The sequence below is a fragment of the Microbacterium sp. KKR3/1 genome (genome assembly GCF_021272365.1).
Taxonomy (GTDB): Bacteria; Actinomycetota; Actinomycetes; order Actinomycetales; family Microbacteriaceae; genus Microbacterium; species Microbacterium aurugineum.
Map to the genome: position 1 here is coordinate 171,025 of NZ_JAJSDW010000001.1, position 914,621 is coordinate 1,085,645.

At 67.8% G+C, this 914,621-nt stretch carries 863 protein-coding genes, 17 tRNA genes, 2 other RNA genes, 2 pseudogenes and 1 riboswitch (2 of these 885 only partly in view); of the genes and pseudogenes, 404 read left to right on the forward strand and 480 right to left on the reverse strand.

The annotated features are described in order from the left end of the window. The 4 genes in view from ileS to ndk are tightly spaced (at most 1 nt apart) and all read left to right on the forward strand, a layout consistent with a single transcriptional unit that may run on beyond the window. Nucleotides 1-2,710, forward strand: partial view of an isoleucine--tRNA ligase gene (gene ileS, locus LVJ59_RS00840; protein ID WP_232761681.1) — the 3' portion only. It extends 641 nt beyond the left edge of the window; 2,710 of the gene's 3,351 nt are visible here — the last part of the coding sequence; its start codon lies off the left edge, out of view; the stop codon is at nt 2,708-2,710. Continuing rightward, nucleotides 2,707-4,059, forward strand: coding sequence for a folylpolyglutamate synthase/dihydrofolate synthase family protein (locus LVJ59_RS00845; RefSeq protein ID WP_232761682.1), 1,353 nt, complete (start codon nt 2,707-2,709; stop codon nt 4,057-4,059). The genes ileS and LVJ59_RS00845 overlap by 4 nt, the downstream gene beginning before the upstream one ends. Then, complete coding sequence (locus LVJ59_RS00850) at nt 4,056-4,469, forward strand: DUF4233 domain-containing protein (RefSeq protein WP_227991679.1); 414 nt, start codon at nt 4,056-4,058, stop codon at nt 4,467-4,469. The genes LVJ59_RS00845 and LVJ59_RS00850 overlap by 4 nt, the downstream gene beginning before the upstream one ends. 1 nt (nt 4,470) lies before the next feature. Next, the gene (ndk, locus tag LVJ59_RS00855) at nt 4,471-4,887 is read left to right on the forward strand and encodes a nucleoside-diphosphate kinase (protein WP_047524000.1); all 417 of its coding nucleotides are present in this window, start codon (nt 4,471-4,473) and stop codon (nt 4,885-4,887) included. A gap of 79 nt (nt 4,888-4,966) precedes the next feature. On the opposite strand, the gene LVJ59_RS00860 is transcribed toward ndk, so the two are convergent. Next, the gene (locus LVJ59_RS00860; RefSeq protein ID WP_232761683.1) at nt 4,967-5,578 is read right to left on the reverse strand and encodes a vitamin K epoxide reductase family protein; all 612 of its coding nucleotides are present in this window, start codon (nt 5,576-5,578) and stop codon (nt 4,967-4,969) included. A gap of 283 nt (nt 5,579-5,861) precedes the next feature. Between LVJ59_RS00860 and LVJ59_RS00865 the strand changes: the two genes are divergently transcribed. Continuing rightward, entirely contained in the window at nt 5,862-8,477 is a 2,616-nt protein-coding gene (locus LVJ59_RS00865) for an Rne/Rng family ribonuclease (protein ID WP_232761684.1), read from the forward strand. On the opposite strand, the gene LVJ59_RS00870 is transcribed toward LVJ59_RS00865, so the two are convergent. Further along, nucleotides 8,442-8,708 carry a DUF4031 domain-containing protein gene (locus tag LVJ59_RS00870; RefSeq protein WP_232761685.1) on the reverse strand — a complete coding sequence of 89 codons (267 nt, stop codon included), beginning with the start codon at nt 8,706-8,708 and terminating at the stop codon, nt 8,442-8,444. The genes LVJ59_RS00865 and LVJ59_RS00870 overlap by 36 nt on opposite strands. Before the next feature lie 249 nt (nt 8,709-8,957). On the opposite strand from LVJ59_RS00870, the gene rplU reads away from it, so the two are divergent. The 10 genes from rplU to LVJ59_RS00920 all read left to right on the forward strand — a co-directional run bounded on the left by rplU (nt 8,958) and on the right by LVJ59_RS00920 (nt 16,360). After that, the gene (gene rplU, locus LVJ59_RS00875) at nt 8,958-9,266 is read left to right on the forward strand and encodes a 50S ribosomal protein L21 (RefSeq protein WP_028501602.1); all 309 of its coding nucleotides are present in this window, start codon (nt 8,958-8,960) and stop codon (nt 9,264-9,266) included. Nucleotides 9,267-9,284: 18 nt separating this feature from the next. Then, entirely contained in the window at nt 9,285-9,542 is a 258-nt protein-coding gene (gene rpmA, locus LVJ59_RS00880) for a 50S ribosomal protein L27 (protein WP_017202370.1), read from the forward strand. Nucleotides 9,543-9,643: 101 nt separating this feature from the next. Continuing rightward, nucleotides 9,644-11,143, forward strand: a complete 1,500-nt coding sequence (gene obgE / locus LVJ59_RS00885) for a GTPase ObgE (protein ID WP_047519869.1) — start codon at nt 9,644-9,646, stop codon at nt 11,141-11,143. Beyond that, nucleotides 11,140-11,925 (forward strand): glutamate 5-kinase, encoded by a 786-nt coding sequence (gene proB / locus LVJ59_RS00890; protein ID WP_047519871.1) that lies wholly within the window; start codon nt 11,140-11,142, stop codon nt 11,923-11,925. Before obgE ends, proB begins: the two co-directional genes overlap by 4 nt. A 9-nt stretch (nt 11,926-11,934) precedes the next feature. Beyond that, complete coding sequence (locus tag LVJ59_RS00895) at nt 11,935-13,188, forward strand: glutamate-5-semialdehyde dehydrogenase (protein ID WP_232761686.1); 1,254 nt, start codon at nt 11,935-11,937, stop codon at nt 13,186-13,188. 65 nt (nt 13,189-13,253) lie between these two features. Beyond that, nucleotides 13,254-13,478 (forward strand): hypothetical protein, encoded by a 225-nt coding sequence (locus tag LVJ59_RS00900; RefSeq protein ID WP_047519875.1) that lies wholly within the window; start codon nt 13,254-13,256, stop codon nt 13,476-13,478. 6 nt (nt 13,479-13,484) lie between these two features. Next, nucleotides 13,485-14,090, forward strand: coding sequence for a nicotinate-nucleotide adenylyltransferase (nadD, locus tag LVJ59_RS00905; RefSeq protein WP_047519877.1), 606 nt, complete (start codon nt 13,485-13,487; stop codon nt 14,088-14,090). Next, nucleotides 14,087-15,289, forward strand: coding sequence for a hypothetical protein (locus LVJ59_RS00910; protein WP_232761687.1), 1,203 nt, complete (start codon nt 14,087-14,089; stop codon nt 15,287-15,289). Before nadD ends, LVJ59_RS00910 begins: the two co-directional genes overlap by 4 nt. Next, nucleotides 15,289-15,669: a ribosome silencing factor gene (rsfS, locus tag LVJ59_RS00915; RefSeq protein ID WP_047519881.1), complete on the forward strand. Its 381-nt coding sequence runs from the start codon at nt 15,289-15,291 to the stop codon at nt 15,667-15,669. Before LVJ59_RS00910 ends, rsfS begins: the two co-directional genes overlap by 1 nt. A 1-nt stretch (nt 15,670) precedes the next feature. Further along, on the forward strand, nt 15,671-16,360 hold the full coding sequence (locus tag LVJ59_RS00920; protein WP_232761688.1) for an SDR family oxidoreductase: 690 nt from the start codon (nt 15,671-15,673) through the stop codon (nt 16,358-16,360). Nucleotides 16,361-16,378: 18 nt separating this feature from the next. Here LVJ59_RS00920 and LVJ59_RS00925 read toward each other — a convergent pair whose 3' ends face one another. Continuing rightward, nucleotides 16,379-18,046, reverse strand: a complete 1,668-nt coding sequence (locus LVJ59_RS00925) for an ABC transporter ATP-binding protein (RefSeq protein ID WP_232761689.1) — start codon at nt 18,044-18,046, stop codon at nt 16,379-16,381. 157 nt (nt 18,047-18,203) lie between these two features. Here LVJ59_RS00925 and LVJ59_RS00930 point away from each other — a divergent pair, with 157 nt between their 5' ends. The 8 genes from LVJ59_RS00930 (at nt 18,204) to LVJ59_RS00965 (ending at nt 26,448) form a co-directional block, all read left to right on the forward strand. Further along, on the forward strand, nt 18,204-19,409 hold the full coding sequence (locus LVJ59_RS00930) for a dipeptidase (protein ID WP_232761690.1): 1,206 nt from the start codon (nt 18,204-18,206) through the stop codon (nt 19,407-19,409). Beyond that, nucleotides 19,409-21,028, forward strand: coding sequence for an ABC transporter substrate-binding protein (locus LVJ59_RS00935; protein WP_232761691.1), 1,620 nt, complete (start codon nt 19,409-19,411; stop codon nt 21,026-21,028). Before LVJ59_RS00930 ends, LVJ59_RS00935 begins: the two co-directional genes overlap by 1 nt. A 32-nt stretch (nt 21,029-21,060) precedes the next feature. Beyond that, complete coding sequence (locus LVJ59_RS00940; protein WP_131491221.1) at nt 21,061-22,023, forward strand: ABC transporter permease; 963 nt, start codon at nt 21,061-21,063, stop codon at nt 22,021-22,023. After that, a complete protein-coding gene (locus LVJ59_RS00945; protein ID WP_194239255.1) occupies nt 22,020-22,919 on the forward strand; it encodes an ABC transporter permease in 900 nt (299 codons plus the stop codon). The genes LVJ59_RS00940 and LVJ59_RS00945 overlap by 4 nt, the downstream gene beginning before the upstream one ends. Nucleotides 22,920-22,928: 9 nt before the next feature. Then, nucleotides 22,929-24,107 (forward strand): Xaa-Pro peptidase family protein, encoded by a 1,179-nt coding sequence (locus LVJ59_RS00950; RefSeq protein ID WP_232761692.1) that lies wholly within the window; start codon nt 22,929-22,931, stop codon nt 24,105-24,107. Nucleotides 24,108-24,139: 32 nt separating this feature from the next. Further along, on the forward strand, nt 24,140-25,039 hold the full coding sequence (locus tag LVJ59_RS00955) for an alpha/beta fold hydrolase (RefSeq protein WP_232761693.1): 900 nt from the start codon (nt 24,140-24,142) through the stop codon (nt 25,037-25,039). Between the two features lie 23 nt (nt 25,040-25,062). Further along, complete coding sequence (locus LVJ59_RS00960) at nt 25,063-26,070, forward strand: Lrp/AsnC family transcriptional regulator (protein WP_232761694.1); 1,008 nt, start codon at nt 25,063-25,065, stop codon at nt 26,068-26,070. A gap of 93 nt (nt 26,071-26,163) precedes the next feature. Further along, a complete protein-coding gene (locus LVJ59_RS00965) occupies nt 26,164-26,448 on the forward strand; it encodes a hypothetical protein (protein WP_047519894.1) in 285 nt (94 codons plus the stop codon). Nucleotides 26,449-26,495: 47 nt separating this feature from the next. Here the strand turns inward: LVJ59_RS00965 and LVJ59_RS00970 are convergent, their stop codons facing one another. Both LVJ59_RS00970 and LVJ59_RS00975 read right to left on the reverse strand, forming a co-directional pair. Next, nucleotides 26,496-26,681: a hypothetical protein gene (locus LVJ59_RS00970; protein ID WP_232761695.1), complete on the reverse strand. Its 186-nt coding sequence runs from the start codon at nt 26,679-26,681 to the stop codon at nt 26,496-26,498. A gap of 137 nt (nt 26,682-26,818) precedes the next feature. Then, nucleotides 26,819-26,891, reverse strand: a tRNA-Ala gene (locus LVJ59_RS00975). Between the two features lie 149 nt (nt 26,892-27,040). On the opposite strand from LVJ59_RS00975, the gene LVJ59_RS00980 reads away from it, so the two are divergent. The 5 genes from LVJ59_RS00980 (at nt 27,041) to LVJ59_RS01000 (ending at nt 32,798) form a co-directional block, all read left to right on the forward strand. Further along, on the forward strand, nt 27,041-28,111 hold the full coding sequence (locus LVJ59_RS00980) for an NAD(P)-binding domain-containing protein (RefSeq protein WP_232761696.1): 1,071 nt from the start codon (nt 27,041-27,043) through the stop codon (nt 28,109-28,111). Nucleotides 28,112-28,280: 169 nt separating this feature from the next. Continuing rightward, nucleotides 28,281-29,717, forward strand: a complete 1,437-nt coding sequence (locus tag LVJ59_RS00985) for a cytosine permease (RefSeq protein WP_232761697.1) — start codon at nt 28,281-28,283, stop codon at nt 29,715-29,717. A 136-nt stretch (nt 29,718-29,853) separates the two neighbouring features. Then, a complete protein-coding gene (locus LVJ59_RS00990) occupies nt 29,854-30,909 on the forward strand; it encodes an aminotransferase class I/II-fold pyridoxal phosphate-dependent enzyme (RefSeq protein ID WP_232761698.1) in 1,056 nt (351 codons plus the stop codon). A 9-nt stretch (nt 30,910-30,918) separates the two neighbouring features. Continuing rightward, the gene (locus tag LVJ59_RS00995; protein ID WP_232761699.1) at nt 30,919-31,575 is read left to right on the forward strand and encodes an SDR family oxidoreductase; all 657 of its coding nucleotides are present in this window, start codon (nt 30,919-30,921) and stop codon (nt 31,573-31,575) included. A 26-nt stretch (nt 31,576-31,601) separates the two neighbouring features. Then, a complete protein-coding gene (locus LVJ59_RS01000; protein ID WP_232761700.1) occupies nt 31,602-32,798 on the forward strand; it encodes a glycoside hydrolase family 3 N-terminal domain-containing protein in 1,197 nt (398 codons plus the stop codon). A gap of 7 nt (nt 32,799-32,805) precedes the next feature. On the opposite strand, the gene LVJ59_RS01005 is transcribed toward LVJ59_RS01000, so the two are convergent. From LVJ59_RS01005 to LVJ59_RS01015, 3 genes are read right to left on the reverse strand one after another with little or no spacing between them, the layout of a single operon-like run. Beyond that, on the reverse strand, nt 32,806-33,669 hold the full coding sequence (locus tag LVJ59_RS01005) for a 3-methyladenine DNA glycosylase (RefSeq protein ID WP_232761701.1): 864 nt from the start codon (nt 33,667-33,669) through the stop codon (nt 32,806-32,808). Between the two features lies 1 nt (nt 33,670). Next, nucleotides 33,671-34,696, reverse strand: coding sequence for an App1 family protein (locus LVJ59_RS01010; RefSeq protein ID WP_134351417.1), 1,026 nt, complete (start codon nt 34,694-34,696; stop codon nt 33,671-33,673). A 4-nt stretch (nt 34,697-34,700) separates the two neighbouring features. Beyond that, on the reverse strand, nt 34,701-35,372 hold the full coding sequence (locus tag LVJ59_RS01015; RefSeq protein ID WP_232761702.1) for a DedA family protein: 672 nt from the start codon (nt 35,370-35,372) through the stop codon (nt 34,701-34,703). A 41-nt stretch (nt 35,373-35,413) separates the two neighbouring features. On the opposite strand from LVJ59_RS01015, the gene LVJ59_RS01020 reads away from it, so the two are divergent. The 5 genes from LVJ59_RS01020 (at nt 35,414) to holA (ending at nt 43,467) form a co-directional block, all read left to right on the forward strand. Beyond that, nucleotides 35,414-36,745, forward strand: coding sequence for an anthranilate synthase component I family protein (locus LVJ59_RS01020; protein ID WP_232761703.1), 1,332 nt, complete (start codon nt 35,414-35,416; stop codon nt 36,743-36,745). Nucleotides 36,746-36,779: 34 nt separating this feature from the next. After that, on the forward strand, nt 36,780-39,356 hold the full coding sequence (leuS, locus tag LVJ59_RS01025) for a leucine--tRNA ligase (RefSeq protein WP_232763128.1): 2,577 nt from the start codon (nt 36,780-36,782) through the stop codon (nt 39,354-39,356). A gap of 95 nt (nt 39,357-39,451) precedes the next feature. Next, nucleotides 39,452-40,054: a ComEA family DNA-binding protein gene (locus LVJ59_RS01030; RefSeq protein WP_232761704.1), complete on the forward strand. Its 603-nt coding sequence runs from the start codon at nt 39,452-39,454 to the stop codon at nt 40,052-40,054. Then, nucleotides 40,051-42,381 (forward strand): ComEC/Rec2 family competence protein, encoded by a 2,331-nt coding sequence (locus LVJ59_RS01035; RefSeq protein WP_232761705.1) that lies wholly within the window; start codon nt 40,051-40,053, stop codon nt 42,379-42,381. The genes LVJ59_RS01030 and LVJ59_RS01035 overlap by 4 nt, the downstream gene beginning before the upstream one ends. A 48-nt stretch (nt 42,382-42,429) precedes the next feature. Further along, nucleotides 42,430-43,467 carry a DNA polymerase III subunit delta gene (gene holA / locus LVJ59_RS01040; RefSeq protein ID WP_232761706.1) on the forward strand — a complete coding sequence of 346 codons (1,038 nt, stop codon included), beginning with the start codon at nt 42,430-42,432 and terminating at the stop codon, nt 43,465-43,467. A gap of 100 nt (nt 43,468-43,567) precedes the next feature. Here holA and rpsT read toward each other — a convergent pair whose 3' ends face one another. Beyond that, entirely contained in the window at nt 43,568-43,828 is a 261-nt protein-coding gene (gene rpsT / locus LVJ59_RS01045) for a 30S ribosomal protein S20 (protein WP_047519918.1), read from the reverse strand. A 222-nt stretch (nt 43,829-44,050) separates the two neighbouring features. On the opposite strand from rpsT, the gene LVJ59_RS01050 reads away from it, so the two are divergent. Next, a complete protein-coding gene (locus tag LVJ59_RS01050; RefSeq protein ID WP_232761707.1) occupies nt 44,051-45,424 on the forward strand; it encodes a glycoside hydrolase family 1 protein in 1,374 nt (457 codons plus the stop codon). Beyond that, on the forward strand, nt 45,421-46,656 hold the full coding sequence (locus LVJ59_RS01055; protein WP_232761708.1) for an MFS transporter: 1,236 nt from the start codon (nt 45,421-45,423) through the stop codon (nt 46,654-46,656). The genes LVJ59_RS01050 and LVJ59_RS01055 overlap by 4 nt, the downstream gene beginning before the upstream one ends. Here LVJ59_RS01055 and LVJ59_RS01060 read toward each other — a convergent pair. The 5 genes from LVJ59_RS01060 to LVJ59_RS01080 all read right to left on the reverse strand — a co-directional run bounded on the left by LVJ59_RS01060 (nt 46,651) and on the right by LVJ59_RS01080 (nt 53,105). Then, a complete protein-coding gene (locus tag LVJ59_RS01060; protein WP_232761709.1) occupies nt 46,651-47,382 on the reverse strand; it encodes an alpha/beta fold hydrolase in 732 nt (243 codons plus the stop codon). The two genes, LVJ59_RS01055 and LVJ59_RS01060, sit on opposite strands and share 6 nt — an antisense overlap. A 72-nt stretch (nt 47,383-47,454) precedes the next feature. Next, nucleotides 47,455-49,164, reverse strand: coding sequence for an ABC transporter family substrate-binding protein (locus LVJ59_RS01065; protein ID WP_232761710.1), 1,710 nt, complete (start codon nt 49,162-49,164; stop codon nt 47,455-47,457). A gap of 116 nt (nt 49,165-49,280) precedes the next feature. Next, nucleotides 49,281-51,209, reverse strand: a complete 1,929-nt coding sequence (locus LVJ59_RS01070) for an ABC transporter ATP-binding protein (protein WP_232761711.1) — start codon at nt 51,207-51,209, stop codon at nt 49,281-49,283. Further along, entirely contained in the window at nt 51,206-52,120 is a 915-nt protein-coding gene (locus LVJ59_RS01075) for an ABC transporter permease (protein WP_232761712.1), read from the reverse strand. Before LVJ59_RS01075 ends, LVJ59_RS01070 begins: the two co-directional genes overlap by 4 nt. 1 nt (nt 52,121) lies before the next feature. Continuing rightward, nucleotides 52,122-53,105, reverse strand: coding sequence for an ABC transporter permease (locus LVJ59_RS01080; RefSeq protein WP_232761713.1), 984 nt, complete (start codon nt 53,103-53,105; stop codon nt 52,122-52,124). A gap of 240 nt (nt 53,106-53,345) precedes the next feature. Here LVJ59_RS01080 and lepA point away from each other — a divergent pair, with 240 nt between their 5' ends. The 4 genes from lepA to hemW all read left to right on the forward strand — a co-directional run bounded on the left by lepA (nt 53,346) and on the right by hemW (nt 57,644). Then, nucleotides 53,346-55,199, forward strand: coding sequence for a translation elongation factor 4 (lepA, locus tag LVJ59_RS01085; RefSeq protein ID WP_047519933.1), 1,854 nt, complete (start codon nt 53,346-53,348; stop codon nt 55,197-55,199). A 29-nt stretch (nt 55,200-55,228) separates the two neighbouring features. After that, the gene (locus LVJ59_RS01090; protein ID WP_232761714.1) at nt 55,229-55,696 is read left to right on the forward strand and encodes a DUF1990 family protein; all 468 of its coding nucleotides are present in this window, start codon (nt 55,229-55,231) and stop codon (nt 55,694-55,696) included. A 77-nt stretch (nt 55,697-55,773) separates the two neighbouring features. Continuing rightward, the gene (locus tag LVJ59_RS01095; RefSeq protein ID WP_047519935.1) at nt 55,774-56,427 is read left to right on the forward strand and encodes a DUF1990 family protein; all 654 of its coding nucleotides are present in this window, start codon (nt 55,774-55,776) and stop codon (nt 56,425-56,427) included. After that, nucleotides 56,427-57,644 (forward strand): radical SAM family heme chaperone HemW, encoded by a 1,218-nt coding sequence (gene hemW / locus LVJ59_RS01100; protein ID WP_232761715.1) that lies wholly within the window; start codon nt 56,427-56,429, stop codon nt 57,642-57,644. The genes LVJ59_RS01095 and hemW overlap by 1 nt, the downstream gene beginning before the upstream one ends. 13 nt (nt 57,645-57,657) lie before the next feature. Here hemW and LVJ59_RS01105 read toward each other — a convergent pair whose 3' ends face one another. Beyond that, a complete protein-coding gene (locus LVJ59_RS01105) occupies nt 57,658-59,076 on the reverse strand; it encodes a carboxylesterase/lipase family protein (protein ID WP_232761716.1) in 1,419 nt (472 codons plus the stop codon). A 102-nt stretch (nt 59,077-59,178) separates the two neighbouring features. Between LVJ59_RS01105 and hrcA the strand changes: the two genes are divergently transcribed. The 12 genes from hrcA to LVJ59_RS01165 all read left to right on the forward strand — a co-directional run bounded on the left by hrcA (nt 59,179) and on the right by LVJ59_RS01165 (nt 69,270). Then, nucleotides 59,179-60,210 carry a heat-inducible transcriptional repressor HrcA gene (gene hrcA / locus LVJ59_RS01110; protein WP_232761717.1) on the forward strand — a complete coding sequence of 344 codons (1,032 nt, stop codon included), beginning with the start codon at nt 59,179-59,181 and terminating at the stop codon, nt 60,208-60,210. Nucleotides 60,211-60,246: 36 nt separating this feature from the next. Next, nucleotides 60,247-61,362 (forward strand): molecular chaperone DnaJ, encoded by a 1,116-nt coding sequence (gene dnaJ / locus LVJ59_RS01115; protein ID WP_232761718.1) that lies wholly within the window; start codon nt 60,247-60,249, stop codon nt 61,360-61,362. Between the two features lie 2 nt (nt 61,363-61,364). Beyond that, nucleotides 61,365-62,093 carry a 16S rRNA (uracil(1498)-N(3))-methyltransferase gene (locus LVJ59_RS01120; RefSeq protein WP_232761719.1) on the forward strand — a complete coding sequence of 243 codons (729 nt, stop codon included), beginning with the start codon at nt 61,365-61,367 and terminating at the stop codon, nt 62,091-62,093. A gap of 57 nt (nt 62,094-62,150) precedes the next feature. After that, nucleotides 62,151-62,501: a histidine triad nucleotide-binding protein gene (locus tag LVJ59_RS01125; protein ID WP_232761720.1), complete on the forward strand. Its 351-nt coding sequence runs from the start codon at nt 62,151-62,153 to the stop codon at nt 62,499-62,501. A 79-nt stretch (nt 62,502-62,580) separates the two neighbouring features. Next, complete coding sequence (locus LVJ59_RS01130) at nt 62,581-63,606, forward strand: PhoH family protein (RefSeq protein ID WP_232763129.1); 1,026 nt, start codon at nt 62,581-62,583, stop codon at nt 63,604-63,606. Continuing rightward, on the forward strand, nt 63,603-64,061 hold the full coding sequence (ybeY, locus tag LVJ59_RS01135; RefSeq protein ID WP_047519949.1) for an rRNA maturation RNase YbeY: 459 nt from the start codon (nt 63,603-63,605) through the stop codon (nt 64,059-64,061). The genes LVJ59_RS01130 and ybeY overlap by 4 nt, the downstream gene beginning before the upstream one ends. Next, nucleotides 64,058-65,353 carry a hemolysin family protein gene (locus tag LVJ59_RS01140; protein WP_232761721.1) on the forward strand — a complete coding sequence of 432 codons (1,296 nt, stop codon included), beginning with the start codon at nt 64,058-64,060 and terminating at the stop codon, nt 65,351-65,353. Before ybeY ends, LVJ59_RS01140 begins: the two co-directional genes overlap by 4 nt. Next, on the forward strand, nt 65,328-66,242 hold the full coding sequence (gene era, locus LVJ59_RS01145) for a GTPase Era (RefSeq protein ID WP_374199014.1): 915 nt from the start codon (nt 65,328-65,330) through the stop codon (nt 66,240-66,242). The genes LVJ59_RS01140 and era overlap by 26 nt, the downstream gene beginning before the upstream one ends. 54 nt (nt 66,243-66,296) lie before the next feature. Then, the gene (locus LVJ59_RS01150) at nt 66,297-66,818 is read left to right on the forward strand and encodes an RNA polymerase sigma factor (protein WP_232761723.1); all 522 of its coding nucleotides are present in this window, start codon (nt 66,297-66,299) and stop codon (nt 66,816-66,818) included. Continuing rightward, nucleotides 66,818-67,798, forward strand: a complete 981-nt coding sequence (locus tag LVJ59_RS01155; RefSeq protein ID WP_232761724.1) for a hypothetical protein — start codon at nt 66,818-66,820, stop codon at nt 67,796-67,798. The genes LVJ59_RS01150 and LVJ59_RS01155 overlap by 1 nt, the downstream gene beginning before the upstream one ends. Then, nucleotides 67,795-68,268, forward strand: a complete 474-nt coding sequence (locus LVJ59_RS01160; RefSeq protein ID WP_232761725.1) for a hypothetical protein — start codon at nt 67,795-67,797, stop codon at nt 68,266-68,268. The genes LVJ59_RS01155 and LVJ59_RS01160 overlap by 4 nt, the downstream gene beginning before the upstream one ends. 12 nt (nt 68,269-68,280) lie before the next feature. Beyond that, on the forward strand, nt 68,281-69,270 hold the full coding sequence (locus LVJ59_RS01165) for an NADP-dependent oxidoreductase (protein WP_232761726.1): 990 nt from the start codon (nt 68,281-68,283) through the stop codon (nt 69,268-69,270). Here the strand turns inward: LVJ59_RS01165 and LVJ59_RS01170 are convergent. Beyond that, the gene (locus tag LVJ59_RS01170) at nt 69,242-69,889 is read right to left on the reverse strand and encodes a hypothetical protein (protein ID WP_232761727.1); all 648 of its coding nucleotides are present in this window, start codon (nt 69,887-69,889) and stop codon (nt 69,242-69,244) included. The genes LVJ59_RS01165 and LVJ59_RS01170 overlap by 29 nt on opposite strands. 194 nt (nt 69,890-70,083) lie before the next feature. Between LVJ59_RS01170 and leuA the strand changes: the two genes are divergently transcribed. Continuing rightward, a complete protein-coding gene (gene leuA / locus LVJ59_RS01175) occupies nt 70,084-71,838 on the forward strand; it encodes a 2-isopropylmalate synthase (protein WP_153244230.1) in 1,755 nt (584 codons plus the stop codon). A gap of 97 nt (nt 71,839-71,935) precedes the next feature. On the opposite strand, the gene LVJ59_RS01180 is transcribed toward leuA, so the two are convergent. Continuing rightward, on the reverse strand, nt 71,936-72,634 hold the full coding sequence (locus LVJ59_RS01180) for a trimeric intracellular cation channel family protein (protein ID WP_047520132.1): 699 nt from the start codon (nt 72,632-72,634) through the stop codon (nt 71,936-71,938). Between the two features lie 34 nt (nt 72,635-72,668). Here LVJ59_RS01180 and recO point away from each other — a divergent pair, with 34 nt between their 5' ends. Continuing rightward, complete coding sequence (recO, locus tag LVJ59_RS01185) at nt 72,669-73,412, forward strand: DNA repair protein RecO (RefSeq protein ID WP_232761728.1); 744 nt, start codon at nt 72,669-72,671, stop codon at nt 73,410-73,412. Next, nucleotides 73,409-74,212 (forward strand): isoprenyl transferase, encoded by an 804-nt coding sequence (locus LVJ59_RS01190; protein ID WP_232761729.1) that lies wholly within the window; start codon nt 73,409-73,411, stop codon nt 74,210-74,212. The genes recO and LVJ59_RS01190 overlap by 4 nt, the downstream gene beginning before the upstream one ends. Here LVJ59_RS01190 and LVJ59_RS01195 read toward each other — a convergent pair. Then, a complete protein-coding gene (locus LVJ59_RS01195; protein WP_232761730.1) occupies nt 74,152-74,763 on the reverse strand; it encodes an AAA family ATPase in 612 nt (203 codons plus the stop codon). The genes LVJ59_RS01190 and LVJ59_RS01195 overlap by 61 nt on opposite strands. Before the next feature lie 69 nt (nt 74,764-74,832). Here LVJ59_RS01195 and LVJ59_RS01200 point away from each other — a divergent pair, with 69 nt between their 5' ends. After that, nucleotides 74,833-75,519: a DsbA family protein gene (locus LVJ59_RS01200; protein ID WP_232761731.1), complete on the forward strand. Its 687-nt coding sequence runs from the start codon at nt 74,833-74,835 to the stop codon at nt 75,517-75,519. Here LVJ59_RS01200 and LVJ59_RS01205 read toward each other — a convergent pair. Then, the gene (locus LVJ59_RS01205) at nt 75,516-76,010 is read right to left on the reverse strand and encodes a glutathione peroxidase (protein ID WP_047519974.1); all 495 of its coding nucleotides are present in this window, start codon (nt 76,008-76,010) and stop codon (nt 75,516-75,518) included. The two genes, LVJ59_RS01200 and LVJ59_RS01205, sit on opposite strands and share 4 nt — an antisense overlap. Nucleotides 76,011-76,069: 59 nt before the next feature. Here LVJ59_RS01205 and dusB point away from each other — a divergent pair, with 59 nt between their 5' ends. The 5 genes from dusB to LVJ59_RS01230 all read left to right on the forward strand — a co-directional run bounded on the left by dusB (nt 76,070) and on the right by LVJ59_RS01230 (nt 81,440). Next, nucleotides 76,070-77,221, forward strand: coding sequence for a tRNA dihydrouridine synthase DusB (gene dusB / locus LVJ59_RS01210; RefSeq protein WP_232761732.1), 1,152 nt, complete (start codon nt 76,070-76,072; stop codon nt 77,219-77,221). Then, complete coding sequence (locus tag LVJ59_RS01215; RefSeq protein WP_232761733.1) at nt 77,211-78,596, forward strand: deoxyguanosinetriphosphate triphosphohydrolase; 1,386 nt, start codon at nt 77,211-77,213, stop codon at nt 78,594-78,596. The genes dusB and LVJ59_RS01215 overlap by 11 nt, the downstream gene beginning before the upstream one ends. Further along, on the forward strand, nt 78,596-80,458 hold the full coding sequence (gene dnaG, locus LVJ59_RS01220; protein ID WP_134351373.1) for a DNA primase: 1,863 nt from the start codon (nt 78,596-78,598) through the stop codon (nt 80,456-80,458). The genes LVJ59_RS01215 and dnaG overlap by 1 nt, the downstream gene beginning before the upstream one ends. Before the next feature lie 36 nt (nt 80,459-80,494). Then, nucleotides 80,495-81,268 (forward strand): ATP-binding cassette domain-containing protein, encoded by a 774-nt coding sequence (locus tag LVJ59_RS01225; RefSeq protein ID WP_047519982.1) that lies wholly within the window; start codon nt 80,495-80,497, stop codon nt 81,266-81,268. 96 nt (nt 81,269-81,364) lie between these two features. Continuing rightward, nucleotides 81,365-81,440, forward strand: a tRNA-Asn gene (locus LVJ59_RS01230). A gap of 72 nt (nt 81,441-81,512) precedes the next feature. On the opposite strand, the gene LVJ59_RS01235 is transcribed toward LVJ59_RS01230, so the two are convergent. After that, the gene (locus LVJ59_RS01235) at nt 81,513-82,001 is read right to left on the reverse strand and encodes a septum formation family protein (RefSeq protein WP_232761734.1); all 489 of its coding nucleotides are present in this window, start codon (nt 81,999-82,001) and stop codon (nt 81,513-81,515) included. A 5-nt stretch (nt 82,002-82,006) separates the two neighbouring features. Then, nucleotides 82,007-82,573 (reverse strand): peptide deformylase, encoded by a 567-nt coding sequence (def, locus tag LVJ59_RS01240; protein ID WP_131491181.1) that lies wholly within the window; start codon nt 82,571-82,573, stop codon nt 82,007-82,009. A gap of 61 nt (nt 82,574-82,634) precedes the next feature. Between def and LVJ59_RS01245 the strand changes: the two genes are divergently transcribed. Then, on the forward strand, nt 82,635-83,744 hold the full coding sequence (locus LVJ59_RS01245; protein WP_232763130.1) for a DMT family transporter: 1,110 nt from the start codon (nt 82,635-82,637) through the stop codon (nt 83,742-83,744). A gap of 26 nt (nt 83,745-83,770) precedes the next feature. Here the strand turns inward: LVJ59_RS01245 and pgl are convergent, their stop codons facing one another. From pgl to tkt, 6 genes are read right to left on the reverse strand one after another with little or no spacing between them, the layout of a single operon-like run. After that, a complete protein-coding gene (pgl, locus tag LVJ59_RS01250; RefSeq protein WP_232761735.1) occupies nt 83,771-84,550 on the reverse strand; it encodes a 6-phosphogluconolactonase in 780 nt (259 codons plus the stop codon). A gap of 5 nt (nt 84,551-84,555) precedes the next feature. Beyond that, nucleotides 84,556-85,491 carry a glucose-6-phosphate dehydrogenase assembly protein OpcA gene (locus tag LVJ59_RS01255; protein ID WP_047519988.1) on the reverse strand — a complete coding sequence of 312 codons (936 nt, stop codon included), beginning with the start codon at nt 85,489-85,491 and terminating at the stop codon, nt 84,556-84,558. Beyond that, on the reverse strand, nt 85,488-87,038 hold the full coding sequence (zwf, locus tag LVJ59_RS01260; RefSeq protein ID WP_232761736.1) for a glucose-6-phosphate dehydrogenase: 1,551 nt from the start codon (nt 87,036-87,038) through the stop codon (nt 85,488-85,490). Before zwf ends, LVJ59_RS01255 begins: the two co-directional genes overlap by 4 nt. A 21-nt stretch (nt 87,039-87,059) precedes the next feature. Beyond that, entirely contained in the window at nt 87,060-88,667 is a 1,608-nt protein-coding gene (locus tag LVJ59_RS01265; RefSeq protein WP_232761737.1) for a glucose-6-phosphate isomerase, read from the reverse strand. Further along, on the reverse strand, nt 88,664-89,776 hold the full coding sequence (gene tal / locus LVJ59_RS01270; RefSeq protein ID WP_232761738.1) for a transaldolase: 1,113 nt from the start codon (nt 89,774-89,776) through the stop codon (nt 88,664-88,666). The genes LVJ59_RS01265 and tal overlap by 4 nt, the downstream gene beginning before the upstream one ends. Further along, nucleotides 89,773-91,884 (reverse strand): transketolase, encoded by a 2,112-nt coding sequence (gene tkt / locus LVJ59_RS01275; RefSeq protein WP_232763131.1) that lies wholly within the window; start codon nt 91,882-91,884, stop codon nt 89,773-89,775. Before tkt ends, tal begins: the two co-directional genes overlap by 4 nt. A gap of 251 nt (nt 91,885-92,135) precedes the next feature. On the opposite strand from tkt, the gene LVJ59_RS01280 reads away from it, so the two are divergent. Next, nucleotides 92,136-93,041, forward strand: coding sequence for a heme o synthase (locus LVJ59_RS01280; protein WP_232761739.1), 906 nt, complete (start codon nt 92,136-92,138; stop codon nt 93,039-93,041). A gap of 69 nt (nt 93,042-93,110) precedes the next feature. Here the strand turns inward: LVJ59_RS01280 and LVJ59_RS01285 are convergent, their stop codons facing one another. Both LVJ59_RS01285 and LVJ59_RS01290 read right to left on the reverse strand, forming a co-directional pair. After that, nucleotides 93,111-93,548 (reverse strand): tetraspanin family protein, encoded by a 438-nt coding sequence (locus LVJ59_RS01285; RefSeq protein WP_232761740.1) that lies wholly within the window; start codon nt 93,546-93,548, stop codon nt 93,111-93,113. 65 nt (nt 93,549-93,613) lie between these two features. Beyond that, nucleotides 93,614-94,744, reverse strand: a complete 1,131-nt coding sequence (locus LVJ59_RS01290) for a heme A synthase (protein WP_232761741.1) — start codon at nt 94,742-94,744, stop codon at nt 93,614-93,616. A gap of 233 nt (nt 94,745-94,977) precedes the next feature. Between LVJ59_RS01290 and sufB the strand changes: the two genes are divergently transcribed. From sufB to LVJ59_RS01320, 6 genes are all read left to right on the forward strand, one after another. After that, nucleotides 94,978-96,396 (forward strand): Fe-S cluster assembly protein SufB, encoded by a 1,419-nt coding sequence (gene sufB / locus LVJ59_RS01295; RefSeq protein ID WP_131491175.1) that lies wholly within the window; start codon nt 94,978-94,980, stop codon nt 96,394-96,396. Then, complete coding sequence (gene sufD, locus LVJ59_RS01300; protein WP_047520003.1) at nt 96,396-97,601, forward strand: Fe-S cluster assembly protein SufD; 1,206 nt, start codon at nt 96,396-96,398, stop codon at nt 97,599-97,601. Before sufB ends, sufD begins: the two co-directional genes overlap by 1 nt. Further along, a complete protein-coding gene (locus LVJ59_RS01305) occupies nt 97,598-97,924 on the forward strand; it encodes a non-heme iron oxygenase ferredoxin subunit (RefSeq protein WP_131491174.1) in 327 nt (108 codons plus the stop codon). The genes sufD and LVJ59_RS01305 overlap by 4 nt, the downstream gene beginning before the upstream one ends. A 3-nt stretch (nt 97,925-97,927) precedes the next feature. Beyond that, nucleotides 97,928-98,698 (forward strand): Fe-S cluster assembly ATPase SufC, encoded by a 771-nt coding sequence (gene sufC, locus LVJ59_RS01310; RefSeq protein ID WP_047520007.1) that lies wholly within the window; start codon nt 97,928-97,930, stop codon nt 98,696-98,698. 9 nt (nt 98,699-98,707) lie between these two features. After that, on the forward strand, nt 98,708-99,037 hold the full coding sequence (locus LVJ59_RS01315) for a metal-sulfur cluster assembly factor (protein ID WP_021200756.1): 330 nt from the start codon (nt 98,708-98,710) through the stop codon (nt 99,035-99,037). Between the two features lie 88 nt (nt 99,038-99,125). After that, a complete protein-coding gene (locus LVJ59_RS01320) occupies nt 99,126-100,280 on the forward strand; it encodes a MalY/PatB family protein (RefSeq protein ID WP_232761742.1) in 1,155 nt (384 codons plus the stop codon). 99 nt (nt 100,281-100,379) lie between these two features. Here the strand turns inward: LVJ59_RS01320 and LVJ59_RS01325 are convergent, their stop codons facing one another. Next, the gene (locus LVJ59_RS01325) at nt 100,380-100,964 is read right to left on the reverse strand and encodes a TetR family transcriptional regulator (RefSeq protein WP_052193278.1); all 585 of its coding nucleotides are present in this window, start codon (nt 100,962-100,964) and stop codon (nt 100,380-100,382) included. Nucleotides 100,965-101,034: 70 nt separating this feature from the next. Between LVJ59_RS01325 and LVJ59_RS01330 the strand changes: the two genes are divergently transcribed. Together LVJ59_RS01330 and LVJ59_RS01335 are read left to right on the forward strand one after the other, a co-directional pair. Next, nucleotides 101,035-101,739, forward strand: a complete 705-nt coding sequence (locus LVJ59_RS01330) for an energy-coupling factor ABC transporter ATP-binding protein (RefSeq protein ID WP_232761743.1) — start codon at nt 101,035-101,037, stop codon at nt 101,737-101,739. Then, nucleotides 101,736-102,329, forward strand: coding sequence for a CbiQ family ECF transporter T component (locus tag LVJ59_RS01335; RefSeq protein ID WP_232761744.1), 594 nt, complete (start codon nt 101,736-101,738; stop codon nt 102,327-102,329). Before LVJ59_RS01330 ends, LVJ59_RS01335 begins: the two co-directional genes overlap by 4 nt. Before the next feature lie 3 nt (nt 102,330-102,332). Here LVJ59_RS01335 and LVJ59_RS01340 read toward each other — a convergent pair whose 3' ends face one another. The 4 genes from LVJ59_RS01340 to LVJ59_RS01355 all read right to left on the reverse strand — a co-directional run bounded on the left by LVJ59_RS01340 (nt 102,333) and on the right by LVJ59_RS01355 (nt 106,283). Next, nucleotides 102,333-103,643 (reverse strand): acyltransferase, encoded by a 1,311-nt coding sequence (locus LVJ59_RS01340; protein WP_232761745.1) that lies wholly within the window; start codon nt 103,641-103,643, stop codon nt 102,333-102,335. A gap of 98 nt (nt 103,644-103,741) precedes the next feature. Then, nucleotides 103,742-104,413: a response regulator transcription factor gene (locus LVJ59_RS01345; RefSeq protein ID WP_232761746.1), complete on the reverse strand. Its 672-nt coding sequence runs from the start codon at nt 104,411-104,413 to the stop codon at nt 103,742-103,744. Beyond that, complete coding sequence (locus LVJ59_RS01350; protein WP_232761747.1) at nt 104,410-105,660, reverse strand: sensor histidine kinase; 1,251 nt, start codon at nt 105,658-105,660, stop codon at nt 104,410-104,412. Before LVJ59_RS01350 ends, LVJ59_RS01345 begins: the two co-directional genes overlap by 4 nt. A gap of 5 nt (nt 105,661-105,665) precedes the next feature. Further along, nucleotides 105,666-106,283 carry a DedA family protein gene (locus LVJ59_RS01355; RefSeq protein ID WP_232761748.1) on the reverse strand — a complete coding sequence of 206 codons (618 nt, stop codon included), beginning with the start codon at nt 106,281-106,283 and terminating at the stop codon, nt 105,666-105,668. A 163-nt stretch (nt 106,284-106,446) separates the two neighbouring features. On the opposite strand from LVJ59_RS01355, the gene LVJ59_RS01360 reads away from it, so the two are divergent. The 3 genes from LVJ59_RS01360 to LVJ59_RS01370 all read left to right on the forward strand — a co-directional run bounded on the left by LVJ59_RS01360 (nt 106,447) and on the right by LVJ59_RS01370 (nt 109,121). Further along, nucleotides 106,447-108,045 carry an ABC-F family ATP-binding cassette domain-containing protein gene (locus LVJ59_RS01360; RefSeq protein ID WP_047520019.1) on the forward strand — a complete coding sequence of 533 codons (1,599 nt, stop codon included), beginning with the start codon at nt 106,447-106,449 and terminating at the stop codon, nt 108,043-108,045. 66 nt (nt 108,046-108,111) lie between these two features. Next, nucleotides 108,112-108,690, forward strand: coding sequence for a pyridoxal 5'-phosphate synthase (locus LVJ59_RS01365; RefSeq protein WP_232761749.1), 579 nt, complete (start codon nt 108,112-108,114; stop codon nt 108,688-108,690). After that, the gene (locus LVJ59_RS01370) at nt 108,687-109,121 is read left to right on the forward strand and encodes a cupin domain-containing protein (protein ID WP_232761750.1); all 435 of its coding nucleotides are present in this window, start codon (nt 108,687-108,689) and stop codon (nt 109,119-109,121) included. Before LVJ59_RS01365 ends, LVJ59_RS01370 begins: the two co-directional genes overlap by 4 nt. 15 nt (nt 109,122-109,136) lie before the next feature. On the opposite strand, the gene LVJ59_RS01375 is transcribed toward LVJ59_RS01370, so the two are convergent. From LVJ59_RS01375 to LVJ59_RS01390, 4 genes are read right to left on the reverse strand one after another with little or no spacing between them, the layout of a single operon-like run. Continuing rightward, nucleotides 109,137-109,949 (reverse strand): SURF1 family protein, encoded by an 813-nt coding sequence (locus tag LVJ59_RS01375; protein ID WP_232761751.1) that lies wholly within the window; start codon nt 109,947-109,949, stop codon nt 109,137-109,139. Further along, nucleotides 109,946-110,140 carry a hypothetical protein gene (locus tag LVJ59_RS01380; RefSeq protein WP_047520029.1) on the reverse strand — a complete coding sequence of 65 codons (195 nt, stop codon included), beginning with the start codon at nt 110,138-110,140 and terminating at the stop codon, nt 109,946-109,948. Before LVJ59_RS01380 ends, LVJ59_RS01375 begins: the two co-directional genes overlap by 4 nt. Then, nucleotides 110,137-110,484, reverse strand: coding sequence for a DUF3099 domain-containing protein (locus tag LVJ59_RS01385; protein WP_047520031.1), 348 nt, complete (start codon nt 110,482-110,484; stop codon nt 110,137-110,139). Before LVJ59_RS01385 ends, LVJ59_RS01380 begins: the two co-directional genes overlap by 4 nt. 50 nt (nt 110,485-110,534) lie before the next feature. Further along, the gene (locus LVJ59_RS01390; protein ID WP_232761752.1) at nt 110,535-111,182 is read right to left on the reverse strand and encodes a DUF4190 domain-containing protein; all 648 of its coding nucleotides are present in this window, start codon (nt 111,180-111,182) and stop codon (nt 110,535-110,537) included. A gap of 139 nt (nt 111,183-111,321) precedes the next feature. Here LVJ59_RS01390 and LVJ59_RS01395 point away from each other — a divergent pair, with 139 nt between their 5' ends. Then, nucleotides 111,322-112,032 (forward strand): beta-ketoacyl-ACP reductase, encoded by a 711-nt coding sequence (locus LVJ59_RS01395; protein ID WP_047520033.1) that lies wholly within the window; start codon nt 111,322-111,324, stop codon nt 112,030-112,032. Between the two features lie 15 nt (nt 112,033-112,047). Here the strand turns inward: LVJ59_RS01395 and LVJ59_RS01400 are convergent, their stop codons facing one another. The 3 genes from LVJ59_RS01400 to LVJ59_RS01410 are packed head-to-tail and all read right to left on the reverse strand — an operon-like array spanning nt 112,048 to nt 114,714. Next, nucleotides 112,048-112,743, reverse strand: a complete 696-nt coding sequence (locus LVJ59_RS01400) for an alpha/beta fold hydrolase (protein WP_232761753.1) — start codon at nt 112,741-112,743, stop codon at nt 112,048-112,050. Between the two features lie 44 nt (nt 112,744-112,787). Further along, nucleotides 112,788-113,423: a phosphoserine phosphatase SerB gene (serB, locus tag LVJ59_RS01405; protein ID WP_232761754.1), complete on the reverse strand. Its 636-nt coding sequence runs from the start codon at nt 113,421-113,423 to the stop codon at nt 112,788-112,790. A 49-nt stretch (nt 113,424-113,472) separates the two neighbouring features. Further along, the gene (locus tag LVJ59_RS01410; protein WP_131491161.1) at nt 113,473-114,714 is read right to left on the reverse strand and encodes a glucose-1-phosphate adenylyltransferase; all 1,242 of its coding nucleotides are present in this window, start codon (nt 114,712-114,714) and stop codon (nt 113,473-113,475) included. A gap of 46 nt (nt 114,715-114,760) precedes the next feature. Between LVJ59_RS01410 and glgA the strand changes: the two genes are divergently transcribed. The 3 genes from glgA (at nt 114,761) to LVJ59_RS01425 (ending at nt 117,097) form a co-directional block, all read left to right on the forward strand. Further along, nucleotides 114,761-115,945: a glycogen synthase gene (gene glgA / locus LVJ59_RS01415; protein ID WP_131491160.1), complete on the forward strand. Its 1,185-nt coding sequence runs from the start codon at nt 114,761-114,763 to the stop codon at nt 115,943-115,945. 17 nt (nt 115,946-115,962) lie between these two features. Continuing rightward, on the forward strand, nt 115,963-116,748 hold the full coding sequence (locus tag LVJ59_RS01420; protein ID WP_047520043.1) for an ABC transporter ATP-binding protein: 786 nt from the start codon (nt 115,963-115,965) through the stop codon (nt 116,746-116,748). A gap of 91 nt (nt 116,749-116,839) precedes the next feature. Next, nucleotides 116,840-117,097 carry a type B 50S ribosomal protein L31 gene (locus tag LVJ59_RS01425; RefSeq protein ID WP_047520045.1) on the forward strand — a complete coding sequence of 86 codons (258 nt, stop codon included), beginning with the start codon at nt 116,840-116,842 and terminating at the stop codon, nt 117,095-117,097. Between the two features lie 80 nt (nt 117,098-117,177). On the opposite strand, the gene LVJ59_RS01430 is transcribed toward LVJ59_RS01425, so the two are convergent. Genes LVJ59_RS01430 through LVJ59_RS01440 form a run of 3 tightly spaced genes read right to left on the reverse strand, consistent with a single transcriptional unit; the run spans nt 117,178 to nt 120,772 of the window. Then, on the reverse strand, nt 117,178-117,459 hold the full coding sequence (locus LVJ59_RS01430) for a hypothetical protein (RefSeq protein WP_232761755.1): 282 nt from the start codon (nt 117,457-117,459) through the stop codon (nt 117,178-117,180). Between the two features lie 59 nt (nt 117,460-117,518). Further along, complete coding sequence (locus tag LVJ59_RS01435; RefSeq protein WP_269816569.1) at nt 117,519-118,766, reverse strand: alpha/beta fold hydrolase; 1,248 nt, start codon at nt 118,764-118,766, stop codon at nt 117,519-117,521. 2 nt (nt 118,767-118,768) lie between these two features. Next, nucleotides 118,769-120,772, reverse strand: coding sequence for a DUF262 domain-containing protein (locus LVJ59_RS01440; protein ID WP_232761757.1), 2,004 nt, complete (start codon nt 120,770-120,772; stop codon nt 118,769-118,771). A gap of 176 nt (nt 120,773-120,948) precedes the next feature. Between LVJ59_RS01440 and LVJ59_RS01445 the strand changes: the two genes are divergently transcribed. Continuing rightward, a complete protein-coding gene (locus LVJ59_RS01445; protein ID WP_047520053.1) occupies nt 120,949-121,722 on the forward strand; it encodes a hypothetical protein in 774 nt (257 codons plus the stop codon). Between the two features lie 183 nt (nt 121,723-121,905). Beyond that, entirely contained in the window at nt 121,906-122,409 is a 504-nt protein-coding gene (locus LVJ59_RS01450; RefSeq protein WP_028501717.1) for a DUF3145 domain-containing protein, read from the forward strand. A gap of 139 nt (nt 122,410-122,548) precedes the next feature. Here the strand turns inward: LVJ59_RS01450 and LVJ59_RS01455 are convergent, their stop codons facing one another. Then, the gene (locus tag LVJ59_RS01455; protein WP_232761758.1) at nt 122,549-123,952 is read right to left on the reverse strand and encodes a PLP-dependent aminotransferase family protein; all 1,404 of its coding nucleotides are present in this window, start codon (nt 123,950-123,952) and stop codon (nt 122,549-122,551) included. A 94-nt stretch (nt 123,953-124,046) separates the two neighbouring features. On the opposite strand from LVJ59_RS01455, the gene LVJ59_RS01460 reads away from it, so the two are divergent. After that, nucleotides 124,047-124,712, forward strand: a complete 666-nt coding sequence (locus LVJ59_RS01460; protein WP_232761759.1) for a hypothetical protein — start codon at nt 124,047-124,049, stop codon at nt 124,710-124,712. A 197-nt stretch (nt 124,713-124,909) separates the two neighbouring features. On the opposite strand, the gene LVJ59_RS01465 is transcribed toward LVJ59_RS01460, so the two are convergent. From LVJ59_RS01465 to aceE, 6 genes are all read right to left on the reverse strand, one after another. Beyond that, nucleotides 124,910-126,148: a beta-ketoacyl synthase gene (locus LVJ59_RS01465; RefSeq protein ID WP_134353808.1), complete on the reverse strand. Its 1,239-nt coding sequence runs from the start codon at nt 126,146-126,148 to the stop codon at nt 124,910-124,912. Between the two features lie 97 nt (nt 126,149-126,245). Beyond that, a complete protein-coding gene (locus LVJ59_RS01470) occupies nt 126,246-126,494 on the reverse strand; it encodes an acyl carrier protein (RefSeq protein ID WP_017202249.1) in 249 nt (82 codons plus the stop codon). Nucleotides 126,495-126,562: 68 nt separating this feature from the next. Then, nucleotides 126,563-127,564: a beta-ketoacyl-ACP synthase III gene (locus tag LVJ59_RS01475; protein ID WP_232761760.1), complete on the reverse strand. Its 1,002-nt coding sequence runs from the start codon at nt 127,562-127,564 to the stop codon at nt 126,563-126,565. After that, on the reverse strand, nt 127,561-128,481 hold the full coding sequence (locus tag LVJ59_RS01480; RefSeq protein WP_131491153.1) for an ACP S-malonyltransferase: 921 nt from the start codon (nt 128,479-128,481) through the stop codon (nt 127,561-127,563). The genes LVJ59_RS01475 and LVJ59_RS01480 overlap by 4 nt, the downstream gene beginning before the upstream one ends. Nucleotides 128,482-128,580: 99 nt before the next feature. Further along, nucleotides 128,581-129,777, reverse strand: a complete 1,197-nt coding sequence (locus LVJ59_RS01485; RefSeq protein ID WP_232761761.1) for a PucR family transcriptional regulator — start codon at nt 129,775-129,777, stop codon at nt 128,581-128,583. A gap of 31 nt (nt 129,778-129,808) precedes the next feature. Then, nucleotides 129,809-132,535: a pyruvate dehydrogenase (acetyl-transferring), homodimeric type gene (gene aceE / locus LVJ59_RS01490; protein WP_047520066.1), complete on the reverse strand. Its 2,727-nt coding sequence runs from the start codon at nt 132,533-132,535 to the stop codon at nt 129,809-129,811. 153 nt (nt 132,536-132,688) lie between these two features. On the opposite strand from aceE, the gene LVJ59_RS01495 reads away from it, so the two are divergent. From LVJ59_RS01495 to LVJ59_RS01515, 5 genes are all read left to right on the forward strand, one after another. Continuing rightward, nucleotides 132,689-132,761 (forward strand) — tRNA-Val (locus LVJ59_RS01495). 32 nt (nt 132,762-132,793) lie between these two features. Further along, complete coding sequence (locus LVJ59_RS01500; RefSeq protein ID WP_232761762.1) at nt 132,794-133,483, forward strand: potassium channel family protein; 690 nt, start codon at nt 132,794-132,796, stop codon at nt 133,481-133,483. A 64-nt stretch (nt 133,484-133,547) separates the two neighbouring features. Beyond that, nucleotides 133,548-134,105, forward strand: coding sequence for a dihydrofolate reductase family protein (locus LVJ59_RS01505; protein WP_232761763.1), 558 nt, complete (start codon nt 133,548-133,550; stop codon nt 134,103-134,105). Nucleotides 134,106-134,188: 83 nt separating this feature from the next. Next, a complete protein-coding gene (locus tag LVJ59_RS01510) occupies nt 134,189-135,076 on the forward strand; it encodes a TIGR01777 family oxidoreductase (protein ID WP_232761764.1) in 888 nt (295 codons plus the stop codon). A 58-nt stretch (nt 135,077-135,134) separates the two neighbouring features. Continuing rightward, on the forward strand, nt 135,135-136,088 hold the full coding sequence (locus LVJ59_RS01515; RefSeq protein WP_232761765.1) for an L-lactate dehydrogenase: 954 nt from the start codon (nt 135,135-135,137) through the stop codon (nt 136,086-136,088). 37 nt (nt 136,089-136,125) lie between these two features. Here LVJ59_RS01515 and LVJ59_RS01520 read toward each other — a convergent pair whose 3' ends face one another. Then, nucleotides 136,126-136,890 (reverse strand): SDR family oxidoreductase, encoded by a 765-nt coding sequence (locus tag LVJ59_RS01520; RefSeq protein WP_232761766.1) that lies wholly within the window; start codon nt 136,888-136,890, stop codon nt 136,126-136,128. A 100-nt stretch (nt 136,891-136,990) separates the two neighbouring features. On the opposite strand from LVJ59_RS01520, the gene LVJ59_RS01525 reads away from it, so the two are divergent. Beyond that, nucleotides 136,991-137,827: a helix-turn-helix transcriptional regulator gene (locus LVJ59_RS01525; protein WP_232761767.1), complete on the forward strand. Its 837-nt coding sequence runs from the start codon at nt 136,991-136,993 to the stop codon at nt 137,825-137,827. A gap of 12 nt (nt 137,828-137,839) precedes the next feature. Here LVJ59_RS01525 and LVJ59_RS01530 read toward each other — a convergent pair whose 3' ends face one another. After that, nucleotides 137,840-138,688 (reverse strand): aldo/keto reductase, encoded by an 849-nt coding sequence (locus tag LVJ59_RS01530; RefSeq protein WP_232761768.1) that lies wholly within the window; start codon nt 138,686-138,688, stop codon nt 137,840-137,842. 42 nt (nt 138,689-138,730) lie between these two features. Between LVJ59_RS01530 and LVJ59_RS01535 the strand changes: the two genes are divergently transcribed. The 5 genes from LVJ59_RS01535 to LVJ59_RS01555 all read left to right on the forward strand — a co-directional run bounded on the left by LVJ59_RS01535 (nt 138,731) and on the right by LVJ59_RS01555 (nt 143,635). Next, the gene (locus LVJ59_RS01535; RefSeq protein WP_232761769.1) at nt 138,731-139,153 is read left to right on the forward strand and encodes a YchJ family protein; all 423 of its coding nucleotides are present in this window, start codon (nt 138,731-138,733) and stop codon (nt 139,151-139,153) included. Nucleotides 139,154-139,189: 36 nt separating this feature from the next. Next, nucleotides 139,190-139,924: a zinc ribbon domain-containing protein gene (locus LVJ59_RS01540; RefSeq protein WP_047520074.1), complete on the forward strand. Its 735-nt coding sequence runs from the start codon at nt 139,190-139,192 to the stop codon at nt 139,922-139,924. A 22-nt stretch (nt 139,925-139,946) separates the two neighbouring features. Next, entirely contained in the window at nt 139,947-141,647 is a 1,701-nt protein-coding gene (locus LVJ59_RS01545) for a bifunctional 3'-5' exonuclease/DNA polymerase (protein WP_232761770.1), read from the forward strand. Nucleotides 141,648-141,687: 40 nt separating this feature from the next. Further along, nucleotides 141,688-142,044: RNase P RNA component class A (rnpB, locus tag LVJ59_RS01550), an RNA gene on the forward strand. 109 nt (nt 142,045-142,153) lie between these two features. Then, nucleotides 142,154-143,635: an arylsulfatase gene (locus tag LVJ59_RS01555; protein ID WP_232761771.1), complete on the forward strand. Its 1,482-nt coding sequence runs from the start codon at nt 142,154-142,156 to the stop codon at nt 143,633-143,635. Between the two features lie 71 nt (nt 143,636-143,706). Here the strand turns inward: LVJ59_RS01555 and ppgK are convergent, their stop codons facing one another. After that, nucleotides 143,707-144,453, reverse strand: coding sequence for a polyphosphate--glucose phosphotransferase (gene ppgK / locus LVJ59_RS01560; protein ID WP_047520080.1), 747 nt, complete (start codon nt 144,451-144,453; stop codon nt 143,707-143,709). A gap of 68 nt (nt 144,454-144,521) precedes the next feature. On the opposite strand from ppgK, the gene LVJ59_RS01565 reads away from it, so the two are divergent. The 4 genes from LVJ59_RS01565 to LVJ59_RS01580 are packed head-to-tail and all read left to right on the forward strand — an operon-like array spanning nt 144,522 to nt 150,040. Continuing rightward, the gene (locus LVJ59_RS01565; RefSeq protein ID WP_047520082.1) at nt 144,522-144,746 is read left to right on the forward strand and encodes a hypothetical protein; all 225 of its coding nucleotides are present in this window, start codon (nt 144,522-144,524) and stop codon (nt 144,744-144,746) included. Between the two features lie 2 nt (nt 144,747-144,748). Beyond that, nucleotides 144,749-146,086: a type I glutamate--ammonia ligase gene (gene glnA, locus LVJ59_RS01570; RefSeq protein WP_047520084.1), complete on the forward strand. Its 1,338-nt coding sequence runs from the start codon at nt 144,749-144,751 to the stop codon at nt 146,084-146,086. 7 nt (nt 146,087-146,093) lie between these two features. After that, nucleotides 146,094-149,069 (forward strand): bifunctional [glutamine synthetase] adenylyltransferase/[glutamine synthetase]-adenylyl-L-tyrosine phosphorylase, encoded by a 2,976-nt coding sequence (locus LVJ59_RS01575; protein ID WP_232761772.1) that lies wholly within the window; start codon nt 146,094-146,096, stop codon nt 149,067-149,069. Nucleotides 149,070-149,119: 50 nt separating this feature from the next. Then, the gene (locus LVJ59_RS01580) at nt 149,120-150,040 is read left to right on the forward strand and encodes a diacylglycerol kinase family protein (RefSeq protein WP_052193282.1); all 921 of its coding nucleotides are present in this window, start codon (nt 149,120-149,122) and stop codon (nt 150,038-150,040) included. A gap of 34 nt (nt 150,041-150,074) precedes the next feature. Here the strand turns inward: LVJ59_RS01580 and LVJ59_RS01585 are convergent, their stop codons facing one another. Together LVJ59_RS01585 and glnA (LVJ59_RS01590) are read right to left on the reverse strand one after the other, a co-directional pair. After that, the gene (locus LVJ59_RS01585) at nt 150,075-151,208 is read right to left on the reverse strand and encodes an AI-2E family transporter (protein WP_232761773.1); all 1,134 of its coding nucleotides are present in this window, start codon (nt 151,206-151,208) and stop codon (nt 150,075-150,077) included. Nucleotides 151,209-151,379: 171 nt separating this feature from the next. Continuing rightward, complete coding sequence (glnA, locus tag LVJ59_RS01590; protein ID WP_226533076.1) at nt 151,380-152,804, reverse strand: type I glutamate--ammonia ligase; 1,425 nt, start codon at nt 152,802-152,804, stop codon at nt 151,380-151,382. A gap of 147 nt (nt 152,805-152,951) precedes the next feature. Here glnA (LVJ59_RS01590) and LVJ59_RS01595 point away from each other — a divergent pair, with 147 nt between their 5' ends. Continuing rightward, nucleotides 152,952-153,380 (forward strand): RDD family protein, encoded by a 429-nt coding sequence (locus LVJ59_RS01595; protein WP_047520095.1) that lies wholly within the window; start codon nt 152,952-152,954, stop codon nt 153,378-153,380. 27 nt (nt 153,381-153,407) lie between these two features. Here LVJ59_RS01595 and LVJ59_RS01600 read toward each other — a convergent pair whose 3' ends face one another. Beyond that, nucleotides 153,408-153,899 (reverse strand): ATP-dependent zinc protease, encoded by a 492-nt coding sequence (locus LVJ59_RS01600; RefSeq protein WP_232761774.1) that lies wholly within the window; start codon nt 153,897-153,899, stop codon nt 153,408-153,410. Between the two features lie 20 nt (nt 153,900-153,919). Here LVJ59_RS01600 and LVJ59_RS01605 point away from each other — a divergent pair, with 20 nt between their 5' ends. Then, entirely contained in the window at nt 153,920-155,107 is a 1,188-nt protein-coding gene (locus LVJ59_RS01605) for a RimK family alpha-L-glutamate ligase (RefSeq protein ID WP_047520097.1), read from the forward strand. A gap of 57 nt (nt 155,108-155,164) precedes the next feature. Here the strand turns inward: LVJ59_RS01605 and LVJ59_RS01610 are convergent, their stop codons facing one another. After that, a complete protein-coding gene (locus LVJ59_RS01610) occupies nt 155,165-155,875 on the reverse strand; it encodes a DUF4191 domain-containing protein (RefSeq protein WP_047520099.1) in 711 nt (236 codons plus the stop codon). Between the two features lie 158 nt (nt 155,876-156,033). Between LVJ59_RS01610 and LVJ59_RS01615 the strand changes: the two genes are divergently transcribed. Continuing rightward, nucleotides 156,034-157,557 carry a hypothetical protein gene (locus tag LVJ59_RS01615; RefSeq protein WP_232761775.1) on the forward strand — a complete coding sequence of 508 codons (1,524 nt, stop codon included), beginning with the start codon at nt 156,034-156,036 and terminating at the stop codon, nt 157,555-157,557. 9 nt (nt 157,558-157,566) lie between these two features. Here the strand turns inward: LVJ59_RS01615 and sucB are convergent, their stop codons facing one another. The 3 genes from sucB to LVJ59_RS01630 all read right to left on the reverse strand — a co-directional run bounded on the left by sucB (nt 157,567) and on the right by LVJ59_RS01630 (nt 162,256). After that, nucleotides 157,567-159,339, reverse strand: a complete 1,773-nt coding sequence (sucB, locus tag LVJ59_RS01620; protein ID WP_232761776.1) for a 2-oxoglutarate dehydrogenase, E2 component, dihydrolipoamide succinyltransferase — start codon at nt 159,337-159,339, stop codon at nt 157,567-157,569. A 67-nt stretch (nt 159,340-159,406) separates the two neighbouring features. Further along, nucleotides 159,407-160,780, reverse strand: coding sequence for a dihydrolipoyl dehydrogenase (gene lpdA / locus LVJ59_RS01625; protein WP_232761777.1), 1,374 nt, complete (start codon nt 160,778-160,780; stop codon nt 159,407-159,409). A 3-nt stretch (nt 160,781-160,783) separates the two neighbouring features. Next, entirely contained in the window at nt 160,784-162,256 is a 1,473-nt protein-coding gene (locus tag LVJ59_RS01630) for a leucyl aminopeptidase (RefSeq protein ID WP_232761778.1), read from the reverse strand. Between the two features lie 113 nt (nt 162,257-162,369). On the opposite strand from LVJ59_RS01630, the gene LVJ59_RS01635 reads away from it, so the two are divergent. The 3 genes from LVJ59_RS01635 to LVJ59_RS01645 all read left to right on the forward strand — a co-directional run bounded on the left by LVJ59_RS01635 (nt 162,370) and on the right by LVJ59_RS01645 (nt 165,413). Beyond that, nucleotides 162,370-163,311, forward strand: coding sequence for a proteasome assembly chaperone family protein (locus LVJ59_RS01635; RefSeq protein ID WP_131491133.1), 942 nt, complete (start codon nt 162,370-162,372; stop codon nt 163,309-163,311). A 168-nt stretch (nt 163,312-163,479) separates the two neighbouring features. Then, nucleotides 163,480-164,721, forward strand: coding sequence for an RNA polymerase sigma factor (locus tag LVJ59_RS01640; RefSeq protein WP_047519402.1), 1,242 nt, complete (start codon nt 163,480-163,482; stop codon nt 164,719-164,721). Then, nucleotides 164,718-165,413 carry a coenzyme F420-0:L-glutamate ligase gene (locus LVJ59_RS01645; protein ID WP_232761779.1) on the forward strand — a complete coding sequence of 232 codons (696 nt, stop codon included), beginning with the start codon at nt 164,718-164,720 and terminating at the stop codon, nt 165,411-165,413. Before LVJ59_RS01640 ends, LVJ59_RS01645 begins: the two co-directional genes overlap by 4 nt. A 62-nt stretch (nt 165,414-165,475) precedes the next feature. Here LVJ59_RS01645 and LVJ59_RS01650 read toward each other — a convergent pair whose 3' ends face one another. Continuing rightward, complete coding sequence (locus LVJ59_RS01650) at nt 165,476-166,492, reverse strand: sugar-transfer associated ATP-grasp domain-containing protein (RefSeq protein WP_047519407.1); 1,017 nt, start codon at nt 166,490-166,492, stop codon at nt 165,476-165,478. Between the two features lie 80 nt (nt 166,493-166,572). Here LVJ59_RS01650 and LVJ59_RS01655 point away from each other — a divergent pair, with 80 nt between their 5' ends. Further along, nucleotides 166,573-167,283, forward strand: coding sequence for an alanine racemase (locus LVJ59_RS01655; RefSeq protein WP_232761780.1), 711 nt, complete (start codon nt 166,573-166,575; stop codon nt 167,281-167,283). Further along, a complete protein-coding gene (locus LVJ59_RS01660) occupies nt 167,280-168,320 on the forward strand; it encodes an alanine racemase (protein WP_232761781.1) in 1,041 nt (346 codons plus the stop codon). Before LVJ59_RS01655 ends, LVJ59_RS01660 begins: the two co-directional genes overlap by 4 nt. 21 nt (nt 168,321-168,341) lie before the next feature. On the opposite strand, the gene LVJ59_RS01665 is transcribed toward LVJ59_RS01660, so the two are convergent. After that, nucleotides 168,342-168,560, reverse strand: a complete 219-nt coding sequence (locus tag LVJ59_RS01665) for a hypothetical protein (RefSeq protein WP_232761782.1) — start codon at nt 168,558-168,560, stop codon at nt 168,342-168,344. 181 nt (nt 168,561-168,741) lie between these two features. On the opposite strand from LVJ59_RS01665, the gene LVJ59_RS01670 reads away from it, so the two are divergent. Then, nucleotides 168,742-170,880 carry a type IIA DNA topoisomerase subunit B gene (locus LVJ59_RS01670; RefSeq protein WP_374199016.1) on the forward strand — a complete coding sequence of 713 codons (2,139 nt, stop codon included), beginning with the start codon at nt 168,742-168,744 and terminating at the stop codon, nt 170,878-170,880. Nucleotides 170,881-170,939: 59 nt separating this feature from the next. On the opposite strand, the gene LVJ59_RS01675 is transcribed toward LVJ59_RS01670, so the two are convergent. Continuing rightward, the gene (locus LVJ59_RS01675; protein ID WP_232761783.1) at nt 170,940-173,381 is read right to left on the reverse strand and encodes a DNA topoisomerase (ATP-hydrolyzing) subunit A; all 2,442 of its coding nucleotides are present in this window, start codon (nt 173,379-173,381) and stop codon (nt 170,940-170,942) included. 44 nt (nt 173,382-173,425) lie between these two features. On the opposite strand from LVJ59_RS01675, the gene LVJ59_RS01680 reads away from it, so the two are divergent. Beyond that, nucleotides 173,426-174,547, forward strand: a complete 1,122-nt coding sequence (locus LVJ59_RS01680) for an alkaline phosphatase family protein (protein ID WP_232761784.1) — start codon at nt 173,426-173,428, stop codon at nt 174,545-174,547. Between the two features lie 31 nt (nt 174,548-174,578). Here the strand turns inward: LVJ59_RS01680 and sepH are convergent, their stop codons facing one another. Continuing rightward, on the reverse strand, nt 174,579-175,625 hold the full coding sequence (sepH, locus tag LVJ59_RS01685; RefSeq protein ID WP_232761785.1) for a septation protein SepH: 1,047 nt from the start codon (nt 175,623-175,625) through the stop codon (nt 174,579-174,581). Between the two features lie 198 nt (nt 175,626-175,823). On the opposite strand from sepH, the gene LVJ59_RS01690 reads away from it, so the two are divergent. Then, nucleotides 175,824-176,117 (forward strand): DUF4193 domain-containing protein, encoded by a 294-nt coding sequence (locus LVJ59_RS01690; RefSeq protein WP_046747247.1) that lies wholly within the window; start codon nt 175,824-175,826, stop codon nt 176,115-176,117. Nucleotides 176,118-176,183: 66 nt separating this feature from the next. On the opposite strand, the gene LVJ59_RS01695 is transcribed toward LVJ59_RS01690, so the two are convergent. Next, the gene (locus LVJ59_RS01695) at nt 176,184-176,654 is read right to left on the reverse strand and encodes a DUF3093 domain-containing protein (protein WP_232763133.1); all 471 of its coding nucleotides are present in this window, start codon (nt 176,652-176,654) and stop codon (nt 176,184-176,186) included. A 12-nt stretch (nt 176,655-176,666) separates the two neighbouring features. On the opposite strand from LVJ59_RS01695, the gene dut reads away from it, so the two are divergent. The 5 genes from dut to dxs all read left to right on the forward strand — a co-directional run bounded on the left by dut (nt 176,667) and on the right by dxs (nt 183,536). Beyond that, the gene (dut, locus tag LVJ59_RS01700) at nt 176,667-177,140 is read left to right on the forward strand and encodes a dUTP diphosphatase (RefSeq protein WP_131491128.1); all 474 of its coding nucleotides are present in this window, start codon (nt 176,667-176,669) and stop codon (nt 177,138-177,140) included. Next, entirely contained in the window at nt 177,133-177,720 is a 588-nt protein-coding gene (locus LVJ59_RS01705) for a DUF3710 domain-containing protein (RefSeq protein ID WP_047519423.1), read from the forward strand. The genes dut and LVJ59_RS01705 overlap by 8 nt, the downstream gene beginning before the upstream one ends. After that, nucleotides 177,717-178,451, forward strand: coding sequence for a DUF3159 domain-containing protein (locus LVJ59_RS01710; protein ID WP_134353779.1), 735 nt, complete (start codon nt 177,717-177,719; stop codon nt 178,449-178,451). The genes LVJ59_RS01705 and LVJ59_RS01710 overlap by 4 nt, the downstream gene beginning before the upstream one ends. 153 nt (nt 178,452-178,604) lie before the next feature. Next, the gene (locus LVJ59_RS01715) at nt 178,605-181,439 is read left to right on the forward strand and encodes an aconitate hydratase (RefSeq protein ID WP_374199017.1); all 2,835 of its coding nucleotides are present in this window, start codon (nt 178,605-178,607) and stop codon (nt 181,437-181,439) included. Nucleotides 181,440-181,595: 156 nt separating this feature from the next. Then, nucleotides 181,596-183,536, forward strand: coding sequence for a 1-deoxy-D-xylulose-5-phosphate synthase (gene dxs, locus LVJ59_RS01720; protein WP_232761787.1), 1,941 nt, complete (start codon nt 181,596-181,598; stop codon nt 183,534-183,536). Between the two features lie 16 nt (nt 183,537-183,552). Here dxs and LVJ59_RS01725 read toward each other — a convergent pair whose 3' ends face one another. Together LVJ59_RS01725 and LVJ59_RS01730 are read right to left on the reverse strand one after the other, a co-directional pair. Further along, nucleotides 183,553-185,004: a glycerol-3-phosphate dehydrogenase/oxidase gene (locus LVJ59_RS01725; protein WP_232761788.1), complete on the reverse strand. Its 1,452-nt coding sequence runs from the start codon at nt 185,002-185,004 to the stop codon at nt 183,553-183,555. Then, nucleotides 185,001-185,579, reverse strand: a complete 579-nt coding sequence (locus LVJ59_RS01730) for a TetR/AcrR family transcriptional regulator (protein WP_232761789.1) — start codon at nt 185,577-185,579, stop codon at nt 185,001-185,003. The genes LVJ59_RS01725 and LVJ59_RS01730 overlap by 4 nt, the downstream gene beginning before the upstream one ends. Nucleotides 185,580-185,599: 20 nt before the next feature. Here LVJ59_RS01730 and LVJ59_RS01735 point away from each other — a divergent pair, with 20 nt between their 5' ends. From LVJ59_RS01735 to LVJ59_RS01745, 3 genes are read left to right on the forward strand one after another with little or no spacing between them, the layout of a single operon-like run. Next, nucleotides 185,600-187,222: an FAD-binding oxidoreductase gene (locus LVJ59_RS01735; RefSeq protein WP_232761790.1), complete on the forward strand. Its 1,623-nt coding sequence runs from the start codon at nt 185,600-185,602 to the stop codon at nt 187,220-187,222. A gap of 1 nt (nt 187,223) precedes the next feature. Further along, the gene (locus LVJ59_RS01740) at nt 187,224-188,129 is read left to right on the forward strand and encodes a YegS/Rv2252/BmrU family lipid kinase (RefSeq protein WP_232761791.1); all 906 of its coding nucleotides are present in this window, start codon (nt 187,224-187,226) and stop codon (nt 188,127-188,129) included. After that, on the forward strand, nt 188,122-189,753 hold the full coding sequence (locus LVJ59_RS01745; RefSeq protein WP_232761792.1) for a GMC oxidoreductase: 1,632 nt from the start codon (nt 188,122-188,124) through the stop codon (nt 189,751-189,753). Before LVJ59_RS01740 ends, LVJ59_RS01745 begins: the two co-directional genes overlap by 8 nt. Before the next feature lie 110 nt (nt 189,754-189,863). Here the strand turns inward: LVJ59_RS01745 and LVJ59_RS01750 are convergent, their stop codons facing one another. From LVJ59_RS01750 to LVJ59_RS01765, 4 genes are all read right to left on the reverse strand, one after another. Further along, the gene (locus tag LVJ59_RS01750; RefSeq protein ID WP_232763134.1) at nt 189,864-192,008 is read right to left on the reverse strand and encodes a 3-hydroxyacyl-CoA dehydrogenase NAD-binding domain-containing protein; all 2,145 of its coding nucleotides are present in this window, start codon (nt 192,006-192,008) and stop codon (nt 189,864-189,866) included. 8 nt (nt 192,009-192,016) lie between these two features. After that, entirely contained in the window at nt 192,017-193,222 is a 1,206-nt protein-coding gene (locus tag LVJ59_RS01755; RefSeq protein WP_232761793.1) for a thiolase family protein, read from the reverse strand. Nucleotides 193,223-193,294: 72 nt separating this feature from the next. Then, a complete protein-coding gene (locus LVJ59_RS01760; RefSeq protein WP_232761794.1) occupies nt 193,295-194,488 on the reverse strand; it encodes an HRDC domain-containing protein in 1,194 nt (397 codons plus the stop codon). Beyond that, nucleotides 194,481-195,062: a DUF3000 domain-containing protein gene (locus tag LVJ59_RS01765; RefSeq protein WP_232761795.1), complete on the reverse strand. Its 582-nt coding sequence runs from the start codon at nt 195,060-195,062 to the stop codon at nt 194,481-194,483. Before LVJ59_RS01765 ends, LVJ59_RS01760 begins: the two co-directional genes overlap by 8 nt. Nucleotides 195,063-195,087: 25 nt before the next feature. Here LVJ59_RS01765 and LVJ59_RS01770 point away from each other — a divergent pair, with 25 nt between their 5' ends. Beyond that, the gene (locus LVJ59_RS01770) at nt 195,088-196,242 is read left to right on the forward strand and encodes a S9 family peptidase (RefSeq protein WP_232761796.1); all 1,155 of its coding nucleotides are present in this window, start codon (nt 195,088-195,090) and stop codon (nt 196,240-196,242) included. Here the strand turns inward: LVJ59_RS01770 and LVJ59_RS01775 are convergent. After that, nucleotides 196,226-196,657, reverse strand: coding sequence for a SufE family protein (locus LVJ59_RS01775; RefSeq protein WP_232761797.1), 432 nt, complete (start codon nt 196,655-196,657; stop codon nt 196,226-196,228). The genes LVJ59_RS01770 and LVJ59_RS01775 overlap by 17 nt on opposite strands. Nucleotides 196,658-196,676: 19 nt before the next feature. Beyond that, nucleotides 196,677-197,570: a sulfurtransferase gene (locus tag LVJ59_RS01780; protein ID WP_232761798.1), complete on the reverse strand. Its 894-nt coding sequence runs from the start codon at nt 197,568-197,570 to the stop codon at nt 196,677-196,679. Between the two features lie 146 nt (nt 197,571-197,716). Here LVJ59_RS01780 and zapE point away from each other — a divergent pair, with 146 nt between their 5' ends. The 4 genes from zapE to LVJ59_RS01800 all read left to right on the forward strand — a co-directional run bounded on the left by zapE (nt 197,717) and on the right by LVJ59_RS01800 (nt 201,190). Then, nucleotides 197,717-198,742, forward strand: a complete 1,026-nt coding sequence (gene zapE, locus LVJ59_RS01785) for a cell division protein ZapE (RefSeq protein WP_131491118.1) — start codon at nt 197,717-197,719, stop codon at nt 198,740-198,742. A 134-nt stretch (nt 198,743-198,876) separates the two neighbouring features. Then, entirely contained in the window at nt 198,877-200,115 is a 1,239-nt protein-coding gene (locus LVJ59_RS01790) for an ammonium transporter (protein WP_047519451.1), read from the forward strand. Nucleotides 200,116-200,135: 20 nt separating this feature from the next. After that, nucleotides 200,136-200,720 (forward strand): type II toxin-antitoxin system PemK/MazF family toxin, encoded by a 585-nt coding sequence (locus LVJ59_RS01795; protein ID WP_232761799.1) that lies wholly within the window; start codon nt 200,136-200,138, stop codon nt 200,718-200,720. Between the two features lie 83 nt (nt 200,721-200,803). After that, a complete protein-coding gene (locus LVJ59_RS01800; RefSeq protein ID WP_047519453.1) occupies nt 200,804-201,190 on the forward strand; it encodes an SPW repeat protein in 387 nt (128 codons plus the stop codon). A gap of 59 nt (nt 201,191-201,249) precedes the next feature. Here the strand turns inward: LVJ59_RS01800 and LVJ59_RS18025 are convergent, their stop codons facing one another. Then, the gene (locus LVJ59_RS18025; protein ID WP_232761800.1) at nt 201,250-201,702 is read right to left on the reverse strand and encodes a GIY-YIG nuclease family protein; all 453 of its coding nucleotides are present in this window, start codon (nt 201,700-201,702) and stop codon (nt 201,250-201,252) included. A 128-nt stretch (nt 201,703-201,830) separates the two neighbouring features. Between LVJ59_RS18025 and LVJ59_RS01810 the strand changes: the two genes are divergently transcribed. Then, nucleotides 201,831-202,892 carry a sorbosone dehydrogenase family protein gene (locus tag LVJ59_RS01810; RefSeq protein WP_232761801.1) on the forward strand — a complete coding sequence of 354 codons (1,062 nt, stop codon included), beginning with the start codon at nt 201,831-201,833 and terminating at the stop codon, nt 202,890-202,892. Nucleotides 202,893-202,909: 17 nt separating this feature from the next. Here LVJ59_RS01810 and LVJ59_RS01815 read toward each other — a convergent pair. Beyond that, nucleotides 202,910-202,985, reverse strand: a tRNA-Val gene (locus LVJ59_RS01815). Between the two features lie 151 nt (nt 202,986-203,136). Between LVJ59_RS01815 and LVJ59_RS01820 the strand changes: the two genes are divergently transcribed. From LVJ59_RS01820 to LVJ59_RS01830, 3 genes are all read left to right on the forward strand, one after another. Beyond that, nucleotides 203,137-203,209: transfer RNA gene (locus tag LVJ59_RS01820), tRNA-Gly, on the forward strand. A 54-nt stretch (nt 203,210-203,263) separates the two neighbouring features. Then, nucleotides 203,264-203,334 (forward strand) — tRNA-Cys (locus LVJ59_RS01825). A 27-nt stretch (nt 203,335-203,361) separates the two neighbouring features. Beyond that, nucleotides 203,362-203,433: transfer RNA gene (locus LVJ59_RS01830), tRNA-Val, on the forward strand. 207 nt (nt 203,434-203,640) lie between these two features. Here the strand turns inward: LVJ59_RS01830 and LVJ59_RS01835 are convergent. The 6 genes from LVJ59_RS01835 to LVJ59_RS01860 form a co-directional block, all read right to left on the reverse strand. After that, nucleotides 203,641-204,867: a Dyp-type peroxidase gene (locus tag LVJ59_RS01835; protein ID WP_232761802.1), complete on the reverse strand. Its 1,227-nt coding sequence runs from the start codon at nt 204,865-204,867 to the stop codon at nt 203,641-203,643. Further along, nucleotides 204,867-205,400 carry a copper chaperone PCu(A)C gene (locus LVJ59_RS01840; RefSeq protein WP_232761803.1) on the reverse strand — a complete coding sequence of 178 codons (534 nt, stop codon included), beginning with the start codon at nt 205,398-205,400 and terminating at the stop codon, nt 204,867-204,869. The genes LVJ59_RS01835 and LVJ59_RS01840 overlap by 1 nt, the downstream gene beginning before the upstream one ends. An 11-nt stretch (nt 205,401-205,411) precedes the next feature. Next, entirely contained in the window at nt 205,412-205,999 is a 588-nt protein-coding gene (locus LVJ59_RS01845) for a copper resistance protein CopC (RefSeq protein WP_232761804.1), read from the reverse strand. Between the two features lie 117 nt (nt 206,000-206,116). After that, complete coding sequence (locus LVJ59_RS01850) at nt 206,117-206,722, reverse strand: hypothetical protein (RefSeq protein WP_232761805.1); 606 nt, start codon at nt 206,720-206,722, stop codon at nt 206,117-206,119. Nucleotides 206,723-206,764: 42 nt separating this feature from the next. Further along, nucleotides 206,765-208,141, reverse strand: a complete 1,377-nt coding sequence (locus LVJ59_RS01855; protein WP_232761806.1) for a deoxyribodipyrimidine photo-lyase — start codon at nt 208,139-208,141, stop codon at nt 206,765-206,767. A 39-nt stretch (nt 208,142-208,180) separates the two neighbouring features. Further along, entirely contained in the window at nt 208,181-208,597 is a 417-nt protein-coding gene (locus LVJ59_RS01860) for a hypothetical protein (RefSeq protein ID WP_232761807.1), read from the reverse strand. 147 nt (nt 208,598-208,744) lie between these two features. Here LVJ59_RS01860 and thrS point away from each other — a divergent pair, with 147 nt between their 5' ends. Then, complete coding sequence (gene thrS / locus LVJ59_RS01865) at nt 208,745-210,670, forward strand: threonine--tRNA ligase (RefSeq protein ID WP_232763135.1); 1,926 nt, start codon at nt 208,745-208,747, stop codon at nt 210,668-210,670. Next, nucleotides 210,667-211,254, forward strand: coding sequence for an HIT domain-containing protein (locus LVJ59_RS01870; RefSeq protein WP_052193242.1), 588 nt, complete (start codon nt 210,667-210,669; stop codon nt 211,252-211,254). The genes thrS and LVJ59_RS01870 overlap by 4 nt, the downstream gene beginning before the upstream one ends. Here LVJ59_RS01870 and pdxY read toward each other — a convergent pair. Then, complete coding sequence (gene pdxY, locus LVJ59_RS01875) at nt 211,232-212,083, reverse strand: pyridoxal kinase PdxY (protein ID WP_131491073.1); 852 nt, start codon at nt 212,081-212,083, stop codon at nt 211,232-211,234. The two genes, LVJ59_RS01870 and pdxY, sit on opposite strands and share 23 nt — an antisense overlap. A 49-nt stretch (nt 212,084-212,132) precedes the next feature. Further along, the gene (locus LVJ59_RS01880; protein WP_232761808.1) at nt 212,133-213,440 is read right to left on the reverse strand and encodes an aminotransferase class I/II-fold pyridoxal phosphate-dependent enzyme; all 1,308 of its coding nucleotides are present in this window, start codon (nt 213,438-213,440) and stop codon (nt 212,133-212,135) included. Nucleotides 213,441-213,530: 90 nt separating this feature from the next. Between LVJ59_RS01880 and pdxS the strand changes: the two genes are divergently transcribed. After that, nucleotides 213,531-214,424, forward strand: a complete 894-nt coding sequence (gene pdxS / locus LVJ59_RS01885) for a pyridoxal 5'-phosphate synthase lyase subunit PdxS (protein WP_232761809.1) — start codon at nt 213,531-213,533, stop codon at nt 214,422-214,424. Next, entirely contained in the window at nt 214,414-215,034 is a 621-nt protein-coding gene (gene pdxT / locus LVJ59_RS01890; protein WP_232761810.1) for a pyridoxal 5'-phosphate synthase glutaminase subunit PdxT, read from the forward strand. The genes pdxS and pdxT overlap by 11 nt, the downstream gene beginning before the upstream one ends. A gap of 19 nt (nt 215,035-215,053) precedes the next feature. Here the strand turns inward: pdxT and LVJ59_RS01895 are convergent, their stop codons facing one another. Together LVJ59_RS01895 and LVJ59_RS01900 are read right to left on the reverse strand one after the other, a co-directional pair. Next, nucleotides 215,054-215,740, reverse strand: a complete 687-nt coding sequence (locus tag LVJ59_RS01895; RefSeq protein ID WP_232761811.1) for an alpha/beta hydrolase-fold protein — start codon at nt 215,738-215,740, stop codon at nt 215,054-215,056. Between the two features lie 84 nt (nt 215,741-215,824). Further along, nucleotides 215,825-217,219 (reverse strand): aminotransferase class V-fold PLP-dependent enzyme, encoded by a 1,395-nt coding sequence (locus LVJ59_RS01900; protein WP_232761812.1) that lies wholly within the window; start codon nt 217,217-217,219, stop codon nt 215,825-215,827. Nucleotides 217,220-217,421: 202 nt separating this feature from the next. On the opposite strand from LVJ59_RS01900, the gene LVJ59_RS01905 reads away from it, so the two are divergent. The 8 genes from LVJ59_RS01905 (at nt 217,422) to LVJ59_RS01940 (ending at nt 226,046) form a co-directional block, all read left to right on the forward strand. After that, nucleotides 217,422-218,183: a YebC/PmpR family DNA-binding transcriptional regulator gene (locus LVJ59_RS01905; protein ID WP_047519481.1), complete on the forward strand. Its 762-nt coding sequence runs from the start codon at nt 217,422-217,424 to the stop codon at nt 218,181-218,183. Between the two features lie 45 nt (nt 218,184-218,228). After that, on the forward strand, nt 218,229-218,792 hold the full coding sequence (ruvC, locus tag LVJ59_RS01910) for a crossover junction endodeoxyribonuclease RuvC (protein ID WP_232761813.1): 564 nt from the start codon (nt 218,229-218,231) through the stop codon (nt 218,790-218,792). A 27-nt stretch (nt 218,793-218,819) separates the two neighbouring features. Then, a complete protein-coding gene (gene ruvA / locus LVJ59_RS01915) occupies nt 218,820-219,440 on the forward strand; it encodes a Holliday junction branch migration protein RuvA (RefSeq protein WP_232761814.1) in 621 nt (206 codons plus the stop codon). Continuing rightward, nucleotides 219,433-220,458 (forward strand): Holliday junction branch migration DNA helicase RuvB, encoded by a 1,026-nt coding sequence (gene ruvB / locus LVJ59_RS01920; protein WP_047519487.1) that lies wholly within the window; start codon nt 219,433-219,435, stop codon nt 220,456-220,458. Before ruvA ends, ruvB begins: the two co-directional genes overlap by 8 nt. Nucleotides 220,459-220,530: 72 nt before the next feature. Beyond that, nucleotides 220,531-220,932 (forward strand): preprotein translocase subunit YajC, encoded by a 402-nt coding sequence (yajC, locus tag LVJ59_RS01925; RefSeq protein ID WP_372491375.1) that lies wholly within the window; start codon nt 220,531-220,533, stop codon nt 220,930-220,932. A gap of 55 nt (nt 220,933-220,987) precedes the next feature. After that, nucleotides 220,988-222,736, forward strand: coding sequence for a protein translocase subunit SecD (gene secD, locus LVJ59_RS01930; protein WP_232761815.1), 1,749 nt, complete (start codon nt 220,988-220,990; stop codon nt 222,734-222,736). Next, the gene (gene secF / locus LVJ59_RS01935; protein ID WP_047519491.1) at nt 222,736-223,725 is read left to right on the forward strand and encodes a protein translocase subunit SecF; all 990 of its coding nucleotides are present in this window, start codon (nt 222,736-222,738) and stop codon (nt 223,723-223,725) included. The genes secD and secF overlap by 1 nt, the downstream gene beginning before the upstream one ends. Nucleotides 223,726-223,793: 68 nt before the next feature. Next, nucleotides 223,794-226,046: a bifunctional (p)ppGpp synthetase/guanosine-3',5'-bis(diphosphate) 3'-pyrophosphohydrolase gene (locus LVJ59_RS01940; RefSeq protein ID WP_232761816.1), complete on the forward strand. Its 2,253-nt coding sequence runs from the start codon at nt 223,794-223,796 to the stop codon at nt 226,044-226,046. On the opposite strand, the gene LVJ59_RS01945 is transcribed toward LVJ59_RS01940, so the two are convergent. Continuing rightward, nucleotides 226,033-226,584 (reverse strand): type IV toxin-antitoxin system AbiEi family antitoxin, encoded by a 552-nt coding sequence (locus tag LVJ59_RS01945; RefSeq protein WP_232761817.1) that lies wholly within the window; start codon nt 226,582-226,584, stop codon nt 226,033-226,035. The two genes, LVJ59_RS01940 and LVJ59_RS01945, sit on opposite strands and share 14 nt — an antisense overlap. A gap of 64 nt (nt 226,585-226,648) precedes the next feature. Beyond that, complete coding sequence (locus LVJ59_RS01950) at nt 226,649-228,001, reverse strand: DUF349 domain-containing protein (RefSeq protein ID WP_232761818.1); 1,353 nt, start codon at nt 227,999-228,001, stop codon at nt 226,649-226,651. 216 nt (nt 228,002-228,217) lie between these two features. On the opposite strand from LVJ59_RS01950, the gene LVJ59_RS01955 reads away from it, so the two are divergent. Further along, nucleotides 228,218-230,092 (forward strand): NAD(P)/FAD-dependent oxidoreductase, encoded by a 1,875-nt coding sequence (locus LVJ59_RS01955; RefSeq protein ID WP_232761819.1) that lies wholly within the window; start codon nt 228,218-228,220, stop codon nt 230,090-230,092. A 47-nt stretch (nt 230,093-230,139) separates the two neighbouring features. Next, on the forward strand, nt 230,140-230,847 hold the full coding sequence (locus LVJ59_RS18030) for a winged helix-turn-helix domain-containing protein (protein ID WP_232761820.1): 708 nt from the start codon (nt 230,140-230,142) through the stop codon (nt 230,845-230,847). 17 nt (nt 230,848-230,864) lie between these two features. On the opposite strand, the gene LVJ59_RS01965 is transcribed toward LVJ59_RS18030, so the two are convergent. Further along, entirely contained in the window at nt 230,865-231,167 is a 303-nt protein-coding gene (locus LVJ59_RS01965; RefSeq protein ID WP_227991631.1) for a hypothetical protein, read from the reverse strand. Between the two features lie 103 nt (nt 231,168-231,270). On the opposite strand from LVJ59_RS01965, the gene LVJ59_RS01970 reads away from it, so the two are divergent. The 43 genes from LVJ59_RS01970 to LVJ59_RS02180 all read left to right on the forward strand — a co-directional run bounded on the left by LVJ59_RS01970 (nt 231,271) and on the right by LVJ59_RS02180 (nt 279,960). Beyond that, nucleotides 231,271-232,653: a replication-associated recombination protein A gene (locus tag LVJ59_RS01970; RefSeq protein ID WP_232761821.1), complete on the forward strand. Its 1,383-nt coding sequence runs from the start codon at nt 231,271-231,273 to the stop codon at nt 232,651-232,653. 181 nt (nt 232,654-232,834) lie between these two features. Further along, nucleotides 232,835-233,464 (forward strand): 30S ribosomal protein S4, encoded by a 630-nt coding sequence (gene rpsD / locus LVJ59_RS01975; protein ID WP_047519497.1) that lies wholly within the window; start codon nt 232,835-232,837, stop codon nt 233,462-233,464. Nucleotides 233,465-233,575: 111 nt separating this feature from the next. Next, complete coding sequence (locus tag LVJ59_RS01980; RefSeq protein ID WP_017202147.1) at nt 233,576-233,764, forward strand: hypothetical protein; 189 nt, start codon at nt 233,576-233,578, stop codon at nt 233,762-233,764. Between the two features lie 55 nt (nt 233,765-233,819). Next, the gene (gene alaS / locus LVJ59_RS01985) at nt 233,820-236,480 is read left to right on the forward strand and encodes an alanine--tRNA ligase (protein ID WP_232761822.1); all 2,661 of its coding nucleotides are present in this window, start codon (nt 233,820-233,822) and stop codon (nt 236,478-236,480) included. After that, nucleotides 236,477-236,950, forward strand: a complete 474-nt coding sequence (gene ruvX / locus LVJ59_RS01990; RefSeq protein ID WP_232761823.1) for a Holliday junction resolvase RuvX — start codon at nt 236,477-236,479, stop codon at nt 236,948-236,950. The genes alaS and ruvX overlap by 4 nt, the downstream gene beginning before the upstream one ends. A 2-nt stretch (nt 236,951-236,952) precedes the next feature. Then, nucleotides 236,953-238,449, forward strand: coding sequence for an endolytic transglycosylase MltG (mltG, locus tag LVJ59_RS01995; RefSeq protein WP_232761824.1), 1,497 nt, complete (start codon nt 236,953-236,955; stop codon nt 238,447-238,449). Between the two features lie 4 nt (nt 238,450-238,453). Beyond that, nucleotides 238,454-239,266 carry a shikimate dehydrogenase gene (locus LVJ59_RS02000; protein ID WP_232761825.1) on the forward strand — a complete coding sequence of 271 codons (813 nt, stop codon included), beginning with the start codon at nt 238,454-238,456 and terminating at the stop codon, nt 239,264-239,266. A 57-nt stretch (nt 239,267-239,323) separates the two neighbouring features. Next, complete coding sequence (gene aroC / locus LVJ59_RS02005) at nt 239,324-240,553, forward strand: chorismate synthase (RefSeq protein ID WP_131491055.1); 1,230 nt, start codon at nt 239,324-239,326, stop codon at nt 240,551-240,553. Beyond that, complete coding sequence (locus tag LVJ59_RS02010) at nt 240,537-241,058, forward strand: shikimate kinase (protein WP_232761826.1); 522 nt, start codon at nt 240,537-240,539, stop codon at nt 241,056-241,058. The genes aroC and LVJ59_RS02010 overlap by 17 nt, the downstream gene beginning before the upstream one ends. After that, nucleotides 241,055-242,143, forward strand: coding sequence for a 3-dehydroquinate synthase (gene aroB / locus LVJ59_RS02015; protein ID WP_232761827.1), 1,089 nt, complete (start codon nt 241,055-241,057; stop codon nt 242,141-242,143). Before LVJ59_RS02010 ends, aroB begins: the two co-directional genes overlap by 4 nt. Continuing rightward, on the forward strand, nt 242,140-242,577 hold the full coding sequence (locus LVJ59_RS02020) for a type II 3-dehydroquinate dehydratase (RefSeq protein WP_047519510.1): 438 nt from the start codon (nt 242,140-242,142) through the stop codon (nt 242,575-242,577). The genes aroB and LVJ59_RS02020 overlap by 4 nt, the downstream gene beginning before the upstream one ends. A 55-nt stretch (nt 242,578-242,632) precedes the next feature. Further along, nucleotides 242,633-243,193 (forward strand): elongation factor P, encoded by a 561-nt coding sequence (efp, locus tag LVJ59_RS02025; RefSeq protein ID WP_047519512.1) that lies wholly within the window; start codon nt 242,633-242,635, stop codon nt 243,191-243,193. Nucleotides 243,194-243,196: 3 nt separating this feature from the next. Further along, on the forward strand, nt 243,197-243,607 hold the full coding sequence (nusB, locus tag LVJ59_RS02030) for a transcription antitermination factor NusB (RefSeq protein ID WP_047519514.1): 411 nt from the start codon (nt 243,197-243,199) through the stop codon (nt 243,605-243,607). 47 nt (nt 243,608-243,654) lie between these two features. Then, nucleotides 243,655-246,615 carry a DEAD/DEAH box helicase gene (locus LVJ59_RS02035; protein WP_232761828.1) on the forward strand — a complete coding sequence of 987 codons (2,961 nt, stop codon included), beginning with the start codon at nt 243,655-243,657 and terminating at the stop codon, nt 246,613-246,615. Nucleotides 246,616-246,696: 81 nt separating this feature from the next. After that, complete coding sequence (locus LVJ59_RS02040) at nt 246,697-248,274, forward strand: Rieske 2Fe-2S domain-containing protein (protein ID WP_134353737.1); 1,578 nt, start codon at nt 246,697-246,699, stop codon at nt 248,272-248,274. 82 nt (nt 248,275-248,356) lie between these two features. After that, nucleotides 248,357-248,887 (forward strand): bifunctional pyr operon transcriptional regulator/uracil phosphoribosyltransferase PyrR, encoded by a 531-nt coding sequence (gene pyrR / locus LVJ59_RS02045; RefSeq protein WP_232761829.1) that lies wholly within the window; start codon nt 248,357-248,359, stop codon nt 248,885-248,887. After that, complete coding sequence (locus LVJ59_RS02050) at nt 248,884-249,849, forward strand: aspartate carbamoyltransferase catalytic subunit (protein WP_131491049.1); 966 nt, start codon at nt 248,884-248,886, stop codon at nt 249,847-249,849. The genes pyrR and LVJ59_RS02050 overlap by 4 nt, the downstream gene beginning before the upstream one ends. Then, entirely contained in the window at nt 249,846-251,150 is a 1,305-nt protein-coding gene (locus tag LVJ59_RS02055; RefSeq protein ID WP_232761830.1) for a dihydroorotase, read from the forward strand. Before LVJ59_RS02050 ends, LVJ59_RS02055 begins: the two co-directional genes overlap by 4 nt. Next, on the forward strand, nt 251,147-251,659 hold the full coding sequence (locus tag LVJ59_RS02060; protein ID WP_232761831.1) for a hypothetical protein: 513 nt from the start codon (nt 251,147-251,149) through the stop codon (nt 251,657-251,659). The genes LVJ59_RS02055 and LVJ59_RS02060 overlap by 4 nt, the downstream gene beginning before the upstream one ends. Further along, nucleotides 251,656-252,834, forward strand: a complete 1,179-nt coding sequence (gene carA / locus LVJ59_RS02065) for a glutamine-hydrolyzing carbamoyl-phosphate synthase small subunit (protein WP_232761832.1) — start codon at nt 251,656-251,658, stop codon at nt 252,832-252,834. The genes LVJ59_RS02060 and carA overlap by 4 nt, the downstream gene beginning before the upstream one ends. Beyond that, nucleotides 252,834-256,121 carry a carbamoyl-phosphate synthase large subunit gene (gene carB / locus LVJ59_RS02070; protein WP_232761833.1) on the forward strand — a complete coding sequence of 1,096 codons (3,288 nt, stop codon included), beginning with the start codon at nt 252,834-252,836 and terminating at the stop codon, nt 256,119-256,121. The genes carA and carB overlap by 1 nt, the downstream gene beginning before the upstream one ends. Then, nucleotides 256,118-256,963 carry an orotidine-5'-phosphate decarboxylase gene (gene pyrF, locus LVJ59_RS02075; protein ID WP_232761834.1) on the forward strand — a complete coding sequence of 282 codons (846 nt, stop codon included), beginning with the start codon at nt 256,118-256,120 and terminating at the stop codon, nt 256,961-256,963. The genes carB and pyrF overlap by 4 nt, the downstream gene beginning before the upstream one ends. Next, the gene (gene gmk / locus LVJ59_RS02080) at nt 256,956-257,867 is read left to right on the forward strand and encodes a guanylate kinase (RefSeq protein WP_131491044.1); all 912 of its coding nucleotides are present in this window, start codon (nt 256,956-256,958) and stop codon (nt 257,865-257,867) included. Before pyrF ends, gmk begins: the two co-directional genes overlap by 8 nt. Nucleotides 257,868-257,932: 65 nt before the next feature. After that, the gene (rpoZ, locus tag LVJ59_RS02085; RefSeq protein ID WP_017204385.1) at nt 257,933-258,187 is read left to right on the forward strand and encodes a DNA-directed RNA polymerase subunit omega; all 255 of its coding nucleotides are present in this window, start codon (nt 257,933-257,935) and stop codon (nt 258,185-258,187) included. Nucleotides 258,188-258,274: 87 nt separating this feature from the next. Next, nucleotides 258,275-259,468, forward strand: coding sequence for a methionine adenosyltransferase (metK, locus tag LVJ59_RS02090; RefSeq protein ID WP_232761835.1), 1,194 nt, complete (start codon nt 258,275-258,277; stop codon nt 259,466-259,468). A gap of 16 nt (nt 259,469-259,484) precedes the next feature. Beyond that, nucleotides 259,485-261,443: a primosomal protein N' gene (locus LVJ59_RS02095; RefSeq protein ID WP_232761836.1), complete on the forward strand. Its 1,959-nt coding sequence runs from the start codon at nt 259,485-259,487 to the stop codon at nt 261,441-261,443. Between the two features lie 18 nt (nt 261,444-261,461). After that, nucleotides 261,462-262,382, forward strand: a complete 921-nt coding sequence (gene fmt, locus LVJ59_RS02100; RefSeq protein ID WP_232761837.1) for a methionyl-tRNA formyltransferase — start codon at nt 261,462-261,464, stop codon at nt 262,380-262,382. Next, entirely contained in the window at nt 262,379-263,878 is a 1,500-nt protein-coding gene (locus LVJ59_RS02105) for an RsmB/NOP family class I SAM-dependent RNA methyltransferase (RefSeq protein ID WP_232761838.1), read from the forward strand. Before fmt ends, LVJ59_RS02105 begins: the two co-directional genes overlap by 4 nt. Before the next feature lie 4 nt (nt 263,879-263,882). Continuing rightward, a complete protein-coding gene (gene rpe, locus LVJ59_RS02110) occupies nt 263,883-264,563 on the forward strand; it encodes a ribulose-phosphate 3-epimerase (protein ID WP_153244130.1) in 681 nt (226 codons plus the stop codon). After that, nucleotides 264,560-264,823, forward strand: coding sequence for a phosphoribosyl-ATP diphosphatase (locus LVJ59_RS02115; RefSeq protein WP_131491038.1), 264 nt, complete (start codon nt 264,560-264,562; stop codon nt 264,821-264,823). The genes rpe and LVJ59_RS02115 overlap by 4 nt, the downstream gene beginning before the upstream one ends. Nucleotides 264,824-264,861: 38 nt before the next feature. Next, nucleotides 264,862-265,704, forward strand: coding sequence for an ATP phosphoribosyltransferase (gene hisG / locus LVJ59_RS02120; protein ID WP_047519543.1), 843 nt, complete (start codon nt 264,862-264,864; stop codon nt 265,702-265,704). After that, a complete protein-coding gene (gene hisF / locus LVJ59_RS02125) occupies nt 265,704-266,465 on the forward strand; it encodes an imidazole glycerol phosphate synthase subunit HisF (protein WP_131491037.1) in 762 nt (253 codons plus the stop codon). The genes hisG and hisF overlap by 1 nt, the downstream gene beginning before the upstream one ends. Further along, on the forward strand, nt 266,462-266,821 hold the full coding sequence (hisI, locus tag LVJ59_RS02130) for a phosphoribosyl-AMP cyclohydrolase (protein ID WP_232761839.1): 360 nt from the start codon (nt 266,462-266,464) through the stop codon (nt 266,819-266,821). The genes hisF and hisI overlap by 4 nt, the downstream gene beginning before the upstream one ends. After that, complete coding sequence (locus tag LVJ59_RS02135; RefSeq protein WP_232761840.1) at nt 266,818-267,405, forward strand: Trp biosynthesis-associated membrane protein; 588 nt, start codon at nt 266,818-266,820, stop codon at nt 267,403-267,405. Before hisI ends, LVJ59_RS02135 begins: the two co-directional genes overlap by 4 nt. Before the next feature lie 47 nt (nt 267,406-267,452). Next, nucleotides 267,453-267,683, forward strand: coding sequence for an HGxxPAAW family protein (locus LVJ59_RS02140; protein WP_047519551.1), 231 nt, complete (start codon nt 267,453-267,455; stop codon nt 267,681-267,683). After that, nucleotides 267,683-268,456, forward strand: a complete 774-nt coding sequence (trpC, locus tag LVJ59_RS02145) for an indole-3-glycerol phosphate synthase TrpC (RefSeq protein ID WP_232761841.1) — start codon at nt 267,683-267,685, stop codon at nt 268,454-268,456. The genes LVJ59_RS02140 and trpC overlap by 1 nt, the downstream gene beginning before the upstream one ends. Further along, nucleotides 268,456-269,724 carry a tryptophan synthase subunit beta gene (gene trpB, locus LVJ59_RS02150; protein WP_131491108.1) on the forward strand — a complete coding sequence of 423 codons (1,269 nt, stop codon included), beginning with the start codon at nt 268,456-268,458 and terminating at the stop codon, nt 269,722-269,724. The genes trpC and trpB overlap by 1 nt, the downstream gene beginning before the upstream one ends. After that, a complete protein-coding gene (gene trpA / locus LVJ59_RS02155) occupies nt 269,721-270,524 on the forward strand; it encodes a tryptophan synthase subunit alpha (protein WP_232761842.1) in 804 nt (267 codons plus the stop codon). Before trpB ends, trpA begins: the two co-directional genes overlap by 4 nt. Nucleotides 270,525-270,534: 10 nt before the next feature. Further along, entirely contained in the window at nt 270,535-271,560 is a 1,026-nt protein-coding gene (lgt, locus tag LVJ59_RS02160) for a prolipoprotein diacylglyceryl transferase (RefSeq protein ID WP_232761843.1), read from the forward strand. Nucleotides 271,561-271,703: 143 nt separating this feature from the next. After that, a complete protein-coding gene (gene gltB / locus LVJ59_RS02165) occupies nt 271,704-276,227 on the forward strand; it encodes a glutamate synthase large subunit (protein WP_232763137.1) in 4,524 nt (1,507 codons plus the stop codon). Next, complete coding sequence (locus tag LVJ59_RS02170; protein WP_232761844.1) at nt 276,220-277,686, forward strand: glutamate synthase subunit beta; 1,467 nt, start codon at nt 276,220-276,222, stop codon at nt 277,684-277,686. The genes gltB and LVJ59_RS02170 overlap by 8 nt, the downstream gene beginning before the upstream one ends. Before the next feature lie 57 nt (nt 277,687-277,743). Continuing rightward, the gene (gene pyk, locus LVJ59_RS02175; protein WP_232761845.1) at nt 277,744-279,192 is read left to right on the forward strand and encodes a pyruvate kinase; all 1,449 of its coding nucleotides are present in this window, start codon (nt 277,744-277,746) and stop codon (nt 279,190-279,192) included. 42 nt (nt 279,193-279,234) lie between these two features. Next, complete coding sequence (locus LVJ59_RS02180) at nt 279,235-279,960, forward strand: alpha/beta hydrolase (RefSeq protein WP_232761846.1); 726 nt, start codon at nt 279,235-279,237, stop codon at nt 279,958-279,960. A 20-nt stretch (nt 279,961-279,980) separates the two neighbouring features. On the opposite strand, the gene LVJ59_RS02185 is transcribed toward LVJ59_RS02180, so the two are convergent. Next, a tRNA-Leu gene (locus LVJ59_RS02185) sits at nt 279,981-280,063 on the reverse strand. 100 nt (nt 280,064-280,163) lie between these two features. Here LVJ59_RS02185 and LVJ59_RS02190 point away from each other — a divergent pair. Both LVJ59_RS02190 and LVJ59_RS02195 read left to right on the forward strand, forming a co-directional pair. After that, on the forward strand, nt 280,164-280,784 hold the full coding sequence (locus LVJ59_RS02190; protein WP_017830602.1) for an ANTAR domain-containing response regulator: 621 nt from the start codon (nt 280,164-280,166) through the stop codon (nt 280,782-280,784). Nucleotides 280,785-280,786: 2 nt separating this feature from the next. Continuing rightward, entirely contained in the window at nt 280,787-281,362 is a 576-nt protein-coding gene (locus tag LVJ59_RS02195; RefSeq protein WP_232761847.1) for a GNAT family N-acetyltransferase, read from the forward strand. Here the strand turns inward: LVJ59_RS02195 and LVJ59_RS02200 are convergent. Then, on the reverse strand, nt 281,337-281,765 hold the full coding sequence (locus LVJ59_RS02200) for a hotdog fold thioesterase (protein ID WP_153244124.1): 429 nt from the start codon (nt 281,763-281,765) through the stop codon (nt 281,337-281,339). The two genes, LVJ59_RS02195 and LVJ59_RS02200, sit on opposite strands and share 26 nt — an antisense overlap. Before the next feature lie 45 nt (nt 281,766-281,810). On the opposite strand from LVJ59_RS02200, the gene polA reads away from it, so the two are divergent. The 7 genes from polA to LVJ59_RS02235 all read left to right on the forward strand — a co-directional run bounded on the left by polA (nt 281,811) and on the right by LVJ59_RS02235 (nt 291,106). Beyond that, on the forward strand, nt 281,811-284,444 hold the full coding sequence (polA, locus tag LVJ59_RS02205; RefSeq protein ID WP_232761848.1) for a DNA polymerase I: 2,634 nt from the start codon (nt 281,811-281,813) through the stop codon (nt 284,442-284,444). Nucleotides 284,445-284,482: 38 nt separating this feature from the next. Further along, nucleotides 284,483-286,159, forward strand: a complete 1,677-nt coding sequence (locus tag LVJ59_RS02210; protein WP_232761849.1) for a DUF885 domain-containing protein — start codon at nt 284,483-284,485, stop codon at nt 286,157-286,159. Nucleotides 286,160-286,213: 54 nt separating this feature from the next. After that, nucleotides 286,214-287,248 carry an LLM class flavin-dependent oxidoreductase gene (locus LVJ59_RS02215; protein ID WP_232761850.1) on the forward strand — a complete coding sequence of 345 codons (1,035 nt, stop codon included), beginning with the start codon at nt 286,214-286,216 and terminating at the stop codon, nt 287,246-287,248. 47 nt (nt 287,249-287,295) lie between these two features. Beyond that, a complete protein-coding gene (locus tag LVJ59_RS02220; RefSeq protein ID WP_232761851.1) occupies nt 287,296-288,648 on the forward strand; it encodes an MFS transporter in 1,353 nt (450 codons plus the stop codon). A 35-nt stretch (nt 288,649-288,683) separates the two neighbouring features. Further along, nucleotides 288,684-289,439: an SGNH/GDSL hydrolase family protein gene (locus tag LVJ59_RS02225; protein WP_232761852.1), complete on the forward strand. Its 756-nt coding sequence runs from the start codon at nt 288,684-288,686 to the stop codon at nt 289,437-289,439. Nucleotides 289,440-289,458: 19 nt separating this feature from the next. Then, nucleotides 289,459-290,205, forward strand: a complete 747-nt coding sequence (locus LVJ59_RS02230; protein ID WP_232761853.1) for an SUMF1/EgtB/PvdO family nonheme iron enzyme — start codon at nt 289,459-289,461, stop codon at nt 290,203-290,205. Between the two features lie 88 nt (nt 290,206-290,293). Then, nucleotides 290,294-291,106: an arginase family protein gene (locus LVJ59_RS02235; protein WP_232761854.1), complete on the forward strand. Its 813-nt coding sequence runs from the start codon at nt 290,294-290,296 to the stop codon at nt 291,104-291,106. A gap of 7 nt (nt 291,107-291,113) precedes the next feature. Here LVJ59_RS02235 and LVJ59_RS02240 read toward each other — a convergent pair whose 3' ends face one another. Further along, complete coding sequence (locus tag LVJ59_RS02240) at nt 291,114-292,415, reverse strand: nitrate/nitrite transporter (RefSeq protein WP_232763138.1); 1,302 nt, start codon at nt 292,413-292,415, stop codon at nt 291,114-291,116. Between the two features lie 100 nt (nt 292,416-292,515). Between LVJ59_RS02240 and LVJ59_RS02245 the strand changes: the two genes are divergently transcribed. Then, entirely contained in the window at nt 292,516-292,884 is a 369-nt protein-coding gene (locus LVJ59_RS02245) for a VOC family protein (protein WP_047519583.1), read from the forward strand. Nucleotides 292,885-292,949: 65 nt separating this feature from the next. Here the strand turns inward: LVJ59_RS02245 and LVJ59_RS17795 are convergent, their stop codons facing one another. Next, entirely contained in the window at nt 292,950-293,084 is a 135-nt protein-coding gene (locus LVJ59_RS17795; protein ID WP_269816572.1) for a hypothetical protein, read from the reverse strand. 374 nt (nt 293,085-293,458) lie between these two features. Between LVJ59_RS17795 and LVJ59_RS02250 the strand changes: the two genes are divergently transcribed. Beyond that, on the forward strand, nt 293,459-294,304 hold the full coding sequence (locus tag LVJ59_RS02250) for a bifunctional 2-polyprenyl-6-hydroxyphenol methylase/3-demethylubiquinol 3-O-methyltransferase UbiG (protein ID WP_232761855.1): 846 nt from the start codon (nt 293,459-293,461) through the stop codon (nt 294,302-294,304). Nucleotides 294,305-294,355: 51 nt separating this feature from the next. On the opposite strand, the gene LVJ59_RS02255 is transcribed toward LVJ59_RS02250, so the two are convergent. Genes LVJ59_RS02255 through LVJ59_RS02265 form a run of 3 tightly spaced genes read right to left on the reverse strand, consistent with a single transcriptional unit; the run spans nt 294,356 to nt 297,554 of the window. Beyond that, the gene (locus LVJ59_RS02255; RefSeq protein ID WP_232761856.1) at nt 294,356-296,710 is read right to left on the reverse strand and encodes an excinuclease ABC subunit UvrA; all 2,355 of its coding nucleotides are present in this window, start codon (nt 296,708-296,710) and stop codon (nt 294,356-294,358) included. Between the two features lie 29 nt (nt 296,711-296,739). Next, nucleotides 296,740-297,150 carry a VOC family protein gene (locus LVJ59_RS02260; protein ID WP_131491019.1) on the reverse strand — a complete coding sequence of 137 codons (411 nt, stop codon included), beginning with the start codon at nt 297,148-297,150 and terminating at the stop codon, nt 296,740-296,742. Nucleotides 297,151-297,155: 5 nt separating this feature from the next. Further along, the gene (locus LVJ59_RS02265) at nt 297,156-297,554 is read right to left on the reverse strand and encodes a helix-turn-helix transcriptional regulator (protein WP_232763139.1); all 399 of its coding nucleotides are present in this window, start codon (nt 297,552-297,554) and stop codon (nt 297,156-297,158) included. Nucleotides 297,555-297,737: 183 nt separating this feature from the next. On the opposite strand from LVJ59_RS02265, the gene LVJ59_RS02270 reads away from it, so the two are divergent. Then, a complete protein-coding gene (locus tag LVJ59_RS02270; protein ID WP_047519592.1) occupies nt 297,738-298,334 on the forward strand; it encodes an HdeD family acid-resistance protein in 597 nt (198 codons plus the stop codon). Nucleotides 298,335-298,401: 67 nt separating this feature from the next. Here LVJ59_RS02270 and LVJ59_RS02275 read toward each other — a convergent pair whose 3' ends face one another. Further along, on the reverse strand, nt 298,402-299,166 hold the full coding sequence (locus LVJ59_RS02275; protein WP_047519594.1) for an SDR family oxidoreductase: 765 nt from the start codon (nt 299,164-299,166) through the stop codon (nt 298,402-298,404). A 122-nt stretch (nt 299,167-299,288) separates the two neighbouring features. Between LVJ59_RS02275 and LVJ59_RS02280 the strand changes: the two genes are divergently transcribed. The 4 genes from LVJ59_RS02280 (at nt 299,289) to LVJ59_RS02295 (ending at nt 301,981) form a co-directional block, all read left to right on the forward strand. Continuing rightward, nucleotides 299,289-299,762, forward strand: a complete 474-nt coding sequence (locus tag LVJ59_RS02280) for an NfeD family protein (protein WP_232761857.1) — start codon at nt 299,289-299,291, stop codon at nt 299,760-299,762. 8 nt (nt 299,763-299,770) lie between these two features. Then, nucleotides 299,771-300,700 (forward strand): SPFH domain-containing protein, encoded by a 930-nt coding sequence (locus tag LVJ59_RS02285; RefSeq protein WP_052193254.1) that lies wholly within the window; start codon nt 299,771-299,773, stop codon nt 300,698-300,700. After that, nucleotides 300,697-301,473, forward strand: a complete 777-nt coding sequence (locus LVJ59_RS02290; RefSeq protein WP_232761858.1) for a glycerophosphodiester phosphodiesterase family protein — start codon at nt 300,697-300,699, stop codon at nt 301,471-301,473. The genes LVJ59_RS02285 and LVJ59_RS02290 overlap by 4 nt, the downstream gene beginning before the upstream one ends. A gap of 124 nt (nt 301,474-301,597) precedes the next feature. Further along, nucleotides 301,598-301,981 carry an RNA polymerase-binding protein RbpA gene (locus LVJ59_RS02295; RefSeq protein WP_047519600.1) on the forward strand — a complete coding sequence of 128 codons (384 nt, stop codon included), beginning with the start codon at nt 301,598-301,600 and terminating at the stop codon, nt 301,979-301,981. Here the strand turns inward: LVJ59_RS02295 and lnt are convergent. Genes lnt through LVJ59_RS02340 form a run of 9 tightly spaced genes read right to left on the reverse strand, consistent with a single transcriptional unit; the run spans nt 301,978 to nt 311,674 of the window. After that, nucleotides 301,978-303,501, reverse strand: coding sequence for an apolipoprotein N-acyltransferase (gene lnt, locus LVJ59_RS02300; protein WP_232761859.1), 1,524 nt, complete (start codon nt 303,499-303,501; stop codon nt 301,978-301,980). The two genes, LVJ59_RS02295 and lnt, sit on opposite strands and share 4 nt — an antisense overlap. A gap of 11 nt (nt 303,502-303,512) precedes the next feature. After that, nucleotides 303,513-305,987 carry an RNA helicase gene (locus LVJ59_RS02305; RefSeq protein WP_153244114.1) on the reverse strand — a complete coding sequence of 825 codons (2,475 nt, stop codon included), beginning with the start codon at nt 305,985-305,987 and terminating at the stop codon, nt 303,513-303,515. Continuing rightward, the gene (gene tatC / locus LVJ59_RS02310) at nt 305,984-306,742 is read right to left on the reverse strand and encodes a twin-arginine translocase subunit TatC (RefSeq protein ID WP_131491103.1); all 759 of its coding nucleotides are present in this window, start codon (nt 306,740-306,742) and stop codon (nt 305,984-305,986) included. Before tatC ends, LVJ59_RS02305 begins: the two co-directional genes overlap by 4 nt. A gap of 57 nt (nt 306,743-306,799) precedes the next feature. After that, nucleotides 306,800-307,036 carry a twin-arginine translocase TatA/TatE family subunit gene (gene tatA / locus LVJ59_RS02315; RefSeq protein WP_047519604.1) on the reverse strand — a complete coding sequence of 79 codons (237 nt, stop codon included), beginning with the start codon at nt 307,034-307,036 and terminating at the stop codon, nt 306,800-306,802. Nucleotides 307,037-307,080: 44 nt separating this feature from the next. After that, nucleotides 307,081-308,064, reverse strand: coding sequence for a YafY family protein (locus tag LVJ59_RS02320; RefSeq protein WP_131491014.1), 984 nt, complete (start codon nt 308,062-308,064; stop codon nt 307,081-307,083). Next, nucleotides 308,061-309,053 carry a YafY family protein gene (locus LVJ59_RS02325; protein ID WP_232761860.1) on the reverse strand — a complete coding sequence of 331 codons (993 nt, stop codon included), beginning with the start codon at nt 309,051-309,053 and terminating at the stop codon, nt 308,061-308,063. Before LVJ59_RS02325 ends, LVJ59_RS02320 begins: the two co-directional genes overlap by 4 nt. Further along, nucleotides 309,053-309,964, reverse strand: coding sequence for a hypothetical protein (locus LVJ59_RS02330; protein ID WP_232761861.1), 912 nt, complete (start codon nt 309,962-309,964; stop codon nt 309,053-309,055). Before LVJ59_RS02330 ends, LVJ59_RS02325 begins: the two co-directional genes overlap by 1 nt. 10 nt (nt 309,965-309,974) lie before the next feature. Further along, nucleotides 309,975-310,994 carry a tRNA (adenine-N1)-methyltransferase gene (locus LVJ59_RS02335; RefSeq protein ID WP_232761862.1) on the reverse strand — a complete coding sequence of 340 codons (1,020 nt, stop codon included), beginning with the start codon at nt 310,992-310,994 and terminating at the stop codon, nt 309,975-309,977. After that, entirely contained in the window at nt 310,991-311,674 is a 684-nt protein-coding gene (locus LVJ59_RS02340; RefSeq protein WP_256536394.1) for an HAD family phosphatase, read from the reverse strand. Before LVJ59_RS02340 ends, LVJ59_RS02335 begins: the two co-directional genes overlap by 4 nt. A 90-nt stretch (nt 311,675-311,764) precedes the next feature. Here LVJ59_RS02340 and LVJ59_RS02345 point away from each other — a divergent pair, with 90 nt between their 5' ends. Further along, nucleotides 311,765-312,613 carry a PAC2 family protein gene (locus LVJ59_RS02345; RefSeq protein ID WP_047519614.1) on the forward strand — a complete coding sequence of 283 codons (849 nt, stop codon included), beginning with the start codon at nt 311,765-311,767 and terminating at the stop codon, nt 312,611-312,613. Nucleotides 312,614-312,620: 7 nt separating this feature from the next. On the opposite strand, the gene LVJ59_RS02350 is transcribed toward LVJ59_RS02345, so the two are convergent. Together LVJ59_RS02350 and LVJ59_RS02355 are read right to left on the reverse strand one after the other, a co-directional pair. Further along, nucleotides 312,621-313,445, reverse strand: a complete 825-nt coding sequence (locus tag LVJ59_RS02350) for an undecaprenyl-diphosphate phosphatase (RefSeq protein WP_232761863.1) — start codon at nt 313,443-313,445, stop codon at nt 312,621-312,623. 42 nt (nt 313,446-313,487) lie between these two features. After that, entirely contained in the window at nt 313,488-314,783 is a 1,296-nt protein-coding gene (locus LVJ59_RS02355) for a M20/M25/M40 family metallo-hydrolase (protein ID WP_232761864.1), read from the reverse strand. Between the two features lie 111 nt (nt 314,784-314,894). On the opposite strand from LVJ59_RS02355, the gene LVJ59_RS02360 reads away from it, so the two are divergent. Further along, a tRNA-Leu gene (locus LVJ59_RS02360) sits at nt 314,895-314,977 on the forward strand. Between the two features lie 157 nt (nt 314,978-315,134). On the opposite strand, the gene LVJ59_RS02365 is transcribed toward LVJ59_RS02360, so the two are convergent. Both LVJ59_RS02365 and LVJ59_RS02370 read right to left on the reverse strand, forming a co-directional pair. Continuing rightward, nucleotides 315,135-316,232, reverse strand: coding sequence for a VIT1/CCC1 family protein (locus LVJ59_RS02365; RefSeq protein WP_232761865.1), 1,098 nt, complete (start codon nt 316,230-316,232; stop codon nt 315,135-315,137). A gap of 156 nt (nt 316,233-316,388) precedes the next feature. Continuing rightward, a complete protein-coding gene (locus LVJ59_RS02370; protein WP_052193259.1) occupies nt 316,389-318,131 on the reverse strand; it encodes a DEAD/DEAH box helicase in 1,743 nt (580 codons plus the stop codon). Nucleotides 318,132-318,279: 148 nt separating this feature from the next. On the opposite strand from LVJ59_RS02370, the gene LVJ59_RS02375 reads away from it, so the two are divergent. Beyond that, entirely contained in the window at nt 318,280-319,107 is an 828-nt protein-coding gene (locus tag LVJ59_RS02375) for an SGNH/GDSL hydrolase family protein (protein ID WP_131491006.1), read from the forward strand. A 3-nt stretch (nt 319,108-319,110) separates the two neighbouring features. On the opposite strand, the gene LVJ59_RS02380 is transcribed toward LVJ59_RS02375, so the two are convergent. After that, a complete protein-coding gene (locus LVJ59_RS02380; RefSeq protein ID WP_047519725.1) occupies nt 319,111-319,911 on the reverse strand; it encodes an RNA methyltransferase in 801 nt (266 codons plus the stop codon). 98 nt (nt 319,912-320,009) lie between these two features. Between LVJ59_RS02380 and LVJ59_RS02385 the strand changes: the two genes are divergently transcribed. Together LVJ59_RS02385 and LVJ59_RS02390 are read left to right on the forward strand one after the other, a co-directional pair. Next, entirely contained in the window at nt 320,010-320,849 is an 840-nt protein-coding gene (locus LVJ59_RS02385) for a Sir2 family NAD-dependent protein deacetylase (protein WP_232761866.1), read from the forward strand. Then, nucleotides 320,846-321,433 (forward strand): histidine phosphatase family protein, encoded by a 588-nt coding sequence (locus LVJ59_RS02390; protein WP_047519628.1) that lies wholly within the window; start codon nt 320,846-320,848, stop codon nt 321,431-321,433. Before LVJ59_RS02385 ends, LVJ59_RS02390 begins: the two co-directional genes overlap by 4 nt. Before the next feature lie 18 nt (nt 321,434-321,451). Here LVJ59_RS02390 and LVJ59_RS02395 read toward each other — a convergent pair whose 3' ends face one another. From LVJ59_RS02395 to LVJ59_RS02415, 5 genes are read right to left on the reverse strand one after another with little or no spacing between them, the layout of a single operon-like run. Beyond that, nucleotides 321,452-322,258, reverse strand: a complete 807-nt coding sequence (locus LVJ59_RS02395; RefSeq protein ID WP_232761867.1) for a CoA ester lyase — start codon at nt 322,256-322,258, stop codon at nt 321,452-321,454. Beyond that, entirely contained in the window at nt 322,255-322,743 is a 489-nt protein-coding gene (locus LVJ59_RS02400) for a MaoC family dehydratase (RefSeq protein ID WP_232761868.1), read from the reverse strand. Before LVJ59_RS02400 ends, LVJ59_RS02395 begins: the two co-directional genes overlap by 4 nt. 10 nt (nt 322,744-322,753) lie before the next feature. Further along, nucleotides 322,754-323,902 carry an acyl-CoA dehydrogenase family protein gene (locus LVJ59_RS02405; RefSeq protein ID WP_232761869.1) on the reverse strand — a complete coding sequence of 383 codons (1,149 nt, stop codon included), beginning with the start codon at nt 323,900-323,902 and terminating at the stop codon, nt 322,754-322,756. Nucleotides 323,903-323,904: 2 nt separating this feature from the next. After that, entirely contained in the window at nt 323,905-325,827 is a 1,923-nt protein-coding gene (locus LVJ59_RS02410) for a biotin carboxylase N-terminal domain-containing protein (protein WP_232761870.1), read from the reverse strand. Between the two features lie 5 nt (nt 325,828-325,832). Next, complete coding sequence (locus tag LVJ59_RS02415) at nt 325,833-327,386, reverse strand: carboxyl transferase domain-containing protein (protein WP_232761871.1); 1,554 nt, start codon at nt 327,384-327,386, stop codon at nt 325,833-325,835. Nucleotides 327,387-327,498: 112 nt separating this feature from the next. Here LVJ59_RS02415 and LVJ59_RS02420 point away from each other — a divergent pair, with 112 nt between their 5' ends. Further along, nucleotides 327,499-328,107 carry a TetR/AcrR family transcriptional regulator gene (locus tag LVJ59_RS02420; RefSeq protein ID WP_232761872.1) on the forward strand — a complete coding sequence of 203 codons (609 nt, stop codon included), beginning with the start codon at nt 327,499-327,501 and terminating at the stop codon, nt 328,105-328,107. On the opposite strand, the gene LVJ59_RS02425 is transcribed toward LVJ59_RS02420, so the two are convergent. The 3 genes from LVJ59_RS02425 to pdhA are packed head-to-tail and all read right to left on the reverse strand — an operon-like array spanning nt 328,100 to nt 331,583. Beyond that, nucleotides 328,100-329,458: a dihydrolipoamide acetyltransferase family protein gene (locus LVJ59_RS02425; RefSeq protein WP_232761873.1), complete on the reverse strand. Its 1,359-nt coding sequence runs from the start codon at nt 329,456-329,458 to the stop codon at nt 328,100-328,102. The genes LVJ59_RS02420 and LVJ59_RS02425 overlap by 8 nt on opposite strands. Then, entirely contained in the window at nt 329,455-330,465 is a 1,011-nt protein-coding gene (locus LVJ59_RS02430; protein ID WP_131490996.1) for an alpha-ketoacid dehydrogenase subunit beta, read from the reverse strand. Before LVJ59_RS02430 ends, LVJ59_RS02425 begins: the two co-directional genes overlap by 4 nt. Before the next feature lie 2 nt (nt 330,466-330,467). After that, the gene (pdhA, locus tag LVJ59_RS02435; RefSeq protein ID WP_232763140.1) at nt 330,468-331,583 is read right to left on the reverse strand and encodes a pyruvate dehydrogenase (acetyl-transferring) E1 component subunit alpha; all 1,116 of its coding nucleotides are present in this window, start codon (nt 331,581-331,583) and stop codon (nt 330,468-330,470) included. A gap of 171 nt (nt 331,584-331,754) precedes the next feature. Here pdhA and LVJ59_RS02440 point away from each other — a divergent pair, with 171 nt between their 5' ends. Further along, nucleotides 331,755-332,228 (forward strand): Lrp/AsnC family transcriptional regulator, encoded by a 474-nt coding sequence (locus LVJ59_RS02440; protein WP_028501915.1) that lies wholly within the window; start codon nt 331,755-331,757, stop codon nt 332,226-332,228. Here the strand turns inward: LVJ59_RS02440 and LVJ59_RS02445 are convergent. Next, nucleotides 332,200-333,099 (reverse strand): alpha/beta fold hydrolase, encoded by a 900-nt coding sequence (locus LVJ59_RS02445; protein ID WP_232761874.1) that lies wholly within the window; start codon nt 333,097-333,099, stop codon nt 332,200-332,202. The two genes, LVJ59_RS02440 and LVJ59_RS02445, sit on opposite strands and share 29 nt — an antisense overlap. A gap of 121 nt (nt 333,100-333,220) precedes the next feature. Between LVJ59_RS02445 and LVJ59_RS02450 the strand changes: the two genes are divergently transcribed. After that, nucleotides 333,221-334,135, forward strand: a complete 915-nt coding sequence (locus LVJ59_RS02450) for a helix-turn-helix transcriptional regulator (protein ID WP_232761875.1) — start codon at nt 333,221-333,223, stop codon at nt 334,133-334,135. 174 nt (nt 334,136-334,309) lie between these two features. Next, complete coding sequence (locus LVJ59_RS02455) at nt 334,310-334,627, forward strand: hypothetical protein (RefSeq protein ID WP_153244105.1); 318 nt, start codon at nt 334,310-334,312, stop codon at nt 334,625-334,627. A gap of 42 nt (nt 334,628-334,669) precedes the next feature. Here the strand turns inward: LVJ59_RS02455 and LVJ59_RS02460 are convergent, their stop codons facing one another. From LVJ59_RS02460 to LVJ59_RS02470, 3 genes are all read right to left on the reverse strand, one after another. Continuing rightward, nucleotides 334,670-334,930 carry a DUF6458 family protein gene (locus LVJ59_RS02460; RefSeq protein WP_153244104.1) on the reverse strand — a complete coding sequence of 87 codons (261 nt, stop codon included), beginning with the start codon at nt 334,928-334,930 and terminating at the stop codon, nt 334,670-334,672. 148 nt (nt 334,931-335,078) lie between these two features. After that, a tRNA-Ile gene (locus tag LVJ59_RS02465) sits at nt 335,079-335,152 on the reverse strand. Between the two features lie 41 nt (nt 335,153-335,193). After that, the gene (locus tag LVJ59_RS02470; protein ID WP_232761876.1) at nt 335,194-335,730 is read right to left on the reverse strand and encodes a gamma carbonic anhydrase family protein; all 537 of its coding nucleotides are present in this window, start codon (nt 335,728-335,730) and stop codon (nt 335,194-335,196) included. A 130-nt stretch (nt 335,731-335,860) separates the two neighbouring features. Between LVJ59_RS02470 and LVJ59_RS02475 the strand changes: the two genes are divergently transcribed. Beyond that, a complete protein-coding gene (locus LVJ59_RS02475) occupies nt 335,861-336,346 on the forward strand; it encodes a Dps family protein (protein WP_047519653.1) in 486 nt (161 codons plus the stop codon). A gap of 65 nt (nt 336,347-336,411) precedes the next feature. Here the strand turns inward: LVJ59_RS02475 and LVJ59_RS02480 are convergent, their stop codons facing one another. The 6 genes from LVJ59_RS02480 to LVJ59_RS02505 form a co-directional block, all read right to left on the reverse strand. After that, nucleotides 336,412-337,908, reverse strand: a complete 1,497-nt coding sequence (locus LVJ59_RS02480) for an amidohydrolase (protein WP_232761877.1) — start codon at nt 337,906-337,908, stop codon at nt 336,412-336,414. After that, nucleotides 337,905-338,546, reverse strand: a complete 642-nt coding sequence (locus LVJ59_RS02485; protein ID WP_232761878.1) for an FMN-binding negative transcriptional regulator — start codon at nt 338,544-338,546, stop codon at nt 337,905-337,907. The genes LVJ59_RS02480 and LVJ59_RS02485 overlap by 4 nt, the downstream gene beginning before the upstream one ends. A 40-nt stretch (nt 338,547-338,586) precedes the next feature. Beyond that, entirely contained in the window at nt 338,587-340,071 is a 1,485-nt protein-coding gene (locus LVJ59_RS02490; protein ID WP_047519659.1) for a sodium:alanine symporter family protein, read from the reverse strand. A gap of 97 nt (nt 340,072-340,168) precedes the next feature. Continuing rightward, a complete protein-coding gene (locus LVJ59_RS02495) occupies nt 340,169-341,167 on the reverse strand; it encodes an Fpg/Nei family DNA glycosylase (RefSeq protein ID WP_131490989.1) in 999 nt (332 codons plus the stop codon). A gap of 1 nt (nt 341,168) precedes the next feature. Continuing rightward, nucleotides 341,169-341,654 carry a ribose-5-phosphate isomerase gene (locus tag LVJ59_RS02500; RefSeq protein WP_047519663.1) on the reverse strand — a complete coding sequence of 162 codons (486 nt, stop codon included), beginning with the start codon at nt 341,652-341,654 and terminating at the stop codon, nt 341,169-341,171. A 38-nt stretch (nt 341,655-341,692) separates the two neighbouring features. After that, nucleotides 341,693-342,877 (reverse strand): ferrochelatase, encoded by a 1,185-nt coding sequence (locus LVJ59_RS02505; protein WP_232761879.1) that lies wholly within the window; start codon nt 342,875-342,877, stop codon nt 341,693-341,695. A gap of 146 nt (nt 342,878-343,023) precedes the next feature. On the opposite strand from LVJ59_RS02505, the gene pepN (LVJ59_RS02510) reads away from it, so the two are divergent. From pepN (LVJ59_RS02510) to LVJ59_RS02525, 4 genes are all read left to right on the forward strand, one after another. Further along, entirely contained in the window at nt 343,024-345,576 is a 2,553-nt protein-coding gene (pepN, locus tag LVJ59_RS02510; protein WP_153244098.1) for an aminopeptidase N, read from the forward strand. Between the two features lie 146 nt (nt 345,577-345,722). Beyond that, nucleotides 345,723-346,796, forward strand: coding sequence for a mechanosensitive ion channel family protein (locus tag LVJ59_RS02515; RefSeq protein WP_232761880.1), 1,074 nt, complete (start codon nt 345,723-345,725; stop codon nt 346,794-346,796). After that, on the forward strand, nt 346,751-347,242 hold the full coding sequence (locus tag LVJ59_RS02520) for a globin (RefSeq protein WP_227992075.1): 492 nt from the start codon (nt 346,751-346,753) through the stop codon (nt 347,240-347,242). The genes LVJ59_RS02515 and LVJ59_RS02520 overlap by 46 nt, the downstream gene beginning before the upstream one ends. After that, nucleotides 347,239-348,903, forward strand: a complete 1,665-nt coding sequence (locus LVJ59_RS02525) for an FAD-binding dehydrogenase (protein ID WP_232761881.1) — start codon at nt 347,239-347,241, stop codon at nt 348,901-348,903. The genes LVJ59_RS02520 and LVJ59_RS02525 overlap by 4 nt, the downstream gene beginning before the upstream one ends. Nucleotides 348,904-348,938: 35 nt before the next feature. On the opposite strand, the gene LVJ59_RS02530 is transcribed toward LVJ59_RS02525, so the two are convergent. Continuing rightward, on the reverse strand, nt 348,939-349,604 hold the full coding sequence (locus LVJ59_RS02530) for a hypothetical protein (protein ID WP_232761882.1): 666 nt from the start codon (nt 349,602-349,604) through the stop codon (nt 348,939-348,941). A 51-nt stretch (nt 349,605-349,655) separates the two neighbouring features. Between LVJ59_RS02530 and LVJ59_RS02535 the strand changes: the two genes are divergently transcribed. After that, the gene (locus LVJ59_RS02535) at nt 349,656-350,546 is read left to right on the forward strand and encodes an acyl-CoA thioesterase II (RefSeq protein ID WP_131490981.1); all 891 of its coding nucleotides are present in this window, start codon (nt 349,656-349,658) and stop codon (nt 350,544-350,546) included. A gap of 32 nt (nt 350,547-350,578) precedes the next feature. Here the strand turns inward: LVJ59_RS02535 and LVJ59_RS02540 are convergent, their stop codons facing one another. The 4 genes from LVJ59_RS02540 to LVJ59_RS02555 form a co-directional block, all read right to left on the reverse strand. Continuing rightward, nucleotides 350,579-351,064 carry a thioesterase family protein gene (locus LVJ59_RS02540; RefSeq protein WP_232761883.1) on the reverse strand — a complete coding sequence of 162 codons (486 nt, stop codon included), beginning with the start codon at nt 351,062-351,064 and terminating at the stop codon, nt 350,579-350,581. Between the two features lie 7 nt (nt 351,065-351,071). Next, complete coding sequence (gene ettA / locus LVJ59_RS02545; protein WP_047523319.1) at nt 351,072-352,751, reverse strand: energy-dependent translational throttle protein EttA; 1,680 nt, start codon at nt 352,749-352,751, stop codon at nt 351,072-351,074. Nucleotides 352,752-352,814: 63 nt separating this feature from the next. Beyond that, nucleotides 352,815-353,303: a hypothetical protein gene (locus LVJ59_RS02550; protein ID WP_232761884.1), complete on the reverse strand. Its 489-nt coding sequence runs from the start codon at nt 353,301-353,303 to the stop codon at nt 352,815-352,817. Between the two features lie 79 nt (nt 353,304-353,382). Beyond that, nucleotides 353,383-353,895, reverse strand: coding sequence for a single-stranded DNA-binding protein (locus tag LVJ59_RS02555; RefSeq protein WP_232761885.1), 513 nt, complete (start codon nt 353,893-353,895; stop codon nt 353,383-353,385). Between the two features lie 207 nt (nt 353,896-354,102). Between LVJ59_RS02555 and LVJ59_RS02560 the strand changes: the two genes are divergently transcribed. Beyond that, nucleotides 354,103-354,372 carry a hypothetical protein gene (locus LVJ59_RS02560; RefSeq protein WP_232761886.1) on the forward strand — a complete coding sequence of 90 codons (270 nt, stop codon included), beginning with the start codon at nt 354,103-354,105 and terminating at the stop codon, nt 354,370-354,372. A gap of 45 nt (nt 354,373-354,417) precedes the next feature. Here LVJ59_RS02560 and LVJ59_RS02565 read toward each other — a convergent pair. Continuing rightward, nucleotides 354,418-354,490 (reverse strand) — tRNA-Arg (locus LVJ59_RS02565). An 85-nt stretch (nt 354,491-354,575) separates the two neighbouring features. On the opposite strand from LVJ59_RS02565, the gene orn reads away from it, so the two are divergent. The 6 genes from orn (at nt 354,576) to LVJ59_RS02595 (ending at nt 357,219) form a co-directional block, all read left to right on the forward strand. After that, nucleotides 354,576-355,202, forward strand: a complete 627-nt coding sequence (gene orn / locus LVJ59_RS02570; protein WP_232761887.1) for an oligoribonuclease — start codon at nt 354,576-354,578, stop codon at nt 355,200-355,202. A 36-nt stretch (nt 355,203-355,238) separates the two neighbouring features. Next, a tRNA-His gene (locus LVJ59_RS02575) sits at nt 355,239-355,311 on the forward strand. A gap of 93 nt (nt 355,312-355,404) precedes the next feature. Further along, nucleotides 355,405-356,040: a LysE family transporter gene (locus LVJ59_RS02580; protein ID WP_232761888.1), complete on the forward strand. Its 636-nt coding sequence runs from the start codon at nt 355,405-355,407 to the stop codon at nt 356,038-356,040. Nucleotides 356,041-356,078: 38 nt separating this feature from the next. Next, nucleotides 356,079-356,426: a metallopeptidase family protein gene (locus tag LVJ59_RS02585; RefSeq protein WP_047523326.1), complete on the forward strand. Its 348-nt coding sequence runs from the start codon at nt 356,079-356,081 to the stop codon at nt 356,424-356,426. Continuing rightward, a complete protein-coding gene (gene clpS / locus LVJ59_RS02590) occupies nt 356,423-356,719 on the forward strand; it encodes an ATP-dependent Clp protease adapter ClpS (RefSeq protein WP_232761889.1) in 297 nt (98 codons plus the stop codon). The genes LVJ59_RS02585 and clpS overlap by 4 nt, the downstream gene beginning before the upstream one ends. Next, nucleotides 356,716-357,219: a DUF2017 family protein gene (locus LVJ59_RS02595; protein ID WP_232761890.1), complete on the forward strand. Its 504-nt coding sequence runs from the start codon at nt 356,716-356,718 to the stop codon at nt 357,217-357,219. The genes clpS and LVJ59_RS02595 overlap by 4 nt, the downstream gene beginning before the upstream one ends. 3 nt (nt 357,220-357,222) lie before the next feature. Here the strand turns inward: LVJ59_RS02595 and LVJ59_RS02600 are convergent, their stop codons facing one another. From LVJ59_RS02600 to gatC, 6 genes are read right to left on the reverse strand one after another with little or no spacing between them, the layout of a single operon-like run. After that, nucleotides 357,223-357,804 carry a hypothetical protein gene (locus LVJ59_RS02600; RefSeq protein ID WP_232761891.1) on the reverse strand — a complete coding sequence of 194 codons (582 nt, stop codon included), beginning with the start codon at nt 357,802-357,804 and terminating at the stop codon, nt 357,223-357,225. Further along, a complete protein-coding gene (locus LVJ59_RS02605) occupies nt 357,788-358,105 on the reverse strand; it encodes a hypothetical protein (protein WP_047523330.1) in 318 nt (105 codons plus the stop codon). Before LVJ59_RS02605 ends, LVJ59_RS02600 begins: the two co-directional genes overlap by 17 nt. A 37-nt stretch (nt 358,106-358,142) precedes the next feature. Next, on the reverse strand, nt 358,143-359,399 hold the full coding sequence (gene dinB, locus LVJ59_RS02610; protein WP_232761892.1) for a DNA polymerase IV: 1,257 nt from the start codon (nt 359,397-359,399) through the stop codon (nt 358,143-358,145). A gap of 47 nt (nt 359,400-359,446) precedes the next feature. Continuing rightward, nucleotides 359,447-360,961, reverse strand: a complete 1,515-nt coding sequence (gatB, locus tag LVJ59_RS02615) for an Asp-tRNA(Asn)/Glu-tRNA(Gln) amidotransferase subunit GatB (protein WP_232761893.1) — start codon at nt 360,959-360,961, stop codon at nt 359,447-359,449. After that, nucleotides 360,961-362,478 carry an Asp-tRNA(Asn)/Glu-tRNA(Gln) amidotransferase subunit GatA gene (gatA, locus tag LVJ59_RS02620; RefSeq protein ID WP_047523334.1) on the reverse strand — a complete coding sequence of 506 codons (1,518 nt, stop codon included), beginning with the start codon at nt 362,476-362,478 and terminating at the stop codon, nt 360,961-360,963. The genes gatB and gatA overlap by 1 nt, the downstream gene beginning before the upstream one ends. Further along, nucleotides 362,475-362,774: an Asp-tRNA(Asn)/Glu-tRNA(Gln) amidotransferase subunit GatC gene (gene gatC, locus LVJ59_RS02625; RefSeq protein ID WP_047523335.1), complete on the reverse strand. Its 300-nt coding sequence runs from the start codon at nt 362,772-362,774 to the stop codon at nt 362,475-362,477. Before gatC ends, gatA begins: the two co-directional genes overlap by 4 nt. Before the next feature lie 68 nt (nt 362,775-362,842). On the opposite strand from gatC, the gene LVJ59_RS02630 reads away from it, so the two are divergent. Beyond that, nucleotides 362,843-364,543 carry a long-chain-fatty-acid--CoA ligase gene (locus tag LVJ59_RS02630; RefSeq protein WP_232761894.1) on the forward strand — a complete coding sequence of 567 codons (1,701 nt, stop codon included), beginning with the start codon at nt 362,843-362,845 and terminating at the stop codon, nt 364,541-364,543. Between the two features lie 47 nt (nt 364,544-364,590). Continuing rightward, nucleotides 364,591-366,414, forward strand: a complete 1,824-nt coding sequence (locus LVJ59_RS02635) for a DEAD/DEAH box helicase (protein WP_374199019.1) — start codon at nt 364,591-364,593, stop codon at nt 366,412-366,414. Nucleotides 366,415-366,437: 23 nt separating this feature from the next. On the opposite strand, the gene LVJ59_RS02640 is transcribed toward LVJ59_RS02635, so the two are convergent. Genes LVJ59_RS02640 through LVJ59_RS02655 form a run of 4 tightly spaced genes read right to left on the reverse strand, consistent with a single transcriptional unit; the run spans nt 366,438 to nt 371,556 of the window. Beyond that, a complete protein-coding gene (locus LVJ59_RS02640) occupies nt 366,438-366,905 on the reverse strand; it encodes a hypothetical protein (protein WP_232761895.1) in 468 nt (155 codons plus the stop codon). Next, nucleotides 366,902-369,235: an NAD-dependent DNA ligase LigA gene (gene ligA, locus LVJ59_RS02645; RefSeq protein ID WP_232761896.1), complete on the reverse strand. Its 2,334-nt coding sequence runs from the start codon at nt 369,233-369,235 to the stop codon at nt 366,902-366,904. Before ligA ends, LVJ59_RS02640 begins: the two co-directional genes overlap by 4 nt. Before the next feature lie 38 nt (nt 369,236-369,273). Further along, the gene (gene mnmA, locus LVJ59_RS02650; protein WP_232761897.1) at nt 369,274-370,371 is read right to left on the reverse strand and encodes a tRNA 2-thiouridine(34) synthase MnmA; all 1,098 of its coding nucleotides are present in this window, start codon (nt 370,369-370,371) and stop codon (nt 369,274-369,276) included. Between the two features lie 9 nt (nt 370,372-370,380). Further along, a complete protein-coding gene (locus tag LVJ59_RS02655; RefSeq protein WP_047523342.1) occupies nt 370,381-371,556 on the reverse strand; it encodes a cysteine desulfurase family protein in 1,176 nt (391 codons plus the stop codon). A gap of 101 nt (nt 371,557-371,657) precedes the next feature. Between LVJ59_RS02655 and glgX the strand changes: the two genes are divergently transcribed. The 3 genes from glgX (at nt 371,658) to glgB (ending at nt 378,069) form a co-directional block, all read left to right on the forward strand. Next, nucleotides 371,658-373,730 carry a glycogen debranching protein GlgX gene (glgX, locus tag LVJ59_RS02660; protein WP_232761898.1) on the forward strand — a complete coding sequence of 691 codons (2,073 nt, stop codon included), beginning with the start codon at nt 371,658-371,660 and terminating at the stop codon, nt 373,728-373,730. A 65-nt stretch (nt 373,731-373,795) separates the two neighbouring features. Then, nucleotides 373,796-375,868, forward strand: coding sequence for a maltotransferase domain-containing protein (locus LVJ59_RS02665; RefSeq protein WP_374199020.1), 2,073 nt, complete (start codon nt 373,796-373,798; stop codon nt 375,866-375,868). Continuing rightward, nucleotides 375,865-378,069: a 1,4-alpha-glucan branching protein GlgB gene (gene glgB, locus LVJ59_RS02670; protein ID WP_232761899.1), complete on the forward strand. Its 2,205-nt coding sequence runs from the start codon at nt 375,865-375,867 to the stop codon at nt 378,067-378,069. The genes LVJ59_RS02665 and glgB overlap by 4 nt, the downstream gene beginning before the upstream one ends. A gap of 28 nt (nt 378,070-378,097) precedes the next feature. Here the strand turns inward: glgB and LVJ59_RS02675 are convergent, their stop codons facing one another. Continuing rightward, nucleotides 378,098-379,027 (reverse strand): tetratricopeptide repeat protein, encoded by a 930-nt coding sequence (locus tag LVJ59_RS02675; RefSeq protein WP_232761900.1) that lies wholly within the window; start codon nt 379,025-379,027, stop codon nt 378,098-378,100. Continuing rightward, nucleotides 379,024-380,964 (reverse strand): glycosyl transferase, encoded by a 1,941-nt coding sequence (locus LVJ59_RS02680; RefSeq protein ID WP_232761901.1) that lies wholly within the window; start codon nt 380,962-380,964, stop codon nt 379,024-379,026. The genes LVJ59_RS02675 and LVJ59_RS02680 overlap by 4 nt, the downstream gene beginning before the upstream one ends. A gap of 181 nt (nt 380,965-381,145) precedes the next feature. Here LVJ59_RS02680 and LVJ59_RS02685 point away from each other — a divergent pair, with 181 nt between their 5' ends. Then, complete coding sequence (locus LVJ59_RS02685; protein ID WP_232761902.1) at nt 381,146-382,207, forward strand: AI-2E family transporter; 1,062 nt, start codon at nt 381,146-381,148, stop codon at nt 382,205-382,207. A gap of 15 nt (nt 382,208-382,222) precedes the next feature. Here the strand turns inward: LVJ59_RS02685 and LVJ59_RS02690 are convergent, their stop codons facing one another. The 9 genes from LVJ59_RS02690 to rpsB all read right to left on the reverse strand — a co-directional run bounded on the left by LVJ59_RS02690 (nt 382,223) and on the right by rpsB (nt 388,959). After that, a complete protein-coding gene (locus LVJ59_RS02690; RefSeq protein ID WP_047523351.1) occupies nt 382,223-382,939 on the reverse strand; it encodes an alpha/beta hydrolase in 717 nt (238 codons plus the stop codon). A gap of 2 nt (nt 382,940-382,941) precedes the next feature. Next, nucleotides 382,942-383,229, reverse strand: coding sequence for a hypothetical protein (locus tag LVJ59_RS02695; protein ID WP_047523352.1), 288 nt, complete (start codon nt 383,227-383,229; stop codon nt 382,942-382,944). A 9-nt stretch (nt 383,230-383,238) separates the two neighbouring features. Next, nucleotides 383,239-383,928 carry a transglycosylase SLT domain-containing protein gene (locus tag LVJ59_RS02700; protein WP_231555052.1) on the reverse strand — a complete coding sequence of 230 codons (690 nt, stop codon included), beginning with the start codon at nt 383,926-383,928 and terminating at the stop codon, nt 383,239-383,241. A 48-nt stretch (nt 383,929-383,976) separates the two neighbouring features. Next, nucleotides 383,977-384,555 carry a DivIVA domain-containing protein gene (locus tag LVJ59_RS02705; RefSeq protein WP_153244009.1) on the reverse strand — a complete coding sequence of 193 codons (579 nt, stop codon included), beginning with the start codon at nt 384,553-384,555 and terminating at the stop codon, nt 383,977-383,979. Then, complete coding sequence (locus LVJ59_RS02710) at nt 384,555-385,700, reverse strand: phosphatidate cytidylyltransferase (RefSeq protein ID WP_232761903.1); 1,146 nt, start codon at nt 385,698-385,700, stop codon at nt 384,555-384,557. The genes LVJ59_RS02705 and LVJ59_RS02710 overlap by 1 nt, the downstream gene beginning before the upstream one ends. A gap of 5 nt (nt 385,701-385,705) precedes the next feature. Further along, nucleotides 385,706-386,260 carry a ribosome recycling factor gene (gene frr, locus LVJ59_RS02715; RefSeq protein ID WP_047523362.1) on the reverse strand — a complete coding sequence of 185 codons (555 nt, stop codon included), beginning with the start codon at nt 386,258-386,260 and terminating at the stop codon, nt 385,706-385,708. A 68-nt stretch (nt 386,261-386,328) separates the two neighbouring features. Further along, nucleotides 386,329-387,045 (reverse strand): UMP kinase, encoded by a 717-nt coding sequence (gene pyrH / locus LVJ59_RS02720; RefSeq protein WP_047523364.1) that lies wholly within the window; start codon nt 387,043-387,045, stop codon nt 386,329-386,331. Between the two features lie 92 nt (nt 387,046-387,137). After that, nucleotides 387,138-387,965, reverse strand: coding sequence for a translation elongation factor Ts (gene tsf / locus LVJ59_RS02725; RefSeq protein ID WP_047523367.1), 828 nt, complete (start codon nt 387,963-387,965; stop codon nt 387,138-387,140). 43 nt (nt 387,966-388,008) lie between these two features. Next, nucleotides 388,009-388,959, reverse strand: coding sequence for a 30S ribosomal protein S2 (rpsB, locus tag LVJ59_RS02730; RefSeq protein ID WP_047523368.1), 951 nt, complete (start codon nt 388,957-388,959; stop codon nt 388,009-388,011). Between the two features lie 304 nt (nt 388,960-389,263). Here rpsB and LVJ59_RS02735 point away from each other — a divergent pair, with 304 nt between their 5' ends. Continuing rightward, complete coding sequence (locus tag LVJ59_RS02735; RefSeq protein WP_232761904.1) at nt 389,264-389,785, forward strand: murein hydrolase activator EnvC; 522 nt, start codon at nt 389,264-389,266, stop codon at nt 389,783-389,785. Nucleotides 389,786-389,817: 32 nt separating this feature from the next. On the opposite strand, the gene LVJ59_RS02740 is transcribed toward LVJ59_RS02735, so the two are convergent. The 3 genes from LVJ59_RS02740 to LVJ59_RS02750 form a co-directional block, all read right to left on the reverse strand. After that, the gene (locus LVJ59_RS02740; RefSeq protein WP_232761905.1) at nt 389,818-390,720 is read right to left on the reverse strand and encodes a tyrosine recombinase XerC; all 903 of its coding nucleotides are present in this window, start codon (nt 390,718-390,720) and stop codon (nt 389,818-389,820) included. A 65-nt stretch (nt 390,721-390,785) separates the two neighbouring features. Further along, nucleotides 390,786-391,979 (reverse strand): DNA-processing protein DprA, encoded by a 1,194-nt coding sequence (dprA, locus tag LVJ59_RS02745; RefSeq protein ID WP_232761906.1) that lies wholly within the window; start codon nt 391,977-391,979, stop codon nt 390,786-390,788. After that, on the reverse strand, nt 391,976-392,629 hold the full coding sequence (locus LVJ59_RS02750) for an ATP-binding protein (protein WP_269816573.1): 654 nt from the start codon (nt 392,627-392,629) through the stop codon (nt 391,976-391,978). Before LVJ59_RS02750 ends, dprA begins: the two co-directional genes overlap by 4 nt. Here LVJ59_RS02750 and LVJ59_RS02755 point away from each other — a divergent pair. Both LVJ59_RS02755 and LVJ59_RS02760 read left to right on the forward strand, forming a co-directional pair. Beyond that, the gene (locus LVJ59_RS02755; RefSeq protein WP_232761908.1) at nt 392,619-394,202 is read left to right on the forward strand and encodes a recombinase family protein; all 1,584 of its coding nucleotides are present in this window, start codon (nt 392,619-392,621) and stop codon (nt 394,200-394,202) included. The genes LVJ59_RS02750 and LVJ59_RS02755 overlap by 11 nt on opposite strands. Before the next feature lie 102 nt (nt 394,203-394,304). Beyond that, the gene (locus LVJ59_RS02760) at nt 394,305-394,805 is read left to right on the forward strand and encodes a hypothetical protein (RefSeq protein ID WP_232761909.1); all 501 of its coding nucleotides are present in this window, start codon (nt 394,305-394,307) and stop codon (nt 394,803-394,805) included. Between the two features lie 88 nt (nt 394,806-394,893). On the opposite strand, the gene LVJ59_RS02765 is transcribed toward LVJ59_RS02760, so the two are convergent. The 18 genes and pseudogenes from LVJ59_RS02765 to LVJ59_RS02850 all read right to left on the reverse strand — a co-directional run bounded on the left by LVJ59_RS02765 (nt 394,894) and on the right by LVJ59_RS02850 (nt 409,435). Beyond that, nucleotides 394,894-395,250, reverse strand: coding sequence for a hypothetical protein (locus LVJ59_RS02765; protein ID WP_232761910.1), 357 nt, complete (start codon nt 395,248-395,250; stop codon nt 394,894-394,896). 16 nt (nt 395,251-395,266) lie between these two features. Continuing rightward, nucleotides 395,267-395,905: a recombinase family protein gene (locus tag LVJ59_RS02770; protein ID WP_232761911.1), complete on the reverse strand. Its 639-nt coding sequence runs from the start codon at nt 395,903-395,905 to the stop codon at nt 395,267-395,269. Continuing rightward, complete coding sequence (locus tag LVJ59_RS02775; RefSeq protein ID WP_232761912.1) at nt 395,902-396,207, reverse strand: hypothetical protein; 306 nt, start codon at nt 396,205-396,207, stop codon at nt 395,902-395,904. Before LVJ59_RS02775 ends, LVJ59_RS02770 begins: the two co-directional genes overlap by 4 nt. Beyond that, a complete protein-coding gene (locus LVJ59_RS02780) occupies nt 396,207-396,446 on the reverse strand; it encodes a hypothetical protein (protein ID WP_232761913.1) in 240 nt (79 codons plus the stop codon). The genes LVJ59_RS02775 and LVJ59_RS02780 overlap by 1 nt, the downstream gene beginning before the upstream one ends. Nucleotides 396,447-396,872: 426 nt before the next feature. Next, a complete protein-coding gene (locus LVJ59_RS02785) occupies nt 396,873-398,357 on the reverse strand; it encodes a phage/plasmid primase, P4 family (RefSeq protein WP_232761914.1) in 1,485 nt (494 codons plus the stop codon). Then, nucleotides 398,354-399,193 carry a bifunctional DNA primase/polymerase gene (locus tag LVJ59_RS02790; protein WP_232761915.1) on the reverse strand — a complete coding sequence of 280 codons (840 nt, stop codon included), beginning with the start codon at nt 399,191-399,193 and terminating at the stop codon, nt 398,354-398,356. The genes LVJ59_RS02785 and LVJ59_RS02790 overlap by 4 nt, the downstream gene beginning before the upstream one ends. A gap of 279 nt (nt 399,194-399,472) precedes the next feature. Further along, the gene (locus LVJ59_RS02795; protein ID WP_232761916.1) at nt 399,473-399,751 is read right to left on the reverse strand and encodes a hypothetical protein; all 279 of its coding nucleotides are present in this window, start codon (nt 399,749-399,751) and stop codon (nt 399,473-399,475) included. Between the two features lie 656 nt (nt 399,752-400,407). After that, on the reverse strand, nt 400,408-401,052 hold the full coding sequence (locus LVJ59_RS02800; protein WP_232761917.1) for a hypothetical protein: 645 nt from the start codon (nt 401,050-401,052) through the stop codon (nt 400,408-400,410). Between the two features lie 8 nt (nt 401,053-401,060). Then, nucleotides 401,061-403,112: a tape measure protein gene (locus LVJ59_RS02805; RefSeq protein WP_232761918.1), complete on the reverse strand. Its 2,052-nt coding sequence runs from the start codon at nt 403,110-403,112 to the stop codon at nt 401,061-401,063. Next, a complete protein-coding gene (locus LVJ59_RS02810; RefSeq protein WP_232761919.1) occupies nt 403,099-403,695 on the reverse strand; it encodes a hypothetical protein in 597 nt (198 codons plus the stop codon). Before LVJ59_RS02810 ends, LVJ59_RS02805 begins: the two co-directional genes overlap by 14 nt. A 131-nt stretch (nt 403,696-403,826) precedes the next feature. Beyond that, on the reverse strand, nt 403,827-404,972 hold the full coding sequence (locus LVJ59_RS02815; protein ID WP_232761920.1) for a hypothetical protein: 1,146 nt from the start codon (nt 404,970-404,972) through the stop codon (nt 403,827-403,829). A gap of 199 nt (nt 404,973-405,171) precedes the next feature. After that, nucleotides 405,172-406,095, reverse strand: a pseudogene (locus LVJ59_RS02820) (ATP-binding protein); the annotation flags it as partial. Continuing rightward, nucleotides 406,092-406,454 carry a YraN family protein gene (locus LVJ59_RS02825; protein ID WP_232761922.1) on the reverse strand — a complete coding sequence of 121 codons (363 nt, stop codon included), beginning with the start codon at nt 406,452-406,454 and terminating at the stop codon, nt 406,092-406,094. The gene LVJ59_RS02825 and the pseudogene LVJ59_RS02820, both read right to left, overlap by 4 nt. A gap of 100 nt (nt 406,455-406,554) precedes the next feature. Beyond that, nucleotides 406,555-406,881: a DUF2469 family protein gene (locus LVJ59_RS02830; protein WP_047523373.1), complete on the reverse strand. Its 327-nt coding sequence runs from the start codon at nt 406,879-406,881 to the stop codon at nt 406,555-406,557. A gap of 49 nt (nt 406,882-406,930) precedes the next feature. Next, nucleotides 406,931-407,590, reverse strand: a complete 660-nt coding sequence (locus LVJ59_RS02835; RefSeq protein WP_131490948.1) for a ribonuclease HII — start codon at nt 407,588-407,590, stop codon at nt 406,931-406,933. Beyond that, nucleotides 407,587-408,312, reverse strand: coding sequence for a signal peptidase I (gene lepB, locus LVJ59_RS02840; RefSeq protein WP_047523375.1), 726 nt, complete (start codon nt 408,310-408,312; stop codon nt 407,587-407,589). Before lepB ends, LVJ59_RS02835 begins: the two co-directional genes overlap by 4 nt. Before the next feature lie 117 nt (nt 408,313-408,429). Then, complete coding sequence (rplS, locus tag LVJ59_RS02845) at nt 408,430-408,777, reverse strand: 50S ribosomal protein L19 (RefSeq protein WP_045265383.1); 348 nt, start codon at nt 408,775-408,777, stop codon at nt 408,430-408,432. 169 nt (nt 408,778-408,946) lie between these two features. Next, the gene (locus LVJ59_RS02850; RefSeq protein WP_232761923.1) at nt 408,947-409,435 is read right to left on the reverse strand and encodes an MFS transporter permease; all 489 of its coding nucleotides are present in this window, start codon (nt 409,433-409,435) and stop codon (nt 408,947-408,949) included. Between the two features lie 109 nt (nt 409,436-409,544). Here LVJ59_RS02850 and map point away from each other — a divergent pair, with 109 nt between their 5' ends. Together map and LVJ59_RS02860 are read left to right on the forward strand one after the other, a co-directional pair. Next, a complete protein-coding gene (gene map / locus LVJ59_RS02855; protein ID WP_232761924.1) occupies nt 409,545-410,327 on the forward strand; it encodes a type I methionyl aminopeptidase in 783 nt (260 codons plus the stop codon). 28 nt (nt 410,328-410,355) lie between these two features. After that, nucleotides 410,356-410,949 (forward strand): histidine phosphatase family protein, encoded by a 594-nt coding sequence (locus tag LVJ59_RS02860; RefSeq protein ID WP_131490946.1) that lies wholly within the window; start codon nt 410,356-410,358, stop codon nt 410,947-410,949. Nucleotides 410,950-410,961: 12 nt separating this feature from the next. Here the strand turns inward: LVJ59_RS02860 and trmD are convergent, their stop codons facing one another. The 4 genes from trmD to rpsP are packed head-to-tail and all read right to left on the reverse strand — an operon-like array spanning nt 410,962 to nt 412,973. Next, entirely contained in the window at nt 410,962-411,681 is a 720-nt protein-coding gene (gene trmD / locus LVJ59_RS02865) for a tRNA (guanosine(37)-N1)-methyltransferase TrmD (RefSeq protein WP_232761925.1), read from the reverse strand. A 19-nt stretch (nt 411,682-411,700) separates the two neighbouring features. Further along, nucleotides 411,701-412,318, reverse strand: a complete 618-nt coding sequence (gene rimM / locus LVJ59_RS02870) for a ribosome maturation factor RimM (protein ID WP_232761926.1) — start codon at nt 412,316-412,318, stop codon at nt 411,701-411,703. After that, nucleotides 412,302-412,532 (reverse strand): RNA-binding protein, encoded by a 231-nt coding sequence (locus LVJ59_RS02875; protein ID WP_017830729.1) that lies wholly within the window; start codon nt 412,530-412,532, stop codon nt 412,302-412,304. Before LVJ59_RS02875 ends, rimM begins: the two co-directional genes overlap by 17 nt. A 6-nt stretch (nt 412,533-412,538) precedes the next feature. Next, nucleotides 412,539-412,973 carry a 30S ribosomal protein S16 gene (rpsP, locus tag LVJ59_RS02880; RefSeq protein WP_047523381.1) on the reverse strand — a complete coding sequence of 145 codons (435 nt, stop codon included), beginning with the start codon at nt 412,971-412,973 and terminating at the stop codon, nt 412,539-412,541. 208 nt (nt 412,974-413,181) lie between these two features. On the opposite strand from rpsP, the gene LVJ59_RS02885 reads away from it, so the two are divergent. Further along, nucleotides 413,182-414,333, forward strand: coding sequence for a glutamate--cysteine ligase (locus LVJ59_RS02885; RefSeq protein ID WP_232761927.1), 1,152 nt, complete (start codon nt 413,182-413,184; stop codon nt 414,331-414,333). 15 nt (nt 414,334-414,348) lie between these two features. Here LVJ59_RS02885 and LVJ59_RS02890 read toward each other — a convergent pair whose 3' ends face one another. Then, complete coding sequence (locus LVJ59_RS02890; protein ID WP_047523383.1) at nt 414,349-415,320, reverse strand: sugar-binding transcriptional regulator; 972 nt, start codon at nt 415,318-415,320, stop codon at nt 414,349-414,351. Between the two features lie 103 nt (nt 415,321-415,423). Here LVJ59_RS02890 and LVJ59_RS02895 point away from each other — a divergent pair, with 103 nt between their 5' ends. The 3 genes from LVJ59_RS02895 (at nt 415,424) to glpK (ending at nt 419,537) form a co-directional block, all read left to right on the forward strand. After that, nucleotides 415,424-417,133, forward strand: a complete 1,710-nt coding sequence (locus tag LVJ59_RS02895; RefSeq protein ID WP_232761928.1) for a glycerol-3-phosphate dehydrogenase/oxidase — start codon at nt 415,424-415,426, stop codon at nt 417,131-417,133. 93 nt (nt 417,134-417,226) lie between these two features. Further along, nucleotides 417,227-417,982, forward strand: coding sequence for an MIP/aquaporin family protein (locus LVJ59_RS02900; RefSeq protein WP_232761929.1), 756 nt, complete (start codon nt 417,227-417,229; stop codon nt 417,980-417,982). Nucleotides 417,983-418,022: 40 nt separating this feature from the next. Beyond that, on the forward strand, nt 418,023-419,537 hold the full coding sequence (glpK, locus tag LVJ59_RS02905) for a glycerol kinase GlpK (protein WP_131490940.1): 1,515 nt from the start codon (nt 418,023-418,025) through the stop codon (nt 419,535-419,537). Between the two features lie 69 nt (nt 419,538-419,606). Here the strand turns inward: glpK and LVJ59_RS02910 are convergent, their stop codons facing one another. Further along, nucleotides 419,607-420,515 carry a LysR substrate-binding domain-containing protein gene (locus LVJ59_RS02910; RefSeq protein WP_232761930.1) on the reverse strand — a complete coding sequence of 303 codons (909 nt, stop codon included), beginning with the start codon at nt 420,513-420,515 and terminating at the stop codon, nt 419,607-419,609. 78 nt (nt 420,516-420,593) lie between these two features. On the opposite strand from LVJ59_RS02910, the gene LVJ59_RS02915 reads away from it, so the two are divergent. Beyond that, nucleotides 420,594-421,508, forward strand: coding sequence for an EamA family transporter (locus LVJ59_RS02915; protein ID WP_232761931.1), 915 nt, complete (start codon nt 420,594-420,596; stop codon nt 421,506-421,508). 6 nt (nt 421,509-421,514) lie between these two features. Here LVJ59_RS02915 and ffh read toward each other — a convergent pair whose 3' ends face one another. Both ffh and LVJ59_RS02925 read right to left on the reverse strand, forming a co-directional pair. Beyond that, entirely contained in the window at nt 421,515-423,077 is a 1,563-nt protein-coding gene (gene ffh, locus LVJ59_RS02920; protein ID WP_232761932.1) for a signal recognition particle protein, read from the reverse strand. Between the two features lie 70 nt (nt 423,078-423,147). Beyond that, entirely contained in the window at nt 423,148-423,735 is a 588-nt protein-coding gene (locus LVJ59_RS02925) for a TetR/AcrR family transcriptional regulator (protein ID WP_232761933.1), read from the reverse strand. Nucleotides 423,736-423,831: 96 nt separating this feature from the next. Here LVJ59_RS02925 and lipB point away from each other — a divergent pair, with 96 nt between their 5' ends. Beyond that, entirely contained in the window at nt 423,832-424,470 is a 639-nt protein-coding gene (gene lipB / locus LVJ59_RS02930) for a lipoyl(octanoyl) transferase LipB (protein WP_232761934.1), read from the forward strand. Further along, a complete protein-coding gene (lipA, locus tag LVJ59_RS02935) occupies nt 424,467-425,456 on the forward strand; it encodes a lipoyl synthase (RefSeq protein WP_232761935.1) in 990 nt (329 codons plus the stop codon). The genes lipB and lipA overlap by 4 nt, the downstream gene beginning before the upstream one ends. A gap of 39 nt (nt 425,457-425,495) precedes the next feature. Here the strand turns inward: lipA and LVJ59_RS02940 are convergent, their stop codons facing one another. The 3 genes from LVJ59_RS02940 to smc are packed head-to-tail and all read right to left on the reverse strand — an operon-like array spanning nt 425,496 to nt 430,517. Further along, complete coding sequence (locus LVJ59_RS02940) at nt 425,496-425,996, reverse strand: DUF2004 domain-containing protein (protein ID WP_047523392.1); 501 nt, start codon at nt 425,994-425,996, stop codon at nt 425,496-425,498. 44 nt (nt 425,997-426,040) lie between these two features. Then, nucleotides 426,041-426,913 (reverse strand): signal recognition particle-docking protein FtsY, encoded by an 873-nt coding sequence (gene ftsY / locus LVJ59_RS02945; protein WP_047523393.1) that lies wholly within the window; start codon nt 426,911-426,913, stop codon nt 426,041-426,043. A 55-nt stretch (nt 426,914-426,968) separates the two neighbouring features. Continuing rightward, on the reverse strand, nt 426,969-430,517 hold the full coding sequence (gene smc / locus LVJ59_RS02950) for a chromosome segregation protein SMC (RefSeq protein WP_232761936.1): 3,549 nt from the start codon (nt 430,515-430,517) through the stop codon (nt 426,969-426,971). A 526-nt stretch (nt 430,518-431,043) separates the two neighbouring features. Here smc and LVJ59_RS02955 point away from each other — a divergent pair. The 4 genes from LVJ59_RS02955 to LVJ59_RS02970 all read left to right on the forward strand — a co-directional run bounded on the left by LVJ59_RS02955 (nt 431,044) and on the right by LVJ59_RS02970 (nt 434,648). Further along, complete coding sequence (locus tag LVJ59_RS02955; protein ID WP_047523395.1) at nt 431,044-431,328, forward strand: hypothetical protein; 285 nt, start codon at nt 431,044-431,046, stop codon at nt 431,326-431,328. Between the two features lie 124 nt (nt 431,329-431,452). Further along, nucleotides 431,453-432,532 (forward strand): GNAT family N-acetyltransferase, encoded by a 1,080-nt coding sequence (locus tag LVJ59_RS02960; RefSeq protein ID WP_232761937.1) that lies wholly within the window; start codon nt 431,453-431,455, stop codon nt 432,530-432,532. A 101-nt stretch (nt 432,533-432,633) separates the two neighbouring features. Then, on the forward strand, nt 432,634-433,329 hold the full coding sequence (locus LVJ59_RS02965; RefSeq protein WP_131490931.1) for an ABC transporter ATP-binding protein: 696 nt from the start codon (nt 432,634-432,636) through the stop codon (nt 433,327-433,329). Continuing rightward, on the forward strand, nt 433,326-434,648 hold the full coding sequence (locus LVJ59_RS02970) for an FtsX-like permease family protein (protein ID WP_232761938.1): 1,323 nt from the start codon (nt 433,326-433,328) through the stop codon (nt 434,646-434,648). Before LVJ59_RS02965 ends, LVJ59_RS02970 begins: the two co-directional genes overlap by 4 nt. Before the next feature lie 112 nt (nt 434,649-434,760). Here the strand turns inward: LVJ59_RS02970 and LVJ59_RS02975 are convergent, their stop codons facing one another. The 7 genes from LVJ59_RS02975 to LVJ59_RS03005 all read right to left on the reverse strand — a co-directional run bounded on the left by LVJ59_RS02975 (nt 434,761) and on the right by LVJ59_RS03005 (nt 440,652). Then, the gene (locus LVJ59_RS02975) at nt 434,761-435,315 is read right to left on the reverse strand and encodes a helix-turn-helix domain-containing protein (RefSeq protein WP_232761939.1); all 555 of its coding nucleotides are present in this window, start codon (nt 435,313-435,315) and stop codon (nt 434,761-434,763) included. A 243-nt stretch (nt 435,316-435,558) separates the two neighbouring features. After that, the gene (gene mutM / locus LVJ59_RS02980) at nt 435,559-436,422 is read right to left on the reverse strand and encodes a bifunctional DNA-formamidopyrimidine glycosylase/DNA-(apurinic or apyrimidinic site) lyase (protein ID WP_047523958.1); all 864 of its coding nucleotides are present in this window, start codon (nt 436,420-436,422) and stop codon (nt 435,559-435,561) included. After that, a complete protein-coding gene (gene rnc / locus LVJ59_RS02985) occupies nt 436,415-437,107 on the reverse strand; it encodes a ribonuclease III (RefSeq protein ID WP_232761940.1) in 693 nt (230 codons plus the stop codon). The genes mutM and rnc overlap by 8 nt, the downstream gene beginning before the upstream one ends. Before the next feature lie 10 nt (nt 437,108-437,117). Continuing rightward, on the reverse strand, nt 437,118-437,327 hold the full coding sequence (rpmF, locus tag LVJ59_RS02990) for a 50S ribosomal protein L32 (protein ID WP_017830754.1): 210 nt from the start codon (nt 437,325-437,327) through the stop codon (nt 437,118-437,120). Nucleotides 437,328-437,329: 2 nt separating this feature from the next. Beyond that, on the reverse strand, nt 437,330-437,878 hold the full coding sequence (locus LVJ59_RS02995; RefSeq protein ID WP_232761941.1) for a DUF177 domain-containing protein: 549 nt from the start codon (nt 437,876-437,878) through the stop codon (nt 437,330-437,332). A gap of 71 nt (nt 437,879-437,949) precedes the next feature. Continuing rightward, nucleotides 437,950-438,447 (reverse strand): pantetheine-phosphate adenylyltransferase, encoded by a 498-nt coding sequence (coaD, locus tag LVJ59_RS03000; RefSeq protein ID WP_232761942.1) that lies wholly within the window; start codon nt 438,445-438,447, stop codon nt 437,950-437,952. A 30-nt stretch (nt 438,448-438,477) separates the two neighbouring features. Further along, nucleotides 438,478-440,652, reverse strand: coding sequence for an ATP-dependent DNA helicase RecG (locus LVJ59_RS03005; protein ID WP_232761943.1), 2,175 nt, complete (start codon nt 440,650-440,652; stop codon nt 438,478-438,480). Nucleotides 440,653-440,713: 61 nt separating this feature from the next. Here LVJ59_RS03005 and rsmD point away from each other — a divergent pair, with 61 nt between their 5' ends. Further along, nucleotides 440,714-441,331, forward strand: a complete 618-nt coding sequence (gene rsmD, locus LVJ59_RS03010; protein WP_232761944.1) for a 16S rRNA (guanine(966)-N(2))-methyltransferase RsmD — start codon at nt 440,714-440,716, stop codon at nt 441,329-441,331. Here rsmD and thiL read toward each other — a convergent pair. Beyond that, a complete protein-coding gene (gene thiL / locus LVJ59_RS03015; protein WP_232761945.1) occupies nt 441,301-442,296 on the reverse strand; it encodes a thiamine-phosphate kinase in 996 nt (331 codons plus the stop codon). The two genes, rsmD and thiL, sit on opposite strands and share 31 nt — an antisense overlap. 23 nt (nt 442,297-442,319) lie before the next feature. Between thiL and LVJ59_RS03020 the strand changes: the two genes are divergently transcribed. Then, nucleotides 442,320-442,805, forward strand: a complete 486-nt coding sequence (locus LVJ59_RS03020) for a DUF3515 family protein (RefSeq protein WP_134353636.1) — start codon at nt 442,320-442,322, stop codon at nt 442,803-442,805. Between the two features lie 21 nt (nt 442,806-442,826). On the opposite strand, the gene LVJ59_RS03025 is transcribed toward LVJ59_RS03020, so the two are convergent. From LVJ59_RS03025 to leuC, 6 genes are all read right to left on the reverse strand, one after another. After that, complete coding sequence (locus LVJ59_RS03025; RefSeq protein WP_232761946.1) at nt 442,827-443,909, reverse strand: D-alanine--D-alanine ligase family protein; 1,083 nt, start codon at nt 443,907-443,909, stop codon at nt 442,827-442,829. After that, nucleotides 443,815-444,948 (reverse strand): NAD(P)H-dependent glycerol-3-phosphate dehydrogenase, encoded by a 1,134-nt coding sequence (locus tag LVJ59_RS03030; RefSeq protein ID WP_232761947.1) that lies wholly within the window; start codon nt 444,946-444,948, stop codon nt 443,815-443,817. Before LVJ59_RS03030 ends, LVJ59_RS03025 begins: the two co-directional genes overlap by 95 nt. After that, on the reverse strand, nt 444,938-445,702 hold the full coding sequence (locus LVJ59_RS03035) for a 1-acyl-sn-glycerol-3-phosphate acyltransferase (RefSeq protein WP_232761948.1): 765 nt from the start codon (nt 445,700-445,702) through the stop codon (nt 444,938-444,940). Before LVJ59_RS03035 ends, LVJ59_RS03030 begins: the two co-directional genes overlap by 11 nt. After that, entirely contained in the window at nt 445,699-447,066 is a 1,368-nt protein-coding gene (gene murA, locus LVJ59_RS03040; RefSeq protein ID WP_131490919.1) for a UDP-N-acetylglucosamine 1-carboxyvinyltransferase, read from the reverse strand. Before murA ends, LVJ59_RS03035 begins: the two co-directional genes overlap by 4 nt. 65 nt (nt 447,067-447,131) lie before the next feature. After that, nucleotides 447,132-447,728, reverse strand: coding sequence for a 3-isopropylmalate dehydratase small subunit (leuD, locus tag LVJ59_RS03045; protein ID WP_047523946.1), 597 nt, complete (start codon nt 447,726-447,728; stop codon nt 447,132-447,134). A gap of 3 nt (nt 447,729-447,731) precedes the next feature. Next, complete coding sequence (gene leuC / locus LVJ59_RS03050) at nt 447,732-449,177, reverse strand: 3-isopropylmalate dehydratase large subunit (protein WP_047523945.1); 1,446 nt, start codon at nt 449,175-449,177, stop codon at nt 447,732-447,734. A gap of 190 nt (nt 449,178-449,367) precedes the next feature. Here leuC and LVJ59_RS03055 point away from each other — a divergent pair, with 190 nt between their 5' ends. Next, a complete protein-coding gene (locus LVJ59_RS03055) occupies nt 449,368-450,663 on the forward strand; it encodes an O-acetylhomoserine aminocarboxypropyltransferase/cysteine synthase family protein (RefSeq protein WP_232761949.1) in 1,296 nt (431 codons plus the stop codon). Continuing rightward, nucleotides 450,660-451,973 (forward strand): LLM class flavin-dependent oxidoreductase, encoded by a 1,314-nt coding sequence (locus LVJ59_RS03060; protein ID WP_232761950.1) that lies wholly within the window; start codon nt 450,660-450,662, stop codon nt 451,971-451,973. Before LVJ59_RS03055 ends, LVJ59_RS03060 begins: the two co-directional genes overlap by 4 nt. An 18-nt stretch (nt 451,974-451,991) precedes the next feature. Here the strand turns inward: LVJ59_RS03060 and LVJ59_RS03065 are convergent, their stop codons facing one another. Then, complete coding sequence (locus tag LVJ59_RS03065) at nt 451,992-452,489, reverse strand: DUF427 domain-containing protein (RefSeq protein WP_232761951.1); 498 nt, start codon at nt 452,487-452,489, stop codon at nt 451,992-451,994. 36 nt (nt 452,490-452,525) lie between these two features. On the opposite strand from LVJ59_RS03065, the gene LVJ59_RS03070 reads away from it, so the two are divergent. Then, complete coding sequence (locus LVJ59_RS03070; protein WP_232761952.1) at nt 452,526-453,122, forward strand: LON peptidase substrate-binding domain-containing protein; 597 nt, start codon at nt 452,526-452,528, stop codon at nt 453,120-453,122. A 23-nt stretch (nt 453,123-453,145) separates the two neighbouring features. On the opposite strand, the gene LVJ59_RS03075 is transcribed toward LVJ59_RS03070, so the two are convergent. Continuing rightward, nucleotides 453,146-454,150: a TerC/Alx family metal homeostasis membrane protein gene (locus LVJ59_RS03075; RefSeq protein WP_232761953.1), complete on the reverse strand. Its 1,005-nt coding sequence runs from the start codon at nt 454,148-454,150 to the stop codon at nt 453,146-453,148. A 267-nt stretch (nt 454,151-454,417) separates the two neighbouring features. Between LVJ59_RS03075 and LVJ59_RS03080 the strand changes: the two genes are divergently transcribed. The 4 genes from LVJ59_RS03080 to LVJ59_RS03095 are packed head-to-tail and all read left to right on the forward strand — an operon-like array spanning nt 454,418 to nt 457,961. Further along, nucleotides 454,418-454,978, forward strand: coding sequence for an RNA polymerase sigma factor (locus LVJ59_RS03080; protein WP_047523939.1), 561 nt, complete (start codon nt 454,418-454,420; stop codon nt 454,976-454,978). Beyond that, nucleotides 454,975-456,105, forward strand: coding sequence for a DUF4349 domain-containing protein (locus tag LVJ59_RS03085; RefSeq protein WP_232761954.1), 1,131 nt, complete (start codon nt 454,975-454,977; stop codon nt 456,103-456,105). Before LVJ59_RS03080 ends, LVJ59_RS03085 begins: the two co-directional genes overlap by 4 nt. A gap of 60 nt (nt 456,106-456,165) precedes the next feature. Continuing rightward, a complete protein-coding gene (locus LVJ59_RS03090) occupies nt 456,166-456,714 on the forward strand; it encodes a helix-turn-helix domain-containing protein (protein WP_047523937.1) in 549 nt (182 codons plus the stop codon). Next, entirely contained in the window at nt 456,714-457,961 is a 1,248-nt protein-coding gene (locus tag LVJ59_RS03095; RefSeq protein ID WP_232761955.1) for an MFS transporter, read from the forward strand. Before LVJ59_RS03090 ends, LVJ59_RS03095 begins: the two co-directional genes overlap by 1 nt. 55 nt (nt 457,962-458,016) lie before the next feature. Here the strand turns inward: LVJ59_RS03095 and LVJ59_RS03100 are convergent. Then, a tRNA-Glu gene (locus LVJ59_RS03100) sits at nt 458,017-458,089 on the reverse strand. Nucleotides 458,090-458,239: 150 nt separating this feature from the next. Between LVJ59_RS03100 and LVJ59_RS03105 the strand changes: the two genes are divergently transcribed. Together LVJ59_RS03105 and LVJ59_RS03110 are read left to right on the forward strand one after the other, a co-directional pair. Continuing rightward, on the forward strand, nt 458,240-458,878 hold the full coding sequence (locus LVJ59_RS03105; RefSeq protein ID WP_232761956.1) for an MBL fold metallo-hydrolase: 639 nt from the start codon (nt 458,240-458,242) through the stop codon (nt 458,876-458,878). Beyond that, nucleotides 458,875-459,405 (forward strand): GNAT family N-acetyltransferase, encoded by a 531-nt coding sequence (locus LVJ59_RS03110; protein WP_227991616.1) that lies wholly within the window; start codon nt 458,875-458,877, stop codon nt 459,403-459,405. Before LVJ59_RS03105 ends, LVJ59_RS03110 begins: the two co-directional genes overlap by 4 nt. Here the strand turns inward: LVJ59_RS03110 and pepN (LVJ59_RS03115) are convergent. The 14 genes from pepN (LVJ59_RS03115) to LVJ59_RS03180 all read right to left on the reverse strand — a co-directional run bounded on the left by pepN (LVJ59_RS03115) (nt 459,402) and on the right by LVJ59_RS03180 (nt 477,597). Next, nucleotides 459,402-461,900 carry an aminopeptidase N gene (gene pepN, locus LVJ59_RS03115; protein WP_232761957.1) on the reverse strand — a complete coding sequence of 833 codons (2,499 nt, stop codon included), beginning with the start codon at nt 461,898-461,900 and terminating at the stop codon, nt 459,402-459,404. The two genes, LVJ59_RS03110 and pepN (LVJ59_RS03115), sit on opposite strands and share 4 nt — an antisense overlap. A 12-nt stretch (nt 461,901-461,912) precedes the next feature. After that, nucleotides 461,913-462,911 carry a DNA topoisomerase IB gene (locus tag LVJ59_RS03120; RefSeq protein ID WP_153243981.1) on the reverse strand — a complete coding sequence of 333 codons (999 nt, stop codon included), beginning with the start codon at nt 462,909-462,911 and terminating at the stop codon, nt 461,913-461,915. Nucleotides 462,912-463,001: 90 nt separating this feature from the next. Further along, entirely contained in the window at nt 463,002-463,496 is a 495-nt protein-coding gene (locus LVJ59_RS03125; protein ID WP_232761958.1) for a hypothetical protein, read from the reverse strand. 9 nt (nt 463,497-463,505) lie between these two features. Next, on the reverse strand, nt 463,506-466,877 hold the full coding sequence (locus LVJ59_RS03130; RefSeq protein WP_232761959.1) for an ATP-binding protein: 3,372 nt from the start codon (nt 466,875-466,877) through the stop codon (nt 463,506-463,508). Further along, entirely contained in the window at nt 466,874-467,536 is a 663-nt protein-coding gene (locus tag LVJ59_RS03135; protein WP_232761960.1) for a DUF4194 domain-containing protein, read from the reverse strand. The genes LVJ59_RS03130 and LVJ59_RS03135 overlap by 4 nt, the downstream gene beginning before the upstream one ends. Next, entirely contained in the window at nt 467,529-468,992 is a 1,464-nt protein-coding gene (locus tag LVJ59_RS03140; protein ID WP_232761961.1) for a DUF3375 domain-containing protein, read from the reverse strand. The genes LVJ59_RS03135 and LVJ59_RS03140 overlap by 8 nt, the downstream gene beginning before the upstream one ends. Before the next feature lie 130 nt (nt 468,993-469,122). Then, nucleotides 469,123-469,194 (reverse strand) — tRNA-Gln (locus LVJ59_RS03145). Between the two features lie 99 nt (nt 469,195-469,293). Continuing rightward, entirely contained in the window at nt 469,294-470,799 is a 1,506-nt protein-coding gene (gene gltX / locus LVJ59_RS03150; protein WP_131490906.1) for a glutamate--tRNA ligase, read from the reverse strand. Nucleotides 470,800-470,852: 53 nt separating this feature from the next. Continuing rightward, nucleotides 470,853-471,617: a class I SAM-dependent methyltransferase gene (locus LVJ59_RS03155; protein ID WP_232761962.1), complete on the reverse strand. Its 765-nt coding sequence runs from the start codon at nt 471,615-471,617 to the stop codon at nt 470,853-470,855. Next, nucleotides 471,614-472,873, reverse strand: a complete 1,260-nt coding sequence (locus tag LVJ59_RS03160) for an MFS transporter (RefSeq protein ID WP_232761963.1) — start codon at nt 472,871-472,873, stop codon at nt 471,614-471,616. Before LVJ59_RS03160 ends, LVJ59_RS03155 begins: the two co-directional genes overlap by 4 nt. After that, nucleotides 472,870-473,646 (reverse strand): fumarylacetoacetate hydrolase family protein, encoded by a 777-nt coding sequence (locus LVJ59_RS03165; RefSeq protein WP_134353617.1) that lies wholly within the window; start codon nt 473,644-473,646, stop codon nt 472,870-472,872. The genes LVJ59_RS03160 and LVJ59_RS03165 overlap by 4 nt, the downstream gene beginning before the upstream one ends. Before the next feature lie 128 nt (nt 473,647-473,774). Continuing rightward, nucleotides 473,775-474,875: a branched-chain amino acid aminotransferase gene (locus LVJ59_RS03170; RefSeq protein WP_134353616.1), complete on the reverse strand. Its 1,101-nt coding sequence runs from the start codon at nt 474,873-474,875 to the stop codon at nt 473,775-473,777. 60 nt (nt 474,876-474,935) lie between these two features. Beyond that, nucleotides 474,936-475,979, reverse strand: coding sequence for a 3-isopropylmalate dehydrogenase (locus LVJ59_RS03175; RefSeq protein ID WP_232761964.1), 1,044 nt, complete (start codon nt 475,977-475,979; stop codon nt 474,936-474,938). Nucleotides 475,980-476,061: 82 nt separating this feature from the next. After that, on the reverse strand, nt 476,062-477,597 hold the full coding sequence (locus tag LVJ59_RS03180; RefSeq protein ID WP_232761965.1) for an MFS transporter: 1,536 nt from the start codon (nt 477,595-477,597) through the stop codon (nt 476,062-476,064). A 95-nt stretch (nt 477,598-477,692) separates the two neighbouring features. Here LVJ59_RS03180 and LVJ59_RS03185 point away from each other — a divergent pair, with 95 nt between their 5' ends. Beyond that, the gene (locus LVJ59_RS03185; RefSeq protein ID WP_232761966.1) at nt 477,693-478,235 is read left to right on the forward strand and encodes a TetR/AcrR family transcriptional regulator; all 543 of its coding nucleotides are present in this window, start codon (nt 477,693-477,695) and stop codon (nt 478,233-478,235) included. A 68-nt stretch (nt 478,236-478,303) separates the two neighbouring features. Here LVJ59_RS03185 and serA read toward each other — a convergent pair whose 3' ends face one another. The 3 genes from serA to LVJ59_RS03200 all read right to left on the reverse strand — a co-directional run bounded on the left by serA (nt 478,304) and on the right by LVJ59_RS03200 (nt 480,827). After that, nucleotides 478,304-479,908 (reverse strand): phosphoglycerate dehydrogenase, encoded by a 1,605-nt coding sequence (gene serA / locus LVJ59_RS03190; protein WP_232761967.1) that lies wholly within the window; start codon nt 479,906-479,908, stop codon nt 478,304-478,306. A 122-nt stretch (nt 479,909-480,030) separates the two neighbouring features. Beyond that, nucleotides 480,031-480,366: a hypothetical protein gene (locus LVJ59_RS03195; RefSeq protein WP_232761968.1), complete on the reverse strand. Its 336-nt coding sequence runs from the start codon at nt 480,364-480,366 to the stop codon at nt 480,031-480,033. Beyond that, nucleotides 480,363-480,827: a hypothetical protein gene (locus LVJ59_RS03200; protein ID WP_131490898.1), complete on the reverse strand. Its 465-nt coding sequence runs from the start codon at nt 480,825-480,827 to the stop codon at nt 480,363-480,365. Before LVJ59_RS03200 ends, LVJ59_RS03195 begins: the two co-directional genes overlap by 4 nt. A gap of 85 nt (nt 480,828-480,912) precedes the next feature. Here LVJ59_RS03200 and LVJ59_RS03205 point away from each other — a divergent pair, with 85 nt between their 5' ends. After that, nucleotides 480,913-481,851, forward strand: coding sequence for a hypothetical protein (locus tag LVJ59_RS03205; RefSeq protein WP_232761969.1), 939 nt, complete (start codon nt 480,913-480,915; stop codon nt 481,849-481,851). Between the two features lie 14 nt (nt 481,852-481,865). Here the strand turns inward: LVJ59_RS03205 and LVJ59_RS03210 are convergent, their stop codons facing one another. Further along, on the reverse strand, nt 481,866-482,528 hold the full coding sequence (locus LVJ59_RS03210) for a GntR family transcriptional regulator (protein ID WP_232761970.1): 663 nt from the start codon (nt 482,526-482,528) through the stop codon (nt 481,866-481,868). A 74-nt stretch (nt 482,529-482,602) separates the two neighbouring features. On the opposite strand from LVJ59_RS03210, the gene LVJ59_RS03215 reads away from it, so the two are divergent. Then, entirely contained in the window at nt 482,603-485,437 is a 2,835-nt protein-coding gene (locus LVJ59_RS03215; protein WP_232761971.1) for an FAD-binding and (Fe-S)-binding domain-containing protein, read from the forward strand. Nucleotides 485,438-485,512: 75 nt separating this feature from the next. On the opposite strand, the gene LVJ59_RS03220 is transcribed toward LVJ59_RS03215, so the two are convergent. The 6 genes from LVJ59_RS03220 to LVJ59_RS03245 form a co-directional block, all read right to left on the reverse strand. Then, a complete protein-coding gene (locus LVJ59_RS03220) occupies nt 485,513-486,853 on the reverse strand; it encodes an alpha-L-fucosidase (RefSeq protein WP_232761972.1) in 1,341 nt (446 codons plus the stop codon). Further along, nucleotides 486,850-488,394: a M81 family metallopeptidase gene (locus LVJ59_RS03225; protein WP_269816680.1), complete on the reverse strand. Its 1,545-nt coding sequence runs from the start codon at nt 488,392-488,394 to the stop codon at nt 486,850-486,852. The genes LVJ59_RS03220 and LVJ59_RS03225 overlap by 4 nt, the downstream gene beginning before the upstream one ends. A gap of 67 nt (nt 488,395-488,461) precedes the next feature. Next, a complete protein-coding gene (locus tag LVJ59_RS03230) occupies nt 488,462-489,409 on the reverse strand; it encodes an ROK family protein (RefSeq protein WP_232761974.1) in 948 nt (315 codons plus the stop codon). A 29-nt stretch (nt 489,410-489,438) separates the two neighbouring features. Further along, nucleotides 489,439-490,347: a carbohydrate ABC transporter permease gene (locus LVJ59_RS03235; protein ID WP_232761975.1), complete on the reverse strand. Its 909-nt coding sequence runs from the start codon at nt 490,345-490,347 to the stop codon at nt 489,439-489,441. Continuing rightward, entirely contained in the window at nt 490,337-491,242 is a 906-nt protein-coding gene (locus LVJ59_RS03240; protein ID WP_232761976.1) for a carbohydrate ABC transporter permease, read from the reverse strand. Before LVJ59_RS03240 ends, LVJ59_RS03235 begins: the two co-directional genes overlap by 11 nt. A gap of 42 nt (nt 491,243-491,284) precedes the next feature. Continuing rightward, the gene (locus tag LVJ59_RS03245) at nt 491,285-492,544 is read right to left on the reverse strand and encodes an ABC transporter substrate-binding protein (RefSeq protein WP_232761977.1); all 1,260 of its coding nucleotides are present in this window, start codon (nt 492,542-492,544) and stop codon (nt 491,285-491,287) included. A gap of 202 nt (nt 492,545-492,746) precedes the next feature. Between LVJ59_RS03245 and LVJ59_RS03250 the strand changes: the two genes are divergently transcribed. After that, nucleotides 492,747-493,898 carry an ROK family transcriptional regulator gene (locus LVJ59_RS03250; RefSeq protein ID WP_232761978.1) on the forward strand — a complete coding sequence of 384 codons (1,152 nt, stop codon included), beginning with the start codon at nt 492,747-492,749 and terminating at the stop codon, nt 493,896-493,898. A 19-nt stretch (nt 493,899-493,917) separates the two neighbouring features. Here LVJ59_RS03250 and LVJ59_RS03255 read toward each other — a convergent pair whose 3' ends face one another. The 8 genes from LVJ59_RS03255 to LVJ59_RS03290 form a co-directional block, all read right to left on the reverse strand. Beyond that, nucleotides 493,918-495,192: an alpha-L-fucosidase gene (locus tag LVJ59_RS03255; protein ID WP_374199023.1), complete on the reverse strand. Its 1,275-nt coding sequence runs from the start codon at nt 495,190-495,192 to the stop codon at nt 493,918-493,920. Between the two features lie 94 nt (nt 495,193-495,286). Continuing rightward, nucleotides 495,287-496,315: a ketol-acid reductoisomerase gene (gene ilvC / locus LVJ59_RS03260; protein WP_232761980.1), complete on the reverse strand. Its 1,029-nt coding sequence runs from the start codon at nt 496,313-496,315 to the stop codon at nt 495,287-495,289. A gap of 85 nt (nt 496,316-496,400) precedes the next feature. Further along, on the reverse strand, nt 496,401-496,910 hold the full coding sequence (gene ilvN / locus LVJ59_RS03265) for an acetolactate synthase small subunit (protein ID WP_017830816.1): 510 nt from the start codon (nt 496,908-496,910) through the stop codon (nt 496,401-496,403). Between the two features lie 3 nt (nt 496,911-496,913). Continuing rightward, on the reverse strand, nt 496,914-498,716 hold the full coding sequence (locus LVJ59_RS03270) for an acetolactate synthase large subunit (RefSeq protein WP_232761981.1): 1,803 nt from the start codon (nt 498,714-498,716) through the stop codon (nt 496,914-496,916). Nucleotides 498,717-498,767: 51 nt separating this feature from the next. Next, on the reverse strand, nt 498,768-500,486 hold the full coding sequence (ilvD, locus tag LVJ59_RS03275; protein WP_047519236.1) for a dihydroxy-acid dehydratase: 1,719 nt from the start codon (nt 500,484-500,486) through the stop codon (nt 498,768-498,770). Between the two features lie 9 nt (nt 500,487-500,495). After that, nucleotides 500,496-501,293, reverse strand: a complete 798-nt coding sequence (gene otsB / locus LVJ59_RS03280; protein WP_131490887.1) for a trehalose-phosphatase — start codon at nt 501,291-501,293, stop codon at nt 500,496-500,498. Between the two features lie 49 nt (nt 501,294-501,342). Beyond that, the gene (locus tag LVJ59_RS03285) at nt 501,343-502,749 is read right to left on the reverse strand and encodes a trehalose-6-phosphate synthase (protein ID WP_232761982.1); all 1,407 of its coding nucleotides are present in this window, start codon (nt 502,747-502,749) and stop codon (nt 501,343-501,345) included. Nucleotides 502,750-502,815: 66 nt separating this feature from the next. Beyond that, the gene (locus LVJ59_RS03290; protein ID WP_153243965.1) at nt 502,816-504,075 is read right to left on the reverse strand and encodes an MFS transporter; all 1,260 of its coding nucleotides are present in this window, start codon (nt 504,073-504,075) and stop codon (nt 502,816-502,818) included. A 213-nt stretch (nt 504,076-504,288) separates the two neighbouring features. Here LVJ59_RS03290 and LVJ59_RS03295 point away from each other — a divergent pair, with 213 nt between their 5' ends. Then, nucleotides 504,289-505,494, forward strand: a complete 1,206-nt coding sequence (locus LVJ59_RS03295) for a PLP-dependent aminotransferase family protein (protein WP_232761983.1) — start codon at nt 504,289-504,291, stop codon at nt 505,492-505,494. A gap of 9 nt (nt 505,495-505,503) precedes the next feature. After that, a complete protein-coding gene (locus LVJ59_RS03300; protein WP_047519243.1) occupies nt 505,504-505,803 on the forward strand; it encodes a hypothetical protein in 300 nt (99 codons plus the stop codon). Between the two features lie 24 nt (nt 505,804-505,827). On the opposite strand, the gene LVJ59_RS03305 is transcribed toward LVJ59_RS03300, so the two are convergent. The 3 genes from LVJ59_RS03305 to LVJ59_RS03315 are packed head-to-tail and all read right to left on the reverse strand — an operon-like array spanning nt 505,828 to nt 508,455. Further along, complete coding sequence (locus tag LVJ59_RS03305; RefSeq protein WP_232761984.1) at nt 505,828-507,018, reverse strand: acetyl-CoA C-acetyltransferase; 1,191 nt, start codon at nt 507,016-507,018, stop codon at nt 505,828-505,830. After that, the gene (locus LVJ59_RS03310) at nt 507,015-507,680 is read right to left on the reverse strand and encodes a 3-oxoacid CoA-transferase subunit B (protein ID WP_232761985.1); all 666 of its coding nucleotides are present in this window, start codon (nt 507,678-507,680) and stop codon (nt 507,015-507,017) included. Before LVJ59_RS03310 ends, LVJ59_RS03305 begins: the two co-directional genes overlap by 4 nt. 1 nt (nt 507,681) lies before the next feature. Beyond that, nucleotides 507,682-508,455: a CoA transferase subunit A gene (locus LVJ59_RS03315; RefSeq protein ID WP_153243963.1), complete on the reverse strand. Its 774-nt coding sequence runs from the start codon at nt 508,453-508,455 to the stop codon at nt 507,682-507,684. Nucleotides 508,456-508,560: 105 nt separating this feature from the next. On the opposite strand from LVJ59_RS03315, the gene LVJ59_RS03320 reads away from it, so the two are divergent. The 4 genes from LVJ59_RS03320 to LVJ59_RS03335 are packed head-to-tail and all read left to right on the forward strand — an operon-like array spanning nt 508,561 to nt 511,577. Then, the gene (locus LVJ59_RS03320; protein ID WP_232761986.1) at nt 508,561-509,349 is read left to right on the forward strand and encodes an IclR family transcriptional regulator; all 789 of its coding nucleotides are present in this window, start codon (nt 508,561-508,563) and stop codon (nt 509,347-509,349) included. 36 nt (nt 509,350-509,385) lie between these two features. Next, nucleotides 509,386-509,823 (forward strand): MarR family winged helix-turn-helix transcriptional regulator, encoded by a 438-nt coding sequence (locus tag LVJ59_RS03325; RefSeq protein WP_232761987.1) that lies wholly within the window; start codon nt 509,386-509,388, stop codon nt 509,821-509,823. Next, complete coding sequence (locus LVJ59_RS03330; protein ID WP_374199066.1) at nt 509,814-511,049, forward strand: MFS transporter; 1,236 nt, start codon at nt 509,814-509,816, stop codon at nt 511,047-511,049. The genes LVJ59_RS03325 and LVJ59_RS03330 overlap by 10 nt, the downstream gene beginning before the upstream one ends. Before the next feature lie 45 nt (nt 511,050-511,094). After that, nucleotides 511,095-511,577, forward strand: coding sequence for a YbaK/EbsC family protein (locus LVJ59_RS03335; RefSeq protein ID WP_134353598.1), 483 nt, complete (start codon nt 511,095-511,097; stop codon nt 511,575-511,577). A 22-nt stretch (nt 511,578-511,599) separates the two neighbouring features. Here LVJ59_RS03335 and LVJ59_RS03340 read toward each other — a convergent pair whose 3' ends face one another. Together LVJ59_RS03340 and LVJ59_RS03345 are read right to left on the reverse strand one after the other, a co-directional pair. Then, nucleotides 511,600-513,132, reverse strand: coding sequence for an Ig-like domain-containing protein (locus LVJ59_RS03340; protein WP_232761989.1), 1,533 nt, complete (start codon nt 513,130-513,132; stop codon nt 511,600-511,602). Between the two features lie 197 nt (nt 513,133-513,329). Continuing rightward, nucleotides 513,330-513,405: transfer RNA gene (locus LVJ59_RS03345), tRNA-Lys, on the reverse strand. A 153-nt stretch (nt 513,406-513,558) separates the two neighbouring features. Between LVJ59_RS03345 and LVJ59_RS03350 the strand changes: the two genes are divergently transcribed. Together LVJ59_RS03350 and LVJ59_RS03355 are read left to right on the forward strand one after the other, a co-directional pair. Beyond that, on the forward strand, nt 513,559-514,356 hold the full coding sequence (locus LVJ59_RS03350) for an inositol monophosphatase family protein (protein WP_232761990.1): 798 nt from the start codon (nt 513,559-513,561) through the stop codon (nt 514,354-514,356). Nucleotides 514,357-514,377: 21 nt separating this feature from the next. Further along, nucleotides 514,378-514,947, forward strand: a complete 570-nt coding sequence (locus tag LVJ59_RS03355) for a hypothetical protein (RefSeq protein WP_134353595.1) — start codon at nt 514,378-514,380, stop codon at nt 514,945-514,947. 8 nt (nt 514,948-514,955) lie between these two features. Here LVJ59_RS03355 and LVJ59_RS03360 read toward each other — a convergent pair whose 3' ends face one another. Then, nucleotides 514,956-517,826: an HAD-IC family P-type ATPase gene (locus LVJ59_RS03360; RefSeq protein WP_232761991.1), complete on the reverse strand. Its 2,871-nt coding sequence runs from the start codon at nt 517,824-517,826 to the stop codon at nt 514,956-514,958. 135 nt (nt 517,827-517,961) lie between these two features. On the opposite strand from LVJ59_RS03360, the gene LVJ59_RS03365 reads away from it, so the two are divergent. Next, entirely contained in the window at nt 517,962-518,558 is a 597-nt protein-coding gene (locus tag LVJ59_RS03365; RefSeq protein ID WP_232761992.1) for a hypothetical protein, read from the forward strand. A gap of 124 nt (nt 518,559-518,682) precedes the next feature. Here LVJ59_RS03365 and ssrA read toward each other — a convergent pair. After that, nucleotides 518,683-519,052: a transfer-messenger RNA gene (ssrA, locus tag LVJ59_RS03370) on the reverse strand. Between the two features lie 140 nt (nt 519,053-519,192). Here ssrA and LVJ59_RS03375 point away from each other — a divergent pair. Beyond that, complete coding sequence (locus LVJ59_RS03375) at nt 519,193-519,858, forward strand: SIMPL domain-containing protein (protein ID WP_232761993.1); 666 nt, start codon at nt 519,193-519,195, stop codon at nt 519,856-519,858. Between the two features lie 6 nt (nt 519,859-519,864). Here the strand turns inward: LVJ59_RS03375 and hflX are convergent, their stop codons facing one another. Further along, entirely contained in the window at nt 519,865-521,376 is a 1,512-nt protein-coding gene (hflX, locus tag LVJ59_RS03380; RefSeq protein WP_232761994.1) for a GTPase HflX, read from the reverse strand. A gap of 68 nt (nt 521,377-521,444) precedes the next feature. Here hflX and LVJ59_RS03385 point away from each other — a divergent pair, with 68 nt between their 5' ends. Continuing rightward, nucleotides 521,445-522,089, forward strand: a complete 645-nt coding sequence (locus tag LVJ59_RS03385) for a class I SAM-dependent methyltransferase (protein WP_232761995.1) — start codon at nt 521,445-521,447, stop codon at nt 522,087-522,089. A gap of 28 nt (nt 522,090-522,117) precedes the next feature. On the opposite strand, the gene dapF is transcribed toward LVJ59_RS03385, so the two are convergent. The 18 genes from dapF to LVJ59_RS03475 all read right to left on the reverse strand — a co-directional run bounded on the left by dapF (nt 522,118) and on the right by LVJ59_RS03475 (nt 538,746). Continuing rightward, nucleotides 522,118-522,990 (reverse strand): diaminopimelate epimerase, encoded by an 873-nt coding sequence (dapF, locus tag LVJ59_RS03390; protein WP_232761996.1) that lies wholly within the window; start codon nt 522,988-522,990, stop codon nt 522,118-522,120. Between the two features lie 22 nt (nt 522,991-523,012). Beyond that, nucleotides 523,013-523,477: a GNAT family acetyltransferase gene (locus tag LVJ59_RS03395; RefSeq protein ID WP_256536307.1), complete on the reverse strand. Its 465-nt coding sequence runs from the start codon at nt 523,475-523,477 to the stop codon at nt 523,013-523,015. Further along, the gene (locus LVJ59_RS03400) at nt 523,474-524,001 is read right to left on the reverse strand and encodes a dihydrofolate reductase family protein (RefSeq protein WP_232761997.1); all 528 of its coding nucleotides are present in this window, start codon (nt 523,999-524,001) and stop codon (nt 523,474-523,476) included. The genes LVJ59_RS03395 and LVJ59_RS03400 overlap by 4 nt, the downstream gene beginning before the upstream one ends. A gap of 42 nt (nt 524,002-524,043) precedes the next feature. Beyond that, nucleotides 524,044-524,970, reverse strand: a complete 927-nt coding sequence (gene miaA / locus LVJ59_RS03405; protein ID WP_232761998.1) for a tRNA (adenosine(37)-N6)-dimethylallyltransferase MiaA — start codon at nt 524,968-524,970, stop codon at nt 524,044-524,046. Beyond that, entirely contained in the window at nt 524,967-526,514 is a 1,548-nt protein-coding gene (gene miaB, locus LVJ59_RS03410) for a tRNA (N6-isopentenyl adenosine(37)-C2)-methylthiotransferase MiaB (protein ID WP_232761999.1), read from the reverse strand. Before miaB ends, miaA begins: the two co-directional genes overlap by 4 nt. 49 nt (nt 526,515-526,563) lie before the next feature. Beyond that, on the reverse strand, nt 526,564-526,989 hold the full coding sequence (locus LVJ59_RS03415; protein ID WP_232762000.1) for a regulatory protein RecX: 426 nt from the start codon (nt 526,987-526,989) through the stop codon (nt 526,564-526,566). Nucleotides 526,990-527,426: 437 nt separating this feature from the next. Beyond that, nucleotides 527,427-528,476 (reverse strand): recombinase RecA, encoded by a 1,050-nt coding sequence (gene recA / locus LVJ59_RS03420; protein WP_047519284.1) that lies wholly within the window; start codon nt 528,474-528,476, stop codon nt 527,427-527,429. A gap of 266 nt (nt 528,477-528,742) precedes the next feature. After that, nucleotides 528,743-528,967, reverse strand: a complete 225-nt coding sequence (locus LVJ59_RS03425) for a DUF3046 domain-containing protein (RefSeq protein ID WP_047519286.1) — start codon at nt 528,965-528,967, stop codon at nt 528,743-528,745. Nucleotides 528,968-528,987: 20 nt separating this feature from the next. Then, on the reverse strand, nt 528,988-529,296 hold the full coding sequence (locus LVJ59_RS03430) for a helix-turn-helix domain-containing protein (protein WP_026049981.1): 309 nt from the start codon (nt 529,294-529,296) through the stop codon (nt 528,988-528,990). Between the two features lie 141 nt (nt 529,297-529,437). Beyond that, a complete protein-coding gene (locus LVJ59_RS03435; protein WP_232762001.1) occupies nt 529,438-529,926 on the reverse strand; it encodes a CinA family protein in 489 nt (162 codons plus the stop codon). Next, nucleotides 529,923-530,501, reverse strand: a complete 579-nt coding sequence (pgsA, locus tag LVJ59_RS03440) for a CDP-diacylglycerol--glycerol-3-phosphate 3-phosphatidyltransferase (RefSeq protein WP_232762002.1) — start codon at nt 530,499-530,501, stop codon at nt 529,923-529,925. Before pgsA ends, LVJ59_RS03435 begins: the two co-directional genes overlap by 4 nt. Beyond that, nucleotides 530,501-533,224 (reverse strand): DNA translocase FtsK, encoded by a 2,724-nt coding sequence (locus LVJ59_RS03445; RefSeq protein WP_232762003.1) that lies wholly within the window; start codon nt 533,222-533,224, stop codon nt 530,501-530,503. Before LVJ59_RS03445 ends, pgsA begins: the two co-directional genes overlap by 1 nt. Before the next feature lie 74 nt (nt 533,225-533,298). Next, entirely contained in the window at nt 533,299-533,793 is a 495-nt protein-coding gene (locus LVJ59_RS03450; RefSeq protein WP_232762004.1) for a GNAT family N-acetyltransferase, read from the reverse strand. A 73-nt stretch (nt 533,794-533,866) separates the two neighbouring features. Continuing rightward, complete coding sequence (locus LVJ59_RS03455) at nt 533,867-535,543, reverse strand: ribonuclease J (RefSeq protein WP_232762005.1); 1,677 nt, start codon at nt 535,541-535,543, stop codon at nt 533,867-533,869. A gap of 53 nt (nt 535,544-535,596) precedes the next feature. Continuing rightward, complete coding sequence (dapA, locus tag LVJ59_RS03460) at nt 535,597-536,574, reverse strand: 4-hydroxy-tetrahydrodipicolinate synthase (RefSeq protein WP_047519295.1); 978 nt, start codon at nt 536,572-536,574, stop codon at nt 535,597-535,599. A 128-nt stretch (nt 536,575-536,702) separates the two neighbouring features. Continuing rightward, entirely contained in the window at nt 536,703-537,464 is a 762-nt protein-coding gene (locus LVJ59_RS03465) for an SDR family oxidoreductase (protein WP_047519297.1), read from the reverse strand. Then, a complete protein-coding gene (locus LVJ59_RS03470) occupies nt 537,464-537,940 on the reverse strand; it encodes a dihydrofolate reductase (protein ID WP_232762006.1) in 477 nt (158 codons plus the stop codon). Before LVJ59_RS03470 ends, LVJ59_RS03465 begins: the two co-directional genes overlap by 1 nt. Then, nucleotides 537,937-538,746 carry a thymidylate synthase gene (locus LVJ59_RS03475; protein ID WP_131490865.1) on the reverse strand — a complete coding sequence of 270 codons (810 nt, stop codon included), beginning with the start codon at nt 538,744-538,746 and terminating at the stop codon, nt 537,937-537,939. The genes LVJ59_RS03470 and LVJ59_RS03475 overlap by 4 nt, the downstream gene beginning before the upstream one ends. Nucleotides 538,747-538,864: 118 nt before the next feature. Here LVJ59_RS03475 and LVJ59_RS03480 point away from each other — a divergent pair, with 118 nt between their 5' ends. From LVJ59_RS03480 to LVJ59_RS03490, 3 genes are all read left to right on the forward strand, one after another. Further along, the gene (locus tag LVJ59_RS03480; RefSeq protein WP_232762007.1) at nt 538,865-539,278 is read left to right on the forward strand and encodes a thioredoxin family protein; all 414 of its coding nucleotides are present in this window, start codon (nt 538,865-538,867) and stop codon (nt 539,276-539,278) included. A gap of 21 nt (nt 539,279-539,299) precedes the next feature. Then, nucleotides 539,300-539,878 (forward strand): DUF4395 domain-containing protein, encoded by a 579-nt coding sequence (locus LVJ59_RS03485; RefSeq protein ID WP_232762008.1) that lies wholly within the window; start codon nt 539,300-539,302, stop codon nt 539,876-539,878. 84 nt (nt 539,879-539,962) lie between these two features. Continuing rightward, the gene (locus tag LVJ59_RS03490; RefSeq protein ID WP_047519305.1) at nt 539,963-540,388 is read left to right on the forward strand and encodes an OsmC family peroxiredoxin; all 426 of its coding nucleotides are present in this window, start codon (nt 539,963-539,965) and stop codon (nt 540,386-540,388) included. Between the two features lie 15 nt (nt 540,389-540,403). Here LVJ59_RS03490 and LVJ59_RS03495 read toward each other — a convergent pair whose 3' ends face one another. The 5 genes from LVJ59_RS03495 to LVJ59_RS03515 all read right to left on the reverse strand — a co-directional run bounded on the left by LVJ59_RS03495 (nt 540,404) and on the right by LVJ59_RS03515 (nt 545,860). Next, nucleotides 540,404-540,841: a hypothetical protein gene (locus LVJ59_RS03495; protein ID WP_131490863.1), complete on the reverse strand. Its 438-nt coding sequence runs from the start codon at nt 540,839-540,841 to the stop codon at nt 540,404-540,406. Further along, a complete protein-coding gene (dapB, locus tag LVJ59_RS03500; RefSeq protein ID WP_232762009.1) occupies nt 540,841-541,581 on the reverse strand; it encodes a 4-hydroxy-tetrahydrodipicolinate reductase in 741 nt (246 codons plus the stop codon). Before dapB ends, LVJ59_RS03495 begins: the two co-directional genes overlap by 1 nt. A gap of 82 nt (nt 541,582-541,663) precedes the next feature. Beyond that, nucleotides 541,664-542,266 (reverse strand): histidine phosphatase family protein, encoded by a 603-nt coding sequence (locus tag LVJ59_RS03505; RefSeq protein WP_047519311.1) that lies wholly within the window; start codon nt 542,264-542,266, stop codon nt 541,664-541,666. A gap of 68 nt (nt 542,267-542,334) precedes the next feature. After that, entirely contained in the window at nt 542,335-543,363 is a 1,029-nt protein-coding gene (locus LVJ59_RS03510) for an aldo/keto reductase (RefSeq protein WP_047519313.1), read from the reverse strand. Nucleotides 543,364-543,583: 220 nt separating this feature from the next. Further along, nucleotides 543,584-545,860: a polyribonucleotide nucleotidyltransferase gene (locus LVJ59_RS03515; protein ID WP_232762010.1), complete on the reverse strand. Its 2,277-nt coding sequence runs from the start codon at nt 545,858-545,860 to the stop codon at nt 543,584-543,586. Nucleotides 545,861-546,220: 360 nt separating this feature from the next. Here LVJ59_RS03515 and LVJ59_RS03520 point away from each other — a divergent pair, with 360 nt between their 5' ends. After that, nucleotides 546,221-547,531, forward strand: coding sequence for a UDP-glucose/GDP-mannose dehydrogenase family protein (locus LVJ59_RS03520; RefSeq protein ID WP_131490860.1), 1,311 nt, complete (start codon nt 546,221-546,223; stop codon nt 547,529-547,531). A 19-nt stretch (nt 547,532-547,550) separates the two neighbouring features. Here LVJ59_RS03520 and LVJ59_RS03525 read toward each other — a convergent pair whose 3' ends face one another. Next, on the reverse strand, nt 547,551-549,452 hold the full coding sequence (locus tag LVJ59_RS03525) for a GDSL-type esterase/lipase family protein (RefSeq protein ID WP_232762011.1): 1,902 nt from the start codon (nt 549,450-549,452) through the stop codon (nt 547,551-547,553). 247 nt (nt 549,453-549,699) lie between these two features. Between LVJ59_RS03525 and LVJ59_RS03530 the strand changes: the two genes are divergently transcribed. Next, nucleotides 549,700-549,876 (forward strand): DUF5302 domain-containing protein, encoded by a 177-nt coding sequence (locus tag LVJ59_RS03530; RefSeq protein WP_165875365.1) that lies wholly within the window; start codon nt 549,700-549,702, stop codon nt 549,874-549,876. 58 nt (nt 549,877-549,934) lie between these two features. On the opposite strand, the gene LVJ59_RS03535 is transcribed toward LVJ59_RS03530, so the two are convergent. Next, the gene (locus tag LVJ59_RS03535) at nt 549,935-551,374 is read right to left on the reverse strand and encodes a cation:dicarboxylate symporter family transporter (protein WP_232762012.1); all 1,440 of its coding nucleotides are present in this window, start codon (nt 551,372-551,374) and stop codon (nt 549,935-549,937) included. Between the two features lie 143 nt (nt 551,375-551,517). Here LVJ59_RS03535 and LVJ59_RS03540 point away from each other — a divergent pair, with 143 nt between their 5' ends. Together LVJ59_RS03540 and LVJ59_RS03545 are read left to right on the forward strand one after the other, a co-directional pair. Further along, the gene (locus LVJ59_RS03540) at nt 551,518-552,804 is read left to right on the forward strand and encodes an ATP-binding protein (RefSeq protein ID WP_232762013.1); all 1,287 of its coding nucleotides are present in this window, start codon (nt 551,518-551,520) and stop codon (nt 552,802-552,804) included. Beyond that, on the forward strand, nt 552,801-553,493 hold the full coding sequence (locus tag LVJ59_RS03545) for a response regulator (protein WP_232762014.1): 693 nt from the start codon (nt 552,801-552,803) through the stop codon (nt 553,491-553,493). Before LVJ59_RS03540 ends, LVJ59_RS03545 begins: the two co-directional genes overlap by 4 nt. Nucleotides 553,494-553,526: 33 nt before the next feature. Here LVJ59_RS03545 and LVJ59_RS03550 read toward each other — a convergent pair whose 3' ends face one another. Together LVJ59_RS03550 and LVJ59_RS03555 are read right to left on the reverse strand one after the other, a co-directional pair. Beyond that, a complete protein-coding gene (locus tag LVJ59_RS03550) occupies nt 553,527-554,171 on the reverse strand; it encodes an FMN reductase (RefSeq protein ID WP_232762015.1) in 645 nt (214 codons plus the stop codon). 1 nt (nt 554,172) lies between these two features. Next, nucleotides 554,173-555,399: an LLM class flavin-dependent oxidoreductase gene (locus tag LVJ59_RS03555; RefSeq protein ID WP_232762016.1), complete on the reverse strand. Its 1,227-nt coding sequence runs from the start codon at nt 555,397-555,399 to the stop codon at nt 554,173-554,175. Between the two features lie 111 nt (nt 555,400-555,510). Here LVJ59_RS03555 and LVJ59_RS03560 point away from each other — a divergent pair, with 111 nt between their 5' ends. Further along, nucleotides 555,511-556,650 carry an acyltransferase family protein gene (locus LVJ59_RS03560; RefSeq protein ID WP_232762017.1) on the forward strand — a complete coding sequence of 380 codons (1,140 nt, stop codon included), beginning with the start codon at nt 555,511-555,513 and terminating at the stop codon, nt 556,648-556,650. A 5-nt stretch (nt 556,651-556,655) separates the two neighbouring features. Further along, nucleotides 556,656-557,534, forward strand: coding sequence for a serine hydrolase (locus LVJ59_RS03565; protein WP_232762018.1), 879 nt, complete (start codon nt 556,656-556,658; stop codon nt 557,532-557,534). Between the two features lie 2 nt (nt 557,535-557,536). Here LVJ59_RS03565 and efeB read toward each other — a convergent pair whose 3' ends face one another. Genes efeB through efeU form a run of 3 tightly spaced genes read right to left on the reverse strand, consistent with a single transcriptional unit; the run spans nt 557,537 to nt 561,058 of the window. Beyond that, the gene (gene efeB / locus LVJ59_RS03570) at nt 557,537-558,841 is read right to left on the reverse strand and encodes an iron uptake transporter deferrochelatase/peroxidase subunit (RefSeq protein ID WP_374199025.1); all 1,305 of its coding nucleotides are present in this window, start codon (nt 558,839-558,841) and stop codon (nt 557,537-557,539) included. A 37-nt stretch (nt 558,842-558,878) separates the two neighbouring features. After that, nucleotides 558,879-560,111 (reverse strand): iron uptake system protein EfeO, encoded by a 1,233-nt coding sequence (efeO, locus tag LVJ59_RS03575; protein ID WP_232762019.1) that lies wholly within the window; start codon nt 560,109-560,111, stop codon nt 558,879-558,881. Beyond that, nucleotides 560,108-561,058, reverse strand: coding sequence for an iron uptake transporter permease EfeU (efeU, locus tag LVJ59_RS03580; protein WP_232762020.1), 951 nt, complete (start codon nt 561,056-561,058; stop codon nt 560,108-560,110). The genes efeO and efeU overlap by 4 nt, the downstream gene beginning before the upstream one ends. A gap of 166 nt (nt 561,059-561,224) precedes the next feature. On the opposite strand from efeU, the gene LVJ59_RS03585 reads away from it, so the two are divergent. Beyond that, the gene (locus LVJ59_RS03585) at nt 561,225-562,229 is read left to right on the forward strand and encodes an isopenicillin N synthase family oxygenase (protein WP_232762021.1); all 1,005 of its coding nucleotides are present in this window, start codon (nt 561,225-561,227) and stop codon (nt 562,227-562,229) included. A gap of 128 nt (nt 562,230-562,357) precedes the next feature. On the opposite strand, the gene rpsO is transcribed toward LVJ59_RS03585, so the two are convergent. After that, complete coding sequence (gene rpsO / locus LVJ59_RS03590) at nt 562,358-562,627, reverse strand: 30S ribosomal protein S15 (protein WP_017203073.1); 270 nt, start codon at nt 562,625-562,627, stop codon at nt 562,358-562,360. A gap of 184 nt (nt 562,628-562,811) precedes the next feature. On the opposite strand from rpsO, the gene LVJ59_RS03595 reads away from it, so the two are divergent. Next, nucleotides 562,812-564,104 carry an MFS transporter gene (locus tag LVJ59_RS03595; RefSeq protein ID WP_134353567.1) on the forward strand — a complete coding sequence of 431 codons (1,293 nt, stop codon included), beginning with the start codon at nt 562,812-562,814 and terminating at the stop codon, nt 564,102-564,104. Nucleotides 564,105-564,138: 34 nt separating this feature from the next. Here the strand turns inward: LVJ59_RS03595 and LVJ59_RS03600 are convergent, their stop codons facing one another. The 3 genes from LVJ59_RS03600 to LVJ59_RS03610 form a co-directional block, all read right to left on the reverse strand. Continuing rightward, entirely contained in the window at nt 564,139-564,693 is a 555-nt protein-coding gene (locus LVJ59_RS03600) for a YceI family protein (protein WP_232762022.1), read from the reverse strand. Between the two features lie 181 nt (nt 564,694-564,874). Further along, nucleotides 564,875-565,240 (reverse strand): FKBP-type peptidyl-prolyl cis-trans isomerase, encoded by a 366-nt coding sequence (locus LVJ59_RS03605; RefSeq protein WP_047519341.1) that lies wholly within the window; start codon nt 565,238-565,240, stop codon nt 564,875-564,877. A gap of 211 nt (nt 565,241-565,451) precedes the next feature. Continuing rightward, nucleotides 565,452-566,693, reverse strand: coding sequence for a PrsW family intramembrane metalloprotease (locus LVJ59_RS03610; protein WP_232762023.1), 1,242 nt, complete (start codon nt 566,691-566,693; stop codon nt 565,452-565,454). An 89-nt stretch (nt 566,694-566,782) separates the two neighbouring features. Between LVJ59_RS03610 and LVJ59_RS03615 the strand changes: the two genes are divergently transcribed. After that, on the forward strand, nt 566,783-567,652 hold the full coding sequence (locus LVJ59_RS03615) for a fumarylacetoacetate hydrolase family protein (protein ID WP_232762024.1): 870 nt from the start codon (nt 566,783-566,785) through the stop codon (nt 567,650-567,652). A gap of 64 nt (nt 567,653-567,716) precedes the next feature. On the opposite strand, the gene LVJ59_RS03620 is transcribed toward LVJ59_RS03615, so the two are convergent. Together LVJ59_RS03620 and LVJ59_RS03625 are read right to left on the reverse strand one after the other, a co-directional pair. Beyond that, complete coding sequence (locus LVJ59_RS03620; protein WP_232762025.1) at nt 567,717-569,177, reverse strand: aspartate ammonia-lyase; 1,461 nt, start codon at nt 569,175-569,177, stop codon at nt 567,717-567,719. Between the two features lie 61 nt (nt 569,178-569,238). Continuing rightward, nucleotides 569,239-570,159: a phosphodiesterase gene (locus LVJ59_RS03625; protein WP_232762026.1), complete on the reverse strand. Its 921-nt coding sequence runs from the start codon at nt 570,157-570,159 to the stop codon at nt 569,239-569,241. Nucleotides 570,160-570,218: 59 nt separating this feature from the next. Here LVJ59_RS03625 and LVJ59_RS18035 point away from each other — a divergent pair, with 59 nt between their 5' ends. Then, nucleotides 570,219-570,785, forward strand: a complete 567-nt coding sequence (locus LVJ59_RS18035) for a TetR/AcrR family transcriptional regulator (protein WP_232762027.1) — start codon at nt 570,219-570,221, stop codon at nt 570,783-570,785. Between the two features lie 21 nt (nt 570,786-570,806). Here the strand turns inward: LVJ59_RS18035 and LVJ59_RS03635 are convergent, their stop codons facing one another. Together LVJ59_RS03635 and LVJ59_RS03640 are read right to left on the reverse strand one after the other, a co-directional pair. After that, nucleotides 570,807-571,142 carry a hypothetical protein gene (locus LVJ59_RS03635; RefSeq protein ID WP_047519352.1) on the reverse strand — a complete coding sequence of 112 codons (336 nt, stop codon included), beginning with the start codon at nt 571,140-571,142 and terminating at the stop codon, nt 570,807-570,809. Then, nucleotides 571,139-572,518: an inorganic phosphate transporter gene (locus LVJ59_RS03640; protein WP_232762028.1), complete on the reverse strand. Its 1,380-nt coding sequence runs from the start codon at nt 572,516-572,518 to the stop codon at nt 571,139-571,141. The genes LVJ59_RS03635 and LVJ59_RS03640 overlap by 4 nt, the downstream gene beginning before the upstream one ends. 155 nt (nt 572,519-572,673) lie before the next feature. On the opposite strand from LVJ59_RS03640, the gene LVJ59_RS03645 reads away from it, so the two are divergent. Beyond that, nucleotides 572,674-574,773, forward strand: a complete 2,100-nt coding sequence (locus LVJ59_RS03645) for a S9 family peptidase (protein WP_232762029.1) — start codon at nt 572,674-572,676, stop codon at nt 574,771-574,773. Nucleotides 574,774-574,838: 65 nt separating this feature from the next. Here LVJ59_RS03645 and LVJ59_RS03650 read toward each other — a convergent pair whose 3' ends face one another. The 6 genes from LVJ59_RS03650 to truB all read right to left on the reverse strand — a co-directional run bounded on the left by LVJ59_RS03650 (nt 574,839) and on the right by truB (nt 581,107). After that, nucleotides 574,839-575,867, reverse strand: coding sequence for a 6-phosphofructokinase (locus tag LVJ59_RS03650; RefSeq protein WP_047519389.1), 1,029 nt, complete (start codon nt 575,865-575,867; stop codon nt 574,839-574,841). A gap of 202 nt (nt 575,868-576,069) precedes the next feature. Then, complete coding sequence (locus tag LVJ59_RS03655; protein WP_232762030.1) at nt 576,070-578,214, reverse strand: DEAD/DEAH box helicase; 2,145 nt, start codon at nt 578,212-578,214, stop codon at nt 576,070-576,072. Nucleotides 578,215-578,407: 193 nt separating this feature from the next. Then, entirely contained in the window at nt 578,408-579,358 is a 951-nt protein-coding gene (locus LVJ59_RS03660) for a bifunctional riboflavin kinase/FAD synthetase (RefSeq protein WP_047519360.1), read from the reverse strand. Further along, on the reverse strand, nt 579,355-579,792 hold the full coding sequence (locus LVJ59_RS03665; RefSeq protein ID WP_227991603.1) for a hypothetical protein: 438 nt from the start codon (nt 579,790-579,792) through the stop codon (nt 579,355-579,357). Before LVJ59_RS03665 ends, LVJ59_RS03660 begins: the two co-directional genes overlap by 4 nt. A gap of 56 nt (nt 579,793-579,848) precedes the next feature. Beyond that, nucleotides 579,849-580,217: a hypothetical protein gene (locus LVJ59_RS03670; protein ID WP_232762031.1), complete on the reverse strand. Its 369-nt coding sequence runs from the start codon at nt 580,215-580,217 to the stop codon at nt 579,849-579,851. After that, nucleotides 580,214-581,107: a tRNA pseudouridine(55) synthase TruB gene (gene truB / locus LVJ59_RS03675; protein WP_232762032.1), complete on the reverse strand. Its 894-nt coding sequence runs from the start codon at nt 581,105-581,107 to the stop codon at nt 580,214-580,216. The genes LVJ59_RS03670 and truB overlap by 4 nt, the downstream gene beginning before the upstream one ends. 115 nt (nt 581,108-581,222) lie before the next feature. Here truB and LVJ59_RS03680 point away from each other — a divergent pair, with 115 nt between their 5' ends. Further along, on the forward strand, nt 581,223-582,101 hold the full coding sequence (locus LVJ59_RS03680; protein WP_269816689.1) for an A/G-specific adenine glycosylase: 879 nt from the start codon (nt 581,223-581,225) through the stop codon (nt 582,099-582,101). Between the two features lie 7 nt (nt 582,102-582,108). Here LVJ59_RS03680 and LVJ59_RS03685 read toward each other — a convergent pair whose 3' ends face one another. The 5 genes from LVJ59_RS03685 to nusA form a co-directional block, all read right to left on the reverse strand. Then, nucleotides 582,109-584,274, reverse strand: a complete 2,166-nt coding sequence (locus LVJ59_RS03685; protein WP_232762034.1) for a response regulator transcription factor — start codon at nt 584,272-584,274, stop codon at nt 582,109-582,111. A gap of 73 nt (nt 584,275-584,347) precedes the next feature. After that, nucleotides 584,348-584,773, reverse strand: a complete 426-nt coding sequence (gene rbfA / locus LVJ59_RS03690; RefSeq protein ID WP_021199404.1) for a 30S ribosome-binding factor RbfA — start codon at nt 584,771-584,773, stop codon at nt 584,348-584,350. 93 nt (nt 584,774-584,866) lie between these two features. Next, nucleotides 584,867-587,620: a translation initiation factor IF-2 gene (gene infB / locus LVJ59_RS03695; protein ID WP_232762035.1), complete on the reverse strand. Its 2,754-nt coding sequence runs from the start codon at nt 587,618-587,620 to the stop codon at nt 584,867-584,869. 94 nt (nt 587,621-587,714) lie between these two features. Further along, on the reverse strand, nt 587,715-587,969 hold the full coding sequence (locus LVJ59_RS03700; protein WP_081996981.1) for a YlxR family protein: 255 nt from the start codon (nt 587,967-587,969) through the stop codon (nt 587,715-587,717). A 62-nt stretch (nt 587,970-588,031) separates the two neighbouring features. Continuing rightward, the gene (nusA, locus tag LVJ59_RS03705) at nt 588,032-589,015 is read right to left on the reverse strand and encodes a transcription termination factor NusA (RefSeq protein WP_232762036.1); all 984 of its coding nucleotides are present in this window, start codon (nt 589,013-589,015) and stop codon (nt 588,032-588,034) included. 130 nt (nt 589,016-589,145) lie between these two features. Between nusA and LVJ59_RS03710 the strand changes: the two genes are divergently transcribed. Continuing rightward, nucleotides 589,146-590,501, forward strand: a complete 1,356-nt coding sequence (locus tag LVJ59_RS03710; protein WP_232762037.1) for an NAD(P)/FAD-dependent oxidoreductase — start codon at nt 589,146-589,148, stop codon at nt 590,499-590,501. Here the strand turns inward: LVJ59_RS03710 and LVJ59_RS03715 are convergent. Beyond that, the gene (locus LVJ59_RS03715) at nt 590,470-591,510 is read right to left on the reverse strand and encodes a TIGR00730 family Rossman fold protein (RefSeq protein WP_232762038.1); all 1,041 of its coding nucleotides are present in this window, start codon (nt 591,508-591,510) and stop codon (nt 590,470-590,472) included. The genes LVJ59_RS03710 and LVJ59_RS03715 overlap by 32 nt on opposite strands. Before the next feature lie 142 nt (nt 591,511-591,652). Between LVJ59_RS03715 and LVJ59_RS03720 the strand changes: the two genes are divergently transcribed. After that, the gene (locus LVJ59_RS03720) at nt 591,653-592,156 is read left to right on the forward strand and encodes a pyridoxamine 5'-phosphate oxidase family protein (protein ID WP_131492120.1); all 504 of its coding nucleotides are present in this window, start codon (nt 591,653-591,655) and stop codon (nt 592,154-592,156) included. Nucleotides 592,157-592,173: 17 nt separating this feature from the next. Here the strand turns inward: LVJ59_RS03720 and LVJ59_RS03725 are convergent, their stop codons facing one another. Together LVJ59_RS03725 and LVJ59_RS03730 are read right to left on the reverse strand one after the other, a co-directional pair. After that, a complete protein-coding gene (locus tag LVJ59_RS03725; RefSeq protein ID WP_232762039.1) occupies nt 592,174-593,934 on the reverse strand; it encodes a proline--tRNA ligase in 1,761 nt (586 codons plus the stop codon). A 37-nt stretch (nt 593,935-593,971) separates the two neighbouring features. Next, the gene (locus LVJ59_RS03730) at nt 593,972-594,742 is read right to left on the reverse strand and encodes an isocitrate lyase/phosphoenolpyruvate mutase family protein (RefSeq protein ID WP_047522617.1); all 771 of its coding nucleotides are present in this window, start codon (nt 594,740-594,742) and stop codon (nt 593,972-593,974) included. An 85-nt stretch (nt 594,743-594,827) separates the two neighbouring features. Here LVJ59_RS03730 and LVJ59_RS03735 point away from each other — a divergent pair, with 85 nt between their 5' ends. The 4 genes from LVJ59_RS03735 (at nt 594,828) to LVJ59_RS03750 (ending at nt 598,314) form a co-directional block, all read left to right on the forward strand. Next, nucleotides 594,828-596,243: an RNB domain-containing ribonuclease gene (locus LVJ59_RS03735; RefSeq protein ID WP_232762040.1), complete on the forward strand. Its 1,416-nt coding sequence runs from the start codon at nt 594,828-594,830 to the stop codon at nt 596,241-596,243. 71 nt (nt 596,244-596,314) lie between these two features. Then, on the forward strand, nt 596,315-597,217 hold the full coding sequence (locus LVJ59_RS03740; protein ID WP_232762041.1) for a hypothetical protein: 903 nt from the start codon (nt 596,315-596,317) through the stop codon (nt 597,215-597,217). Next, a complete protein-coding gene (locus tag LVJ59_RS03745; RefSeq protein ID WP_232762042.1) occupies nt 597,214-597,564 on the forward strand; it encodes a GntR family transcriptional regulator in 351 nt (116 codons plus the stop codon). The genes LVJ59_RS03740 and LVJ59_RS03745 overlap by 4 nt, the downstream gene beginning before the upstream one ends. A 57-nt stretch (nt 597,565-597,621) precedes the next feature. After that, nucleotides 597,622-598,314 carry a hypothetical protein gene (locus LVJ59_RS03750; protein ID WP_232762043.1) on the forward strand — a complete coding sequence of 231 codons (693 nt, stop codon included), beginning with the start codon at nt 597,622-597,624 and terminating at the stop codon, nt 598,312-598,314. Between the two features lie 2 nt (nt 598,315-598,316). Here the strand turns inward: LVJ59_RS03750 and LVJ59_RS03755 are convergent, their stop codons facing one another. From LVJ59_RS03755 to ispG, 3 genes are read right to left on the reverse strand one after another with little or no spacing between them, the layout of a single operon-like run. Further along, nucleotides 598,317-599,183, reverse strand: coding sequence for a hypothetical protein (locus tag LVJ59_RS03755; protein WP_232762044.1), 867 nt, complete (start codon nt 599,181-599,183; stop codon nt 598,317-598,319). 59 nt (nt 599,184-599,242) lie between these two features. After that, nucleotides 599,243-599,575 (reverse strand): nuclear transport factor 2 family protein, encoded by a 333-nt coding sequence (locus tag LVJ59_RS03760; RefSeq protein ID WP_232762045.1) that lies wholly within the window; start codon nt 599,573-599,575, stop codon nt 599,243-599,245. Nucleotides 599,576-599,593: 18 nt separating this feature from the next. Then, on the reverse strand, nt 599,594-600,724 hold the full coding sequence (ispG, locus tag LVJ59_RS03765) for a flavodoxin-dependent (E)-4-hydroxy-3-methylbut-2-enyl-diphosphate synthase (protein ID WP_047522577.1): 1,131 nt from the start codon (nt 600,722-600,724) through the stop codon (nt 599,594-599,596). Nucleotides 600,725-600,805: 81 nt separating this feature from the next. On the opposite strand from ispG, the gene LVJ59_RS03770 reads away from it, so the two are divergent. Next, a complete protein-coding gene (locus LVJ59_RS03770; RefSeq protein ID WP_232762046.1) occupies nt 600,806-601,432 on the forward strand; it encodes a pyroglutamyl-peptidase I in 627 nt (208 codons plus the stop codon). Between the two features lie 171 nt (nt 601,433-601,603). Further along, nucleotides 601,604-603,487, forward strand: coding sequence for a chorismate-binding protein (locus LVJ59_RS03775; RefSeq protein WP_232762047.1), 1,884 nt, complete (start codon nt 601,604-601,606; stop codon nt 603,485-603,487). An 81-nt stretch (nt 603,488-603,568) separates the two neighbouring features. On the opposite strand, the gene LVJ59_RS03780 is transcribed toward LVJ59_RS03775, so the two are convergent. Then, nucleotides 603,569-604,882, reverse strand: coding sequence for an RIP metalloprotease (locus tag LVJ59_RS03780; protein ID WP_134353544.1), 1,314 nt, complete (start codon nt 604,880-604,882; stop codon nt 603,569-603,571). Nucleotides 604,883-604,947: 65 nt separating this feature from the next. Between LVJ59_RS03780 and LVJ59_RS03785 the strand changes: the two genes are divergently transcribed. From LVJ59_RS03785 to LVJ59_RS03795, 3 genes are all read left to right on the forward strand, one after another. Next, nucleotides 604,948-605,532, forward strand: a complete 585-nt coding sequence (locus LVJ59_RS03785) for a hypothetical protein (protein WP_232762048.1) — start codon at nt 604,948-604,950, stop codon at nt 605,530-605,532. 110 nt (nt 605,533-605,642) lie between these two features. Further along, nucleotides 605,643-606,338 (forward strand): YcnI family protein, encoded by a 696-nt coding sequence (locus tag LVJ59_RS03790; protein WP_232762049.1) that lies wholly within the window; start codon nt 605,643-605,645, stop codon nt 606,336-606,338. Between the two features lie 95 nt (nt 606,339-606,433). Further along, nucleotides 606,434-608,056 carry a Mur ligase family protein gene (locus tag LVJ59_RS03795; protein ID WP_232762050.1) on the forward strand — a complete coding sequence of 541 codons (1,623 nt, stop codon included), beginning with the start codon at nt 606,434-606,436 and terminating at the stop codon, nt 608,054-608,056. A gap of 37 nt (nt 608,057-608,093) precedes the next feature. On the opposite strand, the gene dxr is transcribed toward LVJ59_RS03795, so the two are convergent. Together dxr and LVJ59_RS03805 are read right to left on the reverse strand one after the other, a co-directional pair. Continuing rightward, entirely contained in the window at nt 608,094-609,176 is a 1,083-nt protein-coding gene (dxr, locus tag LVJ59_RS03800; RefSeq protein WP_232762051.1) for a 1-deoxy-D-xylulose-5-phosphate reductoisomerase, read from the reverse strand. Nucleotides 609,177-609,213: 37 nt separating this feature from the next. Beyond that, nucleotides 609,214-610,200, reverse strand: coding sequence for an FKBP-type peptidyl-prolyl cis-trans isomerase (locus tag LVJ59_RS03805; protein WP_232762052.1), 987 nt, complete (start codon nt 610,198-610,200; stop codon nt 609,214-609,216). 93 nt (nt 610,201-610,293) lie between these two features. On the opposite strand from LVJ59_RS03805, the gene LVJ59_RS03810 reads away from it, so the two are divergent. Then, on the forward strand, nt 610,294-611,091 hold the full coding sequence (locus tag LVJ59_RS03810) for a 1-acyl-sn-glycerol-3-phosphate acyltransferase (RefSeq protein WP_047524516.1): 798 nt from the start codon (nt 610,294-610,296) through the stop codon (nt 611,089-611,091). A 15-nt stretch (nt 611,092-611,106) separates the two neighbouring features. Here the strand turns inward: LVJ59_RS03810 and LVJ59_RS03815 are convergent, their stop codons facing one another. Beyond that, entirely contained in the window at nt 611,107-611,601 is a 495-nt protein-coding gene (locus LVJ59_RS03815) for an OsmC family protein (protein WP_232762053.1), read from the reverse strand. A gap of 67 nt (nt 611,602-611,668) precedes the next feature. Here LVJ59_RS03815 and LVJ59_RS03820 point away from each other — a divergent pair, with 67 nt between their 5' ends. After that, the gene (locus LVJ59_RS03820) at nt 611,669-612,664 is read left to right on the forward strand and encodes an asparaginase (RefSeq protein WP_232762054.1); all 996 of its coding nucleotides are present in this window, start codon (nt 611,669-611,671) and stop codon (nt 612,662-612,664) included. A gap of 44 nt (nt 612,665-612,708) precedes the next feature. On the opposite strand, the gene LVJ59_RS03825 is transcribed toward LVJ59_RS03820, so the two are convergent. The 17 genes and pseudogenes from LVJ59_RS03825 to prmC form a co-directional block, all read right to left on the reverse strand. After that, entirely contained in the window at nt 612,709-615,462 is a 2,754-nt protein-coding gene (locus LVJ59_RS03825; protein WP_232762055.1) for an FtsK/SpoIIIE domain-containing protein, read from the reverse strand. Nucleotides 615,463-615,520: 58 nt separating this feature from the next. Then, nucleotides 615,521-616,318 carry a PP2C family serine/threonine-protein phosphatase gene (locus LVJ59_RS03830; RefSeq protein ID WP_131492139.1) on the reverse strand — a complete coding sequence of 266 codons (798 nt, stop codon included), beginning with the start codon at nt 616,316-616,318 and terminating at the stop codon, nt 615,521-615,523. 81 nt (nt 616,319-616,399) lie between these two features. Continuing rightward, nucleotides 616,400-617,382, reverse strand: a pseudogene (locus LVJ59_RS03835) (aldo/keto reductase). An 88-nt stretch (nt 617,383-617,470) separates the two neighbouring features. After that, nucleotides 617,471-618,262: a large exoprotein gene (locus tag LVJ59_RS03840; RefSeq protein ID WP_232762056.1), complete on the reverse strand. Its 792-nt coding sequence runs from the start codon at nt 618,260-618,262 to the stop codon at nt 617,471-617,473. Nucleotides 618,263-618,379: 117 nt separating this feature from the next. Then, nucleotides 618,380-619,126, reverse strand: coding sequence for a YaaA family protein (locus LVJ59_RS03845; RefSeq protein ID WP_232762057.1), 747 nt, complete (start codon nt 619,124-619,126; stop codon nt 618,380-618,382). A 76-nt stretch (nt 619,127-619,202) separates the two neighbouring features. After that, nucleotides 619,203-619,463 (reverse strand): F0F1 ATP synthase subunit epsilon, encoded by a 261-nt coding sequence (locus LVJ59_RS03850; RefSeq protein ID WP_046748245.1) that lies wholly within the window; start codon nt 619,461-619,463, stop codon nt 619,203-619,205. A gap of 2 nt (nt 619,464-619,465) precedes the next feature. Next, entirely contained in the window at nt 619,466-620,920 is a 1,455-nt protein-coding gene (atpD, locus tag LVJ59_RS03855; protein ID WP_232762058.1) for a F0F1 ATP synthase subunit beta, read from the reverse strand. 21 nt (nt 620,921-620,941) lie between these two features. Beyond that, a complete protein-coding gene (locus LVJ59_RS03860; RefSeq protein WP_047520473.1) occupies nt 620,942-621,838 on the reverse strand; it encodes a F0F1 ATP synthase subunit gamma in 897 nt (298 codons plus the stop codon). A 19-nt stretch (nt 621,839-621,857) separates the two neighbouring features. Then, entirely contained in the window at nt 621,858-623,498 is a 1,641-nt protein-coding gene (gene atpA, locus LVJ59_RS03865) for a F0F1 ATP synthase subunit alpha (RefSeq protein WP_047520471.1), read from the reverse strand. Between the two features lie 47 nt (nt 623,499-623,545). After that, complete coding sequence (locus LVJ59_RS03870; RefSeq protein ID WP_131492143.1) at nt 623,546-624,337, reverse strand: F0F1 ATP synthase subunit delta; 792 nt, start codon at nt 624,335-624,337, stop codon at nt 623,546-623,548. Continuing rightward, the gene (locus tag LVJ59_RS03875; RefSeq protein WP_047520467.1) at nt 624,337-624,891 is read right to left on the reverse strand and encodes a F0F1 ATP synthase subunit B; all 555 of its coding nucleotides are present in this window, start codon (nt 624,889-624,891) and stop codon (nt 624,337-624,339) included. The genes LVJ59_RS03870 and LVJ59_RS03875 overlap by 1 nt, the downstream gene beginning before the upstream one ends. A gap of 27 nt (nt 624,892-624,918) precedes the next feature. Next, a complete protein-coding gene (gene atpE, locus LVJ59_RS03880) occupies nt 624,919-625,155 on the reverse strand; it encodes an ATP synthase F0 subunit C (protein WP_017830994.1) in 237 nt (78 codons plus the stop codon). Nucleotides 625,156-625,198: 43 nt separating this feature from the next. Next, nucleotides 625,199-625,891: a F0F1 ATP synthase subunit A gene (gene atpB, locus LVJ59_RS03885; RefSeq protein ID WP_308191495.1), complete on the reverse strand. Its 693-nt coding sequence runs from the start codon at nt 625,889-625,891 to the stop codon at nt 625,199-625,201. A gap of 237 nt (nt 625,892-626,128) precedes the next feature. Next, on the reverse strand, nt 626,129-626,647 hold the full coding sequence (locus tag LVJ59_RS03890) for a hypothetical protein (RefSeq protein WP_047520463.1): 519 nt from the start codon (nt 626,645-626,647) through the stop codon (nt 626,129-626,131). After that, nucleotides 626,647-627,816, reverse strand: coding sequence for an MraY family glycosyltransferase (locus tag LVJ59_RS03895; protein ID WP_047520461.1), 1,170 nt, complete (start codon nt 627,814-627,816; stop codon nt 626,647-626,649). Before LVJ59_RS03895 ends, LVJ59_RS03890 begins: the two co-directional genes overlap by 1 nt. Next, nucleotides 627,813-628,541, reverse strand: coding sequence for an L-threonylcarbamoyladenylate synthase (locus LVJ59_RS03900; RefSeq protein WP_232762059.1), 729 nt, complete (start codon nt 628,539-628,541; stop codon nt 627,813-627,815). The genes LVJ59_RS03895 and LVJ59_RS03900 overlap by 4 nt, the downstream gene beginning before the upstream one ends. Before the next feature lie 52 nt (nt 628,542-628,593). Continuing rightward, the gene (gene prmC, locus LVJ59_RS03905; RefSeq protein ID WP_232762060.1) at nt 628,594-629,454 is read right to left on the reverse strand and encodes a peptide chain release factor N(5)-glutamine methyltransferase; all 861 of its coding nucleotides are present in this window, start codon (nt 629,452-629,454) and stop codon (nt 628,594-628,596) included. 99 nt (nt 629,455-629,553) lie between these two features. Between prmC and cysK the strand changes: the two genes are divergently transcribed. After that, a complete protein-coding gene (gene cysK, locus LVJ59_RS03910; RefSeq protein ID WP_232762061.1) occupies nt 629,554-630,492 on the forward strand; it encodes a cysteine synthase A in 939 nt (312 codons plus the stop codon). A gap of 8 nt (nt 630,493-630,500) precedes the next feature. Further along, nucleotides 630,501-631,070, forward strand: a complete 570-nt coding sequence (gene epsC / locus LVJ59_RS03915) for a serine O-acetyltransferase EpsC (protein ID WP_232762062.1) — start codon at nt 630,501-630,503, stop codon at nt 631,068-631,070. A gap of 22 nt (nt 631,071-631,092) precedes the next feature. Here epsC and LVJ59_RS03920 read toward each other — a convergent pair whose 3' ends face one another. The 6 genes from LVJ59_RS03920 to lysA form a co-directional block, all read right to left on the reverse strand. Further along, nucleotides 631,093-631,500 carry a phage holin family protein gene (locus tag LVJ59_RS03920; protein WP_232762063.1) on the reverse strand — a complete coding sequence of 136 codons (408 nt, stop codon included), beginning with the start codon at nt 631,498-631,500 and terminating at the stop codon, nt 631,093-631,095. Between the two features lie 34 nt (nt 631,501-631,534). Beyond that, nucleotides 631,535-632,614, reverse strand: coding sequence for a peptide chain release factor 1 (gene prfA / locus LVJ59_RS03925; protein ID WP_047520447.1), 1,080 nt, complete (start codon nt 632,612-632,614; stop codon nt 631,535-631,537). A gap of 11 nt (nt 632,615-632,625) precedes the next feature. Continuing rightward, nucleotides 632,626-634,572: a transcription termination factor Rho gene (rho, locus tag LVJ59_RS03930; RefSeq protein ID WP_232762064.1), complete on the reverse strand. Its 1,947-nt coding sequence runs from the start codon at nt 634,570-634,572 to the stop codon at nt 632,626-632,628. A gap of 143 nt (nt 634,573-634,715) precedes the next feature. Next, the gene (thrB, locus tag LVJ59_RS03935; protein WP_372491365.1) at nt 634,716-635,678 is read right to left on the reverse strand and encodes a homoserine kinase; all 963 of its coding nucleotides are present in this window, start codon (nt 635,676-635,678) and stop codon (nt 634,716-634,718) included. Nucleotides 635,679-635,680: 2 nt separating this feature from the next. Further along, a complete protein-coding gene (locus LVJ59_RS03940; protein ID WP_232762066.1) occupies nt 635,681-636,985 on the reverse strand; it encodes a homoserine dehydrogenase in 1,305 nt (434 codons plus the stop codon). 21 nt (nt 636,986-637,006) lie between these two features. Beyond that, nucleotides 637,007-638,425 carry a diaminopimelate decarboxylase gene (gene lysA / locus LVJ59_RS03945; protein ID WP_232762067.1) on the reverse strand — a complete coding sequence of 473 codons (1,419 nt, stop codon included), beginning with the start codon at nt 638,423-638,425 and terminating at the stop codon, nt 637,007-637,009. 149 nt (nt 638,426-638,574) lie between these two features. Here lysA and LVJ59_RS03950 point away from each other — a divergent pair, with 149 nt between their 5' ends. From LVJ59_RS03950 to LVJ59_RS03965, 4 genes are all read left to right on the forward strand, one after another. Further along, complete coding sequence (locus LVJ59_RS03950) at nt 638,575-639,618, forward strand: YihY/virulence factor BrkB family protein (RefSeq protein WP_232762068.1); 1,044 nt, start codon at nt 638,575-638,577, stop codon at nt 639,616-639,618. A 78-nt stretch (nt 639,619-639,696) separates the two neighbouring features. Then, entirely contained in the window at nt 639,697-640,599 is a 903-nt protein-coding gene (locus tag LVJ59_RS03955; protein ID WP_232762069.1) for an alpha/beta fold hydrolase, read from the forward strand. Next, nucleotides 640,577-641,161, forward strand: coding sequence for a TetR/AcrR family transcriptional regulator (locus tag LVJ59_RS03960; protein ID WP_232762070.1), 585 nt, complete (start codon nt 640,577-640,579; stop codon nt 641,159-641,161). The genes LVJ59_RS03955 and LVJ59_RS03960 overlap by 23 nt, the downstream gene beginning before the upstream one ends. Then, on the forward strand, nt 641,158-641,910 hold the full coding sequence (locus LVJ59_RS03965) for an alpha/beta fold hydrolase (protein ID WP_232762071.1): 753 nt from the start codon (nt 641,158-641,160) through the stop codon (nt 641,908-641,910). Before LVJ59_RS03960 ends, LVJ59_RS03965 begins: the two co-directional genes overlap by 4 nt. An 11-nt stretch (nt 641,911-641,921) precedes the next feature. Here LVJ59_RS03965 and LVJ59_RS03970 read toward each other — a convergent pair whose 3' ends face one another. After that, nucleotides 641,922-642,767 (reverse strand): DUF2993 domain-containing protein, encoded by an 846-nt coding sequence (locus tag LVJ59_RS03970; protein ID WP_232762072.1) that lies wholly within the window; start codon nt 642,765-642,767, stop codon nt 641,922-641,924. A gap of 10 nt (nt 642,768-642,777) precedes the next feature. Continuing rightward, a complete protein-coding gene (gene argS / locus LVJ59_RS03975) occupies nt 642,778-644,442 on the reverse strand; it encodes an arginine--tRNA ligase (protein ID WP_232762073.1) in 1,665 nt (554 codons plus the stop codon). A 92-nt stretch (nt 644,443-644,534) separates the two neighbouring features. On the opposite strand from argS, the gene LVJ59_RS03980 reads away from it, so the two are divergent. From LVJ59_RS03980 to LVJ59_RS03995, 4 genes are all read left to right on the forward strand, one after another. Next, the gene (locus tag LVJ59_RS03980; protein ID WP_232762074.1) at nt 644,535-645,350 is read left to right on the forward strand and encodes an SGNH/GDSL hydrolase family protein; all 816 of its coding nucleotides are present in this window, start codon (nt 644,535-644,537) and stop codon (nt 645,348-645,350) included. Nucleotides 645,351-645,366: 16 nt separating this feature from the next. Continuing rightward, nucleotides 645,367-645,439 (forward strand) — tRNA-Arg (locus LVJ59_RS03985). Nucleotides 645,440-645,647: 208 nt separating this feature from the next. Then, nucleotides 645,648-646,277, forward strand: a complete 630-nt coding sequence (locus LVJ59_RS03990; protein WP_232762075.1) for a VanZ family protein — start codon at nt 645,648-645,650, stop codon at nt 646,275-646,277. Between the two features lie 46 nt (nt 646,278-646,323). Further along, complete coding sequence (locus LVJ59_RS03995; protein WP_232762076.1) at nt 646,324-646,554, forward strand: hypothetical protein; 231 nt, start codon at nt 646,324-646,326, stop codon at nt 646,552-646,554. An 18-nt stretch (nt 646,555-646,572) separates the two neighbouring features. Here LVJ59_RS03995 and LVJ59_RS04000 read toward each other — a convergent pair whose 3' ends face one another. Continuing rightward, the gene (locus LVJ59_RS04000) at nt 646,573-648,168 is read right to left on the reverse strand and encodes a DHA2 family efflux MFS transporter permease subunit (protein WP_232762077.1); all 1,596 of its coding nucleotides are present in this window, start codon (nt 648,166-648,168) and stop codon (nt 646,573-646,575) included. A 98-nt stretch (nt 648,169-648,266) separates the two neighbouring features. On the opposite strand from LVJ59_RS04000, the gene LVJ59_RS04005 reads away from it, so the two are divergent. Together LVJ59_RS04005 and LVJ59_RS04010 are read left to right on the forward strand one after the other, a co-directional pair. Further along, complete coding sequence (locus LVJ59_RS04005; protein ID WP_232762078.1) at nt 648,267-650,174, forward strand: heavy metal translocating P-type ATPase; 1,908 nt, start codon at nt 648,267-648,269, stop codon at nt 650,172-650,174. Between the two features lie 80 nt (nt 650,175-650,254). Next, nucleotides 650,255-651,208 (forward strand): HAD family phosphatase, encoded by a 954-nt coding sequence (locus LVJ59_RS04010; RefSeq protein WP_232762079.1) that lies wholly within the window; start codon nt 650,255-650,257, stop codon nt 651,206-651,208. 30 nt (nt 651,209-651,238) lie between these two features. On the opposite strand, the gene LVJ59_RS04015 is transcribed toward LVJ59_RS04010, so the two are convergent. The 4 genes from LVJ59_RS04015 to LVJ59_RS04030 form a co-directional block, all read right to left on the reverse strand. Further along, nucleotides 651,239-652,603, reverse strand: coding sequence for a hypothetical protein (locus LVJ59_RS04015; RefSeq protein WP_232762080.1), 1,365 nt, complete (start codon nt 652,601-652,603; stop codon nt 651,239-651,241). Nucleotides 652,604-652,661: 58 nt separating this feature from the next. Further along, complete coding sequence (locus LVJ59_RS04020; protein WP_232762081.1) at nt 652,662-653,021, reverse strand: SHOCT domain-containing protein; 360 nt, start codon at nt 653,019-653,021, stop codon at nt 652,662-652,664. A 3-nt stretch (nt 653,022-653,024) separates the two neighbouring features. Continuing rightward, a complete protein-coding gene (locus tag LVJ59_RS04025; protein ID WP_232762082.1) occupies nt 653,025-653,456 on the reverse strand; it encodes a DUF6325 family protein in 432 nt (143 codons plus the stop codon). 98 nt (nt 653,457-653,554) lie between these two features. Beyond that, nucleotides 653,555-654,682 (reverse strand): AI-2E family transporter, encoded by a 1,128-nt coding sequence (locus LVJ59_RS04030; RefSeq protein ID WP_232762083.1) that lies wholly within the window; start codon nt 654,680-654,682, stop codon nt 653,555-653,557. Between the two features lie 160 nt (nt 654,683-654,842). Between LVJ59_RS04030 and LVJ59_RS04035 the strand changes: the two genes are divergently transcribed. Continuing rightward, on the forward strand, nt 654,843-655,229 hold the full coding sequence (locus tag LVJ59_RS04035) for an SHOCT domain-containing protein (protein WP_047520406.1): 387 nt from the start codon (nt 654,843-654,845) through the stop codon (nt 655,227-655,229). Nucleotides 655,230-655,233: 4 nt separating this feature from the next. Then, nucleotides 655,234-655,677 carry a DUF6325 family protein gene (locus tag LVJ59_RS04040; protein WP_232762084.1) on the forward strand — a complete coding sequence of 148 codons (444 nt, stop codon included), beginning with the start codon at nt 655,234-655,236 and terminating at the stop codon, nt 655,675-655,677. A 29-nt stretch (nt 655,678-655,706) separates the two neighbouring features. Here LVJ59_RS04040 and LVJ59_RS04045 read toward each other — a convergent pair whose 3' ends face one another. Both LVJ59_RS04045 and LVJ59_RS04050 read right to left on the reverse strand, forming a co-directional pair. Then, entirely contained in the window at nt 655,707-658,253 is a 2,547-nt protein-coding gene (locus LVJ59_RS04045) for a LuxR C-terminal-related transcriptional regulator (RefSeq protein WP_232762085.1), read from the reverse strand. A gap of 32 nt (nt 658,254-658,285) precedes the next feature. Continuing rightward, on the reverse strand, nt 658,286-659,377 hold the full coding sequence (locus LVJ59_RS04050) for a DUF998 domain-containing protein (protein WP_232762086.1): 1,092 nt from the start codon (nt 659,375-659,377) through the stop codon (nt 658,286-658,288). Between the two features lie 144 nt (nt 659,378-659,521). Between LVJ59_RS04050 and LVJ59_RS04055 the strand changes: the two genes are divergently transcribed. The 4 genes from LVJ59_RS04055 (at nt 659,522) to LVJ59_RS04070 (ending at nt 664,053) form a co-directional block, all read left to right on the forward strand. Continuing rightward, nucleotides 659,522-660,355, forward strand: coding sequence for a mechanosensitive ion channel family protein (locus tag LVJ59_RS04055; protein ID WP_232762087.1), 834 nt, complete (start codon nt 659,522-659,524; stop codon nt 660,353-660,355). A gap of 73 nt (nt 660,356-660,428) precedes the next feature. Next, the gene (locus LVJ59_RS04060; RefSeq protein ID WP_232762088.1) at nt 660,429-661,571 is read left to right on the forward strand and encodes an AI-2E family transporter; all 1,143 of its coding nucleotides are present in this window, start codon (nt 660,429-660,431) and stop codon (nt 661,569-661,571) included. 131 nt (nt 661,572-661,702) lie between these two features. Then, on the forward strand, nt 661,703-663,382 hold the full coding sequence (locus LVJ59_RS04065; RefSeq protein WP_232762089.1) for a SulP family inorganic anion transporter: 1,680 nt from the start codon (nt 661,703-661,705) through the stop codon (nt 663,380-663,382). Beyond that, nucleotides 663,382-664,053, forward strand: coding sequence for a GAP family protein (locus tag LVJ59_RS04070; RefSeq protein WP_232762090.1), 672 nt, complete (start codon nt 663,382-663,384; stop codon nt 664,051-664,053). Before LVJ59_RS04065 ends, LVJ59_RS04070 begins: the two co-directional genes overlap by 1 nt. 36 nt (nt 664,054-664,089) lie before the next feature. Here the strand turns inward: LVJ59_RS04070 and LVJ59_RS04075 are convergent, their stop codons facing one another. Continuing rightward, the gene (locus tag LVJ59_RS04075) at nt 664,090-665,757 is read right to left on the reverse strand and encodes a SulP family inorganic anion transporter (protein WP_232762091.1); all 1,668 of its coding nucleotides are present in this window, start codon (nt 665,755-665,757) and stop codon (nt 664,090-664,092) included. Between the two features lie 148 nt (nt 665,758-665,905). Between LVJ59_RS04075 and LVJ59_RS04080 the strand changes: the two genes are divergently transcribed. The 3 genes from LVJ59_RS04080 to LVJ59_RS04090 are packed head-to-tail and all read left to right on the forward strand — an operon-like array spanning nt 665,906 to nt 667,829. Beyond that, nucleotides 665,906-666,367 carry a MarR family winged helix-turn-helix transcriptional regulator gene (locus LVJ59_RS04080; protein ID WP_374199029.1) on the forward strand — a complete coding sequence of 154 codons (462 nt, stop codon included), beginning with the start codon at nt 665,906-665,908 and terminating at the stop codon, nt 666,365-666,367. A gap of 26 nt (nt 666,368-666,393) precedes the next feature. Continuing rightward, nucleotides 666,394-667,371, forward strand: coding sequence for a zinc-binding dehydrogenase (locus tag LVJ59_RS04085; protein ID WP_232762093.1), 978 nt, complete (start codon nt 666,394-666,396; stop codon nt 667,369-667,371). A gap of 56 nt (nt 667,372-667,427) precedes the next feature. Then, the gene (locus LVJ59_RS04090; protein WP_131492176.1) at nt 667,428-667,829 is read left to right on the forward strand and encodes a RidA family protein; all 402 of its coding nucleotides are present in this window, start codon (nt 667,428-667,430) and stop codon (nt 667,827-667,829) included. Between the two features lie 42 nt (nt 667,830-667,871). On the opposite strand, the gene LVJ59_RS04095 is transcribed toward LVJ59_RS04090, so the two are convergent. The 5 genes from LVJ59_RS04095 to LVJ59_RS04115 form a co-directional block, all read right to left on the reverse strand. After that, nucleotides 667,872-668,948 (reverse strand): DNA polymerase IV, encoded by a 1,077-nt coding sequence (locus LVJ59_RS04095; RefSeq protein WP_232762094.1) that lies wholly within the window; start codon nt 668,946-668,948, stop codon nt 667,872-667,874. Nucleotides 668,949-669,011: 63 nt separating this feature from the next. Next, on the reverse strand, nt 669,012-669,404 hold the full coding sequence (locus tag LVJ59_RS04100; RefSeq protein ID WP_232762095.1) for a DUF1304 domain-containing protein: 393 nt from the start codon (nt 669,402-669,404) through the stop codon (nt 669,012-669,014). A gap of 58 nt (nt 669,405-669,462) precedes the next feature. Continuing rightward, nucleotides 669,463-670,323: a CPBP family intramembrane glutamic endopeptidase gene (locus tag LVJ59_RS04105; protein WP_232762096.1), complete on the reverse strand. Its 861-nt coding sequence runs from the start codon at nt 670,321-670,323 to the stop codon at nt 669,463-669,465. Next, entirely contained in the window at nt 670,320-671,045 is a 726-nt protein-coding gene (gene trmB, locus LVJ59_RS04110; protein WP_047520389.1) for a tRNA (guanosine(46)-N7)-methyltransferase TrmB, read from the reverse strand. The genes LVJ59_RS04105 and trmB overlap by 4 nt, the downstream gene beginning before the upstream one ends. A gap of 56 nt (nt 671,046-671,101) precedes the next feature. Next, nucleotides 671,102-671,941, reverse strand: a complete 840-nt coding sequence (locus tag LVJ59_RS04115; RefSeq protein WP_232762097.1) for a DUF3097 domain-containing protein — start codon at nt 671,939-671,941, stop codon at nt 671,102-671,104. A gap of 122 nt (nt 671,942-672,063) precedes the next feature. Between LVJ59_RS04115 and LVJ59_RS04120 the strand changes: the two genes are divergently transcribed. The 4 genes from LVJ59_RS04120 (at nt 672,064) to LVJ59_RS04135 (ending at nt 676,215) form a co-directional block, all read left to right on the forward strand. Then, nucleotides 672,064-674,106 carry a TPM domain-containing protein gene (locus LVJ59_RS04120; RefSeq protein WP_232762098.1) on the forward strand — a complete coding sequence of 681 codons (2,043 nt, stop codon included), beginning with the start codon at nt 672,064-672,066 and terminating at the stop codon, nt 674,104-674,106. A gap of 58 nt (nt 674,107-674,164) precedes the next feature. Further along, entirely contained in the window at nt 674,165-674,908 is a 744-nt protein-coding gene (locus LVJ59_RS04125; protein ID WP_047524088.1) for a PspA/IM30 family protein, read from the forward strand. 63 nt (nt 674,909-674,971) lie between these two features. After that, nucleotides 674,972-675,775, forward strand: coding sequence for an arginase family protein (locus tag LVJ59_RS04130; protein WP_131492183.1), 804 nt, complete (start codon nt 674,972-674,974; stop codon nt 675,773-675,775). Beyond that, nucleotides 675,772-676,215, forward strand: coding sequence for a hypothetical protein (locus LVJ59_RS04135; protein WP_047524086.1), 444 nt, complete (start codon nt 675,772-675,774; stop codon nt 676,213-676,215). The genes LVJ59_RS04130 and LVJ59_RS04135 overlap by 4 nt, the downstream gene beginning before the upstream one ends. 10 nt (nt 676,216-676,225) lie before the next feature. Here the strand turns inward: LVJ59_RS04135 and LVJ59_RS04140 are convergent, their stop codons facing one another. The 3 genes from LVJ59_RS04140 to LVJ59_RS04150 form a co-directional block, all read right to left on the reverse strand. Next, a complete protein-coding gene (locus tag LVJ59_RS04140; RefSeq protein ID WP_232762099.1) occupies nt 676,226-676,696 on the reverse strand; it encodes an SIP domain-containing protein in 471 nt (156 codons plus the stop codon). 71 nt (nt 676,697-676,767) lie between these two features. Continuing rightward, nucleotides 676,768-677,481: a tyrosine-protein phosphatase gene (locus tag LVJ59_RS04145; protein WP_232762100.1), complete on the reverse strand. Its 714-nt coding sequence runs from the start codon at nt 677,479-677,481 to the stop codon at nt 676,768-676,770. Beyond that, on the reverse strand, nt 677,478-677,954 hold the full coding sequence (locus LVJ59_RS04150) for a carboxymuconolactone decarboxylase family protein (protein WP_232762101.1): 477 nt from the start codon (nt 677,952-677,954) through the stop codon (nt 677,478-677,480). Before LVJ59_RS04150 ends, LVJ59_RS04145 begins: the two co-directional genes overlap by 4 nt. Nucleotides 677,955-678,125: 171 nt before the next feature. Between LVJ59_RS04150 and LVJ59_RS04155 the strand changes: the two genes are divergently transcribed. The 6 genes from LVJ59_RS04155 to LVJ59_RS04180 all read left to right on the forward strand — a co-directional run bounded on the left by LVJ59_RS04155 (nt 678,126) and on the right by LVJ59_RS04180 (nt 684,081). Continuing rightward, a complete protein-coding gene (locus LVJ59_RS04155; RefSeq protein WP_232762102.1) occupies nt 678,126-679,052 on the forward strand; it encodes an alpha/beta fold hydrolase in 927 nt (308 codons plus the stop codon). Between the two features lie 92 nt (nt 679,053-679,144). Then, a complete protein-coding gene (locus LVJ59_RS04160) occupies nt 679,145-680,665 on the forward strand; it encodes an ABC transporter substrate-binding protein (protein ID WP_232762103.1) in 1,521 nt (506 codons plus the stop codon). A 17-nt stretch (nt 680,666-680,682) separates the two neighbouring features. Then, a complete protein-coding gene (locus LVJ59_RS04165; protein WP_134353495.1) occupies nt 680,683-681,633 on the forward strand; it encodes an ABC transporter permease in 951 nt (316 codons plus the stop codon). Further along, complete coding sequence (locus tag LVJ59_RS04170) at nt 681,630-682,499, forward strand: ABC transporter permease (protein WP_232762104.1); 870 nt, start codon at nt 681,630-681,632, stop codon at nt 682,497-682,499. Before LVJ59_RS04165 ends, LVJ59_RS04170 begins: the two co-directional genes overlap by 4 nt. After that, the gene (locus tag LVJ59_RS04175) at nt 682,496-683,287 is read left to right on the forward strand and encodes an ABC transporter ATP-binding protein (protein ID WP_232762105.1); all 792 of its coding nucleotides are present in this window, start codon (nt 682,496-682,498) and stop codon (nt 683,285-683,287) included. The genes LVJ59_RS04170 and LVJ59_RS04175 overlap by 4 nt, the downstream gene beginning before the upstream one ends. Beyond that, a complete protein-coding gene (locus LVJ59_RS04180; protein ID WP_232762106.1) occupies nt 683,284-684,081 on the forward strand; it encodes an ABC transporter ATP-binding protein in 798 nt (265 codons plus the stop codon). Before LVJ59_RS04175 ends, LVJ59_RS04180 begins: the two co-directional genes overlap by 4 nt. 29 nt (nt 684,082-684,110) lie before the next feature. Here LVJ59_RS04180 and LVJ59_RS04185 read toward each other — a convergent pair whose 3' ends face one another. Genes LVJ59_RS04185 through LVJ59_RS04195 form a run of 3 tightly spaced genes read right to left on the reverse strand, consistent with a single transcriptional unit; the run spans nt 684,111 to nt 686,231 of the window. Further along, nucleotides 684,111-684,728, reverse strand: coding sequence for a GNAT family N-acetyltransferase (locus tag LVJ59_RS04185; RefSeq protein WP_232762107.1), 618 nt, complete (start codon nt 684,726-684,728; stop codon nt 684,111-684,113). A 4-nt stretch (nt 684,729-684,732) separates the two neighbouring features. After that, complete coding sequence (locus LVJ59_RS04190; RefSeq protein ID WP_232762108.1) at nt 684,733-685,446, reverse strand: uracil-DNA glycosylase; 714 nt, start codon at nt 685,444-685,446, stop codon at nt 684,733-684,735. A 2-nt stretch (nt 685,447-685,448) separates the two neighbouring features. Continuing rightward, nucleotides 685,449-686,231, reverse strand: a complete 783-nt coding sequence (locus tag LVJ59_RS04195) for an SDR family oxidoreductase (RefSeq protein WP_232762109.1) — start codon at nt 686,229-686,231, stop codon at nt 685,449-685,451. A 193-nt stretch (nt 686,232-686,424) separates the two neighbouring features. Here LVJ59_RS04195 and LVJ59_RS04200 point away from each other — a divergent pair, with 193 nt between their 5' ends. Next, complete coding sequence (locus tag LVJ59_RS04200) at nt 686,425-687,747, forward strand: bifunctional o-acetylhomoserine/o-acetylserine sulfhydrylase (protein ID WP_131492192.1); 1,323 nt, start codon at nt 686,425-686,427, stop codon at nt 687,745-687,747. Nucleotides 687,748-687,909: 162 nt separating this feature from the next. Further along, nucleotides 687,910-689,115: a homoserine O-acetyltransferase gene (locus tag LVJ59_RS04205; RefSeq protein WP_232762110.1), complete on the forward strand. Its 1,206-nt coding sequence runs from the start codon at nt 687,910-687,912 to the stop codon at nt 689,113-689,115. Between the two features lie 14 nt (nt 689,116-689,129). Here LVJ59_RS04205 and LVJ59_RS04210 read toward each other — a convergent pair whose 3' ends face one another. Genes LVJ59_RS04210 through LVJ59_RS04235 form a run of 6 tightly spaced genes read right to left on the reverse strand, consistent with a single transcriptional unit; the run spans nt 689,130 to nt 693,870 of the window. After that, a complete protein-coding gene (locus LVJ59_RS04210) occupies nt 689,130-689,741 on the reverse strand; it encodes an NUDIX domain-containing protein (protein ID WP_232762111.1) in 612 nt (203 codons plus the stop codon). A 9-nt stretch (nt 689,742-689,750) separates the two neighbouring features. Continuing rightward, nucleotides 689,751-690,980, reverse strand: a complete 1,230-nt coding sequence (locus LVJ59_RS04215; RefSeq protein ID WP_232762112.1) for an MFS transporter — start codon at nt 690,978-690,980, stop codon at nt 689,751-689,753. 9 nt (nt 690,981-690,989) lie between these two features. Continuing rightward, complete coding sequence (locus LVJ59_RS04220; protein ID WP_232762113.1) at nt 690,990-691,466, reverse strand: GNAT family N-acetyltransferase; 477 nt, start codon at nt 691,464-691,466, stop codon at nt 690,990-690,992. Continuing rightward, nucleotides 691,459-691,803: a thiamine-binding protein gene (locus tag LVJ59_RS04225; RefSeq protein WP_134353486.1), complete on the reverse strand. Its 345-nt coding sequence runs from the start codon at nt 691,801-691,803 to the stop codon at nt 691,459-691,461. Before LVJ59_RS04225 ends, LVJ59_RS04220 begins: the two co-directional genes overlap by 8 nt. A 4-nt stretch (nt 691,804-691,807) precedes the next feature. Beyond that, complete coding sequence (locus LVJ59_RS04230) at nt 691,808-693,043, reverse strand: hypothetical protein (protein ID WP_232762114.1); 1,236 nt, start codon at nt 693,041-693,043, stop codon at nt 691,808-691,810. Then, entirely contained in the window at nt 693,040-693,870 is an 831-nt protein-coding gene (locus tag LVJ59_RS04235) for an NAD(P)H-hydrate dehydratase (RefSeq protein ID WP_232762115.1), read from the reverse strand. Before LVJ59_RS04235 ends, LVJ59_RS04230 begins: the two co-directional genes overlap by 4 nt. 55 nt (nt 693,871-693,925) lie before the next feature. Here LVJ59_RS04235 and LVJ59_RS04240 point away from each other — a divergent pair, with 55 nt between their 5' ends. After that, entirely contained in the window at nt 693,926-694,993 is a 1,068-nt protein-coding gene (locus LVJ59_RS04240; protein ID WP_232762116.1) for an NADH:flavin oxidoreductase/NADH oxidase, read from the forward strand. Between the two features lie 68 nt (nt 694,994-695,061). On the opposite strand, the gene LVJ59_RS04245 is transcribed toward LVJ59_RS04240, so the two are convergent. The 3 genes from LVJ59_RS04245 to LVJ59_RS04255 form a co-directional block, all read right to left on the reverse strand. Continuing rightward, nucleotides 695,062-696,123 carry a hemolysin family protein gene (locus tag LVJ59_RS04245; RefSeq protein ID WP_232762117.1) on the reverse strand — a complete coding sequence of 354 codons (1,062 nt, stop codon included), beginning with the start codon at nt 696,121-696,123 and terminating at the stop codon, nt 695,062-695,064. After that, a complete protein-coding gene (locus LVJ59_RS04250) occupies nt 696,120-697,436 on the reverse strand; it encodes a hemolysin family protein (protein WP_232762118.1) in 1,317 nt (438 codons plus the stop codon). Before LVJ59_RS04250 ends, LVJ59_RS04245 begins: the two co-directional genes overlap by 4 nt. 112 nt (nt 697,437-697,548) lie before the next feature. Then, entirely contained in the window at nt 697,549-699,003 is a 1,455-nt protein-coding gene (locus LVJ59_RS04255; protein WP_134353482.1) for a GuaB1 family IMP dehydrogenase-related protein, read from the reverse strand. A 160-nt stretch (nt 699,004-699,163) separates the two neighbouring features. Here LVJ59_RS04255 and LVJ59_RS04260 point away from each other — a divergent pair, with 160 nt between their 5' ends. Then, on the forward strand, nt 699,164-702,844 hold the full coding sequence (locus LVJ59_RS04260) for a multifunctional oxoglutarate decarboxylase/oxoglutarate dehydrogenase thiamine pyrophosphate-binding subunit/dihydrolipoyllysine-residue succinyltransferase subunit (protein ID WP_232762119.1): 3,681 nt from the start codon (nt 699,164-699,166) through the stop codon (nt 702,842-702,844). A 67-nt stretch (nt 702,845-702,911) separates the two neighbouring features. Here LVJ59_RS04260 and LVJ59_RS04265 read toward each other — a convergent pair whose 3' ends face one another. Genes LVJ59_RS04265 through LVJ59_RS04275 form a run of 3 tightly spaced genes read right to left on the reverse strand, consistent with a single transcriptional unit; the run spans nt 702,912 to nt 705,151 of the window. After that, complete coding sequence (locus tag LVJ59_RS04265) at nt 702,912-704,213, reverse strand: GNAT family N-acetyltransferase (RefSeq protein WP_232762120.1); 1,302 nt, start codon at nt 704,211-704,213, stop codon at nt 702,912-702,914. A gap of 33 nt (nt 704,214-704,246) precedes the next feature. Then, the gene (locus LVJ59_RS04270) at nt 704,247-704,492 is read right to left on the reverse strand and encodes a zf-HC2 domain-containing protein (protein ID WP_232762121.1); all 246 of its coding nucleotides are present in this window, start codon (nt 704,490-704,492) and stop codon (nt 704,247-704,249) included. Further along, nucleotides 704,489-705,151, reverse strand: a complete 663-nt coding sequence (locus tag LVJ59_RS04275; protein ID WP_047524398.1) for a sigma-70 family RNA polymerase sigma factor — start codon at nt 705,149-705,151, stop codon at nt 704,489-704,491. Before LVJ59_RS04275 ends, LVJ59_RS04270 begins: the two co-directional genes overlap by 4 nt. A 70-nt stretch (nt 705,152-705,221) precedes the next feature. On the opposite strand from LVJ59_RS04275, the gene aroA reads away from it, so the two are divergent. From aroA to bcp, 3 genes are read left to right on the forward strand one after another with little or no spacing between them, the layout of a single operon-like run. After that, nucleotides 705,222-706,538: a 3-phosphoshikimate 1-carboxyvinyltransferase gene (gene aroA / locus LVJ59_RS04280; RefSeq protein ID WP_232762122.1), complete on the forward strand. Its 1,317-nt coding sequence runs from the start codon at nt 705,222-705,224 to the stop codon at nt 706,536-706,538. Nucleotides 706,539-706,540: 2 nt separating this feature from the next. Then, on the forward strand, nt 706,541-707,611 hold the full coding sequence (gene rsgA, locus LVJ59_RS04285) for a ribosome small subunit-dependent GTPase A (protein ID WP_134353478.1): 1,071 nt from the start codon (nt 706,541-706,543) through the stop codon (nt 707,609-707,611). Nucleotides 707,612-707,620: 9 nt separating this feature from the next. Beyond that, nucleotides 707,621-708,094 (forward strand): thioredoxin-dependent thiol peroxidase, encoded by a 474-nt coding sequence (bcp, locus tag LVJ59_RS04290; RefSeq protein ID WP_047524401.1) that lies wholly within the window; start codon nt 707,621-707,623, stop codon nt 708,092-708,094. A 51-nt stretch (nt 708,095-708,145) separates the two neighbouring features. Here bcp and LVJ59_RS04295 read toward each other — a convergent pair whose 3' ends face one another. Further along, complete coding sequence (locus LVJ59_RS04295; protein ID WP_232762123.1) at nt 708,146-708,532, reverse strand: hypothetical protein; 387 nt, start codon at nt 708,530-708,532, stop codon at nt 708,146-708,148. A gap of 229 nt (nt 708,533-708,761) precedes the next feature. On the opposite strand from LVJ59_RS04295, the gene LVJ59_RS04300 reads away from it, so the two are divergent. Beyond that, complete coding sequence (locus LVJ59_RS04300) at nt 708,762-709,010, forward strand: WhiB family transcriptional regulator (protein ID WP_017203224.1); 249 nt, start codon at nt 708,762-708,764, stop codon at nt 709,008-709,010. Between the two features lie 64 nt (nt 709,011-709,074). On the opposite strand, the gene LVJ59_RS04305 is transcribed toward LVJ59_RS04300, so the two are convergent. Beyond that, on the reverse strand, nt 709,075-710,559 hold the full coding sequence (locus LVJ59_RS04305; RefSeq protein ID WP_047524403.1) for a sensor histidine kinase: 1,485 nt from the start codon (nt 710,557-710,559) through the stop codon (nt 709,075-709,077). A 24-nt stretch (nt 710,560-710,583) separates the two neighbouring features. Further along, nucleotides 710,584-710,970 carry an Rv3235 family protein gene (locus LVJ59_RS18155; protein WP_232762124.1) on the reverse strand — a complete coding sequence of 129 codons (387 nt, stop codon included), beginning with the start codon at nt 710,968-710,970 and terminating at the stop codon, nt 710,584-710,586. Nucleotides 710,971-711,100: 130 nt separating this feature from the next. Between LVJ59_RS18155 and LVJ59_RS04315 the strand changes: the two genes are divergently transcribed. Then, on the forward strand, nt 711,101-711,712 hold the full coding sequence (locus LVJ59_RS04315; RefSeq protein ID WP_232762125.1) for a hypothetical protein: 612 nt from the start codon (nt 711,101-711,103) through the stop codon (nt 711,710-711,712). Here the strand turns inward: LVJ59_RS04315 and LVJ59_RS04320 are convergent. Continuing rightward, the gene (locus LVJ59_RS04320) at nt 711,700-711,978 is read right to left on the reverse strand and encodes a helix-turn-helix domain-containing protein (RefSeq protein WP_047524406.1); all 279 of its coding nucleotides are present in this window, start codon (nt 711,976-711,978) and stop codon (nt 711,700-711,702) included. The genes LVJ59_RS04315 and LVJ59_RS04320 overlap by 13 nt on opposite strands. 97 nt (nt 711,979-712,075) lie before the next feature. Between LVJ59_RS04320 and LVJ59_RS04325 the strand changes: the two genes are divergently transcribed. Continuing rightward, nucleotides 712,076-712,696, forward strand: coding sequence for an SAF domain-containing protein (locus LVJ59_RS04325; protein ID WP_232762126.1), 621 nt, complete (start codon nt 712,076-712,078; stop codon nt 712,694-712,696). After that, the gene (locus tag LVJ59_RS04330; protein WP_232762127.1) at nt 712,693-713,970 is read left to right on the forward strand and encodes a P-loop NTPase; all 1,278 of its coding nucleotides are present in this window, start codon (nt 712,693-712,695) and stop codon (nt 713,968-713,970) included. The genes LVJ59_RS04325 and LVJ59_RS04330 overlap by 4 nt, the downstream gene beginning before the upstream one ends. On the opposite strand, the gene LVJ59_RS04335 is transcribed toward LVJ59_RS04330, so the two are convergent. Beyond that, entirely contained in the window at nt 713,861-715,087 is a 1,227-nt protein-coding gene (locus LVJ59_RS04335; protein WP_047524408.1) for a pyridoxal phosphate-dependent aminotransferase, read from the reverse strand. The genes LVJ59_RS04330 and LVJ59_RS04335 overlap by 110 nt on opposite strands. 66 nt (nt 715,088-715,153) lie before the next feature. Then, a complete protein-coding gene (gene secA, locus LVJ59_RS04340; RefSeq protein WP_232762128.1) occupies nt 715,154-717,955 on the reverse strand; it encodes a preprotein translocase subunit SecA in 2,802 nt (933 codons plus the stop codon). A gap of 199 nt (nt 717,956-718,154) precedes the next feature. Between secA and LVJ59_RS04345 the strand changes: the two genes are divergently transcribed. Together LVJ59_RS04345 and LVJ59_RS04350 are read left to right on the forward strand one after the other, a co-directional pair. Then, nucleotides 718,155-718,778: a PadR family transcriptional regulator gene (locus tag LVJ59_RS04345; protein WP_232762129.1), complete on the forward strand. Its 624-nt coding sequence runs from the start codon at nt 718,155-718,157 to the stop codon at nt 718,776-718,778. A 104-nt stretch (nt 718,779-718,882) separates the two neighbouring features. Further along, nucleotides 718,883-720,205, forward strand: coding sequence for a hypothetical protein (locus LVJ59_RS04350; RefSeq protein ID WP_232762130.1), 1,323 nt, complete (start codon nt 718,883-718,885; stop codon nt 720,203-720,205). 75 nt (nt 720,206-720,280) lie between these two features. On the opposite strand, the gene hpf is transcribed toward LVJ59_RS04350, so the two are convergent. From hpf to mtrA, 5 genes are all read right to left on the reverse strand, one after another. After that, a complete protein-coding gene (gene hpf, locus LVJ59_RS04355; protein WP_047524410.1) occupies nt 720,281-720,937 on the reverse strand; it encodes a ribosome hibernation-promoting factor, HPF/YfiA family in 657 nt (218 codons plus the stop codon). A 132-nt stretch (nt 720,938-721,069) separates the two neighbouring features. Continuing rightward, nucleotides 721,070-721,717, reverse strand: coding sequence for a ComF family protein (locus LVJ59_RS04360; protein ID WP_232762131.1), 648 nt, complete (start codon nt 721,715-721,717; stop codon nt 721,070-721,072). 93 nt (nt 721,718-721,810) lie between these two features. Beyond that, nucleotides 721,811-723,529 (reverse strand): LpqB family beta-propeller domain-containing protein, encoded by a 1,719-nt coding sequence (locus tag LVJ59_RS04365; RefSeq protein ID WP_232762132.1) that lies wholly within the window; start codon nt 723,527-723,529, stop codon nt 721,811-721,813. Further along, nucleotides 723,526-725,208 (reverse strand): MtrAB system histidine kinase MtrB, encoded by a 1,683-nt coding sequence (gene mtrB, locus LVJ59_RS04370; protein WP_232762133.1) that lies wholly within the window; start codon nt 725,206-725,208, stop codon nt 723,526-723,528. Before mtrB ends, LVJ59_RS04365 begins: the two co-directional genes overlap by 4 nt. Nucleotides 725,209-725,215: 7 nt before the next feature. Then, entirely contained in the window at nt 725,216-725,896 is a 681-nt protein-coding gene (gene mtrA / locus LVJ59_RS04375; protein ID WP_131492213.1) for an MtrAB system response regulator MtrA, read from the reverse strand. Between the two features lie 97 nt (nt 725,897-725,993). Here mtrA and LVJ59_RS04380 point away from each other — a divergent pair, with 97 nt between their 5' ends. From LVJ59_RS04380 to LVJ59_RS04400, 5 genes are all read left to right on the forward strand, one after another. After that, a complete protein-coding gene (locus LVJ59_RS04380) occupies nt 725,994-727,391 on the forward strand; it encodes a hypothetical protein (protein WP_232762134.1) in 1,398 nt (465 codons plus the stop codon). Then, entirely contained in the window at nt 727,388-728,029 is a 642-nt protein-coding gene (locus tag LVJ59_RS04385) for a DUF4129 domain-containing protein (protein WP_232762135.1), read from the forward strand. The genes LVJ59_RS04380 and LVJ59_RS04385 overlap by 4 nt, the downstream gene beginning before the upstream one ends. 2 nt (nt 728,030-728,031) lie before the next feature. Further along, on the forward strand, nt 728,032-729,213 hold the full coding sequence (locus tag LVJ59_RS04390) for a DUF4350 domain-containing protein (RefSeq protein ID WP_232762136.1): 1,182 nt from the start codon (nt 728,032-728,034) through the stop codon (nt 729,211-729,213). 96 nt (nt 729,214-729,309) lie between these two features. Beyond that, the gene (locus LVJ59_RS04395) at nt 729,310-730,233 is read left to right on the forward strand and encodes a MoxR family ATPase (RefSeq protein ID WP_227992070.1); all 924 of its coding nucleotides are present in this window, start codon (nt 729,310-729,312) and stop codon (nt 730,231-730,233) included. Then, on the forward strand, nt 730,234-731,541 hold the full coding sequence (locus LVJ59_RS04400) for a DUF58 domain-containing protein (RefSeq protein WP_232762137.1): 1,308 nt from the start codon (nt 730,234-730,236) through the stop codon (nt 731,539-731,541). Between the two features lie 29 nt (nt 731,542-731,570). Here the strand turns inward: LVJ59_RS04400 and LVJ59_RS04405 are convergent, their stop codons facing one another. Then, nucleotides 731,571-732,563: a stage II sporulation protein M gene (locus tag LVJ59_RS04405; protein ID WP_134353990.1), complete on the reverse strand. Its 993-nt coding sequence runs from the start codon at nt 732,561-732,563 to the stop codon at nt 731,571-731,573. A gap of 16 nt (nt 732,564-732,579) precedes the next feature. On the opposite strand from LVJ59_RS04405, the gene LVJ59_RS04410 reads away from it, so the two are divergent. Next, entirely contained in the window at nt 732,580-733,389 is an 810-nt protein-coding gene (locus LVJ59_RS04410; RefSeq protein WP_232762138.1) for an RDD family protein, read from the forward strand. Nucleotides 733,390-733,440: 51 nt separating this feature from the next. Here LVJ59_RS04410 and ahcY read toward each other — a convergent pair whose 3' ends face one another. The 5 genes from ahcY to LVJ59_RS04435 all read right to left on the reverse strand — a co-directional run bounded on the left by ahcY (nt 733,441) and on the right by LVJ59_RS04435 (nt 738,162). Beyond that, nucleotides 733,441-734,886, reverse strand: a complete 1,446-nt coding sequence (gene ahcY / locus LVJ59_RS04415; protein WP_232762139.1) for an adenosylhomocysteinase — start codon at nt 734,884-734,886, stop codon at nt 733,441-733,443. Between the two features lie 43 nt (nt 734,887-734,929). After that, entirely contained in the window at nt 734,930-736,144 is a 1,215-nt protein-coding gene (locus LVJ59_RS04420; RefSeq protein WP_232762140.1) for an ABC transporter permease, read from the reverse strand. Then, complete coding sequence (locus tag LVJ59_RS04425) at nt 736,141-736,905, reverse strand: ABC transporter ATP-binding protein (RefSeq protein WP_232762141.1); 765 nt, start codon at nt 736,903-736,905, stop codon at nt 736,141-736,143. Before LVJ59_RS04425 ends, LVJ59_RS04420 begins: the two co-directional genes overlap by 4 nt. After that, nucleotides 736,902-737,828: an efflux RND transporter periplasmic adaptor subunit gene (locus tag LVJ59_RS04430; protein ID WP_232762142.1), complete on the reverse strand. Its 927-nt coding sequence runs from the start codon at nt 737,826-737,828 to the stop codon at nt 736,902-736,904. Before LVJ59_RS04430 ends, LVJ59_RS04425 begins: the two co-directional genes overlap by 4 nt. A 127-nt stretch (nt 737,829-737,955) precedes the next feature. Further along, entirely contained in the window at nt 737,956-738,162 is a 207-nt protein-coding gene (locus LVJ59_RS04435; protein ID WP_047523011.1) for a DUF3499 family protein, read from the reverse strand. A 78-nt stretch (nt 738,163-738,240) separates the two neighbouring features. Between LVJ59_RS04435 and LVJ59_RS04440 the strand changes: the two genes are divergently transcribed. After that, complete coding sequence (locus LVJ59_RS04440) at nt 738,241-738,669, forward strand: hypothetical protein (RefSeq protein ID WP_227991546.1); 429 nt, start codon at nt 738,241-738,243, stop codon at nt 738,667-738,669. A 17-nt stretch (nt 738,670-738,686) separates the two neighbouring features. On the opposite strand, the gene LVJ59_RS04445 is transcribed toward LVJ59_RS04440, so the two are convergent. The 4 genes from LVJ59_RS04445 to manA form a co-directional block, all read right to left on the reverse strand. Continuing rightward, entirely contained in the window at nt 738,687-740,069 is a 1,383-nt protein-coding gene (locus LVJ59_RS04445) for a DUF5719 family protein (protein WP_232762143.1), read from the reverse strand. Beyond that, on the reverse strand, nt 740,066-743,110 hold the full coding sequence (locus LVJ59_RS04450; protein WP_232762144.1) for a glycosyltransferase: 3,045 nt from the start codon (nt 743,108-743,110) through the stop codon (nt 740,066-740,068). The genes LVJ59_RS04445 and LVJ59_RS04450 overlap by 4 nt, the downstream gene beginning before the upstream one ends. A 92-nt stretch (nt 743,111-743,202) precedes the next feature. Further along, on the reverse strand, nt 743,203-743,523 hold the full coding sequence (locus LVJ59_RS04455; protein ID WP_081997016.1) for a WhiB family transcriptional regulator: 321 nt from the start codon (nt 743,521-743,523) through the stop codon (nt 743,203-743,205). A 156-nt stretch (nt 743,524-743,679) separates the two neighbouring features. After that, entirely contained in the window at nt 743,680-744,816 is a 1,137-nt protein-coding gene (gene manA, locus LVJ59_RS04460) for a mannose-6-phosphate isomerase, class I (RefSeq protein WP_232762145.1), read from the reverse strand. A gap of 67 nt (nt 744,817-744,883) precedes the next feature. On the opposite strand from manA, the gene LVJ59_RS04465 reads away from it, so the two are divergent. Continuing rightward, nucleotides 744,884-746,299 (forward strand): O-antigen ligase, encoded by a 1,416-nt coding sequence (locus LVJ59_RS04465; RefSeq protein ID WP_232762146.1) that lies wholly within the window; start codon nt 744,884-744,886, stop codon nt 746,297-746,299. Beyond that, entirely contained in the window at nt 746,296-747,594 is a 1,299-nt protein-coding gene (locus LVJ59_RS04470) for an O-antigen ligase (protein WP_232762147.1), read from the forward strand. The genes LVJ59_RS04465 and LVJ59_RS04470 overlap by 4 nt, the downstream gene beginning before the upstream one ends. A gap of 36 nt (nt 747,595-747,630) precedes the next feature. Here the strand turns inward: LVJ59_RS04470 and galE are convergent, their stop codons facing one another. Beyond that, entirely contained in the window at nt 747,631-748,620 is a 990-nt protein-coding gene (gene galE, locus LVJ59_RS04475; RefSeq protein WP_232762148.1) for a UDP-glucose 4-epimerase GalE, read from the reverse strand. A gap of 148 nt (nt 748,621-748,768) precedes the next feature. On the opposite strand from galE, the gene LVJ59_RS04480 reads away from it, so the two are divergent. The 3 genes from LVJ59_RS04480 to LVJ59_RS04490 are packed head-to-tail and all read left to right on the forward strand — an operon-like array spanning nt 748,769 to nt 752,228. Beyond that, nucleotides 748,769-750,679, forward strand: coding sequence for a glycosyltransferase (locus LVJ59_RS04480; RefSeq protein WP_232762149.1), 1,911 nt, complete (start codon nt 748,769-748,771; stop codon nt 750,677-750,679). Further along, nucleotides 750,676-751,638: a glycosyltransferase gene (locus LVJ59_RS04485; protein WP_232762150.1), complete on the forward strand. Its 963-nt coding sequence runs from the start codon at nt 750,676-750,678 to the stop codon at nt 751,636-751,638. The genes LVJ59_RS04480 and LVJ59_RS04485 overlap by 4 nt, the downstream gene beginning before the upstream one ends. A gap of 2 nt (nt 751,639-751,640) precedes the next feature. Beyond that, on the forward strand, nt 751,641-752,228 hold the full coding sequence (locus tag LVJ59_RS04490; RefSeq protein ID WP_232762151.1) for a hypothetical protein: 588 nt from the start codon (nt 751,641-751,643) through the stop codon (nt 752,226-752,228). 7 nt (nt 752,229-752,235) lie between these two features. On the opposite strand, the gene LVJ59_RS04495 is transcribed toward LVJ59_RS04490, so the two are convergent. From LVJ59_RS04495 to LVJ59_RS04520, 6 genes are all read right to left on the reverse strand, one after another. Continuing rightward, the gene (locus LVJ59_RS04495) at nt 752,236-752,970 is read right to left on the reverse strand and encodes an ABC transporter ATP-binding protein (protein ID WP_131491967.1); all 735 of its coding nucleotides are present in this window, start codon (nt 752,968-752,970) and stop codon (nt 752,236-752,238) included. Next, nucleotides 752,970-753,761 (reverse strand): ABC transporter permease, encoded by a 792-nt coding sequence (locus tag LVJ59_RS04500; protein ID WP_134353452.1) that lies wholly within the window; start codon nt 753,759-753,761, stop codon nt 752,970-752,972. The genes LVJ59_RS04495 and LVJ59_RS04500 overlap by 1 nt, the downstream gene beginning before the upstream one ends. A gap of 10 nt (nt 753,762-753,771) precedes the next feature. Beyond that, nucleotides 753,772-754,908, reverse strand: coding sequence for a UDP-galactopyranose mutase (gene glf, locus LVJ59_RS04505; RefSeq protein ID WP_131491965.1), 1,137 nt, complete (start codon nt 754,906-754,908; stop codon nt 753,772-753,774). Between the two features lie 62 nt (nt 754,909-754,970). After that, nucleotides 754,971-756,266, reverse strand: a complete 1,296-nt coding sequence (locus LVJ59_RS04510; RefSeq protein ID WP_232762152.1) for a nucleotide sugar dehydrogenase — start codon at nt 756,264-756,266, stop codon at nt 754,971-754,973. Nucleotides 756,267-756,401: 135 nt separating this feature from the next. Continuing rightward, complete coding sequence (gene wecB, locus LVJ59_RS04515) at nt 756,402-757,481, reverse strand: non-hydrolyzing UDP-N-acetylglucosamine 2-epimerase (protein ID WP_308191496.1); 1,080 nt, start codon at nt 757,479-757,481, stop codon at nt 756,402-756,404. Nucleotides 757,482-757,533: 52 nt separating this feature from the next. Further along, nucleotides 757,534-758,838, reverse strand: coding sequence for a glycosyltransferase (locus LVJ59_RS04520; RefSeq protein WP_232762153.1), 1,305 nt, complete (start codon nt 758,836-758,838; stop codon nt 757,534-757,536). A 161-nt stretch (nt 758,839-758,999) separates the two neighbouring features. On the opposite strand from LVJ59_RS04520, the gene LVJ59_RS04525 reads away from it, so the two are divergent. Then, a complete protein-coding gene (locus LVJ59_RS04525) occupies nt 759,000-760,775 on the forward strand; it encodes an ABC transporter ATP-binding protein (RefSeq protein WP_232762154.1) in 1,776 nt (591 codons plus the stop codon). A gap of 50 nt (nt 760,776-760,825) precedes the next feature. Then, on the forward strand, nt 760,826-762,061 hold the full coding sequence (locus LVJ59_RS04530; protein ID WP_134353447.1) for a glycosyltransferase: 1,236 nt from the start codon (nt 760,826-760,828) through the stop codon (nt 762,059-762,061). Nucleotides 762,062-762,097: 36 nt separating this feature from the next. On the opposite strand, the gene LVJ59_RS04535 is transcribed toward LVJ59_RS04530, so the two are convergent. The 4 genes from LVJ59_RS04535 to LVJ59_RS04550 are packed head-to-tail and all read right to left on the reverse strand — an operon-like array spanning nt 762,098 to nt 766,014. Beyond that, on the reverse strand, nt 762,098-763,084 hold the full coding sequence (locus tag LVJ59_RS04535; protein WP_232763148.1) for a Gfo/Idh/MocA family protein: 987 nt from the start codon (nt 763,082-763,084) through the stop codon (nt 762,098-762,100). Further along, on the reverse strand, nt 763,081-764,178 hold the full coding sequence (locus LVJ59_RS04540; protein ID WP_232762155.1) for a DegT/DnrJ/EryC1/StrS aminotransferase family protein: 1,098 nt from the start codon (nt 764,176-764,178) through the stop codon (nt 763,081-763,083). Before LVJ59_RS04540 ends, LVJ59_RS04535 begins: the two co-directional genes overlap by 4 nt. Continuing rightward, nucleotides 764,175-764,786: an acyltransferase gene (locus LVJ59_RS04545; RefSeq protein WP_232762156.1), complete on the reverse strand. Its 612-nt coding sequence runs from the start codon at nt 764,784-764,786 to the stop codon at nt 764,175-764,177. The genes LVJ59_RS04540 and LVJ59_RS04545 overlap by 4 nt, the downstream gene beginning before the upstream one ends. Nucleotides 764,787-764,841: 55 nt before the next feature. Next, nucleotides 764,842-766,014 (reverse strand): glycosyltransferase, encoded by a 1,173-nt coding sequence (locus LVJ59_RS04550; RefSeq protein WP_232763149.1) that lies wholly within the window; start codon nt 766,012-766,014, stop codon nt 764,842-764,844. A gap of 58 nt (nt 766,015-766,072) precedes the next feature. Here LVJ59_RS04550 and LVJ59_RS04555 point away from each other — a divergent pair, with 58 nt between their 5' ends. After that, the gene (locus LVJ59_RS04555; RefSeq protein WP_134353443.1) at nt 766,073-766,771 is read left to right on the forward strand and encodes a glycosyltransferase family 2 protein; all 699 of its coding nucleotides are present in this window, start codon (nt 766,073-766,075) and stop codon (nt 766,769-766,771) included. A 3-nt stretch (nt 766,772-766,774) separates the two neighbouring features. Next, a complete protein-coding gene (locus tag LVJ59_RS04560; protein ID WP_232762157.1) occupies nt 766,775-767,140 on the forward strand; it encodes a DUF2304 domain-containing protein in 366 nt (121 codons plus the stop codon). A 58-nt stretch (nt 767,141-767,198) separates the two neighbouring features. On the opposite strand, the gene LVJ59_RS04565 is transcribed toward LVJ59_RS04560, so the two are convergent. The 13 genes from LVJ59_RS04565 to LVJ59_RS04625 form a co-directional block, all read right to left on the reverse strand. Beyond that, complete coding sequence (locus LVJ59_RS04565) at nt 767,199-769,091, reverse strand: DUF6541 family protein (protein WP_232762158.1); 1,893 nt, start codon at nt 769,089-769,091, stop codon at nt 767,199-767,201. Continuing rightward, complete coding sequence (locus tag LVJ59_RS04570; protein ID WP_134353438.1) at nt 769,088-769,822, reverse strand: ABC transporter ATP-binding protein; 735 nt, start codon at nt 769,820-769,822, stop codon at nt 769,088-769,090. Before LVJ59_RS04570 ends, LVJ59_RS04565 begins: the two co-directional genes overlap by 4 nt. Beyond that, nucleotides 769,819-770,754, reverse strand: a complete 936-nt coding sequence (locus LVJ59_RS04575; protein WP_232762159.1) for an ABC transporter permease — start codon at nt 770,752-770,754, stop codon at nt 769,819-769,821. Before LVJ59_RS04575 ends, LVJ59_RS04570 begins: the two co-directional genes overlap by 4 nt. A 52-nt stretch (nt 770,755-770,806) precedes the next feature. Further along, nucleotides 770,807-772,285: a hypothetical protein gene (locus LVJ59_RS04580; protein ID WP_232762160.1), complete on the reverse strand. Its 1,479-nt coding sequence runs from the start codon at nt 772,283-772,285 to the stop codon at nt 770,807-770,809. Further along, nucleotides 772,282-772,980, reverse strand: coding sequence for a cytidylyltransferase domain-containing protein (locus tag LVJ59_RS04585; protein WP_134353434.1), 699 nt, complete (start codon nt 772,978-772,980; stop codon nt 772,282-772,284). Before LVJ59_RS04585 ends, LVJ59_RS04580 begins: the two co-directional genes overlap by 4 nt. Continuing rightward, nucleotides 772,977-774,020 (reverse strand): nucleotidyltransferase family protein, encoded by a 1,044-nt coding sequence (locus LVJ59_RS04590; protein WP_232762161.1) that lies wholly within the window; start codon nt 774,018-774,020, stop codon nt 772,977-772,979. Before LVJ59_RS04590 ends, LVJ59_RS04585 begins: the two co-directional genes overlap by 4 nt. Beyond that, on the reverse strand, nt 774,017-774,661 hold the full coding sequence (locus LVJ59_RS04595; protein WP_232762162.1) for an acetyltransferase: 645 nt from the start codon (nt 774,659-774,661) through the stop codon (nt 774,017-774,019). Before LVJ59_RS04595 ends, LVJ59_RS04590 begins: the two co-directional genes overlap by 4 nt. Then, a complete protein-coding gene (gene neuB, locus LVJ59_RS04600) occupies nt 774,654-775,751 on the reverse strand; it encodes an N-acetylneuraminate synthase (RefSeq protein ID WP_232762163.1) in 1,098 nt (365 codons plus the stop codon). The genes LVJ59_RS04595 and neuB overlap by 8 nt, the downstream gene beginning before the upstream one ends. Then, nucleotides 775,741-776,910, reverse strand: coding sequence for a UDP-N-acetylglucosamine 2-epimerase (neuC, locus tag LVJ59_RS04605; RefSeq protein WP_232762164.1), 1,170 nt, complete (start codon nt 776,908-776,910; stop codon nt 775,741-775,743). The genes neuB and neuC overlap by 11 nt, the downstream gene beginning before the upstream one ends. Continuing rightward, nucleotides 776,907-778,064, reverse strand: coding sequence for a LegC family aminotransferase (locus tag LVJ59_RS04610; RefSeq protein WP_232762165.1), 1,158 nt, complete (start codon nt 778,062-778,064; stop codon nt 776,907-776,909). Before LVJ59_RS04610 ends, neuC begins: the two co-directional genes overlap by 4 nt. Then, on the reverse strand, nt 778,061-779,056 hold the full coding sequence (locus LVJ59_RS04615) for a GDP-mannose 4,6-dehydratase (protein ID WP_232762166.1): 996 nt from the start codon (nt 779,054-779,056) through the stop codon (nt 778,061-778,063). Before LVJ59_RS04615 ends, LVJ59_RS04610 begins: the two co-directional genes overlap by 4 nt. A gap of 30 nt (nt 779,057-779,086) precedes the next feature. After that, on the reverse strand, nt 779,087-782,446 hold the full coding sequence (locus LVJ59_RS04620; RefSeq protein WP_232762167.1) for a hypothetical protein: 3,360 nt from the start codon (nt 782,444-782,446) through the stop codon (nt 779,087-779,089). A gap of 101 nt (nt 782,447-782,547) precedes the next feature. Then, entirely contained in the window at nt 782,548-783,621 is a 1,074-nt protein-coding gene (locus LVJ59_RS04625) for a glycosyltransferase (protein WP_232762168.1), read from the reverse strand. 122 nt (nt 783,622-783,743) lie between these two features. Here LVJ59_RS04625 and LVJ59_RS04630 point away from each other — a divergent pair, with 122 nt between their 5' ends. Then, nucleotides 783,744-785,507, forward strand: coding sequence for a DUF4012 domain-containing protein (locus LVJ59_RS04630; RefSeq protein WP_232762169.1), 1,764 nt, complete (start codon nt 783,744-783,746; stop codon nt 785,505-785,507). Between the two features lie 143 nt (nt 785,508-785,650). Then, nucleotides 785,651-786,259 carry a hypothetical protein gene (locus LVJ59_RS04635; RefSeq protein ID WP_232762170.1) on the forward strand — a complete coding sequence of 203 codons (609 nt, stop codon included), beginning with the start codon at nt 785,651-785,653 and terminating at the stop codon, nt 786,257-786,259. A 58-nt stretch (nt 786,260-786,317) separates the two neighbouring features. Here the strand turns inward: LVJ59_RS04635 and LVJ59_RS17810 are convergent, their stop codons facing one another. The 7 genes from LVJ59_RS17810 to LVJ59_RS04665 form a co-directional block, all read right to left on the reverse strand. Beyond that, nucleotides 786,318-786,449 carry a hypothetical protein gene (locus tag LVJ59_RS17810; protein ID WP_269816582.1) on the reverse strand — a complete coding sequence of 44 codons (132 nt, stop codon included), beginning with the start codon at nt 786,447-786,449 and terminating at the stop codon, nt 786,318-786,320. Between the two features lie 22 nt (nt 786,450-786,471). Beyond that, nucleotides 786,472-787,842: an LCP family protein gene (locus LVJ59_RS04640; RefSeq protein ID WP_232762171.1), complete on the reverse strand. Its 1,371-nt coding sequence runs from the start codon at nt 787,840-787,842 to the stop codon at nt 786,472-786,474. 80 nt (nt 787,843-787,922) lie between these two features. Further along, nucleotides 787,923-788,390 carry a 5-(carboxyamino)imidazole ribonucleotide mutase gene (gene purE / locus LVJ59_RS04645; protein ID WP_047523092.1) on the reverse strand — a complete coding sequence of 156 codons (468 nt, stop codon included), beginning with the start codon at nt 788,388-788,390 and terminating at the stop codon, nt 787,923-787,925. A 143-nt stretch (nt 788,391-788,533) separates the two neighbouring features. Further along, complete coding sequence (locus LVJ59_RS04650) at nt 788,534-789,658, reverse strand: 5-(carboxyamino)imidazole ribonucleotide synthase (RefSeq protein ID WP_232762172.1); 1,125 nt, start codon at nt 789,656-789,658, stop codon at nt 788,534-788,536. 102 nt (nt 789,659-789,760) lie between these two features. Then, entirely contained in the window at nt 789,761-790,279 is a 519-nt protein-coding gene (locus LVJ59_RS04655; protein WP_232763150.1) for a PH domain-containing protein, read from the reverse strand. An 86-nt stretch (nt 790,280-790,365) separates the two neighbouring features. Then, complete coding sequence (locus LVJ59_RS04660) at nt 790,366-791,145, reverse strand: biotin--[acetyl-CoA-carboxylase] ligase (RefSeq protein WP_232762173.1); 780 nt, start codon at nt 791,143-791,145, stop codon at nt 790,366-790,368. Then, entirely contained in the window at nt 791,142-792,425 is a 1,284-nt protein-coding gene (locus LVJ59_RS04665) for a CDP-glycerol glycerophosphotransferase family protein (protein WP_134353407.1), read from the reverse strand. The genes LVJ59_RS04660 and LVJ59_RS04665 overlap by 4 nt, the downstream gene beginning before the upstream one ends. 116 nt (nt 792,426-792,541) lie before the next feature. Between LVJ59_RS04665 and LVJ59_RS04670 the strand changes: the two genes are divergently transcribed. Then, on the forward strand, nt 792,542-793,615 hold the full coding sequence (locus LVJ59_RS04670; protein ID WP_308191497.1) for a glycosyltransferase family 2 protein: 1,074 nt from the start codon (nt 792,542-792,544) through the stop codon (nt 793,613-793,615). 18 nt (nt 793,616-793,633) lie between these two features. On the opposite strand, the gene LVJ59_RS04675 is transcribed toward LVJ59_RS04670, so the two are convergent. Genes LVJ59_RS04675 through LVJ59_RS04685 form a run of 3 tightly spaced genes read right to left on the reverse strand, consistent with a single transcriptional unit; the run spans nt 793,634 to nt 797,946 of the window. Continuing rightward, nucleotides 793,634-795,070 carry a CDP-glycerol glycerophosphotransferase family protein gene (locus LVJ59_RS04675; RefSeq protein WP_232762174.1) on the reverse strand — a complete coding sequence of 479 codons (1,437 nt, stop codon included), beginning with the start codon at nt 795,068-795,070 and terminating at the stop codon, nt 793,634-793,636. Further along, complete coding sequence (locus LVJ59_RS04680; RefSeq protein ID WP_232762175.1) at nt 795,067-796,320, reverse strand: CDP-glycerol glycerophosphotransferase family protein; 1,254 nt, start codon at nt 796,318-796,320, stop codon at nt 795,067-795,069. The genes LVJ59_RS04675 and LVJ59_RS04680 overlap by 4 nt, the downstream gene beginning before the upstream one ends. Nucleotides 796,321-796,368: 48 nt before the next feature. Further along, nucleotides 796,369-797,946: a S1C family serine protease gene (locus LVJ59_RS04685; RefSeq protein ID WP_232762176.1), complete on the reverse strand. Its 1,578-nt coding sequence runs from the start codon at nt 797,944-797,946 to the stop codon at nt 796,369-796,371. A gap of 98 nt (nt 797,947-798,044) precedes the next feature. On the opposite strand from LVJ59_RS04685, the gene LVJ59_RS04690 reads away from it, so the two are divergent. Next, nucleotides 798,045-799,247 (forward strand): aminotransferase class I/II-fold pyridoxal phosphate-dependent enzyme, encoded by a 1,203-nt coding sequence (locus LVJ59_RS04690; protein ID WP_232762177.1) that lies wholly within the window; start codon nt 798,045-798,047, stop codon nt 799,245-799,247. Nucleotides 799,248-799,272: 25 nt separating this feature from the next. On the opposite strand, the gene LVJ59_RS04695 is transcribed toward LVJ59_RS04690, so the two are convergent. Further along, nucleotides 799,273-800,082, reverse strand: coding sequence for a carbon-nitrogen hydrolase family protein (locus tag LVJ59_RS04695; RefSeq protein WP_232762178.1), 810 nt, complete (start codon nt 800,080-800,082; stop codon nt 799,273-799,275). Between the two features lie 94 nt (nt 800,083-800,176). Here LVJ59_RS04695 and LVJ59_RS04700 point away from each other — a divergent pair. Continuing rightward, nucleotides 800,177-800,250: transfer RNA gene (locus tag LVJ59_RS04700), tRNA-Met, on the forward strand. 108 nt (nt 800,251-800,358) lie between these two features. Here the strand turns inward: LVJ59_RS04700 and LVJ59_RS04705 are convergent. From LVJ59_RS04705 to LVJ59_RS04715, 3 genes are all read right to left on the reverse strand, one after another. After that, nucleotides 800,359-801,330 carry an arsenic resistance protein gene (locus tag LVJ59_RS04705; protein ID WP_232762179.1) on the reverse strand — a complete coding sequence of 324 codons (972 nt, stop codon included), beginning with the start codon at nt 801,328-801,330 and terminating at the stop codon, nt 800,359-800,361. Between the two features lie 109 nt (nt 801,331-801,439). Further along, a complete protein-coding gene (locus LVJ59_RS04710) occupies nt 801,440-804,349 on the reverse strand; it encodes a UPF0182 family protein (protein WP_232762180.1) in 2,910 nt (969 codons plus the stop codon). Between the two features lie 77 nt (nt 804,350-804,426). Next, nucleotides 804,427-805,518 carry a PDZ domain-containing protein gene (locus LVJ59_RS04715; RefSeq protein ID WP_232762181.1) on the reverse strand — a complete coding sequence of 364 codons (1,092 nt, stop codon included), beginning with the start codon at nt 805,516-805,518 and terminating at the stop codon, nt 804,427-804,429. A gap of 117 nt (nt 805,519-805,635) precedes the next feature. Here LVJ59_RS04715 and LVJ59_RS04720 point away from each other — a divergent pair, with 117 nt between their 5' ends. Next, complete coding sequence (locus LVJ59_RS04720; protein ID WP_232762182.1) at nt 805,636-807,027, forward strand: zinc-dependent metalloprotease; 1,392 nt, start codon at nt 805,636-805,638, stop codon at nt 807,025-807,027. 829 nt (nt 807,028-807,856) lie between these two features. Here the strand turns inward: LVJ59_RS04720 and LVJ59_RS04725 are convergent. Both LVJ59_RS04725 and nudC read right to left on the reverse strand, forming a co-directional pair. Beyond that, nucleotides 807,857-809,578 carry an ATP-dependent helicase gene (locus LVJ59_RS04725; RefSeq protein ID WP_232762183.1) on the reverse strand — a complete coding sequence of 574 codons (1,722 nt, stop codon included), beginning with the start codon at nt 809,576-809,578 and terminating at the stop codon, nt 807,857-807,859. Continuing rightward, nucleotides 809,575-810,456 carry an NAD(+) diphosphatase gene (gene nudC, locus LVJ59_RS04730; RefSeq protein WP_131491923.1) on the reverse strand — a complete coding sequence of 294 codons (882 nt, stop codon included), beginning with the start codon at nt 810,454-810,456 and terminating at the stop codon, nt 809,575-809,577. The genes LVJ59_RS04725 and nudC overlap by 4 nt, the downstream gene beginning before the upstream one ends. 64 nt (nt 810,457-810,520) lie before the next feature. Here nudC and LVJ59_RS04735 point away from each other — a divergent pair, with 64 nt between their 5' ends. Next, nucleotides 810,521-811,894 carry a phosphotransferase gene (locus tag LVJ59_RS04735; protein WP_232762184.1) on the forward strand — a complete coding sequence of 458 codons (1,374 nt, stop codon included), beginning with the start codon at nt 810,521-810,523 and terminating at the stop codon, nt 811,892-811,894. Here LVJ59_RS04735 and LVJ59_RS04740 read toward each other — a convergent pair. Beyond that, nucleotides 811,840-815,349 carry an ATP-dependent DNA helicase gene (locus LVJ59_RS04740; protein ID WP_232762185.1) on the reverse strand — a complete coding sequence of 1,170 codons (3,510 nt, stop codon included), beginning with the start codon at nt 815,347-815,349 and terminating at the stop codon, nt 811,840-811,842. The two genes, LVJ59_RS04735 and LVJ59_RS04740, sit on opposite strands and share 55 nt — an antisense overlap. Beyond that, nucleotides 815,346-818,567: an ATP-dependent DNA helicase gene (locus LVJ59_RS04745; RefSeq protein ID WP_232762186.1), complete on the reverse strand. Its 3,222-nt coding sequence runs from the start codon at nt 818,565-818,567 to the stop codon at nt 815,346-815,348. Before LVJ59_RS04745 ends, LVJ59_RS04740 begins: the two co-directional genes overlap by 4 nt. A gap of 172 nt (nt 818,568-818,739) precedes the next feature. Between LVJ59_RS04745 and LVJ59_RS04750 the strand changes: the two genes are divergently transcribed. Beyond that, the gene (locus LVJ59_RS04750) at nt 818,740-818,964 is read left to right on the forward strand and encodes a DUF3107 domain-containing protein (RefSeq protein ID WP_131491920.1); all 225 of its coding nucleotides are present in this window, start codon (nt 818,740-818,742) and stop codon (nt 818,962-818,964) included. Between the two features lie 7 nt (nt 818,965-818,971). Next, the gene (locus tag LVJ59_RS04755; RefSeq protein WP_131491919.1) at nt 818,972-819,259 is read left to right on the forward strand and encodes a hypothetical protein; all 288 of its coding nucleotides are present in this window, start codon (nt 818,972-818,974) and stop codon (nt 819,257-819,259) included. An 8-nt stretch (nt 819,260-819,267) separates the two neighbouring features. Here the strand turns inward: LVJ59_RS04755 and LVJ59_RS04760 are convergent, their stop codons facing one another. Further along, complete coding sequence (locus LVJ59_RS04760) at nt 819,268-819,981, reverse strand: ferritin-like fold-containing protein (RefSeq protein WP_047523057.1); 714 nt, start codon at nt 819,979-819,981, stop codon at nt 819,268-819,270. A 196-nt stretch (nt 819,982-820,177) separates the two neighbouring features. Here LVJ59_RS04760 and LVJ59_RS04765 point away from each other — a divergent pair, with 196 nt between their 5' ends. After that, nucleotides 820,178-821,698: a DEAD/DEAH box helicase gene (locus LVJ59_RS04765; RefSeq protein ID WP_232762187.1), complete on the forward strand. Its 1,521-nt coding sequence runs from the start codon at nt 820,178-820,180 to the stop codon at nt 821,696-821,698. Between the two features lie 72 nt (nt 821,699-821,770). On the opposite strand, the gene LVJ59_RS04770 is transcribed toward LVJ59_RS04765, so the two are convergent. After that, nucleotides 821,771-822,655: a DUF817 domain-containing protein gene (locus LVJ59_RS04770; protein ID WP_232762188.1), complete on the reverse strand. Its 885-nt coding sequence runs from the start codon at nt 822,653-822,655 to the stop codon at nt 821,771-821,773. A 62-nt stretch (nt 822,656-822,717) separates the two neighbouring features. Beyond that, nucleotides 822,718-823,590, reverse strand: coding sequence for a PHP domain-containing protein (locus tag LVJ59_RS04775; RefSeq protein WP_232762189.1), 873 nt, complete (start codon nt 823,588-823,590; stop codon nt 822,718-822,720). 100 nt (nt 823,591-823,690) lie between these two features. Here LVJ59_RS04775 and LVJ59_RS04780 point away from each other — a divergent pair, with 100 nt between their 5' ends. The 3 genes from LVJ59_RS04780 to LVJ59_RS04790 are packed head-to-tail and all read left to right on the forward strand — an operon-like array spanning nt 823,691 to nt 827,091. Next, nucleotides 823,691-824,713: an endonuclease/exonuclease/phosphatase family protein gene (locus LVJ59_RS04780; protein ID WP_232762190.1), complete on the forward strand. Its 1,023-nt coding sequence runs from the start codon at nt 823,691-823,693 to the stop codon at nt 824,711-824,713. A 38-nt stretch (nt 824,714-824,751) separates the two neighbouring features. After that, nucleotides 824,752-826,173, forward strand: a complete 1,422-nt coding sequence (locus tag LVJ59_RS04785; protein WP_232762191.1) for an aminopeptidase P family protein — start codon at nt 824,752-824,754, stop codon at nt 826,171-826,173. 9 nt (nt 826,174-826,182) lie between these two features. Next, nucleotides 826,183-827,091 (forward strand): phosphotransferase, encoded by a 909-nt coding sequence (locus LVJ59_RS04790; RefSeq protein ID WP_232762192.1) that lies wholly within the window; start codon nt 826,183-826,185, stop codon nt 827,089-827,091. Between the two features lie 3 nt (nt 827,092-827,094). Here LVJ59_RS04790 and LVJ59_RS04795 read toward each other — a convergent pair whose 3' ends face one another. After that, on the reverse strand, nt 827,095-827,757 hold the full coding sequence (locus LVJ59_RS04795) for an alpha/beta family hydrolase (RefSeq protein ID WP_232762193.1): 663 nt from the start codon (nt 827,755-827,757) through the stop codon (nt 827,095-827,097). 25 nt (nt 827,758-827,782) lie between these two features. After that, a complete protein-coding gene (locus tag LVJ59_RS04800; RefSeq protein ID WP_232762194.1) occupies nt 827,783-828,490 on the reverse strand; it encodes a general stress protein in 708 nt (235 codons plus the stop codon). An 85-nt stretch (nt 828,491-828,575) separates the two neighbouring features. Here LVJ59_RS04800 and LVJ59_RS04805 point away from each other — a divergent pair, with 85 nt between their 5' ends. The 4 genes from LVJ59_RS04805 to LVJ59_RS04820 are packed head-to-tail and all read left to right on the forward strand — an operon-like array spanning nt 828,576 to nt 831,990. Continuing rightward, entirely contained in the window at nt 828,576-829,844 is a 1,269-nt protein-coding gene (locus LVJ59_RS04805) for a magnesium transporter MgtE N-terminal domain-containing protein (RefSeq protein ID WP_047523064.1), read from the forward strand. Continuing rightward, the gene (locus tag LVJ59_RS04810; RefSeq protein WP_047523065.1) at nt 829,844-830,356 is read left to right on the forward strand and encodes a DUF1003 domain-containing protein; all 513 of its coding nucleotides are present in this window, start codon (nt 829,844-829,846) and stop codon (nt 830,354-830,356) included. The genes LVJ59_RS04805 and LVJ59_RS04810 overlap by 1 nt, the downstream gene beginning before the upstream one ends. Continuing rightward, the gene (locus LVJ59_RS04815) at nt 830,353-831,492 is read left to right on the forward strand and encodes an Mrp/NBP35 family ATP-binding protein (RefSeq protein ID WP_232762195.1); all 1,140 of its coding nucleotides are present in this window, start codon (nt 830,353-830,355) and stop codon (nt 831,490-831,492) included. The genes LVJ59_RS04810 and LVJ59_RS04815 overlap by 4 nt, the downstream gene beginning before the upstream one ends. 3 nt (nt 831,493-831,495) lie before the next feature. Then, nucleotides 831,496-831,990, forward strand: coding sequence for a YcxB family protein (locus LVJ59_RS04820; RefSeq protein WP_232762196.1), 495 nt, complete (start codon nt 831,496-831,498; stop codon nt 831,988-831,990). 21 nt (nt 831,991-832,011) lie between these two features. Here the strand turns inward: LVJ59_RS04820 and LVJ59_RS04825 are convergent, their stop codons facing one another. Continuing rightward, nucleotides 832,012-832,386, reverse strand: coding sequence for a twin-arginine translocase TatA/TatE family subunit (locus LVJ59_RS04825; protein WP_131491909.1), 375 nt, complete (start codon nt 832,384-832,386; stop codon nt 832,012-832,014). Nucleotides 832,387-832,475: 89 nt separating this feature from the next. On the opposite strand from LVJ59_RS04825, the gene LVJ59_RS04830 reads away from it, so the two are divergent. After that, on the forward strand, nt 832,476-833,114 hold the full coding sequence (locus LVJ59_RS04830; protein ID WP_131491908.1) for an O-methyltransferase: 639 nt from the start codon (nt 832,476-832,478) through the stop codon (nt 833,112-833,114). 103 nt (nt 833,115-833,217) lie between these two features. On the opposite strand, the gene LVJ59_RS04835 is transcribed toward LVJ59_RS04830, so the two are convergent. From LVJ59_RS04835 to dapE, 3 genes are all read right to left on the reverse strand, one after another. Beyond that, nucleotides 833,218-833,391 (reverse strand): DUF3117 domain-containing protein, encoded by a 174-nt coding sequence (locus LVJ59_RS04835; protein WP_017203323.1) that lies wholly within the window; start codon nt 833,389-833,391, stop codon nt 833,218-833,220. Between the two features lie 94 nt (nt 833,392-833,485). Further along, nucleotides 833,486-834,703 (reverse strand): hypothetical protein, encoded by a 1,218-nt coding sequence (locus tag LVJ59_RS04840; protein ID WP_232762197.1) that lies wholly within the window; start codon nt 834,701-834,703, stop codon nt 833,486-833,488. Then, complete coding sequence (gene dapE, locus LVJ59_RS04845; RefSeq protein WP_232762198.1) at nt 834,685-835,758, reverse strand: succinyl-diaminopimelate desuccinylase; 1,074 nt, start codon at nt 835,756-835,758, stop codon at nt 834,685-834,687. The genes LVJ59_RS04840 and dapE overlap by 19 nt, the downstream gene beginning before the upstream one ends. A 65-nt stretch (nt 835,759-835,823) precedes the next feature. Here dapE and dapD point away from each other — a divergent pair, with 65 nt between their 5' ends. Next, entirely contained in the window at nt 835,824-836,771 is a 948-nt protein-coding gene (gene dapD, locus LVJ59_RS04850) for a 2,3,4,5-tetrahydropyridine-2,6-dicarboxylate N-succinyltransferase (RefSeq protein WP_232762199.1), read from the forward strand. Between the two features lie 261 nt (nt 836,772-837,032). Continuing rightward, nucleotides 837,033-838,409: a DEAD/DEAH box helicase gene (locus LVJ59_RS04855; RefSeq protein WP_232762200.1), complete on the forward strand. Its 1,377-nt coding sequence runs from the start codon at nt 837,033-837,035 to the stop codon at nt 838,407-838,409. Nucleotides 838,410-838,542: 133 nt separating this feature from the next. Here the strand turns inward: LVJ59_RS04855 and LVJ59_RS04860 are convergent, their stop codons facing one another. The 6 genes from LVJ59_RS04860 to LVJ59_RS04885 form a co-directional block, all read right to left on the reverse strand. Then, on the reverse strand, nt 838,543-839,883 hold the full coding sequence (locus LVJ59_RS04860; RefSeq protein WP_372491360.1) for a citrate synthase: 1,341 nt from the start codon (nt 839,881-839,883) through the stop codon (nt 838,543-838,545). A gap of 140 nt (nt 839,884-840,023) precedes the next feature. Continuing rightward, nucleotides 840,024-841,136, reverse strand: coding sequence for a succinyldiaminopimelate transaminase (gene dapC, locus LVJ59_RS04865; RefSeq protein WP_232762201.1), 1,113 nt, complete (start codon nt 841,134-841,136; stop codon nt 840,024-840,026). Between the two features lie 9 nt (nt 841,137-841,145). Further along, the gene (fdxA, locus tag LVJ59_RS04870; protein ID WP_131491902.1) at nt 841,146-841,466 is read right to left on the reverse strand and encodes a ferredoxin; all 321 of its coding nucleotides are present in this window, start codon (nt 841,464-841,466) and stop codon (nt 841,146-841,148) included. 9 nt (nt 841,467-841,475) lie between these two features. Continuing rightward, a complete protein-coding gene (locus LVJ59_RS04875) occupies nt 841,476-841,886 on the reverse strand; it encodes a histidinol dehydrogenase (protein WP_232762202.1) in 411 nt (136 codons plus the stop codon). A gap of 46 nt (nt 841,887-841,932) precedes the next feature. After that, complete coding sequence (locus LVJ59_RS04880; protein ID WP_047523077.1) at nt 841,933-842,247, reverse strand: AzlD domain-containing protein; 315 nt, start codon at nt 842,245-842,247, stop codon at nt 841,933-841,935. Then, nucleotides 842,244-842,963 carry an AzlC family ABC transporter permease gene (locus LVJ59_RS04885; RefSeq protein ID WP_232762203.1) on the reverse strand — a complete coding sequence of 240 codons (720 nt, stop codon included), beginning with the start codon at nt 842,961-842,963 and terminating at the stop codon, nt 842,244-842,246. The genes LVJ59_RS04880 and LVJ59_RS04885 overlap by 4 nt, the downstream gene beginning before the upstream one ends. A gap of 104 nt (nt 842,964-843,067) precedes the next feature. On the opposite strand from LVJ59_RS04885, the gene LVJ59_RS04890 reads away from it, so the two are divergent. After that, nucleotides 843,068-843,616, forward strand: a complete 549-nt coding sequence (locus tag LVJ59_RS04890; RefSeq protein ID WP_232762204.1) for a helix-turn-helix domain-containing protein — start codon at nt 843,068-843,070, stop codon at nt 843,614-843,616. A 21-nt stretch (nt 843,617-843,637) separates the two neighbouring features. Here LVJ59_RS04890 and LVJ59_RS04895 read toward each other — a convergent pair whose 3' ends face one another. Further along, a complete protein-coding gene (locus LVJ59_RS04895) occupies nt 843,638-844,534 on the reverse strand; it encodes a phospholipase (RefSeq protein WP_232762205.1) in 897 nt (298 codons plus the stop codon). 194 nt (nt 844,535-844,728) lie between these two features. Next, nucleotides 844,729-846,642: a translational GTPase TypA gene (typA, locus tag LVJ59_RS04900; RefSeq protein WP_047522661.1), complete on the reverse strand. Its 1,914-nt coding sequence runs from the start codon at nt 846,640-846,642 to the stop codon at nt 844,729-844,731. A 101-nt stretch (nt 846,643-846,743) separates the two neighbouring features. Between typA and LVJ59_RS04905 the strand changes: the two genes are divergently transcribed. Then, nucleotides 846,744-847,550 carry a CPBP family intramembrane glutamic endopeptidase gene (locus tag LVJ59_RS04905; RefSeq protein ID WP_232762206.1) on the forward strand — a complete coding sequence of 269 codons (807 nt, stop codon included), beginning with the start codon at nt 846,744-846,746 and terminating at the stop codon, nt 847,548-847,550. Nucleotides 847,551-847,555: 5 nt separating this feature from the next. Here LVJ59_RS04905 and LVJ59_RS04910 read toward each other — a convergent pair whose 3' ends face one another. From LVJ59_RS04910 to LVJ59_RS04970, 13 genes are all read right to left on the reverse strand, one after another. Beyond that, nucleotides 847,556-848,125 (reverse strand): PH domain-containing protein, encoded by a 570-nt coding sequence (locus LVJ59_RS04910; protein WP_232762207.1) that lies wholly within the window; start codon nt 848,123-848,125, stop codon nt 847,556-847,558. Then, nucleotides 848,122-849,801, reverse strand: coding sequence for an ABC transporter ATP-binding protein (locus LVJ59_RS04915; RefSeq protein ID WP_232762208.1), 1,680 nt, complete (start codon nt 849,799-849,801; stop codon nt 848,122-848,124). The genes LVJ59_RS04910 and LVJ59_RS04915 overlap by 4 nt, the downstream gene beginning before the upstream one ends. Next, nucleotides 849,798-850,742 (reverse strand): ABC transporter permease, encoded by a 945-nt coding sequence (locus LVJ59_RS04920; protein WP_232762209.1) that lies wholly within the window; start codon nt 850,740-850,742, stop codon nt 849,798-849,800. Before LVJ59_RS04920 ends, LVJ59_RS04915 begins: the two co-directional genes overlap by 4 nt. After that, nucleotides 850,735-851,661 (reverse strand): ABC transporter permease, encoded by a 927-nt coding sequence (locus LVJ59_RS04925; RefSeq protein WP_232762210.1) that lies wholly within the window; start codon nt 851,659-851,661, stop codon nt 850,735-850,737. The genes LVJ59_RS04920 and LVJ59_RS04925 overlap by 8 nt, the downstream gene beginning before the upstream one ends. A gap of 101 nt (nt 851,662-851,762) precedes the next feature. After that, nucleotides 851,763-853,397, reverse strand: a complete 1,635-nt coding sequence (locus tag LVJ59_RS04930) for an ABC transporter substrate-binding protein (RefSeq protein WP_232762211.1) — start codon at nt 853,395-853,397, stop codon at nt 851,763-851,765. Nucleotides 853,398-853,613: 216 nt separating this feature from the next. Further along, complete coding sequence (gene gcvP, locus LVJ59_RS04935; protein ID WP_232763152.1) at nt 853,614-856,466, reverse strand: aminomethyl-transferring glycine dehydrogenase; 2,853 nt, start codon at nt 856,464-856,466, stop codon at nt 853,614-853,616. Nucleotides 856,467-856,527: 61 nt separating this feature from the next. Then, nucleotides 856,528-856,905 (reverse strand): glycine cleavage system protein GcvH, encoded by a 378-nt coding sequence (gene gcvH / locus LVJ59_RS04940; RefSeq protein ID WP_046749583.1) that lies wholly within the window; start codon nt 856,903-856,905, stop codon nt 856,528-856,530. Further along, entirely contained in the window at nt 856,902-858,023 is a 1,122-nt protein-coding gene (gcvT, locus tag LVJ59_RS04945; RefSeq protein WP_232762212.1) for a glycine cleavage system aminomethyltransferase GcvT, read from the reverse strand. Before gcvT ends, gcvH begins: the two co-directional genes overlap by 4 nt. A 153-nt stretch (nt 858,024-858,176) precedes the next feature. After that, a riboswitch (glycine riboswitch) is annotated at nt 858,177-858,271 on the reverse strand. Between the two features lie 106 nt (nt 858,272-858,377). Then, the gene (locus tag LVJ59_RS04950; RefSeq protein ID WP_134353347.1) at nt 858,378-859,256 is read right to left on the reverse strand and encodes an ABC transporter ATP-binding protein; all 879 of its coding nucleotides are present in this window, start codon (nt 859,254-859,256) and stop codon (nt 858,378-858,380) included. Continuing rightward, nucleotides 859,253-860,104 (reverse strand): ABC transporter ATP-binding protein, encoded by an 852-nt coding sequence (locus LVJ59_RS04955; protein ID WP_232762213.1) that lies wholly within the window; start codon nt 860,102-860,104, stop codon nt 859,253-859,255. Before LVJ59_RS04955 ends, LVJ59_RS04950 begins: the two co-directional genes overlap by 4 nt. Next, entirely contained in the window at nt 860,101-861,078 is a 978-nt protein-coding gene (locus LVJ59_RS04960; RefSeq protein WP_232762214.1) for an ABC transporter permease, read from the reverse strand. The genes LVJ59_RS04955 and LVJ59_RS04960 overlap by 4 nt, the downstream gene beginning before the upstream one ends. Continuing rightward, complete coding sequence (locus tag LVJ59_RS04965) at nt 861,071-862,066, reverse strand: ABC transporter permease (protein ID WP_047523247.1); 996 nt, start codon at nt 862,064-862,066, stop codon at nt 861,071-861,073. The genes LVJ59_RS04960 and LVJ59_RS04965 overlap by 8 nt, the downstream gene beginning before the upstream one ends. A gap of 41 nt (nt 862,067-862,107) precedes the next feature. Beyond that, nucleotides 862,108-863,799 (reverse strand): ABC transporter substrate-binding protein, encoded by a 1,692-nt coding sequence (locus LVJ59_RS04970; protein WP_232762215.1) that lies wholly within the window; start codon nt 863,797-863,799, stop codon nt 862,108-862,110. Between the two features lie 269 nt (nt 863,800-864,068). Here LVJ59_RS04970 and LVJ59_RS04975 point away from each other — a divergent pair, with 269 nt between their 5' ends. The 7 genes from LVJ59_RS04975 to LVJ59_RS05005 are packed head-to-tail and all read left to right on the forward strand — an operon-like array spanning nt 864,069 to nt 871,409. Further along, nucleotides 864,069-864,785: an NUDIX domain-containing protein gene (locus LVJ59_RS04975; RefSeq protein WP_047523245.1), complete on the forward strand. Its 717-nt coding sequence runs from the start codon at nt 864,069-864,071 to the stop codon at nt 864,783-864,785. Next, nucleotides 864,782-866,119 (forward strand): quinolinate synthase NadA, encoded by a 1,338-nt coding sequence (nadA, locus tag LVJ59_RS04980; protein ID WP_232762216.1) that lies wholly within the window; start codon nt 864,782-864,784, stop codon nt 866,117-866,119. The genes LVJ59_RS04975 and nadA overlap by 4 nt, the downstream gene beginning before the upstream one ends. Continuing rightward, nucleotides 866,116-867,639, forward strand: a complete 1,524-nt coding sequence (nadB, locus tag LVJ59_RS04985; RefSeq protein ID WP_232762217.1) for an L-aspartate oxidase — start codon at nt 866,116-866,118, stop codon at nt 867,637-867,639. The genes nadA and nadB overlap by 4 nt, the downstream gene beginning before the upstream one ends. Beyond that, on the forward strand, nt 867,639-868,490 hold the full coding sequence (nadC, locus tag LVJ59_RS04990; protein WP_232762218.1) for a carboxylating nicotinate-nucleotide diphosphorylase: 852 nt from the start codon (nt 867,639-867,641) through the stop codon (nt 868,488-868,490). The genes nadB and nadC overlap by 1 nt, the downstream gene beginning before the upstream one ends. A 5-nt stretch (nt 868,491-868,495) precedes the next feature. Next, nucleotides 868,496-869,632, forward strand: coding sequence for a cysteine desulfurase family protein (locus LVJ59_RS04995; protein WP_232762219.1), 1,137 nt, complete (start codon nt 868,496-868,498; stop codon nt 869,630-869,632). Between the two features lie 22 nt (nt 869,633-869,654). Further along, on the forward strand, nt 869,655-870,602 hold the full coding sequence (locus tag LVJ59_RS05000; RefSeq protein WP_232762220.1) for a glycosyltransferase family A protein: 948 nt from the start codon (nt 869,655-869,657) through the stop codon (nt 870,600-870,602). A 33-nt stretch (nt 870,603-870,635) separates the two neighbouring features. After that, nucleotides 870,636-871,409 (forward strand): SDR family NAD(P)-dependent oxidoreductase, encoded by a 774-nt coding sequence (locus LVJ59_RS05005; RefSeq protein WP_232762221.1) that lies wholly within the window; start codon nt 870,636-870,638, stop codon nt 871,407-871,409. Nucleotides 871,410-871,425: 16 nt separating this feature from the next. Here LVJ59_RS05005 and LVJ59_RS05010 read toward each other — a convergent pair whose 3' ends face one another. After that, nucleotides 871,426-873,480, reverse strand: coding sequence for an ABC transporter ATP-binding protein (locus tag LVJ59_RS05010; protein WP_232763153.1), 2,055 nt, complete (start codon nt 873,478-873,480; stop codon nt 871,426-871,428). Between the two features lie 164 nt (nt 873,481-873,644). On the opposite strand from LVJ59_RS05010, the gene LVJ59_RS05015 reads away from it, so the two are divergent. After that, nucleotides 873,645-875,123 (forward strand): DHA2 family efflux MFS transporter permease subunit, encoded by a 1,479-nt coding sequence (locus LVJ59_RS05015; RefSeq protein ID WP_232762222.1) that lies wholly within the window; start codon nt 873,645-873,647, stop codon nt 875,121-875,123. Nucleotides 875,124-875,157: 34 nt separating this feature from the next. Here LVJ59_RS05015 and LVJ59_RS05020 read toward each other — a convergent pair whose 3' ends face one another. After that, nucleotides 875,158-875,304 carry a hypothetical protein gene (locus LVJ59_RS05020; protein WP_232762223.1) on the reverse strand — a complete coding sequence of 49 codons (147 nt, stop codon included), beginning with the start codon at nt 875,302-875,304 and terminating at the stop codon, nt 875,158-875,160. A 95-nt stretch (nt 875,305-875,399) separates the two neighbouring features. On the opposite strand from LVJ59_RS05020, the gene LVJ59_RS05025 reads away from it, so the two are divergent. Continuing rightward, nucleotides 875,400-876,005 (forward strand): 1-acyl-sn-glycerol-3-phosphate acyltransferase, encoded by a 606-nt coding sequence (locus LVJ59_RS05025; protein WP_232762224.1) that lies wholly within the window; start codon nt 875,400-875,402, stop codon nt 876,003-876,005. A gap of 28 nt (nt 876,006-876,033) precedes the next feature. On the opposite strand, the gene LVJ59_RS05030 is transcribed toward LVJ59_RS05025, so the two are convergent. Together LVJ59_RS05030 and LVJ59_RS05035 are read right to left on the reverse strand one after the other, a co-directional pair. Continuing rightward, entirely contained in the window at nt 876,034-876,978 is a 945-nt protein-coding gene (locus LVJ59_RS05030) for a DUF1254 domain-containing protein (RefSeq protein ID WP_232762225.1), read from the reverse strand. A 40-nt stretch (nt 876,979-877,018) separates the two neighbouring features. Next, a complete protein-coding gene (locus LVJ59_RS05035) occupies nt 877,019-877,222 on the reverse strand; it encodes a hypothetical protein (RefSeq protein ID WP_232762226.1) in 204 nt (67 codons plus the stop codon). A gap of 69 nt (nt 877,223-877,291) precedes the next feature. Between LVJ59_RS05035 and LVJ59_RS05040 the strand changes: the two genes are divergently transcribed. Next, nucleotides 877,292-877,807 carry a DUF6328 family protein gene (locus tag LVJ59_RS05040; RefSeq protein ID WP_232762227.1) on the forward strand — a complete coding sequence of 172 codons (516 nt, stop codon included), beginning with the start codon at nt 877,292-877,294 and terminating at the stop codon, nt 877,805-877,807. Between the two features lie 20 nt (nt 877,808-877,827). Here LVJ59_RS05040 and LVJ59_RS05045 read toward each other — a convergent pair whose 3' ends face one another. Beyond that, on the reverse strand, nt 877,828-878,373 hold the full coding sequence (locus LVJ59_RS05045; protein ID WP_232762228.1) for a Dps family protein: 546 nt from the start codon (nt 878,371-878,373) through the stop codon (nt 877,828-877,830). A 90-nt stretch (nt 878,374-878,463) separates the two neighbouring features. On the opposite strand from LVJ59_RS05045, the gene LVJ59_RS05050 reads away from it, so the two are divergent. The 3 genes from LVJ59_RS05050 (at nt 878,464) to LVJ59_RS05060 (ending at nt 879,832) form a co-directional block, all read left to right on the forward strand. Continuing rightward, nucleotides 878,464-878,973, forward strand: coding sequence for a GNAT family N-acetyltransferase (locus LVJ59_RS05050; protein WP_227991513.1), 510 nt, complete (start codon nt 878,464-878,466; stop codon nt 878,971-878,973). Nucleotides 878,974-879,080: 107 nt separating this feature from the next. Beyond that, on the forward strand, nt 879,081-879,380 hold the full coding sequence (locus LVJ59_RS05055; RefSeq protein ID WP_232762229.1) for a Fe-S cluster assembly protein HesB: 300 nt from the start codon (nt 879,081-879,083) through the stop codon (nt 879,378-879,380). A gap of 107 nt (nt 879,381-879,487) precedes the next feature. Next, nucleotides 879,488-879,832, forward strand: coding sequence for a LysR family transcriptional regulator (locus tag LVJ59_RS05060; RefSeq protein WP_047523275.1), 345 nt, complete (start codon nt 879,488-879,490; stop codon nt 879,830-879,832). Between the two features lie 15 nt (nt 879,833-879,847). On the opposite strand, the gene LVJ59_RS05065 is transcribed toward LVJ59_RS05060, so the two are convergent. The 5 genes from LVJ59_RS05065 to LVJ59_RS05085 form a co-directional block, all read right to left on the reverse strand. Beyond that, nucleotides 879,848-880,423, reverse strand: coding sequence for an alpha/beta fold hydrolase (locus tag LVJ59_RS05065; RefSeq protein ID WP_232762230.1), 576 nt, complete (start codon nt 880,421-880,423; stop codon nt 879,848-879,850). Between the two features lie 268 nt (nt 880,424-880,691). Next, nucleotides 880,692-880,958, reverse strand: coding sequence for a DUF4190 domain-containing protein (locus LVJ59_RS05070; protein WP_134353322.1), 267 nt, complete (start codon nt 880,956-880,958; stop codon nt 880,692-880,694). Between the two features lie 150 nt (nt 880,959-881,108). Next, nucleotides 881,109-881,699: a GNAT family N-acetyltransferase gene (locus LVJ59_RS05075; RefSeq protein WP_308191511.1), complete on the reverse strand. Its 591-nt coding sequence runs from the start codon at nt 881,697-881,699 to the stop codon at nt 881,109-881,111. Next, the gene (locus tag LVJ59_RS05080; protein ID WP_232762231.1) at nt 881,663-883,324 is read right to left on the reverse strand and encodes an ABC-F family ATP-binding cassette domain-containing protein; all 1,662 of its coding nucleotides are present in this window, start codon (nt 883,322-883,324) and stop codon (nt 881,663-881,665) included. Before LVJ59_RS05080 ends, LVJ59_RS05075 begins: the two co-directional genes overlap by 37 nt. A gap of 12 nt (nt 883,325-883,336) precedes the next feature. Next, complete coding sequence (locus LVJ59_RS05085; RefSeq protein WP_232762232.1) at nt 883,337-883,909, reverse strand: hypothetical protein; 573 nt, start codon at nt 883,907-883,909, stop codon at nt 883,337-883,339. Nucleotides 883,910-884,621: 712 nt separating this feature from the next. Here LVJ59_RS05085 and LVJ59_RS05090 point away from each other — a divergent pair. Then, nucleotides 884,622-885,887 carry an RNA polymerase sigma factor gene (locus LVJ59_RS05090; RefSeq protein WP_232762233.1) on the forward strand — a complete coding sequence of 422 codons (1,266 nt, stop codon included), beginning with the start codon at nt 884,622-884,624 and terminating at the stop codon, nt 885,885-885,887. Then, entirely contained in the window at nt 885,884-886,240 is a 357-nt protein-coding gene (locus LVJ59_RS05095; RefSeq protein ID WP_232762234.1) for a YciI family protein, read from the forward strand. The genes LVJ59_RS05090 and LVJ59_RS05095 overlap by 4 nt, the downstream gene beginning before the upstream one ends. 18 nt (nt 886,241-886,258) lie before the next feature. On the opposite strand, the gene ychF is transcribed toward LVJ59_RS05095, so the two are convergent. Beyond that, the gene (gene ychF, locus LVJ59_RS05100; protein WP_131491868.1) at nt 886,259-887,332 is read right to left on the reverse strand and encodes a redox-regulated ATPase YchF; all 1,074 of its coding nucleotides are present in this window, start codon (nt 887,330-887,332) and stop codon (nt 886,259-886,261) included. A 67-nt stretch (nt 887,333-887,399) separates the two neighbouring features. Continuing rightward, a complete protein-coding gene (locus tag LVJ59_RS05105; protein WP_131491867.1) occupies nt 887,400-888,140 on the reverse strand; it encodes a class I SAM-dependent methyltransferase in 741 nt (246 codons plus the stop codon). 59 nt (nt 888,141-888,199) lie between these two features. Here LVJ59_RS05105 and LVJ59_RS05110 point away from each other — a divergent pair, with 59 nt between their 5' ends. Both LVJ59_RS05110 and LVJ59_RS05115 read left to right on the forward strand, forming a co-directional pair. After that, complete coding sequence (locus LVJ59_RS05110; protein ID WP_232762235.1) at nt 888,200-888,802, forward strand: 3'-5' exonuclease; 603 nt, start codon at nt 888,200-888,202, stop codon at nt 888,800-888,802. Nucleotides 888,803-888,865: 63 nt separating this feature from the next. After that, on the forward strand, nt 888,866-890,155 hold the full coding sequence (locus tag LVJ59_RS05115; RefSeq protein WP_232762236.1) for a DNA recombination protein RmuC: 1,290 nt from the start codon (nt 888,866-888,868) through the stop codon (nt 890,153-890,155). 30 nt (nt 890,156-890,185) lie between these two features. Here the strand turns inward: LVJ59_RS05115 and LVJ59_RS05120 are convergent, their stop codons facing one another. Both LVJ59_RS05120 and glpX read right to left on the reverse strand, forming a co-directional pair. Then, complete coding sequence (locus LVJ59_RS05120; protein WP_047523223.1) at nt 890,186-890,476, reverse strand: hypothetical protein; 291 nt, start codon at nt 890,474-890,476, stop codon at nt 890,186-890,188. A gap of 203 nt (nt 890,477-890,679) precedes the next feature. After that, nucleotides 890,680-891,666 carry a class II fructose-bisphosphatase gene (gene glpX, locus LVJ59_RS05125; RefSeq protein WP_047523222.1) on the reverse strand — a complete coding sequence of 329 codons (987 nt, stop codon included), beginning with the start codon at nt 891,664-891,666 and terminating at the stop codon, nt 890,680-890,682. 185 nt (nt 891,667-891,851) lie between these two features. On the opposite strand from glpX, the gene fbaA reads away from it, so the two are divergent. Then, on the forward strand, nt 891,852-892,880 hold the full coding sequence (gene fbaA, locus LVJ59_RS05130) for a class II fructose-bisphosphate aldolase (protein WP_047523221.1): 1,029 nt from the start codon (nt 891,852-891,854) through the stop codon (nt 892,878-892,880). 80 nt (nt 892,881-892,960) lie between these two features. Here the strand turns inward: fbaA and LVJ59_RS05135 are convergent, their stop codons facing one another. From LVJ59_RS05135 to LVJ59_RS05150, 4 genes are all read right to left on the reverse strand, one after another. Then, nucleotides 892,961-894,211 carry a hypothetical protein gene (locus tag LVJ59_RS05135; protein ID WP_232762237.1) on the reverse strand — a complete coding sequence of 417 codons (1,251 nt, stop codon included), beginning with the start codon at nt 894,209-894,211 and terminating at the stop codon, nt 892,961-892,963. 30 nt (nt 894,212-894,241) lie between these two features. Continuing rightward, nucleotides 894,242-894,781 (reverse strand): DUF6264 family protein, encoded by a 540-nt coding sequence (locus tag LVJ59_RS05140; RefSeq protein WP_232762238.1) that lies wholly within the window; start codon nt 894,779-894,781, stop codon nt 894,242-894,244. A gap of 258 nt (nt 894,782-895,039) precedes the next feature. After that, nucleotides 895,040-895,828 (reverse strand): IclR family transcriptional regulator, encoded by a 789-nt coding sequence (locus LVJ59_RS05145; protein WP_232762239.1) that lies wholly within the window; start codon nt 895,826-895,828, stop codon nt 895,040-895,042. Nucleotides 895,829-895,830: 2 nt separating this feature from the next. Next, nucleotides 895,831-896,883, reverse strand: coding sequence for a 4-hydroxy-3-methylbut-2-enyl diphosphate reductase (locus tag LVJ59_RS05150; protein ID WP_374199068.1), 1,053 nt, complete (start codon nt 896,881-896,883; stop codon nt 895,831-895,833). A gap of 91 nt (nt 896,884-896,974) precedes the next feature. Between LVJ59_RS05150 and xseA the strand changes: the two genes are divergently transcribed. The 5 genes from xseA to LVJ59_RS05175 are packed head-to-tail and all read left to right on the forward strand — an operon-like array spanning nt 896,975 to nt 901,270. Next, nucleotides 896,975-898,252, forward strand: coding sequence for an exodeoxyribonuclease VII large subunit (xseA, locus tag LVJ59_RS05155; RefSeq protein ID WP_232762241.1), 1,278 nt, complete (start codon nt 896,975-896,977; stop codon nt 898,250-898,252). Between the two features lie 36 nt (nt 898,253-898,288). Further along, nucleotides 898,289-898,531: an exodeoxyribonuclease VII small subunit gene (locus LVJ59_RS05160; protein ID WP_047523214.1), complete on the forward strand. Its 243-nt coding sequence runs from the start codon at nt 898,289-898,291 to the stop codon at nt 898,529-898,531. Beyond that, nucleotides 898,528-899,181, forward strand: coding sequence for a DUF4245 family protein (locus LVJ59_RS05165; RefSeq protein WP_232762242.1), 654 nt, complete (start codon nt 898,528-898,530; stop codon nt 899,179-899,181). The genes LVJ59_RS05160 and LVJ59_RS05165 overlap by 4 nt, the downstream gene beginning before the upstream one ends. After that, nucleotides 899,178-899,852 carry a carbonic anhydrase gene (locus LVJ59_RS05170; RefSeq protein ID WP_047523212.1) on the forward strand — a complete coding sequence of 225 codons (675 nt, stop codon included), beginning with the start codon at nt 899,178-899,180 and terminating at the stop codon, nt 899,850-899,852. The genes LVJ59_RS05165 and LVJ59_RS05170 overlap by 4 nt, the downstream gene beginning before the upstream one ends. Further along, nucleotides 899,849-901,270: an aspartate ammonia-lyase gene (locus LVJ59_RS05175; protein ID WP_047523211.1), complete on the forward strand. Its 1,422-nt coding sequence runs from the start codon at nt 899,849-899,851 to the stop codon at nt 901,268-901,270. The genes LVJ59_RS05170 and LVJ59_RS05175 overlap by 4 nt, the downstream gene beginning before the upstream one ends. A gap of 199 nt (nt 901,271-901,469) precedes the next feature. On the opposite strand, the gene LVJ59_RS05180 is transcribed toward LVJ59_RS05175, so the two are convergent. The 4 genes from LVJ59_RS05180 to LVJ59_RS05195 form a co-directional block, all read right to left on the reverse strand. Next, nucleotides 901,470-901,964: an endonuclease domain-containing protein gene (locus LVJ59_RS05180; RefSeq protein ID WP_232762243.1), complete on the reverse strand. Its 495-nt coding sequence runs from the start codon at nt 901,962-901,964 to the stop codon at nt 901,470-901,472. A 633-nt stretch (nt 901,965-902,597) separates the two neighbouring features. Beyond that, nucleotides 902,598-903,980 (reverse strand): PhoH family protein, encoded by a 1,383-nt coding sequence (locus tag LVJ59_RS05185; RefSeq protein ID WP_131493506.1) that lies wholly within the window; start codon nt 903,978-903,980, stop codon nt 902,598-902,600. Between the two features lie 159 nt (nt 903,981-904,139). Continuing rightward, nucleotides 904,140-905,270, reverse strand: coding sequence for an aminotransferase class V-fold PLP-dependent enzyme (locus LVJ59_RS05190; protein ID WP_232762244.1), 1,131 nt, complete (start codon nt 905,268-905,270; stop codon nt 904,140-904,142). 39 nt (nt 905,271-905,309) lie between these two features. After that, nucleotides 905,310-906,089, reverse strand: coding sequence for an isoprenyl transferase (locus tag LVJ59_RS05195; RefSeq protein WP_134353981.1), 780 nt, complete (start codon nt 906,087-906,089; stop codon nt 905,310-905,312). A gap of 97 nt (nt 906,090-906,186) precedes the next feature. Here LVJ59_RS05195 and LVJ59_RS05200 point away from each other — a divergent pair, with 97 nt between their 5' ends. Beyond that, nucleotides 906,187-906,918: a hemolysin III family protein gene (locus tag LVJ59_RS05200; RefSeq protein WP_052193639.1), complete on the forward strand. Its 732-nt coding sequence runs from the start codon at nt 906,187-906,189 to the stop codon at nt 906,916-906,918. A gap of 42 nt (nt 906,919-906,960) precedes the next feature. On the opposite strand, the gene LVJ59_RS05205 is transcribed toward LVJ59_RS05200, so the two are convergent. After that, nucleotides 906,961-907,266 (reverse strand): hypothetical protein, encoded by a 306-nt coding sequence (locus LVJ59_RS05205; protein ID WP_232762245.1) that lies wholly within the window; start codon nt 907,264-907,266, stop codon nt 906,961-906,963. Between the two features lie 68 nt (nt 907,267-907,334). On the opposite strand from LVJ59_RS05205, the gene LVJ59_RS05210 reads away from it, so the two are divergent. After that, a complete protein-coding gene (locus LVJ59_RS05210) occupies nt 907,335-907,721 on the forward strand; it encodes a DUF4307 domain-containing protein (protein ID WP_047523207.1) in 387 nt (128 codons plus the stop codon). Nucleotides 907,722-907,818: 97 nt separating this feature from the next. Then, a complete protein-coding gene (greA, locus tag LVJ59_RS05215) occupies nt 907,819-908,307 on the forward strand; it encodes a transcription elongation factor GreA (RefSeq protein WP_047523206.1) in 489 nt (162 codons plus the stop codon). 88 nt (nt 908,308-908,395) lie between these two features. Here greA and ilvA read toward each other — a convergent pair whose 3' ends face one another. Next, nucleotides 908,396-909,625, reverse strand: a complete 1,230-nt coding sequence (gene ilvA, locus LVJ59_RS05220) for a threonine ammonia-lyase (RefSeq protein WP_047523205.1) — start codon at nt 909,623-909,625, stop codon at nt 908,396-908,398. Next, on the reverse strand, nt 909,622-910,818 hold the full coding sequence (locus tag LVJ59_RS05225) for an AI-2E family transporter (RefSeq protein WP_131493498.1): 1,197 nt from the start codon (nt 910,816-910,818) through the stop codon (nt 909,622-909,624). Before LVJ59_RS05225 ends, ilvA begins: the two co-directional genes overlap by 4 nt. 89 nt (nt 910,819-910,907) lie before the next feature. On the opposite strand from LVJ59_RS05225, the gene LVJ59_RS05230 reads away from it, so the two are divergent. Both LVJ59_RS05230 and LVJ59_RS05235 read left to right on the forward strand, forming a co-directional pair. Then, entirely contained in the window at nt 910,908-912,164 is a 1,257-nt protein-coding gene (locus LVJ59_RS05230) for a winged helix-turn-helix domain-containing protein (protein ID WP_232762246.1), read from the forward strand. Next, nucleotides 912,161-913,075 carry a hypothetical protein gene (locus LVJ59_RS05235; RefSeq protein ID WP_232762247.1) on the forward strand — a complete coding sequence of 305 codons (915 nt, stop codon included), beginning with the start codon at nt 912,161-912,163 and terminating at the stop codon, nt 913,073-913,075. Before LVJ59_RS05230 ends, LVJ59_RS05235 begins: the two co-directional genes overlap by 4 nt. A gap of 48 nt (nt 913,076-913,123) precedes the next feature. On the opposite strand, the gene LVJ59_RS05240 is transcribed toward LVJ59_RS05235, so the two are convergent. Next, nucleotides 913,124-913,690: a LemA family protein gene (locus tag LVJ59_RS05240; protein ID WP_029262976.1), complete on the reverse strand. Its 567-nt coding sequence runs from the start codon at nt 913,688-913,690 to the stop codon at nt 913,124-913,126. 90 nt (nt 913,691-913,780) lie between these two features. After that, nucleotides 913,781-914,621, reverse strand: partial view of a D-arabinono-1,4-lactone oxidase gene (locus LVJ59_RS05245; protein ID WP_232762248.1) — the 3' portion only. 473 nt of this gene lie beyond the right edge of the window; the window shows 841 of its 1,314 coding nt (coding positions 474-1,314); its start codon lies beyond the right edge, outside the window; its stop codon occupies nt 913,781-913,783.

The window sequence follows — 914,621 nt, forward strand, 5'->3', positions numbered from 1 at the left end:
CCAGGATCCGTCCGTCACGGTGACCTTCCCGCTCACGGGAGCCAAGGCCGAGGCGCTCGGGCTCACCGGCGTCCGCGCCCTCGCCTGGACGACCACGCCCTGGACCCTGCCGACCAACGTCGCGCTCGCCGTCGGTCCCGACATCGAGTACGTGGCGCTCCCCGCGGGACCGGCAGGTGCCGCCGACGTCCATCAGACGGCGGGGACCGAGGACGCCGCCATCGAGTCCTCCGCGCATCGCTACCTCCTCGCCCGTGACCTCCTCGGTGGCTATGCCAAGGACCTCGGCTACGAGAGCACGGAGGACGCGCTCGCCGCGGTGGACGCGACCGTGCGTGGCGCGCAGCTGCAGGACGTCACGTACGACCGCCTCTTCGACTACTACGCCGACGCCGAGACCTATGGCACCGAGAACGCCTGGCGGATCCTGGTCGACGACTACGTCACCGTGAGCGACGGCACGGGCATCGTCCACCAGGCTCCGGCCTACGGTGAAGACGACCAGCGGGTCGCGGGCGCTGCCGGCATCCCCACGATCCTCTCGCTGGACGACGGTGGCCGGTTCCTCCCGAACGTCACCGATGTCGCGGGTCAGTTGTGGATGGAGGCGAACACGCCGCTGGTGCGCCTGATCCGGGAGAACGGCCGCCTCATCCGGCTCCAGAGCTACGAGCACTCGTACCCGCACTGCTGGCGCTGCCGGAACCCCCTGATCTACAAGGCGGTGTCGAGCTGGTTCATCCGGGTGACCGACATCAAGGACGACCTGCTCGCGAACAACGAGCAGATCACCTGGGTGCCCGAGAACGTCAAGCACGGACAGTTCGGCAAGTGGCTCGAGGGCGCCCGCGACTGGTCGATCAGCCGCAACCGCTACTGGGGCTCTCCGATCCCGATCTGGAAGAGCGATGACCCGGAGTACCCGCGCGTCGACGCCTATGGATCCTTGGAGGATCTCGAGCGGGACTTCGGGACGCTGCCGCGGAACCCCGAGGGCGAGATCGACCTGCACCGCCCCTACATCGACGACCTGACGCGTCCGAACCCGGACGACCCGACGGGCAAGAGCACGATGCGCCGTATCGAGGACGTCTTCGACGTGTGGTTCGACTCGGGGTCGATGCCATACGCGCAGGTGCACTATCCGTTCGAGAACCAGGAGTGGTTCGACTCGCACTCACCGGCGGACTTCATCGTGGAGTACATCGGCCAGACCCGCGGCTGGTTCTACGTCATGCACGTGCTCTCGACCGCGCTGTTCGACCGCCCGGCGTTCACGGGCGTCAGCTGTCACGGCATCGTGCTCGGCAGCGACGGCTACAAGATGTCGAAGTCGCTGCGCAACTACCCGGACGTGTCCGAGGTGCTCGACCGAGACGGCTCCGACGCGATGCGCTGGTTCCTGATGTCGAGCTCGGTGCTGCGAGGCGGAAACCTCGCGGTCACCGAGGAGGGCATCCGCTCGGGCGTCCGCGAATTCCTGCTGCCGCTGTGGAACTCGTGGTACTTCTTCGCGACCTACGCCAACGCCTCCGGTGCCGACGGGTACGAGGCGTCCTGGCGCACGGACTCCTCGGATGTCCTCGACCGCTACATCCTCGCCAGGCTCGGCGATCTGGTCCGCGAGGTACGTGCGGATCTGGAGGGTCTCGACTCGACCACGGCCTCCGCGCGTCTGCGTGACTTCGCCGAGGTGTTGACGAACTGGTACATCCGTCGCTCCCGTGATCGCTTCTGGACCGGCGTCACAGAGGATCCGAAGAGCCGTGAGGCCTTCGACACGCTCTACACCGTGCTCGAGACGCTCACCCGTGTGGCGGCACCCCTCGTGCCGCTCGTCAGTGAGCGCGTGTGGCAGGGGCTCACCGGCGGACGCAGCGTGCACCTGACCGACTGGCCCGACGACGCGCAGTACCCTGCCGCGGACGAGATCCGCGACGCGATGGATGCGGTCCGCGAACTCTCCAGCGTCGGCAACGCCCTGCGCAAGAAGGAGAAGCTCCGCGTGCGTCTGCCGCTCGCGCGCCTCACCGTCGTGTCGCCGCTCGCGGGGACCCTCGGGCAGTTCGAGGACATCCTCCGCGAGGAGCTCAACGTCAAATCCGTCGAGGTCGTGCCGCTCACGGACACGACCGCGGTCGAGTACGGCATCGACCACCGACTGAGTGTGAACGCTCGCGCGGCCGGTCCGCGCCTCGGCAAGGACGTGCAGAAGGCGATCCAGGCCGCACGCTCGGGCGACTGGAACGAAGTGGACGGCGTGGTCATCGCCGGCGGCATCGCGCTGGAGCCGGCGGAGTACGAGCTCGTGCTCGAGACGACGGGTCGTCCCGACGGCGAAGCGCTCGCGATCGTCCCGAGCGGAGGGTTCGTCCTGCTCGACACGCAGACGACGCCCGACCTGGAGGCCGAAGGACTGGCCCGCGACGTCATCCGCGCCGTGCAGGAGACCCGCAAGAACGCGGACTTCGACGTCAGCGACCGCATCCGCCTGGAACTGCGTTTCGCGAGTGCCGAGGACGCGGATGCGGTGGCAGCCGCCTTCGAGGTCGCCGATGTCGCGGGAGAGACCCTCGCGTTGGAGCACGCGCTTCACCGTGACGACGCCGCGCTTCCCGCAGCCGAGTTCACGGCGGACATCCCGAGCGGGACCTACGCCAACCGTGGCGACTTCACGATCGCCGTCACCAGGATCGGAGCAGGCGCATGAGTGACAGGGAACGGGCGGATGCCGTCTACGAGGCCCTGCTGAGCAGGGCGGGAGAGCGCTGGGTGCAGCCTCGCAAGGAGCGCACCGCGCGCATCCTCGCCTTCCTCGACGACCCGCAGCGCACCTATCGCGTCGTGCACCTCACAGGCACGAACGGCAAGACGTCGACGGCACGGATGATCGAGAGCCTCCTCCGCGCGCACGGCTTGCGGACAGGTCTATTCACCAGCCCGCACCTCGAGCGCTTCACGGAGCGGATCATGATCGACGGAGAGCCGATCTCCGACGAGGCGGTGGCGGATGCGTGGGACGAGATCGAGCCGTTCGTCGACATCGTCGACGCCGAGTTCGAGGCCGCGGGAGACGCGCCGCTGACGTTCTTCGAGCTGCTCACGGTGCTGGCCTTCGTCGCGGTGGCGGATGCTCCGGTCGACGTGCTGGTGCTCGAGGTGGGCATGGGCGGTGAGTGGGATTCCACGAACACGGCAGACGGCGACGTCGCGGTGTTCGCGCCGATCGACATCGACCACGCGGACCGCCTGGGCGGGACGATCGCGGAGATCGCGCAGACCAAGGCCGGCATCATCAAGGAAGGTGCCGCGGTCGTATCCGCGCAGCAGCCCCCGGAGGCCGCCGAGGTCCTGCGCCGAGTGGCGGCCGAGCGCAACGCGACCATCGCGTTCGAGGGCGAGGAGTTCGGTCTCACCGAGCAGAAGCTCGCGGTCGGTGGGCAGCTGATCAGCGTCCGGGGACTGGCCGGGGAATACGCCGAGGAGTACCTCCCGCTGTACGGCGCTCACCAGGGTCACAACGCCGCACTCGCCGTCGCGGCCGTCGAATCGCTGATCGGCGGTGCGTCTCAGGCGATCGCCCCGGACATCATCTCCGACGGCCTGCAGGGCACGACGTCGCCCGGCCGGTTGCAGCTGCTCGGCATCGCGCCGACCGTGATCGTCGATGCCGCCCACAACCCGCACGGTGCCAAGGCGCTCGCGCAGGCTCTGGACGACAGCTTCGACTTCGATGAGTGGGGTCTGGTGCTCGGCGTACTCGCCGACAAGGACGCCGCGGGCATCGTCGCGGAGCTGGCACCACGGGCCGCGCACGTGTTCGCCACGGCTCCGGAGTCCGATCGCGCGAGCGACGCGGATGCGATCGCCGACCTCGTCGAGCAGACCGGACAGCGCGCGACCGTGCATGACTCGCTCGCCGACGCCGCCGACGCCGCCCGTGAGTGGGCCGCATCCTCCGATCGTCGTGCCGTGATCATCGCCGGTTCCGTCGTGCTCGCCGGCGAGGCGATCGCCCTGGCCGAGGAAGAGGACTGGAAGTCGGGGTGGCGCGCATGACCGCGAATGCGCCTGCCGCGCGATCGCCTCGGCCGCCGCGCACCCTCGTGCAGAAGCTCGCGCCCGTCGTGCTGGGGTTCGAGGCGATCGTGGTGTTCCTGGTCGGGCTCACGATCTTCGGGCTGCGACAGCTTCCCGAGGGCATCGAGCAGTGGTGGGGGATCGTCGGCGGAGCAGTCCTCGCGCTCGTGTGCATCCTCATCGCCGGCATGATCACGAAGCCGTGGGCACTTACCGCCGGATGGGTCGTCCAGGCCCTCGTCGCCCTGTCGGCGTTCTTCGTGCCGGCGATCCTGCTGGTCGTCCTGATTTTCGGCGGCATGTGGGCGTATGCGACCATCGGAGGGGCTCGATTGGACGCACGACGTTCCGCGGCTCCCACGACCGAGACTCAGACAGAGAGTGAATGACATGGCCACCGAAGAAACCCTCGTCCTCGTCAAGCCCGATGGCGTCGCCCGCGGCCTCACCGGCGCGATCCTCGCCCGCATCGAGGCGAAGGGGTACGCCCTCGTCGACATCCGCCTGGTGGAGCCCGACCGCGACCTTCTCGCCGAGCACTACGCCGAGCACGAGGGCAAGCCGTTCTACGAGCCGCTGCTCGAGTTCATGCTCTCCGGCCCGTCCGTCGCGATCCGCCTCGCGGGCAACCGGGTGATCGAAGGATTCCGCTCGCTCGCGGGAACCACCGACCCGACGACCGCCGCGCCCGGCACGATCCGCGGAGACTTCGGCCGCGACTGGGGACTCCCCGTGCAGCAGAACCTCGTGCACGGTTCGGACAGCCCCGAGTCGGCTGCACGCGAGCTCGGCATCTGGTTCGACTGAGTCCGTCCGCCCGCACGCCGACGAAAAGCCCGCCCGCCGAATCTCGGCGGGCGGGCTTCTCGTCTGCGGAGACCGCGGATCAGAAGAGGATCCTGCTCATCTCGCCCAGGAAGTCGAGCCCCTGGAGCTGTGCGAGGAGGATGATCAGCGCATAGGCGACGATCGTGGCAAGCGGCACCCACGGCATGAGCGTGTCGGCGCGGGCCATGATCTTCTCGTTCCGGGTGAACGTGCCGTTGCGGGTCAGATGGACCATCGTCGCGAAGAAGGTGGGGATCGTGACCGCCCACGTGACCATGCACCAAGGGCAGAGGACGAAAAGGTCGTAGAGGCTCTGGCCGATGAGCCAGCACACGAGGCCGAAGGCGAACGTGATGCCGAGTCCGAACGCCGCCCAGAACCAGCGGGGGAACCGTGCGCCGGCGAGGATCGCGACGCCCACCACCAGGGGCGCCATCCATCCGGTGAGGCCCATGATCGGATTGGGGAAGCCGAAGACCGATCCCTGCCACGACTCCAGGTTCGTGCTGCACTGGATGAAGGGGCTCAAGTCGCAGGCGAGGGCTTCCTTCGGGTTCTCCAGCAGTGCGAACTTCTCGACGGTCAGCTCGAAAGCGGCGAACCACCCGATGACGCTCGCGATGATCAACCACACGGCATAGAAGACGGGGCGGGTGCGCTGCTCGCTCATACGGGCGATTATCTCAGCGGCGGCTATGGATAGGACGACAACAGGCCGGAGAAAACGCGCTGGTCACGACCTGATGCCATGAACGGGGCCACTTGGTGCGATAATGGCCTGTGACGCGATGAACGGCCCCGCCGCGACACGCGTCGACGCAGACTTCGGGGTCCTATGCCCCACGCGATCAGAGCCATGAGCCGGTCGCACACCGAGTGAGTTCGCGGAACCCGCGGGTACCGCATGAGATTTCATGGAGCACCCAGTGCTCCGTGCAGGGAGTAAGCCAGAGATGGCCGATGAGAACAATGACAACAACGTACCTGCCCTCGATCTCCCGGCTGACGCCGCGGATGCGCTGACGGAGCCCGCTGCTCCGGAGGCCGACGAGCTCACCGGGTCTTCGAGCGACGACGCCGCGGCAACGGAGGCCGCCGCAGACGCAGCCGATGCCGCTGCGGACGCTGCCGCGGACGATGTCGCCGCAGGGTACGCCGCCGCCGAGGACGCCGCAGCCGCCGCCGATGACGCGGCGGATGCGGTCGCACGCGACGCCGCCGATCACGACGAGGCACGTGAGGGCACTGACTCCGAGAGCACTGACTCCGAGAGCACTGACTCCGAGAGCTCCTCCGACGCTGGCGAGAGTGCCGTGGCCGAGGCCGCTGCGGACGAGCAGGATGCGAAGACGGAGCCGGCGGAGGAGAAGCCCTCGACGGACGAACCCCCTGTCGAGGAAGCGCCCGCTGCTGCCGCCGAGACAGCTGCCCCCGAGGCTGCTGCTCCCGAGGCGCCGGCTCCGGTGACCGCTGTGTCGCTGGGCCTGCTGCCCGAGGTCTTCGTCTCGCAGGTCTCCACCCAGCTGCACTTCTACGCTCCGGAGATCGTGCCGCTGCCGGCGCGTCCCGGTCGCGAGCGCGTCTTCGACCGCATCGCCGACCGCGATCAGCCGCAAGACGAGTCCGCGCCGCGCGGTCGCGGACGTCGCCGTCGTGGCGGCTCGGACGGGGATGACCAGCGCGACGAGCCGCGCCAGCGTCAGCGTGTCGTCGAGTACATCACGGAGCCGAAGGCCATCAAGGGTTCGACCCGTCTCGAGGCGAAGAAGCAGCGCCGCCGCGATGGGCGCGACGCCGGCCGTCGTCGTCCGGTCGTGACCGAGGCCGAATTCCTCGCGCGCCGCGAGTCCGTCGACCGCAAGATGGTCGTGCGCTCCAAGAACGGTCGCACTCAGATCGGTGTACTGGAAGACGGCGTCCTCGTCGAGCACTACGTCGCCCGCAACCAGGATGCGTCGCTGATCGGCAATGTGTACCTGGGTCGTGTCCAGAACGTGCTCCCGAGCATGGAGGCCGCGTTCGTCGACATCGGTCGTGGTCGCAACGCCGTGCTCTACTCGGGTGAGGTCGACTGGGACGGCGTCGAGACGGGCAATCAGCCGCGGCGCATCGAGCTCGCGCTGAAGCCGGGTGACCGTGTGCTCGTGCAGGTCACGAAGGATCCGGTCGGGCACAAGGGCGCGCGCCTGACGAGCCAGATCTCCCTCCCTGGCCGCTACCTCGTGTACGTCCCCGGCGGGTCGATGAACGGCATCAGCCGGAAGCTCCCCGACAACGAGAGGGCGCGCCTCAAGCGCATCCTCAAGGAGGTCCTCCCCGAGTCCTCCGGCGTGATCGTCCGCACCGCGGCCGAGGGAGCGACCGAAGACCAGCTCACGCGCGACGTGCAGCGTCTCACCTCGCAGTGGGAGCACATCCAGAAGCAGGTCGAGAGCCAGCAGGCGCCTGCGCTCCTGCACGCCGAGCCGGACCTGCTCGTCAAGATCGTGCGTGACGTCTTCAACGAGGACTTCACGAAGATGCTGATCCAGGGGGAGGACGCGCAGCAGACGATCCGCGCCTACCTGGAGAGCGTCGCGCCCGACCTGCTCGAGCGGGTCGAGGCGTACGAAGACGAGACGGACCCGTTCGATGCCTTCCGCATCACGGAGCAGATCGAGAAGGCCCTCGACCGCAAGGTCTGGCTGCCTTCGGGTGGGTCGCTCGTGATCGACCGGACCGAGGCCATGACGGTCGTCGACGTCAACACCGGCAAGTTCGTCGGCTCGGGGGGAAACCTCGAGGAGACGGTCACCAAGAACAACCTCGAGGCGGCCGAGGAGATCGTCCGCCAGCTGCGGCTGCGCGACATCGGCGGCATCATCGTGGTCGACTTCATCGACATGGTGCTGGAATCCAACCGTGACCTCGTGCTCCGTCGTCTGATCGAGTGCCTGAGCCGTGACCGGACGAAGCACCAGGTCGCCGAGGTGACCTCGCTCGGTCTGGTGCAGATGACCCGCAAGAAGCTCGGTCTCGGCCTGCTCGAGACCTTCAGCGAGGCGTGCGAGGTCTGCGCCGGCCGCGGCGTCATCGTGCATCATGATCCGGTCGTGAAGCACCGCTCGGGCAACAGCAACGGCGGCAGCAACGGAAACGGTCAGGGCGGTCGTCGCCAGCGCGGCGGCAACGGCGGGAACGGTCAGAGCCAGAGTGCTCCGGCGGCCCCGCACGTCACCCACAGCATCACCGAGGGCGCGAAGTCCGCGCTGGCTCAGATCGCGGCGTCGACCATCGCTCCCGCTGCGGACGGGACGGCGGAGACGCCGGCGCCGGTCGCAGCGGACGAGGCACCCGTGGCGGCGGAGCGCCCCAAGAAGGCACGCAAGAAGCGCGGCGGGGATCGCAAGGGGCCCAAGAGTCCCGCGGAAGAGCTTCTCGATTCGGTGCTCGACGCGCTTCCCGAGCCGAAGGCTCCGGGGCAGGGTCGAGGACGCCGTCGGGTGAGCACGGCGGCGCTGACCGGCACCCCGGTGTCGGTGAACTCCGAGCCGTCAGCGCCGGTCGCGGGCGCGGACTCGGAGTCCTGACGCGATCAGCCGGCGCACCAGCTCCTTGCCCTGCACCTGCTGGGCGCCGGCGGCGACGAGTCGGGGGATCATCTCCTGCGGCACGTCGTAGTGGTCGAGGTCGAAGGCGCGCGCGGGGACGTCGTGCGCCCTCGCGAAGTCGTGCAGCTCATCGAGGCTCTCATCGCTCACCAGATGCGCCCACAGGCGTCCGTGAGCGGGCCAGAGGGGGGAGTCGACGAGCACGGTCACCTGGTCAGCCTACGACCGTGCCGTCGGGTCGGGACGCTGAACGCGAGCGAGAACCGCCGGAGTCGGCGTGGCTTTGCGACACCGACCCGCATCCGGTAAAGTAGTCCCTTGGTGCGTATGCCGCGTCTTCCTCGTCGGTTGAGGCGGAGAGCCTTGCGTTCGCGCCCGTCGTCCTGCGACGCATGCAAGCAACAGTCTTCCCGTGACATTCTCGGAGCCGAAGTGCTCCCCAACGAAACAAGGTATGAAGTGGTTTACGCAGTAGTGCGCGCCGGTGGGCGGCAGGAGAAGGTCGAGGTCGGCACGATCGTTCAGCTCGACCGTGTCAAGGCTGCCCAGGGCGAGAAGATCGAGCTGGCCGCTGTGCTGCTCGTCGACGGCGCCACGGTGACCACCGACGCTGACTCGCTGGCGAAGGTCAAGGTCACGGCTGAGGTCATCGGCAACCTCCGCGGCCCGAAGATCATCATCCAGAAGTACAAGAACAAGACCGGCTACAAGAAGCGTCAGGGCCACCGCCAGGAGCTCACGCGCGTCAAGATCACCGGCATCAAGTAAGCCCGAGGGGACTAGGACATGGCACATAAAAAGGGCGCAAGCTCAACCCGTAACGGTCGTGACTCCAACGCTCAGCGCCTCGGCGTGAAGCGCTTCGGCGGTCAGCAGGTTCTCGCCGGCGAGATCATCGTCCGTCAGCGCGGCACGCACTTCCACCCCGGCGTCAACGTCGGCCGTGGTGGCGACGACACGCTGTTCGCTCTGGCCGCAGGCGCGGTCGAGTTCGGCGCGAAGGGCGGCCGCAAGGTCGTCAACATCGTCGCTGCAGCTGAGTGATCTCAGCGCGACACTAGTCATCCGGTTCGGGGCGGGCTTCGGCTCGCCCCGTCCGTGTATCTGCACACCGAAACAACACAGGAACTCAGGGGAACCAGGACATGGTCACGTTCGTCGATACCGTCACACTGCACCTTCGTGCGGGTAAGGGCGGCAACGGCTGCGTCTCCGTGCACCGCGAGAAGTTCAAGCCGCTGGGTGGCCCGGACGGCGGCAACGGCGGTGACGGCGGCGATGTCGTCCTCGTGGCCGACCCGCAGACCGGCACGCTGCTCTCTTACCACCACTCGCCGCACCGCTCCTCCGGCAACGGCGGCCCCGGTATGGGCGATCACCGATCCGGATTTTTGGGCGAGACGCTCGAGCTCCCCGTTCCAGTCGGCACCGTGGTGAAGAACACCGCGGGTGACGTCCTGATCGACATGATCATCCCCGGTGAGCGTTTCGTGGTCGCCAAGGGGGGAATGGGCGGACTCGGCAACGCTGCGCTGGCCACCCCGAAGCGCAAGGCTCCCGGTTTCGCCCTGCTCGGGACTCCCGGCTACGAGGGCGACGTCGTCCTCGAGCTGAAGACGGTCGCCGACATCGCTCTCGTCGGGTACCCGTCCGCGGGCAAGTCGAGCCTGATCGGGGCCATCTCCGCGGCCCGCCCGAAGATCGCCGAATACCCGTTCACGACGCTCCATCCGAACCTCGGAGTGGTCCAGGTCGGCGACTTCCGCTACACGGTCGCCGACGTGCCCGGTCTCATCGAGGGTGCGAGCGAGGGGCGCGGACTCGGTCTCGAGTTCCTCCGTCACGTCGAGCGATGCTCCGCGCTGCTGCACGTGCTCGATTGCGCCACGCTGGAGCCTGGACGCGACCCGATCTCGGATCTCGACGTCATCCTCGCCGAGCTCGGCGCCTACGAGGTTCCCGAAGGCCAGACCCCTCTGCTCGAGCGGCCGCAGTTCGTGGCTCTGAACAAGGTCGATGTCCCCGAAGCCCGCGATCTCGCTGAGCTGGTGCGTCCCGACCTCGAGGCCCGCGGGTTCCGTGTGTTCGAGATCTCCACGGTCTCGCATGAGGGACTGCGTCCGCTCACCTTCGCACTGGGTGAGCTCGTCGAGAAGCACCGCGCAGAAGCGGCGGTCGAGACGCCGCCGGAGCGCGTGGTCATCCGCCCGCGCGGCTCCAAGAAGGACTTCTCCATCCGTGTCGAGGGCGGCACGTATGGCAACGTGTACCGCATCCTGGGGGAGAAGCCGGTGCGGTGGGTGCAGCAGACCGACTTCCAGAACGAGGAGGCCGTGGGATACCTCGCCGACCGTCTGGAGAAGCTCGGTGTCGAGGATGAGCTCTTCCGCCTCGGCGCGGTCCAGGGCTCGACCGTGGTGATCGGCGAGGGCGACAGCATCGTCTTCGACTGGGAGCCCACCATGTCCTCTGCCGCGGAGCTGATGAGTGCTCCCCGTGGAACAGACCCTCGCCTCGCCCCCAACGCTCGTCGGACGACGTCGGAGCGCCGCGAGCAGTACTACGAGCGCATGGACGCCAAGGCGGAAGCGCGTGCCGAGGTGGAAGCGCAGCGTCTCGCCGCATACCGCGAGGACGGCGAGTGACCGCACGAACCCGCGCGGATCTCGCGACCGCGTCCCGCATCGTCGTCAAAGTCGGCTCGTCGTCGATCAGCGGTGACTCGTCGTGGCGGATCCCCGTCATCGTCGAGGCCTTGGCCGCTGCCCATGCGCGCGGTGCTGAGGTCGTGCTGGTGTCGTCCGGGGCGATCGCGTCCGGGATCCCGTTCCTCCGGCTGGACGCCCGCCCCACCGACCTCGCGACGCAGCAGGCTGCGGCGGCCGTGGGGCAGAACATCCTCCTGTATCGGTACCAGGAATCGCTGCGCCCGTTCGACATCGTCGCGGGACAAGTGCTCCTGACGACCGGTGACCTCGAGAACCCCACCTCGCGCTCCAACGCGCGACGTGCGATGGAGCGCCTGCTCGGTCTGCGCACCCTCCCGATCGTGAACGAGAACGACACGGTCGCCACGCAGGAGATCCGGTTCGGAGACAACGACCGCCTCGGCGCCCTGGTCGCCCAGTTGATCGAGGCGGACGCGCTCATCCTGCTCAGCGACATCGAGTCGCTGTACACGAAGCCTCCGACGGACCCCGACGCCGAGCCGATCGACATCGTCGCGCCTGACGCCGACCTCACCGGACTGGAATTCGGATCGACCGTGGTCAACAGCGTCGGCACCGGCGGCGCCGCCACCAAGGTCTCGGCAGCGCGCCTCGCCGCGGCCTCGGGTATCGGCGTCCTCGTCACCAGCGCCGACCTGGTGGATCAGGCACTCTCCGGTGCGGAAATAGGAACCTGGTTCGAACCCGCCACCTCCTAAACTGGGCGGATGACCGACCAGACCCCGCAGGTGCGCCTGGAGCGCGCCAAAGAGGCCTCCCGAGCCACCGCAGCCCTCACGAGCGACGACAAGGCCCGGGTGCTCGAAGCGATCGCCGTCGCGCTCCAGGAAGCTGCGCCGCGCATCATCGAAGCGAACGGTCGCGACATCGAACGTGGCCGTGCGGACGGTATCGGGGAGTCGTTGATCGATCGTCTGCGCCTCGATGAGAAGCGCGTCGCCGCGTTGGCCGCGGCCGTGCGCGAGGTCGCCTCGCTGCCCGACCCGGTCGGCCGTGTGGTGGGCGGACACCGGATGCCCAACGGGGTGGCACTCGAACAGGTGCGGGTGCCGTTCGGGGTGGTCGGCGCGATCTACGAGGCGCGTCCCAACGTGACCGTCGACATCGCCGCGCTCGCACTCCGCTCCGGAAATGCCGTGGTGCTGCGAGGTGGCACTGCCGCACGCGAGTCCAACACGGTGCTCGTCGAGGTCATGCGCGGAGCGATCGAGCGGGCAGGACTCACGGCGGAGGCGATCCAGACCGTCGACGACTTCGGGCGCGACGGAGCGAAAGCCCTCATGCACGGTCGTGGGTTCATCGACGTCCTGATCCCACGGGGGAGCGCCGGCCTGATCGAGGCGGTCGTGACGGAGTCCACCGTGCCGGTCATCGAGACGGGAGCGGGGAACGTGCACATCGTGCTCGACGAGACCGCCCCTGACGAGTGGGCGCGCGACATCGTCGTGAACGCCAAGGTGCAGCGGCCGAGCGTGTGCAACGCGGTGGAGACGGTGCTCGTGCATCGACAGGCGGCGCCGCGGCTCGTGCCGCTGGTGGCCAGCGCCCTGCAGAGTGAGGGGGTCGCGATCCACGGTGACGACGTGGTGGCAGGTCTCATGTCGAATGTGATCCCCGCCACGGAGGAGGACTGGGCCACCGAGTACCTGAGCCTCGATATCGCGATGAAGGTCGTGGACTCGCTCGACGAGGCACTCGACCACATCCGTCGGTACAGCACAGGTCATACCGAGTCCATCATCACGACGGACTCACGCAACGCGGAGCGCTTCCTCGCGGAGGTGGACTCGGCTGTCGTGATGGTGAATGCCTCCACCCGTTTCACCGATGGCGGCGAGTTCGGTTTCGGCGCGGAAGTCGGCATCTCGACCCAGAAGCTGCATGCGCGCGGACCGATGGGCCTCGCCGAACTGACCAGCACGAAATGGCTTGCGCGTGGATCGGGGCAGACCCGCGGCTGAGCGCTAGACTGGGAGACGCTGTACCTCACAGGATCCCGAACAGCACGCCACGAAACGGAGTCAGGATGAACCTCGTCGCACAGATCGCGATGGCCGCTGCCGAAACCGAGCACCACGGCAACGTCGCGCTCGAAACGGTGATCTTCGGAGTCATCGCCGCGATCGTGTTCGCCTTCCTCGCGCTGGTGACCCTGTCTTACAAGAACGTCGCCAACCGGCACTCGGCGAAGGCGGAGGCCTGGGCGGCGAAGCACGGCAAGGACGGCCACGAGGCGGGACACGGCCACTAGGCCCCCATGAGCGACGCTGCGACCCCGCGCACCCCGCGCATCGGCGTGATGGGCGGTACGTTCGACCCCATCCATCACGGCCACCTGGTCGCAGCGAGCGAGGTCGCGAACTCCTTCGGCCTCGATGAGGTCGTCTTCGTCCCCACCGGGCACCCGTGGCAGAAGTCGGGCGTCTCGCCGAGCGAACACCGCTACCTGATGACCGTGATCGCCACCGCTTCGAACCCGCAGTTCACCGTGAGCAGGGTCGACGTCGACCGCGAGGGCCCGACCTACACGATCGACACGCTGCGTGACCTGAAGAAGGATCGGCCGGATGCGGAGCTCTTCTTCATCACCGGCGCGGATGCCGTGGCGCAAATTCTCAGTTGGAGGGACCATGATGAGTTGTGGGAGTTGGCCCACTTCGTCGCGGTCTCTCGGCCAGGACATGTCCTGAGCACAGACGGCCTCCCGAGCGACAACGTCAGCCAACTGGAAGTGCCGGCGCTGTCGATCTCGTCGACGGACTGCCGTGAACGCGTTCGCGACGATCAGCCGGTCTGGTATCTGGTCCCTGATGGGGTCGTACAGTACATCGCGAAGCATCATCTGTATCGGAGCAAGGCATGAGTACATCGGATCAGCAGGGGCAGGGTCCGCTGACGCGCAAGCAGTTGCGAGAGATCCGGTTGACGGGTTCCACCCCGGTGATCTCCTCGGAGGAAGCCGCTGCGGCGGCCGAATCGGCACCGCCCGCGCCGCCACTGCCGCCTGTCGTCGCACCCGCAGAGGTCGGAGAGTCCGCCGCGGCGGAACCGGACGCGGCACCGCGGTCGGCCCCCGACGCCGACGAAGGCGGCAGCGTCGAGGCGAAGCGCGGTGAAGCCCCGCTGACCCGGCGCCAAGCGCGTGAGCTCGAGAAGGTCCGGACCGCGTCGGTGCCCGTCGTCGAGGCGGAGGTCACGGAAGAGGCCGAAGTCGAAGAGCCGTCTGAGACGGCGGCCGGTGCGGACGAGCCGGCGGAGATCGTCTCGGGGATCCCGACCTTCATCTCCGTGAACGAAGAGCCCGGCGACGCCGACGACGATGATGTGGACGACGAGGTCGCCGTGGCGCCGGTCAGTGCGTCCGTCGCGGCTGATGCCGTGGGCGAGGTCCCCCTCGAAGCCGAAGCCGAAGCCGAAACCACGGAAGAACCGGCCGAAGCGCCTGTGAGCGAGGACGTCGAAGCCGTGCTCGGTCTCACGACCGACAGCGACGAGCAGGCGGCCGATGAGGACGTCTTGGCCGATGTGGGTGCTGACGACGAACCCATCGAGGAGCGTCCCACGGTCAACTCCGCGTTCGGGGAGGGAATCCTTGCGGATGCCTCCGATGCACATGCGCCGTTCCGTCCGTCGTTCGACGAACTGCTCGCCGTCGGCGACTCCACCGGTTCGCAGCACTCCGCTCCGAACGCTCTGATCTTCACCCCGTCGCCGGGGGAGGGTTCGCTCTCGGGGCCCGTCGCATCCACGGGCGAGATCCTGGTCACCGGGTCTTATGAGCTCCCGCAGGGCATGGGCTCTCAAGGACATGCACTCGGAACGACCGATGGCAAGGACATCGACGCGGTCCTCATCGACGGGGAGCTCCCGCCGGCGTCCTCGCCCACACCGATCGCCGCGAGTTCGGCGATCAGCACCATCAAGCCCGCGGGTGAGGTCATCCGACCTCCTGCCCCCGAGAAGGGGAACCGACTGATGGTGACCCTCGCCATCATCGCCGGCGGCCTCGCCCTCGCGATCGGCGTCGTTCTCGTCATCGCCTTCACCACGAAATTGATTTGATGCAATCACCTGAAACTGCCGAAGAGATGCTGCGCCTCGCAGCACAAGCCGCCGTCGACAAGGGCGGTGAGGACCTCGTCGCGCTCAACGTCTCCGAGCCCCTCCCGCTCGTCGACATCTTCCTTCTCGTCACCGGGAACAGTGAGCGGAACGTCGCCGCAATTGCCGATGAGATCGAAGACCGACTGATCGAGTCGGGGCACAAGCGTGTCCGTCGCGAGGGTCGTGCGGAGGCCCGGTGGGTCCTGCTGGACTTCGGAGACCTGATCGTGCACGTCTTCCACCAGGAAGAGCGCGTGTATTACGGCCTCGAGCGTCTCTGGAAGGATTGCCCCGTCGTTCCGATCGACGTGGTCGAGCCCGCCGCAGACGCCAGCTGACATGCCCACGCACCTCATCACCGGTGCAGGGTCCGGCATCGGAGCGGTCCTCGTCCGTCGTCTTCGAGACCGCGGGGATGACGTGGTCGCCCTCGTGCGCGACGCCGGGCGTGCCCGGGAGGTCGCGGAGGCGCTACCGGGTGTTCGTGTGCTCGTCGGCGACCTCGCGCAACCGGGCCGTCTGTCGTGGGCGCTCTCGAAGCAGCAGCTCCCGGATCGCATCGACTCACTGATCCATGTCGCCGGAGTCGTCGATCTCGGCGCGGTGGCCGACCTGCCGCCCGCGCTCTGGGAGCAGCAGCTCGCGGTGAACCTCGTCGCGCCCGCCGAGCTCACACGTCTCCTGCTTCCGGTCCTCCGTGTGTCGCAGGGACAGATCGTGTTCGTGAACTCCGGTGCGGGACTCCGCGCCCACGCCGGCTGGTCCGCCTATGCGGCGTCGAAGCATGGGCTCCGCGCTCTCGCTGATGCGCTGCGGGCCGAAGAGGCGCAGCACGGCGTTCGCGTCACGTCGATCTACCCGGGGCGCACGGCCACCCCGATGCAGGAGCGCGTGCATCAGCAGGAGGGGCAGGACTACGATGCCGAGCGTTTCATCACGCCGGAGTCCGTCGCCACGACGATCCTGACCGCACTCGACCTCCCGCGCGACGCGGAGATCACCGACCTCACGGTGCGACCGGGCCGCTGACCCGGCGCAGGTTTGGGCTCAGGCCGTCAGCCGTGTGCGACGGGCGAGCATGCCGCGATCGGCGCGCGTCTGCGGGGGGATCGCCGAAAGGAGCGACCGCGTGTACGGGTGCTCGGGACGACGGTAGACCTCTTCCGTGTCTCCGATCTCGACCAGGTTGCCCAGGTACATCACCGCGACGCGATCGGCGATATGACGCACGAGCGAGAGGTCGTGTGCGATGAAGACGATCGACATGCCCAGCCGTTCACGCAGGTCGCACAGCAGGTCGATGATCTGCGCGCGGATCGAGACATCCAGTGCAGACACCGGTTCGTCGCACACCAGGACGTCGGGGTCGAGGGCGAGCGCCCTCGCGATACCGATCCGCTGACGTTGACCGCCCGAGAACTGGTGGGGGAATCGCGAGCCCATCTCCGGAGTCAGGCCCACGAGTTCGAGCAGCTCTGCGACTCGCGCGCGTCGGGTCGCCGGTGTTCCGGCATGAGTGGCGGCGAGTGGTTCCGCGATGATCTGCTGCACGGTCATCCGCGGATTCAGCGACAGGTACGGGTCTTGGAACACCATCTGCACTCCGCGTCGCAGGATCTTCCGGTCGCGCAGTCGTCCCTTGGTCACGTCCTGATCGCGGTAGCGCAGGGTGCCCGCGTCGGGGGAATCCAGCCCCACGAGCATGCGCGCCAGTGTGGACTTGCCACTGCCTGATTCGCCGACGACCGCCAGGATCTCGCCCCGTCGGAGCTCGAGATCGACGCCGGCGACCGCGGCGACGCGATGCGCGCGGCGACCACTGCCCGAGCGGAACGTGCGCTCCAGGCCACGTCCTTCGAGGATGGGGGCGCCACCGTCGTCATCTGCGGCGGCGCTCACATCCCGCGGCATCGAGTTCAGCAACTGCACCGTGTACGGGTGCTGAGGTTTCGTCAGCACCTCATCGGCGGACCCTGACTCCACGATGCGTCCCGTGCGCATGACCGCGACCTGATCGGCGACCTCCATCACCACGCCGAGATCGTGCGTGATGAGCAGGATGCCCATCCCCAGCCGCTCACGCAAGGAGAGCAGCAGATCGAGGATCTGCGCCTGCACCGTCACATCGAGCGCGGTCGTCGGTTCATCCGCGATGATGAGATCAGGATCCAGTGCGATCGCCATGGCGATCAGGATGCGCTGGCGCTGACCGCCGGAGAACTGGTGCGGATAGTCGTGCACGCGCTTGTCGGGGGTGGGGATACCGACGAGGGTCAGCAGCTCGACCGCGCGTGCTTCGGCAGCGCGGCGGCCGATGCTGCGATGAGCGCGGAGGAGGTCGATGATCTGGTCGCCGATGCTGAGGACCGGGTTCAAAGCGGAAAGCGCATCCTGCATGACCAGGCTGACGCGCACGCCACGCAGGCGTCGATGCTGCTCGGCGGAAAGGGAGAGGAGGTCGGTCCCGCTCAGCGACATGGTCGACGCCTCGACATCTCCGTCGTCGAGGAGCCCCATGATCGCGCGTGCGGTCATCGACTTGCCCGAGCCCGACTCGCCGAGCAGCGCGAACACCTCTCCACGTCGCACGACGAGGTCGATGTCGTCGACCACGCGGTGTCGGTGTCCCTCGCCGGTGAGGGTGACGGTGAGTCCCTTCACGTCCAGGACCACGGCGTTCTCGGGGGCGGATGTGTTCTCCATGGATGCCATCATGCCAGCATCCTGGCTCTGAAATGTTTCGAACAGGAAACATTTCAGCCGAAGATAATCACCAGGGTTGACTTCTGTGCCGAAATCCTCCAGATTCGAGGAATCTCCCGCTCGTCGATCGGGAGTGGCACCCGCATCATCGAACCGAAGGAGCGCATTCGTGCTCGAACAAGCTGGCCGGTATACCGGCTACACCGCGTACGACTATCTCGAAGCCGGCAAGGACTACCGCGAGTTCCGCTACGCCCCGCAGATCGGCCGCGTGCCGGCGTATGACCTCGGGCTGAGCGACGCCCAGCAGGAACGCACCGAGCGTCTGCTCCGCGAGGAGACCGTGATCTCCCTGCACGAGCATGTGCAGGTGTTCCCCGAGGACATGGGCGAGCTGCGCGACCACATCCGCCAGGGCCGCGAACCCACCGCCTACCAGGGCCTGGCCCGCTCGGGTCTCACGGCCGTGTTCGACAACGGCATGGACGGCACCTGCTGCATCTCCAGTGACGCCGGATGGAAGTACCAGGACGTGCTGTTCGACCTCGGTGTGCGCATGGCCGACCTCGCGCACCAGGACTTCGTGATCAAGGCAGAGTCGATCAAGGACATCCGTCACGCCGCAGAGACCGGCCGTGTCGCACACATCTTTGCTCTCGAGGCCTCGACGATGATCGAGAACGAGGTCGACCGCCTCGACGTCCTCTACGGCTTCGGCGTGCGTCAGATGGGCATCGCCTATTCCGAGGCCAACATGCTCGGCGGTGGGCTCAAGGAGCGCGGCGACGGCGGCCTGACGTACTTCGGCGAGCGCGCCGTCGAGCGGATGAACAAGCTCGGCATCGCGATCGACATCTCCCACTCCGGAGACCAGACGTGCCTCGACGTGATCGCCCACTCCACCAAGCCGGTGTTCATCACGCATGCCGGTGCGCGCGGGCTGTGGCCGACGAACCGCATGAAGACCGATGAGACGATCATCGAGTGCGCGAAGCGCGGCGGCGTGATCGGTATCGAGGCGGCCCCGCACACGACGATCTCGCCCCAGCACCCGCAGCACTCGCTGGAGTCGGTCATGGATCACTTCCAGTACTGCGTCGACCTGGTGGGCCTCGAGCACGTCAGCTTCGGTCCCGACACGCTGTTCGGCGATCACGTGGGCCTGCACGACGCGTTCTCGTCGAACCTGTCGCTCGGCCAGGCGCACGCCAACGTCGACTACGAGAAGCAGCCGTACGTCGACGGCATCGAGAACCCGGCCGAGGCCTTCTACAACATCATCGGCTGGCTTGTGAAGCACGACTACTCCGACGACGAGATTCGCGCCGTCGTCGGAGGGAACACCCTGCGCGTACTCGAGGAGGTCTGGGTCTGATGAAGTACAGCAAGTTCCTCGCCCTCGGTGCGGCCGCGGCTCTCGCCGTCGGTCTCGCCGCGTGCGCCCCGTCTGCGCCGGAACCGGGGGAGTCGTCCGGCTCCTCCGGCCCCAGCGAGGAGACGATCAGCATCGGCACGACGACGGACGTCGTGAACTTCAATCCGGTCCTCGGCAACAGCCGCACGGACTCGTGGATCACGAACCTGATGTATCCGCATCTGCTGAGCATCAGTGACGACGGCACCAAGGAAGCGCATGTCGCCACCGACTGGGGCTACGTGGATGACACCACCGGCTTCTACGAGATCCGCGACGACCTGACCTGGAGCGACGGCGAGCCCCTGACCGCCGAGGACGTCGCGTGGACGCTCAACGCCGTCAAGCGCGACCAGGCTCCCGGCACGTTCTACGGACAGCTGGGCAACCTCGACACCGCGACCGCTGTATCGGACACGAGGGTCGAGCTCTCGCTCACCCAGCCGGACTCGTCGATCATCGAGGAGATCGGGTTCTGGGGTGTCGTCGTTCCGCAGCACGTGTTCGAGCCGCAGGGGTCGATCGCGGAGTTCGCGAACGACGGCAGCGACGGCGGCTGGGTCGGCATGGGGCCGTTCATCATGAGCGACTTCCAGGTCGGCCAGCACTACACCCTGGAGCGCGTGGAGGACTACCCGCTCGTCGAGGGCGGAGTGCCCGGACCCGCGGAGGTGGTGTACCGCGTGTATCCCGACGTGAACACCGAGATCCTGGCGCTGCAGAGCGGCGAGATCGACGTGATCGCGAACGCGTTGCCGCCGGCGCAGGTCGAGCAGCTCAGCAGCACCGACGGCCTGCAGGTCATCGAGGCGCCGGGACTCGGGTACGCCCACCTGGTCTACAACATGGACAAGCCCGACCTCGCGAAGACCGAGGTGCGCCAGGCGCTCGCCCACGCGGTCGACTACGACGCGATCCGCACCGTTGTGCTCCAGGGGCAGGCCGTCTCGACGGGTTCGAGTGCGCTGATGCCGGTGCTCGCGAAGTACTACGACGACTCGGTGAAGGAGTACGAGTTCGACCCCGAGAAGTCACGCTCCCTCATGGAGAAGGCCGGCTACACGGCGGACGCGAGCGGGAAGTTCCCCCTCTCGTTCCGGCTGATCTACTCGCTGCAGGACAGCGTGACCAGCCAGTGGGCGCAGATGGTGAAGGACAGCGCGGCGGAGGCCGGCATCACGATCGAGCTGCAGGGCACGGAGCGCAACACCTACCTCTCGATGACCAATGAGGGGGACTACGACATCTATGCGGGCAACTTCGCCATCATGGACGACCCGGTGACGAACTTCGCGCTCTCGTACCTCCCCGGCGGAGCGATCAACTACACCCACGTGGACGACCCCGACCTCAACGCGCTGATCGAGGAGGGCATGGTCACCTTCGAGGAAGACGAGAAGATCTCGATCATGCGCGAGGCGAACAAGATCGTGCACGAGCAGGTCTACGACAACATCATGTACACGCAGAATCTGTTCTTCGCGGCCAGCGATGAATGGGCCGGCTTCATCTCGAAGCCGAGCGAACTGCTCTCGATCGTGAACCCGCTCTCGCTCGCGAGCGCGTACCCGGTCGAGTAACCACCACTGCACTCTCGAGGAAGGTCGCCCGGGTGTCCCGAGCATCGTTCATTCTCCGTCGCGCAGGTCGAGGTCTGCTCACGATCTGGTTCGCCGTGACCGTGACGTTCCTGCTCCTGCGTCTGCTTCCCGGCGATCCGGCGCTGGCGCTGGCGAGCCCGAACATGACGGACGACATCCGGGCGACCATCCTCGAGCAGTACGGGCTGGACCAGCCCTTGATCGTGCAATACGGGCTCTACATGTGGCAGCTGTTGCAGGGCAACCTCGGAATCTCGTTCACGCAGTCGATCCCGGTGACCGACGTGCTCCTGCAACGGCTGCCGTGGACGCTGCTCCTGACCGTCACAGCCTTGGTGCTCACCATCGTCATCGGCGTGCCGCTCGGTGTCGCCGCCGCCTCCCACAAGGGACGGTTCATCGACAGGGCCGTGCAGGTCGTCGGTGTCACGGGACAGTCGCTGTTCGTCCCCAGTGTCGCGATCCTCCTGCTGTTCGTGTTCGGGCTGAACCTCGGCTGGTTCCCGATCGGCGGTGCGTACACCAACAACACCTACGGGTTCGATTGGTACCTCAGTGTCGCGCAGCACCTCGTCCTCCCCGCGGTGTCACTCATGCTCATCCAAGTCGGCTCCTACGTGCTCACCATGCGGTCGACGCTCATCGAGACGCTCGGGGAGGACTACATCCTCCTGGCCAAGGCGAACGGCATCCGCGGCAGCCGCATTCTCTGGAAGCACGCGCTGCGCAATGCGCTGCTTCCCACGACCACGCTGATCGGCCTGCAGCTCGGATTCCTGGTCGGGGGCGCGGTGCTCACCGAGACCGTCTTCGCCTACCCCGGTATCGGCCGTGGCATCTACGAGGCGGTCACCCAGCTCGACTTCCCCGTGCTGCAAGGGGCCTTCCTCATGCTCGCGATCACCGTCGTGGTCGCGAACACGATCACCGACATCATCTACGGCTACCTGGACCCGAGAGTGAAGACCTCATGACCGCTCCGATGCCCTCCTCCGAGACCCTCGCACCGAGCGAACCGACCGCCACGGGCAGCGAACGGGCGAGCGCGCACACCTGGCGCGCGTTCCGCCGTGACCCGCTCGGGATGATCTCACTCGGCCTTCTGATCCTGCTCGTCATCGTCGCGCTCGCTGCTCCGCTGATCGCGCCCTATCCGGCCAGCTACGGCCCCGACGTGCTGCGGCCGCCGAGCGGCGACCATTGGTTCGGCACCGACGCCCTCGGGCGCGACGTGTTCTCCGAAGTGATCTGGGGCACGCAGCAGAGCGTGCTCGTCGCGGTCGCCGCCTCACTGATCGCGATCGTCTTCGGCACGATCATCGCCGTGCTCGGCGCCTACTTCCGCAAGCTCGACAGTGTCATCAGCGTGATCGTCGACATGACGCTTTCGCTGCCGGTGCTGCCGCTCATGATCCTCATCGCCGCGCTCGTGGGGCCGAGCACGTCGACGATCATCTTCGTCGTCGCGGCGTTCTCGTGGCCGGAAGTGACCCGTCTCGTGCGTTCACAGGCGCTGACCGTCGTCGGGCTGCCCTACGTCGATGCCTCGCGCCTGATGACCACCTCGCCGGTCTGGATCATCACGAAACACATCCTCCCCGCCGTGACCCCGGTTGTCGTGGTCTCGGTGGTCGTGACGGCGTCGCGGGCGGTGCTCTCGGCGGCGGGACTCGCCTTCCTGGGCCTCGGGGATCCGACGACCTGGTCCTGGGGGCGCATCCTCTACGAAGCGCAGCAGGCCGGTGCCATGGTGAGCGCCTGGTGGCTGACGCTCTTCCCCTCGATCGCGATCCTGATCCTGGTGCTCTCGGCCACGCTGCTCTCGATCGCCTACAACGACGCGCGCAACCCGCGCCACCTCGCCCGATAGGAGCCTGTGATGACCGAGTTCGACCAGCGACTCTCACCCGAGTTCTTCGACCGTGTGCAGACACGCGTGCGCGAGCGCATGGCCGAGGAAGGCTTCGACGCGTTCCTCACCGACAGCCCGGAGGACATCGCGTATCTCACCGGCTTCTTCCACCACCCGTCCGAGCGCCCCGTGGCGGTCTGGCTCGAAGCGACGGGCAGGGTCGTCATGCTGCTGCCGGAGCTCGAGCGCGAGTACGCCCAGTCCCAGTCCTCCCGGGCGGAGCTGGTCTCGTTCTTCGAGTTCCCCGGAGTCGTCGCACCGTTCGAGGTGCTGGCCCGCGCGGTCACACCGCGGGGCCGGGTGGGATTCACCTCCACCATGCCGTATTCACGACTCGCGGCTGCACGGGAAGCGATGCCCGGTGCAGACCTCGTCGGGTCGGACCTGGTCACCCGCACCCGCTATGTGAAGTTCCCCGAAGAAGTCGTGCTCCACCGCGAAGCCGCTCGCATCACCGATCGGATGCTCGACGCCGGTGTGGCGCTGGTGACGGAGGCCATCGGCGCCGGGGGCGACCTGCCGACCGAGGCTGAGCTCGAACGTCACGTCACCGCGGCAGGCGCCGGCATCATGTACGCCGAGCATCACAACGTGGTGGTGGCCTCGCTGCTCGCCGGTGGGCTCGTCTATTCGGGCGCGAACTCCGCGTTCCCCCACGGTCTTCCGTCGGTCAACCGCCTCAAAGCCGGCGACACCTTCATGCTGTCGCTGGGATGCGCAGTCGGTGGTCGCTTCATCGAAGGCGAGCGCACCTTCGTGCTGGGCGAGCCCACAGCGGAGCAACGCCGCTATCACGACACGATCCATGCGGCCCAGTTGCGTGGACGCGAGACCATCCGCGCCGGGCTCGAATGCCGTGAGGCGAACCGGCTGTGCCTCGACGTGATCCGCGATGCGGGTCTGGGCGAGTTCATCCGCCACCGCCAGGGACACGGAATCGGCCTCGGCATGCACGAGGCTCCGTGGCTGGAGGACGGCGATCCCACGCTGTTGGAAGCGGGCATGGTCGTCTCGAATGAGCCCGGCATCTACGTTCCGGGGCATGCCGGATACCGCATCAGCGACAGCATGCTCGTGACCGACACCGGTGCCGAGCCGTTGACCTCCTTCCCCCGCAGCCTCGACGACTGCACCATCGCGCTCTGACGCCCCGGATTTCGAGAGAGAGACAGAGAACCATGACGACCACCCCGCCGGTGTCCCCGGAGTTCGCCGCAGCCACCAGTGACCACGAATGGGTCGAGATCAACGGAAACCACCTGGCCGTCGAGGTACTCGGCCCTGAGGGTGCGCCGGTCATCATCACCCATCACGGCGCACCGGGGCTCGGGTCGCGCGCCGAACCGCGCGCCAGCTTCGGCCGCCTCGCCGACGAGTACCGCGTCGTGGTGTTCGATGCACGCGGCAGCGGGGTGAGCGAGGGCGAGGGGATCTACAGCCATGAACAGTGGGCTGCGGACATCGACGGGCTGCGGGAGTGGATCGGTGCCGAGAAGATCGTGATGGCGGGTGGCTCCTACGGTGGGTTCATGGCGATGGAATACGCCCTGCGGTATCCGGAGCGCGTGGCCGCGATCGTGCTGCGCGACACGTCGCCCGACAACTCCAACGCGCACCTCGCGCGCGAGAACGCCTTGGCCTCTGACCGCGTCACGATCGACATGGAGAAGTTCGACCGCATCGACGTCGGGCAGGTGTACGACGACGAGGACCTGAAGGACTGCTGGCGCGAGATCCTCCCGTTGTACGACTTCGTCTACGACCCGGAGGCCACCGAACGCAAAGTGCAGGCGACGCCGTATCGCTATCGCGCGCACAACTACGCCTTCTCGGTGAACCTCCCGAACTACGATCTCAAGCCGCGGCTGCCGGAGATCGGTGTGCCGACACTCATCACGGTGGGGCGGACGGACTGGATCACGCCAGTATCGTGTAGCCAGACGATCGCCGATCTCATCCCGGACTCCGAGATGGTGGTGTTCGAGAAATCGGGGCACTCCCCGCAGATCGAGGAGGCAGAGGCGTGGACGAAGACCGTGCGCTCGTTCCTGCACCGGGTGTACCCGCCGACCCGATGAGCAGCGTTCACCTGACGAGGGAAGTGAGCGATCTCGATCGACGGATCGTCGTCGCTCTGCAGCAGGACGGCCGGGCGAGCTGGACGTCGATCGCGGAGTTCGCGGGGGCCCCCGTCTCCACTGTGACCCGTCGCGGACAGCAACTGCTCGCCGAAGGGCTGGTCCGGGTGGGCATCGTGCCGACCCTGGGCAGCGAAGGGCACGTCGAGACCTTCTTCGTGCGGATCAATTGCACGCCCGGATCGCAGCTGACCGTCGCGCAGGCGCTGATCGGCTCGCCGTACGTGCGGTTCGTGACCCTGGTCACCGGAAAGTTCGACGTCTTCGCGGAGGTCGTCATCCCCGGCGACTCGGCGACCTATGCACACGTGCTCACGGATCTGCAGGCCATCCCGGGAGTCGAACGCTGGCGAAGCGACCTGGTCGTGCACACCTACAAGGTGAGCTTCGACTGGGGGCGACAGCTCTATGACGCGCATGCCGAAGCCGCGAGCGATCCGCAGTCGTACATGCCGGCGCCGAACACGTGCGATCCCACGCACTTCGACGATGCCGATCGAGCCATCGTGGAGGAGCTTCGCCACAACGGACGCGCGTCGTTCCAGTCGATCGGCGACACGCTCGACATGAACGAGAGCAGTGTGCGCCGTCGCTATGAGCGCATGCGCAACGCCGGGTGCCTGACCACGGTGACCATGGTGCCGGCGTCGGCGTTGGGCATGAGCGCGGAGACCCTGCTGATCCTGCGGGTCGAGCCGTCGCGGATCGCTTCCGTGGCGCAGACTCTGGCGCAGCACGTGTCCGTGCGATTCCTCGCGGCCGCGCTCGAGGAGAACTCGCTCTACTGCGAGATCATCCTGCCGAGCACCGAGACGCTGCACGACTTCCTCACCGGAACCATCGCGCACCTCAAGGGCGTCAGAGGCTGGAACGCGGCGATGGAGCTGGTCTTCATGAAGCGCGGTTTCATCGAGACGCCGTGGTGGCGGGCTCAGGTCGCCTCGGCGGGGTCTGCCGAGTCCGGGTCATAGGCCGACGGCACCCTCGGCGCGTGGTGTCAAGGGGCTTCCGCGCCACGCTTGTGTGGCGCACTCTCTTCAGAGAGGAAGTCCTGGAGGGCCTACATGTCTGAACTGCCGGATCCGCGTTTCATGCTCAACCGCATCACGGCGTCGGAGTGGGTGATCAACGACCTTCGCTACTCGCCGAACGATCCGCGTCACGTGGTGGCGTGCGTGTACGAACTCGCCGAGACCGAAGTCGAGGTCACGTGGTTGCGCGATCTGCCGCTCGCGACACGCTACGGGACGGTGTTCGAGGTGCTCGAGGACGTCGAACGGTTGGGCGACTCGAATCGAGCGACACGGCCGATCTCCATCCCCGGTCAGCCGCCGCTGCTGGCGACCTAAAGGCTCCGATCGGGTCGCGTCGACACCGTCGGTTTCAGACCTCGGTTTCAGACCTCGGTGTCGTCGGCGTCGTCGGCTCCGGCGGCGACGCGGTCGGCCTCGGCGCTGTCGATGAGCGCGTCATCCACGTCCGGGTCGAGGACGCGCTCACCGTCGACTTCCTGGGTGGGCGCGCCCTCGCGGTCCTCGTCGTGGGGGATCGGAGGAATCGGGGGAATGATCGGGTTCGACATGATCGCATCCTTTCGTCGAGATGTGTCGACGATACGACGGACCGTGCACGCGCTGAACCGGGTTGACGGTCGTGAGGACGCGCGCTAGGACTGTTCCGAGAACGGAAGAAGCCCCCGGAGAACCGGGGGCTTTTCGGTGGACCTGAGGGGACTCGAACCCCTGACCCCCTGCATGCCATGCAGGTGCGCTACCAGCTGCGCCACAGGCCCAGACGCTGTTCCGAACCAGCCGGAGCAACTTGAAAAGAGTACTACACGAATCGACGCGAGCACCAATCCGGGTGAGCATCCCGGGCGCGTCCTCGTGTGCGGCAGGAGTGTGCAGGAACAAGCGCACCGGCCGAGACGTTGAAGTGGGCGTGAGTATCCTCGACAGTCTGGTGATAGGCGCAGGGCAGGCCGGTCTCTCGGCATCGTTCCACCTCTCGCGCCTCGGGATCTCGCACGTGGTCCTCGACGCCGACGAGCGGCCCGGCGGCGCGTGGCAGCACCGATGGGACGCGCTGACGATGCGTGACGTTCACGGTGTCGCGGAGCTTCCGGGCGACACTCCGCCGCCGCGTGACGGTGCACGCGCCAACGAGGCCGTGCCCGCCTCCTTCGCCCGATACGAGAAGACCCATGCGCTTCCCGTGCTCCGCCCGGTGCACGTCGAGCGCGTGGAAGACCAGGATGGAGTGCTCGTCGTGCGAGCCCGGGAGGGGGAGTGGACGAGCCGCACGCTCGTGAATGCGACCGGTACCTGGTCGCACCCGTTCCTGCCGCACTTCCCCGGCATGGAGACGTTCGTCGGAGAGCAGCTGCACACCGTGGACTATCCGGGGCCGGAGCACTTCATCGGCAAACGTGTGCTCGTGGTCGGGGGAGGAGCGTCCGCCGTGCAGTTCCTCGGAGCGCTCGCGCCGATCACCGAGACCCTGTGGGTCACCCGCCGGGAGCCGGTCTGGCGGGACGACGACTTCACCCCCGAGGCGGGGGCCGCAGCGGTCGCCCTCGTCGAGCAGCGCGTCGCGGCCGGGCTTCCTCCGCAGAGCGTGGTCAGCGTCACCGGGCTCATGCTGCGCCCGCAGGAGCGCGAGGCGGAGCGTCTCGGAGCGTATGCCGACCGACGCCCCCTGTTCGAGCGGATCGAACCCGACGGTGTGCGCTGGGCGGACGGGAGTTTCGAGCGGGTTGACGTCATCCTGTGGGCCACGGGGTTCCGCCCCGCGATCACTCATCTGGCTCCTCTCCACCTGCGCAGCGCGGCCGGAGGTATCCAGCTCGACCGGAACGGGCGAGGCACGACCGCTGTCGTCGATCCCCGCGTGCAGCTGGTCGGCTACGGCCCCTCGGCGAGCACGATCGGTGCGAACCGTGCCGGTCGCTCGGCCGCGAAGGGTGTCCAGCGAGCACTGCGATCGTCGAACGCCCGCGTCACCACCGGTTGAGCACCTCCTCGGGCTGGAACCCCGAAAACCTGAACGTCTGAGATACCAGACATCTCGCGTGACTCATCGGACATTTGTCGCAGGCAGTGGGCAATACTGCAGCAAATGGAGCGCGGGTCACACAAAAAGGTGTGGTCTGGCTGTACTGAATCAGGCGGAGGTACGGGCAATGGTGACCGAAATCAGCACGACGACAACGCCCCCTGCGGGGATCATGACTCGCGAGATCAGAACGATCGAACGAGTTCCCGAGAGCGAAAGACACGGCAACCCAAGCAACCAATTCAGCCTGTGGTTCGGCGTGAATATGCAGATCACCGCGATCGTGGACGGGGCGCTCGCTGTCACATTCGGAACCGAAGCCCTGGCCGCGATCATCGGACTATTCCTCGGAAACGTCATCGGCGGCATCACAATGGCCCTGCATTCCGCACAAGGGCCACGTCTCGGGGTTCCGCAGATGATCTCGAGTCGTGTTCAGTTCGGCGTGAAGGGGGCTGCGCTTCCGCTCTTCCTCACCATTTTGATGTATCTGGGCTTCCAGGCCACGAGCATCGTGCTGTGCGGGCAAGCGATAAACCTGATCTTCGGGCTCGAGATCCCGATGATCGGCATGCTCGTCTTCGGTGCTCTCACGACGGTCGTGGCGGTCGTCGGATACAAGCTGATCCACGTGATCGGGCGAATCGCTGCCGTGATCGGCGCGGTAGGTTTCGGCTACGTCGCCATACGACTCTTTCTGGGATATGACGTGTCCAGCGCCTTCGGTCAAGTCGATTTCAGCGGTGCATCGTTCATGCTCGCCGTCGCGCTTGCTGCGGGCTGGCAGATGACGTTCGCACCCTACGTCGCCGACTACTCCCGCTACCTACCGAGCAAGACGACCGTGGCTTCGACGTTCTGGACGACCTTCCTCGGTTCCGTCATCGGAGCTCAGCTCGCAATGACGCTCGGCGTGCTGATCGCAGGCTCGGTGGGAGCTGGAGTCTTCCTCAACAGCCAGGTCGGCACACTCGGTGAAATCGCCGGAGGCGGTCTCATCGCGATCATCATGTATGTGGTCATCGTGGTGAACAAGCTCTCGGTGAACTCCCTGAATGCGTATGGCGGGTTCATGTGCATTCTTACGATTTTCACCGCGTGGACAAAGCAGCGTCGTGTTTCGCAATCGGTGCGCACGGGAATCATCGTGAGTTTCACCGTGCTCGCCGTCGTCTTCGCGATCCTCGCTAATGAAGTCGGATTCCTCGGTGCCTTCAGGAATTTCGTGCTGGCGCTCCTCTCGGTGTTCGTGCCGTGGAGTGTCATCAACCTCGTCGACTATTACCTGATCTCCAAAGAGCGTGTCAATATCCCCGCTCTCTACGATTCGAGTGGTCCCTACCGCGCCTTCAATTGGGTTGCCATCGGATGCTATTTCCTCGGCGTCGCCGTACAGATGCCGTTCATGAATCAGGCGCTCTACACCGGCCCCCTTGCGAACGCGATGGGTGGGGCTGACGTCTCTTGGATCGTCGCGATCGTCGTCACCGCAGCGGTCTACTACCCACTCGCGAAACGTACCCAGTACGTACCGGACGAGCTGATCACAGGCGCTGACGACTGAGCGTCGGAATTCGCATTCCCTCGGATGCTCGACCCCCACTTGAGGAGCCACCATGACCAGCGCCATCGGCGAACCAACGCCCCGCCCCGAGATCTCCGACCTGCCCGAGTATCGTGCGGGCAAGCCTGCGACAGCGGTGCCGGGTCTCGACCCCGTGAAACTCTCATCGAACGAACGAAGCATGGAACCGAGCATCGGGCTGCGAGCGCGACTGCTCGAAGAGGTCAGATTCAACCGCTACCCGGATCCCGTCAACGCCGAACTGCGTTCGGCCCTCGCTTCACGGCTCGGTGTACCGGCCGAACAGATCGTGACCGAGAGCGGCAGTCTCGGAGCCCTGCGCTTGCTCCTTGATGCTCTTATTCCGCGATGGCGGGGGTACGGGCGCGACGAAACGGTGCCTGGACCACCGGAGGTGGTGTATCCGTGGCGGTCGTTTGAGGCATACCCGATACTGGTGTCCGTCGCCGGGGCGGCGGGTGTTCCCGTTCCGCTGACGGACAGCGGGGCGAACGACCTCGATGCCATGGCCGAGGCGATCACGGATCGCACGAGAGCAGTGTTCTTGTGTACCCCGAACAATCCGACTGGTGGCGTCATCGGGCAGGAGGAGTTCGCTCGCTTCGTTGGTCGTGTCCCCCCGGAGGTGCTCATCGTCATCGACGAGGCCTACACCGAGTACGTGGAAGATCCCTCCGCTCTCGACGGGCTTGCGGCCTTCAAAGCGCACCAGAACGTCGCAGTACTGCGCACCTTCTCGAAGGCCTTCGGACTTGCAGGTCTGCGCGTCGGCTACGCGATGGTCTCGACGTTGCTTGCTGACGCGATGTGGCGGATCCGACCGACGTTCGCAGTCACAGCGCTCGCTGAGCGTGCGGCGGTGCTCGCTCTCGAAGACGCCGAGGGTCTTGCCGAGCACGTGGCGGAAGTTCGCGAGGGGCGACGCGCGATCCACGCCGCGCTGTTAGCGGTAGGGGAAGCTCCTCTGGAATCCCAGTCGAACTTCGTCTGGTTCGATGCTCGCGACGCAGAGGCGTTCGAAGCGCGGGCAGCTCAGGCTGCGATCTCGATTCGGCGGTTGGGAACCGGCATCCGAATCACTGTGGGGAATGCCGCCGAGACGGAGCGAGTACTCGCACTCATCGCGGGGACGGCGATTCCGGACCGAGCCGACGTCAGCTCAGGCGCGTAGGGTGAGGGCATGTCACGCATCCTCGTGTTCGGCGGCCACGGCCGTATCGCCCTCCTGCTCGCTCCCTTGCTCGTCGAGCGAGGCGATGAGGTGACGGGGGTGATCCGCAACCCGGCCCATGTCGCCGACGTCGAAGCCGTCGGCGCGAAGGCGCTGGTCGCCGATGTCGAGAGTATGGACGTCGAGGCACTCGCCGAGATCATCCGCGGTCACGACGCGGTCGTCTGGTCCGCCGGTGCCGGGGGCGGATCCCCGGAGCGCACCTACGCGGTCGATCGCGATGCCGCGAAGCGCTCCATGAACGCGGCGGAGCGGGCCGGCGTGCGGCGCTATGTGATGGTCTCGTGGCTCGGGTCGACGGCGGACCACGGCGTTCCCGAGGACGACTCCTTCTTCCCCTACGCCGATGCCAAGTGGGCTGCGGACGAACACCTGCGCGCGAGCGGGCTCGAGGGCACGATCCTCGCACCGGGCGCGCTCACCTTCGACGGACCGACCTCACGGATCCAGATCGACCCCACGGGGCGGGGTGCGGTGTCTCGAGCCGATGTGGCCGCCGTCATCGCCGCGTCGCTGCACGGGCCGTGCACGATCGGGCGGACGATCCGCTTCGGCAACGGCGACCCGGCGTCGGCGGTGCCCATCGCCGACGCGCTCGGCTGCTGACACGGCGGCGCCGCGGAGACGTCACCATGTCCCGACCCCGCCGATGGGCCGCCGGTGCCCTCGCAATCGTCGCGACCACATTTCTCTGCGTCTCACCGGCGGCTGCGGCGTCGAGCGCTGTGCCGACGACGACTCCGACCGTCGCCGCAACAGCTGCCGAGCCCGGTGACTCGACCGCCCATGCGACCGCGCTCGTGCGAGGGATGTCGGTGGCGGAGCAGGCATCCACCGTGGTCATGGGGCATGTGGCAGGGACGGATCCGGCGATGCTCCGTTCGTACATGGAGTCCGGCCTCGGCGGGTTCATCCTCATGGGTGCCAACATTCCGGCGACCGAGGGCGAACTGCAGAGTCTGACCACCGCCCTGACGGTGGATCCCGAGCTGCCTCCGCTGATCGCGGTCGACCAGGAAGGTGGCATCGTGTCGCGCCTGCACGGTGATGACTACCCGGCGTCCTCGTCGTTGAAGCACCTCCCGGTCGCCGAGACGACCTCGGCGTTCACCGCCCGCGGTTCGCTGGTCGGGCGCGCGGGGATCACGGTGAACTTCGGAACTGTCGCCGACGTCACCGCAGATCCCGGGACCTTCATCTACGGACGTGCCCTCGGCACCGACCCGGCGAGCGCCGCCGACCGGGTGTCCGCCGCGACCACCGCCCAGGAGCAGTTCGTCGCCTCCACCCTCAAACACTTCCCCGGACACGGTGCAGCGCCCGGCGACTCGCATCATGTGATCCCGAGCACGACGATGGGACTCGACCAGTGGCGCGAGACCGAGGCGGTGCCCTTCGCGGCGGGGATCGACGCCGGGGCATCCCTCCTGATGTACGGCCACCTCGCCTACACGGCCGTCGACACATCGCCGGCGTCGCTTTCCGCGAAGTGGCATGAGATCGCCAGGGAGGAGCTCGGCTTCGACGGGGTCGCGGTGACGGATGATCTCGGAATGCTGTTGTCATCCGGCGATCCCGCCTATGCAGATCCGGTCGCGAACGGAGTGGCCGCGATCGCGGCAGGCAACGACCTCGTGCTGATGATCGCCGGTTCCGATGCGAGTACGGCGGGCGCGATGGCGGCGGGCATCGCCGCGGCGGTGGAGGAGGGCACTCTGCCGGCGGAGCGACTCGAAGAGGCGGCGACGCGCGTCGTCGCACTGCGGCTGGAGCTCGCTGCGGCCGCGGCACCGTGGGCGGTCTGCGACGATTGCACGCCGGCGGGCTGACCGGTGCTCAGGCGGCCTCGCGTGCTCCGTCGCCGAGCCAGGCGTTCAGCAGCGCGGTGCGGAGGGCGGCGCCACGCTCGGCGAAGACTCGCTGCCTGCGCACATACTCTGCTTTTCCCTCGGGTGTCTCGATGGGCACGGGAACCACATCCCACGCGGAGAGATCGTACGGTGCCGCTTGCATGTCGAGGAGTCGGATGTCGCGCGCGAGCTCGAACGAATCCAGGAGCAGTTCGCCGGGGATCAGGGGACCGAGCTTCGTCGCCCACTTGTACAGGTCCATGCCCGCGTGCAGACAGCCGGGCTGCTCGAACAGAGGCTGCTCGTCGCGGCTCAACGAGATTCGATTTCGGGGGACCGCTTCGGGAGTGAAGAAGCGGAAGGCGTCGAAATGGGTACAGCGGAGGTCGTGATTCTCGACCACGGCATCCGTCCCGGCCTGCCCCAGCCGCAGCGGAACCGCGTGGCGGTGCTCCTCGGCGCGATACACCATCGCCCACTCGTGCAGACCGAAGCAGCCGAACTGCCCGGGACGCGATGCCGTGCGGCGGAGCATCTTCTCGACGAGAGCCGCCAGCTCCGCTTTCTCCTTGCCGAAAGTGGCGGCATCGGGCACGGCGCTCCCCGCAGACAGTCCGGGGGAGTACCAGCGCCAGTCGAGGCGTTCGACGGCGTCGGCCAACTCGACACCCGCTCCGGGATGCCAGCGACGCAGCTGTGCGGGCTTGTAGGAGTAATACGTGAACAGGAAGTCCCAGACCGGGTGCTTCTCGGCCCTGGTCGCACGATCCCGGTGAGCAGCGGTGAGGGCATCCGCGCGGTCGCGATGCGCCTTTTCACGGAGCAGCCAGTCCTGACGGGCGAGGGACATGTCAGTGCAGGATGCCGGCCTCGCCGAGCAGATCGCGCAGCCCGGCGCCGTCTTCGGCGCTCACCCAGGGGGCGACGTCTTCGGAATGGGGCTCGCGGCCGGCGCGGCCACCGGCCAGGACCGCCTCGGCGGGAAGAAGGCGACGGATGGCCACCCCGGCGACGGAATCGGGATGTTCGTCCATGAACTGCGAGTAGATGGCCTCGTCGTGCTGTCCGTCGTCTCCGATCAGGAGCCACTTGACATCGGGGAACTCCGTCGCGAGACGTCGCAGGTTGGTGAGCTTGTGCTCGCGTCCGCTGCGGAACCAGCGCTCGTGCGTCGGTCCCCAGTCGGTGAGGAGCATGGAACCCGCGGGGAAGAGATGGCGGCCGAGGAAGCGCCACAGCGTCGGGGCGACGTTCCACGCGCCGGTGGAGAGGTACACCATCGGGGCACCCGGATGCTGTCGCAGCAGCTGGTCGAGCAGCACGGCCATCCCCGGCACGGGGAGGCGCGCGTGTTCGTCGAGCACGAAGGAGTTCCAGAAAGCGATGAAGGGACGAGGCAGGGCCGTCACCATCACGGTGTCGTCGACATCGGACACGACGCCGAACCTGGTGCCCTCGGCGACGACGAAGGCTCGTGCCTCCACGGGCTCCTGTCCCTCCACGGAGAACGTGAACGTCTGCCAGCCCGGCTCCAGGTCGACGTGGATCGTCGAATCGACCACCCCGCCACGATCGGCGACGACCTGGTGCGTGGAGTCGCCGATCTGCACGGTCACCGCGGCGAAACCCACCGGGATGCCGACGAAGCTGCGCCAGCCGCGGACACTCGCAGGCTCCCCGTCCCGTGTGCGGCGCTGCGGGGGGACGATCAGCACACGGCCCACGACACGCACCCAGCCGGGACCCCCGTATCCGGGGAACGGGAGGATCGTCGCGACGCGGCCACGACGGCGCGCGCGACCTTCACGCCAGACATGCAGGCGGTGTTCGAGTCGGGCGAACCAGTGGATCCGGGGCGCCGGGGGAGCGGATGCCATTGCCTCAGTCTTTCACGTCGGCGTCGGCCTCTGTCTCCGGAGCGTTCAGGTGACGGGCCTCTGCCCGCTGCAGCAGCTTCTTGCCGAGGTAGATCAGCAGCAGGAACACAGCGATCACACCGACGAAGATGTACCCCGCGAAGTGCACGCGGTCGACGAGTTCCCGGAAGCTGCCCGCCGCGAGGGAGGTGACGCTCACGTAGGCGGTCGCCCAGAGGACGCACGCGGGGGCCGTCCAGGCGAGGAACTTGCGGTACGGGTATTCGCTCATGCCGACGGTCAGGGGCACCAGGGAATGCAGGACGGGCAGGAAGCGCGAGAGGAAGATCGCGATGCCGCCGCGGCGTTCGAGGTAGTTCTCGGCGCGCACCCAGTTGTGCTCGCCGATCCGTCGTCCCAGCCAGGACACACGGATATGGGGTCCCAGCCAGCGCCCGAGCCAGAACCCGATGCTCTCGCCGATCAAGGCGCCGATCACGACCGCGACGCCCATCGCGATGCCCTCCAGGGGAGTCGCCACCCCCATCGAGGCGATGATCACGATCGTGTCACCGGGAACGATGAGCCCGATCAGGATGCTCGTCTCGAGCATGACAGCGAGTCCGGCGATCAGGGTGCGAGCGACCGGATCGACCGACTGCACGGTGTCGAGGAGCCAGATCAGGAGGTCGTCCACCCCATGAGGATACGGGAGCAGCCCGGTCCTAGGCTGGAAAGGTGCCCGAACCGCTGAGTGCTCATCCGCTTCCCACCTGGGTGGAGCCGTCATCCGTGTTTCGGATGATCGAGGCGCGGGGCATCGACGTCTTCTGGCTGGATGCCGGCGCGCGGGCGACGGAAGGCTGGAGCTTCATCGGGACGGGGAAGCGTTCGAGCCTGCCGCGGGACGTGCCTCTCGACGCCCCTTCCACCGATCCCTCACGACCGCCGTTCACCGGGGGGTGGGTGGGCTGGCTCGACTACGAGAGCGGAGCATCGGCGTCCGGCGCACCGGTCGCACAGTCGGAGGAGACGCCAGGAGGGTCCTGGTTGCTCGTCACGCATGTCGTCGCCTTCGATCATGCACGCCGTCGCACTTGGGCGCTCTCCTCCGCAGATGACCTCGAGCTCTGGACGGACGAGGTCCACGCAGCGACGGAAACCGTTGAGCGTCCCGGCAGTGAGGGATCCTTTGCGGGCGTGGCTGCCGCCTCGCGCGTGGCGGAGCCCAGGCACACCCCACACGAATACCTCGCACTCATCGAACGCTGCCGTGACTTCATCCGCGCAGGCATCGCCTACCAGCTGTGCCTGACCACACGCTTCACCGTTCCCGGCACCCATGACCCGGTCGCCGTGTACGACCGCCTCCGAGGAGCGACTCCCGCCCACCACGGCGGTTTCGTCCGCATCGGCGACCACACGCTGCTGAGCGCCAGTCCGGAACAGTTCCTCCACGCAGAAGGGGGAGTGATTCGGACGCGCCCCATCAAGGGAACGAGGCCCCGGAGTGCCGATCCCCTCGAAGACGCCGCGCTCGCCGCAGAACTCGCCGGCGACCGCAAGGAGCGTGCGGAGAACGTCATGATCGTCGACCTCATGCGTAACGACCTGTCGCGGGTGTGCGTGCCGGGGACGATCCGCGTGGAAGGGCTCTGGGTGGTCGAGAGCTATCCCGCCGTGCACCAGCTGGTGAGCACCGTGAGCGGAAAGGCAGAGCCGGGGGCCACGGTCGGCGCCCTTCTCGACGCGACCTTCCCCGCCGGCAGCATGACGGGAGCGCCAAAGCTCTCGGCGATGACCAGGCTGTATGAACTCGAAGGCGGCGCGCGGGGAGTGTACGCGGGGTGCTTCGGCTACATCGGCGCGGACGGGGTGCTCGACCTCGCCATGGTTATCCGCAGCATCCTCCTCGACGGGGAGAAGGCGGTGGTCGGTGCGGGCGGCGGAATCACCTGGGGTTCGGTCGCCGCTGCCGAGGTCGCCGAGGTGGCGATCAAGGCGAGGGCGCCGCTCGCCGCCCTCGGTGCGGAAACGCCTGCGTCCTGGCGTTCCGATATCCTGAACTGATCCCGCTTTTCCCTTCAGATTGGTCGTGCGTTCGTTGTCTGAGAACCTGTCCACCCCCCCTGCCGACGACGAGGCCCCGTCGGCGCACGCCATCCAGAACAAGTGGCAGAAGTACTGGGCGGAGAACGGCACGTTCCTCACGGGCGGCGACGACGACACCCGGCCGCGCCGGTACGTGCTCGCGATGTTCCCGTACCCGTCCGGCGACCTGCACATGGGCCACGCGGAGAACTACCTCTACTCCGACATCGTGGCGCGCTTCTGGCGCCACCGCGGGCACAACGTCTTGAATCCGATCGGCTGGGACTCGTTCGGGTTGCCCGCGGAGAACGCCGCTATCCGTCAGGGAGCCGACCCTCGGGACTGGACCTATCAGAACATCGCGCAGCAGAAGGTGGGCTTCGAGGCGTACGGCGTCTCGTTCGACTGGAGCCGCGTGCTGCACACCTCCGACCCCGAGTACTACCGCTGGAACCAGTGGCTGTTCTTGAAGCTGTACGAGCGCGGGCTGGCGTATCGCAAGAAGAGTCCGGTCAACTGGTGCCCGAACGACCAGACGGTGCTGGCGAACGAGCAGGTCGTCGACGGACGCTGTGATCGCTGTGGCGCCGAGGTGGTCAAGAAGAAGCTCACGCAGTGGTACTTCCGGATCACCGACTACGCCGACCGTCTGCTCGACGATCTGAACCAGCTCGAGGGATTCTGGCCGCACAAGGTGCTGCAGATGCAGCGCAACTGGATCGGTCGCTCGGTGGGGGCCGACGTCGACTTCCTGATCGAGGGTCGCGAGGAGCCGGTCACGGTGTTCTCGACGCGCCCCGACACGCTGCACGGCGCGACGTTCTTCGTGGTCGCACCCGACTCCGACCTGGCCTCCGAGCTCGCTGCCGGCGCCTCCGAGGATGTGCGTGAGCGCTTCCAGACGTACCTGGAGCAGGTGCAGAAGGAAACCGACATCGATCGGCAGTCCACGGACCGTCCGAAGACCGGTGTGTTCCTCGAGCGCTACGCGATCAACCCGGTCAACGGCGAGAAGCTGCCGGTGTGGGCAGCGGACTACGTGCTGGCCGACTACGGACACGGGGCGGTCATGGCTGTCCCGGCACACGATCAGCGCGACCTGGACTTCGCCCGTGCGTTCGACCTCCCCGTCAAGGTCGTCGTCGACACGACCGCTCCCGTCACCGGCGCGATGCCCGTGATCGAGGTCGATGAAGACGGGGTGCCGATCGACACCGGTGCCGCGCTCGAGGAGCAGAGCCCCGCAGCCACCGGCATCGCGCTCACGGGCGAGGGCCGCATGATCAACTCGGGCGCCCTGAACGGTCTGTCCAAGCGCAATGCCATCGCGCGGGCGATCGAGCAGCTGGAGGCTTCGGGCACCGGTCGTGCCGCCAAGAATTACCGTCTGCGTGACTGGCTGATCTCGCGTCAGCGGTTCTGGGGCACACCGATCCCGATGCTGCACGCCGAGGACGGGAGCATCATCCCGGTTTCCGAGGACAAGCTCCCCGTGAAGCTGCCGAGCGTCGAGGGGCTCGACCTCAAGCCCAAGGGGACCTCGCCGCTGGGCGGTGCCGAGAGCTGGGTCCGCACGACGGACCCGCAGACGGGCGATCCGGTGCTGCGCGACCCCGACACGATGGACACGTTCGTGGACAGCTCGTGGTACTTCCTGCGCTTCCTCTCGCCGAACAGCGACACCGTGGCGTTCGATCCGGCGCAGGCGGCCCGTTGGGCGCCGGTCGACTCCTACATCGGCGGCGTCGAGCACGCGATCCTGCACCTGCTGTACGCGCGCTTCATCACGAAGGTGCTCTTCGACATGGGACTGATCGACTTCACCGAGCCCTTCTCGAACCTGATCAACCAGGGCATGGTGCTGCTCGACGGGCAGAAGATGTCCAAGAGCAAGGGCAACCTCGTGCTCTTCCAGGAGGAGCTCGACGCCCACGGCGCCGACGCGCTGCGTGTCGGGCTGGCGTTCGCCGGGCCCGTGGAAGACGACAAGGACTGGGCGGACGTCTCGACGACCGGCGCTCAGAAGTTCTTGGCACGCGCGATGCGCGTCGCGGGCGAGGTGTCGAGCCCTGTCGACGTGGTCTTCGACGGCGGTGATGCGGCTCTTCGCCGTGCCACGCACAAGTTGCTCTCGGAGGCACCGGCGCTCGTCGAGCAGACGAAGTTCAACGTCCTGGTCGCGCGGCTCATGGAGCTCGTGAACGTCACCCGCAAGACGATCGATGGTGCCGCCGGTGCGGGAGATCCTGCCGTGCGTGAGGCTGCGGAGACGATCGCCGTGATGCTCGACCTGATCGCGCCGCACACCGCGGAGGAGATGTGGGAGATGCTCGGTCACGAGCCGTCCGTCGGCCTCGTGACGTGGCGCTCCGCAGACCCGGCGCTTCTGGTCGAGGACACGGTCACCGCCGTCGTGCAGGTGGGGGGCAAGGTGCGTGCGCAGCTCGAGGTGCCGGCACGGATCGGCGAGTCCGAGCTCGAGGAGCTCGCCCGGGCGGATGAGCGCGTGATCCGCTCCATCGGAGACCGCGAGATCGTGAAGGTCGTCGTGAGAGCCCCTAAGATCGTCAGCTTCGTCGTCAAGGGCTGATCGCCTCTTCTCCACGGTGGACGCCCGGGACGGGTTGTCCACCGTGGATGTTTCGGGACGCTCGGGGGATCCGCGCCCTCGCCTAGCTTGGCCGGATGGCATCCCCGCAGGCACCGTCTCCGCCGCCGCTCCGGCATCGGCTGCGGCTGAGCATCGGCGCGGCCGTGGTGCTGGGACTCGTGGTCCTGTCGGCGGCTGTCGGATTGGGCATCCTCCGCGGGCAGACGCCGCCCACCGAGTCCGTGTCGCTCACGGACGATGAGGCGAGGGCGGGGTCCACCGGAGAGCTCTACGTCCACGTGCTCGGCGCGGTGGCGGCCCCCGGTCTCTACGTGCTCGATCCGGACGCGCGACTCGTCGACGCCCTGGCGGCCGCGGGCGGGACCACGGACGTCGCCGACCTCGCGGCGGTCAATCTTGCGCGGCTGCTCGAAGACGGCGAGCAGATCATCGTGCCGACGGTCGGCGCCGCTGCTGCGGAGTCGGGAGCCGCCCCGCCCGGGGACGACCGTATCGATCTCAACACCGCCGACCAGGCGGCGCTGGAGACTCTCCCGCGCATCGGCCCGGCACTCGCGGCGCGGATCATCGCTTGGCGGGAAGAGAACGGTCGCTTCCGTTCCGTGGACGACCTGCTCGCCGTCCCCGGTATCGGTGAGAAGCTGCTCGCCGGCATTCGCGACGGCGCACGCGTGTGAGGCGTCGTGACCTGCGGCTGCTGCCTCTCGCCGTCGCGGTCTGGGCGGTGGCGCTGTTGTGCGTGCTGCTCCCCGCGGCGGCGTGGGGGTGCGCGGCCCTCTGCGGAACCGGAGCGGTGGCTGTCCTGGCGCATCTTCTCCACCGCCACGGCTCGCTCGCGCGGCCGTTCACGTGCGGTGGGGTTCTCGTCGTCGTGCTCTCCGCGGCCGCAGGCACCGCTCTGGCAGTGGGATTCGCGCAACCTGTGCGCGAGCGGGTGTCGGAAGAGGGAGGCCGTGTCGTCGAGATCGTCGCCGACGTCACGTCCTCCGCATCGATCGGACAGGACGGACGTCTGTGGTTCGATGCAGCCACCGCTGCCGTCGGACCCCCGGGCCAGACGGAGGCTGCGGCTGCACCGGTGCGCATCGGCATCGAACCGCGCGACGGGTTCGAACTCGGTGCACGGATCCGCGTCGTGGGGGAGGCGTCCGCGACGGACGCGGGGGAGCGCGCCACCCTGGTCGTCTTCGCGAGCGAGGCGGAGGTGGTCGAGCCTGCGGGTGGTGTGTTCGCTGCTGCGGCGACCCTCAAGCACGCCTTCGTCGAGCGGTCGTTGCGTCTTCCCGAACCCGGTGCCGGTCTGCTGCCGGGGCTTGCGGTGGGCGACACCAGGGCGGTCACCCCGGAGCTGAACGACGACATGCGCACGAGTGGACTCAGCCACTTGACGGCGGTGAGCGGCGCGAACTGCGCGATCGTCGTCGTCGCGCTCTTCTGGCTGACGGCGTTGTGCGGAGGAGGGCGGGCGTTGCGCGTCGCGCTCTCCCTCGTGGGCTTGGCCGGGTTCGTTGTGCTGGTCACCCCGGAGCCGAGCGTCATCCGCGCAGCGGTCATGGCGGCCATCGGGATGCTCACCGTGCTGCTGGGTCGTCCGAGTGCGGGCGCGGGCATGCTCTCCCTGTGCACCGTGGGCATACTCCTCGCCGATCCGTGGCTCGCGACGTCACCGGGTTTCGCGCTCTCGGTGGCGGCATCCGGGGCGTTGATACTGCTCGCCCCGCCTCTTGCCCGGGGGCTGGCGACGGTCATGCCCGACACGGTGGCGCTGGCGATCGCGGTCCCGCTCGCCGCACAACTGGCATGTGGGCCGATCATCGCCTTGTTCGCAGAGCAGCAATCGCTGATCGGGGTCGCTGCGAATCTCCTCGCCGCTCCGGCGGCACCGATCGCCACGGTGATCGGTCTGTTGGCGTGTCTTGCTGCGCCGTTGCCGTTCCTCGCTGATCTGCTGACAGCGGCGTCCTGGCTTCCCGCCGCCTGGATCGCGACGACCGCCACGACGACGGCGCGACTGCCGAACGCGCAGCTGCTGCTTCCGGCGGGCATCGGCAGCGCGGCATTGGTGGCACTCGTCAGCGTGTGCGTGTCGGTTGTCCTCCTCCGATCCGCTGATGTTCCGCGCCGGCCGGCCACCGTGCGTGCGATGGTGTTCCTGCGGCGCGGCGCGGCGGCGGTCCTCATCATCGTGTCGTCGCTCGCCGGTGCCCGCGTTCTCCTCGACGGTCCGCTCGCGACCGTGGCGTCGCCGGAGGGATGGTCCGTCGCCGCGTGCGACGTCGGTCAAGGAGATGCGCTGATCGTCCGGTCCGGCGACCGCGTCGCACTGATCGACACCGGGCCGGCGCCGGAACCGCTGGAAGCGTGTCTGCGGTCTCTCGGGGTGGAGCGGATCGACCTCCTCGTCCTGACACATTTCGACCTCGACCACGTCGGCGGAACCGCCGCCGTCGTCGGACGGGTGGACGCGGTGCTGCACGGACCCGTCACCGAGGATTCCGAGCGGCGCCTCCTCGCCCTGCTCCTCGACGGGGGTGCACGTGTCGACGAGGCGTGGGCAGGACAGCGGGGCGAACTCGGGGAGGCGACGTGGCGTGTCCTCTGGCCCCGGAGAGGGTCTCCCGTGTTTCCCTCAGGGAATGACGCCAGCGTGGTGATGGAGTTCGACGGGGGAGGGGTGCCGCGATCGCTGTTCCTCGGGGACCTCGCTGCGGCACCCCAGCGCCTGCTGATGCGCGCGGCAGACCTCGGCGGGTACGACGTGGTCAAGGTGGCCCATCACGGCAGCGCGGATCAGGACCCCGGCCTGTACGAGGCGCTTCGGGCCCGGGTGGCGTTGTTCAGTGTCGGTGCGGACAACGACTACGGTCATCCGCGTATCGAGACCCTCGACCTTCTGACAGCGACCGGGGCGCAGGATCTGCGCACGGACCAGCAGGGGAGGATCCTGCTCGGTGTGCGCGGCGACGAACTGCAGGTGTGGACGGCGCGTGCAGGTGAGGAGTGAGGAGAACGCCAGCCGGGCGGTGTCGGTGAGCGCCGGTAGGCTGGACCCATGGCAGCTTCGCGTACCCCCTCTCGCAGTGGTGCGAAGCCCACCAAGATCCCGCAGGTGTCGTGGCGCGAACCGCACCCCGCGCCGATCGTGCTCGTCTCGGGGCCGGAAGAGGTGTGCGCAGAGCGTGCGATCGCCGGCGTGCGCGACTACCTGCGCGCGGAAGATCCTGCACTCGAAGTCAGTGACGTGCGGGCCGACGACTACGCCCCGGGCACACTGCTGTCGCTCACTTCTCCTTCGCTGTTCGGAGAACCGCGACTGGTGCGCGTCTCGGGTGTCGAGAAGTGCTCCGACGCCTTCATCCAGGAGGCCGTGTCGTACCTCGACAACCCCCAGGAGGGGGCGACCGTCATCCTTCGCCACACGGGCGCCAGCGTGCGTGGCAAGAAGCTGCTCGACGCTCTTCGCGCCGGTACCGGCGGAGGCATCGAGATCGCCTGCCCGGCGGTCAAGCGCGACAGCGACCGAGTGGACTTCGCCGCCGGAGAGTTCCGGGCGGCCAAGAAGCGCATCGCGCCAGCAGCCCTGCGTGCGCTCGTCTCCGCGTTCGCGGACGACCTGACCGAACTGGCGGCGGCCTGCCAGCAGCTCATCGGCGACGTCGACGGAGACATCTCGGAAGAGATCGTCACGAAGTACTACGGCGGTCGCGTCGAGGTCTCAGCGTTCGTCGTCGCGGATACGGCGATAGCCGGCCGCTACGGCGAAGCGCTCGTCGCGCTCCGGCACGCGCTGTCGTCCGGCGCCGACCCAGTGCCGATGGTCGCCGCCTTCGCGATGAAGCTCCGGACGATGGCACGCGTGGCAGGCAACCGCGAGCCCAGCCGACAGCTTGCGCAGCGCCTGGGGATGAAGGATTGGCAGGTCGATCGCGCCCGCCGCGACCTGGCCGGCTGGAACGAGCGCTCTCTCGGGATGGCCATCCAGGCGACCGCCAGAGCCGATGGTGAAGTCAAGGGAGCGGCCCGCGACCCGATCTTCGCCCTGGAGCGCATGGTCACCGTGATCGCCACGCGCCAGCCCTTCGGCGAGTAACCGTCCCCCCGCTTTCTCGATCCCGCGGGGGCCTCGAACTCGAGGGGACGAAGAAGGCCCGCCCCGATGAACGGGACGGGCCTTCCTGAGAAGCTTCGGCTCAGAGGGAAGCGACCTGCTTGGCGAGCGACGACTTGCGGTTCGACGCCTGGTTCTTGTGCAGGACACCCTTGCTGACGGCCTTGTCGAGCTTGACGGAAGCCTTCTTCAGGCCGGCCTCGGCTGCTGCCTTGTCGCCGGCGGTGACTGCCGTGCGGGTGGAGCGGATGAGGGTCTTGAGCTCGCTCTTCACGGCCTTGTTGCGCTCGTGTGCCTTCGCGTTGGTCTTGTTGCGCTTGATCTGCGACTTGATGTTTGCCACGTGTGGACGCTTTCTGTACAGGAGTGTTCGGAATGCCGGCAGCAGAAGAGGGCTGCTGCACAGCGGTCGTGAGGGAAGAACCCACACGCAAGCCAAGAGTCGAGTCTACCAGCAGACGGGGCGCTCGCGCGAAACGGCGAGCAGAATGCGAAACTCGGTCGCGCAATCGATGGTACCGGGTGCAGAATCATCACTGTCCCGACATCGATGTCAAGGAGCCCCATGATCCCTGCACGTGATCGTCCGTCTGTGCCCGTCGGGCTCCGTTGGTCCGCAGCGACGTCGGCCTTCCAGATCGAGGGGTCCCGTCCCACGGGGCCGACCGGGCGCTCCATCTGGGACGACTTCCTCGAACGGCCGGGCGCGATCATCGACGGGTCGACGGCCGACCCTGCATGTGACAGCTACCGACGACCGGAGTCCGACGTGGCCCTCGCCGCGGCGCTGGGCCTCGACCGCTACCGATTCTCCATCCCGTGGGCACGCGTGCAACCCGGAGGTCGGGGTTCGGGGGACCGCGCGGCGCTCGACCATTACTCCCGGCTGGTCGACCGCTTGCTCGAGGCCGGGGTCGCACCGTTCCCGACCCTGTTCCACTGGGAGATGCCCAGCGAGGTCGAGGCCGACGGTGGCTGGCTCGAGCGCGACACCGCCGAGCGCTTCGCCGACTACGCGACCATCGTCGCCGCCTGTCTCGGTGATCGCGTCGAGCAGTGGTACACGCTCAACGAGCCGGCGATGACGACGCTGCAGGGCTACGCGGTCGGCGCGCTCGCTCCCGGGAAGGAACTGCTCTTCGGCGCGCTGCCCACCGCCCACCATCAGCTCCTCGCGCACTCTCGTGCGGCTGCGGTGCTGCACGGCCACGGCGCCGCCTCCGTCGGCCTCGTGAACAATCACACCTGGGTCCGCCCGCTCCGCGACACCCCCGAGGACCACCAGGCCGCCGCCGGGTACGACGTGATCCACAACCGCGTGTTCAGCGAACCGCTCCTCGCCGGCCACTATCCGGATCTCGAGGCATTCGGGCTGCCACCGCTGCCCGTGCGCGACGGGGATCTGAAGGAGATCGCACGGTCGATCGACTTCTACGGCATCAACTTCTACAACCCCACGACGGTCACCGATGCGGCGGAGGGAGGCCCGATACCGTTCGACATCGTGCCGACCCCCGGCGTCCCCGTCACCGGCTTCGGACCCGAGTGGCCCATCATGCCCGGTGCCCTGCGCGATCTGCTGATCGACCTGCACACGCGGCATCCGCATCTCCCGCCCGTCATCATCGGAGAGAACGGGGCGTCCTTCCCTGAGCCCGAGCGGGCAGCATTCGTGGACGACATCGATCGCATCGACTATCTCTCAGGTCACATCGCGGCGGTCGGCGAGGCGATCGACGCCGGGGTGCCCGTCGAGGAGTACACGGTGTGGTCGCTCCTGGACAACTGGGAGTGGGCCGACGGGTACACCCAACGGTTCGGATTGGTGCACGTGGACTTCGAGACGGGCGAGTGCACACCCAAAGCGTCGTACGAGTGGTATCGCGACCTCATCGCGCGGTCGCGGGCGGCATCCATCGCCGCGGAGGAGGCGCGGTGACCGGCGTCTCCGGCACCCGCACGGTCAAGGCGGGCGCACGATGGATGTCGGTGTTCACGCTGGCGTGGCTCGCGATCTGGACGGTGCAGCTCACTCCCGTGCAACTGCTGCTTCCTCTGCAGCTCGACACCCCCGAAGACGACTGGATCCGCGGCGTGGTGTCTTCGGGGCTCGTCCTCGGGATCGGGGGGCTCGCCGGTATCGTCGCGGGTCCCGCCGCCGGGGCGCTCTCCGATCGTGCGGCCGCGGGACGCCACCGCCGGCGCCCCTGGGCCCTCGGGGGCGTTCTGCTCACCGCCGTGTGTCTCATCCTCACCGGTTTCGCTGAGGGACCCTGGGCCGTGGGTGCAGGCTGGGTGGGCGTATCGATCGGCGTCGCCGTCTCTTCCGCAGCTTTCACGGCGCTCATCGCCGACCAGCTGCCCTCGACGCAGCGCGGTGCGGCGTCCGCAGCGGTGGGATCGAGTCAGGCGGTGGGCATCGTGCTCGGTGTCGGACTGGTGGTACTGCTCGGGCTCGACGTCCGCGCCGGCTATCTGCTGCTCGCCGCGGTGATCGCCGTCGTCGGCACCGGTGCGGCCCTGCTGCTGCCCGATCCGCCGAGTACCGAGGCGCTGCGGCCGAAACCTGGCGGACGCCGACCGCTCGCCTCCCTCCGTGACCGCGACTTCGCCTGGATGCTCTCGGGACGCCTCGTGACGAACGTCGGCAATGCTCTCGGCACCGCGCTGTTCCTCTTCTTCCTCTTGCATGGTCTCGGTCAGCCGACCGCTGCCGCTCAGGACAATCTCCTGCTGCTGATCGTGGTGTACACCGTGTTCGTCGTGCTCGCTTCCGTGGTCACCGGCATCGTGTCGGACCGGACAGGGAACAGGCGCACGCTCACCCTCGCCGCAACCGTCGTCCAGGCGGCCTCGGGCGTGGCGATCGCTCTGGTGCCGACGTTCGAGATGACCATGGTGGCCGCGGCTCTCATGGGATTGGGGTACGGAGCCTTCTCGACGGTCGGTCTCGCGTTCGCGGCCGACCTGCTCCCTGACGCCCAGGATCACGCCAGGGATCTCGGGATCGTCAACGTCACCGCAGCCCTGGGACAGCTGATCGGACCGGTGCTCGGTGCGGCACTGGTCGCTCTCGTCGGCGGCTTCTGGCTCGTCTTCGTCGCTGCTGCCGTGCTGTCGCTGGTGGGAGGACTGCTCACCGCGTTCGCGCGCCAGCCGTCGCGCTCATGAGCCGGGCTGCTCCTCTTCCACCGTCGCGATGGCCAGCTGCAGCACGGCATTGAAGACCCGTGGCCGCATCGCCGTGACCAGGTGCGTCGTGCGGGGCACGATGAGGAGCTCCGCATGCGGCGCGAGACGTCGGAACAAGGACTCGTTCAGACGCAGCTGGTCGTACTGCCCGTTCACGAACCAGAGCGGGACCTCGATCCGCGGGACTGCGGCGGCGATGTCCAGCGCGGCGAGGCTGCGCAGCGCCGTGTCCTGCATGTCCAGTGCATATCCACCGGCGGCGAAGTCGGATCTGGTCTCCGTGGGGATGGTGGCCTCGAGGACGCGACCGGTCAGCCACATACCGCGATCGGGCAGCGAGTCGACAGCCCGGGCGAAGAGGCGATAGGCGCGGAGTCCCGCACCATGGGGGAGCGAGGTGCACGACGCCGCGACGAGCGCGGCCACCGGCGGTCGCTGTGCCCCGCCGACGTAGGCGAGACACAGCAGCCCACCCATCGAATGCCCCACGAGCACGACGGGGCCCTTCTCCGCTGCCGCACGTACGGCGGCATCGATCGTGTGGAGCGCTTCGTGCAGCGTGAAGTCCTCGTCCATGCGGCTTCCGTGCCCGGGAAGATCGACCGCGGTCGACGCGTACTCCTGCTCGTCGAGATACGTGGTCTGTGCGCGCCACATCGTCGCGGACGTGCGGATGCCGTGCACGAGGACGATCTGGGTGCTCACGCGAACAGCATAAGGAAAGCGGGGCCGGTGGATGAACCACCGGCCCCGCTTCGACGCGAACGTCAGAGGGTGTTACTTCTCCCAGCCGACGTTCTCGACGGGCTGGATGCCGAACAGGTCGAGACCCACGTAGGGCTCCGGCGTCAGGTTGGCGAGGCCTTCCTGGACCGTGTAGATCTGCGGGCCGTTGTACAGCGGGATCAGGCCCCAGCGCTTGTAGATCTCGGGCTCGAGCTCCATCGCGGCAGCGGTCTGCGCCTCGGGGTCGGACTGCGACTCGACCTTGTCCTTGATCTCGGCGTCGAGTTCGGCGTCACCGACACCCGACAGGTTGAGACCCGAGTCCGAGCAGTACAGCTGGCAGAACCAGGCGGCACCGAACGGGTCGGACGAGGTGAAGCGGAGACCGGAGACATCCCAGTTCTTCGAGGTGTAGTCCTCAGAGAACTGGCTGGCGGGACGGACCTCGACCTGGACGTCGATGCCGACCTCCTTCTCCTGCGCCTGCAGCGACTGCGCGAGAGCCTTCTGCGTCGCCGTGTCGCTCCAGATGGGGTAGACCACCGAGAGCTTCACGCCGTCCTTCTCACGGATGCCGTCCGAACCCTCGGTCCAGCCGGCCTCGTCGAGCAGCTTCTTGGCGCCCTCGACATCGAACTCCCAGCCGGCGCCCTTCATCGAGTCGGTGTAGCCGGGCTGGAACGAGAACAGGGTCAGCGAGCCGGCCGGGTCCTCTTCATAGCCGAGGCCGTTCCATGCGATCTGCTTCTGCTGGTCGATGTTGATGGCCTTGAAGAACGCCTCGCGGACCTTGACGTCCTCGAACTGCGGCTTGGAGGAGTCGACCTGCAGGATCGTGTTGGCGGTCTGCTGCGCGCGGTAGACCTTGGCACCGTCGACGTCCTTGACCTGGTCGATGAGCTCCTGGGAGCCCGTCTCCACCATGTCGACCTCGCCGTTCTTGAAGGCGTTGACGCCGGCCTGGCCGTCCATACCCGTCATGGTGACCTTGTCGAGCAGCGGAGCGTCGCCCCACCACTCGGGGTTCGGCTTGAACGAGATGTAGCCCTTGGTCGCGTCATACTCGTCGACCGTGTAGGGACCGGCGCCCCACTCCGGGTGCGGGTTCTCGATCATCGCTTCGTTGAAGGTGTCCGGGTCTGCGAGTGCCGGGTGGATGACGCCACCGTTGAAGGGCATCTGCGGCCAGGCGAACTCGCCCTTGAAGGTGACGATCGCCGTCTTGGCGGTGTCGCCCTGCTCGACGGACTCGATGTCCTTGTACCCGTCGGTGGCGTTCGGGTTGAAGCCCTCGTCGTAGGAGCGGTTGGCCTTCCACGTGGCGTCGATGGCGGTCCAGTCCATGTCCGTGCCATCGTTCCAGTGGGCCTCATCGGTGAACGTGAAGGTCAGGACCGTCTTGCCATCCTTGACTTCGTGCTTCCACTCGTCGAGGTAGTTGTCGTTCTTGTACTGCGTGCCGTCCGGCTCCATCAGGATCAGCTGCGGCGTGTACCACGCGGCGATGCGTGCGGTGTCGGCGCTGCCGTCACTGTTGAAGGCGTTCAGCTGCGGCGGCACCTCACGGATCGCGAAGTTGACCTCGCCACCCTCCTGGAGGTTCTCGCGAGGCTGCGGATTGTAGTCCGCCATCTCGACGTCGGTCTTCTCGCCGTTGTCGCCATTGTCGCCACTGCCGCTGTTGCCGGCAGCGCACCCGCTGAGCGCGAGTGCGAAAGCGCCGGTGAGTGCCAGCGCTCCCATCAGCTTGTACTGCTTCATGGTGCTCCTTTCGCCTTTCGGCGTGTCATAAGGGGAGAATAGTTCGCCCGGTACACGAATGCGGCCGAGCCAAGTGAATGCCGCCTAACCGTTATCGGACGGTGATCCGTCTCCGGTCAGGAGGCGTTCGACAGGCCCGAGGTGGTCTCCGGGTCGAAGACGATCCGCTGCCGCGTCCGCTCGATGTCGGGGTCGGGGACCGGGATCGCCGACAGCAGAGCCTTGGTGTAGGGATGCTGGGGGTTGTCGAAGACGTCGTCCACGTCGCCGTGCTCCACGAAGTCGCCCAGGTACATGACGGCGACGCGATCCGCGATGTGACGCACCACGGAGAGGTCGTGAGCCACGAAGAGGTACGACAGCCCGAGCTTGACCTTGAGATCGTCCAGGAGGTTGATGACGCCCGCCTGAATCGACACGTCGAGCGCCGACACCGGCTCGTCGAGCACCACGATCTTGGGGTTCGTCGACAGTGCACGGGCGATGCCGATGCGCTGCCTCTGCCCGCCGGAGAACGCCTGCGGGAACCGATCGCGATGCGCCGGGTTGAGGCCCACGAGATCCATCAACTCACCGACGCGTCGGTTCACCTCCGCCTTCGGGGTACCGATGGCGGTCAGCGGCTCGGAGATGATGTCCGCGACCGTCATGCGCGGGTCGAGCGCACCCATCGGGTCCTGGAACACGATCTGGATGTCGCGCCGCAACGCCCGCTCCACCTTGTGGCTGCGGATGTCGTTGACACTCGTCCCGGCGATGACGATGTCACCCTCGGACTGCTTGACCATGTCCATGATCTGCAGCAGCGTCGTGGTCTTCCCGCTCCCGGACTCGCCCACGATCGCCATGGTCTCGCCTTCGCGGACGTCGAAGCTGATGCCCTTGACAGCATGCACCTCGCCGACCTTGCGCTTGAGGAAGGCGCCCTTGAGCAGCGGGAAGGTCTTGGTGAGGTTCTTCACCTCGAGCGTGATCGGACGCTCCTCGCGGGGCAGGCGGGTGAGTTCGCTCTCCGGCGCCTCCCTGACCGGATACACCGGCAGTCCGCCGAGCATGCCGCCGTCCTCGATCTCGTTCGAGCGGATGCAGGCGGCGCGATGTGCCTCGCCACCGCTGGTCAGGACGGGGAGGAGCTCCGGCTCACGCGTCCGGCACGCATCCATCACGATCGGGCAGCGGTCGGCGAAGGGGCAGGCGTCGGGGAGGTTGATCAGGAGGGGCGGGTTACCCACGATCGGGGTGAGCGGTTCCTTCTCGGCCTTGTCCACGCGGGGGATCGCGCCGAGGAGGCCGATGGAGTACGGCATCCTCGTCTGGTGGAACAGCTCGCGGACAGGGGCCTGCTCCACAGGCTTGCCGGCGTACATCACCATCACATCGTCGGCGGTGCGGGCGACCACGCCCATGTCGTGCGTGATCATCATGACAGCGGCGCCGGTCTCGGCCTGCGCCTTGTCGATCAGGTCGAGGATCTGCGCCTGGATCGTGACGTCGAGCGCGGTCGTCGGCTCGTCGGCGATGATCAGCTTCGGGTCGTTCGCCATCGCGATCGCGATCACCACGCGCTGACGCATTCCTCCGGAGAACTCGTGGGGGAACGCCTTCATCCGCTTCTCAGGTTCAGGGATGCCCACGAGCTTGAGAAGATCGATCGCCCGGGCGTTCGCCTCCTTGACGCTGAGATTGCGATGCACCGTGAGCGCCTCGATCAACTGGGACCCGATCGTGTACACGGGCGTCAGCGAGGTCAGCGGATCCTGGAAGATCATCGAGATGCCGTTGCCGCGGATCCGGGAGAGCTGTGCGTCGGTCTTTCCGAGGAGCTCCTGTCCATCGAACAGGATCGAGCCGGAGATCTTCGCGTTCTCGTCGAGCAGGCCCATGACGGCCAGTGAGGTGACGGACTTCCCGGAGCCGGACTCACCGACGATGCCGAGGGTCTTGCCGGCCTCCAGATCGAAGGAGACGCCGCGAACGGCATCGACGCGGCCGGCTTCGGACGCGAAGCTGACGGTGAGGTCGCGGACGGACAGTACGGGGCTCATGCGCGGCCTCCTGCAGCCGAAGTGGGGTCGAGCGCGTCACGCAGGCCGTCGGCGATCAACGCCATCGACACGGTCAGCAGCGTGAGCGCCAACGCCGGGAAGTAGAAGAGCCACGGGGAGCTCGTGATCGACGTGCTGCCCTCTCCGATCAGTGATCCGAGGGAGACGTCGGGGATCTTCACACCGAAGCCGATGAACGACAGGCCGGTCTCCGTCGTCACGGCTGCGACGATACCGAGCGTGAAGTTGATGACCAGCAGAGAACCGATGTTGGGGACGAGGTGTCGCAGCACGATGCGTGTGCCTCGGACGCCCATGTAGCGCGCCGCCTGCACGTACTCCCGCTCGCGAAGCGACAGTGCCATGGTCCAGATGATGCGCGCGGGGAAGAACCAGCTCACGAAGATCATCACGAGGGCGATGACCCACCAGACGCCTCCCGAGTCGTTCGAGATGACGGACAGCATCAGGAAGGTGGGGACCACCATCATGAAGTGGATGACCAGCAGGGCGATGCGTTCGAACCAACCGCGGAAATAGGCGGCGGCCGTGCCGACGAGGGCCGACAGAATGGTGGTTCCGACCGACACCGTGATCGCGATCATGAGCGAGCGCTGCAAGCCGACCGCGGTCTGGGTGTAGGTGTCGTTTCCGGCGCCGTTCGTGCCGAACCAGTGCGCTGCGGAGGGCGGCGTGCTCAGCGCGAGGAAGTCCATGTCGTTGACGGCGTACGGAGACAGCACCGGGCCGAGGGTCGCGAACAGGATCAGGGCGAGCAGGACGACGATGCCGCCGACGGCCGGTCTGTTGCGCATGTAACGGCGTGTGTAGAGCGTCCACTTCGAGAGGGACTTGCGGGGAGCTGCCTCGGTGGACGGCTCGACCAGCGGATCGATCATTTCGGTGGTCATATCAGCTCACCCTCACTCGCGGGTCGAGGACGACGACGACGATGTCCGCGAGGACCGCGCCGATCGCCGTCAGCACGGCGCCGAACGCGGCGACCGCCACCACGCCGTTGATGTCGTTCTGGTTGATGGTGTCGAGGAAGTAGCGGCCCATGCCCTGCCAGGCGAAGATCGATTCGGTCAGGATCGCGCCGGTGAAGATCGTCGGGATCGTGAAGGCGACCTGGGTCGCGACCGGGATGAGCGACGTGCGGAGGGCGTGCTTGCGGACCGCCTGCGCTTTGGTCAGTCCCTTGGCGCGAGCGGTGCGCACGTAGTCCGCGTTGATGTTGTCGAGCAGGAGCGAGCGCTGGAGGAAGTGGTACTGCGCGTAGCCGACGAGCACGAGCGCGATCGTGGGCAGCGTGACGTGCTGGAGCGCGTCGATGATGGTCGGGAAGAAGCCGGTCACGCCCGGGCTGGAGGAGCCGGTGACGTAGAAGATCCGCACCCCTGTCCACTCGTTGAGGGCGATGGCGAGGAGCACGACCGCGAGGCCGGCGACGATGATGTTGATGTTCATCGTGATGATCGAGGTCGCCTGGCCGATGCGGTCGGCGAGCTTGTACTGGCGGGACGCGGTGTAGACACCCAGCCAGATGCCGAGCACGGCGGCGATGATCGTCGCACCGAGCACGAGCTCCGCGCTGACCCACATGCGGTAGGCGACCTGCTCGTTGACCGACTGCCCGGTGGGACTCGTGCCCCAGTCCCAGCGGAACAGGATGCCGCTGAACCAGTTCCACCACCGCTCCATGAGCGGCACGGTGTCGCTGAGGTTGCGCGGGATCAGGACGTTGTCGATCTGCTCCGGCGTCAGGGGTGGTCGTCGCCCCACGTAGTTGCTGCGCGGGTCGAGGAATCCCCACGCGAGGAAGAACGTGAGGTTCGTCGCGACCACGATCATGAGCAGCCAGCCGAGTGTTCGGCGCAGGAGGTACTTGATCAAGGGGTCAGTCTTTCTCTTCTACAGACGCGCTCGGGATCAGCCGACGCAACGCTGAGTCAGTTGGATTACGGAATCGCCATCCACCGAACTCTGCGATGCGACAACCGCCACGGGGTCTGTGATGGAGTCTTATCGCTTGCGGGATCCGGTGTCACGGAATTTCCCAGGCAACTTCGGGAGACTATCACCGGAATGCGGGAATCGGGGATTAGCGCCCCCTCACCGTAGAATCGAAGGGACATGTCCCCACGCGCTCTCACACCTCTCCAGCCTGCCTCGACGCCGGCTGCGCAGATCCGCAATTTCTGCATCATCGCCCACATCGACCACGGCAAGTCGACGCTCGCCGACCGGATGCTCCAGATCACCGGCGTCGTCTCGGACCGAGACATGCGGGCCCAGTACCTCGACCGCATGGACATCGAGCGCGAGCGCGGGATCACCATCAAGAGCCAGGCCGTTCGGATGCCGTGGGAGCTCGACGGTCAGACCGTGGCCCTGAACATGATCGACACACCCGGCCACGTGGACTTCACCTACGAGGTCTCGCGTTCGCTCGCGGCCTGCGAGGGAGCCATCCTGCTCGTCGACGCGGCGCAGGGAATCGAGGCGCAGACGCTCGCGAACCTGTACCTCGCGCTGGAGAACGACCTCCACATCATCCCGGTGCTGAACAAGATCGACCTGCCGGCCGCCGACCCCGAGAAGTACGCGAAGGAGCTGGCCTCGCTCATCGGAGGCAAGCCCGAGGATGTGCTGCGTGTCTCGGGCAAGACCGGCGTCGGCGTCGAGGAGCTGCTCGACCGGCTGGTCCAGGACATCCCTGCTCCGGTCGGCGACGCGGATGCGCCCGCCCGCGCGATGATCTTCGACTCGGTGTACGACGCGTACCGCGGTGTCGTCACGTATGTGCGCATGGTGGACGGCAGTCTCTCGCCGCGCGAGCGCATCCAGATGATGTCGACCGGGGCCAACCATGAGGCGCTCGAGGTCGGCGTGTCGAGCCCGGAGCCGACCCCGACCAAGGGGCTCGGCGTCGGCGAGGTGGGCTACCTGATCACGGGTGTGAAGGACGTTCGCCAGTCGAAGGTCGGAGACACGATCACCACGTCTCGGAAGCCGGCATCGGAACCTCTGCCGGGGTACACCGACCCGAAGCCGATGGTCTTCTCCGGTATCTACCCGATCGACGGCAGTGACTACGCGGAGCTCCGCGAGGCTCTCGACAAGCTCAAGCTCTCGGACGCCTCGCTCCAGTACGAGCCCGAGACCTCGGTCGCGCTCGGTTTCGGTTTCCGCTGTGGTTTCCTCGGTCTGCTCCACCTGGAGATCGTCACGGAGCGCCTCGCCCGCGAGTTCGGACTCGACCTCATCACGACCGCGCCCAGCGTGATCTACGAGGTGCTCACCAGTGACACGGGCGAGACGGTCACCGTGACCAACCCGAGCGAGTACCCGGACGGGCGCATCGGATCGGTCTCGGAGCCCATGGTGAAGGCCGCGATCCTGCTGCCGAAGGACTACGTCGGCACCGTGATGGAGCTGTGCCAGTCGCGCCGCGGCACCCTGCTCGGAATGGAGTACTTCTCCGAGGAGCGTGTCGAGCTGCGCTACAACATGCCGCTCGGTGAGATCGTGTTCGACTTCTTCGACCAGCTGAAGTCCAAGACGCAGGGCTACGCCTCTCTCGACTACGAACCCTCCGGACAGCAGGAAGCCGACCTCGTCAAGGTCGACATCCTCCTCCAGGGCGAGAAGGTCGACGCCTTCAGCTCGATCGTCCACCGGGACAAGGCCTACGCCTACGGCACGATGATGGCCGAGCGCCTGCGCAAGCTCATCCCTCGTCAGCAGTTCGAGGTCCCGATCCAGGCGGCGATCGGCGCGCGCATCATCGCCCGTGAGACCATCCGGGCGATCCGCAAGGACGTGCTGGCGAAGTGCTACGGCGGCGACATCACCCGTAAGCGCAAGCTCCTCGAGAAGCAGAAGGAGGGCAAGAAGCGCATGAAGATGGTCGGCCGCGTCGAGGTCCCCCAGGAGGCGTTCATCGCCGCGCTCTCGGGAGACGTCGAAGGCAAGGACAAGAAGTAGTCGTGGCGCTGCCCGCGTATCCGAGGGGGATGACGCGTCATCCGCTCGTCGCCGTGCCCGACGGCATGCTCGGCGAGGAGAACTCGACCACCGTGGCACCGGCGGCGCGCGACGCGGTCGCGGCGCTGGTGAGCACGTGGGAGTTCAAGCGGCGTGCGGGTTTCGAGACACCTGCGGGTGCACCGATGCCCGAACTCGAGGGCGTGCTCGCCAAGCGTGTCTTCGGCATCCGCTTTGCGGAGCCCGTGCGCGTCGTCTGGGCCGACGCGAGTGGTTTCGGCTACGAGACCCGTCCGGGGCATCCGATCTACGGCGAGGAGTCGTTCCGGATCGACGAGCGGGGCGTGTTCACCGCCCGGTCCGTCTCGCGCCCTTCGACCTGGTTCTGGCGGATGCTCGCGCCTGCTCTGCGGAGGATGCAGCGCTCGACCCACGCCGAGTACGTCCGGATCGTCCAGGAGGCGGCGAGGGCAGCGGAGGCGGAGACCCCGCGCTGAGCGGTTCGGGGCCGCCATGTGACCTCGTGCGGCGCGTGGGGGTGTTCGCTCAGGCAACGCGAAGTAGGGTGGAGGTCATGCGGCGCGGGACTTTCCGAGACGACACGGTGGACTATGCGGCCGTGGGTGCGACCCATGCGCCCGATCTGATGCACTACCCGCCGGAGCGCAGCATCCCGGCGGAGGAATCCTGGCGGATCGGCAGCGGCGTCGAGCGGTTCCAGACTGCCGGGGAAGCTCTCCTGTCCTGGACGGCGCAGCGCGCTGCCGGGCTCTCGGTCGAAGACGTGCGGCCGGCACCCGGACCCGCATACGCGGGCGTGAGCTTCGACGCCGAGGGGAATCCGATCGCCCCGAGCAAGCGCGATGTCGAGCCCCGCTACGACGCCGAGGGCATGCCGTTCGTCGGCGCAGGGATGACGTTGCACCTGCGCGGACGAGTCGCGGGGATGCGCGCCGACGCCGAGCTCCGCGTGATCTCGGTCACGGAAGAGACCCGGCGCATCGGATTCGTCCTCGGCACCGTCGGCGGGTCCGTCGTCAGCGGTGAGGAGTCGTTCGACGTCGACTGGCGTGAGGACAACGACGAGGTGTGGTTCACCGTGCGAGCGTTCGACGCACCGAACGCCCTCATCTACCGGACGATTCCCGCCCTCATGAAGCGTCGTCGCCGCGAGCTGTTCGCGCGCTACCTGCGGGCGATCTCGCCGCTCTACGCGACCCCCGTCTGATGGCGGGACCGCTCCCTCTCGGAGATCCGGCGCCGACGGACGGGCATCTTCCCTCCGACATCGTGATCGACCCGAACGTCCCGTTCTCCGCCTACCTGCACATTCCGTTCTGCACCGTGCGCTGCGGTTACTGCGACTTCAACACGTACACCTCGACCGAGCTGCGCGGGGCGAAGCAGGAAGACTACGCATCGACGTTGATCTCCGAGATCGCGCTCGCCCGTCGGGTGCTGGCTGATGCCGGGGCACTGCGTCCGATGGACACGGTCTTCTTCGGGGGTGGCACTCCGACACTCCTCCCCGCGGGAGACCTCGCCCGCATGCTCGAGGCGGCGACCGGAGCCTTCGGCCTCGCAGACGGGGCGGAGGTGACCGTCGAGGCGAACCCCGACACCGTGACCCCCGCGGTCGCCCGCACACTCGCCGACGCCGGCGTCACGCGGATGTCGGTGGGCATGCAGTCCGCCGTCCCCCACGTGCTCGCGGCCCTCGATCGCACGCACCGCCCCGAGAACGTGCGCACCGCGGTGGCTGCGGCGAAGGACGCCGGACTGGCGGTGAGCGTCGACCTGATCTACGGCGCACCGGGGGAGTCGCTCGCGGATTGGGAGGCCTCTCTCGATGCGGCACTCGCCCTCGAACCCGACCACATCTCGGCGTACGCGCTCATCATCGAGGACGGCACCAAGCTCGCGCGCCAGATTCGTCGGGGCGAGGTCCCGACGCCGGACGATGATCTGCAGGCCGACATGTACGAGCTCGCCGATGCCCGCCTCGGGGCAGGGGGTTTCGACTGGTACGAGGTGAGCAACTTTGCGCGCACTCCGGAGCGACGCTCGCGGCACAACCTGGCCTATTGGCGGGGGAGCGACTGGTGGGGGTTCGGCCCCGGTGCGCACAGCCACGTGGCCGGACTGCGGTGGTGGAACGTGAAGCACCCGGCCGCCTACGCGCAGAGGCTCGCGGCATCCGAGTCGCCGGCGGCGGGAACCGAGCGCCCCGATGTGGAGTCGCGCACGCTGGAGCGGATCCTGCTGCTCAGCCGGATCCGCGAGGGGATCGCCGTCGATGAGGTGCCCGCCGGGAACCGGAGCCGGGTCGCGGGCCTCATCGCCGATGGCCTCGTCGACCCTGCGGCCGCGATCCGGGGGCGCATCCAGCTGACTCTGAGAGGGCGGCTCCTCGCGGATGCCGTGGTACGCGCGTTGACCGACTGACGCCGGAGCGCTGTCAGCCCGGAAGCAGGTCCATGCCCGCGGTGCGGCGCTGCGGCACCGTCGCACTGACCGTATCGAACACCCGCGTGCGACGCTCGGAGCCGTACACGGGCCAGCCCGGATCTCCGCCGGTCACGAAGCCGACCCAGGCTGTGTTCATCTCGGTCGCGAGTGCGCCCGGTGCCGCGGTGCCGGCGAGTCGTCGCGCCTCCTCATCGTCGAGCCGGTCGAACACGAAGCCGAGTTCGAGCGCGTGCGCCGCTCGGAGGTCTCGGACGGGACTGGGCCACGCGAATTCGTAGACGTGCGTGCTCTCGGGGCGTGCGGATGCCACACGGCTCAGCGGTGCGCGCAGCATCATGTCGGTGACGAGTTGCCCGAAAACCTCTCCCGTGTTGGCTCCGGGGAATGCGGACCGGTACTCGGACACCGCGCGGCGCGGGATGCGCGAGAGGAGACGTGCGGCCTGCAGCTTGAACTCGCTGATGCCGGCGAGCGCCTCGGGCGGGAACCACAATCGGTACTCGTCGGTGTTGCTGCCGATGAGCAGCGGCGTGTCGATCTCGCCGAGGACCTCGTGAGGGGACCGCGGAAGGCTGTCCGGATCGATCGCGATCTGGAAGCCGGGTGCGCCGCCGAGCGGGGAGGAGCCTGCGGACTGTTCTCTCCTCGCGTCGAGGAGCTGCGCGGGCGAGAGCGCGGCGAACGAGTCCCGATCGGCGCGGACCCCGAGGCGCTTCGCGAGCTGCGCCGTCACACGTCCCGCCTTCTTCGGGGTCTGCGCCTGGAGCGGGCCCGACTCGATGATCGCGCGACTGATGAGAGCGCGGGAGTCGTCTCGGGCGAGCAAGGCCGCCACGATCGCGCCGCCCGCCGATTCCCCCATCGCCGTGATGTGTGATGGATCCCCGCCGAACGCCGAGATCTCGCGGTGCACCCACTCCACGGCCGCGGCGGCGTCGCGCAGACCGAGATTGCGGGGGGCGCCGTCGAGGACGGAGAAGCCCTCGGAGCCCAGACGGTAGTTGATGGAGACGAAGACGATGCCCGCCCTGGCGAACACCGCCCCGTCGTAGAGCGGCAGCGCGGCAGTGCCCCGCTCGAGCGCTCCGCCATGAATCCACAGCAGCACGGGGGCATCGGATGCGTTGGTCGGAGCCCACACGTTCGCGGTCAGGATGTCGTCACCGTCGAGGATCACCGACCCCAGCAGCTCGCCGATCGGACCCGCGTGCGGCACCTGCGGTGAGGTCGGGCCGAAGCGGGTGGCCTCGCGGATGCCGGACCAGGCATCGACCGGCTGGGGGGCGCGGAATCGGTTCGCCCCGAACGGCGCCTGCGCATAGGGAATGCCGAGGTAACGGACGACCCCGCCCTCCTCGGTGCCGCGGACGATGCCGCACGACAGGGTGGCCTGGGGTGAGGTGGTCATGAGCGTCATCCTAGGGTTGTGCGTCTGCAGTACGGAGACTACCGAGCTGAACGGGGTAGGATTGGCACTCTGAACGTCCGAGTGCCAGCGGAAGGGAAGGCGATGGTCACAGAGCGAGGACTCCAGGTTCTCCGCGCGATCGTGCAGGACTACGTCGAGACCCACGAACCCGTCGGCAGCCGTTCCATCGTGGACCGCCACTCCTTCGGGGTCTCCGCGGCGACCATTCGCAACGACATGGCGCTACTCGAAGACGAAGAACTCATCACGGCGCCGCACACGTCTTCAGGGCGGGTGCCCACCGACAAGGGCTATCGCGTCTTCGTGAATCATCTCGCGCAGCTGCGACCGCTCTCCTCGGCGCAGCGGTCCGCCATCGAGTCGTTCCTCGGCGAGCCGGCCGACCTCGACGACCTCATGGTGCGCACGGTCCGGGTGCTGACCCAGCTCACCGGCCAGGTCGCACTCGCGCAGTACCCCTCGTTCGCCCGCGCACACGTCACGCACGTGGAGCTCGTCGCGCTGGCGCCCAATCGGCTCCTGATCGTCCTCGTCACCGACGCCGGCGGAGTGTCGCAGCGTGTGGCCATGTTGCCGGAGTCGATCGACGAGGCCGAGATGGCCGTGCTGCGGGCGCGCCTATCGGCGCTGATCACGGGGCAGGGCATCGGCGAGGCATCCGACCGGCTCCAGGGGCTGCTCGCGGAGGATGAGGTGGCCAAGGACCGCGTGCTGCGCTCGATCGCCGGTGTCGTGATGGATGAACTCGGCGGTTTCCGGCAGGAGCGTCTGGTGATGGCGGGTGCCGCCACCCTCGCACGTCGAGAACAGGACTTCCGTGGAAGCATCCACCCGCTTCTCGAAGCGATCGAGGAGCAGGTGACGCTGCTGCGGCTGATGAGCGAGATGGTGACCGACGAGCACGGACTCGCGGCCAGCATCGGCACGGAGAACGCGCCGTTCGGCCTCGGTGAGGCATCGATCGTCGCCAGCAACTACGCCGCCCCCAGCGGTACGGCGCGAGTCGGCGTCATGGGGCCGACGCGCATGGACTACCCGAGCAACCTCGCCGCAGCACGGGCCGTAGCCCGCTACCTGTCGCGGATGCTCGACGAAGACGAGGCCGGCCGCTGACGCGGCCGCCGAGAGAACACACGCAGAAAGGCGATTGTGGCGGACCACTATGAGGTTCTCGGGGTGTCCCGGGACGCTTCCACCGACGAGATCAAGAAGGCGTATCGACGTCTTGCGCGACAGCTGCACCCGGATGTGAATCCCGGTGAAGACGCCGCAGAGCGCTTCAAGCTCGTCACCCACGCGTACGACGTCCTCAGCGATGACGAGTCGCGTCGCCGCTACGACATGGGCGGCGGAGACGCCGCTGCCGGCAACTTCGGTGGCTTCGGTGGCTTCGGGGATATCTTCGAGACCTTCTTCGGCGCGTCGCAGGGCGGTGGGCGCGGCGCGCGTCCGCGTTCGCGTCGGGAGCGCGGGCAGGACGCACTCGTGCGGGTGTCCCTCGATCTGGGCGACGTGGTGTTCGGTGCGCATCGCGACATCGAGGTCGATACGGCCGTGCTGTGCGAGACCTGTCAGGGGTCCTGCTGCCAGGAGGGCACCTCGCCCGTCACGTGCGACATCTGCGGTGGGTCGGGGCACGTGCAGCGGCAGGTGCGGAGCCTCCTCGGCAACGTCGTGACCTCCCAGCCGTGCGGCACCTGCGAGGGGTACGGCACCACCATCCCGCATCCGTGCGGCACCTGCGGCGGGCAGGGACGCGTGCGCTCGCGCCGGACGGTCTCCCTCGACATCCCGGCCGGCGTCGAGACCGGACTCCGCCTCCAGCTTCCCGGTTCCGGCGAGGTCGGCAAGGCGGGCGGTCCGAACGGAGATCTGTACGTCGAGGTGACGGTCAACGCCCACCCGGCGTTCAGCCGTGACGGCGATGACCTGCTCGCGACGCTCGAAGTGTCGATGACCGACGCGATCCTCGGCACCGAGACCACGATCCAGGGACTGGATGGTGAGGTCGATCTCGAGATCCGGGCCGGCGTGCAGTCCGGTGACGTGCTGACCATCAAGGGGCGAGGCATCACCCCGCTCCGTGGCACGCAGCGCGGTGATCTGCGCGTCGGCGTCCAGGTGCTCACCCCGACCCGGCTCGATTCGGCGCAGCGGGCTCTCATCGAGGACTTCGCGAAGAAGACCAAGGCCCCGGACCCCCAGCTCGCGCAGTTCCAGCAGGGCCTCTTCTCGAAGCTCCGCGATCGTTTCCGCAGCCACTGATCATGGCGCTGCACTTCGTGGTCGAGTCGGCATCGGACGCGGTCGCCGGCGATGTCGTCTCCTTGACCGGGGCCGAGGCGAAGCACGCGGCCGTCGTCCGTCGACTTCGGGTCGGTGAAGAGGTGACCGTCGGCGACGGAGCAGGAGTGTGGCTGACCGGTGCAGCGGAGGAGGTGTCCCCGACACGCGTGGAGGTGCGAATCGCCCGGCGCTCGGAGCACCCGGCTCCGTCTCCGCGGATCACCCTCGTCCAGGCGCTGGCGAAGGGCGACCGGGACGAGCTCGCCGTGCAAGCGGCCTGCGAGCTCGGAGTCGACGAGATCGTGCCCTGGCAGGCGGCGCGCAGTGTCTCCCGCTGGGAAGGGCCGAAGGCGGTGAAGGGCCGCGAGCGGTGGGCGACCATCGTCCGCGAAGCCGCCAAGCAGGCCCACCGCTCGTGGCTTCCGGACGTCGTCGCCCCGGTGTCGACGAGACAACTCGCCGAACGTGCGAGCTCACAGCGTGTCCTCGTGCTCGACCCCACCGCGGCGGTGCGCCTGTCGGAGATCGAGGCAGACGGCCGTGATCTGATTCTGGTGGTGGGGCCGGAAGGCGGGATCTCGGACGAGGAACTCGACCGGCTCACCGAGGCGGGTGCCGAGCGCGTACGTCTCGGCGACACGGTGCTGCGCACATCGACGGCAGGTCCGGCCGCGATCGCCGTGCTCTCCGTGACCCTCGGGCGCTGGTGACCTCCCGCGCCGAGGCGACAGGGGAGCGCGCATGCCGCGATCAGTAGACTTGAGAACATGACGGAACCCTCGATCTTCACGCGCATTCTGAACGGGGAGATCCCTGCCGAGATCCTCGGGGAGACGGAGCGGGTCTTCGCGCTGCGGGACATCGCTCCGCAGGCTCCCGTGCACCTGCTCGTCGTACCCAAGTCCGCCGACTACCGCGACGTCACCGAACTCGCTGCCGGAGACCCGTCGCTCCTGGCCGAGATGGTCGCGTTCGCCACGGAGTTGGCTGCGAAGCACAGCGACGACGGCGACTTCCGCCTCGTCTTCAACACCGGCGCCGGTGCCGGACAGACCGTTTTCCACGTCCATGCGCATGTGCTGGCCGGAGGATTGACTGAGAAGAGTGTCGGTGCCTGAGAATCACGAACCGCAGGAGCGCAGCCTGGGCGGCCGGCCTCCCGAGTCCGTCGAGACGATCTATGCCGACGGAGTCGCCATGGTGCAGCTGCTCGGTCCGCAGGACCGTCTGCTGCGGATGCTCGAGAGGGAGCATCCTGACGTCCAGGTGCTCGTCCGCGGGAACGAGATCACCCTCAGCGGTGACACCGACGCGGTCAGGAAGGCGAAGGCGCTTGTGGAGGAGCTGCTTGCAATGACCCGGGCCGGGCACGATCTGGCTCCGAGCGACGTCTCCAGTTCCGCACGCATGCTGCGTCAGGAGGGGGGACCGCGGCCCAGCGAGGTGCTCGGTGAGGCGATCCTGACGACGCGCGGGAAGGTGATCCGTCCGAAGACCCTCGGCCAGAAGGAGTACGTCGACGCGATCGAGGAGAACACGGTCGTCTTCGGCATCGGCCCTGCTGGTACCGGCAAGACCTACCTCGCGATGGCGAAGGCCGTTCAGGCGCTGCAGCGCAAGGAGGTCACCCGGATCATCCTCACGCGGCCCGCGGTCGAGGCGGGGGAGCGGCTCGGGTTCCTTCCCGGCACGCTCACCGACAAGATCGACCCGTACCTGCGGCCGTTGTACGACGCCCTCAACGAGATGATGGACCCGGAGATCGTCCCGCGTCTGATGGCGACGGGGACCATCGAGGTCGCTCCGCTCGCGTACATGCGCGGGCGCACGCTGAACGATTCTTTCGTCGTGCTCGACGAGGCCCAGAACACCACGCCCGAGCAGATGAAGATGTTCCTCACCCGTCTCGGCTTCGGCACGCGGATGGTGGTGACGGGCGACATCACCCAGGTCGACCTCCCGCAGGGCTCGTCCGGTCTCCGACTCGTGACGCGTGTGCTCGACGGTATCGACGACATCCACTTCGCGCGGCTCACCAGCGCCGACGTCGTGCGGCACTCGCTGGTCGGCCGCATCGTCGACGCATACAGCGAGTACGACGAGAAGCGCACTGCCCAGCGCTTCGAACGCGAACAGGCCGCCGAGTTCGCCAACAGGGCCGACCGCCGAGGGGCGCAGCGCCCCGGACCACGGGACCGCATGCCGAAACGAGGACTCTCATGATCGAGATCAACAACGAGTCGGCCATCGACGTCGACGAGACCGTGCTCCAGCGGCTCACGGACTACAACCTCGCGCAGCTCCACGTCAGCCCGGATGCCGAGGTCGCCATCGTCCTCGTGGACGAGGGGGCCATGGAGGCGCTTCACGTGCAGTGGATGGACGAGCCCGGTCCCACCGATGTGCTCAGTTTCCCGATGGACGAGCTCCGTCCCGGCACCGAGGACCGTCCGACCGCTCCCGGACTGCTGGGCGACATCGTGCTGTGCCCCCAGGTGGCCGAGACGCAGGCTCAGGCGGCGAAGCACACCCTGATGGACGAGCTCATCCTGCTCACCACGCACGGGCTGCTCCACCTCCTCGGCTTCGATCATGCTGAGCCCGACGAGGAGCGTGAGATGTTCGGACTGCAGAAGGAGCTGATCCAGGGCTTCGCCGCGTCCGAACGCCGCCGATGACGGCCGTCCTCCTGCTCATCGGAGCCGTCCTGCTGGTCGCCTTCGGCGGTCTCATGGCCGCGATCGATGCCGCGTACGGTGTCACCTCCCGCGTCGGTCTCGCCGACATGGCGAATGAGGGGCGCAAAGCGAAGGCTCTGCGACGCATCGCCGCCGATCTGGATGCGCACGTCAACGCCGTCGCCTTCATCCGCGTGCTGGCGGAGGTCACCGCAGCCGTCCTCGTGACGGTCGCGTTCACGATCCTCATCGACAACAACTGGTGGGCGATGCTCGCCGCCGCGGTGCTGATGACGGCGATCACGTTCGTGCTCGTCGGTGCGAGTCCGCGCTCCTTCGGCCGCCAGCACGCCGAAGGCATGATCCGCCGAACCGCGTCGATCGTGCGCGGCCTCCGCATCATCCTCGGCCCGCTCGCCCAGGCTCTCGTGGTGCTGGGCAACAGGGTCACGCCGGGCACCGGTCGCAGCTCGTTCACCAGTGAGGATCAGTTGCTCAGCATGGTCGACGAGGCCGCCTCGAACGACCTCATCGAGGAAGACGATCGCGACCTCATCCACTCGGTGTTCGACTTCACCGATCAGTTCGTCCGCGCCGTGATGGTGCCCCGGACCGAGATGGTGACGGTTGATGCGACCGCCACGACCGACGAGGCGATGTCGCTGTTCCTGAACCGCGGCGTCTCGAGGATGCCGGTCGTGGATGATGACGCGGATGACGTCGTCGGCGTTCTGTATCTCAAGGACCTCGTGCAGTTCGCCTATCGCGATGACAGTGCTTGGCGGGCCGCGTCGATCCGGCCGATCGCACGGCCTGCGACCTTCGTACCGGAGTCCATGCGCGCGGAGACCCTGCTGCAGCAGATGAAGCGCGACGCCGTGCACGTGTGCCTGGTGATCGACGAGCACGGAGGAATCTCGGGGCTCGTGACGCTGGAGGACCTGATCGAGGAACTCGTGGGAGAGATCTCGGATGAGTACGATCAGGTATCCGCAGAATTCGTCGATCTCGGTCACGGACGATACCGCGTGAGTGCGCGTCTCTCCCTCGAAGACGTGGGCGATCTCTTCGGCCTCGAACTCGAGGATGAAGACGTCGACTCGATCGGCGGCTTGCTCGGCAAGGCGCTGGGACAGGTTCCGCAGCCCGGTGCGACGGCCACCGTGGCAGGGCTGGTTCTGACGGGTGGGGCATCTCGTGGTCGTGGTCGCGGGATCGCGACGGTGTTCGCGGAACGGGCGGCAGGGGAACCTGTCGCGACGCAGGATGAAGGAGAGCGAGACGATGACTGAGGAAACCCGAAGCGGGTTCGTGACGTTCGTCGGTCGACCCAACGTCGGCAAGTCGACGCTGACGAACGCTCTCGTCGGCGAGAAGATCGCGATCACCAGCGAGAAGCCCCAGACGACACGGCGCGCCATCCGCGGCATCGTGAACCGCCCGGAAGGGCAGCTCGTCATCGTCGACACCCCGGGGATCCACAAGCCGCGCACGTTGCTCGGCGAACGGTTGAACGACCTCGTGGAGCAGGTGCTCGGTGACGTCGACGTGATCGGATTCTGTGTCCCGGCCAATGAGAAGGTCGGCCCGGGGGATCGACGGATCGCGGCTTCGCTCGACGGCTACCCGCGGGCGAAGAAGATCGCGATCGTGACGAAGACCGATGCGGCGGCCCGTGACGACATCACCGCGAGGCTGCTCGAGGTGGATGCTCTGCGCGAGGACTGGGCAGCGGTCATCCCGCTCTCGGCACTCACCCGCGATCAGCTTGATGTGCTCTCCGACGAGATCCTGCTGCTGATGCCGAAGGGCCCCGCCTTGTATCCGGAGGGGATCACGACGGATGAGTCCCAGGAGGACCGCATCGCCGAGATGATCCGCGAAGCAGCGCTCGAAGGAGTGCGTGACGAGCTCCCGCACTCGATAGCGATCGTGATCGACGACATCGCGCCGCGCGAGGGCACCGACCTGACCGACGTGCACGCCTCGATCGTGGTGGAACGTGATAGCCAGAAGGCGATCATCATCGGTCACAAGGGCAAGCGTCTCAGCGAGGTGGGAGCTCGTGCCCGTAGCGGTATCGAGGAACTGCTCGGCACCCGTGTGTTCCTGGGCCTGCATGTCAAGGTCGCGAAGGAGTGGCAGCGCGACCCGAAGCAACTCGGCAGACTCGGCTTCTGACATGCGAGCAGGTCACACGTCGATGGCGGCGGGAAGGCCGCCGACCCCGGCGACATGAACGATCGCAGCGAAGACCCGAATCCGCTGCGCGACGAGGTCTTCATCCGAGTGTTCGATGAGCACTGGGCAGCTGTGCGGCACCACATAGAAGGAGTCGTCGCGGACGACCAGGAAGTCACCGAGATCGTCTCGGAGGTCTTCCTGAGCGCGTGGACCCGGCTCCGGCCTGCTCGTCCACCCGGCCGGGTCTGGTTGCTCCGCGTCGCCGACCGGCACCTGCGTGCGCGTGTCGGACCGAAGTCGATGCCGCACAGTGCGCTCGAGGCCGTGCATCAGGGGGTCTTCGGGGAGGACGAGGAATCCGGCCGGCAGGGTCGTTTCGAAGTCATCCGTGCTTTGGGTGTCCTCACTCAGGAACAACGGCGTATCATCATGCTGACGTACTGGGATGGACTCGCGGTGGGGGAGATCGCGCAGTTGATGCGCGCTTCCGAGTTCCGCGTGCGGAAGAGGCTGAGCCAAGCACAGGATCGCCTGCGTGCGGAGCTGGGCCTGGGAGGGGGTGATGATGGGTGATGACGCAGAACGCGGTGCTCGAGCGCATGCTGACTGACGCCGACCCTGCTTCCACGCCTCGTGACGCGTCGCCGGATGTACGGGCGCTCGCGACCCGCGATCGCATCCTCCGCACGACGCGTGCTCCGAGACGACGCCGCGCGCGCACGCTCGGGTGGGCCGGCGGTCTCACCGCGGTCGCGGCGTCCGCGGCGCTGGCGTTCGCCGTCTTCGCACCGCAGGGTGCCGCCGTCGCCGGAACGCCGTCGCCGCTCGACTTCAGTGGCTCGTCGACCGTCGCCCAGATCGTCGATGAGGCGGGCGTCGCCCTCGCGAACTCGACGGGACCTTCGATCCCGTCGCGCACGGTCAGGACGGCCTCGTGGGGATTCTCGGTCGAGGTCGACACCAAGACCACGACCGTCGTCCCCCAGCTCTCGACGCTCACCTGGGAGCCCGACGGTTCCGGACGGATGACCATCATCGCGGGTGTTCCCTACGATCCGGAAGACGCGGTCGCCAGCAATGGGGCCGAGGTCACCAGCAGCGGCGAGGTCGTCACCGATCTGATCATGGGAGAAGGCGACTTCGAGACCCCGTGGAAGACGGTTCCCGGCGAGACCGGCGAGGACATGGTCGCTATGCTCCGCGCGTTCGGCATGCCGGAGGATCCGACGGCCTTCGAGGTGGAGACGGCGATGACCACGGCGCTCGACCAGTGGACGCTGACCGACGCGCAGCACGAGGAACTGCTCGTTCTGCTCGCGGAGACGGGCGGCGGCGAAGCTCTCGGGACGACGACGGATCGACTGGGCCGACCGGTGGCCGGCATCCGCGTCCTGTCACCGGACGAGGCCGTGAGCGACCTGATCCTGGTGTCGCGCGAGACCGGTCGGATCGTCGGCATCGAACGCACGGTGCTGAAGGATGACGGGGTGTTCTCCGCGGGCGCCATCATCTCCTACCGGATGTGGGACCTCGATGAGGACACCGTCCGATGAAGCTCCGCACCGTGCTGGCGGCCGTCCTGTTCGGCGCCGTCCTGGCGTGGGCAGCGGTGCCGACCATGGCTTCGGCGCGCGATGATCATGACGTGGACCCGCTGGTCGCGGCGATGCTCGACGAGGTCCCCGGTGGTGTGATCGTCGATGCGACTCACGCCGTGTGGCCGGCGCTGGACATGGCTCTGAGCGTGCCGTCGGCATCGGACCTGACGGCGCGCTCCGTCGGAAGCTGTGCGACCGGCAGGTTCTGCGCATACAACGCGCTCTCCCTGGCCGGAGGTTCGCTCTCGTTCGGAGGCTGCGGAGTCAACACCGTGCCGCCGAGCTTCACCGTGCGGTCCGTGGCGAATGCGCGCAGTGCCGGATATGTCCAGGCACGCAACGGTGCCACCGTGTTGAAGACGGTGGGTGCCGGAAACTGGGCGAACGTGTCCGGTACCGTGAACAACCTTCGCTGCGCCGCCTGAGCGAGTCCGCCGATGTCGACGTCGAAGAAGCTCCTCGAAGCACGACACTGGGTCGCCACGTCGTGGGGCTCGCCCGAGGCATGGGAGTTCACCGACGTCAGCATTCCGCCGCCGACGGCGGGTGAGGTGACGATCCGTGTGCGCGCCGCGGGGGTGAACCCGGCCGACGCGAAACACGTCGCCGCGGCGAGGTCTGACTCCGCTCTTCCGGTCCCGATCGGCTACGAGGTCTCCGGTGAGATCATCGCGATCGGACCGGACACGCGGATCGGCTCCGGGACCGCGTCGGAGGGCGATGAGGTCGTGGCTTTCCGGGTGCGGGGCGGATACGCGACGGCACTCACCGTTCCCGCAGAGAAGGTGTTCGCGAAACCGTCGACCCTCTCGCATCCGGAGGCGGCGAACCTGCTGCTCGTGGGCACCACGGCCGCCGAGATGCTCGCGGTCACCGGGGCGACGCCAGGGGAGACCATCCTCCTCCACGGTGCCTCAGGCGCGGTCGGGGTGAGCGTCTTGCAACAGGCCCGGCTGCGAGGCATCCGTGTGATCGGTACGGCGAGCGAGAACCGCTTCGATGAGGTGACCCGATTCGGCGGCATACCTGTCCGCTACGGCACGGGGCTCGCCGATCGCGTGAGGGAGGTGGCGGCGGGGCCCATCTCGGCGGCACTCGATGCTGTCGGTACGGACGAGGCCGTGGACGTGTCGCTCGCTCTCGTCTCCGCCCCTCGCCGCATCGTCACGATCGCGGCCCCCGGTCGCGCCGAGGCCGCTGGGTTCCTCGCGATCGCGGGTTCCCAGCCGGCCAGTGCCCGCTTCCGCGACGAGGTGCGGGGGGAGCTGATCGCGCTGGCCCAGAACGGCGACCTCGAGGTGCCGCTCGCGCAGACCTTCCCGCTCGAGCGAGCCCAAGACGCCCACCGCCTCCTGGCGACGGGACACCCCGGAGGCAAGCTGGCTCTGATCCCGGAGGTCAGTCGGTCTCGCGAAGTGCGGAGCTGACGACCACCACTCGTTCGCCGTACTCGGCGTCCATCGCTTCCTGGATCGCGCCGTCATCCCAGACGACCTGTACCCAGACATATCCGCGATCCGTCCCGACCGTGACCGCTTCCGTGCCGAGGCGTGCCGCGATGTCGTCTTGGACCCGTGCGAGCTCATCCTCGGGAGTCGTGCCGTCGACTCCTCCCGTCGGATCCTCCGGAGCGATCGAGTCGTACAGTGCGGCCATGATCGGCGGATCGGTCATGGTGAGTCGCTCGCCGTCGTAGGTGGCGTACACCGCATAGTCGCCCCAGGTCGTCTCGCCGCTGTCGTCGCTGCCTTCGACGCCGTCCCAGGTCCAGCCGTCCAACGGCACGCCGAGGCACTGCGGCGGGTAGGACTCCATGATCGCCCCCAGGCACAACTGCACGTCCCCGCTCGCGTCCAGCACCATGCCCACCCCGACCACACGCCCCTCCGGCGGCACGGGGTGCGCCTCTTCCAGCCGTTGATCGGACGGAACCGTGGTGCTCGTGGGTGCCGCCGCGGGTCCGGGGACGAACGCGCAACCGCCGAGGAACAGGAGACCGACGGCGGATACCGCGGCGAGGGCCAGAGGACGTAGCGATGTGCTCATGTGCGGGAAGTGTCGCGCGGCGCGCAATCGTCTCAGATTCGTCGAAGTGGAGGCGTGTTCCCTGCTAGCATGACGACATGCCTTTCGGCGGTCTGCTTCTTCTTAGCTGCCGCGACGAGTCCTCAAGCTAGGGCCTCCCTCGTCGCGGCGCTTGTGTTGGCCCGTTCATTTTGACGAAGAGAAGAAGCCCCATCATGCAGAACACTCAGCGCCCGTCCGCGATGCCGATCCACAAGTATCGGCCGTTCCACGAGCAGATCAACGTCCACCTGCCCGACCGCACCTGGCCGGACGCCCGAATCACCGAGGCTCCCCGCTGGTGCGCCGTCGACCTCCGCGACGGCAACCAGGCTCTGATCGACCCGATGTCGCCGGAGCGCAAGCGGGTCATGTTCGAGCTGCTCGTGAGCATGGGCTACAAGGAGATCGAGGTCGGTTTCCCGTCGGCGAGCCAGACCGACTTCGATTTCGTCCGTCAGCTCATCGAAGAGAACCTGATCCCGGACGATGTGACCATCCAGGTGCTGACCCAGGCCCGCGAGCACCTCATCGAGCGCACCTATGAGTCGATCGCCGGTGCGAAGCAGGCCATCGTGCACCTCTACAACTCCACGAGCGTGCTGCAGCGCGAGGTCGTCTTCCGCACCGACAAGCAGGGCATCATCGACATCGCGCTCGAAGGAGCGCGCCTGTGTCGGAAGTTCGAGAAGACGATCCCCGACACGAAGGTGTACTACGAGTACTCGCCCGAGAGCTACACGGGTACTGAGCTCGAGTTCGCGGTCGACATCTGCAACCAGGTCATCGAGGTGTTCGAGCCGACGGCGGACCGCAAGGTGATCATCAACCTGCCAGCCACCGTCGAGATGGCTTCTCCGAACGTCTACGCCGACTCCATCGAGTGGATGAGCCGGCACCTGAACCACCGCGAGAACGTCATCCTCTCCCTGCACCCGCATAATGACCGCGGCACCGCGATCGCGGCCGCGGAGCTCGGCTACATGGCCGGTGCCGACCGCATCGAGGGATGCCTGTTCGGCAACGGCGAGCGCACGGGCAACGTCGACATCGTGGCTCTGGGGATCAACCTCTTCACGCAGGGCATCGACCCGCAGATCGACTTCAGCGACATCGACCAGGTCAAGCGCACGGTCGAATACTGCAACCAACTCCCCGTGCCGGAGCGCAGCCCGTGGGCTGGCGACCTGGTCTTCACCGCCTTCAGCGGATCTCACCAGGATGCGATCAAGAAGGGCTTCGAGGCGATGGAGGCGCGGGCGACCGCCGAGGGCGTGACGGTCGACGAGATCGAGTGGGCCGTTCCTTATCTGCCGGTCGACCCGAAGGACCTCGGACGTTCGTACGAGGCGGTCATCCGCGTCAACTCGCAGTCCGGCAAGGGCGGAGTCGCCTACCTGCTGAAGTCGGACCACGCGATCGACCTGCCGCGCAAGCTGCAGATCGAGTTCTCGGGGGTCGTGCAGGCCAAGACCGATGCCGAAGGCGGTGAAGTCACGTCCGACCAGATCTGGTCGATCTTCAACGACGAGTATCTGCCTGCCGATGACTCGACGGCCAAGTGGGGGCGCTTCGAGCTGCTCGCCACGCAGACCCGCAGCGACATGTCGGGTGACGTCGTGCTCGATGTCGTCCTGCGTGACGATGACGAACAGCTGGCCGTGTCGGGGAACGGCAACGGGCCTGTGGCCGCCTTCGTCGAGGTGTTGCGCGGCCAGGGCTTCGACATCACGGTGTACGACTATGTCGAGCACGCTCTCAGCGCGGGCGGCGACGCGCAGGCTGCGGCCTACGTCGAGTTGCAGGTCGGCGACCAGCGGCTGTGGGGTGTCGGTATCGACGGCGATATCTCGACCGCATCGCTCAAGGCGATCGTGTCGGGTGTGAATCGTTCGATCCGCACTCGGCAGCACGAGCTCGCAGCGGTCTGATCTCCGACGTGGAACGCCCCCGGCCTTGTACCGGGGGCGTTTCGCATTCGGATCACTCTGATCGTCTGCTGCCGCGCCGCATCCCGGAAGCCGAGGTTCAGAGGTCGGCGCTGGGCTTCACGATCGCGATCGCACCCGTCTCCGCGGCGACCTTGCGGCGGTAGATGCGGCGCTGCTCCGGGAGGGAGACGTCGAAGGTGACGGCGAGGACGCGGATGACGGCGGTGACCGCGATCCCGATGATCGCCGCGAGCGTGATCGGCATCCCCAGTGCGACGGCGATCACGATGAAGGTGCACCCCGCGCCGGCGGCCACCGCATAGAGGGATCCGACGTGCATGATCGCGGTCGGCAGCCCCATGAGCATGTCGCGCAGGACGCTTCCGCCCACCGCGGCGCAGACCCCGATGAACACGGCCGGGACCTCGGGGATCCCGAACGCGAGAGCCTTGCTCGTCCCGAACGCGCCGAACATCCCGATCACGACGGCGTCGAGGACCACGATCGCGGTGTTCAGCCGGGTGAAGAGGCCGGCGAGCAGCATCCCGAAGAGGGCCGCACCACCGGCCGTCACGAGGTACCACTGGTTCTGCAGGGTCGCGGGCGTCTGCCCGAGCAGGATGTCGCGGATCAAACCGCCGCCCATCCCGATCATGATCCCGATGATGGCGACACCGAGCCAGTCGAGCCGTCGTTGGCCCTGGAACCCCGAGGCGAACATCGCACCCTGGACCCCGCCCAGGCCGACGCCGAGCAGGTCCGCCCACAGCGGAATGATGAAGAGCGGTTCGGTCACGCGTCCATTCTCGCGCACGGAGGATAATCGAAGGGTGCCCACCTATCGAGACGAAGCGGTGATCCTGCGCACCCACAAACTCGGTGAGGCGGATCGCATCGTCACGATGCTCTCCCGACGTCATGGCAAAATCCGTGCGGTGGCGAAGGGGGTGCGCCGCACCTCGTCGAAGTTCGGCGCCAAGCTCGAGCCGTTCATGGTGGCCGACGTGCAGCTCTACCAGGGACGTTCGCTCGACATCGTGCAGCAGGCCGAGTCGCTCGGCTCCTACGGCGCGGACATCGCGGCGCACTACGACCGCTTCACCGCGGCGAACGCCATGGTGGAGACGGCCGATCGGCTGAGCGATGCCGAAGCGACCTCCGACCAGTACCTGCTCCTCGTCGGCGGACTGCGTGCTCTGTCGCGCGGCGAACACGGAGCACGGAGCATCCTCGACTCCTACCTGCTGCGGGTGATGTCCCTGTCGGGGTGGGCGCCGTCCCTCGACGAGTGCGCCCGATGCGGCGTCCCCGGCCCGCATGCGCGGTTCGTCGCACAGCTGGGCGGAGTGGTGTGCGAGAACTGCGCTCCGGCGGGAAGCCCGCGCGTCGCCGAGAGGACGCTGGCGCTGCTCCGCTCCCTCCTCGCGGGGGAGTGGGACGTGATCGATGCCGCTTCGCACGCCGACACGGCCGCAGCCTCCGGCCTCGTCTCCGCTTATGCCCAATGGCACCTGGAGCGCGGCATCCGCTCGCTCGCGCATGTGTCCGACATCCCCTCCGAAGGAGCACGGTGATTCCCAAGCCGTACACGCACAAAGACGCCGTTCCGTATCGTCCCTTGGACTGGACCGGTGTGTATCCTCCCGCTTTCGCTGCGGTGCCGGAGCACGTGGCGATCGTGATGGACGGCAACGGTCGGTGGGCGAATCGCCGGGGGCTCAATCGCATCGAAGGTCACAAGGCAGGGGAGGAGGTGCTCCTCGACGTGGTCGCCGGTGCGATCCAGGCCGGCGTGAAGCACCTCTCCGTGTACGCCTTCTCGACGGAGAACTGGGCGCGTTCCCCCGAAGAGGTCCGCTTCCTCATGGGATACAACCGTGACGTGCTGCACCGGCGACGCGATCAACTGAACGAGTGGGGCGTGCGCATCCGGTGGGCGGGGCGCAAGCCGAGGCTCTGGGGAAGCGTCATCAAGGAGCTGCAGTACGCCGAGCAGCTGACCCGCGGCAACGACGTCCTCACCCTCACGATGTGCGTGAACTACGGCGGAAGGGTGGAGCTGGTCGACGCGATGCGAGCCATCGCCGAGGATGTCGCTGCCGGACGCGTGAAACCGAAGGCGATCAGCGAGAAAATGGTCCGCCGCCACCTGTATGTGCCCGACATGCCGGACGTCGACCTGTTCCTGCGCAGCTCCGGGGAACAGCGCACCTCGAACTTCCTGCTCTGGGAGTCGGCGTATGCCGAGATGGTGTTCCTCGACACGCTCTGGCCGGACTTCTCCCGGGAGGAGCTGTGGCGGGCGATCGGGATCTACGTGGCGCGCGACCGTCGCTTCGGGGGCGCGATCGACACCCCGGACGCCTCAGCCTGAGAGCGCAGCCACCGCTCCGTCTCCCGCGGATGACGCAGCCGGACGATCGTGAGGTGGGGAAAGTCGTCCTGCAACTCGGGGAAGCGCTCGGCCCACTTGTGGAGCGTGGCCGTCTGCCACGCGAGGATGTTCTTCTCGGGATCGCGGCTGAGCATGTTCCACGGCCCCTTCTCGCGGTTGCCGTTCCAGAGCTCTCGTCGCAGGGCGCCGCGGGCCAGGGTGCGCCTGATCAGACGTCTGCGCACCACGGGATACGGATAGTCGAGCCAGATCGCGAGCTGCGCGCGCGGGGTGAGGACGGCATCCGTGCCTATGCTCGTGTACTGCCACTCGGTGATCCAGCGGTCGTCCGACGCGAAGGCGCGTACGTCGTCGAGGAACTCCGGCCTCGGAGTCCAGCCCGGCCCATGGAACAGCCCGTCGATCTCGACGTGACGAAGGTCCCACATCTCCGCGATGCGACCTGCCAGTGTGGTCTTCCCCGACCCGGACACCCCGGCCACCAGCACCCTCTTCGGGCGGAAGGGGAGCGGGTCGTCCACGGAGAGCATCCGAGAATCCTATCCGCCGGTCCCCGCAGCAGCGGAATAGCTCACAGGCGCATGCGGTTGGATGAAAGTGTGACTGAACCCATCTCCATCGACATCTGGTCCGACATCGCCTGCCCCTGGTGCTACATCGGCAAGCGCAACCTCGAGAAGGGTCTCGAAGCCGTAGCTGCCGACGCGGATGCGCCGCAGGTCGACATCACGTTCCACTCGTTCGAGCTCTCACCCGACACCCCCGTCGACTTCGACGGGGACGAGATCGACTTCCTCGCCGGCCACAAGGGCATGCCCCGCGACCAGGTCGAGCAGATGCTGGCGAACGTGACCGGTGTCGCCGCCGACGCGGGGCTCCAGTACCGCTTCGATCTGCTGCAGCACACCAACACGGTGAAGGCGCACGAGCTGCTCCACTTCGCGAAGGCCGAGGGGTTGCAGCACGAGATGGAGGAGCGGCTCATGTCCGCCTACTTCACCGAGGGCAAGCATGTCGGGCGCATCGACGATCTCGTCGCGCTCGCTGTCGAGGTCGGTCTCGACGCCGACCGTGCTCGTGCGGCGCTGGAGAGTGAGCAGTACCTGCCCGCCGTGCGTCAGGACCAGGCTCAGGCGCGCGCCTACGGCATCCAAGGGGTGCCGTTCTTCGTCGTCGACGGCCAGTACGGCATCAGCGGTGCGCAACCGCCGGCCGCGTTCGAGAACGTCCTTCGCGATCTCTGGGCGAAGCGCGGGGAGACCGAGGCGGAGACCGCCGCGGTCTAGCGGGGCAATGCCGCTTCGATCGCGCTGACGATCTCGGGGGCGTCCGGCTTCTGCTTAGGACGGAAGCGCAGGACGTCCCCGTCCGGCAGCACAAGGAACTTCTCGAAGTTCCACTCAACCCGTCCGGCCTTCCCGCCGGCATCGGGGGTCTCCTTGAGTGCCTTGTAGAGCTCGGCGGCGTTCTTGCCGTTCACCTTGACCTTGTCGGTGACAGGGAAGCTCACGCCGTAGGTGGTCGAGCAGAACTCGAGGATCTCATCGACCGAACCCGGCTCCTGACCGAAGAACTGGTTGCACGGGAACCCGACAACGGTGAACCCGCGGTCACCGTAGAGACGCTGCAATTCCTCGAGCTGTTCGTACTGGGGTGTGAGGCCGCACTTCGACGCGACGTTCACCACCAGCACCACATCGGCGCCGAGATCGTCGAGCGTCTTCTGCTCGCCCTTCGCGTCGGTGAACGGGATCGTGCGGAGCGAGGATTCGGTCATATCCACAGCTTAGATCGCCGCATCCCTCCCGGCTCCGCGTCTGGGAGAATAGAGACGACATGACTCTCGCCACCACCGCCCGCCCCCTTCGCATCGGTCCGATCGATCTCGACGTGCCGGTCGTCCTCGCACCCATGGCGGGGATCACGAACACCGCATTCCGACGTCTGTGCCGTGAGTACGGAGCCGGACTCTATGTGAGCGAGATGATCACCTCGCGCGCACTCGTTGAACGCAACGACACGACGATGCGACTCATCAGGCACCACGAGTCCGAGACCCCGCGCTCCATCCAGCTCTACGGCGTCGACCCGAAGACCATCGCGGAAGCGGTGCGCATCATCGTCGCCGAAGACCACGCCGATCACATCGACCTCAACTTCGGGTGTCCGGTGCCGAAGGTCACCCGTCGCGGCGGGGGAGCGGCGTTGCCCTGGAAGTCGAAGCTGTTCGCAGACATCGTCGATCAGGCCGTCAAGGCCGCCGGGGATGTGCCTCTCACCGTCAAGATGCGAAAGGGCATCGACAAGGATCACCTGACGTTCCTCGATGCCGGTCGAGCCGCCGAGGATGCCGGCGCGGCTGCTGTCGCGCTGCACGCGCGCACCGCGGGCGAGTTTTACTCCGGACACGCAGACTGGAACGCCATCGGTGAGCTGAAGCAGGCCGTCACCAGCATCCCGGTGCTCGGCAACGGCGACATCTGGTCGGCCGACGACGCCGTGCGGATGATGGCCCAGACCGACTGCGACGGGGTCGTGGTCGGTCGCGGTTGCCTCGGACGCCCGTGGCTGTTCGGCGAACTCGCCACGGCATTCGGGGGCGAGGGAAAGGTCGTCGACGCGACGCTCGGCTTCGTGGCAGACGCCTTCCGCCGACATGCCGAACTGCTCGTCGAGTTCTTCGAGGACGAAGACCGGGGCTGCCGGGATGTGCGCAAGCACGTGTCGTGGTACTTCAAGGGGTATCCGGTCGGTGGCGACATTCGGACGGGACTCGCCACCGCGTCGAGCCTGGCGGAGATCGACGAGCTGCTCGCACGGCTCGATCACACGGCGCCGTACCCCGGCGCGGACGCGGAGGGCCAGCGCGGACGGGCAGGACACCCCAAGCGCACGGCGCTGCCCGACAAGTGGTTGGAGTCGCGCGAGCTCGCGTCCTCCGCCTCGGAGATGATGCGTGGAGCGGAGATCGAGAACAGTGGCGGCTGACTCCCCGGTCGGGCTTCGCGCCGACGGCTACGATGCGCGCGACGTCGAGCGCTTCTTCGCCGAGACCCATCGATCCGAGCGCAACGACTTCGCCAGAGACCGCGCTCGCGTGCTGCACTCCGCCGCGCTGCGCCGTCTCGCCGCCAAGACGCAGGTGCTGAGCCCCGCGAGCACGGCGGACTTCGCGCGCAACCGACTGACCCACTCGCTCGAGGTGGCCCAGGTCGGGCGGGAACTCGCGGTGGCACTGGGCGTCTCCGCGGATGTCGTCGATACCGCGTGCCTCAGCCACGATCTGGGACACCCTCCGTTCGGTCACAACGGCGAACGGGCACTCAACGAGTGGGCCGAGCACATCGGCGGCTTCGAGGGCAACGCGCAGTCGCTGCGCATCCTCACCCGGCTCGAGGCGAAGGTCCTCGACGATGACGACCGCTCCGTCGGCCTGAACCTGACCCGTGCGAGCCTCGACGCGACGTGCAAGTATCCGTGGACCGTGGACAGCCCCGTGCCGGATCCCGGAGGCCGTCTGAAGTTCGGCGTGTATCCCGAGGACGAGGCCGTGTTCCGCTGGATGCGCGAAGGCGCGCCCGGTCGGTTGCGTTGCATCGAGGCGGAGATCATGGATCTCTCCGACGACATCGCCTACTCGGTGCATGATTTCGAGGACGCGATCGTCAACGGCTACGTCGATGTCGCCCAGCTCGCGGATCCCCTCGCCCACGACGCCCTCGTCGGACGCATCCAGCAGTGGGTCGGATACGACTTCACCAGGGACGAACTCGCCGACGCCCTGTATCGCCTGGCATCCCAGCCGATGTGGCTCGCATCGTTCGACCGTTCCCGTCAGGCTCTCGCCCGCCTGAAGAACCTGACGAGCGATCTGATCGGCCGATTCGCCCGCGCGTCGGTCTCCGCCACCAAAGACGCCTACGGTTCGACCGCACTCGTGCGCTACAACGCGCACGTGATCGTGCCGCGGGTGGTCGAGGTCGAGATCGCTGTCCTGAAGGGGATCATGGGCCAGGCGATCGTGACGATCGAAGCGCGGAAAGGTGTCTACAAGGAGCAGCGGCGGGTGCTGAAGCGTCTCGCCGACGCGCTCTGGTCGACGGATGCGCTGTGGTCCGCCGGTTCGGACGTTCTCGAGCCCGCATTCGCCGCGGACTTCGTGGCAGCCGAGGACGATGCCCAGCGCGCGAGGGTCGTGGTCGATCAGATCGCCAGCCTCACCGACCAGAGCGCGATCGACTGGCACAATCGCCTGGTCGGGGAGATCGATCCGGCCGAGGTCGGCATCTGGACCCCGCGTCACGCACGAGCCGGTGCACGCGCGCACGTCGAACGGCGGCCCGTCGCCGAAGGGGCGCACTGATGCCACGCATCCGGCAGGCCGACGTCGACGAGGTCAAGGCGCGCACGAACATCGCGGACATCGTCGGTGAGCGGGTTGCGCTCAAGTCGGCCGGCGTGGGATCGCTCAAGGGCCTGTGCCCGTTCCACGATGAGAAGAGCCCCAGCTTTCACGTGCGTCAGCAGGTGGGTTACTACCACTGCTTCGGCTGCGGCGAGTCGGGCGATGTCTACTCGTTCCTTCGCGAGATGGATCACATCAGCTTCACTGAGGCCGTCGAGCGCTTGGCCGGACGCATCGGGTACACCCTGCACTACGAAGACGGTGGAGCGGCACCGGAGACGAGCGGTCGAAGTCGCCTCTACGCGGCGAACACGGCGGCGGCGGAGTTCTTCCGGGCGCAGCTGCTGTCGCCGGACGCCGAGGCCGGCCGTCGCTTCCTCGGAGAACGTGGATTCGACGCCGGTGCCGCCGCGCACTTCGGAGTGGGGTTCGCACCGCGCGGGTGGGATGGGATGCTCAAGGCCCTCACGGCGCAGGGGTTCACCCGCGAGGAACTCAGCACGGCAGGACTCGTCTCGACCGGACAGCGGGGGGTCTACGATCGGTTCCGCGGGCGTCTGGTGTGGCCCATCCGCGACGTCTCCGGTCAGACGATCGGATTCGGCGCGCGCAAGCTCTTCGATGACGACAACGGGCCCAAGTACCTGAACACCCCGGAGACCCCGATCTACAAGAAGGCGCAGGTCCTCTACGGACTCGACCTCGCGAAGCGGGACATCGCGCGGGGCGATCCTCGACGTGTCGTGGTGGTCGAAGGGTACACCGACGTGATGGCGTGCCACCTGGCCGGTCTCACGACGGCCATCGCGACCTGTGGCACGGCGTTCGGCACCGAGCACATCAAGGTGCTGCGTCGTGTGATGGGCGACGACAACGCCTCGGGGGAGGTCGTGTTCACGTTCGACGGCGACGAGGCCGGTCAGAAGGCGGCGCTGCGTGCGTTCACCGAGGACGATCGATTCAACGCACAGACCTTCGTCGCGGTCGCACCGGATGGGCTCGACCCGTGCGATCTGCGACTCCAGCGGGGCGACGCCGCCGTGCGCGGACTGATGGACAAGAAGCAGCCGATGTTCGAGTTCGCGATCGACCGGAAGCTGGCCGGCTTCGACCTCGGCACGGTGGAAGGACGCGTCGGTGCTCTTCGCGCCGCGGCACCTATCGTGGCGGAGATCCGCGACCGGCTTCTGCGCCCGGGCTACGAACGGGTCCTGGCGCGCCGGCTCGGGATGGATCCGACCGAGGTGCGCAGCGAGGTCGAGCGCGCTGCCCGCGGTGCCTCGATGGCTCCGCCGGTGCGTCGGGAGGCTCCGCAGCAGGTCGATGGGGTGACGGGTGCACCCGTGATGGCGCCGGTCACTCTGGCGACTCTGCCGCGCAGCCCCGATGTGGCCGTCGAGCGCGACGCCCTAATGGGCGCCCTGCAGTACGGGCATCAGGTCGACCAGGCACTGCTGAGCAGGGCACTGGCCGTGCCGTTCCGCACTCCGGGGCTGGACGCGGTGCGCGAAGCCGTGGTGGGGGCGCCGGATCGGACGAGGGCGGGCTGGGTGACGGAGGCGGTGAACGCGGTGCGTGAGCCGTATCGTTCGCTCGCCGGTGAACTGCTGATGACTCCGTTCCCTGCGCGCGACGAGGAGCGGGCCGTCGCGACCGTTTCAGACCTGGCCCGCAGACTCGTGCTGCGCCAGCTCGAGTCCGAGAAGCAGGAGCTCCTCGGTGCGGTGCAGCGTGTGCCCGCAGACTCCGACGGAGGACGTGCGCTGCGCATGCGCCTGCGCGACATCGACGCCGAGCGTCAACGCTTCGCCGAGTCGTAACCCCGCGCGGCATCGCGCAGCGGGCAGGATGGAGACATGTCCCGCAAGCCCGAACCCACGAACGCCATCGATTGCTCCGATCTGGTGATCGACCGGATCGGTCATGGCATGCCGACGCGGGCCGTCGACGGTGTCACGTTCTCGCTCGCGCCCGGGGAGCTCATCTGCGTCGCGGGGCCGACCGGATCCGGGAAGTCGACGCTGGTGGCGGCCCTCGCCGGCTCCACCGATCCCTCGGTGAAGGTCGTCGGGGGCAGCGCGCAGGTGTGCGGGGTGGACGTCCGCCGCCCCGGACGCAAGCACCGGATCCTCACCTATCGCGCCGGTTTCGTCCCCCAAGGGGCGGGCGCCGATCTTCCGCCGCGCCTGACGGTCAATGAGGTGATCGCCGAACCGATCCTGATCCGCGAACGGCGGGTCAACACCAAGGCTCTGTCGATCCGCGTGGCCACGCTGCTGGACGAACTCCACCTTCCGCTCGGGACGGCGGCGAAGTTCCCCTATGAGCTCAGCGCCGGTATGCGCCAGCGCGTGGCGATCGCCCGCTCCTTCGTCCTCGAGCCGCGGGTGCTCATCGCGGATGAGGTGCTCGCCAACCTCGACCTCGAGGTCCGCCCCGTGGTCTTCGATGCGATCACCCGTCGCCGCAAGGAGCAGTCGATGGCGGCGCTGCTCGTCACGAACGACGCGGACTTCATCCGCGAACTGAACGCCGAGACTCTCATGCTCCGTGGTGGTCATGTGGTCGCCCGCGGTGTCGGCCGGGATCTGCTCTGGGTGCCGAACGCGGAGTCGGATTCGCGGCGCTGACGCTGACACGCCCGGCATACGCGAACGGCGCCCCGGTGTCATGAACTACGTCGGGAGTTTGCTAAGCTTGTCGAGTTGCCCGCGCAGCGGGCGCATTCCTCGGTAGCTCAATTGGCAGAGCAGCCGGCTGTTAACCGGCAGGTTCTTGGTTCGAGTCCAAGCCGGGGAGCCAATGACGAAAGCCCCCTCTTCGGAGGGGGCTTTCGTCATTCCCCCGGGCGCTCTCCGCACCCGGTGCGGACGGTCAGCGGGCCGCGCCCTCGAGCGTTCCTTCGACGGGGCCGGCCGGATCGGCGAGCAGGCAGGAGATCACGCGTCCGTCAGGCTGGTCCCAGGTCTCGGCCGTGGGGGGGATCAGATAGACGATGAGTGCCGACTCCTCGCGCGCGACTCCGACGAACTCGGTGAACGCCTCACCCACGCACTCCGTCGTGTATGCGTCGACCGTTTCGATGCTGAAGTCCTCCTCCAGCACGGTGACCTGGTGGAAGACCTCTTCGTCGTGCGGTTCGTCGCACGGCACGACCTCGGCGTCCTCGGGCATCCCGGAGGCGGCTTCGAGGCGGCAATCGCCGACCTGCACGGCAGGAGTCGTGACGTTTTCGGTCTCCGCGCCGTCCGCCGTCGAGCTCGGCTCCGGTGCGGAGGCGGATCCACCACAACCGGTCAGAACGACCGAGAGGGTCAGGGCGCCGGTGGCGAGGAACAGGGAGATTCCGGGATGTAGCTTCATTCGGGTCATCCTTCGAGGTCGTCCACGCCGGGCATCCAACTTGCGCCCGGGCGTCCCCATCCACGCTTGCGCGCGATCTTCTGCACGGTCTTCCAGTCCCCGTCGGAGAGGCGATCCACGTAGAGGATGCCGTCGAGGTGGTCGAACTCGTGTTGCATGATGCGGGCACGCCATCCGTCCACGTCGATCGAGACAGGCTGCCCGTCGAGGTCGGTCGCTGTGACGCGGACGCGCTCGGAGCGTCGAAGCGGGAACCGCTCGCCGGGGAAAGACAGGCAGCCCTCCGACTCCAGCTCCGGGTCGGGGTCGCCCGGCTCCAGGGGAACCATCCAGAGCTCCGGATTGATGAGCACGCCGCGCCAGGGCTCGTCGTCGTCGTCGACGTAGGCATAGGTGTAGATGCGCAGGGGCACACCGACCTGAGGCGCGGCGAGCCCGACGCCCGGGGCGGTGTCCATCGTCTCGAACATGTCCTCGACGAGGGTGCGGATCTCGTCCGTGATCTCGTCGACGGGTGAAGCGGGGGAGTGCAGGACGGGGTCGCCCATGATGCGAATCGGTAGTACAGCCACGTCACAACCCTAGTCGGCACGATGCGGCAGGTAGGCTCATATCGTGACTGCTGGGGTGTGGATGAACGCGGTGGACGACGTCGGCGACCAGCTCGTCGGCGCCTTTCAGAACCCCGGTCTGCTTCTGGGGATCCCTCTCGCCCTGGCCGGTGCCGTCTTCATGTCGCTGGGAGCGCAGTATCAGCACCGCGGCGTGGAGAAGGTCGAGCGTCTCAGTGGCTCCGACGGCGCGTCAGGACTCAGCTTCGACCAGATCCGGCGCCTGCTGACGCGGCCGTCGTGGCTCATCGGCACGTTGATGCTCGGGCTCGCCGTCGTCTGCCAGCTCGCGGCTCTGGTGAAGGCCCCGCTGATCGTCGTCCAGCCCCTCGGGGCGATCGCTCTCGTGATCACGACCCTCCTGAATGCGCGGGTCTCCGGTCACGCTCCGACGAAACAGTCGCTCACCGCCATCGTGTGCTGCGTCGGCGGCATCTTCCTCTTCGTCTTCTTCGCGGCGATCTATGCGACCGAGCAGGAGGTGACCGATCGTGAGCTCTTCGTCATCCTCGCTCTGCTCCTGGTGGTCATCATCATCCTCGGCGGCGGCTGGCTCATACTCCGGCACCGCATGCGCGCGCTGTTCTACGTGATCGGCGCCGGCGTGCTCTACGGTTTCGTCGCCACGCTCGCGAAGGTCGTCATCAAGCGCATCGAGGCCGGGCAGTTCGAGTGGATCACGGCGATCTGCGTGCTCGCGCTCGTCGCCGCAGCAGCCGTCGGTGGCTACTTCGTGCAGACCGCGTACAGCTCGGGTCCCCCCGACCTCGTCATCGCCGGGCTCACGGTCGTCGATCCGCTCGTCGCCGTCGTCATCGGCATGGTCGTCCTCGGTGAAGCCGCGGCAGCTCCCCCCTGGGTGATGGTGATCTTCGTGATCGCGGGCGCCATCGCGGTGTGGGGAGTCGTCGGGCTCGCCCGTTACCACCCGCAGGTGCTCAGCGAGAGCCAGGAGCTGGGGATCGCGCGCGGCAGCACCTCGCCGGAAACGGCCCAGACCACACCGGCTGCTGCCAGCACGTCCGTGCCCCCTCCGGCCTCTCCCGGGATCCCTGGGGCCACGGATCGTCCGGACAACCCGGAGGATCCGCGCGATCAGCAGTGGCGTTCCGGTTCGCCGGAACAGCCCTAGAGCGGCACCCTAGCCGCGATGTCCGTTCAGTAGGCCTGATCGATGAGGTCGGGGGAGACCTCGGCGGCGGCGGCCTCGTCCACGAAGAACACCGTGCGCTTGCGTCCCTTGGCGCCCGCGGCGGGCACGCTCGTGTAGCTGGCGCCTGCGAGGGCCAGACCCAGGGCAGAGGCCTTGTCTGCGCCGGTCAGCACCAGCCAGACGCGCTTCGACGAGTTCAGCACCGGACGGGTGAGCGTCACACGCTCCGGCGGCGGCTTGGGCGAGTCACGGACGGCGAGCACCGCGGCATCCGTGACCGTGACCTCGTCGCGGTCGGGGAAGAGCGAGGCGACGTGGCCGTCCGGCCCCACTCCGAGGAAGCACACGGCGAAGGACGGCCATGCGTGGTCTTCGGTGCCGAAGCGGGCGAGTTCCGCCGCATAGGCTGCGGCAGACTCGTCCAGAGTGAGCCCGGTGTCGGGGCCGGCCACCTCATGCACGTTCTCGGCGGGTACCGGGATGTGGTCGAGCAGAGCCTGCCGCGACTGCAGGGAATTGCGGTCGGCGTCATCGCGCGGAACGAATCGCTCGTCACCCCACCAGAAGTGCACCAGCGACCAGTCGATCTCGGCCGACCGAGGGTCTTCCAGGGTGGCGCGCAACACCGCTCCACCCATCGATCCGCCGGTCAGGGCGACGTGGGCCAGACGACCGTTCCTCGTGCGCGCGCGGACACGCGTCAGGAATCGATCGGCGACACGGTGGGCGAGGGCGGCAGGCGTGGATTCCACCACGACCCGCTTCTCTGCGGATGGTACCTGCATCGACGTCACTCTCCAGTCTCGGGCGGACCCAGCTTCTCCCAGCCCTCGGTGATGACTCGACCGTACAGGACATCGGGATCCAACCGACGCAGCTCCTCCGCGAGGCACTCACGAAGAGTCCGGCGCGGCAGGTGGAGGTCGTGGTTCGGCTGTCCGGGCTGCGTGAGCACCGCGACGCCCGGCGTCGGGCGCTCCAGCAGGATGTCGCCGGACTCACGGGTCAGGCGCACGGACTTGATGCCCTCTTCCCAGTGCTCAGGATCCTCGTACGACCAGCGCACCCGAACCTCGAGCGCCATCTGCAGCCAGGCGGCCAGCAGAGCGGTGGACGGGGAAGCCGCGGCTCCACGGACCTCGACGCCGGTGATCGGCTCGTAGGGCGGCTGATCCAGCACGGCCGCCAGTTGTTCACGCCAGTGCGTCAGCCGGGTCCAGGCGAGGTCGGTGTCACCGGGGGCATGGGTCTCGCCGAGGAGGGCGAGCCGGTCGCGGACGTCGCTCGCCGTCGCCGCATCCGTGATGCGTCGCTGGGCGATCTTGCCGAGTGGTGACTGCGCCGGTGCAACCGGAGCTGCTTCGGGCCACCAGGCGACGACGGGAGCATCCGGCAGGAGGAGGCCGGTGATCAGGCTCTCCTCGTTGCTGGCGGCGTCACCGAAGGCACGGAGGACGACGACCTCGCTGGCGCCGGCGTCTCCGCCGACGCGGATCTGCGCATCGAGGCGGGAATCCCCTTCGCCGGTCGTGAGCACGATGACGCGCATGGGGTGCTCGCGGGACGCATCGTTGGCGGCATCGATGGCGGCCTCGGCCACCCCGTTGCGTGCGGAGATGACCAGGGTGAGGACACGACCGAGAGCGACGGCGCCGCCCTCCTCGCGTACCTTGACCAGCTGCTTCGCGACCTGGCTGACGGTGGTGTCGGGAAGATCGATGATCACGGGCGTCTCCAGACTCGTCCATCGCGGGCCAGCAGGTCGTCGGCTGATGCCGGTCCCCACGAGCCTGGCGCATACTGCTCGACCGGGCCACCCTCGGCGGCCCAGTACTTCTCGACGGGATCGAGGATCTTCCAGGAGAGCTCGACCTCCTCGTGCCGCGGGAACAGCGGCGGGTCGCCCAGAAGGACGTCGAGGATCAGACGCTCGTACGCCTCGGGGCTCGCCTCGGTGAACGCATGGCCGTAGCCGAAGTCCATCGTGACGTCGCGGACGTTGGATCCGCTGCCCGGAACCTTCGAGCCGAACCGGATGGTGACGCCCTCGTCGGGCTGCACCCGGATGACCAGCGCATTCTGTCCGAGTTCCGAGGCGTTGCCACGCCCGAACAGGTGCTGGGGTGCGCGCTTGAAGACCACGGCGATCTCGGTCACACGGCGTCCGAGACGCTTGCCGGTGCGCAGGTAGAACGGCACGCCGGCCCACCGACGCGTGTCGATCTCGAGCTTGATGGCCGCGTAGGTTTCCGTGGTCGACTCGGGGTTCATCCCCTCCTCCGCCAGGAAGCCGGTCACCTGCTCGCCGCCCTGCCAGCCGCCGTCGTACTGCCCACGCGCGGTGGCGAGGGAGAGGTCCTCCGGGACGTGGACGGCAGCGAGCACCTTCTCCTTCTCGGCACGCAGGTCCGCAGCCGACAGGCTGATCGGCTCTTCCATGGCGGTCAAGGCGAGGAGCTGGAGGAGGTGGTTCTGAATCACGTCGCGCGCGGCGCCGATGCCGTCGTAGTAACCGGCCCGGCCGCCCACGCCGATGTCCTCGGCCATGGTGATCTGCACATGATCGACGTAGTTGCGGTTCCAGATCGGCTCGTACAACTCGTTCGCGAAGCGCAGCGCCAGGATGTTCTGGACCGTCTCCTTGCCCAGGTAGTGGTCGATGCGGAAGATCGAGTCGGCCGGGAAGGCCACTTCGAGCGCGGCGTTGAGGGCACGCGCGGACTCGAGGTCGTGTCCGAAGGGCTTCTCGATCACCACCCGCCGCCAGCGCTCGTCATCGTCGCTGTTCTCACCGACGAGCCCGGAATCCTTCAGCTGCTTGGCGACGAGCGGGAAGTCCTTCGGCGGGATCGACAGGTAGAACGCGTGGTTCCCCATGGTGCCGCGTTCGAGGTCGAGCTTCTCGACGGTCTCACGGAGCTTGCGGAACGAGTCCGGGTTGTCGAACTCACCCGAGACGAAGCGGATGCCCTGCAGCAGCTGAGTCCACGTCTCTTCGCGGAACGGCGTCCGGGCGTGCTCCTTCACCGCGTCGTAGACGACCTGCGCGAAGTCCTGGTCTTCCCAGTCCCGGCGAGCGAACCCGACCAGGGCGAACCCCGGAGGGAGCAGCCCGCGGTTGGCGAGATCGTAGACCGCGGGCATCAGCTTCTTGCGTGAGAGGTCACCGGTGACGCCGAAGATCACGAGGGCGCTGGGCCCCGCGATCCGATTGAGGCGGCGGTCATCGGGGTCACGCAGCGGGTTGTGCCCGCGCGAGAGGGGAACAGACATCAGTGGGGGATTCTCCTGCTGTTACTTCTGTGCGGCTTCGAAGAGGGCGAGCACGTCGTCCGAGGACTCGGTGATCGTCAGCGTGACGACGGGACGTCCGTGCTCGGCGAGCACAGCGGCGTCACCGGCGGCCTGGGCCTGGATGAGCTGCCCGAAGGTGAAGGGACGATCCGGGATCTCGAGATCGACGTCCGTGCGCTCGAGGATCTGCAGGAACACCCCCTGCGCGGGACCGCCCTTGTGATACTGGCCGGTCGAGTGCAGGAACCGCGGACCCCATCCGAAGGTGGTCGGTCGTCCGGAGTCGGCGGCCACCAGTTCGCGCAGCCCCTGGAGCTGAGGCACCTCGAGCCGGTTGACGTAGGCCTGGATCGACACGTAGCCGTCGGCGGGGAGCTGCGCCCAGAGTGCGTCCAGGACGCCCTCGACGGTGCCGGAGGCCGCGAGTGCCGGGTCGGACACACGCACCTCGACGCCGTTCTCGACGAAGGCCGGGGCGGTCGGCTCGGGGCGTGCGTCGAGAAGGCCACGGGCAGCGACCTTGGCCGATTCGACATCGGGCTGATCGAAGGGGTTGATGTGCAGCAGGTGGCCCGCGATCGCGGTCGCGTACTCCCAGACGATGAGCTGCGCGCCGAGCGTCCCGCTGACGAGGATCTCGCCCTCGTAGCGTTCGTGCAGGTGGAACTCGTTCGCGTCGTCGACGAGCCGCACGATCTGCAGGTCGGCGGGCACCGGGTCGAGCTCCGGCGAGACCGGAAGGAGGACGACCGGGAGGATACCGGTACCTTCCTTGCCGGTGGACTCGGCGATGAGCTGCTCGATCCAGTCCGGCAGACCCTTGATGTGCGTGCCGTCCGTGATCAGACCGAGCTTGTCGCGGCGGGGGCTCGTCGCGGCGATGGCCGCACCGAGGCGGAGCGCCGGGTTCTCGGCGGAGTCGACGGCTACTTCGAGCGACGAGGCCTCGGCTTCGTTCAGCAGCTCGTCGATGTCGACGCCCGCGAGACCCGTCGGCACCAGTCCGAACGCTGTGAGCGCCGAGTAGCGCCCTCCGACGTTCGGGTCGGCGTTGAAGACGCGGTACCCTGCTTCGCGCGCCGACGCATCGAGCGGGGAACCGGGGTCGGTCACGACGACGATGCGTTCCAGGGGATCGATGCCGAGGTCGCGGAAAGCAGCCTCGAAGGTACGACGCTGCGAGTCGGTCTCGACCGTGGACCCGGACTTCGACGACACGACCAGAACGGTGCCCTCGAGCCCTTCATCCAGGGCGGCGAGCACCTGGCCGGGAGCGGTCGAGTCGAGGATGGTCAGCGGCACCCCTGCGGTCTGTGCGATGACCTCGGGAGCGAGCGAGGAGCCTCCCATGCCCGCCAGGACCACCCGCGTGACCCCTTTGGCGTGGAGGTCGTCGCGCAGGGCGACGATCTCGGCGACGAGGGGGCGCGAGACCGAGACGGCCTCGACCCATCCGAGCCGGATCGACGCCTCCGCCTCTGCCGCGGTACCCCAGAGCGTGGGATCTCCGCCGGTGATGCGAGAAGCGACGAGATCGTGGACGAGGCTCGGCACCGTCTCATCGATCGCGGCGCGCGCGGCTCCGGATGCGTGGATGGAGAACGTCATCGCTGGGACTCCAGACCTTCGGCGACCTGCGTCAGCAGATCGTGCCACGAGTCGATGAACTTCGCGACGCCTTCGTCCTCGAGCACCTGGGTGACATCGGTGAAGTCGATGCCGACCTCGGCGAGTCCGGCGAAGACGGCGCGGGCCTCTTCGTAGCCGCCCGTGATCGTGTCGCCGGTGACGACGCCGTGGTCGAACGTCGCCTCGAGGGTCTTCTCCGGCATCGTGTTGACGACGCCCTGAGCGACGAGCTCGGTCACGTAGAGGGTGTCGGGGAGTGCGGGATCCTTGACGCCCGTCGAAGCCCAGAGCGGACGCTGCGCGTTGGCTCCGGCATCGAGCAGGGCCTTGGCGCGGTCACCGGCGAAGCTCTGCTCGAAGAGCTCGTAGGCGAGGCGGGCGTTCGCCAGGCCCGCCTTGCTCTTGAGCGCCTCCGCGGCGTCGGTCCCGATGGCACTGAGACGCTTGTCCGTCTCGGTGTCGACCCGGGAGACAAAGAACGAGGCGACCGAGTGGATGGTCGACAGGTCGATACCGGCTGCCTTCGCGGTCTCGAGTCCCGTGAGGTAGGCGTCGATGACCTCGGCGTAGCGCTCGAGGCTGAAGATCAGCGTGACGTTGACGCTGATCCCGGCGCCGATCGCCTCGGAGATCGCCGGGAGACCCGCCTTGGTCGCCGGGATCTTGACGAGCAGGTTGGGGCGGTCGATCTTCGCCCACAGCTCCTTGGCCTGTGCCACGGTGCCCGCGGTGTCGTGGGCGAGGTCGGGGGAGACCTCGATCGAGACACGACCGTCGACGTGGTCTGACGCTTCCCAGACCGGACGGAAGACGTCGAGTGCCGCGGCCACGTCCTGCGTGGTGGCGGCGAAGACCGCCTCCTCTGCGCTCGCCCCGGATGCCGCGAGCTCGGTCACCTGCGCGTCGTACGAGGTGTCGTTCTTGTCCGTGATCGCGTTCGCGAAGATCGTCGGGTTCGTGGTGACTCCGACGATGTTGCGCGACGAGATCAGCTCGGCGAGGTTGCCGGAGGAGATGCGGGTGCGGGAGAGGTCGTCGAGCCAGATGCTGACACCTGCGGCGGCGAGCTGTGCGGTGGGGGTGCTCATGCGTTCTCCTTGGTGCTGTGTGCGGCGATGGTCTCGCGTGCGGCCGCGATGACGGCCTCGGTCGTGATTCCGAATTTCTCGAACAGGGTCTTGTAATCGGCGGAGGCGCCGAAGTGGTCGATGCCGATCGAGCGACCGCGGTCACCGACGATCTCGCGCCAGCCGAGCACCGATCCCGCCTCCACGGAGACGCGGGCCGTGACGGAAGCCGGGAGCACGCTCTCACGGTACGCCTCGTCCTGCTCGTGGAACCACTCCAGCGAAGGAGCGGAGACGACGCGGACGTTCACACCTTCCGCGGCCAGCGCCTCGCGGGCGCCCACGGCGAGCTGCACCTCCGAGCCGGTCGCGATGATGATGACATCGGGCGTTCCGTTCGGTGCTTCGGCCAGGACGTAGGCGCCCTTGGACGCATTGTCCGCGGAGGCGAACACGTCGCCCGAGGCCGCACCGTCGCCGCGCTCGAACACCGGGATGTTCTGCCGCGTCAGGGCGATGCCGGCGGGGCCTCCGTGGCGACGCAGGATCTCCAGCCACGCGGCCGAGGTCTCGTTCGCGTCCGCGGGGCGCACGACCGTGAAGTTCGGGATCGCGCGGAGGGTGGCGAGCTGCTCGATCGGCTGGTGGGTGGGCCCGTCCTCGCCGAGGGCGACTGAGTCGTGCGTCCAGACGAAGACGGACGGGATGTCCATGAGCGCCGCGAGGCGAACCGCGGGCCGCATGTAGTCGCTGAAGATCAGGAACGTGCCGCCGAACGCGCGGGTCGGGCCGTGCAGCACGACGCCGTTCACGATCGCACCCATGGCGTGCTCGCGGATGCCGAAATGCAGCACGCGTCCGTAGGGGTTGCCCGACCACTCGTGGGTCGACCACTCGGTGGGGATGAACGACGGCGCATCCTTGATGGTCGTGAGGTTCGACTCGGCGAGGTCAGCCGATCCGCCCCACAGCTCGGGGAGCTCGGCGGCGAGGGCGTTGATGACCTGGCCGGATGCGGCGCGGGTCGACACCTCCTTGCCGGACTCGAACACGGGCAGCGCGCCGGTGATGTCGGCCGGGAGCTCCTGGGCCTCGAGCCGGTCGAGCAGGGCCTTCTTCTCCGGGTTGGCTGATGCCCAGGCGTCGAACGACTCCTGCCACGCGGCACGTGCCTCGGCAGCGCGAGCGGCGAGACCACGCGTGTGCGCGATGACCTCGTCGGCGACCACGAAGTTCTGGTCGGGGTCGAAGCCGAGGACCTTCTTGGTCGCGGCCAGCTCGTCGGCACCCAGGGCGGAGCCGTGGATCTTGCCGGAGTTCTGCTTGCCGGGCGAGGGCCAGCCGATGATCGTCTTGAGGATGATGAGCGACGGCTTCGAGGTCTCGCCCTGAGCCGCCTCGATGGCCGCGTTGAGCTCGGCGACGTCTTCGACGTACTCGCCGGTCTTCTTCCAGTCGACGACCTGGACCTGCCAGCCGTAGGACTCGTAACGCTTCGCGACGTCCTCGGTGAAGGCGACGTTGGTGTCGTCCTCGATCGAGATCTGGTTGGAGTCGTAGATCGCGATCAGATTGCCGAGCTGCTGGTGGCCGGCCAGAGAGGAGGCTTCGCTCGTGACGCCCTCCTGCAGGTCGCCGTCACCGGCGATCACGTACACGAAGTGGTCGAACGGACTCGTGCCCGCAGCGGCTTCGGGATCGAACAGGCCGCGTTCGTAGCGGGCGGCGTAGGCGAAGCCCACGGCCGAGGCGAGTCCCTGGCCGAGAGGTCCGGTCGTGATCTCGACGCCCTTGGTGTGCCCGTACTCCGGGTGTCCGGGGGTCAGCGAGCCCCACGTGCGAAGCGCCTTCAGGTCGTCGAGCTCGAGCCCGAAACCGCCGAGGTAGAGCTGCACGTACTGGGTGAGGGAGGAGTGCCCCACGGACAGGATGAAGCGGTCGCGGCCCAGCCAGTCGGTGTCGGTCGGATCGTGGCGGAGCACCCGCTGGTAGAGGAGATACGCGGCCGGAGCGAGGCTCATCGCCGTGCCGGGGTGCCCGTTACCGACCTTCTCGACGGCATCGGCCGCCAGGATCCGGGCGGTGTCCACCGCACGTCGATCGATCTCATCCCACTGCAATTCCGACACGTTCATGCCCTTTCCGACAGTTTCGAGGGCGCCCGTATTCCCTGGCGCATCCGCAACTTCCCTGGCGCATCCTGCACCGTCGCGGGGACGGGTGGAGGGGAGTGCGCAGCGCCGGGCGCGCGAGTGCTTTCAGCATAGCGAAGACGACTGTCGTGCTACGCGGATCGACGGCGCAGAGGACGTCACGCCGTGTCATACACTGGAGAGGTTGTCCGGTTACGTGCGCGGAGGAGGCGATCGAGATCTCGACGATGTCTGATCAGACCGTGAGGAAGTCGTCCATCGGTCGCACGGTGAGGGCCTACGTGACACTCACCAAGCCGCGTGTCCTCGAGCTGCTGCTCGTGTCGACCGTGCCGGTGATGTTCCTCGCGCAGGGCGGACTGCCGGACCTCTGGCTCGTGCTGGCCACCGTCATCGGCGGATCCCTCAGCGCCGGTTCCGCGGCGGCGTTCAACATGTACCTCGACCGCGACATCGATGCGCACATGCATCGCACCGAGAATCGGCCGCTGGTGACCGGCGAGGTCAGTGCGCGCGGCGCACTCGTCTTCTCGTGGACGCTCGCGATCACCTCGACCGTCTGGCTGCTGCTCACGACCAACTGGCTCACGGCGACGCTCTCCGCCACGGCGATCTTCTTCTACGTCGTGATCTACACGATGATCCTCAAGCGCCGCACCGAGCAGAACATCGTGTGGGGTGGCATCGCCGGGTGCTTCCCGGTGCTCATCGGCTGGTCCGCCGTGACCGGCTCGCTCGACTGGCCGGCGTTCATCCTCTTCCTTCTGGTGTTCCTGTGGACCCCGCCGCACTACTGGCCGCTGTCGATGAAGTACAAGGACGACTACGAGGACGTCGACGTCCCGATGCTCGGGGTCACGCGCAACGCCTCGCAGGTCGGCCTCCAGGTGATCCTGTACGCCTGGGCCACGGTCGCCTGCTCGCTCCTGCTCGTGCCGATCGCGGACATGGGGCTCGTGTACACGGTGTCCGCCGCGGTGTTCGGCGGATGGTTCATCTACGAGTCGCATCGCCTGTACAACCGTGCGGTGCGCGGTACCGAGCCTCGCCCGATGCGCGTGTTCCACGCTTCGATCACCTACCTGACGTTGATCTTCGTCGCGGTCGCGGTCGATCCGCTGCTGCCCTTCTGACCACTCCTCGAACACGACGGGGCGGCACCGATCTCTCGGTGCCGCCCCGTCGTGTTCCAGCTCGGGTGATCAGCGGGTGACGGAGGGGTCGTCCTCGGTCTTCGCGTCGGCCGCCTGCTCGACGGTGCCGGGGGCACCGTCCGCGGGAACCTCGGTGGTCGGGACCGCGGTGGACTCGGGTGCGACCGGAGTCGACGGCTCCTCCGCTTCCACCGTCCAGTCGATCGTCTCGACGACGGCCGGAGCAGGGGCGGGGACGAGCGAACGCGCGGCGACAAGTCCGAGCGTCAGCAGGATGCCGACGATGCCGGCAGCGAGCACGCCGGCGCCCACGACGACGAGCGACTGTCCGACGTACACCTCGATGCCGGTGGCGGTGCCATCGAGCAGCGTGCTGGTCATCGTGGCGATCTGACCGGAGATCAGCCATCCACCCACCGCGGTCGCGGCGAGGGAGACGACGAGCAGGAGCCAGAAGCCGATGCTTCGTGAGAGTGACTTGTTCATGCGGCCATCATCGCCGACCTGCTGATGAGTCGGCGATGCGCCGCCTGTGCATCGCCTGTGCGACGTCAGTCTTCCGCAGGGACCGGACGCCGCAAGCGCAGCACGACCACCGTGTAGGTCGCGGCAGAGAGTGCGGCCAGGACCATGTGGATGCCGACCAGCACCGGGGGGAGTCCTTCGCGGGCCTGCCACACCCCGACGCCGACCTGCACGACGATCGCGAGGACCAGCACGAGCAGCCAGCGCCGGGGCTCCAGACGGAGCACCCAGGCAGCGATCGTCAAGAACAGCACCAGGCCGGCGAGGATGTATCCCGGCCAGGAGTGCACATGCGCGAGCACGGTCGCATCGAAGCCGTGGCGCAGCACGTCGGCGTCACCGGAGTGCGGACCGGAACCGGTCGTCAGGACGCCGAACAGGATCGTCATGGCCAGGACGAGGCCGGTCAGGTGGGTGACGATCGCGAACCAGGTCGGCACCGCGCGCTCGCGCGGCCCCGGCGCGGTCTTCAGACGCACCAGGAAGGCAGCCGTGACGCACACCAGCAGCAGCGATGACGCGTAGTGGAATCCCACGATGAAGGGGTTGAGTCCGGTGAGGACCGTGATGCCGCCGACGAGCGCCTGTGCCACGACGCCCGCCAGGACGATCCAGGCCAGAGTGACGAGGTCGCGTCGTGCGGCGGTCGTGCGCACCGAGTGGACCGCGGCCGCGATGATCGCGAGGAGGAGGACACCCGTCGCGAAGGGGAACGCGAGAGGAGCCTCTTCCGCTCCGGACAGGCCGGAGACGAGGGTCACGAGGAAGTAGGTGAGAACGGCTCCCACGATGCCGCCGACGGCGAACCACAATGCCCGGACCAGGCCGCGCTTCCCGCTGTACCGACGCAGGACCAGGAGCACGACCACGAGCGCGATGATCCCGACGACGCCGGTCATCAGGCGGTTGCCGAACTCGATCAGGCCGTGGATGCCCTGCACCTCGAAGACCGGGACGAGGGACTCGGGAGTGCACAGCGGCCAATCCGAGCAGCCGAGTCCCGAACCGGTGAGGCGCACGGCGCCACCGGTGCCGATGATGATGGTCTCGCTGAGGAAGGAGAGCCAGGCGAAGACCGTCAACGCACGGCCCCACAGCGCTGAACGCGGCGGTGCCGTGTCCGTCTTCGGGGAGGCGGGGATCATCGTCTCGGGCATAAGTCCTCCGGACCGCGCGCGACGCGGCGGGCATGGCCCGTCTGTCAGGCGGAACCTGTAGAATCGGATTGTTGCGATGAGCGCTGACCGCGCTGAAGCATCGTCAACAGTTTAGGCGCGATGGAAGCGCCGGTGATGAGGGCCCACCAACGGCACCCGCTCCCGCAGACTCGACGGGGATCAGGTGTGTCGGGGCGGATGACACCGTTTGGGACCTGTGAGGAGAGTGTTGGATGTCGGATGTACTGATCGACCGCCCGGAGCTTGACGGACTGGGGGTGTACGAGTTCGGCTGGCACGATGAGGACGCTGCGGGTGCCATCGCGAAACGCGGTATCTCGGAAGAGGTCGTCCGCGGCATCTCGGCCCTCAAGAACGAGCCCGAGTGGATGCTGAAGACCCGTCTCAAGGGCTATCAGCTCTTCGGGCGCAAGCCGATGCCGACGTGGGGCGCAGACCTCAGCGAGATCGACTTCGACAACATCAAGTACTTCGTCCGCTCCACGGAGAAGCAGGCGCAGTCCTGGGAAGACCTTCCGGCCGAGATCCGGGACACCTACGAGAAGCTCGGCATCCCCGAGGCCGAGCGTCAGCGCCTGGTCGCCGGTGTCGCCGCTCAGTACGAGTCCGAGGTCGTGTACCACCAGATCCGCGAGGACCTGGAGCAGCAGGGCGTGATCTTCATGGACACCGACACGGCTCTGCGTGAGCACCCGGAGTTCTTCGAGGAGTACTTCGGCACCGTCATCCCCGCGGGTGACAACAAGTTCGCCGCGCTCAACACGGCCGTGTGGTCGGGCGGTTCCTTCGTCTACGTCCCCAAGGGCGTGCATGTAGAGATCCCGCTGCAGGCGTACTTCCGGATCAACACCGAGAACATGGGCCAGTTCGAGCGGACCCTGATCATCGCCGACGAGGGCAGCTACGTCCACTACATCGAGGGCTGCACGGCTCCGATCTACAAGTCGGACTCCCTGCACTCGGCCGTCGTCGAGATCATCGTGAAGAAGAACGCCCGCGTGCGCTACACGACGATCCAGAACTGGTCGAACAACGTCTACAACCTGGTCACCAAGCGCGCCGTGGCGCACGAGGGAGCGACCATGGAGTGGGTCGACGGCAACATCGGCTCCAAGGTGACCATGAAGTACCCGTCGATCTATCTGATGGGCGAGCACGCCAAGGGGGAGACGCTCTCGGTCGCCTTCGCCGGCCCCGGTCAGCACCAGGACGCGGGCGCGAAGATGATCCACATGGCGCCGTACACCCAGTCGTCGATCGTCTCGAAGTCGATCGCGCGTGGCGGCGGGCGCGCCGGCTACCGCGGCGAGGTGCGCGTGGACGCCGCGGCGCACCACTCGGCGAACACCGTGCGATGCGACGCGCTGCTCGTCGACACCAAGTCACGCTCTGACACCTACCCGGCGATCGACATCCGTGTCGACGACGTGCAGCTCGGCCACGAGGCCACGGTCTCGAAGGTGAGCGAGGAGCAGCTGTTCTACCTGCAGTCGCGCGGAATGCCCGAGGACGAGGCGATGGCGATGATCGTGCGCGGCTTCATCGAGCCGATCGCACGCGAGCTGCCCATGGAATACGCGATGGAACTGAACAAGCTCATCGAGATGGGCATGGAAGGATCGGTCGGCTAGTGACCGCCGCTACGACAGCGCCTGCCGAGGCGCAGCACACGAACGCGCACATCGACCCCGCGGCCCAGGTCGCAGAAGCCGGATTCGTCCCGGTGCAGACCCGCTCGGAGCGGCCGCACTCCTTCGAACCTTCCGACTTCGGCGCCCCCACCGGGCGCGAGGTCAACTGGAAGCACACCCCGATCGCGCAGCTCACGCCGCTGTTCGAGGTCGCGTCACCGAACGACGGCGTCAGCTACGCGCACAGCGCAGGGGAGCAGTACATCGCCGCCCCGCTCGCCGTCGGCGCAGAGCCCCGTGGTGAGGTCTTCCTCGCGGAGGACATCACGGCCGCCGTCGCCTGGCAGGGCAGCTCCGAGGCCCTTCACGTGCGCATCCCGCGTGAAGAAGAGGTCGCAGAGCCGATCTTCATCGCCATCACGGGTCTGGGCGCTGAGCGTCGGGCCGATGCGCACATCGTCATCGAAGCGCTCGAGCACAGCGCGGCGACGGTCGTGCTCCAGCACACCGGCTCAGCGCAGTACGCGCAGAACGTCGAGATCATCGTCCGCGACGGGGCGAAGCTCACCGTCATCAGCCTGCAGCAGTGGGCCGATGACGCCGTGCACGCCGCCGCGCACCAGGCCCGAGTGGGCGCGGATGCGACCCTCAAGCACTTCGTGGTCAGCTTCGGTGGCGGCGTCGTGCGGGTCAACCCGAGCGTCGAGCTCGCCGGTGCCGGCTCCGAGGGGTACCTCTACGGCCTCTCGTACGCGGACGCCGGGCAGCACCTGGAGAGCCAGGTGTATCTGCACCACAAGGGGCCGCACACGAAGGGCGACGTCCTCTACAAGGGGGCACTGCAGGGACAGAGCGCCCACAGCGTCTGGATCGGCGACGTGCTGATCGGTGCGGACGCCACGGGCACCGACTCCTACGAGGCGAACCGCAACCTGGTGCTGACCGAGGGCGCGCGCGCCGACTCGATCCCGAACCTCGAGATCGAGACCGGCGACATCCTCGGTGCGGGCCACGCCAGCGCCACCGGTCGTTTCGACGACGAGCAGCTCTTCTACCTCCAGGCCCGCGGTATCACGGAAGAAGAAGCGCGACGACTCGTCGTGCTCGGCTTCCTCACCGACATCGTGCAGCGTCTCGGCATCCCCGCTCTCGAGACCGAGTTGCTGGCGGCGATCGAGGCGGAGCTCGCCGAGGTGAGTGCATGACCGCCGAACGCGTCTGCGGTGTCGCCGACCTCGAGCAGGACACGCCTCTGCGCGTCGACCCGGGTGGTGTGCCCATCACCGTGATCAAGGACGGTGACGGAGTCATCCACGCCATCGGCGACACCTGCACCCACGGCGACATCTCGCTGTCCGAGGGGTTCGTCGAGGGAGACACCGTGGAGTGCTGGGCGCACGGCTCGGCATTCTCGCTGCTCACCGGCAAGCCCCAGAATCTCCCCGCATATGAGCCCGTCCCGGTCTACGTCGTCCAGATCGACGGCGACGACGTGCTCATCGATCCGACTGTGATTAAGGAAGTCTGAAGAATGTCTGTTCTCGAGATCCGCGACCTGCACGTGACGGTCGAGACCGAGGCGGGGACCACCCCGATCCTCAACGGAATCAACCTCACCATGAACACCGGTGAGACCCACGCCATCATGGGCCCCAACGGCTCCGGCAAGTCGACCCTGGCCTACACGATCGCAGGTCACCCGAAGTACACGGTGACCTCCGGTTCGATCACCTTCGACGGCCAGGACGTCCTGGAGATGAGCGTCGACGAGCGCGCTCGCGCAGGACTGTTCCTCGCGATGCAGTACCCGGTGGAGATCCCCGGCGTCACGGTGACGAACTTCCTGCGTACTGCGAAGACCGCGCTCGACGGTGAAGCACCGGCGATCCGCGGGTGGACCAAGGACGTCAAGGCCGCCATGTCGAACCTGCGCATGGACCCGAAGTTCGCGCAGCGCAATGTCAACGAGGGCTTCTCCGGCGGTGAGAAGAAGCGTCACGAGATCCTGCAGCTCGAGGTGCTCAAGCCGAAGTTCGCGGTCCTCGACGAGACCGACTCCGGCCTCGACGTCGACGCGCTGAAGATCGTCTCCGAAGGTGTCAACCGTGCGAAGGAGTCCACCGGGCTCGGCGTGCTGCTGATCACCCACTACACCCGCATCCTCCGTTACATCCGTCCCGACTTCGTCCACGTGGTCGTCGCGGGCAAGATCGTGGAAGAGGGCGGCCCGGAGCTCGCCGACCGGCTGGAGAACGAGGGATACGACCGTTTCCTCGACCCTGCAGCCCCTATCGAGGCGTAGGCTGATCGCATGACAGCGACCCTCACGGACGAGAAGTACGACGCGGTCACCGAAGCTCTCAAAGACGTCATGGACCCCGAGCTCGGGATCAACGTCGTCGACCTCGGCCTCATCTACGACCTCGCCTGGGATGACGAGAACGATGCTCTCGTCATCCACATGACGCTGACCAGCGCCGGGTGCCCGCTCACCGATGTCCTCGAGGACCAGACGGCTCAGGCTCTGGACAGCGTCGTCGATCGCTTCCGGATCAACTGGGTCTGGATGCCGCCGTGGGGTCCGGAGCGGATCACGGACGACGGGCGCGACATGATGCGCGCTCTCGGCTTCGCGATCTGACCGTCACGGAGGACCGTCGGTCGGCGTCATCGACGCGCGCCGGTTCGGGGGACACCGCGATGGCGTGTGTCGAATCTCGGGAGAACGAATGCTTCAGGTGAAGGCGCTGCCTCTGGCAGAACTCCGTGAGCGCAGCAGCGAGAAGTGGCGCGAGTACCCGGCCGACGTGCTTCCGCTCTTCGTCGCAGAGACCGATTTCCCGCTCGCACCTGCCGTCTCGGCTGCGCTGCAGCGCGCGGTGGCGGTCGGCGACACCGGCTACGTGGCTTCCCGGACACCCCTCGCCGAGTCGTTCGCGGCGTTCGCGGCGCGCCGCTACGGGTGGTCCCCGGATCCCGCCCGCATGCGCAGCACCGCGGATGTCAGCATGGGCCTCGTCGAGATCCTGCGTCGGGTGACCCAGCCGGGTGAGCGAGTCGTCGTGACCCCGCCGGTGTATCCGCCCTTCTACGACCTGGTCGCCGAGTCCGGTGCCGAGGTCGAGAGGGTGCCGCTGCGCGACACGGGGATCGGGTGGGAGCTCGACCTCGCTGGGATCCGCGGCGCCTTCGAAGACGGCGCGACGGCGATGTTGCTGTGCAATCCGCACAATCCGACCGGAACCGTGCACGCTCGGGAGAGTCTGGCTGCTCTCGCGGACCTGGCCGAGGAGTTCGGCGTCGCGGTCATCTCGGACGAGATCCACGCGCCGCTCGCACAACCCGGGACGGGGTTCACTCCTTTCCTCGCCGCGAGCGACGCCGCTCGACGGGTCGGATACGCGGTGGTCAGCGCCAGCAAGGCGTTCAACCTCGCCGGGCTCAAGTGCGCGCTGATGGTCACGGCCGATGAGGAGACGACCGCGGTCGTGCGGGGTCTTCCGGTGGAAGTCGAGTGGCGCACGGGGCAGTTCGGGCTCCTGGCTGCCGTCGCCGCGTTCTCGGAAGAGAGCGATGAGTGGCTCGACGGTCTGCTGCGCACCCTGGACGAGAATCGCGTCCTCCTCGAAGACCTGCTCGCCTCGCATCTGCCCGGCGCCCGCTATCGCATACCCGACGCGGGATACCTTGCCTGGATCGACCTCTCCGCCCTGGGATGGGGGGAGAACCCCGCACGCCGTATCCTGAGGGACGCCAAAGTCGCTCTGCACTTCGGCCCCGCGTTCGGGATCGAAGGCGCCGGGCACGTTCGGTTGAACTTCGGCACGAGTCCGGAGATTCTCACCGAAGCAGTCGAGCGCATCGCCGCGCTCGTCGATCGCTGACCCCTGGCCCGATGCTGAGACGTGCGTGGTCGTCGCTCCACAGGGCGGCACCGCTCACCGTGGTAGCCGAGGATCCCGGACTCAGCCTCAGCCTCAGCCTCAGCCTCGGGGAGGCGTCGGAGTCGCCCGCGCGCTGAGTTCGCCGGCGAGGGCGCGGACACCGAGGTCGAAGACCCGGTCGAGCCCGGCCGTGACATCGGGCTCCGGGGTGGGGAGCAGTGCTCCGTGACTGTCGGCGTGCATTCTCTGCTGGACGAGGGTGGCGTGCCCGAGGACGAAGTGCAGGAGGGCGGCACCACGCTCGTCGGCATCGATCGCCCCCTGGGCTCGCAGCGCCTGTGTCAGCGCAGACTGGGCGTGCGATGAGCCGAGCTGCAGGGCATAGGTGCTGAGCACCAGTTCCGCGCCGTCGCGATACGCGAACAGGGCGTCGCGGATCCCGCGTGCGGTCTCCAAGACGTCGGTGCCGTGGAGGGGGATCGACGCCGTGATGCGATCGGCGAGTTCGGCGAGCAGCTCCTGTTTGCTCGCGAAGTGCCAGTACAGGGCACTCGGCTGGACGTCGAGCCGACCGGCGATGCGCCGCATCGAGAGGTCCGCGAGCCCTACCTCATCCAGGAGTTCGAGCGCGTTGCGGGCGACGCTGTCTCGATCGTGTCGTGCCGGATTGGGGTCGGGGGTCATGCGCCCATTATAGTGAACGGCGTTCAGGTGAACACTGTTCAGGTTCACTGGCGCGGCAGCGGAGGAAGCGATGACGAAGGCAGGACGAACCCAGGTCACACACGGTGTGATCGCGGTCGACGGGGTGTCGGTGGAGTTCGATGGTCGCTCCGTGCTCGAGGACGTCACGCTGGAGCTGAGCGCCCCCACGATCGCCGTGATCGGAGCGAACGGGTCGGGGAAGTCGACGTTCGTGCGACTTCTGAACGGGCTGGTGGCACCGAGCCGCGGTCACGTGTCGGTACACGGGATCGATCCGCAGCGGGATCGGGCGGACCTCCGCAGGCGTGTGGGGTTCGTGTTCACCAATCCCGACGCGCAGATCCTCATGCCGACACCGGCTGAAGATCTCGCGCTCTCGGTGCGCGGGCGTCCGAAAGCAGAGGCGGACGCGCTGGTGCGCGCGGCGCTCGACGCGCATGGTCTGGCGGGCCACGCCGATGTCCCGGCGTCGAGTCTGTCCGGCGGACAGAAGCAGATGCTCGCGCTCGCTTCCGTGCTCATCACCGAGCCTGAGTTGATCGTGGCCGATGAGCCGACGACTCTCCTCGATCTCCGCAACGCGCGCCGCATCGGCGATCTCCTGCTCGCGGAGCCATCCCAGGTGGTGGTCGTGACGCACGATCTCGAACTGGCCGCGCGCTGCGAGGCGGTCGTGCTGTTCGAGGAGGGGCGGGTCAGTACCGTGGGTGAGCCGGCGACGGTGATCGAGGCCTACCGTCGGGCGTGCGCATGATCGCACTGTACATTCCCGGGGACGGCATCCTCCATCGGGCTCGTGTCACGTTCAAGCTGGCGGCCCTGGCGCTCGGATCCCTCGTCCTGTCGCTGTACCCGCATGACCCGCTCAGCATCACCGTATCCCTGACCGTCGTGGTGGCGCTGTACGCCATCGGCGGTCTCCCGCTCCGGGCGCCGTTCGTCGAGATCTGGCGTCTGCGCTGGCTCGTCGTCGTGCTCGGCGTCGCTCTGGCGGTCTTCGTCTCGCTCTCCGCCGCCTGGGTCAATACGGGGCGAGTCGTCGCCGTGCTCCTCCTCGCGAGTCTCTTGACGCTCACAACGCGAGTGTCCGACCTCCTCGCTGTGCTCCGTCGCTTCCTGCGGCCGCTCCACCGTTTCGGGGTGGATCCCGATGCGGCGGCCCTCACCGTCTCACTCACCCTCACGACGATCCCGGTGATGGCCGGGTTCCTCGAACGCCTCCGGGAGGCGGAGCGCGCCCGTGGCGTGCGGTTGGGGGTGCGCGCGGTCGTCCCCCTGCTCGTGCTGGCCCTGCGTCATGCGGACGAGGTCGGTGACGCGCTGGCGGCCCGGGGTATCGGTTGACCTCTAGGCCGGGACGAGGACACCCGTTGCCGGTGACGGCGAGGTCTTCTCCTGGGAGCAGAGGCGGAGAGCGCTGAGGACCAGTGCGACGGCGATCAGCGCGGTGGCCACCGAGGTGCCGAGCACCAGGAGCAGCACGATGCCAATCAGACCGCTCAGGACACCGACCACCAGCCGTGGTCGCGAAGCCGTCGCCTGCGGCGCGGGCTGTGCCTCGAATCGAGTGAACGCGACGGCGGCGAGTGCGGTGAGTGCCAGGGCGGTGACGAGCCAGAGTGGACGGCCGGCCCACCAGCCCGCGCTGTCGAGTGCGGGAAGGGTGGCCCCGACGGCCATCGCGGAGACCGCGGTGACGCCCGCCATCACGAGCAGCACGGGCATGTGCCAGAGGTAGATCGTCATGGTGCGGGCGGTCACGAATCCGGTGAAGGCTGCGACGCGGGGTCGCCGACTGAAACGTTCGAGCCGCTCGCGGTGCAAGGACAGCAGGCTCGTGTGCGCAACACCCACGAGGAGGAGCGCTCCGGTCGGCGGATTGATGTTCGCGATCAGGTCGGAGGAGTAGAGGCCGGACGCGAACGTGACGACGAGCACCAGCAACGCACCGAATCCGGCTGCCGCCCGTGTGCGCCTGCGGAGCGCGTCGATGCGTCCGTCGGCGAGGAAGAAGCCGAGTTGCTGCAGGGCCATCCAGACGAAGGCGAGGTTCAGGAAGCCGAGCCCTTCCAGTCCGGTCACGGCGCGCAGCACATCGACGGCGATCGCCGCCGCGGCCAGCACGGTGATCGTGCGATGCGGAGCCCGCTCGTGCGCCGAGGCGAACAGCGGGAGCAGGGTCTGGCAGAGCAGGAACACGCCGAGGAACCACAGGGGTTGGCCGTAGCGGAATCCCGCGGTCGCGATGAGGTCGGCAGGGACCCCGGCGACCGTGAGCAGTGCCAGACCCACCCCGACGGCCGCGATCGTGAAGACGGCGGGCCGCAGCAGGCGGTGCAGTCGACCCGCGATGAATCCGATCGCCGTGCCTCCGCGCTCCCGAGTCCGCCGGTAGGCGAGGAGTCCGGAGAAGCCGCCGATCACGAAGAAGAGAGGCATCACCTGGAGCAACCAGCTGAGCGGCGCGATCCACGCGGTGCCGTCGCTGGCATTGGTGAAGACAGGGCCCTGGTCGGCGACCGTGACCCCCACCATGATCGAATGCAGGAGCACCACGCCCAGCACGCAGAGCGCCCGGACGAAGTCGATCCCGGTGTCGCGGGCTGGGCGCCGGGGACGCGCGGAAACGGCGGCGTGCGGCGTCTGGACGATGGCCATGAGTCCTCCTCGGGAGCGGTGTCCCAGGAGACTATGGATGCGGTGACCGCAGCGGCATCACCCCCGGGTGCCGTTGCGACCCCCTACGAGGGGGTGAGTCAGGACGACGGCTCGACCAGACCGGTGTCGTACGCCAGGATCACGGCGTGCACGCGATCGCGCAGGTTCAGCTTCGCGAGCACCTTGCCGACGTGTGTCTTCACCGTCTGCTCGGCGATGAAGAGGTCGGCGGCGATCTCGGTGTTCGAGCGGCCCCTGCCGATCAGGACGAGCACCTCGCGTTCACGATCGGTGAGTTCTGCGAGCGCGGTCGCGGAGCGTGGCGCGCGGGGGCGGCGGCCGGCGAACTGCTCGATCATCCGCCGCGTCACGCTCGGTGCGAGGAGGGCGTCTCCGCCGGCGACGACCCGCACGGCGTGGACGAGCTCTTCGGGCAACGCGTCCTTGAGCAGGAATCCGCTCGCCCCGGCCTCGAGCGCGTCGTACACGTAGTCGTCGATGTCGAAAGTGGTGAGCATGAGGATCCTGGGGACATGCGCGGCCGGGTACGACGGGCCGAGGATGCGTCGGGTCGCCTCGATCCCATCGAGCTCGGGCATGCGCACGTCCATCAGGATCACGTCGGGATCGAGACGTGCTGCGAGGGTGACGGCCTCGGCCCCGGTCGATGCCTGTCCGGCCACCCGGATCCCCTCGTGGGCATCGAGGAGCGCGGCGAATCCGGCGCGGACCATGGCCTGGTCGTCGGCGATGAGCACGCTGATCGTCACGGATTCTCCTTGTCGGGGGAAGAGGCGGTGCTACCGGGGGCGACGGGGAGGACGGCGTCGACATCCCACCCGCCGTCCTCTGCGGGGCCGGCGGAGAGGCTCCCGCCGAGGATCTCGGCGCGTTCCCGCATGCCACGCAGGCCGTAGCCGCCTCCGTGGCCATCAGGACGGTGCGGCGGCGCGGCGTTGTGCACACGGATGTGGACGGTGCGAGCGTCCGCATGCAACCGCACCGCGATCCTCGCGCCGGGCGCGTGGCGGACCGCATTGCTCAGTGCTTCCTGGACGATACGGAACGCGGCGATCTGCACGGCGGGTTCGGCGTTCGTCGTGTCTCCGCCTTCGAGCACGAGGCCGACCTCGACACCGGCGCGCCGGATGCTGTCGACCAGGGCAGGGATGTCGTCGATGCCCTGCTGGGGGGCCAGCTCGGCACCCTGATCCTCAGTTCGGAGGACACCGAGCATCCGTCGCATCTCGGTGAGCGAGCTGCGCGCGGTCGCGGCGATGTCGTCGAACTCGGCCGTCGCCACGTCTCCCAGCTCGGGGATGCGGTACCGCGCGGTCGACGCCTGGACCTGGATCACCGACATGCTGTGCGCGACGACGTCATGCAGTTCGCGGGCGATCCGGGTGCGCTCCTCGACGAGGGCGCGCCTGGCTTCCTCGAGCGCACTGTGCTCCTTCTCGCGCGTCAGCTCGGCGGCGACCCGGACGCGGCCGGCGACCAGAGCCGCGATGAGGAACATCGCGGCGGCGACCGCCGTCGTGACGATGAGGTCGGCTGTGGCACTCGCCGAGGACTCCGGCCGCGCCACCAGGTCGGGGCGGATGACCGGCGCGAGAAGCGACGCGATCGCACCGAGGAGCAGGGCGAACGCGCCGAGTCGTCCGCCGTGGACGAAGGTGACGACGCCCACGAAGAGCACGAACGTCAGGAGTGCGGGGACGGACCACGGCCACGGGGACTCGACCGCCATCTCGGTGACGACCGTGAGGGGCAGGGTGAGGGCGGCCGCCGTGAAGAGGCCGATGGCCAACGCCGGGCGGGAGAGTGCGAGCAGCGGCGAAGCGCACAGAGCGGCACCGAGGATGAACGACAGGGGCAGCGGTGTGCCGTACAACACGGTCTGCAGCGACACCAGAACGGCGTACAGCGCCGCGGCCGCCGCACCCAAGGCCACGAGGGCGGCGGTGCGGCGGCTGATGCGTTGGCGCAAAGGTGTGCGCTCGCGTCGGCGTGCCATGACTGTCATCCTGCCAGTTGAGCGGCAGGGACGCGGCGGCGACGGGCTGCGGCGATCCGGTCGATCACGAGCCCGACGACGAGGGCGATGACGATCCCGAGGCCGGCGCTGAGCAGCGGCTGATCCTTGATCCAGGCACCGGCGAGCAGGCCGATCGCGAGGCTGAACACACTCCAGCTGGTGCCGGCGATCAGGCTCAACGGGAGGAACCGCCGCCAGGGGAAGCCGAGAGCGCCGGCGGACATGTTGACGGCGACGCGACCCACCGGGATGTAGCGGGCGCCGAGGATCAGAGTGGCGCTGCGTCGGTCGAGCGCATGCTGGGCGTAGGCGAAGGTGGCGGCGACTCTGGGGCGCCGCATCCAGGCGAAGCGTGTGGTGCCGATCGCCCGCCCGATCAGGAAAGCGAGGTTGTCGCCGATCGCGGCACCGACCGCCGCGACCGCACCGAGGAGCAGGAGATTCCCCTCGCCCGTCGAAGCGGTGACGGCCGCCGCGGCGACGAGCACGGTCTCACTGGGCACGGGTGGGAAGAAGCCATCGATGACCGTGACCGCGAAGAGGACCAGGTACAGCCAGGGGGAGGCGATGGCCTGCATGATGAGCTCGTTGAGGATGTCCACTCGAGCACGTTATGTGGCGGGTGCGGCGGTGGGCATCCCTCCGCGGTATCGCCTGCGTCACTCTCCGGATTGATCTTGCTGAGCGAGGCCCCCGGCTACGACGCATATACTGGGAGGCTGGCCGATCGGCCGACCACCCTCCCCGAAAGAACGGACGTCCGCTGTGCTTGCCGTGCACGACCTCGAGATCCGCGTTGGCGCGCGCCTGCTGATGGAGAACGTCTCGTTCCGTGTCGCCGACGGAGACAAGATCGGACTCGTCGGCCGCAACGGGGCCGGGAAGACGACGCTCACCAAGGTGCTCGCCGGTGACGTCCTGCCGTCCGGCGGCAGTGTGACCCGCTCGGGCGAGCTCGGCTACCTGCCGCAGGACCCCCGTTCGGGCAATCCTGAAGACCTCGCCCGCACCCGCATCCTCGACGCTCGTGGTCTCGGCCAGCTGAACCTCGGGATGACCGAGGCGGCACTCGCGATGGGATCGGATGATCCGGCCGTGGCCGACAAGGCGATGAAGCGCTACGCGCGTCTGACCGAGCAGTTCGAAGGTCAGGGCGGCTATGCGGCGGAGGCGGAGGCGGCTTCGATCGCCAACAACCTCTCCCTTCCCGACCGCATCCTCGACCAGCCGCTGTCGACGCTTTCCGGTGGGCAGCGTCGACGCATCGAGCTCGCGCGCATTCTCTTCTCGGACGCGCAGACGATGATCCTCGACGAGCCGACCAACCACCTCGACGCGGACAGCGTCGTGTGGCTGCGAGAGTTCCTCAAGGGCTACAAGGGTGGTCTGATCGTGATCAGCCACGATGTCGAACTGGTCGGCGAGACCGTGAACCGGGTGTTCTACCTCGACGCGAACCGCCAGATCATCGACACCTACAACATGAACTGGAAGAACTACCTGCGTCAGCGGGTGGCGGATGAGGAGCGTCGCAAGAAGGAGCGCGCGAACGCCGAGAAGAAGGCGACGACGCTGCAGCTGCAGGCCGCCCGTTTCGGCGCGAAGGCCTCGAAGGCCGCGGCCGCCCACCAGATGATCGCCCGCGCCGAGAAGCTGCTCGCCGGTCTCGACGAGGTCCGTCAGGAGGACCGGGTCGCGAAGCTGCGCTTCCCGAAGCCGGCACCGTGCGGCAAGACCCCGATGATGGCGAGCGGCCTCTCGAAGTCCTACGGTTCGCTCGAGATCTTCACCGATGTCGACCTCGCTATCGACCGCGGGTCCAAGGTCGTCGTGCTCGGCCTCAACGGTGCCGGAAAGACCACGCTGCTGCGGATGCTCGCAGGCGTCGATCAGCCCGACACCGGCCAGCTCGAGCCCGGTCACGGACTGAAGGTCGGCTACTACGCGCAGGAACACGAGAATCTCGACGTCAGCCGCTCGGTGCTCGAGAACATGGTGTCTGCTGCGCCCCACATCACCGAGACCGAAGCGCGCAAGGTGCTCGGCTCCTTCCTGTTCACCGGGGACGATGTGCTCAAGCCGGCGGGGGTGCTCTCCGGTGGGGAGAAGACCCGCCTGTCCCTCGCGACGCTCGTCGTCTCGTCCGCCAACCTGCTGCTGCTCGATGAGCCGACAAACAACCTCGACCCCGCCTCACGTGAGGAGATCCTCGGAGCGCTCGCGCACTACGAGGGCGCGGTGGTCCTCGTCTCGCACGACCCCGGCGCCGTGCAGTCGCTCAACCCCGAGCGCGTGCTCATCCTGCCCGACGGCGTCGAGGACATCTGGAGCCAGGAGTACCAGGACCTCATCGAGCTCGCCTGACCGCGCTCATCCTGCTGTGCAGGTCGATGACGGATCCACACGGCGGCTCATGGCATAGTCGGGAGCATGCAGACTGAGCCGCGATCCCGTCCTTCCGAGATGAGTGCGTGGTTGCGCGTGCAGCCCTCGCTCACGGGAGCAGTGCCTCCGGGTGAAGCCGTCGAACGTCCCGATGACCCGGTACCGCTCTTCCGGGAGTGGATCACGACGGCGGCCGCGACGGGAGTGCCGGAGCCGCACGCGATGACCCTGGCGACGCTCGACCTCGACGGCATACCCGACGCCCGGACGCTGATCCTCAAAGACGTGGATGAGCGCGGATGGGCCTTCGCGGGTTCCCGCTCCTCGCGCAAGGCCGCCCAGCTCGACGCGCACCCGGTGGCCGCGCTGAACTTCTGGTGGCAGCCCGTCCTGCGTGCGGTGCGTGTCCGCGGACGGATTCAAGAGGCATCCGTCGAGGAGAGCGCAGCGGACCTCGCGGCGCGTTCGGCCGAGGCCCGTGCCGGTGTGGCGCCCGGGGAGTGGGTCCTCTGGCGGCTCCTCGCGACCCATGTCGAGTTCTGGCAGGGTGCGCCTGACCGGCGCCACACACGGATCGTCTATGAGCGTACCGACGCCGGTTGGAGCATCGAGGAGCAGGCATGAGTGACTATCAGGTGGTCGAGATCGGGGCGCTCGACGAGTGGCGTGCCCACCACGGAGGTTTCGACGCCGCCCGGGCGCGCGACGGGCGCAGGGTCGTGGATCACGAGCTGACCATGCAGTACATCGGGATGACGGCGAACGCGCTCGAGCCGGGTGAGGAGGCCGGGTACTGGCACGTGCACAGGAAGATCGAAGAGGTGTACGTGTTCCTCGGTGGGCGCGGTCAGATGGGTCTCGACGACGACATCGTCGAGGTCGGACCCGGAACCGTGATCCGCGTCGGTCAGGGCGTCGCCCGCACCTGGCGAGCACGACCGGACAGCCCGGGGGAGCTGCGCTGGCTCTGTCTCCGCGCCGGCGGCGAGGAATTGCCGCACTTTCCGGATGACAGCGCGCGTCTGCCGGAGCGGCCGATGCCCTGGGTGGACTGAACGCCCGCCCCGGCGTCACCGCACGTCGAGCAGCTCATCCTCGACATCGGCGTCGTGATCACGGCGACGCGGACTCTTCACGGGCGCAGGAACACCTTCGACCTCTTCCCGGTGTTTCACGATCTCCGTGCGGATGATGTACCCGATGAAGATGAATCCCATGAGGGCGAACAGGATCCACTGGATCGCGTACGACAGGTGCGGGCCGGGGTCATCGGTGGGGGAGTCGAAGCCTCCCAGAGACCCGGATCCTGCGGGCTCTTCGCTGATCACCCGACCATAGGCCCCCGTGATCACCTCGCCGTCGACCTGCTCGGCGATCGAGGGCAGGTTGATCGTGGGCACCTGCCCCTCGGGCGCCCCACGTCCCGAGGCGGGAAGTTGCTCGCCCGGGCGCAGACGTACGGTCACCTCGACCTCTCCGTCCGGTGGTGACGGCACCGAGTCCGGCTCAGCGCCCTCGCCCGGAGGCACCCAGCCGCGGTCCACGATGAAGATGCGCCCATCGGCGTCACGGAACGGGACCAAGACCTCGAAGGCGCTCGTCCCGCCGTGCGGACGGTTGCGCACCAGCAGCTCCTGATCGGCCAGATACTCACCTTGCAGCGTGACGGGCCGCCACTCGTCGTCGGGATCGAGCGCACCGTCCTCGCCGATCACCGCGGACAGCGGGACGGGAGCCGCGTCGTAGTTCTGCTCGACGAGCTCGATCTGCGCGGCGCGCGTCTCGTTCCTCTCGAACTGCCAGTTCGAGAGGAAGACGCAAGCGATCGCGAAGCCGATCGCGATGAGCACGTACACGGTCCAGCGGGTCAGGCGCCGGCTCATGCGGGAACCCCATCACGGACGGTCACCGGGAAGTCGCGCGCCGCCAGGTAGTCGCGGAGGAAATCGACATGTGCATCGCACGCCAACCAGATCTTCTCGCGATCGGCGGCATGGATACGGGGATTGCGCCACACCACCTGACGGGTCGCCGCGCTCCGGCAACCGGCACGCGAGCACTCGAAGTCGTTCATGGTTCTTTGGGGCCTTCGTGGATCGTGAAGATCTGCGGAGCCGACGGTTCGGAGTCGAGCGGCGTGGGCCGCGGGGCATCGATCTCCCGCAGGGGGGATTCCGCGGTGGTCTCGGTGCTGTCGCTCCCGGCGTTCGCGAACACCACGGCGATGTAGGGCAGGACAGCGGCGGAGATGCCGAAGACCCAGGTGTACCACCCGTACGGCTGGACCAGCACCATGAGCCCGAAGCACACGATGCGGATCGTCATCGTCAAGGCATAGCGGCGCACACGATGGTCTGCCTCATCCCGCGGAGACTGCGGCAGTGAGGTGACGGCCGGGACTTGACGCGCGTTCTTCACGATGCATCCAGCCTACGCCGATGCAGACCCCTCGGATGCCCTTCGGGGACTCAGCCGGCGAAGATGAACGGCAGGCTGAAAGCCCCGAGGAACAGGAAGCTGATGATCGTGCTGACCAGGATGAACACGCCCACGCCCACCACCGCATAGCCGAGGATCAGTCCGGCGATCGCCATTCCCCGGCCACCGATTCCCGGATTGCGCTTGGTCTGTCCGAGCGCCATGTGACCGGTGATGACCGCCGCGACGGATGCCAGGAGCGGGATGACCGCCCAGAAGAGCACGATCCCGGCAAGGCCGCAGACCAACGAGGTGACGGCCAGGGGGCTGGTGGGGCGCGAAGTGACGACGGGGTACACGGGCGCCGAAGGAGGGCCGTAACCGGGCTGGACGGGTGCCGCTCCCCATCCGGGTTGCGACGGAGCGACGCCGTATCCCGGCTGCGGGGGCGGGGCATACCCCGGCTGGGGCGGCGGGGCGTAGCCGGGCTGGGGCGGCGGGCCGTACCCAGGCACGGGGGACGCGGCAGGGGCAGTTCCGGGGAACGGTGCCGCAGGGTGCGTGTACGACGGTGCGGGGCCGGGACCGCTCTGCGGGGGCGGCGCGATCGGCGGCGCGGACGGTGCGGGCGGAGCGGGCGGTGGCGGCGGGCTGACCGGCGTCTCGTCTCCGGAAGAGGGGGTGCGGTTGTCGCTCACGAGGAAGCCTTTCGTCGATTTCAGATTCCCAGCATGCAGAGTGTCTGTCAACGCGGTGCCGCGGCCGGCGTCGGCAACATCGGTAGGATCGATGACGGCCCGGAACCCCGCGCCACCGGCCCAGATCAGGAGTGTCCCCATGAGCGCTGAGCGCGTCGTCCTCGTCACCGGCGGCAATCGCGGCATCGGCCGCGCGATCGCAGAGCGCTTCGTGCGCGAGGGATACCGGGTCGCCGTCACTGCGCGCAGCGGCGAGGGCCCTGAAGGCACCCTCACGGTCCGTGCGGACGTCACCGACGCCGCAGCGATCGACGCCGCCTTCACCGAGGTGGAGCAACAGCTCGGTCCGATCGAGATCGTCGTCGCGAACGCGGGGATCACGAAGGACACGTTGTTGCTGCGCATGAGCGAGGACGACTTCGACAGCGTCGTGGCCACCAACCTGGGCGGGACGTTCCGCGTGGTCAAGCGCGCCTCGAAGGGGATGCTTCGGGCTCGTTTCGGCCGGATCATCCTGATCTCCAGCGTCGTGGGTCTGTACGGCTCCGCGGGGCAGGTCAACTACTCCGCGTCCAAGAGCGCACTGGTCGGCTTCGCGCGCTCGATCACGCGCGAGCTCGGTGCTCGCGGCATCACGGCGAACGTCGTCGCTCCCGGGTTCATCGAGACCGACATGACCGCGGAGCTCCCGGAGGAGACGCAGAAGCAGTACAAGGCGAACATCCCGGCTGCCCGTTTCGCCACGCCGGACGAGGTCGCCGGTGTGGTGACGTGGCTCGCCGGCGACGATGCCGGCTATATCTCCGGTGCGGTCATCCCCGTCGACGGCGGTCTCGGGATGGGGCACTGACGCATTCCGAGAGCATCACCGCGCGATCGCGGCGTTGAGGAGCGCGCCCAGCCGCTCCGGCACGGAGAACTGCGGCCAGTGGCCGGATCCGATGCGGACGACTTCGGCTGACTCGATCGCGTGGAACTCGTCGGCGAACGGGCCCCACTGCTCGATCACCTTCTCGAACGCGGACTGATCGATGTCGCCCATCAGCAGGCTCACCGGCACACGGTAGCGCGCCGGATCGCGGAGCGCGATGCCGTCCGTCGGCACCCGTGCAGGGACGCTGTGCGTGAGCGGTGCAGTCCGTGCGCGCGTGGCCTCATCGAGGTCGTTGACGTCTTCGTCGGGGAAGTGATCCCATCCCGGGAACGGCACGACCCCGTCGACGACGTCGAACTCGCTGATCCCGTGTCCGTCCGCGGGCGGCGCCGTGTCGACGAAGATCACGCGGCGCACCCGGTCGGGGCGAGCGTCTGCGACACCCCAGGCGACATTGCCGCCGCCGCTGTGCCCGACGACCACGACGTCGCCGTCGACGGCATCGACGGCGGAGGCGGCGGCAGCGATCCACTCTGCGATGCCGATCTCGGAGGAGACGGATGCGTCTTCGCCGAGTCCGGGCATGCTGAGCGGGTGCACCCGATGACCTGCCTCCTCCAGCGCCGGGATCACGTCGTCCCAGCTGGATGCGTCGAGCCAGAGTCCGGGAATGAGGATGATGTCCATGAGCCGACGCTAGTGGCGGGTCCGGACAATCGCCAGGAGTTCTCCTACGGAAGCAGCGCGATGACCTCGGAAAGGTCCTGCGGGCCGATCACGAGGCTCGCCGCCTCACGGACCGCGGGCTTCGCGTTGAAGGCCAGACCGAGCCCGGCGACGGCCATCATCGCCAGGTCGTTGGCACCGTCACCGATCGCGATCGTGGCGTGTGGCGCGACCCCGAGCTCGGCCGCCCACTCCTGGAGGGAGCGCGCCTTCGCCGCCCCGTCGACGATGTCTCCGTCGACGTGACCGGACAGCGAGCCGTCGACCACCTCGAGCCGGTTCGCCCGCCAGCGGTCCACGCCCAGGTCGGGCGCCACCACGTCGAGGATCTCGTGGAAGCCTCCGGAGACGACGCCGACGACACCGCCGCGGGTGCGGACGGCGGCGGTGAGTTCGCGCACGCCCGGGGTGGGTTCGATCCGCGCGCGCACACGCTCGAATGCCGACACCGGAACGCCCTTCAGCGCGGCGACCCGGGAACGCAGGCTCGTCGCGAAGTCGACCTCACCGCGCATCGCCGCCTCCGTGGCAGCCTGCACCTCGTCGCGCCGTCCGGCCTCGTCGGCGAGCAGTTCGATCACCTCATTGCGGATGAGGGTGGAATCGGCATCGAGGACGACGAGGAAGCGTGCAGCAGTCACTCGTCGAGCCTATCCATCACCCGGTGGGTCGACGCGCCGCGTGACGTCTTCAGCGTTCGATGAAGACGCCCTTGCCGACCACCGTGATGCCTGATTCCGTCACCGTGAAGCCACGAGCGAGGTCGCGCTCCCGATCCACGCCCACCGTCGCGCCGTCGGCCAGCACCACGTTCTTGTCGAGGATCGCACGATGCACGCGCGCTCCTTGACCCACCTGGACGTGGTCGAACACGACCGAGTCGGTGATGGTCGACCCGCCACCGGCGAGCGTCCACGGTCCGACGACGCTGCGTTCGAGATGGGTGCCCGAGAGCACGGAACCGAGCGACACGATCGAGTCGATCGCGTTGCCGATCCGCCCGACGGAGTCGCGCACGAACTTCGCCGGAGGCGAATTGACCGCCTGCGAGTGGATGGGCCACTCCATGTTGTAGAGGTTGAACACGGGCAGCGTCGAGATCAGGTCGCGGTGCGCGTCGAAGAAGGAGTCGATGGTTCCGACATCGCGCCAGTACGAGCGGTCACGCGGGGAGGACCCGGGAACCTCGTTCTGCTTCATGTCGTAGTACCCGGCCTCGCCCCGGTCGACGAAGTAGGGGACGATGTCGCCGCCCATGTCGTGGCCCGAGGTGGGTGACTCACCGTCGGCCTCGACGGCCGCGATGAGGGCATCGGCATCGAAGATGTAGTTGCCCATCGAGGCGAGCACCTCGTGCGGCGAGTCCTCGAGACCGGCGATGTCGGTCGGCTTCTCGAGGAACTGCTTGATCCTTCCCGACTCCGCGTCCGCATCGATCACGCCGAACTGCGAGGCGAGGGCGAGCGGCTGGCGGATACCCGCGACAGTCGCCTTCGCCCCGGACGCGACATGAGCCTCGAGCATCTGCCGGAAGTCCATCCTGTACACGTGGTCGGCGCCGATGACCACGACGATGTCGGGCTTCTCGTCGTTGATCAGGTTCATGCTCTGCAGGATCGCGTCGGCGGAGCCGGAGAACCAGCGCTTGCCGAGGCGCTGCTGCGCGGGGACCGAGGTGACGTAGGAGTCGAGGAGGGCCGACATGCGCCAGGTCTGAGAGATGTGGCGATCGAGGCTGTGGGACTTGTACTGCGTCAGCACGACGATCTGTCGCAGACCGGAATTGATGAGGTTCGAGATCGCGAAATCGATGAGTCTGTACTGTCCGCCGAACGGCACCGCCGGTTTCGCGCGATCCGCGGTGAGAGGCATGAGTCGCTTGCCCTCGCCGCCGGCGAGGATGATCCCGAAAACCTTCTTTGGAGCGGACATGGCTCCACCATAGATGCGTTCACGGCTGCTGTACTAGCGTTCAGACATGCGAGTCGAAATGATCACGAAGGAGTACCCGCCCGCGGTCTACGGCGGTGCCGGCGTGCACGTCGCGGAACTGGTCGCTGCGCTCCGCGAGCACGTCGATGTGCGGGTGCGTGCGTTCGGCGAGCCGCGCGAAGAAGCGGGTACGTTCGCCTATCGCACGCCTGTCGAGCTCGCTGATGCCAACGCTGCGCTGCAGACGCTGGGGACGGACCTCGAGATCGTGTCAGCGATCACCGACGCCGACCTGGTGCACAGCCATACCTGGTACGCGAACTTCGCCGGTCATCTCGCCTCTCAGCTGCACGGCATCCCGCACGTGCTCACCGCCCACAGCCTCGAGCCCCTGCGCCCGTGGAAGGCCGAACAGCTCGGAGGGGGCTACGCCATCTCCAGCGGCGTCGAACGCCTCGCCTACGAGAACGCCGCCGCCGTGATCGCCGTGAGCGCCGGCATGCGGGAGGACATCCTGCGCAGCTACCCCCAGGTGGATCCCGCGAAAGTGCGCGTGATCCACAACGGCATCGATGTCGAACGCTGGCGGCCGGTGCAGGACGAGGCGTTCCTGCGATCGATCGGGATGGATCCCTCGCGACCGTCCGTCGTCTTCGTCGGGCGCATCACTCGGCAGAAGGGGTTGCCGTATCTGCTCCGGGCCGCGCAGCTGCTCCCGCCTGAGGTCCAGCTCGTGCTGTGCGCCGGGGCCCCGGACACTCCGGAGATCATGGCGGAGGTGCAGGAGGGGGTGCGGATGCTCCAACAGAGTCGCGACGGAGTGATCTGGATCGAGCGGATGCTGCCGCGTGATGAACTCTCCGCGATTCTCACCGCCGCCACGACGTTCGTGTGCCCCTCGGTGTACGAGCCTCTGGGCATCGTGAATCTCGAAGCGATGGCCTGTGGAGCTGCCGTCGTCGGCACCGCGACCGGGGGTATCCCCGAGGTGGTCGCGGATGGGCGCACGGGCCGGCTCGTGCCGATCGATCAGGTGCAGGACGGTACCGGCACGCCGGTCGACCCGGACCGCTTCGTCGCCGATCTCGCCGCCGTGCTCACCGAAGTGGCCATGGATCCGGAGCGGGCGCGGGCCTACGGCGAGGCCGGGAGGGAGCGTGCGCGCAGCGACTTCAGCTGGGCATCGATCGCGGAGACGACGCGCGCGCTCTACGCGGAGCTGACGCCCTGAGCCGATAGGCTGGGACCATGCCGAGTGCTCTGGAATTCACCGACGTCGTCGTGCGCCGTGAGGGGCGCAACATCATCGATCACGTGACCTGGGAGGTCGACGACGATCAGCGATGGGTGATCCTCGGCCCGAACGGCGCGGGCAAGACGACGCTGCTGCAGCTCGCCGACACGCTCATGCACCCGACGTCGGGAACCGTGACCGTGCTCGGAGAGACTCTGGGACGCACCGACGTGTTCGAGGTGCGTCCGCGCATCGGATTCGCGTCGTCGGCGATGGCCAAGCGTGTCCCTCGTGACGAGACGGTCCTCAACACCGTGCTCACCGCTGCGTACTCGGTGCTCGGCCGCTGGAACGAGAACTACGAGGACATCGACGAGCGTCGGGCCCTCCGCGTTCTCGGCGACTGGCGTCTCGACCACCTGGCCGACCGCACCTTCGGCACTCTCAGCGACGGAGAACAGAAGCGTGTGCAGATCGCGCGTGCGGTGATGACCGACCCGGAGCTGCTGCTGCTCGACGAGCCGACGGCATCCCTCGACCTCGGTTCGCGGGAGGAGCTTCTGGCGCTGCTCAGCGGATACGCGTCGTCCCCGACCACCCCGGCGATGCTCATGGTCACGCACCATGTGGAGGAGATCCCCGTGGGCTTCACGCACGTGATGCTGATCCGTGAGGGTTCCGTCGTCGCGGCGGGCCCCATCGGCGAGACGCTCACGGCCGAGACCCTGACCGAGGCGTTCGGCATGCCCATCGTGCTCAGCAGCGAAGACGGCCGCTACGCCGCCCGCGCAGCTGCGTGATCAGCGTCTGATAGAATCGACCCTTGGTGCTCTCTGCACCGCAGACTTCCCTCGTCCCTGGCACAATCCAGGGCAGCAACTAAGGAATCCCATGAAGACTGACATTCACCCCGACTACCAGGCAGTCGTGTTCCGCGACCTCGGCTCGGGCGAGACGTTCCTCACCCGTTCGACCGTCACCAGCGACAAGACCATCGAGCTGGACGGCGTGGAGTACCCGGTGATCGACGTCGAGATCTCCTCGGCATCGCACCCGTTCTACACGGGCAAGCAGCGCATCATGGACTCGGCCGGTCGCGTCGAGAAGTTCAACCAGCGCTTCAAGGGCTTCGGCGGCTCGTCCAAGTAACGACTGCCACGACGAAGGCCCCATGCTCCTCGGAGCGTGGGGCCTTCTTCGTGCTCGGAGGTGTGCGTCGGATCCGGTCGTCAGATGTCGAGCCGGATCCGGCCGTCCTCGATCGTGTCCGGAGGATCGCCCGGGGATGGGGCCGGGGCGGTCCGCTGCGTCTGACGGTCGCGCTCGATACCCGCCTCATGCGCAGACGGCGACCAGACGGCATCGAACGCGCCGCCGAGGCCCCCTCCGCCGGATTCGTACTTCTTCTCGATCGGTATCCGCGAGAAGCCGAAGGCGATGGCGACGATGACGGCGGAAAGCAGGAGCAGCAGCACGCCGACCGTGACGAGCACGCCCACACCCTCTTCCATGCCCTCCAGGGTAGACGGCAGCGGGAACGAGGGCATCCGCCCCGAGAGGGAGGAGTCGCTCAGCGGAGACGGCGTCCGTGGGCCAGGTCGATCAGGCGCGACAGTACCGGCCCGGAGCGGAGTCCGTTGTGCTCGTGTTCGCTCGTCACCCACAGCGTGACGTCGGGAAGCAGGCGTGCGGTCTCGAGGGAGAACTCCATCGGGACGTAGACGTCGTTGACGTAGACCGCGGCGGCGCCCGTCGCTCCCGATGAGGCGATCGCGTCTGCATCGTAGATGCTCGGCCACTCGTGCTCCGCGAGCGCGAGGGTGACATCGCGCCACGGCTGGAAAGCGGGCACCGTCTCGGTCCACTCGCGACGGATGTGCTCGCCCGTGAACAGCGTCGGGTCGTCGCGGAAGTCGGAGGGCTCGGTGCGTTCAGCCGACCACCGCGTGGCGTGTCCGTCGGCGTAGCTCGACTCGTGGAAGGCGAAGTAGAGCGGGTTGCGGCCGTCGAAGGGCATCGCGTGCATCAGGTCGTACCGGAAGGCGTTGGAGGACGGGTCGCGTTCCAGAATCGACCACACCGTCTGCCAGCCGTCGTCGGTGCCGAGAGCGGATCCCAGCGACCGCAGCCGCGAGCGTGAGACGACTTCTCCGTCGGGCAGGACGATGTCTCCGGCATCCGCACGTTCGACGAGGCGCCGCATCACGTCGCGATGCTCGGGGAAGCGGCGGTAGTAGCGCTCCGAGGCGTCGCGCATCTTGTCGTAGCAGAGCGCATACACGTCGTCCGGGTGGCGCCCGACGGCGCTGAGGCCACCGGTGATGAACACGTCGTCGAGCGAAGAGGCGTCGGTGGAGAGATACGCGAGGGTGGTGAAGCCGCCGAACGACTGTCCGAGCACGCTCCAGGTGGTGGCACCCAGGTGCTCGCGCACGGCCTCGCAGTCGCGCACGATCGCATCCGCGCGCAGGTGGGTGAGGTGCTCGGCCACGGCGTCCGTACCGCGCTCCAGGTCGTGATCTCCGACCGGAGTCGAGCGCCCGGTACCCCGCTGGTCGAGGAGCACCACCCGATAGTGCGCGAGTGCGCCGTCGAGCCACGCGGGCGCGGTCGAGGAGTGGAACGGACGCGGCGCCTCGTGGCCCGGACCGCCCTGGAGGAAGACCAGATACGGGAGCGACTCCCCGCCGGCGCGGGAGACCACACGGGCGAACACCTCGATCGTGCGGGGGTCGGAGGCGTCGTCCCAGACCAGGGGGACGGTGAGGGTGTGGTCCTCGATGGTGAGGTCGAGCAGCTGGCGGACGGTGGTGCTCATGGTCACATCACGTTCCCGATGTAGGAGTACTTGACGAAGACCTCTGAGGCGATGCCCGACTCCTCGAGCACGCCCTGCACAGCGGTCATCATGTAATTGGAATCCCAGCCCATGTAGAGGAAGTGGCCCTCGTCGAGCTGGTCCCACTGCCCCTTCCACGCCATGTCCTGGTAGATCGGTCCGCCGTGTGCCGCGCAATAAGCCACGGCTGCCTCCCTCGTGTCGGTCCAGGCGCGACGGAAGACCCGGTTGAACAGGTACTTGACGTCGGGGACCTCCCAGCGCTCACCGCGGTACTCGACATAGTCGAACTCGCGCTCCCATCCGGTGGGCCATCCGCGACGCCGCACGGCATCCAGGATCGGTGTGAGTCCGTCGTCGTCGATCTCCGGGAGGGCGGGGCGCGCCCAGATGCGGATCAGCTCGGCGGTGAGGGCGACGGTGCGCTGGGTGATGGCCGCCGTGCCCCAGGAGGGGATCTCAGCGAGGTCGCGCGTCGCAGGCACGGAGCTTCGGGCGTAGGCCTCGACGCGCTTGATCGGGAAGGAAGCACCGAACACCCGTTCCGCCAACGGTTGCTCGAGAAGAGTCAGATTGCCGAGGGTCGGCGCGAGCGCCCGGTGGCTGTTCTGCTCATCCTCGGTGTATTCGCTCCACGGGCGCTCACCGTCGCCGGACCAGGCGTCTCCCGGAACGGTCGGCACGATGTGCTCGATGTCGTACGCGTCGAGGTCGTCGACGCCTTCCACACGCCCCAGGACATAGGCGGGGTGGGGGAGTTCGCTGTACTTCAGAACTGCGCTCACTCGCTCGTCCGACGGAGTGATGCGGGCGAACGCGCGTGCGAGCGCGTCACGGCCGTCGCGGCGCGCGCGGCAGAGGCGCGCGATGAGACGTTCGGACGGCAGGTTGACCAGTGCCCGACGGAGATACAGCGCCTGAAGCCACTCCAGGGTCTCGATGAGTTCGGCGCGGTCGATGCGACCGCGGAGGTGGTCGCTGTAGGCGCTCATCACCAACGGGGCGGAGGCGCGGCCGAAGGTCGTGACCTGACGCAGCTGCCGGGCGATCTCCGGATCCGGCTCGCGCGTCGGGTCGAGCAGGATGCCGTAGATCTCTGCATGATGTCGCCACTCCTCGGCGTCGGCCTGGAGATGCGCGACGTCGACGCGGGGGAAGGACTGGCGGAAGGCGCTGTACACGCCGTGCTCACCGTTCGCTGCGACCTCACGCCCCGTCACGAGGACGAGGTAGTGCCGCCAGAACGCGCCGATCGACTCTCCCGTGTGGTGCTCGATCGGCACCCAGAAGCGGGCTTCGACGTCGACCTGTTCCGCGTGGCTGAGGCCCATCAGGATGTAGTTGTGGATGAGCTCGTGATCGCGCAGAGGCTCGCCGGTCGAGTTCAGGCTCTCGAAGATCTGCTGCGCGTTCGCTCGGGCGCCGAGAGTGATCGACACGTGCTCGAGCCGCTGCAGCCCGCGCCAGATCAGGGGGACCTCATCCACGTGGATCTGGCTGCGGAAGAACGCGTAGTTGTCGTCGAAGCGCGACTCGCGATCCGCGTCGTCGCGGCGGTCGAGCACGACGGATTCGTAGAGCTCGGCCCAGGCGTCGTGGGGGCGCAGCTTCGTGCGTCCTAGGTCATCGGAGCGGACCAGGACGCGTTCGAGCGACGACGCCAGCACGGGGTCGGTGTCGCGGATGGCATGGTGCAGGGCCGCGACGAGAAGCATGAGTGTCGTGATGCGCTGCTGTCCGTCGATGAGGATGAGGTCGGACTCCCTCGATGCACCGTCCTGCGCGGACAGGATCGACCCGAGGAAGTGGCGGTGTGCGTCGTCTTCGCGCGCGACAGCACGGATGTCGGAGAGGAGCCGTTCGCAGCCGCCGATGTCCCACCGGTACTGGCGCTGGTACACCGGCACCACGATCGTGGACGTGTCCGCCGCGAGCCATTCGATCGTGTTGACTGCTGTCGCCTCGACGTTGGTCGCGGTGCTCATACTGGTGTCTCGTCCTCCCGTAGCGACGGGTGCCGAGACTTCGCCGGGCACCCCGATCAGTCTATTCGGTTATGCACGGCCGACCTCCGAAGGGGGCGCAGGCTTCGCTGTTAGGCTTGCCTTATCAGGGCCTGTTAAAACGTGCTGGCCCCCGATGAAAGGAACATGACTCGATCATGGGTTACATCAAGTCCGCTGCCCTCGAGGACAAGGGATTCGTCGTCCTCGACAGCTACAACCAGGAGCTCGACCCCAAGGAGTGGCTCGACATCGAGTACAACGACTGGAAGTCGTCGGGCGACACCCGCTTCGCTCCGCTCGCGAGCGCTTTCGGTGACATCGAGTGCAACGGTTTCTGGAACCACAAGCCGCCGCGCACCGACAAGGACGGCGTCTGGATCGACTCGCAGACTGAGAAGGCCCCGAACCTGACGCGTCGTGCGCAGGAGCCGGGCGCCAACGTCGGACGCTGCCGCGTCATCGAGCTGCAGCCGACCCCGTACGGCGACTGCCTCTACAACCTCCACCAGGACGACAACAACCGTCTGAACCCCGACGGCACCGGCTGGGTCGTGCGCGGGTTCTTCAACCTGACCGATGACAAGGACAGCTACTTCGTCCTGCGCGAGAACCGCACGGACCCGAGCATCGAGTACCGCATCGCGCTCCCGGCCGGCGCGCAGCTCATCGTCGACACGCAGCGCCTGTGGCACGCGGCGACGCACAACGGCACCGAGCCGCGCTACTGCCTCATCACGTCGTGGACCTCGGGCCCCGAGCTCGACGCCTACATCGAGAAGTACCACGGCACCGACGACGTGCCCAACTACGAGGTCGACCAGGAGACGCTCGAGTTCGGGTACGCCGAGCAGGCCCGCAAGGACGCCGCTCGCGCGGCCTACTATGCAGCGAAGGGCCAGCAGGTGAAGCAGGCCATGAGCGAGGCCTGATCTCGTCAGACTCCGGACCGACCGCGGTCCGAAGGCCCCGGTCCCGGTGACCGGGGCCTTCGTCATGAATGCCATGCTTGTGATTTCGGGCGAACTCGGCGAGAATGGGCGCACAACCGCATATTCTCGCCACTTCGTGGTTCAGGTCGTTGGGGAAGACGCACCTGATGAAACGGAGAGATCATGGCGACGGCTTACGCACGCGGAGTGGTGTTCATCCACTCTGCGCCTCGCGCGCTCTGCCCGCACCTCGAATGGGCGGTGGGTCGCGCTATCGGGCGTGCAGTGAACTTCGATTGGACCGAGCAGCCCGTGCTGAACGGCGCGCGACGCGCCGAGTTCTACTGGGACGGTCCGGTCGGCACCGGTGCTGCCCTCGCCACCTCGATCCGCGGCTGGGAGCACCTCCGCTTCGAGGTCACCGAGGACCCGACACCGCGCAGCGACGGCGGCCGCTGGTTGCACACCCCCGACCTCGGCATCCACTACGCACAGACCGATGCGGCCGGGAACATCGTCATCGGTGAAGACCGGATCCGCTACGCGATGGAGATCGCCGCGGGCAGCGCGGTGGAACTGCAGCGCGAACTCGACATCGCCCTCGGGTCCGCGTGGGACGAGGAGCTCGAGCCCTTCAGGCACGCCAGCGACGACGCCAGGGTCGTCTGGCTCCACAAGGTCGGGTAGTCCCGACCCCAGAGACCGGGAGCGGGGAGGCGTGAGTATCGGATGCCGGTGAATCATCCCGGACGCTGAGAAGACGTATCCCCACCCCGCACGATGAGGACCCCGCCCCGGAGACGAGGCGGGGTCCTCGTCGTCCGGATCAGATCACGGCGGCGTGCTCGAGTTCGCCGGCACGGGATGCGGTGCCCTTGCGCACGTCTTCCCAGGCCAGGGCCAACCGTGTCATCGCCTCCGCGGTGCGGTCGGGCGGGAGGGTGATGGGCAGACGCAACCGTCGTTCCAGGACGCCACCGGTGGTGAAACGTGGGCCCGGCGGCAGGATGAGCTGCCGTTCACGCGCGGCCAGTGACAACGCGGTGGAGAGCGGGCCGCCGATGTCGACCCAGGCCGAGAGCCCACCCGGTGTGCGAGGCATGTGCCAGCCGGGGATCCCGGCGACGCCGGCTTCGACGGCAGCGCGTCCTGTGCGCAGACGTCGGCCCACGTGCGAGGTGAGGGCGGGCATCTCCGTGAGCAGCTCGATCGCGATGCACTGCTCCAGCAGCGCGGTACCGAGTTCGAAGGAAGGCCGTACCGCGAGCAGCCGCGCGACGACGGAGCGTTCGGCACGGATCCATCCGATCCGCATTCCTCCCCAGGCGATCTTGGACATCGATCCGACGGTGATGACGTTGGGCCCGCTCGCGGCCATCGGCGTGGGCGACCACCCTCGGTCGATGTCCAACTCCGTGGTCGTCTCGTCGACGATCAGATGCGTGCCCACGTTGCGCGAGGTCGTCACGATCCGCTGGCGGTCCTCGTCCGGCAGGGTGGCCCCGGTCGGGTTGTGGAAGTCGGGGATCAGATAGGCGACGTGAGGACGCGCGCTGAGCAGCGTCTCGTTGAGGTGCCGTGTATCCCACCCCTCCACGTCGACCGGCGTGGGGACCAATCGGTACCCGTGGCGGTGTAGAGCCTCGAGCGCGTGGGGGAAGGTCGGTTGCTCGACGAGCGCTCTCTCGCCCCGTCGGCCGATCGCCGTGAGGATCAGGTTGACCGCGTTGAGCGCCCCGGAGGTGATGATGATCTCCTCCGCGGATGTCGGAGCTCCGCGCTCACGGAACCGCTGCGCGACCGCGTCTCGGAGTTCCGGCAGTCCTTGCAGCGAGTACCCGCTCGTGCCGCGCAGTGCGGCCAGCCGCGGGAGCGACCGCACGGTGGCGTCGTACAGTCCGGGGGTGGAGTCCATGGAGGCGATGGAGAGGTCGATGGCCGTGTCGTCGGCGTCGAGGCCGGGGGCTGCGTGATCGTGGGGGAGGGCGACGCGCGTGCTGCCCCCGTGCAGCCGGGTGACGTAGCCGTCATCCTCCAGCAGGCCGTAGGCGCGGGTGATGGTCGAGCGAGACCGCCGCAGCTCCCGCGCGAGGGCGCGTTCGCTGGGCAGGCGTTCGCCGACGGTCAACCGGCCGTCGAGGACCAAGGCGCGGATGCGATCGGCCAGCACGCTCGCGGCGGCACCGGCCACGTTGTGCGCCCCGAGCTGTTCGACGAGTCGTGATCCCATGAGTCCAGCATGGCGCAAACTGGACTCGCATCGGCAGGCCACTTGTCGCCAGTGGCCTCGGCATCGCGCTGTATGCGGGAGCCAGAGTGGAATCATGTTCCTCCGTGCCGTGCTGCTCCCCATCCAGGCGTCCTCCCGCAGGGACCTCGTCGAGCGTCTCATGCAGCTCGTGCTCGGCCTGTTCCTCTACGGCGTCGCGCTCGGGTTCATGGTGCGCGGCGGCATCGGGGTGGCGCCGTGGGACGTCCTGGCGCTCGGACTTGCCGGCCAGACGGGTGTCGGTTACGGCGCCATGACCGTGATCGTCTCGGTCGTCGTCCTGTTGCTGTGGATCCCGCTACGTCAGCGTGTGGGCCTCGGAACCGTGTTGAACGCGCTCCTGGTCGGGCCGAGCGCTGATCTCGCGCTGCTCCTGATCCCGCAGCCTCCGTCCGTCTGGATCGGGGCTCCGATGTTCGTCTTCGGGCTGGTGCTGTTGGCCTTCGCGACCGGCCTCTACATCGCCGCGGACTTCGGTCCCGGTCCGCGTGATGGGCTGATGACCGGTCTGGTTCGGCACACCGGATGGGCCGTCTGGGTGGTGCGCACCCTGATCGAGGGCAGCGTCCTGGTGATCGGCTTCATCCTCGGAGGCCCCGTCGGCGTCGGTACGGTGCTTTTCGCGTTCGGGGTCGGCCCGTTGATCGGGGTCTTCCTCCCGTATCTCACCCGATGGCGTGAGGCTCGTTCGCGGCGACTCGGAACACTGCGCCCAGCCTGAGCGGCACATCCGCATCCGTCCCGGGTCTTCCGCATCCGTCCGGCGGCTTCCGGACCGAAATGCGCTCGACACGTGCATGATCCGCGCGCGCCTGCATGACCGATCGCCAGGAGGAGGCCAGACATCCGTCGGATTCTCATGCATATGTGAAGAGAGGCCCTCCGGAATCCCGGAAGGCCTCTCGCAGCACGGTGGTGTCAGTCGGCGCTGGCGACCACGAGGACCGCGTTGTGTCCGCCGAAGCCGAACGAGTTGCTGATGGCGATCTGCGGACCCTCGCCGAGCGCCGTGGGTGCGCCCGAGAGGCGGAACGGCACGGCGGGGTCCGGCTCGGTCATGTTGATCGTCGGGGGTGCGACACGGTCGCGGAGGGCGAGGATCGAGAAGATGGCCTCCAGTGCGCCGGTGCCGCCAAGCAGGTGTCCCGTGGAGGCCTTCGTGGCGGAGACGGGGATCTCATCGATCCGGTCTCCGAAGACCTTCTTGAGCGCGACGTACTCGTTGGGGTCGCCGACCGGAGTGGACGTCGCGTGCGCGTTGATGTGCGTGACCTGATCAGCGGTGATGCCGGCCTCTTCGAGCGCCTGCGTGACGGCACGGGCCGCGCCGTTGCCCTCGGGGTCGTTGCCGGTGATGTGGTACGCGTCGGCGGTGACTCCGCCACCCAGAACGTAGCCGTAGATCTTGGCGCCGCGAGCCTTGGCGTGCTCTTCGGTCTCGAGGATCAGCGCGGCGGCGCCCTCGCCCATGACGAAGCCGTCACGGTCGATCGCGCCGGGGCGGGAAGCGTGGGCCGGGTCGTCGTTCCGACGCGACAGCGCCTGCGCCGAAGCGAAGGAAGCCATCGTGATCGGGTGGATCGCGGACTCGGTACCGCCGGCGATCACGACGTCGGCGAGACCGTCCTGCAGATGGTGGTACGCGTGGATGATCGATTCGGTGCTCGAGGCGCACGCGCTGACGACGGTCTGCGCGTAGGCGCGGGCCTCGAACTGCAGGGAGAGGTTGCCGGCGGCCGCATTGGGCATGAGCATCGGGACCGTGAGCGGCATGACCCGACGGGGGCCCTTCTCGCGCAGCGTGTCCCAGGCGTCGAGGAGAGTCCAGAGTCCGCCGATGCCGGTGGCGAAGTCGATACCGAGGCGCTCGGGGGCGACCTCGGGGGTGCCCGCATCCGCCCACGCCTCACGTGCTGCGATCAGGGCGAACTGCGAGGACGGGTCGAGGCGCTTGGCCTCATGGCGGGGGAGAACCTCTTCCGGGCGGACGATCGCCTCGGCGGCGAAGGTGACGGGCAGCTCGTACTGCTGGACCCAGTCGTGTTCGAGCGTGCGGGTGCCGGACATGCCGGCCAGCAGGTTCGTCCAGTTCTCCGGGGCCGTTCCGCCGATGGCGGAGGTGGCGCCGATGCCGGTGACGACGATGCGCTTGGTCATGGGGTGTGGTTCCTTGTCGAAACGAAGTCGAACGGGTGAGAGGGCAAGGCGGAGGATGCCACTCCCCGCGAGCTGCGGGGGTGGCATCCTGCCGGGATTACTCCTGGCCCGCGACGATGAAGTTGACGGCGTCGCCGACGGTCTTGAGGTTCTTGACCTCGTCGTCGGGGATCGTGACACCGAACTTCTCTTCGGCGTTGACGACGATCGTCATCATCGAGATGGAGTCGATGTCGAGGTCGTCGGTGAACGACTTCTCCAGGGCGACCTCGGAGGCGTTGATGCCGGTCTCGTCGGTGATGAGCTCTGCGAGGCCCGCGAGGACCTCATCGTTGGTGAAAGCCATGTGGTCTTCCTCTTTCTTACGGGTTGTATTCGGAACCGTGGAACAGTCTAGAGAAGGTCAGCGCATTCTCAGGGAAGGACGACGACCTGCGCGGCGAACACCAGTCCCGCTCCGAACCCGATCTGCAGGGCGAGCCCGCCCGAGAGCTCGGGGTGCTCGGCCATCAGCCGGTGGCTCGCGAGCGGGATCGACGCGGCCGAGGTGTTGCCCGTGGTCTCGATGTCGCGGGCGATCACCGTCGACTCGGGGAGCTTCAGCTGCTTGGCGAACTCGTCGATGATGCGCATGTTGGCCTGGTGCGGGATGAACGCGGCGATATCGGTGGGCTCCACACCCGCCTTGTCGAGTGCCTCTCGGGCGACCTTGGCCATCTCCCACACCGCCCAGCGGAAGACGGTCTGCCCTTCCTGACGGAGTGTCGGCCAGGGCGCGACACCGTCGCGGAAGTCCGTGAGCGTGGCGTTCATGCCCACGGCATCGGCCTTCGAGCCGTCGGAACCCCAGACGGCAGGTGCGATCCCCGGCGTGTCGCTCGGACCGAGGAGCGCGGCGCCCGCACCATCGCCGAGGAGGAAGGAGATGCTGCGATCGGTCGGGTCGACGACGTCGGACAGCTTCTCGGTGCCGATCACCAGGGCGTAGCGCGCGGCGCCGGCCTTGATCAGTGCATCGGCCTGGGCGATCGCGTAGGCGTAGCCGGCGCAGGCGGCATTGATGTCGTACGCCGCGGCGGGGTTCGCGCCCACGCGGTCGGCGACGATGGCCGAGACGGAAGGGGTCTGCTTCGGGTTGCTGATGGTCGCGACGATGACCAGGTCGACCTGATCGGCCGGCACGCCCGACTTCTCGATGGCTTCGGATGCGGCCGCCGCGGCGAGGTCGATCGCATCGGTGTTCTTGTCGGCGCGGACGCGGGTGATGATGCCGGTGCGCTGGCGGATCCACTCGTCGCTGGAGTCGATCGGGCCGATCAGATCTTCGTTCGGCACGGCGTTCTCGCCGCGGGCAGCGCCGTAGGAGTAGATACGCGTGTATGCCGGTCCGGTCACCTGGGCGAGGGTGGCGCTCATGCGGCTTCTCCGTTCAGCAGCGCGACGGCTGCATCGAGGTCTTCGGGGGTCTTCACAGCGACAGTCGGTACGCCTCGGAGGCCGCGCTTGGCGAGGCCGACCAGCGCCCCGGCGGGCGCGAGCTCGATGACTCCGGTGACGCCGGCGTCTGCGAAGGATGTCATGCAGAGATCCCAGCGCACCGGCGACGAGACCTGGTCGACCAGGAAGCTCAGCGCCTGAGTACCATCCGTGACGGCAGAACCATCACGGTTGGTCCAGAGCGTGATGTCGGGGTTCGCGGGGGTGACGTCGGCGACCGCGTCACGGAGGACGGAGACCGCGGAGGCCATGTACCGGGTATGGAACGCGCCGGCGACCTGCAGCGGAACCACGCGGGTTCCCTTGAGCGGTTCCTCGGCGAGAGCGGCGAGAGCCGGAAGCGCGCCGGCGACCACGATCTGGCCGCCGCCGTTGTAGTTCGCGGGGGAGAGGTGGAGTTCGGCGAGTCGCGCCAGGAGGGCTTCTTCATCGCCGCCGAGCACAGCGCTCATGCCCGTCTGCTCCTGCGCTGCGGCGTCGGCCATCGCGCGGCCCCGGATGCCGACGAGGCGCATCCCGGTGTCGGCGTCGATGACGTTGCTGCCGACGAGAGCGGCGATCTCACCGACGGAGTGTCCGGCGATGCCGTCGGCGCGTCGGCCCGCTCGCTGGACCAGTGCGTCACCGGCGATCAACGAAGCCGCGACGATCAGCGGCTGCGCGATACGCGTGTCGCGGATCGTGTCGGCGTCGGACACCGTGCCGTGTTCGCGAAGATCGACCTCCGCGGCGTCCGAGTACGCGGCGAGGCGTTCGGCCACTCCGTCGAGCTCGAGCCAAGGAGCGAGGAAACCGGGGGTCTGCGAGCCCTGACCAGGGCATACGACGACAATCACCCACCCAGTCTGCCAACGATTGCGGCAGAGCGGTGGATGATCCATCACAAGATTCCGAAAAACCCTTGTGTGTGGCGTACAGAACGGCGGCGGACGGGCTCAGCGCTGCGGGCGTCGCAGCGGCACCCTCTTGCGCACCTGCTCGGCGGCGCCGATGGATCCGAGGATGAGGGCGGTCTGCAGGATGAGCGCCTCGCGGGGCCCCGTGGCGTCCCAACCGATGACTTCGCTCACGCGCTTGAGGCGATAGCGCACGGTGTTGGGGTGCACGAAGAGCTCGCGCGCCGTCGCCTCGAGGGAGCGTCCGTTGTCGAGGTAGCTCCAGAGCGTGGTGACCAGATCGGTCGAATGCGCCTGCAGGGGACGGAAGATCCGCTCGATCAGGGTCTGCTTCGCGAGCGGATCTCCGGCGAGCGCCCGCTCAGGCAGCAGATCATCGGCTTCGACGGGGCGCGGAGCACCGCGCCAGGCACGCGCGACCGCGAACCCGGCGAGGGCGGCCCGAGCGCTCTGGCTCGCATCGACGAGTGCGGCCACGGGCGGTCCGAGGACGACGTAACCCGGTCCGAACGACGGCTCGAGGCGGGAGGCGATCTCCTGGAACCCGAGTTCCTCCTCCTCGCTCTCCTGACCGTCCACGCGTGCGCGTCCGAGGACGAGTACGAGACGCGATCCCTGCACGCCGATGAGGACATCGACGGCGAGCTTCCTGGCGGTTCGGCGGACCAGGTCCACGTCGAACTGCGGCGGTGTCGTACCGACGAGGACAGCGACCTCGCCGTGACCGTGCCACCCGAGCGCCGCGATGCGGCTCGGAAGCTCTTCGTCGGCCTCACCGGTGAGGATCGAGTCGACGACGAGGGCCTCGAGACGTGCGTCCCAGAGCCCTCGGGCCTCCGCGGCCCTGGCGTACACGTCGGCCGCAGCGAAGGCGACATCGCGGGAGTAGAGCAGGATCGCCTCGCGCAGGTCGTTCCCGCGCCCGGCGACGCGCTCCTCGGTGACTTCCACCGTCACGCGGATGAGTTGCAGCGTCTGCTGGAGGCTGACGCTGCGCAACAGCTCCCGGGGAGCGGCGGCGAAGATGTCGGCCGCGATCCACGGGGTGGAGGTCGGATCCTCGTACCACTGGATGAACGACGTGATGCCCGCCTGGGCCACCAGCCCGACCGCGGAGCGGCGGGCTGGTGGCATGTCGGCGTACCACGGAAGGGTGTCCTCCAGGCGCTTGATCGTCACCGAGGCGATGTCACCGGAGATCCGGCGCAGCCAGGTGAGCGTCGCGGCCTTGTCCATGCCGGAAGGAGAGGATCCTGTCACCGAGGGCTCAGCTTTCGCCGCCCGCGTTGCCGCTGGTTCCCGCGTTCACATCGTGCAGGCTGTACTTCTGGATCGCCTGTGCCGCGAGCGAACGGTCGACCGTACCCTCTTCGGCGAGCGACTGCAGCGTCCGGACGACGATGGATGGTCCGTCGATCTTGAAGAACCGTCGTGCGGCGGCACGGGTGTCGGAGAAACCGAAGCCGTCGGCGCCGAGCGTGGCGAAGCGGTTCGGAACCCACGGGCGGATCTGATCCTGCACGGCGTGCATGAAGTCGCTGACGGCGACGACCGGACCCTCGGCACCCTGCAGCTTCTCGGTGAGGTACGCGGTGCGCGGCTCGGCCTCGGGGTGCAGGAAGTTGTGCTCGTCGGCGGCGAGGCCGTCACGACGCAGCTCGGTCCAGGAGGTGACCGACCAGACATCGGCGATCACACCCCAGTCGTTCTTCAGGAGCTCCTGCGCCTCGAGCGCCCACGGCAGGCCGACGCCTGACGCGAAGAGCTGGGCGCGGGGGCCGTCGCCCTCGCCGACCGACACACGGTGGATGCCTCGCACGATGCCGTCCACGTCCACGTTCTCCGGCTCGGCCGGCTGCACGAGGGGCTCGTTGTAGAGCGTGATGTAGTACATCACGTTCGGGTCCTCGTGCTCGCCGCCGTACATGCGGTCGATGCCAGATCGCACGATGTGCGCGATCTCGTAGCCGTAGGCCGGGTCGTACGAGAGCGTCGCCGGGTTGGTGGCGGCCAGGAGGTGCGAGTGACCGTCGGCGTGCTGCAGTCCTTCACCCGTGAGGGTGGTGCGACCCGCCGTCGCGCCCATGATGAACCCACGGGCCATCTGGTCGCCCGCCGCCCACTGGGCGTCGCCCGTGCGCTGGAAGCCGAACATCGAGTAGAAGATGTAGATCGGGATGAGCGGCTCGCCGTGGGTGGCGTACGAGGTTCCCGCAGCCGTGAATGCCGCGACCGCGCCCGCTTCGTTGATGCCGACGTGCACGATCTGCCCCTGCGGGCTCTCCTTGTAGGCGAGGAGCAGCTCGCGGTCGACCGAGGTGTAGTGCTGGCCGTTTGGGTTGTAGATCTTCGCGGTCGGGAAGTACGCGTCCATACCGAACGTGCGTGCCTCGTCGGGGATGATCGGCACGATGCGGTGGCCGAAGTCCTTCGTGCGGAGGAGATCCTTCAGCAGACGGACGAAAGCCATGGTCGTGGCGATCTCCTGGGTGCCGGAGCCCTTCTTGGGAAGCGCGTACGCGGCGTCGTCCGGCAGCGAGAGACCCACATGGGTCGACCGGCGCTCGGGGAGGAATCCGCCGAGCGCCTGACGGCGCTCGAGCATGTACTGGATCGTCTCGTCCTGGGGCCCCGGGTTGTAGTAGGGCGGCAGGTAGGGGTTCTCCTCGAGCTGCGCGTCCGTGATCGGGATGTGCATCGCGTCGCGGAACGTCTTGAGGTTGTCCAGCGTCATCTTCTTCATCTGGTGGGTCGCGTTGCGGCCCTCGAAGTGCGGGCCGAGGCCGTAGCCCTTGACGGTCTTCGCGAGGATGACGGTGGGCTTGCCCTTGTGCTCGGTCGCGGCCTTGAACGCGGCGTATACCTTGCGGTAGTCGTGGCCTCCGCGCTTCAGGTTCCAGATGTCGTCGTCGGAGTAGTCCTTGACGAGGGCGGCGGCACGCTCGTCGCGTCCGAAGAAGTGCTCGCGGATGTACGCGCCGGACTCGGCCTTGTAGGTCTGGTAGTCGCCGTCGGGGGTGACGTTCATCAGGTTGAGCAGCGCACCCTCGGTGTCGCGGGCGAGCAGATCGTCCCACTCGCGGCCCCAGACGACCTTGATGACGTTCCAGCCCGCGCCGCGGAAGAACGACTCGAGTTCCTGGACGATTTTGCCGTTGCCGCGCACCGGACCGTCGAGACGCTGCAGGTTGCAGTTCACGACGAAGGTCAGGTTGTCGAGGCCCTCGTTCGCTGCCACCTGGAGCTGACCGCGGCTCTCGACCTCGTCCATCTCACCGTCGCCGAGGAACGCCCAGACGTGCGACTGGGAGGTGTCCTTGATGCCGCGATTCTCGAGGTACTTGTTCGACATCGCCTGGTAGATCGCATTGATGGGGCCGAGGCCCATCGACACGGTCGGGAACTGCCAGTACTCCGGCATCAGACGCGGATGCGGGTAGGAGGGGATGCCGTACGGCGCGTGCGACTTCTCCTGACGGAAACCGTCGAGCTGGTCCTCGCTCAGGCGTCCCTCGAGGAACGACCGTGCGTAGGTGCCGGGGGAGGCGTGACCCTGGATGAAGATCTGGTCGGCCCCGCCGGGGTTGTCAGCGCCCTTGAAGAAGTGGTTGAAGCCGACCTCGTAGAGAGCGGCCGACGAGGCATACGTCGAGATGTGACCGCCGACGCCGATGCCGGGGCGCTGTGCGCGGTGCACCGTGATCGCAGCGTTCCAGCGGATCCAGGCCCGATAGCGGCGCTCGACCTCTTCGTCACCCGGGAACTCGGGCTCGTTCTCCGGGGCGATCGTGTTGATGTAGTCCGTCGTCGGGACCATCGGCACGCCCAGGTGCAGTTCCTTGGAACGCTTGAGCAGGCTGAGCATGATCTCGCGGCCGCGGCCGTGGCCCTTGGCATCCACCAGCTCATCGAGGGACTGCTGCCACTCGCCGGTCTCCTCCGGATCGCTGTCGAGGGGGCCCTGGGAGTACGGATCCTGGTCGTGCACGGTCACGGGGGAACCTTTCGTCAAGCTGGCAGGTCATGCCAAGGAAACGGGAAGCGACACGGGCAGCCTTGTCAGCTGTGCACAACGCGCGCCGGATTCAGCCTATCCCTCTTCCACGACGCGGGTGCGCATCGGCCTCCCGATAGACTGACGGCACCAGGGCCTTTAGCTCAGCTGGTAGAGCGCCACGTTTACACCGTGGATGTCGTCGGTTCGATCCCGGCAGGGCCCACCTCGCGCGAGACGCTCGTGTTAGATGGGCGCATGGATTCGTCACGTTCGTCCTTCGATCGCTGGGATCGCTTCGCGCGCGTGCCGCTCGTGTTCGCCGGGGTCATCTTCATCGTCGGCTTCTCGATGGTCGTCATCGCTCCCGACCTGCCACCGCCGGTGCGTGCGGCCGCAGGCAACGCGACGATCCTGACGTGGTTCGTGTTCGCTGTGGACTATGTCGTGCGCGTCTGCCTGACTCGGAAGGGCACCAGATGGCGCTACGTCGCGCGACACCCCATGGAGCTCCTCGCGGTCCTGCTTCCGGTGTTCCGCGCCGTGCGCGTGGTCGACCTCGCTCGTCAACTGCCGTTCTTCCATGCCCGCACCGGCAGCGTGGTGAGGACCGAGCTGATCATCTACTCCGCCGCGTACGCGGTGACCTTCGTCTACTTCCTCGCTCTCTCGACGCTGAGCGTGGAGCGGTCCGCGCCGGATGCGACCATCGACAGCTTCGGCGATGCCGTGTGGTGGGCGTTCGTGACCCTGACGACGGTCGGCTACGGCGACATGTACCCCGTGACCGTCGCGGGGCGGTTCTTCGCCGTGCTCCTGATGCTGGGTGGCATCGTCATCATCGGCATCACATCGGGGACCGTGGTCTCCTACATCACCGACCGCGTGCGCGAGTACGCATCGAGCTCGTCGTCGAGCGACAAGGCGGACTCCGACGGGAGCGAGTGAGCAGCACCCCACCGCGCGCCTGCGGACTGTGGCGGTCACGCGGCCACAGATCTAGGCTCCCGGCATGGGACTCCTGACCTTCAGCATCAACGTCACCCTCGACGGCTGCATCGATCACGAAGTGGGCATCGCCGACGACGAGACACACGCCTATTACACCCGTCTCCTCGAAGAATCCGGCGCGATGCTCTGGGGGCGCACCACCTACGAGATGATGGAGGATGCGTGGCCCGCCGTTGCGCGCGGAGAGACGGACGCCCCGCCGGCGCTGCGCGACTGGGCTGTCGCCCTGGAAGCCACACCCAAGTACGTGGTCTCCGCCACACGCCAGGACTTCCCGTGGACGAACAGCCACCGGATCCAGGGCGATCTGCGCACCGGAGTGCAGAGACTCAAGGACGAGACGCGCGACGGGGTCCTCCTGGGAAGCGGCATGCTCGCGACCGAACTCGACCGGTTGGACCTGATCGACGAGTACCGGTTCCTGGTGCATCCGCGGATCGCGGGCCACGGTCCCACTCTGTACGAGCGGGGGCTCCCCGCCACTCGACGCCTGGCGCTGGTCTCGTCGACACCGTTCCGTAGCGGTGCGATAGCCCTGCACTACCGTCGCGCCGACTGACCTCGGCTAGGGGCATCGCAGGGACGGCGCGTACGCTGGTGAACCATACGATTCGACGACCGACGGACAGGAAGCTGCAGCACATGGCGCGACGCATCGTCGTGAGTGGGGCCTCGGGCCTGATCGGTTCAGCCCTCGTCTCCTCCCTGCGCGCCGACGGGATCGACGTCACCGTTTTGGTCCGTCGTGCGTCGCGCGGAGCCGGCGAGGCGCAATGGGCACCGGGGGAGCGTCCGCTCGATCCGGACCTGCTCGCCGGCGCGGAAGCTGTCGTCGCTCTCGGCGGCGCCAGCGTCGGCCGTCTGCCCTGGACGCGTCGCTACCGCGCGGAACTCGTCGATTCGCGCTTGCAGACGACCCGCACCATGACGACCGCCCTGCGCGCTCTGCGCTCGGACGCGCCGGCACTGGTCTCGGCGTCCGCGGTCGGCTACTACGGGTCCGCTCCCGGGGAGGTCCTCACGGAGGAGTCCGCAGCCGGTGAGACCTTTCTCGCCGATCTGACCGTGCGCTGGGAGGCCGAGGCTCGACGCGCCGAGGACCACACCAGGGTCGCGCTACTCCGCACCGCCCCCGTGATCCACCGTCGCGGAGTGCTCAAGCCGCTCATCCAGCTGACCCGCTTCGGCGTCTCCGGTCCTCTCGGACGCGGAACACAGGTCTGGCCCTGGATCTCGCTCGACGATGAGGTGCGGGGGATCCGGCACGTCCTGGACACGAAGATCGCCGGACCCGTCAACCTCACGGGGCCGACCCCCGCGTCTGCGAACGACATCGGCCGGGAGCTCGCTGCGCGCATGCACAGACCGTTCTGGCTCCCCGCGCCGGCCTGGGCTCTGCGCCTCGCCCTCGGCGACGCAGCGGAGTCGCTGCTCCTTCCGGACGCCGATGTGCGGCCGCGGGTTCTGGAGCGCGGGGGCTTCGAGTTCGCTCATCCGACGGTCGCTCAGGCGGTCGCCGCCGCGCTGTGAGCATTTCCGACGGCTTTCCCCCTGCCGGAGAGGCGCACTGCACTGCGAGACTGAGCGCATGGAGATCATCGAGAACTCGAAGCTCACGGTCGTCGGCGCGGGAAGTGTGGGATCCAGCGTCGCCTACGCCGCACTGATCCGCGGATCTGCGCGTCATGTCGCGCTCTACGACATCGCCACCGAGAAGGTCGAAGCCGAGGTCCTCGACCTCGCGCACGGAACACAGTTCACGGGTTCGAGCGACATCGTCGGTGGCAGCGACATCTCGGTGGCCGCGGGATCGCACGTCGTCGTGATCACGGCGGGAGCCAAGCAGAAGCCGGGCCAGACCCGGATCGAGCTCGCTGAGGTCAACGCGGGGATCATCCGCCGCATGATGCCCGAACTGCTCGAGGTCGCACCGAACGCGGTGTACGTGATCGTCACCAACCCGTGCGACGTGCTCACCGTGATCGCTCACGAGGAGACCGGACTCCCGCCGGAGCGGATCTTCGCGTCCGGTACGGTGCTCGACACCTCGCGGCTGCGCTGGAAACTCGCCGAGCGTGCGGGCGTGTCGACCGCCAGCGTCCACGCCCATATCGTCGGCGAGCACGGTGACACGGAGTTCCCGTTGTGGTCTCGGGCGACCATCGGCACGGTGCCGATCCTCGAGTGGGAGACGCCGGGACACCCTCGTTTCACGCTCGAGGAGTTGCAGGAGATCGCCGTCGACGTGCGCGATGCGGCCTACAAGGTCATCCTCGGCAAGGGGGCGACGAATTACGCCATCGGGTTGTCGAGTGCGCGGATCGTCGAGGCCATCCTCCACGATGAGCACGCGGTGATGCCTGTGAGCACCGTGTTGCGCGACTTCCACGGTGTCGACGGAGTCGCGCTGTCGGTGCCTTCGATCGTCAGTGCGACGGGCGCTGTCCCGATCCGCAACACGTCGTTCTCCGACCACGAGCTCGCGCTGCTGCGGCAGTCCGCCGACGCGTTGACGGCGGCAGCGGCGTCTCTGCGTCCGTGAGCGGGGTGCCGGTGCGCGACCGGCACCCCGCGTCGGCTCAGCGCCCGTGCGGGTCGGTGGCGTTCAGCGCGGCGACGACCCGGTCGTAGTCACCGCGGACCTCTCCGTAGCGGAGGAATTTCACGCGTTCCACCTGGATCTCGGTAGCGTTCGGCCGCGACTCGATCAGCTCCATCACTTCGTCGATGAACTCGTTGAGCGGCATAGCCGACTCGTTCTCCTCATGTCCGGGCATGAGAGGCGTGCGCACGGCCGGCGGTTCCAGCTCGAGCACCGACACACTGCTCCCTTCGAGCTGCAGGCGCAGGGATTCGCTGAGCATATGGATCGCGGCCTTGCTGGCGTTGTAGCTCGGCGTCGCGCGGAGCGGGGCGAAGGCGAGGCCGGACGAGACCGTCATGATCGTCGCTTCCGGCTGCGCACGCAGATGCTCGACGAAAGCGGCGATCAGCCGGATCGGCCCGAGGATGTTCGTCTCGACCGTCTCCTCGGCGGTGGAGAGGAATCCGGTGGGCGTGGTCCAGTCCTCGGCTCGCATGACACCGGCCATCGTGATCAGCACGTTCAGGGCGGGGTGCTCTGCGAGGACAGTTCGGGAGGCCGCATGGATGCTGTCGGCGTCGGTCGTGTCGATCCGCACCGTGTGGATACCGGGGTGCTCGCCGGCGATGGCTGTGAGCCGGTCTTCGCGGCGCCCTCCCACGATCACGGTGTTGCCGCGGGCATGCAGACGCACGGCGAGGGCGAGGCCGATGCCGCTCGTCGCGCCCGGGATGAAGATGGTGTTTCCGCTGATGTTCATACGATCAGCCTCGGCGTCTCGGAACCGTCCCTCCAGAGAGCGGTCATCCAGGGATCACCGGTCCCTGGAACCTGCGCGGACGTCGGGGGATACTTCAGTGGTGGATCGTGATGCACTGGCCGAGTTCCTGCTCCGGCGACGTGAGGCACTGGGGCCTGCCGACGTGGGACTTCCGTCCGGACCTCGACGCCGGACCTCCGGGTTGCGCAGAGAAGAGGTGGCACAGCTGGCGACCATGTCGACGGACTACTACACGCGCCTGGAGCAGCGGCGGGGACCCCAGCCCAGCGTGCAGATCCTCTCCTCCCTGGCACGTGCTCTGCGCCTGACCGAAGACGAGCGCGACTACCTCTTCCGGCTCTGCGGACACAGTGCCCCGGACCGCGCCCCCCTCACCGAGTACGTGCGTCCCGGCATCCTCCGCGTGCTCGACCGGCTGCACGACACCCCGGCGTTCGTCGTCTCGCTGCTCGATGAAGTTCTCGTGCAGAACGATGCCTCCCGCGCTCTCGTGGGCGATTCGACCGCACTCACCGGGCTCGACCGGAGTGGCATCTACCGCTGGTTCGCCCATCCCGACGTCGAGCGGCGGCGGTATCGCGAGGTCGATCACCCGCGACAGGCTCGTGCCCTCGTCGGCGCTCTGCGCGCTGCACACGGGGTGATGGGTCCCCGGTCGCGGGCGGGGGAGATCGTCGAGGCGCTGTCAGCCCGGAGCCCGGAATTCGTGGAGCTGTGGGAGGCGCACGTGGTGAGCCGACGGTTCGAGCAGCACAAAGTGATGGTGCACCCGGAGCTGGGGGAGATCGAGGTCGACTGCCAGGCGCTGTTCAGCGAAGACGAATCGCAGGCGCTGATCGTCCTCACCGCCGCACCCGGGAGCGAATCGGCGGGCAAGCTCGAGTTCCTTCGCGTGCTCGGTATGCAGCGCGTCTGACGCTATACCGGGTCAGGACTCCTCGTGCGTCCGGGGATCCGCGTCGAACAGTCGTCCGTCCGGGCGTCCGAGCGCGGTGATGGCCGTGACCTCGCTTTCGTCGAGCACGACTTCTGCGGCGGCGAGGTTCGCGACCTGGTGCTCCAGTGTCGAGGCCTTCGGAATCGACACCGTCCCTCGTGCCACGTGCCAGGCGAGCACGGTCTGCGCGGGAGAGATCGCGTGCGCCGCGGCGACCTCGCGGATCACCGCCTCGTCGAGCAGCGCCTTCGCGCGACCGAGGGGGCTCCAGGCTTCCGTGAGGATGCCCTTCTCCCGGTGGTACGCGAGTTGCTCCTCCTGGGGGAAGTAGGGGTGCACCTCGATCTGGTTGACGACCGGACGGACACCGGTCTCGGCTTCGATGCGCTCCACATGTTCAGGGAGGAAGTTCGAGACGCCGATCTGCCGCACGACGCCACGGGACTGTGCATCGACCAGAGCGGCCCACGCCTGGACGTACTCGTCCTGACTGGGGTTCGGCCAGTGGATGAGGTGCAGGTCCGTCACGTCGAGTCCCAGGCGCGAGCGGCTCTCCTCGATGCTGTCGCGCGCTCTCTCGGACGGGTGGTGGCGGCCGGGGAGCTTCGTCGTGACGACGATCTCCGAGCGATCCACCGCTGCGGCGGCGACTCCTCGTCCGACCGAGCCCTCATTCTCGTAGTTGAAAGCCGTGTCGATGAGCCGGTAGCCCGCCCCGATGCCCCCGGCGACGGCATCCGCTCCGTGATCGCCGTTCAGTCGATAGGTGCCGAGGCCGATGGCCGGAAGGGCGAAGCCGTTGTGCGCGGTGAACGAGGGGACGACGGGTCGAGTGGTCACGATTCTCCTTCTGGGCGTTTCTCCCGAGCGTACGCTGGAGGGATGACAAAGGACGCGGACACGGCGCTGGATGACGCTTCGGCTGTCGAGTCGTCGCGGTGCCCATGCTCCTCCGGAGACGTGTTCGGGCGGTGCTGCGCACCGTTGCTGCGAGGCGCACCGGCCCCGACCGCGGAGCGTCTCATGCGCTCCCGCTACACCGCGTTCCGCCTCGGCGATGCCGCGCATCTGTTGCGGACCTGGCACCCGACGACGAAGCCCCAGGCCATCGAGTTCGACCCGGAGCTGCACTGGCGGCGTCTGATCGTCCTGGATCGAGGGGCGGGTGGTCCGTTCGATCGGGAGGGCGTCGTGGAGTTCGAGGCCTTCTGGCGCCAGGGTGCGGAGCGCGGTTCCTTGCACGAGCGCAGCCGCTTCGTGCGCGAGGACCGACAGTGGCTCTACGTCGACGGAGATGTCCGCTGATGGGCGGATGTCGCTGTAGCGACTAGATTTGAGAGCGTGAACGCCAGCCCCGAGAACCAGCGCACCCTGCTCGACATCGCCGACCTGGATCGGCGCATCGCGCAGGCAGAGCGTGCACGAACGAAGCCGAGTCAGGCGGGCCGGATCACCGAACTCGTCGCCATCCGTCAGGAACAGCTCCGTGAGCTGACCGCTCTCACCGGTGCCCGCGATGACGTTCGCACCGAACTGACACGGCTCGAATCCGACGTCGCGGTCGTCGCGGCGCGTCGGAACCGCGACGCCGAGCGCCTCGCCACGGCCACGAACCCGAAGGACGCACAGGCCCTCGAGCACGAACTGGCGAGCCTCGCCAAGCGGCAGAGCGATCTCGAAGACGCGCAGCTCGATGTGATGGGACGACTCGAAGAGGCGGAGGCCTCCGTCGCAGCGCAGCAGGCGCTGCTGGAGACGACCACGGCGGAAGGCACGTCGCTCACGGCCCAGGCGAAGGCCGACGTCGCGGCGGCGACCGATCTGGGGAGTCAGCTCGCCCGCGACCGTGCGGCTGTCGCCGAGAGCGTGCCGCCGCAGTTGCTCGCCGAGTACTCGCGCCGCGCAGCGAACAGTGCGGGCGCGGCGTTGCTCACCCGGGGAACCTGTGAAGGCTGCCGCATCCTGCTCCCCAGCACCGACCTGAACGACATCCGTCGTGCGGCGGACGACCTCGTCGTGTCGTGCCCCGAGTGCGGCTGCATCCTGGTTCGTACCGAGGAGTCCGGGCTCGCATGAGCGGCGCCCGCACGCACCGCTCATGACGGTGCCGGCGTCGGGCGTCGAACGGCGGATCGCGCTGATCTCGGTGGGGCCGCAGGACCACGTCGCCATCGAGCTCGATGCCGACGACGAAGAGCAGAACCGCACGCCACTGCGCTCAGACGATCTCGCGACGTGGGTGCAGTCCATCGAGGCCGCCGACGCTCCGCGATGGATCATGCGTTCGGCCGTGGAGACGTACGCGCTTCTCCTCGCCGACGGGGTACGGATCGCGCGCAGTCATGATCTGGTGCTCTGTCACGCGATCCTCCGGGACACGTCCTCGGTCGAGACTCCGCTGCCATCCTCCCCGGAATGGGAGCGTCGCGAGCCCACCGTGGCGGTGCCCTCGCTGTTCGATGTGTTCGACGATGAGCGAGGCGACGATCCGATCGCCTCGACGCTCGATCAATATCGTGCGCAACGTCGGGTGATCGCTGCCGCGCCGGACGGACGCCTCACTCTGCTGTGTGCCGCGGAGTCGGCGGGCGGTCTCATCGCGGAGGAGATGCGGGTCGCGGGCCTGCCCTGGGATGAGGACGTGCACGATGCGATCCTGACCGAGACCCTGGGCACCCGTCCCGTCGCCGGAGGCGTGCCGAGCCGGATGGTCGAGCTCGGTGATCGCGTGCGAGACCTCTTGGGGGACGCATCACTTCACCTCGACAGCCAGCAGAAGCTGCTCCGCGCGTTGCACCGCGTGGGGGTGCAGGTCGAGTCCACGAGCCGGTGGGAGCTCGCTGAACACGATCATCCGGTCGTCGAACCGCTGCTCGCGTACAAGAAGTTGTCCCGGCTCCTGAGCGCCAATGGCTGGGCCTGGCTCGCCGAGTGGGTGCATGACGGGCGGTTCCGTCCGGTGTACATCCCCGGGGGCGTGGTCACCGGACGATGGGCGTCGGCCGGCGGGGGAGCGCTGCAGCTGCCTCGCAGCCTTCGTCCTGCGGTGCGGGCCGATCCCGGATGGACCCTCGTCGTCGCCGACGTGGCGCAGCTGGAGCCCCGCATGCTCGCCGCGATGGCTTCGGACGAGGCGATGGCGCTCGCGGCGCGGGGGAGCGACCTCTACGCCGGCGTCGTCGACTCCGGTGCGGTCGCGACGCGGGAGGAGGCGAAGTACGCGGTGCTGGGAGCGATGTACGGCGCCACGACGGGAGACAGCGGACGGCTGGTGCCGCGCCTGCGCAAGGTGTACCCGCGCGCGATGGCGTTGGTCGACGCGGCGGCACGCACCGGTGAGGACGGAGGAATCGTGTCCACGTGGCTCGGCCGTTCGTCGCCGCGGCCGTCGACGGAGTGGATGCGTCTGCAGTCGGATGCGACGGGGGCCGATGCCGAGCCGGCGGTGGTGGCGCTCGCCCGACGCAGGGCACGCGATTGGGGACGCTTCACGCGCAACTTCGTGGTGCAGGGAACCGCTGCGGAATGGTCGCTCATCTGGCTCGCCGAGATTCGTCATCGCCTGCAGCTGATCCCGGAGGTTTCCACGGCGGCCGCGGCCTCGGGTCCGTTCGCGCGGGTGCCGCACCTCGCCTTCTTCCTGCACGACGAGGTGATCCTGCACGTCCCGCAGGAGCATGCGGAGACCGCGGCTGATGCGGTCCGGGAAGCCGCGTCCGTCGCCACCACCCGTCTCTTCGGCTCTTTCCCGATCGATGTGCCCCTCGATCTGCGCATCGCCGAGTCTGCCGACAAGTAGCGGGAGCGTGCGCGGGGAGAAAGTAGACTGGGTATGCGAATGGGTCGACTGGACGGTCGCGTTGCGGGGAACCGCACCGAGGAACGTCCGGGCTCCACAGGGCAGGGCGGTGGGTAACACCCACCCGGAGCAATCCGCGAGAAAGTGCCACAGAGAGTAGACCGCCCCGCAAGGGGTAAGGGTGAAAGGGTGGTGTAAGAGACCACCGGGGGACATGGTGACATGGCCCGCCAGGTAAACCTCGTCCGGAGCAAGGTCAGACAGAGGATGTTGACGCGGCTCGCCGAGTCCTCGGGTAGACCGCTAGAGTGCCACGGCAACGTGTCGCCGAGAGAGATGACCGTCGAAGGGGCGAAGAACCCCGGAACAGAACCCGGCGTACAGGTCGGCCCATTCGCACCGCTTGTACCGATCGTCTCCTCCCGAAAGGGTGAGCGGCGGTTCCCGCACGAGGAGCCGCTTGCTACGTTCGCCTCCATCACGCACGAAACGACGGAGGAGAGCTCATGGCGAAGAAGCCCAACATCATTCTTTTCATGTCCGATGACGTCGGGTGGGGCGACCTCGGATGCTACGGAGGCGGCGAGAACCGCGGTGCTCCGACGCCGAACCTCGACCGACTCGCCGCAGAGGGACTGCAGTTCATGTCCTTCTACGGACAGCCGAGCTGCACGCCCGGACGCGCTGCCGCTCTGACGGGCCGCCTCCCGATCCGCAGCGGGATGACGACGGTCGCGTTCCCCGGAGACGGGGGAGGGCTGCCGGCCCCGGAGTGGACGTTGGCGAGCGTGCTGAAGAAGGCCGACTACGCCACGTGCCACATCGGGAAATGGCACCTGGGTGAAGCGGACTACGCGATGCCCACAGCCCACGGCTTCGACGAGATGTACAACACGACTCTCTATCACCTGAACGCGTACACCTACACCGACAAGGCGTTCAACCCCGACTTCCCGTTCGACGACGAGGCGACCATGAAGATGTGGGGCAACGTCATCGGAGCGCTCGACGGGAAGGCTGGTGAGGAGCCGACCGAGGTGGAGAAGCTGAGTTCCGAGAACATCCCGTTCATCGACGAGAAGTCGACGGATCGCGCGATCGACTACATCGAAGCCCATGCGAATGCCGATGAGCCGTTCTTCCTCTACCTGAACACCGCCAAGCTCCACCAGCCCAACATCCCGCACCCGGACTTCGAGGGGGCCTCGCTGGGTAAGTCGAAGTTCCTCGACTCACTCGTCGAGCTCGATCACCGCGTGGGGGCCGTCATCGACAAGATCCGCGAACTCGGGATCGCCGAAGACACCCTCGTCGTGTGGACCACCGACAACGGTGCCTGGCAGGACGTGTACCCGGACTGCGGATACACGCCGTACCGCGGGACCAAGGGCACGGACTACGAGGGCGGCAGTCGGGTCCCCGCGATCGCCTGGTGGCCCGGAACCATCGAAGCCGGTCGTCGCAACTCGGAGATCGTCGGATCGCTCGACCTGATGGCGACGTTCGCGAGTCTGGCGGGAGTGGACCTCCCCACGGAGGATCGCGAAGGGGAGCCGACGATCTTCGACAGTTACGACCAATCGACGCTTCTGAAGGGCGAGGGCGGCTCCACGCGAGACCACTGGCTCTACATGACGGAGACCGAGATGATCCCCGGAGCCGTGCGTGTCGGTAAGTGGAAGGCGATCTGGAATGTCCGGGATCAGTGGCGCGGGCCTTCGTCCTACACGGCGATCGTGCCCGAGCTCTTCGATCTCTGGCAGGATCCGCAGGAGCGGTACGACATCTTCATGACGAGTTTCGCGGAGAAGACGTGGCAGGCACCGCAGATGGCAGCGCGACTGCTGAGCGTTCTTCCCAGTTATCAGAAGTATCCGAACCGACCTCTCCAGTCGGCCGGGATCAGCTACGCGATGTTCGATGTCGAGGATGCGCAGGTGCAGCAGCAGATCCAGAAGATGCTCCACGGCCTGACATCCAGCGCCTGAGGGCGCGCGGGACGGATGAAGGCTCCGACGACCGCGTCGTCGGAGCCTTCACTGTGTCTGGAGGGACGGGATCAGTCGCCGGCCAGAGACGCCGCACCGATGATGCCCGAGTTGTTCCGGTGGATCGCCGGGACGATCGGCGTCTTCAGGTCGAGCAGCGGGAGGAAGTCGCCGGCGTTCTTCGACACGCCACCGCCGACCACGAACAGGTCGGGGCTGAACAGGAACTCGATATGCGAGTAGAAGGCCTGGAGGCGCTCCGCCCACTCGGCCCAGGTGAGGCCTTCGCGTTCGCGCGCCGACGTCGCGGCGTAGGTCTCGACCGACTCGTACTCACGGAAGTTGAGGTGTCCGAGCTCGGTGTTCGGCAACAGGATGCCGTCGTAGAGGAAAGCGGAACCGATGCCTGTTCCGAGTGTCGTGAGCAGGGTGAAGCCACGCACATCCCTGGCCGCGCCGTGGCGGGCTTCGGCGACGCCAGCGGCGTCCGCGTCGTTCACGAACACGATGTTGCGGCCGAGTCCGTCGCGGAAGAACCGCTCCGCGTCGAAGTCGATCCATTCTTTGGACACGTTGGCGGCGGAGAGCGTCTTGCCCCGCTTCACGATCGCCGGGAACGCCACACCGAGCGGAAGCGTGGACTCATGCACGTCGAGGGTCTTCAGGACCGTCTGCACGGCCACGAGCACGTCCTGCGGCGATGCGCCCGCCGGAGTGGGGACCCGCACCCGATCGGATGCCATGACACCGTGCTCGAGGTCGACGATTCCCGCTTTGATTCCCGTGCCGCCGATGTCGACGCCGATCGCTTTTGCCATGGGGGATAGCTTAGCGACCGCCGTGCACGCCAGTAGGATCGATGACATCACGTGAAGAAGGGGCAGCCATGACTGACGGTGACCACAAGTACTGGTACAACTCGGAGACCGGCGAGGTCGAGTTCGGGATGATCTCGCCCTCCATCGATCGCATCGGTCCGTTCGACACGGAAGCGGAAGCCCGCCGCGCGCCCGAGGTGCTCCGCGAGCGTTCCCGCGCCTGGGCGGAGGAAGAGGCCGTCGAGCAGGGCTGGGACGTCAAGGGCGACACAAAGGGCCAGGGCACGGAGTAGCAATGGACAAGCAGAGGGACTTCGTCCTGCGGACGATCGAAGAGCGCGGCGTCAAGTTCGTGCGCCTGTGGTTCACGGACGTCATCGGCACGCTCAAGTCGGTGGCGATCGCCCCGGCCGAGGTCGAGGGCGCGTTCGCGGAGGGGATCGGCTTCGACGGCTCCGCCATCGAAGGACTGACCCGTACGCAGGAGTCCGACCTGCTGGCCCAGCCTGATCCGACCACGTTCCAGACGCTGCCGTGGCGCGGCGAGATCGATCCGACGGCGCGCATGTTCTGCGACCTGACGACGCCCGACGGTCAGCCGGCCGTCGCCGACCCGCGGCATGTGCTCAAGCGCACGCTCGCGAAGGCCGCGGACGCGGGCTTCACCTTCTACACGCACCCCGAGATCGAGTTCTACCTGCTCAAGTCGTCGTCGTTCGGGCCCGAGGGGCCCGTCCCCGTGGACTCGGCCGGCTACTTCGACAACGTCCCCGGTGGCACGGCGCACGACTTCCGCCGCCGTTCGGTGCGCATGCTGGAAGACCTCGGCATCTCCGTCGAGTTCAGCCACCATGAGGGCGGTCCCGGACAGAACGAGATCGACCTGCGGTACGCCGATGCGCTGACGACGGCCGACAACGTGATGACCTTCCGCACCGTGATCAAAGAGGTAGCGATCGAGCAGGGCGTCTACGCGACGTTCATGCCGAAGCCGCTCAGCGGGCAGCCGGGCAGTGGGATGCACACCCACATGTCGCTCTTCGAAGGCGACCAGAACGCCTTCTACGAAGAGGGCGCCAAGTACCAGCTCTCCAAGACCGGGCGCCACTTCATCGCGGGCCTGCTGAAGCACGCCAACGAGATCTCCGCGGTCACGAACCAGTTCGTCAACTCCTACAAGCGGCTCTGGGGCGGCGACGAAGCCCCGAGCTTCATCACCTGGGGACACAACAACCGCTCTGCGCTCGTGCGGGTGCCCATGTACAAGCCGAACAAGGGGCAGTCGTCACGAGTCGAGTACCGTGCGCTCGATTCCGCGGCGAACCCGTACCTCGCCTACGCGCTCATGCTCGCTGCCGGGCTGAAGGGCATCGAAGAGGGCTACGAGCTCCCGCCCGAGGCTGAGGACAACGTGTGGGCGCTCAGCGACGCCGAGCGACGTGCGCTGGGCTACTCGGCTCTGCCGGCGAGCCTCGACCACGCCCTCGAGTACATGGAGGAGTCGGAGCTCGTCGCCGAGACGCTCGGCGAGCAGGTCTTCAACTACGTGCTGCTCAACAAGCGCAAGGAGTGGGAGGCGTACCGGGGGCAGGTCACCCCACTGGAGCTGAAGAACAACCTCGAGCTGCTCTGAGTCGCGCATGGTCCGTCCGGACGACTCCGTCTCGCTCTCGGCGCTGGCCCGGCTCGGCTTCGCGGAACTGAGCGAGGCCGCGGCTTCCCTCACGGAACTCGCCGAGATCCTCGACCGACCGCACGGCGTGCTGCTCGAAGCAGACGACGCCGCGGACCCCGACGCCGCCGTGCGCGGGCTCCTCCGAGTGGCGCGCCGGGATGCGGGACCGCTGCGGGCGCTGCTCGACGACGAGGTGACCCGTCGACAGGTGTGGCGCGTGTTCGGTGCGTCGGAAGGGCTCGCTGACTTCTTCCTCCGTCACCCCGAGCAGCTCTCGGTCCTCGAAGGCTCGATCAGCGGTCTGTCGACCTCGCGGGAGCTGCAGGAGCGCCTGCTCGCGTCGGTGGGGGCGCGTGACGGATTCGCGCAGACGGGTGACGACGACGCCGTGGTCGCGCTCAGGGTCGCGTATCGTCGCAGCCTCGCCGCCATCGCGGCGTACGACCTCACGCACCCGTCGCCCGCGACCATCGTCGCGGAGGTGTCGGCCGCACTCGCCGATCTCGCCGGCGCCGCACTCGAAGCGTCGCTCGCCGTCGCCAGGACACGGCTCCAGGAGTCGTTGAGCACGGACGAGGTCGCCGCCACGCGCCTCGCCGTCATCGGTATGGGCAAAGCCGGTGCCAGGGAACTGAACTACGTCAGTGACGTGGACGTGATCTTCGTCGGCGGCACCAGAGACGAAGACGTCGTGAGCGAAGCGAAGGCGATGGACATCGCCACCCGGCTCGCACGCGAGACCATGCGGAATCTGAGCGGCATCGAGATCGAGCCGCCGCTGTGGGAGGTGGACGCCGCGCTCCGACCGGAGGGCAAGCAAGGAGCACTGGTCCGTTCCGTCGCCTCCCATCTGGCGTACTACGATCGCTGGGCCAAGAGCTGGGAGTTCCAGGCCCTGCTCAAAGCGCGCCCCCTCGCAGGGGACCCCGAGCTCGGTGCGGAGTACATCGCCGCCGTGCAACCGAAGATCTGGTCGAGCGCGGCCAGGCAGGACTTCGTCGAGAGCGTCCAGCGGATGCGTGAGCGGGTGATGGAGTACATCGACCCCGAAGACGTGCCCTATCAGCTCAAGCTCGGCGCCGGCGGACTCCGGGACATCGAGTTCACGGTCCAGCTGCTGCAGCTCGTCCATGGCCTCACCGACGAGACGCTGTGTACGCGCGGCACGCTCGAGAGCCTCGATGCATTGGTCGCCGGCGGATACATCGGGCGGGCGGACGCGGCCACCTTCGCCGACGACTACCGGGTGCTGCGGCTGATGGAGCACCGTCTGCAGCTGCGCGAGCTCAGCCGGACCCACCTCATGCCCCGAACCCCCGCGGGGCTGCGGGTGCTCGCTCGTGCCACCGGATTGGCCGAGAGCGGTGGCGCGGTCTGGTCCCGCTGGGAGAGCGTGCGGCGTGAGGTGCGGGAGATCCACACACGGCTTTTCTACCGGCCGCTTCTCAGCGCGGTCGCCGGACTCCCCGAAGAGGAGCGCACGCTCTCGGCTGCGCAGGCACATGACCGACTGGCGGCGATCGGGTTCCGCGACCCCGCGGGAGCCCTCCGTCACATCGGCGCGCTCACAAGCGGGCTCTCTCGCAAGGCCACCATCCAGCGTCATCTGATGCCCATCATGGTGCGCTGGTTCGCCGACGGGAGCGACCCCGACTATGCCCTCCTCGCCTTCCGGCGGATCAGTGAGCGCCTCGGCGACACTCCCTGGTTCCTCCGGATGCTGCGGGACTCCTCCGGCGCTGCCGAGAGCCTGACACGCTTGCTCTCCTCCTCGCGGTACATCGGTGAGCTGTTGGAGTGGATCCCCGAGTCGGTCGCGTGGCTGGACAGCTCCGGACGGCTGCGCCCCCGCGGAGCCGCGGCGTTGGATGAGGAGGCGCGGGCGATCCAGACGCGCCACGAGACCATCGGCGACGCCCTGCGTGCCGTGCGCGCGCTGCGTCGCCGGGAGCTCCTCCGTACGGCGATGGGGGCGGTTCTCGGAGTACTCACCATCGAAGAGGTGGCGACGGCGCTCACGGACATCACCGAGGCGACCATCCAGGCCGCCCTGCGCGCCGTGCTCCGCGAGGTGGTCCCCGCAGAGGACGAGGATCTGGACTTCGCCGTCATCGCGATGGGACGTTTCGGGGGAGCCGAACTCGGTTTCGGTTCGGATGCCGACATCCTCTACGTGTACGACGCGAACGGCGTAGACCCGCAGCGCGCGCAGAAGCTCGCCACGCAGATCGTCGCCGGACTCCGCGAGCACGTCACCGACCACAGGCTCCCGCTCGACCTCGATGCCGATCTCCGTCCGGAGGGGCGCAACGGTCCCGTCGTTCGATCCATCGAGGCGTACACCGAGTACTACCGTCGCTGGTCGTTGTCGTGGGAGGCGCAGGCGCTGCTGCGCGCACGAGGCGTGGCCGGGAGCACGAAGCTGATCGAGAAGTTCACCGCGCTGGCGGACACGATCCGTTATCCCGAGGCGGTCGACCTCCAGAGCACGCGCGAGATCAAGCGCATCAAGGCCAGGGTCGAGGGCGAGCGATTGCCGCAGGGCGCGGACCCCAGGCGGCATCTGAAGCTCGGCCCCGGAACGCTCAGCGACGTCGAATGGCTGGTGCAGATGCTGCAGCTCCAGCACGCTCATGCGATTCCCGGTCTGCGCACGACCTCGACGTTGGGCGCGCTCGATGCCGCCGTCGAAGCGGGGCTCGTGACCGAAGACGACGCCGAGCGGCTGCGCGAGGCGTGGCGACTGTCGAGCAGGCTCCGCTCGGCGATCACCCTCCTGACGGGCAAGACGAGCGATCTGCTTCCGGTGGATCGACGACAGCTGGATGCCATCGGTCGCCTTCTGGGCTATCCCGACCGGTCGGCGACCGAGCTCGAGGAGGACTACCTGGGTGTCACACGGCGTGCACGCAAGACCTTCGAGGACCTGTTCTACGGCTGAATCCGCGCCGCGAGTTTGCAGTATCGGGGCGCGTGTCCCAAGCTGACGATATGACTCACGCGCGCATCGGCATCGTCTGGAATCCTTCGAAGGTCGAGCAGGCGGATCTGCACGATGCGGTAGCCGGCGTCTTCGACGATTCGTATGACGTCCGTTGGTGGGAGACGACTCCGGAGGACCCCGGTCGCGGCATGGCTCGAGAGGCGCGTGACGACGCCAGGGACCTGGTGATCGCGGTCGGCGGCGACGGCACCGTCCGCGCGGTCGCAGAGGCGCTGGCAGGCTCGGAGACGGCGCTCGGGATCGTGCCGCAGGGGACGGGTAACCTTCTCGCTCGCAACCTCGAGGTCCCGCTGAACGATGTGACCGCCGCGCTGGAACGCATCCGTGATGCCGAGGCACGTCGCATCGACCTGGGATGGGTGTCGTATGACGGAACCGAGCATGCGTTCGCCGTGATGGTCGGCTTCGGTATCGACGCGCAGATGTTGGTCGAGACCGACGACGACCTCAAGTCGAAGGCTGGATGGCTCGCCTATGTCGAAGCGATGGGCCGCGCCCTCGCCGGCACCGAGATGACCGAGATCACTCTCGCCATCGACGGGGAGAAGGCGGTCGCCCTGCGCGGGCACACCATGCTGATCGGCAACTGTGGGATGGTGCAGGGCGGGATCAGACTGCTGCCGGACGCCGTGCTCGACGACGGCAAGCTCGATGTGCTCATGGTCAGTGCGGACGGGGCGCTGCAGTGGCTCGACACCCTGCGGTCCTTCGTCTGGGACAACGGCATCCGACGTCTGTTCGGCGCCACCGACGAAGCCGTCAGCACGGATTCCACGCGCCACCTTCCCGTCGAGCGCATCGACGTCGAGTTGGCGACGCCGCTCATGTTCGAGATCGATGGTGAGGAGATGGGGGAGGTCTCCGCCTTCGAGGTGCGCGTGGAGCCCGGCGCTCTGCTCGTCCGGTAGGGACTCCGCTTCCGCGAACGGCGGCGGAGTCCGATCAGTGCGACGTCGCCGGGGGAACGATCTTCCGGTCCTGCGCAGGGAACGTCACCTTCTGCACGATGATGATGATGCTCGCGGCGACCGGGATCGCGACGAGCGCGCCGAGGATGCCGCCCAGCGTTCCACCGGCCACGGCGGCGATCACCACGAGCGCTCCCGGCACCGCAACGGCTCTGCTCATGATGCGGGGGGAGAGCACGTATGCCTCGATCTGCATATAGACCAGGTAGTAGATGATCGCGATCAGGGCGGTCAGAGGTGACGCGAAGAGGCAGATCAACGAGTTGATGATCGACGCGGTCAGCGTTCCCACCAAGGGGATCAGGGACCCGATGAAGGCGATCAGGGCGAGCAGCGCAGGAACGGGAGCGCCGATGATGCTGAGGAAGATCAGGCTCAGGATGCCGTTGATGAGCGCCAGGCTCGCTTGGCCGATCACATAGCGGCCGACGGCGCCGGAGACGTCTTCGAGGAGTCCGCTGAAGGTGTCGCGCTGGTAGGCCGGCACGAAGCGGGCGGCAACGTGCTTCATGCTCCGCAGCGAAGCCATGAAGTACAGGGTCAGGATCAGGACGATCGTGACGCCGGTCACCCCGCCCGCGATGCCCGCTCCGACGGCGAAGACACCACCTCCGATGTCGAGGAAGTTGTCCGGGTCCTGGACGAAGTCGAGAACGCCCTGGACGGCGTCCGTGATGGTGGAGCCGAACTGGCCGCTGACGTCCTTGTACCAGGCGCTGGCCATGAAGTCCTCGACCATCTGCGGGCCGTCCTTGATCAGGTTGCTGATCTGCTCGACGAGGAGCGGGATGATGGCGAGGATGATGCCCGCGAAAGCGAGGATCACGCCCGCGACGACGATCGTGACCGCTGCCGGTCGGGGGAGCTTCCGTTCGATGAAGGTGACGATCGGGTCGAGGCCGAGCGCGAGGAAGATCGCCACACCGATGTACACGAGCACCGTGGCGAGCTGACCGATGACGCCACCGATGGCCAGGGCCACGAGCACACCGAGTGCACCGAGCAGACCGAACTTGAACGGGTTCGTGCGCGCATACGCGGTGACGGCGTTCGATCGCTGGGTCGCGGTGTCTTCCGCCGGCGCGTGCAGCTCGGTCTTCACGGTCATTCTTCTACGGCGCATGGTTCCCCCGGTCGACGCTCAGACTCACAAGTTGATCACCCGGATGCCACGCGGTCAAGCGCGCCACGGCGCAGGGAGCGGCGGGTTTCGGAGACGCAGAGAGGCCCCACAGCCGCAGACGCGGTTGTGGGGCCTCTCCGTGCCGTTGCGGGGCGGTCAGACCCCGAAGTACAGCTCGTACTCGAACGGGTGCGGGCGCTGTGCCATCGGCAGGATCTCGTTCTCGTACTTGTAGGAGATCCAAGTCTCGATGAGCTCCTTGGTGAACACGCCGCCCTCGAGGAGGAACTGGTGGTCGGCCGCCAGCGCGTCGAGCGAGTCGAGCAGGGAGTTCGGGACCTGCGGGATGTCCTTGGCCTCCTCGGGCGGGAGCTCGTAGAGGTCCTTGTCGACGGGCTCGTGCGGCTCGATGCGGTTCTTGATGCCGTCGAGGCCCGCCATCAGCTGTGCGGCGAAGGCGAGGTAAGGGTTGCCGGAGGCGTCGGGGGCGCGGAACTCGATGCGCTTGGCCTTCGGGTTGGAGCCGGTGATCGGGATGCGGATCGCGGCGGAACGGTTGCCGGCCGAGTAGACCAGGTTGACCGGAGCCTCGAAGCCCTTGACCAGACGGTGGTAGCTGTTCAGGGTCGGGTTGGTGAACGCGAGCAGCGCCGGCGCGTGTGCCAGGATGCCGCCGATGTACCAGCGCGCGATGTCGCTGAGCTGACCGTAGCCGGCCTCGTCGTAGAACAGCGGCTCGCCGTCGTTCCACAGCGACTGGTGCGTGTGCATACCCGAGCCGTTGTCGCCGTAGAGGGGCTTCGGCATGAAGGTCGCGACCTTGCCCCACTCCTGAGCGGTGTTCTTGACGATGTACTTGAACTTGAGGATGTCGTCCGCCGCGTGGACCATCGTGTCGAAGCGGTAGTTGATCTCCTGCTGACCGGCGGTTCCCACCTCGTGGTGCGAACGCTCGAGCGTGAACCCGGACTCGATGAGCTTGAGGGTGATGTCGTCACGCAGGTCGGCGGTCTTGTCGACAGGGCTCACCGGGAAGTAGCCGCCCTTGTACGGGGTCTTGTTGGCGAGGTTGCCGCCCTCTTCCTCACGGCCGGTGTTCCACGCGGCCTCCTCGGAGTCGACCTTGTAGAAGCTCTCGCCGGCGGTGACCGAGTAGCGGACGTCGTCGAAGATGTAGAACTCCGCCTCGGGGGCGAAGAAGGCGGTGTCGGCGATGCCGGTCGAGGCCAGGTACTTCTCGGCCTTCTTGGCGACCTGACGCGGGTCCTTCGAGTAGATCTCGCCGGTGCGCGGGTTGTAGATGTCGAAGAGCATGACGAGCGTGCTCGCCTCGCGGAACGGGTCGACGTACGCCGTCGTGACGTCGGGGATGAGCTGCATGTCCGACTCGTGGATGCTCGCGAAGCCGCGGATCGAGGAACCGTCGAACAGCTGGCCGTCGGTGAAGAAAGCCTCGTCGACCGTCGATGCAGGAATGTTGAAGTGCTGCTGAACACCCGGGAGATCGGTGAAGCGGATGTCAAGGAACTTGACGTCGTTCTCCTTGATGTAGGTCAGTACTTCGGACGAATCTTTGAACATGTACGACTCCTGTAATGCGGATCGATGGCTTCACGGCCACTCTGCAGAGTACGGACGGGGGATTTCTCTACGGTATCCGCTTTGTTTCGGGCGTGTTACAGGCGTGAGGTCGTCACCGCGACTTTTCGGGCTCGGTAGGCTGGGGGAGTGACGGATGCTGTGAACACGTACCCCGGTGAGCGACTCGGACTCCCGGAGTCGGGTACCGGGAGCATCGCCCGCCCCGGTCGGCGCATCGGCGCTCTTCTGATCGACTACGCCGCGGCGACGATCATCGCGACGGGCTTTCTTGGATACGACCAGTTCGCGCTCCCCACGGAGGCCGGGCTCACCCAGTTCGCGCCGATGCTCGTGTTCGCGGTGCTTCAGATCCTCTTCATCCCGACGGCGGGCGGCAGCCCGGGCCACCGCATCCTCGGAATGCGTCTGGTGCGTCGAGACGGCGGCTGGATCGGTCTGTGGCGTCCTGTGGTGCGGACACTGCTGCTCATCGTCGTCGTCCCCGCAGTGATCTGGGACAGCGACCAGCGCGGGCTCCACGACAAGGCCATCGGGACGATCCTCATCCGCGCCTGAGACGTGATCCGCGCCGGAGTCGAGCGCTCAGACTTTGCCGCGGTTGCGACGTCGCGCTTCGCGGGGCGCGCGGCCGCCGAGGAACGATCGCGCCGGATCGACGGAGAAACCCTGTCGAAGGGCCTCGCGTCCGATGAGCATGCGGAACCCCATCTCGTCGCGGTTGCTCAGCGTCACCTCCGCGAGCACTTCGCGGTCCACGAGACGGATCAGCAGCTCCACCACGAGACGCTCCTGCGCGTGCCCTGAGGAGCTTCGTACGGCCCGACGGTCGTGCACCGGGCACTCCACGACCACGGCATCCTCCTGGCTGTCCTGCCAGGGCTTGACCTTGAAGCGGACCCAGGTCTCGCCGTCCTGTGCGAACTCCACGATGTCGAAGGCGTGCAACGACGAGGTGCGCGCGCCCGTGTCGATCTTGGCCTTGATCCAGTCCACTCCGAGATCGGGCAGGCTCACCCATTCTCGCCACCCCGTAAGGGTGTTTGAATGGGGGGTAGACCTACTCACCTGATACATCCTGGCAGGAAAAATCCCCCGTGAAGATCGCAGTGCTCTCCCGCGCGCCGCAGGCGTACTCCACTCAGCGACTGCGCGCCGCGGCGCTTCAGCGCGGACACAACGTGAAGGTGTTGAACACCCTGCGTTTCGCGATCGATCTGACTGCCGATGAACCCGATCTCCACTACCGCGGTCGCCAATTGAGTGACTACGACGCCATCTTGCCGCGCATCGGTAACTCGATCACGTATTTCGGCACCGCCGTGGTGCGGCAGTTCGAGCAGATGGACGTCTACACGCCGAACACCGCCAACGGGATCTCGAGTGCCCGCGACAAATTGCGGGCGAACCAGATCCTGTCACGGCACAACATCGCGATGCCGCCGACCGCGTTCGTGCGCAACCGCGCCGACGTGCGACCGGCGATCGAGCGGGTCGGTGGTGCTCCCGTCGTGATCAAGCTCTTGGAGGGAACGCAGGGGATCGGTGTCATCCTCGCTCCGCAGGTCAAGGTGGCTGAGGCGATCATCGAGACGCTCCACTCCACCAAGCAGAACGTCCTGATCCAGAAGTTCATCTCCGAGAGCCGTGGCCGCGACATCCGGGCGTTGGTGGTCGGCGATCGAGTGGTCGCGGCGATGCGTCGATCCGCGGCCGGCGACGAGTTCCGCTCGAACGTGCACCGCGGCGGATCGGTCGAGGCGATCGAACTGGACCCCGTCTACGAGCGTGCGGCCGTGCGGTCCGCCCAGATCATGGGTCTGCGGGTGGCGGGTGTCGACATGCTCGAGGGCGATGACGGCCCGCTGGTCATGGAGGTCAACTCCTCGCCGGGGCTTCAGGGGATCGAGTCCGCGACGAAGCTCGACGTCGCCGGTGCGATCATCGACTACATCGCCGGGCAGGTCGCTTTCCCCGAGATCGATGTCCGCCAGCGTCTGACCGTCTCGACGGGCTACGGCGTCGCCGAGCTCATGGTGCACGGCGCCGTCGACCTGGTCGGGAAGACTCTCGGCGAGGCAGGGCTCTGGGAGCGCGACATCACGGTCCTCACGCTCCACCGCGGCGTCAGCGTGATTCCCAATCCTCGCAAGCACGTCGTGCTGGAAGCGGACGACAGGCTGTTCTGCTTCGGCAAGCTCGACGAGATGCGTTCGATGGTCCCCGAGCGGCGTCGTCGTCGCGCGAAGGTTCGCCGCCTGCCACGCCAGCCGCTCTCGGAGTGAGCGAGAACGCGGCCGCCCTCGAAAGAGGACGGCCGCGTTGTTCGTGCGGGTGTCAGATCACCGCGGGCGCTGGGAGCGCACCTTCGTGGGGTCGATCCCCTTGGGAATCGGCAGCGAGGACAACGACTGCGACACGGATTCCACGCGGCGGATGACGGCAGCCATGGTGGCCTTGTCGATCGCCTTGGGGATCTTCTTGATCGTCTTCGCGAGGTCGGCGATCGCGACCTCGTCTTCGCCGTGTCCGACATAGATCACCGTGATCGGGACGCCGTGTGCGACGCGCTGGGCCTTGCTGCGCTCCTCGTTGACCAGGCGGGTGAGTCGGCCACGCGCGCCCTCGCCCACGACGACGATGCCACCACGGCCGATCGTGCGGTAGACGGCTTCCTGCGTCTTCGGGTTGATGCCGACCGGTGTCTCCGAGGCCTGCCACTTGCGGCCGAGGCTGGTGCTGAGCACGTGGCCGGTGGCGCCGGGCATGCCGTCGATCTTCGCGTACATGGCCGACGTCGACAGGCGCGTCATGAGGAACAGGGCGCCGAGGATACCCAGCATCAGGCCGGTGATGCCCCAGAGGATGAGGGTCCAGACCTGGAAGGGCGGGATCAGATAGCCGGCGACGAGGCCGAGGAGGACGCCGCCGATGAGGATGGCGAGCTGTGCCCAGGGAAGCCACGAGTAGGCCTCGCGGGTGAACCGGAAGAGGGACTTGATCTGGGAGAAGAACCCAGGACGCTTTTCGGGTTCAGAAGCACGCTTTGCCATGAGGACCAGCCTACCGAGTCCTCGACCCTCCTGATGTCGGCGTTCGCGCGAAGCGGAGGCGAACGCACCTCTTCTGCACATGCGTGGAAACCCTCGGAGTCTATTCACAATGCCTCCGAACAGCCCGTCGAGCGCGCTCGGTGCGCTCTGATGGAGCAATGGCGGAGATCGAAGCGGGTGCCCGACGGGGCGAGGTGCTCCTTCCCGGGGCGCACCGGGTGGTTCGGACACTCGACGGCGCGGAGGGGCCCTTCGCCGGTGCGCTCGTCACCTCTGGGGAGGGGGTGGCAATGCGTGTCGATGCAGCGACACTCAGCGGCTGGGTGGGGTGGCGCCACGCCGGGGCGGAGCATGTCGCTGCGCCTCTCGATGTGGTGCGGCGGAGGGGAGGGCATGACGTACTGCTGCCGTGGTGCACGGACCGGGTGCTGGGGTTCCTGGTCCGTCGCACGGCTGCGGGCACGGTGCTGACACCCGGGGAGTGCAGCACTCTCGTCATAAGCCTGTTGCGCGGTCTCCACGAGGTCGGGGAGGACCCCGGGGAGGCCCGCAGCGGGGAATGGTGGGTGACCGACGGCGGCCGCCCGGTCTTCGTCTTCGGCCAGGGAGGGGATGCGCGGGAGGGCATCGGCGTCATCCTCGAGCGGCTGCAGGAGCACTGCCCCGACAAGGTGGTGAAGCGGGTGCTCGACAGCGTCGGGCGAGGGCTGGAGAAGGCGGCAGCGCAGCCGCGCCTCCCGGTCAAGCTGCTGGCACAGTGGGAGCAGGAGTTGCTGGGCGTCGCTGCTCCGCAACCCCTCGATCGCGCGCCGCATGCTCCGGAGCGCGCGCGGGAGGTCGCGCGCGCGGTCACGTCGCACGACCTTCGCGTGTCACCGCGACGCGGGGAGGCTTCTCGATCCGCAGTGGGCCTGCGTGGTCGTCGCGGGAGGAGGGCGCTCCTCCGCCCGCGGGGCGACAGGGACATCGCGGACCGGGTACGGGCGGCGGGCGCCCTCGTGCGGGTGCTCGGCACAACGGTGCGGGAATGGACGGTGTCCGCCCGCCGGAACGGGCCCACGCGAGCGACGGAGAGTGCGGGCTCCGGGAGCGCCGATGTGTCGCGGCGGCGTGCTTTGCTCATCGCGGGTGCGGCTGCCGCGGCGGTGCTGGCCGTCGGGCTGCTGTGGCCCAGCGGGGGCGTGTCCGGAGAGGCAGCGGATGTGGAGGCTGCGGATGTGGAGGGCGGTGCGACTTCCCCGGAACCTTCCATTGCAGCGTCGACCGAGGCCGGGGCGGACTCCGAGGCGACGCAGGATTCCCGTCGACGCGCCGGGTCGCCGGACCCCGACGGGGTGTCGCCGGAGCCGGACGAGGTCACTCCCGCAGAAGACGACCCTGCCGCGGCGGCAGCGGCGTTGCTCCGTGTCATCGCGGACTGTCGGGTTCAGGGCGACGTGTCCTGCGAGGACGCCGTGGCGGAGGGGGCGACCAGGGTCCTGGATGCCCTCGACGCGGCGACGGACGGAACACCGAGATTCGAGTTGGTGGATGAGTACGGGGACATCGCCGTCGTTCGTGTCGCCGTGGACGGAGAGACGGATGCCGCGGACACGGCAGGGCGTCTCATCATGGTGCTTCTCCGCATGCAAGAGAAATGGCTGGTCCGCGACGTGTATGACGTCGCGGACCAGCCAGGGTGAACTCTCGGGTCAGGCGCCGAGCTGAGCGGCGAACTGCGCCGACTCGAGGCGTGCCTTGACGGCGCCCAGGAAGCGGGCAGCGTCGGCACCGTCGATGATCCGGTGGTCGTAGGAGAGTGCGAGATACACGTACGACCGGACAGCGATGGCATCCGCACCGCCGACCTTCACGAGACCGGGGCGCTTCACGACCGTTCCGGTGCCCAGGATCGCCGACTGCGGGAGGAAGACCACCGGAGTGTCGAACAGGGCACCACGGGAACCCGTGTTGGTCAGCGTGAACGTTCCACCGGCGAGCTCGTCGGGCTTCAGCTTGTTGTCGCGGGTCCGGGCGGCGAGATCGGCGATCTCATGAGCGATCTGCGCGATGTTCTTCGAGGCGGCGTCGCGCAGCACGGGGGTGAGCAGTCCGCGCTCGGTGTCGACCGCGATCGACACGTTCTCGCTTTCGGGGTACACGATGTTCTCGCCGTCGACCGTGGCGTTGATGATCGGGAAGGCCTGGAGGGCCTCGGCGGTCGCCAGCGCGAAGAACGGCAAGAAGGAGAGCTTGTCGCCCGTCTTCTCGAGGAAGGACGCCTTGACACTGTCGCGGTACTCGGCCAGAGCCGTGACATCGACCTCGACGACCGTCGTCAGCTGAGCGGTCTGCTGCATCGACTCGACCGCACGCTTGGCGAGGACCTTCCGCAGACGCGACATCGGCTGGGTGGTGCCGCGCAGCGGGGAGACCTCGAGCGGCGCCGGGGCGGGAGCGCTGGCTGCGGCGGGGGCAGCGGACGCGGTCTCAGCGGCCTTGAGGACGTCTTCCTTGCGGATACGACCCCCCACGCCGGTTCCCTGGACGGAGGCGAGATCGACTCCCTGCTGCGAGGCCAGACGGCGCACGAGGGGCGTCACGTAGAGGTTGTCGCTCTCGGTCGGCAGCGTGAGCTTCGGTGCAGCGGGAGCGGCGGCGGGTGCCGGAGTAGCGGCCGGTGCGGGAGCAGCCGGAGCCGCAGCCGGTGCGGGAGCAGCAGCCGGTGCCGGAGCAGCAGCCGGCGCTTCGGTGGCGGGGGCCGGAGTAGCGGCGGGTGCCTCCGCGGCGGGTGCCTCCGCAGCGGGCGCTTCCGGCTCGGCGGCGGATGCCGGAGCGGCACCCGAACCGACGCGGGCGAGCACGGCGCCGACGGCGACGGTCTCGTCTTCTCCGGCAACGATCTCCTGGAGAACGCCGGCGACCGGCGAGGGGATCTCGGTGTCGACCTTGTCGGTGGAGATCTCCAGAAGAGCCTCGTCGACGGCGACCTCGTCACCCACCTGCTTCAGCCAGCGGGTGACGGTGCCCTCGGTGACGCTCTCGCCCAGTTCCGGAAGCACGATGTCGGTCGCTTCGCCTGCGGACGCCGACGGCGCGGACTCAGCGGCCGGGGCGGGCGTCTCCGCCGCAGGTGCGGGTGCCGCCTGCTCAGCCGGCGCGGATGCCTCGGGTGCGGCTTCGGCAGGAGCCTCTTCGGCAGCCGGGGCGGCAGCGGCCGGGGCGTCCTGGGTCGGAGCGGCACTGCTGCCGTCGCCGATGCGGGCCAGGAGGGCACCGACCTCGACGGTCTCATCCTCGGCCACGAGGATCTCCTCGATCACACCGGTGACAGGGGAGGGGATCTCGGTGTCGACCTTGTCGGTCGAGATCTCGAGCAGGCCCTCGTCCGCCTGCACGGTGTCTCCCACCTGCTTGAGCCAGCGGGTGACCGTACCCTCTGTGACGCTCTCGCCGAGAGCGGGGAGGACGACGGATGTGCTCATGACTGAGTCTCCTTCAGGAAGTTGTATGACGCTTGTCTAGCTTAGTGACTCGGGCACCGGTTGGTGCTCAGAGGGCGTGCAGGGGCTTGCCGGCAAGGGCGAGGAACGCCTCGCCGAGTGCCTCGCTCTGGGTCGGGTGCGCGTGGATGAGAGGCGCGATGTCCTCCGGGTGCGCTTCCCAGGCGACGGCGAGCTGCCCCTCGGTGATGAGCTCGCCGACGCGGTCGCCGAGCAGGTGCACACCGATGACGGGGCCGTCCTTGAGGCGGACGACCTTCACGAGACCACCGGTTCCGATGATCTCGCTCTTGCCGTTCCCCGCGAGGTTGTATTCGTAGGCGACAATCGCGTCCGCGCCGTGTTCGGCTGCGGCCGCCTCTTCGGTCACGCCGACCGAGGCGACCTCAGGACTCGAGTAAGTGACCTTGGGGATCTGCGCATCGGGGATGTTCACCGGCGAGAGACCCGCGATCCGTTCGGCGACGGCGATGCCCTGCTGGAATCCGCGATGCGCGAGCTGGAGGCCGGGGACGATGTCGCCGACGGCCCAGAGCCCCGGAACGCCGGTGCGCAGGTTTTCGTCGACGATCACGAAGCCACGATCGAGCGTGACGCCCGCCTCCTCGAAGCCGAGATCGGCGGTCACCGGACCACGCCCGACGGCGACGAGCAGGTAGTCGGCGGTGAACTCCTTGCCGTCTTCAAGCGTGACGGTGACGGAGGAATCGTCTTGAACCGCGCTCTGGAAGCGGGTGCCGAGGGAGTACTGGATGCCACGTCGGCGGAACGCCCTCTCCAGTCCTTTGCTGAGGGCGATGTCCTCGTTCGGGACGAGATGGGGGAGCGCTTCGATGATCGTGACCTCCGAGCCGAACGAACGCCACACGCTGGCGAACTCGACTCCGATCACGCCACCACCGAGGATGAGGACCCGCTCCGGGATGACGTCGAGGGCGAGGGCCTGCTCGCTCGTGAGGACGCGTCCGCCGATCTCGAGGCCAGGGAGCGATCGGCTGTACGATCCGGTCGCGAGCACGACATCCGCGCCCACGTAGACGTCGTCGCCGACACTCACGCTGCGGTCCGGGTTCAGACGACCGAGTCCGGCGACCGTGGTGATGCCGCGAGCCTTGACGAGTCCCTCGAGGCCCTTGAACTTCTTGGCGACGATCCCCTCGCGGTACGTACGGACTCCTGCCGGGTCGACGCCTTCCAGTGTGGCGGTCACGCCGACGGAAGCGGCATCGCGTACGTGCTCGGCGACCTCTGCCGCGTGCAGCAGGGCCTTGGTGGGGATGCACCCGCGGTGCAGGCAGGTCCCACCGACCTTGTCCTTCTCGATCAGCGCGACGGACTTGCCGAGTTCACTCGCGCGCAACGCCGCGGCGTATCCGCCGCTTCCGCCGCCCAGGACGACGATGTCGAAGGTGTGGGTTGTCATAGGTCATGCCTCCTTGTGGGATGCTTCGGCGAAGGCGACGATCGATCGGACCATCGCTCCGGTGGGGCCCTTCTCCGTGAAGCCGTACGGGGCGCCGGCATGTTCGCCGGATCCCGCGATGTCGAGGTGCACCCAGGGGATGCGGGGGGCGTCCTCAGCGTCCGAGGTGCGCCCGACGAAGCGCCGCAGGAACAGGCCTGCATAGGAGGCGCCGCCCATCCGGTCGCTCATGTTCGCGTTCTGCAGGTCGGCGATGGGGGACTCGAGCGACTCCTCCATGTAGTCCGGCAGCGGCATGTGCCAGGCGGGCTCGTCGACCTGGGCGGTTGCCGAGATGAAGGACGAGACCGTCTCGACGTCGCCGAAGACTCCGGTGTGCCGGTGGCCGAGTGCGGCGACGATGGCGCCCGTGAGGGTCGCCACATCGATGATGACGTCCGGATTCTCGCGGCTCGCGGCCACGAGGCCGTCTGCGAGGACGAGCCGTCCCTCGGCGTCGGTGTTCTGGACCTCCACCGTGGTGCCGTCGAGGATGCGGATGACGTCGCCAGGGCGCAACGCACGACCCGAGGGCATGTTGTCGGTGATGCAGAGCCACGCGGTGACGTGGACGGGCAGGCCGAGTGCGGCGATCGCCCGGATCGCGGCGAGGGACGTCGCGGCGCCCGCCATGTCGAACTTCATGCCGACCATCGAGGCCGCGGGCTTCAGGGACAAGCCCCCGGTGTCGAACGTGATGCCCTTGCCGACGAGCGCGATGTGTCGCACAGCGTCGGCGGGGGAGTACTCGAGGCGAACGAGACGCGGCGGCCGGTCGGAGCCCTGTCCCACGCCCAGGATGCCGCCGAAGCCCTGCTCGGCGAGGGCCTTCTCGTCGAAGATCTCGACCGTGACATCGAGGTCGGCGACGCTGTCAGCCGCGCTCTGAGCGAGCTGCGCGGGGCTCTGCCACTCGGCGGGCACGTTCACGAGGTCCTTGATGAGCGCGACCGCCTCGCCGATGACCTGGGCGTGCGCGACGTCTTCATCGTCGAGCGCGGCGTGCAGAGTGATCTCACCGGCGCGCGTCTTGCCCTTCTCGGTGCGGTAGCCGTCGAACTTGTGTCCACCGAGCACAGCGCCCTCTGCGGCTGCCGGGGCGAAGCCCTCGAGCCCGTCGGCGAGGGCGACCGCGACGTGCTCGAAGCCGGTCAGCGTGCGCAGCGCCGTTCCGGCCGCATTGCGCACCGTCGCGGCATCCGGCGTGCTGCCGGCGCCGACGACGGCGAACGGCAGGGAGGTCACCTCGGGGGCATACACGCGGGTGAAGGATCCGGCGGAGCCGGTGAATCCGACACCGGCCAAGGCATCCGCGAGGCCGGGATAACCGGCCAGTGATTCCGCCGACTCGGGGAGAGCGGCGACGACGAGCACTGCGGCATCGGCAGCGCTTCCGGGGAACTGAGCGGTGGTGTGCGAGAGCACGGGAAGCGTCATGCCTCCATCCTAGGATCTCCGCCGGTGCGGGGAGTCGCGCGCCGGGTGGGTGTGTTCGCTCTCAGCGAGACGGCTCGGGGCCCGGCACCGGGACCTGCTCGTAGCATGGACACATGCCCTTCTCCGGAGAGATCCACGAACGCGTCGCGAATGCGCCGACCGTGCCGCACGGCCTGCCACTGGTGCTGCTTCTCACCGGCTTCACCGACGCGGGGAGTGCAGTCTCCGGGCTCATCGAGCACCTGCGTGAGACAGCCTCTCCTGAGCCCGTCGTGGTCTTCGACAACGATGCCCTTCTCGACTACCGCGCGCGGCGGCCGGTGATCTCTTTCGATCAGGACCATCTCACCGAGTTCAAGCCATCGCGACTCGAGCTGTCGCTCGCGACGGACGCGCTCGGTCGTCCTTTCCTGCTCCTCGCCGGCTACGAGCCTGACTTCGCCTGGAACCGCTTCGCGGACACCGTCCTCGCGCTGGCTGCGGAGTTCGAGGTCTCCGGGTTCCACTGGGTCCATTCGATCGCCATGCCGGTTCCGCACACGCGTCCCATCGGTACGACGGTCAGCGGCAATCGTCGGGAGCTCACCGTCGCGCACTCCGTCTGGCGTCCGCGCACCCAGGTGCCGGCGACGGCAGGGCACCTGCTCGAGTTCCGTTTCGTCGAGCGCGGCGACCGCGCCGTCGGTTTCGTGCTGCTGGTGCCGCATTACCTCGCCGAGACGGAGAACCCGGATGCGGTGATCGCCGCCGCCGAGCGTCTGATGGCCTCGACGGGGCTCGTGCTGATGCTGGACGAGGTGCAGGAGCGTCGCGAAGACTACGTGGCCCGTGTCGACGAACAGGTCGCCGGGAACGATGAGCTCCAGCAGATGGTCCATAACCTCGAGCGCCGATACGACGCGTACATGGCGGGTCGGAACCCCGACGACGACTCGTACGACGAGGGCGGGTTCAGCGAGCGCGATCTTCCCAGCGCCGACGAACTGGCTGCGGAACTGGAGCGCTATCTCGCCTCCCGTCCCTCCGGCGATGAGGACAAGCCCGGCCGCGCCTGAGTCCGTTCGGGGAGAACTTCGTCGGAATGCGCCTGCATCGCCACACGTGTGCGATACTAGGACTCTGACCCGTTGTCAATCGGCGTTTTCGAGCGCTGGACTTGACAAGGGTCTTACTAGTGTCCGAAATGTCCCGGGGTGAGAGATTCGCCCCGTGAAAGGCGAAACGTGACTCCTGCCACGACGAAGAACACCCGGACGAAGAAGGCTGCCGCTGAGACCGCCGTCGACGCCCAGGTCGAGGCCGAAGCGTCTGAGAAGCCCGCGCCCTTGAGCGCTGCCAAGCGCGCTGCTGCCAAGCGCGCCCCGGTCAAGAAGAAGAAGTCCGACGACGTCGTCGAAGAAGACGAGGCCCCTGTCGTCGCTGCGGAGGACGCCGACGAAGAGGACGAGGACTCCAAGCCGAAGTTCACCGAGCCGCTGCCGACCGGCGCGATCGTCATCTCGTCCAACGACGACGAAGACGTGCCGGTCTACTCGACGCAGATCACCGGCGCCACGGCTGATCCGGTCAAGGACTACCTGAAGCAGATCGGTAAGGTCGCTCTGCTGAACGCCGCCGAAGAGGTCGAGCTCGCGATGCGCATCGAAGCCGGTCTCTTCGCCGAGGAGAAACTGTCAGCGATGACGCCGGCCGAGAAGACGAGTCAGCTCGGTCTCGACCTGCAGTGGGTCGCCCGCGACGGTCAGCGCGCGAAGAGTCACCTGCTCGGAGCGAACCTCCGACTCGTCGTCTCGCTCGCGAAGCGCTACACGGGCCGCGGCATGCAGTTCCTGGACCTGATCCAGGAGGGCAACCTCGGTCTCATCCGCGCGGTCGAGAAGTTCGACTACACCAAGGGCTTCAAGTTCTCGACGTACGCCACCTGGTGGATCCGTCAGGCGATCACGCGCGCGATGGCCGACCAGGCCCGCACGATCCGTATCCCGGTGCACATGGTCGAGGTCATCAACAAGCTCGCCCGCGTGCAGCGTCAGATGCTCCAGGACCTGGGACGCGAGCCCACCCCGGAAGAGCTCAGCCGTGAGCTCGACATGACGCCGGAGAAGGTCGTCGAGGTCCAGAAGTACGGCCGCGAGCCGATCTCGCTGCACACGCCGCTCGGTGAGGACGGCGACAGCGAGTTCGGTGATCTCATCGAAGACACCGAGGCCGTCGTGCCGGCGGATGCCGTGGGCTTCACCATGCTGCAGCGCCAGCTCGAGCAGCTCCTGGACTCGCTGTCCGAGCGCGAAGCTGGTGTGATCCGCATGCGCTTCGGCCTGGGTGACGGTCAGCCGAAGACCCTCGACCAGATCGGCGACACGTTCGGGGTGACGCGCGAGCGCATCCGTCAGATCGAGTCGAAGACCATGGCGAAGCTCCGGCACCCGAGCCGCTCGCAGTCGCTGCGGGACTACCTCGAATGAGCCAGGCGAACGACGGCAAGGCGCTTGAGACGGTCGTCGACGGCACGAGCTATGCGCGTATCCCGCTGCGCACCCGTGTGGTCATGCCCGAGGACGACCTCGACGCGATCATCACGGAGTATGCGAAGGATGCGGTGCAGCCGGGTGACCTGCTGTTCGTGACCGAGAAGATCGTGGCGATCACCCAGGGTCGGTCGTACCGTCTCGACGAGATCAAGCCGCGCAAGCTCGCGCTCTTCCTCTCGAAGTACGTCACGCGCACGCCGTACGGGATCGGACTCGGCATGCCCGAGACGATGGAGATGGCGCTCCGCGAATGCGGCACGCCCCGTATCCTTTTCGCGTCCGCCGTGGCCGCCGTCACCAAAGCGTTCGGTCGCCGTGGTGACTTCTACCGCATCGCGGGTGACAAGGCGCGTGCCATCGACGGTCCCACCAAGCACACGATCCCGCCCTACAACGAGGCGGTCGTGCTCGGACCCAAGGACCCGGATGGCGTCGCCGCTCGGCTGAAGGCGTTGATCGGTGGAGAGGCAGAGGTCGCCGTCGTCGACATCAACGACCTGGGTGGCAACATCCTCGGCTCGACGCTCGACAAGAACGGTGAGCACCGGCTCGTGAAGATCCTCGGTGACAACCCGCTCGGTCAGGGACTGGAGTCCACGCCGCTCGGGATCGTCCGCGCGGTCTGACTCGCTCAGATCTACGGAGAAGGCCCCGGATGCGCAGAGCATCCGGGGCCTTCTGCGTTTCCTCAGAAGCCGATGACCTCGCGGTAGCGCGGCTTGTGGCCGGTACGGATGCCGGTCACGCTGGGCTTGTTCTCGTACACTCCGGCTCCCCAGTTGCCTTCCACGAGCACGGGGCCGTCGGGGGAGACCACGATGTCCCAGCCCACGTACTGCACCTGCGGCACGACGCGCGCGACGTCGTCGATGAAGGCGCGAACCTCCTCCATGTACGGCAGCTGGAAGTCGGCGATGCGGAAGCCGGAATCCGGATGCGTCTCGTGCACATGTCCGTGGGAGTCGTACCCGGCGCCGATCGCGTGTCCGTTCTGGTCGAGCATCGTGTAGAAGCCGCCGAAGGTCATCTGGTCGCTGACGGCGCCACGGCCGAACTTCTGCGCGATCGCGAGGATGTGTGCTTTCTCACCGTCGAAGAAGGCGGTGATGCGCGTCGTGTTCACAGTGCCGGGGCAGACGGCGGCCAGAGCGTCGTGCTGCCGGATCACCTCTTCGATGAGAAGCTCGCCGCGGTCCAGCAGTCCGCGATGGAACTCGTCCCAGTCGTCGATGTCCGCCGCGTGATAGCGATGTACACCGGTTCCCGCCTGCCCGACCGGCTCCTTCGTGACGATCGTGCCGAGGCGCTCGGTGAGCTCGCGTACCGCATCGGCGTTGCCTTCCTCGACCGTCATCCACTCGCGTTTCAGGAAGGGGGAGAACTGCTTGTCGAACTCGACCTTGTCCTGGAAGATCCAGCGGTAGTCAGGGTGGTCGAATCGCTGCGAGAGCTGGTTCGACACGGGGTGGGTCATGTAGGTCTCGCGCTCCGCCTTGGTGAGCATGGCGAAGTCGTAGTCGATGTAGTCCTGGAACCCGACGTTGTGCCGGGCCGCGGACCAGAGCATGTCGACGACGATGGCAGGGACGGCCTTGTGGTGCTGTTCCGATGCCTCCTTGGCCCGTTCCACCACCGATCCGACGTCGATGCGGCGAGCACGTCCCAGCAGGTAGCGGATGCGGGGCGCGAGGGAAAGACGAGACATATGGCTCCAGGGTCGGGGTCCCCACCAGTCTACGGGGGACTCGGAGGTCCACCTGGGAGGCGGAAGCTAGGGTGGAGGACGTGTGTGAGACGACTTCCAGCGCCCTGCCTTTCGCGATGATCTCCCGCTCGGCGCTGGCGGCAGGGGCGTCGGCGGCAGTGCGCGCAGGAGGACGTATCGCGGATCTGCGACGCGATGCCTGGGGCCACGGAATCCTCGCCGTCGCGCAGGCGGTGACCGCAGCCGGCGCCGAACGGGTGCTGGTCGATTCCGTCGGTGAGATCGAGGCGCTGCGGTTGGAGGGAATCGTCGGGGTCACCTCGGTTGAGGCGGATATCGACCCGACTCTGCTCTACGGGCTGCCGGACGAGCGCGGAGTCCTCTCGACGCAGCCGGTGATGCGCCTCAGCGGCCGAGTGATGTCCACCAAACGCTTGCGCGCCGGGGATGCGGTGTCGTACGGATACACCTTTCGTGCGCCCGCGGAGACCACCGTGGCGTTGGTGACGGGCGGTTATGCGCAAGGGATCGTCCGTGCCCTCGGCAATCACGCACACGTCGACCTCGCCGGGACCGCGCGACCCATCATCGGACGGGTCGCGATGGATGTCTGCGTCGTGGACCTGGAAGGCCCGGAGATCGACATCGCGCCCGGATCGGAGGTCACCTATTTCGGTGGGTGGGGCACGGCCAAGGCCGCAGTCGCCCGATGGAGCGCGATCACCGGGCTGACGGCGGCGGAACTCGTCACGGTCGCGGGCGCGCACGCTGTGCGGGGGTGGGAGGCATGATCCGCCCGCAGCTGCGGATCAGCAGTGACGTCTTCCGCGCGAACGTCGATGCCGTCAAGGCGCGGATCGCACCGTCGACCCTCATGCTCGTGCTCAAGGACGATGCCTACGGGCATGGGCTCGCATGGGCGGTCGAGGCGGCGTCGAAGGCGGGCGTCGACTGGTTCGGGAGCTACGACATCGCGGGCGGCTCAGAGGTTCGGCGCGTCGTCGGAGGAGACGCGCGCATCTTCGCCTGGGCCACTTCGACGGACGCGGAGGTCGATGACGCCCTGCTGCACCGCATCGATCTCGGAGTCGGCACCGCCGAGTATCTGCGACGGATCATCGCCCGCGCGGAGGCGCTGGGCGCACGGGCGCGCGTGCACCTCAAGATCGACACGGGCCTGCACCGCAACGGCATACTCCCGGAGGACTGGGCCGACGTCGTCTCCGAGGCCAGGGGGGCGGAGGCCGCAGGACTCCTCGAATTGGAGGGGGTCTGGAGCCACATCGCTGAGGCGAGCGATGCGGAGGACGACGAGGCGCAGGCAGTGTTCCTGGACGCCGTGCGAGTGGTGGGGGAGTCGGGTCCGGTTCCGCGCGCATTGCACCTGACCGCGTCGGCGGCATCCTGGTGGCGACCGGAGCTGCGTGGCTCGGTCTCGCGCATCGGAGCGTTCTGCTACGGCATCCGATCCGCGGACGGCCCGGACCTCGAGGGTGTGCGACCTGCAGCAAGCCTCGTGGCCACGGTCGTCGAGGTCGCCGATGACGATGCCGTGATCGCTATCGGCAGCTTCGACGGTCTCCCGTCGACCTTGGGCGGAGCGAGCGTGGGGACTCCCGGTGGAGCCCGAGTGCTCACCGCCGTGGGTCAGACGACGTCGATCGTCGACCGCTGGCCGGGAGCCCGGGTCGGCGACGAAGTGACGCTGTTCGGCGCGGGCGAATCCGGGGAGTCTTCCGCGACCACGCTCGCCGAGCGGATCGACACGGTCGGCGAAGAGATCCTCACCCGGCTCACCGCGCGAGTGCGCAGGGTCGTGATCGACTGACCCCTGGCCCGTCGAGGGTGATCAGACGGCTTCGACGAGACGCGCGGTCTCGTCGTGCCAGCTGGTGGCGACGCTGCGGAGCTTCTCTTCGTACTTGCGGCCGTGGTGGGCGCAGAACAGGAGCTCGGAGCCGTTCACCTCGGCGGCGATGTACGCCTGCGCACCGCAGGAATCACAACGATCCATGGCGGTCAGGCGGAACTCGACGGTGGAGGTGTCACGTTCGGTCGTTGCGTTCATCTCGGTGCCTCCTCGGGTGTCGGCTTCGCTTCGTGATTTGGTCAATACAACCACGCTGTACCTGTGTGCATGCCCGGTTTGCGGCGTGTTTCGCTCAGCGCGTACGCGTGCGCCTCGGACTCGCTCCGCGTGGGGAGTGTCGGCAGCCCGAGCAGAGGTGGCGAGAATAGACTCGGAGATTGTGAATGCCGAGTATTCTGCCCACCACCTCCAGGTGCTTGAGGGGCTCGAGGCTGTCCGCAAACGCCCGGGTATGTACATCGGGTCGAACGGCTCCCCGGGTCTCATGCACTGCCTCTGGGAGATCATCGACAACTCCGTCGACGAAGCGGTGGCGGGCAACGGCTCGAAGATCGACATCATCCTGCACAGCGACGGCAGTGTGGAGGTGCACGACCGCGGGCGCGGAATCCCCGTCGACGTCGAACCCCGGACCGGTCTGAGCGGTGTCGAGGTCGTCTACACGAAGCTGCACGCGGGTGGGAAGTTCGGAGGTGGCTCGTACGCTGCGTCCGGTGGTCTGCATGGCGTCGGTGCCTCGGTGGTGAATGCGCTCTCCGAGCGGCTCGACGTCGAGGTCGACCGCAGTGGCAAGACCTATGCGATGTCCTTCCACCGCGGCGAACCGGGCATCTTCACGGACTCCGGCGAGAAGCGTCCTGACGCGCCGTTCACTCCCTTCGAGGAGAAGAGCGAGCTGCGGGTCGTCGGCAAGGCGCCACGAGGTGTCACCGGCACGCGGGTCCGTTACTGGGCGGATCGTCAGATCTTCACGAAGGACGCGGCGTTCCAACTCGCTGAGCTCGAGACCCGTGCGCGGCAGACCGCCTTCCTCGTTCCCGGTCTCGAGATCGTGGTGAAGGATGAGCGCGCCGTCGCCGTCCCCGAGCTCTCGAACGTCACCGAGGAGGAGGGCGCCGGGCCCGTCGCGGCCCCCGTGCCCGTGGAGACCTCGTACCTCTATGAAGGCGGTATCTCCGAGTTCGTCGACTACCTGGCGATCGACCCTCCTGTGACCGACACCTGGCGCATCCAGGGAGAAGGCACGTTCAAGGAGACCGTCCCGGTGCTCCAAGCGGACGGTCACATGATCGCCACCGAGGTCGAGCGTGTCTGCGCGGTCGACATCGCGCTGCGCTGGGGAACCGGCTACGACACCCGGGTCCGCTCGTTCGTCAATATCATCGCGACGCCCAAGGGCGGAACCCACCAGCAGGGCTTCGAACAGGAACTCCTCAAGGTCCTCCGGACACAGGTCGAGCAGAACGCCCGCCGCCTCAAGGTCGGCAACGACAAGCTCGAGAAGGACGACGTGCTGGCCGGACTCACCGCGGTGCTCACGGTCAACGTTCCGGAGCCGCAGTTCGAGGGCCAGACCAAAGAGGTCCTCGGGACGCCGGCCGTTCGACAGATCGTGGCGCAGGTGATCCGCAAGGATCTCGCCCAGCGCTTCACGTCGACCAAGCGCGACGACAAGAACCAGGCATCACAGCTCCTGGACAAGATCGTCTCGGAGATGAAGGCCCGTGTCTCGGCGCGCGCCCACAAGGAGACGCAGCGACGCAAGAATGCGCTCGAGTCCTCGACGCTTCCGACGAAGCTGGTCGACTGCCGCACCAACGAGGTCGATCGCAGCGAGCTGTTCATCGTCGAGGGCGACTCGGCTCTCGGCACGGCCAAGAACGCACGCAACAGCGAGTTCCAAGCCCTCCTCCCGATCCGCGGCAAGATCCTCAATGTGCAGAAGGCTTCCGTGGGGGACATGCTCTCGAACGCGGAGTGCGCATCGATCATCCAGGTGATCGGCGCCGGCTCGGGCCGGACGTTCGATCTCAGCGCGGCACGCTACGGGAAGATCATCCTGATGAGCGACGCCGACGTGGACGGCGCGCACATCCGCACACTGTTGCTCACCCTGTTCTTCCGCTACATGCGGCCGCTGATCGAGGATGGCCGTGTCTTCGCTGCCGTTCCCCCGCTGCATCGGGTGATCGTGATGAACCCGGGCTCGAAGCCCAACGAGACGATCTACACCTACAGCGAGCAGGAGATGCAGGCCCTGCTCACCAAGCTCCGCAAGGCCGGCAAGCGCTGGCACGAGCCGATCCAGCGCTACAAGGGACTCGGAGAGATGGATGCCGAGCAGCTGGCCAACACGACCATGGACCGCTCCGGGCGTCTGCTGCGTCGGGTGCGCATGGAGGATGCGGAGGCGGCAGGCCGTATGTTCGAGCTGCTGATGGGCAACGAGGTCGCCCCGCGGCGCGAGTTCATCATCGAGTCCTCCGACCGGCTCTCGCGCGAGTCGATCGACGCCTGACCTGAACTGATCGCGGGGCGTCCGGGAGGCCGCCGGTGACGGAGGCCTCCCGGACGACGTCACACGATCGTGCGTCCGATGGTCCCGATCACGCCGTCGATGGGCTGGCCGGAGGCGTCGCGACGGGCACCGGACTCGGGGAGCTTGCGCACCGCACCGGTCGGGTCCACGGCCTGCGCCGGACCGGGGCCCACCCACGCGACCGTGAGCCGATCCTCGCCCTTCAAGAAGGCGTGCGCGCGCACGCCACCCGTCGCGCGCCCCTTGGCGGGGTACTCAGCGAACGACGACACCTTCGCGCGACCCGGATCCGTTCCCGGCAGGATGCTCTCGCCGCCAGAGACCGTGGCGACCACGGCATCGCTTGTCGGATCGACCACGCCGAAGAAGAGGACGGAGGTCCCGGGGCCGAGCTTGACCCCGGCCATACCTCCGGCGGGGGCACCTTGGGGACGTACGGATGACGACGGGAAATGGAGCAGCCGCGCGTCGGTCGTCACGAACACCATCTCGGAGTCATCCGCTGCCTCCGCCGCGCCGATGACCGTGTCACCGGCCTTCAGGCCGATGACTTCGAGATCGGGGCGCGCGGGGAGTGAGGACGGAACGACGCGCTTCACCGTGCCCTGGGCGGTGCCGAGAGCGATCGGGATGTCGCTGTCGAAGCGCACGAAGCCGAGGACACGCTCGTTCTTGGTCGTGATGCCCAGGTAGTCGCGCAACGGCGTACCGGCCGCCAACTGCACCGAGGAGGAGGGGACGGAGGGAAGGTCGACGGGGGAGAACCGTACGACTCGGCCGAGACTCGTCAGCGCTCCGATCTCGGCGCGTACCGTGGTCTCGACCGTCGCGAGGATGGCATCGTGCTTGCTCCGACGCGCCGGAACCGTGAGCTCCTGGCCCTCTCCGAGATCGACGCGCACGGCTCTGCCGGTGGTCGAGAGGACGAGCACCGTGGGGGCATCGGCGATCTGCAGGTCGACCGCGCCCTTGGTCGCCCGGGGCTTCGGGGGAGCCGCGTTCATCAGGAGCGTCCGGCGAGGTGTGCCGTAGGCGTCGGCAGCGGCATCCAGCTCTCTCGCGACCGCCGCGCGGAGCAACACGGGGCTCCCGAGGAGTTCACGGAGCGAGGCGATCTCAGCCAGCAACGCGTCGCGCTCGCTCTCGAGCTCGATCCGCGAGAACTTCGTCAGGCGACGCAGCCGCAGCTCGAGGATGTACTCGGCCTGGAGCTCACTCAGATCGAACACCGAACGCAGCCGGGTGCGGGCCTGCTCGGAGTCGTCGGAGGAGCGGATGACCTGGATGACCTCGTCGATGTCGAGGATCGCGATGAGCAATCCCTCGACGAGGTGCAGGCGCTCCTCACGGCGCGCGAGACGGTACCGGCTGCGCCGGGTGATCACCTCGAGGCGATGCCCGACGTAGACGCTCAGCATCTCCTTGAGACCGAGCGTGCGCGGCTGGCCCTCGACGAGCGCGACGTTGTTGATGCTGAAGGAGTCTTCGAGCGGCGTCAGGCGGTACAGCTGCTCGAGGACGGCGTTCGGGTCGAAGCCCGTCTTCACGCCGATGGCGACGCGCAGTCCATGGTTGCGGTCGGTGAGGTCGGTGACATCACTGATGCCCTGCAGCTTCTTCGCCTGTACGGCATCGCGGATCTTCTCGATCAGACGCTCGGGACCGACCATGTACGGCAGTTCCGAGACGATGATGCCGGTGCGCCGCGGGCCCAGAGGTTCGATGGACGTCTTGCCCCGGACCTTGAGGGCGCCACGTCCGTTCGTGTACGCGTCCTTGACGCCGTCCAGACCCATCAGGATGCCCCCGGAGGGGAAGTCCGGCCCGGGTACGAACTCCATGAGCTCTTCGGTCGTGGCGTCCGGATTCTCCAGCAGGTGGGTCGCCGCCGCCACGACCTCGATGAGGTTGTGCGGGGCCATGTTCGTGGCCATGCCGACCGCGATGCCGCTGGCACCGTTGACGAGGAGGTTCGGGAACGCGGCCGGCAGTACGGCCGGCTGCTGGAACTGTCCGTCGTAGTTCGGGATGAAGTCGACGACATCCTCATCGAGGTTCTCGGTGAGGGCGAGTGCGGCGGCGGCCAGTCGGGCTTCGGTGTAGCGCGCGGCGGCCGGACCGTCATCCAGGGAGCCGAAGTTGCCGTGGCCGTCGACGAGCGGGACGCGCAACGCCCACTCCTGGGCGAGGCGCACGAGCGCGTCGTAGATCGCGGAGTCGCCGTGGGGGTGGAGCTTCCCCATGACCTCACCGACGACGCGAGCGCTCTTCACATGGCCGCGATCCGGGCGCAGGCCCATCTCGGCCATCTGGTAGAGGATGCGGCGCTGGACGGGCTTGAGGCCATCGCGGGCGTCGGGCAGGGCGCGCGAGTAGATCACCGAATACGCGTATTCGAGGAACGAACCCTGCATCTCCGTGGAGAGGTCGATGTCCTGGATGCGTTCCTCGACGGGCTCGGGCGGCGGGGTTTTCGGCATGGACTTCCTGAGGGCGTACGGGAGCCTGTGTCAGACTGGCTCGGATGTCCTTCATGCTACCGTCCGACTCTTCGAGCGCCCGGAGCGTCGTCGGGGTGGCGGCGGACCTGTTCGCCGCCCTGCGCGGCGAGTCCGAGGTGCTGCCCCCTGCGGAATCGGTCGTCCTCGTCGTCATCGACGGGCTCGGCGCGATCAGCCTTCGGGGACACGCCGGACACGCGCGGGCGCTGACGGCGGGCATGGCGAAGAAGGACGTCGCCCAGTCGGTGTTCCCCTCGACGACGGCCGCGGCCCTCACCAGCATCGTCACCGGAGTGTGGCCGGGCGCGCATGGCCTCGTGGGGTACCGCGTGCTCGACCCGAGTCGCGACGTACTCGTCAACCAGCTCAGCGGCTGGGAGAGCGACGGGATCGATCCGCTCGTCTGGCAGGCGGCGCCCACGATCTTCGAGCGCGCCGGACGCCGCGGTCACGAGAGCTTCGCCGTCGGTCTGGCCGCCTATGCGCACAGCGGTTTCACGAAGGCGACTCTTCGTGGCGCGGAGTTCGTCGCGGCGGACACCGCGGCATCCCGGATCGAAGCCGCCTACGCACTCGCTCAGACCCATCCTGGGGCGCTCGTCTACTGCTACCTCCCCGAGGTCGACAAAGCCGGCCACAAGCACGGGATCGCTTCGCGGGAGTGGGTTGCGGCGCTCGAGGACGTCGATGCGGCGCTCTCCGCACGCGTGCCTCCAGGGGTCGGCGTTCTCGTCACGTCCGACCACGGGATGGTCGACGTGCCGCAGAAACGTCAGATCGTCCTGGAGGAAGCGCATCTCACGGGGATCCGTCATCTGGGGGGCGAACCCCGGATGCTGCACGCCTACCTCGAGCCTGAGGTCGATGTCGCTGAGGTGATGACGCGCTGGCGTTCCGACCTCCAAGGGTCCGCCGATGTCCTCACCCGCGGAGACGCGGTGGATGCGCGCCTCTTCGGCCCGACGGTCACCGATGCCGCAGCGTCACGGATCGGTGACGTGCTGGTGATCGCGCGCGGAACCTGGGCCGTGTACGACGGCACGGCCGCCGACCAACGCGGGCGGGCGATGATCGGTCAACACGGCGCTCTCACGCCCGAGGAGCGTCAGGTTCCGCTGATCAGACTCGGGGCTTTCGCCCGCTGATCGTCGTCGGCGCGGCGACGACGATGTGGCGTCATTCATCCGTGCGAGCGCCGAAGACGATCTCGTCCCACGAGGGCATCGCGTTTCGACGGCGACGGCGCCCACCGGACTCGCCGGAATCCGTGGGTGTGGGCTGCGACGATGCGGGCGTCGATGCCTCCGGCTCCTCTTCCGGCTGATCCAGCGCGTCGAAGAGGGAGATCGGGTCGGAGCGTTCTGCGTCCTCGACGTCGTCGAGCAGCGGAGCCGTTTCGCGCTGTCCGCGACGGCGTCGAAGGGCCTCGAGCAGGTCGGCCGTCTCGGGGTTCGTGCTCGGTGTCGAGGGCGCACGCTTGATCGCGGCGTCCTGCGCCGCGAGATCGGAGCGCTCCGGGAGGGAGGGATCTTCGAACTCCGCCTCCGGAGTCGGCAGGAGACGCGGACCGAACGCCCCCGAATCGAAGCGGCTCTCATCCTTGTAGGGCGAGGTCGTGCGTTCGGCGTCGACCGCACGCAGTCGCGGGATGAGCCCCTCCGGCAGGGATCCCTGCCGTGAGAGCTGGGTCGCGTCGGCGTTCAGGGGTGACAGTGCACTGCGGCGAGGATCGAAGCTCCAGCGCGCGTCGTGTTCGACATCGTTGGCCGTGAACTCGAGTTTGATGGTCCAGCCGGAGTCCTCTTTCCAACTGGCCCAGCGCTCTGCAGTCGCCTCGATCTCGGCCAGCTTGGCGCGGACGGCGACGCCGAAGGTGGGCTGCGCATCGGGCTCGACCTCGCTGCCGATCAAGACCGGCACAGCGAGAGCCTGGCCGATGATGTGCTCTCGCTCGGCGAGGACCGGACCTTCGAACCGCGCGACGTCCTCGACGCTGATCCCGAGCAGCTCGGCGACTTCGGGAGCCGTCAGCCCGGCGCGGATCTGGGCCTGGATGTCACGAGGGCTCGCCGCAAGTTTCTGAGCGGTCGGCTCGGCCTGTCGGGTGGCGCGACGGATCTCGCGCTGCAGCATGTCGTCGATGGGCAGCGCGAACCGCTCGCCCGACTCGGTCGCGAGTACGAGGACTCCTGCTTCTGTGCCGACGATGGTGACGTTTTCCATGCGAATGCCCCTCTGATGGGTGTCCGTTCATGGTGTCACGCGAGGGGGCTCGTGACCGGGAATAGCGTGGGCGTGCCGTGAGTTTCCTCTGTCGCACGGACGAGCATTTGCGTTATGACCTCGGGTCGTGCAAACTATGGCCGCCGAATACCCGACGGCGCACCACCCACTCGCACCATGAAAGTGGAGATCTACCGCATGGCAACCGATTACGACGCCCCCCGAAAGAGCGAAGACGACTCCGAGTCGATCGAAGCCCTGAAGGAGCGTGTGCCGGACAAGAACTCCGGCTCAAGCGGGGACGAAGACTCCGACAACCCGTCGAGCTTCGACCTTCCGGGTGCCGACCTTTCCGACCTCGAGCTCGATGTCGTCGTGCTGCCCGCGCAGCAGGACGAGTTCACATGCATGAGCTGCTTCCTCGTGAAGCACCGCTCGCAGCTCGACCACGAGGGCGCATCCGGGCCCATCTGCAAGGAGTGCGCTGCGTAGCAGCCCTTCGAGCGACGTCTCACGCGCCCCCGACCATCGTGGTCCGGGGCGCGCTGTCGTCTCCGGTCAGGCGCCGGTCTGCGCCGCGCGGATCGCTGCGGCCAGGCGGTCCGGAGTCCGCGTGGAGATGGTCCAGGCGTCGACCGGGTCGTCGACATCGAGATTCGGCACGACGACGATGCCGTCGATCCCACCGCGGATGAGATGCCAACCACGCGCCGGGAGTCCGGGCCCGCGTGCATGACGCGCATCCGCTCCGGTCAGCGCCACGGGATCGCCGAGGTGCGCGACATCGATATGTGCGCGGCCGGCGCGCAGGATGGCGCCCTCGACGGACACGACCGGCGTCGCGGCGACGAACGTCAGCACCAGGAGCGCGGAGACGGCCGCTCCGACGACGAGCGCGACCGTCGATCCGATCGGGACGAAGACGAGCGACACCATCGGCCCCGCCACCGCGACGGTGACCAGCAGCCACAGGCTGGGAGCGAGTCGTTCGCGATAGCGCGGGCGTGTGTCTGTGCCGGTGTTCTGCATTAGCCTCATGGGGTGACCGATTCCGTTGATATCCCCATTATCGCCGCGGCGGTGCCCGGATACGCGCATCCGGGTGATGCCGGCGCTGATCTGGTGGCGGCCGAGGCCGTGCATCTCGGACCGGGCGAGCGCGCGCTCGTCGGCACGGGCGTCCGTATCGCCCTTCCCGACGGTTACGCCGCGTTCGTGGTTCCGCGCAGCGGTCTCGCAGCCAAGCACGGGATCTCGATCGTGAACTCGCCCGGGACGGTCGACGCCGGATATCGGGGCGAGATCAAGGTGAGTCTGATCAACACCGATATCCACAGCGCGTACGATGTGGCGGTCGGCGATCGCATCGCACAGCTGATCATCATGCCGGTGACTCGCGCCACGTTCCTTCCGGTCGATGAGCTGCCGGAGAGCGTCCGCGGCGCCGGCGGATTCGGCTCCACCGGCTACCAGGCGGGGCACACGCAGAACGAAGCAGGGCAGGCCAATGACTGACAACAACGAGACTTCCCCGAAGTCGGCGCCCGAGAACCGCGCCACCGAGGGGCCCTTCGACGATTCCGAGGCGAATCCGGTTCGTCCCTACATCGACCTCGGTGGGATCAAGATTCTCCCCAGGGAGGGCCTGAACCTTCGGCTCGAGGTCGAGGAGCAGACCAAGCGCATCGTCGCCGTGGGGCTCGACTACGCGGACTCCTCGCTGCAGGTGCAGCCGTTCGCCGCACCGCGATCGGGCGGTCTGTGGGACGAGACCCGTGTGCAGCTGCGCGACCAGGTCAAGGCGCAGGGCGGTCGCGTCGAAGAGCGCGAGGGTCCGCTCGGCAAGGAACTCCTCGCCGAGGTTCCCGCCACCGCGAGCGAGGGGTCCGGCCTGCGTCTCGCGCGCTTCATCGGCATCGACGGTCCGCGATGGTTCCTTCGTGGAGTCATCGGGGGAGCAGGCGCGTCGGATCCGGAGGCGGGTGCGAAGGTCGAGGATCTCTTCCGATCGATCGTCGTCGTCCGCGGCGGCTCGCCGATGCCCCCTCGCGACCTGATCCCGCTCAAGATGCCGGCGACCCCGGGATCCGCGTGAGCACCCCGGACCAGGACCCCGAGCGAGAGAAGCGCACCTCCGAGATCCTCGGTGAGGCGCTCGGCGGTGCTGCTCGCCGGGCGGGCCTCGACCCGGCGGAGAGTTCGAGCACCCACAAGGTCGTGTGGTCCGCGATGGGTGGGTGGCGCGGCATCCTCGAATCGGTGCTGCCCAGCCTCGCATTCGTCATCATCTTCACGATCCGCCCCGAACCGCTGATCCTGTCGCTCGGCGTCTCGGTCGGGCTCGCGGCGGTCTTCACGGTCGTACGACTCCTGCAGAAGTCGCCGCCGTCGGCCGCGCTCGGCGGTCTCATCGCTGCTGTGGCCGCCGCCGCCCTCGCGCTGTGGACCGGTCGAGGGGCGGACAACTTCGTTCCCGGACTCATCACGAACGCGGTGTACGGATCGGTGATCCTGGTGTCGGCCCTGATCGGATGGTCGCTGATCGGCCTCGCGGTCGGATTCCTGATGGGGGAGGGCACGACGTGGCGCAGTGACCGCCGCAAGCGCCGCGCCTACTTCTGGCTCGGGATCGCGTGGGCTGCGCTGTTCTTCGCGCGTCTCGCCGTGCAGCTGCCGCTCTATCTCGCGGGAGACGTCACCGCCCTCGGCACCCTCAAGCTCGTCATGGGGTTGCCGTTGTTCGCTCCCCTCATCGCGGTGACCTGGCTGGTCGTCCGCGCTCTGCACCCGCGAGAGCCGGCGCGCGAGGATGCCTCCGAGGCGTGATAGATTTATCTTGATATCAAGATAAATCGCAGGCTTTCGCCCGCGGGCTGCGCGGAGCAGACTGGTTAGGTCCGCCTTGCTAGCCGCAGGGGCTCGCTGGCGAGCAAGATGGAGGCGCCTGTCGCTCCCATCCGAATAGAAGGAGACGGATTCGTGTCCACGGTGAACAGCTTCGGTGCCAAGAGCACCCTGACAGTCGGCAGCACCGACTATGAGATCTTCCGCATCGACACGGTGCCCGGTTTCGAGAAGCTCCCCTTCAGTCTCAAGGTCCTCCTGGAGAACCTGCTTCGCACCGAGGATGGCGCGAACGTGACGAAGGCGCAGATCGAGGCGCTGGGATCGTGGGATGCCGCGGCAGAGCCCAGCACCGAGATCCAGTTCACGCCGGCGCGCGTGGTCATGCAGGACTTCACCGGCGTCCCCTGCATCGTCGACCTCGCCACCATGCGTGAGGCCGTCACGGCACTCGGTGGCGACGCGAACAAGATCAACCCGCTCTCGCCCGCCGAGATGGTCATCGACCACTCTGTCATCGCCGACCTGTTCGGCTCGGAGAACGCCCTCGAGCGCAACGTCGAGATCGAGTACGAGCGCAACGGGGAGCGGTACCAGTTCCTGCGCTGGGGTCAGACGGCGTTCAGCGACTTCAAGGTCGTCCCGCCGGGAACCGGCATCGTCCACCAGGTGAACATCGAGCACCTCGCCAAGGTCATCTACGACCGCGACGTCAACGGCGTGCTCCGCGCCTACCCCGACACCTGCGTCGGCACCGACTCGCACACCACCATGGTCAACGGCCTCGGCGTGCTCGGCTGGGGCGTCGGCGGTATCGAGGCCGAGGCCGCGATGCTCGGTCAGCCCGTGTCGATGCTCATCCCGCGCGTCGTCGGCTTCAAGCTGTCCGGCGAGATCCCCGCCGGCGTGACCGCGACCGACGTCGTGCTCACGATCACCGACATGCTGCGCAAGCACGGTGTGGTCGGCAAGTTCGTCGAGTTCTACGGCGAAGGCGTCGCTTCCGTTCCGCTCGCCAACCGCGCCACCATCGGCAACATGTCTCCGGAGTTCGGCTCCACCGCCGCGATCTTCCCGATCGACGACGTGACGCTCGACTACCTGCGCCTCACCGGCCGCAGCGAGGAGGCCGTCGCGCTGGTCGAGGCGTATGCCAAGGAGCAGAAGCTCTGGCACAATGCCGCGCACGAGCCGACCTTCAGCGAGTACCTCGAGCTCGACCTCGGCACGGTCGTCCCGTCGATCGCGGGTCCGAAGCGCCCGCAGGACCGCATCCTCCTCTCCGAGGCGAAGTCGCAGTTCGAGCAGGACATCCTGAGCTACGCGTCGCCGTCCACCTCGGACTCGATCGTCGACCTCGAGTCGAAGCATTCGTTCCCGGCGTCCGACCCCGGTCAGGCACCCGGTGACGAGGAGCCGTCCACGCGTCCGGTGCACATCAACAGCGGTGCTCCCGCCAATGCCTCGAAGCCCGTGCCGGTCACCACGCCGTCGGGGGAGAAGTACATCCTCGACAACGGCGCGGTCACCCTCGCGGCCATCACCTCCTGCACCAACACGTCGAACCCGTCGGTGATGATCGCCGCCGGCCTCGTCGCACGCAAGGCGCTCGAGAAGGGCCTGAAGCAGAAGCCCTGGGTGAAGACCACGCTCGGCCCGGGCTCGAAGGTGGTCACCGACTACTACGAGAAGTCCGGTCTCGACAAGGACCTCGAGGGCCTCGGCTTCTACACCGTCGGCTACGGCTGCACGATCTGCATCGGCAACTCGGGTCCGCTGATCGAAGAGGTGTCGGAGGCGATCAACTCGCACGACCTCGCCGTCACGGCGGTCCTCTCCGGTAACCGCAACTTCGAGGGACGCATCAGCCCCGACGTGAAGATGAACTACCTCGCCAGCCCGCCGCTGGTGATCGCGTACGCTCTCGCCGGCTCGATGCACTTCGACTTCGAGAACGACGCGCTCGGCAAGGGCACCGACGGCGAAGACGTCTTCCTGAAGGACATCTGGCCGACGCCCGACGAGGTGCAGGAGATCGTCGACTCGTCCATCTCGCGAGACCAGTTCATCAAGCAGTACGCGACGGTCTTCGACGGCGACGAGCGCTGGCGCAGCCTGCCCACCCCGGATGACGCGATCTTCCAGTGGGACGAGAACTCGACCTACGTCCGCAAGGCTCCGTACTTCGACGGCATGACGATGGAGCTCACCCCGGTGAAGGACATCGAGGGCGCTCGCGTCATGGCGACGCTCGGCGACTCGGTCACCACCGACCACATCTCGCCGGCCGGAAACATCAAGCCCGGTACGCCCGCGGCCCAGTACCTCACCGAGCACGGCGTCGACCGCAAGGACTTCAACTCCTTCGGCTCGCGTCGCGGCAACCACGAGGTCATGATCCGCGGCACCTTCGCGAACATCCGTCTGAAGAACGCGATGGTCGCGGCCGTCAACGACGGACAGGTCGTCGAGGGTGGATTCACGCGTGACTTCACCCAGCCGGGTGGGCCGCAGTCGTACATCTACGACGCGAGCATGAACTACCAGGCGCAGGGCACGCCGCTCGTCATCTTCGGTGGCAAGGAGTACGGCTCGGGTTCGTCGCGTGACTGGGCGGCCAAGGGCACGAGCCTGCTGGGCGTCAAGGCGGTCATCACCGAGAGCTTCGAGCGCATCCACCGCTCGAACCTGATCGGCATGGGTGTCGTCCCGCTGCAGTTCCCCGCCGGCGAGAGCTGGGAGTCGCTGGGTCTCGACGGCACCGAGATCGTCTCGATCTCGGGTCTGGAAGAGCTCAACAACGGGGTCACGCCGAAGACGGTCAAGGTCACGGCCACCCCGAGCGAGAACTCGCCCGAGGGCAAGCAGCCGGTGGAGTTCGACGCGGTCGTCCGCATCGACACCCCCGGTGAGGCCGACTACTACCGCAACGGCGGCATCCTGCAGTACGTGCTGCGTTCGCTGGTCTGATCGGGGCGACGATGGGGCTCGGGTCTTCGGACCCGAGCCCCATCGTCCTGTCAAGGGGGTGCTCGCTCACCCGGTTCTCACGTGTGAGCGCGATAGGATCGGGATGGCGTCGGCGCCCTGTCCGACGCTTCCGGTGAAGCCTGTGAGGAGGCGCAGATGCCCATACTTCCGAGCATCTCAGGACCCCGTGATCTGGATGCACTGTCGACGGATCAGCTCGCAGAACTCGCCGCGGAGATCCGCACCTTCCTCGTCGAGAACGTGTCCCGCACCGGCGGCCATCTCGGCCCTAACCTGGGCGTCGTCGAGCTGACCATCGCTCTGCACCGGGTTTTCTCCTCGCCCGACGATCCGTTCATCTTCGACACCGGCCACCAGTCCTACGTGCACAAGCTGCTCACCGGGCGACAGGACTTCTCAGGGCTCCGGGTGCGCGGCGGACTCGCCGGCTATCCGCAGCGCGGCGAGAGTGACCATGATGTGGTGGAGTCCTCGCACGCGTCGAGTTCGCTCAGCTGGGCAGATGGCATCTCCCGGGCGCTGACGGCGACGGGGCGTGCAGATCGTCATGTCGTCGCCGTCGTCGGCGACGGCGCGCTCACCGGCGGCATGACCTGGGAGGCGTTGAACAACATCTCCGACGACAACGACCGCAACCTGGTGATCGTCGTCAACGACAACGGCCGTTCGTATGCGCCGACGATCGGCGGCATGTCGCGGTATCTCAACCGCGTGCGTACCGCTGCCGCGTACAAGGATCTCCACCGCAAGTCGGACCGACTGTTCCGCGCCTTCGGTCCGGTGGGGCGTGCCGTGTTCCGCGGTGTCCGGGGCGGCACACACGGGTTCCTCTCCCGTTTCGCCAACAACGAGGCGCTGTACTCGAACCTCGACATCAAGTACCTCGGCCCGGTCGACGGGCACGATCTTCCCGCCCTCCTCGAGACGCTCGAGCTCGCGAAGTCGTACGGCGCGCCGGTCATCGTCCACACGATCACCGAGAAGGGCCGCGGCTACCAGCCTGCGCGTGATGACGAGGCGGACCAGTTCCACGCCGTCGGCAAGATCGATCCGACGACCGGTGAGACTCTGTCATCGGGGGGGCGCGGCTGGACCGACGTCTTCTCCGATGCTCTGGTCTCGGTGGGGGAGCGCCGGAACGATGTCATCGCGATGACGGCCGCGATGCTGCGACCGACGGGTCTCGCGCCGTTCGCCGAGCGGTTCCCGGATCGGGTGTACGACGTGGGCATCGCCGAGCAGCACGCGGTGGCGTCGGCCGCCGGACTCGCCTTCGGTGGGCTGCACCCCGTGGTCGCGCTGTACGCCACCTTCATGGGTCGTGCTTTCGACCAGGTCCTGATGGATGTCGCGCTCCACCGCGCGGGCGTCACCTTCGTGCTCGACCGTGCCGGCGTGACCGGCCCTGACGGCCCCAGCCACCACGGCATGTGGGACCTGGCGATGCTGCAGATCGTTCCCCACATCCGCATCGCGGCTCCTCGCGACGGCGCTCGGCTGACCGAAGCGCTCGAAGAAGCCGTGGAGGTCGATGATGCGCCGACCGTCATCCGATTCCCGAAGGGGGAGGTGGCGCCAGACCTTCCGGCGATCGAGAGGCTGCATGACGGTGTCGACGTGCTCGCCCGTGGTGAATCCGAGGACGTGCTGGTCGTGGCGATCGGTCCCTTCGCCGAACTCGCGCTGGATGTCGCCGACAGGCTGCGGGCGCAGGGGATCGGGGCGACCGTCATCGATCCGCGTTGGGCCATCCCGGTGCAGCCGTCGATCGTCGAGCTGGCCGCTCACCACCGCCTCGTGATCACGTTGGAAGACGGCATCCGCGTCGGCGGGATCGGAACGCGAGTGCGGCAGGTGCTCCGCGAGGCCGGGATCGACACCGCTGTCGACGAGCTGGGCCTCCCTGACGAGTTCATCGATCACGCGTCACGGGACCAGATCCTCGGTGACGCGGGTCTGACAGCGCCGAAGATCGCCCAGGACATCGTGTCCCAGGTGCTCGGCACCCGGATCCCGAAGGCGCGTCACGCAGGGGAGACCGGGACGATCGATCTGCCTTTGCGCGAAAGCCGCTGATACGGCGTCTGATCGTTCAGCCGAGGTCGGCGAGCGTGTGCGCGACGATCGGTGCGATGATCGGTCGGCAGCGTTCGCGATCGGCGGCGACGAGACCGATGCGCGTACGGCGATCGAGCACGTCCTCGACGGTCAGCGCCCCCTCGACGCGCACCGCGAAGTCGACCTCAGCATGGGTCAGGCCGGTGGACGCGTCGATCACCTCGTCGGAGCCGGCGACCACTCGGTCGACGAGCCGGAGCGAGGAGGTTCTGCTGGGCGATGCCGGCAATGCGCGAGTGCGGACGGCGACATCGACCGCATCCTCGGCCATTCTCCGATAGGTCGTCAGCTTTCCGCCGAGCACGGTGATGAAGCCGTCGTCGGCCGTCGTCACCAGGTGCTTCCGCGAGACGTCCGCTGTCGTGCCGCTGCCGCTGTCGACCAAGGGGCGCAGCCCTGCGAAGGCACCGTGCACCTGGTCACGCCGGATCGACGTGGCGACGACGCGGTTGAGGCTGGACAGGAGGAACTCGATCTCGCGTTCCGTCGGCTCAGCGACCTGAGGCACCGGACCGGGTGCGTCCTCATCCGTGAGGCCGACGATCATGCGGCCGTGTGCCTGCGGCAGAGCGAAGATATAGCGACTGATCGATCCCTCGTGTGGGATGGTGAGCGCGGCCGTCGGGTTCCCGAGATCGGCGGCGTCCAGCACGATGTGCGTTCCTCGACTCGGCCGCACGCGGATCGTCTGGTCGAGCCCTCCTGCCCAGACACCCGTCGCATTGATGACGGCGTGTGCGCGGATCTCGAACCGCTCGCCGGTGGTCGTCTCCTCCACGGATGCCCCATCGCCGCGCAGGGCGACGGCGCGTACCCGGGTGAGGATGCGGGCGCCGAGTGCCGCTGCTGTCCGGGCGACGGTCGTGACGAGCCTGGCGTCGTCGACGAGCTGGCCGTCGTAGGACAGCATGCCGCCGCGGAGGCCTCGTGGATCCAGTGCGGGCACCAAGCGGGTCGCCGAGCGGGCCGACACGAACGAGGGGGCGGAGAGGGCCGCGCGGGGCGTACGCGCCCGCATCCGAAGCAGGTCGCCCATTCCCATGCCCACCGCGCCCGCGACGCGCTGACGCAACGAGATGCCGGATGCGAACGGGAGGAGTTGTCCGAGCGGGTGGATCAGATGCGGGGCGATCGTCGTCAGGAGCAGATGCCGTTCGAGCGCGCTCTCCTTCGCTGTCTCGAAGTCACCGGTCGCAAGGTAGCGCAGTCCACCGTGTACGAGTTTCGAGCTGAAGCGGCTGGTACCGAAGGCGAGATCCTCCGCCTCGATCAGGGTGACGCGAAGCCCGCGGGATGCCGCATCGAGAGCGACGCCCGCGCCGGTGATTCCGCCGCCGACCACGAGGACGTCGACCTTCTCCTCCGCGGACCGCGCCAACTCCGCGCGTCGCCGCGCGACGTTCAGTGCGGACGACGCGGACATCATGGCCGGAGCAGTCCGTCGAGTGCCGCCCGCAGTTCGCGTTCCCACGCGTCCTCGGAGATCAGCTCCGACACGGTCCCATGCGACAGCACCGCGGATTGGGCCACGAGCAGGAGCATCACCGCGATCTCCGAGGGCGGCGCCGGGCGGACCGAGTCCTGAGCCTGCGCGGTGTCGATCGCGGTGGTCAGCCACTGCAGGATCAGGCGCTGGCTCGATCCCACCCGTTCGAGCGTGTATCGGGTGAAGGCTTCGGGTTCATCCGCGAGCAGGCGCGCGAAGAGCGGATCGCGGCGGAAGAGGGCGGTGAACAGCAGGATGTCGTCGACGAGCGCCGCACTGGTGTGCACTCTGGCGGGGAGCGCGCTCAGGATGCGTTCGACCCTGCGCAGGAGCGTCGAGCGGACGACATCGTCGGCGTCAGCCCAGTTGCGGTAGATCGTGGGGCGGCTCAGCTCAGAGCGACGCGCGAGCTCTGCGATCGTGACACCGCGGACGCCGCGCCGTTCGAGGAGGTCGTCGGCGGCATCGAGGATCCGGGTCTGTGTCGCATCCCCGGGAGGTTGACGTTCTTCCATGATGTGTCACACTGTAACGCATGGCGCAAGGAGATGTCGTGGTCGATGCGGACCCGTCGATGAGATGGAACGGCTGGGGTGATCCGGCGAAGGCGAAGGACCTGCCGCTCGCCGTGCGAGCGTTGCTTCCGATGCTGCTCGGGCGGGTACGCAAGCCCGAGCCCGCCGTGGAGCTGGCACATGTGCAGTTGGCACCCTCACGCTTGACCGATGAGGACCATGCGGCCTTCTGCACCGCGGTCGGCCCGGAGAACGTCGATGCCGCCGCCGAGGCGCGTATCCGTCACGCCGGCGGGCGGTCGACACCGGACCTCCTCCGGCGCCGCGAGGTCCATCAGGACGCGCCGGACGCCGTCCTTCGTCCCGCGGATCATGCAGAAGTCCGAGCGTGCCTCGACGTCGCCGTCGCACGGGGGATCGCGGTGATCCCGTTCGGTGGCGGTACGAGTGTCGTCGGAGCGCTGGATCCCGAACGGGGCCCGCACCACGCTGTCGTGAGCCTCGATCTGCGACGCCTGAGCGGTCTGATCCGGCTCGATGAGATCAGCGGGGATGCGGTGCTGGCGGCGGGAACGACGGGGCCGGAGGTGGAGGCGCTGCTGTCTGCGCGCGGATTCGAGCTCGGCCACTTCCCCCAGAGCTTCCGCTACGCCACTATCGGAGGATTCGCGGCGGCGCGGTCGTCGGGGCAGAACTCCGCGGGCAACGGGCGCTTCGACACGATGGTCACCGGGATCAGGGTGGCGACACCCACGGGTGACATCGAACTCGGACGCTCTCCGGGGTCCGCGGCGGGGCCCGACCTGATCAGGATCTTCCTCGGTTCGGAGGGCATCTTCGGTGTGATCACCGAGGTACGGGTGCGTGTGCGCCCGATCCCGCGCGACCGGATGTTCGAGTCGTGGTCCTTCCCCGACTTCGCGAGCGGTGCCGAGGGACTCCGCGGGGTCGCCCAGCAGGGTGGCGGCCCCACCGTCATCCGACTGTCGGATGAGGCGGAGACCGCGGTGAGTCTCGCCCAGGTCGGCAGGATCGGCAAGGCCCTCGCGAAGGGCGCGAGCGTGGTGACGGTCTACGAAGGAGAGGACATCGCCGAGCGGCGCGCCCGGACAGGAGCCCGACTCGCTGCCGCTGGAGGGGTCTCTGCGGGCGAAGGGCCGGCCGAGGAATGGCGGAAGGGCCGATTCGACGGCCCCTACCTGCGCGATTCGCTGCTCGACGCCGGAGTCTTCTGCGAGACGCTCGAGACCGCGACGACCTGGTCGAACCTGCAGGCGCTGCGTTCGGCCGTCGAGTCGGCGCTCAAGGCCGGCTTCGCCGACGTCGGTGCGAAGTCTTACGTCATGTGCCATGTGTCCCACATCTACCCGAGTGGGGCGTCGCTGTACTTCACGGTGCTCGCCGCCCTCCGTGCAGAGCCGCTCCGGGTGTGGGACGCGGTGAAAGCGCGCGTCAACGATGCGATCATCGGCTCGGGCGGGACCATCAGCCACCACCATGCGGTCGGCAGGGATCATGCGCCCTGGCTCCGTCAGGAGATCGGCGAGACCGGCATCCGCATCCTCTCCGCCATCAAGCGCGAACTCGACCCCGCCGGTGTCCTCAACCCCGGCGCTGTGCTCCCTCTCGAGCGGATGCACTGACGTGTCCGAGCACATCGCCGTGCTCGCGAACCCCTACGCTGGCAAAGGCCGAGGCGAGCGGGCGACCGAGACGGCCGTCCGACTCCTCCGGGAGCGCGGCGCCGACGTGCGCACCTACGCGGGGGTTTCCGCGACGGATACCGCCCGACTCGCCGTCGCCGCGCTGGCGGATGAGCCGCGTGTCCTCGTGGTCGTGGGGGGTGACGGTACGCTCTCCGGCGTGCTCGACACGGTGTGCGACGCCGCCGTCCCCATCGTCCTCGTGGCCGCAGGCACAGGGAACGATCTCGCCCGCGCACTCGGGCTCCCGCGCGGAGACGCCCGGGCCGCCGCCGAACTCGCCCTCACGGGCGTGCCACGAGCGATCGATGTCGGCGTGGTCCGCACCGCGGAGGGCAGCCGGAGGTTCCTGACCATCGCGGCGCTGGGCTTCGACGCGAAAGTCAGTGATCGCACCAACCGGCTCCGCTGGCCGCACGGCGCGCCGCGTTACTACCTCGCACTGCTCATCGAGCTCCTGCGACTGAAGCCGATGGACTTCACGCTCGCGGTGGACGGTGAACCCGCCAGGAGGTCGCCGGGGACGCTCGTCGCGGCTGGCAGCACCTCCAGCTACGGGGGCGGGATGCCGATCTGCGCCGGGGCTGTGCCGGACGACGGGTTCCTCGACATCGTTCATGTCGCCCCGCTGGGCCGACTGCGCCTGCTGCGGCTCTTTCCGCTGCTGCTCCGCGGAACGCATCTCGCGCGCGGCGAGGTCGCGCATCGTCGCGCGCGGTCGGTCACGGTGTCGGCCCCGGGTCTGGTGGTCTACGCCGACGGCGAGCGGATCGGCGAGGATGAGTGCACGATCTCGGTCATTCCGGGAGCGCTCACCATGATGGTGCCGAAGGAGAGCGATGACTGAGTTCGACGAAGATGTCGTGGTCGTGGGTTCCGGATTCGGCGGTTCCGTCGCCGCACTGCGACTGGCGGAGAAGGGCTACCGTGTGCGCGTCTACGAAGCGGGGCGTCGCTTCGAGGACGACGACTTCGCGAAGACCAACTGGAACGTCCGCCGGTACCTGTGGGCACCGGCCCTGGGCTGCTACGGGATCCAGCGCATCCACCGACTGCCGCATGTGATGATCCTGGCCGGGGCAGGCGTGGGAGGCGGATCGCTCAACTACGCGAACACGCTGTACCAGCCCGGATCGGCCTTCTTCGCGGACCCGCAATGGCGCGGTATCGCGGACTGGGAGACGGAGCTCGCACCGCACTACGCCACGGCGAAGAGCATGCTCGGCGTCGTCGAGCACTACCCGCATACGGGACCTGTGGAGAGGATCATGGCCGGTGCCGCGGAGGACCTCGGCGTCGGCGACACCTTCCGGCGCGCGCCGGTCGGCGTCTGGTTCGGAAAGCCGGGGGAGCGCACACCAGACCCCTTCTTCGGCGGCGAGGGCCCCGATCGCACCGGATGCACCCTCTGCGGGAACTGCATGGTGGGTTGTCGTGTCGGCGCGAAGAACACACTGATGAAGAACTACCTCGCTCTCGCGGAACGCCGCGGGGTCGCGATCGAGGCGCTGCGCACGGTCAGCGAGGTGCGGGAGCTCCCCAGCGGAGGATTCGCGGTCACGACACAGCGCAGCGGGGCGTGGCTCCGGCACGCGCGGAGGACGGTGACCGCCAGGCAGGTGGTGCTGGCGGCAGGCACATGGGGCACGCAGCAGCTCCTGCATCGGATGAAGGAGTCCGGCGCACTGCCGCGGATCTCGGGGTCGATCGGCCGTCTCACTCGCACCAATTCGGAAGCGCTGGACGGCGCGGTCGCCACGGACGTCCCGGAGTCTCTCCAGCTCGCTCGCGGCGTCGCGATCACGACCTCGTTCCACATCGACGAGCGCACGCACGTCGAGAACGTCCGCTACGGGCCGGGCTCGAACCTGATGGGGGCGCTGGCGACGGTCATCGTCCCCGGAGGGCGGCCGCTGGGGGTGCGGCTGCGCAACCTCGTCGCGCAGGTGCTCCGCTCCCCGCTGCGGCAGTTCCGTCTGGGGAGCCTTCGGCGCTGGAGTGAGCGGGGGATCATCGCGCTGGTGATGCAGACGGCGGACAACTCGCTCACCCTCTCGCTACGCCGCCGCTTCGGTCGCCTCGTGATGATGAGTGCGCAGGGTCACGGATCGCCGAACCCGAGCTACCTGCCCCAAGCTCACACCGCGGCTGCGGCGATCGCCGCGCGGGTCGAGGCCGAGGGCGGGGTGCCCGCAGCTCCGCGCGGATCCTGGCCGGAGGTGTTCGGCATCCCACTCACGGCGCACTTCCTCGGAGGTGCCGTGATCTCCGCATCGCCGGCACACGGGGTCATCGACGCGTATCACCGCGTCTGGGGGCATCCCGGGCTGCACGTCGTCGACGGTGCCGCTGTGCCCGCCAATCCCGGGGTGAACCCCTCGCTCACGATCACCGCGCTTGCGGAGAGGGCACTGTCGTACTGGCCTCGCTACGGTGAGGTCGACGGCCGACCGGTTCAGTCCGCCGGTTGAGCCTCGGCGACGGGAATCTGCGGTGCCACGTCATCGCAGAACGGACGACGAAGCGCCCCACCGGATTCGCTGGGAATCCCGTGGGGCGCGTCGCGTGATGGTGTTCGCGGTCAGCGGCTCTCGACGCCGCGGATCTGCGGAGTGTGGAACGAGCTGCCGAAGGCCCGCTCGGACGCTCCCTCACGGTCGAGGTACGGCGAGGCGCCCCCGTCGATGAAAGGCCAGCCGGCGCCGAGGATGAGGCACAGATCGATGTCCTCGACCTCGGGCACGACGCCTTCGTCCAGCATCAGCTTGATCTCCTGGGCCAGGCCGTCCTGAACGCGCTGCAGGATGGTCGCTGCGGAGGCAGGGGTCTTGCCGACCGCCGGCTTCAGCACCTTTTCGGCCTGCTTGGTCCAGCCGATGACGCGTCCGCCCTTGTCCTTCTCCACGACCGCGTCGAGTTCCGCGAGCGCATGGAAGTTCTCGTTGGCGTAGAACCGGTCGGGGAAGGCGTGGACCATCGTGTCCTGCACGTGGGCGGCGACCTTCCACCCGACCAGGTCGATCAGCTGGAACGGCCCCATCGGGAGACCGAGCGGGCCGAACGCCTTCTCGACGTCGGCGATCGGCGTGCCCTCGTAGACCGCGCGGGCCGCCTCGCCCATGACCTTGGCGAGCAGTCGGTTCACGACGAAGCCCGGCGCGTCGGCGGTGAGCACCGCGTTCTTCCCGAGATTCTTCGCGACGACGAAAGCCGTCGACAGCGCGGCATCGTCCGTCGCCGGTGTCTTCACGATCTCGATCAGCGGCATCACTGCGACCGGGTTGAAGAAGTGGAAGCCCACGAGACGCTCGGGGTGCGCCAGCTTGGAGCCGATCTCCTCGACGGACAGCGACGAGGTGTTGGTCGCGAGGATCGCGTCCTCGGCGATGACCTTCTCGATCTCGCCGAACACCTGCTGCTTGACGCCGACCTCTTCGAACACGGCCTCGATCACGAAGTCGCAGTCCGCGTAGAGGCTCTTGTCGGTGGTGCCGGTGACGAGCGCGCGCAGCTTGTTGGCCGAGTCGGCGTCCAGGCGTCCCTTCGCCTCGAGCTTGCCGATCTCCTCGTGGATGTACGCGACGCCCTTGTCGACGCGCGCCTGGTCCAGGTCGGTGATGAGCACGGGCACCTGCAGCTTGCGCACGAACAACAGCGCGAACTGGCTCGCCATGAGACCGGCGCCGATGATGCCGACCTTGGTGACCTTCTTCGCGAGCTGCTTGTCCGGAGCGCCGACAGGACGCTTGGCGCGCTTCTGCACGAGGTCGAAGGCGTACATGGACGCCGCGAACTGATCGCCCGTGACGAGTTCGGCGAGCGCCTCGTCCTCGCGGGCGAAGCCCTCTGCCTTTGTTCCGGCTTTGGCCTTGTCGAGCAGGTCGAGCGCGGCATACGGCGACTTCGGCACGGTGCCGATCTTCGACTCGAGCATCCCGCGTGCCACCTTGATGGCGATCGGCCATTTGGTGAGGCGTTCGATCTTGCCGGGCTCGTTCTTGCGCTCGACCTTCTTGCCGCCGAGAACGGCGTCCGCCCACGACAGGGAGTTCTCGAGGTAGTTCGCCGCGGGGAAGATCGCGTCGAAGATGCCCAGATCGAATGCCTGCTGAGGCTTGAGCATGCGGTTCTGCTTGAGCGGGTTGGAGATGACGACCTCGAGCGCGTTCTCGATGCCGATCAGGTTCGGCAGGAGGTATGCGCCACCCCAACCGGGGATGATGCCGAGGAAGACCTCGGGCAGGGCCACCGCCGCCGCCGATGCGTCGACCGTGCGGTAGCTGGAGTTCAGAGCGATCTCCAGGCCACCGCCGAGGGCGAGGCCGTTCACGAACGCGAACGACGGCACACCGAGATCGCCGAGCTTGCCGAGCACCTTGTGGCCGAGCTGCGCGATCAGGCGGGCGTTGTCACGCGAGCCGACCTTGCTGATGTCGGACAGATCGGCGCCGGCGGCGAGGATGTACTGCTTTCCCGTGATGCCGACCGCTTGGATCTCGCCCGCGGCCGCTCGTGCCTTGAGAGCGTCGAGTGTTTCACCCAGCTGAGTGAGGGTCGCCGGACCCAGCGTGTTCGGACGCGTGTGATCACGGCCGTTGTCGAGTGTGATCAGGGCGAGCACCTTGCCGGAGGCGAGACGGATGTCGCGCACGGGCGACTGCGTGATGACCTCGCCCTCGGTGAGCGCCTGGATGGGGGAGAAGTCGATCTCGTCGTAGTTGGTCACAGTGGCGCTCACTTCTTCTTCTTGCCGTCGTAGTGCGGGTTCTCCCAGATGACCGAACCGCCCTGACCGAGGCCGACGCACATGGCGGTCAGACCGTAGCGGACATCAGGGCGCTCAGCGAACTGGGCCGCGAGCTGGATCATCAGACGCACCCCGGACGCCGCGAGCGGGTGCCCCAGCGCGATCGCGCCGCCCCACTGGTTGACGCGGGGGTCGTCGTCGGCGATGCCGAAGTGGTCGAGCAGGGAGATCACCTGGATGGCGAACGCTTCATTGAGCTCGAACAGGCCGATGTCGTCGATCCTGAGTCCGGCCTTCTTGAGGGCCTTCTCGGTCGACGGGATCGGTCCGATGCCCATGATCTCAGGCTGGACACCGGCGAAGGCGAACGAGACCATCCGCATCTTCGGCGCGAGTCCGAACTCCTTCACCGCTCCGCCCCCGGCGAGCAGCGACATCGTCGCGCCGTCGGTGAGCGGGGAGGAAGTGCCGGCGGTGACGCGCCCGTGCGGGCGGAACGGCGTCTTGAGGGACGCGAGATCTTCCATCGTGGTCTGCGGGCGGCGGCCCTCGTCCTCGGTCGCGAGACCCCAGGCGCCATCCGGACCCTTGGTGGCGACCGCGACGAGGTCGGGCTGGATCTTGCCGGCGTCGTACGCTGCCTGCACCTTGTGCTGGCTGAGCATGCCGAATCGGTCCGAGCGCTCCTTCGTGAGGTGCGGGAAACGGTCGAAGATCCGCTCCGCGGTGACGCCCATGTTGAGCGCGCCGGGATCGACCATCTTCTCGGCGACGAAGCGCGGGTTCGGGTCGGCGTTGCCACCGATGGGGTGGTGGCCCATGTGCTCGACGCCGCCGGCGAGGGCGAAGTCGTACATGCCGACGCCGATCGACGCCCCCATGGTCGTCACGCTCGTCATCGCGCCTGCACACATGCGCTCCACCGCGAGACCGGGCACGGTCTGCGGAAGGCCGGCGAGGATCGCCACGGATCGCCCGAGCGTCAGCCCCTGGTCGCCGGTCTGGCTCGTCGCCGCGATCGCGACATCGTCGATGCGGTCGGCCGGCACGGCGGCGTTGCGCTCCATCAGGCCGATGGTCGCCTTGACGGCGAGGTCATCCGCGCGGGTGTTCCAGTACATGCCCTTTTCGCCGGCGCGCCCGAAAGGGGTGCGTACTCCATCGACGAAGAAGACGTCCGAGATCTCGGCCACTCTGCCTCCAAGTTAGTGCGTGGCCTCAGTCTACGAAGCCCGTGAAACCGGGAGGAATCGGTTGGATCGAACCTACGAAGCGGTCGCGGGGGTCGCGTCGGGCGTTTGCGCGGCTTCTACAAAGGCCGCAGCGATCTTCTGTGCAGTCTGTGCAATCTGCCAGGGGCGGGCGCCCAGTGCGGCCAGTGCAGCGCCGATCTCCTCCGGGGTCTCTCCCGGCAGCTCCCAGGCCACGCGGCGCAGATACTCCGGGGTCAGGAGGTTCTCCGTCGGCATCCCCAGCTCTTCGGCCGTGGCCTCCACGACGGGTCGCGCAGCCTTGAGTCGCGCATCCGCTTCGGGGTTCCGGTCTGCCCACGCGCGGGGCGGGGGAAGGCTGTCACTCGGCACGCGCTCACGGGGGAGGTCTTCCGTCGCCCTGCCCTCGACGATGGCCTGCCACCAGCGGTCGAGCTGTGTGCGACTGGCGCGCCCCTGGAACTCCTTGACGCCGGCCAGAGCCTGCTTCGACGGCGGGTTCGCCATCACCGCGGCCACCAGGGAGCGGTCCGGCACGAGTCGTCCGGGCGAGACGTCCTGGTCCTGCGCGTATGCCTCGCGGGCTTGCCACAGAGAACGGGCGACCGCGAGGTTTCGGGCACCGCGCACCTGATGCAGGCCGCTGAGTCGGCGCCACGGGTCTTCTCTCGGGGGTTTGGGTGCGCGTGTCAGGGTGGCGGCGAACTCCTCCGCCGCGATCTCCGTCTTGCCCTGCTCCTCGAGCTCCAGGACGAGGGCATCCCGGACATCGATCAGATGCAGGACGTCGAGAGCGGCATACTCCAGCCAGGAGTCCGGAAGCGGACGCGTCGACCAGTCGGCGGCGGAATGCTCCTTCTTGAGTGTGATGCCCAAGGTGTCCTCGACGACCGCCCCGAGCCCCACGCGCTCGTGACCGAGCAGGCGGGAGGCGAGTTCGGTGTCGAAGATGGTCCGCGGTTCCAGGTGGAGCTCCCGAAGGGACGGGAGGTCCTGACTCGCGGCATGCAGCACCCACTCCAGGTCGCCGATCGCGTCCTGGAGCGGAGCGAAGTCACCGATCGCCGGTGGATCGAACAGGAAGACCCCCGCGTCGCGACGGAAGACCTGCACGAGGTAGGCGCGTTGCGAGTATCGGAAGCCGGACGCGCGCTCCACGTCCACGGCCACGGGCCCGGTACCGGCGGCGAGCACGGCGCACGCCGCGCGGAACTCCCCAGCATCCGAGATCACGGAGTATTCAGTCACGTACAGCCTTTCGCGCGCCGATCACGGCGATGCCCTCGGAGCCGGGCGGAAGTCCCGCCAGCATTCCGACCAGCTCGGCCCATGCTTCGACGTGGGGTCGGAACGGGCCTTCCGGAGTCCAGGACGCCCGCAATTCTATCTGGGCTCCGTCGCCCTCGATGGCGAGCCCGCCGAATCCCTTGGACAGTGTCTTGGTCGAGGTGCCCGATTCCGAGTGGTAGACGGCCTGGCGGGAGTCGAGCGCATCGACCAGCCACGACCACGTCACATCGGCCAGGAGGGGGTCGGTGCCGATCTCGGTCTCGAGCGGGGCCTGCGCGAAGACGACGATGCGCCAGGAGCCGCCCCATGCCCCTGGTTCCTCCGGATCGTGCAGCAGGACGAACCGGCCGGTGCCGTACACGGACTCGCCGTCACCCTCCGGGCGCACATCGGCGGCGAGGGCGATGGCGAAGGGCGCGAGGCCCTGCGGTGTGGCGATCTCGCGCACCGTGATGTCATCGCGGAACTCGGTCGCGCGCAGTTCGGCCACGGCGCTCTCGAAGGGCGTCCCGGCTTCGGGGGGTGCGGTCACGGCAACAGGCTAGAGTCAGGAAGCGATGAAGAGTCTCAGGCACGCCGTTACCCTCCTTGTCCCCGCCCTGTTCGCTTTCGGGGCGGCGTTCGCTCTCGTCGTGTTCGCCGTGGCTCGGCGAGTGGTCACCCCCATGCGTCGCGCGACCGACACCGAGATCCTCGCCGTCGACACCGGCGCACAGACCATCGAGCTGCAGCGCACTCTCGACACCGAGCTTCCCGGTCGCTACGGCCTGTTCACGACGGGCACCTACGGCTATGTCAAGCTCGGCGCCGTGCTCAGCGCGGACGCGGGGTCGGTGCGTCGTAAGCTCCTCACACAGATCGAGCCCGGTGCTCGCGTCGACCGCGCCGCGGCCTTCAGCGGCTACTACTACTCCTCGCCGAGTGAGCTTCATCTGCGGTGGGAGAACCTGCTGATCGGTTCGCCCGCGGGGCCGTGCCCGGCCTGGTACTTCCCGGCGTCGTCGAAGACCTGGGTGGTCCAAGTGCACGGCCGTGGGGCGACACGCGCCGAGTGTCTCCGTGCGGTGCCGGTGCTGCATGCCGCCGGCCTTCCCAACCTCGTCGTGTCTTATCGCAACGACGGCGAGGCCCCGCGCACGAAGGCGGGTGCGTACGCCCTCGGTGCCTCGGAGTGGCGTGACGTCGATGCCGCGATCGCTTATGCGTTGCGGCACGGTGCCGAACGCGTCATCCTGATGGGTTGGTCGATGGGAGGTGCAGTGTCGCTGCAGGCAGCGGTCACCTCCGGGCATCGCGACCGCATCGCCGGGATCATCCTCGAATCACCGGTCGTCGACTGGCGCACGGTGCTGAGATTCCAGGCGAAGCTCGCCCGCGTGCGGGCGCCGCTTCCGGAGCTGGCCATGGGAGCGCTGCAGATGCCCCTCACCGCACGCCTCAGCGGAGCGGATGCACCGATCCCGTTCGACCGGTTGGACATGGTCGCTCGTGCGGACGAACTCACCGCGCCGGTGCTGATCCTGCACAGCGACGACGACGGATTCGTGCCGGCGGATTCCTCACATGCGTTGCAGGAGGCGCGCCCCGACCTCGTGACCATGCCGCGGTTCACGGTCGCCCGCCACACGAAGCTGTGGAACTACGATCAGGTCGGCTGGACGACCGCGATCACGGACTGGCTCGAGGCTCAGGGCCTCACCGCTTCTGAATGACCTGGTTCTTCGCGCGCATGAGCATTCCGGTCATGCCCCCGATCCGCAACGGCGACACGGCCTTGGTGAGTCCGATCGACTGCGGGTAGTCGTTCGGTATCGCGAGCACCTCATCGGTGGTGAGGCCGGTCAGGCCCTGGACCAGGATGCTCGCGAACCCACGCGTGGTCGGCGCCTCGGGCGGCGCTGAGGCGTGCATGGTGACGATGTCGTCGTCGACCTCGACGTGGATGTACACCGGCGACTGGCACTCGGCGACCCGTTCGTACATCTCCGGGTGCGCCGCGACCTCTTCGGACACGTCGGGAAGCTCGTCCGAGAACTCGAGCAGCAGCAGGAGACGGTCGGCTTCGGGAATCTCCAGGAATCCGTCGCGGATGTCGGCGAGGGCCTCAGGAACGTCGCTTGTGCTCATCCCTGTCATTGTCACATGCTCAGAGCGTGCCGGGCTCGGATCCGGTGACGATGGGAACACGTACAGCGCTACCCCACTCGGTCCAGGAGCCGTCGTAGTTGCGCACGTTCTCGAAGCCCAGGAGGTGCTTGAGGACGAACCAGGTGTGGCTCGAACGCTCGCCGATGCGGCAGTAGGCGACGATCTCATCGCCCTCGTTCAGACCTGCTCCGTCGCGGTAGATCTCATCGAGCTCGGCGCGGCTGCGGAAACCGCCGTCTTCCGCGACAGCCTTCGCCCACGGCACGCTCTGCGCGGTCGGGATGTGGCCGGCACGGAGCGAACCCTCTTCGGGGTATGCGGGAGCCGTCGTGCGCTCTCCGTTGTACTCCTCGGGGGAGCGGACATCGATCAGCGGGTTGCCGATGTGGGCGAGTACGTCCTCCTTGTAGGCGCGGAGCACCGAGTCATCGCGCTCGACCACCGGGTACTCGGTCGCTGGGCGGGTGGTCGCCTCGCGGGTGATCTCTCGGCCCTCGGCGATCCAGCGATCACGTCCGCCGTCGAGAAGGCGGACGTCTTCATGGCCGAACAGGGAGAAGACCCAGAGGGCGTAGGCCGCCCACCAGTTGTTCTTGTCGCCGTAGATCACGACGGTGTCGTCACGGGAGATGCCCTTGCGGCTCAGCAGTTCCGCGAAGCCCTCGCCGTCGACGTAGTCGCGGACGACGGGGTCGTTGAGCTCGGTGTGCCAGTCGACCTTCACCGCACCCGGGATGTGGCCCGTCTCATAGAGAAGCACGTCCTCATCCGACTCGACGACGACGAGTCCGGGCGTTCCGAGCCGCTGGGCGAGCCACTCCGTGGTCACGAGGCGACCGGGCTCGGCGTACTCGGCGAACTTGGGGGAGGAGGAATCGAACTCGATGGCCATGGGATCTCCGAAGCGTGTGAGCGGACGAGGGGGTGAGTGCGGACGGCGTAGTGTTGATCCGTCCCTTCGACGATAGATCCCCGCCGAGCACCCTGCGCCCGATTCGTAAGACTTCGACACAGGCCAGCACCCGATTCAGGACCGTGATGACCGACACGACCAGCCGCACCGTGCACCTCACCGATCGTCAGCCGACGGTCACCGGACCCGAGATGCTGGCGAGCCTGGTGCCGCCGCCCCAGTTCGACACGGCGACTTTCGACAGCTATCGCGCGGATCCTGCCTATCCTTCGCAGGAGGAGGCGAAAGAGACGTTGATGCGTTTCGCTGGCCGCGGCCCCGCGGTGAAGCGCGGCGGCCTCTTCAGCCGCGCGAAGAAGGAACCCGAGCTCAAACCCGGTGTCTACCTCGACGGCGGCTTCGGTGTCGGCAAGACCCACTTGCTCGCCTCCATCTATCACGCGATGCCGGCCCGACGGAAGTACTTCGGTTCCTTCATCGAGTACACCGCCCTGGTCGGGGCCCTCGGATACAAGAACACCGTCGACCTGCTCAAAGGCGCGGATCTACTGTGCATCGACGAGTTCGAGCTCGACGATCCGGGCGACACCATGGTCATGACCCGCCTCATCGGAGAGCTCGTTCCCACGGGGACCCGCCTGGCGGCGACCTCCAACACCCCACCGAACGCGCTCGGCGAGGGAAGATTCGCCGCACAGGACTTCCTCCGCGAGATCCACGCCATGTCCGACAGCTTCCAGACCCTGCGCATCGACGGAGTGGACTTCCGCCAGCGGGCGATCGACGGACACGCCGTGGTCCTGGATGCCGACGCCTATGAAGCGGCAGCAGCGACGGCGGACGGCACGGCGTCAGACGACCGGTTCGACGATGTGATCCGTCACCTCGCCCAGGTGCACCCGTCTCGCTACATCCGATTGATCGAAGGTCTCGATCAGGTCGGGCTGCGCGACGTGCATCAGCTCACCGATCAGTCCGAGGCGCTGCGCTTCGTCGCCTTCGTCGACCGCGTGTACGACGCCCAGATCCCCGTCATCGCGACCGGGCTCGGGCTCGATTCGGTGTTCTCCGAGGAGATGCTGGCCGGCGGATACCGCAAGAAGTACCTGCGCGCCGTCTCTCGACTCAACGCCTTGACGCATTCTGCGTAACCCCGAAGGGCCGCGTAACGCGATGTTCACACCAGGAGCGGCGCTGTAACAGCGGGGAAACAAACCTCACGCATGCGCGAAACGGCGCGTCGTCACACTGAAGCTCTCAATTACTTCGGATGTGAGGTTTTCCTATGGATGCTCCCGGCAACATCTCGTGGGCGATCACCGCGACAGCGCTCGTTCTGCTCATGACGCCCGGCGTCGCCTTCTTCTACGGAGGTCTCGTCAAGGCGAAGAGCGTCGTCAGCATGATGATGATGAGCTTCGGCTCGATCGGACTTGTCGCCGTGCTGTGGATTCTCTTCGGCTTCTCGATGAGCGCCGTCGACAGCCCGACCGCCTTCGCGGGCAACCCCTTCGCCGACTTCGGGCTGTCCAGCCTGGCGTCCGGTGAAGGATCGAACGTCGCGCTCCTGGGCGTCGCCTACGGCGCGACCTTCGCGATCATCACCGTCGCGCTGATCTCCGGAGCGATCGCGGATCGTGCCAAGTTCGGCAGCTGGCTGATCTTCGCCGGCATCTTCGCCACGGTCGGCTACTTCCCGGTCGCCGCGTGGGTCTGGGGTGGCGGTTGGATCATGAACCTCGGCACGACGCTCTTCGGTGAGGACAGCGGCATCGGCGTGATCGACTACGCCGGCGGTACTGCGGTCCACATCAACGCGGGTGCAGCCGCCCTGGCGCTCGCTCTGGTCCTCGGAAAGCGCATCGGTTTCCAGAAGGGCATCCTGAAGCCGCACAACGTGCCGCTGACGCTCCTCGGTGCCGCACTGCTGTGGTTCGGCTGGTTCGGCTTCAACGCCGGTGCGGAGTGGCTCGCTGAGGACATGGGAGGAGTCGGACTCATCGGGCTGAACACGCTCGGCGCCACCGCGGCCGCGATCCTGGGCTGGATCCTCATCGAGCGCATCAAGGACGGCAAGGCGACTTCGGTCGGTGCAGCCTCCGGTGCCGTCGCCGGTCTCGTCGCCATCACCCCGGCCTGCGCCAACCTCACCCCGGGCTGGTCCCTCCTGCTCGGTGCCGTAGCCGGTATCGTCTGCGCCCTCGCCGTCGAGCTGAAGTTCCGTCTCGGCTTCGACGACTCGCTCGATGTGGTCGGTATCCACCTCGTCGGCGGTCTGATCGGAACCCTGTACCTCGGCTTCTTCGCCACCGACACGGGTCTGTTCGTCGGCGGCGACGCCCGCCAGCTCGCCGTGCAGGTCATCGCCGCGGTCGGCGTGCTGATCTACTCCTTCGTGGTCGCCTTCCTCATCGGCTTCGCGATCGAGAAGACGATCGGATTCCGCGTCACGAGCGAGGACGAGATCGCCGGTGTCGACCAGGTCGTCCACGGCGAGGAGGGATACGCACTCGTCGACGCGTGAACTGCGGTTAGGGTGACCGAGTGGGCAAGAGCAACAGCATCCTGACATCACTCCTGGACATCCTGCGCAAGGCAGTGGGTTCCGGCCGGGCGCCTCGGACATCAGGTCCGAGGCGCCCGGTCGCGCGTCTACGGACCGAGGAGCAACGACGCGCGCCGTCGTCGTCGACGGTGGAGCGGGGGCGGATGAGCGGCAACGAGACCGTTCGCGTCGATCCGGACCGGATCACCCGTCTGGAGGTCGCCTACGCGCCGCAGCGCGACGGGGCGCCGGATGCCGGGGAGATCGTCTGGACCTGGGTGCCGTATGAGGAGAACGACGGACGTGGCAAGGATCGTCCCGTTCTCGTGATCGGACGCGAGTCCGCTGAGCGCGTGTACGCCGTGCGCATGACGAGCAGACCCCACGACGGCGACCGCGACTATCTCTCGATCGGCACGGGGGAGTGGGACGCGCAGAGACGCGAATCCTGGGTCGACATCGAACAGCTGTACAGCGTGCACGAGCGAGGACTGCGTCGAGAAGCCGCCGTCCTCGACCGACGCCGCTACGACCGGGTCGGTGCCGCTCTCACACGACGCTACGGATGGTCGGCCGCGGGGTGAGGGGACGCCGCGGGCAATCCGATGCGAGGAGGGCTTCGAACCAGTGGTGAGTCGCGTTCAGCGGCGCCACACAAGGAGGAATCATGCGTTTCATCCCCACCAAGGTCCACGGAGCTCTCGACTACATCGTCGGCATCGCCCTGATCGCCGCGCCCTGGCTGTTCGGCTTCGCGAGCATGGGCGGACCCGCGGTCATCATCCCGATCGTCCTCGGCATCGGGCTCATCGTCTACAGCCTGTTCACGAAGTACGAATGGGGTCCGTTCGGCTTCATCCCGATGCCCGTGCATCTCGTGTTCGACATCGTCGCCAGCCTGTTCCTCGCGCTGTCGCCCTGGATCTTCGGCTTCTCCGGAGAGGCTCTCAACGTCTGGCTGCCGCACGTCGTGGTGGGGGCGGCGGTGATCGTCGTCGTCCTCTTCTCGCAGCCGGAGCCTGCGAACGCACGAGGACGCGCAGCCACGGCCTGATCACGTCCCGATACGCGGTGCCGGGCGACTGGACTTCCCGAAGCAGTCGCCCGGCATCGTCATGTGACGGTCCACCCGCGGTCATCGTCTCCGCGCAGCGCTGCGCTCAGCCAACGCGCGTAGAGCACCCAGGGTTCTCCCTCGTGGCGGAGCTGCGAGACGTGCGCGCGCAGAGCCGCGGTGAGGGTGAACCATTCGCCGCCCTCGCGGACGGAGGCGAAGTCGCGGTGGCGCTGCTGTTCCAGGGCCCGCCCTCCTCGTTCGAAGGCGAGGAGCTCGTCGTGCCGGAGCGTGGAGAGGCGCCGTCGGGGGTTGCTGCTCGTCCCGATCTTCACGCGCTCGTCGAAGCGGATGTAGTAGACGACGTCGACGCGGGGGAGCGGGAGGTCGGCGTCCGGTACATCACCGTAGCGCCAGCCGCACGCCGCACAGCACCAGTGCTCCTCGGTGCGGATCCCTGCGCCGCCGCCGCAGAGCGCGCACGGGCCGGGGAGAGCGTGAGTCGTCGACACCGTGGCAGACTACGCGCACGGTCGGACAGAACCGACGATGCGACCGAGGAACGGCGCTCCCGGGGCTTCTGCCTGCGTGGTCGTGCGTTTAGCCTCGAGGGGAAGCGTACGGTCCGGAAGGAGCGGTGATGGAGTCGAAGGTGCGACGCGTCCTGCGCGCGTTGGGCATCGCGTCGTTGTCCTCGTTGCTTCTGAGCGCCTGCGCGCCGCTGCCTCAAAGCGTCTCTCAGCGCGAAGCCCCGGGGGAGACGTCGACGGTCGTCGAAGATCTGGCCGCGCCGTGGTCCATCGCTTTCCACGAGGGGGCCGCGCTGATCAGCGAGCGCGACACCGCGCGGGTGCTGGAGGTCTCCGACGACGGGGACGTGCGTGAGGTCGCGGTGATCGACGGAGTGGAGCCACGAGGCGAAGGCGGTCTCCTGGGCATCGCCGTCCAGGGTGGATGGCTCTACGCGTACTCCACTGCGGCGGACGAGAACCGGGTGCAGCGGTTCGCGCTGTCCGGCTCCCCGGGATCGATCGAGCTCGGCGAGTCCGACACGGTACTCTCGGGACTCGCGGCCGCGACGAATCACAACGGAGGCCGCATCGCGTTCGGTCCGGACGGCATGCTGTACGTGACCGTCGGCGACGCCGGCGATCGCGAGAGCGCACAGGATCCGAGGAGTCTTTCGGGGAAGATCCTCCGCATCTCACCGGACGGCGGCATACCCGAGGACAACCCGTTCGAGGGCTCACCCGTGTACAGCCTCGGCCACCGCAACCCGCAGGGACTGGCCTGGGACGATCGCGGCACGATGTACGCGAGCGAATTCGGCCAGGACACCTGGGATGAGCTCAACGTCATCGAGGCGGGCGGCAACTACGGGTGGCCGGAGGTCGAGGGCGTCGGAGAACGTGGAACCTTCATCGATCCGGTGCAGCAGTGGGCCCCGGATGCGGCGAGTCCCAGCGGGATCGCGATCGCGGACGGTGCGATCTTCGTCGCCAACCTTCGCGGCGAGCGAGTGCGTCGGGTACCGCTGGACGACCTGTCCGCCTCCACCGAGTTCTTCTCGGGCCAGTACGGTCGGATCCGCGATGTGGCGGTGGCTCCGGATGGTGCGCTCTGGGTTCTGACCAACAACACGGATGGCCGGGGTCGACCTGCGTCCGGCGACGATAGGGTCATCCGCATCACGCTGGAGTAGCGGCGAATCGGAGGTTATGGTGGGCGATACCGGACTCGAACCGATGACCTCTTCCGTGTGAAGGAAGCGCGCTACCAACTGCGCCAATCGCCCATACCCGCGGGGTACGTCAACCGATACTACCCGACGCTCGGAGCCCTCGCGGACCAGTCAGCGAGACACGCGCGAGATTCGCAACGGGTTTGGCGGACGGGAAATCTTCGGCTAATGTTTCATGAGTGCCCGGGACAACCGGGAACGAAATGCGGATGTAGCGCAGTTGGTAGCGCACAACCTTGCCAAGGTTGGGGTCGCGAGTTCGAGTCTCGTCATCCGCTCGAGTGCAGAGGATCTTCTTCTGAAGGTCCTTCGCACGTGGGGTCAATCCACACGGTGGCGTGGCCGAGCGGCTAGGCACCGGCCTGCAAAGCCGTTTACACGGGTTCGAATCCCGTCGCCACCTCACGGGAAAACTGAATAGCCCCAACGGGCGCGATTGGCGCAGCGGTAGCGCGCTTCCCTGACACGGAAGAGGTCACTGGTTCGATCCCAGTATCGCGCACAGACAAACCCCCGGTATCTCCGGGGGTTTTTTCGTGTGCCCACGTCTGCGCTGCGGCGCCGGGGGACGCCTGCGCTCGCGCGATCGCTCGCAGGAGCGCAGGCGTCGGCCCTCCGGCGTCCGCCGTGCGCTCCCTCTAGAGCCCTCCCGTGCGACCTGGCCACGCCGTCGCAGCCGGTGGGTGCCTCCTGACGTGATCCGCTCGCCTCATGTCAGGAGCGTCTCACCGATGAACCCGCCCTCCGCGCAACCCGGCGGGATCGCGAAGACGGCCGAGCCGATCGGGACCGTCCACTCGTTGAGCAGGTCGAGTTCGTCGAGCCTCTGCTGCATCGGGACGAACTGCGCGTCGACGTCGGCCTGGAAAGAGACGAAGAGCAGGCCCGACTCCGAGACGGAAGCGCCCGAAGGGCGTTCGTCGTAGTTGTACCCGCGCCGGAAGATCCGTTCGGCACCGTCGCCGCGGGCACGACGGATGTGAGCGAACTGCGGGATCACGGGGAAGCCGAGGGATGTCTTCGCCTCGAAGTCCGGTTCATCGAACTCCTCGGTGCCGGTCAGCGGCGCTCCATCGGCGAGTGTCCTCCCCACCGATGCATCCCTTCCGCTGCGATCCAGCCGGTCCCACTTGTCGAGGTCCATGTGGATGCGACGGAGCACCATTCCGGTCCCGCCGGCGAGCCAGCCGTCCGCACTCCACACGACCTGATCGAAGTCCGCCGTGCCGGGTTCCGGGTTGGTCGTGCCGTCCACCTGGCCGAAGAGGTTCCGCATGGTCGTACCGGGTCGCTCCGTTCCGTACGCGCGGCGGAAGCCCTGCTGCGTCCACCGGACGTCGGCGAAGCCCCGGGCGTCCTTCAACAGCATCCGGGTCGCGTGGGCCACGGTCAGCGGGTCATCGGCGGCGATCTGCAGGAGGAGGTCGCCGTCGGAGAATTCCGCTTGCAACCGGTCCACCCCGAAAGCAGGCAGGGGGGCGAGCCACGATGGACCCACGCCGCCTGCACGCGCGACGAAGTTCGGGCCGAAGCCGAACGTCACGGTGAGCCTGGCCGGAGCGAGCGCGAGCTCCGGCTCGGAGTCGGCGAGCGCGGCGCGACCCTGCGTCAGGCGTGCGGCGTCATCGGTCAGGAGTCTCATCAGCCGGGCGAGCCCGTCGCGATCGACGTCGTCATGCAGGTCGAGGGCGACGAAGAGCCCGTGCGCCTGCGCAGCCGTGTCGATGCCGGCTTGATGGTCACCGAAGAACGGTACGGTCTGCTCACCGTTCATCGGGGTGGAGGCGGGTGCCGGATCAGCATCCGCGCGGTTCAGGGCGAGATCCACTCCGACGGCAGCGACCGCGCCGACACCGGCGACAGCTCCTCCGAGAAGGAACTGTCGCCGGGTCGACCCGGAGCGTCGGGAGCGGGCGCCCTCAGAGGGCGCCGACATCAGTGATCCATACCCTCGTGCTCTTCGCCGTCCTCATAGTTCTCGTTCGCGCCGGAGTAGTCCTTCACCGGGGCCGTGAACTCGTAGGTGGAGTCGTCCGAGAACGTCACGGTGAAGGTGACGTCGTTGCCGGCGGTGAGCGGGGCGCTCAGATCCATCAACATGATGTGGTTCGCTCCCGGCTCCAGCGCGAGCGTCCCTCCGGCGGGGATGACGAATCCGCCGGTCTTCTCGCGCATGACCATCTCGCCTGCCTCGTTCTCGACGGTCTCGTGCAGCTCGATCATCGGCGACGCCTCGGACGTCACCGACACGACGGTCACGTCGTCGTCTCCGCTGTTGACGAGGGTTCCGAAGCCGGCGGACATTCCCTCTTCGGCCGACTTCACCCACGCATCCTCGATGGTGACGCTGTCACCGGCGGGACGCGTCGTGGGCTCACTCGCGGGGCTCTCAGGAGCGCAACCGGTGAGCGCGAGCAGGGAGACCGCGATCACAGCGGCGAGTCGGGGGAGGTTCTTGGTGGTGTTCACAATGGTGCCTTTCACAGGTCATCTGCTGTCGTCCGGGGACGACGAAGGAATCGAATGAGCACGAGGAGGAGAACGGCCACAGCCGCTCCGCCTGCGCCGATGAGCAGCACCCGGAGGGTGGTGCTCGAACCTGTTGCGTTCTGATCCGGTTGTTCTTCGCCTGCGGAGGATGTCGTCGCCGTGTCACCGGATGTCGGGACCTGCATCGGTTCGGCATCGCCGACCGTGAAGGGGATGACCCCGGCGATCGGGTGACCGTCTTCCGACACCACCTGCCATCGCACCTGGTAGCCGGCAACGGGCATCCCCGCTTCGAGCTTTGCGGTGACCGTGCGCCCGGCGACCGTGACGTCGCCGGAGACCCAGTCCTTCCCCGAGGCGTCGACGACCATGACGACAGCCCCGGTCAGCGACTCATCGAGGACCAGGAGTTCACCGGAGAACGACATCGTGATCTCTTCCGGCGCGGCCACCAAATGCTCGTCAGCGGCCGGGGAACTGGATACCAACTGGTCGTGGGCGGACGCGGGCGTGGCGATCGCGAGGGTCGCGATCGTCGCCAACGCCAACCCGGCCGCAATCCTGCGGACAGGGGACATGGGATGACCTCTCATCAGACGCCGCGTGTGCGGCGTTCATGCATGCGTTCAGAACCCGCGCGCGACGATCGCGCACGGTGTGACACGCCTCTGGACCGTGAGGGTCCAGGGCGCGGATCAGATCGCAGCGGAGAGAGGAGGAGCGCGGCCCCGGAGGGTCGCGAGAAGGATGAGGCCGCGGCTGCATGCGAGGTCGAAGACGCCGCGCAGACGGCGGGGCAGACGGAGCGCCGGGAGGAGCAGGACGTGATCGACACGGCGGCGCAGCCATCGGCTCAGCTGCCGGGCGAGGTCTCGCACGGCGAGGACCAGACGCTCGCCCCGGTACAGCGCGGCCACCGTCAGCAGCGCCGCAACCGTGTGGCCGAGCCACATCGAGGTGTCAGCGGCGACCGCCTCCGGGATACCGGGCCCCGCGGGGATCACGAGCGGTCCGCCGTGCACGTGCGGCGTCGAGACTCCGGAGGGTGTGACGGTGCCGAGCACGAACAGCGCATGGAACAGGAACTGACTCACCGCGACGGACACTCCGAGGCGGATGAGTGACAACGAGCGTCCGGCGAGGAGGACGCAGACCATGAACGAGAAGATCCACGGGACGAGGATGCCGAGCGCGCCGGGCACCTCCCCGCCGCCGGTCACGTGGCCGGCGAGTGCGACGAAGATCGCGAGTGACGACGCAGCGAAGCCGCGGATGACGGCTGGCTTCCTGGATTCGGTCACGCTTCCAGTCTGGCACGGACGGCGCGAACCACCGTCGCACGCCTACCGATCGCGGACGCCGTCGTTCCCTTCGCGCCGTGTCTTCGGGGTCCGCTTGACGACCTCGTACGCTGCGAGCGCAGCCTTGCGTGTCTCCGCGAGATCGACGATCGGCTCGGTCGGCGCCTTGGATGCCCAGCGCTGGATGTAGAGGCCCTGCGGGTCGAACTTCTTGGCCTGCAGCTCGGGGTTGAACACGCGGAAGTACGGCGCGGCATCCGCTCCGGACCCGGCGACCCACTGCCAGTTGAAGGGATTGCTGGCTTCGTCGGCGTCGACGAGCGTGTCCCAGAACCACTCTTCGCCGAGTCGCCAGTCGATCAGCAGATTCTTGATGAGGAACGACGCCGTCACCATCCGCACCCGGTTGTGCATGTAGCCGGTGTGCCAGAGCTCGCGCATCCCGGCGTCCACGAGCGGCACACCCGTCTCCCCGTGCTGCCAGGCATCCAGCTGCAACGGGTCCAACGGAGGCCAGGGGAAGGCATCGAACTCCGGCCGCAGGTTCTCGCTCGCGAGGTCGGGGGAGTGATACAGCGTATGCCAGGCGAACTCCCGCCACCCCAGCTCGGAGAGGAAGCCACCGGCGCCATCGACGCCGACCGCCTCATGCCACACAGTGAACGGACTGATCTCCCCCCAGCGCAGGTGCGGCGACAGCATCGAGGTGGCACTGGCTGACGGCTCATCGCGAGCCCGGTCATAGTCCGCGAGGTCCTCGTCGAGGAAGTGGCGCAGACGACGCCGTGCGGCGAGCTCGCCGGGTTCCCAGGTCTCGCGCAACCCGCCGGCCCAGTCCGGACGAGTCGGCAGCAGCTCCCAGTCGTCGAGGAGATCGGATGCGGGCGCACGATGCGGGCTTTCGACCGTTCGCGGTTCCGGGAGCGGAGCACGGGGCGCCGGGAGGGCCAGACAGGCCCGCCAGAACGGGGTGAAGACGGAGTACGGCGTGCCGCTGCCGGTTTTCACCGTCCACGGCTCATGCAACAGCGAGGCGGCGAAAGACGTGACTTCGAGCCCGTCTGCACGGAGGGACGACTTCAGCGAGGAGTCGATCGCACGTTCGGCGCCCCCGTACCGGCGGTTCCAGAACACGGCACCCGCTCCGACATCGGCGACCGTCTCGCGGACGACCCGGTCCGCCGGGCCACGCCGCAGCACGAGTGCGCCGCCTCGGTCGCGGAGGCGCTCGTCGAGCGATGCGAGCGAGTTGTGGAGCCACCAGCGTGCCGCGCCGCCGAAGGGACGGACCTGCGGCGATTCCTCGTCGAGCACGTACAGCGCGATCACCGGCTCATCTCGATCGAGAGCGGCTCGAAGCGCAGGGTTGTCGGCGAGGCGGAGATCATCGCGGAACCACACGAGCGAGGGGGACGTCATGGGATCATTCTCCCGGACTCCGCCGACACCGGTCGTGTCTCACCGACGCCGACGGCGGAGGACGCGGCGCGGGCTCTCACCGCCGGTCGACCACAGCGCCCACAGCACGAGGACCGGCTGCAGGAACAGTCTGCCGAAGCGACGAGCATCCGTGTCGAGCCCCGGCGTCGAGCGCTTGGTCTGCCACTGGTGGATGTTCCCGGGCATCACGGCGACGAAGAACGCGGCCGTCGCCCATCCGATGCGCCGGCGTTCCTTCGGAAGCGCGAGCAAGCCTGCGGCGAGCGCGACTTCCGCGGCGCCGGAGGCGATGACGATCGTGTCCTTGTCGAGCCGCGTCACGCGGGTGGCCCAGTCCGGGACCACCACCCGGAATCCGCGCGTGCTGAGGAAGTGACCGACACCGATCGCGCCGAGCGCGATCCCCAGGATCCACCGTGCGACTGCTCTGTCCATCCGTTCACGTTACGTGATCGCCGGTGGACCGAACGCCGGACTCCGAGCGAGTAACCTGGGTACCGACCCAGATGGAGAGTTTCTGTGCCTGAAAACGCCCGGCCGAATGACGGCTTCGCCCTGTTCACTGACCGAAACGTCGTCGCGATGCGCGTCAACGGCGAACTCAAGGATCTCGCCACGACCCTGACCGACACCGACGAGGTCGAGCCGATCACGATCGACAGTCAGGACGGACTGAACATCCTCCGCCACTCCGCGGCCCATGTGCTGGCACAGGCGGTGCAGCGCATCAACCCGCAGGCGAACCTCGGCATCGGTCCGCCCATCACCGACGGCTTCTACTACGACTTCGGCGTCGAGACCCCGTTCACGCCCGAAGACATCAAGGCCATCACCAAGGAGATGCAGCGCATCGTCCGCGAGGGCCAGCGCTTCGTCCGCCGGGTCGTGACGGACGACGAGGCGCGCGCCGAGCTCGCCGACGAGCCGTTCAAGCTGGAGCTCATCGGCCTCAAGGGCGGGAAGGAAGCGGCGGAGGGTGCCTCCGTCGAGGTCGGCGAGGGCGAGTTGACGATCTACGACAACACCACCCGCGCCGGCGAGGTCGTCTGGAAGGACCTCTGCCGCGGGCCTCATCTGCCCAACACGCGCATGATCGGCAACGGCTGGGACCTCACCCGCATCGCCGCCGCGTATTGGCGGGGCAGCGAGAAGAACCCGCAGCTGCAGCGCATCTACGGCACGGCGTGGCCCACCAAGGACGAGCTGCGCGCGTACCAGCATCGGCTGGAGGAGGCCGCCAAGCGCGACCACCGTCGCCTCGGCAAGGAGCTCGACCTGTTCTCGTTCCCCGAGGAGATCGGCTCCGGCCTCTCGGTCTGGCACCCGCGCGGCGGCGTCATCCGTGGCGAGATGGAGCAGCACGCTCGCAAGCGCCACATCGAGGGCGGCTACACCTACGTATACACGCCGCACATCTCGAAGGAAGACCTGTTCCTCACGTCGAACCACCTCGTCACGTACAAGGAGGGCATGTTCCCGCCGATCGTGATGGACGAGGAGCGCGACGACGAAGGCAACATCACCAAGCAGGGCCAGGACTACTACCTGAAGCCCATGAACTGCCCGATGCACATCCTCATCTACAAGGAGCGTGCGCGCAGCTACCGTGACCTGCCGTTGCGGTTCGCCGAGAACGGCACGGTCTACCGCAACGAGCTCTCCGGCGCGCTGCACGGCCTCACCCGCGTGCGGGGCTTCACCCAGGACGATTCGCATCTGTTCGTGACGCCCGATCAGCTCGAGGCCGAGGTCGCCAAGGTCCTCGAGTTCATCCTCTCGATGCTGCGCGACTTCGGTCTGACCGATTTCGAGCTCGAGCTCTCGATGAAGGACGACGAGAAGTCGAAGTGGATCGGCACGGACGAGTTCTGGGAGTCGTCCACCGATGCACTGCGCCGCGTCGCCGTCGCCTCCGGCCTCAAGCTGACCGAGGTCCCCGGTGAGGCCGCGTTCTACGGTCCGAAGATCGACCTCAAGACGCGCGATGCGATCGGTCGCACCTGGCAGCTCTCCACCGTGCAGGTCGACCCCAACCTGCCCGAGCGCTTCGACCTCGAGTTCATGGACAAGGACGGGCAGAAGAAGCGCCCGATCATGATCCACCGCGCGCTGTTCGGCTCGATCGAGCGGTTCTTCGCGATCCTGCTCGAGCACTACGCGGGCGACTTCCCGGTGTGGCTCTCGCCGGTGCAGGTCGTGGGCATCCCGGTCGCCGAAGACTTCGCCGGCTACCTGGGCGAGGTCGTCGACACGCTGCGCGCCCAGGGTGTGCGCGCGGAGCTCGACACTTCGGACGACCGCATGCAGAAGAAGATCCGCACGCACACGACCGGCAAGGTGCCGCTGCTGCTGATCGCGGGGGAGAAGGACCGCGACGCCGGCACCGTCTCGTTCCGCTACCGCGACGGCGCCCAGGAGAACGGGGTTCCGATCGCGGACGCCGTGGCTCGGATCCGCGCAGCCATCGACAGCCACGCCCTGGTGCAGACAGCAGGGGACCTGGCGTGACCGAGGGGGAGCAGCCGCTGGAGGACGCCGGACGTCTGGCCGGCGTGCCCGACGAGTTCCAGCGGCTGTGGACCCCGCATCGGATGGCGTACATCCAGGCCGGGCCTGAACCCCTCCGTGAGGAATGTCCGTTCTGCGAGGCGCCGAAGTTCCCGGACACCGAGCGCCTCGTGGTCGCTCGCGGTGAGACCGCCTACGTGCTGCTGAACCTGTTCCCGTACAACTCGGGCCATCTGCTCGTCTGCCCGTACCGTCACATCGCCACCTACGACCAGGCGACGCCGGAGGAGGTCGCCGAAATCGGTGCTCTCACCCAGACCGCGATGCGCGTGCTGCGGGAAGTCTCCCGGTGCGACGGCTTCAACCTCGGCATGAATCAAGGCGCGGTGGCAGGAGCCGGCGTCGATGCCCATCTGCACCAGCATGTGGTTCCGCGGTGGACGTCGGACGCGAACTTCTTCCCGATCATCGCGAAGACCAAGGCGCTGCCGCAGCTCCTCGGCGAGGTGCGTCACGCCGTGGCTGCCGCGTGGCCGCAGCCGGAAGGGCCGACCGAGAAGGTCAGCGCACCTGACGCGCCGTGAACTGCATCTGCGGGTTCGCGTAGAACTCCTGCGCCTCGACCAACTGGAGCTCACGCTCGCCGGACTCCAGCGTCGCCTTCAGCAGGTCGTACACGCTGGACGCCGTGCGTTCGAGCGCGACCTTCGCGCTCCCGGTCTCGACGTAGTGCGCGGTGAACAGTGCTGCCGTCACGTCACCGGAGCCGTTCGCCTTCATCGGAAGGTGCGGGGTCTGCACGACCCAGGCACCCTTCTCGTCGGCGGCGAGCATCTCGATCGTGCCCTCTTCGCGGTCGGGTCGTTCGACGCTCGTCACGAGGACGGTCCGCGGACCCATCGCGTGGGCGAGGTCGACCGAAGCGAGTGTGGACTCCAGCGTGTCCGGCTCGGTGTCGGTGAGGAAACCCAGTTCGAACTGGTTCGGCGTGATGATGTCCGCGACCGGCACCACGCGCTCGCGCAGGAGTACGGGGATGGCCGGGGCCACGAAGCACCCCGACTTGGCGTTGCCCATGACCGGATCGCACGCGTAGACGGCGTTCGGGTTCGCCGACTTCACCCGCGCGACGGCGTCGATGATCACGTCGCCGATGCCCTCTCCGCCCTGGTAGCCGCTGAGGATCGCGTCGATGCCCCCGAAGACGCCACGCTCTTCGATCCCGGTGATGACCTCACGCACGTCATCGGGGGCGATCAGCGGTCCGCGCCACGCGCCGTAGCCGGTGTGGTTGGAGAAGTTCACCGTGTAGACCGGCAGCACTTCGACGCCGATGCGCTGCAGCGGGAACACGGCCGCCGAGTTGCCGACGTGTCCGTAAGCGACGGCGGACTGGATGGAGAGGATCTTCATTCTCCGACCCTTTCGTTCAGGGCGGGGCGTTGCCCGCGACAGGTGGTGGTCATCGTCCGGCGGCGACGAGGTCAGCGACGAGCGTCTCCGCGTCGGCATCGGACAGGTCGTGAACGGTCAGACGCAGGTGGTGGGAGGGCTCCGCGCGTTCGTCGAGCGCGAAGTCGTCTCCAGTGCGGGCGAGCCACCCGCGTCGCATGAGTCGATCGGCAACCGTCCGCGCGGGTTGCGACAGCTCCACCCACAGGCTGAGACCGTCGGACTCGGTCGCGTCGATCCCGTGCGCGCGCAGTCTCTCGACGAACGACGCGTTCCGCTCGGCATAGTGCGCGGCCGCCGCGGCGACCTCGGTCCTGACCGTCTCGTCGGTCAGTTGCGTCAGCGCGAGGCGTTGCAAGAGGTGACTGACCCACGTGGTTCCCGGGCTCAGGCGCATCGCAAGCCGTTCCGCGGTCTCGGCATCCGTCGCCGCGATCGCGAGGCACATGTCGGGTCCGAGGAACTTCGACACCGACCGCACGAGGGCGAACCGTCTGTGCTCGGCGCCGATGAGGGACTCGTAGGGCCGCTGCGACAGCATCGAGAAGTGGTCGTCCTCGATGATCAGCACGTACGGATGGTCGGCGAGGACCGCGCGAAGCTCGGCCGCCCGGGTAGCCGTGAGGCTCGCCCCGGTCGGGTTCTGTGCGCGCGGTGTGCAGATGATGGCGCGGACGCCCGCGTCCAGCGCTGCTCGCAGTCCGTCGACGGTCATGCCTTCGCCGTCGACGGGCACGGGGACCGCCCGGTAGCCGCCCAGACGCACCGTGTGGATGCTCGCGAGGAAGCAGGGGTCTTCGAGTGCCACGGCGTCGTCGCGCATGAGTGCCTGCGCGAGCAGACGCTCGACCGCGTCGACGGCACCGCTCGTCACCGTGATCCGGAAGTCGTCGGCGCGGAGATCGGACGAGATCCACTGCCGGGACCATTCTTCGAGGCCACGATCGATCACGGGTTCGCCGTAGAGCACGGGACGGGAGGCGATCGTCATCAGTGCGGGTGCCGGGTCGGGGATGAGCCGGGGATCGGGGTTGCCCGTGCCGATGTCGCGAAGGACCGTGTCGGGCGCGTATCCTTCCTGGGCCACCGATTCGAGACCCGCCACGACGGTGCCCGCACGCCCGCGCGAGACGACGAGGCCGGCCTGGGCGAGCTGCCGGTACGCGGCCACAGCCGTGTTGCGGTTGACGCCGAGCGTGGCAGCGAGTTCGCGCACCGGGGGGAGGACAGCACCGACCCGGAGGATTCCGCGGTCGCGCAAGGAACGAACGCTGTCGGCGATGTCCGCTGCGGTCGTCCCGGTGATCTGGTAGCTCATGGTCCTCCTCTGTGATTCTAGGTCGAATCGGACAGTGCTATGTTTGACCTAGATCAAACCCGACTTCGGTGCATCCGACAGGAGTTCCCCATGGCAGAGCAGACAACCACCGGATCCGCGCGCGTCAAGCGCGGCCTCGCCGAGATGCTCAAGGGCGGCGTCATCATGGACGTCGTCACGGCAGAGCAGGCGAAGATCGCCGAAGACGCGGGCGCCGTCGCCGTGATGGCTCTCGAGCGTGTGCCGGCGGACATCCGTGCGCAGGGCGGTGTCTCCCGGATGAGCGACCCCGACATGATCGACAGCATCATCGACGCCGTCTCCATCCCCGTGATGGCCAAGGCCCGCATCGGGCACTTCGTCGAGGCGCAGGTGCTGCAGGAGCTCGGTGTGGACTACATCGACGAGTCCGAGGTGCTCTCACCGGCCGACTACGTCAACCACATCGACAAGTACGGCTTCACGGTGCCGTTCGTGTGCGGCGCGACCAACCTCGGCGAGGCGCTCCGCCGCATCAACGAGGGGGCGGCGATGATCCGTTCCAAGGGCGAGGCCGGGACCGGTGACGTCTCCGAGGCGATGAAGCACATCCGCAAGATCCGCGGAGAGATCGCCGCACTCGCCGCACTTCCCAAGGACGAGCTCTTCGTCGCCGCGAAGGAGTTGCAGGCGCCGTACGAACTCGTCGCCGAGGTCGCAGAGACCGGCAAGCTCCCGGTCGTGCTGTTCGTCGCCGGAGGGGTCGCGACCCCCGCCGATGCCGCGATGATGATGCAGCTCGGCGCCGACGGCGTCTTCGTCGGCTCCGGCATCTTCAAGTCGGGCAACCCGGCAGAGCGCGCCAAGGCCATCGTCAAGGCGACCACCTTCTACGACGACGCCAAGGTCATCGCCGAGGTTTCGCGTGGGCTGGGCGAGGCGATGGTCGGCATCAACGTGAGCGACCTCCCGGCACCTCACCGTCTCGCCGAGCGTGGCTGGTAGCGCCCGGGTCGGCGTCCTCGCATTGCAGGGCGACGTGCGCGAGCATGTCGCCCTGCTGACGGGACTCGGCGCCGATGCCACTCCGGTGCGTCGCCCCGACGAGCTCGCCGCGGTCGACGGACTCGTGATCCCGGGGGGCGAGTCGAGCGTGATCGACAAGCTCTCCCGGATCTTCGGCATGCAGGAGCCGATCCGCGGCGCGATCGCCTCGGGCATGCCGGTGCTCGGCACCTGCGCGGGCTTGATCATGCTCGCCGATGGAATCGTCGACGCGATCGACGGGCAGGAGTCGTTCGGAGGGCTCGACGTCGTCGTGCGCCGGAACGCCTTCGGTCGCCAGGTCGAGTCGTTCGAGGCCGAACTCGAGGTTCCCGCGTTCGGCGCGGCCCCTGTCTCGGCGGCCTTCATCCGCGGGCCCGTGGTCGAGTCGGTCGGTCCGCGTGCGACGGTGCTCGCGGCGCTGCCCGACGGACGCGTGGTCGCGGTGGAGCAGGGGAGTCTGCTCGGGCTGAGCTTCCACCCCGAGATCACGGGGGAGCACCGCTTTCACGAACGCTTCCTCGCACTGGTGGAGTCGCGGCACCGCACGAGGGCTCCGCAGAGCGCCTAGGTCCGGCCGAGGGTCCGGGTCAGACCTGGCGCCGGTGAGAGAGGAGCCAGTCGTACAGCTCGGGGCTCTCATAGGTCTCGGTCCAGGAATCGTGACCGACGCCTGCATATCGAGTGAACCGGGCGTCGGCACCGAGGCCCCGGAGTTCGCTGACGATCTGTTCCGTGGCGGAGATCGGCACGACATCGTCGGCATCACCGTGGAAAGTCCAGACGGGGATGTCACGGAGCGGCGCAGCGCTCTGCATCCAGAGTCCTCCGCAGATCGGCGCGATCGACGCGAACCGGTCGGGATAGCGCACCGCCAGGCTCCAGGCCCCGAATCCGCCCATGCTGAGTCCTGTCACCGATATGCGGGACGCATCGATGCGGTGCGCCGCGACGACCTCGTCGAGCAGGACGGACAACGTCGAGAGCTCGGCGACCCACTGACTCGATTCGCCGCACTGAGGCGTGACGAGGACGAAGGGGAACTCCTGCCCGGCATCCGCCAGACTCGGCGGACCGTGCACGGCGGCGAGCTCGACGTCGGTACCGCGCTCACCCGAACCATGCAGGAACAGGACGAGTGGCCACCGTCGGTCGGGGTCGGCGTCGTAGTCGTCCGGGAGATGGAGCAGGTACCGCAGGGAGTCGGCCGGCGTCGGCTCGCCGTTCCGCACGTCCGAAGAGCGGGAGGCAGGAGTGATGTGTCGCGATCTGCGCATGTGTCCATCCTGCGCCATGTGCGCCGGTCTTCCGAGGGAACGATGTGCGGAGCGGGCAACCGGATGTGGAGCCCACGGTCTCGGTCAACCGGCGGGCGACCCTGCGGCGACCAGGCCGCGGATGGCTTCGACCGTGCGGACGATGTCTTCCGGGGTGGTCGCCCAGGACGACATCGAGCACCGCAGAGCCGCACGACCTTCCCATTCGGCACCCGTCATCGCGGCCGTCCCGTCGACGAGGATCGCCGCGCCGAGCGCACGCGTCGCTTCGTCGGAGCCGAGGCGGAACATCACCTGTGTGTAGTCGACGTCGTTGATGACTTCCACCGACTCCACTGTTCGGAGCCCCGCCGCCATCGCGACGGCGTTCGCATGCAGGCGGTCGATCAGGTCCGCGATGCCCGACCGACCGAGACTGCGCAGTGCGGCCCACGCGGGAACCCCGCGGGCGCGTCGAGAGAGTTCCGGGGTGACATCCCACGGGTCGAGCCCCGAATAGATCAGATAGTCGCCTCCGGTGCGGAACGCGGCGATCGAGTCGGCCGGGTCGCGCACGATCGCCATGCCGCAGTCGTACGGCACGTTAAGCGTCTTGTGCGCGTCGGTCGCCCAGGAGTCGGCGTCCGCCATGCCGGCGGTGAGGTGGCTCAGCCCGGGAGACGCCGCAGCCCACAGTCCGAACGCGCCGTCGACGTGGATCCATGCACCGTGCCGGCGGGCGAGGGGGATCAACGCCGCGAAGTCGTCGAAGGCGCCGGTGTGCACCTCTCCCGCCTGCAGGCACACGATGAGGGGTCCCTCCGCGCCGACGAGTGCCTGATCGAGCGCCTCCGGACTCATGCGCCCTTGGCCGTCGGTCGGGACGATCGTGAGTTCCGCACGTCCGATCCCGAGGAACCGGGCGGCGCGGTCGATGGACCCGTGCCGGTGGCTGCCGACGACGAAACGCAGCGGCGGAGACCCGTGGAATCCCTGCTCGGCGATGTCCCACCCCGCGCGCGCCAGCACAGAGTGTCGCGCGGCGGTGAGGCAGGTGAAGTTGGCGAGCTGCCCGCCCGTGACGAAGCCGACGCTGGCGGTCGCGGGGAGCCCGAAGGCCTCGAGCATCCATTGCCCGGCGATGCGTTCCATCGCCACAGTGGCCGGCGTGAGAGTCGACGAGCCCGAGTTCTGATCCCACGCCGAGACGAGCCAGTCCGCGGCCAGGGCTGCCGGATGGCTTCCGCCGATCACGAAACCGAAGAACCGGCCGCCGGGGATCGCGACGAGTCCGGGGTCGGCGAGCACGGCCATCTCCTCCACGACTGCCGCGGCGTCCACGCCATGTTCCGGGAGCGGGCCCCCGAAGGCGGTGAGCATCTCGTCGAGCGAAGCCCTCGGCCACACCGGCCGTTCGGTCACCGAGTCGAGGAAGCGGAGCGCGGTACGGTGCGCCGTCTCGAGTGCGCGGGTCCGGTCGTCGGGAGCCGTCTCTTTCATGCCTCAGGCCTACACCCGGCGGCCCGATCGCACCAGAGGTCACGCGCGGCCGGCACGGTCGCCGTGGCTGCCCGCGCGAGACCCGCGCGACTGACGGCCGTGCGGTCGGCCGCAGTGGACGCCACTCGGGCAATCGTGGCTTTTCGATAGAATGGTCGATGCCCTGGGCACGCTCCGGGGCGGATACGACGAGCGGAGACTTATGTCCGGGCATTCCAAGTGGGCGACCACGAAGCACAAGAAAGCCATCATCGACTCCAGGCGCGCGAAGTCCTGGGCCAAGCTCATCAAGAACATCGAGGTCGCGGCGAAGCTCGGCGGTCCCGATCTTGCGGGCAACCCGACGCTCTTCGACGCGGTGCAGAAGGCCAAGAAGACCTCGGTCCCCAAGGACAACATCGACCGTGCGGTGAAGCGCGGTGCGGGCATCGGCGGCGAGGCCGTCGAATACCTCTCGATCATGTACGAAGGCTATGGACCCAACGGCGTCGCCCTCATGATCGAGTGTCTGACCGACAACAAGAACCGTGCGGCCGCAGAGGTGCGTACGGCTCTCAGCCGCAACGGCGGCACTCTGGCCGATCCGGGTAGCGTCGCCTACAACTTCAGCCGCAAGGGCGTCATCGTCGTCGGCTCCGAGGGCACCACCGAGGATGACGTCATGATGGCCGCGCTCGAGGCGGGCGCCGAGGAGATCGAGCCGCACGCGGAGGGCTTCGAGATCATCACCGAGGCGACCGACCTGGTGGCCGTGCGCACCGCGCTCCAGGAAGCGGGGATCGACTACGAATCCGCTGACGTCGAGTTCGTTCCGAACCTCAAGGTCGAGATCGACGCCGATACCGCACGCAAGGTCTTCCGTCTCATCGATGCGCTCGAAGACAGTGAAGACGTGCAGAACGTCTTCACGAACTTCGACCTGAGCACCGAGGTCCAGGCCGAGCTGGAGAACGACGAGGCCTAGGCGCGCCGGACCCCCGGTGTCCGCTCCGCCGCCTAGCCTGGGGGAGTGGCTTCCTCTCTGCGCGTGCTCGGCATCGACCCGGGCCTGACCCGGTGCGGTGTCGGTGTCGTGGACGTCGACCGTTCCCGTCGGGGATCCCTCGTTCACGTGGGGGTCATCCGATCGTCGCCGGATGCGGAGATCGGTGATCGCCTCGCGATCGTCGCCGCAGGGATCCGCGCCGTGATCGCTGAGCACCGGCCCGATGCCGTCGCCGTCGAGCGGGTGTTCGCTCAGCAGAACACGCACACGGTGATGGGCACGGCGCAGGCCAGCGGGATTGCGCTGCTGATCGCGTCCGAGTCCGGGTTGCCGGCCGCCACGCATACCCCGAGCGAAGTGAAAGCGGCCGTCACCGGGTACGGCGCCGCCGACAAGCGGCAGGTGCAGACCATGATCGCGCGGATCCTGCGTCTGGATGCGCTGCCCCAGCCCGCCGACGCGGCGGATGCGCTGGCGATCGCGCTCTGTCATGCCTGGCGTCGCGGAGGACCGACCACATCCGGTCAGAGCGCGTTGACGCCCGCGCAACGCGCCTGGGCCGCGGCGGAGCGTGTCGCTCGAACATAGCTACGAGCGACACCGTAGGCTGAGACGATGATCTCCTCTCTGCACGGCGTCGTTCTGCACGCGACGTCCGATCAGGTCGTCATCGATGTGGGCGGGGTCGGGTTCGCCGTCGCCGTCCCGGCCGATGTCGCGCACACCGCCACGGCGGGGGAGAAGCTCCTCCTGCACACGAGTCTCATCGTGCGAGAGGACTCCCTGTCGCTGTTCGGCTTCGCGGACCGCGGCGAACTCGAGATCTTCGGACTCCTGATCGGGGTGACCGGAGTCGGGCCGAAGTCGGCGCTCGGCGTGCTGTCGCACCTCACCACCGATCAGATCGCGGAGGCCGTCACCGCCGAGGACGATGCACCGTTCCGGCGTGTCTCCGGGATCGGCCCGAAGACGGCCAAGCTCATCGTGCTTCAGCTCGCGGGCAAGGTGCAGGCGTTCGCCGCCCCGTCCAGGTCCGTCGCCGCGGGGAACACCGATGTCGTCACCCAGGTCTCCGCCGCCCTGGTCGGCTTGGGGTGGTCGGAGAAGATCGCCGCCGAAGCGGCAGCCCAGACGGCAGAGGAGGCCACGGAGGCGGAGCGGGCATCTGTCGCGGCGCTGCTCCGACGCACCCTCGCCCTGTTGGGCCCGGCGAAGGGAGCCCAGCCGCATGTCTGACCCTCTCGACGCATCGGAACCCTCGGACGAGACCGAACTCGCGATCGAGGGCGCACTGCGCCCCACGAGCCTCGGAGACTTCGTCGGGCAGCAGAAAGTCCGAGGACAGCTGCAGCTGCTCCTCGAAGCGGCGCGACTCCAGAGCCGGCCGGCCGATCACATCCTTCTGGCGGGCCCGCCGGGGCTCGGGAAGACGACCCTCGCGATGATCGTCGCGCACGAGAGCGAGCGGCCGCTGCGTCTCTCGAGCGGCCCCGCGATCCAGCACGCGGGCGACCTGGCGGCGCTGCTGTCGAGCCTGGTGCCGGGGGAGGTGCTCTTCATCGACGAGATCCATCGCATGGCTCGCTCGGCGGAGGAGATGCTCTACCTTGCGATGGAGGACTACCGGATCGACATCATGGTCGGGAAGGGTGCGGGCGCGACCAGCATCCCGCTCGAGCTCTCGCCGTTCACTCTCGTGGGGGCGACGACCCGCTCCGGCCTGCTGCCCAATCCCCTGCGGGACCGCTTCGGGTTCACGGGGCACCTGGAGTTCTACGAGGAGTCCGAGTTGGAACAGGTCATCGCGCGTTCCGCCGCGGTGCTGGGTGTCGACCTGCCGACCGACTCGTTGTCCGAGATCGCGCGTCGTTCTCGGGGCACACCGCGTATCGCGAACCGTCTGCTCCGCCGAGTCCGGGACTATGCGCTCGTGCACGGCCACGGCGCGGCCACGATCGGCGACGTGCGGGCGGCGCTGGAGCTCTATGACGTGGACGCGATCGGCCTCGATCGGCTCGACCGGGCGGTCCTCGATGCCCTCGTGCGGCGCTTCCGTGGAGGTCCGGTCGGCCTGAGCACGCTCGCCGTGGCCGTCGGAGAAGAGGGCGAGACCGTGGAGAGCGTGGTCGAGCCGTATCTCGTGCGCATCGGCTTCCTGGGCCGGACTCCGCGCGGCCGTGTGGCGATGCCCGACGCATACACCCACCTGGGCGTTCCGCATCCGGACGGGATGCTTAAGTTGGATGACCTATAATCACTGAAGACTTCCCGGATACCTTCGCGCGCCCAAAGGCTGGAGCGTGCACCTGAGAAAGGCGCTTCCCCCATGCCCATGGAATTCCTGCTCTTCGGCCTTCTTGCCGTCCTCCTCGTCTTCATGATCTTCAACACGCGCAAGCGCACGAAGCAGATGAAGGCCGAGCAGGAGGAGAAGGCGACCAAGACCGTTCCCGGCGCCAAGGTGCTCCTGCAGGGCGGCATCTACGGCACGATCGTCTCCTACGACCCCGAGGACCTCGACACCCCGGCGCTCGTCGAGATCGCGCCCGGCACGATCATCGACGTCCACAGCCAGGCGATCCTGCGCGTCGTCGAACCGAAGGACGCCGTCGTCGAGACGCCCGTCGACGCGGTCGAGGAGCAGGATGCGGACGAGCCGGCCGCGCCTCCGGTCGAGACTCCCGAGGAGACCCGCGCCCGCCTCGAGCGGGACGCCGACGACAAGTAAGTCCGCGGCCGACACGGCCCTCCGGATCTCCGTCCTTTCAGAAAGCTGAACACACGTGGCTTCATCCTCTCCCGTCCGTCACGCCTGGCGGGTCCTCCTCGGCCTGCTCCTCGTGACCGGTGTGCTCTTCGGCATCAACTCGCTCGGTGTGTACGTCTTCAAGGACGCTGACGGCGCGCCGGTGAGTTCGTGGACACCCGAGCTCGCGCTGGACCTCCAGGGCGGCACACAGATCGTCCTGAGCGCCGAGACGGAAGATGGAGCTGCTCCCACGCAGGAACAGCTCGACCAGGCCGCGGCGATCATCCGGCAACGCGTCGATGCGTCGGGGGTGGCTGAGGCCGACATCACGACCGAGGGCGGGCAGAACATCGTCGTCCAGATCCCGGGCGAGGCCGACGCGCAGACCCGTGAGCGGATCCAGGCGAGTGCACAGCTCGAGCTTCGGCCCGTGCTCTACACGAACGCGGCGGGCACCGAGTTCGTCGGCGACGACGGGAACTCCACGCCGTTCCCGACGCCGGATCCCACCCTGAACGCGACGCCGACCGCGACGCCGACCGATGCGAGCGATCTCTCCTGGGTGACCGAGAAGCTCGCGGCGGAGTTCCAGGCATACGACTGCGCGAATCCCGACAACGACCCGGCCCGCGCGCCGAAGGATGAGCCGGTCATCGCCTGCTCGCCGGATGACACGCAGAAGTTCCTGCTCGGCCCGGCCGAGCTCGACGGCACCGCCATCACCGACGCTTCCGCCGGTCGCGACCAGCAGTCCGGCGCCTGGATCGTCCAGCTCACCATGAACGGCGAGGGCGGAGACGCCTTCGGCAAGGTCAGCACGCGCCTGAACCAGAACCGCATCGATGGGCTCTCGCCGCGCGATCAGTTCGCCTTCGTGCTCGATGGAGACGTGATCAGCGCGCCGCGCATGAACGGCGTCATCCTCGACGGACGCCCCAGCATCTCGGGCAGCTTCACGCAGGAGACCGCGACCACGCTCGCGGATCAGCTCAAGTTCGGTGCGCTGCCGCTCAGCTTCACTGTGCAGAGCTCCGACACGATCTCCGCGACGCTCGGTACCCAGCAGCTGCAGATCGGTCTGATCGCCGGTCTCATCGGTCTCGCCCTCGTCGCGATCTACTCACTCATCGTCTATCGCGCGCTCGGATCGGTGATCATCGCCTCCATCGCGGTGATGGCGATCTTGACCTACATCATCATCTGCATCCTGGCCTGGCGCATCGGCTTCCGCCTGTCGCTCGCCGGTGTCGCGGGTCTCATCGTCTCGATCGGCTTCACGGCCGACTCGTTCATCGTCTACTTCGAACGAATACGAGATGAACTCCGCGACGGCAAGTCCATCACGGCTGCCGTGGAAGACGGCTGGGGTCGCGCGAAGCGGACGATCTACATCTCGAAGTCGATCAACGTCCTCGCCGCTGTCGTGCTGTACATCCTCGCCGACGCCACTGTGAAGGGCTTCGCGTTCACGCTCGGACTCACGACCCTGATCGACGTGTTCATCTTCGTGATCTTCACGCACCCGGTGATGCAACTGCTCGCGCGCACGCGCTTCTTCGGCGGGGGACACAAGCTGTCAGGTCTCGACCCCGAGGCGCTCGGCGCCGTCTATCGGAGTCGCTCCCAGTACCGGGAGGTCTCGACGGCATCGGCCGGGCGCGGCGCGAAGAACTCGCGGTCCCGCGGCGAAGCAGAACGTCGACAGACCATTGCCGAACGCAAACGCGCGGAAGCGCTCGCGGGCGACAGACAGACCAACGCCGGAAGTGAGGGAGACGCCTGATGCCTTCCATGAATGAGTTCGGCAACAATCTGTATTCGGGGAAGACCTCCTTCCCGTTCGTCGGCAAGCGTCGGCTCTGGTTCATCATCGCGATCGCCCTCGTGGTCGGTTCCGCGCTCGTTCCGCTGTTCCGTCCCATCCAGTTCTCGATCGAGTTCACCGGCGGGTCGCAGTTCACGGTGCAGGCGCCCGAGACGCTCGACCAGGGCGCCGCGACCGAGGCCGTGCAGTCGGTCGTACCCGGTGCTTCGACCAAGGTCGTCGTCGTGAACAACGCCGACATCCGCGTGCAGACCGACCAGATGAGCGCCGCCGAGACGCAGCAGGTCGCCGACGCACTCGCAGATGCCTACGGCGTCGAGGCCGCCAACGTCACCTCGTCGTTCATCGGTCCGGCGTGGGGCGAGAACGTCACCAAGCAGTCACTGTGGGGTCTCGCGATCTTCCTCGCCCTGACCTTCCTGATCCTGGCGATCTACTTCCGCACCTGGAAGATGTCGGCCGCGGCGATCATCGGCCTGCTCGACGTGCTCGTGATCACGGTCGGCGTCTACGCCTTGGCCGGATTCGAGATCTCGCCGGCGGCGGTGATCGGCTTCCTGACGATCCTTGCCTACTCCCTGTATGACACCACCGTCGTCTTCGACAAGATTCGAGAGAATACGACGGAGGACGGGGAGAAGTCTGCCCGCTTGTTCGGTGAATCGGTGAACCTCGCGGTGAACCAGACGCTCGTGCGCTCGATCAACACGTCTGTCGTCGCCGCCCTTCCGGTCGGCGCGGTGCTCTTCATCGGTGCCTTCTGGCTCGGTGCGGAATCGCTCACCGACATCTCCCTGTCGATCTTCGTCGGCATCCTGGTGGCCACCTACTCGACGCTGTTCGTGGCCGCGCCGCTCTACTCGCTGTTCCGCGAGAACGAGCCGCAGCTCAAGGAGCGGGACGCACGCATCCGCGACGCCCGCAGCAGGGCGTCCGTCGAAGCCTGATCGGCTGCCCGCAGCGGGAGCTGGGCCCGCACAGCACGCGTAGGATGAACTGATCGGGAGGTGGGTTGATGGCGGAACCGCAGACGCCGACGCAGGGTTCTAGTCTGCGACGACTGGTTCCCCGGATCTTCTCCCGCGCGTCGAGGATCAACGACCTCGACAATCTGATCCGTACGGTGCGTGTGAACCACCCCAAGGGTGACTTCTCGGTCATCGAGCGGGCCTATGCCGTCGCCAAGGAGAAGCACGAGGGGCAGAAGCGTCAGAGCGGTGAGCCGTACATCACCCACCCTCTCGCGGTCGCTCAGATCCTCGCGGAGCTCGGTCTCGGTCCCCGAGCGATCGCGGCCGCCCTTCTGCACGACACGGTCGAGGACACGGGCTATGCGCTCACTGATCTGACTGCCGAGTTCGGCGACGAGGTCGCGATGCTCGTCGATGGCGTCACCAAGCTCGACAAGGTCAAGTACGGTGAGAGCGCCCAGGCGGAGACCGTCCGCAAGATGATCGTGGCGATGTCGAAAGACATCCGCGTCCTGCTGATCAAGCTCGCCGACCGCCTGCACAACGCGCGCACCTGGGGCTTCGTCCCGCCGGAGAAGGCGGCGAAGAAGGCCAAGGAGACCCTCGAGATCTACGCGCCGCTGGCGAATCGACTCGGTATCCAGGCGATCAAGTCGGAACTGGAGGATCTCTCGTTCGCGGTCCTGCACCCGAAGATCTACAACGAGATCCACAGTCTCATCGCCCAGCGCACGCCTCAGCGGGAGAAGTACCTGAACCAGGTCGTCGAGGAGATCGACGAAGACCTGCGCGACCTCCGGATCCGCGGCAAGGTCGTCGGCCGTCCGAAGCAGCTCTACTCGGTGTACCAGAAGATGGTCATCCGCGGTCGGGAGTTCGACGACATCTACGATCTGATCGGCATCCGCGTGCTCGTCGCCTCCGTGCGCGACTGCTATGCGGTCCTCGGCGCGATCCACGCACGGTGGACACCGCTGCCCGGACGGTTCAAGGACTACATCGCCACGCCGAAGTTCAACCTCTACCAGTCGCTCCACACGACGGTGATCGGTCCGTCGGGCCGAACCGTGGAGATCCAGATCCGCACCCACGAGATGCACCAGCAGGCCGAGTACGGAGTGGCCGCGCACTGGATGTACAAGGAGCGGATGAACGGCGGCGGCAAGACCGAGGTGCGCGCCTCCGACACCGACATGGCGTGGCTCGCCCACATCTCGGACTGGCAGGCGGAGACCGCCGACCCGGGCGAGTTCCTCGAGTCCCTGCGTTTCGAGATCGGCGCGAAGGAGGTGTACGTCTTCACACCGAAGGGGCGCGTGATCGGTCTCCCGTCGGGTGCCACTCCGGTCGACTTCGCGTACGCCGTCCACACCGAGATCGGCCACCGCACCATGGGTGCCAAGGTCAACGGCCGACTCGTGCCGCTGGAGTCGGAGCTCAAGAGCGGTGACGTCGTCGAGGTCTTCACGTCGAAGAACCCCGACGCCGGTCCCAGCCAGGATTGGCTCGGCTTCGTCGCGAGCACGCGCGCCCGCAACAAGATCCGTGGCTGGTTCACGAAAGAGCGCCGCGAGGAAGCGATCGAGCAGGGCAAGGAGGCCATCGCACGAGCGATGCGTCGACAGAACCTGCCGCTGCAGCGTCTGATGAGCCACGACTCTTTCGCCGAGGTGGCTCGGGGGATGCACTACGAAGACGTCTCCGCGCTCTACGCCGCCGTCGGTGAGGGCCATGTCTCGACGCAGTCGGTCCTGGAGAAGGTCACCGCCCTGGTGGCGGCGAACGACCCGACGACCGGTGCCATCGACCTGCCGGGCAGCGTACCGAGCCGGGAGCCGCGTTCCGGTGACTCGGGCGTGCTCGTCCGGGGGGCCAACGACATCCTCGTGAAGCTCGCGAAGTGCTGCACCCCGGTGCCCGGCGACCAGATCGTCGGCTTCGTCACTCGCGGCAGCGGAGTATCGGTCCACCGGGCGGACTGCGTGAACGTGAAGGCGTTGGAATCCGAGCAGGATCGTTTCGTCGAGGTGTCCTGGGCTCCGACCACGAAGAGCGTGTTCCGCGTTCAGATCCAGGTCGAGGCTCTCGACCGGTCGGGGCTCCTCTCCGACGTGACGCGTGTCCTCAGCGAACACCACGTCAACATCCTCTCTGCCACGGTGACGACGACGGACGAGCGGTTGGCACTCAGCCGATTCGTGTTCGAGATGGGCGACGCGGTGCACCTGGACCGCGTGCTCAACGCCGTCCGACGTATCGACGCCGTCTACGACGTCTATCGCGTCACCTCCTCCTGAGCGCGAGTCGCTCCAGCGCGGCCAGCCCGACACGGCTCCCCGGCACTCTCCGCAGGTCGCGCAGAGCGACAACAGCCAGCTCCGCGGTGCCGGGGACCGCGACGGCGAGTCGGTCCATCCAGACCAGGACGCGAGGGTCGCGATGGAGCGTCGTGGCGAGGTCGAGCATCGTGCGCCCCGGTGTCGAGACCGGAACGCCACCGATCAGCTCGACATCGGCGTCAGGCAGCACGGTGTCGTGGAAGACCAGGCGCGCACTCGTGATCGGTCGGATCCGACGTTCGATACAGCGCCTCACATGATGAACGACCGGGGGAGCGTCTCCGGCGCCGTGGATCCATGCGGCCGTCTGCGTGCAGGCGGCCGTGCCCGGCTGGACGAGTGCGGCCACCGAGCTCGCGCGGACGTCGGGTCCTGCGACCAGGTCGGCCGGGATGTAGGCGTCACCCACCTCGACGACATGGCCGTCGATCCGTGCGGCGCTGAGCTCGCTCTCGCTCAGACGTTCGCCGGGTAGGTAGAGGAAAGCGGGGTGCATGACGTCAGTCTGACGTCTTGCACCCCGCCTGCGCCGTGGGCGCGGAGAACTGTGGAGAAACCGATCAGCCCCCGAGAGCGCTCAGCCAGGCGCGACGAGCCTCGAGGGCGTCCGTCGCTTCCTTCGCGGCCTTCTTGTCACCGGCCTTCTCGGCTGCGGCCACCTCGGCCTCGAGCTTCTCGATGGCCTCGAGCAGCTGCGAGCTCATGTCGTTCGCGCGCGCCTTGGTCTCGGGGTTGTTCTTCTTCCAGTCGACGTCCTCGCGGGCCTTGAGCGCCTGCTCGATGGTGCGGAGCTTATCGTCGAGAGCACGCTCCTTCTCGCGGGGGAAAATGCGACCGATCTCGTCCCACTGCCGCTGGATACGCGTGAGAAGCGCGCGAGCGCGCTTGATGTTCGACTCGTCAGCGACAGCCTTGGCCTCTTCGAGGAGGGCTTCGCGTGCTTCGATCTTCGGCGCGGACTCGGCTTCCTCGGCGGCGGACTGTTCCGCGCGGGCGGCATACAGGGCGTCGCCTGCAGCCTTGAACCGGGCCCAGAGTGCGTCGTCCGCCTTGCGTCCTGCGCGTCCGGCGGCCTTCCACTCGTCGAGCAGAGTGCGGTACGCCGGAATGCCGTCCGTTCCGCGTGGGGCGAGAGCCTCGGCGCGCTCGACAAGACGTGTCTTCGCGTCGCGAGCGAGCTTGTGTGCATCGTCGAGCTCCGAGTAGAAGGCCCGGCGCTGCTTGTCGACCACGGCGCGTGCGTCTCGGAAACGCTTCCACAGCTGCTGCGAAACGCCCTTCGACAGACGAGGGCCGTTCTGCTGCTGGGCCTGCCAGGCGTCGAACAGTTCCCCGAGCTCGGCGGTCACCTGCTTCCACTGCACCTTGCTGAGATCGCGGGCGGCGATCGCCTCCGCCTTCTCCACCAGGGCGGTGCGCTCGGCGATCGCCTGGTCGACGAGCGCCTTGGCCTGCTGCGCCTCCTGCTCGGTGGCCTCGGACAGCGAAGAGGTGAGGGCGTTCAAGCGGTCTCGGAGTCCTTCGAGGTCGCCGACCGCGGCGGCATCCGTCGCTTCATCGATCAGGTGACCCGCCTGCTTGACGAGGTCGGCGGCCGATGCGCCACCGGCCTGATGGCGCTGTTCGAGCGTGTGCACCTTGAACGCGATGTCGTCGAACTTGCGCACGAAGTAGGCGAGAGCCTCCTCCGGTGTGCCGTCGGGGTACTGTCCGACGACGCGCCAGGCGTCGCCTTCGCGGACCTCGACGGTTCCGTCGTCGGAGACGCGGCCCCATTCGGCGGATGTCGACGATGCGGCCGGCACCGAGGTGGCGGGCGCGACGGCGGCCGGCGTCGGCGCCTTTCGCGGCATCGGCACGGCGGGCGGTCCGGGGACGGGGGGAGTCGGCTTCGAAGGCTCGGTGGCAGACACGTGATTCTCCTTGCGCGGTAGGGCCGCGGGAGGCGGAAAGGACGAGGCTCAGCCTAGTACGCCCGAGCACCGGGGGTGAGGCCGTGGTCCCCGATGCCGCGTCGTTACCGTTCTGTGAGCAGAAAGTTCGACGGAGGAAACATTCGGCGTCACCTCCGGGAAACACGACGCTCCTATCGTCACCAGGACGACAGTCTTCCGGTCGACAGGAGCACGATGAACGGCACGGCACCCGCGGCGAGCGAGATCCTGGTCGTCGGAGCGGGTGTCGCAGCCCATCGGTTCGTCGAACAGCTGCTCCGCGATCCCGATGCCCCCGTACGGGTGACGGTTATCGGTGACGAAGGATCGGGCCCGTACGACCGCTCGGCGCTGGTACGCGTGTTCTCGGGTGTCGGTGCGGAGGAGATCCAACTCGAGCGAAGCGTGTTCCGCGACGACCGGGTTCGGCTGATCCGCGACGACCGGGTTCTCCGGATCGACCCTTCGGGACACACGGTGCGGACGCGAGCACGGCGCACCTACGCCTACGACACGCTCGTGTTGGCGACCGGTTCCTTCGGGGCGAAGGTCGCCGTGGACGGCGCGAACCTTCCCGGGTGCTTCGGGTTCCGCACCGTCGAAGACGTCGAGGCGATCCGAGCGTTCGTGGGGTCGAGGTCCCGGCAACTCGGGCGTCCTTTGCGCGGGACCGTGGTCGGTGCGGGGTTGCACGGTCTTCAGGCCGCCGAGGCGTTGAGCGAGCTGGGGGTCGACACGACGGTGATCGAGTTCTCGGACCGCGTGATGCCCCGCCAACTCGATCGGTCGGCCTCAGCCGTGGTGCAGGGCGTCTTCCGAAAACGAGGCATACCGGTGCGCACGGGCGTCCGCACGACGCGACTCGATCCGGACGAGTCGGGCTCGGTCGCCTCGCTGGAGTTTCAGGACGGCTCGTTCCAACGCGCCGACGTGGTGGTGTTCACCGTCGGGGTGCGTGCCCGCGACGAGCTCGCCCGCAACGCCGGTCTCGGTGTGCATCCTGAAGGGGGCGTGCTCGTCGACGAAAGAGGTGAGACCTCGGTTCCGAGCATCCTCGCGATCGGAGAGGTGGCGCGCCTCGAAGGACGAGGCCCCGGGTACGTCGGCGCGGTGCGGGTCACGGCTGACGTCGCCGCAGCGCACGTTCGAGGCAGGGACGCACGTCTCCCTCGCGACCTCGAAGGCGGGAACGTCGCGGTCGCCGGGGTCGACATCGCGACGTTCGGCGATCCGCTCGCCTCGCCGGCGTCCGCGGTCGAAATCGTCACGCACGATGATCCCCAGGCGGGGATCTATCGCAAGCTCGTGGTCTCCGACGACGGACGCACGGTGGTCGGAGGGGTCTTGGTCGGCGATACGAGTGGGTATGCGGCGCTCCGGGCCCTGGTCGGAGAAGCGTGGCGGCCCGCTCACGCCGCACGCCTGCTGTCGGCGGTCGGTGGCGCGGATGCGGGGGAGATCTGCGATCACGCCACCCTGAGCGCGCAGGACCTCCTCGCGACCGTGAGTGGAGCCGTCGAGGTGACGTTTACGTCGATCCGCGACCGTTTTGGCTTCGCACGTGGCTGTCGGCGATGCACACTGGCGATCGCTCGAGTTCTCCTGCAGATCGCCGTCCAGCGGGATCTCCGGCATGCGACGGCGGCGCCCGAGGCGCAGAGGGAGGGCCACAGCCGGGTCCTGGCGGACGGAACGCACGTCGTCTCTCCGGTGATGCGCGACGATACGCTCACCCCGAAGGAGCTGCTGGCCATCGGGGAGCTCGCCGAGCGGTACGGATTGCGAGCACGGATCGCGGACGCGAGGATCGAGTTGCGAGGGGTGCGGACCGAGCACCTGCGGTCCGTGCGTGCCGGTCTGGCTGCGGCGGGACTCGCGTCGGCGTCCGGCGCCGGCGAACAAGCGGTGCTCCTCGTCGCCGAGGATCTGCCGCGGCTGGACGATCCGCGAGTGGCATCGGACGTGCAGGAGAAGGGCCTGCCGCATCAGGGGAAGCCGGGGAAAGCTCGCGCGGGCGAGGGGAGCGCCCGCCGAGTGCCGCTTCGTCGAGTGGGGAGTCCTGCCTCATGACCCCGGCGACCGGTCGACGCCCGCCGCTCGCGGGATGCAGGATCATCGTGTCGGATGATGCGAGAGCTGCGGAGTCCCCGCGCGACGGCGTCGCCGACGGACGATCGGAAGGTCTCATCGGGGTGTTGACGGACGCGGGGGCGGCGGTGTTCCGCGTCACGGTGCCACGAGGGGGCGCACGGACGTCCGCCGCCCTGCGGAGCGTCGTCCAACGTGCAGCGAGAGGCGGGATCGACGCCGTGCTGTTCCTGGCCCCCACGGCGCCCTGGCTCGAGACGGCCGAGAGCACAGGAGCGCTCGAGGCCATCCGCCGAAGGTCGGATTCGGGGAGGTTGCTCCTGGGCGCACTCCACCGGGAGGATGCGGACCGTCTGCGCCTCGCCCGCCTCTCCGTGATGCGCACGGAGGGATCCAGCGTCACAGCACTCGCCCGGGGGGTGGTCGCGCACTACGACAGCGGTACGGCAGCGCTGGTCACCGACGCGGGCCGCCTCGAGGTCCGCAGCGGTGGTGTCGTCGTCGACGAGCGGTTCATCCCCCTGTCTCGCGGGGCCACGGGCGTCATGGAAGCGCTGTTCCTCGCAGGTGGTCGGGTCCTCTCGCGCGCCGAGCTCGGCCGAGGACTCCCGGGTGGGGAACGCAGCGGTCGGGCGGTGGAGGTCGCCGTGGCGCGCCTTCGCGAGTCGCTCGACGGTATCGATCTGGTGCAGACCGTCGTGAAGCGCGGCTATCGCTTGGCCGTCACCGAGCAGTGATCAGGTCGCGGAACCTACTATCCGGCCGGGGTGTCGGAGGGGAGCGGCGTGGGAGTCTCCGACGGGGCGTCCGTGGGAGGGGTCGTCGGTTCCACGGTGGGAGCGGGCGTGGGTTCCGGCTCGGGTGCGGTGACCTGTGCATGCACGACCTGGCTGCCGATCGCGGCGACGACGATGAGACTCGCGGCGACCGCGGCGATCGTGTTGTCCCGGACGCGACGACGGATCTGACCCTCGTGCCACTGCGTGCGCGCGGCGTGCAGCCGTGCGCGCTCGGCTGACGTGCGCGACTGTGCCTTCTTGGAACCGCGTGCGGCCATGCCTCGATCTCCCATCCCGACGTCGTGACACGACGTCGCCTGAGAGCCTACCGGGATGCGCGCGGTCGCCCGAAGTGTCCGAGCCCGCCGGTAGCCTGGATGGATGACGTCCCCCGCCGCGCTGCTCTCCGGGCAGACGCCCCTCGCCGTGCGCATGCGCCCGGTCTCCCTCGATGAGGTCGCGGGACAGCGTCATCTTCTGCGAGCCGGTTCCCCCATCGTGGCCCTCGCCGACCCGCAGGCGACCTCCCCGGGTGCCGTGTCGATGATCCTGTGGGGCCCACCGGGCACGGGCAAGACCACGCTCGCTCAGGCGATCGCGCGGTCCTCAGGGCGCCGCTTCGTCGAGCTCTCGGCGATCACCGCTGGTGTGAAGGACGTCCGGGAGGTGATGCAGGAGGCGATCACGCAGCGTGATCTCTACGGGCAGACGACGATCCTCTTCCTCGACGAGATCCACCGCTTCACCAAGGCGCAGCAGGACGCGCTGCTTCCCGGTGTCGAGAACGGTTGGGTCATCCTGATCGCGGCGACGACCGAGAACCCCTCCTTCTCGGTGATCTCGCCGCTGCTGTCGCGCTCCTTGCTGCTCACGCTCCAGCCCCTCACCGATGAGGACATCGGGGTGCTCGTCGATCGTGCGGTGACGGACGCGCGGGGGCTGAACGGCGCCGTGGTCCTGAGCCCCGAGGCGCGTGCATCCTTGATCCGGCTCGCGTCGGGGGATGCCCGGCGTGCCCTCACCGGTCTCGAAGCAGGCGCGGCGGTCGCCGTCTCGCACGCGGCCGACACCGGCGAAGAGGACGAGTCGGACGACGGGGCCGCAGCGGCGCATGCGTCGTCGGGTGCCGCGGAGATCACCGCCGACCACATCGCGCAAGCCGTCGACAAGGCTCTGCTGCGATACGACCGTCAGGGTGACGAGCACTACGACGTCATCAGCGCGTTCATCAAGTCGATCAGAGGATCCGACCCCGATGCCGCACTCCACTACCTCGCTCGCATGATCGAAGCAGGGGAGGACCCCCGCTTCATCGCTCGACGTCTTGTCATCTCGGCCTCGGAAGACGTGGGCCTCGCCGATCCCCAGGCTCTCGGCATCGCCGTCGCGGCGGCGGATGCGGTCGCCTTCATCGGTATGCCGGAGGGACGCATCCCGCTCGCTGAGGCGACGGTGTATCTCGCGACCACGGCGAAGTCCAATGCGGCCTACGTGGGCATCGACGCGGCGATCGCCGACATCCGCTCCGGCGGGTTCGGACGGGTGCCGCTGCACCTGCGCGATGCCCACTATCCGGGAGCGAAGCGTCTCGGACACGGCAAGGGATACGTGTACTCCCACGACAGCGAGTACGGCGTTGTGCCGCAGCAATACCTGCCCGACGAGCTCGACGGCAAGCGCTACTACGAGCCGAAGAACCTCGGTGCCGAGCGTGACATCGCCGCGCGACTCGAGCGCATCCGCCGCATCCTCGGCGACCGCTGAGCCGCCACGCAGCTGCGGAACCGCGATCTGTTAGACTTGAGCGGCTCGAAACCGAGTTTTCGGGCATCTCCTCGTTCACACCCCACCTTGCTGGCGCCCCGGCGTGCGCTCCAAGGCAGAACGCGGACGATACGTCCGTGAGTCGTGAAAGACGCGACCACGTCATCGGAAGGAAAGCTTCGTGACCACGAAGTCCCAGGACCGTCGCAAGGTTCGTCTGAGCCGTGCCCTCGGTATCCCGCTCACCCCGAAGGCCGCCCGCTACCTCGAGAAGCGTCCCTACGCTCCCGGCGAGCACGGCCGCACCAAGCGCAAGGCAGACAGCGACTACGCCGTCCGTCTGCGTGAGAAGCAGCGTCTTCGCGAGCAGTACGGCATCCGCGAGAAGCAGATGCGCAACACGTTCAACGAGGCCCGTCGTCACGACGGCCTGACCGGTGAGAACCTGGTCGAGCTCCTCGAGATGCGTCTCGACGCTCTGGTTCTGCGTTCGGGCTTCGCCCGCACCACCGCGCAGGCTCGTCAGCTCGTCGTGCACCGTCACATCCTCGTCGACGGCCAGCTCGTCGACCGCCCGTCCTTCCGCGTGAAGCCGGGTCAGCTCATCCACGTCAAGGCCAAGAGCGAGGGCACCGAGCCCTTCCAGGTGGCAGCAGCCGGCGGTCACGCCGAGGTTCTGCCCCCCGTTCCCGGCTACCTCGAGGTCGAGCTCGACAAGCTCCAGTCGCGTCTTGTCCGTCGCCCGAAGCGCGCCGAGGTCCCCGTGACCTGTGAAGTGCAGCTCGTCGTCGAGTACTACGCAGCTCGCTGATACAGCGAAAGAGCAATCAGGCAGGAGGCGTCGGGATTCCCGACGCCTCCTGTCGTTTCCGCATACGATGGTGACACCGCGCCTTCGCGGGTCAAAGGCAAGGATGACGACATGAAGAACGTGCTGTGGTTCCTGATCGGTGTGATCGGCGGCTTCGTCGCGGCTCACTTCATGAACAAGGACCCGCGTGGTCACGACATCCTCGCCGAGGTCGACGCCCGGATCAACGGATTCACCGCGATCCTCGGCGACGCCTACCGCGAGCAGGAGGCACGGCTCACGGAGCCGGGCGACAACTGAACCACCGCAGCAGCGCCCCGGCGCGGCATCTTCACGCAAGGACACCCGGCACTCTATGAAAACTGCGGAGATCGCGCAGCGTTACCTCGACTACTTCGAGAAGAACGACCACCTCATCGTCCCCTCGGCCTCGCTCGTCAGCGACGACCCGTCGCTGCTGTTCACGGTCGCCGGCATGGTGCCGATGATCCCGTACCTCACGGGCGTCGTCCCTGCGCCGCATCCGCGGATCGCGGACGTGCAGAAGTGCATTCGCACCAACGACATCGAAGAGGTCGGTCGGACCGCCCGTCACGGCACCTTCTTCCAGATGCTGGGCAACTGGTCGTTCGGCGACTACTTCAAAGAAGGCGCGATCCGCTACGCCTGGGAGCTTCTGACGGGTTCCGAGTCGGACGGGGGGCTCGGCTTCGACGAGAAGGACCTGTGGGTCACCGTCTACGAGACGGACGACGAGGCCGAAGCCATCTGGCGCGACATCATCGGTCTCAAGCCGGAGCGCATCCAGCGTCTCGGGCGCGCGGACAACTACTGGAACACAGGGCAGCCCGGACCGGGCGGTCCTGATTCCGAGATCTTCTTCGACCGCGGGCCGGCCTACGGGAAGGACGGCGGTCCCGCCGTCGACGACTCACGGTTCCTGGAGATCTGGAACCTCGTGTTCATGCAGGACTTCATCGAGAACATCCGCAGCAAGACGGAGTTCGACATCGTCGGCGAGCTGCCGATGAAGAACATCGACACCGGGATGGGACTCGAGCGTGTCGCATTCCTCAAGCAGGGCGTCGACAACATGTACGAGTCGGATCAGGTGCGTCCGGTGCTGGATTGCGCCGTCGAGCTCTCCGGCCGCCCGTACGGTGTGCAGCATGAGGACGACGTGCGATTCCGCGTTGTCGCCGACCATGTGCGTTCCTCCCTCATGCTTCTGTCCGACGGGGTGCGTCCATCCAACGAGGGGCGTGGGTACATCCTCCGCCGTCTGATGCGCCGCACGGTCCGCTCGATGCGACTGCTCGGCGTCGATGAGCCGGTGTTCCCCGAGCTGTTCGCCGCATCGCGCGATGTGATGAAGACGACCTATCCGGAACTCGAGAGGGACTGGGCGGTACTGTCCGCGTCGGCGTTCGCCGAAGAGGAGACGTTCCGCCGGACCCTCGTGGCCGGCTCCACGATCCTCGATCTCGCCCTCGACGAGACCAGGAAGGGCGGGGGCAAGACGCTCAGCGGTCCCGAGGCGTTCCTGCTCCACGACACCTACGGCTTCCCGATCGACCTCACCCTCGAAGTCGCTGAGGAAGCGGGACTGGACGTCGACCGCGCCGCTTTCGACACGCTCATGCAGGAGCAGCGTCAGCGGGCCAAGGACGACGCTCGCAACCGCAAGCGTCAGCTCGCCGACGTATCGGTCTACCGGGAGCTGCGCTCCCTGGGCGAGACCGGTTTCGACGGATACACCGCCCTTGAGGTCGAGTCCCGTGTGCTCGGACTCCTCGTCGACGGAGCGCCTGTGCGCAGCGCATCCGAAGGGCAGATCGCCGAGGTCGTGCTCGCCGAGACGACGCTGTATGCCGAGTCCGGTGGTCAGGTGGCCGACAAGGGCACGATCGTCGGCCCGGGCTACGCGCTCGAAGTGCTCGACGTTCAGAAGCCGGTCCCCGGACTCATCAGCCACACCGTCGAAGTCACGCGCGGAAGCGTGGCCGTCGACGATGTCGCGACGTCGGTCGTGGACGCGGCGAACCGCCGTGCAGCCCGCCAGGCGCATTCGGCCACGCACCTCGTGCACGCCGCGCTCCGTGACACCCTCGGTCCCACGGCGACGCAGGCCGGTTCTTTGAATCGTGCCGGCTACATGCGCTTCGACTTCGCCTGGTCGCAGGCGCTCTCGGCCGATACGCGCAGCGAGATCGAGGAGATCACCAACCGCGCGGTGCAGGACGCCCTGGAAGTGACCACGCGCATCGTCTCGCTCGACGAGGCCAAGGAAGCCGGCGCCATGGCGCTGTTCGGCGAGAAGTACGGCGACGTCGTGCGCATGGTCGACATCGGTGGGCCGTGGTCGCGGGAACTCTGCGCCGGGACGCACGTGACCACCAGTGCCGAGATCGGGCTGGTCAGCCTGGTCGGGGAGTCCTCGGTGGGCGCCTCCAACCGTCGTATCGAAGCTCTCGTCGGCGCCGATGCTTTCCGTGAGCTCGCGGCTGAGCGGGCGATCGTGTCGCAGCTGACGAGTTCCCTCAAGACGCCGCGGGAGCAGCTGCCGGAGCGGATCGCCGACCTGACGGCCAGCCTGAAGGCTGCGGAGAAGCGCATCGCGCAGTTCGAGGCGAAGGAGAGAGCGGGACAGGTGCCGGCCATCGTCGACGCCGCGACGCGCGTCGGTGCGTTCCGACTGGCCGCGCAGAGTCTGGGCGAAGTCGCATCGGCGGATGACGTGCGAGACCTCGTCAACGGCGTGCGCGATCGGCTCGGCTCGGAGGCCGCTGTGGTGGCACTCGGGGCGGTCGTGGGCGGGCGGCCCGTCGTCGTCGTCGCGACCAATGACGCCGCACGCTTGGCGGGAGCGAAGGCCGGTGCGCTCGCGAAGCGCGCGGCAGGCGTGCTCGGCGGCGGTGGCGGTGGGCGCGATGATGTCGCGCAAGGTGGCGGCGCCGACACGGCGGCTCTGCCGGCGGCGCTCGAAGCCATCGCACAGGAGCTGCGCGGCGCGTGAGCACTTTCCGCCGCGGTGTGCGGCTCGGCATCGACGTGGGGCGCGCGCGGGTCGGTGTCGCGCGCTGCGACCCCGACGGGATGCTGGCCGTCCCCGTGGAGACGGTGCCTCGCGACGAGGCCTCGATCGCAAGGATCCTTCAGATCGCGAGCGAGTACGACCCGTTGGAGTTCGTGGTCGGTCTGCCGGTCAACATGCAGGGTGCGGATACCGCGTCGACCACGGACGCGCGGGAGTTCGCCGCCGAACTCTGCCGGCGCAGCGGCACTCCGGTGAGGCTCGTGGACGAGCGCTTGAGCACTGTGACGGCCCATGCTGCGTTGCGCAGTTCCGGGAGATCTCAGAAGAAGTCTCGTAGCATTGTGGATCAGGTCGCCGCCGTGGTGCTTCTGCAGCAGGCGATCGACATGGAGAAGAGCACCGGAAACCCGGCCGGTGCCATCATCTCGCCTGACGAGGAGCACGCCTGACGATGTCCGAACGCGACAACGAAACGCCGCGGCACGACGCAGATTCCCGCCTGGGGGATCTCTTCGAGAACCTCCCCGAGCCGACCGCGCAGATTCCCACGGTCGACAACAGCGCGCCCGTTCCGGGTTCGCGTCGGGCGGCCAGAGAAGCGGCCGCGGGGGAGTCCCGCCCCGTCACCGGTGCCGATACAGCGGCCGAGGCTTCTCCCGTGCCTGTTCGCGCTTCTGCGGACGACGCCGTCGCCGCCGCCGGTGGGGTGCCCTCGCCGACTCCGGTCCGTGCCTCCGCGGATGCCGCGGACACCCCCACCCGTGCCGTGCCCCGGATCGAGTCGCCTTCGGGTGCCGCGGCGACACCGGAGCCTGTGCTCGGCGGTGGGCTGGACGACCTCTTCGTCCCCCATGACGATCACATCGACGCCGCGCCGAAGAAGAAGCGCCGCAAGGGGTGCTTGATCGCGCTGATCATCGTCCTGGTGATCTTCGGTGGTATCGCGGCGGCCGGAGTCTGGGTGGCGAACACCTACGGCGAGAAGATCAGTGACGCGATGGGCTGGGGCGATTCGAAGGACTGGGAGCCGGGTCTGGCGACCGGCGAGGCCTTCGTCACGATCAAGGAGGGCGACACCGGCTCTCCCGTGTCGACCGCACTGTACGAGGCGGGGGTGACGAAGACCGAGAGCGTCTTCTACGACTACCTCGTCGACGAGAACATCGCCGTGATCTTCTACCCGGGCGTGTACAAGCTTCAGACGAAGATGACGGCCGAGGCCGCCCTCGCGGCACTCCGGGACGACGCGAACAAGCTCGAGAACACCGTCTCGGTCGCTGAAGGTGGAACCATCGTCTCCTCCCTCCCTGCCATGGCCGAGACTCTCGGTCTGCCGCTGGCGGACTTCGAGGCGGCCGTCAAAGATCCCTCGCAGTACGGGGTGGAAGCGCAGAGCCTCGAAGGCTGGTTGTTCCCGGCCGTCTATACGTTCGATCCCGCGGTAACGGCCACGCAGGTCATCCAGCGCATGGTCGATCGCACCCGTGAATCGCTCGACGCGGCGGGCGTCCCCGCCGGTGACGAGGAGCGCATACTGACCATCGCCTCGATCATCCAGCGAGAAGGTCGGCTCGACGACTTCGCGAAGGTCTCGCGCGTGATCCAGAACCGGCTCGACATCAATATGAAGCTGCAGATGGACTCGACCGCGCAGTACGGCTACGGCTCGCTGCACGAGGGCGTCGTCTCGAGTTCCAAGGAAGCGCTGGAAGACGACAACGCCTGGAACACCTACGTGCGGGAGGGCCTCCCCGCGACGCCGATCGCGAGTCCGAGTGACGCCGCGATCTCGGCGGCGATGAACCCCGTCGATGGCCCGTGGCTCTACTTCGTCACGATCAACCTCAGCACGGGGGAGACGCAGTTCTCCGAGACCATGGCCGAGCACGAGCAGGGGATCGAGAAGTGGCGCGAATGGTGCCGCGCGAACCCCGACGCCGGGTGCTGACGCGGTGACGCGTACGCGACTCGCGGTCTGGGGGGACCCGATCGCGCACTCCAAATCCCCTGACCTGCATGCCGCCGCGTATCGGGTCCTCGGTCTGGAATGGGAGTACGGACGGCGTCAGGTCTCTGCGGAGGCCTTCACCGCCGTACTCGGTGGACTCGACGACACGTGGCGCGGGTTGTCGCTGACCATGCCGTTGAAGGGGGAGGGCTACCGCGCCGCTGCGACGAGGGATCGCCACGCAGAGCTCACCGGCGCCGTCAATACCCTGCTGCTCGGGGCGGCGCCCGCCGGTTTCAACACCGATGTCGGCGGGATCATCGACGCGCTGTCGGAGGCGGGGATCACCGCTGCGGAGACGGCGCGCATCATCGGTGCCGGCGCCACTGCCGCGTCCGCGCTCGTCGCCGCCTCCGAGATCGGGGTGAAGCACGTGGAGGTGCGGGCTCGACGCCCGGAGCGGGCGAAGGCACTCGTCGCCCTCGGCGACCGCTTGGGTATGCCAGTCGAAGCGCGCTCCCTCGACGGCGGACGCGACGCGGTCGATCTGACCCTCTCGACCTTGCCCAGTGCGACCGCCCTTCCTGTCGAAACCGCGGTGGGGTTGGCCGAGACCGGCGGAGCCTTGTTCGATGCTGCCTATGCGCCCTGGCCCTCCGCCCTCGCGTCCCGCTGGAGCGACGGCACGGTGGTGTCCGGCTTGGGGATGCTGCTGCATCAGGCCGTGCGCCAGATCCGGATCTTCCGGCACGGGGATCCGGCGCTCCCGCTGCCCGCCGAAGCAGAGGTCGTCTCCGCCATGCGCGCCGCGCTCTGAGCGGACGGCGTCGAAACGCGGCGCGGCGAGGGGGCCAACCCGTGGGAGACTGGAGCAATGCTCCGCGTGCTCACGGCCGGCGAATCGCACGGCCCAGAACTCATCGCCGTCATGGAGGGCCTGCCCTCCGGCGTCCCTGTGTCCTCCGAGGCCATCCAGGCCGATCTCGCTCGTCGCAAGCTGGGCTATGGCCGTGGCTCGCGCATGAAGTTCGAGCAGGACGCGCTGACCATCTCCGGCGGTGTGCGGCACGGCAAGAGCCTCGGCAGCCCGATCGCTCTGCGCATCGGCAACACCGAGTGGCCGAAGTGGATCGAGGTCATGAACCCCGAGCCCGTGGAGCTCACCGACAAGTCCCGTGGGCGCAGCGCGCCCCTCACACGTCCACGTCCGGGGCACGCCGACCTCGTGGGCATGCAGAAGTACGACTTCGACGAGGCGCGTCCGATCCTCGAACGAGCGAGCGCGCGGGAGACGGCTGCGCGTGTCGCGCTCGGGGCGATCGCCCGATCGTTCCTCGGTGAGCTCGGTATCCGCCTGGTCAGCCACACTCTGTCGATCGGCCCGGTGCGGGTGCCCGAGGGGTCTCCGCTCCCCACGCCCGACGATGTCGAGGCGCTCGATGCCGATCCGCTCCGGTGCTTCGACACCGCGACCTCCGCTCTGATGGTGGCCGAGGTCGATGACGCGAAGAAGGACGGCGACACGCTGGGCGGCATCGTCGAGGTGCTCGCATACGGCCTTCCCCCGGGACTCGGCTCCCACGTGCACTGGGACCGACGCCTCGACGCGCGTCTCGCTCAGGCGCTCATGAGCATCCAGGCGATCAAGGGCGTCGAGGTCGGCGACGGCTTCGAGACCACGCGCCGCCGAGGTTCGGCCGCCCACGATGAGCTCTTCGCCACCGCGGACGGCATCACGCGCGGCTCGGACAGGGCCGGAGGCACGGAAGGCGGCATGTCCACCGGAACCGTGTTGCGCGTCCGCGCCGGGATGAAGCCGATCGCGACCGTCCCGCACGCCCTCCGCACGATCGACACCGCCACGGGTGACGACGCCACCGCTCACCACCAGCGCTCCGACGTGTGCGCTGTGCCCGCCGCCGGAGTGGTCGCCGAGGCGATGGTCGCCGTGGAGCTCGCGAACGCCGTGCTCGAGAAGTTCGGTGGCGACAGTATCCGCGAGACCCGTCGCAACCTCGAGGGCTACCTCGAAGGCATCCCGGCGGGGCTGCGGACGACACCGGCGTCCGAGGCGGCGCTCATCGCGCATGACGAGCGCGGCTGATCCGCTGACGCTGGTGTTGGTCGGCCCGATGGCCGCAGGCAAGACCAGCGTCGGACGCCGCGTCGCTCGGCGGCTCGGCGTCGCTTTCGTCGACACGGACAAACGCATCGTGGCGGAACATGGTCCGATCCCCGGCATCTTCGCCGAGTATGGAGAGGCGCACTTCCGGGAGCTCGAACGCGCCGCGGTCGCCCAGGCCCTCGCCGACGGGGGCGTGATCTCCCTCGGTGGAGGCGCGGTCACGCAGGCGGCCACCCGCGAACTCCTGAAAGCGCATCCTGTCGTCTTCCTGACGGTGAACCCAGACGCAGTGGCGGACAGGCTCCGCGGCAGCAACCGCCCCCTCCTGTCAGGGGATGAGGATCCGGTGGAGCGCTGGAAGAAGATCTTCGAGGAACGCCGGGGGTGGTACGCCGAGGTCGCCTCGACCACCTTCGACACCTCACGTCGTCCGATGCAGAAGATCGCGGATGACATCGTGACATGGAGGAGAGAACAGCGATGAGCACGACGACCATCAGCGTCACGGGGAACGACGCCTACGACATCACGATCGGACGCGGGATCCTGGATCGGGTCTCCGCCGCGCTCGCGCCGGGCGTCCGCAAGGTGCTGGTGGTGCATCCGCCCACGCTCGCGTCCCGCGCGGCCGAGCTGCGCGACAGACTTCTCGCCGACACCACCGACGGTCCGCGCGAGGTACTGCTCGCGGAGATCCCGGATGCCGAGCAGGGCAAACGGATCGAGGTCGCGGCCTTCTGCTGGCAGGTGATGGGCCAGGCGGACTTCACCCGCAGCGATGCGGTCATCGGATACGGCGGGGGAGCGGTGACCGACCTCGCCGGGTTCGTCGCCGCGACCTGGCTGCGGGGCGTGCAGCTGATCCAGGTGCCGACCACGGTGCTGGGCCTCGTCGATGCGTCCGTCGGCGGCAAGACCGGTGTCAACACCGCGGAGGGCAAGAACCTCGTGGGGGCGTTCTGGGCGCCGAGCGCCGTGATCGGCGACCTCGACGAGCTCGCCAGCCTGAGTCCCAACGAGGCGACCGCAGGATTCGCCGAGGTGGTCAAGGCCGGATTCATCTGGGCTCCGGAGATCCTGGACATCATCGAGGCCGATCCGCTCCGCGCCGTCGACACGACATCCGAGGAGTTCCGCCGCGCGGTCGAACTGGCGATCGACATGAAGGCGAAGGTCGTCTCGGACGACTTCCGCGAGGCCGGACTCCGCGAGATCCTCAACTACGGGCACACGCTCGGACACGCGATCGAGCATGCGGAACGGTACCGCTGGCGGCACGGCGCCGCGATCTCGGTCGGGATGCTCTACGCCGCCGAGCTCTCGCGGCTCGCGGGTCGTCTGTCCGACTCCGCTGCCGAGCGGCACCGGACGATCCTGGAGTCGCTGGGCCTTCCGACCTCGTACCGTGCGGGGGCATGGCCGCAGTTGCTCGCCACCATGCAGCGCGACAAGAAGAGCCGCGGCGGGATGCTGCGCTTCATCCTCCTCGACGACCTCGCGAAGCCCACCGTCCTGCAGGCTCCGGACGAGTCGCTGCTGTTCGCCGCCTATCAGGAGGTCGGGGAGTGAGCCGCCGGATCCTCCTGGTCAACGGGCCGAACCTGAATCTCCTCGGTACCCGCGAGCCCGACGTGTACGGCACGGCCACTCTCGCGGACGTGGAGCGGATCACCACCGAGGCCGCAGCCGCGGTCGGATTCGAGGTCCGGGCGCTGCAGAGCAACCACGAGGGCGTGCTGGTCGACGCGATCCATGCGGCACGGGAGGACTGTGCCGGGATCGTGATCAATCCGGGCGGGCTCACGCACACGTCGGTGGTGCTGCGTGACGCGCTCACCGGGGTGGCGCTGCCGTTCGCGGAGGTCCACATCTCCGATGTGCTCGCGCGTGAGGCCTTCCGCCACCATTCCTACCTGGAAGATGTGGCGGCCGTGCGGGTCGCCGGCCGCGGCGTCGACGGCTACGCAGACGCTGTGCGACAGCTCGCCGCACTCATCCCGTAGAATCGACTGTCGGTCTCGTCCGACCCCGCAGACACACGAACGGAACTCGCAGCGCATGGCATCTACCGCAGACATCAAGAACGGCGTCGTCCTCAGCATCGACGGGCAGCTCTGGAGCGTCATCGAGTTCCAGCATGTGAAGCCCGGCAAGGGTGGCGCGTTCGTGCGCACCAAGCTGAAGAACGTCGTGTCGGGCAAGGTCGTCGACCGCACCTACAACGCCGGCGCCAAGATCGAGATCGAGAACGTCGACCGCCGCGACTACACCTACCTGTACACGGACGGCGACGGCTACGTGTTCATGGACCAGACCGACTTCGACCAGATCACGGTCGGGGCCGCCACGGTCGGCGACGCGAAGAACTTCCTCCTCGAGAACCAGGCCGTCACGATCGCCCTGAACAACGGCAACCCCCTGTACCTCGACCTCCCGGCCTCCGTGATCCTGGAGATCACCTACACCGAGCCCGGCCTGCAGGGTGACCGCTCGTCGGCAGGCACCAAGCCCGCCACGCTCGAGACCGGTTACGAGATCCAGGTGCCGCTGTTCGTCGAGGCCGGCACCAAGGTCAAGGTCGACACCCGTACGGGTGACTACCTCGGCCGCGAGAAGTAAGGCGTGAGCGCCCGGACGAAGGCGCGCAAGCGCGCTCTCGACATCCTCTTCTCCTCCGACGTGCGCGGGGATGACCTCGCCGTGACCCTGGCCGCCGAGGCAAAGCGTGCCGCGAGTGAGCCCGCACGCGAGGCCTCGTGGCTCTACGCGCGCGAGATCGTCGACGGCATCATCGACACCCGCGACGAGATCGACGAGCAGATCACGACGCACAGTCGGGACTGGAAGCTGGAGCGCATGCCCGCGGTCGATCGCGCGCTGCTCCGGATCGCGGTGTGGGAGATCCTGTACAACGACGAAGTGCCGACTGCGGTTGCGATCGACGAGGCCGTCGAACTCGCGAAGGAGTTCTCCACCGACGACTCCGGGGCCTTCGTGCACGGCGTCCTCGCCCGGGTGGCTCGCGCGGCCTGACCCGTCCGACGCGTCGTACTGTCGGCGGTGGCGGAGAGGATGGAAGCATGGCTCTTCCGTTCGAACCGTCCCGATCCGAGGGGCCGCCGTACGCAGACTGGCGTACGATCCTCGGTCCTTCGCGTGACGACGCGAAGACGCCCCTCGCACTCGGTGTCGAGTTGCGGGTGCGCGACGGAAGCGGGGCGAATCCTTGGGCCTCGCGCCCGCAGCGTACGGCCACAGCCCGCGACGTGGCGAAGCGCACGGGGGAGATCCTTCTCGGGATCCGCCCGCTCGAGCGGAGCGCCGCGACGGATGCCTGGGTGCAGGGGTCTGCGACGTGGGACGCGGTGCGGCGTTCGTCTTCGCAGTACGGGCGGGATCGATCGCGGTGGTTCGCCGACCTGCTAAGCATCGCCCGGGACACTCTCTTGTCGGGTACCGCCGGTGACTGGCTGGTCGCGGATCTGATCGAATCCGGCCTGCTGTGGGGGCACCTGCGAACCGCTGCGGACCTCGGGATACCGCTCGTCGCCACGCAGAAGAACACGAGCGTCGCCGTGGCGGAGCAGGCCACGATCGGCGCGACGATCGGACGCGCCGAGGACGGAGGGCTCGTGGTGCGCCCCGACATCACGATCGACGGCCGCGAGGTCGAGCCCCGGGACGTCCGGGCGATCGGTCGCAGCGGCGTGTACGAGATCGCGCAGCACGGCACGCGTCTGCACGTGACACTCGCCGAGGTACCGCTCAGCGAGCCCGTCCACGCCCTGATCGGTCCCGCGGCGGGTCTCGAGGTTCCGGCGGGCGACGAAGCGGCGTTCTTCCAGGATGCTTATCCGCTGCTCGGGCGTCGGATCGCCGTGCGCTCCGCCGACCGTGTCGAACTGCCTGCGCTGCCCGCACCTCATGCCGTGCTGGAGCTGTCGTTCCGTCGGGGTGACACGGTCTCCTATACCTTCGCGTGGGAGTATCGCGGATTCGGACGGGTTCCGTTCGCCGCCAGTGATCATGCGGTGCGCGACACCACGGCGGAGGCGGCGCACCGCGACGCGCTTCAGAACGTCTGGACCGAGCATCTGGGGGAGGCTCTCCAGGCCACGGGCTCGTTCCACGACGTCGCGGCAGCCGAGTTCGTCACCCGGATCGTCCCCGCTCTCGAAGCCCACGGCGTCACGGTGGTGGTCTCGGGGCGGCGCAAGAGCTATCACGAGTTGACGGGCGACCCGGAGATCACCGTGTCGACCGTGGAGAGCACGGATCCGGACTGGTTCGACCTCGGCGTGCTGGTCGAGATCGATGGGCGCACGATCCCGTTCGAACCGCTGTTCACGGCGCTGAGCACTGGTCGGAAGAAGCTCCTGCTCGTCGACGGCAGCTACTTCTCGCTGAACCATCGTGCCCTCGATCACCTGCGTGAGCTCATCGACGAAGCGGGCGCGCTCGACGAGTGGGAGACGGGTCCTCGGGTCAGCCGGTATCAGACAGACCTCTGGGAGGAGTTCGAGGACCTCGCCGACGAGGCTCTCCCGGCCGTCACCTGGCGCGCCACCGCCGATGCTCTGCGTCGTGCTTCCTCCGTGCCCTCGGTTCCGGTGCCGGCGGCGGTGAACGCCACGCTGCGGCCGTACCAGAAGGAGGGGCTGGATTGGCTCGCATTCCTCTGGAACCACGGCCTGGGAGGAATCCTCGCCGATGACATGGGACTCGGCAAGACGCTCCAGCTCCTCGCACTCATCGCACACGCCAGGGAGGCGGGGGAGCATCGCCCGTTCCTGGTCGTCGTACCCACCTCCGTGCTGGCCACCTGGCGGAGCGAGGCCGCTCGATTCACGCCCTCGCTTCGAGTGCTGCTCCGGGCGAGCACCCAGGGTCCCGGGTTGGTCGACCACCTCGGCGAGACCGACCTCGTGATCACGACCTATGCCGTCGCCCGGCTCGACGAGGCCGAGTACGCGGCTGTGGATTGGGCGGGGCTCATCCTCGACGAGGCGCAGTTCGTCAAGAACCCCGCGACGAAGCTGCACCGCGCCGTCGCCTCCTTCTCGGCCGATGTGACCTTCGCCGTCACCGGAACCCCGATGGAGAACAGCCTCAGCGAGCTATGGGCACTGTTGAAGCTCACGGCGCCCGGACTCTTCCCGTCGGCGCGGAAATTCCGCGAGCGGTACATCCAGCCGATCGAGCAGGGCAAGGTGCCGGAGAACGAGGAGGGCGGCGAGTACCGGCAACGACGCCTCGCGCAGTTGCGACGACGGATACGCCCGTTGCTGCTGCGGCGCACGAAGGAGATCGTCGCTCCGGAACTCCCTGCGAAGCAGGAGCAGATCCTCGAGGTCGAGCTCGGCGCCTCCCACCGCGCCGTGTACGAGACGGTGCTGCAGCGGGAACGTCAGAAGGTGCTGGGCCTACTCGAAGACCTCGATCGCAACCGTTTCATCGTGTTCCGCTCGCTCACCCTGATGCGGATGCTCAGCCTCGCTCCCGGTCTCATCGACCCGGAAGACGCGAAGATCGGTTCGCGCAAGCTCGACGTCCTCCTCGAGAGGGTGATCGAGCTCCAGGCCGAGGGCCACCGGGCCCTGGTGTTCAGTCAGTTCACGTCCTTCCTCGACCTGGCCGCAGCCCGCCTGGATACCGCGGGAATCCCATACGCCCATCTGGACGGGACGACCAGGCATCGCCAGAAGGTGGTCGACGGATTCACCGGCGGGGAGCAGCCGGTGTTCCTGATCAGCTTGAAGGCAGGGGGATTCGGCCTCACGCTGACCGAAGCCGACTACGTGTTCCTCCTCGACCCGTGGTGGAATCCCGCGGCGGAGGCGCAGGCGATCGACCGCACGCACCGCATCGGACAGGACCGTCAGGTGTTCGTCTACCGGATGATCTCCACCGGGACCATCGAAGAGAAGGTGCTCGAGCTGCAGCGCCGCAAGGCCCGGTTGTTCACCGCCGTCCTCGATGAGGAAGCGCTGTTCGCACAATCGCTGACCGCCGACGACATCCGCGGTTTGTTCGAGGGGTGAGATGAATACTCCCGGCTCGGTCGACCGGCCGCACAGGGAGCCCTCGGTACAATCGAACGGTTCACTTTCGGGAGGAATGCAATGCGGATCACCGGACTCGGCCACGCCGGGATGTTCATCGAGACCGTGGGCGGGAACATCATCTGCGACCCGGTTCTCGGACCCTCCTTCTACGGATCCTGGTTCCCGTTCCCGGACAACCGGGGGCTGGATTGGGAGCGATTCGGCCGCGAAGCCGACTTCCTCTGGATCTCGCACCGCCACCGCGACCACTTCGATCCGCGTCTCCTCGAGCGCTACATCCGCAAGGACATCGAGGTGCTGCTTCCGGAGTACCCGACCGATGATCTCGAAAAGGACATCCGCGCGCTCGGCTACACGAACATCACCTACGCTCCGGCAGGTCAGGTGATCCAGCGTGGCGACCTCAAGATGATGATCACGCCGCTGCGCGCTCCCAGCGACGGACCGATCGGCGACTCCTCGTTGAGCGTAGACGACGGCACCGGTTCGGTGCTCAATCAGAACGACTCGCATCCACTCGACCTCGAGAAGCTGCTCGACTTCGGCAAACCCGACGCCTACTTCACCCAGGTCTCCGGTGCCATCTGGTGGCCCATGGTCTACGACCTGCCGCTCGACGCGAAGCAGAACTTCGCCCGCCTCAAGCGCGAAGCGCAGAACAAGCGCGCCATGTACTACATCGAGAAGGTCGATGCTCCGCACGTCTTCCCGATGGCCGGTCCGCCCATGTTCCTGCGCGACGATCTGTTCGACTTCAATGGTCTGGGCAAGAACGGCGAATCGATCTTCACGGACCAGAAGCAGTTCCTCGCGCACATGAAGGAGCTCGCTCCGCAGTACGACGGTCAGCTCTTCATCCCCGGGACCGTCGTCACGGTCGAGGGAGGCAACGTCACGTCCGAGCAGACGCTCTACACCGACGCCGAGATCGCTCACATCTTCGACGAGAAGTGGGAGTACCTCGAGGAGCAGCGCGCGAGCCGGCAGCAGGAGATCCGCGACGAAGAGGCGTCTCGTGCCGAGATCATCCCCCCGGCCGAGATGCTCGAGGCCATCAAGACCTGGTGGGAGCCGTTGCTGAAGAAGTCGCGCACGATCCGGTTGGGCGTCGGCGGATGCGTGCGCTTCCGCATCGGCGAGCTCGACATGGTCGTCGACTTCCCTCGTGCCAAGGTCCGCGAGTACGCGGGGGAGGAGTGCGTGTACTGGTACACCATCCCCGCAGATCTCGTCTCCACGAACATCGTCGATCACGAGATCGACTGGTCGAACTCGATCTTCCTCTCGATGCAGTTCTCGGTGGGGCGCAGCGGCAAGTTCAACGAGTTCCTCACCACGTTCCTCAAGTGCCTCTCGGTCGACCGGATCGAATACGTCGAGAACTGGTATCAGGAGCAGACGGATCAGACGGAGGATGCGGAGATCGGGGACTGGGTCGTCCAGCGGCGCTGCCCGCACCTGCGCGCCGACCTCACCCGAACGGGCACCGTCGACGAGGACGGGATCCTCACCTGCAGCATGCACGACTGGAAGTGGGACCTGAAGACCGGTCGATGCCTCTCCACGGCCGGGCACCCGATCCGTTCCGCCAAGGTCGACGACGTCACCGATCCCGTGCTGCAGGAGGCGAGCTGATCGCGGAGGGCCCGCGCTCCGATAGACTGGCCTGACTAGCAACCTTTAACACCGTCCTGTGAGGCGGAGAAGGGAGCGGCCGATGAGCATGCGCACCGTGCTGCACGAAGCCGACATCTCACGCGCGCTGACCCGTATCGCGCACGAGATCCTCGAATCCAATCGAGGAGCCGAGAACCTCGTCCTGCTGGGAATCCCGACCCGCGGGGTCACTCTCGCCCATCGCCTCGGGCTGCTGATCAGCGAGATCGCTCAACAGTCCGTTCCCATCGGCGCGCTCGATGTCACCCTCTTCCGGGATGACCTCGCCAAGCACCCGACCCGTTCGCCGCAGCCCACGGAGATCCCGGTCGGCGGCATCGACGGCAAGACGGTCGTGCTCGTCGATGATGTGCTCTTCTCCGGGCGGAGCATCCGGGCCGCACTGGACGCGATCCAGTCGATCGGCCGCCCCGCTGTCGTCCGGCTGGCGATCCTGGTCGACCGCGGGCATCGTGAACTTCCGATCCGGCCGGATTTCATCGGCAAGAACATCCCCTCCGCGCGCACGGAGCGCGTAAACGTGCGCCTCTTCGACAACGACGGGGCCGAGGAGGTGACGATCGGCGAATGAGGCATCTCCTCGACACCCGTACCCTCGATCGGGCCACCGCACTGCGCATCCTCGACGTCGCCGAAGACATGTCGGACACGCAGTCCCGCGAGGTCAAGAAACTGCCGACACTGCGCGGCAAGACCGTCGTGAACCTCTTCTTCGAGGACTCGACCCGCACGCGCATCTCGTTCGAGGCAGCCGCCAAGCGTCTCTCCGCCGATGTGATCAACTTCGCCGCGAAGGGCTCCAGCGTCTCCAAGGGCGAGAGCCTGAAAGACACGGCGCAGACGCTCGAGGCGATCGGCGCCGACGCGGTCGTGGTCCGGCACCCCGGCTCCGGAGCGCCGCAGACCCTCGCCACCAGCGGCTGGATCTCGGCCGGCGTGGTGAATGCCGGGGACGGCACCCACGAGCACCCGACGCAGGCGCTGCTCGACGCCTTCACCATCCGCAAGCGTCGCTTCGGCGGCGACAGCCGAGGACGGGACCTCAGCGGGCTGCGGGTCGTGATCGTCGGTGACGTGTTGCACTCCCGGGTCGCCCGTTCCAACGTCTGGCTGCTCACCACCTTGGGTGCCGACGTCACCCTGGTCGCACCGCCCACGTTGGTGCCGCAGAACGTGTCTCTCTGGCCGGTTCGGGTCGAGTACGACCTCGATCGGGCGCTGGCGGAGGACCCGGACGCCGTGATGATGCTGCGTATCCAGCTGGAACGGATGAACGCGGCGTATTTCCCGACTGAGCGGGAGTATTCCCGCCGCTGGGGCCTGGACGCACGGCGTGTGGGAGGTCTTCCGGCAGGTAGCATTGTCATGCACCCCGGACCCATGAACCGGGGACTCGAGATCTCTTCGGAAGCTGCCGATTCCCCCCGCTCGACGGTGCTGGAACAGGTGACGAACGGGGTGTCCGTCCGCATGGCGGTGCTGTACCTGCTGCTGGCAGGAGAACGAGACGACGAACGAGGGGGAGACCTGTGAGCGAGACCCTCGTCATCACTGGCGCACAGTTGCTCGGTGCCGAGAGCGCCGACATCATCATCGAAGACGGCCGCATCGCCGACATCGGTCAGCGATTGCATCGCGCCGGTGCGCGCATCATCGACGGCGCGGGGCTCGTGGCCCTGCCCGGGCTCGTCGACCTGCACACGCATCTGCGCGAACCCGGCTATGAAGCGTCGGAGACGATCCTCACCGGGACGAGGGCCGCAGCCGCCGGTGGTTTCACCGCGGTGTTCGCGATGCCCAACACCTCTCCCGTGGCGGACACCGCCGGAGTGGTCGAGCAGGAGCTCGGCCTGGGCGAGGCAGCCGGTTATGCCACCGTGCAGCCCATCGGCGCCGTCACGGTCGGGCAGAAGGGCGAGCGTCTCGCGGAACTGGGAGCGATGGCGTCGTCCCGCGCGAAGGTGCGCGTCTTCAGCGACGACGGCTTCTGCGTGTTCGATCCGCTCATCATGCGCCGCGCGCTGGAGTACGTGAAGTCCTTCGGCGGGGTCATCGCCCAGCACGCTCAGGATCCTCGTCTCACCGAGGGTGCCCAGATGAACGAAGGCATCGTGTCGGCCGAACTCGGTCTGAGCGGCTGGCCCGCTGTGGCGGAGGAGTCGATCATCGCCCGCGACGTGCTGCTGGCCGAGCACGTGGGATCCCGCCTGCACGTCTGTCACCTCTCGACGGCAGGGTCGGTCGACATCATCCGCTGGGCCAAGAAGCGCGGCATCGACGTCACCGCTGAGGTCACCCCGCACCACCTGTTGCTGACCGACGAGCTCGTGCGCGGCTACGACGCTCGCTACAAGGTCAATCCGCCGCTGCGTCGCGAAGAGGATGTGCACGCCGTGCGCGAGGGCCTCGCCGACGGAACGATCGATATCGTGGCCACCGATCACGCACCGCATCCGAGCGAGAACAAGGCGTGCGAGTGGCAGGCGGCCGCGAACGGCATGGTGGGCCTCGAGAGCGCGCTCCGCGTGGTACATCAGTCGATGGTGCAGACCGGGCTGCTCGAATGGTCTGACGTCGCGCGCGTCATGAGTTCGACACCGGCACGCATCGGTCGGCTCGCCGGCCACGGCACTCCGCTCGACGTCGGACAGCCGGCCCACCTCACGCTGTATGACGCTTCTGTCGACGGCGTCTTCACGGAGGCGGATCTCCACGGCCGGAGCGTGAACTCGCCCTACCTCGGCCGGACGCTCCCCGGACGCGTGGAGTACACCATCCACGGCGGCACCCTCACCGTCGACGGCGGACACGTCGTCGAGGAGCTCCGCGCATGAGCGCTCGGGACCTCGCCGTCGCGATCATGATCGCGGTGGCGCTCCTGATTCTGCTGGCGATGCTCTTCGCCTGGCGACGACGAATGCGCCGCGATTCCGTGTTCACGGCGCCGCTCGGAGTCCCTGAGCATGCGGAGATCGTCCGCCGCGACGAGGTGCTGTACGTGTCGACGACACGACACGCGCAGCCGCTCGAACGCCTCGCGGTGTCCCCTCTCGCGTATCGGGCACGCGGCGAGCTCGCCCTCACGGATCGCGGCATCGCCCTCTGCCTCGACGGAACCCCGACGGTCTTCCTCGCGAACGACCGGCTCGTCACCGTCGATCGTGCCACCGTCACGATCGACCGCGTGGTCGAGCCCGGCGGCCTCGTGCGCATCGCCTGGAAGATCGCCGACGACACCGTCGTCGACAGCTACCTGCGCCTCGCCACCGGCGAGCCTCAGAACCTCATCTCCGACCTGCAGCGGCTCGTCCCCGCCGCCCCCGACACAGGAGCAAAGTCATGACTCTCTCGACACCCGCCGGGCAGGCCCCCGCGGCCCAGCTGCCCGACCCCGCCGTGCTCGTCCTGGAGGACGGCACGCGTCACGCCGGACGCGCCTACGGCGCACGCGGACGCACCCTCGGCGAAGTCGTCTTCGCGACCGGCATGTCCGGGTACCAGGAGACCATCACGGATCCCTCTTACGCGGGTCAGATCGTCCTGCAGACGGCACCGCACATCGGCAACACCGGCATGAACGACGAAGACGCCGAGTCGCGCCGCATCTGGGTCTCCGGCTACATCGTGCGCGACCCTTCGCGCGTCGTCTCGAACTGGCGCGCCAACTCGTCGCTCGACGATGTGCTCGTCCAGGACGGCGTGGTGGGTATCAGCGGGGTCGACACCCGTTCGATCACGCGCCACATCCGCTCAGCCGGCTCCATGCGCGGCGGCATCTTCTCCGGCGCCGATGCGTCGCTCGACCCCGAGGAGCAGGTGCGCATCGTCCGCGAGGCACCCGAGATGGCGGGACGCAATCTGTCCGCCGAGGTCTCCGTCGACGTCGCGACCGTGACGACCGCGATGGGGGAGCGGATCGGTAACCTCGCCGTGCTCGATCTCGGTGTGAAGCAGGCGACGATCGACAATCTCGCGGCCCGCGGCTTCGAGGTGCACGTACTTCCGCAGAACGTGACCATCGATGAGATCCGAGCCGTGGACCCCGTCGCCGTCTTCTATTCGAACGGCCCCGGTGACCCCGCGGCCTCGGGCGATCACGTCGAGCTGCTGCGTGCGGTGCTCGACGACGGGCTGCCGTTCTTCGGCATCTGCTTCGGCAACCAGCTCCTGGGCCGTGCGCTGGGTCTCGGCACCTACAAGCTGCCGTTCGGCCACCGCGGCATCAACCAGCCCGTGCTCGACAAGCAGACCGGCAAGGTGGAGATCACCGCCCACAACCACGGCTTCGCCGTCGAGGCTCCGATCGAGGGGACCTTCGACAGCCCGAACGGGTACGGCAAGGTCGAGGTCAGCCATGTCGGGCTGAACGACAACGTCGTCGAGGGACTCCGCGCTCTCGACATCCCGGCCTTCTCGGTGCAGTACCACCCCGAGGCGGCAGCGGGCCCGCACGACGCCAACTATCTCTTCGACAGGTTCCGCGACCTGGTCATCGCCAGCCAGAAGGACTCCAAGTAATGCCCAAGCGCGACGACATCAACTCCGTCCTCGTCATCGGTTCCGGCCCGATCGTCATCGGCCAGGCCTGCGAATTCGACTACTCCGGTACTCAGGCCTGTCGTGTGCTGCGCGAGGAGGGTGTCCGGGTCATCCTGGTCAACTCCAACCCCGCCACGATCATGACCGACCCCGACTTCGCCGATGCGACCTACATCGAGCCGATCACGTGGGAGGTCATCGAGACGATCATCGCCAAGGAGCGCCCCGACGCGATCCTGCCGACCCTCGGTGGACAGACCGCGCTGAACGCCGCGATCGAGCTCCACAACCACGGCATCCTCGAGAAGTACGACGTCGAGCTCATCGGCGCCAACTTCGAGGCGATCAACAAGGGCGAGGATCGCCAGATCTTCAAGCAGCTGGTCCTCGACGCCGGCGCCGACGTGGCAGACTCCCGCATCGCACACACGATGGAGGAGGTGCTGGCTGCCGCGGACGAGCTCGGCTACCCGATGGTGGTCCGTCCCAGCTTCACGATGGGGGGCCTGGGCTCCGGCTTCGCCTACGACGAGGAAGACCTCCGTCGTATCGCCGGAGCGGGCCTGCGCGACTCGCCCACCACCGAGGTGCTCCTCGAGGAGTCGATCCTCGGGTGGAAGGAGTACGAGCTCGAGCTCATGCGCGACACGGCCGACAACACGGTCGTCGTCTGCTCGATCGAGAACGTCGATCCGGTCGGCGTGCACACGGGTGACTCGATCACGGTCGCTCCGGCACTGACCCTCACCGACCGCGAGTACCAGAAGATGCGCGACATCGGCATCGACATCATCCGCGCCGTGGGCGTCGACACCGGAGGCTGCAACATCCAGTTCGCGGTCGATCCGAAGAACGGCCGGATCATCGTCATCGAGATGAACCCGCGTGTCTCGCGCTCGAGCGCCCTGGCGTCGAAGGCCACCGGCTTCCCGATCGCGAAGCTCGCAGCCAAGCTGGCCCTGGGCTACCGCCTCGATGAGATCCCGAACGACATCACCGGTGTGACGCCGGCGAGCTTCGAGCCGACGCTCGACTACGTGGTCGTCAAGGTCCCGCGCTTCGCCTTCGAGAAGTTCCCGGCTGCGGACGCGACGCTGACCACGACCATGAAGTCCGTGGGCGAGGCGATGGCGATCGGCCGCAACTACGCGACCGCCCTGCAGAAGGCGCTCCGTTCGCTGGAGAAGCGCGGTTCGAGCTTCCACTGGGGTGCGGAGGAGCGTTCCGTGGAGGAGCTGCTCGAGATCTCGAAGACGCCGACCGACGGTCGTATCGTCACGCTGCAGCAGGCATTGCGCAAGGGTGCAACGGTCGAGCAGGCCTTCGAGGCGACGGCGATGGACCCCTGGTTCCTCGACCAGATCGTGCTCATCAACGAGGTCGCGGAGATCGTGCGCACGGCGCCCGAGCTCGATGCCGCCACTCTCCGCTACGCCAAGGAGCACGGCTTCTCGGACGCTCAGCTGGCCGAGCTCCGCGGAACCTCGGAGGCGGAGATGCGCGGGGTGCGCCATGGCCTCGGGATCCGACCGGTCTACAAGACGGTGGACACCTGTGCCGGCGAGTTCCCGGCGCTGACTCCGTACCACTACTCGAGCTATGACTTCGAGACCGAGGTCGCTCCGTCCGATCGGACCAAGGTCGTCATCATCGGCTCCGGTCCCAACCGCATCGGTCAGGGTGTCGAGTTCGACTACTCGTGCGTGCATGCCTCGTTCGCGCTGTCGGATGCGGGCTTCGAGACTGTCATGGTCAACTGCAACCCGGAGACGGTCTCGACCGACTACGACACCTCGGATCGCCTGTACTTCGAGCCGCTGACGCTCGAGGACGTGCTGGAGGTGCTGGACGCGGAGGCCGCGAGCGGGACGATCCTCGGTGTCGTCTGCCAGCTCGGCGGTCAGACGCCGCTCGGCCTCGCGAAGGGTATCGAAGCCGCGGGCTACACCGTGCTCGGCACCAGCCCCGAGGCGATCGACCTGGCGGAGGAGCGCGAGCTCTTCTCCCGCCTGCTCGACGAGGCCGGTCTGGTCGCCCCGCGCAACGGCACCGCGATCGACGTCGACGGCGCTGTGCGTATCGCCGAGGAGATCGGCTACCCGGTTCTGGTGCGTCCGAGTTTCGTGCTCGGCGGCCGCGGCATGGAGATCGTCTACGACACCGCGTCGCTCCGGGACTACTTCGTGCGCACCGCGGGTGAAGTCGTGATCGAAGAGGGCAAGCCGCTCCTGGTCGACCGATTCCTCGATGACGCGATCGAGCTCGATGTGGACGCCCTCTACGACGGCACCGACCTGTTCGTCGGTGGTGTCATGGAGCACCTCGAAGAGGCCGGGATCCACTCCGGCGACTCCAGCTGCACGTTGCCGCCCGTCTCGCTCGGCCGCACCGACGTGGACCGCGTGCGGGAGGCCACGCTCGCCATCGCGAAGGGCGTGGGCGTCCGCGGACTGCTCAACGTGCAGTTCGCCATCAGCGCCGGAGTGCTCTACGTGATCGAGGCGAACCCGCGCGCCAGCCGTACCGTGCCCTTCGTCTCGAAGGCGCTCGGTATCCCGATGGCCAAGGCGGCGAGCCGCGTGATGACCGGTTCGACGATCGCCGAGCTGCGCGCCGAAGGCATGCTTCCCGAGCAGGACGGCTCGCGGGTCCCGCTCGACGCGCCGGTGTCCGTGAAGGAAGCGGTGCTTCCGTTCAAGCGGTTCCGCACCGCCGACGGCAAGACGGTCGACTCCGTGCTCGGACCGGAGATGCGATCCACCGGTGAGGTCATGGGGATCGACCGCGACTTCCCGACCGCATTCGCGAAGAGTCAGGCCGCGGCCTACGGGGGCATGCCCACGTCGGGGACGGTGTTCATCTCGGTCGCCGACTCGGACAAGCGGGCCGTCATCCTTCCCGCGCACCGTCTGCGACAGCTCGGCTTCACGATCGTCGCGACCGAGGGGACCGCCGAGATCCTCTCGCGCAACGGCATCGCGGTCACCGTCGTCGAGAAGTACAGCTCGACGCAGGAGACGGGCGCGAAGAACATCGTCGACCTCATCAACGAGGGGGAGATCGACATCGTCGTGAACACTCCCTCCGGTGGCACAGCCCGCGCGGACGGCTACGAGATCCGTGCCGCAGCAGTCGCAGCCGACAAGGCACTGTTCACCACGATGGCGGTGCTCGGGGCGGCCGTGAGCGGAATGGACGCCGCCCATGAGGGCTTCCAGGTCAAGAGCCTCCAGGAGTACGCACTGGACCGGAAGGCGGCACTGTGAGCGCACGCTTCGGCGAGCGGGTCCGCTCCGTGCTCGGCGCACGAGGACCCCTCTGCGTCGGCATCGACCCCCACGCCGCGCTGCTCGCGTCGTGGGGACTGTCGGACGACGCGCAGGGCGTGCGGGAATTCGGCCTGCGGACCGTCGAGGCTGCCACCGGGAGAGTCGGCTTCGTGAAGCCGCAGGTGTCGTTCTTCGAGCGCTTCGGCTCCCGGGGCATCGCCGCGCTCGAAGACGTCCTCGCCGCAGCGCGCGCCGCCGGCCTCATCGTGATCGCCGACGCCAAGCGGGGCGACATCGGGTCGACCATGGATGACTACGCACGCGCCTGGCTCACGCCGGGCTCGCCGTTGGAGGCGGACGCACTCACGGTGAGTCCTTTCCTCGGTGTCGGTGCCCTCGACGGGGCCTTCGCCCTCGCCGGAGAGCACCACAAGGGACTCTTCGTCCTCGCGGCGACCAGCAACCCCCAGGCCGAGGGGCTCCAGCGGTCCATGTCATCCGACGGGGCGACCGTGTCGGCATCGATCATCTCCGAGGTCTCGGGACGCAACGCCGAGCAGATCGGGGCAGGGGAGTGGGGGAGCTTCGGCTTCGTCATCGGCGCCACCGTGGAGTGGGCCCCAGCGGGTATCGAACCCTTCGACCCCGTCGCCCCCATCCTGGCTCCGGGCTTCGGTGCGCAGGGTGCTGCTCCCTCCGACCTGCGGCCGCGCTTCGGTGCGCTGTCGGACGCCGTGATCGCGAGCGAGAGCCGCAGCATCCTCTCCGCAGGCCCGGTCGACCTGGCCCGGACCGTCGCCGCACGCGCGGCCGAGTATCTCGAGGTGGCCGGTGTCTGACGCCCAGCGGACCGTTCCCGAGGTCGATCGAGCTGCGGCCGCCCGCCGTGCGGTCGAACGTCGCCGTGCCAGAGCGTCCGTCAAGCGCGACCTGACGATGCGGGTGGTCACGCCGCAGGCGGTGCTGCGTCGCGCCACAGCGGACGCCGACTCCGTCGAGGGGTCGATGCGCATCACCGACTTCCTGCTGGCTCTCCCCGCCATCGGTGCGGGCAAGCGCGACCGGATCCTGGAGGAGCTCCACATCTCGCCGGTCAAACGTCTCGGAGGCCTCGGCGCACGTCAGCGCCGTGCACTGGAGACGTGGCTCGACACGCGCTTCCCGGTACCGGAGCCGCGTGGGGAGCGGAGTCGCCTGCTCGTGCTCGCCGGCCCGACGGCCGTGGGCAAGGGAACGGTGGCCGCGCATATCCGTGAGCACAACCCGGAGATCCATCTGTCGGTCTCGGCGACCACGCGACCGCCTCGTCCGGGCGAGATCGACGGTGTCCACTACTACTTCGTGGATGACGCGGAGTTCGACCGGCTGATCGCCGACGACGAGCTCCTCGAGTACGCGGTGGTCCACAATCGCTCCCGGTACGGCACCCCGCGCGCACCGATCGACGCCGCTTTGGCCGAGGGCAAGACGGTCCTCCTCGAGATCGACCTGCAGGGGGCGCGTCAGGTGCGGCGAGCGGAACCCGCCGCGACGCTCATCTTCCTGCTGCCGCCGAGCTGGGATGAGCTGGTGCATCGACTGGTCGGGCGCGGCACCGAAGAGGCCGAAGAGAGGGCCCGCCGATTGCGTACCGCGAAGGTCGAACTGGCCGCCCAGAACGAGTTCGATCACCTGATCGTGAACGAGGACGTCGCCACCGCGGCCCGCGAGGTCGTAGAATTGTCTTCAAGCTCTGCGCGCTGAGCGTCTTCGCGCGCCTTTCACACCGTCTTCGCGACGATCCCGTCGCCTGATCAGGAGGTCTCCCCATGGCCGGACACAACAACGGCATCATCGATCCCCCCATCGACAACCTGCTCGACCGCGTCGACTCCAAGTACGAGCTCGTGATCTACGCCGCAAAGCGCGCGCGTCAGATCAACGACTACTACTCGGACCTGCACGAGGGCAACCTCTTCGACAACGTGGGCCCGCTGGTCGATTCCTCCGTCGAGGACAAGCCGCTCACGATCGCGCTGCACGAGATCAACGAGGACAAGCTCCGCCTGCGTCACGCGGAGTGATATTCGAGACTGCGCCTCCCGTCTGTCGGAGGCGCAGTCCAGAATGGGTGCCACACCCTCTTCTGTCCGTCCCGTTCTGGAGAATCGATGAGCGCGCTGCGTCTGTTCACGTCCGAGTCCGTCACCGAAGGGCATCCGGACAAGATCTGCGACCAGATCTCGGACAGTATCCTCGATGGTCTGATCGCGAAGGACCGCGGCTCTCGCGTGGCCGTCGAGACGCTCGTCACGACCGGTCTCGTCCACGTCGCCGGTGAGATCCGCACCGAGGCCTACGTCGATATCCCGACGATCGTCCGCCAGGTCGTGAACGGTATCGGCTACACCTCCAGCGAGACCGGCTTCGACGGCGCGTCCTGCGGTGTGAGCGTCTCGGTGGGGGAGCAGTCCACCGACATCGCCCACGGCGTCGACAGCGCGCAGGAGCACCGCGACGGGTCGTCCGTCGATCCGCTCGACGGGCTCGGCGCAGGCGACCAGGGCATCATGTTCGGCTTCGCGACGAACGAGACACCCCAGCTGATGCCGATGGCTGCCTGGACCGCACACCGCCTGGCGGAACGTCTCACCGAGGTCCGTCGCAGCGGAGTGCTGCCGTTCCTGCGCCCCGACGGCAAGACTCAGGTCACGCTGGGCTACGACGGCTTCACACCGAAGACCGTCGACGCGGTCGTCGTCTCCACGCAGCATCACCCGGACATCTCGCAGGACGAGCTGAAGCAGCAGGTGCGCCGGCATGTCATCGACCCGGTCCTCGCCACGACGGGCCTCGACCTCGACGACGTCACGCTCTACATCAACCCCGCAGGCCCGTTCGTCACGGGAGGCCCGAAGGGCGACGCCGGACTCACCGGACGCAAGATCATCATCGACACGTACGGCGGGGCAGCGCGCCACGGCGGGGGAGCGTTCAGCGGCAAAGACCCGTCGAAGGTCGACCGCTCCGGCGCCTACGCCACGCGTTGGGTGGCCAAGAACGCGGTGGCGGCAGGACTCGCCGACCGTCTCGAAGTGCAGGTGGCCTACGCGATCGGCGTCGCGCGTCCGGTCGGCCTGTACGTCGAGACCTTCGGCACCGGAAAGGTCTCGGACGAGGTGATCACCCGGGCCATCACCGATGTGTTCGACCTGCGCCCGCAGGCGATCATCGAGCAGCTCGACCTTCTGCGGCCGATCTACGCCCAGACCGCGGCCTACGGTCACTTCGGTCGAGAGCTCGCCGACTTCACCTGGGAGCGCACCGACCGCGCCGAAGAGCTTCGCCGCGCTGCCGGGCTCTGATGGGACCACGGTCCTGATGCCTCCGGAGAGCCGGCGCATCGCGCGCGTGCTCCTCGATTCGCCGCTGCCTCAACTCGACCGGCTCTTCGACTACGCGCTTCCCGCAGAGCTCGGCGACGTACCACTCGGCGTTCGTGTCCGCGTGCCGTTGCGCACCGCGGGGCGGGTGATCGACGGATACATCGTCGAGATCGACACCGAAGACGACGCCGACCGCCCGCTGTCCGAGGTCGAGAGCGTTGTCTCGGCCGTGCCCGTCCTTCCGGAGCGCCTTCACACGCTGGCACGTCGAGTCGCCGATCGTGCTGCCGGGTCGGCCTCTGACGTGCTGCGCCTCGTGATCCCCAAGCGTCAGGTGCGGGTCGAGAAGGCCTGGACGGCGGACTCGCCCGAAATGCAGCCTGATGCCGCCGCTCGCGATATCGCGGAGGAAACCATCGCGGCCTACGACGGCCTCGGCGCCGTCCTCGATACCGGAGGACGCGCCGCGGTCGAAGCGATCCCGCAGCTCCTCGACGGCGTGCAGGGGTGGGCGAAACTCCTGGCCTCGGCTGCAGCGCGGACATTGTCGTCGGGACGGTCCTCGATCATCGTCGTTCCGGACCATCGCGATCTCGATCGTCTGCTCGCCGCGCTCGAGCCGCTCGTGCCCGCTGGCACGGTGGTGCGTCACGACTCCCGGCAGACCAACCCCGACCGCTATCGGGCTTTTCTGCGCACACTCGAGGATGCTCCCTGCATCGTCGTCGGCAATCGCTCCGCGGTCTACTCGCCTGTGGCCGCCGGGCTGGTGGCGATCTGGGACGATGGCGACCCCTTGCTCGGAGAACCGCTGTCGCCGTACGTCAATTCCCGTGACGCGGCGCTCCTCCGACAAGAGCTCGAGGGCTCCGCACTGCTGTTCGCGGGGCATTCGCGTACGACCGACGTCGAGCGCCTCGTCGTACTCGGTTGGCTGCAGGATGTCCGCGCCACGCGTCGCGTGCTCCCGCGGGTCGTCCTCAGCACGGCACAGGAGATGGAGCAGCCGACGGCTCAACGCATGCCGTCATCGGCGTTCCTCGCTGCGCGCAACGCCGCGGCCGAAGGACCCGTCCTCGTGCAGGTTTCGCGCCCGGGGTTCTCGCCATCCTTGGTGTGCGCCGACTGCCGAGCACCCGCACGCTGCCCCCACTGCGGGGGACCACTCGGTGCGCGGCATCGTGGGGCCGTGCCGGTGTGCGGCTGGTGTGGGCGAGGTGCGAGCGTGTGGACGTGCCCGTCATGCTCCTCGACGAAGCTGCGCCTCGCGTCGTCCGGGAGCGAACGCACCGCCGATGAGCTCGGACGCGCCTTTCCGGGTGTCCGCGTGATCGTCGCCGACAGTGCGCATCCGGTCGAACGCGTCACGGACAGACCCGCACTCGTGGTCGCGACCCGTGGAGCGGAGCCGATCGCCGACGGCGGCTACCGAGCGGTCGTCCTGCTGGACGGGCCGCGCATGCTCCAGGCCCCCGACCTGCGTGTCGCGGAATCGTGTCTGCGCTGGTGGTCGAACGCCGCGGCCCTCGCGGCGCCCGGAGCGCCCGTCCACCTGGTCGGAGTGAATGGCGCAGCGGCCAAAGCGCTCGCGACCTGGAACCACGCGGCCCATGCGCGCGCCGAGCTGGAGAGTCGGGCGCCCCTGCACATGCCGCCCACGACGCGCGTGGCACTCGTGCAGGGGTCGGCTTCCGCCGTCGGTGACGCTCTCGCCGCGCTCAAGGAACTCGCCCTCCCCAGCGATGCCGTCCTCGGCCCCGTTCCCGTCGAGTCCGACGAGGTGCCTCCCCGCGTACGTGCCCTCGTGCGTTTCGACTACAGCGCCGGCAGCCGTGTCGCCACGGCCCTGCGCGCGGCAGTGGTCGCCGAAGCCGTGAGCGGCCGCCGACGCAAGGGGCGGTCGACGAAGAGCACACTCTCGGTCCGTCTCGATATCCTCGATCCAGAGCTCTGACCCTTCCGGAGAACCTTCATGCGCCTCGTCTTCGCCGGCACACCCGCTGCGGCCGTGCCCACCCTGCGTCGTCTCGCGACCTCGCACGACATCGCCGCGGTCGTGACGCGGCCCGATGCCGCACTCGGGCGTCGGCGTGTGCTCACGCCATCTCCGGTCGCGCAGGCGGCCCTCGAACTCGGACTTCCCGTGATCAAGGCCGCTCGGCTCGACGACGCCGCGACCGCGGAGATCGCGGCCCTGGAGGTGGAACTCGGCGTGATCGTGGCCTACGGGGGCCTGGTCCGCGAGCCGCTCCTGTCCATGCCGACGAGGGGATGGATCAACCTGCACTTCTCCCTCCTTCCGGCGTGGCGCGGAGCCGCCCCGGTGCAACGAGCGCTCATCGCCGGAGACGACGTTCTCGGGGCGAGTGTCTTCCAGCTGGTCGCCGAGCTGGATGCGGGCGACGTCTATGCGACGCGGGAGATCGAGGTCGCGGAGACGGCGACCGCGGGCGAGGCGCTCGACACTCTCGCCCATGACGGTGCCGACCTCACGGCCCAGGTGGTCGACGCGATCGCTGACGGCACAGCTGACGCGCGACCGCAGGTGGGGGAGCCGAGTTTCGCGGCCAAGCTGTCACACGCCGACGGCCTCCTCGATTGGAACGCGCCGCTCGACACGGTGTTCGCACGTTTTCGAGGTGCGACTCCCGAACCCGGCGCGCACACGACGGTCGGCGGTCAGGCGCTCAAGGTGCTCGAAGCGGTGCCCGCTGCCGATGCGGAGCCCCTCGCTCCCGGACGTTTTCGTGGCACGAAGAAGGCGCTCCTCATCGGAACGGGATCGGGGGCGCTGGCGGTGACTCGCGTGCAGCCGGCCGGCAAGGGAGCGATGAACGCGGTCGACTGGTGGCGCGGGCAGCGCGGTGGCGATGAGCTGCAGGCAGGATCATGAGCGACGAAGGACGGGAGCGTCGCACCCCGAGACCGCAGGGACGGCGTCCGTCCGGGCAGTCCTCCCGCGAGGGACGGGGCACGGAGCGGCGCGGTCCTGTGCGCGCTGTTCAACCCGCTCGTCGGGTCGCGTACGACGTGCTGCGCGCGGTGTCCGAGACCGATGCCTATGCGAACCTCGTGCTCCCGACCGCGATCGCCGACGCGAAGCTCACGCCGCAGGACGCGGCGCTCGCGACGGAGCTCACGTACGGAACGTTGCGAAGGCTCGGCACGTATGACGCGATCATCGCATCGGCAGCCGACCGCCCGACGGCCGGCATCGACCCTGCGGTGCTCGACGCACTGCGGCTCGCGGTGCATCAGCTGCTCGCCACCCGCGTCGCTTCGCACGCGGCTGTGAACGAATCGGTGAACCTCGTGGCGACGACATCAGGGCGTGGGGCGTCGAGCTTCGCGAACGCCGTCCTCCGTCGCATCACCCGCGACTCGGGAGAGGTCTGGCAGGCGCGCATCGAGGAGCAGGCACGCTCCGATGACGAGCGGCTGGCCCTGCGCACCGCGCATCCGGTCTGGGTCATCAGGGCGCTCCGTCGGGCCCTCGCAGCCGAAGGGCGCGGCGACGAGCTCGAGGCGCTTCTGGAGTCCGACAACATCTCGCCCGAGGTGACCCTCGTCGCGTTGCCGGGGCTTGCCGAACCTGCCGAGCCTCGTCTTCCCTACGCGCCGACCGCTTTCGCGTCTCCCGGGGGCGACCCTCGACGCTCGGTCGAAGCCTCCGGCGGCACCGTGCGCGTACAGGACGAGGGCTCCCAGCTCGTGGCCCTCGCGCTGGCGGGCGCTGCGCCCATCGTCTCGGGGGAGCGCTGGCTCGACCTCTGCGCGGGTCCGGGAGGGAAGACCGCGCTCCTCGCCGCGATCGCGCTCGAGCATGACGCCACGCTGGAGGCGAACGAGGTCGTCCCCGTCCGCGCACGACTCGTCCGCAAGGCTCTCCGGGCCGTACCGGCTGACATCGTCGTCCACGAGCAGGATGGGCGGGCTCTCGCCGCATCCCGACCGGGGGAGTTCGACCGGATCCTCGTCGATGCGCCCTGCACGGGTCTCGGCGCGCTTCGTCGCCGCCCCGAGGCACGCTGGCGGAAGTCGCCGGCGGATGTCGCCGAACTCGTCCCGCTGCAGGTCGAGTTGCTGTCCGCTGCGGTCGATGCGCTCGCTCCCGGTGGCGTCGTCGCTTATGTGACGTGCTCGCCGCATCTCGCGGAGACCACCGGCGTCGTGCAGGAAGTGCTGCGGGAGCGCACGGACATCGTGGAGCTCGATGCCCGTGCGGCGATCGCGGATGTCTCGATGTCGCCGATCGATCTCGCGGTCGAGGGCCGTTCCGGCTCCGGCAGCGCCCAGCTCTGGCCGCATCGACACGGCACCGACGCCATGTTCCTCGCGCTCCTGCAGCGCCCATCGACCGAGAACACCTCATCCGGGAAGGAAGACTAGGACCGTGGATCTGCCCCGCGCCCCGCGCATCAACCCGAGTATCCTCGCCGCCGATTTCGTGAACATGCAGGCGGATCTCGCCCGGATCGCCACCGCGGATTTCGCCCACGTCGACGTGATGGACAACCACTTCGTGCCGAACCTGACCTTCGGCCCGCAGATGGTCGAGCGGATCCAGGCGACCAGCCCCATTCCGCTCGATGTCCATCTGATGATCACGGAGCCGGAGCGGTGGGCGCCGGAGTACGCCGAGATCGGCGCCGCGAGTGTCACGTTCCATCTGGAGGCCACGTCCGACCCCGTGGCGCTCGCTCGCCGACTGCGTGACATCGGATCCCGTGCGGGTGTCGCGGTGAAGCCGGCGACGCCCGTCGACTCATTGTTCGAGATCCTCGATGAGTTCGACCAGATCCTCGTGATGACGGTCGAACCGGGCTTCGGCGGGCAGAGCTTCATGCCGGAGACGATGCCCAAGCTCGAGGCGCTTGCGGCAGAGGCGCGTCGGCGGGGCTCCCGGGTCTGGCTCCAGGTCGACGGAGGCATCTCCGACCGCACGATCGAGATCGCCGCGGCGGCCGGCGCCGACACCTTCGTCGCCGGATCGGCCGTGTACGGGGCCGATGACGTCGAGGCGGCCGTCACCCGGCTGAGAGACCTCGCCCGAGCCGCTAGCCTGGAAGCGTGAAGACTTTCGACGAGCTGTTCGCCGAGCTCAGTGTCAAGGCAGAGACCCGCCCTGAAGGATCGGGCACGGTCGCCGAGCTCGACGGCGGCGTGCACACGATCGGCAAGAAGATCGTGGAAGAAGCCGCCGAGGTGTGGATGGCGTCGGAGTACGAGTCCGACGCCGCTGCCGCCGAGGAGATCTCCCAGCTGCTGTACCACGTCCAGGTGATGATGCTCGCGAAGGGGCTCAGCCTGCAGGACGTCTACCGACATCTGTGATGCGCTCCGTTCCGACCTCCTCGAACTGAAAGCCATCCATGCTGCGCATCGCTGTTCCCAACAAGGGCTCCCTCTCCGAGACCGCCGCCGAGATGCTCGCCGAAGCGGGCTACGCCGGGCGTCGTGATCCCAAGACCCTCCATGTCGTCGACGCCGAGAACGACGTCGAGTTCTTCTTCCTCCGTCCCAAGGACATCGCGACCTACGTGGGCTCCGGCGCCATCGACGTCGGCATCACCGGACGCGACCTCCTGCTCGACGCGCGGATGCCCGGCGCGCGCGAGATCGAGGCGCTCGGGTTCGCCGGCTCCACGTTCCGCTTCGCTGCACCGACGGGGCGTTACACCGACGTGTCGGAGCTCGACGGGCTGCGCGTCGCCACCTCCTACCCGGGCCTGGTGGATGCGTTCCTCGACGAGCGCGACATCGCGGTCGACCTGGTGCCGCTCGACGGCGCAGTCGAGTCCGCGGTCCGACTCGGGGTCGCCGATGCGGTCGCCGACGTCGTCGAGACCGGGACCACACTGCGTCAGGCGGGTCTCGATGTGTTCGGCCCCGTCATCCTGGAGTCGGAGGCGGTGCTCATCGCCGGACCGGTCGATGCGGACGGTGCGGAGACGCTGCTCCGCCGCCTGCGTGGCGTGATGGTCGCACGACGGTTCGTGATGATCGACTACGACCTCCCGGTGGCGCTCCTCGACGACGCCGTGAAGATCGCCGGAGGCGTGGAATCGCCGACCGTCTCCCCGCTCCGCGACCCCGAGTGGGTGGCCGTGCGCGTCATGGTCGCGCGCTCGCGCGTCAACCCCGTCATGGATGCGCTCTACGCCCTCGGCGCGCGCGCGATCCTGGTGACGGCCATCCACAACGCGAGGCTGTGATGACTCTCGCCAGTCGTGTCATCCCGTGCCTCGATGTCGCCGCCGGTCGCGTCGTCAAGGGCGTCAACTTCGAGAACCTGCGGGACATGGGTGATCCTGTCGAGCTGGCGCGGCACTATGCGGCACAGGGTGCTGACGAGATCACCTTCCTCGACGTGACCGCCACGGTCGACGCCCGGGCGACCACTTACGACGTGGTGCAGCGCACCGCCGAGCAGGTCTTCGTGCCGTTGACTGTGGGCGGGGGAGTGCGCACCGTGGAAGACGTGGCCCGACTACTCTCGGTCGGTGCCGACAAGGTGGGCGTGAACTCCGCCGCGATCTCGCGCCCAGACCTCATCGGAGAGATCGCGGACCGCTTCGGCGCCCAGGTGCTCGTCCTGTCCCTCGACGTGAAGCGCGCCCCGACCACGTCTTCCGGGTTCGTCGTCACGACGCACGGCGGTCGTACGGAGACGACGCTCGATGCACTCGACTGGGCTCGTGAGGCCGTCGATCGAGGTGCCGGGGAGCTCCTCGTGAACTCCATCGATGCCGACGGCACGCGAGACGGTTTCGATCTCGAGCTGGTGCGCTTGATGCGTGAGGTCGCGTCGGTGCCCGTGATCGCCTCGGGCGGTGCGGGGAAGGCCGCCGACTTCGCTCCGGCCATCAAAGCGGGAGCCGACGCGGTCCTGGCGGCGAGCGTGTTCCACACCGGCGCGCTCACGGTCGGCGACGTCAAGGATGCGCTCCGCGCAGAGGGAGTGGTGATCAGATGACCACCGTGGACGAGCGCATCGCGCAGGTCGACTTCAATGCGGACGGTCTCGCCCCGGTGATCGTGCAGCAGTGGGACACGCGAGAGGTCCTCATGCTCGCATGGGTCGACGCGGAGGCCCTGCGACGCACCCTGACCTCCGGCCGCGCCACGTACTGGTCGCGTTCACGTCAGGAGTACTGGCGGAAGGGCGACACCTCGGGTCACATCCAGGTCGTGCGCGAAGCGCGGCTGGACTGCGACGGGGACGCCATCCTGCTCCTCGTGGCGCAGCACGGTCCGGCCTGCCACACGGGTACCCGCACCTGTTTCGACACGACCGACCTCGAGGCCATGGTGGGGGAGGAGCAGTCGTGACACTCACGAAACGCGGTCGTTCGATCTCAGTGTCCGGCTTCTTGCTCGCCGGCGCGATCGGCATCATCTCCTCGACCCAGACCTGGTTCACGGTCGAGCGCGCGGATGCGGGAGAAGCGATCCTCGTGCCCGGCGCGTCCGCCCTCGTTCTCCTCGCCCCGCTCAGCCTTGCGGTTCTCGCCCTCGGTGCGGCGCTCTCGATCGCCGGCAAGGCGGTCCGCTTCGTCTTCGGAGTGCTGGCGGCCGTGACAGCACTGTTCCTCGGCTGGTCGACACTCCAGCTCCTGCTCACCGAGCCGTTCGGCGCCGTCGCCGCCACCGTGACCGAGGTGACGGGTCTGGCCGGCGGCGCGGCGGTCCACGAGACGGTCCTGAGCATCGTGCCTTCCGCGTGGCCGTACATCGCGCTGGTCGGCTGGGCGATCCTGCTGGTCGCGTCCGTCGTCGTCCTCGTGACCTGGCGCGGATGGAAGACGGGCGGACGGCGGTACCGCACCGATCGCGTCGACGTCGCCCACGATGGGCCTGTGGATGCCGTCGATTCGTGGGACGAGCTGTCCCGCGGGACCGATCCGACTCGTTGACCCCGATAGACTGATTCCGAACTGCACGTCGTCCCCCGGAGGAGAACATGACCAACCCGATCGCCGATCCCGGCCACGGACATTCGCCTGCCGCCTGGACCGCCGTCGTCATCATGCTGGTCGGCGTCGCCGCCGCCACTGTCGCGTTCTGCTTCGAGCAGCCGGTCCTCGTGATGATCTCGATCGCTCTCGTTCCCATCGGCGCGATCATGGGCTGGGTGCTGGCCAAGGCCGGCTATGGCGTGAAGGGTCCGAAGTACGCTCCGAAGGCGCACTAATGGTCCTCGCCGACCTGACGGCCGGCGCTGTCGCAGACGCTGAGCGTCGCGCCTTATCGCGCCCATTGGCCGCCGTGGAGCGCGATGCGCACGCGCGTCCCGCCGCGAAGGACGCGCTGGCGTTCCTCGCGCCGGCCGATCGTGTGAAGATCATCGCCGAGGTCAAGCGCGCGAGCCCCTCGCGCGGCGCTCTCGCGGAGATCCCCGACCCGGCGCTCCAGGCATCTCTCTACGAAAAGGGAGGCGCCTCGGCGATCAGCGTGCTGACCGAGGAACGTCGATTCGGGGGGAGCCTCGCCGACCTCGAGGCGGTCACCGCCAGGGTCTCGTTGCCGGTGCTGCGCAAGGACTTCATCGCCACCCGCTACCAGGTCCTCGAGGCCCGTGCCGCGGGCGCTGATCTCGTCCTCCTCATCGTCGCCGGTCTCGACGCCGAGGTGCTTCGAGACCTCTTCGGGTTCATCACCGAACTCGGCATGACGCCTCTCGTCGAGACGCATTCGGCCGAGGAGCTCGAAGCCGCCATCGACCTCGGTTCTCCGCTGATCGGTGTGAACGCGCGTGATCTGAAGACACTCGAACTCGACCGCGACCTGTTCGGTCGCCTGGTGGATCGGATCCCGGACACCGCGGTGAAGATCGCCGAGTCCGCAGTGCTCACCCCCGAAGACGTCGCGCACTACCGCTCCGCCGGCGCCGACGTCGTCCTGATCGGCGAGGCTCTCGTCACCGGCGACCCCGTCGCCACTCTCACGCGTTTCCTGGAGGCATGATGAGCCTGCGCGACCAGCACGGCCCCTTCTTCGGCGAATTCGGCGGGCGTTACATGCCCGAGTCGCTCATCGCCGCGATCGACGAGTTGACCGTGGCGTACGAGGCGGCGATCATCGACCCGGATTTCCGGGCTGAGCTCGCGCACCTGCTGAGCTCGTACGCGGGGAGGCCGTCCGCGATCACCGAGGTGCCGCGGTTCGCCGAGCACGCCGGTGGGGCACGCGTCTTCCTCAAGCGGGAAGACCTCAACCACACGGGTTCGCACAAGATCAACAACGTCCTCGGACAGGCGCTGCTGACCAAACGGCTCGGCAAGACCCGCGTGATCGCCGAGACGGGCGCCGGACAGCACGGCGTCGCGACCGCCACCGCTGCGGCGCTGTTCGGCTTGGACTGCACGATCTACATGGGTGAGGTCGACACCGAGCGTCAGGCGCTCAACGTGGCCCGCATGCGCCTGCTCGGTGCGGAGGTCGTTCCGGTGACGTCCGGTTCCCGCACGCTCAAGGACGCGATCAACGATGCCTACCGCGACTGGGTGGCGTCGGTCGAGACCACCAACTACATCTTCGGCACCGCCGCAGGACCGCACCCCTTCCCGGCGATGGTCCGCGACTTCCAGAAGATCATCGGTGAGGAGGCGCGTGCGCAACTCCTCGACGAGGTCGGACGGCTCCCCGATGCGGTCCTCGCGTGCGTGGGCGGCGGGTCGAACGCGATCGGCATGTTCGATGCGTTCCTCGACGATGAGGGCGTCGCGCTCTACGGCGTGGAGGCGGCGGGCGACGGCGTCGACACCGAGAAGCACGCGGCATCGATCGAGCGTGGGCGACCCGGTGTGCTGCACGGTGCCAAGACCTACGTGCTCCAGGATGAGGACGGCCAGACGATCGAGTCGCACTCGATCTCCGCGGGGCTCGACTATCCCGGTGTCGGCCCGGAGCACGCCTGGCTCGCGGACATCGGCCGCGCGGAGTACATCCCGGCGACCGACGACGAAGCCATGCAGGCTCTGCGTCTGCTGAGTCGGACGGAGGGGATCATCCCCGCCATCGAATCCGCCCATGCCCTCGCCGGTGCGCTGCGCGTCGGGCGTGAGCTCGGCCCCGACGGACTCATCGCCGTGTGTCTCTCGGGTCGTGGCGACAAGGACATGGACACCGCAGCCCGCTACTTCGAGCTCTACGACCAGGCCGCTCTGGCCCACGAAGTCGCGGAGGAAAGCGCCGAGGAAGAGCTCGCATCGAAGGGGGAGCCCCAGCTATGAGCCGAGTCGAACAGGCGATCCAGCGCGCCCAGGACGCCGGCCGCAGCGCGTTCGTCGGCTACCTGCCCGTCGGATTCCCCGACCTCGAGACGAGCATCCAGGCGGCCATCGCCCTCGCAGAGAACGGTGTCGACATCATCGAGCTGGGGCCGCCGTACAGCGACCCGGTGATGGACGGCGCGATCATCCAGGAGGCGACCACCACAGCGTTGGCCGCGGGCTTCCGGATGGCCGACCTCTTCACGGCGATCCGCGCCATCACGGCTGCGACCGATGTGCCGGTCCTCGTCATGACGTACTGGAACCCGGTCATGCAGTACGGCGTCGACCGCTATGCGGACGACCTGCTCGCCGCGGGCGGCGCCGGACTCATCACGCCCGACATCACGCCCGATGCCGCGGGGGAGTGGATCGCCGCAAGCGAGCGGACGGGCCTCGACCGTGTGTTCCTGGCTGCGCCCACCTCCTCCGACGAGCGGCTCGACCTCGTCGTGACGTCGTCCACCGGGTTCGTGTACACCGTCTCGACGATGGGTATCACGGGCGAACGCGCCGAACTCGACCGTGCTGCACGCACCCTCGTCGGACGTCTGCGCGCGCACGGCGCCCGACGCGCGTGCGTGGGCATCGGCATCTCCACGGCCGAGCAGATCGCCGGGGTGTCGGAGTACGCCGACGGTGCCATAGTCGGCACAGCCCTCGTCCGTGCCCTGCGCGACGGCGGCGTCCCCGCCCTCGCCGAGGTCACCCGCAACCTGGCCGCCGGCACCTCGTCGGCGCGCCCCGATCACGAGAACTAGAATCGCACTCATGTCACTCGCGCTCCACAGCACCGTCACCGGTGTGCTCGCCAGCATCCCGAGCCCCCCGGTGTCCTACTTCGACCTCGGGCCCATACGGATCCACTTCTATGCGCTGTGCATCATCGCGGGCATCATCGCCGCGACGCTGCTGACCAACCACCGTCTCACCAAGCGCGGTGCGGAGCCGTGGGTCGTGATCGACATCTCGATCCTCGCGGTGCCCCTGGCGATCATCGGCGCCCGGATCTTCCACGTCCTCACCCACCCGAACGACTACTTCGGCGAGGGCATCAACACCTGGAACCCCTTCCAACCGGGCTCGGTGTGGGCCATCTGGGAGGGCGGTATCGCGATCTTCGGTGCGCTCATCGGTGGCGCGATCGGTGCGTATCTCGGCTGCCGCTGGACCGGCATCCGCTTCTGGACGTTCGCCGACGCTCTGGCGCCGGGGCTGCTGCTGGCGCAGGCCATGGGACGCTTCGGCAACTGGTTCAATCACGAACTCTTCGGCCTCCCCACCGACCTGCCGTGGGGACTGGAGATCGAGTCCACGAACTCCGCGTTCCCTCCCGGTCTTCCCGAGGGCACGCTGTTCCACCCGACCTTCCTCTACGAGGTGCTGTGGAACGGGCTGGGCGTCATCGTCCTGCTCTGGCTCGGCCGCAAGCTCTTCTTCCAGTGGGGTCGCCTGTTCGCGATGTACCTCATCTGGTACAGCGCGGGACGCATCGTCTGGGAGTCGATCCGCATCGACCCGAGCGAGATCATCCTGGGGCTGCGCAGCAACGTCCTCGCGGCCATCATCGGCGTCCTCGTGGGTCTCGCGATCCTCATCGTGCAGACGCGTCGCCACCCCGGTCTCGAGCCCTCGCCGTATCAGCCGGGCCGCGAACGGACCGACGCGGACGCTGATGTACAATCGCAGAACAATCCCTCTGACTTCGTAGACGTGAGCGAGCCTCCGACCGAAGAAGTCACCGCAGGAGCCACCGCCACAAGCACTGCTCCCACGAGCGAGGACGGCTCTCGATAACGCCGCCTCGTGGCGGGAGAACCATTGCACTGAACGAGCGGGCCGACGTCGTCCCCGGGTTTCACTCGACGATCTGAGGACGGTAACTGGTGTACTTCCAGCCCCCTTACGGCGCCTCCGGCGCATACCCCCCGAAGCAGGGCATGTACAACCCGGCGTTCGAGAAGGACGCCTGCGGCCTGGCCATGGTCGCCACGCTGCGCGGCGAAGCCGGGCACGACATCATCGCGTTGGCCCTTCAGGCTCTTCGCAATCTGGAGCACCGTGGTGCCATCGGTTCCGACGCCGGAACCGGAGACGGTGCGGGCATCCTGACGCAGATGCCCGATGCGTTCCTCCGCGCTGTGGTCGGCTTCGAGCTGCCGCCGGTGGGCGAGTATGCCGCGGGGCTGGCGTTCCTGCCTCGCGATTCGAGCGAGCGCCGTCAGCAGAAGGCCGGGATCGAGAAGATCGCCCGCTCCGAAGGACTCCGTGTCCTCGGGTGGCGCGATGTCCCCACCGCCAACGAGAACCTCGGCAAGCTCGCCGATGAGGCGCGTCCCGCCTTCGAGCAGCTCTTCGTGAGCGCCGGGGGAGCGACGCACGCCGATGCGCCGCTCACGGGCATCGCCCTCGACCGTGTCGCCTACCGCCTGCGCAAGCGTGCAGGACACGAACTCGGCGCGTACTTCGTCTCGCTCTCGGCCCGCACGCTCGGCTACAAGGGCATGGTCACGACGCTGCAGCTCGAGCCGTTCTATCCCGACCTGCAGGACGAGCGTTTCGCGTCCGAGCTCGCGGTGGTGCACTCCCGCTACTCCACGAACACCTTCCCGTCGTGGCCGCTCGCGCAGCCGCTGCGGATGCTCGCGCACAACGGTGAGATCAACACCGTCGGCGGGAACCGCAACTGGATGCGTGCGCGCCAGTCGCAGCTGGAATCGGAGTTGCTCGGCGACATCGGTCCGCTGCTGCCGATCTGCACCGACGGCGCGAGCGACTCCGCCTCTTTCGACGAGGTGCTCGAGCTGCTCACACTCACCGGACGGAGCCTGCCGCACGCCATCATGATGATGGTTCCGGAGGCTTACGAGAAGCAGACCGACATCTCGCCGGAGCTGCGTTCGTTCTACGAGTACCACTCGAACCAGATGGAGCCGTGGGACGGTCCCGCTGCCCTCATCTTCACCGACGGCACGCTCGTCGGTGCCACGCTCGACCGCAACGGTCTCCGCCCGGGACGGTGGACGGAGACGACCGACGGTCTGGTCGTGATCGGCTCCGAGACCGGTGTGCTGCAGTTCGAGCCGGAGCGCATCAAGCGTCGCGGCCGACTGCAGCCCGGAAAGATGTTCCTCGTCGACACGGCACAGCGTCGCATCGTCGAGGACAGCGAGATCAAGCGCGACCTCGCCACCATGCACCCGTGGCAGGAGTGGCTGGATGCCGGCGCCGTGCGTCTCGCCGAGCTGCCGGAGCGCGAGCACATCGTGCACCCTCCGGCCTCGATCACCCGCCGTCAGCGGACCTTCGGATACACCGAGGAAGAAGTCCGCATCCTGCTCACCCCGATGGGGCAGACCGGCGTCGAGCCCCTCGGTGCCATGGGCTCCGACACGCCTATCGCGGTGCTCAGCAAGCGTCCGCGACTGCTCTTCGACTACTTCACGCAGCAGTTCGCACAGGTGACGAACCCGCCGCTCGACTCGATCCGTGAAGAGGTCGTCACGAGTCTCAAGCTGGGTCTCGGGCCCGAGAGCAATCTGCTCTCCTGGGGGCCGGAGCACACCCGCACCGTGTCGCTCGATTTCCCCGTGATCGACAACGACGAGCTCGCGAAGATCCGTCACATCGACAAGGCGATGCCCGGCCGGTCGAGTGTGACCATCCGCGGCCTCTACCATTTCGACGCGGGCCCCCAGACCCTGCAGGACCGTCTCACGGAGATGTGCGCGGAGGTCGACGAGGCGATCGAGAACGGCGCCGAGTTCATCATCCTGTCGGACCGCGACTCGAACAAGGACCTCACCCCGATCCCGTCCCTGCTGATGGTGTCGGCGATCCACCACCACCTCATCCGGCGTGAGAACCGTATGAAGGTCGGGCTCATCGTCGAAGCCGGAGACGTGCGTGAAGTGCACCACGTCGCGACGCTGATCGGTTACGGCGCATCTGCCGTGAACCCGTATCTCGCGATGGAGACGGTCGAGCACCTCGTACGCACCGGCTACATCAACGGCATCACGCCCGAGAAGGCGGTCAAGAACCTGATCTACGCCCTCGGTAAGGGCGTGCTCAAGATCATGTCGAAGATGGGCATCTCCACCGTGTCGTCCTACGCGGGCGCTCAGGTGTTCGAGGCCGTCGGCCTCAGCCAGGAGTTCATCGACGCCTACTTCACGCGCACCGAGTCCAAGCTCGGCGGCGTCGGCATCGAGGAGATCTTCGCCGAGAACCAGGCGCGTCACGACTACGCCTACCCGGAGGATGCGGCGGCGCGTGCGCACGAGCGTCTGTGGACCGGTGGCGAGTACCAGTGGCGCCGTGACGGCTCTCCGCACCTGTTCAACCCGGAGACGGTGTTCAAGCTTCAGCACTCGACCCGCACGCGTCGCTACGACATCTTCCGGGAATACACGAAGCTCGTCGACGAGCAGGCGGCGGAGCTGAAGACGCTGCGCGGGCTGTTCACGCTGCGCACCGGTACCCGCAAGCCCGTCCCGCTGGACGAGGTCGAGCCGGTGTCCGCGATCGTCAAGAGGTTCTCGACGGGGGCGATGAGCTATGGCTCGATCTCCCGGGAGGCGCACGAGACGCTCGCGATCGCCATGAACAGGATCGGCGGGAAGTCGAACACCGGTGAAGGCGGCGAGGACCCGGATCGCCTGGTCGACCCGGAACGCCGCAGCGCGATCAAGCAGGTCGCCTCCGGTCGTTTCGGTGTGACCAGCCTCTACCTCACCGAGGCGGACGACATCCAGATCAAGCTCGCTCAGGGGGCCAAGCCCGGCGAGGGAGGACAGCTGCCGCCGACCAAGGTCTACCCCTGGGTCGCCCGCACCCGTCACGCAACGGCCGGTGTCGGTCTCATCTCGCCACCGCCGCACCATGACATCTACTCGATCGAAGACCTCAAGCAACTGATCTTCGACCTGAAGCGGGCGAACCCCGAGGCGCGTATCCATACCAAGCTGGTGAGCCAGTCGGGCATCGGTGCGGTGTCGGCGGGTGTCGCCAAGGCTCTGAGCGACGTGATCCTCGTCTCCGGCCACGACGGTGGAACAGGAGCGAGCCCGTTGAACTCGCTCAAGCACGCCGGCACGCCGTGGGAGCTCGGTCTCGCCGAGACCCAGCAGACGCTCATGCTCAACGGCATGCGGGACCGTGTCGTCGTGCAGGTCGACGGTCAGCTCAAGACCGGTCGTGACGTGATCATCGGTGCGCTGCTGGGAGCGGAGGAGTTCGGTTTCGCGACGGCGCCCCTCGTGGTCAGCGGCTGCATCATGATGCGGGTCTGTCACCTCGACACCTGCCCGGTCGGCGTCGCGACCCAGAACCCGGTGCTGCGCGAGCGCTTCACAGGAAAGCCGGAGTTCGTCGTGAACTTCATGGAGTTCATCGCCGAAGAGGTGCGCGAACTCCTCGCTGAGCTGGGATACCGCTCTCTCGACGAGGTGATCGGGCGCGCTGATCTCATCGAGGTGAACGCCGCCGTGGAGCACTGGAAGGCAGAGGGTCTCGACCTGACACCCGTGCTCGAAGGCCCGGTCTTCCCGGCGGGCGAGCCGCGTCGCAGCGGCCGCGCGCAGGATCACGAACTCGAGAAGCACTTCGACGTGCAGCTCATCGACATCGCGAAGGGGGCGCTGCTCAACGGCGAACCCGTCGTGGCGGAGCTGCCCATCGCGAACACCGAGCGTGCCGTAGGGACGATGCTGGGGCACCAGGTCACGTCGCGCCACGGCGCCGCGGGCCTCCCCGAGGGAACCATCGACGTCACACTGCACGGCACCGCGGGACAGTCGCTCGGCGCGTTCCTACCGCCGGGCATCGTGCTCCGACTCGAGGGCGACGCGAACGACTACGTCGGCAAGGGGCTGTCCGGTGGAGACATCACCATCCGCCCGCCGCGCGGGTCCTCCATCGCTCCGGAAGACAACGTGATCGCCGGCAACGTGATCGGCTATGGCGCGACGTCGGGGACGATGTTCATCTCCGGTGTCGTCGGTGAACGCTTCCTCGTCCGCAACTCGGGCGCGACCGCCGTCGTCGAGGGAGTGGGCGACCACGCGCTCGAGTACATGACGGGTGGCCTGGCTGTGATCCTCGGCTCGACCGGCCGCAACTTCGGCGCCGGTATGTCCGGGGGAGTGGCCTACGTGCACGCCCTCGACACCAGCAAGGTGAACGCGCAGTCGCTCGGGAGTGGAGAACTGCTGCTCGAACCACTCGATCGCGCAGATCTCGAGGTGCTGCGAAGCCTGTTGGTCGCGCACGCCGAGCGCACGGCCTCACCGCGGGCCTCCGCGCTCCTCGAGAACTTCGATGATGTCGCCGCGGAGTTCGTGAAGGTACTTCCTCGCGACTTCGCCGCGGTGCGGAGCATGCGCGAAGAAGCACTGGCCGAGGGGATCGACCCCGACGGCGACATCGTTTGGAACCGCATCCTGGAGGTGACCGGTGGCTGACCCCAAAGGCTTTCTGAAGGTGACCGAGCGGGAACTTCCCGCACGTCGTCCGGTGCCTGTGCGCATCATGGACTGGAAAGAGGTCTATGAGCCGGGCGACAAGCAGGTCCTGCGTCGTCAAGCCGGACGCTGCATGGACTGCGGCGTACCGTTCTGCCATCAGGGATGCCCACTCGGCAACCTGATACCCGAGTGGAACGACCTCACCTGGCGCGGTGAGGGCCGCGCGGCGATCGAGCGCCTGCACGCCACGAACAACTTCCCGGAATTCACGGGGCGGCTGTGCCCCGCGCCCTGCGAGAGCTCGTGCGTGCTCGGCATCAACCAGCCGGCGGTCACGATCAAGCAGATCGAGGTCTCGATCATCGATGAGGCCTTCGCGAAGGGGTGGGTCGAGCCGGAGCCGCCGGAGCGCCTCACGGGAAAGACGGTCGCCGTCGTCGGATCGGGCCCCGCGGGTCTCGCTGCCGCCCAGCAGCTCACCCGAGCCGGGCACACGGTCGCGGTCTTCGAGCGGGACGACCGCATCGGCGGCCTGCTGCGGTACGGCATCCCGGACTTCAAGATGGAGAAGACGCAGCTCGAATCGCGCCTTCGCCAGATGCAGGAGGAAGGCACGCGTTTCCGTGCCGGCGTGGAGATCGGCAAGGACATCTCCTGGCCCGACCTGCGTGCCCGTTACGACGCCGTCGTCATCGCGACGGGGTCCACGGTTCCGCGTGACCTCGCCATCCCCGGCCGTGACCTCGACGGGGTGCACTTCGCCATGGAGTACCTCGTCGAGTCCAACCACGCGGTCGCGGGCGACAAGGTCACCGACCAGATCAGCGCGGAGGGCAAGCACGTCATCGTCATCGGCGGTGGAGACACCGGAGCGGACTGCATCGGCACCGCGCACCGTCAGGGAGCTCTCAGCGTCACCAACCTCGCGATCGGCATGCAGCCGGGCGACGTCCGTCCGGACCACCAGCCGTGGCCGATGATGCCGACGATCTTCGAGGTGTCGTCCGCTCACGAGGAGGGTGGCGAGCGGGTGTACCTCGCGTCCACCGTCGAGTTCCTCGGCAACGACGTCGGTGAGGTGCGTGCGCTGCGCGTGGCCGAGACCGAGTACGTCGACGGCCGCCGCGTCCCCAAGAGCGGTACCGAGCGAGAGATCCCCGCGGACCTCGTCCTGATCGCGATGGGCTTCACCGGACCCGAGCAGGAGGGGTACACCGAAGACACGCTTCCGCAGGTCACCGACCGTGGCGCCTTCCGCCGCGACTCGTCGTACGAGTCGACGGTTCCCGGAGTGTTCGTCGCCGGAGACGCCGGTCGCGGTCAGTCGCTCATCGTGTGGGCCATCGCCGAGGGTCGCGCAGCTGCCGCGAGCGTCGATCGCTTCCTGATGGGCACCACCGTGCTTCCCGAGCCGGTGCGACCGAGTGATGTCGCGATCGGTCTCCAGCCCGCGTAGGCTGAGGCCGGCACCGTCGCCTGATTTACATCCCCCATTTCTACCCTGGAGTATCTGTTGAGACGCGCGAAAATCGTCGCCACCTTGGGCCCCGCAACTTCCACGTATGAGACGGTGCGCGCACTGATCGATGCGGGGGTGGACGTCGCGCGACTGAACCTCAGCCACGGCGACTACTCGGTTCACGAGAACAACTACGCGAACGTGCGTCGTGCCGCAGAGGATGCCGGCCGGGCCGTCGCGATCCTCGTCGACCTGCAGGGGCCGAAGATCCGCCTCGGCAAGTTCGAGGACGGGCCGTACGAGCTCGCCAAGGGCGACATCTTCAAGATCACGACCGAAGACATCATCGGCAACAAGGAGATCTGCGGAACGACCTTCAAGGGCCTCCCGCAGGACGTCAAGCCGGGCGACTTCCTCCTGATCGACGACGGCAAGGTCCGCGTCGAGGTCGTCGAGACCGACGGCGTCACGGTGACCACCAAGGTCATCGTCGCCGGCGCCGTCTCCAACAACAAGGGCATCAACCTCCCCGGTGTCGCCGTCAACGTCCCCGCTCTCAGCGAGAAGGACGAAGACGACCTGCGTTGGGGACTGCGCATCGGCGCCGATCTGATCGCGCTGTCGTTCGTGCGCAATGCCGCCGATGTGAACCGCGTTCACGAGATCATGGCGGAAGAGGGCGTCAAGGTTCCCGTCATCGCCAAGGTCGAGAAGCCGCAGGCCGTCGATGCGCTGGAGGAGATCGTCGACGCGTTCGATGCGATCATGGTCGCCCGTGGTGACCTGGGCGTCGAGCTTCCGCTCGAGGCCGTGCCGATCGTGCAGAAGCGCGCCGTCGAGATCGCTCGCCGGATGGCCAAGCCGGTGATCGTCGCGACGCAGATGCTCGAGTCGATGATCAGCAGCCCGGTTCCCACGCGCGCCGAGACCTCGGACGTCGCGAACGCCGTCCTCGACGGTGCGGATGCCGTCATGCTCTCCGGTGAGACCAGTGTCGGTGACTACCCGGTCGTGGTCGTCGAGACCATGGCGCGGATCATCGCCTCCACGGAAGAGCACGGCTTGGAGCGCATCCTGCCGCTGACGACCAAGCCCCGCACGCAGGGAGGCGCGATCACGCTCGCCGCTCTCGAGGTGGCGGAGTTCGTCGAGGCGAAGTTCCTCTGCGTGTTCACGCAGTCCGGAGATTCCGCGCGTCGTCTGTCGCGTCTGCGTTCGCGCATCCCGATGATCGCGTTCACCCCGGAGCCGGGAATCCGTCGCCGCATGGCTCTGACCTGGGGCATCCGCTCCACCCTGGTCGACATGGTCCAGCACACCGACCTGATGTATCACCAGGTGGACGAGTATCTGCTCGGCAACGGTCTCGCACAGGAGGGGGACAAGGTCGTCGTGATCTCCGGTTCCCCTCCCGGAATCGTCGGATCGACCAACGACCTGCGCGTGCACAAGGTGGGCGATGCGATCCGCGGCGCGGCACCGATCTACAAGGCCGGCGTCTGACATCGCGCATCGAGGGGGCGGAGCTTCGGCTCCGCCCCCTCGATGCGCGATCCGGTAGTTTTCCCTCATGGGTCCGCATCGTCTTCCGAGGAGCACGTCATCGGCGCGCTGAGGAAGGCGGGGTGGTGGTGCGCGGACTACGCGTACGCGGGGTTCTGGCAGCTGCGCGCGATGTTCGACCGCACGGATCCTGCATCGTTCGCCTCCGGGAGCGGTGCGCGGATCGTCGTCCTTCCCGGCGTCTACGAGACCTGGAAGTTCATGCAGCCTCTCGTCGCGGCGCTGCATGAGCGAGGCCATCCGGTCCAGGTCGTCGACACCCTCCATCGCAATCGACGTCCGGTGGTGGAGATGGCGCAGAGCGTCGGGGACTTCCTGGAGCGCCATGACCTCACGGATGTGATCCTGGTCGCCCACAGCAAGGGCGGGCTCGCGGGCAAGCTGGTCATGACGGGACCGGCGGCCGGCCGTGTGCGCTCGATGCTGGCGATCGCGACACCGTTCGGCGGTTCGAGCTATGCCCGTTTGATGCTCTCGCGGACGCTGCGGGAGTTCGCCCCCGACGACCCGGGAATCATCAGCCTCACCCAGAGGCGGTCGGTGAACGATCGGATCGTCTCGATCTACGCGGAATTCGACCCGCACATCCCGGAGGGCAGCGAACTCGTCGGTGCCAAGAACGTCCGCCTCGACACCGGAGGGCATTTCCGGATCCTCGCGCATCCCCGGGTGCTCGCCGAGCTGGCTGTCCTCGCAGAGGAGCACTGAGGGCTCTCTTCATCAAACGGTGCCGGCGGTGGGACTCGAACCCACACGCCCTTTCGGACAAAGCATTTTGAGTGCTCCGCGTCTGCCATTCCGCCACGCCGGCTCGTGTGTCGCGTCTACGACTTTAGCGCAGCATGAGAGCCGGATTCTCCGCGCCGACCGCCTGGGGCCTGCGAACAGGGGCTCTCCACTAGGATGGTTGTGTGACAGAGCAAGAAGAGCAGGCTGAGCAGCCCACGTCATCCGCACCCCGACGCGTCGTCGTCGCTGAAGACGAGTCGCTGATCCGTCTCGACATCGTCGAGATCCTTCGCGACAACGGCTTCGATGTCGTGGGCGAGGCGGGGGACGGAGAGACCGCGGTCGCTCTGGCGACCGAGCTCCGACCGGACCTCGTCATCATGGACGTCAAGATGCCGCAGCTCGACGGCATCAGCGCCGCGGAGAAGCTGCACAAGGGCAACATCGCGCCGGTCGTCCTGCTCACAGCGTTCAGCCAGAAGGAGCTCGTCGAGCGCGCGAGCGAGGCCGGTGCGCTCGCGTACGTCGTGAAGCCGTTCACCCCGAACGACCTCCTGCCCGCGATCGAGATCGCGCTGGCTCGTCACGAGCAGATCATCACGCTCGAGGCCGAGGTCGCCGACATGGTCGAGCGCTTCGAGACCCGCAAGCTCGTCGACCGGGCCAAGGGCCTGCTCAACGAGAAGATGGGTCTGAGCGAACCTGAGGCGTTCCGCTGGATCCAGAAGGCATCCATGGACCGTCGTCTGACGATGCAGGACGTCGCCAAGGCGATCATCGAGCAGCTCGCCCCCAAGAAGTAGCGGTGAGCGCCGGCACGATCCGGCTCGATACCGAGCACATCCTGCGGCCGGTGAGGCAGGGGGATGGGGTTGCACTCGCCCGCGCGTATGTCGCGAACCGCGAACATCTCGCGCCGTGGGAGCCGGCGCGCTCGGAGGCGTTCTTCACCGTCGCCGCGCAAGAGCAGCACGCACAGCTCTGCGTGGAAGACGCGGACGCCGGGCGGAGTCTCCGCTTCGTCATCGAATCCGATGACGGGGAGATCCGCGGTCGGATGAACATCAACAACATCGTCCGGGGTGCGTTCTGGAGCGCTGACCTCGGCTACTGGGTCGATGCCACGCGGCTGCGTCGCGGCCTCGCGAGTCGCGCGGTCGCTCAGCTCATCGAGTATTCACGAACGCAGCTCCGCCTTCACCGGCTCCAGGCCGCCACCCTGCTGCACAACCTCGGTTCCCAACGCGTGCTGATCGGCAACGGCTTCGAGCGCATCGGCATGGCGCCGAAGTACCTCCGCATCGCGGGGGAGTGGCAGGACCATCTGCTGTTCCAGCGACTGCTCGAGGAACCGCTCAGTTCGCGGCGGGAAGGTCCTTGATCATGTTGGTGATGCGGATCGTGGAGCAGCGGCGTCCCTGATCGTCGGTCACCACGATCTCGTGCACGGTGATGCTCCGTCCCAGGTGCACCGGTGTGCATACGCCGGTGACGACGCCCGACGTGGCCGATCGGGTGTGCGTCGCGTTGATGTCGACGCCGACGGCGAGACGGCCGGTACCGGCATGCAGATTCGCCGCCATCGAACCGAGCGATTCGCCGAGCACCACGTACGCGCCACCGTGCATGAGGCCGACAGGCTGGGTGTTGCCTTCGACAGGCATCGTCGCGACACAACGGTCGATGCCGAACTCGACGAACTCCATGCCCATCTTCTCGGCCAGGGCACCCATTCCGCGGGCCGTGGCCCAGTCGAGTCCCTCGCTCGTCGCGACGTCGCTCATGCATCCTCCTCAGCGGGTGTCTGTCGTCCTCGTTAGGCTGACAGGGTGACGGACTCCGCAAAGCCTACCCTCATGGTCGTCGACGGCCACTCGCTCGCCTACCGCGCTTTCTTCGCGCTCCCGGTCGACAATTTCACGACCAAGGACAATCAGCACACCAACGGCATCTACGGCTTCCTCTCGATGCTGGTGAACCTCATCAAAGCCGAGCAGCCGACGCACTTGGCGATCGCCTTCGACACCTCGCGTCACTCCTTCCGCACGGAGGAGTACTCCGAGTACAAGGCCACGCGTTCCGAGTCGCCGCAGGAGTTCAAGGGTCAGATCCCGCTTCTGCAGGACTGCCTCGCCGCCATGTCGATCCCTGTCCTGACGAAGGAGGGGATCGAGGCCGACGACATCCTCGCGACGCTCGCTTCACAGGGCGCCGAGCAGGGCTTCGAGGTGCTCGTCGTCTCCGGAGACCGTGACACCATCCAGCTCGTGAACGACGACGTCACCCTGCTCTACCCGTCGGTGCAGGGCGTCTCGCAGCTCAAGCGCTATGACCCGACGGCCGTGCAGGAGCGCTACGGTGTGCGTCCAGAGCAGTACCCCGACATCGCGGCCCTGGTCGGCGAGACCAGCGACAACCTGCCCGGTGTTCCGAAGGTCGGAGAGAAGACGGCGGTCAAGTGGCTCACGCAGTTCGGATCGCTCGATGAGCTGATCGCACGTGCCGACGAGATCAAGGGAGTGGTCGGCGGCAACCTCCGCGACCACATCGACGATGTCCGACGCAACCGCAAGCTCAACCGTCTCCTCACCGATGTCGAGCTCCCGGTCGGGCCCTCCGACCTGGCCGTGGCACCGATCGATGCGCAGGCCGTGCGCGACATCTTCGCCCGGCTCGAGTTCCGCACCCTGCTACCGCGGGTGTTCGAGGCCGTCGGAGCCGGGGAGGTCGCCGACGACCCGGCGTCGGTCGTCGTGGTGCCCGCACCGGTCGAGACGTCACCCGCGGAGCTGGCGGCCTGGGCTGTCGCGCAGGACGGCGATGTCTCCCTGCGGATCATGACGCAGGGAGGTTCCCCCACACGGATCGGCGCCGCGACTCTCACCGACCTCCGCGAGTCGGATTGGACGGAGAGCGCCGCAGAGGCTCTGCGCGAATGGATCGAGTCCGACGCGCCGAAGGTGCTGCACGATGCGAAGCCGCAGGTGAAGGCCCTGATCCGTCAGGGAATCCGCCTCCGCGGTCTCGCCTATGACACGAGCCTGGCCGGGTGGCTCCTGCGGCCGAGCTTCCCGGACAAGACCCTGTCCGACCTGGTCGAGCGCTACCTCGGCGAGAAGCTGCCCGAGGCCGACCCGTCCCAGTTGGTGCCCGAGACCGAGGGAGCCACACCGTCGCAGGAGGCGTGGTTCGCGTTGCGCGTTGCCGATGCGCTGCGCGAAGACATCCCCGAGTCGGTCGCCGCTGTCCTGGTCGACATCGAACTGCCGACCCTGCTCACACTCGCCGACATGGAGGTCGCGGGCGTCGCGGTCTCGCACGAGGTGCTCTCCACGTTCTCCGGCGAGCTCGCCGCTCGCGCCGAGGGACTCGCGCAGGAGGCGTTCTCGGTCGTCGGTCGTGAGTTCAATCTCGGTTCACCCAAGCAGCTGCAGGAGGTCTTGTTCGAAGACCTGCAGTTGCCGAAGACCCGCAAGACCAAGACCGGCTACTCCACCGACGCCGCGGTACTCGCCGACCTGCAGGAGAGCAACCCGCACCCGTTCCTCAGCCTGTTGCTGCAGCACCGTGAGGCCACCAAGCTCCGGCAGATCATCGAGTCCCTCGACACGGCGATCGGCGACGACCACCGCGTGCACACGACGTATGTGCAGACGGGGAGCCAGACCGGGCGACTGTCCAGTACCGATCCCAATCTGCAGAACATCCCGGTGCGTACGGAGGAATCGCGCCGCATCCGGAGCGCGTTCGAAGTCGGCGAGGGGTACGACGCTCTCTTGACGGCCGACTATTCGCAGATCGAGATGCGCATCATGGCCCATCTGTCCGGCGACGAGGGGCTGATCGAGGCCTTCAACAGTGGCGAGGACCTGCACCGGTTCGTCGGCGCCCGCGTGTTCGGGGTCGAGCCGAGCGAGGTGTCTCCGGCGATGCGCACGAAGGTGAAGGCGATGTCCTACGGCCTCGTCTACGGACTCTCGGCGTTCGGGCTCTCGAAGCAGCTGCGCATCGAGCAGTCCGAGGCCAAGCAGCTGATGGTGGAGTACTTCGCACGATTCGGCGCGGTGCGCGACTATCTGCGCGCCTCGGTCATGAAGGCGAAAGAGGTCGGCTACACCGAGACGATCTTCGGGCGCCGTCGGCCGTTCCCCGACCTCGCGAGCCCGAACCGGGTACTGCGGGAGAACGCCGAGCGCGCTGCCCTCAACGCGCCGATCCAGGGGAGCGCCGCCGACATCATGAAGATCGCGCTGCTCCACATCCACGACGACCTTCGCTCCCAGCAGCTGTCCTCGCGCGTGCTGCTCCAGATTCATGACGAACTCGTCGTCGAGGTCGCCCCGGGGGAGTGGGATGCCACGGAGCAGATCGTCCGCGCTCGAATGGGTGATGCCGCACAGTTGTCGGTGCCGCTCGATGTTCAGGTCGGCCGCGGCCGTGACTGGAACGAAGCCGCGCACTGACCTCCGCCGCGGGAGGGGCCGGGGCTAGGCTGGCAGTTATGACTTCAGCTCCCCGCACCCCTTCCGCCATCGACGCCGTCGCCGATGAATGGGTCGACACGATCGCGGTTCTGGCACCCACTCTCGGCACCTACATCGGGCGCGACGAGGTGAACGACCGCTTCGGCGACCTGAGCCCCGCCGGGCATGAGGAGATCGCTGCGGCGACGCGTGCGACGTTGGACAAGCTCTCCGCGCTCGAGCCCGTGGACGCGATCGACGAGGTGACGAAGACCGACCTCGGTGCCGAGCTCCGGCTCGACCTCGAGCTGCACGACGCGAAGTGGCACCTGCGCGATCTCAACGTGATCGCTTCTGCCGCACAGGATGTGCGCGCGGCGTTCGACCTGATGCCCACGGCGACGGTGCAGGACTGGGACGTGATCGCGACCCGCCTCGCCGCGGTGCCCGATGCCCTTCGCGGCTACGTCGAGACCCTCAGGACGGGTATCGCTGAAGGCATCGTGCCGGCGCGCAGGCAGGTGACCGAGGTGGCGACGCAGATCGACCGCTACACCGCCGATGACGGCTTCTTCGCCGCATTCGTCGCGAACGCGGACCCCGAGGAGGGGCAGCTGCCCGCGTCTCTCGCCCGCACTCTCGCCGACAATTCGGCCTCGGCCCGTGTCGCCTATGACGAGCTGCGCCGTTTCCTCGCGGAGGAGCTCGCTCCTGCCGCAGGCGACGACGACGCGGTGGGTCGTGACCTCTATGCGCTCAACTCGCGTCGCTTCCTCGGGGCGACCATCGATCTCGACGAGACCTACGAGTGGGGGCGTGAGGAACTCGCGCGCATGGTCGAGGAGCAGACCGCGATCGCGAACGAGATCCTCCCCGGTGCGTCCGTCGAGGAAGCGGTCGCCCACCTGGAAGCCGACCCCGCGCGCAAGCTCGTCGGCACCGACGCTCTCCAGAAGTGGATGCAGGAGACGAGCGACCGCGCGGTCGCTGAACTCGGTGTCTCGCATTTCGACATCCCCGAAGCCATTCGCACGCTCGAGTGCATGATCGCCCCCACGCAGGAGGGCGGGATCTATTACACCGGCCCGACCGACGACTTCTCACGTCCCGGTCGTATGTGGTGGTCCGTCCCGGAGGGCGTCACGGAGTTCGACACGTGGCGGGAGCTCACCACGGTCTTCCATGAGGGCGTCCCGGGTCACCATCTGCAGATCGCTCAGGCGGTGTACAACCGGGCCGAGCTCAACTCCTGGCGTCGGCTGCTCGCGGGAACCTCGGGTCATGCTGAGGGCTGGGCTCTGTACGCGGAGCGTCTGATGGAGCAGCTCGGCTACCTGGACGACCCCGCCGACCGGCTCGGCATGCTCGACGGGCAGCGGATGCGGGCCGCCCGCGTCGTCCTCGACATCGGTGTGCACCTGGGCAAGCCGCGTCTCGACGGCACCGGAGAGTGGGACGCGGAGTACGCACTCGACTTCATGCGCCAGAACGTGAACATGTCGGATCAGTTCGTGCAGTTCGAGGTGAACCGCTACCTCGGCTGGCCGGGCCAGGCGCCGTCGTACAAGGTCGGTCAGCGCATCTGGGAGCAGGTGCGCGACGGAGTCCGTGCCGCCGAGGGAGATGCCTTCTCATTCAAGGACTTCCACAAGAAGGCGCTCGACCTGGGCGGCGTCGGCCTCGACACGCTGCGCAGCGCTCTGCTTCCGCGCTGACGGGAATGGGATCCGGTCCACGAGTGTTCATTCACCTGAATAGAGAGGGATGACATGGGCATCGAATTCGGACTGGACACCTTCGGCGACATCACGAGGGACGCGGGCGGGACGCTCCTGACCGGAGCGCAGACGATCCGCAACGTCGTGGAGCAGGCTGAGCTCGCAGACACGGTCGGGGTGGACTTCTTCGGGGTGGGGGAGCACCACCGCGAAGAGTTCGCCGTGTCCGCGCCGGAGATGGTGCTCGCCGCGATCGCTGCGCGCACCGAACACATCCGTCTCGGCACGGCGGTGACCGTGCTGTCGTCGGATGATCCGGTCCGCGTGTTCGAGCGCTTCTCGACGTTGGACGCCCTCTCGAACGGCCGAGCCGAGGTCGTCCTCGGCCGCGGCTCCTTCATCGAGTCCTTTCCGCTCTTCGGCTACGACCTGCGGGACTACGACGCGCTGTTCGAGCAGAAGCTCGAGCTGTTCGTCGAACTCCTCAAGGAAGAGCCCGTGACATGGTCGGGTACCATGCGCGCCTCGCTGGAGAATGCGAACGTGTTCCCCAAGACCGAGAAGGGTCTTCGTACCTGGGTGGGGGTGGGTGGCAGCCCGGAGTCCGTCGTACGGGTCGCGCGTCACGGTCTGGGTCTGATGCTCGCCATCATCGGGGGGCCGGCGGCACGGTTCAAGCCCTTCGTCGATCTGTACCACCGCTCTGTCGCGTCTTTCGGAACCACCTCGCACCCTGTCTCGGTGCATTCGCCCGGCCACATCGCCGAGACGGATGCGGAAGCCTGGGACGCGGCCTACTCCGGGTTCGAAGCGATGAACAACACCATCGGCCGGGAGCGCGGCTGGCCGGCGTACAGTCGCGCGCGCTTCCAGAACGACGTCGGGCCGGAAGGCGCGATCTACGCGGGTTCACCGGACCGTGTCGCCGCGAAGATCGCAGACACGATCACGATGCTCGGTCTCGGGCGGTTCGACCTGAAGTACGCCACCGGCACCCTGTCGCATGAGTCGATGATGCGCAGCATCGAGCTGTACGGGACCGAAGTGATCCCGCGCGTGAAGCGGATCCTCGACGCGCAGGACTGACGACATCACGCGCAGGACGTCGGGCGCTCGGCTCTACGATGAAGAACATGGCCAACTCCGCCCTGCCGGGCCGCTCATCGCTGGCTGAGCGCCTGGACGTCCTGCCGTTCACACGTCGACACCTCCGCCTGCTGACAGGGTCCGGGGTCGGTTGGGCGCTGGACGCGATGGATGTCGGCCTCATCTCGTTCATCCTCGCCGCGCTCACGCAGCAGTGGGGGCTGACGAAAGGCGAGGCCGGCTGGATCGCCTCGGTCGGATTCATCGGCATGGCAGTCGGGGCCACACTCGGCGGGCTCCTCGCCGATCGTTTCGGCCGGCGGCAGGTCTTCGCCCTCACGCTGCTCGTGTACGGCATCGCGACCGGTGCCAGCGCCCTGGTGGGAGGACTGGCGGCGCTCCTGGTCCTGCGGTTCCTGGTGGGACTCGGCCTCGGCGCAGAGCTCCCGGTGGCGTCGACCTATGTGAGCGAGTTCGCACCCGCGCGGATCCGTGGCCGCCTGATCGTGGTGCTGGAGGCCTTCTGGGCGCTCGGATGGACCGCCGCCGCGGTGATCGGCTTCCTGGTCATCCCGGCTTCGGACGACGGCTGGCGCTGGGCGTTCGCGCTGGGCGCGATCCCCGCGGCGTACGCACTCTTCGTACGTTGGCGCATGCCGGAGTCACCTCGCTGGCTCGCCTCACGAGGACGCATCGCGGAGGCAGACCGCATCGTGTCGGCGTTCGAGACCGATGCCGGTGTGGAAGTCGCACCCGCGATCCGGAAGGAACCCGCCTCCCGTGCGATCGCGGTCACGGCGAGGGCGCGGCTGGCAACACTCTGGAACCCGGAGTTCCGGCTGCGCACTCTGTGCCTGTGGGTGGTGTGGCTGGGGGTGAACTTCGCCTACTACGGAGCGTTCATCTGGATCCCGAGCATCCTCGTCGACGCCGGGTTCGATCTGGTGCGTTCATTCGGTTTTACGTTGATCATCACGTTGGCGCAGCTTCCGGGCTATGCCGTCGCCGCGTGGTTGATCGAGGTGTGGGGGCGCCGTGTGACGCTGTCGGTGTTCCTTCTCGGCTCGGCGGTCTCCGCCGTGATCTTCGGCACCGCGACGACAGAGGGTGCGATCATCGCGGCGGGCATGGCGCTGTCGTTCTTCAACCTCGGTGCGTGGGGTGCGCTCTACGCCGTGACGCCCGAGATCTATCCGACGTCGCTGCGGGGGACCGGAGCGGGCTGGGCTGCCGGAGTGGGCCGTATCGCGTCGATCGTGGCTCCGCTGTCCGTTCCCGTGCTGCTGGTCGCCGGGGGAGCGCCGCTGCTGTTCGCGGTCTTCGGGGCATGCTTCCTCGGAGCTGCCGCCGCCGCCTGGGGGCTCGTCGATCGACGCGGGCGATCGCTCGACGATCGCTGATCCCTGGTGTCGTCGACCCGCAATAGGCTGGGACGATGGCAGATGTGCGGTTCGTGGCGATCGGCGACTCCTTCACAGAGGGGGTCGGTGACGTCCTTCCGGATGGGCGGGAGCGCGGTTGGGCGGACCTCGCAGCTCAAGGATGGGCCGATGCGGCCGGACACCCGATCCAGTATGCGAACCTCGCGATCCGGGGCAAGCTGGCTTGGCCGATCGTGGAGCAGCAGTTGGAACCGGCGCTCGCGCTGCGCCCGACCCACCTCTCCTTCAACGGCGGTGGCAACGACATGCTGCGACCGCGCACCGACGTCGAGCACATCGCCGACGCCTTCAGCCGGGTGCTGCGTCGCTGCGAGGAGGAGGGCGTGACCATGATCCTGCTCTCCGGTGCGAACCCGAGCGGGCAGCTGCCGATGGGTTCCCTCGTCCAGCGCAGGGGAGACCTGCTCTCCGAGGCGGTGCTCCGTCGCATCGAAGGACGCCCCGACGTCATCCGGGCGCTCAACTGGCCCGATCGCGAACTCTCTCGCGGCGCGTACTGGGCCGACGATCGTCTGCACATGAACGCGGCCGGCCATCACCGTGTCGCTGCCAGGGTGCTCCACGCGCTCGGGTTCGAGCCTCCGGAGACCTGGTGGGCGCCGAGCGATCGCATGGGCGCAGGACCATCGGGCCTCGCGTACTACCGCGAGTTCGTCGGGCCCTGGGTTCGCCGACGAGTGACGCGCACCTCGTCGGGCGACGGTCGTGCGGCGAAATACCCGGCCTGGGTCGAACGGGTCCCGTCGTGATGCCGCGGAGAGACACGGAGTGACCGACATCGAGCTCGCGCGAATCCCCGCCGGGGTCGTGACCCTCCGCGATGCGCGACGCGGCGAGCAGCGTGAGGTGACGCTTGAGCCATACGAGATCGGCGTGTACCCGGTGACCGAGGCGCAGCTCACCGAGGTACTGGGCATTCCGATGCGCCACCCGCGACGCCCCGCAGCCGACCTGAGCTGGTTGCGCGCCGTCCACTTCTGCAACGCCGCCTCCGAGTGGGAAGGGTTGGACCGGGTCTATCTGTTCGACGGCGAGGAGGTCGCCTGGGACACGACGGCCGACGGCTACCGACTGCCCACCGAGGCGGAATGGGAGTTCGCGTGTCGCGCGGGGTCGACCGGGCCGCACTATGCGCCTCTGGCCGACGCGGCGTGGACGAGCACGGACGGCGTCTCGTCTCCGCAAGATGTCGGGGGGAAGCTCCCGAACCTCCACGGCCTCTTCGACACCCTCGGCAACGTATGGGAGTGGTGCTGGGACCTCCTGGATCCTGCCCGCTACGACGACTACCGGGTGTTCCGCGGGGGCGGATTCGCTGACGATGCATGGAGTGTCCGCGCCTCGGTCCGCCGAGGAGGAGCGCCGCGGATGCATCACGAAGACGTCGGCCTCCGGCTTGCTCGAGGGGCGTTCGACACGCTCGAACAGGCACAGGGGTGGTCGGCCCGAGCCGACCGCGAGCGTGCTGTGCAGGACGGGCCGCTTCCGTCGGGTTGGACGCCGCGTCGGCGGTGACGTCTCTCTCGCCGTCGCCGGAGTCCGAGAGGGAAGTCTCGCTGTCCGACGGTTTGGCGGGGAGCAGCACGGGTGGAAAGCTGGTTCCATGGCATCGGAATACTCGCTCATCGTCTCCCAGGGCCGCGTCGCCGATCGTACCGATGGGGCGCTCGCGGGCGCACGACGCGTGGGCGAAGCGGTGTCGTCACTTCTCGCTGTCGACCCGCTGATCATCGGCACGCCGACACCGAGCGAGATCGATGATTGGTCCGTCGCACTTCCCGAAGCGGAGACGACGTTGAGAGGGCTGCGCACCGCGGTGAGCGACGCCATCGCGGATGGCACGACGCCTCTCCTGATCACCAACACCTGCGCGGCGAGCCTCGGCACGTTGCCGACGGCGGCCGCGCATCACCCCGAGGCAGTCGTGCTCTGGATCGACGCGCACGGCGACTTCAACACACCCGATACGACCGATTCCGGGTATCTGGGAGGTATGGTCCTGGCCGCTGCGTGTGGGCTCTGGGACAGCGGACACGGGGCGGGCCTCGATCCGAGAAAAGTGGTGGTGGTCGGCGGCCGGGACATCGACACCGCTGAGGAGCGGCTGCTCGCCGATGCCGGCGTCACCGTCATCCCCCCGTCGGAGAGCACGCCCGAGCGCGTCCTCGAGTCGGTTGCGGGTCGCCCGGTGTGGATCCACGTCGATTGGGACGTCCTCGAACCTGGCTACATCCCTGCCGCATACCGCGTCGGGGGAGGACTGCTGCCTCACCAGATCGCCGCGATCTTCGCTGCGCTACCGCCGGACTCCGTGCGGGGGATCGAACTCGCGGAGTTCGAAGCAGGCGATGCGGAGGTGCCGGAGCGCGTCAGCGTCGAGTTGATCGTGGAGACGCTCCAGCACCTGCTCCGCTGAGCGTCCCTCAGCGCCGATGTTCCGGATCGAGGCCGATCCGGATCCGAGTGCGTTTGCGTTCGATCAGGATGAAGGTCACCCCGAGGATCCACAGCGGGATGGGCATGAGGAAGGCGATCCTGAAGGCCTCCAGCGAATAGGTCTCGGGGGTCCCCGCGCCCTGCAGGTCGAGCGCGAGTCCGATGAGGAAGATCGCGATCAATGCGGCGATGAAGCCACCCGCGTTCGTGACGCCGGTCGCGGTGCTCAGACGATGACTCGGGTTGTGCGTCCGAGCGTGGTCGAAGGCGATCATCGAAGCGGGGCCACCAGTGGCGAGAGCGATCGCCAGCACGTAGAGGAGCCAGATCGGGGCCGTTCCGGGGAGAGCGATGACAGCGATCCACGCTGCCATCTGCACGCCGACGGCGGGGAGCACGAGCGCGAGCGAGCGGTGATTCGGGTGTCGGCGGGAGAGGTCGCCGATGATCGGCCCGAGAAACATTCCCGCAACGACATATACAGAGATGATGCCCGCCGCGTGCGCTGTGTCGAGACCCTCGCCGGCGGTGAGGAACGGCATTCCCCACAGCAGCACGAAAGCAGTACCCGCAAAGGGAGTGGTGAAGTGCGACCAGAAGGCGAGCCTGGTGCCGGGATGAGCCCACGCCGCGCGTATGCCGACACCGGTATCTATCGCAGACGTGACGACGCGGACCACACCCGTATCCGTGTTGACGGTGACGTCCGCGCCCTGCTCCGGGGGATGGTTGCGGATGACCAGCGCCACGAGGATCGCGAACAGCAGACCGAGTCCCGCGATGCTTCCGAACGTGATGCTCCAGGTCGTCGCGTGGAGCAGCGCTGCAAGCGGGACCAGCGCGATCAGCTGGCCGGCCTGGCCGATGATTCCGGTGAACTGCACCATCAGCGGTCCACGCTGCGCGGGGAACCAGGTCGCGACGAGTCGAAGCACGGCGGGGAAGATCGCAGCGTCGCCGGCGCCGAGCAGCACACGCGCGCAGATCGCGATCCCGATGTTCGGAGACAGCGCCATCGTCAGCTGACCAGCCGCCATGAGCAGCATGCCGACCGTCATGATCGGTCGTGATCCGAAGCGATCGAGGAGCACCCCGACAGGAATCTGCATTCCGCCGTAGACGGCGAGCTGCACCACGGCGAACAGTGCCAGCGTCGACGCATCCGCCTGGAACCGGTCCGCCGCTTCGACGCCGACCGCGCCGAGGGAGGTGCGATTCGTGATGGCGAGGACGTAGGCCGCGACACCGACCGACCAGATGATCCATGCGCGCAACCCCGGCGTCGACATGGGGGAGGGGGAGACCGGCGGCACGCCTCAACGCTACTCCTCTGCCACCGGGCTTCAGTGCCCGCGGAGCGTTGTCGGTGACGGTGGCTACGGTGGCGTCATGACAGGTTCACCTCTGCACCACTCACTCGACTACATCGAGCTCGTCGTCACCGATCTGGAGAAGTCCAAGGACTTCTTCCGTGAGGCGTTCGGTTGGGGCTTCCACGACTACGGCCCCGGATACGCAGGGATTGTTTCACCGCGCGACGACGGCAATGAATCCGGTGGGCTGATGCTCGCGGATGAGCCGCGGCCGGTCGGCGGTCCTCTCGTGCTCCTCTACTCCGAAGACCTCGACGCCACGCAAGCTGCGATCGAGAAGGCCGGCGGCACGATCCTCCAGGCACCGTACGAGTTCCCCGGTGGACGACGCCTCCACTTCGCAGACCCGACGGGCAACGAACTCGGCGTCTGGTCCACACAGTAGGAGAGTCCCCGCCGTGGCTCTCATCTCACCGCGGCCCAGGCGCTACGAAGCGATACGGGGACGTACTATCCGGGAAGTTCGAGCTCCCGCGCCTTTTGGAGCAACGAGCGGAACTCCGCGAGGTCAAGGTCGTCGACCGACCGGAAGGTGATCGCCGCAGCGCCGACCTTGTCTCTTCGAACCAGGGGAGGGGCTGCCATCCGTCGTACCATTCGCGGAGCTCGTCCTTTCCGAAGGCGGTCGCGAGCGGTCTTCCCGCATGACGCCGAATCGTCTCGTCGAGGCCGACGTCGAACTGGTAGATGAGCGTGGTTCCGAGGTGATCGAGATGCAAACGTTCGAAGACGTCGGAATAGTCGCGGAGATTGAGACCCGATCGAGGATGACGTCATATCCAAGGTCCAACGCCTGTCTGGTTGCACCGATGATCAGCGTGCTCGCGTCCCGGGATAGCCGGCGCCGATCGGCGTCGTGGAGCGCCTCGCGGCGAAAGGGCCTGTCTGACTCGAGCTGACATAATGTGCATTATCGGATATCGCTCGAACTAGAGCGGGGTGCTCGATAGGCTCGCTGCGTGAACGGGAACAACGTCGACATCGACTGGGAATCTGCGCGGCTGGCGAACCAGGAGAACTGGGAGGATCGCGTGCCTGTGCACGAAGAAGCGTACGGTCTCGACGCGTTCGACGACCCGGCTCATCTCAGCGACGTCGTGCGCGACGATCTGGACGCGATGAAGTCGTTCCTTCCGTCGGGTTCGCTCTTCGGGCTCGACCTGTGCCATCTGCAGTGTCACATCGGCACCGACACGGTCTCGCTGGCTCGCGCGGGCGCCACAGTCACCGGTGTCGACTTCTCGCCGTCCGCGCTCCGTGCTGCCGATCAGCTTGCTGCGCGCCTGGGTATCGATGCCACCTGGGTGGAGACCGACGTTCTCGATGCGCGTGCCGCAGTCGACGGCGACTTCGATGTCGTCTACACGAGCATCGGCACGATCACCTGGCTCAGCGATCTGGACCGCTGGGCCGCCCAGATCGTGGCCCTGCTGCGCCCGGGCGGCATGTTCTTCATCCGTGACGGCCACCCCGCGCTCTACGCACTCGATGAGAACGCTGTAGAGCTCACCACACGCTATTCCTACTTCGCGACCGGGCATGCGCAGCAGTGGGACGACGACAGCACCTACGTCGGTGAGGGGCGCCTCGCTCACACGCGCACGTACGAGTGGCCGCACCCCTTGTCCGAGATCCTCGGTGCTCTGCTGCGCGCTGGTCTCCGACTCATCCACTTCGACGAAGGCCGAACCCTGCCGTGGCGCTTCAGTGACCGCATGGTGGAGGTTCCCGGCGGCTATGCCTGGCCCGATGCAGAGCGCGACAAACTGCCGTGCACCTACACGATCATCGCTCGCCGGGACTGAGACCGCGACAAAGCGGGGCGCAACGCCGGGCGGACTGTCCCCCTGTCCGACTCACGCTCCGACGTACTCCGCGAGGTGCTCCCCCGTGAGCGTCGACTTTTGGGATACCAAATCTCTCGGCGTTCCTTCGAAGACGATCTTCCCGCCGTCATGACCGGCCCCCGGGCCGATATCGATGATCCAGTCCGCGTGCGCCATGACCGCTTGATGGTGTTCGATCACGATCACGGTCTTCCCCGCGTCGACGAGTCGATCCAGCAGGTCCAGGATCTTGTCGACATCCGCGAGGTGCAAACCTGTCGTGGGCTCGTCGAGCACGTAGACGTCGCCCTTCTCCCCCATCTGGATCGCGAGCTTGAGACGCTGGCGTTCGCCGCCTGACAGCGTCGACAGCGGTTGCCCGAGCGACAGATATCCGAGTCCCACGTCTTCCATGCGACCGAGGATCGCCGCTGCGGCGGGCAGCTTCGCCTCGCCGTCGCCGAAGAAGAGCCGGGCCTCGGCGACCGGCAGATCGAGGACCTCGGTGATGTCCTTGCCCGCGAGCTTGTACTCCAGCACGCCCGCCTGGAAGCGCTTACCTCCGCAGTCCTCGCACGGCGTCTCGATCGTGTCCATGAAACCGAGTTCGGTGATGATGACGCCCGCCCCCTTGCATGACGGACACGCGCCTTCCGAGTTCGCGCTGAACAGCGCCGGCTTCACGCCGTTCGCTTTCGCGAACGCCTTCCGGATCGGTTCGAGGAGTCCTGTGTAGGTGGCAGGGTTGCTGCGGCGGGACCCCTTGATGGCGGCCTGGTCGATCGCGACGACGCCATCCTGATTGGACACCGATCCATGGATGAGTGAGCTCTTGCCCGACCCGGCGACACCGGTCACGACGGTGAGGACTCCGGTAGGGATGTCGACATCGACGTCCTGCAGATTGTTGGCCGATGCGCCGCGTACTTCGATCGTTCCCGACCCCGTTCGCACCTCGTCCTTCAACGTCGCGCGGTCTTCGAGATGATCTCCGGTCTTCGTTCCGCTCGCTTTCAGCCCCTCGACCGAGCCTTCGTAGCAGATCTCTCCGCCCGCGCTGCCGGCTCCCGGCCCCAGATCCACGACGTGATCGCCGATCGCGATGGTCTCAGGCTTGTGCTCGACGACGAGAACGGTGTTCCCCTTGTCGCGCAGTTGCAGCAGCAGGCCGTTCATCCGCTGGATGTCGTGCGGGTGCAGGCCGATCGTCGGCTCGTCGAACACGTAAGTGATGTCCGTGAGCGAAGAGCCGAGGTGCCGCAGCATCTTGATGCGTTGCGCCTCTCCCCCGGACAGCGTGCCCGACGGCCGCTCGAGGCTGAGGTATCCCAGTCCCAGCGTCACGAACGCGTCCAGGTTGGCGCTGAGCGCCTGCAACAGCGGTCCGGCGCCGGGAAGATCGAGGCCGCGCACCCACTCAGCCAGGTCGGTCACCTGCATTCGGCACGCATCCGCGATGCTGACGCCCTCGATCTTCGAAGAGCGCGCACCTTCAGTGAGCCGCGTGCCGTCGCACTCCGGGCAGACAGCGAAGGTGGCGACGCGTTCGACGAAGGCTCGGATGTGCGGCTGGAGTGCGTCGAGATCCTTCGAGAGCATCGCTTTGGTGATCTTGGGGATCAGACCTTCGTAGGTCATGTTGATCCCCGAGATCTTCACCTTCGTGACCTCGCCGTAGAGGAACAGATGCCGCTGCTTGTCCGTGAACTCCGAGATCGGTTTGTCGGACGGATAGAACCCCGACTGGGAGAAGCCCTTCACCATCCACCCGTCGGCGGTGTAGCCGGGGACCATGATGGCGCCCTCATCGAGCGACTTGGACTCGTCGACGATCTGCGTGAGATCGAGGTCCGACACCGCTCCCCTCCCCTCGCAACGCGGACACATGCCGCCCAGATAGATCGCATCCTTCACGATCTTCTTCTCGCCGCCGGGACCGGTCATGACGCCGCTGGCCTTCTGCGTCGGGATGTTGAAAGAGAAGGCCGTCGGTCCGCCGATGTAGGGCTGCCCGAGCTTGCTGAACAGGATGCGCAGCATCGCGTTGGCATCGGTGACCGTTCCGACGGTCGAGCGCGGATTCGCGCCGAGTCGCTCCTGATCGACGATGATCGCCGTGGTCAGCCCCTCCAGGACGTCGACGTCGGGACGCGGCACCGACGGCATGAATCCCTGCACGAAAGCGCTGTACGTCTCATCGATCATCCGGCGGGATTCCGCGGCGATCGTGTCGAAGACGAGGGAGCTCTTGCCTGAACCCGATACGCCGGTGAACACGGTGAGACGTCGCTTCGGGATCTCTACGCTGACATCCTTCAGATTGTTCTCGCGCGCGCCCTGAACGCGGATCAGGTCGTGGGTGTCGGCGGGGTGCTCGGTGGTCATCAGCGTCCTTCGTCGATTCGGTGGAGGGTTCAGGCGGCCTGGTTGATACGGAGCAGGTTGCCTGCCGGATCCCGGAAAGCACAGTCGCGGACGCCGTAAGGCTGGTCCATGGGTTCCTGCACGACGTCTGCCCCTCGTTCGACGAGCCGTTCGAAGAGCCCGTCGAGGTCGTCGCTCGCGAGGGTGAGCGCGGCGTAGCTGCCCTTGGCGATCAGCTCGAGGATCGTCTGCCGCTCGGCGTCGGTGATGCCGGGGTCGGTTGCCGGTGGGTGAAGCACGATCGATGTCTCGGGCTGTCCCTCCGGTCCGACCGTGAGCCAGCGGAGACCGTCGTACCCGACGTCGTTGCGCACCTCGAAGCCGAGCGCATCTCGGTAGAACCCGAGCGCAGCTTCGGCGTCGGTGTGAGGCAGGAAGGCGTAGTGGATGCTGATGTTCATGGTTTTCACGTTAGATGGGCATCGATGCGGGGTGCTTCTTGATTCCTGATCGGTCTTGTGACCTGCTTGGCCTGGAACGAGGGAATCCCTTCGACGCGCGCTGCTCGTTCACGGTACACGCGGGGTGAGACACCGACCAGCTCGGTGAACCGGGTGCTGAACGTGCCGAGCGATGAGCAGCCGACTTCGAAGCAGACCTCGGTGACCGTGAGGTCGCCACGGCGCAGGAGTGCCATCGCCCGCTCGATCCGTCTCGTCATCAGGTACGAGTACGGCGATTCGCCGTATGCGTCCCGGAAGCACCGACTCAGGTGCCCCGCCGACATGTGCACACCCCGGGCCAGCGCCTCGACATCCAGCGGCCAGGCATACTCGCGATCGATGCGATCCCGCACTCTTCGCATCACTGTGAGCTCGCGCAAGCGCGCATCATCCGGACCCGTCACGAAGTCGATAGTGTCATGACGCCGGGTGTCCTGGTGTGACGGAATGAAACGCGAACGGCGACTCCTCCCCATTCGGGGCTGTGAGGGCGCTACCCTGAGGAAGCATCCTCACAGGATTTTCTCAGAAAGGGGTCCCCAACCATGTCTGAACCACTCACCGAGGCGAAGTCACTGTTCAAATCGATTCGCATCTCGCTCGCCGTCGCCGGTGTTCTCGCGCTCGTCGCCGGAATCGTCCTCCTCGTCTGGCCGGTGAAGTCCGCGGTCATCGTGACGGCGATCTTCGCCTCCTACCTGGTCGTCGCCGGACTCGTCTACATCGGGCTGGGCATCTTCTCGAGCGCCAAGGGCGGATGGGCCCGCGTGGGGCACATCGTCCTCGGACTGCTCTACGTCGCGGCCGGCATCATCGCGTTCTTCAACTTGAATGCAGCTGCGGCCACGCTCGCGTTCGTGGTCGTGATCTTCATCGGCATCAGCTGGATCGTCGATGGCGTCGTAGCCCTGACGCTTCTGGGCAGCGATGGCTCGCGCGTCTGGACCGTTCTCTACGCACTCCTGAGCATCGTCGCCGGAATCATCGTCCTGTTCTCGCCGCTGATCGCCGGCTTCGCATTCTGGCTGCTGCTCGGCATCTCGCTGATCGTTCTCGGCATCATCCAGATCGTGCGTGCTTTCACGCTCGGCAAGGACGAGAAGGAGTATGTGGCCGCCGTTCAGGGAGACACGGCCAGCTGATCTCCCCCTCGAACGGAACGGCCCCGTCCTGCATCCAGCAGGACGGGGCCGTTCCGTGGGGCGGAGGTCACTCCGCGGCGAACGCGCTCACATCGCCGACCAGGCGTGTGTTGTCAGCCGGCACAGGATCGACCGTGGCCTTGGCCACCTCGGCAGCGAACTCGGAGACGTTATAGAGCTTGCCTGCCGACTCCCGCCGCTCGGCGATCGCGCCGGGGTTCGCCCGCTCCAACAGGGTCGCAGTGATCGTTCCCTCGATCATGTCTCCGGAGACGACCGTGAAGCCGATCCCCTTCTCGGCAAGGCTCGGGATGAGCTCACGAAGCGCGTCTTCCCCGGCGCGCTTCGACAGCGCGACCGGCTCGTACTCCGGCATCGTGGGCGTGGTGCGGATGAAGTGGGCCTGGTGGCTGGTGACGAAGACCACCCGTGCACCGTCTCCGAGCAGCGGCGTCGCAGCCTCGAGCACGTTCAGCTGTGCGTCACGGTTCAACGTGAGCGCGTAGTCCTCTGCCATCCCCGACTCCATGCCACCGGACGCGTTGAGCACCAGCACGTCGAGGCGTCCGTACTCAGCGCGGACCGCCTCGAACATCTCGGCGACCGAGGCCGGATCGGTGAGATCCGCGCCGACGACCAGCGCGCGGCGACCGAGCTCGCGCAGCTGCGTGGCGAGCTTCTCCGCTCGCGGCGCCTTGTTGCGGTAGTTGATGACCACATCGGCGCCGGCCTCCGCGAGGTAGCGCACTGTGTCGGCGCCGATCCCGCGTGATGAACCGGTGACAAGCGCGACCTTGCCTTCGAGGGATCCTGCGGGAAGAACGTCGGTCACGGTGACTCCTCATGATGCGTGAAAAAGCCGTGATCGCACGGCCCTCTCACACTATCAAGCGCGCGCCGGGGCACCCGGATGGGCGGGCCTCCGCGTGGTACGTTGACCAGAAAGGAGGCCGCATGGACAACTTCACGACATTCGTCACGTTCATCGACCAATGGGCGTGGATCGGCTGGCTGGTCCTGATCGCCGTCTTCCTCGTCATCGAGATGCTCTCGCTGGACTTCACGTTCCTCATGCTCGCCTTCGGCAGCGTCGTCGGTCTCGTGACCGATCTGCTGGGTGTGCCCGTGTGGGTGCAGGTGATCATCGCAGCGGCCGCTGCGGCGGTCTTCATCCTGTTCCTCCGGCCCCCGTTGCTCAAGCGTCTGCACCGCGGGGAGGATCCGACGAAATCGAACGTCGATGCCCTTCTCGACCTGCGCGGTGTGGCCCTGAGTGAGATCACCCAGATCTCCGGGCAAGTGAAGCTCGCGAACGGCGACACCTGGACCGCGCGGACTTCGACCTCCGTTCCGATTCCCTCGGGGGCGCCGATCGCCGTGAGCGTGATCAACGGCGCCACCGCCATCGTCCGACCCGTCAACGACTAGGAGTTCCCGTGGACGACGCATCGTTCATCCCCGCAGCGATCGGATGGATCCTCGCCATCGCCGTGATCATCTTCGTGGTGGTCACCGTCGCACGGGCCATCCGCATCATTCCGCAGGCGACTGCCGGCGTGGTCGAGCGCCTCGGGCGCTACCACAAGACCCTCACTCCAGGTCTGAACATCCTGGTCCCCTTCATCGACCGTCTTCGTCCGCTCATCGACATGCGCGAGCAGGTCGTCTCGTTCCCGCCGCAACCGGTGATCACCGAGGACAACCTCGTCGTCTCGATCGACACCGTCGTGTACTTCCAGGTCACGGATGCCCGCGCCGCCACCTACGAGATCGCGAACTACCTCGGTGCCGTCGAGCAGCTGACCACCACTACCCTGCGTAACGTCGTGGGTGGGCTCAACCTCGAAGAGGCACTCACCAGTCGCGACAACATCAACGGCCAGCTGCGCGTCGTGCTGGACGAGGCGACGGGCAAGTGGGGCATCCGTGTCGGACGCGTCGAGCTGAAAGCGATCGACCCGCCCATCTCGATCCAGGACTCCATGGAGAAGCAGATGCGCGCCGAGCGTGACCGTCGCGCGGCGATCCTCACCGCCGAGGGCACCAAGCAGTCGGCGATCCTCGAAGCGGAGGGCTCCCGTCAAGCCGAGATCCTCCGGGCAGAGGGCGACAAGCAGGCTGCGGTTCTCCGTGCCCAGGGTGAAGCCGAAGCGATCCAGAACGTCTTCAGCGCCATTCATCAGGGTGCGCCGGACGACAAGCTGCTCGCCTACCAGTACCTGCAGATGCTGCCGAAGATCAGCGAAGGCCAGTCCAACAAGCTGTGGATCATCCCGAGCGAACTCACCGAGGCGCTCAAGGGCATCGGCAGCGCATTCACGCCGAAGCCGGGCCAGGGCCCGACCAACACACTGCCGGGCGCGTGACGCACCCGTACTTCTCGAAGGCACGGCATCCCCGAGTCCTCGCCCACCGCGGTCTGATCACCGCGGCCGGCGAGGACTCGGGCGTCTGGGAGAACTCGGCCGCAGCCATCGCCGCCGCCCATGCCGCCGGCGCCGAGTACGTCGAGACCGACTGCCAGGTGACCGCTGACGGTGACGTCGTGCTGTTCCACGATTCGACACTCGATCGCCTCCTGGGCGACAAGCGAGCCGTACGCGACGTTCGCACGCGCGAACTGCGCGAGATGTTCGCCGACCATGGCGGGTTGCTCACCGTCTCGGAGGCGCTCGATTCGTTCCCCGAGGTCCGTTTCAACGTCGACGTGAAGACGTCCGCCGCTGTCGAGCCACTCGGGCCGATCCTCGCCGACCACACTCACCGCGTGCTGGTGACGAGCTTCTCTGACTCGAATCGCCGTGGCACGGTCGCGTCCGTGCTGAAGGCGGGCGCCGCGCTCCGACCGGCCACCTCCGGGGGGAGCCGCACCATCGCCGCTCTCCGAGCACTCTCCGCACTGCACCTCTCCCCCGGTCGTGTGCTCGAAGACATCGATGCGCTTCAGATCCCGGAGCGCCACGGGAAGCTGACCGTACTCACCCCGGCCCTGCTCCGCACCGCCCGCCGCCGCGGCGTCGAGATCCACGTCTGGACCGTGAACGACCCCGTCGACATGCTCCGACTTGTTACGGCCGGAGTGGACGGCATCGTGTCCGACCATGCCGACGTCGCACTGGCCACGCTCTCTGCGAAGTAGTCGCCGACGCGCCCCATAACCTCCGGCGCTGGGATTCGGCTGTGAATTCCGCCGCGAAGTCGCCCGCGTGGATGAAGCGCACAGGCTGGAGCGTTATACCTGACAGCGACGAGAGGACCACAAAATGGCAGATCGCAGCCTGCGCGGCATCCGGCTCGGCGCCCAGAGCCTACAGAGCGAAGAGGGCGTCGTTTTCATGGAGCGCCGCGAAACGACCTACACCTGTGACACGTGCGGACACGTCACGAACCTGATGTTCGCAGCGGACGCCGAGCCGCCCCAGACGTGGGAGTGCCGTGCGTGCGGCGCGGAAGCCCGTCTGAACGTCGACGGCGAGGCCGTGACGCTCGAAGCAAGCGATGAGAAGGCCGCACGCACCCACTGGGACATGCTGATGGAGCGCCGCACGCGAGCGGAGCTCGAGGAGCTCCTGGAAGAGCGCCTCGCCTTCATCCGCGCCCGTCGCGGTGCAGGAGAAGACCCGACGCGGGAGAAGATCGGGGCTTAACGCCCCCTGGCGCGCCACCACCCGAAGAGGAGCGCGCCGACACCGCCCCAGAGCAGCAGCTGCTGGATCACGGGGCCCAGGAGCACACCCGCTGTGAGGCCGGTACGAAGTTCGACATCGTCGAGCATCGCACCGGCCTCTCCTGCGTCGAGGCTCGTGACGGTCGAACCGTCCGCGCGGATGACCTGGCTGGTGCCGACCGTCGACACGTTCACGACACTGCGACCGGTCTCGATCGCTCGCATCCGTGCGAACGCGAGCTGCTGGAGGTTCTCGTCGGTGCCGCGGAAGTCCGCGTTGTTGGTCTGGAACACCAGGACCTCGGCACCGTCGTTCAGGCCTTCCCAAATGACGTCGTCATAGATGACGTCGAAGCAGATGGCCAGGCCGATCGTGACGCCGTCCACGTCGACGACCGGCGGGTTGGATCCCGGCGTGTACTCCCGTTGGATCAAACCGATCAGATCGGGCGCCAGCGCGTTGAAGAAGGGACGATCCGGAACGTACTCGCCGAACGGGACCGGATGTCTCTTGTCGTGCAGCTGCGTAGCCGTGCCGTCGGCCGTCCAGAGCATCGACGTGTTGAAGTAGACGTCGTCACGCCCCGTCGCCGCGTTGGCGAGCAGAGGCGCATCGATGCGGTTCGAGACGAGCGTCATCCGCCGGGCGATCGCGTCGTTCTGGAACGGATCGGCGTCCAAGGACCCTTCCGGCCACACGAGCAGGTCGACGTCTTCTCCGTACAGAGGTGCGGTGGCGTCCGTCTGCGCCTGGATCACGGAGAACGCTTCGCGCTCATCGAAGTATCCCGTCGGGCCGTTCCCCTGCACCGCCGCGATCCGCATCGAGCCCGAGGGCGAGGTCGGGAAGAGCGGGGTGAACAGCAGCACGAGGATGACCACGGCCGGTGCCGACAATCGGAGGGGCCACCGCCACAGGCGCAGCCGCACCACCTCCACCAGCATCGCGACCAGCAGCACCATCAGGAAGCTGAGTCCGCTGACCCCGAGCCAGGAGGACACGGGGGCGAGCGGGCTCTCGGCCTGGCTCATGCCGAGCCGGGCCCATGGGAAGCCGCCGTAGGGCCAGGAGCCGACGAAGAGCTCCCTGCCGACCCAGAGAGCGGCCACCACAGCCGGAAGCCCCAGGAGGCGCCCTGCGGCGCCGGGGAAGGCACGAGGCAGCCACCGGTAGGCCAGAGCGATCGGAATGAGGGCGAACGCGGTGAGTCCGCCTTCGACGACGCTGAGCGCACCCCAGGGGATCGGACCGAGGTAGCGCGACGTCCACGACACCATGAGCGCGAAGAAGAGAATTCCGTACACGAGTCCGACGAGCAGGGCGCCCCCGAAGCGACGGCCGATCAGCGCGACGAGCAGAAGCCCCACAGCGGGGAAAGCGAGAACCCAGACGGCTGCCTCCGGATACGCCAGGTCCATGAGGACGGCGGCGACGCCCGCGGTGAGGACGGCCGCCCAGAGCGGGAGAAGGGCGCGCTGCGGAGCGGGGCGTTCGGGCATCGTGTCCACCCTCACATCGACGAGTAGGCCACGATGCCGCGGCGGACTCCGTCGAGAGCGCTCCGCGCGGTACGCGCCAGCGCGGCATCCTCCGCGACGATCGAGAGCTGATCCAGCAGATCGATGGTCTGCTTGGCCCAGCGCACGAAGTCTCCCGCTGCCATGTCGGCGTCGATCAGGACCCGGTCCAACGCTCCCCCGCGCGCCCAGGCGTGCATGGCGCCCGCCAGACCGGCGGCGAGCGGCTCGCTGCCGGGAAGATGGTGGTCCTGTTCCAGGTCATCCAACTCAGCCCAGAGCGTGGTGGTCTTCTCGTAGGCGGTGCGGAATGCGCCACGCGGCAGGCCGCGCTCCCCCGAATTGGCTTCATCGCGTCGCGGTTCGTACACGAGGCAGCAGGCCATGGCTGCCAGCGAAGGAGCATCCAAGCCCGCCCAGAGACCCTGTCTCAGGGACTCGGCCACCAGCAGATCCCGCTCGCCGTAGATACGGCGCATCGTGCGTCCGGCATCCGTCAGCGTCGTGTCCGCGCCATCATGCGTCACGTAGTCGAGTGTCTCCAAGACCTCGACGACGCGGTCGAACACCCGCGCGACCGTTCCGGTGCGTGTCTCGATCTGGCGCCGGATCCGGTCTGTCTGGCGCTTGAGCTTCCAATAGCGCTCCGCCCAGCGGGCATGAGCCTCGCGGTCGGGACAACGGTGGCACGGGTGGCGCTGCATCTGCGTACGCAGGGTCTGGATGCGCTTCATCCGCTTGTCCCGTGACGCTCGCGGCGCCTGGGAGTCCTGGCGGTTCTTCTTCTCGAGATCGCTCAGTTCGCGGCGGATCGCGGCGTACTCCGGGAAGCTCCCGTGTTCACAAGCCATCGCGCTCTGATAACCGGCGAGCGACTCCTCGGCTTCGCGCACCTGCCGAGCGAGGCCGACGACGGCACGATCCGCCTGGAACTGCGCGAAGGACGACTCGAGGATCTGCCGCGCTCGGGGTTTGCCGAACATGTCGATCAGATTCACGGCCATGTTGTACGTCGGACGGAAGCTCGAGTTCAGGGGGTATGTGCGTCGGGACGCGAGGGCAGCGACGGCCTGGGGATCCATCCCCTCGGTCCACTGCACGACGGCGTGGCCCTCGACGTCGATGCCACGGCGTCCGGCGCGACCGGTGAGCTGTGTGTACTCCCCCGACGTGATCGCGACGCGTGCCTCGCCGTTGAATTTCTCCATCTTCTCGAGCACGACCGTACGAGCCGGCATATTGATGCCGAGAGCCAGGGTCTCGGTCGCGAACACCACCTTGACGAGCTTGCGCTGATACAGCTCTTCCACGACCTCCTTGAAGGCGGGTAGAAGACCGGCGTGATGAGAGGCGACACCGCGTTCGAGGTTGTCCAGCCACTCCCAGTAGCCCAGGACGTCGAGGTCTTCGTCCTGGAGGGTGCGGGTGCGGTCCTCGACGATGGCCCGGATCTCAGCTCTCTCCTCCGTCGACGTCAGACGGACGCCGGAGCGACGCACCTGCTGCACGGCCGCGTCGCACCCCACGCGACTGAAGATGAAGAAGATCGCCGGGAGGAGGTTCGAGCGCTCCAGAAGGCGCACGACATCCGGACGATCCATCCGTTCGATCCGGCGCGCATTCGCGGCACGGACGGGACGGCGGCCTCCTCGGGAAGGGCGCTGCGCCTGTCGGCCCGCATGCCGATTGCTCCGATACGCCTGCGCCTGTCGGTTGTTGTCATACGTCGACGCGGTCGATGAGCGGATGCGCATCAACTCCTGGTTGACCTGGGCCGTGGCGAGGCCGGCGCGGTCATCGAACAGGGGAAGCAGGTCGTCCCGCACGAGCACGTGCTGCTCCAACGGCACCGGCCTGATCTCGGAGACGATCACCTCGGTGTCGCCGCGCACCGTGTCGAGCCAGTCCCCGAACTCCTCGGCGTTCGAGACCGTGGCACTCAGGGAGACCAGCCGCACCTGCGCAGGCAGGTGGATGATGACCTCTTCCCAGACGGCGCCGCGGAAACGGTCAGCGAGGTAGTGGACCTCGTCCATGATCACGTAACGGAGATCCCGGAGCGCCGTGGAGTCGGCGTAGATCATGTTGCGCAGGACTTCGGTCGTCATCACCACGATGCGCGCATTGCCGTTGATGTTGGTGTCGCCGGTGAGCAGTCCCACCTGATCGGCGCCGTAGACGTCGACCAGCTCCCGGAACTTCTGATTCGACAAGGCCTTCATGGGTGTCGTGTAGAACGCCTTGTCGGTCGGCGTCTGCATCGCGAGGTGAATCGCGAATTCGCCGACGATCGTCTTTCCTGCTCCGGTCGGTGCGGCGACGAGCACGCTGCGTCCGTTCTCCAGCGCGTGGCACCCCGCCACCTGGAAGGGATCCAGCTGGAACTTCTGCAACGCGGCGAACGCGGACGACTCCGGGTGCTCGGCCGCCTGGCGCGCCCGGGCGTACTTCTCGGAAGGTGAACTCATACCGCGTCCGGCAGGAGCCCTGACGCATCGTCACGCTTCCGCTTTCGCCGATCGAAGATGAGGGACAGTCCGGCGGCGGCGAAGAACAGGACGATCAGGATTCCGGCGAGCATCAGCATGCTGACCACGTCGGCTGCCGGCGTCGCCAGGGCCGCGAACACGGTCGCGATGAGGATGGCCACACGCCATCCCTTCAGGATGGCCCGGCCCGACATGACCCCGGACAGATTCAGCGCCACCAGGAACACGGGGAGCACGAAGGAGACGCCGATCACGATCATCAGCTTGAAGACGAAGTCGTAGTACTCCTGCGCGTAGTAGAAGTTGGTTGCGCCGTCCGGGGTGAAGCTCCACATGAGCTCGATCACGTGCGGCATGATCATCACGCCGAGATAGCAGCCGGCGAAGAACAGCGGAACCGCCGCGACGACGAACCCGACGGTGTACTTGATCTCCTTGCGGGTCAGTCCGGGCATGATGAACGCCCAGATCTGCCAGAGCCACACAGGCGCCGAGATGAACAGACCGATGGAAAAGGCGATACGCATGCGCATGTCGAACGCGGACGTGACCGTACCGAAGTTCAACGCGCTGAAATTATCGCCGCGCTTCTCCGTGATGATACGGATCGGTTCCGTGATGAAGTGGATCACGGGGTCCGCCACGATGAACGCGATGACCATCCCGACCACGAGTGCCAGCGCCGCGTACATCAGACGCTTGCGCAGTTCGACGAGATGCGCGCCGAGCGACATCCGTCGATCCCGATCCGCCTTCGGCATCACGGACGGTTCGATGGCTGCCACGGCCGGTCAGGCGCGAGGCGGAGTCTCAGGGTCAGCGCCCGAGTCCTTGGCCGAGGTGGGGTCGGCGACGGTCGAATCTGCGCGGGTCGCGTCTTCTTCCTTCATCGCCTTCATCTCGCCCTTGAACACGCGAGCGGACTGGCCCATGCTCTTCGCGAGCGCCGGCAGCTTGGCGGCACCGAACAGAAGGAGGATCACGGCGAGCACGATAAGCAGGTGCCAGCCTTGCATTCCAGCGAACATGTCAGGATTCCCGTCGTCGGTGAGCGTTCGATTCAGTCTACAGATCAATTCTTCGCATCGGGCTGGTGATACAGCGCGAGTCCCGAGGCGGCCCACTCCCTGGTGGCCGTGCGTGCGACACCGGGATCGATGACCTCCATCGCCCCGCCGAAGCGCGCCGCGAGCCGCTTGATCCCGCGCGGGTCGGCGAGGTGCAGTTGCGTGGCCACGAAACCGTCTACCACCTCGAGCTCCCCCGTGGGGACGAATCCGGCCAGCAGCGGGGCGAGGCGTTCCGGCACGCGAACCGTGACCTCGCGCTCGTCGTCGAGACCGGCGAACGCCTCAGGTACGTGATCCCCGCCGTGGGTGATCGGGATCTGCGTCAGCTGGGGCGCGCTCACACGATCGAGATGGAACGTGCGCATCGCCTGACGCAGGTGGCACCACCCCTGCAGGTACCACTGCCCGTTGGTGATCAGGATCTGCATCGGGTCGACCGTGCGTGTGGTCGGGGCGGCGTCAGGGGCCTGGTAGGTGAAGGAGATCGCGACACCGTCGTGAAGACCACGCGCGACCGCTTCGCGGACCTCGTCGACCGCGCTCGGCGCGACGACGACATCTGCGGGCGCATCGGCGGCGCCACGGGACAACTTCGAGATGAGACCCGCGACGAGTCCGGAATCCGACACCGCGGGCACGGCCGCGACCATCTGGAGGCCTGCGAGCAGGGCCGCGGCTTCACGAGCGGTGAACCGAGGCACTCGCCGCAGCGCGACGTCGTTCGTGATCTCGATGACGTCCTCGAGATCGAGCAGGTCCCAGTTGATGTCGAACATCTCCTGCGGCTGCTGCCAGTACCCGGACTCCCCGGGAAGCCCGATGACGGTGAGCTTCTCCACCATCCCGCGCATCTCCTGCGGCGTGACGCCGAACTCCTCCGCCGCTTCCGCGAGCGAGACCTGGCCGTGTTCGAGGAGATAGGGGACGAGCGTCAGATAGAGCCGGACCCGTTCGGCGGCGAGAAGCGGCTTGGGCTTCGGATTCATCCTGCGTCCTCCGCATCAGCATGCGCATCGACGACTGCTTGGAGCCGGGAGATCACCGCATCGCGGAGCGGGGCGGGCTCGACCACGCGGACCTCTGGGCCGTAGGACGCGAGCTCGTCCGCGAGGATGTGCAGATCGACGAAGGGAACATGGATCCCCTGCGTCGCCGGAACCGCGCGTCGTCCGAGGCGGAGCGCGGCTTCGGTGCCGGGCGTGACCTCGAGCAATGCCGAGTTCTCCGACGCGACGCGTTCGAGCCCGGCGAGAGCCCTCTCCCCCGCACCGTCGCGCAGGGACGCGTCGAAGCCCGTCGAACTCACCTTGACGTCTCCGACGATCCGGCCCAGAAGGAACGTCCGGTCCTCATCGACATCGACATCGATCCCGAACACATGCCACCGAGCCTCGTAGTCGACGAGGGCGAGCGGACGAATGCGTCGTCGCCGCGGCGCCTCCTCGCCGGGCTTCAGGTAGTCGAACGTAACGACCCGACAGCGCTCGATCGCATCCTGGAGAGGAGCGAACGCCGCGTCACGCGCCGTGATGCGTGGGGCGAAGCCGATGATCGGCTCGTCACCGTCGATCCCGAGAGCGCGGATCTTGCGCACGCCGGACTGTGCATCCCCGGAAACGGACTCCGCGCTCCAGACGCTGCCGGCGAGACGCAGCACTGCCAGTTCCGCCGGAGAGAACACGATGTCACTCGGAAGGTCGTATTCTGCCTGCGGAATACGGTAGCGGGCCTCGCGGAGATCGTTCGGATCAGCGGCGTCACCGATCGTCTCGATCGGTACGCCGAGCGTCCGCAACTCGTCCTTGTCGCGTTCGAACATCTTCTCGAGCGCGTCGGAACGCGTGCCCGCTTCCGCTCGTTGGCGGTAGCCGGAGACGTTGTCGAGGATCTGCTGCTTCGTCAGCCCGATCTCCGTGGCCATCAGCGCCACGACGAGATTCGTCAGGCGCTCCTCCGCGGGGATACGGGCGGCCATCACTGCGTCGGCGCCGCCACTGCGCCCAGGATGTCGACGACGATCGCGGTGGCGGGAGCGCTCTCTGTTGCGGGGAACACGACGAGGAGCTGCGAACCGACGGTGGCACCCACCATCTGCTCGGCGGCGACGCTCACGCTCGCGTCCTTACCCCACGAGGACGTGGTCACGGTCTTCTCATCCCAGTCGACGCCCATGACATTGGAGACCACGATGTCACCCTCCTCGACCTTCGGGCCATCGCCCTTGATCAGCGTCTGCGTGACGATCTCGGTCGGCGCCGGAACGTCGGGGACGATGATGCCGGGTGTGCCGTCGGGAGCCCGCACGACGCTGGGAAGGCCGCGCGCGTCATTGAACTGCAACGCACCGGACGCCTTCGACGGCATGACATCGAGCACATCGATGACCGCGACGATGTTCTCCCCTTCGTCGAGTCCGAACGCCTGGACGTTCTGGGCCCCGAAGTCCTCCGGAGTCAGGACGGCGAGGACACGGCTGCCACCGGTGGCGCACTCCAGCACGTCTGCAAGGCCCGCGGAACGCTGAGCCCAGTAATCGATGCTGTGCACGCGGCTCGGGTCGCCGTTGAACTCGGACTTGTACAGAGCCTTGCCGCTGTCTCCGCCGAAAAAGGCGATATCGAGCACCACGGGCTGGAAGTCCGATCCGAGTGCCAGACCGTCCCCGACGGTGACGTCGGCGAACGAGGTCTCGTCCGTCTTGACCGGGCCGAAGACATCGACGTCGGGAACCGAGCCGAGGTCGCCGCTCACGTCGGCGATGTTCAAGACCTTGTCGTCGGTGCCACGATCACAGGTGGCACCGCTGTCGGGCGACGCGACGGTGCAGCCGGTCAGGGCGAGGACGGCAAGGCTGAGGGAGGCCAGAACGGCGGACGTTTTACGCACGCGCTCCAGTCTATTCCGTCGGGTGCGAGGAATCGCGCGAAGCGGCCGCCAGGCGTGCCCCCTCTGCCGCCTTCTCCGCCTCCCGCGCGCGTTTGCGCAGATTCTTGTCGCTGATCTCACGGTCGCCGACGGCTCCGGGTGTCCAGGCCTCCACGTCCTCGTCGCCGTAGCTGCTCTTGGACGCACGGCGCTTGACCGACGGAGCGATCGCTCCCGGGGCGAGTCGGCGCGCGGTGAGGAGGAAACCGGTGTGGGCGACCATCCGGTGATCGGGGCGCACCGCGAGTCCCTCGACGTGCCATCCGCGGACCATCGTCTCCGACGCGTCCGGGTCGGTGAAGAGCCCGGTGCCCCTGATGTACTCCGCGACTCGCGAGAGCTGCGTCGCCGTCGCCACGTAGCAGAGGACCACTCCACCCGGCGTGAGCGCGTCGGCGACGGCGTCCATGCACTCCCACGGCGCGAGCATGTCGAGGACGACGCGGTCGACGGATGCCGCCGGCACCTCAATCGGCAGGGCTTCGACGAGGTCTCCCACGACGACACGCCAGGTGTCCGGGTTCTCACCGAAGAAGGTCTCGACGTTCGCTTGCGCGACATCGGCGAAGTCCTCGCGACGCTCGAACGAGATCAGTTTCCCTGCCGGACCCACCGCGCGCAGCAGCGACAGCGACAGGGCACCGGAACCGACACCTGCTTCGACCACGGTCGCCCCAGGGAAGATGTCCGCTTGCATGACGATCTGGGCGGCGTCCTTCGGGTACACGATCGCCGCGCCGCGCGGCATCGACATCGCGAAGTCACGCAGCAGAGGCCGGAGTGCCAGATAGTCGTGCCCGGAGCTGTTCGCCACGACGGAACCGTCCGGAAGCCCGATCAGGTCACGGTGGCGCAGAACACCCTGATGCGTGTGGAGCTCGCCGTCCTCGCGGAGCGTCACGGTGTGCAGGCGTCCCTTGGGTCCCGTGAGCTGGACGCGATCGCCCGCGCGGAACGGGCCGCTCGGCCGCGGCGCGGCGATATCGGTCATCGGATCGCTCCCGTCGCGGCGCTGTGGCTGTCGAACAGGTCGGTGAGATCGTCGGCGCCACGTCCGGCGAGTGTCGCCCACAGATCGTGCGCTCCGAGCCCGTCCAGCGGCACGATGTGCGGCACCGCCAGCGTCACTGCGCCCGAGGCAAGTCCCGCTCGCACCCCGGTGGGCGAGTCTTCGATGACGATGGCCTCGGCGATGTCGACGTCCAGGAGTGCCGCCCCCTGCAGATACGGCTCCGGATGCGGTTTCGGGTTCTCCACGTCATCACCGGCGACGACGATGTCGAACGCCTCGAAATCGATCAGTTCCACGACGTCCAGTGCCATCCGGCGCAGTGACATGGTGACCAGACCGGTGGGGATGCCCGCGTCCCGGAGATCACGGAGCAGTTCGCGCGCGCCAGGCCGGAACGGGACACCCTGGGTGCGAAGCGACTGCTGCACGACGTCGGTCAGGTGCGAGACGATCGCCTCGGCTTCCATCGCCACACCCGCGTTCTGCAGGATCACGGCGCTGTCGATCAGACCGCTGCCGACGAGTCGCAATGCGTCTTCGTGGCTCCATGATCCGCCGAAGGACTCGACCAGCGCCGTCTCGGCGGCCATCCAATACGGTTCGGTGTCGACGAGTGTTCCGTCCATGTCCCACAGGACTGCGCTGGGCTTTCTGCTCACCGAACCCATGCTAGCCGGGGTGCCACCCGCATCCCGCCGTCGCGGACTAGCCTGGAAGGATCACATCTGCGAACTCGAAGGGAGCCCTCGATGGATGTTCTCGGTCCGCGCATCGTCATCGCCGCCTTCGACGGCTGGAACGATGCGGGTGAAGCCGCCAGCGCTGCGATAGAGGCACTGCGCACATCGACGGAGTACGACCTCGTGCACTCGGTCGACCCCGAGCTCTACTTCGACTACCAGTACACGCGACCGTCGACTCGCATGGATGCCGAGGGCCGCCGCCAGCTCACCTGGCCGGAAGCCGGACTCTGGCGCCCACGGAACCCCGCGCCCGGCCCGGAATTCTGGCTGCTCACGGGAGCCGAACCGGCACGTACCTGGCAGGCGTTCGCCTCGGAGTTCATCGACGTCGCTCTGCGCGACGACATCACGGGATTCGTCACCCTCGGTGCGATGCTCTCGGATGTTCCGCATACCCGGCCGATCTCGATCTTCGCGTCCAGTCAGAACGAGCAGGTCCGTGAGGCGCATGGACTCGAACGCTCGCTCTATGAGGGACCGGTCGGGATCCTCACCGTGTTCGAGCACTTCGCCGAGAACGCGGGAATCCCCACGGCCAGCCTCTGGGCCAGCGTTCCCCACTACGTTGCCTCGGCGACGCCTTCACCGAAGGTGACGCTCGCTCTCCTCGATCGGCTGGAGGAGCTCACGGGCGTCGATGTCGACCGCCAGGCGCTCCGCACCGAGGCCGCCGCCTGGGAGGCCTCGATCGACGCGGCAGCGGCCGATGACGAGGACATGGCCGAGTACATCCGCCAGCTCGAGCGCACCCGAGACACCTGGGACTCCCCCGAAGCCTCCGGTGACGCGATCGCGCAGGCTTTCGAGCGCTACCTCCGTCGCCGCGACGACGGACCGGGCGACCGCAAGCGCTGACGCCGGATCAGGCCGCGATCACACCGGTCCCGAGCAGCACGAGCAATACCGTGCCCAGCAGGATCCGGTAGATCACGAACGGCAGGAAGCTGCGCTTCGAGATCCAGCTCATGAAGAACGCGATCACTCCTAGCGCGACCACGAAGGCGATGCCGGTGGCTGCGAGAGTGTCCCCGAACGAGAAGAACGACGGCTCGTCCCAGCTCTTGAAGACCTGGTAGAAACCGCTGCCGAAGACCGCGGGAATCGCCAGGAGGAACGCATAGCGAGCGGCAGCAGCGCGCTCGTAGCCCAGGAACAGCCCCATGGTGATGGTGCCACCCGAGCGAGAGACCCCGGGGATCAGCGCCAATGCCTGAGCGAATCCGAAGGCGACGCCGTGGGGGTAGGTCAGATCGTTGAGCTTGCGACGCTTCGCACCGACGTGGTCGGCGACGCCGAGCAGGATTCCGAAAACGATGAGCATGATCGCGACGATCCACATCGACCGCAGGACGGTTTCGATCTGGTCCTGGAAGAGCAGACCCAGGACGACGATCGGGATGCTGCCGATGATGATCATCCACCCCATGCGGGCATCCGGATCGTTGCGCGGGGCCTTGCCGACGAGGGATCGGAACCACTGCGTGATGATGCGGACGATATCGCGCCAGAAGAACACGACGACAGCCGCCTCGGTGCCGATCTGGGTGATGGCGGTGAAGGCCGCGCCCGGGTCCTCCCCTGACGGAAGGAAGGTTCCGAGGATACGGAGGTGGGCGCTGGAGGAGATCGGGAGGAACTCGGTGAGTCCCTGGACGATGCCCAGGATCAGTGCTTCGAGCAGGTGCATGGAGGGGCTTTCGGTGTTATCGCGGCACGGAGCGGCCGGCGCTCAGTACGTGCGCAGCAGATCGGCCAGCACACGCTGGCCGAAGACAAGCGATTCTACGGGCACTCGCTCATCGACTCCGTGGAACATCCCTGTGAAGTCGAGATCGGCGGGGAGTTTCAGCGGTGCGAATCCGTACCCCGTGATCCCGAGGTAGGCCAGCGCCTTGTTGTCGGTCCCCGCGCCGAGGAGGTACGGGATCACGGGAATGCCCGGGTCGTGACGTCCGATGCTCGCGACCATCGCCTCGACCAGTTCGCCTTCGAACGGCGTCTCCATGCCGATGTCTCGCACGACCGTCTCGATCTCCACGTCGTCCCCCACGATGCTTTGGAGCTCGGCGAGCACGTCGTCCTCGGTCCCGGGGATCACGCGGACATCGATGAGCGCCTCTGCGCGCTCGGGAATCACGTTGTGCTTGTAGCCCGCGCTGAGGACCGTGGGATTCGTCGTGGTCCGGAACGAGGAACGCAGGAACGCCTCGGCAGGTCCCGCGGCTTTCGCGAGGGCGTCGGGGTCGTCCACGCTGCGTCCACTCAGCGCGCTGAGCCCCTCGAGCAGCGCCGTCGTGGTCGGCGTCAGGCGGATCGGCCACCGGGTTCGACCGATCGCCGCCACCGCCTCGGCGAGCTTCGTGACCGCGTTGTCGTCGTGCAGGCGACTGCCGTGCCCCGCGCGCCCCTTCGCGACCAGACGGATCCAGATCAGGGCCTTCTCGCCGACTTGCAGCAGGTACGCCCGACGGTCGTCCACCGTGATCGAGTAGCCACCGACTTCGCTGATCGCCGCCGTCGCCCCGGCGAACCACTCGGGTCGGTTCTGCACGACCAGAGTCGAACCTTCGACGCCGCCGTTCTCCTCGTCAGCGAAGAAGGCCAGCACCAGATCGCGCTCCGGCCGCTCTCCGGCGCGGAGGATGTCGGCGACTGCTGTGAGGATCATCGCGTTCATGTTCTTCATGTCGACCGCGCCGCGCCCCCACAGCATGCCGTCCTGCACGATGCCGGCGAAGGGGTTGACACTCCAGTCCTCGGCCATGGCCGGCACGACGTCGAGGTGCCCATGGACGACCAGTGCAGGCTTGTCGCGGTCGCGCCCGGGCACCCGCGCCATCACGTTCGTGCGCCGAGCAACGGGTTCGTAGTACTCGACCTCGAGCCCCAACGCTTCCAGGTAGGACCCGACGTACTCCGCGGCCTCGCGTTCGCCCTTCGCGTTCCCTCCGCCGAAGTTGGATGTGTCGAAGCGGATCAGGTCGCTCGCGACGCGCGCGACCTCCGGAAGAGACGGATCGGTCATGGCTCCAGGCTATCGAAACCACGCGCCACGCCCGGGCGTATGGTTCGGTTCGAGTGCCCGCTGAGGACGTGGTAATGTCATTCTTCGGTCGGCAACGATCATCCAACACCTGCGCGGGTGGCGGAATGGTAGACGCGCTACGTTGAGGTCGTAGTGCCCGTAAGGGCGTGGGGGTTCAAGTCCCCCTCCGCGCACAGACAGCCCCGGAGCATGACTGGTTCGCCAGGAATGCTCCGGGGCTTCTTCGTTCGTGCTCCGGTTCGATCGCGAGATACTCCATCGGAGACCCCCCGGGCATCATCCATGACGAGGACGGCGCTCGGACGATCACGATCTCCTCGGCCGGATAGGTCAGACTGCCCCGACGCCGAAGAGCACGCCGAGCACGTAGGTGATCGCTGCCGCTCCGAAGCCGATCGCGAGCTGACGGAGTGCGCGCCGCAAGGGCGGTCCGCCCGAGAGCACCCCGACCATGGCGCCGGTGCTCAGCAGCGCGATGCCGACCAGCACCAGTGCGACGACGATCGCGTTCGTCCCCTCCAGCCCGAAGATCCACGGCAGCACGGGGATGATCGCGCCGGAGGCGAACAGCAGGAAGCTCGAGACCGCCGCGGTCCAATCGCTGCCGACGATCTCATGGTCGTCCGCGCGCTGGGCGTTGATCGGACCGGTCGTGGCTCCACGGACCCCGGCCTGCGCGGCGGTGACGATACGCCGCGCGCGAGCCAGCGACTCTTCCTGTTCCATGCCGCGCGCGCGATAGACGAGCGCCAGTTCGTTCTCGTCGATGTCGAGGTCTCCCGCGGACGCCGTGGCATCGTCGTTGGCGGCGGTGGCTGCGAGCAACTCGCGCTGCGACCGCACGGACACGAACTCTCCCGCGCCCATCGACAGGGCACCGGCGAGGAGGCCGGCGATGCCGCTGAACAGGACGAATCCCGAGCTGACCCCGGTCGCGCCGATACCGAGCACGAGAGCGAGATTGCTCACGAGGCCGTCGTTGGCACCGAAGACGGCAGCGCGGAACGAGCCGGAGAGGCGCCGTCGGCCTCGAGCCGCGAGTCCACGGACGACCTCATAGTGGACCTTCTCGTCGGCACGCATCGCCGGGGTCGCATACTGCTCGGAGTCATACGGCGAACGCGCTTCGGCGTTCTGCGCGAGGGCCAGCACGAAGATCGATCCGAACCGACCGGCCATCCAGCCGAGCATCCTCGACCGGACACCCGCCCGGGGGAGCTTCTCGGGCTCCGCTCCGAGCAGGTCGAGCCAGTGCTGCTCGTGTCGACGTTCCGCGTCAGCGAGGCTGAGCAGGATCTCCCGCTCCTCCCCCGTGCGTCGGGCTGCGAGCTTCTGGTAGACGGAGCCCTCAGCGCGCTCCTCGACGAGATAGCGGGCCCAGCGCCGACGGTCGGCGGGGGTCGGGGTGTCGGCAGCGGGCGCTGTCATGGATCCTCCAGAACGGTCAATGCCCGGGTCGCGGGCAACCGTTCCACGCTATCCGGACCGCCCCGCCGACACCTCGCTCAGACGCGGATTGACAGCATTTCGGGGATCCGAATCGGGCGGCACGAGGTCGCGTCCGACACGCACCGATCGCTCAGCTCAGGAGCGCACGCGCTTGCGCAGGACCTCGATGCGCGACTGCAGTTGCGTCACCGTGGCTTGTGCGACCGCGGGGCCGCCGCAGATCCGCCGGAGTTCGGCATGGACCGCGCCGTGCGGTTCGCCCTTCTGCCGGGCGTACAGGCCGACGAGGCTGTTCAACAGCTGTCGCTGCTCCTTCAGGGTGCGGTGAAGCGGCGGGGGCAGCGTCGTCGTCTCGGCAGGGCCAGCGGAGGCCTCCCGAGCCTCCCGCAACCGGGATTGCCGCGATTGTCGCTGCATGAGCAACTCATGCACGTGCTCGGGTTCGAGGAGCCCGGGGAATCCGATGAACTCCTCTTCCTCCGGCGTACCCGGCTCGGCCAGCTGACCGAACTCCTGGCCCTCGAACACGACCCGATCGAAGTGGGCGACCGAGGAGAGCGCCTGATAGCTGAACTCCTGTGTCAGCGCGTCAGAGGTCTCCTCTTCCCGGTTCGCACTCTCGAGCAACGAATCATCGAGACCGTCTTCCTCTTTCGACTGACGGTCGAGCGCGTGATCGCGCTGTTTGTCCATCTCGTTCGCAAGGCCCATGAGCACAGGCACCTGCGGCAAGAACACACTGGCGGCCTCACCGCGACGCCGGGCTCGCACGAACCGACCGATGGCCTGCGCGAAGAACAGAGGCGTCGAGGAGGAGGTGGCATACACGCCGACTGCGAGCCGCGGCACATCGACGCCTTCCGAGACCATGCGCACGGCGACCATCCACCGGTCCGTGCTCGCGCTGAACTTCTCGATGCGTTCGGAGGCCGTGGCGTCGTCGGAGAGCACGATCGTCGGCTGTTGACGTGTGATGCTGTGGAGGATCTTCGCGTAGGCGCGCGCGACCGTCTGATCCGTGGCGAGGACGAGCCCGCCGGCATCGGGTACGTGGTGGCGGATCTCGGTGAGGCGTCGGTCCGCTGCGGACAGCACCGCGGGCATCCAGTCGCCCTCGGGATCGAGTGCCGTGCGCCAGGCCTGCGACGTCACGTCTTTCGTGTTGTCCTGACCGAGATGCGTCTCGAGCTCGTCTCCCGTGGTCGTGCGCCAACGCATCTTCCCGGCATACATGTGGAACAGCACCGGGCGCACGACGCCGTCCGCCAACGCCCGCCCGTAGCCGTAGTTGTAGTCGGTGCGTGAGACGCGCGCACCGGACTCGTCGGGATGGTACTCGACGAACGGGATCGGTGCCGTATCGCTTCGGAACGGGGTCCCCGACAACAGCAGACGTCGCTTCGCGGGGCCGTACGCATCGCGGATGGCGTCTCCCCAGCTCAACGCGTCCCCGCCGTGATGCACCTCGTCGAGGATCACGAGGGTCTTCGCGTCTTCCGTCAGATGCCGATGCACGGAGGACTTCGCCGCGACCTGCGCGTAGGTCACGACGGCACCGTGATAGTGCCGCGCCGGTGCCCAGTCACTGTTGCGGAACCGAGGATCGAGGCGGATGTGCACCCGCGACGCGGCATCCGCCCACTGCGTCTTGAGGTGTTCCGTCGGCGCGACGACGATGATCCGATTGACCTCGCCCATGCGCATCAGCTCGACCGCGAGAGTCAGGGCGAAGGTGGTCTTGCCGGCACCGGGTGTGGCCGCGACGAGGAAGTCCCGTTGGTCGTCGCGGAAGTACTGGTCGAGCGCTTCCTGCTGCCAGGCACGCAGCTTGCTCGCGGTTCCCCATGGGGCACGCTGAGGAAAGGACGGAGAGAGCATCGACTCCACGATAATCGTTGCCGACGACACTGCGTCACCGGCGCACTCCCCCGCGCGCGCCCCGCCCATCGGTGGGTCCCTCGGGGTAGGATCTGTCACTGCGCTGCGGCCACCGCCGCTCCGCGGAACGTTCGCGAAGGAGAGCTGGATGACCGACCAGGATTCGACTCGGACCCCCTATGTACCCAACGAGACGGCGCATCCGTGGCGCCGGTTCGTGGCACTCGGCGACTCGTTCACTGAAGGGATCGGTGACCCCGATCCGGCACATCCGGGAAGCCACCGCGGCTGGGCTGACCGCGTCGCCGAAGTCCTCGCCGCCCAGGTGGACGACTTCGCCTATGCGAACCTCGCGGTGCGCGGCAAGCTGATCGCGCAGATCGTCGCCGACCAGGTCGAGCCCGCCGTGGCGCTGCGCCCGGACCTCGTGTCCATCTGCGCCGGCGGCAACGACGTGATCCGCCCCGGCACCGACCCGGACGCGATCGCCAGCCAACTCGACGACGCCGTCGCCCGCCTCGCTTCCACGGGGGCGGCAGTGCTGCTCTTCACCGGTATCGACACCGGCTTCACGCCGGTCTTCCGCGCCTTTCGTGGGAAGGTCGCGATCTACAACGAGAACGTCCGCGCGATCGCCGAGCGCCACGACTGCATCGTCGCCGACCAGTGGGCGCTCAAGGTCGTGCAGGACATGCGCTTCTTCGACGACGACCGCCTCCACTACAACGCACTCGGCCACCACGAAGTGGCCCGGATGGTGCTGCGGGCCCTCAACGTCCCGAACGATCTCGAGTCCATGCAGCCCGAGCCCTTCCCGCTGCGGACCTGGCGGGAGGCGCGGTCGGAAGACCTCGGCTGGGCACGGGAGCATCTGGTCCCGTGGGTGCTCCGTCGGCTGCGGCACCAGTCATCCGGCGACAACATCGCCGCCAAGCGGCCCGAGCCCTCGCCGGTCGTCCTGCCCGAAAGGGACTGAGCCTCAGCGCTGCATCGCCCAGAGCGCGACCGCGGCCGCCGATGCCACGTTCAGCGAGTCCACTCCCCCACTCATCGGGATCGTGACGATGTGATCGGCCGCGTCGAGCGCCGTCCGGGAGAGGCCGTCCCCCTCGGAGCCCATCACGAGTGCGACGCGCTCCGGCCGTGCAGCTGCGTATGCATCGAGCGACACGGCATCATCGCGCAAGGCGAGCGCGGCGATGTCGAACCCGGCGGCGTGGAGGTCCTCGACCGCGGAGCCCCAGTCGACGATGCGTGTCCACGGCACCTGGAACACCGTTCCCATACTGACTCGGACGCTCCGCCGGTACAACGGATCCGCGCCACCCGGCGACACCAGGACGGCATCGGCGCCCAGCCCGGCCGCCGCCCGGAAGGCCGCCCCCACGTTCGTGTGGTCGCCGATGTTCTCCAGGATGAGGACGAGCGTCGCCCCTTCCAGCACCGTGCGAACGGACGGGAGCTCCGGGCGGTGCATCGACGCGATCGTCCCGCGATGCACGGCGAACCCGGTGACGGCCTCGGCGACCTCGTCGGGGACGACGTACACCGGCACGTCGAAGTCACCGACGATCGCACGGATGTCCTCCACCCGGCGCTCCTGCACCAGGACGGAGCGCGGAAGGTGTCCGGCGGCGATCGCCCGGGCGATGACCTTCGTCGATTCCGCGATGTACAGCCCGCCCGCCGGTTCGTTCATCGCTCTGAGAGCCGTGTCCGTGAGCCCGCGGTAGTCGTCGAGGCGTGGATCGTGGACGTCGGTCACCGGGAACAGTTGCACGACTCCCACTCTGCCACCGCCGCGCTCGACCCGCGCACGGGGCGTCTCGCGCGATCCCCCGTCGACGCCACACCGTAGACTCGCTCGAGGAGGTCCCCGTGAGCGTGTCGAACATCGCCGAGCTGTCGGCCACCGTCGCCTACGCCGCAGAGCTGCTGCACGGCAAGCGCATCGCCCTCTTGACCGGAGCAGGCATCTCCACGGACTCGGGCATCCCCGCCTACCGCGGCGAGGGAGCCCGAACGCGTAGCGACCCGATGACGATCCAGACCTATCTCGGCGACGAAGCGGCACGGCGACGCTACTGGGTGGGCGGGCATCTGGGCTGGCATGCGTTCGCCAGTGCCGCCCCCAACCCCGGGCACACAGCTCTTGCTCGACTCGAAGCCGCCGGCAAAGTGTCCGGGGTCATCACCCAGAACGTCGACGGACTGCATCTGCGTGCCGGAAGCTCCCACGTGATCGAGGTGCACGGCACGATGCGCCGGGTGCTCTGCCTGCACTGCGGCCAGGTCTTCGATCGCCGCGACATCGCCGTGCAGATCGAGGAACTCAATCCCTGGATCACCGTCCCCGAGAACATCGCTCTCGCGCCGGACGGCGACGTCCTCCCCGAGAGCACGGACGGCTTCATCGTCCCGGTGTGCACGGTGTGCGACGGGATGCTGAAGCCGGATGTGGTCTTCTTCGGCGAGTACGTGCCGCAGGACCGCTTCCGCGCGGCCGAGTCGCTGCTCCGCTCCAGTTCCGCCCTGATCGTCGCCGGCTCTTCGCTGGTGGTCAACTCAGGGGTGCGCCTCGTCGAGCGCGCCCGCCGCCGCAGCATCCCCCTCATCATCGTCAACCGGGAGCCGACGCGTGCGGACACCTGGGCCGATCTCACCATCGCCGCAGGTACCAGCGACGTGCTCCCCGCACTCCAGGAGCTCCTCACGTGACCTACCTCACGCTCGTCCGCCATGGCCAGACCGACTGGAACCTCGCACGGCGCATCCAGGGATCGACCGACATCCCGCTGAACGAGACCGGTCGGGAAGACGCACGTTGGGCCGCGGAGAAGCTCGCGGGGACGACCCATCACGCCGTGTACTCGAGTCCGCTGCTTCGGGCCAGGGAGACGGCGGAGATCATCGCGGACAGGCTCGGACTAGAGCTCGCCGCCGTCGTCCCGGACATCCGTGAGCGTGAATTCGGCGATGGCGAAGGTCTGCTCGTCGAGGACTACATCCGCACCTACGGAGACTGGCACGCCGAGGTGCCGGGTGCGGAGACACTGCACGAGGTGGGTGTGCGCGCCATCGCCGCGCTCCACGCGATCGACCGCGAAGCGCGGCGCCGTTCAGCTCCGCAGGCGGAGTCCGTTCTTGTCGTCGCGCACGGGGGAGTGATCCGCGCGGTGATCGACCACGTCTCCGGCGGCACGCTCCCCCGTGAGGGCGATGTCCTGCGCAACGGCTCCGTGCACCGCTTCGTGGCGGCTCCGGGATACCTGCGCCTGCTGGAGGAGTCACCGGTCCTCTGAGTTGATCCGCGCGCGCTGTCAGCGTGCGCGGGAGACGATGGAGCGCGCGTGGCGAAGCACGGGCTCGTCGATCATGCGTCCTTCGAATCGGAACACACCGCGTTCGCTCGCGGCGGCTGCGAGCACCGCACGCGCCCAGTCGATGCGCGTGTCATCGGGCCGGTAGGCGGCACGGATGTGCTCGACCTGGCTCGGGTGGATGCAGGCGGTCGCGCGGAAACCGGAGGCGGCGGCATCCCGCGCCTCCCGCTGAAGGCCGTCTGAATCGTCGAGATCGATGTGCACGGCGTCGATGGCCGCCTTGCCGTGTGCGCCCGCCTCGAGGAGAACGCGCGCGCGAGCGTAGCGGGCGATGTCGCGATAGCCTCCGTCGGCGTTCCGTGACGAGGTCCCTCCGAGCGAGGCGACGAGGTCCTCGGCGCCCCACATCATCGCGGACACGGTCGGGTGCGCGGCGATGCGGTCCGCCGCGTGGATCCCACGGGCGGTCTCGCAGAGGGCGATCAGCGAGAAGCGCGCGTCGAATGCCGCGAGGCTCTCCGCGCTCTCCGTCTTCGCCACCATCACGGTGCGGAAGTCGGTCTGAGCCAGCGCCGAGAGGTCGGCCGTGAAGGCATCGGTGTCCGGGGCATTGACGCGCACGATCACGCGGTCAGGATCGATATCGGCGGCGATCACGTTCCGACGCGCGGCATCTTTCGCATCCGGGAGCACGGCATCCTCGAGGTCGAGGATGACGGCATCGGCTCGCTCGGAGGCCTTCTGGAAGCGCTCAGGGCGATCGGCGGGGCAGAACAGCAAAGCGGGCCCGAGGTCGAAATTCACGCCGTGGCTCCTTCCGGAAGGCAGTGCACGAGCACAGAGCGCACGGCGGTGGCGACGACCGTCCCGTCCTGGTTGCGTCCGGTGTGCGCGATCTTCACGATGCCCTGCCCCGGTCGGGATGAGGACAGCCGCTTCTCCACGATGACGCTCTCGGTATAGAGCGTGTCGCCGGCGAACAGCGGATGCGGGAATGCCACGTCACCGAAGCCGAGTTGTGCCACGAGGGTCCCCTGCGTCAACTGGGCGACCGAGGAGCCCACCATCGTCGACAGGGTCCACATCGAGTTCATCAGCCGCGCGTGGAACGGATCCTGCGCATCGGCGAACGCCGCATCGAGATGGAGCGCCTGCGTGTTCATGGTCAGTGTCGTGAAGAGAACGTTGTCGGCCTCGGTCGCCGTACGCCCCGGACTGTGCAGGTAACGGGCGTCGCTCTCGAACTCCTCGTAGTACAGCCCCCGCTGGAGGATGTCGTGCGTGGTCATACCGGCCACGCTACCCGGCGAGCCCGAGACCGCGCGCGATCACGAGGAGCTGTACTTCGGTGGTGCCCTCGCCGATCTCGAGGATCTTCGAGTCGCGGTAGTGACGCGCCACGGGGAACTCGTTCATGAACCCGTTCCCTCCGAAGATCTGGGTCGCATCCCTGGCATTGTCCATCGCGGCTTCGCCGCCGACGAGCTTGGCGATCGCCGCCGCTTCGGCGAAGGGCTTGCCCGCATCCCGCAGCCTGGCGGCGTGGTGCCAGGCGAGTCGGGCGGTATGCACCCGCGCGCGCATCCGTGCCAGCGTGAACTGCGCGTTCTGCCGAGTGCTCAGCGCGGCGCCGAAGATGGTGCGGCTCTTGGCGTACTCGACAGCGGCCTCCAGGCACCCCTCGGCTGCACCGGTCGACAGTGCAGCGATCGCGATGCGCCCTTCGTCGAGGATGCTGAGGAAGCTGCGGAAGCCCGTTCCCCGCTCACCCAGCAGGTTCGATGCGGGCACCCGGGCACCGTCGAAGGTCAGTGGATGCGTGTCGGACGCGTTCCAGCCCACCTTGTCGTACGGTGCCTCGACCGTGAACCCCGGCGTGCCGTTGGGGACGATGATCGTGGAGATCTCCTTGCGACCGTTCTCGTTCCCCGTGACGGCGGTGACCGTCACGAAGCGCGTGATGGGCGTGCCCGAGTTGGTGATGAACTGCTTCGAGCCGTCGATGACCCATTCGTCACCGTCGAGTCGGGCCGTGGTCCTGGTGGCACCGGCATCGCTTCCCGCTTCCGGCTCGGTGAGACCGAAACCCGCCAACGCTCGTCCTGCGAGAAGATCCGGCAGCAGCTCGCGGCGCTGCTCCTCGGTGCCGAAGCGGAAGATCGGCATCGCGCCCAGGCTGACACCTGCCTCGAGCGTGATCGCGATCGACTGATCCACGCGACCGAGGGCCTCGATCGCGATGCCGAGCGCCATGTAGTCGCCGCCCTGGCCGCCGTACTCCTCCGGGAACGGCAGTCCGAACAATCCGAGATCGCCCATCTGCGCCACGACATCCATCGACAGCGTGTGCGAGCGGTCGGCCTCGTAGGCCTGCGGTGCGACGACGGTGTCGGCGAACTCCCGCACCATGGCGGCGAGCTCGCGCTCCTCCTCGGACAGATCTTCCATGTTCAGCTCTCCTCCGTCGTCACACGGGCGACCGGTTGGTCGCGCCGCACCTGGTCGCCGACCGCGACCAGCAGATGCACCACCCCGTCGTGGGGTGCCAGCACAGGGTGTTCCATCTTCATCGCCTCGATCGAGACGAGTGCATCACCGGCGGACACCGGATCCCCGTCCGCGACGTGTACCGCGACGACGCTGCCCGGCATCGGGGCGCGTCCTTCCGGTTCCGTCGCCGCAACCCCCGCGTCACGCGCGGACAGTCGTCGCAGCATCCGCTGCTTCCGGTCGAGGGGCCGGAGGCGCACGGTGCGACCGCCCTCGGCGACCCACACGGCTCCATCGCCATCCACGGCGGCACGGATCGCTTCGCGCGACCCGGTGGGAGACGTCTCCGTGAGCGCGATCTCGTCGTCGGCGTCCGTGAGTGCGACGAACGGCGCGCCTGCCACCTCTGCGGCCCCCACGCGCCACCCCGGAAGCTCATGCCACAGGGGGCTCGTCCGCACCGGCTCGGCGTGCCCGGAAACCGCCTCTCGCGCCGCGGCGAGCTGCGCCGACGAAGGCCTCTCCGCGTCGAACGGAAGCAGGGTGTCGATGAGACCCGTGTCGAGGTCGCCGGCGAGGACGCGCTCGTCCTGACAGAGGGCCCGGAGGAACGCGATGTTCGTCTCGACGCCCAACACGACCGTGCGTGCGAGCGCCTCGTCGAGACGAGCAAGTGCAGTGGCACGGTCATCTGCGAACGCGATCACCTTCGCGATCATCGGGTCGTAGTACCCCGTCACCGCGCTTCCTGTCTCGATCGCGGCGTCGACGCGGACACCGATAGGGGGCTCGAACAGCAGAACAGTCCCGGTCGAGGGGAGGAATCCGCGCTCCGGCGACTCCGCGTACACGCGGGCCTCCACGGCGTGACCACGCAGACGGGGCGCGATCGCGAGCGGAAGCCCATCCGCGGCACGGAGTTGGAGAGCGACGAGATCGAGCCCGGTGACCTCCTCGGTCACCGGGTGCTCCACCTGCAGCCGGGTGTTCATCTCGATGAAGAACACCTCATCGGGAGCATCGGCGTCGATGAGGAACTCGACTGTGCCCGCGCCGACGTACTCGACACTCTCAGCCGCGAGGACGGCCGCCGCGAGCAGCTGTTCCCGGGTATGTGCGGGAATGCCGGCGGACGGTGCCTCCTCGATGACCTTCTGGTGCCGTCGCTGCAGCGTGCATTCCCGTTCGCCGAGCGCGACGACCGTCCCGTGCGCATCTCCGAAGACCTGCACCTCGATGTGCCGTGGGCGCCTGATCAGGCGTTCGAGGATCAGAGCATCGTCCCCGAACGCCGCGGCCGCCACACGTCGTGCGGAGGCGAGCGCGACTGGAAGCCCCGTCGCGTCGACGACGACCTCCATGCCTTTGCCGCCGCCGCCGGCGCTGGGTTTCACCAGCAGCGGGTACCCGACGCGCTCCGCCTCCTCGGCGATCTCGAGATCGGACAGGCCCTTGGCATCGAAGCCGGGGACCACGGGAACGCCGTAGCGCAGGACATGGTCACGAGCGCGCGCTTTGTCCCCCATGATCTGCAGAGCCTTCACCGAGGGCCCGATGAAGACGATGCCGCTCTCCGCGCAGGCCTCCGCGAGTCCGACGCTCTCGGAGAGGAACCCGTAACCGGGGTGGATGGCCTGGGCACCGGTGCTGCGGGCGGCGGCGATCACGGCATCGATGTCGAGGTACGACTCCGCCGCCGGTGCAGGTCCGATCCGCACGGCGACGTCCGCCTCGCGCACGTGCGGTGCCGAGGCATCGGCGTCGCTGTACACCGCGACGCTGCGGATGCCGAGGGCGCGGAGGGTGCGGATCACGCGCCTGGCGATCTCGCCGCGGTTGGCGACGAGGACGGTGTGGAAGGAGATCTCGGGTGACGACGACATGGCACTCACATCCGGAAGACGCCGAAGCGCGGTTCGGGCAGCGGACTGCGGGCGACGACATCGAGGGCGAGGCCCAGGAGGTCGCGGGTCTGAGCGGGATCGACGATGCCGTCGTCCCACAGTCGAGCAGTCGCGTAGTACGGCTCTCCCTGATGCTCATACTGTTCGCGGATCGGCGACTCGAAGGCGGCGCGCTCGGCACTGCTCCAGCTCTCGCCGCGCGCGGAGAGCTGGTCTTCCTTGACGGTCGCGAGGACCGAAGCCGCTTGCGTCCCGCCCATCACGGAGATGCGGCTGGCCGGCCAGGTCCAGAGGAAGCGGGGTGAGTAGGCCCGTCCGCACATCGAGTAGTTGCCCGCCCCGAAGGATCCGCCGATGATGACCGTGAGCTTCGGCACCCTCGTGCTCGCGACAGCTGTCACCATCTTCGCGCCGTCCTTGGCGATACCACCGGCCTCGGCATCGGAGCCGACCATGAATCCCGTGATGTTCTGCAGGAAGAGCAGAGGGATACCCCGCTGATCGCACAGCTCGATGAAGTGCGCTCCCTTGAGCGCGGACTCGCTGAACAGCACCCCGTTGTTCGCGACGACACCGACGGGATGCCCGTGGAGTCGGGCGAAGCCGGTGATCAGAGTCGTGCCGTACTCGGGCTTGAACTCGAGGAAGGTGTCGCCGTCGACCAGCCGCGCGATGACCTCGTGCACGTCGTAGGCGGCGTTGACGTCGACCGGAACGGCGTCGTAGAGACTGGACGGATCCGACGGCGGCCGGCTGGTGGCAACTTCCCACGCGGGTGCTGCGGGCGGGGGAAGCGTGGCGACGATGTCACGAAGGATCTCGAGTGCGTGCTCATCGTCTTCGGCGAGATGGTCGACCACGCCGCTGCGTCGTGCGTGCAACTCACCGCCGCCGAGCTCCTCCGCGGTCACGACCTCGCCGATCGCGGCCTTCACGAGCGGTGGGCCGCCGAGGAAGATGGTGCCCTGCCCCTTGACGATCACGGTCTCGTCACTCATCGCGGGCACGTAGGCGCCACCGGCCGTGCAGGAGCCGAGCACGGCGGCGAGCTGCGGGATACCTTCCGCGGACATGCGCGCCTGATTGAAGAAGATCCGGCCGAAATGCTCCCGGTCCGGGAACACCTCGTCCTGTTTCGGCAGGAATGCCCCTCCCGAGTCGACCAGGTAGAGGCACGGCAGACGGTTCTCGAGCGCGATCTCCTGGGCCCGCAGGTGCTTCTTGACGGTGAGGGGGAAGTAGGTGCCTCCCTTCACCGTCGCGTCGTTGCAGACGACCATCACGTGACGGCCGTGGACGAGACCGATGCCGGCGATCACACCTGCTCCCGGGGCCTCTCCCCCGTACAGGCCGTCGGCCGCGAGCGGGGCCACCTCCAGGAACGGGCTGTCTTCGTCGAGGACCCGTGCGACACGGTCGCGCGGGAGGAGCTTCCCCCGGGAGACATGGCGTTCTCGGGACGCCTCCGGTCCCCCGAGCGCGGCCGTCGCGAGGCGTTCTCGCAGCTCCCGCGCGAGTGACTCCTGAGTTGCGGGCATCGTGATGTCCTCCTCGACCCACGTCCGCGCAGGCGACAGCCCTGGCGCGGTGCATGCACTTTCGGTTAGTGTTCACTAACCCGTTGCTTCAGGTTAGCGAGGATTAACTGAGATGACAAGCCCGGTCACCGCCCGAGACCGCGCCAAGGCCGAACGGTCCGATGCGATCCTGCACGCCGCCGCACGACTCTTCGCCGCGCGCGGGTACAGCGGCGTGAGCCTGGAAGACATCGGCGCAGCCGTCGGCGTCTCCGGTCCCGCCGTCTACCGCCACTTCGCGGGGAAGCAAGCCCTGCTGGGCGCAGTTCTCGTCAAGGTCAGCGAGGACCTCATCCGAGGGGGTCAGCGCGTCGCCGAGGAAGCTCCGACCGCCGACGAGCGGATGCGCGCGTTGATCCGCTTCCACGTCGACTTCGCTCTGGGCAACGCCGAGGTCATCCAGGTGCAGGATCGCGACCTGGCTTATCTGAGCGACTCCGACCGCGCCGATGTCCGCCGATTGCAGCGTTCCTACATCGAGCTCTGGATGTCGGCGCTTTCGCCGTTGCACGCGGCTTCCGAGGGCACCGTCGACCAAGACGAGCTGCGCCTCCGTGTCCAGGCGTGTTTCGGACTCATCAACTCCACCCCTCACAGCACGCGCGCCGCTGCCAGGCAGCGCTCCGCCACCGCGACCGTGCTGGTCGCGATGGCGGAGGCCGCTCTGCGCGCGACTACCTGAGGAGCATCGCTCTTCCCGGTTCCTCGAGGATGTCGGCGACGTCCTTGAGGAACCGCGCTCCTTCTGCGCCGTCCACCAAGCGGTGGTCGAAGGACAGACTGAGCGTCATGACGTCACGAAGCGCGATCTCGCCGCGGTGCTCCCACGGCTGTCGCCGAACAGCACCGATCGCCAGGATCCCGGACTGCCCCGGCGGGAGGATGGGCGTGCCTGCATCGACTCCGAAGACGCCGATGTTCGAGATCGAGAACGTGCCGCCCGCGAGCTCGGCGGGCGAGGTCTTTCCCGCGCGCGCGACCTCGGCCAGCGACTTCACCGCATCCGCCAGGCCGAGCAGCGTGAGCTGTTCCGCGTCCCTGATCATCGGGACGATGAGTCCTCGATCCGTCGCGGCGGCGATCCCGAGGTCCACGTAGTTGTGCTGGACGATCTCGCCGGCTGCCTCATCCCACCGGGAGTTCAGTCCAGGGGTGCGCCCCAGGGCGAGGCAGACCGCCTTCGCCACGACGGTCAGAGGGCCGATGCGGTGCTCGGCGAGCGAACGGTCTTCACGGAGACGGGCGAGGAGTTCCATCGTTCCGGTCACGTCGACCGTGTGGAAGACGGTGACGTGCGGCGCCGTGAACGCGCTCTGCACCATCGCCGCAGCCGTGTGTCTGCGCACACCGCGGATCGGGATGCGCGTCTCGCGCTGTTCGTCGCCGAGAGCCGCGGCACTGGACGGCACGGTCGATCCGCTCACCGCGTCTTCCTCGCCCCCTGTCCCCACGGCGCCGACCCGCTCCGCATAGGCGTCGACGTCTGCGCGGGTGACGACGCGGTCGCCCACCTCAGCGGCGACGAGCACCAGATCGATCCCGAGACGTTTCGCATGGGCGCGCACCGGTGGTGTCGATCGCGGCCGCTCGATCGGGGCCTCGACGGCGGCGGACGAGGTGGCATCATGCGGCGCCGCCTCGAGGACCGCCGTGTCGACCGCAGTCGCGGTGACGCCGACTCGCCGGGCACGTCGCGCTGGACGTCCCGCAGACGTGGGTGCCGCTCCATAACCGACGAGGTTGGGCTGGGCCTTCTCCCCCGATGCGGCGGCCGGAGTCGGCCCGCTCTCGTTGCCGACCACGTCGAAGTCAATCAGGGGTGCTCCGACGGCGACGGTCTCGCCGGCCTCGGCGTGGAGCGTCGCCACCGTTCCGGCATAGGGAGAGGGAAGTTCCACGATCGCTTTCGCGGTCTCGACCTCGGCGAGCGTCTGGTTGAGCGTGACCGTGTCGCCGGGAGAGACCAGCCAGGACACCACTTCGGCCTCGGTGAGCCCTTCCCCGAGATCGGGAAGGCGGAACTCGGCGTTCATGCGTCTGCTCCCGTCAAGCTGTTCGGCCGATCCAGCACGCGATCGACCGCGTCGAGCAGGCGATCGAGGTCGGGCAGGTGGTATTTCTCGAGCTTCGCCGGCGGATACGGGATGTCGTGTCCGGTGACGCGCAGCGGCGCCGACTCGAGGTATTCGAAGCAGCGCTCTGTGATGCTGGCGATCACCTCGGCCGCGACGCCGGCCTCGCGGGAGGCCTCGTGTGCAACGACGACTCGTCCGGTCTTCCGTACGGAGGCGGCGACCGAGTCGTAATCGACCGGCGAGAGCGAGCGCAGGTCGATGACTTCCAGGGAGATGCCCTCGTCTTCCGCAGCCTCGGCAGCCTGGAGCGCGGTCGACACCATGGCTCCGTACGTGATGAGCGTTGCGTCCGTGCCGGCGCGGACGACACGCGCCAATCCCATCGGAGGTGCGTCGGCGAGGGGTGCGTCGAGGTCGACCTCTCCCTTGTGGTGGTAGAGCCGCTTCGGCTCGAAGAAGATCACGGGGTCATCCGAGGCGATCGCCTGCCGCAGGCTGCGGTACGCGTCCTCGGGATTCGAGACCGCGATCACGCGCAATCCGGCGGTGTGGACGAAGTACGCTTCCGGAGACTCGGAGTGATGCTCCGCCGCACCGATGCCTCCAGCCCACGGGATCCGGATGGTGATGGGCATCTTCACGCGGCCTTGCGTGCGGTAATGCAGCTTCGCGACCTGCGCCACGATCTGATCGAAGGCCGGATAGACGAAGCCGTCGAACTGGATCTCGACCACCGGTCGGTAGCCGCGGAACGCGAGCCCGACCGCTGTACCGACGATGCCGGACTCCGCCAGCGGGGTGTCGATCACGCGCGCGGCGCCGAACTCGTCCAGGAGCCCATCGGTGATGCGGAACACCCCACCGAGCTTCCCGATGTCCTCGCCGAGGAGAACGACTTTGTCGTCGTCGCGCATCGCCTGGCGGAGTCCTGCGCCGAGGGCCTTTCCGAGCGTGAGTTCGGTCATGCTCAGACCTCGCCTTCGAACGAGGCGAGGTACGCCGCATACTCGTCGCGCTGGCGCTCGAGCCCGGTGTGCGGATCGGCGTAGACCCCATCGAACACGGCCAGCGGCGGGCGCGTCACCATGTTCAGGCACGCCGCCCGCATCTCCGACGCGATGACGTCGGCGGCCGCCTGAGTCTCGGCGAGATCCTCGTCCGTCAGGTCTCCGGTGGCGCGCAGGTGCGCCTCCAGCCGCGCGATCGGATCGCGGCGGCGCCACGACTCGAGTTCGTCCTGGTCGCGGTAACGCGTCGGATCGTCGGCCGTCGTGTGCGGACCCATGCGGTACGTGACCGCCTCGATGTAGGCCGGCCCCTTGCCGGAGCGCGCGTGATCGAGCGCCCAGCGCATGGCCGCCATGCAGGCGAGGACATCGTTTCCGTCGACGCGGACGCTGGGGATGCCGAACCCCGGCGCCCGCCCGGCGATCGGATACTGGGACTGCACCGCGACCGGCTCCGAGATGGCCCAGTGGTTGTTCTGGCAGACGAAGACGACCGGTGCCTGGTAGGACGAGGCGAAGATCATCGCCTCGTTCACATCGCCCTGGCTGGTCGCGCCGTCTCCGAAGTACGTCACCGCGACTTCGTCGGCACCGTCGTGCTGAATGCCCAGAGCGTAACCGACCGCGTGAAGCGTCTGCGCGCCGATGATGATCTGCAACGGAGCAACGCCGAGTGCAGCGGGGTCATACGCGGCCCCCTCTTCACCGCGCCACATGCGCACGTAGTCGCCGGGCTCTGCGCCGCGCGCGTAGATGACGCCGGTCTCCCGGTAGCTGGGGAACACGAAGTCGTCCTTCGCGATCGCCCGGGCAGTGCCGATCTGCGTGGCCTCCTGGCCTTGGCAGGGAGCCCAGAGACCGAGCTGGCCCTGCCGCTGGAGCGCCACGCCTTCGGCATCGATCCGGCGGAGGATGACCATGTCGCGGAGCAGAGAGCGCAGCTGTTCGGCATCGACGTCCGAGACGAACGGGTCCAACCGAGGGTTCGCGACACGGTTTCCGTCCGGGGCCAGGATGCGCTCGGAGAGCTCCAGGTCCTGGGCGGTGTCTGCGATGGGGGTGATCTGCGGTGACATCATCGTCCTCCTCGTCCTCGGCGGCCCTCGTGAGGCTCCGCGCGGTGATGCCGGCGTCATCACCGGCATGGTCCGAGAGTACGTCCGCTGAACACCTCGCTCAAGCATTCGAACCCGGCTTGAGCATGTTGCTCAATTTGCGCGGGAGCGATGCTGCTAAGGTTTGGCACTATGCCCGGACTGGACCGTATCGATCTCGAACTCCTCGCTGCTCTCGCCGACGACCCGAGGACGACGATCGTGGCGTTGGCGGAGAATCTGGGGCTGTCACGCAACACGATCCAGGCGCGGATGGCGCGGTTGGAGCAGAGCGGGATCTTCCTCTCCTACGAGCGGTCCTTCTCCCCCGACGTCCTGGGCTTCCCGCTTCAGGCGTTCGTCAGCATCGGCGTGCGACAAACGGAACTCCCCCGCATCATCAACGAACTGGCCCGGATCCCCGAGGTCGTCCAGGCGCACGGACTGAGCGGGTCGATCGATCTGCTCGCGCGGGTCGCATGCCGCGATGCACGCCATCTCTTCGACACCGACGCCCGCATCCTGTCGATCGAGGGGGTGGAACGCACCGAGACGTCGCTCGCGATGGGCGAGGTCATCCCGTTCCGCGTCGCGGGCCTCATCGGCCTCGCACGACGGGAATCCTGAGGAAGCGACGCACCGCACCCGCCGCTTCGGCAGGCGTCTCATAGTGGATGAGATGACCGACGTGAGCGATCTCGACCAATTCGGCATCCGGGAAGGTCTTCGCCAGCTTCCGCTCGGCCTCGATCGGGGTGATGTCGTCGCGCTCCGCAGCCACGAGCAGGGTCGGGACATCGATCTCGGGCGCGAACTCCCGGACGTCGTGCGAGACGCTCGCGACGAAGGCGTCGCGAAGCACGTCGCGGTCTGAGAAGCGCGAGAAGTAGGTGTCGTGCTGGTCGTGGATGAACCGGCGCAGCGCGGGATCCTTCGTCTTCGCCATCGTGATGCTCATCACCCGGACGATGACGCGGTTGCGCAGCAGCGCGGTTCCGAGGCGCTCCGGAAGACGGGCACCGAGCGCGTAGTAGAGCACGGCAAGGCGCGTCATCAGACCTTTGGGGCCCTCCAGCGCCGGAGCACCGATCGGGTTCAGCAGGATCAGCCGGGGAGTGCGCAGACCTCGCGCGACGGCCGCTGCCGTCACGATCGAACCGAACGAGTGCCCGAGGATCACGGCACCCGGCGCCACCGTGGCCGCGAAGTCCGTGAGCCAACCGGCGTACTCGTCCAGGTCGTGCCGCCGCCCGGGCAACGGTGCCGACTCGCCGAAACCGGGGAGGTCAGGGGCGATCACACGCACTTCGGGAAGGTAGGCCAACACCGGTTCGAGGCCGTGGTGCTCGCCGCGGAAGCCGTGCACGGCGATGACGGTGGTCTCGGCATCCTCGGGCCCGTACACCCAGTACGCGGTCGTCGCACCCCGCACCTCGACCTCGTGTCGCTGCACGGGGAGGCGACGCAGGCGGTCTGCATACGGGGAAGGCACGGTCATGATCCGAGTCTACGAGTCGACGTGCGTCTGCCTGACCCGGAAACGATCAGACACGGTGCTATACGCTCCTGGTGATGTGCTGCCGAGTGGGATCGCAGCGCGAGGAACAAGGAGCACGGCCATGCAGTTCACATCCACCGACATCGCACAGGTGGAGTCCACGTGGCACCAGTTCGTCCCCTCGTCGTCGCTGCAGAACGCCGACCCTCGCCACTTCCGCTTCGACTGGTATTCCGAAACCCTCGACAGCGTCGCCGTCGTGAACTACCGACTCGCCGCACAGATCCACTCCCTCGCCGAACCGCAGGACCAGTTGCTGGTGTGCCGTGTCGACGCACCCGACGCCAGAGTCTGGTCCGCTCGCCACTCGCTCGACCCGGGGCGACCGTGGATCTCGGACGGCACCCGCGTCGAGGCGAGATGGGATCGCGCTGCACGAGTCCGCGCGTTCGTCATCGATCGCGCCGCCGCGGAGACCCGCGCTGCACAGATCACGGGGGTCGACGGACGAAAGCTGCGCACCACGGGATTCGCTCCCCCCTCCGCCGTCGCCGCGCAGCGCTGGGAGAGGGCTTTCTCCTATGTCGAGGGAGCCCTCGACGACGACGCCGCAGAGCCGCTCCTGATCGCCGAGCTCGAACGACACGTCCTGATGATGACCCTCGCCACCTTCCCGACGACGTTCTCCGAGTATCTCGATCGCCCTGCCCAGCGCGCCGCGGCACCGGCAGCCGTCCGGAGGGCGCTCGCGTACATCGACGAGAACGCGCATCGTGCGATCACCATCGACGATGTCGCCGCGGCGTCGTTCATCTCGACGAGGGGCCTGCAGTACGCATTCCGTCGGGCTCTCGACATCACTCCTGCGGAAGCGCTACGCCGCGCACGTCTCGACGGCGCCCGTCGCGATCTCCACGCGGGCAACGGTCGCTCCATCACGGAGATCTCCCGTCGCTGGGGCTTCAGCAACTCCTCGCGGTTCAGTGCCGCCTACCGTGAGGCGTACGGCAGCACGCCGTCGCTCACGGGGCCGTGACACGGGGCGAACAATCTTTTCGTATCCGACGGCGAGTCGATCTCCCGCCCCCGTTGCTTCGCCGCCGTGTGGTTAGAGTTCAAGTACCCGGAGCACCCTCCCGGTCTGTCGCGCACACCGTCGAGGAGTCCCCATGATCCAGATCCGCTCTGACATCGAAACCTCCGCCCGCTGATGGGCAGTCTCTACTACGGCGACGCCCAGACACCGATCCAGATCGACGACCGCGCGCTCGCGCACCTGAAGGTCGTCATCGCCACCAAACTCCGCCGCAACGAGAGCTTCACCCTCTCGTGGCGACACCCGGAAGGGGATGCACCCGGACGCTCGACCCTGTGGCTGCACCCCTCGATCCCACTCCGGTTCGTGTTCCAGGAGCCCGAGTCCCCGGAACTGAGCCGGAAGTGGATCGAAGACCTCGCTCACTCCGCCAGCTCCAGTGGAGGGATCCTCCTCGTGGAGGAGCACCTCGAGAGCGGCTCTGCCGACTGACGGTCCCGGATGGCTCGACCACCCGGAACCACCAGTCCACCCTCAGACCGCCTCGTCGCCACTCGAACTGACGGAGCGGCGAGTGGTCGGTTCCCCGGTCGCAGGGTCGACGAACGTGCGTGAGACGGTCTCGGTCCGACGACGACGGGCGAGGAGGATGATTCCGATCAGGAATATGACGACTCCGGCGCCCATGAGGATGTACCCGACCATGTCGAGGTCGACCCATTGGATGTCGACGTTCACCGCGAAGACGAGGATTGCTCCGATCACGAAGAGCGCGATTCCGCTGCCGATGCTCATGGTTTCTCCCGTTCTGCGACGCGATGCCGCTCCGTCGAAGAATGGCTTGGCAGAGTCACGCGCGGGAGGGGCTTGACAGCGGCGGATCGGCCCGGACACGCCCGTGTTCGTCTCACGAACGCAGGTATCTCACCTCGGGAGCGAAGAGTAGGGCGGGCGGGACTTGAACCCGCGATCGTTGGGTTATGAGCCCACTGCCTTAACCAGCTTGGCCACCGCCCCGTACGCACCTCAGCCTATCGTTCGGCGAGGTCATGCAGAGCTCACACAGAGGTCGCTGCGGAGTGCGTCTGCGAGTGCCCCAGATAGACGTCGGCATTGCTGATCAGGCCCGCACGCTCCTCCTCGCTGAGCGCGCGGCGGACCTTCGCAGGCACACCGGCCACCAGTGAGCCCGCGGGGACCTCCGTCCCACCCAGGATGACCGCCCCACCGGCGATCAAGCACCCCTCGCCGATCACCGCACCACTGAGGATCACCGCCCCCATGCCGACGAGCGACCCATCGCCGATCGTGCAGCCGTGCACCACGGCATTGTGTCCGATCGACACCTTCGAACCGACGATGACCGGGTGTCCGCCGTCCACATGGACGGAGACGTTGTCCTGCACGTTCGACCCCGGGCCGATGACGATCTCCGCCGAATCGCCACGGAGCACGGCGTTGTACCAGACACTGGATCCTGCAGCGAGCGAGACGTCTCCGATGATGCGCGCCCCCGCGGCGACGAAAGCCGTGGAATCGACCGACGGCGCGCTGTTGGGCAGGGCGAGGAGGGAGGCTTCCACGGCGATGGTCATGAGGCGAGACTACCCTCAGATCCGCGGAATGACAGGGAAGTGAGCCGAGCCTCAGCTTGCTTGCGGAATGTCTGAGCCTGAGTAGCGTTGTCTTCATCAGGTAAGAGAACCGTTCCAGGAGGAGCACAGGATGAGCAAGGCACAGACCGTTTCCACCACCGCCATCGACCCGACCGTGGCTGCGGGGGCGGCCCAGTTCCTCTCCCCCGTCGTCCTCGGCCTCCAGGCCCTGACCGTCAACGGCAAGCAGGCCCACTGGCACGTCCGCGGCGCGAACTTCGTCGGCGTCCACGAGCTGCTGGACACCATCGTCGCCCACGCCGGCGACTTCGCCGACACCGCAGCCGAGCGGATCGTGGCCCTGGGTCTTCCGATCGACGCCCGTGTGAGCGCCGTCGCCGACAAGGCGGGAGCCACCTCGGTTCCGGCCGGTTTCACACAGTCCGACGAGCTGATCCGTGCGGTCATCTCCGACATCGATGCGATCCTCGTCGATGTCAAGGCCGCCGTCGAAGGCCTCGACGAGGTCGACCTCACGAGCCAGGACGTCGCCATCGAGATCCAGCGCGGCCTCGAGAAGGACCGCTGGTTCCTTCTCTCGCACATCGCCGCCTGACCCGTCATCCGGAAGGGCCGGTCCTCCGTCATCGGAGGCCGGCCCTTTCGGCGTTCGACTTCGGACTATCCGAAGTGGGTGACGTTTCCCGCCAGCAGGGTCGCGCTGATCGGCATCCGCCGCAGCGTGTCGCCGCTCGCCGTGAGCGGATCCGCACCGCACACGACGATGTCCGCCGGCTCGCCGGGGCGCAGCGCGGTCCGAACACTCGCATCGATGGCTTGCTCGACACCGAGCCGCTCCTCGGGGTGCCAGGGCGCGCGGTCGTCGTCCGTGCGGGAGACGGCCGCGGAGATCGCATGCCAGGGATCGAGAGCCGCTACCGGGGCGTCCGAGCCGAACCGCAGCTCCGCCCCGGCCGCGTGCAGCGAGGCGAGCGGATATCCGATCGCCGTCTGCTCAGCCCAATGCCGCTCCACCAGATCCCGGTCATCGACGGCATGCTGTGGCTGGAGGCTGGCGATCACTCCGAGGCGCGCGAACCGCGCCAGGTCCGCGTGACGGACCAACTGCACGTGTTCGATGGAACCGACAGCCCCGGTCGTGGTGAAGGCATCCAGGGCGTTGGTGATGGCACGATCGCCGATGGCGTGCACGGCGACAGCCAACCCCGCCCCCGTCGCACGTGTCAGCAGGGAGACCAGCTGCTCGGCCGGCACGGTCAGCATCCCTAAGTTGTCGGGATCACCGGGATAGGGGTGCGAGCACGCAGCTGTGCGCGTACCCAGCGAGCCGTCGGTGATCATCTTCAACGATCCGACATGCACAAGCCCACGCCCGCGTTCGGGGACGTCGACATCCTCACGGACGTCACCGGTACGAAGGCCCGCCTCGATGGCCCGATCGAGGTCGAAGGGATAGACGGCGAACTCGACGCGATGAGAGGCGAATCCGTTCCGAACTCGGCGAGGCCACGCCTCCGCGCCCCACGCCATGTCGAAGTCGACGAGTCCGGTGACGCCCCGAGCGGCCGCCTGCCGTCCGGCACGCTCCATCGCCCGATCGCCATGCTCGGCCTCAACGGCGTTGAGGCGTCGGGAGATCTCGAACGCCTCCGTCTCCCGGAGTATCCCATCAGCACTCCGGAAGCCCTCACGGGCCAAGGCCGCGCTGTTCAGCCACACGCTGTGGACGTCCGCATTGATGAGATATGTCGGCACCGCGCCGGTCTCGGCATCGAGGACTTCCTGCGTCGGCCGATCGGGCCACAGAGCATCACGGAAGCCGGTCCCCACACGGCGGCCGTCTGCCAGCGGTTCGACATCGCGCATCGCCCGCGCGGCCTCGGCAGCCGACCGGGCATGCCCGAGCGGTGCCCGCTCCGACGCCAACGCCCATTGAACGGTGTGGACGTGGTTGTCCCACAATCCCGGCAACGCCCATGCGCCTTCGACATCGATGACCGTTCCCCCCGCACGCAAGGCTCCGGTCGGCGCGATGTCGACGATGCGCCCGTCGGCGATGTGGATGTCGACCGGTTCATCGTCGATCAGGAACTCGCGCCCCGGACCCGCGATCCGCGCGGCTCGGACGGTGCTGATCGCGGTTCCACGTTCGGTCACTGCGCTGCTCCGGGGCGTGCGTCCTGCGCGCGCCGCATCTCCGCGGCCAGAGCCGGGTTCGAGTAGGGCCCCTCCGCGTCGAGCGCGGCGATCACCGTCTCGATGGTTTCCGGAGGCTTGTTCTGGCTGAGCTTCCGCTTCGCGACGACGCGTGTCGGCACGAGCCGGAAGCCCACCGTCCCCGCGGCGAGACGTTCCACGAAAGCAGCGTCGTTCGGCCGCTCCCACATCAGCCTCGGGTCCGGCATGCGCGACTCGAATCGAGCGACCAGGCGATCGAGCACCCTGAGGTTCTCCTCGGCATCGAGGATCTCAGGAACGCCCGCGAGGTGGACCGCCGTGTAGTTCCACGTGGGAACCGCAGGCACATCGCCGTACCACCCCGGTGACACGTATCCGTGCGGCCCTTGGAAGACGACGAGCAGCTCACGCTCCCCCATGCCGTGGATGAGATCGTCCGGCCGTCCGACATGCCCGACGATCGTCAAGTCATCGCGCCCCTCGTCGAGGAGCACCGCATAGTGGGAAGCGACGAGTCCGCCCTCACCCGCGCTTATGATCGTGGCCCACGGATGGGCGTCGATCACACGGCGGATCTCGTCGACATCCGCCAGGGTGAAGCTGGGGTTCTGTCGCATGCCAATAGCCTAGAGCCGCGACATCGGGCCACTCGCCGCGTCAGCGTCGACGGCGCCCCACCACAGGGATCGCCTGCGTCTTCCACTCCTCCCACCCCGGAGTACCGGCCATGAAGGCATCGATCTGCGCGCGATCCGCGCGCAGCTTCGGATCGTTGTCGAGGTACTTCTTGGTCTCCCTCGCCACCAGGCCGGAGAGGAGCAGGAGACCGATCAGGTTGGGCAGCGCCATCAGGCCGTTCATCGCGTCCGAGAAGGCCCACACGACGCCGAGCTGCACGGTGCACCCGATGAACACGACGAGCGAGAAGATGATCCGGAAGGGCATGACGGCGCGTCGGCCGATGAGTCGCTCGACGTTGCGCTCCCCGTAGTAGGACCATCCCAGGATGGTCGACCCGGCGAACATCACCAGCCCCAGTGTCACGATGATGTGTCCCCAGTCCCCGGGGAGTCCGTGGGAGAACGCCGCCCCGGTCATGAGAGCGGGACTCAACTGCTCGCCCGTCTCAGGGTCGATCTCCTTCCACGTGCCGGTCGAGATGATGACCAGGCCGGTGCACGTGACGACGATGATCGTGTCGATGAACGTCTGCGTCATCGACACGAGACCCTGCCGCACCGGGTGGCTGGTCTTCGCTGCCGCCGCGGCGATCGCCGCGGATCCCATTCCGGACTCGTTCGAGAAGATGCCGCGTGCGACACCGAACTGAACGGCGATGATGATCGCGGACCCCGCGAAACCGCCCACAGCGCTGGTGCCGGTGAACGCCTCGGAGAAGATCTGGGCGAACGCGGCAGGGATCGCCCCCACGTTCGCGATGAGGATGTAGAGGGCGCCGAGCACGTAGAAGATGATCATGATCGGCACCAGACCTGCTGTCACACGCCCGATGGACTTGATGCCGCCCACCAGGACCACCAGGGCGAACGCGGTGAGGACGATGCCCGTCACCCAGGTCGGCACGTCGAAACTCGCCTGGAGGTTCTGCGCGATCGAGTTGCCCTGCGTCATGTTGCCGATGCCGAAGCAGGCGATCACCGCGAACACGGCGAAGGAGAGCGCCAGGACCTTGCCGAAGGGACCCCGGATACCGCGCTCGAGGTAGTACTGGGGCCCACCGGACTTCTCCCCCGCATCGTCGGTCTTGCGGAAGCGCACGCCGAGGAACGCCTCGGAGTACTTCGACGCCATGCCGAGCAGCCCGGTGATCCACATCCAGAAGAGAGCGCCAGGACCGCCGATGCCGATCGCCGTCGCGACGCCGACGATGTTCCCCGTGCCGACCGTGGCGGCGAGGGCCGTCGTGAGGGCCTGGAACTGGGAGATGTCCCCATCGGCGCCGGGGTCGTTGCGCGTGAAGAGTCCGAGTCGCAGCGCCGAGCCGAGCCGAACGAACTGCAGGCCTCCCAATCGGATGGTGAGGTACAGACCCGTGCCCAGCAGCAACGGGATGAGGAAGAACGGTCCCCAGATGAATCCGCTCACGGTCTCGAGAACTGTCTGGAGGTTGGTGAGATCCATGTCGGCTCCTGTCGGTGTCGGCGTATTCGACGCTGTCACCATATTCACAGGAAGTGGACCGGAGCGGACCCCCACCCGCGTGTCCGGGGAACCGACCTCACGCCTGGCAGCGCGGGCACCAGTAGAGCTTGCGCGCGCCGATCTCCTCGAGAGCGATCTCGGTACCGCAGATCCGGCAAGGAAGCCCCGCCCGGTGGTACACCCAGTGCCGATCGTCGCGGTTGGCCATCGCCGCCCGATAGTCCTCGCCGGTGAGACCGTCCATGGTCATCATCTGCCCGGTCTCGACGCCGATGGCGAGCAGACGCACCCAGTCGTGCCAGAGCGCCCGGACGATCTCCTCCGGAACGTCTCGCCCCGGCGTGTGCGGATTCAACCGCTGGCGATAGAGCATCTCGGCACGGTAGACGTTGCCGATACCGCTCACGACCGACTGGTCCATCAGCAGCAGCGCGATGACCGTCGACTTCTTCCGCACGGCACGAACGAAACGCTCCTCGTTCTCCACCGGATCGCCGACCAGCGGGTCGGGACCGAGCTTCGCGATCGTGGCGAGCATCTCCTCCGGCGACTGCAGCACGCAGGCGGTCGGTCCGCGCAGGTCCGCGGCGGTGATGTCCGTCATGAGGCGCAGACGCACCTGCCCGACGACCGGAGGCGGCCATTCCAGCCCCTCGTCCGCGAGCCCCTTGGTCTGCTCCGACATGCGCACGTGGACCCGCGTGCGACGAGGTGCTCCGATCGACGCCAGCGAGTTCTCCCCCGCGTCGTCCAGGATCGGTTCATCCAGGACGGTTCCCCGCTGGTTCGTCTGCCCCATCCGACCGTTCGCCGACGCGATGGTCGGGTCGACGAGGATTTCGCCCGCGAAGTCCCAGGCCCCGTAGAGACCGAGGTGCACCCGTAGCCAGATGTCCCCCTCCGCCTCCAGGAACATCTGCTTCCCGACGGCCTGCACGCTCACCGCCGCCCGCCCGTCGAGGACCGCGGCTCCCTCGGCGAATCGTCCCTGCGGGCTCGATGCACTCAGCGTCTTACCGACGAAATTCCGATCGAACTGCCGCGCGATCCGGTGGACGGAATGCCCCTCGGGCATGTCAGGCCCGGGGGTCCGGGAGAAGCGAGCCGTCGCGCTCGAAGTCCGCGATCTGACCGATGCGACGGACATGGCGCTCGTCACCGGAGAACGGCGTCTCGATGAACCGGTCGATGAACGACGTGACCTCCTCGTAGGAGTGCTGCCGCGCACCGATCGAGATCACGTTGGCGTCGTTGTGCTCCCGGGCGAGCTCCGCGGTCGACAGATTCCACACGAGGGCCGCGCGGATTCCACCGACCTTGTTCGCAGCGATCTGCTCCCCGTTCCCGGAGCCGCCGAACACCACGCCGAGCGCATCGACACCCGCACGCTGATCGGCGACGACCGCCTGCGCGGCGCGGATGCAGAATGCGGGGTAGTCGTCGACGGCGTCGTACTCGATCGGCCCGTGATCGACGACCTCATGGCCCGCAGCGCGCAGATGATCCTGGAGCTGGGTGGAGAAGTCGAGGCCCGCGTGGTCGGTGGCGATGTGGATGCGCATGGCTCCCATCCTAGAAGTGCCGGATCGCGATCGGGATGTCAGGGAACGAGGCCTGCGGCTGCCGGCTTGAAGCCCGCGCGCACGTTCTCGCAGCAGCCGGGACGGCACACGTCGAACGCCCCGGGAAGCGACGTCACGTGGGGTCGGTCCTCGTTGGGACGGCCCTCAAGACGCTCCTCGATCAGGTCGACGATGCCCGCGACGAACGCAGGTGACACACCCGGGGTGGGAGTGCGGGTGAACGACAGGCCCGCTTCCTCCGCGGCTTCGGCCGCCTCGGTGTCAAGGTCCCAGAGAACCTCCATGTGATCGCTCATGAAGCCGACGGGGACCACCGCGACGGCTTTGCGCCCGCGGCTCGGCAGCTCGGCGATGACGTCGCACACGTCGGGCTCGAGCCACGGCTGCGAGGCGGGCCCGGACCGCGACTGGTACACGAGCTCCCACGACACGTCCTCCGCACCGGGTACCGTCTGGCGGACACGGTCCATCACCCAGGCGGCCACGGCCAGGTGCTGCGCGGCGTAGGCGCCGCCCTCACCCCACTCGATGTCGCGGGCTCCGGAGCGTTCCGCGTCGGCCGTCGGGATGCTGTGGGTGGAGAACAGGATCTGGATGTCGGTGGCCGCGGCGCCCTCGGCGAGGAAACCCTCGACCGCATCGCGCACTCCGGTCTCGAAGGCCTCGACGAAGCCCGGGTGATCGTAGAACGGACGGATCTTGTCGATCGTGACCGTTTCTCCCAGACCCGTCTCCTCCAGCACGCGAGCGAAGTCCTCGCGGTACTGGCGGCAGCTGGAGAAGGAGCTGTAGGCGCTCGTCGCGAAGGCGAGCAGGGAGTTGTGTCCGTTGACGGAGGCCTCGCTCACGACCTCCTCGAGATACGGAGCCCAGTTCCGGTTGCCCCAGTAGACCGGGAGATCGATGCCGCGCTCGACGAGGGCCTTCTGGAGGGCCTCCTTGAGCACGCGATTCTGCCCGTTGATCGGGCTCACTCCACCGAAATGACGGTAGTGGTGCGCGACCTCTTCGAGCCGCTCGTCGGGGATTCCTCTTCCCCGGGTCACATTCCGCAGGAACGGGATCACGTCCTCCTGCCCCTCGGGGCCCCCGAACCCCGCGAGGAGGATCGCGTCATAGGCCACGGGCGTGGTCACGTACGGTGCACCATCGGCGGCACCGGGCGAGGCAAAGGGAACAGCATTCGGCTCGGTCGCAGTCACGACTCCATCCTTTCACCTCCGCCGCGTAGGAGCGTCCACCTCGATGCGGGTGGACATTCGCCGCTCTGGCGTAGGCTGTCATGGTTGCCGTCGGCGCCAACTGCGCCAAGCCCCGGTGACATCCCCTCACCCCTGGGAGTACAGCTGTGCCTGGAGAGAACCTCACCCGTATCGAAGCGCAGGAGCGCCGCGACGTCATCGACACGCAGTCCTATGAAGTCGCCCTCGATCTGACAAAGGGCGCCGAGGTCTTCGGCTCTCGCAGTGTCGTGCGCTTCACCGCGACGCCCGAGAGCTTCACCTTCATCGATCTCATCGCCCGGGATGTGCGTGAGATCTCCCTCAACGGCGAGCAGCTCGACCCGAGCGAGGTCTTCGCCGACTCGCGCATCACGCTCACGGGGCTCCAGGCCGAGAACGTCCTCGTGGTCGATGCCGATTGCCTCTACACGAACACCGGGGAGGGCCTGCACCGCTTCGTCGATCCCGTCGATGGGGAGGTCTACCTCTACTCGCAGTTCGAGGTCCCCGATTCACGTCGTGTGTTCGCGGTCTTCGAGCAGCCCGACCTCAAGGCGACCTTCCAGTTCACCGTCACCGCTCCGGCGGCATGGAAGGTCATCTCCAACTCCCCCACGCCGGAAGCCATCGTGCACGACGACGACGTCACCGCGACCTGGGGCTTCGAGCCGACCCCTCGGATCTCGTCCTACATCACCGCCCTCGTCGCCGGGCCCTACGAGTCGACCTTCTCGGAGCTCACGAGTGCGTCCGGCCGCGTCATCCCGCTGGGCGTGTACGGCCGCAAGAGCCTGTGGCAGCATCTCGACGCCGACTACATCTTCGACAAGACCCGCGAGGGCTTCGCCTACTTCGAATCGAAGTTCGGCGTCCCGTACCCGTTCGCCAAGTACGACCAGCTGTTCGTGCCGGAGTTCAACGCCGGCGCGATGGAGAACGCGGGAGCGGTCACGTTCACCGAGACCTACGTGTTCCGCAGCAAGGTGACCGACGCCGTCAAGGAGCGCCGGGTCGTCACGATCCTCCACGAACTCGCGCACATGTGGTTCGGGGACCTCGTCACCATGAAGTGGTGGAACGACCTCTGGCTCAACGAGTCCTTCGCCGAGTGGGCCTCGACCATCGCGACGGCCGAGGCCACCGAGTGGACCGAGGCATGGACGACTTTCAACGCCATGGAGAAGACCTGGGCGTACCGCCAGGACCAGCTTCCTTCGACGCACCCGATCGTCGCCGAGATCAACGACCTGGAAGACGTGCAGGTCAACTTCGACGGCATCACCTACGCCAAGGGCGGCTCCGTCCTCAAGCAGCTCGCCGCCTGGGTGGGCATCGAGGCCTTCTTCGCCGGAGTATCCCAGTACTTCCAGAAGCACTCCTGGGGCAACACCGAGCTGAGCGACCTGCTGTCGGAGCTCGAAGCCACGAGCGGCCGCGACCTGAGCACGTGGTCGAAGAAGTGGCTCGAGACCGCCGGCGTCAACACGCTCGAGCCGGTCATCGCCGAGGGTGACGACGGCACGATCTCCCGCTTCGCCATCACCCAGACCGCGCCCGCGGACTACCCGACGATCCGTCCTCACCGCCTCGGTATCGGCTTCTACACGCTGACCGACGGCTCGCTCACCCGCACGCATCACCTCGAGGTCGATGTCGACGGCGACCGCACCGAAGTGCCCGAGCTGCACGGCCTCGCCCGACCGGACCTCGTCCTCCTGAACGACAACGACCTCGCCTACGCGAAGATCCGTCTCGACGAGAAGTCGCTCGCGACGGCGATTGCTCACCTGGCCGACATCCACGACCCCCTCGCACGTTCGCTCGTGTGGGGTGCCGCCTGGGACCAGACCCGCGACGCCGAGACCGGCGCATCGGAGTACATCGACCTCGTGCTCGGCAACATCGGCCGCGAGACCGAGTCGACGACCGTGCGCACCACGCTCGCTCAGCTCCGCTCCGCCGCGACGCTGTACGTCGCGCCCGCTGATCGCGAGGCTGCCCGCCTCAAGGTCGCCGACGGCCTGTGGAGCCTCGCAGAGGCAGCGGAGCCCGGCAGCGACAGCCAGCTGCAGTTCGTCACCGCGTTCGCGAACGCCCTGGTCACCCCGGAGCACGCAGGCATCGTCGGACGACTGCGATCCGGAGAGGACACCCTGCCCGGATTGGAGGTCGACGCGGACCTGAACTGGCAGCTCCTCGTCGGCCTCGCCACGATCGGTGCCACGGATGCCGCGACGATCGATGCCGCCCTCGCTTCGGACAACACGGCCAAGGGCGGAGAGTTCGCCGCGCAGGCACGCGCGTCCCTTCCCGACTCGGCGTCCAAGAAGGCGGCGTGGGCATCGCTGATCGAGCGTGACGACGCTCCGAACACGATCGTCCGCTCTGCGGCGCTCGGGTTCACGCATCCGGCAGGTACGGCGGTGCTCGCCGAGTTCGTCCCCGCGTACTTCGACATGCTGCTCCCGGTGTGGGAGTCGCGCAGCTATCAGATCGCGCAGTACCTGATCGTCGGACTCTTCCCGACGGCGCTGGCCGACATCGCGCTACGCGACGCGACCCGCGCCTGGCTCTCCGCCCACCAGGACGCGGCGCCGGCGCTGCGCCGACTCGTGCTCGAGAACCTGGCGGATGTGGAGCGCGCGCTGGCCGCGCAGGCGCGCGACGCCGAGGACTGATCCCCGACGCATCCGAAACGGAGACCATCCGTCCCGCACTCGGCGTGTCCCTCACCGACACGGCGACAGGGGGACGGATGGTCTCCGTTTTCGTCTGGCGCGCGCACCCAGCCCACGCAGAGCCCCGATCGCTAGGATCTTCACTGATGATCCTCCCCTTCGCCGACACCGACTCACCCGCGGAGATTCCCCTCCCCGATTGGGTGAAGGCGCTCCTCGCCTGGCTGACGCAGGTCGGCATGAACGCGCTCACCGTCGCGCTCATCATCGGCAGCTGCATCGTGATCGGCCTGGTACTCCGTCTCATCATCCGACGGGTCGTGCGTCGCATCGTCGACAGCGCCAAGAACAAAGCCTCGGTCGACGACACGCAAGCTCTCGAGCGCTCTCCGCTCGCAGACATGCGACTAGTGCAGCGCACCAGGACACTCGGCACGATCCTGCAGAACATCGTCAACGTGATGCTGGTCGTCATCGCGATCGTGCTCATCGTCAATGCACTGAACTCGTCGCTCCTCGGCTCCCTGACGCTCCTCACGGCCGCCGTGGGTGCCGGATTGGGCTTCGGCGCCCAGAACATCGTGAAAGACGTGCTCAACGGCATGTTCATCGTGGCCGAAGACCAGATCGGTATCGGTGACGTGGTCGACCTCGGCCTGGCGAGCGGGGTCGTGGAGTACGTCAGCGTGCGGATCACTCAGGTGCGCGACGTCAACGGCACCCTCTGGTACGTGCGAAACGGAGAGGTCACCCGCATCGGGAACATGTCTCAGGGCTGGGCGCGATCGATCATCGACATCGGTGTTCCTGCAGACTCCGACCTCGACCTGGTCGAACACACCATGCTGGAGACGGCACAGGGACTCGCGAAAGACCCGAAGTGGCGCACCCGCATCATCGAGAAGCCCGAGCTGTGGGGCCTCGAATCCATCGACGGCGACGCGCTCGTCGTCCGCATCGTGATCAAGGCCCGAGCCAACGCGAAGGACGATGTGGCGCAAGAACTGCGCCGCCGCCTGCGCGCGGCCCTCCTCGAGAAGGAGATCAGCGTCCCGCGGATGGCCGATGTCGTCCCCACCGGCCTCGACGGCGCACGCCGCGTGCGAGGCGCGAACCCGCCCAGGACGCGCCCGAACGCCGTCACCGGCGTTCCCGTCATCCCCGATCGCGGGATCTGGCGGCGCAAGAAGCCCACCGAAGACGGGAGTACCCCGAAGTGACGTTCTACGACGAGGTCGGGGGTCACGAGACCTTCCGCAGGATCGTCTCCGTGTTCTACCGTGAGGTCGCACTCGATCCCGTGCTGAAGCCGATGTACCCCGAGGAGGATCTGGGGCCCGCAGAGGATCGGCTCCGCCTCTTCCTCGAGCAGTACTGGGGCGGACCGACGACCTATGGGGAGACCCGGGGGCATCCCCGGCTCCGGATGCGCCACATGCCGTTCCACATCGACCCGGACGCCCGGGATCGTTGGCTTCGTCATATGAGGACCGCCGTCGACGAGGCGCAGTTGTCCCCCCTGCACGAATCGACGCTGTGGGACTACCTGGAGCGCGCCGCCTATGCCATGGTGAACACATTCGAGCCATCGGGCATCGGCGCCGCAGCCGGCGACCGTCCCACGCTCGAGACCCGCTCACGTCAGGAATCAACGGAGAACTCATGACGACAACGCCCCTGTCCACGGATGTCCTGGTGATCGGATGGGGGTTGTCCGGCCTCGTCGCCGCCGCAGAGGCCCTGGATGCGGGGCGACGTGTCATCCTGATCGATCAGGAGCCGCGCACCAATCTGGGCGGTCAGGCCTGGTGGTCTTTCGGCGGCCTGTTCTTCATCGACTCCCCCGAGCAGAGGCGTCTCGGTATCGAGGACTCGCTCGAGCTCGCGACGCAGGACTGGTTCGGCAATGCCGCCTTCGACCGCCCGGAGGATGAATGGCCACGGCGCTGGGCCGAGGCATACCTGCAGTTCGCGGCCGGTGAGAAGCGCTCCTGGCTGCGTGAACGCGGCGTCGGCTTCTTCCCGGTCGTGGGGTGGGCGGAACGAGGCGGATACGGCGCGATCGGCCCAGGCAACTCCGTGCCGCGGTTCCACATCACCTGGGGAACCGGACCCGGAATCGTGGCACCGTTCGCCGCTGCCGTGGAACAGGGCGAACGTGAGGGGCGCCTGACCGTGCTTCCTCGACACCGCGTGTCGGAACTGATCGTGACGGACCGCACGGTGACGGGGGCGCGCGGCAGCATCCTCGCGTCGAGCGGTGCGGAGCGGGGTGAGCCGACCACCCGCGAGGTCATCAGGGAGTTCGAGATCTCAGCGGGTGCCACGATCGTCTCCTCGGGCGGCATCGGTGGCAACCACGACCTCGTCCGCGCCGCGTGGCCGTCGAGGCTCGGCGCGCCGCCCGCGCACATGCTCTCCGGCGTGCCGGCCTACGTCGATGGATCGATGCACGGCGTGAGCGAAGCGGCGGGCGCGCGGCTGATCAACGGTGACCGGATGTGGCACTACGTCGAAGGCATCACGAACTGGGACCCGGTGTGGCCCTCTCACGGCATCCGCATCCTCCCGGGGCCCTCGTCGCTCTGGTTGGATGCCACCGGACGACGTCTGCCGGTTCCGCTCTACCCGGGTTTCGACACCTTGGGCACCCTCGAGCATCTGCGCTCGACAGGGCACGACCACTCCTGGTTCGTCACGTCGCGGCAGATCGTCGAGAAGGAGTTCGCGCTGTCCGGGAGCGAGCAGAATCCCGACCTGACGGGCAAGGATGTCGGGCTGCTGCTCCGTTCACGGCTCGCGAAGGGTCCGACAGGTCCCGTGCAGTCGTTCCTCGACGAGGGCGAGGACTTCATCGTCGAGAACGATCTCGAATCACTCCTGGAGCAGATGCAGCGCCATCCCGGCGGAGAGCTGCTCGACATCGACGCCGTGCGCAAGGAGGTGGTCGCCCGGGATCGTGAAGTGGAGAACGACTTCACCAAGGACGCACAGATCGCGATGCTGCGATCCATGCGGAACTATCGCGGCGACAAGCTCATCCGCACCGCCGCACCTCATCGACTGCAAGAGCGCAGCGCCGGCCCGCTCATCGCGGTGAAACTGCACGTCCTCACGCGGAAGTCGCTCGGCGGCATCAACACCGATCTCGACGGTCGCGCATTGAACGCTCAGGGCGCACCGATCCCCGGGTTGTTCGCCGCAGGCGAGGCGAGTGGCTTCGGCGGAGGCGGGGTCCATGGCTATCGTGCACTCGAAGGCACGTTCCTGGGCGGCTGTCTCTTCAGCGGTCGTGCAGCCGGACGTGCGGCCGCAGCCGGGAGCTGATCCTCGGGTCTGCCGCGCGTGTCGCCGTCGACGTCTCAGCCTGCGGAGCCCGTGTCGCGGACGCCCGTGAGTCCGGAGGCGATCGGCCCTCGCACCAGGACATGACCGCGGCGGAAGGACAGCCGGCTCCACCGACCGGACCGGGTGACGGGCACCTGTTCGTCCCCGGAGATGAAACCCATGGCGTCGGCGGCGAAGGCGATACCACGCGGCAGTCCGCCGAGGTCCTCATCCGGTTCACCCCAGATCGCTGCGCGAAGCGCCCGGACGGCCTCCTCGCCCGATCCTGCACCCGCGCCCCGAGCCACCGCGGAGATCCCCCACTGCGCGCGCTGCGCAATCGTCGAGGCCGGGAGCGCGGAGGTCCGCTCCCATCCGGAGCGGGGCGGTGCGACGCCGGCCCACGCAGGCGAGAGTCCCGTGTCCGGGAACGCGAGCTGGGCCTGCTCGTCCGTCGTGGTGAGCTGATCCACGACGACATCGCAGCGGAGTTCAGGGTCAGCATGCACGATACGCATGGCGAGGATCGTCGGAGTCTGGTCGAAGAGACCGTGCGGCGCCAGCGCGGCGGTGGTCAGCGCGAGGACGCCGTTCGCTGCCTGCAGCCGCACCCCGTCGTCCGTGATCCGGGTCGCTCGACCGACGAAAGTGAGGACATCCTTCGCGGTGTCCGGGTCGGCGAGGAGGAGGTGATGCGGCACGCGTTCTAAACTACCAACGGAGCGGCGTGTGCGGTCGCGGGGAAGGAACATATGAGCGCGGAGGACCATGCCGTCCGGACCGTCGAGCGGCTGCGTGAGATCCTCGATCTCGATGCGACGCAGGCACGGACCACGGAGGACATCTTCACGGGTTCGTCGCATCCCATGCCGAGCGGACGCATCTACGGCGGTCAAGTCCTCGCGCAAGCGCTCCTCGCCGCCGAACGCACACTTCCCGAAGACCGGGCTGTGCACTCGATGCACGGCTATTTCCTGCGCCCCGGCGACGCGAGTCAGGGAATCACGATCGCCGTCGATCGGATCCACGACGGCCGTTCCTTCTCGACCCGGAGGGCGCAGGCCTATCAGAACGGTGTGCCGATCTTCTCGATGATCGCGTCGTTCCAAGACGGTGATCCCGGTGTGGAGCATGCCCAGCCGATGCCGGAGGGCATCCCTTCCCCGGAGGAGCTCACGCCGGACGAGGAGCGCGTTCACGGCCTTCCCGAGGGCACCACGCGCATGTTGAGCGAACGCGCTGCCGACATCCGGCACGTCGACTCTCCGCTGTATCTGCCGAGTGACGACCAGCGTGTCGCGCGCCAGGCGGTGTGGATGCGTCTGCGTGCACCACTCCCCGACGATCAGCGCCTGCACCGTGCCGCGCTCGCCTACCTCAGCGACATGACGATCCAGGAGTCGATCCTCCGCGCGCACGGCGTGTACTGGGCGTTGCCCGGGTTGAAGGTCGCGAGCCTGGACCACGCGATGTGGTGGCACCGTCCCGCCCGTGTGGATGAGTGGCTGCTGTATGTCCAGGAGTCCCCGAACGCCCGGGGCGGCCGCGGGCTCGCCACCGGACGGATCTACACACGCGATGGTTCTCTTGCGGCGAGCGTCGCGCAGGAGATCATGATTCGCGTCCCTGAAGACGCTTCCTGACGCCGCGCCGTCCTCGCGCTGTTCCTCCGGCCTCAGCGGTGGGAGTACTCGATAGATGCACCCACGTAGGGCTCCCAGGCGTCACGCATCTCCGGGGTGAGCCGGGTCGGGCGCCCGGTCTGCGCATCGACGAGCACGATGATCGCGGTCGACCGCGCGTAGACCTGTCGGGGCGCGGCGGTGGGGTCGTTGTGGACTTCGTAGCAGACTTCGACGCTGGAGCCGCCGAGCTTGCCGAACCACATCTGGACTTCGAGAGGTCGGCGCTGATACGGCACCGGTGCGAGATACTCGATCTCCTGGCGGGCGATGAGGGTCAGGATGCCCTCGTCGATGCCGGAATCGAGCACCGCCGTGGACGGCGCCTCTTCGCCGGGACCCGCCCGCCAGAATGCCCGCACGCGAGCCTCCTCGAGCAGTTTCAGCATCGAGGTGTTGTTCACGTGGTTGAAGGCGTCCAGATCCCCCCAGCGAAGCTGGATCGGGATGTGCAGGCGGGTCCCCGGCGACGTAGACATCGCGGTCTCAGTCGCGCGTCAGCTTGCGGTGCGTCGACCGGTGCGGCTTCGCGGCGTCCGGTCCGAGGCGCTCGATCTTGTTCTCCTCATAGGCCTCGAAGTTGCCCTCGAACCAGTACCACTGGTCGGGCTTCTCGTCGGTGCCCTCGTACGCCAGGATGTGGGTCGCGATGCGGTCGAGGAACCACCGGTCGTGAGTGATCACCACGGCGCATCCGGGGAACTCGAGCAGAGCGTTCTCGAGCGAGCTCAGCGTCTCGACGTCGAGGTCGTTGGTCGGCTCGTCGAGCAGCAGCAGGTTGCCACCTTCCTTGAGCGTAAGAGCGAGGTTCAGACGGTTGCGCTCACCGCCAGAGAGAACGCCGGCCTTCTTCTGCTGATCGGGCCCCTTGAAGCCGAACTTCGAGACGTAGGCACGCGAAGGGATCTCCGTCTTGCCGACGGTGATGAAGTCCAGGCCGTCGGACACGACCTCCCACAGCGTCTTGTTCGGATCGATGTTGGCGCGAGACTGGTCGACGTAGCTGATCTTGACCGTCTCACCGATCTTCAGGTCACCACCGTCGAGCGGCTCGAGTCCCACGATCGTCTTGAAGAGCGTGGTCTTTCCCACACCGTTCGGTCCGATCACGCCGACGATGCCGTTCGGCGGAAGGCTGAAACTCAGCCCGTCGATGAGTGAACGCCCGTCGAATCCCTTCTTGAGGTTCTTCGCCTCGATGACGACCGTGCCGAGACGCGGACCCGCCGGGATCTGGATCTCCTCGAAGTCGAGCTTTCTGGTGCGCTCCGCCTCCGAGGCCATCTCCTCGTAGCGAGCCAGGCGAGCCTTCGACTTGGTCTGACGACCCTTGGCGCTGGACCGCACCCACTCCAGCTCCTCCTTGAGGCGCTTGGCGAGCTTCGCGTCCTTCTTGCCCTGGATCTCGAGGCGCTCGCCCTTCTTCTCCAGGTAGGTCGAGTAGTTGCCCTCGTAGCCGATGAGACGACCGCGGTCGACCTCGGCGATCCACTCGGCGACGTGGTCGAGGAAGTACCGGTCGTGGGTGATCGCGATCACCGCGCCCTTGTACGCCTGCAGGTGCTGCTCGAGCCAGAGCACGCTCTCGGCATCGAGGTGGTTCGTGGGCTCGTCGAGGAGCAGGAGGTCGGGCTTCTGCAGGAGCAGCTTCGCCAGCGCGACACGGCGCTTCTCACCACCGGAGAGCGGGGCGATCGCGGCGTCGGCGGGAGGAGTGCGCAGCGCATCCATAGCCTGATCGAGCTGGGAGTCGAGGTCCCACCCGTCGGCGGCATCGATCTCTTCCTGCAAGGTGCCCATCTCGGCGAGGAGGGCATCGAAGTCGGCATCGGGCTCGGCCATCAGCGCGGAGATCTCGTTGAACCGGTCGAGCTTCGCCTTGATGGCGATCCCGTCCTGGATGTTCTCGATCACCGTCTTCGACTCGTCGAGTTCCGGCTCCTGCATCAGAATGCCCACCGAATAACCCGGGGAGAGCTTCGCCTCACCGTTCGAGGGGGTGTCGAGACCGGCCATGATCTTGAGGATCGTGGACTTTCCGGCGCCGTTCGGACCCACCATGCCGATCTTTGCTCCGGGCAGGAACGCCATGGTCACGTCGTCGAGGATGAGCTTCTCGCCCACCGCCTTGCGCGCACGCACCATCGAGTAGATGTACTCAGCCACCGAAAACCGCTCCTTCTGTTGGCGTCGAAGATCGACACCCCAGCCTACCGGCCCCTCGGCCTGTCACCAGTCGATCGGGCGAGTGGTGCCCACGAGACACCGCCCCTCGGCGAGTTGCGGCATCACGGTCGCGACGACCTGACCCGTGGACGGTCCGACTTGTCCGACCAAGCAGGCTTCATCACCCCATCGCACGGAGAACTGAAGGCTCTCCGCCGGATTGCCCACCGTCGTCTGGTCCTGAGTCACCTGCATGGCGTCACGATCGAAGCCGGCCTCGACCAGGGCATCCACGTATGCGCGGCCGGAACCACGCTGATCGGTCACCCACACGCGCTCAGCGACCGCCGTGAAGACAGGAAGGTTCTCTTCTGCCGTGCCATCGGGAACCAGTGCCGGTTCGGGAACGGGCGTGGGGCCCGCCGACACCTGTGCCGTCGGAGAGGCGGAAGGCTCAGGTGTCGGCGCGCAACCGGCGAACAGGAGGACGGCAGCGACCGAAGCCAGCACGCCGGCCGTGCGCGCCGGTGAGAAGACCGTTCGACGAATCACGTGCCGAGTCTACGGCTCCTGTCGAAGCGCCTCGGTGCGTCACGGAGATCCCGCGTCGCCGTGGGAGTCGCGGGCGAGCTCACCGCACCGCTTCTGTCGTGGCGCTCGACTCCGTCCAGGAGAGACCGAGCGGAGTCATCTCCTCGCCGCCGACGGACTCGTCGTCTCGACGGTCTTCGGCCGGCGACGTGGACCGGTCGCTGTGGATAGCGTGCAGGCCCGGCTCCGCGGTCGGGCGGGCGCGCGGTCGATACGCCGTCGTCCCCCAACGCAGATCGTGTCCGATCGCATCGGCCTCGATATCGACACTCGTGCCGTGCTTGCCGTTGCTCTCCCACTCGCGGATCTTCAATCGTCCGGTGACGATCACGCTGTCGCCGGTGCGCAGTGAGGCCCTCACGTTCTCACCGAGCTGCCGGAACGCCGCGACGGAGAACCAGTTCGTCCCGGAATCCGTCCACTCCTGCGTCGCCGGGTCGAACCGCCGGTGGGTGCTCGCGAGACGGAAGTTCGTCACGGGTACACCGCCGCCCGTCTGCCCCTGCGTCGGATCCGTGGCGACTCTTCCCACGATGGTCAGCGTGTCGATCATGTCCTGTCCTTCCGGTGACCGGACGCGTGTCGTCCGGGTCTCCAGCCTGCATCCGCAACCACGACTCGATAGCTCGGAATCACGCGAAACGTGCACCGATCGCGGCCCGTGCCTGTCAGTGCAGAAAGGGCCGATCAGGCCGCGTGTCGGAGCGGAGATCGAATGTCGGAGGTCGGTCATATCTTCGAAGGAGCGAAAGGAGTTCCGATGTCCGACAACCTGATCACTGCCCTCCCCGACGTTCCGTACGCAACACCTCGGCTCTCTTCCAGCCGTGAGCACCTCGTGCGTGCCGCAGATCACCTCTGGCGCGTGCAGGATCGGAGGGAGCACGTCCTGGGGCATCTCAGGATCACGGCCGATCCGCTCGGGCTCCGGTATCGCGCCGAGCGCCTGCATCTGGCCACGAGCTCTTTTCGCGTCGTCGGCGAGTTCTGGAATGTGGACGACGCCGTCGCTGCGCTCCGCCACTCGTGAGACACGGACCACACCTGCCGACAACTCAGGCTGACGCAGTCGAAGTGCCCCCGGCAGGATTCGAACCTGCGACCAAGAGATTAGAAGGCTCCTGCTCTATCCCCTGAGCTACGGAGGCGCACGCGTATAGAGTATCGCGGTCGTGCGGCCTTGCACGAAGCCCGCCACGTCAGCGATGTCGGGCCCGTCGATAGGATGGCCGCATGGTAACTGCGTCCGAGAACGACCGTCTCGTATGGATCGACTGCGAGATGACGGGACTCGATCTGGCGGTCGATGAGCTCGTCGAGATAGCCGTCGTCATCACCGACTTCGAGCTCAACCCTGTCGATCCCGGCTTCCAGGTGGTGATTTGCCCCAGCGCGGACGCTCTCGCGCACATGAACGACTTCGTCACGAAGATGCATGAGACCTCCGGCCTGATCAATGAGATCGCCGGCGGTGTCTCCGTGGAGGAGGCCGAATCGCAGACCCTCGCCTACATCAAGCGCTTCGTACCGCTGGAGCGCAAAGCGCCGCTCGCCGGCAACACGATCGGGACAGACCGGATGTTCCTCGCCAAGTACATGCCACAGGTCGACCAGTGGTTGCACTACCGGAACGTCGATGTGTCCAGCGTCAAAGAGCTCTCGCGACGCTGGTACCCGCGTGTGTTCTTCCAAGCGCCGACGAAAGACGGCGGGCACCGTGCGCTCGCTGACATCCTGGAGTCGATCCGAGAGCTCCGTTACTACCGCGAAGCGGTCTTCGTCGATGAGCCGGGACCGTCCAGCGACGAAGCACGAGAGATCTCGACGCGCACGGTGTCAGAGTTCACTCCGAACATGTAATAGACTCGTATGGTTGCCCGCTCCGGTGGGCGCATGGTGGGTATAGCTCAGCTGGTAGAGCGCTGGCTTGTGGTGCCGGATGTCGCGGGTTCGAGTCCCGTTACTCACCCTCAGGAAGAAGGCCCGGGTCGGATGATCCGGGCCTTCTTCGTCCCCTCGTGAACAAGCCGGGCACGTCACCCCGAAGCTCTAAACTGACCTCGTGTCACTCGCGGTCTGGTTCTCGTTGCTGACCGCGTCCGTCGTGATCAGCCTCACGCCCGGTGCGGGCGCCATCAACACCATGTCCAACGCCATGAGCCAAGGGTGGCGGCGCTCGATCTGGGGCATCATCGGCCAGCAGATCGCTCTGGTCGTCCACGTGGCGATCGTCGCTGCCGGCGTCGGTCTCCTGGTCTCACGCTCGGAACTCCTTTTCAACGCCATCCGCTATGCCGGAGCCGCCTACCTCGTCTTCCTCGGGGTACGGCTCCTGCTCGCCCGGCCCGCTGCGGTCAACGTCGATGTCGACGCCCCGGCCCCGATCGACCTCCGTGAGAGCCACTGGTCGATGATCCGACGGGGGTTCTGGGTGAACCTCTTGAACCCCAAGGCGATCGTCTTCTTCCTGGCGTTCATCCCCCAGTTCGTGCGTCTCGATGAACCGCCACTCCCCCAGTACCTCACCTTGATCGCCACCGTGGTCGTGATCGACGTGATCGTCATGTGGGGGTTCTTCGCTGCTGCCGCACGGCCCTTCCGACGTCTGACGGCGTCCGCGCGTGGACAACGTGTACTCAACGTGGTCTTCGGAACGCTGTTCATCGCCGTCGCCGGAGTCCTCGTCGTCGTGCACTGAGCGGGCGCCGGGCGGCTACCGCCTCTAGGCTGGATGCGATGGAGATGAACGCCGACGCCTTCGAAGAGCTCGTGATCGACGAGCTCGACCGGCTCCCCGATGACATGGTCGAGGGGCTGGAGAACATCGTGTTCGTCGTCGAAGATCGCCCCGAGGACGGCAGCCTCGATCTTCTCGGTCTCTACGACGGTCTGGCCCTCACCGAGCGCACCCAGTACGGCATGGGCGAGCTCCCCGACCGCATCGTGGTCTACCGTGACCCGCACCTGGCACAGTGTGATTCCGAAGACGAACTCCGCGATGAGATCCACACCACGCTGGTGCACGAGATCGCCCACTTCTACGGCATCGACGACGAGCAGCTGCATGAGATGGGATGGGCATGACGACACCGGCTGCGCTTCCCGAGCTCGACGAGACCACCGATCTTCGCGCCGCTCCCCTCGAGCCGTGGCAGGTCGTCGTCTGGAACGACCCGGTGAATCTCATGAGCTACGTGGTGCGCGTGTTCCGGACGTACTTCGGCTACTCGATCGACCATGCCACCGCACTCATGCTCGCCGTCCACCACGAAGGCCATGCGGTGGTCGCGACCGGCCCCAGAGAGACGATGGAGGTCCATGCCCAGGCGATGCACGACTTCGGGCTCTGGGCGACAGTCCGGAAGGCGGCATCGTGACCGCTGAGCGCATCCTTCAGGAGATGACGTTGATCGAGGCGTTCCACCTCGCGCGACTGGTGGACGACTTCGTGGAACTCGTCACCGATTCCCGGGACATCGCTGACCCCGCCGTCGATCGGCTGACTCCGACCCCGTATCCGGAGGACTCGGACGCGGCGGCGGAGTTCAGCGTAGCGACGAGAGACGATCTTCTCGACCGTCGCCTCGCCGACGCCCGCATCGTACGGTCGGCTCTCGGCACACTGCCCCCGGACTCCGACGCGCTCACGGAGGACACGGCTCTCACGACGCGAGAGGTGTCCGTGTCCATAGAGAGCATCGACGCCTGGCTGCGCACGCTCACTGCCATCCGCCTCGTCATCGCCACCCGACTGGGCATCACCTCCGACGAGGACCCCGGCGGAGACGATCGCCACGGCATCTACGACTGGCTGGGTTATCGCCTGGATCTGCTGATCCACGCCGCGGATGAGGCCGAAGGACTTACGATCGACTGACCGCTACGGGACCTCGAAGATGCGCGTCGCGAGCGCGCGTGGGTCGTCTCGTTCGATGTGGCGTCGCTCCTGAGCCGCCCATCGGTCCCAATGCGGGCGGTAGGTCTCGCCATCACGGGCGAGCGCGCGCCTCTTCCGGGATTCTTCCGTCGATTCGACCCAGATCCGGACGTCGGCGAGGCCGGCGGTCGACGGCCGCAGGATCCCGCTGCCCTCGACGATCACCCCGAGAGCAGGGTCGACGGCGTGGCTCTCGGCTTCGGTCTCCGCTTCCCAGTCCCAGCGCCGCCAGGTCCCCAGGTACCCCCGCCCGTGCGGGCGCAGAATCCACTCGAGAGCGCGTTCCGAGCCCTGATCGAGCCCGTCCCAGCCCGGGTAGATCGAGTCGAGCGCCACGAGCTGCACGTGGCCGAGCACAGGCCAGCGCCGCACGAGCCGCGCAGCGAGGGAGGACTTGCCGGCACCGCTGCCGCCGTCGATGAGGACGACCGGGTTGGCCGCAGCCAGTGATCGGATGTCCTGCGCGATCAGGGTCGCCGCATGCTCGAGTGCTGCCGCGACCGGGTCGTCACTTCTTGAGGGCACGGATGATGCGTGCGAACGCTCGTCCGGCGACCCAGACGAATGGGACGGCCACGACGAGCAGCGTGACGATGTTGGGCTCGAAGCGCAGGCCCTCTTCACGCCGCACGTAGACACCGACCGGGACGGAAACACCCCCGCCTCCACCGCCTTCGGCGCCGTCCCCACTCCCGCCGCCGAATCCCGAATAGGTGAACGCGACCGGCGTGATGCTCACCCCATCCACGTCCTGCGGCTCTCCATACGCGCTCTTCACGCCGAAGGACGCAGCTTGCTTTCCGAGTTCCAGTGCAATGTTCGGCATAAGCCCACGGTAGTCGAGGAACGCCGAGCGTGTGGGATCAATCCACGCCGTGCGCCTTGGGGTGTTGGGCCGCGCCTCGCCCTTCACCGCGTCCGATGTGCCGTGCGCGGCTGATCGTCGCCGAACCGAAACGGGCCATGGCTTCATCGACCGCGCCTTCGACCTTGCGCCAGTCCTCGTCGTCGTCCCAGAGTGCCATTCCCGCGCCACCGGCAGGTCGCAGATTCTCTGCCCGAACCCCCACGAGACGGACGGGGTCGCGTCGGTCGATCTGCTCGAAGAGCGTCTGTGCTGCCTCGCCGATCCGCTGTCCGACTGCCGTGGGCTCCGTCAGAGTATGGGATCTGTTCACGGTGCGGAAGTCGTCGAATCGGATCTTGATCGCGACGGTCGACGCCTCCCAGCCGGCGCGTCGAAGCCGGACCGCGACCCGGTCGGCCAGACGCAACAGTTCGGCACGGAGGAACGGCCGGTCCAGGATGTCCGTGTCGAAGGTCTCCTCATGGCCGATGCTCTTCTCCACTCGCTCCGTATCGACGGCTCGAGGGTCTTCTCCGCGGGCGAGTTGTCTGAGGCGGGCCCCGAGCGCGGCTCCGACGGCACGATCGATCATCTCCGTCGGCGCGTCGCGGACGTCCTGCACCGTGCGGATACCGCGTGCTTCGAGCGCCTCCGCAGCTTTCGGTCCCACTCCCCACATCGCACGTACCGGCCGAGGCGCGAGGAAGTCGAGCGTGTCGTCGCCTGCGACGATGAGCATCCCGTCGGGCTTGGCGATCGTCGAAGCCATCTTGGCGACATGCTTGGTCGCCGCGACGCCCACGCTGCACGTGATGCCGACTTCGTCGCGCACACGTTCTCGAATCAGCTCGGCGATGCGCGCCGGGCTCCCCCACAGACGCCGCACGCCCTGCACATCGAGGAAGGCCTCGTCCACGGAAAGCGGCTCGACGAGCGGCGTGAACGACTCGAAGATCGCCATGACCTGCCGGGATACCTCCTGGTACCGAGCGAAGTGCGGCGGGACGATGCGCGCGGACGGACATAGACGCAGCGCCTGCGACACCGCCATCGCGGCGCGCACGCCGTATCGACGGGCCTCGTACGAGGCGCTCGAGACGACGGAACGGCCATCCGGTGCACCGATGATCAGCGGCAGACCCCGGAGCGTGGGGTCGTCCAGCACCTCGACGGCCGCATAGAACGCGTCCATGTCGACGTGCAGGATACGCGTGCCGGTGTCCTCCGCGCCCGAGTCGGAGACGATCCGCCCTCTGCCGTCACCGTGTCCCATGCGAGGATTCTCCCCCGAGCCTCTGACATGAGGCCCGGGGGCGCGCGCTACTGCGCCGCGCGCTCGAGGATGAGCTCACGGACGCGCGCGGCATCCGCCTGGCCCTTCATCGCCTTCATGACCGCTCCGATCACCGCTCCGGCCGCCTGCACCTTGCCGTCCTTGATCTTCGCCATCACGTCGGGCTGTGCCGCCAGAGCCTCGTCGATCGCCGCGATCAGCGCGCCGTCGTCAGACACCACCGCGAGCCCGCGAGCGTCCACGACCTCCTGCGGAGTGCCCTCACCGGCGATGACGCCTTCGAGTACCTGGCGGGCGAGCTTGTCGGTAAGCGTTCCCGCATCGACGAGCCGCTGCAGAGCCGCGACGTTCTCCGGGCTGATCAGCGCGGTGGCGTCCTGGTCCTGGGTGTTGGCGATGCGAGTGATCTCACCGGTCCACCACTTGCGTGCAGTGGCGGGTGTCGCCCCCGCGGTGATCGTCGCCTCGACGACCTCGAGCAGGCCGCCGTTGCGGACGTCCTGGAACTCCAGATCGGTGAATCCCCATTCCGTCATCAGACGACGGCGGCGAGCCACCGGCTGCTCGGGAAGAGCCGCACGCAGCTCCTCGATCAGCGCGGCGGCCGGTTCCACGGGCAGCAGGTCAGGCTCCGGGAAGTACCGGTAATCATCGGCGTCCGACTTCGGGCGCCCCGGAGAGGTGGTCCCGGTGTCCTCGTGCCAGTGACGCGTCTCCTGGGTGATCGTGCCGCCGTCGGCGAGGATCTGCGCCTGGCGCTGGATCTCGTACCGCACGGCCCGTTCCACGGAGCGCATCGAGTTGACGTTCTTCGTCTCGGTGCGGGTGCCGAGCTCGTCGGTGCCACGTCGACGCAGCGAGACGTTTGCGTCGCAACGCAGGTTGCCCCGCTCCAGTCGCGCTTCGGAGATGCCGAGGCCACGCACGATGTCGCGGATCGCCTGCACGTAGGCCTTGGCGACCTCCGGTGCACGGTGCTCGGTGCCGTAGATGATGTTCGTCACGATCTCGACCAGCGGGACACCCGCCCGGTTGTAGTCGACCAGCGAGTACTCGGCCCCCTGGATGCGTCCGGTCGCCCCACCCATGTGGGTGAGCTTGCCGGCGTCCTCCTCCATGTGCGCGCGCTCGATCGGGATCGTGATGAGCGTGCCGTCCTCGAGCTCGACCTCGACCGACCCGTCATAGGCGATCGGCTCGTCGTACTGCGAGATCTGGTAGTTCTTGCCGAGATCCGGGTAGAAGTAGTTCTTGCGGGCGAACCGGCTCGACTCCGCGATCGAGCAGCCGAGGGCGAGCCCCAGGCTGATCGAGGAACGGATCGCCGTCTCGTTCACGACCGGCAGCGAGCCGGGGAGACCGAGATCCACGGGAGCGATGAGAGTGTTCGGTTCCGCAGCGTGGTAGGCCTCGTTGGCCGGGTTGGGCGCGTCGGAGAACATCTTCGTGTTCGTGTTGAGTTCGACGTGCACCTCGAAACCGAGGACCGGCTCGAACAGCTCGAGCGCCTTGTCGAAGTCCATGAGCTTGGCGGCGGCCATCAGCGGGTCCCTCCTGCGAGCTGGGGTGCGCGGGTGAGCAACGGAGCGCCCCACGAATCGACGAGCAACGTCTCCAACGCGGCGCCGACGCGATACAGGCGCGCGTCCTCACGCGCAGGGGCGATGAACTGGATGCCGACGGGCAGCCCGTCCTCGTCGGCGAGACCGCTCGGGATCGAGATGCCGGGGACGCCGGCGAGGTTGACCGGAATCGTGGTGATGTCGTTGAGGTACATCTGCAGCGGATCGTCGACCTTCTCGCCGATCTTGAACGCCGTGGTCGGAGCCGAGGGCGTCGCGATCACGTCCACCTCCGCAAAGGCGTTCGCGAAGTCCTGCTGGATGAGCGTGCGGACCTTCTGCGCACTCCCGTAGTAGGCGTCGTAGTATCCGGCGGAGAGCGCGTAGGTGCCGAGGATGATGCGGCGCTTCACCTCGTCGCCGAAACCGGCATCGCGCGTCGCGGACATCACATCCTCGACCGTGGGTGTGCCGTCGGGAGTCACGCGCAGGCCGAAGCGCACGGAGTCGAACTTCGCAAGGTTGCTCGATGCCTCCGCCGGCAGGATGAGGTAGTAGGCGGCCACGCCGTACTCAAAGTGCGGAGCACCGATCTCGACGATCTCCGCTCCCTGAGCCTCCATCATCGCGAGTGCGCTGCGGAAAGACGCTGCCACACCGGGCTGGAATCCACTGTCGGGCAGTTCACGGATGACGCCGACCTTGAGTCCCTTGAGGACGTCCCCTCGCGCGCCTTCGCGCGCCGCCTCGGCGAACGACGGCCATTCGTCACGCAGGGAGGTGGAATCCTTCGGGTCGTGCCCGGCGATCACATCGTGCAGCAGCCCCGAGTCGAGGACCGTTCTCGAGACCGGACCGACCTGGTCGAGGCTGGATGCGAGAGCGATCGCGCCGTACCGGCTCACGCCGCCGTAGGTCGGCTTGACGCCCACGGTGCCGGTGACGTGCGCGGGCTGCCGGATCGAGCCACCGGTGTCGGAGCCCAGGGCCAGCGGTGCTTCGAAAGCCGCCACCGCCGCGGCCGAGCCGCCGCCCGAGCCGCCCGGGATGCGGTCGAGGTCCCACGGATTGCGGGTGGGGCCGTATGCCGAGTGCTCGGTGGACGATCCCATCGCGAACTCGTCCATGTTGGTCTTGCCCAGCGGCACCAGTCCCGCCGCTCGCGAACGGGCGACGACGGTCGCGTCGTACGGCGAGCGGTATCCCTCGAGGATGCGCGAACCACTGGTGGTGGGCTGATCGGTCGTGACCAGGACATCCTTGATGGCCAGCGGCACACCGGCCAGCGGGCCGAGTGTCTCACCCGCGGCACGACGGGCATCGATCGCCGCCGCGGCCTCGAGGGCACCCTCGTTGACATGCAGGAACGCGTGGACGTCGCCGTCGACCGCGGTGATGCGATCGAGATGGGCCTGCGTCGCTTCGACGCTCGACACCTCGCCCGCGACCAGCTTCGCGGCGAGATCGGCCGCGTTCAGTCCGATGATGTCGCTCACTGCTCTTCTCCCAGGATCGCGGTGACGCGGAAACGGCCGTCGGCGGCGTCGGGCGCATTCTGCAGTACCTGCTCGTGCGTGAGCGTCTGTCCGACGACGTCGGGACGGAACACGTTGCTCAGCGGGATCGGGTGGCTCGTCGCGACGATGTCAGCGGTGGCGACCTCCGACACCTTGGCGATGTTGTCGACGATGGCGTCGAGCTGGCCCGTGAGCCGCGTCACCTCGTCGTCGTTCAGCTGGATGCGCGCGAGCACGCCGAGATGGCGTACAAGATCAGGGGTGATTTCAGACACCCCTTCAGTCTAGTTGGCGCGTTCCCCGGTCCTCCGTCCCGACGAGCGACTCGACATATGCTGGGCGGGTGAGCACGTTCCAGCCCCCTCGCCCGTGGATCGCCAGCTACGCCGCAGGCGTCCCGGAAGACCTGCCTCCCGTCGACGGATCTCTCGTGGACATCGTCACCGCGTCGGCCCGCGACTACCCGGACGCACCCGCCCTCCAGTTCTTCGGGCGGGAGACGACATATGCGCAGCTGCAGACCGCGATCGACCGCGCCGCGACGGGACTGCGCGACCTGGGCGTCCGCGCCGGCGACCCGGTCGCGATCGTGCTGCCCAACTGCCCGCAGCACATCATCGCGTTCTACGCCGTCCTCCGTCTCGGTGCTGTGGTCGTCGAACATAACCCCCTCTACACGCCGCGAGAGTTGCGCAAGCAGTTCGAGGACCACGGTGCGAAGCACGCGATCGTGTGGAACAAGGTCGTCTCCACCGTGCAGGAGTTCCCCGCGGATCTTGCCGTGACGAACCTCATCGCCGTCGATGTGACGAGGGCCATGCCATTCCTCACCCGCGTCGCTCTGCGACTTCCCGTGGCGAAGGCGCGCGAATCCCGTGCAGCGTTGACCGAGAAGGTCCGCGGGGCGGTCGCCTGGGAGACGTTGCTCGCGGCGGCTCCGATCCCGGAATCGCATCCGAGACCGGGAACCGACGACCTCGCGATCATCCAGTACACGTCCGGAACCACCGGGACGCCGAAGGGCGCAGCCCTCAGCCATCGCAACCTGCTCGCGAACGCGAGCCAGGCGCAAGCCTGGGTCCCCTCGATCGAACGCGGGAACGGCTGCGTCGTCTACGCCGTGCTGCCGATGTTCCACGCCTACGGCCTCACCCTGTGTCTCACGTTCGCGATGTCGATGGGTGCACGACTCGTTCTCTTCCCGAAGTTCGATCCCGACCTCGTCCTCGACGTCGTCAAGAAGCACCCCGCGACCTTCCTGCCGCTCGTGCCGCCGATCGCCGACCGTCTTCTCGCTGCGGCAAAGGCGAGGGACGTGTCGCTCGACGGCATAGAGGTCGCGATCTCCGGCGCGATGGCACTGCCGCATGAGCTGGTGGTCCCCTTCGAAGAGGCGACCAACGGCTACCTCGTCGAGGGCTACGGGCTCAGCGAGTGCTCGCCCGTCCTCATGGCGAACCCGGTCGCCGACAACCGTGTGCCCGGCACCGTCGGGCTCCCCCTTCCAGGTACGGAGTGTCGCGTCGTCGACCCGGAGAACCCTCGCCACGACGTCGAAGCCGGGGCGGCCGGCGAACTCGTCGTGCGCGGGCCGCAGGTCTTCTCGGGCTACTACGGCAAGCCCGAGGAGACCGAAGCCGTCTTCGTCGACGGCTGGTACCGCACGGGCGACATCGTCACGATCGACGACGCCGGCTTCGTACGGATCGTCGATCGGATCAAGGAACTCATCATCACGGGTGGCTTCAACGTCGCTCCCACCGAGGTCGAGAACGTCCTGCGCCAGCACCCGAAGGTCGCCGATGCAGCGGTCGTCGGTCTGCCGAGCGAGCATTCGGGCGAAGAGGTCGTCGCTGCGATCGTCGTGGACCCCGGAACCGATATCGATGTCGAGGAGATCCGTGACTTCGCGCGCAGCATCTTGACTCCGTACAAGGTGCCCCGTCGCGTCTTCGTGGTCGACGAACTGCCCAAGTCCCTGATCGGAAAGGTTCTCCGACGCCAGGTGAAGGAGCGGCTGATCTCACTGACCACCGGCGTCTGAGGCCGCCCTCACAGGCGCCGGGCATCGCGGCGCGCTACCCTTGGGAAGTGACCCCTGAAGATGCAGTGCTGACCGACGCCCCCGAGGACTCCCCCGCGACCCCCGGATTCGAGGAGCTCGGCATCACCGGGCCCGTCCTCAAAGCCATCAAGGATCTCGGCTATGAGACCCCGTCGCCCATCCAGGCGGCCACCATTCCCACGCTCCTGGCCGGACGCGATGTCGTCGGGATGGCGCAGACCGGAACCGGAAAGACCGCGGCCTTCGCGCTTCCCGTCCTCGAGCGCCTCGACGTCTCGCAGAAGACCCCGCAAGCACTCGTGCTCGCGCCCACCCGCGAACTCGCGCTCCAGGTCTGCGAGGCCTTCGAGTCCTATGCCTCCAAGATGAAGGGCGTCCACGTCCTCCCCGTCTACGGCGGACAGGGCTACGGCGTTCAGCTGTCGGCGCTGCGTCGCGGCGTCCACGTCATCGTCGGCACGCCCGGCCGCATCATGGACCACCTCGCGAAGGGCACTCTCGACCTGTCCCAGCTCCAGTACCTCGTGCTCGACGAAGCCGACGAGATGCTGAAGATGGGCTTCGCCGAAGACGTGGAGCAGATCCTCGCGCAGACTCCCGAAGCGAAGCAGGTCGCCCTGTTCTCGGCGACGATGCCCCCGCAGATCCGCCGCCTCGCGCAGAAGTATCTGCGTGAGCCGGAAGAGATCAGCATCAAGTCCAAGACCGCCACCGGCACCAACATCACCCAGCGTTACCTCGTGGTGTCTTACGCGCAGAAGGTCGACGCTCTCACCCGGATCCTCGAAGTCGAGAACTTCGACGGGATGATCGTCTTCGTCCGCACCAAGAACGAGACCGAGACGCTCGCCGAGAAACTCCGCGCCCGCGGCTACTCGGCGGCAGCGATCAACGGCGATGTTCCCCAGGTGCAGCGTGAGCGCAGCGTGAACCAGCTCAAGGACGGCAAGCTCGACATCCTCGTCGCCACCGACGTGGCTGCGCGCGGGCTCGACGTCGAGCGCATCAGCCACGTCGTGAACTTCGACATCCCCACCGACACCGAGTCGTACGTGCACCGCATCGGTCGCACGGGTCGGGCGGGACGCTCGGGCGACGCCATCAGCTTCATCACACCGCGTGAGCGCTACCTGCTCAAGCACATCGAGAAGGCGACCCGTCAGCAGCCGACCCAGATGCAGCTGCCGAGCACGGAGGACGTGAACACCACGCGTCTGAACCGCTTCGACGACGCGATCACCACCGCACTCTCGGAGACCGGACGGATCGAGGCGTTCCGCGACATCGTCGCCCACTATGTCCGCCACCACGACGTTCCGGAGGGAGACGTGGCCGCTGCCCTGGCCGTCGTCGCTCAGGGCGACAAGCCACTGCTCCTCGACCCCGCGAACGACCCTCTGTCGAAGGCGGTCGAGGCGGACAACCGTCCGCCTCGGGAGCGCACCGCCCGCGACTCGCGTGAGCCGCGCACCGAACGCCGCAGCCGCGGCGACTATGCGGCGTACCGCATCGAGGTCGGACGCCGCCACCGTGTCGAGCCCCGCCAGATCGTCGGCGCCCTCGCGAACGAAGGCGGGCTGGGTCGAGATGATTTCGGAGCCATCAACATCCGCCCCGATTTCTCGATCGTCGAGCTGCCTTCCAATCTCGACCCCGCCGTCCTGGAGAAGCTCCGCGACACGCGTATCTCCGGTCGCCTGATCGAAATCAAGCCCGATCGTGGCCCCGGCGGCGCCCGGCGCACTGCTCCGCGCGACGGTGGCAAGTTCGAACGACGCGACCACGGCGACCGTCCGGCACGCGACAACCGCGACGAGAAGCCGTACCGCAAGCCCCGCCACAAGGGCTGACGCGTCGTCGCGCGCGGTGCGGGTTAACCCGTTCCGCGCGCGAGCTGCGCCGCCACGTCGATCAACCGTTCCGGATGCTCGAGCAGTGCACGCTGTTCGGGGTGCGCGATGAGATGTGCGATCAGGCGGTGCGCCCCCGCGACGCTCGGAGCCCAGTATCCGCCGACATGATGACGACTCAACGGCACGGTGGTGTTCTCACCGTCGACCGTGAGGGTCGCGGTACCGTCTTCGGGTTCGACTCCAGGGTCGCTCAGCATCGCCGCGGTCACAACACCGAGCACCAGCGTGCCGACCAGACCCGGCAGACGAAACCTGGTGGTCGGCACGTCGAGCGCGACTCGTTCGACGCTCGCCCACGGCAGGATGCTTCGGCTCTCGACACCCGCCCGGATCATCACCGCCTCCGGTGTCAGCCGAAGGTGATGGCGGCCGGGGTCGCCGACGGCCAGCGCATCCGGGACGACGATCAGCGGACCGTATCGCTTCACGAACCCTCGCTTGCCGGGGGAAGCGCCCCCGGTCCTTCCGTCACCAGCACGTGGAACTGGGCTGCGTCGAGAATCCGGAGTCCGAGCTCTTCGGCCTTCGCCAGCTTCGACCCGGCACCCGGCCCGGCCGCGACGAAGTCCGTCTTCTTCGAGACGCTGGATGCCGCCTTGCCCCCCGCCTTGATGATGGCCTCCTGAGCGCCCTCCCGGGTGTATCCGTCGAGCGAGCCGGTGGCAACGATGGTCAGGCCTTCTAGCACGCCGCCGGCGGGAACCGCACCACCCGGACCTGGGTGACCGGGCGTAGACCACTGCACACCGGCGTCCGCCCACTGCTGCACGATCTCCTGGTGCCAGTCGATCTCGAACCAGTCGAGGACCGAATCCGCGATGATCCCCCCGACCCCCTCCACGGCGGCGAGTTCGTCCCGCGTCGCAGCCCGGATCGCGTCGAGAGAACCGAACCACTGGGCGAGTGCGCGCGCCGCGACCGGGCCGACGTGACGGATGTTCAGCGACACGAGCAGACGCCACAAGTCCTTCGTCTTCGCCTTCTCGAGCTCAGCGAGGAGTGTCAACGCCTGCGAGGAGGGCTGCGGCCCCTCAAGACCGGACTTCCTCTCAGCCGGGGTCGGATTCCTGCGGAAGGGAGCACGCGTCTTGACGACCCCGTCGTCATCCTCCTTCGGAAGCCCGGTCTCGGCATCGCGCACGAAGAGTTCGATCGGCACGAGTTGTTCGAGGGTGAGGGCGAACAGGCCCGCCTCCGTCTCGAGAGGCGGGATCGCCGGTGAGGTCGGCTGCGTCAACGCGGCTGCGGTGACCTCACCGAGAGCTTCGACATCGAGTGCCCCGCGCGAGCCGATGTGCTCGACGCGACCGCGGACCTGTGCGGGGCAGGAACGGGCGTTCGGGCACCTCAGGTCGATGTCGCCCTCCTTCATCGCCCGAAGAGGTGTGCCGCACTCGGGGCATTCGACGGGCATCACGAACTCGCGCTCCGTGCCGTCTCGTCTCTCGACCACGGGTCCGAGAACCTCGGGGATGACATCACCGGCTTTGCGGAGCACGACGGTGTCGCCGATCAGCACGCCCTTGGCTTTGACCACGTCCTTGTTGTGCAGCGTGGCCTGACGCACCACGGAACCGGCGACGTGCGCCGGCGCCATGACGGCGAAGGGAGTCGCACGACCTGTACGACCGACCGAGACCACGATGTCGAGCAGCGTGGTCTGCACCTCTTCCGGCGGGTACTTGTAGGCGATCGCCCACCTCGGCGCACGACTCGTGGCTCCGAGTTCAGCGTGCAGCTCGAGCTCGTCGACCTTGACCACGATGCCGTCGAGCTCATGCTCGATGTCATGCCGATGCTCGCCGAAGTACTCGACGAACGCGACGACGTCGTCGATCGTGCCGCAGACCTTCGTGTGCGGGCTCGTCGGCAGTCCCCATCCCGCGAGCAACTCGTACACCTCGCTCTGCGCTGCGACGGGAGGATTCGTCCACGCGCCGACACCGTGCACGTAGAGCGACAGGGACTCGATGCGCAGAAGCCCCGCTTCGAGCTCGAGCCCGTTCTTCTTGTCGATCTGCTGACGGAGCCCTCCACTGGCCGCGTTCCGTGGATTCGCGAAGGACGGGAAGCGTCGCGCGGCGGCGGTGCGCGCCTTCTCCTCGTCGAAGGGCTTCTTGACCCCGCCCCGCGCTTCCCACTTCGCGAGAGCATCGGCGTAGGCGCGATCGCGGTAGCTCGCCTGCGCGGCATTGAGACGTTCGAAGGCCGCGACCGGGATGAACACCTCACCGCGCACCTCGACGATCTCGGGGTGTCCCTCGCCGCTCAGACGATACGGGATCTCCGGAAGGCGCAGGGCATTCTCGGTGACGACCTCCCCCACTCGTCCATCACCACGCGTCGCCGCGGAGGTCAGGACTCCGTTCTCGTACCGGAGGTTGATCGCGAGGCCATCGATCTTCAGTTCGGTGAGCCATGCGACGCGACGGCCGGCCGCGGCTTCGGTCTTCGCCGCCCAGTCCCTCAGCTCGTCGACGGAGAACACGTTGTCGAGGCTGAGCATGCGCTCGGCGTGCTCGATGGTCGCGAGCCCTGTGGCCTCGGCGGCGCCGACCATCTGCGTGGGCGAGTCCTGCCCCTGAAGCTCGGGATGAAGCCTCTCGAGTTCTTCGAGCCGGTGCATCCACCCGTCATAGGTGAAATCGTCGACGAGCGAGGTGTCTCGGCCGTAGTAGGCCTCTTTCGCATCGAGGATGCGGGTGGTCAGCTCCTCGGCTTCGGTTCGGGCGTCTTCCAGCGAGATGTTCTCCGGCACCTCGACAGTCTATGAGTGGGCACCGACACCGGAAACGTCTACGCGCCGACCGGAACGGCCGAGACCGTGGTGTCGATCGTGAACTGTCCGAGAACGCGGGTGCCGACATAGAGCACCGCCGTCTGCCCCGGCGCCACCCCGTCGAGCGGGACCTCCGGGACGACGCGGACGCCGGTGTCCGAAATCGTGGCCCGCGCCGGGACCGGTTCCGCGTGAGCGCGGATCTGGACGTGGCATTCGAACGCGGATTCGGTGGGTGCGGCGCCCGCCCAGCTGAAGCGCTCCCCCGCGATCTCCGCGATCGCCAACGCTTCCTTCGGGCCGACGACGACCGTGTTCGACACCGGCCGGACCTCGAGGACGAACCGAGGCTTGCCGTCCGGGGCGGGGATGCCGAGCTTGAGTCCGCGACGCTGTCCTACTGTGAATGCGTGGGCGCCCTCGTGCGATCCGACGACCTCACCACTGCGATCGACGATCTCGCCCGTGGCGGTGCCGACCTTCTCCGCCAGCCAGCCGCGGGTGTCGCCGTCGGGGATGAAGCAGATGTCATGGCTGTCGGGCTTCTGCGCGACGCTCAGCCCACGCGACTCCGCCTCCGCGCGCACGATCGCCTTCGACGGCGTCGTGCCGAGCGGGAAGTATGTGTGAGCGAGTTGCTCGGCGGTCAAAACGCCCAGCACATACGACTGATCCTTGGCGTTGTCCGAGGCACGGTGCAGTTCCAGCCCCTGCTCGCCGTCGATGAGTGTGGCGTAGTGGCCCGTGCACACGGCGTCGAACCCTAGCTCGATGGCTCGTTCCAGAAGCGCGGCGAACTTGATCTTCTCGTTGCAACGCATGCAGGGGTTGGGCGTGCGGCCCGCCTGATACTCCGCGATGAAGTCCTCGATCACGTCGTCGCGGAAGCGCTCCGAGAAGTCCCAGACGTAGAAGGGGATGCCGAGCACGTCGGCAGCCCGGCGTGCATCGAGAGCGTCTTCGATCGTGCAGCATCCACGGCTACCGGTTCGCAGCGTGCCCCCGGCGCGGGAGAGAGCCAGATGCACACCGACGACGTCGTGTCCCGCCTCCACAGCCCTGGCGGCTGCAACGGCGGAATCGACTCCACCGCTCATCGCCGCAAGTATCCGCATGAGAACAGTCTACGAGCGTGTGCCTGTGCCGGCGCCGGATGCGCGGGCGTAGGCATCGGCGATGACGGCGAGTACCGCATCGACATCCGTGGCCGTCGACGTGCGCCCCAGGGAGAACCGCAGCACACTGCGCGCCTCCCGCTCGCTCCGCCCCATCGCCATCACGACGTGTGAGGGCTCGGCGACCCCTGCCTGACACGCGGATCCTGTGGATGCGGCGACCCCGGCCACGTCGAGAAGGAACAGCAGGCTCTCCCCCACGGCACCGGGGAAGAGCACGTGCGCGTTGCCGGGCAGACGCTCGATCGGGTCACCGAGGAGCACGGCGGAGGGCACGGCGGAGCGGATTCCCGTGATGAGGCGTTCGCGGAGACCGGCCAATCGTGCGGCCTCCTGTTCGCGCTCGGTCTCGGCGAGTTCGACCGCGGTGGCGAACGCCGCAGCTCCGGGGACGTCTTGCGTCCCGGCCCGGAGCCCGCGTTGCTGGGCACCACCGCGCAACAGCGCCGTGATCCGTGCGGTGCGGGCAGCGACGAGGACTCCGACTCCCACGGGCGCGCCGATCTTGTGGCCGGCTAGGCTCATCGCCACGAGTCCGACACCGTCGGCGGCATCGCCACGCATCGAGCGGAAAGACACCGGAACATGGCCGAGCGCGGCCACGGCGTCGAGGTGGAGCGGCACGCGCGCGATCGCCGCATGGTGGGCGAGCATCGCGGCCGGGTTGATCGTGCCCGCTTCGTTGTTCGCGACGAGGGCCGTCGCGAGGGCGGCACCGGGAAGGCGTGCGGCGAATTCCTCGGGGTCTATGCGCGCGTGGGCGGTGACCGGCACCCGACGCAACTCGGCGCCGTCGTCGAGGAGAGCGGAGACGGTGTCCATCGTGGCGTGGTGCTCTGCCTCCGGCATCACGACCGCCGCTGTCCCGGTCGCGCGGGATCGCCACATCCCCTGCAGTGCCAGATTGATCGATTCGGTACCACCCGAAGTGAACACGATCTCGATGGGATCGGCGCCCAACACCGCGGCGACACGCTCGCGCGACTCCTCGAGCAGACGCCGGGCGTCCTGTCCCGCCCCATGTGTCGACGACGCGTTGCCCACAGTCTCGGAGGCATCGAGCCACGCGGCGCGCGCCTCCGGGCGCAGAGGCGTGGTCGCCGCATGATCGAGATAGTGCCGCATCCCTCGATTCTCTCGCGAATCGGCCTCGGTCGGGGCGTGTGGGCGTGGAACCCGGTACGCCCGGAGATGAGACGGCGACACATCGCCTCTAGTGTGTACTCATGCCCGTGTCCCCTGCCCTCGCCGTGCCCGGCGGCTCCACTCTCGACCACCTCGGTGTCCGTCTCCATGACGGCGTCGGCACGCTGCGCGTTTGGTCGCAGAACGCCTCCTCCGTCGAGCTCGTGGTGTTCGACGCCACCGACCTCGACTGGGCGACGGATGAGCTGGAACTCGAGCGCCGCCCCGGCGGTGTCTGGGAGATCACGACGGAGCTGTTGCAGCCCGGCGTGCGATACGCCATCCGGGTCGGAGGGCCGCACGGGCCCGGGAACACCTTCAACCCGGAGACCCTCCTCCTCGACCCCTACGCCCGCGGCCTCGCTCAGGGCGACGGATATGAGGAGTGGCGCTCGGTCGTGATCGTCGACGGCTTCGACTGGGGCGACTCGCAGAAGCCCCGGGTGCCCCTGGATCGCACGGTCATCTACGAGGGCCACCTCAAAGGGCTCACCAAGCGTCACCCCGACGTTCCTCCTGCTCTGCACGGCACCTACGCCGGTCTCGCGCACCCCGCGATGATCGAGTACTTCCACTCGCTCGGGATCACGTCGATCGAGCTGCTGCCGGTGCATGCCTTCGTGCCGGAGCCCCGCCTGCTCGAGCGTGGCCTCACCAATTACTGGGGCTACAACACCCTGAACTTCTTCACCCCGCACACGGCCTACGCCACCGAGGAGGCCCGCAAGGAGGGCCCCGAGGCCGTGCTCGCCGAGTTCAAGGGCATGGTCAGGCTGCTTCATGAAGCCGGTCTCGAGGTGATCCTTGACGTCGTTTACAACCACACGTCGGAAGAAGGCATCGGCGGCCCCCGCTCGAGCCTGCGCGGCATCGACAACGCCTCCTACTACCGACAGGACGAGTCCGGGGTCTACATCGACACCACAGGGTGCGGAAATACTCTGAACACGGCCACCGACGCCGGTGCGAGGCTCGTTCTCGATTCCCTCCGCTACTGGGCGCAGGAGATGCAGATCGACGGCTTCCGTTTCGACCTCGCGACCGCGATCGCGCGGGACAGCACGCACACCTACACGCCCGATCATCCGCTCCTCGCTGCCATCGCGAACGACCCGATCCTGGCGGACACCAAGCTCATCGCCGAGCCGTGGGACGTCGGACTCGGCGGCTGGCAGACGGGCAACTTCCCGACCGGCTGGCAGGAATGGAACGACCGCTACCGCGACCGCGTGCGCAACTTCTGGCTGAGCGACATCGACTACGCGCGTCGCGCCTCAGCACCGGTGGGGATCGGCGGGTTCGCGACGCGGCTCGCCGGCTCCTCGAACACGTTCAGCGAGGAGCGCGGTCCCCTCGCCAGCGTGAACTTCATCACTGCGCACGATGGTTTCACCCTGCACGACCTCGTCTCCTATGACGTGAAGCACAACGAGGCCAACGGGGAGCACAACCGCGACGGCGCCGACATGAACCGCGCGTTCAACCACGGAATCGAAGGCCCGACGGACGACCCGACGATCCTGGCCGCACGGCGCAAGGCCATGCGCAACCTCCTCGGCACGCTCCTGCTATCCGCGGGCGTGCCGATGCTCACGGCCGGCGACGAGGTCGGACGCACACAGCGCGGCAACAACAACGCCTACGCGCAGGACTCCGCCCTCACGTGGCTCGGGTGGGAGTTCGAACCGTGGCAGGAGGATCTGCGCGCGCATGTCTCCCGCCTGACCCGGCTGCGGCAGGAGAACCCCGCGCTCCGTCCCAGTCGCTATGCCCGACTGGGTGAACACATCCCGAACGCCTCCGTCATGGACTGGTACGACCAGAACGGCGAGACGATGGAGCAGAGCCAATGGGCGGATCCCGGCAACCGCACCCTGCAGTACGTCGCGGCATCCACTCCTGACGCCGAGGCGTACAACCGCATCCTGCTCATCGTGCACGGAACCGAGTCACCGATCGACGTGCGTCTCCCGGAGGAGATCGAGGATGCGACGCGCTTCGTCTCGTTGTGGTCGAGTGCACAGGAGCGTCCGTCCGACGACGAGGAGGTCTTCGCCCCCGGAGACGTCCTGCCCGTATCGGGCACGTCGATGAGGCTGTTCCGGGTCGAATGACACCCGGCTCCGACGCACCCCGCGGCGCGCTACCCGCGATCACGTCCGCGCGGTAGATTCGGGATGTGGCTGCACGTGCTGGTACTCGGTCCTCGGCTCTCCGGAGCCCCGCTCAGATCCCGGCGCGCGCGCCCGGGCACGTAGACCTCCCCGGTGCGTTGCGTACGACCCGGCTTCCGCTGCTCGACCCCTCGCCCGCGGTCCCCGGTGGTTTTCCCGCCAAGGCCTTCGTCGGCGAAGTCGTCCCCTTCCACGTGGTTTCCTTCCGCGAGGGCCACGACATCATCGGTGTGCATCTCCGCCTCACGTCGCCCTCCGGGGAAGAGACGCTCCACAGACTCTCCCCTCGTCACGACGGCACCGACACGTGGTCGGCAGACGTTGCGCTCGATGAGCAGGGCACCTGGCGCTACCGCTTCGAGGCGTTCGCCGATGACTTCGCGACCTGGGCCCACGCGGCGGCGTTGAAGGTCGCCGCGGACGTCGACGTCCCCGTGATGGCGGCCCTGGGTGCCGAACTGCTCGAGCGCGCCGCCGCGGAGAAGGACCGCCCGGCCGCGCAGCGACGACGGCTGCTCACAGACGCCGAGTCACTGCGGAGCGGCAACGGCGCGGTGACCGCGGCCCTCGCCGCGGACCCCCAGCTGACGGAGATCTTCCGCGCCCAGCCTGTCACGGCGATCCGCTCCGCCACCACCGAGCAGAATCTCGTCGTCGATCGGCTCGCCGCAGGAGTCGGGGCCTGGTACGAGTTCTTCCCGCGCTCCGAAGGCGCCAAGCGGTTGAGGGACGGGACGGTGCGGAGCGGGACGTTCCGCACAGCGACGAAGCGCCTCCCGGAAGTCGCGGCGATGGGCTTCGATGTGGTCTACCTCGTACCGATCCACCCGATCGGCATCACGAACCGGAAGGGACGCAACAACACCCTCACGGCGGAGCAGGGCGACCCGGGATCGCCGTATGCCATCGGTGCGGAAGAGGGCGGCCACGACGCGATCCACCCCGACCTCGGCACTCTCGCGGACTTCCGGGCCTTCGTCCGCGCCGCGCGGAAAGAGGGCCTCGAGATCGCGCTCGATCTCGCACTGCAGGCCTCCCCCGACCACCCCTGGGTCAGGCAGCACCCGGAGTGGTTCACCACGCTGCCCGACGGCAGCATCGCGTACGCGGAGAACCCGCCGAAGAAGTACCAGGACATCTACCCGCTCAACTTCGACAACGACCCTGCGGGGATCTCGGCGGAGATGCTCCGGGTGGTTCAGCACTGGGTCGCGCAGGGGGTGAAGATCTTCCGGGTCGACAACCCGCACACCAAGCCTCTGCAGTTCTGGGAGTGGCTGATCGCGGAGGTCAACGCGGTCGATCCGGACGTGATCTTCCTCGCGGAGGCGTTCACCCGTCCTGCGGTGATGCGCGCCCTCGCCGCTGTGGGGTTCCAGCAGAGCTACAGCTACTTCACCTGGCGGAACACGAAAGCGGAGCTCGAGGAGTTCCTCACCTCGGTCTCGCACGAGACCGCCGACTACATGCGCCCGAACCTCTTCGTGAACACCCACGACATCCTGACCGAGTATCTGCAGTTCGGCGGTCGGGCGGCCTACCGGGTCCGTGCCTGCATCGCGGCCACGGCAGGACCGATCTACGGCGTGTACGCCGGCTACGAGCTCTTCGAGAACGTCGCCCGTCCGGGTTCCGAGGAGAACATCGACAACGAGAAGTACGAGTACAAGTTCCGCGACTGGAACGGGGCCGAGGCTCGCGGGGAGTCACTCGCGCCCTTGCTGCGCAGGCTCAACGAAGTCCGCGCCGCCCACCCGGCGCTGCGTCAGCTCCGCAACTTCTCGACCCACTGGAGCGACGACGACGCCGTCCTCGTCTACAGCAAGCACCTCGCGGCGCCGTTCACCGGGAGCGGGCACGCGGACACGATCATCGTGGTCGCCAACGTCGACCCGCATTCGGTGCGGGAGACCACCGTCCACCTCGACACGACCCGGTGGGGAGTTCCCCTCGGCCACCCGTTCGAGGTCGAGGACCTCCTCACCGGCGCGATCTGGACCTGGAGCGACCACAACTACGTACGACTCGACGCCTTCGCCGAGCCGGTCCACATCCTGAAGGTGAGGGAGCGATCATGAGCTACGCGGAAGATGTCGCCGCATCCACCGAATGGGAGGCGGTCTCCTCGGCCACCCACCATGATCCGCATTCCGTGCTCGGCGCACATGCCCACCAGGACGCCGCCGACCGGACGGTGACCGTCATCCGCGTCCGACGCCCTCTCGCGTCGGAGGTCGACGCCGTCTTCGATGATGGAACCAGACTCGAACTCTCCCACGCCGCGCACGGCATCTGGGAGGGGCGGCACGTCGGTCCCCCTCTCCCCTACCGGGTCGCGACGCGCTACGCCGATCACGCGGAAGCCGTCGTGGGCGATCCCTATCGGCACCGTCCCACCCTCGGAGACCTCGACCTGCATCTGATCGCCGAGGGGCGTCACGAACGCCTCTGGGAGGCGCTGGGGGCGCACCCCCGAACCGCGGAGGGCGAGCCGGGCGTCTCCTTCGCCGTCTGGGCGCCCAACGCCACCGCGGTGCGCGTGGTGGGTGACCACAACGACTGGAACGGCGAAGCCCACGCGATGCGTTCGATGGGGGTGAGTGGAGTCTGGGAGCTCTTCATCCCGGACCTGTCGGTCGGCACCCGGTACAAGTACCAGATCCGCACGCGTGACGGGGCATGGATCCTCAAGGCCGACCCGATGGCGCTCGCCGCCGAGGTTCCTCCGGACACCGCCTCCGTGGTGACCTCCTCGTCCTATTCCTGGTCCGACGGTGCGTGGATGACCCGGCGTGCGGCAACGCATGCCGTCGCGCAGCCACTCTCGATCTACGAGCTCCACGTCGGATCCTGGCGTGCCGGACTCGGGTATCGCGAGCTCGCGGGTCCGCTGATCGAGCATGTGGAGGCGGCAGGGTTCACCCATGTCGAATTCATGCCCCTGGCCGAGCATCCGTTCGGCGGCTCCTGGGGCTACCAGGTGAGCGGGTACTACGCGCCGACGAGCCGGTTCGGCAGCCCTGACGATCTGCGCTACCTGATCGATCGTCTGCATCAGGCCGGTATCGGCGTCATCATGGACTGGGTGCCGGGGCACTTCCCGAAGGACGCGTTCGCCCTCGCCCGCTTCGACGGTCAGCCGCTGTACGAGCACCCTGATCCGCGCCGCGGCGAACACCAGGACTGGGGAACGCTCATCTTCGACTACGGACGCCCCGAGGTCCGAGGATTCCTGGTCGCCAACGCTCTCTACTGGCTCAGAGAGTTCCATGTCGACGGGCTGCGGGTCGACGCGGTCGCTTCGATGCTCTACCTCGACTACTCCCGCGAGGCCGGCCAATGGGAGCCCAACATCCACGGCGGACGCGAGAACCTCGAAGCGATCCGGTTCTTGCAGGAGGTCAACGCCACCGCATACCGCCTGCATCCGGGGATCATGATGATCGCCGAGGAATCCACGAGCTTCCCGGGCGTCACCGCCCCCACCGATCACGCGGGGCTCGGGTTCGGCTTCAAGTGGAACATGGGGTGGATGAACGACTCGCTCCAGTACATCTCACGCGATCCCATGTACCGCTCGCATCATGAGGGCGAGATGACATTCTCGTTCGTCTATGCCTTCGGCGAGAACTACCTGCTGCCGATCAGCCACGACGAGGTCGTGCACGGCAAGGGGAGCCTGCTCACGAAGATGCCGGGCGATCACTGGCACAAGCTCGCCAACACCCGTGCGTACCTCGCATACATGTGGGGGCATCCGGGCAAGAAGCTCCTGTTCATGGGACAGGAGTTCGGTCAGCTCGCCGAGTGGTCGGAGAGTCGCGAACTCGATTGGTGGCTTCTCGACCAGCCCTCGCATCTGCAGTTGCAGGATTTCGTGGGCGCGATGAACCGGACCTATCGCGCACAGGCACCGCTCTGGGCGCGCGACAACGACGGGTCCTCCTTCCATCGACTCGGTGCGCCGAACTGGGATCCGTCCGTGATCGCCTTCGAGCGCCGCGACGACCACGGAGGACGCTTGGTCGTGGTCAGCAACTTCGCGGGCGTCGAGCACGCCGGCTATCGCCTCGAGCTCCCCCGGGAAGGGGTGTGGCAGGAGGTGCTCAATACAGACGCCGCCGAGTACGGCGGCCGAGGCACGGGAAACCTCGGCATGGTCTTCGCGAGCGCGGACGAGGGCGCCGCTCCCACCGCGGCGGTGACGCTACCCGCGCTCTCGACGCTCTGGCTGCGCCATCAGCCCGAGCCGCACGTGCCCACCGTGAGTCACGGGTGACAGTGCACCCGACCGGCTCCCGTCTTCCCTAGAAGAGCAGCGAAGAGAGCCGGTTGCGGGCGGAGACGACACGCGGGTCGGCTGCCCCGATGAGTCCGAACAACTCGACCAGGCGCTCCCTTACAGGAGTGCGCTCATCGGAGGGTAGCTGCGCGAAGAGGTCGAGCAGTCGACCGAACGCATCGTCGACGTGGCCTCCCGAAAGGTCGAGATCCGCGACGTCGAACTGCGCCTGGACATCGAGCGGACGATCGGCGGCCGCCGCACGGGCCACCTGCAGATCGAGCCCTTGCACACGATCGAGAAGGCGCACCTGTCCCAGTCCGGCGAGAGCTTCCTCATCGCGCGGGTTCTCGGCCAGTGCCTTCTCGTACGCGCGGATCGCGGCGGCGTAGTCTCCGACCTCGATCGCGGCGAAGGCCTCGGCGTGCAGCGGCGGAAGCTCCGGCTCCTCCGGCGCACTCGGTGCGTCAGCAGCCGCCGTCTCCTCGACCGCGAGAGTGCCGGTGACACCGTTCTGTGCGGCGACCTGCAACAGCTGGGCAAAGACCTCTCGCACCTGCTGCTCCGGCACCGCACCGGTGAACATCGGCACGGGCTGCCCGGCGATCAACGCGACCACCATCGGGATCGACTGCGCCCGGAAGCTCTGCGCGAGCTGCGGGTTCGCATCGACATCGACCTTCGCCAACAGGACGCGTCCGCCGAGTTCGCGAGTCACCTTCTCGATGATCGGGCTGAGCTGCTTGCACGGACCGCACCACTCCGCCCACAGGTCGACGACGACCGGCACCGTGCGCGAGAGCTCGAGGATCTGGCCGAACGTCTCATCGGTGGCGTCGACCACGACATCGACGACGCCGGGCGTTGCCGTGCTCTCGGACGGCGATGCCGGCCGATTGCGGAGGCTCGAAAGGTCCACCGCGCCACGCAGCGCGGCCGGGGAGATTTCACTCACTTGATCACCTTCACGGAGAGGAGGTCCTGGTGGACTGCCAGGAGTCGGATCTGTTCCGTCGATCCCTGTGCGGGAACCGAGAAGAACAGCTGGAACTCGTACGTCGTCTCGACGCCCTTCGCGGACTCGGTCGCCCCCGTCAGCGCTTTGGCCTCGGCGTTGTCACCGAATCGGATCACCACATCCGACGACGTCGGAGTCACGGTCTCCTTGTCGGTGAGAGACACGGCGACGATCGCACCACTGTCGAGAGTGGTCATCGAGATGGGCTCGGCGGTCGTCGGGGACATGTCGAAGGCTGCCTTCGACGTCTCTGACGCCCCCTTGTCGGCGAGGTTCTTCACGACGGCCTGCCTGCTGTCGGTGATCGAGGTCGCGAGATTCAACGCGAGGTCGTCGAACAGACCGTAGTACTCGCTCTTCTCCCCGGCATCGACGACATCGGCGAAAGCCGGAGCGAGCTCAGCCGGTGGAAGCGTCAGGAAGGCGGAATCGGACGGCACGAGGGAGGTGCCGAGCCAGGTGGCGGCGACGTCGGGGAACACAGCATCCGCCGACATCTCCGCCATGTTGCTGATCCGGTAGTTCGACCACGGGTCCGCCTGCGTCATCATGAGGAGGACCGGGGGCACGGTGTCGTCACCGGTGCTCTTCGACAGCATGAGGACCGTGCGGGGCCAGCGGTCGGTGGCCTCGGGGAGCACCACCTCGAAGTCGTCGGTCGGGATGGCTGCGGGCAGCGCCATGTCAGCGATCTTCGACCGCAGTGCATACTCCGTGGTCCGCGCGGCGAGTGCGGGGCCGTCGAGACGAGTGGTCGCGAGGTCGAGGTCGAGCGCGGAGTCCGCTTCGGCGACGGTCTCGGACGCGGACTGCAGGATGCGCTTGGCTTGCGACTCCGTCACGGCGGGCGGCTTCTGGTTCTCGGGGGCGATCACCGTCGGGCTCGGCGACGGAGACGTCGAAGCCCCGTCGAACTGGGGCCAGGAGTCCGCCGAGCATCCGGCAGCGAGGACGGCCGTCAGACCGAGTGCCGGGAGTGCCAGCATCCGACGCCGCCGCATCGGGTGCGCCGCACGCATGGCGTTCTTCGAGTCTGTTCCCTTGTGATCGTCCACGATCTCCGCATCCTCGGTCCCGCCGTCCGATGCCCCGTCGACGGAAGTCTGAGATTCCGATGTATCGTTCCCGGCTTCGAGTGCTGCGCGCTCCGCAGGTGGAAGCGCGGCGACGTCGATCGGCTCGGTCGCCGGAAGCGGGCCGGGACCCTTGCGACGAGGGCCGCGACCTCGCCGCTGATGGCGGATCCCGAGCACGTACAGGATGAGTCCGATCAGCAGCACGATGCCACCGGCGACCATCAGCGGCCCGGCCAGAGGCGTCTTCGTGTCCAACGGCCAGGAGACCGTGATCTGGTCGGGCGCGTCGAGCGTGCCGTCGTAGGCGATCAACGTGCTCGTGCCTTCGGGCAACTGGATCTTGTCGACGGTGAGGAGGTTCTCATCCTCGAAGGAGTCCAGCCACAAGTCGGACCCTCGCGGGTCGCGGCCTGCGGGTTCCTCGGTCGCCCCTTCGCCCGCGTCCTCACCGGCGTCCGTCGAGTCCGGGTCCTCGGGAGCCGTGACGTGCTCGACCGACAACTCGCCCTCGTCGTCCACCGTCACCCGGTTGTAGTCGGAGTCAGCCAGCCAGGCCTCCATGTCGGCGGTCCGGCCGTAGCTGCTGAAGATGTCTCCCTGGCCGCGGACGATCAGCTTCTGCGCACCCGGGTTCGTCCGCAGGACGTCGCCATCCAGCAGCACGAACGGTGCGGGCTCATCGATCTCGACCTGCGTCTGCTGCGAGTCGGGCCCCATGAATATGGTGCGCTGGGCGATCCCCGCCCCGATCAGCACCGCGGCCAGCACGAAGGCCACCACGGCCCATACGAAACGCACGAATAGTCTCCTCACGCATCACCGGCATCTGCCCGCGACGCAACACTCGACATTTCAGACTAGCGAAATCAGCTGTGTGTTGCCCACGAGGAGGTGCAGTGCGGGCAGGAAACGGCACGTCGCCCGCTGCTCGAGGCTCCCGCTCGGTAGCCTTGCTGCAGCCGTTTCGAGGAGTCCACAGATGAAGATCCACAATCCCTTCCGCACCGCGCTGGTGGCGACGCTCGGAGTGGGGTTGGGGATCCTGCTGATCAGCAGCGTGCAGACGCTCTCCACTGTGCTCCTGTACGTCGGCACCGCTCTCTTCCTCAGCCTGGGCCTGGATCCGCTGGTTTCGTTCCTCGAACGCCGCAAACTCCCCCGGTGGCTCGCCGTGCTGGTGACCATCGTCGCTGTCCTCGCCGTGTTCAGCGGGATCGTCCTGATCATCCTCCCGGTGCTGGTGGACCAGATCTCTCAGCTCATCGCACAGATCTCGGCGATCGTCTCACGCGGGAACCTGATCCCCGATCTCAAGGAGTGGATGCAGGCCACGTTCCCCAACCTGCTCGTCGATGACGTCTTCACCTACGTGACGGAATGGCTCACGACGAACCTGGCCGAGATCGGCGGCTCGATCGGTCAAGGGGTCCTCGTCGCGAGCGGCGCTGTCCTCAGTGGACTCTTCGGGGCGTTCATCGTGCTCATCCTGACGATCTACCTGACCGCGTCGACCCCCTCCCTCAAGCGCGCCGTCTACCAGCTCGCCCCGGCCTCGAAGCGCGATCGGTTCATCGATCTCTCCGAGCAGATCACCGACTCGGTCGGCTACTACGTGATGGGCCAGGTCTCCCAGGGTGTGCTCAACGGCGTCCTGAGCGCTATCTTCCTCTCCATCATCAATGCGCCGTTCCCGACGGTCCTCGCGATCATCGCGTTCTTCTTCTCGCTGATCCCGCTCGTCGGCACCCTGACGGGCTCCACGATCATCGTGCTCGTGTGTCTCATCCCCGGGCTCGGCTCGCCGGGAATCGCGATCGCCGCTGCCATCTACTACTTGATCTACATGCAGATCGAGGCGTACCTGATCTCCCCGCGCATCATGAGTCGTGCGGTCTCCGTTCCGGGAGCTGTCGTGGTCGTCGCCGCACTCGCCGGAGGAAGCCTGCTCGGGCTGCTGGGGGCGCTCATCGCGATCCCCGTCGCCGCGAGCATCCTGATCATCTACCGTCAGGTGCTCATCCCCCGCATGAACGAGCTCTGAGGCGAGGCGAAGGGCTCAGTCGGCCTCGGGCCAGTGCGTCGCCAGCGGGAGCGCCGACGGGTTCACTGCCGCGACGATCTCGGTGAGCACGCGCCGGGTCTGCGTCTCCCCGACCCACAGATGCTTGCCGCCGTCCACGGCGATCAGATTCGCGTGCGGGATCGACGCGAACCGTTCACGTGCCTCGTCCGGACGCAGGTAGTCGTCGAGTTCCGGCACCAGGATCACCACGGGCACGTCGACCGCACCCCAGGCAGCGACTTCCGCGTCCGTCGCGCGGTGCAAGGGCGGGGAGAGCAGGATGATGCCGGCGATGTCATGGTCGCGACCGTACTTGAGGGCGAGCTCCGTGCCGAACGACCATCCGACGAGCCAGGGGTTCGGCAAGGCGCGGTCACGGACGAAATCCATCGCCGCCGCCACGTCGAACTGCTCGGCGGCACCGCCGTCGAACGCGCCATCGCTGGTCCCGCGCGGCGATGTCGTTCCGCGGGTGTTGAAGCGCAGGACCGCGAGGTCGGCGAGAGCAGGCAGGCGGGCCGCTGACTTACGGATGATGTGCGAGTCCATGAAGCCGCCCGCGGTGGGCAACGGGTGCAGCGTCACGAGCGTCGCGACCGGTGCGGTCTCCTGCGGCACGGCGAGCTCGCCGACGAGGGTGAGCCCGTCCGCGGTCGTCAGCTCGATGTCCTCGCGCTGCGCCGGAAGCTCCAGCGGTCCTCGGATCTCCATGCTCACGCCATCCTCCAGCAGTGTGTGTGCCAATGTCTACGCGCGGCGAGGTCCGCCGCGTCGCCCAGCACTCCGTCGGCGCGCCAGGTCACGAGGTGCGCCGTGCCGATCACGATCTGTCCGCCACAGCCCGGGCACACGTACGCCTTCTGTGCCTGCACGGCAGACACCGGCTGCACGGTCCACTCCGCGCCGCGGCGTGTCTCCGTGCGCTTCCAGCCGGCGAGCAACCTGTCGAACGCGTCCTCGGGTTCCGGGCGCGCCGGAGGGCGTCTGCGTGAGCGTGGCATGGCGCCTGCTCACCACCAGTGGTTGTTGGTCCAGAAGTTGTAGGCGCCGGCCCAGCTGCCGTACCGTCCCGTGGCGTACCCCGTCGCCCACCGCAGGTTGTCGACCGGGTTGTAGCCGTTCCCCGGCACCTTGCTGCAGGGCAGTGCCTGAACCAGGCCGCACGCGCCCGACGACTGATTCGTGGCGTTGGGATTCCAACCGCTCTCACGCGAGACGATGTAGTCGACGTACTGCCAGTCGCTCTGGGCGATCCCGGCGGCAGCCATCCACTCGGCGGGTGCTCCGCCTCCCGAGTATGGGGGCAGCGACGATCCGCCGGACGACCCGCCGTTCGAGCTGGACGCGACCGTGGGAGCGGGCTTCGGCTTGGGCTTCGGCTTCACGTACACCTCGAAGGTGCCGCGCTCGATCGGCGTGATCGCCGCACCGCTCACGGTGACCGCGAGGTTCTGGGTATCGGCGAGAGCCAACGAGTAGGCCGAGTCGGGCGAGTCGGTCGGGGTGGGGTCCGCCAGTGCCACTCCGGTCGGTGCGACGAGTGCTCCGGCGAATCCGACCACAGCGAGGGCGCTGAAGACACTCACCACACCGCGTCGACGCGACCAACGGCGAGCACCCGGGCGCGCGGCTTTCACCCTGGCCGCGGGCACCGGCGAGGAGTCGCTTCGTTCGAGGTTCATGTCGTTTCGGGAGTTCACGATGAAGGACAGTCTACGCAAAGGCGCCTGAATCGACCATCAGGAACCTCAGCGGACGGCGAGAATGACGTCGATCGTCGCGTCGAGGAGAGCATCGACCTGCTCTTCGCGGTAGCCACCGCGCTGCATCCGGAAGGCTGCCGAGCGGAGTTGTTCCGCGGTGAGCGCATCGCCGTCACGCAGATAGCGGACGATCCTCGTCGACACGTGATCGACCTCGTCGATGCGATACCCGAAGGTCAGCACGCCGGTGCGAGCGAAACGATGACGACGGGGTCGGGCGAGGTGGTCGAGGATCACCTGCGCATCGGCTCTCGCCTGATCGACCCAGGCGCCGGCTCCCTGCGTGCGCACGACGCGCTCGCGCTCCCGAGCGGCGAACGCGTCTTCCACGCGACCGAGAGCCGCATCGACGTCAGCGACCACGTAGCCGCCCTTCACGAGCGGGAACGAGGCGATGCGGACGTCTTCCGCACTCAGCTCGTCGCCCCCGGACTCGAAGGCACGACGAGCAGAGGCGAGGAAGGTGTCAACCGCTGCGCGATGGTAGCCGCGCTCACGTCCGGTCGTCAGCGCGAACGCCGGCGGCGTCGTCGTCGCCTGTTCTTCGAGCTGTTCGTCACTCATCACATGACCACCCAGGGAGAAAGGAGGAAATACAGGCAGAGCGCGGGAATGGTCGACGGCAGGATGCTGTCCAGCCGATCGAGCAGTCCGCCGTGACCGGGCAGCCAGGAACTCATGTCCTTGATACCCAGGTCACGCTTGAGCATGGACTCGCCGAGATCGCCGAGCGTCGCGGAGAGGAGGATGGATGCGCCGAAGATCAGGCCCGCCCACCAGGGCAGCTCCAGCAGGAAGATCGCGAGCAGCACCCCTGCGATCAGGGACGCGGCGACGGCGCCACCGAACCCTTCCCACGTCTTCTTCGGACTGATCTTCGGGGCCATCGGATGACGCCCGAACGCCAGTCCCGCGGCATACGCCCCCGTGTCGGCGGCCACGGCGATGGCGATGAAGCTGAGCACCCACCACTGACCGCCCTCCTGCTCCAGCAGGATGAGAGCGACGCCGGCGAGGAACGGCACGTAGACCTGCACGAATCCGCTGATCACGGCATCGGTCAGCACGTCACCGTAGGTACGACCGTCTTTCACCACCATCTGCGCGATCAGGCGCCAGACGACCACGAAGGCGACCGCGACGAACAGCATCACCCAGCACAGCCAGGGTTCGGCGAAGTACGCGGAGAGAACCAGGAACGCCGCGGCGATCAGCTGGGGCACGACGTCGATCCGTCTGCCGGACGCCCGCAGCGCGCGGGAGAGCTCGTACACGCCCAACAGCGCGGCGGCGAGAGCGAACGGCACGAAGAGCGCCTTGATGAACAGCAAGGATGCGAGCAGAGCAGCGCCGAACGCAAGGCCGATCAGGGTCGCGAGGATGAGGTCGCGGCCCGTGCGCTGCTTGATCCGCTCGTTGGCCTGATCGAGCTGATCCCGTGCGTGTGAGACGTGGCTGCCGAGCTCATCCCGTGCGGCTCGCCACTGTTCACGGATCGCGTTGTGGTCAGCTGTGTCCAGCGGCCCGAGGGGGACCTGCGACGTGTTCTCCGGGGTCACCGGGAGCGGCGGACGTGGCGGAATCGCGTCCGCGTCGAAGGACGGAAACGCCGCGTCCACGAGCGGGATGCCGTCGGCCGGCGCACCACCACGCGCATCCCGGCGCGTCGGTGGCGTGCCGTCATCGGCATCTCGCGTTTCGTCAGACATCCCGACTACACCTCGAGGAGTTCGGCCTCTTTGCGCTTCAGCGCGTCGTCGATGAGTTCGACGTGCTGACGCGTCAGACCGTCGAGCTCCTTCTCACCGCGGGCGATCTCGTCCTCTCCGAGTTCGCTCTTGAGCGCGTCCAGCTCGTCCTTCGCCTTACGACGGATACCGCGGACATGCACCTTCGCGTCTTCAGCCTTGGTCTTGACCAGCTTGACGTACTCCTTGCGGCGCTCAGCCGTGAGCTCGGGCATCGTGACGCGGACGAGGTTGCCGTCGTTGGTGGGATTGACGCCGAGGTTGGGCATGTCCCGGATGGCCTGCTCGATGGCCTTGAGCGCCGACTTGTCGTACGGCGTGATGATGAGGGTGCGCGCCTCCTGGTTCGCCAGCGATGCGAGCTGTGCGATGGGGGTCGGCGTGCCGTAGTAGTCCACGAGGACCTTCTGGAACATCTGCGGGTTCGCACGACCGGTGCGCACCGTGGAGAAGTCCTCCTTGGCAGCTTCGACCGCCCGGTTCATACGAGTGGTGGTTTCAGCGAGGACGTCCGCGATCACGGTGACTCCTATCGTCGGGGTGTTCTGGAAATTCTATCGGGCGGAGGCGGCTCCGCCGTGTCACACGCTCACGCGGTGACGAGGGTGCCGATGGCCTCTCCCAGCAGGGCGCGCGTCACGTTGCCCGCAGGCTCCATCCCGAACACACGCATGTCCATGCTGTTGTCCATGCACAGGCTGAATGCGGTCGAGTCGACGACCTTGAGCCCGCGCTGGAGTGCGTCACGGTAGGTGACCTGCTCGATGCGCTCGGCGTCGGCGTGCTTGTGGGGATCGGCGGTGTAGATTGCGTCCACCCCGTTCTTGGCGACGAGCACCTCATCGGCTCCGATCTCGAGCGCGCGCTGGGCCGCCACGGTATCGGTGGAGAAGTACGGGAGACCAGCGCCGGCGCCGAAGATGACGACCCGCCCCTTCTCGAGGTGACGCTCCGCGCGACGAGGGATGTAGGGCTCGGCGACCTGGGTCATCGAGATCGCCGACTGCACGCGGGTCGCGGCTCCGGCCTGCTCGAGGAAGTCCTGCAGGGCGAGGGCGTTCATCACGGTGCCCAGCATTCCCATGTAGTCGGCACGTCCGCGGTCCATGCCGCGCTGGCTGAGCTCGGCGCCGCGGAAGAAGTTGCCGCCGCCGACGACGATCGCGACCTCCACCCGGTCGACGGCCGCGGCGATGTCCCGGGCGATCTGGGACACCACGTCGGGGCTGACACCCAGCTGTCCCGCTCCGAAGGCCTCGCCGGAGAGTTTGAGAAGGACGCGACGGCGTCCGGTGCGTTCAGTCATGGGTGGGTGTCCTCTCGTCCCGATTCAAGATAGTGCCTCGTGGGCATGAAGAAGGGGTTCGGATCATGATGATCCGAACCCCTTCGACGTCGCTACGCGCCGACCTTGAAGCGCGCGAAGTCCGTCACGGTGATACCGGCGTCCTTCGCCACCTGGGCGACAGAGAGCTTGTTGTCCTTCGCGTAGTCCTGCTCGAGCAGGGCGACCTGCTTGATGAAGGCGGACACGCGACCCTCGACGATCTTCGGCAGAGCCGCTTCCGGCTTGCCCTCGTTGCGGGAGATCTCGGTGACGATCTCACGCTCCTTGTCGACGGCGTCCGCCGGCACGTCCTCGCGGGACAGGTACGACGGGTTGGCGAACGAGATGTGCTGTGCGATGCTGCGCGCAGTCTCGGCGTTGTCGCCCGAGTACGCGACGACGACACCGATCTGCGGCGGCAGGTCCTTGCTGGTGCGGTGCAGGTAGACCTCGACCTTGTCGCCCGAGATCGTGCGTACGCGACGCAGTTCGACCTTCTCGCCGATGATCGCGGCTTCCTCGGAGATCAGCTGCTCGACGCTCTTGTCGCCCGCGGGGGCGGCGAGAGCTGCCTCGATCGAGTCGGCCTTGACCGCAGCGGCCGCATCGGCGACCTTGTCGGCCAGCGTGATGAAACGCTCGTTCTTGGCGACGAAGTCGGTCTCGCAGGCGAGCTCGAGCAGGGTGACGGCACCGTCCTGCTCACGAGCGACGATCAGTCCCTCGCTGGTGGAACGGTCAGCACGCTTCGCGTTGCCCTTCGCACCCTTCAGGCGCAGGATCTCGGTGGCCTTCGCGACGTCTCCGTCAGCCTCCTCGAGCGCCTTCTTGGTGTCGACCATGCCCGTGCCGAGCTGCTCGCGCAGAGCCTTGAGGTCAGCGATGGTGAAGTTGGCCATGTGTGGTGGCTCCTTGCTTCGTTAGGTAGGTGTGTACGAGGGATTACTTGGCGTCTGCGGCCTCGGCGGCGGCGACCTCAGCGGTCTCCTCACCGGAAGCAGCGGCGATCGCCTCGTCGTGAGCCTCGGCACCGGCCTCGTCGGCTGCGGTCTCGTCGGCAGCCGGGGTCTCGACGACAGCGGCCTCGTCGGCAGCGGTCACGACCTCAGCGGCGTCAGCGGACTCCTGAACCTCCTGGGCCGGAGCTTCGAGGAGCTCCTTCTCCCAGTCGGCGAGCGGCTCAGCGTCACCCGTCTCCGGGTTGTGCTTCTGCTGCAGGCCCTCGGCCGCGGCGTCGGCGATGATGCGGGTCAGCAGCGAGACGGAACGGATCGCGTCGTCGTTGCCGGGGATCGGGTACTGGAAGTCGTCCGGGTCCGCGTTGGTGTCGAGGATGCCGATCACCGGGATGCCGAGCTTCTTGGCCTCGTCGATCGCGAGGTGCTCGCGCTTGGCGTCGATGACCCACAGAGCCGAAGGCGTCTTGGTGAGGTTGCGGATACCACCGAGCGACTTGTGCAGCTTGTCGAGCTCGCGCTTCTTGAGCAGGAGCTCCTTCTTGGTGAAGCCGCTGTTCGCCGGCGTCTCGTAGTCGAGCTCCTCGAGCTCCTTCATGCGTGCGAGACGCTTCGAGATCGTGGAGAAGTTCGTGAGGAGTCCACCGAGCCAGCGCTGGTTGACGAAGGGCTGGCCCACGCGGGTCGCCTGCTCGGCGAGGATCTCCTGCGCCTGCTTCTTCGTGCCGACGAAGAGGATGGTGCCACCGTGGGCGACCGTCTCCTTGACGAAGTCGTAGGCCTTGTCGATGTAGCCGAGCGACTGCTGAAGATCGATGATGTGGATGCCGCTGCGCTCCGTGAGGATGAAGCGCTTGACCTTCGGGTTCCACCGACGGGTCTGGTGTCCGAAGTGCACGCCGCTGTCGAGCAGCTGGCGGATGGTGACCACAGCCATGGTCGTCTCCTGGTTCTGGCACATTTCTGTACCGTTGAGGTTGTCAAGCCGATCGGATGACCGGACTTCCTGGTGCCCGGCACGCACCCTCCCCCTCGGAAGAAGGACCTGTGGGTGTCGATGCCGCGATGAGATCGCTCTGGGCACGCGTAGTCACCCCGATATCGAGGTGCTCCTCCAGCATACAGGATGCCGCGGCCTCACTGCCTCTGCACCGAGGCGGTCCCCGCTGAGTTGATCACCGTCGCCATCCATACCGCAGGAACGCCGATCACGGACCGGAATCACGCGACAGGATCCCCGCATGAGCCTTCACTCTCGCACCTGGTCCGGCTCCGTGATCGGACTCCTCCTTCTCGTCCTGCTCGCAACGCTGGGCTCGTTCGGCACTGCGGAAGCCTCGGACCTCCCTCGATGGCGATGGCCCCTCCTGGGCACGCGGGCCGTGGTCGAGCCCTTTCGCGCTCCTGCGCACGAATACGGCGCAGGGCATCGAGGCGTCGACCTGGTCTCGTCCGTCGGGGCGATCGCGGTCGCTCCGGCAGACGGGGTCATCGCGTTCCGCGGAACCGTCGTCGATCGCCCGCTGTTGACGATCACGCATGCCGACGGTCTCGTGACGACGTTCGAACCCCTGCGCTCGACGCTCGATCCCGGTGATGCGGTGTCGGCCGGCCAGGAGATCGGCACGGTCGATGTCGGCGGGCACACGCCGGCGGGGGCCCTCCACATCGGTGTGAGACGGGATGGCGCCTACATCAACCCGCTCCTGCTCTTCGGGGATATCCCGCGGTCGATCCTGCTCCCCTGCTGCGCGCCGCTCTGACGCACGGAGACGATCACCTCCGTGAGCGACGATCACGCACGCGGGTGCGCGAGCCGATAGCTTGCCGTCAGACGCTCCGCAGAGACGTGCGTGTAGATCTGCGTGGTGCCGATGCTCGCGTGACCGAGGATCTCTTGCACGGCGCGCAGATCCGCACCGCCATCGAGGAGGTGCGTCGCGGCCGTGTGACGGAGCGCGTGGGGTCCTATGGTCTCGGCACCGACGATCGGCGCCAGCACGCGTGCGACGAGCTCGTACACCGTTCGCGGTCCGACCCGAGCGCCCCGACTCCCCAGCATCACCGCGGGACTGAAGGTGCGTGCTCTGGCGACCAGGACGGGTCGCCCGCGTCGGAGGTAGGCGTCCAACGCGTCCCGCGCGGGAGCGCCGAACGGGACGACTCGTTCCTTCACCCCTTTGCCGAGCACCCGCGCCGTCGCTCGGTCGAGATCGAGGTCGTCGATGTCGAGCCCGCACAGCTCGGAGACCCGCATACCCGACCCGTACAGGAGCTCGAGGATCGCGTGATCTCGCAAGTCGACCGGGTCCCCTGCGGCGGCATTGTCACGATACTCATCGAGCAACGCGGTCATCGCCTCCCGCGACGCAACGGTCGGGAGAGTGCGCCCCCTCTTCGGGGTGACCAGACGAAGGCTCGGATCCTGAGAGACGAGCTCCTGTTCGTGCGCCCACCGGAAGAACGACCGTGCTGCCGCAGAACGCCGCGCGAGAGTCGAGCGTGCATCGCCGCGTTGCGTCGCGTGCCAGAGCCAGTCTCGGAGCGCGTCGAGGTCGACGTCTTCGAGCTGGACACTGCCCGTGGACGCGGCGAGGTCCCGAAGGTCGGAACGGTAGGCCTTCACGGTCGCCGGCGACAGCCGACGCACCCGTTCCAGGTGATCGACGAACGCTTCGGCGGCAGCCGTGAGTTCCATACCTCCCACTCTGCCCCCGTCGGGGGACCGTGATCCGGAGCCTCGCCGCGGTGTCGGCCTGACGGTCACCCGCCTCGCAGGCGTGGTGCCCGACGCCAGCCCGTTCCGTCAGCATCGACATCGCCCTCCAGGTGCAACAGCCCGAGAAGAGACCTCACCCGCTCGGCAGACAGGCCGGAGCGCCGGGCGATCTCATCGACGGAGAGCACCGACCGCGTGGTCAGCGCATCGAGCACGCGCGTCCTGTTCGGATCCTCGAGTGCACCGGCTGTCGGCACGCCGTCGAGTTGCCCCCACAGCTCCCGCACCTCCGCTGCCGAAGTGACGCACTGCGCGTCGTACTCGCGCAACAGACGATGGCATCCCGCGGACGACGCCGAGGTCACCGGCCCCGGTACGGCACCGAGCGGACGACCGAGCGTCGCGGCGTGACCCGCGGTGTTCAGAGAGCCGCTGCGCCACCCGGCCTCGACGACGACCGTCGCCTGTCCGAGCGCGGCGATGAGGCGGTTCCGTGCGAGGAAGCGCCACTTCGTCGGGGCGGTGCCGCATGGCGGCTCGCTCACCACCGCCCCGTGCTCAGAGATCTGCTGCAGCAATCGCTGATGACCGACCGGATACGCGCGGTCCACTCCCCCGGCGAGGAACGCGATGGTCGCCCCACCGACGCCGAGCGCCGCCCGATGCACCGCCCCATCGATGCCGTAGGCCCCGCCGGACACCACCACAGCCCCAGTCGAGGCGAGATCACCGGCCAGCTCAGCGGCCACCTGCTCCCCGTAACCGCTCGAGGCGCGGGCGCCGACCATCGACACACGCGGGGACGCTGTGAGCAGTTCCACGCGCCCGCGCACCCAGAGCGCGCTCGGCGCGTGGGGTCCGAGATCGTCGAGGGCATCCGGCCACTGCGGATCGCCGGGGATCACCAACCGCGCGCCGATCTCGAGTGCTCCGAGAAAGGCCGATCGCACGGCCTCCTGCTGCAGCCGAGGACGCCATCGCGCTTGGGCTTCCCGAAGCGCCCGGAAGCCTACCTCGCCGGTGTCATCGGTGAACGGCGACCTGCTTCTACCTCCTGCTGCCACGGAGAGGGCCTCCTCCGCTCCGAGGGCGCCGATCAGTGCGCCTGCGACTGCATCTCCGGGTTCGGCGATCACCGTCCAGGCCGCTCGCGCCACGCAATCCGCCACCGCTTCACCCCCGTGGATGCGGCGGGCGGCAGCCATCAGTTCGGTGTCCCCCAGCAGTAGCCGCATCATCTCGGCAATCCTCTCCGCAGGTGCAACGCACGCCCGATCTCCTCGACACCGGGTTGTTCGATGTCGCTCAGGTCCGCCATCGTCCACGCCACTCTCAGCACTCGGTCGTATCCCCTCAGGGTGAGCAGACCGCGCTCCAGCGCCCGGTCGAGCGGAGATCGCGTGGCCGCCGGAAGGCGCTGAGTGCCCTGACGCAGCCAGGTCCCCGGTACATCCGCATTGCGTCTCCACGGACTGCTCCGCCACCGATGCGCGGCACGCTCCCTGGCGGCTTGCACCCGGACCCGCGCCTGCGCCGTCGTCGTCTCCCCGCCGGCCTCGCCCATCGCCCGGGATGCCGCGACACGACTGACCTGGAGATCGATGTCGACGCGGTCACGAAGCGGGCCGGACAATCGCGTGGAGTACCGGCGGATAGACATAGGCGGACAGATGCATTCGGACCCTCTCACGCCGTAATTGCCGCACGGGCACGGGTTCATGGCGAGCAGCAGCTGGAACTTCGCCGGGAACCTCGCAGTGAAGCCCGCGCGGTGGACCTCGATCGCGCCTGACTCCAGCGGCTGGCGCAGGGCGTCGAGCGCCACCCGCGAGAATTCCGCTGCCTCAGCAAATTGTCGAAGTACAATACAATTGATTATGGGAACCAAAACCGCGGCGATTTACACCCGCATCTCGAAGGACTCCGAGGGCAAGGCTCTCGGAGTCACTCGACAGGAGCAAGACTGTCGAGCGCTCGCAACTCAGCTCGGCTACGAACACATCATCGTGTTCACTGACAACGACACTTCGGCCAGCACGCTCACGGACAAGCCACGTCCTGACTTCGTTCGCATGGTGAACGCCGCGAAGGATCGGCAGGTGGACGCGATCATCGCGTACTCCAACAGCCGACTGACTCGACGGGTTGCGGAGATTCAGTCACTCATCGACGTCGTCAAGCGCACCGGCATGCGAATCCATACAGTGGCGTCTGGTCAGCACGACCTCGATACTGCGGACGGCAGAGCCGCCATGCTCACGATTGCCGTCTGGGACCAGGCCGAGGCCGAACGTACCGGAGAGCGCATCAAGCGCGCCAAGCTCCAGAAAGCACAGAACGGCGAGTGGCACGGCGGTGCTGCCCCATACGGCTATCAGGTCGATCCCAAGACTCGGAATCTGGTTCCCAACCCTGCCGAAGTCAAGCTGATCCGCGAAGCTGCCACTCGGCTACTCGACCGCGGACAGGCGCTCCACGCGATCATCGTTGAGTGGAACAACCGCGGCGAGACCACGCGCTACGGTCACCACTGGCGGCAGACGGGACTACGCCCAATCCTGCTCAATCGAAGCATGCTTGGGGAGACGTCCACGGGCGTCAAGGGCTGGGACCCGATCATCGATGAACGGACGTTCGATCGGCTGACGTCGCTTCTCACGGACCCATCGCGAAAGGTCGTCCACTCTCCCGGCGCGAACGGCGGGAAACGAGCACTCGGCGGTGGTCTGACGGTCTGTGGCGTCTGCGGCAAGCCGTTGATCACGCACAGCAAGCCGAACGGGAACGGCAAAGGGACCACGCCGACCCTCGCTTGCCTGGCACGTGTACACGGGCCTTCCGACAAGCACCCTCGCGTTGAGCGCGTTCGGAATCGGAACGGCGAGAAAGTCACTGTCTTGGAGGACTCGGGCAGGGTTCAAGTTGCGCACGATCCGCTGGAAGAACTCGTGTTCGAGCAAGTGATCGAGATGCTGCACGACACCGAGCGCTGGAAAGCGCGCATGCAGGAGAAGAGCCCTGAGACAGAGAACAAGCTGATCGAGCTGGAGGATCGACGCCGCCGGTTGCACGACGAGCTCGACGGTGTAGGTCGTGCCGTTATGGTCGGTGCGTGGGACGAGCGCCGAGCGAAAGGCGAGGTCGCACGAATCCGTGCTGAGCTTGCGGACCTCGAACAACGCATCAACGCGCTGATCGGTCGCCCGATGTTCGATGCCGTCGTTCAAGAAGGCAAGTTGGAGAACTGGCGCGACTGGCCAGTTCTGGATCGCCGGACGTTCCTGCGGCTGTTCATCGATCGCATCGAGGTAGGCACCTACCCCGAGGCAACTCAGCGAACCCGGCGCAAGCTCAAGGACGAGACCGATGAAGCGCACAAGGCCGCTCAGTGGGAGATCGTCAAGGTTGCGACTGCATCACGAATCCGGATCGTGTGGAAGTGGGAGACGGAGACCGCGTAATCTAGGTCACGCTTACGGCGAATGATAGCTGGGCTCCTGCTCACTGCACATTCGCCGTTTGTGGTTTTCGCCACGAAGCAGTTGCCCCGAAGGGACACTGCCATGGCTCCCAAGCCACGACCACGCAAGCTTGTCAGCGCAGCCCGCATCGAACTCCACTTCTGGTTCATTGATGAGTGGACCTACCGCGAGTTCTATGCGATACCGCTGGGGCGCAAGTCTCAATCCGTCAGCGACCGACAGTGGATGCTCCCAGTACTCGCTTTCGCGGATGGGCACGTTGAAGCCACCTACAGGTTCACCCACACGTGCCGAAACGATGGCGCGCAACGGGGAGACTCCGAGAAGTTCTTCCGTGCCGTCTGCAACGCGGCAGGATTGGATGAGTCCCGTGCTCGTCTACTTAGCGTTCGACTGATCAGCCGTGAGAAGTTCCGCGACACTAGCGCCGAGCCAATCCAGGCCCCTATCGCGGTAGCACCGGCCGAGAAAGTAGATGATCGCATGGTCGAGCGTCTCTCACGAGTGTCGCTGGGGCGACTAAGAGCGCTCACGGCGCTCCAGTTTGAGCTAGATCACGACTACGTGCTCTACGGCCACTGAAACGCGTCTATCTGACTCCGGCCTACGGTTCTCAACGGATTGATTGTCGAGGGAGCCGTAGGCCGTTGTCTCGCTGACGCTGGTAGGGCTATACCGCGAGTCCGGTCAGCGCCACCTTGATCGCTGCTGCCTTGTCGTGAGACGTACGGAACTCGATGGTGTTGCCGGACGTGATGACAGTGACCTTCGTGTTGACCGGCCCGTCCTTCTTGGTCTGAATGGACGTGATCTTCGACGCCGGGATTACCTCGGTTGCCTGAGTCTTGAACGACGGGCGCATCCAGATCAGGCTGAGGAACACCGTGAACAGCGGGAGAACCAGTGCCGTGATGTTGTAGCCCATGCTGTGCGGCTCCAACGCCCACTCAACGCGGTTGTTGTAGATGTGAACGTCAGCGTTCTTGCCGCCGATGCGGCTCTTGGTGTGGAGGATCAGGTCGCTCATAGCCACAGCATAGCGATCACGCGGCGGCCTTCAGAGCACTGCGAACACTGGCCGGATACCAGCGCACTCCCCCGCCAGGCAAGGGAGTGCCGTTCTCATTGAGAACGTCAGCGATCGCTTGGAGAGTCGCGCCGTTCTCGCGAAGGGCTGCGACCTTGGCGACAACCTCAGGGTCTTGGCGACTCGGAGCGCCCAGGCGAACACCGTTGCGCTTGGCCTCAACCAGACCTGCCCTGGTGCGCTCTGAGATTATGTCGCCCTCCCACTCCGCGACGGCGATCAGGATATGAGCCAACAGCCGGCCTGTGGGAGTGGTCATGTCGATCCCGAGATCGAGCGCGACCAGACCCCAGGTCCGGGATCGCTTACCGGCAGGTCGAGTCGCCAACCGCAGGATATTGCCGAAGTCCACGACGGAGCGGGACAACCGATCGAGCTTCGACACAACGAGCGCGTCGTGTTCGCCTCGGGCAAGGAGACCTAGAGCGCGTTTGAGTCCAGGTCGCTCCGAGTTCTTGCCTGTCTCGCCATGATCCTCGATGAACTCGACGGTCCACCCACGTCGCTCTGCTTCGGCAAGGATGAGTTGCCGTTGAACCTCGATGCCGTAGTCCTGATCCCTCGTGCTAACTCGGAGATACCCGATCACGTTCACGGTGCCACCCTGCCTTCCATCAGGCAGTACACATCGCCCTCGACGTAGTGGATGACTGCTCCGCTGGCCGGGTGCACTCCCGTCCAGAGGTAATCCCCTTCCTCGAAGTCAACGCTCCAACCTGCGTCCATGATCGCATCGGCAAGGGTGTCGTCAGCGCCGCCAGGAAAGAAGGCGTCCCCGCTGCTCTTCGACTCGAACGTATCGAGTACGAGCTTGACCCCGGCAAAGGTGGTCGGTCGCTCGGCGCGGATACGGGCAAGGGTCTGGTCGTAGCGCGTCCAGTACAGATCGAGCGACATCAGTGGACCTCGATCATGTTCATGTGCACGACCATGAAGCCCTCGGCCTCGTCGGTGCGACCGGCAGCGCGTAGCTCTTCGTAAACGATCTGACCAGCGCCCTGCCCTGAGTCCTCTTCGTGGATCGCGGCAAGGAGCATCGCCAACTCGTTGAGCTGGTACTTCTTCAGGGACTTGATGAGCTGTCGAGCAGACTCGCGAGTCTCGTTCGTTCTCGTGAATGGGGCACTTGAGGACATGGTTTCGTTCCTTCGTTGATGTCGTCAGGTTCGTACTTATGTTCGAATCCTGTTACAACAATTCAACTAGGAGGGCATGCCGATGTAAACCATTCGTTGGTCAGGTTTATAGGCCTCTGATCTGGGCTTTCTCACGGCACGAGTCGGCTCTAGAGCCGGTGTAGGTAAGGGTTTCGGGTAGCTCCAGGGACGGATCTTGCAGCGATTTGCAGATCTTCAGCAATCCCCAGAGGGCTCTCTAGGCTTTTACCTTCCAAGAGCTGCCGGTACCCAGTTGCAAATCTGCAAAAAGTAGTCGATTTACTAGCCTTTTGTTTTTATAAACCCCTATACCAACTGCTAGTAAAGCAACCAATTTCTGCAGATCTGCAAGGCTGCACGCGAAAGGCCCGCCGCAGATTGCTCCGCGACGGGCCCGCGCTCCCCCTACTGGTAGTTCACCGACGACGGTGTGAGCTCCGCTTCGTCGCTCCGAGCCATGGCGCGAAGCTGGACACCGAGCATGTAGCGATCCGAGCCGTTGCGAGTCACGAAGTCCAAGCCCTCGCTGTGTGCGATCTCTTCGATGCGGTTCGCGATTGCCTGCGGACTGTGGGTGTTCTCCTTGAACTCGCGGAACTGCTTGTACTTGGCCACGATGTCGCCCTTGCGCGTTCGGTATCCCTGGCCGACTTCCAGCCACTCGTCGTAGAACCGCTGGATGTGGTCCGTCGAGTCCGCGATGTGCTTGGTGGATCGCGCAACGTGTCCCGGCAACCGATCCTTGCCGTAGACCAGTCCCTTCTCCGCGAGCGAGTAGTACGCCCTCGCACCGGCAACGACGAGAGCCAGGATCGCATCTCCCTCTGCTGCGGAGATAGCGTCGGCCAGGCCGGCACGTCGCTCTGCCTCCGGGACGGTCGGTCCAGACAAGACACTGATGACTCGACGCGAGATTGCGGCGTCCCATTTCTCAACGTTGGGCATGCTGTTGAGCGCGAGGAACAGCGTCCATGTCCGGGTGACGGTTCGGGCCTTGCCGTAGATCGCACGGACGGACTTCTCACGCTGGCCGGTGAGTCGTTTGATCTCCTGCTCGTTGAGGTCGATGTCATCGGAGACTTCATCGATGACACCGAAGCGCCGACCAGCCAGCTTGTTCGTATCCTCGGTGTGAGCGCCGTTCCGGGTCTTCGACACCAGGTCAGGGTTCAGCGTGGCGTCGGCGTAATCGCGACCGAGAACGTTCGAGACGCACTCGAGCGATTGAGACTTCCCGGTGTTGGTCTGGCCATACAGGATGAAGAACACCTGCTCCGGGTTGTCACCGATCGCCGCGTACCCGAAGGTCATCAGCATCCACCCGAGGGTCTGATCCGTTTCGTCGAACTGGAATGCGCGCTTGACCAGCGTCGTGAACTGCGGCGCGATCCGCTTGGCGTGCTCTGCGAGAGGGACGCCTGGTGTCGGCATGAGGTCGCTGCGGAAGTCACGCGGAACGATCTGAGTGAGCATGTCGCTCTGAGCGTGCTCGTGCATTTCGCCAGTGCGCAGGTCGACGGTCCCATTCCCGCAGTTCAACAGGTGTGGTCGCGTGTCGAGGACATCGGAGTGGATTCGGATGGACTCGACGGATCGCACCGCGTTCACGCAAGCGCGAATCCGCGGCATGTCGAGCGACATCGCAGACCACTTGACCAAGCCACTCACGGCGTCCGTGTTCAAGCTGCGTCGTGCATCGGTCGCGATATCCAGCGCGGATTCCTTCGCGAGCGCCTCGATTGCGGTCTGGTCCGGCAGACGCTCCCACCGCTTGCCGTCCCATCGAATGAACGCTTGCCAGTCGGTCACCCATCGGAACAGGTGACCGTAGTTGTCCGCCAGCCGTGCGGCGTTCCCGCTGTCGTGCTGGGGATATTCGATGTCGCTCATGGCGTGTTTCCTCTCTTCGCCCAAGCGAGTTGAGCCTGTGCATTCGGTCCGATTTCGCGCTCGGCTCTGTCGATCTGGTACTGGACTTTTGACCACGGCAATGGGTCGTTGTCCGGGTTGTCCGTGTGCTCCCAGACCTCGTAAGCGATCTGACGAACCAGGTCCATGTGTGGGTAGTGCGCCCGCGTGAGTTTCCACGCCAGGGTGTTGAAGCCGTTGTCTCTCTGGCCGAGGCGAAACCCGTGCTGCCGCAGGTAGTCCGTTGCTGGAAGATCGACAGCAGAACCACCACCGAACGATCCGCCACCGGCTCCGGAGACCCGCCAGGAGCGAATCGACGTGATCAGCGACTCAGGCGCATACGGGATCGCGTCGAGAGAACCGCGGACCAGGGTGTACGTGCGCTCTCCCCATTCGCCGTCACGGACTGTTCCCGGCAGTGCGACTTGATGCCCCTGCCCACCAGATGAGACGGGATCAGCCTTCACGTCGAGATGTGGCACCCAAGGAACTCGCGTCGGCAGGTGGCCGTGGTACCGGAAGTAGAAATGCGCTCCGGTGTAGGTCTCGACCATCGGCAGATTCGATAGGTCGACGCCGATCAGGTCTTCGAGCGTGATCATGCTCGCGAACCCTCCGTATCCCTCTCGGTCGCTCTTCGTGTCGAGGTCGAGAACCCCGACGCCGTTGCCTGTGAGAAGCCCCCAGTTGCATCCGGGAAACTCGGACTGCCAGGCATCGAGAATCGCCGGATCACTGGTGGCCAGCTTCGGCCAACCAGAGAGCCACGGGACGTTCGTTCCGGGGCGCAAGGGCAAGTAGCGGAACTCAGACACCACGATCACCGACCAGCGCTGACAGCTTCGAGAGCTCGAAACTCAGAAACAACGCCCAACCCCAGGATTCATCCTCTGACCTGGTATTATTGCTCTCGACAGGGGTGATGTTCTGTCGTTGTCCATACCTTTCGGCAGGGAGAAGGGTCGCTTTCACCGGGGCGGCCTTTTCTCATGCGTGAGAACCATCGGAGACCTCCAGCCCACGAAGGAACGCAACCGCAGCGTCCACGAACTCGTCTGGAATCTGAGCAGGTGTCACCTGCTCTTCCCCGGCGATCACCGCTCGCACTCCAGCCGGAGGTCGCGATCCCACGCACGGATCAGTCGAGCTTCGAGCAAGGTTTGGATAGGCAAGCCACCCAAGGCCAGCTCGATCGCGCGAATCTCACGAGCGCTGGGATACTTGCGACCGTGGGAGAAGTTCACGATGTCAGCCGTAGACACCGACTCTTCCTCAGGTAGCCGCGACGAAACGGCTTCTGCGAAGGTCTTCGCTGTGTGGTCGTGGAAGGGAATGAACTTGGCGAGCTGTTGCCGCCGGAATGGCAGAGCCATCGGAACCGTCCAAGGGATAGTTACCTATCCGCTAATGGTCGGTGCCCCAGCCGGCTTGCTTCTGGGCGATTAGATCTCACCTGGGCTCCGATGGCGGAGTTGTTCCCTCGCGGTAACGGGAGAGTTTCCTCAATCCCGTTACAACCAATTTACTAGGACTTGTAACGACTGTCGAACTTGCAGCCACCCGTTATCGAGCCGTAATTGTTACGAGTCGATCGACTCCGACCCCTCGTCGTGCAGCACCGTCTGAGCGTTGCTGAGCGTCAATCTGAGCGACTATCTCGACTACCTGGTCGAATCGATCGAGGGCGATCCTAGGTAACGCTGTCGTCGTGCTGCCTGATGTACGCGACGGCCTGCGCTCGACGCTTGAACGCTCCACACCGGCAGTCTCGTGTGCCGTGGGCCGTATCTGGGCACTCGGGAGCAACGGCGAACGTGATCTGCTTGTACGTTCCCCAGGTCTTGCCCTCTCCTGCCGAACGCAAGCGCCAGCCCTTCTCCCCTATCGGCGTGATCATCGGTAGCCGTGCGTGTTGTACTTCGAGTCGAGCCAAGCGCGCCACTCACTCGGTGGTGTTGCTCGACTCGGTTCAGGCATCGGCAGCGGTCGCGGATTGCGGTCCGCGGAGAACTCAGACTTCGGCAGCTCGTCAGGCATCGTAGGGACTCTTTCGTGGGATCGGGTCGGCAGAGCCGCGAACGGTCGGGGTCTGTCCGGCGTTGGGGTAGATGCGCGGACCGTCGAATCGTTCGAGCTTCGACACGTCAGCGACCGGTGGTAGCGATTCCTCTACGACTTCGGCGTCCTCGATCTCGTCAAGTTCGTACGCCGGGACTTCGGTAACGATCTGTCGCATGGTGACTTCCCACGGCTTGTCCTGGGTGTGCTCAACAGTGATGCCACGCTGGTAGCCCATCCGGTCAGCGAGGAACGACATCAGTCGGAGTGTGTCGCCGTCGGACATGTTGCCGGTTGCAGCCTTCTCAACCATGCGCTCAGTGAGCGCAACCATCGGCTCTTCAAGCTCGCGCCAACGCTCCTTTGCCCTCTTCTGGACGGTGGGCAGTGCTCCGCCATGAGTACGGCAGACTGTGCCGCCCTTGATCGCGGCTTTGCGACACTGTTCTCCGGATCGCGATGACTTGGCAGTGCATCGACTCTTCAGCTTGGTCTCATCGAAGACGGCCTTACCGGCTACTCCCCCGTGCGCCTGGCATCTGTCCGACCCGTGGACCTTCTTTCGGCGGCACGGAGTACCGGCGTGAGTGGTTGCTGTGCAGAGGTTGTCAGGCATGGTGGCTCCTACCAGCTGGGGACAATGACCTTGGCGCGACGCATGGCGCTGAACAGCTCGTCTTCGCTGTCGAGTCCAGGCGTGCCCTGGTTGACGTACGTGAGGTTGTTGGTCTTGCCTTCCGCAGCGGATGACAGCAGACCTTCGAGATTCGCGGTCTCCATGGAGTGCTGCATTTCGGCGCTCATCGTCGTGCCGAGACTCGCGACCGACGACGTAAGCGCGTCGTCCATGCCGTCGAGTCCACGGATCAGGCCGGCCACGACGTTCTCGCCGTATCCGCGGAACAAGCGAGACGGGCTGTGAATACCGAGGAAGTCGAGGAATCCGTCAACTGCTCCACCGATGATGTCCAAGAGCGCCGAGGCAACCGAACCAGCCGCTTCCCAGAGGCCGGAAACAAGACCACCGATCAGATCGATACCCGCCTGGATCAGATCGGGGATCATGCCGATGATCGTTCCGATGATCTCCGGCAAGAGATCGAGCAGCGACGACACGAGGTCAGGAATGATCTTCGGAATCGCCTTCACCAGCGACACGAACAGTTCAACCGCCGTACTGATGAGCGTCGGGATCATGTTGAGCAGCGTCGAGATAATCTTCGGCAGCAGGTCGAGGATCGCTCGGATCAACAGCGGCAGGATGATCGGCAGGGACTCAACCAGAGCAGTGAAGAGCTCGACCGCAGATTGCAGAATCTTCGGGAGCATCGACACGATGGTTTCGGCGTTCTGAGTGAGAACGTCGATGAGCGTCTGCACGAGCTTCGGCAGGATCACTGGCAACGCATCCACCAGCATCATGAACAACTGGGTTGCAGCATCCAGGATCATCGGGATCGCTTCGATGATCGACCGGGAGACCTCCCCAAGACCTTCGATCAGCGCCAAGAACAGATCCGGCAGCGTCGTGATTAGTCCCTGGATGAGTGCGACAACAAGCTGAACGCCGCCCTGCAGGATCAGCGGTGCCGCGGCCACGACCGCACTGATGATCGTCGTGATGAGCGATCCAATGGCAGCGATGATCGCCGGGATTGCGCTCACGATGCCCGTGATGAGGCCCTGGATGAGCGTTGGAGCCATGGCGATCAGCTGGTCTCGAACGCTGGCGAACATCGTGATCAGTGATCCGAAGTCGAGCGTCGTGAAGTCGATACCGGCAAGAGCCGCGACCACGCTTTCAACAGCGGGTGCGAGATAACCAGCGAGCGCTTCCTCAGCAGGAGCGACGAACTGGGCGAACTTGTCGATCGCTTCGGTCGCCGCGAGCAGGATGGGCGTGAGCGCCTCCATGACCGGCGACGCAAACAGCGCTCCAAGGCGGCTGAGGGCCGCTCCAGCGTTCTGAGTCGCTCCGGTGAAGGTTGTGCCCATCGCGGCGGCTACGGAGCCTACAGAGGCCTCCATGGTGGCCGTGAAGGTCTCCATGTCCACCTGGCCGCTTGCGACCATGCTTCGAAGTTCCGTGCCCGATACTCCGTAGGCTTCTGCAAGCTTCGAGAAAATCGGGATACCGCGATCGCCAAGCTGGTTGATGACCTCCATATCCACGCGGCCGTCAGTCCAGACCTTGCGCATGATGCCGCCGAGGTCGTTCATGTCGGTACCCGCGGCAGCGGCAGCGTTCGCCGTCAGGGTGAGTTGGCGCTGGAGCGCGGCTCCCGGCTCGATGCCTGCGGCGACGGCGGTAGCTGCAAGTCCAGCAGCCTCGTCGAGACCGAATGCGGTTCCCTTGACCGCGGCAAGGGCGTTCTGCATGATGCCCTCGACCTGCTCAGTCGAGTAGCCAAGGCCGCGCATCTTCGCTTCGGCGTTGTCGATCGCAACAGCGCGATCAAAGCCCATCTTGAAGATCGCGCCGCCAGCCGCGACGACTGCGGTCGCAACCGTAGCCGCCGCAGCCGCGACAGCGACCAGACCGGACTTGACGAGCTTGCCTGCGACATCCCCGGTCTTGCCGAGTGCGCTCATCGAGCTTTCGGCCTGCCCGACGCCCTTGGTGTCGGACTTGAGAACGATTGTGCCTACGGCAGAGCCGAGGTCATACTGTGCCATCTCCGTGGTCCTTCAGTTCGATGTAGGTATCCCCGGACCAGATGCGTTCGTTGTCCGCCAGCCGTGCGTAGTAGGCCTGGCAGTCGGCGCACATTGCGAACTCCACGACGTACGGCCCACGAGCGATGTGGAACACCCAGGCGACCGAAGACAGACGGTTCTCATCCGTCATCGCGACAGTCGGACCGCAGCGGTGGCAGATCGCGTCGGAGCCAGTCGCGCAGACGCGGCCTTCAGGAAGGGAGTCGGCATATCGCCACCAGCGGTAGCCGTAGGGCACGTCCTGGTCGGTGAACTCATGCAGGTGGAGGTCGTTGCTAAGAACGAGAACGGCTCGGCCTTTCTCCGGATCCGTCTTGAAGCCGACGCCAGAGGTCGCTTCGGCCATGGCGCGAGCGACGAACGGATCGGATCCGACCAGCCACGCGTTGGCATTGCCGCGCGTGAACGCGACAGCTTCGGTCGCTGCTCGACTGTCAAGCAGTCCCTGTTCGAGGGATTCGCGGACGCGCCGCTCGATGGTGGCGCGCAGGTCGCCAGGGGTTACGTTCTCGTTGAGTCCGAGAGATTCGAGAAATGTCATTGGAGTGGCCCTTCCAATCGCGTGGCTCGAAAGTGGTCAGGGCGCCGCGCCGGAGCCACACGGCACGGCGCCCTGGTATGTCCCCGACGAGTGAAGGAGGTGAAAAGCTCGTCGGAAACGGGGTGGCCTCGCTACGGCCAGGTCGGGTTGTCGTAAGAGCCCGAAGCCTTGATCTGCATGACGGCAGCAGCGCCACGGTGCCGAACGCCGACGCCGAATCCGCGGGTGAAGTACGAGTCCACGAGCGGGTAGCGCGAGCCGTTGTTCGGGTTCACCAGGCGAAGGCCGCGGTGCTGGGGGCTGGTGTGCTCTCGGAACAGCAGCGGGTTGCGGGACGAGTTCGGACCAGAGGTCGCAAGTGCGATCACGTAGCCCTGGGGTACGCGATAGTTCTTGCTGATCCAGGCGTCCCCGTAGGAACCCTCGATCGGCAGGCCGTTGAACTGTGCCGGGGGCTTGTCGCCGACGATCGTCAGGTCTGTCAGATACGCCGGGGCACTGACGGAAGGGATGAAGTCGTACGGGTTCGCCGCCAGGTTCTCAGGATCGCGACGGAACGTTGCGATCGCGTCGGCCTGGGTGGGGTGCACGAAGATCACGATCTGTTCGCCGGACTCCCGGCGACCGAAACCGTGCTCCTGGATCGTGTCAGTCAGCGCCTTCACGTCGCCGCCGTCGATCGTTGCGGCACCGGACACGAGGTAGTGCCAGTGCGCGTCGGTGAAGCTCTTGCCGTCGAACGCCGGGGGCACTTCGCCGGTTGAGCCGTCCCAAAGATCGAAGATGTCGAGACCGTTCTCGTTCACGTCGCGCGATCCCGCGATGCGCTTCGTGGTGAGCGCGTTCATGGTCTTGCGGAACACGAGACGGTTGTCCATCTCCAACTTGTCCTGGAACTGAAGATCGACCTGCTCGCGAGAGGCGTCTCGAAGGAAGGCAGCGGTGAATCGCGTTGCAGCATCGAACCACTCGAGCGGGAGGCCCATTCGGAAGTAGTCGATGTCGCGACGGCTCGACTTCGGAACACCGAACTCGCTCTGAAGTTCGAAGTCCTCGCCTGACCCCGGTTCTTTGGGAAGCTGGGCGAACGAGTCGGTCGTGCTCGACGTGAACATGGCCGACAGCGCGGAGCGACCTCGGTTCCACTCGTTGAGAGCATCGATGAACTCGCTGTAGATGTCGTTGAGGGGAACACCGTCTGCCGTCTGGGTAACGATGTCCGCCGCAACGTTGAAGCCTCGGTCGGCTCCGTAGATGTCACGGATCGGAACGTCCATGGCAACTCCAATCGTTGAGATGGGTTGCGCGACCACGGGTCGAGCTGGATGACACCGGCTGACGAGTCCAGGAGGGGAGCTAAGCTCAACCTCTCCGCTCTGCGGTTCCACGGTCGACCACTGGTTGTTCCGTTGCAATTGATTGTACTAGGACATGGATCTTCCCTCAGGCAATCTTCTGTATTGAAGATCGACAACTTGATTCGTCGAGGAAGAGCACCCCGCCGTGCGCCCTCGCGATCGCCCCAGGTCGTGCCGTCCGCGAGCCGCCGCCGACCAGAGCAGCGACCGAGGCGCTGTGGTGCGGAGCCTCCAGCGGCGGCACGCGATCGAGTGCGCCGACGGCTTCGCCGCTGAGCGATCGGATGGACGCAACCTCGAGTGCTTCCTGTTCGTCGAGCAGCGGCATGATCCCGGGCAACCTCCGAGCGAGCATCGTCTTGCCTGCTCCCGGAGGACCACTCAGCAGCATGTGGTGTCCGCCGGCTGCCGCCACCAGGAGCGCCTCCACCGCCTCACCCTGACCGACGACGTCGCACAGATCGAGTCTCGGGTGATCGGCCACCGGCACCGACGCCGATTCGACGACGTCGACGTCCGGCACCTCGACGTCGGCGCCGTGCCAAACCGCGACCTCTGCGAGTGAGCCCGCAGCGCGCACCTCGACCCCCGGCACGAGCATCGCCTCGGACTCGTTGCCGCGCGGGACGATCACGGTCTCGAACCCGGCGCGTGCGGCGGCGAAGACCGCGGGAAGGACGCCCGGGACGGGGCGGATCCGCCCGTCGAGTCCGAGTTCGCCGATGTGAACCGTTGCCGCGATCGACCGCGACCCGATCGCCCCTCCTGCCGCCAGCGCGGCCATGGCGATGCCGAGATCGAAACCTGCGCCGTGCTTGGGAAGACTCGCCGGGGAGAGGTTCACGGTGAGTCGACGTCGAGGGAGATCGAGACCCGCGTTCTTGCAAGCGTTGTGGACCCGCTGGACGGCCTCGCCGAGGGACTTGTCCGGCAACCCGATGATGCGGAATTCGGGCGTCTGATTCGACAGGTCGGCCTCGACTTCGACGAGATGCCCGTCGACACCGGTGAGCGCCACCGCCCAGGTACGCGCAGTGCTCATTCGATGTCCACGAGATGCTCGAGCGTCCCGCGTGCCGGGTCGGCTCCCACGATCCCGATGACTTCGAGTCGCACGGCCCTCCCCCGTGCCGCCTCGGGATTCTCGCGGGCCCAGGCGTGCGCGAGTTGCCACAGTCGACGGCGCTTCCGTGCATCGATCGCTTCGAACGGGTGCCCGAACGCGACCGTTCGCCGCGTCTTCACCTCCACGATCGCCACGTGCTCTCCGAGCGTGGCGACGATGTCGATCTCTCCCTGCGCGCACCGCCAGTTCCTCGCGAGAACGGTGTAGCCGTTCCCCGTCAGGTGCTGCGCGGCGCGCTCTTCTCCGGCTCTGCCGAGTTCATCCTTCGCTGCCATGGACTCAGCATCACGCGGCACTCACGTCGCACGGCTCGATTCGACGTCGTCGGCGCGGGCCCTGGGGAGAATTCACCCGTGGGGTGGAGTGTGGAGAGAGTTACTCACCGTCGAGCGACAGCTCCTGCGGGAGCTCGAACTCGCGACGCTGCAGTTCCTCGACGTTCACGTCCTTGAAGGTGAGGACGCGCACGGCCTTCACGAACCGGTCGGCACGATAGATGTCCCACACCCACACGTCCGTCATCGAAATCTCGAAGTAGAAGTCGTGCTCGCTGTCGCGACGCACGACGTTGACCTCGTTCGCCAGATAGAAGCGGCGCTCGGTCTCGACGACGTACTGGAACTGCGAGACCACGTCCCGGTACTCCCGGAACAGGGCCAGCTCGAGTTCGCGGTCGTAATCGTCGAAGGCTTCCTCATCCATGATGAGTCCATCCTAGAGTCGCAGGCCGCTGGGCGCGGCATCGCACCGCTCAGAACAGCGTGGGTACGTCCGCGATCGCCCACGAGGCCCGATGGAACGGGGACAGTCCGTGGCTGCGGATGGCATCGCGGTGCTCCGGGCTCGCGTACCCCTTGTTCCGATTCCACTGGTACGCGGAATGAGTCTCGTGAAGCTCGGCCATGTACCCGTCGCGGGCGACCTTCGCGATCACGGACGCGGCGGACACCGATGCACAGTCGCGGTCCGCCTTGATCACCGGCCGGACACGCAGCGGCACGGGATGGATCCTCGAGACGTAGTCATGGTTGCCGTCAAGCAGGATGAGCGCGTCTTCGACAGTCGCGCCCTGATCGGCGATCGACTGCACCGCGCGCGAGGCGGCGAGGCCGAGGGCGGACATGATGCCGATGTCATCGACTTCCTGCGCGGTCGCCCATCCGACCGCTGATGCCTGCACCCACGCGGCCGCTCGCTCCGCCACCTCCGGACGCCTTCTCTCGGTCACGAGCTTCGAATCGCGAAGCCCCTCGGGGACACGCCGACGAGCACCTGTGGCATCCATCATGGCGGCGCCGACGGCGACCGGACCCGCGAGTGCCCCCCGACCGACCTCGTCGAGCGAGATGATCAGCTCGCACTCCCTCAGGAGCCGGCGCTCGAGAGTCAGTTTCGGGGTGATGACAGTCATTCGGGATCCGGAACCCCGGTGAAGATGTCGTGATGCCCGTCAATGGGTCCGATCCGGTTCAACGGCCACGTGGTCAGGAATGCCTTGCCCACGATGTTCTCCATGGGCACGAAGCCTCCGCTGGGAAGGTCCTGATGCGCACGGGCGTCGCGGGAACGATCACGATTGTCGCCGAGCAGCCAGACCGAATCCTCCGGCACCACGACGTCGAATGGCTCATTGGAGGCGGCGGTGTCGCCGTCGGGCAGGTTGAGATAGCTCAATTCGTCGATCGGAGCACCGTTGATCGTGATCTGACCCAGTGCGTTGCAGCAGACGACGTGATCTCCCGGAAGGCCGATCAACCGCTTCACGAGATGGTCCTGCGAGTCGGTCGCGGAGATGCCGACGAAGTTCAGCACCCAGTCGACCGCCTGGACGAGAGGAGGCTGAGCAGGCGTCTGCGGCTGGGGATCGAGCCACCCGCCCGGGTCCTTGAACACGACGACGTCACCGCGTTCGTACGCCGCCCACCGCGGGGTGAGCTCATCGACGAGGATCCGGTCCTTCACGAGGAGCGTGCGCTCCATCGACGCCGAGGGGATGTAGAAGGACCGCACGACGAACGTCTTGACCACGAACGACACCAGTGCGGCGATGACGATGATCACCAGGACGTCGCGGAGGAAGACCAGGAACCCGCGGCGACGTCTGGCCGTGCGCGCGGACGAGGATTCAGTCATCAGGTTCCTTCACGATCATGCACCGTCGTGCGGCGACGCTATCTAGGTTCGCACACCGGGGAGAGAACGAAGCACCCCGGGACATCGTGTCCCGGGGTGCTGTGGAGATGCTGCGACTCAGCGGTCGCGCTTCTCCTTGATCTTCGCCTTCTTGCCACGCAGCTGGCGGAGGTAGTAGAGCTTCGCGCGACGCACATCACCGCGGGTGACGACCTCGATGTGGTCGATCACCGGGGAGTGCACCGGGAAGGTACGCTCGACGCCGACCTGGAAGCTGATCTTGCGGACCGTGAAGGTCTCGCGCACGCTGTCGCCCTGGCGGCCGATGACGACGCCCTGGAAGACCTGGATACGGGAGCGGTTGCCCTCGGTGATGTTGACGTGCACCTTGACGGTGTCACCGGGGAAGAAGTCCGGAATGTCCGAACGGAGGGAAGCCGCGTCGACGGCGTCGAGGATCTGCATGATCGTCTCTCTCTGCACCCGCCACAGGTCGCATGCATGTATTCAAAGGAACAAGAAAAGGGATGAACTGTACGGAGCTGATGCGTCCGCGGGCTCCCCTGTGGCAGAGCCGGTCACAGCACAAACACTCATTCTGCCATGGAAGGCGTGCTCGGCCAAAACCGTGACCTCAGTCACGGCCGTCGGTCTCCCGCACCACGATGACCTCGTGCGCTCTGGTCGGAGGGGCCTGCTCGTCGGCGGTCGGGATCGTCGACCAGGTGATGGTCTCGCGCAGCCGCGAGCCGCTCCCCCTGGCCTCCTGCCACAACTGCCACACCTGGAGCCAGACGAGCGCGACGCCGACGACGATCGCGCCGGTGAGCACCCACGGGAACACCCCGTCGATGAAGAAACCGACCGCGATCGTCAGACCGTGCCAGAGCGTGAAACCGGCCACATCCCACCAGGAGACCGCGCGCTCGATGCGAACGGAGGGACGCGAGCGCGTCAGGAGCGTCAGCAGGAGCTGTCCGAGGAAGACGGACGGCATCGCGATGAGCAACACCCAGAGGATCGCCCAGCCGCCCTGGAACACTCCCCACCCGATCAGAAGCCACAGCGGCAGCAGGAACGCCGCCGGAAGAAGCCAGCGGAAGAACGCCCGTCGCAACCACATGCTCAGATCGTACGACGGGACACGTGCCCGTGACCCGATGTTCGCTGAGAGCGGTCGGAGATCCCGGGGCCTCGGATCAGGGAGAATGGAGATGACGAGAGGACAACCGATGATCGAACTGCGCACCCCTGCCGAGATCGACGAGATGCGCGCCGCAGGACGCTTCGTCGCCGAGACGCTGGCGACGCTGCGCGATGAGACCAAGGTCGGGACCAACCTCCTCTCGATCGACCGTCGCGCGCACGACATGATCCGCAAGGCAGGCGCGGAGTCCTGCTACATCGACTACCACCCGTCCTTCGGCGCGAGCCCGTTCGGCAAGGTCATCTGCACCTCGGTCAACGACGCCGTGCTGCACGGACTCCCCCATGACTATGCCCTGCGCGACGGCGACCTCGTGACCCTCGACTTCGCGGTGGCCGTCGACGGCTGGGTCGCCGACTCCGCCGTCTCCTTCGTCGTGGGCGCCGCGCGCGACGAGGATCTGCGCCTCATCGACACGACGGAGCGCGCACTGGCAGCAGCCATCGAGACCGGCACCATCGGCAATCGCATCGGCGACATCTCGGCGGCCGTGGCGACCGTCGCACACGGCGAGGGGTACTCGATCAACACCGACTTCGGTGGACACGGCGTGGGGCGCACCATGCACGGGGATCCGCATGTGCCGAACGACGGTCGCGCAGGCCGCGGCTTCCCCCTGCGCGCAGGACTCGTCCTCGCCTTGGAACCCTGGTTCCTCGCGACGACCGACGAGTTGGTGACCGACCCGGACGGATGGACCCTGCGCAGCGCGGACGGGTCCCGAGGTGCGCACTCCGAGCACACCATCGCGGTGACCGAGGACGGACCGATCGTGCTGACGGACAGGTCTTTCCTCGGCGTCGACTGACCGGGAGCCCGTGTGCCATCCTGAGTCCATGATTCCGCAGGATCGTCACGTCCCCGAGCGTCTCTTCCTCGCTCGGCACGGGCGGACCACCTGGAATCTCGAACACCGGCTGCAGGGACAACGGGATTCGCCGTTGACGGATGAAGGGGTGGCGCAGGCGCACGCCGTCGCCGAGCGCCTCCGGGACGCCGGAGTCCTGACAGTGTGCACGAGCCCGTTGGGACGAGCCACGCAGACCGCGGCCATCATCGCGGAGCGGATCGGCGCCGAGATGATCGAGGTCCCCGAACTCGCGGAGATCGACCACGGCGAACTCGCGGGGATGACCTGGGACGAGATCGACGAGCTCTATCCCACGCTCCGGGAGGAGCGAGCTGCGAACCGCTACGGATGGGCGTTCCCCGGTGGGGAGAGTTACGCTCAGGCGCGCGTGCGCGCCCGGAAGGCGCTCAGCTCATGCGGGTGGGCTGCCACCGGCGCGCCGCTGCTGGTGAGCCACGAGATGATCGGACGGATGCTGCGCGCGGAGTTGCGAGGACTCGACCCGACGAACGCGCTGGCACTGCGACATCCTCACGGCGTCGTCTTCGAGATCACCCGATCCTCGGAAGGCATCCTCTGACCGGGATCGACGTCAAAATGCCGAGGTCTCGTCGCGTGGCAGGAGGTCGGGTCGACGCCGGCGCGTGCGCTCCCACTGCTGCTCGCGACGCCAGGTCGCGATGGCGGCATGATTACCGCTCAGCAGGACATCGGGCACCGATCGTTCACGCCATGACGCGGGCTTCGTGTACGACGGGTACTCCAGCAGGCCGTCCTCGTGCGACTCCTCGACGAGACTCTCCGGATTGCCGACCACTCCGGGGATGAGTCGTCCCACCGCCTCGATCATCGCCATCACGGCGACCTCTCCCCCGTTCAGCACGTAATCGCCGAGGCTGATCAGACGCACCTCGCCGAGGTCCGCGGCGTACTCGAAGACGCGCTCGTCGATGCCTTCATAGCGCCCGCACCCGAACACGAGATGCTGGCGCGTCGCGAGCTGTCTGGCCGTCTTCTGTGTGAACACCTCGCCGGCAGGAGATGGAAAGATGATGGTGGGGCGCTCATCGACGTGCGATGCCGACGCAGCGGTCAGCTCATCGAGTGCGAGCCCCCACGGTTCGGGCTTCATCACCATGCCGGCGCCGCCGCCGTACGGCGTGTCATCGACGGTACGGTGCCGATCCGAAGTCCAGTCCCGCAGATCCCGAACACGGAGGTCGATGAGGCCGGACGCCTGAGCCTTGCCGAGCAGGGAGAGCGTCAGTCCGTCGAAATACGACGGGAAGATGGAAACGACATCGATGCGCACGGGTGAACCGTATCAGCGGTCACTCGGCCGCTTCGGCGCCCGAGTCCGCCTGCGGATCGGTGTCGGCGACGTCGGGAAGCTCCTCGAAGAGCCCCGCAGGAGGAGTCACGACGACACGCCCTGCGGCGACGTCGACGGTCGGCACGATCGCCGAGACGAAAGGCACCATGACCTCGCTCTCACCGGCCTTGACGATGAGGAGATCCTGGGCGGGAAAGTGCTCGACACGGACGACCCGACCGATGATGGCGTCATCACGGACGACATCGAGCCCCACGAGCTGATGGTCGAACCACGCGTCGTCCTCGACCTCGTCGACGTTCTGGTCGATCCAGAGAATCGCCTTGACGAGGCTCTCGGCCGCGTCGCGGTCGTCGACGTCTTCGAAGAAGACGACCGGGTTGCCGTTCATCACTCGATACTCACGTACGGTGATGTCCTTGCCGTGCCACGGAGATGCCTCGGGCACCTGCAACGTGAAACCGGCACCGGGGACGAATCGCCCCTCGGGGTTGTCGGTGTAGAGCTCGAGCTTGAGCCCACCCTTCAGGCCGTGCGCCTTGACGAGACGTCCGACGCGCAGCTGGTTCTTGCCCTGACTGCGGTCCTTCGACACCACGTCAGTCGTCCGCGACATCGACGCGGACCCGACGCCCGTCAGCAAGAGCGCTGACCAGCGTGCGAAGGGCCTTCGCGGTGCGGCCGCCGCGCCCGATCACGCGTCCACGGTCGTCGGGGTGCACGCGCACCTCGAGGAGATCGCCTCGCGGCGATGTGGATTCGTTGATACGGACATCCTCCGGGTGATCGACGATCCCCTTGACGATGTGTTCGAGCGCGGCGGCGAGCACGACGGACTACTCCGCGTCTGCGGCGGGAGCCTCAGCGGCCTCCGCGTCGGCGGCGGCGGGAGCCTCCTCAGCGGGAGCCTCCGCCTTCTTCTCGGCCTTGGGCTTGACGACGGACTTCTTGGATGCGTCGACCTCGAAGGGAGCCTTCGGCTCGGCGACCTTGAGCGTGGACTTCGCGTCCTTGTCGCCCTTGAACTTGCCCCAGTCGCCCGTGATCTTGAGGATGGCGGCGACCTGCTCGGTCGGCTGCGCGCCGACGGAGAGCCAGTACTGCGCACGCTCGGAGTCGACCTCGATGAACGAGGGCTCCTCGGTGGGGTGGTACTTGCCGATCTCCTCGATCACGCGACCATCGCGCTTGGTCTTCGAGTCGGCGACGACGATGCGGTAGTACGGCGCACGGATCTTGCCCAGGCGCTTGAGACGAATCTTGACAGCCACGATTCTCCTGAATTGTGTGGAAGGAAACGAACTGATCGCCTGGAGAGTGGGGTGCACACCCGGCGGAAGCTCAAAATGAGTGGTACCTGCTGGATAGAGGGTCGAGCAGGTGGTCCAGCCCTCTATTCTGCCAGATGCACGCGCCTGGCGCGAAACGCGATGAAACTGCTGTTGCCGTGTCGCGTCGCGCCCGTGCCAGACTGTGCGGGTGAAACTCGAGTTCGCCTCTTCGGCCCGCTCCACCGTCGGCCTCGAATGGGAGATCATGCTGGCGGATCCCGCCAGCGGTGACCTCGTCGGGCGCGCCCCGGAACTGCTCGCCGCACTGGAGAGGGAGAGCGCGGATGAACGCCACACGGTCACGGGTGAGCTCCTCACCAACACGATCGAGGTGACGAGTGGAATCGGCGACTCCGTGGCGCACGCCGTCGACGACATCGCCAACGCGATCACCTCCGTGCGTTCGGCCACGGACCCCGCCGGGATCGAGCTGCTGTCAGCCGGAAGCCACCCGTTCGCCCAGTGGTTCGATCAGCAAGTCTCGGACAAGTCGCGGTATCACACCCTGATCGAGCGCACCCAGTGGTGGGGACGCAACATGATGATCTGGGGCATCCACGTGCACATCGGAGTCGAAGACCACCGCAAGGTCTTCCCCCTCATCAACGCACTCGCCGGCTACCTCCCCCATCTGCAGGCCCTGGCGGCGTCGAGCCCGTTCTGGGCCGGCGAACGCACGGGCTACGCGTCGAACCGTGCGCTGGTCTTCCAGCAGCTGCCCACAGCAGGACTCCCGTGGCCGTTGCACGACTGGTCGCAGTACGAGTCGTACCTCGAGGACATGGTCCGGACCGGCGTCATGGAAGATGCCACCGAGGTGCGCTGGGACATCCGCCCCGCCCCACGCTGGGGCACGATCGAGGTACGCGCCTGCGACGGCCTGTCGACCCTCCCGGAGCTGGCATCCGTCGCCGCACTCGTGCAGGTGCTCGTCGAGCACTTCTCGCGGCAACTCGACGAGGGCCGGACTCTCCCTGAACTTCCCGCCTGGTTCCACCGCGAGAACAAGTGGCGGGCGGCACGCTACGGACTCGACGCCCGCGTCATCGTCGATTCCGCAGGCACCCAGCGCCCCGTACGGGAGCACCTGACCGAGACGCTCGAGTCGCTCGCCCCCGTCGCGGTGGAGTTGGGGTGCGGACGCGAGTTCGGCGGCGTGGGGACGATCCTGGAGGGCGGCGCCAGCTACGCGCGGCAGCTCGCCGTCGCCGATGCCGCGGGCGGCGATCTCACCGCCGTGGTGCAGCACCTGATCCGCGAGTTCCGTTCCGGTCCGGAGTCGTCGACCGACGAGGACTGACACTCCCGGCGCCTTTCAGTCCTCCACGAGACGGCGTGCGAGACCTTCGTCGAGGACCACGTCGGTGATGAGTCCGGCCGCCAGAGCGGCCCGGAGACTCACCAACTTCGGGATACCGGAGACAACGCAGACCCGGCGAGGGACGCGGCGCAGACGATCGAGTCCGGGGCCGGTCGCCCTCGCGTTGACGCGGATGTCCCGCCAGGAACCATCTGATCGGAAGAAGACCGTGGCGACATCGCCGATCGCGTGGTCCTCGCGCAGGCTGCGGTAATCGTCACGCCCGAGGTAGCCGCCGACGTAGACACGGCTCGGCACCTCCGCCGCGGGAGAACCCAGGCTGAAGACGGCGACGTCCATCTTGGCCTGAAGGTCGAGCACACGCCGCGTGCTCCGCTCCCTCCACATCGCCTCCCGGGTCGCCGGGTCATCGAAGAAAGCGGGGACGGGGAACTGCTGCACCTGCGCGCCGAAGGCACTGCCGAACCGCTGCAGGATGTCACTGGAGTATTCGACGCCGGTCGTCTGGGTGTTCCCGGCCCCGTTGAGCTGCACGAACGTGGTGTTGTGCGTCTCCTTCTGTGTGAGTCCACGGCTCACCGCACTGATCGTCGAGCCCCACGCGACTCCGATGACCATGTTCGAATCGACGAACTGCGACAGCAGACGACCCGCCGTGAGCGCAACACGCTCGAGACGTTCGACTTCGCTGAGGATCTCCGGCATCGGCACCACGTGCGCAGCCACACGGTGCCGGTCACGGATGCGCTGCTCGAGCATCCCGAGACGTTCCAACGGCGAATTGATGCGGATGTCGACCAGGCCGCTTTCCCTGGCGAAGCTCAACAGGCGAGACACGGAGGATCGGGAGGTGCCGAGTTCCTGCGCGATGACTTCCATCGTCTTGTCCTGCATGTAGTAGAGCTGCGCGGCGGTGAGCGCCGCGATCAGTTTGCTGTCGCGCGTTTCCGCGGCCTGACCGACCATCGTGACCTCCTCACCCCCGATCCTTGCACATATGTGCAGTGGGCTTGCGCGAGATGCCACACAGGTCGATGCTGGTTGGCAAGTAAGGAAGAGAGGGTCGACGATGATCGATTCCACACACTCGTCTGCGGAGCGCGCAGAGGTCAGCACCGTCCGTGAGTCCGGACGTACGAGCGTCCTCGTCATCGGTGGCGGGATCAACGGGATCTCCACGTTCCGCGATCTGGCACTGCAGGGAGTGGACGTCGTTCTCGTCGAGCGCGGCGACTTCGCCTCCGGCGCGTCCTCCGCATCGAGCCACATGATCCACGGCGGGATCCGGTACCTCGAGAACGGTGAGTTCCGCCTCGTGCGCGAGTCCGTCGAAGAGCGCAACGGTCTGCTCAAGATCGCCCCGCACTACGTCAAGCCGCTGCAGACGACGATCCCGATCTACTCCACCTTCTCCGGCATCCTCTCCGCTCCCCTGCGGTTCCTCACGCACAAGAGCGGCAAGCCGCAGGAGCGCGGCGCCTTCCTCATCAAGGTCGGTCTCACGATCTATGACACGTTCTCGCGCGACGGCGGAATGGTCCCGCGGCACCGCTTCCTCGGTCGGAAGAAGTCGTTGGCCGAACTGCCTTCGCTCGACCCGCGGATCAAGTACACCGCGACGTACTACGACGCCTCCATGCACGACCCGGAGCGTCTCGCTCTCGACGTGCTCCAGGACGGACGCGCAGCTCACCCGGGCGCGCATGCGCTCAACTACGTCGAAGCGATCGCCCGCGACGGCGACAAGGTGATCCTCCGCGACCGCGAGAGCGGAACCGAGTTCTCCGTGCAGGCCGATGTCGTGGTGAACGCCTCGGGCCCCTGGACGGACTTGACGAACGATGCGCTCGGCGAGGACACGAAGTACATGGGCGGCACCAAGGGGTCGCACATCGTGCTCGACCACCCCGAGCTGCTCGAGGCCACGCAGGGCCGTGAGATCTTCTTCGAGCACTCCGACGGCCGCATCGTCCTGATCTACCCGCTCAAGGGGCGGGTCCTGGTCGGCACGACCGACATCGACGCCGACCCGCGCGAGGTGCCCGTCTGCACCGAGGAGGAGGTCGACTACTTCTTCGACCTGATCCACCACGTCTTCCCGACGATCCCGGTGGCGCGCGACCAGATCGTCTACAAGTTCTCGGGTATCCGCCCACTGCCGCGCCATGAGGACACCGCACCGGGCTTCGTCTCCCGCGACTACCGCATCGAAGTCGACCAGAAGGGCGCGGTACCGCTCGTGAGCCTCGTCGGCGGCAAGTGGACGACGTTCCGCGCGCTCGGCGAGTCGCTCTCCGATGTCGTGCTCGGCCTGCTCGGCCGTACCAGGACCGTCTCGACGGCCGGGCGCGCAATCGGCGGCGGCCGCGAGTTCCCGCGTACGGAGAAGGCGAAGCGCCTCTGGGTCCAGGAGAACCTCGCCGGCGCCGGCGCACGTGCCGACCGCCTGATCGCACGCTACGGCACCCGCGCCGCCCAGGTCTGGGAGTATGTCGAGCAGGGTACCGACGAGCCCGTCGCCAAGGGCGACCTCTCGACCCGCGAACTCGAATGGATGGTGCACAACGAGATGGTGAGTCGCCTCGAAGACGTCGTGCTGCGGCGCACCAGCATCGCCTTCACTGGAAACGCGGACGCCGAGGTCCTCGATGAGATCGCCGACGCGCTCGCTCCGCTGCTCGGCTGGGACCGCGCGCGTCACGACGCCGAGCTCGACCAGACACGTCAGCTGCTCAACGAGCGGCACGGACTCGATATCCAGTCCCGCACCCGCGGCTGACTGGACTTCGGACAGCCGCCCTCCTCGCGGCGCAACCCCCCATAACGTGTCGGGGCAGAGGGGCCTCGACACATAAGAAAGGTCAAAGAAGACATGGCTGATGTGAATCTCGGTCTCTACTTCCTCTCGGAGTTGGTCGGCACAGCGATGCTCGTCCTCCTCGGATGTGGTGTCGTGGCCAACGTGGCCCTTGCGAAGAACAAGGGCTTCGGCGGCGGCTTCCTGATGGTCAACTGGGGATGGGGCCTCGCGGTCTTCGCCGGTGTGCTCGTCTCGGCGTACTCCGGTGCGATCCTCAACCCCGCCGTCGGCATCGGACTCTTCGTCGCCGGCAAGATCTCGTTCGTGATGTTCCTGACCGCGACGGCCGCTGAACTCGTCGGCGCGATCCTCGGTGCGATCGTCGTCTGGCTCGCCTACAAGCAGCACTTCGACGAGGAGCCGGAGGCGGCCAACAAGCTCGGCGTCTTCTCGACCGGTCCTGCGATCCGCTCCTACGGGTGGAACCTCATCACGGAGATCATCGGAACGTTCGTGCTCGTGTTCGTCATCTTCGCGTTCGCGGACTACGGCGACATCGAGGTCGGTACCCCCGGAGGCCTCGGACCGCTCACCGCACTCCCGGTCGCCCTGCTCGTGGTCGCGATCGGCGCGTCCCTCGGTGGTCCGACCGGCTACGCCATCAACCCCGCCCGTGACCTCGGCCCGCGCATCGCTCACGCGATCCTGCCGATCAAGGGCAAGGGTGCCAGCGACTGGTCCTACTCGTGGGTCCCCGTCGTCGGTCCGCTCATCGGTGGTGTGATCGCCGCACTCGCAGCGCCCGTCCTGCTCGGCCTCGCCGGCTGATCGACACCCCATCCGCACTGGAATTCAAAGGAGAGCACAAGTGGCTGACTACATCATCGCCATCGACCAGGGAACCACGTCGAGCCGCGCGATCATCTTCGACAAGAAGGGCAGCATCGTCGCGACCGGACAGAAGGAGCACGAACAGATCCTTCCGAAGGCAGGCTGGGTCGAACACGACGCGGCGGAGATCTGGCGCAACGTGCAAGAGGTCATCGGCTTGGCCCTGGGCCGCGCCGACCTGACCCGCCACGACATCGCGGCCGTCGGTATCACCAACCAGCGCGAGACCGCCGTCGTGTGGGACAAGAACACCGGCAAGCCGATCTACAACGCGATCGTCTGGCAGGACACCCGCACGCAGGAGATCGTCGACCGCCTGGCGGCCGACGGCGGTGTCGAGCGGTTCAAGCCGGTCGTCGGTCTGCCCCTCGCGACGTACTTCTCGGGGACCAAGATCGCGTGGATTCTGGAGAACGTCGAGGGGGCCCGCGAAAAGGCGGAAGCAGGCGACCTGCTCTTCGGCACCACCGACTGCTGGGTTCTCTGGAACCTCACGGGTGGCGCCGACGGAGGCGTGCACGCGACCGACGTCACCAACGCGTCCCGCACGATGTTCATGGACCTCGAAACCCTCGAGTGGCGCGATGACATCCTCGAAGCGTTCGGCGTGCCGCGCTCGATGATGCCGGAGATCCGTTCCTCGTCCGAGGTGTACGGCACCGCGGAGAGCTCCTCGCTTCTGCGGGAGACGCCGATCGCCGGCATCCTCGGCGACCAGCAGGCCGCGACGTTCGGGCAGGCCGCCTTCCAGACCGGCGAGAGCAAGAACACCTACGGCACGGGCTGCTTCCTGATCTTCAACACGGGCGAAGAAGTCGTCCACTCGAAGAACGGGCTGCTCACCACCGTCGGCTACAAGCTCGGCGACGGACCGACCCACTACGCACTCGAAGGATCGATCGCCGTCACCGGGTCGCTCATCCAGTGGCTGCGCGACCAGCTCGGCATCATCTCCTCGGCCCCCGAGGTCGAGAAGCTGGCCGAGCAGGTCGAGGACAACGGCGGCGTCTACATCGTCCCCGCTTTCTCGGGACTGTTCGCCCCCTACTGGCGTCCTGACGCCCGGGGCGCGATCGTCGGCCTCACCCGGTATGCGAACAAGAACCACATCGCGCGCGCCGCGCTGGAGGCGGTGGCCTTCCAGACCCGCGACGTGCTGGATGCGGTCAACGCCGATGCCGGTGTGGATCTGACGGAGCTCAAGGTCGACGGCGGCATGGTCGCCAACGACGCGCTCATGCAGTTCCAGGCGGACGTCCTCGGTGTCCCCGTCGTGCGCCCGGTCGTCGCCGAGACCACGGCGCTCGGTGCCGCCTACGCCGCCGGTCTCGCCGTCGGCTTCTGGAACGGTCTGGATGACCTCTCCGCGAACTGGCAGGAGGACAAGCGCTGGGAGCCCTCGATGGATGAAGCCGAGCGCGACCGCCAGCTCCGGTTGTGGCGCAAGGCCGTCACGAAGTCCATGGACTGGGTCGACGAAGACGTCAAGTAACGGCGTCGAGTGAAGCGAAGCGGGTCCGGAGTTCACCTCCGGACCCGCTTCTCGCGTCTTCCTGCATCCTCACGAGGAAGACGAGGCTTCGGACCCGTGCTCCCCCGGAACCGCAGCCAGCACCGCGAGGAAGGCCCTGGCCACCGTCCGGGGCGCAGCCTGGTCCCAGGCCACGTACTCGACCCGCCGGGGACCGTCGAGCACGTCGATCGTCACGACATCGGCTCCCGATCGCGACACCGTCTCCGGCGCGAGAAGCGTGACCGCCAGTCCCGCCTCGACGAGCCCGAGGATGAGAGTGGCCGAGTCGGCTTCGAACGCGACATCCCTCGTCACTCCCGCGGACGTGAACGCGGCGTCGCTCTGCGCCCGGCCGGAGGTCGCAGCCGGGAAGTCCGCGAAGGTCTGATCGGCCAGGTCCTCGATCCGAATCGCTTCGGCGCCCGCAAGAGCGTGCCCGCGAGGGACCGCCGCCACGAGTCGGTCACGCGACAGGACACGTGATGCCACGCCGACCGGGTCCACGCCGTCGCGCAGGCCCAGAAGCGCCACATCGAGATCACCGCGACGAAGGCGGGTGACGAGCGTATCGCTGTTCCCCACCTGCAGTTCGACTCGCGCTTGCGGATGTCGTCTGCGGAACGCCACGAGGACGGCGGGGAGATCGATTGCGGTCACGGTCGGGATGACACCGATGCGGAGAGTCCCCACCACCGCGCCGTCGACGGCGGCGGCATCCTCTCGTGCCTGCTCCGCGGCCCGGACCGCGGCACGCGCGTGCCCGACGAACGCTTCGCCGGCCTCGCTCAATCGAACGCTCCGACTCGACCTGATGAACAGTCGCAGGCCGAGTTCCCGCTCCAGTGCAGCGATCTGGTGGCTGAGAGCCGATTGAGTCACGAAGCAACGCGCGGCGGCCCTGGTGAAGCTGGAGGTGGCAGCCACCTCCACCACGTACCGGAGCTGTTGGAGTTCCATGTATCCATGATCAGCCCTCATGCAAGCTGTGACAAACATGCGTTGGACTCATTGGCGCACGGCGCGCACGCTGGAGGTATGAACCGCGTGATGCTCGTGCTCCTCACCGCCCTCGCACCGATCTCCTGGGGGACCACCTATCTCGTGACGACAGAACTCCTCCCGCCCGGGCACCCTCTGTTCGCCGCGCTCCTGCGTTCCCTCCCCGCCGGCCTTCTCGCCGTCGTCCTGAGCCGACGGGTTCCGCACGGTTCGTGGTGGTGGAAGTCGATGGCACTCGGCGCACTCAACATCGGCGCGTTCTTCCCTCTCCTGTTCCTCGCTGCCGAACGCCTCCCCGGCGGGGTGGCGGCAGCGGTTGCCGGTGCTCAACCGGTCATCGTGCTGGCTCTCGGTTCGCTCGTGCTGCAGGAGCGCATCCGACCGCTCACCGCGGCTGCGGCCGTCGTCGGAGCAGGCGGTGTCGCCCTGGTCGTCCTCGGCCCTGCGGCGGATCTCGATCTCTGGGGAGTCCTCGCCGCGCTGGGCGGTGTCACCGCGACCGGAATGGGGATGATCCTCACCAAGCGCTGGGGCAGGCCGAGCGGGGTCGGACCGGTGGCCTACGCCGGCTGGCAACTCAGCGCCGGAGGTCTTTTGCTGCTGCCGGTCACTCTGCTCGTCGAAGGGGTACCATCGCGGATCGACGGTGAAGCCACGCTCGGGTATCTGTGGCTCGGCACGGTGGGCGGGATCGTCGCCTACTCGCTCTGGTTCCGCGGGGTCCAGCAACTGCCGGTGATCGTGCCGGGGCTCCTCGCGCTGCTCTCCCCGATCGTCGCGACCCTGCTCGGTGCGCTCGTCGCGGGCGAGTGGTTCACACCACTCCAGGCCATCGGGTTCGTGCTGACGCTCGGCGCGTTGGTGCTGGGCCAGATCGTTGCGCGTCCGGCAGCAGGACCGGGACGTCCCGCCGCCTCGGCGGTCGCGCCCGTGCTCACCGCTCCGCGCTGACCAGGCTCAGCCCTTGCCGAAGAGCTTCTGGATCTCCGCGAGATCGGCCTCGCTGGGAGCCTGGGGGGCATTACCCAGCCCGAAGCCGGACCCCGTGGGTGCGGCCGAGGAGGTGATGCCCGCGTTCTCCGCAGCGCGCTTGGCCGGGTTGCCCGAACGAGAACCGCCGGAAGACTTGCCCTTCTTGCCCTTCCCCCGCTTCGAGGAAGCACCGGGACGTCCCATGCCGGGCACCGCACCCATACCGGGGATGTTGGGCGTGCCCCCTCGGGCCACCGTCTTCATCATCTTCGCGGCCTGCTCGAACCGCTGCACGAGCTGGTTCACGTCGGTGACCGTCATGCCGGCACCACGGGCGATGCGCAGACGGCGCGAGCCGTTGAGCACCTTCGGGTTTCGCCGCTCCCCCGGCGTCATCGAACGGATGATGGCTTCGGTGCGATCGATCTCACGCTCGTCGAAGTCCTCGAGCTGCTGCTTCATCTGCCCCATGCCCGGAAGCATCCCGAGCATCTTCTTCATCGAACCCATCTTCTTCATCTGCTGAAGCTGGTCGAGGAAGTCCTCGAGGGTGAAGGCCTCGGTCGCAAACTTCTCGGCCATCTTCATGGCCTCTTCCTCGTCGAAGGCCTGCTGGGCCTGCTCGATGAGGGTCAGGATGTCGCCGAGGTCGAGGATCCGGCTCGCCATACGGTCGGGGTGGAACGGCTCGAGGTCCTCGAGGCGCTCGCCCGTCGACGCGAAGATGATCGGACGGCCGGTCACGGAGGCCACGGAGAGAGCCGCGCCACCACGTGCGTCGCCGTCGAGCTTCGACAGCACGACGCCGGTGAAGTCGACACCCTCCTGGAACGCCTTGGCCGTGTTGACGGCATCCTGACCGATCATCGCGTCGATGACGAACAGGACCTCGTCGGGGGTGACCGCCTTGCGGACGTCGGCGGCCTGCTTCATGAGTTCGGCGTCGACGCCGAGACGGCCGGCCGTGTCGATGATCACGACATCGTGCTGCTGCCGTCGCGCGTAGTCGACACCGTCGCGCGAGACCTTCACCGGATCCCCGACGCCGTTGCCGGGCTCCGGCGCGTAGATGGTGGCGCCGGCCTGCTCCGCCACGACCTGGAGCTGGTTGACGGCGTTCGGGCGCTGAAGGTCGGCGGCGACCAGGAGGGGCGTGTGCCCTTCGCCCTCGAGCTGCTTCGCCAGCTTGCCCGCGAACGTCGTCTTACCCGAACCCTGCAGACCCGCGAGCATGATCACGGTCGGAGCGGTCTTCGCGAACTGCAGCCGACGCTGCTCGCCGCCGAGGATCTGGACGAGCTCCTCGTTGACGATCTGCACGACCTGCTGCGCGGGGTTCAGCGCCTTGTTGACCTCGTCACCGAGCGCGCGCTCACGCACTCTGGCGGTGAAGTCCTTGACGACGACGAGCGCGACGTCGGCGTCGAGCAGCGCGCGACGGATCTCCCGTACGGTGCCGTCGACGTCGGCCGCGGTGAGCTTTCCCTTCGTGCGAAGGTTGCGGAAGGTCTCGGTGAGCCGATCGGAGAGCGTGCCAAAGGTAGCCATGGTGCTGTCGATTCTACGCGAGCGGAGCCTCCACGCTCAGCGCAGCGCGGAGCTCGGTCGCCGAGCGGGGTCAGTCCGACCAGGGAAGGTCGTGGATCGTCCCCAGCGCATCGGCGAGTACGACTTCCGGAGTACCCCGGCCGGCCCCCTGCTCGGCCCAGACCCGCAGCGACGAGAAGACGGCCGCGGCGTGCGCGGCGCCGAGGATGTCGGCACGCACCGCATCGACCCCGGAACCGCGAGCCGCGCGCGACACTCCTGCAGAGAGCTTCGCCAGACGCAGACCGGTGTCGCGAACGAGTTCATCCTCGAGCCCCATGGCGGCCGCGTTACGGAGCGCGAGAGCCAGTGCATCGGGCGCGAAGTCTCGGACGACGAGCAGAAGGATGTCCCGGACGGCCTCGCCCGTCGCGCGCGTCCCGAGATCGTCGAGGGACTCGAGCGCGTCTTCGATCCGCTCGTCGACGCCGGACCACAACACGTCACTCTTCGAAGTGAAGTAGTTGAAGAAGCTCGATCGGCTCACGCCTGCGCGCTGAGTGATGTCGGCCACCGATGTGCCGTCGTACCCGCGTTCGAGGAAGAGCTCGCATGCGGCCTCCGCGAGAGTCTCGCGCGACGACGCCTTGGGGCGCCCTGCACGGCCGGTGGAACTCATGCCCTCACGCTACCGCGCGCGACCGGTATGCATCCGATGCGTCTCGTCGGGAGTATTGTTAGACCCAATCCAACTAATCGATGATGGGAGACGTTCATGCTGGACATCCTCACTCCGGGACTGGCTCCGGACCTCGTGCCGTACGCCGACGGGTGGGAACTGCAGCGCCGCGTTCACACCGAGGTGGTGGACGGAAGTCGACCGGACACGCTGATCCTGCTCGAGCATGAGGCGGTCTACACCGCCGGCAAGCGCACCGAGCCGCACGAACGCCCTCAGGACGGCACACCCGTCATCGACGTCGACCGCGGGGGAAAGATCACCTGGCACGGACCCGGCCAGCTCGTCGGGTATCCCATCGTCCGGCTCCCCGAACCGATGGACGTCGTCGCTCACGTGCGGCGGCTGGAACGCATCCTGATCGACGTGCTCCGCCCTCTGGGAGTGGACGGGTACCAGGTCGACGGACGGAGCGGCGTCTGGGTTCGTCGCCCGCTCTCGGAGGACAAGGTCGCGGCCATCGGCGTGCGAGTGCAGCAGGGCGTCACGATGCACGGTTTCGCGATCAACTGCGACAACAGCCTCGTGGGATTCCGCGGGATCATCCCGTGCGGCATCACCGATGCCGGAGTCACCACCGTGAGCGAGATCGTCGGAGCCGACGTCTCCCCCGCCGACGTCATCGATCACGTCACGACCGCCTTCCTCACCGAGTACGCAGGAGTCCCCGCATGACCGCCGCCCCCGAAGGACGCAAGCTCCTCCGATTGGAGGTCCGCAACGCCGAGACCCCCATCGAGCGCAAGCCCGAGTGGATCAAGACCAAAGCGAAGATGGGCCCGGAATACACGGCGCTGCACTCTCTTGTGAAGAGCGAGGACCTGCACACGGTGTGTCAGGAAGCCGGCTGCCCGAACATCTACGAGTGCTGGGAGGACCGGGAGGCGACGTTCCTCATCGGGGGCTCGCAGTGCACCCGCCGCTGCGACTTCTGCCAGATCGACACGGGCAAGCCCGACGCCTACGACACCGATGAGCCCCGCCGCGTCGCCGAGAGCGTCATGCGCATGAACCTCCGCTACGCCACGGTGACGAGCGTCGCGCGGGACGACCTCCCCGACACGGGCGCCTGGCTCAACGCCGAGACCGTCCGGAAGATCCACGAGCTCAACCCGAACACCGGCGTCGAACTGCTCGCGAACGAGCACAACGCCGATCCGGCCTTCCTCGGGCAGATCTTCGATGCCCGCCCTGAGGTGTTCGCGCACAACGTCGAGACCGTGCCCCGCATCTTCAAGCGCATCCGTCCGGCGTTCCGCTACGAGCGCTCCCTCAACGTCCTCACGCAGGCCCGCGACGCCGGTCTGATCACGAAGTCGAACCTGATCCTGGGGATGGGCGAGGAACCGGAGGAGGTCGTCCAGGCGTTGCACGACCTCCATGACGCCGGCTGCGACATCATCACGATCACGCAGTACCTGCGTCCGTCACCGCGCCATCACCCCGTCGCGCGCTGGGTGAAGCCGGCCGAGTTCGTGGAGTTCAAGGAAGAGGCCGAGCGCATCGGCTTCCTCGGCGTCCTCGCCGGCCCCCTCGTGCGCTCGTCTTACCGTGCGGGTCGTCTGTGGGCACAGTCGATGGTGTCGAAGGGACGGGAGATCCCCGAGCACCTCGCGCACATCGCAGACAGCGCGGACCTCGGTTTCGCGCAGGCCGTCTGACCTTGCCGGGTCTGAGGCGCCACCCGCGGCGGTGGCGCCTCAGTCGGCGCTCATCACCGACTGGACGGAACCGTCCGAGCCGAGGTTCACGAGCAGCACATCGTCGGACGAGCTGTCGTCCAGGGCGTACTCGAGCACGGCGAAGGGCTCCGAACCGCCGTGCTCGTCTGCCAGGATCGTCATGCTCATCAGTCGGAGCGAGCGGATGATGTCCACCGCGGCGTCGCCCGACACATCGACGAGGACGTCAGGGAGGTCATCGCCGTATGCCTCCTGCTGCTGCAGGATGTACTCGGTCACCTCGCTGGTGCGATCGTCTACCTCGGCCAGCATGCCGCGACGTGCCGTCCCGTCCACGTTCTCGAGGCCGGCGATGAGGCCGGCGGCGATGTCGAGCGCGTCGGCGGACACATCGTCCTGGTCCGGAGCGGTCAGATCGACGGTGACGCTCTGGTCACCGAGCTCCACGGTCTCCGACCAGAAGATCGAGCCGTCGGGACCCGAGGACAGGAGTCCGAAGTAGTCGTGTTCGATCGCCATAACGCTATGAAACCAGCCTCGTGCTCACGGCGGTAGTCCCGTCCTCAGCCGACCAGGGATTGGACGAAGACATGAGGCGTGAAACCGGTGAGATCGTCGATCCCCTCCCCCTGCCCGAGGAGCTTGACCGGGATACCGGTGCGCTCTTGTACGGCCAGCACGAACCCGCCCTTGGCCGAGCCGTCGAGCTTGGTGAGGACGAGCCCCGTGACGCCCGCGTGCTCGAGGAAAGCCTCCGCCTGCATCACGCCGTTCTGCCCGGTGGTCGCGTCGAGGACGAGAAGGACCTCGCTGATGGGCGCCTGCTTCTCGATCACCCGCCGCACCTTGGTGAGCTCGTCCATGAGACCGCCCTTGGTGTGCAGACGCCCGGCGGTGTCGATGATCGCGATCTCGATGCCTTCGCGCTTGGCGTACTCGACAGTCTGGAAGGCGACGGAGGCGGGATCCTGACCTTCCTGCTGAGGGCGGACGATCGCTGCACCCCCGCGCTGCGCCCACGTGGCGAGCTGATCGACCGCAGCAGCACGGAACGTGTCCGCCGCACCGACCACGACACTGCGCTGGTAGCCGCGGAGGAACTTCGTGAATTTGCCGATGGTCGTGGTCTTGCCGACGCCGTTGACCCCGACGACCAGCACGACGGCAGGACGCTCGGTGAGCTTGAGGGTGGTGTCGAACTTCGCGAAGTGCTCCTCCAGGGTCTCCCGCAGCATTCGCTGCAGGTCCTGGGGATCGGTGGTGCGGTACTTGTCGACCTTCGCACGCAGCTCCTCGACGACGCGCTCACTGATGTCGGGACCGAAGTCCGCGGTGATCAGCGCTGTCTCGAGGTCCTCCCACGTGGTCTCATCGATCGTGGGTTTGACGAACATGCCGCGCAGTGCGCGACCGAGTGACCAAGACTTCTCCGCCATCCCTCCAGCCTACGGGTAGCGCGGGCGAATCGACCGCGAAGCCGACCTCGATCGGTCAGACGGCAGCGGTCGCCCTGTCGCCGACCCGCTGCCCGACGACCGCAGACACGCCGTCCTGACGCATCGAGACACCGTAGAGCGCATCCGCGATCTCCATCGTGCGCTTCTGGTGGGTGATGATGAGCAGCTGGGAGCTCTCCCGCAGCTGCTCGAACACCGTGAGCAGCCGCCCGAGGTTCGCGTCGTCCAGCGCGGCCTCGACCTCATCGAGGATGTAGAAGGGGCTCGGCCGCGCCTTGAAGATCGCCACGAGCAGCGCGACGGCAGCCAGCGAACGCTCACCGCCGGAGAGGAGCGACAGCCTCTCGATCTTCTTCCCGACCGGACGCACCGACACCTCGATGCCGGTCGTCAGCAAGTTGTCGGGATCGGTCAGCGAGATGCTCCCGGTCCCGCCGGGGAAGAGCAGCGGGAAGACCTGGCCGAAGGCCTCCTTGGTGTCTTCGAAGGCGCTCGCGAAGATCGTCTCCATCCGCTCGTCGAGGTCGGCGATGATCGTCAGGAGGTCCTCCCGCGTCTGCGTCAGGTCAGCGAGCTGCTCCGTGAGGAAGGCATGGCGCTGTTCGAGCGCAGCGAACTCCTCGAGCGCCAGAGGGTTCACCCGGCCGAGTTGCGCGAGCTTCCGCTCCGCCTCGGCCAGACGACGCTGCTGGATACGACGATCGAACGGGATGGCGGTGTCGTCGTGCGCGTCCTCGGCGGCTTGTTCCGTCCCCGGATCACGAGGAACCAGCTGATCGGGACCATATTCCGCAACGAGAATATCTTCGTCGAGCGACAGCTCGGACGACACCCGCTCGAGCAGGCTGCTCAGGTGCAGCTTCTTCTCGTGGATCTGCAGCTCGAGCCCGTGCACGCTCTCCGTCAGCCCGGCCAGGCGTTCCCGGAGCGACGTCTCCTGGGCACGCAGGGCGACGAGTTCCTGGTTCTGCGCCGAGCGCGCCGCCTCGGCTTCGGCGAGAGCGACACGGGCTTCCGTGACCGATCGGTCGAGCGAGTCGAGGATGCGCGGGAGTTCGTCGGCCACCCCGGAGGCAGCCTCGCGCTGAGCGCGACGGATCACGGCACGGCGTGCGGCTTCCGCCGCGGCATCCCGCTCCTGTTCGCGTTGTCGTTCGAGACTCGCCACCCTCGCCTGGGCAGCCCGCACCCGCTCACGCAGAGTCTCGATCTCGAGACGTGACCGCAGTTCTCCCTCCCGGGCGAGTTCGAGCGCCTCCAGGAGTCCGTCGCGGGCGGAAGCGTCGAGTACCGGCCGCGGTGTGGCGATCACCTCGTCCAGTGCGGCCTTCGCATCGGTGGCCTTCGCCTCGGCGTCGGCAACCGCGGCCTGCGCCTGGGCGAGCCCCGTCTCGAGCCGTTCACACTCGGCGACCGCGGACTCGTGCCGCACCGTGACCCGGTTCAGCTGCTCCGCATGCGTGGCGAGAGCGGCGTCGTGTTCGCGGAGAGCCCGCAGCGCATCCTTCGCCTGGCGGCGGGCCGTCTCCACCGCTTCGTTCGCATCGTCCCGAGCCTCACGGAGGGAGTCGACCACGATCTGGACCTCGGCGAGTCGTTCCGCTGCGGCATCCCGCTCCGCGGCGAGTTCGAGCCGTGAGCGCTCGCCGCCGGACCCGGTTCGCAGAGTGTGCGCCGTGATCACATCGCCACCGACCGTCACGATCGTCGTGGACGTGTCGCCCGCCGTGTCGAGCGCTGTGCGCGCAGCACGAGCCGCGTCCAGGTCGTTCGCGATGAGGACATGGGACAGGATGCCGAGAACACCATCGGGGGCGGTGACGGTCTCCACCGCAGGCGTGACACCGTCGATCGGTGCGACGACCACGGACCGGCGGGCAGGTACGTCTGCGACGACGAAGTCGACCACTCCCCGGTGATGCTCGGCCGCCTGCTCGGCCTGCGCGAAGGCATCGGCGGCGGTATCGATGAGCACGCCCTCGGCGAGCGGGCCCAGCACCGCCGCGATCGCTGCTTCGAAGCCGGCGCGGACCTGCACGGAGTCGCCGACGAGGCCGCGCACGCCCCGCCCGCCGGCTTCGACGACCTCTGCCGCTCCACCGGACAGCGCCAGTGCGCTGCTCAGAGCGGCGGCCTTCGCCGTCAGAGCATCGACCTCACGCTCAGCGGTGTGCAGGCGCTCGCGCAGGGTCTCCCGTTCCGCTTCCGCCGCCGTGGATGCGCGTTGGGCACTGTCGTACGCGGCGGCGTACTCGACGGCGGTGCCCTCGGGCGCCTCGGCATCGTCGATCGCCTCGAGCGCCTCCGCGGCCTCCCGACGACGCATGTTCGCCGCTTCGAGCGCATTCTCCTGCCGAAGAACGGCCCCACGCACCGCGGCGAGGGCCGAGGAGGCCGCGTCGGCCGTGCCACGCAATGAGGAGATGCGCATGTCGTACTCGGAGACCAGTGCGCTCTGCTCGGCGATGTCCACGTCGAGCGTGTCCAGTTCTGCGCGGGCCTGCACCACTTCGCGGCTCGCCGACGCGGCCGCGTCCTGCGCATCCCCCAGCCCCGCGGAGATCACGTCGATCTCTTCCTTCGCCTCGTCGATCGTGGCCTGAGTGACGGTGACCGTGGTGACGGCGGCGTCGTCCTCCTCCGATCCGAGCAACGCGAGGCGCTGATTCGCCAGCGTGTAGAGGCCGCGCATCCGCTCCTGCACCTGCTCCAGCCCAAAGGCGACACTGCGCGCCTCGTCGACGGCGACCGAGTTCTGCTCGTGCTCGAGTCGCGCGATGCTCGCCCGCACCGTCTCCGCCTGGTCCGACAGCACCAGGCGTTCGGTGTGGCGTTCGTGCTCGGTGCGCGTGTGGTCGGCCAGAGCGGTGCGCAGAGCGACCACGTCGTCGGCGAAGATCCTCGCCTTGGCATCACGGACCACGGCAGCGATGGTCTGCGCCTCCCGCGCGATCTCCGCCTGGCGCCCGAGGGGCTTGAGTTGGCGCCGGATCTCTCCGGCGAGGTCGCTCAGACGGGTGAGATTGGTCTGCATGGCGTCGAGCTTGCGGAGGGTCTTCTCCTTGCGTCGCCGATGCTTGAGGATTCCGGCGGCCTCCTCGATGAAGCCCCGTCGATCTTCCGGAGAGGCCTGCAACACCGTGTCCAGACGTCCTTGACCCACGATCACGTGCATCTCGCGCCCCAGACCTGAATCGCTCAAGAGCTCCTGCAGGTCGAGAAGACGGCAGCCCTCGCCGTTGATCGCATACTCGCTCGAACCGTTCCGGAACAGCGTGCGGCTGATCGTCACCTCGGCGTACTCGATCGGCAGAGCGCCGTCGGCATTGTCGATGGTGAGCTGTACCTCGGCGCGCCCGAGCGGACCGCGGGTTGAGGTGCCCGCGAAGATCACGTCCTCCATCTTGCCGCCGCGCAGGGTCTTCGCCCCCTGCTCCCCCATCACCCAGGCGAGGGCGTCGACGACATTGGACTTTCCGGAGCCGTTCGGACCGACGATGCAGGTGACACCGGGCTCGAACACGAAACTCGTCGGCTGCGCGAACGACTTGAACCCTTTGAGCGTCAGGCTCTTCAGATGCATGCGGGCACCGCTCGTCCGGGGAGAATCACGCGGCTACGCTACCGGAATTCCGGGCCGGAACGGTGATCCCGCGCGGATGCCCACGGAACCGGATGGAGTCGCGACACGCCGAGTCCGGGACCAGATGCTTGACGTCTCCGGCGCGCGTTCGCTACGGTGGCCTGCGGATCGCCACACGAAAGGAGGTTACCGATGATGATTCAGCTCAACGCACAGGCCACTGGCCTCGCCGCGCCCGCGCACTTTGCGCCGCGCCCTGCGTTCTCGGTAACCGCCGGCGTCCGCTCGAGCGCGCTCTGCTAGAACCGCACCCCGAGAATCCCGGCCCGTAGTGGGCTGTCTCCGGTCGGTCCTTCCGCGCCCCACCCTCTGATCTGCTCCAGATCACGGATCTTCCGCCGCCTTCGGCATCTGCGTCTTCGCAGGACCGAGGAGCCGCATCCCTCCGCACCGTCCCCGACTGCTTCGGCGGTCGGGCGTCGGTGCTTCCGCACCCCATCTCACCATCACTCACGAAGGAATCACCGTGAACACCACGTTGCACCGCAGCGTCTCCCACCCGCCCGATATCGAGGACCGTGAGGTCCTCCAGATCCCCCGTCCCGACGAACTGCGCCGCCTCTCGCTCGCGGATCGTCTCTCCCTCCGGATCGGCCTCTGGCTGTTCCAGAGGGCGCAGCGCCCGCAGCGACACCGCCGCGGCCTGTACATCGACCCGTCCGAGCTGTTCCTCCTCGGAGAGCAGCGCCACCGCTCCGCCGCCGAGTCGTCCGCCCTGCTGACGTTCGACATGCAGCGGGGGATGCGCTGACGGACGTCCGGCCGTGACAGCTCCCCCATCCCCCGCGCCGCATCCGCCCGTGCTCGTCACGGGCGGATGCGGGCACCCGCTCCACACACCGGCTCCCTCGGAAGCCCCACTCGAAGGAAAAGACATGACGACCATCGAACCGACGATCACCCCCCTGGTGGTGCCGGTCTCCCTGGACGATGACGACGCCGCGGATTTCCGCGCATACGGCGAACTCAACCGGCGAATCTGCGACGAGCAGGTCGGTCTGCCCGATCTCGCTCCAGACGCCGCGCAGATGCTCCCGGACTGGCAGGACGACACCGATTCACTCGACCTCGGTTTCGTCGCACGCGTGGACGACGAGATCGTCGGGATGATCACGGTCTCCTTCGCGCAGGAGGCCGAGGCGCATGCCGCGGAGCTCGACCTGCTGGTGCCGGAAGCGCACTGGGGCCGGGGCGTCGAGGATGCCCTGCTCGCCCGCGCCGAAGTGGAAGCGCGTGCGCGTGGTCGGAGTCTTCTGCAGCTCTGGAGTCTCCACCGCCCGAAGGACGCCGACCGGATGCTCGTTCCGCGCACCGGGTGGGGTCGCATCCCGGCGACCCCACTTTCCGACCTGGCCGAGGCGAACGGGTTCGTCCTGGAGCAGGTCGAGCGCAACAGCGAGTTCGACCTCCGGAGCGACCCTGCCCCCTTGCGCACCGCGCTGGACGACGCGCTCGCAGTGGCCGGAGCCGACTATCGCGTCATCGAGTGGAACATGCCCACCCCGCCGGAGCTGCGGGACGGCTTCGCCGGGGTCCTCGCGCGGCTGTCGACGGATGCGCCGAGCGGCGACATGGACTTCCCCGAGGAGGCCTGGGACGCGGAGCGCGTCGTGCGCCGCGAAGCGCGTCTCCTCGGTGCAGGTCAGGCCGTCTCGGTCGTCGCCGTCGAACACGTGTCCACCGGAGAGCTCGTCGCCTACAACGAGCTTCTCATCGCGGCCGACCGCACCGGGGTCACGCACCAGTTCGGCACTCTGGTCAGCAAGGACCACCGGGGGCATCGTCTCGGCACGATCGTGAAGTGTGCGAATCTGCTCCGCTGGCGGGAGCTGATGCCGGATTCCACTGTGGTCTCCACCTTCAACGCGGAGGAGAACCGGCCGATGCTGAACATCAATGAGGCGATCGGCTTCGTCCCGGTGTCGTACGCCGGCGGCTGGCAGCGCGCTCTCTGAGACACGTGCGGACCCGATCTCATTCGACGGGATGACCTCGGGTCCGCATCGTCATCCGCCAGGCCGACGACCCAGGGCGGGGCGACGGAGAGGCTGGGATCATGAATGTTCCTGTGATCGAAGCCCACGCCCTCAGCAAGACCTTCGGCATGACCCGCGCACTCGCTGGTGTCGACCTCGCGATCGGTCGCGGCGAGTCCGTCGCGATCATGGGTGCGTCCGGTTCCGGCAAGACAACGCTCCTGCACGTTCTGGCAGGTATCACCGCGCCCGATGCGGGAAGTGTCGTCTTCCGTCCGGCCGAAGGCGCGCCGATCGAGGTCACCGCCCTCGGGGAGTCAGCCCGTTCCCGGCTCCGGCGCGAGCGGTTCGGCTTCGTCTTCCAGCAGGGACTCCTCATCCCGGAGCTCACGGCCGTGGAGAACGTCGCCCTCGCCTCCATGATCAACGGTGTCCGGCGACGGGATGCCGTCCCGCACGCGGCCTCCTGGCTCGCCGCGCTCGGGCTCGCCGGGATGGAAGAGCGTCGGATCGGCGAGCTGTCGGGCGGGCAGGCCCAGCGGGTGGCCATCGCCCGTGCGCAGGCCACCGGTGCAGAACTGGTCTTCGCCGACGAACCGACCGGCGCCCTCGACTCGCAGACGTCGTCCGAGGTGATGGACGCACTCCTGTGGTCGACGACAGGTCAAGGGCGGACACTCGTCGTCGTGACCCACGACCCCGATGTCGCCGCGCGCTGCACCCGGACGATCGCCGTCCGCGACGGTCGCATCATCCCCTCGGCGGTGGCCGCGTGAACGGCAATGTCCTGTCCATGCTGCTGCGCCCTGCTCCCGGGCAGAACAGCGTGCTCGCGCTCCCGGTCATCGCGTTCGGTGTCGTGACGACGCTCGTCCTGACGGTGATCGGTGGAGCCCAGTCGTTCTGGGGGTGGTCCGATGACTACGCCCCTCTGTATCAGGCGCTCGCGGCGATCGCCCTCGTGCTTCTCGTCGTCCCACTGATGTCGCTCGGCGGCGCGGCGGCACGCCTGTCGGCGCGTCGCCGTGACGAACGACTCTCGACACTTCGCCTGCTGGGGGTCACCCCCGGTGGCGTCACCGTGGTCACGGTCGCCGAGTCTGCCCTCGTCGCCGCCGCCGGAGCACTCGCCGGTGTCCTCGGGCACCTCGCGATCAGCCCTCTGATCGGGCTCATCCCCTTCCGGGGCGAACCGCTCGGATTCGGCGCGGTCATCCTTCCACCGCCACTGATCGCCCTCGTCTTCGCCGGTGTGCTCGTGCTCGCGTCCGCGAGTGCGGTCATCGGCCTCCGTCGCGTCGTGATCTCACCACTCGGTGTCCGCACCCGCACGACCGTGTCGAGCGTGCACTGGATCCGCGCCCTTCTCGCTGCCGGTGCCATCGCCATCGCCTTCGTGCTGATCACGGTGTTCCCGTCGATCGGCGGCTTCGTCATCACCGTCGTCGTCCTCGCCGGACTGTTCGGCGCCGCCCTGGCCGTCCTCAACGTGATCGGCCCCTGGGTTCTCAAGGTCTCGGCGTCCCGCCAGCTGCGTCGTGCCGAACAGCCCGAGCGGTTGCTCGCGGCACGCATCGTTCTCGACTCGCCGAAAGCGGCCTGGCGTCAGGTCGGCGGCATCGCAATGGCGAGCTTCATGGCCGTGTTCGCAGGCACCGGCGTCGCGCTGATGAATGTGATGACGAGCGCGGATGCATCCGCCGCCGACTTCGCCCTCGCCCGTGATATCCGCACGGGTCTCATCATCACGTTGATCGGCTCATTCCTCATGGTCGCCGCCTCCGTCGGAGTCAATCAGGCATCGGACGTGCTCGACCAGCGGGAGCTGCATCGCAGCCTCCATCACCTGGGCATGCCGGTGGAGACGGTGGATCGTGCCCGCCGTCGCGCGATCATGTCTCCCCTGCTAGTCACGGCGCTCGGCTCGGCTCTGATCGCGGCACTCCTGGTGTTCCCGCTCGTGGGGATCGCGGTGATCACGGCGCCCGTGTCGGTGCTGACGATCAGCGCTGTGGTCGGTGTCGGCATCGCCCTCGTGTGGGCCAGCACCTGGGCGACCCGTCCGCTTCTGCGAAAGGCGTTCCGGACCGCGTGACGCGAAGAGTTCAGCGCCGACGCTGGCAGGACGGGCAGAAGTGCGACGAGCGGTTCATGAACGAGGCTGCGGGTAAGCGAGTGCGACCTTGCTGAGCATCGCCTCCGACTGTTCAGGCCACCTGCAGCCGACTATCGCCGGCGACGTACTCGATGACAAGGTCTCCGCCGACAGCTTCGATGTACTTCCGGACTGTGCCGACGCGCGCGCTGTCGAGATCGCCGTTCTCGATCTTCGAGACCTGACGCTGACCAACGCCGATGCGTTCGGCGAGCTGCGCCTGGCTGAGTCCGAGTTGCTCACGGAGTTCGCGCAGCCGGTACGCCCGCACCTCGCCCAGCATGCGCTCTTTGTGTGTGTCGACACGTGCACGGTTCGCAGGACGCTTCTCGAGAAGCCGCTCCGGGGTAAGAGCCATCGTGATCACTTCCTCTTGGTCTCGTCGTTCTCTGTCTTCTTCAGCTGGGCCAGATGCTCCGTGAACCGAGCGTCTGCGATCGGAATGTTCTCCCGGTACCAGTTCTTCCAGTTTCCGGCCTTCCTTCATGTTCTTGTGCGCGGACCCCTTCACCGTGTCGACAATGGGACGTCCCAGCTGTGGGCCGTGGTCCTGGAGGAGCTCGATGGCGGCAATGACCTGGTCGTACGTGTCGTCATCCAGTTTCATCAGCCAAGCCTCGATCACCCCAAGATCGACGGTCCACTTACCCGACAGTCTAGACCCTCCAGGGTCTATGAACAAACGATACGCTCCGACATCGGCGGCCCGGCTTCGCCATCGATCCGATGGCGCGCCCTCGACGGAGGGCCCACGACGAGTGACTGGCAGGCCTCAACGCTCTCCGACGCCGCACCGGTGTGACGAGAAGCGAGGCCGTAGAGAATCGTGAACTGCGCAAGTGGGTGAGAACTATCGTCTTCGCTGGCAGGACGGGCAGAAGTGCGACGAGCGGTTCATGAACGACACACGACGGATACTCGTGCCGCATCGTGCGCAGGGTTCTCCCTGTCGCCCGTAGGCGTTGAGGGAGTGAGCAAAGTAACCCGCCTGCCCGTTGACGTTGACGTACTGGGCGTCGAAACTCGTCCCCCCCTCGGCAAGTGCCTTCTCCAGCACGCTGCGCACTTCGGCCAGCAGTCTGCGCACCGACGGCGTCGATAGGCGGGCCGCGGGGGTCTCGGGGTGGATGCGCGCCGCCCAGAGGGACTCGTCGGCGTAGATGTTGCCGATACCGCTCACCACGCCCTGATCGAGGAGGACCCGCTTGATCGCGCTGCCACGCCGGGCGAGCGCCGCGCGGAAGGCGTCGTCATCGAAGCGGCGATCGAGCGGGTCGCGGGCGATGTGGACGACTTGGGTCGGAATCCTCGAGCCGCCGTCGTCTACCAGGGCGTCGACCGCGAGCGAGCCGAAGGTGCGTTGGTCTGCGAACACGATCGCGAGTTCGCCATGTTCGGGATGCTCGATGCCGATGCGCACACGTTCGTGTCGCTCCGCGGTAGCCTCCGGTGCGCGCAGGAGCATCTGCCCACTCATCCCCAGGTGCGCGATCAACGCGGAGTCGTCATCATCGAGCGGAAGCCAGAGGAACTTCCCCCGGCGAGAGGCCGCCGCGAAACGTCGCCCCTCGAGCCGGGCGACGAAGTCCTCGGCGCCGGCGGAGTGCCGCGTGAGCGCGCGTTCATCGAACACGCTCACCGAGGTGATCAGGGATCCGACAGCGGCCGGCGCGAGGCCGGCGCGGACGACCTCGACTTCAGGGAGCTCAGGCACGCGCGCTGAGCGTGCGCCAGGCGCTGAGGGCGGCCGCCATCTCCGCGGTCTTCTTGCTGCTGCCGGTGCCGGTCATGGTCACGTCACCGACGACGACGGTCGCCGTGAAACGACGGTCATGATCGGGACCGCTCGCCTCGATCGAGTACTGGGGCGGCGTCGCACCGACGCGGGCGGCGAGTTCCTGCAGACTCGTCTTGGGATCCATCGCCGCGCCATAGCGCTCCGGGTCGGCGAGCAGTGGCTTCGTGAGACGCAGGACGAGTTCCGTGGCCGCCTCCGGTCCTGCGGAGAGATAGGTGGCCCCGATCACCGCTTCCATGGTGTCGGCGAGGATCGAATCCTTATCGCGGCCACCGGTCTGCTCTTCTCCGCGTCCGAGCAACAGGTGACTGCCGAGATCGATCCCCCGCGCCACCTCTGCAAGTGCGACCGTCGAGACGACGCTCGCACGTCTCTTCGCCAGCTCGCCCTCGTCGAGGTCCGGGTGCGTGGTGAACAGCATGACGGTCACCGCCTGCCCGAGCACCGAGTCGCCGAGGAACTCCAGGCGCTCGTTGTGCGGAATCCCGCCGTGCTCATACGCGTAGGAGCGGTGGGTGAGGGCCAACCCCAGAAGCTCCGCGTCGATCTCGACGCGGAGCTTATCTGGGAGAGGTCTCGTCCCCCCGGGGACCTCCGTCACGGTTCGCGACTCAGACGTCGGCGACCTTGCGGCCCTTGTACTCCAGGAAGAGCTCGGTGCCCTGCGAGTCCGTGACGACCTTCGCCTGGTGCGGACGGCTGTACACGACCTGACCGTTCTCGATGGTCTTGACGAGGGCGACGGGAGCCGCCTTCCACTGCGCGCGGCGCGAGCGGGTGTTCGAACGGGAAACCTTGCGCTTCGGGGGGTTACCAGCCATGACTAGCTCTCTTCTTTCTCGGCGGCGCGAGATTCTTCCGCGCCGTCTTGGTCTGTGATGTTCTGGAGCGCACTCCATCGAGGATCGATGGGAGCCACCTGCTCCGTTCCGGTGCTCACGGCCAGTCGCTCACCCGTTTTCGGGTCGAGACCCGGGCAATCCGGCTGACACACCGGCTGAAAAGGAAGCGACAATACGGCCGCATCCCTGACGAGAGTTTCAAGATCCACGTGGTCGTCTTGAACCTCGAAGTCAGTTTCTTCCTCACCAGGATACGCGAAAAGCTCCTGGAACTCGACTTCGACGGGCCGGGCGATGTCGATCAGGCATCTGCCGCAGACGCCGACGTATTCTGCATCGGCGGTTCCGGACACGAGAATCCCCTCGTGAACGGACTCCAGTCGCACGTCGAGGTCGATCTCGGAGCCGGCTTCGAACGTCACGATGCCCTCTCCCCATGCCTCTTTGAGAGCCACCGAGAACTCGTGTTCACGCATCTCCCCCGGTCGCCGGACGATGTCGCGGACGGGGAGCACGAAGGGACCGTTCATTCGAGAGCGCACTCCGCCATGCTACCCGGGTCGCCCCAGGGTCGCGCCGAGCCCGTACTCAGGAACGGCGGTCAGATTCCGCGGGCCCCCGTGTCGAGGAAGTCTGCAACCGCTGGCGGAACGAACGGTGCGACGTCGCCGCCAAGCGAAGCGACCTGACGCACCAGGGAGCTCGAGACCATCGCATGCGAGGGATCGGGCAGCAGGAACACGGTCTCGATGCCGGCGAGGTGCCGATTCACGATCGCCATCGGAGACTCGTACGCGACGTCGATCTGGGAGCGGATGCCCTTCACGAGCACACCGGCGCCGACATCGCGCGCATAGTCGACCAGCAGACCCATTGTCCATGACCCGATCACGATGTTCCCCGACATCCCGTCCTCGGCGATCGAACGCTCCAGCAGCGACAGACGCTGCGCGATCGGGAGCATCGCCTCCTTGCCCGGGTTGTGCACCACGAGCACGTGCAGCTCGTCGTACAGGGCCGCGGCCCGACGGATCACATCGAGATGACCCAGGGTCGGCGGATCGAAGGAACCCGGGACGACGGCGATCCTGCTGCTCATGCCACCAGCCTAGGGCACCTCGCGCACACCTCAGTTCTTCGCGAGCGCCGCACGGTCCTCGTCACTCACCCGGCGGGCGATGGCCTCACGCAGGCCCGGATGCGCCTCGAGAGCAGGGTCTGCCACGAGGATCGTCTCGGCCAGTTCACGCGCTCGGGTGATGAGACCCGCATCCTTCACGACACGGAGAAGCTTCAGCGAGGAACGCACGCCGGCTTGTGCCGCGCCGAGCACATCTCCCTCGCCGCGCAGTTCCAGATCGACCTCTGCCAGAGCGAAGCCGTCGAGCGTTGCCGCGACCGCGTCGACGCGTTCTCGCGCGAGGGACCCGGATTCCGCTTCCGTGACCAGCAAGCAGAGACCAGGCACGCCGCCACGGCCGACGCGCCCTCGCAGCTGATGCAACTGGGACACACCGAACCTGTCGGCATCGAGCACGATCATCGTCGATGCATTCGGCACATCGACGCCGACCTCGATGACCGTGGTCGCCAGGAGCAGATCGATGTCACCGCGCGCGAACGCCTGCATCACCGCGTCCTTCTCTTCCGACGGCATCCGGCCGTGGAGCACGGCACGACGGATCCCGCCGAGCGTCGGATGCGTCGCCAGCGCCTCATCGAGCTGCACCACCCCCCAGCGGGGGCCGGAAGCCCCATCGGGGGCGAGAGGCGGCTGCTCACCGGCCTCCGCGGTCTTCTTGGCGGTATCGATCGCGGCGCACACGGCGAAGACCTGGCGGCCCTGCGCGATCTCCTCTGCCGCGCGCTCCCAGACCCGGTTGAACCATCCCGGGTGCTCGGCCAGCGGTGCCACGAAGGACTCGATGCCTGCGCGGCCGGCCGGCATCGTCCGGATGACCGAGGTGTCGAGGTCGCCGAACACCGTCATCGCCACCGTTCGCGGGATCGGCGTCGCCGTGAGGACCAGTGCGTGCGGACTCGACCCCTTGGCGCGAAGTGCCTCACGCTGTTCGACGCCGAAGCGGTGCTGCTCATCCACCACCACGAGGCCGAGATCGGCGAAGGTGGTCTTCTCCCCCAGCAGCGCGTGCGTGCCGACCACGATGAGCGCCTGACCCGAGGCGACCCGGAGAGCGGCCTTGCGTCTCTCGGCAGCGGGAAGCTGCCCGGTCAAGAGCGTGGGCATCAGCAGTGGTGCCAGTTCCGGGCCCAGCATCTTCGCGATCGAACGCAGATGCTGGCCGGCCAGAACTTCGGTGGGGGCGATCAGAGCGGCCTGGCCTCCGCTCTCGGCGACCTGCAGCATCGCCCGCAACGCGACGAGGGTCTTGCCTGAACCGACCTCACCCTGGACGAGCCGGTTCATCGGCCAGGATCCCATCAGGTCGGCCGCGATCTGCGCGCCGACCGTCTCCTGATCGGGCGTCAGCGTGTAGGGCATCGCCGCGTCGAAGCGCTCCAGGAGTCCGCCGGGACCGGCCGGACGGGCCGTCGCCGAGAGCGCCCGGACAGCATCCCGCTGCTGCAGGAGCGCCGTCTGCAATGTGAGAGCCTCATGCATCCGGAGAGTGCGGACCGCCGGATCGATGTCGTTGCGCGTCCGCGGGCGGTGGATACGTTCGAGCGCCTCGCCGGCCGTGAGCAGCTCTTCGCTCTCGCGGATGTCATTGGTCAGCGGGTCGGGCACCTCGGCGAGGTCGTCCAGCACCCGTCCGATGAGCCGGGCGATCTGCCAGGTCTGGATCGTCGAGGTGGCCGGATAGATCGGGATGGGAACAGCCGCACGCGCGTCTGCGCTCCGCCGCGCGGAGTCTTCATCGTCGAAGAGCTCGTACTCCGGATGCGCGAACTGCGTCACGCCGTTGAACTCTCCGACCTTTCCGGAGAAGACTCCCCGTCGTCCCACGGCGAGATCTTTGGAGCGCCATTCCGCTGCCCCGACGTTCTTCGCGAAGAACGTGAGCGACATGCGTCCGATGCCGTCTCCGATCACCACGTCGACCATGGCTCCCGGGCGGTTGCGCATGCGCCGGAAGCTCGAGGAGAGCACCTCTGCCACGATGGTCACCGTCTCCCCGAGCGGCAGATCGCGGATCGGGGTCAGCTCACCCGGGTCGGCGTACCGGCGCGGGTAGTGCGCCAGGAGGTCACCGACGCTCTGCATGGCGAACGCACGACCGAGCGTCTTGGCAGACGCCGCGCCGAGCGCGTCCTCCAGCGAGGAATCGAGCGAGAGCGACATGCTCCGAGTCTAGGGAACCCGACCGACACCGGCCGCACCGCTGCTGTCGTATCGTGAACGGGTGACGAGGATCATCGCGGGCAGAGCCAGGGGCACTCGACTCGACGTACCCGGTGCGGGAACGCGCCCCACCAGCGACCGTGTGCGTGAGTCGCTCTTCGGCGCACTCGAGTCACTGAGTGCCATCGACGGAGCCCGGGTCCTCGACCTGTATGCAGGATCCGGCGCTCTTGGCCTCGAATCGCTGAGCCGGGGCGCGGCGTCCGCGGAGTTCGTGGAACGCGGACGGCAGGCTGCGGCGATCGTGCGCCGCAACGCCGCGGCCGTGGCGAAGGCCGGCGGCATGGCGCCGGGCCATGTGCACGAGGGCGCGGTCCGCACATTCCTGCAGCGGGCGACCGGCCCCTTCGATCTGGTCTTCAGCGATCCGCCGTACGACCTCGACGATGCCGCGATGACAGCGGATCTCATCGCACTCGCGCCGCTCCTGTCCCCCGATGCAGTCGTCGTGGTCGAACGTGCACGCCGATCCACGCCACCGGACTTTCCCGCCGCCGGCCTCGACCTGTTCCGGGAGAAGACCTACGGCGACACCGCCCTCTGGTGGGCCGAGCCCCGGGCGGACGACGAGCCGAAGACGTCCGACGCTCAGCCCGAGACCGAGTCCCAGTCGCGATAGGGGTCCCACCCGCTGACCTCGACCGGCGAACCGTCGCACAGCAGGTCCTCCTCGCCGCGCGGAAGCACCCGTCCGATCGCACGGAAGCCCGGCGGAAGCGCACCCGCGGAGAAAGTCGCGAGCAGCGCATGGTCCTCGCCACCGGCGATCGCACGCTCGGGGTCATCACCGAGCGTCTCGCGGTCGAGCGCGATGGTGACCTCGGAGGCCGCAGCCATCCGTCGGGCGTCGAGGGCGAGCCCGTCCGACACATCCATCATCGCGTTGGCGCCGGCCGCTGCTGCGACCGCACCGAGTCCGATCGGCGGAGAGGGGCGCAATTGCGCGGCCACCGCCGCGCTCTCCCCTGCGGCGAGCATCGCCGGGTCGACCGCCACCGGCACGTCTCCGTCACGAAAGCGTCCGAACAGCACCGCCAGTCCGTGAGCGGCGTGACCGAGTTCTCCCGCCACCGCGACGACGTCGCCAGGACGCGCCCCGCTGCGGGTCACCGGCGCCCTGCCTTCGAGATCTCCGAGCGCCGTCACAGCGACCGTCAGCACATCCGACACCGTCAGATCCCCTCCGACGACCGCGCAACCGGGCGCGAGGGCGTCACAGGCGTCCCGGAAGCCGTCTGCGAGCCTTTCCACGAAGGAGAGTCGGAGATCGGCGGGCACGGCCAACGCGACGAGGAGTGCCGTCGGACGTGCGCCCATCGCAGCGACATCCGCCAGATTCACCGCCGCGGCCTTCCAGCCGAGGTCGTACCCGCTCGACCAGGCAAGGCGGAAGTCGGGTCCGTGCACCAGGGTGTCGGTCGTCGCGACCACACTGCCCGAGGGGGTCGCGACGACCGCGGCGTCGTCCCCCGGGCCGATGAGGGCGTGCGAGGCGGAAGACGTTCGGCTCAGGATCGCATGGAGGATGCGTCCTTCGGAGACATCGCCGAGGCGTGGATCGTCGGCGTCGGGTCGGGAGGGCATGCTGTCAACGGTAGCCTGGAAGCATGCCTCGTTCCCGTCGCCTCGCTGCCCTCGCAGGCGCGGTGACCCTCTCCGCCGCCCTCTCCGGTTGCGCGACGACCGTGCACCTCGAACCGGCCGACGATGCGAACAATCCCGCATGCGCCTCGGTGTCGGTCCTGCTGCCCGACAACGTCGCCGGTCTCGACCGCGTGTGGACGGATGCCCAGGCCACCGGCGCGTGGGGTGAGCCCACCGCGGTCGCGCTGCGCTGCGGCGTCGAGCCGCCGGCTCCCTCCGCCCTCGTGTGCACCACGCTGGGGGGCGTCGATTGGCTGGTCCTCGAGCAGGAGGAGGAACGTCAGCGCCTCGTCACCTACGGCCGGGATCCCGCGGTCGAGCTGAACATCCGGCGCGGCGAGCAGATCGACTTCCAGTCGATCGTGGACTCGATCTCGCAGAGCATCCAGTCCGGGCTCGCCCCGGCCACGGCGAAGTGCACCGATCGGGTCGAGTTCCCCGCGAGCTGATCGCCACGGGGAACTCGATGCTCAGCGGCGCAGGCCCGCTTCGACCAGCTCGGTGATCAGTTCGCCGTAGCTCAGCCCCGAGGCGACCCAGCATTTCGGGAACATCGAGATCGGCGTGAAGCCGGGCATCGTGTTCAGCTCGTTGACGACCAACTCGCCCGTCGAGGTCAGGAACATGTCGACCCGGGCGAGTCCCCGTCCGTCCACCGCGTCGAACGCGCGGATACCCGCCTGCTGGATCGCTGCGGTCTCGGCATCGGTCAGCTCCGCCGGGCACACGACATCGACGCCGTCGCCGCCGAGGTACTTGCCCTCGAAGTCGTAGAAGCCACGGGACGTCAGCACGATCTCGCCCGGCAGAGACGCCCGGACCCCGTCGGCGCCCTCGAGGACGGCGACTTCGATCTCGCGACCGCTCACGCCGGTCTCGATCAGCACCTTGTCGTCTTCCGCGAAGGCCACGGCCAGCGCGGCGTCGAGCTCGTCCGCGGTGTCGACCTTCGACACCCCCACGCTCGAACCGGCGCGCGCCGGCTTCACGAACAGCGGCAGGCCGAGCGCGGCGGCACGGCGGCGCACGTCCGCGGCGTCGCCGTCCCAATCCCGGCGGCGCACGGTCACCCACGGAGCAACGGCGATGCCCGCGGCCTGGAGGGCGATCTTCATGAAGTGCTTGTCCATGCAGAGCGCGGAGTCGAGCACGCCGCCGCCCGCATACGGGACCTCGAGGGTATCGAAGTAGCCCTGGATCGTGCCGTCTTCGCCGTGCGGTCCATGCAGGATGGGCAGCACCACATCGATCTCGCCGAAGCCTTCGACCGAGCCGTCCGCCTGCACGACGCGCAGTGTGCGGTCACCGCCCGGCTCAGGCCACAGCACACGAGTGCCGTTGTCGACGACCTCCGGGAGATGCGCCGCATCCAGCGGGAACTTCGCGGGATCGTCGTCTTCCAGCACGAATGCACCCTCGCGGGTGATGCCCACCGGGATCACGGCATACCGGTCGCGATCAATCGCTCCCAGCACGCCCCCCGCCGTTGCGGAACTGATCGAATGCTCGCTGGAGCGCCCGCCGAAGAGCACCACCACCGTCTGCTTGTCCATGGTTGGTCCTCTCACCCTGCGGGGTGTCGTCGTCCGTCGTCAGGTGGGGTGCGATGTCCCGCGGATCCATCTTGCCGTCGAGCACCATCTTCACCTGCTCGACGATGGGCATGTCGACCTCGGCTTCGCGCGCGAGCTGCAGGATCGGAGCGACGGAGGCGAGACCTTCCGCGGTCTGCTGCATCTGCTTCACGACGTCCTGGAAGCTGTACCCCTGGCCGAGCAGGCGTCCCGCCGTGTTGTTCCTGCTCAGCGGCGACTGGCACGTGGCGATCAGGTCGCCGAGACCGGCGAGGCCCTGGAGTGTCTCCGGATGTGCACCGTTGGCCACCGCGAAGTCCGTCATCTCGACGAGTCCGCGCGTGATGATCGATGCCTTCGTGTTCTCCCCGTACCCGACGCCGTCGACGATGCCGATGGCGACCGCGATCAGGTTCTTGAGGACGCCGCCGAACTCCGTGCCGATCACGTCGGTGTTCACGAAGGTGCGGAAATACTGATTGCGAGCCGCGCGCGCGACGACATCGGCAGTCTCTTGACTGCGGGAGGAGATCACGGCTGCGGTGGGCTGCTCACGCGCGATCTCCAGTGCGAGGTTCGGCCCCGATGCCACGGCGATGCGGTCGGGATCGCAGCGGAGTTCCTGCTGGATCACCTGGCTCATGCGCAGACCCGTGCCGCGTTCGACGCCCTTCATGAGGCTGATGACCTTGGTGTCGCTGTCGGCGAGCAACGGGCGCAGCGCCTTCAGGTTCTCGCGGAGCGACTGGCTCGGCACCGACAGATACACCTGTTCCACGCCGTCGAGCGATGTCGCGAGTTCGTGGGTGGCCGCCATCGTCCGCGGGAGGTTGATGCCCGGGAGGTAACGTGAATTGCGCTTGGCCTCGTTGATCTCCTGCGCGAGTTCTGCACGCCGGGCCCACATCGTGACGTATGCGCCGCCGTCGGCGAGGATCTTGCCGAAGGTCGTCCCCCAGCTGCCGGCGCCGATCACCGTGACGCGCGGTCCGCTCGGAACGGTTCTCTTAGGAGTCAAGGCGCCCGGTCTCCTTCTGGCCGTGGTTCGCGGGGTTCCATCGCTCCGCCGGGGCCTTCTCGTCTCGAAGCTCCTCGAGCAGAGCAGTGATGGCGTTCATGAGTCGATCAGTGGCCTCGTTGAGGGCAGCAGGCTCGCCCGCACGTTCACGCAGATCCGCGACATCGACCGGATCTCCGATGAGCACGCGGACCGGCTTGCGCAGCGGCCAGAGGCTGAGACCCTTCTGATAACGCCCCATGATCGCCTGGGTCCCCCACTGAGCCATCGGGATCAGCGGGATGCCGTCGGCGAGTGCCAGACGCACCGCGCCCGACTTTCCGCGCATCGGCCACAGCTCGGGATCACGTGTGAGCGTGCCCTCGGGGTACACGATCACACCGCGACCGTGCTCGACGAGCTCTTCCGACTGCTTCATCGTCTGTCGAGCGGACGCGGCCGAGGACGTACGAGCGACCGGGATCATCCCGGTGCGGCGCAGGAACCAGCCGAGCACCGGCACGCTGAAGAGGCTTTCCTTGGCCATGAAACGCGGCGCACGACCGGCACGCCAGACGGCGACGGCGACGATGAGCGGATCGAACTCCGAGTAGTGGTTCGGGGCCAGGACGAAGGAACCCTCACGCGGCAGCTTCTCGGCGCCGCGGACACGGATCTTCGCGATCAGGGAGACCGGAGGGATCACCAGCGCCGCGAGCGGCCAGAAGATGCTCGGGCGCTTCGTCTCCGATGATCGGGACGCCACTTCGGTCACCGGATGACGTCGAAGTCGGCGCCGAGCGCGTCGAGCTTGGCGAGGAACTTCTCGTAGCCGCGGCTGAGGATGTCGACGCCGGACACCTTCGACTCCCCGGTGGCGGTCAGCGCCGCGATGACGTGGCTGTAGCCGCCGCGAAGGTCGGGGACCACGATGTCAGCGCCGTGCAGCGGCGTGGGGCCGGTGACGACGGCGGCCTGCTCGAGGTCGCGACGCGGGACCCGACGCGGGCCGTCCTGGAGGCCCCGGGGGTGGACGACGATGTCGGCGCCCATCTTGACCAGCGCATCGGTGAAGCCCATCCGGTTCTCGTACACGGTCTCATGCACGACGGAGCGGCCGTGTGCCTGAGTGAGCGCGACGACCAGCGGCTGCTGCCAGTCGGTCATGAAGCCGGGGTGCACATCGGTCTCGATCACGACGGGCTTGATCTCGCCGTCGCGACGGAACAGGATGCCGTCTTCCTGGATGTCGAACCAGCCGCCCGCCTTGCGGAAGACGTTGAGGAACGTCAGCATCTCCTGCTGCTTGGCGCCGCCGACGAAGATCTCGCCGTCGGTGGCCAGCGCCGCGGAGGCCCAGGATGCCGCCTCGTTGCGGTCGAAGATCGACCGGTGGTCGTAGCCGCGGAGCTTCTCGACGCCCTCGATCACGATGACGCGGTTCGGCTCGTAGGAGATGATCGCGCCCATCTTCTGCAGCACGGCGATCAGGTCCATGATCTCGGGCTCGATGGCTGCGTTGCGCAGCTCCGTGACGCCCTCGGCGCGGACGGCCGTGAGGAGAACCTGCTCGGTCGCACCGACGCTCGGGTACGGGAGGTGGATGTTGGCGCCGTGCAGACGTGTTCCCCCGGTCGAGAGGCGGATGCCGCTGGGGAGCTTCTCGACGATCGCGCCGAACTTGCGCAGTGCGTCCAGGTGGAAGTCGATGGGGCGGTCGCCGATGCGGCACCCGCCGAGGTCGGGGATGAACGCCTGTCCGAGACGGTGCAGCAACGGGCCGCAGAACAGGATCGGGATACGGGAGGCCCCCGCGTGCGCGTCGATCTCCTCGAAGTGTGCGGACTCCACGTCGCTCGGGTCGAACACGAGCGAGCCGGGCTCGTCGCCCTCGGATACACGGACACCGTGCACCTCGAGCAGCGAACGCACGACGGCGACATCGCTGATGGCGGGGACGTCTCGCAGCGTGCTGACGGTCTCGCCGAGGAGGGACGCGACCATGGCCTTCGTTGCCAGGTTCTTCGCGCCCTTGACGTCGACACGGCCGCGGAGCGGACGTCCGCCTCGAATGGCGAGGACGTCTCCGGTGAGTGCAGGGACTCCGTCCGGAAGAGCGTCGCGCACAGGTGTCGTCATTCGGAGCCTCACTTCATTTACGGATTTCGGGGGCGGGTTGCCCCTGGCTCCCCCGCCCCCACCGTCTACTGAACGGGAAGGGTCCGTGGCCGCCACGACTCGCGACGGGCCTCGAACTGCGCGATCTTGTCTTCGTTGCGCAGCGTGAGCCCGATGTCATCGAGCCCTTCGAGGAGCCGCCATCTAGTGTAATCGTCGATCCCGATGTCGGCCTGGACGTCGCCGATGGACGCAGTCCGCGCCTCGAGGTCGACGGTCATCGACACCCCGGGATTCCGGTCGATCTCGGCCCAGAAACGCTCGAGATCCTCTTCGGAGATGGTCGCCGCGAGGAGGCCCTGCTTGCCGGAATTACCGCGGAAGATGTCGGCGAAACGAGGGCTGAGCACGACCTTGAAGCCGAAGTCGCGCAGGGCCCAGACCGCGTGCTCACGGCTGGAGCCGGTGCCGAAGTCGGGTCCGGCGAGAAGCACGGACGCCCCCTGGAACGCAGGCTGGTTGAGGACGAACTCCGGGTCCTGGCGCCATCCGTGGAACAGCGCATCCTCGAAGCCGGTCTTCGTGACCCGCTTGAGGAAGACGGCGGGGATGATCTGGTCGGTGTCCACGTTCGAGCGCTTCAACGGCGCCGCGATGCCGGTGTGAGTGGTGAACTTCTCCATGATTCAGAACCCTTCGGTCAGATCGCTCGGGCTGGACAGCGTGCCACGGATCGCGGTGGCGGCGGCGACGAGCGGCGACACGAGATGTGTGCGCCCTCCCTTGCCCTGACGGCCCTCGAAGTTGCGGTTGGACGTGGAGGCGCAGCGCTCCCCCGGCGCGAGCTGGTCGGGGTTCATGCCCAAGCACATCGAGCAGCCGGCGAAGCGCCACTCCGCTCCGAAGTCCTTGATGACCTTGTCCAAGCCCTCCGCCTCGGCCTCCAGGCGCACCCGCGCGGATCCGGGGACCACCATGACGCGGACGCCGTCGGCCTTCTTCTTGCCTTCGATGACCGAGGCGAAGGCGCGCAGGTCCTCGATGCGACTGTTCGTGCACGACCCCATGAAGACCGCATCCACCGGCACTTCCTTGAGCGGCGTGCCGGGGGTCAGGTCCATGTACTCCAGCGCACGCTCCGCTGCGGCACGTTCGTTGGGATCGACGATCTGCGCCGGGTCCGGCACGGAGGCGGACAGCGAGCTTCCCTGACCGGGATTGGTCCCCCAGGTCACGAACGGTTCGAGCTCGTCAGCGTCGATGAACACCTCTGCGTCGAACGTCGCGCCCTCGTCGGTCGGCAGCGTGCGCCAGTAGGCGACCGCGTCCTCCCAATCCTGGCCCTTGGGCGCGTGCGGGCGCCCCTCGAGGTACGCGAAGGTCGTCTCGTCGGGAGCGACCATGCCTGCGCGCGCACCGGCCTCGATCGACATGTTGCAGATCGTCATGCGCCCCTCCATCGAAAGGGCGCGGATCGCGCTGCCGCGGTACTCGAGCACGTAGCCCTGTCCGCCGCCCGTGCCGATCTTCGCGATCACCGCAAGGATGATGTCCTTCGCCGTGACCCCGGGACGCAGTGTCCCGTCCACGTTGATCGCCATCGTCTTGAACGGCTTGAGCGGAAGCGTCTGCGTGGCCATGACGTGCTCGACCTCGCTCGTGCCGATGCCGAACGCCATCGCGCCGAACGCCCCGTGAGTCGAGGTGTGCGAATCTCCGCAGACCACCGTGATCCCCGGCATGGTCAGACCGAGCTGCGGCCCGACGACGTGCACGATGCCCTGCTCCGCGTCACCGAGCGAATGCAGACGCACACCGAACTCCGCCGCGTTACGTCGCAGGGTCTCGATCTGCGTGCGGCTGGTGAGGTCGGCGATCGGCTTGTCGATCTCCCAGGTCGGCGTGTTGTGGTCCTCGGTCGCGATCGTGAGGTCGAGCCGGCGCAGCGGTCGTCCTTCGGTGCGAAGCCCGTCGAAGGCCTGGGGGCTCGTCACCTCGTGCACGAGGTGCAGGTCGATGTAGATCAGGTCGGGCTCGCCGTTGTCGCCTTTGACGACCAAGTGGTCGTCCCAGACCTTCTCAGCGAGTGTCCTGCGGCGTGACGGATCAGCACTGTGTGCGGGGGTGGTCATTGCGTGTCTCCTGTGGCTGACGGTTCGGCCCACGATGGACTCCGCGACGAGGAGGGGCTCTAGATCGAGGTCTCGTCGCGGCCCATAAGAAGAAGGAGCACGGTCCGCATGACGTCAGATTACCACCGCTCGGCCGTGCTCCGATCCGACATGACACTCTGTTGAGCACCGAACGACCGAGAGTGACCGCATGACCGTCGCACGCCCCCGCTTCGCCACCCGCGCGGTCCATGCGGCGCGCGACCGGGAGACCGCCGCATCCCGCGCGACACCGATCTACCTGACGGCGGGCTTCGAGTTCGACGACTTCGATCACGCGGCCGACCACTTCCGCACCGGAGCGGGCTTCGGCTACACCCGCACCGGGAACCCGACCGTCCGCGCCGTGGAACGCCAGCTCGCCGCGCTGGAGTCGGGCGCGGACGCCGTGCTCGTCGCCAGCGGCCAGGCGGCGGTCGCCACAGCCCTGCTCACCGTCGCGGCCGCCGGCGACCACATCGTGTCGTCCACGCACATCTACGAGGGCACCCGGGGCCTGCTCCTCGACAACCTCGCGCGGCTCGACATCGAGACGACGTTCATCGACGACATCGCTGACCCGGATGCCTGGCGGAGCGCGATCCGCCCGAACACCCGCGCGCTGTTCGCCGAATCGATCGCGAACGCCCGCAACGACGTGCTCGACATCCGCGCCGTCAGCGCCGTCGGGGAAGAGTTCGCGATCCCGCTGATCGTCGACAACACCCTCGCGACACCGGCGATTCTGCGCCCTCTGGAACACGGCTCCGCGATCGTGGTCCACTCGGCGTCGAAGTTCCTCGCCGGACATGGTTCCGTGCTGGGTGGCGTGATCGTCGACGACGGACGCTTCGACGCCGAAGGCGCAGGCCACAACGCGCCCCATCTCGTGCTCCCCGGCCGCGGCGATGCTCCCAGCGTCTTCGCGCGCCACGGAGGCCGTGCTCGCATCGCCTATGCCCGCGAGTCGGTGGCTCCGCGATTCGGTGCCTCGCCCTCCCCGTTCAATGCGTTCCTGATCGGCCAGGGCGTGGAGACGCTCGGACTGCGCGTGGAGCGGCAGTCCCGCAACGCGCTGCAGATCGCCCGCTGGCTGGAAGCGCATCCGGAGGTGGAAAGCGTCGACTACGTCGGCCTGCCGTCGCACCCTGACCACGCGACCGCGAACCGGTACCTGGAAGGCGGATTCGGTTCGGTCTTCACGTTCACGCTGCGGGGCGGCCTCCCGGCAGCACGTCGATTCGTCGAGCAGGTGCAGGTGTTCACGCACATGACCCACCTCGGCGATGTGCGTTCGCTGGTCCTGCACCCCGGGACGACGAGCCATGCTCAGCGCACCGAGCAGGAGCGCGAGGGGCTCGGCGTGCGTCCGGGCACGCTCCGGCTCTCGGTGGGCATCGAGGACCTCGACGACCTCCTCTCCGATCTGGCACAGGTGCTCGAGGGCGTGCGGGAGACGGTGGCATGAGCCGCCTTCAGCACTTCGGCTGGTTCCTCGCCCGCGGCTTCGGGCCGCAGGGCTGGGGGTACCCGTCCCTCGACTGGGAATACGACTGGACGCGTCCCGAGGTCTATCAGGAGGCGGCACGGACGCTCGAGCAGGCGGGGTTCGACCTGGTCATCATCGAGGACGCGCCGTCGCTGGGTTCGCCCTCGACGATCGACCTGCGCGTGCGCCACGCGTTCGGCGGGCCGAAGCACGATCCGCTGCTGTTGGCCCCCTACCTCTTCCATGCGACGAGGCATCTCGGTGTGGTGCCGACCGTGAACCCCGCTGCGTACCTCCCCTATACAGCGGCGCGCCAGTTCGCGACCCTGCAGCACGCGAGCGGACATCGGCTGGGACTCAACGTGGTCACCGACACCGGCAGCGCGCGTCACTTCTCCGACGCCCCGCAACTCGGCCACGACGAGGCGTACGACCGCGCCGAGGAATGGCTCGCCGGGATCCGTGCCCTGTGGCACAGCTGGGAGGACGGCGCCCTCATCGCCGATCGCGCGACCGACGTGTTCGCAGACGGCTCGCGACTACGCGCTGTCGAGCACCGTGGGGAGCACTTCGCCTTCGACGGCCCGCTCAACGCCCTCCCCTTCACCGACGGCGACCCTGCGATCGTCTCCCCCGGAGGTTCCGGTCGCGGGCTCGGGTTCGCGGGCGCGAACTCCGATGTGCAACTCGCCCTCGCACCGCTGAACGAGAAGTCGGTGCGCGACTACCGCTCCAGGGTGCACGCGGCTGCCGTCGCCGAAGGACGACGCCCCGAGGACGTCAAGGTCCTGTTCGCCATCCAACCCGTGATCACGCCGTCGCGCGAAGAGGCGGATCGCGTCGTGGCGGCCTCCGCGCACCCCGACCACGGAGCACTCCTGCAGATCGCCCGCAAGCAGTCCAGCGATCTCGAGACCGATCTGACCTCCCTCGATCTCGACGAACCCCTGCCTCCCTCGCTCTTCGGCTCCCACGTCTCGCGCGGCAGCATTCAGCGTCTGATCGGCGACCGTGGAGAGGACGCCCCCTTGCGCGCGCACCTGACGGCGCTCGCCCGGACCGGACGGATCAGCGATCGAACGGGCTTCGTCGGAACCGCGGACGAGTTCGCCGACCTGATCGAAGAGCTCGGCGAATGGGGCAACGATGGCGTGCTGCTGTGGGGAGACTTCCATCCGGTCACGCTGCATCGCACGCTCGACGAGCTCGTGCCGATCCTGCGCCGTCGCGGCAGCCTCCGCCGGGAGTACGCGCACGGGGGCCTGCAGGCGAACCTGCACGCGTTCTGACCGGCCGTCAGGCGACCGTCACCAGCCCAGCGAGCCCGGCCCGCCTTTGAAGGGGCCGACGACGGACGAGGTGACCCACCCGCCGTAGAACCCGCCGGGTTGCGGCACCACGACCTCGCCGCCGACCGTGCACTCGTCCATCGGTGCGGCGTAGACGGCGACCCGATCGGCCAGCATCTCGAAGCCCGGAGAGGGATGCGGGTAGTTCCACGCCGCCCCCTGGCGCAGGGTGTCTCCGCTGCGCACGTCGAAGTAGCGAGCGGCCCCCTTGAACTCGCAGAACGACGAGCCCGAGGTCTCGACCAGTGCGCCGGGGACGAAGTCGGCCATCGGAAGGTAATACGCCGGAGGGTGGCTCGTCTCCAGCACACGCATGGCATCGCGGGTGTCAGCGATCAGGTTCCCCGCAAGGCGGATGGTGACGCGCTCGCCGACGGACTCGACGCGCGGCGGCCTCGGGTAGTCCCAGACGGACTCCTGACCGGCGGCGGGGATTTCGGGGCGAGGTCTGCGCATCTGTTCACTGTACGTCTCTCGGTGTTGACTGGTGCCATGACCACCCTCCCGATGTTCCCGCTCGGCTCGGTGCTGTTCCCGTACACCCCGCTTCCGCTCCGCGTGTTCGAGCCGCGCTATCTCACCTTGATCGGGCGGCTTCTGGACGAGGACGACCCGCGATTCGGTGTCGTTCTCATCGAACGCGGCCAGGAGGTCGGTGGGGGCGACCAGCGCCGTCGCATCGGGACGACGGCGAGTCTGGTCAGCATCTCCACCGGCGCTGACGCGCTGGTCGCCGTCGCCGTCGGCACCGAGCGGTTCTCGGTCGACGAGTGGCTGGCTGACGAGCCGTACCCCCGAGCCGAGGTCACGCCGCTGCCGGAGCTCGACTGGAACGACCAGCTCACCCCGATGCGCACGGAAGCCGAGGCCATCGTGCGGCGCACCCTCGCGCGCGCGCCCGAGGCCCCGTGGGATTCCGGCACGGAGCTCTCGGACGATCCGATCGCCGCGGCATGGCAGCTCGCGGCGATCGCACCTCTCGGCGAGTACGACAGATACGCCCTCTTGCAGTCCGCCACGGTCGGGGCACTGCTCCGTCAGATCATCGACCTCACGCTCGAAGCCGAGGTTCTGTGGTCAGACGAGTGAGACGTCACCGACGCTGAGGGAGCTCACTCCGCCGGCGTCGCGACCCTCGCCGCTCGCTTCTCCCGCGAGGAGGCGATCAGGCTCGCGACCGTCGCGATGGTCATCGACGCCAGGATCACCCCGAGCGACACCATGTTGCTGATGTCGGGCACCCATTCGACGTGCTCGCCGCCGTTGATGAACGGCAGCTCGTTGACGTGCAGGGCGTGGAGGATCAGCTTGACACCGATGAAGCCCAGGATGACGGCGATGCCGTAGTGCAGGTAGCGGAGACGGTCGAGCAGGTCGCCGAGCAGGAAGTAGAGCTGACGAAGACCCATGAGCGCGAAGATGTTGGCCGCGAAGACGAGGAATCCGTTGGTGGTGATCTCGAAGATCGCGGGGATGGAGTCGATCGCGAAGATCAGGTCCGTCACTCCGATGGTGATGAAGACGATGATCATCGGGGTCCACATGCGCTTGCCGTCCACCGTGGTGCGGATCTTGGACCCGTCGTACGTCTCGCTGATGTCGATCCGACGCCGCAGCAGACGGACGACGAAGTTCTCGCGCTGCACCTCACCCTCGTGGTCTCCGTCCGGCATGGCCTGACGGATCGCCGTCCAGATGAGGAACGCTCCGAAGAGGTAGAAGATCGGCGAGAAGTTCTCGACGATCGCGACGCCCGCGAGGATGAACAGGCCACGCAGGATGAGGGCGATGATGATGCCGACCATCAGCACCTGCTGCTGGAGACGTCGCGGCACCGCGAACTGGGCCATGATCAGCACGAACACGAACAGGTTGTCGATCGACAGGCTGTATTCCAGTGCCCAGCCGGTGATGAAGTCACCCGCATTCTGCCAGCCGCCGACGTTGCCGAGGAGCACAGCGAAGAGGAGCGCGAGGCCGACGTAGAACACCACCCAGAGGGTGGACTCCTTCGTGGAAGGGATGTGCGGCCGCAGCCGGATGAGCAGCAGATCGGCGATCAGGATGATCGTGAGGACGACCATCGACGTGATCTCGAACCAGACAGGGATTTCCAACGGCGCACTGCACCTTTCGCGAAGGGTCGGGAATGACTCGAAAGTCTCTCCCCCGCACAGTGGTGCGTCGCGCGCCCGGAGCAACGATGACGGTGCTCGTGATGACGTTACGCGCGGATCCGGGATACTCCCTCTCGCTCGGGCAATGCTACCGGAGTGCTGGGAGCGTGGGGAACCGCCCACGCGGCGGACATCGAAGGAACAGGATCTGAGACGATGAGGACTCCGTCGACACTTCCCGGGTGAGAGACACCGAACGGAATCAGGATGCCCGTGCAGACGAGTGATCAGAAATGGGCGGCCCAGGCCGCGGCAGGCGACGAGAGCGCCTTCCGCGAGCTGTACCGCGCGCATGTCCGGCCGGTCTACTGGATCGCCCGAGGGATACTCGCATCGGCCGCGGATGCGGAGGATGTCACGCAGGAGACGTTCGTCGTCGCCTGGCGGAAGCTCCCCGCCCTCGACCTCCAGGGCGAATCGATCCTGCCGTGGTTGGCGACGATCTGCCGATTCCAGGCCGCGAACCGGCTCCGCCAGCAGCGACGTGATCAGGCACACACCGCCGAAGCCGTGGATGCGACGCTGTTGCCGGACACGATCAGTGTGGAGGAGCAGGTCATCACGGCTGAGCTCGCCGCACGGATCGCCGCCGAGGTGGGCACCCTGAACGAGCTCGACCGGGAGATCTTCCGACTCTGCGCGTCCGAGGGCTACGCCTACCACGCGGCCGCCGAAGAGTTGGGCATCACCCACGCCGTCGTCCGAAACCGTCTCTCCCGAGTGCGCACCCGACTGCGCGGTACCGTCCAGGAAGCGAGAGACGCATGAACGATCAGAACCCCCACGGCGAGTTGCCGGTCGTGTCGGACGAGACCATCGCCCGCATCGAGGAGTCGGTGTTCGCCGAGATCGCCGCCGAGCGTGCGCCGGTGAACCTGGCTGCGGCCCGCGCACGCACGCGACGACGGCGCTGGCTGACAGGCGGCGGCATCGCCGCAGCCTTCGTCATCGGCGTGCTCGTGACTCCCCCGATCCTCGGCGCGGTCGGAGGCTCCACTTCGGTCACCGCGGGCGGGTGGAGCATGTCGGGGGAAGCTGCCACCGACGCTTCGTCCTCCTCGCCCGACCGCATGGCGGAGAGCGTTCCGGAGATGCTCGCCGAAGGGACCACTGATGCGGGCGGCGCCGTCGAAGGTGCCGTCGATGGCGCTGTCGACAGCGATCGGGAGATCATCGCCACCGCACAGGCCACGGTTCAGGTGCCGAGCATTCCCGGAGCCGCGACGACCATCGCCGCACTCGCCGCCGACAACGGCGGATACGTGGAGAGCACGGAGATCGGCAAGGCGGCCGCGATGGACGGTACCTCCGAGCCGGCGCCGGCCGACTCCGCGTACGGGTGGATCAGCATCCGAGTGCCGTCCGATGACCTGCCGGAGGTGATCGCCGCGCTCGGCGACGTCGGGGACGTCCTCTCCTCATCGACGTCGAAGCAGGATGTGACCTCGATCTCCATCGATCTGCAGGCGCGGATCGACTCGACCAGAGCATCGGTCGATCGTCTCACTGAGTTGATGTCGCAGTCGGGCAGCGTCTCCGAGTTGATCGAGGCGGAAGTCGCGCTGACCGATCGGCAAGCACAGCTCGAGTCGTACGAGCAGCAGCTCGAGGCACTGCAGGACCAGGTGGCGATGTCATCCCTGCAGGTGCAGCTGACACGGGAGAACTCTCCCACCACTGCTGACCCCGCGGGATTCAGCGACGGCCTCCTCGCCGGATGGAACGGCCTCGTGGTCTCGCTGAATGCACTCGTGATCGCGGTCGGATTCATCCTCCCGTGGCTGGCGATCGCCGGAGTCGTCATCCTGGTCGTGTGGCTGGTCCGCCGGTCACGCCGGGCCCGTCGCGCCGCGGACGCGTCAACCGGGGGCCATACGGACGCCGAAGAAGCTTGATTTTCCGGGGTATACAAGAAGGCTTGTGCGTCTGCACGGGCGGGATTAGCGTCTTCTCCCGTGGAAGACATCTCCGTGATCACCGCCGTGCACCATCCGCTGCGCCGCCGCATCTACGACTACCTCCTCCTGTACGGAACGTCTCAGGTGACGACGCTTGCCCGCGCACTCGAGAGCCAGGTCGGCAGCATCAGCCACCACCTGCGCATGCTCGAGCGAGCGGGGGTCGTCGAGCGCGTTCCCGACCCGGACGGTGACAAGCGGACCAGCTGGTGGGCTGTCGCACGGAGAGGGTTGACCTGGTCGACCGACGACTACGCGGACTCCCCCTCCGACGCCCTTCTCGCCCGAGAGGCGCAACGCCAGGGCATCCGGATGCAGATCGAGCGACTCCAGCAGTGGCACAGGCACCGACACGATCCTGCCTACGTCGGGTACGACGGCTCCAACACCGAGACCACGACCTGGGCTTCTCCCGATGAGTTGCGAGATCTTTCCGCTCGACTCCTGGCGACGATCCGCGAGTGGCAGGACGGCATCGATCTCGCGGACGACCAGTCACGCACGCCCATCTTCGTGTTCGCCCACGCCTTCCCGACGGTGCCGTGATGGCCACCCTCAGCGAGCCGACGGTGCTCCTCACTCCCCCGGAGTTTCGACGCGATCACCGCGTGCACGCATGGATCGGCGTCAAGGCCCTCTCCGACGCGGGGGATGCACTCTGGACGATCGCACTCGCCTGGACAGCCGTGCAGATCGCGTCGCCGGCCGTCGCCGGCCTGATCGTCGCAGCCGGGACCATCCCCCGGGCGGCGATCCTGCTGTTCGGCGGCGTGATCGCCGACCGTACCGATGCGCGGCGGATCATGCTCTTCTTCACCATCCTCCGCGTGGGCGTGCTCGTCGCCGTGGCCGTGTGGGTCCTCACAACGCCCCCTTCCGTGGCGATCCTGCTGTTCGCCGCGATCGCGTTCGGGGTGTGCGACGCGTTCTACGAGCCGTCGGCGGGCACCATCGCGCGACAGCTGGTCCGACCGACGGATCTACCGTCGTACGGGGCGGCCGCGCAGACCGCGTCACGACTCGGCACCATGGGTGGCGCGGCGATCGGCGGGATCATCGTGGCGCACGCCGGCCTCGTCGGCAGTGCTTCACTGAATGCGCTGACGTTCGCGCTCGTCGCCGCCTTCATCGCGATCTGGTTGCGACCGCGGTTCCGACTCGCCCGGGCCGAGAAGGAGTCGGCGCTGCGCGGCATCGCGCGAGGATTCGCGCACCTTTCCGCGAATCCGACCACGCGCACCCTCGTGATCGCGCTGTCGGGTCTGAACCTCGCCGTGGGGCCCGCTGTCGGGATCGGCCTCGCGTTGCGCGCACACGCCGAGGGCTGGGGCGCGCAAGCGGTCGGCCTCTTCGAAGCCCTCCTCGGTCTCGGCGCGGCGATCGGGGCCGTCTCGGTCGCGAAGTGGCGACCCCGCCACGAAGCGCGCGGTGGCTTCTGGGCCCTGGTGGTCCAAGGGGCTGGGATCGTCGCGCTCGGGTTCGGGCCGGCGTGGACCGTGGCGACGGCCGCCTTCGTGATCGGAACGACAGCCGGATACGCCTCGGTCTTACTGAGCGCGACTTTCTCAGCCACCGTCGACACCGCCTATCTCGGCCGGATGGGGTCCCTGACCCGGTTGGGAGACGACTGCCTGATGCCGTTGGCGATGGCGGGTTTCGGCGCGCTCGCCTCACTCACGAGCCTGTGGGTGCCCTTCACCGTGTTCGGCGGCGCGATGATGGCGCTGATGATCCTGCCGTTGAGCAACAGGACCTTCCGCACGATGGCGCTTCGCTCGGCCCCGGCGGAATGACGGCCTCTGAAAAGCAAGAAAGCCTCCGGCGAACCGGAGGCTTTCTCGTGTTGTGTGACCCCAGCGGGATTCGAACCCGCGTTACCGCCGTGAGAGGGCAGCGTACTAGGCCGCTATACGATGGGGCCGTCTGGCGAAACGTTTCCGTCGCGCGACAACCGTTCAAGTATGCCACGGCGTTTCTCCGTCCGCAAAATCGAGGCCGCCTCCTCGTGCCCCCCGGGCGTGGCGCGCGGAATCCGTTTGCCGTGGAGCAGACGAAGGAGTTGACTCATCTCATGCGCGTCACCAAGTTCGAACATGCTGCTCTCCGTCTCGATGCCAACGACCGGACCCTCCTGATCGATCCGGGCTCCTTCACGGCACCCGTGAACGATCTCAGTGATCTCGTCGGGATCGTGATCACGCACGAGCATCCCGACCACTGGACCCCTGAGCACTTCGACCGTCTGCTGCGCTCGGCGCCCGGTACCCCGATCTTCGCGCCCGCCGGCGTCGCGCGCGCGGCAGAGGGCTACGACATCACCGTGGTCTCCCCCGGTGACACCGTCGAGGTCGGCGGTTTCACTCTGCGTTTCTTCGGCGGCACGCACGAGGTCATCCACTCATCTCTCCCCACCGTGGAAAACGTCGGCGTCCTCGTCAACGACGAGCTCTACTACCCCGGCGACTCCTACGCCGTCCCCGACGGCATCGCGGTGGGCACTCTCGCCGCGCCGCTCGGTGCGCCCTGGCTGAAGATCGGCGAAGCGATGGACTACGTGCTCGCGGTCGCGCCACGCCGCGCCTTCGGCACCCACGACATGACGCTGTCGGTCATCGGCAAGAACATGCACAGGCAGCGCCTGCAATGGGCGACCGAGCAGGGCGGCGGCGAGTTCTTCGTGCTGGAGCCCGGCGACACTCTCGACCTGTGACCGGCGCAGCACGCCGACTCCTCCCCTCGCCGACCGCCCGCCTGCGCTTCCGCGAGATGAGGGAAGACGACCTCGATCAGATCGCCGAGATGCTCGGCGATCCGGAGGTCATGGCCTTCTATCCGGCCGTGAAGACGCGCGCGGAGAGCGCCGAATGGATCGCGCGGATGCAGGAGCGCTACCGGGAACACGGGCACGGGCTATGGGTGATCGAGACGCACGACGGTGAGTTCATCGGGGACTGCGGTCTGACCTGGCAGTCCGCGAACGACGCTCCGGTGCTGGAGGTCGGCTATCACGTCCGTCGCGCGAGTCAGCGCCGAGGCTACGCGACGGAAGCCGCGAGGGCATGCGTCGAACTCGTCGCCCGCGAACTCGCCCCCACCCTGCTGACGGCGATCATCCACCCCGCCAACACCGCGTCGCGCGGGGTCGCCGAGAACCTCGGCATGACGCACATCGACGACGACCGCGCCCACCCGTGGATCGTACGTACGGTCATGGGTATGCAGGTCGCCCCGGCTTAGCCCTCGGCGGACGCGTCCTGTGCGGCGCGTACCCGGAGGTCGCGTTGCAGGTGATCGCGCTGCTCGACGACCAGGCGACGAAGTGCGGCCGGCGCGGCCTCGTTGTCCGCAAGCCAGGTGTCGACGGGGCCGAGGGTGTCGCTCGCAGGGAAGAACCCGAGGACCAGCCTTCGAGCGATCTCGATGCTGCGTCCGCTCCATGCGGCACCGATACGGCGGAAATACTCCTCATCGAAGCTCGCGATGAGGTCTCGGCGTCCCCCGGCGCGGAAGCCGTCGATCTCGGCATCCAAGTGGTCGTTGCTGAGCGATTCGTCATTCCACGCCGACTCCCACGCGCCGCGTCGCACGGCGGTTTCCGGGCGCGAGGCACGTGCGCGCCGCGCCGCCGTGCGTCCACTCCCCGTGTCGTCGCGTTCCTCCTCGGCCGCGATGTCTGCGAGGTCGGCATGCCCCGTCGCGACGAGTGCCGTGAGGAGCTGCCAGCGCAGGTCAGGATCGACGACGAGACCCTCGGGAACGTCCCCGTCGAGCAGGGCGCGCACCCGTTCGCTGTGCACATCGTCGAACGCGGAGGCCGTCGCCAGAGCCCGCGCCCACGAGAGCTGCGCATCGCTCCCCGCGTCCGCGGCCTGAAGCGCATTCCACACGGCGTCGGTCCAGGTGCGCTGCTCGTCGTCGCGCCGGGCGGGTGCGACGTAGTGCCGGATCGTGTGGACCGCATTGGCGAGGACGCCGGACAGGAGTCCGCTGTTCGACTCCGCCGGAGCATGCGTGCGCACGATCTCGAGGTAGCGTGTCGCGCTGAGCTCGCCGTCGCGGGTGGCGTTCCACAGCGACGACCACACCAGCGCGCGGGCCAGCGGGTCTTCGATCGACGAGAGGGACTCCTCGACGGTGCGCAGCGAGGCCCCGTCCAGTCGCGCCTTCGCATAGGTGAGATCGTCGTCGTTGAGCAGCACCAGATCGGCGTCAGCGAGCTCCACCTCGGTCCGTTCACCGAGCAGATCGAGTTCCTGCTGGTCCTTCCGGACGATGCGGCCGTCCTCGCGCCCGTAGAGCCCGATGCGGAGCCGGTGCGGGCGCGGATCCGTCTGCACGAGGAAACGGCGCCCGTCGTCGTCGGTCTCCAGCCGGATCGTCGACACGCCGGAGGTCTGCAACCACGACGCCGACCAGTCGCTCATGTCACGTCCGGACACGGCACTGAGTTGCACGAGGAAGTCGTCCAGAGTCGTGTTCCCGAAGGCGTTCGCCGCGAAGTAGCGACGGGCGCCCTCGAAGAACGCCTCGTCCCCGACGAACGCGACGAGCTGCTTCAGCACCGCAGCGCCCTTGGCATAGGTGATGCCGTCGAAGTTGAGCTTCGCGGCTTCGAGATCGGTGATGTCCGCGACGATCGGGTGCGTCGTCGGCAACTGATCCTGCTGGTAGGCCCACGCCTTCCGACTCGCGGCGAACTTGACCCACGCGTCATGGAAACGCGTCGCGACGGCGGACGCGTGTGCGCCCATGTAGTCGGCGAAGGACTCCTTGAGCCACAGATCGTCCCACCAGGTCATGGTCACGAGGTCGCCGAACCACATGTGGGCCATCTCGTGGAGGATCGTGTTGGCACGCGCGGCTCGCTGCGCCTCGGTGGCTGCCCCTCGGGACAGGTATGCCTCGGTGAAGGTGACGAGCCCCGGGTTCTCCATCGCTCCGAGGTTGTACTCGGGGACGAAGATCTGGTCGTACTTGCCCCAGGGATACGGGTAGGCGAACGCATCCGCGAAGAAGTCCAGCCCCTGCCGGGTCACCTCGAGGATCTCCTCGGATTCCAGATACGGGGCCAGGGAGCGGCGGGCGAAGACTCCGAGGGCGACGTGTTCCTCGCCGCGCTTCCACTCGCCGTCCACCCGGGTGTAGGGGCCGGCGGCGACCGAGGTGATGTAGCTCGAGATCGGGAGAGTCGGGGCGAACTCGACGCGCTGCACACCGACGCCGAGGTCCGTGTGCGTCGGTGACTGGTTCGAGAGCACCTCCCACCCGGACGGCGCGTCGACCACGAAGGTGTAGGACGCCTTCATATCCGGCTGCTCGAAGCACGCCATGACCCGGCGCGAGTCGGCGGGCTCGTATTGCGTGTACAGATACGTCTCGTCGTCGGCGGGATCGTGGAAACGGTGCAGTCCTTCGCCCGAACGGCTGTAGGCGCCGACCGCTTCGACCCGGACGACGTTGGACGTGCCGAGCCCGACGAGGGAGATCCGTGCGCCGTCGTACACGACCTCCTGCTCGACACCGTTCAGGACGACGCGGGTGACTGCCTCACCGATGAAGTCGAGCCAGGTCGCCTCGGTGGACGCGTCGAATTCGAGCGTCGTCACCGTCGGGAACCCGGTGCGAGCCCGCTCGGGGGCGCCGGTCAGGTCGAGCTCGACGCGAATGCGGTGCACGGTGACCGCTGCGGATCGCGCTGCGGTCTCCTCGCGGGTGAGGTTGGCTGTATCCATGTATCCATCCTGTCATCCGGATCGCCGCGTCCTCTTCCGCGACGTCGCCGGTCCGCCCAGCAGTCGGCGGATGGCCGTCTCGGGCGACACGGAGATGTCGAGGGTGCGCCCCCGCGCATACTGCGTGAACACTCTCGGATCGATGTAGCTGCCGCGTGCGACGGCGGTGGTGTTGCCGAGTGCGGTCGCCGCGGCCTGCACTGCGAGCCGCTCGGCCTGCTTGCGCTCGCTGCGACGATCGAGTTCGCCGATCCGGGCCAGGGCGTCGGCGGCGATGATCGTCCCGTGCAGAGTCCGGAAGTCCTTCGCCGAGAAGGAGGAGCCGGTGACCTCGCGCAGATACGCGTTCACTTCGGCCGGGCTGATGCGCACACGGCGGCGGCCGCGCCGATAGGCCAGCAGGAAGGCTCCGGACTTCCCCGCGGCGAAATCGGTCAGGGCGTCCGCGAGCGCCTCATCGGTGATCTCTATCGATGCGGTGCGCCCGCTCTTGGCGGGGAACGACAACGCCACCTCGCTCCCGGACACGCGCACGTCACGACGCCGCAGGGTCGTGAGACCACGGCTGCCGTGACGCACCAGGTACCGCTCCGAGCCGATCCGGAGTGCCGCATCGTCGAGCAGGCGGAAGGCGATCGCCAGCGCGCGCTCCTTCGTCTGTCCATCCTCGCGGAGAGCCCGTGTCACGCGTGCTCTGGCACCGGGAAGCGCAGCGGCGAGTTCGAGAGCGCGGACGAACTTCTTGCGGTCGCGGCTGACGCGCCACAGCGGGTGGTAGAGGTACTGTTTGCGGCCCGCCTCGTCGACCCCGACCGCTTGGATGTGCGCCAACGGATCCGCAGCGATCCAGACGTCGCGCCAGGCCGGCGGAATCACCAGATCGTCGATGCGTTGCCGATCAGCTTCCGGGGCGGTCTCTCCCCCGGGACCCGCATACCGAAACCCTGATCCGGATCGCCGCCTGCGGAACCCGGGGTCCTCCCCCGGAACCACGCGGTTCAGTCTCGCCATCCGCTCTCCCTCCTCGACCCTCTCGCCTCAGACGAGGATGCCGCCTCGTCACGGCCGGCGATAGGGAGTGGCGTCGCGGCCCCGTGCGTGCTATTCGTCGTCGGAGGGAGGTGCGGCGAACGCACGACGCATGTGGTCGCTCGTCAGGAAGTCGGCGATACCGATCATGATGAGGCTGAAGATAATCTGCTCGGAGACCATCCACAGCGGATACAGGCCGGGGATGGCGGCCATCACGAGCGTGATGATCGGGAAGATCTGCGCGAACAGACGCAGGCGCTGATACGCCCAGCGCCACCCGCGCCGCGCTCGCCACGCGAAGTAGAACAGCGTGACGGTCATCGCGAGGACCACGAGCGTCCGCATCCACACCGCGAATGAAACGGGCTCTCCGTCGACCGCGAGCACCAGCGCCACGACGACCGCCCCGACACCGATCACGAGCTCGACGACGAGAAGCCAGAGGATCCACGCGAAGGCGCGCACCGTCCGGGGGTGGGTGCGGTCGACCTCGCTGATGGCGACGCCAGCGTGGCGGCCGCCCGCGATCCGATCGAGACGGAGGAAGAGGGGTTCCAAAGCCATGTCTGGAGCCTAGGCGTTGCGAATCGCGGCGTCGTCCGGCAGGCCCACCTTCGCCTTCGCCCACGACCGCCCATGCGTGTCCTTGAGGATGTCGTACTCGACATCGACGTGAGGCTCGATCGCGCTGTACTTGTCGTTCGGGGCGCCGATCACCAACTGGAAGCCGAGACCTCTCCACGCACCGATCGCGCGCTTCGTGAAATGCGCATCCGCCTTGATCAGGGCCTCGTCCATGAAGACCGGGGCGTAGCGCGGTCGAGCCGCGCCCGCGTCTCCGAGCTGGTACCGAAGAGCGGCGCCGACGATGAACGCGACGAGCTCCTGCGACTCCCCTCCGGACTTCTCGCCGATGTGATCGTAGAGCGCGACATGCGAACGCGTGGCGGCGTCCACTCTCTCCGCACTCACCCGCACATGGTTCCTCACGTCGATCAGCTCCGCGAAATCGGGGGCCGTGCGACGCATGCGTGCGATCAGCCGGCTCATCTTGCGATAGACGGTCTCACGCTCCGCATCCGTCGACGCCGCATCGATGAGTCCGCGGACCTCACGGAGCTCCCTGCGGAACCGCTTGCGCGCCTCCGTCTGGTTCTCCCGCGGGGTGATCTGCAGCCGATGGTCATCGTCGTAGAACGGGAGCTCCTCCATGATCCTGTTGATGGGATCGATCCGATCCTTGATCTCTCGGAGGGAGCGGCTGAGCGTCGAGTCGAGGCTCGTCAGATCGTTTCCGGACAGCTTGAGGAGACTGTCGCGCCACTCGGTCTCGAGCTCATGCAGCCCGTTGGTCTGGAGCGCTTCGAGGATGTTCTCGAACTCGCCGACCGAGGCATCCGGATCGGGGAGGATCGTGAGACTGTCCCAGCGTTCGAGGAACCCGGTCATGAGTCGACGCATGCTCTCCCGCTGCTGCTCGTGGGCGTCGGCGGCTTCGCGGCGCTCCTCGAGGAGGCGCTGCGCGGCGGTCCGGAGCGCTGTGTCGAGATGCGACAGTCTCTGAGCCGCCGTCGGTGTGTCCCCGGTCTCCGCATGCAGGAATCGCCCGTCGAGGAAGGTCGCGTGCCCCTCCTCCAAGACGGTCCCCGACGACGCTGCCGCATCGATCACGGTCTGGCAGGCGTCGACGTCATCGGTCACCTGCCCCCACCGCTCCTGCGTCTGGGCGAGCTCATTGCCCAGCCGCGCTTCGTCGTCGCGGAGGCGACCCGCACGGGCCCTCAACTCCTCGGCCTGGCTCTTCAGCTGCGCGATCTCGGGGCTGGCCGTCGTCACCTCGGCTTCGACCGCGAGCCAGCGCTCCTTCTCCGCTTCCACGGCGACGACATCGATCTGCTCCCAGGTGAGGTCCTCGATCTTCGCGAGCGCGGTGGACGTCGTCTCGATCCGGTCGAGCGCGGCCTCGGCCTCCTGCGCCGCCGCGGCGGCGTCCTCGTATCGCTCGGCAAGTCGGCGGAGTTGCTCGTCGAGTTCCCGCAACCGGCGTTCGTTGGTGAAGCCGAGCACATTGGCACGGCCCTGACCGCCGTGACCGCCGCGGCTTCCCTGAGATACCTGACCGCTGATCGTGAGCGCCTTCTGGTGTTCGGTCAGCTGCGAGGGGGAATCCACGCAGACGTACCCGTAACGCTCCTGCAGTCTCTGCTGCAACCAGCCGGTGAAGGGCGATGGCAGGTAGTCGAGCCGGGCGGGAAGCGACTTCGGATCGGCAGGGCGCATCTCGGGCAGTCCGACGTGCACGCCTTCGTAGTTCAGGCGCTCGGGAGTGCGGACCGCGTTGATGGCGGAGCGGAACGTCGCCAAGTGCTCGGCATCGATCAGCAGCGTCCGGGCGAAACCGCCGAGAGCGAGGTTGAAAGCCTCACGCCAGGGCTCGAACTCGGTCCGCAGCTCGATGAGCTCCGCTACGAAGGGGAGCTCCGACGGGGAGAGACCCACCGCCTCGGCGAGCAGAGCCCGCGACTCGTCGAGACGCGCCGGGATGCTGCCCCGCACGCGGCTCGTCCGCTCGCGTTCCTCCCGAACACCGCGCATCTCCGTCTCCGCGGCTCTCCGAGTCGTCTCCGCGTCGGCGAACGCAGCCCGTGCCCCGCGGTTGTCGGACTTCGCCGACGCACCGCGAGCCTGGGAGACGAACGCGTCGAACTGCGCCGCGGTTTCGACCTCTGCGCCGAACTCGCGGACGATGGCGTCGAACTTCGCCCGTTCCCGGCGCACGTCCTCGAGCCGGCGTTCGGCGACGCGGAGCTCGCGCTGCGCGGTCTCGAGGCGATCGCCGCCGGACTGACGGAGGACATCGAGGAGTCCTTCGCGCTCGAGGTCGGCCGCGTCGACGAGCGCACGCTTCTCGCGGACGGCGAGGCTCAGGGCACGCGCACGGTCGCCCAGTTCGACCTCCACCTCGCGGAGCAGATCCAGACGTCGCTGCGCGTTCCATAGAGCGGCGAGCGAGGACGCATCGGTGAACACCCCGACCTCGTCGATCACCCTGACGCGCTCGGCAGCCGCGGCGATCCGCTCCTTGATCGCCCGGATCGGCTCGAGAGCGCTCACCTGCTGCTTGGCGGTCAGCATCCGGGTGCGCGTGCTCTCGAGCTCGTCGAAGTGCGCGACGACGGCGTCTGCGGTGGCCATGGTCTCGGGCTCTTCCAGGACGAGCTTCTTGTAGAGATCGTCGACCGTCGTGATCTGCTGTCCTGCCTGGATGCGCGCCAGCAGGCTGATGGCCTTCGAGCCTGAGCCCGCGGCACCGATCCCGAGCACGGCCTGCAGCCGCGCCGAGAACTCACGGTCGGTGGCGAGCGTCTCCAGCCCGGTCCCACGCACCGCCGCATCGGACAGGCGCTGCGCGGCTGCCTGCTCCAGCAGTCCCAGGTCGAAGGCGCCGCCGACCGTCGCCCGCACCCGGGTCGTGTCTTCCAGAGTGCGCGCGTCCGCCGGGATGTACCACGCACGCACCGCGGTGAACCGTGATCCGTCGTGATCGAGCCACGTCGTCGCGATCGCGCTCCAGGTGTCCTCCCCGTCACCACGCAGCACGCGCAGTTTGGTACCGTCCTCGGTTCGGGACTCGTCGATCTTCCCGCGCCCGTAGGAGAGGATGTTCCGCTGCTCCTCGCCCCGGGGGCGCCCGGTCACGCCACCGTTGGACGCGCCGTTGAACGGTGTCGTGTGCGGCATCATGAGCGCGATGTACGCGTCCATCAGCGTGGACTTCCCCGACCCCGAACCGCCGCAGAGCAGGGTCGCATCCGGGGAGAAACGCACGCGGTGAGGGCCGCCGTCATAGCCGCCCCAGTTGATCAGCTGCAGCTCCTCCGCCACCCACTGCTGTCCTCGGGACCCCGAGGGAATGAGTCCGAACAGCGTGTCGACCATCGTCATCGTTGCACCACTTCCTGCGACCGCAGCCAATCCCGGAGCTCCTTGAGCGTCTCCGCGCTCAGCACCACTTCGACGAGCGCCGTGATCCGATAGCGACCACTCGTCTCCTCCTGGATGATGCCCTCACGGTCGAGGCGGTCCATCGCGTTGCGAATCGCCTTCTGCTGTCGCGCGGTCCCTCCGTCGACATCCGTGAAGTAACTCAGCACCGTCTGCTCGAGATCTTCGATGTCGATACGGACGGAGGCCTCACCGGCGGCGGACTCCCGCTGGTAGACGGTGCGCAGGTGCACGAGCACCAGTGTCTCCGCACGTGTGTACGGCGCATCCTTGAGGAGAACGGGCATGTCGATCTCGTCGGAGCGGAGTTGCTGCTTGTACGCGAACCCCCGGCCGTGATCGATGACCAGGCGGAGGTACAGGTCGTTCAAGCGCGACTCGATCACCTGCTGATGGTCCAGCAGCAGGGTCCACTCCCGACGGTTGCGCTCCGCAGCGATGAACCGGCGCTGCAGGATGTGCACCAGCACTCGTCGGATCTCCGGATCGAGCGTTCCCCGATCACCGGCGAAGTGCTCCTCGATGTCGTCTTCCATCGGGACCGGCGCGATGAACGGCTCATCGAGCGGCGCGTCGGTCGCGAGGCTCTGTTCAGGCATGTGCATCTTCCTTCGGGTTGCGCGCCGTGACGGCGCCGAACGCGAAACGTCGTGTCGAGCCGTCCGGACGCAGGGCTTCGACCACCGACACCTCGTCGCTCTCGGTCATGCCGTTGCGGTGTGCGATCTCGAGCAGACCGAGAAGGTCGACGGGGCGGCGCGTGTCGTCCGCGGCTGTCGTGAACGCCGCGGCGAGGTCGAACTCCTCACCGAGAGCGGAGACGTGTTCTTCGAGTTCGGTGTATCTCGGGCCTCCCCAGGCGCGACTGTCGACGTCGAGGAACTCGACGTCGTCGGCGTCCGCGAGGGGAGCGGGGGCGGCGGGAGGGCGGATACTGCTCACCGTTTGGCGGAGGTGTCCGAGGTCGACGAGCGGGAGGCTGCGCACCGGCGCTGCGCTCGCGCCCGTGCCGTCCCAGACGTGGAGGGCGGCGATCACATCGCGGAGCAGGTCGTCGATCTGACGGTCCCGCAGCGGATCGTGCGTCTTCACCTGCCCGGTGATGACGTGCGATGCGCGGCGCTGCGCGGCCAAGACCTCCTCGACGCCGAGTTCGACCCGGCGTCCGATGGCATCGAGATCGGCGCGCTGGTTGCTGTCGAGCTTGCGTGCGAACGGCTGGCGGAGCAGGCCGTGGAGTTGCTCGGACAGCGCGTCGATGCGCTCCGGGTCACCGATCAACCGCAGCGCCCCGGCGAACGCGCGCCCTTCGGGGGTGGAGTTCATGACGTCCTGCGCGCGCTGCAGATACTCACGGAGGACCTCGCCCGTCGGACGCTCGTCGCGCCGCAGATGGGCGACGACATCGCGCTGCATGACCTTCAGGGACTCGGCGACGCGCGTGAAGTCCGCCGGGAGCTCGCGAGCCAGATGCAGCACGTTCTCCGCCTCTTCGAAGAGCTCTTCATCATCGAGGGGATCCGCCTTGCCCGATTCCTCGATCCGGGCGATCTCCGCGTCGAGTGCCGTCCGCTCCTCGCGAAGGCGCGTGAGTCGCCGCTCCGGATCGGCCTCCGCGCTGTCCGCCAAGTGCTCCACGGCCTCGAGGAGCGTGCGCACGCGGGAGTTCGAGACGCGTGTGCGTCCACCGCCCGTCCGGCCCGCGATCTCCAGCGCCTCCACCGCATGCGCGGAGAGCCGATACACCTCGACGTCGTCATCGATCTGCTGGACCAGCCAGCCCAGGCGCACCCAGTTCCTCGAGACATCGCGTCCGGTTCCCGCCGGCGTCCGCCGCTCATCGTCATCGTCGTCCGCGCCCCTCAGCTCCTCGAGGATCTCGGAGAGCTCGGCATGGGCATCCGCGATCGGGATCGACGGCCGGTCAGCCGTGAACAGCAGAGAAAGCGAGGCGACGACGAAGGGAGCGTACCGACCGTGGAGCAGATCGAGCGTCGGAGTGCGGAAGGCGGTGACAGCGCGGGAGTATGCCGATTCCGCTCGTGTTCCTGTCACACATTCACATTAGTCGCGACGTCGGTCTTCCTCGGACGCGACGCGGGAGTATGCCGCGCGACGACCGGCCAGCTGAGCACAACCGCCCGAACACGAAGAAACCCCCGTCTGAGCGGGGGTTTTGATCTTGCTGGGGTACCTGGACTCGAACCAAGAATAACGGAACCAGAAACCGTCGTGTTGCCAATTACACCATACCCCAAGGGCGAAACCAGGGCCTCGCACCGAGAATCAAGCCTACCCGAGCGGCGGCGGAACACCAAAACCGGTGCCCTGTGCCGCCGCCCGGGCGCGTCGCGGTTCAGCCCGCGAGGAACGTGGAGAGCGACCGCAGGCGACGCAGGGACTCCTCCTTGCCCAGCAGCTCCATCGACTCGAACAGCGGTGGCGAGACCCGGCGGCCGGTGATGGCCACCCGCGGCGGGCCGTAGGCGATGCGCGGCTTGAGCTCGAGCTTCTCGACGAGTTCGGCGGCGAGGGCCTCTTGGATCTTCTCCGGCGTGAAATCCGTCACCGGTTCGAGCGCGGTGACGCAGGCGTCGAGCACCTCGGCCGCATTCGCCGGAAGGCCCTTGAGCGCGTCCTCGGCATACGAGACCTCATCCGTGAAGAGGAAGCCGACCATCCCCGGCACCTCACCCAGCAGCTGCACACGCTCCTGCACGAGGGGCGCGACGCGGAACGCCATCACCAGCTGCTCATGCGTGGGCTCATCGAACAGACCCGCGGCGGCGAGGTACGGCACGGTCCGCTCGGCGAAGTCCTTCTCCCCCAGCATCCGGATGTGATCGCCGTTGATCGACTCGGCCTTCTTCTGATCGAAGCGCGCCGGGTTGGGGTTCACGTCGGTGATGTCGAACGCGGCGGTGAACTCATCGAGCGAGAAGACGTCGCGGTCGGGACCGATCGACCAGCCGAGCAGAGCCAGATAGTTGAGCAGCCCCTCGGGGATGAACCCGCGCTCCCGGTGCAGGAACAGGTCCGCCTGCGGGTCGCGCTTGGAGAGCTTCTTGTTGCCGGTCTCCCCCAGCACCAGGGGCATGTGCGCGAAGCGCGGCACGAAGGTCGTCACACCCGCATCGATCAGTGCCGCGTACAGCGAGAGCTGGCGCGCGGTCGAGGGCATGAGGTCTTCGCCACGCAGCACGTGGGTGATGCCCATCAGCGCATCGTCGACCGGGTTCACGAACGTGTACAGCGGCACGCCGTTCGGACGCACGACCACGAAGTCGGGGAACGAACCGGCGGGGAAGGTGACCTCGCCGCGGATCAGGTCGACGTACGTGAGGTCCTCATCCGGAACACGCAGGCGCAGAGCGGGCTGACGGCCCTCGGCGCGGAACGCCTCCTTCTGCGCATCGGTGAGGTCGCGGTCGAAGTTGTCGTAGCCGAGCTGCTTGGCGCGACCGGCGGCCTCGTTGCGCGCATCGATCTCCTCCGCCGTGGAGTAGCTCTCGTAGAGGGCTCCCGTGGCGATGAGCTTGTCGATCACCTCACGATAGATGTCGTGACGCTCCGACTGCCGGTAGGGCGCATGCGGACCGCCGACCTCGACGCCCTCATCCCAGTCGATCTTGAGCCAGGTCAGCGCGTCGACCAGCTGGCGGAAGCTCTCCTCGCTGTCACGCGCGGCATCGGTGTCCTCGATGCGGAACACCATCTTCCCGCCGTTGTGACGGGCATAGGCCCAGTTGTAGAGAGCCGTGCGGACCATGCCGACATGCGGCAGACCGGTCGGCGAGGGGCAGAAGCGGACGCGGACGTCGGCACCACTGACAGTCGTGGTGAGGGGATGAGGGGTAGCCATAGCCCTTCGATTCTACGGGGACAGGGCTGGGCGCCGTCGGCGGGTCGCGGCGCTCAGCGACCGGCGCTCACCGCGATCGCCGCACGATGTTCCAGCGGCAGCGATCCGTGCACGCTCCGCTCCTCCACGACGGTGTCGAACGCGGTTCGGAAGCGCTGCCGCTCGGCCTGGTCGAGACCGGCGTAGAGAGCACCCGCACCGGCCACTCCCCCGTCGACCGAGAGCCAGAGCGAATCCGGGTCCGCGTTCCAGATCCAGTCGATCTCGGTGACCGCGACGTGCGGGAGTCCCGCCTCCTGCAGCATCCGCCCGAATCCGTCAGCCGTCCGCTCGAAGTCCTCCGCGTCCGAGAGCCGTGCGCCGACGAACGGTGCGATCCCGGCACGCTCGGTGATCTCGGCCCAGAGCCAGGAAGGCGAGAGGGTCCAGACCGTCGCCACGACGGCACCCCTGCTGACTCGTCGCAATTCCGCGGCGGCAGAGCGCGGAGAGTCGACGTGATTGAGCACGAAGTTCGCGACGGCCACGTCGAACTCTCCCTCCGCGAACGGCAGCGAGGGCAGGGCGCCATCGATCGTCTCGATCCGGGGGTGCAACCGGCGGGACGCCGCGCGCATGCTGGGTTCCGGCTCACATGCCGTCACTGTCCATCCGTCGGCCGCCCACCTCGCTGCGAGCGTGCCGTCCCCCGCACCGACGTCGACCAGACCGCGACCGTTCCCTTCGCCCAGCACCTCCCGCATCGCGGAGAAGGTGCCCGCGCAGAGCGCGGCATAGGAAGCCGAATACGCGTCGCCGACGCCGGACCAGTCCTTCACCGTACTCCGGAACGCGCCAGCGGAGCCAGCGCCACGATCGCGATGACCAGCACGAAGGCGGCGACCCCGAGCCCCGCGTACTGGAAGTTCGCCAGCACCACTCCCGCGAGCACCGAACCCGCCGCAGCGGACAGGCTCATCAACGAATCGCTGCGACCCTGCCTGCGTGTGCGGAGCTCAGGCGCGGACGCCTCGGTGAGGAGCGCGGCACCGGCCACCGTCGCGGCACTCCACCCCAGACCGAGCAGGATGAGGGCGACCATCACGCCCCAGGCCACGGTGCCCGTGAAGACCGCGAAACCCAGCGCCCCCGCGAGGAGCGCCTGACCGAGGAGGACGACCTGGAGCCGGCCCCACCTGTCGGCGAGCACCCCGAAGACGGGCGACAGCGCGTACATGCCGCCGACATGGAGCGCGATCGTGATACCGACCAGCGCGGAGACATCCGCCGGGCTCGGCGCCATCCCGCCGGCGCCATGCGCCATGTGGGACAAGTGAACGGGGGTCATCGCCATGACCGATGCCATGACCACGTGAGACCCCGCGATCGCGAAGATCGCGTAGCGCGCGACCCGAGGCCGGTCCGCGACCGCGGTTCCGGCGACGGCGGCAGACGCCTTCGCAAGACGCTGAGCGGCCAGCAGAGGATCGGGCCGCAGCGCGACGATGTAGAGCACGAGCGCCGCGCACTGCGCCACGAACGAGAACAGATAGGAGCCCGTCTGCGGCGGCATTCCGACCGCCTGCCCGACGATCTCGCCCGGACCGAGCAACAGCGGGCCGGCGACACCGCCGATGGTCGTCGACCAGACGACGATCGACAGGTCACGACCACGATGCTGCGGTGCGGCGAGATCGGTGGCGGCGAACCGCGACTGCAGGTTCCCCGCGTTGCCCGCCCCGATCAGCAGGATCCCGACGAGGAGCAGCGGGAAGACGCGCAGGGAAGCGGCGAGGATGACGACCGCGATACCGACGAGCGCGAAGAGGTTGCCGAGGGTGAGCGCCCGACGCCGTCCGACGTGCGCGGCGAGGCGGGCGAGTGGGATCGCGCACGCGGCCGCTCCGAGCGTCACGGAAGCCGTGGCCAGCCCGGAAAGCGCATCGTTGCCCGAGATGTCCGCGGCCAGGAGCGCGCCGAGTGAGACCGTCGCACCGAATGCGATGCCACCGAGGACCTGTCCGAGCGACAGCACCAGGACGGTTCGCCGCTGGACCGCCGTCTGCTGCGCCGCCGTCAGGGCGACGGTCGTCATGGCACGGGAACGGCGTCGCGCGCGGTGTTGCGAAGGATGCCGAGTCCGGAGATCTCGACCTCGACGACGTCACCCGCCTCGAACGTGCCGACCCCGGCCGGCGTGCCCGTCATGATCACATCGCCGGGGAGCAGGGTGAAGACGGCGGAGGCGTACTCGATGATCGCCGGCACCGAGTGGATCATGTCGGTGAGTGGGGCGTGCTGGCGCACCTCGCCGTTCACCCGCGTCTCGATCGTCGCGTTGGCCGGATCGAAGTCCGTCTCGATCACCGGCCCCAGCGGGCAGAAGGTGTCGAATCCCTTGGCCCGCGACCACTGGCCGTCCTTGCGCTGCAGGTCTCGCGCGGTCACGTCGTTGCCGATCGTGTAGCCGAGCACGTAGTCGAGCGCGTTCTCGGCCTTCACGTTCTTCGCGATCTTCCCGATCACCACGACGAGCTCACCCTCATACTCGGTGCGCTCCGAGAGCGAGGGACGCACGATCGCATCACCCGGTCCGATCACGGACGTGTTCGGCTTCAGGAACAGCAACGGCTCCTCCGGGGCCACTCCCCCCATCTCGGCGGCGTGATCGTGATAGTTCTTCCCGACGCAGACGACCTTCGACCGTGGGATCACCGGAGCGAGCAGCGCGGCGTCGGCGAGGGGCACACGAGCGCCGGTCGTCTCGTACCCGGTGAACATCGGATCCCCCGCGAGGACGACGAGCTCGCGCTCGTCGATGATCCCGTACATGATGGCTTCGTCGTGGCTGAACCGGGCGATCTTCATGGTGTCCAGCCTAGCGAGCGCGGCACCCTGCACCGAGACCCCCCAACGCCGCCGAGACCCCGTCCTGCATGCGCCGAGACGACGGGGTCTCGGCGAGAGGACGGGGTCTCGGCGTCGGGTGTCCGGCGTCAGGCGTCGAGGCGCAGGAGCCAGCCGTGCTTGTCCTCACGGCGTCCGTACTGGATGTCGGTCAACTCCTCGCGCAACGAGAGAGCGAGTTCTCCCAGCGGCTGCGGCTCGTCGAAGCCGTCGCCCACGAGCGCGCCGATCGGGGTGACGACGGCGGCCGTGCCGCACGCGAACACCTCGACGATGTCACCAGAGGCCACGCCTTCACGCCACTCGTCGATCGAGATCGGACGCTTCTCGACCGTGTATCCGCGGTCCTCCGCGAGCTGCAGCAGCGAGTCACGGGTGATGCCCTCGAGGATGCTGTCCGACTCGGGGGTGACGACGCGGCCGTCCTTGAACACGAAGACCACGTTCATGCCACCGAGCTCTTCGACGTCGCGCTTCTCGTTCAGGAACACGACCTGGTCGCAGCCCTGAGCACTCGCTTCGCTCTGTGCGAGCAGGCTCGACGCGTAGTTGCCGCCGGTCTTGGCCTTGCCGGTGCCGCCCTTGCCCGCACGGGCGTACTCCTCCGAGAGCCAGATGCGCACCGGCTTCACACCGCCGGAGAAATAGGCACCCGCGGGGCTGGCGATGACGTAGTAGGCGACCTTCTGCGCGGCGCGGACGCCGAGGAAGGCCTCCTTGGCGAACATGAACGGACGCAGGTAGAGGCTCTGGTCGGCCCCGCTGGGTACCCAGCGACCGTCGACCGCGATCAGCTCGCGCAGCGACTGGATGAAGTATTCGGTCGGAAGCTCGGGCAGCGCGAGGCGGCGGGCGCTGGCCTGGAGGCGCGCGGCATTGCGGTCGGGGCGGAACGTGTGGATCGAGCCGTCGGCGTGGCGGTAGGCCTTGATGCCCTCGAAGATCTCCTGTGCGTAGTGCAGGACGGACGCCGCGGGGTCGAGCGGGATCGGTCCGTACGGCTGCACGCGGGGCCGGTGCCAGCCGCCCTTGACCGACCAGCAGATGTCGACCATGTGGTCGGTGAAGACCACGCCGAAGCCCGGGTTCTCCAGCACCTCGGCCAGCCGTGCGGGCGACGCGGCGGTCAGGTTCTTCGTGACGGCGAACTCCAGGGGAGCCACGGTCGCCTCGGCATCGATGGTCGTCATCTCATCATCCATTCCTCGTGGGTGGGCGCATCCTCGCGCCCGTTCAGCCTACGCCTGCGGTCAGAGTCGTGCGGTGATCGCAGAGCCGATCTCCGCGGTCGTGCGCGCCGTGGTGCGGGCGGCGATGTCGGCCTCCACCGCGGCGCTCACCCGCTCGGATTCGGTGGAGAGGCCGAGGTGGTCGAGCAGCAGCGCGATCGAGAGGATCGCCGCCGTCGGGTCGGCCTTCTGCTGACCGGCGATGTCGGGGGCGGAGCCGTGCACGGGCTCGAACATCGAGGGGAAAGCGCCATCGGGATTGATGTTGCCCGAGGCGGCGAGGCCGATGCCGCCCGTGACCGCTCCGGCGAGGTCGGTCAGGATGTCGCCGAACAGGTTGTCGGTGACGATGACGTCGAAGCGCGAGGGGTCGGTCACCAGGAAGATCGTGGCCGCGTCGACGTGCAGGTAGTCCACCGTGACCTCGGGGTGCTCGGCCGCGATCTCGTTCACGATGCGCTGCCAGATGGCTCCGGCGTGGACGAGCACATTGGTCTTGTGGACGAGCGTGAGCTTCTTGCGGCGACGCTCCGCGAGCTCGAAGGCGTAGCGCACGACCCGCTCGACACCGAATGCGGTGTTCACGGAGGTCTCGTTCGCGACCTCCTGCGGGGTGCCCTTGCGGATCGCCCCGCCGTTGCCGACGTACGGCCCCTCGGTCCCCTCGCGGACCACGACGAAGTCGATCTCCCCCGGCGCGGCCAGCGGTCCGGGAGCTCCGACGAAGAGCTTGGAGGGGCGCAGGTTCACGTAGTGGTCGAGCGAGAAGCGCAACCGGAGCAGGAGTCCCCGCTCGATGTTCGCGTCTTTCAGTCGCGGGTCCCCCGGCGTTCCGCCGACGGCGCCGAGCAGGATCGCGTCGTGGGCGGCGATGGCGGCGAGGTCGTCATCGGTGAGCGTGTCGCCGGTCTCCAGGAAGCGGCCGGCGCCGAGCGAGAAGCGGGTCTTCTCGAACACGACGTCGCTCGCCGCGGTCACGGCGTCGAGCACCTTCTCCGCCTCGGCGATGACCTCGGGACCGATGCCGTCACCGGGGATGACGGCCAGCTTCACGACACGCGACATGACACTCCTTGCGCACTGCACGGGGATGGACCGGCCCAGACCTGCCGCAGGGCGGGGCGGGCCGATCCTCCCAGCGTACTGGTCAGTGCGAGGGGGCTTTGCGCAGTGTGACGGCGGCGATCACCCCGGCGACCACGACGAGCCCGGCCCCGATCAGCGACGTCACCGTCACACCGGAACCGAATGCGTCGGCCGCCGCGCCCCACAGGGCCGTCCCCAGCTGCGCCGGGAGCTCCTGCGCTGCGGTGTAGGCGCCGGCGAGGGTCTCCTCCGCCGCGTGGGTGACATCGGCGGGCAGACCTGCCGGAAGCACGAGAGCGCCGCGATAGAACGCCGTGATGATGCCACCGAGCACCGCGGTGCCGAGCACCGCCCCAAGCTCGTACGCCGTCTCCGAGACCGCACTCGCCGCGCCTGCCTTGGCCGCGGGAGCGCTCGAGAGGATCAGCTCGTTGGAGATCGTCTCCGCCGCGCCGATGCCGATGCCCAGCACAACGAACGCCACCACGAGCGGCAGGACGCCGTGCTCATGCGTCGTGAACGCCACGATGAGGTAGCCGGTCACCGAGAACGCGAGCCCGGCGGGGACCACGATGTGCGGCGGCACGCGGCGCGATACCGGCACGACGGAGAGCCCCGCCACGATCATCGCGAGCATGCCGGGGACCAGTGCGATGCCGGCCATCATCGGCGACAGGCCGAGGACGAGCTGCAGGTGCTGCGACACGAAGTACAGGAAGCCCACCAGTGCGACCACGCTGAGCAGGTTCACCAGGATCGCCCCGGAGAAGGAACCGCGCCGGAACAGCGCCATGTCGAGCATCGGGCTCTTGGCCCGCAGCTGACGACGGACGAACAGGTAGCCCATGCCGAAGCCGAGCAGAGCCCAGGCGCCGGCGGTGAGGCTCGGGCCGTCCACCGCGAGGGACTTGATCGCGTAGACCACCGGGATCATGGTCGCCATCGACAGCGCGATGCTGATCAGATCGATGCGACCCGGGTTCGGATCGCGACTCTCCGGCACCAGCAGCGGTGCGGCGATGAGCAGGGGGATGAGCACCGGAACGGCGATCAGGAAGACCGATCCCCAGGCGAAATGCTCGAGCAGGATGCCGCCCACGATCGGACCCAACGCCGACCCGGCGGAGAACGCCGATGCCCAGACCGCGATCGCCATGCGGCGCTGATCACGGTTGCGGAAGATCGATCGGAGGAGGGAGAGCGTCGACGGCATCAGCATGGCGCCGAAGAGACCCAGGAGCGCACGGGCGGCGATCAGCAAGCCGGCCGTGGGCGCGAAGGCGGCGAGTGCGGATACGGCGGCGAAGCCGGTCGCCCCGATCAGCAGCATCTTCCGACGTCCGAACCGGTCACCCAGGGTACCCATCGTCACGAGGAGTCCCGCGAGCACCAGCGGGTACACATCGATGATCCACAGCTGCTCCGCACCGGTGGGCGCGAGCGCGATGGAGATCTCGGGGAGCGCGAAGCTCAGCACCGTGTTGTCCACCGACACCAGAAGCACCGGCAGCATGAGGACGACGAGCGCCGCCCAGCCACGGGCTCCGACACGGGGAGCATCCGTCTCTGTCGTCGGGATCGACGCAGTACGGGTCATGGAACACCTCTCAGGATCGTGATCGACGGTTAGTGAACCGTCCGGCTGGTATAGTAACAGAATTCCGACCGCTCCCCCTGTGCAGAGGACCCACGATGCCCCGACCTCCCCTCGCTCGCGAGAAGGTGCTCGACGCCTTCGAAGCGATCCTCATCGAAGACGGCGAGCGTGCCGCGACCCTCGACGCGACCGCCAAGGCGGCGGGGGTCTCCAAGGGCGGTCTGCTGTACCACTTCGGTTCGAAGGAAGAGTTGGAGATCGGCCTGGTCGAGCGCCTCGACCGCCTCACGACAGCGGACCTCGAGCGGATGACGGTGGCAGAGGAAGGGCCCGTCGCTTACTACGTGCGCACCTCGGTGATGGAAGACGACGCCCTCGACCGTGTCCTGATCGCGACGACGAGGCTCGCGCAGGGCGGCTCGGTCGCTGCGGCCGACATGCTGCGCGAAACACGGCGACGTTGGGCTGAGACGATCCGTCCGCACGTGCGCGACAACGCGAGCCTCGACCTCGTGATGCTCGTCAGCGACGGCCTGTACTTCAACAACTCCCTCGACGTGCACGGACCCGAACGCCTGGTTCCCCGAAGCGACGAGCTCAAGGACCTGATCGCGCTGGTGCTCCGAGCCACGGCCTGACGGTCAGAGAGACGGGAGAGGGCGGGAGCATCTCGCTCCCGCCCTCTCCCGTCTGTCGCGTCGAGTGATCAGACCTCGGTGATCTCGATCTGCCGGAAGAGGTCGGCGTCGATCGCTGCGCTCACGTCTTCGAGCAGCTCCTCCGAGACCGGCGAGTCGAGCGTCAGCACGCTGAGCGCCTGCGCGCCCGCCGCCTGACGCGCGATCTGCATGCCGGCGATGTTGATGCCTGCTTCGCCGAACTTCTGCCCGTACACCGCGACGATGCCGGGGCGGTCGGTGTAGAGCATCACGACGTGGTGCTGCTCGATCGGCAGTTCGAGCGCGTGATCGTTGATGCCGACCAGCTTCTCCGTCTGCTTCGGCCCCGTCAGGGTTCCCGAGACCGACAGCTGGGTCCCGTCGGACAGTGCGCCCGTGAGCGTGATCACGTTGCGGTACTCGTCGCTCACGTCGTCCTTGATCAGACGCACGGCGATCCCGCGCTGTTCGGCGAGGAGCGGGGCGTTCACGTACGAGACGGTCTCACTCACGATGTTCGTGAACACGCCCTTGAGCGCGGCGAGCTTGAGAACGCTCACGTCGTAGTCGTTGAGCTCGCCGTGCACCTCGACGTCGAGACTCGTGAGAGGCGAGGTCGCCAGCGAGGCGAAGATCTGGCCGAGCTTCTCGACCAAGGAGATGCCGGGGCGCACGTACGGGTCGATCACGCCACCCGCGACGTTCACCGCGTCCGGCACCAGGTCTCCGCCGAGTGCGAGACGCACCGAGCGGGCGACCGAGACGCCTGCCTTCTCCTGCGCCTCCTCGGTGCTCGCGCCGAGGTGCGGCGTGACGACCACGTTGGGCAGGTCGAGCAGCGGGCGCGCGGTTCCGCCTTCCACGGGAGGCTCGGTCGTGAAGACATCGAGCCCGGCGCCGGCGATCTCGCCTGCGACGAGCGCCGCGTGGAGCGCTTCCTCATCGATCAGTCCGCCGCGGGCGACGTTGACCACTAACGCCGTCGGCTTCATGGCCTGGAACTGCGCGGCACCGATCATGCCGGTGGTCTCCGGCGTCTTCGGCATGTGGATCGTCAGGAAGTCCGACTCGGCCACGAGCTCGTCGAGGGAGAGGAGCTGCACGCCGAGCTGCTGCGCGCGGGCGGACGTGACGTAGGGGTCGTAGGCGACGACACGCATGTCGAAGGCCGCGAGGCGCGCGGCGACGAGGGCACCGATCCGGCCCAGGCCGACGATGCCGACCGTCTTCTCGAACAGCTCGGCGCCGGTGAAGGAGCTGCGCTTCCACGCGCCGCCGGAGAGCGAGGCATGTGCGGCGGGGATGCGGCGGGCGAGGCTCAGGATGTGGCCGACCGTGAGTTCCGCCGCGGAGACGATGTTGGACGTCGGCGCGTTCACGACCATGACGCCCGCTGCGGTGGCTGCCTTGATGTCGACGTTGTCGAGACCGACGCCCGCACGGGCCACGACCTTGAGCTTCGGCGCGTGCGCCAGCGCCTCCTCGTCGATGCGCGTCGCCGAACGCACCAGCACGGCGTCAGCGTCGGCGAGTGCCGCGAAGAGCGCCTCGCGATCGGTACCGTCGACGTCGCGGACGTCGAAGTCGGGGCCGAGGGCCTCGATCGTGGCGGGAGAGAGAACTTCGGCGATGAGCACGACGGGCTTCGGCACAGTGGATCCTTCGGGGCAGCGCGGCAGGCGGGAGGGGCCGATGCGCCGCACACCATGGGGGCGCGATCGCGTCAACTCTACCCGAGGGCTCGGGGCGCTCCGTGCCGTGTGACGCCCGCGACTCAGGCGCTCGGCATCGTCAGGCTGAGCGCGATCAGGCTCATCCAGAACACCGCGACGACACCGAGTCCGGCCAGGAAGACGAGGAGGAGCTCCCCCACCCGCCGACGACGGCCGATCAGGTACGCGAAGACGAAGACGATCGCGGGGAACGCGACGCCGAAGAGCAAGGTCGCCCACCCGCCGGCGGTCAGTCCCGTCTGCGCCATCGTGATCAGATGCGCGACGGCGTTCCACACCGCGTATGCGTAGAACAGTCCGGCCAGGCCGACGACCAGGCCGACGAGCCATCGCGGCGAACCGGCGGACACCGGCTCCGTGGTCGAGGATGCGCTCATGATCCGACCACCCCCACGGTGACGAAGGGCCAGGGAACCAGCAGGACGACTCCTGCGAGCAGCACGGCGACGCGGATCCACGAAGCCCTCCCCCTGGTCAGGACCCAGCTCGCGAGGAACCAGAGCGCGGGCGCAGCGATCGCCAGGACGAACCAGGGCAGGAACATCGCATCGGCGACCAGGAACGACGCCAGTGGCCGCAGACGCAGCCCGCCGACAATCCATCCGACCGTGTAGAGGAGATACACGCCGCCGACGATGCCGAGGATCAGCAGCATCGGCGTGCTCAGGCCGGCCTGTTCATCCGATCGGGCGGGAGTGATCGTTCCGTCCCCCTCGATCGTGCCGACGTCGCGACTGCCTTTCCCGACGGCGTTCCACCCAGGGGGCAACGCGGGATCCTTCGGCGCGGAAGCCTCGTCGCCATCCCAGGTGAGGGCGTCGTCGGAGTCGGAAGTCATGCCCTCTAGCGTAGGACACCCGGTCCACTATGCTCAGGGTTGCCTTGAGCCGGAACGGCGGGCATCGGAGGGGAAAGGGAGCACCGTGGCCGAGAGTGACGACACCGACGCGCGGATCGAACCGTCCGCGACGAACGCGACTCCGGAGCCGCCCTCCGGCTGGACTCCCACTGCGGAAGCAAAGGCCAGGGCCACACGCTTCCGGTGGATCGCCGCGGTCCTCTGGGCGGTCGCGATCATCGGCGAGAGTGTCGGCATCTTCTGGCTCCTCCGCCAGCGCGAGTTCGTCGGCGAGGACGGCACTCTGCTCCGCGATCCCGACACCGGCCTGTTGGAGGAACAGGGCGTCACCGCGACGTTCCCGCAGTGGGCGTTCATCGCCCTGCTGGTGCTGCTGGTCGTCATCGCGGCGCTGTCCATCACCGGATCGGTGCTGTGGAAGAAGGCGAACCGCCTCGACCCCGCACGCAAGTCCGACAAGACGCGTTTCTTCGTGCAGAACCAGCTCGGCGCGATCATCGCGGTGGTCGCGTTCCTGCCCTTGGTCATCCTGATCTTCCTCAACAAGGACATGGACAAGGGACAGAAGACCACGGCCGGCATCGTCGGCGTGGCTCTCGCGGCCCTGGCCGTGTTCATCGGCGTCGACTTCGATCCGCCGTCCGTCGAGCAGTACACGGCCGACCAGTCCGCCGTGATCCTGCTCCTCGGCAAGGACGAGGTCGTCTGGGTCGATGGCGGCAAGGTGTACCACGTGTGCGATGAGGTGTCGGCGATCCAGACCGGGAGCGAGATCCGCACGGGCACGACGGCGCAGGCGGTCGAAGCGGGGAAGATCCGGCTGACGCTCCAGTTCACGTCCGAGCTCCGGGCGTGCGGGCTCCCCGTTCCCGAGAACGACGAGGAGATCACCGAGGCACTGCGCGCGATCCAGGCCGGCCAGACCGACACCGTGCTCCCCGCCCCGGAATGGACCGACCCCTCCGAGGCGCCGATCGTCGTGGAGGAAGCGCCGGCCGAGTGACGACGGGCGCGACGCTAGTCCGCGTCGAGCGCCTCGACCAGCCGCTCCTCGGCCGATGACAGGTGAGCGTCGAGGAGGACTGCTGCTCGCTCCCCGTCTCCCGAGGCGACCGCAGCCAGGATGTCGCTGTGCTGCGCCGCGATCGCCGCCGCGTCGAGCAATCGTCGACCCTGCACCTGCGCCATGCACAAGCGCACTTCGTCGAGGACGCTGCGGTACATCCGAGCGGTGCGTTCACTGTCGAGAGCCTCGATGAGAGCGGTGTGGAATCGCAGGTCGGGCGCGACGGTCGCCGGGTCCGGCCCCGGCGGCATCGCGAGGAGCTCCGCGTTCGCCTCGAGCGCCGCGGGGGGCACCGTCCGCGTCACCGCGAGGTCGCGAAGGGCGGCGCTCTCGAGCCGCGTCCTGGTGCGATAGACATCCCGCACGGTCGCAGAATCGATCCCGACGACGCGCGCGCTGCGATGCGCCGTGCGCACCAGGAGTCCGCTCGCGACGAGCTGCTCGATCGCCGCCTTCGCGCTGGGACGGGCCACTCCGAAGGACTGCGACACAGCCGCTTCCGTGATCGGATCCCCGGAACGGATCTCGGCACGGAGGATACGGCCGCGCAATTGAGCGGTGACGGCATCCACGACGCCGACGATCCCCAGCGTTGCGTCCGAAGCGGTGGTCATGCGGGTCAGCCTATCGAAGCATCCACGTATCGGTACACTTGTCTGACAATCTTTCGACGGAGCAGAGGAGCACCGTGCCGACCACCCTCGCCGAACCCCTGGACCCCGCTCTGCTGGGTTCCAGGACGCAGATCCATTCCCGCTCCATCGACCGCTTCGCACGGGCCCACGACGCGTCCCACTATCTGCTCATCCCGGATGCCGTCCTCTCCCCTGCAGACGCCGAGGGTGTGGCACGCGCCTTCGGAGCAGTCCGCGCCGCCGGGCGCACGATGACGTTCCGGTCCGGAGGCACCAGCCTCTCGGGGCAGAGCGTGAGCGGCGACATCCTCGTCGACACGCGCAGCAACTTCCGAGACATCCGGGTGGAGGACGACGGGGCCTCGGTGCGGGTGGGCCCGGGTGCCACCGTACGTCAGGTCAACACCCGTCTGTCGCGCCACCGCCGCAAGCTCGGCCCCGACCCCGCGAGCGAGATCGCGTGCACGATCGGTGGCGTCGTCGCGAACAACTCCAGCGGAATGGCCTGCGGGATCACCGAGAACTCGTATCAGACGATCGAGTCGATGACCGTCGTGCTCCCGAGCGGGACGATCCTCGACACCGGCCGCCCGGATGCCGGCGAGGTGCTGCGCGCGGCGGAGCCCGAGATCGTCGCGGGCCTGCTCGACCTGAGAGCACGCCTGCTCGCCGCCCCCGAGCACGTCGCCTTCCTCCGCCAGCAGTTCTCGATGAAGAACACCATGGGCTACGGGCTCAACGCGCTGCTGGACTTCGACGACCCGGTGCGCATCCTGGAGCATCTCATCATCGGGTCCGAGGGCACGCTCGCGTTCGTCGCGGAGGCTCGATTCCGCACGATCGAAGTGCGACCGTCGATCGCGACGGGACTTCTCGTGTTCGAGACGCTCTCGACGGCGATGACGGCGCTCCCCGACCTGACCCGGCTCGGTCTGGCCACCATCGAGCTCCTGGACGCTGCATCCCTGCGGGTCGCTCAGGGACTGAGCGATGTCCCCTCTGCGATCGCCGAGATCGAGGTCCAGGGACACGCCGCTCTCCTGGTCGAGGTCCATGCCGCCGACGCGGACGCTCTCACCGCGGCGAGCACGAAGGCGCAGTCGCACTTCGAGCGGCTCCCGCTGGCCGTGCCCCCGCGCCTCACCACGGATGCGAGTGAGCGCGCCGCTCTGTGGCACGTGCGCAAGGGGCTCTACACCGCGGTCGCCGGTGCGCGCCCGTCCGGTACGACGGCGCTGCTGGAAGACATCGTGGTACCCGTCCCCCGGCTCCTCGCCACCTGCGAACGCCTGATCGAGCTGTTCGCCGGGCACGGCTACGAAGGCTCGGTCATCTTCGGGCACGCCAAGGACGGCAACGTCCACTTCCTCCTCAACGAACGGTTCGACGACCCCGACAGCGTCGCGCGCTATCGGCGGTTCACGGACGACCTGGTCGAACTCGTCCTGGCGCAGCAGGGATCGCTCAAGGCCGAACACGGCACCGGCCGCATCATGGCGCCGTTCGTGCGTCGCCAATACGGCGATGAGCTCACCGACATGATGTGGGAGATCAAGGCGCTGTTCGACCCCGACGGCATCCTGAATCCCGGAGTCGTCCTCTCCGATGACCCTGACTCGTACCTGCACGACCTCAAGCGGGTGCCGACGGTCGAGAACGAGGTCGACCGCTGCGTCGAGTGCGGCTACTGCGAACCGACCTGCCCGAGCAAGAGCATCACGCTCACGCCACGCCAGCGCATCGTGATCCGCCGCGATATGGCATGGGCCGAGGAGCAGGGCGACACCGAGCTGCTGCGCGACCTGCAGAAGGACTACGACTACGACGGCGTCCAGACCTGCGCGGTCGACGGCATGTGCGGTGTGGCCTGCCCGGTCGACATCAACACCGGTGATCTCGTACGTCGGCTTCGAGCGGAGCAGTCGAACTCCGTCGAAGGCGCGGTATGGGGCACCGCAGCCAAGCACTGGGGCACGGTCACGCGCGCCGGCGGAGTCGCGCTCACCGTCGCCGATGCCCTCCCTGCGCCGCTCGTGCGCGGGGTGACGCATCTCGGCCGCGCCGTCCTCGGTGCCGACACCGTGCCTCTGTACGACGGCGGGCTCCCGCACGGCGGTTCGAAGCCGCCGCGCCCGGAGTCCCCGGCCGATGCGCAGGCCGTCTTCTTCGGTGCCTGCATCGGGACGATGTTCGGCGCGGAAGGCGACGGCGAGGGCTCTCGAGACGCACTCCGGGCCCTGCTGGACCGTGCGGGTATCGCCGTCGTGATCCCCGAGGAGAACGGAGGCCTGTGCTGCGGCACACCGTGGAAGTCGAAGGGTCACCTGGACGGTTACGCCCTGATGTCGGACCGGGTGCTGGAGTCGCTGTGGGAAGCCAGCAGGCACGGGGAGCTTCCGGTGGTGTGCGACGCGGCGTCGTGCACAGAGGGCCTGGACGTGATGCTCGCGCAGTCGGTCGCGAAGAACCCGCGCTACGCGGGCCTGCGAATCGAGGACGCCACGACGTTCGTGGCACGCGAGGTGCTGCCGAAGGTCTCGGTGCCGGCCAAGCTCCCCACGGTGGCCGTGCATCCGACTTGTTCCACGACCGCGCTCGGCGCGACCGGAGCACTGACCGCGATCGCCGCGGCCGTCGCCGACGACGTGTTCGTCCCCGAGGGATGGGGCTGCTGCGCCTTCGCGGGCGACCGCGGCATGCTGCACCCGGAACTCACGGCCAGCGCGACCGCCCAGGAGTCCGCGGAGATCGCCGAAGCCGAGAGCACGCGCGGCGACTTCGACGCGTTCGTGTCGGCGAACCGCACCTGCGAGATCGGGATGACGCGCGCCACCGGCCGGCCGTACCGCCACGTGATCGAAGTGCTCGAGGAACTCACCCGGCCCTGACACCCGGTGCACACAGCGAGGGCCCTCCCGAATCGACATCGGGAGGGCCCTCGCGTGGTCGCGATCCGGTCCGTCTCAGCCAGCGGACAGGACGGCGACAGCTTCCTCGCGCAGACCGGCCGGGATCACAGCGACCGTGCGGTCGTCCGTGGATCGCTCGGCGACGGAACCGTCGGCCCAACGCAGGTCGGAGCCCAGGAGCTCCGCGGGCAGCTCCAGCGTGCCGACGCTCGGGTCGAGCGCATGCACATGCACGGTCGCGCCCGTGGTCGTGTACCGCCGTGGCGCTCCGGTCCGCTCGCCCATACGAACCCACGGACGGGTGCCGTAGATCGCCTCGCCGTTCGTCTCGAGCCACGCGCCCAGCTCGCGCATCGCGCGCCGCTGAAGTTCCGGGATCGACCCGTCGGCGGCGGGACCCACGTTGATCAGCAGGTTGCCGTTCTTGGCGACGACGTCGACGAGCAGCCGGATCAAGGCGGCTCCCGACAGCGAATGACGCTCATCCTCCGCCTGGTTGAACCCGAAGGAGTAACCCAGGCCTCGAGTCGACTCCCACGGCTCCGGGATGATCTCCGGGATGTCCGTGTACTCCCGCGTGAGGAAGCCGTGATACGGCACGCCCCACCGGTCGTTGACGACGCCGTCCGGAACGGCCTCGAAGTACCGGTCCAGCAGCGCGGCGACCGCATACTCGTCGCGCCCCTTGCCGCCGTCGGGCCACTCGATGTCGTTCCACAGCACGTCGGGTGAGAAGCGCGTGACCAACTCGTCGAGCTGAGCTGCCGAGTACCGCGCGAAATGGGCGTCGTTGCGGCGGAACCGGAACAGATCGGTGTCGGACTCGATCGGCGGGAAGTCGCTCACATGCCAGTCGAGCGCGCCCGAGTAGTACACGCCGAACTTCGCGCCCGCGCGCCGGGTGGCATCGTGGAACTCGGAGATCAGGTCACGGCGCGGCCCGCGCGCGACCGCGTTGAAGCCGGTGGTCTCGGTGCCCCACAGACAGAAGCCCTCGTGATGCTTCGTGGTCGGGATGATGTACCTGGCCCCGGCGCCGACGAGCTCGCCGACGAAGGCATCCGCGTCGAACGCCTCGGCGTCCCACCGATCGGCGAGGTCCTCGTAGGAGGTCCCCGGCCCGAACAGCTGCTGATGACGCTCCCAGGTCGGACTCCCCGCGATCCGCACGGTGTTGCCGTACCACTCGGCGTACTGATGCCAGGCGTACGCATCTTCGGTCGGGATGTTCACGCCCTCGCCGTGCTGCACGGCCCACGCCGGCACCGAGTAGAGCCCCCAGTGCACGAAGAAGCCGAGCTTCGCGTCGCGGTACCAGTCGGGCACGCTCTGCGTCGGGTATGTCGGAGCGTCCGCGCCGAGGTCCGGCCCGGTGCGCTTCTCGAAGTTCATCATGCGGTCGGCTCCTCTGCGACGCCGCGGCGGACGACCACGGCTTTCAGATCGGGGTTTCCCTCGGGGTCGAAGGGGTAGACACCGGGGCGTAGACGGTGGTGACCGAGACGGAGGAGGTCCTGGTCGACACCTCCGGGAGTCAACGCGAGAGTCCAGCCCGCGGCGAGTTCGTACAGCTCGGGTTCGAGATAGCCGATCTTCACCACCACGATGTCCGCGGTGGTCGGCTCGAGGCCCAGCATCCGGAAGTCGGAGAGGTGATGGAACGGCTTGCGACGCTCCGTGATGATGGCGTGGAGTCCACCCGCCGCGACCACGACCTGCGTGCCTGCGTCCGGATCTCCGTCGGTGATCGAGAAGACGGTCCCGGTGATCGTCACGGGGCCGTGCGGGCCATCGTCGACCCGGGCACCCGCCACGATCGTGATCGTCGCCCCGACGCCCGCTTCGACCGCCTGCGCGACCGCCTCGGGATCGAAGATCGACGCCACCAGGGTCGTGCGGTCGGGTCCGGTGAGTTCGGAACGCTCGAGCAGGTGCGCAAGGGTCCACGTCACATCGCCCGCCCCGCCCGCCGTCGGATTGTCACCCGAGTCCGAGATCAAGTAGGGGTGGGGCGCTCCCGGCGCGAGTGCCTTCTCGAGCGCCTCATCGAGCGTGCCCGTCTCAGCGACGAACACGAAGTCCTCGCGCGCCTCCCAGAACATGCGCGCCACCCGCTCGGCCTCACGCGCGATCAGCTCTCGATCGTCGCCGGTGACCACGACGTACGCCTGGCAGCGGGGTTCGTCGGCCCAGGCGTAGCCGATCCAGACCGAGGCATCGACGACGCCCGGAAGAGCCTCGATCTCGGGCAGCTCGGCATAGATGCTGCGTGCGGGCTCGAGCCGGGTGCTGGTCTTCTCGCCGGGGAGCAGGACCGGGACCGGCACCCACGCCACGAACGGCCGACGGCCCAGCGGGTCGGCGCCGTGCGGCCCCCGCAGCCGGGCGAGGAGGTTCCACACCGCCCGTTCCTTGGTGTTCATCCAGTCCTCGTGCGGTGCCATCCGGTAGCACGTGAGCAGGTCGACGGCGTCGCGCAGCACCTCGGAGACGTTGCCGTGCAGATCCATCGATGTCGAGACGAGCGTGTCCGGACCCAGTGCCGCCCGCACCGCGAGCGCGAGGTCGCCTTCGGCGTCGTCGAGACCGACGACGCTCATCGCTCCGTGGATGTCGAAGAAGAAGCCGTCGAAGGGGCCCTGCTCGCGGATGCCCTCGACGATGGCGTCTTTCATCCGACGGTAGGTCTCGGGCGCGACGGCACCACCGGGCAGCGAGCGACCATGAGTGAGGGGCACCCACTCGGCGGCCGCAGCGAGCTCGCGCCCGTCGTCGAGGAACGGGTAGTAGCTGCGCAGAGCGTCACCGGTGCGAACCGTGAAGGCTTCGTCGCCGGAGATGTGCGGGGAGAACGTGCTCGACTCGATGGAGATCCCGGCGATACCGATCCGGGGCTGCGCGAGCCCCCCGTCGGCGACGGTCGGAAGCGGACCCATCCAGATCTCGTGGGCTTCGGGACGTACGGTCACGTGATGTGCTCCTTGTCGGTGCGGGAGGTCGGGCTCAGTGTGCTCCCGCCGGGACCAGAGCCCGACGGGCGGTCTCGATGGCGCCGAGAGCGACGGCATCGGAACCGAGGACGGCGGGGACGATGCGCAGAGGGATCCCGGACACCGGGGAATCCGTGTGCAGAGTACGCGTGATCGCGGGCTCCAGAAGATCCCAGGCCGACGTCACGCCTCCTCCGACGATGGCGCACGGCAGGTCGAGGATCGTCGCTGCGCTGGCGCAGGCGAGGGCGAGGGCGCGGCCGGCGGCGTCGAACACCGCGATCGCCTGCGCATCGCCCGCTCGTGCGCGATCCGCGACGACTCGCGCGTCGCGGACGGTGTCGCCGGTGCGCTCCTGGTACCGCATCGCGATCGACGTACCGGATGCCAGTGTCTCGAGGTGCCCGACCTGCCCGCAGGTGCAGATCAGCTCGCTGTAGCCGGGTGTGTGCCCGATCTCTCCCGCGGCACCGTGCGGTCCGTGGTGGAGCTCACCGTCGATGAGGAGCGCGCCTCCGACCCCGGTGCCGAGCATCACACCCAGCACGTCGCGGTCCTCGCGGCCGGCGGCGGCGGCTTCGCCCAGGAGGAACGCGTTGACGTCGTTCTCCACACGCACCGGCACCCCCAGTCGCGCTTCCAGCTCCTCGGCGAGCGGGAAGCCCGCCCACCCGACGAAGGTCGCCGAGGCTGCGCGGATCGTGCCGCTCTCGTGGTCGATCACGCCGGCAGCGCCGACACCGGCTGCCGCGAGCGAGACACCGGCCTCGGCGGCGAGAGAGGCGGCGAGACCCGCGGCTGCATCGGCCATCGCCGCACCGCCCTGCGCTGCGGGGGCGCCGACGCTCCCCCGCGCCAGCACCGTCCCCTCGCTGCTCACGAGGAGCGCAGCGATCTTGGTGCCTCCGATGTCGATACCGACGACTCCCGATCCGGATGGGCTCGAACGCGTGACGGGCATGGTGGTCCCCTGTTCCTGACCGATCATGCTCAGCGGCCGCCCAGTCCTGCCATCGCGATGCCCTTGACCAGGTGCTTCTGCAGCGCGATCACGAGAATCGTCGTCGGCACCATCGAGATGATCGCCGCAGCCATCTGCAGGTCCCAGCGCGTCCCGGTGAGTCCGGCGAAGCTCGCGAGACCAACGGGGAGGGTGCCGTGCGCGTTGTAGTCGACCGTCACGATGAGCGGCCACAGGTAGCTGTTCCAGAAGGACAGGAAGGTGAACACGGCGAGCACCGCGACCGCCGACTTCGACAGCGGCAGGATGATCTGCAGGAACGAGCGCACGGGCCCGGCACCGTCGACGCGCGCGGCTTCCTCCAGCTCATACGGGATCCCGCGGAAGAACTGCCGCATCAGGAACGTGCCGAACGCACCGAACGCGAACGGGAGCACGAGCGCCTGATAGGTGTCGACCCAGTTGAACCACTGCATCACCTGGAACATCGGGATCACGAGCACCTCGGCGGGCACCATGAGGGTCGCGAGGAACAGCACGAACACGGCGTCCCGTCCCTTCCAGCGCAACCGCCCGAAGGCGTACCCGGCCGTGGTCGACACGATCAGCACGACGAGCGTGCCGAGGATCGCGACGATGAACGAGTTCATGATGTAAGTGAGGAACGGGCCGTACGCGAAGACGTCGACGAAGTTGCTCCAGCGAAGCTCTGACCCGACCAGGGTCGGCGGCATGGAGAACATCTCCGAATTCGGCTTGAGCGCCGAGAAGAACGCGTAGACGAGCGGGGAGATGAAGATCAGCGCGGCGACGTAGATCGCGACGTGCGCGAGGATCAGCCGCACACGCGACGCCGGTGTGGTCGCGGCACCACGTGCGCGCTCGCGGTCCGAGCGGCCGGCGCGGCCTGTCGGGCGGACGAGGGTCTCAGTGCTCATAGTGCACCCACTTCTTCTGCGCGGCGAACTGGAGACCGGTGATCGCGATGATGATCGCGAAGAGGATCCAGGCTGCCGCGGCGGCGAGGCCGAGGTCGCCGAAGGTGAATCCCTGCTCCCAGATGTACATGACGAGCGGCTTGGTGGCGTTGCCGGGGCCGCCGCCGGTGAGCATCTGCGGCTGTACGAACACCTGCAGGGACGCGATCATCGTCATGATGGTGGCGAAGAAGATCGAGGGCGAGATCATCGGGATGATGATGCTCCACACCCGTCGGAGTCCTCGGGCGCCGTCGATGCTCGCCGCCTCCAGCACACTCTCGGGGAGCTGCTCGAGTGCGGCCGAGAAGATCAGCATGTTGTAGCCGAGCCCCTGCCAGACGCTCATCACGACGACCATGATCATCGCCCACGACGGGTCGGCCAGGAAGTTCGGTAGCTCGATGCCGAACCACGTCTGCGAGAGGCCGTTGAAGAGCCCCTGTGGCTGCAGCATCATCTTCCACACCAGCACGTTCGCGACCATCGGGGTCACGACCGGGATGAAGAAGAGGACGCGCAGGGCACCTCGCCCGCGGATCCGCGACCCGAGGCCGAGAGCGAGCACGAGCGAGAGAGCGACACTCAACGGCACATACAGCAGCGTGTACACCGCCGAGTTGCGCAGCGCAGGCCAGAAGTCCGGGCTGCTGGTGAACAGCTTGACGTAGTTGTCCACCCCGTTGAAGTTCCGCTCGCCGAAGGTCGGCCAGTCGAAGACGCTCATCACGATCGAAAGGCCCACGGGCACGATCGTGAACAGGGCGAGCCCGATCAGGGCGGGGCTTGCGAACCCCAGCGCCTGACCGGCCTCGACCTTGGCGAGCGATCGTCGACGTCTCGTCGTGATCGTCATCTCATATTTCTTTCTTTGTCACCACTGACGGCCGAAGCCGGGTCACTCGCCGAACTGGGCCTGGGCGTTCGACAGCAGCTCGTCCATCGTCATCTGGCCGTTGTAGACGCTGACGAGGTTGGGTTGGATGTAGCTGTCGAGCTTCTGCCAGTTCTTGGTCATGTACAGCGGGACGGTGTCACCGAAGGCCGCCTCGAAGACCGACTGCACCTGCTCGCGGTACTCCTCATCGATGGACTCGAAGTACAGCGGCTGCGACGACGTGCGTGCCGGGTACGAGCGGCCGGACGACGCGATGTAGTCCTGAGCGTCCTCGCCGAGCAGCGAGCCCATGACCTTGAGCGCCGCCTCCGGGTTCTCGCAGTTCGCCGAGATGCCGTAGCCGGAGCCGAGGATGGGGCCGGGGTTGCCGTCGACACCACCGGGCAGCGGGACCATACCGGCCGCGAAGCCGGACTCGTTGTTCAGGTAGCTGACGGCGTTCCACGTGCCGTCGACCGCCATGGCGGCGTTTCCACCCGTGTACTGGTTCTCACCCCAGCCGGTGTCGGAGGCGGATGCCACGGGGGCGGCGACCTTCTTCTCCGTCACGAGCTCGGCATACCACGTGGACGCGTCGACGAACGCCTTGTCGTCGATGTGCAGGGTGCCGTCCTCTGAGGCCGGCTGCGTCGCGGAGTACGCGATCGGCATCGACATCCACTGGTATCCGCCCATGCCCATGCCGAAGCCGTACTTGCCGTCCTTCGTCGCGTCGGCGGCGATGGTGTCGAAGTCGTCGAACGTCCACCCGATCTCCGGGGTCGCTGCGCCGGCAGCGGTGAGCAGGTCCTGGTTGTAGTAGACGAGCATCGTGGCCACGTCGAACGGCACGCCGTAGACCTTGCCTTCGAAGCTGAGGATGCCGTCGGCGCTCGGGTTGAAGTCCGCCCAATCGATGCCGGCCGTCTTGAGGTCCGCGTCGCTCAGCTCACGGAAGGCACCGGTGTAGCCACCGAGCTGCGCGCCGCTCATACCGGTGACGCAGGCCATGTTGCCGCTGGCCATGTTCGTGGTCAGCTTCGTGAAGAAGTCGCTCCACGGCGAGGTCTGCAGCTTGATCTTGATGTCGGGGTTCTGCTCCTGGGCGAATGCGACCTGCGCCTCGAGGGCATCCACGTCGGACTCGCTGCCTGCCCACATGTCGACGACGATCGTGTCGCCGTCGGCGGAACCACCGTTGCCGCTGCTGCTCGCGCAGCCGGTCATCGCGACTGCGACGCCGGTGACGGCGACGACAGCCCCTACACGCAACTTCTTCATTGAATGCCTCCTGGAAGGGAACTAGTTGCTTCGCGGGTCGAAACAACCTAGTAGGATTTCGTATGAAGTTACCGTTTCACACTTCGCAAAAGGCCGCAAGCTGAACATCCGATGTTTATCGGAGCTTGATAATTCGTAACTCCCGGGAAACATGACCATCCCCTACTACGCTGACGAATGCTCCGACCAGGAAAGTGCTCCCATGCCAAATCCCGCTGACACCGCCGTCGACGACCCGCACACCCGCCGCATCCTCGACCTCGTCGCCCGCGGCGAGGCACGCTCCCGGACCGAGCTCGCCGCCGCACTCGGCGTGGCCGCCTCGACCGTGGGCCTCCGCGTACAGGCCCTGCTCGACGCCGGAGTGCTGCGCGAGGCCGGCGACGGCACGTCGCGCGGTGGACGCCGCCCGCGGGTGCTGCAGATCTCCGCGGACGGCGTCGTGCTCACCGCCGACCTCGGCGGCGGCCACGCGCGTATCGGCAGACACTCCCTCAGCGGCGCCCTCCTCGACAGTCGGTCGATCACGGTCGACGTGACCGAAGGACCGGAGGCTACGCTCGACCGCATCGGCGAGGTCTTCGACCAGCTCTCCTCCGAGTCGCGGGTCCACGCGATCGGCATCAGCCTTCCCGGGCCCGTCGACATCGCCACCGGTACGGTCGACCAACCGTCGCGCATGCCGGGATGGCCGGGCTTCCGCGTGGGCGAGCATCTCGCGACGCGCTACGGCGTGCCCGTCGCGGTCGACAACGACGCCAACCTCGCCGCGCTCGGCGAGCATCGCGAGCGCTTCGGGCACACCGGGCACAGCATCACCGTGAAGGCCGGCACCGCCATCGGAAGCGGCATCATCGTCGACGGACACGTGCACCGCGGGGCCACAGCCGCTGCAGGCGACATCACTCACACCCGTATCGACGGCAGCGGCGACATCCCGTGTTCCTGCGGCAATACGGGATGCCTCGAGACGGTGGCCAGTGGGGCGAGCCTCGTACGGCAGATGCGCGAGCGCGGCAACGAGGTGGTGCGCACCACGACCGACGTGCTCAGCCTGGCGCGCGACGCCGACCCGCTCGCGACCACTCTGGTCCGCACGGCGGGAACCCACCTCGGCCAGGCGCTGTCAGGCGTGGTGAACTTCTTCAACCCGCACGCGGTGTTCCTGACCGGCAGCATGAGCGCCTCGGAACCGTTCATCGCCGCCGTCCGCAGCCGCGTCTACGAGGCATGCCACCCCCTCGCGACCCAGCGACTGCGCATCGAAGCGGCGACGACCGGCGCCGACGCGATCCTCCACGGCGCCGCACGCCTTGCGCTCGAAGGCATGGAGATACCGGTGACGACGGCCTGAACCGTCGCCACCGTGTGGATCATTCGTCGATGAGCGTCAGCTCGACGACCGGCACCAGCACCTCGGGACGCCGCACCGGCAGATGCACGGTGAGCGTCCCCTCCGCCTCCCCCGCCGGCGTCATCAGATCAGCCTGACGGTCCGGGTCGGACACACTGGTCTGCAGCCAGGATCCGTCGTTCAGCAGCCGCGCGTAGGAGACCTTTCCGGCGAGCTCCGGAAGGTGCACGAAGCCCATCGGCCAGCTGAACAGGCTCAGGTAGAGCTTGTTCCCGCGCCGGGTGTAGACGCCCTCGCGCGGCGGGGTGAGCGGCGCATGCCCGGCCCCGATCACGGCATCACGGTGCAGACGCATCCACTCGCCGATCTCCGCCAGGGTGCGGGCATCCCGGGGCGCGATCGCACCACGACCGTCAGGGCCGATGTTGAGCAGCATGTTCCCGCCCATCGACACCGAGTCGACGAGCATCTGCACGAGCAGCGTGGCGGACTTCTGGTCCATGTTGTCCCGGTGATAACCCCAGGAGCCGTTGAGCGTCTGGCATGCCTCCCAGGTCAGCGGTACGCCGTCGCGCACGATCGGTGCGGTGGGCTGATACTGCTCCGGCGTGACGAAGTCGGCGGGGATCCCGAGCCGATCGTTGACCAGCATGTCGGGCTGGAGCTCACGGCACAGCGCGAGCAGTGTGGTCGCATCCCAGTCCTCGGGCCCCTTGCCCGCCCACCCCTCCTTGCTCTCGGGGTAGGTGAAGTCGAAGAAGAGGTAGTCGATCTCCCCGTACTCCGTCAGGAGCTCCCGCACCTGACCGTGGAGGTAGGCGCGGTATCGGGCCATGTCACGTCCGACGTTGAGCTCGTGGGCGTTCTCGTCGTCGCGGCGCGGGTGGTTCCAGTCGACGGTGAAGTCGGGGTGATGCCAGTCGATGATCGAGTGGTACAGGCCGACCTTGATCCCTTCCGCGCGCAATGCCTCGACGTACTCACGCACGAGGTCGCGTCCGACGTTCGCCACGGAAGTGAAGTCGGTGAGCTTCGAATCCCACAGGCAGAAGCCGTCATGGTGCTTCGTCGTGAGGACGACATAGCCCATGCCCGTGTCCTTCGCGGTGCGTGCGAGGGCTGCGGCGTCGAAGAGATCCGGATCGAAGTGCTCGAAGTACGGGCGGTAGTCCTCGTCCGTCAAACGCTCGTAGTTCTGCACCCATTCATGACGGGCAGCCCCGCTGTAGAGGCCGAAGTGGACGAACATCCCGAACCGGGCCCGGTCAAACCATTCCTGTCGCATGGCTCCCATCCTGACACAGACATCCGATGTCTGGCATGATTTGGCGCAGACCGCACAAAGAACGGGCGCCCCCGGAGGGACGCCCGTTCTTTCGAGAATCGAATCAGCGTGCCGCGCTGCCGTCGACGTAGTCCTCGTCCTGCTGCTTCCAGGCGAAGAGCGAACGCAGTTCCTTGCCGGTGACCTCGATCGGGTGCTGCTCCTCCTTGGCACGCAGTGCCAGGAACTCCTCCGCCCCGTTGTCCTGGTCATCGATGAAGCGCTTCGCGAAGGCGCCGGACTGGATGTCCGCGAGGACGCCCTTCATGCTCTCCTTGACGCGCTCGTCGATCACACGCGGGCCCGAGACGTAGTCGCCGAACTCAGCGGTGTCGGAGATCGACCAGCGCTGCTTGGCGATGCCGCCCTCCCACATCAGGTCCACGATGAGCTTGAGCTCGTGCAGCACCTCGAAGTACGCGATCTGCGGCTGGTAGCCCGCCTCGGTGAGCGTTTCGAAGCCCGCCTGCACGAGGTGGCTCACGCCACCGCAGAGCACGGCCTGCTCGCCGAACAGGTCGGTCTCGGTCTCTTCGGTGAAGGTCGTCTTGATGACGCCGGCGCGGGTGCCTCCGATGGCCTTCGCGTAGGAGAGGGCGAAGTCCCAGGCGTGACCCGATGCGTCGCGCTCGACCGCGATGATGTCCGGAATGCCGCGGCCGGCGACGAACTCGCGACGAACCGTGTGTCCCGGAGCCTTCGGCGCCACGAGGATCACGTCGACGCCCTCGGGCGCGTCGATGTAGCCGAAGCGGATGTTGAAGCCGTGGGCGAAGGCGAGCGTCTTGCCTGCGGTGAGGTTCGGCGCGATCGACTCGCTGTAGATGATGCGCTGGTGCTGGTCCGGCGCGAGGATCATGATGACGTCGGCCCACTCGGTGGCCTCCGCGACGGTCTTGACCGGGAAGCCCGCCTCTTCGGCCTTCGCAGCGGACTTGGAGCCCTCCTTGAGAGCGATGGCGACCTCGACGCCCGAGTCGCGCAGGTTCTGCGCATGCGCGTGGCCCTGCGAGCCATAGCCGACGATGGCGACCTTCTTGCCCTGGATCAGGGACAGGTCGGCGTCGGCGTCGTAGAAGATCTCGGTGCTCACTTTGTGTTTCTCCTTGTTCGTGACAGTGGTGCACGCCCTGCACGTCCGAGGACGGCGGGGCAGGTAGGTGTGATGGTCTGGAAGGTCAGCCGCGCAGGACGCGTTCGGTGATGCTCTTGCCGCCTCGGCCGATGGCGAGAAGACCGGACTGGGCGATCTCCTTGATCCCGAAGGGCTCGAGCGCGCGAAGCATCGCGTCGACCTTGCCCTTGTCACCGGTGACCTCGATCACGAGGGCATCGGAAGCGTAGTCGACGACGGACGCACGGAAGAGGTTCACGACCTCGATCACGTTCGACCGGGTGGCGTTGTCGGTGCGCACCTTCACGAGCATGTGCTCGCGCTGCACGGACGTGGCGAAGTCGAGCTCGACGATCTTGATCACGTTGATCAGCTTGTTGAGCTGCTTCGTGACCTGTTCGAGCGGGAGCTCATCGACGTCGACGACCACCGTGATGCGCGAGATCCCGGGGACCTCGGTCACGCCGACGGCGAGGGAGTCGATGTTGAAGCCGCGGCGGGCGAAGAGCCCCGCGACACGGGTGAGAAGACCGGGGGTGTTCTCCACCAGCAGGCTCAGCACGTGGGTCGACATGGCTCAGTCCTCCTCGTCGAATGCGGGCGCGTGCTCGCGGGCGTACTGGACATAGCTGTTGCTGACTCCCTGGGGGACCATCGGCCACACCATCGAGTCGGCGCTCACGACGAAGTCGATCACCACGGGGCGGTCGTTCGTCTCGAGTGCGAGCTGGATGGCGGCATCCACCTCTTCTTCCTTCTCCACGCGGATCGCGAGGCAGCCGTAGGCCTCGGCGAGCTTCACGAAGTCGGGGATGCGGATCGTGCCGTGCCCGGTGTTGAGGTCGGTGTTGGAGTGGCGACCGTCGTAGAACAGCGTCTGCCACTGGCGGACCATGCCCAGCGAGGAGTTGTTGATGATCGCGACCTTGATCGGGATGTTGTTGATTGCGCAGGTCGCGAGTTCCTGGTTGGTCATCTGGAAGCAGCCGTCACCGTCGATCGCCCAGACGGCGCGGTCGGGTTCGGCGACCTTCGCGCCCATTGCCGCGGGGACCGAGTAGCCCATCGTCCCGGCACCGCCGGAATTCAGCCAGGCGTTCGGGCGCTCGTACTTGATGAACTGCGCGGCCCACATCTGGTGCTGTCCGACGCCGGACGCGTAGATGCCCTCGGGTCCCGTGAGCTCACCGATCCGCTGGATGATGTACTGCGGGGCCAGGAGCCCATCGGTCGTCGGAGCGTAGCCGAGCGGGAACTCGGTGCGCAGGCCGTCGAGGTATGACCACCACTCCGCGATGTCGGGCTTCACGCCCGCGGTCGCTCCGCGGAAAGCCGTGTCGAGATCGGTGAGCACATCACGCACATCACCGACGATCGGCACGTCGGCGGTTCGGATCTTGGAGATCTCCGCGGGATCGATGTCGACGTGCACGACCTTGGCGTTGGGGGCGAAGAGCGCAGCCTTGCCCGTCACGCGATCGTCGAACCGTGCACCGAGGGACACCAGGAGATCGGCCTCCTGCAGCGCCAGCACAGCGGGAACCGTGCCGTGCATGCCCGGCATCCCGAGGTGCTGCGGGTGCGAGTCGGGGAACGCACCGCGCGCCATCAGCGTGGTGACGACCGGAGCGCCCGTGGACTCCGCGAGTTCGAGCAGCTCGGCTGCCGCCCGGCCGCGGATCACTCCGCCGCCGACGTACAGGACGGGCTTCTTGGCCTCGGCGAGGAGGCTCGCAGCCGCTTGGATCTGCTTGCCGTGCGCCTTGGTGACCGGGCGGTAGCCGGGGAGGTCGATCTTGGGCGGCCACACGAACGGTGCCGTGGCCTGCTGCGCATCCTTCGTGATGTCGACGAGGACGGGTCCGGGACGACCGGTGCCCGCGATCTCGTAGGCCGCAGCGATCGCACCCGGGATGTCGGCGGCGTCCTTCACCAGGAAGGAGTGCTTCGTGATCGGCATCGTGATGCCCACGATGTCGGCCTCCTGGAACGCGTCGGTTCCCATCAACGTCGAGAACACCTGACCGGTGATGGCCAGCAGCGGCACCGAGTCCATGTAGGCGTCGGCGATCGCCGTGACCAGGTTCGTCGCTCCGGGACCGGACGTCGCGATGCACACGCCCACCTTCCCGGAGGCCGAGGCATAGCCCTCGGCGGCGTGACCGGCGCCCTGCTCGTGCCGCACCAGGATGTGGCGGAGCTCGGAGGCGTCCATGAGCGGGTCGTAGACCGGGAGGATCGCTCCTCCCGGAAGCCCGAACACGTCGGTGACACCGAGCAGCTCGAGCGAGCGCACCACGGCCTCGGCACCGGTGATCTCCGGCGCAGACGTCGGACGAGCGGGCGGCCTCGGCACGGCCGGGGCGGAATCAGCAGTCATGAGTTTCCTTCTGATGATCTCTGGAGGACGCCGGATGCCGGAGCGTCCGGGTCAGCCGGTGGTCGCTCCCTCGGCGGCGGACCGCACGAGGCGCGAGTACTTGGCAAGAACGCCTCGGGTGTAGCGCGGGGGAAGCGGCTCCCAGCCGGAACGGCGGGAGGCGAGCTCTGCGTCATCGACGAGTAGATCGAGAGTGCGAGCTGCGATATCGACCCGTATCAGATCACCATCGCGCACGAAGGCGATAGGACCTGCGTCCACCGCTTCGGGTGCTATGTGGCCGATGCACAGGCCGGTTGTGCCGCCTGAGAATCGTCCGTCCGTCAAGAGTAGTACATCTTTTCCGAGCCCCGCGCCCTTGATCGCCGCCGTGATGGCGAGCATCTCCCGCATACCCGGTCCGCCCTTGGGGCCTTCGTAGCGGATGACGATGACGGTGCCGGGCTCGATCTCCCCGTCGGCGACCGCATCCATCGCGGCGCGCTCGCGCTCGAACACACGGGCGGGCCCCTCGAACACCGCTGCATCGAAGCCCGCGGTCTTCACGACAGCGCCCTCCGGTGCGAGCGAGCCGTGCAGGATCGTCAGGCCGCCGGTCGCGTGGATCGGGTTGTCGAACGTGTGGATGACCTCGCCGTCGATCGGCATGGGGTCGAGGTCCGCGAGGTTCTCGGCCAACGTCTTGCCGGTGACGGTGAGAGCGTCGCCGTGCAGCAGCCCCTCATCGAGCATCGCCTTCATGATCACCGGAATGCCGCCGTGACGGTCGACGTCGTTCATGACGTACTTGCCGAACGGTTTCATGTCGGCGACGTGCGGGACCTTGTCCCCGATGCGGTTGAAGTCGTGCAGGCTCAGCTCGACGTCGGCCTCGCGGGCGATCGCGAGCAGGTGGAGCACGACGTTGGTGGAGCCGCCGAGAGCCATCGCCAGCGCGATCGCGTTCTCGAACGACTCCTTGGTCAGGATGTCGCGGGTCGTGATGCCCTGGCGGAGCAGGTTGACGACGGCCTCGCCCGAGCGGTGCGCGAAGTAGTCGCGACGACGGTCCGCGGCGGGCGGCGCGGCGGATCCGGGAAGGCTGAGACCGAGGGCCTCGGCGACCGAGGCCATCGTGTTCGCGGTGTACATGCCACCGCAGGCTCCTTCACCCGGAGCTATCGCGCACTCGATGCGCTTGAGGTCCTCTTCGCTCATGAGACCGGCACGGCACGCACCGACCGCTTCGAACGAATCGATGATCGTGACGTCCTTCTCGGTGCCGTCCGAGAGCTTGACCCACCCCGGGGCGATCGAACCGGCATAGAGGAAGACGCTGGAGAGGTCGAGGCGTGCACTGGCCATGAGCATGCCCGGGATCGACTTGTCGCAGCCGGCGAGCAGGACGGAGCCGTCCAGACGCTCGGCCATCATGACCGTCTCGACCGAGTCGGCGATGACCTCGCGGGACACGAGCGAGAAGTGCATGCCCTCGTGGCCCATCGAGATGCCGTCCGAGACGGAGATCGTGCCGAACTGCAGCGGGTACCCGCCGCCGGAGTGCACGCCTTCCTTCGCTCCCTGAGCGAGCCTGTCGAGGCTCAGGTTGCAGGGCGTGATCTCGTTCCAGCTCGAGGCGATGCCGATCTGCGGCTTGTCCCAGTCCGCGTCCCCCATGCCGACGGCACGGAGCATACCGCGGGAGGTCGTGGCCTCGATGCCGTCGGTGACGACGCGGCTGCGGGGCTTGATGTCGATGGGCGCGCTGCTGGCAGGATCATGCGAGGACATGACGGAAGTCTATTGCCGCGCGGCGGTGCGTTCGTCCGCCAACGCCTCCAGAAGCTCGGCGATCTGTTGTGGAGTGTCCACACGCAGGGTCGCAGCGCTCTCCCCCGGGCCCACCCGCACACCGAGATCATCCGGTCCCAGCACGCGCATCGCGTCCTCATCGGTCACGTCGTCGCCCGCGAACAGGATGCCGGTGGCGTCGAAGCGCTCCCGCAAAGCGGTCATCGCGGCGTCCTTGCCCTCCGTGCGCGATGAGAACTCCAGCACACGGTGTCCTGCCCGACGGCGCCAGTGCGGGAAGCGCTCGGCGACCAGCGCATCGATCTCGGCGAAGACGCGCTCCTCCGTCTCGCGATCGGCGCGCCGGGTGTGCACACCCATACCGAACGTCTTCGGCTCGAACTCGGCACCCTCGTAGCGCGCGATGATCGGCTTCGCGGCGGCCCAGAGCTCTTCCCGGGTGCCGTCCTCGTCGAAGGCGTCATGGACGGCGTCAGGGTCATCGCCGGGGAACCAGTACTGGGCACCGTGCGAGCCTGCCAGTGCGATCGCGGAGTCATCCGTGTGCTCGGTGATCACGCGCAGATCGTGCATGCTGCGTCCGGAGACGTAGGCGACGACCGTGTCGGGCAGCGCCGCGAGTCGCTCGACCTGGACGGCGACTTCGGGGAGCGCACGCGCGGCCATCGGGTCGGGCACCAGGGGTGATGCGGTGCCGTCGAAGTCGAGGGCGACGACCAGCCGAGGCGTCGCCGCCAGCGCGCTCAGGTCTTCGTCGGCGGTTCCGGGGGTCCAAGGGCGCGTCACAGCTTCTCCAATCCGCGGGGCGTACCCCGTGTCTCCATTGCGAGGTCGATCAGCGCGCACGCACTTCGGCGAGCGCGGCCAGGAACGAGGAGGACCAGGCGTTGACGTCGTTGTCCAGGACACGCCGGCGAAGCGATCTCATGCGCCGTCCCTGGTCGGCAGGAGACATCTCCACCGCGGTCATGATCGCGTCCTTGAGGCCCTCGATGTCGTGCGGATTGACCCGCACGGCCTGTCGGAGCTCGTCCGCGGCACCGGTGAACTCGCTCAGCACCAGCACACCGCGGTCGTCCACGCGGGTCGCGACGTACTCCTTCGCGACGAGGTTCATGCCGTCACGGAGAGCGGTGACCAGCATCACGTCCGCGGCGAGGTAGAGCGCGACCATCTCTTCGCGCGGGTACCCCTGGTGCAGATAGCGGATGGCGGAATGCCCGACCGTGTCGGTGTCGCCGTTGATGCGGCTGACCGCGAGCTCGATCTCGTCTCGCAGGTGCACGTACGCGTCCACGCGCTCCCTGCTGGGGCTCGCGACCTGGACCAGCGTCACGTCCTCGATCTTGAGACGCCCTTCCGCGAGCAGCTCCCCGTAGGCCTTGATGCGGTGGCGGATGCCCTTGGTGTAATCGAGGCGGTCGACGCCGAGCAGGATGCGCTTCGGGTTGCCGAGGCTGGCGCGGATCTCCGCTGCACGGGCCCGGATGTCCGCGCGTCCCGCGAGTTCGAGGTAGGGCGCGGTGTCGATCGAGATCGGGAAGGCCTTGGCCAGAGCCTGCCGCACGCCGTCGCCTTCGGGGACGGAGACGTTGGGCCCCTTCACCTCGTAGCGGAGCCGGCGGCGGACGGCCGTCAGGAAGTACGTGGCGTCCTGAGCGCGTTGGAACCCGATCACGTCGGCACCGAGCAGCCCACGGAGCACCTGGTCACGCCACGGCAGCTGCGCATACAGCCCGTGAGCGGGGAAGGGAATGTGGTGGAAGTACCCGATCGTCACGTCGGGCCGGATCTCGCGCACCATCTGCGGGACGAGCTGCAGCTGGTAGTCGTGCACCCAGACCGTGCCGCCCTCGGCCACCGCGGACGCCGCCGCCTGCGCGAATCGACGGTTGACGGTGACGTAGGCCTCCCACCATTCACGGTGATACTGCGGGGGCGCGATCACGTCGTGGTAGAGCGGCCAGATCGTGTCGTTCGCGAAGCCCTCGTAGTACTCCGCGACCTCCTGCGCGCTCAGCGGGACCGGGACGAGTTCGATGCCACCGGCTTCAAACGGGGCCAACTCGACATCGGCCTGACCGGCCCAGCCGACCCAGGCACCGTGCACGTTGCGCATCATCGGCTCGAGAGCGGCAACGAGTCCTCCCGGCGACGTCCGCCAGACCTCCTCGCCGTCAGGCCCCTCCACCCGATCGACGGGCAGCCGGTTGGCGACGACGACGAAATCTGCAGCTGCCAAGGGGGCTCCTCACACCAGGGGGTTGAGTCCAACTTACCCAGGTTGGCGTGACTCTGCCGCGCGGTGTCAGACCGTCACGGACAGACGACGCCGCTCACCGCTGAGAACCCAGTTGGCGGCCCCGGCCGCGAACGTGATGAAAGCGGCGACCATCGGCAGGAGGAGAGCGGCGGAGGTGCCGATGCTCTCGGCGATCTCTCCGGTGACGGCTGCGCCGATGGACTGCCCCACGACGACGCCGGAGCCCAGCATCGTCATGACGGTCGCGGAGCGACCGAGCGGGCTGCGGGCGGCACCGAAGCTGTACTGGGTCACGAGAGTCGGGCCGATGCCGATGCCCATGATCGCGAGAGCCAGGACCATCGCGCCCGGCGAATCGACGATGCTCAGCAGGAGCGTGCCGACGAACAGGATTCCGGAGAAGACCAGCCAGCGCGCGCGCAGCGAGAACGCGGGCGGCAGCCAGGCCACGCCCAGGGCGAGCAGGGCGGAGCCGACCCCCATCACGCCGTAGAGAAGGCCGGCCTGCTCCGGGGCGCCCCGATCCGCCATGAACGAGGTGAGCGAGGTGAGCATGGCTCCGAAGAACATCCCGACGCCGAGGATGCCGACGACGACGATCAGCAGCCGCGGGCGGAACAGCTCCGAGACGGCCGAGGGCGCTCTCCCGTCGGCGTCACGGTCCTGCGAGACGTGGCGGCCGCTCGGGTGGAGGGCGAATGCCCCGACGAACACGACGGTGAGAACGGCGGCACCGACCAGCGGCGCCCACGGCGAGATCGCCGACGCCAGGATGCCGACCAGGAACGGGCCGAACACGAAGACGGTCTCGTCGGCGGCGGACTCGTACGCCATCGTGCCGGACACCGTGCGATCACGGCGCGCCTCCGGCATCCGGTCCCGGATGATCGTGACCAGTCGTGAGCGCGAGAGCGGAGCGACCTGCGGCGCCGTCGCACCGATGCCGACCGCGGCGAGCAGTACGAACCCGTCCGCGGCCGTGCCGTAGACCACGAACGTGAAGAGCAGGAGCATCGCGCCGTTCGCCAGCGCGAGGATGACCAGCACCGCGCGCTGACCGAATCGGTCGGCGGCAGCGCCGAGCAGAGGCCCGAAGCACGCTGTGCCCAATCCGACGGCAGCCGACGTCAGGCCTCCGAGCGAGAGGGATCCGCGCGCGGAGACGACGACCGTCAGCACGCCGACGACCATCATCGCGAAGGGCAGACGTGCGATGAAGGCGATGAGGAAGTACGGGAGGCCCGCGATGCGGAGGAGGCTCGGGCTCTGCGGGGCGGATTTCGGTGATGCGGGTGCGTGTGTCATGGCTCTCGCGCGTCGATGACGCGATGTCGGGTGCCGCCGCTGTCCGCCGGATTGCCGGCGGCCGGTAGATACACGGTGTGTGCGGCCGCGGGCGAGCCGCGACGCACCCAGGATAGCGGATATGGACGAGGAAAGCCCGGGAATCGGCCGGTGCAGGGAGGGTCTATCCTGGGCGGCACCCGTCTCACGCTGCCGCCCCCGAGGAGGATTCCGTTGCCCACCACCGCCCCTGTCGCCGCGGCGACCGTCCCGCTTCCCTCACGCTCGCAGCGGGCCGGAACGGCCAAGACCTCCCCGGTGCGTGATCTGCTCGCACTGACCGAGCGGCCGGAGGTCATCTCGTTCGCCGGGGGTCTCCCCGCACCCGAGCTCTTCGACATGGACGGCATCCGTGCTGCGTTCGACGCCGTCCTGGCCGCTCCCGGTGTGCTGCAGTACTCCACGTCGGAAGGCGACCCGCGGTTGCGGGAAGAGGTCGCACGGCGCTACTCGATCGACGGACTGCCCACCGCCGCATCCGATCTGATCATCACGACGGGTTCGCAGCAGGGACTAGGACTGCTCGCGACGACACTGCTCGACCCCGGAGACACGATCCTCGTGGAGGAGCCCTGCTATCTCGCCGCCCTGCAGACGTTCGCGCTGGCGGGGGCACACGTGGTGGGCGTTCCCTCGAACGGTGATGACCTGGATCTCGAGGCGCTGGACCGACTGGCGTTAACGCACGGGCCGAAGTTCTTCTACACCGTGCCCACGTTCCAGAATCCGACGGGACGAACGCACGGGCTCGAGGCCCGCAGACGCATCGCGGAGATCGCGAGGAACCGAGGATTCCGCATCATCGAAGACGAGCCGTACCGCCAACTGAGGTATTCGGGTGAGCCCCTCCCCTCGCTGGCCGAGCTGGCACCCGAGCATGTCGTCAGCCTCGGCAGCTTGTCGAAGGTGATCGCTCCCGGCCTGCGGATCGGATGGATCCGCACGACGGCCGACATCCGCTCGACCGTGACGATCGCCAAGCAGGCAGCCGATCTGCACACCTCGACCATCGATCAAGCGGCGGCCGCCCACTACCTCGTCTCCGGTCGCAGTGAGCCCGCGCTCGACCGGATCCGCGACGCGTACGCCGCCCGCCGCGACGCGATGCTCGAGGCGCTGCCGACCGCGCTGCCCGAGGGCAGCACGTGGACTCGACCGGACGGCGGCATGTTCGTCTGGGTCCGCCTCCCGGAGGGCTCCGACGCCACGACAGCGCTCAGGAGAGCGCTGGCTCGGGACGTCGCGTTCGTCCCCGGCACGTCGTTCTCCTCCGGCACCCCGGATCCACGGACGTTGCGCCTGTCCTTCACGACCTACTCCCCTGCCAGGATCCGGGAGGGCTTGTCAAGGCTCGGTGCGACATGGGGTGCGGACGGGTAGCGTAAAGGGATGCGCTACCTCTTCAGCACCGGACTCGTCGCTGCGATCTCCGCGGGTGTCTCCCTGCTGCGCGGCACCCGCGAACAGCCCATCACCTGGCGCGCCCTTCTGTCGTGGCTGAGCTGGGGCATCACGATGGCTCTGGCGATCGGAGCCGTCGTCGACATGAACCGTGAACGTCGCGGTGTGCTCGTCGATGCCGACTCGCCGCAGTCGGTCAAGAAGGCGAAGAAGGCCCAGCGGCTCCAGTTCCGTTCACAGAAGGCTCTCGCCGACACGCAGGACCACGCCCAGGACGCACGGCGCTGAGTCCGAGCGTCCTGGACGGGCACATCAGCGTGTAAGGATCAGCGCTTCGCCCTGACCCCCTCCCCCGCAGAGTCCGACGGCAGCAGTTCCTCCGCCACGACGCACGAGTTCGTGCACCGCATGGACCACGAGACGGTTACCGGAGGCCCCGATCGGGTGGCCGATCGCGATGCCCCCTCCGTGGATGTTCACGATGCCGTCATCGAGTCCGAGCTCGGTCTGCGAGCGTGCCACGACAGCGCCGAAGGCCTCATTGATCTCCACGACGTCGAGATCCGCGGGCGTGATGCCCTGCTTCTGACAGGCGCGCTCGATCGCGCGCGCCGGCTGCGCCTGCAGCGAGTTGTCCGGCCCGGCGGTCTGACCGCTCGCCCCCACCCGTGCCAGGACGGGCCAGCCCTTCGCCTCCGCCGTGCGCCGCGTGGTGACGATCACGGCCGATGCGCCGTCGGAGATCTGGGACGAGTTCCCCGCGGTGATGGAACCGCCCTCGGCGAAGGCGGCACGCAGTCCGGCCAGCGTGTCGACCGTGGTGTCGGGGCGGACCCCCTCGTCTTTCGTGACCCGCAGCGGCTCCGCCCGGCGCTGCGGCACCTCGACCGTCACGATCTCCGCATCGAAGACTCCCGCTTCCTGCGCGGTGGCCGCGCGCTGGTGCGACAGCGCGGCGACGCGATCCTGCGCCTCCCGGGTGAGCTCGAAACGGGCGTTGTGGCGTTCCGTGGACGCGCCCATGCTCTCGCGGTCGTACGCATCGGTGAGACCGTCGTAGGCCATGTGGTCGAGGACCTCGACGCTCCCGTACGTCCAGCCGTCGCGCGAGCCCATGAGCATGTGCGGCGCCCGCGTCATCGATTCCATCCCCGCTGCCACGACCACGTCCGCGTCGCCCGTGGCGATCATCCGCGCCGCGTCGATGATGGCCGTCAATCCGGACAGGCACACCTTGTTTACCGAGTGGGCCGGCACATCCCAGCCGATGCCCGCGCCGATCGCCGCCTGGCGCGCGGCGTTCTGCCCCGAGCCCGCGGCCAGCACCTGCCCCACGATCACCGCGTCGATGTCGGCCGGATCGACCGAAGCCTGCGCGAGCGCGCCACGGATCGCGAAGGATCCGAGCTGCGGCGCCGTGAAGGCGGCCAGTTGTCCCTTCAGCCGCCCCTGCGGCGTTCGGGCCGCGGAGACGATGACGATGACGTTCTCGGTGTCGTTCATGGTGCAGGGGTCCTTCCCTCGAGGAGATCCGGGTGGATGGTGAGCGGGGGCTGTGTCACGTCGACGACCTCGTCGACGGTGACGCCGGGCGCCGTCTCGACGAGGACGAGCCCTTCCTCCGTGACGTCGATCACGGCCAGGTCGGTGATGATCCGATCGACCACCGCACGACCGGTCAACGGGAGTGTGCATTCGTCGACGATCTTGGCCGAGCCGTCCTTCGCGACGTGCTCCATGAGCACGATGACGCGCGCTGCGCCGTGAACGAGATCCATGGCGCCACCCGGCCCCTTGACCATCTTGCCCGGGATCATCCAGTTCGCGAGATCACCGGCGGCAGACACCTGCATGGCGCCGAGGACGGCGGCGTCGATCTTCCCGCCGCGGATCATGCCGAAGCTCGTGGCCGAGTCGAAGAAGGCGGCGCCCGGGAGGGTCGTGACCGTCTCCTTGCCGGCGTTGATCAGGTCGGGGTCGACGGCCTCTTCCCGGGGGTAGGGCCCGACGCCGAGGATGCCGTTCTCCGACTGCAGCACGACCGTGGTCCCGGCAGGCACATGGTTGGGCACGAGCGTGGGGAGACCGATCCCGAGGTTCACGTAGGCACCATCCGGGAGCTCGGCTGCGGCTCGGGCAGCCATCTGGTCTCGCGACAGTGCCATCTCAGGCTCCTTCCACGGCGACGGTCCGCCGTTCGATGCGCTTGGGGATATCGGTGCCGACCTCGACGATGCGGTGCACGAAGACTCCGGGGAGGTGGATGCTGTCGGGGTCGAGCTCGCCCGGCTCCACGAGTCGTTCGACCTGCGCGATGCAGATCCGGCCCGCCATCGCGGCGAGGGGATTGAAATTGCGTGCCGCCTTGTTGAAGACGAGGTTGCCGTGGCGATCGCCTTGCGCCGCGTGCACGAGCGCGAAGTCGGTGACGATGGCCTCTTCCAGGACGAACTCCTGGGGCACGCCGTCCACGTCGAACGCGCGGACGTCCTTGACGGGAGAGGCGACGGCGATCGAGCCGTCCGAGTTGTATCGACGAGGCAGACCGCCCTCCGCGACCTGGGTGCCCACGCCGGTCTGCGTGTAGAAGGCCGCGATGCCCGAGCCGCCTGCCCGCAGCTTCTCAGCCAGGGTCCCTTGAGGCGTGAGTTCGAGTTCGAGCTCGCCGCTCAAGAACTGGCGCTCGAACTCTTTGTTCTCCCCCACATAGGACGACGTCATCTTCCGGATGCGCTGCGCGGCCAGCAGGACCCCGAGCCCCCAGTCGTCGACGCCGCAGTTGTTGCTCACGACGCTGAGGTCCTTCGTCCCCTGTGCCAGCAGTGCCTCGATCAAGGCGATCGGATTGCCGGACAGGCCGAAGCCACCGACGGCCAGCGAGGCGCCGTCCGGGATGTCGGAGACGGCTTCGGCCGGTGACTCCCATTGTTTGTCGATCACGTCTGCTCCTTCGAAAGCGTGCGTGTCTCCAGCTTCCCCCTCTCCCGGCGCCCGGGGGCAGTCCGTTCTTGTGATGTGGTCACATCCGGAGGTAGCGTCCACAATATGGAATCCCCCGACCGTTCCGTCCCCGGCGCACAGGCGATCGCCCGAGCGGCACGCCTCCTCCGCCTCGTGACGTCTTCCGGCGTGGACGGCGCGAGCCTGCACGACCTCGCCCACGCCGCCGACCTGTCCCGCTCGACCGCGCACCGCCTCCTGAGCGCACTGCGGGCCGAGGGGCTCGTCGATCGAGACGAGGACAGCACGCTCTGGATGCCCGGCCCTGAGCTGTTCCTCATGGGGTCCGTGGCGGCGGCGCGCTACGACGTGACCGCGCTCGCACGGGACATCGTGCGCTCACTGGCCGTCAAGACCGAGGAGAGCGCGTTCTTCTCGGTGCGCCGTGCGGACGAGACGGTGTGCCTGCTGCGCGAGGAGGGTTCGTTCCCGATCCGCTCCTTCGTCCTGAGCGAAGGAGTCCGGTTCCCCCTCGGTGTGGCGAGTGCAGGGCTCGCGATCCTGGCTTTCCTTCCTGACCACGATGTGGACGCGTATTTCGGCCGGCACCCCGAGCTTGAGAGCGGGTGGGGGCGGGCACACGGCCCCTCCGCTCTGCGCACCCGCCTGACCGAGACGAAGGAGCGCGGATACTCGGTGAACCCCGGCCTGATCGTCGAGGGCAGCTGGGGCATCGGCGCGGCCGTCTTCGATCGCAGCGGGCGACCGGAGTGGGCATTGAGCCTGACGGGCGTGGAGTTCCGATTCGGTCCCGATCGTCTGGCCGAGCTCGGACGAACCCTTCTCGCGCACGCCCACCAGCTCTCCGCCCGGATCGCCGGCGCTCGACGCTAGATCCAGTTACATACCACCGGGTATATACTCTCTGGTATGAATCGCTCGGATGTCATCCCATCACTGGTGCTCTCGGGATATGCCCTCGGACGCATCGCCGCTCAGGATGCCGGCAACGACGCACCTGCTGCACAGTGGCGAGTGCTGAGCCTTCTGGAGCAGTCAGGATCGCGACGTGTGGGAGAGCTCGCTGCTGCCGCCCGCACGACCCAGCCCGGGATGACCCGGCTCATCGGGGGCCTGGAACGCGAGGGACTCGTCCTCCGCTCCCCCGACGCCGACGATTCCCGCGCGACCGTCGTCGACATCACGCCGCAGGGCGCCGCTGCCATCGATGCGTGGCGTGCAGAGTTCCGGGAGACGCTGGCGCCTCGGTTCGCTGCGTTGAGCGAGGAGGACTGGTCGGCTCTCACTCGTGCGGCGGAGATCCTCGCCGCACACACCGCCACAGAACGAACAGGAGAATCTCGGTGAACACCCCCACCACCTCATCGGTGTGGAAGCAGCCCGCGCAGGTCTGGGCGGTCGCGTTCGCGTGCGTGGTCGCTTTCATGGGCATCGGCCTCGTCGATCCCATCCTTCCCGCGATCGCCGATTCGCTCCAGGCGTCTCCGGTCGAGACGGAACTGCTGTTCACCAGCTACCTCCTCGTCACAGGGCTCGCGATGCTCGTCACCAGCTGGATCTCCAGCCGGATCGGCGCAAAAGCGACCCTGCTGATCGGCCTCGCGCTGATCGTGGTCTTCGCGCTTCTCTGCGCCGTGAGCGGCAGCGTCGACGCAGTCATCGGCTTCCGTGCCGGATGGGGGCTCGGAAACGCGCTGTTCATCTCGACGGCGCTCGCGACCATCGTGGGCGCGGCGTCCGGCGGGAGCAGCGCGGCGATCATCCTGTACGAAGCGGCGCTCGGCCTCGGCATCGCCGTGGGCCCTCTGCTCGGCGGCGTCCTCGGCGAGCAGAGCTGGAGGGGACCGTTCTTCGGCGTCGTCGTACTGATGGCGATCGCCTTCGTCGCCGTGCTCGTGTTGCTCCGCGGTCCGGGTGAGAAGAGGGTGCCGGTGCCGTTCTCCGCTCCGTTCACGGCACTGCGTCGCCCAGCGCTCGCGACGCTCGCGATCGCTGCGCTGTTCTACAACATCGGCTTCTTCGTGCTGCTGGCCTTCTCGCCGTTCCCCCTCGGCTTCGGCGCGCTCGGCATCGGTCTCACTTTCTTCGGATGGGGAGTCGCCCTCGCCGTCACGAGCGTCTGGGTGGCCCCCGTGCTGATGCGTCGGATACCGCGCACCCGCATCATCCTTCTCGTCCTCCCCTTGCTCGCGGCCGATCTGGTCGTCGCCGGGCTCGTCGTCGGGAGCGCACCGGCCCTGGTGGCGTGCATCGTCATCGGCGGCCTGCTGCTCGGCGTGATGAACACCGTGCTCACCGAGGCTGTGATGGAGGCCACGGATCTCCCGCGCTCGGTCGCGTCCTCCGCGTACTCGGCCGTGCGCTTCCTCGGAGGTGCGATGGCGCCTCCGATCGCCGCCCTGCTGTGGCACGCATTCAACGCGACGGTGCCGTACCTCTTCGCGGCGGTGTCCGTGTTGCTCGCCGCGCTGACCGTGTTCCTCGGTCGACGCGTTCTCGCACACATCGACGACGAGCCGCAGGACACCGCCACCGAGGATGCGGCCGCGATCCTCGTCGGCGACGCCGGCTGACCAGGAGGACACAGGCGGCGGAGCAGCATTGGATATCGTGGGGCGATGAGCGAAGGCACCCTCCTCCCGGAACGCAGCAGGCTCGTGCAACAGCACCTGGTCGATGCGGGCGTGGACACCACGATCCGCGTCCTTCCCGACTCGGCGCGCACGGCGGCCGAAGCGGCGGCCGCGATCGGATGTGACGTCGCGGCGATCGCGAACAGCCTGGTGTTCCTCGCCGATGGCGAACCCGTCCTCATCATGACCAGCGGCGGACACCGCGCAGACTTCGCCGTCCTGACCGAGAGCATCGGGGCGGTGGAGATCTCGATGGCACCGGCGTCCGTGGTCCGCGCCGCCACCGGCCAGGCGATCGGCGGCGTGGCGCCCGTCGGACACCCCGCGCCGCTGCGCACCTTCCTCGACGAGGCGCTCCAGGATCACGATGAGCTCTGGGCTGCGGCCGGCCACCCGCACACCGTGATGCCCCTCACCTTCGAGCAGCTTCGGGTGATCACGAACGGGGCCGTCATCCCCGTCGCGTAGCACGGGTCGACCGAGCTGCGTCTTACTCCTGACGTCGGCGGGCGCGTGCCCCAGCGAACACCGTCAGAGCGATGCCGAGCAGGAGCGCTGCTCCACCGCCCCAGAGGTACCCCGCCGGCACGTCTCCACCGGTTGTGGCAAGTGATCCCTGCCCCGTCAGCGGAAGCTCGTTCGGCGGGGTGACCGCGTCGGGCGGGGTGCCCGTGTCGGGCGTGGTCGGCGGAACCACCGGCGGCGTCACTGTGGCGGTGTTCGTGAGCGTGATCGCGATGGCCGCACCCCCGCCGATCGTGAACTGGGCTGACCCATCAGCCCGCCCGCTGACGCCGCTGCCGGAGAACACAGGCGTACCCCACTCGACCCCCTCGACGGCTGGAGGCGTGAGTTCCACGAGGGTGACGACGGTACCCGCAGGCAACGGAATTCGAGACGTCGCCTCTCCTGCAGCCACCCTGAGCGTCCGCTCCACCGCCGGTTCGCCGTAGCTGTAGCGGACCGTGTAGACCGCGTCGGCCGGAACCTCCGACGAGCCCGATCCTTCGAGAACCTTGGTCAGCGTGAAGTCACCCGACGCGCTGCCGTCGCCTGTGCCCCCGCCCGTGACGCGCCAGGCCAGGTCATTCCGCAGCGTGAGACCGTTCACGTCGGCCACGTTCCCGTAGGTGGCGCCGGAGGCCTGCGAACTCGGCACGGTGAAGTACTTGACGAAGTAGGTGCGCGTCGGGTCGATCGGCCCGGGGATCACGAGATCGAACCCCGTTCCCTCCGCGTTCCAGCCGCCGGTCCAGTTCGACACGTCCTTGGCGTCCTGGTCGAGTCCGTCCGTGCTCCAGACGACGAGCGCCCCATCTTCGTTGTGATGCTCCGCGAACTGGTCGTCAGCCGTGGTCAGCATGTCGTGGATGACGAGGGAATCGACGTTCTGGAACTGTGCGCCGGGAAGGACCAGCTGCCACGCGATCCTGCCGTCGGCCGTCTGCCATGACCACTTCTGCGGTTCCGTGGGCAAGGGCGACGCCGGACCGATCCCGCCACCGGGGACCTCGACGGGCGTGATCTTGCCGTCGACGACGAACTCCACCGTGCTCTCGGTCGTCTGTTCGTCAGCGCTGGCTGCGAACCACAGCGATCCGTTGACTCCCGTGCGTCCGTCCACGAAGTCTGTGAGCGTGCAGGTGACGACGGGAGCGGCGTCAGCGCTCACGGTGCATTCGGCGACGGTCTGACTCGGATCCTCGACGGACGGCACCGAGAAGGTCATTCCGGCGCGTCCGAGCTGGCTCGGGAGCGTGAATCCGAACGTCTGCCCGCCGACGGCGCCGTCCGGCACCGCCCACTCGGCATCGACACGGATCTGCTGGTACTGCGTGACCGATGATCCACCGTTCATCGTCGTGACGGTGATCGATGCCGCGTCGATGGCCGCGGGATAGTCGTACTCCGCGGCTGTCGCCGCTCCGGCGCCCACGAACGTCATGACAGCGGTGAGCGCTGTCGCGGCGATGGCCGTGATGGTCGTTCGGCGTGCGCGTGCACGTCCAGGATGTGTGTTCACGTTTCTCCCCAGTTCTCTTGACACGCCACACCCGGATCCTGCTGTCATACAGCAGCGCATCCGTACGAGGTGCGGCGTATCCCCACGGGGAGAGACGACGTCCTGCCGATTCCGTTACGCGAGTTCCCGGAAATCCGTCGGGAGATCTCCATGAACGACGAAATGTCCTGAAACTGGCGAGAGTTTCAAGACCTTTCTGGTGCACCCCCTGGGACTTGAACCCAGAACCCACTGATTAAGAGTCAGTTGCTCTGCCGATTGAGCTAGAGGTGCGTGGCCCGGGAGAACCCCGACCGAGGAATTACATTACCAGCCGACGGACCCCATGTGAAATCGGGGTCGCCTCGGGCGCGCCGCCGCCGACTCACGCGGAAACCTGGCCGTTCGACACTCTGGCCACGCCGTCGTGACGACTATTCTGAGACCGTGACCGACTCCCCCCTCACCGACTCCCTTCGCAGCGATCTCGAACTCGCACTCCGCCTCGCCGATGCCGCCGACGCCCAGTCGCTCCCCCGCTTCGACGCCGCCGATCTGGAGATCTCGACCAAGGCTGACAACTCCCACGTGACGGATGCCGACCTCGCCACCGAGCGCGCCATCCGCCGCGTCCTGGAAGCCGAGCGCCCCGAAGACGGCATCTTCGGTGAGGAGTTCGGCGCACAGGGAAGCACCCACCGCCAGTGGATCATCGATCCGATCGACGGCACAGCGAATTTCCTCCGTGGCGTTCCGCTCTGGGGCACGATGATCGCGCTCGCGATTGACGGAGTGCCGCAGGTCGGCGTCGTGAGTATGCCCGCTCTCGGTCGCCGCTGGTGGGCGGCCATGGGTGGCGGAGCCTGGACTGCCACCGAAGGCGAGCCCCGACGGATGCAGACCTCGGCGGTGGACTCCCTCGACGACGCCAGCGTCAGTTTCCAGAGCATCGCGCAGTGGGCGGACGCCGGTCGTCTCGACACCCTGCTGAGCATCGGCGCACGAGTCTGGCGTGACCGCGCCTACGGTGACGTCTACGCGTACATGCTCCTCGCCGAGGGCCGCATCGACATGGTCGCGGAATTCGGCGTCAAGGAGTACGACATCGCCGCCGCCGTGCCGATCGTCCGAGAAGCGGGTGGCCGGATGACCGCCGTCGACGGAGACGAGACGATCTCGGCGCGCTCGACACTGGCAACCAACGGCCGTCTCCACGACGACTTCCTGACACTCATCAACGACTGATCCGGACGAAAGGGGCCCGCGATGAAGACGCGCATCATGTCCGCCACCGCGGGCGTCGTGCTGCTCATCGCTGCCCTGACTGCGTGCGCGGCACCGGAGGCGTCGCCGGCCACGCCTACTCCGGATCGAGTGACCCCGAGTCCCGTGGCGACTCCCGAGCCGGCAGCATCGACGGCGCCCGAGCCTCCTGCCGAGGAGCTCACGTGCGAGTCCATGATCTCGGCGGGGACGGTCACCGCTCTCACGGACGCCGGATGGACCGCACAGTCCAAGGAGTTCGTCGTGGGCGGCGTCGAACTCACCGAGGGCCTGCTGTGCTTCTGGGCCGACTACAGCGTCGGTTCCGATCACGGTCAGCTCTACGGCTGGTCGCCGACGACATCGGAAGAAGCCGCCGACGCGCAGGCCGGTCTCCTCGCCGAAGGGTGGAAGCGTGAAGACGACGCCGCGGGCGTCTACTTCACCGAGGACCCTCAGTACTCGATGGGAACCGATGCGGACGGGTATGGGATGACCTACCTGTTCGGCGACGGATGGGTGAAGTTCGCCGACACCAGGCAGGGCCTGATCCTCGTCGAGTGGACGGGCTGAAGACGTCGCTACGGCCGCGCGGCGCCCATCGAGCTCTCTCTGATGCGTCCGAATCCCCGCGCGACCGGGGGTGACCACATCAGCGTGATGACGGTCGCAGCCACCAGCACCGTCACCGCCGCACCCCAGTCCCACCGCTCGCCGAAGACGATGACGACGGCGTTGAGCGCGATGGCGACCCCGAGGAAGATCGTGAGCATGAGCCGCGAGAGTCCACTGCCACGACGTATTCCGGCAGCGACCGCGAGCACCAGAAGGCCGAACAAGGCGATCGCCGCACCGGCGAGGGAGAACGCCGACGTGCTCACATCCGGGTCGTAGCGACCGAGGAAGACGAGGATGCCGAAGCCCGTCGCGAGGACACCGAACGCATACGCGAGCACCACGACCACTGTCGTGATGATGCCCGCAACGACGCGAGCCGGAGGGGTCGTCGCCGTCGACGGCCGCGCGCCGACCCGCGTGGTCGTGGCCGTCTTCGGGCTCAGGACGAGGCGGCGATGAAGCAGACGCACGACCTCTATCGCGGCGACCATCACGATCGTGATACCCGTGAGCGCGATGGCGAGGTCTTCACCCGGGTCGACCAGTACGAAGAACTCTCGGGCGAGCGGGATGGTGAAGACCGCGATCAGCAGGACGAACATCGCCCCCACGACGAACACCTTGAACCGGTTGAGCGGACGTGCGAGCACCGCCAAGATCCAGATCCCGACCACAGCGAGGATCACGGTGGCCCCCGTCCGCAGCTGTTCCTCGTGGACTCCGAGGCCTCGCGCGACGAACGTGTACCAGGTCAGGCCGAGGGCGACCACGACTCCCGAAGGGATCGCGAAGCTCAGCGAACGTCGCAGGAACCCCGGCACGTACCGGGCCGCGTTGGGCATGAGGGCGAGGAAGAAGGCGGGAATGCCGATCGTCAGGCCATCGGTGATCGACAGTTGGCGCGGCAGGAAGGGGAACTCGAGCACGAGCACCCCGAACATGATCGCGAGCAGTGTCGCGTACACGGTCTTGTTCAGGAAGAGCATCGACACGCGTTCGATGTTCGCGATCACCTGACGCCCTTCCGCGACGACATCGGGCAGGTGCGAGAACTGTCCGTCGAGGAGGACGAGCCTGGCGACCGCCTTGGTGGCGGGCGATCCGGAGTTCATGGCGATGCCGATGTCCGCAGCCTTGATCGCCAGGGCGTCGTTGACGCCGTCGCCCGTCATGGCGACCGTGTGCCCGTGGCTCTGCAACGCAGTGACCATGCGCTTCTTCTGCTCGGGGGTGACGCGTCCGAAGACCGAGTGCCGATCGAGGACGTCGGCGAGTTCGGCATCGCCTTCCGGTAGCCGCCGTGCGTCGTAGCCCTCCGCGACGTCGAGGCCGACCTCACGGGCGATCGCAGCCACCGTGCGCGGGTTGTCGCCGGAGATGATCCGGATGCCGACCTCCTGCCGTGTGAAGTACTCGAGGGTCTGCGCCGCGTCGGGCCTGACCTGCTCGCGGAAAGTGAGGACGAGGACGGCCGTCAGCTCACTCGGAAGCTGCTCGGACTCGACGTCCGCCTCGGACAGCGGTGTCTCGGAACGACCGAGGACCAGAGTGCGCCGACCGGTCTCGGCGAGGGTGGTGACCATGCGTCCGAGCTCGGTCGCGTCCGACGTCGCCACGTCTCCGAAGACCATCTCGGGTGCCCCCATCACCCAGGTTCCGGGGATCTCCGCGAACGTCGCCGCGCTCCACTTGCGCGCCGAGGAGAACGGAACGTAGCCGCGCACGACGAGAGGCTGCGTGACCGGATACGCCGTGGCCATCGATCGCGCCGTCGCGTTCGCATCCGGCGAGGCGGCGAACCAGGACAGGACCGCCGCGGCGGTGCCGGAGAGCTCCGTCGTGCTTCCGGCGAGGGGATGCGCCACGTCGAAACCGATCTCCCCGACCGTCAGGGTGCCGGTCTTGTCGAGGCACACGACATCGACGCGCGCGAGGCCCTCGACGGCGGGGAGCTCATTGACCAGCACTTGTCGACGCGCGAGTCTCGATGCCCCGACGGCGAAGGCGATGCTCGTCATCAGCACCAGGCCGAGCGGAATCATCGCGGTCAGCGCCGCGATGGTGTTCACGACCGCCTGCACCCATGCGCCGCTCGAGAACACCGTGGCGTATCCTCCACCGACGATGATCTGAGCGTTCAGCACCAGCAGCCCGACCGGGCCGATGACCCAGCTCACCCATTTCAGAACGCGGTCGACCGAAGCGCGGAGCTCGCTCGAGACGAGGGAGAAGCGCTTGGCCTCGCCGGCGAAGCGGTTCGCGTACGAGTCCGCCCCCACTCGGGTCGCCTGAGCAGTCCCTTCGCCGCCGACGACGACAGCACCCGAGAGAGCATCGTCGCCCGGCTGCTTCTCCACGGGGTCCGATTCGCCCGTGAGCATCGACTCGTCGATCTGGAGACCGCGCGACATGAGGACGCGGGCATCGGCCGGCACCTGTTCACCGGCGCGCAGGATGAGCACATCGTCCAGGACCACTTCGCCGGGTGCGACCTCGGCTTGCACGCCCTCTCGGAGCACCAATGCTCGTGGCGCATTCATCAGCGCGAGGCGGTCGAGCGCGGACTTCGCGCGGAACTCCTGCACGCATCCGATGATCGCGTTCGCGAAGGCAGCGAGTCCGAACAGCGCATCCTGCCAGCGCCCCACGAGGAACAGCACGAGGAAACAGGCGAAGACGATGCCGTTGAAGAGCGTGAACACATTCGCCCGCACGATGCTCCACGCGCTTCGGCTCGTGTCCGCCGAGAACGCGTTCGTCTTCCCGGACGCGACACGCTCTGCGACCTCCGCGCGCGTCAGACCGTTCGTGTCAGTTTCGGTCGTCGACTCCACAGACCTCAATATAGGTCCCTGCCCCGCCATCCACAGCGGCCGGGTCTCGCTGACCGGCTACTCGTCTCTGCTATCGTCTTCCAGGCGCCGAGGCCTCAGCTGTCGGGCCGCTCCACCCGTACCGAAGGATGCCCCGTGCCCGAACAGAGCCCCGTCCCCGCGCGCTCAGCGCTTTCTCGCCGCACCGTGATCGGCGCCGCGGCCTGGGCTGTGCCCGTCGTCGCCGTGACTGTCGCCGCCCCCGCGCACGCGGCGAGCGGAGGAGCCCTCGACGCGAGCGGCGTCGTCCTCACGTTCACCGGTCCGCAGTGGAGCTCGGAGTTCACCCTCACCGGGCAGCTCGCTCTCTCCCCGGCCGCACCGGCTCCGACCGACGTGACCATGACGATCACGTGGCAGGGCACGGGCGCCAACGCCGGCGCGCAGGGCCTCTACATCTACGGCGGCGGCACGCCGCCCATCGAGGCCGGAGTCACGGGTTGGACCTACCTGCAGGGGGCACCGGACAACCAGCTTCACACGACCGTCATCCTCAGCGCCTCCGCCCCAGCTGGTACGACTTCGATCCCGACCGTCTCCATCTACGACGGCGACACGTCGCTGCCGATCATGTACGGCGCGGAGACGCCCAACGGCGGGAGTTCCTTCTGGGACGGCATCATCACGATCCGTTTCGCCGCCCCCGGCTACGTCGACGCGGTCATGACAGTGCCCTACACCCAAGTGGTGTGAGGCAATCGTCTCGGGTCTGCACGACAACCGGACCGCGCTGGCGGATGAGAAGCCGGACAAACAGCGAAGCCCGCCTCTCTCGTGGCTACGAGGGAGGCGGGCTTCAATTCCTGTGACAACGACGTGGTGGAGCTGGGGGGAATCGAACCCCCGTCCAACGCTGAGTCTCCACGCCTTCTCCGGGCGCAGTCTGTGAAGACGTTCTGCTCGGCTCCGACCTTTGTCACAGACACCTAAGTCGACGAGCCCAGCCTGGGAAGAGTCCCACGTGACGTCCAGACGCCATCACGCAGCAAGATTCCTAGATGACGCCAGGATCCGTATCGGAATCACATACGGCCTGACGGACTATCGGGCTCGCTTATGCAGCGAGGGCGAAGTCGTTGCGCTTGGTTTCGGCAACTATTTTTTTGCAGAGAGCGTTTACGAGATAACTCTGCATCCTCGGCCCGCTTCTCGTGGATTCACAGGCGCTGTCGAAACCGATCAGCCCCGTGGTCCTTCTCTCGAAGGAGCCGTTGTCACACTATGGAATTGCCAACCCGGATGACGAACACCCGAGCATCTCAGACTACAACGTTCGACGGCTCTCCGCCATTCCGCCGGGGGTGATGAGCTGGCGTAGAGTCGGCCCATGAGTGAAGTCACCGTCACCGTCCGCGGCGAGCACGAGAGGCGCGTCGCACCGGAGAGAGCAACCATCCGCGTGAGCGTCCGCAGCGAGGGGCCGGAGCGGACGGTCGTCGTCGAACACGTGATGCGACTGGCCGACCCTGTGCGACACAGCATCACCGAGCGAGCCGACGCGGGCAGCATCGTGGACTGGACCAGCACTCGTCTCTCGGTGCGTGCGGAGCGGCCGTGGAGCAACGACGGCAAGCGCCTCGCACCCGTGTTCTACGCCAGCGTCGACTTCACCGCGACCTTCGCGGAAGCCTCCGAGCTTTCGATCTGGGCCTCCGACATCTCGCCGTGGGACGGCGTCGAGGTGGGCGGGGTCGAGTGGCATCTGACCCCCGAAACCCGGACGCAGGTCGAACAAGAGGTCGCTGCGGAAGCTGTCGGCGTCGCCGTCACACGGGCTCAGGCGTACGCCGGGGCGCTCGGACTGGAGCAGGTCACCCCCATCGAGATCGCCGACGCGGGCTTGATCTCTAAGGCTCAGGGCTCCGCAGAGGCGCCGCTGATGAAGGCGCGCGGAGGTATCGCTTTCGCTGCCGACGCCGGCCCCGTGATGGAGTACGAACCGGACGAGATCGTCATCTCGGCGACCGTCGAGGCCCGCTTCCTCGCCCGCTGACCCGGATCACTCCGGCGTCGCGAAGGGAGCGAGCTCCGCCGCGAGACGCTCGGACACCCGAGCATGAACGGCGGTACCCTCCTCCCGATGATCCACGGCGAGCAACATCCCGGACTCGTGGATCGCGGCCACCAGGTCGCCGCGATCGTAGGGGATCACCGCGTGGACCTCGACTGCCGGCTTCGGGAGTGCGTCCTCGATGGCGGCACGCAGCTCCGCGATTCCCTCGCCGGACCGTGAAGACACGAAGTGCGCCTGCGGCTGGAGGCCGCGGAGCACCAGACGCTCGTCCTCGTCGATCAGATCCGCCTTGTTGAAGACCACGATCTCGGGCAGATCCCGTACGCCGACATCACCGAGCACGTCGCGCACGGTCTGAAGCTGACCCGCCGGGTCGGGGTGCGAGCCGTCGACGACGTGGAGCACGACGTCGGCTTCGCCGACCTCTTCCAGCGTCGAACGGAAGGCCTCGACGAGCTGATGCGGCAGGTCACGGACGAAACCGACGGTGTCGGTCAACGTGTACACGCGTCCGTCCTCCGTCTCGGATCGCCGCACCGTGGCATCGAGCGTCGCGAACAGCGCGTTCTCGACCAGCACCCCGGCGCTCGTGAGCGCATTGAGCAGACTCGACTTGCCGGCGTTCGTGTACCCCGCGATCGCGACCGACGGAATCGTGTTGCGCTTGCGCTCGGCGCGCTTCGCCTCACGAGCCGGGCCGAAGTCTCGGATCTGGCGCCGCAGCAGAGCCATCTTGGTCCGGATCCGCCGACGGTCGAGTTCGATCTTGGTCTCACCGGGACCGCGCGAGCCCATGCCTGCGCCGCCGGCGCCCACCTGCCCACCGGCCTGACGACTCATCGAGTCACCCCATCCGCGCAGACGCGGAAGCAGGTATTCCAGCTGCGCGAGCTCGACCTGGGCCTTGCCCTCACGGCTCTTCGCGTGCTGGCTGAAGATGTCGAGGATCACCGTGGTGCGGTCGATGACCTTGACCTTGACGACGTCTTCGAGTGCACGACGCTGGCTCGGCGCGAGCTCCGTGTCGGCGATCACGGTGTCAGCGCCCACGGCGGCGACGATGTCTTTGAGTTCCTGCGCCTTGCCGCGACCGAGATATGTGGCGGCATCGGGATGCGGCCGGCGCTGAAGCACGCCATCGAGCACCACGGCACCGGCGGTCTCCGCCAACGCCGCGAGTTCACGGAGCGAGTTCTCGGCATCCTCCTGCGCGCCCTGCGGGTACACGCCGACGAGGACGACGTTCTCCAGACGCAGCTGCCGGTACTCGACCTCGGTGACGTCCTCGAGCTCTGTCGAAAGCCCGCCGACGCGACGAAGCGCGTGACGGTCTTCGAGGTCCCACTGCGCACCATCGGTGCTTCCGTGGGAGGCCGTCGATTCATCCTGCAGCGCCTGTGCTGCGCCGAACACGTGCACGTCGGAACGCTTCTCTGCGCTCGCGAGTACGCGATCGACGGTGTGGTCGTCGGTGGAGGGGGTGGTGGTCTCCGTCATCCGTTCCTTGTCTCTGCGTTTCGTAGCGAGCCTTAACCTTAGCCCGCGCTGTCCGGTACGCTCGCCCTATGGGGTCCGATCACTACTTCACTGCGGCCCCGGCAAGCCCCGAGAACCTTCGTAAGATCCGCGTATCGCTCGCAGGTCGAGAGCTCGAACTCACCACCGCCGGTGGTGTCTTCAGCCCGGATCGTCTCGACGCCGGCACTGCAGTGCTCCTCGCCAACACGCCTCCGGTTCCCCCGGGCGGCGACCTTCTCGACCTCGGGAGCGGTTGGGGTCCTGTCACGATCTCGATGGCCCTCGCCTCTCCCCATGCGACGGTGTGGGCCGTCGACGTGAATGAGCGCGCCCTGGATCTCGTCCGCCGCAACGCGGCTGCTCTCGGGCTCACCAATGTCAACGCATCTCTGCCCGACGATGTTCCCGCGCACGTGTCGTTCCGCACGATCCGCTCGAATCCGCCCATCCGCGTCGGCAAGAACGAGCTCCACGGGCTGTTGGAACGGTGGATCCCGCGACTCGACGAGCGCAGCGACGCGTGGCTCGTGGTGCAGCGCAACCTCGGGGCCGACTCGCTGCAGCGCTGGATCGGCGCGACGTTCCATCCGGGCTACAGCGTCTTCCGAACCGCCACCGGCAAGGGGTACCGGATCCTGAAGGTCCGTAAGCACGGCACGCTCCCGACGGAGCCGATCGCACTCTCCGAGTAGTGACTGTCGCCGTCGTCTTGGACGACGGTCAGACGAGGTCGACCTCGCCCTGGAACACCAGCTGGGCCGGGCCTGAGAGCGCGACGTGCTCCCCGTCCTCGGCCGGGAACATGCGTACGCCGAGGGTGCCGCCCGGCACTTCCACCTGCCAGTTGTTCGGCGCCTTCTCCCCCGCCCAGTAGCGTACGGCCAGCGCTGTCGCGGCGACGCCGGTACCGCAGCTGAGGGTCTCGCCCACACCCCGCTCATGGACGCGCATGCTCACGTGTCCGACGCCATCGCGCACGAGCGGCTCCCCTGGCACGACGAACTCGACGTTCGCCCCCTCGGGAAGCGAAGGATCGAGATCAGGTGCGCGGTGCAGCTCGAGGCCGGCGAGCTCGGCTTCCGAGGCGAGCGCCACGACGACGTGCGGATTGCCGACATCGATCCCGAGGCCGGGACGCGTGACGGGGAGCCCGTCGACACGCACGAGCGGGTCGTCGCCCGAGAGCTTCCAGCGGCCGAGGTCGACCTGGTATCCGGTCGCGCTTCGAGTCACGTCGCGCACACCGGCCCGCGTACCGATGGGCAGGGTGGATCCGTGCTCGATGGTCGCGAGACCGGAGCGAACCAGGTAGTGCGCGAACACCCGGATGCCGTTACCGCACATCTCGGCGAGCGAACCGTCGGCGTTGCGGTAGTCCATGAACCACTCGGCAGCAGGTTCCTCCGCCAGCGCGGCCTCGCCATCGGCGATCGCCTCGGATCGGACGACGCGGAGGATGCCGTCCGCACCGATACCGAAGTGGCGGTCGCAGAGGACGGTGACCTGTTCCACCGTCAGATCGAGTGCCCCGTCGGGGTCAGCGATGATGATGAAGTCGTTGCCCGTGCCGTGCCCTTTGGTGAATGCGACCATGCCCCCAGTCTAGAGAGCGGGGCTAGGCGTCGGAGACGAGACGCTTTCCCGTGTTGGCCACGGTGAACCGCTCGTACCCGAGGGCATCGTAGAAGCCGAGGACGTGTTCATTGCCCTCTCGGACCATCAGTTGCACCTTCGGACATCCCATCGCTTCGAGCACGCGCTCGGCCTCCGCCACCAGTGCTCGCGCGATTCCGAGGCCACGGTGAGACGCTGCCGTCGCGAGGTAGTAGAGCCACCCTCGATGACCGTCATACCCGGCCATCACCGATCCGATCACCTCGTCGTCCTTCGTCACCGCGACGAGGAACCCTTCGGGCTGCATGGCGAGCTTGCGCTCGATGTCGACACGCGGATCATTCCACGGCCGCGTGAGCCCGGCTTCTTCCCAGAGAGCGACGACGGCGTCCATATGAACGCGTTCGAACCGACGGACGGCCCAGTCCGCCGCACCGTAGGTCGGCGACTCGTTCGACACGCTCACGCGGACACCACGGAATAGCGTCCACACAGGAAGTTCCGATTGCGCGCGACCTCCAGGAGCTCGAGGTCGAGCCTGCGCGGGAGCAAAGGTGCGCCGGAGCCCAGCGTCACGGGCGCATACTGCACCCAGACCTCGTCCAGCAGCCCCGCATCGGCGAACTGACCCGCAAGGTCTCCCCCGCCGACGATCCAGATGTCCTGATCGCCCGCCGCCGCCGACATCTCGGCATGAACGCTCTGCACGTCCTGCTGGGTCAGCCGCACATCGGCGTTCTTCGGGAGTTGGAGTTCACGGTGGGAGAACACCCAGGTCGGCTGGCTGTAGCCCCATCGACCCTCTTCGTGGCGCATGACCCACTCGTACGTCGATGACCCCATGGCCAGGGCGCCGACGTTCTTCTCGAACGCGTTGTACCCCATCGGACCATCGGGATCGACATCCTGCGTCAGCAACCAATCGAGCGAATGCTCGTCTGTCGCGATGAACCCGTCGAGGCTGGAGGCGGTGAAGAAATGGGTGACCATGCCCTCAGCCTCCCACCACTCACCGACATCGAAGGCGGTCGGTCACGACGACGCGGTCTCGGCTCCGAGGAGCGCCTCCGCGTCCGCGGGTGCGGTCCACCACTCCAGCTCCGGGTACCGCTTGAACCACGAGACCTGCCGACGCGCGTAACGGCGGGTCAAGGCTTGCGTCTGAGCGATGGCGGCGGCTTCGTTCAGACTCCCGTCGAGCTGGGCCAAGGCCTGCGCATAGCCGATGGCTCGCGGAGCGGTGACACCACGTTCGAGGCCGTGCTCCCGCAGGCCTGCGACCTCTGCGACGAGACCGGCCTCCCACATCCGCTCGACGCGGGCATCGAGGCGAGGCACCAGGTCGGCGCGATCGACGTGCAGGCCGATCACCCGTGTTCGCGGGTGCCACAGCACGGGCCTTTCAGGCAAGGCGGCGCCGTGTGTACTGCTCCCCTGCTCGAGGACTTCGAGGGCTCGGATGACGCGGCGGCTGTTTCGCGGGTCGACCTTCGCCGCCGCCGCAGGATCCTGGGAACGGAGACGCTCGAGCAGTCCGGCGAGGCCTGCGGACTCCAACTCGCGCTCGAGGCGCTCACGGATCGCAGGGTCGCGCGGCGGGAAGTGGAACTCGTAGACGACGCTCGACACGTACAAGCCGGATCCACCCACGAGGATCGCGTCCCCGCCGCGCTGATGGATCGCACCGATCGCCTCTCGCGCCACCGGCTGATACCAGGCCACCGCCGCTTCTTCGGCGACCTCACGCACGTCGAACAGGTGGTGCGGGATGCCGCGCCGCTCTGCCACGGGCAGCTTCGCGGTTCCGATGTCCATGCCCCGGTAGAGCTGCATGGCGTCGGCGTTCACGATCTCGGCCGGGTTGCCCCGAGCACGCAACGCCTCCGCGAGATCGAGCGCAAGCTCGCTCTTCCCGGTGCCGGTCGCCCCGACGATCGCCCAGAGGCGCGGGTCGCTCACACTCCGACGCGTAGCGTGGGAAGGCCGAGCGAGACCGGTCGCGGGCCGCCCTCTGCCGCGGGCGTCGGGACCGCGCAGGACTCGGCCTGCCCGCGATCCCACGCGTCGCCGCCGCGGGTCCGACGGATGCGCAGCGGAGCGCCGGTCGGGTCATCCGCGAGCAGGTGGAACGGTGCCGCATGGGTCACCGTGACCGTCACGACGTCGCCCGGCCGCGGAAGAGCCGAACCGTCGGTCACCTCGAAATGCACCAGCCGGTTGTCTTCGGCGCGGCCAGTGAGCCGGTGGGTCTCCGCGTCCTTTTTGCCTTCGCCGGTCGAGACCAGCACCTCGACCTCGCGACCGACCTGCTTCTGGTTCTCTTCCAGGGAAATGCGCTCCTGCAGGGCGATCAGTCGGTTGTACCGCTCCTGCACGATCTCCTTGGGCACCTGGTCCTCCATCGTGGCGGCAGGGGTGCCCTCGCGGATCGAATACTGGAAGGTGAACGCGGCAGAGAATCGTGCCTGTTCGACGACGCGCAGTGTGTCTTCGAAGTCCTCGTCCGTCTCGCCCGGGAATCCGACGATGATGTCGGTGGTGATCGCCGCGTTCGGGATTCGTTCGCGGACCCGATCGAGGATTCCGAGGAAACGCTCGCTGCGGTACGAACGACGCATGGCTTTGAGGATGCGATCGCTTCCGGACTGGAGCGGCATGTGCAGCTGCGGCATCACGTTCGGCGTCTCGGCCATCGCATCGATCACGTCGTCGGTGAATGCCGCGGGGTGCGGACTGGTGAACCGGATCCGCTCGAGTCCGTCGATCTCGCCCGCCGCGCGGAGGAGCTTGCCGAACGCCTGACGATCGCCGAACTCGACCCCGTAGGAGTTCACGTTCTGCCCGAGCAGAGTGACTTCGATCGCGCCGTCATCCACGAGGAAACGGATCTCGTTCAAGATGTCGCCGGGACGACGATCTTTCTCCTTCCCGCGCAGGCTGGGGACGATGCAGAAGGTGCAGGTGTTGTTGCAGCCCACGGAGATGGATACCCAGCCGCTGTGCGCGGAGTCGCGCTTCGTCGGCAGCGTGGACGGGAAGACCTCGAGCGACTCGAGGATCTCGAGCTCGGCATCACCGTTGTGGCGTGCGCGCTCGAGGAGGCCGGGCAATGAGCCCATGTTGTGGGTTCCGAACACGACGTCGACCCACGGAGCCTTGTCGAGGACGGCCTGCTTGTCCATCTGCGCCAGACACCCGCCCACCGCGATCTGCATGCCGTGCTTGCGTCGCTTCACCGAGGCGAGGTGCCCCAGCGTGCCGTACAGCTTGCCGGCGGCGTTGTCTCGCACGGCACAGGTGTTGATGATCACCACATCGGCTTCGGCACCGTCGAGCGCACGCACATAGCCGGCGCTCTCCAACGAGCCGGAGAGCCGTTCAGAGTCATGCACGTTCATCTGACACCCGAAGGTGCGGACTTCGTAGGATCGCTGTCGCCCGTCGTCGTCGACGGCCGCCGACGACGCACTGATGATCGTCGGTTCACTGCGCGGAATAGTCATGATCAACCCATTGTACGAGCCGATTCCACGCGTGTGCCGCGTCGGGATCTCAGTCCGAGTCGACGAATCGGACGCCCGAGGTCCCCCTGCCGAACGTCGCCTCCTGCAATGCCGTCTTCGCCGCCTTCATCGCTGTCGATCCGTTGTAGCCGCGACGCGAGAGCTGCCCCATCAGACGCCGAAGCGCCGTGTCGTGGTCCAACCGGGCGAGCGAACGAGCCTTGCTCCGAGCGAACTCGAGAGCACGTTCGTCGTCATCGTCGGGTAACTCATCGAGCGCGACATCGATAACCTCGCGCGGGATGCCCCGCTGGGCCAGCGCCCGGGAGAGTGCGACTCGCCCCTGCCCTTTCCGCTCCACTCCCGACGTCACCAGAACCTCGGCGAGAGCGGCATCGTCGAGGTAGCCTCGGCGTCCGAAGTCTTCGATCACCTCGTCGATCGTGGCGCTGTCGAGCTCGTGTCCCCGCAACATCTGACGCGCTTCGGAAACCGACAGTGAGCGGGCTCGCAGCTTCCGTACGAGCGACTCCTCGGCCGCGGTACGGGCCTCGTCCGGATCAACCTCGTCGCCACCCGACGCCTCGTTGGATGTGTCGAGCGCATGGAGACGGGGCCCTGAGCTCGCCTCGCCTGCTCGCCCGGCTCCCGGCCTCGCAGATGCTCGTCGGGCGGGATGGCGGTCACTGGGCGTGCCCGCATCGGACGTCGTCCCGAGCGCGGATCCGCGAGACGGAGTGTCCCACGTCGATCGCCACGCTCCGGCGTCGTTCGTGTGGCCGGGCTCGGCTTCCGAGGCGACGTCGCTTCCTACCGCAGCGCTCCGGCCGGGGTCGCCCTGAGGGCGAGCACCGCCGAAGAGAGGAATGATGGGGGCGATCCGCTCGGAATCGCCCCCACGTGTGTCATTCATCAGGCCGGACGACGCTCGGCGAGCTCGTCAGCGGCGTCAGGAGCGACGAGTTGCGCACCGATACCGAGCTTCTGCTTGATCTGCGTCTCGATCGCGAGAGCGATATCGGGGTTGTTCAGCAGGAACGTACGGGCGTTCTCCTTGCCCTGCCCGAGCTGGTCGCCGTCGTAGGTGTACCACGAGCCCGACTTCTTGACGATGGCATGCTCGACGCCGAAATCGATCAGGCTGCCTTCGCGTGAGATGCCGACGCCGTAGAGGATGTCGAACTCCGCCTGCTTGAAAGGCGGAGCCATCTTGTTCTTCACGACCTTGACCCTGGTGCGGTTACCGACAGCATCGGTCCCGTCTTTCAGCGTCTCGATACGACGGATGTCCATCCGGACGGACGCGTAGAACTTCAATGCCTTACCACCGGCCGTGGTCTCGGGCGAGCCGAAGAAGACACCGATCTTCTCGCGGAGCTGGTTGATGAAGATCATCGTGGTGTTCGTCTGGTTCAGGCCACCGGTCAGCTTGCGAAGCGCCTGCGACATGAGTCGAGCCTGCAGACCCACATGCGAATCACCCATCTCTCCCTCGATCTCGGCGCGCGGCACGAGCGCGGCGACGGAGTCGATGACGATCAGGTCGATCGCCCCGGATCGAACGAGCATGTCGGCGATCTCGAGCGCCTGCTCACCGGTGTCGGGCTGCGACACCAGGAGCGCGTCGATGTCGACACCGAGCTTTGCTGCGTAGTCGGGGTCGAGAGCGTGCTCCGCGTCGATGAAGGCCGCGATACCGCCGGCGCGCTGTGCGTTCGCGATCGCATGCAGCGTCAGCGTGGTCTTACCCGAGGACTCCGGTCCGTAGATCTCGACGATTCGACCACGCGGGAGTCCGCCGACGCCGAGGGCGACGTCGAGCGCGATGGAGCCGGTCGGGATGACCGCAACGGGGGCGCGCTCATCACTGCCCAGCCGCATGACCGAGCCCTTTCCGAACTGACGGTCGATCTGGGCGAGGGCGGTCTCGAGGGACTTCTCGCGGTCTGCGGGTGATGGCATGATGTGCTCCTTCTGCGCGCGGTGCCGCCTGTAGGCTGTCGCGGCCCTCCCGGTTGGGAGTGACTCTCCGACAAGGCGTATGGCTCTTCGGCTTGTTCTCCACCGTACGAGGGGCCACCGACATCGTCTCGGCAAACTCACGTTCGGTGGACAATCACAGCTCTGAACCACCTGTGCAGAAGACTACGCTCTCTTCGAACGAATATTCGACGACACGCCGCCGATCGCACACCGTGTGCCGTAACCCGCGGACATCGCCGACGGAGTCAGTGCCCGCGCGGCTCCAGACGGCCGACACCGTGACGCCGGTTCTCCGGGACGTCCATCTCCACGCACAGCGCGAGCCAGATCTCACGGGGCGGTGTCCCGTCGGCCAACGCCTCGAGCGCCGTGCGACCACGAAGAGCCGAGAGTCCGAGATCGTTCACCAATGACGATGCTCGTGCCTGGAACTCGGTGTCGACCGCGCGCAGAAACTCGCTACGACGCATCGTTCACTCCGGCACCCTGCTCAGTGCAACGAGAGCTGAGGCTCGACCGACGCCACGAGGTCGTCCGGAACGACGTCCGGGAAGACCTGGATGCCCTCGAGAACCGAGATGCGGTCTCCGACCTCGCGCATGATCGTCGAGATGGGCACATCGAGAGCATCGGCGACGGATGCGAGGATCTCGCTCGACGCTTCCTTCTGCCCACGCTCGACCTCACTGAGGTAGCCGAGCGCAACCGACGCCTTGCTTGCAACCTGCCGGAGCGTGCGCCCCTTCTGCAGGCGGAAGTCCCTCAGCACATCGCCGATTTCCTGTCGCACAAGAATCATCGGAACCTCCTCCCCGTGTGGTCGTTCGGGGTCTCCCCCGATAGGACAGCCAGTCTAGTACGCCTGGCCTGCACGAAATCTACCCCTGCACTCTGTGGTTTGAATGTGAGCACATCATTGATAACCAGACCGGGGCGGACACTATTCCGCGACCAGGTCGAGCAATGCTTCGAGCGCCGCAGCCACCGTCTGCGCCCGGATCGAATCCCGGTCGCCGCGGAAGCGGAATTCTCTCGCCTGCGCCCCGTTCGGCGTCACGATACCGATGTGCACGGTACCGACGGGCTGCCCGTCCGGCGAATCCGGTCCCGCGATCCCAGTGGTGGACACCCCGACATCCGCAGGCCGATCGTCTACGCTCACCACTCGCCGCACACCCCCGGCCATCTCCAGCGCGACCTGGGGGTGCACCGGACCGCGCATGGCGAGAAGCTCGGCGTCGACGCCGAGCACCGTCGCCTTGACGGAGGTCGCATAGGCCACGACACCGCCGAGGAGAACGGCGGAGGCTCCGGGGATGGAGACGATTTCTGCGCACAGCGCCCCGCCGGTGAGGGACTCCGCCACTCCCAGTGTCCACCCGCGTTCGTCGAGCGCCGACAGAACGGCGGCGGCGCTCGTCTCGCTCATGCCCTCTTCTGCCGCGATCCGCGCACCTGCGCCACGATGTAGTCGATCCCACTCGCCACGGTCAGCAGCAAGACGATGATCATCAGGATGAACGTCACCAGTGTCCATGCTTCGAGACCGATGAGGACATGCAGGGGAAGCAACGCCCATCCCAGGGCCACGCCCTGGAACGCCGTCTTGATCTTGCCCATCCACGCGGCCGCGACCACATGCTCGCTCGCGACCATCAGACGATGGATGGTGATCCCCCACTCGCGCACGAGAATGATCGCGACGATCCACCAGCTGACCTCGTCGAGGATCGCGAGACCGATGAACCCCGCCCCGGTGAGGAGCTTGTCGGCGATCGGGTCCCAGAGCTTCCCGAAATCGCTGACGATGTCGTATTTGCGAGCCAGGTAGCCGTCGACCCAGTCGGTGGAGATGCCGACGATGAAGATGATCGCAGCGGCCCAGCGCAGTCCGGGCTCAGCCAGGCCGTAGGTTCCTCCGAACAGCAGCAGGACGAAGAACACGACGGCGAGAGGGATCCGCGCGACCGTGATGGCATTGGGCAGTTGCCGGGGGATGGCCATCAGTCACGCCCCGTCAGGCCCCAGGCGTCTTCGTCGCCCTCGGCCTCCACCTCGGGAAGACCCTCGTACTGGGCCGCGATCGGATCATGGGCCGGAGGCATCGGCGGGACCGGCGGGACCGGCGGGGCGGCAGGTGCCGTTGGCGCGGCGGAGGCGGCAGGAACGTCCTCGCCGCGCAGCTTCGCCATCACCTGCGGCAGCTGCTCAGCCGTGGCCAGCACGTCCCGCGCCTTCGAACCTTCCGAAGGCCCGACGATCTCGCGGGATTCCAGCAGGTCCATCAGACGCCCGGCCTTCGCGAAGCCGACACGCAACTTGCGCTGGAGCATCGACGTCGACCCGAACTGCGACGAAACGATGAGCTCGGCAGCGGCGAGCAACAGCTCCAGATCGTCGCCGATGTCCTCGTCGACTTCCTTCTTCTTGGTCGGCTCCATCGCCTCCTGCACGTCGGCACGATAGTCCGGGCGCGCTTGGCGGGTGACGTGCTTGACGACGGCGTCGATCTCCTTCTCGTCGACCCACGCGCCCTGCAGTCGGAACGGCTTGGAAGAACCCATCGGCGAGAACAGCGCGTCACCCTGACCGATGAGTTTGTCGGCTCCCGGGCTGTCGAGGATGACCCGGCTGTCGGTGACGCTGGTGACCGCGAACGCGAGACGCGACGGCACGTTGGCCTTGATCAGACCGGTGACGACGTCGACGCTCGGACGCTGGGTCGCGAGGACGAGGTGGATACCGGAAGCGCGCGCGAGCTGAGTGATGCGGACGATCGAGTCCTCCACGTCGCGCGGGGCGACCATCATGAGGTCTGCGAGCTCATCCACCACGACAAGGAGGTACGGGTACGGCTTGAGAACGCGTTCACTGCCCACCGGCAGCTCGACCTCACCGGCCCTGACGGCACGGTTGAAGTCATCGATGTGACGGAAGCCGAACGACGCGAGGTCGTCGTACCGCATGTCCATCTCCTTCACGACCCACTGCAGCGCTTCGGCCGCCTTCTTCGGGTTCGTGATGATGGGCGTGATCAGATGCGGAACGCCGGCATAGCTGGTGAGCTCCACGCGCTTCGGGTCGATCAGGACCATGCGCACGTCGGCGGGACGCGCCCGCATGAGCAGACTGGTGATCATGGAGTTCACGAAGCTGGACTTACCGGAGCCGGTCGAGCCGGCGACCAAGAGGTGCGGCATCTTGGCGAGATTCGCGATCACGATGTTGCCGCCGACGTCCTTGCCGACGCCGATCGTCATCGGGTGCGTGCTCTTCTGCGCGGCGGGCGAGCGCAGAACGTCGCCGAGCGCGACCATCTCCTTGTCGGCGTTCGGGATCTCGATCCCGATCGCGCTCTTGCCCGGGATCGGCGAGAGGATGCGGACGTCGTTCGAGGCGACCGCATAGGCGAAGTTGTTGCTCAGCTGCAGGATCTTCTCGACCTTGACGCCGTGCCCGACCTCGACCTCGTACTGCGTGACCGTCGGGCCGCGCGAGAATCCGGTGACCTTCGCGTCGACCTTGAACTGCGACAGCACGCTCGTGATCTGCTCGATCACCTTGTCGGTCGCCTCGGAGCGCATCACGGGAGGCGGCCCTTCGACCAGCAGACCCGGAGACGGCAGGACGTACGGGGTGACGGGAGCCTGAGGACCACGATCCCCCGGGCCCGCGGTCCCGAATCCGTCCAGGCCGGGGAGCTCGGGGACCTCGCCGGTGTCGGACGCATCATCCAGCAGCGCTGTGTTCTGCTGCTCGGCGAGGGAATCCGCAACGGAGCGCACGTCCGAGAGAACCTCGGTGGCGGCGTCATAAGGATTCTCGACGACGACCGCCTGGTCGTACGCCGGGGTCGGCTCGGACGTCGTCAGCAGCGCGGTGATGTCGTCGGAACCGAGGGTCCCCTCGTCGGGGTCTTCTTCGCGCCCGGACTTGTTCCGCCGCCACCAGGGCAGCGCGTCGGGGTCGTCGACCTTGTCGGCGTCGTCGATCGCCGCATCCTTCGCCGGCTTCTCCGGGCGCTCGGCGTCGAACATCCACGCGTAGAGGTCGCCGAGTCGGGAGCCGATGCGGTTGGGAGGGGTCTTGGTGAGGATCAGGATGCTCAGCGCGGCGAGCAGCGACAGGACGATGTAGGCGGGAATGTCGGTGAGGTAGCTGAGCGGCTGACCGAGCATCCAGCCGAAGAGGCCGCCGGATTCACTCAGGGCGAGCATCCCCTCCCTGGGCTGAGGACCGTCGCCGGCCAGGTGGCAGAAGCCGGCTAGCGTCAGGATGAAGAGCCCGAACCCGATACCGATGCGACCGTTGTCATGCACGGACGACGGGTGGCGGAACAGCCATCCGGCCAGCAGAAGCAGAAGCACGGGCATCACGAAGGCGACGCGTCCGATCAGCCCGCCGACGGAGTACGCGCTGATGTTCGCGGCGACCTCGTTGCCGATGAAGAACCACTCGTTGACCGCTCCGAGGACGGCGAGCACGACCAGGAAGAACGGGAATCCGTCGCGGCGATCGTCTTTCTCGAGCGTCTCCGGCCCGAACGCGCGGAAGAGTCCGCCGACACCGTGTGCCAATCCGACCCAGGCACGGACGACGATCGGAGGCTTCTCGGCCTCGTCGATGTACTTCTTCGGAGCGGGCTGGGCCTTGGGAGCCGTCTGCCGCTTGGGGCGCGACGGTGCGCTGGTCGACGCGCGCTCTGTCTTCGTGGAACTCCTGGCCATGCTCTCACGTTACGTCCAACAGCCGACATCCCCGCGTAATGACGCGGCTTTCCGCGGATCCGAGAGGGCATCGACTAGGTGGTGGCACGGACCATCGTGTCGCGCGCCGAGCCCTGCCCGACCACGACGAAGCCCTCCGCGCGATAGAGGTTGCGTGCGAAGTTGTCCCGTTCCACGCTCAAGCTGATCCGCGAGTGACCTTGGGACCCCGCGAGTTCCACGACACCGCGCAACAAGGTGCGCCCGACACCGCGTGCCCGCCACAGCGGATGCACCCCGATGATCAGCTCCGGGACGGCGACACCCACGAAACCGAATCCGGGCGCGTTCTGCGGAAGCACGCGATACCAGGCTGCGCCCACGGGCACGTCGTCCTCACCGGTGGCCACCAGTCCGTCGTCGGCCGACCTCTTCCACCCTGCGAGGTAGCGCGGGTGCTCAGCCGACGTCAAGACCTCGTGCCGCGGACGCGCTCCCCCGGCACGCCAGTTGGCGGCCTCGACGAGCATGTCGCCGAGGAACATCGCATCCGTCTGCGCCGCCCTGCGGAGGGAGAAACCCCTGTACATGACGTGAGCCTAGGGCGCCGGTGTTACATCGGGATGACGGTCAGCCGTGAGTGGGGAGACGACTCCCCTCCACTCACGCTTCGATGACGAGCGGCACGATCATCGGACGACGACGCAGCCGCTGGTTGACCCAACGACCGATCGTGCGTCGCACGACCTGCGACAACGCGTGGGTGTCACGGACGCCGTTGCCCGACGCTTCCTTGAGCGCCGCGACGATCTTCGGCGTGACGTCGTCGAACACCGAGTCATCCTCGGCGACACCGCGCGCGTGGATCTCCGGACCGGAGATGATGCGCCCCGTGCCGGCGTCCACGACGACGATGACGGAGATGAAGCCCTCCTCGCCGAGGATCCGACGATCCTTGAGGTCGGCATCGGTGATCTCGCCGACGGTGGAGCCGTCGACGTACACGAATCCGAGGTCGAGCTGACCGGCGACCTTCGCGACGCCGTCCTTCAGGTCGATCACGGTGCCGTTCGAGGCGATGATCGTGTTCTCCTCTGCGATGCCGGTGTCCTGCGCGAGCTTGGCGTTCGCGATCAGGTGCCGGTACTCCCCGTGCACGGGGAGGACGTTCTTCGGCTTGAGGATGTTGTAGCAATAGATCAGTTCGCCGGCGGCGGCGTGTCCGGAGACATGCACCTTCGCATTCGCCTTGTGGACGACGTTCGCACCGAGCTTGGTGAGTCCGTCGATCACACGGTAGACGGCGTTCTCGTTGCCCGGAATGAGGCTGGAGGCGAGGATGACGGTGTCGCCCTCGCTGATCTCGATCGCGTGGTCCAGATTCGCCATGCGGCTCAGCACCGCCATGGGCTCACCCTGGGAGCCCGTGGACATGTAGACGATCTGCTCGTCGGGCAGGTCGCGCGCCTTCTTGAAATCGATGAGCACCCCGTCCGGCACCTTCAGATAGCCGAGCTGCTCGGCGATCGTCATGTTGCGAACCATGCTGCGGCCGAGGAAAGCGACACGGCGGCCGTTGGCGTACGCCGCGTCGATCACCTGCTGCACGCGATGGACGTGGCTGGAGAAGCTCGCGACGATGACGCGACGAGGTGCCTTCGCGATCACCTGGTCGAGCACGGGGCCGATCGAGCGCTCCGTCGGCGTGAACCCGGGGACATCGGCGTTGGTCGAGTCGACGAGGAACAGGTCGACACCCTCTTCGCCGAGGCGCGCGAAAGCCCGGAGGTCGGTGATGCGACCGTCCAGCGGCAGCTGATCCATCTTGAAGTCACCGGTGGCGAGCACCATTCCCGCCGGGGTGCGGATCGCCACGGCCAGCGCGTCGGGAATCGAGTGATTCACCGCGACGAACTCGAGGTCGAACGGGCCGACCCGCTCCTGCTGACCTTCCTTCACCGTGAGCGTGAAGGCCTTGATGCGGTGCTCCTTGAGCTTCGCCTCGACCAGTGCAAGGGTGAGGCCCGAACCGATCAGGGGGATGTCGCTCTTGAGCCGAAGCAGATAGGGAACGGCGCCGATGTGGTCTTCATGGCCGTGCGTGAGCACCACGCCCACGATGTCGTCCAGGCGGTCACGGATGGGCTCGAAGTCCGGAAGGATCAGGTCGACGCCAGGCTGGTGCTCCTCGGGGAAGAGCACACCGCAATCGACGATCAGGATCTTGCCGTCGTACTCGAACATGGTCATGTTGCGACCGATCTCGCCGAGTCCGCCGATCGGGATGACCCGAAGCGTTCCTTCGTCGAGAGCGTTCGGTTCTACCAGGGGAATGGACATGCTGTCTCCTCAGTCGGACACTCCGCGCGTCCGTTCGTTCGTGGCGACGCGACTCAGCGCGTCGTGCCGTGCACCTTCGGCAGGGCACCACCCGCAGCCGCATTGCGGTCGGGTCGGAAGTTCGAGAAGTCCGCACCGGGAACGTTCTGCACGAGGTCGAGCTCATCCTCGATGAGCGCGGCCTCCCATTCCTCGGGGCCGACCAGGGGAAGGCGGACGCGCGGGCTCGAGATGCGACCGAGTCCGTGCAGGATGTACTTCGCCGCGACCGTTCCCGGCACGTGGGTCATCACGGCACGCACGAGCGGCTCCAGGCGCTTGTGCTCCGCGGTCGCCGTGGCGAGGTCACCCGCGTTCACCGCATCGATGATCGTGCGGTACGGGGCCGCCGCGACGTTGGCCGTCACGCCGATGAGGCCCGTGGCACCGATCGCGAGGTGCGGCAGCACGTTCGCGTCGTCGCCGGAGAAGTACATCAGGTCGGTCTGGTTGAGCACGCGGCTCACCTCGGAGAAGTCGCCCTTGGCGTCCTTCACAGCGAGGATGTTCGGGTGCTTCGCGAGACGCAGAATCGTCTCGTACTTGATCGGCACACCCGTGCGCCCCGGAATGTCGTAGAGGATCACCGGCAGATCGGTCGCGTCGGCGACCAGCCGGAAGTGCGTGAGGATTCCGGCCTGCGTCGGCTTGTTGTAGTAGGGCGTGACGATCATGATGCCGTCGGCGCCGGCCTTCTCGCTGGCCTTGTAGAGCTCGATCGCGTGGGCCGTCTCGTTGGAACCACCGCCGGTGATGATCTTCGCGCGCCCGCCCGAAACGGACTTGCCGACCTCGACGAGCTTGAGCTTCTCCGGGTCTGTCAGGGTCGAGGTCTCGCCGGTCGTTCCCGTCACGACGATGCCGTCCGCACCTGCGGTGATCACGTCATCGATGTGCTTCTCGACAGCGGGCCAATCGACTTCGCCGTCGGCCGTCATCGGAGTGACGAGCGCGACGAGGACCTGTCCGAAAGGGTTGCCCGAGTGCGTCATAAGCCCAGCGTATAGGTTCGACCGGTGGTCCCGCGGACGCGGTGACGCAGATGCACCTCTCCTCGGGGCGCACGGGTCCGAGCGCGTCCCCCGGGCCTGCGCAGGTCTCTCGTCGACTCCCGCAGGCCTCAGACGCGACCGCGCCGAGCGACGCCGGACGTGAACGAGCGGGGCAGGACACGCGTCAGCGCCACGATCGCCTTGTACCGAAGTGACGGAACGGATACTGCTCTGCCGCGCGCCGCATCACGCAGACCGGTACGGACGACATCGCGTGCATTCAGCCACATGATCGCGGGCACACCTTCCTCCCCCACGGCCAGACCCATCCGCTCATGGAAGGACGTGTGCGTGAATCCGGGGCAGAGCGCGGTGACACTCACTCCGTCTCGTGCGTACTCCGCATTCGCCCAGCCGCTGAAGCCGATCAGCCAGGACTTGCATGCCGAATAGGTCGACCGGGAGATGAACCCGGCGACGGAGGCGACGTTGATGATGCGACCACCGCGCCCGCGCATCGTCTGCAGCGCCGCGTGCATCAGGCGCATCGACGCCTCGACGTGCACGCGGAGGTGTCGCACCTCGTCGTCGATGTCGTTGTCCGCGAACTGCAGCGGCAGACCGAACCCGGCGTTGTTGATCAGGAGGTCGACCGGGTCGGAGGTGTCGCGCAATCGGGCGGCGACGCGCTCGACCTCGCTCTCCACCGCGAGGTCGGCGACGAGGATCTCGACCGCGACACCGTACTCCGTGCGCAGCTCCGTGCCCAGCGCCTCCAGCGTCTCGGGTGTCCGCGCCACCAGGATGAGGTCAGCTCGACGCCGTGCCAGCTGGCGCGCGAACTCGGCTCCCAGCCCCGCGCTGGCTCCGGTGATCAATGCGGTGGGCATCAGCGCTCGTACCCGAGGAAGCGGTAGCGGATGCCGGTGCGCGATGTCTGCCACTCGCCCTCGTCGACGAGTCGCCAGCCGGTCGTGGCGGGCGCATAGGCGTCTCCGGCGACGTCGATGTCGAGCTCGGTGACCTCGAGGCGATCGGCGTCGCCGATGACCTGACGGAAGATCTCGGCGCCTCCGATGATCCACGCCTTGTCCAGCCCGCGGACTGCTTCGGCGACGGTCGCCGCCCGTCGCGCGCCCTCGTGGCGCCAGTCCTGTTGGCGCGTGATCACGATGTTGTCGCGCCCGGAGAGCGGGCGGAATCGCTCCGGAAGGGAGTCCCACGTCTTCCGGCCCATCACCACCGGTGCCCCGAGCGTGACGTCCTTGAAGTGAGCGAGATCCTCCGGAACGTGCCAGGGCATCCCGCCCTCCGCTCCGATCACGCCGCCGCGCGCCTCAGCCCAGATCAGCCCGACCCACGTCATACGGCCACCGCCGCCCGGATCGGCGCGTGATGCTGGTAGTCCTCGACGATGAAGTCCTCGTACCGGTAGTCGAAGATCGACTCCGGCTTCCTCGCCAGTCGCAGGGTCGGGTACGCGTAGGGCTCGCGGCTGAGCTGCTCGCGCACCTGCTCCACGTGATTGTCGTAGACGTGGCAGTCACCGCCGGTCCACACGAAGTCCCCGGGCTCCAGGCCGACCTGCTGCGCGATCATCAGGGTGAGCAGCGCATACGAGGCGATGTTGAACGGCACACCGAGGAACATGTCGGCGCTGCGCTGATACAGCTGACAGGAGAGCTTTCCATCCGCGACGTAGAACTGGAAGAGCGCATGACACGGCGCGAGGGCCATGTCGGGGATGTCTGCAGGATTCCACGCCGAGACGATCAGACGACGGGAATCGGGCGAGCGCCGGATCTGCTCGATGACCTCGGAGAGCTGGTCGATGCTGCCGCCGTCGGGAGTCGGCCAGGAGCGCCACTGCACCCCGTACACCGGGCCGAGATCGCCCGACTCATCCGCCCACTCGTCCCAGATCGTCACGCCGTTGTCGCGCAGCCATCCGACGTTGGAATCCCCTCGGAGGAACCAGAGCAGCTCGTACGCGATCGACTTGAAGTGCACGCGCTTCGTCGTGATGAGTGGGAAGCCCTTCGCGAGGTCGAAGCGGATCTGCCGCCCGAAGACGCTCGTCGTGCCGGTACCCGTCCGATCCGACTTGTGCGTGCCGGTCTCCACGACATCGCGGAGCAGATCTTCATAGGGGGTCGGAACGGCGGCGCTCATGACAGCCACGATACCTTCCCGCTCCCGTCACGGGGCGGATCCTGCACCGCGGAAAGCCCGTTCGTCATCATCGGAAACATCGACTCCCGATCCCATGAGGGCGGCGTACTCTCGACGCATGTCGCCCGCGCTCGCCCTCGTGATCGTCCTCGGTCTCCTCGTGCTCGCCACGGCGGTCGGGGTCGTGGTTCGTCGGCGCGACGGGCGGCGGCGTGACGGGGGCAGGCTCCGGTTCGATGCCACGGACATCCCCTCGGCAGCACTCGGCTCCCGCGCGACACTGGTGCAGTTCAGCACCGAGACCTGTGCCCGTTGCCCGCAGGTGCGACGGTTGCTGCACTCCTACGCGTCGGGCGACGACGGGCTCGCGCACATCGAGGTCGATCTGACGCACCGCCCCGACCTTTCGGCACGGTACAAGGTGCTGCAGACGCCGACGACCTTCCTCATCGACGGCTCGGGCACCGTCCACGCACGATTCCACGGTGTCCCCCACCGTCATGCACTCACCGAAGCGGTCGCGGCCGTCTGAGGCGCGAAGACTGGAGCACACATGATCACGCCCGCACGCATAGACCCCCGCGGTCCGCGATTCGCGGCCACGATCACCGCGGCACTGCTGCTCGTGGCCACGTTTCTGGCGTTGACGGGGATATCCACCGCCCAGGCGGGCGCGGCGACGTTCGGCTGGTACGCCTATCAGCCGTCGACCGGCGCGACCTTCATCCCCGGCGGATGGGCCGTGTCCGGAACGCCCCTCGTTCACCGTGCCCTGGACCCGGGATTCCTGCTCACGGTGATCATCGCCCTGCTGTTCCTGTGGGCCCTGGTCTCGCCGAGGACGGCCCCCTGGAGTGTCCTGTTCCGCACGGTCGTGCGTCCTCGGCTCGCGCCGCCTGCGGAGCTTGAAGATCCGCGACCGCCTCGGTTCTCTCAGGGGGTCGGCCTCTTCGTGGTCGGTGTCGGTCTCGTTCTGCACCTCATCGGGGTCCCCTGGGCGTTGCCGATCGCCACCGCTGCCGCCTTCGTCGCCGCCTTCCTCAACGCGGCGTTCGGCTTCTGCCTCGGATGCCAGATGTACCTGCTGCTCCAGCGGGTCGGCGTGATCGGCCGGACAGCCCCCGCAGCGTGATTCCGGTTCCCTCCGAACCGAACCGTCGATAGGCTGGCCGCGACGTGACCCCTCATCCCTCGGGGCACGAGAACCGGAGGAACCATGCCCGTCACCAGCGAAGCCGCCAGCACCTGGACAGGATCGCTCATGGAGGGGTCGGGCACCGTGGCGTTCTCTTCGTCGAAGCTCGGCACCTTCCCGATCAACTGGAAGGCCCGCAGCGAAGGCAGCGACACCACGACCACGCCGGAAGAGCTCATCGCTGCCGCTCACGCCTCGTGCTTCAGCATGGCGCTCTCCCACGCCCTGGCCGAGAACGGCACGCCTCCCGAGCGAGTCGACGCGAGCGCGTCCGTCACCTTCAAGCCCGGTGTCGGCATCACCGGCAGCCACCTCAACGTCAACGCGACCGTCCCGAACCTCACTCCGGAGGCATTCCAGGAGATCGCGAACGGAGCGAAGACCGGGTGCCCGGTGTCTCAGGCGCTCGCGGGCATCGAGATCACGCTCGAGGCGACGCTCGCCTGATCGTCGAACCCGACGTCAGGGCCGACGGAAGAGGCGGATCGCCTCGCGGATGCTGGCTCTGGCGTCTTTCCGGCGTCCGGCGGCGTCTTGCACGACGCCCAGGCGGTACCGTGCACGCCAGTCATCGTGCGCCGCGTCCGCTTCCGCTGCGTACCGTGCGATGAGGGGGTCTGCGTCGGCGCGCGCGATACGCCCGCTCGGTGTCAGCTCGGTCTCCACCGGAGGCATCCCTCCCTCCGCGTCGAGCAGTCGCCCCAGGCGGTCCGCGCCGAAGCCGAACATCATCTCCCGGACGAGCGCCCAGGCACCGATCGGAGCCAGCACGAGGAGCGTGATGCCCATGCCGATCGAAATCGGAGTGCCGACCGAGATGAACATCACGGCGAGCCAGACCGCGACCGCAAGGTAGACGAGCAGCGCCGCCGCCATCAGCGCGACGCCGATCCGCGACATCACGAGCGGATGCCGATGTCGATCATGTGCTCGAGGCCGACGACCACACCGGCGGCGCTTCGCGCGAAGGGGACCGCGATGCGGATCCCGGGTGCGTAGGCGAGCGCCGAGTCCGTGGTGTCATGGGTGAACGTCAGCGATTCCCCCGGTCCGGACAGGATGACCTCCTGCTTGGCGACGACACCGGGGCGACGCAGCGAGTGGATCGGGACACTGCCGACCTGCTGCCCCCGAGCGCGCTGATCCGCGTGCGGAGCGCTGACCGGCCCCTGCTCGGCGCGCGCGGCCGCGATCAGCTCTGCGGTACGCACGGCCGTGCCGCTGGGCGAATCTATCTTGGTCTCGCGATGCGCCTCGATGATCTCCGCGGAGCCGAAGAACGGGGCCGCCGCCGCCGCGAGGGCTGACCCGAGCACCGATCCGAGCGAGAAGTTGGGGATGAAGACCGCGCCGGTCCCGGCCGCCTCGACGAGGGGGCGCACCAGCGCGATCCGCTCGGCCGACCAGCCCGAGGTCGCGACGAGCACATTGATCCCCCGCTCGACGGCGGCGCGGACGACATCGACGCTCACCTGCGGCGTCGATGCATCGATGACGAGGCCGGCGCCGTCCAGCTCGGAGAGTTCACTCGACGAGGTCAGCACACGGCTCACCTCGAACCCCTCGAGCTCGTCGACCACCGCATGGATGATCTGTCCGAGCTTCCCGGTGCCGCCGACGAGTGCTACCTGCGTGGTCATGCGTCCAGTCTATTTCGCGGACATCGCCCGCCTCGCGGGGCGCGCGGGACCGCATCGCACCCGATTCGGGGAGCGCTGGACCTCACACGAGCAGTGCGTCGGGAATTCCGGTGCGCAGCTCCACCGGCAGGTGACCGGTGTCGTTGTGCGTGAGCAGCGTCCACGGCCGTCCCTGCTTTTGCGCGATCACCGTCAGGCCGCAGTGCGACTGGTTCAAGGTCATCCAGCGCCACTCCGGCGCGGCGAGCACCTCGCGGACGAACCAGGAGATCACGAAGTTGTGGGTGATGAGCACCTCGTGGACATCGCCGGTCTTGCGAACGAGGAACTCGTTGACGGCATCCGACATCTGTGCCCGCCCCGCCTCGATCTCCGCCTCGGTCACCGACCCGAAGAACGGTTCGAACGCAGACGGAGTGTCCTCGGTCATCCCGGTCGGCACGCAGTCGAAGAGCAGTGCCGTCGGCGCGGGGTCGACCGAGGGCAGTCGCGCGGCGATCGCCCGCGCCGTCTCGTTGGCCCGCAAGAGCGGGGAATGCCACACAGCATCGAGCGGAAGGCCGGACAACCGGTCGGCGATCAGCTCCGCCTGACGCTGCCCCCGCGGGGAGAGGGGTCCGTCGGCGAGACCATGTTCTGCGTCCTGATGTTCACCGTGTCTAACCAGATATATGTAGTGCGTCACAACTCGCTCGCTTCATTGCCAGCATCCGCCGGGCGTTCATTCCACCCTATGTCAACGGCGGACGATACTCAGTTGCCGGCCCGCGTGAGCTCGGCGAGGTGGCTCCGTGACAGCGAGACGCCGGCACCCTGCATGAGCTCATCGACATGATCCGTCGCGAAAGCGTTCACGATCGGCGCGGCGACGGTGCGCTGCGCGAGAAGCCAGGCGATCGACACCGCCGCCACGGGAACGCCGAGCTCTTCGGCGACCTGATCGAGCGCGCGCAACACCTTGATGCCTCGTCGATTCAGGTGCCCACGCAACTGCTCGCCGCGCACGCCGCGCGAGGTGAGCGCCTTGTTGCGGTGCCGACCGGACAAGAACCCGTGCTCGAGCGCATGGGACGGCGTGACCGCCAGGTTCTGCGCGCCGGCCACGAGGCGCAGATCGCCTTCGAACGGCAGACGCCGGACCAGGTTGTATGGTGCGTCGATGACCTGCACCCGCGGGTAGCCGGCAGAGGCGAGGATTCGCGCCTCGACCAGCCGCTCCGGCGCGAGCCCGTAGGCGCCGAGCGCGCCGACCTTGCCCGCGTCCGACAGCCATTCGACGGTCGCCAGGGTGTCTTCGAGGTTGGTCGTCGCGTCGAGCGTGGCGTCGAGGTACAGCACGTCGATCCGCTCGACACCGAGTCTGGTGAGCGAGCCCTCGACCGCGCGCACGAGGTTCACGGAGCCGAGCCCGGGGTTGTCGGCATGAGCGCCGACGCGCACACTCAGGACGGCACGCTCGCTCTGTCCGCGCGAACGCAGCCACTGGCCGATGATGTGCTCGCTCCGGCCACCGGAGAATCCGTCCGCGGTGTGGATCGCGTTGCCACCGAACTCGACGTAGCGATCGAGGATGCCGTGGCTGGTCTCGAGGTCGACGTTCCAGCCGAACTCTGCCGCGCCGAGCATCAGCGGGAAGGTCTCGAAGCCGGTCTCGCCGAGTGGCACCCGGATGGATTCCCCTATCCCCGGACCGACGATGGGAATGGGCGCGGAGGGATGCTCGGCTGCGGCCGCGTGGTCGCGTTCCGCTGACGCTCCTGCGCCTACGCCGAACAACCGCATACTCTCTCACCCCCGCGTCGATCGGTGCGTCCCGACCTGCGTACCTGCTGGATCTGCACCCCCCGGTGCGTACTTCCGAGGGTAGGCGAATTCACACAACGTCCTGACCAATCCGGGGAACGTCGGGGAAACGCCCGATAACGATTTGGTCACACCGGACACGACGGAACCCGGGCCCGTCCAGCGCGGACGGACCCGGGTTCCTGTTCGAGCTCTGGGCCTACTCCGCGGCAGCGGCCTCGGCAGGAGCTGCCTCAGCGGCCGGAGCGTCGTCGAGCACGGGCTCGAGCGAGAGCTTGCCGCGGTCATCGATCTTCGTGATCTTCACGAGGATCTTCTGACCGACCGACAGGACGTCATCGACGTTCTCGACCCGCTTGCCACCGGCGAGCTTGCGCACCTCGGTGACGTGCAGGAGGCCGTCCTTGCCCGGCAGCAGCGAGATGAACGCACCGAACGTGGCGATCTTCACGACGGTGCCGAGGAACTGCTCTCCGACCTCCGGGTTCGTGGGGTTCGCGATCGCGTTGACCTGAGCACGGGCAGCCTCGGCCGAGGGGCCGTCGGTCGCGCCGATGTAGACGGTACCGTCCTCCTCGATGGAGATCTGCGCGCCCGTCTCGTCCTGGATCGCGTTGATCGTCTTGCCCTTCGGGCCGATCAGCTCACCGATCTTGTCGACCGGGATCTGCACGCTGATGACGCGCGGAGCCGTGGGCGCCATCTCGTCCGGAGCATCGATCGCCGCGTTCAGGACGTTGAGGATCGTCAGACGAGCCTCGCGGGCCTGGGTGAGCGCACCGGCGAGCACCGACGACGGGATGCCGTCGAGCTTCGTGTCGAGCTGGATCGCCGTGACGAACTCGCTGGTACCGGCGACCTTGAAGTCCATGTCGCCGAGAGCGTCTTCGGCGCCGAGGATGTCGGTCAGTGCCGCGTAGCGGGTCTCGCCGTCGACCTCATCGGAGACGAGACCCATCGCGATACCGGCGACGGGGGCGCGCAGCGGCACACCCGCGTTCAGCAGCGACAGGGTCGACGCGCACACGGAGCCCATCGAGGTGGAGCCGTTGGAGCTCAGCGCCTCGGACACCTGACGGATCGCGTACGGGAACTCCTCGCGGCTCGGCAGCACCGGCACGAGGGCGCGCTCGGCGAGGAAGCCGTGCCCGATCTCGCGACGCTTCGGCGAACCGACACGGCCGGTCTCACCGGTCGAGTAGGGCGGGAAGTTGTAGTGGTGCATGTACCGCTTGCTCGTCGTGGGCGACAGCGAGTCGATCTGCTGCTCCATCTTGAGCATGTTCAGCGTGGTGATACCCATGATCTGGGTCTCGCCGCGCTGGAAGATCGCGGAGCCGTGCACGCGCGGAATGACCTGCACCTCGGCGTCGAGCGGACGGATGTCCGCCAGGCCACGGCCGTCGATGCGAGCGCCCTCGGTGAGGATGCGTCCACGGACGATCTTCTTCGTGACGGACTTGTACGCGGCGGAGAACTCCAGCGGAGCCGCGGCCGGCAGCGAGCCCGCCTCGGTGGCCTCGATGAGCTCGGCCTTGACGCGGTCCTTGATCGCGTCGTCAGCGGTCTGACGCTCGACCTTGTCGGCGATCTGGTAGACGTCGCTGAGCTCGGAGAAAACGCGCTCGGAGACGAAGCTGTAGACCTCGTCGCTGTACGCGGGGAAGACCGGGTACACGCCCGGCTCCTTCGACGCGGTGGCGGCGAGCTCGGCCTGAGCCTTGACGAGCTGGGCGATGAAGGGCTTCGAGGCCTCGAGGCCCTGCGCGACGATCTCCTCGTTCGGCTTCGTGGCGCCGGCCTTGATCAGGTTCCAGCTGTCCTCGGTGGCCTCGGCCTCGACCATCATGATGGCGACGTCTTCCGTGCCATCGGCCTTGGTGACCACGCGGCCGGCGACGATCAGGTCGAACACGGCCTCCGAGACCTGCTCGGCAGTCGGGAACGCGACCCACTGGTCCGCGTGCTGGCCGTTGCCGGGGATGAACGCGAGGCGCACACCGGCGACGGGGCCCGAGAAAGGCAGACCCGAGATCTGGGTCGACGCCGATGCCGCGTTGATCGCGAGAGCGTCGTAGAACTCGCCCGGTGCGATCGACAGGACGGTGATGACGATCTGGACCTCGTTGCGCAGGCCGTCGACGAACGACGGACGCAGCGGACGGTCGATCAGACGGCAGACGAGGATCGCCTCGGTGGAGGGACGACCCTCACGACGGAAGAACGAGCCGGGGATCTTGCCTGCGGCGTAGGAGCGCTCCTCGACGTCGACCGTCAACGGGAAGAAGTCGAAGCCTTCGCGCGGGTGCTTGCCTGCGCTGGTGGCCGAGAGGAGCATGGTCTCGCCGTCGAGGTACGCGGCGACTGCGCCCTGAGCCTGCTGCGCGAGGCGGCCGGTCTCGAAGCGGATGGTGCGGGTGCCGAAGCGGCCGTTGTCGAGAACGGCCTCGGTGGCGGTGATTTCAGGACCTTCCAAGAGGTCTCTCCTTCTTTGTTTAGACTCGCGAGTCCATGTGACGCGCGAGCATGTTCAAAGGAGCGGAACGGAAGGGTTCGGGCGCGCGGGCACTCCCGCGAATCTCGCCTGCGCTGGCCACCAGTAGAAAGCCACCCGACACGTGCCGAGGAACCCACCACAGGGGACCAGCTTCTCCGCCGATCGCTCCATGAGTCAGTGTGAAGTTGTGCAGTTGACACACGTCAACCTCATCCACCCTACCAGCGCACACCTCGAATCTTGGTGTCGCTCCGAGCTTCGCGGATCGGACACGTGACGGTCAGATGCTGTTCATCCGCAGGATCCCGCGGCGCGACGAGGATCCGCTCTGCTGAGATCATGCGCATGTCAGTGATCGGCTGCGGGTACCTCGGTGCCGTGCATGCCGCGGCGATGGCCTCCCTCGGACACGATGTCACGGGTATCGACGTCGACGAGGAGAAGATCGCCGCCCTCATCGCGGGGAAGGCACCGTTCTTCGAGCCTCGACTCCCGGAGATGCTCGAAGAAGGCCTCGCTTCCGGACACCTGCGATTCAGCAGCCGGATGGCGGATGCCGCGGGCGCGGACGTCCACTTCCTCGCGGTCGGAACGCCTCAGATTCCCGGAGGTCACGCCGCGGATCTCCGCTACGTGGATGCGGCGATCGACGCGCTGCTCCCCCACTTGCGCCGCGGGGACGTCGTCGCGGGCAAGTCGACCGTGCCCGTCGGGACCGCCGGGCGACTGGCACCGCTCATCGCCGCGTCGGGAGCGACCCTGGTCTGGAACCCCGAATTCCTCCGCGAAGGGTGGGCGGTGCACGACACCCTGACCCCGGATCGTCTCGTGGTCGGTGCAGAACAGGATGGTGACGGGACACGCGCCGTCGCCACCCTGCGCGAGGCGTACGCGGCGGCCGTCGACGCCGGAACACCCTTCCTGGTCACCGACCTCGCCACGGCCGAGCTGGTCAAGGGGGCGTCGAACGCCTTCCTCGCCACCAAGATCTCCTTCATCAACGCGATGGCGGAGATCGCCGAAGCCTCCGAGGCGGACATCACGCTGCTCGCCGATGCCCTCGGGCTGGACAGCCGTATCGGACGACGGTACCTCGGCGCAGGTATCGGCTTCGGTGGCGGGTGCCTGCCGAAGGACATCCGCGCCTTCGCCGCACGCGCAGATGAGCTCGGTCGCGGCGAAGCGGTCGGCTTCCTGCGCGAAGTGGACATGATCAACCTGCGACGCCGCGACCGGGCCGTGCGCCTGGTGGTCGATGCGCTCGGCGGACTCGTGTTCGGGCGCCGGATCGCGGTCCTCGGAGCGGCGTTCAAACCGTTCAGCGATGACATCCGTGATTCTCCGGCTCTGGATGTCGCCGTTCGCCTGCGAGGTCTCGGAGCAGACGTCGTCGTGACCGACCCTGCGGCGATCGACAACGCCATCGCCGCGCACCCGCAACTGGGATATGCCCGCGAGCGCGACGACGCGCTGCGCGACGCCGATGCCGTGGTGATCGTGACCGAATGGGACGAGTACCGGCGTGAGCTCTCGCCCGAGCACGCGGGCGGACTGGTCCGCGGGCGGATCGTCATCGATGGACGCAACTGTCTCGACGCGGCGGCGTGGCGCGCCGCCGGCTGGCAATATCACGGCATGGGTCGACGCTGACCCCCCGGCCTGAGGGGACTCAGCCGACGAACGCGGATCGGGGAGCCGACGATCCTCCGAGGCGGACGTAGTCATCGTGCTTCGCCGACCGCCCGTCGCCCGCAACGCGACCCTGCAGACGACGCCAGACCCAGGGCAATGCGTGGCGTCGCCACCACGCCCCCACGCCGAGGGGCTCGTGCTCGTGCAGTGCGGCATCGAGCGCTCCGAGAGCGTCGGCGTCCGGCACCCCGAGGAGCTCACCCGCCCGATACGCGAGGAAGCGATGCCCCCGGCTGCTCAGATGAACCAGGTCTTCGCCCCAGTTCGGGTGTTCGGCCAGCTGAGGGTGCAGATCCGTGTCGATCAGCATGGCCCCGGTGCGTGCAGCGATCCCGGTCAGAGCCGTCGCGTAGGCGGAGAACCTGCGGGTGTAGATCCACGCCGCACGGCGACCGGGGAGGAACGGCGTCACGAGGAGCACGTCGGCACCGATCGCCCGCAGCCGCCGCACCGCGACCTCGAGCTCTGCGGCGAGCGCGGAGACATCGACACGGCGCTTCACGAGGTCGTTGGCTCCGATCAAGATCGACACGAGGTCCGGGCGAAGCTCGAGTGCCCTGGTCAGCTGGACGCCGGCGACCTCGTGCACTCGCTGGGAGCGGACGGCGAGGTTCGCGTAGTGCAGGTCGCCGCGGGCGGCGAGCAGCAGGGCGAGGCGATCGGCCCAGCCGCGGAGGGTCCCGTCGGGGGCCGGATCGCACAGTCCCTCCGTGAGTGAGTCGCCGAGCGCGACATAGCGGTGCCACTTCCGAACGGTGACCGGTGCGGGCGGCTCCGGTCGCACGCGCCTGCGCGCGCGGGCGCGGGAATCCGCGTGGTGCAGCGCCTGCGCCTCGTCGAAGTACTCAAGGAGCCGGTCACACACGCCGGTCCAGCTGCGGCTCTGCACGGCGTCGCGTCCGGCTTCCCCGAACGCCCGGCGTTTGCGGGTGTCGCCGGCGAGATCGGCCACGCGCGCACGGAGGTCGTCGAGGTCCCCCGGGCGGTACAGCCACCCGTCGATGCCCATGCGCACCAGGTCCAGGGGTCCGCCACGCCCGGTCGCGATGACGGGGACACCGCTGGCATGAGCCTCTTGGAGTGTCTGCCCGAAGGTCTCGCTCTCCCCCGGGTGCACGAACAGGTCGAACGACGCGATCGCTGCGGCGAGCGCGTCACCGTCGAGGTGTCCGAGGAAAAGGGCATCCGGGAGCACGGTCTCGAGCTGCGCTCTGCTGGGCCCGTCCCCGACGATCACGAGCCGGGCGCCCGGGATGTCGCGGAGGACGACGAGGTCCTCGACCTGTTTCTCGGGGGCGAGCCGACCGACGTAGCCGATCACGACGTCGGCGCCCCAGGTCGCACGGAGCGCGGGGTCGCGTCGCGTGGGTTGGAAGCGCTCGGCATCGACCCCTCTCCCCCAGCGGCGGACACGGTCGACACCGAGCGCGGCGAGCTGCTGCGCCGCATCGGCGGAGGGCGCGAGGGTCATCGTCGCCCGCCGGTGCAGTCGTGCGATGTGCGTCTGAGCCATCCCCGTGGTCGCCGCCATCCGGTACCTCTCGGTGTAGGCGGCCACGTCCGTCTGATACGCGGCGACGCTCGCGACGTCGAGCCGCTCGGCGGCGAGCACGCCCCGCCAGCCGAGAGCGAACGGGGAGGCGAGATGGACGACGTCGGGCGCGAAGCGTCGCAGGGAGGAAGCGATGCGTTGCGCACCCGACGTTCCCACCCTGACGTCGGGGTAGCCGGGCAGTCCGAGACTCGGGATCGCCTCAATCGGGGCTCCGTCGACCTGTTCGGGGACGCCGACGGCGGCCGGAGCCACGACATGTGCCTGGTGACCTCTCTGCTCGAGGTGGCGCAGGATCTGGAGGACGGAGCCGGTGACGCCGTTCATGTGCGGAAGGAAGGATTCTGTGACGATCGCTACTCTCACATCCCCAGAATGACGGCACTCGACGGCCGCATCGTCGGAAGACGGCACTCGGCACCGGATGTTCACCGGATGCTGGTCGACGGGTCACCGGCTATCCGTTCTCCGGTTCCCGAGTCGGTTGATCCGGCGACCGACTCGGGCCCGCTGCTCGCCGGGTGCGCGATCGAGAGAGGGTGACCCGTTGCACCGGGTGCTCTAGGCTCAGGTCATGAGCACCGAAGAAGGCGCCTCCTCGTCTGAGGAGATGAAGCGCAAGTTCAAGGAAGCGCTCGAGAAGAAGAACGCGCACCAGCGGCAGGGCGAGGCACACCTCGACGGCGATTCCGCCGTCCACAGCGCGCACGCCCCGCAGACCCGGCGCGAGTTCCGACGCAAGAGCGGTTGACCGCGCGGATGCGGGAGTCCGTTCCTCGGACTCCCGCATCCCTCTCTCTTTCTTTCGGTCAGGCGCTTCCGGCCCGCATCCGAGCCCGCTCCTCCTTCGCCGCCATCTCCGTGAGAGCCGCCTCGCGCAGGTCCTGGACATCGGCCCCTTGCGACCCGCCCGATGTCGCGTGCGCGTCCACTCCATCGAGCAGCGACTCGTCGAACGGCAGCTCGCCGCCGAGGACCCGGCGCACGCGCGCCCGGTCGATCTGCTTCGTCCAGGTGCCGATCAGGAGCGTAGCCACGGCATTGCCGGTGAAGTTCGTGAGGGCGCGACCCTCGGACATGAACCGGTCGATGCCGACGATCACCCCGACGCCGTCGACGAGATCGGGACGATAGGCCTGCAGACCACCGGCGAGCGTCGCGAGCCCTGCGCCGGTGACCCCGGCTGCGCCCTTGCTCGCGATGATCATGAACACCAGCAGTCCGATCTGCTCGCCGATCGACATCGGCTGCCCCATCCCGGTGGCGATGAACAGCGATGCCATGGTCAGGTAGATCGCCGTGCCGTCGAGATTGAACGAGTATCCCGTCGGAACCGTGATGCCGACCACCGGCTTGGAGACGCCGACGAATTCCATCTTCGCGATCAGGCGCGGGAGCGCGGACTCCGAGGAAGAGGTACCGACGATCAGGAGGTACTCCCGTCCCAGGTACTTCATGAGCGAGAAGATGTTCACCCGAGCCACCGTCCAGAGCAGCGCTCCCAAGACCACGACGATGAACAGGATGCAGGTGATGTAGAACGCACCCATCAGGATGCCCAGGCTCCAGATCGCTGCGATCCCCGTCTTGCCCACCACCGCCGCGATCGCACCGAACGCCCCGATCGGCGCCAGCCACAGGATCATCCCGAGAATGCGGAACACGAGCTTCTGGAGTTGCTTGACCGCCTCCATGATGGGCGCCCCGCGCTCACCGAGCCCCTGCAGCGCGAAGCCGACGAGGAGCGCGATGAACAGCACCTGCAGCACACTCTCACCGGTGAAGGCCGAGAAGAACGTGGTCGGGATGATGCCCAGGATGAACTCCTGCGTCGTCTTCGCCTCCGTGTCGGCCGCGTCATAGGTCGCGGAGGCCATGTCCAGTCCGGCGCCGGGGTGGATGACGTTGCCCACGAGCAGTCCGATCGCGAGTGCGAACGTCGACATCACCATGAAGTAGAGCAGTGCCAGCCCGCCGATCTTGCCCACGGTCGCGGCCTTGGCGATGGAGCCGACCCCGACGACGATCGTGCAGAAGATGATCGGCGCGATCATCATCTTGATCAGCGCGACGAAGCCCTTGCCGAGAGCTTCGAACCCCTGGCCGATCTCCGGCCAGACCAGACCCACCACGGCACCGAGCACCACGGCGATCAGGACGGACACGTAGAGCCACGTATGCCTGTCCCACGCGTGCTTCCCCCGTCGCCAGTTGAACTTCGGGAGTGCGAATCCTGTCGTGAGCGCCATGCGTCCTCCTTGATCGTCGACGTCGTCGTCCGGTGGCGGCTGCGGTGCCGCCGATCGGGTCTCAGAGTCGCCGACTTCGCGGCGCAGCGCGATTTGTGGTCGTATTGGTCTCGGCACGGACCATCGACGATCGGAGGCACGCGATGACGCGCACCTCCCCCGGGCGCAGCACCGCCTCTCGCGTGTTCTTCGTGCTGCTCGGCGCGACCGTCGTGATCGGCGTGCTGGTGGCCGGTTTCCTCGTCGTGGAGACCCAACGGGCGCTCCGGACCGAGGCGGAGCGGGTCACGGCTGCCACCGCGGAGGCTCTGGCGGTCTCGCCGGTGGTCGTGGCCGGGCTCGCCGGCACGGACGCCGAGGCAGCCAGCGAGGTGCTCGAGCCCTACACGCTGGACGTGATCGCGCGCGCGGACCTCGACTTCATCACGATCATGACGCCCGACGGCATCCGGATCACGCACCCCGATCCGGCCCAGATCGGCAAACGGTACCTCGGAACGATCCCCACCGCTGCCCGCAGCCTCACAGAGGTCTTCACCGGCACGCTCGGACCGTCCGTGCGGACGATCGTGCCCGTGACCGCCGCAGTCGGAGAGGTGGTCGGGTGGGTCTCGGCCGGCGTCACGACCGAGACCATCAGCGACACCCTGATCCGCCGACTACCCCTCACCCTCGGCATCACCGCCGGGCTGATCGCACTCGGCGCGGCCGGGGCCGTGATCGCGCGGCGGGCGGCGCGGCGCATCACGGGAGACCTTCCGCCGGGGCAGTTGCGCGATGCGGTCTCTTCGTACGAGTCGATCCGTACGCTCGGCGATGCCCTCCGCGCCCAGACCCATGAACACGGGAACCGGATGCATGCCGCCGTCGCCTTGCTCGAGCTGGGTCGCAGCGCCGAAGCCATCGAGATCCTGACCGAGACGTCTCGCCAGAGTCAATCTCTCGTCGATCAGGTCACGGCGCGGCGTCACGGTGACCCGGCCGTCGGTGCGCTGCTCCTCGGGAAAGCATCGCAGGCCAAAGAGCGTGGCATCGACTGGCGCGTGCACATCGAGCCGGAGACTCCGCGTACCCCGCTCTCGCCGGTCGACGCCGTCTCCGTGCTCGGCAACCTCGTGGACAACGCGATGGATGCGGCCGCAGAGTCCGGGGATCGCTGGGTGCGGGTGTCCCTGCGCTCCGGGGAGGAAGGTGAGGTGGTGCTCGAGGTCTCCGACAGCGGCCCGGGTATCCCGCGAGCCCAGCAGGACCGGATCTTCGAACAGGGCTACTCGACCAAGCCCGCGGACGCCCAGGGACGCGGCGTCGGCTTGGCACTCGTGCGGTCCGTGGTCACTGGAGCAGGCGGCACGGTCTCGATCAGTGACGGACCGACGACGTTCCGCGTCGTCCTGCCCGCAGCGACCGGGCCGCGGAGGTCACGCCCATGATCCGCACGCTGCTCGTCGACGACGATGCCCTCACGCTCGAACTCCACCGCGACTACCTGGCCCGCCTCGACGGGTTCATCGTCGCCGGTGAGTGCAGCAGCGCCCGCGCAGCCTTGAACGCGGTTCTCGATCGGCCCGGCGCCGCTGCCTTCGACCTCGTCCTGCTCGACATCACCATGCCGGACGGGTCGGGGATCGATGTGCTGCGGACGCTGCGTGCTCGGGCGGAAGCCACCGACGTCATCGCGATCACCGGGGTGCGCGACGCCGAGACCGTCCGTCAGATGGCGGCCCTCGGCGTCTACCACTACCTGATCAAGCCGTTCCCGTTCGCCGTTTTCCAGGAGCGGATGGACGGCTACCGCGCCCATCGGGAGCAGGCCACGACGACCGCAGGCGAAGCGACCCAGGCGGAGATCGACGCCCTCCTCGGCCGTGCCACGGGCACGGTCTCCGTGCCGAAGGGCCTGTCCGTCGCGTCGCTCGAGAAGATCAGCGCCGTGTTGCGGACCTCCGGCCCGCTGTCGGCACGGGAGGCCGCCGAACGGCTCGGGATGTCCCGGGTCGCCGCGCGTCGGTACCTCGAGCACCTCGTGGCGGAGGGCGTGCTCACGCGGGCGGCGCGCTACGGGACGCGCGGACGCCCGGAGACCGAGTACGACTGGAAGCGGCGGACCGGACCCGCCTGACCGTCACCCGTCAGGGTCGAGTCGCGCTCCGGCTCACTCGCCTGCCAGCCCGCCCAGCATGTGCCCGAACGAGCGCCCCTCGCCCAGGTACGTGGCGGGGTCGTACGGGTCTTCGACCGTCGTCTCCTCCCGACGGATGATCGCCTCTGCGAGCTCTCTGGCTCCCCGCTCCACACGCTTGCCGAGCGGAGCCAGATCGTCGCCGGAACCACCCCAGTCGCTCGACGCGGCGAACACCCCGGTCGAGACGGCATCGGCGTGGAGGTAGGCGAAGAGCGGCCGGATGGCGTAATCGATCGCCAGAGAGTGTCGCGCGGTGCCGGCGTTCGCACCGATCAGCACGGGCTTGCCCCGGAGGGAGTCCGGGTCGAGCACATCGATGAACGACTTGAAGAGCCCCGAGTAGCTCGTCGAGAAGATCGGGGTCACCGCGATGAGAGCGTCGGCCGAGACCACGGTGTTGATCGCGGTCTCGAGCGCAGGCGGTGCGAAGCCGGTGAGCATGTTGTTGGTGATGTCGTGTGCGTAGTCACGAAGCTCGATGACGTCGACACTCGCCTGGATGTCCTGCTCGGCGAGCGCGTTGACGGTCTCGGTCGCGAGCCGGTCGGCGAGCATCCGCGTGGAGGACGGGTTCGACAGGCCGGCGGAGACGACGGCGATACGACGCATGGTCATCTCACGCCTCCGTCCGGCCGAGCCCGAATGCCGCGCCGGCGGGGGCAGGAGAGTCCTGATACGGCGAGTCGCCGGTCAGGTTGTCGCCGCGGTTGGCGCCGGGACGGGCCTGACGGGTCGGCCCGTCCCCGAACTCGGCCTTGACGCGTGCCGCGTGGGTCGGCGCGTCGGGCACCGCAGCAGGACGGTCGTTCGCGAGTTCCTTGCGGAGCACGGGCACGACCTCGGAGCCGAGGATGTCGAGCTGCTCCAGCACTGTCTTCAGCGGCAGCCCAGCGTGATCGATCAGGAACAGCTGTCGCTGGTAGTCGCCGTAGTGCTCGCGCATGCCGGCATAGCGGTCGATGACCTGCTGCGGCGAGCCGACGGTCAGCGGGGTCATCTCGGTGAAGTCCTCCATGCTCGGACCGTGGCCGTAGACCGGCGCGTTGTCGAAGTACGGACGGAACCGGTTGACCGCATCCTGCGAGTTCGCGGCCATGAACACCTGTCCGCCCAGACCCACGATCGCTTGCTCCCTGGTGCCGTGGCCGTAGTGCTCGAACCGCTGCCGGTACAACTCGATCAAGCGCTGGTAGTGCTCCTTCGGCCAGAAGATGTTGTTCGCGAAGAAGCCATCACCGTAGTAGGCGGCCTGCTCGGCGATCTCCGGGGTGCGGATGGACCCGTGCCAGACGAACGGCGGTATGCCATCGAGCGGACGAGGCGTCGAGGTGAAGCCCTGCAGCGGAGTGCGGAACTTCCCCTCCCAGTCGACCACGTCCTCACGCCACAGCTTGTGCAGGAGCGCGTAGTTCTCGATCGCGAGCGGGAGTCCCTGACGGATGTCCTGCCCGAACCAGGGATACACCGGTCCGGTGTTGCCGCGGCCGAGCATAAGGTCCATGCGGCCGTCGGACACGTGCTGGAGCATCGCGTACTCCTCGGCGATGCGCACGGGGTCGTTCGTGGTGATGAGCGTCGTCGACGTGGAGACGATGAGGCGCTCGGTCTGCGCGGCCAGTGCCGCCAGGAAGGTCGTGGGGCTGGAGGACCAGAACGGCGGGTTGTGGTGCTCGCCGATGGCGAAGACGTCGAGTCCGACCTCTTCCGCGTGGACGGCGATGGCCGTCGTCGCCTTGATGCGCTCCTGCTCGCTGGGGGTGATGCCTGTGAGGGGGTCGCGGGTGATGTCGCTGACCGACATGATGCCGAACTGCATCGCCTGCGCGCCTGACTGCTCGCTCATGATTGCTCCGTGCTCTCCGAACCGGATGACTCGCATCCCGTTCTATTCATTTGAATGTAACTGTGTCAACGCGCTCACAGCAACTTTATTCCCGGGCTGTAATCTCGGACGATGAGCAGTACCGGCGCCGACCTCACAGGGCCCACCACAGGTTCGATCCCGCGACGAAGACGGCGCGTGCCGTTCTGGGACAACGCGCGGTACTTGTGCATCGTGCTCGTCGTCCTCGGACACGCGATACAACGCCTCACCTACGACTCCGACATCGCGTTCGCCCTCTACCTCGCGCTGTACGCGTTCCACATGCCGGCGTTCGCGATCATCTCCGGGTACTTCTCCAAGTCCGGCTCCCCCACCAAGACGCAGATGGCCCGGGTGATCACGGACATCATCCTCCCCTACGTGATCTTCGAGACGCTCTGGACCCTCACCAAGTGGGCCGTGGAAGGCGAGGCATCGCCCAACTTCACGAAGCCGAGCTGGACGCTCTGGTTCCTCCTCGCCCTCGGCATCTTCCGTCTGGTCCTCCCCTATCTCGCGCTGCTGCGCTGGCCGTTGCTGTGGACCGTCCTGATCTCGATCGGCTCGGGCTATCTCCCGAACGTCGACAGCACCTTCTCCCTGTCCCGCACGCTCGGACTCCTCCCGTTCTTCGCGCTCGGCTGGTGGCTCCGCGAGCATGACATCGTCGACCGACTGCGGTTGCTCGACTTCCGCCCGTGGTGGATCCGCGCCGCCGCGGTCGCCGTCCTCGCCGCAACGGGCTGGGCGGCCTGGAACTGGCTGCCCCTCTGGCAGGCCATCGACCTTCGACACTGGCTGTTCTATGAGGACGCCTACTCCGATCTGGGCGGCGACCAGTGGTGGGCGGGCGGGATCCGGATCGTCCTGATGCTGCTGGCCGTCGTGCTGTGCGCGGCGTTCTTCCTCCTGATCCCCCGCGGTTCGTATTGGTGGACGTCCTTCGGTCAGTACACGATGTACGTCTACCTGCTGCACTCCTTCGTGCTTTATCCGTTCCGCGAGACAGGCGTCCTCCGAGACCTCGAACCCACCTGGCTCTGGCTGCCTCTGGTCACCGCACTCTCGGTGCTCGTCGCACTTCTGCTCGCGACCCGGCCGGTGCGCTGGGTCTTCCGCCCGCTGATTGAACCGCGCCCGGGGTGGCTCTTCGCCGACCCCGAACTCACCCGACGGGAAGGGCGTCGCAACGATCCCACCGGCTCGCGGCGTCCGGGTCCGACCTCGTGACGGCCATGAGCGTGGCGCACACCGTGCGCGACAGCATCGTGGAGGCAGCCACGCTCTCCGGCTTCGGCGCACACGGACTGCACGTGCGCATCGGCGACGCCGAGGCCGAGCACCGGTGGACCGCCGACGTCCGGGAAGACGTGCACTCCGTCGCGAAGGGCGTCTGCGTCCTGGGCACTGCCCTCGCCGCCGACGAGGGGCTGGTCGACGTCGACGAACCGGTGGTCTTCTCTCTTCCCGACTTCGCGCACGGTGACGGGGTCGAAGAGGTGACGCTGCGCCATCTCCTGACGATGTCGAGCGGGATCGATCTCCCCTGGTCGGAGACCCTGATGACGGATTGGCCCGACCTGGCGCGCGAGTTCCTCCGACGCCCATCACGCGGGCGCGTCTTCCAGTACTCCAACGCGAGCACCTACACCGCGATGACGGCTCTCGCGGCGCGAGTGGGCGACGTGGGCGAGTATCTGGATGCGCGGCTCTTCGCTCCGCTCGGCATCACCGACGTCGCCTGGGCACGCTGCCCGAACGGACGCATCGAAGCCGGCGGCGGTCTCCCTCTCCGTACGAACGAGATGGCGCGCATCGGGCTGCTGATTCGAGACCGCGGGAAGTGGCGAGGCAGACGGCTGGTGTCGCCGGAGTGGATCGACGCGATGCATGAGGATGCCGTCGTCGCCGGCGAGAACCCCGGATACGACAGCTATGGGCTCGCGGGATGGGGCGGCCCAGGCAGTGCGTGGCGGCTGCACGGAGCCTACGGTCAGCTCCTGATCTTCCTCGACGACGCGGTCGTGACGATCAGCGCGAACGACCATGCCGGTGCCGACGCGATGGCGGCCTCGGTGGTCGCGATCCTCGAGGACGCCCTGCCGACGCCCTGAGGTCAGGCGAAGAGATCGGCTCCGACGTACGACCCCGGCTTCACCCCGGCAGGAACCGCCCAGATCCCTGAACCGACGTGCCGGATGTACTCGTTCATCCGATCGGTCGAGAGTCGCCGCTGCAGGGAGACGAACTGCGCCGGATCGCGCTGGTAGGAGAGGAAGAACAGCCCGGCGTCGAGTCGTCCGAGATCGTTGTTGCCGTCGACGTAGTTGTATCCACGACGAAGGATCCGGATGCCGTCGTTGTGCTCGGGATGCGCGAGGCTCACGTGACTGTTCTCATCGATCGCGGTGCTCCGGAAGTCGGGCGCGGTGAACTCGTCGCCCCCGGAGAGAGGCGCCCCCTCCCCCTTGTCCCGCCCGATGATCGCATCCTGCTCGGACAGGCGCACCCGGTCCCAGGTCTCGATCAGCATCGCGATCTTGCGGGCGACGAGGTACGAACCGCCGGCGAGCCACGCGGGCTCATCCTGGGTCGAGACCCAGACATGATCCCTGAGCGCGGCGGCATCATCGGCGAGGATGTTCGCCGTACCGTCTTTGAAACCGAACAGGTTGCGCGGCGTCGCCTGCGCCGTCGTGGTGCGCGACGTCTTGCCGAACCCCAGCTGCGACCAGCGCAAGCGCGCGCGTCCGAACGCGATGCGGCTGAGGTTGCGGATCGCGTGCACCGCCACCTGCGGATCATCCGCACACGCCTGGATGCACAGGTCTCCGTGGGATGCCTGCGGGTCGAGGTCGTCCCCGAGGAACGCCGGCAAGCGCTCCAGCCCCGCCGGCCGCTGCGCAGCGATCCCGTAGCGGTCGCCTTCCTCGTTCTCGAACAGTCCCGGACCGAAACCGAAGGTGAGGGTGAGCCCCGAGGCAGGAAGGCCCAGGGCCTCACCTGTGTCGTCCGGAGGCGCTTCGGCCGACCCTCCGACGGCACCCGTCGCGCTGACCTCGAGGCCCTGCGCCATCCGCGAGGCCGCATACGACCAATCCTGCAGCAGCGAGATCAGGTCCTCCCGGTCCGTGCGCGGCATCATGTCGAAGCTCGCGAAGTGGAGGTGATCCTGCACCGGGGTGGTGATGCCGGCCTGATGCTCGCCGAAGAAGCCGTACGCCGAGTGCGCGTCCTCCGCCGCTCGCGCGCGACCCAGCGCCACACCTCCGGCGAGCCCGGCGCCCGCTCCGACGGCGAGCCCCGCCACACTTCCGCCGATCGCCAGACCGAGGAGCCCTCGTCGGCTCAATCCACCGGAGGCGGATGCATCGCGCGTCGCCGCCTCGTCGGGCGCGGCGCCCTCTTCAGGTTCGTTCACGTCCGTGATGGTATCCGGTCGGTTCGGCACGCGACTGTCAGTCGAGAACCGTGCTGGTGAGCTGCGAGAGCGGCTCGGCGAGGGCGTTGATCAGATCGGTGAACTCCCGCTTGTCGGCTTCCGTCAGCTCGGAGTATCCGACGAACCCGTCCATCAGCGAACCGTGTGCGGCGAGCGAATCGTCGAGGGACGCGTAACCCGCTTCGATCTCGTCGACGAGCGCCTCCCCGTCCTCGCCCTGCGCGACGGCGAAGTCCTTCACGAGCGAGAAAGCCATCTTGGACCCCTCCACGTTCGCCGCGAAATCGTAGAGGTCGGTCCCGGACCACCAGTCCTCCTCGCCGGAGATCTTTCCCGTCGCGACCTCGTCGAGCAACGCGATGGCGCCGTTGGAGATCCCGCCGATGCCCTGGTCGTCGAGAGCCGTCGTGAAGTCGTCCGAGTGCACGTACTCGTACAGCTCCTGGACGTCGGCGAGAAGCAGGTCACCGTAGTCGGCACGCTCCTGGGGCGTCGACGGCGCCCAGTCCTGCCAGGCCGACGTCTCGCCGTCGGCATTCAGGGCGTCCTGCGCCGGCACCCACAAGTCCTTCTCGATGCGGTGGAAGCCTGTCCAGTCCAGCCCCTCGGCGACGGCGTCGACCTCACGGTAATCGATGCGCGGGTCGAGGTCGCCCAGCGCCTCGGCGACCGGTTCGATGCGCTCGTAGAACGCGCGGGTCTGCGGGAAGAGCTCCCGTGCAGTGGCGTCATCGCCGGATTCGTACGCGGAGACGAAGTCCTCGACGGCCGGGACGAGCTGGCCGACCTGGTCCTTCACGAACGCAGCGTAGAGGTCGACCGCCTGCTGCTTCTGCTCGGCGTCGGGTCCTTCGACGGCCACCCGATCGCCCGTGACGGTGAAGGCCGCCTTGCCGACTCCGTCACCGATCATGCCCGGCTTGCAGAGAGTGAAGTACTCTCCCGGCTGTGCCACGACCGTGAGGGTGCGGGATGCCGCGGGGGCGATGTTCTCGACCTCGCCGACGATGCGGAGACCATCTTCGGCCAGGAGGTAGAACTCGGAGACCTGATCGGTGTCGTTCTTGACGTCGAAGGTGAGCGTCCCGCTCTTGGCCGTGGCCGCCGACACAGCGCAGTCGGTAGCGGTCGAGGATACGGCGAACGCGGCATCCGCGGCGACGTCGCTCTTCGCGACGCACCCGCTCAGGACGAGCGCTGCGGCACCCGCGGCCGCCAGGGTCCCTAGGACACGGTGAGAGGTGGTCATGCTGCTCCTTGTTGTGTGAGAGAAGTGGGTGGCGGCCCGGACTCGGGCTGCGGCGCGTCGTGTGACCGCACCGGACGCGGAGACCGCAGGCCCCGCACGTACAGTGATCCGACGACGAGGATGTAGAGGGTCCACGCGATGACCTGGACCCACGTCATCGCGGGCATGAAGCCGACCGTGGCCTGCAGCACCGCGGCCAGCGGACCACTCGGCGCGATGACGGCCGACACGTCGAAGGCCCAGCCGAACGGGAACCCCGCTCCGCCGACGGCGACCGCGCCCGTCACGGGGTCGAGCGGTGCAGCGGCGGTGAACGGCCCGGGGAGGGCACCCGCCTCCTGCAGATCCATCAGCGCGTAAGCGAGCACGCCGGCCGCGACGATGACCAGGAAACCACCGGTCCACGCGAAGAAGCGGCGCAGGTCGAGCTTCACGGCTCCGCGGGAGATGAGCCAGCCGACGATGACGGCGGCGGCGAGGCCGAGCAGCGCACCGAGCAGAGCGGAGGGAGCGTCGCCGAAGGCCTGCACCATCGACCACAGCAGGAGAGTCGTCTCGATACCTTCACGAGCGACGGAGACGAAACCGATCGCGACCAGCGCCCAGAGCCCGCCGGTGGTGAGCGCACGATCGAGACCACCCTCCAGCGTCGCCTTCATCGTGCGTCCGGCGCGCTGCATCCAGAAGATCATCCACGTGACCATGCCCACGGCCAGGAGCGAGAGCCCGCCGCCGATCAGCTCCTGCGCCTCGAACGTGAGCTCGTAGGCACCGAAAGTGAGCACGGCGCCGATGCCGAGGGCGAGGGCGATCGCGAGTCCCACTCCGGCCCACATCTTCGGGAGCGCATCCTGGCGGCCGAGGCGACGGAGATAGGCGACGAGGATGCCGACGACCAGCGCGGCTTCCAGACCTTCACGGAGGCCGATGAGAAATGTGGCGAGCACGGGAGAACTCTCTTGCGATGACTGAGGTAAGGCATCCCTTACCTCCAGGACTCTAGCATCCCCTCGACGCGATATCGGAACAGGATGCGTCGGGCTGGACGAACGTGCGCGGTAACGCGACGCAACAGTCGCCCTCACTCCTGGACGGCCGACGTACCCTCGGTCCATGGCTGAACTCTCGCTCCCGATCCTCGACCTGTCCCAGCTCGATCAAGGCCCCGAGGCCGCGGCACGCTTCTGTGAGAGCCTCCGGACGGCGACGCACGACGTCGGCTTCTTCTATCTCACCGGCACGGGCATCTCCCCGGAGCTGGAATCACGTCTGCACCGCGCTGCGCGCGACTTCTTCGCCCTCCCCGAGGAGGACAAGCTCGCGATCGAGAACGTGAACAGTCCGCACTTCCGTGGCTACACCCGCATCGGCGGCGAGCGCACCCGGGGCGAGGTCGATTGGCGTGAGCAGATCGACATCGGGCCCGAGCGCGAGCCTCTGGACGACGGCCCCGCGTTCAACCGCCTGATCGGGCCGAACCTCTGGCCGGCTGCACAGCCGGAGTTGGAGGAGGTCGTGGCTGAGTGGCACGAAGCCCTCTCGGAGGTCTCGCGCACGCTGTTGCGCGCCTGGGCGCTGGCGCTCGGTGCCGACGAGACGTACTTCGACGAGCACTTCGGGGAGCCGTCGACCCTCATCAAGATCGTGCGCTACCCGGGCACCCATGAGCCGGAGCCGCAGCAGGGTGTCGGGGCGCACAAGGACTCCGGTGTGCTCACGCTGCTGTGGGTCGAACCCGGCAAGGGGGGACTGCAGGTCGAACGCGACGGCGTCTGGGTGGATGCTCCCCCGGTGTCCGGGGCCTTCGTCGTGAACATCGGGGAGCTGCTCGAGTATGCGACCGGCGGATACCTCAAGGCGACGAACCATCGTGTCGTCTCGCCGCAGGCACCGGACGACCGCATCTCGATCCCGTTCTTCTTCAACCCCGCGCTCGACAAGCGACTGCCGTTGATCGAGCTCCCTGCGGAACTCGCGGCGGAGGCGAACGGGGTGACGAACGACCCGGACAACCCGATTCACGCCCTCTACGGCGAGAACGCGCTGAAGTCACGCCTGCGCGCCCACCCGGACGTCGCAGCGATCCACCATGCCGACCTCGTCGGCGCGCGGGTCTGAGCGGGAGCGCCCACCTGTCGCGTGCCTCCGCGACTGCGTGACCCGCCACACATGACGAAGGCCGCCCCACACCGTGGGGCGGCCTTCTCAAGAATGTTCTGCGCGATTGAACGCTGGCGGAATCTGCCTTATCGGCGAAGACCCAGGCGCGCGATCAGCGAGCGGTAGCGCTCGATGTCGACGCTCTGGAGGTAGCCGAGCAGACGACGGCGCTGACCCACGAGCAGGAAGAGGCCACGACGCGAGTGGTGGTCGTGCTTGTGCTCCTTCAGGTGCTCGGTGAGGTCCTTGATGCGCTGCGTCAGCATCGCCGCCTGCACCTCGGGGGATCCGGTGTCACCGGGGTGCGTCGCGTACTCTTCGATGATCGCCTTCTTGACGTCTGCTTCCAGTGCCATAGATTCGATCCCCTCTCTGCTTGTTGCGCGGCGCCCGACGCCTGATACGTGGGCTCTCTTTATCCGCGGCCGATCGAACGGCAACCTGAAGAGTCTACCAGCCGAGCGCTCCCCCGTGTGACACGGGCGAATACCGCCCACCCCGGTGCAACTAGGCTCGAACGGTGCAGAAGAAGTTCCACCGGTGAGCGCGCGCCGCGGTCATCTGATCGACCTCACCCCACTGAAGACCAGTCCCGCCTTCGCGCGGATGTGGATCGGTTCGACCCTGGCCGGTATCGGCGGGCAACTGACGATCGTCACGGTGATGCTGCACGTGTTCGTACTGACCGGGAGCACCTTCGCGGTGTCGATGATCGCGGTCGCCGGACTCGTGCCGATGATCCTCGCCGGACTGTACGGCGGGATGCTCGCGGACGCATTCGACCGGCGGCGGGTGGCGCTGATCGCGGCCACGATCACGTTCGTCTCGACCGCACTCCTCGCCGCCCTCACCTGGACGGGCAGTGAGACCATCTGGTGGCTCTATGCGTTGAGCATGATCAACTCGGCGGCGAACTCCGTCGGGATGGCCACCCGCACAGCCATCGTCCCTCGACTCATCCCCCGCACGCAGCTCGCCGCGGCATCCGCATTGAACGGCGTCGCGTTCGGGCTCACCGTGATGGCGGGCCCCGCACTCGCCGGGCTCCTGGTGGCGCTCACCGGCTACGGCTGGACCTACACGATCGACGTCGTGCTCATGCTCTCGATGTTCCTCGGGCTGTGGACCCTCCCGGTGCTGCGCCCGGAAGGGGATGTCGTGCGACCAGGCTTGGCATCCCTCGTCGACGGGTGGCGATTCCTCCGCAGGGCCGGCAACATCCGGATGCAGTACATCATCGACATCATCGCCATGACCTTCGGTCAGCCCCTCGTGCTCTTCCCGGCGTTGGGCACGGTCCTCCTCGGTGGAGGTGCCATCACCACCGGAATCCTGACCGCGGCCGTCGCCGTCGGCACCTTCGCCTCGAGCCTCTTCTCCGGACGCGTCGTCCAATATCGCTGGCACGGCCGCGGGATCGCGCGGGCGGTCGAGGCATACGGGGCTTCGATCCTGCTGTTCGGTCTGGTGCTGCTTATCGGAGCCCTCTCGGGTTCCGCGTCGGAGGACGCACCGAACGTCGGACTGATCATCGCCGCCTGCGCGGCACTCGCCCTCTCCGGGGCATCGGACAATGTCAGCTCCATCTACCGCAACACGATGATGCAGGCGGCCGTCCCGGACGCCATGCGTGGCCGACTGCAGGGACTGTTCGTGGTCGTCGTCGCCGGCGGACCACGGGTGGGCGCCCTCTACGCCGGAACCCTCGCGACCCTGACGACGCTCTGGTTCCCTCCCCTGCTGGGCGGCGTCCTGGTGATCGCCCTGGTCGCGATGCTCTCCCGCCGGAATCGCCGTTTCCTCGACTACGACGCAGAAGACCCCGAGCCCTGAGGGCCCGGGGTCCTGGATGCTGCGCGCAGCGCGATCAGTCCTGCTGCAGGGCGCCCTGAAGGTCCAGGTTGATCGTGATGTCCTTGCCCACAAGCACGCCGCCGGTCTCCAGTGCCGCGTTCCAGGTGAGGCCGAAGTCCTCGCGGTTGATCACGGCCTTCGCAGAGGCACCCGCCTTGTAGTTGCCGTACGGGTCGGTGCCGAAGCCACCGAAGTCGAGTTCGAAGCTGACCGGCTTGGTGACGCCGCGGATCGTGAGGTCGCCATCGACGACGAGATCGTCACCCTTGACGCGGGTCCCCGTGGAGACGAACTCCATGGTCGGGAAGTTCTCGGTGTCGAAAAAGTCTGCCGAACGGAGGTGTGCGTCGCGGCCCTCGTCGTTCGTGTCGACGGAGGTCACGTCGACGGTCGCCTCGACCTTGGCCTCGAGCGGGTTCTCGGGAGCGATCAGCGTCGCGTTCTTGACGCCGAACGTGCCCCTCACCTTGGAGATCATCATGTGGCGGACGCTGAACGTCACCTCGCTGTGCGAAGGGTCGAGCACCCAGGTGCCGGGACGGTAACCGGGAATGTCGATGCTGGTCATGGTTTCTCCTTCGGAGACATCGGCCGCGGTTGCGGCGTCGGACAGGGGCCGCAGTGACGCGACCCCTGTGACAACTTACATTCACTCGAATGTATTCCCGCGAATGAAGATCTCGTGCCCACACAGCACGAGACGCTCCTCTTCAGACGAAGAGGAGCGTCTCGCAGGAACGTCGACGGGGTCAGACCGCGATCAGATCGATGATGAAGATCAACGTCTTCCCCGAGAGGAAGTGTCCGCCACCGGCCGGACCGTAGGCGAGGTGCGGAGGGACGATGAGCTCTCGACGACCGCCGACCTTCATGCCGGGGATTCCTTCCTGCCACCCCTGGACGAGTGCGGCGAGAGGGAACTGGATGGTCTCACCACGACCCCAGGAGGAGTCGAACTCTTCACCGGACTCGTACTCGACACCGGCGTAGTGGACAGTCACGGTGTCGCCGCGCTTAGCCTCCGCGCCGTCTCCTTCGATGATGTCGCGGATGACGAGTTCCGCAGGAGCGGGACCGGTGGGAGCGTCGAACTCTGGCTTTGTGCGATCAGTCATGCTTCCATCAAACCGAGCATCGTGGACGAGGTCAACGCGATCGCACTTGCTCACAGCGAACAGCGAGACCAGGCGTCGACACAAAACCCTCTTGACACTCGGCGAGAGCCGGTGCACCCTGTTTACAGATCAACTCAGCGCCCGGGAGACTCGCAGGCATCGCCGCAGCACCGGGCGCTGAGTCTTGCCACGGGGTCCGTCAGCGCCCGACTCAGTACGCCAGCAACGCCGCCCTGGCTGCGCGCGTGCGGATCAGCAAGGCGCGCTCGTCATCCACCGCGAGGGGATCGCGCCCGGTGATCGCACGCTGGCGGACAGCGGCCAGTGCCGTCGCGTCCTTGATGAATTCGCGCATGAGTGGCCTCCGGTCGCCTCGGAGTCCGCGTGCCCAGGCGAGGCCAGCCTTGCGACCGCTCGTCGTGGCGAGCATCGTGACCTCTTCCGGGGTGAACCACCCCGCGCTCGCATACTCGGCGAGGCGGGCCCGGGTGAGGCGCGCCTCCTCGCGGCGCAGCGCGATGATCCCCAGGATGAAGCCGATGAAGAGCGGCACCTGGAGTGTGAAGTAGAGACCGAAGAAGTCGGCGAACGTCGCTGAGCCGTTCCACAGTCCGTGCAGCAGCACGGCCCCGAGCCCTCCCAGCAGTCCGGCGCCCAGCGCCGAGCCCGCCGAGCCGTGTCGACGCGCCACGAGGCCGATCGCGAAACCGGTGACGGCGGTGAACATCGCGTGCGCGAAGGGCGAGAGGATGGCGCGCACCGCGAACGTCACGGTCAGCTGCTCGCCACCACCCTCGATCAGGCTGATAGCGAAGTACTGGATGTTCTCGGTGAACGCGAAACCGGCTCCCACGAGCGCCCCGTACACGACGCCGTCGACCGGACCGTCGAAGGCCCGGCGGGCCAGAAGGAAGACCAGGAAGACGCCCAGTCCCTTCCAGAACTCCTCGACGATCGGGGCCTGCACCACCGCGGTGAAGGCTTCGGAGGTGGGACCGATCAGGATCGTCAGGCCGACGTCGACGAGAAGCGTGAGCCCGACAGCAGCCACGGCTCCCCAGGCGATCGCGAAGAAGATCAGTCGCTTGGGTTCGGGCTCCCAGCGGTCGATCATGCGCACACCGAGGAACACGATGGTCAGAGGGATCAGCGCGAGGACCAGGCCGACCACCGAGGCGAATGCGCCCAGCGCCCAGCCGAAGTAGCCGATCAGAGCCAGGAGCAGGAAGCCCAGGAAGCCGAACAACCACAGCGAGATCGTCCGCCCCTTGCGCGTCGGTACCGGCAGCGCCGGAAGCGACTCCGCGGGCGAGGGTGCGACCGGGGCCGGCGGCGTGTACGGCGTCGGCTGGGCGAGCGCCGACGCGTAGCCCGACTGCCGAAACGCTCCCGTGGCCGGCGGAGGCGTGTAGGGCGACGGTTGCTGCGGCGGGGGTGGTCCTCCGAAACTCATAGCCAAAGCCTAAGGGGCACAAGAGAGACGGCCTCGGTATGGCTGTGTCCTCCATCCGCGGACCGGCCGCCACCCGGTAGCGTAGGAGCATGCGGTTCGCTCATCTGCGCCGTCCTGACTCCCCTCGCGCGGTTCTCGCCGTGGTCCAGGACTCGGACGCCATCCTCGTCTCTGATCTCCTGACCGACGCCCCTGCCACGCTGCAGCAGCTCATCGAAGGTGGGGATGCCCTTCTCGAGGCTCTGCGCGTGGCGCTGGCCGCAGGTGCCGCCGTCCGTCATCCGCTCGGTGACTGGTCGTTCGATTCCGCGGTGCTCGCACCCCCGGCCGTCCTTGCTGTGGGGCTGAACTATGCCGCCCACTCGAGCGAGCTCGGCCTGAAGACCGACGCCGCACCCACCGTGTTCACCCTGTGGCCGAACTCGCTCACCGGCCACGATCAGACGACCTCCTGGCCGCGTGACCTCAGCGAGGCCGTGGACTACGAGGCAGAGCTCGGCGTCCTCATCGGCACCCCCGCGAAAGACGTCAGCGAGCAGGACGCCCTCACGCACGTCTGGGGTTACACCGTGGTCAACGACATCACCGCGCGGAACATCCAGTTCTCCGAGGCACAGTGGTCCCGATGCAAGTCCTTCGACGGGTTCACACCGACCGGGCCCTTCGCGGTGACCGCGGACGAGATCACCGATCCGCAGGACCTCCACATCTGGACCGTCGTGGACGGGTACACCGTGCAGGACGCGAGCACCGGACAGATGGTGCGCTCCGTCGCGAAGCTGATCGCCCACCTGTCGCAGTCCCTCACGCTGCTGCCCGGCACCCTCATCTCGACGGGCAGCCCCGGAGGTGCCGGGTACTCACGCGACCCGCAGATCTTCCTCCGCGACCACTCGACCGTGACCGTGGGTATCGACGGCATCGGCGAACTCACGACCCACTGCCGCATCACGGACTGAAACGGATCGAACGCACGAGGGGACGGACGCCGTAGCGTCCGTCCCCTCGTGTGTTCCCGCGCTCTCAGATCTCGATCAGATCCTCCGGCGCGACGACCGGGATCGCAGCCGTGACCGTCTCCAGTCCCGACAGGCGTGCCGGCGACAGCTGCTTGACGACCTCGTCACGCGACATCAAGCCCGCCTCGACGACGAGATCGGCGACATTCCGATTTGTCAGCAGCGCGGTCTTCGCGAGCGCCGCTGCGGCCGCGTAACCGATGAACGGCGTCAGCGCGGTGATGACGCCGACCGACGCACCGACCATCGCCCCGAGGCGGTCGCGGTTCGCGGTGATGCCGTCGACGCAGTTGACACGCAGGGTCCACATCGCCTGGCGCATCCAGGTGATGGACTGGAAGATCGAGTGCGCGATCACCGGCTCGAAGGCGTTCAGCTGCAGCTGCCCGGCCTCTGCCGCCATCGTGACCGTCATGTCGGCACCGGCGACGGCGAAGGCCACCTGGTTCACGACCTCCGGGATCACGGGGTTCACCTTGCCCGGCATGATGCTGGACCCCGCCTGCATCGCGGGAAGGTTGATCTCCCCCAGCCCGGCCTGCGGTCCCGACGACAGGAGACGCAGGTCGTTGCAGATCTTCGAGAGCTTCATCGCGTTGCGCTTGAGCGTCGAGGAGAACGACATGAACGAACCGGTGTCGCTGGTGGCCTCGACGAGGTCTCCCGCGGTGCGCAGGTCGAGCCCGGTGATCTCCCGCAGGTGCTTCAGCACGGCCGGGGCGTAAGCCCGATGTGTCGTGATGCCGGTGCCGATCGCGGTCGCCCCCATGTTGATCTCGAACATCAGCGAAGCGTTCTCGGTCAGGCGGGTGTGGTCGTAGCCGAGCGTCGTGGCGAAGCCGTTGAACTCCTGTCCGAGCGTCATCGGCACGGCATCCTGCAGCTGGGTGCGACCGACCTTCAGGACGTCGTGGAACTCCCGCGACTTGCCCAGGAAGGACAGTCGGAGCAGATCCAGCTCCTCGAGCAGGGACCGCAACGTCAGCGAGAGACCGATCTTCACGGCCGTCGGGTAGACGTCGTTGGTGGACTGACTGCGGTTCGTGTGGTCGATCGGCGAGAGGAACGCGTAGTCGCCCTTCTCCCGGCCGGCGAGTTCGAGCGCGATGTTGGTGATGACCTCGTTCGCGTTCATGTTGGTCGAGGTACCGGCACCGCCCTGGATGACGCCCACCGTGAACTGCTCGTGGAACTCGCCGTCGATCACACGCTGCGCAGCACGATCGATCAGGTCGGCACGCTCGGCGTCGAGCACCCCGATCTCACGATTCGCGCGGGCACTCGCCTGCTTGACCATCGCCAGGCCGACCACGAGATCGGGGTACACCGAGATCGGCCGCTTCGTGATCGGGAAGTTCGCGTCGGCGCGGGCGGTGTGGATCCCCCAGTACGCGTCGACGGGAATCTCCATGCTCCCGAGCGAATCGGTCTCGGTGCGGGTCAGGGTAGGCGCGGCAGAAGCCATGTCACATCCTCGTGGGTCGTGGCGGGTGAGAAGAGTGGGGGATGTGCCCAGTCTACGCCGCTCAGCGCCCGGGTTTGCGGGAGAAGGCCTCGAGTCGCCCTTCCGGTGAGAGCTTCGACATCCGCTCCACCCAGGCCTCCGAGAAATAGTCGCCCGTCACCGCGTCGGTCACCGGGACGACGGTGTGGGTGATCGTGTCGGGATACACGTGGACCATCTGGAATGCCTGCGCGGCGTCCATGCCGTTCACCTCGGCCGCCGGACGTGCCACGTTCATCGTGTAGCAGGTGGCCGACGCGACACTCACCGGAACCCCGGCGAACATCCCGTGTGACGAATAGTGCAGATGTCCGGCGAGGATGCCCCGGACATCGCTGCCGCGGATGACGTCGGCGAGCTCGTCCTGATGGCGCAGTTCCAGGATGTCGAAGAGCGGCAGATGGCTCGGGAGCGGCGGATGATGCATCGCGAGCAACGTACCGTGCGGCGCAGGCTGGGCGAGCTGATCCGCGAGCCAGGACAGTTGACCGGCATCGAGTTCGCCGTGGTGCCAGCCGGGGACGCTGGTGTCGAGGGCGACGAGACGCAGCCCGCCGAGGTCCCAGACCCCGGTGACGGGCTCTTCGGTCGGCTCGAGGTCCAGGAGTCCTGCGCGCAGGGCGGGACGCTCATCATGGTTTCCCGCCACCCAGACGATCGGCGCGCCGAGCTCCTCGGCAACCGGTTCGACGGACGCGCGCAGACGACGATAGGCGTCCGGCTCCCCCAGATCGGCGAGATCCCCGGTCACGACGATCGCCGTCGGGTGCGAGTGCACCGCACGGATCGCCTCCAGCGTGCGCGCGAAGTTCGCCTCGACGTCGTACCGTCCGCCCAGCGATGCGCCACCGGCGAGGAAGTGCGGGTCGCTGACGTGGATCAGGACATGCGACGCCGGAGCGTGCTGGCCGAAGGTGTACGCGTCACCGATTGCTGCGGACATGCCCTCAGCCTAGGCGTCTGATCAGTACCGCAGGTGTAGTGATCAGATAGGATGCGGTGGTGGCGCGGAACGAAGGCAGAAGACAGGCGATCGCGGATGCGGGGCTCACCGTGCTCGCTCGCGAGGGCTCCCGTGGGCTGACCCACCGTTCCGTCGATGTCGCGGCCGGTGTGCCGACCGGCACCACGTCGAACTACTTCCGCAGCCGCGATGCGCTGGTGGCCGGGCTGGTCGAACGCATCGGTGAGCGCCTCTCCCCCACACCGGAAGAGCTGGAGCGCCGTTCCGCGGGCGAACCCGGCCCCGCGCTGTTCGCCGACTACGTGCGCGACATCGTCCGCCGACTCACCGATGACCGGGAAGTGACGCTCGCGCTCTTCGAACTGCGGCTCGAGAGCAGCCGCCGCCCCGAAGTGGCCGCGGTGCTCGGCGCCTGGCAACGCGCAGGGCTCGAGGAGGACGTCGCCTTCAATACGAGGGCGGGCCTCCCGGGGGGACGGCGCGAGATCGCGCTGTTCCACTACGCGATCGACGGGCTCCTGCTCGACCGGCTGACCACACCGATCGACCCGGAGTCACCGACCGATGACATCATCGACGACCTGGTGGAGGGTCTGCTGCGGTGATCCGAGGGTGCGCCGCGCGGATCAGTGTCCGATGACGAGCATGAGGATGCCGGCGACGACAGCCGCAGCGCAGAGCGCGAAGCACGCATAGGCGCCGACGAGAGCCGTCGTCTTCTGCCCCTCGGTGAGCGGGCTCTTCTTCGCCGCCTTCGCCGCCTGCTTCTCGGCGCGACGGAGCTCCTTCTCGGTGATCACGGTGATCGCGTCGGTGAACTCCGCCGGGCTCACGACCGGAGCACGCCCGCTGCGCACCAGCAGCCGGAGGCCGAGCGCGTAGAAGGTGACGATCGCAGCCGCACCGATCAGCGCCGCCAGGAACACCTGGAGGAACGCGAGCCAGTCGATCACGATGTTCATTCGGACTCCTCCTTCCGCGCCGCATCCGCACTCTTCGACACGGCCCCGGCCTTCGCTGCCTTGCCGTCGGACTTCGCCTGAGCCTTCTTCTTTGCCTTGTCAGCCGCGTCCTTCTTGGCCTGCGCCTTCGCCTTGTCGCGCGCTTCCGCACGAGCCTTCGCCTCCGCCTTCGCCTCGGCGATGCGCTGCTGGCGTCGCGTGGGCGGTGGCGTGTCGGGGAGCTCGACCGCGCGTCCCGACTCAGCGACGTCGCTCATGGCATTCGCGGGTGTCACGGCGTTGCGGCGCGAGCGCATGAAGAGTCCGAGGATGATCGCGAGTGCGAGGACCGCGTCGATCGCGACGCCCCAGTTGCCGAGCCAGACCACCAGGAGCGCGGCCAGCGCGCCGACACCGCCGGCTGCGGGCAGTGTGAGGATCCAGCCCACGCCGATCCGGCCCGCGGTCCGCCAGCGGACAGTGGAGCCGCGGCGTCCGAGTCCCGAGCCGATCACGGACCCCGAGGCGACCTGCGTCGTGGAGAGCGCGAAGCCGAGGGCGCTGGAGGCGAGGATGGTGGCCGCGGTCGAGCTCTCGGCGGCGAATCCCTGCGCGGGTTTCACATCGGTGAGTCCCTTGCCGAGCGTGCGGATGATGCGCCAACCGCCCAGGTACGTGCCGAGTGCGATCGTGAAGGCACACGCGACGATCACCCAGAGCTCCGGCTCGTGATGCGCCCCCGACTGCCAGCCGATCGTGATCATCGCGAGAGTGATGACGCCCATGGTCTTCTGCGCGTCGTTGGTGCCGTGTGCGAGCGCGACCAGGGAGGACGTGAAGATCTGCCCCCACCGGAACCCGTCACGGCCATCCGGCTTTCCGTCGTAGCGACGGGTGATCGAGTACGCGATCTTCGTCGCGGCGAAAGCGATCAGGCCGGCGGTGACGGGTGCGATCAGCGCCGGAAGCACGATCTTCGAGAGCACCATGCCGAAGTCGATGCCCCCCACGCCCGCGCCGACGATCGTCGCACCGATGAGCCCGCCGAAGAGCGCATGGGACGAGCTCGAGGGCAGTCCGAGGAGCCAGGTGAGCATGTTCCACGTGATCGCGCCGATCAGGCCGGCGAAGATCAGTGAGAGGAAGAGGTCAGCCCCCGCGGAGAGGATCGCGTCCTCCCGGATGATGCCGCCGGAGATGGTCTTCGAGACCTCGGTGGACAGGAACGCCCCGATGAGGTTCAGGACGGCGGCGAGGAGGACGGCGGTCTTGGGCTTCAGCGCGCCGGTGGCGATCGGCGTCGCCATGGCATTCGCGGTGTCGTGAAAACCGTTGGTGAAGTCGAAGAAGAGTGCCAGCGCGATGACGAGCACGACGATGAGGGCTGCGGTTTCCACCGTTCGCTTTCGGTCGTTGAGGAAGAAGGAGTTGTCGACGATATCGACGTGCTGAACGAAGAGTTCACCGTGGGTTTGACTTCCGTTAACCGGCCCCGGTAAATCCTCCCACCCTCCCCCGCGCCGGTCAACTCGACCTGGGATAGCGTGGAACGGTGACTGACGCCCCGCTCGCTGCCCGCCGTTCCACCCTCCGCACGCATCATGGCGACACGTTCGACGACCCGTATGAGTGGATGCGGGCGAAGGACTCCGAGGAGGTCATCGCACACCTCGAGGCCGAGAACGCCTACACGGATGCGCAGACCGCCCACCTCGCCGCGCTTCGGACGAAACTGTTCGAGGAGATCAAGGCCCGCGTGCAGGAGACCGATCTCTCGGTACCCACCCGCCGAGGCGACTGGTGGTACTACAGCCGGACCGAGGAGGGAGCGCAGTACGGTATCCACTGCCGCGCTGCTGCCGACGCCGGCGAGTGGACTCCGCCCGTGCTCGAGCCGGGCGTCCCTGTTCCGGGTGAAGTGGTCCTCCTCGACGGGAACATCGAGGCCGAAGGGCATGAGTTCTTCTCGCTCGGCGCGTTCGACACGTCCGACGACGCCACGAAGCTGTTGTGGTCGACCGATTTCGAGGGCGACGAGCTCTACACGGTGCACGTGCGCGATCTGACGACCGGAGCGACCCTCGACGACGAGATCCCGAACACGGGCGGCGCCTTCTTCACGCCGGACGGCACCGGAGTCCTCTACACGACCCGGGACGACGCATGGCGGCCCGACACCCTGTGGCTGCATCGCCTGGGCACACCCGTCGCGGACGACGTCCGACTGTTCCACGAGCCCGATGAGAAGTTCTGGCTCGGTGCGGGGATCACACGAAGCCGGCGGTACCTCGTGATCGGCGTCGGCTCCAGCATCACGAGCGAGGAGTACCTGGTCGATCTGACCGGCGATCTCACCGCCGAACCGCGACTGGTCTGGCCGCGCCGCGAAGGGGTGGAGTATTCGATCGATCATGCGGTGGTGGACGGCGAGGACCGGCTGTTCATCCTCCACAACGACGGCGCCCTGGACTTCGAGCTGGTCTCCGTCGCGGCCTCCGATCCCCAGGGAGAGCGGCTCCCGGTCGTCGCGCACGAGGCAGGAAGACGGCTGCTCGGCATGGACGCGTTCCGTGACTTCGCCACCGTCGAGTACCGACGCGAAGGACTCGAGCGCGTCGGTCTGCTCGACTACCCCACGAACACCCTCGACGAGATCCCCTTCGACGAACCGCTCTACTCCGCGGGCGTCAGCGGCAACCCGGAATGGCACTCGCCGTTCCTGCGCCTCGGATACACGTCGTTCGTCACCCCGGGGACGGTGTACGACCTCGATCTCTCGAATCGCGACCTGATCCTGCGCAAGCAGGTCTCCGTCCTGGGCGGCTATGACCCCGCGGAGTACGGCCAGCGGCGTGAATGGGCGACGGCCCCCGACGGCGTGCGCGTTCCCATCTCGCTCGTGTGGAAGCGCTCGTTCGGCGAACCCGGCACGGAGGCGCGACCGCTGCACCTGTACGGGTACGGATCGTACGAGCACTCGATCGACCCCGGCTTCTCGGTCGCCCGGTTGTCCGAACTCGACCGCGGGGTGATCTTCGCCGTGGCCCACGTGCGCGGTGGTGGGGAGATGGGCCGTCAGTGGTACGAGGACGGCAAGCTCCTGCACAAGCGCAACACCTTCACGGACTTCGTCGCCTGCGCCGAGCACCTGGTCGCGACGGGTGTGACGACACCGAAGCGCCTGGTCGCCGAGGGCGGGAGCGCGGGTGGTCTGCTGATGGGAGCGGTCGCCAATCTCGCTCCCGAGCTCTTTGCAGGCATCCTCGCCGGTGTGCCGTTCGTGGACGCCCTGACGACGATCCTGGATCCGTCCCTGCCGCTCACCGTGATCGAGTGGGACGAGTGGGGCGACCCGCTGCACGGCTCGGACGTCTACGACTACATGAAGTCGTACTCGCCCTACGAGAACGTGAGAGACGGCGTCGAGTATCCGCGGATCCTCGCCGTGACCTCCCTCAACGACACGCGTGTCCTGTATGTGGAACCCGCGAAGTGGGTCGCACGTCTGCGAGAGGCCGGCGCCTCGGACGTCCTCCTCAAGTGCGAGATGGTCGCGGGGCACGGCGGCGTGAGCGGACGCTACAACTCCTGGAGGGAGCGCGCGTTCGAACTCGCCTGGCTGCTCGACACCCTCGGGCTCGCCGAGGACTGAACCGCCGTGGTGGGCGCCCCCGCGCGGGGGCGCCCCGCGCGGGGGCGCTCCCCCGCTGCGCGTCCTCAGCCGAAGAGGGCAGCGGCCTCGTCGTAGCGGTAGCGCGGCACCGTGTTCAGCTCGCCGAGAGCATCGGCGAAGGGCACCCGCACGATGTCGGTACCCTGCATGGCGACCATCTGACCCCAGGCGCCGTCGACGAGCGCATCCGCCGCGTGCAGACCGAGTCGTGTCGCGAGCACCCGATCGAACGCCGACGGCGATCCACCGCGCTGGATGTGTCCGAGGATCGTCGCCCGGGTCTCGATGCCGGTGATGCGCTCGATCTCGGGAGCGAGCATGTCGCCGATGCCGCCGAGCCGGGGACGGTTGAAAGCGTCGAGACCCTTGTCGCTGTAGGCCTCTTCCATGCCGAGGAGCTTGAATCCCTCGGAGACGACCACCAGAGGTGCGCGACCACGGTCGTGGGCACTGGTCACCAGCTCGGTGATGTCGTCGATCGACATCGGAACCTCGGGGATGCAGATGACGTGCGCACCGGCGGCCATGCCCGCGTGCAGCGCGATCCAGCCGACGTGGCGGCCCATGACCTCGGCGACCATGCAGCGCTGGTGGGAATCGCCGGTCGTGCGGAGGCGGTCCATCGCGTCGGTGGCGATGTTCACCGCCGTGTCGAAACCGAAGGAGTAGTCCGTGGCCTGCAGGTCGTTGTCGATCGTCTTGGGGACGCCGATGACCTTGATGCCGTCCTTCGCGAGACGGTCCGCAGCGGCGAGCGTCCCCTCGCCGCCGATCGCCACGATGCCGTCGATCTTGTGGCCGTACAGGGTCTTGGCGATGTTCTCGGCGCCTCCGCGCTCCCCCTCGTAAGGGTTCGTGCGGCTGGTGCCGAGGATGGTCCCACCGACCTTCGAGAGTCCCTTCACCTCGTGGCGCGTGAGCGGCATGAAGTCGCCGTCGACGAGGCCACGCCACCCGTCCCGGATGCCGACGAACTCCAGGTCGTACGTGGTGGTGCCCTTGAGCACGATGCCGCGGATGACCGCGTTGAGGCCGGGGCAGTCGCCGCCGCTCGTCAGGATGCCGATCTTCATGCTGGTGCCTTCAGACGTTCGGGTGATGGGGGAACAGGCGACGCTGCCTTCGATCGACACTAGTGCCCCCGCGCACTCGCGCGCCATTCGACGTCGACGAAAATCCCCGATCTTGACGTGGATGATCGAGGATATCGACGGACTTCCCGAGATGCCCGATATTCAGCGCCGAAGTGACGTTAAGAACAGCCGTTCTTGACGCCTACGCCGCACCGAGTGCCTGCCGCAGCAGGTGCATGAGTGCTGCCAGCTGCACCGGCTCCGCGGCCGACTCCTCCACGGCCTCGCCGTCGAGCGCCCGCGCCGCGAGGCCCTGCTTCTGGTCGATCAGCTCCGCGATCTTGGTGTCGATCGTGTGCGCCGCGATGATTCGCCAGGCGGTGACCGGCTCGTCCTGCCCGATACGGTGCACGCGGTCGATCGCCTGCGTCTGCTCGGCGGCGGTCCAGGACAACTCGGCGAGCACGACGTTCGAGGCCGCTTGCAGGTTGAGCCCGACCCCGGCCGCAGTGAGCGAGCAGACCGCGATGCCCACGGAGGGGTCACCGTTGAAGTCGTCGATCGCCTGCTGTCGCGTGGTCGACGACTGGTCGCCCCGGATCGACACCGCCCGGATGCCCGCGGCGGCGAAGTGCGCCTCCGCCTGATCCATCACGTCGATGTGCTTGGCGAAGAAGACCACCTTGCCGACCGAGCGCTGAAGCTGCGCCGCGTAGTCCGCTGCGAGGGGCGCCTTGGCCTGGCCGATGCGCCTGACCATGGTGAAGACGTTGTCTCCCCCGGTGCCGGCGGCCTTCGACTCCTCAAGTTCGTTCTGAGCGACGAGACGCACGATGTCCTCGTCGATCTCCCCGGGGACGAGTCCGCGATCGCCCCGCGCCTCGATGATGCGACGGTAGCGTGCGGCGAGCCGCTCCCCCAGCTCGCGCTCGGCCTGACGGATGCCGCGTCCGAACTCATCGTCGAGCTGCACGGGCAGGTCGGCGATCAGCTTGTCCGGGAGGTCGGCGGCGACATCCTTCTTCTTGCGGCGCACGATGCCCATCGAGATGACGGCATCCCGCGCCTCGGGGTAGAACGCCTTGTCGGCCGGAGTGAACCCGGTCGCGTCCAGCTTCTCCATGAGCTCGGGGCCCGGCTTCTCGCCGGTCGTCCAGCCCAGGAACCGCCAGATCGCGTCGAAGTCCTCGACGTCGTTGATCAGCGGGGTTCCGGTGAGCGCCAGCATGAGCGGATCGTGCCCCGGGGTGCGCTCGCGCACCTGGGCGGCGAGCGACAAGACGTTCTGCGACCGTTGTGAGGACAGGTTCTTGATGAAGTGCGCCTCGTCGACGACCATGCCGCGCAGACCGATGGAGGCGAGCCACGACATGTGCCGGTCGAGGATCTCGTAGTTCACGATGAACACGTCGGCGAACGCATCGATGTCGTCGCCGTCTCCCTGGATCACCGTCGCACGGCGCTGCGGAGTCCAGCGTTCGACCTCGCGCGCCCAGTTCATCTTCACGACGTTGGGCACGACGACGAGCAGCGGATACGCACCCGCGACGGACGCGGCGAGCACCGACTGCGCCGTCTTGCCGAGGCCCGGCTCATCAGCGAGCAGGAAGCTGCGGTGCCCCGCTTTGACCGCTTCGAGGAATCGGGACTGGTGCACCATGACCTCGAGGCCCTTGGGCGAGATGTGGTCGAACTCCGGCGCAGGCGGGAGATCCATCGATGCCGCGGATCCGCCCGCCCCCGTCTCGAAGGCCTTGTACAACGGGCCCATGAGCTCCCAGCCGTCGAGACGACGACGCGGGGTCGCCGCCGCACGCGGCGTCAGGTCGGGGGCGAGGAACGGGTTTGCCAGCTGACGCGCCTCCACCGAGGGCGGGGTGACCTGTCGCTCCGCGATCGCCGCGGGCACGACGGAGACCTGCACGGGCGCCGCATCGGCGATGATCAGGTCTTCGGGAGCGAGCTCAGCACCGGATTCGAGCAGCCAGTCACGGCGCATGCGCTTGGCCACCGGCGACGTCGCCTGGTCGGCTTCCAGCAACTGGATGAGCGACGTGTCGCGCGCAGCGGTCTTCGCGAGAATCGTGGCGACACCGTCGAGCCGTTTGAGCAGCTCGACGCGCGCGGGATCCCCGATCTCAGCGTCGGCCTTCACCCGCGCACGTTCTTCGCGCACGAGGAAGGCGATCACCTGGAACTTCACCCGGTTCGTCGGACCGAGCTTCCCCCGCTGAGACTTGGCCTCGATCTCACGCACCTTGCGCGCGAGGATCGGGATGAGGGGTGCCTCGTCGTCACGACGGGACGTCTTCTTTCGCCGCGTGGCGGCGGTTGCCGTGGTCGGCATGCTCCTCCTGAGCGTGAAGGCTCCGGCTTCCCCAGGAAGCCATGGGCCGTTCTCGTTGTCCGCGTGTGGCGTGAGCCAGGACCGTACGAACAGTGGATCTTCTTCCCGTCGAGGCACGCGAGAAGCGTGAGAATCGGCGGGAGCCGTCTCCCATTCTATGTCATGGTGCTCGCGTCGCGAAGATTTCGGACGATCAGGAAGTCACGTCGAGCGCGCGGGCGGCATCGGTGACGTCGGCGGCCATCTGCTCCATGAGCTTCTCGATCCCCTCGAACGCGACCATTCCCCGCAGTCGCTCGACGAATTCGACGCTGACATCGTGTCCGTAGAGATCCAGCCCGGTCTCGCCGAGCACGTGCGCCTCCACCTGCCGCACGAGGACATCATCGAAAGTGGGGTTGGTCCCGACGGAGATCGCGGAGGGGTGCCGGATACCGGTGTCATGATCCACGAGCCATCCCGCGTACACGCCGTCGGCCGGGACGAAAGCATCGACGATCGTCGAGAGGTTCGCGGTCGGGAACCCCAGCTCTCGCCCGCGCTTGAGTCCGTGGACGACCTCGCCCCGCACATCCGGGTAGCGGCCGAGCACGGTCGTCGCTGTCGCGACATCGCCCTCCATCAGCAGCTCTCGGATCCAGCTCGACGACACGCGCCGCGCGGAGCCGGGGAGGTACACGTCGTCGACGACCTCGACGGAGAAGCCGTGCTCGGGCCCGAGCTCGCGCAGGAGGTCCGGCGTGCCCGCTCCCCTGTTCCCGAACCGGAAGTCCTCGCCGACGAGGACCGTGGAGACTTCGAGCGCACCGACGAGGATGTCGGTGACGAAGTCATGAGCGCTGCGGGCGGCGAGTTCCTCGTCGAAGGTGAGCACCAGAGTCGCATCGATGCCCATTTCGCCGAGCAGTTCGAGTTTGCGCTCGACCGTGACGACGTTCTCCGGGCATCGGTCCGGACGAAGGATGGCCAGGGGGTTGCGGTCGAACGTGACCACGACGGCGCGGCTGCCGCGGGCTGCAGCGGCTTCGTTCAGTCGGGCGATCACCGCTCGGTGGCCGGCATGGACGCCGTCGAACTTTCCGATGGCGACCGCACTCGGTCCGAAGCCGTCCGGGATCTCCTCCGGACTGCGGAACACGATCACGCGTGGACCTCGACCGATCGCGGGGCGTCGACGGGTCGGTGCGTGCGCAACCACCAGACGCCGAAGATCGGGAGCACCAACGGGACGAAGAGGTACCCGCGCCCGAACAGCGACCACACCGTCTCATGTTGGAACAGCGCCGGCATCAGGACGCTGAGCAGACCAACCACGAGCACCCCGGTCAGTTCGAAGACGATCGCGATCCAGGCCACCGTGTACCAGCCGCGACGTCGGGCGAGGACGAGCGCGAGGGTCGCGAGGATGTAAACGACGGCGGCGAGTGCGGACAGCGAGTACGCGAGAGGTGCCTCGTCGAAGCGGCGGACGATCTGCACGAAGCTGCGTCCGGTGGCGGCCAGCGCCATCACGGCGTAGACGATCACGAGGACGCGACCGATGCCGGTCATCCGAGTGGGGGGTGCGGTGGAGCTCATAGCGCATTCCATCCTAGAGCCGCGGGAGGCGGCCGGACTCTGCCCGAGGTCTCAGCTCATGCGATCTGGACGGACCAGATGACCTGCATGCGCCACAGCATGATCGCGATGGCGAACGCCGCGACCCCGAGGATCACGGTGCTCCACCGGCTGCGCTCCATGAGCGCCCACAGCACGGCTCCTACGGGAAGCAGTGCGGCCGACACGAGGTAGACCCAGTACTCGAGCAGGTCTCCCGTCGGCGGGTTGCCGGCGAGGGGTGCGACGATCGCGACGATCACCTGGACGACCAGGAGGATCTCGACCAAGGCGAGTGCACCGACGCTGAAGTCGCTCGGCCGGCGCCCGATGAGCCCCGCGATGAGGCAGAAGACACCCGCCGCGACGGCCACGGCGACCTGGGCGATCGTGAACCACAGGATCATCGGACGGCCTCCGGCATGTTCATCGCACTCTTCAGGTCGGCTCCCCGCTTCTCGACGATGCCGACGAGGAGCCCGTCCTCGTCGATGGCGGCGGCGATCGGTCCGTCCAGGCGCGCGGCGTGGCCGGCGAGACGTTTGCCGTGCCGCAGGTCGCGCGCTTCCTCGGCCGTCATGTCCAGGACCGGGAGGATGCGCCGGGCCGCCTGCGCCGCGGTGAGAGTGGATGCTCCCTCGAGCGCGTCGACATCGACGGCGTCGCTCACATCGAACGGGCCGACCCGCGTGCGCCGCAGCGCGGTGAGGTGCCCGCCGACGCCGAGGGCCTGCCCGAGGTCGCGAGCGAGCGAGCGGATGTAGGTGCCGGACGAGCAGTCGACGATCACATCGAGATCGAGCGCTCCGTCGCTCCGCCGGCTCGCGATGAGGTCGAACCGGGAGACGACGACTTCTCGGGCGGCCAGGACGACCTCTTCCCCGGCACGCACGCGATCGTAGGCTCGACGCCCGTCGACCTTGATGGCGGAGACGGCGCTGGGCACTTGCGAGATCTCTCCGGTGAGGGCAGCGATCCCCGCGGCGACCGCATCGTCCGTCACAGCGTCCCACGCCTCCGCAGCGGCGGTCGTGAGGATCTCGCCCTCCGCGTCATCGGTGCCGGTGGTCTGGCCCAGTCGGATCGTCGCCGTGTAGGTCTTGTCCGCGCCCACGATGTAGGTCAGGAGCCTGGTCGCTCCCTCGATCCCGATGACCAGTAGCCCGGTCGCCATCGGATCGAGCGTTCCCGCGTGACCGACCTTCCTCGTTCCGAAGGCACGACGGGTGCGCGCGACGACGTCGTGACTGGTCAGCCCAGCGGGCTTGTCGACGAGGAGGATGCCGGGCGAGACCATCCCCCCAGCCTACCGAGGCCACAGCGGTCGACCGTTCGCGAGCCTCGGTCAACGGCGTCGTTCCGGGCACGGCTGCGCGCTCCCGTAGGCTGAGGGGATGCCCGGATCGCAGGCCCTGCCCGACATCGTGTCGCGCCTGTCGGACTGGTATCGGAACGCAGCGCGTGACCTGCCGTGGCGCCGGTCCGCGTTTCATGACGCATTCGGCGCCTGGGGCGTCCTCGTGAGCGAGTTCATGCTGCAGCAGACCCCTGTCTCGCGGGTCATCCCCCACCTCGAGGCGTGGCTGGCGCGGTGGCCGACCCCGGAGGCGATGGCCGCGGCATCCACGGCGGACGTCGTGCAGCAGTGGGCGAACCTGGGCTATCCGCGACGGGCGCTCTGGCTGCACCGTGCCGCGGTGGAGATCACGGAGCGGCACGACGGCATCGTTCCCCGAGATGTCGACGCGCTCCTCGCGCTCTCCGGCATCGGCGACTACACCGCCCGAGCGGTCGCCGTGTTCTCCTATGGAGACCGGCACCCCGTGGTCGACACGAACACGCGTCGCGTTCTGGCGAGGGCGATCGACGGCCGAGCCCACCCCGCGCCGCCGTCTCGTCGTGACCTCGCACTGATGGAATCCCTGCTCCCGGCTTCGGTGCCCGAGTCCGCGGTCTTCAACGCCGCGGCGATGGAACTGGGCGCCACGGTCTGCACGGCTCGAGCTCCGCGCTGCGAGCAGTGTCCTCTCTCCGCGACCTGCGCCTGGCTCGTCGCGGGCCGCCCCGACACCGGGGATGACCGACGACGCCAGGCATCGTACGAGGGATCGGACCGTCAGGCCCGCGGCCTCGTGCTGCGCCTTCTGCGGCAGGCGGCCCCCGACCCGGTGCCGCTGGTCGCCGTCCTGCCCGACTGGCCGGACTCGCCTCAGCGCGATCGCGCGATCGACTCGCTCATCGCCGACGGGCTCGCCGAAGCCGACGGCGAAGCCCTCTCGCTGCCTCGGTGACGACGCTTCAGAGGTGATGATCGGTGCGGTGTGCGAGCACCGTGAGCTCGACGCGGCTGCGGACGTCGAACTTCGTGAAGATCCGCCCGAGGTGCACTTCGACCGTGCGGACCGACACGTTCAGCATCTCGGCGATGTCCCTGTTCGGGGATCCACCGACGGCGAGCATCGCCACCTCGAGCTCCCGTGCTGTGAGCGCAAGCGACCATGCGGCGCGACACGCGGAGAGCGGATCGGCCGCCGGAACGATGCTCCCCTCTCTGGCGTCGAGCCGGTCGATGCGGTCGCGGATGGACCGTGCCCACGCGGTCGCCCCCGAGACCTCGAACAGACGCTCGGCACGGTGGAGGTGCACCCTTGCCGCGGCATGATCATCGTGGATCGCGTGCTGGGTTCCGAGCATGGTCTCCACTCTGGCTCGCGTGAACGGAGAGGCGAGCGTGCGTGCAGCCTCCGTCACGGCATCACGCTCCGAACGCCACCGAGCGTCCCCGGCCGTCGCAATGCGCACGCGCAGCCGCTGCGCGAGCGCGATCTCCGGCGGCTCGATCGAGCCGACCGTCATCGGGCGCGCCTCCACCGTGAGAGCGAGTTCGTCGAGCGCCGGCACTGACATCGCGGTCCGCGGTGACCCGAGCTCGGCCCAGAGTCGAACCGTGGCGGCGGCATCGTGGAAAGCGCCGGCGAGAAGCGACTGGATGCCCCGATCGACGAGCACATCGATCCGTGCCCCGTTCGGCAGGGCTGCCGTGAGTGAAAGCGAGAAGGGACCGAGTTCGCCGAGCACGGCGAGATCGAGACGGCGCGCGAGGACCACGCCCAATCCCGCGAACGGCAACGCGACCGGCAGCACGAGCGCGGCCTGGATCAGTCGTTCCCGCGCGAGGCCGATGTCGCCTCGCCACGCGAGCAGCAGGACATCGACGACCCGGCGGTACGCCTGGATGATCGGGCTGTGCTCGTAGCCGGGAACCAGAGGGTCCGGCGCGGAACCGATCGCCGAGTCGTCTTTGGCGAGGAGACGTCGCGCTCGATCGATGTCACCGTGCAACGCTGCGCGCAGGGCGCTCAGCATCCCGCCGCTCACCGGACCGGAACCCGCGACCTCATCGACGTCGCGCTCACCGGCGATGAGCCAGCTGAGGGCGATCGCCGGATCCCGCAGTTCACGCTCCGCACCGGTGCGGGCTGCCCCCTCGCGGAGGGCATCGAGCCACACCCGCATCCCCCGCCGGTCACCTCGCTCAGCGCACATCACTGCCACGAGTGCGCTCGCGCGTGTCCAATGTCGCCAGTCCTCCGGGTCATCCGTCTCCGGACGCAGCGAACTCGGATCGATCTCGGGCACCGCCCCCTGCGCGAGCGTCTGGGCGACGAGGAGTGCGCCGAGGCCTCGCGAACGCCGAGGGTCGGGAGTCTCGGAGTACAGTGCGTTCAACCATGCCGAGGCCTCGGATACGAAGCCGGCTGCGAGCGCCGACGTGCCTGCGACCAGACGCGCGTCGTCTCGGTCGCTTGCGGTGGCGTGGTCCGAAGCCTCGCGAGCGAGCAGCAATGCGCGCTCGGGATGGCCCGCGTCACTGAGTTGCCCGGCGATGTCGATGAGCTCGGGAGCAGCCGCAGGGTCGCCTTCGAGGGACGCCCGCGCATGATGCCAGTTCGCGCGCACCTGGTCGCCGCGCGCGCGGAAGACAGTGCTCAACCGCTCGTGGACGACCGCCGTGGTCGCGGCCGAGGAGGTGGCTCTGATCCAGATCGACAGGCGGGCATCGACGAAACGAACACGACCGGCATGCACGCGGAGGCGGTCGCCCACCGGAGCGGCCGCGACCTCTGATGCGGATCTCCCGTCGAACGCGAGCAGAGGTTCGAGGTCGTCCTCCAGGGACACCGAGAGCGCGAGGAGCAATTGCCGGTCCCGCGATTCGAGTTCCACAGTGTCGAACCTGCGGGCGATCGACGGGACCAACGGGAGCGGTGACGGCAATGGACGGTGTCCGTGTCTTTGCTCGGGCGTCAGACTCTCGACGACTTCGCGGACCGTAGGAGCATGCGCGTCGAGATCGACGGCGAGACCGGCAAGCACATGCGGTGCGCATGCGAGGTCCCGTTCGAGAAGCTCCTCGAGGATGATTCCCACCACCGCGGGCGCGACGAATCGCCCCCGCGCCATGCTCCGACCCACGATGCCGCCCCCCCAGCTTCGCGGGATCTGGTCCCGCGAAGCTGAGCGTATCAAACGGCGATCACTCCGCGTCGTCGTCCGTGCGGTACGGGTCGGCGTCGCCGGCATGCGATGCCGAGGACGCGAGCTTCGCGACGTCCGCATCCCGCTGCTGGGCTTCGCGGAGCAGCGCACCGATGTGATCCGCGTTCTCCGGAAGCGCGTCGGGGATGAATTCGAGCGTCGGCACGAGCCTGGTGCTGAGCTGCCGCCCGACTTCGCTGCGCAGCATTCCGGTGGCCGAGGTGAGCGCGGCACCGCTGGAGATGCGCTCTTCCTCCGTGCCGAGCACCGTGTAGAACACCGACGCGTGCTGAAGGTCTCCGCTCACGCGGACGTCGGTGATCGTGACGAAGCCGAGGCGCGGGTCACGCAGCCCCTTCTCCAGTCGTTCAGCGAGGATGACGCGGATGCGATCCGCGAGCCGAGCCTGTCGTTCGCCTGCCATTGTTCTCTCCCTGTACGGAAACCTCAGGGCGTCCCCCGCTCCGCGCCCCGAGGGGAGCGGTGCGACGGACGCCCGAGAGGTTGTTCGAATCGATCAGCCGCGAGGCTTCTCGACGAGCTCGGTCGTCTCGATCTCATCACCGATCTGGATGTCGTTGTACTTGCCGAGGCCGATACCGGCCTCGTAGTCCGTACGGACTTCGGTGACGTCGTCCTTGAACCGGCGCAGCGACTCGATGGCGAGTCCATCGGCGACCACGACGCCGTCGCGGATGACGCGAGCCTTGGCGTTGCGGGTGATCGTTCCCGATCGCACGATGACACCGGCGATGTTGCCGAACTTGGAGGAGCGGAACACCTCGCGGATCTCGGCCACACCCGACTGGACCTCTTCGAACTCCGGCTTGAGCATGCCCTTGAGCGAGCTCTCGATCTCGTCGATCGCGTTGTAGATGACGGAGTAGAAGCGGATGTCCACACCCTCACGGGAGGCACGCTCGCGCGCCTTCGTGTCGGGGCGGACGTTGAAGCCCACGATGATCGCGTTGTCGATCGTCGCCAGGTTCACGTCGGACTCGGTGATCGCACCGACACCGCGGTGGATGATGCGCAGCTGCACCGAGTCGTCGACCTCGATCTTGAGCAACGACTCCTCGAGCGCCTCGACGGCACCGGAGACGTCACCCTTGATGATGAGGTTGAGCGACTCGACCTTGCCCTCTTCGAGAGCACGGGTGAAGTCTTCGAGCGAGATGCGCTTACGGGCCTTGGCCAGCTGGGCGTTGCGCTCGACCGCTTCACGCTTCTCAGCGATCTGGCGAGCCATGCGGTCTTCCTCGGTCACGATGAAGACGTCACCGGCACGCGGCACGGAGTTCAGACCCTGCACCTGCACCGGACGCGACGGGTAGGCCTCGAGGACCTGCTCGCCGTTCTCGTCCGCCATGGCACGCACACGGCCGTACGCCGTACCTGCGACGATCGCGTCGCCGACCCGGAGCGTTCCGGACTGGATAAGCACTGTGGCGACCGAACCGCGGCCCTTGTCGAGCTTCGCCTCGATGGCGACACCACGAGCGGCCTTGTTCGGGTTGGCGGTCAGGTCGAGACCGGCGTCTGCGGTGAGCAGCACGGCGTCCAGCAGTTCCTGGATACCGGTACCGGCACGTGCGGACACATCGACGAACATGACATCGCCACCGAACTCCTCGGCGACCAGGCCGTACTCGGTCAGCTGCTGACGCACCTTGGAGGGGTTGGCGTCGGGCTTGTCGACCTTGTTCACCGCGACCACGATCGGCACGTTCGCCGCCTGCGCGTGGTTCAGCGCCTCGACCGTCTGCGGCATGATGCCGTCGTCGGCTGCGACCACGAGGATCGCGAGGTCGGTGACCTGCGCACCACGGGCACGCATGGCGGTGAACGCCTCGTGACCCGGGGTGTCGATGAAGGTGATCGCGCGCTCGATGTTCTCGTGCTCGGTCCAGACCTGATAGGCACCGATGTGCTGGGTGATGCCACCGGCTTCACCCTCGATGACGTTGGTCTGACGGATCGCATCGAGCAGTCGCGTCTTACCGTGGTCGACGTGACCCATGACGGTGACCACCGGCGGACGGATCTCGAGGTCGTCCTCGCTCTCCGCCTCCAGCTCGGCCTCGAGGTCGAGACCGAAGCCCTCGAGGAGCTCCTTGTCCTCGTCCTCGGGCGAGACCATCTGGATCTTGTAGCCGAGCTCGGCACCCAGGACCTCGAAGGTCGCCTCATCCAGGGACTCGGTGGCCGTGGCCATCTCGCCGAGGTTGAAGAGGATGGTGACGAGGGTTCCCGGCTGGACCGTATAACCGGTCAGCGTCTCGATCTTGTCGGCGAAGTCCGCGATCGACGCGCCGCGGCGCATGCGGATGGTCTCTCCGTTGCCGCGGGTGACGTTGACGCCACCGACGACCGGAGCACTCCGCATCTCGAACTCTTGCCGCTTCGCCCGCCGCGACTTGCGCTGCTTGCTCTTTCCGCCGCCCTTACCGAAGGCACCTGCGGTGCCGCCACCGGGACCACGGCCTCGGCCGCCGCCCCCACCGGGACGACCGGCGAAACCGCCGCCGGGACGCGCGCCGGGACCACCGGCACCGCCGGGTCCGCCGCCGCCGGGACGACCGGGACCGCCGGAGCGCTGCTGGAACGGAGCACCCGGACGACCGCCCTGACCGCCACGAGGAGCGCCGGGACGCGGCGAACCGGGACGCGGGGCACCCGGACGGGGTGCGCCGGGACGCGGCGCCTGCGGACGCGGGATGTTGCCCGGGGTCGGGCGCTGTCCCATGCCCTGAGCGGATGCGAAGGGGTTGTTGCCCGGACGGGGTCCGGCGGGGCGCTGACCCATCCCCTGCGCAGAGGAGAACGGGTTGTTGCCGGGGCGCGGAGCCCCGGGAGTCGGTGCGCCGCCCTCAGCAGGCTTCGCCGCCTCGGGAGTCGCTGCAGCCGGAGCCTCTGCCGCGGGGGCAGGCGCCGGAGCGGAGGGCGCGGGAGCCGCGGGGGCCGGGGCCTCCGGGGCAGGCTTGGGACCGGGCTTGGGACCCGGGGTCGGTGCCGGCTTGGCACCGGGCTTGGCACCGGGCTTGGCACCGGGCTTCGCCGCAGCGGGCTTCGCGGCGGGAGCGGCGTCAGCCGCAGCCTTGAGCGAACCGTCGGCCTCGATAGCCGCACGCAGCTTGCGCGCCACCGGCGGTTCGATGGTCGAAGACGGGCTCTTCACGAACTCGCCGAGTTCCTTGAGCTTTGCAAGTGCGACCTTGCTGTCGACGCCGAGTTCGGCGGCGATCTCATGTACGCGTGGTTTACCAGCCACAATTCTCCTGTCTGAGTCGGTCCACCCAGACAGGGCAGACCACTAGTCGCGGACGGGTCTCATTTCGAGCCGTTCACTTTGTTTCCATAGCTGTTCAGCCTTTGTTTCTTGGTGGATGCTGTTCGAAGTTCCGCGTGTCCAGCTGAGTGGTCACGCGCAGTGCTCGTCCGAATGCGCGGCGCCGCAGAGCGGCATCCATGCATTCGCGTGTCGGATGGACCCACGCGCCTCGCCCTGGCAGGACAGCACTCTCATCGACGATGAGGGTGTCGTTCTGGGACACCACCCTGAGGAGGGCGGAGCGGGGAGCACGCGTGCGACAACCGACGCACGTTCGTACGGGTTCCATCTTACACCTGCGTTTCGCCCCGCCCTGCCCGTACGCGGGGCGAGCCGGGAGTCCGGAGCCGTTCAGTCGAGGATGCTGTCCGGCTGGATGTCGATCTTCGCACCCGTGAGCTTGGCAGCCAGACGCGCGTTCTGACCCTCCTTGCCGATCGCGAGCGACAGCTGATAGTCGGGGACCAGCGCACGGACGGCCTTGGTTCCCGCGTCGAGCACGAACGAGCTCGTGACCTTCGCCGGCGAGAGCGCATGGGCGACGAAGACCGGAAGGTCGTCGTCGTAGTCGACGATGTCGATCTTCTCCCCCGCGAGCTCCTCGGTGACCGCGCGTACGCGCCGTCCGAGTTCGCCGATGCACGCGCCCTTGGCGTTGATCGACGGATCATTCGCCTTCACCGCGATCTTGGTGCGGTGTCCGGCTTCACGGGCCAGAGCCACGATCTCGACGAGACCGGCTGCGATCTCCGGAACCTCGAGGGCGAAGAGCTTGCGCACGAGTCCCGGATGCGTGCGCGATACCGTGATCTGCGGGCCCTTGAGCCCCTTGGCGACGCTCGTGACGTACACACGCAGGCGCGACCCGTGCGTGTACTCCTCGCCTGGGACCTGCTCCTCGGGGGGCAGGATGGCTTCGACGGCGCCGAGATCGATGTGGATCATGCGCGGGTTCGGACCCTGCTGCACCACGCCGGCGACGATGTCGCCTTCCTTGTCCTTGAAGTCACCGAGCACCACGTCGTCGGCGATGTCCCGCAGACGCTGGCTGATGACCTGCTTCGCCGCGAAGGCCGCGATGCGTCCGAAGTCGTCGGGGGTGGCGTCTTCCTCGCCGATGACGGCGCCTTCCTCATCCCGGACGACCTGGAGGACGGCGACGTGCCCGGTCTTGCGGTCCAGGTCGACGCGGACGCCCTCGGGGGTCACACCATCCTCGGACACGTGCTTGGAGTATGCGGTCAGGATCGCCTGCTCGATGATCGCGACGAGTTCGTCGAAGGGGATCGCCTTCTCCTTCTCGATCCCTCGCAGAAGACTCAGTTCGATGTCCATGACGGCCTCTCTATTCAGCTCTCGTCGCGCCTGTTCGCACGCGCGACATCCGTACCACGATACCCTGTGCCGACCGGCCCCTGCCACGGCGGCAGCGGAGGCGGCCGAGGACCGGCCCGAGGAGGACCACGTGAGCGCATTCGACACCATCGTCATCGGTGCAGGCATGTCGGGGCTGACGAGCGCCCGCATGCTCGCAGACGCCGGCCAGCGCGTCGTCGTCCTCGAAGCACGGGACCGCATCGGCGGACGGATGCACACCGATCGGAGCGCGGGGTTCCCCGTCGACCTCGGCGCATCATGGATCCACGGGATCGACGGCTCTCCCCTGTGGAACCTCGTCCAGGCCCTTGGTGTCCCGACCATCGAGTACACGGTGGGCAGCTTCCAGGTCGGCGGGCGACCGATCGAGAACTTCGACGGCGAAGGGCGGGCGATGGATGACACCGCCACCGCCCAGTGGATCGCGGATGTCGATGAGGCCGATCGCCTGCTCGTCGAGGAGATCGCGGCATCCTCCTCGGGTGACACGTACCTCGACGTCACCGAGCGGGCCCTCGATCGTTCCGGGTTCTCGCCCGAGCGCATCGATGAGATCCGTGAGTTCTTCCGCCACCGGGTGGAGGAGCAGTGCGGCGCCTGGATCGGCGACCTGGATGCGCACGGCCTCGACGAGGATGCCATCGAGGGCGACGAGGTGATCTTCCCGCGCGGGTACGACGAACTCCCCCGGCGCATCGGTGCCGGGCTCGATGTCCGCACCGAGACGCCGGTCTCACGCGTGACCCGCTCGACGGCCGGCGTGGTCGTGCAGGCAGGCGACACGGAGTACACCGCTGACCGCGTGATCGTGACCGTGCCACTCGGCGTGCTGAAGGCGGGAACGATCGAGTTCGAACCGGCGCTGCCGGACGCAGTCGCAGGCCCGATCGACCGGCTCGGCATGGGGGTCTTCAACAAGATCTTCCTGCAGTTCCCCGCACGTTTCTGGAACGACGAGAGCTACGTCATCCGCGCTCTGGGCGAGGCCGGGGAGCACTGGCACTCCTGGTACGACGTCTCCGCCGTCAGCGGACTGCCCACGCTACTGACCTTCGCGGCCGGCCCCTTCGGGCGGCACATGCAGGAGCTGCCAGACGAGGAGGTGGTCGCTGACGTCCTGCGCGCCCTCCGCAGCCTGTACGGCGACGCGGTCGGCGAACCCCGCGCCCACTGGATCACGCACTGGGGGCCGGATGCGTTCTCGAACGGCTCCTACTCGCACCTGGCGGTGGGATCGACGCATCACGACCACGATGCCCTGGCCGGTCCGGTGGACGACGTGCTGCATTTCGCGGGCGAGGCCACCTGGGGCGACGAACCCGCGACGGTCGGCGCCGCCTTCTACTCCGGGCACCGAGCGGCGGAACGGATCCTCGGCCGCACCGTCGACCTCGGCGAGTTCGCCGCCGGCATCACCACGCGGGAGCAGAAGGCAGGGCGTTGATCGCCCCGATCAAACGGAACAGGTTTCCGACCTGGCGTTGATCCAAGTGGAGCGCCAGTCGCGGCAGTTCGAGTCGGTCGTCGTCGGCGACCTCGGGCTGCCGTGGATTCGTCCTCTCGATACGCCCCGAAGCCAGCATCGCGGCGAACTGCTCGTTGAGCGCTTCGACCTCGGCATCCGTCGGCTCTTCCCGCAGGCGCAGGATCAGCGCGTCGCCGACCCACCGCAGCGAGTCGTAGTTGTGCCAGAAGCCGGTGATCTCCGCGCGCGCCTCCTCCACGGAGTCGGTGATCACGACACGGTCGAAGTCCCCCTCCGAGATCACGCCGGTCGGAGCAAGGTGGTCGTCGATGAAGCTGCGCAGCCCCTGCCAGAACGTCCCGCCCGGCTGATCGAGGAGCACGATGGGCGTGGGCTCCGCCTTGCCGGTCTGCTGGAGGGTGAGCAGCTCGAACATCTCGTCGAGTGTGCCGAAACCGCCCGGGAGGCAGATGAAACCCAGCGACTCCTTGATGAGCATCAGCTTGCGCGTGAAGAAGTACTTCATCGCGACCACGTGATCCTGACCGGCGACGAAGCCGTTCGGCTTCTCCTCGAAGGGCAGTCGGATCGACACACCGAGCGAGAGCGCGGGCCCCGCCCCTTCGGACGCTGCCTGCATGATCCCGGGTCCTGCGCCGGTGACGACCATCCAGCCATCACCGGCCAGTGCCGCGGCGACATCGCGGGCGGTCAGGTACAGCGGATCATCCTGCCTGGTGCGCGCCGAACCGAAGACGGTGACCTTGGGCACGCCGCGGAACGGGGCGAACAGCCGGAAGGCGTCGCGCATCTCCGCCAGCGCCGCGGAGGCGATCTTCAGGTCGAGTCGGTCGGCACCGTCCTCACCCAGCAGGATCGCGGTCCGCAGCATCCGCATCACCAATCGTCGATCGGCGTGCACACCCGCGTCGTCGAGGACGGTGTTGATCTCGGCACTGAGCGCTTCCGGCAGAGGTTCGTCGTTCATGCCCCCAGCGTGTCATGCGGCGCGAGGAGTGGGGGCCGCAACGCCGGGCACCGGACCGACACGGTCGGTCATCCCCTGAGCACGACACCGCGGCGGTGTCAATGCCCGTGACCACCACCCCGGCAGCGGGCACGCTGATGCCATGACGGAGATCACAGGACCCGAAGCCCTCGCCCGCGTCGCCGAGCTCGTGCAGGACATCGACATCACGATGCTGACCACCACGGATGACGAGGGCAACCTCGTCAGCCGGCCGATGTCGACCCGGCAGATGGACGATGCCGGGGACATCTGGTTCTTCACGGCTGAGGACACCGAGAAGGTAGACGAGGCTCGACAGAACCACGACGTCGGGCTCGCATACTGCGATGCCAAGGGAATGCGGTACGTGTCCGTCGCCGGGACAGCTGAGATCGTGCACGACCGCGCCAAGATGGAGGAGCTCTACTCCGCGTCACTGGAGATCTGGTTCGCCGACGGCCTCGACACACCGGGAATCGCGCTGCTCAAGGTGACACCGAAGGTGACGGAGTTCTGGGAGCCCGCCAAGGGCAAACTCGCTCTCGCCGCGGGGGCACTCAAGTCCCTCGTCACCCGCGATACACCGGATGACGACATCATGAACCACGGCCGCATCGTCTGCTGACGACGCGGCCGCGGGTCTCACCGCGAGGCCGTGAGACGCTCGACGACCTCGTCGACCGAGATGGCGTCGCGGGCACCGGTCGCCCGGTCCCACAGCTCGACCTGCCCCTCGGCCGCGCCGCGTCCGACGATCACGATCTTCGGCACGCCGACGAGCTCGGCATCGCCGAACTTCACTCCCGGCGACACCTTGGGGCGGTCGTCGTAGAGCACGTCGAACCCGGCGGTCTCGAGCTGAGCGGAGAGGCCCTCAGCGACGTCGAACGCGACCTGGTCACGACCGGCTGCGACGACCTGCACGTCGAACGGTGCGATCGAGGCCGGCCAGATGAGACCCTTGTCGTCGTTGTTGAGCTCGGCGATGATCGCCAGGATGCGGGTCACACCGATTCCGTAGGAGCCCATCGTGACGGTGACGAGCTTGCCGTTCTCGTTCAGCACCTTCAGGCCCAGCGCCTCGGCGTACTTGCGGCCGAGCTGGAACACATGACCGATCTCCATGCCGCGCGCGAGCTCGACGGGGCCGGATCCATCGGGAGCCGGGTCTCCGGCACGCACGTTCGCGATCTCGACGATGCCGTCGGCGGCGAAGTCTCGTCCGGCGACGACGGAGTGAGCATGCTTCTGGTCGATGTTCGCCCCGGTGATCCAGGTCGTCCCCTCGCTCACACGCGGGTCGACGAGGTAGCGGATGCCGGTCGCGGACTCCTCGCCCAACACGGCGCCGGTGGGTGACCACGGGCCGATGTAGCCCCGCACGAGGAGCGGGTTCTTCTCGAAGTCCTCGGCCGTGGCGGTCTCGACCTCAGCGGGAGCGAACGCCACCTCCGCACGCTTCTCGTCGACGTCGCGGTCGCCGGGGATGCCCACGACGACCAGCTCACGGGTCCCGTCGAGATGGGTGAGAGCCAGAACCACGTTCTTGAGGGTGTCCGCCGCCGTGTAGTCGCCGTCGAGTTCGCGGTTACTGTGCGCCACCAGCGTCTCGATGGTCGGGGTGTCGGGTGAGTCGAAGATGACCGGCTCTGCGTCCGGGTCGAATTCGATCCCTTCGGGCACCGCGGTCGTGAACGCCTCGACGTTGGCGGCGTATCCGCCCGCGCTGCGCACGAACGTGTCCTCTCCGACCGGCGTCGGGTGCAGGAACTCCTCGCTGCGGGAGCCCCCCATCGCGCCGGCATCCGCCTGGACGATGGCGTACTCGAGACCGAAACGCTGGAAGATGCGCTCATAGGCATCGCGCTGCGCCTGGTAACTGACGTCCAGACCCTCGTCGGAGGAATCGAACGAGTAGGCGTCCTTCATCGTGAACTCGCGGCCACGGAGCAGGCCGGCCCGCGGACGCGCCTCGTCACGGTACTTGTCCTGGATCTGGTAGATCGTGAGCGGGAGGTCCTTGTACGACGAGTACAGGTCCTTCACGAGCAGCGTGAACGCCTCCTCGTGGGTCGGAGCGAGGAGATAGTCGCCACCCTTGCGATCCTGGAGTCGGAAGAGCAGGTCGCCGTACTCCTCCCAGCGACCGGTCGCCTCATACGCCTCACGCGGCATCAGTGCGGGGAAGTGGACCTCCTGCGCACCGGCCGCGGCCATCTCCTCGCGCACCACGGACTCGATCTTCGCCTTGACGCGCAGACCGAGTGGCAGCCACGCGAAGATCCCGGCGGCCTGCGGCCGGATGTACCCGGCCCGGATCAGCAGCCGGTGGCTGGCGACCTCTGCGCCTGCAGGGTCTTCGCGGAGCGTGCGGAGGAAGAAATTCGAAAGACGAGTGACCACGGAGCAAGTCTAGTGAGCCGTGGTCACTCGTCTCGCGTCAGTTGAGCGCGGGGAGGTTCGCGGGGACGACCCCACCGGCGTACAGGTCGGCCGCGAGTTCTTGCAGGGCGGTGAGAGCGACCCGCTGCGGAAGAGGACCGTAGGAGATGCGAGCGACGCCGAGCTTCTCGTACTCCGAGGCGGCGAGCGCTCCCGGAAGACCGATGACGCTGACCTTGCGCTCGCCGATGCCCTCGACGAGCTGACGGGTGACGTTCATGTCGAGGATGCCGGGGACGAAGACCGCCGTCGCACCGGCGTCGAGGTAGGCACGACCGCGCTGGATGGCATCGGCGACGCTCTCCTTCACGGAACGCCCACCGGCACGGACGAAGGCGTCGGTGCGCGCATTGAGGGCGAAGGGCACTCCTTCGCCCTCTGCCGCCTTGACGATCGCCTCGACGGCAGCGACGGACTCGTCGAGCGGCTTGAGCCGATCCTCGACGTTGGCACCGACGACACCGGCAGCGATGGCGAGACGCGCGGTCTCCCCCGCGTCCCCGTAGCCGTCATCGAGGTCGGCGGTGACGGGAACCTGCACAGCGGCGGCGATCCGCCCGACCATGTCGATCATCACCTCTCGCGGCGTGGCTCCGTCCTCGTAACCGAACGAGGCGGCGATGCCGTGCCCCGCGGTGGCGAGCGCCTTCGTCTCCGGGAGCGCGGCGACGGCCTTCGCGGAGACGACGTCCCACACATTCACGACGCGGAGGATCTCCGGAGCGTCATAGAGTCCGACAAGAGTCTGGGCCTTGGCTGCAGTGGTCATGTAACCACGGTAACGCGACCCGCGGACGGTCGGGTCGGCTCCAGAGGATCCGGCATCGATGAGGGAGCCCGCATAGTGTGGAGCCATGCCGCAGCGCCGATCGCATGTGTCCTCCTCCGCCACTCGGAGCGAGCTCGCGGCCGCCCTGGCCGCGCTCCGGGAGTCTTCGGAGGCGCCGCTCGAATTCCCACCCGAGGCGCTCGCCGAAGCAGAGACCAGCACCGCGACCGCCCCGGAGCTCGACCTCCGGGACGTGCCGTTCGCGACGCTGGATCCGGCGGGTTCCCGCGACCTCGACCAGGCGTTCCACCTGGCTCGTGCGGGCACCGGCTACACGGTGCGCTACGCGATCGCCGACGTTCCGGGATTCGTCGTGCCGGGCGGAGCGGTGGACACCGAGGCTCGACGCCGCGGACAGACGCTGTACGCGACGGACGGGTCGATCCCGCTGCATCCTCGAGCACTGAGCGAGGATCGCGCCTCACTGCTCGCAAACGTCGACCGCCCTGCGCTGGTCTGGACCTTCAACCTCGACGAGGCGGCCTCGGTGCAGGACTTCCGCCTCGAACGCGCACTCATCCGCTCTCGCGCCCAGCTCGAGTACGTGACCACGCAGCAGGTGTTGGACCGTGGCGACGACGGACCCGCGGCTCTGCTGCCGGAGATCGGAGCGCGGCGCCTCGAGCAGGAACGGTCACGGGGCGGGGCGAGTCTCAACCTCCCCGATGAGGAGGTCGTCCAGGGTGCGGACGGCGCGTATTCGATCGAACGCCGCAGCCCTCTCCCCGTCGAGGAGTGGAACGCTCAACTGTCCCTCATGACGGGGATGGCGGCGGCGTCACTCATGCTCGACGCCGGGATCGGTGTCCTCCGCACCATGCCGGAACCCGACGACGCGGCCTTCACCACGTTCCGGCACCAGACGGTGGCCCTCGGGCGACCGTGGACGTCAGGAACCTACGGGGAGTACCTGCGCCGTTTGGATCGCGCCGACCCCGTCACCCTCCCGGTGCTCGAAGCCGCAGCATCGCTTTTTCGCGGCGCAGGGTATGTCGTCTTCGACGGAGCGCCCCCGACGGACACGGTGCAGGCCGCGATCGGCGCTCCCTACGCGCACGCGACCGCTCCCCTGCGCCGACTCGTCGACCGCTGGACCCTCGTCATCTGCCTTGCGGCATCGAGTGGCGCTCCGGTACCGGAGTGGGCCCGCGCGTCGCTTCCCGAACTCCCTGCTCTCATGCAGGAGTCCGGTCAGCGCGCGTCGCGGCTGAACTCGACGACGATCAACACCGTGGAAGCCGCGCTGCTCGTTCCGTTGATCGGCACGACGATCGAGGCGACGGTCATCGAGTTGCGCGGTGAGCGAGCGAGCGTGCAGATCGCCGACCCCGCGGTGACGGCGACAGCGCCCGTTCCCGCCGATGTGAAGCCGGGAGACATCGTGCGCCTGCAGGTCGTCCGCGCGGACATCGCCGCGGCCGAGGTCGAGTTCGCCGTCTGAACGAGCCTTGAAGTGTGTCATCACACTGGTACATAATGTATCAGCGCGATGACACACTGACGGAGGCGACGATGATACTGTTCCTGCTTCTCATCTGGGGGCCCAGCGTGCTCGGCGCAGTGATCGCGCTCGCCCTCCGGCTGACCCTCCTGCGCGGAGCCCCACGGCTCTCAACCAGAGATGCGGTGATCACCGCGGTCGCGGGTGGAGTGCCGGTGATCGTATTCCTCGCTCCCCTCGCCGGAGATTTCGGTTTCGGCCCCCAGCTCTGGTGGGACCTCGGGAGCCGGACGGCACTTCCGTTGATACTGGGTATCGTCAGCGTGATCCTGCTCTGCTTCCCCTCGCGGTCGACGCAGATGGACGCCTCGGCGCAGCTCGTCCCGCGTACGGTCCGGACGTTCCTCCGCCCGAGACAGCCCATCCTCCTCGGGGGCCTCGCAACCGTCGCCGTCGCGCTCGCTCTTGCCGCCGGAGCCGCATCGGAGACGAATGAGCGGGGAGAGTACACACGATTCTCGATCACCCTGGGGTCCTCGGGCACTTCGGCCTCGACCGGCATCTACGGCTGGCACTACTCGCTGCCGTCGCTGGCGCTGCTCGGCGTGCTCCTCCTCGCCACCGCGATCGGCTGGCTCCTGATCCCGCGTCCTGCCTGGAGCTACGACATCGACCGCGACACCGCGATCCGGCGACTACGTGCCGCCAACATCGCCCGGATCGCGTGCGGGGCCGTACTGCTCCATCTCGCCGTGGTGTTCAGCTCGCTGCGAGGCACCGCATCGATGATGCTGTCGGCACAGGCGGGCCCTCTCGGCATGGTGTCCCTCGGCACCCCGTTCGCCGCGATGGAGCCCGCACTGTTCGTTGCATGGGCCCTCTCCACCACGGCAGGGATCGCGCTCTGGCTGCTCACTGCCCTCAGTGGTGTGCCGATGGGCGCTCGGACACCGAGTCAGGTGCGCACGTCATGATCATCACGATCCGCCGTGATACCGGAGAGTCGCCTGCAGAACAGGTCCACGATCAGATCCGAGGGTTGATCACGACCGGCCGGCTCCTCGCCGGCGACCGCCTTCCGTCCGTGCGTCAACTCGCCTCGGACCTGTCGATCGCCCCCGGAACCGTGGCCAAGGCGTATCGCCTGCTCGAGGAAGACGGGCTCGCGACCTCACGAATCGGCTCCGGCACGCGGGTGAGCGACTCGGCCAGCCCCGTCGCGGGCGGCATCGCCGATGCCGCCCACGCGCTCGCCACCGTCGCCCGGGCGGAGGGCCTCACGCTCGCAGACACGCAGCGGGTCCTCCGCGCGATCTGGTGACCGCTCGCCGAGGCGAGGCCACCGGGCGCGAACGACATCGGCGGATACTCTGACGGCATGGATCATGCCGAACGCGCCGAGCGGTTCATCGCCGGAACCTACCCCCGCGCGCGGATCGCGATCGTCGCCGGGAGCACAGCACGTGAGGAGCGCACGGCAACCAGCGACACCGATCTCCTCCTCATCGGCGATCTGCTCTTCGACGACCCGACGCAGTCGAGCGAGGCGGCCACCCACGAGTTCGAAGGAGAGATCTTCGAGGTGTTCGCCTACACTCCGGACGGCTTCGCCGAGTGGGCGGATCGCGGTCTCGACAACCACCGCCCCGTCATTGTCCACATGCTCGTGGAAGGAATGCCGATCCGGGATGACGGGTCGCTGGATGAGTTCCGTGCGCACTGGAGCAGACTCCTGGCCGCAGGGCCGACGCTCACCGCTGAAGAGTCCGCATTCCGTCGTTACGTGATCACCGACCTCCTCGATGACCTCCACGACGCGGAGGATCCCCTGGAACAACGGGTCGTGGCGAACCTGCTGTTCGAACGCATCGCAGAATTGATGCTCCTGTCCGAGGGCCACTGGGTCGCGACGGGAAAATGGCTTCCCCGTCGACTGCGTTCCCTGAGCCCCGAGCGCGCCGGCCTTCTGGGCGACCCGCTGCTCGCCGGAGACATCGTGCTCTTCGCCGCACGCGTCGAGACCGAACTGCGGCGAGCGGGTGGCCGCGTTCAGGCGGGATTCGTCCGCTGAGGTCAGACCGCCGGGGTCGCGGTCGTGGTCATCACCAGGAGCTGCGGGTCGCTCAGATCGAGCTCGACCACAATCGCGGAGAACTCCGTGAGACTGTCGACATGGGTGCCGCCGCAGAGGATCGCCGCGTGGCCCTCCGGCAGGTCGCAGTGCCACCGTCGGCGGTCGACGATCGTGGGCCCCTCCGTCCGGATGAAGCTCGCTGCGCCCGACGCCACCCACGCGGCGAGCCGGCTGTTGATCTGCTCCTCACGATCGGCGAGCGTCGCGGCGAAGGTCTCGGTGTCGAATCCAGCTCTGCGCAAGCTCTTGCCGAGACGGTACTCGTCGACGGCGCCGTTCTCGTGGATACGGCTGGACTGGTTCGCACGGCCTTCGAAGTCGGGATTCCCGAGCGCATCCGCTCCCGGGTCCTTACGCCACAGGTCGGAGACGGCGAGGTCGAGCGCGAGGGAGGCCAGGTGGCAGGCCGTGTGACCACGACTGAGTCCGGCTCTGCGCGTCTCGTCGACGGACAGGCGGACGCGGGCGCCCTCCACCAGCCCGTCGGGCACCTCGGCGTCGATACGGTGCCCGACCAGCCACGTCCACCCCTCCGCGCCACGCTTGACGGGGATGTCGCTGCCCACGGCGAAGGCACCCTCCGCGGAGGCAGCGGCCATCACGGCCTCCGCGACCGGGAGAACCTGCCCGCCCGACGTGATCGTTCCGCTGTCGCCCGGCTGATCCGGCCAGGTGTGGTCGACGGGGTGGAAAGGAGTCGCGTCGACCACGACCACCGTTCCGTGCGGGCCCTGCTCGACGCGGGTGACGACGCCGTCACCGTCTACGGCGCCTTCGGCGAAGGTCACGATGGTGGGCGTCGACATGGATCTCCTCAGATTCGACGGTGCGGCCGGAGTGCGGTCGGCGGCCTGCGGCGGCGGGGTCAGTGCGACGGCGGGATGGTGAAGCTGGCCAGCTTGTCGCCCTCGATCACGAAGATCCCCTCGGACTCGCCGTTGAAGACCCTGCTCGACCAGGCGAAGCGGATGCGTGTCGTGTCGCCGTCCGTCGTCGCCGAGAGCACCGTCATCTGCGCGCCCGCTCCGATCGCGTCGCTGTCCGCCCACCCGCGCACGCCGTCGGGGCCGGCCTTGACGGTGCCCCAATCATCGACGAATCCTGCCGGTGTGAACGCGCGGACGAATGCTTCCGTATCCGCGGCATTGATCGCATCGACCATCGCCTGAACGGGGGCGGGAAGAGCGGCTTCGGACATGTTCGTGCTCCTCAGGACTCAGGCAGTGACGACCTGCGCGGTGCCGAGGGGCGCTTCCGGGCCCATCTCGGCGGCGATCCGGGTGGCCTCTTCGATCAGGGTCGCGACGATCTCCGCCTCCGGCACGGTCTTGATGACCTCGCCCTTGACGAAGATCTGACCCTTGCCGTTGCCCGATGCCACGCCGAGGTCGGCTTCACGGGCCTCGCCCGGACCGTTGACGACACAGCCCATGACGGCGACGCGCAACGGCACCGTCATGTCCTTGAGCCCCTCGGTGACGTTCTCGGCGAGTGTGTAGACGTCGACCTGAGCGCGCCCGCACGACGGGCACGAGACGATCTCGAGCTTGCGTTCACGGAGGTTGAGCGACTGCAGGATCTGGTGCCCGACCTTCACCTCTTCCGCGGGCGGCGCCGAGAGGGAGACGCGAATGGTGTCGCCGATCCCCTCGCCGAGCAGGATGCCGAATGCCGTGGCGCTCTTGATCGTGCCCTGGAACGCCGGCCCCGCCTCGGTCACCCCGAGGTGCAAGGGCCAGTCGCCGCGCTCGGCGAGCTGACGGTAGGCCTTGACCATGACGATGGGATCGTTGTGCTTGACGGAGATCTTGAAGTCGTGGAAGTCGTGCTCCTCGAACAGCGACGCCTCCCAGACGGCGCTCTCGACCAGAGCCTCGGCCGTCGCCTTGCCGTACTTGGTGAGGATGCGACGGTCCAACGATCCGGCATTGACGCCGATGCGCAGCGAGACGCCGGCGGCCTTGGCTGCCTCGGCGATCTTGCCGACGTTGCCGTCGAACTCCCGGATGTTGCCGGGATTGACGCGGACGGCCCCGCACCCCGCATCGATGGCCGTGTAGATGTAGCGCGGCTGGAAGTGGATGTCGGCGATCACGGGGATCTGGCTCTTCATCGCGATGATCTTGAGCGCATCGGCATCGTCCTGATGCGGCACGGCGACGCGCACGATCTCGCAACCGGACGCCGTGAGCTCGGCGATCTGCTGAAGGGTCCCGTTGATGTCGGTGGTCTTCGTGGTCGTCATCGACTGCACACTGACGGGAGCGTCGCCGCCCACGAGCACCTTGCCCACTTTGATCTGCCGAGACTTCCGGCGCGGGGCGAGGACTTCGGGGATCTTCGGCATTCCGAGGTTCACTGCTGGCACCCCACCAGCCTACGCCGCCCGGATGCGAGAGGGCTGGACGGACGCACCTACGCTGGTCGCATGGCGGTCATCCTCCTCACCGGCTTCGAGCCCTTCGACGGCGCCGCCCGCAACCCCTCGGCGGACGCCGTCCGCGCGGTGGCGGCAGACTACGACGGCCCGCACGATCTCGTCATCGCGACGCTGCCCGTTGCCTTCGACCCCTCGGCGCTCCGCCTTCGTGACCTGATCGCGACGCACTCCCCCGATGCCGTGATCGCCACCGGGCTCGCCGGAGGCAGCCAGCGGATCGCCGTCGAGCGCATCGGCGTGAACCTGATCGACGCACGGATCCCCGACAACGACGGCGCGCAGCCGTTCGATGCTCCCAGCGAGATCGGCGGCCCCGCCGCTCGCTTCGCCAGCCTCCCGACCAAGCGTCTGTTCCAGGTGCTGATCGAGGAGGGGCTGCCTGCACACCTCTCGCTGTCGGCGGGGACCTACGTCTGCAATCACGTGCTCTACACAGCCCTCGGCGCTGTTCGGGCGGACGCGCGAGCCGGATTCGTGCATCTGCCCTGGTCCACCAGCACCGCACCGGCCGGCGCAGCGCACCTCGCCGACAAGGATCTCGCACGCGCCGTGCGCCTCGTCGTCGATCACGCCCTCGATGCCGAGGTGACCCAGCCCGGCGGCAGTCTCTGGTGAGGCCCTGCCGCTCAGACGGGCACGGGCGATGTGGTAGTTTCAGGCCCATGCTCGCGAACTTCACCTGGTGGCCCGCCTTCTAGGCGGTGTGTTCGCGTTCCCACGAATCCAGACCGCCTCCGGGGCGGTCTTTTCGTTGCGCCGAGCCGGAGCACTGCACAGGAGACATCGATGACCCTCTCACGACTCACCGAGCTCAGCGCCGACCCGACGGCATCCTTCGTGCTGATCGCCCGCGACGGTGCCGACACCGTCGAGCTGCTCAGCGGCGACGTGGTCGATGTCGACCTGCTCGCCGACATCCCGCTCATGCTCGACGGCACCCCGCGCGAGATCTTCGCCCTGGTCCCCTACCGCCAGGTGCGCGAGCGTGGTTTCGTCGCACAGGACGACGGCGCACCGCTGCGGTGCGTGATCGTCGACGAGCACCTCCACCTTCCGACTCCCGTTCTCCTCGAGCAGCTCCCGAACACTCCGGTGCCTCTCCGCGACGACGGCTTCGACATCGCGGACGACGAGTATGCGGCCATCGTGGAGAAGGTCATCGCAGACGAGATCGGGCGCGGCGAAGGCGCGAACTTCGTGATCCGCCGCGACTTCACCGCGAACATCGATGTCGACGACCGCACCGCGGCGCTCACCTGGTTCCGCGCCCTGCTCACGCATGAGCGCGGCGCGTACTGGACGTTCGCCGTCTTCACGCCGGGGCACATCGCGGTCGGCGCGAGCCCGGAAGCACACGTCGTCGCGCGTGAGGGCGTCGTCACGATGAACCCGATCTCCGGAACGTTCCGCCACCCTGCAGGGGGCGCGACCAAGGACACGCTGATCGATTTCCTCGCCTCCGCCAAGGAGACCGAGGAGCTGTTCATGGTCGTGGACGAGGAGCTCAAGATGATGAGCGCGGTCTGCTCCGACGGCGGGCACATCACCGGCCCGCACCTCAAGGAGATGTCGCGGCTCACGCACACCGAGTACATGCTTCGCGGACGCAGCGCCCTCGACCCGCGCGACATCCTGCGGGAGACGATGTTCGCACCGACGGTCACCGGATCACCCATGCAGAACGCCTGCGCTGTGATCCGCCGTCATGAGCGCCAGCCGCGAGGCTACTACTCCGGCGTGGCCGCACTGTTCACCCCGAGCGCGGACGGCGGACATGACCTGGATGCCCCCATCCTCATCCGCACCGTGTACCTCCAGGACGGCACGCTGCGCGTTCCCGTCGGTGCGACACTGGTCCGCCACTCCGATCCTCTGGGCGAGGTGTCCGAGACGCACGGCAAGGCGGCCGGCGTGCTCGGCGCGATCGGTGCGATCGATCGCGATCGTGTGGCGGAGGCCCGGAGCGATGCCGATGCGCCGGGTGGGGAACGCGCCCTCGCCGATGACCCGGCGATCGCCGCACTGCTGTCTTCGCGCAACGCGCGCCTGGCCGAGTTCTGGCTCAACCCGCAGGGCGAGGACTTCACCGGACCTTTCGCGGGGCACACGGCTGTCGTCGTCGACGCCGAGGATCGCTTCACGACGATGCTCGCCCACCAATTGCGACACCTCGGGCTCACCGTGACGATTGCGCCCTGGGACGAGGTGACGGACGCCGACATCGACACCACGGATCTCGTCGTCGCCGGCCCCGGCCCCGGCGACCCGCGGGACGCCACGAGCACTCGCATCTCGCGGATGCGCGAGATCGTGGGACGCCGCCTCGATGCCGAAGCTCCGCTGCTCGCGGTCTGCCTCAGCCATCAGATCCTCGCCGACCGGCTGGGCATCGCGCTGACGCCGCTCGCTGCGCCGCACCAAGGCCTGCAGAAGGCGGTCCCGGTGTTCGGAGAGGACGCATCGATCGGCTTCTACAACACGTTCACGGCGCGAGTGACACCGGGGACGACGACCGTCGCATCGGCCGAGGTGTCCGCAGACGACGCGTCGGGCGACGTCTACGCCCTGCGCGGCGCGCACTTCGCCTCGGTGCAGGGACATCTCGAATCGATCCTGTCGCGCGACGGCATCCACACCCTCGAACGCCTCGTCTCCCACGCCCTCAGCTGAGCGGAAGCCCAGTCGGATTCCGATGCGGTCGCCGCTCGAACCGGCTGCGACTCAGCACCGCCGTCGACGATCATCTCTGCGTCAACCGAGAAGATTCACCGGATTGAAGAGATCGGCGATCAGGAGCAGTGCGCCCATCGCGATCAGCAGGACCGCGACCACCACGGTCAGCGGCACCAGCTTGGTCGCGTCGACCGGTGCAGGAGGGGGCCGCCGGAAGAGCTTCGCCCAGGCCCGCTTGATCCCATCCCACAGGGCGACCACGATGTGCCCTCCGTCGAGCGGGAGCAACGGGATGAGGTTGAACACGAACAGGGCGACGTTGAGCGAACCGAGCAGTCCGAGCAGGATCGCGAAGCGATTGAGGACGGGGGCATCCGTCGCCGCGACCTCACCCGCCAGGCGCCCGACACCGACCACGCTCAGGGGGCCGTTCGGATCCCGCTCACCCCCGGTCACCAGGGAGACGCCGATGTCCCAGAGACGCACGGGGAGCGTGACGAGCAACGAGCCGACCCTGGCGACATTCTCGGCCGCCATCTGCGGTCCCGCACTCAGCGGCTGCTGCACGTATCCCATCTGCGATCCCATGCCGACATAGCCGACCTCCTTGACGACGGGATCACCGGCGTCGTCCAGGATGGGCTGGCCCGAGGCATCCGTGATCGTGCGCTCGGCGGCCACCGGGGTGATGCTCAGGCTCTGCTCGGTGCCGTCTCGCAGGACCACCAGGTCGAGCGTCTCACCGGGCGCCGCCTGCACGATCGCCGTCGCCTCCGCGAAGTCCGACACCGGCTGGCCGTCGACGGAGACGAGCACGTCCCCCGGCTTGATCCCGGCTTCCGCAGCGGGCGACTTCGGGTCGTCCGCGGTGCACTCGGTCTGGGTGGATCCTGCGGGGACGACGCACTCGGTGACCGAAGCGATCGTCGTCGTCCCTTGCTGGACGCCGATACCGGACACCAGCACCGTGAAGATGACGGTCGCCAGGATCAGGTTCATCAGCGGGCCGCCGAACATCACGATGACACGCTTCCACACGGGCAGACGGTAGAAGACTCGGTCCTCTGCGCCTTCCGCGATGGTCTCGTCGTTGGCGGAGCGCGCGTCCTGGATCAACGACCGGAACACGCCGGATGCGGGACCGGTGCTCTTCGACGGCGGGTACATCCCGGACATCGAGATGAAGCCACCGAGCGGCAGCGCCTTGAACCCGTACTCGGTCTCCCCGATCCGCTTCGACCACAGACGCGGCCCGAAGCCGATCATGTACTGGCCGACGCGCACGCCGAAGAGCTTCGCGGGGACGAGATGGCCGACCTCATGCAGGCCGATCGACAGGCCGAGGCCGATCAGCATGAAGAGGATGCCGCCCAGATAGAGCAGGAATTCCACGTGCCAACGCTACTGCCCCGAGCTAGGAATCCGCCCGGCACGCTCGTCCCGGCTAGGCTGTGAGCGTGAATGCCCGGCAGCTGCGACTCGTACGCGCCGCCGCCGTCTCCTCCATCGCGACGCTGCTCGCCGGTGTCTCCCACACGCTCGGCGGAGGTTCCGCCCCTCATCCGCTGCTGATCCTCGCAGTCGCCACACTCGTCACGCCGCTTTCCGCACTGCTCATCGGTGCCCGCCCCTCGCGTGGCCGGGTCGCGGTCACCGTCCTTCTCGCACAGGCGGCCTTCCACGTGCTGTTCCAGGTGCTGGGCTCCCCGGTCGCGACATCGTCACCCGGCGGGCTCGGCCACGTGCACCACCTCGATCTCGCGCTGCTCGCCTCCACACCGTCCGCATCGGCCGCCGGTGCCCCCATGCTCGTCGCCCACGTCGTCGCCGCCGTCCTCACCATGCTCCTGATCTGGCACGGCGAAGCGGTCGTGCGAGCGGTGGCCCGTTGGGTCGAGGCCCTTCTCCGGCGTTCCGTCACGACCACCCCGACCGACCACCGCAGGCCGCCCAGACTGCGTTCCCTCGATCTTCCTGTCCTCGAAGTCGCTTTCGCGGCCGCCGTGACGCGACGGGGTCCACCCGCGCTCATCCGCGACTGATCCGCACCGATCCGTCGCACGGAGTCCGCTGCTCGTTCCCGAGCGGCCTCACCCTTTCGCGGATTCGCGCCGTCCGGCGCGCCCGCACATCGAGCACCAGGAGATACATCATGTCCCGCAACACCCCCTCTCGCACGCGCCGCACCGTCCTCGCCACCACCGGCCTCCTCAGCGGTGCGCTCCTCGCCCTCGCGGTTCCCGCCATGGCCAGCGCCCATGTGGGCGTCAGCCCCGATGAACTCGTCGCCGGAGACCACGGCGTCCTGACCTTCTCGTTCTCGCACGGCTGCGAGAATTCGCCGACCACCGCCCTGCGCATCACGATGCCCGAGGGTCTCGCCTCCGTCGCGCCGACGATGGACGGCGACTGGAACATCGGAGTGGAGCGCGGCGACGACGGACTCGTCAGCGCGGTGACCTACACCGCTGTCACACCGGTGCCGAACGACCTCCGCGGTGCGGTGAGCATGTCGGTCGGGCTCGACGAGAGCACCCCCGACACTCTGGCGTTCCCCGTCGTGCAGGAGTGCGTCGAGGGGTCGACCGAGTGGACGCAGCTCGCCGAGAACGGGGAGGACCCGCACAGTCTCGATGCACCGGCGCCGGTCGTGGTCGTCACGGAGGCCGCAACCTCGGGTCACGGTGACCACGAGGGTGCCGATGACCACGAGGCTGCTGAGACGACGGAGGAGGGCACCCAGGCCGCTGCGAGTGACCCCGTGGGCATCGCCCTCGGCGCCGGCGGGCTCGCGGCCGGTGTCGCGGCTCTCGTCGTCGCGGTCCTCGCCTTCCGCCGAAAGGCCTGACGCCGCGCACGACTCCTCGCGCGCCGTGTTCCGGGCGTGCGGGGAGTCGTGCCGCAGGAGGGTTCGCCGCGCCGTCATGAGATCATGGATGCGACATGTCGATTGAACAACAACCGAGCCTGCCTCCCGTGCTCCGCCCCGCGAACCCGCCCCGGCGTGAGCTGTCCGAACTCGCTTCCCGTTTCGCCCGTTCCGTACGCGGCGACATCGACGGGATCACCCTCTCCGGCATCACCTTGGCCACGGCGGACCTCCGTCCGGGTGAGGCCTTCGTGGCGATTCAGGGGGTCAACCGCCACGGCGCGGACTTCGCGCTCGCCGCTGCCGAGAAGGGCGCCGTGGCCGTCATCACGGACGAGCCGGGAGCGGCCATCGCGGAGTCCGCAGGGCTGCCGATCATCGTGGTCGACGACCCCCGCGCCGTCCTCGGCGACCTGAGCGCCTGGGTGTACGGCACGGGCGCCGATGATCCGTTGCCGTTGCTGTTCGCGACGACGGGGACCAACGGGAAGACCAGCGTCTCGCACCTCCTCGAGGGGATCCTCGACCAGCTCGGGGTCGTGACCGGGCTCTCCTCCACGGCAGAGCGCCACATCGCCGGGGAGGTCATCGTCTCCCGACTGACGACGCCCGAGGCATCCGAGATGCATGCCCTCCTCGCCCTCATGCGAGAACGAGCGGTCGAAGCGGTGGCCGTCGAGGTCAGCGCTCAGGCACTGTCCCGGCACCGCGTCGACGGTCTCCGTTTCGACGTCGCCGGCTTCACCAACCTCAGCCATGATCACCTCGACGACTACGCCGACATGGAGGAGTACTTCGAGGCCAAGCTGCCGCTGTTCCGACCCGACCGTGCGAAACGCGGTGTCATCTGCCTCGACTCGCCGTCCGGGGCGGTCGTGGTCGAACGCGCCGAGATCCCCGTGGTGACCGTCGGAACACCGTCGATCGCAGCCGACCCCGTTGCGGCCTCCGCAGCGGACTGGGTCGTCGTGATCGACGACGAGCGAGCGGCCGGCACCACGTTCACCATGACCGGACCCTCCGGTTCACTCACGACGACGGTCCCCGTCATCGGTCCGCACATGGCCGCCAACGCCGCGCTCGCGATCGTCATGCTCCTGGAGGGCGGCTACGCGTGGGACCGCATCGTCACGGCGCTCGCTCAGCACGATGGCATCCGCGCCTACCTCCCCGGCCGCACACAACTCGTGTCCGGCGAGCGGGGTCCCGCCGTGTTCGTCGACTTCGGGCACTCCCCCGACGCGTTCGAGAAGACGCTCGCCGCCGTCCGTCGGGTGACACCGGGCCGAGTGCTGATGCTGTTCGGCGCCGACGGAGACCGCGATGCGAGCAAGCGGTTCGACATGGCACGCACGGCGGTCGAAGGCAGCGACATCCTCGTGGTGACCGATCACCATCCGCGGTTCGAGGATCCGGCATCCATCCGCGCGACGCTCATCGCCGGCGCGCGACAGGCACGGCCCGACGCGGAGATCCACGAAGCCTCACCGCCCGAGAACGCGATCATCACCGCTGTCGGACTGGTCGGCGACGGCGACGCGATCCTCTGGGCCGGCCCCGGCCACCAGGACTACCGCGACATCCGCGGCGTCCGCACGCCCTACTCCGCCCGTGAACTCGCCCGTCGCGCATTGCGTGCGGCGGGATGGCCGGTTCCGGAGCCGCGCTGGCCCGTTCCCTACCCCGCCGAGGACTGACCTCGTCGGGGCGGCGCCGGTCGCTCCGACCCCGGGCTCAGCCCGCCGCGATGATCCGATCGGCCGTTTCGCGCGCCCAGGTCTCGGCCGCCGCGAGCGTCTCGACGGTCAAGGCGTCGGGAGCGTCATGAGCGTCGATGACTCGGGCGATCGTGTCGACGATACCGAGGAACGAGAGCCGTCCCTCGTGGAAGGCGTCGACGGCCTGTTCGTTGGCGGCGTTGTAGACCGCGGGGAACGTCCCGCCGGCGCGACCGACCGCCTTCGCCAGGGCGACGGAGGGAAAAGCCTCGCTGTCGAGTGGCTCGAACGTCCACGACGTCGCTTGCGTCCAATCCAACGGCCGTCCGACGCCCCCGACACGGTGCGGCCAATCCAGCCCCAGGGAGATGGGCAGGCGCATGTCAGGCGGTGACGCCTGCGCGATGGTCGAACCATCGACGAACTCGACCATCGAGTGCACGATCGACTGCGGATGCACGACGACCTCGATGTCGTCGTAGGCGACATCGAACAGCAGGTGCGCCTCGATCACCTCGAGCCCCTTGTTCACCAAGGTCGCCGAATTCGTCGTGACCATGCGCCCCATGTCCCAGGTCGGGTGCGCCAGAGCCTCGGCGGGGGTCACCTCGGTGAGTTCTGCGCGGGAGCGCCCTCGGAACGGGCCGCCGGATGCAGTCACCACGAGGCGCCGAACCTCGGCGTGGGTGCCGGCGAGCAGCGCCTGCGCCAACGCCGAGTGCTCGGAGTCGACCGGGACGATCTGCCCCGGCGCGGCAGCGGCCAGGACGAGGTCACCGCCGACGATCAAGGATTCCTTGTTCGCCAGCGCGAGAGTGCGCCCCGCGTGCAGCGCGGCCAGCGTCGAGCCGAGACCGATCGAACCCGTGATGGCGTTGAGAACGACGTCGGCCTCGACATCGCGCACGAGCTGCTCGGCGTCGACGGCTCCGAGCGCCGTGTGCTCGACGCGGAATTCCTCAGCCTGCGCGTCGAGCATCTCGCGGTTCGATCCTGCGGCGAGACCGACGAGTTCGAATCGCCGGGGGTTGGCGCGGATGACATCCAGCGCCTGGGTGCCGATGGAGCCGGTGGAGCCGAGGACGATGATGCGACGCATGACGCCAGCCTAGGACACGTCCTGGATACCGCCCCTGCTACTGCTGGACGGGCGTGGTGGCGAGGATGTCCACGACGAAGACGAGGCTCTCCTTCTGGAGCTCGTGACCTTCACTCGCGCCGTAGCCGTCGGACGGCGGCATCACGACGATGACCTGCGAGCCGACCTTCTGCCCTTCGAGAGCCTTCTGGAAGCCCGCGACGACGCCGGTGGTCTGGAACTGTGCCGGTGCAGCGTCGCGGCTCCAGCTCGAGTCGAACTCCTCACCGTCCGACCACTTGACGCCCAGATACTGCACGACGACGAGGTCGCCGGCTCCGACGGTCGGTCCGTCGCCCTGCGTGAGGACAGCGACCTTGGTCTCGGTCGGTGCGTCACCCTCGGGGATCTTGATCGAGGGCTTGCCGTCATCATCGAGCGTGACCGTCGGCATGCCGGGGGTCGGGTCGACGGGGGTTCCGGTGGCGATTTCGGGCAGCTGCTCGACGGCCTGTGCGTAGACGACCACGTTGTTCGCGCCCTCGCCCAGCGCACTGCCGGGCAGCGAGAGCACGACGCGTGAGCCGACCGGCTCGCACTCGAGAGCGGCGACGAAGAGCGAGGACTGGTTGGTGTCGAGGAGCACGGGCAGCACCCCACCCTCGCCGCGAGCGGAAGAATCGAGCACCTCGTTGGTCGTCGCATCCACGATCTGGTATTGGACCGAGACCAGGTCGTTGACGAGCACGTCGTCCCCCTCGCCCGCAGAGACGACCGTCCGCTCGACGCCCGCGAAAGCCGCGTCGGACGGGACGGTCACCTTCGTGTCGGCGCCCTCTCCCTCGACGACGACGGCATCCGAGGTCTCACCCGGCTGCGCGTCCAGAGCACACGTGCTCGAAGCCGACGGGTCGGGCGTGCCGGAGCTCGACGGCGCGGAACTGCCGGAACAGCCCGCCAGCAGCAGGGTCGCCGCGGCGACGGTGGACAGGACGATGAGCGGACGCTTGCGCACAGTGGGACCTCGGGATCGCGGGCGGGACACCCCATCCTCCCCCATACCCCTTTGCCCCGGCTGGGAGGCGCGGCGGAACTCTTCATTCCCACACGAGCATGGATCCGGGAGTAACCTGCTCTGATGACCTCTGAGCAGTCCGTCGAGCCCGAATCGTCGCCCGCAGAGGGATCCTCGCCCGCTGAGACCGCGAAACCTCGCCATGCCGGCTTCGCGTACACCCTCGGCCGCAGCCTCATCACCCCGCTCGCCCGCCTCGTGTACCGGCCGCGTATCGAAGGTCGCGATCGGGTGCCGCTGACCGGGCCCGTCATCTTCGCGAGCAATCACCTCTCGTTCATCGACTCGATCGCGATCCCCGTCGCCGCGCCCCGTCCGGTGCACTTCCTCGCGAAGTCCGCCTACTTCGAGGGCACCGGCTTCCAAGGCTGGATGAGCAAGACGTTCTTCGAGTCCATCGGAGCCATCCCGGTGCGACGCGGGGCCGGCCAAGCAGCACTGGACGCGCTGGATCTGCAGCGGCAGCTCCTCGATGAGGGCCTCGCGGTGGCGCTGTATCCGGAAGGCACACGCTCCACGGACGGTCGACTCTACAAAGGCCGCACCGGCGTCGCCTTCCTCGCCTTGCAGACGGGCGCGCCCGTCGTCCCGGTCGGGCTGATCGGCACGGACAAGGTGATGCCCGTGGGGGCCAAGGTCCCGACGCTCTCGGAGCGCATCACCGTCCGCTTCGGCGAGCCACTCGATCTGTCGCCGCACGGTCCCGCGACGAGCGGACGGGCGCGCCGCCTCGCCACCGATGAGATCATGGCCGCGATCCACGGATTGTCGGGCCAGGAGCTGGCGGGAGCCTACAACGAGGCACCGGCGCAGAGCACCATCGAGAAGATCAAGCAGGCGCTCCCCCACGAACGTCGCTGACGGTCCGCCGCATCTCTACGCGAGCGCGCTGACCGTCGCCTCGTGGCGCACGGGGAAGTTCATCGAGTTGGCGATGAAGCACCATTGGTTCGCCAACTCGTGCGCCCGCTCTGCGGCTTCGATCATCGACGCCTCCGCGACCACGACATCGGGGCGGAGCATCACCTCCACGAAGGCCCCTCCCCCTTTTCCGTCCTCGCGCATCATCCCGCTGGCGTCGTCGCTGTAGGAGACGACGACCACACCCAGCGTCACGCAGGCGTGCAGGTACGACAACAGGTGGCACTCGGAGAGAGATGCCAGCAGCAGATCTTCCGGATTCCACCGTGCAGGGTCCCCGCGGAACGGTTTGTCGGCGGATGCGAGGAGCTCCGGCTTTCCGCTGACTTCGATGGTCACGTCACGGCGGTAGTCGCGGTAGCCGGAAGTGCCTGTTCCGAGATTGCCGGTCCACGTCGCGGTGAGTGCGTAGTGGTGTTCGCCGAGGGCGCGGGAAGTCGACTGTGCCATGTCGCCAGTCTGCCAGCCGCGTGCGACGGAGGCGGAGCGACCAGGTGTCCGGCGATAGAGTTGACGGGTGCTGGAGACTCTCACCATTCAGGATTCCGTGGAACTCGCCGTCGTCGAGCGGAGCGGTTTCGTCGAATCGCGTCACGTCGGAGCCGCGGTCGTGCTGTCCTCCGACGGTGATGTCATCGCCCGCCACGGCAACGTCGACGCCCTGATCCTCCCTCGTTCGAGTCTCAAGCCCTTGCAGGCCGTCGCCTGCATCACCGCCGGTGCCGTCTTGGAGGGCGAGCAGCTCGCCATCTCCACCGCGAGCCACGTCGGCACCGATCGGCACGCGTCCGTGGTGCGCGACATGCTCACCGAAGGCGGGCTGACCGAAGACCACCTCGGTTGCCCGGCGTCGTGGCCGACCGACTCCGCCAGCCGAGACGAACTCGTCCGCGAGCACGGCGAACCCTCGCGGGTACGGATGCCCTGTTCGGGAAAGCACGCCGCGATGCTGCGCGCCTGCGTGGCGACCGGCTGGCCGACGGACGGTTACCTCGACCCCGCCCATCCTCTCCAGGCGCACATCCGCGACGTCGTCGAGCGCCTGACGGGCGAGAAGGTGGCGCACACGGCGATCGACGGCTGCGGCGCCCCCGTGCACGCGATCACGCTCACGGGCCTGGCGCGTTCGATCCATCGCATCGGCACGGCATCCGACCGTTCGCCTTTCGCCCTCCATCGGGTGGCGGGTTCTCTGGTCCGCGCAGTGCGGGAGAACCCCTGGGCGATCGAGGGCCCTGGTCGGCCCGACACCATCGCGATCGAGAAGCTCGGAGTGTTCGCCAAGTTCGGAGCCGAAGGCATCATGGTGATGGTCGCCCCGAACGGCACGACGGTGGCGCTGAAGGTCCTGGACGGAGCGACCCGCGCAGCGACGATCGTGGCCGCCACGATGCTCGCCCGCTCAGGCGGCCTGAGTGACACCGACGTCGCGACGCTGGCGGAGGCTCTGCCCCTGGGCGTGTCCGGCGGTGGCTCGATCGTCGGGACCATCCGCCCGAGCGCCGCCATCTGAGGCGCGAGCGGTCGGCTCACGGGCTCTCGAGGATCCGCTGGTCCTCACGGCGTCAGCTCCGCGAGGACCACTCGGCGCGGCGGCTCCGCTCCCCGAACGGACCAGGCCCGTCCTGCATGCGACCGTGCAAAGGGCGGGAGTTCGCGGACCCCCGCGAGCTGCCGCAGGTCCGCCGGCTGCTCCGCTCGGATCAGGACCTCTCCTTCGGCGCGGATGCGCTGCCACGACGACCAGTTGCGTTGCCAAGTCTCGGCATCGGCGACCAGGATGCGGTGACCGTTCGGCAGGGTCGGCTCTGCACCGACGAGAACCACTTCGAAGCCGGCGTGCGCATCGCGTAACCGCGACGCTGTCGCCCTCGCGCCGGCGCTGACGATCGCGGTGACGGCACATGACGGCGACCACGTCGTCATCGCGGGCGGCTCGATCGGCTCGCCGACGCCGTCGTGGTCGTCGTCGACCCAGGCGAGCTGGACCTCCCGGTCACCGATCCACGCGCGCCCGGGACTGCGGTCGCGGAAGAATGCGGATGCCTCACCTCCGGCCGCGAGGTGCTCGACCCGAGTCGCCATGCGCAGGAGCGCGCGGCGCGGAAGTGCATCGAGGACGCGTCCCACCGCTCCCGTCGATCGGCCGGCGGTCACGGCGAAAGTCGTCCCCGTGCCGGAGCGCAGCAGATGTTCCCAGCGTTGGGCGAACTGCTGGCCGTAGTCCGGCGGGAAGCCCGCGACGAGCGCGTCGAGGTCGTCGCAGAGCACGAGAGCGGGGACCCGCTCCTCTCCCGAGCACCATGCGTCGACGAGATCCCATGCGCCCTCGAGGTCCCGCGGCACCCAGACGGTGTCTGTGCCGGTGCGCTGCGCCGCGAGAACTCGCAGGGCAGTTGTGCGTCCCGATCCCGACGCCCCGAGGAGCACCAGCCCCCGCTCCTGCCCGCAGTGCAACGTCTCCAGCGGTTGCATCTGCTGCGTCGGTTCGTCTGCCCGGCCGAGGATCACCGCGTCACCCGACGCGCGGTCAGGCGCCGTGAGCAGATCGCCGAGCGGAAGCCGCGAGGGAAGCGCCGGAAGCCACGGGCTGCGTGGTGACGCGGTCTCCGCCCAGCGCAATCCGATGCCTCGCAACTCGGCGGCTCCAGTGAGCGCGACCCGCACGGCGATCGGTTCCGAGTCTGCGGGTCGCCGAACGAGCCCGACCCCGCGGGAAGCAGCGCCTCCGGGAATCTCGGCCGCAGCATCGGTGCCGATCATCGCCCTGCTGTCGGCCGAGTCCCCCACCCGCAGACTGATGCGAAGCGGACAATTGGCGGCGAGTGCGTCTCGCACCACACCGGTCGCACGCTGCGTACCGAGGATGAGATGCATGCCCAAAGCGCGTCCTCGGGCCGCCACATCGATGAACACCGCCCCGAGATCAGGATGCTCGGCCAACAACGCCGCGAACTCGTCCACGACGATGACCATCCGCGAAATCCCGACCTCACGCACATCCCGGGCCCCTGCGGCCGCCAAGAGCGCCTCGCGCCGACGGAGCTCCGCTGTGAGGCTCGAGACGCCGCGCCGTGCGCCTTCCTCATCGAGGTCCGTGATCACCGCCGCGACCTGTCGCAGCGCCCTCAGCGGCTCGAAGGCCGTGCCACCCTTGAAGTCAGCCAGGAGGAAGGTGACCCTGTCGGGGCCGTGATGCGCAGCGATCGCGGTGACCCAGCTGACGAGCAACTCGCTCTTGCCCGTCCCCGTCGTGCCGGTGACGATGGCATGCGGCCCGTCCTCGACGATGTCGAGCATGACATCGCCGTACGCGCTCCGTCCGATCGCCGCGGGCAGACCTTCGCCGGCGGGTGGCTGTTCCAGCTCGCGCAAGGAGACCACGTCCGGGAGCACGTCGGCGCCGTCGCTCCGCGCTGCGTGTTCTTCGGCGACCTGACCCACTTGGGCGAGCGACAGGCACTCGACCGCAAGCGTCGACGTCCCGTTCGGCGTACGGAGGTTCGCCCGTCCCGGCTCGATGACGTCGATCACGGTGGTGATCCCCTCGGGTACCTCGGCATCGGCGGGGACGAGCCAGATCAGTGCATCCGCCTCCACGCGACCGCAATCAGGCGTCCCGACACCGAGGCGAAAGCCGCTTCGACGCGAACGTCGCGCATGCGGCAGCGCGGCGAGGCCGCAATCGTCGAGAGCGGTGCCCACCAACGACAGCTGTGCGGCACCGAAACGCAGACCGAGCTGCACCACCAATGCCCGCGCGACGGCGAAGATCACCGGTCGCGCCCCGCGTATGCAGACGCCCCCACCCAGCCGGACCACGATCGGCGCGTCTTCGAGGACGCCGGAACGTTGACGGAACTCGCGGCCACGGCTGTCGTCTCCCCCGCTGCAACGGACCCCGCTCGCGACGCTGCCGGTGCCCACGACGAGGGAGGTCTCCGCATCGGGAGGCTGTGCCCCGCGGAGGGGCGGCTGCGTGAGGCAGACGGAAGCGTCGGGCAGACGGAGCCACAGCGCTTCACGCTCAGCCCGATGGCGGCGGATCAGGTCTGCGTCGGCCGCGGCCCAGTTCCGCTCCGCATCAGCCTCACTCTGCCGACGTTCGCGGCGGCGGTTTCGTGCCGCATCGAGGAACGATGCCGCCATCATCAGCGGGCCCAGTGCCGCGAAGCAGAGCGCGAACAGCGAACCGGTGATCAGCCACATCGCCACACCCCCGACCACCGGGACGACGGCCGCCAGAAACGGCATCGGAGCGCGGCGAGAGGCCGCGGGGGTCGCAGGGAGAACGATCGGAAGAGATTCCATGCCACCCAGTGGACCGCACGGGCGTCAGAGGAACGGCGCTCTCCACAGCGCTGAGCGACTATTCCGAGGTGTCTTCGGGTGGGGAGGAGGAGTCGTTGTCGTCCTCGATCTGGACGATGATGAGCGTCACGTTGTCACGCCCACCGTTCTCCAAGGCGGCCGCGAGCATGGCATCGACGCCTGCCGCTGGATCGCTGTTGGCCCGGAGGAAGTGCTGGATCCCGTAGTCGGTGAGCTCTTTCGTGAGCCCGTCGGAGCAGATCACGAACCGATCCCCCGCGCGCACGTCCACGGTGACGTAGTCCGGTGCGGTGAGTTCGCTGGCCCCCACCGCCCGTGTGATCACGTTGCTGTACGGATGCCCTTCCGCCTCCTCGGGGCTGAGCTTGCCTGCCGCGATCAGCTCCTGGACCACGGAGTGATCCGTCGTCACCTGCACGAGCCGGTCATCGCGGAGCAGATACACCCGCGAGTCCCCGATGTTCAACGCCACCCAGTGCGCATCTTCGCCGTCACCGACCAGGAAGACACCCGTGAGCGTCGTCCCGGTGCCTTCGTCAGTCGTCTCCGGGTGGTCGGCGATGTCAGCCACGGCCAACTCAAGTGCTTTCTCGATCGCAGGCCCGTTGACCTCACCGGCAGCGACCACGGCTTGGAGCCGCGCGACGGTGCTGCTGCTCGCGATCTCGCCGCCGGCATGGCCCCCCATGCCGTCCGCGACGATGAAGAGCGGGTACTCGGCGAGGAACGCGTCCTGATTGATCTCGCGGCGGCGACCGAGGTCGGTGGCCCCTGCCCAGGACAGCAGCAGAGGGCGCTGCGCAACCGTGACGCGATGCGTCTTCGTCTCAGCCACGTACTGCCTCCGATGGGCCTGCGACGGATCGGGCGACCGCAGGATACTCACACATCGTAGTAGAACTCCCCCGCACTGCGATCACACTCGTGCACCCGGGTCAGCGGGGAGCGGGAACAGACGGTCGATGGTCTCGAGGTCGGCAGCGTCCGGACGCCAGGCATCACCCGCTGCCGCGTTGGCTTCGACCTGCTCCGCCGATGTCGCTCCGGCGATGACACTGGAGACCGCCGGGTGCGCGAGGAGCCACCCGAAAGCCGCCTGCAGCATCGTGATGCCGCGTTCGTCGCAGAACCGCCGGAAGTCCTCGAGCGCCTCCCACGGAGCGTTCTCCCAGACATGCCTTCGTGCGGACATGATCCTGCTCGACGCGGGCCCACCGTCACGCGTGAACTTTCCGGTGAGGAGACCGTTGTGCAGCGGGAAGTAGGGGAAGAAACCCAACTGGTACCGCTCGACGGCGGGGAGGACTTCGCGCTCGGCGGCACGCGCCAGCAGCGAAAAGTGGTTCTGCGCGGAGATGAACCGTCCGGAGGAACGCGCACGGGTCGTGAACTCCGCCTCGGCGATCTCCCATCCGCGAAAGTTCGAGTGCCCGAAGTAGCGGATCTTCCCTTCGCGCACGAGTTCGTCGAGCGCGTCGGTGGTTTCCGCGATCGGCGTCTCCGGGTCAGGCAGGTGCAGTTGGTAGAGATCGATCCAGTCGGTGCGCAGGCGACGCAGCGACTCCTCGACGGCGCGGCGGATGTACCGACGGGAGCCGCGGGCGGCGGGGAACGCGTACCCCATGTCCCGCTCGTGGCCGAACTTGGTCGCGAGCACGACGCGATCGCGCCGCCCTTCGAGCGCTTCGCCCATCAGCGTCTCGCTCGCGCCGGCCACCGCACCATACATGTCGGCCGTGTCGAAGAACGTGATGCCGTCGCGAGCGCCGCGTCGATCACCTCTCGGGTTCCGGCAAGGGTCTCGGTGGCCGTGCCCGCGCGCCCGAAGTTGTTGCAGCCGAGGCCGGTCGCGGAGACGAGAAGACCGGATGCGCCGACTCGGCGCTGCGTCAAGACCATGTCTCCACGTTAGCGTCCGCTCGGGCCCGGAGACGATCGCACACAGCACAGAGCCCCCGACCGAAGTCGGGGGCTCTGTGTCAGACGGTCACGCCGGAGGCTGCGTGGGATCGTTCGGCGATGCGGGCGGAGCCGCAGGAGGTGCCGGCGGAGCTGCGGGCGGTGCGGGCGGAGCTGCGGGCGGTGCCGGCGGAGCTGCCGGCGGTGCCGCGGGAGGTGCCGGAGGCGTCGTCGGGGGAACCGGGGGAACCGGGGCTCCGGTCGCGGGCGCCGCAGGGCCTGCCGGCGGTGCGTACCCGGGCTGGGCCGGCGGCACATAGCCCGGCTGCGCGGGCGGAGCGTACCCCTGCGGCGCACCGTAGCCAGGCTGCGGGGCTGCAGCGGCAGGCTGGACGGGCACGCCGTTCCAGACCGTCCGGTCGCCGAGGAAGCCGTTCGAAGCCCACGATGCCGGCTGGATGTTCGGGTTCCAGCGAGACTTGTCGAACGCGTTGATACCGAGCCACACGATGCTCAGGAACACGTAGAGGACGACCCAGACGGCGTCCTTCTGAAGCTTGAGGCCGATGCGCCAGGCCGCGATCGCGGAGAAGACTCCGAGAGCGAGCGAGAACGCGTAGCCGATGCCGATCCAGCTGAGCAGCGCGGCACCAGCGATTCCGTAGAGGACGAGCCACGGGCTCAGGTCACCGAGCTTGAAGAAGATCATCGCGTTGTAGACGGGAACCCACGCACGCCACTTGCCTTCGACACCTGCTTTGTCGAAGATCTTCATCAAGAAGAGAGAGCCCAGCACGTATCCGGCAAGACCGATGATGACGCTGAAGATGACGATGCCGAAAACTACGGCGAGGTATCCCGAGTCGTAATAGGAGTCCATGATCCCCTCCGGATCTGAATTTACGGACGCGATTGACGCCGCGACACCACACTAGCGGTGCGCGCGATCCCCGGGCAACGAGGTCTGCGGAAGCGCGTCAGCGCCCGAAAGCGCCCGCTAGTCCGCGACGACGAGTTCGATGGTGCCCCGGTGATCGGTGTCGCGGAGCGTGATCCCCCGCGACTGCGCCCACGTCCGGAAGCCACGAAGAGAGGTGCTTCGGGGCGGATCCTCGGCGAGGGCGCGGACGAGCAGCCCCTTCGACTTCTTGTTGAAGTGGTTCAATGCCCTGCCGTGCTCGGTCACGACCCGCACGTACGCCGACGGCACGCTGTCCGGAACCGGCCCCAGAGCGACATACGCCTCGCTGCGAAGATCGAGCACGAACGACGCAGCGGTATCCACGAACGCCGCAGAGGTCGCATCGGCCCAATGGCGCCGCAGCGCGGGAAGGCCGGGGAGCGACGTTCCTGCAGCGAGACGATAGGTCGGTATCGGATCGAGAGCGCCGACCGGACCGAACGGTGCGCTGTGGATCCAGACATGGTCGCCCAACCACCGGCGGGACGCCGTCGAGAGAGACGGGGCGTCGAGCGCGTCGAACAGGACGCCCGTGTACCGATCGACGGCAGGCATCGTCGGTGCCGTCCACAGTCGCCGGTTGTGGGCGATATCACCGGCCTGACGCTCACTCAGCTTCAGCACACGCCGCGACTCCTGCTCGTCGGCTGCGAGGTCGACGAGCGCATCCAGCACGGCGGCGCGGTGCGTGGCCAGACCGGGCAGCGCGAGCAACGGCAGGTCGAGCGGGACGTCGACGCCCCCTTCGCGCTTCGTCTCGGACGGAGGGAGCAGGATCTTCATGAAACCTCGGTGGATGCAGACGCGTCCGCCTCGGGACCCGAGCGGGTACCGAGGCGGACGCGTCGAAAGGAGAAAGCTAGGCGATGAGAGCCGCGTTGCCGGCCACGATCGTCAGGGTGTCGCCCTCCATCGAGAGGAAGCCGTCCTGCGCGTTGGCCAGCACCTTGGTGCCATCCGACTGCGTGATGCGAACCTGACCCTCGGCGAGGATGGCCAGCACCGGCTCGTGGCCGCTCATGAAGCCGATCTCACCCTCGACGGTCTTGGCGACGACGAGGCTCGCCTCTCCCGTCCAGACCTCCGCATCCGCGGAGACGAGGCTGACATGCAGCGCCATGGTCAGCCGTTCTCCTTCTGGATCTTCGCCCACTGCTCTTCGACGTCGGAGATACCACCGACGTTGAAGAAGGCCTGCTCGGCGACGTGGTCGAAGTCACCGCGGGTGATCGCATCGAACGACTCGATGGTCTCCTTGAGCGGGACGGTCGAACCCTCGACACCCGTGAACTTCTTGGCCATGTAGGTGTTCTGCGAGAGGAACTGCTGGATACGACGTGCGCGCGACACGACGATCTTGTCTTCCTCGGAGAGCTCGTCGACACCGAGGATCGCGATGATCTCCTGCAGCTCCTTGTTCTTCTGGAGGATCTGCTTGACGGTCGTCGCGACGCGGTAGTGGTCCTCGCCCAAGTAGCGGGGGTCCATGATGCGCGACGTCGAGGTCAGCGGGTCGATGGCGGGGTACAGACCCTTCGAGGCGATCTCACGAGACAGCTCGGTCGTGGCGTCGAGGTGGGCGAAGGTGGTCGCCGGAGCCGGGTCGGTGTAGTCATCGGCCGGCACGTAGATCGCCTGCAGCGAGGTGATCGAGTGACCACGCGTCGAGGTGATGCGCTCCTGGAGCACGCCCATCTCATCGGCGAGGTTCGGCTGGTAACCCACGGCCGAGGGCATGCGGCCCAGCAGCGTCGAGACCTCGGAACCGGCCTGCGTGAAGCGGAAGATGTTGTCGATGAAGAGCAGCACGTCCTGCTTCTGCACGTCACGGAAGTACTCCGCCATCGTCAGAGCCGACAGCGCGACGCGCAGACGCGTCCCCGGCGGCTCGTCCATCTGGCCGAAGACGAGGGCGGTCTTGTCGAAGACGCCCGCCTCCTCCATCTCGTGGATCAGGTCGTTACCCTCACGGGTACGCTCACCGACACCGGCGAACACCGACACACCACCGTGGTCCTGCGCGACGCGCTGGATCATCTCCTGGATGAGCACGGTCTTGCCGACACCGGCACCACCGAACAGGCCGATCTTTCCACCGAGCACATACGGCGTGAGGAGGTCGATCGACTTGATGCCGGTCTCGAACATCTGAGTCTTGGACTCGAGCTGGTCGAAGTTCGGAGCCTGGCGGTGGATGGGCCAGCGCTCGGTGACCTCGAAGGTCTCGCCGGGCTCGAGGTTCAGCACCTCGCCGATGACGTTGAAGACCTTGCCCTTGGTCACGTCACCGACGGGAACCGAGATGGCCTCACCGGTGTCGCGAACCTCCTGACCGCGGACGATACCGTCGGTCGGGTTCAGGGCGATGGCGCGGACGAGGTCGTCGCCGAGGTGCTGAGCGACCTCGAGCGTGATCTCGGTGGACTCTTCGCCCATCTCGATCGTCGTCTTCAGGGCGTTGTAGATGTCGGGGATCGAGTCGTGCGGGAACTCGATGTCGACAACCGGACCGTTGACGCGTGCGACGCGCCCGACGACCGCGGTCGCCGGCTGGTCAGCCGGAGCGGTGAGGGTCATTTTCGTCTCTTTCCTGATGGTCTATTTGCTCGAGAGGGCGTCGGCGCCGCCGACGATCTCCGCGATCTGCTGCGTGATCTCCGCCTGGCGCGCATTGTTGCGCAGACGGGTGTAGTCGGTGATGAGCTTGTCGGCGTTGTCGCTGGCCGACTTCATCGCCTTCTGCGTCGCTGCCTGCTTCGCGGCGGACGACTGGAGAAGTGCGTTGAAGACGCGGCTCTGGATGTACACCGGCAGGATGGCGTCGAGGACGGTCTCGGCATCCGGCTCGAACTCGTACAGCGGGTAAACGGTGTTGCCCGCCTCCGACTCATCGGCTTCCGTGATCTCCAGCGGGAGCAGACGCACGGACTCCGGCGACTGCGTCATCATGCTGACGAAACGGTTGTACACGAGGTGGATCTCGTCGACGCCGCCGTCCTGTCCCCCGCGGGCGAAGGCTTCGAGCAGCGAGGCGGAGATCTCCTCGGCGGTGTGGAACGACGGGGTGTCGGTGTCACCGGTCCACTCCGCAGCGGCCGCGAGGCGTCGGAACTGGAAGTATCCGACCGCCTTGCGTCCGATGAGGTAGAAGACCGGCTCCTTGCCCTGCTCGCGCAGGAGCTCCGCGACCTCGAGACCCTCACGGAGGATCTGCGAGTTGAAGGCTCCTGCGAGACCGCGGTCCGAGGAGAAGATCACGACCGCGGAGCGGGTGATGTTCTCGGACTCGCGGGTCAGCGGGTGATCCACGTTCGAGTGCGTCGCGACGGCCGATACGGCCCTCGTCACGGCTCGCGCGAAGGGGGTGGACGCTTTGACGCGTGCCATCGCCTTCTGGATGCGCGAAGCCGCGATGAGTTCCATCGCCTTCGTGATCTTCTTGGTCGTCTGAGCAGAAGAGATCTTCTGCTTGTAGACCCTGAGTTGAGCGCCCATATGTCAGTACCTCACGCGGTTACGCGCGACGACCCTTGACGATCTTCTCCTGGTTGACGTCCTCAGCCTCGGCCGCAGCGTACTCCTCGTGACCGGGGGCGCCGATGGCGTGACCCTTGCCACCCTGGAATTCCAGGACGAAGGCATCCGTCTGCTTCTCGAGCTCGGCGACCGTGGCGTCATCGAGGACGTTCGTGTCGCGCAGAGTGTCGAGGACCTTGGTGTTGCGACGCAGGTAATCCAGGAGTTCGCGTTCGAAGCGCAGGACGTCTTCGACCTCGATCGTGTCGAGCTTGCCGTTGGTACCGGCCCAGATCGAGACGACCTGCTCTTCGACGGGGTACGGCGAGTACTGCGGCTGCTTGAGCAGCTCGGTCAGACGCGCACCGCGGGAGAGCTGACGACGCGAAGCCGCGTCGAGGTCGGACGCGAACATCGCGAACGCCTCGAGGGAGCGGTACTGCGCGAGCTCCAGCTTCAACGTTCCCGAAACCTTCTTGATCGACTTGACCTGCGCGTCACCACCGACTCGCGAGACCGAGATACCCACGTCGACCGCCGGACGCTGGTTGGCGTTGAAGAGGTCGGACTGGAGGAAGATCTGGCCGTCCGTGATGGAGATCACGTTGGTGGGGATGTACGCGGAGACGTCGTTCGCCTTGGTCTCGATGATCGGAAGACCCGTCATGGAACCGGCACCGAGCTCGTCGGAGAGCTTCGCGCAACGCTCGAGCAGACGGGAGTGCAGGTAGAACACGTCACCGGGGTATGCCTCGCGGCCCGGCGGGCGGCGGAGGAGGAGGGAGACGGCTCGGTAGGCCTCGGCCTGCTTGGACAGGTCATCGAAGATGATCAGCACGTGCTTGCCGCCGTACATCCAGTGCTGGCCGATGGCCGAACCGGTGTAGGGCGCGAGGTACTTGAAGCCTGCGGGGTCGGAAGCCGGAGCGGCCACGATCGTGGTGTACTCCAGCGCGCCGGCCTCTTCGAGCGCGCCCTTCACCGAAGCGATGGTCGAACCCTTCTGGCCGATGGCGACGTAGATGCAGCGAACCTGCTTGCTGACGTCGCCCGACTCCCAGTTGGCCTTCTGGTTGATGATCGTGTCGATCGCGATCGCCGTCTTGCCGGTCTGGCGGTCGCCGATGATGAGCTGACGCTGACCACGGCCGACGGGGATCATCGCGTCGATGGCCTTGATGCCGGTCTGCATCGGCTCGTGCACCGACTTGCGCTGCATGACGCCCGGAGCCTGGAGCTCGAGGGCGCGGACGCCCTCGGTCTCGATGGCGCCGAGGCCGTCGATCGGGTTGCCGAGCGGGTCGACCACACGGCCCAGGTAGCCATCGCCGACCGGAACCGAGAGGACCTCTCCGGTGCGGGTGACTTCCTGTCCGGCTTCGACACCGGTGAACTCGCCGAGGACGACGACACCGATCTCGTGCTCGTTGAGGCTCTGCGCGAGGCCCTTGGTACCGTCCGCGAAGATGACGAGCTCGTTCGCCATGACGCCGGGCAGTCCCTCGACGTGCGCGATGCCGTCTGCGGCGTCGATGACGGTGCCGACCTCGGTCGCCCCGGCCCCGGAGGGCTCGTATGCGGCGGCGAAGTCCTTCAGCGCGTCACGGATGACGTCGGGGCTGATCGATAGTTCTGCCATTGTCTTCCCTTTGTATCTGGGTGCGCGGTTCCCCGCGCGAAGTCGTGTTAGCCCGCGAGCTTCTGGCGAAGGTCGGCGAGTCGTGCGGAGATGCTGCCGTCGATGACGTCATCGGCGATCTGCACGCGCAGACCTCCGACGACGGCAGGGTCGATGACGACGTTGAGCGAGACCTGACCGTCGTAGCGACGCGAGAGCGAGTCGCTGAGACGGGTGCGCTGCGCGTCGCTGAGAGGTGCCGCGGTGTGGACCGTGGCGACCACGCGACCGCGCTGACTCGAGACGATGCTCATCGCCCGGTTCAGCAGTCGCCGGATCCGGCGTCCGCGCGGCTCGCGCACGAACGAGGTGATGATCAGCGTCGAGGCGGCGCTCGTGGAGCCCTCGGCCAGGAGACGCTCGATGAGCGCGCTCTTGGCATCTTCTCCGCCGACGCGGCTGCCCAGAGCGAGTTCGAGCTCGGGGTTGGCGGCGATCACCCGGGAGAAGCCGAACAGCTCCCCCTCGATGTCGACGCCCGGCTCCGCGATCGCTGCCGCGCGGATCGCGAGCTCCTCGATACCGTCGACGAGCTCACCCGCGTTCGACCAGCGCTCAGCGACGACGGTCTTCAGAACGTCCTGAGCACCTGCGGAGAACCCGCCGAACACCGCGGTCACGACGTTCTGTCGTGCCACGGCGGGAGCGGAAGGGTCAGCAAGCGCGCCGCTCAGCTGGGACGACTCGCTCACGGCACGCGCGGCAGCCAGCAGCTCCCGTGCGGTGTCGAGAGAGAGGTCCTTCGCTGCGGCAAGCGTCTTGATGGATGCCGCGAGTGCCTGAGTGGTCGCGCTGCCCATTACTGAGCCGCCTTCTCGGATGACTCGAGCTCGGCGAGGAAGCGGTCGACGACGGCCGTCGCACGTGCATCGTCGGAGAGCGTCTCACCGACCACGCCACCGGCGAGGTCGATGGCGAGCGTTCCGACCTCGCTGCGGAGCGAGACGAGAGCGGTCTGCCGCTCGGCCTCGATCTGCGTGTGCGCGGTGGCGGTGATGCGAGCGGCCTCGGAAGCCGCCGCTTCCTTCGCCTCGGCGACGATCTTCTTGCCGTCCTCACGGGCGGCCTCACGGATCTCGCCGGCCTCGGTGCGCGCCTCAGCGAGCTGACGCGTGTACTCCTCGAGCGCAGCTTCAGCCTGCTTCTGAGCCTCGTCGGCCTTCGCGATGTTTCCCTCGATCGCGGCGGACCGCTTGTCGAGCATCGCCGTCAGACGCGGAAGCGCGAACTTCCAGACGACGAAGAGGATGACGATGAACCAGAGGCCCGACCAGATGATGTCGTACCACGCAGGGATGAGAGGGTTGTTCGGCTCACCCTCTGCTGCGAGGTTCGTGACAAGAGCGTTCAGCATCCTGTCTCCTTCAGAAGTCGGTGAGGATTACGGGAAGGGGATGAATGCGACGGCGATGCCGACGAACGCAAGCGCCTCGGTGAAGGCGATACCGATCCACATGAGGACCTGGAGACGACCGGCCAGCTCGGGCTGACGGGCGACACCCTCGATGGTCTTGCCGACGACGATGCCGACGCCGATGGCCGGGCCGATGGCTGCGAGGCCGTAGCCGACCGCTCCGAGGTGACCGTTGATTTCAGCGAGAACCGTAGTAGCGTCCACGGGTTTTTCCTTTCGTTGGGTGGGAAGGCTTATGCCTGCCCGCTCAGTGCTCTTCTGCGACCGCGAGCTGGATGTAGACCGCGGTGAGGACGGTGAAGACGTATGCCTGGAGGACGGCGACCAGAATCTCGAAGAGAGTGAAGGCGCCGCCGAAGGCGAGGGTTCCGACACCGAGCGCGGCCCAGCCGCCGCCTGCGGTGAAGAAGAAGAACTGGGTCGCGGAGAACGCGAGGACCAGGATCATGTGCCCCACGACGAGGTTCATGAGAAGACGCAGCGTCAGCGTGACGGGGCGGAGGATGAACGTCGAGATGAGTTCGATGACCGCGACGATCGGCATGGCTGCGGCCGGCACACCCTGCGGGAACAGGGAGTTCTTGAAGAACTTGAAGCCATGGCGCTTGATGCCGGCGTAGATGAAGGTCACATAGCTGACCACCGCGAGCGTGAGCGGAACCGCGATGATGGCGGTGCCCGGCATATTCAGGAACGGGATGATTCCCGTGATGTTCATGAACAGCACCATGAAGAAGATCGTGGTGAGGATCGGCAGGAACCGATCGCCGTCCTTGCGCCCGAGCATGTCGTGGGCGACGTTGGTGCGGACGAAACCGAGGCCCATCTCCACCAGGCTCTGGAAGCGTCCGGGGACGACCTTCATGCGGCGGGTTCCGAGCCAGAGGATCAGCACCACGGCGATCACCGCGAGCAACTGGACCAGGTGGATCCGGTTCACGGGGACGGGGCCGACGTAGAAGAGGATCTCCGGGAAGAAATCGTCGATCGAAGGGCCGTGGAACTCACCGTCGGAGGCAAGTCGGGGGGTCAGGGTCGCAGCAAGATTAAACAGCGCGGGCTCCAGCTTCGGGGCACCGGTCTAAACCGGGGCGACGATGGTCGGTGTGCTACACAGCGCAAGCGCTCGCGGGCGAGCGGCGGGCACGGTTCAACAGTATCAGAATCTGAGGGGACCCTAAGACCGTGGGGCCTCGTCGACGGGCCCTTCTCCGATGTCGTTGGCCCTTCCGGGGGCACGGTCCTCCGGCACCTCCGTCGGAAGCGATATATCGCTTACGTTCGGCAACCGCATGCGGGTGAGGACGATGACGTCGATCGCGAGCGACATCAGCACGCCGGCGACGATCGAGAGGAAGAAGACCATCGGGTGCAGCCACGGCTGCCCCGCGAGCAGGATCATCGCCACCACGAACAGACCCAGCTTGAGCAGCCACCCCCCGAGGACGATGGCGAAGAACAGCTGCACGTAGATCGGATCGCCGTACCAGCGGTTGGCGATGAGGATGCTGATCCCGGTGATGGCCAGGAAGAGTGCGGCGAGCAGCACGCCCAGCAGTCCGCTGACCAGCCCCTCCCCCTGCGCCACGAGGTAGCCGACGCCACCGGCGATGATCGCGAGCACGGCGGTGGCCACGCCCGATGCGATGAGTGTGCGCCGGAGGATCGGCGTGCTGGAAACGGGGCTCGGGCTCATCAGGACTCCACGGGTGTCGGGTCGGTTTCGGCGGCCGCGGGGTTCTTCCTGCGGCGGGTGGGGCTCAGGGTGACGACGAGGCAGGCGGCGATGCCCACGATGCCGAAGCCGACACCCGGGAGGTACTGTCCCGGCCAGTCCTCTCGCGCACCGACGTACATCAGGAGGACAGCGATCGAGATGACGGCCGTCCACGCGTAGAAGATGAGGACTGCGTCGCGGTCCCGGTGCCCGAGGTCGAGCATCCGGTGATGCAGGTGCTTGCGATCGGGCGAGAACGGCGAACGCCCCGCACTCATGCGACGGAGCACCGCGAGACCGAAGTCGAGCAGCGGCAGCAGGACGACGAGCAGGGGCAGCAGGATCGGCAGGAAGGCACCGACGAGCTGCGAACGTCCGAGACGCTCGGGGTCCAAGGCGGACGGGTCCATCTGTCCGGTGATGGCGATCGCCGAGGTCGCCATCAGCAGCCCGATCACCAAAGCGCCGGAGTCGCCCATGAAGAGCTTCGCCGGGCTCCAGTTCAGCGGGAGGAAGCCCAGGCAGGCGCCGATCAGCACGGCGGCGAGGAAGGTCGACAGATTGAAATAGCTGGAGGCGCCGGAGTCACGCGTGAAGATGTAGGAGTAAGCGAAGAAGACGCCGTTGGAGATGAGGCACACGCCCGCGACGAGGCCATCGAGCCCATCGATGAAGTTCACCGCGTTCATGACGATGACGATCGCGAACATCGTGATCGTGATGCTCAGCCAGCTCGACACCACGATGAGATCGCCGAAGGGCAGGGACAGGATCTGCAGCCCTCCGCCGACCGTGATGAGGCCGGCGGCCAGGAACTGGGCTCCGAGTTTGATCATCCAGTCGATGTCCCAGAGGTCGTCCACGACCCCGATGATCGCGATCAGCAGCGAAGCGCCGAGGATCGACCACATCGTCTGCGGGGGGATCCAGATGCTCTGGAAGAACGGGTTGATGGCGGAGAACCCGAAGGCGGCCGCGATGCCGAGGAAGATCGCCACACCGCCGAGTCGCGGCGTGGGCGTGGTGTGCACATCACGCTCACGGATGCCGGGATACAGCTTGAAGCGAAGGCTCAGTCGCCAGACCGCCCAGGTCAGCGCGAAGGTGATCGCTGCCGTGAGGATGACCGTGGCGAGATACTGCTTCACGAATCCGCGTCCTGCTGCTCCTCCGCGTGCTCGTGCCCCTCGTGCTGCTCCTCCGGCTCGAGGAGGTCACCCAGCACGTCGTGCAGCTGTTCACGCGTCACCGCACCATCGCGGAGGATGCGCACCGTTCCGGAATCCGCATCCGCACCCCGGCGCACGAGGGAAGTGGCATCGACGATCGTGGAGGCGATGCCGTCCTTGCTCAGTCCATCGGCGAGATACACGGCGACGCTGTCGCCCAGCATCTTCTCCGCATCGAGCGCCGAGATCGCCGCGGCCCGTCCGGTGAGGTTCGCGCTGGACACGGCGAGCGGACCGGTCTCCGCCAGGAGCTCCAAAGCCACGCGGCCTTCCGGCATGCGGACGGCGACGGTCCCCTGAGTCTCGCCGAGGTCCCACACCAGCGAGGGCTGTGCGGGCAGCACGATCGTGAGCCCACCGGGCCAGAACGCCTCCACCAGCCGCTCAACGGGTTCCGGCACGGACTCGGCGAGAGCGGCGAGCGTCTCCTTCGTGCCGATGAGAACGGGCGGCGGCTGATCGCGACCCCTCCCCTTCGCATCGAGGAGCCGCTGCACGGCGGCCGGTGAGAAGGCGTCGGCAGCGACGCCGTAGACGGTATCGGTGGGCATCACGATGAGGTCGCCACGGCCGATCGCCTGGCGCGCATGGCGCATGCCGGCGAGCAGCTGCGATTCGTCGCGGCAGTCGAAGATGGTGGACATGACGGTTCGATTCTATGCGTCGCGGCTATGTCGGATGCTCGGAGGCTGCTGATCAGGGTCTGAGCGCCGTGGTGGTGCGGTCGCGCAGGGTGAGATCGCGATGCGTCGCCGTCGCCCGCCATCCGTCCGCAGCCAGGATGTCGCGGATCGACTCCCCCTGCAGCTCTCCGTGCTCGATGACCAGAAGTCCCCCGGGATGCAGCAGACGCAGCGCGCGGGAGCTGAGCGCCCGCACCACATCGAGGCCGTCCTGTCCCCCGTAGAGCGCCAGCGCGGGATCGAAGAGCCGCACCTCGGGGTCGCGCGGGATCGCCTCATCGGGAACGTACGGCGGATTCGAGATCACGACCGTCGCCGTGCCGTCCAACTCGGGGAAGGCCTCTCTCAGATCGGAGAGCACGAGCGTCAGATTCTCGACCCCCGCGACGTTGCGCCGCGCCCACTCGTGCGCATCCTCGGAGAGTTCCGCAGCGAAGATCCGCGCATGCGGCACCTCGGTCGCCATCGCCAGCGCGATCGCGCCGCTCCCGGTCCCGAGGTCGACGCCGATCGGTGCCGACTCCGGGGAGTTCAGCAGCGCATCGATCGCGTATTGCACGACGGTCTCCGTCTCCGGACGCGGTACGAAGACACCGGGGCCGACGGCCAGTTCGAGGTGGCGGAAGGGCGCCGAGCCCGTGATGTGCTGCAACGGCTCGCGTGTGGCACGGCGGGTCACCAGAGCATCCAGCACCGCCGCCCGCTCCTCGTCGAGGCCGTCTCCGCGGACGATACCGGCCTGCACCTCGCCACGTCGACGGCCGAGGACATGACCCGCGAGCAATTCGGCGTCGACCAGAGGATCCGGGACGCCGGCGTCGGTCAGGCGCTGGGCTGCGGCACGGACGTGCGCCGCCAGAGAGGTGTCGGACATGCCTTCCAGCGTAGAGTGCACGCGCCTGTCACATAGGCGCCGTCCACTCCCCTCTCCCCTAGGCTGGTCCGGCAGCGATCCCGCACAGGAAGGCTCCTCATGCCCGGCATCCATTCCGACATCACGACCGCGTTCGGCAACACGCCGCTCGTTCGTCTGAACCGCGTGACCGAAGGCCTGGGAGCCACCGTGCTCGCCAAGCTCGAGTACTACAACCCCGCGTCCAGCGTGATGGACCGCATCGGCATCGCGATGATCAACGCCGCCGAAGCCTCGGGCGAGCTGAAGCCGGGTGGCACGATCGTCGAGTCGACCAGTGGCAACACGGGCATCGCCCTCGCGATGGTCGGAGCAGCACGCGGCTACCGCGTCATCCTCACGATGCCGGCCTCCATGTCGAAGGAGCGCCGGGTCCTGCTCAAGGCGTTCGGCGCCGAGATCGTGCTCACGGACCCCACCAAGGGCATGAGCGGTGCGATCGAGGAGACGAAGCGCATCGTGGCCGAGACGCCGGGCGCTATCTGGATCCGTCAGTTCGAGAACCCGGCCAACCCGCAGATCCACCGCGAGACCACGGCGCAGGAGATCCTCCGCGACACAGACGGCGCGATCGACATCTTCGTCGCCGGGGTCGGAACCGGCGGAACCGTCACCGGCACCGGCCAGGCCCTCAAGGCCGCGAAGCCCGGTGTGCAGGTCATCGCCGTCGAACCCAAGGACTCCCCCGTCCTCAGCGAAGGACACCCCGGCCCTCACAAGATCCAGGGCATCGGTCCGAACTTCGTCCCGGACGTGCTCGACCGCGACGTGATCGACGAGATCATCACCGCCGAGTTCGACGAGTCCCTGCGCGTCGCCCGCGACCTCGCCGCCACGGAGGGTCTGCTCGTGGGCATGTCCTCCGGGGCCGCCGTGTCCGCGGCGCTGAAGGTGGCGGCCCGCGCCGAGAACGCGGGCAAGACGATCGTCGTGGTGATCCCGGACACCGGTGAGCGCTACCTCTCCACCGCGCTGTTCGAGGACCTGCGCGAAGACTGAGATCTCCGATGGGCATCATCGGGCGAATGCGCGAAGACATCGCGGCAGCCCGTCTCCGTGATCCGGCCGCACGCAGCGCCGTCGAGGTGGCACTCCTGTACCCGGGACTCCACGCGATCTGGGCGCACCGCGTCTCGCACGCGCTCTGGCGACGGCGACTCCGACTGCTCGCGCGCGCCGGATCGCAGCTGTCACGCTGGATGACCGGGATAGAGATCCACCCGGGCGCGAAGATCGGGCGTCGCTTCTTCATCGACCACGGAATGGGCGTGGTCATCGGCGAGACCAGCGAGATCGGTGACGACGTGATGCTCTATCACGGCGTCACCCTCGGCGGACGGACGCGCACCGCAGGGAAACGCCATCCGACTCTCGAGGACGGCGTGGCCGTGGGCGCCGGCGCGAAGATCCTCGGCCCCGTGAGAATCGGGGCCGGCTCCGTGGTCGGCGCGAACGCCGTGGTGACGCGCGATGCGCCCGCCGACAGCGTGTTGGTCGGCATTCCCGCGAAACCACGACAGCGCAACGCCGGTGAGGACACCCGCGCGCTGCTCACCGCTCCGGACTACGCGATCTGAGCGTCGGGCGTCGCTGCACGACTCAGCTTCGTGCGCCCTTGACGGCCTCGACCTTCTTGCGCAGGAAGATCAGCGGCAGCAGGACGCTGCCCAGCGCGGTGATCAACCACACGATCACCGATCCGAGAAGCCAGCCGGTGAGATCGGTGATGCGGAGTCCGCCGATGGGAAGCAGCACCACGATGATCAGCGAGATCAGGGTCGAGAAGATGCCGATGCCGCCCATGAGCACGGGCGCGTAGCGATTCGCCATCTTGCCGACCCACGGTGCCAGGACGCTCTGCAGGATCGCGAAGATCAGGATGCAGATGACGAAGCCCCACCACTTGTCCCATTCGATCTGGAACCCTTCGAGAGCGAGATCGGCGACGATCAGGCCGAGGCCGGCCGATATCACGTACATCAGACCGCGGAAAAGGAGTGTGATCACGGCCCGAGCCTAGCGCTCAGCGCGGTTTCGCGCCTCAGGATTCGGCGCCGAGTGCGGCGAGCCGCGCTTCCTCATCCGCGGTGATCGCGCTCTCGATCAGCGGGTCCAGCGCGCCGTCCATCACCTGATCGAGGTTGTAGGCCTTGAAGCCGGTGCGGTGGTCCGCGATCCGATTCTCCGGGAAGTTGTACGTGCGGATGCGCTCGGAGCGGTCCATCCCGCGGATCTGCGAACGGCGCGCGTCGGACGCGGCCGCGTCGAGCTCCTCCTGCTGCCTCGCGAGCAGTCGGGCTCGAAGCACGCGCATTCCGGCCTCGCGGTTCTGCAACTGCGACTTCTCGTTCTGCATCGACACGACGATGCCCGTGGGGACGTGGGTGATGCGCACGGCGGAATCCGTCGTGTTCACCGACTGCCCGCCGGGGCCGGACGAGCGGAAAACATCGATCTTGAGATCGTTCTGATCGATGTGGATCTCCTCCGGCTCATCCACCTCGGGAAAGACCAGCACCCCCGTCGTGGAGGTGTGGATGCGTCCCTGCGACTCGGTGGCCGGCACACGCTGCACGCGATGCACGCCCCCCTCGTACTTGAGATGCGCCCACACACCCTGCGCGGGGTCGGACGAGGAGCCCTTGATCGCGACCTGCACGTCCTTGTAGCCGCCCAGGTCGGACTCGTTGCGCTCCAGGAGCTCCGTCTTCCAGCCCTTGGAGGCGGCGTACTGGATGTACATGCGCAGCAGGTCGGCTGCGAACAATGCGGACTCCGCACCGCCCTCACCGGCCTTGATCTCCATGATCACGTCACGCGCATCGTCCGGGTCACGCGGGATGAGCAGACGACGCAGACGTTCCTGGGACTCCTGCAGCTCCTCCTCCATCGCGGGGATCTCCGCCGCGATGGACTCGTCTTCCCGAGCGAACTCGCGAGCCGTCTCCAGATCATCGGTCGCAGCGACCCATGCCTCGTAGGCGGCGACGATGCGCGACAACTCGGCATAGCGACGATTGACGCGCTTCGCGCGGGCGGCGTCGGCGTGCACCGCCGGGTCGGAGAGCTCCTCCTGCACCCGGCGATGCTCGTCGATCAGAGTCTGGACGGACTCGAACACGGCTCAGCCGCTCAGCGGATGTTGTTGTCGTGCCCGTGCGCGCCCGAGGGGAGCGTGGGGATCGACTTCTGCATCTGCACGAGGAACTCGACGTTCGAGTTGGTCTCCTTGAGCTTGCCGAGGACGACCTCGAGGGCCTGCTGCTGGTCGAGGCCGGCGAGGGCGCGACGCAGCTTCCACGTGATCTTGACCTCGTCGGCCGACAGCAGCATCTCCTCGCGGCGGGTGCTCGACGCGTTCACGTCGACCGCCGGGAAGATGCGCTTGTCCGCGAGCGCACGCGACAGGCGCAGCTCGCTGTTGCCGGTGCCCTTGAACTCCTCGAAGATGACCTCGTCCATCTTCGACCCGGTCTCCACCAGGGCGGTGGCGAGGATCGTGAGGGATCCACCGTTCTCGATGTTGCGCGCGGCTCCGAAGAAGCGCTTGGGCGGGTAGAGCGCGGAGGCATCGACACCACCGGTGAGCACACGGCCCGAGGCCGGAGCCGCCAGGTTGTAGGCACGGCCGAGGCGCGTGATGGAGTCGAGCAGCACGACGACGTCGCGGCCGAGCTCGACCAGACGCTTCGCACGCTCGATCGCGAGCTCCGCCACGGTGGTGTGGTCTTCGGCCGGGCGGTCGAACGTGGAGGCGATGACTTCGCCCTTGACCGAGCGCTCCATGTCGGTGACCTCTTCGGGGCGCTCGTCGACGAGCACGACCATGAGGTGGACCTCAGGGTTGTTCTGCGCGATCGCGTTCGCGATCTGCTGCAGCACGATCGTCTTGCCGGCCTTGGGCGGAGCGACGATGAGGCCGCGCTGTCCCTTGCCGACCGGGGCGACCAGGTCGATGATGCGCTGGGTCAGCTTCTCGGGAGCCGTCTCCAGACGCAGGCGCTCCTGCGGGTAGAGCGGAGTGAGCTTGCCGAACTCCACACGCGTGGCGGCGTCGTCGATCGACAGACCGTTGATGGAGTCGACCTTGACCAGCGCGTTGTACTTCTGACGGCCCTGCTGCTCGCCTTCGCGCGGCTGCTTGATCGAGCCGACGACGGCGTCACCCTTGCGCAGGTTGTACTTCTTGACCTGTCCGAGCGAAACGTACACGTCGCTCGGACCCGCGAGGTAGCCGGTGGTGCGGACGAACGCGTAGTTGTCGAGGACGTCGAGGATGCCGGCGATCGGGATCAGGACATCGTCCTCACCGATCTCCGTGTCGAACTCGTCGGTCGGAGCGCCGTTGCGGCGCTTGTTGCGCTGGCGGTTGCGGTTGCTGCCGCCCGACTGCTCGTCATCCCCGGCCGGCAGAGCCTGCTGGTCCTGCCCGGAGCTGTTCTGCCCGCGTCCTCGGTTGCGGCTGCGGTTGCGGTTGCGACCACGCCCGCCCTGCTCCTCACCACTGTCGGAGTCGGAGCCGGAGTCGCCGTTCTGAGGTGCGTCGGCGGGAGCGGCGTCTGCCGCCGTGTCCTTCACCGGCGCGGGGGCCTCGGCGTCGGGCGTCGACTTCTGCGCACCGCGGCGACCGCGTCCCGTCGACTTCGGTGCGGATTCCGCAGCGGCTTCAGCCGGGGCGGCGTCTGCAGCCGGAGCCTCCGAGGAAGCGGCTTCCGCGGCGGGAGCCTCGGCATCCGTCTTCTTCGCCCGGCTCCGACGCGGTGTCTTCGCCTTCGGCGCCGCCTCGGGCGACTCGGCAGGCGCCTCCGCAGACGTGGGTTCGCTCGCCGTGTCGGCAGCCGCCTTCGTCGTCTTCGCCTTCGTCGCCTTCGGCTTCTCGGGCTTGTCGGCGCTGTCGACCTTCTCCGCGTTCTCGGCCTTCTCCGCCTTCTCGGCGGTCGTGGCGGTGCTCGCACGACGCGGTGCGCGCTTGCGCGCCGGCGCCGCTTCAGTGGTCGCTGCAGCAGCTTCCGCGGCCGGTGCCGAAGAATCGTTCTGGGTCTCGGAGAGGTTCTCCACGAGTACTCCCTTATATGTCATGGGGAATGAGCGTTGAACGCGCACAACGGGTGCTGCGCACGATCGCACGGGCCGGCGCTCGGCGCCAGCCAGCCTCGGCACTTGTGCCTCAAGGGTTTGCGTGCGGGTCTTGCAAGAGTTGCAATGGGGCCAGATTCACGTCGTTACGTGGAGCCCTCCGCTCGAGTCCCCACTGTACCACCACGAACGTCGACTGCGAGCAGGAGCGCCTCCCACGGGGTGTCGGTGACCTGGTCGGCCAGCTCCACCGCGTCTTGACGACTCCCCGGTCCGTCCGCGAGGACGAGAACGCTCGGCCCGGCACCGGAGACGACCGCCGCGAAGCCCGCCTTGCGCAGCGCCTGCACGAGCCGCTGGGTCTCCGGCATGGCCCCGGCCCGGTAGTCCTGATGGAGCCGATCGGCAGTCGCATCGAGGAGCAGTTCCGGGCTCTGCATGAGGGCGGCGATCAACAGCGCCGAGCGGGAGACGTTGAACACCGCATCCGCTGTGGACACATGGGGCGGCTGCAGCGATCGCGCCTGCGAGGTGGACATCGTGTAGGCCGGGACGAGGACGAGCGGCGAGACACCGCGGTGCACGAGCAGCTTCTTGTGCTGCGGACCGTGCTCTCCCATCCAGGCGATCGTCAATCCGCCGAAGAGCGCAGGAGCGACGTTGTCGGGGTGGCCCTCGATCTCGGTGGCCAGGCGCAGCAGATCGGTGTCGCCGATCTCGACGTCGCCCGCGAGGAGCCCCTTCGCCGCGAGCACCCCCGCGGCGACGGCAGCCCCGGAGGATCCGAGACCACGGCCGTGCGGCACGCCGTTCTCGGCGACGATGCGCAGTCCGGGCACCGGTCGGCCCGCGTCCGCGAAGACGTATGCGATCGTACGGACGATGAGGTTCGAGGCGTCGCGCGGAATCTCGGCCGCACCGGAACCGGTGACCTCGATGTCGAGTTCACCCGCCGGCAGCGCGGTGACCTGGAGCGTGTCGTAGATGCTGAGGGCCAGGCCGAGCGTGTCGAATCCCGGACCGAGGTTCGCACTGGTCGCGGGCACCCGCACCTCGACGGTGCGCCCCTCGACGGATGCCCCGTCGACCGGGGGCAGCGCTGTCGCCACCGTCACTCGCCTTCCACGCGGAGCACCGACACGACCCGCGCCACGACGGTGCTGTCGGCGAGGGCGTCGACGGTGGCGCTGAGTGCCTGCTCGGTCGCACGGTGGGTTCCGATGATCAACCGTGCGGTCGGCTCGTCCTCGCCTTCGACGGTCTGCACGACGGTCGCGACGGAGACTCCTCCGTCGCTGAGGATGCCCGCGACCGTGGCGAGCACTCCGGGCGCATCCGAGACCTCGAGCGTGATCTGGTAGCGCGTGGTGACGTGTCCGATCGGGACGACCGGAAGATTCGCGCGAGTCGATTCGCCCACGCCGACGCCGCCGGCGATGTGGCGACGGGCCGCCGAGACCACGTCTCCGAGCACGGCCGACGCGGTCTGGACGCCACCGGCACCCGCACCGTAGAACATCAGGGATCCGGCGGCCTCCGCCTCGACGAACACGGCGTTGTTGGCACCGTGCACCGAAGCGAGGGGGTGGGAGTTCGGGACCAGCGCCGGGTACACGCGCACCGAGATCGACTCGGCACCGTTCGCCTCGATCCGCTCGCACACGGCGAGGAGTTTGATCACGAAGCCCGCTGCGCGCGCCTCCTCGATCATCGACGGAGTGATCGACGTGATCCCCTCGCGGTACACGGCATCGAGCGGCACCGCGGTGTGGAAGGCGAGGCTCGCGAGGATCGCGGCCTTCTGCGCGGCGTCATAGCCCTCGACATCGGCGGTCGGGTCGGCCTCGGCGTACCCGAGGCGCTGCGCGTCGGCGAGCACATCGGCGAAGTCCGCACCCTCGCTGTCCATCCGATCGAGGATGTAGTTCGTGGTGCCGTTCACGATGCCCATGATGCGCACCACCCGGTCGCCCGCCAGCGAGTCGCGCAGGGGGCGGATGATCGGGATCGCACCCGCAGCCGCGGCTTCGTAGTACACGGAGGCACCGACGCGGTCGGCCGCTTCGAACAGCTCGGGGCCGTGGGTCGCCAGCAGCGCCTTGTTGGCCGTGACCACGTCCGCACCGGCGCCGATCGCCTGCAGGATGGTGCTGCGGGCCGGCTCGATGCCGCCGATGAGTTCGATCACGATGTCCGCGCCGAGGACCAGCGATTCCGCATCGGTGGTGAAGAGCTCTGCGGGGAGATCGACGTCGCGGGGCGCGTTCACATCGCGCACCGCGATGCCGGCGAGCTCCAGTTCGGCGCCCGCCCGGTCGGCCAGCTCGTCACCGTGGCGCAGCAGGAGCGCCGCGACCTGGGAGCCGACCGCTCCCGCACCCAGCAGTGCCACACGAAGTCGTCGGTAGTCAGTCATGGTTACTCCTTCGGAGGTGGGTCATTTGTCTCGATCGGCGGCCGGCGCCCCGTCGATGCCCGTGTCACGGGCCAGCACATCGTCGAGGGTCTCGCCACGGACGATGACCGTCGACCGGCCTTCGCGCACGGCGACGACCGGTGGACGCGGAACGTGGTTGTAGTTGCTTGCCAACGAGACGCAGTACGCGCCGGTCGCCGGTACCGCCAAGAGGTCTCCGGGCACGAGATCGTCGGGCAGATACTCGTGATCGACCACGATGTCGCCCGATTCGCAGTGCTTGCCCACGACGCGGCTGAGGCGGGGCTCGCCCGCACCGACGCGCGAAGCAAGGCGTGCGGAGAATTGCGCGCCGTACAGAGCGGGGCGCGCGTTGTCGCTCATTCCGCCATCGACGCTGACGTAGCGGCGCACGGCACCCGACTCCACCGTCACGTCCTTGGTGGTGCCGACCTCATAGATGGTGACGCCTGCGGTACCGACGATCGCACGGCCGGGTTCGAACGACAGGGCAGGCATCGGGATTCCGCGCGCGGCACACCCCTCCGCCACCGCGTCGACGATCTCACCGGCGAGGTCCTCGATCGGCGTCGGGTCGTCCACGCGCGTGTAGGCGATGCCGAAGCCGCCGCCGAGGTTGAGCTGCGGCACCGGGCCGTCCTGGAGCAGGGTGGCATGCAGGTCGAGCACGCGCGACGCCGACTCGCGGAATCCTGCGACGCCGAAGATCTGTGAACCGATGTGGCAGTGCAGGCCCGCGAACACCAGCCCGGGCGTCTCCCGGATCCGGGAGACGGCGTGCTCGGCGTCCGGCAGCGGGAAGCCGAACTTCTGATCCTCGTGGGCCGTGGCGAGGAAGTCGTGGGTCTCGGCGTGCACACCGCTGATCACACGCACCAGGACGCGCTGTGTGGCGCCGGTGCGGGCGGTGATGGCCGCGAGCCGCTCGATCTCGATCGCGCTGTCCACGATGATCGTGCCGACTCCGACCTCGACGGCACGCTCCAGCTCGGCGACCGACTTGTTGTTGCCGTGGAAACCGAGGGACGCCGGGGCGACACCGGCAGCGAGCGCGACCGCGAGCTCCCCTCCGGTGCAGACGTCGATGCGGAGCCCCTCGTCGACCACCCAGCGCGCCACGGTCGTGCACAGGAACGCCTTGCCGGCGTAGTAGACCTGCGCCGTCGTCCCGTTCTCGGCCGCTGCACGATCGAACGCGACACGGAATCGTCGAGCACGACCCCGCACCTCATCCTCGTCCAGGACCAGCAGCGGCGAGCCGTAAGTACGGGTGAGCGAGGGGGCGCTGACGCCGGCGATGAGGAGCGCGCCGTCGTCGTCGCGCGCGGCGGACTCGGGCCAGACGCCGTCGGCGAGATCGTTCGCGTCGTCGGGGACGACGAGCCATTCCGGAGCGAGCGAATCGGCAGGGGGAAGCACTGATCACCAATCGTGGGAAGGATCTCGGGCGAGCGGGCGCACATCGAGGTTGTCCCGATTCTAGGGCACCGGCCCCGCCACCCTGGTCAGAGTGACGCTCGACGTCAAGCCCCCTGTGATGAGCAGTTCACGCCTCCTAGGGTGGGGACGTGGCGAACACCGAAACACCGACAGACTCCCCCGCGCGCCCCGGACTGGTCGCGCGCATCACGGGCCCGCTCATCGCATGGGCTCTGGCACGGCGCCCGGTGCGCGCGGCATTGCTGTACACCGAGCGACGCGGGCCGATGCTCGCCGACAGCGTCACCTACCGCGCGTTGTTCAGCGTCTTCGCCGGCGTATTGCTCGGCTTCTCGATCGCCGCGCTCTGGCTCGCGGGGAATCCGGCAGCGTTGCAGGCGATCATCGATGCCGTCGAGGCGGCCGTGCCGGGACTGATCGGAGAGGAGGGGGTGATCGATCCGGACGCCCTCAGGGCACCCGCATCCTTCTCCATCGCCGGCATCATCTCCCTGATCGCACTCGTGGGTGCCGCGCTGGGTGCCATCGGCTCATTGCGCACGGCGGTGCGGGTCCTCGCCGGCACCCTGCAGGACGACATCCTGTGGATCTGGGTCATCCTGCGCAATCTCGCTCTCGCGCTCGGCATCGGTCTGGCGTTCGTCGTCTCGGCAGGACTAACGTTCGTCGGTCAGCTCGGCGTGACGTGGATCGCCGAGCTCCTGGGCCTCCCGTCCGATTCCCCCGCGGTGACGTGGGGCGTGCGTCTGCTCTCACTCCTGGTCGTGTTCGCCCTCGACACGGCACTCATCATCGGCGTCTTCCGCCTGCTCTCGGGAGTGCGCCCGGCCGCGCGCTCCCTGTGGCCCGGCGCACTACTCGGCGCCCTCGGCCTTCTGGTCCTGCAGGAACTGTCCGGCCTGTTCGTGGGCGGCGCGACGAGCAACCCGCTCCTCGCCTCCTTCGCGACCCTGCTCGCGCTGCTCATCTGGTTGAACTTCTCCGCACAGGTGATGCTGTTCGCCTGCGCATACATCGTCACGGCCGAGGAAGAGGCCTCGGACCGCGTGCACGCACGTTATGCCGCGACCACCTTCCCTCAGCGGCGTCTGCAGCGGGCCGAGGTCGACGTGCGGATCGCGACGGCGGAGCTGCGGGCCGCGCAGGAGGCAGCAGCGGACACGTCTTCCTAGCGTCACCGCAACCCCGTTACGTCACCACACCCTTCGTTGTGACCGTTATGCCTATAATGGTCACAACGAGAGGAAGCCATGCACGCTCGACGACGGCGGATCGACCTCCCCCACGCCACGGTCTCCGCGCTGGAGTGGCGGCCGCCGACGGAGTCCGGGCGGCCGGTGCTGCTGTTGCACGGTGGAGGCGCCGACAGTGCCGCTCTCTCCTGGGGCGAGGTCGGCTCCGCCCTCGCCGACGCCGGACACCGCGTCTTCGCCCCCGATCATCCCGGCTTCGGACAGAGCCCAAGCGCCGCGTGGACCCTCACGCAGGAGAACCTCGTCCGCCACGTCGGCGAGCTCGTCGACTCCCTCGAGCTGAGCGACTACGCGATCGCCGGCCTCTCCCTCGGCGGCGGGATGACGATCGGGCATCTGCTCGACCGCCCCGCCGGGGCGCGCACCGCTGTCCTCCTCGGATGCTACGGAGTGATGCCCCGCCTCGCCGACGGCCCGCTCGGTCGGGTGACCCATCTGGCCTCCTTCCTCCTTCTGCGCTCGGGCCTGCTGGCTGCGATGACCCGCTCGTACGCGCGCAACGCCTCGGCGATGGAGCGCGGTCTGCGCGACCTGGTCCGCGATCCGCGTGCGCGCACACCGGAACTCGTGGACGCCGTGGCCGTCGAAGCGGCGAACGGAACAGGCTTGGCGACCTTCGGTCAGTGGCAGCGCGACCAAGTGCAGTGGAATCGGTTGCGCACGGTCTACACGGAACGACTGCCGTCGATCCGCACCCCGACGCTGCTCGTGCACGGAACCCGGGACTCGGGCGTTCCGCTCGCACGCATCGAGAAGGCCTCTGAGCTGCTGCCGGATGCAGCCCTGCTCACGGTCCCCGAAGCCGGACACTGGGTCCAGCGCGACCGGCCCGATCTCGTGATCCCCGCGATGATCGAACACCTGCGAAGGAGCGACGATGCCGCGACCGCGCGTCCCTGACCGGAGAGAACGCATCCTCGATGCCGCAGAAGAGCTCGTGCTCGCTCAGGGCTTCGACCACATGAGTGTCGCGTCCGTCGCCGCACGTGCAGGCATCGGCAAGGGCGCCGTGTATCTGGAGTTCGCCGGCAAACGCGACGTCCTCGATGCCCTGCTGCTGCGAGGGAACACGCGCATGGCCGATCGCGTCCGCCGCGAGCTGGGAGACCACCCTCGTCTCGGCGATGCCTGCCGGGCGACTGCGCGAGCGCTGCTGGATGATCCGCTGATGACTGCGGCCTTCCTGGATGACCGGGGCGTGCTCGGCTCCCACGTGATGGAGGTGACCGACGATCGCTACCGGACACGCCATCACCGAGTGGTCGAGTGGTTCCGGGAACTGCAGGATCGCCACCTCATCATCGCCGACGTCGATCCCCGCTCGCTCGCCCTGGCCCTGTCGAGCACGACGATCGGGCTCCTCTCTGCGGCGCGTCTGCTCGGTCCGCTCGATCGGTCCCTGCTGGAGGACACGATCGACACCATCGGCCGGATGGCCGCGACCTTCGAAACGGAGCGATGATGCAACGGGAATCCTCCGCTCCGGCCCACGACGGCCCGGTGCTGCTCCTCCACGGCGGGGGCGTGGCCGGATGGATGTGGGATCCGCTGCGTTCCCACCTCACCGCGGAGCATCGCCTCCTCGTTCCGGATCTCCCGGGCCACGGCCGCAACGCCGCCGATCCGTATGTGTCGCACGCAGAGACCACCGCCGCACTCGCGCAGCTCCTCGAGGAGGAGGGAGGTTCTGCGACGGTCGTCGGGTTCTCACTCGGCGCGCAACTGGCCGTCCGACTCGCCGCGGAACGGCCCGACCTCGTGGATCGCGTGGTCGTCATCAGCGCGCAGGCCACGCCGATGCGAGGCACCGCCGCGACGCTCGCGGTGCTCGGCGCCCTGTCGGGGCTCGCGCGGCAGAGGTGGTTCGCGAAGCTGCAGGCGCGTCAGCTGTACATCCCCGATGAACTCCTCCCCGAGTACATCCGGACCTCCGCAGGCATATCCCGAGAGACCCTCCTGCGCTCGGTCGAAGAGAATCTCCGGTTCGTTCCCCCCACGGCGTGGGGTGCCTTTCCCGGCGACGCGTTGATCCTGGTCGGCGCCGCGGAGAAAGCACTCATGAAACGCTCTGCCGCCGCACTCGACGCGGCCCTCCCACAGAGCACGCTCGAGGTCGTGGACGGATGCGGCCACGGCATACCGCTGCAACGTCCGGCCTGGCTGGCACAGCGGATCGAGGAGTGGCTCGCCGACACTGCCGAACGCCCCTAGCGACGCTCCCGTCAGCTCGGGCAGACGCCCTTGTCCTGCAACGACGTGTCCGTGACGATCGCCCCATCGACGTCGACGTCGATCACCGCCGCGCCATCGACGATCTCGAGCCCGGTGAGGGTGAGTCCGGCGGGGAGTTGATCGGCGATGCACACCCGCTGCGGTTTCGTGACCTCCTGACCGAGCGAGCCGAGCGTCGAACCGATCTGATCGAGGTCGATGTCGAGCCCGCCGATGCTGGCGGCCACGGGTGTGAGTTCGAGGTCGCCGTCGACGACTCCGGGGGTGACGGTCAAGGAGAGCGGCACGGACGCGCCGAACACGGTGATCGATCCGCTCACGGTGGCGTTCGGAGCCTCGAGCTCGACGGATTCGATGGGAAGGTCTGTGCCGGCGAGCAGTGAGGTGAACTGCCCCTGATCGACGCGGATCGTCCCGGAGGCGCCGCCGAGCTCACCGCCGCGCAGCGGGACGTCGGTCGCCATGACCTCCGCCGCACCCGTGATGCCTTCGAGGGTGACCGAATCGGTCGACAGACGCAGGGACTCCAGGTTTCCGCCAATGAGTTGCGGAAGCACCAGGCCCTGCGTCTCGACATCGAGCTGCTGATCGGCGGGCAGATCGAGCTGCTCCACGACGATCGACCGCACGATGCCCGGCAGTACGGCGCGCGCCACGAACTCGGCGGCGACGACGAGCGCTGCCAGAACGATCACCACGACCAGCAGCACCCAGGGCCAGCGACGTCTCCGGTTCGCGCCCTCGGGTGACTGCTCAGGCGAAGAACCGGGGATCACGAGCGTCGGATGCTCAGCACCGGCCTCCGGATACGGGAGGGTGTGGTTGTCGTCGCTCATGACGCGACCATCACATGCGCTCGGGGGCGCTGACCCCGAGGAGGTCGAGGCCGTTGCGGAACACCTGACCGGCGGCATCGTTCAGCCACAGGCGCGTGCGGTGGACCGTCTCGACCGGGTCATCGCCCTGAGGGATGACACGGCAGTTGTCGTACCAGCGGTGGTACAGCCCCGCGAGCTCCTCGAGGTACCGCGCGACACGGTGGGGCTCACGCACCTGGGCGGCGAACGCAACGATGCGCGGGAACTCCTGCAGAGCTCCGAGAAGGGCGGCCTCGGATTCGTGCGTGAGGGTCTCCGGGGCGAACTCGGAGCGGTCGACGCCGGAGTCGGCGGCGTTGCGGGCGACGTTGTGGGTCCGGGCGTGGGCATACTGCACGTAGAACACCGGGTTGTCATTGGTGCGCTTCTGCAGCAGCTCGGGATCGAGATCGAGCGGGGAGTCCGCAGGCGAGCGCTCCAGGGAATACCGGAGCGCGTCGGTGCCGAGCCAATCGAGCAGGTCGTCCATCTCGATGATGTTGCCGGCGCGCTTGCTGAGGCGGGCGCCGTTGATCGACACCATCTGTCCGATCAGCACCTCGACGTTCTTCTCCGGATCCTCACCCGCCGCTCCCGCGACGGCCTTGAGCCGGTGCACGTAACCGTGGTGGTCGGCGCCGAGAAGGTAGATCTTGTTCTGGAACCCGCGGTCTCCCTTGTTCAGGTAGTAGGCGGCATCGGCGGCGAAGTAGGTGTACTCGCCGTTCGAACGGCGGATGACACGGTCCTTGTCGTCGCCGAAGTCGGTGGTGCGCACCCAGACCGCACCGTCTTCGTCGAAGACGTGACCCTGCTCGCGCAGACGGTCGACGGCCTGATCGATCAGGCTCGACCCCGATGCGTCCTTCGCGTGCAGCGTGCGCTCGGAGAACCACACGTCGAAGGGCACGTTGAAGCGGCCGAGGGAGGACCGGATCTCGGCGAGCTGGAACTCGTAGGCGAGCTCAAGCGCCACCTCCGACTGCTCGTCGTCGGGCAGCTGGAGCAGATCCGGACGCGCTTCGAGAACACGACCGGCGAGCGTCGTGATGTACTCCCCTGGATAGCCGCCCTCGGGGGTGGGCTCGCCCTTCGCCGCAGCGAGAACCGAAAGGGCGAAACGCTCCATCTGCGCGCCGGCATCGTTGATGTAGTACTCCCGGACGGCGTCCGCGCCGCTCGCGAGGAGGAGGCGGACGATCGAGTCGCCGAGAGCGGCCCACCGCGTGTGTGCGATGTGCAACGGCCCCGTCGGGTTCGCAGAGACGAACTCCACGTTGACGCTGACGCCTTCCTGCGACGTGTTCGTGCCGTAGGCGGAGCCCGCGTCGACGATGACCTTCGCCAGGGCACCGGCGGCGGCCGCATCGAGCCGGATGTTGATGAAGCCCGGACCGGCGACCTCGGCGCTCGCGATCCCCTCGACCCCACCGAGACCGTCGGCGATCTGCTGGGCGAGCTCCCGCGGGTTCGTGCCGAAGGGCTTGGCCAGGCGCATGGCGATGTTCGTTGCCCAGTCGCCGTGGTCGCGGTTGCGCGGACGCTCCAGCACGATGTCGGCGGCGGTGAGTTCCAGAGGCTCGCCGGGGCGTCGTTCCTCGGCGATGGGTGCGAGGACGGCGAGGACGGCGGCGGCGAGCGATTCGGGGTTCATAGCCTTCTCAGTTTACGGGGCGCCACGTCGGCATCCGACGGCACGGGACGTGCGGAATTCGCAATCCGCTCGTGGTGATCTACTCTCGTCCCATGAAGGCCACCGTCCCGCGCCGTCGACTGCACCGCGCAGGAGTGGCCATCGCCCTCCTCCTCGCCGTGACTGCCGGCGTTCTCGGAGTATGGCGACCGTGGATCCCCCTTCCCGCGGCGGCACCGATGGGCGCCGCGATCGAGGGTGCCGACGCCGCGTCCGAGGCACTCGCCCCTGCTCCCCTCACCCTGCCCGCGCACCCGACCGTCCTGGTCTTCGGTGACTCCTGGACCTACGGCTCTGCGGCGACGGTACCGACCCTCGGCTACGCCTACGTCCTGGCGAGCCTGATCGACGGCCAGACGATCGTGAACGGCGTCCGAGGGAGCGGGTACCTCAAGCCCGGTCTCGACGGCCCGGCCTTCGGCGAGCGCATCGCCGCACTCGACCCCGCCCTCTCCCCCGACCTCGTGATCATGCAGGGATCCATCAACGACCGGAAGCAGGGCGTCGCCGGTTACCGCGAGGCCGTCGCGGCAGCCTGGGACGCGATGGCTGCGAAGTATCCGGAGGCCGCGATCGTCGTGCTCGGCCCGGCACCGCACGAACTCCCCGTGGGCACGACCACCGCTCGCATCGACACGGATCTGGGTGAGCTCGCCGCGGCACGGGGCTGGTGGTACATCTCCCCCATCGCCCAGGGCTGGATCACCGCGCAGAACTATCTCGACGTGATCGATGTCGATCTGGGACGCAATCATCCTTCGACCGAAGGACACCGCTACCTGGCCGAAAAGGTCGCTGCCGCCCTCGACGAGATGCGCGCCGCGCCGGTCACCGAGGCGGGTGGGTCGGAGACGACCCCCGACGAGTGATATTGTCGATCGGTACGCCTCCGTAGCTCAGTGGATAGAGCGCCGGTTTCCGGTACCGTAGGTCGCAGGTTCGACTCCTGTCGGGGGCACATCGGGTTGTACGCGGATAATATGTGAATACGTACGCGTAACCCCCAAGTACGAGAAAAGCCGCCTGGTTTCAGGCGGCTCTTCTCGTTGGGGATGCATCGGTGCGCGATGCCTGAACTCCGGCCTCGTCGTCGCCTGCGCGAGCAAGACGCAGTGGCGGAATCGGGTGCTCCCACTCCAGATCACGCCTCTCACCGGAAGCAGCCAATGAAGTTCATCGAGATCCCCATGCTCCCGATAGTCGTTCCGCTGGGGATCGTGACCTTCCTCGTGCTGATCCGCGTCCTTCGCTCTCGCGGTCGCGTCACGTTCGCCCGCGCATCGGTCGCCGGTGCTCTCGCGATCTACGCGGGAGGAGTGCTCGCCAACACGGTATTCCCGATCTTCCTGCGCATCGGAACGGGGTTCTATGACGGACCGCGCCCGTTGCCGCTCTACCTCGTACCCTTCGTGGACTACGGGCTCGAGGACGCGCTCATCAACATCGTGGTGTTCATTCCGCTCGGAGGACTCATTCCACTGTTGTCCACGCGTCCGAGGTGGTGGAACGTGCTGGCAATCGTTGCCGGTGCGAGCCTCGCGATCGAGCTGGCCCAGATGGCTATCGCTCGACTCGCCATGGGTGGTCACCTCGCAGACATCAACGACTGGATGACGAATGTCCTGGGCGGCATGATCGGCTACGGCCTCTTCAGCCTCCTCACGCGCTCGAGCAGGGTCGCCACATTCTTTGACCGCTTTCGATGGCCGCCACGGCAGCGGCCTGCTCACGTCGAGGCTGGGGCGAGAAGCACTACTCGGTCGACCGCGACCCCGTCACGATCACGTATGACGTGATCCCCCCCCCCTTGGACAACCCTCCTCATCGTGCGAGGGTGGAGCGATGGGCACTTCACGCGGCGGCGAGCGAGGGGCGACGGGCCTCGGAGTGTTCTGCGCCGCGTACTCGACGTTCGTCGCCATCCTGATCCTCTCCGGAATCGCTGCTCCGACGCTGTGGTGGACGGTCGTTGGTGTCGGACTCACGGGCGCAGCATGTCTCGGAAACGCGTCTCGGCTCCGACACGAACGGTTGCGCGCGCAGGCGCCATCCGAGAAGAACTCGGGCTCATAGCAAGCGAGGTCGGGACCGTCAGACCTTCTCTTCTTCCGGACGGCTGCGCACCGCTGTCGATCCGAGGGACACGGTGGCGAACAGTCCGAGGGCAAGGAAGCCCGCCGCCGTCCATGCCGCATATCGAGTCCCTTCGGAGAAGGCGACCTTCGCATCCTCCGCGGCACTCGCGGTTGCGGGGTTCGACTCGAGCCCACTGATCGCCGCCCCGGCGCTGTCGACCACGGCGGACACGATCTGGTCCCGCTGCGCGGCGGGGATCCCTCGCTCGTCGAGCGACGAGGCGAGGATGCCCGCGGTACTGCTGAAGAGCACGGTGCCGAGCACCGCCACACCGAGCGCGGCACCGATCTGCCGGGATGTGGACTGCGTGCCCGATGCGGCCCCGCTATCCGCGACCGGCACGTCGGCGAGCACGACCCCGGTCAACTGGGCGGTGGCGAGCCCCACCCCGAGCCCGTAAACGAACAGGAACGGGACGAGCGGTCCCCACGTGGCGTCGGGTCCGATCACGAAACCCACCCCGGCGACACCGACGATCTCCGCGAGGAGTCCGACGCGCACGACCCACACGGGCGCGATCCTCCCGCTCGACGCACCTGCCACGCCGCTGGCCAGGAACGATCCGCCCGCCAGCGCGAGCAGGAGCAGTCCGGTCTGCACGGCCTCGAACCCGAGGACGAACTGCAGCCAGAGCGGGAGCGCGAGGATGATGCCGAACTCACCCAAGGACACGACGGCGGCCGCGATGTTCCCGTTGCGGAAAGAGGGGATGGAGAACAGCCGCAAAGCCAGGAGCGTCGAGCGTCCCGTGCGTCCGCGGTATCGGCCCCACAGGATGAACGCGACCACGGCGAGCACGGCCATGGCGAAGAACAGCGGAATCGGCGACAACTCCCACGGCCAGACCCACTCGCCCACCTGCGGCCGGGTGTCGACGAGCCACCACCCGTAGGAGCGCCCCTCGATGAGGCCGAACACGAGGCTGCCCATCGCCACGATCGACAACAGTGCGCCGACGACATCGATCTTGGCGACGCGATCACCGCGAGATTCCGCCACCGTCAGCAGCACGCCGATCACGATGATGATGCCGAGAGGGATGTTGATGCCGAACGCCCAACGCCACGAGTAGGCGGTCGTCAGCCATCCTCCCAGGAGAGGACCGACGGCCGCCATGCCTCCGATCGTCGACCCCCAGACGGCGAACGCGATGCCTCGTTCCTTCCCGCGGAACGTCGCATTGATGATCGAGAGCGTGGTCGGCAGGATCATCGCCCCACCGACGCCCTGCACCAGACGGGAGAGAATCAGGATCCCCCCGCCCGGTGAGAGGGCGGCGAACACCGACGCGGTCGCGAAGACCACGACCCCGATGATCATCATCCGACGCCGCCCGAAGCGATCGGCGAGACTGCCGAACACGAGCAGCAACGACGCGAACACGAGGGTGTACGACTCCTGCACCCACTGCACCTCGGTCGAGGTGATGCCGAGATCCTCGACGATCGCGGGAATGGCCACGTTGACGATCGTCGAGTCGACGATGATCAGCGAGACCGCGATGCTGATGAAGACGAGTCCGAGCCAGCGCCAGCGCGCGTATCGATCCATAATCGCTAGCTTAGTTAGCTAAATCGCTCCTTGGGACGCCAAGCCCTCGACATGAATCCATCAGTGGCACCGCGCAGCGATTCGCGGGAAGCTGAGGCATGAGGTTTCTTCCCCTGCTGTGGCGCTATCCGGCCATCACGATCACCGTCCTCGTGTTCGTCGGCGTGCTGGTCCTCCACGCGAGCGGAACGGCGGACCTCGGCCGATGGATCGCGACGGGCTATGTGGCGGTGTTCGTCGCCTGGACCCTGGTCGGGATGGTGCGCGACGTGCTCCGCGGTCACGTCGGACTCGACATCCTGGCGGTGGTCGCGATGGTCGCCACGCTCGCGGTCGGCGAGTACATCGCCTCCCTCATCATCGTGCTGATGCTCTCGGGAGGAGAGGCTCTCGAGGACTTCGCCGGACGCCGCGCGAAACGCGACCTGTCCGCGCTGCTGGATCGCTCCCCGCGCATCGCCCACGTGCTCGTGAATCCGGAGACCACGGAATCGGATGATGTCCGGGATGTTCCCGTGGATCAGGTCTCCGTAGACGACGTCCTCCTGGTGCGACCGTCCGAGATCGTCCCGGTCGACGGCACCCTCCTGACCACAACGGGGACCTTCGATGAGTCCTCGCTGACCGGCGAGAGCATGCCCGTGACCCGCGAGGCCGGCGGAGAGGTGCTCTCCGGGGCGATCAACGGAACCCGAGCTGTGCGCATTCAAGCCGTTCGCACGAGCGCGGACAGCCAGTACCAGCAGATCGTCGCACTCGTGCACGAAGCGGAGGCGTCCCATGCTCCGGTCGTGCGTTTGGCCGACCGCTTCGCGATCCCGTTCACGGCGGTGTCGCTCGTGCTCGCCGGCACCGCATGGGCGATCTCCGGCGACTCGACACGGTTCGCCGAGGTGCTCGTGCTCGCCACGCCGTGCCCGCTCCTGATCGCGGCTCCCGTCGCCTTCCTCGGCGGACTGTCGCGCGCGGCGAAGGCCGGAGTCATCATGAAGGGCGGTGCCGTCCTCGAACAGATCGCGCGCGTGCGGTCGGCCGCTTTCGACAAGACGGGCACCCTCACGCAGGGCAGACCGGAGCTCGTCGACGTGCGCCCGACGAACGGCTTCGATGCGGACGAACTCCTGCAGCTCGCCGCCTCGGCGGAGCAGTACTCGACACATGTCCTCGCCGAGGGCATCCGACGGGCGGCCGAGCAGCGCAGTCTCCCCCTCCATTCCGCCGACGAAGCGCGCGAGGAGGCGACGAACGGTGTGGTCGCCCGTATCGGCGGGCGGGTGGTGGTGGTCGGCAAACCGGCCTACGTCTCCTCCCACGCGCCCGATACGGTGCGCGCGACGCTCGACGTGAGCCAGGCCGCCGCGTATGTGTGCGTCGACGGTCGCTTCGCCGGCGTCCTCGTGCTCGCCGACCATCCGCGACCGGAGGCGGGATCGGTCGTCTCCTGGCTGCGCGGGAACAGCGTCGACCGGATCGTGATGCTCACCGGGGACGTGGGTCCGACGGCGGAATCCGTCGCCCATCAGGTGGGGATATCCGAGGTCCACGCGGAGCTGCTTCCTCCGGAGAAGGTGCGTCTGGCCGCCGAACTCCACCCGCGGCCGGTGATGATGGTCGGCGACGGGGTCAACGACGCGCCCGTGCTCGCCGCCGCCGACATCGGCATCGCCATGGGAGCGAAAGGAGCGACGGCCGCCGGCGACGCCGCCGATGTCGTGATCCTCGTCGATTCTCTGGCGAAAGTCGTGGACGCACTCTCCATCGGCCGCCACACCCTGCGCGTCGCGCTCACGGCGATCTGGATCGGCATCGGACTGAGCGTCGGGCTCATGCTCGTCGCGATGACGGGCGTGATTCCAGCGGTGGCCGGGGCTCTCGTCCAGGAACTCGTCGACCTCGCGACCATCCTGTACGCGCTCCGCGCGCTCAGCGGTCCGACCTCATCCCTTCCGCCCACGACAGTGCAGGAGACTCCCGCTGCACCGCCGAGTCTCACCCGACAGGGGTGACCGGCAGCCTCTTCACGCTTTCGCGGGATGCCAGCATGGAGCTGTCGAACCGCCGATCGATCGAGACGTGAGGATCCGAGATGACAGAGAACGCCGCCCTGCCGTCGTGGCGCGACACCCGCACACGGCGCGAGATCGAGGCGTTCGTCGCCTCCGTCGCCGACGGCCCGGGGGCGATGCCGGTCGAGGAACGGGTCGCCGTGTTCGACAACGACGGCACCCTGTGGTCCGAGAAGCCGATGATCACGCAACTGCACTACGTGGTGGAACAGTGGCGCGCCGCCGCTGAGCGCGATCCCGAGTTGGCCGCGCGGCAGCCGTACCTCGCTGCGGTGAGCGGCGACTTCGGTTGGTTGGGCACGGCGATCGACAAGCACTACGGAGGAGACGACTCCGACCTGAAGGTCATCATCCAGGCTCTCGTCGGACTCACCGATGGGATGAGGGTCGAGGACTACGCCCGATCGGTCGCCGAGTTCTACGAGGTCGCACAGCACCCGACCCTGAAGCGTCCCTACGCCGAGACCGTCTATCAGCCGATGGTCGAACTGCTCCGCTACCTCGAGCAGCACGGCTTCACGTGCTACATCGTGTCGGGCGGCGAGCGTGACTTCATGCGCCCGATGACGCAGGCGAACTACGGCATCCCACCGGAACGCGTCGTCGGATCGGCGTTCGGCCTCGCCTGGGACGACACGGACGCGACCGTTCGTTACTCGCCGTCCCTGGCCTTCTTCGATGACGGCCCGGAGAAGCCCATCCGGATCTGGACCCGTATCGGTCGGCGCCCCCTGTTCGTCGGCGGAAACTCCAACGGCGACGCCGCGATGATGGACTTCGCGCGCCGCGGACCGCGGCCCGGATTCGCGCTCCTTGTCCACCACGACGACCCGGAACGCGGCGACACGCCCTACGACACCGGTGCCGAGAGGGTGCTCGCGGACGCTGCGGACAAGGGCTACACCGTGGTCAGCGTGAAGGACGACTGGGAGACCGTGTTCCCCTCGTCGACGAGCGACCCGCAGGCATCCTGAGCCTGCGGGCCGAACTCTCGGTGGGGTTGTTCAGGGGGTCGTCGAGACGGTGGCATCCGGTGCGGCCACTTCCTCGTCGATGCCCTCTTCCCCGAGAACGTCCGTCGCGGTGGAGGGACGACGCACGAGCTCGACCAGGATGAGGAAGACCACGAGACCGACCGATACTCCGACCACCGAACCGAACGAGACCGGTCGCGTCATGATGAGGATGAGCAGCGCGACGGCCATGCCGGCGATCACGATCGGACCGTGGAATCGGTCGATCGCAAGGCCGAAGCGTCCCGTGGACACGCCTCGCCGTTCCCAGGTGTTCCGTACCGCAGCGAACCCGCTCGCCGACGCGCCCCGAAGCGCGACGGCGCTGCGGCTCGACCCGGCGATCCAAGCCCACACGGCTACCAGGACGCCGACCAAGGCCAGCGCAGCGATCGTCGAACTGAGCAAGGACGTCACCTGATCGAAGAGGGACTCGGCCGCGGCAGCCGTCATGATCGACGGACTGACCGCACCGATGAAGAACACCCGGCCGATCCCCATCCCCGCGGACAGGAGCAGGAACGCCACGGCGAGCGCCGCGCTGGTCCAGAACAACGCACGCGGGCGGTTCCGGGCGATCAGGATCCCCCCGACCACCAGGCCGAGCACGACCCACGGCAGCCAGAAGCCCGCGGCGACCGCGATCTGGTAGACCGTCCGCACCAGCACCAGAGCATCGGCCTGCGCGATGGGGATCGAGCGATCGATCTGCGGGATCAGGTCCGCGAATCCGACGCCGCGTTCCGTCAGCACCGCCTTGACGCGCTCGACCACGAGACCGAGATCGATCGACAGCACGCCGTCGTCTGCGAGCTGAAGCGCGGTGTCCGGACTGTTCTGCATGATCGCCACGGCACGCTCATGACTGAAACGCAGCGACTGCGCCCAGATGTCGGCGAACTGGTCGGAGGCGACCACGTCATGGATCACGTTGTCGACGAGGGACGTGAGCCCGCTGGCCGCCGGCGCCTCCAGGAGACTGAGGGCGGAGGACGCGCGAGGGGGAAGGTCCAGCTCCCGCAAGCCGTCGAAGACCTCGCCCACGACCGCGTCGAGGTCGACCTGCTCGTGGATGGCGGCACTGACCTGGTCGGCGACGAAATCCTGAACGTCGGGATCCTCGGCCAGAGGCGCGAACGTCGCCACGAACCTGTCGGCATCGACGAGCTGGAGGCGCGCCCACGTGCCCATCGCCGCGATCGGTGCCATCAACACGGCGACGGCGAGCACGATCCCCGCGACGATGCTTCTCGCCACCGGGCGCCGGCGCTGCTTCTCCGCCGGCGATTTCTTGAGCGCCTCGTTCTCCTGCTCGAGCAGAAGAACGCGGGCGCGCAGATCCTCCAGTTCGCTCACGCGGCGTCCTCCTCCGTGTCGCCCCTTCGTGTGCCGGGTCCGGCGCACGCCCCGATCGTCAGCTCAGCAGCTTCTGCTTCGCCGCGACGAACTCCTCCTGCGAGAGGACACCCGAGTCCTTGAGCGCTGCCAGCTGCTGCAGCTTCGCGACCATGTCGTCGGGCGCCGCCGCCGCCGGGGGTGCCGCTGCTGCAGGTGCAGGTGCAGCGGCGTACTGTGCGGCGGCGTTCTGCGCAGCCGCATCGATCTGCGCCTGCTGCTGGGCGGCTTCGTACTGCTGCTGCTCGTACTGTCCCTGGGCCCGCTGCTGCTGGTTCCGAGACATGGCACCGCCCACGGCCGACGCCGTTCCTGCCACGACGGCTGTCCTGGCTGCCAGCCCGATCAGTCCGGGGCGGCCGAATCTTCTCATTGGCATGTCTTAACCTTCCTGATCGAGGATGTCCATCATGGCGTTCACGACCGGAGCGGGGACGCGCTCGCTCCGGAGCACCTGCCCGCCTGCGGCCGCGAGGCTCTGCGCCAGAGCGCGGGCGAACGTGAGTTCCAGGACGACGACGGCGGCGGACTGCCCCGGATCGAGGGCGGCAGCGAGCGCCTCCACGTCCTCCTCACCGGCGAGGCCTGCGGCGATCGGCTGGAAGTCGTCCAGCCCGAGATCGCCGTCATCGTCGTCGAGCTCGACGATCTCGACCTCACCACGCGCCGACTTCGACAACACGACGAAGTCGAGCAACCGGACGACACCGCTGTCGATGAGGTCGGTCAGTGCCCGGAACGTCGCCGGGTCGGGACGCTCTCCTTCGAACCCGACGAGGTAGAACTCGGCGGGGCCGAATCGGAAGTCATTCATGGATTGTCCTTTCTCACGGTGACGAACCGGACCGTGCGCTCATGCTTGCATCGCTGTCGAGGCGGAGGTCCGCTTTCTCACCCCAACCGGGTGAGCGCTCAGCCGTCCGGCGGCTCGGTCTGACTGTTCTGGCGCGGGATCCACACCTTGCGGACGATGATCAGGATCGACGCGGTCAGCGGGATCGCCACGAGCGCGCCGAGCAGTCCGAGGAGGGTGGCGCCGATCATCGCGCCGATGATCACGAGCACCCCGGGCACCGCGGCCGCCTTGCCCATGACACGTGGCGTGACGACGTAGGCCTCCACCTGGATGTAGACGAGGTACGCGATCGCGAAGATCAGCGCGGCCAGCGGGCTGACGAACAGCGTCGCGACGCTGCCGATGACCAGGAAGACCAGAGACCCGATCATCGGGACCAGCGTGACGAAGAACGCGACGATCGCCATCACCGCGGGGATGGACGAGCCGACCGCGAACTGGATCACGAGCACGACCAGCGCGTTGATGATCGAGAGCGTCACGCCGCCGGAGACCACTCCCCCGACCGACCGCGTGATCTCCTCCAGCACGTCGGCGAATCGAGCCCGCCGGTACAGCGGGACCAGGGAGACGACGGCGCCCTTGATGCTCTGCAAGGAGGACACGAAGTACAGCGTGAGGACGACCACCATGATGAAGCTCGACACCGCTCCGATCACGCCGAAACCCGCTTTCAGCACCCCTCCGGAGATCGCGAGGAAGGAAGACAGCGTGGTGATCGAGTGGATGCCCTCGGCGACGACGGCCGAGAGGTCGACACCGAGGTTCGCCTCCAGTGCCAGATACCACTCGCTCTGCTGCATCGCCGCGATGGTTTCGGGTGCCGCCTCGATCGCGGCGGAGACCTGTCGGATCGTCATCGGAACGAGGACGAGGAGGATCACGGCGACGACGGCCAGGAACACGGCGGCGACCACCGCGACACCGGCCGCACGGCTCATCCTCCGGCGTTCGAGAGCGCGCACGGCCGGATCCAGTCCGAGCGCGAGGAACATCCCCAGGAAGATCGAGATGAGAACGGTGGAGACGCCGGCGATCGTCGCCGCCAGGGCGATCGCGAGCAGGACCCCCACGGCGACGGTGAACCCCGACAGCAACGGCTTCGCCGGGAGCATGAGCTGCAGGCGGGACAGGGGTCGACCCCTCTCCCGCTCCGTGTGCGTCACCGGCTCCGTCTCGTCCACACGGTGCACGTTACGCGCGAGGTTCCGACGGAGCGCCCACCGCCTCACCCGTTCCTGGTGACCGTGCGAGGGTCGCCCGCTAGGGGTGAGCGAGCTCCCCGCCCTCCCGGTCGCGCTGTCACTATCGCGGTACGCAGTAACTCAACGAAAGGGGTCCGAAGTGTCGATTTGGACAAGCTTCTGGGACATCATCTGGTGGTTCTTCTGGGTCTTCGTGTTCATCTCCTACCTGATGGTGCTCTTCAACATCGTGGCGGACCTGTTCCGGGACCACGCCCTGAACGGCTGGTGGAAGGCCGTCTGGATCATCTTCCTCATCTTCGTCCCCTTCCTGACAGCCCTCGTCTACCTGATCGCGCGCGGCAGGGGCATGGGCGAACGCAGCGCTTCGGCATACAAGGAGCAGCAGCAGGCTGCCGACTCCTACATCCGCAGCGTCGCCGGTTCCAGTCCCAGCGATGAGATCGACAAAGCGTCGAAGCTCCTCGCCGCCGGCACCATCACCCCCGATGAGTTCGCTGCCATCAAGGCACGCGCACTGAGCTGAGATCGTGCCTGAGGCGGTCGGTGTGACCCTGGAGGCGCTCGGCGACGTCGAGTTCGTCGTCGTGCGCCTCGAGGACGGCCGCCTCAGCCCGAACATCCTGGAGGCTCTGCTTCGACAGGTGGAGAGCGGAGCCATCCGCCTTCTGGACTTCCTGATCCTCCATCGACTGCATGGAGACGAGTGGCGGCTGATCGAGATCGACGCCGACGAGTTCGCGCTCGCCGGCCTCGGACTCGACACCCCCGGCCTGATCGGCGACGACGATGCGCGGCACTTCGCCTCGCACCTTCCCGTCGGCACCGTCGCGGCGCTGATGCTCATCGAGCCGACGTGGAGCGAGCGCTTCTCCCGCGACGTCGATCGACGAGGGAACAGCATCCTGGCGATGCAACCGATTCCGGCCGCGATCGCGAACACGATTCTCGCCACGGCCCTGCAGCACCACTGAGCGTCCCGCGTCGCCGGGTGCGTGGGAGCTCAGACCGTGGTGCGCACGGCCTCGCGCCGCGAGGACACCCCGAGCTTGCGATAGATCGCCCTCTGGTGCGTCTTGACCGTGTTGATCGACACCGCCAGCTCTCGAGCGATCTCGTGCAGCGTCCGCGCGGTCTGCAGCTGCTGGAAGACATCCCGCTCCCGCTCCGAGAGCGTCTCCACCAGCGAACCGGCGGCATCGTTCGCGAGGCAGCGTCCGATGAAATCCTCGAACTGCGTGCCGAAGTGGACGTGTTCGCCCAGCAGTTTGCGCACCGCCGTCTCGCGAGGCCCGAAGGGAAGCCGGATGTTCTCGCCGGAGGCGACGGCGACCGCCGCCTCGCACAGATCGTGCGCCTCGTCGTGATGACCACCCTGCCGGCGCAGCACCGCAGCCGTGATCAGTGTCGCCGACTTCACGTAGGAGATCTCGCTGAACTGCCGAAGCGAGCGCAGCATCTCCAGCGCCGCGGAGTATTCACCGGCCCGACGCAAGACGCCCGCGAGCGCGACGTTGACGACGGGGAGATCCGGGCACTGGATGTACTTCCTGGCGATCCGCATCGCCCGATCCTGACGCCCGACCGTCTCCTCGAGCAGAGCGACCGACGACTCACGGAATGCCGGCCAGGAGATGCCGTGGATCACCTCGAGGGGAATGTCCTGGATGCCGATCGCCGCACGACGGCACGCAGCGACGTCGCCCGTCTCCGCCGCTGCGTAGGCGGTCATCATGCGCGCGACGCTCGTGAAGGATCGGTCGGAACCCCCGTTGGCGATCACCGTGCCGAACTCCCGGATCGCCTCGGCGAACTCGCCCGACCAGTACGCGACATAGCCTGAGGCCGTCGCTGCACTCCCTCCGGCATAGGTGCTCCAGGGAAGGGTGGCGTCTTCAACGTCGTACGCGGCGGCGAGGGACACCCGTGCGTCGGTGAAACGGCCAGCCCACGTCTGACCGAATGCGAGATGCCCGAGCGAACGCTTCGCCAGTTCGCGGTCACCGGAGGTCTGCGCCTCCCTGGCGGCGACCGAGAAGTACTCCAGCGGAATCATCGGGTTGCCGCGATGACGAATCTCGGTCCAGCCGAGGAGATAGTTGAGCGCCGCGCGATCCCCGAGTTCGGTCGAATCCCCCTCGAGGAGCATCCGGCGCACTCTGGCGCTCGCCTCCGCGACCTCGGTGCGTTCATCCGCGATGAACAGCCGGGCGATGAGCAGGACCGGGGGTTCCGCTCCCTCGCACGTCCGGGCCACCGTCGCCTCAGCGCGGCGGAACAGCTCGCGGGCCACACGATGGTCACCCAACACGTCACTCGCGCAGGCGCGGACGAGGAGGACCTGCGCGTCGTCGGGGGTTCGATGCAGCATCTCCACCGCCGTGCGCTCGACCTCGGCGGCACTCGTCCCCACGACGAGACCGAGCCAATGGCGCAGCAACGTGTCTCTCGCGGTCACGGACTCCCCTGCGCGGAGCGAATGCGCGATCGATGCGATGGGATCGGTCGCCTCGAGCGCGCTCGCCGCACGGCGATGACAGGCGGCGGCGCGCACGGCATCGAGCCGCACGATCTCCGCACACTGTCGTGCGAACGAGGCGTGCCAGCGGTACACGACTCCGTGCGAACCGTCGAACCGGTCGAGGAAGAGACCGAGCCGCACGCACGTCTCGAGGAGTTCGGCCGCGTCGGGACGCTCCGTGACCGCAGCGGCCAGCTCCGGCGTGAGCTCGCCGCAGACGCTCGCGTCGAGCACGAAGTCGGCCACGCCCGGTGGCAATGCGCCGAGCACATGTTCGCGGACGTAGGCGCCGAGGAAGCCGGACGCGCTCTGCGCCACGGAGTCCGGTCGAGCTCCACCGATCATCATCAGGCGGACGGCGATCGGCCAGCCCCTGGTCTCCTCGAAGATCGTGTCGGCGGCGAGACCGTTCGCCACCGACGCCTGCAGACGCTCCACCTCCGGCTCCGTGAAGCTGAGGGTCTCCGCTCCCACGAAGGCGTCCGGATGCGTGATCCGATGCCGGGAGAGCGTGACCTCGAGCAGCGTCGTGCCGACGAGGATGATCCGCAGGTTGTCCGGCCCCTGCTCCGCAAGCATGCCGAGGAGACCCCGACGCCAGTCCTCCCCCGCGCGCTGCGCGTCGTCGATGATCAGGTGCACGCGGTCGTCGACGCCCTCGAAGGCGCTGCAGATCTCCTGGTAGGCGTGACTCGGGTCGTCCAGGTCCCGAGAGATGGCGAGCGACCGCCCTGCTCTCTCGGCCCCGACCAGCAGGGCGTGCACGACTCCCTGCGTCAGCCGCGACGGATCGCAGTCGAACGAGCTGAGGCCCAACCAGGCGACCTGCTCGAGCCCGGAAGCCCAGTCAGCGACGGCAGTGGTCTTGCCGAATCCGCTGGGGGCACTGACCACGACAAGCGAGTCCGCCGCCGCTGCCGCCTCGAGCGCGTCGCTCACGCGTTCGCGACGGATGGCGCCTGGTTGCGGTGCCGGCGGTCGGAAACGCACCGTCGGTCCCGGCGTCGTCGAGCGTACGGGGGGCGACATGGCACCAAGGTACTGGCGTATCGGTTAGCCCTTCAAGGTGACTTTCGTCGAGTGTCGCCGTTCGAAGCCTCTCGCTCCGCGTCGCGCTTGAGCGCATCCGCCGTACGGATGAACAGGATGATCCAGCTGAAGACGACCGTCCCCGCCACCAGCTCGACCGCGGTGAGCGTGTAGTAGCCGACGGCGAAGAACACCGAGAGCAGCAGGATCAGCAGGATGAACACGTAGCCGAGGATGACGAACGTGCGGGAGACACCGGGGATCCATCGCCGGATGGCGACCACGAGCACGGCGTACGCGACGACCATGCCCGAGGCCACGCCCGTGTGCAGCGCAAAGTGCTGATCGACGGGGAACACGCCGACGAGGCCGAGGAAGATTCCCACGATGACGAGGCACGTCCGCACGGCGACCACTCCGCGTGGATGCGTGGTCGGGATGCCCCGCGTGGCGTAGCGGGCCAGCGTCGTCACGAGGATGCCGGCGACGATCAACGTCAGATTGAAGGCGCGCGCCGAAAGATCGTCGGTCATGCCGAGGGCACTCAGATTCTCCTTCCACCACTGCGGATCGCTCGCGGTGAGCATGCTCGCAAGGACTCCGAGCACGAGGAACACGGCGAGCACCGTCGCCAACAGCTGCAGATCGAGGTGGGTCGCGGAGTAGTAGGTCACGTACGCGGTGAGCGCCGCGGCGGCTCCGGCCAGCATCAGCACGGGTATCGGATACACCACGGCTCCGAGGAGTCCCTGCTCCATGATCGTCGCCGCGAGCGTCCATCCGAGCAGCGCGATCATGGCGTGGGCGAACGCGAAAGCCGCGATGTCGATGATGTCGAGCACGCCGAGCCGCTTCTCCCGCGCGGGATCGGCCGCGATGATCCGCCCCAGCACGAAGACGACGATCGCCGTGACCGCCGACATCAGTGCGACGAACTGGCCGAGCGAGTCAGGGCCGGAGATCGGCGCTGAACGCAGACCGAAGACGGGGAGGGCGACGAGTGCCGCGAGGATGAAGGCGAAGATCGAGATCTGGAGCCCGATGGCCTCCCGCGCACGCTCCCTCGTCGCTCCGCGCGAGCGTGCGGCCGTCAGCAGATCCGGTGTCGGCGGAGTCGTGGACATGGGCCCAGTGTCCTGGCGGTCGCACGCCACCGCACCGACGGGCTCACCCGCGCGGGGTGACCGCGGCGCACGCGCTGCGACCGGGTCGGCGCATCCTTGTCGCATGAGGCGGACGACCCGGACGAGCCTGAAGGAGCCGCGATCGTGACCTGGGAGGACCTTTTCCCCGACGGCCTCTCCGCCCTGCAGATCGGGCTGGCGGTGCTGTCGGTGCTCGTCGGGTGGCTGCTGTCACGGTTCGCGCGCAAAGGCGTTCTCAAACTCACGACCCGGACACCGGGCATCTCGGACTCCGTGGCGCAGCTCGCCGCGCGATTCACCCAGTACGCACTGCTCCTGGTCGGCATCGGGGTCGGCCTGGCCTTCCTCGGCGCGAACGTGCAGCCGCTGCTGGCGATGACGGCCATCGCGGTCGTCGTCCTGATCCTGGTGCTGCGAGGTGTCGCGGACAACTTCGCCGCGGGCGTCCTGATCCAGTCCCGCCAGTCGGTGAAGATCGGCGAGGAGATCGCGATCGACGGCCCGGACGGGGAGATCCGCGGCAAGGTGCAGGAGCTCAACGGACGCGCGGTGATCCTCACCACGGTGGACGGGCGCACGGTGCACGTGCCGAATGCCGCGCTGCTCACCGGCGTGCTCGTGAACAACTCCCGACACGGGGCGCGTCGAAGCGCGCTGGACGTCAGGATCGCGCGGTCCGACGACCTCGATCTGGACGAGGTGATCGGGGTCATCACCGACGCGGCGGCCACCGTCGACGGTGTGCACACGCGCGAGCGCCCAGGCGTGCGCATCAGCTCAGTCTCCCCGACCCGATGGATGTTGGAACTCCAGATCTGGCATCACCCGCTGCACGGCGCCACGGTCGTCTCCGACACCGTGCGCGCAGTGGCCGAGGCACTGGAAGCGGCTGGCCTGCGCAGCGTGGTGGCACCGGAGCAGAGCACGCCGCCCCTCGTCCCTCCCGAGCCCTATTGAGCGCCGGCATCCGTCGGCGGTGCCATCCGCGAGGCGAGCGCGATCACCCGCGAGCGACGGCTACGCTGGCCGCGTGACCACCTCATCACCGCCCGGGGGCTCCGCCGATCGGATGCTCTCCCCCAGTCTTCGAGTGCTCCTGGTACTCGCGGCGAGCGTGGTCACGCTGGCGGGCGTGTACTTCGTGCGCGACATCTTCGGACCGCTGGCTCTCGCGATCGTGATCGTGATCATCTGCGAACCGCTCCGTCGCCCGCTCGACCGCCGCGGATGGTCACGGTGGGCGAGCACGACCGTCGTCATCGTCGTCGCCTACCTGATCCTTCTGGCGATGGGCGCCCTGCTCTGGCTCGCCGGTACGCAGTTCGCACGGCTGGTCGGCGATCTCGTCTCGGAAGGAGGCCTGGCGAACACCGCCGACGAGTTCATCGCCTGGCTGCAGGCCCTGGGCTTGGACGAGCAGGCCTCGGATGCGGCAGCCTCCGTGCTGGATCCCACCACTCTGCTCGGCCTCGTGCGCAGCATCGGCGGCACCGTGCTCAGCGTCGCGACCGCGCTGTTCTTCGTCTGCGCCTACATCATCTTCATGGCGGCCGACGCGGCACGATACCGGCAGGCGCCCGAACTCTTCGGCGCTTCGAAGGGTGCGGTGATCGCGCGCATCACCCACCTCAGTTCCGGAATCCGTCGCTACTACATCGTCAACGCCACCTTCGGCGCCATCGTCGCGGTCATCGATGGCCTGGCGCTGTGGTGGATGGGCGTTCCCGCACCCGTCGTCTGGGCGATCCTCGCGTTCGTGACGAACTTCATCCCGAACATCGGATTCGTCCTCGGACTCGTCCCCCCGGCGATCCTCGCGTACGCGGTCGGCGGCTGGCCGCTCCTCCTCGGTGTGGTCGTCGTGTACTGCGTCGTGAATGTGGTGCTCCAGGTTCTCGTGCAGCCGAAGTTCGTCAGCGACGCGGTCGACCTCAGCCTCACGCTCAGCTTCTTCTCGGTGATCTTCTGGACGTTCATCATCGGGCCCCTCGGCGCGATCCTCTCGATCCCGCTCACCCTGCTGGCACGCGCACTGGTGCTCGAAGGCGATCCGGGGACTACCTGGGTGCGCTGGCTCTCCGGGGATCGCACGGCCGTGCCCGCGGCTTCCGAGCCGGAGCCGGCACCCCAGCCCCGAGGCCGTCTGCGGCGACGGATTCGACGCAGCGTCTGACCTCCCGCGCCCCGATCCACTCCGGCGGGGTATCACCCGGGGGAGGTTAGGGCCTGGTTGTGGCCGCCGTCTTCCCGGGCTGGGATGGGGGACGCGAACGCGCCCGACCGGGTGCGGCTGAGGGAGGCGACGTGCAACGACCACTCGCGGGGCTCACCGGGCGGAACTTCGTGACCGAGCTGACCGCGGGTGTGACACTGCTCGCGATCGCCATCCCTCTGAACATCGGCTACGCACAGATCGCCGGTCTCCCGCCGACCGCGGGGCTCTACGCCCTCGTGGTGCCGACGATCGTGTATGCCCTGGTCGTCTCCTCACGCCAGCTCGTCGCGTCTCCGGATGCCGCGGCCGCCGCGCTCGTCGCCTCGTCGATCGGTGGTCTCGCCGCCGCGGGCAGCGCCGACTACGCCACCCTGGCACTCGCGCAGGCGATCATCTGCGGGGTGATGTTCGTGCTTCTGGCCGTGTTCAAGCTCGGCTTCCTGGCGAACTTCCTGTCGAAGCCGATCCTCGTCGGCTTCGTGGGCGGCCTCGCGCTCGACATCATGGTGAGCCAGGTCGCGAAGATGCTGGGCGTCAAGATCGACTCCGGGAAGGAGTTCACCGGCAAGATCGCCGATCTCGTGGGAGGCTTCACGACCCTCAACGGCTGGGCCGTCCTGATCTCCGTCTGCTCGGTGGCCGTCCTGCTGCTGGGGCGCCGCTTCCTGCGTGCGGTCCCCTGGGCGCTGATCGTGCTGGTCGTGACCACGCTCGTGGTCGTCCTGACCGGGCTCGATCAGCGAGGGGTGGATGTGCTCGGTGAGGTTCCCGCGGGGCCGCCGGTGCTGACCTGGCCCATGATCGACTGGTCGCTGTGGCTCGCGCTGGTGCCCTCCGCGATCGCGCTCACACTGGTGACGACAGCGGAGGGTCTGCTCGTCTCCCGCTCCTACTCCGAGAAACACGGCTATCCGTTCCGCGCGAACCGCGACCTGTTCGCGATCGGCATCTCCAATGTCGCCGCGGGGGCGCAGGGCAGCTTCGCGGTGGGCTCCTCGACCTCCCGCACCGCGGCGATGGATCAGGCCGGATCCCGCACACAGTTCCCCGCTCTGATCCTCGCGGCGGGAACCCTGCTGCTCCTCCTGTTCGGCACGGCACTGTTGGCCGACATCCCCTCCCCCGCGATCGGCGCGATCGTGGGCGTGGCCATCATCCCGCTTCTGGGCGTGCGCGACTTCATCGATCTGTGGCGCAAGGATCGGTTCGAGTTCCTCATCGGGGCGACCTGCTTCCTCACCACGCTCTTCGTCGGTTCGATCGCCGGCATCCTGGTGGCCTTCATGCTCGCGCTCATCAACCTCGCCAAGCGCGCCTCGCATCCGGCGATCGATGTCCTGGAATCCAGCGGCGACCCCGGCGAGTCCCTGCTCGAGGACGCCCCCGCCGGGAACGTCACCGCCCCGGGCGTGATCGTGATCCGTCTCGCGGCCCCCCTGTTCTTCGCGAACGGCGCCGTCTTCTCCACCGCGGTGAAGGAGGCGATCCGCTCGGCCGGATCGGGCTCGGTCCACCACCTCGTCGTCGACATGGAGGCCGTGACCGATGTGGACGTCACCGGAGCGGAGTCCTTCACCGCGCTCAAGGAATGGCTCGCGTCGCAATCCATCTCGCTCGCGTACAGCCGAGTCCGCCCGAAGACGCTGCACCGTCTCACCAGTCTCGGGTTGCTCGACACGGAAGAGGTCTTCTCGACCAACCGCGCCGCGATCAGCCGACTGGCCCCGTCGTCGGCGGAGCCCACGTCCTCAAGGAAAGCAGGTCACTGATGGGCACCGTCATCGGAGAGATCCTCCCGCTCGCCCTCGGCGTGGCGATCAGCCCGATCCCGATCATCGCGGCGATCCTGATGCTGCTCTCGCCGAAGGCGCGCGTCACGAGTGTGGGCTTCCTGCTCGGGTGGGTGATCGGCATCGTCGTGGCGGTGACGGTCTTCACGCTGCTGTTCTCCATCCTCCCGGAGGAGGACCCGGACGCTCCCCGTCCGATCCGCGGCGTCGTGCAGCTCCTGCTCGGGGTGCTCCTCTTCGTGCTCGCCTTCGGACAGTGGCGCAAACGTCCGAAAGCGGGCGAAGAGGCGGCCCTGCCGAAGTGGATGAAGGCGATCGACACGGTCACCTTCCCGGTCGCCTTCGGACTCGGCTTCCTGCTTTCCGCAGTCAATCCGAAGAATCTCATCATGGCGGCCGGTTCCGGCACCGACATCGGCGCTGCGGCTCTTCCCGTCGGCTCGACGGTCCTCGTGGTGGTCGTCTACACGCTCATCGCGGCCTCGACGGTGCTCGTTCCGGTGATCGGCTACCTCATCGCGGCAGACCGGCTTCGAGCGCCTCTGAACGCCCTGCGCGGCTGGCTCGCCACCGAGAACACGGTCATCATGGCGGTGCTGCTCCTGGTGATCGGGATGTCGATGGTCGGAAAAGGCATCGGCAGTTTCTGACCGATGTCCCGCACCCGGCGAACGTGAGACCGATGGTCAGCGTGGTTCGTCGGGTTCGGGATGCACGGCGTCGAGCGCGGCATCCGTGTGCGTCGCGGCGATCGACCCGATCCCGTCTCGTACGGAGACATGCACCCGCCTAGCGGCGGAGAGCCGCAGGAACCAGGGCGTGTGCTCCGCGACCGCCGTCGCCGGTTCCGGAAGCGCAGCCAGGTGCAGGAAGACACCGCGCTGCGCCAACTCGCGATCAAGATCTTCGAGGGCGTCGAGCACCGTGATCGTCATGACTTCCTGCTGTCGCAGCCCGAGCACGAGCGCGCGGATGGGCTCGCTCTCGCGATCGACGAGCTCGAGCACGCGGCGCTCGTTGACCAGCGCGTTGGCGGTGTAGAGCCCCCGTTCGAGGTCGACACCGAGCACCCCGTCGTTCCTGCCCACCACGCGCACCTTCGGCACGTTCAACTCGCGCAGCACGAGGATCAGGGTGACGACGACTCCGACCGCGACGGCCGGGAGGAGCCCTGCCGTGAGCCCGAGGACAGCAACGGACAGGGCGACCCAGAAGTCCACCCGACTGATCCGTGCCCACCGCACCAGCTCGGGGATGTCGATGAGTCCTGCGACCGCCACGAAGACCATCGCCGCCAGGGTCGCCTCCGGCAACAGACTCAGCACGGGGCCGAGGAACAACGACACGAGGAGGGCGAGCGCGACCGTCACCACCGTCGCCAGCTGCGACGCGGCGCCCGCGCTCCGATTGACGGCGCTCTGCGAGAACCCTCCCGCCGCCGGCATGGTGCCGAAGAACGCGCCGACCGTGTTCGCCGCCCCGGTCGCGAGAAGCTCCTGGTCGCTGTCGACCTGACGATCGGTCGCCGCGCGGAGGCTCCGAGCCACCGCTGCGGACTCGAGGAAGGCCATGACCGCGATGGCGAGAGCACCCGGGAGCAACGCGGGGAGCCGTGCGAGGTCGGGGATGCCGGGAACGGGGAGCCCACTCGGGACGGGCGCGATCAGGCGGACGCCGAGCTCATCGATGCCCCCGAGCCCGACGAGGAGGATGCCGCCGACCACGACGACGAGTGTTCCGGGGATCTTTGGGGCGACGAGCTTCAGGACGAGCAGCGCGGCGATCGAACCGACCGACAGGGCCAGTGTCGGCCAGTTCACGCTGTCGAGAGCGTGCCCGACGGCCGCGAGCGACCGGAAGAAGCCATGTCCGGAGAAGTCCTCGCTCTGGCCCAGCAGCTTGGGCAGTTGCCCGACGGCGACCGTTGCGCCGACGCCGATCTTGAGCCCCAGCACCGTCGCACCGCTGATGTTCTCCACGAGCGACCCGAGTCGACACAACCGAGCGAGGAGAAGGGTCACTCCGACGAGAAGCGTCAGCATCATGAGGGAGCTGATGGCGTCATCGGCACCGGCGGCCACGCCCGCGGTGACGAGAGTCGTCGCGGTAAGAGTCGCGATCGTCGACGTCGTCGAGACGCTCATCGCCCGGCTGCCGCCGAGGAACGCGTAGACGAGCATCGGCAGGATGCACGTGTACAGACCGACCTGGACGGGGAGATCGGCGATCGTCGCGTAGGCCATCGCCTGCGGGATCACGACAGCCCCCGCCGACAGTCCCGCGATGACGTCGCGCGCGATCCAGCGGTGCTGGTAGCCCTCGAGCGTGCTGAAGAACCACGACGGTCTTCTCACTGCGCTCACCTGCCTCCGGCGGTCCGATGACCCGAGCGTACTGCGACCGACCGTGGTCGACTCGAGGATCCTCACCCGCCGCGGGTGGGGCGGTGCACCGATTAAGTTGTGCACAACTGACTTGTGTGCAAGCATATACCATATGGCCATGACCGATGAGATGGTGTGCTTCTCGCTGTACTCCGCTGCCCGCGCCACCACTCAGGCGTATCGGGCGCTGCTCGCGCCCTGGGGACTCACCTACCCGCAGTACCTCGTGCTCGCGGCGCTGTGGCTCGACGGCGAGCAGACCATCGGATCGCTCGGCGAGGTGATGCGCCTCGACTCGGGCACGCTCTCGCCACTCGTGCGACGCCTCGAACAGGCCGGTCTCGTCGAGCGATCCCGCAGCCGGACCGATGAGCGTGTCGTGACGGTGCAGCTCACCGCGAGAGGGAGCGAGCTTCGTGCGGAGGTGGCGCCCATTCATGCCGCCGTCGCCGAAGCCGCCGGTCTCCGCGACGACGATCACCGCCGCGCGCTCATCACCGAACTGCGCGACATCACCGACCGACTCCAGCGGGTGACCGCCGGCCTCGCCACGTCCGTCGACACGGACGACCCTCGTTGAATTCACTCACACAGGAACGGAACCCCATGCGCGCACTCATCCACCAGACGTTCGGCGATCCCGAGCAGGTCCTCCGGATCGAAGACCGCCCCCTCCCGGAACCGGGCGCGGGCCAGGTCCGCCTCCGGACGGTGCTCTCCCCCATCCACAACCACGATCTGTGGACGGTCCGCGGCACCTACGGCTTCACGCCCGAGCTCCCCGCGGCGTCCGGCACCGAGGCGCTCGGCGTCGTCGACGCGATCGGGGACGGCGTCGACAACCTCGTCATCGGTCAGCGGGTCGCCACCGGCGGCACATTCGGCGCCTGGTCGGAGTACTTCCTCGCGAACGCGGCCGGCCTGATCGCGGTTCCCGATTCGCTCTCGGACGAGAGCGCCGCGCAGCTCGTCTCGATGCCGTTCAGCACGATCGCCCTGCTGCGGTTCCTCGACGTGGAGCCGGGCCAGTGGATCGTGCAGAACGCGGCGAACGGCGCCGTCGGTCGGATGCTCGCGCAGCTCGGAGCCGCACGAGGCGTCCGCGTCCTCGGCCTCGTCCGCCGCGGAGCAGGGGTCGAGGAGCTGCGGGCGCAGGGCATCGAGGGCGTGGTCGCCACTGATCAGGATGACTGGCGCGAGCAGGTCGCGCACATCACCGGTGGAGCACCCATCGTCGCCGGTGTGGACTCGGTCGGCGGGTCCTCCGCGGGAGACGTCCTCTCGCTCCTTGCCGAGGGAGGCACTCTCGTCGCCTTCGGGGCGATGAACTCTCCGACCATGGAGATCGCTTCCTCCGACGTGATCTTCAAGCAGGCGACGGTGAAGGGCTTCTGGGGCAGCAAGGTGATCCCGCAGCTCGACCCGAGCGTGCGCGGCGAGCTGTTCGGTGAGCTGATCCAGCGGGTCGGCGACGGCAGCCTGACGCTTCCCGTGGCGGGAACCTTCGACGCGGGAGACATCCGCGCGGCGGTGCAGGCGAGCAACACCCCTGGGCGCGTCGGCAAGGTGCTGTTGCGCTTCTGATCCCGCGATCCGAGGGCGGGGCCGGCAATGTCGGTTCCCCGAGGCAGAGTGTGACCATGGAGATCACCCTCATGCAGCCCGAAGGGCTCGTCGCCAGCCCCGCCTTCAGTCACGTCGCCGTCGTGCCGCCGGGTGCGACCACGATCTACGTCGGTGGCCAGAACGGTGTGGATACGACCGGCGCGGTCGTATCCACGGATGCCGCGGAGCAGTCTCTCCGCGCCGTCGAGAACGCCCGCATCGCCCTCGAGTCGGCGGGCGCCGGACTCGCCGACGTCATCAGCTGGACCGTACTGATCCGTCAGGATGCGGATCTCCGCGCGGCCTACGGTGCCGTCGCGTCGAGGCTCGCCAGAGACGGCGCCCCGCCCCTGGTCACCGCGGCCCTCGTCGCGGGCCTCGGTGTCCCCGGGGCTCTCATCGAGGTGAGCGCGGTCGCCGCGGTCATCCGCGACTGACCCGGAGTCCGTCGATCGGAGCCGCCGTACCCGGAGGAGGAGTCAGATCCTTCCGCGGACCGGCGTACGCCCCGTGTCGGCCGCGGCATCGGGCATCGTCATCTCCGCGCGCACACCGAGAAGACGGACCTCGCGCTCGGCGTCGAGGGTCGCCGCCAGCGCGAGAGCCGCCGCCACGAACTCCTCACGATCCTCGGTCGCACCCGGCAGCTTCCGACCGAGCGTCTTCGTCTCGAAGGGCGCGTAACGAACCTTCAGATGCACACGCACGACCGGCCTGCCCTCGGCGGCGCAGTCGTCGAAAGCCTGGACGGCGAGCTCGCGAACGGCCCGCTCGATCTGGTCCGGTGTCGTGAGGTTCTGCTGATAGGTCGTCTCCCGGCTGTGGCTGCGAGCGACCCACGGCGTGTCATCGACGACGGCAGGCCCCTGACCGGATCCGAGTCCGTGATACCAGACCCCCATCCGCGGGCCGAACTCCTCGACGAGAATCGCCTCCTCGGCGTCCGCGAGTTCCCGGACGGTCGAGATGCCACGTGCAGCCAGACGCTTCTGCACCTTCGAGCCGACGCCCCAGAGATCGCGTGTCGATCTGTCGCCCATGACGTCGAACCAGTTCGCTTCGGTGAGCCGGAAGACCCCTCGGGGTTTGCCGAACTCCGTCGCGATCTTGGCGCGCACCTTGTTGTCGCCGATGCCGACCGAGCAGTGCAGCTCCGTCGCCTCACGCACGGCCTCCTGCGCAGCCCGCGCCACGCTCTCGGGGTCGTCCGTGTTCACACCGAGGAAGCACTCGTCCCATCCGACGACCTCCACCACGACCTCCGGCAGAGCACGAAGCGCAGCCATCACGTCCGCGGAGGCGATCTCGTACGCCTGGTGATCGACCGGGAGGAACACGGCGTCCTCCGGGGCCTTGCGTGCCGCGATCTTCAGCGGCATCCCCGAGCCGATGCCGAAGGCACGTGCCTCATACGACGCGGTCGACACGACGGCTCGCTCGGTGGGATCCCCCCGTCCGCCCACGATCACCGGGCGTCCGGCGAGCTCTGGCCGCCGCAGCACCTCGACCGCGGCGATGAACTGATCCATGTCCACGTGCAGCACCCAGTCGGCCATGACACGAGTGTGCCGCGTGAGAGAGCGTCTGTCACCCCGTTCCCGGGCGACCCCGGGCGCGCGTCAGGAGATCGAGACGCCGATCGCAGTCACGATCACGGCGAGCAGAGGTAGCGCCCCCTGCATCGTCGCGGCGCGAGCCTTCGTGCGGTCCGCGAGCACCAGGACGAGCGCGGCGGCGAGCATCATGGCCGTGCCCGCGAACACCAGGGTCAGACCGACCGTCGCGGCTCCCACGATCACGAGACCGATGCCGAGCAACGTCGTCAGCGCCAGGAAGAGGTTGTAGAACCCCTGGTTGAAGGCGAGCTGCTTCATCGTGACGGCGTCCGCCTCGCTGGCGACGCCGAAGATCTTCCTGGTCTCGGGTTCGGTCCACCTCAGCGACTCGAGCGCGAAGATGAACACATGGAACGCAGCGGCAGCTGCGGCGAGGACGAGACCGACGATGAGCATGGGCTGATTCTCTCGTCCGAGAGCTCACCCAGCAAGCCCGCGAGGTCTCCGCGCGTGCTCAGACCAGGAAGATCGGAAGCAGCCCCGGGTTGTGCGCGTGGACGAGCACTGCGAACACGACGGCGTCGAACAGCAGATGCACGGTGACCACGTACGCGAGCGAATGGGTGCGCAGGAAGATGTATCCCTGCAGGAGCGCGAACGGGATCGTGAGCAGCGGACCCCACTCCCGGTACCCCAGCTCCCACAGGAACGAGACGAACACGACGGCCTGGAGCAGGTTCGCGATCACGTTCGGGAAATGGCGACGGAGCAGGGCGAACACCGTGCAGATGAAGAACAGCTCGTCCCAGATGCCGACCGCGCCCACTCCGACGAAGAGCCGCGCGATGAGGTCGGGAGTGTCGACCACGGGCCAGTTCTGATAGACGCCGCTCGTGATGAAGTAGAAGGGGAGGATCAGCCAGCCGAGGACGAGCACCGCCACCAGCCATCCCCATTGGAGCCTCCCCCATCGACGATGGGTCCGCCAAGGGAAACTGATCGCACGGTCGCGGTACACGAAACGCGAGATGACGTAGGGCACGGCCACCGCGCCGCCGAGAGCCAGCGTGAACCGCAGCATCGCGAGGTTGTCCAACTCGGCGGCCAACGGGATGATGCTGACGATCAGCAGACCGACCGCGATCAGGGAGAGGTCGCGGACGAGCGACGGGGGGCGTTGCTCTCCCCCGCTCACGATCCGGCTCTCGGACGGCCGACGGCGTTCGATCACCCAGGCGGCACCAAGGCCCAGAGCGAGCAGCACCCAGCCGAGCCGCGGGATCTCCGCCACGAAGAAGGCAGGAGCTGCGGCGCAGACGAGCCCCGCGGGGACGATACCGGGCCACGTCGCCGCCGCGGTCCGCGCCTCGGTCATGGGCGGGTCCGGCGCCGGTAGACGAGATCGCGGATATCGCGCCCTTTGGCGATGCCTTTGCGCTCGAAGGCGGTCATGACGCGACCGTCGAAACGCTCGGCCCACTCGCCGTCGAACGCGCGCTCGAACAGGGGTTCGGCATCGAGCACCTCGCGCATCTGCAGCGCGTAGTCCTCCCAGTCGGTCGCAAGCCGCAGCAGACCGCCATCACGCAGCGCTCTCGCCGCGGTGTCACCGAAGCCCGGCCGCACGAGCCGACGCTTGGTGTGCCGCTTCTTGTGCCAGGGGTCAGGGAAGAAGATCCACACCTCTCGTGCCGCCCCCTCGGGCAGGTACGACGACAGCACCTCGGGCGCGTTCGCCTCGACGACACGGAGATTGCGTGCGCCCTCACGGTCGGCATCGAGCATGGTCCGGGCGAGCCCCGCGCGGAACACCTCGACGGCGAGGAAGTCATCCTGCGGGCGCGACGACGCCGCCGCGACGATCGCGTGCCCTTGCCCTGAGCCGATCTCGACGTAAAGGTCGGAGTCGCGACCGTACTCCGCCGCAGGATCGAGACGCGCCTCCGGGTGCACCGAGGTCCAGGCGACGTCGCGCGGGACGTCGAGCAGGTAGTGCGGTCCGAGCTCGGTGAAGGCGCGCTCCTGCGCCTCGGACATCCGACCGCTGCGGCGCACGAACGACACCGGTTCGTCTCGGAAGGTACGGGGTTCGGGCATGATTCCAGGGTAGTCGCCGTGCTCGGGTCCGCCGGCGCACGCGGACCGCACCTCTGTCACTCTGCGGGGGCGGTGACGAAGTCGATGAGTTCTTCCACGCGACCGAGCAGCGCGGGCTCCAGATCCCGATACGTCGTGACCTTGGAGAGGATGTACTGCCACGCGCGTCCGGTGTCGCCCGGCGCCTCGTACGGCCAGCCGAGAGCACGGCAGATCCCCGTCTTCCAATCGGTGCCGCGCGGGATCTCGGGCCACTTCGCGATACCGAGGGCACGCGGTGTCACGCACTGCCAGACATCGACGAAGGGATGCCCGACGATCCGGAGGTGCCGCCCGTGCGGGCCGCGCGCGATCGCCTCGGCGACCCTGGTCTCCTTCGATCCCGGCACGAGGTGGTCGACCAGCACGCCATAGCGTCGCGTCGCCGTCGGCGGCTCGGCGGCGAGCAGATCGTCGAGGAGGTCGATTCCCTGGAGGAACTCGACGGCGACACCCTCGACGCGCAGGTCTGCGCCCCAGACCTTCTCGACCAGTTCGGCGTCATGCTTGCCCTCGACGAGGATGCGACTCGGCAAGGCGACACGCGCCCGCTGATCGGCGACGACGAAGGAGCCGGACGCCGTCCGACGGCGGCCCTGTGCGGGGGCGGACGGGCTGATGAGCCGCACGGGGGCACCGTCGATCAGGAATCCTCCGCCGAGCGGGAAGAGCCTGCGGCGTCCGCGTCGGTCCTCCAATTCGACGTTTCCCGCCTGCACGCGTGTCACGGCGCCACAGAACCCGTCATCGGCGACCTCGACGACCAGATCAGCCTCCGCCGCGACCTGTGGCACCTGCTTGGCGCCGCGGTCGCGCCAGCCGGTCGCCAGCACATCCGAACCGTACATGTCGTCCATGCCTTCCAGCGTATGTGCCTCCGCTGACGGCGAACGGCGAACCGCTCTCCAGTGCTGTCGCGTGTCGTAGTCAGTGCATAGACTCGACGCATGGGGCTCGGCTGCCGGTCGGAGGGAACACGATGACGAAACGGTGGCTCATGCTGACCGGACTCGTGCTGGCGATCGTCGCAGGGGCACTCGCCCCGTCGGCTGCATCCGCCACCGATCCGATCACGCTCGACGCCGGGTTCGTCACGGACCAGGCCGGCGTGCTCAGCGCGGACGAAGAGGCGACGGTCGAGGCCAGGCTCCAGGAACTGAGCGAGAACTCGAACGCCGACCTGTTCGTCGTGCTCGTCGACGAGTTCACCAACCCCACAGACGATGCACAGTGGGCAGACACCGTCGCCGAGGCCAACAACCTCGGCACCGAGCAGTATCTCCTCGCCATCGCCGTCGACGGCCGCAGCCTCTACATCTCCGCGGCAGCCGACGGACCGCTGAGCTTCGGCCAGCTCGACAGCATCGAAGACAAGATGGTCCCGTTCGCCGCCGACGGCGACTGGATGGGGGCGATCACCCTCGCCGCCGATGAGATACAGGGAGACGGAGGTGCCGGAGCGCTCCGCATCGGCGTGATCGTCGCCGCCGTCGTCGTGGTGGCCCTGCTCGTCTGGCTCGTCGTCGCGCTGGTGCGCCGTGCGCGCCGCAAGGCCGAGATCCGCGAACGCGGTGCGATGCCGGCGACTCCCGATCCCACCGACCCGTTCTCCACGCTCACCGATCAGCAGGTCGAGACGCAGGCCGCGCTCGCCCTCGTTCAGGCCGACGACGCCATCACCTCGAGCAGAGAAGAGCTCGGCTTCGCGATCGCGCAGTTCGGGGAGGGCGCCACGGAGGAGTTCACCCGGGTGGTCGACGCCGCCAAGGCCAAGATCGCCGAGGCATTCGACCTGAAGCAGAAGCTCGACGACGAGATCGAGGACACGATCCACGATCGCCGCGCCTGGCACATCCGCATCATCCGGATCGCCGAGGAGATCGACGATGTGCTCGATGACAACACCGAAGCGTTCGACGCGCTCCGCAAGCTCGAGCAGAACGCCCCGCAGGAACTCGAGAGGGTCCGCGGCGAACGCGCGGCTCTGACCTCCGCACTCGCTGCCGCCGCACCCGCGCTCGCGGCGCTCGCAGAGACCTACGACGCGGAAGCGCTCCGCACCATCGCCGACAACCCGGCCCAGGCGCACGAGCGCGCCGAGCTGGCGGATCGATCGATCGACGCCGCCGCACAGGCGATCGCGGCGGGCAGATCCGGTGAAGCAGCCTTCGCGATCCGCACGGCCGAACAATCCGTGGCGCAGTCGGCGCAGCTCGCCCAGGCGGTGACGGCCCTGGGGTCCGAACTGTCGGCGCTCGAGACGAAGTCGCGTGCTCTGGTGGCCGAGCTGCAGCAGGACCTCGTCGCGGCCCGGCAGCTGCCCGACGCGGACGGAGGGATCGCCGCCGCGACCTCGGCGACCGCAGAGCAGTTGCAGCGCGCACAGGTCGACCTCGCCGGTTCCGCCCGCAACCCGCAGCGAGTGCTGGAGGCGCTCACCGCCGCGAACACCCAGATCGACGGCGCCATCGCTCACGGGCAGGAGAGCGTCGAACGCGCGCGCCGCGTGCAGCAGATGCTCGAGCAGACCCTCGCACAGGCGACCTCCGAGATCCGCGCGACTCGGGATTTCATCGAGACCCGTCGCGGCACCGTGGGCTCCACCGCTCGCACACGGCTCGCGAACGCGGAGGCGAGTCTGACGCACGCTCTGAGCCTGCGGGCCACCGAGCCGGATGCCGCACTGGCCGAGGCGAATCGTGCCCTCTCCCTCGCGAGGCAGGCGACGGCAGCCGCACAGTCGGATGTCCAGGAATACGCCCCTTCCTCCGACCAGGGCGGCTTCGGTGGCCTCTTCGGAGGCTCCGGATCGACGGGCGGCGGCTCGGGCATCGGCGGCGACATCCTCGGCGGCATCATCGGCGGCCTGATCGCCGGCGGAGGTGGCCGATCCACGAGCCGCGGCAGCCGCAGTGGCTGGCGCTCCTCCGGGGGCGGCGGTTTCCGCAGCTCCGGCTTCGGCGGCGGCGGGGGTTCCCGCGGCGGCGGCCGTAGCGGGCGATCCGGAGGTAGACGCTTCTGATCCGCCACACAGATTTTTACGCCAAGCTCTCGAAGACGCCCTCTGAAAGGAACCACGCATGACCAAGCAGTCCATCTTCGGACGTATCTCGACCCTCGTCCGCGCGAACATCAACTCTCTGCTGGACTCTGCGGAAGACCCGCAGAAGATGATCGACCAGCTCGTCCGCGACTACACGAACAGCATCGCCGACGCCGAGTCCGCGATCGCGGAGACCATCGGCAACCTGCGCCTGCTGGAACGCGACCACGAAGAGGACGTCCAGGCGGCCACCGAATGGGGCAACAAGGCTCTGGCCGCCAGCCGCAAGGCCGACGAGATGCGCGCCAGCGGTGATGCCGCCGACGCCGACAAGTTCGACAACCTCGCCAAGATCGCGCTCCAGCGTCAGATCAGCGCGGAGCGCGAGGCCACCGGCGCCGAGCCGCAGATCGCCGCGCAGACCGAGATCGTCGACAAGCTCAAGAGCGGCCTGAACGGCATGAAGGACAAGCTCGTCGAGCTCAAGAACAAGCGCAGCGAACTGCTCGCCCGCGCCAAGGTCGCCGAGGCGCAGACCAAGGTGCAGGACGCGGTCGGCTCGATCAACGTGCTCGACCCCACCAGCGAGCTGGGCCGGTTCGAGGACAAGGTCCGCCGTCAGGAGGCTCTCGCGCAGGGCAAGATCGAACTTGCTGCGTCCAGCCTCGACGCGCAGTTCGAAAGCCTGGAAGACCTCGGCGAGCTCACCGAGGTCGAGGCTCGTCTCGCCGAGCTCAAGGCCGGTGGCAGCGCCCCCCGTCAGGCCCTCGAAGGCTCCTGACACGACCAGCGGATGCCCCGGACCTCGTGTTCGGGGCATCCGCGTTCTCCCTCGGAGGCACCCATGGTGCGATTCCTGGTCATCCCGCAGTGGCAGGGCTCACCCGCGCCACGGGCGATGCTCCTCGTCGACGGCGCGTCCGCGATCGCCGGCGATCTGCCCCGCGCGGCCACGACGGTGTTGGACGTGCCGGTCGAGGCCGGTGAAGCGCTCGGCACGGGCGTCCGCCGGCTGAGTGCGCTGCTCCGGACTCGTGAGCTCGTGCACGGCCATATCGACGCCGACACCGTGGTGATCGGCGGCGACTGCAGCGTCACCGTCGCCGCCCTCGATGCACTCCCGGGCGGCACTGAGGATCTGGCCGTCGTGTGGTGCGACGCACACGCAGATCTGCACACACCCGAGACGTCCCCCTCGGGCGCCTTCTCCGGCATGGCACTGCGCGCATTGCTCGGCGAGGGCGAGGAGCAACTGGCTCTCTCCCCCGCAATCCCTGCCGACCGTGTCGTGACCGTCGGCATGCGTACGCTCGATGACGCGGAGATCGCGCCACTCGCGCCGCTGACGAATCTCTCGGTCGCCGATCTCGAGCGCCCGGAGGCTCTGCTCGATGCGGTGCGTTCGACGGGCGCCTCACGCGTGTGGGTCCACATCGACGTCGATGTACTCGATCCCTCGGACTTCGCGGGCGTCTCCTCGTCCGTGCCGTTCGGCCTCTCCCCTGCCGCGCTGAGCACCGCCGTCCGAACCCTGCGCGGAGAGATCCCGCTCGCCGGAGCCACCATCGCCGGATTCGCTCCTCGGTCCCCGGCCGACGCCGTCGATGATCTCGGCGCGCTGCTGCGACTGATCGGAGCGGTGGCATGACGCCGGACTCGGAGTGGCGCGCAACGGCCGACGAGGTGCTCGCGCGCGGGCGCCGCTTCGACAGACGGATCCCCTCCTTCCTGCTGCGCTCCCCGATCAGCCGACTCGGCTACGCGTGGGGCACCTCCGTGGGCTGGATGTGGGGCGCGCTGTGGAGCACCGGCCCGGTGGAGAGACGCTCCGGGCTCTGGGTCTTCCGGGGCATGCCGAAATGGACCTTTCGCCGCGGCGGGGTCTGCGTCGGTGGCTGCTTCCTGACCGGTGACGCGCGTCCGACCGAAGCCGTGCTGCGCCACGAGGCCGTGCACAAGGCCCAGTGGCTCCGCTACGGCTTCCTGATGCCCGTGCTCTACCTGTTCGCCGGGCGCGATCCGTTGCGCAACCGCTTCGAGATCGAAGCGGGTCTCGAAGACGGGAACTACGTGCGGCGCACCCGCTGAGGGCTACGCCTCAGCGCTGCGCGGGCAGCAGGCCGAAACGCTCGGGCGTGCGGATCTGTGCCGGGGAGATCGCCAGGGAGCCGGTGAGGTGCTCGACGATGTCGGCCGTCCCCAGGTAGCCACCCAGAAGCGTGACGTGCGTCTCGATCTCGTCGTCGCACATCATCTCATCGGCCCACGCGCAGGTCGCCCGCGCCAGAGCCTGTCCCGGCGCGCAGGAGCGACCGCTGCCGGGCGCACCGGTGCGCTGCTCGCGGGCGAGCCAGGTCACCGTCATACGGCCCGGGGCGTCGATCATGCCGATGTCCGCGGCCTCGGGTACCTCGATGAAGATCCGCCCGGAAGCACACAGAGGCAGCGTGGTCAGGAACACCTCGAGCTCGGCGAGCGACTGCTCGTCGGCCGTGACCAGGTGGTGCGCGCGCTGACGTGCGGCGCGACGTTCCGCGCGCGTGCTGCGAGTCTCGAGCGAGGTGTTCATGATGACTTCATCGTACACCAAGTGAAGGCTTGCCTAACCTTGCTCCCGCTGTGAGAAAACGTGCGCACGCACTACTCGGCCGGCTCGACGAGCGCCTGCGCCAGCGCCGCAAGCTCCCCCTCGGTCATCCCGTTGGCGCGCAGGTACCCGGCGACGGAACCCCAGCGCTCATCCACCTGCTCGAGAAGACGTCGCATCACCGGCGCGGGCGACTGCGTCGCGAGCGCGACGGCATGCACGGCCTCCGGGTGCTGAGACCGCAGGTACTCGGCGATGCGCCGCGTGCGCTGGGCAGGAAGCTGCGATTCGGTGAGCGCGTAGTCGGCGATCACGGCCTCCCTCTCGGCACCGACGGCGGAGAGCGCCAGAGCGACCGTCACCCCGGTGCGATCCTTGCCGACGGTGCAGTGCACGAGGGTGCGCTCGCCCGCGGCGATGATGCGGAGGGCCGCCACCAGTCGATCGCCGCTCTCCTCGAGGAGGTGCAGGTACAGCCCCTCGAGGCTGATGTCGGTTTCGAAGAATGACCGCACCGACCCCAGGAACAGGGGAAGGTGCGTGGTCTCCGGCCCGTCGATCTCCGTCGGCTCCGCTGCGACCTCCTCGTCGTCTCGAAGGTCGACGATGCGCTGCACGCGCTCACGGAGGAGGGCCGCCCCGGCGGGGGTCGCACCGGACAGCTGCCCCGCCCGCAGGAGGACACCGGCGCGGATGCGACCGCCTGCTGCCGGGATGCCACCGACGTCGCGGATGTTCGCCACCCCATCGACGCGGAGAACGGTCATACCTGCTCCTGCGACGCACGCGGGGGCACCGGGTAGCGGCCGGCGATCACGATGCGGTTGAACGCGTTGATGGAAACACACGCCCAGCTCAGAGCGGCGTATTCCTTCTCGGTGAACACGCTGCCGACGCGGTCGTACACGTCATCCGAGACGCCGTCCTCGGAGATGAAGGTGAAGGCCTCGGCGAGTTCGAGTGCCGCCCGCTCCCGGTCGCTGAAAACACCGCTTTCGCGCCACGTGGAGATCTGGGTGAGCACATCGGTGTCGACGCCGGCCGCGACCGCACGGTCGACATGGATCCGCACGCAGTACGCGCAGCCGTTGAGCTGGGAGCAATGGATCATCACGATCTCCTTGAGGCGATCGTCGATGCCGTTCGCCGCGCAGATCTGGCCCACCGTCTTCGAGAACGCATCGAGCGCCTGGTACGCGGCAGGCTCGGTCTTGGACAGGTGCACACGCGTCTCACTCATGACTCCATGATATTCGTCGCGCGCCCGCTGGCCCCCCGCTCGCCCCGAGAGGTCGAAATGCAGACTGTCAATCTTGTCTCGGCTAAGATCGCCATAACGACAAGTAACCTCTGCGTCATATTTAGCGTTTTGCTCTCGCATTTCTCCGTCTCCGGGCGCAGGGAGCAGAATGTGGAGGTGGCGATCGACATCAGCGAGTTCAGCTATCTTCCCGCACAGGCCGATGCGCTCGGCGTTCCGCTCCCTCCGGTGGAGCGTGTCGCCCTCCCCCTCGACGACGGGCGCGTACTCAGCGCGCTGCGGTTCGGGACCGGCGCGCCTCGGGTCACCCTGCTGCACGGTGCCGGTCTGAACGCGCACACGTGGGACACGACGGTCCTGGCGCTTCAGGAGCCCGTGCTCGCGATCGACCTCGCCGGACACGGCGACTCCTCCTGGCGTGACGATGCCGACTACACCCCGCGCACGCTCGCCCGAGACGTCGCGGCGGCCTTCGACGCGTGGGCGGTCCCGCCTCAGATCGTCGTCGGCCAGTCCCTCGGCGGACTCACCGGAGCTGCACTCGCCGCCGCGCGCCCGGATCTCGTGTCCGAGCTCGTCGTCGTCGACATCACCCCGGGCATCGACGTCACCGCCGGTCCGGCCGCGCTACGCGAGTTCTATGCCGGTCCGACCGATTTCGCCTCCCGAGATGAGCTGGTCGACAAGGCGATGTCGCTCGGTTTCGGGGGCAGTCGCGCCGAGACCGAGCGCGGCGTCTTCCTCAACACCCGCGTGCGCGAGGACGGCCGCGTCGAGTGGAAGCACCACTTCGCGCACCTCGCCGCCCAGGCGCTCGCGGCCCACGACCCGGGCTCGGTGGCCGCGCCGTCCGTGCTCCACGAGACCGGGTGGGAGGATCTCTCCGCCGTCCGCGCACCGATCACCCTGGTCCGCGCGCAGCGCGGCTTCGTCAGCGAAGCGGACGCCGCCGAGCTGCAACGTCGCGTGCCCACCGCCCGCCTGGTCACGCTGGACGCGACACACAACGTCCAGGAGACTGCCCCGACCGCCCTCGCCGCCCTCATCGCGTCCCCCGCCGTCTCCCACGGAATATGACGCTTCGTTCCATACCCGACCCGCACCATCCCACGCATCTCTAGGCTCGATCCAACGGCACACAGCAACTGCCGCACCGAGAGGAAACGCCCATGTTCCGACGTACCCGACGTCTCTCGCTGATCGCCGCGCTCGCGGCGACCGCCGTCATACTCAGCGCCTGCGCCGGCTCCCCCGAGCCGACTGTCACCACAGACACCGGCACGCCCGACCCCGACGCGACCCTGCACGTCGGCCTGGTCCTCGAACCGACCAACCTCGACATCCGCCACACCAGTGGCGCCGCGCTCGAGCAGATCCTCATCGACAACATCTACGAGGGACTGGTCAGCCGGACGCAGGAGAACGAGATCGAGGGGCGTCTCGCCTCGGACTACACCGTGTCCGACGACGGCCTCACGTACACTTTCACCCTCAACGAGGGCATTCAGTTCCACGACGGCACGGCGCTCACCTCCGCGGACGTCGTCTCCTCCTACGAGACCGTGCGCACCGATGCCACCGTGCAGGGCAACGCCGAGTTCGCGAAGGTCTCCTCGATCACCGCACCCGACGCGACCACGGTGGAGATCGTGCTCACCGAGCCGGACCAGAACTTCCTGTTCACACTGACGGGCCCCGCCGGGCTGGTCTTCAAGACCGGGGACACGACCGACCTGAAGTCGGCGGAGAACGGCACCGGTCCCTTCACCCTGACCCGGTGGAACAAGGGCAGCACCATCACCTTCGCGCGCAATGACGACTATTGGGGCGAGAAGGCAGGCGTCGCCCAGGTGGAGTTCCAGTACATCCCCGACTTCACCGCCGGTGTGAACGCCGCGCTCGCCGGCGACGTCGACGTGCTCACCGCCGTGGACCCGAACCTCGCCCCGCAGCTCGAGGACTCCGGCGAGTTCGCTCTCACGAAGGGCCGGACGACCGACAAGGCGACGCTGGCGTTCAACAACCAGAAGGCCCCTCTGGACGATGTCCGGGTGCGCGAGGCGCTGCGACTCGCGATCGACCACGACGCGCTCGTCGAAGCCGTCGGCGCGGGAACGACCCTGTACGGTCCCATCCCCGAACTCGACCCGGGCTACGAGGATCTGTCCGATGTGATCTCCTACGACCCGGAGAAGGCGAAGTCCCTGCTGGCCGAAGCCGGCCAGGAGGACCTGGAGCTCACCCTCACCATCCCCGCCTTCTACGGGACCACGGTGCCGAAGGTGCTGATCTCCGACTTCAAGAAGGTCGGCGTCTCCCTTGAGGTGAACTCGGTGGAGTTCCCGACCTGGCTGGAAGACGTGTACACCAACCACGACTACGACCTCAGCTTCGTGCTGCACGTCGAGCCGCGCGACTTCGGCAACTTCGCCGACCCGGACTACTACTTCGGCTACGACAACACCGAGGTGCAGCGCCTGTACGCCGAAGCTCTCGCCGAGGTCGACCCCGACAAGTCCGCCGAGCTGCTCGCGCAGGCCGCGCGCATCGTGTCGGAGGATCACGCCGCGGACTGGCTGTACAACGGCGAGACCATCACGGCAGTGAGCCCGATCGTCGCGGGCTTCCCTGAGGACTCGATCAACTCGCGCATCGACCTCGCCGGCGTCACCGTCTCCACCGACGGGTAACGGGCGGCCACCCCTCCGTGATCCGATACGCACTCACACGAGGAGCCCTGCTCATCGCAGGGCTCCTCGTGTCGAGCGTGCTCATCTTCCTGACTCTGCGCGTGTTCCCGGGAGACGTCGCGCAACTCATCGCCGGCACCCAGGCCTCACCCACCGAAGTCGACGCGTTGCGTGAATCCCTCGGCCTGAACCGCCCGTTGGTCGCCCAATACACCGAGTGGATCGGCGGCATCTTCCGCGGCGACCTGGGGACCTCCCTGCTCTCCGGCGCCTCCGTCGGTGAGGAGCTTCTGCTCAAGGCGCAGGTCACCGTGCCCCTCGGCATCATGTCGCTCCTGATCGCCGTACTGATCGCCGTGCCGTTCGGCATCCTCGCCGCACTCCTGCGCGGTCGCCGCGGAGGCACGGCTCTCAGCGTCGGTGCCCAGGCGCTGGCCGCCGTCCCCGTCGTCTGGGCCGGCATGATGCTCATCGTCGTGTTCTCGGTCTGGCTGGGCTGGTTGCCTCCGCAGGGCTTCCCGCGCACCGGATGGTCGACACCGTGGCGGGCGATCGAGTCGCTGCTGCTCCCCGCGTTGACGATCGGCATCGTGGAAGGCGCGATGCTGATGCGTTTCGTGCGCAGCGCCACGCTCCAAGCGGCCGGACAGGACTTCGTACGCACGGCTGCCGCGAAAGGCCTCACTCGCACGCGAGCACTCATCCAACACGGCATCCCGGCCGTCGGGCTCTCGATCGTCACCGTCCTCGGGCTCCAGGTCGCCGGGATCATCGTCGGATCGGTCGTGATCGAGCAGCTCTTCACCCTCCCCGGCATCGGACGGATGCTGGTCGCCGATGTCGGAACGCGCGACCTCATCAAGGTGCAGAGCGAACTCCTCGTCCTCACCGGCTTCGTGCTGGTCGTGGGCTTCGTGGTCGACCTCGTGCACCGCGCGATCGACCCCCGCCAACGGGAGGCCGCATGACTCCCCGATGGCTCGCCCGCCTCTGGAGCACCCCGACCGGGCGCTTCGGGCTCGTCGTCGTGGCCGTGGTCGCGGGCACGGCGCTCGTCGCCCTGTGGTGGACCCCGTTCGACCCTCAGGCGTCGGACATCGGAGAGCGGTGGCTCCCCCCGGGATGGCCGCACCTGCTCGGCACCGATGACACCGGCCGTGACATCCTCAGCCTGCTGATGGCGGGAGCGCGCACGACCGTGTTCGTGAGCGTCGGCGCCGGCGTCGTGGCGACGGTCGTGGGAGTCTCCCTCGCCGCGCTCGGTGCCCTCACCGCTCGCTGGGTGCGGGAGACCGTCGCGGTGCTCGTCGACATCCTGATCGCCTTCCCCGTCCTCCTGATCGCCATGATGATCTCCTCGGTCTGGGGCGGCTCGCTGTGGGTCGTGATCTGGGCCGTGGGGATCGGGTTCGGCGTGAACATCGCCCGCGTGACGCGACCGGAACTGCGCCGTGTGCAGCAGAGCGACTTCGTGCTGGCCGGTCGAGCCGCGGGGCTGACTCCGTCGCAGAGTCTGGTCCGCCACCTGCTGCCGAACGTCGCACCGGTCTTCATCGTGCAGCTCTCGTGGTCGATGGCCGTCGCCGTCCTCGCCGAGGCAGGACTGTCGTACCTCGGCTTCGGTGCCTCCGTGGTCGAACCGAGCTGGGGGCTGCTGCTCGCCGACCTCCAGCGCTACATCGGGGTGCATCCGCTCTCGGTGATCTGGCCCGGTCTCGCGATCACGATCACCGTGCTCGCGCTGAACCTCCTCGGTGACGGCTTGCGCGAGGCGACCGACCCGACCCTGCGGCACCGTGCCGCCGAAGTCCATACCCCGGGGGTGGTCTCATGAGTCTCTCCGTGGAAGACCTCGTGATCGAGATCGACGGGCGCCGCGTCGTCGATGGCATCTCGTTCGAGGTTCCGGATGGTGCGCGCCTGGGTCTGATCGGCGAGTCCGGTTCCGGCAAGTCTCTCACCGCTCTCGCTGTGCTCGGCCTCCTCCCCGACGGTGCGAGCGCGTCCGGCAGTATCCGCTGGAACGGCGTGGAACTGATCGGAATGCCCGATCGCGAGCTGGCCCGCCTGCGCGGCGACGACATCGGCATCGTGTTCCAAGAGCCCCGCACGGCGCTGAACCCCATCCGCACCGTCGGGCGACAGATCGCGGAATCGATCCGCATCCACGAGGGAGTCGGTCGCCGCGAGGGCCGAGAGCGCGCGATCGCCGAGGCCGCGCGCGTGCGTCTGCCGGATCCGGAGTCGATCGTCGACCGGTATCCGCACCAGCTCTCGGGCGGTCAGCGGCAGCGCGTCGCGATCGCCATGGCTCTCGCCTGCCGTCCGCGCCTGCTCATCGCCGACGAACCGACGACCGCACTCGATGTCACGATCCAGGCCGAGATCCTGTCGCTGCTGCTCGCCCTCGTCGCCGAGGAGGGCATGTCCCTCGTCTTCATCACCCACGATCTCGCCGTGCTCGCTCAGGTCGCGACCGTGGGCGTCGTGCTCGAGCGCGGGCGCATCGCGGAGTCGGGGGCGGTGTCGACTCTCCTCTCGGCCCCCTCCTCCCCGATCACACAGGGGCTGCTGCGGGACGCGACAGCGACCCTGTGGCGCCCGGACGGCGGTGTCTCGTGACCCTGATCGAAGCGCGGGGACTCGGACGGGATCACCGCCTCCCGAAGCGCTCCCTGTTCGAGCGCCCCCGAACGCAGACCGCGCTGTTTCCGACCGACCTGGAGGTCGCCGAGGGCTCATCCGTGGGGATCATCGGCGAATCAGGGTCGGGGAAATCGACCCTGGTCCGACTCCTCCTGGGGCTCGATCGAGCATCGTCCGGCATCGTCACCATCGACGGACGCCCCGTGGACGCCACCGCATCCGCCAAGTCTCTGCATTGGCTGCGCCGCGAGACCGGGATGGTGTTCCAAGACCCGTTCGCCTCGCTCGATCCGCGCATGACGGCCGGGCAGATCATCCGCGAACCCCTCTGGGCGCTCGGCATCGACGGCGATCACCGAGCGAGGGTCCGCGAGGTCCTCGCACAGGTCGGCCTGGAGCCCGAGATGGGCGATCGCTACCCGCACGAGTTCTCCGGTGGTCAACGCCAGCGGATCGCGCTCGCCCGGGCGATCGTGCATCGACCTCGCATCCTCGTGGGTGATGAGCCCCTCTCCGCCCTCGACGTGACGGTGCGCGCGCAGATCCTGGATCTGCTGATGGAGCTTCGCCGGACGACGGACCTCACGCTCCTTCTGGTGTCGCACGACATCGGTGTGGTGCAGAACCTGTGCGACAGCGTCGCGGTGATGAAGGACGGCCGCATCGTCGAACGGGGATCGACGGAGGAGGTCCTCCTGCACCCCGCACAGGAGTACACGAAGTCCCTGCTGGCGGCGATCCCGGTGATCCCGCGCTCCGGGGACGTCTGAGCGCACATCGTCACCGCCGGTCGCCCTGCTCAGCGACGTGCCCCGAAGAGGCTTCCGCGCCGCCGTCCCGTCGGCTTGAGCACGCGCCGCATGTACACGGTGCCGAGATCGCGGCCGAACTTGTACCCGACGCGCCCCATGCGCCCGGCCTCGACGAAACCGAGCTTCTCGTGAAGCCGTATCGACGCCTCTGCGCCGCGATCGCTGATGACGGCGACCATCTCTCGAAGCCCGATCTGCTCACACGCATCGATCAGTGCCCGCAGCAGTGCGGCTCCGAGCCCCTTCCCGCCGGCCCCCGGGCCCAGGTAGATCGAGTCCTCGACGGTGTACTTGTAGGCGTTCTTCCCCGCCCACGGTTGGGCGAGCGCGTATCCCATCACGACGCCGCCCGGCGACACGGCGACGAGGAAGGGCAGCTCCAACCGCGTGAGCAGCGCGTACTTCTCGCGCCAGTACGGGATGCTGCTGCGTCGCTCATCGAGTGTGACCGCGGAATTGCTCACGAAGTGGTTGTAGATCTCTCGCACGTGAGGCAGGTCAGACGGGCGGGCCGGCCGGATCGTGTAAGAGAAGATCTCGGGCGCGGCCTGCGGGCGAAGGTGGCGCGGGAGGACACGGCGACGGTCCCCCGGTTCGAACTGCATGCGCTCAGCTTAGAGACGGAGCGGCTTCGCCTTCCACCCTCCAGTCCACGGCTTCGGCCCCCTGTTCCGCGAGCAGGGCATTCGCACGCGAGAACGGCCGGGATCCGAAGAACCCGCGGCTCGCCGACAGCGGGGAGGGATGGGCCGAGACGATCACCGGCGTGTCACCGAGCATCGGCTGCAGATTCGCCGCGTCCCTGCCCCAGAGCACGGCTACGAGAGGCTGATTCCGGGCGACGAGGGTTCTGATCGCGAGTTCGGTGACCTTCTCCCACCCCCAGCCTCGGTGCGAGGCGGCCGCCCCCGGACGGACGGTCAGGACGCGGTTGAGCAAGAGCACGCCCTGATCGCTCCAGGCGGTGAGATCACCGTGCGGCGCCGGCGGTAGGCCGAGGTCGCTCTCCCGCTCCTTGTAGATGTTCGTGAGGCTGCGCGGCAGCGGCCGTACCTCACGGTCCACCGCGAACGACAGGCCGATGGGGTGACCGGGCGTCGGATACGGGTCCTGCCCCGTGATCAGCACCCGCACGTCCGCGAGGGGCCGTCGGAACGCCCGAAGGACGTCCTCCCCGGCAGGCAGGTACCCGTGCCCGGCATCCTGTTCCGCCCGGAGCCTCTCCCCGAGTCCGGTTATCGTCTCCTGGACCGGGGCGAGTGCTTCCGCCCAGCCCGCGTCGATGAGGCCGTCCGCAGCGAGTTCGGCCAGCGTCCGCGCCATCGTCAGTCGATCGAGCGCACACGCAGCGGCCCGCGGGCGAGCAGGTGCTGTGCGGATTGGGCCACCGGACGCATCGTGACGAGGTCGAGGTTCACATGCCCCGGCGCCTCCAGCGCATAGGTGATGACGTCCGCGACATCCTCCGCGAGGAGCGGTGCGTCGACACCGGCGTACACGGCCTCTGCGGCCACGGCGTCGCCGCCCAGCCGGTTCAGCGTGAACTCCTCGGTGTGCACCATGCCGGGCGCGACCTCGACCACCCGGATCGGCTCGCCGTTCAACTCCTGGCGGAGCACCTTGACCAGCATGCTCTCGGCGGCCTTCGCCGCGTTGTACCCGGCTCCCCCCGCATACGCCGATTGGGCGGCCGTGGAGGTGACGAAGACCGTGTCCGCGTGCCCGTCCGCGTCGGCAGCTCGGCGCAGCAGCGGGAGCAGTCCCGCCACGAGCCGCTGCGTCGCGAGCACGTTCGCATCGAACATCCACTGCCAGTCCTCGACCGCGGCGTCTTCGATGCGATCGGTACCGCGCGCACCGCCGGCCACCTGCACGAGCGCGTGCACCGGGCCCGACTCCGCGAGCGTGGAGACGAGGGCGTCGACGGCAGCCGCGTCGGTCAGATCGCAGGCGATCACGGAGGCTCCGGTCTCCGCGGCGAGCGCGGACAGACGGTCCTTGCGCCTGGCGACCCCGACCACATCCCATCCCCGCGACCGGAGTGCGCGCACCGTCGCCGCGCCGATCCCCGAACTCGCACCTGTCACCACTGCACGTCTGTTGGCCATGCCTCCACCGTACGATGTTCGCCCCGGATTGCGGAGTCCCGCGCGGGCTGTCGAGGATCCCTCGCTCGCGGGACAGCGGGCACCGCTCTGTTACGTCACATTTCTCCCTCACTGTTGACACCGAGCGATATTCCGTACTCTCGCAGCAACGGCATCCGCCATCCGACCTTCCGACCACTCCTGGGGGAATCACATGTCCGCACCTGAGTCCTGGCGCTTCGAGACCAAGCAGATCCACTCCGGCGCCGCCCCCGACCCGGTCACGAAGGCGCGCGCCACGCCGATCTATCAGACCACCTCGTATGTCTTCGACAGCGCGGATCACGCGGCCAACCTCTTCGCCCTCGCGGAGTTCGGCAACATCTACACCCGCATCCAGAACCCGACCCAGGACGTGCTGGAGCAGCGGCTCGCCGCACTCGAAGGCGGCACCGGCGCGCTCGTGCTCGCCAGCGGACAGGCGGCCTCGACCTTCGCCATCCTGAACATCGCGCAGGCCGGAGACCACTTCGTCGCCTCGAGCTCGATCTACGGCGGCACCTACAACCTCTTCAAGTACACCCTCGCGAAGCTCGGCATCGAGGTCACGTTCGTCGAGAACCAGGACGACCCCGAGGAATGGCGCCGCGCCGTCCGTCCGAACACGAAGCTGTTCTTCGCAGAGACGATCGGCAACCCGCAGATCAACATCCTCGACATCCGTACCGTCGCCGACGTCGCGCACGAGAACGGGGTGCCGCTGATCGTCGACAACACCATCGCCACCCCGTACCTGATCCGTCCGTTCGAGTTCGGTGCCGACATCGTCGTGCACTCGGTCACGAAGTTCCTCGGCGGCCACGGCACGACCATCGGCGGAGTCATCATCGACGGCGGCACGTTCGAGTGGTCGAAGAACGTCGACAAGTTCCCCGGCCTCACGGTCCCGGATCCCTCGTACCACGGCGCCAGCTACACCGCTGCTGTCGGCGACCCCCTCGCGTACATCATCAAGGCCCGTGTGCAGCTGCTGCGCGACCTCGGCTCCGCGATCGCGCCGCAGAGTGCGTGGAACCTCATCCAGGGTGTCGAGACGCTGTCGCTGCGCATCGAGCGTCACGTGCAGAACGCCCAGGAGATCGCCGAGTGGCTCGACGGCCGTGACGATGTCGCGACGGTCAACTACTCGGGGCTGCCCTCCTCGCCGTGGTACGCCAAGGCGAACGAGTACGCGCCCAAGGGTGTCGGTGCCGTGCTGTCGTTCGAGCTGAAGGGCGGCGTGGAGGCCGGGCGCGAGTTCGTGAACAGCCTGTCTCTGTTCAGCCACCTCGCCAACATCGGCGACGTCCGCTCGCTCGTCATCCACCCGGCGTCGACCACCCATGCACAGCTCACCCCCGAGCAGCAGCTCACGGCCGGTGTCACGCCGGGCCTCGTGCGCCTCTCGGTCGGCATCGAGAACATCGAGGACCTCAAGGCCGACCTGGATCAGGCTCTCGCCGCGGCACGCGCCGTGTCGGAGGCCGCCCGCGCCTGACCCCCGCTGTTCCGGTCGACACCCCGTCCTACCGTCGACGCCCCTCCTGAATCACGTCTCTCAGGAGGGGCGTCGACGCTGTGCGGGGGCGTCGACCGGAATTGATGCTCGCGAGAGCGTAACCTGCCGCCGATGTGCGCCGGGTCACGCGACAATGGAGGGATGGACTGGCAGACGACCTCCGAGGACACGGTGCCGTCGGCACCCGTGACGGAGGCCGACGTCCGTCTCCTCCGCGCCCGCCCCCCGGCGACCGGGGCCTGGCGTGATGGTGACCCGGTCGGCGGCAGGCGCTTCGCCGCCTTCGGAGCCTTCGCCACGGAGAGCGGTGCGGAGCTGCCCGGCATCCGGATCGCCTACGAGTCCTGGGGCGAGCTGAACGCCGCCCGCGACAACGCGATCCTCGTCCTCCATGCGCTCACGGGCGACAGCCATCTGCGTGGCCCCGCAGGAGCGGGCCATCCGACCGCGGGCTGGTGGGAGGACATCACGGGCCCCGGCGCCCCCCTCGACACCGATCGCTGGTTCGTGATCGCGCCGAACATGCTGGGCGGCTGCCAGGGATCCACGGGCCCGGCGAGTGTCGCCCCGGACGGCTACGAGTGGGCATCGCGATTCCCTTACCTGACGATCCGCGATCAGGTGGCGGCGCAGGTGCGGCTCGCTGATGCGCTGGGAATCGACACGTGGGCCGCGGTCATCGGCGGCTCGATGGGGGGCATGCATGCCCTGGAGTGGGCCGCCACCCACCCCGAGCGCGTGCAGCGTCTCGCGGTCCTCTCCTCTCCGTCGGTGACGACGGCCGACCAGATCGCGCTGAACACCGTGCAGCTGGAGACCATCCGGATGGATCCGCGGTTCCAGGGCGGCGAGTACTACGACCTGTCCGACGGCGACGGCCCCCACCGCGGTCTCGCCCTGGCGCGGCGCATGGCTCTGCTGAACTACCGCAGCCCGATCGAGCTCAACCAGCGCTTCCAGCGGTCCTGGCAGTCGGAGGTATCGCCGCTCGGGCACGGCGGGCGCTTCGCGGTCGAGTCGTACCTGGACTTCCACGGCAACAAGTTCACCCGCCGCTTCGACGCCAACAGCTACATCACCCTCGTGGAGGCCATGAACTCGCATGACGTCGGGCGGGAGCGCGGGGGTGTCGAAGAAGCTCTGCGGGCGGTCACGGCGACCACGCTGGTCCTCGGGATCGACAGCGACCGGCTGTTCCCCGTCGACGGGCAGCAGCGCATCGCCCGCAGCATTCCGCACGTGATCGACGACGAGGCCGTGGTGCTCACCAGCGACTTCGGCCACGACGGGTTCCTGATCGAGACCGAAGCCGTCGGGTCCCACCTCCGCCGGCTCCTCGACAGCTGAGCCTCCCGAACGCCTCAGCCTGCGACGAACCTCCACGGCAGCACACTGGCTTCGAGGCGCCCTTGCTCCCAGGAGAAGTCCCGACCGGTCTCGGTATCGAGAACACGCGTCTGGAAGAGTTCCGCTGCACCGCCGGACGACAGTGCCGCAGCGGCATCCGCGAACGCGGACAGGCGGTGCAGCGTGACCCACGTCGGCGGGTACAGCATCCACTCCCCCGCCCCGTGGCGCGCCAGTACTTCCGATGGCCGCGCCCAGGCCAACTCGGCGACCTCGTCCTCAGCGGGTGACGGCACCGCGTCCGACGCCGCGGCGAGGAAGAACCAGGTGCGGATGCGGGTGGGAGCCTCGATCGGCGGCTGCCATTCGGAGAGGACGACGAGATCGTCGACCACCAGCCCCACCTCCTCGAAGGTCTCCCGGATCGCGGCCCGGCGCGCGTCCTCGACGTCTCCTTCGCCGTCACGTCGGTCCTCCGGCTCGACCTTGCCGCCCGGGAACACCCAGGCGCCTGGGAAGGATCCACGATCCGGTCGACGCAGCAGCAGCACCTCGAACCCGGGTTCCGCGGGCCGCAGCAGGACGACGGTGCCGGCGACGGGCAGGGAATCCTCGGGCGCACTCATCCCGACACTCTACGACGCGACGAGCTCCGAGACCTCGGGGCGGCGCGCTTCGATGCGGTACGACAGCACGGCGATCAGGAGCCCGGCAACGGCGAGCGCTGCTCCGGTCCAAGCCGGCGCGGTGAAACCCCATCCGACGGCGATCACGACACCGCCCAGGAAGGCGCCGAGGCTGTTCCCGATGTTGAGCGCCGAGTGGTTCATCGCCGCCGCGATCGACTGGTTGTCACCGGCCACGTCCATGAGACGCGTCTGGATGGTCGGGCTCAGCACCGAAGAGACGAATCCGACCACGAGCACCGTCAGCCCGAGGCTCACGATCCAGAACGAGAGGAAGGCGAGCAGGGCGAACACGATCGCCATCGCCGCGAGTCCCCACAGCAGGGTGCGGCGCAGATCGATGTCGGCGAGGTGGCCGCCCACGAGGTTTCCGGCGGTCATGCCGAGCCCCATCAGCACGAGCACGATCGGGACCGCCCACTCGGGTGACCCCGCCACGTCCGTCACCAACGGCGCGATGTAGCTGTACACCGCGAAGAACCCGCCGAAGCCGATCGCGCCGATGCCGAGTGTGAACCACACCTGTGCCCGGCGGAACACCCGGAGCTCCTGACGCATCGTCCGCCCCGGATCGCCCGGGTGCTCGGGGACGAACAGCGCGATGCACAGCGTCGCGAGCGCGAACACCAGCGCCACGACGGCGAACGCCGCCCGCCAGCCCCACTCCTGCCCGAGGAAGGTCCCCAGCGGCACCCCGATGACATTGGCGACCGTGAGGCCGGTGAGAATGAATGCCACGCCCTTGGCACGGTTTCCCGGCCCCATGACGTCGGCGGCGACGAGAGCTCCGATGCCGAAGTACGCGCCGTGCGGCAACCCGGCGAGGAATCGCGAGGCGGCGACGAGCTCGAACGTCGGCAGGACCACCGTGAGGGCGTTGAACACGGTGAGTGCGAGGGCGAGCACGATCATCACTCGATGACGCGGGTAGCGCGCGACGAAGCCCGCGATGGTCGGGGCGCCGATGACGACACCCAGCGCGTACAACGAGATCAGCCACCCCGTCTGACTCAGCGCTTCTTCCGGACGGGTCGCCCAGAGCGCAGGCAGCAGGTCGGCGGCGATGTTGGGCAGCAGGCCCATGACCACGAACTCGGTCATGCCGATGCCGAAACTGCCGATGGCGAGAGAGAGGAGCGCCCACTTCGCCGCACCCCTCGATTGCGTCGAGGGATTCACCGGATCAGCTTAGCGGCCGTCGGGGTGCACGACCGCCGGGACGCCTGGTTCTCGCGTCATGAACACGTCCACGTCGTCCTGCGAGTCGACGGTGAACCCGTGACGCTCGTAGAGGCTGCGCGCCAGACTGCCCTGGAGCACGTTGAGCCGGTACCGCCCGTCGTCGTTGAGGATCATCGCCAGGACCCGAGTGCCGACGCCCCTCCCGTGGTGCGAGGCGTCGAGGTAGAGGTGCTCCAGCCACGTGATGTCGCCGTCTGGACGGAGGGCGACAGACCCGACATCCACAGCGTCCACCACGATGATCCGCGTGTACGCCGGCTCGAACGCATCGCGGAAGCGTTGCCGGACACGCGTCGGGTCGTAGCGCCCCAGCCGCTCCAGGTCGGCGCGGAGCACGTCGGCGCGCAGCTCGGCGATCCACTCGGCGTCTTCGGCGAGCGCCGTCCGGAGAACGACCGATGCGAGCGGACGCGGATCAGTCACGGGGCTCCGCGGCAGCCGCCTCCCCGATCGCCGACTCCAACCGTTCGATCTTCGCGTCGAGCTCTCCGGAGTACCCAGGACGGATGTCGGCCTTGAGCACGAGCGAGACCCGTGACCCGAACGGCATCACCGCTTCGGTCGCGCGCTTGACGACGGCCATGACCGTGTCCCAGTCCGGACCCTCGATCTCGGTGAACATGCTCGTCGTGCGGTGCGGCAACCCCGACTCGCGCACGACGCGCACGGCGGCCGCCACGGCGTCGTGCACGGAGGCGTCGGTGCGCTGCGCACCATCGGCGGGGGTGCCACTCGGGGCGACGGAGAAGGCGATCAGCATGGGTTCACTCCTGGGGGTTCTGATGACGGGCGGGCACACGTGAGAGAGCACGGATGCTCAGGATGAGCAGGACGAGGAGAAGGACGTTGCGCACCGTGAGGACGGCGACGGCGAGGGCATCGGCGCGCAGGAGTGCGTCGTAGCCGATCGGGTAGACGAGGCAGGTGAGCAGGCAGAGCGCGAGGACGATCACGGCGGGAACGCGCGCTCTGACCCGATCGAGCACGAGCCAGAGGATCACCGGGGCGATCAGCCAGGTCTGGAACTGCGGTGAACCGACCTTGTTGGTGACGACCAGCAGCGTGACGAGCGTGAGGGCGAACGGAGGGAACAGCCGGGGGAAGGTCGCACCGCGCGCCGCTTTCCGCGCGCCCACCACCGTCACCGCGAGGACCGAGAGCGCCATCAGGGGTGTGAGCGCGGCGGCGACGGCGTCGACCCCGGGAGCCGTGATCTGGAAGGTGAGGATCTCGAAGCTGTACTCGATACGTGCGGCTCCGGCGACCGCGAGCCAGAGGAACGGCGTGGCGGCCACGGCCTCGATCTGCAGCCCCCGCCCGGTCTGCTCCGTCAGGAACCCGAAGATCTCGGTGTCCGCGCCGAGCAGGAACAGCGTCGCGACGACCCCGGTGGTGACGACCGCGGCAGCGAGGAGCACCCGCATCCTCGCGCGGAGCGCCACGACGGCCGCCAGGACCAGCGCCCCGGGCCAGATCTTGATCCAGGCGCCGATCGTGAGGAGGGCGGCACCGATCGTCGGCCGCGACACGAGCCAGAGCCCACCGATCACGGCGATCGGCACCGTGATCGCGTCGATCCGGTACAGCGCGATGGGACCGAGCAGAAAGAGCGCAGCACACCAGAACCAGGCAGCCACACGACGTGCACGCGACGGCGAACGGCCGACGAGCACACCGAAGGCGACGGCATCGAGGATGATCACGAGCGTCGCCCATCCGACCAGATACGCATTGGAGACGCCGAGCAGGAGCACGAGCGGCGCCGACAGGGCCGCGGCGATGAGCATCGGCACGAGGGCGAGCTGCGGGTAGACCCAGGTCTCGTCGATTCCGACGATCGGTCCCCCGCTGAGCGCCGACGTCGCCCAGGGCTCGTACACGAGCACGACATCACCCATCGGCTGACTCGGATACACCCACCCGAGCCACGCTGTGAGCAGGTGCACGAGCAGGAAGACGGCCCACAGCACGACCACCCTGCTGTTCGACGCGCGCCTCACGCGAGGACGTCCGCGATCGCGGGCGGCAGCGCCGCGGCGACATCCAGCGCGACGATCGGATGCCCCGGGCTGCCGGCGGTCACGTCTGCGGCGATCCGTGCCGCGTGGCCGTGCACCCAGGCCCCCGCGGCGGCGATCTCTGCGAGCGGGGCATCGGGATTCGCGGCGGTCACCGCGCCGAGCACGCCGGCGAGCACGTCTCCGGTTCCCGCCGTCGCCAACCAGCCCGTCCCGGCCTCGATCGCGAACGTCGTCCCGTCCGGGGCTGCGACCAGCGTGCGAGCGCCCTTGAGGAGCACGGTTCCGCCGATCTTCGCGGCGACCTGTCGGGCCCCTTCGGCGCGTCCGCCGCCTGGTTGCAGGCGCAGACGCTCCTGGAGCCTGGCGAACTCGCGTGCGTGCGGGGTGATGAGGAAGGGGGCGCGGGCGCCGGGGGCGAGATCCAGCGCTCCGGCATCGACGACGACCGGCACGGTCCCCGCGAGGATCTCCCGGAGCGCGACGCTCTCCGCGTCCGTCCGAAGGGCCGGATCCGTGCCGGATCCGATCACCCAGGCATCCACGCGGGAACGACCAGGGTCCGCTCCGACCACCGTCTCCGGGCGCCGGGCGAGCACGGCATCGGCTGCCCGCTCCTCCCCCACGTAACGCACGAATCCTGCACCGGTCCGCCACGCGGCCTCGACACCGAGCACCGCAGCACCGGGATAAGCGGCCGATCCGGTGCAGAGCGCCACCACCCCGCGCGTGTACTTGTCGTCCTCTGCGGCGGGCGCGCGGAAGTACCGGGACGTATCGTTGCGTGTCCACTCGCGCACCTCGACCATGACTCCACGTTAGTGCGACGCTCCGCGAGGCGCGTCGTCGCGGTAGCGTCGAACGGTGAGTCTTCTCTTCTCCCCGCTGAGCATCCGTTCCGTCACGTTCCGCAATCGCCTCTGGGTCTCGCCGATGTGCATGTACAGCGCCGTCGACGGCCTGGTGCAGGAATGGCATCACACGCACCTCGCGCAGTTCGCTTCGGGCGGCGCCGGACTGATCGTCGCGGAGGCGACCGCGGTGGTACCCGAGGGCCGTATCTCGCCGCGCGATGCGGGTCTCTGGAGCGACGAGCAGTGCGACGCCTGGGCGCCGATCGTCCGCGCTATCCACGACCGTGGGGCGTCCGCCGGGATCCAGCTCGCGCACGCGGGACGGAAGGCATCGACGTGGTGGCCGTGGGCACGTGAGCGGGGGTCGGTGCCGGCTGCCGAGGGAGGCTGGACGACAGTTGCGCCGTCGGCGATCGCCTTCGACGGTTTCGACGCGCCGGTCGCCCTCGACCTCGCCGGGATCGACCGCGTGGTCGAGGCCTTCGCCGACGCCGCGCGACGCGCTCTCGAGGCGGGCTTCGACGTGCTGGAGATCCACGGTGCGCACGGCTACCTGCTGCACCAGTTCCTGTCCCCGCTCTCGAACCGGCGAGACGACGAGTACGGCGGCTCGCTCGAGAACCGCGCGCGGCTCCTGCTGCGCGTCGTGGACGCTGTGCGCGAGGCTGCGGGTCCCGAGGTGCCGGTCTTCGTGCGGATCTCGGCCACCGACCACGCCGAAGGCGGTTTCGCCCCCGATGAGGCGTCCACCGTCGCCGACTGGGCCACGCAGCGCGGAGCGGACCTGATCGACGTCTCGAGCGGCGGCCTCGTGGCCCATCAGCGGATCGAGGTGTTCCCCGGATACCAGGTCTCTCTCGCCGAGACCGTCCGCCGCGGAGGCCGCATCCCGGTGTCGGCGGTCGGACTGATCACCGCATCCGCCCAGGCCGAGCAGGTGCTCGCCGACGGCGCGGCGGATGCGGTCTTCGCCGGCCGGGAGTGGCTTCGCGACCCGCACTTCGCGCTCCGCGCCGCACATGAACTCGGCGCCGAGGTCGCATGGCCACCCCAGTACGAACGCGCGCACTGGCGCTGAGGCCGGACGGAGACATGAAGGCCGCCGACTCCTCGGGGAGCCGGCGGCCTTCGAGCGTGTGATCGGGGTCAGCGTCCGCGGAAACGACGAGTCGCGTCCTGCACCTCTCCCACGAGCTCTTCGAGGATGTCCTCCAGGAACAGCACCGCGGTGGTGTTCCCCCGCGCGTCACGCACCTTCGCCAGGTGACGACCGGCGCGGCGCATGACCGCGAGGGCGTCCTCGAGATCCGTGTCCTCCTGGACGGGCACCATGTGGTGGATGCGCTTCGCCGGGACCGGCTCGATCATCTTGACCTCGGCATCGGGGCCTTCCGAGGCCCGGAGGATGTCCTTCAAGTGCACGTAGCCGATCGGCACGGACTCGTCGTCGACGATCACGTAGCGCGAGAACCCGTAGCGGGCGACCGCCTTCTCGATGTCGTCCGGCGTGGTCGACTGCGGAAGCGTGACCAGGTCGCTCAGGGGCACGGCCACGTCTCGCGCCTTCTTATCGGTGAACTCGACGGCGGCCGCGACCGTTCCCGCGGTGTCCATGAGCAGACCCTCGCGCCGCGACTGGCTGACGATGGTGGCAACCTCATCGAGGGTGAAGGTCGATGCCGCCTCGTTCTTCGGCTCCACGCGGAACAGCCGCAGCACGCCGTTGGCCGTCGCGTTGAGCACCCAGATCACGGGCATGAACACCTTCGACACCCACACGAGGGGCGGGGCGAGGATGAGCACGGCACGGTCCGGCACCGAGAACGCGAGGTTCTTCGGCACCATCTCGCCGAACACCACATGAAGGAACGACACGATCAGCAGCGCGATGGTGAACGACACCGCGTCGACAGCGCCGTCCGGCCAGCCGAGAGCATGCAGCGGCACGGCCAGCAGGTGGTGGATCGCGGGCTCGGAGACGTTCAGGATGAGCAGCGAACAGATCGTGATGCCGAGCTGCGAGGTCGCGAGCATCAGCGTCGCATGCTCCATCGCGTAGAGCGCCGTCTTGGCCGCGCGCGATCCCTGATCGGCGCGGGGCTCGATCTGCGACCGCCGCGCGGAGATCACGGCGAACTCGCCGCCGACGAAGAAGGCGTTCGCGACGAGAAGCACGACGAGCCAGGCGAGTCCTGCCCAATCGTTCATCGGGTGGCCCCCTCTCCCTCGCCGAGCAGACTCGGCACGTAGCGGACGCGATCGACGCGTCGGCCGTCCATGCGCACGACCCGGAGCGTGCCGCTGTCGAGCGGAACCTCGTCACCGACCGAGGGCACGCGCTCGAGCACGCTCATGACGTACCCGCCGACGGTGTCGTAGACGTCGCCCTCCGGAACCTCGACCCCGGCGCGACGACGCAGCTCATCGGGCCGCAACTCGCCGGGGAAGGTGATGCCCTCGCGGTTGCGGATCACTCCGGCCCGAGTGCGGTCGTGCTCATCGGCGACCTCGCCCACCAGCTCCTCGACGAGGTCCTCGAGCGTCACGAGCCCTGCCGTTCCGCCGTACTCGTCGACGACGACGGCCAGTTGGTAGCCGCGTGCGCGGAGCTCGGAGATCAGGGCGTCGACGTGGACCGTCTCCGGAACACGGAGGGGCTCGGTCGCCAGCGCGCCGACAGGCACCTCCGCACGGCGCTCGCGCGGCACGGAGATGGCAGCCTTCAGATGCACGACGCCCATGATGTCGTCGAGGTCGTCGTCGTAGACGGGGAACCGACTGTGCCCGGTGCGGCGGGCGAGCTGGATGACATCGTCGGTGGAGTCACCGGCGGCGATCGCGTGCATGCTCGGGCGGGCGGTCATCACATCGGCGGCGGTGAGTCGGGAGAACGTCAGAGTGCGGTCGAGGAGCGTGGCCGTGTCGGCCTCGAGCATGCCCGCGCTGGCGGAGCGCCGGACCAGCGAGGAGAGCTCCTCCGCACTCCGGGCGCCGGAGAGCTCCTCTTTCGGCTCGATCCCCATGCTGCGCAGCACGCCGTTGGCGCTGCCGTTGAGCACGACCACGGCCGGCTTGAAGACCGTGGTGAATGCGATCTGGAAAGGGACCACCAGCTTCGCGGTGGCGAGGGGAAGAGCGAGCGCGAAGTTCTTCGGCACCAGCTCACCGAGGATCATCGAGAGCACGGTGGCGATGAACATCGCCACGATGGTCGCGATGGGCGAGACGGCTGCTTCCGGAATGCGCCAGGCCAGAAGCGTCGGCCGGAGGAGGTTCGAGAGCGCCGGTTCCATCGTGTAACCGGTCAGCAGCGTCGTCAGCGTGATACCGAGCTGTGCCGCCGAAAGGTGGGTCGACGTGTGCTTGAGGGCACTGATCGTGAGCGAGAGCCGGGACTCCCCCCGAGCCTGACGTGCTTCGAGGTCGGCGCGGTCGAGATTGACCAGCGCGAACTCGCTCGCGACGAAGAGGCCGGTGCCGACCGTGAGCAGGAGCCCCACGCCCAACATGATGTAGTCCATCAGAGGTTCCTCTCCGAGGAGAGAGGCGGACAGTGGGGCGATGTTCTACAACTGGGAGGGTCGTCCATTATGGGGACGATTGTATCGAATGAGGACGCGCTCGCGCTCGCGCTCACCAACTGACCGGCAGCGCCTTGCCCTCTTCGTATCCCGCTGCCGACTGGAGGCCGACGAGCGCACGGTCGTGGAACTCGGGCACGGTCGACGCTCCCGCGTAGGTGAACGACGAACGTACGCCCGAGGTGATCATGTCCAGCAGGTCCTCCACGCCGGGCCGCAGGGGGTCGAGGTAGATCTTCGACGAGGAGATGCCCTCGGCGAAGAGTTCCTTGCGCGCACGCTCGTACGCGTCGAGCCGGCCGAACCGCGCCTGCACCGCCTTGGTCGACGCCATGCCCCAGGACTCCTTGAAGAGACGCCCGTCGCCCTCGTGCTGCAGCTCTCCCGGAGCCTCGATGGTTCCCGCGAACCAGGAGCCGACCATGACGGAGGCCGCACCGGCGGCAAGCGCCAGAGCGACGTCGCGGGGGTACCGCACCCCGCCGTCGGCCCAGACATGTGCGCCGAGCTCCCGCGCGGCCTGCGCGGTCTCGAGGACCGCCGAGAACTGCGGTCGACCGACCGCCGTCATCATTCGGGTCGTGCACATGGCCCCGGGCCCGACACCGACCTTGAGGATCGAGGCGCCCGCGTCGACCAGGTCGGCGACGCCGTCGGCGGTGACGATGTTCCCCGCCACGATCGGGAGCCCCAGGTCGAGATCGGCGACCGCGCGAAGCGCCCTCAGCATGCCTTCCTGGTGTCCGTGTGCCGTGTCGACGACGAGCACGTCGACGCCTGCTCCGGCGAGCGCCTTCGCCTTGGCGGCGACGTCGCCGTTGATGCCGACCGCCGCGGCCACCGCCAGTCGACCGTCAGCGTCGAGCGCCGGCCGGTAGAGCGTGGACCGCAAGGCGCTGCGTGCGCTCAGAGTGCCCACGAGGTGACCGTGGTGGATCACCGTCACCATCTCGACCCCGGCGTCGGTGATGACATCGAACGCGTGCCGCTCCGAACCGATGTCATCGGCATCGATCGACGGCGTACCCCGGTGGACGAGGTCGCCCAGTTGCGCATCCGGCAGCGCCGTGGCGAGTCGGACTGCGGGGAGGATGCCGACGATGCGCTCCACGTCGATCGGTGCGTCGCCGCGGGCCACGACGATCCCGTGTCCGCTGGTCGCCGGAAGCAGGCGGAGCGCGTCGGCGACGGACGCTTCCGGTGGCAGCACGATCGGGGTGTCCCAGAGGACCGGCTGCGCCTTCACCTCGCGAATCGCGGAGTCGAGATCCTGCAACGGCAGGTCCTGCGGAAGAACACCGAGAGCACCGCGTCGCGCGAGCACCGCCGCGATGCGCGGACCCGTCACGGAGTTCATGTTGGCGGCGACGATCGGCAGGGTCGCGGGGGTGCCGTCGAGGGGCGCCAGATCGACCTGGAGGCGGCTGCTCACCGCGGATCGGCGCGGCACGAGGAAGACGTCCGAATAGGTCAGATCGACGGCCGGCTGCGCTCCTGAGAATTCCATGTCTCCACGGTACCCAGATCCCCTCGCCACGGGCGCATGGCTTCGACGAATCCCCGAGCGAAACACGTTAGGCTTGTTGGTCGAGAGCGTGCGGGCCCGAACGCATCCTGCGACGACGTCCGCACCAGAGAGCTTCAGCGATGAAAGAGGGCGATCGAGCGTGTCGAACCAGGTGACCGGCGTCAACGGCGACGGGGGGTTCGGAGCCAATTCCTGGCTCGTTGAAGAGCTCTACGAGCAGTTCAAGGTGGACCGCGACTCCGTCGACAAGGAGTGGTGGCCGATCCTGGAGAAGTACCACTCCGACGCGGCGTCCTCAGCTCCTTCCACGGGCACGGCTGCTGCGCAGGCACATCCCGTCACCGCCCCGATCCCCGTGATCGGCTCGCAGCCGGTGGCACGTACCACGGCCAAGCCGGCTGCGACGGCGCCGATCCCCGCCCAGGCTCCCAAGCCCGCGCCGAAGCCCGAGGCGAAGGACACCACGGACGTCGTCGAAGAGGACAAGGTCACCCCTCTGCGCGGCCTGCCGAAGACGTTGGCCGCCAACATGGACGAGTCCCTGACCGTCCCGACCGCGACCAGCGTGCGCACCGTGCCGGCGAAGCTGATGATCGACAACCGCATCGTCATCAACAACCACATGTCACGCACCCGTGGCGGCAAGATCAGCTTCACCCACCTCATCGGCTGGGCTCTCATCCGCACGCTCGACGAGTTCCGCAGCCAGAACGTGTTCTACGCCGAGGTCGACGGCAAGCCCTCCGTCGTCGCCCCGGCCCACGTCAACCTCGGCATCGCGATCGACCTGCCCAAGCCCGACGGCACGCGCGCTCTCATGGTGCCCAGCATCAAGCGCGCCGACACCATGTCGTTCACCGAATACCTCTCGGCCTATGAAGACCTGGTCACGCGCGCCCGCGGGAACAAGCTGACCGCCGGCGACTTCCAGGGCACCACGGTCTCCCTCACCAACCCCGGCGGTATCGGCACCGTGCACTCCGTGCCTCGCCTGATGAAGGGCCAGGGCTGCATCATCGGAGCCGGTGCCCTCGAGTACCCGGCCGAGTTCCAGGGCGCCAGCGAGAAGACCCTCAACGAGCTGGCGATCGGCAAGACCATCACGCTCACCAGCACCTACGACCACCGCGTCATCCAGGGTGCGGGGTCCGGCGAGTTCCTCAAGAAGGTGCACGAGCTGCTCATCGGCCAGCGCGGCTTCTACGACGACATCTTCGCCGCGCTGCGTATCCCCTACGCCCCGATCCGCTGGAACCCCGACATCGCGGTGGACCTCGCCGAGCGCGTCGACAAGCAGTCCCGCGTGCAGGAGCTGATCAACTCGTTCCGCGTGCGCGGTCATCTGATGGCCGACATCGACCCGCTCGAATACGTGCAGCGCTCGCACCCCGACCTCGAGATCGAGAGCCACGGCCTCACGTTCTGGGACCTGGACCGCGAGTTCGTCACCGGTGGGTTCGGCGGTCGCCGCGTCGCCAAGCTCCGCGACATCCTCGGTGTGCTCCGCGACTCGTACTGCCGCACACTCGGCATCGAGTACATGCACATCCAGGATCCGGAGCAGCGCCGCTGGTTCCAGGAGAAGGTCGAGGTCAAGTACCAGAAGCCCGGCCATGACGAGCAGCTGCGGGTTCTCCGCAAGCTCAACGAGGCCGAAGCGTTCGAGACCTTCCTGCAGACGAAGTTCGTGGGTCAGAAGCGCTTCTCCCTCGAGGGCGGGGAGTCTCTGATCCCGCTCCTCGACGAGATCCTCCAGGGCGCAGCCACCGCCGGGCTCGAGGGCGCGGCCATCGGCATGGCCCACCGTGGCCGACTCAACGTGCTCACGAACATCGCCGGCAAGACGTACGGTCAGGTGTTCCGTGAGTTCGAAGGCACGCAGACCCCCGGCAACCAGCGCGGCTCCGGCGATGTGAAGTACCACCTCGGCACCGAGGGCACCTTCGTCGCCGATGACGAGTCCGAGCTTCCGGTCTACCTCGCCGCCAACCCGTCGCACCTCGAGACGGTCGACGGGGTGTTGGAGGGCATCGTCCGCGCCAAGCAGGACCGCAAGCCGATCGGCACCTTCGCGTGGCTGCCGATCCTCGTGCACGGCGACGCCGCCTTCGCGGGCCAGGGCGTCGTGGTCGAGACACTGCAGATGTCGCAGCTGCGCGGCTACCGCACGGGCGGCACGATCCACGTCGTCGTGAACAACCAGGTCGGCTTCACCACCACCCCGAACGACGGTCGCACCTCGATCTACTCGACCGATGTGGCCAAGACGATCCAGGCGCCGGTGTTCCATGTGAACGGTGATGACCCCGAGGCCGTCATCCACGTCGCCCAGCTCGCGTTCGAGTATCGCGAGCGTTTCCACCGCGACGTCGTGATCGACCTCGTCTGCTACCGCCGACGCGGCCACAACGAGGGTGACGACCCCTCGATGACGCAGCCGCTCATGACCGACCTCATCCAGGCCAAGCGCTCGGTGCGCCGCCTGTACACGGAGTCGCTCGTCGGTCGTGGCGACATCACGGAGCAGGAGTACGACGAGGCCAAGGCCGACTTCCAGAACCGTCTGGAGATCGCCTTCGCCGAGACGCACGCGGCCGAGACCGGCGCCCTGGACGTGACCCCGGACGCCCCGCCCGTCGATGACACGGTCGGTGCTCCGGACGTGACGGGTGTGCCGGCCGAGGTCATCCAGCTGATCGGTGACGCGTTCGTGAACAAGCCCGGCGGCTTCACGGTGCACCCGAAGATCCAGCAACTGCTGGAGAAGCGTCTCGACATGAGCCGCAACGGAGGCATCGACTGGGGCTTCGGAGAGCTGTTGGCCTTCGGCTCCCTGCTCGTCGAGGGCACTCCGGTGCGACTCGCGGGCCAGGATGCGCGTCGCGGCACCTTCGTGCAGCGGCATGCGACCCTGCACGACCGCGCGAACGGCCAGGAGTGGCTGCCGCTGTCGAACCTGTCAGACGCCCAGGGCCGCTTCTTCGTCTACGACTCGCTGCTGAGCGAGTACGCCGCGCTCGGGTTCGAGTACGGCTACTCGGTGGAGGCGCCGGAAGCCCTCGTCCTGTGGGAAGCACAGTTCGGCGACTTCGTGAACGGTGCTCAGTCGGTCATCGACGAGTACATCTCGGCAGCCGAGCAGAAGTGGGGCCAGCAGTCCAGCGTGACCCTGCTCCTCCCCCACGGCTACGAGGGCCAGGGGCCCGACCACTCCTCGGCGCGGATCGAGCGTTTCCTGCAGCTGTGCGCGCAGGAGAACATGATCGTCTCCCGTCCGTCGACGCCCGCGTCGTACTTCCACCTCCTGCGGCGCCAGGCGTACGCCCGTCCGCGCAAGCCGCTGATCGTCTTCACTCCGAAGGCGATGCTGCGCCTGCGGGGCGCGACGAGCCCGGTCGAGGCCTTCACCCAGGGTCGGTTCGAACCGGTCATCGACGACGACCGCGGTCTCGACCGCGCTGCCGTCAAGCGCGTGCTCGTGCACTCGGGCAAGGTGCACTGGGATCTGCGCGCCGAGCTCGAGAAGAACCCGAACCCCGAGGTCGCGCTCGTCCGGCTCGAGCAGCTGTACCCGACGCCGATCGACGAGCTCAAGGCGATCACCGACTCCTACCCCGGCGCCGAGCTCGTGTGGGTCCAGGAGGAGCCGGAGAACCAGGGTGCCTGGCCGTTCCTCGCGCTCGCCTTCGCGGACGTCCCGGGAGACCGGTCGTTCCGTCCCGTCTCGCGCCCCGCGTCCGCCTCGCCGGCGACGGGCTCGTCGAAGGTGCACGCGGCCGAGCAGGCCGAACTGATCCACGCGGCCGTCACACTCGACTGATCCGCAGACGAGGACGGGCGCCGCGACTTCGGTCGCGGCGCCCGTTCTCGTTTCCGTCCAGCTCCGGTCAGTACCAGATGTCGAGCGAGGGCGACGGGAACGCGACCAGCGCCTTGTCGAAGGCGTCGATCGCGGCACGATCCCCGGTGAGACGGCCGGCGCCGTGCAATGAGGACGCCCGAACCCCACCGGCGTAGAGCGACGACAGCGCCGAGACGTCGAGCTCGATATCGGCGGAGCCTCCGTGCGCCTCCTCGACGGTCGCGATGCCCGACTCGTCCACGCGCAGCCGCCAGTCGCCGGCGGTGAATCCCAACGGGTCCTCGACACGCAGGACCGTGTTGAGCGGTGCCGAATAGCCCCGCGCAGTGAGGGCGGCCGGGAGGTCGAGGATGCGCAACCAGCCGTGGTCGTGCACCTCCTGCTTCACGCCACGCGGATCGGCGACGAGCCACGGCAGCGGGTCATCCAGCGGACGGAGGTCGGCGACGACCTCGTCGACCAGATCGTGCTGCAGCACGAAGCGCCAGAGCGCGGTGCGTGCATCGGCCGTCTCGGCGACGAGCAGACGCACGTCCATCCGGAACCGGAAGGTACCGCTCGCCTCGCTCACCGTGTACGCCAGGACGCCGCGGAGCACTCCGTCTTCGTCGAGGTAGCGCACTCCCCTGGCCTGGTCCCGATCCGGTGTCGGCGCGACTCCCGAGTACCCTTCCCAGCGGCCCTGCCAGCCCGCGATCTGCCCGGGGACCTGGCGACGCGCACGCTCATGCACGGTCCCGAGGTCGGCGGCCAGCGTTTCGCGGTCGACGTATTCGAGGCGTCCGGGGGGCGTTGCACCGCCCCATCCCGCCCGCCGCGTGTTCACGGTCAGCCGTGAGACCGGGATCGCGGAGCCGAAGCCGTAGCGCCCGTAGATCGTCGCCTCGGAGACCGTGAGGCCCGCGACGGGAACGCCGGCCGAAGCCGCGGCTCGCAACTCACCCTCCAGCAGGGCCCGCGCGATACCGCGGCGCCGATGCGTCGCCGCGACGGTGACGGCGCTGATCGCCCACATGTCGATCTCGCCGCCGCCCGGGAGCGTGAGCGGCGTGATCCAGGCGTTCGTGGTCGCGATCGGAAGCGTCGCAGCCGTCGCGTCGGGCTCGAACACGCCGATGTTGCGCCGAGCCGCGAAGGTCTTGGTGACCTGGGCGATCATGTCGCCCGTCGGCTCGGCTCCTAGGAACCCGCGGTCCACCGCGCGTTGGAATGCCGCCGAACGGGTGTCGTCCGACAGATCGACGACCCGGTATTCGAGCCCGGAGGTCGCCAGGCGTTCAGTCGAAGTGGGGTCTGCGGTCACGTCCCGCGCATCGATGGAGCTCATCCATCCACACTACCGAGGCGGTCGGACGCGACGTCAGTGCTGCGCGGCCTGAGCCTCACGCAGACGCGCGAACACCTGATCGCGCAGCTGCTCCGGAGCCGTCTCCTTGCAGGCGCGGGCGATGACCTCGGTGAGGGTCGTCGCCACCAGCGCCTCGTCACGGCACGAGGGGCAGTTCTTCAGATGCTCGCGGATCTCGGTGTGCTCGGTCTTGCACACCTCGTTGCGGAGGTACTCTTCCAGATCCTGACGCGCTTTTTCGCAGCCGCAGTCGCTCATCCCTTGCTCCTCGTGTCAGCCGCGGCGATGCCCCGCTCGGCGGCGTAGTCTGCCAACAGCTCCCGCAGCATCCGCCTGCCACGGTGCAGGCGGCTCATCACGGTGCCGATGGGCGTCTTCATGATGTCCGCGATCTCCTGGTACGCGAATCCCTCGACGTCGGCGAGGTACACCGCGAGTCGGAAGTCCTCCGGGACGGCCTGCAGAGCGTCTTTGACGACCGAGGCCGGCATCCGGTCGATCGCCTCCGCCTCCGCCGAACGACTGTGCGAAGCGGTGGTCGACTCCGCACCGCCGAGCTGCCAGTCCTCGAGCTCGTCGATCGTGCCCTGGAACGGCTCGCGCTGCCGCTTGCGGTAGATGTTGATGTACGTGTTCGTGAGGATGCGGTACAGCCACGCCTTGAGATTCGTCCCCTGCGAGAACGTCGACCAGGAGCCGTACGCCTTCACGAACGTCTCCTGCACGAGGTCTGCGGCGTCCGCCGGATTGCGCGTCATGCGCATCGCGGCGGCATAGAGCTGATCCATGAAAGGGATCGCCTGCTCCTCGAACTCGCGCCGAGGGTCGCTGACGGTGTCTGCGGTTGCGGTGTCGTCCATCACCGGCCAGTCTAGGCCGCTGAGGTCGATCACCTCGCGCTCCAACGTCGCCGGCATTCTCTCTCCTTCACCTCGGGAGCCTCGTCTGTCGCGCCGAAGCTCCCTGCGTTTACTAAGGTGAGAACCGATGAGCGCCAACAGGTATTCCCCCATCCGCGTGCAGGGTGCCTTTCCTGCGCCCGCCACCGATGTGCCCGTGCATGCCGAGCTCACGATCCCCGGCTCGAAATCGCTGACGAACCGCGAGCTGATGATCGCCGCGATCGCAGACGGCCCCGGCCGGCTGATCGCGCCGCTGCACTCCGACGACTCCGCCCGTATGGTCGATGCGCTGCGCGCGCTCGGCGTCGGCATCGAGGAGGTGGAGGCCGGTCACGAGTTCGGTCCCGACCTGGTCGTCACCCCGGCGAAGCTCAGCGGCGGCACGACGATCGACTGCGGACAAGCCGGTACCGTGATGCGCTTCATCGCTCCGCTCGCGGGGCTCGCCGAGCACGACGTGCACCTCACCGCCCACGAGACAGCCCTGCACCGACCGATGGGCGGACTCATCAGCGCCCTCCGCGACCTGGGCGTCGACATCGACGATGAAGGCACCTGGTCCCTCCCGTTCACCATTCGCGGTCACGGACGCATCCGTGGCGGCCGCGTCGAGGTCGACGCCTCCGCATCGAGCCAGTTCGTCTCCGGTCTCCTGCTCGCCGCTCCCCGGTTCGATGTCGGGCTGCACCTCGTGCACACCGGCGAACACCTCCCGAGCCTGCCCCACATCGACATGACCATCGAGGCGCTGAGCCGTCGCGGCATCCGCATCGAGCGTCCCGCCGTCGGTGAGTGGCTCGTCGAGGCCGGCGTGCCGCGCGCCAAGGAGCTCGCGATCGAACCCGATCTCTCGAACGCGGCGCCGTTCCTCGCCGCGGCACTCGTCACCGGCGGTTCGGTGGCTGTCACCGGTTGGCCCGCGCACTCCACCCAGCCGGGCGCGATGCTGCCGGACATCCTGCAGGCTTTCGGTGCCCATGTCGGACGCCACGGCGGCACGCTCACGGTGCGAGCCGGCTCGAGCATCCGCGGCCTCGATCTCGACCTCTCGGCAGCGAGCGAACTCACCCCGACGCTCGTCGGTCTCGCCGCCTTCGCCGAGACCCCCACCACGATTCGCGGCATCGGCCACATCCGCCTCCACGAGACGGATCGGATCGCCGCGTTGATCGGCAACCTCCGCGCGCTCGGCGGGGAGGCCGAGGAACTCCCGGATGGGCTGCGGATCATCCCGCGCCCGCTGCACGGAGGAGAGTGGGCGGCGCACCACGACCACCGCATGGCCACGACCGGCGCACTCATCGGGCTGCGTGTCCCCGGCGTCGTGATCGACGACATCGGCACGACCGCCAAGACCCTCCCGGAGTTCACGATGCTCTGGGAGCGGATGCTGCGGGGCTGACGGTGAGCTGGCTCGACGACACCGACGACCTCGACGACGACTTCGAGGACTACGACGAGAGCACCATCCGCACCCGTCCCAACCCGAAGGCCAACCGCCCCAGGACCAAGCGTCGCCCTGCGCATGAGGATGCCGAAGTCGGCAGGGTGCTCGGCGTGGACCGCGGTCGCTACTCCGTGCTCGTCGGCGAAGACACCCCCGACGAACGCATGATCACCACGACCAGGGCACGGGAGCTGCGTCGCATGCCCATCGTCACCGGCGATCAGGCGCGCGTGGTCGGCGACACCTCCGGTGACGAGGGAACGCTCGCCCGCATCGTCGGCATCGTGGAGCGTACGTCCCTCCTCCGGCGCAGCGCCGACGACACGGACCAGGTGGAGCGGGTGATCGTCGCGAACGCCGACCAGATGCTCGTCGTCGTGGCGGCTGCCGACCCGGAGCCGCGTGCGCGTCTCGTCGACCGGTACCTGGTCGCGGCGCTCGATGCCGGGATCCGCCCCCTTCTCGTTGTGACGAAGACGGACATCGCGGACCCGACGGAGTTCCTCACCCATTTCGACGGCCTCGACCTGCGGGTGTTCACGAGCGCACAGGACGAGATGCCGGTGGACGAGATCGGCGCCGCCCTGGTCGGACACTCGACCGTCTTCGTCGGGCACTCCGGCGTCGGCAAGTCCACCCTCGTCAACGCGCTCGTCCCGACGGCAGGACGCGCCACGGGCCATGTGAACCAGGTCACCGGACGGGGGCGACACACCTCGTCGTCCACGGTGTCGCTCCGGTACCAGGGCGCCGAAGGGACCGGCTGGGTGATCGACACCCCCGGCGTCCGCTCCTTCGGTCTCGGTCACGTGGATCCGGCGAACATCCTCGCGGCCTTCACCGAACTCGCCGAGATCGCGGAGAACTGCCCGCGTGGCTGCACGCACCTGGCGGACGCTCCCGATTGCGCGCTCATCGAAGCCGCCGATCGGGGCGAGCTGGGCGAGACCGGGCGCGCGCGCCTCGACTCGCTCCAACGACTGCTGCAGACCTTCGCCGACAAGGCGGAGCAGGCCCCCGGCCGGTAGGCTGGAGGCGTGACCCAGCGCCTGGAACCCGGTACCGCAGCCCCCGACTTCTCTCTCCTCGACCAGGACGGGAACCTCGTCCGTCTGGCAGACCTGCGCGGCGAGAAGACCGTGCTGTACTTCTATCCGGCGGCGATGACGCCCGGATGCACCACCCAAGCCTGCGACTTCCGCGACAGCATCTCCTCGCTCCAGGGCGCTGGCTACCGCGTCATCGGCATCTCCCGCGACGAGCCGGCGACCTTGGCGAAGTTCCGCGAGCGGGACGCCCTCACGTTCCCCCTCCTCAGCGACCCCGACCACTCGGTCCATGTCGCCTACGGCGCCTGGGGCGAGAAGATGAACTACGGCAAGGTCGTCGAAGGAGTCATCCGCTCCACGTTCGTCCTCGATGAGGACGGGAAGATCGACATCGCCCTCTACAACGTCAAGGCCACCGGCCACGTGGCGCGGCTGCGCAAGCAACTCGGCATCGACGCCTGACCCGGTTGGCGGCGGCGCGGCCGCGGCGTCGACACGGGCACCGCACGGAGCTCACTCCGGCGCGCGCTGCGCGCCTTCTCGTCGTGCGCTCGTGATGAGCAGGGCGAACCCGAGCAGAGCCGGAAGTCCGACGCCGAGGGTGAACGTCCAGGAGACCGGTTGAACCGTCAGGGACGCGAGGGCGAGCGCGACGGCCAGCACCTGGAGCACCACCCCTCCGGAACGCGCCCACGACTTGCCGGCGCGCGTTCCGAACGCGAATGCCGCGAGAGCGGCCGCACCGATCAGCGTGAGAACGATGAGCGCGATGGCGGTCGGCAGCGACGACGCGTCGCCCGCTCCGAGACCCGCGAGTTCGATGATCGCGAACACCAGGAGCGCCACCGCTTCGAGGGCAAGGACCCCTGCGGCCGCGAGGGCGAGTCCGGGTGCGCGCACAGTGTCTCCCAAGGATCGAAAGAGGAGAAAACCCTTGATTTCAGGGTATTCATGTAACAGAATAGAGAAAGTCATGTGCTCCCACAGCGGCGTGGGGCGGGCGTTCACGCCCGCATCACAATTCGCGGCATTCCGTCCGCATCTCAACAGGGTAGCCGAACCCGAACAGCTACCCGAATCCGAGAAATCGCACCGCGACATCTCTTGAAATCCACACCGAGGAGCCCCCATGGACTGGCGCGATAAGGCCGCCTGCCTGACTGTCGACCCCGAGCTTTTCTTCCCCGTGGGGAACACCGGCCCGGCCGTCGACCAGATCGAGAAGGCGAAGACCGTCTGCGCCACCTGCACGGTCACCGAGATCTGCCTGCAGTACGCCCTCGAGACCAGTCAGGACTCGGGCGTCTGGGGCGGCCTCTCCGAAGACGAGCGCCGTGCGCTGAAGCGCCGCGCTGCTCGCGCCCGCCGCGCCTCCTGAACTTCCGAAAGCGGCCCGAGATCGACTCTCGGGCCGCTTTCGCGTGTGCCGGGAGCGCCGGCCCTCAGCGGTCGAGCCAGCGGAGCGGGATGTCGATGACCACCTCGGTGCCCTCGCCGTCGCTCCCCCGCCACTCGATCGTGCCGCCGAGCTCGCCCTGGATGAGTGTGCGGATGATCTGCGTCCCGAGCCCCTGACCGATCCGGCCTTCCGGCAGGCCCAGACCGGTATCGCGAACCGTCACGCGGAGGTTCTCCTCCGTGCGCTTGGCGTCGATGGTCACGATGCCCTCTTGGCCTGCCAGACCGTGCTCGACCGCGTTGGTCACGACCTCGGTGAGCGCGAGAGCGAGCGGTGTCGCATACTCGCTCGGAAGCACACCGAAGCGACCGGTCGATTGCGTGCGCGCGCGGGTGCTCGGCGCCGATGCCACCTCCGCCACGAGCTTGAGCACGCGGTGGAAGACCTCGTCGAAATCGACCTTCTGCGTGAGTCCCTGCGCGAGCGTGTCATGCACCACCGCGATGGCGTCGACACGGCGCATGGCCTGTGTGAGCGCGTCTCTGGCCTCATCGGAGTGCGTGCGGCGGGCTTGGATCCGCAGCAGCGAGGCCACCGTCTGCAGATTGTTCTTCACCCGGTGGTGGATCTCGCGGATCGTCGCATCCTTGGTGATGAGCTCCTGCTCCTGGTGACGGAGTTCCGACACATCGCGGCACAGCACGATCGCCCCGATGCGGGTGCCGTGGTCCTTCAGCGGGATCGCACGCAAGGACACCGTGACACCCCGCGCCTCGATGTCGGTCCGCCAGGGGGCGCGCCCTGTGACGACGACCGGGAGTGACTCGTCGACCTGCCGCGAAGGCGGCACCAAACGCGTGGTGACTTCGGCGAGGGACTCCCCCTCGAGTTCGTCGTCGAAGCCCATCCTGTTGAAGGCGGACAGAGCGTTCGGACTCGCGAACGTGCTGATCCCGTCCACGTCGATGCGGATCAGGCCGTCCGACGCGCGAGGGGCACCTCGGCGCGGCGAGGTCGGTGCTGCGAGATCGGGGAAGCTCCCGTCCGCGATCATCCGGAACAGGTCATTCGCGCACTCGTCGAAGGTGATCTGCTGGCGAGACGGTGTCCGTAGCTCACCCAGGTTGGTGTGTCTGGTGACCACGCCGATCGCTGTGGGGGCTGTGCCTGTATCCCGGCGTTCGGGCACGATCGGCACGGCTCGGACCCGCGTCGGCGTCTCCTCGAACCAGTCCGGCGATGAGGAATCCACGATCTCGGCCGACTCGAAAGCGCCCTGCACCTGCGTACGCCACTGAGGCCGCACCCGCTCCCCGACGATGTCACGATAGAAGAGCGTGGCCGCACCACTCGGGCGTGCGTGCGCGACCGCGATGAAGGAGCCGTCCTCGGTCTGGATCCAGATGACGATGTCGGCGGACGCGAGATCGGCGAGGAGCTGTCCGTCTCCGGCGAGACGATGGAGCCACTCCACGTCGCTGTCGGTCAGGAGGCCCTGGGCATGGGCGAGATCGCTGAGGGTTGACACCCTTCCAGCCTACGGTCAGATCGGTCAGAGAATCGCCAGGGAGGTCGCGCGCCAGCGTCGATCGATCCCATCCAGTCTCACCGCGACCGCCCGCGTGCGCCCCGGTCCGGCGACCACGACGACCGCTTCGATGACCCCGTCGATCGGAGCCGTCACCCGCAGGGACCGGATCTCGAACGTCGGGCGAGCGGGAGCGACCCCGCGCGCGCTGCGCGCCCTCGCCGACAGGTTCGCCCGGGTGACCAGGCTGCGGAACGCGTCTTCGCTGAACCACCGCGCGAGCTGATCGACCTCACGGACGCCGGCGAGCACTTCGAGCACACCGTGGGTGAGACTGCGCAGGAGCGGTGCGGGATCGGGCAGTTCGCTGGTCGGTGTCGGCTGCGGAGCGAAGTACTCGTGAGGCGTCATGTCGATCTCTCGGTCGGGAAGGTCTGCGAGGTCGTCAGTACAGCACCGACCGTCGGGCTCCCGAACGCTGATCGAGGAAGTATGTGGATAACTCGTACGTCCGAAATCGGCGTCGCCTACGCTCGGTCGGGTGCACTGGGACCGACTGTTCGAAGACCTCGAGGGCCAACTGGCGTCCGAGTGGGAGGCCGAACGCGCCGTGCTCGATGCGGAGTCGGAGAGGCTGCGCATCGCCCGGTTGGATCTGCGTGCGCGGCTGCGGGTTCTCTGCGGCTCCGACACGGACGCCCTGATCGACCTCGTGAACGGTCAACGCCTTCCGGTGACGGTGCGCACTCTCGGGGCCGACTGGCTGGCCGTCGAATCACGTGGCACCGGGGATGCCGTCCGTGCCACGACCGCCGCTCTGCTCGTCCCGCTGCACGCGATCGCCGGCATCAGCACGGACCACGGCATGATCCTGGCGAGCCTGGAGGAGGCTCCTGTCACCGAGCACGCGCTCCGGGAGAGGATGACACTGGGCTTCGTGCTGCGTGATCTCGCGCGGCGCCGCGTCCCCGTACACCTCACCACCCGGGTGGGTGAGGTGCACGGCACGATCGATCGCGCGGCCGCGGATCACCTGGATCTGGCGGTGCACGACCCGGGGCAGGCGCGCCTCGCCGGTGCGGTGCAGGGCTTCCGCATCGTCCCGTTCTCCGCACTGGTTGCGGTGCGGACCGCGGGAGATCAGTTGCCGTGAGCCGACGAGATGCCCCAGACCTCGGGGAAGCTCGCCACCTGTGATTGCCTCCACAGCGCCATACGGCGAGACGTCTCCGATTCCTCGGCCAGATAGCCTTCCAGGCTCGACTCCTCCACGCGCCAGCGCGGCGGCGATCCGAGCTGCGCTCCTCGCAGTCTGCCCTCGTGCACGAGCTCGATCACCTCGCCCACTCCGATGCTCAGCAGCTCGGCGACCTGCGCGGGGGCGAGGAATCGCGGCGCGCGCGAGGACGGGGCTGACATGTCCCCATTCTCCCTGACACGTTCCCCCGGATCGGGTCGGACGGAACCCTGTGGATAACCGAGGAGGTCCCGTTTCGATCTCTGTGACGATAGCGCCATGCCTTTCCTCTCCCGACCTCGGCGCGCGTTCTGGGGCGACCTGCGGTTCCTCATCGGGATCGCTCTCGTCGCGCTCTCGATCACCGCCGTGTGGCTCATCATCGATGCGGCAGACGACGCGGAACCGGTACTCCGAGCCGACCACACCATCGTCGAGGGCGAGCCCCTCACCGCGGACGACTTCCAGGTCGTCGAGGTGGGACTCGGGTTGCTGAGCGACGACTACCTCGGGCCCGAAGACCTGCGATCGGGGCAGATCGCGGCACGGACGATCGAGAAGGGCGAGATCGTGCCGTTGTCGTCTCTCACCGACGCGGACCGGAGCCGGAAGACCACGATCGTGATCGAGAGCAACACCGGCATCCCGGAGGAGGTGGAGCCCGGCACCGTCGTCGAGGTCTGGCACGCTCCGCCGATCGATGACGGGCGCTCGCACGAGGCGCCCCGTATCCTCGTCGCCGACGTGATCGTGCGCGATGTGATCGAGCCGGACGGGGTCCTGGCTTCGGCGGGCACCCGGCTCGAGCTCGTGATCGACCGATCCGACGCGGCGGAGGTCCTCGCCGCGGTCACCGGCGGGTCCGCCCTTTCGGTGCTGCCTGTCGGAGGCGCCTCATGACCGCGGTGGTCTTGGCAATCGCGGAGCCACGCGCGAGCGCACTGGCCGCCGAACTGGAATTGGAGGGGATCCGCGTGCTCGCGGTCCTGACGGCCGGCACTCCGGTCGTCGATCTGCCTCCCGGCACCGAAGCGCTCATCGTTCCGGCGACCCGGGCCGTGCTGACCACCGAGCTGATCTCGACGTGTGATCGTGCGGGAGTGCGCGTCCTCGCCCTCGGCGGAGCGGACAGCCGCCTGCGCGGACGACTCGGGTTGTCTGCACCACTGCCCACCGAAGCCACCGGCTGGGAGGTCGCCGCGGCGCTGGGCACCGAGACCGTCGACGCGCCACTGCCTCAGGACCCCGAGCCCCACCGCGTCATCGCCGTCTGGGGACCGCACGGCGCCCCTGGACGCTCGACTGTCGCGATCCAACTCGCGGTCGAACTCGCCCGGGCCGGCCGCCGCACGGCTCTGGTCGACGCCGACACCGTCGCGCCGTCGATCGCCTTGCTGCTCGGGCTCAGCGACGATGCTCCCGGAATCGCCGCTGCCTGTCGTCGAGCCGAACGAGGTGCCCTCGACGACGACGAACTGTCCCGCTTGTCCACCCGAATCCTGAGCGGAGGTCAGGACGTCGAGGTTCTGGCGGGGATCAATCGCCCGAGCCGCTGGCCGGAACTGGCATCAGCCCGTCTCCGCACCACGCTGCAGGCCTGTCGGGGGTGGAGCGAGGAGACGGTCGTGGATGTGGCCGCAGCCTTCGACGCGGACGACGAGGTCACGTACGACCTCGCCGGGCCCCGTCGACACGCGGCGACCTCGGCGACGCTGATCGAGGCGGACCTGATCGTGGCCGTCGCGGCGGCGGATCCTCTCAGCATCAGCCGGTTCCTGCGTGACCACGCCGAACTGCGCCGCCTCACGGCCCCGACGCCCCTCGCCGTGGTCGTCAATCAGGTCAGGCAGGGTCCGCTCGGCATCGATGCGCGCAGGCAGGTCCGGCGCACCCTCGAGCGATTCGCGGGCATCACCGAGGTCACGTTCCTGCCCTTCGATCAGCGCGCTGCCGATGCCGCACTGCTGCACGCCCGGCCGATGACCGACGTCACGCCCCGTTCACAGCTCGTCGCCGGTGTGAGGAGGCTGGCCGCGACCCTGTCTCCCACACGTCCGGAGCTTCCTACTGGCGGTAGCTCGAGAGGAAGTTCCCCAGTCGTTCGACGGCTTCGCTCAGTACTCGCGGCTCGGGCAGCGTCACCAGTCGCAGGTGGTCCGGGGTCGGCCAGTTGAAGCCGGTGCCCTGCACCAGGAGGATGTGCTCGGAGACGAGGAGGTCGTAGACCAGGCGGGCGTCGTCCCTGATCTCGTGCACGTTCGGATCGAGACGCGGGAATGCGTAGAGCGCGCCCTGCGGCTTGACGCAGGACACCCCGGGAATCGACTCCAGCCCTTCCCAGGCGATGTCTCGCTGCTCGCGCAGACGCCCGGTGGGAGCGATCAGCGCCTCGATGGACTGCACGCCCGACAGAGCCGCCTGGACGGCGTGCTGCGCAGGGACGTTCGGGCACAACCGCGTCGACGCCAGCAGCGTGATCCCCTCCAGGAAGCCCTTGGCGTGCCCCTGCGGGCCGGTGATGACCATCCACCCCGAGCGGTATCCCGCGACCCGATAGGTCTTGGATAAACCGTTGAACGTGAGGCAGAGCAGGTCGGGAGCGAGTGTCGCGGTCGGAATGTGGACCGCGTCGTCGAACAGGATCCGGTCGTAGATCTCGTCGGACAGGAGCAGCAGCTGGTGCTCCCGCGCGATCTGCACGAGACCTTCCAGGATTTCACGCGAATAGACGACACCCGTCGGGTTGTTCGGGTTGATGATGACCAGAGCCTTGGTGCGAGGCGTGATCTTCGAGCGGATGTCCTCGAGATCCGGCTGCCACTCGTCGTCCTCGTCGCAGAGGTAATGCACGGGCGTGCCTCCCGCGAGACTGGTCATCGCGGTCCACAGCGGATAGTCGGGGGCGGGGATCAGAACCTCGTCGCCCTCGTCGAGCAGAGCCTGCATCGTCATCGTGATGAGTTCGGACACGCCGTTGCCGAGGTAGACGTCATCGGGGTCGAACCGGGGGAAGCCCTCGATCTGCTCGTACCGGCTCACGACCGCGCGACGGGCGGAGATGATGCCCTTGCTGTCGCTGTAACCGTGCGCCGTGGGCATCGCGGCGAGCATGTCGTGCACGATCTGGTGCGGTGCATCGAAGCCGAAGATGGCTGGATTGCCGGTGTTCAGCTTGAGGATCTTGTGACCCTCCGCTTCCAAGCGCGCCGCCTCGACGAGGGCGTTTCCGCGAATCTCGTACAGGACGTTCTTGAGCTTCGACGACTGGTCGAAGTTGCGCGTTGGGGTCATCGACCAAGCCTACAGCGACGAAAGGAGGGCCAATCCACCCGGACTGGCCCTCCTCCTCACCGAACGCTACTTCTTCTTCTTGCTCTGCGCACGACGCTGTTCACGGTTGCCGGCGGCCGGTGCGTCGCCGTCCGTGCGCTGCCCGAAAGCACCACGGGGTGCCTCCTCGGGCTCGGTCTGCGGAGCCTGCGCGCGCACGGCGGCCTGACGGACGCGATCCGTCGCGGCCTGCTGAACCTGGCCGCGGTCGTTGCGCACCTCGACCTCACCCGCATCGTTCGCGGCGGAGTACTCGAGACGCTGCTCGCCTCCGCCCGCGGCGAGGCCCTTGGCTTCGACCTCGGTGCTGTCCGAGTCGGCGGCACGGCGCACCTCGACCTCGAGGTTGTAGAGGTAGCCGACCGACTCCTCCTTGATCTGCCCCATCATCGACTGGAACATCGCGTACCCCTCACGCTGATACTCGATCAGCGGGTCGCGCTGCGCCATGGCTCGCAGGCCGATGCCGTCCTTGAGGTAGTCCATCTCGTAGAGGTGGTCCCGCCAGCGGCGATCGAGCACCTGCAGCACGACGCGTCGCTCGAGTTCGCGGGTCGCGGCCTCGCCCAGCGACTCCTCGCGGGCTTCGTAGGCGATCTTCGCGTCGGAGAGCAACTCGCGTGTGAGGCCTTCCGCGGTGATGCCGCCCTTGCGCCCTGCAGCCTCCGAGACGACCTCGTCGATGGTGACTCCGACCGGATAGAGCGTCTTGAGCTCCGTCCACAGAGCATCGAAGTCCCAGCTCTCGTTGTGGCCCTCGCCGGTGTGGTCGCGGACGACTCCGGCGATCGCGTCCTCGATGAAGTGCTGCACCCTGTCGGCGATGTCGTCGCCCTGCAGGATGTGACGGCGGTCGGCGTAGATCGCCTCGCGCTGACGGTTCAGGACGTCGTCGTACTTGAGCACGTTCTTGCGCATCTCGGCGTTGCGCGACTCGACCTGCGACTGCGCGCTGCGGATGGCGCGGGAGACGAGGCCGGACTCGATCGGCACGTCGTCCGGGAAGTTGGTGCGCGCCAGGATGGCCTCGGCCGCACCGGACTGGAACAGTCGCATCAGGTCATCGGTGAGGCTCAGGTAGAAGCGACTCTCACCGGGGTCACCCTGACGGCCCGAGCGACCGCGGAGCTGGTTGTCGATACGGCGCGACTCGTGACGCTCGGTGCCGAGCACGTAGAGCCCGCCGGCCTCGATGACCTTCTCGGCCTCCTCGGCCACGACGCTCTTCATCGCCTCGTAGGTCTCGTCCCAGGCGGTCTCGTACTCCTCGGGGGTATGGACCGGATCGAGGCCCTTGGCCTTGAGATCCTGCACCGCGAGGAACTCGGCGTTCCCGCCGAGCATGATGTCGGTGCCTCGACCTGCCATGTTCGTGGCGACGGTGACCGCTCCCAGGCGACCCGCGCGGGCGACGATCTCGGCCTCACGCGCGTGGTTCTTCGCGTTGAGGACCTCGTGCTTGATGCCCTTCTTCGCGAGCAGGCGGGACAGGTACTCGCTCTTCTCGACGCTGACGGTTCCGACCAGCACCGGCTGACCCTCGGCATGACGCTCGGCGATGTCCTCGACGACCTGCGCGAACTTGGCGGTCTCGTTCTTGTAGACGAGGTCCGACTGGTCCTTGCGGATCATGGGACGGTTCGTCGGGATCGGGATCACGCCGAGCTTGTACGTCGACATGAACTCAGCCGCTTCGGTCTCGGCGGTACCGGTCATGCCGGCGAGCTTGTCGTAGAGGCGGAAGTAGTTCTGCAGCGTGACGGTCGCGAGCGTCTGGTTCTCGGCCTTGACCGGCACGCCCTCCTTGGCCTCGATCGCCTGGTGGATGCCCTCGTTGTAGCGGCGTCCGACCAGGATGCGGCCGGTGTGCTCATCGACGATCATGACCTCGTCGTTCATGACGACGTAGTCGGTGTCCTTCTTGAACAGCGCCAGTGCCTTGATCGAGTTGTTCAGGAACGAGATCAGCGGAGTGTTCGCGGACTCGTACAGGTTGTCGATGCCGAGGTAGTCCTCGACCTTCTCGATCCCGGGCTCGAGCACGCCCACGGTGCGCTTCTTCTCGTCGACTTCGTAGTCCTCCCCCACCTCGAGGGTGCGGGCGATCTTCGCGAACTCGGCGAACCAGCGGTTGGCCTCGCCGGAGGACGGTCCGGAGATGATGAGCGGTGTACGGGCCTCGTCGATGAGGATCGAGTCGACCTCGTCGACGATCGCGAAGAAGTGCTCGCGCTGGACGAGGTCTTCCTTCCGCCACGCCATGTTGTCGCGCAGGTAGTCGAACCCGAATTCGTTGTTCGTGCCGTAGGTGATGTCTGCGGCGTACTGCTCACGGCGGATCGCCGGCGTCTGACCGGAGACGATGATGCCGGTGGTCATGCCCAGGGCACGGAACACGCGCCCCATGAGTTCCGCCTGATAGCTCGCGAGGAAGTCGTTGACGGTGATGACGTGGACGCCCTTGCCGGCGATCGCGTTCAGGTACGCGGGGAGGGTGGCGACGAGGGTCTTGCCCTCACCGGTCTTCATCTCCGCGATGTTCCCGAGGTGCAGCGCCGCGCCACCCATGATCTGCACGTCGTAGGCGCGCATACCGAGCGTGCGCTTGGCGGCTTCGCGCACCGCGGCGAACGCCTCAGGCATCAGCTGGTCAAGCGTCTCACCCTTCTCGTACCGCGCCCGCAGCTCCGTCGTCTCGTTGCGCAGTTCGTCGTCGGTGAGCTTGGAGATGTCCTCTTCCAGCGCTCCCACTGCTTTGACGACCTGATTCAGGCGGCGGATGACCCGCCCCTCGCCCGCACGCAGCAGCTTCTCAAGAGGATTGGCCACGGATGTCATCTCCCTGTCAGTGGGTAAATCGCCGGCCATCGGTGGACCCGACGCCAGGCATACTTCGCCATGTTACCGGGCCGTGACCTCCACGTCGCCTGCACGTCGCCGCACGGCGACACCGCGCGTCTCGGCGAGAGCATGCCCGGTAACCATATACTCGGTATCGCATTCGGCCCGATCACACGAGGAGACGACGATGTCCGTACGCCAGAGCATGCTCGCCATCCTCGCCCAGGGACCCTGCTACGGATACCAGCTCCGGCACGAGTTCGACCGACGCACCGGTTCGGTCTGGCCGTTGAACGTCGGCCAGATCTACAACACCCTCGAACGACTCGAACGGGACGGCCTCGTGCAGCGCGGCCACACCGATGAGCAGGGGCATGTGTACTGGCGGATCACCCGCGCCGGAGAGGCGGAGGTCGCACGGTGGCTCGCCTCCCCCCTCGCGCGTGCCAAGGGAGCCCGTGATGAGCTGGCGATCAAGCTCGCCGTCGCCGCGACCCTCCCCGGTGTCGACGCCGCGGCCACGATCCACGCCCAGCGCGCGGCATCCCTGGCGCATCTCGAGACGTTGCGGCAGGCCAGACGGACGAAGCGCGGTGAGGACGGCCCCGAGGGACTCGCCTGGTCACTGGTGGTCGACTCGATGATCTTCTCCGCCGAAGCCGAGGTGCGCTGGCTCGACCACGCTGCCGAGCGCCTCACCGGACACCCGCAGCACGCGATGGCGCTCGAACTCACGGAGGAGCGCCCCAAACGAGGACGCCCTGCGAAATCCGGCGCCGCGATGATCACCGAGACCGCGCCTGCAGCCTGAGCGAATCCTGTCGCGACGACCACAGGGCCGCTCGGCCGAACTTCCCCGTTCGCCCGGAGCGGATGCTCAGCCGGCTCATGCGCCGGGGAAACTAGGATCGACCCATGGCTGGTTTTTGGGGCAAGCGCAAACGCGAACAGGAAGAGCTCGCCGCTCGGGACGCCGATCTGGCTCGGCGTGCGGAGCAGGCCCTCGTCGGAGCGGATGAGCGGATCCGCACCACGGCCGACGAGCTCTCCTTCGCCGAGGCCGAACTCGGCGAAGGCCTGACCGCCGACCTGCGAACGGCACTCGCCGCGGTGCGCACCCATCTGCGCGAGGCGTTCCAGCTCCACCAGCTGAATCACGATGAGATCCCCGACACGGACGAAGAGCTGCGCACCCGCAATGCACGCATCCTGCAGCTGTGCGACTGGGCGCAGGACCTCCTCGACGAGAAGACCTCCGAGCTCGCGGAGTCCGTCTCCACGGTTCGACGCGCGCCCGAGATCATCGCACGAGTGCGCGCGGAGGCTGAGGCGCTCAGCGCCCGCATCCCGCAGACCAACGAGGCTGTCGCACGTCTCTCCGCACGCTACGCCGATTCCGCGATGCACCAGATCACGGCCAGCGCCGCCGAAGCGGAGCAGCTCATCAGCTTCGCGACCCACAGCGCCGACGTGTCGGAGCGCCGTCGAGCGGCGAAGCAGAACGAAGAGGCGAACGTCGCGCTCGAGACCGCGACCGAAGCGACCCGGCGAGCATCCGCGCTCCTCGACGCCGTCGAGGACTTCGAGATCGAAGCGTTGCGCGCCGAATCCACGCTCGCCGAAGTCGTGGCCGACTCCCGTAACGACCTCATCGCCGCACGCAACGCTCCCGCGGTACCGGCGGTGGCGTCAGCCGTCGCAGACCTCCAGGCCGCGCTCTCGGCGCTGACGCCGTCGGGACAACCCAACGATCCGTTCGCGGAGCTCTCCCGCTTGCGTGGCGCCAACTCCGCGCTGGACGACGCCATCGCGAAGGCACGCCACCGCGCCGAGAACCCGCTCCCGAGCATCGCCCAGGTGCAGCACGCGATCGACGACGCCGACCGGCAGCTGGGTGTGGCACGCGGCTTGATCGCCGGTCATCGCGGCTGGATCGGCGCGGACGCCCGCACACGCCTCGCCGAGGCGGAACGACTTCGTGTCGACCTCTCCGACCTCCTCCCGGCCGAAGAGACCCGCGAAGCCGCGCTCGTGCAGGCACGACGGGTCGCACACCTCGCCTCCGAGGCGCTGCAGCTCGCCCAGCGCGACATCGATTCGTCCCGCCCGCAGGACGAGGGCTGGGGCGGCGGCGGATGGGGAGGCGGCGGCGGACGACGCGGTGGCGGCGGTGACCTCGCATCCGGCATCCTCGGTGGACTCGTGATCGGCAGCCTGCTCGACGGCATCTTCGACTGACCCGAGCCCTCACTCCTCACGGACGTCGAAACGGCCCGGTCCCTTTCTCGGGGCCGGGCCGTTTCGCAACGTCGATCAGGAGGCGAGGGCCTCGGACGGCGGAGCCTGGGTGCTCAACGCGATCACTCCGTAGTCCCAGCCCTTGCGCCGGTAGACGACACTCGGGTGGTCGGTGCGGACGTCCACGAAGAGGAAGAAGTCGTGTCCGACCAGTTCCATCCGGTCGACGGCCTCTTCGACGGTCATCCACTCGGCGTCGAAGCTCTTCGTGCGGATGACGACGGGCGAGTACTCCTCCTCTTCCGTCTGCTGCACCGGCACGTTGCCGGTGGCGACGGCATGCAGGACATCCGCCGAGGCCGGCTGGACGTCGATGCCCGTGAGAGCTCCGCTCTCCTTCTCGAAGTGAGCGCCGCGCGGGTGCTGTCGTCCATCGACCCGCTTCTCCTTCGCGCGACGCAGCTGCTCGGACATCTTGTCCACCGCGAGATCGAGAGCGACGAACTTGTCTCCATCGGTCGCTTCGGCTCGGACGACCGGTCCCTTCCCGATCAGCGTGAGCTCGACGGTCTCATCGGGCACATGACCGTTGCGATACACGCGATGGGTGACCTTCACATCCAGCCGCTGCGCGCGAGACGCGAGCATCTGGATCTTGGCGATCTTCTCTTCGACAACGGTTCGGAAGCGATCGGTGATACCCACTCCGACGCCAACGATGCTTGTTTCCATTGCTGCCTCCTTGTCCCGGTCCTCCCGGCCAAGGGCGGACCGTGGTCGCCTTGTGTCCCCCCACCGTAGTCCGCCCGTCGACGGATGTCACGAGCTGGTTCTCCTGTGTCTCCGGTGGGTTGTCGATGAGGTTCATGCGAATCCGCCACGAAGCGGCGTGGCGGCGAGCGCGACGGCCGCGACGACTCGGAACCCGGCCACCGTGAGGGCGCGCGCTGCCTCGTCGAATGTCGCCCCGGTCGTGATCACGTCGTCGACGATGACCGCCTCGGCTCCCTCCCCTCGGTGCCGTGCACGCATCGCTCCGCGGACGTTCGTCTGGCGCGCGCGAGCGCCCAGCCCGCGCTGATCCGGGCGCGCTCCCTCGACGGCGAGCACGGCCTGCGGATCCGCGTGCGCACGGCGGACCAGCAGGTCCGGGACACGGTAGCCCCGACGTCGGAAAGCGGCCCGGCTCGTCGGAACGGGCACGATCCACGTCGCCGATGTCACCAGCGGGGTGAGGACGCTCGCCAGTGCCGCACCGAGTGGGCGCGCGATGAGCGTGTCCCCCTCCCCCTTGAGCCGCCGGATGCAGCGCGCCGCCACCCCGTCGAACTCCAGGGCGGACCAGACAGGCAGCCCCGCCGGTGTCACCGACTCCTGCGCCCGCGGCGCCAAGGCACTCCGACAGCCTGGGCACAGCAGGAGGCCGGGCTCACCGCAGCCCGCGCAGTTCGCGGCGAGCAGGAACGCGGCGAGCTCGGCGCCGATCCGAAGGAGACGGGATTCTTCCTGCATCCGACGATTCTGCGACTCCTGGCATCGGTCGCACCGCCGAGCCGCCGGCCTTCCTGCACAAGCCTCGTGCGGGACCGTGTCGTGCAGGAAGTGTCATTCACCTGCGCGGGTGGCGAGGACGGAGATCCCGGACGCGACTTCACGCCAGGCCGTCCCCGCATGTGCGAACAGCTGTCCGCCCGCACCGAGGATGCGCACTCCCGCGGTCGTCCGCGCACCGGCGGCGGAGATCGCATCGCCCGGAGCGGCCTCCGAGGTACCCGGTCCCCCGACCATCTGAGTGATGAGTTTCGGACTGCTCGGGTCCATCAGCACACCCAGCTGGTCGGCACCCAACCACACCAGGCCCGTCGCCGGCTCGGAGAGCTGGATCAGCTGCTTGGCATCGCTGAGCTCGATCGGAACACCCGCGGCGTCGCGGACGATGCCGGCCACGACCACCCAGTACTGCCTGCCGACCGTGATGACCGCGGCAACCCGACTGCCGTCCGCGGCGACCCGGAGGTCCGAGATCGCGGAAGCATTCGGCCAGGCGTTCCCCACCGTCTGCGGAACCACCTCAGCGTCCCAGGCGCGTAGGGCGGAAGGATCCCCTCGCGGCACCGACCAGGTGTACCCGTACGGGTCGAGCGAAGGATCGATGAGCCCGGTACGCGAATCCAGCTCGACGCGGCTGCCGTCGCGGACGAGGTAGACATGACCGTCTCCGAGTCGCGCCGCGACCTGGGACTCGTCCGCCGCCACATCGAGGGAGAGGATGGGTTGAGCGATCGCGGCGATCTCGGTGCTGATGCCGGGGAGCGGCGAGATCTCATCTCCCACGATCTTGCCGAAGACCCCGTCCTTCAGGACGAGCGTGCCGATCTCGGTCGAAGGTTCGATCACGTCGACCACGCCGGCATCGAGGTCGCGGCCGTCCACGGTGAACTGCACGCGCGTGACTGCGACCCCCGCGGCCCTCAGCGTCGCCTGCAACTGGGTGCGCATCCGCGCGAGCGTCGTCTCGTCGAGCGCGACCGCCGGGCGAGTGAGCGCGACTTCGGCCACCTGCCCGGTGATCGGAACCGCGTCCTGGGCCAGCTGGACGTCGGCGGGGAACGAGTTCTGCACGACGGGATCCAGCCAGGCGCTGGGCACACCGCCGATCAGTGCCCGCGTCACCGTCGTCGCGGGACTCTGGCGCCGGGGGAACCACCTCATGTCGGGGACGAGTCGCGACCAGCTGACGTCGAAGTACTGGAGCGGGTAGGCGTCGTACACCTTGTCGAACCGCGGGTCGTCGATCACGACCCCGTCCAGCGCTTCCGTGATGCGCCATTCGCCGTCGTCCATCCGCTCGAGGGCGAACGGCATGGTCGAGGCCCCGGGCGCATCCGCGTAGGCACCGGATTCGTCGACGCTCGCGACCAGGTCCAGCTCGACCTGCACCTCCGCCGTATCCGCCTCCTCGACCAGTTCTTCGGGGACCGTCGAGGTGAGGGTGCGGGATTCCGGGCCCGCGTCGACGGACACGCCGGACGCGGGTCGCCAGGTCCGCTGCAACGCCGGCGAAAGGAACTCGCGCGCTGTGGCCCAGTTGTCGGCGGTGGTGATGCCGGCCTCCAGGAAGCCCTCCACGATCCGCTCGGGGCCGGCCCCCTTGACCGGGCCCGAAGCGACCGGGAAGAAGTCGATGTCCTGCGAGGATTCGCCGAGCTTGAGGCCGACCGTCACGTCGCCGCTGGTCGGAAGCCCTGCACACGCCGGCAGCAGCAGCGCGGCGAGCGCCAGCGCCGCACCACGCAATCGTCTCTTCGATCGTGCGCGGATCATGGCCCCTCCCCCTCCTCGAACAGCTCGATGCGACTCTCGGCGAGCGAGATCGGCTGTGTCGCGTCGCCCAGCTCCGCCAACGGCTCCTGCGGCTCGACGGGGACCGGGCTCGGTCCGTCCAGCGTCCCCTCGTGCCGAGGAATGGTCAGCACGAAGTTCGTCCCGACACCGAGTTCCGACCAGACCGCCAGCGTTCCGCCGTGCAGGGTGGCGTCGCCGAGAGCGATCGACAGCCCGAGCCCCGTGCCGCCGATGGTGCGCTGTCGAGACGGATCCGCCCGCCAGAACCGGTCGAACACCCGCTCGGCGTCACCCGGCTCCATCCCGAGACCGAAGTCCCGGACGCCGGCGGCGACCGCGTGCTGGTTGCTGTCGACCGTAATGACGACCGGACGGCCCTCGCCGTGCTCGATCGCGTTGCCGATCAGATTGCGCAGCACCCGGCGCACCCGGCGCGGGTCCATGTCCACGGGCGAGTAGCCGCCCGGCGCCACCAAGCGCAATTCGGTGCCGTGGCCGTCCGCGAGCGGTCTCATCTGTTCGATGATGTCCTCGGCCAGGTGCGCGAGACTCGTGGCCTCGAGCTCGAGCTGCACCGATCCCGCATCGTAGCGACTGATCTCGAGCAGGTCGGAGAGCAGCGTCTCGAACCGCTGCACCTGCGCGTGCAGCAGTTCCGCTGCGCGCGCCGTGGTCGGCTCGAACTCCGCACGCTGGTCGTTCAGCATGTCCGCGGCGAGTCGGATAGTGGTCAGCGGTGTACGCAACTCGTGCGAGACATCGGAGACGAAGCGCTGCTGCACCATCGACAGCTCGCCGAGTTCCTTGATCTGCGCCTCGATGCTGTCGGCCATGGCGTTGAACGAACGCCCGAGGACGGCCAGCTCGTCCTCGCCGTGCACATCGATCCGCACCCCCAGATCGCCCGCGGCGAGTCGCGCACTCGTCTCGGCGGCCTGGACGATCGGTGTCGACACGGCTCGCAGGACGATCCAGGAGATCGCCGCCACGATCGCCACGAGCCCGATTCCGGCGATCCAGAGCGTCCGTTGCACGAACAGGAGCGTCTGATCGGCATCGCCCAGGTCATAGGCGAAGTAGATCTCGAACGGCCCCGCTTCCGGGACCTGGAGCTGCTGTCCCACGACGATCCCGGGGACCACGCCACCGTTCTCGACCGGGAGCGCGACGGACTGCCACTCCTGGCGGTCATCGAGTTCGACCACGCGCCTGCGCAGTTCCGGGCTCAACAGGCTTTCGTTCAGCCCGGCCTCGAACCCGTTCAACGGCGAGGTGTCGGCGCCCGTCTCGATTTTGTATCCCGCGAGCTGGTCGGTGCTCGACGTCCGTGCCAGCGTGTCCCTGATGCCGTCCCAGAGCGTGCTGAGCGCAGCCGGGTCGTCTCCCACCTCGGCCACATCGAGGATCCGCTGCGCCTGGTCGACCGCCCGGCGCGCGTCTTCGAGGGCGACGTTCTTCCGCGAGATGAAGAGGTCGTTCTGGATCGCGAGAGCCATCGTCACGCAGGTGATGAAGATCGCCAACGAGGTCGCGAGCAGCGTGATCGAGAGGGTGCGGAACCGGAGGGACCGTCTCCACAGGAGGCCGAGCATCGTCGGCCAGCCTCGCCAGTCGCGCAGGACGGCGACCGTCGTCGTGGTCGCTGTCGTCGCAGCCATCGTGCTCCTAGCCCACGCTCCCGGCACGGTAGCCCACACCGCGCACCGTCATCACGATCTTGGGGTTGTCCGGGTCGAGCTCGACCTTGGCGCGAAGACGCTGCACATGCACGTTCACGAGTCGCGTGTCGGCCTTGTAGTGGTAGCCCCACACCTGTTCCAGGAGCATCTCGCGGGAGAAGACCTGCTGCGGCTTCGAGGCGAGAGCGACGAGCAGCTGGAACTCCAAAGGCGTGAGTGCGATCGGTTCCGTCCCTCGACGCACCTCATGCGCGTCCACGTCGACGGTGAGGTCACCGACCCGCAGCTGTTCGCTGGTGGCCTGCGGCGTCGGACGGAGACGAGTACGGATCCGCGCCACGAGTTCCTTGGGGTTGAACGGCTTGACCATGTAGTCGTCCGCACCCACCTCGAGCCCACGGACGACGTCGGCGGTGTCGCTGCGTGCCGTGAGCATGATGATCGGCACCCCGGATTCGGCGCGGATGCGCGTGCAGATCTCGATCCCGTCCATCCCGGGGAGCATGAGGTCGAGCAGCACCAGATCGGGCCGCTGCGTGCGCCACTCCTCGACGGCTCGCGCTCCGTCCGCGCAGAAGACCGGCTCGAAACCCTCGGTGCGCAGCACGATTCCGATCATCTCGGCGAGTGCTGTGTCATCGTCGACCACGAGAATGCGTGAGGTCATAACTGTTACCTTATGGCACCCAGTCCCAGAGGCCCCAGGTCTGCGCACCACGTCGTGGATATGACACGATGGGACCGCACGATGGAGGGAGTGCCTTTTGAGTGGCCAGACATGGACGCCCGCCCCGAAGAAGGGGATCATCCCTCTTCATCCGCTGACATTCGGAATGCTGCTGGGGAAGGCCTTCGCGGCGCTCCGGCACAACCCGAAGGTGCTGTTCGGGTTCGCCGTCGTCATCCAGCTCGTCGTCGTGCTCGTCACCGCGGGCGTGATGGGGGTCGTGTTCTTCACGACGTTCTCCCGGTTGGAGACGGTCTCCCCCTCGTCACCGGACTTCGAGGCGGTGCTGGCCGGGACGGTCGGGATCAACCTCATCGCCGGAATCGCCGTGGGCCTCGCGACGATCGCGTTCACCGCGGTCATGCAGGGCGTCGTCGCCGCCGAGATCGGCTACGCAGCCGTCGGCGTGAAAGCCACGCTCCGGATGCTCTGGCGCAGGATGGCGCCGTCGTTCTGGCGGCTCGCCGGCTTCGCGTCGCTGACGGTGGCCGCGGTCTTCGGGCTCTTCGCGATCGTCGCGGCGATCATCGCCGCGTTCGTGGCGGGCGGCCTGGGTGGCAGTGCCGAGCTCATCGGCGTCGTCGTCCTCACGGTGATCCTCATCGTGCTCGCCGCCATCCCCCTGTTCGTGTGGCTGACGACGAAGCTGCTGCTGGTGCCGTCGATCCTCGTCCTCGAACGTGCACGCTTCCGCGACGCACTCGTCCGGTCCTGGCGCCTCACCCGGGGCCGCTTCTGGGTCGCCTTCGGGGTCGTGTTCCTCATCAACCTCATCATGGGCGTGGCGATGCAGGTCGTGAGCATCCCCTCGACGCTGCTGAGCACGCTCCTCACTCCCGTGATCGCGCCCACCGGCGCCGTGGAACCTGCGGCCGTCGTCGGTTTCGTCCTCGCGATCCTCGCGCCGCAGATCCTGATCCTCGTGATCCAGGCGATCGCGGCGGTGGTCCAGAGCACCGGTGCCGCACTCATCTACGTCGACTGCCGGATGCGGTACGAGGGCCTGGATCAGACACTCATCGCGTATGTGGAACGCCGGGACCTCGGCTGGACGGACGAGCAGCAGGGTGACCCGTTCCGGGTGGACCCCGCCCGTGCCGTCAGCTCCGCACCACCGCCCCGACAGGTTCCCGAGCACGTGCAGATGACCCAGGGCTACGCCTCTGCTCCGTACGGCACCGCACCGGGTGCTCCCTCCTCCCCCTACCCGGCAGCACAGCCCTACCCGGCAGCACAGCCCTACCCGGGACAGCCTTCACCCCCGCCCCCGGCGCAGCCCTCCGCACTCCCGGTGCCGACCCCATCGCCGGGGAGCACGGGATCGATGGGGGCCGCGCCGACAGGGTTCCCGCCCCCGCCTCCGCCCGCACCGACCGCACCGACCGCCCCGCGGGAGACCGGTTGGGCTGCGCCTGGCGGCGATGACACGGCATGATCCGACCGTTCGACGACCTGTTCGTCCCCGACGGCGACGAGGCGCGACGCTGGGCCGAGGAGGAACTCTCCAACCCGCGCTATGCCGACGCGAAGCCGACGTGGTTCGACCTCTTCGCCCGTGACGTGGGCCGTTTCCTCGCCGATCTGTTCAACGCCGACAACAGTGCGAATGTGGGGCCGGCCGCCCTCATCATCGTGATCACCCTCATCGTCGCCGCGTTGATCGCGGCCCTCATCATCTGGGGTCGGCCTCGAAGGTCCCGCACCGTCCGACGCGGCCGCGCGGATCTCCTGGGCGCGGCCGATGATCGCTCGGCGTCACAACTGCGCAGCGACGCCGAGCGCCGAGCACGCGAAGGCGATTGGAGCACGGCGACGATCCTCCGGTACCGCGCCATCGCCCGGAGCCTGCTGGAGCGGGATCTGATCGATCCCGCTCCCGGCGCCACCGCGCAGTCCATCGCGCGCGACGCGATCCGGGTGTTCGAGCAGGAGGCGGAGGCGATGCGCCGCGCGGCCACCGCGTTCGACGACGTCCGCTACCTCGGGCACGCCGCGACGGAGCAGACCTATCGAGAGCTCGCCGCGACCGACGCACGACTGCTGTCGCTTCGCCCCGAGGAGGTGCCGGCGTGAGCATGACCGCTCAAACCCCGTCGGTCCCGTCGACCGCCGAGCACCGACCGCGCAAGACGAAGGCGATCGTGGGCTGGCTGATCGTGGTGGCGCTCCTGCTGATCGTCGCTTTCGTCGCGCTCCGTGTCAGTGTGACACCGCCGGGAGCACGGGGAGCGCTCGATCCGGAGGGCCGGGACGACGCGGGCGCGCTCGCCCTCGCCGAGATCCTTCGTGACCAAGGAGTCGACGTCGACGTCGAGCGTTCCCGGACGGCCGCGCGCGCGGCGATCGGCGACGACACGACCCTCGTGATGGCGAATCCGTACACGTTGACGGACGACGCCTTGGAGACGCTGATGGAACCGGCGGACCGCATCGTGTTCCTCTCCGCCGGCACCCATCTCCTGAGCGCACTCGACATCGGTGGGAACGCCCCGGGGACGCTTCCTGCGGTGTCCGCCGAGTGCGATGTCGCCGAGTTCGCCCGAGTGGGGACGATCCGCGCGGACAGACTCTTCTCCCCCACGAGTGGGGTGGTGCCCTGCTTCGGCGATGCGAACGGTGCCGCGGTGCTCGTGGACGACCGCACGGACGACCGCCGCATCGTCGTGGAGGGCTCGAGGCTCTTCGGAAACGCCTCCCTCGCGGAGAACGGCAACGCCGCGCTGGCCCTCGCCCTACTCGGGCAGACGGACCACGTCGTCTGGTACGTCCCGAGTTTCGCGGACTCCGACATCGAGGGCGAGTCGATCGACACGCTCGGAACCTTGACACCGCCCTGGGTCACGCCGGTGATCCTCCTGCTGCTCCTCACGGGGATCGCCGCAGCCGTCTGGCGCGGTCAGCGCTTCGGCCCGCTGGTGGCCGAGACCCTGCCCGTGACCGTCCGCGCCTCCGAGACGATGCACGGACGCGCGCGTCTGACGGCCAGAGCCGCGGACTCGGCGCACGCCGCGGAAGCACTCCGCGACGGCGCCCAGCGCCGACTCGCACGACGACTCGGGCTCGCCGCACACGCCGGCGCGGACGAGGTCGCCGACGCGGCCTCCGACCGGCTTCGGATCCCGCGCGGCACCCTGCAAGCCCTGCTCGCCGGGCCCCTGCCCACCGACGACACAGCCCTGATCGATCTCGCACGACGACTCGATGACCTCGAGGCCGCAGTGGAGTCGAGCACGCACAGTGCGAGGCACGACGAATGATCGAACGAGCCGACCCTTCCATCCACCCAGAGAAGCCGAGGGAACCCCGTGACCGTTGAGAATCTCCCCGCCGACGACGCCGCGCTTCGTCAGGCCATGCATCGGGTCCGCACCGAGGTCGACAAGGCCGTCGTCGGGCAGGCCGGCACCGTCACCGGACTCCTGGTGTCCCTGCTCGCCCGGGGCCACGTCCTCCTCGAGGGCGTGCCCGGGGTCGCGAAGACGCTGGTGGTCCGGTCCTTCGCTCGAGCGCTCGGCCTCGACACGAAGCGCGTCCAGTTCACGCCCGACCTCATGCCGGGCGATGTCACCGGTTCGCTCGTGTACGACGCTCGCACCGGCGAGTTCGATTTCCGGGCCGGGCCCGTGTTCACCAACATCCTGCTCGCGGACGAGATCAACCGCACGCCTCCGAAGACGCAGGCAGCCCTTCTCGAGGCGATGGAGGAGCGCCAGGTGTCGGCCGACGGTGTCAGTCGTCCTCTGCCGGACCCGTTCCTCGTCGCTGCGACCCAGAACCCGATCGAGCACGAGGGCACCTACTCACTGCCCGAGGCACAGCTGGACCGCTTCCTGATGAAGCTCGTCGTCGGCATGCCCGAACGCGATGCCGAGCTCTCGGTGCTGCGCCGCCACGCGGACGGCTTCTCCCCCCGCGAACTCACGGGTATCGATCCGGTGGTCTCGCCGGACGAGATCCGTGCCGCCCAGGAGCGTGCGGCGGCGGTCGAGGTCACCGACGACGTCCTCGGCTACGTCGTCGACCTCGCGCGCGCGACACGCCAGTCCCCCTCGGTCGAGCTCGGTGCCAGCCCCCGCGCCTCGACGGGACTGCTCGCGGCAGCCAAAGCCTGGGCCTGGCTCAATGCCTCCTCCGCGGTGACCCCCGACCACGTGCAGACCATGCTGGTTCCGGTCTGGCGCCACCGGCTCCAGTTGCGGCCGGATGCCCAGATGGAAGGCGTGTCGGCCGACGCGGTCCTCACTTCCGTGGTGCAGCAGACCCGGGTGCCGATCTAGGTGTTCATCACCGGCCGGCTCACCATCGCCCTCGCCGTGGGCGTCCTCCCGCTCGTCCTCATCGGACTGGCGGGCTATCCGGAGTACCCAGCCCTCGGGGCCTGGATCGGCCTGTGCGTGCTGCTGGTCGCCCTGGATGTCGCACTCGCTGCGAGCCCCCGAACGGTGACCGTGAGCCGCCGGGTGCCCCAGCGAGCTCGTCTGGGCGAGCAGGTCCCGGTGAGCGTCGCCGTCCACAACCACGGCACCAGGACACTGAACGCCGTGATCCGCGACGCCTGGCAGCCCACGGCAGGGGCTCCCGCCGAACGCCAGCACCTGCGTGTGGCTCGGGGGGAACGCGCCCGTGTCTCGATCACCCTCCGCCCCCGGCGACGTGGGGAACTGGTGAGCGACTTCGTGATGATCCGCTCGCGCGGCCCCCTCGGCCTCGCCGGACGACAAGCACGACACGTCGTCCGCGGCGCGATCCGGGTGCTGCCGGCTTTCTCCTCGCGAAAGCACCTGCCCTCGCGCCTCGCGCGGTTGCGCGAACTGGACGGCAACACCAGCATCCAGGTGCGCGGTCAGGGAACCGAGTTCGATTCGCTGCGCGAATACGTACGGGGTGATGACGTGCGCTCGATCGACTGGCGGGCCACGGCTCGAGCCGGAACGACGATGCTTCGCACGTGGCGTCCTGAGCGCGACAGGCACGTGGTCATCATCATCGACACCGGCCGCACAGCCGCTGCCCGAGTCGGGGACGGCACCCGTGTCGATGCCTCCCTCGAGGCCGCCCTCCTCCTCGCCGCGCTCGCCTCCCGCGCCGGCGATCACGTGCACCTGCTCCTGTACGACCGCGTCGTCCGTGGCAGGGTGACCGGTGTCGACGGCACCGCGCTGCTCCCGGCGATGACCGACGCGATGGCCCCGGTGCACGCACGCCTGGTCGACACCGACTGGCACGGTGCCTTCGCTGCGGTCCGCTCGCTCACCACACGACCGTCGCTGATCGTCGCGCTGACCGCGCAGGATGCCGCAGAATCGGCGCGCGGCTTCCTCGGGGCCTTCCCGCGGGCGTCACGGGCGACGACGGTCCTCGTCGGTTCGGTGACGGACGACGGCATCAGTGCTCTCGCCCGAGAACGAGGTTCCCGGGAAGAGGTGTACCTCGCTGCCGCGGCCGAACGCACCCTCCGTGACGCGGAGAACGTCGCCGACGCGATCCGCAGAGCCGGTGGAGAGGCGATCGCCGCCGACCCGGAGGAACTCCCCCCTCGCATCGCGGATCGCTACCTCGAGCTGAAGGCCGCAGGACGCCTCTGACCTGTGCCGTGCCCGTGCACTGAGGGCGATCAGCCGGAGATGAGCCGCGGAGTCCCTGCCTCGTACTCGACGAGGTCGCCGGTCTCCCCCGCCCGGTGCGCACGCCCTCCGATGACGAGCATGTAGATCAGGAACACCGCGAGCGCGGCCGCACCGATCCCGATCTTCACAGGCCACGGGAGACCCCAGCCGGTCACGAAGCCCTCGACGAGCCCCGACAGGAACAGCGCGAAGATGAGTCCGATCGCGACCGTGGCGAGTGCCCTCCCCTCCTCGGCGAGAGCCTCCCCGCGGGTGCGGTGGCCGGGAGCGACCCAGGCCCAGAAGATGTGCAGCCCCGCGGCACCGGCGACGAAGATGCAGGTCATCTCGAGCATGCCGTGCGGGAGGATGTAGAGCACCATCAGATCAGCCTTGTCGTGCGCCGCCATGATCGCGCCGGCGGTACCGATCCCCATCGCGTTCTGCACGAGCATGTAGACGGGCCAGATCCCGGTGACGCCGAACAGCACGCACTGCATCGCGATCCAGGCGTTGTTCGTCCACACCATGCCCATGAACGTGGCCGCGGCGTTCTCGGTGTAGTAGCCCGTGAAGCTCTCGTCCGCGTACTGCTCGAGGGCGTCGGGCGGACCGAGGGTCGCGATCAGCGCCGGGTCGCTCGCGATCCATGCGGCTGTGCCGACCGCGACGGCGATGAAGGCGACCGCGATCACCAGAGTGGTCCATCGCAGGCGATAGAGAGCGGCAGGAAGCTGCAGTCGGAAGAACCGTGCCGTCTGGGTGAGGATGCTGTCGGACGCGCCGGTGAGGCGGAGCCGGGCTCTCACGAGGATCGTGGACAGATACGCGCCCTGCGGCGAGTCGCCGACCGAGGTCTTCAGTTCGGCGAGGTCGGCCGATGCGGCGCGGTAGCGGACGATGAGCTCATCCACTCCACTGCCGTCGAGTCGGGCGCGGCTGAGCTCGTCGAGCCGTTCCCACTCGGCACGGCGTGCATCGGTCAACGCGTCGGCATCCACCTGATTTACTGTACTCATGTCCACCCCGATCGACGTCTCCGACGAGGTGCTCTCCGGCGAAGCCGTCGCCATCGATGTGCAGCCGGTCGGCTTCCTGCTGCGCGCGCTCGGTGCCGCCATCGACATGCTCCTCGGATACGCCGTGTTCGCACTGTGGCTCTTCCTGCGCATCTGGCTGCTGAACGCCGGCGTGCTCGACGATGCCACCGACCGCATCGCGACGGTCGCGGCGATCGTGGTCAGCTTCGTGGTGCTGCCGATCACCATGGAGGTCGCGCTCAAGGGCCGCAGTCTGGGCAAGCTCGCGATCGGCGGACGCATCGTCCGCGTGGACGGAGGCGCCGCCGGATTCCGCCATGCCTTCATCCGCGCGCTCATCGGCGTGCTGGAGATCTACATCACGTTCGGCGGCATCGCCGTGCTCACGGGCGCCTTCACGGCGCGGTCCCAGCGGTTGGGCGACCTCGTCGCGGGGACCTACAGCCAGCGGGTCCGTACTCCGGCCCTCATCTCGCACGCCCCCGTGCTGCCCCCGGCGCTGGCCGGGTGGGCGCAGATCGCCGACGTCGCGCGAATGCCCGACCGGCTGGCTCGGCGCATCTCGCAGTTCCTGGTGAGCGCTCCGCGGATGATCCCCGCCGCGCGGGCCCGCGTCGCGCAGGAGCTGCTGAGGGAAGCGGCACCGTTCGTGTCGCCGGTGCCGCCCGTGTCACCCGAGCAGGTTCTCGTCGGCATCACCGTACTGCGCCGCGAACGGGAGCGCCGAGCGCTGGAGAACGCCGACCGCCGCGCCGAACGGCTCACCGGACGTCACGTCGGCGTCTGAGTCCCGCCGGAGGACGACCTCCGACGCAGACGAGCTCCGACGCGGACGCGTTCAGTAGCGGTAGTGCTCGAGCTTGTACGGCCCCTCGACCGGCACACCGATGTATGCAGCCTGCGCGTCGCTGAGCGTGGTCAGCTGCACCCCCAACGCGTCGAGATGGAGGCGGGCCACCTTCTCGTCCAGGGACTTGGGGAGCACGTACACGCCGATCGGGTACGCCTCGATGTTCGTGTAGAGCTCGAGCTGCGCCAGCACCTGGTTCGTGAAGGACGCACTCATCACGAAGGACGGGTGGCCGGTGGCGTTGCCGAGGTTCATCAAGCGGCCCTCGCTGAGCACGAGCACACTGCGCCCGTGGGGCAGACGCCACTCGTGGACCTGCGGCTTGATCTCGATCTTCTCCGCTCCGTCGAGGGCTTCCAGACCCGCCATGTCGATCTCGTTGTCGAAGTGCCCGACGTTGGCGACGATCGCCAGGTGCTTCAGCGCCAGCATGTGCTCGGTCGTGACGACATCGCGGTTGCCGGTCCCGGTCACGACGATGTCGACCTCGCCCGCGACGTCGATCAGACGCGCCACCTGGAAGCCGTCCATGGCGGCCTGGAGCGCGCAGATCGGATCGACTTCACTGACGATGACCCTGGCTCCCTGTCCACGGAGGGCTTCTGCCGCCCCCTTGCCGACGTCGCCGTACCCGCAGACGAAGGCCACCTTGCCGCCGATGAGCACGTCGGTCGCGCGATTGAGCCCATCGGGGAGGGAGTGGCGGATTCCGTACTTGTTGTCGAACTTGCTCTTGGTCACCGAGTCGTTGACGTTGATGGCCGGGAACAGCAGATCCTCGGAGGCGGCGAGCTCATAGAGACGATGCACGCCCGTCGTGGTCTCTTCCGTGACTCCGATCAGCCCTGCGGCGAGCGCCGTCCAGCGGTCGCTCGACTCCGCGAGGGAGCGGCGCAGGAGGTCGAGGATGATCGAGTATTCCTGTGAATCGGTCTCGGTCGGTGCAGGTACTGCTCCGGCCTTCTCGAACTCGACGCCCTTGTGCACGAGCAGAGTCGCATCGCCGCCGTCGTCGAGGATCAGGTTGGGTCCGTCGAACCCGCTCGACGACCAGTCGAAGATCCGCGCCGTACAGGCCCAGTACTCCTCGAGGGTCTCCCCCTTCCAGGCGAAGACGGGCACGCCTGCCGGGGCGTCGACGGTGCCTTCGGGACCCACGACGACGGCGGCGGCCGCTTCGTCCTGCGTGGAGAAGATGTTGCAGCTCGCCCACCGGACCTCGGCGCCGAGGGCCACGAGCGTCTCGATGAGGACCGCAGTCTGCACCGTCATGTGGAGCGAGCCCGCGATCCTGGCGCCCTTCAGCGGCTGAGCACCGCCGAACTCCTCCCGGAGTGCCATGAGTCCGGGCATCTCGTTCTCCGCGAGCCGCAGCTGGTGACGGCCGGCTTCGGCGAGGGAAAGATCGGCCACACGGTACTCGAGCTCAGGCATGCGCTCATTCTTCCATCCTGTCGGCCCCTCACGACCGTGTGTGTCAGAAGCGGATCGCGTCGATCACCTTCACCCGTAGCGCGACGAGCGCGGGGATGAACCCCGACACGGCGCCCACGACGACCGAGGCGATGAGTCCGACCAGCGCCGCCCTCATCGGGAACGGCGGGACGTCCTGGATCCCGTAGAACATCGTGGTCACGATCCAGTCCGATCGCAGGACGGCGACGACGATCGCGATCCCGATGACTCCGGCGACGGTCGTCGCGACGAGGCTCTCGAGGAAGACCGAGAAGAAGACCCGGCCCGAACTGGCGCCGAAGGCGCGGCGCACGCCGATCTCCCGCACGCGCTGCCGCATCGCCACGAGCTGGATGTTGATCAGGCTGAGAGCGCCGAGGGCGAGGATCAGCGAGGCGATTCCTCCCGTGATCATCTCGAAGGTCGCCTGGACGTCCAGGGCTCCCGGCTGCGCCGCCCAGTCGGTGCGACTCACCGAGATCGTCTGCCCCTCGGGCAGCCCCGCGCGTAGATCCATCGCCAGCACCGGGCCGATCTGGTCGGCTTGGTCGACACCGACCCACACCTCGTACTGCGTCGAGACTTCCGCGGGCAGAGCGTCCACTCTGTCGCGATAGTCGTCGTACAGCAGATCGACCCGCAACTCCTCGTCCCCGAAGCCCTGCCGGGGAACGATGCCGATCACCTGATAGGTGCCGCCTGCCGCGCCGCCGAACTCGACGGTGGGGTGCTGAGACAGCGGCACCCTCCCCAGACGGTCCCAGAGCGCCTCCGTGATCACGACCGGAGGTGCCATCGCCTCCAGGTCGGAGTCGAGGAACCAGCGCCCCTCCAGGAGCTTCTCGCGATGGATCTGCGGGAATGCCGGGTCCATGATGCGCGCGGGGACCGGGGCGATGCCCTCGGGAAGATGCACATCCAGCATGACCCCCTGCGCGATCCGCGTGGTGTGACTGAAACCGAACCGATCGGACACCCGGGTGAAGCGATCGTCGAATTCGTCGGCGTCGATCGGCGTGCCGTCGGCCGTGCTCGCCGAGACGGCGATGGTCGCGGCGCGTCCGCCCCACCGGTCGGACTGCTCCGCCTGGAACTGGCGCTGATACTCCGAGATCGCCACGACCGCGGTGAGCGCGCCGACCGAGACGGCGATGCCGATCAAGCTCAGCAGCACCCGCAGCTTGTGGACGCGGATCTCCGCCCAGGCGTCGGAGAGCGCGCCGAGGAACCCGGTCACGAGACGGGCTCCGCCACCGCGGGTGTCCCCTCCGACGGCACGGACGCCGCGAGCGTCGAGGCCTCGAAGGCGCGGCCCAGGTCCACCGGCTCCAGGCGTCCGGCGTCCAGGCGGTAGTGCCTGCGTGCGCGCGCGGCGACGTGCAGGTCGTGCGTGATGGTGACGAGCGCCGCATCGGTCTCGGTGGCGACCTCGTCGAGAAGGGACATCACGGAGGCCCCGGTATCGATGTCGAGGGCGCCCGTCGGCTCATCCGCGAGGATCAGGACGGGCTTCCGCACCAGCGCCCTGGCGATCGCGACCCGCTGCTGTTCACCCCCGGAGAGCTTGTCGGCGATCTGATCGACGCGATGGCCGAGGCCGACACGCTCGAGCATGTCCGCGGCGATCTGTCTGCGGTTCCAGAACATCCGGCCCTTCGCATGTCCGAGAGGCATCGTCACGTTGTCGAGCGCGGTGCGCCCGGGGAGCAGATTGAACTGCTGGAAGACGAAGCCCACGTTGTCGCCACGCAGCCGATCGAGGCGCCCCGATCGCATCCGGCGCACTTCACGCCCTTCGAAGGAGACGGAACCGGACGTCGGCGCATCCAGCATCCCGAGGATGTTGAGCAGCGTCGACTTGCCGGACCCCGAGCGCCCGACGATCGACACGTGGTCCCCGGCACCGACTTCCAAGGTGATCCCGCGAAGGATCTCGAGCCGCGAGTCGTCCGGGAGCAGAACGCTCTTCGCGACGTCGTCGAGAGCGACGAGGCTCACCAGCTCATCCCGCTGTCGCACTGTTCGACCCCCGGCGACACTTCGTAGCAGAACTCCTCGACGGGGGCGACGAAACCGGGCACGAACTCGCGGATGCTGTCGCCTTCCGCCAGTCCCTCCGTGACCTCGACGATCACCCCGTCGTTGACCCCGAGCGTCACCGTGCGCTCCTCCGGCTCGGAGCCGTCAGCCGCGTCGACCCAGACGGTGCCTGATCCGGCACCGCCCTGCACCGCGGTGACCGGGACCACGAGTGCGTCGTCGACCTGGCCGAGGGCGAGGTCGAGGGTCGCGGGAAGCCCGGCGAAGACCGTCTGGTCCTTCGGGATGGCGCACCGCACGCTGGCTGTCCCCTCTGCCGAGACCTGGACGCGCACCCCGGTGCACGCGAACGGTGCCGGTCCGCCCGTGATGGTGATCGTGGCCTCGCTCGGCGCGTTCACGAGACGATACAGCTGGACCGGGTCGACGGTCGCCAGCAGGTGGTAGCGCGCGGGCGTGAGCTTGTACGTCTCGGTACCGACGGACGTCATCTGCCCCTTCACGAGAGCGATCTCCGACACGTCGCCGGCTTCGGGGGCGAGCACGTCGATGTCCTTCCGGGGATACTCCTGACGAACGGTGAAGAGCTTCTGACCGGCGCTCACCGCCGCGCCTTCGCTCACGTGGACGGCCGTGACTGTCCCGTCGAGTTCGCTGCGCACCCCGAAGGTCTCGTCGCGAGCGATGTTGCCGGTCAGGGTCAGAGCATTGACGACCGAACCACGTTCCACGGCGATGATCGGGTCGGTGATCCCGGCATCAGGGCTGACGATGGTCTCGGCCCGGTCGGGGAAGAAGGCGATCTTGACGAGCGCGGCGGCGCACGCACCGAAGACCACGACGAGAAGCAGGGGGAAGATCCAGCGACGCCAGACGATCACGAGTGCCTTTCCGGCTGCGCCGCCCTGGCACGCCTCGGGACAGCGTATCCAGGCGCACGCGTTCTCCCGGGGCGGCTGACACCGCGTGTCCGGCCCGAACGGGCGCCGTCAGACGCGGAGGGCTTCGTCAGACGCGGAGGGCTTCGTGGCGGACGACGAGCCAGCCGGCCGGGACCGAGAGTCGATCCGCGTGCGGCGAGCAGAGGTCGTGGGCCTGAGGGTCGTTCGCGGCACCGAGCGGTCCGAGCGCCGCCATCTGGTCGCCATAGTCATAGGTGAGGGTGGCCACGGCTTCTCGCACGCAGCCGACCTTCGAGCACAGTCGTCCGTCCATCTCCGACAGCGTACGGCTGCCGTCCGTCGACGCTCGGGATGCCGCGCCGCAGACGCCGACACCACCTAGACTTTCGTCATGCCTCGTCGTCGCACTGCCCACACCTCCGCCGCCCCTCGGCGCGGTGCTCGGCACGGACGTCACGGACGTCTGGGCCGCAGCGAGGTCGTACGGCCTCCCCTCGCGCCCCTTGACGGACGCCTGGACCGATTCGACCTCACGGTCGGCACGGCGGTCGAGTTCCTCCGCGGAACCTGGCCGGAGCTGCAGGAGGTGCGATTCGAGATCGGGGCGATCCCGGGTTTCGACGCGACCGACGAGGTTCCACGCTGGTACCTCGACCGTGAGAACCGACGCATCGTGCTGTTCCGTCTGCCCATCGAACGCTTGCTTCCCCCGGGTCACGACGACGCGCCGCATCGGCGGATGGCGATCGAGAGCGCCGTGTTCCGGGCGGCCGCCGAGTATGTCGGTCGCGAGCCGTGGGATCTGGGCCACGAGCACTGACCTTTCCCCGCGGGAGATCAGGGGTAGACCGTGATCGCCTTCTCCACGCCGGCGCTGGCCTGCACGGGTGACACGGCGATCGCTCCCGGGGCGGTGAGGGTCAGGGCGGCGCGAATCGAGCCGTCCGTCCTCATCCGGTAGGTGGCGCCGGGATCGACTTCCACGCCGAGCGACTCGCCTGCGGCGATGACCATCTCCTCGGGCAGACCTCCGTCCGACGTCTCGAGGGTCACGGTCACATCCTGATCCGACGTGTTCGCCAGCTGGACCCTGGGCGCCGGCCCCGACGGCACGGCGAACAGGACATCGCCCTCGATCTCCGGCGCCGGGGTGATCCAGGCGAAGTCGGAGTCGCGACCGAAGCCGTCCTGCTCCCGGAGCGCGGCCACGACCGGAGCGTCCGAAACGACATCGACCGTGTACGAACCCGGTGCCAGGCCGGTGAGCGCGACCTGCGCGGGCAGGTCGGCTTCGACGGGGACCGAGAACTCATCGACCACGGCGGACGATCCCTCGGCCCGCACCCGGACCTGCACCCGAGCATCCGCTCCCGGTGACAGCACTCGGAGGACGGCCATCTCGGCATCGTCCCCTGCGGACGCGAAGACTTGGACCCCGGCCAGCACGAGGTTCTCCTGCGGGCCCGCGACGGCGTCCTGCAGGTCGATACCCGCCGGGTCGAGGACCTGCACGAGGGAGGATTGGAGGACGGCACGGACGGGTGCCCCCACCGCCCCGACACGAACCACCGGCGTGGTGTTCCCCGCCGCGATCGACGTCAGTGGGACCGCGGTCTGCGTGCGAGCGGGCACGATCACGGTGCGCGCGCTCCTCGTCTCTCCATAGACCGAGAGCGTGACGGTCGACGGCACCTCGGCCGCGTTCGTCAGGATCACGATGTCTTCGGTGCCGGTCGCGGTGCTGCCGCCCACGAGCCACGAGTCCAGCTTCGGAATACCGCAGGGGGCGGCCGCGTATCCGGCGAGATCCTCCGTCGCGATGCTGATCGACTCGGCGGCGGCGATCAAGGGAGCAGTGCGTCCTTCCACAGTGCCGGTGAGCACGCGGACCTCGCCGGCATCCGGCACATCCTTCACGGCGAGACCCTCGGACGCGGGGTCTCCCGAAGTTCCGCCGAGGGCCACGCTCGGCCGCGCGGCGGACGACATGCTGAGCGGATCGATCGCGTCGCGACCGAGCGCGCGGAGGTCACCGTTGCAGACGAGCACGCTGTCGCCGGGAAGGGGCGTGACCTGCATCTGGGCCGCGTCGTGGCTGATGCTCGGCCAGGGCGCATGCACGGCCGCAGTGATCCCTGCCACACAGGCGACGATGACCACGCCTCCCGTGACCAGGCGCGCGCTGGTGGCGGCGACGCGGATTGCGCGTGAGCGGCTCATCGGTCTCCCTCCACGGACCTGTCGGGGCCGTCCTCATCAGCGCCTGCCGGTGGGGACGCGTCGTCCGCTGCGGCAGCCTGATCGCCGCTCGGCTCGGGGTCGGTCTCAGGTTCAGCGATCGGCACCAGCGCCTCGTCGTTCAGGGCAGCGGCATCCTGCGGCTCTTCGAGAGCGCCGACCGGGGGCTGCTCCTCGAGATCGTGACGGTCCTCCGCATGCCGAGGAAGCACCAGAGGCTCATCCGGAGCGCGCCCGACGATCCGGGACTGCGCGCGCGCCGCGCGGCGCGAGGCGCGCGTGGGGATCGACAACAGCAATGCGGCGAGCACCGCCATCAGCTGGAGCGTGAGGACGAGCCTGACCGTCCCCTGCTGAGCGGCGCTGAGGGCAGGAGAGGCCGCGGCCTCCGCTTCCAGCCGCCAGAGCACCCCGCGATCCGTGCGGCCCGCATGCACGAGCCCGGGACGCTGATCGATCGAGGCGATGGCCATGGCACGGAGGGCACGCGCCTTGTCTCCGTCGCTGCCGGCGCCCTGAGCGACCAGCACATAGCTGATCCCCTTCGCCGATAGCTCACCCGGCGCATCGAACTCGCGAGCCGACAGCAGGTCCACCGCGAGGGTCGAGACGTCCGCCCCCTGCGGTTCCGTCGCCGTCGAGGTCATGGTCGTCTGCGACCCCAAGGTCTTGCTCGCACCCCGGACGACTTCGACCGCGAGTCCGCCGTCGTTCTTCGGGGTGAGGACGAGCGTCGCGACGTCGCGATCACCCGCTGCCTGGGCTGCGACGTAGGCGGGGAGGGTGGATTCGGGACCGTTCGTGAGGAGGGAGCGATCCGTGTGGAAGGCCGTGAGCGCCGGGACCGCGCAGACCGCCAGCGACAGGGCCGCGACGGTCGCCGCGACAGCTCTCAGGCGCGGCGCCGTGATGGCCGTGTCCAGCGTGACGAGCGCAGCGCCGAGCACCCCGATCCAGGCCAGACTGAGGCCTGCACCCGGCCAGATCGCCACTCCTGCGCCCTGGTCGAAGCTGACGGTGATTCCGACGGCGAAGAAGGCGGTGGCGAAGCCGGTCACCGCGACGACCAGAAGCGTGATCCCTGCCCGCCACCGCGGCGCCAGGGCGGAACCCAGAGCGAGGAGGGCGGTCGGGGCACAGAGGACCCAGACCCAGGGAGTGACCGCTTCGGGCGCGAACGATGCCCACCCGGCGAGGTCCGTCGTCGGGAAGCCCATCGCGAGGGCCAACCTGCCCGCGGCGTCGGCAGTAGCCTGCGAGCCCGCCCAGATCAGCCCCGGGTCGCCCAGGACACCCCACGGCGTCCCGTGCGCGAACTGCCAGAAGACGAGGGGGGCGAACAGAGCCACCGTCGGAACCGGCAGCCAGAGCAGACGCGCGGCCCCCCGGAACTGCGCCGTGCCGAGCACGATGCCGAGCGCCACGATCCACAGCAGGACCAGCGCGGGCGCCAGCGAGGGCGCGCACGCGAGGACGGCGGCGAGCAGCAGCGACGCACTGCCGGCGGCTCCCCACGACCGGTGGGCGACCACGGCGGTGTGGAAGAGCCAAGGAAGGAGGAGATGTACGAGGACGGCGCTCGGACGCCCCTCGACGAGCGCCGTGAGGAACGGAGGGGTGAGCGCCCATGCGACGCCGGCGAAGATGCGCAAGCCCGATCGGTCGGTCACCCGCGTCGCGGCGAACCATCCCCCGAGGACGGCGAGCGGGAGGGCGAGGATCCACAGGAGCACCATCGCGAACGACGGACCAGCAGGCCACAGGGTACCGAGCACCGCCACGATCGCTGCGAACGGATCGGCAGGTCCGATGAGGTCGACGGCGGTGCCCCGAATGCCCCAGGCCGCATCGCTCCACAGCGCGGCGACGGTCTGACGGAGCGGGAGCAGTCCGCCGCCGCCGAGTGCCGGCCACGCCAGGAGGGTGGTGAACGAGGCGATGCTGACGACGAGCGCCCCGAGCACGGCCCATGCTCCCCCGCCGGAGAAGAAGCGCAGTTCGCTGACCGCGCCGCCCTCGCTGCCATGCCCGTCGTCGAGGTGCCGACGCAGATCCGAGGAGGTGATGCGCAGAGGCGCGATGCTCGCCCACGTCGACGTTCGGAAAGCGCGGATGCGCGACCTCGATCGCGCGATCGCTCCGAGGCGGATCATCGCGGTGAGCGCTGCCCCCCATTCGGGGAGCACGGCCTCGGGCCGCTTGCCGATGAGGTGGGTGATGGAGCGCCACAGCGCGAGAGGAAGCAGGCTCAGCCAGTGCAGCGGCACCGCCGCGGCGGGAGCGTAAGCCAGGCGTCGATGCAATTGGGCGAGCCGCGTGACGTACGCCCGGCGCGACCGCCCGGACGGCAGCGCCGCAGGACCACCGGGAGCAGCCGAGATTCGTGCGCTCGGTGCGAGTACGACGCGTCCGCCGCCCAGGCGTGCCCGCACCCCGAGGTCGAGTCCCTCATCGGCGCCGGCGAGGGCGGGGTCGAGACGCAGAGCATCGCGGACTTCGCCACGGATGAGGATGCCCCGCACATCGGACCCGAGAGCGTCATCCATGCGATCGTGCTGGCCCTGGTCGAGCTCGCCGGCCGCGAGCTCGACCGAGCGGCCGAGAGCGGTCATCGTCACCCCGAGGGAGACGATCTCGCGGTCGTTGTCGGTCGCGACGAGCTTGGGCGCGATGATCGCCGCGGAGGGCGAGCGTTCCAGCGTTCCGCGAAGACGTTCCAGTGCGCGCGGGTGCGGGGCCGTGTCCTGGGCGAGCAGCCAGATCGCTGAGCCGTCGAGCACCCGCGGCCGAGCGAGGTCGACCGCCTCGGCGAAGGAGGTGCTGGCGCGCGCCTCGATGATGCCCTCTACCGTCGCGGCGACCGCTTCGCTCTCCCGCATCGAAGACGAATCCCCGCAGACGACGAGCGTCACGGCGTCCGCGGGTGCGGTCTGGGATCGCACGGCGTCGAGAGTGCGGAGGAGCTGCGCGCGGGAGGCGGATCCGGGGCGCGCGACGATGATGGCGTGAACTCGGGCTGGCATGTCCTCGTCAGCCTATGCGCGGGTCAGGCGGCGCTGGAGCAGCCCGTGCGGCGCGCCCGCGAAGCCGTGCCACGCGGAGACGATGCGGACGATCAGCTGGCGCGACGCTTGAGCTTGCGGCGTTCGCGCTCCGAGAGACCGCCCCAGATACCGAAGCGCTCGTCGTTGTTGAGCGCGTATTCGAGGCACTCGCTGCGGACGTCGCACGTCGTGCAGATGCGCTTGGCGTCTCTGGTGGATCCACCCTTCTCAGGGAAGAATGCCTCCGGGTCCGTCTGCGAGCAGAGTGCGTCGCTCTGCCAGGCGAGGGCGTTGTCATCGTCGGATGCTTCGGTCCGTCGAACCCCGGGAACACCGAGGTTGATCGGATCGACGAACCAGTTCTCCGGTACGTCGGAACGGTATCCCGTCATCTCGATCTCCAACCCTGTCTCCGCCCCCCGGCGGGCCGTGCTCATGACTAATTACACCCGTGTCATTCGCTCCGGTCAAGTCGCGGATCGTAAACCCTCAAGCCGCTCTTTAAGGTTCTTGGGGGTCGATCGGCGTGTCGCGCGCCCGGGGTCGGCTCAGCGCCCGGGGCTCGCGATGAAGACCTCGCCGACGCCGGAAACGGTGAGGGTGCCTTCGTCGGCACTCGCGAACGCCGCCGCACCGACCACGACGTCGATTCGCTCGCCGTCCGCAGAAGCGACGGCGACCTGCCCGTCCGTCGCGAGCACCATCGTCGGCCCGGACACGTCGAGGGCGACGGGGGTTCCGTCGAGCTCGATCCTCGTGAGCGCGAAGTCGGGCACCGGAACCGGATACGCCGTGACCCCGCCGTCACCGTGGGGGCGCAGCACCGGAACCTCACCGGGAGTGGCGTCGAGGATCGCGAGCAGTTCGGGGACATCGATGCGTTTCGGGGTGAGCCCGCCCCGCAGCACGTTGTCGCTCGCCGCCATGATCTCCACGCCGAGTCCGGACAGGTACGCATGGAGCAGACCCGCGCGCAAGAACACGGCCTCGCCGCGACGCAGGACGACGTGGTTCATGAGCAGAGCGACCACGACGCCGGGATCCCCCGGGTAGTTCTCGGCGACGCTCGCGATCGCACGGAGCGTCGTCCCCCACTCCCCCGTGTCACCGTCTCCACGCACGGACGATGCCACGACGGCCGAGATGATGTCCTCGACCGCAGCGTTCGCTCCGCCCCCGAGCAGCCAGCCGATCGTGTCCCGAAGGGAATCGTCGCCCGCGCCGAGTCGGTCGCGCAACTGAACGACGCCCTCGCTGTCGTCGAGCAGCCCCAGCAGCGCGAGTGTCTCGTCGACCGGACGAAGACCGCTCAGCGACTCAAACCGCTCGCTGAGGGCGACGATGAGCTCGGGCTTGTGGTTGTCGTCGCGGTAGTTGCGCCGCGGATCGTCCGCGGCGAGTTCGCTCTCGCGCTCCCAGCCCGCGCGTGCCTGCGCGATCGTCGGGTGCACCTGGATCGAGAGCGGACGCCCGGCCGCGAGGAGCTTGAGCAGGTACGGCAGGGTCCCCCCGGTGACCTGATCGAGGGTTCCCCCTCCGGCGACATCGGCCGGATCCCCGGGGTGGTCCCCGAACCACACCTCGGCCTCCGGCGCGCCTGTCGGCGTGCGCCCTTCGAGTCCGGCGAGGAGGGAGTCGGATCCCCACGCGTAGTCGCGGGGAGCATTCGTGAGGCTCAGCAGCATGGTCCCAGCGTAGGGCGCACTGCGGCGTTCAGCGACGCGCCGAGCGCGGCGCGGTAGCCTGAACGCGATGGCCCAGTACACCAAGCACCCGGTGGCAGCCCCGCCGACACCGCCGGAGCGCGAGTCGACGGGGCATCTGATGCTGCGCGGCTACGTGATCCTCGTGTTGATCGTGACGTTCGCGCACACCGCGGTGTACAACCTCGTCGGCATGGAGGGGGCCGGTGCCACTCTCGTCGCCTTCACGCTCGCGACGCTGGCCATCGGCGTCCCTATGCTGGCCCGCAATCACCCGCAGCCGTTCCGCTGGCGGCGCCTGCCCTGGACGGCGATCGGCTACACGGCGTTCGCCCTCCTCTCCGTCGCCTGGTCGCAATGGCGGGGGCCGACTCTGATCACCTGGTTCCTCCTCGCCGCGGTGACCGTCAACGGCCTCTTCATCGCGCACGTGCTCACCTGGCATGAGATCGTGCGGGCCCTCTCCTCCGCGTTCAAGTGGATCCTCGGCCTCTCGCTCGCCCTTGAGCTGTGGGTCTCACTCGTCCTGCACGGTCCGCTCCTGCCGAATTTCGCGACGTTGCCGGACGGCCGGATCGACCCGCAGCTCTACTGGGTGCGCGACAACCTCTTCGACGGCGGCAGGATCCAGGGGATCGTCGGCAATGCGAACGTGCTCGCGATCATCTCGCTGTTCTCGATCATCACTTTCGGCGTGCTGTTCGTCGCCCGCGCGCGCTGGCGCACCACGCTCGCACTCTGGATGCTCCTCGCGGCATACTTCCTGTTCCGCACGTCCTCCGTGACCGCGTTCATCTGCGCAGCCGCGACCGCGGTCGTCCTCGTGGTCGCACTCCTCATGCGTCGCGCCCGCACTCCCGGCGCACGAACGCGCATCTACGTCGTCGCCATCGGCGGGACGGCCTTGGCGGCAACAGTGGTCTGGCTGCTTCGAGAGCCACTCCTCGGACTCGTCGGCCGCACCTCCGATCTCACCGGACGCTCCGATCTGATCTGGGCGAAGGTCCTGGAGCGGGTCCGCGAGCACCCGATTCTCGGCAACGGCTTCTCCAGCCCCTGGATCCCCACCGACCCGTCGTTCGATCACTGGATCACCGATCACGGCATCACCGTCTTCCACGCGCACAACATGTGGCTCGATGTCCTGTTCCAGCTCGGCGTCGTCGGCGTCATCCTGATGGGCGTGGCGTACCTGAGCCTGTTGTGGCGCTCCTGGTTCTTCGCCGTCGATCGCCCCCGGTGGGACCTCGATTCCGCGCGCCCCTTTTCTCCGCTGACCCTGTTGCCCAGCCTGTTCACCGTGGTCCTCCTCGTCCAGGGGTTCGCCGAGTCGACACCGATCATGCTGTGGGGCTGGATGCTCGTGGTGCTCCTGTCGTTCAAGCTGAAGTCGGTCCCGCTGGTCGGGATCGGCGAGCGCGACCTCGTGTTCGAGCGCGGTGCCCGGCAACGGCGGGTTCCGTGACGTCGTCGCGCCCCCTGGTGAGGCTGCTCGGATCGGTCGAGCTGGCTCGCGCCTTCGCCCTCGCCACTCTGACCACGGTCTTCGCCTCGTACGCGATCGAGCGGATGACGTCGAAGGTCACGCTGGCCACCATCATCACGGTGCTCTGCCTCCTGGGCGCGGCGATCCTGTGGGTCCGACGGGATGAGCTGTCCCTTCTCCGGATCGCCCCGTCGTCGCTCATCGCCTTCCTCGGCTGGGCTCTGGTGAGCCTGGTGTGGACGACGGACCGCTCGGACACGCTGTTCGGCTGGATGTCATTGTTCGGCTACGCATTCCTCGCGATCACGATCGGCCACATCCGTGACACCCTCCAGACCGTTCGCGCGATCGGCGACACCCTGCGCGCCCTCCTCGCCGTCTCGCTGGGAATCGAGATCCTGTCCGGCATCCTCCTCGATCTCCCGTTCACCTTCCTCGCCATCCAGGGAAACCTGGCGGAAGGCGGTCCGATCCAGGGCCTGTTCGGCAGCCGCAACATGCTCGGGTTCATCGCGGTCATCGCACTCATCACGTTCGTCATCGAGTGGCGCACACAGTCCGTGAACCCGCCGCTCGCCGTGGTCTCGATCGGCCTCGCCGGTTCCCTGGCCTTCCTCTCGGCATCGCCGACCGTGCTCGTTCTCGCCGTCGCCGTGGGCACCGTCACGCTCGCGCTGACGATCGTGCGACACACGTCACCCGCGCGGCGCAACATCGTGCAGCTCGCCCTCGGCATCCTCGTGACCCTGACGCTCACGATCGCGTTCGCGCTGCGCCACCAGATCATCGCGCTTCTGGACGCCGGATCGGACTTCTCGATCCGCGCATCTCTGTGGAACACGATCCTCGACTTCGTCGCCGTCAGACCGATCAACGGGTGGGGATGGTTCGGTGAGTGGGCCCGTGGCGAATACCCGTTCACCTTCATCAACTTCCAGCTGGACGACCATCACCAGAGCGCACTGAACGCGTTCTTCGATGTGCTGCTCCAGCTCGGCGCGGCCGGCCTGGTGCTCTTCCTGTTGCTGGGCGGCGTCGCGCTGATCCGCTCCTGGCTGGTGGCGAGCGTGCGTAGATCCGTCGTCTACGCCTGGACGCCGATCATGCTGGTGACGTTGGCCGTCGACTCGATGTTCGAGAGCTTCACGCTGGTCGGCGCCGGGTGGTTCATGCTGGTGCTCTGCGCGTTGCGCGCCGGACAATCGCGGTCCTGGCGCGAGAACATCGACGCTGTGCACACGGGCGCGATCCCGACGCTCCGCCCGCAGGAGTGACCGCCCACAGGGGTTACTGAGGGCGCCGCGGCGCCCTCAGCTCAGCGAGCGCAGCTTCTCGGCCCAGGCGATCGCGTCGCGCACACCATCGTCGACCGAGCGCTCGGCACGCCAGTCCAGCACCTCGGCCGCACGGTCGACGATCGCGAAGGCACCCGCCTGGTCTCCGGGGCGGCGATCGGTCTCGATCACCGCGAGAGGTTCACCGGTGACGCGTTCGAACGCGGCCACGAGCTCTCGGACCGTCACACCGTCGCCGGTGCCAAGGTTGATCACCTGGTACGGCTCATCGTGGGTGGCGACATCGTCGAACTTCTGAACCGCCGCGACATGCGCCAGAGCGAGATCCCAGACGTGGATGTAGTCGCGGAGACCCGAGCCGTCGCGCGTGGCCCAGTCGGTTCCGGTGATCGTGAAGGGCTCTCCGGACGCGCTGGCCTGCATGATCTTTCCCAGCGCGTGCGAAGGAGTCGGATTCTGCAGGCCGGTGCGCAACTGCGGGTCGGCCCCGATCGGGTTGAAGTACCGCAGCGCGATCGCGCGGAAGTCGCCGGCGTTCGCTGCATCGTCGAGAATCTGTTCGACCATCGCCTTGCTCGTAGCGTACGGGCTCGCCGGCGCCAGTCGGCCGGCCTCATCCACGCCGTCGCCTCCCTCACCGGCGTACACGGCCGCCGAGGAGCTGAACACGATGCGAGGGATGCCCGCGTCCCGCAAGCGCTGGAGAAGCACGATCGTCTTCCCGACATTCGCCTCGTAGTACCCGAGCGGGTCGGCGACGGATTCCGGGACGACGATGCGTGCGGCGCAGTGGATGACCGCATCGATGTCGGGGTGATCGGCCAGAAGTCGGTCGACCGCGGCGACGTCGGCGATGTCGCCGACGTACAGGTCGCGCCCCTCGCCGAAGGACCGGAGCCCGCGGGAGAGGTCATCGAGGAGGACCACGTCGAGGCCGGCTTCGATGCACGCCGTCGCGATGGTTGAGCCAATGTAGCCGGCGCCGCCGGTGATCAATACCTTCATCGCGGTCAGTCTACTCAGTAGATCTGCAGGCCCGGCGGGAGACTCTCCGCAGATGCAGAGGTCATCGACGGTAGGCTACTCACTGCTCGTCGAGTCCCGCGCTGTCCGCTGACAGCGGCCTGCGGCATCAACATCGGAGAACCTCCCAGTGGCCCACGTCCTTCAGAACGTCGTCTTCCCACTTGATCGCGACCCCGACCTCCTTCCGCTGTATGCCGATCCGGAGACATGGTCCGTAATCGAAGACGAACCCGTCCGCGTCTCGAACCGCGCTCACCTCGGGAACATCCTCGGGCGGAACCGTGCCCGCATCGTGGCCGGACGTCGAGTGTCGATGGGGACGTATTTCAACGCCTTCCCCGCGTCTTACTGGCAGCACTGGACCAGCGTCCGCGAAGTGCGGCTCACGGTGCGCACCACCGGCCCGGCGACGATCCTGGTGTACCGTTCCAACGGCTCGGGCGTGCGTCAGCGCGTCGCCACCCGCGAAGTGACCGGCGAAGCGTCGACCTCTTTCGACCTCGAGCTCACCCAGTACAGCGACGGCGGGTGGATCTGGTTCGACATCGTCGCAGATGAGAAGCCCGCCGTCCTCGAAGGTGCGGAATGGACCACCGAACAGGAGCCCGCTCGCGGAGGCAAGGCCTCTCTCGGGATCACCACCTACAACAAGCCGGACTATTGCGTCGAGACCCTCCGCGCACTGGCCGCGTCGCCCGACGCGCTGGAGTTCATCGACCGCATCTTCCTGATCGACCAGGGCACCCAGCTCGTCGCCGAACAGGACGGTTATGACGACGTCGCGGAGAGCCTCGGGGAAACACTCCAGGTGATCCGCCAGGACAACCTGGGCGGCTCCGGAGGATTTGCCCGGGCGATGCACGAGACGCTGCAGCGTCCGGAGAGCGATTTCGTGCAGCTGCTCGACGACGACATCCGTCTCGAACCGGAGTCGCTGCGCCGCTCCATCGTCTTCGGTCGGTATGCGACCACCCCTGTCCTCGTCGGCGGTCATATGTTCGATCTACTCGACCGCCCGAAGCTGCACGGATGGGCGGAGGTCGTCGACGAGGGCCCGTTCATGTGGCGAAACCTCTATCAGGAGAAGATGCCGCATGACTTCGGCGTCTCGAACCTGCGCCAATCGACTCTTCTGCACATGCGCATGGATGCCGACTACAACGGCTGGTGGATGTGCTTGATCCCGCTCGAAGCGATCAGGAAAGTCGGGCTGTCGCTCCCCGCCTTCATCAAGTGGGACGACGCCGAGTTCTGCCTCCGTGCGGGTGAAGCCGGCTTCCCCACCGTGTCGATGCCCGGGGTCGCGCTCTGGCACGTCTCATGGGTGAACAAGGACGACTCGATCGACTGGCAAGCCTACTTCCACGCACGCAACCGCCTTGTCGCCGGACTTCTGCACTCCAACACCCCCCGCGGCGGACGATTGATCCGGCACAGCCGACGCGTCGACCTGAAGCATCTCATGATGATGCAGTACTACCCCGTCGCACTCCGTGCGCAGGCTCTACGTGACGTGCTCTCCGGCCCCGACCACATGCAGCGGAACCTGGCGACAGCAATGCCCGCGGCTCGCGCCCTCGCCGCAGACTACCCGGAGACGGTCGTCCATCGGGATCCGACGACGGTCCTCCACTCTCGGCGCGGTCGCCAGGTGTACAAGCAGCTGTCGAAGAACGACTTCGACAGCCCGAAGGGCCCACGGCTGCGCTGGTTCACGCTGTCGACCCTCGTTTCCCACTGGACGCACCGGCCGGACCCGGCGAACATCGCGCAGCCCGAGGTCGAGTTCGGCAAAGAGGATGCGCACTGGTGGCGCGTCCCGGCGTTCGACAGTGCCCTGGTGAGTGCCGCCGACGGATCTGGCAAGAACATCTACACCCGCGACCGCGCAAAGTATCGCCGCATGCTTCGCGACACGATGCGACTGCACGCAGAACTCCGTCGCCGGTGGCCCGAGTTGCAGCAGCAGTACCGTCAGGCGTTGCCCGATCTCGTCTCCCCCACGTCGTGGCAGAAGATCTTCGAGGAGAAGGCATGACCGCGGCGCCCGCTGCATTCGACCCGAAGGCCGCCACGATCGTCATCGTCACCTTCAACCGTTCCCACCTTCTCTCGGGCCTGCTCACGAGCATCACCGCGATGGACCCCAAACCGGGCCACGTCGTGATCATCGACAACGCCTCGGCTGACGACACCACCGACGTCGTCGAGTCATTCCGCGATGACATCGGCACCGAGATCGTGTACCGACGCCTGGAGACGAATACCGGCGGATCGGGGGGCTTTAGCGAGGGCATGCGCACCGCATACGACCTCGGCTCCGAGTGGATCTGGATGATGGACGACGACGTCGAGGTCCTTCCCGAGGGGCTCGCGAGGATGGGAGCGTGGAGCAGTCGATTCAAGAGCATCCAAGGCCGTCGATTCGACTACGACGGCAGCGAGTTCTACTGGCAGTACCGCATCGCCGAGCGCATGGGCATCCCGATTCCGTTCGCTCCTTCCGCCTTCGATGAGAGCGGATACAAGGAGATGAACAGCGGTTGCTTCGAGGGCATGTTCATCCACCGCTCCCTGGTGCAGCGGATCGGTCTTCCCGACCCGCGCTTCTTCATCTACTGGGACGACCAGATGTACGGCTGGTTGGCATCGCGTCTGACCACGGCCGTGATCGTCGATGAGTTCGTGCTGCGCCGCACGCGGGAGATCAAGCAGTGGGACATGGGCATCCGCCATATGAACGCCTCGAGCAACGCCTACCGTTACTACATCATGCGCAACCGCGGCTTCATCAAGCAGTACTACCGGGTCCACGGCGTCTACAACCCGCTCCTCTTCAGCCTGGGCACCACGGCGACGTTCTTCAAGGAACTCATCCGCCTCGTCTTCGTCGAGCGGACCGTACGCGGCACGAGCAATCTCTTCCGCGGCATCCGTGACGGCGGCAAGGTCGGCCGCGACCGCAGCTGGCAGCCGATGCCCCCCTTGGAGGCGTGACGATGGACGAACCGCAGCCGGAGCTCCGCTGGGCTCCGTTGCCCCCGCCGCCGAAGACGGCCGGCAGGGTCTGGCTGATCGTCGGGCTCGTCGTCGCTGGACTCGCCATCGTCGGTGCGCTGCTGTTCTTCCTGCTCCCCCGTGGAGATGCGCCGTCACCGACGGATTCCCCTTCGCCGTCGCCCTCTGCCTCCGCGAACCCGAGCCAGACGCCGAGTTCCTCGCCCGCGCCCGAGCCGGGGCAGACGCCCCAGGTCACGGCGCCGCCGGTGGTCGATCCCTCTGTGGAGGTCTTCCGCGAGCGGGTCAGCGGATGGTTGGGGGACGCGCCCCGAGGGCTCGACATCATCGCCGGCGCGAGCGGCCAGGACGCACTGCCGGTCCTCGACACGCTGCAGCAGGACGCGCAACGGCTGTCGGACGCGCTCCCTCCGTCCTCGATCGAGCAGCAATGGCGCGAAGGTGTGTCGACCTACGCCAGCCGCCTCACCCAGCTGCGCAGCGCGATCACCGAGGGCTCAGGCGTCGCCGCAGCCGTCGAGGCTGCCCGGTCCTCGGTGCAGCAGCTGCGGAGCATGGCCGGGCTCTGAGCGACCGTCACGCCGCGTAGTCGGCGTTGTAGCGGTCCAGAACCTCTCCGATCGGCGCATCGAGAGCGAGCTCGCCCTTGTCGAGGTAGAGGCCCCGCGTGCAGAACCGACGAAGATCACGTTCGTTGTGGCTCACGAAGAAGAGGGTGCGTCCGTCGGCGAGAAGCTCGTCGATGCGCTTGTAGCACTTGTCCCGGAACGCCTTGTCGCCGACCGCGAGCACCTCGTCCACGAGCAGGATGGGCTCGTCGAGCTGGGATACCACGGAGAAGGCCAGACGGACCTTCATGCCGTTGGAGAGGTGCTTGTAGGGCGTCTCCTCGAACCCCGCCAACTCGGCGAACGCGATGATGTCGTCGTAACGACGCGACACCTCGTCACGGGACATCCCGTGCAGGCCCGCCGTGAGCCGGACGTTCTCGCGCACGGTGAGGTCGCCCACGAAGCCTCCGGTGATCTCGATCAAAGGAGCCACGCCGCCGTTGACGCTGACCGTCCCCTCATCGGGGAGCAGCACCTTCGCGACCAGGCGAAGCAGCGTGGACTTGCCCTGACCGTTGCGTCCGACGACGCCGATCGACTCACCGGGTTGCACGGTGAAGGAGACGTTGCGCAGCGCCCAGAACTCCCCCGGGCGAGACCTGCGGGAGGCTCCGGCGAAAAGATCCTTGAAACTCCGGCGCCCGCGCCGGTTCCGTCGGAAGTGCACACCGAGGTTCGTGACTTCGATCGCCGCAGCCATCACAGCTCCTTCAGCACGGGTCGCTCCAGCCGTCCGAACGTCCACATCCCGAGCGCGAGGATACCCACGCACATCACCGCGCTGATCAGGATCGGCATCGGATCCCAGAGGTCGGCGAAGAAGCCCACGCGGTAGAGGGTGAAGATCCCGGCGAGCGGGTTGAAGGCACCGATCACGTCGAACGGCGCCGGGAGATCCCGGAAACTGTAGATCACCGGCGAGGCGTAGAAGAGCGCCCGCAGGATGAGCGCCGTCGTCCGCTCCAGATCGGTGTAGAGCGCGCAGAGCGGCGCGACCAGGAGCCCAAGCCCGACCAGAAGCATCGTCTGCAGGAGGACCGCCACCGGGAACCACAGCAGCAGCCAGTTCACGTGCGCACCGCTGAACACGGCGAAGAGCACCAGGACCGGCATCGAGAAGAGGAACTCGATGCCCTTGCTCAGCACGATGCGGTTGACCCAGATCGAGCGCGGGATCGCCGTCGAACGGACGAGCCGGGCGTCCTTCTTGAACGCGCGGGTGAAGTCGGACACCGAGGTGTTGAACCACACCCACGGCAGCAGCGCGACGATGAGGAAGACGATGTACGGATCTTCCCCCACGCTGCGTCGGAAGATCTCCGTGAACACGAACCAGTAGATCGCGCTCATCACCAGGGGGTCGAGGATCGACCAGAGGTACCCGAGGGAGCTCGTGGCGTAGCGGACTTTCAGGTCGCGAGCCGAGAGCAACCACAGCGAATGCAGATAACGCCGGGGCGTCCCGGGCGCCCCGACAGCAGCGTGACTCACGATGTCGAGTCTAGGAGAGAGTGTTGTTCCACAGCGACAGCGCCGAGCCGATGGCCATGTGCATGTCGAGGTACTGGTACGTGCCGAGGCGCCCGCCGAAGTGCACGCCGTCCTCCCCCTTTGCAAGCTCGCGATAGGCCAGAAGCCCCTCACGGTCGCTCGGGGTGTTGACCGGGTAATACGGCTCGTCCTCGCGCTCGGCGAACCGCGAGAACTCCCGCATGATGACCGTCTTGTCCGAGTCGTACACGTCCTTGCGCTCCGGGTGGAAGTGCTTGAACTCGTGGATGCGCGTGTACGGCACGTCCATGTCGGGGTAGTTCATGACGCTGGTGCCCTGGAAGTCGCCGACGTTCAGCACCTCCTGCTCGAAATCGAGCGTGCGCCAGCTGAGCGCCCCCTCCGCGTAGTCGAAGTAGCGGTCGACCGGGCCGGTGTAGACGACGGGTACCTGTCCGACGGTCGCCTTCTTGCTGAGCGGCTGGGCGTCGTCGAAGTAGTCGACGTTCAGCTTCACCTCGATGTTGGGATGATCGGCCATGCGCTCCAGCCACGCGGTGTAGCCGTCAGTCGGAAGCCCCTCCCACGTGTCGTTGAAGTAGCGGTTGTCGTACGTGTAGCGCACCGGAAGGCGGCTGATGATGTCGCCCGAGAGCTTCTGCGGGTCGGTCTGCCACTGCTTCGCGGTGTAGTCGCGGAAGAACGCCTCGAACAACGGGCGTCCCACGAGGGCGATGCCCTTCTCCTCGAAGTTCGAAGCCGTCTTGACGTCGAACTCCCCCGCCTGCTCCTTCACGAGCGCGCGGGCCTGGTCGGGTGTGTACGCCGACTGGAAGAACTGGTTGATGGTGCCGAGGTTGACCGGCATGGGGAAGACCGTGCCCTTGTGCGTCGTGTAGACGCGGTGCACGTAGTTCGTGAAGCTCGTGAAGCGGTTGACGTACTCCCACACCGTCGCGTTCGAGGTGTGGAACAGATGCGCTCCGTAGCGGTGGACCTCGATGCCCGTCTCGGGCTCCGCCTCGCTGTAGGCGTTTCCTCCGATGTGGTGGCGGCGGTCGATGACTGTCACCTTGCGGCCGGCTTCGGCGGCACGCTCGGCGATGGTGAGGCCGAAGAAACCCGACCCGACGACAAGAAGATCCATGTCGTCCATCGTATCGGCGTCTGGCTGGGAGCTTGAGCCAGAAGAGCCTGCCGAGCCGCGCCCTATGCCGCGGTGCCGACGACGATGCGCGGCGTGCCGGCCCAGCGCGCGGCATCCGTCGCCGCGCGTCCGTCGACGAGAAGCTTCACACCGGGAAGCTGCTCAGGCCCGAGTTCACGGTAGTCGGCGTGGTCCGTCTGCAGGATCGCGAGGTCGACTTCTCCGCCGATCGCGTACGGCTCGAAGCCGAGGCCTCGCAACTCCTCGTCGGTGTACAGCGGGTCATGCACGACGACCTCGGCGCCGCGATCCTCGAGGGCCTTTACCGTCGGGAACACACCGGAGAACGCGGTCTCCTTCACTCCGCCGCGATAGGCCGCGCCGAGCACGACCGCGCGCTGCCCGCTCAGGTCGCCCAGGATGCCTTCTGCCTGCGCGACGAGACGCTCCGGCATCGAAGCGTTCAACTGACGCGCCACACGGACGATGTCGGCATCGGGGTCGGTCGACAGGTAGAGACGCGGGTAGACGGGGATGCAGTGCCCACCGACGGCGATACCGGGACGGTGGATGTGACTGTACGGCTGCGAGTTGCAGGCTTCGATGACTTTGTACACATCGATGCCGTGCGAGGCGGCGAAGAGGCCGAACTGATTGGCGAGGCCGATGTTCACGTCGCGGTAGGTCGTCTCGGCGAGCTTCGCCATCTCGGAGGCCTCGGTCGTGCCGAGGTCCCAGACGCCGTTCGGACGCGGAAGATCGGGGCGCTCGTCGAACTGGAGCACCGCCTCGTAGAACTCGCGTGCGCGGCGGTTACCCTCGTCGGAGAGTGCGCCGATGAGCTTGGGATACTTACGAAGGTCGGCGAACACCCGACCGGTGAGCACACGCTCGGGCGAGTACGCGACGTGGAAATCCTTCCCCTCGGTGAGTCCGGAACCAGCTTCGAGCATCGGCGTGAAACGCCCTCGCGTCGTACCGACAGGCAAGGTCGTCTCATAGGAGATGAGGGTGCCCGGAGTCAGGTGCTCGGCGAGAGAGGCCGTCGCCGAGTCCATGTACCGGAAGTCCGGCTCCCAGGTTTCGTCGTCGACGAAGACCGGCGCGACGAGAACGACGGCGTCCGCACCGGGGATCGCGTCGCCGTAGTCGGTGGTGGCCCGCAGCCGCCCGGACGGGACCAGCTCGGCGAGCCGTTCCTGGAGTTCAGCTTCACCCGGGAAAGGCTCCTGCGCGGCGTTGATCGTGTCGACGGCCTTCTGGTTCACGTCGACGCCGATCACGTCGTGGCCGGAGGAGGCGAACTGGACGGCGAGAGGGAGCCCGATCTTTCCGAGGGCCACGACGGCGATACGCATGGTTTCATTCTACGGGGGTGGCGCTCCCCGACGGATGCTCGAGGGCGCGAAGAACTCCGCTGCGACGGGCACGACCGGTAGATGCAGGTCCCGCAGTCGTGACCGAAGGCGCTCGCGAGCTGGCCCCTGCGGCTCTCAGCGCTTCGAGCCGTGTCCGAACGCGGCCACGATCGCATCGACCGCACGTGTGGCCGCATGTCCGTCGCCGTACGGTGCTGCATCCGTCGGCGCGGGGGAAGGCCGAGTCAGTGCGGCGGTGATCTCCGCGGCACTGTTCGCCAGCACGTTCCATCCCAGCTGAACCGTCTCCACCCATTCGGTCTCGCGTCGGACCGTTGTGCACGGCACCCGGAGGAGGAACGCCTCCTTCTGAAGACCTCCCGAATCGGTCACCACACCGGCACTGTCGAGGACGGCGGCGATCAACTGGGGGTACGCGAGCGGATCACGCGTCCGCAGCGCACCGACATCGAGAGGAATGCCGTGTTCGGCGGCCTTGGCCCGCACACGCGGATGCGCCAGCAGGACGACGGGCCGGTCCGCGGCGGCCAGTGCCTCGACCACCTCCCGCAGCCGTTCGGGGCTGTCGGTGTTCTCGGCGCGGTGGATGGTCGCCACGTAGTACTCGCCACGCGGTCCGATCTCCTCCGCGGCCGTCGCCCCGTCACCGGTGACTGCATCCCGTACTTCGTAGAGCACGTCCGTCATCACGTCGCCGACCAGCACAGACCTGCCGACGAGCCCTTCATCAGCGAGGTGCCCCATGGCGACCTCTGTCGGGGCGAGGCAGAGATCAGCGGCATGATCGGTCAGCACCCGGTTGTGCTCCTCGGGCATGGCACGGTTGAACGACCGCAGTCCCGCCTCGAGATGCGCAACCGGGTAATGCAGCTTCACGGCGCTCACCGCCGCAGCGAGGGTGGAGTTGGTGTCGCCATAGACGAGCACGCAGTCGGGCTCGAAACGGGCGAGCACCTCGTCCATGTGCGCGAGCATCGCTCCCGTCTGGACGCCGTGCGAACCTGACCCGACCCCCAGGTGGGCATCGGGTTCGGGGATGCCGAGGTCGCGGAAGAACACATCCGACAGCATGGGGTCGTAGTGCTGGCCGGTGTGCACGATGACATGCTCGTGTCCCGCGGCCTGCATGGCATGGGCGATTGGGGCGAGCTTGACGAACTGCGGGCGCGCGCCCACGACACTCATGATCTTCACGACATCCATCCTAGGGATCTCGCGGACTGGCGCCGAGCGAGACCGTGCGTGCTCAGATCGGCTCTGCGGCCTGGAGCAGGTGATCGCTGAAGGCGGCGTAGTTCACGTCACTCGACCAGTTGCGCCGCCATTGCGCCATGCTCGCGTCCACGAACCTCCGGTACTCCCCCGTCTCGGTGGTGAACAGTGCCTCGAGCCGGTCCGCGATCTCATCAGCGGTCGGCGTCCCCTTGAGCAGGCCGTCGAACATTCCGCCCTCGGTGTCGATCAGCTCGCTGTTACCGCCGACATCCGTCGCAATCACCGGGAACCCCTGCGCGAGCGCCTCCATGATCGATACCGGGACGCCTTCGGACTCCGAGACGTTGACGAAGACGCCTCCCGGAGAAGTGGCGTACCGCGCACGGACCTCGTCGTTGGAAAGATCCCCGAGGAATTCGAACGATCCGGAGTCCAGCTGATCCGCGGCCCGTCGCTGGATCTCCGCGGCATAGTCCGCGGGTCCGGAACCGATGTGGGACCAGTTCACCTTGAGACCGCGGCGCTGCGCGGTAGCCAGTCCGTCGATGAGTAGCGGGATGCGCTTGACCGGCACGAGGTACGCGCACGTGTAGACCTTGAAGGACTGCTGCGAGACGTTCCCCGCGGCCGTCGCGGGCCCGACACCGAGGCGACCGGTCTCGATGCGGTGCGCGAAGGACGGATATTTCGCCCGGAGATAGTCGGCACCGTTTCGAGAGGCCGTGAAGACCTCTGAGATCTGCGAGAAGAGCAGTTCGCGCTGCGGCAGGTAGTCGATGGCGCTGCGCTCGGAGAACACATCGTAGCCGTGCGCCCGGCTGACTACCGGCACGGTGTGTCGACCCAGCCGCGCGCTCAGTCGCGTCGCCACACGCGCGGGCACCATCATCCAATAGCTGTACAGCAGCGTGCGCGTTCCGGGCGCGAGATGCTCCTGCACCGTCGTCTGCACCTGGTCCGCGACGATGCAGGCGAGAAGGTCGAGACGGAGATCGGAGAGCATCCGCCACGGATGGGGGAAGGACCGCAGCGCACGGCCGAACGAGGCCGCTGCTCGGAGCGGATGCCGCAGCGTGTAGCGCACCACCTTCCCGGCGCTGGCCTTCGTCGTCGAGAGCGCTTCGGGAAGGATCACCTCGACGTTGTCGGGCACCTCACGGCGTCGCGTCTGATCGACGGTTCGCACGACGGGTATGAGGAGCACTCGATCGAAAGTCGAGGCCAGGTGCCCGATCTCCGATTCGATGAACTCTTCTCCAGGAACGAAGGGGTAACAGTTCGTGACGAAGATCAGGCAGGTCCCGGAAGTCTGCGTCGAGGCTGCGGGGTGACTCATCGGGCTCCCGTCGGATCGGCTGCGGTCCATCCTCGCACACGCGTGCTCGACCTCCCCTCTCCTGCACGCGCATTCAGATCGGCTCAGCCCCCAGCAGGTAGGATCCATGGGGGTTTCCCGCACACGCGTGGCCCCGCGCGATCGCAAGGAGAACCATCCCGATGAGAAGCATCTGGCGAACACTGCTCGACCTGCTCAGAGTGCTTCCGCGCGGTGCCCGCCCGTTCTACCTCTGGTATTCGATCGCGACCGGCATGCTCTCGATCCTGGACACCGCCGCACTCGCCCTGATCGTCCTCACCGTCAACGCCCTGGTCACGGGCAATGCAATCGATGTTCCGCTCATCGGACCGCTCCCCGAATCAGCCACGTTCTGGGTCGTGCTCATCATCGCCGTGCTTTTCATCCTCAAAGGTGTGCTCGCAGCGCTCCTCCACTGGCGTGCCACGCGTCGCTTCGCCGCGTACGAACTCGATCTCGGCGATCGACTGTTCGCGGAATACACCCACTCCAGTTGGGAGGATCGGTCGCGTACCAGCACGGCCGAGCTCACACGCATCGTCGACGCCTCGGTCGGCAGCGCGAACCGCGGCTTCCTGCTCGCGCTCTCCCAGATCCCGGGAAACCTCTTCACCTTCATCGCCGCGCTGCTGATCCTCGTCATCGCTCAGCCGCTCACCGCGCTGATCGCCTTCCTCTATCTGTCGCTCGTGTTCGGGATCATCTCCCTCGCGCTGTCCCGCCGGTCGAAGTCCGAGGGTCAGCGCAACCGCGACTACTCCTACCGCGTCGCGACGGTGATGACGGAGATGGTCGAGGCCCTGAAAGAAGTCACTCTGCGCGGCAAGCTCGACGAAGCCGGACGAGTCATCTCGAAGAACCGCGGAGTTGCAACCAGGGCGCGCGCGAACCTGGCATTCATGACGGTCGTCCCGCGCTACGCCTTCGAGGCCGCACTGATCGGAGGCTTCATCCTTATCGGCGCATCGGCGTTCCTGACCGGCGGTGCTGCCGCCGCAGCCGTCGCGGTATCGCTGTTCGCGGCCTCCGGATTCCGGATGATCCCCTCGATGAACGCCGTGCAGGCCAGTCTGACGTCCGCATCCTCAAACGAGGCTTATGCCAAGGACGTTATTCGGCAACTCTCCGAGACGAGCACGAGCGTACAGACCGAGCCGCGCGATACGGAAGAACTTCCTGAGCACCCTCGCGAACTGCGACTGCGGAACATCTCCTTCCGCTACGCGGGCAACCGCGAGCCGGTCTTGAAGGACGTCGATCTGCGCGTTCCGTTCGGGTCGAGCCTGGCGATCGTAGGGCCTTCCGGTGCCGGCAAGTCCACTCTGATCGACATCATCCTCGGACTCAGCGTTCCGACCGAGGGGTCCCTCGAGATTGATGGGCACCCGGTCGACAGCGTGCTGCATCAGTGGCGCACCCACGTCGGATATGTGCCGCAACGGGTGGCCCTGTTCGACGGCTCGGTGGCACAGAATGTTGCGCTCACCTGGGAGACGGATTACGACTCGGATCGCGTCCTCCAGGCGCTGCGCCGCGCACACATCAGTGAGCTCGCACAGCGTCCGGGCGGGCTCGGGGAGCATCTTGGCGAACGCGGATCCTCCCTGTCCGGCGGACAACAGCAGCGCTTGGGAATCGCTCGCGCTCTCTACACGGATCCGCTCGTGATGGTGATGGACGAGGCCACGAGCTCGCTCGACACGGCCACCGAGAACCGCGTGGTCGAGTCGATGAACGAACTACGCGGTCAGGTCACGTTCATCACCGTCGCGCACCGCCTCGCAACGATCCGCCAGTACGACCAGGTCTGCTACCTCGACCAGGGGCAGATCAAGGGATTCGGTACCTTCGACGAGGTCGTCGACCAAGTGCCCGACTTCCGATTCCAGGCTGCGCTGGCCGGACTCGTGTCCTAGCGCCGAACACATACACCGCCCGCTACCCCTCCCCAGGAGAGACCCGGAATATGCGAATCCTGCTCATCTGCCCGTTCTTCCCGCCGGAGAACAAGATCGCCGCAGTGCGCATCTCGAAGCTCGCCTCCTATTGGGCCTCCGCAGGACACGAGGTGCGCGTTCTCACCCGCGACGGCGCCGATGAGGGCCTCGCGATCCCCGAGCACCCTGGACTCGCGGTCCATCGAGTCGCGGACCCCATGATGAAGGCCGTGTCGGGCGTGCAAGGCCTCAAGCCGCAACGCCCCCGGTGGTGGCACCGTCCCGCCGCGATCGCCTACGCGATCGCGATGAGGTTCATCTGGCCCGACATCTACGGACGTTGGGCGAAGGCGGCCGGACGCCATGCCACCACTTGGGACTGGCGCCCTGATGTCGTCGTGACGAGCGTCGGCCCGTTCAGCGCCCTCATGCTCGGATCGAAGCTAGCGAAGCGGTTCGGGGCGAAGCTCGTGGTCGACTACCGCGATCTGCTCTCGAACGGTGCCTACTATCCTTACGGCGCGCTGCGCCGCAGGCTGGACGCCGCCGTCGAACGTCGTCATGTGTCGGATGCAGCGATGCTCACGACAGTCAGCGGGCCACTCGCCGAGGAACTCGAGGCGGCGTACGGCGTCCGCACCATCGTCGTGACGAACGGGTATGACCCGCAAGACTTCGTGCACCTCGATTACCGTCCGTCCTCGTCCGAGCTGCGCATCGCGTACTGCGGCTGGGTGATCCCGAAACGCCGCGATCCCCTGCCATTCCTGGGCGGTGTGGCCGAGCTCCTCCGGCAGCACCCCGGTACCCGAATCTCCGTCGATTTCTATGGTCCGCACTCATCTGAGGTGGCTGCAGCCATCGACTCGCTCGGGCTCGAAGCAGTGGCCCGCCAGCACGGAAAGGTGAGCCACGCCGAGTCGCTGGAGATCCAAGCCGACTCCGACGCCCTGCTGCTGCTGCTCTGGAACGACCCCGGCGAGAAGGGAGTTCTGAGCGGCAAGGTCTTCGAATACATCGGCGCCGCACGACCGATCATCATGACCGGTCTCGAGGCGAGCGCGGCGGGCGACCTGATCCGAGAGAACGGCCTCGGTACCGTGAGCAACGATCCCTCGGAGATCGCGAACGCCCTGCACGCGATGGCCGAGCAGAAGACGCGCACAGGCCGCGTGGAGGCCCCGGCGCTCGCGAATGCGGAGCAGTTCACACGCGATGCCCAGAGCCGGCTATTCCTCGATGCTCTCGAGGAATACGCCGTCTGAGGCTCCGCTCGATGAGCCGCCCCAAATCCCGGGAGCTCAGAGCGAGATCGAGCCCCCGGTGCGTGCAGAGTCCAGCGCTGCCTCCACGACGACGAGCGTGCGCAACCCCTGCGCCATCGTGACGACGTCGTTTCGCTCGCCGAGCACCGCGTCGCGGAACGCCTCGTGCTCGACTCGAAGCGGCTCGCGCTTTGCGAACGCATACCGGGTGACGTCGCCCTCGGACACGCCCCGGAAGGTCGATACCGATTCCCACTCCAGCGGAATGGTTCCGTTTGCGTAGAACGTGAGATCGCCTGTCGACGTGTCGGCGACGAACGCCCCCTTCTCGCCCGTGACGACCGTGAGCCGCTCTTTCATCGGAGACAACCAGTTCACGATGTTGTTCACGATGACGCCGGACGCCGTACGCCCGGTGATCGTGATCATGTCCTCGTGCTCCCGGCCGCTCTTGAAGGCAGTCTGAGCGAAGACACGTTCGTAGTCGGACTGCACGACCCAGGCGGTGAGATCCACGTCGTGGGAGGCCAGATCTTTGGCGACACCCACATCGGCGATGCGGGCGGGGAAGGGTCCTTGCCGACGCGTGACCACCTGATACACCGCACCGAGCTCACCCGCCTCGATCCGGCGGCGCAGTTCCTGGACGGCCGGATTGAAGCGCTCGATGTGACCGACCGCGCCAATCAGACCGGCTTCCGCGAAGGCGTCGACCATGCGCTGCCCCGCTTCGATGCTGTGCGCGATCGGCTTCTCGACGAGAGTGTGCACGCCTGCGGCTGCCAGCTTGAGCGCCGCCTCCTCATGGAAGCGGGTGGGCACCGCGACCACGGCGAGGTCGATTCCCTCGCTGATGAGCGCGTCGATGTCCGGCAAGATGCTCAGATCGCCCGCAACGCCGTGCGGGTCGCCGCCCGGGTCGGCGATCGCGACCAGGTCGATTCCGTCCACCTCGCGGAGCACTCGCGCATGATGGCGCCCCATCATGCCGACGCCGAGCAGGCCCGCCCTCAACGCCATCAGGCGCCTGCTCCGGCGAGGGCGTTCACCGCGGTCACGATGCGGTCGAGGTCATTCTGCGACAGCGATGGATGTACAGGCAGTGATACGACCTCACCGGCCGCTCGCTCGGTCTCTGGAAGATGCACCCCCGGGGCATACGGCGCGAGCGAGGGCAGGCGGTGGTTCGGAATCGGATAGTAGACACCCGACCCCACGTTGTACTCCGCTTTCAGGGCGGCGACGAATCCGTCGCGGTCTTCGGGGACGCGGACCGTGTACTGGTGATAGACGTGCACGGCGCCTTCGGCGACCGGAGGCGTCACGACGCCCCGCAGATTCCTATCCAGGAAGGCGGCGTTGGCCCTGCGCTGGGTCGTCCAGGCGTCGACCTTCGTGAGCTGCACGCGGCCGATGGCGGCGTGGATGTCGGTCATCCGGGCGTTGAAGCCGATGATCTCGTTCTCGTACTGACGCTCCATGCCCTGGTTGCGCAGAAGCTTGAGCATGCGGGCCACTTCCTCGTTCGCCGCTGTGACCATGCCGCCCTCGCCGCTGGTCATGTTCTTGGTCGGGTAGAGGCTGAACATCGCGAATTGTCCGAAGCTGCCGACCGGGCGACCGTCCAAGGACGCGCCATGCGCCTGCGCGGCATCTTCATAGAGCGCCACGCCGCGTTCGGCGGCCAGCGCTTCCAGTTCGCGCATGCGGGCCGGGTGGCCGTAAAGGTGCACCGGAAGGATGCCCTTGGTCTTCGGGGTGATCGCTGCGGCGACCGCCTCGGGGTCCAGTGTGAAGGTCTCGGGCTCGATGTCGGCGAACACCGGCGTCCCACCGGTCAGCGCGACGGAGTTCCCGGTCGCCGCGAACGTGAATGACGGAACGATCACTTCGTCGCCCGGTCCCACGCCCGCGGCGAGCAGACCCAGGTGCAGGCCTGCGGTGCCGCTGTTGACAGCGACGGACGGGCGACCCGGCACGAAATGCTCCGAGAACTCGGCCTCGAACGCTGCAACCTCCGGGCCCTGCGCGACCATGCCGCTGCGCAGCACCCGGTCGACGGCCTCGCGCTCGTCGTCACCGATGATCGGCTTCGCCGGGGGGATGAACTCGCTCACACTGCCTCCTTGATCAGGATTCCATCGTTCTCTGTGTAGCGGTCGCCGCTCCGCGGGCAGATCCAGCCACCGGTGTCGCCGTCGGCTGCCAAGGGCACCCCCGACTCACCGACCCAGCCGATGCGCTTGGCCGGGACGCCGGCGACGAGTGCGTAGGCGGGCACGTCCTTCACGACGACCGCGCCCGCTGCGACGGTCGCCCACGCGCCGATGGTCACCGGAGCGACGCACGTCGCCCTGGCGCCGATTGCGGCGCCCTTCTCGATCGTCACTCCGACCGGCGCCCAATCGTGCGCGCTCTTGATCGAGCCGTCGGGGTTGATGGCACGCGGGTAGGTGTCATTGGTGAGAACCACCGCCGGCCCGATGAAGACGCCATCCCCCAGGCGCGCCGGCTCATACACCAACGCGTAGTTCTGAACCTTGCAGTTGTCGCCCATGACGACGCCGCTGCCGATGTACGAGCCGCGTCCGACGATACAGTTCTGACCGAGCTGCGCCTGCTCGCGCACCTGCGCGAGGTGCCAGATCGAGGAGCCGTCGCCGATGATCGCATCGGGGGACACATCGGCGGAATCCACGATCCGCACGCGGGATGAATCGGTCACTGCTCTCCTTGCACGATGCCAGGACAGGGCGGCACCGCATGCGATTCTACCGACGTCATCCAGGCTTTCCCTGAAGCACCGCCCGAACGACGTCCGCAGCCTTGCCGCCGACCGTCTGCCAGGAAACCGTGGAGACGGCCCACTGCGCTCGACGTCGACGTTCGCGCTCCGTGGTCCCGTCCTGTGCCTGCGCGACGAGCCGTCGCATCGCCTGTGCGACGGCCGTCACCGTGAAATCGCTCGTCTCGCCGAGTGACGCCGATCGCACGACCTCAGCGCCGGTAGGTGCGCCGGCGAAGAGCACCGGGGTCCCCACTGCCGCCGCCGCATAGGTCTTCGTCGGACGTGCAAAATCGTAACCGATCCCGGGAACGATGCTCACGAGGGCACCCACTGCTCCCCTGATCCAGGACGCGGAGAGATCCGGCGGCACCAGGCCGCCGAAATGCACTCGTCCGGGCACTAGGGCGTCTGCCTGTGCCCTCAATTCCGTCTCCACCGATCCCTGCCCGAAAAACCGGATGTCGACGTCGAGGTCGGAGAGCTCGGCCAGCGCGCGAACGAACACGTCCGGTTGCTGCCACTCCGACATCGTGCCGGTGTACACGAAGTAAGGGCGGTCGGCTCGAGCCGGAGGAACGTCCGGGTGGAACACGCTCGTGTCGATGCCGTTGCCGACTTCGACGACGCGCTCCGATTCTGCGCCCACAGCGGTCAGGCGCTCAGCGACCTCCGCCGACACAGCGATGGATCGCGCCGAGCGCCGGAGCACGAACCGCTCGACCGCGGTCATCAGCCGCACCACCAGCCCCGGCGCATCCGTGGACGCCACGGCGTCCGACCACACATCGCCCGGGTAGTACACGACGGGTCGCCGGGTGAGCATGCCAGCGACGGCAGCGACCAGTCCCGTCGTCGGCGGAGCCTCCGCAACGATGACGTCGGCGCGGTTCGCCAACAGGCGGAAGAACAACGGGACGTCGAACGAGAGGTACTGCACGTAGCCACGGATGGCCCCAGAACGATCGCGCAACACAGGCATGCGCTTGATCCTCGCCGAACCCATCTCGCCTTCCGGGACGACGCCCAGCGGCGGTCGGGTGGTGAGCACGGTCACGTCCGCGTTCGTCTCCAGGGCGCGCACCAGGGCCTCCATACGGAAACTGGCCGCTGTCACCTCGGGGGTGTACAGCCGCGTCGCGACGATCACTCGATTTCGGTTCGTCATCACGTCCAACGGGTCGGGATTCGCGGTGTCCAGAGGAGACACCTGACACAATGGAATCATGTCCGCGAGCGTCCCCCCTCCTCGAACGCCCCAGCGGCGTGCCTGGATCGTGATCCCGTTGTACAACGAAGCCAGCGTCATCGGCGGTGTGATCACTCAACTACGCGAGGAGTTCACCCACGTCGTCTGCGTCGACGACGGGTCCACGGACGGCTCAGCCCGCGTCGCCGCGGAGGCGGGCGCGATGCTCGTCCAGCACCCGGTGAACCTGGGTCAGGGCGCCGCGCTGCAGACCGGGATCTCCTTCGCTCTCACGCATCCGGAATGCGATTACATCGTCACGTTCGACGCCGACGGACAGCACCGGATCGAGGATGCCCTCGGGATGCTGGACCTGGCTCGTGCCGAGGATCTCGCGATCGTCTTCGGTTCACGGTTTCTCGATGACCGGACGAACCCCGGGTGGGTCAAGAAGATCGTGTTGAAGACTGCCGTCTGGGTGACGAACCTGACGACCAGTCTGAAGCTCACCGATGCGCACAACGGACTACGGGTGATCCGCCGTGACGCCGCCGAGGGTATCGACCTGAAGCAGGATCGCATGGCGCATGCTACCGAGATCGTGCTCGAGCTCGGACGCACCGGACTGCCCTGGCGTGAGTATCCCGTGGAGCTTCTGTACACCGACTATTCGAAGGCCAAGGGACAGAGCGTGCTCAACTCGGTCAACATCCTCGTCGATCTAGTGGTGAGGTGACCCATGTGGATTCAGATCCTTCTCATCTCGGCGATCATCGTGCTCGCCGTGTTCATGATGCGTCGAACCGGTGCCGACAGCCACTTGGCGATCCGTCGCATCCTGATGGGGCTGTTCGTCGTCGTCGCCGTGCTCTCGGTGCTCTTTCCCCAATGGCTTTCGTGGCTCGCTCAGCTGGTCGGCGTGGGCCGCGGTACCGACCTGGTGCTGTACGGACTCATCGTGATGTTCCTCGCCTTCGTGTACACGCAATACCGCCGCAACACCCAGCTCCAGCGCCAGTTGACCCTGTTGTCGCGCAAGATCGCATTGCTCGAAGCGGCGGAGAAAGAAGCTCGTCGACTACCGTCCGACAGCGACCGCGCCTGACGCTCCCCCCGCGTGCTGGTGGCGTCCCGGCCTCATTCCCCGCGGTGAAGCTGAGAACTCACCGGCACCCCGTGACCTCGTAAAGCGATGCGCTCTCCCCTACGCTGGCGACCTCGGTGAGAATCGGCGAACCTGCAAGCTCGTGCAGGCCGCGATACGTCGTGAAGTGGTTCTCGAAGAGTTCTCTCTCACCGAAATCCAGAACGTGAGTCACGCCGAGAGCGTCAATCGATTGGCAGACCTCCGCGGTCCCCGTGTTCAGAGACCGCGCCAGGAATTCCGCGTCAGCCCCGTACTTGCCCGTGACATGGGGGAAGACGACGTCGCGTCCGGTGTAGGCGTAGAGCAGTGCAGCGCCCGTCAGGGGGTCACCGATCACGAGGCTGTCAGGTCCGAGTTTCGTGGCCGCCAGGGAGAACAGCTCGGCCTCTTCAGAAGACAGGCCCTGCGACTGCGCGTCGAAGCGGAAGCTGACGTTCCGCATGTACCGCACGTCGCTGACGACGGCGCTCAGGTGGGTCGCAGCCAGCAGGATGCCGACGACGAGGACCGCGATGGCACGGACGGTGCGGCCTTGTTGTTTCTGTGTGCGGATCCAGTCCCAGCTGACGGTCGCCCCTAGTGCGGCCAGCGGCAAGCCCATCACACCGAGGAGCGCTGCGACGCGGGTGGCGTCGTCATACCAGACGCCGACGATCGCGCTCCGCAGCGAGAGCACAGGCAGCCAGGTCGCGGCGAGGAAAAGGAAGATCGCGATTGCGTGACTTGCGAGGATCCACCATCGTCGACTCTTGACGACGGTCCAGATGCCGATGAACGCGAGCGGCCCCACGAGAAGACCGGTTGCCCGCCCGACCGGGCTCAGGAAGGCGACCTCGCCGAGCGCGGCAGCGAGGGTCGAGTTCGGAAGCCACTCGTGGGTGGTCACGTTGGCGAACCGCCAGACGGTGAGAAGCGCCACAGCGCAGCCGGCACCCACGATCACGACGATCACCCTGGTGCGCATCCCTCCCGCTCTCGCCATCTGCCAGGCGCGCCACGCAGCGAACGGCACCAGCAGCGCGACCGCACCGAGCAGTGCCGAGGGGTGGCCGAGGGCAGTCGCGCCCATCGCCGCGATTGCCGTCAGCGCCAGTCCGACGCGCTGCGCCCATGGCAGCCCGTGACGGCAGGCCAGGATCACGAAAGCGAGGATGAGCGGAATCTGCAGGGTTCCGATCAGATTCGGATAGAGCACGCCCCAGTTCAGAAAGCCGAGCGGGAAAACACTGAACCCGAATCCGACGAGCGGGGCCCAGGCAGCCGCTGCACGGTGGCGAGGGAACAGGACGCTGGTCACCGTCGCGAGCGCCACCGGCCAGATGACGGCGATCACAGCGATCGTCATGATGTTGGTCGCGGGGACGACCGCTGAAGTGAACGGGACGATCAACGCGACCAAAGCGTGCCAGAGCGTCGGGTAGAACGTGCTCGTGGCACCCGGGAGCACCATCGTCATGTGAAACGGCGACGCATCGCCGTTACTCAGGATGAACTCGACGGCGTTGAGGTGGAACAGGCCGTCGTAGAGCTGAGTCGGGTGCTCAACACTCGAGATGCCGACGACCAGGATCGCGATCCAGCCAAGCGCGGCGGTGCCGATTCCGATCCATACGCCCGGGCCATCGCCTCCGCGAATGCCCTCGGCAGACCGCCGGACGAACCACAGCCCGGCCGCGATCGCAGTGATCACTGCGGCGACGATCACGACCGGGACGAAAGACCAGCGAAGCCCCACCAACGGCGCGAGCAGACTCCCCGCGCCGATACTGGCCAACGATACGACGATCGCACCAGCGAGGAGCACTACCCCCCGCAAACGCAGCAGCAGAGCTGCGGGAAGACCAGGCCCGACAAGGAGCACGCATGCGATGAGGAACGCCGGGATCTGCCCGAGCCAGTCAGCGCTCACCCTTCCACCAGCGCGATCGCACCCTCGAGTTCGCCGTCGTAGACGACTCTGCCCTTGTTGATGACCACGCCCCTCGTGCACAGATCACGGACCATCTCCATGTCGTGACTGACAACGACGAGCGTCTTGCCCGCAGCGAGGAGCTCCTCGAACTTCACGCGACATTTCTCTCGGAACGGCACGTCCCCGACCGAGAGAATCTCATCCATCAGGAGCACGTCCAGTTCGACGTGGATCGCCACCGCGAACGCGAGTCGGAGGAACATGCCCGACGAGTAGTGCTTGACCTCTTGGTCGATGAACTCCTCGATCTCGCTGAATGCGACGATCTCGTCGTAGCGCTCCTCGATCTGGTGCTTCTTCATCCCGAGGATCGCCGCATTGAGGAACACGTTCTCTCGACCGGAGAGTTCCGGATGGAACCCCGCACCCACTTCGATGAGCCCCGCCACGCGTCCCCGCGTCAGCACCTCTCCCGCATCCGGCTCCATGACCCCCGAGATCAGCTTCAGCAGAGTGGACTTGCCGGAGCCGTTCATGCCGAGGATGGCGACCGACTCCCCCTCTTCGATCACGAGATCGACGCTCTTGAGCGCTTCGAATGTCGAGGTCAGCTTTCGACGCCGGATCCACGACACCACGGTGTCCTTCAGCGAGAACGCATGGTTCAGGGTGAACGTCTTGCGGACACCATCGATGATGATGCTCGGACGCAATGCAGTGTCGCTCATAGGTCCTGTGCGAACTTTCCTTCCAGGCGCCGGAAAACGAGCTGCCCGATCAGCAGCGTGCCGACGGCGATGAGAGCGGTCCACAGCGTGTTCATGGCGAGGTCCGGCGGCATCGGTGGGAGCGGGTCGCCGGCATACCCGGCGACGTCGACCAGCTCCTGGCTGGTGGGACGCCAGAAGGCGTAGTGGAAAAGTTCCACACCCTGCGTGATCGGATTCAGCATGTACACCTCGACGAGCCACGAAGGCCAGCCGAGCTTGTCGACGACGGCCTCGTACACCATGGTCCATGCGTAGAGCACGGGCGATGCCCACGTTGCGAGGAGCAGCATCAACTCGACGATGTTCTCCGCATCCCGGAAGCGCACGTTCACCGCTCCGAAGAGGAGCCCGAGACCGAGTGCGAAAATCATCACGATCAACATTCCGGCCAGCGCGCCGAGGATGCCCAGCACCGTGACATGTCCGAGCCACCCCATCAGCATGCACACGACGAGCAGGAGCCCCACCTGCGGCAAGAAGTGCACGAACGACACCAGCACCGCCGAGACGGCGAACAGCTGTCGCGGCAGGAACACTTTTCGCACGAGCGCCGCGTTTCCGACGATCGAGCCCGTGGCGTTCTTGTACCCCTCGGAGAACAGGTTGATGACGACGATGCCCGAGAAGAGATAGATCGCGTAGTTGGGTACGCGATCTAGGTTCATGAAGATGCCGAGGACGACCCAGAAGACCAAGAACTGGGCGGCGGGGCGCACGTAAGACCACACCCAGCCCAGTACGGAGTTCCGATATCTGGTCGTCACCCCGGTGTGGACGAGCAGGCGCAACAAATAGCGCCATCGCACCACGTCGATCAGCCCATGGCTCTTGCCGGGGGTATCGAACTCGGTGCGCGGGATGGCAGCGAAGAGATCTCGGGTTTCAGTCACAGTCCACTCAATCGGCGCACGGCGGCCACTGCCGCGACGGCACCATTCTATGTCAGGGGGTTTCGGAGCTTCCTGCACGCCGCACACCGTCCGCGTCGAGCCGTTCGTCCAGCCATCCTCGAAATGTCTGGACAGCGTGGGGAGCCCAGATGCTCTCGTCAGCCGCTCGGCCGGCCGTCTGAGGGTTCCGCACGACACGGATCCGTTCTGCGATCTGCGCAGCGTCCTGCACACGTTCGCCGAAAGCGTCGCCGATCACCCCAGCGGCGAAAGGGCTGTCACGCGGGATCACCTCACAACCGAATGCCCGCGCTTCGAAGAGCACGGTGCTCGCCTCGCCGAGGACCACGGTGGTCCGCTTCAACGACTCGTACACGTCCGGCTCCTCGTCGACGATCACTCCCGGCGCGGCGGAGAGTCGCGGGTAGCGACGCGCCGTCTCGTCCCGTTCGCCGGGATGCGGGCGGAAGACGATTGCCCAGCTGTCGTCGAGAAGTTCTCGGAGTTCGACGACCAACGCGTCGGTTCGTTCCGGGTGCGTGCGCGAAGACACCACGAGCAGCTGCGGAGCGCGACGTGCGGGCGCTGCGGCTGCCTGACGCTCGAGATGCGGCTTGCCTATCGCCGTCACCCGCCCGGGATGACGTATCGAATCAGACCAGAAGTCACCGAAGGTCAGCAGTTCGTCCGGCAACGCCCTGCGGAGCTCGGGCTCTTGAAACAGTCGGCCATAGTTGTACGCGGCGTGCGACGGACCGATCCAGCCGTGCTGAGGCTCCGCGACATAGGCCCCGCCATCTTTGAACAATCCGACCGACTCGCCGTGATAGGTATATGAGCCGTTGTCGAAGAGGACGACGCGGGGACGGACCCTCTCGATCAAGCGCCGCAGCTCGTCCAGCTGGGGCACGCGATAGTTCTCATCACGGATCGCACGCTGACGGATCTTCTCGAATGCCTGCGGTTCCTGACCCAGCCGACGAGCGAAATCGGAGAGGAGGGAGTCGATGGAACGCACAGCGGCCTCGGTGGGGTGCTTGCCCCGCACGCGCATGGTCACCCGCGCGTTCGCGGCATCCATGCTCACTGTCGGTTGGAACCAGGGTGGCCCCAGTGAAGAGGGCAACGGCTTCTGCTGGACGACGACCGCGCTCTCCGCTGCCGCCGCGAAGTCGTCGACGAGCCAGTTGCGCGCGGAACCTCGCTCGCCCGCGAGCGTGCCGCCGGCGACGTAGAAACAAACGTCGTGCTGTGCGGCCCGACGCGGTGCGTCCCACCGGCTGGGCAGCTGCGCTCTCGCCACGCGCCGCGCCTCCGCCCATCGGGACCAGGTCCCGGGCGCCACATCCAGGCTGCCGGTCGTCTGTGCGGACAGCAGCCAGGCCACTCGCATCCGCACCTGCGCCCAGAACGGTACTGACGCTCCGGGAAGGATCTCGCGAAGCACGTCCGGCGCGTCGTCTTCGAGAGCAAGCAACTTCCGCACCGCGTCGGAAGTTCGTGCGTCGAGGCCGTTCGGGTCGGAGCTCACAGATCGTCCCGTTGCCCCATGAGCCACTCGACGACGCGGAAGTCGAATTCGCTGTCCACATCGATCGAACGTTCGGTGGGCATCTCGTAGAGAATCGTGGAGGGGAGGAAGACCACCTGGTCCTGGAGCAGCGAATCCCGTCGCCACACGTAGATGGAGCCGTTCATGTCGAAGCATCGCGGTGCGTCCTGACGACGCAACACCGCATCACCAGGTTGCTTGCTCACGGCGACCGTGCCATCGGGTTGCTCTTCAACGAGATTGAAGTACGGGTTTCGTCTCGCCTCCGAACCCGTGATCAACGAGGCGGCATCCGACTCCTCGAACATCCGGACGGCGGTGCGGATATCGTCGAGGGTGCGCAACGGGCTCGTCGCGTCGAGGTCGACGCAAACAGCGTAGGTCTTTCCGGTGCGCTGCTCCGTTGTTCGTACGGCATGGGCGATGGCGGGGACCTTGCCAGCCGTGTCCGTGGCCATCTCCGCAGGGCGGCGCACGACGCCAGTGGCGCCGAACTCCGGAGCGAGGGCCAGGATCTCCTCAGAGTCGCTTGAGACGACGACCTCGTCGAAGAGCCCGGTCGCCGCCGCCTGCGCCACCGAGTGTCCGAACATCGGCCGTCCAGCGACGACTCGGAGGTTCTTGCCGGGGACGCCTTTCGACCCTGCGCGAACGGTGATCGTGCAGATCCTCATTCCTCTCTCCCTTCCCACGCCAGTCTCGCGCGTTCGAGATCCTCCGGCCGCCCCACATCGATCCACTCCTCGCGGATCTCATAGGCGGAGACCTGACGATCGGCAGCCATCAACTGCGCCAACAGGGTGGGCATGTCACAGTATTCGTCCTGCTCCAGGAGATCGAGTGCGCTCGGCTCGAGAACGTAGATCCCCGCGCTGACGAGCTCTCGGTGATAGGGCTTCTCCGCGAGTCCGACGACCCGATGCCCGTCACGGCGGAGTACCCCGTAAGGGATCTCGAAGCCGTACTCTCGCGCACCGATCGTCGCGTCAGCCTGCGCGTCGAGGTGGAAGCCGAGCATCCGTCGGAGGTCGACTTCCGTGAGCAGGTCAGAATTCATCACGACGAACGGCGAGTCGATCTCTCCGCGCAGCTGAGCCATCGCACCCGCGGTGCCGAGTGGCATCGGCTCATGCAGATAGGTGATTTCCAGTCCATGCTCCGTGCCATCGCCCAGATGCTCCTCGATCAGGTGCCCGAGGTGGTTCACGGAGACGTGCACCCGACGGAATCCCTGGCCGCGAAGCCGTCCCAGGATGATGTCGATCATCGGTGTGTCGCCCAGCGGCACGAGTGGTTTCGGAATGTCCTTCGTGATCGGGTAGAGCCGTTGGCCACGCCCGCCGGCCATGAGGACGACCGGAGTGGGAAGCGGAGTCGCGATGTGCTCGCCTTCACCTACGACATCGACGATTCGTCCCTCGTCGACCACAGCGACGACCCTGATGCCGCGCTGCGCTTTCAGCGCGTCCACGGCGTCCTGCGTCGCGGTCGGCGGCACCGTCGCCGGATTCGTGTTCATCACTCGGTCGACGCGGTCCTCGAGCGAAGCCCCTGCGAGCAACCCCCGGCGGATGTCCCCGTCGCTGACGGCACCGACGAGTCGGCCCGTTGCGTCCTCGACGAACACGACCTGCCGCCGACTGCGGTCGAGCTGGAAGAGCGCATCGCGGATGCTGGTGCCCGGGTACACGGACAGATCGGTGTTCGAGCTCATGCCGACTCCCTCCTCTCGGATCCGGTCGCTCGTGCTGGCACGCCGACGACGACTGCTCCTGTCGGAACGTCCGCGATCACGACGGCACCGGCTCCGACGACGCTACCGGATCCCAGCGACACCCCCTGGATGACGCGGGCGCCGAGGCCGATGTGAGCTCCGTGGCCGATCCGGACGCCACCCGCGACGACCGCGCCTGGAGACACGTGCACGTGGGCGCCCACGACCGCATCGTGTTCGACGATCGCACCGGAGTTGATCAGCACGTTCTCCCCGATGACGGCTCCGGTGTTCACGAACGCTCCCGCGAGCACCTGGACGCCATCGTGCAGCTCAGCCCCCGGGTCGACGAATGCCCGCGGGTGCACGATCTGCGCGGCACGGAAACCGCGCGCCACCGCCCGTTCGTAGACGTCGCGCCTGGCCCGGGTGGATGAGGTCGAACCCAGACCGTTGACGAAGAGCACCTCGTCAGGGTCGAGCGTTGCGAGTACGCCATCGTCGCCGAGATACGGGCAATCCGCGCCGACGTCACCCTCCTGTGGCGCGAGATACCCCAGGACGGTGACCTCCTCGGCACGCAGCGCCGCGAGGACGGATCTCGCGTGTCCGCCGCCGCCGAGCAGGATCAGCTCAGCCATCGATGAGCTCGCCGCGGCGATAGGACCGGGAAGCGGTGCCACCGACGACCTCCCAGAAATCGAAGGGGGTGCGGCCAGTCGCCGGTCGGAAGCACGCGACCGCATCCTCTGTGATCATCGATCCTGCTGCGATGTCGCGCGTGGCCACCAGACTGCGCCGCACGACCTGTCGATTTCCTTCTTCGACACTCTGCGCCCTCTTCTCCGACGATCCGAGCATGGTCGGCACCCGTCGTAGCGCAGCGACGTAATCCCGCAACCCGTCGGGATCCAGAGACGCAGCATGGTCCGGGCCGTCCGCGGTCACGTCGAAAGTGAAGTGCTTCTCCAGGACGGTCGCTCCGAGCCCAACAGCGAGCACGGACGCGAGCGCCCCGAGCGAGTGGTCGGAGTAGCCCACCCGGTGTCCGAAAGCCCCCGCTATGGTCTGCATGGCACGCAGGTTGAGGTGCTGGTCGGCGGCGGGGTACTCAGTCGTGCAGTGGAGGACCGTCACGTGTTCGGCGAACCGGACGTACTGGTCTCGCGCCTCCCACGCCCTCTCCAGCGCCCCCTCCGTGAGGCGCTCCGATCGATCGAGCACACCGTGTGCCTGCGCCACGCCGGCGGCGAGGAATCGCAATGCTCTCGCGATCTCCTCCATATCCGCCATTCCCGTGGACAGGATCACCGGAAGCCCGCTACGTCCTGCCTTGACCAGGAGCGGAGCAAAGGTGAGATCGCCGGATGCGATCTTCACGACCGGTATTCCCAGCTCCTCGATGAGGAAATCGAGTCCATCGAGATCGAACGCCGTGGAGAGGAAGCCGATACCCTGCTGGTCGCAATGCGCCCGCAGGGCCCTGAACTCGTCATGAGTCAGCTCGAGCCCGCGGAGGAGGTCATGCTGGCTGCGCACGTCCTGGTCGGAGAGACGCTGGTAGTCTGCAAGGTCCGCGGACTCCAGCGCGAGAGCATCGGCGGAGAAGGTCTGAAACTTCACGGCGTCGGCGCCGGCGTCGGCGGCGAGATCGACCAGGTCCTTGGCGATGGAGAGAGAACCGTTGTGGTTCACCCCGGCCTCCGCAATCACAAAGACGTCAGCGGTCATTGTCATCTCCCCTCTCGAGATCGTGGAAGGACTTCTTCGGAGGCTGCGGAATCTCCGCGTCCCGGAGAGTGGTGGCGGTGCGCGCAGCGAAACCCGGGGTCCCGAAGGGACTCTCGTCGGCGATCACCGGTCCAGAGGCTATCCGTCGTCGAATCGCCGCGGCGATAGCGTCCGCCGTGGGTTCTGGCACGTCGACGCTCTCAGCGATCGGCCTGCCCTTCTGACGGTCGCCGACCAGCACCGATGGGATGCCAAGTACCGGTGCCTCGAGGACGGTGCTCGACGAGTTTCCCGCCACGACCGATGCTGCGCGCATCGTGCTGAGGTACGCGCGCTGCCCGAAGGACTCGACATAGTCGACCCGCTCGGGATGCTCGGAAACGAATCGGGAGATCCGCTCGCGGACGGCCTCGGTGCCGATGTCCGAGTTCGAACCTGTGATGACGATATGCAGGTCGTCCACCGCCAAGAGTCCGTCGAGGAGCTCTTCCAGCAGCTGCTCTGCAGGTGCGACGTCCATGATCGCGGGGTGGAAGGTCACGAGTGCGCTCGGCTCGGGAAGTCGGATGCCGAATCGCTCCTCCACCTCGTGACGCGGCATCGCATCGAACGTGTCGAGGATGTCAACGATCGGCGCGCCGTGGAAGAACACTCGCTGAGGCTCCTCCCCCAGCTGGATCACTCGACGACGATGCTCCGCCGTCGAGGTGAAGTGCAGATACGCCATCTTGGTGATCGAGTGCCGGAGCGCGTCGTCCATCGCCCCCTCGGTGATCTCTCCGCCGTGGATGTGCGCAACGGGCACCGACAGGATCGTCGCCGCAACGGCGACCGCGAAAGCCTCCAGACGGTCCCCGAGCACCACGACGATGTCAGGCGCGATCTCCTGCAACGCGTTGGCATAGCTGGGCAGAGCACGCCCGATGTCGGCGGCTGCCGCGAGCGCCGTGTCCGCTCCTGACCAGATGGGTACCGAAGCGGCGACGGTGAACCCATCGCGCTCGATCTCGGAGACGGTGCGCCCGAATGCATCGCTGAGGTGGGTGCCCGTGACGATCAGCTGCAGGTCCAACCGCGGATCGTCCTCGATCGCCCGAAGCAACCCTCGAAGCAGACCGTAGTCCGCACGAGTTCCGGTGACGACGGCGATCGTTCTCATGCCGCTGCCAGGGCCGGAGAACTCGGCAGACAGACGACGGACGCGTGCAGGGTCTCCGCGACGGGCAGAGGCGCGTGCGGCAGGTGACGGTACGGTGCCTGTGCGTGCAGGAGGTTCCAGAACGGGCGACATTGCAGACCGGCGTCGTTGGCCGCCTCGAGGAGGGCGTTTCGGCGTGCGAGGCCGCCGGCTACGCGCACCGCGCAGAGCCAGTAGTTGCTCTCGGTTCCCTGCAGCTCGGTGAGGAACTCGACGTCGGGGGCGCCGAGGAAAGCGGCCTGGTAGCGGGCGGCGAGCCGCCGCTTGTCGGCGAGGAAGCCTGGCAGTCGCTCCAGCTGGGCCACGCCGAGTGCGGCATTGAGATTCGGCATCCGATAGTTGTATGCCACCTCGTCATGCTCGAACTCCCATCGGTGCGGGAGCTTGGCCGTCGTGGTGAGATGGCGCGCTCGTCGGGCGAGCTCATCGTCGTCGGTGAGGATCATCCCACCCCCGCCCGTGGTGAGGATCTTGTTTCCGTTGAAGCTCAGGATGCCTAGCCGACCGAACGTGCCGGTGTGCACCTCGCCGACGCGGCTGCCGAGCGACTCCGCGGCGTCCTCGACCACCGGGATCTCATACTCCCCCGCCAGCGCGACGAGTTCCGCGATGTGCATCGGATGTCCCAGCGTGTGCATCGGGACGATCGCCGCGATCCTCCGGCCTGTGGCCGCGTTCACCAATCCCTCGGACGTGGATCGGGCGGAGCGCAGTACATCCGCGACAGCAGCGACGGAGAGGCCGAGCGTGGTCTCATCGCTGTCGACGAAGTAGGGCTGCGCTCCGGTATGTGAGACCGCGTTCGCGGTCGCCACGAAAGACAGGGCGGGGACGATCACATCATCTCCCTCGCCGGCACCGACGAGTTCCAACGCCACCTGCAGCGCGGACGTCCCGTTGGACACGGCGATCGCGTGCCGCGCACCGGTGAAGTCGGCGACACCTTGTTCGAACTCCGTCACGAAGGCGCCGACACTCGATACGAAGGTCGAGTCGAGGCACTCGCGCACCCGTTGTTTCTCCCGCTCAGTGATGTCGGGAACGTGCAGACCGACGAACGGCTCGGCCCCGACGACGCCACGGATCGTACGGACGAAGTCTTCGGGCGCGCTCATACGATGTACGCGTCGGTGCGGTAGCGCGCCAGGTTGACGGGGTCCGTGAACCACTCCGCCGTGGCACGGAGGCCCTCACGGAAGCCGTCGACACCATCGTGCTTCGGCTGCCACCCGAGAACCTCCCGAGCCTTGGTGTTGTCGGAGAAGAGTCGCTCCACCTCGGAGTTCGCGGGGCGCAGTCGCGCCGGATCTTCGGTGGCGACAGCATCAACGCCCATCACCTCGGCGATGAGATCGAAGGTCTGTCCGATGGACACCTCGAAACCGACGCCGAGGTTGATGACCTCTCCCACGCCGGCGGTGCTGGTCAGGGCAGTCGTGAAGCCGGAAACAGTGTCGGGGACGTAGGTGAAGTCACGCGTCGGCGAGAGCGCACCGAGCTGGACCTCCCGCTTGCCTGCGGCCAGCTGGCTGACGATCGTCGGGATCACCGCACGAGCGGACTGTCGCGGGCCGAACGTGTTGAAGGGACGGATCGTGACGGCGGGCAGGCCGAAGGAGGCGTGATACGCGTTCACCATCTGGTCTGCTGCGATCTTGGACGCCGAGTACGGCGACTGACCCTGCAGCGGGTGGCCCTCGTCCATGGGAACGTACCGCGCGGTTCCGTACACTTCGCTCGTCGAGGTGTGTATGAACCGGCTGACGTCCGCCGCACGCGCCGCGTTGAGCAGATTGAGCGTGCCTTGGATGTTCGTCTGCACGTACAGATCGGGAGCCGCGTAGGAGTACGGGATGGCGATGAGGGCAGCCAGATGAAGCACCGCGTCGCGGCCGCTCACCGCGGACAACATCAGGGCCGGATCGCGGACGTCCCCGGGCAGGAACTCGATCTCCCGCGCGACCTCGTCCGAGATGCCGTCGAGCCACCCGCGGGAGTCGAACGAGTTGTAGAGCACGAGCGCTCGGACGTCGTGACCATCTCTGACGAGCTGCTCCGCGAGGTGCGATCCGATGAATCCGTCAGCTCCTGTGAGCAGTACCTTCATGCCACCAGTCTATCCGAGCTCGCTTCCCTCCTACTTGGTGTACGACAGCGTGCCGTTGGCGAAGGACTGCGTGCACGTGGTCGCCGTACACGTCTCCGCGCTCGTCGGCCAGCCCAAGTCGCCACGGATCCATCCGCGCGCACTGTAGAGCTTCATCATGGCGGCGGAGGAGGCGAATGTGCCGGAGGCGGAGGAGTGGACCCACCCGCCGGTGAATGCCTGGCCGAAGCCGTTGCCGTTCGGATCGGTGACGGTCTGCACCGCGGAATCCGCTATGCCGAGCGTGCTCTTGGCGCCCCCCAACGAGCTGTAAAGGCGCGAGATCTCCGCGTTCGTCGACGTGAGGAAGACATCCTCCTGCGGCCCACGGACTCGGATCGCGCCGTTATCGAATGCCTGCCGGCAAACTCCGTCCACGCACGATTCCGCGCTGACGGGCCATCCCAAGGCTCCCCGCACCCACCCGGCGGGGCTGTACGCGTCCATGATCGTCGTCGAGGAAGTGAACGTTCCTTTTGCCGAGGAGTGGATCCAGCCGCCGTCGAACTTCTGGGCGAACCCGTTGCCGTTCTTGTCCGTGACCGTCTGGACCGCCGCCGCTGCATTGCCGAGGAATCCGGCGGCTCCCCCGGCGGCCTCGTAGGCTTTCTGGATCGCTGCGTTGTCTGCCGTAAGGATCGTGACCGCAGGGGACCCGACCTGATAACGGATCGTGCCTCCGGTGAACGACTGGACACACGACCCGGCGTTGCATGTCTCCGCAGTCGTCGGCCAGCCGAGAGGACCTCGGAGCCACCCCGCCGCGCTGTACGCCTTCATGATCGCCGCCGAAGAGGAGAACGACCCGCTTGCAGAGGAGTGGATCCAACCACCGGCGAACTTCTGCGCGAGACCATTGCCGTTCTTGTCCGTCACCGCGGTCTCAGCACCGGTCGGCCACCCCAGGCTACCCCGCAGCCAACCAGCCGCGCTGTACGCCTTCATGATCGCCGCGGACGAGGAGAAGGATCCCTTCGCAGACGAGTGGATCCATCCACCGGCAAACTGCTGAGCGACGCCGTTTCCATTCGGGTCCGTCACCGCAGCCTCCGCCGCGATAGGCCATCCCAGCTCGCCCCGAACCCACCCGGCCGCGCTGTACGCCGTCATGATGCGCGTCGACGAGGCGTACGAACCTTTGGCCGAGGAATGAATCCACCCGTTCGCGAATCGCTGCGCGTCACCATTGCCCTGCGGGTCGGTCACGTGCTGCACCGCAGCCGTAGGCGCGCCGATCCACCCCGCGGTCCCTCCGATGCTCTCGTGCAGGGCACGAATGCTCGCCGTCAGCTTCGTGCCGTCGGAGCCCGCGGTCGCCGCGGAGAGCGTACCGTTCGCGAATGCCTGCGTGCACCCGAGATCGTTGCATGTCTCCGCTCCGCTCGGCCAACCCAGGGTGCCCCGGATCCATCCGGCGGCCGAGTACTGAGCCATGAGTTGAGACGACGTCACGAACGTACCGCGCGCGCTCGAGTGGATCCAGCCGCCTGCGAACTGCTGCGCGTAACCGTTGCCGTTCTTGTCGGTAACCCGCTGCACAGCCTTCAGGGGATACCCCAGCGGGCCCGTGGATCCACCGGACGCCTGATAGGCCGTTTTGATCGCGGCATTCGTGACCTCCGCAGCCGGGCCCGCCGCTGCGCCCTTCGTGTACTGGAGCACACCGCGCTGGAAGGTCTGAACACAGACATCGCCTGAACACGTCTCCGCTCCAGTCGGCCACCCGTAGGCTCCCCGCACCCACCCCACTTTGCTGTACGCCGTCATGATTGTCGCCGAGGAGGAGAAAGTCCCGGACGCGGATGAATGAACCCATCCGCCGTCGAACTTCTGTGCGAGACCATCGCCATTGGGATCGACGACCGTCTGCAACGCCGCGGCCGCGTATCCCAGAGGCCCGCTCGCGCCGCCCTGGGCGACATAGACGGGTTTGATCTGAGGATCATCCACAGGGGGGACCACGTATGCGGGTTTGCCGGTGTCGTATCGGATCGCGCCACCGGCGAAACTCTGAACGCAGCGCTGCGACGCGCAGGACTCCGCGCTCGTCGGCCACCCGAGAGTGCCCCGGAGCCATCCTGCCGAGCTGTACGCCGTCATCACGGTCGACGAAGACGCGAATGTCCCACGCGTCGAGGAGTGGATCCATCCCTTGGAGAACTGCTGGGAGACTCCATCCCCGTTCGGATCGGTGACCGCCTTGGGCGTCGCAGCGGGGTAGCCGAGCTTTCCGCCCAATCCACCCTGAGCCGCGTACGCCGTGTACACGTCCCCGTACACCGTCAGCGGCCCGAGTGCGCGCGTCCAGGTGATGACGCCCTTCGCATAGGTCCAGGTGCATCGAGCCGACGAGCTCGAGCAGGAGGGCTGAGCGCCGGCCGCACCGAGGACACCGGACGAGCCTCCGAGATTCGTGTAGAGCCGCGCGATCTCGACCAGCGGGTCCACGGCCTGCGTGGACCCGAACCAATCAGTGAAGTAGTTGTAGAAGTTGCGGTTGCCGTACGCCGAGCAACTGTTGCCTTCGCCGTAGCCCGCGCGCAGGGCGGCAGCGTTGGGCTGGTACGGCGTGTAGTAGTAGAGCGCCGAGGTCGCCTTGTTCGCGACGTAGACCGGGGCCGACCCGCAAGACGCCTTCGGGTTGTAGAGGATGTTCCAAGTCTTGCCCGGCGCGTACCACTGGAACCACTTGCCCTCCATGTAGATCTGCATCTGACGCGCCGCGCCGTAGATCTGATGGAAGAAGCCGATGTAGTTCGGGTCGCACGGGGCTGTATCGGGACATCCCTGCCCCAGCGCGATCCGGTAGCGCCACGCGCTCGGCCAGACGTGGGTGATCAGCCCCTGCTCCTTCTGCAGCATGACGATCAACACCTGAGGGTTGATGTTGCAGGCCTGGGAGACTCGATAGATGATGCGGGCCGCAGACTCGTTCGCCGCCCCGGAGTAGCCGGAGCAGTACGCGTCCGCGGGCCGCGTGACGGTGTTCATCCGGAAGTCCTTGAGACAGACGATCGGCTCGTTGTTCTCATCCCGGCCGCCGAGGCATCGCGAGACCTTGCTGTTGAAGAAGCTCTGGATCTGCGCCTCGGTCATCGTCTTCTTGTTCGTGAACACGGCGTCGCTGATGATGTTTCCCGGCGTGAAGCCGACGAGCGTGCTCTTCGCGATCCCGGTCGCCGCCGGATCTGCCACGGCGCTCGCGACGCTCGCCGTGGGCGCGGAGACGGAGGCCTGGGCAGCAGCGGCGGGGACCACCGTGCCGATCACCAGAGCGGAGACAGCGAGGAAACAGGTGAGGAGTGGGTAGGTCCTCAGGGTGTTTCGCGAGCGTGGGGCACGTCGAGACATGTGACCAGTGTGACGGAAGTTGCGCGATGATGCCACTGTTGCGCCGTTCGCGACGCAAGTTTTCGGCGTGTCGCCCTGATGCGCAGGTGGTTCTCAGCGGATCACAGGTCGGCGTGCAGGCTCCAGAGGCGCTCCCCCGAGCTCGCCCAGGAGAACGCCCTCGACCGGTCGGACGCGAGAATCCGGAGTCGCTGGGCCGCTGGTCCCGCTGCCTGCGCGATCGCCTCCGCGATCTCGTCCGCTTCCACGAGCGTGCCACCGTCCGCGATGACGTCGCGATGGGAGCCGGTGTCGACAGCCACGACAGGGACTCCGAGGGCCATCGCCTCGACGGCCCGCCAGGGCCAGCCCGCGAAGTCACCGGTCGCAGCGAAGACCGACGCACCGGCGAGCACGGCCGCACGATCCTCGACCGCCAGCGCACCCCGCACATGGGCGCGACGCTCCGGGAGGCCTGCTGCGGATGCGATCTCGACGTAGCGAGGCTCCGCCCCGTCCGGAGCATCGAGCACGACAGCCTCGATCCCCGCCGCCACGGCCCCGCGGAAGCCGTCCCGCAAGGACGACTCCGACCCGGTGAGCACCACGTACTCGTCCGGCAGCGACAGCGCATTCCGGCGACGATCGGCGTCATCCGGGACGACGAACCCCCGAGGCGGCGCCCCCGCGATCACGCGCACACGATCGCCCAGACGTGCGAGTTCGGAGAGCCGCGCAGCGACCGCGTGCGAGGGCACCACGACGGCATCGGCATGTTTGACCGCCCGGCGGAGCATCCCTCGCTGCCAGGAGACCTGGTTCTTCGGCAGCAGCTCCGGCGCATCCCATGCGCGCAGGTCCCACAGGGTGACCGTCGTCTGGTCATCGTCGTGGACGCGATCGTGTTTCACGAGAGGAGCGAACAGGCTCGGCGAATGGATCATGCCTCCCCCGACCCCGGGAGCGATGCCGAGCTGCCAGGAGGCCGCCAGTTCACGACGCGCCAGACCGAGGGTGCGCACCTCTCCCACGCCGCGGATCGTCGCCTCCGAGCCCGCCGGAACGATGAGGTCCACCGTGCAACCGGAGGGTGCTGTCGCGATCACGCCGTCGGCCAGATCCACGGCGGCGGAGGCGAGATCGGGGTCGACGATCTGGCCGAGTTGATCCAGAACGAAACGCAGCCGAGCTCCCATGCGCTCAGGCTATCCTCGGGCTGCGACGCCCCCGTGGAGCGCACCACCCGTGGCGCATGAATATCAGCGTTCCCACAGTTTCCGGCCACCACCGGCACCACCGTTCATGCTTGAATGCTCGGGTGAGCGATGGCCGGCTTCCCGTCAGACGCCGATGGATCGGGTGGACCATCGGCGCGTTCCTCGCGTTGCTCCTCATCGCGATCGGGTGGGTCACCGTTCGGGGGATCGGCGCGGTGAACGACCTGCAGGACGTCGCAGACGGGGCGACGCAGCTGAAGAAGACGATCGCGGCGGGAGACCTCGACAGCGCGGAGCCGGTCGCCCGGAGCGTCGCACGCAGCGCAGCGTCGGCCGCCGACCTGACCTCGGACCCGGTGTGGCAGGCGTTCGCCCTCGTCCCCTGGCTCGGTCCGAACTTCCGTGCCGTGAGCGAGATCGCCGACATCGCTGACAGCGTCTCGACGGATGCCCTCGCCCCTCTGCTCGAGGTGGCGGACGGCCTCGATCTCGCAAGTCTCGGGTTCGTGGGCGGCACCATCGACCTCGCCCCGTTCGCCGAGATCGAGAAGCCGCTCGGCACGGCGAGCACCGCGCTCGGAACTGCGGAGCTGCAGGCCAGACGGATCGACGCCGACGCCACCCTCCCGCCGCTCGCAGAGGCCATCGATCAGATGCGGTCCGCCGTCACCGAGGCTGCCACCGCGGTCGGTGCACTCCACGGCGCCGCCGTCCTCCTGCCGACGATGCTCGGAGGGGAAGGCCCCCGCAACTACGTGCTGGCGATGCAGAACAATGCAGAACTGCGCTCGTCCGGCGGGATCATCGGCTCAGTCGCTCTGCTCCACGCGGAGAACGGGAAGATCACCCTCCAGAAGCAGGCTTCGACACGGGACTTCCCCGCCCTCGACACCCCCCTGCCGCTCAGCGATTCGACGGTCGCCCTGTTCGAGGATCGGCCGGGCCGCTTTCTCCAGAACATCACCAGCATCCCGGACTTCACCGAGGCCGGAGAGACCATCGCCGCGCGGTGGACGGGACGATTCGGTGGAACGGTCGATGGCGTCATCGCCGTCGACGCCATCGTCGCGGAGAACCTGATGGCCGTGACGGGAGATCTCACGTTCGGGCCGTTCACCGCGACCGCCGAGAACATCACCGGCATCCTGCTCTCGGAGATCTACGCGGCCGTCCCCGACCCTGCCGCACAGGATGAGATCTTCGCCCAAGCGGCCGGTGCGCTCTTCAGCGCTGCCTTGTCCGGTGGGGACCCGAAGGCGCTGATCGGAGCCCTGGCCGAATCCGCCGAGGAGGGCCGGATCCGCATCTGGAGTGCGCATGAGGACGAGGAGGAGTTTCTCGCCTCATCCGCGCTGGGAGGGACGATCCCCGAGGACGATGCGGACGCCACCTACGTGGGCGTACTGATCAACGACAGCACCGGCGGGAAGATGGACTACTACGCCCGCGGCGCCTTCTCGACTTCCGTGGGCACCTGCAACGGCGCGCCGACGACTCAGGTGCAAGTGACGTGGACCAACGCCGCGCCCGCGGACGCCGCGACATCCCTCCCCGCCTACGTCACCGGGGACGGCTACTACGGGGTCCCGGCCGGCACGGTGCGCACACTCATCGCGGTCTACGGCCCTGCCGGCGCGACGCCCTCCCACATCGACCGGGACGGCGAAGAGGAGGGCGTGCAGACCGCCATGCTCGATGGCCGCTCCGTGGTGCAGCACGAGGTCTCGCTCGCGCCGGGCGAGTCGACGACGATCACCGTGGAGTACCAGGGAACCGGCGCCGGAGAGCGGCTCACCCAGATCCTGCACACACCGCTGGTCGACGAGCCCGATGCGACACGCAAACCACTGACCTGCGCATCGTGACATTCCCGGCTCGATAGGGTACTGTCGACTCACTGGGGAATATCTGGAGTCTGCAAACCTGCCGTGGGGGCAGGGAGGCTCCACGCAGTCGGATGCAGGGGTGTATCCGGAGGCGATTCCGCGTGAAATTCTGGGGAGAAATCATGCTGAAGAAACTGGCTGCCATCAGCCTCACCGCTGGCGCGCTCGTACTCGCTGCGCCGGCCGTAGCGACGGCGGCGCCGACGCTCACGCCGACCGCGTCGTCCAACGACTACCCGACTCCTCCGGGGGTCAAAGTCAGCGACCCGATCATCGACACCTGCGAGGTCTCGACCATCGTCTTCGGAGCAGGGTACTTCCTGCCTTCCGAGAACGTGAGCGTCTCCATCTCCGGACTCGAGGCCGCTCGGGCCGCGGGTTCGGGCAGCACCGCTGGTGCAGACGGCGGACTGACCTACACGTTCCGACCCCCGGCCGATGGTGAGGGCTCGTACGCCGTCTCCTTCAACGGATCGCGTACGTACACCGCCACCATCACGGTGTCGCACGGCCACGACGCGGCCACGTCCTGCGACCACGATCCTGGTGTGGCTCCGGCGGGTACCGAGCTGCCGCTCACGGGCGGAGACAACGCGGCGTCTGCCGGCGGGTTCGAACTCGCCCTCACCGGCGGCAGCGTTTCGCCGTGGGTCCTCGGCGGTGGCGCCGCAGCGCTGGTCGCCGGTGGCGCCCTGGTCGCCGTCGGAGCATCTCGCCGCAAGCGCGCCTAGGTCCGGCTGCCGCCTCGCGCGGTGGTCGACTGGACGACGGTGATCCCTCCCCCTCCGATCACCGTCGTCTGGTGCGTCCGGCGGGCGCACCGCCAGCCCACGGCTCCTCCTCCTCCTCGACGGTGGTGACCGTGGGCTTCGTCGTGCACCCGGTGCCCGGCTCGCCCGTTCCCGCCGTGACTGAGTGCACCCGATGAGCGGAAGGCACCGCGTCAGGGCGCGGGGGTCGGCGTCTCCGTCGGGGGGTGCAACGTCTGCCGGATCAGGTCGTGGATGTACGCGTAGTCCGGCTGGTGCTCATCCACTCCGGAATCGGGGGTGAGCTCGATCGTCGTGACAGGCTGTTCCTTCGCCTTGAGCATCAGATCGAAGAACTCCGGCAGCTTGTCCGACGGGAGATCCGTGCTGATCAGAGCCGTCCCCGCCGCCGCCACCTCGTTGAACCTCGTGAGCACCGTCTGCGGGGTGAACTGCGCGAGGATCGCCTCCTGCAGCTCCCGCTGACGCTTCATCCGATCCCAGTCACTCGTCGTGTAGCGCGAACGGGCGTACCACTGGGCGGTGTCACCGTCCATCCGCTGCTCCCCCGGCTCGATCCAGCCGATAGCCCACTCGTTCACATCGGTGCCGGTCCAGCCCTCCGGCGGTCCGCCCTTGGGCAGACGCTCGGTGACGTTGATCTGCACTCCACCGAGGGCATCGACGAGCTCGGCGAACCCGTGCATGTCGACGAAGACGTAGTAGGGGATCTCGATTCCGAGAACACCCTCCGCCGCGTCCTTCGTCGCTTCGATACCCGGCTCGGAGCCGTTGGCCTTCGCGTCAGGGTAGAGCCCGGTGCCGCCGTCTTCCCGACACACCTCCGCGGCGTTGCGGATGTGGTTCATCCATCCGTTCCACCCGCAGGTGGAAGATCCGTGCCCTTCGAAGCCGTTCGGGTAGAGCTCCTGCATCGGGCTCCCCTCGCTGAACGGCGCGTTCGGGAGTTCACGCGGGATGCCGGTGATCGTCACGGCCCCGGTATCGGCGTTCACCGAGACGACCGAGATGCTGTCGAAGCGCATCGAGTCACGCCCGTCGCCGCTGTCTGCGCCGAGGAGCAGGATGTTGTAGTAACCGTCGCTCGGCTCGACGCTCGGTCCGCTCTGCCCGAAGATCGCCCCGATCGTGCTGCGAACCGACCCCACCGCGGTCGCGGCATACCCGACGCCACCGCTCACGAGCCCCAGCAGCACCAGCGCGACGACCGGGATGGCGAGGCGAGAGGGTCCGGGGACCTTCACGAGTCGCACCAGCCGCAGGGCATCGAAAGTCAACACGACCCAGAGCACGATGTAACCGACGAGAAGCACCTGGACGACGGTGAGGATCGCAGCGGAGAACAGCCCGCCTCCGATCGTGAGCCACAGCAGGGCCGGGCGGGCGAAGAGGGCGAGACCGAGCGCCACCACCACGAGCAGCCACGCCAGCAGAGTCGCGCCGAGCCCGAAGCGGCCGAGCCTGCGGTTGCCCGACAGCACCTGCGCAGATCCGGGGACCAGGAGATTGAGGGCTATGAGCCACCACCCGCGCTTGGCCATCATCCCCGGGTCAGCGACATCCGGGTGCCGCAGAGGGCGTGTCTCAATGAGCGGGCGCTGTGTTGCGCGCGGAGGCGCAAGGGTCACAGCGACCCCTTCAACCGTTCGTTCTTCTCCTCGACCTGTGTTTCGAGGTCTCGGGCGTACGCGTCCACCCGGTCGGCGAGATCCGCATCCGCCGTCCCCAGGATGCGGGCTGCCAGGAGCCCCGCGTTGCGGGCGCCGCCGATGGACACGGTCGCGACGGGGATGCCGGCGGGCATCTGCACGATCGAGAGCAGGGAGTCCATGCCGTCGAGGTAGGCGAGCGGCACGGGAACGCCGACCACGGGCAGCGGCGTCATCGAGGCGAGCATGCCCGGAAGGTGGGCCGCTCCCCCGGCGCCGGCGATGATCACGCGGATACCGCGGGACCGTGCCTCCCGCGCATACGACATGAGCTTGTCCGGTGTGCGGTGGGCCGAGACGACCTCGACCTCATGCGGGATGCCGAAGTCGGTGAGCGCCTGAGACGCATCGCTCATCACGCGCCAATCGGAATCGGATCCCATCACGACGCCGACCAGAGGGGCAGCGGAGGAGTGCAGTGGCTCAGTCACCAGATCAGGCTACGGTCTACCGCTGTGAGAAACCCCGAACGGCGCGCGTCTTGTCCCGCATGTCCGACCGTGAGAGGTGCGCCGGCGTACAGGATTCAGACGAAATGTGCGGCGGCCGCACGCGCGACGTACACGGCGTCGTCGAGATCGTCATCCGCGACGTTCACGTGACCGACCTTGCGACCGGGCCGTGGCGCCTTGCCGTACGTGTGGATCTTCGCCTGCGGGTGCTCGACCATCGCCGCGGGGAAGCGCTCCTCGAGCGTGCCCTCCGCCGGACCGCCGAGGATGTTCACCATCACCGACCAGGCTGCACGAGGAGCCGTGCTCCCCAACGGCAGATCGGCGACCGCGCGCAGATGCTGCTCGAACTGTCCGGTGACGGCGCCGTCCTGGCTCCAGTGACCGCTGTTGTGCGGTCGCATGGCCAGCTCGTTGACGAGGATCCGCTCATCGTCGGTCTCGAACAGCTCCACGGCGAGCATGCCCGTCACACCGAGTCCCTCCGCGATCGTGCGTCCGATCTCCTCAGCGACCTGCACGAGGCGCTCGGCTGCCGCGGGTGCCGGGGCGATGACCTCCGCGCACACGCCGTCGCGCTGCACCGTCTCCACCACGGGGTACGCGACAGTGTCGCCGCTGGGGCGACGCGCCACCTGCTGGGCGAGCTCGCGGACGAAGGGGACGAGTTCCTCTACGAGGAGTGCATCGTCTTCGGCCAGCGCATCGAGCCAGTCCTGCGCCTCTTCCGCCGCGCGGACGACTCGCACACCCTTGCCGTCGTAGCCGCCGCGAGGCGTCTTCACGACACCGGCGCCCGCGTGGGCATCGAGGAACGCCTGCAGCTCAGCGACGTCGCGCACCGCGGCCCAGTCCGGCTGAGGGACGCCGAGCTCGGCGAGGCGGGCGCGCATGACCAGCTTGTCCTGCGCGAACTGGAGAGCGTCGGGGCCCGGGTGCACGACCACACCATCGGCGACGAGGGCACGCAGCACGGACTGCGGCACGTGCTCGTGGTCGAACGTGACGACGTCGACTCCTGCGGCGAACGCACGCACCACGTCGATATCGCGATAGTCGCCTACCGCCGTCGCGGCGAGTCCGGCGGACATCCCTTCGTCTTCGGCGAGCACCCGGATCTCCAGCCCGAGTTCGACCGCCGGAGCGATCATCATCCGGGCCAGCTGCCCTCCACCGATCACGCCAACACGCAAAGCCATGTGCCGTCTCCCTTCGTCCGACCCCATTCTCCCGCACGTGCGCAGGAGGATCGGACACGTCTTACCTGCGCGATCGTCGATCGCCGGCAGGACGGATCGTGGTCACGCCGTATCGAACTCGTCTCCGCCCGCCTGCGCGTCGCGATGCGCCAGGATCTGCCCGACCTCGATCTGGTCGGCGAGAGTCTCATGGACCAGCGTCACGTTCGGTACGTTCGCGAGACGCATCGGCGCGTCGACGCCGTTCGACAGGGTGATCGTGCCCGCGCCCCACAAGCGCTGCAGCGGCCCGCGTCGGACGGCGATCGTGTAGCCGCGAGCGTGGGACATCTCCCGGCGTCGACGGGCACCGACGCCGTGGTGGGCGATGACACGTCTCGTCGTGACCGTCGTGCTCCGCGAGTACCAGACGATGAACGGTAGCACCACGGCGAGAAGCACCAGCGCACCCGCCGCAGAGAGCAGCATCCAGTCCTCATACCCCGCCGGGAGGTTGCCGTAGAAGTAGGCCGTCGCGCCGAATGTCGCGATGAGGACGAGTGCAGACCAGAACAGTCGACGGGCATGGCCCCGGAAGCGTGCGATCAGCAACTCCTCCGAAGGCGTGCCGGGCGGCGGCATCAGAGGCCGTCCGCCGAGCGTCACAGGCTGGGTCACCCCACCATTGTGCCTGTGATCCCCGACAAGCCCGTGTGTGTCTCGGCGTGTCAGCTTCCCGCAGGACGCACGTGCACGACGTCACCCGCGGATATCGCGTGCTCCACGCCCCCGGAGACGACCAGCAGTCGCCCTTCCGCATCGAGGCCGACAGCCGTGCCCTCCTGTGTGCGATCGCCCGGCATCGACACCCGGATCGTCTGCCCGACAGTCGCGCATCGTTCGGTGACGGCACCGTGGGCGCCGCTCGCGACGGCGTCTCCGGCGGCGGCGACGAGGTCCGTGAGCCGGGTGTCGAGCGACGTCACGTAGGTCGCGAGCAGCTGATCCTCGTCGACGTCGACGCCCTGCGCCGCGAACGATGTCGCCGTGGAGACGGGGAGCTGCTCCACCGTCATCGCCGTGTTCACTCCGGCGCCGACGATGATGGCGTCCGACGCCGCCTCAGCGAGGATTCCGCAGATCTTCCGACCGTCGACGAGCACGTCGTTCGGCCACTTCACCGCGACCTCCTCGTCCGGGAGCTGCGCGGCCACGGCCTCCGCCATCGCCAGTCCCGCGAGCAGCGGTATCCAGCCCCGCGACGCCGGTTCCGCCGGAAGAGCGCGCAACAGCACGGAAACCGCAAGGGCTGAACCATCCGGCGCCACCCAGGTCCGATCGAGCCGCCCCCGACCTGCGGTCTGGTCGTGGGTCGCCAGGATCGAGAGGTGCGGCCAGCCGTCCGCGTCGTGCGCATGCCCGCGAAGGTCGGCGTTGGTCGACCCCGTTCGCGCCACCAGTTCCAGGCGCGGCACGATCGCGGTGGAGCGCGGGAAGCCGATGCTCATGCGTCCTCTTCGTCGGCTTCTTCGTCGTCGTCATCCTCGTCTTCGCGGACCGCCCCGACCTCGTGGGCCTGCCATCGTTCCCACTCCTGCATGAGCCCGTCCACGGCGGCATGGAACTTCGCGGTCGCCACCCCCTGTGTGGTGTCACCGAAGTAGTGCTGCACCCACATCCGCAGTCGGGCGATCGCCGCCTCATCGACCCGCACCCGCTCGATCTCGGCGACGACGTCCGCCGCCGACTCGGCGGTCAGCCACTCGCAGTCGGACAGATAGCCCTGCGTGTCGACAGAGGCCTGGTCGTCCGTGGGGCGCGTGATCATCAGCGGCTTCCCCGCCGCGAGCCGGTCGTAGACCATGGCGGAGATGTCGACGATCGCGACGTCCGCGGCGGTGAGCTGCCAGCCGAGCTCGGGGCCGTCGTCATAGACGTGCTGGGCGCGCGGGTCCGCGGCGTTCGCTGCAGCGATAGCCGCGATGATCCGTCGATGCGCGGCACCGTAGGCCTCATCGACGACGCCACTGCGGGGATGCGGACGATAGATCACCCGGTGCTGTCCGGTGGCGAGCAGGCGTGCCACGAGGGTTTCGCCGTGCGATGCGATCGATCCGTAGTGCGCACTGGGCCGGTCGCCCTCCCACGTGGGGGCGTACAGCACGACCGTACGGTCATCGGGGACGAAGGGCAGCGTGCCGGAGTAGTGATCGGCCTGAGGTCGCCCGATCTCGATCGTGCGGCGATCCACGTCGTAGTCCCAGAGCGTCCGCGAGAGGCGGTCCCGCGCGGCCTGGCCGGCCACGAACGCATAGTCGTACGCCTTGTACTGGTTCGTGGTCATGTACATCTTGTCGGACTCGCCGTGGTTGATGAACACGTGCCACCGTCGCCCGTAACGGAACATCTGGAAGTTGCGGGTGTTCTGGTTGACGTACAGCACGATGCGGATGTCCTGCGTCGCGATGAAGCGCTCGAGATCGCGGACCTTCGGCACGAACGCGACCGGAGGCGAGGCCTCGTCCAGGAGCTTCTCGGTGCCCGTCGCCTGCCGCGAGAGCACGACGACCGGCCAGCGGCGGGCGAGCTCCGCGAGCGGACGATACCACTGCCGCATCTGGTACATGTTGACCGCACCGTCGGCGAAGTACACCGCCACTTTGAAGTGCCCCGTCGGATACGGCTCGGTTTCGGCGAGGCGACGACGCACCCGCTGGACGGCGGTCCGGGATGCGAGCGCCCGCTTCAGCAGACGGTACGCCTTCTTCGCGTCAGACAGTGCACCCATCCCTCCAGAGTAGTTCGTCCACGCGGGGTGCCCCGGCCGGTGAACGATCCGGGCTGCGACGCGCATGACGGCTTCCCCTCAGGCAAAGCCGGAAGCCGCCGTGACATGATCGTCATGTGCCAGCCGACGAGTCAGCCGCTCCCCTGCCCGGGGTGTCCTTCGTGATGCCGGTGCTCAACGAACACGCCTACCTGGAGCACGCGGTCGAGTCCGTGCTCGCTCAAGACGTCGATGTGCCCACGGAGCTCGTGCTGGCTCTCGGCCCCTCCACCGATGGGACGACGGAGCTGGCCCAGCGGCTCGCAGAGACGGACGAGCGCATCCGGCTCGTCGGCAACCCGGCCGCGCACATCCCCGTGGGGCTGAACGCCGCCATCCGCGCCAGCCGCTACGCGACGATCGTCCGCGTCGACGCGCACTCCGAACTCTCCCCCGGCTACGCCGCCCGAGCGCTGGCCACGCTGGAACGCACGGCGTCGGCCAACGTCGGCGGTGTCATGCACGCCGAAGGGCGTACGCCGTTCCAGAAATCCGTCGCACGCCTCTACAACTCCCCCGTCGGACTCGGCGGAGGCGCCTACCACGGAAGCTCGCAGGAGGGCGAGGCCGAGTCGGCCTACCTCGGCGTCATGCGCCGTGAGGTTCTCGACGAGGTCGGTCTCTTCGACGAGACGATCCGGCGCGGGGAGGACTGGGAGCTCAACCTCCGGATCCGACAGGCCGGCCACCGCGTCTGGTTCGACCCCGAGTTGTCTGTCACCTACTGGCCCCGGGAGAGCTGGACGCGGCTGGCGCGGCAGTTCCGCGCCACGGGGGCCTGGCGGGGCGAACTGGTACGCCGCTTCGGGCGACGCAACGGCCTCCGTTATTTCGCTCCCCCCGCGCTCGTCCTCGTGGCCGCGATCGCCCTCGTCCTGGGGGTGCTTCAGCTGGCCGGAGTGGTCGGCGGCCCCGCCTCCTGGATCGCCTCGATCCTCGTGTACGGGCCACTCGCCCTGTACGCGCTGCTGGTGCTGGGCGTCGCTCTCGCCCCCGGCGGCGGCGGCGCGCGCCAACGACTGTGGACTCTGCTCGTCCTGCCCACGATGCACCTCTCGTGGGGCATCGGGTTCCTCGGCGGCGTGCTCCGAGGCGCACGGGACACCGTGGACGCTTCGCGCTTGGGCACCCGGAACACGCCCCTCCCCTGAGACGGGTGAGCCGCCGGATCAGGGCGTGACGAAACCCAGGTCCAGGATGCGATCGACCACACGCTCGGCAGCACGGCCGTCGTCGCGGGAGTTGAACTGCCGGCGCCACGCCGCATAGCGCTCGGCGAACGTGGCCTCGTGTTCCGGGTCTTCGAGCGCCGCGGCCAGTTCCTCCTGAGTGCGCACCAGCGGACCCGGGGCCCGCTCCGCGAGGTCGAAGTAGAAACCTCGCAACTGACCGCGATAGTGGTCGAGATCCGGTACCAGGAAGTACATCGGCTTGCCCGTGACGCTGAAGTCGAACATCACCGAGGAGTAGTCGGTGATCAGCGCGTCCGCAGCGAGCAGCAGACGCGCGGTCTCCGGGTAGCCCGTCACGTCGATCACGCGCGCTCCGGCACGGTCTCGTCCTTGTTCCAGCGTCCGCGAGTGCCCACGCACGAGCACCACGGCATTCGCCTCTCGGGCGAGACGCTCCGCATCCACGAAGTCGACCATCTCCGCGCGATCGTCACGCCAGGTCGGGGCATAGAGAAGCACCCGCTCCTCGGGCTCGATGCCCAGATCCTTGCGGATCGCGGCGGGGTCACCCGTGATCAGCGCGTCGTTCCGGGGGTACCCCTCCACCCAGATCGGTCGTCCGAAGAACGCATATGCCTTGCGGAGTATGCGCTCGGAGTACGTGTTCTGAGCCAGCAGCACGTCCCATCGACGCGATTCCTTCACGACGGCGGCCATCCGACGCGGATCGAAACCGGGACGGTGCAGCGCGAGACGCTTCAACGGCGTCCCGTGCCAGGTCTGCACGACCTTCTGTCCGGGTTTGCGGGCGAAACGACGGCGCAGCCAGTCGTTCACGACGAGGAGCCGGGCAGCGCCCCGCGCGTGCCACCACTGCGGACTTCCTTCGACGACCGCGATCGCCCCGTCCGGCACCTCGACGGAGAGGTCGACGACGCTCCAGTAGCGCCGCACACCGGGCGCCCTCGCTGCGAGCTCCCGGTCGATCGCTCGCGGATTGCAGCCCACGCTGCGGCCGTAGAAGCTCTCGAAGAAGACCGCGTTCTCGGTGCCGCCGGACTGCGCGACGTAACGCTCCTCGAGGGTCGATCGTCCCTCGGCGGTCTCGTACACGGGGTCGATCGGCGGTGCGATGCGGACAGCGCTCCCGGTGACGGCGACGCGTACTCCGCGGAGGACGACGGGATCGATGCGCAGAGCGTCGAGGTCGACGTCTGCGATCCGCAGTTCATACGCGCCGGCGGGAAGCGGAAGCGAGGGCCCGCCCCAGCGCGAGGCCTGCAACGCGAACGTGGCCTTCCAGGTCTTGCCGCCTCCGCTGACGCGAGCGTCCACCCGCGCCCGCGGTCCGACGAGCGTCGCCGTGGCCGGACGCTGACCGGTCCCTGCGATGACCAGCGTCTCTGCCACGTCATCGATGCGGGCCGTTGTCATACTGCTCCCTTCGGCGCGGGGATCCCCCGTGCGCGGATCACGCGGTACACGCGCTCCGTGTTGCGACCGTCCCGATGCGCATGCATCGTCGCGCTGAGCGTAGCGGAACGTGCCGACGCCGCGTCGTACGAGTCGGCATCGGACAGGAGGTGCTCGAGCTGCGTGAGAAGCGACGGCCAGTCCGCGGCCGTCGCGGAGCCGGCGACCTCCTCGAACCGACCGTAGAAGCCTCGAGTGCGCGCGTACTCCGCCGCGTCCGGGGCCAGGAAGAGCACCGGCATCCTCAGCAGTCCGACGTCGTAAGCGAGCGAGGAGTAGTCGGTGACCAGCACATCGACGGCGGCGAGCGCAGGCGTCACATCGGCCAGGACGGACGCGCCGAGCGCGCGGACCCTCCGGCTCGGCAGCGGTGGCACATAGCCCCCCGCTCCCAGAGGGTGCGACCTCACGAGCAGCACCGCGTTCTGCTCTTCGAGGAGGCGGAGGATGGAGATCCACTCCGTAGCGGACGGTACCGCCGGATCGGGCGCTCCGTCACGCCAGGTCGGCGCATAGAGGATCGTCCGCGCCCCCTCCGGGATCTCCCCGACGACGCGGTGGAGAAGCGCGGAGGCCGCGCCCCGACGTTCCTCGCCCGAGCCGGCGGAGAGCACATCGACGCGGGGCTCACCGGTCACGACCACCCGATCGTCCCCGAGGCCGAATGCCGATTCCAATCGCCCCCTGGCACGGGTCGAAGCCGCCGGCAGCACTCGGATCCGCTGGGCGGTCGCACGGTACAGGAGGGCGATCACCCGGCGTAGAAGGGGCGCTCCGGGAACCTTCGGCACCTGCGTCGTGGCCGGCGAATCCAGTCCGATCCTCTTCAGCGGGATCCCGTGCCAGAGCTGGACGACGAACGCGCCGCCGACGGCGTAGCGGTTGACGTCGCCGAGACCGTGCGTCACGACGAGGACACCCGCTCCGGCTGTCGCCCACCAGCCGCGCAGACCGTTCTTCCGGACGAACCGGAGGCCGAGGGCGGTAGCCTCCCGCTCCTCGCGCGCGGACCCGGTGAGCCACAGGGTCTCGTGACCGAGCGAAGAAGCGTGGTGATACAGGGCGAGGGCTCCGTCGCCGATGCCTGCGCCGCAGCCGAACACCCAGCGTCGCCCACGCGGGACGAGGAAGGTGCCGAGGCGCCCGACGGCGTACAACGGGATCCGGAGCAGCTTGGCCGCGTTGCCGGAGCCGAAAGAGAAGGACGCCACCTCGCGAGCCTATCGCGGGGCGGCGCCCTTCTCTGCGAGACCGGGGACTCAGCCGGCGAGTTCGCCGAGCGTCACCTCGATGTCGTAGGACTTGCCGCCACGGACGTAGGTGACCTGGGCATCGCTGCCGGCCGCCGCCGCGCGGACCTGCGCCGTGAGGTCGGTCGCGCTGGTGATCGGAACCCCGTTGAACGAGGTGACGATGTCACCCTTCTCGATGCCGGCTGCCGCCGCAGCGCCGCCGTCGCTCGCCTCGGCGATGTATGCGCCGGCGACGGTCGCGCCCTCGACGTTCGAGGCGTCCTGGACGGAGGCGCCGAGGAGGCCGTGCGTCGCTGCGCCATCGGCGATGATCTCGTCGGAGACCCGCTTGGCGATGTTCGACGGGATGGCGAAGCCGATGCCGATGGAACCGGAGTCCTCGGAGTTGCCCGAACTCGCGATCGCCACGTTGATGCCGATCAACTCGCCCTTGCTGTTGACGAGCGCACCCCCGGAGTTGCCGTGGTTGATGGCGGCATCGGTCTGGATCACGGCGATCGAGATGGAATCGGACGTCTGCTGACCAGAGTTTCCGGGGATGTCGAACTGGAAGGGCCCCTGGCCCTGATCGGGCGACTGCTGCTCAGGAGCATCCTCGGAGGACGAGTCCGGCAGTGCCGACGACGCGATCTGGATGCTCCGGTTGAGTGCGCTGACGATGCCGGTGGTGACCGAGTTCGCCAGGCCGAGCGGGGCGCCGAGCGCGACCGTGGTGTCGCCGACGTTGAGCTTCGACGAGTCGGCGAACTTCATGGGCGTGAGCCCCTTGGCGTCCTTCAGCTTGATCACGGCGAGGTCGTAGATCGGGTCGGTGCCCACGACCGTGGCCTCGTAGAGCTTCCCATCCGAGGCGGTCACCCGGATCGTGGGATCGGCGACGGCCCCGCCCAGCGTCACCACGTGGGTGTTCGTGAGTACGTAGCCGTCATCGCTGATGATGACACCGGAACCGCTTCCGGCCTCCTGGGAGCCCGCGACCTCGATGGTGACCACGGAGGGGAGGGCCGACGTCGCGACGGCGGTGGTCTCGTTGACCGACCCGGGGTTGTTGACCGTGACGGTCTGCGGCCCCGATGCCGTGCCGGAGGACGGCGGGTTCTGAAGACCGTTCAGCAGTGCGCCGCCACCGAAACCGGCGACACCGCCGACGAGCGCGGCCGCGACGATGAATGCCGCGATCTTCGCGCCGCCTCGGGACTTCTGGTCTTTGGCCTTCGCCTCGCCGGGAAGCGTGTCCGCACCGAGGGGCTGCGTGGGCTGCGTGTGGGACGCGGCGGTGGGGATGCCGAACGCGGCACCAGGGGCCGTTGCCGTCGCGGAGTTCGCGGGGGCGGCGAAGACGTGCGGCACGGGCTCGACCACGGGCGCCGCCGGCACCTGCGAGGTGAAGGTCGGCGGTACGACGTGTCCCTGGACGGGGGCGACGGGAGCCGGCGCGGAGGGACCCGGCGAAACGGCGGACGGCGCGGTGGTGTCAGCGGCGGCCTCCGTCGCCGGCTGAGCGGCGACCTCTGCTGCCTCGGTGGACGGCACGGCGTCGTTCGACGCGGGTACCGAGTGGTCCTGTGTGTTGTCTTCGTTCATGGTGTGTGCTCCTTCAACGACCACTTCAGAATGACGCCTGTGTCTGTGCGTTCCTTATGTCGAAGATGAGTTTCAGCTATGGCCTTAGCCTGTTCTTCATGAGTGTCATCCCCGGCGCATGGCGTCGCACGGCGGCGGGCGCCGGTCTGCTCGCCGCAGACGGAACCGTCGCGCCCACCATCTTCGCAGAGATGTCCGCTGCCGCGGCCCGAACCGGGGCGATCAATCTCGGACAGGGATTCCCCGACGAGGACGGCCCTCCGGAGGTGCTCGAAGCCGCTCGGGCCGCGATCGCCCACGGGGCGAACCAGTACCCGCCGGGTCGCGGCGTACCCGACCTGCTCCAGGCGATCAGCGAGCATCAACGCCGGTTCTACGGGCTCGATGTCGACCCCGGTACCGAGGTGATCGTGACGGCAGGGGCGACCGAGGCGCTCACGGCTACGCTGCTCGCACTGATCGACGGTCCCGACGACGAGGTGGTCGTCTTCGAGCCGTACTACGACTCCTACGCCGCAGCGGTCGCTCTGGCGGGAGCGCGCCTGCGCACGGTTCCGCTCCGCGCGCCCGACTTCCAGCCCGATCTGGACCAGCTCGCGGCCACCGCGAATGATCGCACGCGGATCATCCTCGTCAACGACCCGCACAATCCGACGGGTGCGGTCTTCGGACACGACGTCCTCACCGAGGTGGTGCGGCTCGCTGTGCGGCACGACGCCGTCATCGTGACTGACGAGGTGTACGAGCACCTCTCCTTCGAGGCTCCCCACACGCCGATCGCGACACTGCCCGGCGCCGCCGAGCGCACCCTGACGATCTCTTCCGCCGGCAAGACCTTCTCGGTCACCGGATGGAAGATCGGCTGGGTGCACGGACCCGCCGCTCTCATCACGGCGGTGCTCACGGTGAAGCAGTACCTCACGTACGTGAACGGATCCCCCTTCCAGCCCGCCGTCGCCACGGGGCTCCGACTCTCCGACTCCACCTTCGCCGATGCCTCATCTGCGCTCGCCCACAAGCACGGGATCCTCGGCGACGGACTGCGCGCGGCCGGGTTCACGGTGCACACGCCACAGGGCGGTTACTTCACGGTGGCCGATGCGACCGCGCTCGGCGGCACGGACGCCGCGGCGTTCTGCCGAGCGCTGCCGGAACGTGTCGGAGTCGTCGCCATCCCGTTGACCGCGTTCGTGTCGGAACAGCATCGACAGGAATACGCGGGACTCGTGCGCTTCGCCGCGTGCAAGCGAGTGGATGTCCTGGAGGAGGCGGCGTCCCGCCTGGCCGATTTCACCGCCTGAGCGTTCGAGGGACCGGATCGTTCCCTCAGCGCGGCACGACGGCGTACCGCCGCACACGGAGCGAGGGGTTCACGGCGCGCACCCGGTCGATCGCAGAGCGTTCCACGACCGCCACCGCGATTCCGGGCGCGGTACCGACCCCGGCGAGGACGACACCCTGCGGATCGATGATCTGCGAATGCCCGACGCCGATCGGCGTGGGGTGGTCCGCCGCGACCACGTACACGGTGTTCTCGATCGCACGCGCGGCGAGCAGCGTGGTCCAGTGGTGCTCCTTGAGCGGACCTCGCACCCACTCCGCAGGCACGACCAGCGCATCGGTCGCCGCGTCGACCAGCGACCTGGCGACCTCCGGGAAACGCAGGTCGTAACAGGTCATGAGCCCGAACCGCAGACCGGCGAGCTCGAACGTCGACGCCTCCCCCACGTCGCCGGCCTCGATCCAGTCGGACTCCGTCTGTCCGAACGCGTCGTAGAGGTGCTGCTTGCGATAGACCGCGAGGATGCCGTCACCCCGCACCGCGACGAGCGTGTTCCGCACGCGGCGGTCGTCCGACGCGCGCTCCACCAGCCCTGCGACGATCACGACCGCATGATCGGCGGCGAGCGCGGTGAGCGTCGTGACGAAGTCCCCGTCGAGGTCTTCCGCATTCGCCGCGAGGCTCTCGTCCATCGGGTCGACGAAGTAGCTCGAGTACTCGGGGAAGACGATCAACCTGGCCCCGCGAGCCGCTGCCTCCGCCGTCAACTCCCCGATCTTCTCGCGGTTCTCCGAACGGGAAGCGGTCGGCGCGAACTGACACACGGCGACGGGGACGGCTGCTGTCTCGGACATACATCCATCCTCCCGCATCGACACGCCCGGGGCGTCATCCCCGGGCGCCTCGATTCGCCGAGGTCCGCATTCCGTGATAAGTTACTTCTTGTGCCGCGGGGTGGAGCAGTTCGGTAGCTCGCCGGGCTCATAACCCGGAGGTCGCAGGTTCAAATCCTGTCCCCGCAACAAATGAAAGGCCCTCTGATCTAGAGAAATCCAGATCAGAGGGCCTTTCGCCTTTCCTGCAGGAGCACGTGCGCGTGGACGTCGCCCGCGGGCGCGAAGCCGGCCGAATCACGAGATCTCCACGGTTCGGATGAATCGCGGAACGAGCCGGACGAAGACCACCATCACGATCAGCTCGACGATCGTCTGCGTCACCACCACCAACGGTGCGAGAGCGAAGCATGCCGGAAGCGCGAGCGCCAGCGGAAGGACAACGAGCGAGTTGCGTGTCGCGCCGGAGAAGACGATCGCACGTCGAGCGGGGACGCCGAGCTTCGAGACACGACCGGCGACTGCGCCGAGAGGGAGCATCAGGGCGGCGAACCCGAGGAAAATCGGCACGGCGACCCAGAGGTCCGCCAGGCGCGCACTCACGCCGTGCACTTGGGAGGCGACGACGACGGCGAGCGTCAGCATCATCAGCGGCACCATCGCAGCGGCCGCCACCGCCTCGACGCTCCGCCCCCACCGCGACCGAGACGCCGCGTACTGCACTGCCCCCGCGGCCGCGAGGGGCAGGAGGATCACCCAGACGAAGGCCTCGATGAACGGGGTGAGCTCGACGGTTCGAACCAGGTCCACGCCGACGAACCACCACAGAAAGAGCGGGAGCAGCAGCATCTGTCCGAGCATCAGGATCGGTGCTGCCGCGAGCAGCCGTTCCTTCGCCCCTCCCCCGAGCCCGGTGAACACGATCACATAGTCGACGCAGGGGGTGAGCAGCACCAGGAGGACGCCGGCCAGCAACGCCGCGTCATGCGCCACGAAACGCGAGAGCCCGAACACCACCACGGGCACGATCACGAAGTTCACCGCGAGGAGGACGGCGAGGAACCGCCCGTCGCGAAACGCCCGGCCGATCGCCGGGAAGGGCACTCCGAGGAAGGTGGCGAAGAGGAGCACACCGAGCACCGGGGTGATCGCGAGTTCGAGCGGACGCGCTGCAGAGGGCACCCGCAGTCCCAGCACGCCACCCGCGGCGATCGCCGCGAGATAGAGAGCGACCTGGTGACGCTCACCCCAGACGATCACGCTTCGCATGCCACCAGCATGTCCTGCCTCACGACCACTCGCGAGTCGGAGCCGCGCCGGTGGAACAGAAATGGGCGCCCCCTCACGGGGGCGCCCATTCACTGCGGTGCGGGACGACTCACTCCTCGGCGGCGGCGTCCAGCTCCAGGAGCTTCTCGACGGCCGCGGTGAGGCGCTCATCGGCCTCCGCGAACTTCGTGAGGTCGCCCGACTGCAGCGCCGTCTCACGGTCGACCAATGCCTGCTGCGCGGCAGCCAGGGCGTCGGCCTGCGCATCCGTCGGCTGCGTGGGCTCGGTCGGCGTCTCGCCGGCGTCCGGGTTCTCCGTCTCCGGGTCACTCGGCTCGACCGTGTCGTCACCACCGGTGGCACCGGAATCACCGCCGAAGAGCGTGTCCAGAGCCTCGGTCAGCGTGTTCTCGAAAGCGACGCGATCACCGAACGCGACCAGCACCTTCTGCAGACGCGGCAGCTGCGTGCCCTCCGAGGACTGCACGTACACCGGCTGCACATAGAGCAGACCGCCACCGACGGGCAAAGTCAGCAGGTTGCCGTAGATGACCTCCGACTCTCCCTGTTGCAGCAGGTTGAGCTGAGGCACGACGGACGTGTCGGAGTTGTAGGTGTTCTGCACCTGGCCGGGGCCCGGCACCGTCGTGTCCGTGTCGATCTCGAGCATCCGCAGCTGGCCGTAGCCCTCTGCCTTCACGCCCTTCTCCGAACCGGCGTCCGAGTCCACCGCGAGGTAGCCCATGAGCACGTCGCGGCTGCCGCCCGACCCCTGCGAGTTCGGGATGAACGTCGAGAACATCGAGAACCGCGGGGAATCCTGGCCGGGCATCTGCATCGTCAGGTAGTACGGCGGCTGCAGCATCGATTCGCTGCGCGGGTCGTTCGGCGTCTGCCACCGGTTGTCCTGCTGTGCGAAGGATCCGGCCTTGTCGACGTGGTAGACGCCGAGGATGTCGCGCTGCACCTTGAACAGGTCCGTCGGGTAGCGCACGTGGCTCATCAACTCACCCGACATGTCGCTGATCGGCTTCAGCGTCGACGGGTAGATCTTCTGCCAGGTCTTGAGGACCGGGTCCTCATCGTCCCAGGCGTACAGCGTCACGGAGCCGTCGTAGGCGTCGACCGTGGCCTTGACCGAGTTGCGGATGTAGTTGATGTCGTCGATGGCCAGCGTCGGCGACGTGACGTTGGAGTCGGCGATCGCGTCCGACAGGCTCACGCTCGTCGAGTACGGGTAGGTCTGGCTCGTCGTGTAGCCGTCGACGATCCAGACGATGCGTCCGTCCACCACGCTCGGGTACGGATCGCTGTCGAGCTCGAGGTAGGGCGCGACCTTCTGCACACGGGTCTTCGGGTCGCGGTCGTAGAGGATCTGCGACTCCTCGTTCACGAGGTTCGAGAACAGGATCTGCTCCGACTGGAACTTCAGCGCGTACAGAAGCTTCGTGAACGTGTCGCCGATCTTGGGCCCGCCGTCACCGGAGAACGTCGTCTTGGTCTCGCTCGAGCCGTCCTTGCCCCGCGGGTAGTCGATCTCGGCCGGCTCGGCGCCTTCGGGCGCTCCGACGATCGAGTACTCGGGCGACTTCTCGCCGAAGTAGACACGAGGCTCGAAGTTCTCCCGGTCCGTCAGGAACCCGGAGGACGGGATGCCGCGCTCGAGGAACACCGGCTCGCCGTCCGAGGTCCGCTGGTTACCCGCGGCGGCCACGAGACCGTAGCCGTGCGTGTAGACCGCCACACGGTTGTTCCAGTTGTCACCGTCGCCGAGACCTGACATGTCGAGGTCACGCACGGACACCACGGTGTCCTGCATCTGGCCATCGATCTCGTAGCGGTCGACATCCATGGTCGTCTGGAACTGGTAGTAGCCGCGGTACTGCTCGAGCTGACGCACCGTGGGCGGGATGACCTTGGGGTCCATGATGCGGGTCGACGCCGTGGTCTCGGCATCGGCGCGCAGCTGACCGGCCTCGGCGTCCGTCTTGGCGGCGAACGGCGTGGTCTCGAGGTCTGCGACGCCGTAGGCCTCCTTCGTGCCGTCGATGTTCCGCTGGTAGTACTCCGCCTGGTAGGCGTTCTGGTTCGGCTTCACCTGGAAGGTGGTGACGACCCAGGGGTAGCCGACCCCGACCACGAGCGCGGCCACGATCAGGAGCGCCGTGGCCGCGAGCGGGAAGCGCCAGCGGCCGATGACCGCGGTGACGAAGAACAGGATCGCCACGACGGCGGCGATGATGGCGAGGATCGCGAGGCCCGGGATCGTCGCGTTGACACCCGTGTACGCCGCACCCGTGATGCGGTCGTCGGGCTCCACGAGGGTCTTGTACTGGTCGAGCCACAGGCTCGCCGCCTGCACGAGCAGGTAAAGACCCGCGATGACCGCGAGCTGGATACGCGCAGGCTTGGAGATGCGCAGCTCTCCCTGGCCCACACGAACCGATCCGTACAGGTAGGAGACGAGCGCGGTGACCAGGAGCGCGAGGAGCAGGACCGCCGACACGAACGCGAGCAGGATCGAGTAGAAAGGCATCGCGAACATGTAGAACCCGGTGTCGATGCCGAACTGCGGGTCGACACTGGACGTGGCGACACCGTTGGCCCAGAGCCACACCGTCTTCCATTGCCCTGCAGCGGCGAATCCGGCGAACAGCCCGAAGAAGATCGGCATGCCCCACATCGCGAGTCGACGCAGCGGCTCGATGACCTCCTGGTAGCGGTCCAGTTGAGAGCTGAGCCGCACGTACACCGGGCGTAGCCGGTACGCGAGCTGGATGGCGACGAACAGCGGCACCGCCATTCCGAGGAAGCCCACCACGAACATCACCGCCGTGGCGATCCACTGCGTGGTGAGGACACCGGTGAAGCCCAGCTGGTCGAACCAGAGGAATTCGGTGTAGAGGGAGGCGAACACGAAGAACACCGCGATCAGGGCGGCGATGATCACCAGAGAGATGCCGAGAATACGTCGGGACGTTCGAGGCGTGGCCGGAGTCGGAGCTGAGGTCGAGGTCACCCCTCCATCCTAGGCATCGCTCACTGTGCGCAGGCTGTCATCCCGGTCACGGCGAGGTCACGGTGCCCGGTCGGGGATCAGCTGCCGGCGGTCTCGCACGTCGGCAGCGCGGCGACGTCGCCGTCGTCGGCGATCACCTCGAGCGCGGCGAGCGACTCATCGAGCGTCGCGGTGCGGATCACCTGGAGTCCGTCCGGGACGTGCCCGACGACCTCGTCGCAGTTCGACGCGGGCGCGAGGAAGAACTCCGCGCCGGCGTCGCGCGCACCGTACAGCTTCTGCCGGATCCCGCCGATCGGGCCCACGGTGCCCGCGGCATCGATGGTCCCGGTGCCGGCGATATTCTCCCCACCGTTGAGCTCTCCCTCGGTGAGGGTGTCGATGATCCCCAGCGCGAACATCATCCCTGCACTGGGCCCGCCGACGTTGTCCAACTGGATGGTGACATCGATCTCGAAGTCGTAGTCCGTGCGGAGCGTGACGCCGATGAGCCAGGTCGTGACACCGCCCTCCACGTGCTCCACCGGTGTCACCTCGACCGTCTGCTCCTCGCCATCACGCAGCACGGTGAGCGTCACGGGATCGCCCGCCGCCACCTGGATCGCCTCTCGCAGCTGCGTCGCCGAGGCCACCGGTGCGCCGTCGATCGCGGTGATCACATCGTCGGCCTTGAGCACCCCCTGTGCCGGCGAGTCGGGGACGGCGTCGACCACCACGACCTGCGCGCCGGTGTCGTACCCGAGCTCGTTCAACGCGGCTGCGGTGGCCTCGTGCTGTGAGTCGATCATCAGCGTGGCGTTGCGCTCGTCGCGCTGCTCGGTCGTCACGCCTTCGGGGAAGACGGAGTCCAGCGGCACGACGGCGCGCGAGGAGTCCATCCAGGCCAGGGCCAGCTCGAACCAGCTCGGGGTTCGCTCACGGTTCCCCACGACCTGCACGGTGGTCAGATCCAGCGTGCCGGCCGTCTCGAACGTCTCGGCGCCGTCGACCTTGATCAGCGGAACCTCGTCGCCGTCCTTGTCGGTCGCGGTGCCGAGCGTGTCGTAGACCGGACCGGGCCGTTGGATCACATAGGGCGACGGCAGGAACGTCAGTACGACGAGGGCGACGAGCGCGACGATCAGCGCCCAGACTCCGAGTCCAGGCTTTCCAGACCGCGTTCGATCCACAGCATTCCTCCGTCGTTCGCGAGCGGCGTACACCGATCTGCCCGCATCGGGGTCGCGCGCAGAAACCTGTGACTAGCGTAGATGCCACGGCAAGAGATGTGCTGAGAGGCGAGCGACATGGCAGACAACGACCCGACCCCCGAGGACTTCCAGGAGTTCCTCCGACGGATGCTCGCGAACCAGGGCGGTGGCGACATCGACCCCGAGGCACTGCGCGGCGCGTTCGAAGGAATGGACGGCTTCAGCCTCGACCCCGCGATGATGCAGACGATCATGTCGCAGCTCCAGGGCGCGTTCGGCGGCGACCCCTGGGAGAACGCCCTGCGTCAGGCCCTGTTCATCGCCAACCGCGACGGGCAGGGCATCAGCGACGGATCACGCACCTCACTCGCCGATTCCTTCTCTCTCGCCAACCTCTGGCTGGGCGAGGCGACCACGATCTCGGAGCTCGCCGAATCCCCGATCGCGATGACGCGCGGCGAGTGGGTCGAGAAGACCCTTCCGGTGTGGAAGGAGATCGCCGATCCGGTGTCGACCAGCATCGCCGATGCACTGACCTCCGCACTGGACACGCAGGTCCCCGAGGAGATGCGCGGCGTCGTCCAGGGCGCCGGAAAGCTGATGCGGGGTCTGGGCGGATCCGTGTTCGCGGCGCAGTTCGGGCAGGTCCTGGGGAACCTCTCGCTCGAGGTCGTCTCCGGTGGCGACGTGGGAATCCCCGTGCTCCCCGCCGGCACGGCGGCCGTGATCCCGCAGAACCTCACCGCTTTCGGCGAGGGCCTCGAGATTCCGGAAGACCAGATCGCGCTCTACCTCGCGACCCGGGAGCTCGCGTATGCGCGTCTCTATCGGCACGCGAAATGGCTGCACCTGCACGTGATGGCGCAGATCACGGACTTCGCCCGCGGCGTCACGGTCGACGTGGATGCCCTGGAAGACGTCGCGAGCCGGCTCGACCCCTCCGACCCGGAGGAGTTGCGTGCGGCCATCGAGGGCGGCGCACTGCTTCCTGTGCAGAGCGAAGCCCAGCGCGAAGCGCTGACCCGGCTGGAGAACCTCATCGCGACGATCGATGGGTGGGTAGACGTGGTGACCGCACAGGCGACCTCGCGGCTCCCCGACGGTGCGCGCATCGCGGAAGCAGCCCGCCGGAGACGCGCGGTGGGCGGCCCCGCGGAGGACGCACTCGGCGCACTCGTCGGGCTCAAGCTTCGTCCGCGGCGGATGCGGGAGGCGTCGGCGATGTGGCAGGCCGTGACGGACGCCGTGGGTATCGGTGCACGGGACTCGCTGTGGGACTACCCCGACCTGATGCCGACAGCCGACGACATCGACGACCCCCGGGCGCTCGTGGCGCGACTGCAGGCCGCAGAGCGCGGTGAGCAGCCGGTCGCCGATGAGTTCGACGAGGCGCTGGCGCGGCTGCTCGACGGCGACGACTTCGCGGAGGACAAGCCCGAAGATGACGACGACGACGACGCTGCCCCGGAAGGCGACCGACCCGTCTGACCGACGCGGCGCGGACGGAACGGGGAAGCCGCACTTCTCCTCCCCCGTCGTGCGAATTGCGGGAAGTTCTCCACCGAAGCGGCGGAGTGGCGTCCGCCGTGCGCGTGCCCCTCCAGAATCGGAGAGATGCCGCTCACTCCCCCGATCCTCACGCGCGTGGACCCGAACGCGCCACTGCTGTGGCGTGACGAATGCACGCTCCAGCTCGGCTACGACAGTGCCCTGAGCTTCGATGCTGTCGCCCCCTGGGTGGAGCGCCTCCTCAGCCGCTTGCGCTCGTCCTTCCGCCGGGGATCGTTCGACGTGATCGCCCATGCCGCCGGCGCCCCGCGCGAAGAGGCTCGCGCCCTGCTCGCCCGGGTGGAGCCGTTCCTGGTCGATGAGCCAGCCGCGGCCCGCCGCGCCTGGGTCGAGAGCATCGGCATCTCCGACGGCAGGTGCGAATACCGCGTGCGGGAGTCGCTCGTGGACGAGGGCATCATCCTCGTCGATCCTGCTCAGCCACCCGCCGTCGCCGTCGTGCTCGTGCGAGGTGCCGCCGCCGCTCTGCCATTCGCCCGCTTCCTCCGTGACGACATCCCGCACCTTCCCGTGTCGTTCGAACCGGGACGCGTGACGGTCGGCCCCCTCGTCATCCCCGGAGCGTCCGCGTGCCTCGCCTGCCGGGACGCACACGCCACGGATCTCGACCCGGCCTGGCCCCTGCTGCACGCACAGCTGATCGGTCGCGATCCCGGGCCGATCCGCGCGGTGCAGGTCGCCGAGGCCGGACGGATCGCCGCAGTGCTCCTGGGGGAACATCCGGCTTCGGAGAGCCGCATCGCGCAGGTCAGCGCCGACGGCTCGATCGGGTGGCATTCGGTGAGGCTTCACGAAGAATGCCGGTGCCGCGAGCCGTGGTCCCCATCTCAGCGAGGAACCTCGACGGAGCCCGCTCTCCCCGCCCCGCCGTTCTCGCCCACGACAGCGACAGCGTCCGCGCGGCGCGCGTGACACCGACGTAGGCCAGGCGCCGCTCCTCATCGACCGATTCGAAGCTCGTCGCGTAGGAGATCGGCAACGACCCCTCGGCCCACCCGGCGAGGTGCACGTGGGGCCACTCGAGTCCCTTCGCCGCATGCAGGGTCGACAGGGTCACCGTGCGCATCGTGGGCTCATGCTGGTCTTTCGCGCGGGCCATGAGCGTGTCGCTGAAGCTGCGCAGATCCGCCTCGGGACCGGCATCCTCCGCGAGGCGCAGGATGGCACGACGCGCCTCCCATCCGCCGCGCTGCGCGCCGCCCGCAGCCGGCGGCTCCTCCGTGAGACCGAGCTCGCGCAGAACCCGCTGGACCGCCGGGAGGAACCCGTGCTCGGAGGGAGCCACGGCGGCCGCCCGCAGCGCCAGGATGGCCTGACGCACCTCCGGCATCGCGAAGAAACGAGTACCACCCAGCACCGTCGTCGCGATGCCCTCGGCCGCGAGCGCCTGCTGCAGGACCGCGGACTGGGCGTGCGCACGGTAGAGGACCGCGATCTCCGAGGGCGATGCCCCTGCGGCGAGCTGAGCCGAGATCGAGGCCGCTATCCCCGCGGCCTCCTCGCTCTCGGAGTCGTACGCGGTCACGGTGGGTGCATCGGCCGTGAACTGCTCGCGCGCGGGCACGAGCTCGAGCGCACCGGGGCGTCCGTGCATCAGCGCGTTCGCCACGGTCAGGATCGGCGCCTGGGAACGATAGTTCGTCTCCAACCGCACCACCGTGGCGTCGGGGTGGCGACGCTCGAACTCGAGCAGGAAGCGCTGGTCGGCGCCGGCGAAGGAATAGATCGTCTGGCTGGCGTCTCCGACGACACAGATGTCGTGCCGATCTCCCAGCCAGAGTTCGAGCAGCCGGTTCTGCAGCGGCGAGACGTCTTGGAACTCGTCGACCGTGAAGTGCCGGTACTGCTCGTGGACGGATGCGGCGACCCGCGGCTCCGTCTCCAGCATCCCCGCGCAGGCGAGGAGCACGTCTTCGAAATCGAGCTGACGGCGGTCATCCTTCAATGCTTCGTACCCGCGCATCAGTTCGATGAGCTGACCGGTGTCCACTCCGCTGATCGGACGGTCGAGCGCCGCGTACTGGTCGATCGAGAGCATCGAAACCTTGCGCCACTCGATCTCGGAGGCGATGTCGCGGAGAGTCGCCGTGCTGGGCCGCAACCGGATCGCATCCGCCGCCTGCCCCAGCATCCGTACCTTGTTGTCGATGATCGACGGAGCGGGCGAACCCGCGAGCGTCGGCCAGAAGAAATTCAGTTGCGCGAGCGCGGTCGCGTGAAACGTCCGAGCGGCGACTCCCTCGACACCGAGCGCCCGCAGACGCCCCCTCAGCTCGCCGGCGGCCTTGGCCGTGAACGTGACCGCCATGACGCGGGAGGGCGAATAGGCGCCGGTATCGACGCCGTGGGCGATGCGATGCGTGATGACGCGCGTCTTCCCCGTGCCTGCGCCCGCGAGCACGGCAACGGGTCCGCGCAGGACCGATGCTGCCGCTCGCTGCCGCTCGTCGAGGGCATCGAGTGCGCTCACGCGCGCTCCTCGTACCAGTCGACGATCAACGCGCGGGCGATCGACGCGGGCCCGGGAAGGCCCACCGGCCCCCGCCCTGCCAGCGCGGAGCCGATCTCCGCACGGGAGAACCAGCGCACGTCGATGATCTCCTCACCATCGGCGAGCGCAGCGGACTCCTCGTCCACGACGGCCCGGAAGCCGACCATGAGGGAACGCGGGAACGGCCAGGCCTGCGAGGAGACATACCGCAGCGACGACAGCCGCACGCCCGACTCCTCCTCGATCTCCCGGTGCACGGTCGACTCGAGCGACTCCCCTGCCTCGGTGAACCCGGCGAAACAGGAGTACATGCGACCGCCCCAGTTCGCGTTCGCTCCGAGCAGCAGCCGCTCGCCGTCACGGCTCTCGACCGCGACGATCACCGCCGGGTCGGTGCGGGGGAAGTGCTCGCGAGCGCACACCAGGCACCGTCGTGACCATCCCGCCTGCCGCAGCTCCGTCCCACCCCCGCATGTCGGGCAGAACGGCGCATCGCGGAGCCAGCCGGCGAGGGCGATGGCGCCGATGAGGAGTTCCGACTCCTGATCGTCGATACGGCCGCCGAGGTCGCGGAGCCCGAGCCAGATCTCATCCGGCGCCGCGTCGAGAGAATCGGTCTCCGGAGGGGCTGCGGCGAGGAGCACCACGGCACCGTCGGAATCCCGTCCGAGCAGAGCCCAGGTGGCTTCGACGACGGCCGAGGGAGGAACCCGCAGCAACGTCGAATCGACCACCCGGACGCGCCCTTCACGGACCACGATCACGCGGGTGGCGGGGTCTTCTCGGAGGCGTTCGAGGACGTCCGCCTCATCGCGGAGTTCGGCTGCACGGTCGAGAGACGGGCGCTGACTGGTCATCGACTCCCTCTTTCACGGGCGTGGCGGAGGCGGGACCGCCCCTGAGCCGACCTACCCTGGGGGCATGGGACGCTCTCCTTTCACTCTAGCCGCGGCAGTGACCGCTGCACTGCCCGGGGCGGAGGTCACGGGGGCGCGCCGTCTGAGCGCCGATGGCGATGGACGGTTCGACTCGGCGATCGCCACTCTCACCGACGGCCGTGAGCTCGCGATCCGCGTCGCCGACGATGACGAGACAGCGCGGGAACTGGCTGCCGAAGCGCTCGCCCTGCGCGCGCTGACCGACGGGGCACGCGCCATGCTCCCCTTCCGTGCCCCGGCCTACATCGGCGAGACTCGGCTCGGCGAAGGACGTGCTCTCGTCACCGAACTCCTCCCCGGATTCCAGATCGAGGCGGCCATGGTGCCCGCCGGTCGCGGCGCCGCCGAGTCCATGGGCGCCTCGATCGCCGCCGTCCATGGCCTGCCCACCTCGGTCGTGCGCGGTGCCGGTCTCGCCACGCGCAGCGCCGAGGAGAGCCGCGCAGAGCTGGAGCGCCTGGTCGACACCGCGGCCGCCACCGGTCGCGTCCCCGCGCGCCTCACCGTGCGGTGGCGTGACGCCGTCGCCGACGATGAGCTGTGGCGCTTCGAATCCACCGTCATCCTGGGCGGCGTGCAGGCGACCTCCTTCCTGTTCGACGATCACCCCGAGCGCGGCCCCGAGGTGGTCGGCGTGGTCGGCTGGCACGGCCTCTCGGTAGGAGACCCTGCCCTCGACCTCTCCTGGTTGTCCGCTGCACCGGAGGCCGCTGAAGACGTCCAGCGCGCGTATTCTGACGCGATCGACCGGGCGCCGGACGCCGGCCTCGAGGTGCGCGCCCGCCTTCTCGCCGAGCTGGAGTTCGCACGCTGGCTCGTGCACGGCGACGCGATGCATCGACCTGACATCGTCGACGATGCGGCGTCCCTGCTGGAGGCACTCGCCGAGGGACTGCGCACCGACGACCTCGCCATCATCGACGCCCGAGGTGTCGGCGTCGACTCCGCACTCGATGCTCTCGATCGCGTGCCGAAGGACGCCGTCGCCGAAGTCGACACGTCGATGCACACCGATGCGTACAACCCCGAGGAGCTGTGGGCGGAATCGGCGGACTCGGCGGACGGGGAAGACACGGTGACCGCGTCCTCCGCCGAACCGACCGCGACCGTGCCCGGCGAGCGCGTCGACGACGCCGACCGTCGTGCCGGGATGCTGGATATCGAGACCGAAGACCTCTCCGGGGTCGCGAGCCTGTTCGCCGGGACGAGCGGTCCGGCCGGCGCGCGCGAGGACTCCCACCCGCGTCCCCCGCGGTCCGACGACGAGTACGGCGATTTCGACGAAAACGACTCGGACGAGGCTCAGCGGGCGGCGCGCGCGGCACTCCAGCGCTGGAAGAGCTCTTCCTCGGAGTAGACCCGGTCGCCGCGGATGATCAGGTCATCCGCCACGTAGTACAGCGCGACATCGATCGCCTCCAGCGGCACGTCGTACCGTCGGTGGTATGCGAGTCGATAGAGCGCGAGCTGCAGCATCCGCTCGTCGCGCTCCTTCGCCGTACGCGGAGCCCTGCCCGTCTTCCAGTCGACGATCTCGATGCGGTCACCGCGATCGGCACGCCGGTACACGGCGTCGAGCTTGCAGATGACGATGTGCGCCGCTCCCGCATCGACGTCCGACAACCCGGCGCCGAGGGCGAAGTCGATCTCGATCTCCACCGCGATCGGTCGCAGCGGGCCCCACTCACTGCGCTCGAACGTCGCCTGGAGGACCGCGAGATCAGCGGCATCCGCCGATGCCCCCGGCGCGTCGCTCGCCGCCGTCGCTCCGACCGCGGGATCCGGGGCGACGTCGTCTTCGTCCACCTCCCAGAGCGCCTCATCCACACGCGTGCCGACGCCGACGAGTTCGGATCTCTGTTCCACCCACGCATGGAAGAGGGTGCCGAGGCGGGTCTGTCGGTACGGTCTCTCCGGCATCGGGCGGACGATCGACGATAGGGTGCCGGAGAAATCCGTCACGTAGTCCTTGAACCGCGATGCCGGCACACGGGTCGGGGCCTCGGCATCGTTCCCGCGTTGCCGGGCGGCACGTTCGGCCAACAACCGCGTGAGCTCGATCGACGGCTCGGCGACACCGACACGGACCGCATCGTCGACGGCCCTCGCTGCCGCCGAGACGGTCGCGCGCCGGGCACCCAGCGGGTCGAGCGGCCAATGCAGGGTCGATCCGGGACCGTCGTATGGGTTGTCGTCGGGATCCACCGGGGCGATCGGCTCGACTCCCACCACTTCCATCGCCTCGACCAGGTACGGACTCGGCGTCCGTGGCGCCTTCTGGCCCGCCCAATGTGCGCCGCTGAGCAGGAGATCGGTCCGCGCACGTGTCACTGCGACGTAGGCGAGACGCCGCTCCTCCTGCTGCTGATACGCCCGGTACGCGTCCTTGAAGCGCTTGAGGGCGCCGCCCAGCGGATTCGCCTTCGTCGCGCCGCCTGACAATGAAGCCTGCGCGAGCTTCTGCCTCTTCTGCGGATCCGCCTCCTTCCCCATCGCCTCGACAGGGTCCCACTCGAAGCGAGGGAGCGCATCCCGATCACCGCGGAGGGCGAACGGAACCACACCGAAGCCGAACCACCCCGAGGTGTCGGAGACACGGCTGGGGAGCTCGTCGACCACGAGACGCACGACGGCGACCGCATCCCATTCCAGGCCCTTCGAGCCGTGGATGGTCAGCAGCTGCACGACACCCGGCTCCGGAGGCTCAGGGCGCGGCATCAGCTCGTCGGTGCTCTCGGCCTTGTCAAGCCACGCCAACAGGCTCCCGATGCTCCCCCGCTCGTCGGCCGCGAGGAAGGCCCGCACCTCGTCCGTGAACGCCCGCAGTTGCGTGGCGGCGATCCGGGCCGGGCCTCGTGTCTCGTTGGCGGCCAGTTCGATGTCGAGTCGGAGCTCGAGTTCGATGAGACGGATCAGTTCCGGGATCGGTTGCGACGCTGCCCGCCGGAGCCGTTCCAGCATCTCCCCTGCGGCACGGACGCGTGCACGTCCGTCCGGGCTGATCGTCTCGAGCAGACGGTAGTCATCACGCACCGCGCGCACCACGTCGACCGCATCGACGATGGACACCGCCTCATCGGCACCGCGCGAGGAACGCAACCGCACGCGCACCTCTTCCGGAAGCGGTGCCAACGCGGTGTCCCGCTCCGAGAGCGCGCGACCGAGGTCGTAGAGGGCGGCCATGTCGGCGACCCCCACCCCGAAGCGGGGTCCCGTGAGGAGGCGGATCAGGGCGGACCCCGCCGTGGGGTCGTGCACGACCTTGAGCGTCGAGACGACATCGACCACCTCGGGAGTCGCGAGCAGCCCGCCCAGGCCGAGGATGCGGTGCGGGATGCCGCGAGCGGCGAGCGCAGCCGCAAAAGTCTGCATGTGACGCTTCGACCGGAACAGGATCGCACCGGTGTGCGGGCGCAGACTCTGCGCGGCGCCGACCCCGCGCGCCTCATGCTCCTCCCTCCGCGCGGCGAACCAATCCGCGACGGCGGAGGCCTCGTCATCGACCGTGAACGCGTACTCGACGGACACCGAGCCGTCCCCTGCTCCGGGACGAGGCTCGAGGGGCGGCACGTCGAGTCCCGGCCGCTGCAGGGGCTCGAGCACACGGTTGGCGATGCCGAGGATGCCGCGGTCGTTGCGCCAGCTCGTCATGAGGCTGTAGGTCTGCGCCGTTCCGGTGCTCGAGAACGTCCTCGAGAAGGCGTAGAGGTTGTCGGCGCTCGCACCGCGCCAGCCGTAGATGGACTGGTGGGGGTCGCCGACCGCCATCACCGCGGAGTCCCGGAAGAGTTCGGCGAGGAAGCGGGTCTGGATGACCGACGTGTCCTGGTACTCGTCGAGCAGCACGACACGATGCTGCTCCCGAAGCTCGTCGCGCACGTCGGGCGCGGACTCGACGATGTCGTATGCACCGCCCACCTGATCGGCGAAGTCGAGCACGCCGCGGCGCTCCTTCTCGGCGATGTAGTCACGCACCAGACGAGCGAGCGTCGGCAGGCTGAGCAGGTTCACAGCCGCCTTCTCCACGTCGGCATTGCCCCGGTAGGGCGCGAAGGCGAGTGCCTGGTCCCGCGCGATCCGTTCTGCCACCTCCAGGTCGACTCGATGGTCGAGGGCGTCGCCGGCGAGGCGCTGGACCGCGTCGATGATCGTGCCGAGCGCGAAGTCGATGTTCTCCAGCTCAGGAAGATCGCTGCGGAGCACGACCTCACGGGCGAGCATCCAGGAGGCGGCCTGGCTGAGCATGGCCACGTCGGGATCACGGCCGATGCGCGCAGCATGTTCGCGGACGATCCCGTCGGCGAAGGCGTTGTAAGTCGACACCCGCGGACGGATCATCACGTCTTCCGCCGCGCGAGGAATGGCGGGGTCCCACCCGGTGCTGTGATGAGCGGCGAGCTCGTCGAGGACATGCCTGCGCACCACCTCGCGCTGCCGGCCCTCAGCGGACTCCTCGACCCGGCGAAGGGAGCCGTCGGCCACGATCTGCGCCAGATGGGGCAGCAGGCCCCGGTGGCCGTACTCGTCGATGACCGCCAAGCGGTGGCCTATCCGTTCCGCGAGTTCTCCCGCAGCCTTGCGGGTGAACGTGAGTCCGAGGATCTCGTCACGTCGTACGTGCCCGTTCGCGACGAGCCACACCACTCGCCCGGACATGGTCTCGGTCTTGCCGCTGCCTGCTCCGGCGACGACGAGCGCCGGCTCCGGGGGCGCCTCGATCACCCGCTGCTGCGCGGGTGTGGGCGGAGGCTGTCCGAGCGCGGCCGCGATGTCGGTCGCCGAGATCCCCTCGCCGCCGCTCCACCCGGTCATGCGCTCACCGCCGGGACTGTGTGGATGCGACACGGATGCACGCGGCGCTGGGTGTCGGCGCAGTGCGACTCGACCTGCGCCGTGAAGCTCGACGCCGACATGCCGCGGGCGGCATCCGAGACGCGGCGCAGGAAGGCCGCCCGCGATTCGTCGCTGAGCGTGTGCTGATGCGCGATGCGGTACTCGCTCTTGGCAAGCGTCTTGGAGACGATCACGAGACGTGCCCCGGCCAACGACCCCGGCGGAGCGTCCACCACCAGGCCCTGCTGGACGGCGACCTGATAGGCCGCGAGCTGCGCGTGCTCGCGCACACCGGGATCCGACTCAGGGTCGTTCTTCCCGGTCTTCAGATCGACCACCACGATGCGGCCGTCCGGGCCGCCAGACATCCGTTCCCAGCCGCGTCCGCGTGCGGCGCCGTGCTCGCCCGCATCCGGCGGATACGCCTCGACGCGATCGATGTACCCGTGGATGATCGCCTGGTTCGCGCGGTCGTCCCCGACGGGATGCACGGCGGGCACCGCGTGCGCATCGCCCTCAGCCACCATGTCGACGGCGAAACGGAACTCCACCTCGCTGCCGAGGACCCGCCCGCCTTCGCGGCGCACCTCGCCGAGATACGTGTGCAGGCGCCCGACGAGCAGATCGGCGCGTCGACGCTCCTTGCGGCCGATCCACTCGGTCTCGAAGTCGAGTTCCGGCCATCGCTCCGCGACGATCGCACGCATCTGCTCGACATCGCCGTCGGGCACCCGCTCCATCGCCTCGTGCACGATCGTGCCGATCCCCGCCGTCGGCGGCATCACCGTGTCTCCGCCGAGAGCCGAGATGACCCAGTTGAGTCCGCACTCCTCGAAGGACTCCATCTTCGAGGGCGAGACCCGCGCGCCGTCGACGGCGAGATCGCGCAGCGGCGCCTGCGTGGAGGGGGCCGTGACGCCGTACCACTCGGCGGGGTCGGCGCCCGGCACGCCTTCTCGGGCGAGGACGGCGAGCTGGCCTGCCGCGTCACGTCTGAGCGAATCCGAGTGCGCCGTGGTCAGCGTCCGTCGGTACCGGGCGACCAGCCCCCGCAAAGTGAGCGGATGCTCGGCCGATGCGTGGCGCTCCGGCGGGTGCGGGGCGGGCAGGAAGGCGAAGAACGGGCTCGGAGTGAGGTCGTCGTCATCGACCGCGGTGATCAGGAGTCGCTTCCGTGCCCGCGATACGGCTCGCACGAACAGGCGGAGCTCGTCATGCAACGCTGCCCGCCGGCGGTCCAGCACCCCGGGCGGTTCGATGCTCACGCCGGTGCGAGCGGCTTCGAGCGCATCGGCCAGACGCCAGGTCTGCAGCAGACCGCCGCGGAGACGGACGTTGGGCCAGACGCCGTCCTGCACCCCGGCGACGACGACGGCGTCGAACTCCGTGCCGAGCGCCGTGGCCGGAGTCAGCAACGTGACCTTGCCAGGACGGTCCGGGGTCGACAGGGAATCCTCGGGGACCTCGCTGTCGAGGACGTCGCGCACGAAGACCTCGGGCTTCTCGTTCGGAGTGCGCTCGACGAAGCGCTTCGCCGCGTCGAAGAGCGAGACGAGCGCGTCGAGCGAACGGGCCGTCTCCGCTCCGGTGGGCAGCAGGGAGATCTCGCGCCACGCCACCTGCAGACGCCGACCGTCGACGGCACGAGCCTGCTCCCACACCCGCCACAGCAGATCGTGGATCGTCTCCCCCTGGTCGGCGGCACGCGCCACCGCCTCGATCGTCTCCGCGAAGCGCTCGGCGGAGCGGGATTCCGGCGAGTCGATGAGCGTCAGGTGGCTGGGGTTCGCCATCGCCTGGCGCAGCAGCTCGCGCGCAGGCGTCGACCCGCCCTGTGCGAGTTCGATGTGCCGGAGGCGGGCGCGGAGACGGCGGAGCCCGATCGCGTCCATCCCCCCGAACGGGGTGCGCAGTGCCTCCTCCAGCGCCTCCGGGGTGCGCTCCTCGACCGGCGTCAACGCGAGGCGCACGATGCCGACGATGTCACGCACGATCCCTTCGCTCCCGAGCGGACGCTGCACACCGGCGGCGCGCGTGGGGACCTCCCTGGCCGCGAGCTCGGTCTCCAGCGTGGTCACCTGACGGGTGTCGTGAGCGATGACGGCCATCCGATCCCAGCGGATTCCCTCGGACAGATGCCAGTCGCGCATCACACCGGCGATGCGGTCCAGCTCTTCGTAGGGAGACGGGGCGACGAAGGTCGACACGTGCGCATCGACCACCTCCGGGTCGACGGGCACCGGTGCGCGGCGATGCTCGACGCGTCCGGAGACTCCGATCGCCTGTGTGACGGTGCGAGTCAAGGCGGTGAGCGCCGGATGCTGCCGGTGCGCGCCGTCGAGCACATGCACCTCGCCGACGGCACCGGCGAGCTGCGCGAAGAGCTCCGGGCTCGCGCCACGGAACGACCCGGATGAGATATCGGGATCGCCGAACGCCAGCACCGCGATGCCCCGCCCCCGCAACGCTCTGACGACATCGATCCCTCCGCGGGTGAGCTCCTGTGCGTCATCGATCAGCACGACGCGCAACGGCGCGAGCGGGCCGAGCGTCGCCGCCTCGGCCGAGCGCAGGATGGCAGCTGCCTCGCTGAGCAGGTCCGCGGCGTCGCGGTGGGCGGAACGCAGAGCGTCGAGTACCGTCCGGTACTCGACGAGGAACTCCGCGGCTGCCACCCACACATCGTTCCCCGATGCGCGGAGCTCGTCCGGCCGGGCCCCGATCTCGGTGCACTCCGCGAGGAACGCGCGGAGCTCCGAACGGAATCCCTTCGACGCGCGCACCGAACTGCTGAGCGCGTCCGGCCAGGGGATGCGACCGTCTTCGGTGTCACCGGCGAGCAGATCCGCGATGATGCGGTCCTGGTCGGCTCCGGTGAGCAGCGCAGGCGGCTCCTCTCCCTCGCGCACCATCGCCCCCCGGACCAGCTGGAAGGCGAAGGAGCCGAGCGAACGCGCCAACGGCCCCGGGGTCGCCTGCCCGATGCGGACACCGATCCGGTCACGCAGTGCGGTTGCGGCCTGGCGGCTCGGCGTGAGTGCCAGCACCTGCTCGGGTCGCAGATCGGCCGCGTCGAGCAGGTGCACGACGCGGTCGACGAGCGTTCGCGTCTTCCCTGTTCCCGGCGCCCCGATGATGACACCGGAGGCGAACGGCTCGGCGGCGATCACAGCTCGCTGCGCGGCATCCGGTGTCATGCCCTCCACGCTATCCGGACGCGGGGACATCGTCGTGCGCGCATGCACGCGACACCCTCGCGACCCGCCACCCCCGGCCTGTGCGCTCACGGCGAAACCGACGCGGGGTGCCGATCCCGCCCGATTCCCGCGGGGTAGAGTTGGGCCAGTCCCCGAACTTCAAGGAGCACGCGTGGAAATCCGCATCGGCATCATCAACACCGGCCGCGAACTGAGCTTCGACACCGGCGTGAGCGCAGACGAGGTCCGCACCCAGGTCACCACGGCGCTGGAGCAGAACGCCACGCACGTGAGCTTCGCCGATGTGAAGGGCAACTCCTACATCGTCCCCACGGCGAACCTCGCCTACATCGAACTGGGCACCGAGGAATCGCGTCGCGTCGGCTTCGTCGCCTGAGCAGACGATGTACATCCTGCTCGCACTGATCGGCGCGTGTGCCCTGGGCATCGCGGTGCATTTCCTGATCTCCGGGCGCGAGCTGCGCGGAGTGGCGCTCGCGCCCGCCGTGGCGACAGCGGTCTCAGCGATCACCTACACGGGCCTGCAGTGGGCCGGCGTCGGTGAGGACAGCATCTGGCTGTGGCTCGCGAGCGTGCTCGGTGCTCCCGTCGTCGCCGCGCTGGTGACGGTGGCGATCACCGGAATGCGCAAGCGGTCCGATGCAGATGCCAAGGCGGCACTCGGCATCTGACGGGCAGCCTAGGACGCGAGGCCCATCGCATCCATCCGGCGCGCGTGCGCGCCCATGAGTTCGGTGTAGACCGGCTCGACGCGCTCGTCGTCGACCTGGAGCAGCTCCGGCCGCAGCGCGGAACGGCAGACCAGGATGGTGTCACCGACGAGGCGCCGCGCCCACATCGACAGCAGGGACCGCCACTCCTCATCGCTCTCGATCGTCTCCTGGATGATCGCGACGATCTCATGGCCGGCATCGTCTTCGCGGAGGATCTCCGCCACCCGACGACCGGTCTCGCCGTAGCTCGATGCGAGCGCGAGGTAGAAGTCGTCGAGCATCCCGGCGGTGATGTACACGGCGAGGAGCGTCTCCCGGGGTCGCGCACCGATCGTCTTGCGTCGAAACGCGTCGAGGTTCTCGCGGAACGGCAGCATCACCTGCGTCGGGTCGCCACCGCGCTCGGCGATGACCTCCACGATCCCGCGATGCTTCGTCAACGCCGCCCCGGCCGCACGCGACAGGGACTCCTTCTCGGAAAGCTCCGGGGTCGCCCGGATGAGCCTGGTGAGCGTCTCGAAGTAGCCGAGTTGCAGGTACGCGGCCTGACCGAGGAACCGATCGAGCTCGGGGGCGAGTTCGGCGAAGTCGACCCTCGTCGCATCGCTCTGCTCGCCTCGGCTGCGCAGGGTGAGGATTCGCCGTGGCGCGTCATCGCGCTGCCAGAACCACTTAACCACGAGGTCTTCCTCCCGAGTCCACCACGAGATTCACAATACCCGCGCGGGGCCCTCCTTCCTGGTCCGCACCACCCCTCCGGTAGGCTGGGCGTGTCCCCGCCGTCGGAGCGGGGCCCCGCGCCTGTGGCACAAGAGACGGCGTGGATCCGTTTACGTGGCGGTCCCCCAGGGTCGCCGGACAGGCAATCTGAATAAAGTGACAACTTTCGCCGATCTCGGCATCGATCAGGACATCGTCGACGCACTCGCGGCCAAGGGCATCATCGATGCCTTCCCGATCCAGGAGCAGACCATCCCTCTCGGCCTTCCGGGGCAGGACATCATCGGCCAGGCGAAGACCGGCACGGGAAAGACCTTCGGGTTCGGCATCCCCGTCGTGCAGCGCCTCGGCAAGGACCCGGAGCACGGCGTCAAAGCACTCATCGTCGTCCCGACCCGCGAGCTCGCCGTGCAGGTCTACGAAGACATCGACCTGCTCACCAGCAACCGCTCCACCAGCGTCGTCGCCATCTACGGAGGCAAGGCGTACGAGGGTCAGATCGACCAGCTCAAGGCGGGCGCGCAGATCGTGGTCGGCACTCCCGGCCGCCTGATCGACCTTGCGGGCCAGCGCCTGCTCGACCTCTCCAACGCGACGGAGGTCGTGCTCGACGAGGCCGACAAGATGCTCGACCTCGGCTTCCTCGCCGACATCGAGAAGATCTTCCAGAAGGTCCCGGCCGTCCGCCACACGCAGCTGTTCTCGGCGACCATGCCCGGCCCGATCGTGGCCCTCGCCCGCCGCTTCATGTCGAACCCGATCCACATCCGCGCCAACGACCCCGACGAGGGCCTCACCCAGGCCAACATCAAGCACCTCGTCTACCGCGCGCACTCGATGGACAAGGACGAGATCATCGCTCGCATCCTCCAGGCCGAGGGCCGCGGCAAGACCGTGATCTTCACGCGTACCAAGCGCGCGGCACAGCGCCTCGTCGACGAGCTCAACGACCGCGGCTTCAACGTCGGCGGCGTGCACGGCGACATGGGACAGGACCAGCGCGAGCGCTCGATGGCCGCGTTCAAGGCAGGCAAGCGTGACGTTCTCGTCGCGACCGACGTGGCCGCCCGTGGCATCGACGTCGACGACGTGACGCACGTCATCAACCACACCATCCCCGACGAGGACAAGACGTACCTGCACCGCGCCGGCCGCACGGGGCGTGCAGGCAAGACCGGCATCGCGGTCACGTTCGTCGACTGGGAGGACCTGCACAAGTGGGCCCTCATCAACCGCGCGCTCGAGTTCGGTCAGCCGGAGCCCGTCGAGACCTACTCGTCGAGCCCTCACCTGTACGAAGACCTGGACATTCCGCAGGGCACGAAGGGCCGCCTCGTGTCCACGCCGAAGACCGAATCCGTGAAGACCGAGCGCACCCGTCGGCCCGAGCGCGCCGCGGACGCCGCCGCGGAAGGCACCGACGAGACCGGGACGCGTCGCCGTCGCCGTCGTCGCAACAGCGCGACTCCGCTCGGCTCGACCTTCACCGAAGGTGCGTCGGGGGCCACCACGGGCGAAGGACAGTCCGCTCCGGCCGCAGACCGCAGCGCCGAGGGCGCCGGCACCCACGACGGGGCGGGCAAGGAGCACCACGACGGCAAGCCCGCGCCGGCGCGCCGGCGCCGTCGCCGCCGTGGAGGTTCCGGCGCAGGCGCAGCTCCGGTCACCGGAGCCTGACACCTCGACCTCTCAGAAGGGCGCGTGCCGCGGACGAAGTCCGCAGCACGCGCCCTTCGTCGTCGCCGCCGCTCAGCGAAGAGAGGCCGCCCGCTCCCCGTGGAGTATCGCCGCAGGAACCTGCGGCGGATAGACCCACGCGACCAGCACGACCGAGATGATCATGAGCAGGAACCACGAACTCAGCTTGCTCGGCGAGACCGGCTGCCATCCCGCCGCCTGATCGGGGTATGCCCATGCGCCTGCCCAGGTGCCGATGTTCTCCGCCAGGTAGATGAAGACGGCGACTCCGACGAACACGACGAGCAGCGGGATCCGGATCGTCCGACGCCAGATACGCGCGTGCATCACCGTCGGCAGCCACAGCACGATGACGGCAGCCAGCAGGATCCACCGCGCATCCCACAACCAATGGTGTGCGAAGAAGTTCACGTAGATCGCGATCGCGAGGATCGCGGTCATCCACCGCTGGGGGTATCGCGTGAAGCCGAGGTCGAAGAGCCGGTAGACGCGCACCATGTAAGAACCGACAGCGGCATACATGAACCCGCTGAACAGCGGCACTCCACCGATGCGCAGGAAGCCGTCCGCGGCATACGCCCAGGAGCCGACATCGGTCTTGAACAGTTCCATCACGGTTCCGGTGAGGTGGAACAGGACGATCACCCACAGCTCTCGTCCGCTCTCCCAGCGGAACACGAGCATGGCCACCTGGATGAGCACGGCGGCGATGGTGAGGGCATCGTCGCGCGCGAGCGCCGCATCCGGCGGGTACCAGAACCGCGCCGCGACGATCACGAGCAACAGCGTGGCCCCGAACACGCACGCCCATGCCTGCTTGACCACGAACACCGCGAACTCGATCAGGCCGGCGCGGAAGCCGCTCTTCGGGGCGCCGAGCAGCAGGCGGTGGGCCCACGCATCGACACGGCGTTCCACGGACGTCGCTCGTTGCATGCTCGGAATGTAGCGCTCCCGGTCGACAGGTCACCGGGAGTATCCCGACAGTATCCCGACCGTCAGGGGAAGCGCGGGGCGATGCCGGTGCCCTGCGCCAGGAGGCGGGCGACCATCTCGTCGGACGTCGTGTTCTCCCCCGGACGGTTCGGCTTGCCGCTGCCGTGATAGTCGCTGGACCCCGTGACGATGAGGTCGTGCTTCTGCGCCAGCTCGCGCAGCATCCGCTTGCCCGCTTCGGTGTTCTCGCGGTGATCGACCTCGAAGCCGCCGAGTCCGGCCGCGATCAGCCGCTCGATGTACGGGACGGGCATCATCCGGTCGCGACCCGCGGTGACCGGGTGGGCGATGATCGCCACTCCCCCGGCTTGCGTGATCAGTCGCACCGCGGTCAGCGGATTCGGGGCGTAGTGCGGCTCGTAGTATCCCTCGCGCGGATGCAGGATCCCGTCGAACGCCTCCGTGCGATCGCGCACGATGCCTCTCGCCACGAGAGCGTCCGCGATGTGAGGGCGCCCGACCGTCGCATCCAGAGCCGTCTGCGCGACCACGTCATCCCAGTGCAGGTCGTAGTCCCGTCCGATGTTGCGCACGATCCGCTCCGCGCGCCCGATCCGATCCCCGCGGATGCGATCGGTCTCGGCCTGCAGAGCCGGGTCTCCGGGATCGAAGAGGTAGCCGAGCACGTGCACGCTGCGCCACTCGTGCTTCGCCGACAGCTCCATCCCGGGGATGAACGTCATGCCGAGCGCGACGGCGGCGTCACCGGCCTCATCCCACCCGGTGGAGCGATCGTGATCGGTGAGCGCCACGGTGCGGATCCCGTGCGCGTGCGCCTGCCTGATCACCTCGGCCGGCGCCTCCGTCCCGTCGGACTGGTTGGAGTGCAGGTGCAGGTCGGCGGGACCGGCGAACCCGGCGGACGGAGAGGCCATCCTCAGAGCGTACCGAGGGCGACGGCCAGTGGGCGCGGAGGCACACGGAAGCGGATGTCGGGGCAGGGACTTCACAGGCGGCGCTCCTAGGCTTGAGGGGATGTTTCGACTACTGGGGATCCTCTTCACCGTCCTGCTCGCGATCGCGACGGCGATCGTCGTGTGGCCGCAGTTCTTCCGTCTCGAGCAGACCTATCCGTTCGCGCAGCTGGTGTCCGCGCGCGGCCTGGTCCTCGGCGGATTCCTGGTGATCGCCGTGCTCGCGCTCCTGCTGCTCTTCGCTCGTCCTCTGCGCGGATTCGCCGCGTCGGTCCTCATCATCGCGCTGCTGGGTGCGGGGGCGACCGGCGTCATCGGAGCGACCCGCGGCTTCGGCACCACCGAGCTCCCGCAGAAGACGGAGAGCAGCATCCGGGTGCTGACCTGGAACACGGCGGGCGAAGCCGTGTCCGCCGAGGTGATCGCCCAGCAGATCCTCGCTCAGGGCGCCGATGTCGTGGCACTGCCGGAGACGACCGAGGACGTCGGCGAGCGCATCGCGATCATGTTGCGCGAGCAGGGGCATCCGATGTGGGTGCACCACGTGCAGTTCCGCCCCGATGTGCCCAACGGCCCCCAGTCCTGGCACACCACGGTGCTGGTGGCCCCCGACCTCGGCGAGTACTCGGTGATCGAATCCTCGAAGGACGGCAGCAGCAACACGGGATCCGTGCCGAGTGTCGTGCTGATGCCGGTCGACGGCTCCGGACCCACGATCGTCGCCGTGCATGCCGTCGCTCCCCGTGTGGAGGAGATGCAGCAGTGGCAGAGCGATCTGCAGTGGATCGCCGATCAGTGTCCGCAGGGCGACTTCATCCTGGCGGGAGACTTCAATGCGACGATCGATCACATGGCGCCTCTCGGAGTGGACGGTGGTGACATCGGATACTGCCGCGATGTCGCGTCGCGCACCGGCAACGGTCTCGCGGGAACGTGGCCGAGCTCGCTCCCGCCCCTCGCCGGGGCGCCGATCGATCACGTGATGGCCTCGCCGAACTGGACACCGACGGGCTCGGTCGTCCTCGGCGATGCCGGGGGCAGCGACCACCGCGCGCTCGTCGTCCAGCTGGAGCCGGCCGGCTGAACTCCCGAAACACGCCCTGCAGGTGACAGACTGGAGGGATGAGCACCGGAGAACGCGACACGATCGCAGAGCCCACCGTCGAAGCGTCTGTCGAGAACAGCAACACGAACCGCAAGCAGCCCTTCCCGCAGGGGTTCCTCGACACCATCTCGACGGGATGGGCCGAGCGTCCGGAAACCCTTCCCGCTCCGCGTGCGCAGGCACCGTACGCCGCCGCCCGTCGAGCCGCGGTCTCTGCCGCCTTCCCCGGGAAGCGTCTCGTCATCCCCGCAGGATCGCTCAAGCAGCGCAGCAACGACACCGACTACGTCTTCCGGGCACACTCCGCCTTCGCCCACCTCACGGGGTGGGCCGCGGATGCCGAGCCCGACTCGGTCCTGGTCTTCGCGCCGACCGACACGGGTCACGACGTCACCCTCTTCTTCCGCGAGCGCGCCGACCGCACCACGACGGAGTTCTACGCCGACGCCACGATCGGTGAGTTCTGGATCGGCCCACGCCCGTCCCTGGACGGTGTCGCGGCCGACCTGGAGATCGCGACCGCCCATCTCCACGAGCTCGAGGCCGTGGAGGGAGAGCTCGTGCTCGACGAGGACGAGACCCTCACCCGTTTCGTGTCCGAGCTGCGCCTCATCAAGGACGAGTTCGAGATCGCCGAGATGCGCCGTGCCGTCGAGATCACCGCGAACGGCTTCGACGACATCGTCCGCGAGCTTCCGTCCGCCGTCGCGCACGCCCGCGGCGAACGTGTCGTGGAGGGTGTCTTCCACCGCCGCGCCCGTGAAGACGGCAACGGCGAGGGCTACGACACGATCGCGGCATCCGGTCCGCACGCCTGCTACCTGCACTGGACCCGCAACGACGGCACCGTGGCCCCGGGCGATCTGATCCTCGTCGACGCCGGTGTCGAAGCCGACAGCCTGTACACGGCGGACATCACCCGTACGCTGCCCGTCTCGGGAACCTTCACCGAGGTGCAGCGCCGGGTGTACGAGACCGTGCGCGAGGCCGCCGACGCCGCATTCGCCGCTGCACGGGTGGGCGTCCGTTTCCGCGACGTGCACGCGGCCGCCATGAAGGTCATCGCTGCACGCACCGCGGAGTGGGGCCTGCTGCCGGTGACCGCCGACGAGGCGATCGACGCGGACAAGGGGGGCCAGCACCGTCGGTACATGGTGCACGGCACCTCCCACCACCTCGGCATCGACGTGCATGACTGCGCCCAGGCGCGCCGCGAGATGTACTACGACGGCGTCCTGACGCCCGGCATGGTGTTCACGATCGAGCCCGGGCTGTACTTCCAGATCGACGACCTGACGGTGCCCGCAGAGCTCCGCGGCATCGGCGTGCGGATCGAGGACGACATCCTGATGACCGAGGACGGCCCCGTGAACCTCTCGGCCGGCATCCCCCGCACGGCCGACGAGGTCGAAGCATGGATCGCCCGGCTCCAGAGCTGACCTCGGCGGATGCACGACGGTGAGCTCGCGCTCGAGACCGAGGTCGCGGCACGGCTGATCACGCGCCGCTTCCCCGAGCTGCGCCGAGAGGAGCTGCGACCGGTCTCGTCCACCGGGACGGTCAACAGGATCATCCGGGTGGGCGACGGCCTTGTCGCCCGCTTCCCGCGCCTCGCGGCATCGGAGCCCACTCTCGCGCGTGAGGCCGCGGCGCTCGATGAGTTGGCGGCAGCGAGTCCGTTCCCCGCCCCGCGCTCCTACGGGATCGCTGCCGCGTCGGAAGAGTTCGACTCGGCCTGGGCCGTCCAGTCCTGGATCGACGGCGAGCCGCCGGGCCCCGTGCGTGCTGCCGCGTCGGAAGCCTTCGCTCACGATCTGGTCGTCCTCATCCGTGCACTGCGCGCGGTCGACATGCGCGGACGGGTGTTCGACGGGAACGGCCGCGGCGGGAGACTCGGCGACCACGATGAGTGGGTCTCGGAGTGTCTGTCGCGGAGCGCACACCTGATCGACGTGGCACGCACCGCGAAGCTCTGGGCGGCCCTGTGCGCGCTTCCGCCCGCCGACGCTCCGCTGATGTGCCACCGCGACCTCACGCCGTTCAACCTCCTGGTCATCGAGCGCGACGACGAGGTCCGGCTGGCGGGCGTGCTCGACGGCGGGGACTTCGGACCTGCGGACCCTGCGCTCGACCTCGTCGCCGCCTGGCACCTCCTCGATGCCCCGACACGACGCCTCGTCCGCGACGGTGTCTCCGCCGGCGAGGCCGAGTGGCAGCGGGGTGCCGGGTGGGCCCTGCAACAGGCGCTGGGCCTCGGGTGGTACTACGAGAAGTCGAACCCGCAGATGAGCGCGCTGGGGATCTCCACCGTCCGCCGCGTGCTCGCGGACCCCGAGCTGTCGATGCTCGTCGGCTGAAGGTCAGTCGACCGCACCTCCGAGGGCGAACTCGGCCACGATCGGGGCGAGCGACGCACCGATCTGCTCCGCGGGGAGTTTGCGGCCCTTCACCTCGAATGTGTGCCCGCCGCCCTCGATCCAGACGATCCGGGCTTCTCGACAGGCCGCGACAGCCTGTTCGAACTGAGAGATCGGCTGGATGAAGGGATCGTTCGTCCCCTCCACGAAGAGCTGTGGCACGGTGATCGCCGGCAGGTGCTCGACCCGCGGCTTCTCCGGCCGTCCTGGCGGATGAAGGGGATAGCCGAGATAGACGAGTCCGTCCACCCGTAAGCCCTCCGCGACCGCCATCGATGCCATGCGTCCGCCGTAGGACTTCCCCGTCGCCCAGACGGTCGCCGCGGGGTCTGCTGTGCGCGCGAACGTCGTGACCGCGTTCCAGGTGGCGATCGCATGCGCGGCCGGCCCTGGCATCCGCCGCCCCTGCTGCACGTACGGGAAGTTGAAGCGCAGTGTCGAGAAGCCGATCGCGCGGAGTGCCTCGGCGTAACCAGTGAGGAAAGGATGGTCCTTTCCCGTTCCCGCGCCGTGGGCGACGATCACCGTCGCCCCGTTGTCACCGCGCGTCCAGTCGGCCGACACGACGGTGGTTCCGTTCGGCAGCGCGACCTGGATCTCGACCATCAGAAGGAACGTCCGGGGATCGTCGTCACGCCCGCTCGCCCGGGGCGCCTTCTGCACCCGGCGTCGCGTCGGGCTCGATCGGTGCGGGCGTCCCGGGTTCCGGTGCGGGCGTACCCGGCTCCGGATCGGCAGCCGGCTCGGCAACGGGGTCTGCCGGCCGCGGCGGGATAACGGGCTCCTCGGGTGCCGGCGCCGTCGCGCCAGGCGTGATCCGTTCTCCGTATCGCGGCGGCTCGTCGAGGTTCACGGGAGGCCGTACCGGAGCGACGCGCGTCGCTCCGAGAACGTCGCGAGCCTTGGCGAGCGAGGCGGACTGGACGGTGACCTCGTAGTGATCCGCCGCGAACTGCGTGACGCTCGCGAAGTCGCGACGACGCCGGACGATCGCGTAGGTCACGAGACTCAGGAGCATCCCGACCGCGACGCCGATGAGGACGAAGCCGACGAAGAGCTGGATCGGGACCTCGGGGTTGCCGAGCACGAGGATCGCGGAGAGGAACAGGCCGATCAGGACTCCGTTGATGGCGCCGGAGCGGGCGGCCGCGGCGTATCCGAGCTTGCCGGTCACGCGCTCGACCGTCCGCACGCTCTGCCCGACGATCGCGATGTCCCGTGCCGGGACCTCCCCGGCGATCAGCTTCGAGACGGTCTTCTGTGCGTTCTCGTAGTCGCGCGTGGAAGCGACGATCTCGCCGGTCTCCGAGCTGTTCGCGGGGCGGTTCAGCATACTCATCCGACTATTCTTCCACGCGCACCATCAGACCGCCCGAGGCGCGGCCATCCCGCCGATGACCGGGCCCGCCGACTACTCTGGAGGGGTGAGCACACAACGGGTTTTCGCCGCGCGCCTGGCCGGGTGCGCCGTCTTCGATCCCGTCGGCGACCGGCTCGGCAAGGTCCGGGACGTCGTCGTGGTGTACCGAAGTACCGCGGCACCCCGCGTGATCGGTCTCGTGGTCGAGATCCCGGGACGACGACATGTGTTCCTCTCGATCGGCCGCGTCACATCGATCCGCTCCGGTCAGGTCATCACCACCGGACTCATCAACGTGCGACGCTTCTCTCCGCGGGCCGGCGAGGTGCGGGTGCTCGCGGAGCTGCTCGGAAGACGCGTCAGCTTCTCCGACGGCAGCGGTACCGCCGTGATCGAGGACGTGGCGATCGAGCCCAATCGCCTCGGGGAATGGGCCATCAGTCAGCTCTTCCTGCGTCGGCCGAAGACCAGCGCCTCTCCCTTCGCGAAGGGGCCCACGACGTTCGCCGCGTGGAACGAGGTCGCCGAGGAACGCGCGCCGGGCGAATCCCAGTCCGCCGAACAGCTCGTCGCTTCGTACTCCGAACTGCATGCCGCCGACCTCGCGAACACTCTTCTCGATCTGCCGCAGCAGCGGATGATCGAGGTCGCCGAGGAGCTCTCGGACGACCGCCTCGCCGATGCCCTCGAGGAGATGCCCGAGGACGAGCAGGTGCACATCCTCGACCGGCTCGGCGACGAGCGCGCGGCTGACATCCTCGACCAGATGGAGCCGGATGATGCCGCCGACCTGCTCGCCCAGCTCACCCCGGACCGCCTGGAGCAGCTCCTCGAACTGATGGAGCCCGAGGAGGCCGAGGACGTCAGGATGCTGCTGCGCTACGGCCCGGACACCGCCGGCGGTCTGATGACCCCGGAACCCATCATCCTGTCGGCCGATGCGACCGTCGCCGAGGCACTGGCTCTGATCCGGCGCCACGAGCTGCACCCGGCGCTGGCCGCGGCCGTGTTCGTGACACTCCCCCCGTTCGAGACGCCCACCGGTCGCCTGCTCGGGCTCGTGCACTTCCAGCGGATGCTGCGCTATCCCCCGCATGAACGACTCGGAGCGATCCTCGATGACAGCCTCGAGCCCGTTCCCGTCACCGCGTCGGCGGCCGAAGTGGCGCGTCTGCTGGCGAGCTACGACCTCGTCTCGTTGCCGGTGATCGACGCAGCCCATAGGCTGGTCGGCGCCATCAGCATCGACGACGTGCTCGACTATCTCCTCCCCGATGACTGGCGTTCACAGGACAGCGACGACATCGCCGCCGCTGCGAAGGAGACGAGCTGATGGCCCGCGAGTCGCGTCTGGACGCGCCGGGACGCAGCACGGCCCGCCCGCGCACCACCTCTCGCGACCGCTTCGGAAGGTTCACCGAGTGGGTCGCGCGGGCGATGGGGACGCCAGCGTTCCTCGTGATCCTCAGCCTGTTCTGCGTGGTCTGGATCGTCTGGAACACCCTGATGCCCGAGCATCTGCGTTTCGATGACGCCGCGCTCGGGTTCACGGCCCTGACGCTCATGCTCTCGTTGCAGGCCTCCTATGCCGCACCGCTGATCCTGCTCGCGCAGAACCGCCAGGACGACCGCGACCGGGTGCAGATCGAGCAGGACCGCCAGCGCGCCGAGCGCAACCTCGCCGACACCGAATACCTGGCCCGCGAGATCGTGGCACTGCGCATGGCGCTCGAGGAGCGCAACTCGCAGACCGTGACCCGAGACGTGCTGCGCCAGGAGTTGAAGACCCTGCTCGCCGAACTCGAGGACACCGACGACAGGGCATCGGGGGGCGCCGCATCGTGACCGAGGCCGACCTCGTCCGCACCGCGGTCTCCGCCGTGACGGACCCGGAGTTGCGTCGACCGATCGGCGACCTCGACATGGTGCGCGACATCTCCGTCGACGGTGCCCACGCCCAGGTCGGCATCGTGCTGACGATCGTGGGCTGCCCCGCCGCGGCCCGAATCGAAGCCGACGTACGACAGGCCGCGGCGTCCGTCCCCGGTATCACGGACGTCGACGTCGAGGTGGGCGTGATGACCCCCGCCGAACGCAAGGCGCTGACCGAGAAGCTGCGCGACGGTCGCCCGGCACGGCAGATGCCGTTCGGCCCCGACTCCCTCACCCGCGTGATCCTCGTCTCGAGCGGCAAGGGCGGAGTGGGCAAGTCGACGGTCACCGCCAACCTCGCGGTCGCCCTCGCCGACCAGGGACTCTCGGTCGGACTCGTCGATGCCGACGTGCACGGCTTCTCCATCCCCGGCCTCCTCGGGATCCCGGCCGGGACGCAGCCGACCCGCATCGACGACCTGATGCTGCCACCGGTGGCCCACGGCGTGAAGACGATCTCGATCGGGATGTTCCTGCGTGACGGCGAGTCCGTCGTGGCCTGGCGGGGGCCGATGCTGCATCGCACCGTGTCCCAGTTCCTCACCGACGTCTTCTTCGGCGACCTCGATGTGCTCCTCATCGACATGCCGCCCGGCACGGGCGACATCGCCATCTCGATCGGACAGCTGCTCCCGCACGCCGAGGTCCTCGTCGTGACGACTCCGCAGACCGCTGCCTCCGACGTGGCGATCCGCAGCGGTCTCGTGGCACGGCAGACCGGTCAGCAGGTGATCGGCGTCGTCGAGAACATGGCCGCGTACACGCTCCCCGACGGAACCGTGCTGGACCTGTTCGGGTCGGGCGGAGGAGCGGCCGTCGCCGATGCGCTCTCCGAACCGGACGAGGTCGTCCCGCTGCTGGCCTCGATCCCCCTGAGCCCTGCCCTGCGCCAGAGCGGAGACGCCGGCGCGCCCCTCGTCTCGGGGACAGCCACGGATGCCGCGGCCACCGCGATCCACGACCTCGCTCGCGCGCTCACCCGGCGGGGACGCGGCCTCTCCGGCCGTTCGCTGCCGATGACCGTCGGCGGGCCACGCAAGGAAGAGTGACCGATGCCTCCCCGCTCCCTGACGATCGACGAGGGGCTGCTGCAGCGGATGGCTCGCGATGCGGCGATCTACTCGCTGACCCGGCCGGCCGCCATCGTCATGTGGGTCGCACTCGCCGGCGCGCTGACGCTCAGCATCCTGAATCTGAGCACCCCCCTGCCCGCGGGCGCAGAACCGCCGTTCGGCGCGGGCTGGATGCCGCTGCTGATCATCGGTCTCGCGGTGTTCGCCGTCGTGATGTCGGTGTCGTCCGCCCGCCAGGCCGTGCGGACGGCGATGCCCGTCGAGACCGTGGTGTGGGCACAGCTCGAAGACGACGTGCTGAGGCTGGGCAGCGGCAGGAGACAGTCGGAGATCGCCTACGGGACGTTCCAGGGCATGCGCGTGGGCAGGGATGCGGTGCTGCTCAAGGTGCGTGGGACGAGCGCGGCGACCGCCATCCCCCGTGCCCTGCTCAGCGACGCGGACATCGCGACCCTGCGCTCACGGATCTCCTGAGAGCCCCTTCGCGCCTGAAGGTCAGGTGGCCTCGGGATCGAACGGGGGACGGTTCGTCGCACTGAATTCCTGCGGGGCGGCGCGGGGGGCGATGGGCTCGGCGATCGTCTCCTTGGCCTGTACCGGCGTCGCCGGCTGCGGCTCCTCGAACAGGGCGTCGCGGATGATCCGACGCGGGTCGTACTGACGGGGGTCGAGCTTTCGCCAGTCGACGTCGTCGATCTCGGGCCCCATCTCCTGGCGCATCCGACTCTTGGTGTCGCGAAGGTATTCGCCGGCCTTGCGGACCATGCGGGAGAAGCTCTCGGCGGCCCGCGGAAGACGCTCAGGACCGATGATCAGCACCGCGATGAGGCCGATCAGCAGCATCTTCTCGAAGGTGAGCCCGAACGTCATCTCTACAGGCTACCGCCGCGCCTGCGGTCCCCGCGCGCGACGAGCGAATACGCTGGAGGGAATCACCGGGCAGGCAGGGAGAACAGGCCATGAGCGAGCACGACGCGAACGCGCGTTTCCTTCGCGAGTCCATCGTGGAGCCGGACTCCATCGCCCGTGCTCGGGCACATGCGGTCGAGCTGGGCGCGATGCCGGTCAGCACGGTCGTCGGCTCCCAGATCGCCGTGCTCGCCGCCGCGACAGGTGCGCGATCGATCGTCGAGATCGGCACCGGTGCCGGTGTCTCCGGCCTCTGGCTCCTGCGCGGTGCCCCCCACGCCGTGCTCACCACGATCGACAACGAGCCCGAGCACCTCGCAGCCGCACGTCAGGCGTTCGCCGATGCGAGGGTCCCCTCCACGAGGGTCCGTTTCATCACGGGACGCGCCATCGACGTGCTGCCTCGGATGAACGAGGCTTCCTATGACATCGTGCTGGTCGACGCCGACCCCGAGCACATCATCGAGTACGTCGAACACGGGCTTCGTCTCGCCCGCACCGGCGGCCTGGTGCTGGTCCCCCGCGTCCTCGCCGGCGGCCGCGTCGCCGATCCCGTCCAGCGCGACGAGATCACGTCCGCCTACCGTTCCCTGGTGCAGGAGACGCAGGAATCGTCGGCAGTGCTCGCGACCGTATCCCCTGCCGCCGAAGGCCTGCTGCAGCTCATCAGCCTCCCCGAGCGCGACTGAGCCCTCCGCACGGATCGCTCCCGAAGAGCCCGGAATCGACGAAGGGCGGTGGATCCGAGGATCCACCGCCCTTCCGGATCCGCGGACGCGGATCCGAGATCGATCAGGCCGGTGCCACGACGGCGGCCAGCACGTCGTGAAGCTCCTTGGCCTCTGCGTCGTTCACGGAGACGACCAGTCGGCCGCCGCCTTCGAGTGGAACACGCACGATGATGAGTCGTCCTTCTTTCACGGCCTCCATGGGTCCGTCTCCGGTCCTCGGCTTCATCGCTGCCATCGTGGCTCCCTTTCCTCCGGTGGTATGGGATGAGTTTATCGGGTGTCACCGGGACCTGGAGGTCACCGAGCAACAATTGGGTCGAGCTTCACGATCACGGCACCTGCCAGAACGTGTTCCCGAGCGCATACATGTGGTAGATCCAGAACCACTGACCGACGAGACACACCGCGAGGATCCCGAGCCTCCAACGCCGTGAGCGCGGGACGGCGACCGCACCCCACATCGGGCTGAGCGGCAGGAGCAGACGGAAGGTGCTCGACTGGGGGAAGAACACCGCGAGCAGGTAGAGCAGGTAACTCGCGCTCCACAGCCGCAGGTCTCCGCCGAGGGCACGGACCTGCGGGGAGTACAGCAGCGTGGCCGCGAGCCCGACGACCAGCAGCGCCAGTGCGATCGGCCCCCACCACTGCGGAAGCCCCCAGAAACCGAACCAGAACTGCGCTGCCTGGACCCAGCCTTCGAACGGGACGAAACCGTCGACACCACCGACGATCCAGTGGCGACGCCATGCGAGTTCGGTGGCGAGGTACGCGCCGGGGTCGCCGGTGACGATGCCGGCGATCACCTGCCAGGCGAAGCCGGTCACGCTCGCCAGCGCACCCAGTGCGAGGATGTGCGCGATCTCGCGACCGGACAGCGGATCCTCCTTCCGACGAACCCATCGCATGATCCCGTGCAGCCCCAGGTAGAGGGCGAAGGCGAGTACACCGGGGCGGGTGAAGGCCATCACCGGGATGAGCACGTAGAGCCAGGAGTAGCGGTGCGCCGCGGTCGCGTCGAGTGCGAGGAACAGCAGCAGGAGGAAAAGAGTCTCGGCGTAGCCGACCTGGAACATGGCCGCGATGGGCCCGGCGGCGAAGAAGACGACCGCCCAGGTCGCCGCGCCGTTTCCGATGCGGTCGCGGAGCAGGCGGTGCAGGGCGAGGCAGGCGAGGTACCCGGCGACGAACGAGATCACGAGAGCGCCGACGCCCCACGAGCCGAACAGGAACCCGACCGTCTTGGCCGCATAGGCGAACACCGGCATGAACGCCCAGGCGTTCTCGGCGACCTCCCCGGAGTCGGTCAGGGGGAGGTCGGTCGGATACCCGTTCTCGGCGACGAGCCAATACCACTGGGCGTCCCAACCGAGGATGAAGTCGACGACGCCCGCGTCTGCACCGAACCGAGAGGCCCCGGTCGACAGGGAGCCCGCCACGAGGAAGAAGGCGGTGGTGACCACCCGCGCACCGAGATAGATGACGGCGATGCGCAGTGCGAGCGGTGTCTGCGCCCACCGGCGAGCCGCACTCAGTGCGAAGCGAGCCATACGCGCAGGCCCCGCTCCACGGCGTCGATCTGCGCGAGCGGCACGCGCTCCTCGTCGTGGTGCGCGAGGTGCGGGTCGCCCGGGCCGTAGTTCACCGCGGGGATGCCGAGGGCCGAGAACCGGGCGACATCCGTCCATCCGTACTTCGGTCGCGGCTCCGCGCCGACAGCAGCCACGAACTGCTTCGCGATCTCGGCGTCGAGCCCGGGGCGCGCACCCTCGGCGGCGTCCGTGATCTCGATGTCGAAGCCCGCGAGAACCCCGCGGAGATGGGACTCGGCGTCCGCAGCCGACTTGTTGGGAGCGAAACGGTAGTTGACCTCGACCTCGCAGGCATCGGGGATGACGTTCCCCGCGACGCCACCCGCGATGCGCACGGCGCTCAGGCTCTCACGGTAGAGCAACCCTTCGACCAGCACCTCCTTGGCGCGATACTCCGCCAGCCGGGTGAGGATGGGCGCGGCACTGTGGATCGCGTTCTCGCCGATCCAGGCGCGGGCACTGTGTGCTCGCACGCCGGTCGTCCGGACGAGCGCTCGGAGGGTGCCGTTGCAGCCCCCCTCCACCTCGCCGTTGGACGGCTCGCCGAGGATCGCGAAGTCCGCCTGGAACAGATCGGGACGAACGGCCGCGAGCAGCCCGAGACCGTTCTTGGAGGCTTCGATCTCCTCGTTGTCGTACCACATCCAGGTGATGTCGACGGCGGGAGCGGTGAGCTCGGCCGCGAGTTTCAGCTGCACCGCGGTGCCGGCCTTCATGTCGACCGTGCCGCGTCCCCACAGGTAGGGCACTCCGTCGATCTCGATGTCCCGCGTCGGGAGGTTCGCATTGATCGGCACGGTGTCGATGTGACCGGCGATCGCGACGCGCTGCGCACGGCCGAGGTCGGTGCGGGCGACGATCGTGTTCCCGTGCCGGAAGACCTCGAGATGGGTCAACGGCGAGATCGCGGCCTCGATCGCATCGGCCAGGATCTTCTCGTCGCCGGAGACGCTCGGGATGTCGCAGATCGCACGAGTGAGTTCGACGGAGGACGCGGTCAGATCGAGCACCATGCGTCCAGCCTACTTTCCCCGTCATGCGTGAAGTCGTCGCCGGCCGGGCGCGATAGCGTGGAGGGATGAGCGACGCACGCACGGTATGGGGTATCGGACTGACCACGATCGCCGGGGACGGCACGGTTCTCGATGCCTGGTACCCGGAGGTGCGACGCGGGGAGCTCGTCGCGGATGAGGCGGGCGTCGCCGCACTCGAACCCCTCGTCGGACGCGACGAGCGACGAGACGTCACGGTCGAGGTCGTGCAGCTGCAGATCGACCTCGACGAGGCTCCCGCCTCCACCGCCGACGCGTATCTGCGTCTGCACGCGCTCTCGCACCTCGTGGCGCGTCCCAACGAGCTGAACCTCGACGGCATCTTCGGGCACCTGCCCAACGTCGCCTGGACGAACGCCGGACCGGTGCACCCCGACGTCGCCGCGCGTCGTCGTCCCCACCTCCAGCGCGCGGGCATCCAGGTGCAGGGGCTGGACAAGTTCCCCCGTCTGACCGACTACGTCCAGCCGTCCGGCGTGCGCATCGCCGACGCGTCCCGCGTGCGCCTCGGCGCCTACCTCTCCCCCGGCACGACGGTGATGCACGAGGGCTTCGTCAACTTCAACGCCGGCACTCTCGGTGCCTCGATGGTCGAAGGGCGCATCTCGCAGGGCGTCGTCGTCGGGGACGGCAGCGACATCGGCGGTGGCTCCTCCATCATGGGCACCCTCTCGGGCGGCGGCACGCACCGGGTGTCGATCGGAGCGCGCACGCTCCTCGGCGCCAACGCCGGCATCGGCATCTCGCTCGGCGATGACTGCATCGTCGAAGCGGGCCTCTACGTGACAGCCGGCACCAAGGTCGTGCTCGCCGACGGTCCTGCGACGCCGGAGGGCGGGCGGCGGACGGTGAAGGGTGCGGAACTCTCGGGCCAGGACGGACTGTTGTTCCGCCGCAACTCGCTCAGCGGGGCGGTCGAGGCTGTGCGACGGGCGGGCGTCGGAGTGACGCTGAACGAGGCGCTGCACGCCTGATCCGCCGTCGACGACTCGCGCACGCAGCGGGCATGCAGCTGACGGCGTGCCCGCGCTGATAGACTGACCTCGTTGCACGGACCGCCGGTCCCACAACATCGTCGTCGTCACGGGGTCTCCGAGGACCGAAGCGAGCGGAACTGCTCCCATCACCAGCATCAGCTGGCCTTTCGAACGGCGAATCGATGCGCAATTCCTGCGCCGTCGCCCACCTCACCCCTTATCTTGCGCCGTTCACTCGTGCGCTGACGGAGTTTCTGCATGTCTACTTTCCTTGAACTCGGCGTTCCCGCCGAGCTCGCCGCCGTTCTCGCCGACTCCGGCAAGACCGAAGCGTTCGCCATCCAGCGCGACACGCTCCCCGACTCCCTTGCCGGACGCGACCTCCTGGGCCGCGGACGCACGGGCAGTGGCAAGACCATCGCCTTCGCGCTCCCGCTCGTCGCGCGACTCGCCGCGTCCGGGGGGCAGCGCCGCGCAGGCCTGCCGCGCGGACTCGTCCTCGCTCCGACCCGAGAGCTCGCAACCCAGATCGCTGCGACGATCGCTCCTCTCGCCGAGGCCGCGGGCCTGCGCGTCACGACCGTCTTCGGCGGCGTCAGCCAGCGTCCGCAGGAGCAGGCGCTGCGTGGCGGCGTCGACATCGTGGTCGCCTGCCCCGGTCGACTCGAAGACCTCATGAAGCAGCAGGTCGTGCGCCTGAGCGCGATCGAGGTCACCGTGCTGGACGAGGCCGACCACATGGCAGACCTCGGCTTCCTCCCCGGTGTCACCCGCATCCTCACGGCGACCCCGGCCGGCGGTCAGCGCCTGCTGTTCAGCGCGACGCTCGACCGCGGCATCGACACCCTGGCCCGCCGCTTCCTCTCGAACGCGGTCAGCCACGAGGTCGACGAGGAGAGCGTGCCCGTCGGCGAGATGACCCACCGTGTGCTCGTGGTCGACTCGACCGACAACAAGACCGCGCTCGTGCGCGACCTCGCATCGGGCACCGGGCGCCGCATCCTCTTCACCCGTACCAAGCACCAGGCGAAGAAGCTCGCGAAGCAGCTCACCGCCGCAGGCATCCCCGCGGTCGACCTGCACGGAAACCTCTCGCAGAACGCTCGCGAGCGCAACCTCGGCGCGTTCTCGGCGGCGCCGGAGGACGGCGGCGTGCGCGTGCTCGTCGCGACCGACGTCGCTGCGCGCGGAGTGCACGTGGACAACGTGGACCTCGTGGTGCACGTCGACCCGCCCGTGGAGCACAAGGCGTACCTGCACCGTTCCGGTCGCACGGCGCGCGCCGGAGCCGCCGGTACGGTCGTGACCGTCGTGCTGCCCGAGCAGCGTCGTGACGTCAAGGATCTGCTGCGCAAGGCCGCCATCAGCGCTCCGCTGGAGGATGTGACCACGGCGGCCGTCACCGCTCTCGTCCCCGAGCGCGCACCGCACGTGCGCCCGGCCCCGGTGCAAGCGCCGCAGCAGCAGCGTCAGTCTTCGAAGCAACGTCCCGCGGGCGGCGAGCGGAACGGGGCGGCGAACCCGCCTTCCCGTCGTCGTCGCCGTCCCCGCTCCGGCGCATCCGGTGCCGGCCAGGGCGGAGGCTACTCCACGCAGAGCGGCCAGTCCCGTCAGGGCAGCGGCCGGGGGCGCTGACGCGTCCCGCCCCACTCCTTTTCACGTCGAGGCCCCCTCAGCGCGTCGACGCCCCCTCTGACAGTCGTCAGTGTGAGGGGGCGTCGGCGGGCAGAGGGGGCCTCGACTGCTTACGGCCGGGCGCGGCCGAGACTCAGCGGGTCGGGAAAGAGCGCTCCGAGGATCCGGTGTACAGCTGCTGCGGGCGGCCGATCTTGGTCTGCGGGTCGAGCTGCAGCTCACGCCACTGCGCGAGCCAGCCGGGCAGACGTCCGATCGCGAAGAGCACGGTGAACATCCGCGTGGGGAAGCCCATCGCCTTGTAGATCACGCCCGTGTAGAAGTCGACGTTCGGGTACAGGCGACGCTCACGGAAGTAGTCGTCGGCGAGCGCGAGCTCCTCGAGCTCCTTGGCCAGGTCGAGGAGGGGGTCAGTGACGCCCAGCGAGGAGAGCACCTCGTCGGCCGCGTCCTTGACGAGCTTGGCGCGCGGATCGTAGTTCTTGTAGACCCGGTGCCCGAAGCCCATCAGCTTCACGCCCTCTTCCTTGTTCTTCACCCGCTCGACGAAGCGCGAAACGCTCTGACCGGAGTCACGGATCTGCCCGAGCATGGTCAGGACAGCCTCGTTCGCACCGCCGTGAAGGGGGCCGGAGAGAGCCTGGATGCCGGCGGAGATCGACGCGAACTGGTTCGCACCGGTGGAGCCCACGAGGCGGACGGTCGAGGTCGAGGCGTTCTGCTCGTGGTCTTCGTGCAGGATGAGGAGCAGCTCGAGAGCCTTCGACATCACCGGGTTGACCTCGTACTCCTCGCTGTGCACACCGAAGTTCAACTTCAGGAAGTTGTCCACGAAGCTCAGCGAGTTGTCGGGGTAGAGGAAGGCCTGGCCGACGCTCTTCTTGTGCGCGTACGCCGCGATCACCGGAAGCTTGGCGAGCATGCGCACCATGTTGAGTTCGACGTGCTCGGGGTTGTGCGGATCGGTCTGACCTTCGTAGTAGGTCGAGAGCGCCGCGACCGCCGACGACAGCACCGACATCGGGTGCGCCGTGTGCGGCAGGGCGGAGAAGAAGCGCTTGAGGTCTTCGTGCAGCAGCGTGTGGCGGCGGATCTTCTCGTCGAACTCCGCGAGCTCGGATGCCGAGGGCAGTTCGCCGTAGATCAGGAGCCAGGCGACCTCGAGATAGCTGGTCGATCCCGCCAGCTGTTCGATCGGGTATCCGCGATAGCGCAGGATGCCCTTGTCGCCGTCGATGAAGGTGATCTCGGACTTCGTCGACGCGGTGTTCACGAAGCCGTAGTCAAGGCCGGTGTAGCCGGTCTGACGGGTCAGCGTCGAGAAGTCGATGCTGTCGTGCCCCGCCGTGCCGCGCAGTACCGGGAATTCGGCGGTGGTCTCACCGATCGTCAGCTTCGCCGTCTGGTCTGCCGCTGCACTCACGCGGACCTCCTCCTGGTGTCCGCCCCCGCTCGTCGCGGTGGAGTCGGACATGATCTTGATCAAGTCGGAACTGGCGATCTCACGGCGCTGAGGCACCAGGTCGGGTCACGACCGAATCGCTTTTACAGCCTAGTAGGCACTCCGGCCTACTGTGACATCCGCCAAACAGACGGCCACTTCAAGGGGATAACCTACAGAGCTTCGACAGTGAGGCGTCGCGCCGCCTCGAGGATGCGCTCGGTCGGGGCGGTGAGGGCGAGCCGGACATGCTGCGCGGCGTCAGCACCGTAGAACGGCCCCGGGCCCGCGAGAATGCCGAGCTCAGCGAGCCTCGCCATCGAATCCCAGGCATCCCGTCCCTCCGTCGCCCACAGGTACAGCCCGGCTTCTGAACCATCGATACGGAAGCCGGCGGCTGCGAGCGCAGGATGCAGCGCATCCCGCCGAGCCCGATAGAGCTCCTTCTGCGCCGCGACGTGCGCGTCGTCGCCGAGCGCCACCGCCATGGCGTGCTGCACCGGAGCGGGCGGCATCAGGCCGAGGTGCTTGCGCGCCGTGAGGAGGTCGCCGACCACGCGCGCACAGCCTGCGACGAACGCGGCGCGGTAGCCGGCGAGGTTCGACTGCTTGCTCAGGGAGTACACGCTGAGCAGATTCGCACGGCTACCACCGGTCACCCGCGGGTCGAGGATCGACGGAATCGGCGAGGTGGCCCATTCGCCATCCCACCCGAGTTCGGCATAGCACTCGTCGCTCGCGAGCACGGCGCCGAGTTCACGGGCGCGACGCACGGCGGCGGCGAGCTCGTCGACCGTCCAGGTGCGGCCGTCCGGGTTGCCGGGGGTGTTGATCCAGATGAGCTTCGTGCCCTCCGGCCAGTCCGCGGGGTCGTCGGCGGGGAGCGGTGTCGCGCCGACGACGCGGGCACCGACATCGTAGGTCGGGTACGCCACTCGGGGGTGCACGACGATGTCGCCCTCTCCCAGACCGAGCAGCGTGGGCAGCAGCGCGACGAACTCCTTGGAGCCGATCGTGGGCAGGACGTTGTCGACGCGGAGGTCGGGCACACCGCGGCGGCGCGCGTACCAGTCGACGATCGCCTCACGCAGGGTCGGCGTGCCGACCGTCTGCGGATAGGCGTGGGCGTCGGTCGCCTCGGCGAGAGCGCGCCGGATGATGTCGGGAGTCGGATCCACCGGCGAGCCGATGGAGAGATCCACGATCCCTTCCGGATGTCGGGCCGCACGCTCGCGGAACGGGACGACGGCGTCCCAGGGGTAGTCGTCGAGGTCTCGGACGCTCACAGCGCGCGCCTACTCGCCCTGCGGCGGGAGCGCGGCGACGATCGGGTGATCGAACGCGTAGACGCCGACCTTCGCCGCGCCTCCGGGAGATCCGATCTCATCGAAGAACTCGACATTGGCCTTGTAGTAGTCCTGCCACTCGTCGGGCAGGTCATCCTCGTAGTAGATGGCTTCCACCGGGCACACCGGCTCACAGGCGCCGCAGTCCACGCACTCGTCGGGATGGATGTACAGCGAGCGTTCGCCCTCGTAGATGCAGTCAACGGGGCACTCGTCGATGCAGGCTCGATCCTTGACATCGACGCACGGGAGGGCGATCACATACGTCACCGCTCCAGTCTACGACTCGCGCGCCTCGGATTCCTGCGCGGCGGGTGCCTCCGTGCGCACGGGGACCCGCGAGAAGGACGGCCAGGCGACGACCAGGAGCACGATTCCCGCGACGACGTACGTCCAGATCTGACCGCTGAGCGAGTCGGGCACGACCACGGACCCGCCGGGACCCACGCCGGAGATCAGCACCAGCATCCCGATCATCCCCAGTCCGGCGGCGACCGCTGCCCCTCGGTCGCGGGTGAGCGCGCGCACGGCGACGAGGATCGCTGCGCACGCGATCGCAGCGACGATCAGTCCGATCGGGATGGGCCCCCACATCACACTGTGGGCAATGGTGCCCGCCACGCCGTAGACGCCGCCCACCAGGGCTGCAGCCACCCAGGACAGCACTCTCGACAACCAGCTCACGCGCACCCGTTGAGCTTACCGGCGCCGGCGGTGTGCCGACGAGATCCGGGGTTCACGATGCGAGGCCGAAGACGCGCAGCAGGGCCGCCACCAGTGCAGCAGCCACCACGACGACGAGGAACGACTGCCGCAACCACAGGAGTCCCCCGGCGACCAGCAGAGCGGGCACACGCGCATCGACCATGATGGCCTGTCCGTCACCGAGGGTCTGCACGGCGACGAGCGCCGCGAGGAGGGCCACGGTCAGCAGATCGGAAATCCGGGCGACGCGGGGCTCCTCGAGTACCGATGACGGCACGAGATAGCCGGCCGCCTTCATGGCGAGACAGATCACCGCCGCGAGGAGGATCGCGCTCCAGAGGCTCATGAGGGGGCCTCCGCGCCATCCAGCGGCTCCTCGGCCGGCGACACGGGTCGTCCGAGCCAGTTGAACCAGCCGACGGCGATCGCGACCACGGCCGCGACGAGCACCGGAAGGCCCGGCATGAGGAACGGTGTGAACGCGGCGGCGACCACGGCGGCTGCCACCCCCACCGCGACGGCCTGACGTTGCCGGAGCCGCGGCCACAGCAGCGCGAGGAACGCTGCGGCGGCTGCAGCGTCCAGCCCCCACGTCTTCGGATCGCCCAGCACGTCACCCACGAGCGCGCCGACGAGGGTGGTGATGTTCCAGCCGATGAAGATACCGACGCCGGTCACCCAGAAGCCGATCTGCCGCAGCCGCGGGTCGCTCTGCGAGATCGCCACCGCCGTCGATTCGTCGATCGTGAAGTGCGCCGCGATCGCTTTGCGCCCGGGCCCTCCCCCGACGATCGGCGACATCCGCATTCCATAGGCGACGTTGCGCACCCCGAGAAGGGCCGCCGACGCGATGGCCGAGGGCAGAGCAGCGAGACCGCCGGCCGTGAAGACGCCGACGAACGCGAACTGCGAGCCGCCGGTGAACATCAGGAGGCTCAGGACGCAGGTCTGCCAGACATCCAGGCCGGAGGCCACGGCCAACGCACCGAAGGAGACTCCATAGGCACTGGTCGCGAGCACGACACCGAGCGCCTCGCGCCAGACCTCACGCTCCGCGGTCATGGCGCCGATCGCATCCAGGTGTTCGCTTCAGTGAACGCATGACCATCATTCTGAACATTTCTGAATGCATAGTCAAGCGAACGATCGTTTGACATGATGAACACATGGAGGATCTCCGCACACGTCTCGCTCGATCCCTGCGCCGCGAAAGGGAGGCCGCGAGCCTTTCAGTCTCAGAGCTCGCCCGGCGAGCCGGGGTGTCCAAGGCCACGGTCTCGCAGCTCGAGAGCGGCTCCGGGAACCCCAGCGTCGAGACGCTGTGGGCACTCGGAGTGGCACTCGGCGTGCCGTTCGCGGTGCTCGTCGACCAGCAGGCCAACGCCCCGACCCTGATCCGTGCCGACGACCTGGCCGGTGTTCCCTCCTCCGCCGCGGCCTACAGTGCGACCCTGCTCTCTGCCAGCCCTCCGGGAGCACGCCGTGATGTGTACCTGATCCAGGCCGACCCGGGCGATCCCCGCCTGTCGGACCCTCACCACCCGGGCACGATCGAACACGTGATCCTGGTCGCCGGCGAGGCGCGGGTCGGACCCGCGGGCGAACCCGTGGTCCTCCACCCCGGCGACTACCTCACCTATGCCGGCGATGCCCCGCACATCTTCGAGGCGACGAAGCCCAACACGAGCGCCGTGCTCATCTCCGAATTGCGCTGAACGAGGGGCGACCGCGCCGGGTCAGTACCAGTTCACGGCCTGGGAATGCGCCCACGCGCTGCACGGTGTGCCGTACACCGACGAGATGTACCCGAGTCCCCAGGCGACCTGGGTGGCGGCGTTGGTCTGCCAATCGGAACCGGCCGACGCCATCTTGCTACCGGGGAGCGCCTGCGGGATCCCGGTGGCGCCGCTCGGGTTGTACGCCTGGTAGTTCCATCCGGATTCCTTGTTCCACAGGGAGTCCAGGCAGGAGAACTGGTCGCCACCCCATCCGTAGGTGCTCGACATGAGCTGCCGTGCGGTGGCCTTGGCACCCTCCGGCGTGTTGGCTGCGGCCAGGGCGGCCGCCGCCTGCTTCTCCGCCGCGGCCCGCGCGGCTGCCTTCTCTGCGGCGATCCTGGCCGCCTCTTCCTCCGCGCGCTTCCGCTCTGCAGCATCGAGCGCACTGCGCAGCTCTGCGGTCTCGGCGACGACATCCGCCGTCTCCTGCTTCGCCTCCTCGGCCACGGGGACGACCAGGAGCACCGGAGTCACATCGAGCTCTTCGAGCTTGTCGATGTCGCTCTCCAGATCGGAGGTGTCGACGGACGATGTGGTCTCGAGGTCGAGGCCTGAGCTGACGACCTCGCCGTTCAGCGTCTCCGCCGCGACGACCGCGACCTTCGCTTGCGTCAGCGTCGCGGACGCGACCTTCGTGATCTGCGCCAGGGGCTCTGCACCGGAACGGACAGCCGAGGTGACGACGGAGGGGATGTCCACCGCACCCGACGCGGGCACGGACGCGAGACCGACGCTCACGGTGATGCCGACGAGAGCGGCCGCCGCCACTCCGAGGACGGACAGGGGACGGTGGATCGCTGTGCGGGCAGAGGCCGCTGCGGAGGCGCGCCGAAGCGCACGAGTCTTCTGAAGCATGGGGTCGACTTTCGGGTTGTCGTACGCCGTTGCAGGAGACTCATCGGGAGCTCGTCCCCGGCGCAGTGAACCACCCTGACTCACGAACCTGAACGAAAACCATCCCTCACCTGGGATTTACATGAGAAGAGGGTCCCGCACGCGCCATCCGGCGGTGCGAGACCCTCTCACTCGGATCGTGTCCGAGGCTGGTGTCAGACGTTCGCGTCCTGGCGCTTCAGGCGAGCCGTCTCCCGAGCACGGGTGTTCGCATCGAGGTTCACCTTGCGGATGCGGACGACCTCCGGGGTCACCTCGACGCACTCGTCATCGCGGGCGAACTCCAGGCTCTCCTCGAGCGTCAGCTGACGCGGGGGCGTCATCGACTCGAACGTGTCGGAGCTGGCCGCACGCATGTTGGTGAGCTTCTTCTCCTTGGTGATGTTCACGTCCATGTCGTCGGCGCGCGAGTTCTCGCCGATGACCATGCCCTCGTAGACCTCCTGCGTGGGCTGCACGAAGAACGACATGCGCTCCTGCAGGGCGATCATCGCGAATGGGGTGACGACGCCCTGACGATCAGCGACGATCGAGCCGTTCTGACGCGTCGTGATGGAGCCCGCCCACGGCTCGTAGCCGTGCGAGATCGCGTTCGCGATGCCGGTGCCGCGCGTGGTGGTGAGGAACTCGCTGCGGAACCCGATCAGGCCGCGCGACGGGACGATGAACTCCATGCGCACCCAGCCGGTGCCATGGTTGGTCATGTTCTCCATGCGACCCTTGCGGTTCGCGAGCAGCTGCGTGATCGCACCGAGGTGCTCTTCCGGGGTGTCGATGGTGAGGTGCTCGAAAGGCTCGTAGGTCTTGCCGTCGATCTTCTTCGTGACCACCTGCGGCTTGCCGACCGTGAGCTCGAAGCCCTCGCGACGCATGTTCTCGACGAGGATGGCAAGGGCCAGCTCTCCACGGCCCTGCACCTCCCAGGCGTCCGGGCGTCCGATGTCGACGACCTTGAGCGAGACGTTACCGATCAGCTCCTTGTCGAGACGGTCCTTGACCATGCGAGCGGTGAGCTTGTGGCCCTTGACCTTGCCCATGAGCGGCGAGGTGTTGGTGCCGATCGTCATGGAGATGGCGGGGTCGTCGACCGTGATGGCCGGCAGCGGACGCACATCCTCGGGGTCGGCGATGGTCTCACCGATCGTGATGTTCTCGAAGCCGGCGATGGCGACGATGTCGCCGGGGCCGGCGGAGTCGGCCGGGTAGCGCTCGAGAGCGCGGGTCTTCAGGAGCTCCGTGATGCGCGCGTTGCTGGTGGTGCCGTCGGCACGGACCCAGGCCACGGTCTGGCCCTTCTTCAGCGTGCCGTTGAAGACGCGAAGCAGAGCGAGACGACCGAGGAAAGGGCTGGAGTCGAGGTTCGTGACCCAGGCCTGCAGCGGGTGCTCGTCGTCGTACTCCGGAGCGGGAACGTGCTCGAGGATCGCCTCGAACAGCGGCTCGAGGTCGTCGTTGTCCGGCAGCGAGCCGTCGGCGGGACGATTCTGCGATGCGGCACCGGCGCGACCGGAAGCGTAGACGACAGGCACGTCGAGCAGTGCGTCGACATCGAGGTCGGGCACGTCGTCGACCAGGTCGGAGGCGAGACCCAGGAGCAGGTCGTGTGCCTCCTCTTCAACCTCCGCGATACGGGCGTCGGGACGATCGGTCTTGTTGACCAGGAGGATCACGGGGAGCTTGGCCTCGAGCGCCTTGCGCAGCACGAAACGCGTCTGCGGCAGCGGACCCTCACTCGCGTCGACGAGCAGCACGACACCGTCGACCATGGACAGGCCGCGCTCGACCTCGCCCCCGAAGTCGGCGTGACCGGGGGTGTCGATCACGTTGATCGTGATCTCCTCGCCGCCTGCGTGCTTGCCCTTGTACGTGATCGCCGTGTTCTTGGCGAGGATCGTGATGCCCTTCTCACGTTCCAGATCGTTCGAGTCCATGGCGCGCTCATCGACGTGGGCGTGTTCACCGAAGGAGCCCGTCTGACGCAACATGGCGTCGACGAGAGTGGTCTTGCCGTGGTCGACGTGCGCGACGATCGCGACGTTGCGGAGGTCAGAGCGAAGGGCGTGCGCCATGCAGGTGTCCTAAAAGATGTGGGGTTTTGCCGGGAAGCCGACGTTCCAGGATAACGCAAGCACGGAGCTTGTTCCTGAAAGCAGGTCGTAGCATCGAGATCGTGACCAGACCGCAGGCTCCGTGGGACCTCCCCGACCTCTCCCCCGCCCCGTCCCGTGCGCGACTGTGGTGGGAGATCGCGATCGTCCTGGCGCTCGGCCTCGGACAGTCCGCCGTGTATGCGATCGTGCAGCTCGTCTACCGGCTCACGGATGAGGTCCCGATCGCCGACCAGGTCGCGAAGCTGAACCCGTCCCGGAGCGACCGCGAGATCTTCGACCTCATCTACCAGGTGCTCGCGATCGGGTTCTCCCTGATCCCGGTGGTGCTGGTGTGCTTCCTGCTCTGGCAGTCACGGCGCCCGCATCTGGCACGGCTGGGTCTGGACGGCACCAGGTCAAGACGCGATGTCGGTCGCGGCATCCTGCTCGTCCTGGCGATCGGCATCCCCGGCCTCGGTCTCTACCTCGCCGGTCGCGCTCTGGGACTCACCGTGGCCATCGACCCTGCGGGGATCGACGCGTATTGGTGGACCGTTCCCGTCCTGCTGCTGGCCGCGGCCCGCGCATCGCTGCAGGAGGAGTTCGTCCTGCTCGGCTATCTCTTCACCCGGCTCCGCCAACTCTGCTGGAGTCCGTGGACGATCATCGTCTCCACGTCGGTGCTGCGGGCGAGCTACCACCTCTATCAGGGGTATCCGGCGTTCCTCGGCAACCTGGCGATGGGCCTGCTCTTCGGCTGGCTGTATCAGCGCAGCGGACGCCTTCTGCCGTTCCTGGTCGCACACTTCGTGATCGACGCCGCCGCATTCGTGGGGTACCCCTGGGCGGCGGCGACGTGGCCCGCACTGTTCGGACTTCCCGGCTGAGTCGATCAGACCGAAGCGGAACCGGCGAGGAGGATCGCGACGACCGCCCAGACCACGATCACCACGAGCGCGATGACCGCCGGCCGATCCCACTCGCGTCGGATCGGCGCATCGGACGCGGGCGCGGCGTCCCAGAGGTCGCGGATGTCCGTGAGTGCGTGAAGGCCGGATGACGGCTTGGGCTCGGAGTCCTCCCCGCGACCGGGGCGGGGTGGCCGGGCGCGGGCGGGTCCGCCGTAACAGCTGACCTCCCGCCCGTCGTCCAGGGAGAACAGCAGCTGCCACCGCAGGTCGATGTCGCGCACGCGACTCCAGTCGAAGCGCGTGCGGCGGAGCATGTTCTGGACGACGACACCGTGGGCATCCACCCGGACATGCGAGACGTAGCTGATCTCGTACACGATCCAGAGGGCGAGCAGCACCCATGGAGCGACGAGCAGCATCTGCTCCCAGCTTCCCCGAACGGCGGTGTCGCCGAGCAGGAACAAAGCCAGGAGGGCGCTGAAGACGAGGACGACCACGCCCGAGGGCGCGCGGTATGTGCGCGCGCCCTCGGGTTGTTGCGATGAGGTCACGCTCCGGCGCCTCCGAGCGTGAGGGACACGCCCGGGATCGCCTGGAGGAGGCGCTCCGTGTACTCCTCCTGCGGGTTCGCGAAGATCTCGTCGACGGTGCCCTGCTCGACGATCTTCCCCTTCTCCATGACGCAGACGAGATCGCTCGACACGCGGACGACGGCGAGGTCGTGCGTGATGAACAGGTACGTCAGGCCCAACTCGGACTGGAGGTCCGCCAGGAGGTTCAGCACCTGGTCCTGCACCAGCACGTCGAGCGCCGAGACCGCCTCGTCGAGGACGATGATGTCCGGCTTGAGCGCCAACGCCCGGGCGATCGCGACGCGCTGCCGCTGTCCGCCCGAGAGTTCGCTCGGATATCTGCTCGCCAGAGCCTGCGGGAGAGCAACCTGTTCCAGCAACTCGTTGACTCGCTCACGCTGCGACGCGCGGTCACCGACGCCGTGGATCTGCAACGGCTCGGCGATCGTATTGCCGATATTGCGCAGCGGGTCGAGTGATCCGTACGGGTCCTGGAAGACCGGCTGCATCCGACGGCGGAGACCGAAGGACTGCGCGCGCGACAGGTTCGACACGTCGCGGCCGTCGATCTCGATCGTGCCGCTGGTGGGATCCTCCAGCTTGAGCACCATCTTCGCCACGGTCGACTTGCCCGAACCGGACTCACCCACCAGGGCGAGGGTCTTGCCGCGCGGGATCTCGAAGGACACGTCGTCCACTGCACGGAAGGCTTCACTGCGGAAGTTCCCCTGGCGGATCTTGTAGTCCTTGGTCAGCCCCGCGACACGAACGGTCGGCGGGATCGCGGCGAGGTCTTCGCGCGTCTCGATGCCGCGGTCCGCGACCACGGCCTGGATCCGCTTCGACGCCACGCTCGGTGCCGCCGAGACCAGACGCTTCGTGTACGGGTGCTGCGGATCCTCGAGGATCTGTCGGCTCGGACCCGCCTCGACGATGTTGCCGCCGTTCATCACGATGATCTTCTCGGCGCGTTCCGCGGCGAGTCCCAGATCGTGGGTGATCAGCAGCACCGAGGTGCCCTTGTCCCGCGTGAGCGTTGCCATGTGGTCCAGGATCACGCGCTGCACCGTGACATCGAGAGCCGATGTCGGCTCATCGGCGATGAGCAGCTTCGGATTGGCCGCGAGCCCGATCCCGATCAGCGCCCGCTGGCGCATGCCGCCGGAGAACTGATGCGGATACTGGTGCAGTCGGCGCTCAGCATCTGCGAGCCCCGCCTGTTGCAGCACTTCGACGGTCCGCGCCTTGACCGCGGCACGGCCCTGGGCGATGCCGTTGGCTCGGACGGCCTCCTTCACCTGGAAACCGATGCTCCACACCGGGTTCAGGCTCGACATCGGGTCCTGCGGCACGAATCCGATGTCGCGACCGCGGACTGCTTCCATCTCTTTACGGCCGAGAGTGGTGAGCTCACGACCGTCGAGGGTGATGGAACCACCCGTCACCTGCCCCGTACCGGCCAACAGGTCGATGATCGCCGTGGCGGTCGTGGACTTGCCGGAACCCGACTCCCCCACGATCGCGACGGTCTCACCCGGAAGCACGTCGAAGCTGACACCGTGGAGGACTTCACGAAGCCCCTCCTGCGTGCGGAAGGCGACCTTCAGGTCGCGAACGCTCAGCAGGGGCACCTGGTCGGGAATGCGTTCGCTCATCGGCGGGCCCTCGCCTTCGGGTCGAGGGCGTCTCGGATGAGCTCACCCAGAGTCACGAACGCGAGCACCGCCAGGGTGAGCGCGATCGACGGATAGATGAGAGCCATAGGTGCGACGCGCAGAGAAGCCTGCGCCTTGGCGATGTCGAGGCCCCACGACATCGTGTCGCTGCCCAGACCGACGCCGAGGAACGACAGCGTCGCCTCCGCGACGATCGCCGCCGCGAGTGCCAGCGTCGAGATCACCAGCAGCGGCGCGAGCGCATTCGGGACGACGTGGTTCACGAGGATCCGGAATTTCGACTGACCGAGCGCTTGCGACGCCATGACGAAGTCGGCCTGCCGGACCCTCAGCACTTCTGCGCGGACCACACGCGCCGTCGACGCCCAGGCGAACCCACCGATCGCGAAGGCGAGCGTCCACACGGACCGGGAGTCCTTGAAGACGGTCATCACGACCACGGCGGCGAGGATGTAGGGAATCGCGAAGAAGATGTCGCCGACGCGCGAGAGCACCGAGTCGAGCCATCCTCCGTAGAACCCCGCGAGTGCACCCATGATGAGTCCGAGGATCGAGGAGATCAGGGTGGCGATCAGACCGACCGCCAGCGAGGTCTGCGACCCCCAGACGATTCGGGAATAGATATCGCAGCCCTGGAAGGTGAAACCGAGCGGATGGCCTTCGGTCGGACCGCCGTTGCTGTTCGACAGCAGACAGTTGCTGTTCGGCGGTGTTTGCGTGAACAGCGTGGGCCACAGCGCCATCAAGAGGAAGAAGAGCGCCAGGACCACCGAGAACCAGAACAGCGGACGGCGACGCAGGTCACGCCAGGCGTCGCGCCACAGGTTGCTGGGCTTGTCGGAGATCCTGACCGCATCGACATGGATCGACTCGGTGTCGACAGGAGCGACGTAGTGCTTCTGAGAGGTGGGATCAGGCATAGCGAATCCTCGGGTCGAGCAGACCGTAGAGCAGGTCGATGAGCAGGTTCACCAGTACGTAGAGGATGACGAACACCGTCACGAAGGAGACGACGGTGGGTCCTTCACCACGACGGATGGCTTCGAAAAGGGTGTTTCCGACGCCGGGGACGTTGAAGATGCCCTCCGTGACTGTCGCACCCACGAGCAGTACGCCGAAGTTCGTCGCTGAGTTGGTGATGACGGGGATCAGGGAGTTGCGCAGCACGTGCACCGGGAGCACGCGGCTGCGTGACAGACCCTTGCTGTACGCCGTGCGCACCCAGTCTTGGTTCAGCGTGTCGAGGACGGAGCTGCGCATCAGACGCATGCTCACGGCGTAGAGGCTGAATCCGAGGACGATCGCAGGCAGCCAGAGACCGCCCCAGTCGTTGTCCGCGCCCACCGTGGGTTTGAACCAGCCGAGTTGGATCGCGAGGAAGTACTGAGCGAGGAACGCCAACACGAAGATGGGGATCGCGATCGCAACGAGTGCCACGACGAGCGACACGTTGTCGAACAGCTTCCCCTTGCGCAGCGCCGAGAGGGTACCGATGAGGATCGCCAGCACGAACTCGATTCCGATCGCCATGACCGCGAGACGCCCTGTGACGGGCAGTGTCGCGGCGAGCACCGAGGAGACGGAGCGGCCGGAGTAGGTGTTCCCGAGGTCGCCCTGGAGAACACCGGTGATGTAGTACCAGTACTGCACGATGAACGGGTCGTTCAGGTGGTACTGCTCGCGAAGCTGTTCGATGACTGCCGGGTTCGGGGTCTTGTCGCCGAACAGGGCGAGGACCGGATCGCCGGGCATGGCGAACACGAGGAAATAGATGAGCAGGGTGGCTCCGAAGAAGACCGGGATCACCTGCAGAAGACGTCTCAGAATGTAACCGAGCATCCGCTTGTCCCTTCTTGAGGGCAAAGAAAGCGAGGCGAACACAGCCCATGAGGCGGTGACGAAGAATCGTCACCGCCTCATGGGTGAAGTGCCGTCAGACTTTACTCGCCGGCCTTCGTGATCTGGTAGTACAGCGGGACCGAGTTCCAGCCGAACGTCACGTTGTCGACGTTCTCACTGAACCCACCGGTCACGTTCGAGTACCACAGCGGGATCGCAGGCAGATCCTGGAACAGGATCTCCTGTGCCTTGGTGAAGTCCTCGAGCTGCGCGTCGGGGTCGGGGTTGCTGATGCCCGCCGAGATGAGGTCGTCGAACTCGGGGTTCGAGTAGTCACCGTCGTTGGAACCGGCGCCCGTCGCGTAGAGCGGTCCGAGGAAGTTGTACAGACCCGGGTAGTCGGCCTGCCAGCCCGAACGTGCCGCCGTGGTGATGGTGCGGTCGTTGATCTTGGTGCGCAGGTCCTGGAAGGTCGGGTACGGGTCGCCCGATGCCTCGATGCCGAGCGTGTTCTTGATGCTGTTGCTCACTGCGTCGACCCAGGCGTCGTGTCCGCCGTCGGAGTTGTAGGCGATCTTGAAGTCGCCCTCCCACGGAGCGATGGCGTCAGCCTCGGCCCAGAGTTCCTTGGCCTTCTCGGGGTCGTAGCTGAGGACCTCGTTGCCGGGGATCGAGTCGGACCAGCCGGCGATGACCGGGGACGTGAAGTCCGCCGCCGGGGTGCGGGTGCCGGAGAAGATCGTCTCGGTGATCTCCTCGCGGTTGATCGCCATCGACAGCGCCTGACGACGCAGCTTGCCCTCTTCGCCGCTGAAGTGCGGGAGGAACTGGCCGATGGTGAACGACTGGAAGACAGCCGAGGGCTGGTTGACGGCCCGGTCCTCGAGCTCGTCCTGGAAGACGGGCAGCGAGCTGGTCGGGATCTGGTCGATCACATCGACCTCATTGCCCTGCAGGTCAGCGTAGGAGGCTTCCTGCGTGGCGTAGAACTTGATCGTCAGACCGCCGTTGGCCGGCTTGCGCCCACCCTCGTAGTCGTCGTTGCGGACGAGGTCGATCTGCACGTCGTGCTGCCATGCGTCTTCGCCGTCGATCATGTACGGGCCGTTGCCGATGGGGTTCTGGCCGAACGCCTCCATGTCCTCGAAAGCGACATCGGGAAGCGGGTAGTAGGCCGAGTAGCCGAGACGCAGCGCGAAGTCCGAGGCCGGCTTGTTGAGCGCGATCGTGAACGTGTAGTCGTCCACCTGCTCCAGACCGGTGAGCTCGGAGTCCTCGTCGTAGCTGAAGCCCTCGATGTCCTCGAAGAAGTAGCTGGAGAGGTGTGCGTTGGAGGCCTTCGCGCCCTCGTTCCACGCCTTGATGAAGTTGTCGGCGGTGACCTCTTCACCGTTGGTGAACGTCTGCCCCTCCTTCAGCTTCACGGTGAGGTGCTGAGGGTCTTCGGTGGTGATCTCCTCGGCCATGTCGTTGACCGGCTCGCCCTCGGCGTCGTAGTAGACCAGACCCGCGAAGATCTCGTCGAGGATCTTGCCTCCGCCGACCTCGTTGGTGTTGGTCGGGATCAACGGGTTCTCGGGCTCGGAGCCGTTCGTGGTGATGATGGCGTCGGGATCGGCGTTCGAGCCGTTGCCACCGTCACCGTTGTTGCCGGATCCGCTTGCGCAGCCCGCGAGCGACAGAGCGCCGACCGCGAACAGCGCGACGCCCGCGAGGGCGATCTTGTTGCGCTTCACTTTGTGTCCTCCTGTGGACGTGGGAATTCTGCGCACTCACCATCGAGCGAGCAGGGATACCTGAGCGTAACCCGCACCTTCGCCCCCGCCGCGCTCAGCTAACGAACCGTTACTGAGTGGTGACCATCCGTAATCTCGCCGAAACACGCGCAGACACGAAGACGGTGCCGCACCCCACGGAGGTGCGGCACCGTCTGCTCACATGAGCACGAGAACTCAGGCGAACGCCTCCACCGGCGGGCACGCGCACACGAGATTGCGGTCACCGTAGGCCTGGTCGATCCGGCGCACGGGCGGCCAGTACTTGCCTGCGACGAGGGCAGGCACGGGATAGGCCGCCTCCTCTCGCGTGTAGGCGTGGTCCCACTCCCCCGCGATCAGCGAGACCGCGGTGTGGGGTGCACGCACGAGCGGGTTGTCGTCGGCGGGCCAGCGTCCTGCGGCCACGGCGTCCGCTTCCGCCTTGATCAGGATCATCGCCTCGATGAAGCGCTCGATCTCGTCCAGGTCCTCTGACTCGGTCGGCTCGACCATGAGTGTGCCGGCGACCGGGAACGACATGGTCGGCGCGTGGAAGCCGTAGTCGATGAGGCGCTTGGCGACGTCGTCGACCGTGATGCCGGTCGCCTCCTTGAGTGGACGCAGATCGAGGATGCACTCGTGCGCCACCCGGTCGTTCTCACCCGTGTACAGGACGGGGAAGTGGGCCGAGAGGCGCTCCGCGATGTAGTTGGCCGAGAGCACGGCTGCCGCGGTCGCCCGTCGCAGCCCGTCAGCGCCCATCATGCGCACGTATGCCCAGGAGATCGGCAGGATGCCGGCGGAGCCGTAGGGAGCAGCAGAGATCACCCCGCCGTCGAACGTGAAGCCGCCGAAGTGCTCGGCGCGCTGGGCAAGAGGGTGCGAGGGGAGGAACGGCGCGAGGTGGGACTTCGCCGCCACCGGTCCGATGCCGGGCCCACCGCCGCCGTGCGGGATGGCGAATGTCTTGTGCAGGTTGAGGTGCGAGACGTCGCCGCCCAGATCACCGAAGCGCGCATAGCCGAGCAGCGCGTTGAGGTTCGCACCGTCGACGTACACCTGCCCACCCGCGTCGTGCACGGCGGCCGTGATCTCGACGACCTGCTCCTCGTAGACACCGTGTGTGGAGGGGTAGGTGATCATCAGGGCCGAGAGGGAGTCGGCGTGCAGGGCGATCTTCGCGCGCAGGTCGTCGAGGTCGACGTTGCCGAGCTCATCGGTCGCGACGACCACGACCTTCATACCCGCGAGCACGGCCGAGGCCGCATTCGTGCCGTGGGCGGACGACGGGATGAGGCACACCGTGCGGTGCTGGTCGCCGTTCGCGTGGTGGTAACCGCGGATCGCCAGCAGGCCGGCGAGCTCACCCTGCGAACCGGCGTTCGGCTGCAGCGAGACGGCGTCGTATCCGGTGACCTCGGCGAGCCAGCCCTCGAGCTGCTCGATGAGCTCGAGGTAGCCCTGCACGTCGGAGGCCGGCGCGAACGGGTGGATACCGGCGAACTCGGGCCACGTGATCGCGGCCATCTCCGTCGCCGCATTGAGCTTCATCGTGCACGAGCCCAGCGGGATCATGCCTCGATCGAGCGCGTAGTCGCGGTCGGCCAGGCTCTTGAGGTACCGCATCATGGCGGTCTCCGAACGGTGCGAGTGGAACACGGGGTGCGTGAGGTACTCGTCCTGACGGAGCAGGTCGACCGGAAGCGCCCGCAGCTTCTCGGCGCCGAAATTCCCGAAAGCCCGCTCGTTCTTGCCACCGAAGACGCGTGTGACCTGGTGCAGCTCTCCGAGGGTCGTGGTCTCATCGACCGCGATCCCGACCGTGTCGGCGTCTGCGACATGGAGCAGGATGCCGTAGCCGTCGTGCGCCTGCGCGGCGTACTCGGCTGCACGTCCGGGGACCCGCACCTGCAGGGTGTCGAAGAACTGGGCATGCACGATGTCGACGCCCGCCTCAGTCAGCCAGTCGCGCAGCAATGCGGCCTTCGCGGCCGTCTGCGTCGCGATCTCGCAGAGCCCGTCCGGACCGTGATAGACCGCATACATCGACGCCATGACGGCCAACAGCACCTGGGCCGTGCAGATGTTCGACGTCGCCTTCTCGCGACGGATGTGCTGCTCGCGCGTCTGCAACGAGAGGCGGTAAGCGGGCTTGCCGTCGGCATCCACGGACACTCCGACGAGTCGGCCGGGCAGCTGACGCTCCAGACCGGCGCGAACCGCCATGTAGCCCGCGTGCGGCCCGCCGAACCCCATCGGCACGCCGAAGCGCTGGGTCGTGCCGACCGCGACGTCGGCACCGAGCGAGCCCGGCGATGCGATCAGGGTGAGGGCGAGCAGGTCGGCCGCGGCGACCGCGAGTCCGCCCGCGAGGTGCGCAGCATCGAACACGGCGGTCGGATCCCAGAGCCGACCCGATGCTCCCGGATACTGGACGAACACGCCGAACAGCTCGGCGGGCAGCTCCTCCCCCGCAGCGAAGTCGACGAAGACGAGCTCGATTCCGAGGGCTTCGGCGCGCGTCGCGAGCATCGCCTTGGTCTGCGGAAGCGCGTCCGCGTCGACGGCGAACACCGTGGAGGTCGACTTCGAGGCGCGCCGCGCGAGCAGCATCCCCTCGACGACGGCCGTGGACTCGTCGAGCATCGATGCGTTGGCCGTCGTGAGCCCGGTGAGTTCGGCGACCATCGTCTGGAAGTTGATGAGCGCTTCCAGGCGCCCCTGGGAGATCTCCGGCTGATAGGGCGTGTACGCCGTGTACCAGGAGGGGTTCTCGAGCACGTTGCGCTGGATCACCTGCGGCGTGATGGTGCCGTAGTAGCCCAGGCCGATCATCGGACGGTTCACCGTGTTTCGCGAGGCGAGGTCCCGCAGCTCGGCAAGCGCCTCGGTCTCGCTCGCGGCAGCAGGGATCCGCGACGTCGCGCTCCCGGCGTCGGACGACGGGCCGGTGTAGATCGACGCGGGGACGGCCTGACGCATCAGCGTCTCGACCGGACTCAGAGCGTCGTCTGCTCCGGAGATGTCCAGACCGAGAGCGCTGAGCATGGTGTGCTGCGCGGCATCCGTCGGTCCGATGTGACGATCGGCGAAAGTGACCACTGCGCGATCAGCCCTCCGTCAGTGCGACGTAGGCGTCGCGGTCGAGCAGTCCGTCCAGCGCGCCGGCAGCGACGGACACCTTGAGCAGCCAGCCGCCCTCGAACGGCGCCGCATTGACGAGCGAGGGATCGTCGACGGCCGCATCGTTGATCTCGACGACCGTTCCCGAGACCGGCGCGTACAGCTCGCCGACCGACTTGGTGGATTCGATCTCACCGACGACCGCTCCCGCGGTGACCTCGGTGCCGACCGCGGGAAGCTCGACGAAAACGACGTCACCCAGCTTCTCTGCGGCGTAATCGGTGATGCCGATCGTCACGGTGTCGCCGTCAGCGGCGATCCACTCGTGTTCTTCGGTGTAGTGGAGTGCGGCGAGGTCGGTCATTTGGTCCTCCGGTAGAAAGGCAGGGCGGTCACGGTCGCGGGGATTCTGGTCCCCCGCACATCAAGGAATACTGCGGTTCCCGCGTCAGCGGAAGAAGGGTGCACATAGGCCATCGCGATCGGATGTCCGAGTGTCGGGCTGAGGGCCCCGCTGGTGATCTCGCCGAGCGTGGTCCCGTCGCCGTCGACCACGGCGTATCCGGCTCGCCCGGCACGTTTGCCCTCGGCGACGAGGCCGACCAGCACCGGTGCATCGGATGTCTCGTCCTGCTCAGCGGCGAGGAGTGCCTCCTTGCCCACGAACCGCTCCTTCGCCGTCACGACGACGCGACCGAGGCCAGCCTGCGCCGGACGGGTCTCGAGGCTCAGCTCGTGGCCGTAGAGCGGCATGCCCGCTTCGAGGCGCAGCGTGTCGCGCGCCGCGAGTCCGGCGGGAACGAGTCCGTGCGGAGCGCCCGCTGCGAGCAGGGCGTCCCAGAGGGCGACCGCGTCGTCGGCTGCGACGAGCAGCTCGAAGCCGTCCTCGCCGGTATAGCCGGTGCGCGCGAGGAGAACGGGCTTGCCGGCGTATCCGGCCGACGCCCAGGAGTAGTACTTCTGCTCGTCCCAGGGTGTGCTGACATCGGTGAGGTCGGTGGTCGCCGCGAGGACGGCCTCCGCTTGCGGGCCCTGCACGGCGATGAGGGCGTAGTCGTCGGACACGTCCTGCACGACGACCCCGAAGCCCTCGGTGCGAGCGCTCAACGCAGCGGACACGGCGTCTCGGTTGCCCGCGTTCGAGATGATGAGGTAGTCGTCATCGGCCAGGCGGTAGACGATCACGTCGTCGATGATCCCGCCGGACTCGGCGAGGAGCAGCGAGTACTTGGCCTTGCCGACCGCCAGCGCCGACAGACGACCGGCGAGCGCATGGTCGAGGAACGCCCCGGCTCCGTCGCCACGCACGGTGAATTCGGCCATGTGCGAGATGTCGAACATCCCCGCGCTCTGGCGCACCGCATGATGCTCGGCGAGGTCGGACGTGTAGCGGACCGGCATCTGCCAGCCGCCGAAGTCGGTGAACGAGGCGCCGAGCGCTTCGTGGCGTTCACGCAACGGGGTGTAGCGAGGTTCGGACATGGAGTTCTCCCGGGCTGTGTCGGGCGGAACGGCGGCGGGCCGTCCCTCGGAACTCCCCCTCTGTCATAGGCCTGAGAGTTTCACCCGTGCACAGAGGCGGGGCTTTCACCGTCGGCGGATCCGCACGGTCGCGGGATCGCTTTTCAGAGTGGCCGGACCCGCGCGGTACGCATACCTGAGAGATTGGCGGGGAGGCTTGCTCCTTCGGTGCCCGGCTGCGTTCGCCGGGGCTCTCCCGCGTGGGTCATACGGCCTGTCTTCAGTTGTGGGTCCAGTCTAGCCGGTCGGATCCTCGGTGCCGGATCCTCCGGAACGGCGTTCGAATCGCGCGATTCGAAGGCGGAGCGCCGACCGTCAGTGCGCGATGCCGAGTTCGCGGCGGACCTCGTCACGGAGACGTCCGAGGTTGTCCGGCTCGGGCGCCGCGCCCAGGAGGGTCTTGGTGTACTCGTGCTGCGGGTTCAGGATGACCTCGTCCGCCGGGCCCCGTTCGACGACATCGCCCTTGTAGAGCACCATGATCTCGTCGGAGAAGTGCCTCGCCGTCGCCAGGTCGTGCGTGATGTAGAGCACTCCCAGGTTCTCCTCGCGCTGCAGTTCTGCCAGCAGGTTCAGCACCCCGAGACGGATCGACACGTCCAGCATCGAGACCGGCTCGTCCGCCACGATGAACCGCGCCCCGGGCGCGAGAGCCCGCGCGATGGCGACGCGCTGCCGCTGTCCACCGGACAGCTCATGCGGACGACGCTCGGCGAAACTCTCCCCCGGCGTCAACCGCACACGCTCGAGGAGCTCCACCGCGCGCTCCCGCACCTGCGTGCGCGACAGCTCCGGGTGGTGCAGGCGCAGCGGCCGCTCCAGGTGGTGCACGATCGTGTGGAACGGGTTCAGCGAGGCGAACGGGTCCTGGAAGACCATCTGCACATCCGAGCGATAGGCCTCCAGCGCCCGACCTCCGGTCCCCGACGGCTTCCCGTCGAGGAGGATCTCCCCGCTGGTGGGAGTCTCCAGCTTCATGAGCATCCGCGCGATCGTCGACTTCCCCGACCCGGACTCCCCCACCAGAGCGACCGTCTTGCCCGCTTCGATCGTGAAGGACACATCCTTCACCGCATGCAGGACGCTCGATCGGAACCCCGAACGCAGATGGAAGTCCTTCACCAGGTTCCGCGCCTCCAACGTCGCCGTCCCCCCGGCGCCGGTCGCGGCCTCTGTGGTGGTGTTCGCGTTCATCGGACGCCCTCCTGGCTCACACCGGTGCGGACGAAGTCGCCCCGCTCGCCCTTGAGCGACGGGAAGCTCGACAGCAACCGCCGCGTGTATTCGTGCTGCGGGGTGCGGTAGATCTCTTCCGCCGTCCCCTCCTCGACGATCTGCCCCTGCAGCATGATCGCGATGCGGTCACTGATCTCGATCAGCATCGGGAGGTCATGCGTGATGAAGATCACCGCGAACCCCAGCTTCTCGCGAAGACGCATGATCTCCCGGATGATGCCGCGCTGCACGACCACGTCGAGCGCGGTGGTCGGCTCATCCATGATCATGACCTGCGGATCGAGTGCCAGGGCCATCGCGATCATCATGCGCTGCCGCATACCGCCCGAGAGCTCGTGCGGGAAGCTCGTGAGCCGACTCGGATCGACGCCGACCAGCGTCAGCAGCTCCTCGGCGCGCTCCTGCTTGGCCTTCTTGCCCATGCCAGGGCGGTGCGTGTCGAAGATGTCGAAGATCTGCGCCTTGACGCTGATCACCGGGTTCAACGAGTTCATCGCGCCCTGGAACACCATCGAGATCTTGTCCCAGCGGAAGGCCCGGAGCCCTTCGCCGTCGAGACCGACGATGTCGATGTCGTGACCGTCACGGTCATGGAACACGATCTCGCCGGCCGTCATCAGCGCGGGTGCCTTCAGGAGGCGGTTCATCCCGTACGCCAGCGTCGTCTTCCCACACCCCGACTCCCCAGCCAGACCAAGGATCTCCCCACGATTCAGGGTGAGCGAGACATCCCGCACCGCCTTCACCGGCGGGTCGACTTCATACTCGATCGACACGTTCCGTGCCGTCAGCACCGGCTCGCTCATGCGGTGACCCCCTTGGTCTTGGCGGCCTTGCGCACTCGACGCGCGGCCTCCGGCGCGTTGCGCAGCTTCGGGTTGATGACCTCGTCGATCGCGAAGTTGATGAGCGACAGCCCGGCGCCGAGCAACGCGATCATGAGTCCGGGCGGCACGAACCACCACCAGGCTCCGCGACCGAGCGCCTGCCCCGACTGGGCGTCGTTCAAGATCGATCCCCACGTGATCGACGAGTTCGGCCCCAGGCCGAGATAGGACAGACCCGCCTCACCGAGGATCGCGAAGATGATGGCGAAGAGGAACTGTGCGGCGAGCAGCGGGAGCAGGTTCGGCATGATCTCCACGAGGATCACGCGGAACGAGCGCTCCCCCGCGACCTTCGAGGCGTAGACGTAGTCCCTCGTGCGCAGCGACCTCGTCTGCAGCCGCAGCACGTAGGCGGCGCCGGCCCACGACGTGATACCGAGCACGAACGCGACGAGCTGCCAGCTGCGCTGCGGCACGAACGAGGCGATCACCATCACGAGCGGCAACCCGGGGATCACGATCATCACGTTGGTGAGGAGCGCGAGCCCGTCCTCCCGCCATCCGCCCAGGTAGCCCGCCAGGACACCGAACAAGAGGGAGAGGATGATCGCGATGCCGCCGGCGGTGACGCCGATGAGCAGGGAACCCTGAGCACCGATCGCGAGCTGGGCGAACATGTCGTTGCCGAGCTTGGTCGTCCCGAGCCAGTGCTCCGCGGAGGGCGGCTGGAGCGCGGGGTTCGCGGTGTTGCGCGGATCCTGCGTGAAGAAGGGCGCGATGATCGCGAAGAGCACGATCGCGACCACGATGCTCGCGCCGACGATGAACTTGGGTGAGGTGCTGGGCAGGATACGGCGCCGCTTGCGTCCTTGCTGTGTGGCCAAGGAGATCGTGCTGGCCGGTGCCGTGATCGGCGGCTCCTGCGTCAGGAGCGGGTTCTTCGTGTCAGACATTCTGGCGAGCCCTCGGGTCGATGAAGCCATAGACGAGGTCCATGATGAAGTTGGCGGCGAGCACCGTCAGGGTGATGACGAGGAACAGTCCCTGCATCAGCGCGTAGTCGTTGTTGGTCACGGCCTGGAACATCAGCTTGCCGATGCCGGGGTAGGTGAACACCTGCTCCATGACGATGGAACCGGCGACCACGAAGCCGAGTGTGATCGAGAACCCCGCGATCGAGGGGATCGCCGCGTTGCGAGCCGCGTACGTCGTCATGATGCGTCGCGGACGAAGCCCCTTGGCCTCCGCCGTGAGCACGTAGTCCTCGGCGAGGGTAGACACCATCATGTTGCGCATGCCGAACATCCAGCCACCGACCGAACTGATCACGATCGTGATCGCCGGGAGGATCGCATGCGCCACGGCATCCGTGAAGAACGCCCACGTCGGTTCGGGGCCGTCCGGATAGTCGAACACGTCGTAGCCGCCGAAGATCGGGAACCAGCCGAGGCCGACCGCGAACACGGCGACCAGGATCAGGGCCATCCAGAAGTACGGGATCGACTGGAGGACGGTGGTGGCGGGGATCAGGTGGTCGACCCAGGTGCCGCGCTTCCATCCGGCCCAGGCGCCGAGCACGACGCCGAGGACGAAGGAGATGACGGTCGCGGTGCCGACCAGGACGAGCGTCCACGGAAGAGCGCCGGCGATGAGCTCCGTCACCGGAGTGGGGAACTTCGTGACCGAGACACCGAGGTCGCCCTGGAACATGCGTCCCCAGTACGCCAGGTACTGCTCCCACAGGGAGGAGTCGTCGCCGCCGAGCAGGAGCTTGATGTTGCGGATGGCCGTCTCGGAGACCTCGCCGCCGGCCCGCTGCATCTTGGCGATCATGATGTCGGCCGGGTTCCCCGGCATGAGCCGGGGAAGAAGGAAGTTGATGGAGATCGCGGCCCAGAGCGTGAACGCGTAGAACCCGATTCTTCGTGCATAGAACTTCATGTCACTGTTTCCTGACTTCCTTCTTCCCCGACTCCTCTCGGTTACTTGACCGGCTGCAGCTGCGTCAGGACGTAGCCTGCCGCGATCGCACCCCAGGACGGCGGGAAGGCGTAGAGGTCTTCCTCGGTCGGCCAGCCCGTGAAGTCCTTCGTGTTGTAGAAGGTCTGCGTCGCGTTGATGACGAGCGGGATGTAGGGCAGGTCACGCACGATCTCGGTCTGGATCGTGCCGTAGAGCTCCTTCTTCTCCGCCTCGTCGTTCGTGCTGATGGCCGACTGGATCGCCTCGTCGACGACGGGGTTGTTGTAGCGGCTGAAGTTCCAGCGTGTCGCCGGGATCTCCTCGCCGACCGGTCCCGTGGAGCCGACGGTGGTGCCGCCGAACCAGTCGCGGTAGATCTGGAACGGGTCCGCCACGGAGGTGCCGATGACACCACCGACGATCAGCTGGAACTCGCCACTCTGCCGGGCGTCGGAGAACTCCTGCCACTGCACCGTCGACGCGGTGATCTTGATCCCGGCGGCCTCGGCCTGCTCGGCGATCAGCTTCGCGGCGTCGTTGTAGTCCGTCCACCCGTCGACCGAGGTGAGGGTCAGCTCGAGGGGCACGCCGTCCTTCTCGTAGATGCCGCTCGAACCCTTGGTGTAGCCCGCCGCCTCGAGGATCTCCCCCGCCTCGGCGACGTTCGCCTCCTGCGGGCTCACCTCGTTGGCGGGGTCCGCGACCCACTTCTCGTCGCGCGGCAGCAGGGCGAACGTCGGCGAGATGTCACCGGTCAGACCGACGAACGCCTTGTCCTTGATGGTGGCGCGGTCGATCGCGACGTTGAGCGCCTGGCGCACGGCGACGTCGGTCTGCGGACCGGTGCAGCCGAGGTCGGCGTTCGAGCAGGTGTACAGGACGGTCGGGTCCTGCGGGGTGTTGATCCAGTCGATCTTCCCGTTGCCGGTCACGTCGTCCGGGTTCGGGATGAACATGCCCGTCCAGTCGAGCTTGCCGGCCGCCAGCAGGTCCTGAGCGGTCTGGTTGTTGTCGACGGCGATGTACTGGACCTTCTTGACGCCGAGCTTGTCGGCATCGCGGAAGTTCTCGTTCGCGACGAGGGTGTACGACTCGCTCGTGGTCTTGTCGACGACGTAGGCCCCGGAGCCGACGGGCTCCTCGTTCGTGAAGTTCGCGAAGTCGGTGATGTCCGCCCAGATGTGCTCCGGGAGGATGTAGGTCGAGCCCAGACGCTGGAACTCGGTCGTGTACTGCGCCGAGGAGTAGGTCAGCACGACGGTGGTGTCGTCCGTGGCCTCGGCGGAGACCAGGCCGTTGCCCTCGGGGTTGTTGGCCTCGTACTTGAAGGAGAACGCGACGTCCTCCGCGGTGAGCGGCTCGCCGTCGCTCCACTTGAGGTCGGGCTTGATGGTGATCGTGATCGCCGTGCCGTCCTCGTTGTACTCGAACGTGTCGCCGATGAGTCCGACGGGCTCGGAGTCAGCCGTCTTGTTGAAGAAGAACAGCGGCTCGTAGATCGGCCCGAGCGCACCATGGAGCACGGTCGGTGCGAACGGGTTGTAGTTTGTGGGGATCGGTGTCTGGCTGCCGGCCCAGACACGAAGGGCGCGGTCGCTGTCGGCGTTGTCATCGCCGCTGCCGCCGGTGCCACAGGCGGTGAGGCCCAGGGCGAGGACGGATGCTCCGGCGATGGCGGTGAGCGCGAGCTTGCGCTTTCCGTTTCGGATCATTTCTCTTGTTTCCTCTCGGTGCTGCACTGCAGGAGGGATCGCTCCGGATGGAGCAGAACCCCGGGTCTGGGGTTCGCGGGCCCCGGGCGGCGACCGGCTGGCCACCACGAAGGGGTTTGTTAGGACAGTAACCTAACAAACCCGTATGCCGATAAACAAGGCTCCTTGCGCTCGCCGGATAACGTTTCGGACTCGGCGACGGATCGCGTCACACGTGCGCACTAAGAGTCCGCATGACACTAAGATCGTTCTCGGAGGTTAAGGTGTCTATGACTCAAAGCAGTGACATCCGGGTCGCCGTCTCGACGGTGATCCTGACGCTGCGGCGCACGGATGACGGGCGGGCGCGGCTCGCGCTGCCGCTCGTGCTGCGCACCCGCGAGCCCTTCGCACAGCAGTGGGCGCTTCCCGGCGGCTGGCTGACCGTGGCCGAGTCCCCCGTCGATGCGGCAGCGCGCACACTCGCGGAGACCACCGGCCTCGCGCCCAGCTACCTGGAGCAGCTCTACGCCTTCGGTGCGGTCGACCGCTCCCCCACCCGTGTCGTCTCGATCGTGTACTGGGCGCTGCTCCGCCAGGACGACGTGACCGCCCAGATCGCGGCGCACCAGGCTTCCGGCCGCGCCCCCGAGAACGTGCGCTGGTTCGATGTGGATCAGCTGCCCCGACTGGCTTTCGATCACTCCGAGATCGTCGAATACGCGCTCTGGCGACTCCGCAACAAGGTCGGATACAGCCGGGTCGCCCAAGGCTTCCTCCCCGAGGAGTTCACGCTCGCCGAGCTCCGGGAGGCCTACGAGTCGATCCTCGGCCGGACCCTCGACCCGGCGAACTTCCGCCGCCAAGTCGAGGCCGCCGGAAACCTCCTCCCCACCGACCGCTTCCGCACCGGAAGCCATCGTCCTGCACGTCTGTACCGCGACAACACCGATGTCGAGCTGGCCGACCGCGGCCCGCTCGGTCCCGAAGAAACGAGCACCCGATGAGCATCACCTTCGTACCCGCTCCCGCCGTTCCACCGCTGGACCCCTCGGTGGACCATGCGATCCAGGCGATCGTCACCGGCGCGTCGACCGACGCCACCTGCACCACGGACCTCGCCGCCGGCCCCTGGGACTTCGACGCGCGCCCGGGATACGGTCCCGGTTCCTCGATGGGCGACGTCATCCCGACCGGAGCCCCGCGGCAGGGCGAGCTACCCGCCGAGTACCGGGAGGCATCCGAGGAAGAGCTCGACGGACGGATCCGCGCGGCCAAGGACACGCTCGGCGACCGGGTCGTCATCCTCGGTCACTTCTATCAGCGCGAAGAGGTCGTCCAGCACGCGGACTACGTCGGCGACTCCTTCCAGCTCGCCACCGCCGCCAAAGGCCGAGTTGACGCCGAGGCGATCGTGTTCTGCGGGGTGCACTTCATGGCCGAGACCGCCGACCTGCTCTCCCAGCCCGACCAGGCCGTGATCCTCCCGAACCTCGCCGCCGGCTGCTCGATGGCCGACATGGCCGACATCGACCAGGTCGAGGAGTGTTGGGAACAGCTCGAGGAGGTCTTCGGCGACCTCGAGGCCACAGACGCCGAAGGCCGGGTACCGGTGATCCCGGTGACCTACATGAACTCCTCCGCCGCGATCAAGGGCTTCGTCGGGCGTCACGGCGGGATCGTCTGCACGTCGTCGAACGCCCAGACCGTGCTCGAGTGGGCCTTCGAGCGCGGCCGTCGCGTGCTGTTCTTCCCCGACCAGCATCTGGGGCGCAACACCGCCAAGGCGATGGGCGTGCCGCTCGAGCAGATGCCGATGTGGAACCCGCGGCGAGCGCTCGGTGGTTCGTCCGCCGAGCAGCTCCTCGACTCCCGGGTGATCCTGTGGCACGGCTTCTGCTCGGTGCACCGGCGCTTCACCGTCGGCCAGATCGAGCAGGCCCGTGCCGAACACCCCGGCGTGCGCGTGATCGTGCACCCCGAATGCCCGATGGAGGTCGTCGACGCCGCCGACGAGGCCGGCTCGACCGAGTACATCAGGCGGGCGATCGACTCGGCGACCGAGCCTTCCGTCTTCGCGATCGGCACCGAGATCAACCTCGTCCGACGACTCGCGGCGCAGTATCCGCAGCATGAGATCTTCTGTCTCGACCCCGTCGTGTGCCCCTGTTCGACGATGTACCGCATCCACCCCGGCTACCTGGCCTGGGTACTGGAGGAACTCGTGGCGGGCCGCACCCCGAACCGGATCACGGTCTCCGGCGACGTCGCCGATCCCGCGCGAGTGGCGCTGGAGCGGATGCTCGCCGCCAAGCCACCGGTGGCCGCAGGCGTGCGATGAACGTCGTCGTCGTCGGATCGGGCATTGCGGGCCTCACCGCTGCGCTCCACGCCGAGGAGGCCGGTCACTCGGTGACGGTGGTCACCAAGGGTGCGCTCGGAGACGGATGCACCGCGCTCGCGCAGGGCGGTGTGGCCGGGATCTACGGGCCCGGAGACTCGGCAGAGCAGCACGCGGACGACACGATGGACGCGGGTGCAGGACTCGCCGACCCGGCTGCGGTGCGGGCGCTCGTCGCCGACGCGGCAGAGCGGATCGCGGAGCTGATCAGCCGAGGTGTCGCCTTCGACAGGACGGCAGACGGCGATCTGCAGCTTGGGCGGGAGGCCGCGCACGGCCACGCCCGCATCGTGCACGCGGGCGGAGACGCCACCGGAGCCGCGATCTCCGCAGCGCTCGTCGCCGCTGCCCGCCGGGCGTCCATGAGCATCGCGGAGCACGCGCTCCTGACCGAGGTGATCGTCGCGGATCACGCCGCGCGCGGCGTCGTCCTCCTCATCGGCGGGGAAACCGTCGAGCTCCTCGCCGATGCCGTGATCCTCGCGACCGGCGGCGCCGGGCATCTCTACGCGCACACGACGAACCCCCGCGGCGCGACGGGCGACGGCATCGCCGCGGCCCTGCGCGCGGGAGCCGCCGTCGCCGATCTGGAGTTCGTCCAGTTCCATCCGACGATCCTGGCGTCGGGACCGGCATTCCTCATCTCGGAGGCTGTGCGCGGGGAGGGAGCGACACTGGTCGATGACCGCGGCCGTCGTTTCACCTTCGACAGTCACCCGGACGGTGAACTCGCTCCGCGGGATGTCGTGTCGCGCGCCATCGCGAGGCACGCAGCGATCCAGGCGACACCCGTGCGTCTCGACGCCACCATGCTGGACGCCGAGAAGCTGGCGGCGCGGTTCCCGACCATCGATCGCGTGACGAGGGAACGCGGATACGACTGGTCACGCGAGCCCATCCCCGTCACTCCGGCCGCCCACTACCTGATGGGCGGCATCGTCACCGACCTCGATGGCCGCACCACGATCCCCGGGCTCTATGCGGTCGGCGAGGTCGCACGCACTGGCGTCCACGGCGCGAATCGACTCGCCTCCAACTCCCTGTTGGAAGGGGCCGTGTTCGGGGCCCGAGCCGCGGCCGCGCTCGGGACTCCCTGGCGCCCAATCTCCCCGGAACCGTCTCCCGCGGCGGTCCACGAGCCCGCGCCCCTTTCGCCTGCGCCGCCCGCCTTCACCCGCACCGCCTTGCAGCAGCTGATGTGGGAGGACGTCGGGTTGCTGCGCTCCGGCGCGCAACTCGCCCGAGCCTGGGCCACCGTGCGTGCATGGACCGCCGCCGTCCCCGCTCCGGCCACGGCCACGGAGCACGAAGACGCGAACCTGCTGCTGCTCGCCGAGGCCACTGCCGCCGCCGCCCTCGCCCGCACCGACTCGGTGGGGGCACACCATCGCGTCGACGCCCCCACCCCTGAAGCGCTCCCGTCGTCCCGCGACCGCTCATCGATCCTGGAGACCGTCTGATGCTCACCCGCGCCACCCTCACCCGCGTCGTCGGAGCAGCCCTCGAAGAAGACGCCCCCTGGGGAGACCTCACCAGCACCACCCTGCTCCCGGCGGAGGCGACGGCCACGGCTGATCTCGTCGCCCGCGAACCCGGCGTGTTCAGCGGTGGCGCGGTCTTCACGGCCGCCTTCGCCCTCACCGATGACGAGCTCATCGTCGACGTGCACGTCGGCGACGGTGACGAGTTCGCCGCGGGCGATGTCCTCGCTTCGGTGTCGGGCTCGGCACGCAGCATCCTGACGGCCGAACGGGTGGCGCTGAACTTCGCGCAGCGGATGAGCGGCATCGCGAGCCTCACCGCGGCGTACGTCAGCGCGATCGAGGGCACGGCTGCGCGCATCGCCGACACACGCAAGACCACGCCGGGGCTGCGCGCCTTCGAGCGACATGCAGTCGAATCGGGCGGCGGACGCAACCACCGCTACTCCCTGTCGGACGCGGTGATGGCGAAGGACAACCACCTGGCCGTGCTCACCCGATCGGGTCTCGACCTCGCGACCGCTCTGCGTCAGGCACTGTCGCGGCTTCCGCACACCACGCACGTCGTCGTCGAAGTCGACCGTCTCGACCAGATCCCGGCGGTCCTCGACGGCGGTGCCCACACGGTACTGCTCGACAACTTCTCCCTCGACGATCTGCGTGCGGGCGTCGCTCTGATCGACGGGCGAGCGACGGTCGAAGCCTCCGGTGGGGTGAACCTCGACACCGTCGGCGACATCGCTCGCACCGGGGTGGACGTCATCTCAGTCGGGGCTCTGACCCACTCGGCCCGCGCCCTCGACCTCGGCCTGGATCTGCGGATCGACTGAACATCGTGCTCTACCTCGACCATGCAGCGACCTCTCCGGTGCGTCCGGAGGTGCTCGACGCGATGCGTCCGTACCTCACCGGAGTGTTCGGCAATCCCTCGAGCCATCACACGGCAGGCGAAGCGGCGGCGAGGGCACTCGACGATGCCCATGCCCGGGTCGCGCAGGTGCTGGGAATGCGAACCGGCGATGTGGTCTTCACCGCGGGCGGGACGGAAGCGAACAACCTCGCAGTGAAGGGCATCACGCTCGCGACCCTCGAGACCGGGAGGCGGCATCTCGTCATCTCCCCGATCGAGCACGAGTCGATCCTGGAATCCGCCGCGTATCTGCGACGCTTCCACGGGGTCGAGGTGACGATGCTTCCCGTCGACGACGCCGGTCGGATCGCAGCGGATGCGCTCGCGTCGGCGATCAGAGACGACACGGCACTGATCTCCGTCGGCCACGCGAACAACGAGGTGGGCACGGTCCAGGACGCGACGGCGCTGGCGTCGGTGGCCCGGACTTCTCGGGTGCCCCTCCATCTGGATGCGGTGCAATCGGCGGGATGGCTTCCGCTTGACGGGCTCGGCGCCGACGCCGTCTCCATCGCCGGTCACAAGTTCGGTGCCCCCAAGGGCATCGGCGCTCTGGCCGTGCGAGGTCGCATACCCCTGGAACCGGTGCTGCACGGTGGCGGTCAGGAACGCGGGCGTCGGTCGGGCACGGAGAACGTCGCCGGAGCCGTTGCACTGGCGACCGCACTGGAACTCGCGGAGAGCGAGCGGGAGGTCCTGGCACCCCGTGTCGCGGCGACCACGGCACGGTTCATCTCCCTCGTGCTCTCCGGCATCCCTGAAGCTTCACTCACCGGCGATCCCGCGCACCGCCTGCCCGGCACAGCGAGCTTCACCTTCGCCGGGACCAGCGGCGAATCGGTGCTGCTCGAGCTTGAACGCCGGGGAGTCATCTCCTCGAGCGGCTCGGCCTGCGCGGCGGGCAGCGACGACCCCTCGCACGTCCTCCTCGCGTGCGGCGTGCCCCCCGAGGTGGCGCAGACCTCGGTCCGATTCACCTTCGGCAGGGAGGCACTGCCCGATGACGCACCGGAACGACTCGCGGAACTCGTCATCAACTCCGTGCGCGCGGCCCGAGGCTGATGCCCGGCCATAGACTCAGCTGGTGACTGCCTCCGACCCGATCGTGACGCTGGTCGTCCCCGGACGCGATATCGCCGCCTTCGCCCCTGCAGCCCTCGACTCCCTGCGTGCGCAGACCGAGCGCCGGTGGCGGGCGATCCTCATCGACGACGGGTCCACCGACGACACGGGAGCGATCTTCGATGCGGCTGCGGCCGCGGACCGACGCTTCACGGCGATCCACCACCCGGCCTCCCGCGGCCTCGGAGCCGCGCGCAACCTCGGACTCGACCGCGTCGACACCCGGTACCTCGGATTCCTCGACGGCGACGACGAGCTCCTCCCCGATGCGCTCGCCCGGATGACCCACACGCTCGACCACACCGGAAGCGACTTCGTGGCCGGTGCGTACGTGCGTTCCCGCCCGGAGGGGTCCGGCTACGTCGCAGGGCGGGTGCAGCCCTGGGTGGCGGCCGCGACCTCACCGGAGCGACTCGGCACGACCCTCACCGCGCACCCGCAGGCGGTTTCGAACATCGTCGCGTGGTCGAAGGTGAGCCGCACCGCCTTCTGGCGGGACCTCCGATTCCCCGAGGGTGTCGCGTACGAAGATCAGGTGGTCGCGCAGCTGATGTACACCCGGGCGCGCGCCTTCGACGTGATCCCCGACGTCGTCGTGCGATGGCGCCTCCGCGCCGACGGCACGTCGATCACGCAGAGCAAGTCGCAGCTGTCCGTCCTGCGCGACTACCTCGCGGCGTTGCGTGGCGGCATCCGCGTCCTGCACGACGCGGGTGCCCGCGCATCCGTCACCGCCCGCCTCGACCTGATCCTCGCGATGGACATCGCACCCCTGCTCGAGATCGCGAGCACCCACCCCGACCCGGCCTACGCGGCCGAGGTCGATGCGTTCATCGCGGAACTCCGGGCACTCCCCGAGTTCGCCGACGCCGCGCCCGACCCCGCCATCGCCGCCGCGCTCGCGTGGTGACGCACGCCCTCCGACCGAACAGGTACCCACGACATGCACGACTACCTCTCCTCTCTCTTCTCCCTCGACGGCCGCACGGCGGTCGTGACGGGCGGCAGCTCCGGGATCGGCCGGGGCATCGCCACCGCGCTCGCCCGCGCCGGTGCCGCGACCGTCATCGTCGCCCGCGGTGAGGCGCGCATCGACGAGACCGTCAAAGAGCTCCGCGCGCACGGCTGCCGCGTCGCGGGGGTCGTCGGCGATCTCCGCACCCGTCCCGGCATCCACGCGGTCGCGGAGGCGGCCACGGAGCCGTTCGGCGAACCGGACATCCTCGTCAACTCCGCCGGGATCAACATCCGCCCTCCGTTCCCGGAGATCACCGAGGACGATTGGGATGCCACGATGACAGTCAACGCACTCGCGCCCTTCCTCCTCGGACAGCGATACGCACCCGGCATGGCGGAACGCGGCTACGGCCGACTCCTCCACATCAGTTCCCAGCAGGCCCACCGCGCCTTCGTCGGTAGCGGGATCTACGGTGCGTCCAAGGGAGCTGTGGAGTCGCTCATGCGTTCTGAGGCGGAGGCATGGGGCGGCACCGGCGTGACCAGCAACACCCTGGTGCCCGGGTTCGTGCTCACCCCACTGAACGCCCGCCTTCAGGAGGATCCTGCGAAGATCGCCGAGCTCGCGGCACGCACCATGATCGGCCGCAACGGTCTTCCGAGCGACTTCGCCGGTGCTGCCGTCTTCCTCGCCGGCGCAGGCTCGGCCTACGTGACCGGACACTCGCTGTTCGTCGATGGAGGCCTCTCGGTGCACTGAGGCCGAACACAGCGTCTCAGGACTCCGGCGGGTAGATCGGCTCATCGGGCCGAGGCTCCGCGAGCAACGGCACCGCCGCCGTGATCGTCGCGACCGCATCGGCACCCGCAGAGTCGGCGGGTGCCCTGTCCGCACGACGATCGGCGAGCGGGGCGGGGGCTCCGCCGGTCACGGCCTGTTCGACTGCGGCCTCGGTATCGAGCACGCGGGACGCCGCGACCTGTTCCGCTGCGAGCTCGGCATAGAGACCGCCGAGCGCGAGGAGCTCGGTGTGCGTGCCGGACTCGACGATGCGCCCGGCTTCGAGGACGTGGATCACATCCGCCCCCATCACAGTCGACAGTCGATGCGCGATCGACAGCGTGGTCCGTCCCTTCGCGGCCTCGTCCAGCGCCTCCTGCACGACACGTTCCGAGACGGTGTCGAGAGCGGATGTCGCCTCGTCGAGGAGCAGGACCGGCGGGTCCTTGAGCAGCACGCGGGCGATCGCGATACGTTGCTTCTCGCCACCGGAGAGCCGGTACCCGCGCTCGCCCACGACGGTGTCGTAGCCCTGCTCGAAGCCGGCGATGATGTGGTGGATGTTGGCAGCCGTGCAGGCCGCGATCAGTTCGTCCTCGGTCGCATCCGGCTTGGCATAGCGAAGGTTCTCGCGGATGGTGGCGTGGAAGAGATACGTCTCCTGCGACACGATGCCCACGTGGTCGATGATCGACTCCTGGGAGAGTTCCCGGACATCGGCACCGGCGAACAGCACGGCGCCGCCCTTGGCTTCATACAGACGTGGAGCCAGGTAGAGGACCGTGGTCTTGCCTGCGCCGGACGGTCCGACGAAGGCGACGTGCTGTCCCGGTTCCGCGACGAACGAGACCCCGTCCAAGGTCGCACGGGCCTCGGCGGACGCGTCCGGGTAACGGAAGACGACGTCGACGAATTCGAGCCTTCCGCGCGGACCCGGAGCCTGGTCGACCGTGATCGCGTCGGGGGCATCCTGGATCTCGGGCACCAGGTCGAGGTACTCGAAGATGCGCGCGAACAATGCCGAAGAGGTCTGCACGTCGAGGGAGACGCGCATCAGTCCCATCAACGGCATGAGCAGTCGCGCCTGCACCGTCGTGAACGCGACCACGGTTCCTGCGGTGATGGCCCCGGTTCCGCCCGCGATCAGATACCCCGAGACGAGGTAGATGACGGCGGGCACGCTGGCCATGAGCACCTGCACCACCGCGAAGAAGCCCTGACCGCTCATCGCCCTCCGCACCTGCAGGACGACCTGATTGCGGTTCTCCGCCTGATAGCGCTCGGACTCCGTACGCTGGCGGTTGAACGCCTTCGACAGCAGCATCCCCGACACGCTCAGCGTCTCCTGGGTGATCGAGGTCAGTTCGGAGAGGGATTCCTGCGTCTCGCCGGCGATCCGCGCGCGCACCTGGCCCACCCGGCGCTGGACGAAGATGAGGAACGGCATCATGACGACCGCGATGAGCGTCAGACGCCAATCGATCAGAATCATGGCGACGAGCGAGGCGATCACGGTGACGACGTTGCCCAGGATGCTGGTGACGGTGTTGGTCAGCACGCCCGAGACCCCGCCGACGTCGTTCTGCAGCCGGGACTGGATGACCCCCGTCTTGGTGCGGGTGAAGAAGCCGAGCTCCATCGCTTGCAGGTGCTCGAAGAGTTTGACCCGCAGATCGCCCGTCACGTTGTTGCCGACCGTGGACGTCAGCCAGGTCTGGGCGACACCGAGCACCGCGGAGAGCAGGAACAGGCCGACCATCGCGGCGACGAGCCAGGCCAGCAACTCGAGGTGCGGGCCTCCCCCGGCGACGGGGAACAGCGCATCGTCGAAGATGCGCTGCACGATCAGGGGCGGGACGACGGCGATCGCGGCGCCGACGATGACGAGGATCCCCGTGAAGAAGATGCGCCAGCGATAGGCGCTGAAGAGCGAGACCACCCGCGAACCCAGCCCGGCGATCCGTGGCGCCTCGGCGTTCAGCTTCCGCTGCGCCTCTTCGTCGACTCCGCGGAACCCACCGCGGTGTCCGCCGCCCATGCCGCCGCCCATGCTCATGGCGCCAGCGTACCCACGCGCGGGGACATCACGGCCCGCGCACCCGTCCTCCATGGAAATCTGTGAGATCGGAATGAAATGTCGGCGATTGCCGTTACGCTGATTGACTCTTGCGAACTCTCGCGAAATCCGTTTCTTCTTCGCCCTGGAGGCCGCCCATGTCTGCCGTCGATACCGGCTCCATCTCGACGACCCCCGCGACGGCAGGGGGCGAGATCTCCCGCACCGACATGCGCGTGATCTGGCTGCTGCTCGTCGCCGCCTTCGTCGCGATCCTCAACGAGACCACGATGGGGATCGCGATCCCCCACCTGAACACCGACCTGGGCATCCCGCCCGAGCTCGGCCAGTGGCTCACGAGCGCGTTCATGCTCACGATGGCAGTCGTGATCCCGACCACGGGCTTCATCCTGCAGCGGTTCACCACGCGCCAGGTCTTCATCGCCGCGATGACCGCGTTCTCGCTCGGCACCCTCGTGGCCCTCGTCGCGCCCGGCTTCACCGTGCTGCTGGTCGGTCGCGTGATCCAGGCCGCCGGCACCGGCATCATGATGCCGCTGCTGATGACGACGATCATGAACGTCGTGCCACCGCAGTCGCGTGGCCGCATGATGGGCCGTGTCGGCCTCGTGATCTCGCTCGCTCCGGCGATCGGTCCGACCCTCGCCGGTGCCGTGCTCGAGTTCGCCAGCTGGCGCGCACTCTTCGGGATCATCCTCCCGATCTCGCTGATCGCCCTCCTCATGGGTGTGAAGTGGATGACGAACCTCGGTGAGACCCGGTCCGTCCCGCTCGACATCCTCTCGATCCCGCTCGCAGCGCTCGGCTTCGGCGGCGTCGTCTTCGGGCTCAGCCAGTTCGGTGCCGAGGGCGGATCAGGTGAGACCGCCGGCATCATCTCGCTGATCGTCGGTGCACTGTCGCTGGGGCTGTTCGTCTGGCGTCAGCTCCTGCTGCAGCGCATCGATGACGCACTGCTCGATCTGCGCGTCTTCCGCTCCCGCAACTTCACGCTGTCCGTGATCATCATGTCGATCCTGGCGCTGTCGATGTTCGGCACTCTGACGCTCCTGCCGCAGTACCTGCAGAACGTCGCCGGGCTCAACCCGCTCCAGTCCGGCCTGATCCTCCTCCCCGGTTCCCTGCTGATGGGACTGCTCGGACCGATCATGGGCCGTGTCTACGATGCGCGCGGCACTCGCCCGCTGCTCATCCCCGGCACGATCCTGGTCTCGTCGTCGCTGTTCTTCTACTCGACGGTCGGCGAACACACCATCTGGTGGGCGCTCATCATCGTCCAGGCGGCCATGTCGGTCGGGCTCGCGATGTCGTTCACGCCGCTGTTCTCCGCCTCGCTGGGTTCGCTGCGGCGCTCCCTGTACTCCCACGGTTCCGCGGTGTTGAACACCCTGCAGCAGGTTGCCGGGGCCACGGGAGTCGCCCTGCTACTGGTGACCTACTCCACGATCCTGCATGCCGGAGAGCAGGAGGGCCTGTCGACCGCGGTTGCAGGTGCTCCCGGTGCTCGCACGGCGTTCCTGATCGCGGCGTTCATCTCGCTCGCGGCCGTGGCGCTGAGCCCGTTCGTCCGCAAGCCTTCCGACGATGCCGGCGAGGCACTCCCCGGCGGACACTGACCGTTCGGAGGCTGCCCGCGATGGCGTCTGTCGCTTACTCGCTCTTCGGCGCGGGGAACTGGCAGACGCCATTGCTGCAGTAGCCCGCAGCTTCGCCCTCGAGGAGGTTCAGGGAATCCAGGAGCGGTTGCAGCCCGGCGGGCTCGTCCTGCTGCACGGAATCCTGCCGCGTGTTCTTCATCCCTCGATGCTACGCCTGTCGGGAAGGGGTGGCGCCGGATCCGCACGGTCGGACATGCCCGCAGATCGACCGCGGTTCTCCCGTACGGTTGAGGGATGGTCAAACGACTCCTCGCGCGCATGTTCTGGGCGTTCAGCAGATGGACGCTCGTGAGCGAGGCAGCGCCGACGCGGCCGACCGTTCTGGTCGGCGCTCCGCATACGTCCAACTGGGACTTCGTGCTGATGCTGGCGATCGCCTGGCGACTCGGCATCGACGTGCATTGGCTCGGCAAGAAGAGCCTCTTCCGTGGATGGCGCGGTCCGATCATGCGTGGGCTCGGCGGAATCCCCGTCGACCGCACCGACCCCGCGAGGGTGGTCAACGACGTCGTGGGCCAGGTGCACGCGGGTACCGTCTTCGGGCTCGTCGTGACACCTGATGGCACCCGAGGCGGCAACGAGTACTGGAAGTCGGGGTTCTATCGGATTGCTCGCGAGACAGGTATGCCGGTGACGCTCGGCTTCGTGGATCGCACGACCATGACGAGCGGGCTCGGTCCGACCATCGATCTGACCGGTGATGTGGCGGCCGACATGGATCGGATCCGAGCGTTCTACGCGGACAAGGCCGGCGCGCGGCCCGAACGTCGCACCGAACCGCGGCTGCGCGAGGAAGGCGCCGAGCCGGCAGATCCCCACGAGACCTCGTCGGGTCGCTGAGCCGCGGCCTGAGGCTCACCCGATCGCGTCAGTGGGCGACGATCTCGGGCACTGACCACGTGGCGAGGTCGTCGAGGCGCGGCCGATAGAGGCGGACGAGCAGGTTCCATCCCGCAGGAAGCGAGATGCGATTCGGGGTGCCGTCTGGCCAATCGCCGAGACGAACGGTGATCGACCCGTCGGCGTCCTTCGCTCCGAAGACCGAGTTCACATTCGTGACAGTGCTCGCATCGGGCTCGAAGTAGCCGTCCCCGTTGTACACGCTGAGAGACCAGAACGCGTCTGCGGGCACCTCGGGGCCGAATGTCATCGTGTACCGTGCCTGCGGCCGACGTGGGTCGATGTTGATGTAGCGGGCTTCGGTGTCGGGCAATCCGCCCCACGCCGAGGCGGTCGCGACCAGATGGTGGACGGGATCGACCTGCGCGGCCGTGCCGAAGCATCCGTCCAGTCCGCTCATGGTCCTCCCGAGCACGAGGAGGGCGTCGCGGACTGCCGCGTGGCTGGCGGCGTCGTAGTCGGGGTAGCGGAACTCTCGCTGGTCGCCCGCGGTGATCGTCAGAGCGTCCTGCAGACGGTGCACTTCGGCGAGATCGGACTCGTCGGCGGGGTCGAAGAGGATGCGTGCGGCGACGACGACGTAGTCCGTGTCGAAGTCGTCCGTCGTGAGCGTGTACGCGCCGGCCTCGTGGAAGACGCGATTGATGTAGTGGTCCTGATTGATGACCATCACGGAGATGTACCGGTCGCCGGCCTCGGGAATGCTCAGCGTCGCGCCGCCATGAGCGATGTCGGCGATCGCCACCGAGTACAACGTGTCACGGTTCTGCCGGATCACCGGCTGCTGACTGAGCGGGGCGAGCTCACGGTCATGGTGGAAGACGCCGACTCCTCCGATGATCGGAAGCATCTTCAGGATCATGGTGTCTGTCTCGACCCGTGTGAAGTTGTCGAGCGTGACGGGAATGGTCATGGAAGGATCCTCGCTGTAGGGCATTCGTGGGGACGCAGGTTCAGTCTGCCTCAGCGACGTGCGTACGGGCGTATTCGAGATCCTCGTCACTCAAGGACTCCACCATCCCGACGACCGCACCGGTGATCACGCGGATCTCCTCGCGCACCGCCTCGTCGAGGTGCGGGCTGTCGGCGTCGAGCACGGTGCGTCGCCCGTCTTCGGAGAGTTCAGGCCACCAGTCGCGGATCGGTGGGAGCGTCATCATGCCTTCTTTCGTTCCACGGATGCAAGCATCTGGACAGCGGCCGAGCGGGGAAACCACACTGAGACCATGACATCAGATCCTTCGGGTGGTGGGAACGGTCTCGATGGCCGTGACGAGACCGCGAACGAGCGGGCCGATCGCAACTGGGAAGAGCTTCTTCAGGAGCTTCGCGTCATGCAGACGGGGACCCAGATCCTCACCGGCTTCCTCCTTGCGGTCGCCTTCCAGCCACGCTTCACCGACATGGACGCGCTCCAGCGCGACCTCTACGTCGTGCTCGTCGCGCTCGCGGCGGTGGCGACGATTCTCGCCCTCGCACCCGTGGGGATGCACCGGGCACTGTTCGGTCGGCGTCGCAAGCCGGAGCTGGTGCGGATCGCGGCGCGGATCGTCCGCATCGACCTCGTCGTGATCGGCGCGCTGACCATCGGCGTGACGACACTGATCATCGACTTCACGGTCAACCGCGTCGCCGGCATCATCGCGCTCATCGCGGCGCTGGTCCTCGTGACGGCGCTGTGGGCGGCGCTTCCGCGGATCATGCGCGGCAGCGCCCACGCCCGCGGAGCCGCCGCCGAGTGACGGCCCCGCGGTACCCGCAGTCAGCGTCCTGCCGGGCTCCGGTTCTCTGCGCTGACCATCCATGCGAACTGCTCGAGCCGTTCGATGATGGCGTGCAAGAGGTCCGCAGAGGTCGGGTCCTCCTCGTCGACGGCGTCATGCACGTCTCGTGCTGTTCCGACCGCCGCCTCCAGTCGCTCCGTGACGAGGTCGATCGTCTCGGTGGTCGAGACCTCGCCGGCGGGGAACTCGGGAAGCGAGCTCGTCTTCGCGATGGTCGCACTGCGCCCGTCGGGGACGGCATGCAAGGCCCGCATGCGCTCCGCGATCGTGTCGCTGAAGGTGCGTGCATCGTCGATGATCTCGTCGAGCTGGCGGTGCGTGTCGCGGAAGTTGCGCCCCACGACGTTCCAGTGCGCCTGCTTTCCCTGGATCGCGAGATCGAGCAGATCGACGAGCACGGCCTGCAGGTTGTCCGCGAGGGTCTTCGAGGCTGTAAAGCCCTTCTCCGCGTTCTGCTGCCTGGTCGTCTTCGCCGCGTGCTTCGTCGAGTCGCCGGCCTTTTTGGTGGTCGTGCTTTTCGCCATGATGTACCTCCTGTGGCTGACGCTAATCCGGCGCGCAGCCGAGAGCGAGGGGGTTGACACCGCGGGGGCGGAACCCGGAATCTGACACGCGTGAGTGACGCGGACATCGTGAACGAAGACCAGGAAAAGACGCAATCGGAGATCGTCATCTCCCCGATCAGCGATGAGGACGCCGGCGAGGTGCTGACGGTGCAACGCGCTGCCTTCGTCTCGGAAGCCGCCATCTACGGCAGTGTCGACATGCCACCCCTGACACAGACGCTCTCCGAGTTGGAAGCAGAGCTGCGCTCCGAGTCGGGACTGACCGCGCGCATCGACGGGCGTCTCGTCGGCGCCATCCGCTACGTCGAGAGAGACGGTCTGTTGCTGATCGGCAGGATCGCGATCGCGCCGGACGTGCAGGGCGAGGGAATCGGCAGATTACTGCTCGAGAGCGCCGAGAGGGCGTCCGGAGCGGACGTCGCGGAGCTGTTCACGGGGAGCTTGAGCGAAGCGAACATCCGCCTCTACCGATCGTGCGGGTATGAGGAGCACGAGCGCGTTCCCGACGGCGACGGCACCGCACAGGTGTTCCTCCGCAAGAACCTGCGAGCAGGGTAAGAGTCTCCTCAGAGGACGCGCAAGGGGGTTGAGAGCATTCCCGACGTCGGGCATCGTAGCCAGGACATGTCGCGACCGCGGCATGCCCCAACCGGAAGGAGAGTCTCGTGCTCACCCTCACCGACAACGCCTCCGCAATCGTGACGACTCTCGTCAGCCGTCAGACGGACGCCCCGGACGCCGGGCTCCGCATCCACTCGACCGAGGCCCACGGCCCGGAGGGCAGTGCACGTCTTGCCGTGCTCGTCGCCACCGACCCGGAGCCGCAGGACCAGGTCGTGGAGGTCGCCGGTACCCGGCTGTTCCTCGACGAGTCCGCTGTCGCCGCCCTCGACGACAAGATCCTCGATGCCGGCGTCGACGACGAAGGCTCCGTGTCGTTCGCCGTCACACCGCAGGTCGCCTGACCGAAGGATTCCGGATGCCGCGGCCGACTCGGCCGCGGCATCCGTCTGTCTACACCGCGTAACCTGGAGCGAGCCCGCACGACCGTGTGCGCAGTCGAAAGGCCACCGTGAAGATCTCTCTGCTCCGCCGCTTCGTCGTCCTCGCGGACGAACTGCACTTCCCGCGCGCGGCGGAGAAGCTCGGCATCCCGCTGGCTTCTCTCTACACTTCGATCGACAAACTCGAGGCCGAGGTGGGTCACCCGATCGTCCATCGCGACGGGCCCACGCGATTGACGCCCGTCGGAGAGCTTCTGCTGGTGGAGGCGCGGGCCGAGGTGGCCGCCGCACCGGAGCCGGTGCGCAACGCCCCTGCCCCGGCCGGAGGCAAGGCCAAAGCCTCGAAGGGCAAGGGCCGGGCGCCCGCTGTGAAGGGGCAGCCGAAGCCTTACAAGAAGCGACAGGGACGCTGAGCGACCGTCAGGGGTTCAATCCCAGTCGAGGTACTCCTCGATGACGACCGCGGTCTCGATCGGGTGTGTCATCGGGAACAGGTGATCAGCGCCGTCGATGCTCTTGACGCTCGCACGCTCGGGTGCCGTGGACTGCAGCTGCTCACCGTTGGCGAACCGATTGGCGAGGTCCTTGGTGCCCTGGATGATCAGCACGGGCATCACCGGCGCAAGGGGCAGGTCGTTCTCTTCGACACCGAGCAGTGCGAGACCGTTCACCCGGTCGGCGTGCGCCAAGGCGAAGGCCCGTGCGACCGTGCCGCCGAAGCCGTGCCCGCCGATCCAGGTATCACCCAACCCGACGTGGTCGATCACGGCGAGGGCGTCCTCGACCCGATCGTCGAGGGAGACCTCTTCGCTCTTGGTCTCGGCACGATGACCGATGCGCAGCACGTGGAACCCCGCTTCCTCGGCGAGGTAGTGTGCCACGACACCGAGGACGTCGGCTGCCAGATCGCGCTCCTGGATCAGGACGAGCTTGACAGGGCCGTCGCCTTCATCGACGAACGGGATCGCGCGACCGTCGGGCTCGAAGATCTGGGTGTCGGTCATCGGCGTGAATCTCCTCGTGCCGTCGGTGTCAGGAACTCAGGCGGGACGTCCACGGCGGACGCCAGCGACCGGACCGCGGCCGGAGCCGCCGTCCTCCAGCGTATCCCGACTCGGCGATCAGGGAGACGATGTTCCGGCTGCCGTGTCACCGAGCGATGACTCGGAGGCGTCGGGCGCCTCCACCCCCGGAGCGCGGCGGCATCTACAGAGAGGACCAGTCCCCCGGCAGCGACGCACGAGCCTTCTTCGACCGCATCGGGTCCCCGGATCAGCGCCCGATGGGCTGGCCGCTCAAAGCGGAGAAGAACAGCGTGGCCCACAGAATGAAGAACAGCACGAGGAACACCGTGCCGATCGCCCCGATCACGAGCGCCCACCGTGCGAGTCCAGCTCCCGACTCGGTATTGCCAGGAGTCCGTAGCTGCCGCAGAGCGAACACTCCGAGGATGACGCCAGCGACAGGCATGACGAATGCGGCGATGAAGCCGATCAGGGCGAGCATATTCGTGCGCGGCGCAGTGGTGGGCGAGGTCATCGTGGCCTTCTGGTCGTAGAGGTCACCCAGAGCGCTCGCGGCTCAGGGCGAGGAGCTCCACGACGTCACCGTCGGGCATCCTGAGCGACATTCTGGCCCGCGCGTTGGTTCTTCCGCAACACGGATCGCTCAACCAAGCCAAGTGGACGCCTACCAGGCCCGCCCGCGAAGATCGATCGTGCCTGCGGGCCAACTCCGTGGTTTCGGATCGAGCGCGAGCGTGAGAAGGGGCGGCCCCGGGGGCTGCAGGACGGGCCGGCCGGCGCGGTCGATCGAGTGCTCGGCTGCCGAGATGCGGCGCCACCCGCACGATTCGTAGAAGGCGACGACCTCATCACGCCACCCGAGATAGCCGTACTCGATGCCTCCGGCATCCTTCATCGACAAGGCTGCGTGCGCGAGGAGCCGAGCACCGGCCCGCTGCCTTCGTGCGTGCCGGGAGATCAGGACCCCACCGACGCCCGCGACCACGATCTCCGCTGTACCAACGCCGATCGTCCGCCGCGCCCAGCCGACGTGCCCCACCACGGCAGCGCCCAACCGGGCGATGATGTGAACGTCATGGGGCGCGTAACCGTAGGGCCGATCGGGATCCCACGCTCCGAACTCGGCGAAGTACTCGGCATCGAAAAGCTCCCGCAGCCGCGCCAGGTCATTCGCGTTCAGACGATCATGGGGAAGCGTGTCGATGTCGACGCTGCCGCTCAGACCTCCGTCACCTGCCCGGCCTCCACCCGCCAGTGCCGGTCGGTCTTCACGGTCGCGAGCATCCGACGGTCATGGGTGACGAGCAACAGAGTGCCCTCGTAGGACTCGAGTGCCTGTTCGAGCTGCTCGATCGCGGGCAGGTCGAGGTGGTTCGTCGGCTCGTCGAGCACGAGCAGGTTGACGCCTCGCGCCTGCAGCAGAGCCAGTCCTGCGCGGGTGCGTTCCCCGGGCGAGAGCTCATCGACGGCGCGCATCACGTGATCGGCTTTGAGACCGAACTTCGCGAGGAGCGTGCGCACCTCCCCGGACGCCATCTCCGGCACGAGCTCCTCGAAGGCGCCGGCGAGCGGCTGCGTGCCGACGAGCTGCGCACGGGCCTGGTCGATCTCGCCGATCTGCACGCTCGCACCGAGGCTCGCCGTTCCCTCATCGGGGAGTTGCCGCCCGAGCAGCCCGCGCAGCAGCGTCGACTTCCCGGCGCCGTTCGGGCCGGTGATGCCGATCCGCTCCCCCGCGTTCACCTGGAGCGACACCGGGCCGAGCTGGAAAGATCCCTGTCGGAAGACAGCGGAACTCAGCGTGGATACCACCGAGCTGGAACGCGGCGCCGAACCGATCGTGAACTCCAGCTGCCATTCCTTGCGCGGCTCCTCGACCTCTTCGAGCCGAGCGATCCTGCTCTCCATCTGACGCACCTTCTGCGCCTGCTTCTCACTCGACTCCGCCGAGGCCTTGCGTTTGATCTTGTCGTTGTCGGGCGCCTTCTTCATCGCGTTGCGCACGCCCTGGCTCGACCACTCACGCTGCGTGCGGGCTCGGGCGACGAGGTCGGCCTTCTTGTCCGCGAACTCGTCGTACTTCTCACGCTGGTGTCGACGGATCGTCGCCCGCTCCTCCAAGTACGAGTCGTAGCCGCCGCCGAACACGCGGTTGCTCCCCTGCGCGAGGTCGAGCTCCAGGACGCGGGTGACACATCGGGCGAGGAACTCGCGATCGTGGCTGACCACGACGACACCCCCGCGGAGGCCGCGCACGAACGCCTCCAGCCGCTCGATGCCGTCGAGGTCGAGATCGTTCGTCGGCTCGTCCAGCAGCGCGATGTCGAAGCGCGACAGCAGCAGTGCGGCCAGACCGACGCGCGCCGCTTGTCCGCCCGACAGCGATGTCATCAGCGTGTGGGCCGGATCCTCGCCCAGATCGAGGCCGAGGTCGGCGAGTACTGCCGGAAGCCGCTCCTCGAGGTCGGCCGCCCCGCTGGCCAGCCAACGATCCAGCGCGGCCGAGTAGGTGTCGGCGGGGTCTGTGCCAGGCACAGCGAGAGACGGATCCCCGAGGGCCGCTGCGGCAGCATCCATGTCTCTGGTCGCCGCCGCACACCCGGTGCGACGTCCGATGTAGTCGACCACGCTCTCACCCGCGACGCGCTCGTGTTCCTGCGGGAGCCATCCGACGAAGGCATCCGCCGGCGAGAGTCGAATCGTCCCGGCCTGCGGTTCGTCGACACCGGCCAGCAGCTTCAGGAGGGTCGACTTTCCTGCACCGTTGGCCCCGACGAGGCCCACGACATCACCCGCGGTGACGGTCAGGTCGAGGGAGTCGAACAGGGTGCGGTGGCCGTACCCGCCGGCCAGCCCTTGGGCCACGAGTGTTGCGGTCATCCGTCAATCCTGTCACCCGTGCGGATCGTGCACGGACGCGGTTCCTCCGACAGCGGTGACGACATTCGATCTCTCGAGTCGTCGCGTCAGCACGAGTGCGATCGTGAGAGGCACCGCAGCCACGACCCCGAAGGAGATGTCGATGAGCTGCCAGCCGATCGGCAGCCCACGGATGGCTCCGGCGATCACCGCCAGCGGGACGATACCCGCGCACATGATGAGGCCCCAGACGGTCACCCACACGTTGCGCACCGGATCGATGAGCGGACCGATGAACGCCACCGCGATGGCCAAGTGCGCGAACGCCAGCCAATCCGTGCCATAGGACAGGAACGGATACTCGTTCCCGGTGACGTCGAGCCCTTCCGCTACCCGCTGCAACCAGAAGGCGACGTCGGGGTAGGTCGCGCTGAGGCCCGTGTTGTTCAGGATGTCGCGCCCGAGCGACAACTCTTCGCGGAGCGGGAAGGCGGTGACCCCACTCACCACGAGCCCGACGATGACGATGACCAGGCAGGCGCGGATGACTGATCTCCACCATCGTGTCTCGGTAGTCTCGGGCGGTTCAGCGTTAGCCGCTTCCATCGCTGCCTCCTGAGGGCGCTCGGTCCTCGAAGCGTAGCGCTCGCTTCCGCCCTCACGCGCATTGCCTCGATCCGCCGTGGCTCGGATCGAGGCGATGCGAGTGGTGATCAGTCGATCACGGAGCGGACGATGTCCGCGATCCGCTCCTGCGTGGTGGAGTCGACGTGATCTTGTCGATCACCTGGGCCAAGTTCTTCTCATCCTTCGACGACATCTCATGTCCTTTCTCCTGCCGATGTGGGCTCGGCGAAATGAAGTCGGCACAAAACGTGTGCCGCACCCCATCCGGACATGTCCTGAAAGCGATCAGGCCTCTCCGGAGATGATTCATGTGATCTGTCACATGGAAGCGAAACGGTGGCATACCACCGCGATCAGGCCAACAGAACCTGTCACTGTCACGCCGGTGTCGAAATGAGCCGCGCCCGTTCGTGGTCCTGATAGCCGGATGCAACGATTCCGGCCCGACCAGGAAGGGTCTCCTCCATGTATATGGATCCGATGTTGACGATCATCTATCACCAGGCCGAGACCCGGCGGGCCATGGTTGAGGCGGAGCGACGTCGCGTTGCCGCTGAACGCAGCGCGGCCGCCAAGGCCGAGGGCCCGCGGCGAAAGCCTTCCGACCGCACACCGATCCGGCGGCTTTTCCGGAAGACTGTCGCAAGCTGAACAGCCCGCTCGGAGTATATGTAGCGAGGAGATGATGACGATGCCGGAACCTCGGGACGACACTCGGGATGTCGCGACGGTGATCACGCGCACGCATCGGGAGGAGTGGGCGCGGATCGTCGCGGGACTTACGCGGCGGTTCGGAGACCTCGACCTGGCCGAGGAGATGACCGCGGAGGCGTTCGCGACCGCGGTCGAGCATTGGCCAGCACACGGCATACCGCCGAACCCTGCCGGGTGGGTGACCACGACAGCGAATCGCAGGGCGATCGACCGGCTGCGACGTGAGGCGCGTCGAGACGAGAAGCACTGGGAGGCGCTGCGGCTGCACGATCCGGAACCCGCCGCCCCGACCGGCGCCATCGAGGATGATCGGCTTCGGCTGCTGTTCATCTGCTGCCATCCGGCGCTCTCGCTCGACGCGCGCGTCGCGCTGACCTTGAGGATCGTCGGCGGGCTCACCGTCGCCGAGATCGCCCACGCGTTCCTCGTGCAGGACACGACCATGGGTCAGCGGATCAGCCGGGCTAAAGCGAAGCTCAAGGCGGCCGGCGTCCCCTTCGCGATCCCCACGGCGGAGGACCTCCCCGAGCGCATCGATGCCGTCCTCGTGGTGCTGTACCTCGTCTTCAACGAGGGATACCTCGCTTCCGGTCCCGACACGCCCGCGATCCGGCGCGAGCTGACCGCCGAGGGGATCCGACTCACCCGGCTCGCACATGGACTCCGTCCTGACGATGCCGAGGTGGTCGGTCTGCTCGCGTTGATGCTGCTCACCGACGCCCGCTCTCAGGCCCGCGTCTCGGTCGACGGTGAGCTGGTGCGGCTCGATGAGCAGGATCGGGGGTCCTGGGATCGAGAGTTGATCGCTGAGGGTCTGCAATTGCTCGGATCGCGGGAGGCTGATGAGCCCTCCGGCAGATACCGGCTACTCGCGGAGATCAATGCCGCCCACGTCACCGCCCCGCATCCGCGTGACACCGACTGGGCGCGCATCGCGAGCCTCTACTCCCGGCTCGAGGAGATCGACCCGAGTCCACTCGTCACCCTCAACAAGGCCATCGCGATCTCCGAACACGACTCACCCGACCTCGCCCTCACGATCATCGACCGACTCGCCGACACGCTCGACGGCCACCACGCCTTCCACGTCACCCGTGCGGAGCTGCTGCGCGCGACCGGCCGCTCCGCCGACGCCCGAGCGGCCTATGACCGCGCAATCGGTCTGGCCAGGAACACCGCCGAGACCACTCACCTCATACGCCGACGGAATCAGCTCGCACCATCGAATGGAGAACCCTCATGAGCAGCAAGTACCTCGTCATCCACATGTCCGACCCCACCGGCACTGATCTGACCCAATCCGAGGACCAGGCGATGCTCGAACGCTGGGCTGCCGAGGGCGAAGCGGCGGGACGTCTGGGCGAGGGGGCACCGGTCGCGGGTCCCGAGCAGGCGAAGTCCGTCGTCGTCCGTGACGGCCGCGCCCTGATCACCGACGGCCCGTTCCCCGAGTTCAAGGAGTGGTTCGCCGGCTACGACCTCATCACCGCCGCTTCGATCGACGAAGCCGCCGAGTACATGACGAGGCATCCGGTCGCGACCCTCGGCCGCATCTACATCCTGCCGCAGGTGAGACTGCCGTGGGATCAGGAGTGATCGTCAACAAGAATGACGCTAGTTGTTGAAGCGGAACTCCACGACGTCGCCGTCCTGCATGACGTAGTCCTTACCCTCGAGGCGAGCCTTGCCCTTGGCGCGGGCTTCCACGACGGAGCCCGTCTCGACCAGGTCGTCGAACGAGACGATCTCCGCCTTGATGAAGCCCTTCTCGAAGTCGGTGTGGATGACACCGGCCGCCTGCGGCGCCTTCGAACCCTTGGGGATCGTCCACGCACGAGCCTCCTTCGGACCGGCCGTGAGGTAGGTCTGTAGGCCGAGGGTGTCGAAGCCGATGCGGGCGAGCTGGTCCAGGCCCGACTCGTCCTGGCCGGTCGACGCGAGCAGTTCTGCCGCATCCTCCGGATCGAGGTCGATGAGCTCGGACTCGATCTTCGCGTCGAGGAAGATCGCCTTCGCGGGAGCGACGAGAGCGGCGAGCTCCGCCTTGCGCGCATCGTCGGTCAGCACGGCCTCGTCGACGTTGAACACGAAGATGACGGGCTTCGAGGTGAGCAGACCGAGTTCCCGGATCGGCGTCAGATCGATGCCGGCGACCGACAGCAGCACGCCACGCTCCAGAGCGTCCTTCGCCGCCTTCGCGGTCTCGAGCACGACGGGCTCGATCTTCTTGCCGCGGACTTCCTTCTCGTACCGGGTGATCGCCTTGTCGACGGTCTCCAGGTCGGCGAGCATGAGCTCGGCGTTGATCGTCTCCATGTCGGACGCGGGATTCACCGTGCCGTCGACGTGGACGACGTCGTCGTCGGCGAACCCACGGACGACCTGCGCGATGGCATCGGCCTCGCGGATGTTCGCCAGGAACTTGTTGCCGAGTCCCTCTCCCTCGCTCGCGCCGCGCACGATGCCGGCGATGTCGACGAACGACACCGCAGCCGGGAGGATCCGCTCGCTGCCGAAGATCTCGGCGAGCTTCTCCAGCCGCGGGTCGGGCAGGTTCACCACGCCGACGTTGGGCTCGATCGTCGCGAACGGATAGTTCGCCGCGAGCACGTCGTTCTTGGTGAGTGCATTGAAGAGAGTGGACTTGCCGACGTTGGGCAGGCCGACGATGCCGATAGTGAGAGCCACGGGGCATGAGTCTACCTCGCCCCACCTGACGGGATCGCCCGAACCAAGCGCTTCCGTCACGAGCGGCTCAGTCCCGGATCGCTCGGAACGCCCTGGTCACATAGGGCAGATCGATCGTGCTCTCGCCGTCGAGTCCGAGTTCGTCGAAGAGGTCGTCCATCTCTCGCCGGATCCGCGCCTTCTCCTCGGCGGGGGCGGTGATGACGAAGCTGCGCGAGGACGCCATCCGGTGCAGGTGGTCGCGCGAGATCGGACGCACCCACTCCCACGACTCCTCCTCCAACGGCCCGAACGGCGCGGCGACCTCGGGCCCGCCGTCGGCCAGCATGACCTCGGCATTGCTGCCGTGCATGATCTCGGTGAGGCGCCGCACCCAAGAGACGCGCTCGTCGCGGATGTTCCAGATCAGGCCGAGCACTCCTCCGCTGCGCACCGTGCGACCGATCTCGGCCGAGCCGGTGACCGGATCCACCCAGTGCCAGGCCTGCCCGAGCACCACGGCGTCGAGGCTGGAATCAGGGAGCGGAAGGGATTCCGCCGTGCCCGCGAACGTCGGAACACCGGGCACAGCGAGCCGAAGCGCGGCGAGCATCTTCGGATCCGGATCGATCGCGACGATCTCCGCGTCCGGCGCCCCGGCCAGGACCCTGGTGAGTTTCCCCGTGCCCGCGCCGACGTCGGCGATCCGCCGCGAGCCGACCGGCATCTTCTCCAGCATCCACGCGACCGCATCGAAAGGGTACTCAGGCCGTCCGACCTCGTAGTCCCCGGCCTGTGCTCCGAACGACGTCGCCATCTCCTCAGCCATGCCGCCAGCCTACGGCGAGTCTGCGTGCTGCTCGGCGCGCTCGGAGGGAGAGTGGTTGTGTGCCCTTGGACTTCACTGCGATCGACTTCGAGACCGCGAACTCCAGTCCTGCCTCGGCCTGCTCCGTCGGACTCGTCCGTGTGCGCGGAGGCGAGGTCGTCGCCACCACGGGATGGCTGATCCAGCCACCGCCCGGGCACGACGAGTTCCAGGAGTGGAACGTTCGCATCCACGGCATCCAGCCCGAGGATGTGCTTTCGGCCGCCACGTGGGTCGACCAGTTCGACCGCCTGTGCGCGTTCGCCGGAGCCGACGTGCTGGTCGCCCACAACGCCGGGTTCGACCTCAACGTCCTGCGCCGCGCCTCCGAGGCCACGGGGCAGAGTTGCCCGCCTTATCGTTCACTGTGCAGCCTTCAGGTCGCTCGCAAGACGTACGAGCTCGAGTCCTATCGCCTGCCCGTGGCCGCAGCCGCCGCCGGCTTCGCGGAGTTCGCACATCACGACGCTCTCGCAGACGCCCGCGCATGCGCACAGATCGTGATCGACGCGGCAACCCGAGCGGGCGCCGCCGACGTCTTCGCCCTCGCCGATGCCCTGAGTCTGCGCGTGACCGCCCCTATCCCCCCTGTCGCGGCCGTACTGGAGCGCGCGGTCGCCTGATCCACCGCTCATCCGCGTGCGCGGCGACCTCGGAATGTCGGACGCCGGGAGCATCATGAACACATGGATGCACTCTCTGTCGTTCTCGTCCTCGTCGCCCTCGCGGCGGGCGTCACTGTGGGCTGGTTGCTGCGGGCCGGCCGCGGAGCCGCGGAGCTCGCCCGTGCGCAGGCCGAACTCGCGGCTGCGCGCGACGACCGTGACCGCCAGTACGACCTCTACCGCGACGCCGTCGAGCATGCCAGGACCGAGCAGCGCGCCGAAGCCCAGAGAGTCCAGCAGCAGAATGCCGTCCTGACCGCCCTCGCGCCGGTGCGGGAGAGCCTGCAGCAGATGCAGACCAAGGTCGCCGCGATCGAGCGGGAGCGTCACGCGCAGTTCGGCACGCTCGAGGAGCAGCTGCGTCGTGCCCAGGAGTCCGACGAGGCGCTGCGGGCAACCACGGAATCACTCGCGGGAGCCCTGCGCTCGACCGCCACCCGCGGCGTCTGGGGCGAGACGCAGCTCCGCCGTGTGGTCGAAGCCGCCGGACTCACTCGGCACATCGACTTCGACCTGCAGGCGACGATCTCCTCCGACCGCGGACAGGGACGACCCGACATGGTCATCCGTCTCGCGGGCGGCAGCTCGATCGCCGTCGATGCCAAGGTGCCCCTCGACGCCTATCTCGAGGCCTCCGCACTTCCGCAGGGAGACGCACACGAATCACAGCGCCGCGCGCACATGCAGAAGCACGTCAAGGCGGTCCGCGCGCACATCGACGCGCTGGCGAAGAAGGCGTACTGGACCGGCCTCGACGCGAGCCCGGAGTTCGTGATCTGCTTCCTGCCGAGCGAGTCGCTTCTGGCTGCCGCCATCGATGAGGATCCGACGCTGCTCGACTACGCATTCAGCCGCCGCGTCGCACTCGCGTCACCCGTCAACCTGTGGGCGGTCCTGAAGACGGTGGCCTTCACCTGGACGCAACAGGAAGTGTCGTCCGAGGCCCGCACCCTGCTCGCGCTCGGAACGCAGCTGTACGACCGCCTGGGAACCCTCGCCGGGCACGCCGACGATCTGCGCCGCGCTCTGGAGCGGACGGTCGACAGTTACAACCGCTTCGCCGGCTCCCTCGAGACGCGTGTGCTGGTCACGGCCCGACAGTTCCCGGGGGTCGACGAAACCGCGCTCGCCTCCGTGCCCCCGTCGACCGCGGCGAGCGCACGCCGCTTCACGGCTCCCGAGCTGCTCGCCGCAGACGATCTTCCCGAGAGCGCCGATGTCACAGTGGAGCGCGTGAGCGCCTCGGCAGTCACCGCTGACGTCGGCGACGTGCGAGCGCGCCTGGCAGGAGACGAGACGTCGACGCCATGACCGAGCGCGTCGGGGGTGCGACAGAAGAGGTCAGGCGATGCCGGGGACGCCGCTGAGAAGCAGGATGACCAGACCGCTGGTCGCGAGGAAGGCTCCGATCATCCACCACGCGCTGATCTCGTGACCCTCGTCGCGGCGGACCCGGAACAGGACGTCAGCGCGACGCGCGGGATCCACCAGAGCTGCGGGTGGCGGTGTCACGGGAGGAGTGACACCGAGGCCGGGTTCGGCATCGGCACTCACCCGGAGAATACGCCCGGTGTTCGTGGTGACTATCTTCGTCGCGGCGGCCTTCGAGCCGCTCGTGTGCTGCGTTGTCATCCGTTCGCCCTCCTGTGCCTGCGGTGCCTTGCGGCTCCGTCCACGGCGACAAACCCAGTGACAATTGTGACACGGCGCTCCCGAAAGCGTGGCTCACGCCACTCGGAACCGATACCGGCTCGATAACGATGCCCCGATGCGCCGCGCGGCCGTCACCGCGAGGCCGCGGCCTCAGACCGGGCGGAAACCGGGGACACGCAAGCTCAGAGCCACTTCGAGACGAGGTGCTCCGAGGCGATACGACGCAGTGTTCCGGAGGCACCGCGAAGCACGACGCTCTCGGTGTACACGTAGCCCCGCTCACGCCGTACCCCGGCGACGAGCTGCCCGTCCGTGACACCGGTCGCGACGAAGATCGTGTTGCTCCCCTGCACCAGATCATCGGCCTCGTAGACCTTGTCCATGTCGAGGCCGGCGTCGATCCCCCGCTGGCGCTCCTCGTCGTCGCGCGGCCAGAGGCGTCCCTGGATGTGTCCGCCCAGGGCCTTGATGGCGCACGCGGTGACGATCCCCTCCGGGCTCCCCCCGACGCCGACGCACATGTCGGTGCGGGCATCGTGCCGAGCTGCGTTGATCCCGCCGGCGACGTCGCCGTCGCTCATCAGGCGGGTACCGGCCCCGGCATCGCGGATCTCCTGGATCAACCGCTCGTGACGCGGACGGTTGAGCACGGAGACGACGATCTCATCGACGGGCTTGTCGAGCGCACCGGCCAGCTTGCGGATGTTCTCGCCGATCGGAAGGCGGATGTCGACGACTCCGACGCCGGCGGGCCCCGTGACCAGCTTGTCCATGTAGAAGACGGAGGAGGCGTCCAGCATCGTCCCCCGGTCCGAGACCGCGATCACGGAGAGTGCGTTCTGCCGACCGGCTGCGGTCAGCGAGGTGCCGTCGATGGGATCCACGGCGATGTCGCACAGCGGGCCGCGGCCGGTCCCGACGACCTCGCCGTTGAAGAGCATGGGCGCGTTGTCCTTCTCGCCCTCACCGATCACGACGCGGCCCTGGAAGTCGACGGTGCCGAGGAACGCGCGCATCGCATCGACGGCGGCACCGTCCGCGGCTTCCTTCGCACCCCGCCCGATGAAGGGGACCGCGCGGATGGCTGCGGCCTCGGTCGCACGGACCAACTCCATCGCGAGGTTTCGATCGGGACGAAGAGGGCTCAGATCCGCTGTCAGACTCACCATGCGGTCAGCCTAGCGACCGAAGAAGCGGAACTGCCCGGTTTTCCTGCCCGTGACAACGAAGGAATCTCGATTCTTAACGTCACCGCAGAAGCTGGGCCGCCCGCGCCCCGTCACGTCTGCGGCAAGTCCGTATGCGCCCCGATAGAGTGGCACCTGTCCCGGCTTCACCTACCGCAGGAGTTCATATGCCCGTCGCCACCCCGGATCAGTACGCCGAAATGCTCGACCGCGCGAAGGCCGGCGGCTTCGCATACCCCGCTTTCAACGTCTCGAGCTCGCAGACGATCAACGCCGTCCTCCAGGGGCTGACCGAGGCCGGCTCCGACGGCATCATCCAGGTCACCACCGGCGGTGCCGACTACTTCGCCGGCCACACCGTCAAGGCCCGGGCCACCGGTGCGCTCGCGTTCGCCCGATACGCCACCGAGGTGGCGAAGAACTACCCGGTCACGGTGGCTCTGCACACGGACCACTGCCCGAAGGACGCTCTGGCAGGCTTCGTGGAGCCGCTGATCGCCGCCTCCGAGGAAGAGGTCAAGGCAGGACGCAACCCGATCTTCCAGTCGCACATGTGGGACGGTTCGGCGGTTCCCCTCGCGGAGAACATCGAGATCGCGAAGGACCTCCTCCCCCGCATGAAGAACATCAACGCCATCCTCGAGGTCGAGATCGGCGTCGTGGGCGGCGAAGAGGACGGTGTGCAGCACGAGGGCTCGAACGAAGCCCTCTACACCACGTTCGCTGACGTCGACCAGGCTGTGCAGGCGCTCGGCCTCGGCGAGCAGGGCCGGTACATCGCCGCCCTCACGTTCGGCAACGTGCACGGTGTGTACAAGCCGGGTGGCGTGAAGCTTCGCCCGGAGCTCCTCGGTGAGATCCAGGCGCAGGTCGCGGCGAAGTACAACACGGGCGCGAAGCCGCTCGACCTGGTCTTCCACGGCGGATCCGGCTCGACCGATGATGAGATCGCGCTGGCTGTCGCCAACGGCGTGATCAAGATGAACATCGACACCGACACGCAGTACGCATACACGCGTGCGATCGCCGACTACATGTTCAAGAACTACGACGGCGTGCTCAAGGTCGACGGCGAGGTCGGAAACAAGAAGCAGTACGACCCGCGTGCCTGGGGCAAGATCGCGGAGACGGCGATGGCCGCCCGCGTGGTGGAGTCGACCCGTCAGCTCGGCTCGTACGGTCAGTCCCAGAGCTGACCTTTCGCGTGGAAAGAGATGCCCCGGCCGCGACGGCCGGGGCATCTCTCGTCTGGGTGCCGGTCCGGCTGCCGGAAGACCTATCCCTGGCGTCCGCGACGGATGCGTGTGATCCAGATCGCGACATCGATCAGCGCGTCCACCACGAGCAGGACGCCGAATGACCTGCCGCGTCCGCGCGTCCGTGAGGTCAGCCACATTCCGGCCGTGAACTCCGCCAGTGCCAGCGCGAGCCCGACCACCGGCCGCCGCCGAATCGCTTCTCCGAGGCGCGCGAGGGGTCGGTCCCGACGGGTCAGAGCCGTGAACTCTCCGACGCCGGCGATGGCCGTCTCCCGCACCGTCGCCCACGGCCCCAGAGGAAGGAACCGTCGGTTCGGACGCGCAGTCTGACCGCCGAAAGCCGCATCGATCAGGTCGGGCGCGATCCCGAACGCTGCCAGGAACGCACGCTGACGAGCTTCGGTACCGACCACTCCCCCCAGCGACTCCGGCATCAGCGCGCGATGGGCCGCATCCACATCGAGCCGCACCATCGCGGCGAGCTCGAGGAGTTCATCACGGCTTCCGTCCCCCTCAGCGAGCAGCCGTCGGCAGATCTCCGCCGTCTCGGGGATACGGATGGCTTCGATGTCGAGAACGGGTCGGGTGCCGCGCTCGGCATCGATCCAGAACGGGATCGGGCCTCCCTTCGGTGGCGTCACTTCGATCCAGGCGTCGGAGTCGACGCGGTTCAGCTCGATCACGGGCAGCTCCGCCCGGGAGGTGGTCCAGTCTCCCGTCGGCTCCGAGGTCTCGAACTGCTGGAGAGACCATTCCCCGGACTCCTGGTGATCCACCACCATCCGACGAATCGACGAGAGCAGGCGCGCGACGGCGGGACCACGATGCGAGAACGCGCAGACCTGCACGGTGGGGAGGGTGAAGGGCGAGGTATTCGAGTCGAGCTCCTCGTCTTCCAGATCTTCCTCGTCTCCCACGTCTTCGGGGTCTTCGGGGTCTTCGGCGTCGATTCCGTCGTCGTCAGGCTCGGTGCCGTCCTCCAGCCAGAGCGTGAGCCCCTGAGATCGGAAGGCCTCACGCAGGTCGGCGACAGAGAGCGTCGACGCGATCCGGTCCTCCTCGGTGAGCGTCAGCACGTGCCCATCGTCCGTCACCGGGATCGCGAGCAGGGCGGCGGAGTGGTCATCCCACTCGTCCTCCGCATCCCGCACGCCCGCGGGGACCCGCAGTCCGGCCAGGATGTCGTGCGCGAGCGACCGAGGGTCGGAGCCATCGCCGCGATCGACGGACGCAGAAGAGATGTGGACGCCGAAGCTGTTCTGAAGCATCCTTCGACAGTACCGGGGCGGCGGCAGCCGCTACGGTCCGACCGACGTGAGGTAGGCCGTGAACGCCGGGTCGCTCATCATCGGGACGGCGATGCACATCGAGACGATGATCCCCGTCACGATCGCACCCACGATCGGCAGCCACCACGTGAGACGCCCGCGACGCAGGCGACGAATGGAGAGTGCAGCTGTGATCGCCCACCCGACGGCCAGGACGATCGCACCGATCGTGCCCCACGTGCGTCCCTGCGCGAAGTTCGTGAATTCCCCGTCGATGCCGAGGATCCTCATGGTCTCGTTCATCACGTTCGGAAGGTCGAGATACGACAGTCCCGTGACGATGACGTTCACCAAGCCGTACGCGAGAAGCGCGATCGTCACGAGCCGATCCACGGGGCGACGACGCGGGGTCGAGCCATCACCCGGTGCCGCGGACGCAGCGGCGGCGGTCGGTGCGACGGGAGGCGTCGGCGGCGCGACGGCGACCTCGTCCAGCGGCGGCAAGCCGGCGGCTCGGCGCTGCTCCTCCGGCGTTGCGAGTTCGCCGTATTGCGGACGTTGATCGGTCATCCCGCCATGCTAACCGTCCCGGCTTCGCACGGCTCACAGCTAAGCAGCCGGACGGCGTGACACCGCATCACGCCCGGAGACGATAGCGGCCCCGGAGAAGTGGGGACTCCTCGGGGCCGCGGACGTGAAGCGCTGGGGACGCTTCTCATCCATAGTGACCGCCTGCGCTGGGGACGCTCGGACGATCAGTAGCGATCTCGTATGGCGCTACTCCCCTGATCATAGGAAAACGCATGCCGCGGCACCAGGGGTCTCTGTTCAGATAGTGAACTCCGGGCCTGCATCGCCATCGAGAGAAGCGGCGCCGAGCTGCAGGGACAGTCGCCGCGCCTCGCGCTGCAGCGTCGTGACGAGCGCGCGGTCGACCACGGCGCGGTCCGTGGGCAGGGAGATCGCCAAGGAGGCGGTGACCCCGGGCGCGATCACCGGCACGGCCACACACGTCGCGCCGATCGCGTACTCCTCCTGATCCACCGTCCACCCCGGGGAGTGCTCCAGCTGCGTCAAGAGGGTCCGGCGATCGCTGATCGTGCGCGGTGTGAGCTCCTCCAGGCGATGTCGCGACAGGTAGTCGAGCCTCTCGTCATCCGGGAGGTCCGCGAGGATCTGCTTGCCCAGCGCCGTCGCGTGGGCACTGGACTGCAACCCGACCCACAGCTCGACGCGCGGGTTGCGGACCGCATCGACGATGTCGACGAGGTGCATCTCACCGTCGTGGAAACGGGAGAGGTAGGCGGTGGCTCCCACGACCTCCGTCACGTCGCGAAGAGCCGCACGGACGCGTGCGAGGAAGACGCCCCGCGAATCGACCTGCTGCTGGAAGGCGGGGAATCGCGCACCGAGCACGAGCCCGTCCGGTTCGGCGTTCAGATAGCCCTCATGGACCAGGGTGCGAACGAGGTTGTAGGTCGTGCCCGGCGTCAGCCCCGTGATCGCCGCGAGCATCTTGGCAGGCAGCGGACGGGGAGAGTTCGCGACGATGTCGATCAACCGCAGAGCGCGCTGCACCGACCCGATGAGGGTGGGCTCCGCCTCCGCGGCGCTCAACGCTACGCGCCTCCTCCAGCTGTGCGACCGCCGAGCGCCCGCTCGTCGCGTTTGCCCGCGGCGTCCTGACGCAGCTCCTTGGGGAGGGAGAACATCAGATCCTCTTCGGCCGTCTTCACCTCTTCGACGTCACGGTAGCCGGCGTCGCCGATCGCGTCGAGGACTTCGCGCACGAGCACCTCGGGGACGGACGCCCCGCTGGTCACCCCGATGGTCTCGACCCCGTCGAGCCACTCCTGCTGGATCTCCTCGGCGTAGTCCACCCGGTACGCGGCCTTGGCGCCGTATTCGAGGGCCACCTCGACCAGGCGCACGCTGTTGGACGAGTTGGACGACCCGACGACGATCACCAGGTCGGCGCCCGCAGCGACCTTCTTGATGGCCACCTGGCGGTTCTGCGTGGCGTAGCAGATGTCATCGGACGGCGGATTGTGCAGTTCGGGGAAGCGCGTGCGCAGACGGTTGACCGTCTCCATGGTCTCGTCGACCGAGAGAGTCGTCTGCGAGAGCCAGACGACCTTGTTCGGATCCTTCACGACAACCGTGTCGGCCTCTTCGGGGGAGTTCACGACCGTGACGTGCTCGGGAGCCTCTCCCGCCGTGCCCTCGACCTCTTCGTGCCCGTCATGGCCGATGAGCAGGATCTCGAAATCGTCCCGTGCGAAGCGCACGGCCTCACGGTGCACCTTGGTGACCAGGGGGCAGGTGGCGTCGATCGCGTGCAGGCCGCGGTCAGATGCTGCGTTCACGACCGCCGGGGAGACACCGTGGGCGCTGAACACGACGTGTGCGCCCTCGGGGACCTCGTCGACCTCTTCGACGAAGATCGCGCCCTTCTCCTCGAGTTCCGTCACCACGTGGATGTTGTGGACGATCTGCTTGCGCACGTACACAGGCGCTCCGTAGCGCTCCAGCGCCTTCTCGACGGCCACCACGGCGCGGTCGACACCGGCGCAATAGCCGCGCGGTGCGGCGAGCAGAACCCGCTTGCGTCCGACCACCGGGTTATCCTGAAGCCGCCCGGCCGCCGCCCGCACTCGAGGGAGACGGGGAATGGGAAGATGAACGGCAGTCGAAGTCACCCCTGAATTCTACCGCCGCACAGCTGTGCGGGGCCGGGGAGACTCCAGACGGGAGCGGGAGCGGATGACAGTCTTCGAAGCGACGACGGGACAGGGCGAGACTCCGCCCGCCGACTCCGTCGCCCCGCGCGACTCCACGGCCGACGCACCCACCTCGGTCACCCGCCTCAACTCGACCATCCGCGACTTCATCGCGCGCTGGAACACGGTCTGGGTCGAAGGGGAGATCACCTCCTGGAATGTGCGTGCCGGCAACGTCTTCGCGCGCCTGAAGGACACCCGGTCCGACGCCCAGATCTCGATCCGTGTGTGGTCGAGCGTTCGCGGGCGCATCCCCTCCGACATCGGCATCGGTGATCACGTCGTGGCCGCGGTGAAAGCCGACTACTTCGTCAAGGCAGGAGACTTCAGCTTCACGGTCTCGGCGATGAAGCACGTGGGCTTGGGCGATCAGCTCGAACGCCTCGAGAAGCTCCGTGTCCAGCTGCGACAGGAGGGCCTGTTCGACCCCGCCCGCAAGCAGCGCCTGCCCTTCCTCCCCCACGTCATCGGGCTGATCACGGGTGAGCGGTCGGACGCCGAGAAGGACGTGCACCGCAACGCCGAGCTGCGCTGGCCCCAGGTCCGGTTCCGGACCGAGTATGCCGCGGTCCAGGGCGACCGGTGCGTGCCGGACACCCTCGCCGCGCTCGCACGGCTCGACGCCGACCCGGACGTCGACGTGATCATCATCGCCCGGGGCGGCGGCGACCCGCAGACCCTCCTCGGCTTCAGCGACGAGCGACTCATCCGCGCCGTCGCCGCTGCCTCCACCCCGGTCGTCAGCGCGATCGGACACGAGAACGACCATCCCCTGCTCGACGACGTCGCCGACCTGCGCGCATCGACGCCGACCGATGCGGCGAAACGCGTCGTGCCGGACGTGGGTGAGCAACGTGCCCTCATCGCCCAGCTGCGCTCGCGCGCGGCGACGCGCCTCACCCAGCGCCTCTCGCACGACGTCGCGCAACTGGAGCAGCTCCGCTCGCGCCCTGTCCTGCGCTCCCCCGATCCGATCATCGACGCCCGCTCCCAAGAGCTGTGGCTGCTGCTCTCGCGCGGGCGCGACACCGTGACCCGGGAGATCGATTCCGCCGGTCGGCGGACCGGGGAGCTGCGTGCCTCCCTCCGCGCGCTCTCCCCCGCGGCCACGCTCGCGCGCGGGTACGCGATCGCCCACCTCGACGGCGGCGTGATTCTGCGCGACGCCGCCGATGCCCCGGCAGGCAGCGCCCTCACGATCACCGTCGATCGCGGCTCCGTCGCTGCGCGTTCGGAGGGCGAGATCCCGGAGTCCCCCTGAGCCGGAGCGCCACGCCGCACGACGTAGGATGGAGGAGTGAGCGCCCTCAACGACACCCCCGTGGACACGCTGTCGTTCGAGGCAGCCCGTGACGAGCTCGTCAAGGTCGTCGCCGAACTCGAACAGGGGTCACCGACCCTCGAGCACTCGCTCGCGCTCTGGGAGCGTGGCGAGGCGCTGGCCGCCCGGTGCGAGGAATGGCTCCTGGGCGCGAAGCGCCGTCTGGAAGAAGCCAGGGCCGCATCATCCACCACCGAGACCTCGGGCGCGGAGTCATGAGCAAGCAGACCAAGCAGCCGCCCATCATCGCGGAGCTGGGTCGCCCGGAGACGCCGGACGAGACCGCAGCGCGCAAAGCCGCCTCCAGCAAGGCGTATCGCTCGAGTCAGACGTTCCGGAACCTCATCGCAGCCCTCCTCGTGACGGTCGCCGTGGTCGCCGTGATCATCCTCGCCGTCCCCCGTGGTGAGCCGGTCGAGCCCGAGCCGATCGACGTCGCCGGCATCGCCGCGGGTGTGGAATCCACGATGGACAGCCCCGTGCTCGTTCCCGAACTGGGCGACTTCTGGCGGGCGAACAGCGCGAAGCTGCTCGGCGGTGCCACCGTCGTCTGGGAGGTCACGCTGGCCCCGTCCGCCGATGACGAACGCGGGTTCATCAAGGTCGCTCAGGCCTTCGACGCCGATGCGTCCTGGGCTCCGCAGCGCCTGAACGGCATCGCCCCCACGGACACGGTCCGCATCGGCGGCCTCGATTGGGACGTCTACGAGCCGGGCAACGCCGATTCGAACGCCAACGTCACCTACGCCATCGGCACCCAGGCCGGCGACGACTACATCCTGCTCTACGGCTCGCGCTCGCCCGATTCCACGGCAGAGCTCGCGGAGTCGCTGATCCTACAGATCCGTTCACTCTCGGAGGCCTCATGACGCACCCCTTGACTCCTTCCGCAGCCTGGCAGCAGATGCTGGACGGCAACCGTCGATTCGTCGCGGACGAGCCCCGGCACCCGAACCAGGACGTGGTACGGCGCAAGGATCTCGCCGCGGCGCAGCACCCCGTGGCGACGCTCTTCGGCTGCTCGGATTCCCGCCTGGCGGCCGAGATCATCTTCGACCTCGGTCTCGGCGACCTGTTCGTCGTGCGCAACGCCGGTCAGGTCATGGGCGAGTCGATCGTCGCGAGCCTCGAGTACGCGGTCGCCGTCCTCGAGGTTCCGCTGATCGTGGTCCTCGCGCACGATTCGTGCGGAGCGGTCCGCGCCGCGATCGACGGGACGGCGATCGATGCCGCTCCTCTCCCGCCGCACATCTGGAAGCTCGTCGCGCCGATCGTGCCCGCCGCGCGGAAGGTCCTCGCCGAGAGCGGCGGCGGCACGGTCGCCGACATCGACTCGGAGCTCGTCGGACGCGAGCACCTCCGCAACACCGTGAACGACCTGCTGCAGTCCTCCGAGATCATCAGCAACGCCGTCGCCGAAGGTCGTCTCGGCCTCGTCGGCGCGAACTACCGTCTGGCCGAGGGCACCGCGACGCCGGTGATCACGGTCGGCATCGACACCGAGGGGAACAGCCCCGTGACCAAGGAGGGTTCGGAATGACCGACAACGACCAGCGCAGCGGCGAGAGCTCGCAGGGCTACCGGATCGAGCACGACACCATGGGTGAGGTGCGGGTGCCCGTCAACGCGCTCTACGGGGCGCAGACGCAGCGGGCCGTGGAGAACTTCCCGATCTCGGGCAAGGGTCTGGAGTCGACGCAGATCGCCGCGCTCGCCCGGATCAAGAAGGCCGCCGCCCTTGCCAACAAGGAGCTGGGCACGCTCGACGGTGCCATCGCCGACGCGATCGCCCAGGCTGCCGACCAGGTGGCTTCGGGTGCCCACGACGGTGAGTTCCCGGTCGACACCTACCAGACCGGTTCCGGTACGTCGTCGAACATGAACATGAACGAGGTGCTGGCGACTCTCGCGACCCGCATCCTCGGTGCGACCGTGCACCCCAACGACCACGTGAACGCTTCCCAGTCGTCGAACGACGTGTTCCCGACCTCGGTGCACATCGCCGTGACCCAGGCGCTCATCGACACGCTCATCCCCGCGCTCGACCACCTCGCCGTCGCGCTGGAGGCGAAGGCGGAGCTGTGGAAGGACGCCGTCAAGTCCGGCCGCACGCACCTCATGGATGCGACGCCTGTGACCCTCGGCCAGGAGTTCGGCGGCTACGCCCGCCAGGTGCGCCTCGGCATCGAGCGCGTGCAGTCCGCCCTCCCCCGCGTCGCCGAGGTTCCCCTGGGCGGCACGGCTGTCGGCACCGGCATCAACACCCCGCTCGGCTTCCCGCAGAAGGTCATCGCGCTGCTCGCGTCTGAGACGGAGTTGCCGATCACCGAGGCGAAGGACCACTTCGAGGCACAGGCCAACCGCGATGGTCTGGTCGAGGCGTCCGGCGCACTGCGCACGATCGCCGTCTCGCTCACGAAGATCAACAACGATCTCCGCTGGATGGGCTCCGGCCCCAACACGGGTCTCGGCGAACTGCACATCCCCGACCTGCAGCCCGGCTCCTCGATCATGCCTGGCAAGGTCAACCCCGTGGTCCCCGAGGCCGTCCTCATGGTGTGCGCCCGAGTGATCGGCAACGACGCGACCGTGGCCTGGGCCGGGGCCTCCGGGTCCTTCGAGCTCAACGTCGCGATCCCGGTCATGGGCACGGCGGTGCTCGAGTCCATCCGCCTGCTCTCGAACGCCTCCCGTGTGCTCGCCGACAAGACCATCGACGGCCTGCAGGCGAACGTCGAGCGTGCCGCCGCCTTCGCCGGCATGAGCCCGTCGATCGTCACCCCCCTCAACAAGCTCATCGGCTACGAGGCTGCGGCGAAGATCGCCAAGCACTCGGTCGCGAAGGGCATCACGGTGCGCGACGCCGTGATCGATCTCGGCTACGTCGAGCGGGGCGACCTCACCCTCGAGCAACTCGACGAGAAGCTCGACCTCCTCTCGATGACCCACCCGGGCTGATCCGAGCGATTTCCGGATGCCGCGAGGACACGTTCCTCGCGGCATCCGTGGTTTGCGGACACCGTTTCGGGCTTCTGCTCCGGGGATCCGGCCCTCCGTCCCTGGTTCCCGGTACGGGTGCATGAGCCGCCGTCACATGCATGAGCATCCGGCGCTGCTGGTCATGCATCTGCTCGCACCTCATGCAGGTGAGCGGAATTCACGCCCGCGCTCGCGCCAAGGCAGCCAGAACCGCGGCCGCGACCACGTCCCACGAGTGCAGGATCATCGCATAATCGAAACGGAGCGTCTCGAAGCCGAGGTCGGAGGCCCTCGCGTCTCTTAAGAGATCTCGATGACGGTGCGCGGATCCGGCGTGGTTCTCGCGGCCGTCCGCTTCGAGGATGACCCGGCCCTCGATCACGAAGTCCACCCGCCCCACGCCGGTGATGGCAACCTGGACATGCACCTCGATGCCCATCAGGTGGAGCCGCAGCCGCACCAGGGACTCCAGACCGCTCTCGGCATCGGGGCGCGCGAAATCGACGAGCCAACGCGCTGTCAGTGGGAGCCGGGCGCGGATGCTCGCTCGCGCGGCAGCACTCAACATCCTCTTGTTCCACGCCGACTCGTACGCGGCGAAGAAGAACTCCGCTCCGTAGCAGGTGAAGGCGTGCACCAGCGCCACGTCGATCGGAGCGACGCCGAGATCCATACGACCGGGGGTGAAATGTGCGATGCAACCGCATGACGGCGGGTGATGTCGCCGACCGCCGACCCCCATCCAGACATGCACCTGGGTCGGCTCCTCCAGCGTCCACACCTCTCTCGCACGCAGCGCACTCCCGCATGTGAGGGCACCGCCGTGAGCCGCCGCCGTGATCGCCTGGTCGGACGCCTCCCCCGACGCGAACACTCCCGGTCGCACGCGGCTTATGCGGCCTGATCTGCACTCCGCGGAGAGCCGTGAACGCGAACACCCGAATCCCTGGAGCGTGGTTCCGCGCGCGACTCCCCCGAGGTGCTTGAGGATGAACACAACGTCGATCATCGAGTCATCCTCACCCCGGCGGACGACGCCTCTCGTCCACGATCCCGAGGGCGGTGAGACGCGGCGCGAGGTCGGCAACTGTGCAGGAGAGGACTCCGCGCAAGCACGAGCTCTTCGACAGCTCAGATGCCGGAGGATCACACACCCGCATGACCTCACTCAGGCGAACAGTCATGCATCCGGAAATCCGTCATGCAACCGTCCCTCCCCCACCCGCCCCCGCCCCACCGCACCGCGCGCCACACACGACAGCGGATGCCGCGGGGCAGTCCGCGCGGCATCCGCTGTCGCCCGTCGTCAGCTGAGCTCTCCACCCTCCAGGAGCTCGGTGACGAGGGCTGCGATCGCCGAACGCTCGGAGCGTGTCAGGGTCACATGCCCGAAGAGGTCATGTCCCTTCAGCGTCTCGATCACGCTGGCGATGCCGTCGTGCCGGCCGACGCGGAGGTTGTCGCGCTGGCCCACATCGTGGGTGAGGATGACTCGCGAGTTCTGGCCCATCCGGCTCAGCACCGTGAGGAGGACGTTGCGTTCGAGCGACTGCGCTTCATCGACGATCACGAATGCGTCGTGAAGGGAACGACCGCGGATGTGGGTGAGCGGCAGCACCTCCAGCAATCCGCGTTCGATGACCTCTTCGATGACGTTGCCGGAGACGACCGAGCCGAGCGTGTCGAACACCGCCTGCCCCCACGGTCCCATCTTCTCGCCCTGGTCCCCGGGGAGGTAGCCGAGCTCCTGCCCGCCCACGGCGAACAGCGGCCGGAACACGATGATCTTCTTCTGCTGCTGCCTCTCCAGCACCGCTTCGAGACCCGCGCACAGCGCGAGTGCCGATTTGCCGGTGCCGGCCCGACCGCCGAGGGAGACGATGCCGACTTCCTGGTCGAGGAGCAGGTCGATCGCGATCCGCTGTTCGGCCGAGCGACCGTGCATCCCGAAGATGTCGCGGTCGCCGCGCACCAGTCGGTATTCGCCGTCCCCGGTGACGCGTCCGAGCGCGGAGCCGCGTTCGGAGTGGATGATCAGGCCCGTGTTGACCGGAAGGCCCCGCGCCTCCTCGCTGATGCCGACCTCGCTCTCGTACAGGTCGCTGATGTCGTCGCCGGAGAGGTCGAGCGTCGAGATGCCGGTCCAGCCGGAGTCCACGGCCTGCTCGGCGAGGTACTCCTCGGCGCGCAGCCCCAGCGACGCCGCCTTCACGCGCATCGGGAGGTCCTTGGAGACGATCGTGACGTCCTGCCCGTCCTGCGCGAGGTGCATGGCGACGGACAGGATCCGCGTGTCGTTGTCGCTGAGCCGGATGCCTGCCGGGAGGACCGAGGAGTCGGTGTTCGCGAGCTCCACGCGAAGCGTGCCACCTTCACCGACCTCGACCGGGAAGTCCAGTCGCCCGTGCTCGATGCGCAGGTCGTCGAGGTGTCGCAGCGCCTGGCGTGCGAAGTACCCGATCTCCGGGTCGTGACGTTTGCCCTCGAGTTCTGTGATCACGACGACCGGAAGGACGACCGAGTGTTCGGCGAACCGGAAGAACGCCTGCGGATCACTCAGCAGGACCGAGGTGTCGAGGACATACGTCCGCAGATCCTGATCAGGCTCCGCGGATGATGCGCGTCTCGTCGTCTTACGGGTGGACTGCTGCGCGGTGCTGGTGGCCTGCTGCGCTGTACGTGTGGTCACGACCCACTCCCGACCCGGGGAATCCCGGCTATTCGAACGAGTCGACCAGGGGGTCACGAGTCGTCAACCTGAGGCCGACCCGACCGGGCGCCTTGCCCGATGCCTAGAACGTACGACCGTGAGCGCGCGTACCCGACACCGACACGCCAGTGGATTTCGTTACGTGCTGGTGAACGTCTCGTTGCCGAATGCGTGCAACGCCTCATCGAGGAGCTCGAAAGTGGCCGCATCGGTTCCCGCGTGCGGCGCGAGACGCACCGAGGAGCCGCGTGCCGTCACCACGAGACCGGCGTTCGCGAGAGCAGCGGCGAGACGCGCCGGTTCGTCCGGCTCGAGGGCGACGATACCCGCCCGCTCTCCCCGCTCCCGCGGCGAGCTCACCTCGATGCCGTGACGATCGGCGATCTCGATCACGGTGTCGACGTGCTCGGCGAGACGCGCCTCGATCGCGGCGACGCCGGCATCCCGCACATCCCGGACACCGATCGCGAGTCGGCCGGCGGCGAGCGTGTCCGGTTGACTGACCGTGTACGCCCGCGCCGATGCCGCCGGCGCCGGGAGCTCGTCGACGAACAATCCGGTCGCGGTGGTCCCGGTGATCCCGGAGAGCACGGGCGTGATCCGCTCCCGCGCTCGCGGCGAGAACCACGCGAAGGCACTGCCCCTCCCGGCGCGCAGCCACTTGTAGCCGTGGCCCACCACGACATCGGCCGGGCCGTAGTCGACGTCCATGATGCCGAAGGACTGGACGGCATCGACGATGAGCAGGCGATCGGGGCCGATGAGCTCACGAAGTGCCGCGAGATCCACCCGATAGCCCGTTCGGAAGTCGACGTGGCTCACGGCGAGCGCGACCACGTCGTCGTCCAGCGCCTCGGCGACGGCGTCGGTGGTCACGCGTCCGTCTGCGGGGGTGATCCATCGCGGCGTCACGGCGCGGTCCGACGCCGCTGCGGCCCGCTCGACGGTCAGACTGACACTGGGGAACTCCGCCGTACTCGCGATGACGGCGCCCTTGAGCCCGTACAGGGCGTGCATGAGCCCGTGGGTCGACGAGGGCTGGAGCGTGACGTCATCCGACTCGCCGCCGAGGAGTTCTGCGACGAGCTCCTGTGCCTGGCCGATCCGCTCGGCGACGAGCGACAGCGAAGACGGGCGGCCGCTGCCGAGAAGGTCGGCGTCGGCGAAGACCTCTTCGCGCACGGAGGGCGACAGCGGGCCGAAGGCGGCCCAGTTCAGATAGCCGGACTCATTGTCGAAGGTGTCGACGTAGTCCTGGAAAGTGCTCACTGCGTCATTGTGGCACGGCGCCGTGCATCGCGCGGACGGTCACCGGCCGTATCTGCGGTCGCGGTCGGCATAGTCGCGGATGGCACGGAGGAAGTCCACCTGCCGGAGATCGGGCCCCAGCGCTTCCACGAAGTAGAACTCGCTGTGCGCGCTCTGCCAGAGCAGGAAGTCGCTGAGCCGCTGCTCGCCGCTCGTCCGGATCACCAGATCGGGATCGGGCTGTCCTCCGGTGTAGAGGTGCTCGCCGATCATCTCCGGGGTGAGCTGGGCGGCGAGGTCTTCCAGCGTGCCGCCCGAGGCCTCGTGCTTGGTGATGATGCTCCGCACCGCGTCGACGATCTCGTTGCGTGAGCCGTACCCGACCGCGAGGTTCACGTGGAGTCCGCTGTGACCCTTCGTCCGCTCCTCCGCTTCTGCGAGCACGCGCGCGAGCTCCGGCGGCAGGAGGTCGGATCGTCCGACGTGCTTGACGCGCCAGTTCCCCTCCTGCGACAGAGCTTCCGCCAGCTCGGCGATGATCTCGATGAGGTCGGCGAGCTCGGCGGAGTCCCGCTTTCGCAGGTTGTCGCTGGAGAGCAGATACAGCGAGACGACACGCACGCCGAGTTCGTCACACCAGCCGAGGAACTCGTGCATCTTCGCCGCGCCCGCCCGATATCCCTCGGCAGGTGTGGCGTACCCGAGCTGACGCGCCCAGCGCCGGTTGCCGTCGATCATCATCGCGACATGATGCGGCACCGATGCAGGATCGAGATCGCGACGCAGCCGACTGGTGTAGAGCCGATACAGCGGTCCCCGCACCGGATTCTCGCGTGATATCACCCCGCTACACTATCGTGCCGACCTCTCGGCCACCGTGTGCGGATGCTGAGGATATGTGCCCTGCAGGGAATGCCACGCGGCTTAGAGTGAGCACGTGAGCACACCCGAGCAGTCCGGTCCCGATGTCCCCCAGCTGCCGCTTCTCGAAGCCGCCGCCGTGGATGCTGCGGTCGATATCAAGCCGACCTGGCGCGGCTGGATCCACGCCGCCACTTTCCCGGTGGCCATCGCCGCGGGCATCGTCCTGATCATCGTGGCCGACGGCGCCCCGGCGAAATGGGCGTCCGCCGTGTTCATGCTCACGTCGTTGCTGCTGTTCGGCAACTCCGCCCTCTACCACCGGTTCGACTGGTCCCCCCGGGTGAAGGTCGTCCTGAAGCGGATCGACCATGCCAACATCCTGCTGCTGATCGCCGGGACCTACACTCCCCTGGCGACACTGGCGCTGCCCCCGGACAAGGGCCTGCTGCTGCTCTGCGTGGTCTGGGGCGGAACTCTGGTGGGCATCCTCTTCCGCGTGTTCTGGATCAACGCCCCGCGCTGGCTCTACGTCGCCCTCTACCTGCTGCTCGGCTGGGCAGCGGTGATGTACATCGTCGACCTCATGAACGCGAACTTCGCGATGATGGTGCTGGTGATCGTCGGCGGCCTCCTCTACACGGGCGGCGCCGTCGTCTACGCGCTGAAGAGGCCCAATCCGTGGCCCGGCCATTTCGGCTTCCACGAGATCTTCCATGTGTGCACGGTGCTCGCGTTCCTCTGCCACTGGACCGCGTGTCTGCTCATCACCCTCGCCCCGCTGTCGCCCTCGCTGGGCGCGCCGTAGCCTCTGCGTGGTGCGGCTCCCCCATCCGCCACGCAGGGTCTCTCAGCGCGTCGGGGGGTGGTCGTCCCCGTCGCGGGTGCTCGTCCCATCGGGTGAGGGCGAATCCGGAGCGGACGTGCCGCCCTCCCCTGCGGCCGCGGCTCGCGCGGCTTCCTCGGCGTCGAGCTCTTCCCGCACCTCGTCGCGGTAACGGACCCGGCGGATGCGACGATTCATGTCCCAGATCAGCAGGATCACCGCGATCACGACGACGACGATCGCGGCGAAGCCGATGAAGCCCGGCGTGACGGCCTCCGGAGCCACGGTCATGGATGGCGTCGGCATCGGGGTCTCGGTCAGAGCGAGCATGAATCGGCCTTTCGTGCGCAGGTCGCATAACCTGGTAACACCAGCCTAACGACCGGGAAGACCCACCAGTGACGACCGCACAGCAGCTCGACGAACGCTATGGCCGAACGCGACGGCGTCGGCTGCCGTGGATCATCGGTGGCGCTGTCGCGCTCGTGGTCATCGGTGCCTTCAGCTGGATGACCGTATCGCAGTCGATCGCCTCGGTGGACGCCGACGACCTCGGCTTCACCCTCGTCGATGAGTACTCCGTCGATGTGAGCTTCCAGGTCACCGGCGTGCAGGGCAAGGACGTGGTGTGCGCCCTCGAAGCACTCGACGAGGAGTTCGGTGTGGTGGGCTGGAAGATCGTCGAGATCGCCGCCGGAGACAGCCACTCCCAGGCCGTCTCGGTCACCATCCCGACCGTCGCGCAGGCCACGACAGGTTTGGTGAACACCTGCTGGGTCGCTTAGACTCGTGCCAGACAGACGACGCCCCGGCACCGTGCCGGGGCGTCTTGGCATATCCCCCGCAGCATGTCGGTGGGATCCCGAAAGAAGGAGCTTCGCCATGTCCACCGATGCTCAGGTCCCCTTTCTCACGCAGGAGGCGTATGACCGGCTCGTCGCCGAGCTGGAGCACCTGTCGACCGTCGGTCGCGATGAGATCGCCAAGCGCATCGAGGCGGCCCGCGAAGAAGGCGACCTCAAGGAGAACGGCGGGTACCACGCCGCCAAAGACGAGCAGGGAAAGCAAGAAGCCCGCATCCGCACCCTCGAGGGCCTGTTGAAGACCGCCAAGGTCGGTGAAGCTCCGGCCAGCCGCGGGATCGTCGAGCCCGGCACCGTCGTCACGGCGCTCGTGGCCGGCGGCGAAGAGGTCTTCCTCCTCGGCAGCCGCGAGATCGCTTCCGGCGGCGACCTCGACGTCTACAGCGAGGCCAGCCCGCTGGGCCAGGCGATCCTCGGCCTCAAGGTCGGCGAGAAGTCGTCGTACGAGGCACCGAACGGACGCAGCATCGACGTCGAGATCGTGAACGTCGAGACCTACACGGGCTGACGCACCGTCGAAGAGCGCCCCCGCATCCTCTCGGACGCGGGGGCGCTTCTGCGTGGAGGGGGGCCGCGGAGGATCCGGGCCCTCGTGCTCAATCCGGGACGAGGATGGGCGCGAACCCGGCGCGACGCAGCGTGTCGAGCGTGTGCTCCGAATGCTCGGGTCCCCGTGTCTCGACGCTGAGCTCCAGGATCACGTCGCTGATCTGGAGTCCGTGGCCGTGCCGCGTGTGCATGGCTTCGATGACGTTCGCCCCGGCTTCGGCGATGAGCTCCGACACTCGAGCGAGCTGCCCCGGCCGGTCGGGGAGCGGAATCCGGATCGTCAGGTACCGGCCGGAGGCCGCGAGGCCGTGAGAGACCACACGCTGCAACAGGAGCGGGTCGATGTTGCCGCCGGAGAGCACCGCCATCGTCGTTCCCGTTCCGGAGACCTTGCCGGCCAGGATCGCCGCCACACCTGCGGCACCGGCGGGTTCGACCACCACCTTCGCCTGCTCTAGCAGGATGAGGATAGCCCGCGCGAGATCATCGTCGGAGACGGTGACCACCTCATCGACGAGGTCTTTGATGATCTCGAACGGGACGGCTCCCGGACGGGCGACGAGGATGCCGTCGGCGATGGTCGGACGAGTGACGATGTCGACCGGCTCCCCCGCCGCGAGCGACGGCGGCACGGCGGCGGCGTTCTCCGCCTGGACACCGATGATGCGGACTGTCCGCCCGAGCTCGGCGGCTCGGGCCTTCACGGCCGCGGCGACGCCCGCGATGAGACCGCCTCCCCCGATGCCGAGGACGACCGTGTCGACGTCCGGCGCATCCTCCAGCAGTTCAAGGCCGAGCGTTCCCTGTCCGATCACGACGTCGCGGTGGTCGAACGGGTGGATCAGCACGGCCCCGGTGCGCTCGGAGAATTCCGCCGCCAGTCGCAGCGAGGTCGCGACGGTCTCCCCCTCCAGCACGACCTCTGCGCCGTACCCGCGGGTGGCGAGGAGCTTGGGCACGGGCACGCCGAGCGGCATGAAGATCGTAGCCGGGATCCCGAGGGCCTGGGCGGCGAGGGCGACACCCTGGGCATGGTTGCCCGCGGAGGCGGCGACGACACCGCGGGAGCGCTCCTCAGCGCTCAGCCGCGACAGCCGGTACGCGGCGCCGCGGATCTTGAAGGAACCCGTGCGCTGAAGATTCTCCATCTTGAGCAGGACCGTGCTGCCGTGGATGTCCGACAGCGCTCGCGACGGCAGCGTCGGCGTGTGCGAGATCACCTCAGCCAGACTCTGAGCTGCGTGCTCGAACTCGGTCAGGCTGGGGACTTCGCTCATCGATTCCTCCGTCTCCGCTCGCGCGGTACTGTGCTCCAGATAAGGTCTCCGCTCGGGCCCGCGCCGGTGCGCCAGGATCCCGTGCTGATGGTCACCGCCGCGACGTTGACGAAAGCCGCCAACGGGACGGCGAAGAGGGCTCCGGGGATTCCCGCGATCATCGCGCCGCCCGCGACCACGAGGACGACGGCGAGAGGGTGCACCTTGACCGCCGAGCCCATCATGATCGGCTGCAGGATGTGCCCCTCGATCTGCTGGACGGCCAGCACGACCACGAGCATCCACAGCGCGATCCAGGGACCGTTGTAGACGAGCGCGAGGAAGACGGCGACGGCGCCGGTCACGACGGCACCGACGATCGGGATGAAGGAGCCGAGGAACACCAGGACGGCGACGGGAAGGGCGAGGGGCACCTGGAGCAGGAAGGCTCCGAGCCCGATGCCGATCGCATCGATGGTCGCCACGAACAACTGGGTGCGGGCGTAGTTCACGATCGTGGCCCAGCCGTTGCGCGCAGCTCCATCGACCGCCGGCCGTGCCTTGCGCGGGAAGATCTTGACCGTCCACCGCCAGATGCCCGCACCGTCGGCGAGCAGGCAGATGAGGATGAACAGCGACAGCAGTGCGCCGGTGGCGACGTGCCCGACGGTCGTGCCGATGGCGAGAGCGCCCGTCCAGAGGGCCTGGGTCTGCTCGGTGAGGAAATCGAGTCCCTGCTGCAGGTAGTCGGCGATCTGCGTGTCGGAGAGCTTCAACGGACCTTCGTGAAGCCAGACCTGGAACTGATCGAACGCCTCGGTCGATCGCGCCTGAACGTCAGGGAGCTGAGCGCGCACCTGCCAGACCACCAGCCACATCAGCCCCGTGACGACGGCGGCTGTGCCGATGAGGGAGAGCGTGATCGCCAACCAGCGCGGGACGCCGTGACGCAGCATCCAGGAGAACGCCGGCCAGAGCAGAGCGGTGATGAGGATGCCGACCATGAGCGGGATGACCAGGAGCTTGAGCAGCATGACCAGCCAGATGAAGACGCCGATCGCCGCCGCGATGAGCAGCAGACGCCACGCGTAGCTCGCCGTGATCCGCAGTGGCAGCGGTACCGCCTCGTCGGCCTCGGTCGTCACGGTGCGGTCCGTGGAGACCGGGCGCGGACGGAAGAGATCTCGCAGCCGGGGTCGCTGATCCTCACTCATCGCCCAAGTCTACGGTCATGCCGTATGCCGTTGGACGCATCCTTCACCGCCGGGACCGCGATGTCGGACGCCGGCGATACGCTGACGACGTGACCGAATCCCTCAGCGCCACCCAGGCGCGCCGCATCGCGCTAGCCGCTCAGGGCTTCACGCGAGCACGACCCGCGTCGGTCGCTGCGCGCCACGTGCATCGCGTGATGGATCGTCTCGGCGTGCTGCAGATCGACTCCGTGAACGTGTTCGCGCGCTCCCACTACCTGCCGCTGTTCTCGCGTCTCGGCGACTACGACCCCGCCCTCCTGGACCGGGTCTTCCTCTCCCGCACCACGCACTACGTCGAGTACCTGGCGCACGAGGCGACGTTCATCCCGATCGCGGACTGGCCGCTCTGGCGTTTTCGTATGGAGGACTTCCGTCGGCGCTGGGCGGACGAGGATTCCTGGCTGAGCCGAAACGCCCGCACCGTGGCGTGGGTGCAAGACGAACTGCGCTCCCGAGGTCCGCTGCGCCCCGCCGACCTCCGCGCGGACGCGCCCCGCGAACGAGGCACCTGGTGGGACTGGGACGAGGTCAAGCTGGCGCTCGAGCACCTCTGGCGCACAGGTGACGTCGCCGTCAGTGGGCGCAAGGGCTTCGAGCGGACGTACGCCCTTGCCGAGCAGGTCATCCCCGACCCGATCCGTTCGCAGGAGGTCTCGCGCGCCGACGCGATCCTCGAGCTGACGCGCCGTGCCGCCCGCTCGAGCGGCGTCGCGACGCAGTCCGACCTCGCCGACTACTACCGGATCCGCGATCGCGCGACCATCGCGCGATCGATCGCCGCGTTGGTCGACGAGGGCGAGCTGATCCCGGTGCACGTCCGCGGATGGGAACGAGGCGGACGCCCGCTCCCCGCCTGGCGACACCGTGACGCCGTGCTCCCTCGCAGAGTCGACGCGGCCGCCCTGCTGACTCCGTTCGATCCGGTGGTCTGGTTCCGCGAGCGCGCTCTTCGCATCTTCGACCTCGACTACCGGATCGAGATCTACGTGCCCGCCGAGAAGCGTCGGTTCGGCTACTACTCGCTCCCGGTCCTCGTGGACGACCGCATCGTCGCGCGCGTCGATCTCAAGGCCGATCGCGCCACCTCCACCCTTCAGGTGCAGTCCGCCTGGTGGGAACCCCACGCCCGCCCGGAAGATGCCGATGCGATCGCCGCCGAACTGATGCTCGCCGCGCACTGGCAGGGTCTCGAGCACGTGTCGGTGTCGGGCTGGGGCGACGCCACCGCCGAGGTGCACGGCGCATTGGTCGGGGCCGGTGGCTCCGTCGGGCGGCACGCACATGTCAGGGAGGGCGCGACGTGAGTCGGGCTCGGTGGTGGATGATCGGCGGAGCCGCAGGAGTCGTGCTCGTGGCTGCCGCCGTCTGGATCTGGCAGTCGACCTCAGGTTCCCCGACGCCGGCGGATGCCGCCATCAGCTATCTCCGGGCGCTCGAATCCGGTGATCCCGATGCCGTCGAGGCGACGGGAGTCGACGTCTCCACCGAGGCTCTCACCGCGTTCGCCGCCGCGACCGGTGTCATCGAAGACGCCGCGGTGACATCTGCGAGCGACGACCGACGCGCCCGCGACGGTGAAGAAGCGACCGTGGGGATCTCGTTCGTGCTCGACGGTGAGGAACACACAGCAGAGCTGTCTCTGACGCCTGTCGGCGGACGCTGGACCGTCGACGCGTCCGGCCTGGGCACGGTGACACCCACGACCACGATCGGCTCCTTCGTCGCGGTCGGCGAGCAGACCCTGCCGACCGCAGACAAGGCCTCCCTGCTCCCTGCCGCCTACTCGGTCGCCCCCGCTCCGGTCGCACTGCTCGACGGCCGCAGCGCGCTGGTGGTGCTCCCCGGCGAAGAGTCGGAGCTCGCCGTGGAGGCAACGCTCCGACCGGAGGCGACGGTCGCGGCGCAGAAGCAACTCGACGACTACCTCACGGCGTGCACGACGCCGTCGGACGCGGCACCCGAGGGGTGCGGAATCCGGATCCCGTGGGGCACCGAGTTTCGCGCGGTGTCGGAGTTCCGCTACCGCGTGGAAGAGCTGCCGGCCGTGACGCTCGACGGCATCGGGTTCCGCGCCGACGGCGGGGCACTCGTCGTCACGCTGGTCGGCACCGGTCAAGACGGCGCGGCGCGCACCACGACGTACCGGACGGATTCCTGGGGCGTGCGCGGAGACGTGACCTTCACCGACGAGGGCCTGGTGCTGTCCGTCTGGTGAGTGCGCTCTCCGTCAGAACTGCACGCGAGGTCAGAACCGCACGCGAGGTCAGAACTGCACGCGAGGCGGCTCTGAGATCGCGCTGCTGTCGGCGACCTCGAAGAACTCGCGCTCGGTGAAGCCCAGCCCCTTCGCGAACAGGTTGTTCGGGAAAACCTTGATCTTGGTGTTGAGCTCGCGCACACCGCCGTTGTAGAACCGGCGCGCGGCTTGGATCTTGTCCTCGGTGTCGACGAGTGCCTGCTGCACCTGGAGGAAGTTGGTGCTGGCCTGCAACTGCGGGTATGCCTCGGCGACCGCGAACAGACTGCGCAGGGCCTGTTGCAGGTGCCCCTCCGCGATGCCGGCCTCGCCGGGCCCACCGGCCGAGAGCGTCTCGGCGCGCGCACGGGTGACGTTCTCGAAGACCGCCTTCTCATGGGAGGCGTAGCCCTTGACGGTCTCGATGAGGTTCGGGATGAGGTCGGCTCGTCGCTTCAACTGCACCGTGATCCCGCTCCACGCCTCATCGACGCGCACCTTGAGCTGCACCAACGAGTTGTACGTGGCCCACAGATAGATGCCGGCGAGCAGGATCACTCCGACAACGATCAGTACCGGCACGAGCCATTCCATCAGAGGCCCACCCTTCCTCGTGTTTCTCCCATCCTAGACGCGCACCCTGCACGTGGACTGGGCGCCGATGCACTCTCCACGGACGTCGGATCAGCTCCCGAGGACTCGCTCCAGGTAGCGGTTCCCGAACCGGCGCTCCGGGTCGAGGCGGTCGCGCAACGCGACGAAGTCCTCGAAGCGCGGGTAGCGCTCCCGCAGCGTCTCTTCGGTCAGCGTGTGGAGTTTGCCCCAGTGCGGGCGACCGCCGAACTCGAGCATGATCTCCTCCACCGCGCCGAAGTACTCGGTCGGGTCGGCACGCCAGTACCGGTGCACGGCGATGTACGCCGTCGCGCGCCCGTGCGCCGTCGACAGCCAGCGGTCGTCGCTGGCGGCGAAGCGCACCTCGATCGGGAACTCGATCCGCCACCCGCGTCGGGCGATGAGAGCACGCACCGCCTGGAACGCCGCCACCACGTTCTCCGCGGGGAGCGCGTACTCCATCTCGCGGAACCGCACGGTGCGACTCTGGATCAGCACTCGGTGCGAGAGCTCGGTGTACTCGCGATTCCCCGTGAGCCTGACCGCGAGCCGGCTGAAGGGCGGGGTGATCGCGGGAACCGCTTGTCCCGCGGCACACACCACCCGATACACACCGTTGGACAGGAGCGTCTCGTCGATCCACCTCCCCACGACAGGGAGCGGCTGGCGCACGGTCGACTCAGGCAGGCGGGTCTGACGCTTGGTCAGGGCGACATCGGTGTGGGGGAACCAGTAGAACTCGAAATGATCGGACGCCGCCACCCGCTCCTCGAGCGTCTCGAGCACGTAGTCGAGCGGAGCCGGTTCATCGATCGCATGCATCACGAAGGCCGGCACGCACTGGAGCGTGACTTCGACGATGATCCCGAGCGCGCCGAGGCCGAGCGCGACGGCCGGGAGCAGCTCACTC

Bases quoted from the DNA above. Each gene is read 5' to 3' on its own strand.
- LVJ59_RS00845 (WP_232761682.1), top strand. From the start codon at position 2,707: ATGAGTGACAGGGAACGGGCGGATGCCGTCTACGAGGCCCTGCTGAGC.
- LVJ59_RS00850 (WP_227991679.1), top strand. From the start codon at position 4,056: ATGACCGCGAATGCGCCTGCCGCGCGATCGCCTCGGCCGCCGCGCACC.
- ndk (WP_047524000.1), top strand. From the start codon at position 4,471: ATGGCCACCGAAGAAACCCTCGTCCTCGTCAAGCCCGATGGCGTCGCC.
- LVJ59_RS00860 (WP_232761683.1), bottom strand. From the start codon at position 5,578: ATGAGCGAGCAGCGCACCCGCCCCGTCTTCTATGCCGTGTGGTTGATC.
- LVJ59_RS00865 (WP_232761684.1), top strand. From the start codon at position 5,862: ATGGCCGATGAGAACAATGACAACAACGTACCTGCCCTCGATCTCCCG.
- rpmA (WP_017202370.1), top strand. From the start codon at position 9,285: ATGGCACATAAAAAGGGCGCAAGCTCAACCCGTAACGGTCGTGACTCC.
- obgE (WP_047519869.1), top strand. From the start codon at position 9,644: ATGGTCACGTTCGTCGATACCGTCACACTGCACCTTCGTGCGGGTAAG.
- LVJ59_RS00895 (WP_232761686.1), top strand. From the start codon at position 11,935: ATGACCGACCAGACCCCGCAGGTGCGCCTGGAGCGCGCCAAAGAGGCC.
- LVJ59_RS00900 (WP_047519875.1), top strand. From the start codon at position 13,254: ATGAACCTCGTCGCACAGATCGCGATGGCCGCTGCCGAAACCGAGCAC.
- nadD (WP_047519877.1), top strand. From the start codon at position 13,485: ATGAGCGACGCTGCGACCCCGCGCACCCCGCGCATCGGCGTGATGGGC.
- LVJ59_RS00910 (WP_232761687.1), top strand. From the start codon at position 14,087: ATGAGTACATCGGATCAGCAGGGGCAGGGTCCGCTGACGCGCAAGCAG.
- rsfS (WP_047519881.1), top strand. From the start codon at position 15,289: ATGCAATCACCTGAAACTGCCGAAGAGATGCTGCGCCTCGCAGCACAA.
- LVJ59_RS00920 (WP_232761688.1), top strand. From the start codon at position 15,671: ATGCCCACGCACCTCATCACCGGTGCAGGGTCCGGCATCGGAGCGGTC.
- LVJ59_RS00925 (WP_232761689.1), bottom strand. From the start codon at position 18,046: ATGATGGCATCCATGGAGAACACATCCGCCCCCGAGAACGCCGTGGTC.
- LVJ59_RS00935 (WP_232761691.1), top strand. From the start codon at position 19,409: ATGAAGTACAGCAAGTTCCTCGCCCTCGGTGCGGCCGCGGCTCTCGCC.
- LVJ59_RS00945 (WP_194239255.1), top strand. From the start codon at position 22,020: ATGACCGCTCCGATGCCCTCCTCCGAGACCCTCGCACCGAGCGAACCG.
- LVJ59_RS00950 (WP_232761692.1), top strand. From the start codon at position 22,929: ATGACCGAGTTCGACCAGCGACTCTCACCCGAGTTCTTCGACCGTGTG.
- LVJ59_RS00955 (WP_232761693.1), top strand. From the start codon at position 24,140: ATGACGACCACCCCGCCGGTGTCCCCGGAGTTCGCCGCAGCCACCAGT.
- LVJ59_RS00965 (WP_047519894.1), top strand. From the start codon at position 26,164: ATGTCTGAACTGCCGGATCCGCGTTTCATGCTCAACCGCATCACGGCG.
- LVJ59_RS00970 (WP_232761695.1), bottom strand. From the start codon at position 26,681: ATGTCGAACCCGATCATTCCCCCGATTCCTCCGATCCCCCACGACGAG.
- LVJ59_RS00985 (WP_232761697.1), top strand. From the start codon at position 28,281: ATGGTGACCGAAATCAGCACGACGACAACGCCCCCTGCGGGGATCATG.
- LVJ59_RS00995 (WP_232761699.1), top strand. From the start codon at position 30,919: ATGTCACGCATCCTCGTGTTCGGCGGCCACGGCCGTATCGCCCTCCTG.
- LVJ59_RS01000 (WP_232761700.1), top strand. From the start codon at position 31,602: ATGTCCCGACCCCGCCGATGGGCCGCCGGTGCCCTCGCAATCGTCGCG.
- LVJ59_RS01005 (WP_232761701.1), bottom strand. From the start codon at position 33,669: ATGTCCCTCGCCCGTCAGGACTGGCTGCTCCGTGAAAAGGCGCATCGC.
- LVJ59_RS01010 (WP_134351417.1), bottom strand. From the start codon at position 34,696: ATGGCATCCGCTCCCCCGGCGCCCCGGATCCACTGGTTCGCCCGACTC.
- LVJ59_RS01030 (WP_232761704.1), top strand. From the start codon at position 39,452: ATGGCATCCCCGCAGGCACCGTCTCCGCCGCCGCTCCGGCATCGGCTG.
- holA (WP_232761706.1), top strand. From the start codon at position 42,430: ATGGCAGCTTCGCGTACCCCCTCTCGCAGTGGTGCGAAGCCCACCAAG.
- LVJ59_RS01050 (WP_232761707.1), top strand. From the start codon at position 44,051: ATGATCCCTGCACGTGATCGTCCGTCTGTGCCCGTCGGGCTCCGTTGG.
- LVJ59_RS01065 (WP_232761710.1), bottom strand. From the start codon at position 49,164: ATGAAGCAGTACAAGCTGATGGGAGCGCTGGCACTCACCGGCGCTTTC.
- LVJ59_RS01070 (WP_232761711.1), bottom strand. From the start codon at position 51,209: ATGAGCCCCGTACTGTCCGTCCGCGACCTCACCGTCAGCTTCGCGTCC.
- LVJ59_RS01075 (WP_232761712.1), bottom strand. From the start codon at position 52,120: ATGACCACCGAAATGATCGATCCGCTGGTCGAGCCGTCCACCGAGGCA.
- lepA (WP_047519933.1), top strand. From the start codon at position 53,346: ATGTCCCCACGCGCTCTCACACCTCTCCAGCCTGCCTCGACGCCGGCT.
- LVJ59_RS01090 (WP_232761714.1), top strand. From the start codon at position 55,229: ATGACGCGTCATCCGCTCGTCGCCGTGCCCGACGGCATGCTCGGCGAG.
- LVJ59_RS01095 (WP_047519935.1), top strand. From the start codon at position 55,774: ATGCGGCGCGGGACTTTCCGAGACGACACGGTGGACTATGCGGCCGTG.
- hemW (WP_232761715.1), top strand. From the start codon at position 56,427: ATGGCGGGACCGCTCCCTCTCGGAGATCCGGCGCCGACGGACGGGCAT.
- LVJ59_RS01105 (WP_232761716.1), bottom strand. From the start codon at position 59,076: ATGACCACCTCACCCCAGGCCACCCTGTCGTGCGGCATCGTCCGCGGC.
- hrcA (WP_232761717.1), top strand. From the start codon at position 59,179: ATGGTCACAGAGCGAGGACTCCAGGTTCTCCGCGCGATCGTGCAGGAC.
- LVJ59_RS01120 (WP_232761719.1), top strand. From the start codon at position 61,365: ATGGCGCTGCACTTCGTGGTCGAGTCGGCATCGGACGCGGTCGCCGGC.
- LVJ59_RS01125 (WP_232761720.1), top strand. From the start codon at position 62,151: ATGACGGAACCCTCGATCTTCACGCGCATTCTGAACGGGGAGATCCCT.
- LVJ59_RS01130 (WP_232763129.1), top strand. From the start codon at position 62,581: ATGGTGCAGCTGCTCGGTCCGCAGGACCGTCTGCTGCGGATGCTCGAG.
- ybeY (WP_047519949.1), top strand. From the start codon at position 63,603: ATGATCGAGATCAACAACGAGTCGGCCATCGACGTCGACGAGACCGTG.
- LVJ59_RS01140 (WP_232761721.1), top strand. From the start codon at position 64,058: ATGACGGCCGTCCTCCTGCTCATCGGAGCCGTCCTGCTGGTCGCCTTC.
- era (WP_374199014.1), top strand. From the start codon at position 65,328: ATGAAGGAGAGCGAGACGATGACTGAGGAAACCCGAAGCGGGTTCGTG.
- LVJ59_RS01150 (WP_232761723.1), top strand. From the start codon at position 66,297: ATGAACGATCGCAGCGAAGACCCGAATCCGCTGCGCGACGAGGTCTTC.
- LVJ59_RS01155 (WP_232761724.1), top strand. From the start codon at position 66,818: ATGACGCAGAACGCGGTGCTCGAGCGCATGCTGACTGACGCCGACCCT.
- LVJ59_RS01160 (WP_232761725.1), top strand. From the start codon at position 67,795: ATGAAGCTCCGCACCGTGCTGGCGGCCGTCCTGTTCGGCGCCGTCCTG.
- LVJ59_RS01165 (WP_232761726.1), top strand. From the start codon at position 68,281: ATGTCGACGTCGAAGAAGCTCCTCGAAGCACGACACTGGGTCGCCACG.
- LVJ59_RS01170 (WP_232761727.1), bottom strand. From the start codon at position 69,889: ATGAGCACATCGCTACGTCCTCTGGCCCTCGCCGCGGTATCCGCCGTC.
- leuA (WP_153244230.1), top strand. From the start codon at position 70,084: ATGCAGAACACTCAGCGCCCGTCCGCGATGCCGATCCACAAGTATCGG.
- LVJ59_RS01195 (WP_232761730.1), bottom strand. From the start codon at position 74,763: ATGCTCTCCGTGGACGACCCGCTCCCCTTCCGCCCGAAGAGGGTGCTG.
- LVJ59_RS01205 (WP_047519974.1), bottom strand. From the start codon at position 76,010: ATGACCGAATCCTCGCTCCGCACGATCCCGTTCACCGACGCGAAGGGC.
- dusB (WP_232761732.1), top strand. From the start codon at position 76,070: ATGACTCTCGCCACCACCGCCCGCCCCCTTCGCATCGGTCCGATCGAT.
- dnaG (WP_134351373.1), top strand. From the start codon at position 78,596: ATGCCACGCATCCGGCAGGCCGACGTCGACGAGGTCAAGGCGCGCACG.
- LVJ59_RS01225 (WP_047519982.1), top strand. From the start codon at position 80,495: ATGTCCCGCAAGCCCGAACCCACGAACGCCATCGATTGCTCCGATCTG.
- LVJ59_RS01235 (WP_232761734.1), bottom strand. From the start codon at position 82,001: ATGAAGCTACATCCCGGAATCTCCCTGTTCCTCGCCACCGGCGCCCTG.
- LVJ59_RS01245 (WP_232763130.1), top strand. From the start codon at position 82,635: ATGAACGCGGTGGACGACGTCGGCGACCAGCTCGTCGGCGCCTTTCAG.
- pgl (WP_232761735.1), bottom strand. From the start codon at position 84,550: ATGCAGGTACCATCCGCAGAGAAGCGGGTCGTGGTGGAATCCACGCCT.
- zwf (WP_232761736.1), bottom strand. From the start codon at position 87,038: ATGTCTGTTCCCCTCTCGCGCGGGCACAACCCGCTGCGTGACCCCGAT.
- LVJ59_RS01265 (WP_232761737.1), bottom strand. From the start codon at position 88,667: ATGACGTTCTCCATCCACGCATCCGGAGCCGCGCGCGCCGCGATCGAT.
- tal (WP_232761738.1), bottom strand. From the start codon at position 89,776: ATGAGCACCCCCACCGCACAGCTCGCCGCCGCAGGTGTCAGCATCTGG.
- LVJ59_RS01280 (WP_232761739.1), top strand. From the start codon at position 92,136: ATGTCTGATCAGACCGTGAGGAAGTCGTCCATCGGTCGCACGGTGAGG.
- LVJ59_RS01285 (WP_232761740.1), bottom strand. From the start codon at position 93,548: ATGAACAAGTCACTCTCACGAAGCATCGGCTTCTGGCTCCTGCTCGTC.
- LVJ59_RS01290 (WP_232761741.1), bottom strand. From the start codon at position 94,744: ATGCCCGAGACGATGATCCCCGCCTCCCCGAAGACGGACACGGCACCG.
- sufB (WP_131491175.1), top strand. From the start codon at position 94,978: ATGTCGGATGTACTGATCGACCGCCCGGAGCTTGACGGACTGGGGGTG.
- LVJ59_RS01305 (WP_131491174.1), top strand. From the start codon at position 97,598: ATGACCGCCGAACGCGTCTGCGGTGTCGCCGACCTCGAGCAGGACACG.
- sufC (WP_047520007.1), top strand. From the start codon at position 97,928: ATGTCTGTTCTCGAGATCCGCGACCTGCACGTGACGGTCGAGACCGAG.
- LVJ59_RS01315 (WP_021200756.1), top strand. From the start codon at position 98,708: ATGACAGCGACCCTCACGGACGAGAAGTACGACGCGGTCACCGAAGCT.
- LVJ59_RS01320 (WP_232761742.1), top strand. From the start codon at position 99,126: ATGCTTCAGGTGAAGGCGCTGCCTCTGGCAGAACTCCGTGAGCGCAGC.
- LVJ59_RS01325 (WP_052193278.1), bottom strand. From the start codon at position 100,964: ATGACCCCCGACCCCAATCCGGCACGACACGATCGAGACAGCGTCGCC.
- LVJ59_RS01330 (WP_232761743.1), top strand. From the start codon at position 101,035: ATGACGAAGGCAGGACGAACCCAGGTCACACACGGTGTGATCGCGGTC.
- LVJ59_RS01335 (WP_232761744.1), top strand. From the start codon at position 101,736: ATGATCGCACTGTACATTCCCGGGGACGGCATCCTCCATCGGGCTCGT.
- LVJ59_RS01340 (WP_232761745.1), bottom strand. From the start codon at position 103,643: ATGGCCATCGTCCAGACGCCGCACGCCGCCGTTTCCGCGCGTCCCCGG.
- LVJ59_RS01350 (WP_232761747.1), bottom strand. From the start codon at position 105,660: ATGGCACGCCGACGCGAGCGCACACCTTTGCGCCAACGCATCAGCCGC.
- LVJ59_RS01365 (WP_232761749.1), top strand. From the start codon at position 108,112: ATGCAGACTGAGCCGCGATCCCGTCCTTCCGAGATGAGTGCGTGGTTG.
- LVJ59_RS01370 (WP_232761750.1), top strand. From the start codon at position 108,687: ATGAGTGACTATCAGGTGGTCGAGATCGGGGCGCTCGACGAGTGGCGT.
- LVJ59_RS01375 (WP_232761751.1), bottom strand. From the start codon at position 109,949: ATGAGCCGGCGCCTGACCCGCTGGACCGTGTACGTGCTCATCGCGATC.
- LVJ59_RS01380 (WP_047520029.1), bottom strand. From the start codon at position 110,140: ATGAACGACTTCGAGTGCTCGCGTGCCGGTTGCCGGAGCGCGGCGACC.
- LVJ59_RS01395 (WP_047520033.1), top strand. From the start codon at position 111,322: ATGAGCGCTGAGCGCGTCGTCCTCGTCACCGGCGGCAATCGCGGCATC.
- LVJ59_RS01400 (WP_232761753.1), bottom strand. From the start codon at position 112,743: ATGGACATCATCCTCATTCCCGGACTCTGGCTCGACGCATCCAGCTGG.
- LVJ59_RS01410 (WP_131491161.1), bottom strand. From the start codon at position 114,714: ATGTCCGCTCCAAAGAAGGTTTTCGGGATCATCCTCGCCGGCGGCGAG.
- glgA (WP_131491160.1), top strand. From the start codon at position 114,761: ATGCGAGTCGAAATGATCACGAAGGAGTACCCGCCCGCGGTCTACGGC.
- LVJ59_RS01420 (WP_047520043.1), top strand. From the start codon at position 115,963: ATGCCGAGTGCTCTGGAATTCACCGACGTCGTCGTGCGCCGTGAGGGG.
- LVJ59_RS01425 (WP_047520045.1), top strand. From the start codon at position 116,840: ATGAAGACTGACATTCACCCCGACTACCAGGCAGTCGTGTTCCGCGAC.
- LVJ59_RS01430 (WP_232761755.1), bottom strand. From the start codon at position 117,459: ATGGAAGAGGGTGTGGGCGTGCTCGTCACGGTCGGCGTGCTGCTGCTC.
- LVJ59_RS01435 (WP_269816569.1), bottom strand. From the start codon at position 118,766: ATGAGCACCACCGTCCGCCAGCTGCTCGACCTCACCATCGAGGACCAC.
- LVJ59_RS01440 (WP_232761757.1), bottom strand. From the start codon at position 120,772: ATGAGCACCGCGACCAACGTCGAGGCGACAGCAGTCAACACGATCGAA.
- LVJ59_RS01445 (WP_047520053.1), top strand. From the start codon at position 120,949: ATGGGTTACATCAAGTCCGCTGCCCTCGAGGACAAGGGATTCGTCGTC.
- LVJ59_RS01450 (WP_028501717.1), top strand. From the start codon at position 121,906: ATGGCGACGGCTTACGCACGCGGAGTGGTGTTCATCCACTCTGCGCCT.
- LVJ59_RS01455 (WP_232761758.1), bottom strand. From the start codon at position 123,952: ATGGGATCACGACTCGTCGAACAGCTCGGGGCGCACAACGTGGCCGGT.
- LVJ59_RS01460 (WP_232761759.1), top strand. From the start codon at position 124,047: ATGTTCCTCCGTGCCGTGCTGCTCCCCATCCAGGCGTCCTCCCGCAGG.
- LVJ59_RS01465 (WP_134353808.1), bottom strand. From the start codon at position 126,148: ATGACCAAGCGCATCGTCGTCACCGGCATCGGCGCCACCTCCGCCATC.
- LVJ59_RS01470 (WP_017202249.1), bottom strand. From the start codon at position 126,494: ATGGCTTTCACCAACGATGAGGTCCTCGCGGGCCTCGCAGAGCTCATC.
- LVJ59_RS01475 (WP_232761760.1), bottom strand. From the start codon at position 127,564: ATGAGCGCCACCCTCGCCCAGGTGACCGGACCGGCATACACGCGTATC.
- LVJ59_RS01485 (WP_232761761.1), bottom strand. From the start codon at position 129,777: ATGGACAAGGCCGCGACGCTCACCTGGCTGCGCCGGATCTCCGGTGAC.
- LVJ59_RS01500 (WP_232761762.1), top strand. From the start codon at position 132,794: ATGGATTCGTCACGTTCGTCCTTCGATCGCTGGGATCGCTTCGCGCGC.
- LVJ59_RS01505 (WP_232761763.1), top strand. From the start codon at position 133,548: ATGGGACTCCTGACCTTCAGCATCAACGTCACCCTCGACGGCTGCATC.
- LVJ59_RS01510 (WP_232761764.1), top strand. From the start codon at position 134,189: ATGGCGCGACGCATCGTCGTGAGTGGGGCCTCGGGCCTGATCGGTTCA.
- LVJ59_RS01515 (WP_232761765.1), top strand. From the start codon at position 135,135: ATGGAGATCATCGAGAACTCGAAGCTCACGGTCGTCGGCGCGGGAAGT.
- LVJ59_RS01520 (WP_232761766.1), bottom strand. From the start codon at position 136,890: ATGAACATCAGCGGAAACACCATCTTCATCCCGGGCGCGACGAGCGGC.
- LVJ59_RS01535 (WP_232761769.1), top strand. From the start codon at position 138,731: ATGACAAAGGACGCGGACACGGCGCTGGATGACGCTTCGGCTGTCGAG.
- LVJ59_RS01545 (WP_232761770.1), top strand. From the start codon at position 139,947: ATGACGGTGCCGGCGTCGGGCGTCGAACGGCGGATCGCGCTGATCTCG.
- LVJ59_RS01555 (WP_232761771.1), top strand. From the start codon at position 142,154: ATGGCGAAGAAGCCCAACATCATTCTTTTCATGTCCGATGACGTCGGG.
- ppgK (WP_047520080.1), bottom strand. From the start codon at position 144,453: ATGGCAAAAGCGATCGGCGTCGACATCGGCGGCACGGGAATCAAAGCG.
- LVJ59_RS01565 (WP_047520082.1), top strand. From the start codon at position 144,522: ATGACTGACGGTGACCACAAGTACTGGTACAACTCGGAGACCGGCGAG.
- glnA (WP_047520084.1), top strand. From the start codon at position 144,749: ATGGACAAGCAGAGGGACTTCGTCCTGCGGACGATCGAAGAGCGCGGC.
- LVJ59_RS01575 (WP_232761772.1), top strand. From the start codon at position 146,094: ATGGTCCGTCCGGACGACTCCGTCTCGCTCTCGGCGCTGGCCCGGCTC.
- LVJ59_RS01580 (WP_052193282.1), top strand. From the start codon at position 149,120: ATGACTCACGCGCGCATCGGCATCGTCTGGAATCCTTCGAAGGTCGAG.
- LVJ59_RS01585 (WP_232761773.1), bottom strand. From the start codon at position 151,208: ATGACCGTGAAGACCGAGCTGCACGCGCCGGCGGAAGACACCGCGACC.
- glnA (WP_226533076.1), bottom strand. From the start codon at position 152,804: ATGTTCAAAGATTCGTCCGAAGTACTGACCTACATCAAGGAGAACGAC.
- LVJ59_RS01600 (WP_232761774.1), bottom strand. From the start codon at position 153,899: ATGTATCAGGTGAGTAGGTCTACCCCCCATTCAAACACCCTTACGGGG.
- LVJ59_RS01610 (WP_047520099.1), bottom strand. From the start codon at position 155,875: ATGGCAAAGCGTGCTTCTGAACCCGAAAAGCGTCCTGGGTTCTTCTCC.
- LVJ59_RS01615 (WP_232761775.1), top strand. From the start codon at position 156,034: ATGGCGGAGATCGAAGCGGGTGCCCGACGGGGCGAGGTGCTCCTTCCC.
- sucB (WP_232761776.1), bottom strand. From the start codon at position 159,339: ATGAGCACATCCGTCGTCCTCCCCGCTCTCGGCGAGAGCGTCACAGAG.
- lpdA (WP_232761777.1), bottom strand. From the start codon at position 160,780: ATGACAACCCACACCTTCGACATCGTCGTCCTGGGCGGCGGAAGCGGC.
- LVJ59_RS01630 (WP_232761778.1), bottom strand. From the start codon at position 162,256: ATGACGCTTCCCGTGCTCTCGCACACCACCGCTCAGTTCCCCGGAAGC.
- LVJ59_RS01635 (WP_131491133.1), top strand. From the start codon at position 162,370: ATGCCCTTCTCCGGAGAGATCCACGAACGCGTCGCGAATGCGCCGACC.
- LVJ59_RS01645 (WP_232761779.1), top strand. From the start codon at position 164,718: ATGAGCCAGGCGAACGACGGCAAGGCGCTTGAGACGGTCGTCGACGGC.
- LVJ59_RS01650 (WP_047519407.1), bottom strand. From the start codon at position 166,492: ATGTCTCGTCTTTCCCTCGCGCCCCGCATCCGCTACCTGCTGGGACGT.
- LVJ59_RS01660 (WP_232761781.1), top strand. From the start codon at position 167,280: ATGATCCGCCCGCAGCTGCGGATCAGCAGTGACGTCTTCCGCGCGAAC.
- LVJ59_RS01665 (WP_232761782.1), bottom strand. From the start codon at position 168,560: ATGAACGCAACGACCGAACGTGACACCTCCACCGTCGAGTTCCGCCTG.
- LVJ59_RS01675 (WP_232761783.1), bottom strand. From the start codon at position 173,381: ATGCCGAAAACCCCGCCGCCCGAGCCCGTCGAGGAACGCATCCAGGAC.
- LVJ59_RS01680 (WP_232761784.1), top strand. From the start codon at position 173,426: ATGTCCTTCATGCTACCGTCCGACTCTTCGAGCGCCCGGAGCGTCGTC.
- sepH (WP_232761785.1), bottom strand. From the start codon at position 175,625: ATGGAAAACGTCACCATCGTCGGCACAGAAGCAGGAGTCCTCGTACTC.
- LVJ59_RS01690 (WP_046747247.1), top strand. From the start codon at position 175,824: ATGGCAACCGATTACGACGCCCCCCGAAAGAGCGAAGACGACTCCGAG.
- LVJ59_RS01695 (WP_232763133.1), bottom strand. From the start codon at position 176,654: ATGCAGAACACCGGCACAGACACACGCCCGCGCTATCGCGAACGACTC.
- LVJ59_RS01705 (WP_047519423.1), top strand. From the start codon at position 177,133: ATGACTGACAACAACGAGACTTCCCCGAAGTCGGCGCCCGAGAACCGC.
- dxs (WP_232761787.1), top strand. From the start codon at position 181,596: ATGCCCATACTTCCGAGCATCTCAGGACCCCGTGATCTGGATGCACTG.
- LVJ59_RS01725 (WP_232761788.1), bottom strand. From the start codon at position 185,004: ATGATGTCCGCGTCGTCCGCACTGAACGTCGCGCGGCGACGCGCGGAG.
- LVJ59_RS01730 (WP_232761789.1), bottom strand. From the start codon at position 185,579: ATGGAAGAACGTCAACCTCCCGGGGATGCGACACAGACCCGGATCCTC.
- LVJ59_RS01735 (WP_232761790.1), top strand. From the start codon at position 185,600: ATGGCGCAAGGAGATGTCGTGGTCGATGCGGACCCGTCGATGAGATGG.
- LVJ59_RS01745 (WP_232761792.1), top strand. From the start codon at position 188,122: ATGACTGAGTTCGACGAAGATGTCGTGGTCGTGGGTTCCGGATTCGGC.
- LVJ59_RS01770 (WP_232761796.1), top strand. From the start codon at position 195,088: ATGAAGAGTCTCAGGCACGCCGTTACCCTCCTTGTCCCCGCCCTGTTC.
- LVJ59_RS01775 (WP_232761797.1), bottom strand. From the start codon at position 196,657: ATGAGCACAAGCGACGTTCCTGAGGCCCTCGCCGACATCCGCGACGGA.
- LVJ59_RS01780 (WP_232761798.1), bottom strand. From the start codon at position 197,570: ATGGCCATCGAGTTCGATTCCTCCTCCCCCAAGTTCGCCGAGTACGCC.
- zapE (WP_131491118.1), top strand. From the start codon at position 197,717: ATGACCGACACGACCAGCCGCACCGTGCACCTCACCGATCGTCAGCCG.
- LVJ59_RS01790 (WP_047519451.1), top strand. From the start codon at position 198,877: ATGGATGCTCCCGGCAACATCTCGTGGGCGATCACCGCGACAGCGCTC.
- LVJ59_RS01800 (WP_047519453.1), top strand. From the start codon at position 200,804: ATGCGTTTCATCCCCACCAAGGTCCACGGAGCTCTCGACTACATCGTC.
- LVJ59_RS01810 (WP_232761801.1), top strand. From the start codon at position 201,831: ATGGAGTCGAAGGTGCGACGCGTCCTGCGCGCGTTGGGCATCGCGTCG.
- LVJ59_RS01835 (WP_232761802.1), bottom strand. From the start codon at position 204,867: ATGTCGGCGCCCTCTGAGGGCGCCCGCTCCCGACGCTCCGGGTCGACC.
- LVJ59_RS01845 (WP_232761804.1), bottom strand. From the start codon at position 205,999: ATGTCCCCTGTCCGCAGGATTGCGGCCGGGTTGGCGTTGGCGACGATC.
- LVJ59_RS01855 (WP_232761806.1), bottom strand. From the start codon at position 208,141: ATGACGTCCCCCTCGCTCGTGTGGTTCCGCGATGATCTCCGCCTCGCC.
- LVJ59_RS01860 (WP_232761807.1), bottom strand. From the start codon at position 208,597: ATGGACAGAGCAGTCGCACGGTGGATCCTGGGGATCGCGCTCGGCGCG.
- thrS (WP_232763135.1), top strand. From the start codon at position 208,745: ATGCGCGTCAACGGCGAACTCAAGGATCTCGCCACGACCCTGACCGAC.
- pdxY (WP_131491073.1), bottom strand. From the start codon at position 212,083: ATGAAGATCCTCTCCATCCAGTCCGCCGTCGCTTACGGACACGTCGGC.
- LVJ59_RS01880 (WP_232761808.1), bottom strand. From the start codon at position 213,440: ATGAGCTACCAGATCACCGGGACGACCGCAGCGGACATCGCCGACAGC.
- pdxS (WP_232761809.1), top strand. From the start codon at position 213,531: ATGGCAGAGCAGACAACCACCGGATCCGCGCGCGTCAAGCGCGGCCTC.
- LVJ59_RS01895 (WP_232761811.1), bottom strand. From the start codon at position 215,740: ATGCGCAGATCGCGACACATCACTCCTGCCTCCCGCTCTTCGGACGTG.
- LVJ59_RS01900 (WP_232761812.1), bottom strand. From the start codon at position 217,219: ATGAAAGAGACGGCTCCCGACGACCGGACCCGCGCACTCGAGACGGCG.
- LVJ59_RS01905 (WP_047519481.1), top strand. From the start codon at position 217,422: ATGTCCGGGCATTCCAAGTGGGCGACCACGAAGCACAAGAAAGCCATC.
- ruvA (WP_232761814.1), top strand. From the start codon at position 218,820: ATGATCTCCTCTCTGCACGGCGTCGTTCTGCACGCGACGTCCGATCAG.
- ruvB (WP_047519487.1), top strand. From the start codon at position 219,433: ATGTCTGACCCTCTCGACGCATCGGAACCCTCGGACGAGACCGAACTC.
- yajC (WP_372491375.1), top strand. From the start codon at position 220,531: ATGCCCATGGAATTCCTGCTCTTCGGCCTTCTTGCCGTCCTCCTCGTC.
- secF (WP_047519491.1), top strand. From the start codon at position 222,736: ATGCCTTCCATGAATGAGTTCGGCAACAATCTGTATTCGGGGAAGACC.
- LVJ59_RS01940 (WP_232761816.1), top strand. From the start codon at position 223,794: ATGGCGGAACCGCAGACGCCGACGCAGGGTTCTAGTCTGCGACGACTG.
- LVJ59_RS01945 (WP_232761817.1), bottom strand. From the start codon at position 226,584: ATGCACCCCGCTTTCCTCTACCTACCCGGCGAACGTCTGAGCGAGAGC.
- LVJ59_RS01955 (WP_232761819.1), top strand. From the start codon at position 228,218: ATGAACGGCACGGCACCCGCGGCGAGCGAGATCCTGGTCGTCGGAGCG.
- LVJ59_RS01965 (WP_227991631.1), bottom strand. From the start codon at position 231,167: ATGGCCGCACGCGGTTCCAAGAAGGCACAGTCGCGCACGTCAGCCGAG.
- LVJ59_RS01970 (WP_232761821.1), top strand. From the start codon at position 231,271: ATGACGTCCCCCGCCGCGCTGCTCTCCGGGCAGACGCCCCTCGCCGTG.
- LVJ59_RS01980 (WP_017202147.1), top strand. From the start codon at position 233,576: ATGAAGAACGTGCTGTGGTTCCTGATCGGTGTGATCGGCGGCTTCGTC.
- alaS (WP_232761822.1), top strand. From the start codon at position 233,820: ATGAAAACTGCGGAGATCGCGCAGCGTTACCTCGACTACTTCGAGAAG.
- mltG (WP_232761824.1), top strand. From the start codon at position 236,953: ATGTCCGAACGCGACAACGAAACGCCGCGGCACGACGCAGATTCCCGC.
- aroC (WP_131491055.1), top strand. From the start codon at position 239,324: ATGCTCCGCGTGCTCACGGCCGGCGAATCGCACGGCCCAGAACTCATC.
- LVJ59_RS02010 (WP_232761826.1), top strand. From the start codon at position 240,537: ATGACGAGCGCGGCTGATCCGCTGACGCTGGTGTTGGTCGGCCCGATG.
- aroB (WP_232761827.1), top strand. From the start codon at position 241,055: ATGAGCACGACGACCATCAGCGTCACGGGGAACGACGCCTACGACATC.
- efp (WP_047519512.1), top strand. From the start codon at position 242,633: ATGGCATCTACCGCAGACATCAAGAACGGCGTCGTCCTCAGCATCGAC.
- LVJ59_RS02035 (WP_232761828.1), top strand. From the start codon at position 243,655: ATGGCTCTTCCGTTCGAACCGTCCCGATCCGAGGGGCCGCCGTACGCA.
- LVJ59_RS02040 (WP_134353737.1), top strand. From the start codon at position 246,697: ATGCGGATCACCGGACTCGGCCACGCCGGGATGTTCATCGAGACCGTG.
- pyrR (WP_232761829.1), top strand. From the start codon at position 248,357: ATGAGCATGCGCACCGTGCTGCACGAAGCCGACATCTCACGCGCGCTG.
- LVJ59_RS02050 (WP_131491049.1), top strand. From the start codon at position 248,884: ATGAGGCATCTCCTCGACACCCGTACCCTCGATCGGGCCACCGCACTG.
- LVJ59_RS02060 (WP_232761831.1), top strand. From the start codon at position 251,147: ATGAGCGCTCGGGACCTCGCCGTCGCGATCATGATCGCGGTGGCGCTC.
- carA (WP_232761832.1), top strand. From the start codon at position 251,656: ATGACTCTCTCGACACCCGCCGGGCAGGCCCCCGCGGCCCAGCTGCCC.
- carB (WP_232761833.1), top strand. From the start codon at position 252,834: ATGCCCAAGCGCGACGACATCAACTCCGTCCTCGTCATCGGTTCCGGC.
- rpoZ (WP_017204385.1), top strand. From the start codon at position 257,933: ATGGCCGGACACAACAACGGCATCATCGATCCCCCCATCGACAACCTG.
- metK (WP_232761835.1), top strand. From the start codon at position 258,275: ATGAGCGCGCTGCGTCTGTTCACGTCCGAGTCCGTCACCGAAGGGCAT.
- LVJ59_RS02095 (WP_232761836.1), top strand. From the start codon at position 259,485: ATGCCTCCGGAGAGCCGGCGCATCGCGCGCGTGCTCCTCGATTCGCCG.
- fmt (WP_232761837.1), top strand. From the start codon at position 261,462: ATGCGCCTCGTCTTCGCCGGCACACCCGCTGCGGCCGTGCCCACCCTG.
- LVJ59_RS02105 (WP_232761838.1), top strand. From the start codon at position 262,379: ATGAGCGACGAAGGACGGGAGCGTCGCACCCCGAGACCGCAGGGACGG.
- hisG (WP_047519543.1), top strand. From the start codon at position 264,862: ATGCTGCGCATCGCTGTTCCCAACAAGGGCTCCCTCTCCGAGACCGCC.
- hisF (WP_131491037.1), top strand. From the start codon at position 265,704: ATGACTCTCGCCAGTCGTGTCATCCCGTGCCTCGATGTCGCCGCCGGT.
- hisI (WP_232761839.1), top strand. From the start codon at position 266,462: ATGACCACCGTGGACGAGCGCATCGCGCAGGTCGACTTCAATGCGGAC.
- LVJ59_RS02140 (WP_047519551.1), top strand. From the start codon at position 267,453: ATGACCAACCCGATCGCCGATCCCGGCCACGGACATTCGCCTGCCGCC.
- trpC (WP_232761841.1), top strand. From the start codon at position 267,683: ATGGTCCTCGCCGACCTGACGGCCGGCGCTGTCGCAGACGCTGAGCGT.
- trpB (WP_131491108.1), top strand. From the start codon at position 268,456: ATGAGCCTGCGCGACCAGCACGGCCCCTTCTTCGGCGAATTCGGCGGG.
- trpA (WP_232761842.1), top strand. From the start codon at position 269,721: ATGAGCCGAGTCGAACAGGCGATCCAGCGCGCCCAGGACGCCGGCCGC.
- lgt (WP_232761843.1), top strand. From the start codon at position 270,535: ATGTCACTCGCGCTCCACAGCACCGTCACCGGTGTGCTCGCCAGCATC.
- gltB (WP_232763137.1), top strand. From the start codon at position 271,704: ATGTACAACCCGGCGTTCGAGAAGGACGCCTGCGGCCTGGCCATGGTC.
- LVJ59_RS02180 (WP_232761846.1), top strand. From the start codon at position 279,235: ATGCGCGATCCGGTAGTTTTCCCTCATGGGTCCGCATCGTCTTCCGAG.
- LVJ59_RS02200 (WP_153244124.1), bottom strand. From the start codon at position 281,765: ATGAGCGACGTCGCGACGAGCGAGGGACTCGACTGGGCCACGGCCCGC.
- LVJ59_RS02210 (WP_232761849.1), top strand. From the start codon at position 284,483: ATGACTTCAGCTCCCCGCACCCCTTCCGCCATCGACGCCGTCGCCGAT.
- LVJ59_RS02215 (WP_232761850.1), top strand. From the start codon at position 286,214: ATGGGCATCGAATTCGGACTGGACACCTTCGGCGACATCACGAGGGAC.
- LVJ59_RS02220 (WP_232761851.1), top strand. From the start codon at position 287,296: ATGGCCAACTCCGCCCTGCCGGGCCGCTCATCGCTGGCTGAGCGCCTG.
- LVJ59_RS02225 (WP_232761852.1), top strand. From the start codon at position 288,684: ATGGCAGATGTGCGGTTCGTGGCGATCGGCGACTCCTTCACAGAGGGG.
- LVJ59_RS02235 (WP_232761854.1), top strand. From the start codon at position 290,294: ATGGCATCGGAATACTCGCTCATCGTCTCCCAGGGCCGCGTCGCCGAT.
- LVJ59_RS02240 (WP_232763138.1), bottom strand. From the start codon at position 292,415: ATGTCGACGCCGGGGTTGCGCGCATGGATCATCTGGTCGGTCGGTGTC.
- LVJ59_RS02245 (WP_047519583.1), top strand. From the start codon at position 292,516: ATGACAGGTTCACCTCTGCACCACTCACTCGACTACATCGAGCTCGTC.
- LVJ59_RS17795 (WP_269816572.1), bottom strand. From the start codon at position 293,084: ATGGCAGCCCCTCCCCTGGTTCGAAGAGACAAGGTCGGCGCTGCGGCG.
- LVJ59_RS02255 (WP_232761856.1), bottom strand. From the start codon at position 296,710: ATGACCACCGAGCACCCCGCCGACACCCACGACCTGATCCGCGTTCAG.
- LVJ59_RS02260 (WP_131491019.1), bottom strand. From the start codon at position 297,150: ATGAACATCAGCATCCACTACGCCTTCCTGCCTCACACCGACGCCGAA.
- LVJ59_RS02265 (WP_232763139.1), bottom strand. From the start codon at position 297,554: ATGCGAAGAGTGCGGGATCGCATCGATCGCGAGTATGCCTGGCCGCTG.
- LVJ59_RS02270 (WP_047519592.1), top strand. From the start codon at position 297,738: ATGTCTGAACCACTCACCGAGGCGAAGTCACTGTTCAAATCGATTCGC.
- LVJ59_RS02280 (WP_232761857.1), top strand. From the start codon at position 299,289: ATGGACAACTTCACGACATTCGTCACGTTCATCGACCAATGGGCGTGG.
- LVJ59_RS02295 (WP_047519600.1), top strand. From the start codon at position 301,598: ATGGCAGATCGCAGCCTGCGCGGCATCCGGCTCGGCGCCCAGAGCCTA.
- lnt (WP_232761859.1), bottom strand. From the start codon at position 303,501: ATGCCCGAACGCCCCGCTCCGCAGCGCGCCCTTCTCCCGCTCTGGGCG.
- LVJ59_RS02305 (WP_153244114.1), bottom strand. From the start codon at position 305,987: ATGAGTTCACCTTCCGAGAAGTACGCCCGGGCGCGCCAGGCGGCCGAG.
- tatC (WP_131491103.1), bottom strand. From the start codon at position 306,742: ATGTCGCTCGGCGCGCATCTCGTCGAACTGCGCAAGCGTCTGATGTAC.
- tatA (WP_047519604.1), bottom strand. From the start codon at position 307,036: ATGTTCGCTGGAATGCAAGGCTGGCACCTGCTTATCGTGCTCGCCGTG.
- LVJ59_RS02320 (WP_131491014.1), bottom strand. From the start codon at position 308,064: ATGAATCCGAAGCCCAAGCCGCTTCTCGCCGCCGAACGGGTCCGGCTC.
- LVJ59_RS02325 (WP_232761860.1), bottom strand. From the start codon at position 309,053: ATGGCCGCCCGTATCCCCGCGGAGGAGCGCCTGACGAATCTCGTCGTG.
- LVJ59_RS02335 (WP_232761862.1), bottom strand. From the start codon at position 310,994: ATGACCGATATCGCCGCGCCGCGGCCGAGCGGCCCGTTCCGCGCGGGC.
- LVJ59_RS02345 (WP_047519614.1), top strand. From the start codon at position 311,765: ATGGATGTTCTCGGTCCGCGCATCGTCATCGCCGCCTTCGACGGCTGG.
- LVJ59_RS02350 (WP_232761863.1), bottom strand. From the start codon at position 313,445: ATGCACCTGCTCGAAGCACTGATCCTGGGCATCGTCCAGGGACTCACC.
- LVJ59_RS02355 (WP_232761864.1), bottom strand. From the start codon at position 314,783: ATGACCGATCCGTCTCTTCCGGAGGTCGCGCGCGTCGCGAGCGACCTG.
- LVJ59_RS02365 (WP_232761865.1), bottom strand. From the start codon at position 316,232: ATGACAGCGCCCGCTGCCGACACCCCGACCCCCGCCGACCGTCGGCGC.
- LVJ59_RS02370 (WP_052193259.1), bottom strand. From the start codon at position 318,131: ATGCTCTCTCCGTCCTTTCCTCAGCGTGCCCCATGGGGAACCGCGAGC.
- LVJ59_RS02375 (WP_131491006.1), top strand. From the start codon at position 318,280: ATGACCGACCAGGATTCGACTCGGACCCCCTATGTACCCAACGAGACG.
- LVJ59_RS02400 (WP_232761868.1), bottom strand. From the start codon at position 322,743: ATGACCACGCACGACATCCTCCAGCGGGGGCTGTACTACGAGGAGTTC.
- LVJ59_RS02405 (WP_232761869.1), bottom strand. From the start codon at position 323,902: ATGGAAGATCTGTCCGAGGAGGAGCGCGAGCTCGCCGCCATGGTGCGG.
- LVJ59_RS02410 (WP_232761870.1), bottom strand. From the start codon at position 325,827: ATGTCGTCGTCACCCGAGATCTCCTTCCACACCGTCCTCGTCGCCAAC.
- LVJ59_RS02415 (WP_232761871.1), bottom strand. From the start codon at position 327,386: ATGCCCGCAACTCAGGAGTCACTCGCGCGGGAGCTGCGAGAACGCCTC.
- LVJ59_RS02420 (WP_232761872.1), top strand. From the start codon at position 327,499: ATGACAAGCCCGGTCACCGCCCGAGACCGCGCCAAGGCCGAACGGTCC.
- LVJ59_RS02425 (WP_232761873.1), bottom strand. From the start codon at position 329,458: ATGAACGCCGAGTTCCGCCTTCCCGATCTCGGGGAAGGGCTCACCGAG.
- LVJ59_RS02430 (WP_131490996.1), bottom strand. From the start codon at position 330,465: ATGACCGAACTCACGCTCGGAAAGGCCCTCGGCGCAGGACTCCGCCAG.
- pdhA (WP_232763140.1), bottom strand. From the start codon at position 331,583: ATGTCACCGCAGATCACCCCCATCGCAGACACCGCCCAGGACCTGGAG.
- LVJ59_RS02440 (WP_028501915.1), top strand. From the start codon at position 331,755: ATGCCCGGACTGGACCGTATCGATCTCGAACTCCTCGCTGCTCTCGCC.
- LVJ59_RS02445 (WP_232761874.1), bottom strand. From the start codon at position 333,099: ATGACCGTGCCTTCCCCGTATGCAGACCGCCTGCGTCGCCTCCCCGTG.
- LVJ59_RS02450 (WP_232761875.1), top strand. From the start codon at position 333,221: ATGCAGTTCACATCCACCGACATCGCACAGGTGGAGTCCACGTGGCAC.
- LVJ59_RS02455 (WP_153244105.1), top strand. From the start codon at position 334,310: ATGGGCAGTCTCTACTACGGCGACGCCCAGACACCGATCCAGATCGAC.
- LVJ59_RS02460 (WP_153244104.1), bottom strand. From the start codon at position 334,930: ATGAGCATCGGCAGCGGAATCGCGCTCTTCGTGATCGGAGCAATCCTC.
- LVJ59_RS02470 (WP_232761876.1), bottom strand. From the start codon at position 335,730: ATGACCATCGCCGTGGAAGCCTCCCTCCTCGCCCTGCCCAACAGCGCG.
- LVJ59_RS02475 (WP_047519653.1), top strand. From the start codon at position 335,861: ATGAGCAAGGCACAGACCGTTTCCACCACCGCCATCGACCCGACCGTG.
- LVJ59_RS02485 (WP_232761878.1), bottom strand. From the start codon at position 338,546: ATGCGACAGAACCCCAGCTTCACCCTGGCGGATGTCGACGAGATCCGC.
- LVJ59_RS02490 (WP_047519659.1), bottom strand. From the start codon at position 340,071: ATGGATCTCACCAACCTCCAGACAGTTCTCGAGACCGTGAGCGGATTC.
- LVJ59_RS02495 (WP_131490989.1), bottom strand. From the start codon at position 341,167: ATGCCCGAGGGGCATTCCGTCCACCGGATCGCGCGGCAGTTCGATCGG.
- LVJ59_RS02500 (WP_047519663.1), bottom strand. From the start codon at position 341,654: ATGCGCATCCACATCGCCACCGACCACGCGGGCCTCGACTTCTCCACC.
- LVJ59_RS02515 (WP_232761880.1), top strand. From the start codon at position 345,723: ATGATCCTCCCCTTCGCCGACACCGACTCACCCGCGGAGATTCCCCTC.
- LVJ59_RS02525 (WP_232761881.1), top strand. From the start codon at position 347,239: ATGACGACAACGCCCCTGTCCACGGATGTCCTGGTGATCGGATGGGGG.
- LVJ59_RS02535 (WP_131490981.1), top strand. From the start codon at position 349,656: ATGAGCGCGGAGGACCATGCCGTCCGGACCGTCGAGCGGCTGCGTGAG.
- LVJ59_RS02540 (WP_232761883.1), bottom strand. From the start codon at position 351,064: ATGTCTACGTCGCCGGGGACCCGCCTGCACATCCCGATCCAGCTTCGC.
- LVJ59_RS02555 (WP_232761885.1), bottom strand. From the start codon at position 353,895: ATGATCGACACGCTGACCATCGTGGGAAGAGTCGCCACGGATCCGACG.
- LVJ59_RS02560 (WP_232761886.1), top strand. From the start codon at position 354,103: ATGTCCGACAACCTGATCACTGCCCTCCCCGACGTTCCGTACGCAACA.
- orn (WP_232761887.1), top strand. From the start codon at position 354,576: ATGGTAACTGCGTCCGAGAACGACCGTCTCGTATGGATCGACTGCGAG.
- LVJ59_RS02585 (WP_047523326.1), top strand. From the start codon at position 356,079: ATGGAGATGAACGCCGACGCCTTCGAAGAGCTCGTGATCGACGAGCTC.
- clpS (WP_232761889.1), top strand. From the start codon at position 356,423: ATGACGACACCGGCTGCGCTTCCCGAGCTCGACGAGACCACCGATCTT.
- LVJ59_RS02605 (WP_047523330.1), bottom strand. From the start codon at position 358,105: ATGCCGAACATTGCACTGGAACTCGGAAAGCAAGCTGCGTCCTTCGGC.
- dinB (WP_232761892.1), bottom strand. From the start codon at position 359,399: ATGGGACACGGTGACGGCAGAGGGCGGATCGTCTCCGACTCGGGCGCG.
- gatB (WP_232761893.1), bottom strand. From the start codon at position 360,961: ATGGCCGCCGCCAAGCTCATGGACTTCGACAAGGCGCTCGAGCTGTTC.
- mnmA (WP_232761897.1), bottom strand. From the start codon at position 370,371: ATGCGGATACTTGCGGCGATGAGCGGTGGAGTCGATTCCGCCGTTGCA.
- LVJ59_RS02655 (WP_047523342.1), bottom strand. From the start codon at position 371,556: ATGCGGCACTATCTCGATCATGCGGCGACCACGCCTCTGCGCCCGGAG.
- glgX (WP_232761898.1), top strand. From the start codon at position 371,658: ATGCCCGTGTCCCCTGCCCTCGCCGTGCCCGGCGGCTCCACTCTCGAC.
- glgB (WP_232761899.1), top strand. From the start codon at position 375,865: ATGAGCTACGCGGAAGATGTCGCCGCATCCACCGAATGGGAGGCGGTC.
- LVJ59_RS02685 (WP_232761902.1), top strand. From the start codon at position 381,146: ATGAAGATCCACAATCCCTTCCGCACCGCGCTGGTGGCGACGCTCGGA.
- LVJ59_RS02690 (WP_047523351.1), bottom strand. From the start codon at position 382,939: ATGGAGATCCGAGGACCGCTGGAGCTTCCGGCGCAGCGCGAGGACATC.
- LVJ59_RS02695 (WP_047523352.1), bottom strand. From the start codon at position 383,229: ATGCCACGCTCACGCAGACGCCCTCCGGCGCGCCCGGAACCCGAGGAC.
- LVJ59_RS02705 (WP_153244009.1), bottom strand. From the start codon at position 384,555: ATGAGTGACGAACAGCTCGAAGAACAGGCGACGACGACGCCGCCGGCG.
- LVJ59_RS02710 (WP_232761903.1), bottom strand. From the start codon at position 385,700: ATGTCTGACGAAACGCGAGATGCCGATGACGGCACGCCACCGACGCGC.
- pyrH (WP_047523364.1), bottom strand. From the start codon at position 387,045: ATGACTGAACGCACCGGACGCCGTCGCGTCCTTCTCAAACTCTCCGGC.
- tsf (WP_047523367.1), bottom strand. From the start codon at position 387,965: ATGGCCAACTTCACCATCGCTGACCTCAAGGCTCTGCGCGAGCAGCTC.
- rpsB (WP_047523368.1), bottom strand. From the start codon at position 388,959: ATGGCTGTGGTCACCATCCGCCAGCTGCTCGACAGCGGCGTGCACTTC.
- LVJ59_RS02735 (WP_232761904.1), top strand. From the start codon at position 389,264: ATGAGCCTTCACTCTCGCACCTGGTCCGGCTCCGTGATCGGACTCCTC.
- LVJ59_RS02740 (WP_232761905.1), bottom strand. From the start codon at position 390,720: ATGGAACTCACGGCTGCCGCCGAAGCGTTCGTCGATCACCTGGAACGG.
- dprA (WP_232761906.1), bottom strand. From the start codon at position 391,979: ATGATGCGGCTACTGCTGGGGGACACCGAACTGATGGCTGCCGCCCGC.
- LVJ59_RS02755 (WP_232761908.1), top strand. From the start codon at position 392,619: ATGGGAACCAAAACCGCGGCGATTTACACCCGCATCTCGAAGGACTCC.
- LVJ59_RS02760 (WP_232761909.1), top strand. From the start codon at position 394,305: ATGGCTCCCAAGCCACGACCACGCAAGCTTGTCAGCGCAGCCCGCATC.
- LVJ59_RS02765 (WP_232761910.1), bottom strand. From the start codon at position 395,250: ATGAGCGACCTGATCCTCCACACCAAGAGCCGCATCGGCGGCAAGAAC.
- LVJ59_RS02775 (WP_232761912.1), bottom strand. From the start codon at position 396,207: ATGTCGCTCGATCTGTACTGGACGCGCTACGACCAGACCCTTGCCCGT.
- LVJ59_RS02780 (WP_232761913.1), bottom strand. From the start codon at position 396,446: ATGTCCTCAAGTGCCCCATTCACGAGAACGAACGAGACTCGCGAGTCT.
- LVJ59_RS02785 (WP_232761914.1), bottom strand. From the start codon at position 398,357: ATGAGCGACATCGAATATCCCCAGCACGACAGCGGGAACGCCGCACGG.
- LVJ59_RS02795 (WP_232761916.1), bottom strand. From the start codon at position 399,751: ATGGCTCTGCCATTCCGGCGGCAACAGCTCGCCAAGTTCATTCCCTTC.
- LVJ59_RS02800 (WP_232761917.1), bottom strand. From the start codon at position 401,052: ATGCCTGACAACCTCTGCACAGCAACCACTCACGCCGGTACTCCGTGC.
- LVJ59_RS02805 (WP_232761918.1), bottom strand. From the start codon at position 403,112: ATGGCACAGTATGACCTCGGCTCTGCCGTAGGCACAATCGTTCTCAAG.
- LVJ59_RS02810 (WP_232761919.1), bottom strand. From the start codon at position 403,695: ATGACATTTCTCGAATCTCTCGGACTCAACGAGAACGTAACCCCTGGC.
- LVJ59_RS02815 (WP_232761920.1), bottom strand. From the start codon at position 404,972: ATGGACGTTCCGATCCGTGACATCTACGGAGCCGACCGAGGCTTCAAC.
- LVJ59_RS02825 (WP_232761922.1), bottom strand. From the start codon at position 406,454: ATGGCAGCGAAGGATGAACTCGGCAGAGCCGGAGAAGAGCGCGCCGCG.
- LVJ59_RS02830 (WP_047523373.1), bottom strand. From the start codon at position 406,881: ATGGATGAGGAAGCCTTCGACGATTACGACCGCGAACTCGAGCTGGCC.
- LVJ59_RS02835 (WP_131490948.1), bottom strand. From the start codon at position 407,590: ATGACTGTCATCACCCCGAAACTGACTCTCGAGCGCCGGCTCCTGAGG.
- lepB (WP_047523375.1), bottom strand. From the start codon at position 408,312: ATGACTGAATCCTCGTCCGCGCGCACGGCCAGACGTCGCCGCGGGTTC.
- rplS (WP_045265383.1), bottom strand. From the start codon at position 408,777: ATGCAGATCCTCGACGCCGTCGACGCGGCTTCCCTCCGTTCGGACATT.
- LVJ59_RS02850 (WP_232761923.1), bottom strand. From the start codon at position 409,435: ATGTGGTTGCGACGGGCGTTCTTCCGCTGGCTTCTTCCGGCGGCGTTC.
- map (WP_232761924.1), top strand. From the start codon at position 409,545: ATGATCGAACTGCGCACCCCTGCCGAGATCGACGAGATGCGCGCCGCA.
- LVJ59_RS02860 (WP_131490946.1), top strand. From the start codon at position 410,356: ATGATTCCGCAGGATCGTCACGTCCCCGAGCGTCTCTTCCTCGCTCGG.
- rimM (WP_232761926.1), bottom strand. From the start codon at position 412,318: ATGTCGCGGACGACTGACGTGGTGTCGAAGGACCGCAGTCAGGGCAAG.
- LVJ59_RS02890 (WP_047523383.1), bottom strand. From the start codon at position 415,320: ATGGTCGGTCAGGCCGCGGAAACGCGCGACAGCAAACTGATCGCGGCG.
- LVJ59_RS02895 (WP_232761928.1), top strand. From the start codon at position 415,424: ATGATCGATTCCACACACTCGTCTGCGGAGCGCGCAGAGGTCAGCACC.
- LVJ59_RS02900 (WP_232761929.1), top strand. From the start codon at position 417,227: ATGGCTGATGTGAATCTCGGTCTCTACTTCCTCTCGGAGTTGGTCGGC.
- LVJ59_RS02910 (WP_232761930.1), bottom strand. From the start codon at position 420,515: ATGGAACTCCAACAGCTCCGGTACGTGGTGGAGGTGGCTGCCACCTCC.
- LVJ59_RS02915 (WP_232761931.1), top strand. From the start codon at position 420,594: ATGAACCGCGTGATGCTCGTGCTCCTCACCGCCCTCGCACCGATCTCC.
- ffh (WP_232761932.1), bottom strand. From the start codon at position 423,077: ATGGCTACCTTTGGCACGCTCTCCGATCGGCTCACCGAGACCTTCCGC.
- LVJ59_RS02925 (WP_232761933.1), bottom strand. From the start codon at position 423,735: ATGAGTTCCACCGGCCGTGCAGGGCGCCCCAAGGCGTCGTCGCGCGAG.
- lipB (WP_232761934.1), top strand. From the start codon at position 423,832: ATGCTGGACATCCTCACTCCGGGACTGGCTCCGGACCTCGTGCCGTAC.
- lipA (WP_232761935.1), top strand. From the start codon at position 424,467: ATGACCGCCGCCCCCGAAGGACGCAAGCTCCTCCGATTGGAGGTCCGC.
- LVJ59_RS02940 (WP_047523392.1), bottom strand. From the start codon at position 425,996: ATGGCGATCGAACACGACTACTTCGGACTCCTGTCCTCGGGTCCCGAC.
- ftsY (WP_047523393.1), bottom strand. From the start codon at position 426,913: ATGGCGGAGAAGTCTTGGTCACTCGGTCGCGCACTGCGCGGCATGTTC.
- smc (WP_232761936.1), bottom strand. From the start codon at position 430,517: ATGCATCTGAAGAGCCTGACGCTCAAAGGGTTCAAGTCGTTCGCGCAG.
- LVJ59_RS02960 (WP_232761937.1), top strand. From the start codon at position 431,453: ATGACGACCATCGAACCGACGATCACCCCCCTGGTGGTGCCGGTCTCC.
- LVJ59_RS02965 (WP_131490931.1), top strand. From the start codon at position 432,634: ATGAATGTTCCTGTGATCGAAGCCCACGCCCTCAGCAAGACCTTCGGC.
- LVJ59_RS02975 (WP_232761939.1), bottom strand. From the start codon at position 435,315: ATGAAACTGGATGACGACACGTACGACCAGGTCATTGCCGCCATCGAG.
- rpmF (WP_017830754.1), bottom strand. From the start codon at position 437,327: ATGGCTGGTAACCCCCCGAAGCGCAAGGTTTCCCGTTCGAACACCCGC.
- LVJ59_RS02995 (WP_232761941.1), bottom strand. From the start codon at position 437,878: ATGAACGGTCCCTTCGTGCTCCCCGTCCGCGACATCGTCCGGCGACCG.
- coaD (WP_232761942.1), bottom strand. From the start codon at position 438,447: ATGAGCAGCAGGATCGCCGTCGTCCCGGGTTCCTTCGATCCGCCGACC.
- LVJ59_RS03005 (WP_232761943.1), bottom strand. From the start codon at position 440,652: ATGTCGCTCTCGCTCGATTCCTCGCTGGAGGACGCGCTCGGCGCGGCG.
- thiL (WP_232761945.1), bottom strand. From the start codon at position 442,296: ATGCCCTCCCGACCCGACGCCGACGATCCACGCCTCGGCGATGTCTCC.
- LVJ59_RS03020 (WP_134353636.1), top strand. From the start codon at position 442,320: ATGCCTCGTTCCCGTCGCCTCGCTGCCCTCGCAGGCGCGGTGACCCTC.
- LVJ59_RS03025 (WP_232761946.1), bottom strand. From the start codon at position 443,909: ATGGACAAGCAGACGGTGGTGGTGCTCTTCGGCGGGCGCTCCAGCGAG.
- murA (WP_131490919.1), bottom strand. From the start codon at position 447,066: ATGACGACACCTGTGCGCGACGCTCTTCCGGACGGAGTCCCTGCACTC.
- leuD (WP_047523946.1), bottom strand. From the start codon at position 447,728: ATGGAGAAGTTCACCACTCACACCGGCATCGCGGCGCCGTTGAAGCGC.
- leuC (WP_047523945.1), bottom strand. From the start codon at position 449,177: ATGACCACCCCCGCACACAGTGCTGATCCGTCACGCCGCAGGACACTC.
- LVJ59_RS03055 (WP_232761949.1), top strand. From the start codon at position 449,368: ATGACCGTCGCACGCCCCCGCTTCGCCACCCGCGCGGTCCATGCGGCG.
- LVJ59_RS03060 (WP_232761950.1), top strand. From the start codon at position 450,660: ATGAGCCGCCTTCAGCACTTCGGCTGGTTCCTCGCCCGCGGCTTCGGG.
- LVJ59_RS03065 (WP_232761951.1), bottom strand. From the start codon at position 452,489: ATGCGCAGACCTCGCCCCGAAATCCCCGCCGCCGGTCAGGAGTCCGTC.
- LVJ59_RS03070 (WP_232761952.1), top strand. From the start codon at position 452,526: ATGACCACCCTCCCGATGTTCCCGCTCGGCTCGGTGCTGTTCCCGTAC.
- LVJ59_RS03080 (WP_047523939.1), top strand. From the start codon at position 454,418: ATGCCCGTGCAGACGAGTGATCAGAAATGGGCGGCCCAGGCCGCGGCA.
- LVJ59_RS03085 (WP_232761954.1), top strand. From the start codon at position 454,975: ATGAACGATCAGAACCCCCACGGCGAGTTGCCGGTCGTGTCGGACGAG.
- LVJ59_RS03095 (WP_232761955.1), top strand. From the start codon at position 456,714: ATGGCCACCCTCAGCGAGCCGACGGTGCTCCTCACTCCCCCGGAGTTT.
- LVJ59_RS03105 (WP_232761956.1), top strand. From the start codon at position 458,240: ATGCGCGTCACCAAGTTCGAACATGCTGCTCTCCGTCTCGATGCCAAC.
- pepN (WP_232761957.1), bottom strand. From the start codon at position 461,900: ATGGATACAGCCAACCTCACCCGCGAGGAGACCGCAGCGCGATCCGCA.
- LVJ59_RS03120 (WP_153243981.1), bottom strand. From the start codon at position 462,911: ATGGCGAGACTGAACCGCGTGGTTCCGGGGGAGGACCCCGGGTTCCGC.
- LVJ59_RS03125 (WP_232761958.1), bottom strand. From the start codon at position 463,496: ATGGCTTTGGAACCCCTCTTCCTCCGTCTCGATCGGATCGCGGGCGGC.
- LVJ59_RS03130 (WP_232761959.1), bottom strand. From the start codon at position 466,877: ATGACGATGGTCGACACGCTGTTCGGACTCATTCCCTCGGGGTCCCGA.
- LVJ59_RS03135 (WP_232761960.1), bottom strand. From the start codon at position 467,536: ATGCCTGAACAGAGCCTCGCGACCGACGCGCCGCTCGATGAGCCGTTC.
- gltX (WP_131490906.1), bottom strand. From the start codon at position 470,799: ATGGCTACCCCTCATCCCCTCACCACGACTGTCAGTGGTGCCGACGTC.
- LVJ59_RS03160 (WP_232761963.1), bottom strand. From the start codon at position 472,873: ATGACGACCGTCGCCCTGACGGCGGCGCAGCAGACGGCGGTCCAGCGG.
- LVJ59_RS03165 (WP_134353617.1), bottom strand. From the start codon at position 473,646: ATGAAGATCGCCCGGTTCAGCCACGACGAAGCCATCATGTACGGGATC.
- LVJ59_RS03170 (WP_134353616.1), bottom strand. From the start codon at position 474,875: ATGACGACCATCGATGCCGAGGCGACCGTGGCTCCCCTGGAGTTCGCC.
- LVJ59_RS03175 (WP_232761964.1), bottom strand. From the start codon at position 475,979: ATGTCGCGTGTCGTGAAGCTGGCCGTCATCCCCGGTGACGGCATCGGT.
- LVJ59_RS03180 (WP_232761965.1), bottom strand. From the start codon at position 477,597: ATGACCCGTACTGCGTCGATCCCGACGACAGAGACGGATGCTCCCCGT.
- LVJ59_RS03185 (WP_232761966.1), top strand. From the start codon at position 477,693: ATGCCCCGACCTCCCCTCGCTCGCGAGAAGGTGCTCGACGCCTTCGAA.
- LVJ59_RS03195 (WP_232761968.1), bottom strand. From the start codon at position 480,366: ATGAGCGCATCCTCGACCACGGAGCCGGTGTCCGCCGGTTCGCCGCGA.
- LVJ59_RS03200 (WP_131490898.1), bottom strand. From the start codon at position 480,827: ATGACTTCCGACTCCGACGACGCCCTCACCTGGGATGGCGACGAGGCT.
- LVJ59_RS03210 (WP_232761970.1), bottom strand. From the start codon at position 482,528: ATGACCACCGCTTCGGACGCAACGCTGGGGATCGTCGGCGTCGTGGAT.
- LVJ59_RS03220 (WP_232761972.1), bottom strand. From the start codon at position 486,853: ATGATGAACTTCGAGAAGCGCACCGGGCCGGACCTCGGCGCGGACGCT.
- LVJ59_RS03225 (WP_269816680.1), bottom strand. From the start codon at position 488,394: ATGGGTCCGCTTCCGACCGTCGCCGACGGGGGGCTCGCGCAGCCCCGG.
- LVJ59_RS03230 (WP_232761974.1), bottom strand. From the start codon at position 489,409: ATGCCCGTCACGCGTTCGAGCCCATCCGGATCGGGAGTCGTCGGTATC.
- LVJ59_RS03235 (WP_232761975.1), bottom strand. From the start codon at position 490,347: ATGAGCACTGAGACCCTCGTCCGCCCGACAGGCCGCGCCGGCCGCTCG.
- LVJ59_RS03240 (WP_232761976.1), bottom strand. From the start codon at position 491,242: ATGACGATCACGACGAGACGTCGACGATCGCTCGCCAAGGTCGAGGCC.
- LVJ59_RS03245 (WP_232761977.1), bottom strand. From the start codon at position 492,544: ATGAAGAAGTTGCGTGTAGGGGCTGTCGTCGCCGTCACCGGCGTCGCA.
- LVJ59_RS03250 (WP_232761978.1), top strand. From the start codon at position 492,747: ATGCCAAATCCCGCTGACACCGCCGTCGACGACCCGCACACCCGCCGC.
- LVJ59_RS03255 (WP_374199023.1), bottom strand. From the start codon at position 495,192: ATGGGAGCCATGCGACAGGAATGGTTTGACCGGGCCCGGTTCGGGATG.
- ilvN (WP_017830816.1), bottom strand. From the start codon at position 496,910: ATGTCGACCCACGTGCTGAGCCTGCTGGTGGAGAACACCCCCGGTCTT.
- LVJ59_RS03270 (WP_232761981.1), bottom strand. From the start codon at position 498,716: ATGACTGCTGATTCCGCCCCGGCCGTGCCGAGGCCGCCCGCTCGTCCG.
- ilvD (WP_047519236.1), bottom strand. From the start codon at position 500,486: ATGTCCTCGCATGATCCTGCCAGCAGCGCGCCCATCGACATCAAGCCC.
- LVJ59_RS03290 (WP_153243965.1), bottom strand. From the start codon at position 504,075: ATGACACACGCACCCGCATCACCGAAATCCGCCCCGCAGAGCCCGAGC.
- LVJ59_RS03300 (WP_047519243.1), top strand. From the start codon at position 505,504: ATGCGCTACCTCTTCAGCACCGGACTCGTCGCTGCGATCTCCGCGGGT.
- LVJ59_RS03305 (WP_232761984.1), bottom strand. From the start codon at position 507,018: ATGAACGACACCGAGAACGTCATCGTCATCGTCTCCGCGGCCCGAACG.
- LVJ59_RS03310 (WP_232761985.1), bottom strand. From the start codon at position 507,680: ATGGCACTGTCGCGAGACCAGATGGCTGCCCGAGCCGCAGCCGAGCTC.
- LVJ59_RS03320 (WP_232761986.1), top strand. From the start codon at position 508,561: ATGGAATCCCCCGACCGTTCCGTCCCCGGCGCACAGGCGATCGCCCGA.
- LVJ59_RS03325 (WP_232761987.1), top strand. From the start codon at position 509,386: ATGAATCGCTCGGATGTCATCCCATCACTGGTGCTCTCGGGATATGCC.
- LVJ59_RS03335 (WP_134353598.1), top strand. From the start codon at position 511,095: ATGAGCGAAGGCACCCTCCTCCCGGAACGCAGCAGGCTCGTGCAACAG.
- LVJ59_RS03355 (WP_134353595.1), top strand. From the start codon at position 514,378: ATGAAGACGCGCATCATGTCCGCCACCGCGGGCGTCGTGCTGCTCATC.
- LVJ59_RS03375 (WP_232761993.1), top strand. From the start codon at position 519,193: ATGAGTGAAGTCACCGTCACCGTCCGCGGCGAGCACGAGAGGCGCGTC.
- hflX (WP_232761994.1), bottom strand. From the start codon at position 521,376: ATGACGGAGACCACCACCCCCTCCACCGACGACCACACCGTCGATCGC.
- LVJ59_RS03385 (WP_232761995.1), top strand. From the start codon at position 521,445: ATGGGGTCCGATCACTACTTCACTGCGGCCCCGGCAAGCCCCGAGAAC.
- dapF (WP_232761996.1), bottom strand. From the start codon at position 522,990: ATGGTCGCATTCACCAAAGGGCACGGCACGGGCAACGACTTCATCATC.
- LVJ59_RS03400 (WP_232761997.1), bottom strand. From the start codon at position 524,001: ATGGTCACCCATTTCTTCACCGCCTCCAGCCTCGACGGGTTCATCGCG.
- miaB (WP_232761999.1), bottom strand. From the start codon at position 526,514: ATGACTATTCCGCGCAGTGAACCGACGATCATCAGTGCGTCGTCGGCG.
- LVJ59_RS03415 (WP_232762000.1), bottom strand. From the start codon at position 526,989: ATGTTGCGGGGACACGAGCTCGACAGCGCCACGATCGACGAGGTGATC.
- recA (WP_047519284.1), bottom strand. From the start codon at position 528,476: ATGCCATCACCCGCAGACCGCGAGAAGTCCCTCGAGACCGCCCTCGCC.
- LVJ59_RS03425 (WP_047519286.1), bottom strand. From the start codon at position 528,967: ATGCGTCGTAGCGAGTTTCTGCGCGCGGTCGACACCGAGTTCCAGGCA.
- LVJ59_RS03430 (WP_026049981.1), bottom strand. From the start codon at position 529,296: ATGATTCTTGTGCGACAGGAAATCGGCGATGTGCTGAGGGACTTCCGC.
- LVJ59_RS03435 (WP_232762001.1), bottom strand. From the start codon at position 529,926: ATGAGCGAGACGAGCGCCGCCGCCGTTCTGTCGGCGCTCGACGAACGC.
- pgsA (WP_232762002.1), bottom strand. From the start codon at position 530,501: ATGGCCATCCCCCGGCAACTGCCCAATGCCATCACGGTCGCGCGGATC.
- LVJ59_RS03445 (WP_232762003.1), bottom strand. From the start codon at position 533,224: ATGGCCAGGAGTTCCACGAAGACAGAGCGCGCGTCGACCAGCGCACCG.
- LVJ59_RS03450 (WP_232762004.1), bottom strand. From the start codon at position 533,793: ATGTACAGGGGTTTCTCCCTCCGCAGGGCGGCGCAGACGGATGCGATG.
- LVJ59_RS03455 (WP_232762005.1), bottom strand. From the start codon at position 535,543: ATGTCCATTCCCCTGGTAGAACCGAACGCTCTCGACGAAGGAACGCTT.
- dapA (WP_047519295.1), bottom strand. From the start codon at position 536,574: ATGACGCACTCGGGCAACCCTTTCGGACAGGTCCTCGTCGCGCTCGTC.
- LVJ59_RS03465 (WP_047519297.1), bottom strand. From the start codon at position 537,464: ATGCCCACCGCATTGATCACCGGAGCCAGCGCGGGGCTGGGAGCCGAG.
- LVJ59_RS03470 (WP_232762006.1), bottom strand. From the start codon at position 537,940: ATGACGTGGGTCGGGCTGATCTGGGCTGAGGCGCGCGGCGGCGTGATC.
- LVJ59_RS03475 (WP_131490865.1), bottom strand. From the start codon at position 538,746: ATGAGCGCCGCCGTTCCGACCCCCTATGAAGATCTGCTCCGCGATGTC.
- LVJ59_RS03480 (WP_232762007.1), top strand. From the start codon at position 538,865: ATGTCGCCCGCGCTCGCCCTCGTGATCGTCCTCGGTCTCCTCGTGCTC.
- LVJ59_RS03485 (WP_232762008.1), top strand. From the start codon at position 539,300: ATGATCACGCCCGCACGCATAGACCCCCGCGGTCCGCGATTCGCGGCC.
- LVJ59_RS03490 (WP_047519305.1), top strand. From the start codon at position 539,963: ATGCCCGTCACCAGCGAAGCCGCCAGCACCTGGACAGGATCGCTCATG.
- LVJ59_RS03495 (WP_131490863.1), bottom strand. From the start codon at position 540,841: ATGTCGCGGATCGGCGTCGCGCTGATGGCGGCGGCGCTGCTCGTCTAC.
- dapB (WP_232762009.1), bottom strand. From the start codon at position 541,581: ATGACCACGCAGGTAGCACTCGTCGGCGGCACCGGGAAGCTCGGACAG.
- LVJ59_RS03510 (WP_047519313.1), bottom strand. From the start codon at position 543,363: ATGCGGTTGTTCGGCGTAGGCGCAGGAGCGTCAGCGGAACGCGACCAC.
- LVJ59_RS03520 (WP_131490860.1), top strand. From the start codon at position 546,221: ATGCGCATGTCAGTGATCGGCTGCGGGTACCTCGGTGCCGTGCATGCC.
- LVJ59_RS03525 (WP_232762011.1), bottom strand. From the start codon at position 549,452: ATGAACGGCGTCACCGGCTCCGTCCTCCAGATCCTGCGCCACCTCGAG.
- LVJ59_RS03530 (WP_165875365.1), top strand. From the start codon at position 549,700: ATGAGCACCGAAGAAGGCGCCTCCTCGTCTGAGGAGATGAAGCGCAAG.
- LVJ59_RS03535 (WP_232762012.1), bottom strand. From the start codon at position 551,374: ATGGCGCTCACGACAGGATTCGCACTCCCGAAGTTCAACTGGCGACGG.
- LVJ59_RS03540 (WP_232762013.1), top strand. From the start codon at position 551,518: ATGACGCGCACCTCCCCCGGGCGCAGCACCGCCTCTCGCGTGTTCTTC.
- LVJ59_RS03545 (WP_232762014.1), top strand. From the start codon at position 552,801: ATGATCCGCACGCTGCTCGTCGACGACGATGCCCTCACGCTCGAACTC.
- LVJ59_RS03550 (WP_232762015.1), bottom strand. From the start codon at position 554,171: ATGACCATGCGTCGTATCGCCGTCGTCTCCGCCGGCCTGTCGAACCCG.
- LVJ59_RS03555 (WP_232762016.1), bottom strand. From the start codon at position 555,399: ATGAGCGAGCAGTCAGGCGCGCAGGCGATGCAGTTCGGCATCATGTCG.
- LVJ59_RS03560 (WP_232762017.1), top strand. From the start codon at position 555,511: ATGAGCAGTACCGGCGCCGACCTCACAGGGCCCACCACAGGTTCGATC.
- LVJ59_RS03565 (WP_232762018.1), top strand. From the start codon at position 556,656: ATGAGCGTGGCGCACACCGTGCGCGACAGCATCGTGGAGGCAGCCACG.
- efeO (WP_232762019.1), bottom strand. From the start codon at position 560,111: ATGACCACCTCTCACCGTGTCCTAGGGACCCTGGCGGCCGCGGGTGCC.
- LVJ59_RS03585 (WP_232762021.1), top strand. From the start codon at position 561,225: ATGGCTGAACTCTCGCTCCCGATCCTCGACCTGTCCCAGCTCGATCAA.
- rpsO (WP_017203073.1), bottom strand. From the start codon at position 562,627: ATGGCACTGGAAGCAGACGTCAAGAAGGCGATCATCGAAGAGTACGCG.
- LVJ59_RS03600 (WP_232762022.1), bottom strand. From the start codon at position 564,693: ATGACCAGCATCGACATTCCCGGTTACCGTCCCGGCACCTGGGTGCTC.
- LVJ59_RS03605 (WP_047519341.1), bottom strand. From the start codon at position 565,240: ATGACTGATCGCACAAAGCCAGAGTTCGACGCTCCCACCGGTCCCGCT.
- LVJ59_RS03610 (WP_232762023.1), bottom strand. From the start codon at position 566,693: ATGAGTTTCGGAGGACCACCCCCGCCGCAGCAACCGTCGCCCTACACG.
- LVJ59_RS03615 (WP_232762024.1), top strand. From the start codon at position 566,783: ATGCGGTTCGCTCATCTGCGCCGTCCTGACTCCCCTCGCGCGGTTCTC.
- LVJ59_RS03620 (WP_232762025.1), bottom strand. From the start codon at position 569,177: ATGGCTTCTGCCGCGCCTACCCTGACCCGCACCGAGACCGATTCGCTC.
- LVJ59_RS03625 (WP_232762026.1), bottom strand. From the start codon at position 570,159: ATGTCCGCAGCAATCGGTGACGCGTACACCTTCGGCCAGCACGCTCCG.
- LVJ59_RS03635 (WP_047519352.1), bottom strand. From the start codon at position 571,142: ATGAACATCGTGATCGACTGGCTCGCGTTCCTCCAGGTGTTCCTGGCG.
- LVJ59_RS03650 (WP_047519389.1), bottom strand. From the start codon at position 575,867: ATGAAGATCGGCATCCTGACGAGCGGCGGCGACTGCCCCGGCCTCAAC.
- LVJ59_RS03655 (WP_232762030.1), bottom strand. From the start codon at position 578,214: ATGCCGACCACGGCAACCGCCGCCACGCGGCGAAAGAAGACGTCCCGT.
- LVJ59_RS03665 (WP_227991603.1), bottom strand. From the start codon at position 579,792: ATGAGCTCCACCGCACCCCCCACTCGGATGACCGGCATCGGTCGCGTC.
- LVJ59_RS03670 (WP_232762031.1), bottom strand. From the start codon at position 580,217: ATGATCCTGTGGTTCACGATCGCCCAGGTCGCCGTGGCCGTCGCGGCG.
- truB (WP_232762032.1), bottom strand. From the start codon at position 581,107: ATGGTCTCGCCCGGCATCCTCCTCGTCGACAAGCCCGCTGGGCTGACC.
- LVJ59_RS03685 (WP_232762034.1), bottom strand. From the start codon at position 584,274: ATGGCGCGGGGGCGATTCGTCGCGCCCGCGGTGGTGGGAATCATCCTC.
- rbfA (WP_021199404.1), bottom strand. From the start codon at position 584,773: ATGGCAGGCGAACGACAGGCTCGGCTCGCGGATCGCATCCGCGTCATC.
- LVJ59_RS03700 (WP_081996981.1), bottom strand. From the start codon at position 587,969: ATGGAACCCGTACGAACGTGCGTCGGTTGTCGCACGCGTGCTCCCCGC.
- nusA (WP_232762036.1), bottom strand. From the start codon at position 589,015: ATGGACATCGAACTGAGTCTTCTGCGAGGGATCGAGAAGGAGAAGGCG.
- LVJ59_RS03715 (WP_232762038.1), bottom strand. From the start codon at position 591,510: ATGAACGACGAACCTCTGCCGGAAGCGCTCAGTGCCGAGATCAACACC.
- LVJ59_RS03720 (WP_131492120.1), top strand. From the start codon at position 591,653: ATGACGGAGATCACAGGACCCGAAGCCCTCGCCCGCGTCGCCGAGCTC.
- LVJ59_RS03730 (WP_047522617.1), bottom strand. From the start codon at position 594,742: ATGACCACTGCAGCCAAGGCCCAGACTCTTGTCGGACTCTATGACGCT.
- LVJ59_RS03735 (WP_232762040.1), top strand. From the start codon at position 594,828: ATGCCGCAGCGCCGATCGCATGTGTCCTCCTCCGCCACTCGGAGCGAG.
- LVJ59_RS03740 (WP_232762041.1), top strand. From the start codon at position 596,315: ATGATACTGTTCCTGCTTCTCATCTGGGGGCCCAGCGTGCTCGGCGCA.
- LVJ59_RS03745 (WP_232762042.1), top strand. From the start codon at position 597,214: ATGATCATCACGATCCGCCGTGATACCGGAGAGTCGCCTGCAGAACAG.
- LVJ59_RS03750 (WP_232762043.1), top strand. From the start codon at position 597,622: ATGGATCATGCCGAACGCGCCGAGCGGTTCATCGCCGGAACCTACCCC.
- LVJ59_RS03755 (WP_232762044.1), bottom strand. From the start codon at position 599,183: ATGTCGACGCCCACCATCGTGACCTTCGCCGAAGGCGCCGTAGACGGT.
- LVJ59_RS03760 (WP_232762045.1), bottom strand. From the start codon at position 599,575: ATGTCCGAAGCCGCTCTTCCCGCCCCCGTTCAGGCGATGGTCGATGCG.
- ispG (WP_047522577.1), bottom strand. From the start codon at position 600,724: ATGCCGAAGATCCCCGAAGTCCTCGCCCCGCGCCGGAAGTCTCGGCAG.
- LVJ59_RS03770 (WP_232762046.1), top strand. From the start codon at position 600,806: ATGGCGGTCATCCTCCTCACCGGCTTCGAGCCCTTCGACGGCGCCGCC.
- LVJ59_RS03775 (WP_232762047.1), top strand. From the start codon at position 601,604: ATGACCCTCTCACGACTCACCGAGCTCAGCGCCGACCCGACGGCATCC.
- LVJ59_RS03790 (WP_232762049.1), top strand. From the start codon at position 605,643: ATGTCCCGCAACACCCCCTCTCGCACGCGCCGCACCGTCCTCGCCACC.
- LVJ59_RS03795 (WP_232762050.1), top strand. From the start codon at position 606,434: ATGTCGATTGAACAACAACCGAGCCTGCCTCCCGTGCTCCGCCCCGCG.
- dxr (WP_232762051.1), bottom strand. From the start codon at position 609,176: ATGCGTCGCATCATCGTCCTCGGCTCCACCGGCTCCATCGGCACCCAG.
- LVJ59_RS03810 (WP_047524516.1), top strand. From the start codon at position 610,294: ATGACCTCTGAGCAGTCCGTCGAGCCCGAATCGTCGCCCGCAGAGGGA.
- LVJ59_RS03815 (WP_232762053.1), bottom strand. From the start codon at position 611,601: ATGGCACAGTCGACTTCCCGCGCCCTCGGCGAACACCACTACGCACTC.
- LVJ59_RS03825 (WP_232762055.1), bottom strand. From the start codon at position 615,462: ATGGAATCTCTTCCGATCGTTCTCCCTGCGACCCCCGCGGCCTCTCGC.
- LVJ59_RS03840 (WP_232762056.1), bottom strand. From the start codon at position 618,262: ATGGACTCCTATTACGACTCGGGATACCTCGCCGTAGTTTTCGGCATC.
- LVJ59_RS03845 (WP_232762057.1), bottom strand. From the start codon at position 619,126: ATGAAGATCCTGCTCCCTCCGTCCGAGACGAAGCGCGAAGGGGGCGTC.
- LVJ59_RS03850 (WP_046748245.1), bottom strand. From the start codon at position 619,463: ATGGCGCTGCATGTCAGCCTCGTCTCCGCGGATGCGGAGGTCTGGACG.
- atpD (WP_232762058.1), bottom strand. From the start codon at position 620,920: ATGACCCTCACCGCTCCGGCTGACCAGCCGGCGACCGCGGTCGTCGGG.
- LVJ59_RS03860 (WP_047520473.1), bottom strand. From the start codon at position 621,838: ATGGGCGCTCAACTCAGGGTCTACAAGCAGAAGATCTCTTCTGCTCAG.
- atpA (WP_047520471.1), bottom strand. From the start codon at position 623,498: ATGGCAGAACTATCGATCAGCCCCGACGTCATCCGTGACGCGCTGAAG.
- LVJ59_RS03870 (WP_131492143.1), bottom strand. From the start codon at position 624,337: ATGGGCAGCGCGACCACTCAGGCACTCGCGGCATCCATCAAGACGCTT.
- LVJ59_RS03875 (WP_047520467.1), bottom strand. From the start codon at position 624,891: ATGCTGAACGCTCTTGTCACGAACCTCGCAGCAGAGGGTGAGCCGAAC.
- LVJ59_RS03890 (WP_047520463.1), bottom strand. From the start codon at position 626,647: ATGAGCCCGAGCCCCGTTTCCAGCACGCCGATCCTCCGGCGCACACTC.
- LVJ59_RS03900 (WP_232762059.1), bottom strand. From the start codon at position 628,541: ATGTCCACCATCTTCGACTGCCGCGACGAATCGCAGCTGCTCGCCGGC.
- prmC (WP_232762060.1), bottom strand. From the start codon at position 629,454: ATGTCCGACACCTCTCTGGCGGCGCACGTCCGTGCCGCAGCCCAGCGC.
- cysK (WP_232762061.1), top strand. From the start codon at position 629,554: ATGCCCGGCATCCATTCCGACATCACGACCGCGTTCGGCAACACGCCG.
- epsC (WP_232762062.1), top strand. From the start codon at position 630,501: ATGGGCATCATCGGGCGAATGCGCGAAGACATCGCGGCAGCCCGTCTC.
- rho (WP_232762064.1), bottom strand. From the start codon at position 634,572: ATGACATATAAGGGAGTACTCGTGGAGAACCTCTCCGAGACCCAGAAC.
- LVJ59_RS03940 (WP_232762066.1), bottom strand. From the start codon at position 636,985: ATGACTGACTACCGACGACTTCGTGTGGCACTGCTGGGTGCGGGAGCG.
- LVJ59_RS03955 (WP_232762069.1), top strand. From the start codon at position 639,697: ATGCACGCTCGACGACGGCGGATCGACCTCCCCCACGCCACGGTCTCC.
- LVJ59_RS03960 (WP_232762070.1), top strand. From the start codon at position 640,577: ATGCCGCGACCGCGCGTCCCTGACCGGAGAGAACGCATCCTCGATGCC.
- LVJ59_RS03965 (WP_232762071.1), top strand. From the start codon at position 641,158: ATGATGCAACGGGAATCCTCCGCTCCGGCCCACGACGGCCCGGTGCTG.
- LVJ59_RS03970 (WP_232762072.1), bottom strand. From the start codon at position 642,767: ATGAGCGACGACAACCACACCCTCCCGTATCCGGAGGCCGGTGCTGAG.
- argS (WP_232762073.1), bottom strand. From the start codon at position 644,442: ATGAACCCCGAATCGCTCGCCGCCGCCGTCCTCGCCGTCCTCGCACCC.
- LVJ59_RS03980 (WP_232762074.1), top strand. From the start codon at position 644,535: ATGAAGGCCACCGTCCCGCGCCGTCGACTGCACCGCGCAGGAGTGGCC.
- LVJ59_RS03990 (WP_232762075.1), top strand. From the start codon at position 645,648: ATGAAGTTCATCGAGATCCCCATGCTCCCGATAGTCGTTCCGCTGGGG.
- LVJ59_RS03995 (WP_232762076.1), top strand. From the start codon at position 646,324: ATGGGCACTTCACGCGGCGGCGAGCGAGGGGCGACGGGCCTCGGAGTG.
- LVJ59_RS04000 (WP_232762077.1), bottom strand. From the start codon at position 648,168: ATGGATCGATACGCGCGCTGGCGCTGGCTCGGACTCGTCTTCATCAGC.
- LVJ59_RS04005 (WP_232762078.1), top strand. From the start codon at position 648,267: ATGAGGTTTCTTCCCCTGCTGTGGCGCTATCCGGCCATCACGATCACC.
- LVJ59_RS04010 (WP_232762079.1), top strand. From the start codon at position 650,255: ATGACAGAGAACGCCGCCCTGCCGTCGTGGCGCGACACCCGCACACGG.
- LVJ59_RS04020 (WP_232762081.1), bottom strand. From the start codon at position 653,021: ATGCCAATGAGAAGATTCGGCCGCCCCGGACTGATCGGGCTGGCAGCC.
- LVJ59_RS04025 (WP_232762082.1), bottom strand. From the start codon at position 653,456: ATGAATGACTTCCGATTCGGCCCCGCCGAGTTCTACCTCGTCGGGTTC.
- LVJ59_RS04045 (WP_232762085.1), bottom strand. From the start codon at position 658,253: ATGTCGCCCCCCGTACGCTCGACGACGCCGGGACCGACGGTGCGTTTC.
- LVJ59_RS04050 (WP_232762086.1), bottom strand. From the start codon at position 659,377: ATGTCCACGACTCCGCCGACACCGGATCTGCTGACGGCCGCACGCTCG.
- LVJ59_RS04070 (WP_232762090.1), top strand. From the start codon at position 663,382: ATGGGCACCGTCATCGGAGAGATCCTCCCGCTCGCCCTCGGCGTGGCG.
- LVJ59_RS04080 (WP_374199029.1), top strand. From the start codon at position 665,906: ATGACCGATGAGATGGTGTGCTTCTCGCTGTACTCCGCTGCCCGCGCC.
- LVJ59_RS04085 (WP_232762093.1), top strand. From the start codon at position 666,394: ATGCGCGCACTCATCCACCAGACGTTCGGCGATCCCGAGCAGGTCCTC.
- LVJ59_RS04090 (WP_131492176.1), top strand. From the start codon at position 667,428: ATGGAGATCACCCTCATGCAGCCCGAAGGGCTCGTCGCCAGCCCCGCC.
- LVJ59_RS04095 (WP_232762094.1), bottom strand. From the start codon at position 668,948: ATGGCCGACTGGGTGCTGCACGTGGACATGGATCAGTTCATCGCCGCG.
- LVJ59_RS04100 (WP_232762095.1), bottom strand. From the start codon at position 669,404: ATGCTCATCGTCGGTCTCGTCCTCGCCGCAGCTGCCGCTGCGTTCCAT.
- LVJ59_RS04105 (WP_232762096.1), bottom strand. From the start codon at position 670,323: ATGACCGAGGCGCGGACCGCGGCGGCGACGTGGCCCGGTATCGTCCCC.
- trmB (WP_047520389.1), bottom strand. From the start codon at position 671,045: ATGCCCGAACCCCGTACCTTCCGAGACGAACCGGTGTCGTTCGTGCGC.
- LVJ59_RS04115 (WP_232762097.1), bottom strand. From the start codon at position 671,941: ATGGACGACATGTACGGTTCGGATGTGCTGGCGACCGGCTGGCGCGAC.
- LVJ59_RS04120 (WP_232762098.1), top strand. From the start codon at position 672,064: ATGACGAAACGGTGGCTCATGCTGACCGGACTCGTGCTGGCGATCGTC.
- LVJ59_RS04125 (WP_047524088.1), top strand. From the start codon at position 674,165: ATGACCAAGCAGTCCATCTTCGGACGTATCTCGACCCTCGTCCGCGCG.
- LVJ59_RS04130 (WP_131492183.1), top strand. From the start codon at position 674,972: ATGGTGCGATTCCTGGTCATCCCGCAGTGGCAGGGCTCACCCGCGCCA.
- LVJ59_RS04135 (WP_047524086.1), top strand. From the start codon at position 675,772: ATGACGCCGGACTCGGAGTGGCGCGCAACGGCCGACGAGGTGCTCGCG.
- LVJ59_RS04140 (WP_232762099.1), bottom strand. From the start codon at position 676,696: ATGAACACCTCGCTCGAGACTCGCAGCACGCGCGCGGAACGTCGCGCC.
- LVJ59_RS04145 (WP_232762100.1), bottom strand. From the start codon at position 677,481: ATGACCGTTCTCCGCGTCGATGGGGTGGCGAACATCCGCGACGTCGGT.
- LVJ59_RS04150 (WP_232762101.1), bottom strand. From the start codon at position 677,954: ATGAGTGAGACGCGTGTGCACCTGTCCAAGACCGAGCCTGCCGCGTAC.
- LVJ59_RS04160 (WP_232762103.1), top strand. From the start codon at position 679,145: ATGTTCCGACGTACCCGACGTCTCTCGCTGATCGCCGCGCTCGCGGCG.
- LVJ59_RS04170 (WP_232762104.1), top strand. From the start codon at position 681,630: ATGACTCCCCGATGGCTCGCCCGCCTCTGGAGCACCCCGACCGGGCGC.
- LVJ59_RS04175 (WP_232762105.1), top strand. From the start codon at position 682,496: ATGAGTCTCTCCGTGGAAGACCTCGTGATCGAGATCGACGGGCGCCGC.
- LVJ59_RS04185 (WP_232762107.1), bottom strand. From the start codon at position 684,728: ATGCAGTTCGAACCGGGGGACCGTCGCCGTGTCCTCCCGCGCCACCTT.
- LVJ59_RS04190 (WP_232762108.1), bottom strand. From the start codon at position 685,446: ATGGCGCGGACGCTGGCCGAACTCGCTGCGGACGGCCTCATCGACGCG.
- LVJ59_RS04195 (WP_232762109.1), bottom strand. From the start codon at position 686,231: ATGGCCAACAGACGTGCAGTGGTGACAGGTGCGAGTTCGGGGATCGGC.
- LVJ59_RS04200 (WP_131492192.1), top strand. From the start codon at position 686,425: ATGTCCGCACCTGAGTCCTGGCGCTTCGAGACCAAGCAGATCCACTCC.
- LVJ59_RS04205 (WP_232762110.1), top strand. From the start codon at position 687,910: ATGGACTGGCAGACGACCTCCGAGGACACGGTGCCGTCGGCACCCGTG.
- LVJ59_RS04210 (WP_232762111.1), bottom strand. From the start codon at position 689,741: ATGAGTGCGCCCGAGGATTCCCTGCCCGTCGCCGGCACCGTCGTCCTG.
- LVJ59_RS04225 (WP_134353486.1), bottom strand. From the start codon at position 691,803: ATGCTGATCGCCTTCTCCGTCGCCCCGAGTGGCACCCCCGCCGATGGT.
- LVJ59_RS04235 (WP_232762115.1), bottom strand. From the start codon at position 693,870: ATGGTCGAGGTGCGCGAGTGGACACGCAACGATACGTCCCGGTACTTC.
- LVJ59_RS04245 (WP_232762117.1), bottom strand. From the start codon at position 696,123: ATGAACGATTGGGCAGGACTCGCCTGGCTCGTCGTGCTTCTCGTCGCG.
- LVJ59_RS04250 (WP_232762118.1), bottom strand. From the start codon at position 697,436: ATGGACTACATCATGTTGGGCGTGGGGCTCCTGCTCACGGTCGGCACC.
- LVJ59_RS04255 (WP_134353482.1), bottom strand. From the start codon at position 699,003: ATGGAATTCTCAGGAGCGCAGCCGGCCGTCGATCTGACCTATTCGGAC.
- LVJ59_RS04265 (WP_232762120.1), bottom strand. From the start codon at position 704,213: ATGAGCTCCATCGATGCGCGGGACGTGACCGCAGACCCCACTTCGACT.
- LVJ59_RS04270 (WP_232762121.1), bottom strand. From the start codon at position 704,492: ATGAGCGACTGCGGCTGCGAAAAAGCGCGTCAGGATCTGGAAGAGTAC.
- LVJ59_RS04275 (WP_047524398.1), bottom strand. From the start codon at position 705,151: ATGCCGGCGACGTTGGAGCGCGAGGTGATCGACCTCAGCGGCCTAGAC.
- aroA (WP_232762122.1), top strand. From the start codon at position 705,222: ATGAGCGCCAACAGGTATTCCCCCATCCGCGTGCAGGGTGCCTTTCCT.
- LVJ59_RS04300 (WP_017203224.1), top strand. From the start codon at position 708,762: ATGGACTGGCGCGATAAGGCCGCCTGCCTGACTGTCGACCCCGAGCTT.
- LVJ59_RS18155 (WP_232762124.1), bottom strand. From the start codon at position 710,970: ATGACGCCTCACGAGTACTTCGCTCCGCAGCCGACACCGACCAGCGAA.
- LVJ59_RS04320 (WP_047524406.1), bottom strand. From the start codon at position 711,978: ATGTCAGCCCCGTCCTCGCGCGCGCCGCGATTCCTCGCCCCCGCGCAG.
- LVJ59_RS04325 (WP_232762126.1), top strand. From the start codon at position 712,076: ATGCCTTTCCTCTCCCGACCTCGGCGCGCGTTCTGGGGCGACCTGCGG.
- LVJ59_RS04330 (WP_232762127.1), top strand. From the start codon at position 712,693: ATGACCGCGGTGGTCTTGGCAATCGCGGAGCCACGCGCGAGCGCACTG.
- LVJ59_RS04335 (WP_047524408.1), bottom strand. From the start codon at position 715,087: ATGACCCCAACGCGCAACTTCGACCAGTCGTCGAAGCTCAAGAACGTC.
- LVJ59_RS04345 (WP_232762129.1), top strand. From the start codon at position 718,155: ATGTCCGTACGCCAGAGCATGCTCGCCATCCTCGCCCAGGGACCCTGC.
- LVJ59_RS04350 (WP_232762130.1), top strand. From the start codon at position 718,883: ATGGCTGGTTTTTGGGGCAAGCGCAAACGCGAACAGGAAGAGCTCGCC.
- hpf (WP_047524410.1), bottom strand. From the start codon at position 720,937: ATGGAAACAAGCATCGTTGGCGTCGGAGTGGGTATCACCGATCGCTTC.
- LVJ59_RS04360 (WP_232762131.1), bottom strand. From the start codon at position 721,717: ATGCAGGAAGAATCCCGTCTCCTTCGGATCGGCGCCGAGCTCGCCGCG.
- LVJ59_RS04365 (WP_232762132.1), bottom strand. From the start codon at position 723,529: ATGATCCGCGCACGATCGAAGAGACGATTGCGTGGTGCGGCGCTGGCG.
- mtrB (WP_232762133.1), bottom strand. From the start codon at position 725,208: ATGGCTGCGACGACAGCGACCACGACGACGGTCGCCGTCCTGCGCGAC.
- mtrA (WP_131492213.1), bottom strand. From the start codon at position 725,896: ATGACCTCACGCATTCTCGTGGTCGACGATGACACAGCACTCGCCGAG.
- LVJ59_RS04385 (WP_232762135.1), top strand. From the start codon at position 727,388: ATGATCCGACCGTTCGACGACCTGTTCGTCCCCGACGGCGACGAGGCG.
- LVJ59_RS04390 (WP_232762136.1), top strand. From the start codon at position 728,032: ATGACCGCTCAAACCCCGTCGGTCCCGTCGACCGCCGAGCACCGACCG.
- LVJ59_RS04395 (WP_227992070.1), top strand. From the start codon at position 729,310: ATGCATCGGGTCCGCACCGAGGTCGACAAGGCCGTCGTCGGGCAGGCC.
- LVJ59_RS04410 (WP_232762138.1), top strand. From the start codon at position 732,580: ATGTCCACCCCGATCGACGTCTCCGACGAGGTGCTCTCCGGCGAAGCC.
- ahcY (WP_232762139.1), bottom strand. From the start codon at position 734,886: ATGCCTGAGCTCGAGTACCGTGTGGCCGATCTTTCCCTCGCCGAAGCC.
- LVJ59_RS04435 (WP_047523011.1), bottom strand. From the start codon at position 738,162: ATGGACGGACGACTGTGCTCGAAGGTCGGCTGCGTGCGAGAAGCCGTG.
- LVJ59_RS04440 (WP_227991546.1), top strand. From the start codon at position 738,241: ATGCCTCGTCGTCGCACTGCCCACACCTCCGCCGCCCCTCGGCGCGGT.
- LVJ59_RS04445 (WP_232762143.1), bottom strand. From the start codon at position 740,069: ATGAGCCGCTCACGCGCAATCCGCGTCGCCGCCACCAGCGCGCGCCTG.
- LVJ59_RS04450 (WP_232762144.1), bottom strand. From the start codon at position 743,110: ATGCCAGCCCGAGTTCACGCCATCATCGTCGCGCGCCCCGGATCCGCC.
- LVJ59_RS04455 (WP_081997016.1), bottom strand. From the start codon at position 743,523: ATGACGGGATACCGTTCCGACGTACCGGAGAACTGGTTCGTCGATCCG.
- manA (WP_232762145.1), bottom strand. From the start codon at position 744,816: ATGCTGCTGAGCCTCACGAATGCTCCCCGCGACTACGCGTGGGGATCC.
- LVJ59_RS04465 (WP_232762146.1), top strand. From the start codon at position 744,884: ATGGCCCAGTACACCAAGCACCCGGTGGCAGCCCCGCCGACACCGCCG.
- galE (WP_232762148.1), bottom strand. From the start codon at position 748,620: ATGAAGGTATTGATCACCGGCGGCGCCGGCTACATTGGCTCAACCATC.
- LVJ59_RS04485 (WP_232762150.1), top strand. From the start codon at position 750,676: ATGACCGCGGCGCCCGCTGCATTCGACCCGAAGGCCGCCACGATCGTC.
- LVJ59_RS04490 (WP_232762151.1), top strand. From the start codon at position 751,641: ATGGACGAACCGCAGCCGGAGCTCCGCTGGGCTCCGTTGCCCCCGCCG.
- LVJ59_RS04495 (WP_131491967.1), bottom strand. From the start codon at position 752,970: ATGGCTGCGGCGATCGAAGTCACGAACCTCGGTGTGCACTTCCGACGG.
- glf (WP_131491965.1), bottom strand. From the start codon at position 754,908: ATGGATCTTCTTGTCGTCGGGTCGGGTTTCTTCGGCCTCACCATCGCC.
- LVJ59_RS04510 (WP_232762152.1), bottom strand. From the start codon at position 756,266: ATGCGTATCGCCGTCGTGGCCCTCGGAAAGATCGGGCTCCCTCTCGCC.
- LVJ59_RS04520 (WP_232762153.1), bottom strand. From the start codon at position 758,838: ATGAGTCACCCCGCAGCCTCGACGCAGACTTCCGGGACCTGCCTGATC.
- LVJ59_RS04525 (WP_232762154.1), top strand. From the start codon at position 759,000: ATGAGAAGCATCTGGCGAACACTGCTCGACCTGCTCAGAGTGCTTCCG.
- LVJ59_RS04530 (WP_134353447.1), top strand. From the start codon at position 760,826: ATGCGAATCCTGCTCATCTGCCCGTTCTTCCCGCCGGAGAACAAGATC.
- LVJ59_RS04550 (WP_232763149.1), bottom strand. From the start codon at position 766,014: ATGACGAACCGAAATCGAGTGATCGTCGCGACGCGGCTGTACACCCCC.
- LVJ59_RS04555 (WP_134353443.1), top strand. From the start codon at position 766,073: ATGTCCGCGAGCGTCCCCCCTCCTCGAACGCCCCAGCGGCGTGCCTGG.
- LVJ59_RS04560 (WP_232762157.1), top strand. From the start codon at position 766,775: ATGTGGATTCAGATCCTTCTCATCTCGGCGATCATCGTGCTCGCCGTG.
- LVJ59_RS04570 (WP_134353438.1), bottom strand. From the start codon at position 769,822: ATGAGCGACACTGCATTGCGTCCGAGCATCATCATCGATGGTGTCCGC.
- LVJ59_RS04585 (WP_134353434.1), bottom strand. From the start codon at position 772,980: ATGAGGATCTGCACGATCACCGTTCGCGCAGGGTCGAAAGGCGTCCCC.
- LVJ59_RS04590 (WP_232762161.1), bottom strand. From the start codon at position 774,020: ATGAGCTCGAACACCGATCTGTCCGTGTACCCGGGCACCAGCATCCGC.
- LVJ59_RS04595 (WP_232762162.1), bottom strand. From the start codon at position 774,661: ATGGCTGAGCTGATCCTGCTCGGCGGCGGCGGACACGCGAGATCCGTC.
- neuB (WP_232762163.1), bottom strand. From the start codon at position 775,751: ATGACCGCTGACGTCTTTGTGATTGCGGAGGCCGGGGTGAACCACAAC.
- neuC (WP_232762164.1), bottom strand. From the start codon at position 776,910: ATGAGAACGATCGCCGTCGTCACCGGAACTCGTGCGGACTACGGTCTG.
- LVJ59_RS04610 (WP_232762165.1), bottom strand. From the start codon at position 778,064: ATGAGCGCGCCCGAAGACTTCGTCCGTACGATCCGTGGCGTCGTCGGG.
- LVJ59_RS04615 (WP_232762166.1), bottom strand. From the start codon at position 779,056: ATGAAGGTACTGCTCACAGGAGCTGACGGATTCATCGGATCGCACCTC.
- LVJ59_RS04620 (WP_232762167.1), bottom strand. From the start codon at position 782,446: ATGTCTCGACGTGCCCCACGCTCGCGAAACACCCTGAGGACCTACCCA.
- LVJ59_RS04625 (WP_232762168.1), bottom strand. From the start codon at position 783,621: ATGGGAGCTCGGCTGCGTTTCGTTCTGGATCAACTCGGCCAGATCGTC.
- LVJ59_RS04635 (WP_232762170.1), top strand. From the start codon at position 785,651: ATGCTGAAGAAACTGGCTGCCATCAGCCTCACCGCTGGCGCGCTCGTA.
- LVJ59_RS04640 (WP_232762171.1), bottom strand. From the start codon at position 787,842: ATGATGGCCAAGCGCGGGTGGTGGCTCATAGCCCTCAATCTCCTGGTC.
- purE (WP_047523092.1), bottom strand. From the start codon at position 788,390: ATGGGATCCGATTCCGATTGGCGCGTGATGAGCGATGCGTCTCAGGCG.
- LVJ59_RS04650 (WP_232762172.1), bottom strand. From the start codon at position 789,658: ATGGCTTTGCGTGTTGGCGTGATCGGTGGAGGGCAGCTGGCCCGGATG.
- LVJ59_RS04655 (WP_232763150.1), bottom strand. From the start codon at position 790,279: ATGCCGCCGCCCGGCACGCCTTCGGAGGAGTTGCTGATCGCACGCTTC.
- LVJ59_RS04660 (WP_232762173.1), bottom strand. From the start codon at position 791,145: ATGAGCATCGGCTTCCCGCGCTCCACCGCGATCGTGCCGCGCCTGGAA.
- LVJ59_RS04665 (WP_134353407.1), bottom strand. From the start codon at position 792,425: ATGGGTGCACTGTCTGACGCGAAGAAGGCGTACCGTCTGCTGAAGCGG.
- LVJ59_RS04675 (WP_232762174.1), bottom strand. From the start codon at position 795,070: ATGACAACGGCCCGCATCGATGACGTGGCAGAGACGCTGGTCATCGCA.
- LVJ59_RS04685 (WP_232762176.1), bottom strand. From the start codon at position 797,946: ATGAACGAAGACAACACACAGGACCACTCGGTACCCGCGTCGAACGAC.
- LVJ59_RS04690 (WP_232762177.1), top strand. From the start codon at position 798,045: ATGAGTGTCATCCCCGGCGCATGGCGTCGCACGGCGGCGGGCGCCGGT.
- LVJ59_RS04695 (WP_232762178.1), bottom strand. From the start codon at position 800,082: ATGTCCGAGACAGCAGCCGTCCCCGTCGCCGTGTGTCAGTTCGCGCCG.
- LVJ59_RS04705 (WP_232762179.1), bottom strand. From the start codon at position 801,330: ATGCGAAGCGTGATCGTCTGGGGTGAGCGTCACCAGGTCGCTCTCTAT.
- LVJ59_RS04720 (WP_232762182.1), top strand. From the start codon at position 805,636: ATGGCAGACAACGACCCGACCCCCGAGGACTTCCAGGAGTTCCTCCGA.
- nudC (WP_131491923.1), bottom strand. From the start codon at position 810,456: ATGACCAGTCAGCGCCCGTCTCTCGACCGTGCAGCCGAACTCCGCGAT.
- LVJ59_RS04735 (WP_232762184.1), top strand. From the start codon at position 810,521: ATGGGACGCTCTCCTTTCACTCTAGCCGCGGCAGTGACCGCTGCACTG.
- LVJ59_RS04740 (WP_232762185.1), bottom strand. From the start codon at position 815,349: ATGACCGGGTGGAGCGGCGGCGAGGGGATCTCGGCGACCGACATCGCG.
- LVJ59_RS04745 (WP_232762186.1), bottom strand. From the start codon at position 818,567: ATGACACCGGATGCCGCGCAGCGAGCTGTGATCGCCGCCGAGCCGTTC.
- LVJ59_RS04755 (WP_131491919.1), top strand. From the start codon at position 818,972: ATGTACATCCTGCTCGCACTGATCGGCGCGTGTGCCCTGGGCATCGCG.
- LVJ59_RS04770 (WP_232762188.1), bottom strand. From the start codon at position 822,655: ATGCAACGAGCGACGTCCGTGGAACGCCGTGTCGATGCGTGGGCCCAC.
- LVJ59_RS04775 (WP_232762189.1), bottom strand. From the start codon at position 823,590: ATGGCCTCTCCGTCCGCCGGGTTCGCCGGTCCCGCCGACCTGCACCTG.
- LVJ59_RS04780 (WP_232762190.1), top strand. From the start codon at position 823,691: ATGTTTCGACTACTGGGGATCCTCTTCACCGTCCTGCTCGCGATCGCG.
- LVJ59_RS04785 (WP_232762191.1), top strand. From the start codon at position 824,752: ATGAGCACCGGAGAACGCGACACGATCGCAGAGCCCACCGTCGAAGCG.
- LVJ59_RS04790 (WP_232762192.1), top strand. From the start codon at position 826,183: ATGCACGACGGTGAGCTCGCGCTCGAGACCGAGGTCGCGGCACGGCTG.
- LVJ59_RS04795 (WP_232762193.1), bottom strand. From the start codon at position 827,757: ATGGTCGAGATCCAGGTCGCGCTGCCGAACGGAACCACCGTCGTGTCG.
- LVJ59_RS04800 (WP_232762194.1), bottom strand. From the start codon at position 828,490: ATGAGTATGCTGAACCGCCCCGCGAACAGCTCGGAGACCGGCGAGATC.
- LVJ59_RS04810 (WP_047523065.1), top strand. From the start codon at position 829,844: ATGGCCCGCGAGTCGCGTCTGGACGCGCCGGGACGCAGCACGGCCCGC.
- LVJ59_RS04820 (WP_232762196.1), top strand. From the start codon at position 831,496: ATGCCTCCCCGCTCCCTGACGATCGACGAGGGGCTGCTGCAGCGGATG.
- LVJ59_RS04825 (WP_131491909.1), bottom strand. From the start codon at position 832,386: ATGACGTTCGGGCTCACCTTCGAGAAGATGCTGCTGATCGGCCTCATC.
- LVJ59_RS04830 (WP_131491908.1), top strand. From the start codon at position 832,476: ATGAGCGAGCACGACGCGAACGCGCGTTTCCTTCGCGAGTCCATCGTG.
- LVJ59_RS04835 (WP_017203323.1), bottom strand. From the start codon at position 833,391: ATGGCAGCGATGAAGCCGAGGACCGGAGACGGACCCATGGAGGCCGTG.
- LVJ59_RS04840 (WP_232762197.1), bottom strand. From the start codon at position 834,703: ATGGCTCGCTTCGCACTGAGTGCGGCTCGCCGGTGGGCGCAGACACCG.
- dapE (WP_232762198.1), bottom strand. From the start codon at position 835,758: ATGGTGCTCGATCTGACCGCGTCCTCCGTCGAACTCACTCGTGCGATC.
- dapD (WP_232762199.1), top strand. From the start codon at position 835,824: ATGAGCGACGCACGCACGGTATGGGGTATCGGACTGACCACGATCGCC.
- LVJ59_RS04855 (WP_232762200.1), top strand. From the start codon at position 837,033: ATGTCTACTTTCCTTGAACTCGGCGTTCCCGCCGAGCTCGCCGCCGTT.
- LVJ59_RS04860 (WP_372491360.1), bottom strand. From the start codon at position 839,883: ATGTCCGACTCCACCGCGACGAGCGGGGGCGGACACCAGGAGGAGGTC.
- LVJ59_RS04880 (WP_047523077.1), bottom strand. From the start codon at position 842,247: ATGAGCCTCTGGAGCGCGATCCTCCTCGCGGCGGTGATCTGTCTCGCC.
- LVJ59_RS04885 (WP_232762203.1), bottom strand. From the start codon at position 842,963: ATGACCGCGGAGCGTGAGGTCTGGCGCGAGGCGCTCGGTGTCGTGCTC.
- LVJ59_RS04890 (WP_232762204.1), top strand. From the start codon at position 843,068: ATGGAGGATCTCCGCACACGTCTCGCTCGATCCCTGCGCCGCGAAAGG.
- LVJ59_RS04895 (WP_232762205.1), bottom strand. From the start codon at position 844,534: ATGCTTCAGAAGACTCGTGCGCTTCGGCGCGCCTCCGCAGCGGCCTCT.
- typA (WP_047522661.1), bottom strand. From the start codon at position 846,642: ATGGCGCACGCCCTTCGCTCTGACCTCCGCAACGTCGCGATCGTCGCG.
- LVJ59_RS04915 (WP_232762208.1), bottom strand. From the start codon at position 849,801: ATGAGCGAACGCATTCCCGACCAGGTGCCCCTGCTGAGCGTTCGCGAC.
- LVJ59_RS04920 (WP_232762209.1), bottom strand. From the start codon at position 850,742: ATGCCTGATCCCACCTCTCAGAAGCACTACGTCGCTCCTGTCGACACC.
- LVJ59_RS04925 (WP_232762210.1), bottom strand. From the start codon at position 851,661: ATGCTCGGTTACATTCTGAGACGTCTTCTGCAGGTGATCCCGGTCTTC.
- gcvP (WP_232763152.1), bottom strand. From the start codon at position 856,466: ATGCTCAGCGCTCTCGGTCTGGACATCTCCGGAGCAGACGACGCTCTG.
- gcvH (WP_046749583.1), bottom strand. From the start codon at position 856,905: ATGACCGACCTCGCCGCACTCCACTACACCGAAGAACACGAGTGGATC.
- gcvT (WP_232762212.1), bottom strand. From the start codon at position 858,023: ATGTCCGAACCTCGCTACACCCCGTTGCGTGAACGCCACGAAGCGCTC.
- LVJ59_RS04950 (WP_134353347.1), bottom strand. From the start codon at position 859,256: ATGAACGCGAACACCACCACAGAGGCCGCGACCGGCGCCGGGGGGACG.
- LVJ59_RS04955 (WP_232762213.1), bottom strand. From the start codon at position 860,104: ATGAGCGAGCCGGTGCTGACGGCACGGAACGTGTCGATCGAGTATGAA.
- LVJ59_RS04960 (WP_232762214.1), bottom strand. From the start codon at position 861,078: ATGTCTGACACGAAGAACCCGCTCCTGACGCAGGAGCCGCCGATCACG.
- LVJ59_RS04965 (WP_047523247.1), bottom strand. From the start codon at position 862,066: ATGAAGTTCTATGCACGAAGAATCGGGTTCTACGCGTTCACGCTCTGG.
- LVJ59_RS04970 (WP_232762215.1), bottom strand. From the start codon at position 863,799: ATGATCCGAAACGGAAAGCGCAAGCTCGCGCTCACCGCCATCGCCGGA.
- LVJ59_RS04975 (WP_047523245.1), top strand. From the start codon at position 864,069: ATGACTCAAAGCAGTGACATCCGGGTCGCCGTCTCGACGGTGATCCTG.
- nadA (WP_232762216.1), top strand. From the start codon at position 864,782: ATGAGCATCACCTTCGTACCCGCTCCCGCCGTTCCACCGCTGGACCCC.
- nadB (WP_232762217.1), top strand. From the start codon at position 866,116: ATGAACGTCGTCGTCGTCGGATCGGGCATTGCGGGCCTCACCGCTGCG.
- nadC (WP_232762218.1), top strand. From the start codon at position 867,639: ATGCTCACCCGCGCCACCCTCACCCGCGTCGTCGGAGCAGCCCTCGAA.
- LVJ59_RS05005 (WP_232762221.1), top strand. From the start codon at position 870,636: ATGCACGACTACCTCTCCTCTCTCTTCTCCCTCGACGGCCGCACGGCG.
- LVJ59_RS05010 (WP_232763153.1), bottom strand. From the start codon at position 873,480: ATGGGCGGCGGCATGGGCGGCGGACACCGCGGTGGGTTCCGCGGAGTC.
- LVJ59_RS05015 (WP_232762222.1), top strand. From the start codon at position 873,645: ATGTCTGCCGTCGATACCGGCTCCATCTCGACGACCCCCGCGACGGCA.
- LVJ59_RS05020 (WP_232762223.1), bottom strand. From the start codon at position 875,304: ATGAAGAACACGCGGCAGGATTCCGTGCAGCAGGACGAGCCCGCCGGG.
- LVJ59_RS05025 (WP_232762224.1), top strand. From the start codon at position 875,400: ATGGTCAAACGACTCCTCGCGCGCATGTTCTGGGCGTTCAGCAGATGG.
- LVJ59_RS05030 (WP_232762225.1), bottom strand. From the start codon at position 876,978: ATGACCATTCCCGTCACGCTCGACAACTTCACACGGGTCGAGACAGAC.
- LVJ59_RS05035 (WP_232762226.1), bottom strand. From the start codon at position 877,222: ATGACGCTCCCACCGATCCGCGACTGGTGGCCTGAACTCTCCGAAGAC.
- LVJ59_RS05040 (WP_232762227.1), top strand. From the start codon at position 877,292: ATGACATCAGATCCTTCGGGTGGTGGGAACGGTCTCGATGGCCGTGAC.
- LVJ59_RS05045 (WP_232762228.1), bottom strand. From the start codon at position 878,373: ATGGCGAAAAGCACGACCACCAAAAAGGCCGGCGACTCGACGAAGCAC.
- LVJ59_RS05065 (WP_232762230.1), bottom strand. From the start codon at position 880,423: ATGACCGACACCCAGATCTTCGAGCCCGACGGTCGCGCGATCCCGTTC.
- LVJ59_RS05070 (WP_134353322.1), bottom strand. From the start codon at position 880,958: ATGACCTCGCCCACCACTGCGCCGCGCACGAATATGCTCGCCCTGATC.
- LVJ59_RS05080 (WP_232762231.1), bottom strand. From the start codon at position 883,324: ATGACCGCAACACTCGTGGCCCAAGGGCTGGCCGGCGGGTACGGCCAC.
- LVJ59_RS05085 (WP_232762232.1), bottom strand. From the start codon at position 883,909: ATGGAAGCGGCTAACGCTGAACCGCCCGAGACTACCGAGACACGATGG.
- LVJ59_RS05090 (WP_232762233.1), top strand. From the start codon at position 884,622: ATGCCGGAACCTCGGGACGACACTCGGGATGTCGCGACGGTGATCACG.
- LVJ59_RS05095 (WP_232762234.1), top strand. From the start codon at position 885,884: ATGAGCAGCAAGTACCTCGTCATCCACATGTCCGACCCCACCGGCACT.
- LVJ59_RS05105 (WP_131491867.1), bottom strand. From the start codon at position 888,140: ATGGCTGAGGAGATGGCGACGTCGTTCGGAGCACAGGCCGGGGACTAC.
- LVJ59_RS05115 (WP_232762236.1), top strand. From the start codon at position 888,866: ATGGATGCACTCTCTGTCGTTCTCGTCCTCGTCGCCCTCGCGGCGGGC.
- LVJ59_RS05120 (WP_047523223.1), bottom strand. From the start codon at position 890,476: ATGACAACGCAGCACACGAGCGGCTCGAAGGCCGCCGCGACGAAGATA.
- glpX (WP_047523222.1), bottom strand. From the start codon at position 891,666: ATGGTGAGTCTGACAGCGGATCTGAGCCCTCTTCGTCCCGATCGAAAC.
- fbaA (WP_047523221.1), top strand. From the start codon at position 891,852: ATGCCCGTCGCCACCCCGGATCAGTACGCCGAAATGCTCGACCGCGCG.
- LVJ59_RS05135 (WP_232762237.1), bottom strand. From the start codon at position 894,211: ATGCTTCAGAACAGCTTCGGCGTCCACATCTCTTCTGCGTCCGTCGAT.
- LVJ59_RS05140 (WP_232762238.1), bottom strand. From the start codon at position 894,781: ATGACCGATCAACGTCCGCAATACGGCGAACTCGCAACGCCGGAGGAG.
- xseA (WP_232762241.1), top strand. From the start codon at position 896,975: ATGACAGTCTTCGAAGCGACGACGGGACAGGGCGAGACTCCGCCCGCC.
- LVJ59_RS05165 (WP_232762242.1), top strand. From the start codon at position 898,528: ATGAGCAAGCAGACCAAGCAGCCGCCCATCATCGCGGAGCTGGGTCGC.
- LVJ59_RS05170 (WP_047523212.1), top strand. From the start codon at position 899,178: ATGACGCACCCCTTGACTCCTTCCGCAGCCTGGCAGCAGATGCTGGAC.
- LVJ59_RS05175 (WP_047523211.1), top strand. From the start codon at position 899,849: ATGACCGACAACGACCAGCGCAGCGGCGAGAGCTCGCAGGGCTACCGG.
- LVJ59_RS05180 (WP_232762243.1), bottom strand. From the start codon at position 901,964: ATGGATCTCGGCGTCGCTCCGATCGACGTGGCGCTGGTGCACGCCTTC.
- LVJ59_RS05205 (WP_232762245.1), bottom strand. From the start codon at position 907,266: ATGCTCGCTCTGACCGAGACCCCGATGCCGACGCCATCCATGACCGTG.
- greA (WP_047523206.1), top strand. From the start codon at position 907,819: ATGTCCACCGATGCTCAGGTCCCCTTTCTCACGCAGGAGGCGTATGAC.
- ilvA (WP_047523205.1), bottom strand. From the start codon at position 909,625: ATGAGCGAAGTCCCCAGCCTGACCGAGTTCGAGCACGCAGCTCAGAGT.
- LVJ59_RS05225 (WP_131493498.1), bottom strand. From the start codon at position 910,818: ATGAGTGAGGATCAGCGACCCCGGCTGCGAGATCTCTTCCGTCCGCGC.
- LVJ59_RS05240 (WP_029262976.1), bottom strand. From the start codon at position 913,690: ATGGAATGGCTCGTGCCGGTACTGATCGTTGTCGGAGTGATCCTGCTC.